Source organism: Rossellomorea marisflavi, from assembly GCF_022170785.1.
In the GTDB taxonomy this organism is placed as follows: Bacteria; Bacillota; Bacilli; order Bacillales; family Bacillaceae_B; genus Rossellomorea; species Rossellomorea marisflavi_B.
In genome coordinates this window covers 3,172,525-4,095,270 of sequence record NZ_CP081870.1, presented here as the reverse complement: position 1 = coordinate 4,095,270, position 922,746 = coordinate 3,172,525, and the positions used below count along the sequence as shown (strand labels likewise).

The following is a 922,746-nucleotide window of genomic DNA, read 5'->3' as shown; positions in this document are numbered from 1 at the left end:
CTTGATACAGCCCGTTTCCTCGAAGATAGGGATTTGATCCTGTTTGGCCTGCTTAAGTATCGTGAACAGGTAAAATCCGATAGCGAACTGGATAGTGAAGAAAGACAACAAAAGCTGAACGATATTGAAAGTGAAATCAATGAGTATGAGGAAGAAATGAAGAAGCTTGAGGAAGAAAAAGCGGCTGAAGAAGAGCAGGCGAAGGAAGCGGAGGCTGCTCCTCAGGAAGAACAGGATGCCGGACAGCAAGAAAAAGAGGCACCTAAAGCGGATGATCAGAAAAAAGAAGACCAGAAAAAAGATCAGCAGAAGAAAGATGATAAAAAAACAGACTGAGTGGGTGATTGAATGTATGCCCTGTGGATTTTATATAAGGAACAGTATCAATATTACAGAATCAATTCGGACAGGGAAACGGTAACGATCGGGCGCAATCTCACAGATTCTGTGACCCTGCCTTCTCTCCCGGCCGAGTGGGAAACGCTGTCTATTGAAAAGCTCGGTTCATCGTTCCGGATCAAAGGAGATCTGGAAGAGGATATCAAGCCCGGAAAGGAATGGACGTGCCAAGCTGGCAGTGAGAAACTTTCCATTCTCATAGCCCCGCTCGCGGAAGAAGACAATGTGTACTTCATAGGTCATTTGGAAGAGATGTTCTTAGGTTCCCGGAAGGGTGCACATATCTCAATCCCTCATCACGAGGGAGAATGGTACAGGGGTGAGAACGGACGATGGATGCTGCATCCAGACTCCGGATTGTATTATGTGAACGGGGAGCGGATCAGAAAAAAAACGGAGATCCGCACGGGAGATATGATTTTCACTCCCTATGTGACCATCACCCTGTTGGAGGATGATCTCATTTCTATCCATTGGGTAGGGGAGATGGAGATTCATTTGCCCGAGTCCCGGCGTCCACTGTCCGAGATGAAGAAGAAGTATCCAAATTATCGTCGTACACCACGGATGGTCTATGACCTCCCAGAAGAAAAAGTGCAGCTGTCGTTCCCGAGTCAGGAATCCGATGACTCGGGCAGAAGCTTGTGGATCATCATCCTGCCGCCCCTTGTCATGCTTGTGGTCATGGGCTTCATTGCCCTTGTCATTCCTAGGGGGATCTTCATCATCATCTCGCTTGTCATGTTCACCACGACATTGATTACGTCCACCGTTCAGTTCTTCAAGGATAAATCAACTAGGAAAAAAGCGAAAGAAAAGCGTGAGCGCGTATATACGAGCTATTTGAAAAACAAACGGCAGGAGCTTCAGGACCTCGCTGAGAAGCAGACCGATGTGCTCCGATTCCATTATCCATCATATGAACGGATCAAGTATCTCACGGAAGAGCTCTCGGACCGTTTGTGGGAAAGGACCCTTGACAGCCCGGATTTCCTTGAATTCCGCCTTGGTACAGGGAAGGTTCCTGCAAGTTATACCATTTCATTGAGCTCAAGCGATATGGCCAACAGAGAAATGGATGATCTCTTGGAGCAATCTCAGAAAATGAAAGATGTCTACAGTGAAATCGACCACCTACCAGTCAAAGCGGAACTCAGCCTTGGGGCAATCGGCTTGATCGGAAAGGAAGCTGTCTACAAGAACGAAATTCATCAGATGGTTGGTCAGCTTGCGTTTTTCCATAGCTATCACGATCTTCGCTTCGTGTTCATTTTTGACGAAGAAGAATATAACGAGTGGGAATGGATGAAGTATCTTCCCCACTTCCAACTCCCGCAATCCTATGCAAAAGGATTCATTTATAACGAAAAGACCCGTGATCAGATCCTGTCTTCCATCTATGAAGTGCTGAGGGAGAGGGATATAGATGATGACGCCAAGGAAAAGGTGATTTATTCACCCCACTATGTGTTCATCGTCACGAACCATCAGCTGATTTCCGACCATGTGATCCTTCAGTATCTTGAAGGGGAGTATGCCCATCTCGGGATGTCCGTCATTTTCGCGGCGGAAGCAAAGGAGAGCCTGTCGGAAAATATCCATACCCTTGTCCGGTACATCAATGATCAGCAGGGTGATATCTTGATTCAAAAGAAGAAAGCGGTCAAGATCCCGTTCCGATTGGATGCTTACGACCGGGAAGGCAATGAGCGTTATGCCCGCATGCTAAGGACGCTGAATCATCAGATCGGGATGACCAATTCAATCCCGACCAGTGTATCGTTCCTGGGTATGCTCGGAACGAACGATGTTCAGCAACTTCCGATCAAGGAAAACTGGCTGACGAGGGAATCGGCCAAGTCACTCGCCGTACCGGTGGGGCTGAAAGGAAAGGAAGACCTTGTGGAGTTGAATCTTCACGAAAAAGCCCATGGTCCCCACGGACTTCTTGCAGGTACTACGGGTTCAGGGAAAAGTGAGTTCCTGCAAACCTATATCCTTTCACTGGCGGTCCATTTCCACCCTCACGAAGTAGCCTTCCTCCTCATCGACTATAAGGGTGGGGGAATGGCGCAACCGTTCAAGGATATCCCGCATTTGTTGGGGACCATCACCAATATCGAAGGGAGCAAGAACTTCAGTAACCGGGCCCTTGCTTCCATCAAAAGCGAGCTGAAGCGGCGCCAGCGCCTGTTCGACCGCTATGAAGTCAACCATATCAATGATTACACCCGTTTATATAAGCAAGGGAAAACCGAAGTGCCACTTCCGCATCTCTTCCTCATTTCCGATGAGTTTGCAGAGTTGAAAAGCGAAGAACCTGACTTCATCAAAGAGCTGGTCTCCGCTGCCCGTATCGGGCGGAGCCTTGGTGTCCACTTGATCCTGGCGACTCAAAAACCTGGTGGCGTCATCGATAACCAGATCTGGAGTAATGCCCGGTTCAGGGTGGCATTGAAAGTACAGAACTCGGAAGATAGTCGAGAAATCCTTAAAAATTCCGATGCAGCTGCCATTACCGTGACGGGCCGTGGTTATCTCCAAGTCGGAAATAATGAAGTATACGATCTATTCCAATCGGCATGGAGCGGTGCACCGTATCAGGAGGATTCCTATGAAGCGGAAGATGAGGTGGCCATCGTGACCGACCTTGGCCTCATTCCTCTATCCGAAGTGTCATCCAGCCCGGGTGGTCAAAAAGATGTGCAATCAGAGATTGACGCCGTCGTGGATCGCATCGAAGAGATGCAGTCAGCGATGAATATCGAGAAACTCCAGAGCCCTTGGCTGCCGCCCTTGGCTGATCGATTGTACTTGCCGAGGGAGACCTCGCCTAAAGAAAACCAGATCTTCCTGGCAACGATCGATGAGCCGGAGAAACAAAGTCAATCGCCTTACTGGTATACAGTGGTCGAGGACGGCAATGTCGGCATCTTCGGATCATCAGGCTACGGGAAGACGCAAACGGCCATCACGCTCCTCATGGGGATGGCCAGGAGCTTAACGCCAGAAGAGGTTCACTATTATCTACTCGACTTCGGCAATGGGGGGCTTCTCCCATTGAAACAGCTTCCTCACACGGCCGATTACTTCCTCATTGATCAGGAGAGGAAGATTGAAAAATTCGTGTCGATCCTGGATGAAGAAATGGCCAACAGGAAACGGTTATTCCAGCAAAAAGAGGTAAGCTCCATCAAGATGTACAACACGGTCAGCGAAGAGAAGCTGCCCCTCCTCTTCGTGACCATCGATAATTATGACATTGTCAAAGATGAAATGATGGACTTTGAAATACAGATGAATCAGCTGGCGAGGGACGGCCAATCCCTCGGGGTTTATATGCTTCTCACAGCGACCCGGGTGAACTCCGTCCGTCAATCACTGATGAATAACCTGAAGACGAAGATTGCTCACTATCTGATGGACCAAACGGAGACCCAGACCCTGGTAGGGCGCGTCGACTTCGAACCGGAAGCCATTCCGGGCCGTGCCATTGTCAAAAAGGACACGGCCTTCTTCTCCCAGATCTTCCTCCCTTCAGAAGGGAAGGACGACTATGAGCAATTGAACCGATTAAAAGAAGACGTACAGTTCCTCCGGGAGAAATATTCCGGTATGACCCTTCCAGATCCGGTTCCGATGCTTCCGACAGAGCTGACCATGGTCAATTTCACACAGTATACAGACCAAACCCAGCGACAAGGACTGCTGCCTGTCGGCTTGAACGAAGAGACGGTCAAGCCGGTCTACGTCAATTTCCAGAAGACCAAACACTGCCTCGTCCTTGGACAAGCCCAAAAAGGGAAGACGAACGTCTTGAAGGTGATGGCCAATACGATCCTTCAACAGGATACGGAACATCTGGCCATTTTCGATTCCATCGACAGGGGTCTTATCCACATGATGAAAGAGGACAAGGTGGTTTATATGGAAAACCGCGAGCATATCGATATTTGGCTGACGAAAGCCGAAGAGATCTTCGCTGCAAGGGAAGAACAGTACAACCAGTCCATCACCGACGGAAACTCCCTGCCTCAATTCCCGCCGATCTATCTCATGGCGGATGGGTATGGAAGATTCCTTCAGAATGTGGATACCAAGCTGCAAGATCGCATCGTCAAATGCATGAAGAATTATTCCCACCTGGGCTTCTATATCATCATGAGCGGCAGCAATAACGAGCTGTCCAAAGGGTATGACGCACTCACGACCGAGTTGAAGCAGATCAGGCAGGCCATCGTACTGATGAAGAAGTCCGAGCAGACCCTTTATACGCTCAGCTACGACCGTAAGGAACCCGAGATACAACCGGGCTTCGGCTATTATGTCGAAAACAGTAAGGAAATCAAATTACAAATACCACTCATGGTAACAGAAAGGAAAGTACTCGCATGACACAGAAAGTAAGCATGGTTAAACTTTTGGTAGCCATCTTAATGATCCTGGCCACACCGTTACTCTTCTTTCGTTCTGTCGGTGATAACCCCCTGAAGGTAGAGAAGAATGCCACCCAATCGATTGCCATCGTCAATGAAGATGCGGGTACGGAAGTGGAGGGGGAATCCCTGCAGTTCGGGGGTGACGTCACATCATTACTCGGTGATGATTCTTCCTACGAATGGACGGTCGTCGGAAGGAGTGCGGGGGAGAACGGCCTTGAAACATCGAAGTACGATGCAGTGGTCTACATCCCCTCCGACTTTTCAGAAAAAATCATGACCTATGATGAAGAACGACCGGTCAAAACAAACCTGAACTTCAAAGTGCAAACGCAATTGAACTCAGTGAATAAAGAAAAGGTTCTCCGTGAAATCGAAACGGCCAGTAAAAAGGTGAACAATAAAATGTCGACCCTTTACTGGAACTATGTGTCTGCGGATATGGAGAATGTCAGGGATGAATTCGATCAAATCCTTGAAAAGGAGCAAACGTTCCAGCAAACGATGCTCGCTTTCTACAAGCCATCGTCCAAGGACCTTGCCGGCCAGATCGAACAGCAGCAAAATATGCTTCTCGGTCTTCAGGAGTCCATCAAGCAGGCAGACAGCCGTGTGCCTGAACAGGAAAATACCCTTGAGTCATTCCAGAATAGGCTGACTCAATTCGTTGAATACGTCGACCAGTACCGGGAATACCAGGACAATCAAAAACAGCTCCTTGCCGAGGTGCAATCCCAGTCGGTACAAATGATCGACGAATCCACTCAAAACGCCCAGCCGATGTACATGAAGCAAAAAGAGCTGTTCGGACAGCAGGGCAGCCAAATCGATAACGGCATGGAGCAGCTGAACGCAAAGATGAAGGATAATCAGAATGCGTTTGCTGCGCTGAAGGAGAACCGAATGGCAGAGGTCGACCGCCAAGTACAAGACTTCTACAGCTTCCAGAACCGCGTATTGGACTATTACCAACAACTGCAGGATACAAGGAAACTGGATAATCTGCAGGGTACGATCCTGGAATGGAACAATAAAATTTCCTCCGGGGACGGAGTGATTTTTGATCCACCAGTAAAGCCAGAAATGCCAGAGGAATCCGAGGGTGAGAATGAGAATGAGAACCCGGGCAACCCAGGAAACCCTGATGCCCCTGGTGAAGACAACGGTGAAAATCCAGGGGAAGGGAATGGACCGGGTAAACCGGGAGATTCTGCACCTTTACCGCCTGACTTGAATCCGGAGATTGCAGAGCTTAATGAGATTTCCGCAGGTATGGAAGCCATTCAAGGAATACTTACCGGGGAGGAATTACCTACTCCTGAACAGTTGACCGAAACGGTAAAAAATCTGACGTCACTCAGTGAGCGCCTGGCCGGCGTGAAGTCAAGCCTCGACCAAAAGAACACGAACACAGAAAATCCCCTTCAGAAAGAAGTGGATAAACTTCTTAAGGAAGTAGAGGCTCTAACAAATCAGAACAGCGGTCTCGGTGAGCGTATCAAAGAGCTCGAAGCAAGGGTGACCGGACTGCTAGCAGATAAAGAAGCGTTGAAAAAGCATATCGAAGAACTGAACGAGAACAATGACATTCTGACGAAGCAGCTGGAAATGTTCTCAGACAACATCATGAATATCGTCGGAGAGATTGATGCCAAGGAAGCATCCATTCTTCAGTCACCTGCATTGTCCTCCAAGCGAAAAGAAGATCTTGGCGGCTATTTCGCAAGGGACATCAATAATTATAAGCTCATGGACTTGATCAAATACTATGCGTACTTGGATCAGTATGAAGCTGTATTGAATGGGATGCTCAAGGAAAATGGAGTGAAGAAGACCGTACTGGATGATGAAGATGTACGAAATGAAGTCATGGGGATCCTTTCTGTGACCGACGGGGAAAAAGCCATGTGGGAAGACATGAACACGAACAGGCTTCTAACCACCCAGGATGGACTCAACACCCTCCAGGATTCTTTCGCTGTTTTCATGGCAGAATACAATGAAACGCTTAATAATAACCAAAAACAACTTACAGAAAACCTGAACGCCATCAGCCAGGATGCCGGGAAAGTGCTTCAGCGCATCCAACAGCCTGACCAAACCGCTCCGGCTCCGAATAATGGGGCATCAGGCACGGAAGTTGTTGGAAATCAGCAGCAGGTTGTGAGTGAAGTCAAGATGATCCATTCGTTCCTGACAAATGTGCAGGATAATCAAAGTACGATTGTATCCTATACGACGGATCTGCAATCCAATGTCGCCAACGTGCAAAATGATGCCGATACGCTGAACAATAAGTGGGCGACGAATGTCGCATCGACACAAATGGTGCGGGATGATGTATTCAGCATCCTCGGAAATGCATTTGTGGACGGACAATCCAATGGATACGTATATGACTTCCTGACCAATCCATTGAAGGTGAGCGGAGATGTTCCTCAGGAGAAGAAGGACAGCGTGATCCCTCCGGTCGTCATCCTGTTCATCATCCTGATCTCGAGCCTTATGATCGGCTATACAAGCTATTACTTCCAGCGTGTACCGCTCTGGCTCCAGGGAGTGCTGTTCCTCCTGCTGAATTTGATTGTAGGATTCCTGATCAGTCTTTACGGACTTGATATCTATTCCCTCGGAGAGTCGCGCGAAGTGGAGTGGACGGTCTTCACCATCCTGCTCCTGCTAACAGGTTCAGGGCTTGTCCGGATGGGCTTTGTCACTCATCGCCTCTTGGGCTGGTTCATCTCAGTCGCGATCGTCGCTCTGTTTGTCACGCCGCTGCTCGCCCTTTCAACGCCGAACTTCAGCTTTAAGGATCCGATGTCGACGGTGTATCTGTCGATCCAATACGGCACGGATTCTAAGTTCGGACAGGCCGCTCTCATCATGGGTCTCATCCTGGCAGCTCTTGTCGTTCTACAGGTGCTCCTGGGACGCAATAAGGGCCATGGAGGGGACGCTAAGGGTGATAAAGCCTATGAAGGCTAAAATCCTTCTGGTGGCCATTCTCGTGAGCCTCCTCGTTATGGGGGCTCCGGTACAGGCCAATACGGATATCGAAGACCTCGTCCCGAATGATTATCAAAACAATAAGTTCCGGAAAAATACAGACCTGATCCATGAAAGGAATCTGTATAACAACGAACGGAGCAACATTCCTGAGGTGCAAAAGGGATTGACCTTTGATGGCACCGGGAGTGAAACATCCGAAGAACGATTGGAAGCACTCTTTCAGGGGACGGAAAAAGATACGAATACCATCAAAGCAAAAGCCGATAATCTCAAGCTCTTCAGTGAAACTGAAACGGCCAAATTGGGCTCGTTGGAAGAGCAGGGTGAGAATTCATCCTCTCTGTCTCTACTCATCATCATTTTTGCAGGGATTTGTATCGTGCTCCTTATTGTGGTGATGATCGCCTGGGCACGTACAGGTCAGAACGTAAAAAAAGCGTAATCGATATGAAAAAGCCGGGAATCATCCACGATTCCCGGCTTTTTCACTTTTTCGTGCTATTCAGCTCTTTCTTCACTCATGAAAGCATGTGTATTCCCTTCAGAATCCCTGAAAAAACACATCCACGTTTCAACACCATCCATCTTGGACACCACATGTGGTTCCCCGCAGACTTCCACGCCCTTATTCCTTAACTCCGAATAAGCAATACGCGTACTCTCCACATTGAAATAAACAACGGAACTGGGATGGTCGTATTCCTGCTTTTCCGGCAAGGTGAGGAGGATCCTAACGTCGCCTGATTGCAGGAAGGCCATAGTATCCGTGTGGAAGAGAAGCGGGAGCCCCAGGGTTCCCTGGTAAAAGGCTGTCGCCCTCTCGATATTTTTGACGGGAATCCCGACTTGTCCGACTGAATTGATCATGCTATGTCCACCTTTCATGTGTTTCTCACATCGTAATTGATTTTTGCACCCGGTTCTTATCAAAAATCACCTTTTTTAAAATATTGCCTGGGTGATAATCCGGTATGTTGCCTAAAAGAACGGCTGAAGGATGCCGAACTTGTAAACCCGAGGTCATATGCCATCTCCGTGTAGGGTGTAGAGGATTCTTTCAGAAGGCGTTTGGCACTTTCCATTCGGTACAATAACAGGTGCTGCTTTGGCGTGACTCCGAACAATTGCCTGTAGGTTCTGAGCAAGTGATTGGCAGAGAGGCAGGCAACCCTTGCAATGTCCTCTAGGGTAAGGGCTGTTTGACAGTAGGCACGTATGTATTCGTTGGCCAGGATGAGCCGTTTGAATAGTTCTTCACGGGTCGACCGCTTTAAAGAAGATAATCGTTCCAGCTCTTGAGGAATAGTGGTTTGATCGGCCAGGATGGCTTCCATGACGGGATAAAAAGACTCTTCAAGTTCTCTGTTAAGGTTGGCTTGCTTTGTCAGTCGAAGCCTCTCTTCAAGATGAGGGCCGATATAATAGGTTTTCTCAAAGAAACCATCCTCTCCAACGGGTTTGAAAGGATCTGTGAGCAGTTGGTCCTGGGAGGCTTCCAGGCTCCGGGACACTTCTGAAGAAAAGCCTGATCGGAAGAAGAGGCAGAAGGATTCAACAGGCTCCTTTTCCTCGATATGGAGGGAATATTCGCCCTCATTCACGAGAAGATATCGGTTTCCTTCCACGCTGTAGTAACCGCCGTTCGCTTCATAGAGTGCCCGTCCTCCTCGGAAAGTTTTAATGGACATCTGCCCCGTCCCTTCCCAATGAAAATCCTTCCCCCACGCATGAAGCACATAGTTTCGTTTCATGATCCTCACCTCTTCCATCATTATACAATAATGATTGCTCCAAAGAATGAAAAAAAGCGCCCCTTCATTGGGCGCTGTGTGGAATTATTCTTCTTTTCGCATGGTAAAGACCTTCTTGGCCACTTCCAGGGCATTCAGGACGCGGGGGAAGCCTGTGTACGGAATCAAATGGATGATTGCTTCTACAATCTCCTTCTCCGTCAGTCCGGCTGTCAGGCCCGTATTGATATGAAGCTCCAATTGAGGCTCCGTACCTTGGGTCACAAGGGAAGAAATCGTAATCAATGCGCGCTGTTGGTTCGTCAAACCGGAGCGTGAGTAGATGTCTCCATATGCGAATTCAATAATGTATTTCCCCACATCAGGTGCGATGCTCTCCAAGTCCTCTGAGATCTTAAGGTGGCTCGGAACGTCTTTATTGCCTGAAAGGGTGTATTCCATCAGTTTTTCCAGTCCTGCTTCGTACTTACTCATGTTGTATCCCTCCTGTAGTGATCTACATTTACTACGATAACGCGGGAGGAACCATGAGTAAAATACATATATTTTATATAAATCATGCAGTTTATGAATGTGAGAAGTGGTCATTCATGTGCGCAATGAATTTCTTGGACGCAAAGGATACATATCTTCCTTTTTTCGTTACAACACCCAATTTGTATGGCAGCCTGGGAGATTTGATCGGGACAGAAGTGACGGAAGAGGTCTTCAGTTTTTTCGTGAGGGACTGGGGAAGGATGGACACTCCGAGATTCTCTCCGATCATTTCGTTGATAAAATCCCACTGTGAGCTCTCGTAGGCAATCTTCGGGCTAAATCCAGCTTCTTCGCAGTATTCGATTACGCGATCATGAAGAGTGAATCCTTCGCTGAATAAGATGAACTCTTCTCCCTCGAGCTCTTTCATCGTAATGGATTCACGGGCAGCCAACCGGTGGTCCGAATGGACGAACAGATGCAATCGCTCCTCGATGATGGAAATGATATCGAGCGAATCCTCATCAAGGGGCAGAACGATGACACCCAGATCCAGAAGCCCGTCCTTTACCTCCTGCGTCACCTGATTGGCCCCATGCTCGATCAGCTGAATCTCGATATCGGGATATTGATCCTTGAATGATTTGATCAGCTTGGGGAAGTACAGGAACCCGATCAATGGAGGGATCCCGATTTTGATTTTCCCTTTCCTCAAGTGCATCAGATCGTACAGGTGAGTGGACAGATGGTCGAGAGATTCAAGGATGACGCTGGACTGTTCATAAACGATCTGGCCGGCTTCTGTCAGCTGAATTTGCCGGGATGACCGGTCGATAAGCTCCATCTCCAGCTCATCCTCAAGCCCCTTTACCATTTTGCTTAGAGTAGGTTGGGACAGATGGAGAACCCGGGATGCTTTGGTGAAGCTTTTATGTTTGGCTACTTCGTTGAAGTAGGTGAGTTGTCGGATATCCATGGAAACTCGCCTCCATTTTATATAGATATTTTGCATACTAACTATAGTATTAATTCATTTTACTTATCAAAAGGGGAGGAGTAAAATTTCTAATGCATTCATTTTGTGTCCATTTTATGAACAGGACCAAGGTCCTTGAAAGAAAGGTGAAATTCATTGTTAAGTATCATCATAGGCCTGGCACTGCTTATGTTTTTCGCGTATTTAGGCTGGTCCATCATCTGGGTGGCCCCGATCGTTGCAGGCATCGTCGCACTGTTAAGCGGCCTTGATTTGATGGACGCATACACCGACACGTATATGTCTGGTTTTGTCGATTTCGCGAAGAAGTGGTTCCCGATCTTCCTTCTTGGAGCCGTATTCGGAAAATTGATGGAAGACACGGGAGCGGCGAAGTCAGTGGCTTTCCAAATCACCAGGATCATCGGTGAAAAGAGGGCCATCCTCGGCGTTCTCGTCGCTTCCGCAGTCCTTACGTACGGAGGAGTCAGCCTCTTCGTGGTCGTATTCGCCATCTATCCGATTGCATTGGCATTATTCAAGAAAGCCGATATTACCCGCAACCTCATTGCCCCGACCATCGTACTTGGTGCCTTCACGTTCACCATGACGTCAGTGCCGGGAACACCGCAGATCCAGAATCTGATTCCCATGAAAACGTTCGGAACGACGCCTATGGCAGGAACGCTCATGGGCATCGGGGCAACCCTCGTCATGGCGGTGGGAGGATATTTCTGGCTCACTTGGAGACAGAAACGCCTTGCCTCCTCGGGGTTACACTTTATCGCACCGAAGGATTCAACAGAAGAGGAAAAGGATGGTCCTCTCCCTCATTGGATCCTATCTCTTTTACCTTTGGTAGTGGTTGTCATCCTGTTGAATGGAGTGAAATGGGATCCGATTCCGTCCTTGCTGTCAGGGATCCTGTTGATTCTCATCTTGAATGCCAAGCAGTACAAGGCCTTCATACCTTCAGTAAATGAAGGGGCTAAGGGGTCTGTCATGGCCATCATCAATACAAGTGCCGCTGTCGGATTCGGGGCAGTTGTGACAAGTGTTCCGGATTTCGACAGGATCACGGACGTCCTGCTAGGCTTCTCAGATAATCCCTTGATCTCAGAGTCCCTGATTGTACAAGTACTTGCCATGATCACAGGTTCAGCCTCCGGCGGGATGGGGATCGCCATGCAAGCACTGGGTGATACCTATTCAGGACTCGCCCAGTCATCTGGCATCGGTCCCGATGCCTTCCACCGCATGGCATCCATTGCTTCGGGAGCATCCATCCTCCCTCATAATGGTGCACTCCTGACGCTTCTGGCAGTCACTGGGGTCACGCATAAGGAAACCTATAAAGACGTATTCATCGTAGGGTTAATCATTCCTACAATCGCCGTCATCGTTGCCATCATCATGGCATCTCTCGGTATCATTTAGAACAGACTGTAAGTATTGGCCAAAAGGAAAAATGGGTAAAAGAAAACAGATATCTAACCTATAAGGAGTGTTTGAATCATGGTAAACGACAAAGTAGTAGTCATTACAGGATCAGCAAGTGGAATTGGATACGAGATTGGTAAAACCTTCGCCGAAAATGGAAGTAAAGTCGTATTGACCGACCTCAACGAAGAGGGTGTCAAAGCTTCAGCGCAGGAATTGAAAGATCTTGGTTATGAAGCAATCGGTCTGAAGGCAGATGTCACCAGTGAAGAAGACATCAAGAACATGATTGAAGCAGCACATAAAGAATATGGTCGCATCGACGTTCTCATCAACAATGCCGGTCTTCAACACGTATCCCCGATTGAAGAATTCCCGACAGAGAAATTCGAGTTGATGATCAAAATCATGCTGACAGCGCCATTTGTCGCTATCAAACACGTTCTTCCCATTATGAAAGAGCAGAAGTTCGGACGTATCCTCAATATCTCTTCCATCAATGGATTGATCGGATTTGCAGGTAAAGCAGCCTATAATAGTGCCAAACACGGCGTCATCGGGCTTACGAAAGTGGCGGCTCTTGAATCCGCAGCTGATGGTGTAACCGTCAATTCGATCTGTCCGGGATATGTGGACACACCCCTCGTTCGTGGACAAATGAAGGATATTGCAAGCTCTAGGAATGTACCAGTAGAAAAAGTCCTTGAAGAAGTCATCTATCCTCTCGTTCCACAAAAACGTTTGTTGGATGTAAAAGAAATCGCTGATTACGCTATGTTCCTATCTAGCGATCAAGCCAAAAGTGTAACAGGGCAAGCCGTTGTCATCGATGGTGGATATACAGCTCAATAATTCAAAAGAAGGCCGTCGTAAAAGGGTCAGATCCCTTTGCGACGGTTTTTTTGTCGATTTGATGTAGATATTATCTGTGGCGACTATTCACCTTACTAAATCTTTACTACACTAATGGGAGATTGCGAAAAATGGGGGAATTATATTGAGAATTGTATATTCAGGGACGTTAAAAACATCACACATCCCCTTTCTAGTAAAGGTAGTCCCACGGGAGGGGAGTGGGGAACTGCTCGCTTTACAAGAATCTGTCCGATCTGCACTGCAGGAACCGGCCATCCTTCAGCCTCTCTCTGCAGAGGAGTTCGACCATATTTTGGCGGGAAACGGGTTGATTTTGGGGGTTTATGTCGAAGGTGAGCTCGTTGGAGCAAGAGCGGTCTTATTTCCTGCCATCGATGAAGGTCACTTGGGCAATGATGTGGGGATTCCACGTTCGGAGTGGTCAAAAGTAGTGTATCAGGAGATCTCTTTTGTATCTGAGAATGTACGCGGCAATGGATTGCAGAAACTCCTAGGCCAACTGATCATGGATGAACTGAAGAGCCGGACAGATGAATGTAAGTATGTCTGCTGTACCGTTGCCCCATATAATATTCCAAGTTTAAAAGATAAATTCAATCAGGGACTGGCCATTGGCGGCCTTAAACAAAAATACGGAGGCCATTGGCGGTACATCTTCTTCAAGGATCTCAAGGAGGAGTTTGAAATACTTCCTCCTTTTAAGGAAGTATCCATGAAGGAATTCAAGGAACAACAGGATCTGCTAAAAGCAGGTTGGAGGGGAGTCTCTTTAACCGAAGATCACGGGGAATGGAAACTGATTTTTGGTAAAAAAGAGGAACGGATAACCCTTCCATTTTAATGGAAAAGACACCCTCGGATCACATGTAAACAAAAAAGTTTACATGTTTACAAAAATGTACACAAATGTATTCAAAAATGTATACAAGTATACAAAGAAGTACACAAGTTGATTTAAAAGCATGTGTACAAAAAACGTATACAACGAGACAAAATTGTAAACAAGTACAGGATGCTTCTTCCAAAATTAAAGATAGAAAGTAGGATTGACCGCGCTCCTTCTATCCATTACTCTGAAAGTAAGAGTTCTAATTTTACAAATTCTTACTCGAGAAAGGATGGCTAGTATGACAACGACTCGTATTGCCGCAATTGATGTAGGTAACGACTCTCTTAAAGGTGTATTCGGAAAATTGGAAGCAGAAGTAAACATCCCTAATGTCATTGCAAGGGATATTGAAGATCGTCCCATCATCGGGATTGAAGAGCTGGACGCTCAAAGTCCACTAGACGGTATACATATCCGTGTCCACTCCCCTACTCTCAAAGATAACAATGCAATCTATCGTGTAGGAAATCTTGCAACGAAAAGCACGAACTCTACAGAACTCGATCCAGGAAGCAGCAAATCGGAAGAAGATCAAACGCTCGTCATGCTCTTCGCTTCCCTTGCATTGGATGCAGCTGGACACGATGGATTTAAAAAGAATAATAAAGTAATTGAAGCAAATTATACCCTTGGTACCGGACTTCCGCTCCGTGAAGTGAAGGAAGGGAAGGATGTTGGATACCGTTCAAAACTTCTTGGATCTGTCCATCAGGTAGAATTCCTTGTCACACCTCAATATCAAGGAGTGAAGGTCAATATCCGCTTTGATGAAGTGAAGGTCTACCCGGAAGGTTTCGCGGCGTTCATCAATTTGGTAATGGATAACAACGGAAACATCATTAATAAAGAACTGATCGATAAGCGCATCCTGATTCAGGATATCGGAGGTCTCTCGACTGATATCGCCGTCATTAAAGACCGTAAAGTCGACGATGACAAAGCCCAAGGATTCAATCTAGGAGTCTCTGAGTCACTCGAATTGATCAGGGAAGAAATCCGTTCCCGTCACGGCGTGGAGCTTGACAGCAGACGCGACGTCGTAGAAATCATCACGAAGAAAAGCGACCGCAATCACATTATGGTGAAGGGAAGCAGGACAAGTGTCCACGATATAGTCGATCGCATCATGCTCGAACTGGCCAAAAAGCAATATCGCCATCTCAGAAATATGTGGCAAAAGAATTCTCAAACCGAAATATGCTATTTCATCGGTGGCGGTTCAAGTGTCCTGAAGGAATATATCAAGACGTTGAACAACAATCTTGATGGCTATAACATCGACTTCTTCGAGGATGAAAAAGAGAGTATCTGGATGATGGTCCATGCTTACTACAAGCTCATCTCTGACTATATAAGAAAGAATGAAAAAGCCGATAAAGTGAAAGAAGAACAAAAACTGGCGAAATCAAAATAGGGTGATGATATGAACGGAAAAGGGATGTCGAGAGGGCAACCTATTACTTTCAGGATTCCTTCGGATACTCCGGATCACATATTGAAACATCTTCAGAAGCTCAAAGAAACGGAGAGGCGCAATTTCTCCAGTCGTATCGCTGAGCTCGTAGTCAACGGCGTGAACGAAAACCTCTCCAAACAGCGGGAAGCCATCACAATTCCCTTGCCGAAGGGGCTTGATAAGTCTCAACGAGATTGGTTGAAACATGAGCATTCGGAGGCGCTGCTAGGCAGCATTGTGTACCAATTGCTGTCGAATCCTGTAAGGACAGCTTCATTACTCGCATCCTTGAACAGCAGTTCCCTCAATATAGACGAGGCGCTCTATCTTCAGGAAGAGGCGGCTGGTGCCACCTTCGAACCTGTGGAAGAAGATGCCCCGGCTGAGGAATTCAATCCTCCTCCATCGGATGAAGATCTTGATCAATTCGACTGGGAAAGTGCGATGAAACCTGAAGAACCGGTAGCGGATAAATCTGAAGAAGAGAGTCTCGACGATCTTCTGGGTGATTTCTTATCACAAATGAATAAATGAAAGAAGGCTGCATCCTTTTGGGTGCAGCCTTCTTTTTTTAGGTCAAAGGATCTACTGATAGAGGCATTCTATGAAGATAAACCCATTCAATGAGCAGGAAATTTGATTATTGATATTTGTAACAAATTTGTAATATAACTGCTTGGACGCATGAAAGAGCGAGTATTCCCAAGGGTTTGTAAGCCTTGGAATATTACATGTCGACTGGATTCGTCAAAAGATGCATCTGAAATAGTCTTTACCCATTATTTTCTGGTTTAGGGGTGGATGATATGGAGGTAAACATCGACTAAATTGAATAGATACCTGAGCATGACGAATTGGAGGGTCAGTTTGAATGAGCATTCAAAAGAGCACAGACAGTTCGAGCCTGGCAGAGGTGATCGACCGGATATTGGATAAGGGGATTGTCATTGATGCATTCGCAAGAGTATCCCTGGTCGGGATAGAGATCCTCACCGTGGAGGCCAGGGTGGTCATCGCTAGTGTGGATACGTGGCTTCGATATGCAGAAGCAGTGGGCCTCCTGCGAGATGAAGTCGAAAAAGAAGGAATCGGGAACCGTACCTCATCGAATGAATCATTCAGCGTGTAAAGCAGTATATGAAATACAACAAAATACGAACAGAAAAGAGGATGGGCATGGCAAGTAACAAACAATCAGAAGAAAAGAAGCAGACAGAATCTACAGAAGAAAACACGAACGGATCAATGCAATATGCCATCATCGGCGGAGTGGTCGGAGCAGGACTTGGGTTGCTCTCGAATCCGGGTACGACGAAAAAGATGGCAGCAAGCCTTGGGAAATCTGAACTGATGAAGGCAGCCACAAAGGAACTAAGAAGGACGGCCCAGGAATTCGTCACAGAACAGGCGATGATCTCACTCAGACAAACAGCTTCGGGCTACTTCAGCAAAATGGACAGTGGGGTTCTGTCCCCACTGAAGAATAAGCTGACTGAAAAGAAGGACTCGGGTGAAAATGAATCCCAAAACGACGAAATCAAGCAGATCAAAGAAGATAATCAGGATTTGAATGAACGCCTCGAACGAATTGAAGAAATGTTGAATAAACTTGTCGACTCCAAGAAATAGTAGGTGATCCCGTGGGGAATCCCATTAAAAAAGCAGCGACAAAAACGGCGAAAAAAGCCTATGAACATGCTCCGGAATCCGTAAAGGATAAGCTAAAGGACAAGGCCAAGGAAAAAGCGGTCGAAAAAGTGGAAGAAACCGTCCAAGCCAAAGCAAAGAAAGCATCCGGAAAGCTCGAGGAAGCCAAGGAAAAGAACGCTGATAGCGTCAATGGCAAAGCAGATAATGCAGAAGACAAGGTGCAGGATGTCCTGTTATCTGTACGTGAAAAATTAAAAAAGGCCAAGGAAGCGGGCGAAGCATTTCAGGAAAAGATGTCTTCTTCGGATGACCGGGGTGGAAAGGGCGCCAAGAACTTAAAAGGCGTCAGTAGTATCAAAAGCTCCCAGTCTATCAAGAGTTCTACGGATATCAAAAGCTCGGAAAACATCAAATCGTCCAAGGATATTAAAACCATTACTTCATAAGGAGGAATTTAGGTATGGCGATTCAAAAAAGTACGGATAGTTCCAGTTTGGCAGAGGTCATTGACCGCATTTTGGATAAGGGGATCGTAATTGACGCATTCGCGAGGGTTTCCGTTGTTGGAATAGAGATCTTGACCATCGAGGCGAGAGTCGTGATAGCGAGTGTAGATACGTGGTTGCGTTACGCAGAAGCTGTCGGGTTGCTCCGTGATGAAGTACAGGAAGAAGGATTGGCAACGCAGTCCAATGAACGGAACTCACAGTTCAGCATCTAACCTATTTCACCTGATGCAGTCAGGCGTTCAAGCTGGGAGGACATTATGGAAATCACTGAAATCATGAAAAGTGTAAAAGGATTCTTCGAAGAACATGTAGCTCCGGTCCATAAGGTTACATCTGTTGAAATGACGGAAGATGAGGGCTGGAGGCTCACAGTGGAAGTGGTCGAAGAGAAGGAATATATGAAACGATACGCAAAAGATGAAATGCTCGGAACGTATGATGTCCTCCTCAATCAAGACAAGGAGGTCATCTCCTTCAAACGGAAGGACGTCAGGTACAGGAGTGCCATCGGGCAGGAAATGTAGATTCGGGAGGAATGGGTAGTGACGGTTTTAACCCAGAAGATCCAAAAAGGCAGCAAATCGTACGTCCAAGATGAAAGGACCACCGACTTGATCAGCCGCTCAATGAGTTATTTGAAGCTTGGTTATCCCGTCCATTTCACGGGGCCATCCGGTACAGGGAAGACATCCCTCGCCCTCACGCTGGCAAAGAAAAGAAGGCGTCCGGTCATGTTGATGCATGGAAATCACGAACTGAACAACAGTGATCTTATCGGTGATTTCATAGGTTATTCAAGCAAACAGACAGTGGATAACTACGTCAGATCTGTTTATAAGAAAGATGAACAGGTCACAGAGAACTGGAGGGACGGTCGTCTCCTGGAAGCTGTCAAAAATGGATATACGCTTGTATACGATGAATTCACCCGTTCCGAACCAACAACGAATAATCTTTTCCTCTCCATATTGGAAGAAGGGATCATTCCCCTCTACGGTTCGAAACGGACGGAGCCGTTCATCAGGGTTCATCCTGAATTCCGGATGATCTTCACAAGCAACCCATCTGAGTATGCAGGCGTATACAAAACACAGGATGCCCTTCTGGACCGTTTGATCACGATCCCGATCGGTTTCAAGACCAGTGAGGAAGAAGCCCATATCGTTTCTGAGAAAGTGGATCTTGTGCTTTCAGAAGCTCGTGAGATTACGGAATTGATTGCAGAGCTTCGCAGTCATTGCCGCGATGGACTCGGCGGGCCAAGCCTGCGCGCCTCCCTCATGATTGCGCGGATCGCACTGGAACAGGACATTCCCATACAAGGGGAAGATCAGGATTTTCAGCGCCTTTGTTTGGATATTACGACCCATTCCCTGAGCCGCAGTATTGAATCCGATCACCCTGAAGAAGAAGCGAAGAAAATTGTATTGGAAGCTTGCAAGAACATGACGTCAAAGGAGAATTCAGATGAGTGAAGAAACAGGGATTTATATCTTTTGTGCCATCGGGCATGAAGGGGAAATGGATTTAGGCAAAGTGGAACTGGAAGGGGAAGATCGGGACATCTTCTTGATTTCCTATAAAGATGCATCCATGGTGGCAGCAGAGGTCCCTCAGAAAATCTATCATCCCAAACGGGAGAACCTCATGATGCATCAACAAGTCATCTCCAGGGTGATGGAACAGAGTGACACGGTCGTTCCCATCAGCTTCGGGAACGTATTCCGATCTAAGGAAGACGTGGAGGCCCTCCTTGAAAACCTTTATCCGCAGTTTGAAACGTTATTCCCTGCCATTAAAGGAAAAGTCGAGATCGGCTTAAAAGTCATCGGGAAATCTGAGTGGCTGGAATCAGTCGTAAAAGAATCTCCCGGTGTCGAAAAAATGTCGACATCACTGAAAGGGAAATCTGAATCTGCTGGGTACTACGAACGCATTCAGCTTGGTGGAATGGCTCAAAAAGTATTTCAGAACCTTCAGACAGAGGTGAAATCAGACATTTTTGCTCCCCTCCAGGAAGCAGCTGAATCGGCAAAAGCCAATGATCCATCAAGTGAGCGTATGCTTCTGAATGCAGCCTTCTTGATTGACCGGGATAAAGAAAAGGAATTCGATGAATTGGTCAACAAGGCACATGAGGCCTGGAAGGATAAAGCGGATTTCAATTACAGCGGTCCATGGCCAGCCTATAACTTCGTCAATATCAGATTGAAGGTGGAGGAAGCCTAATGCTTCACAAACTTGTATCGGCACCCTTGAATCTCGTCATAAAGGTCGGTGAGAAAATCAAGGAAGAAGCAGATAAAGAGCTCTACGACCTGCCGACCATCCAGCAAAAGCTGATTCAATTACAGATGATGTTCGAACTCGGAGAGATTTCTGAAGAAGCCTTTCAAGTCAAAGAAGATGAACTTCTGATGCGTTATGAGATAGCGAAAACAATGGAAATGGAACAATGGGAAGATTTAACGAGGAAGAAAGGAGGTTAGCTCGCATGCTCTACTTGTACGCATTGGTCCCTTCAAGTGAGGTGGAGGTTGAGCCCGTCCCAACCATGAAGGGATTCGACGGGGAACATGATATTTATGCGTTGGATATACAGGGGATTACAGCCATCGTATGTGGCCTGCCCGATGAAGAGTACTCAGAAGCGGTCCTCCAGGACAAGATTGAAAATGATATGGAGTGGCTGCAGGATAAGGCGTTCCACCACCACGAAACGGTTTTGATGATGTCGCAGCGTTACACCATTATTCCCTTGAAATTCTGCACGATCTACAAGCATGAAGACAGTTTGAAAGAAAAAGTAGGGAAGCATCTTTCCTCTCTGAAGGACGCATTCACGGATTTAGAAGGCAAGGAAGAATGGAATGTAAAGATCTATTGTGACGATAAACGCCTTAAGGAAACAATCAGTCATCCCTCCATCACGGAGAAATGGGAGGAAATCAAACAGCTCCCTAAGGGAAGACAGTTTTTCGAAAAAAAGAAAATGGAACAGCTTGAAAATAAAGTGATTGAAAATGAAAAGAACCGTATGTGCGAGGAGTTTCATGAACGGCTGAAATCATACGCAACCGAGGGAACCGTGAAAAAAAACTGGGGTAAGGATGTTACTGGCCGAGCTGAACAGATGGCTTGGAATAGCGTCTACTTCCTTCCAAAAGAGGGAGTCGATCGGTTCGTTGATGAAATCAAACAGTCTGAAAGCAAGTGGAAGGAAGCGGGCTGGACATTCGAAGCAACGGGTCCATGGCCACCCTATCATTTTTCAAGTTTCTCATAGAATGGGGATGAGCATATGACCGTCAGGGAATCAATCGAGAATAAGGATGTCGCGTTGATCGACATCTTGGATATCATTTTGGACAAAGGTGTTGCCATTAAAGGAGATTTGGTCATCTCCATCGCGGGAGTGGACCTTGTTTACCTCGATCTCCGGGTGCTGATCTCTTCAGTGGAAACACTGGTCCAACATAAAAATGGAACGCGTAAGACCATATCTTCAGAACAATTGGAACACGAAAGGAAGGGATTGATCCATGCAACCGGCCAGCCAGACAAGTGGACGGATTAACTTCGACCCAGATAAGGCGGAGCAAGGCTTGGCACAGCTAGTGTTGACGGTTGTGGAGCTCCTCAGGCAAATCGTTGAAAGGCATGCCATGCGCAGGGTGGAAGGCGGCACACTTACCGATCAGCAAATTGAAGACCTCGGAGTCGCTTTGATGAACCTGGAAGAAAAAATGGAAGAACTAAAGGAAGTATTCGGCCTTGATGCAGAGGATCTGAACATCGATCTTGGACCATTAGGAAGCCTGATGTAAGAAAGGAGGAGAAATGATGGAACATTCCATGCAATCAAGCACCATTGTGGACGTGTTAGAGAAAGTTCTTGATAAAGGTGTGGTCATCGCTGGTGATATCACCGTAGGAATTGCAGATGTGGAGCTATTGACCATCAAGATCCGACTTATCGTAGCGTCCGTTGATAAAGCGAAAGAAATCGGGATGGACTGGTGGGAAAACGATCCTTATCTAAGTTCCAAAGCCGAAAATCAGCAGGCAAAAGCCCTTGAAGAAGAAAACCGGAAGTTGAACGAACGATTGGAATCCCTGGAGAAGCAGCTTAGCAGTTCGAATCGTCTCAACCAAGTGTAATAAAGGCAAGCAGAAATCATTATCTAACTTTTTTTCGTATTTGAAAGAACCGATTTGATTATCGGATAAACCATAAAATGATTAATATTTTGGAGGGAACTATAATGGCAGAAAAAAACACTGAATTAGAAAACACGACTCAATCAAAGAAAGAAGAAGAGAAAAAGACACGTAAGAGCGGCCCTATTACACGTACAGTGGCCGGAAGCCTCCTTGGAGCTACAGTAGGATACTTGGCAACACCTGAAAATGGTAAAAAGCTTCTTAGCAAGATCGATCAAGAGAAGCTGAAGAGCAAAGGGTTGGAAATTGGGAACTCTGCAAAAGAAACATCAAGAAAAGCCGTCGTATCATTGAAGCAATCAACCGCCAATCTGTTCAAGCGTGATCAAACTGATGAAGATCAGGAAGATCAAGAAGAAGTGAATGAAAGCGGGGAAGGGCCAGATTATGAAGCTCTGAAAGAAGAAAACAACACTCTTCAAAATCGCCTTCAACAGCTTGAGGAAAAATTGAATCAACTGACTCAATCAAGCGAAGAAGATGATGAAGAGGAAGAAGACGACGAGGAAGAGGACGAAAAGGAAGAAGCAAAGTCCGATAAGAAAAGCAAAGCGGCTAAAGATGCGGATGAGGACGAAGAGGAAGACGAAGACGAAGACGAAGATGATGAAGAAGATGACGAGGCTGATGATGAAGAACCATCCAGTAAGAAAAAATCAACTAAATCCAAGTCATCTAAAGCCAAGAAAGGTTCAACAAAGAAATCTTCTTCAAAGTCTAAAAAGAAATCTTCCAAAAAAGATGATGACGATGATACAACGCTATCAAGTGATGACGACACACTTTCATGATCGGCTGCAATTGACCGACTATGACAGAAGGAAAGGAGCGGTGACCGGATGAGTGGGCATACGGATAAGGATAGCATCCTGGAGTTTTTCGCAATTGCTGCCAATAAGCATGATTTCTCCCTAGATATCTCTCTGAACCTTAAGGGAGCAGTGGTGACGGGTACCATGATCTCTGCAACCGAGTATTTCTCGTCGTTAAGCGAGGCGTTCGAGGAGGGAAGTGAAGTAGCCCAGAAGGTGAGTGAAGAACTTTCTGGCGCCGGAGAAGCGGTTGAAGAAAATCAGCCGTCAGAAGCGAATTTCATCCACCTTAAAAACGCCAAGATCTACTGTGGTGACAGCAAACCCACCCCTTCCAAAGGGAAAATCCTCTGGCGTGGGAAGTTATCCGAAATCGATGGATTCTTCCTTGGGAAAATCTCAGAGTCGAAAAGTAAGTAAAACCCAGGGTATGGAAGGTTTTTTATACAGGTTTCCTCCATACCCAATGCGGGTAAATGGTAAGTATAAAGGAGGTTACATGAATGAAACGACTCGTTAAAAACGTGATTAAATGGGCTCCAGTCGTGTATCCTGTAGTAAGAAAGATCATGAACGAACGAAAAGCCAAGAAAACCAAAGCAGCCTGATCCGGGCTGCTTTTTATTATGTTTCGAAAGCTCTCTGGACATCACCATTTTATTAAAGCAGATGCACTCTATTTCTTCTCTTACAAGCTAACCATGTCCAAAGCGAAGAGCGGATTGAAGCTGTCATCTCTTATTTAACCCCCCACATCTAAAAACGAGATGGATTTTTGTTTTTCGTACTGATTGATCTAAGATTCCATTACGTTCTAACGATATCAACGACCAATAATAAAGAGCGGATTGAAGCGGAAGGGACTTGACTCCTGCGGAAAAGGAGGAAAGTTCGAGACCCCGGAAGCGCAGCTGAGGAGGCTCGACTGCCTCCCCGCGGAAAGCAAGTCCCTGCAGCGGAAAGGAGCGGTCATCCTATTCACTACTCGCCCACATACAGAAGCGAGATGTGGTTTATTGGTATCCGCACTGATTAGTCAAAGATTCGAGTACGATCTAACGAAAACTTCGACCAATAATATAGAGTGGATTGAAGTGGAAGGGACTTGACTCCTGCGGGAAAGGAGGGAAGTTCGAGACCCCGGAAGCGCAGCTGAGGAGGCTCGACTACCTCCCCGCGGAAAGCAAGTCCCTGCAGCGGAAAGGAACGGTCTGCATATTTCATACCCTCCCATGAAAACCAGAAAGCTATACTCATCAGATATATACTCAAAAAAAACGCGATCAGAATATTCTCTGACCGCGTTTTGCTCAGGGATTTAAACCCCTTTATTAGTGTGCTGCTCTTCTAGTGGAGCGTAAGATGATGCTCAAAATAAATACGAAGATGATGGCTCCCAACAATGCCGGAATGATAGCCATTCCTCCTACGACAGGTCCAAGGCTTCCAAGTAGCTTTCCACCGATCCATGCTCCGATGATTCCGGCGATGATGTTCCCGATGATTCCGCCTGGTACATTTTTACCTAGAATTAGTCCTGCCAGCCAACCGATGATGCCTCCGACAATCAAGAAAATAATTAGTCCCATGTTTGTCTCTCCTTTATGATGTATTATTGGTGTTACTTTAGATATTCCCCATCTAGAAGGGTTTAAACCCTAATACGTGGTGACTTGGAATACTTTTTGAAGGACGTACATGATGTATTTGAAGATTGGTAATTTATCTTGATATTTCTTGTACTCGACGGTATACGTTCCGTTTTCGTTATTCCAGATGCGCTGGAAGTAGTCATCCACATCTGTCATAAGACGGCTGTTCGTGGCTCCTGTGAAAAGAATGTTTTCTTCAAGATTATAGTCATCTAGGTTTCTTGACGTATAGTTGCTTGAGCCTCCAATGACGGTCGAGCTGTCTTTTCCTTTTACATAAATGAACTTGGTGTGATATTGCTCTTTGTTGGTATTGTACCAGCGGATGGTGATATGCTCGTTATCCAACTTGTTCAGTTCTGATGCGACGGGGAGGTTTGGCAATCCGATTTTCTCCTGTCCAAACGCATTCTGGTTCGGGTCCAGGACGATGCGCACGTCCACCTTTCGATCTGCTGCGTTTTCGATGGCATCGATGATGTCACGATCTGCTAGATAGAACATGCCGATCCAGACCTCGTCTCCTTCCTTCGCCTTATCGAGTGCCTTCACGACATTGGTCTGGACCTTTCTCTCTGTAAGGATCTGGGCTTTTACTTCTTTTCCTCCCGATGATTGTGACGGGGTTATAAGGTTATCCACTTCCATATCAGAAGGGAACGCCTTCATATCTCCCCCAGAGAAAGCGGCGACGGCTTTTTCGGCCTTGATCATATCTTTGAGGATGTCCCCTTTCACCCTGAAGGCGATATTGGAATGGAATCCGCTGGCGTTGTGAGGATTGGCGCTGAGGACCATGCCTTCCTTCTCGCTGATCACCACTTTTCGGTGATTCGCTTTCACGTTCAGCAGTTTGAGGTACGATCGCGCCGTTACTTCAGGAGCAGATGGGGCCATGGGATTCGGTAACCACCCATTTCCTTTTTGTCCGAACCATTGAATCCCGGCTCTCCACACGCCTGAATACAGGAGATTCGGGTCCCGGAGTCGATCCAAATCAGTGAAGATCACTTCGGCACCGAGCTCTTTCAAAGGTTCGAGCTGATCGGCCGTATGGGAACCGTATGTGGTATTGACATCATCGCTGATGAAGACGACTTTGAGATCGGGTTTTTCTTTCATGCGTTCCTGGATCGTCTTTGATAGCTCTTCGCTTATCTTAGGGTAATTCCGGTCGTTTTTCGTGTAGCCGTTGAAGAGGAATAGATCGAGTATGAGGAAATCTTCTGCTTCACTAACGGTTTTGTTGACTTCGTCAAATATGGAATGATCGTATTCTTCCTTTCCATCCTTTTGATAGGTGAGGTCATAGATGAACTCGACATCTTCTTCGGGAATGGAATGGATATCGCCTGCATATGAAACACCGTCAGGCAGAGGCTTGGTGCGCTGATAAAACATGATGGATGATATAAGGATGACAACCGCAAGACCGATCACCCATCGTTTCTTTTTGTACCACGAGCGTTTTTTCAAATGGACTCCCCTATTCTATATATAATGTCCTTCCTACTATACCCACAAAGGTAAGAAGGGAATCCGGGCTTTGTCATTTTATTCAATACGTGCTTTACCGATAGAAACAAAGCCCTGCGCTTGTAGGCGCAGGGCTTTGTAGATCAAACGGCTTTCTTTAATTGACGATGATAGAACATGAGGATCAGGAAGGATAGGCTCATGGCGATGATGAGGACAAGGAACGTATTCCTGAACGCATCGACACCATAATTCACTCCGCCCATTTCTACGATCAGGCCTCCAATGACCGAACCGGAAGCACTGCCGACGTAGTGGAGGAGCTGTTTCATACCCATTCCGGATCCGACAAGATCCCTGTTCACCACGCGGGAGACTTCGTTTGTGGTACTCGAAGAGAGACTGGAGAACCCGAAGCTCGTGAACATATAGGCGAGCATGATCATGTATTCGTTGATCGGTGACAGGAAGAAGAACAGGATGGTCGAAATGAGGAGAAGGCAGTGGGCCATCACCATCACCCGCATGTTCCCGTACTTGTCGATCAGTCTGCCCACATAGATGGCAGCAACTGCCGAGAGCATGGCACCAGGGAAGATGATCAGTCCCATGGTGGTCGGATTTTTATCGAAAATGCTTTTAAGCATCAGGGGCATGACGAGCAGGATGGCAAAATGCGTCACGAACCCCATATAGCTCATGTATAAGATCTTCCTGTATCCTTTATCCCGGATCAATTTTGGCTGGATGAAAGGAAGTTCGACTTTATGGATCCTGATCCACAGGGCCGCAAAGAATACTAGTGCGACGGCGAGATGGATCCAGTTGAATCCGGAAATGAAGAGGAGGAAGAATGTGACACCCACTCCCGTCATGATGGCTCCCCAAATGTCGAATGCACCTTTCCGGATTGTTTCGGCTGGCAACATCTTATAAAGGACCGGAATCATGACAATCACGAGGAGTGTAACCAGGAAAAGATAATTCCAGTTAAGATAATCGGTGATGACTCCTCCTACTACAGGCCCCAGTCCGAATCCGAGGGAAGATGCCGAAGCAATCATGGCCAGGGCACGTCCACGCACGGCCATTGGAATGAATCTGCTGGCAAAGACCATGGACAAGCCTGGAATGGCTGCGGCTCCGGCTGCCTGGAACAAGCGGGATAGCAGCAACCATATGAACGAATTGGCAAAGAATCCTGAAAGGGAGCCCAATCCGAACACAATGATCCCGATGATGATCAAGCGTCTGATCGGAAGATAGTCAGACAGACGCGTATACGTAATCGTCCCGATCGCCAAGACGATGGAATAGCCCGATACGATCCACGCACCCTCTGAAGGTTTCAGGGAAAACTCATGCAGGATATTCGGAAGTGCGACATTGAACATGGTGGTGTTCATGACGACCAGCCATATGGTCAGGCTGAGGAATGCAACCGTCTTTGTGTAAGAAGGAGCGGTCTTGGTCGGTTGTTCAGTCTTGATAAGACCACCTCCGTAGTTGATTTTGTTTAGACACTCGAAGTAATATACCACAAAACAAACCTCTCTGAAAACCTTTTGCTTTCACGAAGGGAAATGCACTGTAAGGAATGAGGGTAGGTGGGAGGACTTCCGGGGTTCACCCGGAAAATCCTTCAGTAGGAGAGGCCGATGGATGCGTTGGCATACGCATCGTGGTCGAGGCTTTCCAGCAAGAAATGGGCAACGTCCGCCCTGGATATTTTCTTTCCGCCTTCGGGTATGGAGGCGGGGTGGGTGCGGTATTCCCCTGTGAAGGGCCCGTTGATCAATTGCATGGGACGGGCGATGGTATAGCGAAATCCACTATCCTTGATTAGGGAAACGGCTTCTCGGTGATCCTTCAGCACGTTCCGTAGAATGAATTGGGCCAACTTACCTTGGAACCCTGTTATTTCATGGTCAATGCCGGCAGAGGCGACATAATGGATGGATCTCGCTCCTTGAAGCTGCATACCAGAGAGGATATGACCCGTCATGGTGCTAAGCTGGGTGGTCTTTCCGAGCCCAGAGGCCCCTAGGCAAGAGATGACCGCATCTTGCCCCTGCAGCGCTTCATGGACAGCCTGTCTATCTGTGGCATCTCCCTGGATGAAGGGTGAATGGTCAGGAAGTTTGGCGGGATCCCGCACAAATACTGTCACATCCAATCCCCGTTCCTTTGCCTGCTTCACCACTTCTTTTCCAGTGGCACCCGTTGCGCCGAAGACGATGATTTTCATTTTGTTTCCCTCCTTCTTTAAGAATATTGTATAGTATGGGGGAAGAGAATGACGAATCTGAACGGGGGATGAATATGTCCATGCGTGCGATTAAAGGCATAAGCGTCGATGAAGAAACAAGATGCGATCATTACCATACAGAAAAGGATATTATCGCTATTAAATTCAAATGCTGTGACACCTATTATCCATGTCACAAATGCCATGATGAAGTAGCTGACCATGAGCCCGTATTATGGGGACGTGAAGAGTGGAACGAGAAGGCCGTCCTTTGTGGGAAGTGTCGATCGGAATTGAGCATTCTGCAGTATATGAACTGTCAGTCCTCCTGCCCTCATTGTCATGCTTCATTCAATCCGGGCTGCAGCAATCATTATCATTTATACTTCGAAGGGTAGGGATTCCGGTGGAAAAAGCAACATTTGCAGGAGGATGCTTCTGGTGCATGGTCGAGCCTTTTGATCAATTAGAAGGGATCGAATCCGTTACTTCGGGTTATATCGGAGGAGAAGGTGATTCACCGTCCTATAAAGAAGTCGTGAGCGGTGAAAGCGGACATGTGGAGGCGGTCGAAATCCTCTTTGATCCCTCACTTTTCTCATACGAACGGCTTCTGGATGTGTATTGGAAGCAGATCGATCCCACAGATGCTGAAGGGCAGTTCAATGATCGGGGTACACCCTATCGAACGGTAATCTTTTATCACTCCGAGGAACAGCGGATCGCGGCGGTGAAATCGCGTGAAGAGCTTCAACACACCGGGAAATTTGCAAAGCCGATTGCAACAGAGATCCTTCCTGCTGCTGTATTTCACAAAGCGGAGGAGTACCACCAGGATTTCTATAAAAAAAATATGTTCCGCTATGCCCTTTATAAAAGGGGGTCTGGAAGGGACGCGTTTATAAAGGAACATTGGCCGGAAGACCGTTCTTATCTGAAAGAAACGCTCACTCCCATACAATACCGTGTCACCCAGGAAAATGGGACGGAACCTCCTTATGAAAATGAGTACTGGGCTAATAAGGAAGAGGGCATCTATGTCGATATCGTCTCCGGGGAGCCTTTGTTCACCTCGAGGGATCAGTATGACAGTGGATGCGGATGGCCGAGCTTTACAAAACCTGTCATGAAGGCGAGTGTCACGGAACGATATGACCTCGGTCATCGTTCGACACGTATGGAAGTCCGCAGCAGGGAAGCCGACTCCCATCTTGGGCACGTGTTCACCGACGGACCAGGACCTGACGGGTTGAGGTACTGCATCAATTCAGCAGCTCTCCGGTTCATCCCGAAAGATTTGCTTGAGGAAGAAGGGTATGGGGATTTCAAAATCTTATTTAATTGAAAGAGGCTGGGACAAGAGTGTTTTAGTCATAGTAAAACCCGAACTATCTTGCCTGGGATAGCTCGGGTTTTCGATTTGTTTCATGACCATTACGATTTACTTGTTCCTAGCGGTTGATTGGAGTGCAAGACGAAGACTCCTGCGGGAAGAGTAGCGGATGTGAGACCCCGCAGGCGTGCCGAGGAGGCTCACGGGCTACCCGCGCGCAGTCTTGCACGGAAATCATGAGCGGTACAAAGAAGCCATACTGATATTGTTCGTCATGACCATTTTTGTTTTGTCCCAATCTCTTTCAATTGTTTTTGTCATATCCTGCGATAAATATTTCCCGGGTCATAGATTATTCATCAATCGATGGAAGCGGCTTTTGGGCTGGTCCTTCAATGACTGTACCTTCAGGAGAAAAACGCGATCCGTGACAAGGGCAATCCCATGTCAGATCACCATGGTTCCATGCGGTCTCGCAGCCTAAATGGGTACAGGTGTTATCTACGAGATGGAGTTTGCCGTCGTTGTCACGATATCCGCCGCATTTCTTCCCTTCATGCCAGACCACACCTCCTTCTCCGCTCTTCAAATCCCCTGAAGACTTAAATGGAATCTGCAGTTTACCTTTTACAAGATGCTTGGCCACATCGGCATTCTGCGAGATGAAATGTTTGATGCTTGGATCGGCGACAAATCGTGAAGGGGCGTAGAGGTCGGCGTAAATATTATGATTCCCGAGTATCAAATCGGACAGGATCATTCCCGATAAGGTCCCGGTCGTCATCCCCCATTTTTTGAAGCCTGTGGCTACGAATATGGTTGGGTGCTTTGGCGAGAGAGTCCCGATATAAGGAACTTTATCAACTGAAATCAAGTCCTGGGCCGACCACCTGTGAAGGGTTTCCGTATCCCCGAAAACGGATTGTCCGCATTTCTCCAAAGCTTCATAGTGTTCCCGGGTGTCTTTGCCCTGCCCGGCTTTATGGTTCTCTCCTCCGATGAGGATCAGTTCTCCACCTTCTTGGACGACCGAGCGGAAGGATCGAGAAGGATCCTCTGCATTGATATACATGCCACCAGGGAACTTTTTCTCCGATTTGATTCCGATGATATAGGAACGCTCTGCATACATCTTGGTGAAGTATAGCCCCATTCCATCAAAGAAAGGGAAGTGGGTGCAGATTGCAATCTTCTCACATTCAAGATGGTAGCCGTTCGCCGTCATGACCTTTGTTATCGTGTCGTCTTCAATGGTCTCGGCAGGGGTTTGTTCGAATACTTGACCGCCAAGGCCTATAAAGGATTCTACAAGATGCTTGAAGAATTTCAAAGGGTTAAATTCGGCTTGCTTTTTCATCATGATGGCCTGCTTGATGGGAATATCGAGGGGGATGGTTTCCACCAGTTCTCCGTCGATTCCAAGTTCGAGATACGCTTCGTATTCTTTTTGTACCTTTTGAAGATATTCATTCGTTTCGGCATAGACATAGGCATCCTGTTCTCTGAGATCGCAGTCGAGTCCTTTCCCTGTCTCTTTGATCCAGTCCAATGCCTTCATGTTTGATTCATAATAGTGCCTTGCGTATTCTGTACCAAAATGTTGTATCAGTTCATCGTATATCAGTCCATGCTGCGCGGTGATCTTGGCTGTCGTGTGGCCGGTTGTCCCATTCAATACTCGGTCTGCTTCGATCAGTGCGACCTTCTTTCCGCCTTTGGCAAGGAAATAAGCAGTGGTGATTCCGGCGATGCCACCACCGACCACGACCGCATCCACTTTCAGGTTCCGGTCAAGCTTCGGATACGACTGGAGGTGAGTGTCCTTCCTCCAATAAGGTTCCGGGTGCTGAAAATTCATGAATTCACGCTCCTTTTCATTATGTCCCTACCATGATGGCCGAACTGGTTGGAAAACATAAGTCGTTGGGAGAGCAAAATAAAAAAAACCGCCCTTTAGGGGCGGTCGCGTGTATCATGAATTGGTTTTTCCGTATTTTTCAGCTGCGTCCACCGTCTGCTTCAGCAGCATGGAGATTGTCACGGGGCCGACACCACCAGGGACGGGTGTAATGGCAGATGCTTTTGCATAGCAGCTTTCATAATCGATGTCGCCCACATTTCCGGGGTTGTATCCGGCGTCGAGGACAATTGCTCCCTCTTTCAACCAATCTCCTTGAATGAAGTTTGGCTTGCCTACTGCTGCTACGACGATGTCCGCATTAGCAACGAGGGCGGGGAGGTTCTCTGTATAGGAATGACACGTGGTCACCGTGGCGTTCCGGTTCAAAAGCATCATGGAGACAGGCTTACCTAGGATCGGACTCCTCCCTACCACTACAGCGTGCTTTCCTTGAGGGTCTACATTATAGTAATCAATGATTTCCATGATCGCTGCCGGGGTGCAGGAAGGGAATTCACCAAAGCCCAATGCGTTTTGGCCGAAGCCGTGGCTGGTTACACCGTCTACATCCTTTTCAATGGAGATGCGTTCAAAAGCAGCGCGCTCATCGATTTGGGACGGGACAGGGTGCTGAAGAAGGATGCCGTGGACCGTAGCATCATCATTGAGTCCATCAAGGACGTCCAATAACTCCTCTGTCGTCGTTTCGGACGGTAGATGGATTTTTCTTGATTCCATGCCGATTTTCGCGCAGGCATTCCCCTTCATCTTCACATAAGTGGCGGAGGACGGGTCTTCTCCTACCAGTACCGTGGCGAGACATGGAGTAACCCCTTCTTCTTTCAATGCTTCAACACGTATTTTTAATTGTTCCTTTACGTCTGTTGCGACTTTGCTTCCGTTTAAGATCAATGGTTCCATTGCGATCCCTCCTGAATGTTTTAAGGCTGTTATCGTGTAGCTCATGGATATGGCCCAATCATTATGCCCAGGCGAACGGCAAATGGGTATATGAATGCAGCTCCCTTGTGGTCATTTCCACATTTTCGCCAGTCACTGCTTGATAGATGCAAAACGATTATAACACGAATATAAAATAAGAATCTAGTCGTATCGTTCGGTTTTGAGAGATTCCTATTTGGGAAATGAAGGCATAGAGGAGAAAACGTGTTCAAACCTTCTTCGCCGAATGTGAATTCCGCCTCGTAAAAAAAGTATACCCCACAAACCCAATCGGCATGGTGAAATTTCTTTGAAGGTGAATATGTGGTAAAGTGGGTGCATTATGAAAGAGAGAAAGAGTGATAGAAGATGAAAAGGGAACGGATGACCCGTTGGGGATTTTTCTTTGTCGGGTTGATCATCATGGCGTTCGGTATTACGTTGACCATTAAAGGGAAGGATCTTGGCATCGGTCCATGGGACGTCCTTCATTATGGGCTCTTCCTGAATGCAGGATTGAGCATTGGGGCCTGGTCGATCATTGCGGGTATCGTCATCCTCTCCTTCACCGGGATCATGACAAAGTCAATCCCGAAGCTGGGTGCATTCATCAATATGCTCCTTGTGGGGATTTTTATAGACATCTTCAACTTTCTTCTTCCTGACCCTTCGTCTTTATGGATACAGGCAGGTGTACTATGTATCGGGATCATCATCATGGGTATCGGGATCGGCATTTATGTAGCTGCCGGACTTGGGGCTGGCCCAAGGGACAGCCTTATGCTCTTAATCGTGGATAAGACCGGCTGGCGCGTCCAGTGGGTGAGGAACGGCATGGAACTGGTCGTATTGATTGCAGGATGGCTGCTTGGCGGCCCCGTCGGGATCGGAACGATTGTGATCGCCCTGGGTGTCGGACAGGTGGTTGGAATGTCCTTGCCTATGAGCAGGAATTGGGTAGAGGCAACGATTGCACGTCAGCGAGAGGATGCACCTCTTGCAGGGTAGCTCGAGTAGGATGAGGAGGAACCAGGGTGAGGGAGCTTGTGACAAACTGTGCAGCATGCGGTGGCAACATTTATTGTGAAAACGGCTTTTATAAAGGTGATGAGGAGCTCAGATTATGTCTGGAGTGTTCTAACAATGTGAGAACATATACCGAAGCCCTCCTCCAGCGCTTCAAAGAGATGGGAACGGAAGAAAATCGTGAATCGATGGAAGCGTATATGCGGAATCAGTTTTCGTTCTATGGCATCAGGACGCCCGAGCGCAATGCTGCTCTCAAGGACTTTGTCAAACAGTATGGTGATCCTCCTCTGGAAGAGCTGCCTTCTGTCACGAAATTGCTTTGGGATGAACCGGAGCGGGAGTGTCAGTATGCCGCTCTCTACCTCCTTTCCAGGCAGGTCAAGAAGCTGACCCTTGACCATCTTCCGCTCCTTGAAGGGCTCATCGTCAAAAAGTCTTGGTGGGATACGATTGATGGCATTGCCCCGAACCTTGCAGGACTGATTTTCCTAAAACATGGAGATGGAGGATATCCTGAACGGTGGATCACATCAGATAATATATGGCTGAACCGGTCGGCAATCCTTTATCAGTTGAAATATAAGGATAAGACCGAAGAGGACCGACTATTCGGCTATATCAGGAAAAAACAAGATTCCAAGGAATTCTTCATCCAAAAAGCGATCGGCTGGGCTCTCCGGGAGTACTCGAAGACAAACCCGACGGCGGTGGAGGATTTTATAGAAAACGAAGATCTCGCACCGCTCAGTGAGCGCGAAGGGATGAAACATATTCACAAAATCAGGGGGTAAGGGAATATGAACTGGAATGATTGCATCGAGAGAACGAATACCCACTCGGTTAAATGGTCGTATCCTCAGGAGGATGTCATACCGATGTGCATAGCGGATATGGATTTTCAGGTTTCCCCTGCCATCGTGGAGGCGCTGCAAAAGAAAGCTGCTCATGGAATTTATGGCTATACCACCTTCAGTGACCGGTACTTCAACTCGATTATCGACTGGTGGGACAAGCAGTATGGCATCAAGATCCAGAAGGAATGGATTTCATTCAGTCCTGGTATCATTCCGGGCATCAACGTCCTTCTCTCGGTCCTTACAGAGCCAGGGGATGCCGTCATCCTGCAGGATCCCGTGTACTATCCGTTCTACAGCACGATTGAGGCACATGGATGCACGATTATGAAGAATACGCTTCTCTATGAAAATGGTCGCTATGAGATGGACTTTGATGACTTGGAGGAAAAAGCGCGTTCCTCAAAAGCAAAGGTTTTGATCCTCTGCAGTCCCCATAATCCTGTTGGCAGGGTGTGGACAAAAGAAGAGCTGGAGCGGGTGGCGGCGATTGCGAAAGAACATGATCTTTGGATTATTTCAGATGAAATGCATGGCGACCTCGTGTTCCAGGGACATCGGCATCTTCCTTTTATCCAGTCAGATCCTTCCGTGAGGGACCGTACTATCGTCTGCTCGGCCCCGAGCAAAACGTTTAACATTGCCGGGCTTCAGACGTCCATTCTCATGATTACGAATAAGGAGTTACAACAGCGTTATCAAGAGAAGCTCACATCCTTCGGGCTGATGCGTCCCAATGTATTCGGGATCGAAGGGACGATCGCTGCTTATGAGGAAGGGACTCCATGGCTTGAAGAACTCCGGATGGTATTGGAGGATAACAAGCAGTATGTATTGAATTACATCAAGGAATACATGCCTGAACTTCAGGCGATTCAGCCGGAAGCCACCCACCTGATCTGGATCGACTGTCAGAAACTCGGAATGAGCGGAGAAGAGCTTTGTACCTTCTTCCTGGAGAAGGCTCGAGTGAAATTCGATGAAGGATTCAAATTCGGAGAGACCGGCAGTTCGTTCATCCGAATGAACATTGCCTGTCCCAAGGAGCGCATCGACATGGCGTTGCGGCGCATGAATGAAGCTTTGCTTGAGCATAGAATAGGAAAACAGTCTTAATAGGGCTGTTTTTTTGTTTTGTCCTGTAATCCTAACATCAACCGACGGGTATCGCCACTTTCAATTAATGTTTGCAGTTGAGAATGAAATATCGTCGAGGGGATGGGTGTAAAGACCTTGATTTAAGCGTGTCAACTTATGAGGAACATCGAACTATGTCGAAAGTATAGGGCGTATGGTTCGTTACTAGGTGGGATAGTCGAAAATGTCATAAATAACGAAGGAAGAGAAGAAACTTTCGGCTTATATATTCTGAAAATTTAGTGTGTTATGATTATTTCGCTTATATTATAACTATTCTCATAGAGAGGGGATTATGTATTTGAAAACTAAATTGTTTTCCATTCTTTCGACCGGTGCTTTGGCACTGGGGCTGTTGGCACCATTCTCACAGGAGGTCTCGGCTGAGTCCGCTCCGACAAAGGCCAACTGGGACACCGAGCGATACGGTGATCGCATTGATATCGATGGTCATCTTGAGTCACTGTCTGAAAATGAAAACTTCCTGAATAAGGCTGAAGGAAAGCTGAAAAAACAGGTGAAAGAGTTCAAGTTTGATCAAAAAGGAGAAGTAAAGGCTCAAAGCAATAAACAGACGAATGAATTTACATACGACGGTGGGACAAAAGTATTCCTTGATCGGGATCTGGAATTTAAACAATTCACCCTGAGAAGTGTGGGAGACAACGTGGAGATCTGGGTGGCGAATGATCTTTCCTTCCCTGAAGGAGATCCACGACCTCCTCATGTGGTCACTCAGGAGCAGGTAGATAAGCTGAAGGATGAATTCGATTCGAACATCTATCCGACTGCAACGGATTTCTTCGGCATGCCGGATGAGTTGGATGGATCGAATGCAACCGTCCCAGGAATGGTAGGACTGCCGAATAACTATTACGAGGGCAGCGACAAGGTAATCATGCTCGTCGACAACATCAAGGATGACGGCTACTACGACCCTAGCTATCCGTTCTTCGTGGCAGGATTCTTCTGGCAGACCCTTGAAAACTATATGGACCGGAACATCATCACGATTGATACGAACAGCTGGGAAACCAGGCTCGAGAATACGTTCTTCGGTACGACCATCCATGAGCTTCAGCATTTGATCCATGCCGATAATGACCCGGCTGAAGAGACATGGCTGAATGAAGGGATGTCCACATTCTCCGAATTCCTTGGCGGGTACGGATCCAATGAGGGTTCTGTGAACTTCTATCTTGATCACCCAGAAAACTCCCTGGTGAACTGGGATGAACACCGCAGTGCGGCAACAGGACCGGAAACGATCGCGGACTATGGTCAGGTCTATCTCTTCACCCTCTATATGTACGATAAGTATGGACAGGAATTCATCAGGGATCTTGCCACTGACGAAAAGCATGGAATCGAGAGTGTCGATCACATGCTGAAAGAATATGGAGCGAAGGAAGACTTCACCACACTCTATCAACACTTCATCACGGCCCTCGCTATTGATGATGGATCTGGTAGCAAGTATGATTTCGACAGCATCGATTTGAGGGATCTTCCGGTCGACAGTAAAGGTACGAAGCGAGGCAAGACCGTCGATTATGAGAAAGCACTCGAGTATGAAAAAGAAGGAGTCCCTGCATGGGGAGGGGACTTCAAGGAGCTTGATTTTAAAGGGAAGGTCGACACGATCAATTTTGATGGAGTAGATTTCTTACCGGTCAAATGGCAAAGCGTTGATGATCCCAAAGGATCGGGCAACAAAGTCCTATGGGCCAATGAAGGCGACGAACTGGACAGTGCCATCGTATTAGAAGCAGATCTGTCAAAGGTGGACAAAGCTACCCTTTCCTTCGACAATTTCATCGATATTGAAGAAGCATGGGATTACGCCATGGTCCAAGTTTCTAAGGATAATGGGAAGACCTGGACATCCCTTGAAAATGAAAATACCCGTTCGGATGTGGACGGACAGGGATATCCTAAGATTAAAGATAATGTCCCGGGCTTCACTGGTCACTATGAAGACTGGCAAAAAGAAACATTTGATTTGAGCCAATACGCCGGCAAGGACATCCTGATCTCCTTCCGCTATCTGACGGACTGGGGTTACAATGACTCAGGCTGGTTCATTAATAATATCGAGATCCCGGAAATCGGCTTCCAGCAGGACGGATCCAATCTGGACGTATTTAAATCGAAAGCGGAAATCCTTGGAGAGTACGTGGAATATACGGTCACATTCATTAATGAGAGACAGGTAGGCAACAAAAAGAACCCGAAAACCAAGTATAAAGTCATTCAGGTCGACCCGTTCAATGTGACGGAAACCAATGCCTTGAAGCTTCGACAACTCTTCAAGGATGGAAGTAACTATATGATTACTTCCTATGCAGCTCCGCCACACGATAAAAACCCGGTCGATTTCACGTATGAAGTCAAACTGAAGGATAAGAAAAAACCGAAGAAAAAGCATTGATCATCATGAAGCGGGCCTTAGGGCCAGCTTCTTTTTTTATAGGAATCAATTTGATTGGTCAACCGCATACTAGAGACATCATCAGACACAGAGAATCAACCATTTCCGCAAGAATTATTTTGTCCATCACGGAGAAACATGTTAAACTAATCTGTGTGAAATAGTACGAAAACCGCTAACATTATACCGGTAAGTGTCTTTCTCGAGTGTACAATTGTATATAAAACGCTTACATAAACAAGGAGGTCACAAAGATGACAAGTAAAACCCTGGACCATTTCTTACAGGACAATCTGCAGGATCTAAAATCAAAAGGTCTCTATAATGAAATCGATCCGTTGGAAGGGGCAAACGGACCCGTCATTACGATTAAAGGCAAGGAGCTTGTGAATCTCTCTTCCAATAATTATCTAGGACTTGCAACAGATGAGCGCTTGAAAAAGGTGGCCATCGAAGCGGTGAAAGAATATGGTGTCGGAGCAGGTGCTGTCCGGACAATCAACGGAACACTTGACCTTCACGTGAAACTGGAAGAAAAGCTTGCTGAATTCAAGGGAACCGAAGCGGCCATCGCGTATCAATCGGGCTTCAATTGCAATATGGCAGCCATTTCTGCGGTCATGGATAAACATGATGCCATTCTTTCCGATGAATTGAACCATGCGTCCATCATCGACGGATGCCGTCTGTCCCGTGCCAAGATCATCCGATTCAACCACTCGGATATGGAAGATTTGCGCGCAAAGGCGAAGGAAGCCAAAGAATCAGGTCTTTACGCGAAAATCATGATCATCACAGATGGGGTCTTCTCTATGGATGGAGACGTATGCAAGCTACCTGAAATCGTCGAAATCGCAGAGGAATTCGATATCATGACCTATGTGGATGATGCCCATGGTTCCGGTGTTCTTGGTAAAGGTGCCGGTACGGTGAAGCATTTCGGTCTCTCTCATAAAGTCGATTTCCAAATGGGTACGCTGTCTAAAGCCATCGGGGTAGTAGGTGGCTATGTGGCGGGTACTCAAAATCTGATCGACTGGTTGAAGGTGCGATCCCGCCCGTTCCTATTCTCCACTTCCCTGACACCTGCGGATGTGACAGCGTGTACGGAAGCGCTGGACTTGTTGATGACTAGCACGGAACTGCAGGATAAAATGTGGGAAAACAGTACCTATCTCAAGGAAAAACTTTCAGGGCTTGGCTTTGATATCGGGAAATCTGAAACGCCGATCACTCCTGTGATCATCGGTGATGAGCAGGATACTCAGAATTTCAGTAAACGCCTGTATGAAGAAGGGGTTTATGCGAAATCCATCGTATTCCCTACTGTGCCACGCGGGACGGGCCGGGTACGGAATATGCCATCGGCAGCCCATACGAAAGAGATGCTTGATCAAGCGGTAGAAGCGTATGAAAAAGTAGGAAAAGAGCTGGGGATCCTTTAATTCCCTCATCATCAATGATATACAGGAGGAACTAAGATGAAAAAGATTCTTGTCACCGGTGCGTTGGGACAGATTGGATCGGAACTGACGACGCGTCTCCGCGAGGTTTACGGCGCGGAAAACGTATTGGCAACAGACATCAGGGAAACCGACAGTCCTGTCGTGACCGGAGGACCCTTCGCCCAGCTGGATGTAACCGATGAAAAGCGCATGTTCGAGCTAGCCAAGACGAACAAGGTCGATACCATCATCCATCTTGCCGCTCTATTGTCGGCTACAGCTGAAGCTAAGCCGCTGCTTGCATGGAACTTGAATATGGGAGGACTCGTCAATGCCCTCGAAACGGCCAGGGAATTCGATTGTCAATTCTTCACCCCAAGTTCGATCGGAGCATTCGGTCCAAGTACCCCTAAAAAGGCGACACCGCAGGATACCATCATGCGACCGACGACGATGTACGGCGTGAATAAAGTGTCCGGTGAATTATTGTCGGATTATTATTTCACGAAATTCGGTGTGGACACCAGGGGTCTGCGGTTCCCTGGATTGATTTCATACGAAACGCTTCCAGGTGGGGGAACAACGGATTATGCAGTAGAAATTTACTATGAAGCCATCAAGCAGAATCGTTATACTTCCTATATCGGTGAGGGCACCTTCATGGATATGATGTATATGCCGGACGCCCTAGATGCCATCATCAATTTGATGGAGGCGGATGGATCGAAGCTCATCCACCGCAATTCTTTCAATGTGAGTGCCATGAGTGCAGCGCCTGAGCATTTTGAGAAAGCGATACAGGTTCACCGGCCTGACTTCAAGATTGACTATCAGGTCGATCCCGTCAGGCAGGCCATTGCCGAAAGCTGGCCGGATGCCATCGATTCTTCTGCTGCAGTGGAAGAGTGGGGATTCAGCTGTTCGTACGACCTCTCGAAGATGACAGCCGATATGCTCCATAAGCTAAAGGCCGAAAAAAGAATATAAGAAAATGAAAACCGCTCCGATATGAATAGGGAGCGGTTTTTTTTTCGACATAATATAGGAGATGTGGTATATGTAATATAGCCCTTACTCTCTATTTTATACCTAAATATGGAAAAATAAGTGAATATAGACACTAATTGTGCTAAAATTCAGAAGTATAAGTAGAGAACATGCTTTAAAGCAGGGGGAATGAAAAGTGAAAGAAAAGCTGAAGGTATGGGGTATTCCGATGACATTGGTCATCCTCATAATAGGAGGGATGTTCCTCCATCAATTACTGAAGGTGAAAGAGCCTCCTCAGAAGGATTGGAGCCGTTCGGTATACCTTGATCAATCATTTAAGGACAGACCGCAATTGTTCAATGGAAGCGGGGATCTCTTCATCTCCAGTGGAGGGAAGATCCAGGGGCTAACCGTTAAGGAAGGACTCCGGCTCGAGGAGAAACAGGCACTCGATGTCGATGTTTCCGGTAGCAACCCTTATTGGACCGACGGCAAGAAGGTCATCTACTATGAGGATGCGAAACTTCTATCACATGAAGGCGGGAAGGTCTCCGTCCTCTCAGAAGGGGTCACAGGCATTGAGACAAATACTAGCACTGTGTATTATTGGACGGGTGGCACACTCTACAAAATGGATCCTCTCACAATGGATGCCGGGAAGATTCATTCATTTAAGCAGGAGATCGATGGAGTAACCATCGGAAAAGATGGGGATTCCCTTGTTCAGACCAAGGCAGATGATACGCATGTGCAATTTCACTATATTGATAGAGAGCAACGTGTAAGTGCTCCTTTCCTGCTTCTGGAGAAGAATTCAAGCAAGCAGGTTGAAAATGCGACGTATGAAATAACAGGAGGTCAACTGACGTTATTCTACAGTGAAACAGCACGCTCGCAGGGACAATTGACTACGGCGACATACAAGGTCAAGGTGCCTGTGGACGAGGTGGGGGATGAGCTTCAAAAGGCGGAAAAAGTCCGATTCGTCAATGCAGACAACGGGCTTGATCTGGAGTCTCCGGGCGATATCCAATTGGCGGAGATCGATGGGGAAGCCACATTGTTGCTTACTGCTGAGGGGCAGGAGATCGGGGATTTCAACGCAATCGCCTTATATAAGGCCGTTCCGATTGAAGATGGCTCTTATCAGGCGTTGCGCCTAAACACCACGAGACATTTGACACAATCACCTCTTCCATTATCAGACAATGAAGTGGTTTGGTTCAATTACAATGGTGGTACATATGAACTATATGGGACCTCGCAGAATGACGAGGTCATCGAATCGAGTCTGCACTGGACAAAAGCATCCGTAAAAGAAGCTTTACTCAATGGGACTCTTATGCTATTTTCAAGTTTGGTAACGGGGCTGACCTCATTCTATTGGGTGCTTCCTTCTTTATTTATCCTGATCCTCTTGAATATCTTCAAACCGAATGTATTTGAGAGGGAAGGCATCAGCATGGCGGAATATGTCACCATTTTGATCTTTTTGATCATGCCGTTCACCTATACAGGCAAGGCGATGGGGGATTATTATTACCAGGTCGCCCCGGATCTCTTGAGCTTCAGTGGAAGTGGCTATGCAGTGATGATCGTAATCAGCTTACTGACGGCCCTTGTCTGGAAATTTGGAAGGAATGAGGAGTGGGGTCCATTTGCCGGAGTGTTTTACTTCATGGGAACCTATATCCTTCTATATATATCACTTATCGGACCGTATATGTTCAATCTATTCTAGGGTAAAAGGAGAGGAAGGCGCGTGCGCTCACATGACATATCTTATATCATTATGCGACTGGTCCTGACAGCGGTGCTGTTCCTCTCCGCTATGATCATGGTGTTTGTTCTTGAGGGAGTGGCCCTTATGGTGGCTATTCCCACAGTTGCGTGCATCAGTATTGGTTTACTCTATCAGTCCATCAAGAAAGCCCTTACGTTTTCTTCTGCCCACGAAACCCTTCTGGAGGAAGAGAACCAGCTTTCCACTCTCCTCCACTCCCTGCCCGATTTTATATCGTTCAAGGATGGGGAAGGAAGATGGATGAAAGTCAACCAGTTTGGGAGGGAGCTTTACAATCTGGAAGGCATCGATTATATCGGAAAGACCGACAAGGAGCTGGGAGAGCTTGTTCCTTTCTTCAAGGACGCCTTCGATTTCTGTATCGAATCGGATGAAAGGGCGTGGGGTGAAGAAGGGACCCGCTGCGAAGAGAGCTTTGTTCTGCCTTCCGGTGAGCAAAAAACCTTCGATGTCATCAAGGTCCCGCTCTTTTATTCAACTGGAGGAAGAAAGGGTCTGGTCATCATCGGCCGGGATATTACCCAGCAAAAGGTAGCTGAAGAAATGCTTCTTCGAAATGAAAAGCTGTCTGTCGTGGGAGAGCTTGCCGCAGGCATCGCCCATGAGATCCGAAACCCCCTGACCAGCATCAAGGGATTCATCCAGCTGTTGGAGGAGAACGAACATGTCTCAGACCGGTACTTAACCATCATGAGTGCCGAGATGGACCGCATCAATCAGATCGTCGGAGAGCTACTCATTTTGTCGAAGCCACATCTGAGGGAATCACGTCCGTTCGATATAAGGGAAGTTTTGGACTACGTCGGCAAAGTAATGGGACATGAGGCACTTATGAAAGGGATCAATCTGAAAGTGGACCTGCCCCAGGAGCCGATTGAGATCATCGGGGACAGGAACCAATGCATACAGGTCGTGATCAACATCACGAAGAATGCCATCGAGGCCATGGAAGAGGGCCTCATCAGCATCAAAGCCCACTGCTTGGAAGAAGAAATATTGATCACCATACAAGATCAGGGAGCGGGCATTCCTGCAGACAGGCTGGAACGACTGGGAGAACCGTTTTTCACCCTCAAGGAAAAAGGTATGGGCCTCGGACTCACCATCAGTCAGAAAATTATCGAAGGTCATAAAGGAAGTTTAAAGATCGAATCAGAATTGGGGGAAGGGACCCGTGTCACGATCGGGTTCCCCATCCATGCACGCCTGCCGTCAGCACCATGATGGCAGGCTTTTCAATTCTTTTAAAGGAGGTTGACGATGAAGATGATCGAAGCAGTCATTTTCGATATGGACGGGGTCCTGACGGATACAATGCCCCTTTATTACGAAGCAACCAGGGATACCCTTCTTCCATTCGGTATCGACTATACATGGGAGCAGAATGATCGACTGAAGGGTATCAGCAGGCGGGAGACCATCCGAACCGTGTGGGAGGAAGCGGGAAGGAAGATTGAAGAGGACTTGGAAATCCGACTCGCGGAGGAGAGGAATCGACACTACCTGCAACTGATGGACAGCCTGACGCCTGATCAAGTCCTCCCTGGTATGGAATCATTCCTGAAGGAACTAAGGGAGAATGGAATACGGATGGCTGTTGCCTCTTCCAGCCGGAACGCACCGGAGGTACTGAAGAAAACCGGTCTTTCTTGGGCATTTGAATACATCATCGATCCACTTTCCCTTACCAGGGGGAAGCCCGATCCCGAGATTTTCCTGAAGGCGCGGGAGGTGCTGGGAGTCGAAGAAAGGAAGTGTGTCGGGATCGAGGACGGGGAAGCTGGATTAAGAGGCCTTCTTGAGACAGGGATGTTCACGGTAGGGGTCGGAAGCGATCCCTTCATGAGCAATGCAGACTGGTCGATTGCTTCCACTGGGGACCTGACACTGGAGGCACTGCAGGAACAATATCACAAATGGTGCGTGACGTAAGGAAGACGCGTGCACTGGCACTCACCGCATGATAAAAAGGAGTACCCGGTTCGTTCCGGGTACTCCTTTCGTATAAGTCAGAATAACAGGTGGGCAATTCCGACAATGATGAGTAGAGTCAAAATCGTCCGTTGAAGGAAGATGACCACAAGATCCCAGAAGGAAACAGGGATTTTCGATCCGAGGAGGAGTCCGCCGACTTCTGATAGGTAGATCAGCTGTGTGACGGAAAGGCAGGCGATGATGAATCGGGTCATATCGCTCTCGATGCCCGCACCGAAAATCGTAGGAAGGAACATATCCGCAAATCCGACCAGGATCGTCTTCGAAGCCTCTGCTGCTTCAGGGATCTGAAGGAGATCGAGTACCGGGATGAAGGGGATACCGATCCATTCGAAGAACTTTGTGTTCTCCGCAACGATGAGTGCCGTCGTTCCGATGGCCATGACGATCGGGGCTACGCCCATCCACATATCCAATACATTCTTCATGCCATCTGTGATGAATTTTGACACACTGTTGTTCTTCTTTGCCTGTAGGACAGCCTGCTCATAGCCATAGCCTGCACGGGTATAGCCCTCAGGAATGGTCTCTGCTGTATCCTTCCCTTCCTGATCGTTGAAATACGTATCAGGCTTGAGGGACAAAGGAGGGATACGCGGCAGGATGATTGCCGCGACGAGTCCGGAGAACGTCACCGTAAGGTAGAATGGGAAGAAGAATTCACTCAGGTTGACCGTCGAAATGACGACGAGACAGAAGGTGATGGATACTACGGAAAACGTCGTCCCGATGACAGCTGCTTCCCGCTTCGTATAAAAGCCCTCCTCGTACTGCTTGCTGGTCAGCAGGACCCCGATGGTCCCGTCGCCAAGCCATGAAGCCAGACAGTCGATGGAGGAGCGGCCAGGCAGATTGAAGATCGGCCTCATGACCTTCGTCAGGATGGAGCCGAAAAACTCAAGAAGACCAAAATTCAAGAGTAATGGTAGAAGGAGTCCGGCGAATAAAAAGACGCAGAACAGGATGGAAATCAGCCCATCCGGGCTCAGGAGCAGCCCCCCTGTGTTTTCTGACCATATCCACTCCGGCCCTAACTGGAAAAGGGTCATGACAGCATAGATACCGCCGACGATCCTGATCACGAACCAGACGGGCGTCACATTGAACAGCGTTTTGAAAAACGGTGAGTCCATGATGATCGCCGGTTTGAAAGCCTTGGTGATGAACGTCCCGATGATCGTCAAGGCGATGAGGATCGTCATGACATAGGGAATCACTGGACCGATTGCATCGAGAAGTGCATTCGATAGGACGGCGATCGGGATCGTCACTTCACCATCGACCGGTAAAGGAACTATAAATAATAAAATTCCCAGCAAGGAGGGAATGATAAAACGTAACTGTTGTCCGAGTGTAAATCGTTGTTGCGGATTCATAGGTTCACCTCAAAAAAGTAATGACGAAAAATGAAACATTATTCATTCTAATGCATACATATTTAATTGTCCATACTCTACTGCAAACTGGATAACAATAGATGCCTTTGATTATCTTCCCAAAAAAATTCTCTGATAAACAACCTGTGAAGAAATCCTATGCTCAATCCCCTATTTTTATATAGTAAGCGCTTGCATCTATAGTTTACCTTATAGTTCTTTCAATTCAACTCTTTTTCAAAACACATTCAAAAGTCCTCCCGTAAACCGATAAAAAGAATAGTAAAAGGAAATATATTATATTTTTCTGGTAAATAGGTTTAATGGGGATTATTAGGGGTAAAGGGAACCCATAACCAGGTTAGTCAGGGGTGTAGTAGATGCAATCACTAACATTACTTACTGAAGAGCAATTAACCAATGCCCACCGAATGGCACAAAAAGAAGGACTGGAAGAAGAATTCATCGAGATGCTGGAAGTGGAGCTATTGAGAAGAAGAGAGAGTGAAATGTAATTTTTACCGAAACTCGTAAATGATAAGTAAAGGCTGCTCACCAAATGAGAACAGCCTTTTTTGTGTGTATTTATAAGATCAGGAGTCCGATTGAAATGACGACACCGCTCACAATCAAGATTAAAACGCAAAAGCCCATGATATCCTTCGCTTTAAGTCCGGCGATGGCAAGAGCCGGCAAGGCCCAGAACGGCTGGATGAGGTTTGTCCAGGCATCGCCCCACGCCACAGCCATAGCCGTCTTGGGAATCGAAGCATTGAGGGCCTGTGCAGCATCAAGCATGATTGGTGCTTGTACGGCCCACTGGCCTCCACCAGACGGGACGAAGAAATTAACAATCCCTGCTGAAAGAAAGGCAAAGAAATAAAAAGTTGTTTCATTTGCAATGGAAACAAAAACCTCAGAAACGAGGACAGCAAGTCCAGAAGCCCCCATCATGCCCATGATCCCCGCGTAAAACGGGAACTGGATGACGATGCCGCTTGCCCCTTTGATGGCTTCCTGCACGGAATTCAGGTAGCTTTTCGGGGTCCCGTGGAAGAGGATGCCAAGGAACAGGAAGAGGAAATTAACAATATCCAAGTTCAACGCGAAGCCGTTATTGATGAAATAGTAGACGATGAATCCTATTCCAAGTAGGGATATGATGACCGAAAGGATCGAGCTGTTCTCCAGGCGTTCAGCGGGAGTAGGTTCGACCACTTCCGCACTGGCTGCAGATTCATTGAACAAGGATGGATCAACAGAAACGGTATCCTCCTTTGAGGGCATGAGCAGCCTGTTAGCGATAGGAAGAATGATGAAGAGGGCGACAACAATAAAGATATTGAAGGCCGCAAACATCGTTTCACTTGTTGGAATCACGCCCATCTTGGCTTCGAATGGATGTCCCGCTGTCGCAATCGATAAAGGGATGGAACCGGAAAACCCACCATGCCATACGACAAATCCGGAGTAGGCACTCGCAATGAGGAGGCGGTAATCAACTCCTTTGACCCGTTTGGCCAATTCCTTTGCAAATAGGGCACCGATGACGAGACCGAACCCCCAGTTGATCCAACTCGCTGCGAGCGACACAAGGGTAACGATGATGATGGCCGACCCAGGTGATTTTGCCAGGGAAGCAAGATAGCCCAGCAGTCGTTTGAATAAAGGACTGCTTGCCAGAACATACCCTGTCACAAGCACAAGCACCATTTGCATGGAAAAGGCAAGAAGTCCCCAAAAGCCTTCACCCCAATATTGAACCATGTCGACGGGTGAACTCTTTGTAAAAATGATTCCCGAAGCAAAAACAAAGAGGGTAAGGATGATGACGAATAAGAACGGATCTGGTAGGTAGCGCTGCATGATTCGGTTCGATAGGGCTGTGAGTTTCTTCAATGAATGTCACTCCTTTAGGCTATGTGAAAAATTGATATCCCTACTTAGTTCTATAAAAGGTTTGAAAACCCTTTCATTTAAAGGGGTTTTCTTCAAGTAGAGTGGTGCAAACTAATAAATGATAGCGGTTCATGATACAATGACCTAATTAAGAATATTTTCCTGAAAGAAAGGTGTCTACTCAATGATTACAAGCATAGCAAGCGATATGGATGGAACATTATTGAATGAAAAACAAGAAATCAGCGAAGGGAATAAAGAGGCGATCCTGAAAGCCCAACAAGCTGGAATCGAAGTGATTGTGGCAACGGGCCGCTCTTACGAAGAAGCCTCCTATGTTGTGAAAGAGGCAGGGATCGACTGCGATATCATCTGTGCCAATGGAGCCGAAGTCCGGGATGCTGATGGGGAAATCGTCTATCAGGCGGGCATCGAGGATGATCGTTCGAGGCAAATCGCGGCAGAACTGAACGAGCTCGGTATCTATTTCGAGGTGTATACGAATCAGGGTACATACACAGAAGATTATGAGAAGGGGATCGATCTCATCATCGACATCTTCATGACTTCAAATCCCGACGTATCAGAAGCACAGGTGAGGCAGGCTGCGAAGGAAAGGTATGACGAAGGTCGCATCAACGTCGTGGAGGATTATGAAGTCCTTTTCGAAGATTCGGAGCATCTTGTCTTCAAATTCCTCGTATTCTCCAAAGATCGGGAAAAGCTTCAGCAGGCTCAATCTGTTCTGGCAGAACTGAAGGATCTTGCCGTCAGCTCTTCAGGTAAGAACAACCTTGAGATCAATAGCATCCACGCACAAAAAGGGGTAGCCCTTGAAAAAGTATTATCATCAAAAGGGTTGAATGTAAAAGACGCCATGGCCATAGGGGATAATTTGAACGACCTGTCCATGATGAAGGTTGTAGGTCGTCCGGTCGCCATGGGGAATGGCCTACCTGAAGTAAAGGAATTCTGTTCCCATGTGACGGCTACTAACCGTGAAGATGGTGTGGCAAAAGCAATCCTGGACGCAATGGAGCAGTCGGAAGAGGACTGAAATAAAGAAAAACAGGCTATACTGGTGAAAAATCATAAAGGGAGCTGAATGCATGAAACATCCATTCATATGGATCATCTTCAGCTTGGTCCTGATAGCGGGATGTGCCGATCAGGAGGAAAAACAGCAAGAAGAACATGCATCAGTCGAAAAACCAAGCGTTGAATATGAAGTCGTTGCCGATTCTCTCTCCATTCCATGGTCCATCGACCAAGACGGAGAGACGCTATATGTAACCGAGAGGACAGGTTCTATCGTAGAAGTACGGGACGGGAAGAAAGATAAGATTGACGTTTCCTTGGAAAAACCGTTATCGGACAACCCTGAAGCAGGTCTGTTGGGCTTTGTCCTTCATCCGGATTTTGCTCAAAATCAGCAAGCATATGCCTATTACACCTATGATGACAGCGGCACTCCTTATAACAGGGTCATCCTTCTTGAAAGGCAAGATCAATCCTGGAACGAGAAAAACGTCCTTTTAGACCGGATTCCGAGCGGCCAGTTCCATCATGGGGGGCGTCTTGAAATAGGACCGGATGAGAAGCTTTACATCACCACAGGAGATGCCACAAATGACGAGAAGGCTCAAGATCCCGAATACCTTGGTGGGAAAATTTTGAGGATGAATCTCGACGGAAGCACTCCGAGCGACAATCCTTCCGATAGCTATCTGTATAGTTATGGTCATCGGAATCCCCAGGGCTTGGCCTGGGATGGTGAGACCCTGTATGCAACGGAGCATGGACCGAAAGGCTATGATGAAGTCAATCGGATTGAAAAAGGGGCCAACTACGGCTGGCCGGATGTAACGGGTGACGAAGAAAAGAAAGGGACCATTCCTCCTCTCGCTCATTCAGGTGAGCCATCATGGGCCCCGTCGGGAGCCGATTTCAGTGAAGGGACGCTGCTGTTTGCGACCCTCGCAGGACAGAGCATAAAGCAGTTCGACCCGGACACCAAAGAGGTCACTGATCTGCTGGATGGCTTTGGAAGGATCCGCGATGTCCATGTAGATGGGGAAACTCTCTATTTCACAACGAATAATACGGACGGAAGGGGCATCCCGCGAGAGCAGGATGACAAACTGTATAAAGTGGACCTTTCCACCATTGAAGGAAAGCAATAGATAAAGAGGCCGTTCAGGTCTCTTTTTTTTTGCAACAAAAAAAGGGCAGAGCCCGGCGCTCAACCCTTCTTATCCATTCTTAACATCAGCACGCTTCCGATCAGAAGCAGCACAGCCATCCATGCATGGAACTGACTCAACCAAAGTCCGATTCCCACCATGCCAATCCCGATGGCGACCAAATTGGATACATATGATATCACATTCATGAACCTCCTTACTGCCTGTCTTCTTTGGAGAAAGTCTGGGACAGGGCTTGAATGGCCTGCTCCAACTGCTCAAGCTTCTTCTCCAATTTAACGAGCAGGAAAAGGGTGACGGCGATCGGAAATCCGAAGTTACCGAGCAATTGGACGAACACAGAATAATCCATGATCATTCCTCCTTATAAGAAAGCGGGCGGGAAGCCCGCCCTGGATTTACAGATTAAGTGCTTTGGCAATGCCAAGGCCGATGGCATTCGATAATCCCTGGATGAACGATGCACTTTTTAATAGATTCGTGTCATTCACGCTGTCCATGAACAGATTCTCGAGGAGGATGGCCGGCATGGACGTTCCACGAAGTACGGCGAAGTTAGCTACCTTCTTGCCGCGGTCACGGAGGCCATACTGGGAATAGAACTTCATGATCTCAGCATGGACGACATCCTGCCTTCGCCCGGTTTCAGTTTCCCTCGTGCCAGTATAGACGAAGCTTTCAAACCCAGTTCCACCGCCTGCATTATGGTGAAGAGAGACAAAGTAAGAAGCACCGAGTCCATTGGCAAAAGCGGACCGCTGGGATAATTCGATAAAGACGTCGGTGGAGCGGGTCATGCGGACATCCGCGCCGTAATTGGATTCGAGATAGGCTTTCACCTTAAGTCCGATCGTTAAAGCAAGATTCTTTTCTTGAAGACCGTTCCCGATGGCTCCTGGATCAGAGCCGCCGTGTCCCGGGTCTAGTACGATGATTGGCATAATGGTATTCCTCCTGTTTTTAAGGTTGATTTAAGCCCAGTAGTACGTTTGGGCGCCGTATGAGTATTCCGCGCGGCTGTCGACGTGCAGGAACGTATTGTATTTGATGATTCCGCTGAATCCGCATGTTTTGGCCACTTCCGCCACCTGTGAAGGGGTCTTTCCGGAAGGGTTGATATCCGCTGCGATCCCGTAGGTGTGCTGGGAGTTCGAGGCTCCTCCTACACTGCGGTTATGACTGATGCTTCGGAATCCTGAGTTGATGGTGACGGGAGGGTTTCCGAGCTTTTTGCGAAGTGCTTCCAACTTGTACATGAGGCGGCGGATATTCTCCCTGACCTGAGTGGATCCGACGTTCCCTCCATTGAAGGTGCTTCCGTCCTTGGAATAAAATTCAGAGAAGTTGAAGTGTGCAGTCGATCCGTCACTGGCTTCCAGTGCGTTCAATTGAGTATGGCTCTGAGGACCGGCAACGCCGTCTGCTGTAAGGCCATAAGCGCTTTGGAATCGCTTGACGGCTGCTGCAGTCCCTGCACCGAATACGCCATCAACGGCCACATGAGTCTTTGCCGGCGAGGCAGCTGCCCATCCTGCCACCCGGATTTGCAATTCTCGAACATCGTTACCAGAGTCACCTTGCTTCATTGTCCTTGTCCAGTTCATGTAACATCTCTCCCTATGATATGAATGGTAAGAGACAAACCAAAGGGATGCGGTACTGCGATTGAAGTCATCCCAACCTCATCGCGACCGTTTCGTTTGCCTTACACTTACTAAAGAAAGAAAAGGGAGCAGAACTACAACCTCCCACAGAAAATACACGAAAACAAGGCATAAAAAAACCGGCTGGATTCAGCCGGTCGATTGTCATTACTCCAAATCAAACAGTCCAGGAATGCGGTCCATCGAATACTCCCTCACATAGTGGATAATCTTGATTTTAAGCTCCTGCTCAAGATCATCACGGTTTTCAGCACGGGTCATGTAGAGGGATTTCTTGATTTTCGGTTCGAATGTCGTAATCACCTGTGTTTCATATTCACCTGTAGCCTGTGCTTCTTTTACCATTTCATAAAGTGCGCCCATTGCATCTACTCCTTTTTCTGTAATAGGATTCGTAATGCATTCAAAGCCTTTTTATGGCTCTTGGATATGGCCTGCTGGGATACCCCCATGCTCCTAGCGATTTCCGTGTCGCTCCATTCCTGGACGTAAGCGAGGTCAAGGATCCTTTGCTGTCTCTCTGTAAGCGTCCTGTAGCCTGTGAGAAGATCGTCGTCCTCAAGGCATTCTGCCAGTGTCGAGTAATTCATGAATGGCGACAGGCTGTCCGATTGATCAGGAACAAGATCGATGAACGCCTGCCCGTCCCCCTGATCGGTTTTCTTATCAAGAGTGAGAGGATGCCGCTCGGAATACGTCCGATGCTTCTTATCAAAATTGACACTATGGAAATACAGTGAGGAACTCACATAAGCCGTAAAACGGATATCAAAATAATGGGACTTGAATGCTTCGTTCAATTCGTATTCCCTTTCAGCGTTCGGTTCAAGGAGGAACTGTTCGATCAATGTTCTGTTTTCCTGCTTGCTGATAAACGAATCGACCGCTTTGTTATGCTTGAGATGAGGGTAATGCTTGTAAAACCGGGTCATCAATGTGTCCATTTTTTTCACCACCATTAGAACGTATGTTCGGTTTTGTAGTAAAAAAAAGAGAGAGAAATCTCGCTTTTACTATATAAAGAATAAAAAGGGTATAAAAAAACAACCTGCCAACCACTATTCATACCAATGTACTACTAATTAAACCATATTAAGGCATGAGCTGAAAGTGAGGATGGCACTAATTTCATTTCTTTTCCCCTAGAAGAAGGCTTTTTCACATGGAAAGTAGAAGTTTACTAGACAGTCCTTTGAAAGGGAGTGCTTGCATGAAAACGCGCTTGATCCTCTCTGGTGTCATGAGTCTGGCCGTCATCCTCAGCGGGTGCGGTACAGATGGATCATCTAAAGAAAAGCCGAAGGACGATGCGGAAGAAACCGTCGTTCCCGAGGCAGAGAAGGGTGTTGAACATTTGGATATGATAGCCAACGATGAACAGATCATCAAAACGCTGAAAGAATCAGGCAAGATACCTGAGAACGCCACGAAAGAAGACATTGAGAAAGCACTGCAGGACTATATAAAAGATAAAAACGCCGACACGCTGAAAAATGAAAAAGAAAAACAGAAATACATCGAGGAGCTTAAAGAAAAGATCAAAAACGAACAATGAGAGAAGCCACCGAAGCAATCGGCGGCTTCCTTTTTTATCATCTCATGACGCTTCCACCTGAGATCTTCATGGACTCACCTACCACATTGAAGGCGGCGTCGCTCAGCAGGAAAAGGATGACATTCGCCACTTCGCGGGGAGAAGTCAGCCGGTTGGATGGAATTCCTGACTTTGCGACTTCCAGCTGCTCTTCATATGTGCGGTTTTCCCGTTTACCTTTTGAGGCGATGGCTTCACGACCCATCTCGGTATCGACATAGCCTGGACACACTGCATTGACCCTCACGCCGTGCTCAATGGCTTCATGGGCGAATGCCTGGGTGAAGCCATTGACCGCGAATTTGGATGCACTGTAGGCGCTGTTGCCGTGTGTTCCCCGTAAGCCAGAGAGGGATGATAGATTGACGATGGACCCTTCCCCATGTTCCTTCATGCCGTGATACACGTCCTGGGTGATGGAGACGAGGGAAAAGTAGTTAAGCTCCATGATGGTGCGCATATCTTCATCGGAGAGTTTCTCAACAAGATCACCGCCCCCGATCCCGGCAGAGTTGACCAGTCCTGTAATCGGACCGGATGCTTCGATTGCATGGGAGATGAGTTGTTGACGGTCTTCCTCCTTGGTCAGGTCTGCAGGGAAGACGTGGAGATTGTTTGGGGACTGGACGGATTCTTTGAGTTTGGCAAGTTTGTCTTCGTTCCGCCCGGTTACGGTAACCTTCGCCCCTGCCTCAATGGCAGCGATGGCCGTTTCGTGACCAATGCCTCCTGTGGCACCGGTGATGAGGATGTGCTGGTTTTGCAGTGCTTGGTTGTGAAAAATGGTCATGTTTTTTCCTCCTTGTGTTTTAGGGTTACCCTGTCGGGGAGGGGTGGAAACCATTTTGGGCAGTCTGGTGGGTGGCTAGCTTCAAAGATTAGAGGTTGAAGAACCCATCCTGTTTTTAAATTTGATAGGTGATGGAAGATGGGTTCGTTCCGTTTCGCTACGGTCGACCGCTTTCCTGCGGGGTGGTCGGTGAGCCGCTTCGGCTGTGCCTGCAGGGTCTCACCTGCCCACTATTCCCGCGGGAGTCGGTCGTCCTTCGCTGCACTGCACTGAGCGGTTTTGAAGGGGGGCTAGCTTCAAAGATTAGAGGTTGAAGAACCCATCCTGTTATAAAATTGGGGGATGATGGAAGATGGGTTCGTTTCGCTCCGTTGCGGCCACCCGCTTTCCATGGGGCGTGCGGTGAGGCGCTTCGGCTGTGCCTGCAGGGTCTCACCCTGCCCGCTATTCCCATACACTACACTGTGCAGTTTTGCATGAGTGATAGCTTCAAAGATCGGGGGTTAAAGAACCCACCCCGTTTTTCCATTTGGCAAGGGGTGGGGAAGGGGCGGTTCGGTTTGTACCTTCTCTTAGATGCTCATTAGCTTCTTTTTAGGATAAAAAGCCTGGCTGTTATCTTATCATTTTCAAAAAAATCCTTCTGACTCTTAACACCGTCATATGTGGTTTGAGTCACTACAGTTAGTGATTTTTCCTTGTGTTCATAGTTTACACAAATAACCAATTTTGTTACGGTTAACCTATTGTTATAAGGGGAATTGGAAATAATACGGTTGATGGAAAATGAGTAGGGAGGTAAGCGGATGAAAGTGTTAGGTAGTTTGATGGTGGTCATTATTATGACCTTATCATTTTCAGTGGATAATGTTCTGGTGGATGGAAGTAGCTTCGAGGAGCTTCAAAAGAAGTACCCCAATGCGGTTGAAAAACTAGAGGAACATACTACTGAACCAGTGGATTTCTCGGAAATTCAGAAGAAGTATCCAAACGCTTTTCACGAGTTAACAGAAGGGGATGAAAAGGACACAGAGGGACTTAAACAAAAAGTGGAGGAAGACATAAAGAGACATCCAGAACTAGTCCAGTTTGCAGTGCCGGTCGATGAGGCGGATGAACCTGGATGATGTCAGGATCATCTCCCTCTCTGAATAGGTAGGGAGTGGAGGCCATTGCTACACGGCACTGGGTGCTTTTGGAGAAGAGATTGCTTGCTTGTACGTGTGGAGAATTCAAACGACTTCTCTTTTGATTTGGGGTGAAAAGATGAAGGGTTCGTTCCGTTCCGCTACGGCCACCCGCTTTCCATGGGGCGTGCGGTGAGCCGCTTCGGCTGCGCCTGCAGGGTCTCACCCTGCCCGCATTTCCCATAGGAGTCGGGTGGCCTCCGCTGCACTGCACTGTGCTTTTAGAGAAGAAATCACTTGCTTGTACGTGAGGAGAATTACAACCACTTCTCTTTTGATTAGGGGTGAAAAGATGAAGGGTTCGTTTCGTTCCGCTGCGGCCACCCGCTTTCCATGTGGCGTGCGGTGAGCCGCTTCGGCTGCGCCTGCAGGGTCTCACCCTGCCCGCTATTCCCATAGGAGTCGGGTAGCCTTCGCTACACTGCACTATGTGCTTTTTAAGGCGTGATTGCTATATTGTGAATGGAAAGATAAACATTACATTGTGAATGTAAGTAGGGGGGGTGCGATATTATTTATCGGGATGGAGCTAAAATGAATAATCGTTTGATTTTTACATAATAACGTAAGGGTATTGGTATGCATCATCCTTATAGTCATAATAATCAAATGGAATCCCACCTTGTTTAAAACTACAAAGTGGATTGTAGCGGAAGGTGCTTGACTCCAGCGGAAAAGGAGGAGTGGCGAGACCCCGCAGGCACGAGGAGGCTCGACGCCCTCCCCGCAGGAAAGCAAGCACCTGCAGCGGAAAGGAACGCCCCTTATACACAAGGATAAATCCAGTTTTACTGACAAAGCAGAAGGTACTTAACTCAAAAAGGAACGGTCTCCATCTCAAGGAATCTCTCATCAAAAAGAACGCACACAACCCCCAAGCCCGCTGAAATCCCGGACTTGGGGGTTGTGTATTATTACGTAATAAGGTTATTCAACGGAGTCTTTTTCCCACTGATAGCTCCAGAATCGCTCGTTGGTTACCCAGCGAAGGGCCTCAGGATCATTTTGCTCGATGCCTTTGTCCAAATCTTTCAGCATCCAGGCGGTTTGGGAGATATGGGCTCTCATCGTGTTGAGCTTTTGCTCCTTCACAGCAGAAATATCGACTGTGATATCGGGTTGGCCGAGTTCCTTTTCGCATCCGTTCGAGAAAGCCAGGCAGTGAAGCTTCGGACGGGAAGCTTTTGGCAAACGGCGTACTGCCCTGATGACAGCGCGGGCGGTTGCCTCGTGGTCTGGATGGACGGAATAGCCAGGGTAGAATGTGATGATCAGGGAAGGGTCGAGCTCTTCGATCAGTTCCGTCACCATATTTGCTAGCTTTTCATCATTTTCGAATTCGACCGTCTTATCACGGTAGCCCATCATGCGAAGGTCTTGAATTCCCATGACTTCTGCCGCTTTTTGAAGTTCCTTCTTACGGATGAGAGGAAGGGACTCGCGTGTAGCAAATGGTGGGTTACCCAAATTACGGCCCATTTCACCAAGGGTCAGGCATGCATATGTGACAGGGGTTCCGTTATTGACATGAGATGAAATCGTTCCGGATACACCGAACGCTTCATCGTCGGGATGGGGAAAGATTACGAGTAATTGTCTTTCTTTTTCCATTTTGAAATCTCCTTTATCGAAAAATCGTTCTACTTGAATGGGGTAGGGCTGATCTCGAGGGCCACGGCCAGTTTTCCATCGGCTCCGTGTCCGGCCATCAGTAGCCTGCCTTCCTCATCTTGTTCATAATGGGTCAAGCCTTCGGCGTAGATCCAGCCGATCTCCAGCTTCAACCCGACACGGAAAGGACCGTCACCGACGATTTTTCCATGTTCGTAATTGACCTTGGCGTTACGGATGTAGGCACCTGCTGAGAAGAAATTCTCATTGAAGTGGGATGCATAGGCACCGTTCGTCGTCTCTAGATGTATATATATATCTTGACGTGCAAACTGATTGATCAATCCTTGCACATCCGCTAATTGAATAGGCTTCATATCATATCCTCCTCATAATGAAAAAACCATTATGTACTATCTTACTAAATTTAGTGGCCGAAAGCGAAAACTCTGTTTGATAATCCGCATATGCGGAGTCTAGTATTCCCATCCAGAATCGTCTGCATCCGTATGAAGGGCTAATGGAACAAAAAAGAGACCGTCTTGATGCTGCTCACAGCTTCAAAACGGTCCCTTGGGAGATTCTTATTTTTCAAATCGATTGTAAGCGCCATGCATGACAGGCCCTACATACTCGTTCAACTTAAATCCGTGCTTAATGGCAGCTGTTACGAATGATTTTGCATTTGTCACAGCTTCTTTTACATCCTGGCCATTGGCAAGATTCGCCGTGATGGCAGCCGCGAATGTGCAGCCTGCTCCGTGGTTGTATGTGGTATCCACTTTATCTTCTTCTAGGATGGTGAAGTCCGTTCCATCATAGAAGAGATCAAGGGCTTTTGTGTGCTCGAGCTGCTTTCCGCCTTTGATGACTACGTTCTTCGCTCCGAGGTCATGAATTTTCTTTGCGGCTTCTTTCATGCCTTCGATGGTTTTGATTGGACCGGTCTGAGCAAGCTGTCCAGCTTCGAAAAGATTGGGAGTCACTACCGTGGCGCGCTGAAGGAGATGCTCTCTCATAGCGTCGGTTGTTTCGGGGTGAAGAACTTCATCTTCGCCTTTACAGACCATCACCGGATCAATGACAACTTTATTCAAGCCGTACTGATCGATTTTTTTTGCCGCAAGCTCGATGACTTCCACTGTACCGAGCATCCCGGTTTTCATTGCATCGATGCCGACAGAAAGGACGGTCTCAAGCTGAGCTTCCAAAGTGCTTACCGGAAGGGGATGTACGTTGTGGTGCCAGTGATCGGCAGGATCCATCGTGACGACAGTGGTAAGGGCGGTCATGCCGTAAACGCCGTGCTCCTGGAAGGTCTTCAGGTCCGCCTGGATGCCTGCGCCCCCACTTGTATCAGAACCAGCAATGGTTAGTGTTTTTTTCAATGTCATCGTAGTATTCCTCCTAATTAGTGCGGGTGTAAATGTAAAAGTCTGACTAAAGAATATACTATCACATAGGGAATATCAAATTGTACATTTTCATTACATACGAAAGAAGACACCGGTGGCCGGTGTCTTCTTCGTCTCCTGGTTTAGAGGACGCCTTGGTTATGATCGACTCCGTGTTTGGAAGCGACAATGACTAATTTCCCCTTGTCAAGTTCTTCCTCATACGTATCAGCTTCTGCCTGATTGAGTCCGACTGCTTTCATCTTGGAGCGCAGCTCGTCTCCGCGTTTTTGGAACAGGTTCCCGATGGCGTCGAATACGCCTTGTTCTTTAAGTCCTACCGATTCAGTATCCGTCCCATCGGTGATATGCTGGGAACGATTCTTATCATGTGCAAATATGAAGATATCGTCCTTTGTATACCCTTGGCCGGTCAGCATTTCAATTTCTCTTTTAGCTTCGACTACGTTTTCTACCGTGTGTACTTTGTACATGAATGAATACCCTCCAATAAAAAGTTGTGATTTCTTATGTGTACTGTTCCCGCTGTACATAGAGTTAAACGTCAGGGGGGCAGTCCGTAGAAATGAACCCCACTGGCAGGGAGTAGTGGATTTACAGGTGTTCTGCCATAAAGCTATAGTAGAAGAGCAGATAACCAAATTGAGAGAGTGGAAAGGAGTCTGTCATGATTTTTCAAAATGACTGGGCCGATTTGTTAGATGATGAGTTGAAGAAGGACTATTACCAATCCCTTAGGGAGTGGCTCAAGAAAGAATATGACGAGCATACGGTCTACCCGCCCATGTTCGATATCTTCAATGCCTTCCACTACACTTCATATGACGACGTCAAGGTAGTCCTGCTGGGGCAGGATCCTTATCATGGACCGAATCAAGCAGAGGGCATGAGCTTTTCTGTGAAGAAAGGGGTCAAGATTCCCCCGTCCCTTCGGAATATGTACAAGGAACTTGAAAGCGACATCGGCTGTCCTGTGCCGGAACATGGCTCGTTGGTGAAATGGGCAAAAGAGGGCGTCCTCCTCTTGAATACGGTATTGACGGTGAGGGACGGGGAAGCGCACTCTCATCGGAACAAAGGATGGGAGCGTCTGACGGATCATGTGATCAAAACGTTGAATGAACGTGAAAAGCCCGTCGTATTCATCTTGTGGGGGAAACCTGCTCAATCAAAAGAAAAGCTGATTGATCAATCCGTCCATTTCACCATTAAATCTCCTCATCCGAGTCCGCTGTCAGCACATCGAGGGTTCTTTGGAAGCAAACCTTACTCTAAGACCAATCAGTTCTTGAAAAAGCACAATATCCCTGAAATCGATTGGTGTATTGAATAGCGTGTTTCACGTGGAACATCCTGTGAGGAGTGGGTTCCTTACAATTCTGTGAACATTGAGAAAGGGAAGTGGAGGAATGAAGTCAAAGGCGACTCAAGTGAACTGTTTTCAATGCGTCTATTTCTATACAACTTGGGAACCGGCGCATCCGCGTGGCTGCAGGGGATACGGCTTCAAAACGAAGTTGATGCCCTCGGCTGTCGTCCGCCAATCCTCAGGACATCCATGTTTAAAATTCGTTGATAAAAGGAAGGGGCAGACGAGTTGCTAATTTCATCACGAACAATTAGGATTATGGAGTAGGTAAACGAATTCATGAGGATGTTGAAAGGAGTACGACAACATGAATATCCCTCATCAGTCTTTAATCAAGAAAATGGAGATGGAGATCGGGAAGGCAAAGAATGCAGAAAAGGCCAGCCAGATTCGGGAACACATCTATTCCATCAAGGCGATGTGCGAGTTGCTCCTTGAAGAGCAGTCAGGAGAAACATCTGCGGTCTTCCAGCAGTCAGCCGTTCAATATGTCCCGCAGCCGGAGCCGATATCCAAGCCGGTTACCATCCAGAAGGAAGAGCCGCTGGAAACGGATGATGGCGCAAATGGTTCATCCCTTTTTGATTTCTAATAAAAGCATCAATGGAAGAAAGGACGAAGAGCAATGAAGACATTCATCATCATCGGAGCGATCAATGCTTTCTTATCGGTGGCACTTGGTGCGTTCGGTGCCCATGCACTTGAAGGAAAGATTTCCGCTAAATATATTGAGACCTGGAATACAGGTGTTCAATATCAGATGTTCCATGCCATCGGAATCTTGATCATTGGGGTCATGCTTGGGAACCTTGCACCAAGCTCACTCTTATCATGGTCGGGTTGGTTGATGTTGATCGGAACGATTCTGTTCTCAGGAAGCCTGTATGTTTTGAGTCTATCAGGAATCAAGGTGCTCGGAGCCATCACTCCACTTGGAGGAGTCAGCTTCCTTGCAGCGTGGGTGCTCCTGATCATTTTTGCCGCGAAAAATCTGTAAAACGGAAAGCCGCCATCCCTCTGAGGATGACGGCTTTTTCATTATCTTCGAGGTGTATACCCTTGAGCATATGGATATTCATACTCGATTTCTTCATCAAACGTGATGTAATCCAAATAGATCATCGGGATAAGGTAGCGCATGCCGGTCTGGGGATCGGTGAGTATGAGATGATCCCTCCCCGCAGCCTCAATGATTCCTTTGAAGACTTTCGCATTCCATTCTTTATTATTCTCAAATGTGGTATAGACCGTGGCAACTTTTCCTTTGTTCAATCGGAGGATGTTCTCGATGTACGATTCTTCCATCGGAAGCATGCCGGGAACATTCTGTGAGGATGGTGCCGGAGCATTTGTCGGGGAAGGGATGTAATTTCCCCCTGCTTGCGGCATATTGAAGTTCTGTCCTTGACTCTGCTGGCCTCCATACTGACTATACGGATTATACTGGTTGTATCCTTGTCCTTGCCCATAGTTAGGATAATTAGACAACGCGTTGACCTCCCTTTATTCTCCAGATGCCCATCAATCAGCATCTTGATTCCTATACTCTGCGGACCGTTTTGGAGCTTACGGTACCTGACTGTCTCACTAATTCACTCTATGAGGGGAGAAAGGAGATTATTCATGAAAATCCTTTTTTATCGGAGGAGGGAGCTTCTTACATATGAAAAAACGCGTCCTGGGTTCCAGGACGCGTTTGATTTAGTTTACATGCAGGAACGTTTCGATTTTTTCTTCAGGCAGGAGGTTCCCTACATAGAAAGCACCGAATTCCCCGTACCGTGCGCTGACTTCATCAAAGCGCATTTCGTATACAAGCTTTTTGAATTGAAGGACATCATCTGCAAATAGTGTGACTCCCCACTCGTAGTCGTCGAAACCGACAGAGCCTGTGATGATCTGTTTCACTTTGCCGGCATATTGACGGCCGATCATCCCGTGACTTCTCATCATATCGCGACGGTCTTCCATCGGAAGCATATACCAGTTATCGTTTCCTTGGCGACGCTTGTCCATCGGATAGAAGCAAACGTGATTCGCTTTAGGTAGGATTGGATAAAGACGCTCTTTCACATATGGGTTATCATATGGATCGCCTTCTGAAGGCATGTAGTTACCCAATTCGACTACTGAGACATATGAGAAGGTCGGAACGGTAAATTCAGCAATCTTCAGCTTGTTGAACTCGTTCTCAAGCTCGTTCAGTTCTTCCATGGTAGGACGCAGGATCATCAGCATGAAATCAGCTTTCTGTCCGACGATCGAATAGAGGGCGTGGCTGCCTTCCTTCGCATCCTGTGTGCTATTCAACTTATCTAAAAAGCGTTGGAATTCCGCAATGGCTTCTGTACGATCTTCGCTGGAGAGCATCTTCCATGTCGTCCAATCAATCGCCCGGAAATCATGAAGGGAATACCAACCATCCAGTGTTTGTGCCGGTTCTGCCAACTTGATCACTCCTTTAATCAATATCCATCCATTACTATATCATAGTTTCACCAATGAAAGCGCATACCCATACTTGAATGTCGTAAAAATGGCACAATCAGGGATAAAGGGAAACACGCGGGAACAGACTATATGAGTATTCATAGAGATTCCCGGGTAAAGAAATAGCGTACCGTTTTTTGAAAACAAAGAATTTTATAGTGGAAGCGATACCAAATCGACTTTCCCTTGAATTCCTCTATGAGAAGAGTATTCTAAGATTGGATATGTATAAATCAAGGAGGTTCCTCTATTGAGTAATTTATTTGCGACATTGACAGATAAAGTAAAAGGTAAAGAGTTGAAGATCGTTTTCCCTGAAGGTACTGATGAGCGCATCCTTACTGCCGCTTCCCGCCTTGCTGCAGACGGCATACTGACGCCGATCGTAATCGGAAACAAAGAGCAGGTCGAAGCGAAAGCACATGAACAGAACGTGAAGCTTGAAGGTTGCGAAATCATTGATCCTTCAACATTTGCAGGCATGGACGATTTGGTGAAATCTTTCGTGGAACGCCGCAAAGGCAAAGCAACAGAAGAGGACGCGAAAAAGATCCTTCTTGATGAAAACTACTTCGGAACCATGCTTGTATACACTGGACAAGCTCACGGTCTTGTAAGCGGAGCGGCTCATTCAACAGCAGACACTGTGCGCCCTGCCCTTCAGATCATCAAAACAAAAGAAGGCGTGCGCAAAACGTCCGGCGTCTTCATCATGGTACGTGAAGAAGAGAAATATGTATTTGCAGATTGCGCAATCAATATTTCCCCTGACAGCCAAGACCTTGCTGAGATTGCCATCGAAAGTGCAAAAACAGCGGAAATGTTCGATATCGATCCTCGTGTTGCTATGTTGAGCTTCTCGACAAAAGGATCTGCTAAATCACCTGAAACAGAAAAAGTGGTTGAAGCCGTAACCATCGCAAAAGAAAAAGCACCTTCCATCACAGTGGATGGAGAATTCCAATTCGATGCAGCATTTGTTCCTTCTGTTGCTGAGAAAAAGGCTCCAGGTGCCGATATCCAAGGAAATGCCAACGTCTTCGTATTCCCAAGCCTTGAAGCAGGGAATATCGGATACAAAATCGCTCAACGCCTTGGTAACTTTGAAGCAGTCGGGCCGATCCTTCAAGGATTGAACGCACCGGTGAACGACCTTTCACGCGGTTGTAACGAAGAAGACGTGTACAAGCTTGCCCTCATCACGGCAGCTCAAGCACTGTAAGAGTTTTAGACCGGTTCCCACGGTGGGAACCGGTCTTTTTTGCTTTATAGGGGCTATGCTATAATGGACAAATCGAAGATACACGAAGGAGAAACATGATGGAGAAAGATAAAGTATATGAGCTCCTCCGCCAAGACCGGTGGAGGGTGATTGATCAATCGAGCCTCGGACCTACCTTCGGTGCCCTGCAGTCGTTCGCCATGGATGATACGCTATGCACAGTTACCGGCTCAGGAGACTCCGACCCCACTGCCCGTTCGTGGGTCCACCACCAGACCGTGGTCCTCGGCATCCAGGACACGAAGCTTCCATTTCTGGATGAAGCCCTTGAAGTGCTTGAAGATGCAGGGTACCACTATATTGTCCGGAACTCAGGTGGCCTGGCAGTCGTCCTGGATGAAGGGGTACTCAACCTGTCCCTCGTCTTCCCAGATTCGGAGAAAGGAATCGACATCAACAGAGGGTATGATGCCATGTGGCTTCTCATCAAGGAGATGTTCCCGGAAGTTAGCGAGCAGATCGAAGCGAAGGAGATCACCCGCTCCTACTGCCCTGGCGGCTATGATTTGAGTATCAACGACCGGAAGTTCGCCGGCATCTCCCAGCGCAGGATCCGCGGGGGAGTGGCGGTCCAGATCTACCTTTGCGTCAATGGAAGCGGATCGGAACGGGCAGAGCTCATCCGCCGCTTCTATGAGGTGGGGTTGCAGGGTGAACCATCGAAATTCACCTTCCCTGATATCAACCCAAGCGTCATGGCGAGTCTTGCAGAACTGTTGGGGGTCGAGCTCACGGTCCAGGATGTGATGATGAGGTTCCTGACGTCTCTCCACTCATTCAGCGGGCAGCTTTACAATTCATCCCTCCAAGGAGAAGAATACGCCATGTATGAAGCGTACTACGAGCGCGTCTTGGACAGGAATGCGAAGGTACTGGGAATGAAATAAGAGGGTGGACCCGATTGACGGGGCCACCCTCTTTTATCATCCTTCTGCCACTTTTTCCAGATTGCCGTTGCGATCCATTTTGAAGCGCGGTGATTTTGCAGCCTCATCTTCATCGAACAGGACCAGCTTTCGTGCCCGGTTCATGATCTGCATGAGGGTTTCATAATCTTCCTGCATGGTCACCGTGTTATTCTCCAGCTCATTCACCTTTTTAGCCAATGCCTCATTTTCTTTCCTGAGTTCATGGATTTCACCCTTCAAACGTTGATTCTCGATCTTATACACATCAGAATTGGAAAGGGCGTATTGCTGCAGGAACGAAATGACCTTCTCGATGCTCATCTCGCCTTTAGAGGCAACAGGCACTGCTTCATGTACCGGTTCCGGCTGTCCTGCTTCTTCTACCTGTGGCTTATGGGTGAACTCATCAAGGGAGAAGGGAACATCATCCTCCGGCATTGATAGAGACATAGCATCCAGATCATCGAACGAAGGTGTAGGCGGCTGATACAATAGCTTCTTCTTCCCACCCTGATCTTTCCCCAGGATACGGTGACGTTGCTTTCTTTGTTTTTTTGCTAGTTGAAGAGCTTTCTCATACTGATGGCGGACAACTGCGTTCCAACGGAATCCACATGCTGCCGACGTACGATTCAATTGATCTCCTACTTCTTCGAAAGCATTAAGCTGAGTGCTTCCCTCCCGCACATGACGAAGAACGGTTTCTGCCAATAAAAGATCATTTTCTTCGGTCCAGGCATCTTGTCTTGATTTAACTGTCATTTCCTCTCAACCCCCATATAATAATATGTCGTTGATATCATCATTGACAGCTCCGGGCATTTTTATACGAATATGCTAAAAAAATTCTGGTCTGCTAGTTTCGTTGCTTGGGTGAACCTCCCTTGCAAAACAAAGCCGAAAAGAGTATCGTATGGAACGGTATTGTGTCAAAGGTAGAAAAACCGTCTAAAAAAGACAAATCAATGCCGATTCCAGACGGCTGGGCTATCTGGATTTCAGGCCTTGCACCGACCCCCAAACCCTTTGTGGAAAAGTCCGTACACCGACCCAAATAGTCCAAAACTTCCCTCGCCAAGAAGGAAGTTTTATTGTTTATAAAGAAGAGCATATTGGTGTTCCATACTGATCACAGACAGCAGAAGGCACACAGTCCCAGACGGCTAATGTAGGTAAAAGAATGCGAGAAAGAATGAAACTTATAACCTAGAGTGACATGTTCATTTTGTAATATAACGAAGTTGAAAAGAATCGTGAACCGAAAGTGTAGAAAAAGATCCTGAGTCCTACCAAAGAGTGAAAAGAAACGAAGGGATCCGGACTCCTTCGGAAAAAAGGGATGACCGAGCCCCCACAGGCACGAAGAGGCTCGGTCACCCTCCCAAGGAAAGCCGTTCCCGCAGCGGGATGAAGCGTCCCATCCAGAATAACAATGAAGTAGAATTAAATTGATACAGGCGGGAACGATGAATGTAAAAAGGGAATCAAATTGTCACCAAAGAGTGAAAAGAAGCGAAGGGATCCGGACTCCTCCGGAAAAGAGGGAAGACCGAGACCCCACAGGCACGAAGAGGCTTGGGCACCCTCCCGAAGAAAACCGTTCCCGCAGGGGGATGAAGCGTCCCATCCAGAATAACTATGAACCACCATAAATCCAACAAACAGGTTTGCCACAAACAAAAAAAGGAAATATAGGAACAATGCAGAACCATTCAAAAACCAGCGGCTCTCCACACCTGTCAAGAGGGAACAGAATCACAAAAAAAATTCATTCCCCAAAACATCAGGAATGAAAAGCCTCGAAGACAATTACCTATTTTTTTCGACACAATTCGAGATGAATCGTGGGTAAAAAGCCGCTATAATAGAAAGATGCTAGTTAGGAAGAGGGTAAAAGATGGAGTATGCCAAGCAGAAATTACATGAAGAAAAAGTATTTAAAGACCCTGTTCATCGATACGTTCATGTAAAGGACCGGGTGATCTGGGATTTGATTGGAACAAAAGAGTTTCAACGCCTTCGCAGGATCCGTCAGCTGGGAACTACCTACTTGACCTTCCACGGTGCGGAACACAGCCGTTTCAACCATTCCCTTGGAGTCTATGAAATCATCCGCCGGATCATCGACGATGTATTCGCAGGAAGACCTGAATGGAGCGATGATGAGCGCCTCTTATCCCTTTGTGCCGCCCTGCTGCACGACCTGGGGCATGGACCGTTCTCCCACTCATTCGAAAAAGTCTTCCATATGGATCACGAGCATTTCACCCAGGCGATCATCCTTGGGGACACCGAGGTCAACCAAGTACTGAGAAAAGTGGCAAAGAACTTCCCGAAACATGTAGCAGAAGTCATTGCCAAAACCTATAAGAACAAGCTTGTCGTCAGCCTCATATCCAGCCAGATCGACGCCGATCGCATGGATTATCTGCAGAGGGACGCCTATTTCACCGGGGTCAGCTACGGTCACTTCGATATGGAGCGGATCCTTCGGGTCATGAGACCGCGTGAGGATCAGGTCGTCATCAAGCAGAGCGGGATGCACGCCGTCGAGGACTACATCATGAGCCGCTATCAAATGTATTGGCAGGTTTATTTCCACCCGGTCACACGTAGTGCGGAAGTGATCCTGACGAAGATCTTACATAGGGCGAAGGAGCTTTACGAGGATTCCTACTCCTTCAAACAGGAACCGGTACACTTTTATTCACTGTTTCAAGGGGATGTTTCCCTTGAAGATTACCTGAAGCTTGATGAAGGGGTCATCACGTACTATTTTCAGATTTGGCAGGAAGAAGAAGATCCGATCCTCCGCGACCTGTGCGAGCGGTTCATGAATCGCAATCTGTTCAAATACGTCGAATTCGACCCGGCTAAGGAATATAAGAAGCATAGTGAACTCGAAGCACTCTTCAAAAAAGCAGGCATCGATCCCGACTACTATCTTGTTGTCGATTCTTCCTCCGATCTGCCGTACGATTTTTATCGTCCCGGTGAAGAGGAGGAACGTCTTCCGATTCATCTTCTGATGAAGAACGATGAGCTGAGGGAGCTTTCAAGGCAGTCGGATATCGTCGATTCCATCTCCGGGAAACGCCGGACAGACCATAAACTATACTATCCAGTGGATCTTCTCTATGACGAATCCACGAAGAAGAATATAAAAAGACAGATTCGCAGCATCTTAGAACTCACATGACGACACGGTGGCTAGACATGCAATACTAGGAGTAGGAGATGACGTACATTGTTGAAAGAACACGCAAAATTGATGAGCGCCTTCATGGCATCGGGCGAAGTGATCGGGAGGAAAAAGCTTCAGAAGATGATCTTCATCGCGAAGAAGCTGGCCTTCCCGTTTCAGGAGCGCTTTGAATTTCATTTCTATGGTCCCTATTCAGAGGAACTGACTCTCAGGGTGGAAGAATTATGCAATATGGGGTTCATCTCGGAAGTGAAGGAGAAGAAGGGTGGCTACTATCAATACCGCTACTCCGTCACAGAAGAAGGAGAGGACTTTTTGAAGATCTATGAAAAGGACATGCCGTTCCTCGAGGATTGCTTAACGGATATGAACGGTCAATCGGCCCGTTTCCTTGAGCTCGTATCGACTGTCCTTTACTTTGATACCCTTCCGAAAGAAGAAGTGGCGGAAAAGGTCTTCACCTTGAAGAGCAAACAAAAGTATACGAATGAAGAAGTGGATGAGGCCTATGCCTACATCGAAAGCTTGAAAAAGGTCATTCACTAGGATGGAGGGGACTGCGCTTGAAGCGGTCCTTTTTTATGTTGGGCAAAGAAAAAACGGCCGCAATATGGGGCCGTCATGGATCATTGGTCGCTTAGGCGCTTGCCGCCTGACGCGTAGTGGTTCTTGGTCATTTCCTCGATAAAGACGACGACTTTCTCTTCGGGTGCTCCAGTCGTTTCGCTGACGGCTTCCGTCACTTTCTCAACGAGTGCGCGCTTTTGATCATCAGTGCGTCCTTCCAGCATCTTCACGGTCACATAAGGCATTTACATTCGCTCCCTGCTTTTGAATTTGATACAATCTGTGATAGGCTTTTGCCTATACCTTAACTGTATCGGGTAACGCTTGGACAGGCAAGACATATTCAGCCTACGGATGCAGGACTTTTCCTGTATACTGGGGAATAAGAAAATATATGAAACAGATAAAGGAGTACATATCTTGGAAACATTCCGTCAGCTTTTTGAAGCCATTTCCATTTTTCGGCTGAACGAGATGCCGTTTGTCATCATTTCCCTCGTCGTGGGGTTCACGGTCCATGAGTTTGCCCACGCGTATGTGGCGTACCGCTTCGGCGACAACACGGCGAAGGATCAAGGGCGCTTGACACTGAATCCGGCTCAGCATCTTGATCCGATCGGGACGCTTCTGCTTCTGATAGCAGGTTTCGGTTGGGCAAGACCGGTACCGGTGCAGCGCTCGCGTTTTAAAAATCCAAAGCTTGCCGGGATCCTAGTGTCCCTTGCCGGCCCGCTCAGCAACTTTTTAGTCGCCTTCATCGCGTATGCCCTGTTCTTTTTCTTCATTGGCGTCAGCGGATTCACGGTCCCATCGTTCATTGTGAATCTTCTTCAGATGATGGTGTACCTGAATGTCCTGCTGTTCGTCTTCAATCTGATACCGGTTCCGCCGCTGGACGGATACAGGGTGATCGAGGATCTGGTACCGCCCCATGTACGTTCAAAGATGAGCCAGTATGAGCAGTACGGTGCACTGATTTTCATCGTACTCGTCATCACCCCATTGGGGAACTATACGATCAGACCGTTGCTTTTCAACGGAATCGCAGCAGTGAATCAGACATTCAACAGCATTTTCACGGCAATCTATTCACTATTTTCGTAGTCAAAAATAATTGAAATATAGAGGAGTGAGACAGGATGGAGAAGAAGAAAAATATCGGATTCAACATCATCAAAAATGACCCAACGGATGGGCATGGAGGATATGGTGTCGGCGCCCTCAGTCTGGATAATGTATCACCCGTCATGATCGACGTGGAAGCAGGAGAAGCCACCATCGAAGTCGGTGCCATGCACGCACGGAGCCCTATTGAAAAAGGTATCAAGTTCACGAATAACAGGGAAGATTCGGCAGGCGGGAAAAATTACTGGCTGATCTGGGTGACGATTGACCGGATGGAAGACGGTCCCTATTATGCAGGTGTGACAGCCTGTGAACTTGTAGTGAACAGGGAAAAGAGAAGGGGCTATAAATCCATGCCGGAGCATGTGAACCACATGGATAAGTCGATCAAACGCTATATCATCGTCGAACAGATGGATGAAAAGTCCAAGGGGACCCTTGCAGCATTCCTGAAGAATCATGATCAGGGAATGTGGGATCGTTCGAAAGATGAGCTGAAAAGCGCATTGTTAAGCGAATGAAAGCGTTTGTGAACAAACTGTGAACATTTCCTTTGTGCGACTTTCCTATCTTGTGCTTTGTTGAGAATAAAAGTAAAATGAAAGCACAGTTTGCACATAAACTAGGACACGGAAAGACCCGGATCACGCACAGATCCGGGTCTTTCTTTTTTGTGTCTAAAAGATCCAGTCCCTGAACCGATCAAGCCATGGCTTCCGCTTCTTGGATGGTGAGTGGTGGTCCCTGCCATGATTCCCTTCACGGAGATGGGTCTGGCAGTAGTCGGTCGGTTCTGTTCCTTTCACAAAATAAGTGAACCGTTGGACTGGACAGTCCTTGGTGGCAAGCTTGCCGCTCTGTGGATCCACTGCCACTCCGATCACATTCTTCGTCGGTTTGAAGCTTTTGATCGGTTCATCCTTCAGGGCCTGTTCCATGAAGTTCACCCAAATTTTCTTAGCATAATACTTATCGTTGGCGAGGTTGACTTCCTCCCCTTTATCGAATCCCGTCCATACCCCTGCCGTCAGTTGAGGGGTGAACCCGATCATCCAGTTATCCGTGTCCGTTGTGCCCGATTTCCCAGCATAGGGACGGGTGACGTCCCCAATGATCTGGGTGCCGGTCACATTGGCATAGCCGTTCAGCTTCGGATCAAAGATCCCCGTCAGCATATGGGTCATGACGAAAGCAAGGTCATGGTCAAGGACAGGTTCCTTTTTGGACGCATGCTCGTAGATTGTTTTCCCTGAGTAGTCCACCACCTTGGTGATGAAGACGGGCTTCACTTTGTATCCACCGTTGGCAAACATATTATAGGCGTTCACCATATCGATGACCCTGGCGCCGGATGTTCCGAGGGCAGAGGACGGATACTTTTTGATATCCGTCGTGATCCCGAACTGTTCTTTGGCCGTTTTCGGCAGCGTGTCCTGGCCGATGAACAGATGGGTCTTGACCGCATAGATATTATCGGAAAGGGCGATGGCCTGTGCCAGCGTAATGTCCCCGTTCGGGTACTGATTATTATAATTATGGGGTTCATACGTCGACTCCCCGTCATTGAATGTGAAGGAGGTGGGCTCGCTCTTCATCCTTGTCGACGGCGTGTAGCCTTCTTTCAGAGCTGCATAGTAAAGGAGCGGCTTGATCGTGGATCCGGGCTGTCTGATGGCCTGGACGGCACGGTTGAAAGGGCTCTGCTCATAATTCCTGCCCCCTACCATGGCCGATACGTACCCGGAAGAAGGATCCATCGAGACGAATGCAAGCTGAAGGTCGGAATCCTGCGGGATCTGTTCAGCTACGACTTTCTCGGCAATTTTCTGGTGATGGGGGTTCAAGGTCGTATAGACTTTCAGCCCACCCATTTCGATGGTACGCTCATCGATCCCGAGTTCTGAATGAAGTACGCTTTTGACGACATCCTGGAAATAGGGTGCGACATTCGCCGTCTGATTCGGATGGGTACCCGTAATGGCGAGCTTATTGTTTTTGGCAGAGTCGGCCTCTTCTTGCGTGATGCGCCGATCTTCCGCCATGGAATCCAGGATGAGAGCCTGTCTTTTCCCAGCGTTGTCTGGATGGCTGATCGGTGAGTAGTAGACTGGGGCCTTCGGAACCCCGGCAAGAACCGCCGCTTCTTCAAGGGTGAGATCCTTCGCGTCTTTTCCGAAGTAGAACTGGCTCGCTGCTTGGATTCCATAAGCTCCGTGGCCGTAATAAATGGTATTCAGATAGCCTTCTAGGATTTCTTTCTTGGAGTAATTCATCTCGATGCGCAGGGTGTACAACGCTTCCGAAATTTTCCTCTTCCATGTTTTGTCATGGGAGAGGAAGAGGTTCCGGGCGTATTGCTGAGAGATGGTGCTTGCCCCCTGTACCTTGCTCATCGCCTTCAAATCGGCAAGGGCTGCACCTCCCATCCGTTTGAAATCGAAGCCATAGTGCTTATAGAAACGTTTATCTTCGACAGAGATCGTCGCTTCAATCAGATAGGGAGATATGTCATCAAGGTCGACCCAGTATCGCTTCTCACCCGTATTCGTTTCTCCGATCACCGACCCGTCTTCTCCGTAAAGGAGACTGGCCTGAGGGACGGCGAGTGGGGGTGGACCTTTTACTTTGGCGTAAATGAGTACGGCAAGGAGCAATAATAGGAGGAGTACTACTATGGCAAGGCACGTGGCGGCTGCCAGCCTGATATATTTTTTCGATTTACCCAATTGTTTGACCATCGTCTCCATTCCTTCCCCCTCTTTCTGTCGTTCGTACGCAGAATCTATCAGACCTGCCCTTCATATTTAGTAGTATGAGATAATTTGAGGGGTTTTAAACATGATCTGCCGAATATTCACTTCCTATTTGTGGAGTGTGGAAGGTTCCTGAAAATTTCACTTGAATTTTTGCGAGTTTCCACTATACTTTTTCTCATGTTTGTATTTATCCTGAAAGGGAAGGATAATGTTGGACAATGAAGACAACCGGTCGAGGGACTGAACAATAGAGCCTGCTGCAGCACACCTTTACTGCAGCCATATCATACATGGAAAGGAAGTAGAACAAATGAGCGGACTTTGGTATACAGAGAAACAAACGGATAACTTCGGGATCACGATGAAGATCAAGAAGACCTTACATACGGAGCAAACGGATTTCCAATACCTTGAAATGGCCGAAACGGAAGAATGGGGGAACATGCTTTTCCTTGACGGTATGGTCATGACAAGTCAGAAAGACGAATTCGTTTATCATGAAATGGTGGCACACGTACCACTTTTCACCCATCCCAATCCCGAGAACGTCTTGGTCGTCGGTGGAGGCGATGGCGGTGTAATCCGTGAAGTGTTGAAGCACCCAAGCGTGAAAAAGGCCGTATTGGTTGATATCGACGGGAAAGTCATCGAGTATTCCAAGAAGTATCTTCCTGAGATTGCAGGGGAACTTGAAAACGAACGTGTCGATGTTCAAGTCGGTGACGGATTCATGCATATTGCCAAAAGTGAAAATGAATACGACGTCATCATGGTCGATTCAACGGAACCTGTAGGACCTGCCGTGAACCTCTTCACAAAAGGTTTCTACGCTGGGATCTCCAAAGCACTGAAAGAAGACGGGATCTTCGTCGCTCAGTGTGATAACCCATGGTTCAAAGCGGATCTGATCCGCCAAGTACAAAAAGACGTGAAAGAGATCTTCCCGATCACACGTCTTTACACAGCGAACATCCCGACCTATCCAAGCGGCCTGTGGGCCTTCACGATCGGTTCCAAAAAATACGATCCGACTGATGTGCCGGCAGAGCGTTTCCACGAGATCGAAACGAAGTACTACACGAAAGAGCTTCACAACGCAGCGTTCGTCCTGCCTAAATTCGTGAAAGACCTTACAGAATAAAAAACAAATGAAAAGGACGGACCTTCGAATCAGGGTCCGTCCTTCTTAAAGAGAGGAAGTATACCATGCGCTTTGATGAAGCCTATTCAGGCAATGTATTTATTAAGAGTCACCCTTCATATGAAGAAAGTTCAGTCGTCCTGTACGGCATGCCGATGGACTGGACCGTCAGCTACCGCCCGGGTTCACGCTTTGGCCCGACCCGTATCCGCGAGGTGTCCATCGGGCTTGAAGAATACAGCGCCTACCTGGATCGTGAGCTGGAAGAAGTAAAATACTACGACGCAGGGGATATCCCCCTTCCATTCGGGAACGCCCAGCGCAGTCTTGATATGATCGAAGACTACATCGACGGTCTGCTGGCAGATGGGAAGACACCATTCGGAATGGGGGGAGAGCATCTTGTATCGTGGCCCGTCATGAAAGCCGTAGCGAAAAAGCATCCGGATCTTGCCATCATCCACATGGATGCACATACCGATCTGCGTGAAGAGTATGAAGGAGAACCCCTTTCCCACTCGACACCGATCCGTAAGATCGCAGAGCATATCGGACCCGAAAATGTGTACTCCTTCGGGATTCGTTCTGGCATGAGAGAAGAATTCCAATGGGCGAAGGAAAATGGGATGCATATTTCGAAATTCGAAGTCCTTGAGCCCCTTAAGGAAATCCTGCCGACACTCGCAGGACGCCCGGTCTATGTCACCATCGACATCGATGTCCTTGACCCGGCCCATGCTCCCGGCACGGGTACAGTGGATGCTGGAGGCATCACGTCCAAAGAACTTCTTGCGTCCATCCACGAAATCGCTCGTTCTGAAGTGAATGTCGTCGGTGCAGATCTGGTGGAAGTCGCGCCAATCTATGATTCATCCGAACAAACGGCCAACACCGCGAGCAAGCTGATCCGTGAAATGATCCTCGGCTGGATGTAATTACTATTCTGCAAGCCCCTCAAGACTCCGGTCTAAGGGGCTTTTTCCTCATATCCCCACCGAAATCCCGGTCCTTCCATTGCATTTTATCAGGATAGTTCTTATAATTAATAAGTTAGAGGACAGGCTCCATCAGGCTGCCGTGTCCAGTGAAGAGACGATTCAATGATTCAGTCCAATCTGAGCCATTACCATATCAGCAATACAGCATACTAAAAAGGATGTGAGTGGTTTGACAGCTTCACCGACCGATTCCACCCCTGTCAAAATTCACTTGAAAACAAAGATCACCATCGGGGAAGAGAGCGATTCATATGAATTGATCTCATTCGGCCGATATTATGAGAAAGCAGGAGCCGTGTTCCTGAAGTACGATGAGGTACAAGAGGAAGGCACCACCAATACGATCGTCAAGCTGACCGACCGTCAGGCCCTGATCCTCCGCAGTGGAGCCGTCAAGATGAGGATGGCCTTCAACGAAGAGGAAGAACAGAATGGCTCGTATGAAAGTCAGTTGGGGACACTGTTATTGACCACCAAGACCTATTCCCTATCCCACACCCAGATGGATGCATCCCTTGAAGGGGATTTCAATCTTACCTATCAACTGAAGATGCAAGGCAATCCGGTTGGAGAGTATATCATGTCCATTCATTACAAGGAGGAAGCGTAGACCCATGAATATTGTTGAAAACGTGCAAGAAAAACTGAAAGCAGAAATCAAGGACGCTGTCATTAAAGCGGGACTTGCCACTGAAGACCAGATCCCTGATGTGATCCTGGAGACTCCGAAGGATAAAACCCACGGGGATTATTCCACAAATATGGCGATGCAGCTCGCGCGCGTGGCAAAAAAAGCTCCGCGCATGATTGCAGAAGAGCTGATCAATCACTTTGATCAATCTAAAGCGTCCATCGAGAAGCTGGACATCGCAGGACCGGGCTTCATCAACTTTTTCATGGACAACGCCTACCTCAACGACTTGATTCCTGTCATCCTTGATGAAGGCCATGACTATGGACAGTCCAATGCCGGAAACGGAGAGCGAGTGAACGTGGAATTCGTATCCGCCAATCCTACCGGAGACCTTCACCTTGGTCATGCCCGTGGAGCCGCTGTCGGTGATTCCCTGTGCAACGTTCTCGAGAAGGCAGGCTATGAAGTCACACGTGAGTATTACATCAATGATGCCGGAAACCAGATCCACAACCTTGCTGTGTCAGTAGAAGCCCGTTACTTCCAGGCCCTCGGCGAAGATAAAGCCATGCCAGAAGACGGATACCACGGTGCCGATATCATCCAGATCGGGAAGGATATTGCTGCCGAGCACGGACGCACATACGCAGAAGCGAGTGAAGAGGACCGCTATGCGTTCTTCCGTGAATACGGTTTGAAGACCGAAATGGCGAAGCTTCAAAAGGACCTTGAAATGTTCAGAGTACCATTCAACGTCTGGTACTCTGAAACATCCCTTTACAACAACGGGAAGATCGATGCCGCCCTTCAAACGCTCAAAGACAATGGCCATGTATACGAAAAAGACGGGGCGACCTGGTTCCAATCGTCTGAACTCGGTGACGATAAAGACCGCGTGTTGATCAAAAATGACGGTACGTACACGTACTTGACTCCTGACATTTCCTATCATAAAGACAAGTTCGACCGTGGACACGATGTCCTTATCAACATCTGGGGAGCGGATCACCACGGATACATCCCTCGTATGAAGGCAGCTGTCGAGGCGCTTGGTTTCGACCGCGACAAGCTTGAAGTGGAAATCATCCAACTTGTCCATCTGTACAAGGACGGCGAGAAGATGAAGATGAGCAAGCGTACCGGTAAAGCCGTGACGCTTCGTGAACTGGTCGAGGAAGTCGGCCTTGATGCCGTTCGTTATTTCTTTGCAATGAGAAGTGCGGATACGCATATGGACTTCGATCTGGATCTTGCCGTTTCCCAGTCGAATGAGAACCCGGTTTATTATGCGCAGTATGCTCATGCACGGATTTGCAGCATCCTTCGTCAGGCAGATGAGCAGGGACTTGCATCTGAAGACAAGATTGACCTGAGCCTGATCGGAACGGAGAAAGAGATCGATTTGTTGAAGAAGCTTGGTGAATTCCCACAGGTCATTGCTGATGCAGCGGAGAAACGTACACCTCACCGCATGGCTAATTACATCAATGATTTGGCTTCGGCTTTCCACAGCTTCTATAATGCGAATAAAGTTCTTGATGGGGAGAACCGTGAGTTGACTACGGCCCGTCTGGCGCTTGTGAAGACGGTACGGATTACGCTTCAGAATGCGTTGGCATTGATTGGGGTTTCTGCACCGGAGAAAATGTAAGGTTTTTGTTTAGCGAGTACGCTTCCTTTGGGGCGTGCTCGTTTTTTTGCTGTGGACATAGATAGACGTGGGAGCCAAATTTGTATAAATGGGGATGTGGGAACAGGGGCCGTTCCATTCCGCTACGACCGGCCGCTTTCCTCGGGGAGTCAGTTGAGCCGCTTCGGCTGCGCCTGCAGGGTCTCAACCTTGCCTCTATTCCCGAAGGAGTCGGCCGGTCTCCGCTACATTGCACTCTGTGGTGGTGGAAGTTGAAAAGACGCCTTTCTGCTTTAGATGTAGATCAGTGGGGAATGAAGTCCGTTTCATTCCGCTGCGGCCGCCTGCTTTCCTCGGGGAGTGAGTCGAGCCTCCTCAGCTGCGCTTCCGGGGTCTCGAGCATCCCTCTATTCCCGAAGGAGTCAGTCGGCCTCCGCTGCATTGCACTCTGCGGTTAAGGAAGAGATAGTTGGGAAAACCCCCTTCTGGTTTAGATGAAAATTAAGTTGAAATCAAGCCCGTTCCAATCCGCTGCGGCCGCCTGCTTTCCTCGGGTAGTGAGTCGAGCCTCCTCAGCTGTGCTTCAGGGGTCTCGAGCTTCACTTTATTTCCGAAGGAGTCAGTCGCCCTTCGCTGCATTGCACTGTGTGATGGAGGAGGAGGTAGGCATGAAGCCTTCTTTCTGCTTTAGATGAGAATCATGGTGCCATCAGGTCCGTTTCATACAGCCGTGGCGGGCTACTTTCTTCGGGGAGTGAGTAGGTTATCTTTGTTATGTAATAATTTTCCTGTTATGATGACTCAATAAGAGACGGGGGGATGATGGTGAGGAAGTATCTATGTGTGTTTGCTGTCTTGTGTTTTTTGACGGGGTGCGGGGTGACGGCTTGGGAGGATTTGAAGCCGCCTGATTTGACTATTTCGGCGGGGGAAGAGGACTTGTCTTATACGTTGGGTACGTTTACTTGGTCGGAAAATAAAAGGTCGGTTTCGTCTGATGCTCCTTCTCTTCTTGACCATGCCGATGTGACAAATGATGTGGAAGCAGGGGAGACTGTATCGATTGATTTTGCTCAGGAGCCGGATTTGATTGAGGTTGGCGTTTGGGAGGATGAAGAGGTGGTTTTTAAACAACTTGCAGGCAACACCATTACTCTACCGAATGATGAAAAGAGTGACGTCTTGTATGTCATTAGAGCAGAATGGCCAGAAGGTGACGCGTTATATTCTCTATCTGTCAAAACAATTGGATCACGACCCTAACTAGAGTGAGGGGCAGTCTATGGTGAGTCACAGACCGCCCGACACATGGTCAGAAAGAGGAAGTGCTTTGCGTATCTCTTTTCAACTGTACATACTCAAACCGATCCCACTTACGAAATGTCCCCACAACCGAAAAACGCACTGGGAATGCAAATCGGGGGCCGTCGAAGACAAAGGAGTGAAATTCCCCATTCTCTCCGCAGGGATCTACGTGTTCAGGCAGGTCTTGGAGGAAAGATTCATCATACTCCCTGCCTAAAAACGAAGAATCAAGCTGTTCTTCATCCACGCAGACGACAATGGCCCGGTAGCCGCGTCGGATGAAGCGCTCTGATAAGCTTTTTGTGTCCTCCCCCCACAGAGGGAAAATGGGCTTCAGTCCTGACGACTCCAGTTGCTTTTCTCTATAGTTCCGTATCTCCTCTAAGAAGAGGTCACCGAATGCCATCTCGGTGAAGCCCTCGTGCAAAAGCCCATGGACGGCTGTGCCCATGGTCTCTTCGTATTGTTTATTGGTCGGCGTGTCTTCAAATGAAACAGGATAGAGGGGGATTCCCAGGGCTTCAGCCTGGATCTTTACAAGCTCCAGGGGGACCTCGTGCATCATCATCGTGGAAGAGGCCTTTTGGAACGTGGTCAGTAAACCATGAGCGGTTCCGATTTTGTCCAGCATCATCATGCTGTCACGTCCCCCGCTCCAGGACAGGCATACTTTATTCATGGGAATCATCCTTTTTCTTCCCAGTATATCAAACTCACCAGGTAAGGGAGGCTCCGGATAAGCGTTTGACACCCCGGATGGAGGAAAGGTCTTCCACGAGCTTCAGCATGGCGAGATCTTTGTGCTTTGCTTCCACCATGATGTCGATGTCCTGATCGAGCTCTTTCACCTGTTTCATGAAGCCTTCGACGAAGGTCGAGTCGACGAGATCGGCATGGGAGCGGAACGCCTTCTCCGATTTTGGCGAAGAGACGTGGATTTTCGGTACAAGGTCTCGGTGTTGCCAGGTGTTGAAGATATCCGGTAAAAGATCTTCGAGCGGCTGTTCACAACGGTTCGCCTCGTGGTGATGGATATCGAGGACCATGGGAGTGTTGGATTGTTGGCACGCAGCCAACGTTTCCCCTGCATCATAGGTCTTGTCATCATTCTCGAGGGTCATGACCTTCCGCGCTTCATCTGGGAGCGTTTTTAGATTTTCATGGAAACGTTCCAGTGTCTTTTCTTTATCCCCGTAGGTCCCTCCGATATGGATGTTGATGACGCCTTGATCCTCAATGCCCATGAGTTCGAGCATCCGGTAGTGATACATCATATCCTTCACCGCGTTTTCTGTTACATGGTCCCGAGGGCTGGTGAAGAGGGTATATTGGTTCGGATGAAAGCTTGCTCGGATCCCGAATTGCCGGATCAGATCTCCGAGTTCTGCCCATTCTTTTTTGAACGGGGAATGGAAGTCCCACTCCACCTCTGGATGGGTGGCGAGGGGCACGAGGGAGCTCGAGAGCCGGTATACTTCGATTTCATGGGCTGCACAGAAGTAGAGGATCCGCTTCGTATGGTACAGGTTGAGTGCGGTCACTTCTTTCAATTTATCCATTCGTTCGGAAGCCGGGAGCTCCGTATAGCGTTTGAATGTCATCGTTTTGGCTGGACTTGCATCCCACAGACTGAGGGAGTTGGCCACGAATCCGAAGCGAATCTTCATCAGGCGATCCCTCCTAGAGTAGAATTGATATGGCTCCGCCGATCTTTTCCTTGATCCTGGTCATGACGGATACGTTTGCTAGATCCTCAGAAGAAAGAAGGTCAGATTCCATCATATCCTTCGCAATCTCTTTTTTAAGCGTCCCGATAAAGGCCTTGTCGTAAATCAGGTTGTTCAGTTCCAAATTGATGAAAAAGCTCCGCTGATCAAAGTTAGCTGTTCCGATATCGCAGAAGTGATCATCGATGACAAGGAGCTTAGCATGATAAAAGCCATTCAGGAACTGATAGACCTTTGCGCCTTTCGGAAGAAGCTTCCTGAAATAAGGGAAGGCCGTCTCTTTGACAATTATATGGTCGGCATTGTCCGGGACGATGATGGAGACATCGACGCCACGGTCCAGGGCACGGCAAAGGGCATCCATCAAGACAGGGGTGGGAATGAAGTAAGGAGTCCCGATGATGATCTCTTCCTTGGCTTCATCGATGAATTCCCGGAAGAAATCTTCGATATTGACCCCTTCTGTGGGGAAGATCCGATGCTTGATCAGACCCTTTTCCGGTGCAGGGAAGTATTTCGGATCATCCTCGATCTGCTTTCGGGAACCCCGATACCAATCGATCGTGAACTCCGTCTGCAGATCATGCACGCCCTCACCTTCGATCCTCAAATGATAATCCCTCCAAGGGGAAAGCTCCGGCTTGTCGTTTTCATCGATGTACTCTTTCCCGACGTTGTAGCCACCCATATAGGCGATGACCCCGTCTATGACGGTGATCTTCCGGTGGTTCCGCTGTTGGGAGGAGAAGAAGAGATAGGGAAGCCTGACTTTCTGAGTGAAGGCAACCTCCACACCTGCGTCCTTCAATTCACGGACCTTCGCTTTGGATACGCTGAAGCTGCCGAGTTGGTCCATGAGGAGCCGGACTTCAAGGCCCTCCCTGGCCTTTTCCATGAGCAGATCCATGAAACGGAAGCCGAAATGATCATCCTGTACGATATAGAAAAGCACATGGATCGACGAGGTCGCCATCTTCATTTCTTTGAACATCGTGTCAAAAAGATCCGGTCCCCTTGAAAAAAGCTGAATATCGCTCTCGCGCACGGGGTAATCACGCTTCATGCGCGTCCGGATGAAATGTTGTCTCCCCAGTTTAAAATCGACTGCCACCCAGGCAGCCGCAATGATCAGTATTCCAATGATTATGATCCACCACATCTACATCACTCTCTCATTCGAGTTCTTATTAGTATGTCCGTACAATGTCTTTCCTTTGCATCCTTTCTTCTTTTCCCTTTCGCAGGACGGTGGAAACCTGGAGGGGATGAATCCAGTAGCAATCGAAATGAAAAGGTTTTCAAAAATAAAGAAAAACCATTGACTGAATGCTCATTCATTATATAATGGAGGTAAGGATTATTCAGAATATTTATTTGGTTTGAAAAGTTCGCGCGGAACTGGACCAAAGAAGGGGGAGGGTTTGTTCCATGAACGGATTATTGATCGTGAACTGGATTGCATTTGTCCTTGTGACTGTCTACGCACTCAGTTTGTTTGTCTATGTGGTGAAAACAAGGATAGAATTCATCAAGCTCGGTAAGAAAGTAGAGTTCGATCAACGCTTCAAAGAGCGTTTCCAGAAGATACTGGTAAATGTATTCGGTCAGAAAAAGCTTCTAAAGGATAAAAAGAGCGGGATTATCCATGTAATGTTCTTTTATGGCTTCATCCTCGTGCAATTCGGAGCCATTGATTTCATCGTGAAGGGACTTGCACCAGGCAGTCATCTGCCGCTTGGTCCATTGTATCCCGGCTTTACCTTCTTCCAGGAAATCGTCACGCTGATGATCCTGGTCGCCGTCGTATGGGCCTTCCATCGCCGATATGTGGAGAAGCTTGTGCGATTGAAGCGAGGATTCAAGTCCGGTCTCGTGCTTCTGTTCATCGGAGGACTCATGCTTTCAGTCCTTGTCGGGAACGGAATGAGCCTGATCTGGCATGCTGAAGAGCTTTCATGGACGGAGCCGATTGCGTCTATAATTGGGGGAGCGCTTGGTGGAATCGGTGAAACGGCCTCTGTCGCAATCTTCTACGTCGCCTGGTGGATACACCTCTTATTCCTTCTTGCATTCCTTGTGTATGTGCCTCAATCCAAGCATGCTCACTTGATTGCTGGACCGGCCAATGTATACTTCAACCGTCTCGATCCTCCCGGTAAGCTGAAAGCCATCGATTTTGAAGATGAAACGGTCGAAAGCTATGGCGTAGGGAAGATTGAAGAGTTCACCCAAACGCAAATGATCGATTTCTATGCGTGCGTGGAGTGTGGGCGATGTACGAATATGTGTCCGGCGACCGGTACAGGGAAGATGCTTTCTCCGATGGATCTCATCGTGAAACTGCGTGACAACCTGACGAACCACGGGGCTGCCGTCACTCAGAAAAAACCATGGGTCCCGACATTTGCCTTCAATCATACGAAGGGGAATCAGCTGGCCATGGCAGGGGCGACTGCTGCCGCAGAAGAAGCGGCTTCAGCAGCTGCCTACAGCCCGAGCCTCATCGGCGATGTCATAACGGAAGAAGAGATTTGGGCATGTACGACCTGTCGTAACTGTGAAGATCAATGTCCGGTCATGAATGAGCACGTCGATAAGATCATCGACCTTCGCCGCTATCTTGTACTGACGGAAGGAAAGATGGATGCCGACGCCCAGCGTGCGATGCAGAACATCGAGCGTCAGGGGAATCCGTGGGGTCTTAACCGGAAGGAACGTGAGAACTGGCGTGAAGCCCGCGAAGATGTTCACATCCCGACGGTCAAAGAACTGAAGAAGGCCGGCGAAGAGTTCGAATTCCTCTTCTGGGTTGGAAGCATGGGTTCATTCGATAACCGCAGTCAAAAGATTGCCCTTTCCTTCGCCAAACTGATGAATGAAGCGGGTGTGAAATTCGCCATCCTCGGTAACAAGGAGAAGAACTCCGGTGACACGCCTCGCCGACTCGGGAATGAATTCCTGTTCCAAGAGCTAGCAGGTCAGAATATCGCAGAGTTCGAGAAGAATGACGTGAAGAAGATCGTCACCATCGATCCTCATGCATACAACATTTTCAAGAATGAGTACACGGACTTCGGACTAGAAGCGGAAGTCTATCACCACACAGAACTCCTGTATGAACTGGTGAGGGACGGCAGGCTGAAGCCGACTTATGAGGTAAGGGAAACGATCACCTTCCATGATTCCTGTTACCTTGGCCGTTACAATGAAGTCTACGATCCTCCGCGTGAGATCCTCAAGGCCATTTCCGGTGTGAAACTGGTTGAGATGGACCGGAACCGAGAAAAAGGCATGTGCTGCGGGGCAGGTGGCGGACTCATGTGGATGGAAGAAGATGCAGGGCACCGCGTAAACGTATCGCGTACAGAGCAGGCGCTTGCAGTTGCCCCTTCTGTCATCTCATCGGGTTGTCCTTATTGCCTCACGATGCTGTCTGATGGGACAAAGGCAAAGGAAGTGGAAGAAACGGTCTCGACCCTGGATGTAGCAGAACTGCTTGAGAAAGCCGTATGTGGAAGTGGTCCGGATCAAGCCGCCTCTTAATCTAGTAAAAAAGGTTTGAAAAGGAAGTAATTTCAAGTACAATGAATGTTGAGGGACGTTTTTAGTCCCTCTTCATTTGATCAGTTGGTGAGCGAGCGTTCAGTCGTCAGCTTTTTTATTTCAACATTATTGTAAGCGTATACAAAAGAGAGGGAGCGATGGAGATGGGCAGAACAGTCATAGTGGAAGGGGCAAGGACCCCATTCGGTAAATTCGGAGGCGGATTGAGCGGTTTTACGGCTTCGGAACTCGGTGGATTGGCAGTCAAGGAAGCATTGGAGCGCTCCGGCGTCAGTCCGGCAGACGTTGAAGAACTCATCCTCGGCAGCGTCCTCCAAGGAGGGCAGGGTCAGATCCCTTCCCGACAGGCGGCGAGACATGCTGGACTGCCTTGGGAGGTCAGGACCGAGACGATCAATAAGGTGTGTGCATCCGGAATGAGGAGTGTGACCTTCGGTGACCAGATCATCCGTGCCGGGGACGGGGAAGTCATCGTCGCAGGCGGGATGGAGTCCATGTCCAACGCTCCCTACCTTCTCCCGAAAGCTCGCTGGGGCTATAAGATGGGAGACTCGAGCGTGAAGGATCTTATGGTCCATGACGGTCTGACCTGCAGCTTCAATGGGGTCCACATGGGCACCTACGGCAATTCCACCGCAAAGGAATTCGATCTTTCAAGGGAAGAACAAGATGAGTGGGCGCTGCGCAGTCATCAGCGTGCAGTGGAAGCTTCAGCGCATCTTGGGGAAGAAATCGTACCAGTTCCCGTTCCGCAGAGAAGGGGAGAGCCAGTGGTGATCTCTCAGGATGAAGCACCGAGAAAGAGTACGTCCCTCGAGGCGCTATCGAAGCTGTCACCAGTGTTTGATCACGGTGGGACCATCACGGCAGGAAATGCGCCGGGAGTCAACGACGGAGCATGTGCCATGGTCCTGATGAGCGAAGAGCGGGCAGGGAAAGAAGGGAAGGAACCCCTTGCCACGATTATCGGCTCCCATGCCGTAGCCGTAGAGGCAAAGGATTTCCCTCAAACTCCGGGACTCGTCATCAACGGACTGCTAGAGAAAACGGGGAAGACACTGGAAGAAATCGATCTGTTTGAAATCAATGAAGCATTTGCGGCAGTGGCATTGACCAGCGCCAAGATTGCCGGTCTTGATAAAGAAAAAGTGAACGTCAATGGGGGTGCGGTAGCCCTTGGTCACCCGATTGGAACAAGCGGAGCAAGGATCATCCTGACCCTTGCATATGAACTGAGAAGACGTGGAGGAGGCATCGGGATCGCTTCCATCTGCAGCGGAGGCGGCCAGGGAGATGCCGTCATGATTGAGGTACCGAAGAAGTGAGGGAATCCACAAAGGGGGAAATGAATGTGTCGATACAAAAGGTAATGGTAATCGGAGCGGGTCAGATGGGATCAGGAATTGCCCAGGTATGTGCCCAGGCAGGATATGACGTGACACTGAACGATTTGAAAGGGGAATTCGTCGAGAGGGGCCTATCATCCATTGGAAAGAATCTTGCACGCGCCGTAGAGAAGGGCAGGATGTCTGCAGATGAAAAAGATCAGGTGACAGGAAGGTTGAGTTCATCCACTGACCTTCAGGATGCCAAAGGGGTGGACCTTGTGATCGAAGCGGCGGTTGAGAACATGGACATCAAGAAGACGATCTTCGCCCAGCTCGATGAAATCGCGCCGGAGCATACGATCCTTGCGACGAATACATCATCCCTGCCCATCACCGAGATTGCAGCGGCGACCAATCGCCCTCAACAGGTGATCGGGATGCACTTCATGAATCCCGTGCCGGTCATGAAGCTCGTTGAAATCATAAGGGGTCTGGCCACGACAGATGAAGTGTATGCAGCCATCGAAGACATGACGAATAAGCTCTATAAGACACCGGTTGAAGTGGAGGACTTCCCGGGGTTCGTGGCAAACCGGATCCTCATGCCGATGATCAATGAGGCGGTCTACACCTTGTATGAAGGGGTCGCAAGCAAGGAAGACATCGATAGTGTGATGAAGCTTGGGATGAATCACCCGATGGGCCCGCTAACGCTGGCAGATTTCATCGGACTCGATACATGCCTATACATCATGGAAACACTCCATGAAGGGTTCGGAGACGACAAGTACCGCCCATGTCCGCTCCTCAGGAAATATGTCAAGGCAGGCTGGCTTGGACGCAAGACAGGCAGAGGCTTCTACGAATATTGAGTTCCATGAGGCCATACAACAGGGAGGAATGAAGCATGGAACTTCGTTTCACAGAAGAGCAGAAGATGATGAGGAAGATGGTACGTGACTTTGCTGACTCTGAGATCAGTCCATTCATTGAGAGGATGGAAGATGGGGAATTTCCCAGGGAGATCCTGAATATGATGGCAGAGCTCGGATTGATGGGAATCACGATTCCTGAAGAGTATGGAGGCGCAGGAATGGATTTCACTTCCTACATCATTGCCATCCATGAGCTGTCGAGGGTGAGCGCCACCATCGGGGTCATCCTGTCGGTCCATACGTCGGTCGGCACGAATCCGATCCTTTATTTCGGTACGGAAGAACAGAAACAAACCTATATTCCGAAGCTTGCAAGCGGCGAATACCTTGGGGCATTCTGCCTGACGGAACCGAGTGCGGGATCTGATGCAAAGAGCTTGAAAACGAAGGCGGAAGACCGGGGTGACCATTATGTGTTGAACGGTTCAAAGGTCTTCATCACGAATGGTGGGGAGGCGGATACCTACATCGTGTTCGCCGTGACGGATCCCGATATGGGTAGCCGCGGCGTCTCGGCCTTCATCGTCGAGAAAGGGACGGAAGGCCTCGTGATCGGGAAGGACGAACATAAGATGGGGCTCCACGGATCACGTACGGTCCAGCTGACGTTTGAAGACATGAAGGTACCTGCCGGAAATCTTCTCGGTAAGCGCGGAGACGGATTCAGGATCGCCATGAACAATCTGGATGTGGGCCGCATCGGAATCGCGGCCCAGGCTCTTGGGATCGCTGAAGCCGCATTCGAATTTTCAACAGCTTATGCTAAAGAGCGCGCGCAGTTCGGGAAGCCGATTGCCGCCCAACAGGGCATCGGCTTTAAGCTTGCCGATATGGCAACGTCCGTGGAAGCATCGAAGCTTCTTGTATACCGGGCGGCAGATTTCCGTTCGCGGGGAGTCTCCTGCGGCAAGGAAGCGAGCATGGCCAAATTATTCGCCTCAAAAGCCGCCGTTGATGTTTCAACGGAAGCGATCCAGGTTTACGGAGGGTACGGCTATACGAAGGAATATCCCGTGGAGAGGCTTTTCAGGGATGCCAAAGTGACGGAAATCTATGAAGGTACGAGCGAGATCCAGCGGATGGTGATCGGGAAGCACCTGCTTGTTTAACAATCATGAGATGGGGGAACGAAGATGAATTTCAAATTATCCGAAGAGCATGAAATGATCCGGAAGATGGTCCGCGATTTTGCCAGGAACGAAGTGGCGCCTACGGCTGCTGAGAGAGATGAAGAAGAGCGCTTCGATATGGAGCTTTTCCAAAAGATGGCCGAACTCGGACTGACGGGCATTCCCTGGCCGGAGGAATACGGGGGTATCGGAAGTGACTTCCTTGCCTATTGCATCGCAGTAGAAGAGCTCTCGAGGGTGTGCGCATCGATCGGTGTGACGCTGTCTGCCCATACGTCCCTTGCCGGGTGGCCGGTCTATAAATTCGGTACGGAAGAACAAAAGCAGAAATATCTCCGTCCGATGGCACAAGGGGAGAAAATCGGGGCTTATGGTCTCACGGAGCCGGCATCGGGATCTGATGCCGGCGGCATGAAGACGACTGCACGCCTTGAAGGGGACCACTACGTGCTGAACGGCTCGAAGATCTTCATCACGAACGGCGGCATCGCCGACACCTACGTCGTATTCGCCCTGACCGATCCATCACAGCGTCAGCGCGGGACGAGTGCCTTCATCGTCGAGAAGGATTTCCCAGGTTTCTCAGTAGGGAAAAAAGAGAAGAAGCTCGGAATCCGATCTTCACCTACGACTGAAATCATCTTTGAAGACTGTAAAGTACCGAAGGAAAACCTTCTTGGGAAAGAAGGGGAAGGATTCAAGATCGCCATGATGACTCTTGATGGAGGCAGGAACGGCATCGCTGCCCAGGCAGTGGGGATTGCCCAGGGTGCCCTCGATGCGTCTGTGGACTACGCCAAGGAACGGGAGCAGTTCGGTAAGCCGATTGCTGCGAATCAAGGGATTTCCTTCAAGATTGCCGATATGGCGACCAGCATCGAAGCATCCAGGCTCCTGACTTATCAAGCAGCATGGCTCGAGTCGGAAGGTCTTCCGTATGGTAAAGAATCGGCCATGTCGAAATTGATGGCAGGGGATACGGCCATGAAGGTGACGACAGAAGCTGTCCAGATCTTCGGTGGATACGGCTATACGAAAGACTACCCGGTGGAACGGTTCATGAGGGATGCGAAAATCACGCAAATCTATGAGGGGACGCAGGAAATCCAACGCCTCGTCATCTCACGGATGGTTACGAAATAAAGAGAAACAAAGGGGATAAGGGGTCATTACGCACGGAAAGGGGGTCGATTGTAGTGAAAGACAAAAGAGAAGTGCATGCGTCGGTCAAGGATGAACGTTTGGTAGAGAAGAGGCGGGATCAAATGATCAAAGGGGCTGTCTCACTATTTAAACAAAAGGGGTTTCATCGCACCACGACAAGAGAGATTGCAAAGGCCGCCGGATTCAGTATCGGAACGCTCTATGAATATATACGAACAAAGGAAGATGTGCTCTATCTTGTCTGCGACAGGATCTATGAACAAGTACGATTGGAGCTGGAAGAATTGGATGTGGGAGAAGGGACGATGGAGAGCCTGAAGCTAGGCATCGCCCATTACTTCCAGGTGATGGATAGGATGCAGGATGAGGTGCTCGTCATGTATCAGGAAGCGAAGTCGCTATCGAAGGATGCCCTGCCGTACGTTTTAAAAAAAGAGATGGAAATGGTCGGCATGGTGGAAGGCCTCATCCAAAGCTGTGTGGATAGGGGGAGGCTGGATCTTGATTCTGAGCGGATCCATCTCCTTGCACAGAATGTCTTCGTCCAGGGGCAGATGTGGGGATTCCGCCGCTGGGCGCTCCAAAAGCGCTTTTCACTCGAAGACTATATGAATCTTCAAATCGATCTGCTGTTTGCAGGCGTCATAGGATATGAGACACATGGAAGAACAGGGGGAGTCATATGAGCACGGTAGAGATTTATAAACCAAAGCACCATGTCCGCTTCGTCACGGCATCGAGCCTGTTCGATGGGCATGATGCGTCGATCAACATAATGCGGAGGATCATCCAGGCAAGCGGGGCGGAAGTCATCCATCTTGGGCATAACCGGTCAGTAGAAGAAGTCGTCAATGCTGCCATCCAAGAAGATGTTCAGGGTATCGCCATCTCCTCTTACCAGGGTGGACACGTCGAATATTTCAAATACATGTATGATCTTTTAAATGAGAGGGGCGCAGGTCATATCCGCATCTACGGAGGCGGTGGCGGCGTCATCATCCCTAAAGAGATCAAGGAGCTTCATGAATACGGAATCGCCCGGATCTTCTCTCCGGAAGACGGAAGGACACAGGGCCTTCAAGGGATGATCAACCGGATGATCGAGGAATGCGACTACCCGACGATTAAAGGGACGGAAAGCAAGGAAGTGGAAAATCTCGCAGGTGGGAGCGTCAATGCGATCTCCAGGTTGATTTCACTTGCTGAGTACCAGGTCGGTGCCAAGGAGGAAGTGGCAGCTGCCGCTCAATCGGTCTTCACGGAAATCAAAGGTCTTGCAAGCAAAGTACCGGTCCTAGGGATCACGGGAACGGGGGGAGCGGGGAAAAGCTCCCTTACGGATGAACTGATCCGCCGCTTTCTGAACGAACTGCCAGAGAAGAAGATTGCGGTTTTGTCCATTGATCCGACGAAACAGAAGACAGGCGGGGCACTCCTCGGTGACAGGATCCGGATGAACGCCATCTTCAACCCGAGAGTGTACATGAGAAGTCTTGCCACGCGCGGATCCAGGACCGAGCTTTCCCTCGCCATCCAGGACGCCATCAATGTCGTGAAAGCGGCAGGGTATGATCTTGTCGTAGTGGAAACGAGCGGTATCGGTCAGGGGGATGCGGAAATCGCGGAGATCTGTGATTTGTCTATGTATGTGATGACAAGCGAGTTCGGTGCACCATCACAGCTGGAAAAGATCGATATGATTGATTACGCTGATCTCATCGTCATCAATAAGTTTGAGCGCAAAGGATCAGAAGATGCGCGGAGACAGGTGCAAAAGCAGTATCAACGAAGCCATCTTTTATTCGATCAGGACCTTGATGAAATGCCGGTATATGGCACGATCGCAAGTCAGTTCAATGATCCCGGCACAAACGCCCTGTTTGCCGCTGTCGTCGATACAGTAAACGGTAAGATGAACCTCGGTTGGGAAACAGGATTTTCGAAGAATGTGGACGTGGAAAAGCAAAACGTCATCATCCCGAACGACCGCCGTTACTATTTGAGGGAAATCGCTGAAACGGTCCGGAATTATCACCGAAAAGCAGAAGAACAGTCCGATCTTGCCCGCCGTCTCTTCCAGCTCGAAGGGGCCATCGAAGCCGTCGGGGAACAAGGGGATGTCACAGCCTCCCTCACCACGTTGAAAGACGAAGTGGAAAAGAAACTGACGGAGCAATCGAAGGAGATCCTGGGGGGATGGGAGAACCTCAAGGGAACTTACAGCAAGGATTCATTCGTCACGAAGGTCCGCGACCGTGAAATCGTGACAGAGCTAAAAACCAAAAGCTTATCCGGCTTGAGCATCCCGAAGGTCGCCCTTCCGCGATATAAAGATTACGGGCAGATCCTTGAATGGGTATATAAAGAAAATGTGCCGGGCTCATTCCCGTACACGGCGGGTGTATTCCCGTTCAAGCGAAAAGGGGAAGATCCTAAGCGACAATTTGCAGGGGAAGGGACACCTGAACGGACGAACCGCCGTTTTCACTACCTGTCCAAAGATGATGATGCCAAGCGTCTCAGTACGGCATTCGATTCCGTGACCCTTTACGGGGAAGATCCCGATCACCGCCCCGATATCTACGGTAAAGTAGGAGAGAGCGGCGTCAGCATCTGTACCCTCGAGGATATGAAGAAGCTGTATGCAGGATTCGATCTTTGTGCACCGTCCACGTCGGTCTCCATGACGATCAACGGTCCGGCGCCTATCATCCTCGCCATGTATATGAATACGGCCATCGATCAGCAGATCAAGATCAAGGAAGAAGAGCTTGGGCGCATCCTCACCGTCGAAGAGTATGCAACCGTCCGTGAACAAACTTTGAGTGTCGTACGCGGCACGGTTCAGGCGGATATCCTGAAAGAAGACCAGGGGCAGAATACGTGTATCTTCTCCACGGAGTTCGCCCTCAGGATGATGGGGGATATCCAGCAGTACTTTATTGATCATAAGGTAAGGAACTATTATTCTGTCTCCATCTCCGGCTATCATATTGCCGAAGCGGGAGCGAATCCGATTTCCCAGCTTGCCTTCACCCTCGCGAATGGATTCACCTATGTCGAGTACTACCTCAGCAGGGGAATGGACATCAACGCATTTGCACCGAATCTTTCCTTCTTCTTCTCCAATGGACTCGATCCTGAGTATACGGTCATCGGCCGTGTGGCAAGGCGTATCTGGTCAACGGTCATGAGGGATAAGTACGGAGCGAACGAGCGGAGTCAGAAGCTGAAGTATCACATTCAGACGTCGGGAAGATCCCTTCACGCCCAGGAGATCGACTTCAATGACATCCGCACCACCCTGCAGGCGCTCATGGCCCTCCAGGATAACTGTAACTCCCTTCACACCAATGCCTATGATGAAGCCATCACGACGCCTACGGAGGAATCGGTCCGCCGGGCCATGGCAATCCAGATGATCATCACCAAGGAGCACGGCCTCTCGAAGAATGAGAATCCGCTTCAGGGAGCCTTCATCGTGGAGGAGCTGACGGATCTGGTGGAGGAAATGGTCCTTGCAGAATTCGACCGCATCAATGATCGCGGAGGCGTCCTCGGAGCCATGGAAACCCAGTATCAGCGCGGCAAGATCCAGGAAGAGTCCATGTTCTATGAAATGAAGAAGCATTCCGGAGAGCTTCCGATCGTCGGAGTGAACACGTACCTCAATCCGAATCCTCCTTCTGAAGAAGACGTGGACGGGATGGAACTTGCCCGGGCAACCAAGGAAGAGAAAGAAACCCAGATTCACAATCTCAAAGCGTTCCAGCAGGGCCACGGCGACAAAACGGAAGAAGCACTCAAGCGCTTGAAGCAGTCTGCTGTCGAAGGTGGGAATATTTTCGAAGAGCTGATGGAGACGGTCAGAGTGGCGAGTCTCGGTCAGATTACAAGGGCCCTTTATGAAGTCGGAGGGCAATATAGACGCAATATGTAAAACGTATGAATCCGAACGGCTGCGCCCCTTTCATCCAGGCGCAGAGTTCGGTTTTTTTATCCTTTGGGGAATGAGTGCTTGCCATCTTTCTTTAGAAACTATAAGATGAGCGTATTCCCATGAATGGGTCCATGAAGCGGACAGTCCGGACCCTTATAAGAAAATGTTTGGTGAAATCTAGATAATTCTAGCATAAAGACTTGTAATTTGTTTATAATGGTGAATATGGTCTAAACCTGATAATGGACAATTTTTGCCCTTTTTTATTCTACCTAGTAGATTGTTTAAATAGAGAAAGGAAGTGCGTACATTGAGTTTAAAGCAATTATCCAAAGAAGAATTGCGTCAAACAGCATTTATCGAGCTTGCCCACGCCATCTTGAAAGAAAAAAAGCAGGCCCTTGGTTTCCAGGAAATCCTTGATGAAATCACTAGTCTGACAGGTGCCTCAAAAGAAGAAGTCAAATCAAGACTTGCCCAGTTCTATACAGACCTCAACATCGACGGTCAGTTCCTGGCCCTTGGTGATAACCGCTGGGGACTTCGTGAATGGTATCCAGTCGATCAAATCGAGGAAGAAACCGTTCCTACTATGAAATCATCTGCCAAAAAGAAAAAAGCGAAGAAAACCGATGAAGACGATCTTGACCTGGATGAATTCGAGGATCTTGAAGATGAAGACCTTGATTTCGAAGACCTTGATGATACGGAAGAGGACGATCTTACTGACGATGAGGATCTGGATGAAGAAGATGCTGACGACGTTGAAGATCTAGAGGAAGAAGAAGATCTCGATATCGATGAGTTCGATGAAGAGGATGAAGACGAAGAAGATCTCGACGAAGACGAGGAAGAAGAGAGCAAATAATCTCTCCATTCCATGTCCTGAATTCTATGCTTGACTTCTTCCTTTGAGGAAGGTAGTATTTTATTTGGGCTCCTCAAAAGAGGACTGATCGAGTATATCAACGCTCCCCTTACGATTTGTAAGCGGGGCGTTTTTTATTTTTTTCCGGGAAAGATCCCGGAAGACGGGCGTATCGGGGCGGATTTCGCTTCACCCCTTATAATCTCATGTATAACGAAAAAAAGAGGCTGTCTTTTTAACGATGATGCCATGGAATAATTCAAAGAATGGACTTCCCGTACTTTGAACATGATAAACCCATGGCGTGCGTACATAAGAGACACCCTCTACTTTTTTTGAACAAACTATATTCTTGAAGGGGGACATATACATGACTAAGTATATTTTCGTAACAGGCGGCGTAGTGTCGTCACTAGGGAAAGGGATCACAGCAGCGTCCCTTGGCAGATTGTTAAAAAATCGTGGCATCAGCGTCACGATCCAAAAATTCGACCCATACATCAACGTGGATCCGGGAACGATGAGCCCGTATCAGCACGGAGAAGTATTCGTTACCGATGATGGCGCGGAAACGGATCTTGACCTTGGTCACTATGAGCGCTTCGTCGACATCAATCTGACGAAATACAGCTCTGTGACGACAGGTAAAATCTACTCTACGGTCCTGAAAAAAGAGCGTCGAGGCGATTATCTTGGAGGGACGGTTCAGGTCATCCCTCACATCACGAATGAAATCAAAGAGCGCGTATACCGTGCCGGACGTGAAACGAATTCCGATGTAGTCATCACGGAAATCGGTGGAACGGTAGGGGATATCGAATCCCTTCCATTCTTGGAAGCCATCCGTCAAATCAAGAGTGATGTAGGTCGCGACAACGTCATGTACATCCACTGTACGCTTGTTCCTTACATCAAAGCAGCGGGTGAAATGAAAACAAAACCGACGCAACACAGCGTAAAAGAACTTCGCAGCCTGGGAATCCAGCCGAATGTCATTGTCGTCCGTGCAGAAATGCCGATGACTCAAGACATGAAGGATAAGATTGCCCTGTTCTGTGACATCGACAAGCATGCGGTCATCGAAGCGACAGATGCCGATACCCTTTACTCCATTCCGCTTTCCCTGCAGGATCAAAAGCTGGATGAACTTACTTGTCAGCACCTCAAGCTCGACTGCCATGAGCCTGATATGACGGAATGGACAGAGCTCGTTGAACGCGTCCGCAATCTATCGCGTAAAACGACGATCGCCCTTGTCGGTAAATATGTAGAGCTTCAAGATGCCTACATTTCCGTTGTGGAAGCACTCCGCCATGCCGGTTACCATTTCGACAGCGACATCCAAGTGAAATGGTTGAATTCAGAGCTCATCAATAAAGAGAACGTTCAAGAACAATTGGCTGATGCCGATGGGATCCTTGTCCCTGGTGGATTCGGAGACCGTGGTGTCGAAGGGAAGATCGTGGCAACCCAGTACGCACGTGAGAACAAGGTTCCGTTCCTTGGAATCTGCCTCGGTATGCAGCTTGCTTCCGTAGAATACGCTCGAAACGTCCTTGGACTCGAAGGCGCACATTCTGCAGAGTTGAATCCTGATACACCGCATCCGATCATCGACCTTCTTCCTGAGCAAAAGGACATCGAAGATCTTGGTGGTACACTGCGCCTTGGACTTTACCCTTGTAAGCTGACTGAAGGATCAAAAGCCTATGCAGCCTATGATGGAGAAGTGGTTTATGAGCGTCACCGCCACCGCTTCGAATTCAACAATCACTATCGTGAGCAAATGGAGAAAGCAGGATTTGTCTTCTCTGGAACAAGCCCGGATGGACGCCTTGTGGAAGTCATCGAGCTTAGCGACCACCCATGGTTCGTCGCTTCCCAGTTCCACCCGGAATTCACATCCCGCCCGACACGTCCGCAACCTCTCTTCAGAGATTTCATCGAAGCGACGCTTGCTTACGGAGAAAACTGATATCACTATGAATGAACGCCGCCGGGGCTTAATGCCGGCGGTTTTTTTGTGGAGTTAAATGTTTAATCCTCTGCTTTGGAAGAGAGGGGTAGGGGGAAGTTGGTAATAAACATCGGTAGTTGATCTTAAAGTCTTAAAGTTGAAAATAAACAGCCTAAGTTGGCAACACGGTTCGATGAAAAAACGGGAGTTGGTAGTAAAAAGTTAAAAGTCGATAGAAAAAATCGGAAAGTTGAAAATAAAATTGAAAAAGTCGGTCTGACCCCCTAATTCCTGACGTATGCTTCCTCAATCTCTAGTACTTTCAGTTTTTTAATTTCTATACACTCTTCTTCACTTTTCAGATACCAGATGCAGTTTTTTAAAGTGAAGAAGAGCGAGATCCTATTCCCTGTTATAGACGTATGTTCATATCGACAGGATAACCCGTTTCTCTATACGTCTCATGAAATTGTAAAGGGGCCATTCGTTTCAAGCTGCCGTGGAATCGTCTTTCGTTATAAAAAGTCATGAACTCGTCTACTTCATAATAAGCCTCTTCAAAGTACTCAAACTCAAAGCGTCTGAATAAATCACGCTCCATGATACTGAAGAATGACTCAATATACGCATTGTAATTGGGTGAACGTGGCGGAATTCGTTCATGGAGAAGGTGATGCCCCTCGCAAAATGCCCCGAATAAGTTACTTACAAACTGGGGGCCGTTATCAGTTCGGATGATAAGCTGGTTTTCACCACTTGGCGGTGTGGAAACTCCCCTTCTAAAAAGCGCTTCTTCTAACATGGTGGTAATGTCTTTGGCCGTGCACCGCTGCCCTCGATAATGTCCAACAATGGAGCGATCCAGTACATCAATGGCACAGGCTACAAAGAAAAACCTTCTGGTTTCTGAAATCATTCCGTACTTGATATCAACCTGCCAAAGTTGATTTGGAGCGGTGATAATTCGATTACGAACCAATCGTTTAGGATACGTTGGATTTCCTTTTCGTTGGGGAAGAAGGAGCCCTAATTTCCGACATAACCTTCCCACCTTTTTATGGTTGATTTTAATATGGTGATTGACCTTTAAGAAATGGGTTAAATTCTTGATTCCATAGGTTGCGCCATCTCCTTCGACAGCTTCCATAAGGTACTCTTCAATTTGTTCATCTGGGATGCGAACCCCTGTTGTAGTAAAGGAATATCCAGGTACAGGGCGACCTCTCTTCCCCTTAGAATCGCCTGCTTCCTCTGCCTCGGTATGGTAATAGTAAAGGGACCTGTTGATTCCGGTAGCTTTCGTCAATTTGGTAATGGAGAATCCCTCCTTTGCCCATAGGTGAATTTCCCTTAAGACCGTTAGGATCGGAATGGGGTTTTTTTTAGGAGATTCCGAAGCATGGCGTTTTCGAGTTCCTTCTCACCCAATAATTTTATTGCCTGTTCGTATTTGGCCTTTAGTTCTTCTTTCGTTGGATCAATCGGCAATGACACAACGTCTGAATCCTCCATCTCTTCACGTACTTCCTCTTCATATTCCTTTATCCATTTGGATAAAGTAGGTCTGGAGATTCCAGCGTTTCGTGCGATAGTGGTATAATTTCCAGATTCAAGAGCCAACCGAACATAGTTTTTCTTAACCTCTTCTAATACTTCAATCTTCCTTTTAGGCATCAGACTACCCCTCCTCAGTTCCCTAAATTAGATAATTTCAGTGTACGATGATACGTAGAGGTTGTCTAAAGGAATTAGGGGGTCGTAAAGAAGTCGGTAATAAATGCGGGTGAGAATCGAAAAAAAGTGCCTGAAATGCTGAAAAACAGTTGAATTTACGATGAATTGAGGGTTGATAGAGCCTAACTGTAGCCCCATTACACCCCATATTTCCCATTCGACAAAAAGCGCCCTTCCTTTTCTTGAAAAACCCATAATTCACTATAAAACTCCATCCCCTGTGGACCATCTTACTACCCTTTCAGCGGTTTATTCATACGTAATAGTCACCACAGGTTGGACGGAAGCGGAAGTGGCTCGACTGCCTCCCCGCGGAAACCAAGTCCCTGCAGCGAAAGGAAACGGACCCCGTTCCTGTTCATTGCTTTTTGAAGGAGAGATCGATTAGGTTCTAAACTTATAGAATTCCAAAAAGAATATTGACAATATTCACTCACCTCGTTAAGATATCCAATATGTAGTTAAAATTTCATAGTTTTCTCTTATAAAGAGTTGGCAGAGGGACTGGCCCGATGATGCCCGGCAACCTACCGTATATACGGAAAGGTGCTAAGACCTGCAGGATGTGATTCCTGAGTGATAAGAGTGCGTTCATCCGTACATACACCTCTTTTCCTCAGGAAAAGAGGTTTTTATTTTTGTAGAGAAAAAATGAGGCGGGAAGATCCCGGAAGGAGAAGAGAGAATGAAAAAGGTTTTATCAGTACTCTTATTTGCGACACTACTCACCACACTGGCTGCCTGTCAGCCGAACGTATCGTCAGAATCCAAAGGGGAAGAAAAGCAGGGGACGTCCGAGCACCCGCTGGCAGGGAAGAAGATTGCCTTGATCATGCAGATCAACCTGGGGACGTTCTCGGCCCAGTATATTGAAGGAGTGAAAGAGCAGGTAAAGAAATTCGGCGGGGAAGTACAGGTATTCACTTCTGAAGGGGACTTGGCCAAAATGTCTTCGAATCTGGATGCGGCCATCAACCAGAAGTTTGATGGAATCCTCATTGACCACGGGACGAAGGAAGCGTTGCAATCAGGAGTGGAAAAAGCAAAAGAAGCCAAAATCCCGGTCGTCGTGTTTGATGCCGATGTGGAATCTGATGGTGTGACCGTCCTTGAACAGGGGGATCAGCAGATGGCGGAACAGACCCTCTCCAAACTCTCTGATGAGCTTGAAGGCAAGGGGAATATCGTGAAAATCTGGGTGGCAGGATTCGCTCCGATGGAAAGGCGTCAAGTCGCGTATCAGGAGTTCCTGAAAGAGAACCCGGATATCAAAGAAGTGGCTGCATTCGGAGCGGCGACCAACAACACGGCCTTGGATACCCAGGCACAAATGGAAGCGATCCTGAAGCAGTATCCGAAAGGAGAAATCGATGCGGTATGGGCCGCGTGGGATGAATTCGCCAAAGGGGCCGTCCGTGCCATTGAAGCAGCAGGGAGAAACGAGATCAGGGTGTACGGAATCGATATGAGCGACGAAGATCTCCAGATCATTCAGAAAGAAGGAAGCCCATGGGTGGCGTCCGCAGCAGTGGACCCGAAGGATATCGGCCGCGTGCAGGTCCGCTTCCTTTACCAAAAGCTTGACGGGGAGGAAACGCCTCAGACGGTGAAGCTTGAACCGGTCTTCGTCGAGAAAGAGCAGCTTCCGGAAGAAACGATCACCACCGATCAATTGAGTGAGCATATCGACGGCTGGGGGGCGAGCGAACAAGGGTATTCCGACGAGTTGAAGAAGCTCGAGGCATCATTTGAATCGTAAAGGAGTGGACGATATGTCTGCTGTAGTGGAAATGGTGAAGATGAACAAAGCGTTTGCCGGGGTGCAGGCACTGAAGGAGGCTTCTTTTGAAGTAAGGGCAGGAGAAGTGCATGCGCTCTTGGGGGCAAATGGTGCAGGGAAAAGTACGCTGATGAAAATCCTGTCCGGCGCATATGAGCAGGATGAAGGGGAGATCCGCCTGAACGGGGAGAAGGTGACATGCCGCACGCCTAAGGAAGCAAAGGACCATGGGATCCACTGTGTGTATCAGGAAGTCGACACGGCGCTCATAGCTGGGTTGAGTGCCATGGAGAATATCTTGCTGGACGATTTTTCCCCGGGAGGATCCTTCCTCATCCGGAAGAAAGCGATGGAGAAAAAGGCGGGGGAAGGGTTGAAGCGGATCAAGCATGAATCGATCCCTTTGCAGGAACCGGTGGGCAGGCTCAGTCTTGCGGATAAACAGATGATTTTATTGACGAGGTGCCTCCTGAGGGATGCCAAGGTCCTGATATTGGATGAGCCCACTGCCCCCCTCAGCTCTACGGAAACAGAAAAACTGTTCCGTGTCATTGAAGAGTTGAAGGCGTCTGGCGTTGCCATCATCTTCATTTCCCATCGGCTGCCGGAAGTCTTCCAGATCTCCGACCGCATCACGGTCATGAAGGACGGCGGTACGGTGGGAACGTACGAAGCGCAGGAAGTCACGCCGAGGGCCATCGTCGAAGCGATGATCGGGGGGACATACAAAGAGGAGTTCAACCGGAATCAGTCGGTGACCGGTGACGTATTATTCGAGGCAAGTGGTGTTTCGGATGGTGCGTTGCTGAAGGATATATCGCTCACCGTACGTGAAGGGGAGATCGTAGGCGTTGCCGGGCTTGTCGGCGCAGGCAAGACCGAACTTGCCAAGTCGCTCTTCGGGGCCGTGCCGGCCAAAGGCCGATTCAAGCTGAAGGGAAAAGAGATCGGCCACTCCAGCCCTGTGGATGCGGTCCGTAACGGTCTTGCGCTGGTACCGGAAGAACGGAGGAAGGAGGGCTTGTTCGTCCATGAGTCCATCCGGAAGAATCTGAGCTTCCCGGCTTTACGGTCCATTTCAAAGAACCTATGGATCAATAAGGAAAAGGAAAGGGAGATGTCACGGGAAGTCATTGCATCCCTTGGCATCAAGACGTCCAGTGACAGCCTGCATTCCCACTATTTGAGCGGGGGTAATCAACAAAAGGTGGCCATCGGGAAGTGGCTAACCATGGATGCATCCCTGTTATTGTTCGATGAGCCCACCAAAGGGGTGGACGTTGGGGCAAAAAAAGAGATTTTTCACTTGATCCAATCCCTTGCGGAAAAAGGGAAGGGGATCCTGTACTTCTCCTGTGAGCTGCAGGAGATCATGGCGATTTCTGATCGCATCCTTGTCATGTACGACGGGGAGGTCGTGAAGGAATTGACCAGGGAAGAAGCAACCCAGGAGACGATTTTGTACTACGCTTCAGGAGGGAAGGACACACGTGAAGACGCTCGACTATTTGTTTAAATACGGGGCCATTGCCATGATGGTCATCATTTTGATATTTTTCAGTTTGTATAATCCGGTGTTTTTCACGTATGTAAACATCTCGGATATCCTGAGGTCAATTTCCATTGTTACCCTGGTTGCAATTGGCGTGACCTTTACGCTGGCCGTCGACGGGTTCGACTTGTCCGTCGGTTCTACAGTTTCTCTGTCAACCGTCATTACCGCCTCCCTGATGGTATGGTATGAGGCGCCTCTCTGGCTGGTCATCCTCCTGCCGATTGCCGTCGGGGCACTTGTCGGTCTATTCAACTCCATTCTCATAGTAAAAATCGGGATTCCCGACCTCCTGGCGACCCTCGGGGCGATGTACATCATTTCCGGGCTTCATCGGACCTATACAGAAGGCTATTCAATCTACAGTCACATGCCCATGTCGAAAGGTGGAACGGCCCCGGGAGAGTTCTCGGATGCCTTCCTCTTCATCGGCCAGGGGAAATGGCTCGGGCTCCCGGTACCGGTCTGGATCATGCTCGTCCTCGTTGCGATCGTGTACGCCATCCTTCATTTCACCAGATGGGGGAGGGTTCTTTATATGACAGGCGGGAATGTGGAAGCATCGAGGCTGTCGGGGATCCCTGTCAAACGGGTGAAGGTGTTGGCCTATGTCGCATCGGGAGTGTTCGCCTCGATCGGAGGCGTCCTGTTCACTGCTAGGGTAGGTTCCGGTCAGATCGATGCCGGGGCTCCGCTTCTGATGGAAGCCGTTGCCGCGGTCTTCGTAGGGTTCTCGGTCCTCGGTGCCGGGAAGCCGAATGTGCTGGGCACCTTCTTCGGGGCAGCCCTCATCGGCGTCCTCCTCAACGGCCTCACCATGATGAATCTTCCCTACTATGCGTTTGAGATCATCAAGGGGAGCGTCCTGGTGCTTGCGCTCGCGGTAACCTATATCCACGCCAGGAACCTTCAAAGCACATAAAAAAAATCGTCCCGCCATCATCAGGCGGGACGATTTCATTCTTCATATTCTGATAGAATCTCTTTGATCAGGAACGATAGGGCAAAATAAATATAGAGGGCAGCCATGCTTGAAGGGAAGCTGACCCTTTCCCCAATTTCTTCCCCGGGAAGTAGTCCTTTGATGACTTTCGTATCAACGTGGAAATCACAGATTTCCTCTAGGTTCTCATCTCCGGGCACCATACCGGAAATCCCTACGGACGGGATGCCTTTTTCTGCGAGACCGCGGGCGAAGGTCACGGCTTCTTCATCAGTGGAAAACCTGGTGACGATCAGGACGCGGTCGGCTTCCGTCAGCTCGGCGTCTTCGTGGTATCTTGCAGCTGAAGGCAGGGGCTCTGCGCCTGAAATGGCCTCAGCAGCCACGCCTTCCATTTCACCGAATGCCTGTATATAAATCGTTCCCTCTCCTATGGCAGCCTGGGCCAGCAGACGGGAGGAGTCTTCGATTTCGAATTCCTGCTTGCCGGAAATCCGCTGAAAGAGACCGGTCAGCTGAGTCGTGAACATCTTGATCATAATATGTGGATTCTCCTTATTTTCGAGTAATGGACTATACGTCATTATAAATGGGACGTGTGGAGAAGTAAAATGTTGTGGAAGAGAAGGATATTCCCCTTTGGCAGAGAATTACTTATAATAAAAGTTGGGCATCAGTGCAGGAACGTTTTTACATAACGACACCATAAACGGAGGGGATAGGGCTTTATGAACGAGAAAATACTAATCGTGGATGATCAATTTGGTATCAGGATTCTATTGAATGAGGTGCTTCAAAAGGAAGGATATCAAACATTCCAGGCCGCGAACGGGATACAGGCACTGGAAATTGTCGATCAGCATTCCCCCGATCTTGTCCTCCTTGATATGAAAATACCTGGAATGGATGGGATTGAAATCCTGAAGAGGATGAAGCAAAAGGACGATGGGATCAGGGTCATCATCATGACCGCCTATGGTGAGCTCGATATGATCCAGGAGGCGAAAGACCTTGGGGCTCTAACACATTTCGCTAAGCCGTTTGATATCGACGACATCCGCCGAGCCGTCAAACAGTATATCCCTGCCTAAAATTTGTTAGAAAAATAAAAATAGTAGTATTTTTAGCATTTCGTCTTCTCTGTTGGTAAAATCTATTCTGTTTTGGTATGATACAAGTGAAATTGTAAACAATGTCACGTGGTGCTATAACTAACACCGCCATCTCCAGATAGGATGGTATACTGACGGATAAAAGGAGGAAATAGTCATGCCTTTAGTGTCTATGAAAGACATGCTTATTCAAGCAAAAGAAAAAAACTATGCAGTTGGTCAGTTCAACCTGAACAATCTTGAGTTCACTCAAGCGATCCTGCAAGCTGCAGAAGAAGAGAAATCACCTGTCATTCTAGGTGTTTCTGAAGGTGCGGCACGTTACATGAGCGGATTCAAAACAGTTGTGAAGATTGTTGAAGGTCTTATGGAAGACTTGAACATCACTGTACCTGTTGCAATCCACTTGGACCACGGTTCAAGCTTCGATAAATGTAAAGAAGCGATCGACGCTGGCTTCACATCTGTTATGATCGATGCTTCGCACGGTCCTTTCGAAGAAAATATCGAAATCACTTCCAAAGTGGTTGAATATGCTCACTCAAAAGGTGTTTCTGTTGAAGCTGAACTTGGAACAGTGGGCGGTCAAGAAGATGATGTCATCGCTGATGGCGTAATCTATGCTGACCCTAAAGAGTGTCAAGAACTAGTAGAACGTACTGGTATCGATACACTTGCTCCAGCTCTTGGTTCTGTTCACGGTCCTTACAAAGGTGAACCAAACCTAGGGTTCAAAGAAATGGAAGAAATCGGAGCAGCTACTGGTGTTCCTCTAGTTCTTCACGGTGGTACTGGAATTCCGACAAAAGATATCCAAAAAGCGATCTCTTACGGAACTGCTAAAATCAACGTGAACACTGAAAACCAAATCGCTTCAGCTAAGAAAGTACGCGAAGTACTTGCTGCTGATTCTGAAGTATACGATCCACGTAAATACCTCGGACCTGCTCGCGAAGCAATCAAAGCGACAGTAATCGGTAAAATGCGTGAATTCGGTTCTTCTAACCAAGCGTAATCAATAAGGTCAAAAGTAGGAAAAGCGTGCCGTCAGGTTAGTCTTTTCCCTTTTGTGGTATGTATAGAATGCAGATGGATGGGACTGGCACCAGTGGAAACGACTGGTCCAGTCCTTTCCGTTCATTTAAGTTGATTGAAAATTTTGTCGAAACCTGGGGGAGAGGGAAATGAAATTTTTTATTGATACAGCGAACCTGGACGAAATCAGAGAAGCGTACAACTGGGGGATCGTGTCTGGTGTGACGACGAATCCATCTTTGGTGGCAAAGGAAAAAGGGGTGACCTTTGAAGAACGCCTCAAGGAAATCACAGAGCTCGTACCGGGATCTGTCAGCGCAGAAGTCATTGCGCTAGATGCTGAAGGAATGATCAAGGAAGGGCTGGAACTGGCCAAGATCGCTCCGAATATCACGATCAAATTGCCGATGACCCCGGATGGGCTAACGGCAGCATCTACTTTTGCTAAAGAAGGAATCAAGACCAATGTGACGTTAATCTTCAGTGCGAACCAAGCACTCCTTGCCGCCCGTGCAGGTGCTACCTACGTTTCGCCTTTTTTAGGAAGACTAGATGATATCGGGCATGACGGTCTTGAACTGGTATCGAAGATTGCTGAAATCTTTGCCATCCACGGTCTTGAAACAGAGATTATCGCGGCGTCCACCCGCCATCCGCAACATATTACGGAAGCGGCGCTCCGGGGGGCACATATTGCCACTGTCCCTCTCAAAGTGCTCAAGCAGCTGTTCCATCATCCACTGACGGATAAAGGGATTGAAGCGTTCCTGGCAGACTGGAACAACCGCTGACTCTGCGTTATAGTAAAGAGTGGAATTTTTTTCGAGCAAATCATACATGATTTGACGAAAGATGTATACACTAGTAGACAATACTTCTTAGACGGTTCGCTTATGGAAAATTAATCCTTTTGGCTAGCAGGCTGAAACCTGTACAGCAAGGAAGGGAGTTTAACTATGGAAAAGCTTAAAATTGCAGGCGGCTATCCGCTTGAGGGGACCATCAAGGTAAGTGGGGCGAAAAACAGCGCCGTCGCCCTGATCCCGGCTACCATTCTGGCCGATTCCCCTGTGACGATTGAAGGGCTTCCGGATATCTCAGATGTACGGACGCTCAAAGACCTCCTTGAAGAAATCGGGGGTACGGTCAGCCTCGGTGATGATGGAGAAATGAATGTCGATCCATCCAGCATGGTGTCCATGCCTCTGCCGAGTGGAAAAGTGAAAAAACTTCGTGCTTCCTACTATTTGATGGGTGCCATGCTTGGACGCTTCAAGAAAGCCGTCATTGGCCTGCCTGGGGGATGCCACCTTGGACCCCGTCCCATCGACCAGCATATCAAAGGCTTTGAGGCCTTGGGGGCCGAAGTGACGAATGAGCAGGGAGCCATCTATCTCCGTGCTGATGAACTCAGAGGCGCCAGGATCTATCTTGATGTGGTGAGCGTAGGAGCCACTATCAACATCATGCTTGCTGCCGTCCGGGCAAAAGGCCGTACGGTCATCGAAAACGCGGCCAAAGAACCGGAAATCATCGATGTGGCTACGCTTCTATCGAATATGGGTGCGAAGATCAAAGGGGCGGGAACTGACGTGATCCGGATCGATGGAGTCGATGAGCTTCACGGATGCCGCCACACGATCATCCCTGATCGGATCGAAGCCGGGACATTCATGATCCTCGCCGCTGCCGTCGGCAAAGGCGTATTGGTCGATAATGTCATTCCTCTCCATATGGAATCCGTCATCGCCAAGCTCAGGGAAATGGGTGTACCTGTCGAGACGAACGATGATCAGATTTTCATCGGCAGGGCGGACAAGCTCAAAGCCGTCGATGTGAAGACCCTCGTCTACCCTGGTTTCCCGACAGACCTCCAGCAGCCGTTCACGACCCTCCTGAATAGGGCGGAAGGTTCAGCTGTGGTGACTGATACAATCTATTCTGCGCGGTTCAAGCATATTGACGAGCTCAGAAGGATGAATGCAACGATCAAGGTTGAGGGGCGTTCCGCCATCGTCAATGGACCTGTACAACTGCAGGGAGCCAAGGTGAAGGCAAGTGACCTTCGCGCTGGTGCGGCTCTTGTCATTGCCGGACTCATGGGGGAAGGCGTCACGGAAGTCACAGGGTTGGAACATATCGATCGCGGTTACAGCGACCTCGTCGAAAAGCTCGAAGGATTGGGTGCAACCATCTGGAGAGAGAAGATGACCGAGGAAGAATTGGAACAACTAAAATCGTAAAAACAATTATTTCAGAAAAATGACTCTCGCTCCCGTTTGAATGTGATACAATAAATCTGTCATTAGGTTATACAATTTAAGCTGTTTCGCTTCATAGGCGGAAGGCTCACATAAACGGGAATGGGAGGCTTTTATTCATGGAGAGAAGTTTATCGATGGAACTTGTACGGGTGACGGAAGGCGCCGCGCTTGCATCAGCTCGCTGGATGGGACGCGGTTTGAAGGATGAAGCAGACGACGCTGCAACATCTGCCATGAGGGATGTATTCGATACGGTACCGATGAAGGGAACGGTCGTCATCGGTGAAGGCGAGATGGACGAAGCGCCTATGCTGTATATCGGAGAAAAGCTCGGGACAGGCTATGGTCCGCGCGTGGATGTAGCCGTCGATCCCTTGGAAGGGACGAATATCGTCGCTTCCGGTGGATGGAACGCACTTGCGGTCCTGGCTGTTGCCGATGATGGCAATCTGTTGAATGCTCCTGATATGTACATGGACAAAATCGCCGTCGGGCCAGAAGCCGTCGGGCAGATCGATATCAACGCGTCCATCCTGGACAACCTGAAAGCTGTCGCCAAGGCAAAGAACAAAGACATCGAGGATGTAGTGGCAACGGTCCTGAACCGTGAACGCCATCAGCATATCATCCAGCAGCTCAGGGACGTCGGATGCCGGATCAAACTCATCAATGATGGGGATGTTGCAGGTGCCATGAACACGGCCTTTGACCATACGGGTGTGGACATTCTCTTCGGATCGGGTGGAGCTCCTGAAGGGGTCCTCGCTGCTGTTGCATTGAAGTGCCTTGGAGGAGAGATCCAAGGGAAGCTGCTTCCTCAAAATGATGCCGAACTGCAACGATGCATCGGTATGGGCCTAGATGTCGACAAGATCCTTCGCATGGAGGACCTTGTATGCGGAGATGACGCCATCTTCGCGGCTACGGGTGTCACCGATGGGGAGCTCCTGAAAGGTGTCCAGCTGAAAGGTGCCTACGGGTTGACCCACTCGGTCGTCATGCGTGCCAAATCCGGAACCGTACGATTCATCGATGGAAGGCACAGCCTCCAAAAGAAACCGAATCTCGTCATGAAATAAGAGTCTCATACAGGATGAAGGGCAGAAGTGGTTCTGCCCTTCATTACTTCTGTGTGTTGCCGCATGCTCTTTCTTCACCATTTTCCTTCCTTCATTCCCCTATACGGATTAACCATCCGGCCGAAACGGCATCTTGCGTAAATGGATGAGTATAGGTACAATGAGTAAGGTTTTCACTTCAGCTAGAACTCATTTTAACTGCTTCATTCATCATTTCTTCAGTCATTTCCTCAAAACCTATGCCCTTTAGAAGGACAAATTAATAAAGCGTGGTGTCATTATGGAAGAATTAACGATTTCCAGCTTGGAAAATATGAAGCTGAAAGAGCTTTATGAGCTGGCCAAACAATACAAAGTTTCATATTATAGTAAATTAACGAAAAAAGAGCTTATTTTTGCCATCCTTAAGGTTAGGGCGGAACAGGAAGGCTTCTTCTTCATGGAAGGAGTACTAGAGATCATCCAGTCAGAAGGCTTCGGATTCCTTCGACCGATCAACTATTCACCAAGTTCTGAGGATATTTATATCTCTGCTTCACAGATCAGACGCTTCGATCTGAGGAATGGGGATAAAGTGTCTGGTAAAGTGCGTCCTCCAAAAGAGAACGAGCGCTATTTCGGACTGCTTCAAGTAGAGATGGTCAACGGGGAAGAACCGAATGCAGCGAAGGAACGCGTTCATTTCCCGGGACTTACTCCTTTATATCCTGATCGCCAAATTAAGCTAGAAACCACGCCGAACAAAATCTCGACGCGCATCATGGATCTGATGGCGCCTGTCGGTTTCGGTCAGCGTGGATTGGTCGTTGCCCCGCCTAAAGCGGGTAAAACGATGCTCATCAAGGAGATCGCCAATTCCATTACCACGAATCATCCGGAAGCGGAGCTGATCATCCTCCTCATCGACGAACGTCCTGAGGAAGTGACAGACATCGAGCGTTCCGTTGAAGCGGAAGTGGTCAGCTCGACCTTCGATGAAGTGCCTGAGAATCACATCAAGGTAGCAGAGCTTGTCCTTGAACGTGCAATGCGTCTCGTGGAGCATAAGCGCGATGTCATCATCCTCATGGACAGCATCACCCGTCTGGCACGTGCCTATAACTTGGTCATTCCACCAAGCGGACGTACCCTTTCAGGAGGGATCGACCCGGCGGCATTCCACCGTCCGAAGCGCTTCTTCGGTGCGGCGCGTAATATCGAAGAAGGCGGAAGCCTCACGGTGCTTGCCACGGCTCTTGTTGATACGGGATCTCGTATGGATGATGTCATCTATGAAGAGTTCAAAGGTACGGGCAACATGGAGCTTCACCTTGATCGTTCACTCGCTGAACGACGCATCTTCCCGGCCATCGACATCCGTCGCTCGGGTACGCGTAAGGAAGAACTCCTTATTCAGCCAGACCATCTCGATAAACTGTGGGCCATCCGTAAAGCCATGTCGGATCAGCCTGATTTTGCCGAGAAACTCATGCGTAAAATCAAACAGACGAAGACGAACGAAGAGTTCTTCAACGTGTTGGCTGATGAAGCGAAAAAAAGATAACGGGGTTGCAAGATAGGGACGACCTTGTTATAATATAATCAATGTGTTTTGAATAACTGGATGTGGTAAGGGGCTGGCTTTTTAACGGCTTATGCTCATATCACATATTTATCTTCGTAAATAAATTACTCTGTCTCAGATGATTCAGGGCGGAAGGAGATGAACGTAATGAAACAAGGAATTCATCCAAAGTACAACACAATCACTGTGAAATGTGCATGCGGTAACGAATTTGAAACTGGTTCAGTAGCAGAAGAAATGCGCGTTGAGGTTTGTTCTGAATGCCATCCATTCTACACTGGCCGTCAGAAATTCGCGGATGCTGGTGGACGTGTTGACCGTTTCAACAAAAAATACGGTCTTAAATCTAACCAATAATGAAATGGAAGGGCGTCGTCCCTTCTATTCCAGAACAGGCAAGGATGTTCATGCTTGCCTGTTTTTTATTAGCCCATTTTACGATTTCGGGCGGATTAACAGGACAAAAGTCGGGCATGGAGCGTTTCGTGCCTCTTTTTTTCTGGAAAAATCACCTGAATTATTCGTTTACATATAGGCATGCTTAACATAAGGATGAAACAGGGAAAGGAGCGACGCTTTCGTGTATGTCATGAAACAGACCGGTTGGGTTGAAGTCATTTGCGGCAGTATGTTTTCGGGTAAATCGGAAGAGCTGATCCGCCGGGTCAGACGGACTCAATTTGCCAAACAGGAAATTGCCGTATACAAACCAAAGTTGGATAACCGCTATAGTGAGGAATCCGTGGTGTCCCATAATGGAACATCCGTGATTGCCAAAGCCATGGAGAATGCAAGCAGCATCTTGGAAGATCTGAATCCAAAGGTGGACGTTGTCGCCATCGACGAAGTGCAGTTCTTTGACGATGCCATCGTCGGAGTAGCCCAAAAGCTTGCCAACAGTGGGTATCGCGTAATCCTGGCAGGGCTGGATCAAGATTTCCGGGGGGAGCCATTCGGACCGATGCCGGAACTCCTGTCCATTGCCGAGCAAGTGACGAAGCTGCAAGCCGTCTGTGCCGTCTGCGGATCACCGGCAAGCAGAACTCAGCGTCTCATCAACGGCGAACCTGCATGCTATGATGATCCCATCATCCTTGTCGGCGCATCGGAAGCTTACGAGCCGAGATGCCGCCATCATCATGAAGTCCCGACTGGAGTCAGTGTGACTCAGGATATGCTCAAGAACTGACCGTCTCTGTCCGAGGCGGTTTTTTTGTGGTCATATTTTTCCATGAATCCTGTGACTGTATACCTCGAGTGAATAGGGAAAACCTAACCATCAGGAGGTGTTTGGAAGATGAAGAACATCATCTTTTGTCTATGTAGCGGTGTGGTCCTCTTTACAGCGGGCTGTGGGGTGAATCAGGAATCCGGATTTGGAACAAACGAAGATCAAAACGGTACCCGATTCGTGAACAACCACAAGAATGGGCTGAAACAATCTGATCGTAACGTCCAGGATATGTCGAATGGGAATCCGAACTTTCCCAACCTGTCCAGTCAGCCGGGTGCTACGTCATCATCCATGGGTCAGTATGTCGATAAAGCGCGTCAAGTGGTGGCGTATGAGTCATCCTTCGAACCGGATGAAGTATGGATCAACGGCGATCAGATGTGGGTCACGGCTCACACTCGGAAGCGGATGGGCCATTCGGAATTGGATAAAAACGAAGCCATGCTCAAAGAAGAGCTTGAGAGGGCACTGCCCCGTTTTCATATGAACGTCAAGATCACGGAACAATAGCCTATTTCGACAAGCAGGAGCAGGTCCTGCTTGTCTTCTTCCAATTGTGAACCATCTTGTGTTTACCTAATCGGTATAATATAATTAGACTGTTATGGACTAAAATTGAGGTGAATAGCTGTGTATGATCGTTTACAAGCAGTGGAAGATCGCTATGACAAGCTGAACGAATTGCTGAGTGATCCGGAAATTGTGAATGACCCTAAGAAGCTAAGAGAATATTCAAAAGAACAATCTGATATCCAGGCAACAGTGGAAGCTTATCGTGAATATAAAGAATTGAATCAACAGTACAAGGACGCCAAAGCCATGCTCGAGGACAAACTGGACGCCGATATGCGCGAAATGGTGAAGGAAGAAGTATCGGAACTCGAGGAGCAGATCACAGCCCTTGAAGAGCGCCTTAAGATCCTCCTCATCCCTAAAGACCCGAATGATGACAAGAACGTTATCATGGAGGTAAGGGGCGCAGCAGGTGGAGATGAAGCCGCTCTATTTGCAGGTGACCTTTATCGCATGTACAGCCGTTTCGCTGAAAGCCAGGGCTGGAAGATCGAAGTGATGGAAGCGAACTCTACCGGTGTGGGCGGATACAAGGAAATCATCTTCATGATCAACGGGAACGGTGCTTATTCCAAAATGAAGTATGAGAACGGAGCCCATCGTGTACAGCGCGTACCTGAAACGGAATCAGGGGGCAGGATCCATACGTCCACAGCCACCGTCGCGTGCCTGCCGGAAGCAGAAGAAGTCGAAGTCGATATCCATGATAAAGATATCCGCGTCGATACCTTTGCATCCAGTGGACCAGGAGGGCAGAGTGTCAACACGACCATGTCGGCCGTGCGCCTGACTCACTTGCCAACCGGTGTCGTTGTATCCTGTCAGGATGAAAAGTCCCAGATCAAGAACAAAGAAAAGGCCATGAAGGTCCTGCGCGCACGTGTGTATGATAAATTCCAGCGTGAAGCACAGGCTGAATATGATGCCACACGTAAGTCCGCAGTCGGTACGGGAGACCGCTCGGAGCGTATCCGTACGTACAATTTCCCTCAAAACCGCGTAACCGATCACCGCATCGGCTTGACGATCCAGAAGCTCGATCAGATCCTGGAAGGCAAGATGGATGATGTGATCGATGCCCTGATCATTGAAGACCAATCCAAGCTTCTTGAACGGATGGAAGAAGTCTGATGCCGTCGGTATTCGAAGCCCTGAGATGGGCTTCTTCTTTTTTAAAGGAGAACGGACGGGATGAGAATGCGGGCGAGCTCTATCTCCGCCATCTGTTGGATATGTCACGGGCAAGGCTATTTGCCGAGCAGAAAACGGTGTTGGAAGACTCATTATGGGAGGAGTTCCGGAGTGGCATGGATGCCCACGTATCCGGGATTCCGATCCAGCATTTGATCGGTATCGAGGAATTCTATGGACGTTCTTTCACGGTGAACCGTCACGTGTTGATCCCGCGGCCCGAGACCGAAGAGCTTGTGTATTACAGCCTTGAGCGGATGAAAAGGCTGTTCAACGGCTCCCATACCATCCAGGCCGCCGATATCGGAACGGGGAGCGGTGCCATCGCGATTTCCCTTGCTCTCGAGTACGATGGAGATATGAACGTAAGGGCAGTGGATGTTTCAGCGGATGCCCTGGAGGTGGCCAAAGGAAATGCAGAGCGCCTGGAGGCGGATGTGACATTCTATCATGGTGACCTGCTTCAGCCGTTGATGGAAGAAGGAGTCGCCCTCGACGTGTTGCTTTCCAACCCTCCATATATCCCCCTTTCCGACCGTGAAACATTGTCGGAGGTGGTAGTGGATCATGAACCGTCCCTGGCCCTTTTTGGTGGAGAAGACGGATATGACCTGTATCGCCGGTTCATGGAAGGCTTGCCTCGCATCATGAACGAACGATTCCTCATCGGCTTCGAGGTCGGTGCTGGACAAGGAGAGACAGTGGCTGAAATGCTTACACAAGCATTTCCACGATCGTCCGTTGAAGTCGTCATGGATATCAACGGAAAGGACCGGATGGTTTTCTGTGAGCAAGCATAGCAAGTGCCCCTTTCTTCTAAGAAGTCAGGGGCGCTTTTGATTTACCCAGCTGATAGATTGAAAGACTGGTAGTATCTGACCTGTAAGCGGAAAGAAAAGAAAAAATCATTTTACTAGTTTAAGATGTCCCCACCTTGTCCACAATGTGACTAAGGGAAGGTGGAGAGAAACATGAAAACAAAACAATTGGTATTAAGCTACTTACTCATTCTATCAGTAGGCACGATCTTGAGTTTATATATTCCGAAGCAAGAAGCCGTAACAAGTGCGCAGGAAACCGTCATGATCCCGGAGGATGCGATCAGGCTAAGGATTTTGGCCAATAGTGACCGGGATGAAGATCAAAACGTCAAGCGTCTCGTCCGCGATGAGGTCAACAAGGAAATAACCAGCTGGGTATCCGAGCTTCAGGATAAGGAAGAAGCCAAGAGCGTCATCAAGGAAGGACTACCGCAATTGAAGGAAATCGCCCAGGACGTGTTGAAGGAAGAAGGAGTAAGCCAGAGTGTAGCCATCGAATTCGGTAAGGTCGATTTTCCTACCAAGCTTTACGGTCAGTTCCTCTATCCTGCAGGTGAATATGAAGCCGTCCTGATCACCCTCGGCAAAGGAGAAGGAGCAAACTGGTGGTGCGTCCTGTATCCACCTCTATGCTTCCTGGATTTCTCTACCGGGAATGCCGTCAGCAGCCAAGGATTTGAAACGAAAGTGGAAGCGAGCGGAAAGGAAGTCACAACAGCGGATGACCGTGTGATGGCAGACCCAGAAATAAAGCAAGATACAATGCCTGAAGCGGACGCTCAAGCAGATGAGCAGGAAGACTCTCCTGCAAGTGAACCAGAGGAGAAGGCAACACAGAATGGCGATAAAGATGCCATCGTGGAAGAACCAGCCGTCAAAGCGGAGAAGCACCTAACCGAAGAAATTCAAACGGACGCTGCACAGGTGAACGTATCTGATGCAGAGGAAACTCAGAATCAGCCGGTATTTGCCGAAGAGGAGGAAGAGGAAGTCGAAGTCCGTTTCTTCATCGTCGATATGGTCAAAGGACTATTCCAATAAGCCTGAAGAGAGCCGATATGGCTCTCTTTTTATGTTCTACTTTCTCTAGCTACTCATACACTTACAGTAAGGATGATAGAAAAGGGAGGACAATCACTATGTCGAAGACCATTCGTCAGGCTGTGATCGCCGACGCACTGCCGATCATTGCCTTTTTAAAGCAAGCGGACTTAAGCACGGAAGGCGTATACGGGAGCATCGACCGCTTCCTTGTCGTAGAGAATGAAGAGGGAGACATCATCGGTACATTGGGAATCGAGACCCGCGGTAAAGTGGGGCTGCTGCGTTCCCTCGTCGTCACGCCGTCATTTAGCACTGAAGAGTTATTTGCCCTTTTCCAGGAAAGCTTGAAACTCGCCAAAGAAAAGGAAATTGAACGGCTCTATCTCATTACGAACCGCCAGGCTTCACTGCGTTTCTTTCACCTCTTGGGATTCAGTGAAAGTTCCTTTGTAGATGATTTAGCTGGATTCGTCCACGCGCAGAAGTTATCCACTGTGGATAACTGCATGGTCATGAAGCTGGATATGTGAAATTGTTCTTTATAATGAACGAATGCTAATAAGAGTTAAAGTAGGGACCGTTTTACCCCTGATGAGGCTACTTTCTAACCGCAAGAGAAAAAATTAATGACGAAACAATTGATGTTTTCAGAAATTATACACACTCATCCACAGGGTTATCCACAGTCAAAGGTCGATTGTACACGGATTGTGGATAGCACTTGAGAAATTCACTCTTTTCTTTTATACTTTCAAAAGAGCAATCGTATAGAAAGCTTATTTATGAAGGGTTTATCCCCATCCAGTGAATAAGTGGCCAAGCGAATGAAAAAGGTGGATGAACACGATGATGAAAATTTGGAATGTGGAAAACGATGTGGGTAACCAAAAAAGTTATCCACAGATTGTGGATGCAGCTGCCCATTTACGTAAAAATGAAACAGTAGCTTTTCCGACAGAGACCGTCTATGGCCTTGGAGCAAATGCTACCTCTGATGAAGCCGTGGAGAAAATCTTCCTTGCCAAAGGTCGGCCATCGGATAATCCACTCATTGTCCACATTGCGAACAAACAACAGTTGAATGAACTGGTCGAGGAGATCCCGGATAAGGCGCATCTGCTTATGGATGCATACTGGCCGGGTCCCCTCACCTTGATCTTTAAAAATAAACCAGGCGTTTTCTCTAAACGTGTAACCGCCGGTTTGGATTCCGTGGGAATCAGGATGCCGGACCATCCTGTTGCCCTATCCCTCATCGAAGAAAGCGGACTTCCCATCGCTGCACCGAGTGCCAACCGGTCCGGCAGGCCGAGTCCGACAACGGCCCATCATGTCATTGAAGATCTTGATGGGAAGATCGCCGGTGTCGTCAATGCTGGTGAAACGGGCGTCGGGGTGGAATCGACGGTTGTGGATTGCACGTCGGATATCCCTGTGGTCCTCCGTCCAGGAGGCGTCACGAGGGAGCAGCTTGAAGAAGTAGTGGGCCGGGTAGACGTGGATCCTTCATTGAAGGAAGGGAAAGGTGCGCCGAAGTCCCCGGGAATGAAGTATACCCATTATGCACCGGACGCCCCCGTCTACCTTGTAGAGGGAATCGGTGAAGACATCCAGAAGCTTGTTGATGCCAGGAAGCGGGAAGGATTGAGAGTGGGAGTCCTGACCACGGAGGAATCTGCTTCTCTTTATGAAGCCGAGGTCATCTTGACAGCGGGATCCAGGAACGACCTGCTCAGCGTCGCTCATCATTTGTATGACACGCTGAGAGCGTTCAACAAATATGAACTCGATATCATTTATTCCGAAGTGTTCCCGGAAGAGGGCGTCGGTCTCGCGGTCATGAACCGTCTGCAAAAAGCAGCCGGCCACCGCATTCTTCGTCCTTGATGAGAAGATGATCCCGGTTTGTTCAAATCCGGGATCATCTTTTTTCACTTCTGTTCATTTATGAGTTGAAACATTCTGACTAATCACGTATACTTCAAAATAACAACGTTGTTATTTTAAGGGGGATGGCATGATGACACGATTCATCAAAGCAAGTGATCAAAAAGGCTACCAGGATATCTTCGGAGAAGGCTATGAGCATCTCGAATTCCTTTCATTCGGAAAGCTCCAACTTGATGAAGGAGAGGAATTTTCAGGGCAGACAGGCGACTATGAGCATGCTCTTGTCATATTGACAGGTAAGGCTAGCGTTGGGGCAGACGGAGAAGAATGGACGGGTCTCGGCGGTCGTTCTTCCGTGTTCGAAGGCCAGGCGACGACCGTGTATGTGCCGATTCAGTCTTCTTTCAGTGTGAAGGCGGAATCAGACGTCAAGATTGCCGTCTGCAAGGTGAAGGCCGAAAATAAATTCGCACCGTTCGTCGTCGGTCCGGATCAAGTCACGGTTCATAAGCGCGGGGAAAAGCAGTGGAACAGGACCGTCTATGACATTCTTGCTGACAATGCAGATGGCAAGGTGGACCGCATCGTCCTCGGGGAAACGATCAATGATGAAGGTCAGTGGTCAGGCTATCCACCTCACAAGCATGACGGGGAGTTTGCTCCCGAAGAACCGAATCTCGAAGAAATCTACCATTATCAGGTTGATCCCGAACAAGGCTTCGGTGTTCAGCACCACTACACGAAAGACGGCTCTATCGACACCGCCTATCCGATTCGCCACGGGGATAGCTTTGCCATTGATGTAGGCTATCATCCCGTCGGAAGCGCCGGCGGTTATAGAGTGTATTACCTATGGTTCATGGCCGGAGAAACCGGACGCAAGCTCAATCCATTCGAAGACCCTGATCATAAATGGCTTCACGACAAATAAGATCCAACGGTTCTGCACCGAAATGTGCAGGACCTTTTTTCACGAAAATCACGAAAAGAATGGAAGTGGCCAAATGAATTTGTTTCAACAGAAAGTGAAAGCACTCAGGAAGGCTCTCGCAGAAAGCCATACAAAAGCGGTCCTTCTCACACAGCAAAAAAATGTATCATGGCTGACAGGTGGGAGAAGTCATGTCAACCCGGCAACAGAAAGAGCCGTGGCCTCCATCCTCCTGACAGGGGAAGACATTACCTTGTTTGTGAACAATATAGAGAGCAAGAGACTGATCGAGGAGGAGTTCGGCTCACATTTCGATGACGTTCGGGAGTTTCCCTGGTATGAGCCCCTTTCACTGGAGGGCTATACGACTGATCAGGAGCTTGAAGGAATCCTGCAGCCCCTGCGGACCGTGGTTCTTTCTGGTGAGAAGGAAGAGGTGAAGACGTTCGGGAAAGAAACGGGTGCGGCCATCGAGAGTGCAGCCTTCCATCTTACAAGGGGGATGACAGAGTTCGAAGTAGCCGGACTCATGGCGAGAGCCTGCTGGGAAAGGGGAATCGAGCCGGTGGTGAACCTCGTGGCTGCAGATCGCCGGGTGTTTACGAGAAGGCATCCACTGCCGACGAATACAGTGATTGACGAGTACGTTATGCTTGTCCTGTGTGCCCGGAGGAATGGAAGGTTCATGTCTGTCTCGCGCTTGGTCCATTTCGGCAATCCGGGCGGAGATCTCACAAGGAGACATGAAGCTGTCACCACCATTGATGCGCGCATGATCAATGCCACCCGTTCCGGTGCTGATTTCGCTCACCTTTTCAGCGAAATGAAACAGGCGTATGAAGATACAGGGTTCCCTGATGAATGGACGTTCCATCATCAGGGTGGATTGAGCGGATTCGCCTCCCGTGAGCAGCTCCTTCTTCCCGGACTTTCGGCAAAATCTGTGAAAAATGATCAGATTTATGCTTGGAACCCAAGTGTAGCAGGAGTAAAATCAGAAGATACCATTCTAGTGGAAGATGAACCAAAGATTCTCACTTTCACGGGTGACTTCCCTGTGGAAACGGTTCAGCTGGATGGAGCACAACAAGAGCGGCCCGCCATCCTGGTGAGGCGCCGACTTTAGAAAGAAGGGGTAAAGTGGACCAATCCACACGATTCACCTATGGGAAACTTGCAGCATTCTTCATTCCTCTCGGCTTTTCCGCGAGCTTGACGTCTCTCACACACATCATTATCAATGGCACGCTGAGCAGGGGGGAGAATGCGGCATTCATTATTGCCTGCTACGCCGTGGCCCTTTCGCTATTCGGTATCGTAGAACGGCCGATCATTGTGTTCCGGCAGACGTGCTCGACCCTTGTGAAGGACCGTCCTGGATTTAAGAAATTAAATATGTTCATGCTTATTGTGATTGCCCTGCTTGCAGGATTCAGTCTGCTATTGGCTTATACCTCTGTAGGGGATTGGGTATATGTGACCCTTTTCAATGCCGATCTCAATATGGTCTCGACCATTTCGGACACGTTTAAAGTAATCTTCCTTGTTATCATATTTTCCGGGGTAAGAGGAATCTATCAGGGGATTATCATTAGTCAGCTTGAAACCAAGTGGCTTTCGATCATGGTCGTTGTTCGGCTGTTCCTCATGTTTTTGGCCGCCTATTTGTTTGTTGCATTTGATCATGTAACGAGTATGGCGGGTGCCATGATCTTTCTCATCGGGATGATGGTGGAATGTGCCATCAGTGTTTGGAAGGGAAACGGTCTTCTGAAAACCTATTACCCCGCGAAAGGTCCGGGTCTGACTATTAAGGAGATTTCGCAATTCTACACGCCCCTTGTTTTTTATTTTGTCATTCAGACCTTTTTAATCCCGATTATTTATATCTTCCTTTCTCAGTCACAAAATATTGAAATGAGTATCGCTTCCTTTGCCCTTGCCTATAGTATCGTGAATTTACTCTTAAGCTTTTTTATGTACACGCATCAGCTCGTTCTGCAGCTGTATGATAAGAACAAGAAAAAGGTGATCAGATTTTTCTCCTTTGTGAGCCTATTGCCTTCTTTTCTTCTGATCATTCTCTGCTATACGCCGATTGGAGATGTCTTCATGAGCTCGGTGATGGGAGCGGATCCAGAACTATCCAAGACTACACTCTATGTCATGCAGTTCTTTCTCTTCAAAACGCTTGTTTTCCCTTGGGTGGACTTTTTGAATGGCTTCCTGATGCTGAAGCGGTTGACAAAGAAAATGCTCATGGCTCAGGTGATGAATATTGTGGCTGCTGTTGTATGTCTCACCCTGCTTGTTTATATGGTTCCGCAGTGGAATGGTACAAACGGGGCCATTGCCGTTTCGATTGGGGAATTGGTCGGTCTTTTCGCTGTGATATATATTGTCCGTAAAGCATCAGGGGCTCTGGGCGAAGAGGCTGGTCTTAAGAAGGAAGCTTGAGGGCTTTCTTCTTTTTTTGGTTTTTGAAGGAGACCGTTCCTTTTGGCTTCCATGTACTCTTTGATTTTCGATAGGAATCGTGGTGGGGTGGACTGGTATTGAAATTCATGTCATATAGAATGGACCGGTGAATTTTATAGATATGTGGTAGGTGTAGGCCTTGCCTCCCTCTGGGGAACACTAGAATTCTTTTAAAAAAGGAAGAATTGAAAAAGAGATCGTTCCTTTACGCTACAGGCGCTTGCTTTCCAGCGGGGAGGGCGGTGAGCCTTCTCGTGCCTGCGGGGTCTCCCCGCACCTCCTTTTCCGCGGGAGTCAAGCGCCTTCCGCTTCAATGCACTCTTTGGTTTTGGGGGAGATAGTGGAGAGGAGGTTGGTAGTGAAACCGGATCATTTAGAATGGTACCGAAAATGTTATTAGTGGTGTAGAAGGTAAGGGTTTCCTCTGGAAAATATTAGAATTCTTTTAGAAAAGTGAGAGTTGGGAATAGATCGTTCCTTTACGCTGCAGGCGCTTGCTTTCCAGCGGGGAGGACGGTGAGCCACCTCGTGCCTGAGGGGTCTCCCCGCACCTCCTTTTCCGCAGGAGTCAAACGCCTTCCGCTTCAATGCACTCTTTGGTTTAGGGGGAGATAGTGGTGAGGAGGCTGGTAGTGAAACCAGATCATTTAGAATGGTACCGAAAATGTTATTAGTGGTGTAGAAGGTAAGGGCCTCCTCTGGAGAATATTAGAATTCTTTTAGAAAAGTGAGAGTTGGGAAGAGACCGTTCCTTTTCGCTGCAGGCGCTTGCTTTCCAGCGGGGAGGACGGTGAGCCTCCTCGTGCCTGCGGGGTCTCCCCACACCTCCTTTTCCGCGGGAGTCAAGCGCCTTCCGCTTCAATGCACTCTTTGGTTTTGAATGAGAGAGTGGTAAGGTAGACCGGTTTCAAAAAACAATTTTTAGAATGGTGCCCGGTTCCTTTTTCGCTTCAATGACCTCCTTGCTTCTGGATGAAAGGTTGATAGGGAACCCCCTTGTCAAACCCTTCTGAGTAGAACGCGCAACCCGGTCATTTTAATCTAGCCCGTTTAGTATTCTCTAATTCAATATGAGAACTCTCCAACTACGTACAGGTAAATCAAAACTCTACTTTCAGCATCAAAGAGTGAAGTGAAGCGGAGGGTGGCGGACTCCTGCGGAAAAGGCAGGTAGGTGAGACCCTGCAGGCGCAGCCGAAGCGGCTCACCACCGGCCCCGCGGAAAGCGGCCACCCGCAGCGAAACGGAACGCTCCCCATATTATCTCACTCAAAGCAAATACATGGGTGAACCATGAGATTTGAACACCATTCTTTCGTCTCCTAAATCATCGTAATCCTAGCAAGCTAGCGGATCCGCCCAAAAAAGTAAGCGTTCTCACGATCAGGAAGCGATGATATAATAGACGGAAACGATCGGAGGAGCCAGGGCATGCAGATCAAACCTATATTCCGAAACTTGAAAATCCGCAACAAAATATTTGCAGTCTCCCTCCTCCTCCTCACCATATTCGGCCTCTTGGGAATCATCAGCTACCAATTCTTCACCAGCATGTACGAAGACAGGATCTCGGAGGAATCGGCTGCCATGCTCCAACTTTCCTCCACCGTCCTCGACGAAGAACTGGCAGGCGTTGAAGATCTATCCTTCCAGGTCATCACGGACGACCAGGTCCAGAAAGATCTCCGCATCATCCAAGATAGCGACGTCAATATTGACATCTATCAGGCGAAAGTCCGCCTTCAGGAACGGCTCCTTTACTTTGCCACCTCAGAACCCTACATCGCCGCCATCCAGGTCATCGACAGTACAGGCTCAAAATACACGTACGGATTCAATACCAAGGTAGAACTTGATAAGAAAGAAATTCTCCCCATCGTCGCTGCCTCCAAAGGGTCCAATGTATGGTCGAAGAATAAAGAAGAGGAAAACATCATTTCCTCTGCGCGTCTCATCCGTTCAAAGGAGAATCTCGAGCTCAAGAAAATGGGCTATTTGATCATATCCGTTGATATGAACAAACTGATCGAGGAAGCCCTTAATTTTTCCCCGAACAAAAACTTCATCATCACCAATGGGGATGAGATCTTCTATCAGAATCCGGATAGTGAAATCGGGCCCATCCGAACGCCAGATGAGGAAAGAGGGAACGGGTATGAGAATGAGCGCGTCAATGGAAAAGATTATATGACCACCTATGTGCATTCGCGCTTTTCCGATCTTACCTATTATCATTTCCTTCCGTTCAGTGATATCACCCAGCAGAATGCCGTCGTGAAGAGTATCATGATCTTCACCTTCATCTCCATGTTCATCCTCTCCATCATCGTAAGCAGGAAGGCGGCAGAATTCATCTCGAAGCCACTCGAGAATTTGTCGAGGAATATGAAAGAAGTGCAATCGGGGAACTTTGAACACGGCCTTGAGCGGACAGAGACAGAAAATGAAGACGAGATCGGTCTCCTTCACTCCAACTTCCGCATCATGATCGATAAGATCAATGAGCTGATCAAGGAAAACTATACAAAGCAGCTTATGATCAAAGAAACCGAGTATAAGGCGCTGCAGGCGCAGATCAATCCACATTTCCTCTACAACACCCTTGATTCCATCAACTGGATGGCGAGGATCAGCCAACAAAAGAAGATTTCCGTCATGGTGGAGGCCCTGGGTAATATGATGAGAAATATCATCAGTAAGAAAGAAGCCCTTGTGACCCTGAAGGATGAGATGGAAATCGTGAAGCATTACGTCACCATCCAGGAATATCGGTTTGAAAATCGATTGAAATTCTCATCCCACAGCTTATTGGATTTGGAGAGCCACTTGATCCCGAAGCTCAGTATCCAGCCAATCGTCGAAAATGCCATGGCCCATGGTCTCGAGGAGATGACCTCCCAGTGCGAAATCAATGTTTATATATATCCGAAGGGCAGGGAGATCGAGATCGTTGTCGAGGATAACGGTCCGGGGATGAGCGAGGAACGCATCCAGGCGATCTACAGGGGAGAGATCCACTCCAAAAGCTCAGGCATAGGACTGAAGAATATCATTGAACGGATCAAGCTCATGTTCGGTGAGGAATACGGGGTCAGGATCGAGTCGACCCCGGGTGTCGGGACAAAAGTGAAGATCATCATACCTTATAGCGGAGGTGAAGGACATGTATAGCGTGTTGATTGCAGATGATGAGCTGAATATCCTGGAGGGGATCGCAGCCCTCGTGCGCTGGGGAGAGTGCGGAACGGAATTGACGTACAAGGCGCATAATGGGGTGATGGCCTACGAGTGGATCCGGGAAAACCCCGTCGATATCGTCATTACTGATATCAAGATGCCAGGGATGAACGGGGTGGAGCTCATCCAGAAGGTTCACGCTATCCATCCCCATATCCGGTTCATCGTCCTCTCGGGTTATGATGAGTTTGAATATGCAAAAGGGGTCATGGAGTATAACGTCAAGCATTATCTTCTGAAGCCGAGCAACGAAGAGAAGATAGAGGAGGCCCTTCAACAAATCGTAGAGGGGCTTGATGAAGAAAAGCAGAAGCAGGAGGTCTATCAGGAAATCCAGCAAAGTCTGCACAGGGTCCTTCCCATCGCTAAGGAACAGTTCCTCAAGGATTACCTTACGGGAAAGACCTATTGGCCGGAAGACTGGGAGCACTACGGGAAGCTCTTTGATCTCAGGGAAGAGACGTACCGGATTCTTGTATTCCATCTTGATGATGATCATGACATCGATGAGCGCTTCGTTTTGAAGGAAGCACTGACGAACGAGCTGTTGAAGCATCACCACATCATCCTGTCCACTATCACCGGAGAGCGCATCCTGCTCCTCATTGAAGGAGAAGCCGCCGGAGAACGGGAGCTCATCGAACATATCAAGGAGTTCAGGAAAGAGTATTCCACATATTATCGTAAAACGTTTACCACGGCTTTAAGTGAACCGAGCACGCCGGAAGGACTGAAAGAAGCATACGGGGAGACGATCTCCTGCTTGTCCCAAAGTTTTTATCTGGGGAATAACAGTATCCTGACGACAAGGGACGTAAGGGATGAGGCCGTCAGCAATGATACCCTCCTTTTTGATCACGATGAGTTCCTCTATATGCTGAAAAGTGGAAACGTGGAAGAGGCCGAGTGCCATCTGAGGCATTTTTTTATCGAGATCGACGAGAAGCGCTATCCCGTCAATGTATTGAAATCCCACTGCATTGAGCTGTTCATGCTCATGATTCGTCAGTCACAAAGGATGGATGATCTCCTCAAAGACGTGATGATCGTCAGCAACCTGGATTCCTTCGAAGAATTGAGGAGTTTCATCGAAAATGCAGCACGTGACATTGCAGGCGAGCGGTTTCAGCGGAATAAGGTCTCACAGAGCAGCATCATCCAGCGCATGATGGACTACGTGGATGAGCATCTATCTGATCCCGACCTCTCCCTCTCTCAGGTGGCCAACGACGTCCTCTATATGAACTCAGACTATATCGGCAAGCTGTTCAAAAAGGAAAAAGGAGAGAAATTCTCCAACTACCTGTTGGATAAAAGAATCCAAAAAGCGGTAGACCTCATGGAACGCAGCGGGGAGATCAAGGTCTTCGAAGTCGCCGAGGCGGTGGGCTTCGGTAATAACCCGAGGTATTTCGGACAGGTGTTCAAGAAGTATGTCGGGGTGACACCAAAGGAGTATTTAAACAGGGAACAGGTTTGATTATGAAGAGAGGGGGGTGATCCATTTGAGGTTGCCTCCTTTTTACATGAAAAATTACTTTGACACATAGAGTAATAAATCGTAAAATTACTCTATGAGATATACCAATGTAAAGGAGCTTCTATAGTAGAACCCTTTTCTGAACGGAGTGAACGATCATTCGAAGCGACAGTATCCGGGGTCATCTGGACTCCATCATCCTGCGTCTGATCTTTGAAGAGGATCAGTATGGATATGAAATTTCAAAGCAGATCAGCGAACGGACCGACGATCGCTTCCAGATCAAGGAAGCGACCCTGTATGCGGTCTTCCAGCGCCTCGAGAAAAAAGACCTCATTGAATCCTATTTCGGTGATGTCTCCCATGGAGGAAAGCGGAAATATTATCGCATCACCACATTGGGCAGGGCCTATTTAAGGGAAGCGGCAGCAGAATGGAAACAGACGAAAGAAATCATAGATGTGTTCATGGAGGGGTTAAATTGAGGAAGATTCAGCATCATGTAGAGGACTTGTTTGACGATGTGCCCTACAGTGAGAGAACAGAAGCGTTGAAACTGGAAATCATCCAGAACCTTGAGGAAAAGGTCTATGACCTGATGGCAGAGGGCAAGGAAGAAGAAGATGCCATCAACAAAGCCATCGTCGATTTCGGCGATATCAAGGATCTGAAGCGGGAGCTCGGTGTAGGGGAGACCCTTCCCACAGCCAAAAAGGATATGACGAAGATCAATCTCGGTTTTTCCATTTGGGGAAGCGCCTTGATCATCGCCCTCTTCGTGTTCATCAATTTCTACTATACCCCGAAGACCATCTGGTTCGTCTATCCGACATTTGCCATCCTTTGGTGGCCGCTCTCCATGTATTATTACAGACTGAGGAAAAAAGGTTGGCGTAAATGAAAAGGCAGCATATCGCGTTTGCCATTGGGGGAGGTGCGCTCATCGTCATCTTCCTGACGTTGACGAACATCTTTGTACTCCGGCATCCCGACCTCATCTGGACCCTTTACCCGGCATATGCCATGATCCTCTGGCCGGTCTCTGTTTTTTTTACCCGAAAAGGGAGATACAAGGTGTTTTCATACCTCGTCAGCTTCATCCTTGTCCTGTATTTGGTCATTGAGAACATGAGGACCACGCCTCATTATCCGTGGGCCCTTTATGCCGTTTTCCCCATCATCGGCTGGTCGGTCTTTACCGTACTCGGCAGATGGGCAAGGACCTATGCAGCCTCGTGGATCGGAAGCGCCGTCGCCATCTTGTACTACACCGGACTCAACCTGTTCCTCGAGCCGGGCCATCCATGGGCCGTCTACCCGGCCTTCGTCTTCCTATGGTGGCCATTGTCCATGTACTATGCAAAAACGAAGAGGCACCTCGAATTCTCCATCATCGCCTCCATATACATCAGTGCATTCTTCATCACCGTCAACACCATCACCACCCCCCACGAAATCTGGGCCATCTACCCAATCTTCGCCATCACCTGGTGGCCGCTCAGCATGTACTTTTACTATTATAAGAGGAATGTTGAGTGACGGATCAAGAGGTATAAAATAGTGCTTTTTTAGGCTCCATTGTAGAGGTCTATTCTCTATCAATAGGGGTCTTTTTTTATAGGCACGGTAGGATTGATCCTTCAGAGTGGATTGGAGCGGAAGGCACTTGACTCCTGCGGGAAGGAGGAAAGCTCGAGACCCCGGAAGCGCAGCTGAGGAGGCTCGACTTCCTCCCCGCGGAAAGCAAGTGCCTGCAGCGGAAAGGAACGGACCGCTTTAGGGATCGATCCCTACAAGTTCGCGGAAATCAACAGCGGTATTAGGTAGTAGAAAAACGTTCCAAGGAAAAAACAAAGTCTGTTTTTTATACAAAGATATCTGAAAATTTTATTTAATCAATTATCCTAATCCATTAAGATAAAACAAGACATAAGAAAACGCTTTCAATATAAAGGGAGGTTCAAAGGGATGAGATGGAAACCGATAGTAATGAAAACCATGGCACTGGGATTGGTGTTGACGACGTTCCTCGCAGGATGTTCTTCTTCAACAGGGAGTTCATCAGACAGCAAGGACGGCAAGACGAAGGACGGCAAAGTAGAACTGAGAATGACATGGTGGGGCTCTCAAAGCCGTCATGACCAGACACAGGAGATCATCAAGAAATTCGAAGAAGAAAATCCGGATATCAAGATCACTTCTGAATTCACGGGCTTTGACGGATACTTCGAGAAAATGGCCGCTCAGGCAGCGGGGAACAACCTGCCTGATATCATGCAGCAGAACTTTGGGGAGTATCTCAATCAGTACGCCGATAAGAACCTTCTCGCAGACCTCTCTGAATATGTGGAAGACGGCACCATCAACGTAGATGGCGTAAGCGACATCATCATGGATTCCGGGAAGCAGGGAGATAAGGTTCTTGGAATTCCGACAGGGACCAACGCCCTCACCGCATTCTACAATGTCGACATGCTGAAGGAAGTCGGAGTAGAGAACTTGGATGGCAACTGGTCTTGGGATGAGTATATGGATATCGCTAAAAAAGTCCATGAAAAGACCGGTGAATTTGGAACCAGACTCATGGAACCTAAGAACCTATTCGAATATTATTTGAGGGAAAAAGGTCAGAAGCTCTTCAGCGAAGACGGAACGGCTCTTGGCTATAAAGATGATAAGCTGCTGAGCGATTACTTTGAAATGAACAAGAAGATGGTCGACGAGGGAGTAGCACCTGGTTACGACACAATCCAACAGATCAAAGGGGTGGAAGATGAGCTCATCGTTCACGGCAAAGCGCCATTTGATTTCCGTTGGTCCAACCAGGCCACGGCCCTTGACAGTGCAAGTGAACAGGAGCTTGCCATGACCCTTCTTCCGGGTGACAACAACAGGGAAGGGATGTTCCTGAAACCTGCCATGCTCTGGTCGGTAAGTGAAAACTCCAAGCATAAGGAAGAGGCAGCGCGCTTCATCGACTTCTTTACGAATAATATTGAAGTGTATGAAATCGGTGGGTCCGACCGTGGAGTGCCGATCAAAGAAGAGATCCGTAATGAAATGGCCAGTACACTGAGCGAGACGGACAAAAAAGTATTCGATTATATCGAAATGGTGACCGACAACAGTTCTCCGATCGATTCCAACTATCCTCAACAGGCGTCAGAAGTACTAGGTGCCCTGCAGGAAGTGGATGAGCTCGTCATGTACGGTCAGCTGTCACCAAAAGACGGAGCAAAAGAATTCCGCAAGAAAGCAGAAAGCATCCTGGGCAGGTAAGCTTATCCCCATAGCATTTGTTACGGCCCGGCGAACCTGACCGGGCCGCCATTATTCCATCATATTGAAGAAAGGGGTGGACCTTCGTGCTGCCGAATAAATCAGATGATCCGATTCCGGTACTGAGAGAGACTGCCGTTGATCCAAAGCCTATCACCGAATTGAAGCCCACCGGTCCGAAACGGAAGAAAAAATCCGACTATCAGAATGTGACAGGATACTTGTTCATTTCGCCATTCCTTCTTGGGTTCTTCCTATTGACCTTATATCCTATCCTCTATTCACTGTATCTATCATTTACAGACTATGATCTGATGAGTGAGCCGAACTGGATCGGCCTTGACAACTACGTACGGATGTTCACAGGGGATGAAACGTTCTGGCAATCGTTCAAAGTCACCCTCATGTACGCAGGTGTCGCCGTTCCGTTCCGACTCATCTTCGCCCTCCTTGTAGCACTCGCCCTCAATAAGGTGGTCGAAATGGCGGGATTGTATCGTACTCTCCTCTACCTTCCATCCGTCGTCGGTGGAAGCATCGCGGTTTCAATCATGTGGAGGCAGCTTTTCGGGAACGACGGGGCATTCAACTCCATCCTTGCCCTTCTCGGAATTCCGACCCATTCATGGCTAGGTGATCCGAAGACGGCGATCTGGACGCTGATCGTCCTGTACGGATGGCAGTTCGGTTCTTCCATGCTGATCTTCCTTGCAGGGCTGCGGAACATCCCGAAAACCTATTATGAAGCATCAAGTGTGGACGGGGCTTCTCCGATCAAGCAGTTCTTCATCATCACCCTGCCGCTTCTGACACCGGTCATCCTGTTCAATATGATCATGCAGATCATCCAGGGCTTCATGGCCTTTACGCCGAGCTTCGTCGTCACCAACGGCGGTCCGGTGAACAGTACGCTCTTGTACGTCCTGTATATGTATAGAAGGGCATTTGAATACTTCGATATGGGGTATGCATCAGCCATGGCTTGGTTCATGCTCATCATCATCGCCGTCCTGACAGGTCTGATCTTCAAAACATCCAAGCACTGGGTTCACTATGAATCCGATAACAAATAGGGAAGGAGGAAGCGCATATGCAGAATAAGAAACGCACGTTCAAAATCGTCCAGCACACGCTGTTGATTGTGTTCACCCTCATCATGATCTATCCCCTCGTCTGGATGGTCAGCAGCTCGTTGAAAGAGAGCTCCAGCGTTTTCGTCAACGCCTATTCACTGATACCTGATGAACTCCATTTTGAGAACTATATCACAGGGTGGGAAGGGTTCGCCGGTATCACTTTCAAGACCTTCTTCATCAACTCGGCCATCATTGCCGTCGTCGCCACGGTGGGAAGCATCATATCCTCCACGATCATTGCCTATGGATTTGCACGGATCAAGTTCAGGGGTAAAAGCATCTGGTTCATCTGTATGATGCTTACCATGATGCTGCCGTTCGAGATGGTCATGATCCCGCAGTATATAATGTTCAACAAATTCGGCTGGATCGATACGTATCTGCCGCTCATCCTCCCGACCTTCTTCGGGATCCCGTTCTTCATCTTCCTGATCATGCAGTTCATCCGGACCATCCCGGTGGAGCTTGATGAGGCAGCGAAGATCGACGGATGCAGCACGTTCGGTATCTTCTTCAGGGTCATTGTGCCACTTGTCGTACCGGCAATGATGACTTCAGCCATCTTCTCCTTCTATTGGAGATGGGATGATTTCATGGGTCCGCTCATTTACTTGTCCACTCCGGAGAAGTATCCGGTATCCCTTGCCCTGAAGCTATTCTCTGACCCGAACTCCGTCACCAACTGGGGAGCGATGTTCGCCATGTCGACGCTCAGTATCATTCCGATCTTCATCATTTTCTTCTTCTTCCAACGTTACATCGTGGATGGAATCAGTACGAGCGGATTGAAAGGATAATATGAAAAAACTTTAAACGGGAGTGAACGTGGAATGGAAACAGCACTCAATCGGAAGAATGAATTGACATCACCGCTTGCATGGGGGAAGGCAGCCTGTGAATCCCTTATGTCAGCCTACAAGGCGAGTGAACTGCCGCCTGACGGAAAATGGCATTATCATCAGGGAGTATTCCTGGTAAGCATGCTCCAGCTTCGGGAAAAAATCGGGGGAGATGCGTTCTTTGATTATGTGAAGGAATATGTCGATCACAATATCGACGAAAACGGGAACTTCCTCTGGAGCCGCAGGGAATTGGACGCCATCCAGGCCGGCCTCCTTCTCTTCACCCTTGACCGGGAAACGGATGACCCGAGATATAAAATCGCCGCTACGAAACTATTGAATATGTTCCCGACACTCAACCGCACGTCGGACGGAGGCTACTGGCATAAAGATCGCTACCCGTACCAAATGTGGCTGGACGGACTCTATATGGGCGGTGTGTTCGCTATGAACTACGGGAAGGAGTATAGTGATCCATCCCTCCTCGAAATGGTCCTTGAGCAGGAGCGTCTCATGAGGAAGCATACGCTTGATGAGGAGACCGGTCTTTACCATCATGCATGGGATGAACAGAAGGTGCAGCCATGGGCAGACCCCGAAACGGGCAGATCGCCTGAATTCTGGGGGAGGGCCATCGGATGGTACGGGATCACCTTTAACGAAATCCTCGATTTCCTCCCGGAAGGACATCATGCGACAGAAGAAATCTCAGGTGCCCTCAGGGATCTTTCCAAAAGTCTGATTTCCTATCAGCATCCTGACAATCATCTATGGTATCAGGTGGTCGACAAAGCGGATGATACTAAAAACTGGATCGAAACGTCCTGCTCGGCTCTTTTCATCTACACGATTGCAAGAGCCGTGAAATCAGGCGTCCTTGATGAAAGCTACAAAGAGTTTGCCATTAAGGGATACCGCGCCCTTGTGAAGCGAATGAAATTTGACGACAACGGCCTCTTCATCATGCCGGAGATCTGCATCGGCACCGGGGTGGGGGACTACACGCACTATGTGGAACGTCCGGTCATTGAAAATGATCTTCATGGCGTCGGTTCTTTTGTACTTTGCAGCCTTGAAATGCAGGATATCCTTCCACAGCTATAGAATGGAATAAGGAACAAAGGGGAGGAATTCAAATGAAAAAATATGCCGTATGCGGCGTCAGTAACCGCGCAATCACCATGTTCATCCAGCCTATGCTTAAGAACTTTAACCAGCAGGCAAGGCTGGTCGCCCTGCTGGATAAAGATCCGAAGCGGTTCGCCGTGTGTAAACAGGACTATCCGTCCACACAGGGAGTGCCTGAGTATAAGGAAGATGAGTTCGAACGGATGGTGGACGAAACGAGACCTGACGTCATCATTGTCGCAGGCCGCGATGACACTCATATCACGTATATTGAGAAAGCGCTTAACCGAGATCTTGATGTGATTTCAGAAAAGCCGATGACAACAAACGCTGCCGACAGCCGCAGGGTGATGGAGGCGGAGAAAAAGAGCAAGGGGAAGGTGACAGTCACCTTTAATTACCGGTATAGCCCGTATCACACCAAGATCAAAGAATTCATCCTGTCCGGGAAGCTTGGGCGGATCACATCCGTCGATTTGAATTGGTATATCGACACGTATCATGGATCAAGTTATTTCCAGCGCTGGAACAGGAACCGGGATCATTCCGGGGGATTATCCATCCATAAGTCGAGTCACCACTTTGACCTCATCAACTGGTGGCTAGACCAGAAACCGGTAGAAGTGTTCGCGTACGGGGATCTGAACTACTACGGAAATGAGAGTGAATACAATCCTGACCAGGTTGACGGGCGTCACTGCCATACGTGCGAAGTGAAGCGGGACTGTTCCTACTACTCTAGATGGAACTCAAGGAGCAACAGCATCACGGTAGAAGACGATCATATCACGTCTGACGAGAAGCGGAAGGAAACGTATACCGGTTACCGTCCCGACCAGTGCATCTTCGATTCGGAGATTGCCATTGAAGATACGTATACAGCGACCGTCAAGTATGACAGGGGTAGCCTATTAAGCTATTCCATCAATTTCTCCCTGCCATATGAAGGGTATCGACTGGCTATAAACGGAACAAAGGGCCGCCTGGAGACGACGGAATTCCATGCACCGTCCAGGGTGCCGTTCCCTGTTCCGGAACAGACCATTGACTATTTCCCGCTCTTCGGATCGAAGGAAGTGATCCATGTCGTGAAGAATCAGGGCGGCCACGGCGGTGGAGATCCCCTGATCCAGGAAGACCTCTTCCTCGGGGAAGATCCGCTCCGCCCGTATAAGATCCTATCTGGAAGCGAGGACGGAGCCTATGCGGTCATGACGGGTGAGGCAGTATGGAGATCCGTCAAGGAGCACCGCCCCGTCACCATTGAAGAATTGATGAAAAAAGAACCGATGCACCAATAATGGAACGGAAAAGAGGGATACCATGGAAATGGGACGATTGATCAATGGGGTGTTGAACTTCTGCAGATGGATCACGCACTTTGCCATTTTGAATCTGCTCTGGATCGGCTGCACCCTGCTTGGAGGAGTGGTCTTAGGGATCGGTCCGAGTACAGTGGCGATGTATGCCGTCACCCGGAAAGCGGTCATGGGGGTGGAAGACCTTCCCCTCATCAAAAGATTTTGGGAGACTTATAGGAAAGAGTTCTTCCGTGCCAACGGACTGTTCTTTTCATTGGCAGGATTCGTGCTGCTCTGGTACGTCGATCTTCACTTTTTCCGTCAGATGGAAGGGACGATCTATACCATCATCCAGTACCTCCTCATGCTGATGGGCTTCATCCTGATCATCCTGCTCACGTATATTCTACCGGTCTATGTCCATTACAACCTGAAGTTCTTCCAGACCTTCAAGCAGGCGCTATTAATCGGCTTCCTGCAGCCGGGGAATCTCGTGCTCATGATCATAGCGACACTGTCGACCTATTACTTTTTCATATCATTTCCCGGTTTCATCCCACTTTTCGGTTTTACATTATTCGTCCATTTGAACATGTGGCTTGCGTACAAAGGCTTCAGCTCCATTGAGGATATCAAGACGAAGAAAGACCTTGCTCATACATGATCCTTGCGCCCTTTCCATTAGGAAGGGGCTTTTGCAGTGCGAAGAAAAGAAGCCTGATCCTCTGCAAGGGATCAGGCTTCTTCTATCACTCTATTTCATGATCGGAGTCAGCTCTGGCACGACCCCTTCAAGTTCTTTCTTTACAATCGCGGCGATTTCACCCGCCCCGTCTTCATTCAAATGAGTATTATCCATGGCCCCGTCTGGAAAATTAGGATGCGGGTCTATCCACATATAGAGCGCTTTGGACCGGATCGGACCCAATGTATCCAAGAGCTTCAAGCTCCTCTTGTGAAGGTCGATGACAGGGACCGATTGTTCCCGTGCAAGGTCCTTCATCGCTTCGGGGTAATCCCCGTGGGTATCCAGCACCGTGCCATCGCTTCCGAACTTCCTTCTCGCCACGGGCGTAATGAGGATCGGATGCGCTTTCTTTTCTCTTGCGGTTTCGATATAGCGGAGCAGATGCTCCTTATAGGTAGTAAAAGGATCCGTGAATCGTTCATCCTGCTTGCTGTCATTGTGACCGAATTGGATGAAGAGATAATCCCCTTCAGCGATTTCGTTTTCGATCACATCCAGTCTTCCTTCGTCGATGAAGCTTTTGGAGCTGCGTCCGTTAGCGGCATGATTCCGGACCGAGATGCTCGAATCCAGAAAGGCCGGGAATTTTTGCCCCCAACCGGCTTGTGGAGCAGAAGTTTCAGGATAGTCCGCTACAGTTGAATCACCTGCAAGAAAAATGGAAAATGACATGGTTTCTCCTCCTAATGGTTGGATGGTGGACGGCATGAATCCGTCACTTTGAGCTCAGGTTCCAGGAATAGGACCTTTTCTATATCATCTTCATTGATGACATCCATCAGGACATCTGTCAAGCGTAATGTGATGTGATCCATGGGGACACCGACCGTCGAGAGGGGGATGGGGGTGTCGCTTTCGTCGGGAAGGTTGTCGTAGCTGATGATGGAGAGGTCATCTGGTACCTTGATCCCGCACTCCGCTGCAGCCCTCAGGATCCCCTTGGAAAGGTCATGACTCCCACTGATGATTGCCGTTGGGCGTTCACCGCTCTCGAGGACTTCCTTGGCCGCGACGTACCCATCGTACGGTTCAAGCTTTTGAACGTCCACGATCTGATGCGTGAAACCGGGGAGTCCGAGTCCTTCTGCCGCTAGTTTGAAACCCTTTGCCTTTTCATCCTGTATCGGATTATTCAGTACTCCGATATAGCTGATGAACCGGTGCCCGATGGAGGAAAGATAATTGGTCGCCATATAGACGGCCTTTTTCCGCTGCACGTCTACGACCGGCGAGGAGCTTCCTTTATCGGCGATCCCGTATGAGACAACAGGAACGGCCGATGGTGTATCAGCTTGTCGCTCCGGATTGTCATCAAAACAAAGGATGGCATCCACTTGATAGCGGTTGAACAGATTGATGGCGAATTCTTTTTCGTTGATGGAGATCAGGGTCGTGTATGAGAGCTGTTCGAGCTGAGTATTCAGGCGGGTGATAAGGGAAGAATGGGCGGTCCCTTCGATGGTCGGCCAGATGATCCCGATGGTGTGGGATTTCTTGGAGACGAGGCTCCTCGCCGCTGCATTCGGCTGATAACCGAGCTCCATGGCAATATCGGTGATCCGCTTTTTCGTCGGTTCCTTGACGAGCGGGCTATCCCGCAACGCTTTTGAAACGGTGGAAAAACTCACCCCAGCCGCTTTTGCTATATCTTTGATTGTGACTCCCATGGTAACCTCCAGCACTGTGATGATTTCATTATATCTCTCTGCCCGTTGCTGATACAACTCTTCATTGACAGAAAAAAGGAATGATACTATGATAATAACAACGTTGTTATTTTGTCAAGAAGAGGGGGAAGATGGGATTGAACAGTTCAACGATTGTCATTCATGAACGGGACAATGTCCTGATTGCACTGAGGGATTTCGAAGCAGGCGAACGTGTGGTGGATGGTGATAGGGAAGTCATCCTGAGGGAAGCAGTGCCGGCCGGTCATAAGATTGCAAGGGAACCGATACAGGAAAATGAAAACGTTATCAAGTTTGGTATGCCGATCGGAAGGGCGTCAGAGCCGATCGAGCGGGGAGAATGGATCCATACTCACAATGTAGTGACCAACCTCAAAGGGACGCTTCAGTATGACTATAAGCCGACAGATGACAAGATCGTTCCGAAGCCGTCCACCAAAACCTTTCAAGGGTATATCAGGGAAAACGGGGAAGTCGGGATCCGCAATGAAATCTGGATCATCAATACGGTGGGCTGCATCAATAAGACGGCCGAAATGGTGGCGAAGATGGCCAGTGATCAATTCGACGGGATCGATGGGGTGCACAGCTTTTCTCATCTATTCGGGTGTTCCCAGCTTGGGGACGATCTTCATAACACTCAGAAGATCCTGAGCGGCCTCGTCCACCACCCAAATGCTGCGGGCATTCTCGTCATGGGTCTCGGCTGCGAGAATAATTACATTGAAGAATTCAAGAAGGTGATAGGCGATTATGACCCACGGAGGGTGAAGTTCATCGAAGTCCAGAGTGCCGATGATGAAATCTCCGAATCTCTTGAACTCATCGAAGAGCTTGCCGATTATGCGAAGACATTCAAACGTCAGGAAGTACCCCTTTCAAAGTTGAAAGTAGGATTGAAGTGCGGAGGATCGGACGGCTTCTCCGGCATTACCGGGAACCCGCTCGTCGGAGCATTTTCCGACAGGCTCATCTCGGAAGGAGGAACCACCATCCTGACGGAAGTACCCGAGATGTTCGGGGCGGAAGAGATCCTCATGAGCCGGGCCAAAAATGAAGGGGTGTTCGAAAAGATCGTCGACCTCGTCAATGACTTCAAGGGATACTTCCTGAAGCACGGACAGAACGTCTATGAGAATCCATCTCCAGGGAATAAAAAAGGCGGAATCACGACCCTTGAAGAAAAGTCCCTAGGAAATATCCAAAAAGGCGGGTTCGGGGAGATTGCCGATGTCCTTGCCTACGGGGACCGCACGAAAGGTGAAGGCCTACATCTCGTCCAAGGTCCGGGAAATGACCTCGTCTCTGTCACCGCCCTCACGGCTGCAGGTGCTCATATCGTCCTCTTCACCACGGGACGGGGAACCCCGTTCGGAGGTCCTGTACCGACAGTGAAGATCTCCACCAACTCAGCTCTTGCCCAGAAGAAGACGAATTGGATCGATTTCAATGCGGGTCAGCTCATCGAAGGCAGGGGAAAGGAAGAGCTCGCCGACGAGTTCTTTGATTACATCAAGACCCTCGCATCAGGGGAAGCGCGCACCCATAATGAACGACTGGGATTCAAAGAGATTTCCATTTTCAAAGACGGCGTCACGCTGTAAAGGGAGGATTTTGTATGAAGCTTAGTAAAGAAGTACCCAACAGCTCATCCTATCGGCATCTTCCGGCCAAGGTCCTGCAGATCGGGGAAGGGAATTTCCTTAGGGGATTCATCGATTGGATGATCCAGGAAATGAACAAACAGGGCGTCTTCAATGGATCCGTCATCGCCGTGCAGCCGACGCCCCACGGAAAGGTGCTGCCGAAGCTCGCCGCACAGGATTATCTGTACACGGCGGTCTTGAGGGGCCGTAAGAATGGAGAGACCGTCGATTATCATGAAGTCATCTCATCCATCAGCGGGGGCATCAACCCCTATTCAGACTGGCCTGCCATGAAGCGGGCGGTGGAATCTGCCGACCTCCAGATCATCGTGTCCAATACGACGGAAGCCGGCATCGTCTACCAAGAGGAGCCGTATGAAGGTGATGTTTCGCCCCTTTCGTATCCCGGAAAACTTGCTGCCCTCCTGCACCACCGGTTCACGCATTACGAGGGAGCAGGGGATAAAGGGTTATACATCCTGCCGTGTGAATTGATCGAGGAGAATGGAAAGAAGCTCAAATCCATCGTGCATAGGGTAGCGGAAGACTGGGGATATTCAGAGGCCTTCTTTGAATGGCTTGACCACTCGAATGTATTCTGCGACACGCTCGTCGACCGGATCGTCACCGGGTTCCCCCGGGGGCAGGAAGCCGAATACCGAGAACGTCTCGGCTATGATGATGAGCTCATCACGGTAGGAGAACCATATCACCTGTTCGCTATCGATGCCGATGAGCGATTCAAGGAAATCTTCCCCCTCCACAAAGCCGGCCTCAATGTGAAGTGGGGCGGAGTGCAGGAGCAGCGGGACTTGAAGGTGGGACTCCTCAACGGTCCCCATACCCTCATGACACCCGTCGGATATCTGGCGGGGGCTGACACAGTCCTGGATGTGATGACCACCCCTTCCCTTCGCTCCTTCGTTGAGCAGGGATTCCTGGACATCCAGGAGGCCCTTCCAATGAAAGAAGAAGTCAAGAAGGAGTTTACGTCAGGAGTCGTGGACCGCTTCTTGAACCCTTATAATAAGCATTTCCTCCTCGATATCGGCATGAACTCATTTTTCAAGTACACATCGAGGCTTTTGCCCCGCTTGAAGACCCATGCCGTTCGTGGGGAACTTCCTGAAACATTGGTTCTCGCCCTCGCTGCCCTGCTCGTATACTACAAGCCGATTCGCACCACGGAAAAAGGGCTGATAGCTGAAAGAGGCGAGGAAGAGTATGAGACGCGGGAAAACCCGGTAGTAAACACCCTCCTTCTTGACACGTGGCAGGCCATTGAGGAAGGTAGGATCACCATCCTTGCTGCTGTCCGTTCCATCCTCACCCGAGAGGACATCTGGGGAGAAGATCTTGACGCAATGAATGGGCTCGCAGAACGGGTGGCTGCTCATATCGAAACGATCCTGATCGAAGGAATGGCCGCGGCCGTTAAAAAAGTAGTCGGGAGCGGTTCGGTAAAATCATAGAATGCTATAGGAAAAGACGCTCATTTGCTGGGCGTCTTTTTATGTTTGGACAAAACACGCTCGTCTAATTCTTCCGGCACACGCATACATTTCTCTATAGGCATGTCCGGGGGAGGAATTGTGAGAATGACAATGATCGGAGAATTGGTGACACTTATGCTGATGGCCTTTGCGCTTGGGATGGATGCATTCTCGATCGGCATCGGGATGGGAATGTTCCAGCTTAGGCTTAGGCAGATCCTATATATCGGTATCGTGGTCGGCATATTCCACGTGTGGATGCCGCTGCTCGGAATGATGACGGGGAAATTCCTTTCCAACACGTTCGGGACATTTGCTACATATGCAGGAGGCATCCTCTTGATTGTCCTTGGGATTCAGATGTTCCTTTCGAGCTTCAAGGAGGAGGAAACCACGCTCGTTTCACCCGTGGGATTCGGCCTCGTCCTATTTGCACTGAGCGTCAGTCTTGACAGCTTCTCTGTCGGACTGAGCCTTGGGATCTTTGGAGCAAGAACCTTTGCCGCCGTCGCCTGTTTCGGTTTCGCCGCCACTGTCCTTACATGGGCAGGACTTCTCATTGGTAGGCGATTCCAAGGTGTCCTCGGCACCTACAGCGAAGCACTTGGCGGAAGCATCCTGTTCTTATTCGGGATCAAGCTGCTTCTTCCTTTTTGAAGTCCCTGTTTGGGGCTTTTTCTTTTTGGTAGCTTGATAGAATAAATGCCGCTGCGGTCGACCACTTCATTGCAGGTAGGGGAACCTCTTGATGGTATCAGAGTGTGTGGGTTCTGGAGTGGTTCGTTTCATTTCGCTGCGGGCGACCGCTTTCCTGCGGGGAGGCGGTTCTTCGGCTGACGCCTCCAGGGTCTCAACCTTGCCTCTGATCCACGCTGGAGTCGGCCGCCCTCCGCTTCATTGCACTCTTTGAAAGATATAAGCTTTAAGTTATGGAAGGAGAGGGGAAAGGACTTCCTGAAAGTAGGTTTATATTTTTACGGTAGATAGGGTAATCTTTTGATGGTATCAGAGTGTGTGGATGCTGGAGTGGTTCGTTTCATTTCGCTGCGGGCGGCCGCTTTCCTGCGGGGCGGCAGTTGAGCCGCTTCGGCTGACGCCTCCAGGGTCTCAACCTTGCCTCTGATCCACGCTGGAGTCGGCCGCCCTCCGCTTCATTGCACTCTTTGGAGGATAGTAGCGTTAGTATCTTATCACCACTATGGGGTACAAACCGGACCAGGCTTTCAGTTTGAATTCTGAGAGCGAAATCCATCCTTGGAATCTTAATCTCCATCTAAAAAAGGGCTAAGTGGCTGGCTCCCAAAACGCATCAAAAACCTTATTCCATTCTCATATAGAATTAAAATCCCCTCTCCACCAAGTAGTGAAGTGTAGTGAAGGCAGCCTGACTCCAGCGGGAATAGAGGAAAGGTCGAGACCCCGCAAGAATGAGGAGGCTCGACTTCCTCCCCGTGGAAAGCAGGCAGCCGCAGCGAAACGGAACGTCCAATCTGCGGCCGTCATGAGGAAGAGAATCATGCAGATTCATCCAGCTGAGACCAAAGGGAGCCATCCAAACTTGCAAAGGCCAACATCCATGCTATCCATGTCTTATCCTAGATCAAACAATCCCTTGATGAAAAAGTACAATCCTCCTTTCCACCAAGAGTGAAGCGAAGCGAAGGCCACCTGACTCCAGCGGGAAAAGAGGAAAGATCGAGACCCCGCAAGAATGAGGAGGCTCGACTTCCTCCCCGTGGAAAGCAGGTGGCCGCAGAGAAACGAAACGTCTCATCTACGGCTCCCATGAAGAAAAACTACATTTCCACCTCCGCCATGAAACGCTCCAACCGAATAAGCATGAATGCTCTTTGTCCAAAATGGAAATTAATTTATAATAGGTAACAAGGAGGATGATCCAATGAATATTCTATTTATCTGCACAGGAAACACCTGCCGAAGCCCTATGGCTGAAGCAATCCTGAAGCATAACAACCACGAAGGAATCCAAGTGAAATCCGCAGGCGTATTTGCCATGGATGGAGCAGATGCCTCAATTCAAGCTAAAGAAGTGCTGAAAGAGAACGATATAATACATAAGCACCAATCCAGCTCCATCACACGTGAAAAACTGGACTGGGCTTCATATATTTTCACCATGACACAGGGCCATAAATGGGCGATCGTAGATCAATATCCCCATATAGCCGATAAGATCTTCACGCTGAAGGAATACGTCCTTGAGGACCCGGAAAACCTTGATGTTTCCGATCCATATGGAGGCAGCGTTGAAATCTACCGGCATACATACAACGAACTGGATTCCTTGATCGGTCAGTTAATGGACAAACTGGAGCGTGAGTGAAGCAGACAGGGAGAGAGAAGGATGGCTAAAGGGAAAGGCTCCAAGAAAGGTCTCAGGAAGAAAATTGTACTATTCACCACACTTCTGGCAATCATCACGTATACGACGAGTGCCGCGTTCATTTATTTCATTAAACCGACATTTGCATCTGATGTAAGTGATTTCTGGTTTACCCTCGCTACTCTTGGAATGGGGATTTTCTGGTCGGGGTTCCTTGCGTATCTTGCAGCAGGGTATATTGATAAGCCTCTGCAACGACTGGAACAAGCGGCTTTGAAAGCGGCGGATGGGGACATTTCTACAGAAGTGGAACTGTCGAAATCCGATGACGAGATCCGCTCCCTCGGGATGGCGTATAACAAGATGCTTCATAACCTTCGGGAAATGGTGGCGAGCATCGACGAGAATTTCAGCAAGACCAATACGTATGTACAGGAGCTTTCCGACGCATCCGAACTTGCCTCTACTCAGGCCAATTCCGTATCCAGGACGATCAGCGAAATCTCTGCAGGTGCAGAAAGTTCAGCAGCGGCCATCCAGACAACGGCGGAATCCGTTGAAGATGTCATCCGCATTGCACAGGAAGTACAGGATCATTCCAAATCATCTGAGAAGCTGTCGGCAACCATGGTGGCAGAATTGAATGAGAGTAAGGATGTCATCCATTCACTTGTAGAAGGAATCAACCGATTGGCTTCAGGGAATGAATCGTCCCTTGAGGCTGTGAAGCGACTCGAGGGCCACGCCCGGGAAGTCGAGCAGATCATCCAGCTTGTGGGGGACATTGCCAACCAGACCAATCTGCTTGCTCTGAATGCATCCATCGAGGCGGCAAGGGCCGGGGAGCACGGTAAGGGATTTGCGGTTGTTGCGGAGGAAGTACGTAACCTGGCTGATGAGAGCGGAAAAGCAGTGCAGGGCATTTCAGGATTGATCCAAAACATCCAGACCGAGGTCGGACTGGTAGTCGGTAAGATTACAGATCAAGTGACCACCGCCAATAAGGAAGCGGATAAAGGTGAACAGACCAATCGGGTCATCCAGAATATGACCAAAAGCATCCATGAAGTCGTCGATTCCGTCAAGACGATCTCTGTCCTCGTGGATGATCAGATGAAGAGCATCCAGCTCACGTCCAATCAGTCTCAGGAAGTAGCGGCGATTGCAGAGGAAACGTCCGCCGGAGCTGAAGAAGTGTCGGAAGCAACGAATGAGCAGGCAGGCGTCATGAAGAACGTGGAGGAGCTCGCCCATCAATTGAAATCACAGGCGGAGTCACTCAAAGGAACCATTACAAAATTCCATCTTTGATCCAAAAAGCACGGGGGTTCCCGTGCTTTTCCTATATAAAGAAAAAAACAATTCAATTCCTTTATATAATGGGGTGCCTGTGGCAAAATAGAAGGAAAGAATGAATTGGGGGAGAACAGATGAAGATCGCAATTGCATCCGATCACGGCGGTGTGAATATCCGTGAAGAAATAAAATCATTGATGGATGAGCTTGGCCTTCAGTATGAAGACTTCGGTTGCGAATGCGGCACATCCGTGGATTATCCGGATTATGCACTGCCGGTTGCCGAAAAAGTGGCCAATGGTGAATTCGATCGAGGGATCCTCATCTGCGGAACCGGCATCGGAATGAGTATTTCTGCGAATAAAGTAAAAGGGATCCGCTGTGCCCTTGTACACGACGTGTTCAGTGCCAAAGCAACACGTGAACATAATGACAGCAATATCCTTGCCATGGGTGAGCGCGTCATCGGACCGGGACTTGCACGTGAAATCGCTAAAACTTGGCTCCAGACTGAATTTCAGGGTGGCAGGCACTCAAACCGCATTGGAAAGATCACAAGCTACGAAGAGAAGTGAGGAGAGGTCATCATGGATCACACCCAACTGAAGCAAGCGTTTCAGACCATTCTTCAGGAGTTTCATGATCAGGTTCCACTCAGAAGAGGACAGGTCCTTGTCATCGGCTGCTCTACCTCCGAGGTGATGGGGGAAAAGATCGGTACGGCAGGGACCATCGATACGGCTGAATTGATCTATGAAGAGCTAAAAGAGTACGCGGATAAATCAGGCGTATCCCTTGCCTTTCAATGCTGTGAACACTTGAACCGGGCGATTGTCATCGAACGAGAAACGGCTGAGACGAAAAATCTTGACGAAGTCACGGTCGTCCCCGTGAGGAAAGCGGGTGGCGCCATGGCCACTCATGCTTATCATCGCTTTCAGGATCCCGTCATCGTTGAGCACATCAAGGCCGATGCGGGCATCGACATCGGTGATACCTTCATCGGTATGCATTTGAAGCACGTGGCCGTTCCGGTCCGGGTCAGCGTGCGCAGTCTCGGACATGCCCACGTGACCCTTGCGAGGACCCGACCTAAACTGATCGGTGGGAACCGTGCGGTCTATGAGTGAAAAGCACCCTTTTTCGGGTGTTTTTTTATGTGAACACACCTTTTTTCTCAGAAGGGATTTTGTGTAAAACCGAACATTTTTAATAAATGCTTCTTTTTATTTCGCTTTTAGCTCAATCATGTTAGAATGTGATTGAATGAATCAAAGCCCGGTAGAGCCGGGTCCATGAATTGAAGGAGGATACGTATGAGTAAGATTGCCAAGCAAGATCCGGAACTTTATGCATCGATTCAAGAAGAATTGGAACGTCAGCGTACAAAGGTCGAGTTGATCGCGTCAGAGAACTTTGTCAGTGAAGCAGTCATGGAAGCCCAGGGCTCCGTGTTGACGAATAAGTACGCAGAAGGATATCCCGGCCGTCGCTATTATGGTGGGTGCGAGCATGTCGATGTGGCTGAAAACTTCGCCCGCGACCGTGCAAAAGAACTCTTCGGCGCAGAACACGTCAATGTTCAGCCTCACTCGGGTGCCCAGGCCAACATGGCAGTTTACTTTACCATCCTCGAACAGGGAGACACAGTCCTTGGTATGAACTTGTCCCATGGGGGTCACCTCACTCACGGCAGTCCGGTGAACTTCAGTGGGGTTCAATACAACTTCGTGGAGTACGGCGTAGATGAAGAGAATCAATTGATCAATTATGAAGATGTACGTCAGAAAGCACTTGAGCATAAGCCAAAGCTCATCGTTGCTGGAGCCAGTGCATACCCACGCAAAATCGATTTCGCCAAGTTCCGTGAAATCGCCGATGAAGTAGGTGCCTACCTCATGGTGGATATGGCTCACATCGCGGGCCTTGTGGCTGCAGGACTTCACCAGAATCCTGTACCATATTCCGATTTCGTTACGACAACCACACATAAAACGCTTCGCGGACCACGTGGCGGCATGATCCTGTGCAAAGAAGAGTTTGCCAAGAAAATTGACAAATCCATTTTCCCTGGTATCCAAGGGGGTCCATTGATGCACGTCATCGCGGCAAAAGCTGTGGCATTCGGTGAGGCACTGCAGGATTCGTTCAAAGAGTACGCTCAAAACATCATTGATAACGCAGCCCGTCTTGGGGAAGGCCTTACGAAAGAAGGAATCAACCTTGTTTCCGGAGGATCTGACAACCATCTATTGCTGATCGACCTGCGCTCATTGAGCCTGACAGGAAAAGTAGCTGAGAAAGTCCTTGATGAGATCGGCATCACCGTGAATAAGAATACCATCCCGTTCGATCCGGAAAGCCCGTTCGTTACCAGTGGTATCCGTATCGGCACAGCAGCCGTTACATCCAGGGGCTTCAGTGCAGGAGAGATGGACGAGATCGCGTCGATCATCGCCCTTACACTGAAAAACCATGAGGATGAAACCAAACTGGAAGAAGCACGCAAGCGTGTAACGGATCTTACCAGCCGATTCGAATTGTATCCTGAGCAATAATGTGCAAGCCCCTTTGATCATCATGGTCGGGGGGCTTTTTGCTGGACTGATAGAATCATAGAACATGTAGAATATGTAACGATTCGATTACACCCTGAATCCCGTGTTGCTCTTCAAAACGCTTTTATGTACAATTATCAGAGGTGTAAAGGAAGTCTACCGCTTATTTACATAAATCAAACTTAAAGGAGAGAGTCGAGTGGGAAAAGTATACGTATTTGATCATCCATTGATCCAACATAAGTTAACATTCATCCGTGATAAAGAAACGGGTACAAAGGAATTCCGCGAGCTGGTGGATGAGGTTGCCACACTCATGGCATTCGAAATCACACGCGACCTGCCCCTTGAAGATATCGAGGTTCAAACGCCGGTAAGCCCTGCACAGGCAAAGACCCTTGCAGGAAAGAAACTGGGAATCGTACCGATCCTGCGTGCAGGACTAGGCATGGTTGACGGGATCCTGAAGCTGATCCCTGCAGCCAAAGTAGGTCACGTCGGCCTTTACCGCGACCCGGAAACCCTCAAACCGATTGAATACTATGTGAAACTCCCAAGTGACGTAGAAGAGCGCGATTTCATCCTCGTCGATCCGATGCTCGCAACTGGGGGATCTGCCGTCGAGGCAATCAATTCCCTTAAGAAGCGCGGTGCCCAAAGCATTCGTTTCATGTGTCTTGTTGCATGTCCTGAAGGTGTCGAAGCCATTAAAGAAGCGCATCCTGATGTGGATATCTACATTGCGGCCCTAGATGAAAAGCTCAACGAAAAAGGCTATATCGTACCTGGTCTCGGTGACGCAGGCGACCGTCTATACGGAACGAAATAAGAAGGGTGATGAAATCATTGGCGAATCCGATCAAGGTGATGACCATTTTTGGGACAAGGCCGGAAGCCATCAAGATGGCACCACTTGTCCTTGAACTGAAGAAGTATCCGGAAAGCTTTGAAACAATCGTGACGGTTACCGCCCAGCATCGTCAAATGCTGGATCAGGTCATGTCCATCTTCGATATCAATCCTGATCACGACCTGAACATCATGAAGGACAGGCAAACATTGATCGATGTCACGACCCGTGGTCTCGAAGGGCTGGATCGTGTCATGAAGGAAGCCAAGCCCGATATTGTCCTTGTACACGGGGATACGACCACCACCTTCGTGGCGAGTTTGGCAGCCTATTATAATCAGATTGCCGTGGGTCATGTCGAAGCTGGCCTTCGTACCTGGAACAAGTACTCGCCATTCCCGGAAGAGATGAATCGCCAGCTGACTGGTGTCATGGCTGATCTTCACTTCTCTCCTACAGACAAATCGGCGCGTAACCTTCTGGAAGAGAACAAGAAGGAAGAGAGCATCTTCATAACAGGGAATACGGCCATCGATGCTTTGAAGACGACGGTCAAAGAAGATTATCACCATGAGGTCCTGGATCGAATCGGATCAGATCGCCTCGTATTGTTGACGGCGCATCGCCGGGAAAACCTCGGACAGCCGATGAGAAATATGTTCCGGGCCATCAAGCGCCTGGTGGAAGAACAGGAAGATATCCAAGTGGTATATCCGGTGCACTTGAATCCTGCTGTACGTGAAGTGGCGGATGAAGTGTTGGGCCGGGATCCCCGCATCCATTTGATCGAACCACTTGATGTCATCGACTTCCACAACTTTGCCTCCAGGGCACACTTGATCCTCACCGATTCCGGAGGGGTTCAAGAGGAAGCGCCATCCCTTGGGGTGCCCGTCCTTGTGCTTCGTGATACGACAGAGCGCCCGGAAGGAATCGAAGCAGGTACGCTGAAGCTCGCCGGGAATGAAGAAGAGAACATTTACAAGCTAGCCAATGAACTTCTCACCGATCCTGAAGCCCACAGCTCCATGTCCAAAGCGGCCAACCCGTACGGAGACGGACTGGCTTCATACAGGATTGCCCAAGCGATCCGCTATCACTTCGGTCATCTTGAAGATCGACCAGACTCATTCTCTCCAAATGAATGAATATAATATAGAAGGTACACGCTTGCATGCGTGTACCTTTTTTCTTTTTCGTAAAAAAATAGGCACAAACCAGTAGTTTCCTCTTTTGTCTCACCGAAATCTGTGGTATCTTAATGCTCGGGTAGTTTGCTCAGTGGTGAGCAATGTTGAGTGAAACGAATAGTTAAGTAGGATAAATGAATACATAGTGAATGATTTAGGTTGTTGTGAATCGCATCAGAACAAGCCCCTTCCGCTTTTCTTATTTTGTGTTTAAAATGTGAACAATATTGGAACACTCGGATAGGTTGTGGACTTTTTACTTTGTACGCATTGACATTGATTTTACCCTATTGTATGCTTACAAAGGATATAGAATGGTAAGGTTTTCACAAAAACTTCCACAGAATGAAAACGGTTTTATATCTATGTTTTTCCACTATAATTCCTGTGTGGGGATGACACTATGCGTCAACCAAATCGACGCCCGTATCAAGGGGTGGCCTTGTATTCTGCCATTCTGTCTCAGCTGGTTGGTTCCATGTTAATCGGAATCTTCGGGGGGAGATGGCTGGATGGATTATGGGACACCGAACCACTATTCTTAATCATTGGACTGCTTCTCGGGTTAACAACAGGAATCTACACCATGCTTCGCACAGTCCAACATTTCTATTCGGGAGATTAATGTCAATGCCAGAACTTCAAGAGCTCTTTAACAGGCATCGGAAGTACATACTTTTCCTCCTTTCCTTTTACGTCCTCGGTTGGGGTTTCACTTCCTATCAGTCTATTTTCCTTGGGCTCATCTTAGGGACAAGCGTAAGTCTGTTCAGTCACTGGCTGATCATGAGGAGAACGTTGCGCTTCGGGGATGCCGTCGTGGCAGGTCAGAAGGTCCGGTCATTAGGTACATACTCAAGGATGGCGGGAGCTGCTTTTGTTGCAATCATCGCAATCGAGTATCCAGAATATTTTCATTTGTACAGCGCGATCATTGGATTAATGACAATTTATATTGTTATTATGATAGATTATTTTATTCAGCAGCTACAGCCACATAAATAGCGGGGAAGAGAGGTGAATTTCATTGCAACATGAAAATCCTACAGCTGAATTTTTGGGCCTTACATTCAACCTGGCAAACGTCATGATGATGACGGTGGCGACCGTGGTCGTATTCTTAATTGCCGTGTTATGTACCCGCAGACTGGCGCTAAAGCCAACGGGCGCTCAAAACTTCATGGAATGGGTTATGGATTTTGTGAAGAACATCGTGAAGAGTAATATGGATTGGAAGACTGGAGGTCGCTTCCATCTGTTGGGTCTTACTCTCCTCATGTATATTTTTGTATCAAATATGCTAGGCCTTCCGTTTTCGGTCGTGATCGACCATACACTTTGGTGGAAATCTCCAACAGCCGATCCGGTCGTCACAATGACACTGGCCGTACTGGTTGTTGTGTTGACACACTACTACGCCATCAAGATGAAAGGCTTCAGTGAGTATGGTAAAGACTTCTTCAGACCGATGGGTTTCTTATTCCCGCTTAAGATCATTGAAGAATTTGCAAACACCCTGACGCTTGGTCTGCGTCTTTACGGTAACATTTACGCGGGTGAGATCCTGCTATCGCTATTGATTACAGGTTTAGCCCACCAGGGAATCGGTGGTCTCATAGGAGCTATCATCCCGACGCTTGCATGGCAAGGTTTCTCGGTATTCATTGGAGCAATCCAATCATTTATTTTCGTTATGTTAACGATGGTCTATATGTCTCATAAAGTTAGTCATGACCATTAATATATACCCTGTTCTTTTTGAACAAAACAATATTAAACTCAGATTTCTATACATTTAAAGGAGGAAAATTAAAATGGGAATGGGTCTTTTAGCAGCAGCAATTGCAATCGGATTAGCAGCACTAGGTGCAGGTATTGGTAACGGTCTTATCGTGTCACGTACAGTAGAGGGGATCGCTCGTCAGCCGGAAGCTCGCGGAATGCTCCAAACTACTATGTTCATCGGGGTTGCATTGGTTGAGGCGATTCCTATCATCGCGGTAGTTATCGCGTTCATCGTAATGAATCGATAATAGTAGGTTTAAATGGCGAAGATCATTCGATGAGAACCTTCGCCATTCCTTTATGTAAAGTTACACCCTGACTTTGAATGAAAGGTCGGGCGGTCCTTTGACCTCTCAGGGGATGGGGGCGTCACGGCCATTAAATAAGGCAGTACCATATAAGGCATTGACTCTTGAAGGGAGTGAAACCGCGTGCTATCAAACGCATTTGTCCTTGGAGCCGGAGGAGGCTTCACAGGTGGAGATATTATAGTACAGCTAGTCCTGTTTCTAGTCCTTCTTGCGTTATTGAAAAAGTTTGCCTGGGGCCCGTTGATGGGCATCATGCAAGAACGTGAGAACCATATAGCAGGGGAGATCGATGCGGCAGAAAAGAGCCGTACGGAAGCAAGCAAGTACCTCGAAGAACAGCGTGAGCTATTGAAAGAGGCACGTCAGGAAGCCCTGACCCTGATTGAAAGCGCGAAGAAGCAAGGGGATGACCAACGCAGTCAGATCATCCTTGAAGCCCGCCAGGAATCAGAACGCCTGAAAGAATCAGCGAAGCGCGAAATCGAGACGCAGAAAGATCAAGCGATGGCTGCCCTGCGTGAGCAAGTGGCATCCCTATCTGTCATGATCGCGTCGAAGGTTATCGAGAAGGAGCTTTCGGTTGAAGATCAGGAACAATTGATCAACGACTACATCAAAGAGGCAGGAGATCAGCGATGAGCAGCTCCACAGTCGCAAAACGCTATGCACTTGCCCTCTTTCAAATCGCCCAGGAGCAACTGAAACTTGAAGCGATCGAAGAAGAGCTCCGCGCAGTGAAAACCGTTTTTACAGAAAACAAAGAATTGAACAGTCTGCTTGAGAATCCGAAGCTTACGGCGGTCAAGAAGAAAACCTTGATCCAGGAATCGTTTGCGGGGGTCTCTGCACCTGTCCTGAATACATTATTACTCCTGACCGATCGTCATCGTGAAGATCAGGTCGTGGCAGTGGTCGATGCATTCATCGATCTTTCCAACGAAGCACGCGGAATCGCGGATGCCATCGTGTACTCTGTACGTCCACTGTCTGAAGATGAGAAAACAGCCGTTTCCACATCTTTTGCTAAAAAAGTAGGTAAACAATCACTTAGAATCGAGAATGTGATAGACAACAACATCCTCGGAGGCTTGAAGATCCGTATTGGGAACAGGATCTTCGATGGTACGCTTGCCGGTAAGTTGAATCGTCTGGAACGTGAACTGGTTCGTTAACTTTCGTATAAATGAGGGGTGAAATTCATGAGCATCAAGGCGGAAGAAATCAGCGCGCTGATAAAGAAGCAAATTGAGAACTATCAGTCTGAGATGAAGGTAAGCGATGTAGGTACTGTCATCCAAATCGGGGATGGTATCGCTCGTGCTCATGGCCTCGACAATGTCATGGCTGGAGAGCTTGTTGAATTTTCTACTGGTGTCATGGGTATGGCACAGAACTTAGAAGAAAACAACGTAGGTATCGTTATTCTTGGGCCTTATAAAGACATTCGTGAAGGCGATGAGGTTCGTCGTACCGGACGGATCATGGAAGTACCGGTTGGACCGGAACTTGTAGGTCGTGTTGTAAACTCACTGGGTCAACCAGTCGATGGTCTTGGACCGATTCCTACAACGAAAACACGCCCGATTGAAGGCGCAGCTCCTGGTGTAATGGATCGTAAATCCGTACATGAGCCGCTTCAAACGGGAATCAAGGCGATCGATGCACTCGTGCCGATCGGACGCGGACAGCGTGAATTGATCATCGGTGACCGTCAGACAGGTAAGACGTCTGTAGCCATCGACTCAATCCTTAATCAAAAAGATCAAGACATGATCTGTATTTATGTGGCAATCGGACAAAAGGAATCAACGGTTCGTAATGCTGTGGAAACACTGCGTAAGCATGGTGCCCTCGACTATACAATCGTCGTGACGGCATCTGCATCACAACCGGCACCGATGCTATTCCTTGCGCCTTATTGTGGAATCACGATGGGTGAAGAGTTCATGCATAATGGTAAGCATGTACTTGTTGTATATGATGACTTGTCTAAACAAGCATCGGCATACCGTGAGCTTTCCTTGCTCCTTCGCCGTCCTCCAGGTCGTGAAGCATTCCCTGGTGACGTATTCTACTTGCACTCCCGTTTGTTGGAGCGTGCAGCGAAGCTCAGCGATGCAAAAGGTGGAGGTTCCATCACGGCATTGCCATTCGTTGAAACGCAAGCAGGAGATATCTCCGCTTATATCCCGACTAACGTTATTTCCATCACTGATGGACAGATTTTCTTGCAATCTGACCTATTCTTCTCCGGTGTACGTCCGGCGATCAACGCAGGTCTTTCCGTATCACGTGTAGGTGGATCCGCACAGATCAAAGCAATGAAGAAAGTATCCGGTACCCTGCGTCTTGACCTTGCAGCGTTCCGTGAGCTTGAAGCATTCTCTCAGTTCGGTTCCGACCTTGATAAAGCGACACAGGCGAAGTTGAACCGTGGAGCGCGTACAGTAGAAGTATTGAAACAGGACTTGAACAAGCCATTAACGGTTGAAAAACAAGTCATGATCTTCTACGCGCTTACAAGGGGTCATCTTGATGATATTCCGGTTGCGGATATCCGTCGCTTCGAAGGTGAAATGCTAAGCTGGCTCGACCACAACCATAAAGAATTGTTGGATCAAATCCGCACAACGAAAGGTCTTCCTGAAGACAGCGCTATGGCAGCAGCCATCGATGGATTCAAAAAGACGTTCGCGAAATCCGTATAATGTGGGTGGTGTCCTAAGGGGCACCTTCCACCTTGGGTTTAAAGGACAAGGTCTAACATTTTCAAAAAAAGGGTGGTGAGAACCAGTGGCATCGTTACGCGACATTAAAACTCGTATTACGTCTACGAAGAAAACAAGTCAGATTACGAAGGCAATGGAGATGGTTTCTGCTTCCAAGCTGAACCGTGCCGAGATGAATGCGAAATCATTCGTCCCTTACATGGAAAAGATCCAGGAAGTCGTCACCTCCATTTCCCTCGGAAGCACCGACGTAACGCATCCAATGCTAGTCTCCCGCCCCGTAAAGAAAACCGGCTACTTGGTCATTACGTCTGACCGCGGTTTGGCGGGGGCATATAACAGCAGTGTGCTGCGTGCTGTCAATAATACAATCCAGGAGCGTCACAGCTCCAAGGATGAATACACGATCATTGCGCTGGGGCGTATGGGCCGCGATTTCTTCTTGAAACGCGGAGATCATGTCCTTGATGGGGTCGTAGGACTGCCGGATCAGCCGAATTTTGCCGATATCAAGGATATCGCCAATAAGACGGTCACCATGTTCTCGGACGGGGCGTATGACGAGCTCTATATGTTCTACAATCACTACGTTAGTGCAATCCAGCAGGATGTAACGCAGAAGAAGGTTCTGCCGTTGACGGATCTTGAATCCACTTCTACCAAGCTTACTTCCTATGAATTTGAACCAAGCGCTGAAGAGATCCTTGAAGTCCTTCTTCCGCAATACGCAGAGAGCCTCATCTTCGGTGCACTGCTCGATGGTAAAGCCAGTGAGCATGCGGCACGTATGACGGCCATGCGAAGTGCGACGGACAACGCGAAGGAACTCATCGGTGATCTTACATTGTCTTATAACCGTGCACGTCAGGCTGCGATCACTCAGGAAATCACTGAGATCGTCGGTGGGGCGGCAGCACTCGAATAGAAAGAGACGTATCAATCGTCAAAAGCCAGTTAGGAGGGAAAGAGATGAACACAGGACATGTTCTTCAAGTAATGGGTCCGGTTGTCGATGTCAAGTTCTCTAGCGGGCAGCTACCGGATATCTACAACTCATTGAAGGTCCAAATCGCAGACCGAGGCGAACTTACACTGGAGGTTGCCCTTCACCTTGGGGATGACTCTGTGCGCACAATCGCCATGGCCTCTACAGACGGGCTACAGCGTGGAGCGACAGTACTCGATTCTGGAGCACCGATTTCTGTACCGGTAGGTGACATCACGCTTGGACGTGTATTCAACGTACTGGGTGATTCAATCGACCTGGACGAGCCTCTTCAGCAGGGAATCCGTCGTGACCCGATTCACAGACAAGCACCAACATTCGATCAGCTTTCCACAGAGGTGGAAATTCTTGAAACAGGAATCAAAGTAGTCGACTTGCTAGCGCCTTATATCAAGGGTGGTAAGATCGGTCTGTTCGGTGGAGCCGGTGTAGGTAAAACCGTTTTGATCCAGGAATTGATCAACAACATCGCCCAGGAGCACGGTGGGATCTCAGTATTCGCCGGTGTAGGGGAGCGTACTCGTGAAGGGAATGACCTTTACCACGAGATGAGCGATTCCGGTGTTATCAAGAAGACAGCGATGGTATTCGGTCAGATGAATGAGCCGCCTGGAGCACGTATGCGTGTTGCCTTGACGGGTCTGACAATGGCTGAGTACTTCCGTGATGAGCAAGGTCAGGATGTTCTATTGTTCATTGACAACATCTTCCGTTTCACGCAAGCAGGTTCAGAAGTATCCGCCCTTCTTGGACGTATGCCATCTGCCGTTGGTTACCAGCCGACACTTGCGACCGAAATGGGTCAATTACAAGAGCGTATCACATCGACGAATGTCGGTTCCGTTACATCGATCCAAGCGATCTATGTACCGGCGGATGACTATACGGATCCAGCTCCGGCAACGACGTTCGCCCACCTTGACGCGACGACGAACCTTGAGCGTAAGCTTTCGGAAATGGGTATTTACCCTGCCGTGGATCCACTTGCTTCCACTTCACGCGCCCTGTCTCCTGAAATCGTTGGAGAAGAGCATTACAGCGTAGCACGTAACGTACAGCAGACGCTTCAGCGCTACAAAGAACTTCAGGACATCATTGCGATCCTCGGTATGGATGAGCTTTCCGATGATGACAAACTGACCGTTCACCGTGCGCGTCGTGTACAATTCTTCCTTTCACAGAACTTCCACGTGGCCGAGCAGTTCACAGGACAAAAAGGTTCATACGTAGAAGTGAAAGATACAGTTAAAGCATTCAAGGATATCCTTGAGGGCAAATACGATCACATTCCTGAAGATGCATTCCGTCTGGTAGGTCCGATCGAGGACGTACTGGCTGCAGCTAAAGAAATGGGCGTAGAGGTATAATCGCGGACCAGGAGGGAACAAAATGAAGACATTAAAAGTCAATATTGTCACTCCCGATGGCCCAGTGTACGATTCAGAAGTGGACATGGTAAGTACGAAAGCTCAAAGCGGTGAGCTTGGGATCTTGCCTGGACACATTCCGATGGTTGCTCCACTACAAATCGGTGCAGTTCGCCTGAAAAAAGGTGGCGACACTGAGCTTGTAGCTGTCAGCGGCGGCTTCCTTGAAGTCCGTCCTGAACAGGTGACAATTCTTGCACAATCTGCCGAGACGGCAGAAGCGATCAACATCGAACGTGCCAAGGAAGCCAAAGGACGTGCAGAAGGACGCCTTCAAGGAAGCAGGGATGACGTCGACTTCCGCCGTGCTGAACTATCCTTGAAACGTGCCATGAACAGAATCAACGTGTCAGAGCGTAACTTCTAATACGATCTTGAAAATCCACCCTGAGGCTCTCATGCCTTACGGGTGGATTTTTGTATATATAATGAAGAGACAAAAAAATATGAAAAAATCCTGCACGCTCCAATTGGCTTTACCTATACAAAGGGAGTAAAATGAAACGTGGGACATACACATAGAGACTAAAAGACAGAGTTTCAAAAAAACCTGACATTTACAAAAATAACTATTGTAGTGCAAAGGTAATATGTTAAAATAGTCTATGTGTGTCTAAATTTTTTTTTGGAGTGAGAAGGAATGGACGTAACATTTGGCCAGCAGGCGCTGATCAGCATGCTGATTCACTTGGTGGTGTTCGCAGTTACATTCTGGGCTCTTCAATCAATCCAATTGGATAAGCTCCTTAAAAAAAACAGGGTCGCCCAAGGGAGGCTCTTGTACATCCTACTGACCATTGCCATTGGTTCTGCCGTCAGCAGGTTCTTGTTGGATTACTACCTATGGACCCAGCAGCTGCCGACCCTTTTCGAATAGGGTCAAATCCTTACAAAAAATAGGTCTTCCTGCATGTTCTCAAAGGAACTTGTTTTGAGTAAGATTAATTTTGTGTTTACGCCCTTTGTGAAAAAGTTTCATTATGAAAACGATCACATGACTGTAAGAAGACAGATTTGTAAAAAGATGACGATAAGTTGCAAGTATGTTCCTCACCCTGACGGAAAGACTTTTACTAAAGGGGAGGAATAATCGTGCGTAACTTTTACATTTTCGTAATTTTTTTCATTATAATTGGTTTTCTTTATGTCAGTAATGGGAACAACACTATCGAAGCGAAGCGTTTCACCGATATAGAAAAACTTGATCTTGCCGTCGAACGAGCTGGTGGGAAGGTCAATGAATGGTCTCTGTATGCAAGAGAAAACGCATCTAGCTTCACACAAGAAGGGTTTGCCAAACACAGTGAGTTGATTCAGGAGAAATTTTCCGGATTCAAGTGGGTAACAAAAAAATCAAAGGAAGAAACAGTGGTGACGGGACTTCGCAAGACGTCTCATGGAACAGAAACCATTAAGATTTTACATACCCTCACAAACGGGCAATCACAATCGTATACTATGTATGAGCTGCGCGGAAGTCAGACCACTTGGGGAGAGAGCGCCAAGGCATATATCAAAAGTGAATATATCCCAAACATGGATGAAATTTTCACGGATAAACCCTTGATATTCTCTTGTATTAAAGGCAAATTCAGTGATACGCTTGAGGAAGTTTTGTCGAATCAAGCCGTCGAAATGATGGACACATTGGACGCAAACGAATTGGAATCCTTAAAAGAGGAAGAGTTTCATTCAATTTCAGCCTACTCGGAACAATTGTCACGGACCATTCAAACCAAACAGCATCAAGATATGAACATTCAACTTGGTTTACGGAAAAGTGGAATGGGCGCTGAGACAACCTTTGTCATTGGCACACCCATCCTGATTATTGAATATTAATATAGAGAAATTGGACGCGGAGGGGAATACTCTTGGAAAAAATTATCGTCCGCGGCGGTCAGCGTTTAAGCGGTACAGTGCAAGTTGAAGGAGCAAAGAATGCCGTTTTACCAGTCATCGCTGCTACATTATTAGCAAGTGAAGGAAAAAGCATCATCAAAAACGTACCACCACTCTCCGATGTATATACGATCAATGAAGTTATACGTCATTTAAATACAGATGTAGAATTCGCGAACGGTGAAGTAACCGTCAATGCGTCAAGGGAGTTATTTGTAGAGGCGCCTTTTGAATATGTACGTAAAATGCGTGCATCCGTCCTAGTGATGGGTTCACTTCTTGGACGTACAGGTAAAGCCCGTGTAGCCCTTCCTGGTGGATGTGCAATCGGTTCAAGACCAATTGATCAGCATCTTAAAGGATTCGAAGCAATGGGTGCAAAAGTGAAAGTCGGTAACGGCTTCATCGAAGCTGAAGTTGACGGTCGCTTGCATGGTGCCAAAGTCTATCTCGACTTCCCAAGCGTAGGTGCCACTGAGAACATCATGATGGCTGCCGTTCTTGCAGAAGGAACAACAATCCTTGAAAATGTTGCAAAAGAACCGGAAATCGTAGACCTTGCGAACTTCCTGAACAAAATGGGAGGAAACGTAGTAGGTGCCGGAACCGGAACAATCCGCATCGAGGGTGTCGATCGCCTTTATGGAGTGGAGCACAGCATCATCCCGGACCGTATTGAAGCCGGAACATTCATGGTAGCTGCTGCCATTACTAAAGGTGATGTTCTTGTAAAAGGTGCAATCCCTGAACATTTGTCTTCTCTTATTGCTAAAATGGAGGAGATGGGCGTCAAGATCATCGATGAAGGGGAAGGTGTTCGTGTCATCGGTCCGGATTCATTGAAATCCGTCGACATCAAAACGATGCCACACCCTGGATTCCCGACAGACATGCAATCTCAAATGATGGCATTGCTCCTTGCAGCAGATGGAACAAGCGTCATCACGGAAACGGTATTTGAAAACCGCTTCATGCACGCGGAAGAATTCCGCCGCATGGGCGCCGAAATCAAAATCGAAGGCCGTTCTGTCATCATGGATGGACCAACTGCCCTTCAAGGTGCAGAAGTTGCTGCAACCGATCTTCGTGCAGCCGCAGCCCTATCCATCGCAGGACTTGTAGCAGACGGCTACACAAGAGTCACAGAACTAAAACACCTTGACCGTGGCTATGTCAACTTCCACCAAAAGCTCGCAGCTCTAGGTGCAGACATCGAACGCGTCAACGAAGCAGACGAAACACCAGCAACAGAAGAAACCATGATCAAAGACGCATAAGCGTATCCAATAAAACGGACCTCCTTACAACAGGAGGTCCGTTTTTATATATTTATGAATCAGTGGTTAGTGGAAAATACGTTTGAACTTAACGGGAAACACGCTTGACCCATTTTCATAAAGCCAGACATCATATCACCAAAAGTGAAGAGCAGCGGAGGTTGGCCGACTCCTGCGGAAAAAGAGGGAAGGTTGAGACCCTGCAGGCGGCAGCCGAAGCGGCTCAGGCTCCCTCCCCGCCGGAAAGCGGCCACCCGCAGCGAAACGAAACGTCCTATCCACTATTAACAAAAGCCATCAAAAGAATAGGAGTGAATTGGCACCTTATCTATATGTGTCTGATCATAAGGGATCAGCATCTATATATCACCAAAAGTGAAGAGCAGCGGAGGCCACCCGACTCCTATGGGAAAAGCGGGCAGGGTGAGACCCTGCAGGCAACACCGAAGCAGCTCACCGCACGCCCCATGGAAAGCGGGTGGCCGCAGCGGAACGGAACATCCCCTCAAAAAACAATCCCTCCACTCATTAAAAATGACCACAATAATCATTCATAAAAGCCTGTCCATCCCCATACATTTGAAAAGAGGAGAAACGCAACACCATCTCCTATTTCACTTTATATGGAGGCAGCGCACATGAAGCAATGGAAACCCGTACTACTCACCTTCTCACTCTTTATCATCATCATCATCACGATTCCCGCCCTGCTGGTACTCCCCTTCTCATCAGGAAAAGAAACAGCCAACCTGGACGAAGCCAAAGCCAAACAAACCGCCAACAAAGACATGGACCAATCCATGCAGGTAGCCGTCTATCGTTCAAACGACGACCTCATCGAAAAACTGCCCCTCGAGCAGTACGTTGTGGGAGTCGTAGCCGGTGAAATGCCTGCCGACTTTGAACCTGAAGCATTGAAGGCCCAAGCGCTGGCTGCCAGAACGTATATTGTGAATCAGCTTCTTGTAGATGACTCCAACGTCCCTAAAGGTGCCGATGTAACCGATACCGTCGCACATCAGGTATACAAGAATGAAAAAGAGCTCGCCAAGCTATGGGGCGCGGACTATGAATGGAAAATCAAAAAAATCAAAGATGCCGTACATGGGACGATGGGCAAAGTCCTGACGTACAAAGATAAACCGATCACAGCTGCCTTTTTCTCGACAAGCAACGGCTACACAGAGAACTCAGAATCCTATTGGGAGAATGAGCTTCCGTACCTGAGGAGTGTCGAGAGCCCTTGGGATTCCAAATCCCCGAAATTTGAAGATCAAGTCGTCATCAAGACAAGGGACTTTCAAAAGAAACTGGGGGTCACTCTTCCGAAGGATGGCAGCGTAGGTACGATCACCGGCCGCACGGAAGGGAAGCGGGTTGCTAACGTGGAGATCAACGGCAAGAAGTTTACCGGGCGGGAAATACGGGATAAGCTGAATCTGAAATCATCCGACTTCACCTGGTCGCTGAAGGGCGATCATATCGTCATTTCAACGAAAGGCTTCGGACATGGCGTCGGCATGAGTCAATACGGTGCTAACGGAATGGCGGAGGAAGGAAAGGACTATAAGCAGATCGTCCAGCACTATTATAAGGACGTGAAGATCACCCAGGCAGATACGTTGTTGAAAAAAGTCACCGCACAGCGCTGAAAAAGCGCCAGGTCCACTTTCCGGACCTGGCGCTTTTTCGTTTAAGTTGTAAAATACTTCTCAACTGATTTCAACCAACGGCCCAGTGGACGTTCCGGTGAGCGGAAGTAGGTGTGATTGACGAGCCAATAGAGGATGGTCACGCCGATAAGATCCTTGGCAGCGTCGATCATGGTGGCAGAACGGGCCGGCACAAAGGCCTGATGGATTTCATCCGTGAAGCCATAGAAAATGGCAATCAGGGCGGCGACGGTATTGAAAGCATAAGTGAGTTTTCCGTGAGCAAGAAGGGCAAGGACAAATAGAGCGTAAAGGATCCCGAACTCGATCAGGTGGAGGGATTCCTTGATGAATCGGTCAAGATCCCGCTCCGGGAGGCTTAGGACCTTATCATCGGGATTACTCGAAAGATACCAGATCAAGAGCATATATAAGAAAGGGGCTACGGTCAGCCCGATTTTCAATACAGATTTCATTCAGACATCGTCCTTTCGTTTCATCCTTTCATTGTAGCACGGGGAGCCCTCCTTTTCGCCCATCAGAATAAAAGTTCAAAGAGATGTAAAAAATCGTGCATAGAACGATTCGTTTTGTCGAAAGATAAGATTTTAAAAATTTTTTCACCTCGTGTATATATTTTCTGAATTCTGTTCAGAATGATTGCTGAGGTGATGAAAATGAGAGAGGAAGAAAAGAAACATACTTCTCCAAAATTTTTGAAAAGGCGCTGGGCCTATCCAGCAATCTACTTGGCAAGTGCAGCAGTCGTGATCACAGGGATTTTGTGGTACCAAGCATCGAATGATGTGAACGAGAAAGCAAAGGATTACAGCTATGATGGAGTTCCTACCGAAAATCAATTTGATCAACCTGCAGAAGAAGTCAACCGTTCACTCGAAAACTTCGTAATGCCAGTCGCCAAGCCGGATGAAACCGTCATTGAGAAAGAATTCTATGATGCTAATGCCACGGCCGAAGAACAGGAAGCAGCGCTCATCGTCCACGGAAATGAGTACTATCCGAACCAAGGGCTCGACATCTCGAAAGAAGGCAAGAACTTCAATGTCCTTGCTGCCATGAGTGGAGAAGTTACAAAGGTTCAGGAAGATGCCCTACTTGGGAACACGATTGAAATCGAGCACTCCAAAGGTGTCGTCACACGTTACCAATCGGTCAAAGACTTCAAGGTTGCTGTTGGTGACACAGTCAAGCAAGGTCAGGAAATTGCCAAAGCAGGCAAGAGCAGTCTGAACGAAGAAGCTGGTGTACACGTACACTTTGAAATCCGCAAAGACAGCTTAGCCGTGAATCCACTTGAGTACTTCAATAAGTCCCTTGCCACCCTTCAAGAAGCTGACTTGGATCAACAAGTATCCACAGAGCAAGCTTCTGAAGACAAAGGTACAGAAGAGAAGAAAGATGCTGCTGAAGAAAAGAAAGAGTCTGAAGGAAACGAAGGACAAGCCAAGCCTAAACAAGGCGCGGAGAAGAAAGAGTCCGATGAGTCCAGTACTACCCCGGACGCAGCTGATACTAAAGACGAAGAATGATCCCATACGGAACCGGCCCATTGCGGCTGGTTCTTTTTTTGCGTCAATAACCTGCGAGGCCATTCGACAGGATGTTAGTTTGGCAGGAAAATAATACAGACGGTCTTCCGGTTCTGCAGGGTGCCATCTTGCTATTGTAAAAAAACAACGTCATAGGCGATGAAATTTCTGTCGACTTTTTTTTATTGACCCTGTCCAGCACCCTATACATAATGATGAATAAGTATTCAGGGAGGAGAAATATGTTCATTTAAGAAAACGCTTACATAAGGAGGTGACATCCATTTACTTTTTCATCTTTATGGCGCTCACGGGTTTTTGCATCTTTCTCAACATAAGGAAAAAGAAGGCCTTTTATCTGGCCATCCCATTCGTGGCCCTCTTTGTATTCTTGATTATTCAGATCGCCATGGTGCCGGCTCCATTTTTCGAAACGGTGAAGTTCATTTTCAGTCTGAGGTAGTGTGAAAAAAAGGGGGGAACGGAATGAAAAAAATCGAAAAGGTGAAAGCCGATCGGTATTTCAGAGAGAAAAACATCTATATGGGTGTGTATCTGGTCATTTGGTTCATCGCGTCATTCGGTGTAGTGCTGATTGCGGAACCACTGTCTTCCTATACGATTGGCGGTTTTCCTTTCCATTACTTCATGGGGGCGCAAGGAGCGGTCGTCACCTTCATCTTACTGCTGTTTGTCAACGCAGTCGTTAGTGACAAAATCGACCGGAAGTACGGAATCGACGCGAAGAAGAATGAAGCCCTCAGCTATGGGAAGACGCTGGATCATTAAAGAGACAAGAGAAATTGGGATGAAGAAAAAAGACAGAGTGTAGGGGGAAACGGATAGATGGATTCTCAGCTGTTAGTATCGACGATCATCATTTTGGTGACATTTGCCTTATACATTGGTATCGCTGTATACAACAAAGCAAAAGAAACATCGGATTTCTATGTGGCTGGTCGCGGGGTCCCGCCGATCTTCAACGGGATGGCCATCGGTGCTGATTGGATGAGCGCCGCATCATTCATTGGTATGGCTGGAACGGTCATGATTCTCGGGTATGACGGCCTGGCCTATATCATGGGGTGGACAGGGGGATATCTCCTTCTCACGTTCCTTCTGGCCCCTCAGCTCCGGAAATATGGACGTTACACCGTTCCGGAATTCATCGGAGACAGATTCAACAGCCATCCGGCACGGATCACGGCGGCGATCTGTACCATCATCATCAGCTTCACCTATTCTATCGGACAGCTTTCCGGGTCGGGGGTCGTCATCGGTCGGTTATTCGAAATCGATGCGAAGATCGGGACGATGATCGGGGTCGTGCTCATTGCATTCTATGCGGCCTTTGGGGGAATGAAGGGAATCACCTGGACGCAGGTGGCGCAATACCTTGTTCTGATCATTGCCTATCTGATTCCTGTCATTTTCATGTCCCTGCAACTGACAGGAAATCCGGCTCCTTGGCTGTCGTACGGGAGGATCGTCGAGGAGATCGGTGAACTGGACCGGCAGCTCGGTGTGTCAGAGTATTTTGCACCTTTCACGAACGGATCAAAATGGCAGTTCATCGCCCTTATGTTCACCCTCATGGCGGGAACCGCAGGGCTTCCACATGTTATTGTCCGATTCTATACGGTCTCCACGATGAAGGCAGCTCGCTGGTCTGGGGCATGGGCGCTTCTCTTTATCGGGATCCTGTATTTATCAGCACCTGCCTATGCAGCATTCTCGAGGTTCATCCTCATGACGAAAGTAGCCGGAAGTAAGATCAGTGAGCTCCCTGCATGGACAAAGTCGTGGGTCGATACAGGGAAGCTTCAAGTGGCGGATACGAATGGTGACGGCATCCTTCAGTGGCAGGAGATCATCATCTCCAATGATATTGTCGTCATGGCGACTCCGGAGATTGCCAACCTGGGTGTATTCGTCATCGGTCTTGTGGCAGCGGGAGCCATGGCAGCGGCCCTCTCCACTGCAGGCGGACTTCTCATCGCCATCTCGTCTTCCTTTGCCCATGACATTTACTATAGGGTCATGAAACCGGGGGCATCAGATGCAAATCGTTTGGCCGTGGCCCGTTGGACGATTGTGGTTGCCACGCTCCTTGCAGGTCTCGTGGCACTGAATCCACCTGGTGTCATCACCCAGATTGTCGCATGGGCATTTGCCCTTGCGTCGGGAACATTCTTCCCTGCACTCCTGCTCGGGGTCTGGTGGAAGCGCTCCAACGCCCACGGAGTAGTGACAGGTATGCTTGTCGGCCTGGGAGTCACCTTGCTCTATATCTTTCTCGCGAGGGAGGGCTATACGGTCTTGGGGATCATTGACACGGGTGCCGGCGTCTTCGGGGCCACGGCAGCGATCATTGCCAATATCACCGTTTCACTCCTCACCCCTGCGCCGTCTCAGAAACTTCAGGATGAAGTGGAGAACCTCAGGTATCCAGAGCAGATGACCTATAAGGACGGAGAGGTATGGATCGATGAAGATGTAGATTTTAAAGGATGAAGCTAAGGAAGGCGTTCCACATTTGTGGGATGCCTTTTTTGTTGAATCCATCCCTAAAGCGAAAGAGTTCGGATATCTATTGATACTTCGATTTCTGAATTATTTTTTGCGAATCAATATGAAAAGTCAATAAAGATATTTCAAAATTTGGCATGGGTGTTATAATGAAAAAGATGTTTTTTAGGGATTTTTTTAGGAAAGTAGGGAGATTATGAAATTTTCAATTATCATTCCGTATAAAGACAAAGGGAATAATGAAAAATTTCTCTGGAATTGTATAGAAAGTTTACGAAAACAAATTTTCACAGATTTTGAAGTGTTATTTATACATAATAAGCCTGGAGTCAGTGCCAACCTTGATGTAGGAGAACTGAATGTAATAGGTATTGAGATGGATGACAGTGCTTTATTATCTGATTACAGAAACAAAGGTATTGAAAGAGCTAATGGTGAGTTTATTGTTTTTCTCGATGCAGATGATTACTTGCATCCGAATGCCTTAATATATGCTAAACATATGATTGATGCGGATACTGAACATGTTGATGTGTTTAAATTCGGTATTTCCGAAACGAGTTTAGATAAAATATCCACAATGAAGAAAAACAAGCAGGCGTTCTTTGGAGAAGAGCCATTACCAAAGTTAGAATCTGTGCTAAATGAAGTGAATATCCAAGTCGATCAGCACCAAATAAATCAAATCATGTATGGTTTGTTCGAGAAAGAGATCATACAGCTTAATTATGAAATCATTAAGGTAAAGGAATCCCTAAAAAAATTAAACTATCGGTACAGAGCACATAGTTTTATTATTAGAACATCTTTCTTGAGAGATCACGATATTACATTTAAATCGGAGAACAATTTATATAGTGATATTCCATTCTTGATTGAACTATATAACAAGGTTCAAACGATAAAACAGACTAAAACAAAACTTTACTACAAATATCTGCATAATGACCCGATCAATTCTCCATCCTTATCACAAGAAGAGCATGGCGACAGAATGCTAAAGCGATTGCAGGCATACAATGAGTCTCTGATTAATTGTGATAACCTATACCTCGCTAAGCAAATTAAATTAACAGCAGTTAAGTTCTATTTGTATAAGATAGTCACAAGTGAAGGATTTAGTCGCTCGTATAAAGAAATCAAACCTTTATATATAGAATTAAATTCAATATTGAATAAGTCTTCAGAAGGACTAAATTTGAGTAAAAGGCACTCCTACGAAATTAATGCAATAAAAAAAGGGAATTTTAAAACGGGCTATATGTTTAGTAAGGCAAGAGATTTTGGATATAAAGCCCAGCAGTTTACAAAACCAAAAAATAAAAGATTTAGACAGAAGAAAATCCAAAAAAATATCTTTGCCAAATTGCCTATTAAAAGCAATACTATTTTATATGAGAGTTTTTTGGGAAGAAACTATTCGGACAGTCCTAAAGCGATTTTCAATTACCTTTTGGAAAAAGATCCGAATAAGTGGAAGCACGTTTGGGTGTTGAACGATAAAGATTTAGTGAAAGACGAGAAGGAATTTAATAATAAAAATGTAAAAATAATCAAAAGATTTGGCTGGGAATATTTTTACTACATTACAGTATCTAAATATTTTGTGCTCAATATGCGACAACCTAAGTGGCTATCCAAAAAAGATAATCAAGTTATACTATCCACTTGGCATGGAACTCCACTGAAACGACTGGTGTTTGATATGGAAAATGTAACATCGGCAAATAAAAATTATAAGAAGGACTTTTACGATCAATCAAGAAATTGGGACTACTTAATTGCAGCAAATAAATACAGTCAATCGATCTTTGAAAGTGCCTTTATGTATCCATCAGAAAAGATCTTGACATATGGGTATCCTAGAAATGATATTTTAAAGAATCACTCTAAGGAATATAAAAATCAAATTAAAGACAAACTGGGGATCCCAACCTCTAAAAAAGCAATTTTGTATGCACCGACGTGGAGGGATGATGAATTTCATTCTGCAGGGAATTATAAGTTTACCTTGAAATTAGATTTAGAACGTATGCAAAAAGAGTTTGGTGACGAGTATGTGATTATTTTGCGGATGCACTATTTTATTTCGGATAATATCGACTTATCGGGACATGAAGGCTTTGCCTATGATTGTTCCAAGTATAATGATATTAATGACCTGTACATAGCCAGCGATATGCTTATAACAGATTATTCTTCCGTATTCTTTGATTTTGCGAATTTGAGGAAACCGATTCTGTTTTACACTTATGATGTTGAGAAATATCAAAGTATGTTGAGAGGGTTCTATATTGATGTTTATAATGACCTGCCGGGGCCATTATTAATGTCAAATGATGATGTGGTTGATTCGATTAGGAACATAGATGAAGTTAACAATAATTTCAAAGATAAATATGAAGCCTTCTACAACGAATACTGTAATCTTGAAGATGGTCAAGCCACTAAGCGAGTAGTTGAAAAGGTGTTTGAACATAAGTAAGGAAGTTGGAGAGATTCAGTAATTTTATGTGAATTGAATTAAGAAGCCTGTTTCGCTGTATAGAAACAGGCTTCTTATATTTATAAAGAACACCCCATGCCCACAAATGTCGATGAATACATAAAATGTAATGGAGTGCTCATCGCAGACCAAAAAGCTCATGCTCGAAAGGCATCAGTCAGCAATGAATCACCAGTTTGGAATGTGGATTGACAACCATGTAAGTAGAACAAGATCATACATTTTCCCTTAGGTCATTGGGGTGAAACGGTGGTTAGACGTTAACCTGACGAGAATCAGTTGATTTGTTTCAGGCTTTAAGGGGTACTTTGAGAATTGAAACATTAAGTATGTTCATATGAATCATAAATGAAGGGTATTTTGACTATTTCTCAGGAAATAGATCAAAATATGTCGCATGGCTCAAAATGAATTCTGAAAATTCAAACGTTATCTTGTCCTTATTCGGTAAAGTGTGCATATATGGGGACAAATGCTAATAAAATGAAACAAACCTATCAATACAGAGAGTGTTTGAGGTGAGGAATCGTCCATATCCCATAGCGAATCAGTCACATATATGTTTATACGTTGTAAACCACGGGCCATAACGGCAACGTAACTTATACTAATCACTCATGCGAAGCGAGTCTCATTTCACACTTCTCACATCCAATTTGGGGAGGTCGAGTGGTGTGCACGATTACATCAAAGAGAGAACAATCAAGATTGGCAAGTATATCGTGGAGACAAAGAAAACCGTTCGCGTCATTGCGAAGGAGTTTGGCGTGTCCAAAAGTACGGTCCACAAAGATTTAACGGAACGGCTGCCTGAAATCAATCCGGAGCTTGCAAACGAAGTAAAGACAATACTGGATTATCATAAATCGATCCGACACTTAAGAGGAGGAGAAGCCACGAAGCAAAAATATAGGAAAGAAGAACTCCACAGCTGAAACCGATGCGCCACGCCCGCAGGAAGAAGGGCGGATGGCGTATTTTTACGTTTACAGCAGCGAGGTGGAGGGTCCTCAAATGAATGGAAAGAGGTTGAATTCGAGTCATTCAGCCTGCTCCGAAAGGCAATAGAAGGCGATTTAAATAAAATTCATTTTTTTGACAAACAACTCCTGCTTTCGACACGTTTATGGTAATATAATTAATTAGGTGAAGATTTTACCTTAACGTTAAAACGTAACTACATAGGAAATAAACCATAGATCAATTGAATGAGAAGAAGGGAGTCACAACAAATGTTCGCGAAAGATATCGGTATCGATTTAGGTACAGCAAATGTATTGATTCATGTAAAGGGGAAGGGGATCGTCCTTAACGAGCCTTCCGTCGTCGCGTTGGACAAGAATACGAATAAAGTATTGGCAGTAGGAGAAGAGGCGCGCCGCATGGTTGGCCGGACGCCTGGGAATATTGTCGCGATCCGCCCGCTTAAAGATGGGGTCATAGCAGACTTCGATGTAACAGAAGCGATGCTGAAGCATTTCATCAATAAGCTGAACGTGAAAGGATTCATGTCGAAGCCGCGCATCTTGATCTGCTGCCCGACAAACATCACGAGCGTCGAACAAAAAGCCATCAAGGAAGCAGCCGAGAAGAGTGGCGGCAAGAAGATCTACCTTGAAGAAGAGCCTAAAGTCGCAGCCATCGGAGCAGGCATGGACATTTTCAACCCGACCGGGAATATGGTCGTGGATATCGGAGGGGGAACCACGGATGTAGCGGTCCTTTCCATGGGCGATATCGTCACAAGCCAGTCGATCAAGATGGCAGGGGATAAATTCGATTATGAAATCCTGAATTATATCAAACGCGAGTACAAGCTCCTCATCGGTGAACGTACAGCGGAAGACATCAAGATCAAGATCGGTACGGTCTTCTCCGAAAATCGCGAAGGCGAGATGAATGAGATGGACATCCGCGGACGTGACATGGTATCAGGTCTTCCACGTACCCTTACCGTGACAGCAAAAGAAATTGAAGGGGCCCTTCGTGAATCAGTCGCTGTCATCGTCCAGGCAGCCAAGAACGTCCTGGAGAAGACTCCGCCAGAACTATCAGCGGATATTATCGACCGCGGTGTGATCCTGACAGGAGGGGGAGCGCTTCTTCACGGTATGGACACGCTTCTTGCGGAAGAATTGAAAGTACCTGTACTCGTAGCTGAGAACCCGATGGACTGTGTAGCGGTCGGAACGGGTCTGATGCTTGAGAATATCGATAAAATTTCACGCCGTAAAATCGGCTGATCGACTGAAATAGTCCGGTGAGGTTCCGATGTAAGAGAAGAGACAATAAGAAATGAGGTGGACGTTATGTTCCGAGGATTCTATACGGTGGCATCCGGCATGCTGTCACAGCAGCGGAAAACCGAAATGCTGACCAATAATATCTCCAATGCCAACACGCCGGGCTATAAAGCGGACACGGCTGCGATGCGGGCTTTCCCTGAAATGCTCATGCAACGCATGGACTCGACGACCGTCCCGACCGACAATCGACTGTCCCTTCCTCTTCACCGGAGTATCGGGAGCTTGAATACGGGTGTCTATATGCAGGAAACCATCCCGACCTTTACCCAAGGTGACCTGCAGGAAACGGGCAATGCCACGGATATCGCCTTGATTACGGGAACCCTTCCAGATGAGGGGGGAGCCGTCCTGTTCACCGTTGAAGGAGATGGCGGGGAAGAGCGATACACAAGAAATGGGAATTTCACAGTCAACGGCAACGGATTCCTCACTACCAATAGCGGGCACTATGTCCTTGATGGGAACGGGGAGCGGATCCAGCTTGATTCCGACGAATTCAGCCTTGGCGACAATGGGGAGATTCTGGTGAACGGAGCACAGGAGTCTTCACTTGGCATCGCCTACACAGGAAATGCGCAAGACCTGGTGAAAGAAGGGGACGGTCTTTTCTCTTCTGAAACAGCTCTGACCCCTGCTCAGGCAGGCACCTTCACCATGGTCCAGGGTCAGCTTGAACGATCGAACGTCGATGCGTCCAGGAGCATGACTGATATGCTTTCTTCTTACCGTGCGTTCGAGGCGAATCAGAAGGTCCTTCAGGCGTATGATCGCAGCATGGACAAAGCGGCGAATGAAATCGGGCGTGTGAATGGGTAGTAAAAGATTGTCAATGAAATTCGACAGGAGTTACCTTATAATAAAGGGGACAAAATCATGAACCGGACGATGGTGACAGCCACAAACACACTTGGTCAGCTTCAAAAGCAGATGGACTTGATCGGGAACAACCTATCGAATGCCGATACCACCGGCTACAAAAAGAGGGAAGCTACGTTTTCCGATCTACTGGTCCAACAGGTGAACAACCAGCGCGTGGACCGCTTTGAAGGCGGCAGACTCACTCCTCTTGGCGTCAGGGAAGGAAGCGGGGCACGACTATCCAAAACTGCTTTGAACCTCACACAGGGCACCCTGAAGGCTACGGGGAGGTCCCTGGACTTTGCCCTGAAGGATGAGCGTCAGTTCTTCAAAGTGGATGATGGAACCGATGTCCGCTATACGAGAGACGGTGCCTTCTACTCCACTCCCATGGAAAATGGCCGGTCCATGCTCGTGAATGCTTCGGGATTCCCGATCCTGGATGAGAATGATGATCCGATCACGTTCTCGGATGAAGCTTCCACCTTCGAGCTTGGCGATAATGGCGTGCTGAGCATCATAGGGCCAGCGGGGACCGAGAACGTAGACCTCGGCATTGTGACGATCGCCCGTCCCCAGTTCCTCGAACAACTCGGCGGTAATCTGATCGGACTGAGGACCGATCTAGGTGTGACCCGGAACGAAGTCTTGACGAATCTGACCGGTGCCGGGCGAACGGGCATTTCCATCAGCCAAGAGGCCCTGGAAGCATCGAACGTGGATGTGGGCAAGGAAATGACGGACCTGCTGAATGTCCAGCGTTCCTATCAGTTCCAGACACGATCCATCACCATGGCCGATCAGATGATGGGATTGGTCAACGGTATACGCTAAAGGAGTTTTGAACAGATGAGCGAAAAAGAACTGTTGCAGGAGCAACCAACTGAAGAAACGAAGACAGCCGAGGAACAGGCTGCACCCAGATGGGTACGGGTACGCCTTTTCCCGATCTGGCTCCGCGTCCTTTTATTCCTCGTGCTGTTCGCCGGGTTTCTTGCCCTTGGAGCCGTTTTTGGATATGCCGTCATCGGTGACGGAAAAGCCTCTGATGTGTTCAAAGCCGAAACATGGCAGCATATTGCAGACATCGTCAAAAAAGCAAAATAACGAAAAGGCCTCTGAAGCTCAGGGCCTTTTCTTCGTTCTATTCCATTCTCCCCTTCAATTCTGTACAATAAAGGGGACATACCACTGTAGGAGGACCATTCATGTTAGATATCAATGAAATCAAAGACATCATCCCGCATCGCTATCCTTTTCTTCTTGTGGATCGCATCCTCGAAGTAGAAGAAGGGAAAAGCGCGATCGGCATCAAGAACGTCACAGCCAATGAAGAATTCTTCAACGGTCACTTCCCGGACTACCCGGTCATGCCGGGCGTGCTCATCGTCGAGGCCCTTGCTCAGGTAGGAGCTGTTGCTATGCTGAAGAAGGAAGAAAACAGAGGAAGACTTGCTTTCTTTACCGGAATTGATAAGTGCCGCTTCAAGCGTCAGGTGAAACCAGGGGATCAGCTCAGACTTGAAGTCGAAATGGTCCGCTTCAAAGGTGCCATCGGAAAAGGGAAGGGCGTTGCCACCGTTGACGGGGAAGTAGCCTGCGAACTTGAGATGATGTTTGCCCTTGGAGAAAAAAGCGAATAAAGCAAAAAGCCGATCCGCATATGGATCGGCTTTTTTCATGGACAGGGATCAATGGACGGGGCGCGCATGGATGATGTAGCGCTGATCGGTACTGGAGAGGTACTCGAAGGGATAACAGGTTGATAATGTCAGCATCTCTTCCCCCGCTGGCTCCATCACTGACAGATCGTCCTGATCCACGATCACACTGCCTGTGATCCGATAGGTGAACGTCCCTTCAGCTAGGCGGATCTCCAGTACATCTCCCGGCTTCAGTTCACCCATCCGTGTGAATACTGTATCACGGTGGCCTGCAAGGAAAATCCGTTCTCCTTCCCCTGGAAGTGCAGTAGAGGGCACATGACCGACCCCCTTCTCCAAATCATCCTCATCAGCCCCCGTCACGATGGGTACCTCCCTGTCAAGAGCCGGGATGCGCAGAATCCCGATAGCTTCCCCGTTCTCCCGATCCTCTGAGGGAGTCCCGGCACCCGCACTGATGGCCTTTTGGGCGGAAACCATTGATTCATCACGAGCGTGCTTCTGCTCCTGAATGCCGAAGAGGGAGGCACCCACATACACAAGACCTGTACAAATCAGTAAAATCCCAATGACTGAGATCCATTTATTCATAGCCATCCTTGGAGAAACCCAAAGAAATCCTTCTTTGTAAGTCCGCCTTCAATCGCCTGCTTGAGCGAGGCGATCCACTCTTCGAGCTCCTCATCTCCTTCCAAAAGTATTGCATCCAACGAAACGTCGAGGGCACGGCTCAGCTTCTGCATAATTTCCAAGGAAGGGTTTTGCTGCAAGCCCCTCTCGATTGAACTGATATATGATTTGGAAACCGATGATCGCTGGGATAGTTCATTGATGGTTATGTTTTTCTTTTCACGAATTTCCTTTAATCTGCTTCCTAGCATAGGTCGCTCTCCTTTTTGATTGAGTGATTTCATTATAATGAACAAAATTTCTTTTATAAAGTACAAAACATTCAGAAAACGAGAGACGGAATGAGGATAAGGGAGAAACAGATGGAATATATATCCTAAATCGCTTCATATGATGTTTTGAGAGGTTTCGCTTAAACCGTATACTACAGATAGGTGTTCATTAAAACGAACGACATGTTTGATAGAGATTACATTTCAGATAAAAAGGAATGAACATGATGAAGCATCGGATGCTCTTTTATATTCTTTTTCCTCTCCTGTTCGGTTTCTTTACTCTCTCGACGGCTCATGGGGAAGGTCCAGGGATGACGATTGAGCCTAGCGGATCCTATCTGTTCGATATCAAGAATGCCAAACCTGGAGATTGGGTAGAACGCTCGCTTACCGTCCATAACGAAGGCGATGAAGACCTTGCTTACACTCTTACTGTGAGAAATCTATCGGAGACGGATATTCTATACAACGAATTGGATATGACGCTGCTTCATGGCAACACCATCCTGTTCGATGGGAAATTGAAGGATGCATCTTCCTTCAAAGCAAGGGAGCTTGCGAAGGGCTCAGGAGATGAACTGCTCCTCATCGTTAAAATGCCCTATGAGCTTGGCAACGAGTTCCAGGGAACCGTGGCACGATTCGAGATCCAGGTTCAGGCCTCCTCCTTATTCGCTCCTGACAAGGGAGTGAAGGATGTTGAGGGAACGAACGGTGGGCAGGTGATCCCTGCGGGAGGCGGCCCCTCACCGACAGGTTTCCTGCCGAACACGGGAACGGATCTTTATCGATGGCTGTTGATCGGCGGCCTCCTTATGACGACGGGGATCATCGTCCTGGCATGTAACGTCCTGATGAAACGAAAATCTGAAAGTGCGGGGTGAAGGGAATGTTCAAAAAAGATTGCAGCCGATGTATGCGTCCATCTTTCAGCAGTGCCGAGAGCGGGGAGTGGATCTGTCCAGCGTGCGGATATGACCTCACGGCACTTCCGGTCAAACCTCCTGTAAGTTTCAGGGAGATTTCTCAGACCGCTGATTCGACAAGGAAAAGCAATAGAATCAAGAATTTTCTGAATAGTGTGTAATAATTGGTTATTATGATGGAATTTAGGGTATAGAATTTTTACTGAGCCGACAAAATCCAACATCTTCTTCCGCAGATGAGGATTATAATGGAATTAAATCCACAGTCAGGTAATCAGATAAAGGCAAACCTGCTGAAAGGCAGGGACGCAAAGTCACAGGTCTAAGGTTGGACATATGCGCAATGATTCCCGTCAGCAGGAGCGTATCGAACACTAGGATGGCTGGATTGCCTGAAATACAGTCATGTATTTTGGGAGGAGATTAAATGGGCAATCGTGAATTGGATCAAGAATGGGTAGAGTTGATGAAAGAGGCAAAAACAGCCGGGATAACGCTGAGGGAGGTCAAGGAATTTCTTGAAGAACCACAAACAGATCGTTCGCATAAAAAGTATGAGAGCATCGGATCAGTCCTCTGAAGAGTCCTTCCGATGGAAAAAGTCTTGAGAATAGATGATTCTCAAGACTTTATTTTTGTCCAAGCTTCCATTTATTGAATTCGATGAATTCCCGAAATTGATCTTTGGTGATACCGGAATCCATGGCTTCTTCGGTGATTTTCATCCATTCATAGTCCAGTGGTGTTTCTTCCGGAGCATCATGGAGAAGGGCATCCATGGAAATTCCTAGTGCTGCCGATACTTTTTCAAGGAATTGAACGGACGGATTCTGTTGAAGGTTTCGCTCAATGGAGCTTAGATAGGACTTGGCGACGCCTGCCCGGTCAGCCAGCTCCGTCATGGACATCTTTTTTTCCGTACGGTATTTCTTTACTCGTTCTCCGATCAATGAGCTCACCTGCCTGAGGATTTTCGTTCTCGTTGTTATTAGTATAGCAAAATACAGAGAAAGGCTCTATTTGTTTTTACATAATTGTGTATGTTTATCAAGTACCGGCCTTTGAGTTGGCAGGAATCCTCGGTTTTTCCACCATTTTATCTCTGAATGCCTGCAACAGTTCTTCCCCAGACATCCCTTTTTGAATCAAGTCGTCCAACAGGAGTTCGGCGTATTCATTCTTCTGCTTTTTCAGCTTTCCTTCAAACATGATGCTGATATTTGCACCGAGCTCTTTGATGCATCGGATCGACGTCATGAAGGCGGCAGGATCGTTCCCTTTGTGGGAGATCACCACCTGGATCTCAAGGTCCTCGCTTTTTTGCTGGGCCTCTTGGAAGAATTCAATATGATCATTGGTCAGGAGGGTTTCTACGAGCCATGTCTTCTTGCCATCTTCTTTATTGATGATCAGTCCATCCACGATATCAACATCCACGAGTTCGTCGTTTTGAACTACCTGCAGTGAAACCACCTTGAATGTTTTCATCACCGAACCTCCTTAAGGGTTTTTAAAAATTATATCATATGAAGAGGCACACCCCTAGCTCAATTCGCCAACGAGAAAAATCACGCTAGAGGTGAATTTTGCATTTTTAAGGTGGATTTCACCGGTAAAAAGGAAGTTTCCCTAGGAGAAACTCCTGTTATTCTCTTTCATGCCCCTATGAATTTGATGAATTGACGATTTTACAAGTGTGCAGGGAGGGGCTATGATGATAACAATTTCAGAAGAAAGGAGTTAAAAAAAGTGATCAATCAAGTGACGCTTGTTGGCAGGCTGACGAAGGACCCCGAGTCCAGGAAAACCCTTGAAGGAAAATCGGTCCTCAATGTGACTGTGGCCGTGAACCGGCAATTCAAGAATCAGCAGGGGCAGATCGATACGGATTTTGTCCTCTGCACGCTGTGGAACAGGGCGGCGGATAACACGGAAAAATACTGCCGGAAGGGGTCCGTCATCGGAGTGACTGGAAGGATCCAGACGAGATCCTACGAAAATGAAACGGGAAAGCGCACGTATGTGACGGAAGTGGTAGCCGAGAACGTCCGTTTCCTCGACAGCAAGCCTCCCGAAGAAACGAGGAAGGAAGCGATCGAGATCCCATTTTGATGAAGAGGAGAAGAAGGTATGAAAGAGCTGGAAACACGAATCGATCGCTTGGAGCAATTGAACGAAGACCTCATCAAGAAAGTGGCCCGCACCAATGTAGAGAACTTTTATCTATCCCAACGAATTACCGCCCTTGAACAGGGTTATGAATATGCAGGCCCTTCCTTGATCCCCTCATCCTAAGAATCCCTAAGACTTTTACGTACCACCAACCTATACGCTTGAACCTCGAACCACCAACCTCTGTAAAGCTTCTTATATAGAATCAATGAACCCCTCAATTTCCCCTACTATTGACCGGTCTTCCACGAAGACCGGATTTTTTATGCGCAAAACAGGCCATCCGGTGTTTCCGGATGGCCTGATGTTATTCCAATACGAGTAGGGATTGGAGATCCTGGTCGGATAGCTCCGTGACCCACTGGTCGCTGCGGATGATTTCATCGTTGAGCGCTTGCTTTTTCGTAAGCATGGCATCGATCTTTTCTTCGAGGGTTCCGGAAGCGACGAGCTTGTGGACGTGGACGAATCGTTTTTGCCCGATCCGGTAAGCCCTGTCTGTCGCCTGATTCTCGACTGCCGGGTTCCACCAGCGGTCATAATGGACCACATGGTTGGCGGCGGTCAGGTTCAACCCGGTGCCTCCTGCTTTCAACGAGAGAAGGAAGATGGGAAATTCCCCGTTCTGGAAGCGATCGACGAGTTCGTCCCGTTTGGCTTTCGCCATGCTGCCGTTAAGGAAAGGCGCGTCGACATTAAATTCTTCTTTCATCATGTCCTGAATCATTTCCCCCATGGAGATATACTGGGTGAAGATAAGGCATGCTTCTCCTGAATCGAGTGCCGTTTCCACGATGCTCCTCAACTTCTGCATCTTCTCCGAACGGCTCAGGATCGACTTGGGATCCGGCTCCTTCAGATAGAGGGCAGGGTGGTTGCACAATTGCTTGAGCTGATTGAGCATCTGCAGGATCAATCCTTTGCGCTCGAAGCCGCTCAGGGTTTCGACTTTGGCCAGGGTATCCTTGACGAGCTGCTCATATAGGGCCGCCTGCTCAGCCGTGAGGGCGCAGTATTCCTTCTGCTCGAGCTTTTCAGGGAGATTGAGCTCGACCTCTGGATCCTTCTTCGTCCGTCTCAGGAGGAACGGTTTGATCTTGGCTTGCAGGGCTTTGACCCTTTCTTCGTCTTCATCCTTTTCAATCGGTGCAATATAGTGCTTCTGATAATAGGTGAATCCACCAAGATACCCCTGATTGAGGAAGTCGAAGATCGCCCACAGCTCCGACAGGCGGTTCTCCATCGGCGTGCCGGTCAGGGCGATATGATGATTCCCTTTAAGCTTCCGGATGGCACGGGATTGTTTCGTGTTGGAGTTCTTGATGTTCTGGGCTTCATCCAGTGAGATGGAGCTCCAGGTCACCTCTGACAGCTCCTCGAAATCCAGATGGGACAATCCGTACGAGGTGAGGAGCACATCGACTCCTTCGATGGCCTTTTGAAACTCTTCGCCTTTTGCCCGGACTTGCCCGTAATGGAGTCGTACATTCAAGGATGGGGCGAATTTCTCCAGTTCGCGCTGCCAGTTCCCAAGGACCGATGTTGGCGCAATGATCAAGGCAGGGAAATCTGCCTTTTCATGCTCCTTCACATGAAGGAGATAGGTGATGAGCTGTACGGTCTTTCCGAGTCCCATATCGTCGGCAAGACAGGCACCGAACCCGAACTTCCTCAGGAATAGCATCCAGCTCATCCCGAGCTCCTGGTAAGGCCGGAGCTCACCGATGAAGTCATCGGGCGTAGGCGTGATCGGGATGGTGGATACGTTCGTCAGCTGATGGATCATCTTCTTCATGGAACGGTTCAGTTCAAGCTGGATGCGGGCATACTTTGTCCCGTCTTCATCTTCCCCTTCTTCGGTCATGCCGCCTTCCCCGTCATCAGGGACAAGCTCCTGCTCGAGCATATCCTGAATCGAGATTCCTTCTTCCTTTGCTTTGGTCATCATCTGCTGGATGCGCCTGATCATGGCGGGATCGAGCTTCATCCACTGTCCGCGAATCTTGACGAGGCGGCGCTGGTCTTCCACGAGCTGGTTGAAATCCTCTTCAGACAGATTGACCCCGTTCATGGACAGACGCCAGTCGAAGTCGAGCATGGCATTCAGTCCCACGAAGGACGGACGGTAGGTCGTATCGGTATTCTTCAATTTTGCTTTCACGAGTACCTGTGCATCCTTCATCGCTTCCCACCAGGACGGAAGGAGGATCTCGATATTCAGATCGATGAGCTTCTCACTGAGGATCGAAAGGAAGTCCCAGGCATCGTGTTCACCGAGGCTCGTGCGGAGCTTCCCGTCTTCATCCTTCAGGATCGGGAGCATATTCCCCCAGCGCTCCTGTTCGGCGCTGACTTCCTTCAGATGAGGCTTCCAAGTGGCGGGTACCGTATCCTCTAACAGGGAAATCACGCGGCTGGTCCGCTTTTTGTCCCGTAGAATCGTTTCGAGCTGCCATGTGTCTTCTTCATCCAGTGGCTCTGTGATGCGGAGGCCGATGGTGAAGGGGAGATCCTGGTCTTCGCCGCTGACCCACTCGCTCCAGCGTTGCTCGTCGAAATAGGCGGAAAGCTCTTCAGGCGTCAGGGTGCTTTCCTTCAGCTTACGGATCCGCTTCATGGCACCCGACCCTCCGGCGTTCATGGCGTCCTGTAGGGAGGTTTGGAACCACCCATCCGTCAGTTCCTTCACGTTCCTGCCATCTGGTAGGGTTTCGTCCCAGAATTCGCTGTTGAAATTATCCCAGACTTCATCGGGAACGTGGAACTGGAGCCCCTGCTCCTGCCATTCATCGAAGCGGGGAAGCCATTTTCCCGCTTCGATTGCTCCGAGGAGGATCGGTGCGACAGCAAGATAGGCTTGCCCGGATTCATTCCAGTCCCAGCTTACAAGGGAGCTGAATCGTTCACCTGCCAATAAGGTGAGGAAATCCCAGTGCCCTGCAGATACACTCATCCCATCTTCTTCGATGAGGGTCCCGTAGTAGCTCTCTTCATGCCAGAGGAAAAGCTGGCTCTTCCATTCAACCGGGTGAATCCATTCCCCGTTTTCATTCTGTGCGGTCAGCACAAAGCGTTCGCCATATTCAGATGGTTCAACATTAATCTTGACGGAAGACAATTTAAGCATCGATTAACTTACCCTTTCTGCATTCTTCTTGGAAAGCCCGGAGGCGTTTGAATCTATCTAGGATATAGGACAGGAATTGGTCCCACTTATCCGTCTGCTTCAGCTTCCGGTAGATGGTCCGAATTTTTTTCATGTAGCGGACCGCCTGCCTGTAGCTATCACGGTTCTTCTGCTCGATTGCGTTCATGACCCCGCTGAAATAAAGGGGGAGGGCGAGTTCCGGTTGTTCCTTCGTGAGATCCTTCAGTCCCATCCCTTCCATTTCAGGAATGCTGTAGTTCATATAACGCTGCAGCTCTACCCATTCCTTGTACTCCTTTACATTGATCAGATATTCATTGTAATGGAAGAAGCTGTACGGAAGCATGGCAAGGAGAAGTTCCTTGACGAGCAGCGGATCTTTTTCCGTGAGCCAGTCCATGGGCATGATGCGGATGAACCAGCGGACGAAACGGGACGCTTCGAACTGATCGAGGTATCCGACATGTTCCGGGAGTCGCTCAAGGAGGTGCCTGACAAGGAAAAGTCCCGCTTCGTACCGTCTGCCGGTGAAGAACTTGCGCAGCCAAAATTCAGAGAACGAAACCAGTTCACTTCCTAGTCCCTTTGCCACTCCATCGGCTTTGTCGAATTCTTCAAGCATCAGATAGTGGTGCAGGAGGGCAAGGTGACCGAACGTTTCAAGGTCTTCACCCGACTCAGAGATCCGTTTGATTTCCTCCTGTCTCCAAGCCTTCTGTTTAAAGAGGAAGTACCAGAGGAAACGATACACTTCGGCCTTGATCAAGGTGCTGTTTTTGGTGGAGTCACTGAGCCACACGGTTTTTTCCTTCAAGAAAGCAATATATGGATCGAAGCTGAACGGCATAGCATGCACAGACATCTTCTCCAATGCATCCTCCATTTCACCAAGGAGATAATCATACATGCTGTATTGCTCCGTACCGGCCTTCACGCCTTTTTCCTGAAGGAAGCGGTCGAGATGGATCGTCAGGTAGAGCGTGGCATACAGCTTGTAAAGGGGCTTCCATTCACGCTCGAAGGGTGACTCCTTCATGAAACGCTTCATGATATTCTGTACGAGCACATCCATGATATAAGGCTGCCTCTGCAGAAGCTCAAAGTCATCCGGCTTCAGGAGGGTATGGAAGTAATCCCACCACTCCTCAGGGGTGTTCCCCCGTGTTTTCCGCTCTTTGAGCAGGTCGCTCGCTTTCTTCAAGCCCCCGTGCTTCTTCATCAGGTCTTCAAGTCCGCCGGCTGTATCGTGTTTTCCGCTCCGCCAGTTGCCGACCCACTCGCTGACGCTGCCCGTCTTATTCAATAAGAACAAAAATACGGCCAGCTGATGGCGGCAGAACACGTCCTGAGGGCAAGAACAGGAAGAGATGAGGGGGAAGGTGAAGTTCAGCTCCACGGAGACGGGCGTCACATCCTGGACCTGGGCCATCACTTCTTCATCGCGCACCTTCACCTGTGAGACCGAATTCTGCCTGAAGAGCATGAGCCCTTTGGAAACGATATTGCGGTCCGCTTCACGTTTAGGGTCAAGTACTTCCTCGAGGGATTCGCTCACGTGATAAAGTTGTTCCTTCAGTTCCTCAATACGAATCGACATCAGCTAACCTCTCCAATCTATAAAATCGCATTCTTTTATTATAACGCAAATCGGGTGCGAAGAGGAGGGAAGAGGGGCCGCTGTATTTTTTGTCGAAGTGCCCTACATGGAATCCAAGTGGATATAGAAGGTCTTCCCGTTGAAAACCGTGACGCTTTTCAATGGGATTTTGTCATCATTCGACATGTAGTAGTTCTTGTTTTCAGGGAATCGGAGGATCGTTTTCCCTTTCTTGGCCAGCAATTCGGGGTTGGCTGTCCCTGTTTTCAACGTGACCTCGTATCCCTGTTTTTCAAGAGAATCTCTTCCATCTACATACCAGGAGCGATAGGTGTCCAGGGAAAAGCCGAGGAAGTCAGCCATGATCCCGGGGAGATCGGTGTTTTCATGAAGTCCCGAAGGCTTGCCGGGACCGAATGCATAAAGGAAGACATCTTCACCTGTATGTCCATGGGTGGTGAATCCGAGTCCAGCTTTTTGTGAAAGGGAGGAGGTCATCTGTGCTTTCAATTCCTTCTTGGAAGGGCTCCATCGGCATGATTGAGAGTCCAGGCCGTATGCACCGAGGGCATCCGTGGCATCTTTTCCTTCAAGAAGGGAGGTAGCGCCTTCGACGGTGAGTCTCGCTTTCTTCAGAGGATCGATGAAGCGTTTCATGGACTGGTGCTTATACGATCCGTCAAGGTCAGTATTTCCGATTGTAAGCCCGCTGTTGCCATGGTCTGTCACGGCGACGACCATTGTGTTCCCATCTTTTTTTGCAAACGTCAAGGCCTCGCCGACGGCACGGTCGAAGCTCAGGATTTCACTGATCATACCTACGGGATCATGTTGATGAGCGGCCCAATCGACCTTGCTTCCTTCAACCATGAGGAAGAAGCCGGTCTTTTCCTTGGACAGGTGGGAGATGGCCGTCCGGGTCATCTCGCTCAGGGTAGGCTCATCCGGCTTCAGCTCGCTCCGGTCCAGATCGTAGGAAAGGTCCTCTAAAGCAAACGCTCCCCACAGCTTTCCGGCAGAAGGCTCCAAGAGCAGTTCCTTCCTGTTGTCTATGTAGGCATATCCAGCGTCTCGAAGGGGTTTTTTTAAATCCTCTCCATCCTTGCGGGTGACCTCGTCGGTCTTCAGCATACCGTCATCCTGGGGAAGATTCTTTTCCTTCGGTGCAAGCCATGCGGAACCTCCTCCAAGGACAACATCGAGATCCTGATATACCTGCTGTTCGCCGATGGAGCTGAACTCCTCCCGTGTGATGGCATGGGAGGTGAAGGCGGCGGGTGTGGCATGTTGAACAGGGGAGGTGGCGACGATCCCTGTTGCATAGCCATGCAACTTAGCGGCTTCAAGTACCGTGATGAGGGGTCGACCTTCGGGGTCCATGCCGATGTAATCGGCTTTTGTCTTCACCCCTGTCGCCATGGCCGTCCCGGCTGCGGCAGAGTCCGTGATGGCCGATTCAGCTGAGTAGGTCCTCACCCCACCCGTTAGGATGCCATCCAGGTGGAGCGGTGATCCTTTATACCATCGTGAAAGGGTGACGGCATCTGAATTCGTGCCATCCATGATCATGAAGATGACATTCTTTTTGGGGGCAGCGGCATGGAGGCACGCAGTGGGCGCCGTAAATGCCAGGAGGATAAGTGGAAGCAGGATGCAGGCGATCTTTTTCGATCCGTTCATAGTAGACGTCTCCTTTTTTCATTGTTGATCTTAGTATGAACAAAGGATGGGCCGATAATGAGGGATAAAAAGAGGTTGAGGCAAAACTAAAGAGAGTTCATTTAATCAAGAACACGATACGTGTAGATTCTTTTTGCTGCTCATGATTTCCGTGAAAGACTACCCTTTCCACGGCAGGCCTCCTCATAACAGCTACTCTTCCCGCGGAAGTCTTCGTCTTGCACTCCAATCAACCGCTGGAAAATAGCCATGAAACAAAGTGAAAACCCGAATTCATTAGCCTGATCTTAGGCAAATGAATTCGGGTTCTACTATGACTGAAACATTTTTGTCCCAGTTTCTCGAGTCAATTTATTTTCGCTCCAGTATTCCAAGCATCAGGTTAGTGTACACATCAGCGCGGTCAAGGGTCTTGAAATCACGGATTTTCAATCGGCGCCAGTCAAGGGCCGTGATGAATCTTGTCTGATCCTTCAGGGCTGTAATCTCTTCCGGTTCCTCCACATACATTTCTCCGGCTTTTACGCCTGAGGTGATGGCCTGACGCCCGTCGACTTCAAGACCCGTCTCGATCTTGCGCTTTTTGACGGTGCCGTTTTTCGTCATAATCCAGAGGTACGCCTGGTCGTCCACCTTCTCAATGGCGGAGACAGGTACCGTAACGACATCCTTCGCTTCCTCCATGATGATGGAAAGGGACACGTGCTGACCGGGTCTCCACTGCGCTTCCTGCACTTGTACCTCCGCAGGATAAAGGCTTTCGGTCTTCAGATGGGGGTCGGCTTTCGGCAGGCGGTCCACTTTGGTGATGACCCCATCAAGGGATTTCTTCCCGTCATGCTTCACCCGGACATTCAAGTTTTCCTCCACCTCATCGACTTCTAGCTCTGTCAGATCGGTCGTGACGACAGTGGAATCCGAAGCGATCGTGACGAGGGGATTCTGGATTTCGTGTGACAGACTTTTGACCGTCCCGCTCACGCTGCTCTCCACTGTAAGGGTCGTCTCATATGAATCGATAGCGGCGATCTGCTTTTCGAGGCTCTTGATCTGGCTCTCAAGTTGCTCGGCTTCAAGCTGTTTAGAAACCATTTCACGCTTGATATCATACTCTGATTGTAAGGCCCCTGCTTCGATGGGAGCATCTTTTTCATCGGAGGATGGGGATGGAAGGGAAGTGACCAGCTTGGATAGTTCGCTAATGGCATCTTTAATGTTGGAAGCATCTTCTTCCAGCTTCTCCACTTCCGATTTCAGCACGTCGCGTTGTTGATACTGATCGGTGACCTCATATTCATATAGGGGTGTTCCTGATTTGACCTGTTCCCCTTCTTTTATTAGGAACTTTTTGAAGGTGGCAGACTCATCATTGAAGTAGAGATACTGATCTTCCTCTGGAATGACCACTCCAGGCTTGTAGAGCATGTCCCTGAGGGTTTCCTGACGGCTCAGTTCCCAGTGGTTGATGCGGACTTCCCGGTCGACCCGGCTGTCGGCTTTTTCAATTAGATATGTATTCACGCCTACGAAAACGAGGCTCACGGTTACGATGCTGTAGCGAATAAGTTTCTTCATCATTCATCACCTTTAAATTAACGTTGAAAGATCAAGATAAGCAAGCAGGGCATTCAATGCCCAGAAAAGCACGTTGACGAGTACGATCACAAGCCAGATGAGCCAGTTCTTCTGCCGTGTCAAATACTTGATCCCACGATACTGAAGGTAGATCATCCACACCTTGAATAGGGAGATGGCGCCAAGCAGGTACACCACATAAGAGTTTGAGGTAATGGCCTGGGCGATGACTCCTAGAGATAGGGGGGATGAATACCATTCAATAGAAAAGAATAAGGATAGCGGCACGAATGTGAGTTTCTCCAGGAGCAGGATCAAAAGCGTCAATCCCTGCACCATCACAATCTTGCGGTATTCGCCGTGATCGGAGATCGTCCAAAACACCAGGGATGAAAAGAAAAGGATCAAAGCGGCGTAAAGAAGACCCGCAATCAGACGTCCAAAGAAGAACATGGTCTTTTCCAGTTCATACTCCAAAGGGGTAAGGGAAGTCGCTTCTTTCGCGAGGGAATCCATTCCGATCCCGAAGAATGCCACAAATCCGAAAACCAGTGCGGAAAGAACAAATAGCCAGGTCATCTTCTTTGCAAAACGCGGCACGATCTCGGCTTCACCGAGGCGATAAAAAAAGGTGGATGGGGATGTAAGCCCCTTAATGAGCTTTGCTTCTGTGTGCATAGACAAGTAGCCTCCAACATAGTGATAATCCTTCTCTTATTCTATCGAAATTTCTGAAATATTACCATAAATTGTCGAAGGCATTTGGTGAAGAGTGGACTATTGAATCAGAATTTAGGGTAAGGAACAGAGGGCAAATAAAAAAGTGCCCGTTGAGGACACTTTTTACATGTTGTATGCAAGAACGGTGGTCCCTGCAATGATAGCAATGGTGAAGATGAAAAGGGTGGCGTACATGAGTTTTTTCTTTGCCCTCTTCTTTAGAATAATTTCTTCCGGTGTTAAAAACGACAACACGAATCCCTCCTGATTTGGCAGCTGACTGGCTTGGTGAGCCCCTTTAGCTTTGCGTTATCACCATACGATGATTTCTTTATGAGACAAATCGACACACATTCTTTATCGGTTTGTTTACTGTAATATGTAATAGCTAAACAGGACTTTTTTAACTATTTAAAATCATATAACACCCATACAATTTATGCCATGCTTTTTTAAATTTGGAACAAAAAATAGGAAATGGTAAGTATTTTGTATAAAATTGTTGAAAAATCTATCGAAAGATACAGGATTTTGGTAGTATGTGGTTATCGGGAATCCTAATACAAATCTGATGAATGAAGGAGTGAATACAGGTATGGAGAACAAAGCTAGAGAGCATGTTCTTTCTGTTTTGCAAAAGGCATTCGACAAAGGGCAGCAAGTGGATATGGACACGACCAAGATGATACAGTGGCTGCAGCAGGAGTTGCAATCAGGCATGCATTCCCGCGGGGAGAGACTCTGATTATCGCACTGTTTGCTGGCTTGGTTCATTCTTCATAATAAATTAGCTGAGCGATGGGACAGTCGTTCAGCTGGCGGTTCAATGGTTTTTATATAGTCCACTCTATACTTTATAAAAGTGGTTTTCGTCCCCCTCTTTATTCAAACCCACTATGATCTCCGATGTTTTTTTTTTCTACTATTCCTCCCTCAGTTTTATCCTTCCATTCATTTATACTTCAGAAGCGCTCATCTTAAAATTCGATCAGGACATCAACCTATACGGTAGAATTCATTTGACTAAAAAGTATTTTTTTGCCAAAAGAATGATTTGAATGCAATGGGAAGCCTCTCTTAATGAAGCTAGTACAAGTAAGAGTGTAGATAAGTGCAATATAAAGTAAAAAAATACTAGTATGTTTGTAAAAGCAGGAGGAAAAAACGCATAATATGTAGAATAAACCAAAAGTAGTAAAATATTACTAGTTATAAAGGAGGATACAATGGCAAGAGAATATCTGATTGTTTTTGAAGAGTATGACCTGACGAGACGCAAAGCCGATTGGAAGAATAAGCACCTGCTCCTCTTTGAAGGAAAGCACTACAAAGAAGGGATTGTCGCTATCTGCCGGCCTCCCGGATTTTCACATCCTCTTAAAGGGATTCTATACTCGAACTTCGTGATGGAAACGATGGGCTGCACCCTGTATGCCCTCCCGATCGCTGAAGGAAGCTCCCTTTCATTCAAATGTGTGGATATCGACGCAAACACGATCAACACCTGCAAGCTTATCTTGGAGAAAACGCATACGATGACCCGGTTGAATATCCTACCTTCCCACCCGCATGAAGAACCCCTCGATGACGACATGAAAAGTGATATACTCTCATTCTTCAGTTTGAAGACCGATGCCAGAACGGTCACCTTCCAATGGAAGCCCAATGTGTATAAAAGAGGCAAAAGCGTGGGGGAATAAGGCTTTACTCCGCTACCGAACTACCTCTCTAAGTTTCTAAAATCCCGATGATTTCCGTTGACCCAGGCCGATATCCTACATACAATGAAGATAGTTATTAGTATGTTTAGAATTTTCTATCAAGGTGATGACTCCATGAAAACAGCAGGGAATAACCGAATCGGCAAGAATGCCATGCTCCTTCTCCTCACCGAGAGGTCTGAAGAGGACTGGAATCGCCATTTCAACGAACTGAACTGGAGCTATTGCACCGGCAGGATCGGATCGATGGACAGCCAAAAGATCGTCGCGGCCATCGAGACCGCTGCAAAGCGGAGCGATATCGTCCGTGAAGACCTGTACCGCGAGATGCACGCTCTTTACCATGCCATCATGGAAGCACTCACGGGCGTCACAAGGGGTCATACCCAGCTGGGGGAGATCCTCAGGACAGTGGGGCTGAGCTTTTCGGTCGTAAGGGGAACGCCCTATCCCCAGGAAGAGGAAGGCGAGTGGATCGCCGTCGCTCTTTACGGGACCATCGGTGCCCCGGTGAAGGGACTTGAACATGAGACGATCGGTCTCGGAATCAATCATATGTAAATAAGAGCCTATAGAAATCAGTCAAAAGGAGGCTCGGTCAAGGACAGGATTCTGTCTTTGACCGAGCCTCCTTTTCATGTGGACAAACAATTATAACGAGGTGATCATGATGGTGGAATTGACAGGATGCTCCCTGACGTTGGCTCAGGCGAAGCAGGTGATCGATGAGAAGGTGTTCGTCACCCTCTCGCAGGAAAGCATGGAGAGGGTAAAGAAGAGCCGTGAAGCGGTTGAGCGGATCGTGAAAGAAAAGCGGGTCGTTTACGGCATCAACACAGGATTCGGGAAGTTCAGCGATGTGCTCATCGACCCTGAGGATGTGGAAGAGCTTCAGCTGAATCTCATCCACTCCCACGCATGCGGAGTGGGGGATCCGTTCCCTGAAAACGTCTCGAGGGCGATGCTCCTCTTGAGGGCGAACGCCCTGCTGAAAGGATACTCGGGCGTGCGGCCCGTCATCGTTGAGCGATTGGTGGAGTTCCTCAATAAAGAGATCCACCCCGTCGTTCCACAGCAAGGGTCACTCGGTGCAAGTGGGGATCTGGCCCCGCTTTCCCATCTCGCCCTCGCCCTCATGGGAGAAGGGCAGGTGCACTATCGCGGCGAGATCCATGACACCCTTACCGTCCTTTCAAAAGAGAACATTTTCCCGATCCAGCTCCAGGCAAAAGAGGGCCTTGCCTTGATCAATGGCACCCAAGCCATGACGGCCATGGGGGTCATCGGCTACCTGGAAGCAGAAGAACTCGCCCATCAGAGCGAGCTGATCGCAAGCCTCACGATGGAGGGACTGAGGGGGATCACCGATGCCTTCGATGAAGATGTCCATCTCGTCAGGGGCTACACGCAGCAGGTCGACACTGCCTCGCGGATCCGCGGCTACCTCACGGGCAGCAAACTGACGACGAGACAGGGGGAGCTAAGGGTCCAAGATGCTTATTCCCTTCGCTGCATCCCCCAGGTGCACGGCGCTTCGTGGCAGGCCCTCGACTATGTGAAGGAAAAACTCGAGATCGAGATGAACGCAGCCACGGATAATCCACTGATCTTTGAAGACGGGGAGAAAATCATCTCGGGAGGAAACTTCCACGGTCAGCCGATCGCCTTTGCCATGGACTTCATGAAAATCGCCGTCGCTGAGCTTGCCAATATCTCTGAGCGGAGGGTCGAGCGCCTCGTCAACCCGCAGCTGAACGACCTGCCGCCGTTCCTCAGTCCCGAGCCCGGTCTTCAGTCGGGAGCGATGATCATGCAGTACTGTGCCGCCTCTCTTGTATCGGAAAATAAAACCCTGGCCCATCCGGCGAGCGTCGATTCCATCCCGTCGTCGGCCAATCAGGAAGATCATGTGAGCATGGGGACCATCGGCTCCCGCCACGCCTATCAGATCCTTCAGAATACGCGGCGTGTCGTGGCCATCGAGCTCGTCTGCAGCCTTCAGGCAGTTGAGCACCGGGGAGTGGACCTCATGGCTCCGAGCACGAGGCGATTCTACGATGAAGCACGCAAAATCATCCCGAGCATCACAAAGGACCGTATATTCTCGAAAGATATCGAAGCCGCAGCTTCATGGCTACAATCCATTCAATTGCACACCATCATTTCGACAGGGACGAAGGAGGAAACGACCAATGGTTAAAGCGGATAAACGAATCGTACGCGTGAAAAAAGGAACGGAAATCGAATGCAAAGGGTGGGAGCAGGAAGCGGTCCTCCGCATGCTCTACAACAATCTTGACCCAGAAGTGGCGGAAATCCCTGAGGAGCTCGTCGTATACGGAGGGATCGGGAAGGCTGCACGGAACTGGGAATCCTTCGATGCCATCGTCCGTTCCTTGCGGGAACTGGAGAATGATGAAACCCTTCTGATCCAGTCCGGGAAGCCTGTCGGGAAATTCAGGACCCACACAGCAGCCCCGAGGGTGCTCCTGTCCAACTCCGTCCTCGTACCGAAATGGGCGGACTGGGATCATTTCCACGAGCTCGACAAGAAGGGGCTCATCATGTACGGCCAGATGACAGCGGGAAGCTGGATCTACATCGGGACACAAGGAATCCTTCAGGGAACATACGAGACGTTCGCTGCCCTTGCCAAAAAGCATTACAACGGATCCCTCAAAGGGACCATCACCCTGACGGCCGGGCTTGGTGGGATGGGCGGGGCTCAGCCCCTTGCCGTCACCATGAACGGAGGGGTCGTCATCGCTGTGGAAGTGGATGAGGAACGGATCGATAAGCGCCTGGATACCCGGTACTGCGATGTGAAGACAGATTCCATCGATGAAGCCCTCCTCATGGCACATGAAGCCCGTGACAAAAGGGAAGCGCTATCCATCGGCCTTCTCGGGAATGCGGCAGAAGTTCATCATGAACTGCTGCGACGCGGCGTGAAGATCGATATCGTCACCGATCAGACGTCGGCACACGATCCGTTGAACGGATATGTCCCGGAAGGCTACAGCCTCAAGGAAGCGGCAGAACTGCGGAGCTCCGATCCGAAACGCTATACGGATCTTTCCAAGAAGAGCATGGCGAAGCATGTGGAGGCGATGCTCGAGTTCCAGAAGCGCGGCAGCATCGTATTCGATTACGGAAACAACATCCGCCAGGTCGCGAAGGATGAAGGAGTAGAGGATGCTTTCGCATTCCCGGGCTTCGTCCCGGCCTATATCCGTCCTCTATTCTGCGAAGGGAAAGGACCATTCCGCTGGGCAGCCCTGTCGGGGGATCCTGCAGACATCCACCGGACGGACCGCTTGATCAAGGAGCTCTTCCCAGAGAATGAGGCCCTCAACCGCTGGATCGATATGGCCCAGGAGAAGGTGGCATTTCAGGGCCTCCCGTCAAGGATCTGCTGGCTCGGATACGGAGAACGCGTGAAGATGGGCCTTGCCATCAATGAGCTGGTGAAAAACGGGGAGCTGAAAGCGCCGATTGTCATCGGACGGGACCATCTCGACTGTGGATCCGTCGCTTCCCCGAACCGGGAAACGGAAAGCATGAAGGACGGAAGCGATGCCGTCGGTGACTGGGCGATCCTGAATGCCCTCATCAACACGGCGGCCGGTGGATCGTGGATTTCCTTTCACCATGGTGGTGGAGTCGGCATGGGCTACTCCCTCCACGCCGGGATGGTCGCTGTCGCAGACGGCACGGATCTCGCGAAGGAACGGCTGGAGCGCGTGCTCACCTCAGATCCGGGGATGGGCGTCATCCGTCACGCAGATGCAGGGTATGACATCGCCAACGAAACCGCGGAAAAGCACGGGATCCATATCCCGATGAAGAGGGGGAATGAAGAATGACCTACGATCTGATCATCGAACATATTGGCGAACTCCTCACTATGGACCATGGGGAGGGGCCGATCAGGGGAGAAGACATGAAGCACCTCCCTGTGAAAAAGAATGCAGCCATTGCCATCAAGGACGGCCTCGTTGCCTGGGTCGGGACACAGGAAGAGGCAGCAAGCCTTCATGCAAAAGAGCGGCTGGACGCAGGAGGGAAGCTCGTATCGCCAGGACTCGTCGATCCCCATACACATCTCGTATTCGGCGGATCGAGGGAGCACGAAATGGCCCTGAAGCAGCAAGGGGTCCCGTATCTCGAAATCCTCAAGCAGGGCGGTGGCATCCTTTCCACCGTGGGCTCGACTCGGAAGGCGACTGAAGAAGAACTCCTATCGAAGGCCAAATTCCATCTCGACCGGATGCTCTCCCATGGTGTCACCACCGTTGAAGCAAAATCAGGCTATGGCCTGGATAAGGAAACCGAGCTGAAGCAGCTCAGGGTCGCCAAACAGCTCAACCATGAGCATCCAGTCGAGATCGTCTCGACGTTCCTCGGGGCTCACGCCATCCCGCCTGAATACAAAGGGTGTCCAGAGGCATTTTTGGATGTCATGCTTCAGCTTTTGGGAGACATCGAAAAAGAAGATCTCGCTGAATTCGTCGACATCTTCTGTGAGACGGGGGTATTCTCCGTGGAGCAGTCCAGGGCATTCCTTCTGAAAGCAAAAGAGAAGGGATTCTCCGTGAAAATCCATGCGGATGAAATCGATCCTCTAGGCGGTACGGAAATGGCCGTCGGAATCGGTGCCGTCAGCGGCGATCACCTCGTCGGGGCATCCCCTGAAGGCATCAAGGCCCTCGGGGAAGGGAATACGATTGCCGTCCTGTTACCGGGCACGTCGTTCTACCTGAATAAAGGGAAATATGCGAATGCAAGAGGCATGATTGAGGCAGGGGCCGCCGTCACGCTTTCAACGGATTTCAATCCGGGAAGCTCACCGACGGAAAACCTGCAGCTTATCATGAACCTCGCTTCCCTGCAGCTGAAGATGACACCCGAGGAGATTTGGAACGCCGTCACCGTCAATGCCGCCCATGCCATCAACCGTGGAGACGTGGCCGGGAAGATTGCCGTCGGCAGGAAGGCGGATATCGTCCTTTGGGATGCGCCGAATCACCACTACATCCCGTACCATTACGGAGTCAATCACACGGCTGCCGTCGTGAAGTCGGGCCGCGTCGTGTACCGCAGGAGAATCGACCATGAATATGCCTATTAAACCGGCAGGACAGGCGGCATTCAAGGATCGCTATACCACAAAGGTCGCCGAGCTCCTGAAGCCGTGGGAAGAAGGGGATAGGGGAGCAGCGGCCATCCTGGGCGTCCCCTTATCCAAGCCGTCCATTTCCCATTCAGGGGCAAGCTTCGCACCGGGTGCGATCCGGAACGCGCTGAATGGATTCACTACCTACCGGATCGAGAGCCGGGAAGATCTCACTTCCCCCCTCATCGATTTCGGCGATGTCGTCATGCACCCGACCTCCATAATGGAATCACATGAACGGATCACCACAGCCGTCCGTCATGTACTGACTCAGGAAGCGGCACCGTTCACGATTCTGCTCGGAGGGGATCATTCCATCACCACATCCGCAGTCAAAGCTCTTTGCGAAGAAAAAGGGAAGGTAGGGATCATCCAGTTCGATGCCCACCACGACCTTCGGAACACAGAAGACGGTGGCCCCACCAACGGCACCCCGTTCAGAAGGCTGCTTGAGGAAGGGATTATCAAGGGAGAGAACCTCATCCAGATCGGCATCCGCAACTACAGCAATGCCAAAGCCTATCATGAATATGCCCTCGAACAAGGTGTGACGGTCCATACGATGAAGGACGTAAGGGAGAGCGGGACGGCAGAACTTGTCCGCCAGGGAATCGGATTACTGAAGGACCGGGTGGACGTCATCTATCTGTCCGTAGACATGGACGTCCTCGATCAATCCTACGCTCCAGGCTGCCCTGCCATCAGTCCAGGAGGCATGAGTCCTGATGAGCTCCTGGATGGCCTCCACGAGGCTCTGAAGCACCCTGGGGTCACGGCCATGGATATCGTGGAGATCGACCCTACGCTCGATTTCAGGGATATGACGAGCCGGATCGCAGCGCTACTGGTAGTGGAAACGGCAGCGGTCCTCAACACATAAGAAAAGGCGGCCCATGAGGACCGCCTTTTCTTATACCATGCTTTCGCGCTGTATGTCATAACCTGCATGAACTTCTTTCATTCCAATCACCTTCAGGAAGTGGTGGAGCTTTTTCAGACAGCCCTTCTCCAAATCCCCAACGACATCAAACAAATCAATGACTGCACATTTTTCTACCTTTGGAAACGACAAATGCTTAGGCTTGAGGGCTTGCTGATGATTCTCGATCGGATACGTGGATGCGAGTGCCTCCCCGACCTTGCAATCACCTTGCAAGAACTCAAAATGGAACTGAATCGACAAATCAATTTCAGAATATAGAGGATTTACTTTCATGCTTATGCTATTCATCATGAAGCCCCCTTTCTTTTATTGTACTTTTATACTACCACACTTTAAAAACAAGGGGATTTTGGCTTATTAAGGTATATAATTGATGCATCTTTGATTTTGGGTAAATATGTTCTGTTTTTGAGTAAATATATAACTTTGGGCATATTTACAAAATTAGTTAGGCAAAAGAAAAACGCTTCCATACTAGGAGGCGTGAAATTTACAAGCACCTATAATTAATATGCTTTTCCAGGCAAGGTGGATAAAGGCTGAATCTCTGAGGCATATGATGTACCTACAAATCCAAGTACTAGAACCAACACGGTAAATGCACTTAAAACGAATTTCTTCATAGGGCTTTCCTCCTTTGGATTTTAAATATAAGTCAATCAGTTTTTGTTTACAGATGTTATAATAATTAAAACACATTTTTAATATGGGCATTTTTTAAATAAAATTAAGTATACTCTTATTTTTCACTGAAAACTACACGTATATTGTGGTTTATCTCATAAAATATAACTTTAGGCATATTTAGGAGTGAATTGTATGGATTTTTCCGCTGTGGGAAAAAAAATTAAAGAATTAAGAAAAAACAGTGGTTTGTCACAAGAAGAATTGTCTGAAGGGATATGTACACAAGCTCAGATTAGTAAAATTGAAAAAGGTCTTGTCTTTCCGTATGCCTCCACACTATATCAAATATCGCAGAAGTTAGGTGTGGATGTTAATTACTTCTTTGATATAGGAACAACTCCACGGTTGGATTACGTTCAAGAAGTCGTCGAACAATTACAAATCATGAGAAGAAGTCTGAGATTCAAAGAAATGATGGATATAGTGAAAGCTGAAGAGGTAAACCCACTGTTTTCACAAAACAAAAAAAATTTACAACTTCTACTATGGCATAAAGGGATTTATTTATATGAAGTAGAAAATAAGAAAGATGAAGCAATTGAAACACTTTATAAAGCGGTACACATTGCGGATGTGAAAGGGAAAATTATGCAGGAAAGAGAAATAGAGATCCTGCTAACTATTGGAGCAATTTACTCAGAAGCAGATATAAATATGGCACTAACAATATTTGAAGAAGTGGGCAGTCATGTTCAATTACTGCCTCATTTAAATGACTACACGATTAAAACCAGGCTCTATTACAATTTGGCAAGAACTCTTACAATACTAAATAGATTAGATGAATCAAATAAGTATTGTGCTGAAGCGATTAAGTGGTGTCTACAAAGAGATAGTATTTACTTGTTGGGAGAAATCCTTTACCAAAAAGGTTACAATCTTGAATTAGTAAACAAACCAAAGGAAGCTAAAGAGCTTATGGAAAAAGCATTAATTGTATTCGAACTACAACAAGATGATAAATATATGAATTTTATTAAGGACAAAATCAAGCAACTATCACAATAGTTTTGTGAAATTCTTTTGAAGATCTGAGTGATCCCAATGCCAAACAAACCCATCAATCTATCAAAACTCATCTCAGTCTTACTACTCGCCGCAGGAGCCGTCCTGCTCACCATCGTCCTTTATTTCACCGTGCAGTCTGTCAGGGAGCTTGTGTATCAGAATGGAATTGAAAAGAGCTACTCGTTCCAGTCACCGGAGGATACGGAAATGGTTCAGGTATTCCACGGGGTGAAGGTGCAGACGTACCGGGATGGTCCTGAGGTGCTCCTGGAGCTTCAGGAAGAGGAGCGGGCCAAGGTGAAGGTGCCAGGAGTCGAAACGGGTGAAAAGAGCGACATGAAGGTGTTCAAGGGCATTGTCCAGTACAAGGTAATGAAGGAAAAGGAAACTGGGGAAGAGTGGTTCATTGCCGCCCTGCGTTTGACGCCAGGAGTGGTGGAAGAAGGGGATCAGAAGTTCCAGACGTTCCGGATCAATGAAAATGGCGTCGTGAAAAAGTCGACCTTCCCGTCGGGGGAGAATTCCAAGCTCGAGACCCAGTGGATTCGCGGGCTGACAGAAGATAAAATCGGCTATCATACCAGTCTTCCTTATCAGGACCATCCGGTGTTGACCTTGATTTCAACAGCATTTGCAGGCTTGATTTCACTCTATGTGGGCCTTCGCTTGCGGAAACGGGAGAAACCAAAGAAATACGAAGCAGCATGACATTGGAGGAAGAAGGTCCGGTGTCTTTTTTTATGCAAAAAAACCGCTCCGGGGTATGACCCCGGAGCGGTTTTTCTCATTATTTCTTCTTCACAGTCACGTTTTTCGCCTTGCTTACGTTGCCTGCTTTGTCTTTGGCTGTGACAGATAGGACGGTCTTTGCTTTTTGTTTCTTGATTTTGACGGTGAATTCGCCTTTTTTGTTGGCCTTGGCTTCACCGAGTTTTTTGTTCTTCACTTTGACGGTGACAGTGGCACCGGCTTCAGTCTTACCTTTGACGGAAGTGCTTTTGTTGTTGACGCTGTTCACCTTTGGTGCAGCAGGTGGTGTTTTGTCTGCTACTTTTAAGTTTGTGCCTTTGCTCGTGTTGCCTGCGGCATCGGTCGCGGTCACGACAACGGTGGTACCTGCTTTTTGTTTCTTGATCTTAAGGGTGAATTTCCCTTTTGCATCCGCTTTGGCTTTCGCGATCTGTTTACCCTTCACCTTGGCGACGACCTGGGCTTTTGCTTCGGTTGTGCCGGTGATGGAAGTACTCTTATCGCTGATTGCTTTTGCTTTTGGAGCAGCCGGTGGGATGACGTCGATGACGGTCACTTTTGTTTCAGAGCTTTCTTTGTAGCCGTCCTGTACGGTTACGTAGAGGACCGCGTTTTCTTTTTGTTTGGGGATCTTTACTTTGAATGAACCGTTTTTATCGACTTTCCCTGTTGCGATGACTTTGCGGGAAGCATTTTTAATATTCACTTTCAGGTTTGCCTGGGCCGTACCTGACAGGGTGGTATCTTTATTGGTTACTTTTTTAACTTTTGGTTTATCCGGTGCTTTTTCTACGACTTGTTTTACAGAAGTCTTAGCAATGCCATTTGTAATGACTACGGTCAGGATCTGATCGGTTTTTTGTACCGGGATGGCCACGCTGTAGGAGCCGGATTTGACGGTTCCCTTGCCAAGTGACTTTTTCCCGTTCCATACTTCTACTGTAGATCCGTTTTTGGCTTTCCCTGTAACGGCTTTTGAGTTATTAAGGATCGGATTGATGGTTGCCCCCAGGTCAAGTGTACTGACGGCACTGAACGCATCCAAGCGTCCATATCCAGATACGTGATCGTATCCAGGCGGTAAGACCTCGACAGGGTATGGACCATCTACTTCTTCATCCCAATAGTCTTCTTCTCCAGTATACGGGTTATCCTGTTCGTCGAAAGCGACATCGACGGCTGTCTTATTCAGCAGTGCCTGCACTTCAGAAGCCTTCATCGTTGGTTTCTGAGAAAGGAGCAGACCGGCTACTGCGGCAACATGCGGTGTCGCCATGGATGTTCCGCTCATGTAGGTGACGTTCCCGTCTGGAAGGAGGGCAGGGATGTCCGAACCAGGCGCTACAAGATCCAACCCTTTTCCGTAATTCGAGAAATCGGAAACGATATCAAATTTGCTGGTTGAACCGACTGCGATTACATATTTAGAAGAACCAGGGTAGTTCAGTTCCTCCATCCCGTCATTACCGCTTGCGGCTACGATGGTCACGCCTTTGTCACTTGCATAACGCAGGGCATATTCAATCGTACGACTGTATCCGCCTCCAAGGCTAAGGTTCAGCACCTTGGCTCCATTATCGGCTGCATACATGATCCCGGCTGCGATCTGTTCGGTATCCCCGCCACCAGATGAATCAAGCACCTTGATCGGCAGGATTTCAGCATATGGATTGATCCCGGCCATGGAGTAATGATTATCGGACTTTGCTGCAATGATGGAAGATACATGTGTCCCGTGGCCATTGTCATCCATGGCATCATCGTTACGATCCACAAAATTGTATCCTTTATCTACAAGGACATTACCTGAAAGGTCTGCAAGGGTGTGATCGACACCAGTATCAGCAACGGCAATCACAGTTTTGTCTAGTTTCTTATTTTTCAACAGTTTCTCAAGGGCTTCAAACCCGATATCGCTGCCTTTTTTCTCGCCGTTATTTAACGACCATTGATGCTCATACTGAACGTCTGCGGATAGAGCCTTGTAGGTCTGTACCGGCTCTACGAATTCGACTTCAGGTAGTTTGGCGATTTGATTGGCCGTTGTTTTCGAACTAGCCGAGAACCCTTTACCATTATTCTTTACTTCCACGACAAGGAAGCGATCTGATTTCAACTCTTTTTTGGACAGGTCGTCCACGGATTTGATTCCGTAAGTCTCTACTTTGGATTTTACGCGGCTTGTTGGCTGACCGTCCTTTACTTTCACGATCAGGCGGGAAGGATCAGTGGTTGAACTTGAGGTGCTGAGACCTGCTTTTGAGACTACTTGTGAAACGGATGTGCCGGTTAACTTCGAAAGATCCACATTCTTAACGGAGTTTTCAAGCTGTGTCTTCAGAGGGCCCGGTACGGCATCATGAGCGATCGTGTACAGGTTGCTGATGGCTTCCTGCTCTTTGTCAGAGATTGCGTACGTACTTGATCCGCCGTTCTTCGCGGTATCACTCAAAAGATTTTTCAAGATGGATAGGTTTGCATACACGTCTTCACGCAGGTTTTTATCAAACAGCATTTTAGACGTGATGAATGGAGCGGACTTATAATATACGGCCGTCAGTTCTTTTCCATTATCTGTTTTGGAAAGCAGATTCTCACGAATCGAACGAAGGTCGGACAAAATCACTTTTCCATTTTTCTTTTTCTCGACGCTGAGTTCTGCAGGGCATTCTTCTCCTACAGCCCCATTAGAAGGTGGGAGGGATACGCCGTCGTAGCTTATTTTATAAGGGTTAGGCAGCAGATTGCCGTCTTCATCCTCTTCTACATAGCTTTCGAGTTTGATATAGTAAGGACCCACCCACGAGATCGGGAAGTCGATGGACGCGGTTTCCTGATTATAGGAATAGCCTCTATATTGTTCGAACGTATTGTCATCGGTGGCATTTTCGAGGCTTGAGTAAATACTCATGTTCACCTCAGATTGGGATTCAAGCTTGATTCTCAGATGTGTAAACTGTTCGACAGTATCATTTCCAGGGGTGATTTTATACCACTGAACATGATCATCACCGGTAAAACTCCCTTCTGTTAATTCCGACATGGCAAGCGGCAATTCTTCAATCACCGTTGCAGCGTTTGCTTGTGGGAGCTGTGGCAGGCAAACACTGAAAATCACAATCAAAGCTAGTAAACTCTTGATCAACTTTTTCCTCATAGTATCCTCCAATATCCTATTAGTAAAATCAATTAATTAAACCACATAACTCTCTTAATTGGAATATATTTCTTGACGCAAAAGCGAAATATTATTCGGCAAATACTGACACCTTCGCACACGAAAAAACCGGCTGCCAAGGGGGCAACCGGTTTGCACTGCCGAGTAGTACATTTCCATCCCTGTTGGGAACATAGTACCGGGTAGTGTTTAAAGACTGTAGAAGCGTTTGAAACTGTCGAATTTTGATTTCCAATAAGAGTTGTTCAGGCTGGAGATTTCGACGCCGTTGTCACCCGCGTGGATGAACTGATTGTTGCCGACATAGATTCCTAGGTGAGAAATGCCTTTTTTGTATGTATTCGAGAAGAATACGATATCGCCGATTGCTGGTTTGTCGACATAGTACGAGCGGCTGTAGTATCCTTCTGAAGACGTTCTGGACATACTTACGCCTGCCTGGTTGAAGGCATAATAAATGAATCCGCTGCAGTCGAAGCCTGCAGTGGTTGATCCACCCCATACATAAGGTTTACCGATCTGTCCTTTTGCAGCTGAGAGAAGGCGGTTGACGTCAAAGGAAGTAACCGTATCTTCTTTAGGAGCTGATGGTGAAGGCTTGGAAGGTGCTGGTGCCGGAGAGGAAGAAGAACCTCCGTTGACCTTAAGTGTCTGCCCAACATAAATCATATTTCCGGACAGTCCGTTGAGTTTCTTAAGCTCGCTCACGCTCATGCTATAGCGGAGGCTGATGTGGGAAAGCGTATCCCCTGATACAACCTTGTAAGAGCCTGTTGCGCTGTTACCTGGTGCCGGTGCAGGCTTTGAAGGAGCCGGTGCCGGTGCCGGAGAAGAAGATCCGGATCCGCCGGATGAAACCGATAGTTTTTGTCCTGGGTAGATCAAGTGACTTGAGATCCCGTTCCATTTCTGCAGTTCACCGAGTGAAATGGAGTGGCGGTTGGCAATGGCAATCAGCGTATCCCCAGATTTGACCGTATAGGTTTTAGCTGGCGAAGACGGAGCCGGCGCTGGCGCTGAAGGTTTAGACGGTGTAGTGGAGGCTTTTGCATTCACCTTCAGGACCTGATTCGGGAAGATCATGTCTGATTTCAAATTGTTAAGCGATTTCAAGTTCGACACAGACGTATTGTACTTACGGGCAATATTCCATAGGGAGTCTCCTGATTCTACTTTGTGCGAACTTGCCGCGGCAGCAGATGCATAGGTAGAAGACAGAACGGCGGTAGCAGCAAATGTTACAATCGTTTTTTTCAATGGGTTTCTCCTTCTATGTATAGATTGATAGTTTTTTGTCATTTTACCATAAATTAATAGAAAAAAGGGTGTAAAATCACCAAAAATGTAAAAAGAAATAGTACTTTGGGCTGTGTTATCACAACGTGCCGAATAACGGAAGAGCAATTAGGAGGGAAGGGCGAAAAATCGACAAAAAAGGACGCAGGGATCACCTGCGTCCTTTACCCACATTTATTTCGTTTTAAACACTTTTTCGACAACTCGTTTGCTGGCTTCTCCGTCTTCGAGGTAACAGAACTTTTCATAGAACGCATCGAAGTTGGCTTGGGATGCCGGATCCGGGTGTTGAATATGGCGAATGACGTCTTTCGTCGTCTTCACCAGTGGACCTGGTGCCTGTGCTTCAAAGTCGAAGTAGAACCCGCGAAGCGTATCGCGATAATTCTCGATATCGTATACATAGAAAATCATAGGACGTCCAAGATTCGCATAATCGAAGAACACAGACGAATAATCGGTAATCAAAAGATCAGAGATAAGGTACAGCTCGCTGATATCCGTGTGATGCGATACATCGTACGCAAATCCGGCAAACGGTGTGATATCGAGGTTCTCGGCAATCAGGTAGTGCATGCGGAGAAGGACGATATACTCATCGCCAAGCTCTTCTTGCATCTTATCAAGCTCCAGCTTAAGATTGAACTTGTATTTACCCTTTGCATAGAACTCATTGTCGCGCCAGGTAGGTGCATAGAGGATCACCTTTTTATCCAGTGGTAAGTCTAGACGTTTCTTCAACGAGTACATCGTCTCAGCATTATTGGCGTTATGAAGGAAATCGTTCCTTGGGTAGCCCGATTCAATCATGTCCTTCTCAAAGCCAAAAGCCCTGGAAAATATTTCTGATGAATATCGATTTGGAGAGATCAGGTAATCCCATCGGCTTGATTCCTTCAGGAAGTTCCGTTTGTACTTTGCCGTATTTGTACCCGGCATATGAACCTCGTCCATATCAGCGGCAAGGCGTTTTAGTGGTGTACCATGCCATGTTTGCAGATAAGTTGTGTGATTAGGTTTCGGTATCCAAATTGGCAAACGGCTATTAGAAACCCAATACTTTGAACGAGCCATCTTAAAGAGCCATGGGATCGAAAAACGATTGATGGTGTTCAACCCTTTTCCTTTAAACACTCCGGCACTTCGGGGATCGATGCTCCAATACATATCGTATTCTGGATGATGTTCTTCCATATATTCGTATATCGCCCTGGGGTTGCAGCTGTACTGTTTTCCAAGAAAGCTCTCAAATACCACCTGTTTCTTTTTAGCAGGGAGCTTTCCGAGAAGAACAAAAGCTGTTTTGTAAGCCCTTTTGACAGTCTTACCTTGTTTAACCCGCAATAGAAACCTCTTTGCCTTTCCGGCAATTTGTCTCAGCGGCTTGTATTGATACATCCTGACAGACAGAAAATCTGATTTTTTCGTAGGTTTCACACGTAATTTCCACGAGGCTCCCTTAAGCCTTACAGTGGTTTCTTGATTTTTTGAGGTGGCGTTCCTAGGTTGGAACTTCAGACGTTTACTGCGAATATGTTGAATTCCTTCAGAAGTTTCAATGGCAATTTCAACAAAAAATTTATAGTAATTGTTACTAGGCTGATTATTAAAGGAATGAAGAGTAACTTCACCATAAAATCCACTCGTAGAGTAATCATCATTACCTCTAGCATATCGTTCAGTTAGATCTTGACGAATTTCATTCTCCAGAGGAACCATTATTTCATCTTCGGTCAGATGATTAGTTATGACAAGATTCTTGGATACAACCTTGACATCCCCTTTTGTTTCAGGTAAATACACGGCATATCCGGTAAGTTTAATGACCCCGCCATCCGTAAGTTTCAAATCTTCTACCATGGAAATGGGGGTGGAAGGGGATAACTTAAAGGACACATTCCCTTTTTTTGTTCGGTATGGAATAAAGATATCGTTGTGATATGGAAATGAATTAAGCCTGATGTCTTCCATGCCGGCTTTAATCCTTGTGTATTTCCATTCTCCATTGGATTCTCCTATAAGACAAAGATCCCAATAAACGCCCGGTTTGAGATTTTTTAAATGAGGTTCCAGGTGCAGTTCCCCAGTTAATATATCCATTGTTTCATCTTCAAAAGGCTTTTTTTCGGCATCAAACTGTATAAAATCCTCAGTTCCCCTCACTAGTAAGCAAAAATGGAAACGTGTAAAGGAAGTTATGAATGTCTTTAAAAAGCTAGTTTCAAAAGACAGATACCGACCTTCAGGAGTCTCTTTAATAGTTAAAGATGTAAGCTGTCTATTATGAAAATCGTGGTCAGTCATTAAGGTCCTCTGCTCCTCTCTAGATAAGAACAATTTGTCCTAAAAGGTATTATATATGAAGATTTGCCAGAATAAAAAGTTGTAATATAATCCTATTCCAATTGTAAAAAAACATACTAATTTTTAGGTTGCATCTAGTATACCCAATTTCTCTTACTTATAAAAAACTGCTTTGTTTGGGCTATTGATAACGTCTTCACTTTTTGCTCTTCGTTTAATCCGATACAGAAAAAACCTGTAGAAGCTGTCTGGAATGAGGCAGGTTCTACAGGCTTAATGAATCTATTTATACGGTCAAACCGCTTTGTTTCTTCATAGCTTCTTCTCTGAATTTTTTCTTATCGGCCTTTGACATGGCTTTATAATCTTTAAAGAACTTTTCGTACTGAGGGATGACTTCTTCAACAGATCCAAAGGCCCTTACTTCTCCATATTCCAGCCAAAGGATTTTCTCGCAGAACTTCTTCATTTGTCCAATCGAGTGGCTTACAAAAAACATCGTTTTTCCCTTTTCTTTAAACTCATACATTTTTTCCAAGCTTTTTTCAGCAAAAGCTTTATCTCCAACTGAAAGTGCTTCATCTATGATCAAAATATCAGGGTCAATATGAACAGATATTGCAAAGCCTAAACGAGATTTCATCCCACTCGAATAGGATTTTACAGGCTGGTCGATAAATTTACCCAGCTCGGAAAATTCAATGATTTCTTCTTCAAGGTTCTTGATTTCACTTCTATTAAATCCAAGCATCAGCATCTTCAATTCGATGTTTTCCCGTCCTGATAGTTGGTTGTTCAACCCGGCAGAAACGGCAATAAGGGCCGTCTTCCCGTTGACTTCTACAGTCCCGGAGGTCTCTGGGATGATTCCAGCTAAGATATTGGCAAGTGTGGACTTTCCTGATCCGTTGACACCAACAAAACCAATAATATCTCCCTTATTAGCTTCAAAGCTTACTCCGCGTAAACCATAAAAATCCTCACCGAAACTCTTGGGCAAAATCATGTCAAGAAGGCGTTCGGAGGACTTATTATAAAGTTTAAATTTTTTTGTGACATCTTTTGCAATCACAGATTTTTCCATAGTATCCTCTACTTTCATTTATAGAAAATCAACGAAATGTCTTCTGAATTTAACGTGAATAAAGGAGCCAAACATAAATAATACAAGTACTAATCCCCAGAAATATAAGGTGTATTGGGCATGTTCAACGAAGTACCAACCTTTACCCAATAACGAACTCCGATAGCCTTCTACAATATAGTAAAACGGATTTAGCTTCATGATTGTTAATAGCAGGTCATTTTTTCCTTTGAATATCCCCTCCATATTCCAAAGAATAGGGGTTAAATATAAAAGCATCCGAATGAGGGATTGAACAACCATTTGCACATCTCGAATCATGGTGGAAAGTGTCGAAGTAATGAGAGAAATGGCAAAGACTACTGCGATGACAGATACCATGAAGTAGGGTAGTTGCAGATAATAGACACTGATAGGATACCCCATAAATTGAAAAATGATGATGGTGATTCCTGTAAGGTAGAGATGCGGGTAAAACTTCGACATAATGACGTATGACGGAATAGCGCTCATGGGAAAACTCATTTTAGAGAGCATTCGTATACGTGTATAAACCGATTTGGAGGATTGAACAATAGCCGGACTGATAAAGAACCAGACCACCATTCCAGCTAGTAGCCATATGACGAATGGTACATCACCAACAGCGCTTCTTCCTTGTCCTCCTGTTTTTAAACCGTACCCAAAAACAAACCAATAGATAGCAATTTGAATTCCTGGGTTTATCACTTCCCAAAGCATTCCAAGTAGATTATTTTTATTGTTACTTTTTAATTCGTATAGAGAAAGTCTTTGTATGAGATAAAAATTAGATAGTTGCTCTTTTAAAACAGTGACGGCTGATTTCATAGTGATTCCTCTCTTAGCTACTTTTATAAGTTCTCATTGATCTTATCTAATTTCCCCTTCTAAGGGTCAAGACTATTCTGCAATAAAAAGAATAAATCTTCAATAGATAACTTATTTTGATACGAAAATGAAAGAAATGCTTTGAGTGTAAATCCAAACATGCTCTGTGGACAGGGACTGTCAAAAAGTCACATGTTCCACAGAGCATGGATCGTTATATGGTCAGGAGGATGTTAGCGAAGAAACGGCTTTTAATATCCTTTCGTTTGTATGCCTATCTCTATAGGTTAAGAATTTCTCAGCTCTTTTCTTGCTTTCTTCGCTGATAGCAAAATGACTTTTTCCATAAAGACTTAACGTTTCAAACAAGTCCTCTTGATTCAAAACGATTGAGCCAGGAAGGTCTTGATCCAAATTCAAATGAGAAGGGTCCTTCCCAAGGAATTTCTCTCGATCGAATTGATAGTAGATGACCGGTTTATCAAGAAAACTAAAGTCAAAGCCCACACTTGAGTAATCTGTAATCATTAGCTTACTCTCTTTCATGAGAACTTGTACATCTCGATCACCCTGATGAACGATGGTGACCCCGTCTTGTTCAAATAGGTTGGTATACTGTTGCATATTTGGGTGCAAACAAAACAATATTTCCATTGAGTATTTTTTTGAAAAGGTTCTTAGTTCTTCTGATTGTAGAAGAGCCAAGTATCTTGAATAATATTCGCTTTTTACGAATGTTTCTTTTTCGCTTAGCCAATTTCTCCAGGTTGGGATGATGAGTAGTTGATTCTTGGGAGGCACATCGGGATTTAATAAAGAATCAAATCTGGATAGTCCTGTAACTTTGACTTCAGCTGGAAGATAGTTGAAATCATTGACCACAATTTTCTTTTCAAATTCAGAACTAACTAGAAATAAGTCAGTTTCAAAAGAGTGCGCGTCTTTTCCATAATTAGCTAAAATATTCTTGGTTCCTAAGATCCCGTGTTGAAGAAAAACTTTCTTGGCAGCAACAGCATTTTTAAATCTTTGAGAACGTATGGGGTAAAGGAAGTCTGCATGATGGGTACACAAAATGACATCAGCCATCAACATATATTTAATGTGCTTTCTTGATTTAAAGTAAAGGATGTTTCCAAGTTCCTTAACTTTATCCAAGTCTGGAGAATCCTTTTCTATTACATAATAGACTTTCTTTTTCGGGTAGTTCTCTCGCATATATTTGAAGAAAAAATAACCGTTATCTTGCGCTTTATAAGGTCTCTCTCCTATAATCCAGATGTCTTTGTCAGTCTCTCTGCTTTTGCTAAGTTTATATTCTAAATATTCGTATGTAAATCTGTTAAATTTAATTACGTCAAATGATAAGTTACTGCCTTTAAACGTATAGAAAGGACTGATCACGCCTACCTTGGTTCCGTGAAAATGGTGCGTGTCCGGAATTGCATCGTGAAGTTCTTTGATAGGTTTACCCAGTCTGACCAAATTAGGTTCTTTTATTCCTGAATATGTATTGATTAAGTGCAAATCAAACGTATCTTGTGGAAGGATATCCCCATCATTTATAGCTTCAAAATGTACGGTGGACTCAAAAGTAAACGTGTATAATCCGAAATGTTCTTCAGTCAGATCGGACCAATTTATTGTCACAGATGATTCGAAGCTCTTTTCGCTATTCCTCCCGCTTAACAGCAACTGCGAATGCTCAATATAGGCATTGGCACTGTAAAGATGTCCGCGGATAGTTAATGCTCCTTTTGATGAAGAGAGCTCGTGAATTTGTGGCTTACAAGATAGAGGGATGTCCTTGTTGAGCAACAATGATACATTCCCTTTGACGGTCACATAATTCGCAAGCGTTTGATCCTTGTAAGTAAGTGAAGTGTCACGAAGCCGTTTCGTTTTGTTGAAATTACCCATCCGGAGTTGAAGTATAGAATGATGTTCTTCTTCAACAGCATGTTTTCGCAGCTTTTTGTATTTCTTTTCATTTAAGACATCACTTTTTACCAAGACTTGTAAGAACAAGTCATACGTCTCAGTTGAATCTTGGTATTCGTAATTGGTTTTTTCCAAAAACTCCTCAAAGGTAAATGGAAAATGAAACGTACCAGGTTTTTCAGAGTGGTTATCTGTAAGTTTAGATAGATTCTTTGCCTGACTTCGAGGCTTGGTTACTAATGAAATCACACAGAATCGCTCATCTGAGAGGTGGCCCTGGTATGTATATGTGTCATGATTCTGTTCAATCATCAATAATTCTTTTAATTCATCAGTCTTATGCTTTTGAATATCTGTTTCCATCGTATACTCCCCTTCTAACTTGGAAATACTCACGCGATCGTCAGTTTGATTTTTGCTAAGTACGGATGGTTCTGGATTTTGTTAACTTCCTTATTATATATTCATATTTTGGTAAGGTTTTTAGCTGTGAATTAATAGTAACTTTTGGAGGTGGTGAACCTTCTTCCATGAAAAAATTATCAACGTTTAAATGTGCTTTTGTCGATAATCACCTTCATAAATGGCAACTTGGACTAATATCTATATTTACAACTGGATAACTTCATAAACATATGAACATTCGCACAATACTACCATTAAAGCATACAGTTCTTAAATGTAGAAAGAAATAGGTAAAGAAAATAGAATGCTTTTTAAACGAGTGGGGACCAGTATTTCAACATTTGAATAGAGAAACGAAAAATAAAAAAAGAAAAAGACTATCTATAGTAAGTTTTGGGTAATACACTTATTAGTTGGTTTGCGTTCACTTAACTTTCACATAACAGACCTTGATAACTTAGGTTATCTCATTTAAAATTGATTAGAATGGGGAAGTTACAATATTAGACAAATTACGGTATAATATGATTGTAAATTTCTCATAAACTTCTTGTAAACTAGTAGCGTTACAATTACACTATTGTTATGAAATTAGACCTTATAACAAATGCCATATAGATCATCATTATAGTTTTAAATAAAATAAGTGAAATTTATCAAGGAGGATTTGCAATGAAGAAGGTTATAACTTACGGTACTTTTGATCTGTTACATTGGGGACATATTAACCTGTTGAAGCGTGCAAAGAAGCTGGGTGACCATTTGACAGTGGCCATTTCTTCAGATGAATTCAATGAACTTAAGAATAAAAAATCTTACCATAGCTTTGAAAACAGAAAAATGATTCTTGAATCAATTCGCTATGTGGACGAAGTCATTGCTGAAAACGATTGGGAACAAAAAGTCAGTGATGTAATCAATAATGACATCGATGTCTTTGTTATGGGCGATGATTGGGAAGGAAAGTTTGATTTCCTTAAAGAACATTGTGAAGTAGTTTATCTTCCTAGGACGATTGGGATTTCTACATCAAAGATTAAAGAGGATCTGCTGACAGTGAACAATGGCTAGAGAACTTGCTGTTACGCTTTATCTTTTAGTATTCACAGTATTATTTAGGATATGCAAACTCTTCAGTTTGGAAAACAAAGTGGTGTTTGTTGTATCTTTTAGTGAAAACAACAAGCGTATCCATGATGAAATGGTACGACAAGATCTTTCTTGTCGTACTGTTTTTTTGACTACCGATAAAATGTTTAAGGTGTTTTCCAATCGGAAGAATGCAACAACGTTGGTGTTTGAAATAAAAAAGCCTTTGCATTTTGTGCGATCAATTTTTCATTTAGCTACATCAAAAGTTGTATTTGTAGATAATTATTATGGATTTCTTGCTAAGACAGAGTTCAAGAAGGGTGTAGAGTGCGTACAAATTTGGCATGCTAACGGTGCGGTCAAAAAGTTTGGATTTGAAGATCCCTCAATCCAAAAACGCAGTGAACGAGCCATCTTTCGCTTTGGTCGGGTGTATAGCCGTTTCACGAAAGTGCTTATAGGTTCCGATTCGATGGGTGATATTTATAAGAAAGCATTTCGAACAGCAGATGAAGTATTGGTTAAGACCGGAATTCCCCGTACAGATGTGTTTTTTGATACGGTGAAAAGGGATATCTTGAAGAAGAAGTTCTTTGAGCAATATCCTGAATTCCAAAGGAAGAAAATTTTATTATACGCCCCTACTTATAGAGAATCTGACCTCTCTCGATTCAATATGCTACTTGATGTAAAGATGTTGATGAATTCTTTATCAGAGGACTATGTCTTGCTGGTTAAATTACATCCGGCAATAAGCGATCGGTTTGATTTAGCGGGTGTTGATGACAGAGTAATGGACGTCTCTCACCATCATAATCTAAACCATCTACTGTTTGTGGCCGATCTTCTTATCACGGATTATTCTTCGATTCCATTTGAATATTCATTGTTGAATCGTCCGATTGTTTTTTTCTTTCCGGACTTTGAAGCATATAAGAAGGAACGTGGAGTATGGAAAGAGTTCGAATCTGATTTACCTGGTCCTGTAGCGTCGACTACAGAACAGGTATATGAGATTATTCGTGATGGAGTATATGATCTTGATAAAGTAGAGGGCTTTGCTCATAAATGGAATGAGTATTCTAGAGGGAGTTCCAGTAAAAATGTCGTAGAAATGATTAAGTATTCGATTAAGTGAATATAAAGTGATTGAAGACATATGCTGCTGGCATAAGGATGGTGTTAAACCATCCTTATGCCAGTTTTTTTATGATCGAGATCTCTAAAATGAAATAAAAAAACCGAAAGCTAGACGTTACTCTAACTTTCGGGATGTCTTTATGTCAGGCAGGTATTATTTGACACTATAATATGGAAGGTCGAAATGCAATGTGTAGTTTTCCAATAACGAGTAGATACTGTAGATGCTATCTACTTGCTTGACGGCCCAGCCGATATCAGAAGCATACTGATGAGAAACAGAAGGTTCCCATCTCATTTTGTATAGGGTATCTTGTTGCATACCGTTCTCACGGTAAATGTACCCCTGACTGATTAACTTCGCCCCGCCATAAATAGCTGCTTCAGGAGTGAACCACTCTTGGTCAAATGCATATTTCGCTCCACAGTCCACCGGACAGGCATCGTAGGCTCCATAACCGAACATATTGTAGACGGTTTGTCCTTTGTAGGTTACACCCTTAGCCAATTCAGATCCACCGTTACCTGTTTCAAGTAGTGCGTGAGACATGAGATAAATTTCATTGATGCCATACATATTAGCCGCATCTACAAAAACTTGGCCTTTCCCATCCAGAATTCCCTTACCTTTAAGGACTTTCTGATTCGTTTCAGCAACGCTGATGTAGGCTGGAGTAGAGAGCTTAAGGAACTGATAGTATTGTTTAGAACCGAAGGTTACTTTAGTAGGATCGATATATGGGAGTACATCGCTTGCTTTCGCATTAATCCATGTTACTTGCACGCGTGCCCAGTCGCCCTGTCTCTCTTTGACAATTACTTGGGTCCCTTTATTGACGGTTCCTAAAATGTAGTTATCGGATGACGTTGAAGGATGTGAACGAACATTCACTCTATCTTCCGTAATCCTTCCATTTTTATCAATATACGAAGACCAGATATATTTCGTTTCGTTACGATAGAGATCCGTTTGAGGATTCGTCTTCATTTGTTTTTGGAACATTTCATCTAAGGTGATGCCATAATCGGTAGAATCTTGGATGACATCTGTGCCCAGAGTCTTTACATCCTTTTTATTGATGTAACCTGTTTTGGGATTTCCATCAATAAATACTACAGCTTTATACCATGATGAAGAAAATGCTTCATACAGTAGAACTTTTCCTTGTGGATAGCTCTTTAAGACCGAAGATGAAGTGGAAGCCCTGCTGTAAACAGGAGTAGAGCTCTTTAATGCAGGTCCTTTGAGTTGATCTCCTGATGGAAGGGTCTTCTCGACATCACTTGAAGCGATGTAACCTGTTGCTTTTGCTCCATTAACAGTAACTTGAACTTCGAACCACCCACTTGTGAAGGACTTATACGTAAGTTCTTCTCCTTGGGCAATAGATGTTACTACAGAGGAAGAGGAGGTATTCTTTTTATACACTTTCGTTGGAGATTTAAGTGTAACCCCTTGATAGCTCTTTTGATCGGTCGGGAAATCTACAACATGAGAAGCGTTAATATATCCGGACGTTTGGACGCCATTGATATATACAAAGCACTCATACCAACCATCGATAAAGCTTTTGTAGTAAAGGATGCTGCCTTTCGAGTAGCTTTTTAGCACTTTTGAATCGGTTGATAACTTACTATAAATTGGTGTTGAGTCAAGATTGGCGATTCCTTTTAGATCCTTTTGGTTGGTTGGATAATCTGTGATATGGGAAGCGTTGATATATCCCGTCGTTTTGACGCCGTTGACATATACAAAGCACTCGTACCAACCGTTAATAAAGGTTTTGTAGTAAAGGATGCTGCCCTTAGGGTAACTCTTCAATGCTTTTGAATCAGAGGAAGCTTTGGTGTAAATAGGTGTAGAAGAAAGATTGGCAATTCCTTTTAAGTCTTTTTGATTGGCCGAAATGGAAGACACGTCTTTTGCGTTGATATATCCGGAGGTTTTAACGCCGTTAATATAAACAAAACACTCATACCACCCAGGAATCAAGGTTTTGTAGTAAAGGATACTTCCTTGACTGTAACTTTTCAGGACACTTGAGCCGGTAGATGCCTTTGAGTAAATCTTGGTAGGACTGATAGCTACCCCTCTAAGGTCAGACTGGCTGGCAGGAAGGTTGGTGACATCCTTTTTTGATATGAATCCAGTTGTGGCATTGCCTTTAATGTACACAAGTGCAATATACCAGTCTTTGTTTAACTCTTTGTAATAAAGTTGGCTGCCTTGTGCATAGGTTTTAATCTTTTTGGAACTTGAGGATTGAGTCTCATAAATAGCAGTAGGACTCTTCAAGGCAATTCCTTGATAGGTTGTTCCACCGTCCTCGAATGTCAGCTTAGGCTGAACCGACGCCATCATGGTTCGCTTTGCAGGAGCGATGTCATCCGATGTCGATTTATCTTCATCAGAATTCGCATCCTCTTCAGCGTCTTCGACATCCTGGTCGCTATCGTTGGATTCTGGAACAATAGTCCCATCTTTGGAAGATTCTCCATCCTCGGTTACGCCTGATTCCTTCTCTTCTTGAAATTCGTCAGATTCTTCCGAATTTTCGTCTGCTGAAGGACCTTCAGAAACATCCGGCGATTCTTCTGCAGGAAGGCCTGATTCTACATCATCCGCAGGTAATTCTGATGGTACATCAGGTTCTGTGAATGTGAGATTTTCCGTCAATATGTACCCTGTCTCATCTTCACCGGTTTCTTTGTTCTTGAAAGAAACTTTTGAGAAGATAGGATCAAGTCCTTCTTCCGCGACAATAGTGACTTCTGTTTCCGCATCTAGGTCGGATAGGATGTCGCTGTCTTCAGAAGGTTCTTCGAATACGTGAATCACAGCACGATCTTCGACGTTTGTGACAAGGGCTTTTTGTTCGGCATCACTTGGCGCTGCCTGAGCTAAAGTTGAAAATCCTGAGAAGACCAATGACAGTGCAAGCAGAGAAGAAAATATTCTTTTGTAAGAAACCATATGCTTTTGATAATCCCTCCATTAGAGTTAATAGTTAAGTAATCTACAAAATAATTACTTATATGACAAAATCATTCTACCATATGTCGACATAGATTAGTATGGGGTTAATGGTAAAAAGTACTTCCGTTAATAATTCTTTTTGCCCTTGTTTTTTGTGAAAGTGAAATATAAGTGAGTTTATTTAACATGTATATTTCAATCTAAGGACCGAAAGAAATAAGTCTAAAGTTTCATTTAAAAAAGAAGTGAAAATGTCGAATTTTGTGAAAATGAGTCGAAGGGAATATAGTGTTTGAAGCTTCTTGTAAAGTATTGCACCGATGACGCTTACAGTGGTGAGTCAGAAGAATTCAAAAAAGCCCAGGGGTCCTGAGCTTGGAATAAATGATTTAGATTGTGCACTGTAAGGATCCTTTTTTATAAAGGAAGAAAATCATACCGCACTACAAAAATCAGTGTGGGAATTTGCTGTTGAATTATATACCAACCTACTGTTAGCTTGTTGTGTTAAGTAAATATATCAAGGGATGTTAACGTTTTATTCTGTGCGTTCTCATTCACTATCATGCAAATAATTCCCTTTAATAATCAACTCCGAAGTGCTCAGCATTTCCTTCTCCTCTTCTCCCAATCCTTCCACTATCCCATCCTTCCCGATCACTAACGACTTCGTCACATACCCACCGCTCGGGATCACGACGGTCCCGGACGGTGAACCAAGAAGGTTTTCACCAAGCCCCGATGTATAGGAGGTCCCCATGATGGAGGCAATCGTCGGGTACACATCCACCTGGCCGCCATATGCATCGATTTCCTTTCCTTTTATGCCTGGGTTGTAGATCATGAACGGCACAGTGGCGTATTCCCGGTACCATTCCTCGGTAGAGATCGATTTGCCCTTCCATTTCTCAATCAGGGACTTGTCGCGCTCAAAGATTCCGTTGTGATCGCCGTACAGTACGATGATGGAGTCTTCGAGCAGTCCATCGGATTCCAGTTCCTTTAAAAACAACCCGATGGCTTCGTCGGTGTAGCGCACGGTCTGGAGATAATCCCCGAGCAGGGTACCGTTCACTTCTTTCGGGAGGGAGAGGGACTGCTTCTCCACAGGAAGGTCATACGGCATGTGATTGGTCAGGGTGACGATCAGGGAGTAGAAGGGGGAGGGCTGCTCCTTCAATATGCCCGCCGTTTCCGTAAACATTTCTTTATCGCCGACTCCCATCCCAACCAGTTCCTTTTGGGGAAACTGTTCGATGGTCTTGTAGTCCTCAAAGCCGAGGGACGGATACATCAGATGACGGTTCCAGAACGTCTTCTCGTCTGCATGGACGCCCAGGGTGGAATACCCGTCCTTTTTAAGTGAGTTTCCGATGCTGCGGTACGTATTGGACGGATAGCGGAAGAAGACCGATCCGGACTTTAAAGGGTATAGAGCGGTTTGCGTCAAGAATTCGGCGTCAGAGCTGTTCCCTGCGATCGTCTGGGCGTAAAAGTGCGGGAAGGACAGGCTGTGCTTCATCATCCGGTTCATGGTCGGGGTGATTTCCTTGCCCCCGATTTCTTCGTTCAGGACGAAGCTTTGGAGGGACTCCACCTGGATCATGATGAGATTCTTGCCTTTTCCATAGGTCTTATAAGGGTGATCGGCCGGGTCCCGTTCAGCGGCGAAGACCGTCCCGATCCGCTTCCTGTCATCATCGCTCAGTTTGTAGTTCCGGTCCCTTACGTAGGAATACGAATCCAGCATGTGATGGCCGATGAGACCGTATTGGACAACGTGATCCAGAGAATCGTAGGCTTGCACCGGGTTCTCCATGCCGTCAACAAATATGAGCTTTGCGGGCTTCATGACCAGGAAGAGGAGACCGAGGGTGAGGAAGGGGATGACGCCCTTCACCATGGATCTTTTTTTCGTGTATGGAAACGTGCTCCATAGAAAGAAAGGCAGAACGACCAGGTCGACTACAAAGAGTAGGTACCGGAATTTGAATAAATACGTGATGCTATCCCCGAGACCGCCCAGGTTGGCCATCTGTCCGAAGATCGATAGGGTGATGGGGGAGCTGTAATAATCGAGATATACGGCATTCGAGAGGAAGACAAAAGATACAAGAAGGGAGATCAGTCCACTGAATGCAAGTCGCCATTTTCCGCTGAACAGAAAGGACAGGCCGTAGCAGGCAAGAAGGAAGCCGATGGACGTGGAAAAGACTCCGCTTGATAAGGGGGTATCGGTGAACGAGTGAAACAGGATCACTTTGAAGAAGAGCAGGATATACAGGAGTTCATTTATGTACGTGAGTGGGTTTCGAAGCGTATGCATACAGTCACATCCCAGTAGAGTATAGGAATTAGTGTATGATTCCCCCTGTGGGATTATACGCCATAAGAAAAGGCTCGAGCGGTGGGCTCAAGCCTTGTTGGCGGCTTTCATATAAATCTCTTCGAACCGTGTGGCGGCGGAGTGGTGAGAGTACATCTGCTCGATCTTCGTCCGGGCGTTCCGGGCGAGCTGTTCGGCGAATGTGGGTGAGCCCAATACCTTCAGGATCGCTTCGGAAAGGCCGTCCACATCCTTCTCCGTCACGAGGAGACCGTCCTTTTCGTGCTCGATGATTTCCTTCAAACCGCCGACGGCGCCTGCGATGACAGGGGATCTTGAACCCATCGCTTCCAGGGCGGAAATCGAGGTCGCCTCTTCGACACCGTAGGAATGGACGCTCGGCACAAGGACGATGTCCGAAGTCCCGTACAGGTATTTCATCTTTTCATGAGGCACCGTGCCAAGGAGGAGGACATCACCCTCAAGGCCCTGCTGTTCGACTTCCTTCTTGATGGCAGGCATCTGTTCACCGGTCCCGGCATAGACGAGGACGGTATCGGGATGGCGGTCGAGGACCTTCCTGAGGGCGAGGGTCGGATAGATGACCCCGTTTTTCTCGGTCATTCTTCTTGGGACGAAGAGCATCCTCTTATCTGTCGGGATGCCGAATTCCTCCCGTATACCTGATAGATCTAGTTTCCCGGGATCGAAGTCTTCTACGTCGATGAAATTTTTGATGGCTGTCGCTTCAACACCAGACATGGATTTCACATAATCCTTGATCCGCTGATCGACGGTGACCACTTCGTCGGCAAGGGTGTAGGCCCTTTTTTCGCGCTCGCGGACAGTGATGTCTTCCTTGCTTCCCTCTGCGATTGCCCCGCGGCTGATGGCCTCGAAGGAATAGTAGCCATGGACCGTCTCAACGACGGGGATGCCGGTTCCTTCTGCAGCCAATGTGGCATAAACATCCTGGGTGTTCACGACGTCGTACTGTCCTTTGAGCTTGTTCAATTCTTTATGGATCAGCGTCATCCGATTCTGATCGTTCATGAGCTGGCCGGACCCCGGTTTGATCTTACTTGCGATGAATCCCGGTGCCTGGGCGTATGCCTTTCGCACGAGGGGATTCAAATCGGTGAAGGAAAGGACGTCCACCTGGTGGCCAAGTGCCTCGAGGCCATTCTTAAGGGTCGCCACATGGGTGGAGAGGCCTCCCTCGTGAGGATATTCGAATATGGTAGATAAAAGGATCTTCATGGTTATCGGCTCCTTTTCAGCTTTTGGGTGAGCAGTGATACGGCCTGTACCTTGAAGAGGAAGGCCAGCATACAATAGACGATAAAGATGACGGCGGTCATGATGACCGTGTGGATGATGATATTCAGGTCATCTGCGAGCCAGGACTTAGCCACAAGCGCTCCTGCTAAAGCTCCTGCCGTTGCGAGGAGAAGCTTGCCTGATTCTTTCCCGAGTTGCTTTGAGTAGGTCTTCTTTTCGCCGTACCCTTTCAATAGATAGCTGAAGAGCACGACGCACTGGATGAGCATGGAGATGCTCGAAGCGAGGGCGATCCCCCCGACGCCCATGAACCGTGCCAGGATGATGCTCAGGACTACATTGGCCGCGACGGCACCGAGACAGGAGTACATGGCGATCTTCGTCTTCTTCAGGGCATAGAATCCGTTCATCAGGAAATCCCTGAGGGCGAAAAAGACAAGGCCGATCCCATAGAAGAAGAGGGCCTGGAAGGTGATGGAGGTGGCGCCCGCATCAAAGCTTCCCCGCTCGAAGGCGAGACGGATCAGATCATCTCCGCTCACAGCAAGGAGCACCGTGAAGGGGAGTCCGGCAAACAGAATGATCGACGTCCCTTTATGTATGATGGTGAAAAAACGCTTGTAGCCCTCGAGTGCCCCTTCTACGAGTGAAGGATACAGGACGGTGATCAGCGGCGTCAGGATCACGCTGAGGGGGAGCCACAATAGGCGGTTCCCATAATTCAGGGCCGATACGCTCCCTGTTTCGAGTCCCGACGAAACCATGCGGTCCACCAGGCTGTTCAACTGGATGGAAATCGCCGCGATGATGATCGGATAAAACAGGATCATGATTCGCTTGATTTGCTCTTTATTCTCCGTGAAGGCGAAATTGAATCCGATCCCTTCTTTCCTGAACGAAGGATATTGGATGAAGAACTGTCCTGCAGCGCCTATAAGGACACCGGCGGCCAAACCGTACACGCCGTACGTATTTGTAAGGAGGACGGTTGCCAGGATGATGACCACATTCTGAACCGTCGACGTGAAGGCTGGGAGGACGAACTGTTTGTTCGCGTTCAGTACCCCAGTCGAGATGGCGGTCAACGTCAGGAAAATCATGCTCGGGATCATGATCCGTGTCAGTTCCACGGCGAGATCAAGCTGACCCGGGGTGAAGCCCGGTGCCATCAGCTTCATGAGTGGCTCCGTGAAGAGGAGCGTCACCGCGATGAAGGCAAGGGAAATGACGAGGAAAAACGTGCCGAGTAGGCTCATGAGCTCCCGTGATTCCCTCTTACTCCGTCCGCGTGCCTCCATGAAGAGGGGAATCGTCCCTGCCTGGATCGCCGTCCCGATCGCTGTGAAGAGCAGGGTCGGGACAAGACTTGAGACGAAGAACACGTCTGCTACGTCAGATGTGCCGAAGTACGCCGCAATGATGCTCTCCCGTGCGAATCCGAGCAGTTTTCCGAGACCGGAGATGATCGTGACAAGCCCGACGGCTTTGGTGAGCGATTTCATATGAATTCCTCATTTTTCAAGAGAATGGGGCGTCCTTTCTTTCGTAAGGAAATAGCCCAGTAGGGAGTAGAAGTACAGCGTAAGAATCTTCTCCTCCAGTACATTATAGAACAGGGCCATGAGCAATGTCGCCAGGGTCAGGCAGAAAAGCACCGGAGCAACGGGGTCTTTTCTCCTCTTCCACGTGATGATGAAGATCGCCACCACAAATGCGAGGACGCTTACTGTCCCCAGCGTACCGGTCTGAACAAGAAGCTGGATGTATTGGTTATCCGAGTACATCCTGTCGGGAAGCTGATACGTCTCGGCAATCGGCGTCCCGTAGCTCAGTGTCGCCGAATCCCCGAACGTCCCGAACCCTGTCCCGATCACCGGATTCATGAGATAGATATCAAGCCCCTTGAATACCACATATAGCCGGCCCCACTGACTGCTTTTCTCAATGATGTCATCAGAGAAGATCTCCTTGAACCGGTTGGAGAATGCAGATGACCGCTCATTCGGTGGCGGTACGCTGTCAGGCTCAACTTCTTCTTGTGGAACATCGGGCAAATGCCCATCGCTTATCGTATGTGCGTCGATCTCTTCCCGTGCAATACCGGCAGGGTAATAGATGAGGAAGAGCCCCAATACAATGGATAGAATCAGTCCCGCTCCCATTTTCCAAGCCCTTTTCCAGAGAACATACACGATGAAGGCAACCCCGAAGGCCAGGATCGAACCCCTGGAGTAGGTGAGGCAGAGGGTGCCGAGCATCAGGATGGAGGCAAGGACGTAAATGATTCGCCATCGCTTCGCAACGGACAGGACATAAAGGGTGATAAAGAGACAAATGGATAAATATGTACCAAGTACGTTCGGATTCGCCGTCAGGCCGTACACCCTCATCTCATTGACAGAAGACAGATTCCAGTTCCTCCATGCCTCCGGAACAAGAAGTGTCCTGGAAAAGAGGTACTCCATGATTCCGTGCAGAGAAAGGATGGACCCCATCACAATGGAGAGGTGAATGAAATACCGGATATCCTCTTGATTCATCTTCCACTGACCGACAATGAAGAGGATCAGGAAGGTGATGAGATAGGCGCGATTCTGAAAGATGATGGCAGACAGGCCGACACCCGTCTGAATGGCTGCGATCGTCCCGACGAGACAGAACAGCAGGATGAATCCCGTGAATGCATACGTCTTCCACGAACCCCGGTCCCGGAGGAAGCCATAAAGGGCGGCAAGGAATAAGACGATCAGCAGACAGTCGCCCATGAGCTTGAACCCCGGATTCAATTCTAGTAAGAACGGCCGGATTGGGAAGTATATGAATAAGAGCAACAATCCGTTCTTCTTATTCCATGCGATGAAGAATAAGCTAATGAGGGTGGAGAGATAGGCAACCACCGGATGTGTGAATATGGAGGGTACCACTAGCGCAATGACCACCAGCAATACCAGATGCTGAAGCTTCGACAACAAAACATGACCACCCTTCTGAGAGGTTATTTCCTAGTATAAGCTTAATAAACGTATTTATTGTTTTATTTAACATTTTGTAAAGATTCCTAAAGGGATGGTAAAAAATTGATGACATGGAACCATCCGCCGACAATTTATCTTATTATAGAGTCGAATCGGAAATTCCTCCAAAGTCATGGAGTTATAACACAATAACTGTTTCAGTAGCGGGGCGGCTGGGATAGAATAAAGGGGAGAATCGACAAGAGAGGTAGACACGATAATGACAAACCAAACCATCACCATACTCGACGTACCTTTTGTGAATCAACGTAAATCCGAGGTCGTACAAGACCTCTATCATCAGTATATAAAAGAAGAAAAGAAAGCCCTTGTGGTCACGGCCAATCCGGAAATCGTCATGCAGGCGAGGGAAGACCGGGAATACCACGCCATCCTGCAGACAGCCGACATCATCGTCCCCGACGGCATTGGTGTGATCATCGCCTCCAAGATGAAGAAGACGCCCCTGCTGGAGCGCGTGCCTGGTTTTGAACTGATGGAGGACTTGCTTACCCTTGGGAATGAAAACCCCATTTCCTTCTATATAGTAGGAGCAAAGCCGGAGATCCTTGAAGAAGCCGTTCAGAACCTACACACCACATATCCGAATCTTCATCTGGCAGGTCATCATCATGGCTACTTCCAAGATGACGATGAAACGATCATTGAAGACATTCAGAGAACGAAACCGGATGTCATCCTGGTCGCCCTTGGATTCCCGCGCCAAGAGAAATGGATTGCGTCCAATCTGCCCAAGGTCGAAAAAGGGGTCTTCATGGGAGTGGGCGGAAGCATTGATGTCCTGGCTGGCCATGTAAAGAGAGCCCCGGTCTTTTTCCAAAAAGTGCACTTGGAGTGGTTCTACCGGCTTCTGAAGCAGCCTTCACGCTGGAGAAGGATGCTCGTGCTGCCACAATTCATCATCACCGTCATGAAAACCAAAGAATAACGCTGGGAGGTCCCATCGTGAAAATCCTGCACCTGAATGCCGGCAATGAGAGCGGCGGAGGCATGTTTCATATCCTGTCCTTATTAAATGAGCTGAACCGGGAAGAATTTTTTCTCGGCGTTTTTGAAAAGGGAGAAATGTATAAGCGCGGGGTTGAGCAGAACATCCAACTGGTAAATTTTGACCAAAAGTCAAGATTCGACTTTACGGTTGTCAGAAAAATTGGTACCTTTATAGGAAAGCATGGAATCGACATGATTCACACTCACGGAGCAAGAGCGAACTGCTATGCGCCCTTCATCCGGAAAAGGACGGGCGTGAAGTGGGTGGTGACCGTACATAGTGATCCCCGAGATGACTTCATGGGCCAAGGGATCACCGGGAAAGTCTTCTCCAGGACGAACCTGAATGCCCTCAAACAGGCAGACCACTTCCTTGCCATCTCGGAGCGGTTCAAGACCATCCTGATGGACCTCGGTATCCCTGCAGAGAAGATCACTGTCATATTGAACGGGATCGATTTCGACAAACCGCTGTCGAAACCGTTTGAAAGAGAAGAATTAGGGGTAAAAGAAGGAGACTTCGTCATGCTGATGGTGGCCAGGCTCGAAGCGGTGAAGAACCATAAGCTGGCCTTCACTGCCCTTCGGAACCTGATTCAACACCACCACCAGACCGGAATCAAACTCCTCATCGCCGGTGACGGATCGGAGCGGGAAGGACTGGAATCCTTCGTCAAGGCTAATGGACTTTCATCCTGCGTAGGGTTCCTCGGTCACCGTAATGATGTAGAGCGATTGTACCCTCTATCGGACCTTGTGCTCCTTACATCCTACAGCGAAAGCTTTCCCCTTGTCCTGTTGGAAGCAGCACGATCCAACGTCCCCGTGATCACCACGGACGTCGGTGGGGTCGACCTACTGATCCCCTCAGATGACTACGGATGGATCGTCCCCATCGATGATGAGAAGAGCTTGACGGAAAAGCTCCTCGCTGCCATTGAGCTGAAGCGGAATGAGCGACTCCGTGAAATAGGACAAAAGTTAAGAATGCACAGCAGGGACAATTTTTCAGTAGAGCATTTCGCCAAGAACGTTTATAATGTATATTTGAGGCTGCTCGGATAGCCGCATCTAAGAATTACCTGTATTCATCAATCGACCAACCGGGTAGATTAACGATTAAGAGGTGTACAATGACAATGCCAATGTTAATTCTGACATTACTCATATGCTTTGCCCTCACCATCGCGATCACACCCCTTGTAAAGCGGTTTGCATTCGCAGTGGGCGCGACCGACAAACCGGAGGATCGCAAGGTGCACAGCAAAATCATGCCCCGCCTTGGCGGACTGGCCATTTATATCGGATTCATCACGGGATATCTCATCCTCCGTCCAGAAGATCAATATGCCCTGCCGATCATCATCGGAAGCGGCGTGATCCTCCTTACGGGGATGGCAGATGACATCTTCCAGCTATCGGCAAAATGGAAGTTCGTCGGACAAATTGCTGCGGCACTCATCGTCGTCCTAGGCGGTGTGAAAATCAACTTCATCAACGTGCCGTTCTTCGACACAGAGTTGAAGTTCGGATTGCTCAGCATCCCGATCACCATCCTTTGGATCGTCGGGATCACAAACGCCATCAACTTCATTGATGGGCTCGACGGACTGGCAGCAGGTGTCTGCACCATCGGACTTGCCACCATCGGCTTCATGGCCATGCTTAAAGGCGATATCTTCGTCATGACGCTCGCCATGATCGTACTCGTAAGCTCCCTTGGCTTCCTGTACTACAATTTTCATCCGGCCAAGATCTTCATGGGGGACACGGGATCCCTCTTCCTCGGATATATCATATCCGTACTGGCCCTCCTCGGATTCAAGAACGTCACAATGGTCTCACTCGTCATCCCGTTCATCATCCTTGGAGTACCGATCTCAGATACCTTCTTCGCCATACTCAGAAGGTACAAGAACAAAAGCCCATTGTCCGCACCGGACAAATCCCACCTGCATCACTGCTTGCTGAGGGCGGGCTTCAGTCACAAACAAACGGTCATCATCATCTACGCCATGGCCGCCATGTTCAGCCTGGCCGCCATCATCTTCTCCATGTCCACCGTCTGGGGAGGCCTGATCCTCCTCACGATCCTGCTCTTCGCCATCGAATGGTTCATCGAGAGCATCGGTTTGGTCAACTCCAACTACCAACCGCTCATCAAGTTCGTCAAGGCACGGACGAGTAGGAAATAAGATGATAGATGCAAAAAGCAGCCAACCCCATCGGGTTGGCTGCTTTTTTGTGTTTGGTGTGGTGAGGGGAGGATTTTTTGTACCTGGCACCAAATGGCGATATGGTGCCAGGTACAAAAAGGGGATATGGTGCCAGGCACAGAAAGGGGGAATGGTGCCAGGCACAAAAATGGCAAAAGGTGCCTGGCACCACCGCGCCACACCGCCGCACCACAACAAAAAAGCACCCGCCAACCGGGCGGGTGCTCTTCCATCACTGTTCTGCATAAGGATCCGATTCGGTCTCTGCATGAGGAATCTCTTCCAGTGCAGGGCCCGTATCTTCTCCGGTTTCATCATAGGTTCCGGTGTCGTCCGAAGTATCATCGTACGTTCCGGATTCATCGGTAGACTCGCTGTAAGGGTCGCTTTCTTCTTCAGTAGTCGTAGCATCATCTTCAGTGCCATAAGGGTCGGTTTCTTCACCGTTTTCTTCGGTGTTAATGTTATCCGCTGTCTGCGATTGGGACAGTCCCAGATGGTTTCTCAGCTCCAGGCTGGTGTTGGCGACGCTTGTATCATCGAGTAGCCAATAGTAGACGCCGTCGATGTAAGTGTCTTCCCCTTCAAGGGTGATGTTCTCGATGGATAGCTTCTTGGTCAATCCGTAGCTTGAGAAAGCTTTCATTTCGTCGAACGTCATGTTGGTGGCCATGTTGTTTCCGATCGCTTCAAGGATGTCGTCATACTTCGTGATGGCGTTGCCCGAAGCAGCTTTCTTCACGATTCCCTGGAGGATCATCTGCTGTCGTTTACCGCGTTCGATGTCATTATCGTAGTGTCGGGTCCTTGCCAGTGCAAGGGCTTGTTCCCCGTCCAGGGTCTGCTGGCCCGGCATCAGGTGGATGGCTTCTGCTTTATCTTTGGAGTTCTGCTCTTTTAATTCATATGGTACGTCGACATCAATTCCTTCAAGGGCATCGACCACATCGATGAAGGCGTTGAAGTTCATTTTCACGTAGTAGTCAACCGGGATGTTCATCAGCTGTTCCACTGCTTCGATGGAGGCTTTCGGTCCTCCGTAGGCGTGAGCGTGGTTGATTTTCGTTTTATAGCCTGCGTCTTCCAAATAGACATATGAGTCACGTGGGATGCTGACCAGCTTCACCGATTTATCTTTTTCGTTCAAGGTGGCAAGCATCAAGGCATCTGAGCGATCTTTCGTGTTTCCACGTACGTCACTGCCATCAACACCGATGAACAAAATGGATACATTATCAACGTCGGGGTTTACTGCGGTTTCGCGGAGGTTGGATTTTTCGCGGCCGTCGATGTTATCGTACGATTTATTGAATGCGTTTTCTGCTTTTTTAAGAACGACTGCACCGAATGCGGCGGCTGAAAAGGTGACGATGAGAAGGGGGATGATGAGGAAGAAGAAGATTCTTCTGCGGCGTTTCTTCTTTTTCATGATCTGATCATCTCGATATATTCCGTTATGCGACATATTTAAGAAGCTCCTTTTTTCGAGTAATACCTACAATATCTAAGAATATTCGCGTTTTTTACCTAAGCTCAATTGTACTATGTTACATAACCACCGTAAAATGAAATTTTTATTACAGTACACTTACAAAAAAAGCGGGACAGACCCCGCCGCTGCAATCCTCAAGATAGTAGGTACTCGTTAGAGCCGATTTTGATATTCCTAACATCGTTCTATACCCGTTTTTCATTCATCCTACACCTTATGATGAAAAAAGACAGATCCCGTGGAATCTGCCTCCTTAGTGTTTATATAAGCGTCTCCAAATATTCCACTTCGCCTTCACTGATTTCACCTTGTCCATTGGTGAGTTCGGTCATCCAGGAAGTGAAGCCCTCTTTGGCAGCTTCTTCGACATACACCTCTACTTCAACAGCATCGAGATAGTGGATCTCCTTGAGCTGGTAGTGGGAGGAACGGATTTCATTCTCCACCTTGCCGAGCCATGTGTAGTCGATTTTTGTTTTCATGATGCGCATGAGCTTCCGTTCGACGACACCGGTCGCATTCAAGCCTTCAGACGTGCTCTTACCGTACGCGCGGATGAGGCCGCCTGCACCGAGTTTGATGCCGCCGAAGTAGCGGGTGACAACCACGACGGTATCCTTCAAGTCGCGCTTCTTCAACACTTCAAGCATGGGAACGCCTGCCGTTCCGCTAGGTTCTCCGTCATCATTGGCCTTCTGGATGAGGTTGTTTTCCCCGATCATGTAAGCTGAGCAGTTATGATTTGCGCTCCAATGCTGCTTCTTAATATCAGCGATGAAGGCTTGTGCCTCTTCTTCTGTTTCCGCGCGGGCTACATGGGCGATGAAGCGGGAGCGTTCGATGACGATCTCGTTCTCGCCGGGTCCTTTTACAGTATAATATTTATGAAGCAATTCGCTTACCTCCTAACGGCGTGAATACTCTATTCCTACTATATAAAAAAATGAATCATAATGCACAAGGGAACGACTTTATTCGAGGGAATAGTTGGTATTACATGAAATAATGGTAATACAATGTAATGAAACTTTAATCTCCTCCTATAGGCGACATGGTATAATGGACGCTGATAGTCATACTTTCTACCTCCTGGAAAGGTACAGGTTTTTGCCAATGCCTTCCTTGGGTATGTAAAGGATGTAGGAATATGCCTAGATGAATAAAGGAGTTTCAACTATCCCTATGGAAATGGTTAGAGAATGCGATGTTTCGATGCTGATTGGGACTTAGGTCACTATCTTTTCGACCGAAACGTGTTGAACATTGTTGGATGTGTACTTAGTATAGAAGTATAGCGTTTCCAACTCTAATCGAAGTCCATGATTATCGTGGAACAAAAGAGGGGTGTACCGTGTCACTGAAAAAAATCGACACCAAGATCCTGGATGGAATCCTTGAGAAGATGATCGACACGGTCGATGAGAGCAAGGGTGAAATCTTTCAGATCGGTGAGCAATGCCGGAATGATTACCAAGACTTAATGCAAGAACTATTAGATGTTAAGAATAAGGTCCTGAAGGTCATTGACGAGGGGGATGAGCTCCACAAGAGGTCAAGGCTCGCACGCCTCAGGCTTTCTGAAGTGAGCAAGCATTTTCAGACCTACTCCGAAGACCAGGTCAGGGACGCCTATGAAAAAGCCCACGATTTCCAAATGAAACTTCTTATGAACCGACAGCAGGAAAAGCAGCTGCGCGACCGCCGCGATGAACTCGAACGACGCATGAGGTCATTGGGGGAGACAATCGATAAGGCAGAGAATCTCTGCTCGCAGATTTCCGTGGTTCTCAATTATTTGAACAGTGATTTACGTGAAGTGAATGAAGCCCTTGAAGACGCGAAGCAGCGTCAGGATTTCGGCCTCCAGATCATTGAAGCCCAGGAAGATGAGCGTAAGCGTGTCTCCAGGGAAATCCATGATGGACCGGCCCAGATGATGGCAAACGTCCTCATCCGTTCCGATCTCATCGAACGGGTCTTCCGTGAGAAGACGACCGATGATGCGATCAAAGAAATCCGCGATCTGAAACGCATGGTCCGCTCGGCACTCTATGAGGTCCGTCGAATCATTTACGACCTGCGTCCCATGGCACTTGATGATCTGGGACTCGTGCCGACGCTCAAGAAATACTTGAGTACCATTGAAGAATACAACGATAAGACGAGCATCCAGTTCATCAATATGGGTCTCGATATCCGGCTCCCGCCGAAGTTCGAAGTCGCCCTCTTCAGAATGGTGCAGGAAAGCGTCCAGAACTCGCTCAAGCATGCCGAGGCCACTCACATTCAAGTAAAAGTGGAAGTAAAGAAAGACAATATAACCGTCGTCATCAAAGACAACGGCAAGGGATTCGATCTACATACACAAAAAACGGGATCCTTTGGCATCATGGGGATGAAAGAGCGTGTCGACCTTCTGGAAGGAGACATCACGATCGACTCAAAAGTAGGAGGCGGGACAGTCATACTGATCCGCGTACCTCTGAATATGTAAATTTTTCTAAGGTTTAGGGAGGCGAATGACATGGCAACAACTAATATCGTTATCATCGATGATCATCAGCTATTTCGTGAAGGGGTAAAACGGATTTTGGAATTCGAACCTTCATTCAACGTAGTAGCAGAAGGGGATGACGGAGCAGATGCCTCAGGCCTTGTGGCAGAGCACGAGCCGGATGTCGTCCTCATGGACATCAATATGCCTGAAATCAACGGCGTCGAGGCAACGCGTGAGCTCATGGATAAATATCCGGAGACAAAAGTCATCATCCTCTCCATCCACGATGATGAAAACTACGTAAACCATGCTTTGAAAACAGGTGCCCTAGGCTACCTGCTTAAGGAAATGGATTCCGATGCCCTTGTGGACGCAGTCAAAATCGTAGCTGATGGTGGATCATACATCCATCCGAAAGTGACGCACAACCTGGTGGCTGAATACCGCCGCCTTGCCAATGCATCCAACTCAGGCGGATTCCAGCAATCCGAAGTTCGCCGCCCGCTTCACCTCCTCACGCGCCGTGAGTGTGAAGTCCTGCAGATGCTTGCAGATGGGAAGAGCAACCGTGGGATCGGTGAAGCTCTCTACATCAGTGAGAAAACCGTCAAGAACCACGTCAGTAACATCCTTCAGAAGATGAATGTGAACGACCGAACGCAAGCAGTCGTCACCGCCATCAAAAATGGTTGGGTGGAAGTACGATAATACAGATTTTCGAGAAGGCAGCCGTCCTGGCTGTCTTCTTTTTTTATAGAAAAAGCCACGGCATCCACCATGGCTCTTCCGCTATCAATGCTTCCGTCTCGCAAAATCGACAAACCGGAACATATCCAGCCTGTGACGTGATTCTGTGTACTCAAAACGGGCGGCGTCCTTCAAGTGGACCATGTTCCGCACAACGACCACATGGTCATACCCTTTCAGATCCAAGAGCTTCTCGTCTTCTTCTGTACAGGGCTCCACGACGATTTCCTTTTTGGCAAAATCGATGGGGAGATTTAGGGTACCTTCGAGATGCTCATAAATCGAGTTCTCACAGATTTCCTGGGTGAGGAGAGGGACGCGGGACTTCAGGAAATACGACTTGTCTAGAATGATCCGTTCGCCGCCGATTTCACGGGAGCGGGCCACCTCCCAGACTTCATCTCCTGCATTGGTCTGGAGGAGGGAGGCAAGCTGGTCATCAGCAAGGATGAGACCGAAACGGTGAACATGGGTCTTGATTGTTTCTCGGCCCATGGACTGCTGCAGTTCTTTGAAGCTCACGAGTCCCGAGACGGGGAAGTTCATTCGGGAAACGTCCAGGACAAGGGATCCCTTTCCGCGAAGCTTCTGGATGTATCCATTCTGTGCAAGCATCGTGAGCGCCTTGCGGATCGTTTCACGGGAGGTATCGTACATGTCGGACAGTTCATTCTCCGAAGGGAGGATCGTGTCGGGTGCGTAGGTACCGTTCTGTATATGGTCCGATAAATCGGTATAGATCTGATGGTATTTATTCCGTTTTGTCATTATGATCACCTGTTCTCATTTTACCATATCTGTCACAAAGAATTGAGAATCGACTTGAGTGTTGCGAATATTTTCAATAGAATGGAGATAGTGCAAATCTAATGAATAAGGGTGAAGAGCATTGTCGAAACAGCATTGGAAAAAAATCATGTTGGGTATAGGCATCAGTACGCTGCTTCTCGGGGCATGCAGTGCAGACGAAGAGAAGAAGGAAGACAAGAAAACATCCGAAGAATCCAAGGCGGATGAAAACAAAAAGAGCGAGGAACAAGTTCAGCAAGAGCTCCCGACCTCCGAAAATGACAAAATTGTCGAACGGGCCCAGAAGCTGGAGGAAGCAGAAGGAATCCCTGCAGAAGATAAAGAAGAGTTGACCCAGACGTTTGATCAATATATCAAGACCTTCAATGAGAAGGACTATGATGCGTATATGAATCTCATCTCGAAGCAACCGATCAACTTCAAATATGAAGATGAAGAAAAGTATGTGAAGCAGATCTTTGATTCAGTCGATTCAAAACGTACGGCAGAAAACGTCAAGGTCATCAACTACAATGAAGTGAAGTCAGATGTATACGCTGAAATCAGCGCAACAACCAAGGATCCTGACAGCGGGAAAGAAGTGACGCGCTCCGGGCGTCAGGTGACGGTATTCAACAAGCAGGACGATGGATGGAAGGTTGTAGCGATCTTCTTCCAGGCAAGCGATGACGAAGAATGAGAAAGAGGACTGCTCCTGATGGGGCAGTCCTTTTTACACGGGCTTTCTTAAAAATCTGGAACGGATCCACAGGATGATTCCGGCAAATCCGTATGATAAGACAAGCACGAATGCGAGTCCGGCGACATTCTTCCAAGTGAGCTCGCCATGGATGAGAGAGACGATGAATAATGTACCGGAAGAAATCGTCGACGCGATCACGATGAAAATCGCATAAATAAGGACCGCGATTCTCAAAAACTTCTTCAGCGGCGTCAGTTCTTCAGGTGGATCGGGCGTTGAAGGCTGAACCTCGGCCGCTGCCACCTTTGGAAAGAAGCGTGTGCGCACCCAAAAGATGATGCTAACAACAAGTAGATTCACACCCCCGGCAATCAAGAAGGCAAGATAATCCGTAAGAGGATGCTTGCTGATCATCCTCAGGGCAATGATCAGTGGTGTGATTCCTGCTATCAGGCCGAGAATTCCGAATGCGAGCAGAATCATGCGGTATGTATTCCGCTTGAAATGTTGTTCTGGGGTCATGGATTAAATCTCTTCTAAAAAGGTTCGTTACATTATCGGATCCTTCTTATTCTCTTCTTCGAGGCGCTTGACCTCTTTTTCCATACTCACCTCGAGGGCCGCGATCTCGGCTTCAAGAGAGGAAATCTTCGATTCGATGGATGTGATGGCAGAGTCCATCTGACTTTGGGAGATATCCCGATAGGCTTCATTGAACTGCTCCCGGACTTCTTCAAACTCATTGGCACGGGTTCCCTGCCAGGTTGTTGCGCTAAGCTCGGGCTGCTTTACTTTTTGAGTATACTGATTGAATTCACCTTGGAGTTGATTCATGTTGGTTTTGGAGGTCCTCAGACGTTCAAGCTGCTTACGCTTTTCCCCGATCTGTGTGACCATGAATGATAGGTAGGACAAAGGATTCAGCCCCTTCAAAAATGTGATGTATATACCTATGTTATGGTATCAAATGGAAACATTTAAGATAAATAGGTCTAAGATACCAAAAAAGGAGGTTGTTGAGAGGAAGTGAGGTACAGGTTACTATATACCCATATTCAAGAAATTCAATCTAACATTTTACAAAAAAGGGTATCTTTCATCATGGGAAGAATAATGAAATAGACATAAAGCGACATAGGGGGAATAGAGTATGAACAAAACCATTTATCTTGTCAGGCACTGCAAGGCAGAAGGGCAGGCGCCTGATGCCCGGTTGACCACAGAAGGGAAAGATCAGGCAGATCGTGTCACAGTCTTTTTCAAAGAGATCAGCGTGGACGCCATCTTGACGAGTCCATATCTGAGAGCGGTCGATACGGTCAGGGGACTGGCAGAGGACCATGGGATCCCTCTTGAAGAAGAGACACGCCTTTCGGAAAGGGTACTGGCAGGGCAGGATCAGCCTGAATGGCTGTCCATGCTGGAGCGGACCTTCACGGATCTGGAGCTTTCCTATCCAGGCGGAGAGTCTAGTCGGCAGGCGATGGAGAGGGGGATGGAGGTGATCGATGACGTGCTGCAGCGCCAACACCCCGTCACCGTCATTGCTACCCATGGGAACCTCATGGCTCTATTACTGAAACGATTCGATGACACATTTGGTTTCACACAGTGGAAGACACTATCAAACCCGGATATCTATCGATTAGATTTCTCGGTGGAGGCCCCTGTGATTAAAAGGGTGTGGAAATGAGCGATTATATAAAGGAAATGAGAAAGTTGATAGGGACCTAGCCCTTGATGGTAGCAGGAGCCACCGTCCTGTGTATAAATGAGAGAAAAGAACTGCTCCTTCAGTACCGATCAGATGCCGATATATGGGGGCTTCCCGGCGGGGTGATGGAGTATGGTGAAAGCCTTGAAGAGACGGCTGCCCGTGAGCTCCACGAAGAAACGGGACTCCTCGCAGGGGAGCTTCAGTTCATCCGGATTCTCTCTGGACCGGAGGAATGCCACACCTACCCGAACGGTGATCAAATCTTCGGTGTGACGGTGGTGTACCTGGCTCGAAGGATCATGGGCACGCCTAAGGTCACAGGAGAATCCAGGGAGTTAAGATACTTCTCACTTGATGACCTGCCATCTCCACTGGTCACGAAAGCCAGGAGGATCATCAACGAACTCAGTCCTGGATCCATTTAATTACATACAAAAACCGGGCAGCCTAGAGGGGCTGCCCGGTTTTTGTATCGTCCACTTATTTCGTCAAGCGGAACACAACGGATTCATAAGGTCGAAGGTTCATATGCGTATAGACATTGGCGGAATCTTCATAGTTCGAGATCAAGATCTCACTGCTCCATCCATTCACCTTTACCTCTTCAGGCAGGGTGAAATCGGCATCTGTACTGTAGAAATTATTCACCACGAGGAGCTTCTCATCCACGCCATTGCGGACATAGGCGAACAAGCGCGGATCGTTCTCGAGGATGAGCTCATAATCACCATCCGTGATCACATCGTATTCTTTTCTGAGACTGATCAGCTTTTGATAGTGATAGAACACAGATGTCGGATCATCCATGGCGACTTCGGCATTGATGTCCCTGAAATTCTTCGCCACGGGGATCCAAGGTTGTCCTGAGGTGAATCCTGCGTTTTCACTTCCATCCCACTGAACAGGCGTGCGGGAGTTGTCACGGGACTTGTGACGGAGGATCTCAAGGATTTCGTCTTCCGATTTCCCTTGTTCCTTCATGATGTTGAACATATTGATTGATTCCACATCCCGATACTCATCGATGCTCGTGAATTTCGGATTCGTCATCCCGAATTCTTCTCCTTGGTAAATATAAGGCGTCCCCTGCATCATGTGGATCGTGGTGGCCAGCATTTTCGCCGATTCCTTATGGAACTCCCCGTCATTTCCGTAGCGGCTCACGATACGTGGCTGGTCGTGGTTACACCAGAAGAGGGCGTTCCATCCACCGCCGTCGTGCATTTCTTTCTGCCAGGTGGAGAGGATGTCCTTGAGCTGTTGGAAGTCGAAGTCTGCGACCGTCCACTTCTCGCCGCCAGGGTAATCCACCTTCAAGTGGTGGAAATTGAAGGTCATGCTGAGTTCGTTCCGGTCGGGACGCGAGTATTTGATGCAGTTATCGATCGTCGTAGACGACATCTCGCCTACGGTCATGATGTCGTGCTTCGAGAAGACTTCACGGTTCATCTCCTGCATGTAATCATGGACCTTGGGACCGTCCGTGTAAAACTTGCGTCCGTCCCCGGGAGCCGTGGAGCCGTCGTCATCAGGGAAGCGCTGGTCTTTTGAAATCAGGTTGATGACGTCAAGACGGAAGCCGTCGACGCCCTTGTCGAGCCAGAAGAGCATCATGTCGTACAGCTTACGGCGGACAGCATCATTTTCCCAGTTGAGGTCGGCTTGGGTGACGTCGAAGAGATGAAGGTAGTATTGGCCTGTCGCTTCGTCATACTGCCAGGCGTTTCCGCCGAACTTGGACTGCCAGTTTGTCGGCTCGGATCCGTCGGGTTTATCATCGCGCCAGATGTAGAAGTCACGGAATTCGCTGTCTTTTGACTGGCGGGACTCGATGAACCACTGGTTCTCTGTGGATGTGTGGTTGATGACGATGTCGAGGATGACTTTGATGCCGCGGGCGTGTGCTTCACTCAGGAGGTTCTCGAAGTCTTCCATGGTGCCGTATTCGGCATGGATGGAGAAGTAGTCGCTGATGTCGTAGCCGTTGTCGCGCTGTGGGCTTTCGTAGATGGGGGTGAGCCAGATGACGTCGACGCCTAGTTTGTTGAGGTAGTCGAGTTTTTGGGTGATGCCTTGGATGTCTCCGACTCCGTTTCCTGTTGTGTCGTTGAAGCTTTTGGGGTAGATCTGGTAGACGGCCGCTTTTTTCCACCATGGTTGTGTTTGTTGGGTCATTTGGGACACCTTCCTTTTAGTGTGGTTATTAGTGTGTGGTTCATGGGTTATTTGATTGGTTCCGTGCCTTTTCGCTGCGTCCACCTGCTTTCCTCGGGGAGGGTGTTGAGCCGCTTCGGCTGCGCCTGCAGGGTCTCAACTTACCCTCTATTCCCGTAGGAGTCAGGTGGCCTCCGCTGCAAGGCACTTTGGGGTGATAGGGAGGATGATTCGTTCGACATCCCTTTTGATGGGTGTGAAAAACCCTTTTCTACTTCTAGACTATTTGATTGGGTTCGTGCCTTTCCGCTGCGGTCGTCCGCTTTCATCGGGGAGTCAGTTGAGCCGCTTCGGCTTTGCCTGCAGGGTCTCAACCTTGCCTCTATTCCCGAAGGAGTCGGCCGCCCTTCGCTGCAAGGCACTTAGTAGTTGTTTAGAGTGTGCTGTGTTCGACATCCCTTTTGATGGGTGAGAAACCCCCTCTTCTACTTCATGGACTATTTGATAGGTTCGTGCCTTTTCGCTGCGGCCACCTGCTTTCCTCGGGGAGGGTGCCTGAGCCGCTTCGGCTGGCGCCTGCAGGGTCTCAACCTTGCCTCTATTCCCGAAGGAGTCGTCCGACCTTCGCTGCAAGTCACTTTGTGGTGGTAGGGAGGATGCTGTGTTCGACATCCCTTTTGATGGGTGAGAAAACCCCTCTTCTACTTCATGGACTATTTGATAGGTTCGTGCCTTTTCGCTGCGGCCACCTGCTTTCCTCGGGGAGGGTGCCAGAGCCGCTTCGGCTGGCGCCTGCAGGGTCTCAGGCTACCCTCTATTCCCGTAGGAGTCAGGTGGCCTTCGCTGCAAGGCACTTTGTGGTGGGAGGGAGAATGATTTGTTCGGCATCCATTTAATGGGTGTCGAAAACCCTCTCTACTTCGTAATAAGTAGTGCGATTATATGTGGGTTTGGAAGTCACGCCTTGGCTCTACTCCTGATTATCTCCAAGATTGATAGAGTGTAGTGACCTATCCAGGTTGCTTTCTTTTTGATTAGTAAAAAGGGAGCGGGACTGGTTGTCCTTGTCGCTCCCTCATTTTAACTTGTATATACAAGTTGATTCAACTGTTTTAGCTGATTTTGTTTTTGCTGAATTTGGCGAATAGCATGGTGAGTAGGAACGGGATGATGATACAGATGACCATTCCGATGGCGAATGTTAGGTAGTATTGCGGTTTGAAGGAGAAGATTCCTGGGATTCCTCCTACGCCGATGGAGAAGGCTTCGGTGCCTGTTGTGGCGAGCAGGACTCCTCCGATGGCGGAACCGATGATGGCTGCGATGAACGGGAATTTGTAGCGCAGGTTGACCCCGAACATGGCAGGTTCAGTTACTCCGAGATAAGCGGAAAGGGCGGAGGTACCGGCCAGGCCGCTCAGTTTTTGGTTTTGTTTCTTCGCAAGGAACATCATGGCGAGTGCGGCAGATCCCTGTGCGATGTTTGATAGTGCCAGGATCGGCCATAGGAATGTCCCGCCTGTGTTGGATACGAGCTGCAGGTCGACGGCCAGGAACGTGTGGTGCATCCCGGTGATGACCATGACTGCGTACAATCCACCGTACAGTAGACCACCGAGCCAGCCGAAATGACTGAAGATCCAGATGACGCCGTCTGTCAGTTGGTTACCGATGAAGAACGTGATCGGACCGATGACGATGAAAGAAAGTAATCCAGTTACGAGCAAGGCAACAGGTGCTACGACCAACAGCTTGATTGAATCATGAACATGTTTATCTAAGAAACGCTCGATTTTCGCTAATACATAAGAAGCAACGAGGATCGGGAGGACTTGTCCCTGATACCCGATTTTATCGATTTCAAGACCAAAGATGTTCCATGTTGGGATCTTTTCAGCAGATCCGTAGGCCCACGCATTGAGAAGGTCCGGGTGGACGAGGATCAATCCAAGGACAATCCCAAGGAGTGGATTCCCGCCAAAACGCTTCATGGCCGACCAACCGATGAGTGCAGGTAGGAAGGTGAAGGCCGTGTTGGCGATCAGGTTGATGATATTGGTGAGGTCTGCCCATTGTGGATAGACGTCGATGACGGACTTATCGTCGAAAAAGATTCCGGGACCCGTAAGGATATTGTTCAGTCCCATCAACAGACCCGCCATGACAATGGCCGGCAGGATTGGGATGAAGATGTCTGCAAGGGTCTTAATGGCCCGTTGAAGCGGATTCAAATTCTTGGACGCTTCATTTTTCACATCTTCCTTTGATACTTCCTGGATGCCTGTTTCCTCAGCGAGGATTTTATAGGCCTTATCAACGAGTCCCTGCCCGATGACAACCTGGAACTGTCCGTTTGAAGAGAATGATCCTTTTACGATATCGATATCATCCAATTTCTCTTTATCGACTTTTCCTTCATCTTTCAGAATAAGGCGAAGACGTGTCACGCAGTGCGTCGCGGTCGAAATATTGTCCGCTCCCCCGATGGCTTCGATGATCTGTTTAACCGATTGTCTATCCACGCTCATGTGAATCCCTCCCAAAATGTGTTCGCTTACATTTGTAACAACCATTCCCCATATGGAATGAGTAGAAACTCCTAATATATCGGTAACGCTTCCAAAATACTGTGTTGTATATACAAGATCTAGTTCAATTGTAATCTTGTATATACATGTTGTCAATGAAAATGTAGAGCGTTTTCATAATTGATGACTAAATAATTTTTTATTAAAAAAAACCCAAATAGGCATCTTGTTGCAAATGCCTATTTGGGGGTTAGTATGACTACTTTAATTGTAATAGAGTATTAGAGGTGTTTCCAAATTGTAATGATCGCCCTTATGATTAGCCAGCCATTTATAAATATCATTGTCCACGTCGTGTGGTTCAGATAATATGTTATCCACTTTAAATATAGCTGAATCATATTCTTTGAAATTCTCATCAGCATCTTCAAGTCCATTATCTGTTTCAAAAATGGTATCTAATTTCCCACTAACTTTCAGTCCATTTTCCCACTCAATTACTATTGTAGATTTCCTATTGTCTTTTAAAGCTTTGATCAAAGGATTATAACCCATACTTTAACCTCTTTCTGATCAGGAATAGATGGAACATGCGTCTCATTCTTTGAGTGATGTATTAAAGTTTCGTGGAAGGATGTTTTAAACTTATAGAAGTTTATATACAGATTTCCCCATTTGCAAACCTGATTTAGTAGCGAACTTAAGAAAATAAAATAAACTTTCCGCCGACATCCTCCTGACACATTCACCCCCTACAATCAATCTTGCAAGGCTGAAATCTACAAATTCAAAATGAACTGGAGGTAGGTAAGATGTTGAATGTACTATCGGCAAAAGTGGTGGCGGGTGCATTGTCATTGGGAATCCTGGCGCCGGCTGCGTATACGGCGACGACGCAGGACACGGCGGAGAAGCCGCAAGTGGAGGAGAAGCAGCAGCTTGATGAGGAAACAAAGTCCAAGCTTGATGAAATCAAGGGCCAGGTGGAGGATGGGACCATCACAAGGGATGAGGCGAAAGAAAAGCTCGATGAGTTGGGGATCCGTCCTCCGGGGCGCGGTGGTCATCACGGCGGGCCTGGCATGGAGCTTGATGATGAGACGCGAAAGAAGCTGGATGACATCCGGGATCAGGTGAAGTCGGGTGATCTGACGGAGGAAGAAGCGAAGGAAAAGATCGCTGACCTCAGTATCGAGATGCCGCAGCGACCGGACGGGATGGATGAAGAGACTCACCAGAAAACCCATGACATCCGCGACCGCTACATCGCTGGCATGATAACGAAGGAAGAGGCGCAGAAGGAGCTGGATGAGCTCGATGTCGACTTCGACCTCGACATGATGCCGGATCCGTTTGCCGATCTGGATGCAGCAACAAAGAAAAAAGCCCAGGCCATCCTGAAGAAGGCGGTCGAAGGGACCATCACCGAGGAAGAAGCGCATGATCAGCTTGAAGATCTCGGCGTGAAGATGAAAGGTCCGCGCGGTGGCGGTGATCACGGTCCAGCGGGCATCACGAAGGAAGACGATCAGTCTGATGACCAGACCGATTTGGATGCATCGAAGACCAGCGTGACCCTTTGACCCCTTTCCTATAAATGAGAGTGCCGTCCCCCTGGCACTCTTTCTTTTTCCCCAAGCATTTCTTCCCCACCCGTTTTTCCCTTATAATGCTTCTATAGGAGGATTTCTCATATGAAAACCATACAGATCGTTGAAGATGAAATCACCATATCCAGGGTCCTGAAGGCGTACCTGACGAAGAACGGCTTTGACGTAGTGCAATCGTACTCAGGAAGCGAGGCCATGAAGGATTATAGGGATGTGCAGCCGGATCTTGTGCTTCTCGATGTCATGCTGCCGGACGGCGATGGCTGGTCGGTCCTGGAGTCAATCAGGACTCTAGCACCGACGCCTGTCATCATGCTCACGGCCCTGGGCGACGTGGATTACCGCCTGAAGGGTCTGACTTCGGGTGCCGATGATTACATAGCGAAGCCGTTCATTGGGGATGAAGTTGTCGCACGGGTCCAGGCTGTCCTGAGGCGGAGCGGCCCCGTGTACGATACGGGAAGTGTAAGGCTCTATGGTGATCTGAAAATAAATCGCCAGTCCCATACCGTTCACTTGAAAGGGGAGGAGATCGCCTTGACGCCGAGAGATCTTTCCGTTTTTCTTTTCCTTGCTGACCATCCGAATCAGACGTTCACGCGCGAGCAGCTCATCGACCGGGTGTGGGGCATGGATTATGAAGGAAGCGACCGCGCCGTGGATCTTGCCGTGAAGCGGATCCGGAAGTCACTGGAGGAGTGGCCGAAGGAGCAGGGGGAGATCCGCACGCTCAGGGGATTGGGGTATCAGTTCAGTGTTCACGAAAGCTAAAGAGCCGGGCCGCCAGACGCTCCTCCGCTACTGGACGACCCGCTACCTCATCACCCTTGTCGTCGGACTCCTCGTCATCGCCCTCATCTCGGCGATCTGGATCCGGAAGACGACGATTGATAACCGCCTGAACCTGACCCAGGTCATGGCTCAGGAACTCGCCGACCGCATCGTGACGGAAGACGGACAAATCCTCATCCCACCTGTCCTGAAAGATGTCGTCGAAGAGCGGAGTAAGCTCCTGAACCTTGATGAGCCGCCGGCCACCTTCGTCGTCGACCCTGAAGGCAATGTCCTCTCCGATAAGAACCATTTCCGCGGAGGGCCACCGGGTGCCCAGCCACAGGCGCAGAAAATCTCGACGACGTTTTTTGAAAAGAGAAAGGTAGAGATCGATCTTGGTGAAGAAGGGAAGGCGTACGCCATCAGTCAGCCGGTGAAAAACGGAGACGATGTCCTCGGCTATGTGGTCATGCTGAACCTTGAGAAGGACCTCGGGAAAGTGAACCAGGAGTACAGGCTCCTCGCCATCCTCCTGGTGAGCCTCGGGCTCCTTGGCTGGCTCGTCATCTACTATCTGTCACGCAAGCTGTCGGCTCCAATCTCGGAAGTGGCCAGAGCCGCGAGAGTCGTTAGTGAAGGGAATTACAACGTCAGCCTGAAAGAAACCGCGAAGGAGAAGGAAATCTACGAGCTCGTGGACTCCTTCCAGCAGATGGCCGAGAAGCTCCAACACCTTGAACAGCTCAGGTCGGAGCTCCTTGCCGGCGTCACCCATGATCTGAAGACACCGGTCACCTCCATCAGCGGCCTCATCCAGGCGGTGAAGGACGAGGTCGTGACCGAGGACGAAGCGAAGGAATTCCTCGATATTTCCCTTAAGGAAGTGGACCGCCTGCAGCGGATGATCGGCGACCTTCTTGACTTCAACTCCTTCTCATCGGGTGCAATTCCCGTGAGGAAAGAGACCGTCTCCATGAACGACCTTGTGGAGGATATCGTGAATCAGTGGAAGCAGACCCATGTGAAGGAGGCATTCCGGTTGGAAGTAGAGACGCCTGCTGAAGACATGGAAGCAGACGTGGATCCGTTGCGGGTCGAACAGATCCTCATCAACCTCCTGAACAACGCACGACAGGCCCTGCCAGATGCGGATGGCAGTCTGCGTGTGAAGCTCGAGCGGGCGGGGGACACCTGCACCATATCGGTCAGCGACACTGGGAGTGGCATTTCGGAAGCCGAACAAGCACTGATCTTCGAACGCTTTTACCGCGGAGAAGAGAAGAAGCTCAAGACGCGTGGCCTCGGACTGGGATTGCCGTTTTCCCGGATGCTCGCCCAGGCCCACGGAGGCAGCCTTCGCCTGGAGCGTAGCTCATCTGAAGGGACGGTGTTTGTGGTGGAGCTTCCTATTAGATAGGAGCTTGTGAATATGGTCGTAGAGTTGGTAATAAGCCACCCGTAGTCGGTAATAAGTCATTCTTCTTGGGAAAATGTCATTCAAGTTGGGAATGGAATGGACTGCGCCGAACAGAGTTGGTAATGAATTTTCCAAAGTCGGTAGAAAAATTTCAAATGTCGGTAATAAAATTTCAAAAGTCGGTAGAAAAAGGCTGGCGCATGGTTTCGAACACCCCGCCAGCCTACCGATTCGACTCCATTTGTATCAATCCAAGCTATATGAATCCCCCACCCGCCGAAAAAAAGCCCCCATTCCTCAAAAAAAACCTCATCTTCACAAAAAAAGCCCCAACCAGGGCCCAAATCACTTAAACCGCCATCCATCTTCCCCAAACCGTACCTGTCCATCCTCCTCCGGAATCTCAAACGATGCCAGATAGTACTCGCCCTCTCCAAGCTCTACCGTACGATAGTATTTCGGCTGGTCAAGAGGCCTTATGATCGTCGCCGACAAACGTGTATGGGCAGGATCTTCCTTCTTCCCCAGCAAGATGACATAATGTTGATACTGGTCATAGGTTTGATTTGTATCCGTCCACAATACGTGGTGAATTTCATCATCCTTTACGAGGGCATATCCGATCCGGCCGTCCTTCAGAAGGAATGAAACCGCTTCTAGGCCATCATCAATCGAGTGGCTCTGTAGAATGTCCCGGACATGAATCTCCTTAGCAGCGGCCTCGATCTTTTCTTTCATCGACAGGGGAGCAGTCTGACCCTCGTTCTGTACCCACACCACAACCCCCAAAAGAATCCCAACAACCAATATAGAAGAAAAAAGCAAAATCCTCTTCAACACCCCACCCCATTCCGCTTCAAAAATACGGTAAACCGTTCTTATTAGTATTATACCTTGAAATCCCAATAATATGTTAATTATTTCCTTATAAAGCCCCCAATTCAGGAAACAGCCCCCATAAATACCCCAAACCGCCTATGAACAAACCAAACTACCATCATTACCACAAATTACTAAACGTGATTATACTGGGCTTTCTTCCATGTTTTTCTTCACATAAGAAAATAAGCCTATTAACCTATCGGACTAGTTCGGAGATAATGGGTAAGCGTGCAAAAACGACATTATTTGCGAAGGAGAAAGATCTTGAAAAAAACGATAATCGCTTTTACAACTGCTGCTGTTCTGTCATCTATGGCTGTCGATTCGATTGAGGCTGCCTCTTATAAAGTAAAGTCTGGGGATACGCTTTCTGGAATCGCCGTTAAATACAATACAAGTGTCTCAAGTCTGAAATCCATGAACAAACTGAAGACCGATATGATCTATGTGAATCAGGTATTGGAAGTGTCGAAATCGACAACAACCTCATCATCCACTACAACATACACCGTGAAGTCAGGGGACTACCTGTCGAAGATCGGTCAGAAGTACAATGTGTATGTGGCAGATCTGAAGAAATGGAACAATCTAAAGAGTGACCTGATTTATCCTGGTCAAAAATTGATCGTGTCCGGAAGCTCGAAGTCCACTTCGACATCGACTACGACGGCTTCAAAACCGTCAACAACCGGAAGCTATTCGGTCAAATCCGGTGACTCTTTATCCTACATCGCGTACAAATATGATGTAACCATTTCTCAATTGAAGTCATGGAATAAGCTGACGTCTAACACGATCTATGTGGGCCAGAAGCTCAAGGTGAGCGGCTCGACCTCGACTTCCACTTCGACTGGAACGGTCAAAACCGCGAGCACGGGCACACAGACTCCGTCATCATCGACGGTCGTGAACGTGGCGAAGAAGTACCTCGGCACTCCGTATAAATGGGCCGGTACGACGCCATCTGGATTCGATTGCAGTGGCTTCATCTACTATGTATTCAACGAAGCGGGCTACTCCATCTCCCGTACGAACACGGAAGGCTACTACAGCCAGGCTAAATCCGTATCAAGTCCGGTACCGGGTGACCTCGTATTCTTCGAAAATACCTACAAAGCCGGCATCAGCCACATGGGAATCTACCTCGGCAACGGGGAATTCATCCATGCATCTGACAGCGGCGTAGTTGTGACGAAGCTGAACAATACGTATTGGGCTCCGAAGTTTGTCGGATATAAGCGTTTCTAATACCTTATTTGAACGAATGCAAGGACGCTCCAATCGTCCTTGCATTTTCTATGTCCACAGAATAGTTCGAAAGTCTTGATTTTTGGGTGTTTGTTCCAGTGGTGAAACTTTTTAATGACAGGCATCGTCTAATAATCAAACCAGTAACTTAATGAGGAATTCCTCTAGACATGTTATGATAGAAAAATAAAATGTGAAGTAATTAACAAAATGGGAGATTAAATTATGAAACTAAAAAACCTGTTGCCCTTCGCCAAAAAGGAAAAAGAGAATTATTTTGAACGGATTCCTTACAGTATTCAAAATCATGCAGCGCTTACGAAGAAAACAGATGTGGCAGTCGTTGTCCCCGTCTACAATGCCGATAAGTTTTTGAAGCAGACGGTAGATTCCGTTATTGTTCAAACGTTAGGACTTCAGAATATCACCCTGATCCTGGTTGATGATGGCTCAAAGGATAAATCGAGATATATGATGAAGCGGTATGCTGAACTTTATCCTAATATCGTATCCGTCTTCCTTGAGGAGAATACGGGCTCGCCTGCGTTCCCCCGGAACTTGGGTGCACATCTGGCCAATTCGGAGTACATTATGTTTTTGGATGCTGATGATTGGCTCGATCATGACGGACTCCGCCAGCTCTATTCATTAATGGAGGAAACCGGGTGTGATTATGCTGTCGGCAAAGCGGTAGAGGTAAGTGCGAAGGGTGAAAAGGTGATTGGACGGTATGAATCATGTAAGGTGCGGAAAAATGTATCTCCTTATTCAATCGAACATCTTTTCTATCATCTTGGACCGCGCGCAAGGATGATGAGGCTGTCATTTATCAAGAAGCATCAGATTCTTTTCCCTGAGTTAAAGTATTCAGAGGATAAAATGTTCTTTATTGATGTCCTTACGAAAGTGGGAAAAATCTCTACAACAACGGAAGTGATTTATTTCTTGAATCGCATCCCGGAGAATAATGCTTCACTGATCATGCAAACAAGTGTCATGGAGAAGATGGACACGAACATAACAGCCCTTAAATATGTGATGGATAAAAATCTTCCTGTTGAAGAGGAAATCATGATCGTGAATCGAATCATCGAATTTGATAGCATCGCACGCCTTTTTGATCGCAAGCACTTCACCCGCAGTGACGATCGCGATCAATACTTTGAAAAGCTCGAAAAGTTGCTAAAGGTGTTTTATTCCTATAACCGTAGCTATCAGATTGAAGACATGATTAAAAAACCGATCAATAAGCTCTATTTCACCTATTTTGTCCAAAAAGACTATGATAGCATCATCAAGTTATCAAAGTGGTCCAAGTTTAAAGGAACACGCTCTTATCAAGTGATTGATGGACTGCCATACACTGTGGCACATCTGGATGGCGGCAAGAAGGTGGAAATCCCCATTCCGGTACAAGCACACTTGGTAAGTGAGAAGAAGAAAAAAGGTGCAGCTATGTTCACTATTGAGTTGTCGGGGCATGACATCCCTGAAATTCAGGCAGTGAACTTCCAGCACCGGGATTACATTGCCTCAACATATGACGTTCCTCATGCGATAGAACAGGATAAAGGGATCGTGACTGTCAATTTGACATCTGAGGATATGGCAAAGATGGAGGATGGGAAATACATCTTGTCCCTTCGCTATAAAGACTATGAAAAACTGACGGTGGCAAAGGATGCTGAATCTGTATCCAGCATCAAGGATCGTAAAAAAACGTATGAATTTTACCGCACAGTCAACGGAAACCTTTCGTTTCAAATTATCGGAAATCAATAATACGGCTCACTTCCACCGCATTATTTAAATCATCTATAGAGAAGTAAACCTGCTATAAAGCCGGACAGTTCGATTCGTCGACATTGTCCGGCTTTTAGAATGGGTGATTGAGTTGAATAACTCCACCTGGACAGGGGACAAATAAGAAAAGAAGCAGGGGCATGGCGTAATTTCGGATAAACTTCAACGAAAAAACATGCCGATTCATGTGATTTTCTCTGTAAATAGGGTAAGCAGTAAAGGACATCTATAACGAACAATAGGAGAAATACAATGAAGCTGTTAAATTTATTCCCATTCACCAAGAACGAAGATGAAAAATACTTCGACAAGGTTCCTTATACAGTCTATAATCACGAAGCCTTGCACAAACAAGCAAAGGTTACGGTAGTTATTCCTGTCTACAACGCAGAGAAGTACCTGGTCAAGGCGATTGATTCCGTCATCGTCCAAACATTCGGGTTCTCGAACATCACCGTTATCTTGATCGACGACGGATCCGATGATAAATCCCGACCGATCTTGAAGAAGTTTGTCGATTTGTATGACAATATCGTGGTCGTTCTCTTGGAAGAGAACACCGGAACACCTGCTTTTCCGAGGAATCTAGGGATTCATCTGGCCAATTCCACGTATCTTATGTTCCTGGATGACGATGATTGGCTGGATCATGATGGGATTCGCCAGCTCTATGTTTTAATGGAGGAAGCAAAGACGGACTACGCTGTCGGCAAAACCATACAGGTGGATTCAAAAAAAGCAAAGCTGGTAGGTCGGTACGAGTCCAGTCGGGTGCGGAAAAGGGTTTCACCTTACTCCATTCCACACATCTTCTATCATCTTGGCCCGACTGCACGGATGATGAGGCTGTCCTTTTTGAAAGAGCGGAATATCAGGTTCCCTGAGATGAAGTACGCGGAGGATAAGCAATTTTTCATCGACATCCTCACAACCGTAGGGGAAATCTCGACCACCACCGAAAATATCTACTACATCAATCGGTTTTCGGAAAACGTGTCGCTGACAAGACAGACGGATGTGATGGAAAAGATGGACACGAATATCGCAGTGTTGAAATATGTCTTGGATAAACAGTTACCTGAAGAGGAAGAAAAAATGATCGTCAATCGACTGGTCGAATTCGATAGCATCACAAGGCTGTTTAATCGAAAACATTTCGTGAAGAGTGAAAATAAACAAGAGTACTATGATAAATTTCAAGAAGTTCTTAGCCTATTCGCGAGCTATAAACGTTCCTACTCCATTGAAGAAATCCTCATAAAGCCTTTAAACAGAGTGTACTTAAACCTTTACTTAAATGAAGAGTATAATCGGATTGCCGCTTTAGCTGAATGGGCAACTTCAGGAGAAAAGGGCAAGATTGAAAAGGTAGAAGGGATGCCCTATAAGATGGCCGAGCTTTCAGATGGAACAACGATTCCGATTGAGATCCTCGTTAAGGCAAGAGTGGCAGAGGAAAAGTCTTCAGGCAAGAAGGCCGAATTTTCGATTGAGCTTACAGGTCATCGCACACCGGAAATCGAAGCAGTCGTCTTGCAAAATCGCGACTTTGTCGAGGACGTCTTCGCAGTGGAAGGCTTGATAGATCAAAAGGAAAACCTTCTCACCGTTGCATTTTCTCCAGAGGATTTAGCATTCTTGGAAGAGGGCAAGTATATCCTGACTTTGCGCTACGATGACTATGAATCCGTGATGGTATCCAAAGACTCTGATGCGACATATGAGTTGAAAGGTAAGGACAAGACCTATGTGCTGTATCAAACAAAAAAAGGAAATCTTTCTTTGATCGTGAAACAATGAGCTCCCAAAAGGGGGCTCTTTTTTTGCATGACCACCAGGAAGGATTATGGCGGTTTTATATAGAAATAAATACCATAAGAGAGAAAAAGGAGGACGTGTATGAGCAGGAAATGGGTGGGGATCATTCTGGGAGCGGTACTGCTGGTGACCGTGGCAGGCGTTTATATGGCACTTGAGAGTCTTGAGCGGGTACCGAAGTCCGCGCAAAGTAAAGAAGGCTCAGCTTCGGCAGCGGATGTAAAGTCGAATCAATCTACTGTAACGGGTAAAGTGGACGGCAATCCATTTGAAGAAGACGTCAAGACTCCAATATCGGAGAAGCTGATGCGCCAATACATCCACGCCATGAGCCACCAGAAGGTGAGGGCAGGGGAGAAATGGTCGTTCTTCGAAATCACCGATGAGCGGATCGCCTTCCTGCTTCAACAGTTGGATGAAAAAAACTATAAGAACGATGAAGAGTACCGGGACATCCTCACCCGATGGGAAAAAGGGGACTTCTCACAGGCCGTCGGCGATCATAACACCGTCTGGCGCCTCATGGGCGGTAACATCGGGAAAGCGAAGGGACTTCTATCCGCCAAACAGGAGAAAGACTATCTTGAAAAGCAGACCAGGGAAACCAGGTAAATAAAAGGAGGGGAACGCATGGAACGGTGCGAATTCAATCTGTCCAATCGGAAGGTGAGGCTGTGGCTGTTCGCGGTCATGCCAATCCTCATCGTCAGCATGGTCCTGTACTGGGTGCTGCCGAACGAATATGCCTTCGTTCCGGCCATCATCCAGGGAGGGACAGTGCTGGTCTACTTTTTGACTACCATGAGAACATAGAAGAAGCGAGCCCAAGAGGCTCGCTTCTTCAGTTCTTCCGGAACTGATGCTTATTCGTATTGAACGGCGTGAAGTAAGATACCGAATAATCGAGATTGATCAGCTCGCTGTATTCAAACACCTGACCATCCTTCAGGATCCCGCGGTTCACGATCTTCATCGCGGCGAGCCCCTTCTTGCAGTTCAACAGCTCCGCATCTTCCTTCGAGACATTTACGGCGCTATAGCTCGTGATAAAATGAGAGATATCATATCCGCATTTCTGTACATACTCATGAACCGACTGGGCAATCACACCTTCATCCAGATCCGGGAAGAGCTCCACGGGCAAAAGGGACGTTTCAATCTGCACCTTTTGGTAGTCAACGAGACGCACACGCTTGAAGGACCAGACATCACTCTGGCTGTCGAAGATCCGCTGGGATGACGCTGACGCTTTCTCCCGTTTCAAGTAGACGACCTTTGATTCAATGTCCTTGAACTTCTTCTCCTGGAGGGAGTTGGAGATTAACGGACTCTGGGTGATCGTGTCGGTGACGAAAATCCCCGATCCCTGTACAACGTGGATACTCCCGATGTTGAGGAGCTTCTTCAGCGCCTCTCGGATCGTATACCGCGATACCCCATACTGATCGGCAAGCTCCCGTTCCGTCGGGAGCTTGCCGCCAGGCGGATACTTATTCTGATAGATCTTGCTCAGCAGGTCATCGGCGATGAATTCCCGCTTCTTCATCTCACCCTCTCCTTCCGTTAAGGAGTATGGATCGTCCCGTTCGGCAGGCGGGACTGGGTCCATTCGTGCTTCCTGTACACGCAAGGATACCCCTTCGCCATGTCTTCGTCAAAGCTGACGCCGATTCCTGCCCGTTCGATCGGGTAAATATAGCCTTCCTTCACCTCGACGGTACCCGGGAACATCTCGCGGATCACATCCTCCGGCTCCTGCACTTCCTGGATGGCGGCATTATGAAGGAACATATTGAGGTGCGTATTAACGGCAACACCGATCGGGGTCATATCCGACGGACCATGCCAGGCGATCTGCACGCCGAACGCCGCACAAAGGGCCCCAAGCTTCAACGCCGGCGTGATGCCACCGATCTGTGACACATGACAGCGAATGTAGTCGATTCGGCGATTCACGATGAGATCCTTCCATTCCATCGGATTATTGAAGAGTTCCCCCGTTGCGATTGGCGTCGTCGTCTGACTCCGCAGCTGATCGAGCCACTCATTCTGATCTGGAGGGAGGACATCCTCTAGGAAATACGGTTGATACGGCTCGAGTTCCTTCGCCAGGCGGATCGCCTGATTCGGGGACAGGCGCTCATGAACGTCATGAAGGAAGTGGAGTTCGTATCCGTACTTCTCACGCAGTGCCTTGAACATCCTTACGACATCGCGCATGTAGATATCGGGATCATAGTATTCCCCGTCCATGAGCTGATCCGGCAAATGCATAGCATGATTCTTCCCACCGTACTTCCCGAGCTGACAGCGGATATGGCGGAATCCACGTTCCACCAGGGCATCGACACCTTCAAACAGTTCAGCCAGGGTCAGACCGTCGGCGTGGGCATAAGCGGCGATGGCGCTCTTCGATTTCCCTCCGAATAATTGATAGAGAGGCATATCGGCAAGCTTCGCCTTGATATCCCACAGGGCCATGTCGACTCCGGCGATGGCATTATTGATGATCGGGCCGTTCCGCCAGTAGGAGTTCACCATCATCATCTGCCAGAGATCTTCAATATCGTGAGCGTTCCGTCCGATGAGGATCGGCTTCAAGTATTCTTCCACCACCATCTGGACAGGGAGCGGACGCTGCTGGAACGTCGCGCAGCCGTACCCGGTGATGCCGCTGCTCGTCTCCACCTTCACGACAACAAAGTTATGACGGTGGGGGTTCGTGACGACAGCTTCTATATGTGTAATAAGATTCGGTTCCATGTGGACACACCTTCCATTTCGTTTACGATGACTCAAGTAAAACACAGGCAAATCACCGCGGTCAATTTGGTCATGTTTTCACAAGGGATAGGAGGTATTTACCGTACCAATTTTAATGTAAATGATGATAAAACCTTATGTATCAAGGGTTTAAGTGTTATGATTGGTATTTTATAAAACGTTTTCAATTTTGGGTCCCTGTGCTACGATATGGCTAATCAACGACAACACCACAGACAGAAAGAAGGGGTTCACATGGGAGATCAACAATTGGTCAAACAGATCATCACCGCTGTCGGCGGGGAAGACAATATCAAGAAAGTGTGGCACTGCATGACCCGCCTGCGCTTCGACCTCCACGACTTTGACGCCATCGACCGCGCCAAAGTAAAAGAGCTCGACGGCATCATGGGGGATCAGCTTACGAACGATCAATACCAGATCGTCGTCGGCACCCACGTCCAGAAGGTCCACGAAGCCCTGACCGCAGAGCTCGAGACAACAGACGTGAAGAGCGAAGCACCGGGGAAAAAGAAAGGATTCTTCGGAGCACTCCTCGATATCGTATCCGGCGTGTTCGGACCGATCGTACCGGCCATCGCCGGAGCGGGGATGATCAAGGGGATCCTCGCCGGACTCATCGCCCTCGAAGTCCTCAATAAAGAAAGCGACGCCGTCATCATCCTGGATCTCGTCGCAAGCGCCGTGTTCTACTTCCTGCCGTTCTTCCTGGCAGCATCGGCCGCGAACATCTTCAAGACGAATCAGTACCTGGCCCTTGCCGTAGCGGGAGGATTCATGTATCCGTCCTTGCTCGATGCAGCCAAGCTCGGAGAAGTCAGTCAGTTCACCTTCATCGGTCTGCCGGTACCAGTCATCAACTATAGCGCCACCGTCATCCCGATCATCCTGTCCATATGGGCCATGAGCTATATCCAGAAGTACGTCGACAAGTTCATGCCGAGCGTGCTACGAACGGTCTTCACCCCGACGCTCACCTTGTTCATCACCATCCCGTTCGCCCTGATCGCAACCGGGCCACTGGGTGCCTATGTAGGAAGCTTGCTTGCTGCCTTCATTGAAATGCTATTCGGACTATCACCGGTATTAGCCGGAATCGTCGTCGGCGGCATCCGTCCGATTGCCATCGTCTTCGGCATGCACCACGCCATGACGCCGATCGCCCTGCAAAACTTCGCAGACAACGGCTTCGACATGCTCATGCCGATGTTCTTCATGACCAACATGGCCATCGCCGGAGCAACATTCGCCGTCTTCTTCAAGGCAAAAGGAAAGAAAGAAAAATCCATCATTCTATCAGCGGCCATCTCGGCGCTACTCGGAATCACGGAACCGGCCCTATTCGGTGTCCTCATCCGCTATAAGAAGGCGTTCCTCGCCTGTACCCTTGCCAGCATGGCCGGATCAGCATTCTTCGCCATCATGGGCGTCCGCATCTATGGGTACATCCTGTCCAGTATCGTGAGCCTTGTTGCCTACATCGGACCGTACTTCCCGTACGCCATTATTGGGATCCTGCTAGCCCTTGGTGTCGGATTCGCCATCACATTCTTTACGCTTAAGAAAAAGGAAGTTGCTGTAGAAGCATAAGAAAAAACCGCTTGGGATTTGTGGAGTGACCCAGTCAATTAAGACTAAATAAAACACCTAGGCTGCCATGACTCTAAATTCTATTGGAGTCTGGCAGTTTAATTTTGTAAAAGGGCGACAATAATTATAATAATACATGTACGATTCGATTTTCTTTCGTACTGTATGAGTGGTTAACTTCCCACGATCCAGTGGGTTGAATTCTTCTGACTTTAAAGAAGAGTGGAAGGATTCGATGACGGCATTATCAAAGCAATTTCCTCGTCGGGACATGCTTGTGATAATGCCTCTTTTTTTACAGTCTTCCTGAAAATCATAGGAGGTATATTGAGATCCTTGATCACTATGAAGGATGCATCCAGATACATTTCGACCCTCACACGCTCTTTTCAACGTATCTAACACTAACGCTTTATCCTGTTTATCTCCAATGGTGAAAGCAAGAATTTCGTTATTATACAGGTCCATAATTGTTGATAAATATATCATTTTCTCCCCATAAGGAAGATAGGTAATATCTGTCACCCATTTTTCATTTGGTTTCGTGGCAGTAAACTCTCTGTTTAAGATATTCGGCACGACAATTTTACTTTCACCAGCTAGATAGTTTTGTCTTTTCTTTTTAACGCGGCACTGGATGTTGAATTTCTGCATGATTCGCTGTACCGTATTCCGATTGACTTCGAGATTGTGCTCTTTACGCAAAAGGCCGCGAACCATCCGGTGCCCAATGCGAAATTTCAACGCAACGCACAGATTAATGATTTTCTCCTCTAACTCCGACGGTCCCCATGACTTTCCACGCCAACGATAATAGGTAGCCTTAGCCACTCCAAAGCACTCACAAAGGGTCATAACGGTATATTTATGTTTTAACATCTCTACGATTTGAACGAATACTCCTGGGACCACTTCCTTTCGATTTCCCTGTACTTTCCCACCAATTCCTCACGCATTTCATAATTAGCGACTTTCTTTCGTAACTGAGCTAGTTCACTATCCTCATCTGGACCTTTCCCATAAGAATATTGTTTCCCGAGAGGTTAAGCAAACCGATGAGACTCTCCATTCTTGAACCATTTCACCCACGTCTTAATCTGAGATCGATTCTTGATTCCAAACATGTCCATAAGCTCTTGATTTGAATAATGACCTTCTAATTTTAAACGGACAACTTCTTTCTTAACTTCCTCTGGATAAAACACTTTTTTACCCATAGAAAAACACCTCCAAATGTAAATGATTATTTACTACTTGAAGGTGTTTTATTCAGTCTCATTTTGTTAGGTCTCTCTATTGATTCCCAAGCGGTTTTTTTAGATTTCTAATTGCTCTTTAAGCGTTGTCTGGATCTCACCGAGTTCAGCATCAGGAATGACATAGTAGTAAATTCCATCAATGTTGGTTCCCTCGCCAGTTTCAATCTTGATCTGCTCGATATTTCCTGCAGCTGCTTTATAATTCTTTTGGATGTCGACCATTTCCTTGAAGGAAAGGTTCGTTTTTACGTTTGCTCCAAGAGCATCGAAGATATCGTCAAAGTTCCAGAGGCTTGATAGGCTGGCACCTTGATTGATGACCCCTTTGATGATTTCACGCTGACGGAGCTGACGTCCGAAGTCCCCGCGGGGGTCTTCATGACGCATACGTGAGAAGGCAAGTGCTTTCTTCCCATCTAGAGTTACCGATCCTTTGGTAAACGTATACCCATCTTGAACGAAGTCGATGTCATTATTGACTGTGACTCCGCCGACTGCATCGACAATGTCTTTGAATCCGTCCATGTTGATGGTGGCGTAGTAGTCAATTGGGATATCCAACAGGTTTTCCACCGTATTCATCGACCATTCTGCCCCTTGGGATGGCCCCCCTTTGGCCGCACCGAATGCATAGGCGTGATTGATTTTATCCACGGTCCCTTTATCAACAATTTCCGTCCGTGTATCACGAGGGATGCTAAGCATCTTGACAGACTTTTTATTCGGGTTGACGGTCAACACAATCATCGAATCCGAACGGCCGACATCTCCTTTACGATCAAACGACCCGTCTGTACCGAGCAATAGAACGGAGAAAGGATCTTTCTTCTTAAAGGTGACTTTTTCCGCACGTTTCTCAGACTTTTCTCTTTTCAACGGATCGTGCATAGCACCGACCGCATCATTCAGAGATTTGTAAATCGTATAGCCATAGATTCCCCCACCGAGCACCAACACGAGAAGAATGATCCCAACAACTTTCGGCCATTTTCTCTTTTTTCTACCAGTATGTTTATCTGATCTCATGTATTTTTCCCTTCCTTTTCCTGAACCTAGTTAATAAGATATCAGATTATGTCATATTTGGATAGGAAATATTTTCTTTTGTATTTACATTCATCCAAATGAGATAGCACTTAAAGTGTAAACGCTTACTAGTTTCTTCTATTATATAAAAAAAGACTAGCCATCAGGCTAGTCAGCAATAAAGTAGTCTACTAAGTAATCGTTCCAAAGCGTGTAGCCTTTGGCATTTGGTGTATCCTGGTCTTCAATTAGATAATCGGAAAGTGTACCGTCTTCAGGCCAATCGCTCCAATGATCGAGATAAGGGATACTTTCTTCCTCGGCGAATGCTTTCAGCTCGTCCACATTCGCTGGATAATAAGTAGCATTTTCGATTGGATGAGGGGGTTGAAGAATGAGAGTAGCCGTTTCGTTCGTTTCATGCAGCTCCCGATCAAAGATAAGGATACTGTCGTGATTCTGAAGAGGACCCACTCCATTCGAGTTATCTACCAGAGTGAACGGTTCCCAAAGTACCAGGTCAGGAGTCTCTTCAAGAACCGTATCCACATTCGTCCCATTTACGAATTCCACAGAGGTCGTATCCCATTCATGGATGGTCACTTCAATGGTGTCGTCATATGCCGTAAGCAACGACTCCTTCAGTTGAGGAGCCCAGCCTCCTTCGCTTGCTCCAAGGGCAGGCGAGCCAAGGATGACGATTTTGAATGGATCACCATTCTTCACTTTTTTCTTATAAACAGCCTTTGCATTCTTCGGCCATTTGGCGGTAAATTCGGTCTCTTCATCCTTCACCTTCTTTTTTTCTTTAGTGGGCTTCTCTTTCGGAGATACCTGGGTATCCTCCTTTTGCTCTGTTTTTGTTAATGCTGTTCGCTCTTGCCAATAAAGGTTCCCCATAATCAGCACGGCAGCGCATGCAATAGCGAGTACCACCAATAAGAACTGTTTCATCATAAATTCCCCCTGAATGAATTTCTGCAAGAAATATTCACTTTTGTTGAAAATACCCTTTTCAAATAGAAAAATCTGTAGTTTAATAGAGAGTAATGGCAACAATATTACATTTTATTTAAAATTATGACAAGATTTTCACGGAAATACAACTAAAACTGAAAGAATCTTACATATTTTTTCACAATTTACAGGAGGCACTTCATGGAAGAAACAATCAATTTACGTGATTTGATGCAAACCCTCAAGAAAAGAATGAGCCTGATTATCCTTATTACCCTTACAGCAGTCTTAGTCAGCGGAGGGGTAAGTTTTTTTCTGTTAACCCCCGTTTATGAAACTTCGACCCAGCTGCTTGTCAATCAGTCCAAATCCGATCAATCCGCCTATAATAACCCAGGTCAAATCCAAACGAATCTACAGTTAATTAATACTTATAAGGAAATTATCACAAGTCCGGTCATCTTGGACAAAGTTTCAAAGGAACTTAATATGAAAACAAGTGATATCCAGTCCAACATGACTGTATCCAATCAAAACGATTCGCAGGTCGTTAAGTTGGTTGTACAGGATACTGATCCTGCGAAAGCCGCGAAAATTGCTAATGAGACGGCTGACGTCTTCCAGAAAGATATTCCAGACATTATGAATGTCGACAATGTCACGATCCTGACCAAAGCAGAAGTAGGGGAAAAACTGTCTCCTGTAAAGCCGAAACCACTTCTAAATGTTGTAATCGCTTTGGTTGTTGGTCTTATGATTGGTGTAGGAATTTCATTCTTGCTTGAATTCCTCGATAATACGATCAAAACTGAGCAAGACGTGGAAAAAGTGTTAGACGTACCTGTTCTTGGATCGGTTGCTAGGATTGGAGACACAAAAGCAGAGAAGAAATCAAGAAGCACAGAAGAAAGAGGTGAGCGCATTGGGTAGTAAGAAGAGTAAAAAACTGAAGCAGATCATGATGTCAACCAGGCGTAAACTGATCGCCCATGATAATCCGCAATCACCAATTTCAGAGCAGTACAAAACGGTTCGTACAAGCATCAACTTTTCTTCTGTTGATCAACAAATTCGTTCCATCGTGGTGACTTCTTCGGGACCAGGGGAAGGGAAATCCACAACGGCTGCGAATCTGGCCGTCGTATTCGCCCAAGAAGGAAAGAACGTGCTTCTTGTAGATGGAGATATGAGAAAACCAACATCTCACTATACGTTCAATGTAAATAACACATTTGGTCTGACATCGACCCTATCGCGACAAAAAGCCCTCCGGGAAGTTGTCCATCAAACCGATATCAAAAACCTGGATCTTTTGACATGTGGACCGATCCCGCCGAACCCAGCGGAACTATTAAGTTCTAGGTCGATGGAAGAACTACTAAAGGATATTTATCAGGATTACGATATGGTCGTTTTCGATACTCCCCCGCTCTTAGCCGTCACGGATGCACAGGTACTCTCCAATAAATGTGACGGAACAGTTCTTGTTTTAAGCTCGGGAACCACCGAAGTGGACAGTGCTAAGAAAGCGAAAGAGCTGTTGGACACTACGAAAGGGAAGCTGCTTGGGGTGATTCTTAATAACCGAGAGATGAAGGATACGAGTTATTATTATTACGGAAAAAATTAACTACTATTCGACAAATTTCACCTATTTACAAATTTTGAGCTAGTAGTAAAATAGTATGAGGTTTCACTCGGGGGGGATTACACGTGATTGACATCCATAGTCATATTTTACCTGGTATTGACGATGGTGCGCAGAGCTATACAGACAGTATCATCCTTGCAGAAAAAGCTTTGTCTGAGGGGATCCACACTATCCTTGCAACACCGCATCATCGTAATGGGAAGTATGAGAATGTAAAAGAGGATATTCTTCAGCGTGTTGAGGAATTGAATAAGACGTTTCAAGAGCAAGGCATTGCTTTAAAGGTCCTACCTGGACAAGAGACAAGGATCTACGGTGAAATGGTGGAAGATTACCGTAAGGGTGAACTTCTGACGCTAAATAATGGGTCCCAATATCTTTTTGTGGAGTTTCCATCAAGCTCTGTTCCTGGCTATGCTGAAAGACTCTTATATGATTTGCAGAATGAAGGGTTAATCCCAATCATTGTACATCCTGAGCGAAATGCGGAACTTATGGAGAGGCCGGATAAGCTTTACAACCTAGTAAAGAATGGTGCTACCACTCAAGTTACGGCAGCTTCGTTGACCGGTTACTTTGGGAAGAATATTCAAAAGTTTTCCCAACAGATGATAGAGGCAAATCTTGTCCATTTTATCGCATCTGACGCTCATAACGTAAAGAACCGCACGTTTAAAATGGCTGAAGCATTGGAAATGACTGAGAAGCAATACGGTATCGACATGGTTGACTACTTTATTAAAAATGCAGAGCTTTTAATAGAGGGGAAAAACATATACAAAGAGATTCCCGAACGGATTAAAAAAAAGAAATTCTTTGGAATTTTTTAAATAGGATAAATATCAGACAAAAAGGTCATGAGGTACTATTGTCGTTAAACAAAGCCTTAACAAGAATTATAGACAACAGTAGGATTTTGGGAATGCCTCCTATCCATTATAATTGGAGGCACTCGATCACCTTGTGGGCAGGAGGAGACTCCAGACCTTAGACGCTTGTCGTCGGTGGGGTGATGAGAGGACAGGTTAAATGCCTATTTACTATTATTTTATAATAATTCCGAAATAAAGTAAATTTTAAATAAGCAGGTCTAAATATTCATTTTTCGTTAAAATTGTTCGTATCTGGATGCCTAAGGTAAGGATATAGTCGAGACTATATGTTTTCCTTAGGTATTTCATTTGTCGTAAAATTTACTAAGGAGGAGTCCAATTGAACTATAAAAAGCGAATTTCGCTATTGATGGTGTTAGATTCCATCATTGTCCTCACAGCCATTTATGCAGGGTATTTCATTCTTAATCCAACGCTTAATGTTTTCACCATCCCAACACTAATTTTCAGCTCGATCTGTCTTCTAATCAGTCATCACCTATTCGCATTCATTTATCGCCTTTATCAAAAAGCATGGGAGTATGCAAGCGTAGGGGAGATGGTTGCTATCATACGTGCAATCACACTTTCCATCTTGACAACAGCAATTGTACAATTGATTATTAATCAACATGTTTATATAAGAGTAATGGCCGTAACTTGGATGCTCCATATACTACTTATTGGTGGTTCACGTTTCTCATGGAGAATGTATAGAGATCATTATATTAATTCAAAACAAGAGAAAAAGCGTGCGCTGATCATTGGAGCTGGTTCTGCGGGTTCAATGCTAGTCAGACAACTTCTGAAAAATTATGATGCCGAACTTCTACCGGTGGCTTTTATCGATGATGATCCGAAAAAGTACAAACTTCAAATTTATGGAGTCCAGGTTTTTGGTCAAACGAAAGATATTCCTGAAATTGTTGATAGACTACAGGTAGATAACATTATTATTGCCATACCGTCAATGAGCAAGCATGATATACAAACTATTTATCAGGAATGCAGCAAGACGTCTGCAAAAACACAGATTATGCCCATGATTGAAGATATTGTATCAGGAAAAGTTTCCGTTAACCAGTTCAGAGATGTTCAGGTTGAAGACCTTCTAGGCCGCGATCCTGTTGAATTGGATACCCATAGTATTTCAGAAAAGTTGTCAGGTAAGACGATTCTGGTAACGGGGGCAGGTGGGTCCATTGGATCTGAAATATGTCGTCAAGTTAGTAAATTTGGGCCTAAAAAGCTATTACTCCTAGGACATGGAGAAAACTCCATATACGGTATAGACATGGAGTTGAGAGCAAAGTATAAGTTGGATATTGAGATTGTACCAATTATTGCTGATATACAAGATCGTAATAGAATTTTTGAAGTGATGGACATTCATTCTCCTGATGTGGTTTACCATGCAGCGGCACATAAACATGTACCACTCATGGAGTACAATCCTAAAGAAGCTGTCAAGAATAACGTTATCGGAACCAAGAATGTAGCGGAAGCTGCAGATACATTTGGAGTTCAGATTTTTGTCCTTGTCTCCTCAGATAAGGCTGTTAATCCAACAAACGTGATGGGCTCTACGAAGCGGATTGCCGAGATGATCATCCAGAATCTAAACAAAAATAGTAATACAAGCTTCGTCGCCGTTCGGTTTGGTAATGTCCTAGGTAGCAGGGGAAGTGTAATTCCTTTATTTAAACGTCAAATACAGGCAGGTGGACCTGTCACTGTCACCCATCCGGATATGACACGCTACTTCATGACAATACCTGAGGCATCCAGACTAGTTCTTCAAGCCGGTGCGCTGGCACGTGGTGGGGAAATTTTCGTCCTTGACATGGGAGAACCGGTGAAAATTGTGGATCTTGCTAAGAACCTGATTAGACTTTCTGGCTATTCCATGGATGAGATCGGTATCAGATACGCTGGAATTCGCCCCGGAGAGAAGATGTACGAAGAACTGCTCGGAGAAAACGAGGTCCATAGTAAGGAGATCTTCCCTAAAATATTTATTGGAAGGACAGTGGAATTTAATTATGAACACGTGAACAATCTAATTGAAAATCACCATGAGTTTGACAAAGAATCCATTTCTAATTATGTATTGGAACTTGCTAATAAGAATGAAGGCATTCTCATGAAGAGTGCCAATTAAAAGGAGTGTCATCTATGCAGAAAGTAAGAAAAGCAATTATCCCTGCAGCGGGTCTGGGTACACGTTTCCTACCTGCTACTAAAGCACAACCAAAGGAAATGCTTCCAATCGTTGATAAGCCGACTATTCAATATATCATTGAAGAAGCTGTTGCTTCCGGAATCGAAGATATAATCATTGTAACTGGACGTGGGAAACGTGCCATTGAAGATCACTTTGATAAATCATATGAGTTGGAAGAAACTCTTGCTAAGAAAAAGAAATACGATCAGCTTGAAGAAGTACAGAGTATTTCAAAACTTGCAAATATCCACTATATCCGCCAAAAAGAACCACTTGGATTAGGACACGCCATCTCATGTGCCAGCCGTTTTATAGGGAATGAACCATTTGCGGTTCTATTAGGGGATGATATCGTTCACTCTCCAGATTATCCTTGTTTAAAGCAACTCATTGATATTTATGAGCGATATAATTCTTCTGTTATAGGGGTAAAGGAAGTTCCACAGCAAGATGTATCAAAATATGGAGTTATCTCTTATAATCAAAATCGTTTTGACGATGGTGTCTACCATATCAATGATCTTGTGGAAAAACCTAAAGCAGAGGATGCGCCATCCAACTATGCTATTATGGGTCGTTATCTTCTTCGTCCAGAAATATTTGAAATTCTAGAAAATCTTCCTCCTGGGGCTGGTGGGGAAATCCAACTGACTGATGCAATCAAAAAGCTGAACGAGATGCAAATGGTTATTGGTTATGAGTTTGAAGGCGAGCGTCATGATGTGGGAGATAAGTTTGGATTCATTAAAGCTACACTGGATTTCGCACTTGAAAGAGAAGATTTGAATGAACAGGTCATGGAATATTTAAAGATAATAACAGAAAGAGTAAATAATTGAGTTAAAGTTTCCGCAGACTCAAGGGGGATAAGAAATTGTATCAATCATTGAATATTAAAAGGTTATTAGATATTCTAATGTCATTAATCGGCATGATTTTAGCCACACCTTTTATACTAATTATTATTATTGCTATTAAATTTAGTTCAAGGGGCCCCATTCTCTTTAAGCAAAAAAGAGTAGGTAAGCACAGAATGACCTTCAATATCCTTAAATTTAGAACAATGAAAATTGATACTCCGAGTGACACACCTACACATCTACTAAATAATCCAGACCAATATATTACATATATCGGTAAAATCCTGAGGAAATCTAGTATGGATGAATTGCCACAGTTATGGAATATTTTTGTTGGAGACATGAGCTTTATTGGACCAAGGCCTGCCTTGTGGAACCAACACGATTTAATTGCTGAAAGAGAAAAATATGGAGTTAATAACATAATGCCGGGTCTTACTGGTTGGGCGCAAATAAACGGGAGAGATGAGTTACCAATCATTATAAAAGCAGAACTTGATGGCGAATATGTTAAAAATCAAAACTTTAAAATGGATCTTAAGTGTTTTTTCGGAACTATATTTATCGTGTTAAATGGAAAAGGTTACCTAGAAGGGAAAGGTAATTTAATTGTGGATAAGGAAATTGCTTCATCAAAGGAAAATAAAAGTGACCTGAAATCTAAAAGTGGTGGTAGAGAATTTGAATCCAGATAAATTAGTTAGCGTCATAGTTTCGACATATAGAAGGGATCACACCTTAATTTGTGCACTAAACTCAATAGCTAGACAGACTTATGTAAATCTAGAAATAATAGTTGTTGATGATAATGCAGATTACTCATGGAATCAGCGTGTAAAGGAAATAATATCTGAAGTTAAGCAAAACAATATTATTAATATTAAGCACCAGATTAACGTTAAAAATTTAGGATCATCAAAATCAAGAAATGTTGGAATTGGATATGCGAATGGGGTGTTTATAACATTTTTGGATGATGATGATATTTATATGAAAAAGAAAGTTGAAAAACAAGTTTTATTTATGATGGAAAATAAATTAGATTTTTGTATTACTGATCTAAAATTGTATAACGAAAGCAATGACTTAGTAGATTACAGAAAGAGATTGGATCTGAAAACAGATATCATTACTAATAAAACTAAGCTCTTAAAATACCATTTGTTAAATCATTTAACAGGAACCGATACACTAATGTTTAAAAAAGAATATATTAAATTGATAGGATGTTTTCCTGAAATAGATATAGGCGATGAATTCTACTTAATGTTAAATGCAATAAATGGAGATGGTAAATTTGGATACTTACCAGAATGTGATGTGAAAGCTTTCGAACATACAAAAACTTTTGGTCTTTCAAGCGGTGATGGGAAAATCGCCGGGGAAATTCAATTGTTTAACAAGAAGAAGCAATTTTTCCACATGTTAAATTCTAAAGAAAAGAAAATAATCAAAATGAGACATTTTGCAGTGCTGGCTTATGCAGAATTGAGAAGAAAAAATTATCTTGAGTTTATTAAAAACTCTACTCTATCGTTTATTCACAGCCCAAGTGGACTATTGAAAATATATAAAATTAGAAAAAACAGGTGATGTAGTGAAAGTTGAAGTCCTATTATCAACAATGAATCAAAAAAACGATAAATTTATAGAATCAATGAATTTACAAACAGATACATTGGTAATTAATCAAACTAACAATAAATTTGCATACAGAGAACTGTTTAAAGAATCCTCTAAAATAAGAATATTTTCTATGCAAGAAAAGGGTATTGGTTTAAGTAGGAATAGTGCTCTGATGAGGGCTGAAGGGGACATTTGTTTACTAGCGGATGACGATATGGTTTATAACCCCAAATATGAAAACATTATTCTTGAGGCATTTAATTCACAACCCAATGCTGACATAATACTATTTAATGTTCCTAGTTCCAATGAAAATAGACCAACTGTAAATATAAAAACTATAAGAAGAGTCCGAAACTATAACTTTATGAGGTACGGTGCAGTAAATATTGCATTTAGAAAAAATAGTATTTGGAACGCCAATATAAGTTTTTCTCTTTTATTTGGAGGTGGCGCTAGATATAGTGCTGGAGAAGATAGTTTGTTTTTATTTGAATGTTTAAGAAAAGGTCTGAGAATAGAAACTAATCCAAAAGAAATTGCTGTAGTTAATCAAGAAGAATCAACATGGTTTGAAGGTTATAATGATAAATATTTTTTTGATAAAGGTGTTTTTTTTGCAGCACTTTCCAAAAACTTATCACTATTATTAGTAATACAATTTTTATTGAGGAAATATAGGTTATATAAAAGAGATAACACTGTGCCTAACGCACTAAGCATGATGCTGAAAGGTATGAATAATTTTAAAAAAGGTGAAGTTGATGTATTGGATAAACAAACTAAAAAAAATTAGGTTAAAAGATTTGAAAAGTTTTATTAAAATATTGGCAGCATATCCCTTGTCGCTATTATTAAAACCTTTTATTAAAGACTTATGGCTAATTAGTGAGAGACCTGATGATGCAAGGGACAATGGTTACTATCTTTTCAAATATGTTAGAGAAAACCATCCGAATGATAATGTGTATTACGCAATTAATAAATACTCTAAGGATTTCAAAAAGGTATCTCAATTAGGTAATATTATACATTTTGGAAGTTTTAAGCATTTTTTTTATTACTTCGTTGCTGATAAAAATATAAGTTCTCATATTGGGAGTGGGGAACCAGGAGGACAATTGTGTTTAAATTTGGAGATTTTGGGAGTTATTAAGAACACAAAAGTATTTCTACAACATGGAATAATAAAAGACATGCTGAATTTTGCATTATATGAAAACACTAAAGTGAATTTGTTTGTATGTGGTGCAGCACCAGAATATGAGTATGTTGTAAAAGAATTTGGATATCCAGAAAATAATGTCAAATATATAGGTCTTTGTAGGTTTGATGGATTACACAATGTAGAAGTTAAAAAAAATCAAATCTTAATAATGCCAACATGGAGGCAATGGTTAGATAATGATATAGAGGCATTCGGAATGTCTGATTATTTACAACAATATTTAAACCTTATAAATGATAAAGATCTTGATAAGTACCTAGATGAAAATGACCTGAAAATTATTTTCTATCCACATGATAACGTTCAAAAATATATTCATCTCTTTGGTAAATCAACTAATAATATAACCATCGCTAAGAAAAATGAGTTTGACGTGCAAGAACTTTTAAAAGAATCTGCAATTTTAATCACAGATTATTCAAGTGTTTTTTTTGATTTTGCATACATGAACAAACCTATTTTACATTACCATTTTGATGATTCTAAATATCGGCAAAATCATTATAAAGAAGGTTATTTTAATTATGTAAGAGATGGTTTTGGTCCTGTTTTGTACAATTCTTCAGATTTAATAAAAGAAATTAAACTTAGACACAACGATAATTTCAACCTATCAAAGACTTATTCAAAAAGGATTAAAAACTTTTTTCCATTACATGATCAAAGGAACTGTGCTCGAACTTATGAGGAAATAAGAAAAATATAGTAGAGGTAAATTATGAAAACAAATTATTTAATAAGTAAAGAAAAAGTTTTCACATTTTTTGTGTGTGTTATGCCTTTATTACACCAGTATGCTTCTCCCATTCCAAATATAACGCTAGGTGAGATTGGTTTAATTTTTTTCACTGTTTTAGGTGTCGTTGAAATCAGTCAGAAAAACGGAAATATTTCTTTTTCCCTCTATAGCTTATTCTTGTATATTCTATTACTTACAAGTTTACTTTCAGCACTTTCACAAATTGAGAGCTATAATATAAATGATTCTATAAAATTATTTGCACGCTTATTTTTTTATTTTGTAATCATTGTTTACATTAGAAAACTTTATTTTGATTTGGATTTATCTATACGCATTTATCGCTGGATAGTAATGCTTGCTAGTGCATTTCTTTTTATCCAAGTTTTCGCTTTTTATTTCTTTCATAAGATTATCCCCTCAGTTGTGAAATTTATTCCACTTTACAATAATACCACTTACAATTTAATAGATTTTGATGCAGTATATTCTCAATTGTTTAGACCTCAAGCATTTTTTTTAGAACCAGGTGTCTTAGCACAATTTCTATTTCCTGCACTGTTATTCTCATTATTTGAGTTTAATAAAGAAAAAAAATATACTAGTGTTAAATTTGCATTATTAGTAAGTATATCCTTGATCGCAACACTTTCAGCACAGGCCATTTTTATCACTTTGATAATTTGGTTAATTTGGTTACTTTCATTGCATAAAAGATTAACTTTTCGTAAAAGAGTAGGTATTTCATTTTTGTTTATATTTGTAAGCTTGTCCTTTGTAATCTTAGTATTTAACAATGAACCACTGCATAAAGCAACGATTGGCAGATTTGTAGAAGGAACTTCATACGATTCAACAGGGGTGCGCATTGTTAGAGGATTTCAAGTATTTGAACAGTTAGATGGATATCACAAGTTAATTGGTACTGGCTACGGTAACGTAACATCCTATGTTTTAAGTAATAACATCACGACTGAAAATGACCTTTATGGAATTAATGCCAATGGTCAAAGACTCTATAATTATGAATACATGAACACTGTAGCCTATGTACTGGTCACGGGAGGGATACTTACATTTATTGTATTTGCTTTAATGTTTTTTGATTTGTTTTATAAGACGAAAGGATTTTCGCGAATCAGTGTCTTTGTTTTATTGATTATTTCTATATATGGTGGAACTTTAGTTTCTACTACTTGGATAATTTTTATGTTCTTTATATACGAAGGAAAGGATAAATTAGAAGAAGAAAATGTAAATATTTTTAAGAAGAGGGTTGAAACTTGAGAACTTATAACTCTTTTAGAAATGTAACTATTTCATTTTTCGGTCAAATACTAGCAATGCTAATAGCTTTTCCCGCAAGGTATATTTTTATAAAGACACTTGGAGTTGAGTATCTAGGTTTAAATAGTCTTTTTATTAATATTGTGACTATACTTTCTTTAGCGGATTTAGGTATTGGCAGTGCTATAGTTTATAGCCTCTATGCACCATTAGCCAAGAAAAACGAAAATACAATTATGGGATTAATGAATTTTTATAAAAAAGCTTATACCGTTATTGGAATTGTGGTATTTGTCTTTGGAGTACTAATTCTACCATTTGTATCATTCTTTACATCAACTACAACTATCCCGTACGTTCACTTTATTTTCTTTTTATTTGTAATAAATACTACTATTTCATACTTCTATGCTTACAAAAGATCAATTGTTATAGCTAATCAAAAAAATTACATTATAAATACTATTCACTATTCGTCAATTGTTTTGTTGAATATTTTCCAAGTTCTTATTTTGTTGATTACAAAAAACTTCGTTTTATTTTTAGTAATACAAATATTAATGACACTTCTCGAGAATTTGTTAATTTCTAAAGTTGCAAATAAAATGTTTCCCTTTTTGAAAAATAAAAATAAGATTAGCATAAGCAATGAAGAAAAAACTAGTATTTTTGCTAATGTAAGAGCAATTCTACTACATAAGTTTGGCGGAGCGATTCTACAAGGAACAGATAACATTGTGATTTCATTATACTTAGGAGTATATTGGGTTGGATTATATTCAAACTACATTTTGGTAGTTAATGCTATAATTGCTATATTTAATCAAATATACAATTCTGTAACTGCTAGTGTGGGTAACCTATTAGTTACTGAAGACACTAAAAGAAACTTTAACATATTTAAAAATTTATTATTTATAAACTTTTGGATTGTAGGATTCTGTTCCATCAGTTTATGGATCTTAATTAATCCATTTATTAACCTGTGGCTTGGAGAAGCATACGTTTTAAATTCAACTACTATAGTTCTAATTGTGATAAATTTTTATCTATTTAGTTTTAGAAACACTGCCCTATTGTTTAAAAATGCTGCAGGATTGTTTAGACAAGATAAATACAAGCCTATAATCGAAGGAGGCTTGAATATAATATTATCGGTTCTTTTTGTTAATATGATGGGATTAAATGGTGTATTACTTGGTACAATTATTAGTATGATATTAACAAGTTTCTGGATTGAGCCATATATAGTATTTAAGCATGTTTTTTTGGAGAAAGTTAGTAGATATTATTTTAAAATTCTATATTACACGATCTTTAATGTAATGGTTGGATCTATAGTGTGGTGTTTAATTCAACTTTTACCTCAACAAGATCTATTTAGTTTTTGCATTAAAGCTTTAATATGTTTAGTTATACCCAATTTCCTATTTGCAGTTTTCTCTTTTAAAACCCAAGAGTTTAAATATTTTTCAAATTTAATATTAAAGTTTCTAAAAATAAGGAGAAAATCCTATGAATAAAATAACTTTTTTGGTTAAAAACATATTTAATCAAGGAGGAGATACTAGGTCTGTATGTATATTAGCAAATAGATTAGCCGCGGAAAAAAATTATGAAATTACAATCCTTTCACTTTTCAAAACAAGAAAAACTCCATTGTTTGAACTTAATGAAGACATAAGGGTTTTTAATTTTTTTGAAGAACCTTTTAGCGTAAGAAAAAACATGATTAATATCCAAACAAAATTCAAGAGATATGTAGAGGAGCATTCTATCGATTTTTTAATAATAGAAGCAATAGGTTTTAATTGTTTTACATGGAGAGTGTTAAAAAAATTCCCCAATATAAAGACTATATCTGTTGAGCATGCAAGCTATGCTGATGGGGGGAAGATCTTTGGACTAGCATGGTTTGGCAGGAAAATAGCTGGGAAGTACAATGACAGCATAGTGGTCTTAACTAATCGTGATAAAGCTGACTACCTCCAAAATATAAGGAAAATTAATAGGATTGAACAAATATACAATCCTTTGGATGAGAGTATCACCAATTTTAGTTACGATTTAAACTCCAAAAAAATTATTACTTGTGGCCGATTTGTGAAAGTTAAAGGGTATGATTACTTAATAGAAGTTGCTGACAGAATATTCGCTAAACATAAGGATTGGGAGTGGCATATTTACGGGAGTGGGGAGCACCTCAAGGAAATTAAACAAAGTATTGAGATCAAAAAGCTTAATAATAATATCTACTTAAAAGGAGAAGTAACTGATATTTATAGTAGGTATAAGGACTATGCTTTCTATGTAATGACATCACGTAAAGAATCATTTGGTATGGTTCTTATAGAAGCTCTTCAGTCTGGAATTCCTGTAATTAGTTTCGATTGTAAAAATGGTCCTGCAGAAATTATTAAACAAAATGTAAATGGCTATTTAGTTTCTGATTTCAATGTTGACGAAATGGTAGAGAAAATAGAATATCTTATAAATAACTCAGACGTTAGAAAAAAGCTAGCGAAGAATTCTTTAATAGGTCTAGATAGATTTAGACTTGATAATATAGTGAAGGAATGGATTGGATTATTTGAATCTTTGAAGCGGAAATGATATCTCATATTTACTTACCAAAGAGTGAAATGTAACTTACTATACAGTGACAAGGTACCGACCAACAACACATCGCCTTCCTATAAGGAACCAAGCACACCCTAGGGTGTGCTTGGTTCATTAAGAGGTTTTTTGTGCTACGCAAACCCAGCATCATGGGGCTGAAGCCATAGAGGTATTGACACCAGAACCGGATATTCACGACAAAAAGTAACGGAAGTGATCTTTCTTACGTGCATTAGAAAAAGCGCTGACAGTGCCATTTTACTAAAGATGACAGATAGCTATATTGAAGAATTATTACTTCCAAAGAAGCCTTTTGAAACATCAGTGAGACACACACCTCATAGAAGTAAATTAATTCCCATGAGTTGGCCAAACCGAATTTACTACCTTTCGTTAGTTCTATTCATTAAACTACAAAAAGAAAATATAAATGATGAGTAAGTAAATGAGAAAATAGGAGTGTTAGATTCCGCAACTTGGAATGTTAGGGACAGAAAAAGTAATCCATCTATCATATTAAAATTGGTATGCTTTCTTCTTACCCCAAAAGTAATATATAGAAGATAAAATACCAATCCAATTAATCCATTTAAATGAAATAAACTTAAATAAGTGTTATGTGCTTTTAAACCTTCTAGAGTTTCCACCCCGACAGTTTCAACTTTCCATTCTCCTGTTCCTAACAAAAATGTATGAAGTGTTTCAGAAGCATGTTGAAAGTATACGCTCCACAAAATATCCCGATGAGTAAACAGAGATTCAAAAATAGGTGAAGGGTACAGGATAGGAATGGTAATGACTAAAAAGCCACCCAGGATGAGGGCTGTGAACATAAGTCTAGGATGTTTTACTCTATTAAAGATAAACATGAAAAGAGGGAGTAGTACAAATCCTACAAGAGTGGTAGCGGCACCGGTAATATAAATCAATAGCGTTCCAATGATATAGACTGGAATTCTGTAGGCTAAATTCGATCGAGACATAAAGAGGAAGATAAGATATGGTGCCAGCATATAGCCTATTGTATTTGAGTTTAAGAGTTCACTTGGAGCCAAAACATGCATGCTAGTCGCTACTTGGAAACCAAGTGCAACAATGAACACGATAAATGTAAAACGCTTTAATATGGCAATAAGGGTTGCTCTGGAAAGAGTCACAACAATAATTAAGGTCATAAGGAAGAATTGCAATGTTTCAAAACTGATCTTTAACTTGTTCTCATGATGTCCCTCTGGGAATAGAAAAACAAGCAATAGATTGATTAATGGCATAGCAACTATAAAGAGACTGTACCAATAGGGCTTTATAGAAATTTCAGTCTTCTGAAACCCGAACAGGATGGCAAAAATGAAAAATGTTAAATAAAGCACGTATTGTATAGATGGGATGGTGGCATGTAACCCATCTGTGAAGGGACGTGCATATTGTAGAAAGACAGTAAAACTAAGGATAAATGCTAAAAGCCATTTTTTACTTTCTAAATGAGAGTTAGATTGAGATTGCATGGGAAATCTATACCTTTCTGTAAAAAAGTTTTGTCCTGTCTAATAGTATACAAGATTGTCAGTTCATGCAATATGTTGTCGATTCAGATGACTGTGATAACTATAATGAAAAGTATATTTTGAACGTACTTAATTAGAGTGAGAAGGCCGTTGGTGTAGGCTAGATACCATCGTGAAACAGAAAGTTGCATGAATCAAAGGTGATAGGTTCATCTGTGGGTGTAAAGAGAGCAGCGGATAAAAAAGCGACTTATTCTTCGGAAAGGGTTTTTAATCACTGTAGATGGAAATATTTTTTGTATTTTTTTACATAAATGTAATTCGAAAGACCTTCCTGAGATATAATTAACGTGTTGAATATCTGGGGAGGGGAAATGATGAGAATTCTTATTTGGTTGGCTATGATGATCGTGATGCTGGGTATCGCGGGTTGTTCAGCTCAAAAGACTGGGAGCACTGTGGAACCCGTCAAGAAAGAGAAAGTAATAGAAGAGGAAGAAAAAGTGGATGCCCCGGTATTTGAATTGGTGGATTTTATTCAAGGAGAGTACCAAGAAGCATTGGATGAGGTAAATGAAATCACAAAGGAAAAGATCGAAGGGGCTGCCCTGGCTGAGGATGAGCTGAAAGAACGCATGAGCGGGTGGGTGACCAGGTCCTTTTATGATCAGAACATGAAGGATTCCTTTGCCATGGAAATTGAAGGTGGAGACGGGATGTTGCTGCCCCATAACTTGTTTCCAGAGGTCAGGCAAGAGATCATCAAGGACGAGGATTTTAAAAAAGTCTTTACGATATTAATGTTTTCCAATGAGTCAACCACCGGTGGAGGTTACGTCGATTTTACAGTGGTGTGGGAAGAGGACAAGTGGAAGGTGGATCAGATGGAAACCCGCCCACCTGACTTTGACTTGACTGCAGCAGAAGTGCAGAAGCTGTACGGAGATCATAAAGTTACTATACTTGAAGAAAAGGACGCGAAGTGGGGAGAGGAAGCAGTCAAAGTCTTTACTTACAAAGTGGAAGAAGATGGAGAGGAAAAGTTCTTTGACATCTACCGTAATAATGGGCAACGCTTTGAAGTGAGTGGACCTGAACTGGCAGAGGCAGAGGAAGAAGAAGAACCGGCCCAAGAGAAAGCCGCTGAACCTGTAGCAGCTGAGGGTCCCACAGGTTTTGCAGGTAATTGGGAAAGGGAAGGCGCTCAAGAAACGTACTACGGAAAAATTGCCATTACGGGTTCTGCTGATGGCGGCTACCAATACGTTGGTGAAGCGTTATACGGTCAAAGTACGGCGGATATGACCGGAGGATTCGTATCAGAGGGGAGCCAGGCGGTCTTTGTTGATCCGAACTTAGAAGGCTGCCAGGTGACCTTTACCAAGACTTCTGAATCCTCTATGGAAGTCGTCGAAGGGAATGAGTGCGGGTACGGGGGATTGAACGCGAATTTTACTGGAACCTATCATTTGCAAGAGTAAGTGATATTATGCAAAAAGTACTAGTATACGTAATGAAAAGCGGTCATAGAGCCCTTAAGCTTATTGATCGCTGTTTTATTTAGCGGATTGTTCTTTATAAAGAATTATAATGTGCTAAAATTCGACATTAGAATGATAGTATTTACTTGATTTTATATGATTTCGAATCTTTCTAGGACTAAAAATGTGGGTAATTATGCTGATTTTGTCGACAGGTTTCTATTTCTTACGGTGAGTAAACGTGGTAAATTAATACATGTGAAACAGACACTCCAACTTCTGGTTGGTGTTTTCTTATAATCTAATTGTTCGTTTTAAAGAACGATAATCAAGGGGGATAACAGTGAAAAAAGTAGGAAAGATCTTTGGCTATCTGTTAATGGGGGTACTGGCGCTTTTCGTCGCATTCAATGTCATGCTGTTCGCTCAAACCAAAATGAACCCGGGAGAGATTCCTTCAGTCTTTGGCTACAAGTTCCTGACCGTCTTATCGGGAAGCATGCGTCCGGTCATCGAGCCGGGTGACATGATCATCGTGAAAGACACCCCTGTGAAGGAAATGAAAAAAGGTGACATCGTCACATTCGAACATAATGGAAAACTCGTGACCCACCGCATCACTTCTATGAAGGAAGACGGAGGTCTATCGTATCAAACAAAAGGGGATGCCAATCCTTCAAAAGATCCTGAAATGATCAAAGGAGACGAAATGCGCGGAACCTATGTAGCACGAATTCCTGCTTTCGGTCTCCTGATGGATAAAGTAACAGGCATCTGGGGCATGATCGTCCTCATCGGAATTCCTGGTCTTACCCTGATAATCATGGAATTCATCACAAAGCGAAAAAACAAAAAAGACCGCGGCAGCCGCCCATACCCAGTGGAATCGTAATTACCGTTGAAGCATGAAGGGAGGTGAGGAAGCAACGCATTATCAGGTACATACAATCATTGCCTGATTCATCTGTCTAATACCATTCATTAGTTCGTACGGTCAAAAACAATTAAAACGATGGGGGAAATGAAAATAATGAAAATGAAAAAAGCACTTATTGGAACCATGATGGCTGGAGCATTGGTAATTGGAGCTGGAGCGTCTACAGGGACTTATTCGGATTTCTTCTCGGAAGCGAGTTCTGCTGGGAATAAGATTGAGCTGGGTACGTTGAAGCTTGCTGAAGTCGGTCCACTAGGAGCACTAATCAGTGGAGAACAATTTAATAATCTAAAACCTGGTTCAAAAGAATATGGTCAGGCTATTAGCATTGCCAATGTTGGGTCTCTTCCAGGGAAAATTTCTGTTGAACTCAAAAATTTCAGTATCAAAGATAAGGATGGAAATGTTATCGATTCATCAAAATACGGTTTATATCAAGATATTCAAATTGGTTTAGAAATTAACGGAGAGGATTCACCTACTGTCCCTGTAGGTGCTCTGGAAAGTCTGGTTGGAGTAGTAAATACTGAACTAGATAAAGTAACGTTGACTAATAAGACCAAACCAGTTTCTATTAAACCATTTATTTATATAGAGAGAGAGAAGGAAGCAAATCAAAATCATCTCCAAGCCATTAGTGTCGCAGGAGATATTTCTTGGAGGCTCTCCCAAGAGAACTAATCTTTATGTTTAGCTGGGCGCTACCAAAGGTCCGGCTTTATCTTTAATAGAAAGGTGCTGAGTTCGTGAAGAAGAGATACTTGGCTGTTGTCCTTGGCGCAGCATTATTCAGTTCCGGTTTCGGTGGAACCACCTATTCCGATTTCTATTCAGAGGCTTCAAGTGCGGGGAATAAGATTGAGATGGGTACGTTGAAAATCTCCCCTTTTTATGAAAACCCCTCCCCATTATTTATAGGATTTTCGAAAACGACTGGTAATAAGGTTGATGGGTACTGGTATCCAGGGAAGAAAACTGAAACCAAACAATTCATTACTAGAAATGTAGGTTCTGTAAAAGCCATTGTCAAGAATGCTGCTATTAATATTCACTCTATTAAGGGTGTGGAGGACGTCAAAGCGGCGGAAGAGTCATTTAATAAAAATCTGAAATTTACTATAAGAACGAACAACGGGGTTGCTTTTAAAGGTACGTTGGCAGAATTGAAAAATAAACCTACTTTGAAAAATACAAGCTTACTAAATCCTATTCAGGATACACATGATACTGATGAGGTATTCACCATCACAGCAGAGTTAAGCCGTCAGGCCGGTAACGAAATCCAAGGTGCCAAAGTCGACTTCGATCTCACCATGTACGCAGGTCAAGAATAATGAAATCATCAAAACTGCGTCTGCTCTACCTCATCTTGGCGATCGGGTTCAGCAGTTTCCTCCTGACCAAGCAGCTGCATACATTTAACACGTATGCTTTATTTTATGACACGAAGCAAACGAGTTTTGAAATGACACTTACCTTTCAAGGTGAAGATGACAATGACAATAAGTGTCATGGCCACGGAGCAAAGGATAAGCCAAATTGTCACTGTGAAAAAGGCAAAAAGACGAATAATCCCCATTGTAAGGACCGGGATAAGCCAAAGGGCGTGAAAGAAGAAGACGAGACAAAGGCAAAGGAACCATCTCCTAGGGTAGAGGCAAAGGAGAAAGAACCTGTTAAAAAACCTGAACCTCAGAAGAAACCTGCCCCAGTAGAGAAGGCACCGGAACCTGCAAAAGAGGAAATGAAGCAGGAGCCTGAAAGTCCACCGGCTGTGGAAGAGCCTGTCGAGGCGACACCGAAAGCAGCTAAGCCTGAACTTCATAAAGAAGAAGAGAAATCAGCCACGGAAGCCAACGATGTGACTGTTCAATCCGATAAGCCGGTGGAAGTGGTCGAGTGAGTACGAGTCATACATTGGAGTGAAGTTCCGATATTGTTAGCCAGCCTAACAGTGTCGGATTTTTTTATGAGGAATGCTTTATAGGAGCGGGTAATGGACTGAAGATCAATCATCATCGAAATGCAGGCGATGTAGAGGTCTCTTTGTTCTATCTAATCATAGATTGATTTTTTGCCGAAACGGTACAGGTATCATTCTTTAACTATGTGAAAATTCAGCCGATATAAAGGTGGATGTCACTGGTTTAAGGGAAACCGTGTGTAACCAGTTGCCAAACCTATCATGAGAAATTCTCTCAAATTTAAGGAGTCGCTGGACAATGTCGACAAAATTGAAGGAGTCATCTAATCATTCAAGTGGAGTTTCATGTTCTTCTATTGTAACTGCCTATGAAAAGTGTCTGATCAGGCTTGCTGGTGAGCAAGAACAGTATTCCAATAAGACAAAGGCAAGAGTAATCCAGGAACTTAAGGATCAATACGATGTTAAGTCTCTTGTGGAAGTAGCAAAGATTCCTCGCAGCACTTATTACTATTGGGAGCAGCGGCTGGACCGCCCGGACAAATATGCCGACGTCAAAGCGCAGATCCTTCTCGTTGCCCATACGTACGAGGGGCGCTACGCCTATCGGCGGGTGACAGAACATTTGAAGATGATAGGCTTTCAACACGATCCCAAAACCATTCTTCGACTCATGCATGAGATGGGGCTTGCGGGTACGCCAGATTGAATACCCATTGAAACATCGGATCAGTTTTCTTAACAGGTCTGATTAAGAACGACTTAAGGAAGAGACGGCGATTCATTGGGTTAAATCGCCATCTCTTTTTATTGTGTTTAAAAGAATTCGCGTATCCCCAGGTGAGGTGCCGGTAGTCAACGTTTGAGAGGACCCAATACTTCTTCATGTGAGGCATGAGGGCGTTTGGATTGTGAGGGAAGGAGATAGGGCTACCTATTCCTGTTGGTAACATGTTAGCTGAGTTCAATAATAAGGTAAGCCATATGGAATCTCCAAATGGCTACTTTGGATGCTTAGATAAAGGTCAAAGATAAAATATTTACTTATATTTACATATATAGGATTTATGGTAAGGTAAGAGTAGGTATGCCAATAGTCAGTTTAAAAGGGGGGATGCGTGTGATAGATGACACACTTATGAAGCGAAATAGAGCAAGGGTTAAGATCAACAGCATCCTTAAGAATTGCTCTCATTCTATTACTCTTATTGAAACAGAGTTTACCAGGACCGGTCGATTAAGTCATTCCATCATGGACAGTCTCTTCGACAAGACCTTGCAGGATGTGAGAACGGATAAGGAGTTTGATTTTCTTACACCAAGTGATATCCAAAAAATGATGAAGCAAGAGTTGAAGCAATGGTTGAAAGTGGGAAGGGTAGAGGGTGAAGATCAATTGCCGGCCGATCCATCTGTAGGGGCTAAGAGGTCAACTACCTTGGCTACAGGGAAGTGGTCACTCAGAGAAGTTGGCGCACTGATCACGGTCGTCATCCTCATCATGGCGCTAATATTCCATGATGGGGTGAATCAAATCATCATGTTTATCAGTGGATAGGATTAGACACCTAAACCGTTAAAAAGAGAGTGGTCCCAATGTCGGTTGGACCACTCTCTTTCTATTTTCATGAAAATCTCGGGAACTAAAAGATCACCACACATCTCTCATAATACCGCGTCCGCTCTTCCAACCCTCTGGTTCCTCCGTTTACCTTGAGCGTGACCTGACGCACCGTTGGGTTGGTATCACAAAGGGCGTTCATATTGTTCAGCTCCCACCAGAAGCCCGCGCTTTGCCATGGATAATGTTCAGCGACGTAGTAAACGCCCTGGTTGACGATCTCCGGATCACCGACGGACTGCGAGAAGAGGGTGTAGTTGTAGCGTCCGGTGAGCTGGATGTATCCTCCGCCTTTGAACTTCGGCCCGTCGCCCGGGTAAATGTTCCCGAGATCCTGTCTGCCTTCGTAGGCAGAGCCGTCGGCAATTTCGGCCGTATAGCGGCCGGCGCCGGACTCGTGGCTGCACTGGCTCAGGAAATGGCACAACCGGGATTTGGTTGTGATCTGGAATCGCTCCAGGCAGAGATTCAGATCAGCCAGGATGCTGTCGGATAGATAATTGTAAGACCAGCCAATTGCGTTCAACTGACTCGCCGTCACGCGCACCGGTGGTTCCCCGTTCCCTCCGTTGTCATAGACTTGAAGGACCTGCCCGACTTGGATACGGCTAGGGTCGGTAATGCCATTGAGAATCATGATTTCATCAAGGGTCATGCCGAAGCGCCGTGCGATGCTGTAGAGGGTATCGCCGGCTCGGACGACATAGGTGGTGAGCTCGGGAGCCGGTTCGCCGCTGTTGTCATACACCTGAAGGACTTGTCCCACTTGTATGCGGCTCGGATCGGTAATGCGATTGAGGCTCATGATTTCATCAAGGGTCATCTCAAAGCGCCCGGCAATGCTGTAGAGCGTGTCTCCGGCCTTGACCGTGTAAGTCGTAAGGGGACGGTCCGATTCCGGAGTGGCGCTGACAACGAGGACCTGTCCGACTTGGATGGTATCTGACGGCAGTCCGTTCCATATCTTCAGTTGTGCTACGGTCACATCAAAGCGCCGTGCGATGCTATACAATGTGTCTCCGGATTGTACAATGTAAGTGGTCGAAAGTAAGGTGATCATGGGTAGCCATCATTCCTTTGCGTGTATTCAGCCAAGGGACTGTATTCTATAAAGGGAAAAAAGCCCGGAAATAAACAACCTCGCAAGCATCTTTCTACAAATGAAAAGAACCGAACGGACTGCCTCCATTCGGTTCTTTCGATTTACCCTTCTTTCGCCACAAAGGAATGGCATCGTCCCTCACAATGAAACGTCACCGGCTGCATCTCGTCGGTCAACACGCCCGTCTTGTATCCCTTGGTTTCAATGAAACGGAGGAGCTCAGGTAGGTAGTCGATGAGCTCGGGTCGGTCATGGAGGAGGACGACGGGCGATTCCCCTGCATCGATCATATGCTCGATCCTTTCTATAGTGTGCTGGATAAAACGCTCATCCTTCAGCTCCCAGTCACGGCTGTCGATGTCCCAGTCCCATATACGGAACCCTTTTTGAGCAAGATTCCCGCGCATTTCCACCGTCAGGTAAGGAACGCTCCCGTAGGGCAGACGGATGAGCGAGGACCTCATCCCGGTCTGTTCTTCAAGAATGGCTTGAGCATCCTCCATTTCATGAAGCGGCGCCAAAGGTCCGCTGTAGATGTCCTCCGTTTGATGGGAGGTCCCGTGGAGGGCAAGACCGAATCCCTCCTCCTTCATCCGCTTGACCACATCGGAATCATTCTCCATATGCGGCCCGAGCATGAAGAAGGTGGCTTTCATATTAAATTCATTCAGTAGGTCAAGAAGACGCCCCGACTCCTTTGACGGACCGTCGTCAAAAGTCAGGTAAAGATCACTTTTCTTAACGGTTGGGGTCTCTTTCACTACCCCGGCGGAAGCCAACTTCACAGGCTTCCGTTGTTCATCCTTATCATTTCCCCCGAGGAAGAAGAACAGAGCCGCAGTCATGGCAACCAAAATCCCCACCGCGATCTTCCCCCTTCGATTCAATCGTCTGCGCCGAGCCATCGCACTTCCTCCTAAGCTTTCAAAAATATATGTAAATCCTCAAGAATCATCTTGTTGTCTACTACTTTCACAATAGGGAGGGCTGAACCGGTTCACCCTACTCCTTCGTTTCACACCTAATATTACCAGAATAAAACCTTTTATGGAAAATAAAAACTGAATTTTCGGTGGGATTCAATTGAATTCGACAGCAGGAATCGAGGTTAGTCTGATATTTAGAGGGGATAGTATATTCCTTCTAAATACACAGATGGTACAAAATGGTCCATTTGACCTTACCTCGTTGAACGCTGATAAGGGCAACATTTTAGTGAGTTCTTCACATAGTTATAGCTATTACATTTGGTTCATATGAACCATTCAGATGGTAGTGATTTTCCAGTAGAATAGAATTGGAAGAATACTGTAAAAGGGAGGAGATTGCTATATTAGATGTCATTAATACGGCGAAGAAAGCAAAGTATGCAACTGAAATGACTGCTCTTATAAACCATCTGGTAAAACTGCAAAAGGTAATCTCTGCGTTTGATGAAAGTGTAGGCTATACCAGATACGGTCACCAATCCTACGCTAGTGATTGGACAGGGGAAACACGATCAGCTTATGATTCCCTCGTAGACGAGTTGAAAATGATTGAAAACAATGTATATGATATTCATAAAGAGTTGATCAGTGAGATCAAAAAAGAAATTTCCAACCTTGCTCAGAAAGTGAAGGAATTAGAATGAGCGAGATCAAAATAGATCCGGAACAGCTCAAAAAACTGGCAGATGTTTATCAGCAGGCAGAAGACGAAGCAGAAAACACGTTAAAAGAACTCAAGTGGGATACATCAGAGCTTATGCTTACCCTGACTCTAAGCAGCACAGGAAGAATTAGGGACCTACAATCTGAACTCAATCATAGCATTGAAACATACCGTCAAAAGGTGGATGAAACCCAGGAAGCGGTCATGATTGCCCGTGCAGCCATACAAAGTGCCGATCGTTCCATGGCAGAACATTTCGGCGTGTTTGGACTGGAGCTATTAGGCTATTATGATTTTTTGCGAATAAATCCTGAAAATGAATTTGATCCTACTACAGGTGAAAAACTTTCTGATTTTGATAGGAACTTAGCATTTTTCATGTTGTTATTAACCGTGGCACCTCCTGCAAAAGCGGCGGGTATTGCTGCAAAAATGGGTATAAAAGGGGTAAAGACCTATCTTGTCCGGGAAGGCGCTTATTTAATCCGTTCAGCCAAAAATGTCATGAATCCGAAAGTCCTGATAGAAATGGGGAAAAGGGCCTTCACTGCCACCCAAAAAGGTCCTATTGCTAAAACAGCTCAAGGTGTGAAAGATCACATCAAAGATATGAAGAAGATTGGCTACACCCTTAAGTACCTTGGGGGAAATGTAGAGGATTTGCTGGTATTAGAAAAAGTAGGACCCGACATCATTGAAGAAACCGCTAAAAACAAGTCCGCTAAAGAAATCATGGAGATGATTAAGGACAAGGCTTTAAGTAATATTGAGAAAGCTAAGGAGACGCTTGTTCGGTTTGGTGGGAAGGGTAAGGCGGCAGGTAAGGTCCACCGTTCTGAAGTTGATGAAGTAATTAAAAATGATTATGATATCAATGGTAACTTGATAAATAGATCTATTGTTCCTAAAGGCTATGAAAGTGTTGAAGACTTTTTAAAAGTTGTAGATGATACAACTATTAAGGAATATGGTTATGATAGTATTGACGAATTTAAATCCGTAATAGGGCATGTGGATGACTATTTAAACGCCTCACCAAAGAATAATATAGTCAATAAAGGATTGGCAGGAGGAGAACACGTGAAAGGTGTAGATTATGATGTATTAGGTTTTCCAATCTTTAAGGGTGATGATGTTAAATTTACATTGAAACTTCAAGAAAACCTTTTTATAGCATCTGATGATAAACAGTTTAAAGTTTGTACGGGTATTTTAAAGGAGGCAATTGAAAAGGGGGATGTTTCCAGGGAGTTATTTACTGCAAAGCAATTAGCTCAAATAAATGCTGGAAAACCGAGAATTCAAGGATTAACTTGGCATCATCATCAGGTTCCAGGAAAGTTGCAATTGGTTAATTCGAAAAAACATGATGTAAACCATTTAGGTGGAAACAAATTATGGGGAGATGGTATGAGATGAGCAAAATAGAGTGGCAATTTGCTGATGCAGCAGTAAGTGAAGAATATGTAAAAAAAACTGGGAGTGAATTAGGGTTTGAGCTTCCAGAAGATTATATAAAATGTGTGGCACTAAATAATGGTGCAAATGTAGAACCTGATTTATTCAATGTTGGGAACAAAGAGAAAGTCTTTGGTACTTTATTATCATATGATCAGGATAATGATGAATATATTGTAGATGTTTTTAACAGTTATAAAGCAACGTTGCCTAATGGATTAGTTCCATTTGCATTTGATCCAGCGGGGAACTTAATATGTTTTGATTATAAAGAATCCAAGGATAGTCCATTTATAGTCTTTTGGGAACATGAAAATGCTTGGGAAAAAGAAATGTTAATGAAAGAAGAAGGATTAACAAAAGAACAGGCTGAAGAACATGCCAGAGAAAATGTATTTTATGTTGCAAAAACATTTACAGAATTTCTTAATAAGCTACACGATTAAATATTAAGCAATGATAATTATTATGATAAATACTCATAGGATGTACCCTTTAGAGAAGACCGAAAATAGTCTACCTATAGGGTGCTTTTTTTTGAAAAAGACAGGTACATGCTTTACGAATCCTATTCCCTATTTATTAATAATGTAAATTCCTTTGGTTAGACCTTTCGTTACAGTTAAACTCGACAATATCTAGGGGGGATTGCGAGAGTGTAATTATTATATAGAAAAGAATATGAACAAATTATGTTATACATAGTTTCAAACCTGCATTTGGTGGTAAATTAGAATTAATTCCAATTTATAGGAATATAGTACTTGTAATTCATTTCTGAGGTATTGTGAGAACTTGGGATTCTTTGATCGAATAGAAGGTATGAAATTGGTTCTCCTCTACCGTAATTCCTCGGGGTGGCCATGTCCTTTTGGAAAAGATTACAGGACATTACACAAAATGCCCAACAAAAAATGAATGCACTTATTCGCACCAAAAGAGGCTTTCAAACGCTACAGTGGACCGGGAACGCCTTAGTAATCGTCTATTTTTTTGGAATTATTTAACGAGTATTCTCAAATGACTCATCACATGGGAAAGGATGTATTGATAAAATCAAATCCATGATTGAATCAATCGGAAAAGGCAGTCGTAGGAAAAGATATATTACATAGGAGGTTGTTTACATTACATGAGACTTTCACTACTATCCGTGCTCTTCTTCCTCTGCATTATTGTGACCGGATGCAGTGACAATGAAGAGACGAAGAAAAATATAGCTCCATCAAAGGATGAACCAAAGCAAGAAGAGAAAAAAGAGGCTCAGGAGTCAGAGTCGGACAGTGGTCCTCAGAAGCAAGATTTTTCAGAGAGCAAAAGCTTTCAAGACCTTCAACAGGTACCGGAAGATCAAGTCGATATTATTAATCAGCTTCCTGGTGTATTTGCCGGGAAAGAAGTGTTCTCTGATGAAATGGTTCCCAAAGTCAGTGAGTATGTGGAGGATGTTCCCTCTCTTCCAGAGAATCCGACGGAGGAGGAGTACAATCAGTATGTTCAATATGTTTTCTCGTTGGCAGCCGATGATTTCCCAGATCCGAATGATCTAGTAAAGAAATGGGAGTTCTCCATGTACGGGAGTCCTGAATTAAAAGATTCAAAATATCAGTTCAAGGATAACTATAATGTTGAAATCATACTGGACTCCAGTGGGAGTATGAATGCACTTGTAGGCGATAAAACCCAAATGGATTTGGCTAAGGAAGCCATAGACGAATTTGTCTCCAACCTGCCCGAGGGTGTAAATATCTCCCTTAGGGTTTACGGACATAAAGGAACGGGCAGTGAAGCAGATAAATCCAAATCATGCTCCGGCATTGAACAAGTTTATGGGTTTGATCAGTATGATAGTGCCGCATTCGACAAGGCGATCAATCAATTCAAACCGAGTGGATGGACCCCCATTGGCGAAAGCCTAAAGCAATCATTCCAATCATTTGAGAAGTACGATGGGAAAACCAATACAAATCTTATCTACTTGGTCAGTGATGGAATTGAAACATGCGATGGAGATCCGGTGAAAGTGGCAAAGGATTTTGCGGATTCAAATGTATCACCAATCATCAATGTCATTGGTTTCAATGTGGACTCCAGTGCCCAAAAGCAATTGAAAGAAGTTGCTGAGAGCTCCAATGGCATTTATTCTACAGTAACAAATAAAGAACAATTGACAGCTGAATTTGATCGTGCGGAAGAAGTAATGAAGCGTTGGGAAAGTTGGAAAAATGATGCCCTAAGGGATGCCGACGCTCAACGAGTTGATAACAGCTTCGACATCTTAGGATTTTCTAACGATTGGAAATTCACACAAAGATCGCAGTATTTAAGAATGGTCAACATTTTGTCAATCCTTCAGGATCAAGAAAAGCTTTCGTCAGAACAGAAAGATGAATTGAGAAATCGAATGAAAGAGCTCAGTGGCTTATATGAAGAATCTATTGAAGAGATCTTGGCAAACTTAGAATCGATGAATAAGAAACAGATAGAAGATTTAAAGAGTGAGATAAAAAAGAAGTACAACAACGAAGTCGATTGAACGCAACAGGTCAGGGGGTTAATAGTGAACGATGAAGAGTTGACTCAAAAATTAATAGATAACAGATTGCTTAAAAATGAAAAAGAGATTACAGCATTCGAACAGGCGATTTCTAGTATCTTGGATTTAAAAGAATTGAATCACATAAGAAGTTTGTGTCAGGGGTTTCACGATGCTACTGAAAATGATGAAGTGATGTTTGGGTTGATTCAGGCAATTGAGTCCTATGATGATTTTTTTGATTCAGAGCAATCTTTAAATGAATTAGCTGGATCAATACCTTATATGTTACCTCATGCAAAAGAATGGGCTAAAACCCTTCATAAAAGAATATTAAATCATGAACCCTCTTTCAAAGAATATAAGAAGGTCATTTCAACCGCTGATGACAGTGTAAAAGAAATGGTTTTGCAAGTTGTGAATGAAATAAAGGAGCGAAATCCTAGAAGATTTGAACCCTCTGTAGACGAATTTGTATTATATGTAAGTAAATAGCTTGCATTTGTAGGAACCTTGATTGGCTTTTGCCTTTCGAGGTTTTTTTGTTATGTAATGATCATAGTTGAATAGTGTACTACCCACCGCTGAATATCAGTGTTTCCCCCTATAACGAGAGAATGAATTGCCTACAGAATCGATGTAAGGATTTCCCTTATATCCCTGCCTCGAAAACTACTTAGTTCCCCATATCAAACTCCCATTTATATTCCAACAAAAATCAATCCACAAACAACATTGACAATACGGATAAACGGATGGTAGCATCTAGTTAATTCTTTATAAAGAACAGAATGAGGTGATTTATGTTCTTTTTATCGTATTTCGTCGGGTGGTTCGTCGGTATTTATTGATTGTTTAGTCGTTTTGATAGCTTTTGTTGAGTCCATTGACTTGTTTTTGAAGGCGTTTGCAAGATGGATGTTGATGATTTTTGGATGGTGGTTTCCTGATGTGCGTACTGATCACTCGCTTGGATCATATTGCCGTGTCTCTCGTCTGCTCTCGGAAATGCGGACAACACGATTACATATTCCTGAAGAACCATGCTCTGATCAAACCTATTTTTCTACTCGTTTGAATGCTCATCCGCTCAGGTGATGTCCACGTTCAGGTCGTTGGCTAGGAAGGCAAATTACAGAAAAAAAGGATGGGGAAGATGAAAAGAAGCTTATCCGTTTCACTGATTGTCATGCTCATACTTCAGACATTGGCTACAGGGATCTTTTCACCGAGAGCACAGGCACAAGGAACAGCAGAGGATCTTTTTCAAACGGTCGAATATGTGACCGATGAGGGAGAAACCGTACAGAACGATGGGTCACAGAACATTACCAGCATGAACGTCCAGTGGACCCTCGAGGGTTCAACGGTTGCAGCCGATCAACCTTATCACAAGGAGATCCCGGAACCTCTTAAGGTGGAAGTGGCCCAGGAAGGGGAGCTTCTTGCCGGTGATGAGGCCATCGGTCGATATACTGCTGATGGGGAAGGGCTAAAGGTGGTCTTCAATGAAGCGGCAGCCGACCATCCTGAAGCGAATGGGAAGATCTCCATTTCCGTTGTGAGTGAGGTAGAGGAAGTGAAACCTCCTGTGGAAGAAGAAACGGAGGCACCTGTGAACGAAGAGGTGAAGGAGCCTGAAGCTGAGGCCCCTGCCGAAGAGGATGCGGTGAAAGAGGAGACGGTCGAGGACGAGACCGCTGAAGCCGATGCACCGGCCAAAGAGGAAGTGAAGGAAGAGGACGAGAAAGAAAAGAAAGAAGAAGTGAAGAAAAGCGCGGCCGTGGATGGAATCATCACAGAAAACATCCTCACCAAAGCAACCCTTTCCTTCGAAGACCGCCAAGGCAATCCACAGGATAAGCCGACCGTCGACTCTCTTGTGTCGGTGAAGTACGAATGGGCCCTGAAGAACGGTCATGGCTATAAGGGTGGGGACATGTTCAAGTTCAACATGCCACCGGAGCTGAAGATCTATGATGAGATCGTCCGTTCCGAAATGCGGTTCAATGATGAGATTGTCGGCTTTTTCTCTGTGAACAAGCAGGGAGAAGCAAACATCGAGTTCACGGACTTCATCGAGCAGTTCTCCAATATCAAAGGAACGCTGGAAGTATGGACCGAGCTTGATAAAGAGACGATCGTGACGGAAGACAAGACGATCGTCATCACGCCCATCGAGGGTCAGGAATCCATTACGATCGAAATCGACTATCCATCAAAAGGCGCTGATGTGAGCAAAAAAGGCGAGCCGAATCGCGCCTATAATGCCGAAACGATCAAATGGACGGTCGATTTTAATAAGAATCTTGGAGATTTGAAGAATGCAAGACTCGAAGATCCGATCCAGGAAGGTCAGGAGCTGAAGGAAGGCTCGATCAAGCTCTATCATCTGGAGACGAAGCTGAACGGGGAAACAACCCTGGGATCAGAAGTATCACCGGGTGACTATACGATCGGGAAGACGTCAAACGGGCAGGATTTCGCCATTGACTTCAATGATGATATCCATCTTGCTTACCGCCTCGTATACGAAACAAATGTGACGGATGAAGATCAAACCGACTTTAAGAATAAGGCGACCTTGTTCTCCGATGGCGGGGAGAAATCGGCAGAAGCCACGGTGAAGGTCCAGAGGGGGCAGCCGCTTCAGAAGCGTGTCGTCGGATATGATGCAGCCAAACAGCTCATCACGTGGGAAGTCCGGTATAACTATAACCAAAAGAACATCGCCCAAAAGGATGCAGTCCTCGAGGATTTCTTCAATGGATCACAGGAATTGCTCAAGGACACCCTGACGGTCAATGAAATCACAATCAATGAGAACGGAAATGAAGCAGGAAGCACCCCGTTCACGAACTACGACGTCGTGGACAAATCCGATGGGAACCGCAATGGGTTCACCCTTCAATTCAACCAGGATATCGACGCAGCCTACAAGATCACCTATCAAACGAAATCCATCGACCGCGTCTATGAAAATGAAAACATCGTCAATGAAGTGACGACGGGTGAAATCAGGAAGGATGCAGGCCAGACGATCGGCCAGCAGATCCTATTCAAGCACCACGGCTCACCGAATTACAAAGACAAAACGATCCCATGGACGATCAACTTCAACCTGGATGAGCAACTCATGAAGAATGTCGTCCTCAAGGATGATTTCACGAATAAAGGTCTCACGTTCAAACGGGATACATTGAAGATAGAGACGAAAGGAAAAACCCTCGTCGAAGGGACGGACTATACCCTCGAAGAAGTGGAGGATGGCTTCGAAATCGTCTTCCTGAAGGATATCAGTACCGCACACCGCATCACCTATACGACCGCATTCGATTACGAGAAGAGAGCGGATATAGGGAAAAAGTTTCTGGAGAACAAAGCCGAACTCTTCTGGAAGGATGAGCAGGGGAAAGACCGGACATTGGAGGCCATCTCCCGGTTCACCCCGGATTCCTATACCCAGTTCAACGGCTTCAAGAACGGGTCCTATAATGCCGTCGATAAGCTCCTGACTTGGAATGTCGGCGTGAACTATAACCTGAAGCAGCTCGATCAGCTCCGCGTGGTCGATTACATGCAGGGAAATCAGAAGCTCGTGGAGGATTCCATCGCAGTGTACCGGATGGATCTCACGGGTGGAGGCAACGGCACGAGGGACGGTGAACGGGTACCCGCGAGCGAATATACCGTCAAGATGATCGATAACGACAAGGGGGAGCAAGGCTTCGAGATCATCTTCAAAAACCCGGTCGACTCTCCCTACAAGATCACTTACAAGACCAGTGTGAAGGATGTAAGCCTCGTCCAGGCATCCTACAAGAATACGGCCACGGTCTACAATGGAGAGAAGAAGGAAACGGATCTCAATGCCTCCGTTTCGATTCCGAACGGAGACACCTATACGGCCAAGTCCGGGAAACAGAACGGCAAGATCATCGACTGGAAGATCAACATCAACTTCGGTCAATCCACCGTTCAAAAAGCAAGGATCCTTGATACACCGAGTCCGAATCAGATGCTGATCAAGGATTCCTTCAAGCTCTACTCCACCACCGTGGAAGCGAACGGGAACGTCAAGAAGAAGGATGAACTGACGGAAGGAAAGGATTACGTCCTGACGCTCAAGGAGGACCCGGATTCCTTCACGATCGACTTCAAGGAAGACGTATCCACCCCTTACATCCTCGAGTATCAATCACTCATCCTGGAGAAGGTCGGTGGGAAAGTCAGCAACACCGTCGACTTCAAAGGTGAAAATGCCAGGGAAGATGTGAAGAAAGGCGAAGCATCGATCATCGTGCAGAGGACCGGAGGAAAAGGTGACGGAAGCGGGGAAGTCGGTGGCCTTAAGGTGAAGAAGGTCGACAAAGAGACTGGGGATGTGTTGAAAGGCGCGACCTTCTCCCTTAAAGATCCGGTTAGCGGCGTCACCATTGCCACTGCCACCTCGGATAAAGACGGGATCGCCACATTCAACCGACTGCTCTATGGCGACTATACCCTCATGGAAGAATCAGCTCCAGACGGTTATCTGAAGGGCTTTGAGTCCAAGGAGGTGACCATTGATCAGCCGTATGATCCAAAGGATGATGCCAAGCCGGGGAATACCATCACCGTAGATAATACCAAGATCAAGCAGCAGGTGGAATTGACCAAGATCGATGAAGAAACGAAGTCCGTCCTCCCAGGCGCTATCTTCGATCTGAAGAACAGCAAAGGGGAAGTGGTCAGGTCCGACCTGAAAACGGATGAATCCGGTAAGATCGTTGTCAAGGACCTTGAACCGGATACCTACACATTCGTTGAGAAACAGGCGCCTGACGGATACAAAGGATCAGGTAAGGAATATGAAGTCACCATCAAGAAAGACCAAACCGAATCCACCACCATCACCGTGACCAATGAAATCATCAGAGGCGGCGTCGAGCTGACGAAGGTGAGTGAAGATGGGACCACACTCAAGGATGCCGTCTTTAAGCTTGTCGGGGTGGACGTGGATGAGCGCAGAGACAATCTGACAACCGATGAGGATGGAAAGCTGGTCATCACTGACCTTAGACCAGGAAGCTATGAACTGATTGAGACACAAGCACCAAAGGGGCATGATCTGAAAAGTGAGCCGCTCACATTCGAAATCGTCAAAGGCCAAACGGAGCACCTGAAGCTGACGTTTGAAAATGACCAGACGACGGGATCTGTCCGTATCCTCAAAGTAGGAGAAGAAGGGAAGAAACTTGAGGACGTCACCTTCGACCTTCAAAAAGAAAATGGAGAAGAGCTTCGTAAAGGGCTCACCACGGATGCAAACGGCATCCTCCTCGTGGAAAATCTGAAGCCGGGGAATTACAAGCTCGTGGAGAAGCAAACACTGGATGGGTATCTCGTGGGCCAAGATCCCGTGCATCCTTTCACCATCAAGGTTGGACAGGAAAAAACGCTTGAAATCACCATCATCAATAAACTGAAACGCGGAGCCGTGGAACTCACCAAACTGGGTGAGGACAAAGAAAAGCTCGCGGATGCCGTCTTCAAGCTCATTGATGCCGATGGTGAGGAAGTGAAGACCGACCTGAAGACCGATGAGTCCGGTACCATCACCGTGACCGACCTGCTACCGGGTACGTATTCCTTCGTGGAAACCGCAGCGCCTAAGGGGCATGTACTCGACGAAACACCTCTGACCTTTGCGATCCCATTCGATCCGAAGGAACCGTTGAAGATCACCAAGGAAAATGAGCGTTCCACAAGCTCCGTGGTCCTGGAGAAAATGGGAGAGGACGACAAGCTGCTTGAGGGTGTCACCTTCGACCTTGTCCGCGAGAACGGTGAACCGGTCCAAGGCGGAACAGGATTGAAGACCAACGCCGAAGGAAAGATTCAATTCGATGGCCTGAAACCAGGAAAGTATCAGTTCATCGAGACGGCAAGCATCGATGGCTATGTTCTCGGAACCGGCCCGTTATCATTCGAGATCAAGCTTGGACAGGAAACGGCAACCAAAGTGAAAGTCATCAATGAGCTGAAGACCGGCTCGGTCCAGCTGCAAAAAGTTGGGGAAGAGAAAGAAGCACTGGAAGGAGCGGAATTCACACTCCGAAATAAAGAAACAGGCGAAGAATGGAAGGGATTGACCACGGATGCAGACGGCATCATCACCGTCGACAACCTGAAGCCTGGTCACTACCAATTTATCGAAACCAAAGCTCCGTTCGGCCACGTACTTGATGAGACACCGGTGAACGTGGAAGTGGTCTTCGACCCGGATCAAGAACTCCCTGCCACGGTCACCATGGAAAACGAACGTGCCACGGGATCCGTCATCCTGACGAAAAAAGGGGAAGAGGGCAACACCCTTGAAGGCGTGAAGTTCGATCTGTGGAGAACCGATGGATCTTTGATTGCAGAGAACCTGACCACCGATGAGAATGGCGTACTCAAAGTCGATGACCTGAAGCCGGGCAGCTATCAGTTCGTGGAAACGGAAACGCTCGCGGGCTATGACCTCCCATCTGAGCCGATCCCATTTGAGATCGAGCTTGGCCAAGAGACCGCATTGAACGTGGAGGTCATCAATGACCTGACAACAGGCTCGGTCCTCTTGACGAAAATCGATGAGGAAGGATACCTCCTGGAGGGCGCCCTTTTCGAACTAACTGATGGGGAAGGGAACGTCTTGGCAACGGATCTCGAGACAGATGAAGACGGTGAACTCTTCATCGACGGGCTGAAGCCCGGCAACTACCAGCTGATCGAGACACAGGCACCGTACGGATATGAGCTCGATGACGAACCGATTCCATTCGAAATCGTGAAGGGTCAGCAAGAAACCCTCGAGATCGTCTTCGAAAATCTCATGATCCTTGGAAACCTGAAAATCCTGAAAGTAGACAGTCAAACTGATCGCAAGCTGCAAGGAGCGGAGTTCGACATACTCGATGAAAACGGAGAAATCCTGTTGTCCGTCGCCACGGATGAAGAGGGAGAAGCCTATATAGAAGGACTGGTGCCAGGCACCTATAGCCTCGTGGAAACCAAAGCACCGGACGGCTATGTCGCATCAAATGAGCCGATTCCATTCACAGTGGAAGTAGGGCAAGAAGGCGTGATCACCATCGTGGTCAAAAACGATGCCAAAGAAAAACCGCCAGAAGAACCGGAAAAACCGACTACTCCATCAGAACCGACAACACCGACCAAGCCATCCGGCCCATCCGAACCTGCAAGCGGAACGCCGATGGACTCAACCCCATCCGGCACACCGAAAAACACCCTGCCGTACACCGGTGAAGAGTGGATGCGCTACCTCATGTACGCAGGTCTCCTGTTCATCTCGGCAGGAACGATTGTCATCACGGCCAGAAGGAAACGTGGAATCGAAGAGTGATCTGACTAGTGGAGGATGAGCCCATGAAGAAAAAAACAAAGGCAGGACTGTCCCTTGTACTGATCGGACTCATCCTGCTCTCCATCCCATTCGTGTATGAATGGCAGAAGGACAAAGAAGCAGCCGCCCTGGAAGAGGCCCTTTCCCTTATCGAACGGGCAGAAGGAGAACCGGTCGACCTCTCAAGCGTTAAGAATTTAAAGGTGTCAGAGGATCAGCTGAAGGATGTCCTGGAACTCGAGATCCCGGCCATCGACCTGAAGGAAAAGGTCCTGCCCGAACCGACCCAGGAAAACCTCAGCATCGCCCTAACCCAGATCAAATCGGACCAAACCCCCGGCAAAGGCAACTTCACCATCGCCGGGCACAGGGGGTACAGGGGAGACCGCCACTTCCGCCAGCTTCCTGAAGTCGAAGCCGGCGAAAAGGTCCTCCTCCACCAGGGCAGCACCACTTACGAATACATCATCGACAGCACCACCATCATCGATCCCACCGACACCCACGTCCTGGACGATCAACCAAACAAAAACCAAATCACCCTCGTCACCTGCACCCTCGATGGCACCCAACGGATTATTTTGACGGGTACTTTGGTAGGGTGATGAGGAAAGGTCAAAAATCTAGGCTCCCTAAATGATGGGAGCCTTTCTTGTGAGGAAATATTGGAATCCTATGAAGGGGGGACATTTGTCCTATTCGGTAGATTGGGGAAATGAGGGGATTGTTGGGGTCTGCAGTTTTCCCCATCCTGCAGTAGAATTCGAGTATCTTAATCTTCCATATACAGGATAAGTGTTGACGATTGTCGAACCGGATGATAAAGATAGAGATAGAAAATAAAGTAAATAATGGTGCCTTGCTGTTCATGAACAAACAGGAAGTTGATCCACAACCAGCCTTCCGAAATGAGGTCTTACATATGGATAACAAACATGTTCCTTTCAAACAAAGCCGAATATTTGTTACGCCCATTCTACTGTTCATCACCGGGACCATTACGGCCTTCCTGCCGGATGTGAACTGGTGGTTCCTGGCCATCAATCTTTCTTTATGCGTTGCTTCCGGTGTGGCTTATTATTTTCTGTGGAGACGGTTTAACAAGCAGAGCAAACGGTATTTTTCATTGATGTCCTACATCATGTTAGTGGTGATGGGCATTCACACAGCCCTTCCTTTCTTAAGGGCGGTATATGGAACCGTCGCCTTTGTACTGGGGATCATCATTGTGCTCCTGATGATTGCTCTTCCCCATATTCATTTGGAAAAGATTGCGTTTGGTGTTCTAAACCACTCTAAGTCCAGGGGAGGAAAACTGGTTTTCCTCTTTATCGGTGCCATCTTCCTATTGGCTCCGTTCGTTTTCTTTTCCACCAGGACCTTAAGTGAGAAAGCGATGGTTCCCGTACTGACCTTCATGCTGCTGATCGGGTTATTTTTTCTGTTAATAGCACCAATCATGTTGGTGAAGCCGGATCGGGTTGAAGAGATGAAGTAGCGGTTTGCCATTTTCACTACAAAAAAAGCGTACCAAAGAATGATTGTCATTCTTCGGTACGCTTTTATCTATCGGAGTCTGATTCTTACCACTCTTGATGCACAGGGCGGATGATCATTTCATTAACCGCTACACCAGAAGGTTCTTCGACAGCAAACGTAATGGCACGCGCAATGCTTTCGACTTCGATGGCTCCTTTGTAGAACTCATCGATTCCTCCTTTAAGGTCTGTATCGGTGATGGTTTCTTTCAGATCGGTTGCAATCGCCCCCGGAGAAATATTGGTTGCGCGGATGTTGCTACCGCCAGCTGATTCTTCAAGACGAAGGCCTTCTGTGATGGCTTTGACCGCGAATTTTGTAGCGCTATATACGGCACTTCCTGCTCCTACTGCGTGACCAGCGACGGAAGACAGGTTGATGACATGTCCATCTTTTTGTTCCCTCATGACCGGCAGTACAGCTGAGATTCCGTACAGTACCCCTTTAATGTTTACGTCGATCATCGTGTTCCACTCATCTACTTTTTGGTTGCGTAGAAGGGATAGCGGCATGAGGCCGGCGTTATTGACAAGAACATCGATGCGTCCGAAAGCATCGACCGCTTCTTTAGCCAAGTCTTGCATTTGCTCGTGAGATGTAACGTCCACTACTTTGTAGATCGCTTCTCCACCATTTGCTTTGATTTCTTCCTGGAGTTCCTTCAGACGGTCCTCACGTCGTGCTGCCAATACCAGCTTGGCTCCTTTTGATGAAAGCTCCTTGGCAGTGGCTTTACCGATTCCGCTTGAAGCCCCCGTGATGATGACAACTTTACCTTTTGCATTAGACATACTAGATCCATCCTTTCGAAGTTGAATTTTTACCTCCAGTGACGTGATTTCACTGTCTTAACGGTACGAGAAATATGTTACCCGTTAAAGCGCACTTTAACGCAAGGGATAAGGATTATTTTTGTTCTGGAATCCGGAAAATGGTGAGGAAACCTTTATGTAGAGGCTTTTGTCGGCAAGACAATGGGGTGAGGAGTTTTCCTTTTATATCAAAGGCTGCGAGTATTTTCTTCTTTTTCGAACTCTCGGGCTTCATGTGCACTTTAAGTATTTGAAGGGGAATAAAAGATAGAAGATGGATGAATTTTGGATTTTCAGATGATTCATGGGTACCTTGTTCATAGGATATACCAATATTGAATAGCTGACCGATAGCTACCAAGGTGTGGGGATTTCATCTGAAAAAGCTATCTTCCTTCTTACCAGGAGAGATAGCTTTTGTTTGTCATGTAAGATGAAATCTGATCTTTAGCGTGAGACGGCAACCTGTTCTTTTTATTTTGAGTACCATTCCAATTGACCTGAACCTCTTGGAACGAGTACATGTCGGTAACTTCCAGGTGTTTTCGACATGTGCACCTGATCCGTTACACCTTGGTATTTTCCCAATGGTGTGTCTGCGAAAAATAAATCTGGGGCTAGGTTTTGGTGGTTTTCCGATGAACCTGCGATGTTATGAGCATATTGTTTTTCAAATATCCCTAGAGATAAAAGCCATAAAGAAGCTCTCGATAGAGAAACATGTACCCGGTAACTTCCGCCTTCTGTTGCACGTCTGGCCAGTGCAGCCATTACGCCCGTAGCAGCTAACCATGAAACGATGTAGTCATTTACAACAAAGATAGAAGGGATTTGAGGATCGTCTTTTGTTCCTTCGAACGTCATCATACCAGTCACGGCACCAGCCACCTGATCAAATCCTGGTCTGTCTGCCCATGGACCTGTTTGGCCGTGCGCAGAAATGCTACAGTGGATGATTCCTGGACGGATTTCGGCACATTCTTGCGGGGTTAATCCTGTCTCTTCCAATAGAGCTAACCGGCGATTGGCATAAAATACATCTGCCTCTTTTAATCGTTCTTTTAGTTTCTTATTTCCCTCTTCGCTTTTGTAGTCTAATCGAGCAGATCGAAGCCCAACATTGGCGGTAGCATAGATGGAATCATGTTCGAATTCATTTGGCCGCCATACGTTTAGACAATCAGCACCATGAAGCGCCAATGCTCGAGCCATACCTGACCCAGCAATAACGTGACCCAGCCCCAGTGCTCTTACCCCTTCCAATGGAGAAGTAGCATTGGGATGAAGTGGTTCTGGATCACTTTCACCGATTTTCTCGATTTCGATTAAGGGCTTGTTCACTAGTTCTTCAAATGCCTCTTCCTGCATGAATTCTTCTAGTGTACGAACCATTCCCATGACAATGCCTTTATCTGCTCCTGCTTTTTCCAAATCAGCGCCATCCCATTTGGCGATCGCTTTGGCAATGGACTCAGGAGCATCTGTAGCATCTAAAAGCTCTAGCATCGCACTTCGAAGCTTAGGGTAGATATTGGCGGGGATGACAGACCGTCCGTCTTTTGTTTTGAAAAATGAAATCAATTTGAGCAGATTAGGATCTGGTGTATCTGATTTATACCCATTAACCGTCTCCCATTTCCCCTCGTAACTAGGGGATAAACGACGAACTGATTTGCGCAGGTCTATGTGAATATCTTGGCCATCTCCTCCACGCATTCTCCATAGTTTAGCAGCAGCTACCGATTTAGCGACCAGTGCCAGACTAGAACCAGCCCCCAAACGAATGGTACTGGGCACGATAGGATCGGCACCTTTAAATGTAATGGAGCCTCCACTATCTTCGGGTGATAAGCCGATTTCTTGGAGCAGCTCACGTAGTTGGTCATGCAAATTAAACTCTTCAGATGTTGCCGGTTGCTCAGTCACGACGCTGGTCAGTTTGTTTTTGAGTGTGTTTTTTGACATATAAATGTGCACTCCTTTATCCTTTTTGCTGATTTTCGATGGCTTTTTCTTCTATCTTTTCGATGATGTCGATTAAAGACAAGGTTTCCTCCATTGTTAAGTCGCTGAGATAGTGCTCACTCAACTTTATTCGTTCCTGTTCAATCATTTGAAAGGTTTCTATTCCGGTATCTGTTAAACGTACCTCGATAATACGTCGATTAGAGGGATTCCGAACGCGGCTAATCAGCCTGTTTTTTTCCATTCTTAGTAGAATGTCTGAAACGGTACTTGGAGCTACGCCCAGCACTTCTGCCAATTTCAGGGTCGTACACGTTCCAACGCCTGTTAAATAAAACAGTATATGATATTGAGCGCGCGGCAACATGTTGGTCAATTTGGATTGTACATCCCATTGGATGGTATAAATACTTTTCCTCAATTTATTAAGTTGTTCAGAAGAAATACGTTCTTCCATGTCTGCACCTCACCTTGGATAACGGAAGATATTTCGTGTGACCGAAGTATTTTTGAGTTTACGCCTATCTCCTTTATTTATCAAGTAAGTAGACGTTCTAATGATAAGGTGGTTCAGTATGGATGGCTGATATAAAAAAGAGACCTCCTCTATATTGGGAGGTCTTCATTCATTCTTTTGTCTGACAGGCAGTGGGGCGGACTGCCCGATCAGGGTGGGTACGGTGATTTCTTTTTCCTCCTCTGAGGGGGTGGGGAGAGCACTGATCCGCATGTTGATGGCTTCCTCGATGGTGTCGGCCTGCTCAAGATACAAAAAGTCCTTCAGGACGGTGATTTCGTCCGAGTACTGCAACTCGGGCGGGAGGGGGACCAAGTCGGCAGCCTGTGAAAAATGGGTGTTGATGGTTTCCTGCGCCGACAGGACGGCTGCTTCATTGGCCCTTGAGATCTTCAGGCCGTTATAGATCGTCGGGATGATGACGATGGTGAAGGTGATGAACGGATATGAGCTGAGGGCGATGTCCATTGTATGGAAGAATCTCGCATGAAGGGAGGTCCAGAGCATATCCAGCATAGGCAATAAAACGAAATAGAACAGTGACAGAATGCCGATTGTCCACAGTAACAAGAACAGAATTCCGGTCATGCGCCGCCTCTTTACAATGATCGCCTCGCAGTGCTCGACTTCTTTCAGGAGGTACTCGACTTCCTCCAGCCTTTCCAGTGCTTCTTCCCGGTTCATGAAAATCCCCTCCTTTAAAAACGAACAGAGTAATTAGTATCCTTTCCCCGGTCCTTATATAGATGAAACCTTCCCTTCCATCTTTTTGAAGGGTATTTTGGGATATATAGGGTGAAGTGAAACGCTGAAACCATCCCAAAGTCCCTATTTACAAACCTATCCAGAATCTCTAGAATGGTCAATGTGTGTAAAATGCAACCAAAAATAGGGAGTGAAGGAAGATGAAGAAATTGGCGGTGGGCATGCTTGTTCTCGCTCTATTGCTGGCGGGATGCTCGTCATCTGACAGCAGCGGGAAAGCAGATACAAAGAAAGATGAAAAGGAAGAAAAAGTAGTGAAAAAGGGTCTTTTGAACGTGGAGATTACATTACCGGCTGAGTTCACCGAAGGGCAAGATGTCGATGATATGATAAAACAGGCGAAGGAAGAAGGCGTGAAGGAAGTCAAAAAGAACGATGATGGCTCCCTGACGTACGTGATGTCCAAAGCCGATCATAAAAAGATGATGAAAGAAATGGCAAAGGGTATGGAAGAGTCGATTGATGAAGCTAAGAACGGTTTCGAGTCGATCGAGGATATCACTTACAATAAGGACTTCACTGAATTCACCATGGTCGTAACGGATGAGGAATCCTACAAAAACAGCATGGATGCATTTGCCTCCATCACAGTAGGAATGACTGGGATGATGTATCAGGTATTCGACGGGAAGGACCGTGACAAAATCAAGATCAAAGTGGCCGTCGAGGATAAATCGACAGGCAAGCAGTTTGATGAAATCATTTATCCGGATGCGATGGATGATTTAAAAGAAGAAGCTGAAACGGGTACGGAGGAATAATCATAGTAGTACCTAAACACTACCCTGTAGAAAGGACTTGAAAAGTCTCCCTACAGGGTATTTTTGTTTGATAGCGATCCCGACGTTTTCAAATTAGGAGAAAATCCAGAAAAAAAGCCACCGCACAGAGCGCGGTGACCGTTTGGTATTCCTAATGCCCAAACACCCGTGTGTTGTAATTACTCGCTGCAACGGCTCCCCAGATCATGCACACGATATGTGTGAAGAAGAGGCCGATTCCGAAGGTCAGGAATCCGACCACGAATTCGATGGCAATCATGATGAGGGCACCTGCTACGGTGGAGTAGAGCATTCCCAAGGATCCGAAGAAGAAGGTGAGGACGAGGGATAGGCCGACGCTTTTACGCGGGACGGCAACGACTGTGCGTTCACTCATACGAGATGGCTCCTTTCTTGGTACAGACAGATTTTTATAGATATGTATAATGGCATGATATAAAATACCTATCTATTATCTAACCGCATTCTGGGTATTTTTTCAAGGGGTGTGACAAAAAAAGGTTCAGTCGGGTGCAACAGGGACTCCCTATGCTTATTGAAGCAGGTACGGGAATAAAATAAAACGGCGGTGCAGGCACCGCCGTTTCGTGTTTATAGTTTGATCTTGGGAGCAAGGGGCTGAAGGGAACATCCGGTCGTGACGCCTAGGGCGACGCCCATGACGATCCGTAGGACCATATCATCGAATATGGGGGCAAATACAACAAGGCCGATGGTCATACCGATGACCATGCCGGCTACGTAGAGCAGGACTTGGTTCAGTCTTTGTTTATCCAAGGGGTGGCTCCTTCCCGTCGTTTGAATCATACGTCAATTGTAACGTATTTTCCAAATTGGTGACAACAGCCCTTTGGATTCAGTCCTTCTTCAAGAACGCCCTCATATACGCATTCACTTCTTCAGGCTTCTCGTGCTGCGGCGCATGTCCGACGCCTTCGAAGCGGTGGATGGTCAGGTCACTCACATAGTCTTCGATCCCATCAAGATTGCTATTTTCAAAGGCGGAATCGGCGTCTCCCCAAAGGATGAGCGTCGGTGCATTGAACATGTCATGCTTCAGCTCAAGGGGCTTTTGCACATGGTCTTCGAATGGGAAGAAGGAGATGGCACGGTAGTAATGAAGCATGGATTTCATGGCATCCGGCTGTGTCCAGGCGTCAACGTATTTGTCTTCGTCGGCTTCGCTTAGATAGCCTTTTTTCTTCCCAGGCTCCGTCATCATCTTCCGGAGGCGCTCGGCGTCATTGGCTAGCAGGATGTCATGGGAATCATCTTGTTGGAAGAAGCCCATGTAGCTACTTGCGTCACGCTGTGCCGGATTATTGGCAAGCTCCCTGCGGAACGTGTACGGATGGGGCGCATCGAACATGATCAGGTTCTTCACGTATTCCGGGTGCGTGTAGGCGAACGTCCAGGCAATCGCGCCTCCCCAGTCATGGGTGACAAGGGTACAGTCTTTCTCTCCGAACGCCTCGATCAGCTGTTTCACATCTTCGACGAGTGTGGACATGGTATACGAATCGATGCCCTCGGGTTTATCTGACAGATTGTATCCGCGCATATCCACCGCCACGACGCGGTAGTCCTTCGAGAACTCCTCAAGCTGATGATGCCAGTTGTACCAGAAGTAGGGGAACCCGTGGAGGAACAGCATAAGCTCTCCTTCGCCTTCTGTTACATAGTGCAGATTGACATCATTTACGTTTATAAATCCTTCTTTCAACATTTCGATCATCCTCTCAAACGTTTTAGCAGAGAGAAAGGTTACGCTTCTTCCATGCGGATATCAACCAACTCGCATTACAGTTTACCGAATCGGTAGGGAAGTCCTGTAGAACTTGAAAGAGTTGGGAGGAGAATGGGAAGAAATCTGGAATGGTAACGTATAAGGATGTAAAAGGACTGGTGAACAGATGAAGACTTTCAAGGTTTCTTATTCGTATAAGAATTCAGTGTGCCCGTCACTCTCCCTTTGGATGGTGATTCCTTCCGGTGCGAAGGCGACAAGGGCGCAACCGGAGCAGGTGACTCTTCTTCCAACCGGTGAAGAGCTTGGTTATTTTGTTCTTGAAGAAGGGACAGAACTGGAAGTCACCTTTGAGCAGGGAGAATACACGCCGGATCAACAGGTGCTCTCTGATGAGGAGCGCCTGTTTTACCTCAGGGATACGACGCTTTCTTCTATAGATGAGGTGAAGGAGAAGACACTGGAGATGACGGGTCATTTGACGGACCCGAAGGAGAAAGCACGGGTGATTTTCATGCATATCGTCAAGGAGTTTCGCTACATATATCCCCCTGCTGAACGAGGTGTGGCATCGTTTCTACAGACAGGAAAGGGCGACTGCGGGGAATTCTCCTTCCTGTTCACGGCCATGTGCCGGGCTGCAGGGATTCCGGCACGCACCATTGTGGGAAGCTGGGCAAACGGAAAAATGAACGCCCATGTGTGGAATGAATGCTACATTGATGGGGAGGGATGGTTCCCCGTCGATACAAGCATGGCGACTATTCAGAAGCGCCAGCCCCTTCGCTTCTTTGGTAGTGATGTCCCCACCCTTTACTGGGATCGTTACTTTGGGAGGACAGAAGGGAGACGCATCGTATTCGCAAAAGATGCAGAACTGCCTTTGATGCCACATTATAAGGACGAGGAAGATCCCGTCCTATTCAACGTCCTGCCCATCAATGGGCAATCGTTTTGCTGGGGACAGCAGTCACTCGACGGAGCGGCGCCGTATCTCCAGCCGGTGTACATAAAATTTGAAGAAAGCGTACCATATCGGGATCTTGGTGTTACGGAGCTCATGGGAACATGGAAGGTGAAGGGGCCAGCCTGGTTGGAAGGAACGGTTTATCTTAAAAGGGCTTCGTTTTTCATCGGGTTAGTTGGAGTGCTCCTGTCCTGGATTATGGGTGAAGCCATCTTTGACCTCTTGTATACCGGATCGTTCATGGTGTACGCCTTGATTTCACTCGTGAGGAAAGAGCGGATGATGGCATTTGGAGTCGTGTTCATTCTCATGACCCTCTCATTTGTGGCAGCATGGGGAAAAGCGGGGTTAGTGTGAAGGGGGTTCTCATTTTTGAATAGGGGCCTTAAGAATTCAACAGAACTATAGCGACAAAAAAATGTTCTAAGAATTTCCTCCTAGGGATTAAGTAGCTACCGACCTGGGTAAAGATATGAGAAACTTACATAATTAGGGATTAATGACCAGGAACTGTATGGCATCATGTCTCGTAAAACAACTAGAAGGAGTAGAAGAATGGGAAAATTAGAGATGAAGTGGAATGGAATAACAAGACGGAGAGGTGAAGGGAAATGAAGAGATTACCAGAGTTTCTGTTGGGATTGATCGGAGGGCTTATCGGGATCTGTATGTCCTTCTTTGGATTAATCGTAGGGTGGGCCTTCTTCGATGAGGGCGACCCCGATGCAGGCATGTTCACCGTTTTCTTGACAATCGGTTTCCTATTGGTGCAAATAGCTGGGCTCGTAGTCGGTTGCCTTGCCAATCGCATGAACAATAAAGTATTTGGTGGAATCATGATCGGTATTGGTGTTCTCTCCTTTCCAGCTTCGATCTTCACCATGTTGATTCCGGCCGGACTGTATATCGCCGCCGGTGCCGTCGCATTCCGTGAAATCAAACCGAAGGAAGATGAAACCACCATTCCGTTTGAAAACGAAAAGAGAGTGGCTTTTGATAAGGAGAATGAAATGATGTAAAGGCCGCCTTATGCGAAAGCTCCACGACGAGGCGAAACCTTCTGTGGAAATCGTCATGCATGTAAAAGGACCTCACCTGTGACGGGTGAGGTCCTTGTTGTTTCAATGGCGCTCAATCTCCATTTCCAAGACGGCGCTGCTGATGCTCTTTCCATGCGTATCAAGAGCGATGGATGTTGTCACACCACCGAGCAGGGCCTGTTCGCATACAAAGTTCAATGCTTTGATAGTAGGTAGTTCGTATCGTGTAATCGATCCTTTCACGATGTGCCGCAGATGTTCAGTAAAACGTTCAACCGTTGCCTCAGCTTTAAGCAAATCGTAATCTTCTTCCCTATAGGGAATGAGGGAGAAGTTCAGCGTATTTCCTTTATCTCCTGTGCGGCTGTGGGCCACTTCGATCAGTTTGATTGTTGCCATGAGGATCCCTCCAATAGCTCAGAATGAGACGTGATCAGGGAGCGGTCCATGAAGGTGGAGACCACCCCGATCACTTCTTCGACCCGCTTGCGTACACCGCCGCCACCGGCTGGACCGTTTGTATAAAGCGCTTCGACTTCATGACCTATCCTGACAGCCTCTTTTCGTGATGGACATAGGGAAGCCACGCGTAGACGGACCTCATATGGACGAAACCCTCCCTGTTCACCATGATGGAGAGAAGTCGAACCAATCAAGTCGATTTTGACTTCGTCATCCATCCCACCCAGCCGTTTCTCGAGGATGTCAGCGGCCAGTTGACCCCGCTCAGTTGCAGTGGACCCTGCATAGGAGATTTCCCCTTCCCCCAGATAGCCCGCATGGTAGCCGAGGGATACCTTTAATGTATCCGGGCGTTTTCGCCCCGTCGCTCCTTGGACTTTAACGGTATCGGGTCCGATTTCTTCAATGGTTGCCGTACTGAAGTCCGCTACACAATCAGGCGTGAGGTAGCTTGTCGGGTCATGCACTTCATATAGAAGTTGCTCCTTCACGGTCATGGCGTTCACCACTCCTCCTGTACCCGGCAATTTTGTCAGGATGGCCGTCCCATCTTCCATGATGGAAGCGATGGGGAAGCCGAGATCATCGAGGCGATCGACGGGTTTATATATTGGATCCGCAAAATATCCTCCCGTCACCTGACCGGCACACTCCAACAAGTGTCCGATCAGGGTCCCCTGGCCGAGGAGCTGGTAATTGGTTTGCTCCCATTGGTAATGATGGATCATAGGGGCAAGGAACAGGGAAGGGTCCGCGACCCTGCCTGTCACAATGATGTCTGCTCCTGATTCCAGGGCTGGAAGGATGGCCTCTGCACCAAGATAAGCGTTCGCGCTTATCAGAGGTGTGTATTCTTCAACAGGCTTTTGAGTTTCATGCACAATGGCATGAGGATTTAGTTTGGACAGAACGTCATCGCCAATGACTGCCGCTACCTTACAATCCAGACCCATTTCCTTTGCTACCTCTTGAATCTTTCTGGCCGCTGCCATAGGATTCGCCGCGCCCATATTGGTAATCAAACGAACGTTATGAGAGAGGAGTGAAGGGAGTAGAAGGCGAATTCTTTCTTCCAAATACTCATTGAATCCAAGATCAGGATTTATCCGTTTTTGTCGTTGTGAAAGGGCGATGGTCCGTTCCGCCAAGCCTTCCAGGATCAGATAGTCGATGTTTCCGTTCTCTACAAGGGCAAGGGCAGGTTCGATCCGATCACCTGCAAAGCCGGTTCCAGCTCCGATTTTTAGCATAATGAACACTCCTTAATTTACGAGAATGAAAGGGCTCCGGTAATGAATGCGGCAATTGTCATCACGATGGTGGATCCGAATGCCCACAGGAAGATGAAACGCTGATGGTCCCCGAGCTCGACGCGGGCCAATCCGATGAGAAGGAATGTTGCTGCCGTAAGGGGGCTCAATGGAAAGCCTGTGGTCATCTGCCCCAAAATAGCGGCCCTGCCGATGACTTCAGGAGCAATCCCGTAGGCGGCTGCTGTCTCACTTAAGACAGGCAACACCCCGAAATAATACGCATCAGGGGTGAAGACCAGGCTCAGTGGCATACTGGTAATGGCAACGAAAAGCGCCATAAAGGAACCGGTGCTTTCTGGTATGACACCTACCATGGCGGTCGCCATCGCTTCGATCATACCCGATCCTGACAGGACGCCGGTGAAGATACCGGCAGCGAAGATGATGGAAACGACAGAGACCATTCCGTTAGCTTGCTCGGTGATGCGGTCCTGCTGATCTTTCGGTTTAGGATAATTGATCAGGAGGGCGACAGCAAAGGCCACCATGAATATGACTGGAAGTGGTAGCCAAATCTTGATCAGGGCAACAATTGTGATGACCGTAATCAATAGGTTGAGCCAGATAAGCTTCGGCCGACGTGTTGTTCGCTCCTCTTCACTCAGTTCAGCGTGGAAGTCGTAGTTGAATTCCTTGATACCAACCCGCTTGCGTTCTCTCTTCCCGATGATATAGCTGACGAACAAGACCCAAATCAGTCCAATTCCCATGGCAGGAAGAAGGGGGTTGAAGATCAACGACACATCGACCCCTAGGGAACTTGCAGCCCGTGCTGTCGGTCCTCCCCAAGGAACCATATTCATGACGCCACAGCTAAGTGCGGTGACCCCTGTAAGGACGAGTCGGCTCATACCAAGTCGATCATAGATCGGCAACAGAGCTGGGATTGTAATGAGGAAGGTTGAGGCCCCTGAACCATCCAGATGGGTGGCCATGGCAATGATGGCTGTCCCCATGACGATCTTGAGTGGATCGCCCTTGACCAGTTTCAGGACGTTTGAGATGAACGGGTCAAACAGTCCAGCCCGGTTCATGATTCCGAAGAAAAGGATGGCGAACGCCAGCATGATGCCGGTTGGAGCCACACCAGAGATTCCTGTGAGAATCATTTCTCCAAGTTCCGAAATGGACGACGTGAACAGGCCGAACACAATGGGAACCAGTATGAGAGCGACGATGACCGATACCCTTTTAGAAAGAATCAAATAAAGAAAGACCGCTATGGTTAAAAAACCGAGTAAAGCCAACATACGTATATTCCTCCTTTTTAAAGCGCTTACAAATATACACGCAACAATCGTGCCAAGACAAAAAGCGCATGAGAATAAGGGGTTCGGATAAGTGGATTCTAAAAGGTTGGAATTACAACGAGGCAAAAGGGGAGAAACCTATTGGGGGAAGTGAATTCTAACATCTTGGAAATGCGTTTCTATGAAACTGGAAAACGCATAAACTGTCTGTTTATGCGCGAGCAGTCAAGTAATATTCAGTTTTGATAATTTGTTATAAAGGGAAGCAAGGGAAATACCAAGCTGTTTGGCGGCGGCTTTCTTTCCGATAACAGAGGTACCGGTTTTGTTTAGTACGCTTACAATCGCTTCTCTCTCTGTGTCTCTTAAAATGTCTTCCAGTAGTCGGTGGCTGTAGATTGGACGGTGACCTGCTGTTGGGCGAATGGTATCTGGAAGGTGCTCCACCGATATGGTGCTTCCTTCACACATACTGATGGCGTAGTGGACGGCATTCTTCAGTTCCCGTATATTCCCTGGCCATTCATACTGGTGAAGCGTGCTCATCGCTTGTGGGTCAATCTGGATACCGCTGTCACCTTGCTCTTTCAGGAGAGATGTCAGGATGGCAGGAATATCGTCCTTGCGCTTCCTGAGTGGTGGGATGGTCAGTTGAATGGTATTCATCCGATAGAACAAGTCTTCCCTGAACTTTTTGTTCGCGACCATACTGGGCAGGTCTTTATTTGTTGCAGCAATGATTCGAACATCGACCTTTTGTTCTTCAAGGCCACCGATCTTACGGAACGTACCATCTTGAAGCACCCGAAGCAGTTTAGATTGAAGGTCAACCGGCATATCGCCAATCTCATCTAAGAACAGCGTTCCCCCATGGGCAAGTTCGAACAGGCCGATTTTTCCATCTTCCTTTGAAGAGGTGAAGGCCCCTTTTTCGTATCCGAACAGTTCACTTTCCAAAAGCGTACTTGGGATGGCTGCGCAGTTCACTGGGACGAAGGGGGACGAGGATCGACTACTGATATGATGGATGGATTGGGCCACAAGTTCTTTTCCCGTCCCGGATTCGCCTGTCAGTAGGATGCTCAGGTTCGTGGCTGCGGCTTTCTTTGCCCGTTCAATCATGTGGAGAAGGTCTGTGTTTTGTCCAACGATGTGCGAGAACGTGTAGGTAGACTGATGTATCCTTCCGAACGCCTGCTTCAACTGTTGGACCCTTTTCCGGCTTCGCTTTAATTCCTCAGAAAGCTGATAGACTTCCGGAATGCTCTTGCACACGGATACTGCCCCGACGACCTCATCATCCTTGATGATCGGAGCCATGTCCACTACATATTCCAAGGATTTTTCTTTGCGAAAGACACCTTCCCTGGCTTGTCCATCTTTTAAAACCTGAGGGAGCTTGGCGCTGGGACGTACCTGTATCAATGGTTTCCCGATGATTTGTTCTCGTCTGACGCCTGTTATCTGTGTATATTCCTCATTGATCAATTGAACGGTTCCATTCCGGTCAATGACTAATATCCCGTCATGGATGGCTTCTATAACGCCTTCTAGCCAGTCCACCATCTGATTCTGAGAAAGCATGGTATCCCCCATTTATTTTCTGATAATTTAAATTATATGGCATGTAAGGGGATTATACCACCGATCATCCGTTTATTTCAGCTTGGCGGTGTCTCGCACTTTAATGGAAACCACTTCCCCGCATCCGGCACAGATCGTGAAGATCTTCTCCGTTCCCACGCTCATCCTTTTATGAAGAGGGCGAAGATTAATGAAATCCGTTGCCTTTATGAATTCGGTGCCGTTGCATTCTTTGCATATCATGAACATCTCCTCCTTATACCAATCATACGGTAACAGGAAGTATTTGGTTTCGTTTTGAAAGAAAGTGGAATCGTTCCTTTTACCTGTTTTTAGTAGGTTGTTAATTTTCAATGTCTTTACAGAGATAGAGGGACGGAGAGAGTCGTGACGTTTGATGGAGAAATAAAAGGGAATAGACAGGATATGAACATATTCAGTTAATTACATTATGGAGGGATATCATGAACGTCTTAGTAATCGGAGCAAACGGACAAGTAGGAACCCAGGTGGTCGAACAGCTGAAGGAGTCGGATCATCAATCCGTTGCCCTTGTGAGAAAAGAAGAGCAAATCAAAGATCTTGAATCAGCAGGTGCTGACAAAGTCGTACTGGGGGATCTTGAAGCAGATTTCTCCCATGCGTTCGATAATGTGGATGCCGTTGTCTTCGCAGCCGGATCAGGCGGAAGCACGGGCGCCGACAAAACAATGCTCATCGACCTGTGGGGTGCCGTCAAAGCAGTGAACTACGCTGAGAAACATGACGTCAAACACTTCGTCTTGCTGAGCGCAACCGACAGTCTGGACCCGGATTCAGAGAGCGACAAGATGAAACCATACGCCGTTGCGAAGCATATGGCAGATGATTACCTGCAAAAATCATCACTTGCCTACACCACGGTTCACCCTGGTCCATTGAAAAACGATGAAGCAACAGGCAAGGTCGATGTGAAGGCTGAGCTAACCGGCGACCCGGGAAGCTATGAGATTCCGCGTGGAGACGTGGCGCGTGTTCTTGTAGGAGCGATCGGGAAAGAAAATTTGAAGAAGAAATCCGTGTTCATTAAGAGCGGCGATCATTCTGTAGAGGATGCGTTGAGCGGGATTTAATTGAATACGAGTTTGATGGAAGCAGGGGATGAATTCCTCTGCTTTTTTTGTTTGGTGTTGAGTGGTGGTTGTAAATGGGATGTTTAGACGTATGGGAGATGTGAATTCAGCTAGAGAGGGGGTTCGCAAATAAGAGTCGGTCTTCGATGATAACGTTCGATCATCGTACGTATCGTATGGTTTGCACAAATAGAGGAAAGCTGGAAAATTGCGTTCGCAAATACATTTTGATTACCCGCAAATAAATTTCAAAAACTCGCAAATAATTTTTTGATTTTCGCAAGTAAATGAAGCTGACAGGGGTTCGGGAATTTCGAAAAGGCTCCAAAATGGCTAATCTCAACCAAATTCAGATGATTTGTGAGGTGGTGAGCGGTTTGGAGGTGGAATTGGACCTGGGAACTCGTGGTAAATGCCCCTCTTTCGCAAATATCTCCACCCTTTCGCTAGCATACAAAAAATGTAGCAAATAGAGTACAAGACTGTGAGCCTCACCAAAAAAACCTTGCCAAATCCTCCCTACTCAGCGTACACTATTATTAATTAACAAATTGCAAATTAAAAAAAGGAGCCTGTCATGAATCACACTACACCCTCACACACCAACCAGCCATCATTCATCACTCCGGACGGATACACGAGTGACATCGCGGTGTTCACCATTGACCTCCACTATCCGGAGGAACATAAGCCGCCGGTTCCGACCCTGAAGATCCTGCTCATCCAAAGGGCCGAGTCTAATCTTGAAGGGGAACCGAATATCGAAGCGGGGAAATGGGCGCTGCCGGGTGGTTTCGTCAGGCCAGAGGAGACGGCGGATGAAGCGGCGATCCGCGAACTGAAGGAAGAGGCGGGAGTCGACCGGATCCATCTGAAGCATTTTGCCGTGTACGATGCGCCGGGGCGTGATCCCCGCGGTTGGATTCTCTCGAATGCATTCTTTGCGATTGTAAAAGCCGGGTACCTGGCTGGCCGGAGGGCCTCAGAAGACGCAGCGGAAGTGGAGCTGTTCACGTGGGAGGAAGCGCTGGAGTTGGATCTTGCGTTTGATCACCGTGACATGTTGAATGATGCCTTCCGGATGATCAAGGGGGAGATGTTACAGACGACGGTGGCGAAAGAGTTTTTGCCTGAAGCATTCACGCTATCAGAGCTGAGGAGCCTTCTTCTTCTCATGACGGATGACCCGGGGATTGCCAATGTGTCGGCATTCAACCGCGATGCACCGAAGTACCCGTTCCTGGAGCCCGTGACGGACAGGGAAGGGAATGTGAAGACCACGACGCGGACAGCGAAGCGGGCGACGCGGTTGTTCCGCTTCAGGGGAGAGGCACCTGCACCATCAATCTATTAATCTTTAGGGGGAGAAACAATGAAGAGAGCATTGATCGTGATTGATTATACGGTGGACTTTGTAGCGGATGAAGGAAAGCTCACGTGCGGGGAGCCGGGGCAGGTGATCCAGGGGAAGATTGCCGGGCTCATGAGGGAGTTTGCTGAAGCGGGTGACTATGTGGTCGTGGCAAATGACATCCACTTCGAAGGGGATGAGTTCCATCCGGAAGCCAGACTGTTCCCGCCTCATAATATCGCGTGGACGGAAGGACGGGAGCTATACGGAGCCGTCCGCACGGCGTATGACGATGTGAAAGCATCTGGCGCTCCGATTCCGATCCTTGAATTCGATAAAACGAGATACAGTGCCTTCGCCGGGACGGAGCTCGATCTGCGCCTGCGGGAGCGCGGAATCCGGGAAATCCATCTTGTTGGCGTGTGTACGGATATCTGCGTACTCCATACGGCAGTGGATGGCTACAACCTCGGGTACAGCATGGTCGTGTACCGGGAAGCCGTTGCTAGCTTTAATCAGGCGGGTCACGAATGGGCGCTTGAGCATTTCAAACATACTCTGGGGGCTGATGTGAGATGAGTGTCTTCAAGGACTGGACGCTGTTTGAGAAGTGCTGGCTGGCGGTCTTTACGGTCATCAATCTGTATCTTTTCGTTGCCCTCGATGACACCTTTCTCGGGCTGATTGTGTCCCTGACGGGGATGATGTGTGTGGTGCTGGTGGCAAAGGGGAAGATCGCCAATTACTATTTCGGGATCATCCAGACCGGGCTGTATGCGTACATCGCTTACGGCTACGGGTTGTACGGGGAGGTCATGCTGAACGGCCTGTTCTATTTTCCCCTCCAGTTTGTAGGGATCTATTTGTGGAGCCGACATACTGTGAAAAGTGATGCACGTGGGGAGGATGTGGTGGTCCATTCCCTAAGTAAGAGTGGCTGGGTGTGGACGATTGCGGGATTCGTCGTCGGTTTTATCGCCTATGCCCTGATTCTCCAAGAGATCGGCGGCCGGAATGTGTGGGTCGATTCTGCCACCACGGTGCTGTCGGTCATCGCCCAGCTCCTCATGCTGAAGCGGTTCACGGAGCAGTGGCTCGTCTGGATCATGGTGAATGTCCTCTCCATCGTCCTTTGGCTCACGACCTTGATGACCCAGGGCGGCAATGACTTTGCCATGCTGGTGATGTGGAGTGCGTTCCTTGTAAACAGCGTCTACGGGTACATCAACTGGAGACGAATTGGAAGAAAACAGGGAATGGAGGCAGCATGATATGAAGAAGATCGGATTTTACGGGGGGAAGTTCCTGCCGCTTCACCAGGGACATGTGTATGCCTTGATTCAGGCGTCCACCATGGTGGAGGAGCTGTATGTCGTGCTGTCACACTCGGAAAAGCGGGACCGGGAGATCTGCGCCCGAACGGATTTCCCCTATGTTCCGGCGGCGGTCCGACTGCGCTGGCTCCATCAGCTTACGAAGGATATGCCTTACGTTCATGTTGTATCGATTGAAGACGATGCGGGAGATGAGGATTATGACTGGAGAGACGGGGCTGCTTTAATCAAGGAGGCGATCGGCCAGCCCATTGATGAGGTCTTTTCGTCTGAACGGGGATACTCGGATATTTTCCGGGAGTGCTATCCCGGTGCTGAGCATATCATCCTGGATGAAGAGCGGGTATTCGCCCCAATCTCTGCCACCATGATCAGAACTGACGGGGTGTACCGTCACTGGGACATGATTCCGTCTGTGGCAAGATCGTATTTCGTGAAAAAAGTCGTAGTGATCGGTACCGAGAGCTGCGGGAAATCGACGCTCGTGCGGAATCTGGCTTCGGTTTTCAATACCAATTATGTCGCGGAATACGGCCGGACGCGCTGTGAGGAGATTGGCGGATATGACGGGGTGCTCCTTGATGAGGATTACCCCATGATCGCTTATGAGCAGCAGCGTCAGGTAGAGAAGGCCTCTGCCTTCAGCAATCGCGTCCTCTTCGTGGATACGGAAGCGACGGTGACCCAATTTTATTCTGAGCTGTATAATGGGAAGCTTCAGGAGGTACTGGATTCCATCGCAAAAGCCCAGGAATATGATCTGTATCTGCTCCTTGAGCCTGACGTCGAATGGGTGGATGACGGCTGGCGGATGCACGGGGAAGAAACAGTCCGGAGGCAGAATCACGAGCGGCTACAGGAGCTGCTGGAAGAGAACGGCATTATGTTCACCACGCTCTCGGGGTCGTACCGGGAGAAGTGGGAGGAAGCGTTTCGGCTTGTGAATGGAATGTTGAAATAGAACAAAAGCCCGGTGGCATCACCGGGCTTTGCTGTGCTTACAGGGCTTTCTGAGGGACATCGGGTGACAGGGGCATCAGGCGGCCGTCCCGGTCCTTGTATACGATGTGGTCCCGGGTGAATTTTGCCGGGGAATCGATACCTGCCGCTGCTGCGAGATTGAAGAGCCCTTCCCTGAGAGAAAGGATGTAGTTGCAGACGCGGAAGGACTTCTCTTCGACCACGAGTGATTCCTGAAGCTTATCGTCGGTGGTGGCAACCCCGACGGGACAGTTGTTCGTGTGGCATACCTGAGCCTGGATGCAGCCGACGGAGAACATGAGTCCCCTGGCGATATTGACGAAGTCGGCTCCAAGGGCGAGGGCATACGCAATCTTGTCGGGTGTAAGGAGCTTCCCTGATGCAAAGATCTTCACCTTGTCCCGGACACCGTGCCTGACAAGGGTATCATGGACGAAGGGGAGAGCCGATTTGATGGGCACCCCCGTGGCATCGGCAAGCTCTTGGTAGGAAGCACCAGTACCGCCTTCACCACCATCGACGGTGATGAAATCTGGGTGTCGGCCCGTTTTTGCCATGAAGGAAGCGAGCTCCTCGATATCCCCGGTGTTCCCGACGACGAGCTTGATGCCGACGGGTTTTCCACCGACTTCACGAAGTTGTTCGATGAAGTCGAGCATGCCTTCAGGGGAATTGAACTCACGGAATCTGTTCGGGCTGTCGATGGACTCCCACGCCTCCACGTTACGGATCGAGGCGATCTCAGGTGTGACCTTCTTACCGTCAAGATGGCCGCCACGGGTCTTGGCTCCTTGGGCGAGCTTCAATTCGAATGCTTTGATTTCCTTCAGATCGCTTTTCTTCTTGAATTCTTCCCAGGAGAAATCCCCGTCTTTCGTCCTCACACCGAATAGCCCGGGTCCGATCTGGCAGATGATGTCTACGCCTCCTTTTAAGTGATGCTTCGATAACCCTCCTTCCCCGGTGTTCATCCATGTTCCGCCGGCAAGGCCGAGGCCCGTCGACAGGGCGGTGATGGCGTTGCCCCCGAGGGAGCCGTAGCTCATGGCCGACTGTCCGACGAGCCCTTTGACGCGGAAGGGATGGCGGCATGTGTACTCGCCGATGATGGGAGCGTCTTCATCTTTCAGGAGGAAGGGATCGGCCAACGTTTCTTCACGATGTTCCTTGCGGTTGAAGAGGTTGTCCTTATCAATCTTGTATACTTTCGTCGGCACCTTTTTCTCATTGTCCACGTTCAGCTCATCTCGCTGGACGGGGAAGAGAGTATTCCGGATGAAGTAGCCCTCCCCGTCGAAATCGCGCTCCGAACCGAAGCCGAGCATGCGGGTGTTATACTTGCCGGATTTCACCGTGCTTGTGTAGTCATTCCGGGAGAAGGGTTTCCCTTCAGAATCATTATTGAAGAAATATTGCCTGAGTTCAGGTCCCATCTTCTCGAGGATGTACCGTATTTTGCCGAGAACGGGATAGTGGCGCAGGATCGCATGTTCCTCTTGGCGTTCATCGACCCGCCATATGTAAAAAAGAAAGGCGGCGGGAACTAGGATGACCAGGGCAAGGAGGATGAGCAGGATCCAGAGTAAGATCGTTTCCATGAAGTAGCCCCCTTTAGTGATTGAATGGAAAAAAGCCGGGCGGATGCCCGGCCAAATCATGGTCAGAACAGGCGCTTCAAAGCTTTCTTGAGAGGCGGCATTTCGACGCTGTGATCTTTGTAGAATTTCTTCATCATATGTTTCGTATAGCCTTGGGCCTGTTCCCAGGTGATTTTGCCTGGAAGGGGAGGTTCAAGGTCGATTTCGACGTCAATGATGACAGGTTTATTCGATGCTTTCGCCATATCGAAGGCAGGTCCGAGGTCTTCGTACGTTTTCACATGATAGCCTTCGCCTCCGCATGACTTGGCGAACTGGGCGAAGTCGATTTCTTGAAGCTCTGTGGCGTATTCAAGATGACCGGCTGCTTCCTGTTCATACTTGATCATGCCGATGCGGCTGTTGTTGAGCACCACGACGATAATCGGAAGCTTGTATTTAACGGCGGTCACGAAGTCTTGCATGTTCATGGCGAAGCCGCCGTCCCCGCATACTGCAATGGCTTGACGATCCGGATAAGCGAGAGAGCTTGCAATGGCACCCGGCAGTCCGCAGCCCATCGTGGCCAGCCAGCTGGAAATGATGAAGTCCTGATTGGTGATGTTGAAGTAGCGAGCCATCCATACGGTCACGTTTCCGACATCGACAGAGAGGACGGCATCGTCGTCAGCAATCCGTTCGATATGAGGGATGACCTGAGGTGCTTTGAGTGGTGTGGACGTTTCTTCGGTATCCTTCCCGATATGGGTCCACCAGTTCTGCATATTCTTCTGGCACTCTTCGAGGAAGGAGCGATCGTCCCTGCGCTGAAGGTGCTTATTCCATTCCTCCAGCACGAGGGCTGTATCCCCTACGATACCGGCAGAAACGGGGTACCTCTTCCCAATCTGGGCGGGATCTACATCGACCTGAATCGCATCGGCATCATCCGGTAGATAATCCCGGTACGGGAACGAGGTTCCGATCATGATCATAAGATCTGTTTCTTCCATCGCTTCATACGCAGGCTTCGTCCCGATCTGACCAAGCTGTCCGAGGTTCAGCGGATGCCGGTCCGGCAGCACGCCCTTCGCGGGAAGGGTGAAGATGATCGGGGCCCCGATTGTATCGGCGAATGCCTCGAGCTCTTGTTTGGCCGCCTTCGTTCCGGTCCCTGCCAGGATGACAGGGCGCTTGGCATTCTCGATGAAGTTGAGACCGGTGATGAGATCCTCCTTTTGAGGGATGTGTCTTGCGAATGAAGTCAGACTGGATGTGAAAGAAGTCGCATTCTTGATTTTGTCCCTCGGAATGTCGTCAGGGATGACGAGGACAGCGACGCCATTTCGCGCATAGGCCGTGCGGATGGCCTGGTTCAGCATGTCAGGGAATGCTTCCGCCGAAGCTACGGTCTCTGAATAGACCGAAACGTCGTCGAACATGCGTGCCAGATGAACCTCCTGGAATGAATCACGGCCGAGTTCCGTTGTCGCCACCTGACCCGCGAGGACGAGTACGGGTGCTCCGTCGGCCTTTGCGTCATACAGTCCGTTCAACAGATGGATCGCGCCAGGTCCGCCAATCGTCATGCAGACACCGATCTTCCCAGTCAGTTTTGCATAGGACGAGGCTGCCAATGCCGCCACTTCCTCGTGACGGATCTGAATGAACTCAATATCGTCTTTCTTTCCGCGAAGTACATCAACAAAGTTATTGATCGAATCACCGGGCATCCCGAAGATATGCTGAACGTCCCAGTTTTGAAGGACGTCTGCAGCGGCATGCCCTGCCAGCGTTTTTGCCATAAGTATTCCCTCCTGGTGTATATGTCTCTCATTCTCTACCACTATTTCTTTCCAACTAAACTACGGGAGTAGAAATGATTGCATAATGGAGGAGGATTTTTCTAAACTGGATTAAACGGATTATATGCAAGGGGGAACCACCATGTTCAATGCAATCAGGCAATGGTTCAAGCCATCCCGCTGCGCAGTATGCGGCCGGAAGCCCGTGCAGCCCCAGCGTTACAAGAATGACCGTGGGGAGCCGGTGCTCGTGTGCAGGAAGTGTACGGAATATGCGGAGAGAAGGGCGTTTGTTAGGAGATGACGAAAGAAGCGGCCCCATTAGGCGGGACCGCTTCTTTGTCATTTGCTCTGCCTATCACTTCAATACTCAAACATCTTCAATTTTACCGTCTCGGCCATTTGTCGGTACCCCGCTTCATTTGGATGCAGTCCGTCCCCTGAATTGTATTTCGGCTGGAGTCTGGATGGATCATCGGCATTCCGAAGTACTTTATCAAAGTCGATCACCCCGTCGAAGGCGCCGCTGTTCCGTATCCATGCGTTGACCTTGCGGCGCGTCCGGTCGCCTTCCGCGGTATATTTTCCTGAGTCATTGTATGGGGAGATCGTGACTCCATAGATTTCGACGCCGTTCTTATGGGCCTCCTTGATCATGGCCTTCATTTCATCGATGATGGTCACGGCATCTGTCTCCGGATGATGGCGGATGTCATTTATGCCCTGATGAACGATGACGCCTTTCACGCCGGTTTGTTCAAACACATCCCTCTTCAGTCGATCGGGGGCTTTTTCCCCTTTTTCCTCCGGGCTGTCGAGGAGCTGATTCGCAGAGATTCCTGCGTTCAGGACCGTCCATTTTCCATCGGCCTTATCATTGATCCGCTCGGACAGATAGTCCGTCCACCGGTGATTGGAATCGATCTTTGAATCATTTCCATTATCAATTGAGCTGCCGAGGACGACGATGGACCCTTTGACCTTCTTATCTGTCCTCACATCGACCCCATCAAGCCAGTACCATCCTTTTTCAATGGATTTGTAGCCGTCTTTTCCTGCCTTGCCAGTGGCGTCTCCATCAGCGGAATAGGTTGTCTGCATCGACCTCGGGTGCCAGGTGGCAGGTCCTGATTCCCCTTTGAAATAAAGGCTCACCGTCAGAGCTTCATCTTCAGAGATCTTGATGGGGATCGGATCACTAGAGGTCCGTTCGCCGGCCGGGATGCGCACATCCTTTTTACCGTCGAAGGAGACGGATACAGGTTCTCCCTTTGTTTCCGCTCCTTTTTTCGTTATGCCGATGCTCACTTTGTCGACTTTCAGCTCTTCATCTGAAAACGTGTTTGACAGCCGGATGCGGACCTGATCTCCGTCCACATGGGGTTTGATCACCATGCGCACGGTCTGATCCTTGAACCCTTCATAGGATTCACCGTCCTTGAAGGGCTCCTGCATCGCCGTCATCCAGGCGCCCATCCAGTGCCTTTCCTTCACCTTCTCTTCTTTTCCTTCAGTCATGAAAAGAAAGCCCGCCACCGCTACCGCAGCAAGTGCTATGTATAAAAAAATCCTCACCTTTTTCACCTCATTCAAGACTGACAGTATTCCTTACCCGAACTCTCTATATAGTAATGCCAATGCAAGCGGAATTTTATGATTGGGCTATATGGCTCCAAGATAGGGGAGAGGGGCGCGACAGTCAATGAACAATTCCTGGCATCCCCCTTCTGGCATGGCAATGGAATAAAAAAGATTGAAACCCTTCTCACAATGTAAGAAAATAGTGGGGAAGCGAAAACGGAATGGCTCTGTTCATTCTTACATACATAGGAGGACCATCATGAATCAACCATTATTCTTAACACCCGTGTTCCAGGAACGAATTTGGGGAGGAACGGCCCTCAGGGATCAGTTCGGTTATGACATTCCTTCTGACAAGACTGGCGAATGCTGGGCCATTTCAGGACACCCGAACGGACAAAGTACCGTCCGAAGCGGAGAATTTGCAGGGAAGACCGTCGGTGAACTTTGGGAGCAGCACCCTGAATTATTTGGGAATTACGATTCACCTGTATTCCCGTTATTGACGAAAATCCTCGATGCCAACGCCGATTTGTCTGTCCAGGTGCATCCGGACGACAGCTACGCAAACATCAATGAAAACGGCGAGCTCGGAAAGACTGAATGCTGGTACATCATCGACTGTGAAGAAGGAGCAGACATGATCTTCGGTCACAACGCCCTTTCTAAAGAAGAGTTCACGAGCATGATCGAAAAAGGGGAGTGGAGCGATCTACTCCGCCGCGTGAGGATCAAACCGGGCGACTTCTTCTATGTACCAAGCGGCACGATCCACGCGCTCTGCACGGGTACACTCGTCCTTGAAACGCAGCAGAGCTCAGATACGACATATCGCGTATACGACTACGACCGTACCGATGCAGAAGGCAACACCCGTGAGCTGCACATCGACAAATCCATCGACGTGACCACGATCCCACATATCGCAGAAGCCGTGGAGCCGAAAGTCGACAGCCGCGATGGAGTGACGATCACCACCTTCGTTGAAGCGGAATACTTCACCGTACACAAATGGGAAGTGAACGGCCATGCATCCTTTGTACAGGACAAGCCGTTCCAGCTCGCCAGCGTACTGAGCGGAGCAGGAACACTGCGCGTGCAGGGCGAAGACCACGTGTTGGAAAAGGGCATGCATATCATCATTCCTGCCGATGTGGAGACGTTTGAAGTGGAAGGTCAGGTTGAATTGATCGTTTCGCATGTGTAATGGATAGAGGGAGGAGCACAGGACCTTTGGGTTTTGCGCTTCTTTTTTGTGTGCTGGCTGGTGGGGCGGATTCGGGTTCGCAAATAATAGGCTGGTTTCGTATGGAAACCGGTTTGAGCGCAAGTATTGAGATTCAATCATATGGTAACAACTTTGTTCGCAAATAAGAAAACGGTTCGAAATCCGACTCGCAAATAATTTTTCAATTTTCGCAAATAATTCTTGAGAATTCACAAGTATTCGTTGTCACTGAACCTACCGGACAGTGGCCGGACCCTTAAAACAGGGAAAAGCGGCTGCGAGAACTGTCGAATGATGTCATAGAGGCAGGATGGAGTAATATCGTCCTTGAGTATCGCTGATATCTGGACCCTATTTGCTAATAAGCGAACCATTCCGCTAGGTCTTGTAAAAAGAAGCAAATTGAAGCTCTGCCAACACGCCCAGGCCTTCTCCATTCCCACATCCCCAACAAACGGGCGGAGCATCTCATACACCCCCCTCTGATCTTCCACCACCAAATCTAAACAACTGTTTAACCCCACCACTATGTGCCTCTACTCAAACCATGCCACCCATTCAAACGTTTGTTTACATTTCCGTAAGCAAAAAGTATCATAAATAGATAAAACTCCCTGTCAAAACAGAGAAGGTGACGAGCATGAATGAAAGACAGCAGGAGATCTTGCGGATGCTGGTGAGCCGGCATCATGAATATGTCTTGATCAAAGAATTCAGTGAGGAACTCCACTGTTCCGAAAAAACGGTGCGGAATGACCTCAAGGTGATACAGGAATCCATGGCAGCCTATCCGTCGGTGAAGTTGATCCGGAAGCCGGGTCAGGGAATCTGCCTGGAAATCGGAGAACAAGACCGGGCGGAGCTATACCGAGAACTGCAAACGAGGGGAAGCAGTCATGTGGAAGAGGAGGATCGGATCGTCCAGATTGCGTATTTTCTTCTCATGAATACAGACCCCGTCGTCGTGCAGGACCTGGTAGACCGGTATTATGTAAGCAAGTCGGTGATCAGGAAGGACCTCGAACGGATCGGGGATTGGTTTAAGCGGTTCGATTTGGAGCTTTTGTCAAAGCAGAAGGTGGGGCTCACGATCGAAGGGACCGAGCTGAACCGTCGTCTGGCTTTGACGCGGCTTTCTCAGCTCGTGGATGATGGGTCGGATTCCTTCATCAGCGCCCAATTTACCCAGCATGAGATCACCATCGTACGGAGGAGGCTGGAAGAGCTGCAGGAGCGGTTCGATCTTCATCTGACCGATGAAACCTTTGAACGGATCGTCGTTCATACCCTCCTTATGATCAAGAGGACGAAGCTGCAGCAGACGATCTCCCTTTCGGAAAAAGAAAAAACGATGATCATGGAAAAAAAAGAATACGAATGGACAGTGGCATTCCTCGAAGGGATCGAACCGTACTTTTCCGTTCGCTTCCCCGAAGCGGAGCAGGCATACCTGGCCCTGCACTTCCTTGGTGGGAAGTTCCGGTATCAGGACGACGAAGCGATCCGCGAGCTCACCGGCCACGACAATCGACTCGGGGAAGTGACGGATCTTCTTCTCGGAAAGCTGTCTGAGATGCACGGTGTGGATTTCTACAGTGACCCCGAACTCTTCAACGGGTTGACCGTGCACTTGAATTCCACGTTGAATCGCCTGACATACGGGCTTCCCGTAACGAATGTGATGCTAGGGGACATCAAGAAGATGTATCCGTTCATGTTCGACCGGATCATGCTCGTCCTTGAAGAACTGGAAGGCATCGAGGTGCCGGAAGAGGAAGCGGCCTATATCACCCTTCACTTCCAGGCGTCCCTCGAACGTCTTCAGCAGCCCATAACGGATGTGAAAAGAGTCGTCATCGTCTGTCATATGGGGATGGGGATGTCCCAGCTCCTTCGTACAAAAATCGAGCGGAAATTCTCGTCTGTCCTCGTGCTGGCAAGCATCGGGAAAGGGGAGCTGCAGTCCTACCTCGAGACAAGCGAGGCGGATCTCATCATCTCCACGATCAGCCTTCCCGACAGGGGCGTCCCGTCGATCGTCGTTTCCCCGCTCCTAGGAAAACAAGATGAAGAAAGGCTGAAAGAGCGGTTGACCTACCTCGAGGACCCGGTGCAAAGGGGACAAAGGGAGTCAATCATCCTGAAGTTCGCCAACCCATTCCTTGTCTTTCCTCAACAGGATGGATTCAGCCGCTATGAGTTAATTCGGAAGCTTGCAGGGACCCTCGTGGACAAAGGGTTCGTCGATCAAGCCTACATAGAAAATGCCATGATCCGTGAACGGATGTCAGCCACCACCATCGGAGCAGGCATTGCCATTCCCCACGGCCATCCCGACCTCATCCACCAGTCGGCCATCGCCATCGCCACCCTGCGGGAACCAATCGAATGGGGTGAGGAGAAAGTCTCCCTCGTCTTCCTCCTCGCAGTCAAAAGCACCGACCCGGCCGAATCCCGTCAGCTCTTCCAGGAAATCTCGCACCTCACCGAGAACCCGGAACGGATTGAGCAACTTCTCTCAGACCGTGACGCCATGACATTCCTGACCCATCTCGGGGCCGTGTAAAACGGCCTCTTTTTTTATTTAGTATTTTAAATGAAACACAGAGATGATAGGGTTAGTGATTCCTCGGCTTGTGATGAAAAGAGACATAAGTATGCGTGGGAATTCTATTTACAGACCAATCGTCAGGAATTTATTCTACTATTCCCCACAAGTGTCTTGTAGCGGAGGTCGACCGACTCCAGCGGGAAAAGCGGGCAGGAGAGACCCTGCAGGCCTGCCGAAGCGGCTCACCGCCCGCCCTGCAGGAAAGCGGTCGACCGAAGCGGAAAGACACGTCCCATCTATGGATTAGTGACCTAGCATCATAACCCCGCGAAAAACAATATATCCACTTTTACCACAACCTCCGGTAACAACTTGACCTTTTTCGACAGGATTCTCGGTGTATAGTAAATGTAAGCGATTTCGATAAAGGAGACAGACACTATGAAAATACTAGCCATCACCTCATGTCCAAATGGAATTGCCCATACATACATGGCCGCCGAGAACCTCGAAAAAGCAGCCATAGAAATGGGCGTCGAAATAAAAGTAGAGACACAGGGCTCCATCGGTGTCGAGAACGAACTGACCGAGAAAGACATCCAAGAAGCAGCCGGCATCATCATCGCCGCTGATAAAACCGTCAACAAAGACCGCTTCAACGGCAAGCAGCTCCTTGTCACAGGCGTACAGGACGGGATCCGCAAGCCGAAGGAACTCATCCAAAAGGTGATCGACGGAAATGCTCCGATCCATCAATCAAGCGGACAGACCGAGAAGAAGTCCGATAAGAAAGAAAACCCGATCTACCGCCATCTCATGAACGGTGTGTCGTATATGGTTCCGTTCATCGTCATCGGCGGTCTGCTCATCGCCGTGGCCCTGACACTCGGAGGCCAGAAAACGCCGGGCGGACTGGTCATTCCGGACGATTCATTCTGGAAGCATATTGAAGCCATTGGTTCTGCGTCCTTCACGTTCATGGTACCGATCCTCGCCGGGTTCATCGCCTATAGCATCGCCGACAGGCCGGGTCTTGCACCAGGTGTCGTCGGAGGATTCATCGCCGCCAACGGAAGTTTTTATGGAAGTGAAGCAGGAGCTGGATTCATCGGTGGGATCATCGCCGGTTTCCTTGCGGGGTATGCCGCTCTCTTGATCAAGAAAATCAAAGTGCCAAAAGCCATCATGCCGATCATGCCGATCATCATCATCCCGGTACTCGCCTCCCTCATTGTCGGCCTTGCCTTCGTTTACCTGATTGGGGCGCCGGTTGCGAATATCTTTGAAGTCCTGACAGACTGGCTCGCCGGTATGCAGGGAACAAGCTCCATCCTTCTTGCGTTGATCCTTGGGGCCATGGTGTCATTCGATATGGGTGGTCCGGTCAATAAGGTCGCCTTCCTCTTCGGATCTGCCATGATCGGAGAAGGAAACTATGAGATCATGGGCCCGATTGCCGCGGCCATCTGTATCCCGCCGATCTCCATGGGACTCGCAACATTCATCGGCCGCAAGAAATTCCATGCCGCTGAGAAAGAAACAGGAAAAGCATCGTTTACGATGGGGCTCTTCGGAATCACCGAAGGAGCAATCCCATTCGCTGCACAGGATCCACTCCGCGTCATTCCGAGCATCATGATCGGATCCATGACCGGTTCCGTCATCGCCATGCTCGGTCACGTAGGAGACCGCGTTGCCCACGGTGGTCCGATCGTCGCCGTGCTTGGTGCCGTGGATAATGTATTCATGTTCTTCGTCGCCGTCATCGTCGGCTCGTTCGTCGCAGCCATCGTCGTGAATCTATTGAAAAAAGACATTGTGGAAGAAGCCCTTACTCCTGAAGGTGTCTCAGTAAGCGTACCTGTAGAGGAGAAAGGTGAAGAACCTGCCGTACACAAAACTGCGCCTGAGGCAACACAGGCTGCAGCACCGGTTGAAATCAACCGCCTGACCGATATCACGAACCTCGACCTGATCGAGATCGACCTCGCCGGGGAGACCCGTGATGACGTCATCGACGAAATGATCACCAAGCTTCATGCCAATGGAAGCATCGCTTCTAACGCAGACTTCAAGGAAGCCATCATTGCCCGTGAAGAAGAAAGCTCCACCGGGATCGGCATGAACATCGCCATCCCACACGGAAAGTCTGACTCTGTCCAGAAGCCAAGCGTCGTCTTCGGCATCAAACGGGACGGAGTCGATTGGAAGAGCCTTGACGGGTCCGATGCCAAGCTTATCTTTATGATCGCCGTACCTAAGCAAAGCGCCGGCAACGAACATTTAAAGATCCTTCAGCTCCTATCACGCCAGCTCATGGACGACGACTTCCGCAACCAGCTCCTCGCCGTCCAAACAAAAGAACAAGCCTACACACTACTGGGAAAAATAGAATAGAGTGAAGCAAGGGGACGGTTCCGATGCGTCAAAAAAATGACGAACAGGAACCGTCCCCTTTTATCATGCTGTCGAAAAAAAGAAGATTTTGCTAGTTATCTCCATATGAAACTATTATACTAGGGAACAGGAATATTTTTCATGTAACTAGTTGATTAGTGAAAAGAGGAAAACAATTGAAGAGCATGTACAAACTATCATTATCAAGCCTGCTCGCCGTGATTATCTTGATGCTCGTCGGTGGCCAGACTGCATCTGCATATTCCCTTGACCGGGTCAGTGGTAATGACCGGTATCAGACGTCGGTCGCTGTATCCAAAAAAGGATGGAAGAGCGGGGCGAAGACCGTCATCCTCGTGAATGGGAAGGATCTTTCAGAAGCTGCTGTTGCTGCACCGCTCGCCAAGCATCTGGATGCCCCGGTGCTTCTGACAAATCCAAACGCACTGTCTTCAGCCACACGCAAGGAAATCCAACGGCTGAACCCAAATACCATCATTCTCCTTGGAGGAAAAAAGAACCTGTCTGACAAGGTGATTGATAAAACGATCAAGGCAAAAGTAAAGCGGATCGGCGGAAAAGACAGCTATGAGACGGCTGCTTTGGTGGCAAAGGAGCTTCCGGCTTCATCTAAGGCCGTGGTCGCTTCCAGCGGTTACCTGCACGATGTATTGGCTGCTGCCCCGTATGCAGCTAAGAATAATATGCCGATTCTACTAACCAAGTCCGATAGTCTTCCGGCGGCTACGAAAAAAGCGCTGAAAGGAAAGAAAAGCACCATCGTGATTGGTCGTACGAAAGCCGTTTCTGAAAAAGTGAAGAAACAGCTTCCTAAACCAACCAGGATCAGCGGCAGTGATCGCTACGACACATCTGCAAAGATTGCCAAGCTCATGGGCACGAAAAAGAAATCGTATGTGGTCACTGGAAAGAATATGACCGATGCCGTATCGGCATCAGCCCTGGCAGCGAAAAACGGAGGGGTGCTCCTATTCGTGGAGAAAACCTACGTATCAACCCCTGTTAAAGTCGTCATCGATCAAAACCAGTTAACCCAGTTCACCGTCATCGGCGGCACTAACATTATTGACAACAAAGTCGGATCCGAGCTCAAACAGCCGATCGAGCATCTCCTCGTGAACAAAAAAGTCGCTGTAGGCAAAGATTATAAAGCTGCGAAACTAGTAGAACCGAAGGTCAAATTCGCCTTCAGCTACAACGATCCAAAGCGCCTCATGGACAGCCGCGCCGTCCCGAACTTCGAGGCCCTCATGAAGGCGGCCTGGAAAGACAACGTGAAGCTTTACGCACAGTCCGGCTACCGCTCCTACGACAGACAGGCGGAACTGTATAACTACTACAAACGCACCTACGGCGAAAAATACGCAAGCCGCATCAGTGCCAAACCGGGTACAAGCGAGCACCAGACCGGTCTTGCCATGGATGTGACGAGTCCTTCCGTCGGCTATGACCTCGTAGAAAAATTCGCCAACACGAAAGAAGGGAAATGGGTCGCGAAAAACGCCCACAAATACGGCTTCATCATCCGTTACCCTAAAGGGAAAGAGAATGAAACCGGCTATGCCTATGAGCCTTGGCATCTCCGCTATGTTGGGAAAGATGCGGCTAAAGAGATTTACTCCAAGAACATTACGTTCGAGAAATATGTGAAGTAATCAAAGTGAACCTTCCGCTCATGGTGGAAGGTTTTTTTCTTTGGTGAAGCAAGGGGACGGTTCTGATGCGTCAAAAAAATGACGCACGGGAACCGTCCCCTTGCACTGCCTATTCGCTCTCATAAACTGTCCATATTAAAGTTTTCCTGCCTTTATTAAAGGACTTCCTGCCAGGCAGTTCCATGGTTGATTTTTTGTCTATATGATAGGGATAAGAGAAAATGTAAGCGATTTCTAAAAGGGGGTGGGGATAATGGAATTCCCGAAAGGTTTTATGTGGGGAGCGGCTTCATCGGCTCCTCAGATGGAAGGGGCTTCAAGCCGAGGGGGGAAGTCTCCGAGCGTTTGGGATCATTGGTTCCAGAAAGAGCCACACGTCTTTTATCAAAGGATTGGGCCTGAGGAGACAACAGGTTTTTATGCCAATTATAAAAAAGATATTTCACTGATGAAAGAGCTCGGGTTCAATTCCTATCGCACATCGATTTCATGGACGAGGCTGATGCCCGACGGTCACACGTTGAATGACGAAGCAGTGGAGTTTTACCGTGATGTGTTCACCAGAATGCTTGACCAGGGCATCCGCCCCGTGGTGAATCTTTTTCATTTTGACATGCCGTATTGGCTGTATGAGAAAGGTGGATGGGATATCAGGGAGTCAGCGGAAGCTTTCGCCTTATATGCGGAAACGGCTTTTAAATGTTTTGGGGATCTTGTAGAAGACTGGGTGACCTTCAATGAACCGATTGTCCCTGTAGAGATGGGCTACTTGAATGATAAGCATCTACCTGGTGTGTTCAACATCAGGAGAGCCTGTCAGGCTGGGTTCCACACCTTGCTTGCCCATGTCAAGGCAGTACAGACTTTCCGGAAGAATGAGCATCGGGGAAGGATCGGCATCGTACTGAATCTGACGCCGAGTTATCCGAGATCAGAGAATGTGGATGATGTGAAGGCGGCAGAACTGGCAGACGCGCTATTCAACAAGAGTTTTCTTGACCCAGTCGTCAAGGGTGAATATCCGGATGTCCTATGTGAGTTCATCCGGAATGAAAGCATCCATGTCAACATGTACCCCGATGACCTGGCGCTGATCAAAGCCCATACTGTGGATTTCCTCGGGGTGAATTATTATCAGCCGAGACGGGTGAAGGCAGGGGATGAGAGCGCTGAACATGTCTTAGATCGTTCTTTCCTTCCTTACGAGTGGCCTGATCGAAAGATGAACCCGCACCGTGGTTGGGAGATTTATGAAAAGGGGATCTATGACATCGCGATTCAGATCCGGGATGAATACGGAAATATTCCTTGGTTCATCGCTGAGAACGGTATGGGGGTCGAGGGGGAAGACCGTTTCAGGAACGAGGCGGGATTCATCCAGGATGAGTACAGGATCGAGTTTTTTGTAGAGCACCTGAGATGGCTCCATAAGGGGATACGTGAAGGCTCCAATTGCTATGGATTCCATGTATGGACCTATATTGATAACTGGTCATGGCTCAATGAATACAAAAACCGCTATGGGCTTGTCGAGTTCGATCTTGATAGTGGCGAACGCAGGAAAAAGAAGAGTGCTGACTGGTTCAGGAAACTGGCGGAATCAAATCGATTACCGGGAGAGGCGGCATGTGATGAAACATCTATTCGCCATTGATATCGGTGGGACGTTCACGAAATTCGCCCTGGTCACCAGTCATGCTGACATTGTTCTGAAAGAGGAGGTCCCGACGCCTGTCAGTGTAGAGGAATTCAGCGTTCATGTCGATCAGGTTCTGGGAAGATGGCAGAGGGACCACCATATAGAGGGGATCGCCATCAGTTCTCCAGGCAGCGTAACGGATGCCGGTTTTGTCCTCGGGCATAGTGCGGTGAATTTCATCCATGTCGTGAATCTGCGTGCTTTATTCCACGAACGATACGGGTTGCCGGTCACAATGGAGAATGACGCCAATTGTGCGGCCCTTGCAGAGCAGTGGAGCGGGGCTGGTGCCGGTTGTGATACATTTGCCTGCATCGTGTGTGGCACAGGGATCGGCGGAGGGATCGTCATCAACGGTCGGCTGCATAAGGGAGCGAATCTCCATGGTGGAGAATTCGGTTATTCCCTGATGGAAGGCCATGAAACGTGGAGTGAACGTGGATCATCATTTGCCCTGACGAAGCGTCTGAAGGATGAGCCCCCACATGGAGCCGCATGGACCGGCTCGCGTGTGTTCGAAGAGGCTGAAAAGGGTCATGCAGCAGCAGAGAAATCCCTCAATCAGTTCTTCCATACGATGGCTGTCGGGATATTCAATCTTCAATATATGCTTGATCCCGAGAAAATCCTCGTGGGCGGAGGCATTACGAGACAGCCGAGCTTCCTTCAGCGGTTGCAGACTGAGCTTGATCATGTCATGACGGCCAAGCCGATTGCAAAGGTGAAGCCGACTGTGGAAGTCTGTACCCATTTGGACCAGGCTCAGCTCATAGGGGCAGCCTATGTGTGGAGGAAGACATACGGAAAGGAAGATGTACATGTTTAATCGCTTGGGAAGTCTGTTCACAGAAGCGAGCCTCTGGATCTGGAAGACGATGCAGCTCAATGTGATCTGGTTCATGCATATCCTTCTTGGTGGAGTCGTTCTGGGCTTCTTTCCTGCCACAACGGCCCTATTCGCCACCACACGGAGATGGCTGAAGGGCGGTCTCGAAGAGCCGATCTACGATGGCTATCATCGCTACTACAAGGCGCATTTCTGGAAGACGAATGCAATCGGATGGATTTATACATCAATCGGTGTTTTCCTTGCCCTGGATCTATATCTCGTTACCCAACTGAAAGGAATCGTCGTGTTGTTCAGCACGGCAATCATCCTATTCCTCTCAATCCTATATGTTTTTTCATTTTTATATGTTTTCCCGTATTACGTCCATTTTGAGCAATCGCTCAAACATTATTTGATCCAGCCATTCATCCTCACCCTGATCAGCTTCAAGCAGAACCTGGTCATCACGATCGGCCTCACGATGGTAGGCTATCTCATCTATCAGATGCCTGGGTTGATTCCATTTGCCTTGGGCGTCATGCCGGCTTACTGGATCATGAAGGTATCCATGAACCGCTATAACCAATTTGCAGCGACAGGAGGAAAAGCTTGATGGGGAAAAAGACAGCGCATATCATCTCTCATTCCCACTGGGACCGGGAATGGTACATGTCCTTGGAAGAACATAAATATTATCTGGTCAAACTGTTCGATGATCTTCTCGCGAAATTAAAGGAAGATCCTGATTTTCATAGTTTCCACCTTGATGGGCAGACCATCATGGTAGATGACTACCTTGGCGTCCGGCCGGAAAGGGAGGCGGAAGTGAAGGCGTATATCCGGGAGGGCAGGCTCATCGTCGGACCGTGGTACATTCTGCAGGATGCCTTTCTTACAAGCTCGGAGGCCAATGTCCGCAATCTCCTGTATGGGATGAAGGACACGGCAGAGTGGGGGCAGGACGGGTATCTCGGCTACTATCCTGATACGTTCGGCGTCTACGGTCAGGCACCCCAGCTCCTTAAGCAGGCCAATATTGATACAGCCGCCTTCGGAAGGGGCGTGACCCCGACGGGCTTCAATAACCAGGTGCACCATGATGAGTTCTCGTCGCCTTATTCCGAGATGGTTTGGGAAGCACCGGACGGAACGCAGGTGCTCGGGATCCTGTTTGCCAACTGGTACTCGAATGGAAATGAAGTTCCTTCAGACCGTGAAGGGGCGAAAGCATATTGGGAGAAGAAGCTCGCGGAGTCGGAGCGGTTTGCCTCGACTTCCCAGCTCCTGTATATGAACGGATGCGATCATCAACCCTTGCAGGCAGACATTACGACGGCCATTGAAGTCGCCAACGAACTCATGCCGGATGTGACGTTTAAGCATTCGAGCTTCAAAGCATACATAGACGACGTGAAAAACGAGCTAACCGATGATCTGCAAACGATCCGTGGGGAGCTGAGGAATCAAAAGACCGATGGTTGGTCAACGCTTGTGAACACGGCTTCAGCGCGCATCTATTTGAAACAGGCGAACGACCGCTGCCAGCTGCTGCTGGAGAAAGTGCTTGAACCCCTTGGTGTTCTTGTGGGGGATCGGGATCTGCATCGGGATTTCTCCGAATACTACTGGAAGCTCCTCATGGAGAATCACCCACACGATAGCATCTGCGGGTGCAGTGTCGATGAAGTCCACAGGGAGATGGTGACGCGATTCGAGAAGGTGGAGAAGGGAGTGCAGCGCTTTATCCATGAGCAGCTCCGCGACATGGCGTCAGGTCTTGATACCGGGCATGCCGATCCGTTGGCAGTACCCCTTATCCTTTTCCATACGGAAGCGTCATCCCGGGTGATCACCCAAAAGGTGATGGTGGATAAGATCTACTTCAGCGACAGGGATTTCCGTGAGATCCCTGGGTTATTAAAAGGTCGTGAGCTTCCGGTATATGCATTGGAGCGAGCTGATGGGACGTTGATCCCGGTTCAAGTAGAGGACCATGGGGTTTCCTTCGGATATGATCTGCCGCGTGATGGCTTCAGGCGTCCTTACTACGGCAGGGAGATCAGCATCACGTTCCCCATCGACTTCACGACGCCTCTCGGCTATGAAGTGGTACACCTCATTCCTTCAGATGAAAGAGTAGTGGAGAAAGGGATGTGGAACGAGGAGAAGCGTCAGATTGAAAACGGCAACCTTCTGGTTACGATCCATGAGAATGGAAGCTATAGCCTCGTGGATAAACGCACAGGCTATGAGTATCCAAATCTCGGCGTCTATGAGGATAGCGGTGATATCGGGAACGAATACATGTTCAAGGAAACCGGCGATCGCCTCAGGTTTACGACGGAAGATGCCCTGTCTACTATCGATGTCGTCACGGATACCTCATACAAATCCATCGTTGAGATCCGCACAACCATGATCATCCCGAAAAGCGCTCATGAACATCTCCAGCACGAACGTGAAAACTTGGTATGGCACCCGGAGCGGACTGCAGCGCGATCAGAAGAGGTGATGGAATTCCCGATCACGACGACCCTCACCCTCCTGAAAGGAGCAGAGGGGCTGAAGGTGGATGTGAAGATGGATAATCAGGTAAGGGATCACCGTACCCGGGCGTGCTTCCCGGTCGGCAAGGGAAATGACCATCACTATGCGGACAGCATCTTCGAAATCGTCAAGCGTCCCAATCAACCGGAAAGGCAGTGGGCGAATCCGACATTCGACCACCATATGCAACGATTCGCCAGTCTTGATGACGGGGTGAAGGGTCTCACGGTGGCAGGCATCGGTCTCCATGAATACGAGATCACAGGAGGAAACGTCATGGAGATCACCTTGCTTCGATCTGTCGGGGAACTGGGTGACTGGGGTGTGTTCGATACTCCGGAAGCACAGTGCATCGGGGAGCAATCGGCATCCTTCATGATCATTCCTCATGCAGGATCGGTTCTTGAATCCAACATGTATAACAGAGCGTACAGCTATCCGATCAATCCGACCGTGGTCCAGGTCGAGCGGAATGATGGGAACGGCTCAAGAGGTGAAGCTCCATTCAAGTGGACAGGAGAGTCCCTTACGCTTACGGCGATCAAACCATCACTGAAGGGAACTGGGATCATTGTCCGCTGGTTCAATCCGACAGCAGAGGAACAGTTGTTGACCGTAGAGGGCAGCGTGCTCTACCGTTCTACCATACTTGAAGAAAAGAAGGAACAGATCGGTACAGGAAAAGCGACATGCACCGTTCGACCATATGAGATCATCACCATGATCATTAATGAAGAATAAGGAGTGGAGACGATGACAGAACAAGTGATACCAGCCTCATTTCAACACATATTGGAGAAGGTCAAGAAAGCTTACGAACATGATCCGGAGGTATATGCGTTATTTGAAAAATGCTTCCTGAATACGTATCAGACCACATTGAAGAAGGACGAAGAGGGGACCTTTGTGATCACAGGCGATATTCCGGCCATGTGGCTCCGTGACTCATCTGCACAGGTCCGTCCCTACTTGATCCTGGTCAAAGAGGACAGGGAAATCGCATCCATGCTGAAGGAAGTCATCCAGCGTCAATGGAAGTACATCCTCATGGACCCTTATGCCAATGCGTTCAACAGGACAGCGGACAACAAAGGGCATCAACAGGATCACACCGACATGACCCCATGGATCTGGGAGCGTAAGTACGAAGTGGATTCCCTCTGCTATCCGATTCAGCTCACTTATCTATACTGGAAGGCAACGGGAGACGAGACGGTCCTTAATGAGACGCTTAAGGAAGTCCTTGCTGTGATCCATGATCTATGGAGGGTGGAGCAGGCCCATGAAGAAAACTCCCCTTACCGGTTCCAACGTGATGACTGCCGCGTATCCGATACGCTGTTGCGCGACGGAAAGGGCGGCTATTCGGTACCGACAGGCATGACGTGGTCCGGATTCCGTCCGAGTGATGATGCCTGCCTATACGGGTATCTAGTGCCTGCCAATATGTTCGCAGCCGTTGTCCTCGACTATGCGAAGGAAATGCTCGTTACGATGGGAGAATCTGATCTGGGTGAGAAGATGGCGGCACTCGGTCGTGAAATACGCGATGGCATCGAAGCACATGCCGTAGTGGATCATCCGGAATTCGGGAAGATCTACTCGTTCGAAACAGATGGTTCAGGACGATATAACCTGATGGACGATGCGAACGTACCCAGCCTCATGGCAATTCCATATATGGGGTATGCAGACGCAGAAGATGAGACGTACGTGAATACGCGAAACTTCATCCTCAGCCGTCACAACCCTTACTATTACGAAGGCAAAAAGGCTTCCGGAATCGGCAGCCCGCATACGCCGGATCATTACATTTGGCATATTGGCCTGGCGGTTCAGGGAATGACGGCCATCTCCAGGAAAGAGCGGGACGCAATCGTGGATATGTTCAAGAACACCCACGGGGGAACAGGATTCATGCATGAAGGCTTTGATGCCGATCGTCCGGAAGAGTTCACACGCGACTGGTTTGCATGGGCGAACTCGATGTTCAGCGAATTCATCCTGAGTGAGCTGGGCATCCATGTTCCGGAAAGCCCTCTTGCCCAATCACATCACACTTCATAACGGAGGGTCCGTATGTTTTATTCAATCCAAAAAATCGAAAATAGACTGAACGAACTGGATCGACTTCGGTACCGTGATTGCAGGGGGCTCGGCCCATTTGGCGTCCACGAACCGAAGCAGGGGGAAGAGAATCTCCATCCAACCCATTTCGAAAGAGAAATGAATGTACACGATACGTGGTCCGGACGGGACCGGTATGTGTGGCTTCACACTACTCTACATGTACCCGAAGATGACCGGAGTGCAGTGCTTTACCTTGATCTCGGGCGAACCGGTGGCGGGAACAACTCAGGGTTCGAATCACTCCTTTACCTGAACGGACGGCCGTTTCAGGGAGTGGATTCCAATCACCGTGAAGTCATCCTTCCTGAGGGGGAACGATTCGATATCACGATTCAGCTATGGTCGGGTCTTGAAGGCGGGGGGAATCCGTCAGAGCAATACTACCGGTTGAAAGAAGCGTGGTGGGGCTTCCTTGATGGTGAGGTGGATGATTTTTATTTCAAAACCAAAGCCATCTTGGAAACGGTCAAGCAGTTGGATGAACATGATGGTGTGCGCTCGAATTTGATTGCCCTCCTGAACAGGGCATTTTACGAAATTGACTGGACCGATCGGGGAGAGTGTTTTTATGAAAGCGTCAGGAAGGCAGCGGCTGTGCTGGAAGCCGAGAAGAAAAAGTGGCATAAGCACTCGGAGGTGACGGTCCATGCGATCGGTCATTCCCATATCGACCTTGCCTGGTTGTGGCGTACCAAACATACAAAGGAGAAGGCGAAAAGGACATTCTCAACTGTTCTCCGCCTCATGGAGCTGTACCCAGATTACACCTACATTCAGAGTCAACCGCAGCTGTATGCATGGGTAAAGGAGGAAGAGCCTGAGCTTTACGCTGCCATTCAAAAAAAGGTCGAAGAAGGTCAATGGGAAGTGGAAGGCTCCATGTGGGTAGAAGCCGACTGCAACATCCCGTCAGGTGAATCGTTCGTCCGGCAGCTCCTCTATGGAAAGGCCTTTTTCCAGAAAGAATTCAATCGTCGGAATCGCACGCTTTGGCTTCCCGATGTCTTCGGCTACAGCTGGTCGCTCCCGCAGATTCTGCGGAAATCAGGAATTGATACCTTCATGACCACCAAGATCAGCTGGAATCAGTATAACCGCATGCCTCACGATACGTTCAGGTGGCGGGGGATCGACGGCTCCGAGATCCTGACCTACTTCATTACGACCCCTGAGCCGGGCAGACCTGCAGACTCTTGGTTCTATACGTACAACGGACTCGTTACGGGTGAGACGGTGAAGGGCATCTGGGAGAAATACCGGGATAAGGACGTGAACCGGAATCTGCTCCTGGCCTACGGTTATGGGGACGGTGGGGGCGGAGTGAACCGCGAGATGATCGAGATGAAGCGGAAGCTGTCTGATGTGCCAGGCATGCCCTTTGTTCAATCGACTCATGCCTCGGAGTTTTTTGAAGAGCTTCACGAGACCGTAGATGGAACCGATCAGTATGTACACACATGGGATGGTGAGCTGTACCTCGAGTACCATCGTGGAACGTACACATCCCAAGCCAGGATGAAAGAACAGAATCGCAAGCTTGAACTGTCCTACAGGGAAGCGGAGTTCCTTTCTGCCTGGCATGCTTTGCTGAACGGGTGGGAGAGATATGATAGGGAGGCACTAGAAGAAGGATGGAAAAAGATCCTCCTCAATCAGTTCCATGACATTATCCCGGGCTCCTCCATCACGGAAGTCTATGAGGACGCCCACCGTGAGTATGAAGAGGCGAGAATCATCCAAAACGATGTTGTCTCCCAATTGGAATCACAGATCATCAATGGAAAGCAGAACTGGTCATTCATGCACCCCCATCAATACACAGCACCTGTACTGATGACAGTCCCGGGTGAGCACGGCTCCTATGAACACGAGGGGAAACCGGTACAGACCCAACCCTTGGCAGGAGGGGGCACGCTTGTACTGGTGCCGGATGTGAAGGCATTTGCATATGGCACGCTGACGAAGACGGGAGCAAGTCCTTCAGAGGAAACTCCTTTGAGTCAAATTGACCTTACTCGTCGATCATGGGAAACGCCATTCTATCGATTAACCTGGAATGAACAAGGTCAATTCACAAGCATATTCGATAAAGCGGTAGGGCGCGAAATGATCGAGCCGGGACGTGCAGGGAATGTCCTGAAACTCTATGAAGATAAGCCGATGGCCCATGATGCCTGGGATCTTGATCTCTATTATATGGAAAAATCCAAGTCTATTGATTTACTGAAGGACTGTACTATACTTGATAATGGGCCCCTGCAGACGACCATCGAGTTCACGTGGGAAGCCCCGCAGCTGAAGATCATTCAGCGGATCCATTGTTATGCCCATTCCAAACGGATCGATTTTGAAACGAAAGTGGACTGGGAAGCTCGTCAACAGCTCCTCAAGGTGGAATTCCCCGTAGCGATACGGTCGACGGAAGCCATCTATGATATCCAGTTCGGGAACGTCAAACGACCGACCCACTGGAATACGTCCTGGGATGTGGCGCGCTTCGAATCCGTCGCTCACAAGTGGGCGGCCCTTTCAGAACCATTCTACGGCGTCAGCCTCATGAACGACAGTAAATACGGCTACTCGATTAAAGACAATGTCATGGCCCTCTCCCTTCTTAAAGGTCCGATCTATCCAGATCCTAAGGCGGATATCGGTCAACACCATTTTGTCTACTCCCTGTATCCGTTTGCTGGACAGACGGCCAAGCATGATGTGGAAAGGGAAGCCACCTACCTCAATGCGCCCATCAGGGTCATGGAGGGAACGGTCTCCGAGGAGTTTACCGGCTCTCTACTCTCCATCAGCGGCACCGGTGTCATCGTCGATACAATCAAGAAGGCAGAAGAACGGGGTACGCTGATCGTGCGCCTTCATGAAATGGAGGGAGCCACTACGTCCTGCAGGATCATGATGGACGCGGGGAAATGGCGGGAAGTGAACCTCATGGAAGATGAGTATCTTTCAGAATACACGTCAGGTCCAATCGACCTCACCTTCCACCCATATGAAATAAAAACAATCGAACTGGAAAAGTGATTTCAGGGTGAACAGGAGCTCACAGCTCCTGTTCCCTTTTTACCTTGATGAGGAAGTGATGAAATGAAAGCGTTACAGCCGATTAGACGTATCAGCAAAAGGATGTTTTACCGGGTCTTTCTTACATACTCCCTCATCATTTTTCTGACGATGACCGTCTTGTTTGTCTTTCTGACAGACTATTATTCTGATTTTATCGTTCAAAGGGAAATCGACCGCCAGGAAACGATCATCAACGAAATCAAATCGGAGCTTCAGGGCAAGCATCAGTTCGTAAGACAGGGCATCCAGCAACTGTATCAGGAGCAGCCCCTCATCGAGGATCTGGCATTTGCCCTGCAGCATGACTATCAAGACTATATCGGCTACCGGCTTGATAAGTTTTCCAACAGTGATTCATTCGTCCCATACAACTTTGATATCTTCGTGAAGAACTATTTTTCCAGAGACCCTGAATCGATCGCCCTGCGGATCCGGAATGAAAGTCTGGGAACAGAATATATGTATCTATTCGACCATAGTCGATGGAAACAGGGGAATCACTATAAAGAAGGAGCTTCTCCCATTACCGATGAGCCATCAGAGCCTAAGGATATGCTTGTCGTGGAGGAGCAGATCAATGATCCTGTCTCCATGGACCGTCTTGGGAAAGCGATGGTGTACTTCGGGTACGACTCCATTGACGGTCTCCTTACCCTCACGGATATGCCTCCGAAAAGCGCGTTTATCATCACGAATGAGGAGGGGGACATTCTGTACAGCTATGGAAAAGCCCCCACATCCCTCATTGACGGTCTTTCCTACAGTGCCGTGCAAAAGAAGGTGGATGATCATGGCCGGTATTATATCCAGTCTTCCATAGAGCCGGTGAGCGGGCACATGGTGACGGCCATCGTACCTGAGAAAGAGATCGCTCAGCTGTTTACGTATAAAACGACGATCTTTTTCCTTTTGATCCTGCTTACGACCATAGCCATCATCCTTCCTTACTTTGCACTCAGGGGGTACTCCAAGCGATTGGATGAAATCATGAACAAGATGAAGGAAGTCCAGGAAGGGAACATCGATGCACGTATCGAGACGACACATGTAGACGATGATCTCACTGACATCTCGCACACCATCAATAAGACATTGGACGATCTGAATGATTACATCGATAAAGTGTATCGTTCCAAACTGAAGCAGACAGAAGCGGAGCTCGCCAATCTCCAGGCGCAGATCAACCCGCACTTCCTCTACAATACGTTGGAAGCAATTCGCATGAAGTCGCTATCTGAAGGAGGGCGGACGTCTGCAAAAATGATCGTACAGCTTGCCCACCTGTTCCGCTACTCCTTGAAATCCGCAGACCTGGTGCCTGTAGAGGATGAAATCAATCATGCCCATCAATACATCGAGCTGTTCAAGGTCCGCTTCCCTGATCAGCTGACAACTGAACTGTATGTAGAAGAGGAGCTGAAGTCCTTTTATCTACCACCTTTCATCCTGCAGCCCTTCATCGAAAACTTTTTGATTCATGGGTTCAGGAGGGATAGGCAGGATAATCACTTGAGTGTCTCGATCCATAAAATGGGCGATACGGCCAAAATCATTATTGAAGATAATGGTACCGGGATTGAACAGGATCGACTTCACAACATCATGGAAAGGTTAAAGGAGGAAGTGGGATCCACCAGCTCCATAGGTGTGGGGAATGTCCATCGCCGGATCCGACTGAAATATGGAGAAGGATACGGGGTGGAGATAAAAAGCATAGCGGGTGTAAAGACGACCGTACAGATCACTTTACCATTCATGAAAGAGGTGCAATAAATGATCCGGGTGATGATTGTAGACGACGAACCTTTAATTTTGGATGGACTGACTTATCTATTGGATTGGGAGTCCATTGGATTTGAAGTGGTGGCCAAAGCGAGAAACGGCAGAGAAGCTCTGGAATTATCCAGGACGATTGCATTCGACGTTCTGATCACCGACATAAAAATGCCGGAAATGACGGGGCTCGAGCTCATTGAAGCACTGAAGGAAGAACAGGAGGAAGTGAAAGCCATCGTCCTTTCGGGATTCCAGGAGTTTGATTTAATTAAGAAGGGGCTCGTCCTGGGAATCGAAAACTATTTATTGAAGCCGGTGAATGAAGATGAACTGGGCTCCTCCCTTCTTCATATAAAAGATAAACTCGATCAGCAGGATCTTGGAGAGGAATCAATTCTCATCCTTCGGGATCACTCCATCTGGAGGTACATGATGGGGAAGATGCCCCTCCGTGAATTTCAGGAAAGGCTGGCCCTCTATCCTGAATTGGCTCTCCCGGTACCCTTTCATCTCGGGCTTTTGAAAGTCGAAGACAGTGACAGTGTAAAGGTTCAGAAACAGATAGAATCCGGGCCATCCATCTGCGTTACCACTCCACATGGGGACTTGATGATCGTATGGGACCCTGCTCATATTGAGTCCGAGCAAGAACGGATCATTCCGATTGTAGAAGAAAGCAAAGGAATTATGGTGACGAGTGGAAGAGTAGAAGAGATTGCCGAAACCCCGAGAGTGATGAAGGAGCTGGAGCGTGCGAGTGAATTAAAGATGATCCTTCCCGACCAGGAGCAACATCTGGCAGAGGATATGATCCTCTCTCCATCCATCAAGACAATCGATGTCAGGAACTATTTGAAGCCGGAGATGCTCGAGGGGCTGGCAAACGAGGAGTATGGACGCGTACGCGAGGAACTCGGTAACGTCTTCATTCAGCTCGCCTCTGACCCTTTCCTATTGAAAAGTGTTTTCCTTGATACCTTCTTCCAGATGAAAGGTCGTTTCCTCCTATCTTTGGAATACGGTCAGTATGTGCAAATCATCCATGAAATCCTCCATATTGATAGAGAAGAGGATGCGATGAGGCTTCTTGATACATGTATGGATTTAATGGAAGGAGCAGGTCAAGGAGAAGAAAAGAGAAGTCCGATCATCCAGACGGTCCTGACGTATATCCATCAACATTATTCGGAGGATATGTCCCTCAAAACGTTGGGCCATCGCTTCCACATCAATCCAATTTACCTTGGCCAGCTCTTCCAGAAGGAAGCCGGGGACTCTTTCACCAAGTACTTGAATAAACTTCGCATTGACCGGGCCAAAAAGCTCTTATTGAATTCTCATGAGAAAGCTGGCCAAATCGGTAAACGTGTAGGCTATACCGACGCCACCTACTTCTATAAGCAGTTTAAAAAATACGAAAATGCCACTCCTTCAGAATGGAGGAAGCAGCGAGTTTGATCCCTTTTGTGAAAGGGATTTTTTTATAGGGAAAGGAGAGATGATAGTCGTTAGACAGATCTCTGCGACGTTATGAAATAGGAAAGTAGATTGAAAGTTTTCCATAACAGGTGAAGATAATTGGCTTAACCTTTGCACTCATCGCGGAACAAAAGGTTGAAATTCCAAAGCTTAATCTACCATTCCTTTAACTGAAAAAAACAACTATTTACTTTGACCAGTAAATCTAAGATATCTCAACTATTTCAAATGAAAGGGTTTTCATATAATGAGAGTATAGCACCGAGGGGAGGAGAAACATGAACAGAGTCAAACAATTTATCAAAGATCTATACGACAACCGGATCTGGCTTTTAATGATCCTGCCGGGCCTCATCTGGCTGATCGTCATGAAGTACATTCCCATGTTCGGTCAAGTGATCGCCTTCAAAAACTTCCGGTTCCACCCGGACGGATTCTTCGCCAGCGTCTTTACGAGCGAATGGGTAGGATTCGAAAACTTCAAATTCCTGTTCAGCACGAATGACGCATTCGTCATTACGCGGAATACCCTGCTTTATAACATCCTTTTCATTGTCGTCGGCCTAATCCTATCCGTAGCAGTAGCCATCATTCTTAGCGAAATCACCAAGCAGAAGCTGGCGAAAATCTACCAGACGGGCATGCTTTTCCCGCATTTCCTTTCCTGGGTGGTCGTAAGCTACTTCGTCTTCGCCTTCCTGAGCGTGGATAGGGGATTGTTCAACAGCGTCCTCGGTTACTTCAACATCGAGCCCGTCTCCTGGTATAACGAGCCTAAATACTGGCCATATTTCATCACGTTCATCAGTCAGTGGAAAGGGGTCGGATTCAGTTCGATCGTGTATCTGGCAGCCATTGTAGGGATTGACCGGACGCATTATGAAGCCGCCATGATCGATGGCGCGAACAAGTGGCAGCAAATCCGCCATGTGACAATTCCGATGATCATGCCGCTTATCGTCATCCTGACCATCTTGAACATCGGAAGCATCTTCAGCGCGGACTTTGGATTATTCTATCAAATCCCACGCGATTCCGGACCACTTTATTCCGTTACAAATGTCATTGATACATATGTTTATCGCGGACTCATGACCATGGGGGATATCGGGATGAGCACAGCGGCAGGTCTTTATCAGGCCACTGTCGGATTCGTCCTCATTTTGATCACCAACTATATTGTCAGGAAGATCGACGAAGACAATGCCCTCTTCTAATCTGAACGAAAGGAGTGTGTCAGGTGGAAACGACGACCAAGACCACGGAGGCCGGACTTAAGGGGAAGCCGGCCGTCAAGAAGCCCAAATCGTATAACCCCTATGGCTTCACAGGTAAGACAAGCGTCCTCATGCATGTGCTGCTCGGAAGTTTTGCCTTCATGTGCATCTTCCCGTTCCTGTACGTCATCATTATCTCCATCAGCAATGAGCAATCCCTTGCGGAGAATGGCTACCAGCTCATTCCGGAGCAGTGGAGCCTGGATGCATATAAGTATCTGTGGGATATGAAGGCTCAAGTTCTACAGGCCTATGGTGTCACCATCTTTGTGACCGTAGTGGGAACCTTCCTCAGCGTGACGGTCATCTCCATGTATGCCTACGCTATCTCGCGCAAGCAATTCAAGTTCCGTAAACAGTTTACATTCATTGCCTTCTTCACCATGCTGTTCAGCGGGGGGATGGTCCCGTTCTACATCGTCATGACTCAGTTCCTTGATCTGAAGAATACGATGTGGGCCCTCATCCTTCCGATGGCCGTGAATGCATTCTACATTATCATCATGAGGACATTCTTCCTTCGTTCAGTGCCGGAGGCCATTCTCGAATCAGCCAGAATTGACGGTGCAGGAGAGATGAGGATCTTCCTCACGATCGTATTGCCGTTATCCATACCGGGTATTGCTACCATCGCCCTTTTCAGTACGCTCGCGTATTGGAATGACTGGTTCAATGCTTTGCTATTCATTGATGATCCCAACAAGATCCCGCTTCAGTCCCTATTGATGCGGATCGAGAATAACATGGACTTCATTAAGCAGAATGCCATGCTTTCCAACCAGAACAGTGCCATTTTGAAGTCGATACCGCAGGATTCTGCAAGGATGGCCATGGTCGTCATTGCGACCCTGCCGATCGCCTTGTCTTATCCATTCTTCCAGAAATATTTCATTAAGGGATTGACCATCGGCGGTGTGAAAGACTGATCACCTCTGTATGTTTTTGAAACAAAACTATGAATTGGGGGATGAAACATGAAGAAAATCGGAATTCTGTCGCTCGTCTTGCTTCTGCTCACTGGTGTCCTTGCTGCATGTAGCGGAGGGGGAAGTGAAAAATCATCGGGAGACTCGACTGATGAAGAAGTGAAACTTACATGGTATATGATCGGTACGCCTCAAAAGGATACGAAGGACGTCATGAAGGAAGTCAACAAGTACACAAAGGAAAAAATCAACGCCACCATCGATATGAAAATGCTCGATTGGGGTGAGTACAATGATCGCATGCAGGTCATTACGACTTCTGGGGAAAACTATGATATCGCCTTTACAAGCTCATGGGCGAATAACTATGCCCTCAATGCAAGAAAAGGCGCCTTCCTAGGCCTGAACGATCTTATGGATAAGCATGGAAAGGATATGAAGAAGCTCATCGATCCTGCCTTCCTGGAAGGTGCTCAAATCGATGGCGAACTCTACGCGATCCCAGCCAATAAAGAGGTGGGCCAGCAGGCTGTGCTTTCCTTTAATAATGAACTTGTTAAAAAGCATAATCTCGATATCTCGAATGTGAATTCCATTGCCGATCTTGAACCCCTTCTAAAAGTCATCAAAGAGAAAGAGAAGAATGTCACACCAATCGCAACATTCGATGCCTATCTACCATTTGATTCCATTCTTCAAGAAGAGCTTCCATTTGCCTTCCGTTTAGATGGGAATACAGATGAAGTCGTCAACAAGTACGAAGAAGACATCACAATGGAAACATTAAAAACCATGCATGAGTATTATAAAAAAGGCTATATCCAAAAAGATGCTGCCACAAGCACGGATTCCTGGCCCCTTGAAACACCGAACTGGTTCGTCCGCAAAGAAATCTATCAGCCTTATGCTGAAGACGTATGGTCCCGCTCTGCTGGTTATGAGATTGTGACAAGGGAACTTCACGAACCGTATATCTTCAATAACTCTGTCACAGGATCCATGCAGGCCATCTCTGCCACATCGAAGAATCCTGAACGTGCCATGATGTTCCTGAATCTATTGAACTCCGATGAATACCTTCGGAACCTTCTTGATAAAGGGATTAAAGGAACCCACTATGAAGAAAACGAAGATGGTACCATCAAAGATCTTCCAGCACGTGTAGAAAACTACAACATGCCAAGCTTCGCCATCGGAAACCAGCTGATTCTGAAGCTGTACGAAGATGATCCTAAGGACAAATGGGAGAAATTCGAGGAGTTCAACAAGAACTCTACACCGTCACCTGCTCTAGGATTCTATTTTGATTCCAATCCCGTACGTACGGAAATTGCAGCCATTTCCAACGTAACAAGCGAATTCTCACCAGCCCTTCTCAAAGGCGCCGTCGATCCGGAAGAATATCTGCCGGCCTTCAACAAAAAGCTGAAAGAAGCTGGAATGGAAAAAGTACTCGATGAAATCCAGAAACAGTATGATGAGTGGAAGAAGAAACAATAAGTCCAGCACGGGGACGGTTCCGATGCGTCAAAAAAATGACGCACAGGAACCGTCCTTTGTTTCATTCTGAAAAACCAACGAATAATCCAAAAGTCATCCTCATAAAGTGAACTGGGGGTGATGGAATGGAAACAGAAAAAGTAGTGGCGGTGGAAGACCCGCATCATAACGGTATGGCCGTGACGTCGCTTGTTTTGGGAATCGTAGGATTTGCGATCGGTATTATCCCGATCATCGGCTGGTTCTTTATGCCTGCGTGGATCTTGGCGATTATATTCGGTGCGGTGGGCATCCGGCAGAATCAATCAAAGGGGATGAGCTACACCGGCTTGATTCTTGGTATCGTGACGTTTGTGTATAAATTCGGCTTCTGGTTGCTCGTAGCTGCAGGGGCTTAAAGGGAGAGAGACTTCTATTCTAGGAGTCTTTTTTATTTTCTTGTTGATAAATCGTAATGATTACGATATATTTAAATCGAAATCATTACGTATTAAGGAGAACCGATGTTATGCGCACATTTCAATCTATGATACTGGTTGGTTTACTGGCAGGAGCCCTCATGTTGACGGGCTGTCAGGGTTCCACTGCGACAAAGGAAGAAGAAACAGAAGGGAAGCATCTATCCTTCCTCTATAATTTTGCCACGAATTCATTGGACCCCCATGTAGATTCCAGCTATGTCCCTTTGAGGGCAGGCATTACGGAAACACTGATGAAATTGGATGAAGAGAAGCTCACGGTCACGCCATGGCTGGCCGAAAGTTTTGAAGGGGATGACGGTCAGAACTGGACGATACATATTCGTGAAGGTGTGACATTCCATAATGGGAAAGAGCTTGATGCCGCCGCCGTCAAGGATTCTTTGGAACGAGCGGTCAAAGAGAGCATAGCGGTGAAGAATGCCCTGAAGATCAAAGAAATGAAAGCGGATGGTCAGGTTTTGAAGATCCAAACGACGGAGCCATTCCCTGAATTCATCTCGGAGCTTGTGAATCCGAATACGGCGATCATCGATGTGTCAGAGGATGATATCATCAATCGTCCTGTGGGGACGGGACCGTTCGAGCTGTCTTCGTTCTCCCCGGGAAGCAAGCTTGAAGTCGAGAGATATAAGAACTATTGGGACGGAGCGGCAAAGTTGGATGCCGTAACGTTTGCCTTTAACGAAGATGCCTCTGCACGGACCCTTGCACTCAAATCGGGTCAGGTGGATATCGTTTATCGTCCTGAAGTGGAAAGCCTCGAATCACTCAAAGCGGAAAAGGGGATGGTCGTGGATTCCACTTCGACCTTCCGCGTTCATCAGATGACGATGAATATGCAGCGGGAGGAAATGAAGGATGTAAACGTCCGCCGTGGGATCGATGCGCTGATCGATCGTGAGGAAATCGTCGATACGATCCTTCTCGGTCATGCCGAGCCTGCCATCGGACCATTCCTGCCTTCACTGCCGTTTGCTCCTTCGTATGAAGAGGATGGACAAGAGGATGCCGTGGCTTATCTGAAAAAAGCGGGCTATACCATCAAAGATGGAGTGATGCAGAAGGATGGGAAGCCCCTCACCTTGACGCTGCTTACCTATTCTGCCCGTGCAGATCTTCCATTGATTGCCCAGGTGTTCCAATCCGATGCCAAGAAGATTGGGATTGCTGTGAAAATCCGTCAGATCGATGTGCCGGAAGACTATATGGGTGGTAATCGTGATTGGGATCTGGCCACGTACAGTAATCTGACGGCTCCCAGGGGAGATGCGGGGTACTACCTGAATGCGACGTATCATCCGAAAGGGGCACTGAACTTCAGTAGAGCAGAAGAGCCTGAGCTTACCTCCATCATCGATGAACTGAATCGCACGGTGGATCAAGAGAAGCGGGCCGAGCTGTCGGAAGCCGCTGCAGATTATGTGCATGATCATATGATCAACTCCTTCATCCTCCATCCATCCACCATCGTGGCATACGACGGTGATCGTGTGAAGAATTGGGTGACGACAAAGAGTGAGTACTATATGATCACCAACAAACTGGATGTGAAGGAACCATGATCCGCCTCGTAGGGAGGAAGTTCGCTGAGACGGGCTTGTTCCTGCTCTTCCTCACGTTTGCAAGCTTTGCCTTTGTCAGGTTGGCGCCGGGAGACCCCGTGCTGACTATCCTCAATGTCGATGAGGTGTCTGTCAGTCAGGAACAGGTGGAGTCCCTCCGTGAGGAAATGGGCTTCGATAAGCCGCTGCTTGTGCAATACGGGCAGTGGCTCCTCCGTTTTATCCAGCTTGATGCAGGAACTTCGTATGTAACGGGACAACCCGTGATGAGCATGATCAAAGCAGGGCTTCCCGCCACGATGGAGCTGACGGCTGGGGCACTCTTTGTGATGCTCTTCATCGCCTTGCCTTTGGGATCTCTTTCCGCCCTGTACCAAGGGAGCTGGATTGATTCCCTGAGTCGATTCCTCTCTGTGATCGGTGCTGCGGTACCGAGCTTTTGGCTTGGATTGATCTTCATCGATGCTTTTGCAGTGCGTCTTCAATGGTTCCCTACGATGGGGAGGGAAGGGGTGTCCACGTTGATCCTTCCTGCTTTGACGCTTGGTGTCGCCATATCGAGCGTGTACGTCAGGCTCCTCCGTTCCAATCTATCGGACGCCCTCAGTCAGGAATTCATCCGTTCCGGGAGGGCGAGGGGAATCGGCGAATCCCGGCTGTTCTTTGCCCATGCCCTGCGGTATAGCCTTCCGCCTGTAATCACGGTTTTCGGGGTGAGTCTTGGGAGCTTGATCGGAGGCGTCGTCGTCATCGAAGTCCTTTTCGCTTATCCGGGGATCGGCAAGATGGTGGTGGATGCGATCCGGCAGAGGGACTATCCCCTCATTCAGGGCTATATCATGGTCATGGCATTATGTGTATTCGTCGTCAATACGGCGGTCGATCTCTCCTACCGGCTTCTGAGACCGGAGTGGAGACGTGCAGGGGGAGGGGTTTAATATGAAAGGATGGCATAAGCCGGCGCTGTTGATTCTTTTGCCTATTGTTTTCTTCGGGTCCCTCTCTGTCTACACCTTCCTCATCCTCGGCCATGCCCCGGATGACGCGGATCTGGCTCGACGCTTGAAGGGGATGAGCCTGGATCATCTGCTTGGTACGGATCATCTTGGCCGGGATGTATTGTCGAGGATCCTATCGGGAGGGGTGACGACAGTGGGCTTCAGCCTCCTCGCCCTTGGAGCCGCCCTGTTCATCGGGATTCCGGTCGGGATCTATGCGGGATATAAAGGAGGACTTGTCGACCGGATCTTCATGCGGATAGCCGATGGCTTCCTGTCGTTCCCTGATACCATCGTGGCCATCGTTTTGGCGGGGATGATGGGTCCGGGCATCGTGAACCTCGTCCTTTCGATCATGCTGGTGAAATGGGTGAATTACGCCCGGTTGGTCAGGAGTACGGTACTCACAGAGTCAGGGAAGGACTATGTCCTGATGGCGAAGGTCAATGGGCTGACTCAAGGTGCCATCATGAGGAGGCATCTCCTCCCCCATCTCGTAGGGAATGTCGTGGTCCTTGCCAGTCTGGACCTGGGGAAGATCATCCTGCTCCTATCTGCCTTCTCCTACATCGGACTGGGTGCACAGCCGCCGGCGCCGGAGTGGGGGGCGATGCTCAATGAAGCAAGGCCATATTTCCAATCGATGCCGCAACTCATGCTCGCCCCTGGCATGGCCATCGTCATCACGGTATTTGTGACGAATCTGTTGGGGGATCATGTAAGGGATCTGTACGATGTGAAAAGGGAGGTGAAGAGCTGATGCTCACGATGGAACGGGTCTCGATAACCAGTAGGGGAAAGAAGATCGTGGATGATGTCTCCCTCCTGATCAAGCAAGGGGAGTGGCTCGCTCTTGTCGGAGAGAGCGGAAGTGGGAAGAGCCTGTTATCCCAGGCAATCGGGCGCATGCTCCCCCGGGGAATGGAGGTGTCGGGAAAGCTGATACTGAGGGACTGTGATCTCGGCTCACTTCCAACGGGTGAAATGAGGTCGAAGCTCGGCAGGGATATTGCTTATATATCACAGGATTATCATGGCTCGTTCACCCCCTTCCTGACTGTAGGGGCACATTTTAAGGAGTACGGTAAGGCTCACGGCATGAGCCACGAAGAGTGTAGGAGAAAGATGGGAGATGCCTTGGAGTCAGTGGGGCTATCTCCTGGCATGGAGACCAGATACCCTTCAGAACTGAGTGGTGGGCAGCTGCAGCGGATCGCCATTGCCCTCGCCCTCTTCCATTCACCCTGCCTGGTCATTGCGGACGAAATCACGACTGCACTCGATAGCGTGACGGGGCACCGGGTCTTGCAGCTCCTTGCCTCGAGGCAAAAGGAGACAGGCTGCGGCATCCTCTTCATCACACATGATTGGCGCACTGTCCGTCGCTACGCCGATCGGATTGCCGTCATGAAGGAAGGGGTCATCGTGGAGTCGGGTGGAAAACATCGGATCCTCGATCATCCACGCCATCACTATACAAAGCGCCTGATTGAATCGGCACCGGTATTGGGACGCGGCCTTCGTTCGGGCGTGGAAGGGGGAGAAACGGTATGAATGCCATGTTGGTGAAAGGGGTCACTAAGCAGTACCACGGGAGTCCGGTGTTGAATGATGTATCGTTTGAACTGGAAAAAGGGGAGTGCCTCGGCCTCATGGGTGAGAGTGGAAGCGGAAAGAGTACCCTCGCCCGTTGCATAATGGGAATGCAGAGGGTGGACAGGGGGGCGATCTACCTGATGGGGGAACGCATCGATCATTTATCTGATCGGCAGATGAGACATTTCAGGAGAAGACTGCAGCTTGTCCTCCAGAACCCTGCCGCAGCACTGAACCCGAAGAAGAAAATTGCCGATTCCCTTCTTGATCCCTACTTATTTCTCGGCCGGCATGTCCGACTCCAGCATTTCTCGGCCGTTTCTGAATCCCTCCTTGTCAAAGAACTGCTGGATGCAGTCGAGCTGCCGGGAGATCTCGCCGCCCGCTACCCTCATGAACTGAGCGGGGGACAGAGGCAACGGGTCAACATCGCAAGGGCCATCAGCATCGAACCGGATGTCCTCGTCCTTGACGAGCCGACAGCTAGTCTTGATGTCGTATCCCAGGCCTCCATCCTCGATCTTCTGACTGATTTGAAAGAAGAGCTGGGTCTATCCTACCTTCTCATCTCTCATGACCTGGCCGCTCTTCATGAGATGAGCGATCGCATCATGGTCATGAAGGATGGAAGGCTGGTGGACGATTTTCACCGAGGGGACATCTTCTCTCCAAATCGGGACCCCTACACAAAAGAGCTCATATCCATCTTTTGACGGCGGGAGGACAAAACCTACGCCGTTGTTTGGGTTTATTCGGTATAATGGTAAAAAAGGGGGGTTACGATTGCTGTGGATTGGAGTACTTAATGTATTACTTCTCATAGTCCTGATCTTTCTGCTCTCGAAGGGATGGGTGAAGTTTGAATCCTGGTTTTACAAAAAGCTGGACGGGAGATGGGGGTACAAGTGGCAGTTCACCTTGATGTCGGGCATCATCTTCTTCCTGCTACTGAGTGGAGTGGTGGCGATTAACTACACGTATCACTTCCAGCTCCTCAACACGATGTTCATCTCCAGTTTCTTTTTGGTGCTTCCTGCGGTGGTAGCTCCGTTTCTTGCCAGGCCGGTACTGAATACGGAAACCGTTCAGCGGCGATACATATCGAGCTCTGCATCGGCAGACAGGAATGTCAAGGGCCTATCCCTTCCTGTCACACCTTTCATGGCTGCAACCTTCGGACTGGTTCTCGTGACGATCCTGATGACGGTTGCATCATATTGGTGATTTTTCGCTCCTCCCCCTGAAGAAGCTTCAGGGGGATAGGGCTCTGTTTTTTAGATAAGCTCAAAATGAGCTCCTTTTGGATAGAGGGCTTCATACTCTTCGTTATCTCTGTTGCCGTATGCCAGCTTGACGCCCTCGATCAAGTCGTTTTCCTGAAGATCATCGAGGATCGACTTGACGGCTCGCTCTACATGGACCACATAGGTGAAGATATTGGTCGTTCCGCTCCCGATGTCCCCTCCGTCACAGTGACCGTTCCCCGTCCATCCGAGGCACTCGTTCATCAATTCCTCCACGGCATGTCTCCGTTCGAGGGCTTCCTCGATCTGGTCTTCTTCATAGCTGTATTGAATCACCAGTTCATGCAGTTCTTCTTCGTCGAGGTATTCATAGCCTTCTGATTCTTTCTCCTCTGCGATTTCTTCCATCCATACCTCCGCATCTTCTCCCGCTGGTAGCGCAAAACGCCGGGACTCACCCTGATTTCCCACGATGCCGAAGTGCTCCAAGAGCTCCTGGTCGTCTTCCTCCTCCCAGATCTCCCAATAAAACGTATCCTCGTCGGTCTGCTTGATCATCTTAATCATCCCATCTCCTCCTTTGTTAAAGTTTACCACGGAGGGTGTGGAGCGAGCAGTACAAAATAAAAGCGAGGATGTTTTGCAGATAAAACCGGTAGGGGGAGAGAGATCCTTTACAAAGATCTAACACTCTCCATGCCTTTTCTTTACACAAATGATCTATGATCGAAGCAACATGACTTCAGGGAGTGGGGAAGATGGATTTACAAGTACCCGAGAAAAAGTTCCGCCCGGAATTAGAGGGCGTTCGAACGGTCGCCGCCTTATTGGTGGCAGTCTATCACATATGGATCGGAGCGGTCTCCGGAGGGGTGGATGTATTTTTTATCGTGTCAGGATATCTGATCACCACCTCGCTTGTGTCCAAGATGGAACGCGAGGGGAGGATTCATTTTGGAGAGTATTGGCTCGGTCTGGCGCGGCGATTATTCCCCCTTGCTTTCACGGTCCTTCTGTTTGTAGTGGCAGGATCGATCCTCCTTGTTCCGGAAAGTCAGTGGAAACAGATCATCGGGGAGGTCATCGCTTCCGGTACCTATACTCAGAACTGGTATCTCGCGACCAGTGCCGTTGACTATCTCGGACAGACAAATCAGGCAAGTCCACTCCAGCACTTCTGGGCACTGTCCATTCAGGGACAGTTTTACCTCACATGGCCGTTTGTGATCCTGTTTTCCTTTTGGCTTGCCCGGAAGGTGTGGAAGAAGCCGCAAAGGAAAACGCTTCTCGGGGTCCTTCTGGTCTTGTTCACGCTATCCATGGCGTACTCGATCTACAAGACGGCTGTGGAACAGCCTTGGGCATACTTTGATACGTTCGCCAGGGCATGGGAGTTCAGCCTTGGTGGAATACTCGCCCTCCTGCTTCCGTATCTGCGGTTTCCGAAAGCCATGGGGGTCATTTTCGGATGGATCGGTCTCTCCATCATCTGCTTGACCGGGATCCTGCTTCCCGTATCGACGGTATTCCCGGGATATGCAGCGCTTCTTCCCACAGGCGGTGTCATCATGATCATCATCGCAGCAGAGAATGGAAGCCGTTTTGGAGCAGAAAAGCTCCTGGGATCCAAACCCTTTCAGGCGTTCGGATCAATTTCCTACGGTTTTTATCTTTGGCACTGGCCACTGTTGATTTTTTATTATGCCAAAACGGGTACCGATAAAGTGACCTTCATCCCGGGTCTCGCCATTATGATCTCAGCTGCCATACTGGCATGGATATCGGTCAGGATGATGGAGAAGCCCGTCCGCAAGATGAGCGTCCGTACATCGAAGAAAAAACTCATTTTTACGCTGGCGCTCTTTCTCTTTACTGTTATGGGTTCTAATACGGCTTGGGGATACTACGTTCATCAAAAAGGGGAAGAAACGTATGCCATCGGAGATTATCCGGGAGCAAGGGCAATATCGGAAGGGATCACCCCTGCAGAAAAGGATCCTGCTCCGTCACCGGCCCTTATCAAAGAAGATCTTCCTTCTTTTTACGAACAGGCTGACTGCTTCTCCAACATGGAAGATGACCGGGTGACAAAGTGTTCCATGGGAGATACGAAGAATCCTGAACATACGATTGCCCTTGTGGGGGGATCACACTCAGGCCACTGGTTCCCGGCTCTTGAAGAGCTGTCTGATGACCTTCATCTTCAAATCGATATTTATAATAAAGACGCATGCCGGTTCTCGGCTGATGATTTTGACGGGGCGTTGAACAGTTCCTGCATGGAGTGGAACAAGACGGTAGTGGAGCTGCTTAAAGAAGATCCTCCAGACCTTGTGTTCACGACGGCGAATGTGGGGATTGGGGATACCGTTCCGAAAGGATACCTCGATCAGTGGAAGAAGCTTGAAGGCGTGACAGAGATTTTCGCTGTCCGTGACAATCCTGCCATGGAAGGAGATCCGGTTGCGTGCGTGGAGCAAAACGGTATTGAAGCCTGCAGTCCTAAACGGTCAGATGTCCTTTCTGCTGAACCCCCTTGGGAACGTCTCGATACACAACCGTCCAATGTGACGTTTGCCGATTTATCCGGATCATTCTGTCAGGATGGTACATGTCCACCAGTGGTGGGGAATGTGTATGTTTACCGGGATTATCATCATATCTCGACGTTGTACTCGAAGACGCTTGCAGGGCCGCTCGAGGAACCGCTCAGTGAGGCATTGAAATGATGCAGGTGTGATGGACAGGAGAGTGAAGGACAAGAAATTAAATGTCTGAAGCCTGGTGGCATTTTTGTTCGCACCCTTTCCGTGGATAAGCTGGCCCCTACTCACCATGCAGACAGAGGGTTTCATGGTACTTCTTTATCAAGGGCCACCATTTATAAGCAGAAGAAAACGTTCCGGCAAAATCGGAGCGTTTTTTTCTGTGCATGAACAGAAGGATCAGGGACAATCCATCCCATTCATCCCATTACGACTCCATTTAATAGACCATTCTGCTTGCGTTTTTTGTGAAAAAATCAGATAAATCAGTAAAAAGCAGGGTTGGCACGGTTCTTGCTTGTAATGAGAGTAAAGAAGGGGGAATGAAAGGTGACAAAGAAACCAAGCTTACTCATTGCGCTGCTGCCGATTGTATCGATGTTGGTACTTTTAGGTGTAGGATACGGAGTTTTTCATTTGAAAGCAGAACCTTTATTGATAACAGCCACGATCATCGCAGGGTTGATCGGACTGGCATTGGGGCTGTCGTGGGAGGAGATGCAGGAGGGGATCGTGGAAAAGGTGGCGAAATCCATGCCAGCCATCCTCATCCTCATCACGGTCGGAATCCTGATTGGGACATGGATGATTTCGGGAACGATCCCGATGATGATCTACTACGGGATCCGTTTCATCAATCCTGACTATCTGGTCATCACAGCCTTCCTGGTCACCGCTGTTGTCTCGACCTTTACGGGTACGTCCTGGGGTTCGGTGGGGACCATCGGGGTGGCGGTCATCGGCATTGCCATGGTACAGGGTGTATCCCTGCCCATAACGGCAGGCGCCATTGTGGCAGGTGGATATTTCGGGGATAAAATCTCCCCACTTTCTGATACAACGAATCTCGCACCTGCAGCTGCAGGGAGCAATCTATATGATCATATCCGTCACATGCTGTACACGACCATCCCCGCAGCATTGGTAGGAATGGTGGTCTATCTGTTCGTCGGCAAATCTGCCATGACAGAGGGTGCCGGAGACCCGGCTAAGCTGGAGGCTATGATGTCGGCCCTCACCTCTATGTTCGGGTGGAATATCCTTTTGGTCATTCCCGTCCTCATCGTCCTGCTCGGTTCGATCATGAAATACCCGACGATACCGGTCATGCTTGGCTCCTCGATTGTAGCCATCATTCTCGGAATACTATTCCAGGGGGCAAGTATTGAAAATGCACTCCTCGCATCCGTTTCCGGTTTCAATGTAGACATGCTTTCCGGATCAGAAGGGATTTCACCCGAAGTAGCCAATCTTCTAAACCGAGGCGGCATGAGCTCGATGATGGGGACGACGCTGATTGCCTTCTGTGCCTTCTCGTTCGCCGGGATCCTGAGTAAAACCGGCTCATTGGAAGTGGTACTAGAGAAGGTCAATCAGAAGGCGAAGTCCACCGGGAGTCTCATTCTCGCCACCGTTCTCTCATGTATCACGATGGCGGTGACAACCGGAAGCTCCTATCTATCCATCCTCATTCCAGGAGAGCTGTTCCGGAAAGTTTATGCGGAGAGGGGTCTCGATGCCAAGAACCTTTCCCGTACATTGGAGGATTCTGGTACGGTCATTGTTCCGATCGTCCCGTGGTCACTGGCAGGCGTCTACATGTCCAGTACGCTCGGTGTACCCGTTCTCGATTATCTTCCTTGGGCAGTGATGTGCTACATGGGCTTTGTGTTCGCCATCATCTATGGATATACGGGCTTCGGGATTGCAAAGGCCAAGCCAGAGACACTGGAAGACCCGAAAAAATCAGCAATCTAAAGTTCAATGACAGAAAGGAAATCACTCATGTTAAAATTGATTAAACAAGCAAACGTATATACACCACAATTCGCCGGAGTCCGCGATGTATTAGTCGGGGGCGGTAAGATCCTCGAGATCGGAACCGACCTGAGCCCCGGCTCTCTGGATCATACCGTGATTGAAGCAAACGGGATGCATATGATCCCCGGACTGGTTGACAGGCATGTCCATCTGACCGGAGGGGGCGGGGAAGGCGGATTTTCATCCAGCACGCCGGAGGTCCGACTCAGTTCCCTTGTGAAGAACGGTATCACAACCGTGGTAGGGCTGTTGGGAACAAACGACGTAGGGAGGAGCACGAAAAGTCTGCTGTCCAAAGTGAAGTCACTTCGGGAAGAGGGAATGAACGCCTTCATGCTGACGGGGGGCTACGGCTATCCTCCGAACTCCATCACCGGTGATATCCGGGAAGACATCATGTTCTTCAGTGAAGTACTTGGATTGAAACTGGCCATCGAAGACCACCGAGCTTCCTACGTGACCACCGAGGAACTGAGACGCCTCGCATCCTATGTCCGGGTGTCGTCGATGCTTTCCAAGAAAAAAGGGTTTATCCACCTTCATATGGGGTCGGGAAAAGGGCACTACCAACAGATCTACGACGTAGTGGAGTCGACGGATTTACCGATTTCCCTGTTCAGTCCCACCCATATTAACCGGACCAGCGAGTTGCTCGATGCGTCGGTAGAATTTGCAGGTCGTGGAGGACTGGTCGACCTGACGTCGAATATACAGACCAAAACGGCCGCAGGGAGCCTTTCACCTGCACAGGGCGTCACCTATCTTCTGGATAAAGGGGTTCCCATGGATGCCATCACGGTCAGCTCCGATGCAAATGGAAGCCTGCCGACCTTCGATGAGAATGGTCAGTTAATTGGATTGAAGGTGGCTGGAGTCGAACCGAGTCTGACTGCCCTGCAGGAGCTCGTGGTTGAAGAAGGGCTCCCTTTGGAGGAGGCCATCAAGCCTTTCACCGTAAATCCGGCAAAAGGACTTGGACTCCAGGGCGGACGGGGGATGCTCGTGGGTGGAGGAGCTGCTGACTTCATCCTCCTTGATGATGCGTTGGCCATACGTGACGTCTTTATAAATGGTGAGGCATTTGTAGAAGGGTATGACGTGGTGAAGCGGGGTGTGTTTGAATAACGAAGGAGTGTAATGGATGAAGGAATTAGCGGTGGTCTCCCTTGGGGAGAATACATTGAACAGCATGATGGAGCAGTTGAACCGCTACCTGGGCGATCGGGTACAGGTAAAGGGATTTGCGCTGGAGAAAGGGATGGAGCCAGACAGGTCTTGTCCCCTGATCCTGGTGACAAGCGATTTGGTCGGTAGAATGATATCAAAGAACCTTTCTTCCGGACAAAAGCTCATCGTCGCGAGAAGGACCATGAGCTATGAGTTCATTGAGCCGGTCTTTTCCCTTCAGGAAACGACCGATATCCTCCTAGTGAATGATACGGAGGAAAGCTGCACCGAGTCGATTGCACAACTGAAGAGCCAGGGATTCCACTCGTTCACCTTCCATCCATATTACCCGGGGATCAAGGAATACCGAACGTGTGATGTTTCCATTACACCTGGTGAACCCCATCTTGTTCCTGAAGGGGTCAAGCAGGTCATCAACATCGGTCATCGGCAAGTGGATATCACGACCATCACAGAAGTCATGGCACAGCTTGAAATCCTCGAAGATGCAGGGGCCGTGGCTTCTTCAGAGTTCGTTAGTGAAATTGTGCATCTTACACGCTACCTTTCCACCCTCAATCGTAAACTGGACCGATCCAATCTATTGCTGACGACGATCTTCGATAAATATTCCAAAGCCCTGATGTTCTGTGATCCCTATGGAACCGTCACCTACGCCAACGAGAAAATGAAATGGATCTTCAATGGGGAGCATATTTCGGACCTGATGGGTGAAGGGACGGCACTCAATCAGCTGGGTGAAGAAGAAATCGTCGAGATCGGCGGCAATCTGTTCATTGTCTCCGTGGACCAAGTCGAGAATCAGGAGGGAGTCATCTGCTACCTGGTGGAATGCAGGAACTACGATAGCTTCAGGCGCTTGGATACGGCCCTCAGGTCTAAGATCCAGCATCATAGGTTCATTCCACGTCATGTTTTTGAAGATCTCTCATCTAAGAATCCTGAGGTCACGCGGATGATCGACATGGCGAAGCGAATGGCTAAAAGTGACTCCACAATCTTGATTCAAGGAGAAAGCGGGACAGGGAAGGAACTGCTGGCCCAAGCGATCCATAACGGCTCGGGGCGGGCAGGGCAGGCGTTTGTGCCGGTGAATTTCGCTGCCCTTTCCCCGTCGATACTCGAGAGCGAGCTATTCGGCTATGTAGAAGGAGCTTACACTGGTGCAAAAAAAGGTGGTAAACATGGACTGTTCGAAGAAGCCCATCGGGGGACCATCTTTATGGACGAGATCGGGGATGCACCGTTGTCCCTGCAAGTGAAGCTCCTTCGCGTCCTTCAGGAAGGGGTCGTACGGAGAGTCGGAGGAACAGAACTTGTACCGATCGATGTCCGGGTGATTGCGGCCACGAATATCAATCTTGAAGAAAAAGTGGCGGAAGGGAGCTTTCGAGAGGATCTTTATTATCGCTTAAACGTCCTCCCCTTGCAGACACACCCTCTGAGGAAGAGGAGGGAAGACATTACATCCTTATTGCTGAGCTATTTAAATGTTCATTCAGAGGAAGAACATTATCATCTTCATGAAGTGTTTACGGAGGAAGCTCTTCATTTCCTTATTCACCACCCCTGGCCGGGAAATATTCGGGAACTGACCAATGTAGTGGAATATGTCATTAATATTAGGCCACTCAGTGAACGGATCGAGCTTTCCGATCTTCCTACATATTTGATCAGAGAGGCAGAGAGCCGGGGAGATTCCACTTCTGCCCTTTCCGAGGAAGAGGAGGTGCTGCTCACGATTTATCATACATATGGAATAGGACGGCGTAAAATGGTCGACCAGCTCAGGCAAAAAGGCATGTTGATCGGTGAATCGAAAGTGAAATCAATCATTCAAGAGCTCAAGGAGCGGGGATGGATCACCATCCACAAAGGGGCTAGGGGATGTACGGTGACAGAAGAAGGGAGAGTCGAAGCCAAAAAGCTCGTCTCATTCGGCTGATGTGGTGTAATTTCTTTACTAAATCCAGGCTTAGCGTATATAATAGAAGTACGAAACCAAAATAAAACAAGGAGCCCCGACTGCCATCGGGACTCCTTCACAACATAACCTGCATGAATGCAGCGGCTCACAAGAGTCAATCGAAAGTGAAGTAATCATTGATTTTCCTCAAGGCCATGGGGACGATGGTTACTTCTTTTTTTCGTTGGTAACCGCGATAATCGCCACAATAAGCGAACCAAACGCAATCATGAGATGAAGCACATCACCTATTGCTATCATAAGCGTATCACCCCCCTTCCGAATGAAATCAGGAGTGGGTGAGCCGCTGCCCCCATATATGTTGTGTACCTCTATTATAACACGTTTTGGGATTGTCCTACTCTCTTACAAAGGACCCATGTTGAATATTTGACAGGCTTGCGGATTGTTTTGATAACGTTATCAAGGATTGAAGGAAGTCTTCCTGCTTCGATTGGGTAAGGGATTTCATTCCTTAATCATGAACAAATTTCGAATCTTTGATCGATTCAGGCATGTACCTCTCATCTTTCGTTTATATTAGAAGGAGGAAAACAAGCTTTAGCTCAGGGAGGTTTGTATATGCAGCATACAACGAGTATTGGTCGGCTTCGTCAGGCCGGTTTTGTTGAAGGGATGTCGCTTCTGATTCTGCTTTTGATCGCCATGCCGCTTAAATATATGGCGGATATCCCCATGGCCGTCACGATTGTCGGCTCGCTTCATGGCGGTCTGTTCGTGATCTATCTGTTGATTCTCGCTTACGTGACGTTCAAGGTGCGCTGGCATTTGAAATGGTCCGTGGCAGGGGTGTTGGTCGCCTTCATTCCGTTTGGGAATTTCATCTATGATAGGGTCCTACGCAAGTTTGAAACCCGTGCTTAAAAGCAAGAAGCGCTCCTCCAGAAGAGGAACGCTTTTTTTATATGGACGCGTACTTGATGATGAGTGCTTGATGCGTCCTTTCGTTATAGGCAATCCAACATTCATCACCTGGCATCACACCCGTGATCGGGTCGATGGTCTGCTGGATGTCATACTGTATGCCGTTTCGATCAGCGTGAATGGTGGCAAGAGGGAGGTTGCCTACCACACCGGTAAAGGACACGCTGGTGATCGTGGCGCTTCCTTGTTTTTCGTTCGCGAAGGCAAGCTCCTTCTCCAAGTCCCCTTGTTTCGTTTGAATCTGGATGGTGGCACCAGGCTCAATGGTCATATGACTGGGGATAAACTGACTTACGGTCCTTTGAACGGGTTTCCCGTCGGAGGATATCGTCAAATCCAGGAGGACCGGCGTTTGATCATGCAGGGCGATCGGGAATGTCTGGGCACGGAGGATGGTCCCCGTAACGGTGACATCTTTTCCAGATCGGTTCATGATTGCGTCACTGTAAGCAACCATCTTCAGTTGCCCGTTGATCCGCATAAGATCTGCTTTTTCTCCCTCTTGGAATTCGAAACCGGAAGCCTGGATGGCAGGGATCGTATAGCTTTCCCGATTGTGTTCAAACGTAAGCAGGACCACATGTCCCCGTCCGACCATCCCGTAGGACTCCACTTTCCGCAACACGGCCCCGTTAATCATCTCCGGTTTGGTCTCCCTGATCGCATCTCCTTCTTTAAGCAGCGTCACCCTTTGTTTTTTCGGATGATAGTGGATCAGAATCTGCTGTCCCGGACGTGGGATCTGAACATAGGAAACGACGGTTTTGACCGTCTTCTCGATCCGCTTCCCTTCATGCAGGAACCTGAGCTGGATTCTCACAACGGGCTGCTCGTTCAGATAGCTGCCCGTCTCTTGAATCGATACGATCTCGGCCGCCAAGGTTTCACTTTCCTCGAGCTTCTTCCTTCTGGTGACCCTGAGGATAGGAGGAAGGATGAACACCACTGCCAAAAGCAGTAGGGGGATGAAAATCCAAATGGCCCAGTTCAGCACGAGTGCCCCGCCTTCAAGTACATAGTCTTTGAAGGAATCGAACGATTTTTCATGAGAAGAATCGGCGTTTTCCATCGCAACAATATCTGCAGCCGTCCATTCGTTCATTTCTTTTGAATCCATATCGTATACACCTGTGGATTGATTGTTGTATGCATAGTAAAGAGAGGTGCTCTCCAGGTTTTTATGGAACGAAAGTGCGCTGTCTTTAAGGTACTTAAAGGATAACGAGTTGAAAATGGGATCTACAGAGGCGGCTTTGCCTGTGTTGGGGTTGTATATGAACCCGGTCAGTTTTCCTTTCGCATCGTCCTCTTCGGTGGATCCTGCAATCAGCACTTCCTCGTCGTTCAGCTGGTACACCTTTGTTTGATAAACCGGCTCTGGTGTCGGTACGACTTCTCCAAGTTCCCCGTCAGTCTTCACCAGTCGGGCCCTGTTGGGGTATTCCCGTTCTACATCCACCGCCATCTCCTGCTCTTGACCGATATCTCGGCGCATTTGCTTCTCGACCGCATCTCCCACGATGGGAAACTGGTCCTCTTCGTCTGCAACGTAGACACTGAGGTGATCGTTGTCGTCTGATATGACGCTGACAAAGGCCTTTTGATCATTTTTAAGTGTAACTTCAAAGATCGGGATGCGGGTCTGGCCGTTAAAGGTATTCATGACAGGTTCCATCCTGGTGGGTCTTGCCGGGAGGTCTTCCTCATTCAGATTGTGAAGAAGGAATCTTCCATCTTTCAGTTCCCCGAGTATGAGAGCGGTCCCTTCGCTTCCTCCAGAGAAAATCATTCGACCATTCCACTGATATATATTCGAGTTCAGGAAAGAAGGGATGGTGAGTCTTTTTTTGACCAGTTCCTTTCGGTCATCATCGGGAAAATAATTGTAGATCTCAAGATCTTCTGCAGGGCTTTTGGATGCGAGCAGAAGCTGTTTTCCTTGAATTGTCGCCGACATTTCATCGAACGAGTAGCTTCCGGATGTCCAGGACCGGAGTTTTTGCTTGGTTTTCGTATCGTACATACTAGAAGTCATTTGTGTCATTGGTACATGGTCAAATGTAATGCCGATGACACGGTTTCCTTCATCGAATGTGTAGAGGCGGCTGATGTCGTCTGTTTTAAGCTTTCCTTCCGAGATGGAGTCGCCGTATCCGTTCCAGAGCATGATGCTCAGGATGATTGCAGGGATGAAGAAGACGCCGTTGAAGGTGAGGAATCGGATGATCTTTTTCACATGGGTGCTCCTTTCGCTGGGTGCTTTTCCTTATTTACGGTTCAGTTGTTGGATTGGTTTCATGATGGATGGTGTTGAGGTCGTGGTGATGGATTTCAAGATGGTTCAAAAAATGGGTAATGTGTCCATCTACCATTCTCTTTTTTTGTGGGTGGTTTGTAAAGGAGGGATGGTTTGGGGTGTTCAATCATTCCTTTAATGGAATGTCCATTCTTGCTTAGTGCGACTGTTTGCTTTCGGAGTGGTGTCTGTTTTCTCTATAGAGTCCAGCACCCATCGTTCCCGATTCTTCTTTAATAAAGAGTGTGTCTCCTCCTATATTTCTTATTGGATTGGTACTCACAGGTCTGCACCCTGCATAGAATCCATACTATCTTTGATAGAAATCACAGAGTGGAGTGGAGCGGAAGGTGCTTGACTCCTGCGGAAAAGGAGGATGATCGAGACCCCGCAGGCACGAGGAGGCTCGACATGCTACCCGCGGAAAGCAAGCACCTGAAGCGCAAAGGAACGGTCTTGTTTAAAATTCAACCTTCTTTATTATGAACTAAAGCCCTATTCCTCTGCTGTTCATCGCACCAACCCTCTGTTGCCTCCTATAAATGACGAGCCATACAACAGTAAGAACGGCAAAAATCAACGACCCACCCCAGTAAAGAGCAGAGAAACCGTAGTGCAGTCCAATCAGTAAGTACCCAAGGAACGGTCCGAGAGCGGCTCCGACATCCTGACAGATGGAGTACAGAGTCAGAAAGGAAACGACATTGGAGTTCTTGGCGGCATCTGAAGCCAAAGCATCGGTTAGGGTGGTAAGGGCCGTGGCTCCGATCATGGCAGCGATGGCAAGGATGGTCCACAAGCCAATCGACATGGGTACAGACATCAGCCCGAAGATGAGGCCAGTACCAGCAAGGGAAACGATAAGGATCGGAAGTCTTCCCGAACGGCCATCGGACCAGTGCCCGAAGCGACTGGCAAGATACGGCTCCCAGATCCAGCGAAGGGACTGGAGCAGCCCTGAGTAAAAAGCGACGCTGAGAAGAAGACCCAAAACATTGATCTCCACCCCGTATAGATGTTCAAGGAGAGAACTGATGGTGGAGGCGAAAACTCCTTGGAACAGCATGGTGACAATGAAGCCGCTAATTATAATCAAAAGGGTGTGACGGGAGAAGGAGACTTTGGCTGTTCGGCTTGAATGATCGGACTCTCCACTGGCTCCGGATTTCAGCGCGAAAAAGATGAGGGGGAGGCCGATGAGTGTGAGGCAGCCGAATCCGATGGCGACGGACTGTAAGCCTATGAAAGGGACGAGCAGTCCCCCGAGAAGCATCCCGGCAAGGCTTCCTGTACGGTGAAGACCGTTGTAAAGGCCCATGGATTGGCCCCTGCTCTGATCTTTTGAATAAAAGACGACGGTGGATAGGCCACCGATCCGGAAGAAGGACCAGGCGATCCCCCAAAGAGAACGAAGGATCAGCCAGGCGATGAATCCCTGGGCGAGTCCGTACCCGATCGTGGTCACCGTCCCGAGTATGACGGCGATCATGAGTCCTGTCCTCAAGGTGATCCGCTGGTACAGCCACCCGACAATGGGGTTGAAGGGGAGGCGGATGAATCGGTTGACAGAAAGCAGCAGTCCGACCTGCCAGATCGAATCAAGCCCTGCTTCCCTCCAGTAGATGGGGAGGACGATATAAAGCATGGAATCACCCAGGAGGCTGAGAGCGGTGATGAGTGCCACGATGATAATCGGGGATTGACGCTTGGCTTTTTTCATGGGAGAAGAAGCTCCTTTCAACTTGAAACTGACTTCCTGTTGTTTCCATTGTACAGCAGGGGACAAGGAAGGGAGAAACGAATCTTTCAGACACTTAATCTTTTAGTGGAAATAAAGGATAAACGGCAGGGAAGGACGAAAGTAAGATGAACATACAATTTAATATTTGATGAGAAACGAGGAGTGGTCATGAAGAGGATCCTGATTTCTGTACTGATGGTAGGAAGCATCGCTTTTGGATGGACAGGAAATGCCGGAGCTTCGATTGGGGACAAACCGGACCGGGTGATCGTAAAGCTGAAATCCCCTCATGTTTCAAGAGAGCTTAAAAGCTACGGGGTTGCAGCGGTCTCTGACGATCAGCCGCAGCCGATTGTGACGGTGGATGTACCCGAAGGGACTGACGCCGCCACGTTCATCGAAGGTCTTGAAGATCGGCAGGATGTGGCGTATGCAGAAAAGGATCACATCGTGACGCTATCCTCTGCCACCAATGATAAGCTCCTGAAGGATCAGTGGCATCTCCAATCCATTGAAGCACCACGCGCTTGGGACCGGACAATGGGTTCGAAGAAGGTGATTGTAGCCGTTGTGGACAACGGGGTGGACATGAATCATCTCGACCTGAAGAGGAATATAACAGCTCCCTATAATGTCCTGACTGATACGACGGATGTCACCCCGGGTGATCACGGGACTCATGTAGCCGGAATCATCGGCGCTGCCGGCAACAACAAGATCGGCGGGGCCGGAGTCGCCCCGAATACGGGCATCATGCCCGTTCAGGTGTTTGATGGAGAAGAAGGGTATATGTCCGATGTGGTCAAAGGCATCCAATATGCCATTGACCACCACGCTTCCATCATCAACTTGAGCCTCGGAAGCTACGAGAAGAGCACGGCTCTTGAAGAGGTCCTGAAAAAGGCCGATCAAATGGGCATCCTCGTCATTGCCGCGGCAGGAAATGATTCATTGGATACGAGGAAGTATCCGTGCTATCCGGCATCCTATAAATCCGTTCTTTCCGTTGCTGCTACAGACGATCAGGCCCTGGATGCCGACTTCTCCAATTACGGTAAGGTGGACCTGTCCGCTCCAGGAGTAAGCATCCTTTCAACCATTCCTTACAATATGTACGGCTATATGGACGGGACCTCGATGGCTGCCCCGGTTGTATCGGGAACGGCAGCCCTCATACTCGCAGCCCATCCTACCTATACGAAGCAAGATGTGATCAATAAGCTATCAAATACCACCGACTGGTACGGTCCGAAATATGAAGCCTATTTCGGCAAAGGGATCGTCAATACCAGAAGGGCACTTGATCTGAAGAGAATCATCAAAGCACCATCATTATCGAAGAAGGTGTACGATCATACGACGCTGGTGGAGGGGAAAACCTCCCTTACAGAGGCGGGGAAAGTGAGCATCAAGCGGGGGAAAGAAGTGATCGGAAAAGGAAATGCCAACAACGGAACCTTTTCCGTGAGCATTCCAAAACAGAAAGTGGGTGCAACAATCTCCGTCGTGGTCACGTTTGAGGACGATGTCACGAAAGAAGCGACCGCCACTGTCCTTGACGGAACCCCTCCAAAGGCTCCAACTGTGAATAAAGTGGGTAATCGTGATACGGCCGTGAAGGGGAAAGCAGAAGCCGGTTCAACGGTAACAGTCAAGGCAGGAAGCAAGAAGCTCGGCAGCATCGTCGCATCTTCGAACGGCAGTTATTCGGTGAAGATCGCCAAGCAGAAAGCGGGCACTAAATTGACGGTCACGGCCACGGATAAAGCCAAAAACGTGAGCAAGGGAAACACCGTCACTGTGGTAGACAACACGCCTCCGAAAGCGCCATCCGTCAATCCGGTCTCCCCGAAAGCCACCAAGGTGACGGGAAAGGCGGAAGGCAATTCCACGGTTGCAGTGAAAGCGGGGAAAACGAAGCTCGGCTCGGCGAAAGCGGATAAGAAAGGCAGCTACTCCGTGACCATCAAGAAGCAGAAGAAAGGAACAAAGCTGTCGGTGACGGCGACTGATAAAGCGAAGAATACGAGTAAGGCGAGCAATGTGACTGTGAAGTAAGGCCACTCCCCCTTGTACCAATAAGGGGGAGTTTTTCATTAGGTGAACAAATAAAAATCAGATTACTCAAAATATATTGCAAACGCTAACACAATCAGGTAAGATGACTTCAAAGGTATCCGAAACGTTTTGGAGGAAATAATTTTGACGACGATTAAAGATATTGCAAAAGAAGCGGGCGTATCGGTGACGACCGTATCACGCGCATTGAATGGCTATTCAGATGTGAATGAAAAGACGAGACGCAAGATTTCAGATATTGCCAAGGAGATGAATTACAGTCCCAATACGCTGGCCAGGGGTCTTGTGATGAAAAAAACCAAGACCATCGGGATGCTGGTTTCGGGGATGAATCGGGCGAATTCAAAGGATAATTTTACGTTTGAAGTCCTATCAGGTGTCAATGAATGCATCTCTGAGAGGGATTATGACCTTGTATTGTTCAGTACGACCACAACCAAGCAGCGTGAGAAGACCTATTCACAGCTATGCAGGGAACGACGGGTCGATGGTGTTATCCTTCAAGGGATGAAAATCGATGATCCGTATCTGAAGGAAGTGGTCGAGAGTGATATCCCATGTATGCTGATCGATATCCCCATCTCCTCGGATAGTGTGGGGTACGTGACAACAGACAGTGTCCTTGGTGCGAAGCGGGCCGTGGACTACCTGATTCAATCAGGACACAAGAAGATTGCCTTCATGAACGGCCACGATCAGGCATACGTCAGCCAGCAAAGGTTGAAGGGATACCGGGATGCCCTTGGGGAAGCGGGGATCGACTTTAGGGAAGAGTACGTCCGAAACGGGGATTTTCTTGAAGACAAAGCAGAAGAGGAAGCGGCAAAACTTCTGGATGAACATCCCGACATCACGGCCATTTTTTGTGCGAGCGACCTGATGGCCCTCGGGGTAATGAAGAGCGCCAAATCATCAGGGCGTTCCATACCGGAGCAGCTGTCCGTCATCGGGTACGATAACATCCTGCTCGCAGGCTACGCTTCACCGCCACTGACAACGATCGCACAGGACAAATTCGATCTTGGCTATAAAGCGGCGAATGCCCTCATCGATATGCTGGAAGAAGAAGGACCTGCAACAATCATTACATTGGAAACCGAACTCATCGTTAGGGAGTCTGTTCAATAAAAGGCGCTCTTTCGATGAGGGTAAAATCCGAAACGTTTCGGTAGGGAGAAGGAGGACCATCATGGATTATCGCGTGATAAAAGAAAATGACCTATTTTTGCTTACAGATACAAACGGAAATATTCCGGAGGATCATCCATATGGATTGGGGTTGTATTCAAAGGACACACGATTCTTAAGTAAGCTGGACCTGAAGATTAATGGGGAAGATCCGATTCTCCTTTCCTCTGAAGCAGATCAGAACTATAAATCTACGATCTTGCTGACGAACCCTCATATGGAACAGGAAGGGAACCTGGTTCTATGGCGTGAGTCCATTGAAATCAAGCGGACACGATTCATCTATGATGATGTCCTGTATGAAGAAGTGAAGGTGAAGAGTTATTTCCCGAAGCGTGTGGCGTTTGAGATCAGTATCCATGCAGATGCGGACTTCCTTGATATGTTTGTCGTTCGAGGTTTTTTGAACGGGAATCTGGGTCAAAGGACGGGTCAGATGCGCAAGGAGGAGTCTCTTTCTTTTTCATACGAAGGAGCGGATGGCCTGAATCGGAGTACGGTGATCACTTGGGATAAGGAGGCTCTGGATCATGACGATAAAGGGATCATTTCCTTTGGATTTGAATTGGATCATGGAGGATCCGATTCCGTGACCTTATCAGTTCAACCCATGATCGGCAAAGGTACTGGCATCAAGCATGTGCAGAAAGAAGCAGCCCTTGCAAACCTGGAAGCCTCTTATGAACGTTGGAATGAGAGTGTTGCAACAGTGGAGACAGACTGCCTCCCTTTGAAGCGTCTTGTCGAACGAGGGTTGAATGACATGCGGGTGCTTCTCACGGATGTAGGGCATGGCGCCTTTCCTGTTGCAGGTCTTCCGTGGTTTGGGGTCCCGTTTGGCCGCGACAGTCTGATTGCCGCCCTCCAAACCCTTCCTTTCAATGCCGACATCGCCAGGGGGACCCTGTTGACGATGGCACACTACCAAGGGAGCAAACTGGACCCGTGGAGGGATGAGCAGCCCGGTAAGATCATGCATGAAATCCGCTTCGGTGAGCTGGCTGCGACAGGACAAATCCCATTTACACCGTACTACGGAACAGTGGATGCTACCCCGTTATTCCTTATCCTCTTGACGGAATATGTGAAGTGGACGGGGGATGTAGGGATTGTCAATACACTCGAACGAGAAATTGAAAACGCTTTAACGTGGATTGATTCCCATGGCGACCGTGATGGTGATCTGTTCGTGGAATATCACCAGGAATCCAGTAAGGGGATTGCCAACCAAGGCTGGAAGGATTCTGGGGATTCCGTTGTCCATCGGGATGGGGAATACGCCAAGACGCCGATTGCCCTTGCAGAAGTACAAGGCTATGTCTATCAAGCGAAGACCGGACTGGCGGATATTTATGACCATATGAAGCGGTCCGATGAAGCCAGGCGTTTGCGCAGTCAGGCTGATGCTCTCAAACAGCGGTTCGATGAAGCTTTTTGGATGGACGATGTCCGCTACTATGCGATTGCTCTGGATGACCGGAAGGAACAGGTAGGGACCATCACCTCCAATCCTGGTCACGTCCTGTTTTCAGGCATGCTGGATGAAGAGCGGGCAAAAGCTGTCACAGATAAGCTCGTCTCACCAAAAATGTTTTCAGGTTATGGCATTCGAACGATGGGTGAGGGGGAAGCAGGCTATAATCCCATGAGTTATCATGACGGCAGTGTATGGCCCCATGACAACAGCCTCTCCATTCTCGGGATGAGCAAAAGTGGCTACCAACCACAGGCAAACCGGGTGATCGAAGGGCTCGTTGCTGCGGCTGCTCACTTTGAGTATGACCGTCTTCCCGAGCTGTTCTGTGGATATGGGAGCGGCGGGAAAGTCGTCAAATATCCCGTGGCTTGTTCTCCCCAGGCCTGGGCAGCCGGAACCCCGCTCGTATTCATACAATCTCTCCTTGGGTTGTTTCCTGATAGTTTGAAAGAAGAGATCAGGCTTTCACCTGTACTCCTTGCAAACATGAATAGCTTAGAGGTGCATGACATTTCCATCGGCACAGGGAAACTGTCCGTCTCCATCAAGAGGGTGGAAGGTGGCTGCAGCTTAGAGGTGCTCAAGAATACCACCGGTTATCAGATCAGCTCATCAGAACAAATGGTTTGATCTCATTCGGATCTCGGGGAAGAACACTTCCTTTAGATGATAAAAAAATGGAAGGGGACTGGAATAATGAAATCAAGGAAATGGATGGCGGGACTTGGTGTTGCTTCAATGTTGATGGCCGGAGTTCTTTCGGGGTGCAGCTCGGAAGGAGCCTCCACGGAAGGGAAAGACGGGGAAAAAACGCAGGTGACGCTTGCCGGATGGGGTGGAAACCCGACTGAAGAGAAGCTGCTGAAGCAGACTATTGCAGACTTCGAAGAGAAGAATCCGGATATCGATGTGAAGCTTGAAGTCATCACTGAACAATATATGGATGTCATCAAGACGCGTTTGATTGGGGGAGAGGGACCGGATGTCTTTTATCTTGATGCATTTGAAGCCCCGGCCTTGATCGAGACGGGTGTCATCGAACCGCTTGATGAGTATGTGACAGATGAATTCGATGTCGATGACTTTGAGAAACCTCTGTTGGAAGCATTCATTTCGGATGATCAAACTTATGGATTCCCGAAAGACTACTCGACGCTCGCATTATTCTATAACAAAAAAATGCTTGATGAAGCAGGGGTTGAGGTCCCACAAACGTGGGATGATTTCCAAAAAGCCGCTAAGACCCTCACGAAAGACGGGAAGTACGGTTTTGGTGTGGCTCCAGAGCTTGCCCGACAATTCTGGGTGGCCCAGTCCCTTGGTGGAGACGTCGTAAAGGACGGAAAGGCCAACTTCGCCTCTGATGATGTAGTGACTGCACTGAAACCGGTCATCGATATGCACAACGAAGATCAGTCAGCTGTGGAACCGAAAGAGGTCGGTGCAACATGGGGCGGGGAAGTATTCGGTCAGGAGAAAGCCGCAATGGTGATCGAAGGGAACTGGGCAATCCCGTTCTTGGCAGATACCTTTCCTGATGTAGAGTATGGTACTGCTGAGCTGCCGACCATCGACGGGAAGAAATCGACGATGGCGTATAGTGTGGCATACGTCATGAATGCAGCGTCTGAAAAGAAAAAAGCATCATGGAAACTCCTATCCTACCTGACAGGCAAAGAAGGGATGGAGACGTGGACGAGTAAAGGGTATGCCCTGCCAACGCGGAAATCCGTAGCAGAGAAACTTGGGTATGATCAAGATGAGCTCCGGGGGCCCCTTGTGGCAGGAGCTTCCTATGCAACGGTCTGGTCTGAAGGAACCAATCTTCCGACTATCACGAACAACTTCAACAATCAGTTCCTGAGTGCGTTCCTTGGAGATCGACCCCTGGACGATGCGTTGAAGGAAGCCCAAAAGCAAGCAAACAGTGAAATCGATTCGAACTGAGAAGAGAAAGACCAGGAGGGGGAGGGGAAAGTTCCTCCCTCTTTCCAACAAGATCTGCACAGCTTCTTTCTGCCGAGGTCTCAGCTCGTTGGAAAGAAGTTGTGCACATTCGTTGCATAAGGAGTGTGGAAAAAAGAATGAAATCTTTATCAAGAAGAGCACTGCGGGAATCCGGCCAAGGATACTTGTTCATGTCGCCGGCATTATTTGTCCTACTACTTTTCATCATCGGCCCAATCTTTTATGTCATTTTTCTTTCTTTCCACAAGGTACAGCTTCTCGGGGGAGCAAGCTATGATTTTGTCGCTTTCGATAACTTCGCCCGCATCCTTGATGATACGAGGGCTCAGATTGCGCTTTGGAATACATTTAAATATGTTGTCATTGTGGTACCATGCCAGACCATTCTTGCATTGATCCTGGCAGCTACACTGAATGCCGGTATGAAGGGGCAGAGCGTATTCAGGATCATTTACTTCCTCCCAACATTGACTTCCTCGGCGGTCCTGACGCTCATCTTCATGTGGATGTATAACAAGAACGGTCTGATCAATAACATGCTGGATGCGATCGGTCTTCCAACTTATAACTTCCTTGGGGATCCAGACATTGCTCTCAATGCCATCATGATCATGAATATTTGGTCGACGGCTCCTTTCTTCATGGTCATCTACCTGGCAGCCCTTCAAGATATACCCGATTCGCTCTATGAAGCGGCTGAACTAGACGGGGCGAGTACCATTCAGAAGTTCATGAAGATCACGGTTCCGCACCTTCGGCCGGTGACATCCTTTGTGGCGATCATGGGGCTGATCGGGACATTTCAATTATTCGATCAGTCGTACATCTTCTCGGGCGGATCGGGCGGCCCTGATAATTCGACGCTCACCGTCGTTCTATTAGTCTACCAATATGCATTCAAGAACCTCGGGACAATGGGGTATGCTGCTGCACTGGTCCTCATGCTGGCCATTGTCATCCTTGTAGCGACCTTGATCCAACGGAAATTTTCAAAAGAAGAATCACTTTACTAAGGGGGAAGAACAAGTGAAAAAGAAGCTTGGAGCGGTTCGTATTCTTGTATATGGCATTTTGATCCTCTATGCGATTACAACATTGGTTCCCTTCCTATGGGCACTATCGTCCTCCTTTAAAACCCTGCAGGAAATTGTCGGAGGTACGATTAACTTCATACCGAAACAGTTCACCTTGGATAACTACAAACAAATCTTCATTGAACAGGAACTCTTCCCACGGTGGATGTTCAATAGTATCTTCATTGCCGTAATCGGCACGGCGCTGAATCTACTCTTCAACTCCATGGCAGGCTATGCGCTGGCGAGACTCCGTTTTCCAGGCAAGAAAGCAGTGTTCATCACGATCTTGGCCGTCCTGATGATCCCTGCACAAGTGACCATGATTCCCAACTATCTCATATTAAAGGAACTTGGGTGGCTAAATTCCTACCAGGGAATGATTGTCCCAGCCATGATCAATGCGACGTTCATTTTCATGATGAGACAGTTCTTTATCAACTTTCCGAAAGAATTGGAGGAAGCGGCCGAGATGGACGGCTTGAGCAAGCTTGGGACATTCTTCAAGATTGTCATTCCCCTTGCCAGACCGGCTCTCGCAGCCCAGGCCATCTTTGTCTTCATGGGATCTTGGAATGATTTCATGAGACCCCTGATCGTGATGACAGATATTGAGATGTTCACGCTCCCTCTTGGGTTGAATACGTTCAAGGGTCAGTATGTCAGCTATTGGAACTACATCATGGCAGCGTCTATGGTGTTTACCCTGCCCGTTCTCTTGATTTATGCTTTCTTCAATCGTTACTTTATCAAAGGGATTTCCTTTACAGGTGGGAAATGATCCCATGCGATGAATCAAATTGGAACTGAAAATGAACGGACCCCCGGCAACTGCAGGGGGTCCGTTCGTTATTTACATATATCGGGAAGGGGGTTCTGCACCGCTTCAGAGTAGTCGGAAACGTTAAACGCCCAAGGAGGTGGTTTCTCCTTGGGCGTTCATACTGGCGTTCTTACATACTCCGTGTATGGTCTTTATACTCGGGCAGCTTGAAGAATACTTGATTTAATCGCTTCAGTTACTTCTTTAGTAGTCGAGGTACCGCCGATATCCCGTGTCTTGATCCCGGACTCTGTGACCTCTTCGACGGCATCAAGAAGGGTCTGACCAAGCTCATCGTATCCGAAGTGGTCAAGCATCATCTTCGCCGTCCAGATTTGACCGATCGGGTTGGCAAGGCCTTTTCCTGCGATATCGGGAGCCGACCCGTGGACAGGCTCGAACATGGATGGATATCGGCCTTCGAGGTTGATGTTCGCTGAAGGAGCGATACCGATGCTTCCCATGATGGCGGATCCTACGTCGGTGAGGATGTCGCCGAACAGATTGCTTGCGACAACCACATCGAACTCGGAAGGCTTCGTGACGAAGAAGGCGGCAAGGGCGTCGATGTGATTCGACTGTACATTTACATGCGGGTACTCAGTGGCAACGGCTTTCGTCACTTCATCCCAGAACGGCATGGAGTGGACGATGCCGTTGGATTTCGTCGCGCTCACGAGACGGCTGTTGCGCTTTTCGGCAAGCTGGAATGCATAGCGCATTACTTTTTCCGTGGCTCTCCGTGTGAACACGGCGTTTTGGATGGCCACTTCGTTTTCTCCCTGATGGATGCGTCCACCGACTTCACTGTACTCGCCTTCACTGTTTTCACGGACGACGACGAAATCGAAGTCTTTCGGATTGGCAAGGGGAGAGGCGATGCCTTTCATTCGTTTGGCCGGCCTGACATTGACGGAAAGCTCGAACTCGCGGCGGATCTTGATGAGCATCCCCCACAGGGAGATGTGATCAGGGACGAGAGCAGGATTCCCGACGGCACCTAGGAACAGCGCCTCGAATTGCTTCAAGGTGTTCATGGCATCCTTCGGCATCATTTCACCGTGCTCGACGTAGTAGTCGCAGCTCCAAGGGAAGGTGGTGAAGGAAAACTCCACTCCCCCGTGGGCATCGGCCAGCGTATGCAACACGTCCTTTGCAGATTCTACGACTTCGATTCCGACTCCGTCTCCGGGCAGTGCGGCAAGTTCAATTTTCCTCATGTGAGTCACACTTCTTTCTTATGATTTGAATGCTTCAGGGAAGACGTGAAGATCGACTCCCCATAGGAGTGGTACCAGTGTATAAACAGCTCCAACAATCAGGATGACGCAGAAGATGTTGATCCAGAATCCATTCTTCACCATTTCCGTGATCTTCAGCTTGCCTGTTGCGAAGATGATGGCGTTCGGTGGTGTTCCGACCGGGAGCATGAAGGCACAGTTTGCTGCCATGGCAGCAGGAATCATGATGGCGTACGGATGAACATTGATCGCCATGGCAAGTGAAGCGAGTACCGGTAGGATCATGGTTGCCGTAGCCGTATTGGACGTGATCTCTGTCAGGAATAGGACGAATGTCGTCACCACAATGATCATGACAAGGAAGCTTACTCCGTCAAGGACCTTCAGCTGATTGCCGAGCCACTCTGCGAGACCGGTGGCACTGAAGCCCCCTGCGATGGCCAGTCCGCCTCCGAAGAGAAGGAGGATTCCCTACGGGATATCTTTGGCCACGTTCCAATCGAGGAGGCGGCCACCTTTTCGTTTGGCGGGGATCAAGAACAAGAGGACCCCTGCTGTGATGGCCACCATTGTATCGTCGATTCCCGGGATGATGCCTTTCCATAGGAAGGACTGGGATACCCACATGAAGGCGGCGAAGACGAATACGACGCTGACGGCTTTTTCTTCAAAGCTCATACGACCAAGGGCTGCTTTTTCGTTCTGGATCAGTTCTTTGCCCCCGGGGATCGATTTGATTTTCACCGGGTGGGCCACCTTGATCAAATACAACCATGTCGAGATGAGAAGAAGGATGACGACCGGCACGGCGAAGAGCATCCATCCTCCGAAGGAAATCTGTATTCCATAGAGTTCGGACACGATTCCTGCCAGGATGATGTTCGGCGGTGTACCGATCAGCGTACCGAGTCCACCGATGGTTCCGGCGTATCCGATCGCGAAGATCAGGACTTTCGAGAACTTCTCCTCTTCAGCAGAAAGGTCTTCCTTGCTACCTTTAAGGGCTTGGGACACCTGGTAGGTGATGGCGGTCCCGATCGGGATCATCATCATGACCGCTGCCGTATTGGATACCCACATCGAGAGGAACCCGGTGGCGATCATGAAGCCGAGGACAATATTCGATGTGCTCGTTCCCACTACCGAGATGATGTTCAAGGCGATCCGCTTATGAAGATCCCATTTTTCCATGGCAAGGGCGATCATGAATCCACCCAAGAATAGGAAGACGATGGGATTCCCGTAGCTTGCTGTGACGTTCGCCATCGGGACGGCATTCAGGATGGGAAGCAGGATGATTGGAAGTAGGGAAGTGGCCGGGATCGGGATTGCTTCTGTGATCCACCACGTGGCGACCCAAAGGGTGACGGCTAGGACCATGCGACCTTCTTGGCTCAAGTCACTCGGATTAACAAATAGGACTGAAAGCAGGAAGAGAAGGGGCCCGAGGATCAGACCGATCATCTGCCCTCTTTTGTAGCTACGGTTCCCCGGTTCATTCTCATGCAGGGAGGCATCGTCCCTCCCTGGAACCGTACGTTCCTTCTTGCTTGGAATAGCGAATAATAATAATTGCTTTGTCTTGTCATGGGCTTTCCACATGGAATTCCACATTGATACAGCGTTCATTTCCTTTCCCCCCTCTTGTGAATGTAAAACGCTTACATTATAATTGTGTGTAAAGACATGTTGTCGACTGTCGACAGCTATTGTATCTATCGTACAAGCTTCGGGCTTTACGCGTCAATATTTTTCTAACATAATGAGTATTATGAATCATTAAACAATTAAGCCGATGAGGTGACACGGATGACTTCCATTGAGAAACCCCTATCCTATCATGAACAGCTTCATATGACCATCAAGGAAAGGATCGTGACGGGTCATTATGAACCGGGAGAGCGCCTGTTCGAAGCACAGCTTGCCAGGGAGTTCGGTGTAAGCCGCAGTCCGGTGAGGGAAGCGATGAAAACATTGGAGCAGGAAGGATTGATCCTGTTCGACCCGAAAAAGGGATTGAGCGTGTATAAACCTTCTATTAAAGATGTGCAGGATATTTACCAATGCCGGCAGGTCCTTGAATCCCTTGCTGTATCCCTTGCCTGTGAGCATGCGTCGGATGAAGAGATCCGAACGGCCCATGAGCGCGTGCTGACCGCGCAAAAGGTGTATGAGGAGGATCGGGAGGATTCCGCGATTCAATTGATATCGTTGAATAGTAAGTTCCATGATGCCATCATCTTAGGAAGTCATAACACACGCCTTCATGATCAGCTGGAGCAGATGCGCGCCCTGACGTTTTTCTATCGCCGGATGAATGTGGAAGACAGGATGCGATGCAAGGAGATCCTTGATCAGCATATGGTGATCTCCCGCCATCTCACCAACCGTGACCGGGAAAAGGCGTCCAAGGCCATGCATGATCATGTGGCCACGGATCTTCGTTTTCTTGTCAAGCTGCTTGAGAGAGACGGGGAGGAAGCATGATGAAGATGAAACGGCCCAACCATTGAGGTTGGGCCGTTTTGATTATAGTCCCGGTAAGATTCCGGAGAACAGACTCAGGATATAGACGGTGATGAGGGCCGTGACGCCAGCCACGAACCCGCCGATCGTCCACGCCTGCAATGTCTGCGGGATGGTGAGTTTCCCGAAGTTCTTCACTACCCAGAAACCGGAGTCATTCGGCATGGATAGTCCAACCGCCCCGGCACAGATGGCGAGCCCGAGTAGGATCGGCGTCACACCGAGATCCACCGCTAGGGGCCCCATGATGCTGGAGGTGGTCACAAGTGCCACCGTCGATGATCCGAGGGATGCCCTCAGGATCTGGGAGAAGATGAAGGCGAGAAGGAGAACCGGGATGCTCCAATTTTGCATCGTGTCGATCAAGTGTTGCCCAATACCGCTTTCATTGATGACTGCACCGAACGCTCCACCGGCACCGGTGATGAGGATGATGATCCCCGCCGAGTTGATGGCTTCCGAGTACAATTCACTTTTTGGCTGTGAGATGTACGGAGTCAATACGATCACACCGACGATCACCGAGATGAAGAGGGCTACGTTCTTTTCCCCCACAAAGCTCAGGATGGTCGAGATGCCTGATTCAGGCAGGACAAGTTGAGAGACCGTGTTCGCCAGGATCAAGATGATCGGCAGACCGAGCATGAAGAATGAGAGGCCCGTGCTGATCTCTTTTTTCGGCTTCACGACAGGGTCGATGACGCCTACTTCGACTTCTCCGTCATGCTTGACGCGCTTTCCGATGAACATCCCGTAGAGATATCCTCCCACAAGGGTGGCCGGGATGGCGCAAATGAGACCGTAGAGAATGAAGAGCCCAAGGTCTGCACCGGTATTCTCTGCGACCACAAGTGGGCCTGGAGTCGGTGCGATCATGCTGTGGGAGACGATCAAGCCGACTCCGAGTGCTGTGACAAATGAAACGATGGAAATGCCCGTTTTCTTCGATAGGCTCTTGATCAGTCCACTCAGGATGACGAAGGCAGCATCGAAGAAGACCGGGATGGATACGGCAGTACCGGTCAATGCGAGACCGGCAGGCGATTTTTTGACGCCGAAGACGCGAAGGACCGCTTGGGCGATCTTTTCAACGGCTCCTGAAGCTGCCAGGAACTGACCGAAGATGACGCCGAGTCCGATCAGGATCCCGACTCCTGCCAGCGTATTTCCGAATCCAGTCGTGACGATCTTCGGTGCTTCCGTTACCGGGATGCCGATGACCACAGCCGTGGCGAGTGCGACACCGATGAGGGCAAGAAACGGCTCGAGCTTCAGTTTTAGAATCAAGAAGAAGAGTGCGGCTAAAGAAAGAATGAAGATGACAATTAACATATTCCCAGTGACCATGAATGTGTCCCCCTTTGTTGTTCCCCTAAGTTAGTTTTCCAGTTTCAGTACAACGTCCTTCAATGTCTCTATTCCGCCGACATTGCCGGGGAAGATGACATATGGGATATGCGGGAAGGTGCTTTCCTGCCCTGTTTTCCAGACCGGGATACCCGGTGCGATCTGGCCAGCGACCGTTGCCCTCTTGACCTGAAGCCCTTTGGTGCCGACGTCGCTCGAGGTGATCCCGCCCTTTGCAATGATGTAATTCGGACGGACGGCGCAGTTCCGCACGATGCTTGTCAGGGCATCTGAGATCCGCACAGACTGGATCAATTCCTGTTCTTCCATCCCTTCCCCAAGGTCGAGGCGTTCCCGTTTTGTATAGACGACGGTCGTCACGCCTTCTGAAAGTTTGTTCTCCACCAGGTACAGGACCCGGTTTGTTTCTTCTGCGAATGCTGATTGGTTTCCTACAAGGTGACAGTCAAATTCGATGAACTCGAGACTGCTCAGTTCTTTGAGTGCATTGAGCTGATCCGTCGTCTTCTTGACGTGGGACCCAACGATGATCAGTCCGCCATGCTCGGAATCTTCTAGTATGAGTTCGTCGCGTTCAAGGAGCGGACGGCTGGAGATGTTTCCAATTACCTTGGTGAAGGCCGCTGCCGTGCGGAACATGAACTGCTTGCCGCTGTTGATTGCTTCGATCAGGGCAAGGACGAAAACTTTGACGTCGTTCTCATCGATGGCATTCACAATGACTTTTCCAAAGTCATGCACGCCCATGAGCTTTTCCTTAATGGAGCCGATGGACAGGCTGCGTAGCTCTTCGAGGGTGATGGAGGTCACATCGCTTTTTTTGAAGCGTCCGTCCGTTTTTTCTTCCACCCATTCCCCGAGGTGGCTGGCACGGTAGCCAAAGCTCCGGTCCTTTGCGAACTCTGTGTCACCCGCAGGGATCAGGCTGTCACCGTCCTGCACATAATGGGTGTCATCGATCGTGTAGCGCCCGCCTTCTTTAAAGAAGGGAAGGATGACTTCACCGTCTTGGAATAGACCACCGCGCTGTTCGATGGTGTCTTTCATGACTTCGGTCTCAAGGGGATAATGGCCCCTTAAGGTGGAGTCGCCCCTGCTGATGATCAGGTAAGGAACGCCGAGCTTTTTCGAAATGGCTTCGACCCGGTTGGCGATATCCTGATGGACCACAGTCGTTTCGTTCTCCGTGAAGGCCCTGGAGTTCGTCAGTATAAAGAAAATTTGATTCTCTTCCTCGAACCCACTCGTGATCGTTTCCTCTGTCCAGTCTGTATAGACGGAAACACCGTGGACGGTCTGGACGCCTGTTGGGTCATCATCTAGAACGACGATTTTATGCTGAAGGGAAGGACGGTTCTTTTCCCACAGTGAGTCGAGTTCTGATTGGTTATAAGGTTGATAGTGTTCGAGGATGCTTGCTTCCCTCATATGGAAACACCCTTTCGGACTTCGACTTTTGCCAGTTTCTCATAGTACTGGACGATGCCGCCGTGGTCATCCGCCGCTTTCCCGTCAAGGGCCATGCTGTGGAAAATCTCAAGTACCTGAGACGAGATCGGAAGGGGCACCCCGATGGAGTGAGCTGTATCCATGACGTTGGTCAGATCCTTCAAATTGATATCGATTCGTCCGCCTGCTTCAAAATTCCGCTCAAGGATGAGAGGGACCTTGGCATCGAGGACGGCACTGCCGGCAAGTCCGCCGCGGATCGCTTCGTACATTTTCTCCACGTCGATCCCTGCTTTGGCTGCGAGGACGAGAGCTTCCGACATAGCGGCGATATTCACGTTCACCATGATCTGATTGGCAAGCTTCGCCGTCGTGCCGCATCCGTGATCTCCGACGAGGGTGATGGATTCCCCCATGCACTGAAGGACAGGAAGGGCGCTCTCGAATACGTCGGGCTTACCGCCGACCATGATGGCGAGGGTCCCGTCGATCGCTTTCGGTTCGCCGCCGCTCACCGGGGCATCCATCATATGCACGCCTGAAGCGGCAAGGGTTTCGGCGATCTGCTTCGACACCACAGGGGTGATGGAGCTCATATCGATGACGATGCTTCCGGGTTTTGCCCCATGGATGACACCGTTTTCATTCAAAACCACACTCAATACATGCTCTGATTTCGGAAGCATCGTAATGATGACATCGCTGCCTTCCGCTGTTTCTTTCGGAGTCAAAGCAGGTGTCGATCCGTGCGAGGCAAGTTCAGCCACTGCTTTTTCATTAATATCGAAGACCTTTACGTCATATCCACCTTTGATCAGGTTCAGCGCCATCGGCTTCCCCATGATTCCTAGTCCAATAAAACCAATCGTTTTCATGATGAATTCCACTCCTTTGTAAGTGCTTTCAGTTTGATTAATTTCATTGTACACGGTTACATTATTTTTGTATACAAAAAATATTAAAATGTATACTATTTCTAAAAATCCTTTTAAAATGGGTGAAATCATCCTATACTTTGAACAAGACACGTATGGAAAAGGGAGGAAGACCGAATCTCTTGGAGTAGAGGTCGATTACATTGCCTAAAGCATCACAAACAGCGTACCTGCAAGCATATGAGTATATACGGGACAAAATATTGAGCGGGAGTTTTCCGGGAGGAACCAAGCTTGTGGAGGAGCGCCTCGCGGAGGAACTCGGCCTGAGCCGGACCCCTGTAAGGGAAGCGATCCGCAAGCTCGACGAAGAAGGACTGCTTGAGAAGAAACGGGTGGTGAACCCGACGGAAACCGATCTCCGCCATGTCTTCGAGGTCCGAATCCTCCTCGAAGGCGCCGCCGCCAGAAACGCTGCACAATATCTCAACGAAGAACAGCTCGCTCGGCTGCAAGAGTGTGTGGAGATCGGAAGGAGCGGTACCAAGGAAGAAATCATGAAGGCAAACTTTGAATTTCACGACATCATCATCCAGGCGACCCGTAACCCCGTCATGGTCGACATCATCGACCGCATGCAGTCCATCATCTATCTCTTCAGGAAGACCGTCGTCGCCTACAAACGCCCATTCCTAATCGATGAACACGAGGAAATCTATAAAGCCATTGCGGCTCACGATGGTGCTAAGGCAGAGGTTCTTATGAAAGAACATCTGAAAGCAGATCTGGAATTTTGTTTGAACTATATAGGGTAGTGTGAGGCCCCTCTGTTGAGGGGTTTTTATCTTTCTGAAAGTTAGTCATAAAGAACTAGTAAATTGTGGAAAAGGTAGAAAAGATGAGTAAGTGGAAGGGAATATTGGAAAATTGAATATTTTAAAGAATATTTGACCATTTAAGAGATTTTAATTCACATAATCATTAGATTATACTGTGAGAGTGTTCTTTAAAAAGAACGAAATATTCTTTGAGGTATCCATATTACTCTTGTTGACATTGAGGTGAGTGTCGTTAGAAACAAAGGATGGTCAGAAAAATCATTTAAAAGAGTCCTCATGTTATTAGGAGGCGTACTCATTTGGTATACAGCAATTTTTACGGGGATATATCTTACTTCTGAGACGAAGGCTCAATATAATGATATAGAAGTGATTGCTGGTTCTATTCATGTGGATTGGGAAGTTGAATCAGATACAGAAGATTGGGATAAGAGTTCTTTTGAATTCGTCACGATAAAAGGGGACTGTACGAAAATAGAAGCAGCGTTTACAAATACAGGTTCCGGGGATGCAAAAGGTCCACTCCGATATAAAATACAGTGGGCGCCAGGCGGAAATGGTAAGGACGGAACGATTGTGAAGGAAGAAGTCCTTCAGCGGGGACTGAAATCCGGCGAATCCATCACGCTTACCCATGAGCCTGATAAAGAAGGCAAATACCGGTTCACGCTATTCCAGCATCCGGATCATCCGGGGAAATCAGACCCTACAGGTGATTTGACCATCGGGAAGTGTGCGAAGCCGAAAGCCGTAGAGAAATTGGAGAAGGCAGAGGAAGAAACAGACAAGTCACAATCGGTAGAAGAGACCCTCCCTAACAGTGATGCCGATAAACAGGAAGCGACCAGTGAGAAAGAAAAGCAAGAATCCAATCAAACGAACAAGCAATCCACTTCTATAGAAGAAAAGCCGACAGAAGAACCTGAAGTGGTACCACCGTCGAATGATGAAGCGAAAAAGGAAGGGGAGGAATCGGTTGAAAAAGTTTCTGAGTAATAGTATCACAGCCATTCTATTCATCGTGTTCATTGGAATGATGTTCATCGTCATTTCATCCATGGCATCGGGAGGAGAGCCGCAGCTCTTCGGAAAACAGCTGAAGACCGTCCTTTCAGGTTCGATGGAGCCTGAGTTCCAAACAGGATCGGTCATCGCAGTGGAGCCCGTTCAAGATGCAGAAGCCTTGAAAAAGGGAGATGTCATCTCGTTCGTGGTCCCGGATGGCACCATGGTCACCCATAGAATTACAGACGTCACGAAAAATGGAGATCAGACGCTATTCCAAACCAAAGGGGATAACAACAAAGAAGCAGATACCGAACCCGTCCTCTCTCAAAATGTAGTAGCTAAATACACAGGGTTCACGATTCCCTATCTTGGCTATTTTGTAGACTTTGCCAAGTCCAATAAAGGAATGGCCCTTCTCATGATCATCCCGGGCGTTTTCCTCCTGGGGTACTCAGCCTTCACCATCCGCTCGGCCCTTAAAGAAATCGATCAAAGTCAAACAAAAAAAGAACTCGACAAGCCAGCGTGATTATTTCTGAGACACCATTTTATGAATCAATCAGGACACCAGATAAACGGGAATAGAGTGGAGGATAGGAAATGACTATCAAGAAAAAGTTAGGGGTTGGGATGTCATCAGCAGTATTGGGGCTATCTTTAATCGGTGGAGGGACATTTGCGGCGTTTAATGATACTGCCACAGTGAATAATCATTTTGCATCTGGAACACTAAAACTTAGTGTGGGGAGTAATGAAGGTAATAAACCGAACCACTTCGATATTTCAAATATGAAACCAGGGGATAGCGTGCAAAGGAAATATAGGCTTGAAAATGCTGGAACAATATTAATAGAGAATATTTTTATGACAGTCAAAGCTAAAGAGTATTCAAATAATGATAGTGGTGCAACATTAGAGGATTTTTTGAACCAATTTGAAATAACATTATACAATGTTCATTCTAAGAATGATGGTGAATACAATGACAAAAACTCTCTGATTAAGGAAAATACGAGTGTCACTCTTAAGGATCTAGTAAAGGGTGATTTGAGTGGGAAAATTAAAGGTAGGTATATGACTGAAGGCAAAGTGAATTTGGCACCTATTGGTATAAGTAACAATTCAAGATCCTCTACATCGAAAGGTAATACACTTGTCATAATGATCAAATTTAAAGAGGATAGCAGTAAAAATGATAACGGTGAGTTTTATCAGAATAAATTTATGAATAATACAGTAAACTTCGATATTATTTTTGAAGCAACTCAATAAATGTAATGAGTAAAAAGTAAACGGGAAAATTAAGCATGAGTATTAATAAGGAAAACCATAAGTAAAGTTATAGCTCTATAAGTGAAGAAAGAAAGGGAAAATTTTTTAAGAGGTTTGTTCATTATAAAGGAAATTTAGTTCGTTAAAGAATTTAGCGAGGTGGTTTTTCATCTATTATCCCCACTAAACTCACTTCATTCTAATATAAAATGATTGTTCTCCTATTTAATTAGGATTCAATAGATTATACATACCCGGAATGGGCAGAGGGAGGAAATGAAACATGAGTATTAAAAAGAAACTGGGACTTGGTGTAGCAACGGCAGCATTGGGATTATCTTTGATTGGTGGAGGGACCTTCGCGGCGTTCAATGATGTAAAGACAGTTAACAATCACTTTGCGTCTGGCACCTTAGAGCTCGATGTAAAGGGCGGCAAGAATAAACCCGTTAACTTTGATCTGGGTAATATGAAGCCAGGAGACAGTGTGGAAAGGGTATTTAAACTAAGAAATGTTGGATCGGTAGCCATTAAAGAGGTATTGATGAATGTGAGGGCAGAGGAATTCACAAACGGAGATAATGGGTCTACATTGGAGGATTACTTAAAGCAGTTTGAAATCCAAGTGTTTAAAGTGGATCAAGACCATGAAGGTTACAACTATGGGCGGGACTCCATCTTGAAATCAAAAGATGTCACATTATATGATCTCTATACAGGGAAATTAACTGGTAAGGTGAAGAAAGAGTATTTAGTAGGGAATCGCATTAATCTGGCACCAATCGGTTCAAAACACACCGATCAAGGCTTAATCAGTGATAGTAAAAACTCGGTGAAAATTGAAATTTCATTCAAGAATGATAAATCGAAGAATGCCGATGGTGAGTATGATCAAAACCAATTCATGAACAATAGCATTGATTTCTTCTTCGATCTCGAAGCCACTCAATGGAAGGGTATTAAGATTAAAATAGATGATGCGAATGGAAAAATAAACAATGGAAAACAAGTACAAGACAATAGATTGCCACGGGATAATACCTCTGGATCTGGAGAATTTGATGACAATCCAGTAACCGACTGACCTTTTTGAAAAAACAGGCCCTAGTGGTCTGTTTTTTTGTATGTGAAAAATCGTGTGGTGTATTCACTTCCCTACGTTAAATAAATCTCTATTTTTTCACAAAAGAACTTCACAATTCCCTTTTTCTGCCGAAACTAAAAAGTGGAAGTGTAATTCTAAAGTATTAGTAAATAAGAATCAGGAAGGGTTGTTTAAATGGGGACATGTCCGAATTGTCATCATCAGAATGATGGCGGAAACTTTTGTGAGAAGTGCGGTACGAGATTGACAGAAGGGGAAGCGGTTGTGGTGGGAGGGGCTTCGGCAGCTAGTGTAGAGACTGTCCGTCCCAACGAGCATATTGAGAAAGCGAAGAATGTGTCCAAGCTTTATTTCGGTTATTTTATGAGTCTACTGAAATCACCGCTAGCCAAGGGGAGCCGGATCGGTGAAGAGCATTTTGTGAACGGCCTTATTACAATCATCCTTTATTCTTTAATTCTTCCTCTTTCCATGTATGTTGCTCTTGGGGAGTATGGACGGTATATGGATTCAGCTTTCCTTACCATCGTGATTAAGCCTACCCTTGCGATGGCGGTTTTCGTTTTCCTTATGAGTGTCTTCACATTCTGTGCAGTGAAGGTGGTTGGGGTGCAAGTGACGTTCAAGTCTGCCGTAGCCAGATTCGGTGCTATTTTAGTACCGTTCATTGCTGTGTTTGTACTCGGACTGCTCATGTCCCTGTTTGAGATTTATGAATTTGTATTCGTTTTGGGACTCGGATTGTTCGGTGCCATCTTCACCGCCCCTGCGATCGTTGTCATGAGTTATACAAGGAACATTGCCTCTAAGTTTGACCCTCTTTACGGGATCATCCTGACGTACGTGGCATCATTTATCGTATTCGCTTTGATTTTAAGAGGGTTCATCATGAATATGATTGATAACCTTGGCATCTTTTCTTCTCCATTCTAATAGAGCAATGAAAGAAAGAGGGACATGCAAATGGGATTTTGTAAGAATTGCGGTGCGGAGTTTAATGAAGGGAAGAAGTTCTGTAAGAACTGTGGGACTCCTCTTTCAGCATCGGTAGAAAAGCAGGCACCATCAAAGCCAAGGAAGCCGTGGACCACGCTGCAGAAAATCATGACTGCGAGCATCCTCGTCCTGATTGCAGCAGGAACAGCCGGCCATTTCTACGTGAAGGCAGCCCACTCACCGGATAAATTAGTCGATGGGTTCACAGTAGCAGTAAAAGATAAAAACGTGAAGAAGGCAAAGGAAGTATTCGATCTCCAGGACATTAAACAGGATACGGGCGATAAAGAAGTGAAGAAGTATCTTGCCTATCTTCAGGGAGACCTCCCGGATCTTGTGAATCAACTCGAAGGACAGGCTGCTTCCATTAAAGAAGGGACTTCAGCTGCAGCGAAGATCACCGATGAGCAAGGAAATGAACTTTTCCATTTTACCAAGGGTAAGAAATTCCTTGGCATTTATGATACATACACTCTTAAAGTCATCCCATTCCATGTGGTGACGGATGCCAACCTGGACGCATATACCGTTGCCTTGAAAGGCCAGGAAAACGAAGCAAAGGATAAGCAGGCAGAGCTTACCGGGCTTTTACCCGGTGAATCGAAGCTTTCTGCTTCATTGAAGACCCCGTACTCGACGTTTAAGGAAGAAGAGGAGCTGGACTTCACCGATGCAACGGAAAACCAGCTCGATCTGACCATCGATTTCTCAGGGAAATACGTCTTCCTTGATGAATATGACAGTGAAGAGGTGTCTGCACTCCTCATCAATGGGAAGAAGATGAAAGATCAGGTGAAATATGAGACGCCGATCGGACCGTTCCCGACGGACGGTTCAGTAGAAATCGTCGCCGAGCATACGGTCAAGGATAAGACATATACGTCCGATGCTATCAAAGTGACGAATCTTTCTTCTGACTATCTGTACTTTGAGTATCCTGAACTCATCAAGGAGCAGGATGCTGCATGGTACAGCCCATGGGACGAGGAAGAAGAGGAGCCTGATGTGGATGCCGAACTGACGGAGTTCATAGAAGACTACACCTATGCAATCGTAGAAGCCAGGAACACCGGGGACTTCTCCGGTGCCGCAGCATACCATGACCCAGACGGTGAAGCATACGGACAGGCTGAACAGTACGCAGCGGACCTGTTTAAGGCCGGTACAAAAGAAGATGTCATCGATGTGACCGTCGGTGATATTGAAGAAGACGGCGATGCCTACATTGTTCACCTCGAAGACACTTTCAGCATCACGAAATCCGACGGCAGTGAGAATGAGAGTACGTTTGATACGATCTACAAAGTGATATCGACTGAAGATGGCTATCAGGTCAATAAGCTGATCGATACGGACGAACAATAGATATGAAATGCATGAAGAAGATGATTCCCATCCAAGAGGGGATCATCTTTTTTTATGAATCGATCCTCTATCTACCATATTGATAGAAACGATGTGTCGGACTGAACGGGATTTTAGAAAAAGACCACTATCAGTGAGGGAAATCACGTTATAAAAGGAGTGCTGCCGGGGGAACGGCCGCTCACAGGGACGTTTGACGGAAGCTATTCCACCTTTAAAGAAAAACAAGATCTTTCCTTCAATGAAGCCTGTGAAAATGAACTTGAGGTGAGCATTGATTTTGGAGCGGGATATGTCTATGTCGATGAGTACGATGAAATCAGCGTGCTACTCATTAATGGAAAGAAGCAAGAAAAGCTTCCACATGATACGCCACTCGGCCCATTTGCGACCGATGGTTCTGTCACAGCTACAGGGGAGTTCGAGTATAAAGGAAAAACCTATAAGTCTGTCCCGCAGAAGATTCAAACGTCCGGACCTAATTTCCTAACGTTTCAGTATCCCGAGCTTGATGACATTCGCGAAGCAGAGGAAGAAGCTTTCGAACAGGAAGCTATAGAGGCTCTGGAAGCAGAAGAAACGGAGGGAAATATCCGCACCTTTATAGAAGATTATACGTATGAGAGCGCACATGCGAGGAACGAGGGGGATTTTTGGCTAGTCGAGTACATGCATCATCCCGATGGAGAAGCTTACGCAGAGTCCAGGGATTTTATTGAGTATCTTTATGAAAATGATATAAAGGAGGAAGTCATTGATTTTAAGGTTATTAGTATAGAAGAAGACGGTAGCGATTACCTCGTCACCACACAGGAGACCTTCGATATCTACGATTCGTCTGGAGATGTGTCCCGTAAAAGCTACAAGACAACGTATGGATCACAGATTCTGCCGGCGTCCTGCAGGTATGGGAGCTGATCGAGACCAATGAAATCTAAGGGGACTGCCCGGTGAAGGCGGGGCAGTATGGTTGCCACATTAAACTTTACATCATTCAAACCCGTCCTTAGCATAATCTTTACATTCCTTTGATAAACTAAAGGCAACAAGATTAACCAACCAGGAGGGATCGCGATGCTTCGTACATTTTTAAGGGAATGGCATAAGTTCTGGTTCTTCACCTTCAATTACCGTCTGGATACGACCCACGACAGCAGTTTGTTGAATAAATATCAGGAAAAATCCAGATATCACGGAGACAAACTTGTACAGCTCTTGTAGCTGTCTTTTTTATTTTTAGAAAACCACCACATTTATATTGTGGAAACACTCCTATATGTGGTATCTTAATCTTCTAGCAGTCAACCGGCTGAAAAAAAACGAACTCGTTCGGTGAAATATTTTTGAAAAGAAGTTGACTTCTGCGAAATAAGATGATATAGTAATTCTTGTCCTTAAGAGACGCATACATAACGGCCCATTGGTCAAGCGGTTAAGACACCGCCCTTTCACGGCGGTAACACGGGTTCGAATCCCGTATGGGTCACCATTTGGAGGATTAGCTCAGCTGGGAGAGCATCTGCCTTACAAGCAGAGGGTCGGCGGTTCGATCCCGTCATCCTCCACCATAGTTTTTTCACGAAGCGCAAGCGGAGTGACAATAACTTACCATTAAGTTCTTAACCTTTGCGCAGATGTTAAGGCAAAGCGAAAAGAACGATTATACACCATGCCGGTGTAGCTCAACTGGTAGAGCAACTGACTTGTAATCAGTAGGTTGGGGGTTCAAGTCCTCTTGCCGGCACCACTTTTGTTCGATTGGTTTGGACAAAGCAAGCAGAACGAGCCATTAGCTCAGTTGGTAGAGCATCTGACTTTTAATCAGAGGGTCGAAGGTTCGAATCCTTCATGGCTCACCATTTGTATCATGCGGGTGTGGCGGAATTGGCAGACGCACCAGACTTAGGATCTGGCGCCGCAAGGCGTGGGGGTTCAAGTCCCTTCACCCGCACCATATGCGGAAGTAGTTCAGTGGTAGAACACCACCTTGCCAAGGTGGGGGTCGCGGGTTCGAATCCCGTCTTCCGCTCCATTATTGTTGCCTCGCCGCATTGGCGGACCGACAGAAGCACAGGTTTACAATCCTTCATTGGATTCACTTGATGCAGGATAATAAATACGTGCGCCCGTAGCTCAATTGGATAGAGCGTTTGACTACGGATCAAAAGGTTAGGGGTTCGACTCCTCTCGGGCGCGCCATTATATCGGGAAGTAGCTCAGCTTGGTAGAGCACTTGGTTTGGGACCAAGGGGTCGCAGGTTCGAATCCTGTCTTCCCGACCACTTTCTTTGGGGCCTTAGCTCAGCTGGGAGAGCGCCTGCTTTGCACGCAGGAGGTCAGCGGTTCGATCCCGCTAGGCTCCACCAACGATCCTTTGATCGAACATATAGGTTATTCATCATGGCGGTGTAGCTCAGCTGGCTAGAGCGTACGGTTCATACCCGTGAGGTCGGGGGTTCGATCCCCTCCGCCGCTATTTACATACGGTTATGCTTTGGACCCTTAGCTCAGTTGGTTAGAGCAGACGGCTCATAACCGTCCGGTCGCAGGTTCGAGTCCTGCAGGGTCCATTTATACATACGGAGGAATACCCAAGTCCGGCTGAAGGGATCGGTCTTGAAAACCGACAGGGGTGTCAAAGCCCGCGGGGGTTCGAATCCCCCTTCCTCCTCCATATTTCCTTTCATCTTTTATCGTCGCGGGGTGGAGCAGTTCGGTAGCTCGTCGGGCTCATAACCCGAAGGTCGCAGGTTCAAATCCTGTCCCCGCAATACCATGTTGATCCGAGAGGATCGGGATGTAGTGACAATGATAGCTTTGCTATCGCAGCACATTGATGTTTATTTCGCTAATGCGAATACTAATGATAGCTATTTTGCTATCGCAAAAAGCTTTGGTCCGGTAGTTCAGTTGGTTAGAATGCCTGCCTGTCACGCAGGAGGTCGCGGGTTCGAGTCCCGTCCGGACCGCCATTTATCTTTTTTATATGTAACAAAGACCTTTTATGGCTCAGTAGCTCAGTTGGTAGAGCAATGGACTGAAAATCCATGTGTCGGCGGTTCGATTCCGTCCTGAGCCACCATTGATGGAGGGGTAGCGAAGTGGCTAAACGCGGCGGACTGTAAATCCGCTCCTTCGGGTTCGGCAGTTCGAATCTGCCCCCCTCCACCATTTGTTTTCTTGAACTAGGTTCAAGTATAGAACGATCTATATAGGGGCATAGTTTAACGGTAGAACGAAGGTCTCCAAAACCTTTGGTGTGGGTTCGATTCCTACTGCCCCTGCCAAAAAAACACATGGCGATTGTGGCGAAGTGGTTAACGCACCGGATTGTGGTTCCGGCATTCGTGGGTTCGATTCCCATCAGTCGCCCCATATTATTGGGCTATAGCCAAGCGGTAAGGCATCGCACTTTGACTGCGACATGCGTTGGTTCGAATCCAGCTAGCCCAGCCAATAAGGCGGTATAGCCAAGTGGTAAGGCAGAGGTCTGCAAAACCTTCACCACCGGTTCAAATCCGGTTACCGCCTCCAATTTTATTTTTTTTCAGCACCTGCCGGTGTGGCGGAATAGGCAGACGCGCACGACTCAAAATCGTGTTCCGTAAGGAGTGCCGGTTCGACCCCGGCCACCGGTACCATTTTCAATTTAACATGCGGGTGTAGTTTAATGGTAAAACCTCAGCCTTCCAAGCTGATGTCGTGGGTTCGATTCCCATCACCCGCTCCAATTTATTTTCATGCGGGCCTATAGCTCAGCTGGTTAGAGCGCACGCCTGATAAGCGTGAGGTCGGTGGTTCGAGTCCACTTAGGCCCACCATCTACCATTCCGCAGTAGCTCAGTGGTAGAGCTATCGGCTGTTAACCGATCGGTCGCAAGTTCGAATCTTGCCTGCGGAGCCATTTCTTTTTAAAATTTTTTGAAAAAGTTTGAAAAAGAAGTTGACTTCTGCGAAGTTAATTGGTAAGCTGGTAATTGTTGCTGAGGCAATGTCGTCAAAAACTTTTTAAAATAAAGTATTGACAACAAACATCGATTACTGTAATATAGTAAGGGTCGCTTCGAGAGAAGCACTTGATATTTGAACCTTGAAAACTGAACAAAACAAGACAAACACGTCAACGTTAATTCTAGATTTATTTTTAAAAGAGCTATTCAAACTTTTTATGGAGAGTTTGATCCTGGCTCAGGACGAACGCTGGCGGCGTGCCTAATACATGCAAGTCGAGCGGATCGATGGGAGCTTGCTCCCTGAGATCAGCGGCGGACGGGTGAGTAACACGTGGGTAACCTGCCTGTAAGACTGGGATAACTCCGGGAAACCGGGGCTAATACCGGATAACACCTACCCCCGCATGGGGGAAGGTTGAAAGGTGGCTTCGGCTATCACTTACAGATGGACCCGCGGCGCATTAGCTAGTTGGTGAGGTAATGGCTCACCAAGGCGACGATGCGTAGCCGACCTGAGAGGGTGATCGGCCACACTGGGACTGAGACACGGCCCAGACTCCTACGGGAGGCAGCAGTAGGGAATCTTCCGCAATGGACGAAAGTCTGACGGAGCAACGCCGCGTGAGTGAAGAAGGTTTTCGGATCGTAAAACTCTGTTGTTAGGGAAGAACAAGTGCCGTTCGAATAGGGCGGCGCCTTGACGGTACCTAACCAGAAAGCCACGGCTAACTACGTGCCAGCAGCCGCGGTAATACGTAGGTGGCAAGCGTTGTCCGGAATTATTGGGCGTAAAGCGCGCGCAGGTGGTTTCTTAAGTCTGATGTGAAAGCCCACGGCTCAACCGTGGAGGGTCATTGGAAACTGGGGAACTTGAGTGCAGAAGAGGAAAGTGGAATTCCAAGTGTAGCGGTGAAATGCGTAGATATTTGGAGGAACACCAGTGGCGAAGGCGACTTTCTGGTCTGTAACTGACACTGAGGCGCGAAAGCGTGGGGAGCAAACAGGATTAGATACCCTGGTAGTCCACGCCGTAAACGATGAGTGCTAAGTGTTAGAGGGTTTCCGCCCTTTAGTGCTGCAGCTAACGCATTAAGCACTCCGCCTGGGGAGTACGGTCGCAAGACTGAAACTCAAAGGAATTGACGGGGGCCCGCACAAGCGGTGGAGCATGTGGTTTAATTCGAAGCAACGCGAAGAACCTTACCAGGTCTTGACATCCTCTGACAACCCTAGAGATAGGGCTTTCCCCTTCGGGGGACAGAGTGACAGGTGGTGCATGGTTGTCGTCAGCTCGTGTCGTGAGATGTTGGGTTAAGTCCCGCAACGAGCGCAACCCTTGATCTTAGTTGCCAGCATTCAGTTGGGCACTCTAAGATGACTGCCGGTGACAAACCGGAGGAAGGTGGGGATGACGTCAAATCATCATGCCCCTTATGACCTGGGCTACACACGTGCTACAATGGACGGTACAAAGGGCTGCAAGACCGCGAGGTTTAGCCAATCCCATAAAACCGTTCTCAGTTCGGATTGTAGGCTGCAACTCGCCTACATGAAGCTGGAATCGCTAGTAATCGCGGATCAGCATGCCGCGGTGAATACGTTCCCGGGCCTTGTACACACCGCCCGTCACACCACGAGAGTTTGTAACACCCGAAGTCGGTGAGGTAACCTTTTGGAGCCAGCCGCCTAAGGTGGGACAGATGATTGGGGTGAAGTCGTAACAAGGTAGCCGTATCGGAAGGTGCGGCTGGATCACCTCCTTTCTAAGGAAGATTTACTAAAACGTTTGACGACGTCGAAGTTTTGTTCAGTTTTGATGGTTTAAATCCATCTTCTATATTGTTCTTTGAAAACTAGATAAAGTTTTATTGATAGTCAAGAAATTACCGAGTATCGCCATTTTAGGTTTTTAACCAATTCGGTTAAGTTAATAAGGGCGCACGGTGGATGCCTTGGCACTAGGAGCCGACGAAGGACGGGACTAACACCGATATGCTTCGGGGAGCTGTAAGTGAGCTGATCCGAAGATTTCCGAATGGGGGAACCCACTGTTCGTAATGGAACAGTATCCTTGCTTGAATACATAGAGCATGGAAGGCAGACCCAGGGAACTGAAACATCTAAGTACCTGGAGGAAGAGAAAGCAAATGCGATTCCCTGAGTAGCGGCGAGCGAAACGGGATTAGCCCAAACCAAGAGGCTTGCCTCTTGGGGTTGTAGGACACTCTATACGGAGTTACAAAGGAACGGGGTAGACGAAGAAGTCTGGAAAGGCTCGTCAAAGAAGGTAACAACCCTGTAGTCGAAACTTCGTTCCCTCTTGAGTGGATCCTGAGTACGGCGGGACACGTGAAATCCCGTCGGAAGCTGGGAGGACCATCTCCCAAGGCTAAATACTCCCTAGTGACCGATAGTGAACCAGTACCGTGAGGGAAAGGTGAAAAGCACCCCGGAAGGGGAGTGAAATAGAACCTGAAACCGTGTGCCTACAAGTAGTCAGAGCCCGTTAACGGGTGATGGCGTGCCTTTTGTAGAATGAACCGGCGAGTTACGATCCCATGCAAGGTTAAGTTGAGAAGACGGAGCCGCAGCGAAAGCGAGTCTGAATAGGGCGAATGAGTATGTGGTCGTAGACCCGAAACCAGGTGATCTACCCATGTCCAGGATGAAGTCCAGGTAACACTGGATGGAGGTCCGAACCCACGCACGTTGAAAAGTGCGGGGATGAGGTGTGGGTAGCGGAGAAATTCCAATCGAACCTGGAGATAGCTGGTTCTCTCCGAAATAGCTTTAGGGCTAGCCTCATGTTGTAAGAGTCTTGGAGGTAGAGCACTGTTTGGACTAGGGGCCCTCATCGGGTTACCGAATTCAGACAAACTCCGAATGCCAAAGACTTATCCATGGGAGTCAGACTGCGAGTGATAAGATCCGTAGTCGAAAGGGAAACAGCCCAGACCACCAGCTAAGGTCCCAAAGTATACGTTAAGTGGAAAAGGATGTGGAGTTGCTTAGACAACCAGGATGTTGGCTTAGAAGCAGCCACCATTTAAAGAGTGCGTAATAGCTCACTGGTCGAGTGACTCTGCGCCGAAAATGTACCGGGGCTAAACGTATCACCGAAGCTGTGGATTGACACCGTTTGGTGTCAGTGGTAGGAGAGCGTTCTAAGGACTGCGAAGCTAGACCGTAAGGACTGGTGGAGTGCTTAGAAGTGAGAATGCCGGTATGAGTAGCGAAAGATGGGTGAGAATCCCATCCACCGAATGCCTAAGGTTTCCTGAGGAAGGCTCGTCCGCTCAGGGTTAGTCGGGACCTAAGTCGAGGCCGATAGGCGTAGACGATGGACAACAGGTTGATATTCCTGTACCACCTTTCTTCCATTTGAGCAATGGGGGGACGCAGGAGGATAGGGTAAGCGCACTGCTGGATATGTGCGTCTAAGCAGTTAGGCTGATGATGAGGCAAATCCCATCATCGTGAAGGCTGAGCTGTGATAGCGAGCGAATTATAGTAGCGAAGTTCCTGATTCCACACTGCCAAGAAAAGCCTCTAGCGAGGAAGATGGTGCCCGTACCGCAAACCGACACAGGTAGGCGAGGAGAGAATCCTAAGGTGAGCGAGAGAACTCTCGTTAAGGAACTCGGCAAAATGACCCCGTAACTTCGGGAGAAGGGGTGCTCTGGTAGGGTGCAAGCCCGAGAGAGCCGCAGTGAATAGGCCCAGGCGACTGTTTAGCAAAAACACAGGTCTCTGCGAAGCCGTAAGGCGAAGTATAGGGGCTGACGCCTGCCCGGTGCTGGAAGGTTAAGAGGAGTGCTTAGCGCAAGCGAAGGTGCGAATCGAAGCCCCAGTAAACGGCGGCCGTAACTATAACGGTCCTAAGGTAGCGAAATTCCTTGTCGGGTAAGTTCCGACCCGCACGAAAGGCGTAACGATCTGGGCACTGTCTCAACGAGAGACTCGGTGAAATTATAGTACCTGTGAAGATGCAGGTTACCCGCGACAGGACGGAAAGACCCCGTGGAGCTTTACTGTAGCCTGATATTGAATTTTGGCACAGCTTGTACAGGATAGGTAGGAGCCTTGGAAGCCGGAGCGCTAGCTTCGGTGGAGGCGTCGGTGGGATACTACCCTGGCTGTGTTGACATTCTAACCCGCGCCCCTTATCGGGGTGGGAGACAGTGTCAGGTGGGCAGTTTGACTGGGGCGGTCGCCTCCTAAAGAGTAACGGAGGCGCCCAAAGGTTCCCTCAGAATGGTTGGAAATCATTCGCAGAGTGTAAAGGCACAAGGGAGCTTGACTGCGAGACCTACAAGTCGAGCAGGGACGAAAGTCGGGCTTAGTGATCCGGTGGTTCCGCATGGAAGGGCCATCGCTCAACGGATAAAAGCTACCCCGGGGATAACAGGCTTATCTCCCCCAAGAGTCCACATCGACGGGGAGGTTTGGCACCTCGATGTCGGCTCATCGCATCCTGGGGCTGTAGTCGGTCCCAAGGGTTGGGCTGTTCGCCCATTAAAGCGGTACGCGAGCTGGGTTCAGAACGTCGTGAGACAGTTCGGTCCCTATCCGTCGTGGGCGCAGGAAATTTGAGAGGAGCTGTCCTTAGTACGAGAGGACCGGGATGGACGCACCGCTGGTGTACCAGTTGTCTTGCCAAAGGCATCGCTGGGTAGCTATGTGCGGAAGGGATAAGTGCTGAAAGCATCTAAGCATGAAGCCCCCCTCGAGATGAGATTTCCCATCACTTTATGTGAGTAAGATCCCTGAAAGATGATCAGGTAGATAGGTCAGAGGTGGAAGTGTGGCGACACATGGAGCTGACTGATACTAATCGATCGAGGACTTAACCAAAGTAAGACGAAGGAGGCGCTTCGCGTCTCCCGGACTGGACGATACGCCGGTAATGATTGACTATCAACCCTTTATCTAGTTTTGAAAGAACAATTCTTTCAATGGAATACCTGTCTGGTGACATTGGCGAAGAGGTCACACCCGTTCCCATGCCGAACACGGAAGTTAAGCTCTTCAGCGCCGATGGTAGTTGGGGGATCTCCCCCTGTGAGAGTAGGACGTCGCCAGGCAATATTGAGAAAGCAGCTCATTTGATGGGTTGCTTTTTTAATTTGAATCAATGAAAATGTAGGTTCTATGGGGATTGTTGGGGTTAATCCTCAATGTAAGTGCACAAAAACGAACATAATCGGTTAGACTTCTATACTTGAACTGCTAGAAATGAATGAATTCTACCATAAAGTTTAAAAAGTTTTAAAAAGAAGTTGACTTCTACGAAGTTAATTGGTAAGCTAGTAATTGTTGCTGAGGCAATGATCGTCAAAAACTTTTTAAAATAAAGTGTTGACAACGAACATCGATTACTGTAATGTAGTAAGGGTCGCTTCGAGAGAAGCACTTGATATTTGAACCTTGAAAACTGAACAAAACAAGACAAACACGTCAACGTTAATTCTAGATTTATTTTTAAAAGAGCTATTCAAACTTTTTATGGAGAGTTTGATCCTGGCTCAGGACGAACGCTGGCGGCGTGCCTAATACATGCAAGTCGAGCGGATCGATGGGAGCTTGCTCCCTGAGATCAGCGGCGGACGGGTGAGTAACACGTGGGTAACCTGCCTGTAAGACTGGGATAACTCCGGGAAACCGGGGCTAATACCGGATAACACCTACCCCCGCATGGGGGAAGGTTGAAAGGTGGCTTCGGCTATCACTTACAGATGGACCCGCGGCGCATTAGCTAGTTGGTGAGGTAATGGCTCACCAAGGCGACGATGCGTAGCCGACCTGAGAGGGTGATCGGCCACACTGGGACTGAGACACGGCCCAGACTCCTACGGGAGGCAGCAGTAGGGAATCTTCCGCAATGGACGAAAGTCTGACGGAGCAACGCCGCGTGAGTGAAGAAGGTTTTCGGATCGTAAAACTCTGTTGTTAGGGAAGAACAAGTGCCGTTCGAATAGGGCGGCGCCTTGACGGTACCTAACCAGAAAGCCACGGCTAACTACGTGCCAGCAGCCGCGGTAATACGTAGGTGGCAAGCGTTGTCCGGAATTATTGGGCGTAAAGCGCGCGCAGGTGGTTTCTTAAGTCTGATGTGAAAGCCCACGGCTCAACCGTGGAGGGTCATTGGAAACTGGGGAACTTGAGTGCAGAAGAGGAAAGTGGAATTCCAAGTGTAGCGGTGAAATGCGTAGATATTTGGAGGAACACCAGTGGCGAAGGCGACTTTCTGGTCTGTAACTGACACTGAGGCGCGAAAGCGTGGGGAGCAAACAGGATTAGATACCCTGGTAGTCCACGCCGTAAACGATGAGTGCTAAGTGTTAGAGGGTTTCCGCCCTTTAGTGCTGCAGCTAACGCATTAAGCACTCCGCCTGGGGAGTACGGTCGCAAGACTGAAACTCAAAGGAATTGACGGGGGCCCGCACAAGCGGTGGAGCATGTGGTTTAATTCGAAGCAACGCGAAGAACCTTACCAGGTCTTGACATCCTCTGACAACCCTAGAGATAGGGCTTTCCCCTTCGGGGGACAGAGTGACAGGTGGTGCATGGTTGTCGTCAGCTCGTGTCGTGAGATGTTGGGTTAAGTCCCGCAACGAGCGCAACCCTTGATCTTAGTTGCCAGCATTCAGTTGGGCACTCTAAGATGACTGCCGGTGACAAACCGGAGGAAGGTGGGGATGACGTCAAATCATCATGCCCCTTATGACCTGGGCTACACACGTGCTACAATGGACGGTACAAAGGGCTGCAAGACCGCGAGGTTTAGCCAATCCCATAAAACCGTTCTCAGTTCGGATTGTAGGCTGCAACTCGCCTACATGAAGCTGGAATCGCTAGTAATCGCGGATCAGCATGCCGCGGTGAATACGTTCCCGGGCCTTGTACACACCGCCCGTCACACCACGAGAGTTTGTAACACCCGAAGTCGGTGAGGTAACCTTTTGGAGCCAGCCGCCTAAGGTGGGACAGATGATTGGGGTGAAGTCGTAACAAGGTAGCCGTATCGGAAGGTGCGGCTGGATCACCTCCTTTCTAAGGAAGATTTACTAAAACGTTTGACGACGTCGAAGTTTTGTTCAGTTTTGATGGTTTAAATCCATCTTCTATATTGTTCTTTGAAAACTAGATAAAGTTTTATTGATAGTCAAGAAATTACCGAGTATCGCCATTTTAGGTTTTTAACCAATTCGGTTAAGTTAATAAGGGCGCACGGTGGATGCCTTGGCACTAGGAGCCGACGAAGGACGGGACTAACACCGATATGCTTCGGGGAGCTGTAAGTGAGCTGATCCGAAGATTTCCGAATGGGGGAACCCACTGTTCGTAATGGAACAGTATCCTTGCTTGAATACATAGAGCATGGAAGGCAGACCCAGGGAACTGAAACATCTAAGTACCTGGAGGAAGAGAAAGCAAATGCGATTCCCTGAGTAGCGGCGAGCGAAACGGGATTAGCCCAAACCAAGAGGCTTGCCTCTTGGGGTTGTAGGACACTCTATACGGAGTTACAAAGGAACGGGGTAGACGAAGAAGTCTGGAAAGGCTCGTCAAAGAAGGTAACAACCCTGTAGTCGAAACTTCGTTCCCTCTTGAGTGGATCCTGAGTACGGCGGGACACGTGAAATCCCGTCGGAAGCTGGGAGGACCATCTCCCAAGGCTAAATACTCCCTAGTGACCGATAGTGAACCAGTACCGTGAGGGAAAGGTGAAAAGCACCCCGGAAGGGGAGTGAAATAGAACCTGAAACCGTGTGCCTACAAGTAGTCAGAGCCCGTTAACGGGTGATGGCGTGCCTTTTGTAGAATGAACCGGCGAGTTACGATCCCATGCAAGGTTAAGTTGAGAAGACGGAGCCGCAGCGAAAGCGAGTCTGAATAGGGCGAATGAGTATGTGGTCGTAGACCCGAAACCAGGTGATCTACCCATGTCCAGGATGAAGTCCAGGTAACACTGGATGGAGGTCCGAACCCACGCACGTTGAAAAGTGCGGGGATGAGGTGTGGGTAGCGGAGAAATTCCAATCGAACCTGGAGATAGCTGGTTCTCTCCGAAATAGCTTTAGGGCTAGCCTCATGTTGTAAGAGTCTTGGAGGTAGAGCACTGTTTGGACTAGGGGCCCTCATCGGGTTACCGAATTCAGACAAACTCCGAATGCCAAAGACTTATCCATGGGAGTCAGACTGCGAGTGATAAGATCCGTAGTCGAAAGGGAAACAGCCCAGACCACCAGCTAAGGTCCCAAAGTATACGTTAAGTGGAAAAGGATGTGGAGTTGCTTAGACAACCAGGATGTTGGCTTAGAAGCAGCCACCATTTAAAGAGTGCGTAATAGCTCACTGGTCGAGTGACTCTGCGCCGAAAATGTACCGGGGCTAAACGTATCACCGAAGCTGTGGATTGACACCGTTTGGTGTCAGTGGTAGGAGAGCGTTCTAAGGACTGCGAAGCTAGACCGTAAGGACTGGTGGAGTGCTTAGAAGTGAGAATGCCGGTATGAGTAGCGAAAGATGGGTGAGAATCCCATCCACCGAATGCCTAAGGTTTCCTGAGGAAGGCTCGTCCGCTCAGGGTTAGTCGGGACCTAAGTCGAGGCCGATAGGCGTAGACGATGGACAACAGGTTGATATTCCTGTACCACCTTTCTTCCATTTGAGCAATGGGGGGACGCAGGAGGATAGGGTAAGCGCACTGCTGGATATGTGCGTCTAAGCAGTTAGGCTGATGATGAGGCAAATCCCATCATCGTGAAGGCTGAGCTGTGATAGCGAGCGAATTATAGTAGCGAAGTTCCTGATTCCACACTGCCAAGAAAAGCCTCTAGCGAGGAAGATGGTGCCCGTACCGCAAACCGACACAGGTAGGCGAGGAGAGAATCCTAAGGTGAGCGAGAGAACTCTCGTTAAGGAACTCGGCAAAATGACCCCGTAACTTCGGGAGAAGGGGTGCTCTGGTAGGGTGCAAGCCCGAGAGAGCCGCAGTGAATAGGCCCAGGCGACTGTTTAGCAAAAACACAGGTCTCTGCGAAGCCGTAAGGCGAAGTATAGGGGCTGACGCCTGCCCGGTGCTGGAAGGTTAAGAGGAGTGCTTAGCGCAAGCGAAGGTGCGAATCGAAGCCCCAGTAAACGGCGGCCGTAACTATAACGGTCCTAAGGTAGCGAAATTCCTTGTCGGGTAAGTTCCGACCCGCACGAAAGGCGTAACGATCTGGGCACTGTCTCAACGAGAGACTCGGTGAAATTATAGTACCTGTGAAGATGCAGGTTACCCGCGACAGGACGGAAAGACCCCGTGGAGCTTTACTGTAGCCTGATATTGAATTTTGGCACAGCTTGTACAGGATAGGTAGGAGCCTTGGAAGCCGGAGCGCTAGCTTCGGTGGAGGCGTCGGTGGGATACTACCCTGGCTGTGTTGACATTCTAACCCGCGCCCCTTATCGGGGTGGGAGACAGTGTCAGGTGGGCAGTTTGACTGGGGCGGTCGCCTCCTAAAGAGTAACGGAGGCGCCCAAAGGTTCCCTCAGAATGGTTGGAAATCATTCGCAGAGTGTAAAGGCACAAGGGAGCTTGACTGCGAGACCTACAAGTCGAGCAGGGACGAAAGTCGGGCTTAGTGATCCGGTGGTTCCGCATGGAAGGGCCATCGCTCAACGGATAAAAGCTACCCCGGGGATAACAGGCTTATCTCCCCCAAGAGTCCACATCGACGGGGAGGTTTGGCACCTCGATGTCGGCTCATCGCATCCTGGGGCTGTAGTCGGTCCCAAGGGTTGGGCTGTTCGCCCATTAAAGCGGTACGCGAGCTGGGTTCAGAACGTCGTGAGACAGTTCGGTCCCTATCCGTCGTGGGCGCAGGAAATTTGAGAGGAGCTGTCCTTAGTACGAGAGGACCGGGATGGACGCACCGCTGGTGTACCAGTTGTCTTGCCAAAGGCATCGCTGGGTAGCTATGTGCGGAAGGGATAAGTGCTGAAAGCATCTAAGCATGAAGCCCCCCTCGAGATGAGATTTCCCATCACTTTATGTGAGTAAGATCCCTGAAAGATGATCAGGTAGATAGGTCAGAGGTGGAAGTGTGGCGACACATGGAGCTGACTGATACTAATCGATCGAGGACTTAACCAAAGTAAGACGAAGGAGGCGCTTCGCGTCTCCCGGACTGGACGATACGCCGGTAATGATTGACTATCAACCCTTTATCTAGTTTTGAAAGAACAATTCTTTCAATGGAATACCTGTCTGGTGACATTGGCGAAGAGGTCACACCCGTTCCCATGCCGAACACGGAAGTTAAGCTCTTCAGCGCCGATGGTAGTTGGGGGATCTCCCCCTGTGAGAGTAGGACGTCGCCAGGCAATATTGAGAAAGCAGCTCATTTGATGGGTTGCTTTTTTGTTGTGTTTTTTTTGGTGAGGGAATGAAATGGATGGGAGCATCTAATCAGCAAGGAGACATGTAGACAACAGGAAGAGCGAAAAGTTTAATGACCTGTGGGAGTTTGCGATCAGCGAAGTGGAAGGGGCAGAGGTGTCTGCCTGAGATGAGGCTAGTGGGGAGTCCGCGCTTAGTTGCGACTTTTTTTCGTTCCGAGCGAAGGGGGAGTGATACGTGCGGACAGGGACCTTTTATCAGCGATATTATTTCTAAACAATGGTACGTCTTTTCCATAGGAGATCATTCGACATTCCTCGCAACACCTTATGCCCATTTAGAACACTCTAGGACTCGTCTCTCCTCTCCAGGCGCGAAAACACCTGTGAAATTCAACGATTTCCTTACGATATTTTTAACATTATTTGCGGAAATCCACTTATTATCTTTGAAGCGTATTACTGCCCATTTTTTAATTTGCTATTCATTCTCCGTATTTGCGAACACCTCTATTTAGTAGCGACTAGAGAACCGCAGAAGCAAAAGAGCTTTTACAACCTGTGGAAGTCTATGATCAGCGAAGTGGATAGAAAAGAGACGGTGTCCAAAGAGCTGGGGATAGGAGAAGCAGTACTTATTTGCGAAATAGATTCACGTCGCATGTTTAACTAGTGATCATGAAAGAGTGTCTACATAAAACTCTCTCCACCATGCTACCCGAACTTCACAGAAGTTGACTTCTTCCTTCCAATTCTCTAGGATTAGACAAAAGAACGTTTTCGCTGTGAAAGGGTGGGTCTCTTGAGAGGAACTTCTGGCAGTACGATTGAAATGTTTTTAGGGTGGCTTGAGAAAGAGGGAAAGTCAGGCAAGACGATTTTGACGTATCAGCAGGAGCTTAAGAAGTTTGATCAGTGGCTGGGGGAGCGCGGGTTGGTCCTTATGGAAATCAGCCATGATGATGTTCAGGAATATATGATTCATTTGGAAGAGCAGGGAAAGAGTCCGATTACAACGGATAAGGTGCTGGGTGTGATCCGGACGCTAACCCGTTTTTTGAAGCGGCCGGATGTGGGGCTTGATATCAGGATCAAGCATGCGCCGAAGAAGGATGAGATTGATGTGCTCACAAAGGAAGAGTGTGAGGGTCTCCTGGTCGAGGTGCGGGAAAGCCGAAATGCCCGCAATGAAGCGATCGTCCTCACTCTTCTTCATACCGGTATACGTGTATCTGAACTTTGCGGTCTCGATTTGACGGATCTGGATCTCGAACGGGGAGTCTTGAGGGTGTCGGACACCCATGGGGATGAGAGGGTGATCCCGCTGACCGATGCGTTGAAGTCCTCTCTTACGGCTTACCTGGATGAAATACAGCCTGTCGGTCCCTTGTTTGTGTCGCGGTCACGTGAACGGTTGACGGAAAGATCGGTTCAATATATGTTGAAGAAATTTCATGTGAATGCCCAGAAGCTGCGCCATACCTTTTGTCAGCAGCTTGTGGACCGGGGAGTTAGCCTGGAGGTGGTCTCTAGGCTTGCGGGTCACCGGGATATCAATGTGACGCGGCGCTACGTGAAGACAGCGGTGGAAGGTTCCGAGCTTGAGCGTGCCATCAGGGAGACATTTTCCCATGAGGGGTGAGGGGCATCATTCTCCTCCGCGGTATGATATAGTAATAGGGAAAATCGATACGTGATGAGAGGTGTCGCTTATGGATAAAGATGAACTGGCAAGGAAACGATGGATGGCGGTTCCGGCCCATATCCGTGAAAAGCTTGAAGGAAATGTATTTTGTCGGACCTGTGGAGTCACGCGGATTATTGACTACATCGTGGACTCGGCGGACTTCAAAGTCTTGTTGATAGGCACCTGCGCTCAATGTGGAGGGTCTGTTAGCCGCGTTATCGATTAAGAAGACAGCACATGCAAGGCGGATGGGAAACCATCCGCCTTTTTTAAGTTGCCACAGAGAATCACTTCCGTTGGAATGAGGAAAATCAATACGTGTTTATGAAAGCGCTTTTAAAATATAATCAAAGTAGCATTAAAAGAGGGGATGATGACAGTGGTAAGAATTTTATTGGCATGCTCTGCAGGGATGTCCACCAGCCTGCTTGTATCGAAGATGAAGGAAGCGGCTGAATCCAAGGGGATGGATGCTGAGATATGGGCTGTGGCTCAGGATAAGGCTTTTGTCGATATGGAAAGGGCGGATGTCCTGCTGATCGGACCGCAGATGAGATTCATGAAGCGGAAATATGAAGAGAAGGCGAAGGACTCCGGCATTCCAGTGGATACAATCGACCCCGTTTCCTACGGGCGTGTCGACGGGAAAGCGGTATTGGAAAAAGCGTTGGACCTTATAAAAAAATGATCAGGGGGGACCTGGGATGAACAAATTCATGCAGGTGTTGGAAAATGTGTTGCTTCCGGTTGCAGATAAACTGAATAATAACCGGTACTTAACGGCGCTCAGGGACGGGTTCATGGTGGCCCTGCCGTTGATCATCTTCGGATCGATCTTCGTGGTACTCGCCAATCTTCCATTTTTGGATAAACTCATCGGTAAAGATGCCTATTCGGCCTATCAGTCGGCACTTGGCCCTGCTTCTGCCGCGACGCTTACGATCATGGGACTGTTCGTGATCATCGGCATCGGGAGCAAGCTCACCGAACACTACGGGGGCGAAAGTCTTTATGGCGGAGTGGCCGCCCTGGCTGCCTTCCTGATCCTCACACCTCAGACGTTTGAAGGGGTGAACGGAGTCATTCCTACTTCGAGCCTTGGTGCGCAGGGGATGTTCGTAGGGATCCTGACCGCTTTCATAGCAGCGGAGCTCTATAGGTTCTTCACTCAGAGGGGGTGGACGCTGAAGATACCGAACGGTGTCCCGGATGCCGTGGCCCGTTCGTTCAGCGCTTTGATTCCGATTACCCTGACCCTGAGTACATTCCTGATCGTAAGGGTCATATTTGAATATCTTCCGTACGGCAGTGTGCAGAACTTTGTGTATGATGTGGTGCAGGCGCCCCTTACCTCCCTTGGTTCTGGATTGCCGGCAACAATCGTGGCCGTGCTTCTGATCCAGGTGTTCTGGTTCTTCGGGCTTCACGGACAGATCATCGTGAATTCTGTATTCGACCCGATCTGGTATGCTTTGGCCAATGAAAATCTGCAGGCATTCCAGGCTGGGGAAGAGCTTCCCCATATCGTCAGCAAACAATTTATTGATTCCTTCATCGTAGGGATGGGAGGGTCGGGCATGACCCTTGCCGTCATTCTCGGCATCTTCATCATCGGGAAGAGCCGTCAGATGAAAGAACTGGGTAAGATCGGGGCACCGGCCGGGCTCTTCAATGTGAATGAGCCGATCATCTTCGGTCTCCCCATCATCATGAATCCCCTTGCCTTCATCCCGTGGCTGCTGGCACCGGTGATCGTGGCTGTGTTCACGTACTTTGTCATGGCAACGGGAATCGTTCCACCGCCGACGGGGGTCATCGTCCCATGGACGACTCCGACGATCCTGAATGGGGCCCTGGCGACGAACTCATGGCAGGGAGGCGTCCTGCAGGCAGTGAACATCTTCATCGTCTTTACCATCTGGTGGCCGTTCCTCAGGATCATGGATAAACAATACTATGAGCTTGAACGCAGTGGAGAAGGGTCAACGGATATCAATAAGAGTGCATAATGGAATGCGATTTCAAAAAAGGTGGCGAATGTAATGGAACAGCAACAAGCAGATCTTACGGAAATATCCTTTCAAATCATCCTCTATGCAGGAAACGGAAAGTCATTTGCCATGGAAGCCATACAGGAAGCGAAGCGGAAAGATTTCAAGCGTGCAGATGAACTGATCGTCCAGGCGGGTGAGGAACTGGCCAAAGCCCATGAGTATCAGACCAAGCTCATCCAGCAGGAAGCCATGGGGCAGAGCAATCCGCTCAATGTGCTGCTCATCCATTCGCAGGATCATCTCATGACCTCAATGACCGTCAGGGATCTGGCTGTAGAAATCATCGAAATCTACCGATACAAGGAGTGGGATAAATGAAGAGGGAATTTCCAGAGGGCTTCTGGTGGGGTAGCGCGACTTCCTCCACCCAGCTCGAAGGGGCCGCGTCTGAAGGCGGCAAAGGAAAGAATATATGGGATCATTGGTATGAAGTCGAGCCTGGTCGTTTCTTTGATGGGGTGGGTCCGGAGCATACGTCGGGCTTCTATCATCGCTATCGTGAAGACATTGCATTGATGAAGGAAATCGGGCACAATACGTACCGCTTCTCGATCTCGTGGTCACGCCTCATCCCTGGGGGAGAAGGCCCGGTGAACGAAGAGGCGGCCACCTTTTATGGGAATGTCATCGATGAGCTCCTGAAGCAGGGCATCGAGCCGTTCGTCACGCTGTATCACTTCGATATGCCGAAGGAAATGCAGGACCAAGGCGGGTTCGAGAACCGTCGTGTGGTCGAGGTGTTTGCACGCTATGCAAAAGTCTGTTTTGAGCTGTACGGTGACCGGGTGAAGAAGTGGTTCACATTCAACGAGCCCATTGTTCCAGTCGAGGGCGGCTACCTGTATGATTTCCACTATCCCACTATCGTCGATGGGAAGAAGGCTACTCAGGTGGCGTATCACACGATGATTGCAAGTGCACTTGCAATCTCGGAATATAGGAAAGTGGGAGACGGAAAGATCGGGATCATCCTCAATCTGACGCCTTCCTATCCGCGGAGTGAGCATCCAGCTGACGTCAAGGCATCCAAGATAGCGGATCTTTTCTTCAATCGAAGCTTCCTTGATCCATCGGTTCTTGGGGAATATCCACAGGAGCTGATCGACCTCCTTGCCGACTATGATCATCTTCCGGCTACGCACGAAGGAGACCGGGAGCTTCTTAAGCAGAATACGATTGATCTCCTTGGGGTGAATTACTATCAGCCGAGGAGGGTGAAGGCGAAGGAGTATCTGCCGAACCCGGAGGCCCCGTTCATGCCTGAATGGTTCTTTGACCACTATGAGATGCCGGGCAGGAAGATGAATCCGTACCGCGGGTGGGAAATCTACGAAAAAGGCATTTACGATATCATGATGAATCTGAAAGAAAACTACGGGAATATCGAGTCGTTCGTTTCCGAGAACGGCATGGGTGTCCAAGATGAAGGGCGCTTCGAGAAGGATGGCATGATCCATGATGATTACCGGATCGACTTCATAAGGGGCCATCTCGAGTGGCTGCATACGGCCATTGAGCAAGGCTGCCAGGCGAAGGGATATCATCTATGGACGTTCATGGACAACTGGTCTTGGATGAATGCGTATAAAAATCGTTATGGATTCTATCAGGTGGATCTCGATACAATGGAGAGGAAGCCGAAGAAGAGTGCCCACTGGTTCAAGGAAGTATCGACTCAAAATGGATTCTAAGCAGTGGCAAAGGCGGAAGGGAGGGACGGGGCATGAATACGCGATTCAAACGGATATTAAAAGAATTGATGGCGGTTGACGGCCTGGTGACGGGCAGTCATTTGGCCGGGGTGTCTAATGTCTCCTCCCGGACGGTACGGGAAGATGTGAAGCAATTGAATGAGTGCCTCGAGGGACATGGTGCCGTCATCAGGGCGGTCCGTGGCAGAGGCTATACCCTTGAAGTCGGAGATGATGCTGCTTTCAGGACCTTCCTACAGGAGCTTCTAGAGGTAAGTACGGATATGCCGGTTGCCCCAGAGCAGCGGGTAGGCTATCTTATCAGACGTTTCCTCCAAACCGATGGCTACTTGAAGATCCAGGACCTCGCCGATGAGATCCACGTGAGTTTTTCCACCCTCCAAAATGATTTGAAGGATGTAAAGGATATCCTCAGCCGCTATCACCTACACCTTGTCAAAAAGCCGAATTATGGTCTGAAGGTGGAAGGCGAGGAAGTGAATGTCCGGTTCTGTCTTGCCGAATACATCATCGATCGTACCACACCGGTCCGCAGGCAGATCCAGACCCTTCCCGATCTGCATGATGAGGAGCGTCTCGCTTTGATCTGGACGGTGGTGGAAAAGTATGTGGATCGTCATGGTCTTCAGATGTCCGATATTGCCATGAACAACCTGGTTATCCACATTGCAATTGCCTGTAAGCGGATGATGTCGGGCAATCTCATATCCGCCATCACCCTCCAGATGGAGGAGATCCTTAAAGAAAAGGAGTACATCATCGCAGGGAAGATGGTGGAAGAGCTTAATGAAGAGCTTGGTGTGTGTTTTCCACAGGTGGAAATCGCCTATATCGCCCTTCATTTATTGGGTACCCGCCTTGTGACGGAGCAGCGGCTTGAAGTCGAGTATCTGCAAGATGCAAAAGGTGAAGGGTATGCCGTCCTTGTGGATGAAATCCTCCGGGCCGTCGAACAGGAATGGAAGATCCGCCTGACGGAAGATGAAGAACTGCGGGCAGCCCTCCTTATCCATCTGAAGCCCGCCATCAACCGATTCCGCTACGGCATGAATATCCGCAATCCCCTATTGGACGATATCAAGAAAAACTATCCCGTTGCATTCGAGGCAGGGGTCGTGGCCGGAAGGATCATTGATGAAAACATGGAGGTTCAGATCGACGAAAACGAGATCGGTTACTTGGCCCTTCACCTGGGAGCGGCCATGGAACGGCAAAACCTTGCCGGATCGGGGCCAAAGCGCGTCATCATCGTATGTGCATCCGGTGCAGGGAGCGCCCGTATGATCAAGTATAAGCTTCAATCGAAATTCCGCCATGAAATGGACGTAGTGGCCACCACTGAGTATTATCACCTGAAGAACCACAACTTGGATGAGATCGACTTCATCATCTCCTCCATTCCCCTGGAAGAAGACCTCCCCATACCCGTCATTCATGTAAGAACCATCCTATCAGGAGAAGACTATACCAGGATCCAGTCTCATCTGGATCTTCAGCCGCATTTACATCAGACCTATCTGAGGAGGGATTGCCTGTGGATAAACGAACAGTATTCCACCAAGGAGGACGTACTCTCCGGACTGACAGACAAACTGGTGAAAAAAGGGCTCGTCGATCCGACCTTTTATGACAGCGTGATGCAACGGGAAGAGATTGCCTCCACCTCTTTTGGGCCACTATTGGCCGTACCCCATCCAATCTCTCCACAGTGGAACGAGACCTTCCTTGCCATCTGTTCACTTGAAAAGCCTGTATTATGGAATGGCGAGCCTGTACAGCTTGTTTGTGTCTTGAATGTAAAAAAAGAAAGTACCGAAGATCTGCAGATGGTCTATGCCTTTTTAACCGACTTGGTGGAGAATCAGGAGCTCGTTCAACGATGCCTCAAGTCGCAGTCTGTAAGTGAACTGTGGCAGATCCTGACCGGTGTTTGAATGTGCCATCTATCCCTTTTGACCTGACCCGCCCTGAGCGGTATAATCTGGTATGAATGGCTTTAGGGAGAGGATGCACGTGCACGTCGAAGAAGTAAGGAAACATCTCCATGCTTTCAAGGATGATGCCGGCCAGGGAGTGAGCCGAAAGCTCGACCTCGAAAAGGAGGAGCGCCTCCTGAACAGGATGGCCGATCTGGAACCTTGCGATGAGTGTGAATCGGGGCTGATGGAGCTTGGAGAAGAGTATAAGAGATTGAGAGCAAGATTGCCTGAACTTGAAAAATCGGATGTTCGTTCACATAGGAAAGTGCTGAACAAGCTGCTGAATCATGTCCACAAGGTCCATAAGGTGGTGCCCCAAAACTACTATATCGGTGTATTCATGCCCCTTGGTCTGACCTTCGGGATGCTGATCGGCCTGGGATTCCTCGAGAATATGGTGTATGGGTTCACCTTGGGGATTTCAATTGGCATCGCTATCGGTGCCGGACTTGACGCGAAAAGCAAAAAAGATGGATTGACGTTTTAAGAGGAAGGATGACGATTGTGGTCATCCTTCTTTTTTGTTCTATTAAACGAGTGTTTGAGATCATGATCACCGGTTTATCAACAGGTTATCCACTTTAAACAAACGTTTGATTAAAAATGGCCTGCCGGATCCTTTCCTTTGCCCCTTTTCGCCACTTCTTCACAGCCTCGGGCGACACACCTTCCAGCTCGGCGATTTCGCTGATCGAGAGCATGTGGAGAGAATGAGAGATGACCCACTTCTTTTGATTAGGCGTAAGATTCCCGCAGTAGGAAAGGAGGGTTTCCAACGCGAGGGTATCCAGGTCGTCACCGCCTGCTTCCGTTGCTCCTTCCTCCAGTTCGACTCCGCGCTCTTCTTCCCTCGCTTCCCTTTTCAACTCAGTCAGGATCCGTCCCCTGATATAGGAATAAGCGAAGGACGTGAACGTTCCTTTAGAAGAGTCAAATTTTCCGTATGCCTCCCAGAGGGCGATCAAGCCGGTCTGGTAATAGTCATGATGATTCTTGTAGATGCGTAGGGTGTGGATGATTTTGTGGATCATCTGGCTGTACTGTTCATGGACGAGTTCAAATGGTTCCATTTCCTATTCCTTTTGAGCAGGCGCCGCTCTGTTTTCCCGGTATATCCACAGTAAGGGAGAAAAGGATGGGTGGCAAAAGACCCAATCAGCTCTACATCAGGGGATAAAGCTGCTTGGACCTGTGGATAAAGGAAGTTTCTTTTAAGAAAACCTCAAGTTTTCTGTTAATTTAAGAAAAATGAAAATTGATCTATGAATTTGTCAGAATTTATGGTGCGGTTATCTACACGGATATACAAATATTGCCACTTATTTCCTTTATGATAGAGTTCATAGATTGGAGGGACGAGTGAATGAGAATAGGATTGGTCATGTTGGGTCTACTGACCTCATCGGTTGTGATCGGGGGGAAGTATCACTGGGAAGGAGAGGTGAGGGAAGTGCAGGCTTCGGCCTACGCCTCCCATCAGGAAGTGCTGGAAGTAGAGAAGGCGAAAGCAGAGAAGAAGGCAGAAAACGAAAGGCACCGGCTGCAGGTGTTGGACCGGATCAATGGGTTGCCCCGTGATGTTCAACCGCTCTTCAGGGAAAAAGAGGCCCAAGGGAAACCCGTACGCATGATGATCGCCGGGGCGTCGTCCACATCGGACGAACCAGGAGCCTGGCCCGATACGGTGAAAAAGGCATTGACGAAAGAGTATGGAGAAGATCTCCTATCCGTCTCCGTCCATGAAATCGGAGGAAAGACATCGGAAGAGGTTAAGAACGAAGGACTTCATCTTCCACTGGCAAAAGAAAAGCCGGATCTCCTCCTTTTGGAACCGTTTCTTCTGGCGGATAATAGTCATATCGATATGAAGCAAAGGCTGAAGAATCTATCTTCCATCCTGGATGCGTTCAAGAAGGAGAATCCTGATATCATGATTCTACTGCAGCCCTCCAACCCGATTCCCGATGCTCACTACTATCCATTGGAAGAGAAGAAGCTGAGGGAGTATGCCAAGGATCATCACTATCCATACATAGATCATTGGAAGGCCTGGAATGACGTTGAATCCCAGGTGACAAAGAAGGAACTTCCGAATAAAGAAGGGAATGAAGTGTGGTCGTCCTTCATGGTGGATTATTTTGTGGATAAGTCCAATTGAACCTGGCATACGCCGGGTTTACTTTTTTGCCTAAAATAGATCTTTAGATGTGTGGATTACCCTGTAAAAGTTAAAAATGATAATAAATAACTATTCTGAAATATCTTTATTTAAAAAACATTTGACAGTCTATCGATTAAAGTTGTATATTATATTTTGTGGACTTCTAAATAAAACTTTATTAGGATAATAAAGTCAACCCACTACAACTAAATAGTATGGCTTAATCGATCGAGCGGAGGAATCATGCAAGTGGTATTTCGATACCTTGGGGTGCATCCTTTTACTAGGTAGGGAACTCTCAATCCCGAATCCGACAGTTAACTCCGTATGCCAGTTGAGAGAAAGAACCTTTATTTTTCAACCAAAAGGCTGTTCTTTCTTAAGAACGGTCTTTTTTTGCTTTACGCACATCATCTAAGAGGGGGACCATCTATGAAAAAAATTCGTTTCGGTTTAGCCACCCAGATCTTCGTCGGGTTGATCCTGGGTATCCTTGTCGGGGTCATCTGGTTTAATGACCCGCGTGTTGCTACGTACCTCCAGCCGTTGGGGGACCTTTTCCTTCGTTTGATTAAAATGATCGTCATTCCGATCGTCATCTCCACTCTCATCGTCGGTGTGGCAGGCACCGGGAATGGAAAGGCGTTCGGCCGCCTCGGGGCAAAAACGATCATCTACTTCGAGGTCATCACGACCGTCGCCATCATCCTCGGGATCATCCTGGCGAACGTGTTCCATCCTGGAAGCCACGTCAATCTTGGGTCTGTGGAGAAAACAGACATCCAATCCTATGTGGATACTTCTGAAAGTCAGCAAGACAAATCCATTGCAGAAACCTTCCTGCATATCGTTCCGACAAACTTCTTCCAATCCATTGTGGAAGGGGATATGCTGGCGATCATCTTCTTCTCCGTGCTATTCGGACTTGGAGTGGCAGCCATCGGTGAACGTGGGAAACCGGTCATTAAATTCTTCGACGCCGTTTCCCATGCCATGTTCCACGTTGTGAACATGGTCATGAAGGTCGCGCCACTCGGTGTGTTCGCTCTGATCGGGGTAACCGTTTCGAAATTCGGGATCGATTCCCTTGTATCACTCGGAAAGCTCGTCGGTCTCGTCTATGCGGCCCTGATCTTCTTCCTCATCGTCGTGTTGGGGCTGGTGGCCAAATGGGCCGGAGTGAATATCTTCACTTTACTCAAATATTTGAAGGATGAGCTTCTACTCGCCTTCAGTACATCAAGCTCCGAGACTGTCCTTCCACGCGTCATGGAGAAGCTTGAGAAGATGGGCTGCCCGAAGGCCATCGTATCCTTCGTCGTACCGATCGGGTACACCTTCAACCTTGATGGATCGGTCCTGTATCAGGCCATCGCTGCCCTGTTCCTCGCGCAGGTCTACGGCATCGACCTTTCCATCATGCAGCAGATCACCCTCATCCTTGTCCTTATGGTGACATCAAAAGGGATGGCCGCTGTACCTGGTACATCCTTCGTCGTCCTCCTTGCCACCCTTGGTACCATCGGGGTACCGGCAGAAGGCCTTGCCTTCATCGCAGGGGTCGACAGGATCATGGATATGGCCCGTACCGTCGTCAACTTAACAGGAAACACCCTTGCCGCTATCGTCATGTCCAAATCAGAAGGGCAGTATGACGCAGATCATGGAAATGAAGTCATGAAGGCTGGTTAGGAAAAAACCTCCGCTCAGGAATCGATTGAGCGGAGGTTTTTTGTTATGGATTCTTTACAAATCACTAATATCTCTTCCATATTCCCTTCATATCCAGGGGCTAGACTGGATGAAAAAGGAGAAGGATGTGGACCGCATGTTCCATTTGATTAAATCAGACTACAGGGCATATGGGTTATCCCCGAAAGGATTGATCATCAGCTTCTTCAATGCTTCGACCTTCTGGCTTGTCGTGATGTACCGGATGGGGCACGCCCTTCATGTAAAGCGGGTGCCGCTCATTCCCAGGATCCTCCGGTCGGCAGGGATCATTTTCTATGGTGCAGAGATTTCCTACGGTGCCGAAATCGGTCCCGGCTTCCGCATTGCCCACTCGGTTGGAGTGGTGATCGGAACGAAAGTGAAGGCCGGGGCGAACCTCGAGGTGTTCCAAAACGTCACGATCGGGGGGAGGGACCAGGAGCGGAATGGTCAAATCAAGCCGATCATCGGTGATAATGTGACCATCTTCACGGGGGCCGTCGTGGCCGGTCCCGTCATCATTGGGGATAATGTGTCAGTCGGAGCAAACTCAGTCGTGACGAAGGATATACAGCCGGATGTGATCGTTGCGGGAGCACCTGCCAGGCCGGTGGGGAAGGTAGAGGTGGCGCATTCTTTGAGGAGTATGAGCGTGTAGAAAAGACCGTCCAATTTCTTGGACGGTCTTTCCTATTGTATTGATCTATCAAGCAGTTCCAGCTTTCAGCAGCATTCCATCAAGGGGTCTCCCCATGATGTTTTCGGTCCAGGATGATGTTTCTAATAAAGCTGAAAGGGTGGTTCCAGTATCAATCCCCATCTGATGAAACATATTGACCATATCTTCGGTGCACACATTACCGACTGCCTTAGGGGCAAATGGACAACCACCGAGGCCGGAGATCGAAGAATCAAAGTGGCGGACCCCAGCCTGGTAGCCAGCTAACGTATTGGCAAGTCCCAGTCCTCGGGTATTATGGAAGTGGAGGCCGAGCTTCAGGTCTTCTCCAAACGCCCTGTGAAACATCTTCACCAGATCATGGACCTGCTGGGGGTTTGCCATTCCTGTTGTATCGGCAAGGGTGATCCCTGTGCATCCTGCTTGAAGGAAACGTTCAGCTACATGAAGGACAGTGCTCGATTCCACGTTGCCTTCGAAAGGGCATCCGAAAGCAGTGCCGAGAACCCCCAACACGTCCTTGGAGGCAGCGGTCCCTTCACGGATGACGTCTTCCAGCTCGGTAACTGATTGGGCTACTGTCCGTTTGACATTCTTGAGATTTAAGCTGTCGCTTGTAGTCGTGACAACATGGAGACAGTCGACATCCGTCGTAAGGGCCCTTGTGAGGCCCGAGCGACTCAGGATGAGTCCTGCGTATGTGACTCCGTTGCCTTTGGGGAGTGCGTTGAGCACCTCTTCTGCATCTGCCATTTGAGGGACGACGGTAGGGTTGACGAATGAAACAGCTTCAAAATAACGGACACCAGATTCAATCAGACGTGTAATCAGCTCGGCTTTTTGTGCAGTACTGAGGATTTTAGGCTCATTCTGGAGCCCGTCACGTGGACCTACTTCACAGATTTCTATCATCCTGGATCCTCCTTTTACTGTTTGGCGCTTTTGATCTTATCCAAATGCTTTAAGACATGATCCCTTCCCTGGTAGATGTGTTCGTGCATGGCAATTCTGGCTCTTTCAGGTTCTTTATTCTGAATGGCCTGCAGAATGATTTTATGGATTTCCAATGATCGTCTTAATTGATTGTCATCATACCAATAGAAAGACCTGTAGACGATGGGGACGACAACGACTTTTGATAGATGAAAATGCAGATGAGCGTTGTTCGCTGCGGAGATGATCACCTCATGAAACTGCTGGTTCACATCAACGATTTCCTTGACCCTTCCTAGGTCGGATTCCCCATAATCTTGAATGACCTTTTCATATTGAATATTCGCGCTCTCCATTTTGACTAAATCCTCTTCTGTCCGATGAATGGCTGCCTGGCTTGCAGCGTACCCCTCGAGGAGAGTCCTGAGGTCATAGATCTGCCGGATGTCCTCATTAGTGAAGTTTCGGACACTTACGCCTCGTTTCAGGGGAATAACCAACCCCTCTGCTTCAAGATGCCGGATGGCTTCCCTGATCGGTGTTCTACTTAAATTCAGTTCCTTTGCAAGAAATTCTTCTCCCAATCGCATACCTGGAGTATAACGACCGTCAATGATAGCGCCTTTAATATATTTGTATGCATCCATACCAACACCTCATGTACATTGTATACAATAAAACTAAAATTCACAATATTTAATAAATAAAAGCGCTTTATTTAAATAGTTATTGACTAATTGTATACAAGAAGTTAAATTTGTATACAAGATTAAGAAAATTCTAACAAGGAGAGGATCATGTGGAGGAACAAAAGCTTCCATTGGAGGACTTGCGAGTGGTGGAACTGGGGACCTTGCTGGCCGGACCATTCAGCGGCAGGATGCTGGCGGATTTCGGAGCTGAAGTAATCAAGGTGGAGCCTCCGGGCAAATCGGATCCCATGAGAAACTGGGGGAAGTCCAAAGACGGAATCGGCCTATGGTGGCCGATTCAATCCCGGAATAAGAAGTCGATCACGCTCAATCTCAGAGAAGAGAAAGGACAGGGAATCTTAAAGGAGCTTGTGAAGGAAACTGACATCATCATTGAGAACTTCCGCCCTGGAACGATGGAAAAGTGGAATCTATCCTATGAGGAGCTCTCCGCCATCAATCCCCGCCTCATCATGGTACGGACATCGGGGTTTGGTCAAACAGGCCCGTATAAACACCGTGCAGGATTCGGAAGTGTCGGAGAGGCCATGGGTGGACTGAGGAATGTGACAGGATTTGAAGATCGTCCTCCCTCCCGCATAGGAGTATCAGTAGGAGATACGCTGGCTGCTCTCTTTGCTACGATTGGTTGTTTGGTTGCGGTACATGAGAGAAATCATTCAGGGAAAGGGCAGGTAGTGGATACGGCCTTGTATGAATCGGTTTTCTCCATTATGGAAAGTCTGATTCCCGATTATCTCCTTGCCGGGTATGTAAGAGAACGGATGGGGAATATCCTGCCGGGAGTAGCTCCGTCCAATATCTATTTCACAAAAGATCGCACCTATATCGTGATAGGGGCAAACTCTGATGGGGTATTTACCCGCTTGTGTGAGGCAATGGGGAACCCTGGCCTTGCAGAGGATGAACGGTTTTCCACTCATTATGCCCGGGGTGAAAATATGAAGCTCATCGACTCCATCATAGAGGAATGGACAAAATCCTTGGATGCACAAGAGGCACTGGAGATTCTTGCTGAGAAAGGAGTGCCTTCGGGACTGATATACACGGCAAAGGAAATCCTGGAGGATCCCCATTATAAGGAGAGGGAAATGATCCTCAAGGTTGACCATCCTGATCTGGGCGAATTCCCCATGCCTGGAATCGTTCCAAAGCTTAGTCGAACACCTGGAAGGGTCAAAGAAGCCGGGGCAGAGAAAATGGGGAAGCATAATATGGAAATTTATTCAGGTATGTTAGGGATGAAGAAAGAAGAGTTGGAAACGCTCCAGAAAGAGAATATCATCTGAAAAAATGTAAGCGCTTGATTTTGTTCGTTCAAAGAACAGGAGGAGGAAGAATGAAAGAGAAATCGATTAAGGAACCGATTCGTAAAAAGTGGATTTGGGTCTTCATGGTTTTATTGGTCATGGCCGTAGTACCGTGGTACTTTCCTTCAGCTGCCGTTGAACCCTTCATATTCGGTTTTCCCCTATGGGCGTTTATTTCCCTCATTTTTTCAATTGCTCTGTGTGGCTATTTGAGCTGGCTGTGCCGAACGCAGTGGAATCTTGTTGAAGATGAAGAAGAGTCTGAGCGAATGAAGGAGGAGCGATAAGGGATGGAACTTACGTTTGCAGGTGCTGATGGGATTATCATACTCTCGGCTTTTGCCGTGATCATGCTGGTGATCGGCTATTTTTCGGGCAGGGGTGAGAAAAACCTTCACCACTCTCTTTCAGGATATTATCTCGCTGGGAGGAACCTTGGAATCATTGCACTATTCTTTACTTTATATGCGACTCAATACAGTGGCAATACGATAGTGGGGTACGCCCCTTCGGCCTATCGGACCGGATTCTCTTGGCTTCAATCCATTTCCTTCATGACCATCATCATCGGGATCTATCTTTTATTTGCTCCCAGACTCTATGTTGTAGCGAAGCGCCGCAACTTCATTACCCCAACGGATTGGGTGCATCATCGTTTTCAATCGAAGGCCGTGACATTGTTGAGTATCTTTCTCATGCTGTGGGGTCTTGGAAACTATCTATTAGAGCAGCTTGTAGCGATTGGTCATGCGGTTTCAGGTATGACGGGGGGGACAATCCCCTATCAGATCGCTGTACTTGCCTTTATCTTCGTGATGTTGGCTTATGAATGGATGGGAGGTATGAAAGCGGTTGCTTTTACCGATGTCATGCAGGGGATCATCCTGATGGTGGGGATCATTGTATTCCTCATCGGTGGCCTTTATCTTGTGGGTGGCAATTTTGCAGAAGTTACCCGGTATATTCATGAAATGGAGCCGGTCAAAACCGCCGTTCCGCCGACTGAAGTGTCGATTAATTGGTTTAGCATGCTGCTCCTTGTCGGATTGGGTGCAAGTATATATCCCCATGCGGTGCAGCGGATCTATTCGGCACAGAGTGAAAGAACGCTTAAGAAGTCTTTTTCCAGGATGGCTTGGATGCCCCTGATTACAACAGGTTTGGTGTTTATCGTAGGTATTACAGCCATCATGTTGTATCCAGGCCTGGATACCGTCGGTTCAGAGCAGATCGTCGGCATGATGGCAAACGATATTGCTGCCATCAATCCATTTTATTATTGGATGATGATCATTTTCTTCGGTGGGATCGTGGCGGCCATCGTGTCGACTGCTGATTCAGTCCTCCTGAGCTTTTCTTCCATGATTTCCAATGATGTGTACGGGCGCTTTATGAATCCGCACGCGTCTGAGCACAGGAAGGTCATGGTTGGAAAGGTGGTCGGGGTTGTGGCTGTCTTCCTGCTTTTATGGGTGGCGTGGAATCCTCCAGGTACTCTGTATGAAATCTTTATTTTGAAATTTGAACTTCTTGTTCAGGTTTTCCCGGCGTTTGTCCTTGGTCTCTATTGGAAAGGGCTTGATAAGAGGGCGGTTTTCTGGGGGATGCTTTTCGGTGCGTTACTTGCCGGGGTCCTTACTCTTACAGGCAATAAAACGATTTATGGTATCCACGGGGGTGTGATCGGTCTTGGATTGAACTTTGTCATTTGTGTGGTAGGATCATGGCTACTTCCGTCGGCTGCCGATAAGCCGGTGGAAGAGGAGGAGTATCAAACATTACGTTCTAAAGCGAATTAGCAGGAAGGAGAATGGCAGATTGATAGAGTTCAACCCCAGTCAGTTACATGACAATCAAATGTATAAACTATTGAGTGGGTCGGTTGTTCCAAGGCCCATTGCCTGGGTATCGACCATTTCCGAGGCAGGGTGCTTGAATCTGGCACCATTCAGTTTCTTTACGGTCGCTTCGCGTAATCCCCCGATGCTCTGTTTCTCCATCGGGCCGGGTGTAGGGGAGAGGACGGGGACAGAAAAGGACACGTTTGTGAATATAAAAGCGATCGGTGAGTTCGTCGTGAATGTTGTTCCTGCCTCTCTCGGGAATCAGATGCACGTGACAGCTGAAAACGTGGAGGAAACAATAGACGAATTTAAAAGGGCAGGTGTTACTCCTGTTGAGAGTCGTACGGTGAGGGCAAAACGGGTGAAGGAAGCACCGATCCAGATGGAGTGTAGATTGGAACAGATGACTTCCCTTGGCTCTGATTGGTTGATCATCGGAAGAGTGACCCATTATCACATTCAGGAAGACGTATATCTGGGGGATTATAAGGTGGACTTGAACCGTCTTTCCCCTCTGGGGCGCTTGGCAGGGAATTATAGTGAGGTGGGAGAGGTCTTTACGCTTCCCAGATAACAAAAGGAAAAAGGCCGGTTCCGGCCTTTTTCCTTTATCCTTGTCTTCCAAGTTTCCTAAGATAAGAGCGCAGTTCCTCCCCAAGTCCATCCCGCTTCAGCGCAAAATCAACCGTGGCCCGTATAAAGCCGAACTTATCGCCGATGTCATATCGCTCTCCGTCGAATTCCTGGGCATAGACCGGGTGGTTGCTGCTATAGTGATGGATGGCGTCGGTGAGCTGGTATTCGCCTCCTGCTCCGGGTCCGAGGTCTTCGAGGTAGGAGAAGATCTCGGGGGTGAGGATGTAGCGGCCCATGATGGCAAGGTCTGATGGGGCATGGGAAGGGTCCGGTTTCTCGATGAGCCCGTCGACGATGTGGCAACCTGAACGCGCGGTTTGCGGACCTGTTTGGACAATCCCATATTTTCCCGTTTCGTCGTGGTCGATGCGCTGGACCCCGAGGATGGGACCTCCCAGCTCATCGTACGAGCTGATGAGCTGCTGCAGGCACGGAACCTTGGAGTCGATGAGGTCATCGCCGAGCATGACGGCAAAAGGGGAATCCCCGATGAACGAGCGGGCACACAGGACGGCATGCCCGAGTCCGAGTGGCTCCTTCTGCCTGATATAATGGATGTTTGCCAGGTTCGAGATCGACTGTATCTCTTCTAGCTCCTCCCACTTTCCTTTATCGGCGAGGGTGGATTCCAGTTCATAGGATTTGTCGAAGTGATCTTCGATGCTTCTTTTTCCCCGACCGGTAATGATGATGATATCCGTGATGCCGGAAGAAACGGCTTCTTCGATGATGTATTGGATCGTCGGCTTGTCGACGATGGGGAGCATTTCTTTGGGCTGTGCTTTCGTCGCCGGCAGGAACCGGGTCCCGAGACCGGCAGCGGGTATGATGACTTTCGTGACATTTTTCAACCCTCTCAGCCTCCTCCTCTTTTTCTCTTATCTTATCAGAATCGGATCAGAGATATGACGTTGGATGTTCCGGGGGAGGGTCAGTCGAAGATTTTCCCCGGGTTCAGGATCCCTTCAGGATCGAGGAGTTGCTTGAAGGATGTCATGACCGCCGCTGCTTCTCCGTGCTCCTGCACCTGGTATTTTTTCTTCCCGATGCCGACTCCGTGCTCCCCGGTGCAGGTTCCTCCTGATCCGAGGGCTTTGAGTACGAGCTCTTCATTGATATGAAGGGCTCTTTCGCGTTCATTGGGTTTCTTCGGGTCATAGACGATGCTTGTGTGGAAGTTTCCGTCCCCGACATGTCCGAAGACGCCTCCTAGAAGTCCGCTGCCTTCGATGAGGGTCCGGGCATGGACGACAAGGTCCGCCAAATGTGAGAGTGGAACGCACACATCGGAGCCGAGCATCTTCTTCCCTAGAATATGGCTGAAGGCATAGGAAAGCTCATGTCTTGCCCGCCAGATTTCGCTTCTTTCCTTCGATCCCGCGGCGCGTTCCCAGTGGCTGCATCCCGCGTCCTTCATCAGCTCTTCTGTGAGACTTGCTTCTTCTTCCACGCCGCCCTTCGTTCCGGCAAATTCGAAGAAAAGGGAATGCTCCTCGGGAAATGCATATTGTCCGTATGCGTTCACCTGACGGATGCTTTCGGAGTCTACTAGCTCGATCCGCTGGACGGGGATCCCGCTCATGAGGATCAGGTGGGCTGCTTCTGCACAGGCCTTCGGAGAAGGAAATGTACAGCGGGCTGCAATCCTATGCTCCGGCGTACCATGGAGCTTCAAGGTGATGCCGGTGATGATGCCGAGGGTTCCTTCCGATCCTGTAAAGAGGCCATTGAGGTGATAGCCGCTGGATGATTTTTTGGCACGGCTGCCGGTATGGATGGCCCTGCCGTCAGCCAAGACAACTTCAAGGTCGAGCACCTGATCCCTCATGGATCCGTAGCGGACGGCGGTGGTCCCGCTTGCGTTCGTTGCAGTCATGCCGCCGATGCTTGCATCGGCTCCCGGGTCGATGGGGAAGTGGAGACCATGGCGGTTGATCTGTTTGTTCAGGGCGAGGCGGGTAATGCCGGGCTGAACGGTAACGCTCATATCTTCGGGGCTGAAATGGAGGATGCGGTCCATCCGGGTGAAATCGAGAGAAATTCCGTTGTGGAGCGGGATAGCCCCTCCGTCCAATCCGGATCCCGCTCCGTATGGGGTCACGGGGATCCCGTACCGGGATGCGGTTCGGAGAATAGCCACTACTTCTTTCGTATTATCCGGGGAAACGACCACATCTGGGCTGACCCCGGGATGATGGGACTCATCGTGGCTATGCTGCAGCAAGGCGGTTTCGTTGATGGTTACACCGTCTGTTCCAATTTCTTCTATTAATTCACTGATTCATTGGGGATTCATGGGCTGACACCTTCCTCGTTTTACTAATTTTCAAAAAAGTCTATTTACAGGTAGGGTATCATACCGTACGATACATGTATACGGTATACCGGGAATGATTCAAACAAGGGGGGAAGGGTTTGATCATTAAAAAAACACTGGCAGGTCAGGCATTCCAGCTCTTAAGGAAGCAGATTCTTTCAGGAGAGCTGCCCTCGGGGGATGAGCTCCCGGAGAAAAGGCTTGCCGAAGAATATGGAATCAGCCGGACGCCGATCAGGGAAGCGCTGAGGAAACTTGCTGCCGAAGGGCTGGTGACGATTTCAGATGCGAAGATTGCCGTCGTCGCTTCCTTCACCGAGGAGGATGGGCTGCAGCATCTGGAGATCAGGGAGCTTCTCGAAGTATATAATCTCGAGGTGATCCCGGAACTGTATGACAGCCTTATGGGTGAACTAGACGACAATCTGGAAGCGCAGCACCGTGCGATACTAGAGGACCGATACGATGAGTTCATTGACCTGGACCGGCGCTTCCATCTCCTGTTGGCAGCACCGAATCCGAATCCGAAGCTGAAGGACATGATCAAAGCATCCAATACGGGAGTGAACCGTGCCTTCCTCGGATTGTCGGGCAGGCTCAGGATGAGTGCGATGGAAGCCTACGAAGAGCATGTTCACCTCGTCCGTTTCCTCAAGGTCGGGGACCGGGAGTCAGCGAAAAGGCAAATGCGTCATCATATGACTCAGATCAGACAGCGTATGCAGGGATACTATAGAGAAGATCGATAAAAGGGGGAAGGGTCATGGCACAGTGGCAAACGCCGGAAGCATTGCGAGCACTGCTTTGTGAGCTCGTCAGCTGGCACAGCAGGACGTTGACGGAAGGGGAAATCGAATTCCCGAGGAAGCTGATGGAAAAAATGAAGAGCATTCCGTATTTTACCGAGCATCCACAGCAGCTGAAGCTTGGGGAAGCCGATCTTGGGCGTTCATTCCTGACGGCCCTTTATAAGCATCCGCAAGCAAAGAAGACCATCGTCCTCATCAGTCATTTCGATACGGTGAGTACGGAAGAATACGGGGTGCTCGAAGCACTTGCATTCAATCCAGAGGCTCTCACCAAAGAGCTTCCTCAATACGCGTCCGAACTTCATCCCGAAGCGAAGAAGGATCTTGAAGCAGGCACGTTCCTGTGGGGACGCGGTACGATGGACATGAAGGCGGGGCTTGCCGTCCATATGGCGACCATCGAGAAAGCGGCAGAGGAAGGATGGCAGGTGAATCTGGTCCTTTTGACGGTACCGGATGAGGAGGTCAACTCTTCCGGTATGAGGGCTGCCGTGACGGCCCTCAATGACATGAAGGATGAGCATGGACTTACGTACACCCTCTTCCTGAACGGGGAGCCGGTCTTCTCCCAGAACCCGACGGATACGGCTTATAAAGTCTATTCGGGTTCCATCGGAAAAATCATGCCGTCGGCGCTTTTCTACGGGAGGGAAACCCATGTCGGGGAGCCTCTCAGCGGGTTGACCTCATCGTTCATGGCGTCATTCCTGACCAGGAAGATGGAATGGAATCCCCTGTTCCGGGAAAGCGATCAAGGCGAGTCGACGCCGCTTCCGATCACATTGCTCCAGGAAGACCTGCGCCTGAATTATTCGGCCCAGACGCCGTTTGGTACCGTGGCCATGTACAATGTGTTCACGATGAAGCGCTCGGCTGCCGATGTGATGAATACCTTCGAGGAGGTGGCCAGGGAAGCGGCAGACGAGTGCAATGAGTGGTACGGGGAGCTGTGCGAAAGGGAAGGGATCCCGGCGGTCGGCGATGTATCCGTCCTGCGCTACGGGGAGCTTCTCCGCTATGCCGAGATGAAGATGGGGAAGGAATACATCGAAGCATTGAAGCAGGATATCCGCTCGTATATCGGGGACGATCGGGAGAAATCATTCAAGATGGCCGATACCCTTCTCATTGATTGTCAGGAGCTGACGCCTGCCATCGTCTTGATGTATACCCCTCCGTATTATCCTGCGGTGAACACGTCTGACTCCCCCCTTGTGCAGAAGCTGGTGGAGAAGGTGAGGAGGGAAGCGGAGCGTTCTTTCGGACTGGAGGTGGAGCAGATCCACTACTTCAACGGGATTTCAGACTTGAGCTATGTGAATTTCAAGGATGAGCATCACGGCTGGACCGTGTATGAGGAGAACACCCCGGTGTGGGAAACGACGTACTCCATTCCCTTCGATGCCATGGCGAGCCTCGACGCCCCCGTCCTGAACGTTGGACCGTTCGGGAAGGATGCCCATAAGCGCACCGAACGACTTCATATCGAGAGTGCGTTTGTGAAAACGCCTGCTTTTGTGGAAGCTGTGATCAAAGAGGTAATGAATGATTGAATGACCGCGATCAGGGATCATCCCCTGCGCGGTTTTTTTATGGGAAAATGACGACTGAAAACTTTTTTACAAATAAAGTTAAACTTTTTAACAATATAGTGGAAGTTATAATTAGTAAACCTATAATGATTATAAAGTCCTGGTTCATTAGGGCTAAAAAATATGGGGTGATCATGTGAAAAAGTTTGAGGTGTTGATTACTGAAAGAACGGCAGCAATTTATCCTTCCTGTGACGGAGTGCATCAGTCAAAGGTTGTCGATTGTTCAGGGGAAGTCACGTACAGTAAAAAGACTGTGAAAGAAGTGCTTGAAGAATCCTGCATCGTCCACGGGTCCGATTATAACGGACGGATCAGGGCGGTTCGAAGAGTATTGTCGTACGATCGAAAGACACCGCTTTTGGTCAGCCTCATGGACTACATCCTGGCCATCCCTACTCAATCACCCGATAATGATGATTGCATCTGGTTATTCTGCCGTCATATCCACTCAACGACCGTCGCCTGCGGGAAAACGTTCGTCCATTTCACCAACGGGCTGAAGATGGAAGTGAATTGTTCGTATGACGTGCTACATAGACAGCTCCAACGCGGCGCGGTGACGATGAATTATTTCAGCCGTTACCCGAGACCTCATGGTGCGAAGAACTGATATGAAATAAACCTTACGGCTGGAACCCGGTTGATCAATGGTGGCATAAGGAGAACCTTTTATTCTCTCCCTGTCCCCTTCTTAGGTCAACCGGGTTTTTTCGTTGCCGTTTTTACACTAAAATATAATTTTATGAATTTTACAAATCCGTTGAAATATAATTTTAAAAGGGATTATAATAAGGATGAAAGCGCGTACGAGATTTAGGAGGAATTGAAATGCAGGATAATGTGTATGAACTGGGAACCGAGAAGGTCAATCCGGATACGTTAAAGATCGATACCGCAAGTACCGGTGAGGTGTTGCGGATGATGAATGATGAAGATCATAAAGTGGCAGAAGCCGTTAAAAAAGTCCTTCCTGTCGTAGAAAAAGTCGTGGATAAAGTGGTGGCATCTATCTCTTCAGGAGGTAGGCTCATCTATATGGGGGCAGGCACAAGTGGCAGGCTCGGCGTCCTTGATGCGGTGGAGTGCCCACCGACCTTCAGCGTGGGGAGCGATGTGGTCGTCGGCTTGATCGCCGGTGGTGAACGGGCATTCGTCAAAGCCGTAGAAGGAGCGGAAGATAATGAAGAGCTCGGGGCATCAGACCTTGCCGCGCTTCAGCTTTCTCCTGAAGATACGGTCGTGGGGATTGCGGCAAGCGGGCGGACGCCGTATGTCATCGGGGGGCTGCGGTACGCGAGGGAAGTCGGGGCTGTCACTGTCGCACTCTCCTGCAATGAAGGGGCAAGAATATCTGAGGAAGCCGAGCATAAAATTGAAGTGAATGTAGGTCCCGAAGCACTGACGGGTTCAACAAGGCTCAAAGCAGGGACGGCTCAGAAGCTCGTGCTCAACATGATCTCCACTGCCTCCATGATCAAACTTGGAAAAGCCTACGGCAACCTCATGGTCGATGTGAATATCAGCAACTATAAGCTGGAACGAAGGGCCGTCGGCATCATCCGTGATATCACGGGGACCGACGAAGATACGGCGCTGAAGACGTTGAAGCTTGCTCATAATGAGGTCAAGGCCTCGATCGTCATGATCAAGCTCGGCTGCGGGTATGACGAAGCGAAGGACCGGCTGCGGGATGCCAACGGGTACGTTCGGGTGGCTATTGAAGAATAGTCCCACCCGTTGGCGTCAGATATAAAAAAAAAAGGGGTCGAGAGGAGAGGGTCGCAGTGACAAACAGAGAACTGGCAGCAGCGATACTGGAGAAGTTCGGCGGTGCGGGGAACATCACGAGCTACGAGCATTGCATGACAAGGCTTCGTGTAAAGGTTGCCGATGAGAGTCTTGTGGAGAAAGCAACCATGAAGGACATCGATGGCGTCATCGGGTTTGTGGAAGATGACACCTATCAGGTCATTTTGGGACCGGGGAAAGTGAACAAGGTCACGGAAGAGTTCGGGAAACTCGTTGCAGAAGATGGAGGCGACATCGATCTGAAGGCACGGGCTGCTGACCGGAAGGCGGAACTGAAGAAAAAGAACAGTACGCCGGTCAAGCTTTTACTGAGAAGGATCGCCAATATCTTTATTCCTCTTATTCCTGCATTAATCGCTTCCGGTCTCATCACAGGCTTTACGAAATTCTTCGTCCAGGCCGGCTGGCTGAATGGTGAGTCCGATCTCGTGATGATGCTGTCCGTGATCGGTAGCGGGTTGTTTGCTTATCTTGGCATTCTTGTTGGGGTAAATGCTGCCAAGGAATTTGGCGGTTCACCGGCACTCGGGGGACTTGCGGGGATCCTTATCATCAACCCGGCCATCGGCGACATTGCCCTCTTCGGGGAAAATCTCCTTCCGGGCAGGGGCGGACTGATCGGGGTGTTGATTGCTGCCGTCTTCATGGCCTTTGTCGAGAAGAATGTCCGGAAGATCATGCCACAGGCCATCGATATCATCTTTACGCCGACGATTGCTCTCTTAGTCACGGGTTTATTGACGTATACCGTCTTCATGCCGGTGGGTGGATTCATATCTGATATTATTACTAAAGGATTATTATCATTGATCGAAGTCGGCGGTATCGGTGCAGGATTCGTCCTTGGGGCGACATTCCTTCCACTTGTCGTGACCGGACTGCATCAGGGCTTGACGCCTGTACATCTTGAGCTCATCAATTCCATCGGGGACGATCCACTTCTGCCGATCCTCGCCATGGGTGGTGCCGGTCAGGTCGGAGCGGCCTTCGCCATCTTCTTCAAAACAAAGAAGCCGAAGCTGAAGCGGGCCATCGGAGGATCCCTTCCTGCTGGTATCCTAGGCATCGGTGAGCCATTGATCTTCGGGGTGACGCTGCCTCTTGGCCGTCCGTTCCTGACAGCATGTCTCGGCGCCGGTTTCGGTGGTGCCTTCCAAGCCTATTTCGATGTGGCGACCTTCGCCATCGGTGTTTCGGGTGTACCGCTGATCTTCCTTGTGAACGCAGGGGAAATCCTCTATTACGTCATTGGATTGCTCATTGCCTATCTCGCAGGCTTCCTGTTGACGTATGCATTCGGATTCAAAGACGAGATGGCGAGTGAGTTTGAATGATCGGTATTTCGATTTATCTGTCTGATCCACGGGCAGAAGAACGGATCATCCGTGCCTCTGCCTTGGGGATCAAACAGGCTTTCACATCCTTTCATATCCCGGAGGAGCCTGCCGGCCAGGAGCGGATACGCCAGCTCCTCTCCCTTTTCCATGATGAAGGCTTCGAGGTCTTCGCTGACGTCTCACGGCAGACTCCGGAGATGCTCGGCCTCACCTGCTTCAGGGAGATGAGGTCGCTTGGGGTCACGGCCCTGAGACTGGATGATGGGTTCTCGCGCGAGGATGTGGAGCATCTTTCCCATCACTTCAAGCTCGCCATTAACGCAAGTACCGTCAGGAAAGAAGAAGTCGAAGAATGGTTGGGGATGGGAATCGATCCTTCCGCACTGATCGCATGGCACAATTTTTATCCGAGAAGGGAAACGGGGATCAGCACAGCGTTCTTCCGTTCCCAACAGGAGATGTTCGACGCTTTCGGAATTCCCGTGTATGCTTTCGTACCCGGTGATGAGGAACGGAGGGGACCGTTATTTCAGGGACTCCCGACGCTTGAAGATCATAGGCACGGAGATCCATTCGTCCATGCGGCCGGTCTTTTCCATGAAGGGGTCAGCGGGGTATTCATCGGCGATCCTGGATGGTCAGCGGATCTTTTGCATCACCTTCACGAGCTGGACGCGGATGGGATCATCACCCTTTCCTATGAAGGCGCCGGTGAGGTGGAGGGTGACTATGTCCTAAGGCCGGATCCGGGGCGGGATGTTCTCAGGATCATGAACACAAGGACGGCTGCCGGAGTTTCGCCTGAAGCATGCATTGAGCGCTCGCCGGGAGCCATCACGATGGATAATGATGATTATGGGCGCTACCGCGGGGAGATGGGGATTGTCCTACACCCTTTGGAAGCCGATCCTTCCGTCAACGTGATGGGCTGGATCCATGAACGGCATATGCCGCTCCTTGCCCTCCTGAAGCCTTCCCAACGGATCCGCTTCAAAAAACAGATGTAAACCATGGGACCCTGTCTTGCCGGCAGGGTCTTTTTCGTAAGTGAAAATCACACATACATACATCCTCTTCGTCCATACTAAGAGCAAATCATTCACGACGGAGGAGGGGAACTAGTGAAAAGAATATGGGTGGCATTCATCCTTGCCGCGTTCATGGGCATCGCATATCCCTTCACGGCTGAAGCCGCTGAGGACAGCACGGTGGCTCATTGGCGATTCTCCAAGAGTGAAGTGAAGAGCGGATCACTGGATGAGGGGAAACTGATCTTGAAGGACCGGAGCGGGAAAGGCAATGAGCTCATCCTGGTCAATGATGGAACCGATGGGCTCTTGAACTGGTCGAAGGATGATATCGCACGGAAATTCATCGTCGGAAGCCTCGACTTTCATAACCGCAAAAGCTTGAAGGGCGGGCAATATTTTGAGACGGGTAAAGATGCCCCCCTCAATGGGGAGGCCTTCTTGAAAGGCTATACCATTGAAGCGGTCGTCAAGCTTCCCGATCCTTTCACAAGGGATGAATACAGTGGCATGGGGATCCTCGGCAGGAAAGGGTCTGAGCTGACCATCACGCATTTTAAACAGGTACAGTGGGAGGGAACACCGGCAAACGGCAAGAAATCCAGGGTTTTCGGGTCCTTTGCCCTCCCGGGGAAAAAGGATTGGTATCACATCGCTGTGGTCAATGACGGCAAGAAGACGAGGGTGTTCATCAACGGCGCGGAAGATTTCCGCCAGAATGCATCCACCGTCAACGGGCTACTGGCACCCAACAAAGGGGTGTGGACGATCGGGAAGGGGATCGGCAAGGGTTCATTATTCGCCGGAAGCATCCAAGAGATCCGCATTTCGGATAAGGCGCTCCCAAAAGGGAAGTGGCTCATTCCGGAACCGAGGAAAAATAGTCTGCGCAGCGGGATGAGCAACAAAGGTCATCTGCTGGGCAACAAGGAAAACTACAACTTCCTCTTTGTGCCTGATCCCCAGAAGACGGTCCGCTACATGCCTGCGCTGTTCCATCAGCAGGTGAAATGGATCTCCACCATGCAGGAGAAATTGAATATTGCCATGACGGCATTCCTTGGGGATATGGTGGATCAGAGTGATTCCGCCAAGCAGTGGGAACACTCATCCCTGAGCCTGAGCGTCCTGGATCGCCGCAGGGTCCCCTACATCACTCTCGCAGGGAATCATGATTACGGGCTCGGCAATCCTTATCTCTACTATTACGGACCGAAGCGCTACACGGATAAGCCCTATTATAAGGGGACGTCCCCGTCAAAATTCAGCTCCTATTCCATTACGGAAGCGGGAAGCTATGAATACCTCTTCCTCTCAGTGGACATGGGCCACCTGAAGAAAGACTTGCCGTGGGCCAAAAAGGTCCTGAAGGAGCACCCCGGGATCCCGACGATCCTCTTGTCCCATGAGATCCTCACAAGCGATGGGACGTTCCCTGTCGATACGAATCGCGGCAGTCGCCTGTGGGAAGGCCTTGTGGATGGGAATGATCAAGTGTTCATGACGGTGAATGGACACCACCAGGGAACCGTGCACCGGATTAAGGAAAACCGTTTCGGGCATCCCGTCATCCAAGTCCTCGTCGACTATCAATCAAGCTATAACGGCGGTAACGGCTGGATGAGGCTCGCTGAGTTCGATGAAAAGCATGATAAGATCCGGTTCCGCACCTATTCCCCTTGGGCCGATTCACTCCCTGAAAAGGAACGGAGCTATTTCGATTCCCCGTATCTGACGGGTGACGAGCACCAGTTCACGGTTCCATTGCACTTTAAAGAACGATTTGATTTATAGCGTCCGGATTACGGGCGCTATTTTTATTTCCACTGAAGCTGGTGGGAACGTTTTCTCTTCACTACACAAGCAGGGACCATCCTATTTATGTCGAATTATAATGGAATATGTCTCTTTTCCTTATATAATATGTATTGTGGGTATATGTTCTACTATATGTAAAGGATGGTTCGATTGGAAGATATAGTCGTGACCGGGTATGGCCTGAAGATACCCGGTGCAAAGAATAAACAAGAATTCCATCATATATTGGAGGCAGGGATTTGCACCCACTCCATCCTGAAAGGAAAGGGAAGAAACGAAGGAGATATCATTGCGGGGCTGATCGACGATGAGTTCGAGACGTTCGGCAACAGGAATTACCGGCGGTATCCGAGATCGACAAGACTCGCCGTCGCGGCCGCACGCGATGCGGTTGACATGAGCGGGCTGTCGGCGGATCCCAGACGGATCGGCGTCATCATCGGTACATCGGCAGGGGCGATCCTGGAAGTGGAAGCCTATGCCCCAGTGGCATCAGGATTGAAAGGCTATCCGGTCCACGGGGTTTCCATCGTCGATTCCCATACGATTTCCTCCACTGTATCGGAGCATATCGGGGCGAAGGGGCCTGCATATACCATTACGACAGGCTGTACGGCAAGTCTTGATGCCGTGTCCTTGGGGAAATTACTGCTTAAGACGGGTCAGGTCGATGCCTGCCTGGTCGGGGGGACCGATGCCCCTCTTGGACAGTGGAGCATCAATGGCTTCCTCAAGATGAAGGCCATTCAATCTGCCAGCTCCATCACCGATGCAGGCGTCCCTTTCTCTGAACAGCATGACGGCTTCGTCCTCGCAGAAGGAGCGGCCATGCTCATCCTCGAAAGAAGGGAAGATGCGCTTAAAAAGGGGCGACCCATCCACGGAAGTATCGGAAAAGTGGTCTCACGCAATGAAGGGAAGCCGATGCTCCAGGTTGATGAGACGGGCAAAGAGATGCTTTTGGTCCTCCAAGCGGTTGTAGGGGATGCGACCCCCACCTATGTGAACAGCCAGGCACTCGGCCTGAAGGTGAATGACCGGATCGAATCCAAGAATCACCATCGCATGTTCAAAGGGAAGGTCCCGATCACGTCGATCAAAGGGATGACGGGCCATTCCTTTGCCGCCATGGGAGCGATCCAGACGATCTCTTCCATCCTGTCCATGGAGTACGGATTTATCCCGCCCACCATCAAAACCAGGCAGAAAGGATTTGAGTCCCTTCCCTTGGTGAGGGAGACGATCTATCAGCCGGTCTCGAGCGTCAGCATCACCACACACGGCATAAGCGGAAATAATGCCTGTATGCTAATTTCGAAGTAGGAGGGATGGCATCATGTTTTTTTTATACTCAGTTATCGTCGCATTGATTCCGATCATCATCGGCGCCACCATCCTTCGCATGTTCAAAGGAAGCCGTCTATCGAGGGTGCTTTTCTTATTCCTCGTTTTCGCCACGTTCTGGCAGTTGGATGTATCGGTATTATTCGCTTATACGCTGCTCCCTGAGGAGGTAGTCGAGTTTCTCTTCAGGCTCTTCCGGTTCGGCAGCATCATGATCGCACCGATTCTCTTCCACGTGGCCTACACCGTTTATACGCAGGAGATGAAGCACTTGAAGGGGACCAGATGGCGCTTCTTCATGAATAGGAGCATCCTCATCTTCTTCTATTGCTGGAGTTTCGCTGTTTATGTGATCGGATGGACCGAGAAGGGGGTCGCCTCCCTGCGGGTGATCAATCCAGGTCATGCATTCCCATTCTACTTCCCTGTACCAGGCGAGTATTCGTGGGTGTTTTATCTGAATACGATCATGTTCGCCGTCAGTCTCGCTGTATCCTATTTATTATCGAGATGGATCGAGAGCCCGGCCCAGCGTTCCTTCCTGATCCACTTCACCATCTCCACCGTGGTGGGCTATTCCCTCGGGGTACTGAATCTCTATCCCGGTTCCATGCTGCTACCGAGTTCATTCGCGGTCCTGCTGTTCGCCATTTCCATCTTGATCTTGTCTAATCGCATCCATGTGGAAACCGTGAAGAAGATGAATGAACGGATCGATGAGCAGCACACCTTCCTCAGGACGGTGATCGATATGAACCCGAGCTATATTTATGCAAAAGATGAGGACGGGCGGTATTACCTGGTGAATCTCGCTTATGCCTCCTTATTCGGGCTCTCCAAGGATGAGATGATCGGCAAGACCGATCTGGAGCTGCAGGAGAGCAGGCAGACGGGCGGGGACATTGCGGAAATGGACCGGTTCATCTTGCGGACGATGAGGGGGATCGATGTCGAGGAAGAGAAATTCGTCGACACAAGCGGCGGTGTCCGCTGGCTCCAAACGTCGAAGATCCCCATTGTGACGGATGACACCACCCTGGTGCTCTGTGTATCCACAGACATCACGGAGCGGAAGGAGCATGAAGAAGAGCTTGCCTATCAGGCGAATCACGATGTATTGACGAGGCTCCCGAATCGCCGGCAGTTCAATGATGATCTCACAGGCTTCCTTGAGGATGCCTCCGGTGGAGCCCTCATGCTCATCGATCTGGATCGATTCAAATACATCAATGATACCCTTGGTCACGACTTCGGGGACTTGCTCCTCATCGAAGTTGCCGAGCGTTTGGAAGATTTCCTGAGATCGTATGGAGCGAACGTCTATCGGCTTGGCGGGGATGAGTTCACCCTTCTCTTCCCGGATTGTTCCAAGGAGGACGCGGTGGCCATCGCCAACGATCTGCTCGATCAGTTCAGAAGGGAGTTCTGGATACAAGGACAGGAATATACCATCACACCGAGCATCGGGATCAGCCTTTATCCACAGGATGCCCGAGACGCCAAGACGCTCGTGAAAAATGCCGACACGGCCATGTACTATGTGAAAGAGAAAGGGAAGAACAGCTTCCAGTTCTTCTCTGATGAAATGAACCATCAGTTCTACCGGAAGATGGTCATCGAGAAAGAGCTGCGGTCGGCTCTCTCCCGCAACGAACTGACCTTGCATTACCAGCCGTCCTGGCATCTTTCAACTGAGAAGGTGTGTGGGATGGAGGCACTCCTTCGATGGACCAACCAAACCTTGGGTCCGGTGTCGCCGTCTGAATTCATTCCCGTTGCTGAAGAAACGGGACTCATCATCCCGATAGGGGAATGGGTGCTGAAGGAAGCCTGCAAGCAGAACGTCCGCTGGCAGCGTGCCGGCTACCCGCCGATGAAGGTAGGCGTCAATGTCTCGATCAAGCAGCTCCTTGACGAATCATTCGCCTGCATGGTGAAGGACGTTCTGAAGCGGACGGGTCTCAATCCGGATTATCTCGATCTAGAAGTCACCGAGAGCATCGCCATGTATGAACTAGACATTATGATCCGGAAGCTGAACGAACTGAAGGAGATCGGGGTTTCCATCTCCATGGATGATTTCGGGACGGGCTACTCAAGCTTGAGCTATCTGAAACAGTATCCACTCGATACGTTGAAGATCGACCGCTCCTTCATCAAGGGGATTTCTTCCCATGAGGATCACAAAGCCATCGTCATGAGCATCATCTCCATGGCCAAGCATCTGCAGCTGAAGGTCACCGCAGAAGGAGTCGAGGATATGGGGGAATACGACTTCCTGAAACAGACCGAATGCGATGTGATCCAAGGGTATGCCATCAGCAGACCTCTGTCTCCTGAAGACTTCGAGAAGAACGTATTCGGCAAGATGAAACTATAATGAAAGCCGTCCCGGTCATCCCGGGACGGCTTTCTTCAATGATGGGGTTTGAAGATGGATCGAAACTTGGTCATGGTGGTATCGTAAAAGACCGAATGCCGCGGGAGCTCATAAAGATGATCGGCTTGAGAAGCGTCACGCTCTTCCGTTGTGAATGCCATGCTGGTGCCGAGTTCCTTCAGGATCCTGATGGACTTGGGGGAATATTCCCCGTAAGGATAAGCAAAGGCAAGGCTCTCTCCCTTCAGGACCCCGATGCTTTTCGCAAGATCTTTTTTGATGGCATTTGCGTCTTCCGTGATCAAAAAGCTTTTCTCATCCTCCATGGAGGACCCTTTCCGATGATGGAAGTCAAACGTGTGACTATAATAGGAAAAGACGGTGCAGGCGGAGGAAAGTTCCTTCGTGCTGGCGTACTGGACATATTCCGGGGTGAAGGGACGGTCTTCCGCTGTGATCATACCTGCGATCAGGAAGCTTGCAGCCTGAAATCCGTACTTCTTCAAAATTGGATATGCCTCGGTCACGTTGTCTTTATATCCGTCGTCGAAGGTGATGACGACGCTCCTTTTGGGGATCTCCTGTTTGTTTACAAGGAATTCATGGAGCTCAGGAAGGGTAAGGGACGTGAAGCCTTCTTCTTTCAAAAACGCGATCTGTTTCTCGAATTCCTCCTTCGTGACGATCATCTGGTTTACCTTCCCGTCGATCATGTGCCGGGACGAGAGGTCGCTCTCCTCCACGATGCGGTGATAGGTGAGGATCGGGACCGTACCGTCAGTTCTCGTCCTTCCCGTGAACGTCCTGGATTCCTTCGCGCAGGCGTCGATCTGGATGTTGCTGTCTGCCGCTGCAGTCGTGACAGGCTCAGGGGGAAGAAGCTCGGTGAAGTAGAGGAAGATGCCTGCAAAGATACTGAAAAGAAGGGCTAGGAAGCCGGATGCGAAAAGGCTCTTCATCATCATGCCCGCTTCACTCCCTTCCAGCCTACCGTCCCGGTCCGTTCAAACTTATCCCATGACTGGGGCTGATGGAAGTAGGAGAGGGTGCCGTACACGACGAATACGAGGTTGATCATCCGGTACACGCCGATTTCCACAGGCAGGAAGCAGAGGATCCGGATGATGTCCCGTTTTGAAAACCGGATGCCGTGAAGCCTGCTGATATAGATCGTGATGATGCTTTGATACATGAAGAGCAGGACTGCTGTCAGCCCGAGCAACAGGAAAAGCGTCATCCCGTCATGGCGGAAGATGAAGACGACGGGTGCAGCAATCACGGTGAACGCATTCAGCGTGCCGATGATGAACTGGTCGACCAGGAAGAAAAGGGAGAATCTCCAGGAAAACCGGGTGAAATAGGAGGAGCGGTAGTGAATCAGGCAGTCGATGAACGCCTTTTGCCATCGGACCCGCTGCTTGAACATGGACTTCAATGTATCGGGGCACTCCGTGTAGCAGACGGCGGAAGGAACAAAGGCGATCCGCGAGCTGCGGCCATTCTCTTCGATCCACCGGTGCAGTTTCAGGGTGATATCCATATCTTCGCCAATCGTACTGCGGAAGCCTTGTATGTGGAATAGTGTCTCCCGGCGGAACGTGCCGAACGCCCCGGCGATGACCGTGATGGCGCCGACCGCTGCCTGTGCCCGCTTGTGGAGGAGAAAGGCGGTCAGATACTGAAGGAACTGATAGCGGATCACGTTCGGGATCGTAAATGTTGGCTTCAGATTCCCGATCTCACCTGAAAATGCCTGAGAAATCAAGACGTTGCCGCCGCAGGCGATGACCCTGTGATCCTGGAAGGCCGCGTTCATTTCCACTAACGCATCTTCCCCAAGGATACTATCGGCATCCAGGGTGACCACGAGCTCGTTACGACTGAAGGTGATGCCTGCATTCAGTGCATCGGCTTTCCCGCCATTCACTTTATCTAGCACATAGATCGAAGGATGGAGAGAGGAGCGGAAGACATTGATCACTTCTTTATGAAAGAGCCCGTCTTCACCAGGTCTGTGGTAGATATGGAGATCCAGTAATTCCTTCAGGACATTGAAGGTGGAATCGGTCGAGCCATCGTTCACGATGATCAGCTCCGCGTCCCGGTGGGCCTGATGCAAATAGCCGTGTATGCAATTCTCGATCACCCTCTCTTCATTATAAGCGGGAACGATGATGGAGAAGGAGTGCTGTCGGTTGATGGGGACCCGTTTCTTCTTTTCATTCTTGAACAGGGGGACCAGGATATAGACGGTTTGAAACAGGACGAAGGCGATAAAAAGTGTGAAGGTAATCAAGAGCAATAGCATATTCATTCCTCCCCGCGGTCTTGATAGACCCGCACATAGTCAATCAGGAATTCTTCATTAACATTCCCCGGCTCTGGATCCCCCGGCCATATTCCGCCGATGGCGGTATTCATATAAAGAAAGAGAGGGACATCCGGAGAGAAGGCTGTGGTTTCGAATACCACCTGACCGTCGAGCGTCCAAGAGATCTTGTCTTCATCCCAGATCATCCCGTACGTGTGGAAGTGCTCGTGAAAGGCTTCCTCCCCTGTATAGGTGAGGTAGTCCCGTTTTTGAACGCCTTTATCATCCTTCCAGTGAACGACGAAATAGAGGTTGTTCGGTTCCTGTCCGATATTCTCCACCACATCGATCTCGGGCAGCCAATCCTCCGATTCAGAGTTCACGAGCCAGAGAGCTGGAAATACTCCTTTTGAAGAAGGGAGTTTGGCCCGTATTTCCAATTTGCCGTATGTGAATTCAAATAAATCTTCCGTGGTCACAGCCCCTGACGTATAATCCCTTCCTTTAAAGCGCTCCGATTTCGAGGAAAGCACGAGGTATCCGTTTCGCGCCGTGACATTGTCGGGCGTGTAATACTGGAGCTCCTCGTTCTTATCTGAAGGCCAGTCCTGGATATTCCATTTCTCTCTCCAAGAGTCTCCACTGAATTCTTCTTCAAAGATCAGCATCCAATCATCCTGGGACTGGGAGCGCGGAGAAAGATCCCTCAGTTTAAACGGGAAGGACTCATCTGCCTGGATCTCAGCGTGATCCTTGGAGGTCACATCCGATGAAAGAGTGAGAATGAGACAGAGGAAGAGGAAACCGATGAGCACCTTCAATGAAATCACCTCAAGTTCTTAATAATGAACAATAAAAGAGTGAAATACCAGTGGTTCGCATGTCGAAGGGGATGGAATCTGGTTGATACAGTTGGGAAAAATAGTTCAGAGGTAAGGATGTCTGGTTCAAGCTCTTGATGATAGAGAGAAAGTTAGGGAGGGGTGTTCTTTATTAAGAACTATAGTAGCAGGTAATTTTCATCACGTAAAGAATCATTTTTTATTGAACCTTGTCATATAGTGTCGTTTTTTGTGTTTTATTATAAGTTTACTAGTTCTTTATAATGAAATATCCTATAGAAATAAGAGAATAGAAGAGAAATACGGAGGATTCCGACGGGTGGAAGGGATTTTCCAACTTTGACAGTAGAAGAAAGTATCACCAAAAGCCAAACTCATCCATTTACCGCCTTTATTAATGGTATGATAGGGTTATTACTAGTGAGAGAGCGTGCTGGAATGAAGGAGATTGACCAAAAGATGACTAGTCCCAGTGAAATGATGATAGATTTTTTGAAGCGGCATGAAAATGAAATGATCCAGAACTGGCTCGATGACATCGTGATTTCAGATACAGATAAGCATAAAGAAGAGGTTGAGCGTAATGCAAGACGGATGTTCCATCTTGTCATACGCGCGGTTGAAAGACCCCTCACAGAAGAAGAGATGCTTTTCCTCGCCAATAAAACCGCCCAGGAGCGGGTGGATGCCGACGTGAACATTAGTGAATTCGTGTACAACGTCAACATCGGTAAAAGTACGATCATCAAATGGCTGAATCACTCCTTTATGGAGCATGGGGGGTTCCAGCCAAAGCTCGACTTTGTGAATGAGCTGTTTGATCGATTTTCTTATCTGGCCGTGAGGCGGTATACGGAAATCAAAGATCAGGTGCTGAAGGAAAAGGAGCTCTATATCGACCAGACCCATAAAGAGCGCTTGACCATCCTCGGACAGATGAGCTCAAGCTTTGTCCACGAATTCAGGAATCCCCTGACCTCCATCGTCGGATTCATGAAGCTGTTGAGAAATGATTATCCTGATCTCCCATATATGGATATCATGCAGCATGAGCTCGATCAATTGAACTATCGCATCTCCCAGTTTCTCCATGTTTCCCGTAAGGAGCTCATCGAAAGCAAGCAAGAGCGGATGAGCCTCATGAGCCTTCTGGAAGAGCTGATAGAATTTCTCTATCCGACCCTCCTGGACGGGGATGTGTCCATTCAGAGCCACTGTTCGCCGGATGTGATGATAGTGGGGAATAAGGACGAAATCAGACAGGTATTCCTGAATCTGATCATGAATTCCATCGATGCCCTTCAGGAAGTGCAAGGCTACCGCCATATCAATGTGAGCTGCGAAATGCTGGAGGATGATGTGGTGGTCACCTTCTGCAATAACGGGCCACGGATCGAGGAAGAGAAAATCGAAGCGATCTTCGAGCCTTTCTTCACGACGAAGGATCTCGGTACAGGCATCGGCCTCTACATTTGTAGAAAGCTTGTGGAGAAGCATAATGGTACCCTCACCTGTCGTTCCACCGATGAGAAGACGACTTTTACTATACGCATCCCAGTTGAATCCACTGTTTTTCAACCATGACCGACCGGCTGATGCCGGTTCTTTTTTTTGTTCTGAAAAAAGTTTACGGTGCAGGTACCCTTAAACGCTCCCAAACCCTATATAAAGGGTGAAGGGGGTGATAAACATGGCAGCGATCGACTTAAAGGATACACGCATCCGATTCCAGTTTTACAAAGGGCTTGATGGTGACGGCAAACCGGTTTTCGAGTACAAGTCCTACAGCTACATCAACGGATCTGCATCTGCAGATGACGTCAACAGCACCGCTGATTCATTGGCGGGTCTTTCGGAAAAGACGCTTTCCAATGTGGAAGTGGTCAAACGATTCGACGTGAACGCGTAATGCAGGGTGAATCATGAAAAGAGGAGGAGAAAAGAATGGCAAAAGCATTGGAATTGATTTTCAGGAATGAAATGGGCAAGCTGGCAACGATTTCGGTCATCGGGCCGAAAGAGCCGGTGGATCCAGCCGCGGTGAAGGCCGCCATGGAGAATCTGATTGCAAAGGATGTTTTCGGAAGTTCAGGCGGCTCACTCGTTTCCATCGAAGGCGCACGCATCGTGGAACGAAATGTAACAGATTACGAACTGATCTAATGGGAAAGGGGAGTGTGTCAATTGACACACTCCCCTTTTTTGAATTGAATCGTTCAGCTTTTTTGGATGGCAGCTTCCGTCGTCGAGGCCGCCTTATCCAAGTATGAAACGGATGCACTTAGAAGGACTTTGGCTGCATTCATCATGGCATCCTCATCGATATCGAACTTCGGGTGATGATGCGGGTAGATGGCATTCTTCTCCGGATTGCCTGCACCTGTGAAGAAGAAGGTGCCCGGTACTTCGTTCAAGTAGTGGGAGAAATCTTCCCCGCCCATCATCGGTTCAAGCTCGAATACGTCGTCTCCGAAAAGGTCCTGGGCACATGAAACGAGGTGAGCCGTTTCGGCGATATGATTGATGACAGCCGGATACCCTTTGTCGTACTTGAATTCGTAAGAAGCGCCGCTTCCGGAGCAGAGAGCGTTCAGGAATGTTTCCATCTCCTTGATGATGAATTCCTGTGTGCCTTCATCGAACGTCCGTACCGTCCCGACGATTGAAGCACGGTCGGCAATGATATTGAAGGCATCTCCTGCGTGGAAAGAACCGACGGTGATGACCGCGGGGGACAATGGGTTGATGCGCCTGCTCACGATCTGCTGCAGCCACTGGATGTAGTTCGTACCGAGCATGATGCTGTCCACCGTCTCATGGGGAGATGCACCGTGTCCGCCTTTCCCTTGGATGGTCACCTCGAATTTATCGGCCGCGGCCATGATCGGTCCCGCATTATAGCCGATCTTCCCGACAGGGATCGTACTCCATAAATGGGTTCCGAAAATGGCATCGACGCCGTCCAGGCATCCGTCTTCGATCATGGGCTTGGCTCCGCCAGGGGCGACTTCCTCTCCGAATTGATGGATGAGGACCACGTTCCCCTTTAAATGCTCCCGGTTTTGCTGGAGTACCTTGGCCGTGATCAGAAGAGTGGCTGTGTGCGCATCGTGACCGCATGCGTGCATGGCACCATCAACCTTTGACCGGTACGGTACATCCTTTTCATCGTGCAGGGGAAGGGCGTCGAAGTCTGCTCGGAGGGCCACCGTCTTACCCGGCAGACCGCCCTTGATTGTACCGACGACACCGTTCCCGCCAACGCCGGTCCGCACCTCGATGCCGAGCTCGCTCAGGTAGTTTGCGATGTATTCCGGCGTGTGGACTTCCTGGAAAGAGAGTTCGGGACGTTCGTGCAGATAGCGGCGAATCGAGATCATTTCCTGTGCGTGCTGTTCAAGCTGACTGAGTAGTTGATCCATGAAAAAACCCCTTTTCAATATGTAGTGAATAATAGTATAAATAGTTTGAATAATAGGTAAAATCATATCAAAGATTTCAAGGGTTGTGGGATGATTTTGGAAAAAGATCGAATGTAACCGATTAAATCTGAAAATTTGTATAATTGCACAAAAATTGAGCTTCTATTTTGTGGGATATCACATGGCATTTTTGATTCACTCCTATATAATCGGTCATAATACAAATTTTCAGAAAACAACAGGAGTGATCAGATGGAATCGGTTCGAAAGACGAATCAAAAGATGGACAGGACAAAAAAGAACTGGTTTGGTAAAATGCTGGACATTGTGGAGAAAACGGGGAATAAGCTCCCGGACCCCGTCACCTTATTTATCATTTTCGCCTTCATTGTCATTATCGTATCGTACATAGGCTCTGCAGCAGGGTGGAAGGCCATCCATCCGTCCACCGGTGAAGAAGTCACCGTGGTCAGTCTCCTTTCGGCAGAAGGACTGCAGCGGATGATGACCAATATGGTCAAAAACTTCGCCGATTTCCCGCCACTCGGGGTGGTGCTTGTCACCATGATCGGGGTAGGTGTCGCAGAAGGAGTCGGGCTTATTTCAGCGCTTCTGAAAAAAGTCGTGTACTCCACCTCGCCTAAACTGATCACCATCAGTATCGTCTTCTCGGGAATACTTGCCAATATAGCGGGGGACGCCGGATTCATCGTCCTTCCTCCGATTGCTGCCATGGTGTTTGCGAGCGTCGGACGGCACCCGATCGCCGGAATGGTGGCTGCTTATGCTTCAGTGGCAGGGGGATTCAGTGCCAATCTCATCGTCAACATGCTTGACGCCCTTTTGGCAGGCTTCACGGAGTCATCGGCTCACATCATCGACAAGGATTTTGTCGCAAATCCCGCCATGAACTGGTACTTCCTCATGGCTTCCTGCATCATCATCATTCCTGTTGCCGTTTGGGTGACGGAAAGAATTGTCGAACCGCGCCTGCCTGCTTACACAGGTCCTCAGATGAAAATGGACAAGCTGTCGGCCCTTGAGACCAGGGGCTTAAAGTGGGCAGGAGTCACAACGCTTCTGTTCCTCGCCCTCGTCGCCTGGACGATCGTGCCGGAAAACGGCGCCCTCAGGGGGGAGAATGGTTCCATCATCATTTCTCCGTTCATGAACTCCCTCGTACCACTGATCATGGGCTTGTTCCTCCTTCCGGCAGTGGTCTACGGCTTCATCACGAAAGAGCTGCGCAACGATAAGGATGTGGCGCAGGCGATGGCCACATCCATGGGGACCATGGGGATGTATATCGTCCTCGCCTTCTTCTCGGCACAGTTCATCACCTATTTCAACTGGAGCAATCTAGGTGTCATCCTTGCCATCAAAGGGGCTGGTGTCCTGGAAGGCCTTGGACTTGAAGGGCTGCCCCTCATCCTCGGATTCATCGTCATCACGGCCTTCCTCAATCTTTTCATCGGAAGCGCTTCGGCGAAATGGGCCATCCTCGGACCTGTATTCGTCCCGATGTTCATGATCCTCGGCTTCGACCCGGCCATGACGCAGCTCGCCTATCGGATCGGCGATTCCATCACGAACCCGATCACGCCGATGTTCGCCTACTTTGCCATCCTGCTCGCCTTGGCGAAGAAATACGATAAGAACCTTGGACTCGGCTCACTCATATCGGTGATGCTACCGTATACGATCTTCTTCGCCGTCTCATGGATATTATTCTTTGTCCTTTGGTATTATCTCGGCCTGCCCCTCGGCCCTGGATCGGGAATTTTCTTGAAATGAAACAAATTAAAAACCCGACTTCACATGCCTTATCGCAGGCAAGTGAAGTCGGGTTTTACTATGACTAAAACTCGGTTGTCCCAGGCTCTGTTTTTAGTTTGAATAGGAGGGTGTTCCGGATTCCATATGCCTCTATCCTCTACATCCCCCCATTTGACATCATCGTTCGAAAGACTCGTTTAGTAAAAGTTTTACTAAAATAAATTGACGCTTTTACCCGACTTCCTTTATGATACAAATGAAAGCGATTTCTATTGTGCGTGAAAGCGGGGGATCAGGGTGGAATTACTGAACGATTTTCAACGTGTGTTTGGGTCGGATGCAGACCGAATGTTCTTTGCTCCGGGCCGGGTCAATTTGATAGGTGAACATACGGATTATAACGGAGGGCATGTGTTTCCTTGTGCCATCAGTCTCGGGACATATGTGGCAGTTAAGAAACGGGAAGACCGGCTGGTCAGGGTCCATTCTTTGAACTTTTCAGAAGAAGGGATCATTACGTTTTCCGTTGATGACCTCAATTACGTCAAAAGCGATGGATGGGCCAATTATCCAAAAGGGATGATGGCGTCCCTTGTACAGGATGGGCATCGATTGGAATCAGGGATCGATCTCTTATTCTACGGGAATTTGCCCAACGGGGCGGGGCTTTCGTCTTCAGCATCCCTTGAGCTCGTGACGGGAGTGGCTTTGCAGGAGTTGTTTCACCTCGATGCGGACCGGATCCGGTTGGTGCAGCTGGGGATGAAGACGGAGAACGACTTTATCGGTGTGAACAGTGGAATCATGGATCAGTTTGCCATCGGCATGGGAAAGGAAGGTTACGGGATCCTTCTGGATGTCCGGTCCCTTGAACATGAATATGCTCCATTGCCCTTTGATGGGCACAGCCTCGTCATCATGAATACGAATAAGCGCCGGGAGCTTGCTTCATCCAAATATAATGAGCGCCGGTTGGAGTGTGAAAAGGCATTGTCTTACCTGCAGCGTGTTGTCGGGATCGAGACACTCGGGGATTTGAGCCTTGCTGAGTTCGAGAAGTATGAGCAGGCCATACCAGATGCCGTCCTGAAAAAAAGGGCCAGGCATGCAGTGTCTGAAAATGTCCGCACGGTGAAGGCATTCCATCTGTTGAACCAGCATCGGTTAGGGGAATTCGGAGAGCTGATGAATGCATCCCATGTCTCCCTTAAAGAAGACTACGATGTGACGGGGAGTGAGCTGGATGTCCTTGTAGAGGCTGCATGGAGACAACCGGGTGTACTCGGGGCCAGGATGACAGGTGCTGGGTTCGGCGGGTGTGCCATTGCCCTCGTAGAGAATGCCCATGTGCAGGCATTTGCCTCGTCGGTAAGTGATGAATACAAGAGAGTGATAGGCTATGAGGCATCATTTTTCACAGCGGAAAGCGCAGATGGCGCCAAAGAATGGAAAGGAAGGGTGATCGTATGAGCATCTTGGTACTGGGAGGAGCGGGGTACGTCGGGTCCCATGCCGTTCAGGCATTGGTGGAAAGAGGATATGACACGGCAGTCGTGGATAACCTCGTAACGGGTCATCGCGAGGCGATAAACGAGAAAGCGAGATTCTATGAGGGGGATATAAGGGATCAGCCGTTTTTGGCATCGGTGTTTGAACAGGAAGATGTAGAGGCGGTCATTCATTTCGCTGCGTCTTCACTGGTAGGAGAATCCGTGTCCGAACCCCTGAAATACTGGGATAATAACGTGTCCGGTACTCGGGTCGTCCTGGATGTGATGAAGGAGGCGGACGTGAAGCATATCGTGTTCTCGTCGACGGCTGCAACGTACGGTGAGCCCGAGCAAGTGCCGATCACAGAGGATATGCCGGAGCGACCGACGAATCCGTATGGCGAAACGAAGCTGGCCATGGAAAAACTCATGCGCTGGTGTGATGAAGCGTACGGAATCCGCTATGTTTCCCTGCGCTACTTCAATGTAGCGGGAGCAGGTGGTTCGATCGGGGAGGATCATGAACCCGAGACGCATTTGATCCCTCTCGTATTAAAGACGGCCCTCGGGCAGCGGGAGAGCATCTCGATTTTCGGGAACGATTATGACACTCCTGATGGCACATGCATCAGGGATTATGTGCATGTCGAAGATCTCATCGATGCCCATCTTCTTGCGATCAATTACCTACAAGAAGGCAAGGAGAGCGGAATTTTCAACCTCGGGAGCAGTCAGGGATTTTCCGTCAAGGAGATCATCGAAACGTCCAGGCAGGTGACGGGACAACAGATCCAGGAAAAGATTGCTCCAAGACGGAAGGGAGATCCTGCAAGGCTGATTGCTTCATCTGATAAAGCACGGTCTATACTTGGATGGACGCCAACGAGGACGACCATCGAACGAATCATCTCAGACGCATGGGAATGGCATAAGGGCCATCCCCGTGGATACAACGATCAGAAAGGTGCTGATCGTTCATGAGGATCAATCGCCTGCTCCATTCCCTCGTTCACAAGGGGTTTTTAGCGGGACTCATAAGGGAAGAAGATATGATATACGTCCGGAACCGGCTCCTGGCCGTCCTGGATCAGGATTCCTATGAAGAAACAGGTGGAATGGATGTGGAGATGGATATCCCTGATCTGCTTTCAGCCATTGCGTTGGAAGCCCTGAATCTCGGGATCATTAAGGCGGGAGAAGAAGAGGTGCTGACGGCTGAGCTGATGGACTGCTTCATGCCGAAGCCGTCTGAAGTGAATGGTCAATTCCGCACCCTCTACGCGGAAGATCCGATCCGGGCGACGGACTATTTCTATAACCTGAGCCGCTTGAGCAATTACATCCAGACCAAACGCATTGCCCAAAATGTCCATTACAAGGTGGATAGCCTTTACGGCGAACTCGACATCACCATCAATCTGTCGAAGCCGGAGAAGGACCCTGCCCAAATCGCAAGGGAGCGGCTGCTGCCGAAGCACGATCACCGTTATCCCGTGTGCCTTCTCTGTGTAGAGAATGAAGGGTACAAAGGGAGATGGGATCATCCAGGAAGAGCGCATCACCGCATGATCAGGCTCGGTCTTGGTGGAGAGGACTGGATGCTACAGTATTCACCGTATGTGTATTATGACGAGCATTGCATCATCCTCTCGGAGGAGCACCGACCGATGGAGATCAACCGCGAGGGCTTTGGGAGGCTCCTGGATTTCGTGGAGCAATTCCCGCATTATTTTGCGGGATCCAATGCCGACTTGCCGATAGTGGGAGGATCGATCCTTTCCCATGACCATTACCAGGGTGGACGCTATGAATTTGCCATGGCAAGAGCCGGGGAAGAGGTGACTTGTCCCCTGACATCCCATCCGTCCGTCCGTGCCGCCATTGTAAAGTGGCCCATGTCGGTCGTGAGGCTGAGCGCGGATGAAGCGGGACCGCTCCTCGATGCGGCAGATGACATCTTGCAGGGATGGAGGGCTTATAGTGACCCTTCCGCAGGCGTCTTCGCATCCACAGAAGGAGAACCTCATAATACCATCACTCCCATTGCCAGGAAGCGGGATGGGCGATATGAGCTTGATCTCGTCCTCCGCAACAATCGGAGAAGTGACGAGCACCCCTTCGGCATCTTTCATCCCCACGAAGACGTCCACCATATCAAAAAAGAAAACATCGGCCTGATCGAGGTGATGGGGCTGGCCGTCCTCCCGGCACGTCTGAAAACAGAGCTCTCACTGGTGGAGAATGCCCTTCATGGAGACGTGGAAGAGGCTCCTGTCCATCACCGGGAATGGGTGAGGGAGATCCGCGAAAAGCGCAGTGAAGAGATTACCCCAGACACTTCATCATCGATCGTCAGGGATGAACTGGGTAAGAAGTTCTCCCGGGTGCTGGAAGATGCGGGGGTATTCAAACGGACAGAGGAAGGGATGGAAGCATTCAGGCGGTTCATGGCTCAATTTGAATAAGGTGGGATACGCATGATGAAGAGAGAAGTTGGAGAACACAAAGGAGAGACGGTATTCGAATACACGCTTGAAAATGCCACGGGTCTGAAGGTATCCATCCTGACCTATGGTGGCATCATCTCATCGATCATGATTCCGGACCGTTTAGGGTATCTCGCAAATGTCGTACTGTCCTATGATTCCCTTGAAGGATACCAAAGTGATGAGTATTGTATCGGGGCAATGATTGGCCGGGTGGCCGGTCGCCTGTCCGCTGCCCGGTATTCGTATGAGGGCCACGAAGTCCTACTTGATCGCAATGAAGGAGAGAATCATCTACACGGAGGATGGAACGGCCTTAATCAAAAGGTGTGGTCGATGAAAGAAGTAACGGAGGATTCGTTGACATTGGGGGTCGCATGTGAGGACGGGGAAGGCGGTTACCCCGGAAGCGTCATGATCCAGGTAACCTACACCCTTTCCGACAAGGATGAACTCACCCTTTCCTATTCGGCCATCCCGGATCAAGATACCCCGATCAATCTCACCAATCACAGCTATTTCAACCTGAGTGGGGATCCCCGCGTGGATGTTACCGATCATGACCTGCAGCTTAAGTCACGGCGATATCTTGAGCTTGATGATGAACAGCTTCCCACGGGGGCTATCCTTCCCTTGTCACAAGGAGGCTTCCGGTTTGAAGGACCGATCTCGGAAAACAGGACCGACATTGATCATCCTTTCCTTCTGGAAGGACACTTCAGTGAAGAAATCTCTTTGCATCATCCCGCTTCTGGGAGGAAACTGGTCATTGAAACGGATCAGCCTGCCGTCATTGTCTATACGGGTGCCGGACTGGAAGGTGCTCAGCTGGCAGGTGGAAAGGCCAGCAGCCATCCAGGGATTGCCCTTGAAACCCAAGGCTATCCCGATGCCCCGAACCATTCCGATTTCCCATCGATTATGGTCAGGGCGGGAGAAGAATATCGGGCGAAGACGACGTATCAATTCCTGGTCCAGGATTAAATGGAGAGTGTGCCGTGATGGCGCGCTCTTTTTTTGAGCCGGAAATGTTTTTAACATATACTGGAGGGGAAGGGGATAAAGAAAGCATTTACATAACGGGAGGGATTAGGTGATCAGTCAAACAAGGAAGATCGTTCAAAAATCATTGGATGCACTGCTTGAAGATGAATCATTTTTACCGGGGGTGAAGGATGAATCGAGGAAGAAGGCGTTCAGCTCGCTGACTTCGATCCTTTCGACCCCCAATCATATACATAAGTCCTTTTTGAGGATCGCCCTCGAAAATGGACGTGTGGAAAGGATCCCGGCGTTCCGGGTACAGCATAACAATGCCCTCGGTCCTTATAAAGGCGGGATCCGCTTCCATGAATCCGTCAATGAGGAGGAAGTGGAGAACCTCGCTTCCCTCATGACTTTGAAGAATGCCCTCCATGACGTGCCGTTCGGCGGAGGGAAAGGGGGGATCCTCCTCGATCCGAGGGACTACTCCGAGAAGGAGCTTCATCTGATTTCCAAAAAGTATGTCCAATACTTCAGTGATGTCCTCGGTCCCGACAAAGACATCCCGGCGCCCGACATGGGATCTGGGGAACGGGAGATGGACTGGATGATGGCGGAATACAAGAGCATCCGTCCCGGGCATCCCTACAGGGGAAGTTTCTCTGGCAAAAGCGTCGTGAACGGTGGCTCCCTCGGCAGGAGGGAAGCAACCGGAAAGGGAGTGTTCTTCTCACTCAAGTACCTCCTCCACGATTTCATGAAGGATAAGAAAAGCTTCCTGACGAAAAACGATGGCGTATTCGCCAAAAATCTCTTGAAGCTAGAGGACCGCCCCTTGAAGGTGGCCGTCCAGGGATTCGGGAATGTGGGGTCGGTCGCTGCCCTCGAAGCGCATCAGTCCACCCACCTGTCCATCAAGGTGGTGGCCGTCAGTGACCGGAATGTGATGCTCTACAATGAAGACGGACTCGACATACCGGGTCTCATCGAATACGCCCAGAAGAACCGCGGCGATCTGCCCGATACAGAGGTGGCCCTGGGAGAAGCAGAGGTGAAAGCCGAGGTCCACGACCGGGACGACGTGCTCTATCTCGAGCTGGATGCGCTGATCCTGGCCGCGCTGGAAGACCAGATCCATAAGGATAATGTGGAGAAAGTGAAGGCGAATATCATCGTGGAAGGAGCGAATGCCCCGATTGAGTCGGAGGCCGACGCTTCTCTCAATGACCGCGGCGTCATCGTCATCCCGGATATCTTGGCGAATGCCGGCGGGGTGATCGTCTCGTACTTCGAGTGGCTGCAGGGGCGGGAGACGCAGTTTTATTCGGAGGAAGAAGTATTCAAGATGCTGTATGAAAAGATGACGCATACGTTCGATACGGTGCTGCCGATGTTCTTCGGTGATCCGTTCTCGTTGCGGCAGAATTGTTATATTCATTCTGTGATGAAGTTATCCACTGTGCTGTATCGGCAGGGGAAGTTGTACTGATGGAGAAGAGAGCCCTTTGGTTGAGGGCTCTTTTTGTTTTGGGGTGGAGAGAGAGGGTGAGTAGTTTTGTCTACGGGGCATCCTTTATTGAAATAGAAATGGAGGGAGTGGAAAGATGTGTCCGTTCCGTTTCGCTGCGGCCGTCCGCTTTCCGAGGGGAGTGGTTCGAGCTTCCTCGTGCCTGCGGGATCTCTCCCGCACTCTATTCCCTTCGGAGTCGGTCGGTCTTTGCTGCCCTGCACTTTTTGGTGGAGAAAGGGTGAGTGATTCTGGTCGCATGTTCACCACGCCTTGTTTTAATTGAAAAATGTGGAGAAGAGATGTGTCCGTTCCGTTCCGCTGCGGCCGTCCGCTTTCCGAGGGGAGTGGTTCGAGCTTCCTCGTACCTGCGGGATCTCTCCCGCACTCTATTCCCTACGGAGTCGGCCGGCCTTCGCTGCCCTGCACTTTTTGGTGAGGGTAAGGCGAGTGATTCTCGTCGCATCTTAATTAAAAAAGTAGAGAAGAGATGAGCATATTCCGTTTCACTGAACTATGAGGTAAGTATAGGGTTAGTAATTTTGTACGCATTCATCTCTCCCTTTTTATATGCATAATATGTATTTTAGTAAATTAATAGGTTATCCCTCAAACTTTTTTCAGTTGGACAAGTTGAACAAGCTGTTTGCTCTCCACCCGAAAGGTCTTTCCCCATCTAGAATGCAGACCATCGTTCCAACCAAGAGTGCATTGAAGCGGAGGCGGCTCGACTCCTGCGGAAAAAGAGGCAAGGTTGAGACCCTGCAGGCGCAGCCGAAGCGGCTCAACTGCCTCCCGCTGGAAAGCGAGCCGCCGTAGCGGAAAGGAAGGTCCATATCAGCAATCGCAACTACATTCGATGCTAAACTCACCGTAAATGATTCAACCTCCCCCAAGCATCTCCATTCTCTATTAATCTTTAATCAATCAAGGGCTTGTACCGAATACATAAGAGATTTATTCCCCCCAACCAAGAGTGCATTGAAGCGGAGGGGACTCGACTCCTGCGGGAAAAGAGGCAAGGTTGAGACCCTGGAGGCGCAGCCGAAGCGGCGCAACTGCCTCCCGCTGGAAAGCGAGCCGCCGTAGCGGAAAGGAACGTCCATATCAGCAATCGCAACTACATTCAATGCTAAACTCTCCGTAGATGAATCAACCTCCCCCAAGCATCTCCATCCTCTATTAATCTTTAATCAATCAAGGGCTTGTACCGAATACATAAGAGATTTATTTCCCCACCCAACCAAGAGTGCATTGAAGCGTAGGTGACTCGACTCCTGCGGGAATAGAGGCAAGGTTGAGACCCTGGAGGCGCAGCCGAAGCGGCTCAACTGCCTCCCCGCCGAAAAGCGAGTCGCCGGAGCGGAAAGGAACGTCCATATCAGCAATCGAAACTAAAAACCTCCATAAATATTGGGTTACTCGACGGTCTATTTTCACAAAGTAAAAAACTATTAAAATTTTTAGTAAAAAATTTCTTGACCTGCCTGAAATAGTTTACTAAAATCAAAAGTAAGATGTAAACGCTTACTAGAAGTTTTTCAGCTTAGTAATAACCTTTAACACATACCGAAACAAAAAGGGGATGAAGAGGATGAAAAAGTTAGTCGTATTGATGGGGATCATCGCGACCCTGATCATTGCCGGATGCAGCTCCAATAGCAGCGGCGGAGATGGAAAAGACAAAGACGGCAAAGTGACCCTCACAGCCTGGGCGTGGAACGTGAACGTCGGGGCATTGAACGAAGCCATCAAAACGTATGAAAAAGAAAATCCAGATGTGAAATTGAAAGTCGAGGATATCGGACGCCTTGACGTATATGACAAACTCTCAACCGGTCTTGCAGCCGGCGGTGTCGGCCTGCCGGACATCGTGCTCGTTGAAGATGACCGGATCCACGGATATGTGGAAGCGTTCCCGGATGGATTCGTGAACCTTTCCGAAAAAGGATTCAAAGACCATGAAGATAAATTCCCATCCTTCAAGAATGACCTTGCCCAAGTAGACGGCGATTACTACGCCATGCCATTCGATGCCGGTCCTTCAGGAATGTTCTACCGCAGAAGCGTTTTTGAAGAAGCGGGCGTGAAAGCCGAAGACATCGAGACATGGGATGACTTCCTTGAAGCAGGTAAAATCATCAAGGATAAAACAGGGGTAGCTGCTATGCCGCTTGATATGTTCAAGGATGATCCGACGTTCCGGATGATGCTGAACCAGCAGGGTGCATTCTACTTTGATGAAAAAGGCAATATTGACCTGACGAATCCGAAAGCCGTGAAGGCGATGGAAATTCAGAAGAAGTTTGCCGATGCCGACTTAATCAAAAATGTGGATGGATGGAACGGAACGGTTTCTGCCACGGCTGACGGCTCGGTCGCGACGATTCCATTCGGTGCTTGGTACTATGGAACAATCGTGGATCAGGCGAAAGATACAAGTGGAGACTGGGGTGTGTTCCCGCTTCCTGCCATTGAAGAGGGTGGCAATCGTGCAGCGAACCTTGGCGGCGGTGGCTGGATGATTCCTGCTTCCTCTAAAAATGCCGATGCTGCTTACAAGTTCATGGAGTTCTTCTCCACGGATACCGATACACAGATCATGGCCATGGAAGATTACGGTCTGTTCCCTTCCTTGAATACAGCCTATGATTCTGAAGTGTTCACTGAAGGCGTCGATTTCTTCGGAGGTCAGGAAATCTGGTCATTGTTCGCAGATGAGATGAAGGATATCCCGACTGCGTACTATACAAAGGATTATTCCCTGGCGCTGGATGAAGCAATCAAAGCACAGGCTGATATGTTCAATGGCACCAAAGCAGATAAGGCCCTCGAAGATGCGGCCAAACGATTGAAGGACCGTACGAAGCGGGATATCAATAACTGACGATTCACGATGATGAGAGAGATAGAGCCAGGATCACTCCGGGACCTCGTGTCTCTCTCTTTTTTTATTGAATCATAGAGAGAAGGTTGATGTATGAAGACGAAAGCCTATATTCCCTACTTATTTGTCGCACCGGCACTTGTGCTGTTCAGTGTGTTCATGCTGTATCCGATCATCTCGTCCCTGATCATGAGTTTTCAATCGGGACAGGGGGCGAATCTTGCCTTTGTCGGCATTGATAACTACAAGCGGCTCATGTCGGATGAAATCTTCCATAAAGCATTGAAGAATACGTTCATCCTCCTGATCATTCAGGTACCGATCATGGTACTGCTCGCCCTCATTTTATCTTCCATTCTTAATTCCGCACTGCTCAGGATGAAAGGGTTCTTCCGGGTCACATTCTTCCTGCCTGCGGTCACCTCGCTGGTTGCCTATTCCATCATCTTCTCCATCATGCTCATGAACGATGGGGTCATCAACCAGGTGCTGGCAGCCGTCGGACTTGATGCCATTCCGTGGCTGAACGATCCATTCTGGGCGAAGGCTTCCCTGATCCTTGCCATGACGTGGAGATGGGTCGGGTACAATATGGTCATTTATCTTGCAGGGCTCCAAAACATCCCTGAAGAGATGTATGAAGCAGCGAGTATGGACGGGGCATCGAAGGTCCGACAGTTCTTCTCCATCACCATCCCGCAGCTGAAGCCGGTCATCCTGTTCACCGTCGTCCTGTCGACGATCGGGACCCTGCAGTTATTCGATGAGCCGTTCGTGCTCACGAAAGGCGGACCGAGTGATGCGACGCTGACGATCGGAATGTACCTGTATCAAACCGGTTTCCGGTACTTCGACTTCGGCTATGCCTCAACGATTGCCTACGTCATCGTGGTGCTCATCGCCATCATGACATTCATCCAATTTAAAGTAACGGGGGATCAAGAATGAGAAAATCCATCGGTAAAAAAATCACCATGTATGTTGTCCTTGCCATCGGTGCCTTGATTTCCCTCTTTCCGTTCTACTGGGCGGCCATCGGGGCGACGAACGAGAGCGGAAAGCTGTTCTCGAAGCCTCCTGTCCTGATTCCGGGCTCGAAGCTAGTAGAAAACGTCAAGAACCTGAATGAAGCAATCGACATCGGACGGGTCATGTTCAATTCCTTGTTCGTAGCGATAATCTACACCGTCCTCAGCCTCCTGATCTGTTCCATGGCCGCTTATGCGTTTGCCAAGTTCCGTTTCAGGGGACGAAACATCATCTTTGGTATCTTCCTGCTATCCATGATGGTGCCTTATCACGCGACGATCATCCCGCTCTTCAAGATGATGGCGAACTTCGGCTGGCTTGATACGTATCAGGCATTGATCCTGCCGAACCTTGCGTATCCATTCGCCATCTTCCTCATGAGGCAGAATATGCTGGCGTTCCCGAATTCGTTGATCGAGGCGGCGCGTATCGACGGATCAGGTGAATGGAAGATCTTCTTCCGGATCGTCATGCCGTCCATGAAGCCAGCTCTTGCCGCAACGGCGATCTTCCTGTTCCTGTATCAGTGGAACAGCTTCCTGTGGCCGTTGATTGCACTATCATCGAATGAAATGTACACATTCCCGGTTGCCCTGTCCTCTCTATTCGGTCTATCGAGGATCGACTACGGTCAGGTCATGTCGGGTGTCACCATCGCTACCATTCCGATCATCATCTTCTTCCTCGCCCTCCAGCGCCAGTTCATTTCAGGCATGCTCGGCAGCGCGGTGAAATAAAGGAGGCCATTTGAGTGCCGATCTTTGTCAATAAAGAAACCAACCAGTTCCACCTCCAGGGGAAGAACGTCAGCTATATCTTCACCATCTTGAAAAACGGTCATCCCGGACATCTCTATTACGGTAAAAAAATCCGCCATCGGGATGACTTCTCCCGACTGCTTCAGCTTCCGTCTGAACCCCTTGGAAACATGTGCTTCCCCTATGAGGGGGATCAGCTCTTTTCCTTGGAGTTCTTAAAACAGGAATTTCCCGTGTACGGAACATCCGACTTCCGGGAACCTGCCGTCGTGGTGAAGCATGCAAACGGTAGCCGTACGTCCGGATTTGTCTATCAATCTCACAGAATCGAAAAAGGGAAGCCTTCCTTGGAGGGTCTGCCGGGGGTGTATACGCATTCCGATGAGGAAGCGGAGACCCTTATCATAACCTTGCATGACGGGGTGGCCGATGTTGGGCTGGAGCTTCTCTATACCGTGTTCCATGAACGCGATGCCGTAATCCGCAGCTCCCGGATTGTGAACCGGGGAGAAGAGCCCATCACGGTAGAGCGGTTGCTGAGTGCGTCTGTTGATTTTCCGGATCAAGACTATGACTTCCTTCATTTGAACGGGGCATGGATCCGGGAAGGACATGTGGAGAAGACGGGCTTGAGGAAAGGGCTGCAGTCCATCGACAGCAAAAAGGGTGTATCAAGCTCCAAGCATAATCCGTTCTTTGCCCTTTGCTCTAAAGCGTCGACGGAAGATGCAGGAGAGGTCTACGGGTTCAGCCTTGTCTACAGCGGGAACTTCTTTGGTGGCGTCGAAGTCGATGCCCATGATGTGTCACGTGCCATGATCGGCATCAATCCGTTCGGCTTTGAGTGGCGGTTGGGAAAGGATGAGAGCCTGCAGTCGCCGGAAGCGGTCATGGTCTACTCTGACCAGGGCCTTGGAGGAATGAGCGGTTCGTTCCATGAGCTCTATCGCACCCGCTTGGCGAGAGGGGAGTGGCGTGATCGTGAGCGTCCGGTCCTGATCAATAACTGGGAAGCAACATATTTCGATTTCCATCAGGATAAACTCCTCGACATTGCCGGGGAGGCAGCGGATCTCGGTATTGAACTGTTCGTCCTCGATGACGGGTGGTTTGAAGGACGGGATCATGATACATCCTCCCTTGGTGACTGGACGCCGGATAAGAGGAAACTGCCTCAAGGACTGAAGGGTCTACGGGACAGGATGCCTGCAAAGCAGGGATTTGGCATCTGGGTGGAGCCTGAAATGATTTCAGTGAAGAGTTCCCTATATGAAGAACACCCCGATTGGGTCCTTGGAGTGGAGGATCGACCTCTGTCCCATGGGCGCAATCAGTTCATCCTCGATCTTACCCGGGATGAAGTGGTCGAGCATTTGTATCGCGTACTCAGCGATGTGTTCAGCTCGGCGAATATCATGTATGTGAAATGGGATATGAACCGGAATATGACGGAAGTCGCTTCCAGGGAACACCTCCAGGGAGAGGTGGCCCACCGCTACGTATTGGGGTTGTACGCCCTTTTGGAACGATTGACGAAGGCGTTCCCGCATATTCTGTTTGAATCCTGTGCAAGTGGTGGCAACCGGTTCGATCCAGGGATGCTTCATTACATGCCCCAGACGTGGACGAGTGACAATACTGACGCTGTGGAACGATTGAAGATCCAATGGGGGACATCGCTCGTCTATCCCCTTTCTTCCATGGGGGCCCATGTGTCCAATTCACCGAACCACCAGACAGGGCGCTCGACTCCAATCGAGACGCGATTTCATACGGCCATGTTCGGGGCCTTCGGCTACGAGCTCGATGCAACGGCTCTTACCGACGAGGAGAAAGCGGCGGTACGGGAGCAGGTCAACTTCTTCAAAGCCAATCGCAGGCTCATTCAATTCGGCTCGTTCCACCGCCTTAAAAGCCCGTTTGAAGGAAGTGATGCGGCCTGGATGGTATCCGATGGCAACGAAGCGATTCTTGCCTTTTACAGGGTACTTGCGAAGCCGAATCCTTCTCTCATCCGCGTGCGCATGCGGGGACTTGACCCCGATAGCCTTTATGAGCTGAAGGGAAGCGGGACCCGCTACTATGGGGATGAGCTGATGAGTGTCGGCTTCCTGATTCCCCCGTTCTTCAGCGGGACTGTGAGGACCGAGAATACCGTAATGACAGGAGATTTTCAATCGGTGATCTGGAAGTTTGAAAAAGTGGGGGATGCACGATGAAGAAACTGACCGATGTATTTGGAGGAACGGAAGAGGGTGTCCGTACATTCTTCGCGCCTGGCAGGGTGAACCTGATTGGTGAGCATACGGATTATACAGGCGGCCTTGTTCTGCCTTGCGCCCTCGGTGTGGGTACCTATGTGTCAGCCAGGGAAAATGGAACCGACTTGATCCGCCTTTTTTCCGAGAACTTTCCTGAAGCGGGAATCATTGAAGTGCCGGTCTATCACCTCGCATATGATCCGGAAGATGGCTGGGCGAACTACCCGAAGGGCATCTTTCACCATCTCCTTCAAGGGGAAGCGCGTGGGATGGATCTGTACTATCAGGGGAATATCCCCAATGGTGCCGGCTTATCTTCTTCAGCCTCCATTGAGATTGCCACTGCGATCTTGGTGGATGAGTGGTACGGCCTAGGGCACTCCACGCTTGATCTGGTCTTGATCAGTCAGGAAGTGGAGAACCGGTATATCGGGGTGAACTGTGGAATCATGGATCAGTTTGCCGTCGGGTTCGGGAAAGAACATCGGGGCATCCTCTTAGACTGCGGCAGCCTGAAGTATGACTACATTCCTTTGCCCCTTGAAGGCATCTCCATCGTGATTGCCAATTCGAATGTACGACGTGAGCTCGCAGGTTCTGCTTATAATGAGCGGCGGAAGACATGCGAGGATGCCCTTACGAAGCTCGAAGGGATTGCGTCCCTGGGGGAGCTGACGCCGGACGACTTTGCCAGGATGGTGCCGAGGTTATCCGATGAGGAAGCAAGACGTGTCCGTCATGTGGTGACGGAAAACGACCGTACACGCCGGGGGGCAGAGCTTCTGCAAAACGGAGATATTTATGGGTTCGGACAGTTGATGAAGGAGTCCCATGAATCTCTGCGGGTCGATTATGAGGTGACAGGCGATGCCCTTGATACTCTGGTCGATGCCGCCTGGGAGCATCATGGAACAATTGGAGCGCGCATGACGGGTGCGGGATTCGGTGGGTGCACCGTGAATCTGGTGGCTGAAACCGCCGTCCCGTCCTTTATTCAGGAAGTAGGAAGTGCCTACCAGAGCTCGACAGGCAGGAACGCCAGTTTTTATGTAGTGAAAGCTGGAGCGGGAGCAAGTGAAGTCACCCCGACCAGGTAACGATAGAATGGAGGAAACGATATGTATTTGGGAGTAGATTATTATCCGGAGCATTGGCCGAAAGACATGATGGATGAAGACCTTGATGGCATCAAAGAAATGGGATCCACCATGATCAGGATCGGCGAATTTGCTTGGCATCTCATGGAGAGCAGGGAAGGGGAATTTGACTTTTCCTTCTTTGATGAAGTGATATCGAAGGCAAAGGAGCGGGATCTGTCCGTCATGTTCGGGACACCGACGGCGACGTTCCCGGCGTGGCTCGCGAAGAAGCATCCGTCCATCTTGTCAAAGGATGAGAGGGGGCTCACGAGGAGCTTCGGGGGGAGAAGGCAGTATTGCTTTAATTCCAAGGATTATTGGACCTACAGCTCGCGCATCACTGAGGAGCTCGTGAAGCATTACAGCAAGGAGCCTGGCATTACCGTCTGGCAGATCGACAATGAGTTCGGTCACGAAGGCAGTGATCAGTGCTACTGCGGGCAGTGTCATGAAGGGTTCCAGACATTCCTTGAGGATAAATACAAGACCGTCGACGAGCTCAATGAGCGCTGGGGCACGATTTTCTGGGGGCAGACGTATAACGGATTCGACGAAATCCCGATGCCGACCCCGACAGTCACGACGCACAACCCATCCTTGAAGCTCGATTGGGCAAAATTCCGTTCGTTCTCCGTGAATCGCTATGCGAAAGAAATGGTGAGGATCGTCAGGGAATTCAAAGGCGATCATCAGCTTGTCACGACGAATGTGTCGGGAGGGTTCTTTGATAAGTGGTTCGATCACCCTGAGCATGCCCGGGAGCTTGATGTCGTTTCGTACGATAACTATCCGGTGTGGGGTGGTCTGACGGAACCGATTTCGCCGGCAGAAGTGGCTATGAACCATGACTTCAACCGTGGTCTCCTCGGAAAGAACTATTGGATCGTGGAGGAACTCATGGGGGCGCAGGGACATGACGTCATCGGGTATCTGCCACGCCCGAATCAGGCGAAGATGTGGTCCTACCAGGCCTTTGCACACGGTTGTACCGATCTTCTGTACTTCCGGTGGAGGGGGATGACCAAAGGAGCAGAGCAGTTCTGCTTCGGGGTCGTGGACCATGATAACCACCGGGGACGCAAGTATAAGGAAGTCCAGTCCCTCTTCTCTGAGATCAAGTCTCACGAAGAGCTGTTGAATGCTCCGATCCAAGCCGATGTCGCCGTCCTTTACAGCTATGCCAACATCTGGTCATGGCGCTCACAGATCCAGAGCTCGGGCTTCGACTTCACGAAAGAACTGACGCGGATGTATCAAGCGTTCTACGACTGGAACACCGCTATCGATGTGATCCCTGTCGACCGGTCGTTTGATTCGTATAAAGTACTGGTCGTGCCTGTGATGCAGATGATGGATTCTAAGCTGTCTGACAGATTGCGGACGTTTGCCGATAACGGCGGGACGATCCTCTTCTCCTTCAGGACGGGACTAAGGGATGAGGACAATAACATCCGTCTCGGGGAAGCCCTGCCTGGTATGGTGAACGACCTGTGCGGTATCCGCATCCACGAAACCGAGGCCCTTGCCGACGGGCAGGAATTGACCGTCAAAGGTGAGGGGACCGGGACGGTCACGGTATGGCGTGACCTCATTACACCAGACACGGCCGAGGTTCTCTACCGCTATCAGGATCCATTCTACGAAGAAAAAGCCGCCGTTACACGGAACACCTATGGGAAAGGGCAGGTGTATTACATCGGTGGAGGGCTTGACCAAGAATCATTGAAGGAAATCGGAAAGAGCGTCATCGACCGCCACGGAATCTGGTCCATGGACACCGAACCAGGGGTCGAAGTGTATAAGCGTACGCTGGATGGCAAGGACCATCTGTTCCTGCTGAACCATACGGGAGACGAAAAAATCGTCGGTAACCATACGCTTGCACCTTATGCCAGCACCATTGTGGAATGGAAATAACTCAGAGAATGAAGTGTGTGATGCCCGCTTCTTCGCTATAATAGAAATGAATGCATGAACCAGAAGGAGGAAGTGGGATGGCCACTTTGAAGGATATTGCAAAAAAGGCAGGTGTCTCACTTGCTACGGTCTCCAGGGTCCTGAACTATGATGAAACGCTCTCTGTTGCCGATGAAACAAAGAAGCGGGTCTTCCAGATCGCCCAGGATATGAACTACAAAACGCTCCGCAACCGGAAGGACCCCCAGCAGATGAAGGAACGCATGTTGTTCGGCCTGGTCTACTGGTACTCCGAGCAGCAAGAGATGGCGGATCCGTATTATATGGCGATCCGGTCAGGCGTTGAACGGGAGTGTCAGGAGAGGAATATCGACCTCATCAAACTGTTCAAGAACGGGGACGATCTTGATCCATCTCGCCTTGAAGGACTGGACGGCATCATTGCCGTCGGAAAATACAGCCAGGAGGAAATCGATTTGTTCGAAGGCGCCGCCCGTCATCTCGTTCTGGTCGATTACTCACCTAGTGATGATTATGACTGTGTGGTTGTGGACTTCAGGAAGGCGATGAATGAAGTCCTTGATTACCTTTCATCCCTCGGTCACGAAGACATTGGATACATAGGTGGACAGGAGTTCGTCACGAAAGACCAGCCGATCCGTGATGAGCGTGAATGCTCGTTCTATCAGTATCAGGCCCTCCGGGGAATGTATCATCCGGAATTCACGTGGACGAAAGGGAATTTCACCTCGGAAGACGGCTACCGCCTCATGAAAGAAGCCTTGGAGGGAGAGAGGCTTCCCACCGCCTTCTTCATCGCCTCCGACTCCATGGCGATCGGGGCGATCCGGGCCCTCCATGAAGCCGGGTATCAGGTGCCGGAGCAGGTATCGATTGTCGGTTTCAACGACATCGCCACCTCCAAATTCCTGCAGCCGTCCCTCACCACGGTGAAAGTGTACACGGAATTCATGGGTGAATCCGCTGTCGAGCTTCTTCTGGATCAGATCCAATCCAAGCGGGAGCTCGCCAAAAAGGTTGTTGTCCCGAATCACTTGGTGAAGAGGGAGAGCTGTGCGGAAAGAAGGTAAGACTGGACACCTGCGAGGCTATTGCAACAGCCTCGTAGGTGTTTTTTATTGGTACTGGGCGAGGGAGAAGGAAAGTTCTTTCTTCACTGCTTCTACTAACTCTGGAGGGGAAAGGACTTTCACTTCCCTTCCTGATCTCGTGAGAAGCTTGGCGATAAAAGGAATATCACCAGGATGTATGGTGGATGTAAAGAGTATGCGTCCTTCCTGGTTGATCACCTTTTGTTCTGCCCATAAGTATGAAGACAGATCGGATAGCCCCCTTTCCGTGCATTGAACCATGATTTCCAAATCTCCCGTATTCATGTATTGAGTGAAGTTTTCAAGGGTGACGCCGCCAGTGTCGGCTACCTCGTCTGTCAGCTCTACACCTTCAATCTTTTCCATACTGAACAGATGCACACGATTTGTTTGAATGTCCAACACTACTGCATACCATTTGTTGTTTTTGAATAGGAAACCGACCACCGAGTAAGGGGAAGTTAGGGATCGGCCATGATAATGGATCATGGAGATCTGCTGGGAGAATGAGGCTTGAACCATTTTCTCAAAGTGTGGAATGGTGGATTGTCCACTTCTGTTGAAATACTGGAATTTACCTAAAAACCGATTGATTTCCTCTTTTTGTTCAACCCTTGAATGGCTGATGATTTTGCGATATATCCCGTCATATGTAGCGTTAAATGGGATTGTTGGAAGCTGAGATATGCTTCCTAGGGCAAAGAGAAGGGCAAGCAGCTCCTGTGGAGTAAGATCGATCTTCGTTAAGCCCCTTTCGTGTATGATGCAATACCCGCCATGCTGACCGCTTTCGCTATAGAATGGAACACCAAGATCCTCGAGATCTCTCATATCCCGAAGTGCCGTGCTTTTGGAAATGTTGAATTCTGCCATCAAATCAGCCAACGTGAAATGATGAACCTCATTCATGTAATGGATCATATGATACAATCGAGTAGATTTTTTCACTGTCATCCTCCCAACGGTGCCGGAAACTGACACCGATCAGTTCTATACTGTCAGTATACCGAAAAGGAGGACATGAATCATGACATTCGACGTATCACCTTATGTACTTATGACAAGCCAGGCAGAAGAAGCAAGAGAGTTTTATGAAGACATATTTGGTGCCGAAACACGATACATCCAACGAATAAGCGATAGACCTGAAAGTGCGAAGATCCGCATCGCGCAAAATTTACTGAATCGGATCGACCAAGCCGTCCTCTCGTTCGGAAACATCACTTTAATGCTTGCTGATGATACGGAAGGATTACCCGTTTCACCAGGTAGTCATATTTCCTTATGTCTTACATTTGAAACGGTGGAAGAAGCCAAGGGGATATATGACAAAATGGTGAGTAGCGGAGCAGAGATCCTAAAGCCTTTCACTCCGGAGTTTTATACGGAAGGATATGGGTTCGTGAGGGATCCATTTGGCGTTTCATTCCACGTGTTTACTAAACGAAAAGAGTAAGAGAGAAGGGCGTGGCTATCCATGCCCTTCTTCCCATTTGTAAACAATTTGTAAATTATATGTTGTAAAATTCAGATAGTTTTGTATAATAAATGTAATCGAATAGGACTGGGAAGAGACTTTGAGAAGAAGCCCAAATGATGACCCTTAAAATGTAAGGGTTTACATTGGTGCGTCTTCTCTTTTTCTTTGCCCGGAAACTCGAAAAAACAAAATAGGGGGATTTCAAGATGAAAAAATCACTATCGGTCGTGGCTTCCATGATCCTGGCAGGAAGCCTGCTTGCAGGTTGCGCAGGAGAGAAGAGTTCCGGTGATGGAGACGGCAAAACGGGACAGATTACGTTCTATTCTCCGGAAACACCGGATATGACGAAGGAACTCGGTCAAAAATTCGAGGAACTACACGGTGGTTCCGTTGACGTCCAGTATGCGGGTACGAACGTACTGGTGAACCGGATGATGGCGGAAAAGGATAATCCCCAAGGGGACGTATGGTATGGAGGCGGGGGAATCCTTCCGTTTGAAGCGGCAGCCGATAAAGGGATCATCGGTTCCTACATTCCTGATTTCGCCAAGGATTGGGACACAGTGGAAGACGGGATCAAGGTGAAGCATGAAGATGGCAAGTATGTGGGTACGGAAATCTTCGTTCTCGGATTTGCTTATAATACAGAGCTGGTATCGGAGGAAGAAGCGCCGAAGACATGGGATGACCTTCTTGATCCGAAGTGGAAAGGAAAGATTCAGTTCTCCAACCCGGCTGCATCGGGAACGGCAACCCTCATGGTGCTGAATCAGATGATGCAACGTGGGGAGAAAGAGGGCTGGGAGTACTTCGAAAAGCTTGTAGATCAGGCAAACTCCATGCCGGATTCAGGTTCCGCTCCTACGAAAGCGGTTTCAATGGGTGAAGCCCATATCGGAGTCGGCTTTGACTTCATGGCTTACGAGCAGAAAGCAAAAGGGGAAAGCGTCGATTTCGTCGTTCCGGATAAAACACCGATCCTGACGAACCCTGTATCCATCGTCGAAGGCGGACCGAATCCCGATGGCGGCAAAAAGCTCATGGATTTCCTTCTTTCCAAGGATGGTCAGCAGATCCTTGCCAACTGGTATCATATCCCGATCAACCCTGAAGTGGAGTCCAAGACCCCTCTTACACTTGAAAAAGTTAAACCGCATGCCGTCGATCTTGATATCGACTGGGTGAATGACAACTACGATCGCGTAAGGAATGAATGGAAAGATAAGTTTCAGTAATACACAAAAATAGGGGATGAGATAAGAATGGGTTCAGTCAAAGTGACACAACTAACAAAAGAATTTTCTGGCGTGCATGCGCTTAAAAACGTCAACCTTGATATCCAGGAGGGGGAATTCTTCGCCCTCCTCGGCCCTTCGGGGTGCGGGAAGACGACGACGATGCGCTGTATTGCAGGATTTGAACAGCCGACATCCGGCATCATCACCATTGGACAAAAAGAGGTGAACCGCATCCCGCCTAACCAGCGGAACTGCGGGATGGTGTTCCAGAGCTACGCCTTGTTCCCCCACATGAATGTGTTTGAAAATGTCGCCTACAGCCTCAACATCAAACAGCTGAACGCGAGCAATGTAGCCGCGAAGCTCCCGATCTACTTGCGGCTCTTAAACCGGAAATTCGGCCGCTATCCGAAAGCCATGGAGCAAAAGGTCATGGAGATCCTAGAATACGTAGAGCTCGACAAGCATGCGAATCGTCTGACGAGCGAGCTGTCCGGTGGTCAGCAGCAGCGTGTCGCCCTTGCCCGCGCCCTGGTCATGGAGCCGGCGGTCCTCCTTATGGATGAGCCGCTTTCAAACCTTGACCAAAAGCTTCGCCATTCCATGCGGAATACGATCCGTCGCATCCAGCAGGACCTTGGCATAACGACGATCTTCGTTACCCATGATCAGGAGGAAGCCATGAGCATGGCGGACAGGGTCGCGGTCATGGACAGTGGGGAAGTGAAACAGATCGGGACACCCATCGAGCTCTACAGCAGGCCTTCGACTCCCTTCATTGCGAATTTTGTCGGTACGTCGAACGTCATGAAAGGCACCGTCGTGGATACGGAAAACGGCTATTCGGTCGTGAAGGGTGCAGGCTATGTGCTGAAATCGACCCACCGCGTGGACCATAAAGAGGTCAATGTCATCGTACGTCCGGAAAATATCAACACCTTCAAGCCTGGGACCATCACAAGTGAAACGACAAACATCATCGAAGGGAAAGTGCTCGTCTCCACCTACCTTGGGTCCATCGTCCGCTACGATGTTCAGGTCGATGAGTATCAGCTTGTCGTGGACACGACCTTCGTGCCGGGTGAACCGATACTTGCTGAAGGGGAAATGATCCAGCTCACCATCGATCCTGAAAGGGTGCTTCTCATATGAAGGGACGGTGGAATGGACTAAGCGTCGTCAAAATCTTGATCTATCTTTTCTTTGGTGTCTTCCTGATCCTTCCGCTTCTGTCGGTGTTCCTTGTCAGCTTCACGGGGCAGCCCGTTAACCTGCTGGGCTCCATTACGGATCCGGCGATCTTCAGTTCCACGGTAGAGAAGTTCAAGGCCGTGTCCCTTGAAAACTATGAAAAGATCTTCACGAATAAAACGTATTTCTCGGCGGTTAAAAACAGCCTGGGACTCGCCGTCCTGGTGGCATTGATTGTCATTGTCATGTGCATACCGATCGCCTATGGGATTGCACGGACGACGATGCCGCTCAAGAAGACGATCTCGGCACTCTGTACGATCCCCCTCATCGTTCCGACGTTCATCTCGGCGTATGCCGTGATCATCATGTTCGGCCGGTCGGGGTGGGTGACGTACCTCTATCAGAAGCTTGGCGGGGAAGGGATGCTGATCGACCCTTATTCCATGGCCGGTATCGTTCTGGTCCAGGTGTTTTTCTTTTTCCCGTATGCCCTATGGCCCATGGTGGCAGCATTCAAGGTGAGTGATATCTCCCTTGAGGAGGCGTCATTGAATCTGGGGGCCAAGAACTGGTTCACCTTCATTTTCGTGACGTTCCCCCTTGCAATACCAGGGGTGATCTCGAGTGCGCTCCTGATCTTCACGGTTTCGTTCTCCGATTTCGGGACGCCGATCATTCTTGCGCCGAAAGAGATGAACCTCCTTGTCGTGGAAGCGTACCGGGAAATCGCCGGATTCTTCAACTGGGGCGGAGCTGCGATCTTGACGGTGATCATGGTCCTCGTGGCGGCCTTCTTCTTCTGGCTGCAGCATCTGTTCACGAAGGGGAAGAACTATGGCTCCGTTTCAGGGAAACCGAAGCAGCAGAAGCTGAATGATTCAAAGGGATTGACGCGCACGCTTTCCGTTTATTCTTTCGTACTCGTCCTATTCCCGCTTCTTGCCATGCTGTCGATTCTTATGCAGTCCCTTGCAACCACATGGGGGAAGAATCCTTTGCCGAACGGCTATACCCTTGATCACTATAAGACGATTTTTACGAGTTCCCTCGGGAATATCCAGAATAGTATCGTCTTGGCTCTCGGAGCCCTTGTCTTGAGTGTGATCATCGCGACGTTCGTCTCGTATTTCGTCGTCAGGCAGAATTCCAACAAGCTTGATTTCATGACGTCGATTCCCCTTGTGGTACCAGGGATCGCATTCGGGATCGCCCTGATCCAGACGTTTAATACGGCTCCTCTCCATCTAACTGGTACTGCGGTCCTTCTCATCGTCGCCTATACGATCCGGAGGTTGCCGTACATGGTGCGATCCACGATGGGGACGATGAGGGCCATCAAGCAGGATATCGAGGAAGCGGCCGTGAATCTCGGAGCGACTCCGTTGACGGCGGCTGTCACGATCATCGGTCCGCTGATGCTTCCGGGTATTGCAGCAGGTTCGATCCTCGTTTTCATCACCGTTATCAAGGAAACGAGTATATCTATATTACTGGCCCCGGCCGATTGGGCGCCTATGAGTCTGGCAATCTTCCAGAATATCCTGAGAGGGGAATATTACACGGCGGCAGCGATGTCTGTGGTGCTCGTCATCATCGTCCTCCTGCTCCAGGCAATAGCCAATCGCATGTCGAAAAATCAACTGTAGGACGGTGAAGGTAGAACGTGACTAGAGGATTTATATTTGATTTGGATGGAACGGTGTATTTGGATGAAGAAATGATCGAAGGGGCGGCAGACGCCATCGCCGCCCTGAAACAACGGGGCGATAAGGTCGTCTTCCTTACGAATAAATCCATCTCCACAAGGATGGATTATGTGCAGAAGCTGCGGAAGCTCGGGATCGAAGTGGAGCTTGATGAAGTGATCAATTCCAATTTCATCACGGCAAAGTTTCTGAAGGATGCACTGGAGTCGGGGGAAGCGGCGCTTGTCATCGGGGAAAAGCCCCTGTTGGATGAACTGGAGGAGGAAGGGATCACCCTCACCCAGGATGCAGGACAGGCGAAGTTCGTCGTCCTCGGATGGGACCGGGAGTTCAGCTATGAAAAAATCAATCTGGCTTTTCAGGCATGGCTCAATAAGGCGAGGATCATCGCAACGAATCCTGACAGGACCTGTCCCGTGCTCGGCGGACAGATTCCTGATTGCGGGGCGATGATCGGGGCCCTTGAGGGTGTGACGGGTGAGAGGATCGAATCCATCACGGGCAAACCGTCGAAATGGATGGCCGAATACGTGGTCTCTCAAGTGTTGAAGCTGGATGCGGCCGACTGTTACATGGTCGGGGACCGCCTTGAGACGGATATCAGGATGGGGATCGAGAACGGATTGCAATCGGTCCTTGTGCTCACCGGGGTAACAAATAAAGAAATGTTAACAAAATCTTCATATCAGCCTTCATATGTGCTTGATAGCATTAAGGAGATCGTGAATCTATAAGTCGAATTTCCACATATTCGGGTCACCGGATGAGACAGCCAGGGCACCGGCTTCAAGGGCATCGAGGATATCTTTCTTCTCCTGGATGAGTCCCCCGACGATAAGGGGGAGCTTGAGCTGGTGCGACAGCTGGTCGATCACACGCGGCATGAGTCCCGGTAGCACTTCAACAGCATCGGGTTTACACGACTTGATCATTTCAATTCCTTTTTGAAGGGCGCCCCTATCAATGAGGAAGATGCGCTGGATCGTCACGAGTCCTTCATCTTTGGCATAGCGGATCATATTGGTTTTAGTCGAGATGATGCCCGTCGGATTCCAGACGTCGGCGACGAATTTCACCGCTCCCTTCGTATTGGACAACCCCTCGATGAAATCGAGGTGGATAAAGATATACATATTGGCTTCTTTCAATTTCTCTATATAGGGTTTGACCGTCAGGATATCCCCAATCAATAGAAAGGCGATGTTCGCCGAGCTCCGGATCGCTTTATCAATATCCTTTTCTTCTTTGATGGAAGCGATGATCTGAGACTCTACCATGTTTACAATTTCCAAAGAAGTCACACCCAGTCGTATTAAGAATTATCTGTCTATTTTCCTATTTGAAGTGTACCATATTTCCCCCTTAATGCAACATACCCGAACGAAAGGAGGTGGGGTGCGGCCCTTTGGATCAGTCCGTCTATCAGTCTAGTAAAACCAATCATGGGAGGGAGTTTTACACGTGAAGAAATTATTCAGTACAATGGCCGTTTCCACATTGGCATTGGGCTTATTTGCCCCTGTCCAGACCAATTCCGTACAAGCAGCAAGCCCGGTTCTATTGGAAGAGGATTTTGATGATATCGCGAATGGCCGTTTGCCCGATGGATGGAAGCTCTTAGAAGGACAAGGGGCCGTCCAGGACGGGAAGCTCGTCCTGAATTCCTCCGCCACCTCGAAGCCTGCAAGGGTCGTCGTTCCTTTGGAAGAAGATGAAGGGGACTATGTATTCGAAGCGGACGTGACGTTCCAGTCGGCCGTGGAGGATAAGCGGTGGGCATCGCTCATGTACCGAATCCAAAACGAGAACTATCCATATTATCAGTTTGCCGTGCGCCGGGGTACTTCCGACGTGAATGGCCTGGAATTCGCAGAGCGGACACCGGCTGATAAATGGCTGGTGCCGGAGCGTAACTTTTACACTGAAAATATGGAATATGGGAAGACGTACCGGTTGAAAGTGGTCGCAAGCGGAAACCGCGTCCAGCAGTATGTCAACGGGCAGCTGGTCATCGATACAGACCAAGCGGGGAAATACCTCAATGGAGACGTCGGGTTCCAGACGAGCGGTTCGAAGGTCGAATACGATAATGTGAAACTGACTTCATTCGAAGGAGAGCTGCCACCTGTAGACGGTGAAGGGGCGCTCCTGCCTCAGGAAGCACAAACATCCATGATCAACGCCCCTACTATCATCAACGGGGAGGGTGTCGACGTACCGCATGATGAGACGGCTTCCGCCCTGATCAAAGTGGATGGGGACGTAGGCAATCTGAAAGGAAACGGAAAGGATCTTCGAAGCGTCCTGATGACGCTCAAAGGAAAGAAAATCCCGGTGTTACATATGGAAAAGGGTGGCCTTGAAGAATCCGTCGTCGATTTACTCAATGATTTGTCCATCAGTGATGTCCATGTCGTGTCCAGTCAGACGGGGATCATTGAAGCAGTGAAAGACCTGAACCCGAGGATCCGTGGGGGACTCTATTATGATCAACGTCATCTCAATAAACAGGATTTGAAGAAGATTGTTCAGGATGTCCATAAGAGTGAAAGCAAGATGGTCATGATCCCACAGGGTGTCCTGACGGAAGAAGGCATGTATTATCTTCATAACCGGATGGTTGCCGTGTGGGGAGTAGGCGGGGATACAATGGCGTCGACACATGAGCTTATTCACCTTGGCGTCGACGGGATCGTCACGAACGCACCTGAGCTTGCCGTGAAGGCATTCGGTCAGTATCCGGATCAGACGATCGTTCAACGGCCGATGGTGGCTGCCCATCGCGGTGTGCCGTCCCTTGCTCCTGAGAACACCATGGCCGGGTACCGTCTCGCGTATGAGCTCGGTGCCGATCAGATCGAGACCGATGTGCAACGCACGAAAGACGGTCACCTCGTGGTCATCCATGATGAAACGGTGGATCGGACCACGAGCGGAACGGGTGCCGTCAAGGATCTGACCCTTGCAGAAATAAAGGCACTCGATGCCGGAATCAAATTCGATGAGAAATTTGCCGGCGAAAAGGTACCGACCTTCAAGGAATATCTTCAGGAGTTCAAAGGCAAGAATGTCATGCTCCTTGTAGAGTTGAAAGCCCATGATGTTGAGGAGCAGACGATTCAGGAGATCAAGGAAGAAGGCATGATGGATCAGGTGGTCCTTCAAAGCTTCTACCTCGACAGCATGCAGCGCTCCAATGAACTGGCTCCTGAGCTGCCTGGAGGATATCTGTTTTCTTCAGCCGTCCCGGGCACCCTGCAGGAAAAGCTGAAGAATGCGAAGAAGCTCGTGGATTACGGAACGATCAACGATGTGACGCTTAATTCCAGTTATGGTTCCCTGTACAAAGAGTTCATTCAATACATGAGGCAGCGTGGGATGCTGAGCATGCACTGGACGTTCCGTGCCGAGCCTCCGTTTGCCGATAAGCTGAAAGACGGACTCATCGGACCGATTACGGACTACACACAATGGCTGACGGAATCGCCTGTACAGCTTGAACTGCCGATCAAAAAGGTGAACCTGAAAGAAGGAAAATCACGAACCATCCATGCAAAAGCACGCGTCAGCTACCGTGTAGCCGATCGTGAGAAGATCGAGACCGAACTATTCGTCGCCGAAGGGAATGGAGTCGTCAAGGTCAACGGCAATACGATTGAAGCCATCGCCCCTGGAAAGGCACAAGTATTCGCCAAGCATACGTTCACGATGCTCGGGGAAGAGTGGAATGTGGTGTCTGAGCCGATTGAGGTGACGGTGAAGTAAGGATATGAAAGCAAGAAGGAGGTCGGGACAAAATTAACCAGGTCCCATTTAATGAATAGCACAATCAGTGTAGGTTCTTTATACCGCCCATGATTTCCGTGCAAGACTTCGCTTTCCGCGGGTAGCCCGTGAGCCTCCTCGGCAAGCCTGCGGGGTCTCACATTAGCTACTCTTCCAGCAGGAGTCTACGTCTTGCACTCCAATCAACCGCTGGAGACAATGAAATGTCATGTTCATGGGATAAATAAAAAACCCGAATTCATTCACCTACGATCAGGTGATGAATTCGGGTTTTACTATGACTAAAACACGGTTGTCTAAGCCTCTTTTCCTATTAAATGTTTTCCTGTTTCAATCCATCGATGATGTTCTGTTTCTTGATCTTCCCTGTGGAATAGAGCATGGCGGATCCCACGATTGCGAAGATGGCAACGACCACGAACAGCACGCTCATCCAAGGAGGGGAGAAGCTGTATTCAAACGATTCATTCAGGGCCATATGCATGAGGTACATGGCTGCGAACCCGATTGGTAGACCGTAAAGGAGCGATTTCAAGCCGTAGAAGATGCTCTCATAATGGATCATCTTATTGAAGCCCTTCGGCGTCATGCCCACAGATTTTAGCATGGCGAACTCACGCTTCCGGAGTGAGATGCTTGTCGAGATCGTATTGAAGATATTCGCGATCGAAATGGCTGAAATCAGAGTGATGAATCCGTAGGCGAAGATGGAGACCAGAAGGGAGAACTGTTCGTTTTCTTCCTTCATTTGCGTGATGTTAAATACCTCAACGTCTCCGCTTTTCGACTCATCGATCGCCTCCTGGGTTGCGGAAGGATCAGAGCTGTTCAGATAAAGGAAAGGGATGGAATTAGTTGAGCCGGTTTCCTTTTGGATTTTCTGAAGTGTATCACGGCTCATGATCAGGTTTAGCCCATAACCGACTCTGATTCCCATTGGTGCCTCTTCGGCTTCTCCGTCGATATTAATGGATCCAACTTTTTCATCTTCCTCACCGTTGAAGTCATACAAGTCCAGCTTCTTTGTTTTTTGAAGATCCAGTGCTTCCGATTGATAGAATTTGCGATCTGATCCCTGATATTTAAGCATGTTGATTACAACAACCCCGTCAGGATCGACTTTACTACCGGTTTTTTTGAGGTAGTCCTTGAAATCTTCCTCGTCAAGGCCATGCAGCTGGAGGTTGTACGCATACTTCCCGTCATTTAGGTTCGCATGGTAATCAGGATCTTTCTTTAATGCCGATGGAACGTCCTTACTGGTTAGCCAGCTTTGGAACGAGACATATTCCAATAAGACGGAATCTGTGACGTTTTCCGCATTCACAAATGGCTTCAGGCTTTCAAGGTTGTTGGATGGACCGGTGAGTTGTATGTCAAAATCATAGTTTTCCTGTGTCATTCCCGCTGATTTCTTGATGTTGTCAGTGAAAAACGATACCGAGAGAAACAACATGATGGAGATGACGAGTGAGAATACAGTAGCGATGTATCGCTTCTTGTTCCGTTTCAGATTTTTCAACCCGATTTCTCCCTCGATGCCAAACAATTTTCGGGTGAGTTTAGATGTTTTCACGCTACGACCGCTCATTTTTACATCCTGTGTTTGCCTGATCGCGTCAATGGCTGATACCTTCGACGCTCTCCTCGCAGGAATCAATGTGGAGATGAAAATGGTAATAATCGAGACTGCACATGCTGCAAGGATGGAAAATGGAGTAATGGAAACAGATATTTTTAATCCGTCTGCAAATACGTTCGTCAAAGTGGTATTCATGAACCAGAAGGTTACGGCCATACCACCAATTCCGGCAATCAGGCCAATCGGGATGGAAATCAAGCCGATGATAGCCCCTTCAAAGAAGACGGAGTTTCGTTTCTGGATCTTTGTGGCACCGACGCTTGAGAGCATTCCAAGGTGGCGGGCACGCTCCGAAACGCTGATAGCAAAAGCGTTATAGATCAAAGCGACGGAGCCGATCAGGATGATTCCAACAATGATGGAAGCCATTCCAAAAAGTGTCGCATTAAGGTTGTCGTTATTCGAAACCCCGTAATAGCGCAGAAGCTCGTGGTTGAACTCAACGGTCGTGATGTCATGTTTTTTTGCGAAGGCTTTTGCATCATCAAAGAGATTTTTGCTCAACTTTTTCTCCGTTATAAACGCCGTGCTTTCTGCCTGCTTATCGTCCAAGAAGCTGATCACCGTATATCCCGGGGCCCATGGGTATTCCCAATCAGGTTTATCAATGGTACCGACAATCGTGTACGAGGCTTTTTCCTTAGTCCGGAAATCCTCCTCGTCTCCATTGAACGAATTGTCCTGATAGAGAGTCATATCGTCCATTAACCGGTCACCGAGTTCGACTGATAATGGATCACCGATTTTAAGTTTGTTGTTTTTCTGGTTCAGGATCTCCTGTGAAACCACGACTTCCCCATCATTCTTAGGAAAGCGTCCATCTTTCAGCTTAATAGGCATTTCCTTCAGGCCTTTTTTATCCAATGAGGTGAAGAATAAGTACGGCTTGGTTGCGTTGGGGGGATCCTGAATTTTCGAATACCCCAGGTCTTTTCGAAGAAAAACACTATCCGTATTCTCTGCACTTTTAATGGCATCCAGCTGCTCCTGGTTAAGGTTTTTGTACTGGACGTGCCATTCTCCGCCTTTATTGATGTTATCCTGCTTCATGAGATCAAGGAAGGAGACGAACAGAGTCGAGACGGCGGTCACCATGGCGACGGAGATGATGACACCGATGATGGTGACCATGGTCCTGCGCTTGTTTTCTTTCAAATGTCTGAGGGTCAGTTTGTTTATGATATTCATGGACGGAGAACCTCATCTTTGGAGATCTTGCCGTCTTCAATAGAGATGACGCGGTCCGCCTGCATGGCGATGCGCTCATCATGGGTGATGACGATCAGCGTCTGTTTGTAGGTCTTGTTGAACATTTTGAGGAGTTCCATGATCTCCTCGGAGTTCTTGCTGTCAAGGTTCCCCGTCGGCTCATCGGCAAGCATGAGAGCCGGGTTGCTGATGAGGGCCCGGCCGATGGACACACGCTGCTGTTGTCCACCGGATAGCTGATTCGGCAGGTGGCCGAGCCTTTCGGTCAATCCGAGTCTGGTTGTAATGTCATTGAGTTGCTTCGGATCCACTTTCTGCTTATCAAGAAGCATTGGAAGTGTGATATTTTCTTCCACCGACAGGATCGGGATCAAATTGTAGAACTGATAGATGAGCCCGATCTGCCTCCTTCTGAATATGGCAAGCTGGGTTTCGTTCAGGCTGTACATATCGGTGTCGTTGACGAGGACGCGTCCCGAGCTTGGGCGATCGACTCCGCCGAGCATGTGAAGTAGCGTCGATTTACCAGAACCAGACGGTCCGATGATGACCACGAATTCCCCTTGTTTCACTGTGAAGGAAACGTTGTCGAGGGCTTTGACCGCCGTTTCCCCTTTTCCGTACACTTTAGACAGATTTTCAATTTGTAAGATATTCACGAATGGTACCTCCAGTTGGTTGATGCTTTCAGTATATCTGCCTAAAATGACTTTTCCGTGACTGTGAAAGTGACAATTCTGTCACCTGACTAAATGGTATGTTTATAAACCTTGAGGGAGAAAGTCGTTCCCGCTGGGCTGGTTGATACTTCAATGTCACCGTCTTGGTTCTTCATGATGCTGTAGGCCATGGCAAGGCCGATTCCGACGCTGTCTTCCGTGGCATTCTTTCCCCGGTAGAAGCGCTTGAAGATATGGGGGAGGTCTTCCTTCGGGATCCCGCTGCCTTGATCAGTGATGGTGATTTCAGTGAAAAGGGCATTTTCCTGAGAGGCGATGGTGATACGTCCTCCCTCTGATGAGTGCTCGATGCTGTTTTTCAATATATTGATGATGGCTTCCTTCGTCCAGTTCCCGTCTCCAACAAATGAGGCCGGTCCGTCTTCAATCTGAAGTGTTACGTCCTTGATCTCCATGGGGATGAGAAGAGGGTCCACGGCATCCCGTATGAGGGAAGACACGTCCACATTCTCCTTCTTGAAGCGTGCCGTTCCCGCATCGATCTTTGAGAGTTTCAATAGGGAGGAGACGAGCCATTCGATCCGTTCAAGCTGGACCTGGATACGGCGTGTGAATTCCCGGCGTTTTCCTTCATCCAAGCCCGGATCCCTCAACAGGTCGGACATGACCATCATGGAGGTGAGGGGTGTTTTAAGCTGATGGGAAATATCCGAGATGGCATCGGTCAGTTTGAGCTTGTCTTCCTGGAGCCGTGAGCTGTTTTCCGATAGTCGGAGTGTCACCTTGTACATATCGGACTTCAGGATGCTGAGCTCTCCCTCATGGTTGTCCCGAACGTCGAGGGAGTAGTCTCCATTTGATATCTTTCGAAGGTAGTCGGAAAGCTTCCCGATTTCCCTGTAGCGCCAGGCTGTGTAAAGCATGAAGCTTGTGATGAGTAGGAGGGAGGTGACGGCTGTGACCACAGACGCTTGCAGACTTATGTAAGATGCGCAAATTGTTCCGATGACGGCGATGATCACGATCGTTACAAGGAACACCCGTATTTCTTTATTCCTCAGCATCAGCGGTCTCCTGCCTTATAGCCCATTCCACGGATCGTCTTGATGATGCCGGGGTTCTGCGGGTCGTCTTCCAGTTTTTCACGCAACCGTTTGATGTAGACGGTGAGGGTGTTATCGTTGACGAAATCACCAGCCACATCCCAGATCTTCTCAAGGAGCTGTGTACGCGTGAGCACCTGATCCTTGTGCTGGGCAAAAATCAGAAGGAGCCGGTACTCGAGGGCCGTCAGCTGGATTTCTTCGCCGCCCTTATATACTTTGCCTTCAGCCGGAAGGATCTTGATGTCGCCGAGTGTGAAATGGGCAGGCGTCTGCTTATCGTAGCGGCGTAGGACCGACTTGATCCGTGACATGAGTTCCCTGACACGGAATGGCTTTGTGATGTAATCATCTGCTCCCATATCAAGACCCATGACCACATTGACTTCTTCGTCCATTGCCGTCAGGAAGATCACCGGTTTATCGGTCTTTTTCTTTACGAGGGAGCACAGGTCATAGCCGCTCCCGTCGGGTAGGGACAAATCAAAGAGGAACAGATCAATCTCTGTCCAGCGGGTGTTGATCATGTCCTCAGCGGCAGCCACATTATGGCAAACAAATGTGCCGAATTGCTCGTTCTGCAGGGAGTATTCGAGTCCTGCTGCAATCGTCTTATCGTCTTCAACTAATAGGATGTTCATAGTGACCTCCGGATCAATGATGATGTAAGCCTATCATATGGAAAATGGCAGGCTTCGTCAAAGTGTTGGCAGCATGAAGAGGGACCAATCATTGGCGAAAATGAGCAAACATTTCGAAAGGACCAAAAATAATTCAAGCCTAATCTTAAAGTAAAGGTAACGCTTACATGGTTTCTATAGGTATGAATGGTAGTTGACACCCAACCAAATACCCATTATTATCTCATATAGATGAAATCTTCTAAAATTATATAGTATTCAAATTATCAAGAGCGACCGAGGGATCAGGCCCTATGACGTCCGGCAACCTCCATATGGAACGGTGCTAATTCCTGCAGGATGGTTTTCATTCTGAGAGATAAGTCGATGATCGATATGCGATGCTTCTTTCAGCTGAAAGAGGCATTTTTTATTGGAAAAAAGAGGTGAAGCGCAATGATCGAGATCAACCATCTTGTGAAAGAGTATAAAACGAAAAAGCAAACTGTGATCGGCGTCAATGACGTTTCCGTCAAGATTGAAAAGGGAGAAATCTTTGGAATCGTCGGGTATAGCGGAGCTGGGAAAAGCTCCCTCATCCGCTGCTTGAATCTGTTGGAGAGACCTACTTCAGGTGAGGTCATCATCGACGGATTGGACTTTACGAAGCTGTCTCCGCGCGAGCTCAGATCGGCAAGGCAGAAGACGAGCATGATCTTCCAGCATTTCCACCTGATCAAGGCAAAGACGGTCTACGGCAATCTGGCATTTGCCCTGAAAGCGGCCAAGGTGCCAAAGGCTGAGATCCGGCCGCGTGTGGAAGAGCTTCTCGCCATGGTCGGTCTATCGGATAAGGCAGATGCCTATCCCGCTCAGCTGAGCGGAGGTCAAAAGCAGCGCGTCGGGATTGCCCGGGCCCTTGCGAACAATCCATCTGTCCTCCTGTGCGACGAAGCAACGTCCGCCCTCGACCCGAATACCACAAGGTCGATCTTGAAATTATTGAAGAAGCTGAACGAAGAGCTCGGACTGACCATCGTCCTCATCACCCATGAGATGGAAGTCGTCAAGGAGATTTGCGACCGGATGGCCGTGATGCAGGATGGCCGGATCATTGAAGAAGGTCCCGTATATGACCTCTTCTCGAATCCGAAGGAGCCACTGACCAGGCAGTTCATCGAGACGATCCTTCAGTTCGACCTGCCAGATCACTTGGCGAAAGCAAGGAAAGGGACCTTGATCAAGATCCAATTCAAAGGCTCCATTGCAGAAGAAAGCGTCGTATCCGATGTCTTCCAGCGGTACCACGTGAAAGGGAACATCCTTCACGGGAAGATCGAATACATCCAGGAAGTGCCACTCGGGATCTTCATCATGGAATTGATCGGAGAACGCGCCGAAATCGATGCCGCCATCGAATTCATTACCCAGCGTACGCAAAGTCTGGAGGTGCTTGAAGATGCTGCCTGAAGCCATCATTGACATCTTGCCGGATCTGAATCAGGCATTTTTAGAAACATTGTATATGGTGGGGATATCCCTGTTGATTGCCGTTATCATCGGACTTCCCCTCGGAGTGCTTCTTTTCACAACGGATAAGGGGCTGTTCCTCGAAAACCGCTTCGTGAAATCCATCGTTGGATTCATTGTGAATATGGTCCGGTCGGTCCCGTTCATCATCCTTCTGGTGGCGCTCCTTCCTCTGACGAAGATCCTCACAGGGGATGTGATCGGACCGACGGCTGCTTCAGTCTCCCTATCCGTCGCTGGAATTCCGTTCTTCGCCAGGATCGTCGAAACCGCACTGAAGGAAATCGACAAGGGCGTCATTGAAGCATCTGTATCCGTCGGGGCGAGCCCGTGGATGATCATCAAGGATGTGCTTCTTCCGGAAGCCAAACCAGCTGTCATCCAGGGCGTCACCATCACGGCGATTTCCCTTATCGCATACTCCGCCATGGCGGGTACAATCGGCGGGGGAGGGGTCGGTGACCTTGCCATCCGGTTCGGATATTACCGATATGACAACACGGTCATGTTCACGACGGTGGTCGTCTTGATCTGTCTTGTACAAGTCATCCAATATGCCGGCGACATTTTCGCCAAAGCAGTAGACAAACGATAGATAATGGAGGAAACACAATGAAAAAATGGACATTACTACTCGGCCTTGCCATCGCAGTCAGCCTCATGGCGGCGTGCGGCAACAGCAGCGACAAAAAAGATGAAAAAGACATCACTATCGGAGCCACAACCGGACCTTACAGCGATATGGTGACAAAAGCCATCAAGCCGGGTCTTGAAGAAAAAGGCTATAAAGTGACGGTCAAGGAATTCAATGATTACATCCAGCCGAATAATGCATTGGCACAGGGTGATCTTGATGCCAACCTGTTCCAGCATAAGATCTACATGGAAAACTTTGCGAAAGAAAACAAGATCGAGCTTTCCGAGCTGATTTCCGTTCCTACGGCTCCGATGGGCATTTATTCTGATAAGTTTGATTCCATCGACAGCATCAAGGAAGGAAGCCAAATCACAATTCCGAACGATCCTACGAATGCGGCACGTGCGTTCCAGATCCTTGCCGATGCGAAGCTGATCACGTTGAAGTCGGACAGCAATCCGCTGACGGTTTCGGAGAAGGATATCGAGACGAATGCGAAGAATTTGAAGTTCAAGGCGATTGAAGCTGCTCAGCTTCCACGTACGGTGGATAGTGTCGATTTGGCGGCTGTGCCTGGGAACTTTGCTCTTGCGGCGGATATGGATCTGCTTGATGCGCTTCAGCTTGAGAATATGCCGGATGAGTACCGCAACCGGGTGGTTGTGAATACGGATGATAAGGATACACAGGTGTCTAAGGATATCAAGGCGGTTGTGGAGTCGGATGAGTTTGAGAAAGTGATTGATGATGAGTTTAAAGGGTTCGGGAAACCGGATTGGATGGAATGAGTTTTGGGAGTGTGGCCTTTTAGGTCATGCTCTTTTTTTGTTTTTGGATGGAACCCTAATGGCTAAGGGTCCGTGCCTTTCCGCTGCGGTGGGCTGCTTTCCGCGGGGAGGGCGTTGAGCCTCCTCGTGCCTGTGGGGTCTCCCCGCTCCTCCTTTTCCGCAGGAGTCAGCCCCCCTCCGCTGCAAGGCACTCTGTGCAGGAGATGAGCATGTAGGGGTTTTTGATTGGAAGGTATCCGTTCCGTTCCCCTCTTTTTATGGAAAGGGATGGTGGTTGGAAGGGTCCGTGCCTTTTCGCTACGGTGGGCTGCTTTCCGCGGGGAGGGCGTTGAGCCTCCTCGTGCCTGCGGGGTCTCCCCGCTCCTCCTTTTCCGCAGGAGTCAGCCCCCCTCCGCTGCAAGGCACTCTGTGCGGGTGATGAGCATGTAGTTTTCTGAATGGTGTATATCCATTTCCCCCCTTTCTTTTTTGGGGTAGGATAGTTGTTGGAGTGGTGCGTGTCTTTATATAGTTCTATTTCAATAGATAGAAAAAAACAGGATGTACGGCTGCACGTCCTGTTTGCTGGCTTTCAGTCTGTTTCAAGGTTTTTGTTTTTCTTGTAGGAGACGGTGAGTGAGCTTATGTCGATCAAGAAGAGCAGGGTCATGAAGATGAGGGCGAGGCCCGCGGTTTCGATGATGGTGGACCATCCATGGTGCTCGGTAGCGGTGGCATAGATCAGGTTGAACAGGATGAAGAATATGATGGAGCGGAAGGTGATGTGCTTCATCTGTTTTTTGTATTGCTGTGATGTGAAGATGTCCGCGTACTCTATGCCTGAAAGGATGTAGCGGAGGAGAGGATAGAGGATCAGGACGGCTGCTATGATCAGGAATGATTTTTCTGATGCAAGCGCACGTATGCTTGTCAAGCGAGTCAATGCTGCCCCGATCAATGTCGTTAGAAAAGCGATGACGGCCGCTTCTGCTAAAAATGATAACAATCTCTTTTGTTTGTATTCATCCTCTGGTAAAAACATTGTCAACCAACTCATTGTTCATCATCCTCCCAAAATAATTCGTCCAGTGTCTTTCCTACGGCTTTGCATATGGCGAGACAGAGCTGAAGGCTTGGATTGTACGATCCCTTTTCAATCAGGCCGATTGTCTGTCGTGTCGCATTAACCCGCCTGGCAAGCTCTGCCTGTGTCATTCCTTTCTCCATTCTGGCCTCCTTGACCTTTGTTTTCATTGCTTCACCTCAAATGTAATATATATATTGCTTTATGTAAGATATATATTACATTGTTGAAGTGGAAAAAACAACAAAAATAATTTTATCTGGTTGTGATTTCAGTTTGGGAGACTTCTTTTACTAGAGGAGGGAGGAAACTAAATCTCATCACATCCTGGGAGGGAATGAACCAATACTTATTCATGATCTGAAATAAACACTTCTACCTAAGGACGACGAGAGTGAAACGTTCAGAAGCTTGTATTTCTACTTACGGAATACCAAATTTGTAAAGAAGTCTTACCAAATGTAAGACTATTTCACTAAAAAAACACAATTGAATATGAAGGATTTATAAACCAATCGTCTCATTTTTGTTAATCTTTTCATTATTCCTTAATCTTCGACAGAAAAATGATATATTAAATGGGAAACTTGGTATGTTCCGCTCAAACCATGCGGGAGGAAAGGATCGGTGGTGGGTTGCCGGACCTATATGCAGAGAGAGAATCGGGTTCATCGGCAAAAGGAATGTAGATGAAAGAAAGCGCTTACATTTTTGGAGGTACAGGGTTATTCGAGGGTAGGTTTATTGAAATGGGCACATAATGACGATATCAGCTCATTTCCGATTGTTGAATTCGGAGGAGGAAAGAAATAGTGAAAACCATGAAAAAGCCATTATTCGCTTTGATGACCGTTTTTGTCATGTTGATTGCCATGCTTCCTGCCGCAGCTGGTGCAGCCGGCACCATGACGGTACAGGAAGCCATCGATAACAACACAGGCAACGGAACGGTCACTGGATACATCGTGGGTCACACGATATCTGGTTCCAATTATAATACGAAAGCTCCTTTCAGTAATGATTTCAATATTGCCATAGCCGATTCGGCAAATGAGACGGATCCAGCGAAGATTTTGCCGGTACAGCTTCCAAGCTCATTCCGCGCGCAGTTCGGTCTGCAGACCAACCCGGATATGATCGGCGAAAAAATCGTCGTGACGGGTCAGCTTACAGCCTATTTCAACGTACCCGGGCTGAAAAACCCGACGGCCATCACCGTTGATGGTGCGGAGCCGGGAGAACCCGATCCGTTCGAAGGGATCGAAGGACTTCGTATCCATGACATCCAAGGTGAAAGTCATACGTCCCCTTACAACCTCAAGAACGTCAAAGAGGTAGAAGGAATCGTCACTCACGTCGTGGATGGAAGCAATTTCTACATGCAAGATGATCAGCCTGATGATAACGAGAAGACATCTGAAGGGATCTTGGTCTATAAACCGTCCCACGGAGTCCGTACAGGAGATGCCGTGAAGGTTGACGGACAGGTGAAAGAATGGGTCCTTGATGGCTATGCGGAAAAGCTTCAAACCGACCTTACCACGACAGAAATCAATTCCCAAAACGGGAATGTCGTTGTCCAATCTTCTGGTAACGAGCTTCCTGAAGCTCTAGTGATCGGCAAGGATATCTTCCCTCCGACAGATGTCATAGACAGTGACGGTCTGGAAGAATTCAACCCTGATGTGGATGCCATCGATTTCTATGAAAGCATTGAAGGCATGCGCATTTCCCTTGAAGACCCAACGGTTACAGGACCTCAGAAGTACGGTGAACTTCCGGTCATCACCGAACAGGTGGAAGGGAAGAACTATACCAAAGAAGGTGCTCCGCTCCTGACAGCGGACAATCAGAATCCTGAAAGAATGTTCATCCAGCTTCAAGACCGCAATTTCGTAGCGAAGACAGGGGATCAGTTCGAAGGTACTGTGACGGGTGTTGTAAGCTACAGCTTCAGCAACTTCAAGATCCTTGTGAATGATGATGAGCTCCCTGCTCTGAACGAGCGTGAGTTCACTCTTGAAACAACGACGATTGAAAAAGATGATGAGAAGTTGACGATTGCTTCGTACAATATCGAAAACTTTGACGCGTCAGATGCCACAAAACGTGACAAACTGGCGAAATCCATGGTCGAAAATCTTGGTTCTCCTGACATCATCGGTCTTGTGGAAGTACTCGATGACAGCGGAACGAAAGATGACGGTACAGTGAAAGCTGATGGAAACTATAAAGCACTGAGCGATGCTTCTGTTAAGTTTGGCGGCCCTGCTTATGAGTGGACGGAAATCGCTCCACAGGACAAGCAGGACGGAGGGGTTCCTGGAGGGAATATCCGTGTAGGGTATCTCTACAACCCTGAGCGCGTAACCCTGGCAGAAGGTGAAAAAGGAGATCAAACGACTGCAGTGGGATATGAGGACGGCTCCCTTACGCTTAATCCTGGTCGTATCGATCCGACGAACGATGCATTCCGCAGCAGCCGTAAATCCCTTGCAGCACAGTTCGATTTCAACGGTGAAGACGTAATCGTCATCGCCAATCATTTCAACTCCAAAGGTGGGGACGAGCCATTGTTCGGACGCAACCAGCCTCCGACCCTTGGAAGTGAAACGCAACGCTTGAAGATTGCAGAAGTCATCAACGGCTTCGTGTCAGATATCGAATCGAAGAATGAAGATGCAAACGTGGTCGTCCTTGGCGACTTGAACGACTTTGAATTCTCAGCACCGCTTCAAAAGCTTAAAGGGGAAGAGCTCACGAACTTGATCGAGACCCTTCCTGCAAATGAGCGCTATACGTATTCGTATCAAGGAAATGCACAAGTGCTTGATCACATGCTCGTGTCGAATCGCCTCGCTGATCAAGCCGAGTTTGACATCGTCAACTTCAACTCTCCTTATATGGAAGAGCATGGACGAGCAAGCGATCATGATGCCCTGGTGGCACAGCTTGACCTGAATGCCCAGCAAGAACCGGAAGAGCCGAAGGACTTTGATCTATCGATTCTTCATACGAATGACAGCCATGCTCATGTGGAGCAATACCCACGCCTTGTGACGGCACTGGATGATCTTCGTAAACCGAATTCCCTCCTGGTGGATGCAGGGGATGTATTCTCCGGCACGCTTTATTTCCGCCAGTATCTTGGTCTGGCAGATCTATCGTTCATGAACGACCTGAATTTCGATGCCATGACATTCGGTAACCATGAATTTGATAAAGATTCAAACATCCTGGCCAATTTCATTAAAGAAATGAAATTCCCGATGGTTTCATCAAACGTAAATGTGACAGCCGATAAGGATCTGTCCCCGCTTTACAAAGATGAAATCGGTGACCCGGCTGAAGGTGGGAAGATCTACCCTGCCATCATCAAGGAAATCGACGGTGAGAAGGTCGGAATCTTCGGATTGACAACGCCTGACACCTCTTTCCTTGCCAACCCGAGTGAAGACATCGTATTCGAGGATGTCGTGGAATCTTCCAATGCGACGATCTCCATGCTCCAAGAAGAAGGTGTGAATAAAATTGTCGTCCTATCCCACCTTGGATACGGACCTGATCAGGATCTTGCAGAAGAAGTGGATGGCATCGATGTAATCGTCGGTGGTCACTCCCACACAGCTTTGAAAGAACCAACATTCGTTGAAAAGGATGAGCCTACACTGATCGTGCAGACTGGAGAATACTTGAACAATATCGGTAATCTCGATGTCACGTTCGATCCTGACGGTGTCATCAAGGAATACAAAGGCGAGCTTGTCCCACTTGCCAATTACGAAAAAGACCCTGAAGCAGAAGCAAAAGTACAAGAGTTCAAAGCACCTCTTGATGAGCTTATGTCTGAGGTTGTCGGTTCAAGTGACGTTCCTTTGAATGGAGAACGCGCTGACGTCCGTACGAAGGAAACGAACCTTGGAAATCTGATTACCGATGGAATGGTGGCCAAAGCCAACGAATCCGTGAAGACTCATATCGCCTTCCAAAATGGTGGGGGAATCAGGGCGTCAATCGGTGAAGGAGATATCACGCTCGGTGATGTTTTGACCACCCTGCCTTTCGGCAACAACCTGGTCGCGATTGACCTGACTGGAGAAGAAATCAAGCAGGCACTCGAGCATAGCGTAAGCGCCGTCGAGTCCGGCGAAGGTCGCTTCCTGCAGGTTTCAGGAATCAAATTCAAGTATGATGTGAATCAGCCTGTTGGAGAGCGTGTATGGTCTGTTGATGTGAAAACAGACAACGGATTCGAAAAGCTTGATCCAGCAGCGATGTACACAGTGGCAACAAATGCGTTCACAGCAGATGGTGGAGACGGATATTCCATGCTGAAGGAAGCAAAAGACGATGGACGCATGACGGAGCTGTTCCAAGTGGACTTCGAAGTCATGACAGAATACCTTGAGAAGAACAGTCCGGTTTCACCGGAGCTCGAAGACCGCATCGTACAAGAGGTCAAGCAAGATAATCCGGGTGACGGCGGCGGTGATGATGGAGACGGTGACGACGACGGCCACGGAGGCTGGGGAGATCAGATCCGTGACATCATCAAGAAATTGAAAAACTGGCTCTGCAAGCTCTTAGGAGTATGCGGCAGACCATAATAGAAAAAGGACCCTTGCAAGCATTATATGCTTCGCAAGGGTCCTTTTTTTGTATGAATAGCGTATTAAACGCCAGGGAACCAGCCTGGAGTATTCAAGACGGCATTCCAGAGTGGATCCGGGATGACGAGTTCTTTTTGTTTTTCTTTATCGATTTCCGTGATGATCTCATTCTCGCGACCTTCTTCGATCTTTTGAACCCAGTCAGGATCGATGATGAGCTCGCGTCCGATCGCTAGAAGCGGTACATCGGTCTGGAACGCTTTATACGCATCCTCTGCTGAATAGATGGAACCTACGCCGATAAGGGGCGCACGGTCACCGATGGTTTCAAGCAGGTAGTCGATCCGAGTTTTCTCAAGATCATCCACTCCGCTGCGCGGCGTAGAGAAGAAGTCGAAGAGTGATACGTGGAGATAATCAAGCTCTTTATCCGCCAGGGCATCGACAAGCTTCAAGGTTTCACCCATGGTGAAGCCGTTCTCTTCAGGTTCTTCAGGAGAGAAGCGGTAGCCGACAAGGAATGGAGAAGTGGCATGCTCATCCACGATACTCTTGATTTTATCTACGACTGCAAGGGGGAATGCCATGCGGTTTTCAAGGCTTCCACCAAATTGATCTTCACGCTGATTTGTCATCGGAGAGAAGAACTGGTGAAGAAGGTATCCGTTCGCACCGTGGATTTCGACTCCGTCGTATCCGGCTTCAATGGCACGGCGTGTTGTTTCACCGAATGCTTCGATGATTTCTTCGATTTCACCTTGAGATAGACCGCGGGCTTTTTTCTCGCCTTTTTCGCCTGTGATGTCACTGGCACTCACGACGTCGCCGTCAACAAGTTCCGGTGGACATTGAATGCCGCCGTGGAAGATTTGCAGGATGGCTTTGGCGCCTTGTTCCTTGATGCCTTTAGCAAGACGCTCAAGGCTTGGGATCATGTCATCTGAATGACCGGCGAATTCGCCTGGGAACCCTTTTCCGTTCGGTGTTACATTGGTGCAGGCTGTGATGACCATGCTGACGCCTTGTGAGCGGCGGGCGTAATAGTCGACTTCTGCATCTGTCACGTTGCCGTTATCATCGGAAGAGAAGTTCGTCATTGGCGCCATGATCACGCGGTTTTTGAGTTCGATTCCGTTTTTGAATGTATATGGAGATAGCAGTTCTTTGAATTTTTCGTTCATGTGGTTTTGCCTCCTTCATTTGGTACGGGACTAATCATAGTGGATGGACGGGGTGTTTGACTAATAATCTGCTTGGGTTAGTGGTTGGAAGGTTTTGTGTTGTAGGGGAATAGGCGGGTTGTCTTTTTGATTAGACCTGGATATTTGTAACCTACCTTCTCATTAGGTTTGGAGGGGAGAAGGGGCGTTCCGTTTCGCTACGGCCGTCCGCTTTCCATGGGGCGTGCGGTGAGCCGCTTCGGCTGCGCCTGCAGGGTCTCACCCTGCCCGCTATTCCCATAGGAGTCGGGTGGCCTCCGCTGCACTGCACTGTGTAGATTTGGATGGGTGATTGCTGTCTGATATCCACCTTTTTATTAGGTTTGGAGGGGAGAAGGGGCGTTCCGTTTCGCTGCGGCCGTCCGCTTTCCTGCGGGGTGGACGGTGAGCCGCTTCAGCTGCGCTTGCATGGTCTCGCCTGCCCATTATTCCCGCGGGAGTCGGTCGTCCTCTTCTGCACTGTGTGCTTATTAAGGCGTGATAGCTAATGTTAATGGGAAAGATCACTTCATTATGATGGTAAGTAGAGGTAGCGATCCTGTTTATCAGGTCAGGCTAAAGTTCAACTGAATGACTCTATAGTCAGATCGAATATCACCTTGACTAAAACCACAGAGTGTAGCGAAAAGGAACGGACTAAATACAAACCGCTCACTCATAAAAATAACAGTCCTAGTGTTTACCAAAGTAGATGAACACAAAAAAACAAGCTACCGGCATTCGGCAGCTTGTTCGTCATTCCATTTAGATTGCAGCTGTTTCTTTCTCACGCTCGATAACAGCGAGGCGTTCTGCCACTTCTTCTTCTGTCATACCGAATTCTTGTACATAACGGTTTTCAGGATGTGTGCGGCATTCGTGAGAGCAGCTTCTCATATATTTGTGCTCATTTTCTTCAGAGCAGATAATTTTTTGGTTACATGGCGGGTACGCACAGTTGACGTAGCGTTCACATGGTTCTCCGTCGTAGAAGTCGCGGGCGATGACCACGTGCTCTTTGCGGTTGACCGGTACGGAGATACGCTCATCGAATACGTAAAGCTGGCCGTCCCATAGGTCACCCTGCACTTCTGGATCCTGACCGTATGTCACGATGCCTCCGTGAAGCTGTGCAACGTCTTCGAATCCTTCTTTTAGAAGCCATCCGGAGAATTTCTCACAGCGGATTCCGCCTGTGCAATAGGTGATGATCTTTTTATCCATGAACTTTTCTTTGTTATCGCGGATCCATTGCGGAAGATCGCGGAAGTTGCGGATATCCGGGCGGATTGCGCCTCTGAAATGTCCAAGGTCATATTCATAGTCATTCCGTGCGTCGAGGACGATGGTGTCTTCACGCTGGATTTGTTCGTAGAATTCTTTCGGCTCAAGGTACTGGCCGGTAAGTTTATTCGGATCTACATCATCTTCAAGGCGAAGGGTAACAAGTTCTTTACGGTATTTCACTTTCAATTTCTTGAACGCGTGGCCGTCTGTTTCTTCAATCTTGAAGACCGTATCTTTGAAACGGGGATCGTTTTTCATGTACTCCATATAGGCGTCAGTCTGTTCAACTGTACCGGAGCATGTTCCGTTGATTCCTTCTTCTGAAATCAGGATGCGTCCGAGCAGTCCGATTTCTTCACATTTGGCTTTGTGCTGAGGAGCGTATGCCTCTGCATCTTCTACCTGAGTATAGTTGTAATACAGTAAAACACGATAGTCGTTCATTTTTATTCCACCTGTCGATTAATATTTGCAAGATATAATCTTAGGATTTCTTCCTTATTACTCTTACGATTGTCTATTATAACAAATTTTTTATAAAATGCATCATCCATTGAAGAGAATCGTCAGGAAACGGTGGATTTTAATGGTACAGTTCGGTGACTTTGTATTGAAACTTGTCTGTCTTTTTGAAAGAATGAACGTAGAGGAAAATTCTACATTAGGGGATGACGATTTCATGCGCAAGATACTCATACTTTGTTTCCTATTGATATTCGGACTTGTACTGGCGGGGTGCCAGGAGCAATCGAAGCCCGATGATCGCCTGAAGGATTATGTGAAATTGTGGAATAAACAGACGTTTGATGACATGTACGGTAGCTACTTGAGTACCGAGACAAAGGACTCGTATAAAAAGAAGGATTTTGTCGACCGGTATAAGAAAATTTATGAAGACGCCGGTATATCGGATTTGAAGGTATCATTCAAAGAACCGAAAGATGATACCGACTGGGATAAGAAGAAGGAAGCAGAGTTCCCCGTCACCATCAGCTTCAACACATCTGCTGGAGAAGTGAAGTACGATCAAAAAGTGAAGCTTACAAAAGAAGAACGGGATGATAAAGAGGATTGGTACGTCAACTGGAATCCTTCCTTTATCCTGCCTGAACTGGAGGATGGGGATAAGGTCGGGATTGACACGATCACCGCTCAGCGCGGGGAAATCTACGACCGCAATGATCAGCCCCTTGCCGTGAACGGTGAAGCGTTCCAAATCGGGATCGTACCCGGTGAATTTGACGAAAGCAATCTGAAGAAGGTCGCCGATCTCCTTGATACGTCGGAAGAGGCGATTAAAAAAGAACTCGATCAAAGCTGGGTACAGCCGGAGTATTTTGTTCCGATCAAAAAACTCCCTCTTTCCGAGCGTCCCCTTGCTCTGGAGGTCATCGATCTTGATGGACTTTATTCCAAGCGGGTGAAAGCAAGGGAGTATCCCTTCGGTGAAGCGACGGCTCACTTGACGGGTTATATCGGGAAGCTGACAGCAGAGAAGCTCGAGAAGGTGAAGGATAAGGGCTATACAGCCAATTCCCTCATCGGGGTAAGCGGAACAGAAGAAGTATTTGAGGACAAGCTACGCGGGAAAGACGGTCAGCGCCTTTTCCTCACGAAGGAAAATGGCGATGAGGTGACCGTCGCTGAGCAGGAAGTGGAGAACGGGAAGAACGTCAAGCTGACCATCGATGCAGAGTTGCAGAAGAAAATCTACGCCCAGATGAAGAAGGAACCGGGCACGGCGGCAGCCATGAACCCGAAGACCGGGGAAGCCTTGGCATTGGTCAGCACACCGTCCTTCGACCCGAATGAAATGATTCTCGGTATATCTTCGGACCGTTACAAAGAGCTTTCGGAAGATCCGGATAAGTCCCTCGAGAATCGCTTCCAGATCACCTACTCACCTGGATCCACGATGAAAGGGATCACCGCGTCCGTCGGATTGAAATCCGGCAAGCTCGATCCGAATAAAACGTATGACATCAAAGGGAAGACATGGAAGAAGGATGAATCATGGGGGAACTACAAGGTCGTCCGCGTATACGATAACGATAGCTCGGTGGATCTCGAAAGCGGCCTGAAATTCTCCGATAATATCTATTTTGCCCGTGTCGGCCTCGATATGGGGGCAGATACCTTCGTGAAGGGTCTGAAAGAAAACTTCGGATTCGGAGAGGATATCCCGTTTGAGTATCCGCTCTATAACTCCCAAGTGTCCAATGACGGAAAGATCGAGAAAGAAGTCCAGCTCGCCGATTCAGCCTTCGGACAGGGCCAGGTGCTCATGAATATCGTCCATCTTGCCAGTGCCTACGGGGGCATCATCAATGACGGGAACATGATGGAGCCACAGCTCGTTCTCGATCAGGAGCCGAAGGTGTGGAAGAAGGAAGTCGTAACAAAGGAACAAGCAAACATGCTGCAAACGGATTTGAGGAAGGTTGTATCAGAAGGGATCGCCACGAAAGCGAACTCTGAAGGGAAAGCCATTGCCGGCAAGACCGGAACAGCTGAAATCAAATCGGAACAGGGGTCAAAAGGAAGAGAGAATGGATTATTTGTCTCCTATGACCAGAACAATCCCGATATGGTCCTCGCCATGCTCCTGGAAAATGTCCAGGACAACGGGGGAAGCACCCATACCGTCCAGGTGACGAAGAAGTTCTATGATAGCTTGAAATAAACGAAAGCCTGCCGGTGTTCCCGGCGGGCTTCTTTTGAATCAGATAGGGTTCCAATTCCCTATAACGTGGCATTTTTCCATGAAAAATTCGTCGGATCTCCGTTCGGTTTTGCGATCAAATATGGTAATATAAGAAAATGAATAAGAGGAAATCACCAAACTTTACATAAAAGGAGTATGATCATGAGTAAAACACTTATTTTCGGACACAAGAATCCCGATACTGATACGATTACATCCGCCCTTGTCTATGCAGACTTGAAGACGAAGTTGGGAGCAGAAGTGGAAGCGGTACGCCTCGGTGACGTGAACGGGGAAACCCAATATGCACTGGACCACTTCAATGTGGAGGCACCACGCCTTGTGGAGAAGGTCGCACCTGAAGCCGACACGGTCATCCTGGTCGATCATAACGAACGCCAGCAAAGCGCCGTAGACATCGAAGACGTACGCGTACTCGAAGTCATCGATCACCACCGTATCGCCAACTTTGAAACGGCTGACCCGTTGTACTACCGCGCCGAGCCGGTTGGCTGCACGGCGACGATCCTGAACAAAATGTACAAAGAGAAAGGCGTGGAAGTGACGAAGGAAATGGCCGGCCTCATGCTGTCTGCCATCATCTCTGATTCACTCCTGTTCAAATCGCCGACCTGCACGGATGAAGACGTAGCTGCAGCAAAGGAACTCGCTGACATCGCTGGTGTTGATCCACAGGTATATGGTCTTGAAATGCTGAAAGCAGGAGCCAATATGAGCACGAAGACGGTTGCCGAGCTTGTGACCCTTGATGCCAAGGAATTCTCCATGGGGACTGCAAAAGTTGAAGTGGCTCAGATCAATGTCGTCGACTTGAATGATGTTTTCGGCCGCCAAGCGGAAGTAGAGGCAGCCATGGAAACCCTCATCAAACAAAAAGGCTTGGACCTGTTCCTCCTTGTTGTCACTGACATCCTTGAGAACGACTCGACGGCCCTTGCCCTTGGAAGCAAGGCAGGAGAAGTCGAGAAAGCCTTCAACGTGAAGCTTGAGAACAACCGTGCGCTTCTTAAAGGCGTCGTTTCACGTAAGAAACAAATCGTACCGGTCCTGACCGAATCCATCAAATAATCATCAAGGAGCAGCTGAACCAAGCTGCTCCTTTTTTACATGGAGGAGACATATGCAACTACAGGCTGTCCACCACATTGCCATCATCTGTTCAGACTATGAAGCATCAAAGGCCTTCTACACCGATATCCTCGGTTTCACAATCATCAGGGAAGTCTACCGGGAAGACCGGGACTCGTACAAGCTCGACCTTGCCCTGAACGACACCTACCTCATCGAACTATTCTCTTTCCCTGAAGCTCCGGAACGCCCCAGCTATCCGGAAGCCAGGGGACTAAGGCATCTGGCTTTTGAGGTGAAGAATATAGAAAAAGCAGTGGCTGAACTTCATCAATCGGGTATCCAGGTCGAGGAAATACGCATCGATCCCTATACGTCCAAACGATTCACGTTCTTTTCTGACCCCGACGGTCTCCCATTGGAATTGTATGAAATCTGAGTCAAAACGCATACCAAATTGACTCAGGCTGAAACCGCCGGCTGCTTCGCACGTATAAAAGAATAAAAAAAGACGCTCCCTAAGCAAGAGCGTCATCCACAGGTATTGAAATTTGTCGTTGGGTCTATTTAACCATAGATCGAAAATGGATGGAATCGTGCTGTGAAGGAATGCCTGAGGGATAAAACGTCTATTGCGGAATAAAAGCCTTTATTCCTAAAAGAATATAAGGATATTAATATTTTTACTACATAAAAAAAGGACGCCCCCTAAGCAAGAGCGTCGTCCAAAGGTATTGTAATTTGTCGTTGGATTCATTAAACCATATCCGTGAATTCGATGAATTCCCCCTCTCGACACACGGCAGGTCAGAACCTTCAGTATTTCATGGTGAAAGCGTGCATTTCGTAGAAGTTATAAGGATATTAATATTTTCTTTTACATAAAAAAAGGACGCCCCCTAAGCAAGAGCGTCGTCCAAAGGTATTGTAATTTGTCGTTGGATTCATTAAACCATATCCGTGAATTCAATGAATTCCTCTTCTCGACACACGGCAGGTCAGGACTTTCAGTATTTGATGATGAAAGCGAGAATTTCTCAGAAATTATAAGGATATTAATATTTTCTACTACATAAAAAAAGGACGCCCCCTAAGCAAGAGCGTCGTCCAAAGGTATTGTAATTTGTCGTTGAATTCATTAAACCATATTCAAAAAGTACATGTAATTCCGCTCGCGTCTTACCTTGACCGGCTTAGAAGGTCAATATTGTAGGGAATTGCGGAAATCTCAGAATCTATAAGAATATTAATATTTGCTCATTGTGCAAACCAATGATCGAGACGAACATATCTACAGCAGGGGTGGATTAGAATGGACTATTCAATTATAGGAAAAAAGATAAGGGAATTGAGAAAAGCCATCGGCATCACCCAAGGGGAATTGGCTGATGGGATCTGTACTCAGGCATTGGTCAGCCGCATGGAGAAAGGGGATATCTACCCCAGTGCCACGGTCCTTTACCGTATTTCCCAGAAGCTTGGGGTGGATGTGAACTACTTCTTCGAAATCGGATCCACCGAGCGTTTTGATTACATTAAAAACGTGGAACGATTACTGAATAACTACCGATTCAAACTGCAGTACGACGAACTGATCGAACTCGTGCGAAAAGAAGAAAAAAATCCAATTTTCATCAATCACAAAGAAAACAAGCAGCTCCTCGAATGGAATAAGGCCATCTACATAGCAGAAGTCGAAAACGACAAAGACAGGGCCATCAGCGTATTGCTGGATGCCTACCAGCTGACGGCTGACCCGAAGAGGGCGATGTCGGAGAGGGAGATGCGGCTTCAAATTTCTTTAGGGAATTTTCTATCTCTTCAAGAAAAATACGAAGAAGCACTGGAGGTATATGAGAGAGTCCAAAAAGCGTTGGGGCCAAGCCCTTACCTCCACGACAAATCTATTCAAACAAGGATTTATTATCATACAGCAAGGATCCTCACACGCCTAGGCAAGTATGATGAATCCATACGTTATTGCCGCAAAGGACTAAAATGGACCATCGGTGAAGAACGACTGTTTGGAATAGCCGACCTATTCTATCAGATTGGATTTAACCTCGAAATGAAAGGTGAACTGGAAGAATCGCTTCCCTATTTTCAAAAGGGCAGGAATTACTTCCATATTCAGAAGAATACCAAGTTTGTCGACTTCATTGATGGAAAGATAGCGGAAGTAGAAGAAAAGCTTGCTGAAACAATGGGTATGGATAATTAGAACGTAGAAAGGTGGTAGGACATGGACTACTCTGTTATTGGTAAGAAGATTAAAGAACTCAGGAAAGCAATTGGGATCACTCAAGGTGAGTTGGCAGAAGGAATCTGCACCCAGGCCTTGATCAGCCGAATAGAAAAGGGAGACATTTACCCCAGCGCCACGGTTCTTTATCGTATCTCCCAAAGACTTGGGGTAGATGTGAATTACTTTTTTGAAATTGGGTCGACTGAACGACATGACTATATCAAAAATGTTGAGCGCCTATTTCACACTTATCGATTCAATTTACAATATGACGACATGATCAAGCTGATTGAGAAGGAAGAACAAAATCCGTTGTTTATGAACAATAAGGAAAATAAACAGCTGTTGGATTGGAATAAAGCCATCTATGTAAGTGAAGTGGAGAGAAATAAAGAAAAAGCAGTGGATATGGTGTTGGATGCGATCAAACTGACAGAGGATCCTAAGAGGGCCATGACAGAGAGGGAAATGCGTCTTCAAATTACACTGGGTAATATGTTAGCCCTTCTGGAAAGATATGATGAGGCGTTAGCTGCTTATGGGAAAGCTCAGGAAGCAGTAGATCAAAATCCTTATCTGCAGGATAAGTCTATTAAAACAAGGCTTTACTACCATACTGCTAGAATCATTACTCGTCTTGGGGATTATGATGAATCGATCAAGTATTGCAAGGAAGGGCTAAAATGGACCATCAGTGAAGAACGATTATATGGAATTGCTCAATTAAACTATCAAATTGGATACAACTTTGAGTTGAAAGGTAATGACGAAGAGGCACTCTCATATTTTCAGAAGGGAAGAGACTACTTCCAGATCCAAAAGAATGCCCGCTTCGTTGACTTTATCGATAAAAAGATAGAAGCAGTAAGGGTAGCCCAATCACAAAGGTAGGTGCTGAGCATGAAACTTTCCGAAATTGGAAAAAAGATCAGTGAACTTCGGGGAGAAATGAATCTCACCCAAGGTGAACTAGCAGAGGGAATCTGTACACAAGCATCAATCAGTCTGATTGAAAAAGGGGAGTTGGATCCCAATGCATCAAGCTTGTATCAAATTGCGAAGAAACTCGGAGTTGATGTGAACTACTTCTTTCATATCGGTTCGACTCCAAGGCTGGATTATATTACCGAAGTAGAGAAACAAGTGAGGAAGCTACGGATTTTAAATGAGTTTGAAGAGATGATGAACATTGTTTCTATAGAGGAAAGAAATCCGTTATTTTATAATGATCCGAAAAATCTCCAGTTTTTATATTGGCATAAGAGCATTTATTATTCTGAAGTGAAGAATGATCATCAACAGGCTGTTTCCATATTAGAAGAAGCGTTTGCGCTATTTCCAAACAAAAAAAGGGCAACCACTGAGCTTGAAATTGAAATGATGCTAACCATTGGCATTTATGAGTTTTCCCTCGGGAATTACGAAGCTGTCATTGAAGAATATGACAAGATTCAAAAAATCCTGGACGGTACCAATAGAGCTCTCAATGATAAGTCGATTAAAACGAGACTGTATTATAATCTTGCGAGAGCGCACACGAGGCTGGGTAACCTGGAAGAGTCCACTGCGTTATCAAACGAAGGAATCGATTGGTGCATCGAGAGTGAGGAACTTTATCTCCTGGCGGGGCTTCATTATCAAATCGGGTATAATTACGAACTTTTGGGTGACTATGAAAAGGCCTTGGAATATCTGGACTACTGCATCCTTCTATATGCTTTGACACCCGAACATCCGGTGAATAATGGATTCCTTACTGACAAAAGGGCAGGCTATTTGGAGGCTTTAAAGAAGCAATAAGATCAAGGTTCATATCTAAGTGTGAGTTGGGGTGGATGTATGAAAATGGAGGAAATCGGGAAGAGAATCAGTGAACTTCGATGCGAAAAGAACTTGACCCAAATGGAGCTGGCAGAAGGAATTTGTACACAAGCTTCAATCAGCCTGATTGAAAAAGGTGAACTGGAACCTAATGCTTCAACGCTTAGTCAGATTGCAAGGAAGCTAGGAGTAGACATTAACTATTTTTTTGAAATTAGTTCGACTCCAAGATTAGACTACGTCAATGAGGTTGAAAAGCAGCTTAGGGCACTCCGGGTTGTTTATAAATATGAAGAAATGATGGATTATATAAAAACAGAAGAAAAGAATCCTCTATTTTACCGTGATCCGAATAAAATGCAGTTGCTCCTTTGGCATAAGAGCATTTATGCCTTTGAGGTAGAAAAAGACCACCCACAGGCTGTTTCACATATCCAATCAGCCTTCCACCTCACTAAGAATAGTAAAAGAGCCTATACTGAGCTTGAAATGGAAATGATTCTGACATTGGGTGTGTTTGAATACAGAGAGGAGGACTTTAAAAAAGCAATAAAACATTTTAATCAAGTGGAAGAAGCATTGGAAGGATCGAAAAGAATTCCTGCTGATAAGTCTATATATAGTCGTCTTTATTATCATTCAGCAAGAGCACATACACGATTAGAGAACTTCAACCATTCAATAGAGCTCGCCACCAAAGGAATCGATTGGTGCTTAGAATATGATCAGCTCTATCTTATGCCCGTCCTGCACTATCAGGTGGCTTACAACTATGAACTTATGAATAACTTTGAAAAAGCTCTGGAATTCTTAGATCACAGTATTCAGTTGTTTGAACTATATCCTGAAAACCCTGGTGGGAATTTCGTAAGAGACAAAAGATTAAACTACCTACATATGCTTAAAAAGTAAGAGTACCAACCCATTTATTACATAGGGGGTGGATACAATGAAACTAGCTGAAATCGGAAAGAAAATCAGTGAACTGAGAAGAGAAATGAATTTAACTCAAGGGGAACTGGCAGAAGGGATTTGTACACAAGCACTAGTCAGTCTGATTGAAAAAGGTGAGTTGGATCCCAACGCCACTGTCCTTTACCAAATTTCCAGGAAGCTTGGAGTGGATGTTAATTACTTTTTTCAAATTGGTTCAACTCCAAGACTCGATTATGTACGTGAGGTGGCAACTCAGCTAAGAAGACTGCGGATCAATCGTCAGCATGAAGAAATGATGGAGATCGTTCAGGTGGAGGAACAAAATCCTTTATTCAGCAATGATAGCAGGGCCATGCAATTCCTTTACTGGCATAAAAGTGTGTACATATACGAGGTGAAAGGGGATCATGCCGGGGCCATATCATTGTTGGAGGAGGCAATGGATTTAGTAGACCGGAAGAAACGCGCATATACAGAAAACGAACTTGAAATGTTATTGACTCTGGGAGCATTTGAGTTTAATGGTGAGCATTACGACAGGGCCATGGAGAAATATCAGCTTGTTCAACAGATCATCGCTACCACTGATCGTGTATTGAAAGTAAAGTCTATAAATACTCGACTACTTTACAATATAGCCCGTGTGAACACTCGTTTGAAGAATTATCATGAGTCCATCTCTTACGCTCTTCAAGGCATCGACTGGTGCATCGAGTGTGAAGATCTCTATCTGATGGCAGAACTGCACTACCATATTGGATATAACCATGAGCTTTTACATAATTACGAGAAGGCATTGGAGTACTTGGACTATAGTATTCAATTATTTGAACTGAATCCAGATTGTCCTTATCTTGATTTTCTTCAATCTAAACGTGCTGATTATACAGCCAAACTGAAGAAGAAGGACATTTAAAATCTTTCTACATACACCAAGCGCGTCCCTCATATTTATGTAAGGATAAACAGGGAGTGGTGACCGATGAGAAGGAGGAGCCCTTTCCCTCTGGTGGCTGTCGTGGTCGTGGCTGTGCTGTTCCTCTCGTTTGTTGGGTTCATGCTGTTTGGCAGGGGGGATGCTTCGGGTTCACCGGAGGAGGTGATCCGGGACTTTTATGAGTTTGAGTCGACGGGGGATTTCGGCAATGCGTGGGAATTGTTTCATCCTGAGATGAAGAAAAAGTTTTCCAAATCGAATTACATCCAGACCAAGAACCATGTATTCATGGGGCATATGGGTGTGGAGGAATTCGATGTGGAAATCGGTAAGCTCGAAAAGGTGGAGCGCTTTGCTTTTGACGATGAGGGAATTGTATTCAAAGATGTGAGGAAAGCGCAAGTGGATATGTTTTACGATAGCCAGTTTGGCGAGCTGATCGTCAGTCAGCCCTGTTATGTGGCCCTTTATAAAGGCAAATGGAAGGTGCTTTGGAATTATCACTTTAAATGAGTTCGGAGATTTTCCAATTTAATGGTTTTAGCCTGGCTGTGTGTGGTAAACTGAGACCATATAATCCCAAAGAGAAGGAGGCATCCCCGTGTCCTTGTTGTATATGAAGGCTCGTGAAGCATATGATCGTGATTCAAAGGCTTCTCTGGCTGCGAGCATGAAAGACGACAACAAACAGAAGTCAATGGCGAAAGTTGCGAAGAAATAGCGGACGTTAAGGGGTCATCTATGGGATAGAAATAAGGCGCCGGGGATCATCCCCGGCGCCTTATTTGTGTTATTGGGGATCTTCCCCGATGATGCGTACTTCACGCTCAAGTTCCACATCGAATTTTTCTTTGACCGTCTTTTGGACGTGTTCGATGAGGGCGATGTAATCGGAAGCCGATGCGTTATCTTTATTGACGATGAAGCCGGCATGCTTCGTGGATACTTCTGCTCCACCGAAGTTCGTGCCCTGCAGTTCGCTGTCCTGGATCAACTTCCCGGCGAAATAGCCTGGAGGACGTTTGAAGACACTTCCGCATGAAGGATATTCAAGGGGCTGCTTCGACTCACGCTTGAACGTGAGGTCGTCCATGACGGCCTTAATATCCTTATGGTCTCCCGGCTTCAGGCTGAATGTCGCTTCAAGTACGATGTCGCCCTTTTCGGAAATGTTGCTGTGGCGATAATCGAGCTCAAGCTCCAGTGCAGTCCTTTTCACCAGGTTGCCTTCACGGTCTACGACATAGCAGTAGTCCAGCACGTCCTTGATTTCACCGCCGTACGCTCCGGCATTCATGAAGAGGGCACCGCCGACGGTTCCAGGGATGCCGCAAGCAAATTCAAGCCCGGAAAGGGTCTCATCAAGTGCGCGTCTCGATACATCGATGATGGCAGCTCCACTCTGGGCGACAATCTGCTGATCGGTCGCGCTGATGTCGGAGAAATTTTTCAAATGAAGGACGATTCCGCGGATTCCACCGTCTTTGACGATGAGGTTCGATCCGTTCCCGAGAAGGGTGAAGGGCACGTCGCTCTTGTTTGCGAGTTTCACGATTTCCTGGACTTCTTCATAGGTGGTCGGCGTGAGGAAGAAGTCGGCGTTGCCGCCAAGTCGCGTGTAGAGGTGATCTCGAAGCGGTTCGTCGCGTTTGATGTTTTCTTTTTTCATTACGTTTGAGAGTTCTTGGTAAACGATTTCTTTATTGTACATCTCTATCAGTCCTATAGAATATTTTATCCGTGAATGAAGTTACCACACCATTATATGACGAAAACCCATGAAAGTTAAATGGTTTCGTTTGACAGTTGGGTGAATTGGTGTTGAATGTGGTGATTTTAAGGAGGAAATGGTTGGGCTGTTACTTTTGAATAGGTATGTAATGGATAAGTGTCCGTTCCGTTTCGCTGCGGTCACCCGCTTTCCATGGGGCGTGCGGTGAGCCGCTTCGGCTGCGCCTGCAGGGTCTCACCTGTCCACTATTCCCGCGGGAGTCGGCCGTCCTCCGCTGCACTGCACTTTGTGCTTTTGGAGGAGAGAATGCTTGTTTGTACGTGTGGAGAGATCCAACCACTTCTCTTTTGGTTAGGGGTGAAAAGAGAAGGGTTCGTTCCGTTTCGCTGCGGCCACCCGCTTTCCATGGGGCGTGCGGTGAGCCGCTTCGGCTGCGCCTGCAGGGTCTCACCCTGCACGCTATTCCCATAGGAGTCGGGTGGCCTCCGCTGCACTGCACTGGGTGCTTTTGGATAAGAGGTTGCTTATGCATGTGAAGAGATCTAACCACATCTCTTTTGGTAAGTGGTGAAGATGTTGCTTACAGGAGCGTTTAAACATATCCTTTATTCATATGTTACCAACCTATTGAACCTTCTTATTCAATCAGGGTTGAACTGTGGCTATTCATGAATTTATCGATGGTAACCACCATGAAATTATATACCATTCTTAATTCCCCTGTTAAAACCACAGAGTGGATTGAAGCGGAAGGCGCTTGACTCCAGCGGAAAAGGAGGAGTGGCGAGACCCCGCAGGCACGAGGAGGCTTGCCGCCCTCCCCGCAGGAAAGCAAGCGCCTGCAGCGGAAAGGAATGGACCTCTCTACAAGATACCCTCATTAGAATTGAATGCAAAAAAAGGCACCCAAACGCGGGGCGCCTTCTGTTTTATTTAAAGATGGAAGAAATAAGGTTTGCGATGAACCCTTTTGATTGTTCGCCTTTGCCTGAATTCTTAAGTTTGATGGTGTACTTGGCGAAGCCATCTTCCTTGGTTTCGATGTATTTGAAAGTGCGTGAATCCTTGATGTACTCTTTTGCTTTTGGTGATGATTCGAAGGTGACGGTGGCTGGGCCTTTGATTGGTGAGAAACTCCAGTTTCCATCAGCTTCTGGGTTGATGCTGCCTTGTTCCATGATGTAGTCAATCACCACATTGCGGTTCTCGTCAGGTGCCTGGATGGCGATGTTGGTGCCATCGATGCCAGGGAAGTGTCCACCCCCGCTTGCACGGTAGTTGTTGGTGGCGACCAGGAAGGACTGTTTGGGATTGATTTTTTTGCCGTTGAACTTCAGGTTCTTGATCCGCTGTGATTTCGGATTGATGACATTTCCGTCGGCATCATATTTCGCCGGCTTGGTGACATCAATTTCGTACGTGACGCCATCGATGACATCGTAGTTGTAGGAGCGGAACTCCTGATTGATCAGTGACTGTTCACCGCGTTTTTTCGGATTGATCTGATTGAACTGACCGGCAGACATCTCGAGCCACTCTTTTACGTCAGAGCCTTTGATAAGGACGGCCTGCAGGGTGTTCGGATAGAGATAGAGGTCGGCGACGTTCTTGATGGCAAGTTCTCCCTGAGGGATATCCGTATAGTACGTCGGGTCTCCACGGGTACCGGCTTTGAACGGTGCTCCAGCTGACAGGACCGGGATGTTTTCATATTCGGTACCTTGGATGTATTTCTCTACGTACCATTTCTGGGCATTGGTCACGATCTGGATTGATGGATCATCTTTCACCTGTGAGAAGTACGAGGTGATGGGGGCCGTCGTTTCACCAACGGCGCTGCGCACCCAGTCGATGGTGTGCTGATGATCTTCCTCGATGGCTTTGTACACTTCTTCATCGCGGGCGACAAGAGGTTTTCCGTCTTTATCGGCGATGCCACGGGTGGATGATTTCCCATTCAGGACGGTCCATTTCCCGTCTGCGTGCTGTAGCTGAAGATCGACGAGTCCTAGGTGGCTACCCCAGTAACCCGGCATGACGGCAGGGGTTCCGTTGATGGTTCCATTTGTCGTATCGACGCCTTCGATGCCGTCATATGCGGCAGAAGGGAAGGTCCCGTGGGAATGACCGAACAGGATGGCATCGATTCCGTCCACTTTTGAGAGGTCATAGGTGGCGTTTTCCTCCATGCCTTCGCTTGTTACCGTTCCGATTCCGGAGTGAGGGATGGCGACGATGATATCGGCTCCGTCAGCCTTCATCTTTGGAATGAAATGCTCGGCGGTTTCTACGATATCCTTTGTGACGACTTTCCCTTCAAGATTGGCTTTGTCCCACTGCATGATTTGAGGAGGGACGAACCCGATGACGCCTACCTTGATTGCGTGGGTTTCCCCGTCTTCATCGAGGACTTCGCGGTCGAGGATTTCATAAGGCTTGAAGTAATTCTTTTCCCCGGTTCCGTCATCCACGTACACGTTCGCATTCACGTACGGGAAGTTGGAGCCTGATAGGGACGTTTTCAGGAAGTCGAGTCCATAGTTGAATTCGTGGTTTCCGATATTCCCGGCATCATAATCAAGCAGGTTCATGGCTTTGTATACGGGATGGGTTTCCCCCGGTTGCAGCGGGTCGATTTTCGCGACATAATCGCCGAGTGGATTTCCTTGGATCAAGTCCCCGTTATCGAAGAGAAGGCTGTTTTTTGCTTCGGTGCGGGCCTGTTTGATGAGGCTTGCGGTTTTGACAAGTCCGTACTTGTCCGTTTCCGCGTCCTGGTAGTAGTCGTAGTTGGCCAGGTTCACGTGGATATCAGTCGTTTCAAGGATGCGGAGGTTGACGAGATCCGTTTCTGCAGCCTTGGCGCTATGTACATTGGGGGCGAGGAGGGTGAGGGCCAGGGAGGTACCGGTGATCCACTTCAGTTTCGTATACTGCATGTTCATCTCTCCTAATGTTGTCATGATATGAAAGCAATTCCATCCTAGCATAAAGCTGTAAAGTTGAAATGGTGGAAAAGTATCATTTGTGTAAACGGAAAACCGGGATTTTACAGTGGGGTCTATCCAATTCCTGGCGCATAGGATAGGATGATAGAAGGTAAAAGGGAGGAGGGACCGGGGTGGTCCGATTATATAGCGCCCTTGTGGGGCTAAGCCTCATCTGGGGGATGTCGTTTGTGTTCATTAAATGGCTCTTGGAGCCTGCTGGTATATGGGGGACCGTATTCATTCGCTGCTTTGCAGGAGCACTGATTCTGCTTCCAATCTATTTCATGCACAGAAAGAAGCCAGGGAAGACCAAGCTTCCACTGAAAAAACTCCTCGTTGTAGGCATCGGGAACGCAGCCTTACCGTGGATGCTCATCGCGCTCAGTGAAACCCAGATCAACAGCAATACGGCGTCGATCTTGAACGCGACGACGCCGATCTGGACAGGAGTGATCGGGTTCTTATTGTTCTCCGTGATCCTGACCGGGTCCCAGTGGCTCGGCATCGCCATCGGGTTCTTCGGAATCCTGGTGCTGATGGACTTTCAGATCACCGGTCTCTTCTCATCGGACTTTATCGGAGTGGGGACGATGCTTGCCGCCACCATGTGCTATGCGTTCTCGTCCCATTTCACGAAAAAGTACCTCGGCGGAACAAGCGTCGTCGTCATCTCCACTTTCCAGCTGCTGATCGGAAGTGTCTTCAGCTTCATCGGGCTTGCGGTCACGGGCGGACCGAACTCGTATGAAGGACTTCTCAGCCTTGAGGTACTGGCAGGCGTCATCGGCCTTGGCTGCCTCGGTTCCGGTATTGCGGCCTTGCTATTTTTCTATATTGTCACGAAGGGAAGCCCTGAGCTCGCATCCACAGTGACGTACCTCATCCCGGCAAGCGCCATGGTATGGGGATTCGTCCTTTTGCAGGAGGAAATCACCCCGAACCTGATCATCGGGCTCCTCATCATCTTCACCGGAGTATACCTTTCATCGCGGAAAAAGAGGTCGGTCAAGGTTAAACAAACGTTTGATGGAACGGTGGGAAGGCCGTAATGAAGGCGTTCTAAGTCTAAACAGCCGTTTAGACATCCGCAGCCTTTTAACGGGTGCAAATCGATTCCTTTTCATATAAAATGAGAGGGATACATAAGATAAGCTATTACAGATAGCGAGGAAAATAACATATAAGGATGGTAATAATTCTATGAAAACGGCAATTGTAACGGATAGTACAGCCTACATCCCGAAAGAATTGCGTGATCAGCTGGACATATATATGATCCCCTTGAGCGTCATCATCGGAGGGGAAACCTATCAGGAAGAAGTTGATATCACCGCAAGTCAGTTCTTTGAAGAAGTTCGGAGCTCGGATCGCCTGCCAACCACTTCACAGCCGCCCGTCGGCCAGTTCGTGGAGCTTTTTGAGAAACTTTCACACGATTACGACGCCGTCATCTCCATCCATCTCTCAAGCGGCATCAGTGGCACCTACCAGGGCGCCGTGCAGGCAGGGGAAATGGTAAGTGGAATCGAGGTGTACCCGTATGATTCCGAGATCAGCTGTATGGTCCAGGGTTTCTATGTTCTTGAGGGGGCAAAGCTGAGCCGTGAAGGACGCGATGCCAAAGAGATTGTCAGCCTTCTTGATGAAATGAAGGAAACGGTGAGGGCTTACTTCATGGTGGACAACCTCACCCATCTTCAGCGCGGAGGACGCCTGTCAAACGCACAGGCCATCATCGGAAGCCTGCTGCAAGTAAAGCCGTTGCTTCATTTTGTGGACAAGGTCATCGTTCCGTTCGAGAAGATCCGTACGCGTAAAAAAGCCTTGAAGCGAGTCGAAAACTTACTGGGTGAAGCTGTTTCAGACGGCGGACGTTATCAAGCGTCGGTCATCCATGCCAATCGCGAAGATGAAGCGTTGGAGTGGAAGGCACAGCTTGAGGAGCAGTTCCCGAATGTGGAATTCAATGTGAGTTATTTCGGTCCCGTTATCGGGACGCATCTTGGGGAAGGGTCCATGGGTATGGGGTGGGCGCGCAAGATGACGGAATGATTGTAGAGTGAAGGAGGTTTGGACTTGGGTCCAGGCCTTTTTTACATGGAGAAGGAGTCGTTTTGAAAGATTGTTCTTGAGGTGTGGTTCCGTTTTGCTGCGGGCGACGCGTGAGGATCTTCGGGCCAAGGGATAGGCAGTCGGACAGCCCTTCGCTGATCTCTGTGGTACATATAAGTTCCTTAGATGAATGTAATTGTAGGATATGGATGTGGAAGGAGATCGATGAGGGTATAAAAAAGCCCCCTTGGTAAGATAGAGAGTGTCATTGCTGACCTCGAATTAAGTACCTAAGGGGGACTTCACATAGGATTCTACAAAAAATGAACGACTTTTGCAAGTCTATGAACAGATTAAATTGATAAGGGTATAAATTACCAAAAAACGCTTTGCAAAATTTAAAAAAGTAATAGGGGGAGTCAATGATGAAACCAGCGGCTTTACATAAAGGTGACCGTGTGGCAGTTGTTGCGCCGGCTGGAACGCCGGTAAAAGAGCACCTCATGCAGGGTGTGAAGGTCCTAGAAGAGATGGGGTTAGAGGTGATGATTGGTCGGCATGTGTTTGATGTGGAAGAGGATTGGGCTGAGATGGACCGGAAGCGGGTGGATGATCTTCATGACGCCTTTTTTGACACATCCATAAGGGGTATTTTTTGCGCTAATGGCGGATTCGGTTCAGCTCGGATTGCTCCCATGCTTGATTATGAAAGGATTGCTAAAAATCCAAAGGTGTTCTGGGGATACAGCGATATTACCTATCTCTTGAATGCCATTCAGAAGTGGAGCGGTTTGACTACGTTCCACGGTCCCATGGTCGCGTCTGATTTGAATGTGGAGCAACGAACAGCAGAAACCGTCGCCTCTTTTCTCACATTATTTAATGGAAAATCTTCAGTCTACGATTCCAGCCATTCTTCTCTTAATGTCATTACTGATGGTAAAGGAGAGGGGCATTTGGTGGGCGGGAATATGACCCTCCTCACCAATGGACTGGGTACTCCTTATCAGGTGGATGCCGCGGGAGCGATCCTGCTACTTGAAGATGTCGGGGAACCTGCGTTCAAAATCGATATGATGCTGACACATCTTCAGCAGGCAGGAGTATTCAATGATGTCCAAGGAGTGGTGATCGGGAATTTTCAAGTGGAACCGGATGAATATTCTAGGATACGCAGAGTGTTACAGGATTTCTTTGAGCGCGCCCCTTTTCCTGTTGTCGAGAACTTCTCAATCGGTCACTGTCAGCCTAATTACAGTGTTCCACTGGGAGTACAGGCGAAGCTGACCACATCGCCGCCGACACTGTTGATTGAATCAGGGGTAAGGTGAATACAGAGGGGGGCACAGCCCCTCTTTGAAAATAAAGGAGTTCGCCCATCGTGTGGAGAATTATTCTTACATCCCCTATAGAAAGGAATGAAGCTATGCTTTTTACAGAGCAAGATGGTTTTATCACCCCGATGCCCCCATTTGGTCACCCTGACCCCAAGGCTTTACGTATTTCAGACCTTCCAGCAATCCCTTCTCCCCCTTTTAATGAATCCCTCACTTATTCTCAAGATTTACAGCTGCTTCTTTGCGGCAGGTCCCTATTGATGGATGAGGTACCGTGTGATGGGACGCTCGTTCATGAGCATTATCTACATGGCTACGTCTCATACGGTCCTGGTGTGCAGGCTGGAATTTGTCAGCGCTGCGGGAACGGTTCGCGCGGCCGTTTTGGTGAGTTTGAATGCGCCCGCTGCGGGAAGTTATGCCGCTATTGCCGGAACTGTCTGATGATGGGGAGGGTGTCCGAGTGTACGCCCCTTCTGACTTGGAATGGCCCGCCTCCCCGTGTGAAAAATGATGCGCCTTTTGCATGGGAGGGGACGCTGTCTCCTGCGCAACAGGAGGCATCCACCGAACTCGTTACAGCTGTGAAAGAAAATCGGGATCTTCTGGTATGGGCCGTGTGCGGTGCTGGTAAGACGGAGGTACTGTTCGAGGGAATCCATGAGGCTCTCAGGAGCGGTAAGCGCGTCTGTCTCGCCACTCCTAGGACCGATGTCATCCTGGAGCTTTCTCCTCGCTTGAAAAAAGTGTTTCCCAAGACCGATCTGATCACACTCTACGGTGGTTCCGAGGAACGCCAGTTATACGGGCAAATTGTGCTGACCACCACGCATCAGCTGTTCCGGTTCAAGGGAGCATTCGATGTCATGATCGTCGACGAGGTCGATGCCTTTCCCTATTCTTTCGATTCATCCCTTCAGTTCGCCGTGGAGAAAGCAAGAAAACCATCTTCCTCCCTCGTCCATCTCACGGCAACGCCAGATGCAGCAACGCAGCGGGAGTGCCGCATGGGACGGCGGAATCATTTCCGGATCCCGGCGCGCTTTCATCGTCACCCCATTCCATCCCCGCGCTTTGCCTGGTGTGGTAACTGGCAGAAATCGTTGGAAAAAGGAAAGATCCCTCCGCCACTGAAGAAGTGGACGCTACAAAGATTGCATACCTCAACCCCTGCCCTCATCTTTTTCCCCAGCGTAGCCATCATGAACAAAGCCCTTCCATTGTTCCAAGCCATTCACCCCCTGATCGAGTCCGTTCATGCCGAGGATCCTGAACGAAAGGAGAAGGTCATGAAGATGCGTAAGTTCGAGATGCCGATTCTTCTTACCACGACGATCCTCGAACGGGGAGTCACTATTCCCGGCATTGATGTCGCGGTCCTCGGGTCCGAGGAAACCATCTTTACCGAGAGTGCCCTTGTGCAAATCTCTGGCAGGGTGGGGAGGAGTTCCGATCAGCCGAACGGGGACATTGTGTACTTTCACCACGGCAAGACCGGCGAGATGATCAAAGCACGCACCCATATTAATGATATGAACAGGGAAGCCGGGAAAAGGGGGCTCATCGATGCCACGTGACTGCCTGTACTGTGGGGAAGGCCTCGATGAAAAAATGAGCTGGGGGGCTTTATTTCAAAGGGACACCAGACTCCTATGCGACGAATGTGACAGGGGATTAGTGCGGATCGAGGGCGGATGCCCGGGCTGTTCGCGCCCTGAAACGGAAGGCGGTCTCTGCCGTGACTGCATGGTGTGGAACCGACACACTGAATGGAACGGGGTGCTGGAGAGGAACGTCTCTCTTTTCCAATACAACGAATTCATGAAAGAGGTCCTCGCGCGCTACAAATACAGAGGGGATTACGTTCTGGCAAAGGCATCGGCTTCTCTCATGCGAACGGCTATCCCGAAAGCAGATCTCTTGGTTCCCATCCCCCTCAGCCCCGAGCGACTATACGAACGTGGATTCAATCAGTCAAAGGCGCTCCTGGATGAAGCAGGACTCCCTTGCCATGAACTCCTCACGAGAATTCACACGGAAAAGCAATCGAAGAAGACGAAACGGGAGCGGGTGACAGGCGCGCAGGTTTTCCGTATCCCCGAGACGGATTTATCAGGAAAGAAGATCCTCCTCATCGACGACATCTATACGACGGGCACGACCGTCAGGCATGCGGCCAGCCTTTTGAAAAAAGCGGGGGCTAGGGAAGTATCATCATTCACGATTGCCAGGGGTTAAATCCTTACCCCTACCTGCCGATAAAAGAAGGGAACCAGCCAAACACGGAGGAATGAACCATGTCAGAAGTAAACAACTGTCCGCGCTGCAACGCGTTATTCATGAAAAGCCGCTTCCGCGAAGTATGTGAAGCATGCCATAAATCAGAAGAAACCCTCTTCGAAACCGTCATCCACTTCCTGAAAAAACGCGAAAACCGTGCCGCGTCCATCGCACGCGTAGTCGACGTTACCGGCGTAGAGGAAGAACTGCTTCACAAATGGGTACGAAAAGGCCGCATCCAATCAAGACAGTTCCCGAACATGGGCTACCCATGTGACCGGTGCGGAAGGATCATCCACAGCGCAAGAATCTGCGAAGGGTGCCAAACGTCCCTTATCCAAGACCTAAAACAGCATGAAACGGATGAACAATGGAAGCGATCCCTCAAGGAGTCAGGTCCTACGTACTATACTTACAAAAAGGGAAAATGAACCATATCCTATCACTAAACAAACCTCCCAATCATCCGATATACTTACTATAAGACTCGGAAAGAACGGAAAAAGGAGGTAGACGGATTTGAAGATTAATCAGATCGGGAACTACAATATCCAAGCATATAAGCAACAACAAAACAAAGCTGACCAACCTGTCAAAGGGGGAAGTGCTCCTTCGGATAAGGTGGAAATTTCTTCACGGGCTAAAGAAATGCAGGAAGTGTCCAAATTGGAAAGCGATCGCCAAGTCAAAGTTAATGCATTGAAAGAACAGGTACAGAGCGGAAACTATACGATCCAGGCAGGGGCCATCGCCAAAAGCCTGAAGCAATTCTATCACGGAGAATAATAGGGAAGGGGATTACCATGTCACTCAATGCCTTAACCACAACATTAGACAAACTCCATAAACTGCATATGAGCCTCCTCGACCTCTCCAAACGAAAAACCACCATCATCAAGGCGAGTGAGATGGGCCAATTGGATGGCGTATTAAAAGATGAACAACGACATCTTGCCGCTATTCAGACGGTAGAGAATGATCGTCAAATCCATTCCAAGCAATATGCTGAATCGAATGGTCGATCATTTGATGAGCCCCCGACCCTTTTACAGTGCATGGAAACGGCATCCCAAGAAGAGAAAGAAACACTCTCCCATTGGCATGGGAAACTGACGTCCATCATTGCTGAGTTAAAAGAGCAAAATGAACTTAATCAAAAGCTCGTATATCAATCTCTTCAATTTGTGAATATGAGCTTGTCGGCTCTGCAGCCGAAAGAAGAGCAGACCAACTATACAAGACCGAACGATGAGAATAAAGTCCCGGCGCCGAGCCGGTCTTTGTTTGATTCCAAAGCATAGATCAGAAACGGAGGCATCAAGATGCGATCCACATTCATGGGCCTTGAAACAGCCAAAAGGGGCATGTACACCCAGCAGGGGGCCCTTTACACGACCGGACACAATATTTCGAATGCCAACACACCGGGCTATTCCCGGCAACGCGTCAACTTCAACCCAACTGAAGCTTTCCCATCCCCGGGCTTTAACAGTCCCAGGATTCCCGGACAGCTTGGTACAGGAGTCGAAGCGGGTTCAATCCAGCGCGTAAGGGACTCCTTCCTTGACCTTCAATACCGCAATGAAAACAATAAACTCGGATACTGGGAAAACAAGATGGAATCCATGCAGAAGATGGAAGAAATCATGAACGAGCCTTCTGAATCTGGATTGTCTAGTACGATGGACTCTTTCTGGAAGTCCCTGCAGGATTTGGCGAGTGATACATCGAATACCGGCGCACGTTCCGTTGTGATCCAACGCGGAAAAGCCGTGGCAGAAACCTTTAACTATTTGTCCACATCACTGACAAGCGTCAGAAAAGACCTTCAAAATGAACTGGCCGTGACTGAAAAGCAAATCAATTCCCTCACAAGGCAGATCGATCAAGTGAACAAGCAGATTGCTGAAGTAGAACCACACGGCTATCTTCCGAATGATCTCTACGATGAGCGTGATCGCCTATTGGATCAACTCTCAACCCTTGTGCCAATCAAGACAAGCTATCAGTCGAATGGAGGAGCTTCCTCTGCAATAGCAGAAGGCTCAGTATCTGTGAGTCTCGTTGGCAAGGATGGAGATTTCGCTATCAGACTGGTGGATAAGGCCGGTGTGAATGAACTCTCCCTTTCGACCAAAGGACCGCAAGAATCAGTTGACTCTGTGAAAATCGGCAATCAAACCCTGGACATCAACAGCTTCCTTAGCCAAGGGGAAGGAAAACTTCGTGGTTTGATCGATTCGTATGGGTATACGAATAAAGATGGAAAAGCTACGGGATCCTATGTGGCTATGATTGACGAACTTGATAATATGGCCTATGTATTTGCGAAGGCATTCAATGAACAGCATCAGCAAGGACTCACGGTCGCGCAGATGGAAGATCCGAACTTCGATCCTGAAGACTTTGAGTCGACTACGCCGAAATTCTTCAAGGATGGAAAGGCCCCTGGTGCGGACCTTGAAGACGTAAATAAAGAAGGCTTCGCCCAGCGGATCCAGATCGCCGATGAAATGAGCAACCCTGATAACATCGCCACAGCCGGAATCGGAAATCCGACAGCGGGAGACACATCCAACATTCAAAAGCTGGCCGACCTGATCACAACTACCAAACTTCCATACGGCGAAAAGGAATCTTCTTTCCAAGGCCACTTTGAATCTGTCATCGGTAAAATGGCGGTTGAATCCCAGGAGTCCGTCAAGCTTACCAAAAACTCAAACGTCCTTCGTTCCTCCGTCGACGAACGCCGCATGTCCGTAAGCGGTGTATCCCTTGATGAAGAAATGACGGATATGATCAAATTCCAGCATGCTTACAACGCCTCTGCCCGGATGATCACCCTACAGGACGAAATGCTCGACAAAATCATCAACGGCATGGGAACCGTTGGAAGATAAGCAGGTGAATGAACCATGCGCGTAACCCAAAGCATGCTGACTAATAACTCAATGAGGAATCTCAGTTCTTCTTACAGCCGGATGGGCCAACTTCAGGATCAGCTCTCCACCGGCAAAAAGATCACCCGTCCTTCAGACGATCCAGTCGTCGCCATGAAGGGAATGTTCTACCGCTCCAATGTAAGCGGGGTGGAGCAGTATAAGCGGAATCTGTCTGAACTGTATTTGTGGATGGATAATTCGGAAGCTGGATTAGAACAAGGCAACCAAGGGCTTCAACGGGTCCGGGAGCTAGTTCTCCAAGGGAAAAATGGAACCCTTTCAGAAGATGATAAGAAAGCCGTAGCCGCTGAAATTGGACAGATTAAACAGGATATGATCACCATCGCCGAAACTAAAGTCGGCAGTCGCTACATCTACCACGGGACCGACGTGAATAAATCTCCGATCAAGGACAAAGCACCAGCAGACGGAAGTGCGCCACAGGTTGCTGATAATCTTGGTAATACAGCCATCGGAGATTATATCGTAGAGGTATCACCTGGAGTTACTTTGAAGGCAAATGTCACACCGGGTAAAGTTTTTAATCAGGAGATGTTTGATACGCTGCACTCTATTCAGAAAGCATTTGAGTCGAATGATGATACGGACCTAGATGACATGCTGAATAAACTGGATCGTGTCATTGAAAAACTATCGTCGGAACGATCCGACCTAGGAGCTCGCTACAATCGTTTAGAAATGGTCGATGACCGTCTTTCTCAACAAGAAACAATGGCGAAGCGCATCATGTCTGATAATGAAGATGCTGAAATTGAGCGGGTCATCACTGATTTAAAATCACAGGAAAGCGTCCACCGTGCAGCACTCAGCGTTGGGGCAAGAATCATGCAGCCGACCCTGATGGACTTTTTACGATAACGTACATAAAGGGACCGACCATTTGCGGTCGGTCCCTTTTACCATAGAGAGGTGAACAGGATGAATGTCCCGCAAATCCGTATCCAATCAACCAATGCCGCGATCTCCATTGAGACCACACCAGGCCAATTCGATATGCAGCAACCAAATGCGGATGTAGACATCCAGCAGCCACAGGCCAAGATGGACATTGAACGAACTCCGTCCAAACTAACCATCGATCAAACTGAAGCCAGGGCGGATATGGATCTCAAATCAATCAGAAGGCGGATTGAAGATTTTGCGAATCAAGGCTATCAGGACTGGCTCGAGGGCATGGCGCGCGTCTCGGGGGACGGCGATGAGCTCATGATGATCGAAAACGGTGGAAATGCCTTGGCCGAACAGGCGGACCGCAACAGTGCGAGTCCAATTTATGACTTTAATATAGGCTTCATCCCATCGGCCGGCAGCGTCAAAATCGGGTACGATCCGGGAAACGTAAGGGTGAACATTGAGCCCAAACAGGTCATCAACAATACCCGGACGAATAAACCAATTGTCGACTTCACACCAGCGAAAGTGAACATCGCCATGCAACGATATGCGGACCTTAAAATCGACTGGGTCGCACCAGGTGAAAATCTAAACAAAGGAATGTGACACATGAACATCCAAACAGCCTATCACGGCAACATCACTGTCAATGATGAAGAACTTTTTTCATTCCCACATGGGGTACCAGGTTTTCATGACGAAAAACAGTTTGCTCTACTACCTTTAGAGGATAATGAGTGGTTCCAAATCCTCCAGTCTACGGTTACACCCGACCTTGCTTTCATCACGACAAATCCGTTCCTCTTTTTCCCTGAATATGATTTCGAACTTGATGACGCAAGTCTAGATCAACTTGGTAATCCGACAACAGAGGGTATTCAAGTCCTCTCAATCCTGACAGTAAAAGACCCATTCAAGGAATCGACAGCCAATCTCCAGGCACCAATTATCATAAACACAGTGAAGAAAAGTGGGAAGCAAGTCATCTTAACGGACACCAACTACCGCACCCAACACCAAATCCTGGCACAGCCAGCCGGAAAGAAGGGGTGACTCCATGCTCGTACTCACCAGGAAAACCGGCGAAAGCATCCAAATCGGAGACAACATTGAAATCAAAGTCGTCTCGATCCAAGGAGACCAAATCAAACTAGCGATCGATGCTCCTAAACACATAGACATCCACCGCAAGGAAGTCTATCTATCCATTAAAGAACAAAACACGGAAGCCTCAAAAGGTATCCAAAACCTACTTAACCTCCTCCCGAAAAACGAATAAAAAAGTTTTTCCTAAACGACTAAACACCCAGGAAAAACGACCGATACTACTAATGTAAGCCAAAGAGGAAAGGGCGGCCGACCTCTTCCTCCCCGGCAAACCAAAACCAAACAGTTCACAAGGACGTGAACTTACTTTCAAGGAGGAAACAACACAATGAGAATCAATCACAATATCGCTGCATTGAACACGCACCGTCAATTGAACAGTGCGACAAATGCTCAATCTAAATCAATGGAAAAACTATCTTCAGGTCTTCGTATCAACCGTGCAGGAGACGATGCTGCTGGATTAGCAATCTCTGAAAAAATGCGTGGTCAGATTCGTGGATTGGACATGGCTGCTAAAAATGCCCAAGATGGTGTTTCCCTAATCCAAACGGCTGAAGGAGCTCTAAATGAAACACATGCAATCCTTCAACGTATGCGTGAACTCTCAAACCAATCCGCCAATGGTACATCTACAGATTCAGACCGTACAGCAATGCAAGATGAATTAAACCAACTCACTTCTGAAATCAACCGTATCGGTAACACTACTGAGTTTAATACTCAAAAGTTGCTTAATGGTGGTGTAGGGTCTAGTGATGGGGCGAAAATTTCAGATGCAAAAAGCGCTGAAATAGTCGGGGCAACAACATATGTTGGGAATGCAGATGCTACAAACTTAACAAGTGCAACAATTAAAGTTGATGGAAAGACATTTGATGTTACATCAGTTCTTGCCAAAGACTTTAGTGTACTTGCTGACGCTGGTCCACCAGCTGTAGAAGCTACTGCTATCACCAAAGATGAACTTATAGAACAATTAGGTAATGTTACTTCTGGGGGAACAAAGTTATCTGATTTAGTGGATATTAAAGACAATGGTACAGCGTTAACTTTTACTGCGAAATCCCAAGGTGCAAGTAGCTCTATTACAATCGAAGCAGACGATAATGCTGCCGCTGTTATGCTAGGGTTTGCAAACGCAGCTGCTACTGGAACTGAAGTGAAAGGAACACCAGCAACTGTTGAACGCCATGGTGTACAAGCAGCTACAGCACTTACAGGTGGAAATACTGTTGCAGCAAACTCCACGTTTAAAGTCAATGTTGGAAGCGAGAGCGCAGTGACTGTAACCCTTAAAGAGGGTAAAACTTATGATACTGGGAATTCAGATTCTAATGTTGCCAAAGCGGCTATGGAGGATCTTGTCAAAGATTTAAATGCGTCTTTACAAGAAGCTGGAATTTCAGATAAAGTTACTGTGTCTTTGTCTAAAGATAATGAAATTCAATTTATTTCTGAATCAGGTAAAGATATCTCTCTGACAGATGGAACAGGTGGACCGCTTGCTCAAGTTGGCTTCACTGTAAATACTGGAAATGTAACGGACAAACTTGGTAACGTATCTCAAGTAGTAGGACCAGGAGCTCAGGGTACTGGATACAATACTAAATTCCAAATCGGTGCAAACACTGGACAAAGTATGTCTCTATCAATTAACGATATGCGTTCTGCTGCACTTGGAATCACTGGTAACGCGGGTCAAGCTGGATTTACTTCTTCTAATTCAGTGACCAATGGAACGAACGACATTCAAGCAGAAGCAGCGCTCAACATTTCCAATAAAGAGGATGCTTCAAAATCAATCGACGTGATTGACAAAGCGATTGCATCTGTATCTTCTGAGCGTGGTAAATTGGGTGCGGTGCAAAATCGTCTAGAGCACACTATTAACAACCTCGGAACTTCTTCCGAAAACCTAACGGCCGCAGAATCTCGAATTCGCGACGTAGATTATACTTTAGCTGCCTAAGCAGCAACAAGTACAGTCGTCCTGACTGGTAACGGTCAGTGATTATGATTGGGTGAATTGCTGGAAACCCCTTAGAGCTCTTCTTGCCACAGCGTAGTTGGAAACGACAGATGCGATGGCTATGAGAAAAGAAGAGATTGGGCAATCAGCAGCCAAGCTCCTGTGGGGAAACCCTGGAGAAGGTTCAACGACTAGGATAGACCATCTAACAGCCTTGCTCATGATGATGAAATCCGTAGGTGAGACAGTGTCCATCAGCACTGTGGATCCGAAGTGCCCAACCCCTTACATTAAGGGTGAAGATATAGTCTGGTCATTTATGAAAGTAAATGTTCGCACGATGGCGAAAGAAATGATGGAACAAACGAAGAATTCAATTCTTTCTCAAGCAGCTCAAGCGATGCTTGCGCAAGCAAACCAACAGCCACAAGGTGTGCTTCAACTTCTTCGTTAATTTTATGTTTAAAGGGGTCCTGGTCTCAGGGCCTCTTTTTTATATGTCTCCTAATTCATCAAAAAACATAAAGATGATAATTGACTCATGTTTAACCCCGTAATACTCTTCATGATTAAACAAAGCTCCATATTACCTGGTTTTATCATAATTTGGTAGGGTTTTAGTTCTTGAGTTGAGAGCTCTTCTACTGTATTTAACAACACGTTTGAATAAAATCTCTCCCTTTTAATCTCATCGTATAGGGTTGTGAGAATAGATAGCTGCTCATTTATTTCTTTTGTAGGAAGCTTCAATTTGAATAGTGCGGGTAGGTAAATCGTCGTTCGCTTGGAAGCGGCGACGCTCTGTTTAATGGCATAGAGACGTATTATCTTGCGGTGCATTCCTGGGATTAAATAAGGAGTGATCAGATGAAGAAAATAGAGGATCTGAAATTGGTCGTACAATAGTAATCGGTTTTGACCGTCCAGAGCAAAGTGCAGATTGAATCTATTATAGAGAAGGTTTATTAAAAATTGGTTTTCTGCATGAGTAAAACTCTCTGTAGATAATATGATCTTGCGAGGAATTTCATTTTCTTTTTTCAAGTGGCCGTCATCCTGATACCACCATGCCAACGCTAAAGCATCAAGATGCCTGCTGATGTAATCGTGCGGAAGACTTTTTTTGTTGTCAGGGTACCAAATCGAGCGAAGGGTTGTAATTAGAGGGTTTGATTTGGACTGAACATAGTATGACTCTGAGAATCCCTTCTTGATTCTTGAATCCATTGATCTTTTGTAAGCAGGGGGAGATAAGGGTATATATGGATTTAAAGAGTGATAGCAATAAAAACACCATTCCTTATCCTTGGCTGCATGATTGAAAGCGAATCGTGGCTTCCTTCCCGCTTGTTGTGTGATGGATCCGTCGCCTAATAGCTTACCGCACAGCATTGAATGAATAGAAGTCAAGATCATCCCACCCTTCATTAACAGAACGAATGTTCCTATAACATAATAGTAACCCCCTTATTAGTGAACTTGCAAGAAAGACTAAACTTTCTCTCGGAAATGACCGATATTATTTCTATAATAACCAGGAGGGTTTCAGGCTATGGCAGGTGGAACAATTGGGATACACACTCAACAAAAAGTAAGCAACTACATGAACGAGTTGATACAGAATGTAAGGGTAGAGGAGAAGCAGTCCGCACCAATAGAGAAACCTGTTTCAGAAACATCCGTAAAGACTGCTTTGAACGGTATGAACGAGTTTGTATCTTCGGCTAATACTCATCTGAAGTTTGAATATCATGACCGACTCAATGAGTATTACGTAACGATCGTGGATGATGTTACTCAAGAGATAGTCAAAGAGATTCCCGCAAAAAAATTCTTGGATATGCATGCAGATATGGCTGAGTTTATGGGATTAGTAGTAGATAAGAAAGCGTAAAGGAAGGAAGTGTAGTTCTTGGCGAATATGAGAGTAGGCGGACTCGCCAGCGGTATGGATACCGATCAAATCATCAGCGACTTGATGAAGGCAGAGCGAATCCCTTTAGATAAATTGAATCAAAAGAAGCAGTACCTCGAGTGGCAGCGTGATGACTACCGGGAAATGAATAGCCAAATGCTCAATTTCAGTAATATGATCTTTGATGGTGTCATGAAGCAGGCGACATACATCCAAAAGACGGTGAATATTTCTAACCCGAATGACATTTCGATTAAAAATCTGGCATCCACTTCCGACTTTAATGGAACGATCAAAGTTGAGAAACTGGCAACCTCTGCAACTATGTATGGTCAGCAAGCAGACGCAGGTTTTGATCCAAAGAAAAAACTAAGCGAATCCTTGACATTAATAGGGCAACAAACCATTAAAGTGAAAGCAATTAATGCAGATGGTACGATGCCGGATAAATTCACGGAGATTGTATTTGACCCAACGGCAGAAACCATGGAAAGCCTTCTTTCGAAAATCAACTCGAAAACTGGGGTCACCATGTTTTTCGATGAGAAGACGAAACAGATGTCTGTGATGAGTAAGAACAGTGGAAGTGGTGGTTCAGAAGCTGAAATTCAGCTTGAGGGGGATTTCTTTGGAGAAATGGGTCTTGATGCGACGAATGTAATAGCAAAAGATGCAGGAAGAGGATCGGTTGGAGAAAACGCTATTTTCACCTATAACGGCATGCAGACCGAGCGATCTTCCAATACCTTCGTCATTAACGGAGTCGAGATTACCTTGAAGAATGCATCCAACACGAATGTAACCTTCTCTTCAGCACCTGATGTAGATAAAATCATGGAATCCATCGTCAAGTTTGTAGATGAGTACAACAAGCTGATTGAGAAGGTCAACGGCGAAGTGAACAAATCGAAGTTCCGTGACTTTCAGCCTCTAACATCTGAACAGAAGAAGGATATGTCGGAAGATGAAATTAAGCTGTGGGAAGAAAAAGCCCGGAGCGGGACTCTCCGCAATGATTCCGTCCTCACATCTGGATTGAATAAAATGCGTACAGATCTATATACATCGGTCTCTGGTGGGAGCAAGGATGTTAATCAGCTTACACAAATAGGAATCAAAACATCAAGTAACTACCTCGATCGGGGAAAATTAATCATTGATGAATCCAAGCTCAAGGAAGCCATCTCAAAAGATCCGAACGCCATCTATGATCTTTTTGCCAAGAATGGTACGACCTCGGCTGAGCAGGGGATTGCACGTCGTATGAGGGAGACCCTCAAAACAACAATGACGAATGTGGAAAAAAAGGCAGGTAAATCATCAGCAGTTAACGATACATTCTCCATCGGAAAGTTACTGAAAAACATGGATTCGCAAATTACACGTTTTGAGGAACGTATGAAGCAAGTCGAAAGCCGTTACTGGAGCCAGTTTACGGCTATGGAGAAAGCAGTACAACGAGCAAATTCCCAGTCTGCTTATCTCATGCAACAGTTCTCATAATTGAAATAAAGGAGTGTCACCATGGCCATCAACAACCCATATGCCGCCTACCAGAATAACTCTGTCAATACCGCGGCGCCAGGGGAACTCACCCTCATGCTCTACAATGGCTGCCTGAAGTTTCTTCACATTGCAAAACAAGCCATAAACGAAAAAAACATTGAATTGAAAAACACCAATATCCAAAAGGCTCAAGCGATTATTCACGAACTTCTGGTCACATTGGATACGAATGTCGAAGTCTCGAAGAATCTCCTGTCATTATACGAATACATCAATCACAGACTGACTGAAGCCAATATTAAAAACGATCTGTCTATCTTGGAAGAAGTAGAGGGCTATGTCACTGACTTCCGGAATACATGGAAACAAGTAATTCAGATGAATCGCCAAAAGCAATACGCTGGCCAGAGTGGACAAGCATAATGAGTGCTGTCCTTGAATGCCACGGCATTACGAAACAGCTGAAAGCCCTTTTGGAGGGGGAAGAAGATCGTGACTCTAAGATTAATACCATCGATAGCCTTCTAGTGGAAAGAGAGCAGCTTCTGCCCTCAATCACGCCACCGTACTCTTTAGAGGAACAGCGTTTGGGACGAGAAATCGTCCTATGGAACAAACAGATTAATCAAAAGCTGGCAGGTTTGAAGATCGATATAAAGCGGGATATGAATGGCGTCAGTAAAACAAAAACGACCGTTCAGAGATACACCAATCCATATGAGTCAATGCAAACGGATGGAATGTTTTACGATAAGCGAAATTAAACCTCTCTTGATTGGGAGGTTTTTTCGTTTCGTTTGGAGGGTTTTGTGAAAGATTGTCGAATACAGAGTCTAACTAATATTGAAGGGAGCATGATATGCCAAGAACCAAAAGAATCTGGGTGCCGGGTGACATGTACCATATCACTGCTAGAGGAAATCGTAAGAATAACCTCTTTCGCGACAGAAAGGATTATCACCACTACCTCACACTCCTACAAAAAGTAATAATTCGCTACCCTTTCCACCTCCATTCATACTGCCTCATGCCTAACCACATTCACCTCATCATCGGTACCATCGATCACTCCCCATCTTCCATCATGCACTACCTTCACTCGGTATACGCCCGCTATTTCAATAAAAGGTACGACTATGTCGGTCATCTCTTCCAGGACCGCTATTACTCAAAGCCCATTCGAAACCACAAACAACTCCTCGATACAAGCGCCTACGTTCATCTTAATCCCGTAAAAGCAAACTATACGAAACTAGCAGAAGATTATCCTTGGAGCAGTTATTCTGTTTACGTAAAAGGATCCTCAACTTCACTGGTCCATACACAGCTAATCCTCTCACTACTGGGCGAAGATTCCCGCCAAAAATACAAGCTTTATGTAGAAACAAGAAGGAGTATTAACGATTGGAAAGTGTAATAACAAAGTTGGCTACATACTGTCTGCGCTGTACCTGGCACCGAATGAAATGCAGGTGCCAGGTACAAAAACGCCAAAAGGTGCCAGGTACAAAAACGCCAAAAGGTGCCAGGTACAAAAACGCCAAAAGGTGCCAGGTACAAAAACGCCAAAAGGTGCCAGGTACAAAAACGCCAAAAGGTGCCAGGCACAAAAAGGCTAAAAGGTGCCAGGCACAAAAAGGCTAAAAGGTGCCAGGCACAAAAAGGCTAAAAGGTGCCAGGCACAAAATCCGTCACACCTCGACAAACCCCGCCAATCCACCCCATAGCAACCCGCCCCAATCCCCAAAACCCCGCCACCAATCTACCATTTTCTACACCCCCTCCACAAAATTGACAAATAATTAAGAAAGTTTAAGCAGGAATACGAAAGGGAATGAAGAATATATACAACATAGCTTTATTTTTAAAGGAGGAGTTTACATGTTGAATTACAACATTCGTGGCGAGAACATTGAGGTAACTCCAGCTATTCGAGAACACGTGGAGAAGAAGATCAGTAAGTTGGAGCGTTATTTCAATGAAACTCCTGATGCAAATGTGCACGTTAACTTGAAAGTCTATCCTGATAAAAATACCAAGACGGAAGTGACGATCCCGATGCCGAATCTGGTGCTTCGCGCAGAAGAGCGGAACACGGATATGTATGCGGCGATCGATTTAATAGTCGATAAGCTTGAGCGTCAAATCCGTAAGCATAAGACGCGGGTAAACCGCAAGATGCGTGAGAAGGGCAGTCCGAAGGAGTTCTTCGCGGCTCAGGAGGATCTTGGGAATGTGGCACCGAACGGGGTGGCAGAGCCTGAAGTGGATGAGCTCGAGGATGATACGGAAGTAGTGCGTACGAAGAATTTCAATCTGAAGCCGATGGACAGCGAGGAAGCGATCCTTCAGATGAATATGCTCGGGCACACGTTCTTCATCTTCACGGATGCGGAGACGAACGCAACCAATATCGTATACAAGCGTAGAGACGGCAAGTACGGCCTGATCGAAACGCATTAATGAATAGCCAAGGGTCCTGCGGTCTCACCAGACCGCAGGACCCTTTCCGTTTATGTGACGGCGTCCGGTCCGCCCGCTGAGCGGTATAACGTGACGCACACATAGTCTCGCATGACATGATCTGCACAACCCACTATAAAGGAGGAACCCAAACATGACCTACTCCATCGTCGCCCATGACCCCGAAACCCAGGAATGGGGCATCGCCGTCCAGTCCAAATTCCTGGCCGTCGGCTCCGTCGTCCCGTTTGCCAAAGCAGGCGTCGGCGCCATTGCCACCCAGTCCTACGCCAATACCGCTTATGGTCCCGAAGCACTCCGTCTCCTCGAAGAAGGAAAAACGGCAGAGGAAGCCTTGGAGCTCATTACGAAAGACGACACTGAACGGCATCTCCGACAGGTAGGGATCACCGACGCCCATGGCAATCCGGCCACGTATACAGGAGAAGGCTGCTATGACTGGGCTGGAGGGATGACAGGGAAGCATGTGGCCGTTCAGGGGAATATCCTAGTGGACGAGCAAACGGTCCAAGCGATGCTCGATACGTTCGAAGCAGCATCCGGCTCTCTTGCCGATAGACTTCTCACCGCCCTGAGCGCCGGACAGGATGCAGGGGGCGACTCGAGGGGGATGCAGTCTGCCGCCCTTCTTGTGGTAAAAGATGAGGGTGGCTACGGAGGATTCAATGATCGCTACATCGATCTTCGTGTGGACGACCATCCATCGCCGATCGAGGAGCTGAAACGGATTTTCCGCATGCACCAACTTTACTTCAAACCGTCCGATTCCGGCCGGGTCGTCCTGATCGAAGGGACGCTCCGTGATGAATTGGACAGGGAACTCACGCGCTTAGGCTACAAGGACCCTAAGAAGTCGCTGCATCAGAGCCTGACGGATTATCTTCATACAGAGAACTTCGAGATGCGGGAGCAGGATGAAAGCTATATCGACCTCGATGTCCTCGATTTCATGAAAAATCAGGGACGTTGAGGAGACGGGAACTGGCCTGGAACAGGGGCTGGTTCTTTTTTCTTGCGTTAAAACGGTTTATAGTAAGGCTTACTTGTTATATAATGAGTGTTTGTGTGAAGGTCGTGAACTATTTTGGAGGTAACAACAATGAATGAGGTAACAGGAATGAATACAGTTGGACGAAATGAACCTTGCCCATGTGGCAGCGGGAAAAAATATAAGAAATGTCACGGAAAAGAAAATGCCATTGATATCGATGCGCTGGTGAAGCAGGAGCTGGATGTGCTTCAGGCACAGGCGTATGATTTCATTGCGACGACGCAATCTCCCCACATGGAGGAGCTGTATCATCAGTATCTTTCCAAGATGGAGCTGATGAAGGCCGATCCCGATATTTATGAGATGGCGTTTGTGAGCTGGTATGGGGTGACCCAGAAGGATGAGGAAGGGCTCCGTCTTATCGACCGGTTCGTGGACAAGCAAACGGTGACCCGTCCACAGACGGCAGAACGTCTTGAGTCTTGGAAGAAGGTACGGATCACAGCGGGGAGCGTTGAGAAGGTCGATGACGAGACGCTTCGCGTGACGGAAGCCATCACGGGCGATGAGCTGTTGGTGAAGGAAGCGTTCGGACACATGGAAGATGGCAGCTTCTTCCTTGGGCTTCTGCTGCCGAATGGCGACAGCTACATCCCGTTCGCTCAATACTTCATCTATCCGATCATCCAGAAAGGGGCTTCGGAGATGGTGAAGATCCGCTTCCAGCAAGGCGAGTTTGACGACTTGCAAGAGTATCTTGCCGGGCAGTACCTTGAGCTTGCAGACGTCGGCTTCGTCCTGTACGGTGCCGAGAAGCGCAAGGCTGCGAAAACGCCTGCTCCTGCAGAGGAGAAAGAGGAGACGACGGGAGCCATCGAAGGCGTCGAGATCTGGAAGACTCCTGAGTACATAGAGGCCATCAAGGCCCTTCAGGATTACCTGGAGGAAAAAGGGGAGAACAAGAAGGAGAGTGCCCTTCTTGTTGCTGTGCTTGAGAAGTACTTCTACACTGAGCGTCCGACAATCCGCAATCCGAAGATCTATTCAGGTGCCATGGTCGATATGGCGAAGAATATCGACGAGATCAGCATCCGTCACGTGCAGAAGGAGCTTGCCGAGCATTTCGACGTATCGGCCAACAGCATCTCGAGACGGAGTAAGCAGATCTGGGAGAGCTACCAAGACACTGTGTACAGCATGCTGAAGGAACAAAAAGCTTAAGACATAAAAGGAGACCGCCCTTTCATACAGAAGTGGCGGTCTTTTTACAAGGGTCCCTTTTTCCCAATATGTTGTAACCCCCCTATGATAGTGGTAAGATTAGTAGGTATACGCATGAAGGAATTCAAGGACTCTGTCTCGAATAAAGATAGAGCACATTTCTCATGGGAATCTCATGTAAGACGTTTATAATGGATGAAGCCCTCACCGTAAACACAGATAAAGGAGCGTTTATGAATGCTTGGATTATTGAATAAAGTGTTTGATGGAAATAAAAGAGAAATCAAGAAGCTCGAAAAGCTTGCTGATCAAATAGAAGCCCTCGGTCCTGAAATGGAGCGCCTGACGGATGATCAAATCCGTGAGCGTACGGTCCGCTTCCAGGAGCGCTATCAAAAAGGGGAAGAACTCGATGATATGCTCGTCGAGGCGTTTGCAGTTGTTCGTGAAGCGGCACGCCGTGTACTCGGTCTTTATCCTTACCGCGTCCAGCTCATGGGGGGTGCCGCCCTTCATGGAGGAAACATCTCCGAGATGAAGACCGGTGAAGGTAAAACATTGACGGCGACGATGCCGGTTTACCTGAATGCCATCACGGGCAAAGGCGTCCACGTGGTCACGGTCAATGAATACCTGGCCAGCCGTGATGCTGAAGAAATGGGCAGACTGTATGAGTTCCTCGGCCTTTCCGTCGGGTTGAACCTCAACTCCATGGGGAAAGAAGAGAAGCGCGAAGCATACAGCGCCGACATCACCTACGGTACGAATAATGAATTCGGATTCGACTACCTGCGTGATAACATGGTCCTTTATAAAGAGCAGATGGTACAGCGTCCCCTTCACTTCGCCGTGATCGATGAGGTCGACTCCATCTTGATCGATGAAGCCCGTACGCCGCTTATCATTTCCGGTAACGCACAGCGTACGCCTCAACTCTACATCCAGGCGAACGCCGTCGTGCGCACCCTGAACAAAGAAGATGATTTTACGTATGATGAGAAGACGAAGAGCGTCCAGCTGACCGAAGACGGAATCAGCAAGGTCGAGAAGGCATTCCATATCGACAACCTCTTCGATATCACCCACGTCACCCTGAACCACCATATCACGCAAGCGCTGAAAGCTCATGTAAGCATGCACCGCGACGTGGACTATGTGGTACAGGAAGGCGAGATCATCATCGTCGATTCCTTCACGGGACGTCTGATGAAGGGACGCCGCTACAGCGACGGTCTTCACCAGTCCATCGAAGCGAAGGAAGGCCTGGAGATCCAGAACGAAAGCATGACCATGGCCACCATCACATTCCAGAACTACTTCCGTATGTACGAAAAGCTATCCGGTATGACCGGTACGGCGAAGACGGAAGAAGAGGAATTCCGCAACATCTATAACATGAACGTCATCGTCATCCCGACGAATAAGGAAATCGTCCGTGATGACCGTGCCGATCTGATCTATGCGTCCATGGAAGGGAAGTTCCTTGCAGTGGTCGAGGATATCAAAGAGCGTCATGAGAAGGGGCAGCCGGTCCTCGTCGGTACAGTCGCCGTCGAAACATCCGAGCTCATCTCGAAGCTCCTGACGAAAAAAGGCGTACGCCATAACGTCCTCAATGCGAAGAACCACGGTCGCGAGGCGGAGATCATCCTGGAAGCGGGACAACCTGGATCCGTTACGATCGCCACGAACATGGCCGGTCGTGGTACGGATATCAAACTGGGTGAAGGCGTCATCGAGCTTGGCGGACTGGCCGTCATCGGTACAGAACGTCATGAATCCCGCCGTATCGATAATCAGCTCCGTGGACGTTCCGGACGTCAAGGGGACCCGGGTGTCACCCAATTCTATCTCTCCATGGAAGATGAGCTGATGCGCCGCTTCGGCTCCGACAACATGAAGAGCATGATGGAGCGCCTCGGGATGGATGATACGCAACCGATCCAAAGCAAGATGGTCAGCCGTGCCGTCGAGTCCGCCCAGAAACGGGTCGAGGGGAATAACTTCGATGCCCGTAAGCAGCTCCTCCAATATGATGATGTCCTTCGCCAGCAGCGTGAGATCATCTACAAGCAGCGTTATGAAGTCATCGATTCCGAAAACCTCCGCGACATCGTGGACGGTATGATCAAATCGGTCATCGAGCGTCAGGTGGCTGCCCATACGCAGGAAGAAGAGATGGAAAACTGGAACCTTCAAGGCATCATTGATTACGTCAATGCGAACCTGCTCCCTGAAGGCGAAGTGAATGAAAACGAGCTTCGCGGCAAAGAGCCGGAAGAGATCGTAGACATCATCTTCCAGGATGTCCATCACCAGCTTAATGAAAAAGAAGACGATATGTCTGAAGAGCAGATGCGTGAGTTTGAGAAAGTCATCCTTCTCCGCGCTGTCGATCAAAAATGGATCGATCATATCGATGCCATGGATCAGCTCAGACAGGGTATCCACCTCCGTGCGTACGGTCAGACCGATCCGCTTCGTGAATACCAGCATGAAGGTTTCGCCATGTTCGAGAACATGATCATCTCCATCGAGGAAGATGTCGCAAAATACATCATGAAGGCTGAAATCAAAAACAACCTTGAGCGCCAGGAAGTGGCTAAAGGCCAGGCCGTCAACCCGAAGGAAGACGGTGAGAAGGCGAAGAGGAAGCCCCTCCGCCGCAAGGAAAGCATCGGACGAAATGATCCATGCCCATGCGGAAGCGGGAAGAAATATAAGCACTGCCACGGGATAACCGGATAAGAGGGAAATTGCCTGGAGCCTTGCTCCGGGTACTTTTCTGAAAAGATGGACCCAAATACTACTAGAGGTGAATAAAATGGAACATGCAGAAATTCGATCAGAGTTAGAAAAATCAGCTAAGACATTAGCGGACTTCAGGGGGTCTCTTTGACTTAGAAAACAAAGAGGCACGAATCCAGGAGCTCGATGAAATCATGGTCCAACCCGATTTCTGGGATGACCAGCAAAAAGCACAAGGCTTGATCAATGAAGGGAACGGCCTGAAAGATCTGGTGAATGAATACAATGCACTCCTTGAATCTCATGAGAACCTTGAGCTGACCCTCGAACTACTGAAGGAAGAGCCTGACGAGGAGCTTCAAGAGGAGCTTGAAGGCGAGCTTGAAGAGCTCATCACCCGTTTGAATGACTACGAACTTCAGCTTCTACTCAGTGAAGAACATGATAAAAATAATGCCATCCTTGAGCTCCATCCGGGTGCTGGTGGTACCGAGTCACAGGACTGGGGCTCCATGCTTCTCCGTATGTACACGCGCTGGGCAGAGAAACGCGGATTCAAAGTGGAGACCCTGGATTATCTTCCAGGCGATGAAGCCGGAATCAAGAGCGTCACACTCGGCATCAAGGGGCATAACGCCTACGGCTATCTGAAAGCGGAAAAAGGCGTTCACCGTCTTGTCCGTATCTCGCCGTTCGATTCGTCAGGCCGCCGACACACGTCCTTCGTGTCATGTGAGGTCATGCCGGAATTCAACGAAGAGATCAACATCGAAATCCGTACAGAGGATCTGAAGATCGATACGTACCGTGCAAGTGGTGCCGGTGGTCAGCATATCAATACGACCGACTCCGCCGTGCGGATCACGCATCTACCGACGAACGTCGTCGTGACCTGTCAGTCCGAGCGTTCACAGATCAAGAACCGTGAGTCAGCCATGAAGATGCTGAAAGCGAAGCTTTATCAGCGCAGGATCGAAGAGCAGGAGCAAGAGCTTGCCGAGATCCGTGGTGAGCAGAAAGAAATCGGATGGGGAAGCCAGATCCGTTCCTACGTATTCCATCCGTACTCCATGGTGAAAGATCACCGTACGAATACGGAATCAGGAAACGTGCAGGGCGTCATGGACGGAGATCTTGATCCGTTCATCAACGCGTACCTGCGTTCGAAAATCCAATAAGAGTGAGGCCGGTCCCAAAACGGGATCGGCCTTTTTACATCCCGCCGCACTACCACTTTAATACGGCATTGGGCTGTCATTTACACCACCCCGACCCCATGCTATACTCTCAAAGGTTGATATGGAGGGGATTCACGCCCCTGCATGCAAAGCATTTGAACTACTCATACTAACGTAACGGATAAAAAAAGGAGTCGGAAGATACATGGTATTGAAGGGGAGAGGGCGGAATATAGATCCAGCCCGGGAGAAATGGCTTGAATATGTATTTGTAATCATCGGCTCGGCCATCGTGGCCATTGCCTTCAACGTGTTCCTGCTGCCGAATGAGGTTGCCTCCGGCGGGGTGAGCGGGATATCCACGATCTTGAAAGGGGTTCTCGATTGGAAGCCTGCGTACGTGCAATGGGCATTCAATATCCCCTTATTCATTGCCGGATTGATTTTCCTCGGTCTTCAGTTCGGAGTGAAAACAGCGATCGGAACTATATTTCTTCCATTAGTTGTATTCCTCACAGAGAGCTGGGAGCCTTGGACGACGGATCCCCTTCTCGGAGCACTATTTGGCGGAATCGGAGTCGGTTTAGGTTTAGGAATCGTCTTCAGGGGGAAAGCATCTACTGGAGGGACCGATCTGGCAGCTCAGATCGTCAATAAATTTACCGGTCTTTCCCTTGGTACATGTGTAGCCCTCATCGATGGGATGATCGTCCTTTCGGCGGCCATCGTCTTCGATATCGAGCGTGGTCTCTACGCTCTCATTGGCCTATACGTGACAAGCAAGACGATCGACCTCGTCCAGGTCGGCATCAGCCGGTCGAAGATGGCGCTGGTCATCACGAACAAACAGGAAGAGATCCGTGAAGGGATCCTGCATAAGATCGATCGCGGTGTGACAAAACTATCAGCATACGGTGGTTATACCGATGATGAACGCCCGATCCTGATGGTGGTCGTCGATCAAACGGAATTCACAAAACTGAAACAACTGGTCAAAACCATTGATCCATCAGCATTTGTCGTCACAATGGATGCTTCGGAAGTCCTCGGGGAAGGTTTCAAACGGGTCTAACGCTGGTATAATGATCGTATAATGAGGAAGTGAACCTCACTAAATTTTTCCTAGGGGGAGAATGAATGAAGAAGAAACTCATTGGTGCCCTCCTTGGCGCTTCACTTGTCCTCGCTGCTTGTGGCAACGACGAAAGTACGGAAACAAGTACCGGCCAGGTAGATCCCGAGAAGATCGTCAACAACAAGTGTACAAGCTGTCATGGTGGCAACCTCGAAGGCGGCATGGGTCCTGCCCTCAATAATGTAGGGGAGAGGCTCAGCAAGGATGAAATCCTTCATGTCATTGAAAACGGAAGAGGCCAGATGCCGAAGAACCTGATCAAAGGTGAAGAGGCGGATGCCGTTGCCGAATGGCTTTCCAACAAAAAATAACGCACTATCAAGAAGGATCCCTTGGTGGATTCTTCTTACCCCAATCCTTTCTTTAAGATTATATTACAAACCCCGAAACACCTTGACCACTCCTATTATTCGTCAGAATATTCCCTTTTTTATAACCAACTCTCCTCTAGCAAACCTCTTATCTATCAACGTTTATCCCTATAACCCATCCTGGTATCATGATCAGTCCTTATGACCAGGTGCTAGTCAAATCCTCCTATCAAACGCCTGAAAACCCTTTAAAAACCCTATGAAAAAAGGGATATATTACACATTTACCCTTTTCTTGAAACGAAACTGTAATAATTTTTTTCCTTAACATCGAAAGAAGTGATGTTATAATAATTTTCGGGAGCACGATTCGAGTTTTTTCACCAAAATGGGAGAACGGTACAGAATCATCCCGACGAGTACATATGACCGACAGCCAAGAGGGGAACTACATAAAAAATTAGGTGATTGAATGATCGAAATGAAAGACGTATATAAGCAGTACTCCAATGGGGTCATGGCTGCGAATGGTTTCAACGTCAGCATCAAACAAGGAGAGTTTGTTTATGTCGTTGGGCCGAGTGGGGCCGGTAAGTCGACCTTCATTAAGATGATGTACCGTGAAGAGAAGCCGACCAAAGGCGATATCATCGTGAACGGTATTAATCTAGCGAAATTGAAGAATGGTAGAGTTCCTTACCTCAGAAGAAATGTAGGGGTCGTCTTCCAGGATTTCAAACTGCTTCCTAAAATGAACGTATATGAAAACATTGCCTTCGCACTTGAAGTCATTGAAGAGCACCCGAAGAATATCAAGAAGCGTGTCATGGAAGTGTTGGATCTCGTAGGACTCAAGCACAAGGCAAGGATGCTGCCGGATGAATTGTCCGGAGGAGAACAGCAGAGGGTATCGATTGCACGATCGATCGTCAACACCCCGAAGCTGGTCATTGCCGATGAGCCGACCGGGAACCTTGATCCGGAGACCTCTTGGGACATCATGAATATATTTGAAGAAATCAGCAACCGTGGGACTACGGTCATCATGGCTACTCATAACCGGGAAATCGTAAATACAATCAAGCACCGTGTCATTGCCATCGAAAACGGCAGGATCGTGCGAGACGAACAGCGAGGTGACTACGGTTATGAAAGCTAGAACGTATGGCCGGCATTTCAGGGAAAGTTTCAAGAGTATCGGACGTAACGGCTGGATGACCTTTGCATCGGTCAGTGCAGTGACGGTGACGCTCCTATTGGTAGGAGTATTCGTCGTACTGATGCTCAATATGAACAAAGTCGCGACAGACATCGAGAAGGACGTAGAAGTACGGGTACTCCTCGATATCGGAACGACAAAAGAACAATCGCAGGAAATCAACGATAAGATTGAAAAACTCAACGGAGTGGAATCGATTGAGTATTCTTCGAAAGAAGATGAACTTAAGAATCTTGTGAAAGATATGGGAGATGACTTCCGACTCTTTGAACAGGATAATCCACTATCCGATGTCTATGTAGTAAAAGCGACCAACCCAGTCGAAACCGGTAAAATCGCAAAAGAGATCAGCACGTATGATCACGTCGATGAAGCCTTATACGGGGAAGCGAAAGTTGAGAAGTTATTTAATGTATTGGAAATGAGCAGGAACGTGGGGCTTGTCCTCATCATCGGTCTATTATTCACGGCGATGTTCCTTATCTCGAATACGATTAAAATCACGATTGTTGCCAGAAGAAGAGAAATCGAAATAATGAAACTGGTCGGTGCAACCAACTGGTTCGTACGCTGGCCATTCATACTGGAAGGGCTTTGGCTCGGAATCCTAGGTTCTATTATCCCGATTGCTCTTGTTACAACAGGCTATTACTACGCATATGAGTTTATTAAACCAAAACTACAAGGTCACTTTATTCAGGTATTAGATTTTACCCCGTTCATCTACCAGGTAAACGGATTGATCCTATTGATGGGTTGTCTCATCGGGGCATGGGGAAGCTTCATGTCCGTCCGTAAATTCTTGAGAGTGTAAAATTTGATAGGTTGATAGAAGCTGAAAGGAGCATGCCGCTTGAACAGGAAGTATTTCGTCTCATTATCCATCGCAGCAGTATTGACAATCGGAGGTCTTGGCACCTCTGCAAGCGCCCACTCTTCAGTGGACGATCTGAAGAAGCAGCAGGATGACGTTTCTTCAAAGAAAGAGGAAGTCAACGGTAAAATCGATTCTAAGAAGTCTGAGATCAATGAAACCGTCAGCAAACAAAAAGATATCCAAGGACAGATCGATGTACTTGGTAAACAACTGAACGATACAGAATCAAAGATCAAAGACAAAGAAAAAGAAATCGATGATACGACCGCTGAAATCAATAAGCTTAAAGAAGAGATCGAGGTATTGAAACAGAAGATCGAAGAGCGTAATGAACTTCTGAAAGAGCGTGCGCGTGCCATCCAGGAAAAAGGCGGCTCAGCCAACTATGTAGACGTCCTACTTGGAGCTGACAGCTTCGGAGACTTCGTCAACCGTGTAACAGCAGTCAACACGATCGTTAGTGCGGACAAAAAGATCATGGACGAGCAAAAGCGTGATCAAGAAGAACTTGAAAAGAAACAGAAACAGGTAGAAGAGAAGCTTGCGTCCCTTGAAAAGGATAAAGCGAGCCTTCAAACCTTGAAAAAAGAATTGGACAGTCAAAAAGCGGAAAAAGCCGAATTGTTCAAGCAGCTTGAAAAACAACAGAAATCATTGGAAGTTGAAAAAGCTGACCTTCAACAAGAATCAGATGAGCTTTCCAAACGTGAAAAGAGCATCGAAGGTGAAATCCAGGCTGAACAAGAACGTCTTGCAGAACTTGCTCGTAAGCAAGAAGAAGAGCGTAAGCGTCAGGAAGCAGAAGCAGCCAAGAAGCGTGCAGCAGAGCAGGCAGCAGCTCAGGCAAGTGCAAGCAGCAGCTCATCATCATCTGCATCAGCTTCTTCAGCACCACAGGCTAAATCAGCACCAGCCGCACCGGCACCAGCAGTTAGCTCAGGCGCTTGGACTCGTCCGGCATCTGGAGCCATCACAACGAACTTTGGTACAGATATCCTGAACGGCAAGCCTCGTATGCACTGGGGTACTGATATTGCAGCACGCGGAAGTGTTCCGATCGTTGCAGCAGCTGATGGTATCGTCATCCGCAGCGAGTACAGCTCAAGTTACGGTAATGTTGTATACATGACTCACTCGATCAATGGTAAAACCTTCACGACTGTATATGCTCATATGTCTTCCGCACTTGTGGGTAATGGTCAATCAGTCAAAAAAGGCCAGCAGATCGGATACATGGGTGACACAGGTTACTCATTCGGTCAGCATCTGCACTTCGAGCTTCACGCAGGACCTTGGAACGCAGCGAAATCCAATGCGGTCAACCCGCGTCAATACATCAACTTCTAATTCCCAAGCATCCCTTCCAATCGGAGGGGATGTTTTTTTGTGCCGTTTTTCCAATGTCTTTCAGAAATCCTTACTCATATGTACGCACAAGCCCCACGAAAGTTTCATTCTTTCCTTAATTCACATTCAATCATTTCACCTTTACGTAAGGATGATTTCGTAAGAGATTCCAAATAATAGAACACCTACTTAATTATTATAAATTTAATATTATGAATTCATAATATATGTTTGACAATGATTATAAACATTCATTAGAATGAATAAATACCCCCTCACAGCTAGGTTATTTTCTTTCTATTTCAACAGTTTTATCCGCTTCTGCCCATGTCGGCAGAGTATGTGTTTTACAGTTTCAAAGGAGGATTCATCATCGTGGAAGCAAACATACATCAAGAGCAGTCATCTGAGTTCAGAAAGAAGCATCCTCCTGGGCTTTATCTTCTATTTGCAACAGAAGCTTGGGAGCGATTCAGTTATTATGGGATGAGGGCCATCCTTGTCCTTTATTTGACCGCCACGGCCATCAACGGTGGACTGGGAGCCGATAAGACGACGGCAATCAGTTTATACGGTACGTTCACCTCGGCGGTTTATCTCACCCCGATCATCGGAGGCTATCTGACAGACCGATTCCTGCCTAGACGGACGGCCATCACGATCGGTGGGGTCCTCATGGCACTCGGGAACTTCTCGATCTTCCTTCATCAAAGCATGGGTGCCCTATACTTGGGTCTCGCCCTGTTGATCATCGGGAACGGATTCTTCAAACCGAATATCTCGACGATCGTCGGCGAACTCTATCATATCAATGACCCGAAACGGGACGGTGCGTTCACCATCTTCTATATGGGTGTGAACCTGGGTGCGTTCGTCGCTCCCCTTGTCGTCGGTCTCATGGACTATAGATACGGCTTCCTGACAGCCGCGATCGGTATGGTTGTCGGCCAGGTGCTATTCAATACCCTTGGGAACAAATACCTTGGTGATATCGGTAAAGAGTCAGCCAAGAAGGTGCAGGAGCACACCGAGACTGCCAGCAAGGCACCCCTGACGAAACAGGAAGTGCGCAGGACGATTGCCATTGTCATTCTTGCCGTGATCACCATCGCGTTCTGGACAGCATTTGAACAGGCTGGAAGCTCGCTTACACTGTTCACAGAAGAAAACATCGATCGTCATCTCGGCGATTTCATCATCCCGACGGAATGGTTCCAGTCGTTGAACTCCCTGTTCATCATGCTGCTGGCACCGATCATGTCCATGCTCTGGTTCAAACTTTCCCAGACGAAAAATGGTGATTTCAAGACGCCTACCAAGATGGGTATGGGTCTGATCACCGTGGGTCTTGGATTCTTTATCTTGATCCCGGCCTCAGTCATGGTCGGTGATGATTCACAGGTAAGGGTGAACATGCTGTTCATGGTCTTCACCTACTTCCTTCATACGTTGGCGGAACTGATGATTTCACCTGTCGGCCTATCCATGGTCAGCAGGCTGTCCCCGCTTAAATTGACATCCGTGCTCATGGGCGTTTGGCTTGCCAGTTCAGCCGTAGCCAATAAGCTTGCAAGTGTCCTTGCAACGTACACTCAATCTCTTGGATACTTCGATATTTTCGGTTTGATCGGGATCGTCACGATTGTCCTTGGGATCATCGTCCTGTTCGTATCAAAACCGATTGCGAAATTGATGGAGTAGTTGCTTGTACCTGCATAAGAGTGGTGACAGAGTGAAAAAATGTCTATTTTAGAACATATATGAACTCTCTGTTTTCAAGCATTACGTTTTCTAGTATAATTGTTGTAATACCTAGTAATAGGAAAGCCAGCCAGCGAATTTCTTCGATAAAGGCAAACCGGTTGAAAGGCCGGGACGCAAAGCCACGGGTCTAAGGTTTGGAAAAACTAAGATCGCCGGGTTACCGAAAAGGAATGACCATTAAATGCCAAGCATTTAATCCTGCCATTCTTTTTTGGCAGGCTTTTTTTATGGTACATACGATTTTCATTTGCGAGGTGAAAACATGGAAACGCTCAAGGCACATGAAGCTAGAAGGCTACTGAAGAGCTTCTGCAGAAGAAGCCGCACCACCCTCAAGCAAACCTATCTTGGTAACTACTCAGCAGAACAGGTCAGCGACATCCTTGTCCAAACGCTCGAATTGAAAGAAGTCAAACGGATTGTGCAGGATATCCGCCTCATCGACCAGCGGGGAGGAAACTCGACCTCTTACTTGATCCTGATTCTGGATGCCCTGAAGGAATACTTGGAAAATGAAGATTCGCTGGTTCATTGATAACTGATGGACCTGTGCAGACGGACCCGTTCTCTTAGTGGAAGGGGTCTTTTTTACGTGCGAAACAGGGTGGTTGCATTTCATGAGGTGATATGGTTTAATATACTCATACGTTTTAAAACGTAATGATTACGATTTGTTAATTTGATATTAGAAATAGAGGTGAAAACATGGCCAAAAAATCAAAAGTGGTCAAAGAAAAGAAGCGCCGTGAAATCGTGGCGAAATACGCGGAACTCCGCAGGGAGCTGAAAGAAAAGGGAGATTACGAGGCCCTTGCCAAACTTCCGAGGGATTCTTCCCCAACGAGGCTCAAAAGCCGCTGTGAAGTGACGGGCAGACCGCGGGCGTATATGAGGAAATTCAATATGTCACGGATCGCCTTCAGGGAATATGCCCATAAAGGTCAGATCCCAGGCGTCAAAAAATCAAGCTGGTAGGAGGAAAAGACATGAAAACAAACATACATCCAGAATATCGAGAGGTCCTTTTCATGGATACAAACAGCGGATTCACCTTCCTGACAGGCTCAACAAAACAGTCGAATGAAACGATGGAGTGGGAAGACGGGAAAACCTATCCACTCTTGAAGGTCGAGATCAGCTCGGACAGTCACCCATTCTATACGGGCCGTGAAAAATTCACCGACAGGGATGGACGCGCAGAACGATTCATGAAAAAATACAATATGAAGTAAGGACGATCGGGAGTGGTTGGGATGAATGAGCACTTAATGGAAATCATCGGCAGGGAAATCGTGGCTTCATTGCCGGCACCGGAAAGAAGCATGTATGAGTTCGTCACGGCTCTTGAAGATGAATATGCAAGTATGTCTGCCACATCAGAAGAGTTCATGCAGCTCCTGGTCAAACATGCCCCTCACAGGCAGGCAGCAGCCCATTTCAGCTTGTCATTCGGTGAATTCATCCAAACAATGAGAAAGATCGAAGAAACGATCAATGCCGAGATGGACCTGCGCCTCAGCCGCATGACTTGGATAGACTGCACCGACCGCTTCAGACAGGGTGATACCCAGTACTTTTATTTCTCCATGGAACCGGAGGAGCAGTAGCCTTCCCATGCTCTATAAATCGGAATGATTACGTATAACGCCCCATTCGTCTCACCGGACCTGACAAATGTTCACAAAAAAGATCCCGCTCATGGGATCTTTTTGCGTTGATCCGGGTTGATTTTTCTCCTCCATCTGTAATAATTCATATGAGGGGCAAGCTAGGGATATCTTCACTCTAAAGGAGGAGTCCCCATGGCTGCCGAAACAAATACAATCACATCTGAAGAGCTGCTGGATCTACTTGAGTTGAATGAAAGGGATCATGTGGCCGACCTCGGCTGCGGTACAGGCTTTCTGACGATTCCGATTGCGTGTATCGTAAGTACCGATGTGCATGCCGTCGACCTCGACCGGGGTGCCCTGGAAGAGCTGAAGCGGCGCGCGGAGGAACTGCAGGTAGAAAACATCCTTTATGAACATATGTCATTTGAATATATCCGTTTTTCACAGAACACGCTTCATAAGGTCATTACGAGATTTGTGCTCCATGAGTTGCCGAATCTTGTCAAAGTGATCCAGGATCTCAGGGATATGCTCAGGGATGACGGTCTTTGGCTGATCATTGAAACGGAAGCGCTCCCACAGGGGAACAGCCTTTCTTCCGATGATCTGGTGAGGAAGCTTCAGTCGGCGGGCTATGAAGTGGAGAAAGGGTATTTGAGATCGACCATTTACTATTTGATTGCCAGAAAGGCTGTGCGGAGATCCGGCCTATAAAGGAAGGGATTACATGAACAAACGAATACTATCATTGGGACTCATCGGTGTCCTCGTCGCCATCTTCCTGGTGAATTTCGTCCGGCATCAGCAGGATCAGAAGGAAAAAGACGCAGCAGCCCAGCTTGCGAGTGAATCCATGGACTTATCCGATGCGGAGACGGGGCTTTCCAAAGGTGATCAGCCACCGGACTTCACCCTGACCACACTGGAAGGAAAAGAAGTGCGCCTCTCGGATTATAGGGGACAGAAGGTCATCTTGAATTTCTGGGCAACGTGGTGTCCACCCTGCAAGGCTGAGATGCCCCATATGGAGGAATATTATCAGAAAGAGCCCGGTGCAGAAATCCTTGCCGTGAACCTCACGTCCCAGGAGCGTATGGAAGGTGCGGCGCAAAAGTTTGTGGACGGATACGAGATCACGTTCCCGGTACTCCTTGATAAAGACGGAGCCGTCGGGGATGCCTACAGCATCATTACGATCCCGACCACGTTCATGATCGACTCGGAGGGAATCATCCAGCATAAAATCCTCGGTCCGATGAACCAGGAAATGATGAAAGAGATGGTAGAAGGAATGAATTGAACCACTTTTCTTCTCGGAATCTTCTGAATATGGTACACTCTTCTACATACCTATTTTCGTAGAGAGAGGATGGCCACGAAATGAATTTCACCACCAAGGTCGTACATAGCCAGTTGAAAGGAACAGAGGAAATCAAAAGTAAAACTACACCAATCTATCAAACATCTGCTTTTTCCTTTTCATCCCTGGAGGAACTGGAAGGGTTCTATGAGGGGAAATCACCCTATCTATACACACGGACGGGGAATCCCAATCCTGATGAGCTGGGAGGTCTTGTAGCAGCCCTTGAAGGAGCACCGGCAGGAGTCGCCGCTTCATCGGGTTTATCCGCGATCCTCGTAGGGATCCTGTCTGTCGTCCAGGCAGGGGATCATATCATTGCTGCTGAAGATCTGTACGGCGGGACCTTCCATATGCTGAAGGAAGAGCTTGCGGGCTTCGGTATTTCCACTTCATTCGTGGACTTCACCGACCGGGATGCAGTGGAAGCAGCGATCACCGACTCGACAAAACTTCTCTATAGTGAAACGGTGACGAATCCCTTCATGAGGGTAGAGGATATTCCAGCCATGGTGGAGCTGGCGAAAGAACATGGTCTCACGACGATGATCGACAATACGTTTGCGACCCCGTTCCTCCGTAAGCCTTTCACTGAAGGCATTGATATCGTCGCCCATAGCGCAACGAAGTACATAGGCGGTCATAGTGATGTCACAGCAGGTGTTGTGACCGGAAGGCAGGATCTGGTGGATAAGGCAAGAGCGAAGATCGTCAACCTTGGGGCCAATCTGAGCCCGTTCGAGGCGTGGCTCACTTGCCGGGGAGCGAAGACCCTTGCCCTCCGTATGGAAAGGCAGGCCCTGAATGCCGAGCTCCTTGCCGTCGAACTCAGGAGGCACGAATGGGTCAAACGCGTCTACTATCCGAATAATCTATCTGAGAAAGGTCATGGAGCCATCGTCACCATCGAGCTTGAACCATCCGCCGATATGAGTACCTTCTTCAAGTCACTTGGCTGGATCAAGATCATCCCGTCCCTGGCCGGGGTTGAAACGACGGTTTCCTATCCTTTGGGGACATCTCACAGGTCCCTTCCGGAGGAAGCGCAGAAGAAGCTCGGGATCAATACGCATGTGGTCCGGATTTCACTTGGAATCGAGGACCCGGAAGACATTAAATCACAAATGCTTTCAGCGATCAGCAAGTGTCATGAGATTTAAAAAGCATAACGCTCTCAAGTCAGCAGTGGCAGGCGTCAATGGGAGATTAGACGAAAAATTCTAAAAATAACCTTGACTCCCAGAGGGGATAGCCTTTATAATTCTTGCTAACGAACACTTACAACTTAATGCTCTTATCCAGAGAGGTGGAGGGACTAGGCCCGATGAAACCCGGCAACCTTCATGTGCATATTTGCCATGAAAAGGTGCTAATTCCTGCAGGCGCATTGCCTGAAAGATAAGAGGAGGACCCTATTCAATTAGACCCTCTTCTTAGGAAGGGGGTTTTTATTTTTGCCCCTTTTCAGCCCCGACCATCATCCATCACAGAACAAACCCAATCATTAAAACAAACACTCAGGAGGAATGTACGATGACGAATTCATTCGATTTTGACACACTTTTGCTTCACGGAGGACAGGAAGCAGATCCTACCACGGGATCACGCGCCGTGCCGATCTACCAAACTACTTCATATGTGTTTGACAGCAGTGAGCACGCTGCGAAGCTTTTCGGACTGGAAGAGCCGGGGAATATCTATACGCGGATCATGAACCCGACGGTGGACGTTCTGGAGAAACGTCTGGCTCTCCTTGAAGGCGGCATCGGGGCCCTCGGAGTATCATCGGGCATGGCGGCGATCTCCCTCTCAATCCTGAATATCGCAGGAGCCGGGGACGAAATCGTAGCAGCGACGAATCTGTACGGAGGCACCTACAATCTCTTCTCCACCACCCTGCCGAAATACGGCATCACCGTGCGCTTCGTCGACCCAACGGATCCGGAAAACTTCCGAAGCGCCATCAACGAGAAGACAAAGGCCGTATTCGCCGAAACGATTGGCAACCCTAGCCTTCATGTCCTTGATATCGAAGCGGTCGCCAAAGTGGCCCACGAACATGAAATCCCGCTTATCATCGATAACACCTTCGCCACACCGTATGTGACCAGGCCGATCGAGTGGGGGGCAGACATCGTCATCCATTCGGCCACCAAATGGATCGGTGGTCATGGTACAGCGATCGGAGGCGTCGTCATCGACGGAGGGAAATTCGATTGGAACAACAAGAAGTTCCCGGGATTCACTGAAGAGGACCGAAGCTACAACGGCCTTCGCTATGCGCAGGATGTCGGGGCGGCGGCGTTCATCACCAAGCTCAGGGTCCAACTGCTTCGTGACCTTGGCGCCTGCCTGAGTCCGCAGAACGCCTTCCTTCTCCTGCAGGGATTAGAGACGCTACACCTCCGCATCGAACGCCATACAGAGAATGCACGGAAAATCGCCGAGCATCTTGAATCCCATGATGGGGTTGCCTGGGTCTCCTATCCTGGGCTCGCTTCGCACCCGTCGCACCAACTGGCCAAGAAATACTTGGAGAACGGCGCGGGCTCCATCGTCGTCTTCGGGATCAAAGGTGGCCGGGATTCAGGACGCAAAGTGGTGGACAATATCTCGCTCTGGTCCCATGTGGCCAACGTGGGGGATGCGAAATCCCTGATCATCCACCCGGCTTCCACGACCCATCAGCAGCTGAACGACGAGGAGATCAGGGCAACGGGCGTGACGGAAGACCTTGTCAGGCTGTCGGTCGGCCTGGAATCAGCGAAGGATCTGATCTCTTCCCTGGATGAAGCCATCGAGAAGGCACGCGAAACGTCAAACGTGTGAAGGAGGCGGAGGAATGAGTAGCGATACGACACCATATGAATTGAACACCGTCACCCTTCCGTCCCTTGTCCTTGAAAACGGAGAAACCCTCCGGAATGTCAGGTTGCCCTATGAACGTACCGGGAATCAATCAGGTCCCGTCATCCTTGTCTGCCATGCCCTCACCGGCACCCATATCGTGAAAGGGACGAGTGAAGATAAGGGATGGTGGGACGGCTTGATCGGTGCAGGCTCCTACATCGATACCAACCGCTACAACGTCATCGCCTTCAACGTCCTCGGAGGCTGCGAGGGGGCCACGGGTCCTGCATCAGAGGATCCCGAGACCGGCAAACGATACGGATCCCATTTCCCGGTCATCACGATACGGGATATGGTGAATGCCCAGTACCTGGCTCTCCGGGAGCTTGCTATCAACAAGGTGGAAGCCGTTGTCGGAGGATCTCTCGGGGGAATGCAGGCCCTGGAATGGGGGATCCTGCATCCACGCTTCATGAAAAAGATCTTCGCCCTCGCCGTCACGCCTGCACTGAACGATTACGGCCTCGCCTTTAATCATATCGGGATCACGGCCATCGAGCAGGATCCTGAATTCAACGGAGGAGACTATCCTCCCGGCACAAGACTGAAGGGGCTTGAAGTGGCGCGCATGGTGGGGATGGTCACCTACCGCACGTCGGAATTGTTCGATGATCGATTCCAACGGCAGGAGAAGGAAGGCGTCTATAACGTGGAGAGCTACCTGGACTATCAGGGTGTGAAGCTCGGGCGGCGTTTTGACCCCAACAGCTATCTGACCCTCTTGAAGGCGATGAACTCTCATGACCTCCAAAGGGGGCGCGATCACGATCCCGCTGACTCCTTTTATCCGGAGCTGATTGCCATCAGCTACGAAGGAGATCTCGTGTATCCATCCGCCTCCATGGAAGCATTCGCGCGCTCCGTGCCGAAGGGAAGGCATTATTTCATCCCGACGAAGTTCGGTCATGATGGATTCCTCGTTGAATTCGAGAAATGGGGAGGGCTCCTGTCTTCCCATCTTGAAGAAAACAAGCCCCTTGTTTCAAGGGTGAAATGATCATAACTTGTCCCCCGTCATCATATAGTGGAATAAGCAAAGACATCGCACCGCTGACCAGCGCGTTCTTGTGCGGTGTCTTTTTCTATGAAGAGGCGGGGGGAGACGTATGAACAGGAAGGGCCAGAAGCTCATGACCATCACACTCAGCATGCTTGTGGGGGCGGGAGCCATGTACGGGGGGCTGGAATGGACGGGCAGTCCCGATGAAACTGCGGAACTGGATCAGAGCTCGAATGATAAGCTCCATAAGGTGGAGGTCGCTTATGACCTCATCAGCGATAAATTCTTCCAGGACGTCGACAAATCGGAGCTGGTGGAAGGAGCGATCCAGGGGATGCTCGAAACGCTCGATGATCCGTATTCGGTCTATATGAATGCGGCAACGGCAGCGCAGTTCAACGACGCATTGGATTCTTCCTTCGAAGGGATCGGAGCCGAAATCACGATCCTCGACGGAAAGCTCGTGATCGTCGCACCATTTAAAAATTCACCGGCAGAAAAAGCGGGTCTCAAACCGAATGATGAAATCATCTCCGTGAACGGAGAGAGTATCAAGGGACTCAATCTGTTTGAGTCCACCTTGAAGATTCGCGGGAAAAAAGGGACCGAAGTCAAGCTCGGCATCAAGAGGGAAGGTTTATCTGCACCTCTCTCCATCGGGGTCAAGCGGGACGACATTCCGGTTGAAACCGTTCATTCCGACGTAAAGAAAGTGGACGGCAAGGAGATGGGCTATATCCAGATTACAACGTTCTCCGAGAATACGGCAAAGGACTTCAAGAAGCAGCTCAAGGAACTTGAAGGGAAGGATCTTGGCGGTCTCGTTATCGACGTCCGCGGGAATCCTGGAGGCCTGTTGTCATCCGTCAATGAAATCCTCAAGGAGTTCGTGACAAAGGATAAGCCGTTCGTCCAGATCCAGGAGCGGAGCGGTGAAGTGATGAAGAGCTTCTCCGACAAAGAGAAGAAAAAAGCCTACCCGGTGGTGGTGCTCATCGATGAAGGAAGTGCGTCCGCTTCCGAGATCCTTGCCGGTGCCCTGAAGGAAACGGAAGGCTACCCACTGATCGGCACGAAGAGCTTCGGGAAGGGAACCGTCCAGCAGGCCGTTCCGATGGGAGATGGAAGCAACATTAAGCTGACCATGTTCAAGTGGCTGACGCCGGACGGCAACTGGATCCACAAGAAAGGGATCAAACCGGATATCCCGGTGAGGCAGCCTGCCTATTTCTACGCCCATCCCCTTCAAGTGGAAGAGCCTTTGAAGGCCGAGATGAATAATGAACAGGTGAAGAATGCCCAGGAAATGCTCCAAGGCCTCGGATATGAAATCGACCGGACCGACGGGTACTACAGCAAGAAGACAGAAGCAGCCGTGAAGCAGTTCCAGAAGAAAAACGAGATGAAAACAACCGGTACCATCACGCCTGATACGGCTGAAAAACTACAGGCAGATATCTATGAAGCCGTGAAGGATGAAGAGAATGATACCCAGCTACAGGCTGCACTTGAGTATATCCAACGTTCAAATCGATAGTCAGAAGGACTGTGGGCCACGGCCTACAGTCCTTTTTTGGTGTTAAGCGCCTTTTCTTTCGCCAAAGAGGAACCGATTCTATCGATACTCACTATTATAGAGAGAGAACTAGTTTACTAGATAGATTCATGATCTCAATACGCGTAGCCATGGATACTAGAAAGGAGCAGAATGATGTTTACATTGACAGATCAAGTGGCGATTGTCACTGGAGGCGGCAGGGGTCTCGGCCGCGAGATGGCTCTTGCTCTAGCAGAAGCAGGCGCCCATGTAGTGGTATGCTCGAGGAATCTGCCGGCCTGCGAGGCCACAGCGAAGGAAATAGAAGCCTTGGGGGTACGGTCACTCGCAGTGGCATGCGATGTGACCGATAAAGCGTCGGTCACCGCCGTGGTGGAAAAGACCTTGGAAATCTTCGGGAAAATCGACATCCTCATCAACAACAGCGGTACATCGTGGGCGGGACCGATGGTGGATATTCCTGAGGATAAGTGGGACAAGGTCATGGAAGTGAATGTGAAAGGGGCTTTTTTATTTTCACAGGCAGTTGCGCCTTCCATGATGGCCCGTAAGGCAGGGAAAATCATCAATATCGCTTCCGTCTCGGGATTCGGGGGTACGAGCCCCCTTGTGATGGACACCCTTCCTTACAATACGAGCAAAGGCGCTGTCATGACCCTCACCAAGGATCTTGCCGTGAAGCTTGCGTATCACAATATTCAAGTGAACGCCATCGCACCGGGATTCTTCCCGACTAAGATCACCAAAGAGCTCTTCGCCAAGCAAGGCAATCAAATCCGGAAATTCATCCCGGCAAGACGATTCGGCGAAGGCGATGACCTGAGAGGCGCAGCCGTGTTTCTTTCGTCAAAGGCGTCAAACTATATGAACGGCCATATCCTCGTCGTCGACGGCGGCATCCAGGCCATGGCATAAGAAGGAGGAAAGGAAAATGGAAGCACTCTATGAGCAACTGAAGCTGACGGGAAGGGAGTGGGAATATGCCACGAATCAGCTGATCAAATCAGAACTCGATCAGCCTGCCGTAGTGGAAATGGCGAAAAACTGGATGGTCCTGGCCGACTTGATCATCACCTTCATCCGCAAGATCATCGACTGGCTCTTCCCGCAATTCGTCCGATCAGAGGGGGAACTCTAATGGAAAGGAAAACCGAGAAAGACAGATGGATGGGTTTTTTTGAAACCCTGACAAGAAGAGAAGAATGGAAACCGCATCACCCGAGGAATGCCATACAGGAAATCGGCAGGGCCACCCTGTGGCATTATCCCACGGTAGAAAGCAACGGAGCACTCCCGATCCTGATGGTCTACTCTCACATCAATAAGCCAAGCATACTCGACCTTACGGAACAGCACAGCATGATCGGAGAGTTCCTGAGAAATGGCTATGACGTATTCCTCCTCGACTTCGGGATACCGGATGAGCGGGACAAGGATACAGGTCTTGAATCGTATCTCTTCGATTACATCGACGGGGCCGTAAAGACGGTATTACAGCATCAGCAAACCGGCCGGCTGACGCTTGCGGGCTTTTGCCTCGGCGGAACCCTTGCCGCTCTCTATGCAGCCCTCTACCCAGACCGCATCCATAACCTTCTCTTATTTGTGACCCCAATCGATTTCAACCAGCTGCCGGACTTCCGGGAGTGGATCAAAGCCATCCAAACGGGAGCTATTGACCCAGCTGTCATTGCACCGGCCACGGGTATCATCCCCGCCGAACAGATCCGCTACGGGATGCGCCTCATTACGGCACCCGTCTATTATTCCCCGTATCTTTCCCTCCTCCACCGCTCACACGACCCTGCCTACACGGAGCATTGGTACCGATTCAATCAGTGGACCAATGACCACATCCCGATGACAGGGGAGTTCCTCCGGGATCTGCTTCATTACTTCATTAAACAAAATGCGTTGATGAACGGGGGCATGACCCTCAGGGGAAGGGAAATCAACCCTGCAAGAATTCAATCAAATGTCTACATGGTTTGTTCAAAGTTTGATCAGATGGTACCGGCTGCGATCAGTTATCCACTGATGGAGCTTGTTTCAAGTGAGGAGAAACAGTTCATCGAGGTTCCTGGGGGGCACGCGAGCCTTATCAAGGATGGCGTGTCTTCGCGGCTGATGGACTGGTTGAGAGAGCATTCGTAGAAAGGGGGTGCAGTATGTATCCGTATGAGTATTTGGGGTTTGGTTATTTTGTGTTTAGGGAGACTGTGAAGAGTATTTGGTATTGATGGTGATGTTGAATGATTGGAATGGTACCCTACCTTTCCAATGTAGGAGCTTGCTTTCCGCTAGGGGGAGGCAAGCTCTTTTTCGCTTATGTACTCTGTGGTTTTAATAGGGGTAGCATAGGTTTTTTTTCTTCAATATAAGCGTGGTGGTGGATCCCAATTTATATTAGTGAGTGATGGAAAGGGGACCGTTCCTTTACGCTGCAGGCGCTTGCTTTCCAGTGGGGAGGGAGTTGAGCCTCCTCGTGCCTGCGGGGTCTCACCACCCTCCTATTCCACAGGAGTCAAGCGCCTTCCGCTTCAATCCACTCTGTGGTTTATAAATAGGGGAGTGATGGTTCATATACTAGTAAGTGGGGGCATCACTAAATGAACCACCCTACCACTAGAGGACTAAATTAGGCGGATTCTAGAACAAATGAAGAGTGACATTACCATGAATCAACCACCCACTGTCACATCCATTCTCATAGCCCTATTCCACATCACACAGTGAAGTGAAGCGAAGGGAGTCCGACTCCAACGGGAATAGCGAGCAGGGTGAGACCCCGCAAGAATGAGGAGGCTCACCGGGAGCCCCGTGGAAAGCGGACACCCGCAGCGAAACGGAACGCTCTTCATAGGAAGTAATGATTAATGAAGGACTCTCCACCAGTCATAAACGGGATGTAGAATCTCCTCAAAAAGTGTTGATTTCTCAAAACAAAATTAAACTTGCTATGAAACAGTTAGTCAATTCACACCAGCTTACCTTTGGAAGAGAACCAGCTGAATCCAACAACCAGTGACATATTCATTCCATAGCCCTTTCCCATATCACAGAGTGAAGTGAAGCGAAGGGAGCCCCGTGGAAAGAGGGCTCCCGCAGCGAAACGAAACGCTCTGCATTAGAAAAAAATAATCAATGGAAAACTCTCAACACGCCTCCAAAAGAACGGCAACCCCGTTCTTTCTACATACCTCCCCATCATTTCCCGGGGAATGGTGTCGAAAACAAAGGCACAATCCCACAAAGTTGCAATAGGCTTTACTAGGGGAATTTGATAGAATGAGAAATAGATACACACATGAAAGGTGGTGACGTTTCGTTGCTAGAAACCTGGTTACTAGAAATCGCAAAAAGCCTCGGGAAATTCGTCTTGAACCCATTATTTCCCCTCTCGCTCCTATTCGCCATCCTGGTTGGATACTTCAGGGTGAAGCGTGAAAGAAGCGATTTCCATACAAGACTGCTCGACGGCTACAACGATCTGAGGGTTCTCTTATCCTACGGACTTGTACTCGGCCTTGCCTTTTCCATCGTGACCCTGGCCGTCGGATTGACCGTGCCGGTCATCTCGCTCGTCGTCATCGGAGCCGTCACGATCCTGTTTGCCCTTACAGGTCGTTTTCAACTGCTCTCAGCAGGCATTACAGTCGGTTTCTCCTACCTGCTCCTATGGGCATGGGACTTTTCCGGCTTGGATATTCCGTACATACCTGAACTGGAAAACGGTAATCTTTTAGGGTTCCTACCTTTACTGGCGGGGCTTCTCCTCATGATTGAGGGAATCCTCATCAGGTTGTCGGGCTGGAAGGGTACCTCGCCGAAGTGGATTAAAAGTCCGCGGGGAATGAAGGTTGGCGCTCTTCAGAGCAAGAAGCTTTGGCTGGTACCGATGATCCTTTTCGTTCCAGAAGGAAGTCTGCCGCCGATCTTTGACTGGTGGCCGGTCATATCACTCGGGACGACGGATCTGGCCCTTGTGTGCGTTCCGTTCCTGCTTGGTTTCAGCCTTCTCGTGCGGAGCGCGCTGCCGGCAATCGTCGTAAGACCGGTGGGAGGCAATGTATTCTGGTTCGGTGCCTTCATCACAACGGTTGCGGCCGCAGGCTATTGGGTGACAGAGGCGTCAATCGCTGCCGGCGCCCTGGCAGTGCTCGGTCGCATCTGGATGGCGGTCAGCACGTCGAAAAAAGAAGCAGAAAAGCCGTACTACTTCAAACGTCAGCCTGCCGGACTCATGATCCTCGGTATCATCCCCGGTTCACCAGCTGAAACCCTTTCCCTGAGAGTAGGGGAGATCATCCTGAAGGTAAATGGGAATGAGATTTCCAATGAAAGGGAATTTTATGAAGCTCTGCAGAAGAACGGTGCCTACTGCAAGCTTGAGGTCGTCGGGACAAATGGTGAAAATCGTTTCACCCAAGGTGCCCTGTATGAAGGGGACCATCATGAACTCGGTCTGTTATTTACGTATCAGGATGAACGGTGGGAAACTCACCAAGTGTCCTAAAAAGAAAGAATTTAGTCATAGGAAAACCCGAATTTATTTGTCTACAATAAGGCAAATGAATTCGGGTATTTAATTTGTTTCATGACTTGTCTCTAGCAGTTGATTGGAGTGCAAGTCGAAGACTCCAGCGGGAAGAGTAGCTGATGTGAGACCCCGCAGGCGTGCCGAGGAGGCTCACGGGCTACCCGCGGAAAGCGTAGTCTTGCATGGAAATCATGAGCGGTATAAAAAACGTATACCAATCGTGTTCGTTATGAAAGATCCCTTTTTAGTTTTAACTCCACCACTTTTTGTTGATCACGATTTCCGCTTGCTCTCCGGTTCTGGGTGAATCAGGACGTGGGCGTGGGGGAAATGCTTCATGATCATCTCTTCCATGCGGTCGCAGAGTCGATGCGTCTTTTCGATGCTATCGGTCGACTCCACCACCAGATGGAAGTCGATGTATTCATGGGCGCCCGAACGTCTTGTGCGCAGGTCATGGACCTCGATGTATTCATCATGGAAGCTTTGGATCATCGACATGATCTCTGCCTCCTCTTCCTTTGTCAGGCTGGCGTCGATGAGGGGAGGGAAGGCTTCTTTCATGAGTTTGACGGCTTCGATCATGATGTAGATGGCCAGTGCAATCCCGATGATCGGATCAAGGAAGTGCCAGCCGGTCAGGGTCACGAGAAGAAGGCTTCCTGCAACCCCGAGGGATGTGTACACATCGGTAAGAAGATGGAAGGCGTTCGATTTCATGGCCACCGAATGGACGCGGTCGGCTTCTTTGCTGACGATGCGGGATACAATGAAGTTAATGGTTGCACCGATGATCATGACGGAGATACCAAGGATCGGGAGTTTGATCGGTTCCGGATGGATCAGCTTGTGGATACACTCGTAGATGATCCAGAAACCGGCCACGAAGATGAGGAGGGTCTCGATCGTCCCGGATATATTCTCCACTTTCCCGTGTCCGTATGGATGCTCGGGGTCAGCAGGCTTACCGGAGACCCTGACGGAAATGAAGGCGATCAGGGAAGCCATGAGATCAAGAGACGAGTGGATAGCTTCAGACAGGACGGCTACAGACCCTGTAATGAGTCCGATCACGATTTTCAGGATGACGACAAACGAGTTGCTGATTACGGATAAAAAGGCAATTTTAGGTGTGCTATTCATTATGACAGGTCTCCTTCACGGAAGGTCGGGATGTTATTTTAGTATAATATGTAAGGTGATCCCCTATGTAAAAGAATGTGCAAAGCACCTGCAAAATATACATGAAATCCATCAATATCAAAGGCCGGGAACGAAGCTGGTCATGGAGGATTTCCATGCAGCACTGAATAATGACTATGTTCCGAAAATTTCAAGTACGCATTTGGAAAGGTTTATTTGTTTAAATAGGCTTGTGAATAGTTTAGAATGAAAGAATTGAGGTTATGTAACAGGTATGACCTCACCGCTAGTCTATCTATCTTCTTGGAAGATCATCCATGGTGGGCTATATTTTTGTGGTTAGAGAAATTTTTTCCACGAATGTTACTGTTATGTGAAAAAAATTTGTCTAAATTTCGAAAATCTACTCAAATCGACATGAAATGATCGTTAACGTATTTCGTTTTTCCGAGAATTTGATAGTATATGTCTAGTCGATATAAATCTTATATAAAGGAAGGTGATTATACATGTTTAATAAATTCAAACCTTTTCTGATCATATTGATTAGTTTGATTTCCCTATTCGTCATCGTCATCCTTGGAGCCGGGACGGATATGATCATCCTGAACCCTAAAGGACCTGTCGGGGAAATTCAAAAGGATTTAATCATGCTATCAATCTACTATATGCTTGCAATCATGATTGTTGTATTATCTTTCTTTACCTTTATCGTCATTAAGTATCGTAAGGGTAAAAACGGTGATTATCAGCCGAATATGCACGGTAGCAATAAGCTCGAAATCATCTGGACGCTTATTCCTGTTGCTATCGTCATCGCATTGAGCATCCCGAATACACAGGCGCTCTATGAATTGAAAGAGGCTCCTAAAGCCACCGCACATAAAGAACCTATCGTCATTCATGCAACAGCCGTCGATTGGAAATGGGTCTTCTCTTATCCTGAAGAAAGCGTCGAGACTGTCAACTATGTCAACGTTCCTACAGGTCACCCGGTCCTTTTCAAAATCAGTGCTGCTGACTCAATGGCGTCTTTCTGGGTTCCTGAACTTGGCGGTCAGATCTACGGAATGCCGGGGATGATGAATGAAATGTATCTCCAGGCTGACCACGACGGTGTCTATGACGGCCGTAACTCCAACTTCACAGGTAAAGGGATGGCACAGCAGAAGTTCGACTTCGTTGCCATGAGTGAAGACGAGTATAAAGAATGGGTCAAAGACTCGCAAGAAAATGAACCGAAGCTGACGAAAGAAACGTACGATAAACTCCTTCTTCCTGGTTCATCAGATAAAATGACGTTCTCTTCTACTCACCTTGAGTATGTTGATCACGGAAAAATGGGTAGTGCAAACTATGCCATGGAAGTACGAGAAAAGTATGGTGTGAAAGAACCGAGCAAACATGGTGAATCCGATGAAGAAATGGATCACGACATGGACCACAGTGACATGGATCACAGCGATATGGACATGGACAGCTCAGACTCTCACGAGCATGCACATTAAGAAGGGAGGAATCTAGGTGTTTGACTTTATTAAGGATAATTTGATTTTAAACGATCCCCTCATCCTTGGGGCGAACGTATCCATAGCATTTACAGTCGTCGCCGTTGTAGCCGTCCTTACCTATTTCAAAAAATGGAAATGGCTTTGGACCGAGTGGATCACAAGTGTCGATCATAAAAAAATCGGTATCATGTATATTATCGCAGCACTTCTAATGTTATTCCGCGGAGGGGTCGATGCGTTGTTGATGAGGGCTCAATTGACAGTCCCAGACAACGATTTCCTATCTTCTCAGCATTACAATGAAATCTTCACTACGCACGGTACGATCATGATCCTCTTCATGGCGATGCCGTTTTTGATTGGTTTGATGAACGTTGCTGTACCGCTTCAAATCGGGGCGCGTGACGTTGCATTCCCTTATTTGAACAACTTGAGTTTCTGGGCATTCATGATTGGTGCCATGATCTTCAATATCTCCTTCGTATTCGGTGGTTCACCGGATGCAGGTTGGACAAACTATGCACCGCTGGCCGTCGAAGGTAGCTCCGGGCCAGGAATCAACTACTACCTGATGGGACTACAGATATCAGGTATCGGTACGCTCTTGACGGGGATCAACTTTGTTGTCACCATCATCAAGATGCGTGCACCTGGCATGACGCTTCTTCGCATGCCGATGTTCACTTGGACAACGCTCATCACAGCCTTCATCATCGTGTTTGCATTCCCGATCTTGACTGTGACGCTTGCCCTAATGACATTTGACCGTCTATTCGGTTCCCATTTCTTCACCTTGGCTGCTGGAGGGAACTCCATGCTTTGGGCCAACTTGTTCTGGCTATGGGGACATCCGGAAGTATACATCGTCGTCTTGCCGGCGTTCGGTATCTTCTCGGAAATCATTGCAACATTCTCAAGAAAAACGCTATTCGGTTACAAGTCCATGATCATCTCCCTAGTGGCGATCTCAGGTTTGTCATTCGTCGTTTGGGTCCATCACTTCTTCACAATGGGCGGAACAGCCGCAGTAAACAGCGTGTTCTCCATTACGACAATGGCCATCGCGATCCCTACGGGAATCAAGATCTTCAACTGGCTTGGTACGCTCTATAAGGGACGGATCGAGGTTACGACCCCGATGCTCTGGTCTCTAGCGTTCATTCCGACGTTCCTGATCGGTGGGGTTACCGGGGTTATGCTTGGTATGGCCGCAGCCGATTTCCAATATCACAATAACTATTTCCTAGTGGCTCACTTCCACTACACATTGATTGCCGGTGTTGTGTTCGCCTGCTTCGCGGGTCTCATCTACTGGTATCCAAAAATGTTTGGTCTCAAGATGAACGAGCGCATCGGAAAATGGGCGTTCTGGTTCTTCACCATCGGATTCAACGTATGTTTCCTACCGCAATTCATCCTTGGATTCGCCGGTATGCCACGTCGTGTGTACACATACGGAGCTGAAGACGGTTGGACAGCCCTGAACGTTGTATCCACAATCGGTGGATTCGCAATGGGTGTAGCATTCTTGATCTTTGTATACAACGTATACTACAGCTATCGCTTTGAAAAACGTGAGACGACTGGTGATGCTTGGGGTGGCCGTACACTTGAGTGGGCTACAACTACAGCAGTACCACCTCACTACAACTTCTCTAAACTTCCTGAAGTCACTGGTGTTGATACGTTCTGGTACTCTAAACAAGACGGTCACGCACTCAAGATCGATGAGAAGCCTGAAGTTGAATACAAGCCGATTCACATGCCTAGCAACTCGGGTACTCCTTTCATCATGAGCATCTGCTTCTTCATCGCAGGATTCGGTCTTGTCTTTGAAATCTGGTGGATGGCCATCCTCGGCGGTATCGGTACCGTTGGATGCATGGCTTACCGTTCAATGACTTCAAGCAAGCAGGATGAAGGATACTATGTAACGGTGGAAGAAATCAAAGAACTTGAAAATCCGACGAATAGGGAGGCGTGATGTATGGCACATAATACAAATGTAGATCCAAACACGCCGTTAGAATATCAATCCGAAACAGGTAAACTGAATATCTTCGGATTCTGGGTTTTCCTTGGTGCGGAGATGGCGTTGTTCGCAACGATCTTCGCCACATTCTTTGCCCTTAAGGATCACGGCGTCATGGCGGGAGGACCTCTCCCAAGTGATCTATTCGAACTGAAGAACACACTCATTATGACTTTACTGCTACTTTTCAGTAGTTTTACATCCGGTTTATCCATCAACGAGCTTAGAAGAAGAAACGTGAAGGCCATGATCTTCTGGATCGCCGTCACATTGCTATTCGGTCTTGGTTTCCTCTATATGGAGATCACTGAGTTCATCCACCTTGTTCATGAAGGTGCGGCACTCGGCACGAACGCATACTGGTCTTCCTTCTACTTGTTGACCGGAACGCATGGTCTCCATGTATCTTTAGGTATTCTATGGATCATACTTGTGGTTATCCAAGTGATGAAGAACGGGTTGAACCCGGACAATGCCAAGAAGATTTTCATCTCAAGTCTATACTGGCATTTCCTTGACTTCGTCTGGATCTTCGTATTCACAAGTGTGTATCTGTTAGGGATGGTGGGCTAAATGGAACATAACACAGCGAATCACAGTAAATTTCCTTGGACACAGGTGGTAGGGTTCATCCTATCCATCGCGTTGACCTTTTTAGCCATCTGGTTCGGTTTATACGCAGGTCTTGCATACAATGTCATGGTTCCCCTCGTATTCGTCCTTGCATTCATTCAAGCAGCGATCCAGCTGTTCATGTTCATGCACGTGACCGAAGGAGAAGGTAAATGGCAGGTCGGAAAGATGATTTCGGCCACAGTGATCGTACTCATCATCGTTCTTGGAACGATCTGGGTTATGACAAGCATGCACTGATTGCAAAACAAAAAACATCCCGCGGGGCTCCCGCGGGATGTTTTTTTAGTGTGTTTCCTGTAGATTTCCTCTTTCATTCAGAGATAGGGCCAGTACGACCGAAATGCATCCAAGGATCACGATCATCCCCACGATTCCTGCCCAACCAAAATCGTGGTAGAAGGAACCGCTGATGGTGCCTCCGATGCTCGATCCTGCATAATACCCGAACAGATACAAAGAGGATGCCTGAGCTTTATCGTGTGTAGCGAGGAGCCCCACCCAGCTGCTTGCAATGGAATGGGCGGCAAAGAAGCCGAATGTGAAAATGGCTATCCCGATGATCTTGATCCAGAGGGCAGGATGGAGGGTGCAAACCGTGCCGGCGAGAAAAATGAACAAACAGAGAAGCAGGATCTTCTTTTTCCCTACCTGGTCTGCAAGCATCCCCATCCAGGTGGAGCTGAATGTGCCGACAATATAGACGATGAAGATGAAGCCCACTAGCGTCTGGCTAAGGGAGTACGGAGGGGCGATCAATTCAAACCCGATATAGTTATAAAGGGACACAAACCCGCTCATCAGCAGGAATCCGATCAGGAACAGATACACAAGCCCTCTTACCTTCAGATGACTTCCCATGGAGCGGATAAGGGGAAGCAGACTGAACGATTTCGCTTCAAAATGCCTGGAAGGCGGTAAAAGGAAGAGAAAGGCGAAACTCGCCAGGAGGCTCAGGGCACCGACACCTGCCAAGGCGACATGCCAGCTGAAGTAGTCCGTCAAGATCCCGCTGAGGATCCTTCCCGTCATCCCACCGATGGAGTTTCCGCTGATGTACAGCCCCATGGCCATCCCGAGGCTCTTGAACTCGATCTCCTCTCCAAGATAGGCCATGGCGACAGCGGGTAGCCCCGCAAGAGTCAGCCCTTGAAGAGCACGAGACAAAACGAGCAGTTCAAAGCTTGATGAAAGTCCTGTGAAAAGTGCTATGACAGAGGAGATGAAGAGAGAAAAGGCCATGATCGATTTGCGGCCGAATACCTCAGATAGTGATCCTGCTATCAAGAGTCCCACTGCCAAGGCAATCGTTGCCGACGATTGGGTCAGGCTTGCCATGGCAGGAGAGACGTGAAATTCTTCCGCGATCTCAGGCAGGAGGGGCTGGGTTCCCCACAGGATAGCGAACGTACTGAAGCCTCCGGCGAAGAGGGCGAGATTGGCCCGCTTGAAAGCCGGGGTATTCCGTTGTAAATAGCTCATGGCTGTCATTCCTTTTGATTCTGTTTTTCAGTTATGAAGGTCTGGACGAAAGTGATGAATTCCCTCACAACCGGGGATTGATAGGTATTTTTTAAACTGGCCAGTCCTAGTTCCCGTGCGCATACCGGAGAGGAGACGGGCACCAGTGTGACTTTTTCCCGGTCCAGAAGCTTCAAATCCGGGACGAGGGAAACGCCAAGGCGTGCACCGGCGAGTCCGGCCACCGTCCCGATGTCTTCCCCTTCGAAAACGACATTCGGAGTGAATCCGGCGGATACGCAAAGCTCATGGATGATGGTACCGAGCTCATTGGCTTCTTTGAAAGAAATAAAAGGCTCATCTTTGACCATGTCCAACTCCACCTTTTCCATAGAGGCGAGAGGATGATCATTGGCTACGACGAGAAAAAGTTCTTCCGTTACGAGAGGGAAGCATAGGATTTCTTCATCTTCTTGATAGTAGGAAATCAGGGCGAGATCTGCCTGACGCTCCTTGAGCTGATGGATGATCTGCCGATTGGACGATTGGGCAAGCTGGAATTTTACATGGGGGTGTTCTTTCTGGTAAGCACTCACCATTTCGGGGATCACGCTTGCGCCTAGCGAAGGCAGGAATGAAAGGGAAATCGTCCCGTGATCTGGATGGGTTTCCCGCCATATTTCCCTCTTCCCTTCTTCAATCTGCATGATGGATTCTTCCACGCGCCTTAAGAACATCTTCCCGTATCGGTTCAGATAGATCCGCCGTCCTTTACGGTCGAACAAGGGGATGCCCAGTTCGTCTTCGAGTTTCGCGATCGAGCGGCTGAGGGCAGGTTGGGAAATTGCGAGCTCCTTAGCGGCCTTTGTGATGTGCTGTATCGTTGCTACCGTTCTAAAATAATTGATCTGATGCCAATCCACGCCGAGACCTCTCTTTAATAAAATGTTTTTAATTCCATCATACACCTGATTGACAATGACTTCTAATGGTTGTTATGCATGAAATCGATGTCTGTCAGGCATTATTCAGAGGGATGCTTTTCGCCTATAATGAAATCATCCAAAAGAGAAAGCGGGGAATGGCGAAATGAAAGTGGTGGCGCCAAAACCATTTACATATAAAGAAGGGGATCGGGCCGTCCTTCTCCTCCATGGCTTTACAGGGTCGACGGTTGATGTGAAGGGGCTTGGCAGGGTCCTTCGGCAAGCTGGATTCACGTGTCACGCACCGCTGTATAAGGGTCACGGCTGGGAAGCAGAAGACCTGATCCAAACAACACCAGATGAGTGGTGGAGAAGTGCTCAAGAGGGATATCAGTATCTCCTGGAGCTGGGATACAATAAGATTGCTGTGGCCGGTGTGTCCTTAGGGGGTACATTCGCCCTGCGCCTTGCCATGATGCATCCTATAGCCGGGCTGGTTTCCATGTGCGCACCGACCAAGGGGAAGAGTCGTATTGATCTTACGGACAGGGTCATTGGTTATGCGGAGCGATTCAAGACATTTGAAGGAAAACAGGAAGAACTGCGGAAGGAAGAGATGGATGAACTGGCACTAAGGGACATGAGCTTTCTTGATGAACTTCAATCGTTCATCGATGATACAGGCTCACGCCTCTCCTCCATCAAGGATCCGGCCCTCATCCTGCAGGGAGACAAGGATGCTGCTCTCTATAAAGAAAGTGCCTTCCAGATCCATGATGAGATCCTCAGTGAAGAGAAGGAATTGAAATGGTACGGGGAATCAGGTCATATTATTACCCTGGATCAGGAGCGACAGCAAGTGTATGAAGATGTGAAGGACTTTTTACTGAAATTGGACTGGTAGTGGAACACGGCTGGGACAAACGTGTTTTAATTTTAGAAAAACCGAATTCTTTTGTCTGCGACAAGGCAAATGAATTCGGTTTTTACTATGTATCACTATAAAGATTTCATTGTTTCCAGCGGTTGATTGGAGAGCAAGACGTAGACTCCAGCGGGAAGAGTAGCTGATGTGAGACCCCGCAGGCTTGCCGAGGAGGCTCACAGGCTACCCGCGGAAAGCGAAGTCTTGCACGGAAATCATAAGCGGTGTAAAGAACCTAAACTGATATTGTTTCTACTTATATGGTCCCTTTTTATTTTTCTCAACCCTCTTTTTTAGTGTTACTTTATTGGAAGATTCTGATAAAATACTTGCACAAGACTAGTTTATCGATATAATAGTGATACGATTGAGGGTCAGAAACTGAGAGGTGTTGGAATGAAAATAGATGAGACAGATCGAAAAATACTGCAGCTCCTGACAGAAGACGGGAGGTTATCCTATGCCGATATAGGAAAGTCACTCGGACTTTCCAGGGTGACGGTAAGGGAAAGGGTTCATCAACTGAAGGATAACGGCGTGATCGAGCGCTTCAGCGTTGTCATCAATTCGGAGAAAGTGGGGAAGCGGGTTTCGGCCTTCTTCGAGGTGGACTGCGAGCCTGCGTTCCTCGTGGAAGTGGCTCAGAATCTGGCTGACAACCCCACGGTGGCGAGCTGCTATCAGATGACAGGCCCCAGTACCCTACATATGCACGTATTGGTGGAGGACTTCGCGGCCCTTGAACAATTCATCAACAATGAACTGTATTCTTTGGAGGGCATCACACGGGTGGAGAGTCACATCCTTCTCCGGAGATTTAAAAGCCGCAGCGGTTTGAAACTATAAGGAACAGGAAGAATCCAACGATGGTTGGGTTCTTTTTTTATGGGTGCGACTAAATATGCACATGGTGACATTTTTATGCGCCGATAGTCATGGAGGAGTTGTGGAAAAGTACACTCTTTATTCTTTATATACCAGTGAAAACGCTAACAATTAGTGAATATTCACAATAAATTTATTTTTTAGAAAAATGTATAGATTTTTCTTTCGGCATTCGATATAATCGGATTTATCGTAATTACGGTTACGTTTGTTAGGTTAAATAAATATTTTACCTAACAAACGAAATGCTTATATTCTCTATTTCATAAAGGGGGAAGGGTCCACGTGGCTGCAATGATTGGACGAAGATTTTTAGAACTCCTGCTGTTACTGGTGGGTATTTCATTTTTGGTATTTGGTAGCATGCACCTGGCACCTGGTGATCCGGCATCGATCATCGGAGGACCGACGGCAACAAAGTCGGATATCGCTGCCATCCGGGATAGCCTGGGATTGAATGACCCATTCCTAGTGCAGTATTGGGACTATCTGAAGAATATTTTCCAAGGGGATTTCGGGTATTCCTATCAGACGAAGCAATCCGTTTCAGAAGCTCTCGCTGTCCGGTTCCCCAATACGCTGAACTTGGCCGTGGCCAGTATGATCGTGGCTGTGATCATCGGATTGGGTGCGGGAATCATATCGGCACTGAAGCAAAATTCCTGGTTGGATGTATCGAGTACAGTGGTTGCACTCGCAGGGATCTCGATCCCGAACTTCTGGCTCGGTGCACTCCTCATCCTCGTCTTCGGGGTGAACCTGCAAATCCTGCCGGTGGGAGGACTGGACGCCCCGTTCTGGACGGCCGAAGGGTTTAAACAATTGATCCTCCCGGCCATCACGCTTGGGACAGGATCAGCTGCCATGATTGCCCGAATGAGTCGATCCTCCATGCTTGAGGTCATCCGGGCGGATTATATCAGGACCGCAAGAGCGAAGGGGATGAAAGAAAAGACGATCGTCTGGATCCATGCATTGAAAAACTCCATGATCCCGGTCATCACGGTCATCGGATTGAACTTTGGTTTCCTTCTTGGCGGAACCATCATCACGGAGCAGGTATTCGCCATCAACGGCGTCGGCCGCTTGATGATCGATGCCATCGCCGCAAGGGATTTCCCAATGGTACAGGGATCGGTACTCCTGGTCGCAACGCTGTTTGTTCTCGTTAATCTGATCGTCGATATCATCTACGTCTTCGTTGATCCTAGGATCAGTTACGACTAATAGAGGGGGAGAAGCAATTGAGTGCAGAAGCTGTGGCTGCTACAACAGCCATCCAGACGAAAAAGAAAAAAGACCGTACGTTTGTCACCACCATGAAACGATTGCTGAAGAATAAGCTGGCCATCATCGGCCTCATCATCATCCTGCTTCAAGTGGTCATGGCCATTGCCGCACCAGTCATCACGATACATAGTCCGTTCAAGCAGAATCTGGCACAAAGCGAGCTGCCCCTCTTCTCGGAAGGCCATTTCCTCGGGACCGATAACTTCGGACGCGACCTGTGGAGCAGGATCGTATACGGGGCAAGGATTTCCCTATTGGTGGGGATTACAGCAGTCGGCCTTGGATTGGCGGGAGGGGTGACCCTTGGGTTACTCGCAGGTTACTATAAGAGGCTTGATGGTATCATCATGCGGATTGTCGACCTTCTATTTGCATTCCCGGGGATCCTGTTGGCCATGCTGATCATCGCCGTTCTTGGCACAAGCCTTGTGAATGTGGCCATCGCCATCTCGATCTGGTCGATCCCGACGTGTGCGCGGATCGTCAGGGGATCGGTCTTAACCGTGAAAAAACAGGAGTATGTGCAAGCGATGAAATCCCTCGGTGCGAGTGATTTCCGGATCCTTGTAAAGCACATCCTGCCCAATTGCTCGGCACCGATCATCGTATTTGCCACGATGAGGATGGCGACGGCCATCCTGTCCACCGCTTCCCTCAGCTATCTCGGCCTCGGGGCTCAGCCTCCGACACCGGAGTGGGGAGCAATGATCTCACAAGGGCAGGACTTCATGTGGACATCACCTCATATGACCATCGTGCCAGGTATCGCCATCATGCTGATCGTATTTGCTTTCAATGTTGTCGGGGACGGCCTTCGGGATGCCCTCGATCCGAATATGAACTTGAACCAATAATAAGAGGAGGAATGAAGAGATGAAGAAATGGTTGGTACTAGTAGTCGCAATCGTAATGATGGTAACCGCTGCCTGTAGCGGGGGCGGACAGAAGAAGAGCGGGGGAAGCGCAGCCCAGGAGTTGACCTATGCAACAACATCCGATGCCGTAGGACTCTCCCCGATCATGACGAATGATTCCGTATCGGCAAATGTCATCGATCAAGTGTATGAGACATTGTTCGAACGAAACATCAAGACAAATGAAATTGAACCACTTCTCGCAGAATCATATGAAACGCCTGATGATCAGACGTGGGTCATCAAATTGAAGAAAGACATCAAGTTCCAGGACGGTACGGACTTTAATGCTGAAGCCGTCAAATATACATTTGATAAATTCAGAGATCCGAAGACGGCTGCGCCACGGGCTTCACTCTTAGAGCCGATCGAGTCAGTGAATGTGGTCGATGACTACACTGTGGAGATCAAGACCAAGTATCCGTATGGACCCCTTCTTGCGGCGTTGAGCCACTCGAACGCAGCCATTGTCAGCCCTGAAGCGGATCAATCCCAGGATCTCATGAAAGAGCCTGTCGGAACCGGTCCATTCAAATTCGTGAGCTGGACGCCTGGCGATCAGATCGTTCTTGAGAAAAACAAAGACTACTGGAGAGACCCTGCCAAACTCGATAAAGTAACCTACAAGGTCGTTCCGGAAGTATCCACGGCGATCTCCATGCTTCAAACAGGGAAGGTTCAATTCCTTGATGCCCTTCCGACAGAACAGGTCAAACGGATCGAAGCGCTGAAGAACGTCAATGTTTCCAAGGAAGAAGGGACTCCAGTATCGTATCTGGGCTTCAATATGAGTAAAGAGCCGATGAATAATCCTGAATTCCGTCAGGCAGTGGCATATGCCCTTGACCGTGCATCATACGTGAAGAAAATGAACGGCCTTGGTGTTGAAGGTAACAGTCTCATCGGTCCGAAAGTATTCGGATACGACGCCTCTGCAGATGATGCAGGATATGCCTATGATCCTGAGAAGGCAAAAGAAATGGTGAAGAAGAACGACTTTGGAAGCAAAGCACTCACCATCCTGACGCCGAATCGTGATAACTATATGCTCATGGCTGAAATCGCCCAGTCACAGCTTCAGGATGCAGGTTTCAACGTGAAGATCGAATCCATGGAATGGGGTACATTCCTTGATACGGTACGCGATGGCAAGTACGATATCACATTCCTAGGATGGGCGAACTCGACCTCTGATGGTAGTGAGCTTCTTTACCCGAACTTCCATTCAGACAATATCGGATCATCCAACCGCGTTCAGTATAACAACCCGGACTTCGACAAGCTTGTGGACGAATCACGTGAGAATATCGACGAAGATGTCCGTGCGAAGAAGCTTGATGAAGCCAATAAGCTGATCGTGAAAGATGCCCCGATCGTCGTCATGAACCACGGTGTGAATACATCCGCAACCGATAAGAGCGTCAAAGGCTTGAAGCTCGATCCGACAGGTTCTTGGAAACTCTATAACGTTTACAGAGAGTAGGGATAACGATGAAGACAGATCTATTATCTGTAAAGAATATGGTCACAGCCTTCCGCACAGCTAACGGAGAAGTATCTGCCGTGCGGGGCATCTCCTTCACGGTGAAAAAAGGAGAGACGCTTTGTGTCGTAGGGGAGTCGGGATGCGGGAAGAGCATCACCTCCCTCTCCGTCATGGGGCTGCTTCCAAGCAATGGCTCGATTAAAGAGGGAAGTATTGAGTTCGCCGGGAATGATCTTGTTACCTATTCACCAGAGCAGCTCAGGAAGATCAGGGGAAAGGACATGTCGATGATCTTCCAGGAACCGATGACTGCCTTGAACCCGGTCCTCACGATCGGTTACCAGCTCAGGGAGCCGCTGATGCTGCATAAACAGATCGGTAAGAGCGAGGCAAACAGACAAGGGATCGATCTTCTGAAGCAAGTAGGGATTCCCTATCCTGAAAAACGGATGAAGCAGTATCCCCATGAACTTAGCGGCGGGATGAGGCAGCGGGTGATGATTGCAATCGCCCTCGCCTGCTCCCCGAAGCTCCTGATTGCCGATGAACCGACGACTGCACTGGATGTGACGATCCAGGCCCAGATCCTCGATCTGATCCAGGACGCGAAAGAGCAGTACGGGATGGGCGTCATGATGATCACCCATGACATGGGTGTCGTCGCTGAAGTCGCTGATCGCGTCATGGTCATGTATGCAGGAGAAAAGATTGAAGAGGGGAACGTGGAGTCCATCTTCGGAAATCCACAGCATCCCTACACAAAGGGGCTGCTTAACTCGGTCCCGAACCTGGATGACCCGGACTTTGAACTTGAAGCGATACCGGGATCCCTGCCGAACATCGATGAGCAGATCAGCGGCTGCAGGTTCCACCCCCGCTGTCCATATGCAATGGACCGTTGTAAATCCGAGACACCGCCTGAATACATCGTGGCGGGTGAACACAAGGTGAAATGCTGGCTACAGGAGGCTGATGAGGATGTCTGCACTACGAGAGAAACCGTCCATTCTTAAACTCGAAGGAGTCAAAAAATATTACCCGATCAAAGGCGGGATGCTGAAACGCATCCAAGGTCATGTGAAGGCCGTAGAAGAGGTCTCCCTTGAGTTATTCGAAGGTGAGAGCCTTGGAGTCGTAGGGGAATCAGGGTGCGGGAAGTCAACCCTCGGCCGTACGATCCTCGGGCTTGAGGATGTCACGGACGGGAAGGTCATCTTCCAGGGGAAAGAGGTTCAGAGCCTCTCGAATCGACAGCGTTTTCCATTCAAGAAGCAGATGCAGATGATCTTCCAGGATCCATACGCTTCCCTGAACCCGAGGCAAAAGATCGGAGCGGCACTTGAAGAAGTATTTGTCATCCATACGGATCTTTCAGCCTCTGAGCGCAAGAAGAAAGTGATAGACTTATTGAAAGAGGTCGGACTGAAGGAAGATCACTATGATCGTCTACCCCATGAATTCAGTGGAGGTCAGCGTCAGCGGATCGGCATCGCCCGCGCCATTGCGTTAAATCCCTCCGTTGTTGTATGTGATGAAGCTGTGTCGGCACTCGATGTATCTGTGCAGGCGCAGGTTCTGAAGCTCCTGAAGACCCTCCAGTCCAAATATGGGTTGACGTATCTCTTCATCTCCCATGATCTCGGTGTCGTCCGCTACTTCTGCAGCCGGGTCATGGTGATGTACCTTGGCAATACGGCTGAACTAGCTTCAGCGGAACAGCTGTATACCAATCCGCTGCATCCTTATACGAAAGCACTATTATCATCGATTCCAAGGCCCTCCATTCAAAAAGACCGTAAGCGCATCCGCCTGGAGGGGGAGATTCCAAATCCGGCCAATCCACCATCAGGCTGTGCGTTCCATACGCGATGTCCCATCGCTACAGACCTATGCAAACAGAAGAAACCCGAATGGCGGGACATGGGCGATCAGCATTTTGTCGCCTGTCATCATGTAGAAAAAGGACGTGAGGTTTTATGAATATGGATCACCTGTATCAACCGTATTCCTCCATACGTAACACAGTGTTTGCCAAAAAAGGAATGGTGGCGACTTCTCAGCCCCTCGCCTCCCAGGCAGGTTTGGAGATCCTCCAAAAAGGAGGGAACGCCATCGATGCAGCCATCGCCACGGCTGCAGCCCTGACCGTCGTCGAACCGACTTCGAACGGAATCGGTGGGGACGCATTCGCCCTTGTATGGGTGAAGGGAGAACTTCACGGACTCAATGCAAGTGGTCCATCCCCTGCATCCATTTCCATTGAGGCTGTGAAGGAAAAAGGACACGAGACCATGCCGGTACACGGCGCGATTCCCATCACGGTCCCGGGAGCTCCGTCGGCATGGGCAGAACTTTCGGAACGCTTCGGCAAACTGCCATTGACCGAGGTGTTGGCACCGGCGATCGCCTATGCAGAAGAAGGGTATCCAATCAGCCCGGTACTCGGTAAGTATTGGAGCCTCGCCCATAAGAAGTTCAGCGAATCTTTCAAAGGGGAGGAATATCAAGCGTGGTTCGACACCTTTGCCCCCGAAGGAAGGGCTCCGGAAATCGGGGAAGTATGGTCTTCGAAAGGTCATGCGGAAACCCTCCGCTCCATTGCCGAAACGAAGGCAGAAAGCTTCTACCGGGGTGAATTGGCCGGACAAATAGCTGAAGCTGTCCAACAGGGCGGAGGCTTCTTGTCAAAAGAGGACCTTGCCTCCTACCGACCACAATGGGTGAATCCGATTTCTACTGATTATAAAGGATACGATGTGTGGGAAATCCCACCGAATGGCCAGGGCCTTGTCACCCTCATGGGGCTGAACATCATGAAGGGCTTTGACGTCACGGAGAAGGAGAGCATCGATACATACCATAAACAAATCGAAGCCATGAAGCTCGCCTTTACCGACGGAAAAGCGTTCATCACAGAAGAGAAGGATATGCCCGTTTCCGTTCAGCATCTCCTGAGCGAAGAATATGCCGAAGCAAGGCGCTCTGTCATCGGGGAAGACGCCATCACCCCGACGGAATATGAGCCTCCCAAAGGGGGAACCGTATACCTAGCCACTGCTGATGGGGAAGGGAATATGGTTTCATTCATTCAGAGCAATTACATGGGCTTCGGATCCGGAATCGTGGTGCCTGGCACCGGGATCGGACTGCAAAACCGCGGTCATGATTTCTCCTTGGATCCGGCGCATCCGAATGCCCTTCAACCTGGAAAGAAGACATACCATACGATCATTCCCGGCTTCCTGACAAAAGCAGGTGAAGCTGTAGGGCCATTCGGCGTCATGGGAGGCTACATGCAGCCTCAAGGTCATTTTCAAGTCGTCATGAACACCATTGATTTTCATCTTAATCCACAGGCTGCCCTCGATGCACCAAGATGGCAGTGGATGAAGGGGAAACAGGTAGCTGTCGAACCGACATTCCCGAATCACATCGCACAAGCACTTGCCCGGCGCGGTCACGAGATTCTGGTCGCGACCGATCACGGTTCATTTGGCCGGGGGCAAATCATTTGGAGAAACCCTACCAATGGTGTTTTAATGGGAGGGACGGAATCCCGTACGGACGGGGCCATCTCCGCTTGGTAGGAGACCCCGCTAACGATTGAAATGAGGTGTGATGAATGAAACAGTGGCAGTTATTTCTGGCATTTTTCCGCGTAGGGATGCTTGGATTCGGGGGAGGTCCTTCCTCCATACCACTATTTCATAAAGAAGTAGTCGAGAAATACAAATGGATGAGTGACGATGAGTTTTCGGATACCCTCGCTTTGGCAAATGCCCTGCCTGGACCGATTGCAACGAAGATGGCCGGTTATATCGGGCATCGGGTCGGGGGAGTGCTGGGCATGCTCGTGAGCATCATCGCCACAAGCGTCCCGACCGTCCTGCTCTTGATCCTGATGCTGACGGCATTGAATTCCTATAAAGACCGCCCGTGGGTCCACGGGATGTCTCAGGCGGTCGTCCCAGTGGTCGCGGTCATGCTCGGTGTCCTGACGTGGGACTTTGTGAAAAAGTCAAAAAAGAGCCTTGGCTGGAAGATCACAATCGGACTTTTGGCAGTGAGCCTTTTGCTCCTCTCAGGACTTGGGGTTCACCCGGGAATTGTAATTGCAGTGTTACTCGGGCTTGCCCTTATGTCCAAGAAACCTGTGAATGAAAAGCAGGTGAAAGCTTCATGACATATGTGCATATTTTCATGGCTTTCTTTGTTCCGAATATTTTAGGGTATGGCGGCGGGCCGTCCTCGATCCCCCTCATCCAGGCGGAGGTCGTGGACCGGTACGGATGGCTGACGGATAGTCAGTTCAGTGAAATGCTCGCCCTTGCCAATGCGCTTCCGGGTCCGATCAATACGAAAATGGCCGGCTATATCGGCTATCAGCAGGGCGGTGTACTGGGGGCCGCGATCGGGTTGTTCTCGACGATTGCTCCTTCGCTTCTGCTGATGCTGTTCTTGCTCGGGTTGTTGATGAAGTTTAAAGATTCTCCTAAGGTGAAGAACATGACAACGATCGTCAGGCCGACGATTGCGATCCTTCTTGGCATCATGACGATGGAATTCCTTGTGGATTCGTATGGTGGGATCGGGATTGTGCAGACGTTGATCATCGGGGTTGCCAGCTATCTCTTGTTGGAGAGGTGGAAGGTTAGTCCTGCGTTGGTGATCGGCGGGGCGCTCGTGTACGGCGCTGTGTTCCTTGGAGGATAAGGGAAATCCCTCGCTGGTTTGATGCCGGTGGGGGATTTTTTTGTTGGTGGTAGGGGTCTGGATAAGCTTTGTTTTGTGGTGGTGGGTAGAGGGGATTGTTCCGTTCCGCTGCGGACGGCCGCTTTCCTGCGGGGAGGCAGTTGAGCCGCTTCGGCTGCGCCTCCAGGGTCTCAACCATGCCTCTATTCCCGCGGGAGTCGGCCGTCCTCCGCTTCACTGCACTGTGTGGTAGAAGCTTGATTCAGTTCTACACTACACCTATGAGAGTTTTCAAGAGGGCTACCTCCATACAATTTAGTTGCTATGGGGTGATGTGAAAAGATGGGACCGTTTCGTTTCGCTACGGAGCCCGCTTTCCACGGGGCGTGCGATGAGCCTCCTCATGCTTGCGGGGTCTCACCCTGCCCGCTATTTCCCGTTGGAATCGGTCTCCCTCCGCTGCACTGCACGTTTTAGTGGTAGGCAGATGGAGTGCTCTACTCAAAGGAGTTGGTGACAGGGCTATCTTCATTCCCAACTAGCAGGTAGAGGCTGGAGTGAAAAGAGAGAACCGTTCCGTATCGCTGCACTTTATGATGGGGATACCATCCTCATCCTTCCCAAAATCGTATGAGAAAGACTTATTCCTTACAATTGACCCACCAGTCTAAGGTTCCTTTATCCCTAATCTCCAACCAAAGAGTGGATTGAAGCGAAAGGCGCCTGACTCCAGCGGAAAAGAAGGAGTGGCAAGACCCCGCAGGCACGAGGAGGCTTGCCGCCCTTCCCGCAGGAAAGCAGGCGCCTGTAGCGGAAAGGAACAGTCCCATACCGAAGCACACTATCATGAAGGAAACCGGTTTGGGTAACGAAGAGCGTCTCCCTGATAAACCAATTGGCTCTGATAACTTGCAGAAGAAGTAAACGCTCACTTTATCCCCAACTTAAGAGTGGATTGAAGCGGAAGACGCCTGACTCCAGCGGAAAAGAAGGAGTGGCAAGACCCCGCAGACACGAGGAGGATTGACGCCCTTCCCGCAGGAAAGCAGGCGTCTGCAGCGAAAAGGAACGGTCCCATACACAAGCAGGCAACAAATAGGAATCACGGTTAAAGCTAGGGGGACGAAAGGTGTTCCCCACTTTCCAATCAACTCTGATACCTGTGTAGTAGAAAACAATATCCACCCCAATCTCCTCATTTTTATCCCTACCAAAAAGGCTGTCGCACATAACGACAGCCTCTTTCGCTATTTCTTTCTACCGCTCAACCGATGAATGATCGACGTTCCTGCAAGGTCACCGGTAATGTTGATGGCAGTGCAGCCCATGCCTACGAGGGCATCTATGGCGGTCAGGAGGGCAACGGCTTCCATGGGAAGGCCGATTTGGGTGAACACCGTGGCAATCATGAGGATGCCTGCTCCCGGTACGCCTGCCGTTCCAATGGAGGCAAGGGTTCCGACGACCACGACGAGAGCCATATCTGTCAGGCTCAGCGGATCACCGACGACGTTTGCGGCGAAGACCGCGGATACCGCAATGCGGATCGCGGCACCATCCATGTTGATTGTCGCCCCGAGGGGAAGGCTTAATCCATAGAGGCTTTTAGGAATCCCCATGTACCTGGCTGCCTGAAGAGATAAAGGAAGGGTGCCGGTGCTGCTTTGTGTCACAAAGGCAGTGATCATGGGAGTGCGTGCCTTTGAATAAAACGAAAGGGGGTTAATCTTGACCATGATCATGGCAACGGTGTAGAGAAGCAGCTGGACGATGAGTGCGATATACAGGACCATGATCATGTTGCCGAGGGATAGTAGTGTCCCTGCACCCTGTTCTCCGACCGTTTTGGCCATGATGGCGAAAATGCCGATAGGGAGATAGTGCAGGATCGCCTTCATGATGGCGAGACTCGCTTCATTGAGTCCCTCGATGACTTTGAATACGTGCTCCCCCAGTTCACCGTATTCTTTCGTGGAACGCAAATAGGAGATGGCGGTCCCGAACACGATGGCAGTGAAGATGATCCCCAACAGGTTAAGCTCTGTGAAGGCTTTTATGATATTGTCTGGAATGATCGACAGGAAGACGCTTTTCAAGCCCGGATCATCGGGAACATCGAATGACTGGGATTGGTCGAGCTCCATTCCGGTCCCTGGTTGGAAGATGCTCGCGACAGCCAACCCCACGATGATGGCGAAGGCGGATGAAAGAAGATAGTAAAGGAACACTTTGCTCCCCGTTTTCCCGAGTTCCTTGATGCTTGTTTGGTTCACACCTGTCATGAGTGTGAAGAGGATAAGGGGGATGATCAGGAACGACAGGAGATGGATAAGGATGTCCCCCAGGATGGAAATGGAGGCGGCGTGCTCTCCGAAGGTCACGCCTGCTATGACCCCGAGGATCAGGGCGACGGTGATTTTCGTGATCAGGGATATGCTCTTGTATTTCGTCCATAATGTCTTCATAGTTGATACCTCTTTTCAAATAAAAAAGCCCGGTGATGGGCTTAGAATATGCTTAAATGTCGATTCTTCCCTCTGAGGATCTCGAAGACCCCGTAGAGGAACAGTCCAGCTGCCACGATGGCGAGCAGCCATTGTCCAAAAGGCTGCTGGGCAATTTCGGATAGTGCCCCGTCCAGTCCCTTGGTTTTATCGGGATCAGCCGTGATGGCGGTACGGATGAAGAAGTAGCCTACGAGAAGGAATACGATGCCTCGGGCAGTGAGGCCGATTTTTCCTGTCCTTTTGCTGAATTTCCACTCGTGCTTTGACATGCTGCCTTTCTTGAACTGCTTCGCGAATTTTTCTGTATACGCAGAGTACAGTTCGTGAAGGGCGAATCCGATGATGGCCAGCCCGACGATGCCCACGATCCACTGACCGAAAGGTTGGGATAGGAGCTTTGCAGACATGGTCTGCTCGGAACTGGAGCCGCCTTTGGCGTGAAGGGCGATGGCGATGGCATTGAAGCCGAGGATCCCGTAAGCGGCACCCGTGAAGATGTGGGTCACCCTCCGCACGATGGATTTTCCCTGGTCCCCGTGGTATTCGGGATCGGTAATGGCTTGGATGAGGCTCCAGATGACCACGCCGAGAAGTCCGATGCCGACGATCCATAATAATACCTCACCGAAAGGCTTTGATGCAATGGCTGCGAAGGCCCCGTTCGAGTCGGATGTGCTGCCGCCCACTCCGAATGCCGCCATGACGGCGAGGGCGCCGATCAGCATGTAGACGAGCCCCCTTGATATGAATCCTATGCGGGCGAACCCCCTGATCCAGGGTTTGATATCCTTTGAATTGTCCTTACCGGAAGGCAGGACCGATGTAATGTCAGCCATGGCTACTTCTTCCCTTCAGTTTGCATTTTATAAGCAATATTCCCCAAATGAAGGCTTCGAAACCATGGGCGGAGCAAGTAAATGATGGTGGTTCATCCATATCTCATTTTCCGCGAAAAAAAGACTAAAATAGTTATAGACAACGAATGGGTCTAGGAGTAATATATCTATCATCAAAGCTGGTTGCTTTTGATCATATCATCGCTTAATTCTTTACAGAAGCGGGGGACCCGAGTTCATACAGGGGTGAATCCTTTTAAGGTAGGGCTGCTTCCATGGCCCGAATCCGTCAGCTAACCTCGTAAGCGTAAATGGGAGTGAATGAACCTTGGAATCGCATTGACGATGACCACAGGCTTAGTTCCTGCGGTCTTTTTTGTGCCGTCATTTTTTGAATCAGCACGATTCATCATGGAAGATGAATGAACAAGTAGAAAACAACAAAAGATACGAAAATATCAGTAACGTTCAGTTGGAGGAGTACATCATGAAGAAGCAATTCGCCGTTATCGGCCTTGGAAAATTCGGGGGGAACCTGGTGGAGGAATTGAGCAGGCTTGATACAGAGGTACTGGCAATCGATCTGCACGAAGAGGTCGTTCAGCGCTACGCGGATGTGGCGACACACGCCGTCCAGGCCAACGCCATGGATGAGTCCGTTTTGAGGTCCCTGGGACTACGTAACTTCGATCACGTGATCGTTTCGTTCGGGGAAAGCGTGGAGGCGAGCATCCTGACGACACTGCTTCTGAAAGAGCTGGGTGTCAAGGAGGTCTGGGTGAAGGCCTCAAACGCGTATCATCAAAAAGTGCTTGAAAGGATCGGTGCCGATAAGGTCATCCATCCTGAACGGGATATGGCGAAGAAAATCGCTCACCATATGACATCGGAGAAAATCATCGATTACATCGAGCTTTCTAAGGAGCACAGCATCGTAGAGGTCAGGGCTTCATCCAAAGTCGCGAACCGCACGCTCATGGACCTGGATGTCCGGGCACGGTATGGATGCAATATCATTGCCATCCATCGCGGGGATGAAGTCATTGTCTCACCTAGCGCTGACGATACGGTTGAACTGGAAGATCTGTTGATTGTCATCGGACATAATCGCGATATCAATCGATTCGAAAAAGAAGGGGTATAACCATGAAATACAGGGTCATTCATTTAAGTCCACCGCAGCTGCTGGTGGCGGTCTTCGCCTTTTTCATCATGGTGGGAATGGCTCTGTTGAAGCTTCCCATCTCGACGACTGAGCCAATCACGTGGCTCGAAGCCCTTTTTACCACAACTTCAGCCATGACGGTGACGGGGCTTGCCGTTGTCGATACCGGCTCCGTCTACACCGTTTTCGGCCAGATTGTCGTCATGTGCCTCATACAGCTTGGGGGACTGGGCATCATGTCGTTCGCCGTCCTTATCGTCATGATGCTCGGGAAGAAAATCGGATTCAAGGAAAGGCTGTTGCTACAGCAGTCGTTGAATCAGACCTCTGTTGGAGGGGTGATCATGCTCGTGAGATACCTTTTCATCTTTTCATTGCTGGTGGAAGGGATCGGAATGACGTTCCTCGCTACTCAGTGGGTGCCCCGATACGGGTGGTCAGAAGGGTTGTTTTATAGTCTGTTCCATTCTGTTTCTGCTTTTAATAACGCCGGCTTCGGCTTGTGGCCCGACAACATGATGAGGTTTGTGGGGAACCCCGTCATCACCTTCACGCTATCATTCCTTTTCATTATCGGCGGAGTGGGGTTCACGGTGTTGGTGGACGCATGGAAATCCCGTACGTTCAAGAAGCTGTCCCTCCATTCGAAAATCATGATCTTGGGTACGCTGTTGATCAATGTTGTGGCAACGATCGTCATCTTCGTCCTGGAATATAATAACCCGGGTACCCTCGGCCCTCTTTCTCTCGGTGACAAAGGGTTGGCTTCCTACTTTCAGGCAGTTACACCGAGGACGGCAGGGTTCAATACACTTGATTACGGGGAAATGGAAAGTCCGACTCTTTTCTTTACAGTCCTTCTTATGTTTATCGGAGCAGGGAGCGCCTCTACAGGCGGGGGGATCAAGCTTACGACATTCCTGATGATCCTTCTAGCGGTCGGTGCCTTCTTGAGGGATAAAAAAGAAGTCAAGATCTTCCGGCGCTCCATTGATCAATCGGTCATCCTGAAATCCCTTGCGATCTCCACGCTTAGCGTCCTTTTGGTGGTAGGGTCCCTGTTCATCCTTACCATCTCGGAAAAAGGAGCGGATTTCCTCACGCTACTATTCGAAGTGGTATCGGCTTTCGGAACCGTGGGCTTGTCCATGAACTTCAGTCCGGAGTTGAGCACCGTCGGGAAGTGGGTCATCATCTTCGTCATGTTCGCAGGGAAGATGGGTCCGTTGACACTCGCCTACTCCCTCTCACGGCCGGGTAAAGAGAAGATCCGCTATCCAAAAGAAGATATACTGACAGGATAAGGCAGCTTTTGCTGTCTTATTTTTTATGGTTAAGTGATTATTCCAAAAACAATAAGAACCCAACGATTTTTGCGCTATCTCTTAAAATCTTACTTCGTAAGCGTTTTCTTCGTTCGTCAGGGTTGTTGACGGATACCGTGTTTCTTCTTATACTTTGGGAAAATTCTGAACGAATGTGCAGGTGGTGTTTTTGTTGAAGCAAGTGTTCAATTTTTCTGCAGGTCCAGCGGTTCTTCCCCGTCCAGTATTGGAAAAAGTACAAAAAGAATTATTGAACTACAGCGGGACTGACATGTCTGTCATGGAGTTGAGTCATCGTTCCGGTCCGTTCGAAGAAATCATCCAGGGTGCTGAAGCATTGCTGAGGGAGCTTATGGACATTCCTGAAGAGTATGAAGTTCTTTTTCTTCAAGGAGGCGCCTCTCTGCAGTTTTCCATGATCCCGATGAATCTTCTTGCGGAACATGGTGTCGCTGACTACATCGTGACGGGAAGCTGGTCGAAGAAAGCCGTCAAGGAAGCGGGAAAAATCGGAACCATCCATCGAATAGAGTCACCGGGAGACATTCCCGCTTATACGAAAGAAGATTTCTCTCCTGAGGCGGCGTACGTCCACATCACGTCCAACAATACAATAGAAGGTACGAGGTACGCCTCTTATCCCGAAACAGGCGGCATTCCCCTCGTGGCGGATATGTCATCCCATATCCTCTCGGAACCGATCGATGTGTCTTCGTTCGGTTTGATTTATGCAGGGGCTCAGAAGAACCTTGGTCCATCCGGGGTGACTGTTGCCATCGTCCGCAAGGATCTCATCGGAAAAGCACCGGAGACATGCCCGACCATGTTGAAGTACGAAACGTATGTGGAGAACGGATCCATGTTCAATACACCTCCTACATTCGCTATCTATGTGCTTAAGCTCGTGCTTGAGTGGGTGAAGGAAAACGGTGGTGTTGCAGGCATGGAGGCACTAAACCGGGAAAAAGCGGGATTGCTCTATAGTTGTATTGATGAATCCAGTCTGTTCTCCAACCCTGTTCCGGAAGCGAGCCGTTCCCTGATGAACATCCCGTTCACCACGGCCAGTGATAAAGTGAATAAACTCTTCCTGGAACAGGCGAAACGGCGCGGATTCGAGTTCCTGAAAGGTCATCGTTCCGTCGGCGGAATGCGGGCTAGCCTCTATAACGCCATGCCCCTTGAAGGAGTGAGGGCACTGGTTGATTTCATGAAAGAATTCGAAGCAGACCAAGGAGGAACATCACATGTTGACCATTAATACATTCAATGCCATCAGTCAAAGAGGTTTGTCCCTTATTGAAGAAGATTTGAATTATTATCTGAACGGAAGCGGTGATCCCGATGGCATTCTTGTGAGATCCAAGAATCTCCATGACTTCGAGTTTCCCGAATCTGTGAAAGCCATTGCCAGGGCAGGTGCCGGTGTGAATAATATCCCCATCGATGAGTGTACGGAAAAAGGGATTGTCGTGTTCAATACGCCTGGTGCCAATGCCAATGCGGTGAAAGAACTTGTCCTTGCCAATCTCATTGCTTCATCTAGGAATCTTTTTTCCGCAGTAGGATGGGCACAAACCCTCCAGGAACATGGGGATGATGTGGCAGCTGTTGTGGAAGCAAAGAAGAAGGAGTTTGTCGGAAGTGAGATCAAAGGTAAAAAATTGGGCGTTGTCGGCCTTGGTGCCATCGGTGTCCTCGTTGCCAATGATGCACTGGCCCTGGGAATGGACGTAGTTGCCTATGATCCGTTCATTTCAGTGGATGCGGCCTGGAGGCTTTCGCGCGATGTCAACCGTGCCATGCACATCGATGAAGTATGGGCGGAGTGCGATTTCGTCACCCTCCACATCCCGCTGACGGATAAGACGAATCGTTTGGTGAACGGATCGAGCTTCAACAAGATGAAAGAAGGGATGACCATCCTGAACTTCTCACGAGGTGAGCTTGTGGATGAAAGTACCCTCGGGCAGGCGCTCGAGTCCGGGACGGTGGGTAAATATGTGACCGACTTCCCGAATCCCCGGGTCCTCTCCATGAAGAATGTCGTCCCGGTTCCCCATCTTGGGGCTTCAACGGTGGAATCGGAAGAGAACTGTGCCGTCATGGCGACGAAGCAGTTGAAGACCTATCTGGAGACCGGGAATATCAAGCATGCCGTGAATCTTCCTGATGTCGAACTTCCCTATAGCGGGAAGATGAGACTCACCGTCATGCACAAAAATATCCCGAACATGGTAGGCCAGATCACCACCGCCCTTTCTGGGTTTGCTGTCAATATTGCTGACATGATCAATCGAAGCAAGGCTACATGGGCCTACACGATGATCGATCTTGACCACGTCCTGACGGAAGAAGAGCAGGCGGGCCTGAAGCAGAAGATTGAAGGCATAGAAGGGGTCGTATCGGTCAGACTGATTTAATATGGAATCAACAAATCCTTCCTTGCACCGTGTAAGGGGGATTTGTTTTATATTCAGGTGAGCGGGGAAGTCTATGGCTAAGGGCTTCTGCCATTGGCAATACATCCAAATCATCATAGTATGCCTTAGAGAGGAGAATCGAAATGGGGATCCATCACTATTTTAAAAGTCTATCAGACCTCGAGACGCTCATCCGCTGTCCGGGTCGATTCAAATATCATCAGCATAATGTGGCCAGCCACTCCTTCAAGGTGACGAAGATTGCGCAATTTCTAGGAACCGTGGAAGAACAGGAGGGGCATGAGGTCGATTGGAAGTCCCTATATGAAAAGGCACTGAATCATGACTATGCAGAGCTTTTTACCGGAGATATCAAGACGCCTGTGAAATATGCCTCGAAGGAACTGAGGGAACTGTTCAGCCAGGTTGAAGATCAGATGGTCAAAAAATTCATCACGACAGAATTCCCCCCTCAATTCCACGATGTATACAGGAACCGCTTCAAGGAAGGGAAAGACGAGACGCTTGAAGGCAGGATCTTATCCGTAGCCGACAAAGTCGATCTTCTGTATGAATCATTTGGTGAGATCCAAAAAGGAAATCCGGAGCCGCTGTTCATGGAAATCTATCAGGAAGCCCTTTCGACGATCATTAAATTCAAGGAGCTTGCGAGTGTGAAATACTTCCTTGAGTACGTCTTGCCGGACATGCTTGCAGAGAAGTTCATCCCTCACAGTGAATTGAAGGAGAGGACGGAGCGGATTCTATCATCGGGGGCCTGATGACTCTTTCCAGAACAGGGAATATCCGTTAAACTAGTTGATATTCCTTCCTTAAGGAGAGTTGACTGTGTCCAAGATCATTCTGGCAGCCTTCCTGCCCGGCCTCCTCGTCGTATTCTTTTCGAGGGTCACCTACAATCGATATATCGGACTTGCCTTGACCGTGGCGTTGATCGCCGCTTCCGTTTCCAAAGGATATACGGACTCCATCCTGCTGATCGTCATCGACGCAGCGAGTTTGACAGTGGGTTTTTGGTATAGCGGACGGATGAAGGGTAAAGGGCAAAAAAGTGAATAACCGGGCATTCCCAATAGGGAGTGCTCTTTTTTTGTTCCATGAAGTTATACACAGGTTGTATGCGGTTTCTCTAGAAGAGTGCACAAGAATTTTGACGAATTGTGGGTAAGGGGGCGTCTTTTCCACAATGGTATAGTGGTTATCAACAGACATACCCACAGGGTGTGTGTAAAAGTAGTCGAATGCTGTCGATTGACACCGTGGAGTTTGTCGAACCTGCGATTGTCCACAGGTCGTATCCTACTGAGGGATAAAAACGAACTTTTGTTCGCTTATTGATGGTTAAATTCCGATTGATTGTGGTAAAATGGGAAGAGACGAATGGACAGTGCAAGGGATGGGTATAGACAAGCATAGAACATACTGTTCCTTACCTATAGGAGGTTTCACGGTGAAAGATCAATTCGAGCTAAAGTCTAAATACAAACCTGAAGGGGACCAGCCCCTGGCAATCAAGAAGCTGGTAGAGGGCATCAGGGAAGGCAAACGCCACCAGACGCTCCTCGGGGCGACGGGAACGGGAAAGACGTTCACCGTTTCCAATGTCATCAAGGAAGTGGAGAAGCCCACTCTTATCATTGCCCACAATAAAACGCTGGCCGGACAGCTCTACAGCGAGTTCAAGGAATTCTTTCCCGACAATGCCGTAGAGTACTTTGTGAGTTACTACGATTACTACCAGCCGGAGGCATATGTCCCTCAGACCGATACGTTCATCGAGAAGGATGCGAGCATCAATGATGAGATCGATAAGCTTCGCCACTCTGCCACCTCCGCACTGTTTGAACGGAAGGATGTCATTATCATCGCAAGTGTATCCTGTATCTACGGGTTGGGTAATCCGGAAGAATACAGGGAGCTTGTCCTGTCCCTGAGAGTCGGGATGGAAATTGAACGTAATCAGCTTTTGAGAAAGCTTGTGGATATACAATATGAACGAAATGATATCGACTTTCAGCGCGGAACATTCAGGGTCCGCGGTGACGTGGTGGAAATCTTCCCGGCATCACGGGATGAACACTGCATGAGGGTCGAGTTTTTCGGTGATGAAATCGACCGGATCCGCGAAGTCGATGCCCTCACGGGTGAGATCATGGGCGACCGCGATCATGTCGCGATCTTCCCGGCTTCCCACTTCGTTACCCGTGAAGAGAAGATGAAGGTTGCGATTGAAAACATCGAGAAGGAGCTTGAAGAGCAGCTCAAAATCATGAGGGAGGAAGATAAGCTCCTCGAGGCCCAGCGCCTGGAGCAACGGACCCGCTATGATCTTGAGATGATGAGGGAGATGGGCTTCTGTTCGGGAATCGAGAACTACTCCCGTCATCTTACCCTTAGACCGCCGGGCTCTACCCCTTACACCCTTATGGATTATTTCCCTGAAGACTTCCTCATCGTCATCGATGAGTCCCACGTGACGCTTCCACAGGTGCGCGGGATGTTCAACGGGGACCAGGCGCGGAAGAAAGTGCTCGTGGATCATGGATTCCGCCTGCCGTCCGCCATGGATAACCGTCCGTTGAAGTTCGATGAGTTCGAAGGGAAGACGAATCAGCTTCTATATGTGTCGGCGACGCCGGGTCCATATGAGCTTGAGCACAGTCCGGAAATGGTCGAACAGATCATCCGTCCGACCGGTCTTCTCGACCCGATTATTGAAGTCCGGCCCATCGAAGGGCAGATCGATGATCTTATCGGGGAGATCAATGAGCGCGTGGAGAAGGACGAACGTGTCCTTGTCACCACCCTCACCAAGAAGATGTCCGAAGACCTCAGTGCTTATCTGAAGGAGATCGGCATCAAGGTCCAATATCTGCATTCCGAAATCAAGACCCTGGAGCGGATCGAGATCATTCGTGACCTCCGCCTCGGAAAATATGATGTCCTCATCGGCATCAACCTCCTCAGGGAGGGGCTGGACATACCGGAAGTGTCCTTGGTGACCATACTCGACGCTGATAAGGAAGGCTTCCTCCGTTCTGAACGATCTTTGATCCAAACCATCGGACGTGCGGCCCGTAACAGCGAAGGGAAGGTCATCATGTACGCAGATAAGATGACCGATTCCATGGAGAAGGCAATCAGCGAGACGAAGCGTCGCCGTGAAATCCAGGAAGAATACAACGAGAAGCACGGCGTTACCCCGACGACGATCCAGAAGGAGATCCGGGATGCCATCAAGGCCACTCGCGAAGTGGAGGAAACAGAGGAGATGGACGGAGGTCGCACGAATGTATCGAAACTGTCCAAACCGGAGAGACAAAAACTTATTGCCAGCCTAGAAGGGGAAATGAAAGAAGCGGCCAAAGCCCTCGATTTCGAACGGGCAGCCCAGCTTCGCGATACCATTCTCGAGCTGAAAGCGGAAGGATGAACGACTTATGGCGCAGGAAAATATTATCGTACAAGGAGCTCGCGCTCATAACCTTAAAAATATAGATATCACCATCCCGAGGGATAAACTGGTCGTACTGACCGGCCTTTCGGGTTCAGGGAAATCATCCCTTGCCTTCGACACGATCTACGCAGAAGGTCAAAGGCGTTACGTGGAGTCCCTGTCTGCCTATGCAAGGCAATTCCTCGGACAAATGGATAAGCCTGATGTGGATGCCATCGAAGGGTTGTCACCGGCAATTTCCATCGATCAGAAGACGACCAGCCGGAATCCACGTTCCACGGTAGGGACCGTAACGGAGATCTATGATTATCTCCGTCTGCTATTTGCAAGGGTCGGGAAGCCGATCTGTCCGAATCATGGAATCGAAATCACGTCTCAGACGATCGAACAGATGGTGGATCGCATCCTGGAGTATCCGGAACGCACGAAGCTTCAGGTGCTTGCTCCCGTTGTATCGGGCCGGAAGGGAACTCATGCGAAGACCCTTGAGGATATCAAGAAGCAGGGATATGTGAGGGTGCGGATCGATGGAGAGGTGGAAGACCTCGGCGAAGAAATCACCCTTGAGAAAAATAAAAAGCACACCATTGAAGTCATCATTGACCGCGTCGTGGTAAAAGAAGGCGTGGCTGCACGACTATCGGACTCCCTTGAATCAGCACTGCGCCTAGCCGGCGGTCAGGTGATCATCGATGTGATCGGGGAAGAGGAGCTTCTGTTCAGTGAGCATCATGCATGCCCGTACTGCGGCTTCTCCATCTCGGAGCTTGAACCGAGGATGTTCTCTTTCAATAGTCCGTTCGGTGCATGCCCGACATGTGACGGTCTTGGAACGAAACTCGAAGTCGATAAAGAGCTTGTGATCCCGAACTGGGATAAGACCCTTGATGAGCATGCCATTGCCCCGTGGGAACCGACAAGTTCACAGTATTACCCTTCCTTGTTGAAGGCGGTTTGTGATCATTACGGGATCCCTATGGATGTGCCGGTGAAGAACCTGCCGAAGCATGATATGGACAAAATCCTTCACGGAAGCGGTAAAGACGAAATCTATTTCCGCTATGAGAATGATTTCGGTCAAGTCAGAGAGAATTACCTCCGATTTGAAGGCGTCATGGCGAACGTGGAGAGACGCTACCGTGAGACTAGCTCCGATTACGTTAGGGAGCAGATGGAGAAATACATGGCTACCCAAAATTGTCCGAGCTGTGATGGACACAGGCTGAAGGAAGAGTCCCTCGCCGTGAAGGTCGATTCCCTCCATATCGGACAGGTAACGGCCTTCTCCATCCAGGAAGCAGATCAATTCTTTGATGCCCTGGAACTTTCGGACAAAGATATGCAAATCGCCAGGTTGATCCTGCGAGAAATCCGTGAACGCCTCGGTTTCCTTGTGAACGTAGGACTTGATTATCTGACCCTCAGTCGTGCCGCAGGTACACTGTCGGGCGGTGAAGCACAAAGGATCCGGCTTGCGACCCAGATCGGTTCGCGACTGACGGGTGTCCTCTACATCCTTGATGAGCCGTCAATCGGACTTCATCAGCGCGATAATGACCGCCTCATCGATACCCTCAAGAATATGAGGGATATTGGAAACACCCTCATCGTCGTCGAGCATGATGAAGATACGATGATGGCAGCGGACTATCTTGTCGATATCGGTCCTGGCGCAGGGAAACACGGAGGAGAGGTCATCTCGGCAGGAACCCCTCAAGAAGTCATGGATGATGAAAAATCCTTGACCGGACAATATCTATCCGGGAAGAAGTTCATCCCGCTCCCGCAGGAAAGACGAAAGCCCGACGGCCGTTATCTTGAGATCCTCGGAGCGAAGCAGAACAACTTGAATAACGTAAAAGTGAAGCTGCCCCTCGGCCTGTTCATGGCGGTGACGGGCGTCTCGGGTTCAGGTAAGAGTACCCTTATAAACGAGATCCTTCATAAGTCCCTTGCCCAGAAGCTTCATAACGCCAAGTCTAAGCCTGGGCTTCATAAGGAAATCAAGGGGATCGAGCACCTCGATAAGGTCATCGACATCGACCAATCCCCGATCGGCCGTACGCCTCGATCGAATCCGGCAACCTATACAGGGGTCTTCGATGATATCCGTGACGTATTCGCCACCACGAATGAAGCGAAGGTACGCGGATATAAAAAAGGCCGATTCAGCTTCAATGTGAAGGGCGGCCGCTGTGAAGCATGCCGCGGTGACGGGATCATCAAGATCGAGATGCACTTCCTTCCTGATGTATATGTCCCTTGTGAGGTTTGCCACGGGAAACGTTATAACCGTGAAACCCTTGAAGTGAAATACAAGGATAAAAACATCGCTGATGTCCTTGAGATGACGGTGGAAGACTCCCTGCAGTTCTTCGAAAATATTCCGAAGATCAGAAGGAAGCTTCAAACCATCTATGATGTCGGCCTCGGCTACATCACCCTCGGGCAGCCTGCCACGACCCTTTCCGGAGGGGAGGCGCAGCGCGTGAAGCTTGCATCCGAGCTTCATCGCCGTTCAACTGGCCGCTCCCTATATATCCTCGATGAGCCGACGACAGGCTTGCATGTGGATGATATTTCACGACTCCTCGTCGTCCTTCAGCGTCTTGTGGAGAACGGGGACACGGTCCTTGTCATCGAGCATAATCTTGATGTCATCAAAGCAGCCGATTACCTCGTCGACCTTGGTCCTGAAGGGGGAGATAAAGGAGGCGCGATCGTAGCCACCGGAACTCCTGAGAAGGTGGCTGAAGCGAAGGGGTCGTATACAGGGAAATACCTGAAACCTGTCCTCGAGCGTGAGCGAGAACGGATGAAAAAGAAAGTCAGGGAAAAAGAAGGCGTGACGAACTGATTGGAACGGAGGTGCCCCGGCGCCTCCGTTTTATTATGTTGTCAGGAGGGTATGGGACAGTGAGGAACATTTTTTACAGGAATGAAACCTTTGGGCGCTTTAAACGTACATACTATAGAAGCAATGAATGACGGATCAGGTATAACTTTGCCTTATCGGTTATATTCATGATAGTACTGAGATAATCTGAAAATGGGAGTTGAACGGGTATGAATGAAGAGCGTAAACGGATTTTGGATATGTTGGAGAACGGAACGATTTCTGCTCAGGAAGCCGTGGCCCTTTTGGAAGCACTGGATAAGAAACCGGAAGAACCGAAACCGAAGGAGAAAAGCTTTGTAGATGAATTCGTTTCGATTTTCCAAGATCCGGACGATCAGCCTAAGCAAAAATCGACATCATCCGGTTCGTCTAATTCTAAGGATAAAGTCGTTGATTTCATGAATACAGCCCTCAATAAGATAAAAAACTTTGATTTTGATTTCCAGTTGAGTCAATCAGTCGAAGTGTCCCATGTATTCCAGCAGCCCGAGGTATCCTTTGATAAGATCGATATCGATGTGGCGAACGGCAAGGTCGAGATCCATCCATGGAGCGGAGGGGAGGTCCGGGTGGAATGCGATGCGAAAGTATACCGGACCGAGGACCGGGAAGAAGGCCTCAAGCAGTTCCATGATACGTCTTCCTTCTCCATAGACGGTGATACCCTGTACTTTGGCACCCAGTCCAAATGGATGAAAGTAAATGCGAAATTCTTTGTGCCTGAACATCAGTACAAAAAGATCTCCGTCCGTCTGTTTAACGGCGGTCTCAATGCAAACAACCTCGAAGTGGAAGACCTGAAGGCAAAGGCGGCAAACGGTAAGATCATCGTCGAAGGGTTGAAAGCGAAGAGGGCTGATGTGGAGACCTCCAATGGAGCCATCACCCTTACACGTGTCTCAGCTGAGCACGTTGAAGCAGAATCCATCAACGGAAAGGTCCTCGTCGAAGGCGATATCCTTCATACGGATGCCCAGTCCTTAAATGGTAACATCGTCTGCTCCCTGACAGGGGACAAAGCCGATACCGTCCATGCGAAGACCGTGACGGGAAGCGTGGACTTCTACGTACCTGAGAACATCAACATCTCAGGTGAGGCGAAATCCAATCTTGGTGGTTTCAAAATGGAACTTGAGGGTATCGATGTATTGGAAGAAAAAAATGAAGTGGTGCAGAAATCGATCCGCTTCTCACGTAAAACAACCTCTCCGGATAAGCTTCATCTCTTTGCTGAAACAAAAACCGGTTCCGTGCTCATAAAAAAGTACGAATCGAAGAATGTTAATAGCAACAAAGAGACGAACTAGAAAGAGGGTATCATCATGAAGAAAACATTGGCACGAACAAGGTCTGATAGAAAGCTGGCAGGAGTGCTCGGGGGCTTATCAAGGACGGTGGGGATCGACCCCATCATCCTGAGGGTCGCCTTCATCCTGCTATTGATCCCGACGGGCTTCTTCCCCCTAGTCGTGGTATATGCCCTACTTGCCTTTGTGCTGCCGAATGAGGAGGATTCCATCAGATAATGAGGTGGATTATAGGTATACTTATCAATGCGGTCATCTTTATAGCGTTAGCGGGCTTTTTTGAAGGATTCCAGGTGACGGGGATCGGAGCCGCCATTTTAGCGAGCATCATCTTGTCATTCCTGAATGTGCTTGTCAGGCCGATCCTGATCATCCTGACGCTGCCGGTTACGATTCTTTCCCTCGGTTTATTCCTGTTTGTCATCAATGCCATCACCTTGATGCTGACAGATAAAATCATGGGGAGCAGCTTCGAGATTTCAGGATTCGGAATGGCCTTCTTGGCGAGCATCATCCTATCCGCGTGCAACCTGATCATTCAAAAAGCAATATTTGAACCGAAACGAAAAGCATAAGAGAGTGGTCCGTGCCGTTATCAGGCGCGGGCCGCTTTTTTGCGTGCTTACCATTACCTTGCGCTTTTCCACATAATTGCTAAAATAGGTTAGAGGTACAGCAAGTTGAAGGAGGAGTAAAGAGTGGCAAAAGTGCGCACAAAAGACATCATGGATAAGTTCCATCTTGAGCTTGTCGGTGGAGAAGAAGGATTACATAGACCGATTACGATGAGTGATATTTCCAGACCGGGCCTAGAAATCGCCGGTTATTTCGACTATTATCCTGCAGAGCGGATTCAGCTCCTTGGGAAGACGGAAATCACGTTCCTTGACTTGCTTGATGACGCAGAGCGGAAAAGAAGGCTTGAATCCCTCTGTACCGATATCACACCCGGCATCATTATTTCACGGGAGCTTGAGGTACCACACGATTTGATTGAAGCGGCCAATCGGTATGACGTGCCTGTCATGAGGTCACCGATGAAGACGACGAGATTTTCTTCACATCTAACAAATTACTTGGAAAGCAAGCTTGCACCAACGACGGCGATCCACGGTGTTCTTGTTGATATCTATGGAGTCGGCGTACTCATAACGGGTAAAAGCGGTGTCGGTAAAAGTGAAACGGCCCTTGAGCTTGTGAAACGGGGTCACCGCCTTGTAGCCGATGACTGTGTGGAAATCAGGCAGGAAGACATGGATACCCTCATTGGGAATTCCCCTGATCTCATTGAACATCTCCTTGAGATCCGAGGTCTTGGCATCATCAATGTCATGACCCTGTTCGGTGCTGGAGCTGTTAGAAGTCATAAGCGCATCACCCTTTGCATCAATCTCGAGCTTTGGGATAAAGCGAAGCAATATGACCGCCTCGGTCTTGACGAAGAGAAAATGAAAATCATCGATACAGAAATCACGAAGCTGACGGTCCCTGTGCGACCAGGACGAAATTTGGCCGTCATCATCGAAGTGGCCGCCATGAACTTCCGGTTAAAGAGGATGGGCGTGAACGCAGCTGAGCAATTCACCAATCGTCTATCAGATGTGATCGAAGACGGTGACCATGACGACATGGATTGACAAACCGGGTCACGGGCCCGTTGACGAAGGAGAAGAACTATGAACGAGACAATCATGCCCATCGATCCCATTGCCTTTGAACTCGGTCCCATCTCGGTCCATTGGTATGGGGTCATCATCGGCCTTGGCATTGCCCTCGGGATGTATATGGTCATCCGTGAGAGTAAGCGTCAGGGACTACATCCGGATACATTCATCGACCTGCTCGTATGGGCAATTCCCATTGCCATCATCTCTGCCCGCATTTACTATGTAGCATTCGAATGGAACAACTATTATGCCGACCATCCAGAGGATATCATCAAAATCTGGAATGGAGGGATCGCCATCCACGGAGCCCTGATCGGCTCGGTGCTTACAACCATCGTTTTTGCCAAAGTGAGGGGACTTTCGTTTTGGAAGCTGACCGATATCGCAGCTCCGAGTTTGATCGTAGGCCAGGCAATCGGACGCTGGGGGAACTTCATCAATCAGGAAGCCCACGGTCGTGAAGTTTCACGTCAGTTCCTCGAGAATCTGCACCTGCCTCGATTCATCATTGATCAAATGTATATCGACGGGTCATATTATCACCCTACATTCTTGTATGAATCACTCTGGAATGTGGTCGTCCTCATCCTCCTTTTGATCATCCGCCGGAAGGTGAAGTCACTGAGAAGGGGAGAATTGTTCCTGACATATGTAATCGGATACTCCATCGGACGCTTCTTCGTGGAAGGCATGCGGACCGATAGCCTGATGCTCGGAGACTTCAGATTTGCACAGGTCATTTCTGTCGCCTTGATCGTTGCAGCAATCGTAACAATGATCTATAGAAGGAAAACGGGCCTCGCGAACCACTACTACGAGGAAAAAATGAACGCCGAAAGCTAAAGGGGGAGACGGCATGCTCGGATCGATCAGAACGGGGGGCCTCGTCGGCTTGAAAACGACTTGGTCCCTTGGGAAGGTGATTTTCCCGATCACGCTTCTCGTCTTCATCCTGCAATACACTCCTGTCCTTCCGTGGGTCATGGACAGGATTGCTCCATTAATGAAGATCCTCGGACTTTCCGGGGATGCAGCCATTCCGCTGGTACTGGGGAATTTCCTCAACCTCTACGCTGGTATCGGGGGAATCCTCTCCTTGGACCTGACGGTGAAGGAAGTGTTCATCATCGCCGTCATGCTGTCTTTCTCCCATAATCTATTCATCGAGTCCACCGTGGCTTCGAAGGTCGGCGTGAAGATCTGGCTGATCCTCCTCGTCAGGATCGGCCTTGCCCTCCTGTCTGCCATTGTCATCAACCTTGTATGGGATGGTGGTGCAGAGCTTGCCCAGTACGGGATGATGCCTGCAGAGCAGGCTGACCCTGAAGGCTGGGGGCAGATCATTCTTCTTGGACTTCAGAAAGCGGGATATGGCGTGATTCAGCTTGCCATCATCGTCATTCCCCTCATGATGATCATCCAGATCATGAAGGACCTGAAGTGGATGGACGTCTTCTCCAGATGGATGGCGCCCGTCACCCGCGCCCTCGGTATGAATGCCAATACATCATCCACCATGGTGACGGGTCTGGTCGTGGGTCTTGCCTACGGGGCGGGGGTCATGATCCAGGCAGTGAAAGAAGAAGGAGTAAGCAAGCGGGATGTGACCCTTGCCTTCATCTTCCTTGTTGCCTGCCATGCCGTGGTAGAGGATACCCTGATCTTCATCCCGCTTGGAATCCCGGTGTGGCCGCTGCTCGCCATACGACTCACCACGGCCATCCTGCTGACGGTGACGATCGCCTACTTCTGGCGGAAAACCGATGTGAAGAAAGAAAAGGAGCGTCAATATGAGGAAGATTACAACCATACTGTTTGACCTGGACGGAACGCTGATCGATACAAACGAACTGATCATCTCTTCGTTCCTCCACACCTTGAACCACTTTTACCCGGGCGACTATGATCGCGAGAGTGTCCTTCCGTTCATGGGGCCGCCCCTTCAAGAATCATTCGGGAAATTGAACCCGGAAAAATGTGATGACATGTGTGCCCACTACCGAGAGCACAACCGGGCGAACCACGATGATCTCGTCACGGAGTTCGAAGGGGTCGCGGAAACGATTGAAACCCTACATGAACAGGGCTACAAGCTTGCCATCGTCTCCACAAAGTCACGTATGATGGTCATTCGCGGCCTAGAGCTCATGGGGCTGAAACCGTACTTCGATGTGATCATCAGTCTTGATGAAGTGGAGCATCCGAAGCCGCATCCGGAGCCTGTCCAAAAAGCATTGGAAGCACTCGGATCCGCACCTGAGGAAGCGCTCATGGTCGGTGATAACCATCATGATATCCTTGGCGGACGGAACGCGGGAGTCTTATCTGCAGGCGTGGCCTGGAGTGCGAAGGGAAAAGCTCATCTGGAGCAGTACGAACCTGACTTCATGCTGGATACGATGCAGGACATCTTGACGATTGTAGGGGCTGAGGGATGAGACGGACGACAAGGTACCCGGTCCAGGGAGCGAACTCCCTTTGGCATGTGTACAAAACCGTCCCCTTCGCCAAGGTCGTGAAGAACTTCCTTGTCATCCAGGCAGCGAGGTACAACCCGTTCCTCGGATTGAAGAACCGGCTTTACCGCACGTTCCTCAAAATGGAGATCGGGGAGCAAACGTCTTTTGCCCTGATGGTCATGCTGGACGTCATGTTCCCGGAGAAGATCTCCGTCGGCCGGAATACGGTCATCGGCTATAACACGACCATCCTTGCCCACGAGTACTTGATCAAGGAGTACCGGCTGGGAAACGTCGAGATCGGTTCGGAGGTCATGATCGGAGCGAACACGACGATCCTTCCCGGTGTCAGCATCGGTGATGGGGCCATCGTGTCTGCCGGAACCCTCGTGCATAAAGATGTGCCACCGGGTGCCTTCGTAGGAGGAAACCCCATGCGCGTCATCTATACGAAAGAAGAACTCGCCGATCGCTGGAATGACGACGAGATTTATGGAACCGCCAAAACCGGAAGGGACTGATGTCCTTTCCGGTTTTTTTTGTGTTGGTGTGGATAGTGGGATTCTGTATAGGATTGGATGTCCGGATCCGATAGAAAGAGTAGTGTGTATTTCTGAAGAAATGAAATACGGTCATCTGTTTTGGGGAGAATGGGAGTATTGAATTCCCGTTCCTTTCAAGTATAGGTGGTCATGTCATTCCTTGCAGGAATCAGCTTCAAATCGGTTGACGGAATCAAAAAGAAGCGCTACACTACATGTAACTTTATTTTATTAGTATATTAGCGAACTAAAGGATTGAGAAAGTTCAATCAAGGGAAAAGATAGGATACTACGTTCAAAAGGTGGTTCGTATGACAAAGCTATTCATGTTCGAGAAACCATTGGGGATGAGAGATACATTCCCTGATTTATATGAAGTCAAAGATCAGACGAAAAGTAGGATGGTGGCGGAAATGTCACGCTGGGGCTACCGCCTCATCGAGACACCGACGCTGGAATACCACGAAACGGTCGGAGATGCTTCGGCCATCCTGGATCAACAATTGTTCAAGCTCCTGGATCAGCAGGGACACACCCTCGTCCTGCGTCCGGATATGACGGCTCCCATTGCTAGGATCGCAGCATCCAAACTGTTGAAGGACGAGGCACCCTTGAGACTTGCTTATTCAGACAGCGTGTTCCGGGCCCAGCAGCGTGAAGGCGGCAGACCGGCAGAATTTGAGCAGGTGGGAATCGAATGCATCGGTGACCCCTCCGTCAGTGCCGACGGGGAAGTAATCGCCCTGATGGTCGAAACCTTAAGGGAAGCGGGATTGAAGCATTTCAAAGTTTCGGTCGGTCACATCGGATTCGTCCAGCAATTGTTCAAAGGCATTGTCGGGACCGACGAACGGGCCGATATCCTGCGCCGGTTCCTTTATGAGAAGAATTATGTGGGGTATCGTCGCCATGTTGAAGAGCTCTCCCTATCTTCCATTGATAAAGATCGCTTGAAAGGTTTCTTGAATCTGCGTGGAGCGGATGGAGTCCTTGAAGAAGCGGAAGCCCTCCTTGAAGGAAGCAAGGGGATGGAGGCATTGAATGAACTTCGCGAGCTGTGGGGGATCTTGAAAGATCACGGTGTGGAGGATCATATCAAGTTCGACCTCAGCCTCGTGAGTCATATGAGCTATTATTCCGGCATCCTGTTCGAGGTGTACGGTGAGAATGTCGGCTTCGCCATCGGGAACGGCGGCCGCTACAATAAGCTTCTGGAGAAATTCGGGAAAGATTCAGGAGCGACGGGCTTCGGACTCCGTCTCGATTACGTACTGGAGGCACTTCAAGTGAAATTGGAGCGACCGGAGCAGGAATGCATCCTATACAGTGATGAGCGCAGGAAGGAAGCGTTCGGACTTGCTCGCGAGCTGAGGGGTGAAGGACGATCCGTCGTCCTACAGAGTCTGCGTGGCGTAAGTGACGTGGATGAGTATACGAAACTATTCAACTCGATTCATTACTGTATCGGAGCCGGTGGGAAAGGTGGTGGCATCCGATGAGTCTGACCATTGCCATGCCGAAGGGAAGGATTTTTGAAGAAGCTGTCGAGCTGTTGAGAAGGGCCGGATACAATCTGCCTCCGGAATTCGATGATTCACGGAAGCTGATCATCGAGGTGCCGGCAGAAGATCTCCGGTTCATCCTCGCCAAGCCCATGGATGTACCGACCTATGTGGAACACGGTGTAGCAGACCTTGGGATTGCAGGCAAGGATGTGATGCTGGAGGAAGAACGGGATGTATATGAACTCCTCGACCTCCGCATCAGCGACTGCTATCTGGCCGTCGCGGGGCTGCCTGATACGAAGATGAGCGAAGTGGCACCGAAGATCGCAACAAAATATCCGAATGTGGCCTCATCCTATTTCCGTGAACAAGGGGAGCAGGTGGAAATCATCAAGCTGAATGGTTCCATCGAGCTCGCACCCCTTATCGGACTTGCAGACCGCATCGTGGATATTGTCTCTACGGGCAGGACCTTGAAGGAGAATGGACTTGTGGAATTCGAAACGATTGTGGATATCACTTCGAGACTGATCGTCAATCCGGTGAGTTATCGGATGAAGGACGAAAAAATAGAAGACCTTGTGGACCGATTATCAAAGGTGATCGGGGAATGAAACCGGGAAGGGGGAACCTCAGTGAAAATCGTCGATAACATCAAAGGAGCGTCCATCAAGCGATCCGTGGACAGTGGAACCGAAGAGCAGAGAAGAGCCGTTCAGGCAATCATTGCAGAGGTGAAGGATGCTGGAGATGATGCCCTCCACCGCCTCACGGAGAAATTTGACGGAGTGAACCTCAAAAGCCTGGCTGTCACAAATGATGAAATCGAGGACGCCTTCTCAAGTCTTGATCCCGAGTTGGTCACGATCATCGAGGAGGCATCGTGCAACATACGGGACTTTCATGAAAAGCAGAAGCGCCCTTCTTGGTTTGAAACGAAAGCGGACGGCACCATGCTCGGTCAGAAGATGACCCCACTCGATTCTGTCGGGGTGTATGTGCCGGGCGGAACCGCAGCCTACCCGTCTTCGGTCCTGATGAATGTCCTTCCTGCAAAAGTTGCGGGAGTGGAGCGGATCGTCATGGTGTCACCACCAGGCAAGGACGGGAAAATCCCGGCGGGTGTCTTAGTGGCAGCGGAGATCGCCGGCGTGAAGGAAATCTATAAGGTCGGAGGCGCCCAGGGGGTTGCGGCCCTTGCATATGGAACCGAATCGATTGCATCCGTCGATAAGATCACCGGACCGGGGAATATTTACGTGGCCCTTGCCAAGCGGGAAGTATTCGGCGATGTGGATATCGATATGATTGCAGGCCCGAGTGAAATCGTCATCCTCGCCGATGAGCATCAGCATGCCGATGAAATCGCGGCAGACCTGCTGTCACAGGCAGAGCATGATGTCCTTGCATCAGCGGTCCTCGTAACCGATTCAAGGGAACTTGCCGAAAAGGTTTCCCGAGAAGTGGAGGAGCAGCTCTCAAGCCTTCCGCGAGAAGGGATTGCCAGAAAGTCCATCGAAGAGTACGGCACTATCTATGTCGTAGATTCCATGGAGGAAGGCATAGAGGTCGTGAATGATCTTGCGCCGGAGCATCTTGAAATCCTGACGGCCCGGCCGTTCGAAACGATGGCCTCGATCCGCCATGCGGGTGCGATCTTCCTCGGGCGATTCAGTTCAGAACCTGTCGGCGACTATTTTGCCGGTCCCAATCACGTACTGCCCACCAATGGAACGGCACGATTCTCAAGTCCGTTGAATGTAGATGAATTCATGAAGAAGACGAGCATCATTTCATATAGTGAAGCAGCCCTGAAGGAACATGGCGACAAGATCGCCAAGCTTGCCAGACTCGAAGGGCTCGAAGCCCATGCCAGAGCGGTGGAGATCAGATTCAAGGGTGAAAAGTAAAAGGAGTGCAGACCATGACGAGAAATGCGACCATCACACGTAAGACGAATGAAACCAATATCAGCCTGTCTTTTGGAGTTGACGGGGAAGGGAACTCGAAGATCGAGACCGGGGTGCCGTTCATGACCCACATGCTCGACCTGTTCACCAAGCATGGCCAGTTCGATACGGTCATCGAAGCGAATGGGGATATCGAAGTGGATGATCACCATACAACGGAGGATATTGGTATCTGTCTTGGACAGGCACTGGTAGAAGCCCTAGGTGACAAACGGGGGATCAAGCGATACGGTTCGGCCCTTGTCCCGATGGATGAGGCCTTGGCACAAGTCGTAGTGGACTTGAGCAATCGTCCGCATCTGGAATTCCGTGCCGAGCTACCGAGTCAGAAAGTGGGGACATTCGATACGGAGCTTGTCCACGAATTCCTCTGGAAGCTTGCCTTGGAAGCGCGGATGAACCTTCACGTCATCGTTCATTACGGAACCAATACCCACCACATCATCGAGGCGATCTTCAAGGCGCTCGGGCGTGCCCTCGATGAAGCAACGACCATCGATCCCCGCGTGAAAGGGATCCCGTCGACGAAGGGGATGCTGTAATCATGATTGGAATCGTCGATTATGGAATGGGGAATTTATTCAGTGTCAGTAAAGCACTGGAAAGGCTCGGTGTCCCGTATGTGATCAGTGATGACCAAGAAGAACTATTGAAAGCGGACGGGATCATCCTCCCAGGTGTCGGGGCTTTCAAGGACGCCATGGCCCTGTTGGAGTCCACTCATTTGAAAGAAACCATCATGGCATTCGTGAACACAGGGAAGCCGCTTCTTGGCATCTGCCTCGGCATGCAGCTCCTGTTTGAGGATAGCGAAGAAAACGGTCGTACAAAGGGGCTTGGGCTCCTGCCGGGGACAGTCGTCCGCATCCCGAAGGAAGATCTAGAGGGGAACACTTACAAAGTGCCTCATATGGGCTGGAATCACCTCAACTACGCTAAGCCGTCCATCCTGACCGAAGGGTTGGAGGAAGGGTACGTTTATTTCGTCCACTCTTACTACGTTCACGAGGGGGCGGCTGATGTGACCGTCGCGTCCGCGGACTACGCGGGCGTGCCGATCCCGGCTGTCGTGAGCCGTGACAATGTATATGGCATGCAGTTCCACCCTGAGAAAAGCGGAGAACTGGGCATGGAACTTCTCAAGAATTTCACAACACGCGTGGAGGTTAAAGCATGAGTTTTACCATCTATCCCGCGATTGATATGCGCGGAGGCAAATGTGTCAGACTGATTCAGGGAGATTATAATCAAGAAACCATCTACGGGGATTCCCCGTTCGATATGGCTGCAGGCTTCGTGGACCAAGGGGCATCATGGATCCATATGGTGGACCTGGACGGAGCGAAAGCGGGCTCCCGGGTCAACGGGGAGCATGTGCTGAATGTCGCTAAAAACCTTGGTGCCAAGGTGCAGATCGGCGGAGGAATCCGTACGGAAAATGATATCGAGTATTATCTTGATGCAGGAGTCGATCGTGTCATCCTTGGGAGCATCGCTGTATCCCAAACGGAACTCGTAAAATCCTGGATCAAGCGCTATGGGGGTTACCGCATCGTCATCGGGCTCGATGCGAAGGATGGCTATGTGGCCACACACGGCTGGCTTGAGACGTCGGAGCTCAAAGCCGTGGATTTAGGGAAGGACCTTGCGGATGCAGGGGCGAAGACCTTCATCTTCACGGATATCGCAACAGACGGGATGCTTTCCGGGCCCAACGTCGAAGCGAACCGGGAACTGGCTCGGGCCACCGGCGCTTCCGTCATTGCTTCAGGCGGTGTAAGCTCCCTTCAGGACCTGAAGACGCTGAAGGAAAGTGGCGTGAGCGGAGCCATCTGCGGCAAATCCCTCTACACGGGGAAATTCACCGTGTCGGAAGCCATCAAAGAGGTGACATCATGCTGACGAAACGAATCATCCCCTGCCTCGATGTAAAGGAAGGACGCGTCGTCAAAGGCATCCAGTTCATAGAACTGCGTGACGCAGGCGACCCAGTGGAGCTTGCGAAGGCCTATGATAAGCAGGGAGCGGATGAGCTTGTATTCCTTGATATCTCCGCATCCCACGAAGGACGCGAAACAATGGTCGAGGTGGTTCGGCAGGTGGCAGCAGAGCTTGCAATCCCCTTTACCGTCGGCGGCGGGATCAACTCCGTCGATGACATGAAGCGGATCCTCCGTGCCGGTGCCGATAAAGTTTCCCTCAACACGGCTGCGGTGCTGCGTCCGGACTTGATCAAAGAAGGCGCAGACTATTTCGGTTCCCAGTGCATCGTCGTCGCCATCGATGCGAAGAAGAATGTAGAAACCGGGACATTCGGCGTCTATACCCACGGAGGCAGGAAGCTGACAGACCTCGATGCCATCGAGTGGGCAAAAACGGCAGAATCCCTTGGAGCGGGTGAAATCCTCCTCACGAGCATGGACAGCGACGGGGAGAAAAACGGCTTCCATCTTGAACTGACGAAGGCGGTGAGTGAAGCTGTCTCGATTCCGGTCATCGCTTCTGGCGGGGCAGGGAATGCCGAGCACTTCAAGGATGCCTTCACTGAAGGGCGGGCCGATGCCGCCCTTGCTGCTTCCATTTTCCACTATAAAGAAACAAGCATAGAAGAAGTGAAACGATACTTACGAACGCAGGAGGTGCATGTACGATGACAGAATGGCTTGCAGATGTTGTCTATGATGAGGCGGGGCTCGTACCTGCCATCATCCAGGATGCAGGGACGAAGGAAGTGCTGACCCTGGCTTATATGAATGAAACATCATTGAAGAAGACGGTGGAAACCGGAGAGACCTGGTTCTATTCACGGTCCCGTCAGGAACTTTGGCACAAAGGGGAAACGAGTGGGAACATCCAGAAAGTACGGAACATCACTTGGGACTGCGATAAGGATGCCCTTCTTGTGATGGTCGAAAAGGCAGGCCCGGCGTGCCATACCGGTGCGGAAAGCTGTTTCAGTGAAACCGTACACGGGGAGAAGACTTCGACCGGTGCAGAAATTCTGAAGACGCTGGAATCCTTGATTGCCGACCGTGACGCAGAGCGTCCGGAAGGGGCCTACACGACCTACCTCTTTGAAAAAGGGGTCGATAAGATCCTCAAGAAGGTAGGGGAGGAAGCGTCAGAAGTCATCATCGCGGCGAAGAACCGTGATGCGGAAGAGCTGAAGTGGGAAACCGCCGATCTCTTCTACCACGTCCTGGTCCTCCTGAGGGAGCAAAAACTTCCATTGGATGACGTATTCAACGTGTTGCTGGAACGTCATAATAAGTAATCCCTCAAGGGGCGGTCCCTGCATATCCTGCGGTGGCCGCCCCTTAAAATATGGTAGTTCAGTAGCGGTGCGTTGTATGTTATACTACGGTAGTTACATTACGAACGTTTCGGAGGATTTTGATGAAAAAAGGGTCAAAAACAGTCAGTGAGCAAGCAAAGGTGCTGTCCTTCGTCCCAACCGGTGAGTATTACTTCACGAAAGGGATGAAAGCATACCACCATCGTGAACTGAAAAAATCATTAAAATATTTAAATAGAGCATTACAACTGGAACCATTGGAGCCGATGATCGCATGTCAGCTTTCCATTGTCCTGACAGAACTCGGTGATTTCAAAAAAGCCAATGAACTTCTGCATGAAATCCTGAAGGATCTGGATCCACGCATGAACGAGTGCCATTATTTCCTGGCAAACAACTATGCGCACCTTGGTTTGTTCAAGGAAGCGTATGAACAGGTGTCCGCCTACCTTGAAAAGGATCGCTACGGTGAATTTGCCGAAGACGCCGAAGATCTCCTCGAGCTCCTCGAACTCGATTCCGACTTGATCACCGATGAGTTGTACGAACACGATGACCTGATCGCCAAGCAGGAAAAAGCGAAAACACAGCTCGAGGCAGGCAACTTCCAGAAGGCGGCCGATACCCTTCAAGGTGTGATCAAGGAGTATCCCGAATTCTGGTCGGCTTATAACAATCTCGCACTCGCGTACTTTTACCTTGGTGAAGTGGAACAGGCCGCCTCCACGCTGGAAGAAGTATTGGAGAAGAACCCGGGGAATCTGCACGCCTTGTGCAATACCGCTGTCTTCTACTTTTATCAGCGGAGATTCGATGAGTTGGATGAGCTCATTCTCGGCCTTGAAAAAGTGCGTCCGATCAACTTTGAGCACCGCTACAAGCTCGGCGCGACCTTTGCCCTCATCGGTCACGCGGAGAAAGGCTATGAATGGCTGAAGTCACTGCAAAAGACGGGCTTTGAAGGAGACGCAAGCTTCTTTTACTGGCTTTCACATTCAGCGTTTGAAACCGGTCGGCACGATACGGCCCGGAAAGCCTGGAAGAAGGTGCTCGACCTTGCCCCGGAAAAAGAAGGGCAGGAACCGTGGAGCGGGAAACCGAAAGGCGAAGGATTCGAGAACCATATCTCATCGATCCTGAAAAAGCTCAAAAGCGAAGATGCTGAAGAGCGCTTATTCGGGCTATTCCTGCTGTCTGTATCCGATTATCAGGAAGCGATTCTTTCCCATGCCGATTTTTGTGAAATCGACGATTTGTCCATTGTGGAAAAGCTTTATCTTGCCCAGATCCTGAACGGGCGGGGAGGAAAGTCGGTACAGGTGAATGAGACGCTTGAGTCCATCCATGCGATCGCCCTTCACTTGTATAAGCACCACCATCCGATTTCAAGCGTCACGTCCGGCCTATACCTTACATGGTTCAACGTAGCGTATAGGGGTTTGAAAGAAGGAGAAGACTTTAAGAATACCAAAGCGTTCGCGGCTGCATTGGAGTACACATGGTACCGCCTCAGAAGCGAAGCAAAGACGAAAAAGGAAGTCAGTGGACGATATGGGATTGCCGTGTCCACGCTGACAAAATATATCGCCACTGTTGAGGATTACCTCTCCTGAGCATATATTTGGACGGTTCTTTCCTAATTTTATAGGATAGACGTAGGAAGTTCATACTAAGGAGGAAACCAAACGGTCCACCCTCCATAGTATTTAAATAAGAACTCTGTTCGGAAGGAGAATCAGCTATGTCAGAAGAGCAAATTTATGATGTCATCATTGCCGGAGCAGGACCTGCAGGCATGACGGCTGCAGTATATACATCCCGTGCGAACCTTTCCACCCTCATGCTTGAAAGGGGAGTTCCGGGCGGTCAGATGGCCAACACGGAAGAGGTTGAAAACTATCCTGGATTCGATACGATCCTAGGACCTGACCTTTCCAACAAGATGTTCGACCACGCAAAGAAATTCGGAGCGGAATACGCATATGGCGACATCAAGGAAATCATCGATGGTGAAGAGTACAAGATCATCAAAACCGGTTCAAAAGAATTCAAGGCTCGTGCCGTGATCATCACAACAGGTGCCGAATACAAAAAAATCGGTGTCCCTGGTGAAAAGGAACTCGGCGGACGCGGAGTATCTTACTGTGCCGTATGTGATGGTGCCTTCTTCAAAAACAAAGACCTCGTTGTCATCGGAGGAGGAGACTCTGCCGTGGAAGAAGGGGTATACCTCACCCGTTTCGCGAACAAAGTGACCATCGTCCACCGTCGTGACGAGCTGCGCGCCCAGAAGATCCTTCAGCAGCGTGCATTCGATAACGAAAAAGTGGATTTCATCTGGAACCATACCATCAAAGAAATCAACGAAGGCAACGGAAAAGTAGGAAGCGTGACACTTGTGTCCACTGAAAGCGGAGAAGAAACTGAATTCAAAGCAGACGGTGTATTCATTTACATCGGTATGCTTCCGCTGACAAAACCATTTGCAAGCCTAGGCATCACCAATGCAGAAGGCTATATCGAAACGAACGAACAAATGGAAACAAAAGTACCCGGCATCTTCGCAGCTGGTGACGTACGTGAGAAACAACTGCGTCAGATCGTTACGGCAACCGGTGATGGAAGCATCGCGGCTCAAGCCGTCCAGCACTATGTAGAAGAGCTGAAAGAAAAGGTTAAACCGGTATAATACATTAAAAGCCCTGTGGACTCCGTGTCCACAGGGCTTTTGTTCAATTCTTCCTAACATGGTTCTCCAACAGGAGGGCAAGCTCGGTCAAGGTCAATTTTTCAGCATCTTCCTTCCGTTCATACACCCCCTCTTTCATCAGTCGACAGATGAACTGTTCCTTCTGTTTTTCAACGGCTTCTCGCAAAAAAGGCACTGACTCCACTCCCTTTCTACCTGATTGAGAAAAGTGTAAGAGATTCTACAGGCGATTTCATCCTTTGTGTAAGCTTTTCTACCTAAATTCTATTTTTCTTGTCAGGTTTCCTCACATAACAATCCAAATTCAGGATGATTCATGTATAATCAAGGTATTCCCTTTTCAGGAGGATGAGTGAGTGTGGAGAAGGAGCCTTCCTATAAGGATAAAAAAGTGATTTCCATTGGGGTCGTCAGTGAGCTCACCGGTTTGACAGAGAGAAAAATCCGGTATTATGAAGAGAAGAATCTGATTTTCCCTGAGCGGTCCAATCGAGGGTACCGAAAGTATTCGTTCCGTGATGTGGAGCGATTGATGGATATTGCCGACCAGCGGGAGGAAGGCGTCACGACCAAGGAGATCAAACACGAGCTGTCTAAAAAAGAGAAAAACGAAGCGAAGCAGAAGATGATTAGGGGTCAATTGAATGCACGGTTCGGAGTACAGAAGAAATAGGGGATCAAATGAAAATCGGACTCTTTCCGCGGAGAGTCCGGTTTTTGTTTTTGTGTTGGGAGCGTGTTTGGAGTGGTATGTGATTGTAAGGGAGCGTTCTGTTTCGCTGCACTCTTCGGTGAAGGATGGGGAGAATCTCCGTCTTTTCTTCCTGCAATTGAGTGGAGAGTGGTGGTAGGTGGAACGTTCCGTTCCGCTGCGGACGGCCGCTTTCCTGCGGGGAGTCAGTTGAGCCGCTTCGGCTGCGCCTGCAGGGTCTCAACCTTGCCTCTATTCCCGCGGGAGTCGTCCGTCCTCCGCTGCACTGCACTCTTCGGTGTAGGATGTGGAGGTATAGTGTTCAACTCCGTTACTTCTTACTGCTGTTGGAGTGGAGAGTGATGGTAGTGAGAGCGTTCCGCTGCGGACGGCCGCTTTCCTCGGGGAGTCAGTTGAGCCGCTTCGGCTGCGCCTGCAGGGTCTCAATCTTGCCTCTATTCCCGCGGGAGTCGTCCGTCCTTGTCCTTCGCTGCACTGCACTCTTCGATGATGGATGGGTGGTGTTTAATGTTCATCTCCGTCTCTTCTTCTTGCTGTTGGAGTGGAGAGTGGTGGTGGGTGGACCGTTCCGTTCCGCTGCGGTCGGCCGCTTTCCTGCGGGGAGTCAGTTGAGCCGCTTCGGCTGCGCCTGCAGGGTCTCAACCTTGCCTCTATTCCCGCGGGAGTCGGCCGTCCTCCGCTGCACTGCACTGTTCGATGGTTGATGTGATTCGTGCTGTTTTGGTCAGGTGAGGCTAAGTTATGTGGGTGCACTTGTTGCTTTATGGTTCACTTGTTCAAGATCCTCAAAAATAGAGACTCTCTACTTCACTGCACTCCTAAATAATTTTGAATGGACCCTAGTTTATTTGTGACCATGTGAGGCTATATCCTCACCAATGCACTTGAAATTTGTTTCCGTTGGGATCGTGAAAGTGGAAGTAGGCGTGGCCATCATCGTGTTGGATGTCGTCGACTTTTACTTTGTGGTCTGTTAGGTGTTGATGAAATCCGGGTATGTCCCGGGAGGTGAAGGCGATGCTGAACGCTTGTGTCCCGTTGACGGTGAAATGGGCGTAGGTATCATCCGGTGTTGGAACGAGGATGAGGAGGGAGGAACCTTCATTGATCTTCAATATCGCAAGCTCCTCGTTAAGGGACAGCAATGGGAGCCCTAGGATATCCCTGTACCAATGCGCGGACAGTTCCAGGTCTTTTACGGGGATCCGGTTATAATGCACTTGTTCAATAAACGATGTACTCATACGTTCTCACTCCTTTAAATGGATTCACTTGTTCTATGTTTACATTCTTTGATATCCCATCAATTCCCTTCTTCGCGTATATGAAAATATTCCTTTCCACTAAATGCTTCCGTCACTCATCAGAGCTAGGATTAGACAAAGAATGAAGTTGGATTGGCCCCTACTAGACCGAAGCGAAGCGAAACGGTCCTAACCACCACATCTCATCCCAATAAACAAGGAAAATGATGAACCCACCCTGTAAAAGCCAGCACACATTCCTACCACGCACAAAGTGAAGTGTAGCGGAGGCCGGCCGACTCCTATGGGAAAAGCGGGCAGGGTGAGACCCTGCAGGCTTGCCGAAGCGGCTCACCGCACGCCCCATGGAAAGCGGCGGGCCGCAGCGAAACGAAACGCCCCATCACAAAGGGACCCCCATCAAAAATAGGACTTCCCTCACAAAATCCCCCCATCCAAAAATAAACAGGATTACAACCTCATTTTCAGGGAAAATAACCACACATACATCCTAGTTTAAACGGAAGGTCGGGGTAAGATGAAAGTTTGGAAAATGGTCGGAATACTGGTGGTTGTAGTCCTCCTAGCCGGAGCTTATTATTTATTCTTCACAGATAAAAAAGAAGCCGCAGACAAAAAATATGTGGTCGCCCTCGGGGACTCCCTTGTATACGGTAAAGGAGACAAGGAGAACTCAGGTTACATCGGTCGCCTGGAGGACAAGGTGAACAAAGAAAAGACCGATGAAACCTACTCATTCGAAAACCTCGGCATCCCTGGTCAAAAGTCCGGCCAGCTGCAGAAGCAGCTCATGAAGCCTGACGTGACGAAGGATCTGCCCGATGCCGATCTGTTCATCATCAATATCGGGACGAATGATCTGATCAAAAGCAATGGAGGAGACTTCAAGCCTCTTCACCATGACAAGATCATGGACGCGAAGAAAGAGTACCTGGATAATCTAGATGAGATCATTGATACACTCCACACGTTGAATGAAGATGCTCCGATTCTCGTGATCGGATTGTATAATCCGTATCCGGATCGGGACAGCGACAAAATCGAAGCGTATGTGGATGATTGGAATGAGACGATCATCAAGGAAGTGAAGAAGCAAGAAAACGTGAAATACGTTTCGTCCAATCCATTGTTCAAAGGAAAATCGAAAGGGGAATATTTCTCTGATTCCCTCCATCCGAACGGGAAGGGATATGACCTGATTGCCGATCAAATCATGGATTCTTATAACTTTTGATGCGCATTTCGACAAGGGTCAGCATGGATTCGACAAAGGTTAACAATTCCGTAATACCGTTTTAAATCTGCTGTAACACAGGTGCAATATTTATCGGGTAATATAGATAATAAGAAATTGACCCCCTTTTAAGTAATAAATCCCTTTTAAGACACAGGACTCGCCTGTGTCTCTTTTTTTTGCCACAAAACTGTAACAGTGGAGTCCGAGGGCCTGTATCGGTCTGCGTGTACCGGGATTTGGACAAATTATTCGATGTTTATCGACATTGTCCCGCCACCGCAGACATTGTGGCTTGTATGGGTTCATAGTATAATAAAAAGAATGATAAAGAATGGGGATTTGTACAGCCCCATAGTCGGATTGAGGTGAATGGAGTGCAGAGAGTTACAAATTGCTTATATCTGGATGGAGACAAGGTTCTCCTTCTTCAGAAACCAAGAAGGAATTGGTGGGTCGCGCCCGGCGGCAAGATGGAGTCCGGTGAATCGATCCGTGACGCCGTCATCCGTGAGTATCGTGAAGAGACGGGGATCTACTTGAAGAACCCTGATTTGAAGGGGGTTTTCACCTTCATCATCAAAGATGGAGATCAGATTGTCCAGGAGTGGATGATGTTCTCGTTCTTTGCAACAGAAGCAGATGGTGTGAACTTCCAGGAGTCGGAGGAAGGAACGATCAAGTGGCATAATATCGAAGAGATCCGGGAGCTTCCCATGGCAGAAGGGGATTTCCATATCCTCGATTATCTCCTGCACGGTAAGAAGACCATTTACGGAACCTTCACCTATACGCCAGATTTCAAGCTTTTGTCCTACCGATTGGATCCGAGCTGAATCGGGTTAACACGAAAGCAGATAGATAGAAACCTTACAGGGGGGAAGAGCATGAGTACGGGTTCAGTAAATGAAGTACAATTAGTCATCATCACAGGGATGTCGGGTGCCGGCAAGACGGTTGCCATGCAGAGCTTTGAAGATCTGGGATTCTTCTGCGTAGACAACCTGCCGCCGACCCTGCTTCCGAAGTTCCTGGAACTGATGAAAGAGTCGGGTAATAAGATGAATAAAGTCGCGGTAGTCATGGACCTCAGGGGAAGGGAGTTCTTCGACCACCTCTTTAAATCACTGGATGAATTGGCGGAAACGTCCTGGGTGACGCCTCAGATCCTGTATCTGGATGCCGATGATGCGGCCTTGGTACGCCGCTACAAAGAAACGCGCCGCACCCATCCGCTGGCACCTGCAGGTCTTCCCCTTGAGGGAATCAAGCAGGAGCGGGAGCTTTTGGAGGAATTGAAAGGTCGCGCTCAGATGATTTATAAGACGTCGGAAATGAAGCCGCGTGAGCTCCGGGAGAAGATCTTGACGGAGTTCTCGGTGAATAAGCAGAGTATCTTCACCGTAAATGTCGTTTCCTTCGGGTTCAAGCACGGTATTCCCATCGATGCCGATTTGGTGTTCGACGTGCGCTTCCTGCCGAATCCCCATTACATCGAGTCCATGCGTCCACGGACGGGCCTCGATGAGGATGTAGCGACATATGTTCTGAAGTGGAACGAGACGTCGAAGTTCATCGAGAAGGTGACGGACCTCCTTTCCTTCATGCTTCCTCAGTATAAGCGGGAAGGGAAAAGTCAGCTTGTGATCGCCATCGGCTGTACGGGCGGCCAGCATCGTTCCGTCGCCTTGGCGGAGTATATCGGTCATCATTTTGAAGAGGATTATGAGACCATCATTTCCCACCGGGACATCCAGAAGAGAAAGGGCATAACAACATGACTGATCAGCCTAAGGTTGTCGTGATCGGTGGAGGGACAGGGCTCCCTGTCCTTCTCCGGGGATTGAAGCGGCACCCGATCGATATTTCGGCCATTGTGACCGTCGCAGATGACGGCGGGAGCTCCGGTCGGCTGCGTGACAGCCTGGACATCCCTCCTCCTGGAGACGTCCGGAACGTACTCGCGGCCCTGTCTGAAGTAGAGCCATTGATTGAACAGATGTTTCAACATCGATTCGAAACGGAAAATGAATTATCCGGTCATGCACTGGGCAATCTGATCATTGCCGCCATGACGTCGATCACGGGGGACTTTGTCCACGCGATCCAGGAGATGAGCCGCGTCCTGAACGTGAACGGGAAGGTCCTTCCTTCTGCGAATCAGAGCGTGGTCCTGAAAGCCGAGATGGAGGACGGATCCATCGTGACGGGAGAATCAAGTATCCCTGAAGCGGGGAAACGGATCAAGCGTGTCTTCATCGACGCGGATTCGGTTAAACCCCTGCGTGAAACGGTCCGCGCCATCGACGAAGCCGATTTGATTGTGATGGGACCGGGAAGTCTATATACTAGTATATTGCCGAATCTTCTTGTACCGGGGATCGGTGAAGCAATCTGCCGGTCAGAAGCGAAGAAGCTCTATATATGCAATATCATGACCCAGGCGGGGGAAACCCTTGACTACTCCGCGAGTGACCATGTAAAGGCGATCTTCGATCATATGGAGGTGCCGTGCATCGACTGCGTGCTTGTGAATAAAAAGCAGGTGCCGGAAGAAGTGAAGGCACTCTATCGTGAAGAGCAGGCAAAGCCTGTCCATTATGACGTGGAGAAGCTGGCGTCCATGGGACTCGAAGTGGTGGCCGAGGATATTCTATCCTACGAAAACCAGCTTGTGCGTCATAATACAGAGAAGGTGGCCGATATGATCTTTTCATATCTGAAGGAGTCACTGGAGAAATAATGTTGTTTGCTAGGAGGTGATGGGGATGTCGTTTGCGTCAGAAACGAAAAAGGAACTTACCAATATCGAGGTGAAGGATTGCTGTGCGAATGCCGAGCTTTCAGCACTGATCCGGATGAACGGATCACTATCCTTTTCCAATCAGCAGCTTGTGGTGAACGTCCAGACCGAGAATGCTGCCATCGCCAGAAGAATTTACACATTGATCAAAAAGGGATACGACACCCCCGTGGAACTCCTTGTCCGGAAGAAAATGAGGCTGAAGAAAAATAACGTCTACATCGTCCGGATCAAGGAAGACTCGAAGATGATCCTGGAGGATTTGAAGATACTCGGTGAGGGCTTCACCTTCATCCATAATATATCCGAAGACCTGATCAAGAAGAAGTGCTGTAAGCGTTCTTATCTGCGCGGGGCCTTTCTTGCAGGGGGATCCGTGAACAATCCGGAAACCTCGTCCTACCATCTTGAAATCTTCTCTCTTTACGCAGAACACAACGAAGCGTTGTCAGAGGTGATGAACTCATTCGGGCTCAACAGCAAGACCCTTGAGCGCAAGAAGGGCTTCATCACGTATCTAAAGGAAGCAGAGAAGATCACAGAGTTCCTGAATGTCATCGGGGCCCATAACGCCCTCATGAGATTCGAAGACGTCCGGATCGTCAGGGATATGAGGAATTCGGTCAACCGGCTTGTGAACTGCGAAACCGCCAATCTGAATAAGACGATCGGTGCCGCACTGAGGCAAGTCGAGAACATCAAGTTCATCGAGAAGCACGTGGGGCTTCAGGTTCTCCCCGATAAACTCCGGGAAATCGCCGAGCTGCGCGTGACGTATCAGGATGTGACCCTGAAGGAACTGGGTGAAATGGTATCCGGAGGGACAATCAGTAAATCAGGAATCAACCATCGCTTGCGCAAGATCGATCAGCTTGCTGAGAAAATCAGGGCGGGCGAGAAAATCCATTCGTAATCGACGACAAAGGGGAGAGAGTGTCCAATGGTAGAAAAACGCATAGAAGTGAAATTGAAAACCGGTCTTCAGGCAAGGCCCGCTGCACTATTCGTTCAGGAGGCAAACCGCTTCTCATCTGATATATTCCTTGAGAAGGATGGGAAAAAAGTGAATGCCAAAAGCATCATGGGACTCATGAGCCTGGCTGTCGGCACCGGCGTTTCCGTCAACCTGATTGCGGATGGAAGCGATGAGGATGAGGCAGTGAAAGCACTTGAAGAATTTGTTTCCACCGAGGGGTAATGAAAATCGGCGTCCGTACCATAGGGCGCCGATTTTTTTAATGGGTCAAACATCCTTATTCTTCCAAAAGAAGAGGAGACCCCTTATAAATGTCTCATTTTACCCTGTTTGAGTCATTCTTTCATGGAAGAGGATTACGGAATTTGGTACATTGGGGAGTGAGAGGTTTTTTCTTACATATGAAGAAAAAATGCTTAATAAAGTATCTAGATAAGATGATTTGCCAGGAGTATAATTAGTTAGCTATGTTGACGGTCTACGGCTGAAAGATCAGCCGATCAATGAGAAAAGGAAGACGGATATATGGATAAGTATACAAAGCATTTCTTTGAAAATATTCGCAAGAAACTATCGGAATGGGAAGCGGCAGAGAAAATCCCCCATGAGGAGGTGTACCGTTTCATCCACTCCCTCGCAGGGTCTGCATCGGTTTTGGGCTTGGATGCAATAGGTAAGAAGGCAAGTACCATCATGGATGGGCTCCCGGAGAAAGATTCACGCATCTGGAGTATGAATGTAATACGGGATGAACTCTTCGACATCATTGAAGCCTGCTATCTTCATGTGGAAGGAGAAATCCCCGATTTCTCCAGGAAATACGAGCGCAGGGGAGACGGCCCGGTTGTCCTCATCATGGATACGGATACCCATTTTCTGATGGAAGCAAAGGAGAAGGGGGAGGCAGAAGGGTGGCATGTGGTGCCTGTCGTCAGTACGGAAAAGGCGATTGGTCTGTACTATGATGTCCGTCCTGACTGCGCGATCCTCAATGTGGATATGGCGGATGATGAAGAGCTTGATTCCTTCAAGCAGAACTTGAAGAGCCACTATGTTCCAGCCGTGATGATGAGTTCCGATAGGAGCAAGGAGGTCAGGGTCAAGGCTTATAAGGTAGGGGCCGATGATTTCATGGCAAAGCCGGTGGACATGGATGAATTCCTTGTCAGGGTCGACCGCCAGCTTCAACGGAAGAAGCACCTCGAATCCCTCGTCCTCATCGATGAGCTTACCCATGTGTATAACCGGAAATATCTTCAACAAGCGTATTCCAGACTGAAGGATCAGGGAGACCGTCAGCTATGTGTGGCGATCCTGGATATCGATCACTTCAAGAAGGTGAATGATACATATGGCCATCTGATCGGGGATGAAGTGCTGAGGGAATTTGCCGGATACCTTAAACAGAAGACTGGGGCGCAGGACATCATCTTCCGCTACGGTGGAGAAGAGTTCGTCATCCTGTTTCACGGCACCTCCCTCCATGAAGCAGTGGCCAGATTGAATGTCCTCCGCGAGGACTTCAGCCTTCACACCTTCTTTGCCGGAGAAGCATTCAGCTGTTCATTTTCAGCGGGAGTGGCGGAGATCGCCGATCCGGGCCGACCGTTCGAGCACTGGCTTGGTCTTGCGGATACGGCTCTGTACGAAGCGAAGGAAGGGGGCAGGAATCGGGTGAGATCCGAAGTCCTGAAGCTCGACCCTTCTCATGAGAAAATCCTTAAGGTGGCCATCGTAGATGATGATCCCATCATCCGGACCGTGATGAGTGACATCGTGGCGAAGCTCCCACAACAGCCGGGCGTGCGTTACGACGTAAACACGTTCGATAACGGGGAATCCTTCCTCTATGATGAATGGCATGGCAGTGAACAGACCCTTGTCGTCCTTGATGGGGTGATGCCGAAGATGGATGGGCTGGAGGTATTGGAACATCTTCGACGACGTCAGGATTCCGATCGCTACAAAGTGATCATGCTGACTTCGAGAAGGAGCGAACGGGATATCTCGAGATCCCTGCAGCTTGGAGCAGATGATTACATCACCAAGCCCTTCAAGCTTCTTGAGCTCGAGGCGCGCTTGAATCAAATACTGAAGAGAATGAGGTAAGGCCATTGTTCAAAGATGAGCTGTTGTTTTTTGTCGTGATGCTCGGGATTTTCCTGATCATCTTATTCTCGATCTTTCTTTATCTCATTATGAAAAAAACAAGAGAAACGAAGAAACGTGATGTCATAGAGGCATATAAAGAGGAATACCAGCTTCCCATCTTCCATTTCCTCAGGGAAGGAGTGGAGGAAGTTGAAGTGGGCAGGGATCCCCTTCAAGTCAGGGCATTGATCGAGCTGATGGCTGGTTTCTCCCAAACATTCGCAAGCGAAGATATCCTTATGAGGATCCGTCTCTTTGCCGAGGACCATTTTGACGGGGAGATCAAGAAGCATCTCCGTCACCGGCGGTGGAGCATGCGGATGAACGGCCTGTACTGGGTCGAGGACTTCGGGATGCGTACCATGAAATCCGAACTCGACAGGGTCTATCAATCACGCAGACTGACAAAACAGGAAGAAATCCAAATCCTCAAGATCGACATCAAAAACGGATCCCCTGACGTCATGAAAGCCCTCATGCATCCAAAGCATGTATTCACGGAATTTGAGTACAGCCTCCTCTTTCAGGCCCTCGACATTACGGACTTTGAGGGGCTCATGGAGGCTGCTGGGGAATTACCGGATGTTATGCACCATTCCCTCATTGACAGCATCGGCCTGAGGCGAAATCCCCGCTATGCAGGGTTTTTGGAGGATAAACTAGGCTTGGCATCATCTGAAATCCGGATTCGTGCCCTGAAAGCGATCGTGGCCATGGAGCATTATCTTCCGGCAGACACACTCGCCGATCATCTGAAGGCAGAGTCCTGGCAGGAACGGCTCATGGCCATCAAGGTGTGTGAGTACGTGCGTAATCCTGAATTGACTGGCCTTCTCATCAGCTTGATGAGGGATGCTTCCTTCTATGTGCGGTCACAGGCCGCTCAGGCCATCATGCGTCTTGAGCGCGGGCAGGAGGTCCTGAGGGAGATTGCCATATCGGAAGAAGACCTGTATGCCAGGGATATGGCGGAACAATGGTTGGAAAGGGGGCGTATCACATGAACATTTCAGACGCATGGGGAAACGTCCTGCTCGGCATCGGGTGGTTCGTCCTCATATATATGATTCTTGTTATTTCTTTTTATACGATTCTTCTCGTGATCTCCATGTTCCAGTTGCGGAAATCGTACCAGCTTGACGACTGGGAGCCGTATGAAGAACTCCTTCATCTTTCCCAGACGAAGCCGGTGTCGATCCTGGTGCCTGCTTATAATGAATCCGTCGGGATCATGGCAACGGTCCGGTCCCTCCTGAGCATTGAGTATCCGGAATACGAAGTGATCATCGTGAACGACGGGTCGACGGACGATTCCCTCGAAAAACTCATCGAGACGTTCCAGCTTGTGAAGATCAAATGGGTCATCCGTCAGCAGCTCGAAACCCAGCCCGTCAAAGCGGTCTATCAATCGAAGCTGTATAAGAACCTCCTTGTCGTGGATAAAGAAAACGGAGGGAAGGCCGATGCCCTGAATGCAGGTATCAATGTGTCCAACTTCCCGTATTTCTGCTCCATCGACGGGGATTCGGTCTTAGAGCGTTCAGCCTTCCTGAAGGTCATGAAGCCGATCATCGAATCTGACGGGGACGTCATCGCCTCGGGCGGAAGCATACGGATCGCCAATGGATGTGACATCGAGAGCGGAGAGATCGTCAAGATCGGGTTATCCCGTTCTCCCCTTGTCGTCATGCAGGTGATTGAATATTTAAGGGCGTTCTTGATGGGACGAATCGGTCTCAGCCGGCACAACCTTCTCCTTATCGTATCCGGGGCTTTCGGCGTCTTCTCGAAGAGCTGGGTCATCCGGGCTGGGGGCTATGCCCATACGGTGGGGGAAGACATGGAACTCGTCGTGAGGCTCCATCGATTCGTGAAAGAAGAAAAGGCAGACAAACAAATCGTCTACGTTCCGGATCCCGTCAGCTGGACGGAAGCACCGGAGTCCATGAAATACTTGCGGAGACAGCGGAGCAGATGGCACCGTGGACTGTTCGAGAGCCTGTGGATCCATAAAAAACTTCTGTTCAATCCGAAATATGGCTCCATCGGCATGGTGAGTATGCCCTATTTCCTCATCATCGAGTTCCTCGGACCGGTCGTTGAGCTCACGGGCTACCTCATCATGATTGTTTCGCTGCTGTTCGGAGGCGTGTATCTGGAGTTTGCCATCCTCTTATTCTTATTATCGATTTTCTACGGTTCGATCCTTTCCATGTCGGCTGTACTGCTGGAGGAATGGACGATCCGGAAATATCCGAAGGCATCTGACATTACGAAACTATTCTTCTATTCCCTAACAGAAACCCTCTGGTATCGCCCATTGACCGTGCTCTGGCGCTGTGAAGGCATCATCGACTTCCTCCGCAAGAAGCGGGGCTGGGGTGAAATGGCGAGAAAAGGAGTATCCAAATGAACAACGTGAAACGATATGGCTTCCTGATCTTCATCTTGGGAATCGTCCTGCTTCTGACCTCCCCGTTCTGGGTATGGCAGGTGAAGGGGAAGAAAGATCTTGACCTGATGATCGTGGATAAGACCGTTCCCGATGAAAGCTACCGGGAGCATAAAGGCCTGATGTGGCTATTGAATCAGCAGAAATATAGGCAGAGCGACGGTAGTAGCTACCGGGAGGACACAGACTACATCGGTTATGACCCGAAGGAAGGGAAGCCGACGTCTGTTCCGGAATCCGCCGAAGGCTATGATGCTGTCTACATCACCGATACATACGGGGTGTATGAAGAAGACCTGGATACGGAAAATGTCTCCGGTTCCCGCTCCTCCAAGGTGTATGGAGGGCTCGAGGAGGAAGAAATCGATTCCTTGAAGACCATGGCCCTGAATGAAGGGAAGACCATCATCGCAGAGTTCAACTCCATGGCCGATCCCACGGATGAAAAGGTCAGGCGTAAGTTCTACTCCCTTTTCAATCTTGAATGGTCAGGGTGGATCGGGCGTTATTTCCCCGATATGACAAGCGAAGAGGTGCCGGAGTGGGTCCGCAACAACTATAAAGAGCAATACGGGAAGGACTATGCGTTCAAAGGCGGCGGCTTCGTCCTTGTCGACCGGTCGGATCGCCTGATGATCCTAAACGGGGATGACATCACCGATAAAGGAGCCATCTTCTCCACCACGAAGAAGGGGGAAGAAGAATTCGGTGAAGACCTGTCGGTTGCGTATTCCTACTGGTTCGATATCGTCGAAGCCATCAATCCGGACGAGGTGCTGGCAGAGTATTCCCTGTCCCTTACCGACAAGGGGAAAGATAAGCTGAAGGGGATCAATTTGCCTACAACCTTCCCTGCCGTGATCCACCAGGAGAACCGCCAATTCGAAACCTATTACTTCAGCGGTGATTTTGCCGACCAGCCGGACGTGCCGAATCTGTATCAGACATCGGGACTGCCGACATGGCGGAAGTGGACGGAGCGCTCAGGACCGGATGAAGAAACGGCATTCTACTGGAAGGCGTATGCCCCGATGATGGACACAATCCTTGAGAGGATCCATCGCCAGAAAGATGCGCCAAAGGCGAAAGCGCAGAAAGCGGAAGTCGAGGATGGCATCAAGCTTGCAGGCAAGGTGGGATCCGATTACGTCCAGATCAACCAGGACGGCAAGTGGAAGGATCTCACCATCAAGGGCGTCAATATGGGGATTGCGAAGCCGGGACATTTCCCCGGCGAGACGGCCATCACCAAAGAAGAGTATCTGAGATGGTTCAAGCAGATCGGGGCCATGAATGCCAACTCCCTCCGGGTCTACACAATCCATCCGCCGGAGTTCTATGAAGCTTTCTACGAATACAATCAGATGGCTGAAAAACCGCTCTACCTCTTCCATGGTGTGTGGGTGAATGAAGAGATCTTCCTGAAGACGAAGGATGCCTTTGCCAAGGAAAACACCGAAGAATTCCAGGACGAAATCAAACGCACGGTCGATCTGATCCATGGGAATGCCGACATTCCAGATCGTCCCGGCCATGCTTCGGGGAGCTATACCCATGATATCTCACCTTACGTCCTCGGTTGGGTGTTCGGGGTCGAGTGGGATCCGGAAGTGGTCCTTGCAACGAATGAAAAACACAAGGGCATGAAGGACCTCAAGGGTGAGTATCTCTATACGGAAAAGGCCCAGCCATTCGAAGTGTGGATCTCCACCATGATGGATGAAGCCGTATCGTATGAGACCTCTACCTATCAATGGCAACGCCCGGTCAGCTTCACCAACTGGGTGACCACGGACCTCCTTGACCATCCGTATGAACCTTCCGAGAAGGAAGACATGGTATCGGTGGACCCGAACGTCATCAAAGCAACGGATCAGCTCCATACCGGACTGTTCGCATCGTATCATATCTATCCGTACTACCCGGACTTCCTCAACTATGAGCCGGAGTACATCAACTATCTCGATCACCGCGGAGAGAAGAACAACTATGCAGGCTATCTGAATGATATGAAGAAGCATCATACCATGCCGCTCGTCGTCGCTGAATTCGGCGTGCCGGGCTCCCGCGGTCTGACCCACCGGAATGTCGACGGACTCGATCAGGGACACCATTCGGAAAAAGAACAGGGTGAGATTGACCGCAGGCTCTTTGAAGACATCATCGAAGAGAATCTGGCCGGCGGAATGGTTTTCACCTGGCAGGATGAATGGTTCAAACGGACATGGAACACGATGGACTATGATGACCCGGACAGACGTCCGTTCTGGTCCAATGCCCAGACGAATGAACAGCAGTTCGGCGTCCTGAGCTTTGATCCAGGCAAGAACCGCACCGACGTCCTTCATGTGGACGGACGCAGGGAAGACTGGGCGTTCAAGGGCATTGAACCTGCATTCGAGGACGGTAAGCATGCCCTCTACGTTTCCAGTGATGAACGATATGTATACGTGAGGGTCGATACAGATTCCGTGAAAGATAAAGACTCTTATCTTCTCTTTGATACAATTCCGGATCAGGGTCAATCGACCATCCCGGGGGTCGATGATGTGAAGACCAAAGGAGTGGATTTCGTCCTTCATATGAAGGGGGATCAGACCGCCCAGCTCCTCGTAGACAGCTATTATGACAGCTACTACTATCACTATGGGAACCTCTTAGAGATGATCGATAAGGAGCCGTATGCGGGCAAGAAGGATAACGGCGTCTATCATCCGATCCGCCTGACCCTGAATAAGGAGCTAACGATCCAGGGCAAGACCCTGCCGTTTGAATCCTATGAAACAGGCAAGATGCAATTCGGTACGGCGAACCCCGGGGATGAAAAATATGATTCCCTCACGGATATCAGCGTTTCCCCAGAAGGCGATATGACCGAAATCCGCATCCCGTGGCAGCTCCTCAACATCAAGGATCCGAGCCTGAAGGATGCCATGGGGGATATGTGGAAGACAGGAATTGAAGGCAAGAAGAAAATCGACTCCATCAATATCGGACTTTATGAAACGGATGGGAAGGAATCATACGCCTATCCTGCTCTGAAAGACGGCTTCATGGATCCGGCTGCATTTTATCGGTATTCATGGAAAGAGTGGGAAGAGCCGACCTTCCATGAGAGACTGAAAGATTCCTATTATATTCTGCAAGAAGCGTATGGAAAAGGAGGGAAATGAACATGGCGAAGATCTTGATTGCAGAAGACGAAGAAGTGCTGCGCATGCTCATGGTCGACACCCTGGAAGATGAAGGATATGACATCGACGAAGCGGCCGATGGCCAGGAAGCCATCGACCAGATCCTCGGCACCGACTACGACCTGATTGTCCTTGATTATATGATGCCCGCCTATACGGGTCTCGAGGTCATCGATCAGGTGCGGAACCATCACGGGAAGAGCGATGTGAAGATCATGATGGTATCGGCGAAGAATCAGCAGGCGGATAAGGACCTTGTCCTTGCCGCCGGTGCTGACTACTTCATGTCGAAACCTTACAGTCCCGTCGAACTCATGGAGAAGATCGGAGACATCCTGAATGGGTAAACTCCTGGATTTCTATCATTCCAGTCTGAGACGGAGGATCATCGTCCTCATGACGGGGTTCATCCTCGTGTTCCTCATAGGAGCAGGTTGTTTATACTGGTACGATCACAGGCTTTCCGTGGAATACGATGAGACGAAAGCCAAGCTCGATGACCGGAAGGAAGTCGCCCAGAAGCTTGACCGGCAGTTCAATCGGATCTTCTTTGAGGGGCGAGGGTATGTGGCGTTTAAACGTCCGGAATTTAAGCAGAACATTAGAAACCTCGAGAAGCAGTTGAAAGTCACAATAGGAGAAATGAATAAGATTTCTCAGTCTGCAGACGATCGCGCTTTCGCTTCCGAGGTAGAAGATTTTTATGACTACTATGTAGATATCGTTAACAAGACAATTAAACTTGTGGAAGATGGCGATGAACAGGGTGTCCAAGATAACTCTGCCAGTGGTGGAACTGCTAGAGTAGAAGGATTTCTTGAAAAATTGGATGCCTATAATGACAACATCCAGCAGTCCACTGATGAAGCTTATGAAGAACTCCGGGCCAAGGAAGCAACGAGTCAGACGATCTTCTTGGTATTCGTCTTGCTCATGCTGCTTCTCCTCATGCGGATCATGCGCTCGATTGCCAAGCAGATCGGTCACCCCCTCGAAGAAGTGGCAACCTCTGCCCAGCATATCGCCGAGACCGGTACGTATCAAAACTGGACGTTCAATAAGGATCGCCGCGATGAGATCGGTCAGCTTTCAAATGCCTTTGAAAAGATGATCTTCACCGTCCAGGAAAAGGAAGACCATCTTGTCTCCCAGAATGAAGAACTCCAAGCTCAGCAGGATGAGCTCGAAGTCCAGCAGGAGGAATTGGAACGATTGCTTCATCTTGCGCGCGACAGAGGCGAACAGCTTGAACGGCGCAACGAATTCATCAATGGGATATCCAACTCCCTCGATAAGAAAGAGGTACTGGAAAGCATCGTCAAAAGCATGTGCAGCCTCATGGGCGCACCAAGGGGGATGATCGTCCTCATGGATGACCAGGATACCCACGCCTCCTTCGGCGTATCCAACGAAGCCATCGGCCAGTTCCTTGCCCATATCCAGAATGGTCTTCATCAGCGGTTATTCGAGACCAAGGAACCGTTCTGTGTAAAGCGCGAGCTCGTCACGTCTGAAAAAGGCTATCATGAGGAAACGATGTACTCCTATGACCTGTTCATCCCGGTCCTGTCGGCTCAAGGAGATTTGGAGGCCTTCATGGTGTTCAGTCGCTTCGGTGAAGGATTCACAGACAAGGAACAGCAGGAGTATAAAGGGTTTGCGAAGCAAATCTCCATTTCCCTGAGGAACATCCTACTCTATGAGGATTCCGAACGGATCCGTCATATGAATCAGGATATCCTGAACAATCTTCAGGAAGGGATCCAGCTTGTTGACCCCATGGGCGACAGCCTGCTGGTGAATACGAAGTTTGCGAGGATCATTGGAAGTGATATGGGAGCCCTGAAGGATGCTCCATATTCGAAATGGGGCTGCAGCATCGTCACCCAAGTGGAGAACGGGGATGAACTCAAGGATTATTACCAAAATGTCATCCGCAATCAGGAAACGGGGAACAGCATGATCTACAGGCTCACAGAAGGAAGCGATGTCTTCCAGGTGTATTCTACCTCCCTGTACCATGAGGAGGAGCATGTAGGCACCATCTTCGTCCATCGTGACATCACGAAGGAATACGAAGTGGATCAGATGAAATCGGAGTTCGTCAGCACCGTCAGCCATGAGCTTCGGACCCCTCTTGCCAGTGTTCTTGGCTTTACGGAACTCATGCTCACCCGTGACCTGAAGCCAGAGAGGACAAAGAAATACTTGAACACCATCTACAAGGAAGCGCAGCGTCTCACCTCCCTGATCAATGACTTCCTTGACGTGCAACGAATGGAATCAGGGAAACAGACCTTTGAGAAGAAGTATGAAGACGTCCTGGACATCATCCGGAATATCGTGGATCTCACGAAGGTGAGTTCACCCCATCATACCTTCACGATCGGAAGGGAAACGGATTGCACCATCGTCCTCGGTGACGGGGATAAACTTACGCAGGCGTTCACAAACCTCATCAGCAATGCGGTGAAATACTCACCGGATGGAGGGGACGTCACGATCCTCATGAAGGAAAAAGAAGACCGGATCTCCATCGAGATCCGCGATGAAGGGTTGGGCATCCCGGAAGAGGCGATCGGTAAGCTCTTCACGAAATTCTACCGGATTGACAATTCAGACCGGCGGAAGATCGGAGGCACGGGCCTCGGCCTTACCATCGTCAAGGAAATCATCGAGGCCCACGGCGGATCTGTGACCGTGTCGTCCGAACTCGGAAAAGGAAGCACATTCACGGTCACCCTCCCGGTCATCACCCTTGATACGTTCAAGGAGGAAGAACAGGGGAACGGCCACAACATCCTTGTGATTGAAGACGATATGAGCCTTGCATCCCTTCTTGCCACAGAGCTTTCCGAGAGCGGCTTCCAGGTGGATCACACGACGAATGGCTCAAGTGCCATCGAGCGTCTGAAGCGGACGCAACCCGATGCCATTGTCCTGGATATCATGCTTGGGGGTAAACTGAATGGATGGGATGTGCTTGAGGAGATCAAGAAGGAAGAGAGCCTGACGGGCATACCGATCATCATCTCCTCCGCCCTTGATGAGAAAGAAAAGGGGTTGACCCTAGGGGCAAGCGACTACCTGATGAAACCCTATCATCCAAGCAAACTATCAAAAACCATTCTTCACCTTCTATTGAAAAAAGGGACAAAAGGAGATATCCTTGTCCCGACAGAAGATCGAACAATCGAATGATACAACGGGACGGCTCGGGTTCTTCCATTAGGAAGTATCGGAGCCGTCCCTTTTTGCTTTTGTGTGACGCATGGAGACGGTTCTTGTGCGTCTTTCAGGTAGCAACCGCACCGTATCCCCTATTTGCTAGTTGCTCTCCACTCTTTTGCAAGTAGGCTGTAGGTGACGATGTCGTTGTAATGGCCGTTGATGAATTCGGCGTCGCGGGAGATGCCTTCCTGTTTGAATCCGAGACGTTCGGGGATGTGGCGGCTTCTCTTGTTGCCTTCGGCGCACTGGATGTCGACTTTGTTCAGGTTGAGGTCGTCGAATGCGTGCTGGAGAATGGCGGTGACGCAGGCCTGCATGATTCCGTTGCCTTGGGCTTCTTCTGATAGGTAGTAGCCGATGCTGGTGCTTCGGGTTTTCCAGTTGATGAAGTGGAGGTTGATCATCCCGACGAGTTTGCCGTGGTGGCGGATGCCGGCGGTGAATCCGTCGTTGGCGGCGAGTTGTTGGAGCCAGGCGGGGATTATGGAGTCGCGGTAGATGTCGGGTGATTGGACGCCGTCGACCCAGCCTAGCCAGTGTTTGAGGTGGTGCCGGTTGGTGTCAACGAGGGTGTAGATTTCTTGGGCGTGGTGGGGTTGGAGCAGGGCAAGAGTTAGGTTTGGTTGGACTTGGAATGTGAACATGGTGTTGGTCTCCTTTGATAGTGGTTTGTGTAGTTGGTTATTGGTCCGTTTCGTTCCGCTGCGGCCGGCCGCTTTCCATGGGGCGTGCGGTGAGCCGCTTCGGCAAGCCTGCAGGGTCTCACCCTGCCCGCTTTTCCCATAGGAGTCGGCCGGCCTCCGCTTCACTTCACTTTGTGGTATGTATGAGTGTTGTAGGTTAATTTCACACCTCTCACCCCCTATTTATGGGAGTGAAGAAGGGAAGGGTTCGTTTCGTTCCGTAGGTTAAGTTCCCCTCCATCCCCCTTATATGTGAGGGTAAGGAAGTCTTAGTTCGTTTCGCTGTGGCCAGCAGTACTGTGCTATATTCTGCGATATATGTGAAGAGTTTAGTAGAAGTCTCATTCCCGCCTATCCTTTTTAAAAGTAATACGATTAAATATACAAAAAAAGGGAAATATCCAACCGAGGTGGTGATACGGTGGATAAAAGGATTGTTGTAAAAGCTTCTTTGATTCTGTTGGTGGTAATCATGGCGGTGTTGGATTTTACGGAGGTGATGACGATACCCAATGGTGTTCTTTCTGCTGTGTTGGGGGTATCGTTGGTACTATTGGTTGTGTACAAATTTTATAAGGCACGACGGGATGAGAGACGAGATCTTGATTGAATCGATCTGTCCTCGGTGTAATACGTTGAAAATCTTACCTGTCCCCGTGGAAAATATTTTTGGATGGGTACAGGTATTATAGCTCGCATTCTTGTATTTTCCAATACTTATTTTTCATGGGATAGGATTGATTTATGGGGATGTGGGTGGTACGATTAGGTTAATGTTAAGGGAAAGGGATGATGGGTGAACGATGGATAACTAATCTTGGTAGGTAGAATTTGAAATGGAATAAATTTCGAATGATATTTAGTAGGATTAGTCTGCCCATTTTTCCCATAGGTCCCATTTCCAACGGGCTTATTTGTGTATGGTAGTTTGCGGCTAATCCTTCCAGAAATCGTGGGAGGATTTTTTGTGTTCTCCCGGAATGAGGAGAGGATTGTATGCAGGAATTAGTGAAAATCGATTCTGTGAATGTTGAAATAGAAGGAACATTATTGTTGGAACAGGTGAAGGCAGGGGTGAGAAAGGGAGAGGTGATCGGTCTCATTGGAAATAATGGGGCCGGTAAATCGACTCTTTTGAAGCTGTTGAACGGGGACATGGCACCGTCATCCGGAAGTATCACACCGCTGATACAAGGGTTGAAGACCGTGATGGTGGAACAGGAAGCGATGGATCACTCAAGGGACGCACTGTCTCCTGGGGAAGCAGCCCTCCTTCAGAAATGGGATGTGCCGGCTGGAGAGTATGATCAGCTGAGTGGGGGAGAGAAGCTGAAGGTGAGACTGGCACGCGGAATCGCGCAGAATGCACACTTGCTGCTTCTGGATGAACCGACCAACCATCTCGATGAAGAGGGGATCGGGTTCCTGATCAAGGAGCTGAAGGCTTATCGCGGGACCGTCATCCTGGTCTCCCACGACCGGGCGTTCCTCGATGAGGTGGCCGATGTGATCTGGTCCATCGAGAACAAGACGCTCGTGACGTATGAGGGGAACTACTCTGCTTACGTGAAGACTTCTGAGCAGCGGAGACTCACTCAGCAGCGGGCGTATGAGAAGCAACAGAAGCTCATTGAACGAATCGAAGGACAGATCCAGGACCTTACTTCCTGGTCGGGAAAAGCCCATGCCCAGTCAACAAAGCAGGAATTTCCCAAGGAGTTCTACCGTTCAAAAGCTAAACGGATGGATGCCCAGGTGAAGTCGAAGCGGAAGCGGCTGGAGAAGGAAATCGAGCGGATCAATGCCGATCCTGTCGAGGTGGAGGAGAAGAAACATCTATCGGTCCGTGCAGGCAGGAGGGCCGGCAAACGTCTCCTTGAAGTAAAGGATCTTGGTAAAGCCCATGGAAGCAAGGTGCTTTTCCGCGGTGCCTCCTTCACGATTCAAAACGGGGAGCGGGTGGCGGTCACCGGTGCCAATGGGAGTGGGAAGACGACTTTCCTCAATATGATCATGGGGAACGAAGCAGCTGATGAAGGAGAGCTATGGCTTTCACCAGCCGCGAAGATCGGCTACCTCACTCAGGAGGTCTTTGATTTACCCCTCGATGAGACACCGGAGAATCTCTTTTACAGGGAGACATTTCACGACCGGGGGCAGGTGAGGAATCTCATGACCCACCTCGGATTCGGCAAAAGCCAGTGGGAGGAGCCAATCCGCCACATGAGCATGGGGGAGCGGGTGAAGTGCAAGCTCATCAAGTATATCCTCGAGGACCGCGACGTACTGATCCTCGATGAACCGACGAATCACCTCGATCTCTTGAGCCGCGAGCAGCTGGAACACACCCTGGCAGCATACGATGGAACACTCATCGTCGTTTCCCATGATCGCTACTTTTTAGAGAAGACAACATCGTCAGAAATTGCAATAGGAAATGGGAAGATGGTGCGGAAGTGGGAACCCGCCGAGCCTTCAAAGGATGAACGGGAAGAGCTCAAGATGCAGCTTGAGACCGAGCGCCAGGAGGTCCTCGGGAAGCTGAGCTTCATGACTCCGGCCCAAAAGGAATACGCCGACCTTGATGCGAGGTTCAATGAACTAACGAAACGAATCAGAGACATGTAGGAATATGCTAGGATAGAAGAAAAGCAGGCAGGGGAGAAACCAATGAAAACTGAAATCTATTTCGTCAGACACGCCCATTCCATCTACACACCGGAGGAGCTCACCAGGCCACTGTCGGAGAAAGGGATGAGGGATGCCAGACGCGTGGCGAGGATACTGGAATCCGAAGACCTTGATCATGTGGTGTCCAGCCCGTTCTTACGTGCGGTACAGACGGTGGAAGGAACAGCGGCTTCCTTGAATCAAGACGTGATCCTGATAGACGGATTCAAAGAACGGCTTCTATCTTCTGCTCCCTTAGACGATTTTCAAGGAGCCATCCGCAAGGTGTGGGAAGAACCCTCATTCCACTGGGAAGGCGGAGAATCGAATGTGGATGCCCAGAAGCGCGGCGTCGCAGCCATGCTCGATCTCCTGAACGAATTCGAAGGGAAGCGCGTGGTCGTCGGGACTCATGGGAATATCATGGTGCTTATCATGAATTTCTTTGACTCCAAGTATGGCTTGGCTTTTTGGGAGAGCCTCGATATGCCCGATGTGTATCGGCTAACCTTTAATGGAATCGACCTGGTGGGAGTCTCACGGTTGTGGGAGCCCTTTTCAGAAGAGGAAGAGAGCCAATGATGAGCAGTGCCAATCAGGAGGCGTCTCTGAACTCCCTGGAATCGACCTACCGCAAGCTCTCGAATGCCTCCGTAAGCATGGAAGGGAAAGGGGCGAACACCACACTGGTGAAAAAGAGGCGCGATGCTATAAAGGTAGCAATCGACACCCTAAGAAGCGACTGGTACGGTAACGATTTTTCATATGAAAGAGACGTCATCGCTACTTCCCAACTAACGCTGGAGGACATCCTCCCTTCCATTCATAAACAGTTGGGCAATTCCGAAGTGGGAAGCTCTCAGCATACATTGAACAACCGTAGGCTGATCGCGCTGAATCTGGCCATCGAATCGTTGAAGAACCGCCTTGGATGAGGCGGTCTTTGCTTTAGTGTGAATCCAAACCCACACAAAAACCCCCTTGCACTCATGCAAGGGGGTTCATTCAATTCTTATTTAGTTTCTGCATCGTTGCGAGTGATGATACGGTCGATCAGACCATATTCCAAAGCGCGTTCCGCAGTCATGAAGTTATCGCGGTCCGTATCCTTAGAAATCACGTCAAGTGGTTGACCAGTACGGTCAGCAAGGATTTGGTTCAATTTCTCACGAAGGAAGAGAATGCGTTTAGCAGCAATTTCGATTTCCGTCGCTTGACCTTGAGCTCCTCCAAGTGGTTGGTGAATCATCACTTCTGCGTTAGGAAGGGCAAGACGTTTGCCTTTTGCTCCGGCAGCTAGAAGGAATGCACCCATGGAAGCAGCCATACCGATGCAGATCGTTTGAACATCAGGTTTGATGTACTGGATCGTATCGTAGATCGCCATACCGGCTGTGATGCTTCCGCCTGGTGAGTTGATGTAGATGGAGATGTCTTTCTCCGGATTTTCAGACTCTAGGAAAAGAAGCTGGGATACGATTGAGTTCGCCACGTTATCATCGATGGCGCTCCCAAGCATGATCACACGGTCCTTCAATAGACGGGAATAGATGTCATACGCACGTTCACCGCGGTTTGTTTGTTCAATAACTGTAGGAATTAAGTTCATCCTCGTTCCTCCTTAAATGTATCTGTGTATTTTTGAATCATTTCATATTCACTTTGTACTGTTATCATACACTGTTGGTCAATAAAGGTCAAACCTAATGCTTCCTTTATTAACCTGTATGTAAATCCTTTCTACATCATACCCACTCATCCCTTTTTTAAACGGTACAAAAGCTGAAAGTTTCGTGATTGCTCCCCCTTGCCAACGGGTAAAATGAGAAGTGCACCCCTCTGTGAGAATCAGATCTGAAAGAGAACAAAAGGAGCCGATACTATGAACCTACAACTCATCAGAAACGCAACCCTCATCCTTGACTATGCAGGCACGCGATTCCTCATTGACCCCATGCTCGCACCGAAAGGGACCTATCCTCCCTTCACGCCGTCAAAAAGGGATGACATCAAGAATCCCATCGTCGATCTGCCAGAATCCGTTGACTCCATACTGGAGGGGATCGATGCCGTGATCCTCACCCATCTCCACCTGGATCACTTTGATGACACGGCAAAAGAAGTCCTCCCCAAATCCATCAATCTATATGTCCAGAACGAAGCCGATGCCGAAGAAGTCAAAAAAGCAGATTTCACGAATGTACACGTGCTAAATAACGAGCAGTTCAACGGTATCCAGCTCACCAAAACCAAAGGCAAGCACGGAAGGGGAGAGATTCTCAAACGCACCGGGACCGTCAGCGGCATCGTCTTTAAACATGAGAACGAGAAAACCCTCTACGTAGCCGGAGATACCGTATGGAATGAAGAGGTGGAAGAAGAAATCCACACCCACCATCCAGACATCATTGTCGTCAATGCAGGCGACAACCAGTTCCTCGAAGGAGGCTCCATCGTCATGGGCAAAGAAGACGTCCTCCAGACAGCGAACGCTGCACCCGAAGCCACCATCATCTCGACCCATATGGAAGCCGTCAACCACGGCACGCTTTCAAGGGAAGAACTCAAGAACACCACAGCAGAGAAAGGACTCCAATCCCGCATCCTGGTGCCGGATGACGGAGAATCCTATACGTTCTAATCATACAAAAAGCCAAGATCCACCCTAGGGGATCTTGGCTTTTTCATAAGGCATTCACAACAGAACCCAAAAACATCTTGCATTGGAGACTTTTCTCTATTATAATTAGTTCTCGTGACAGTAACTAAAACATGCCCTCGTGGTGCAACGGATAGCACGTAAGATTCCGGTTCTTAAAATGGGGGTTCGATTCCCTCCGAGGGCGTACAGCAGTACATTTGGAAAAAGGTATAAAAAGTAGAGGACACTTATAAATGTTGATATATCAACGTTTGTAGGTGTTTTTTATTTTTCTCTTGAGGAGAGGGAGGCGATAGAAAAAGGCTGGAATTAAATCGGTTTTACACATTTTTTACACATTGTCCATTTGCTCGAACCTATCTACAGCATTCTTTGTGTCTTCTTCACGCAACTCTTTTAGTAGACCTCTCAAAATCTTATTAGCATTTTCATTGGTCAAAACTTTGTGAGCATTATGTGGGCTGAAAAAGACTAGCCCTTCAATATTCGGTGGTGTTGCTTCAAATAGGGCTTGGAACTTACCCATTGTTTTGCCATCCATTTTTATTATTCGATTGGAGGGGTCATTCTTTGTTTTTGTGAAACCTTTACCGGTCTTATAATCCCAGGCTTATTAATGGTGATTTCTCCAGAGGTAAAATTGAAGTCTTTTCGTGTAAGGCCAATCATTTCTGCAAAGCGCATTCCGGAGGTAAGGCCAATCAAAAGCAAGTAATAGACCAGGCTTCTGTCTAAACGATTGTAAATCTCATTCATCACTCTTTTGCTTTCAAAATAATTTAAGTGTTTCTCTTCAGGACTCTTCGCTTCTACGCTCCCTGTTATAACAACATCTCGAGTAAAATCAACCCTTATGATACCTTCATCAATAGCCTCCCTGACACATGCGCGAATGTGGACATTCAACTTTCGAGACGTTTCTTTAGCATGAGTTTTCCCATATTCATTAAGAAAAGCTTGATATTCACGCTTGGTGATATCCTGAATTGGTTTTCCACCAAAGCTTTCTTGGATAGTTTGTAGCGTGTTTGGTACATTTTTAAAGTGATCTCACTGATATTCGTCTTGTTAAAGTACTGTTCGAAGGGCTCCTTTTTCAAAGTAGGGACAATCCCTTTACGCAAGTCTTCTTCAATTTCTGAAGCTGCTACTTGAGCCTCTTTTTTTGTCCTGAAGCCACTTTTACGAATTGGTTGTGCTTTTCAGTTAATCATTCGGCTGACAGTGTACTGCCACGTTTTACCCTTTTTTTTAGAAGCTCGCCATATCAAATCCTCCTTAGTTAGTGACTAAAATCAAACCACTCTAATACACCTAACGGGTTCAAACATACGGTGAAATTTTTATACGATACATAATCTCCGTACTTCTCGATGTAACGTTCTATAGTTCTCTCCACAAAGTCCTCAGTTACACCTAAATACTCAGCTAATTCGAATTTGTTTTTCACTTGGGCTTTATGCGCAGAGACAATTTTGCTAATGGTCATTGTATATTCCTACTCCCAGGTTCGGGCTCTTTGTTCTGGCTACCTATTAACAAGTTTAGATTGGTCGATAATGTTTCCAACGGACATATTATTATGTCCAAACTCTTCTGCTAAGATTGAATACTTTTCAGAATCTTCTTTAGTACACTCCTTTCCATCATGATGTGCCGCAAAAGTAACAACATCGTCTTTGTGTGAAGTATCCATCTTTTCTAAAGCATTTGCTCAAAGTGGCCGAGTCTGTTCCGACAACTAAAAACTTCAAATTCTATGAGTCTCTGGTTCTGGAAAACTGGCGGAAACGAAGATCACTGCAACTGGCCAACGACTTCAAGAAGCAATTGGTCGAGGAGGATCCGGCCGAAGCGATCCAAACGGTCATCGGTGAATTGATGAAGGTGCAGGAAGAGGAGACCGCGGATGACGATGGCAGCATAAAAGAAGAGCTGCTAAATGTCTACGAACAGTTAAGCACCCAAACCGACCAGATGACGGGGATCCCCACTGGTTTCGATGAATTAAACAAGCTCACTGGTGGCCTCCAGGAAAGTGACCTTATCATCATCGGGGCCAGGCCATCCATGGGGAAGACGGCCTTTGCTCTAAATGTAGCCTTTAACGCAGCTGAAGATGGCGAAATCCCGTGCATATTCTCTCTGGAAATGCCGAAGAAACAGCTACTGAAGAGGCTCATCTCGATCTCTGGCAACATCGATGCTCAGAAGATGAGAAATGCAAGTGAAGACTTCATGGATCATGATTGGCAGAAGTTCTCTCACGCGCTCGGCATCCTCAACAACCTGGATCTGCATATCTTTGATAGGCCAAGTGTAACGGTGAATTACATCTGGACCAAGGTAAGGAAGGTAAAGAGAGAGAACCCTGGCAAGAAGCTCCTGGTGATGATTGACTATCTTCAGCTGATCATGGGGAATGCAAGCTACCGCGGGAACAGGCTTCAGGAGATCAGTGATATCAGCAGGAGCCTCAAAGCCATGGCAAGGGAGCTTGAGGTGAACGTAGTGGCCCTCTCTCAGCTTTCAAGGGGTGTAGAGCAACGACAGGACAAACGGCCGATGATGTCCGATCTGAGGGAATCTGGACAGATTGAGCAGGATGCCGATATCATCGGATTCCTATACCGGGACGATTACTATTACAAAGACTCTGACTTAAAAGGGATCACTGAACTGATTGTCTCTAAGCACCGTAACGGGCCTACAGGTACGGTCAAACTCGGGTTCGTAAAAGAGTACGGGAAGTTTATCAACTTGGTCAAACAAGAAACAATGAATTTCATGTAAAGGGGATAGAACCATGAGGTCTACTATGCCTTCCGGGCAATTAAGAAAAGGAATTCAAATCCAAAAGGATTTTTATAAAAGTGAACTTCTGCTGATGGACTACTTTAAAACACCATGTGGAAAGCAATTGTACGAGCTCACCTTATCAGAACTCGAGCAGGTCTATGAAAGCGAGAAAGCTAGAAGGAGGAAGCGAGCATGAGATTTATAGGAATCGATCCGGCATCGAAAACTGGGTTTGTGGCCTTAGACGATCGTGGTGAAGTTGTCAGGGAAAAGGAGTTGTCCGGAATTGGGGATAAGGATCCTAAACGTATGGTGACCCTGATTCACGAAATCACTACACACCTGCAGCCAGGCGACCACATCTGTATTGAGGGATTCCCCTATAGCACACAGAAGGCCATGTTCGCCGGGGGATTGCATCACGGGATTAGGAATGAACTTTTCAAAAGGCGCCTTCCTTATCACGAGGTTGCTCCAAATGCCGTCAAAAAGTTTGTGGGCGTGACGGGCTGGATTGGAGAGAAGGGCAGCAAGAAGAGGCTAACAGGGCCGCAAAAGAAGCGAGAAGTCATGAAGGCGGTCTTCAACGCCTTTGGGTATGAACACCGGAGTGACAACGTAGTAGATGCTTACATCCTGGCTAGGATCGCCTTCGCCATCTTTGTGATCCGAGAGACTGGTGAGATAAATCTGACAGTAAATCAGTCTCAAGTCGTTCAGTCGATCCTCCAGGAAACGTCGGATGTGAAAAAGAAAGCATGAGCACCAGGCACAGACCATTGAAAAAAATCGTTTTCGGCATGACAGAAAAGACCATTGGGAAGATTATTGCCGACCATGAGGATCGAGGCTGGAGACAATCAACCCTAATCAAGAAACATGGATACGGGTTAGGCTGCCAAATGATCTGGCAGAAAAAATAGATGATAAGGGAGACAGAGACATGACTAAAACTCAACTGAACGTGTTTTTCAAGATGCAACAGAAGGACGATAAAAAAGAGGTCCTGAAGTTTGAAATCAAAGGACAGGAAGAGGGAGACGAGTCTACCACAGCACTTTATGCCCTTGCAGGGAGCATCATCCTCTTTGAAATTGAAGGGTGTGCAGCTGGGGAGACTTCGGCCGAGTTCATGAACATTCAGCGAGACTCCAAGAAGACGGCCATGAAATTTGCAATTAAAGGGGATTCAGAAAAGAAGGCGCAGGAACTTTACAAATACGCGGGGCGAAATGTGAACCTCTTCATTCAACAATCTCAAATGAGCATTGAAGAGTTCTATGAAGACAATTCAGGTGTCGAGTACCAAGTAGACGGCAACGGTAACGTCGAGGTTCCAAAGGATCAATTGAGCATCGATAACGTGGAGGACCAGGAAGAGCAGGATATTGTGGATCCGTTTGAAGAGAAAGAGCTGCATTTATGAATTTATAACCAAGAAGCAGTCTGTAGGGATAGCTGCTCCTTGATAAAAATATTTATGATAACACCGCATAAAACTTATTTCTGATTTTCACTAAATTTGTTTTTGAAGTAAAGGTAATCAACCTTGTGTTTAGTGGCCATAAGCTGTGATGCAAGTATAGCTGTATATATTGTTGTTAGAAGGACACTTAAAATCGCAATACCAAACAAAGAATCATTTTTGCTGTTCATATCTATACTTCCTCCTTTATCGAATATAGATATTTTCACCTGGGAAATGTAATTTATGCATGAGAAGGACAAGGAGGAATTAATCCTAATGTATACATTTAATATTACGAGAGTGACACATGTGCAACTCTCGTAAAGAATAAGGTATTTCTGATTGCCCGAAATCAATAGATAAGGGAGGGGGAGTTAATTGGTCTGGATATTATTGAGAAGGAATTAATTTGTTTTTTTGTAATTTCATGAGATGAATTGTTAGTCATGCTAGAGCAAATTGGAAAGTGGATTGAAGGAAAATTCTTATAGCTATGAGAGAATAAGTGGAAGTTATTCCTTTATTAGTTTTATGTAAAGGTGTCGGTGATGAAACCAAAAACACCAAATGAAAGAAGTAAAATGACTATGATTGTTATGATTGTTAAATTAATCAATCTCAACGTTGTTCCCTCCGTTGTTTTACTTACTTTTACCAAAAAGGGAATAACTATTCTAAACTCGGTTGGGAGTTATTCTAATAAAGGTCTTTTAAGGCAGATCTTAGTGTCGATGTTACATTTATATTATTGAAGTGTACTCCTAAATTAATCATTGTTTGGGCAACCTCAGGTCTAATACCTGTCAATATAGAGTTAACCCCAGACATTTTTAAAGCTTCAATTACCTTGAAGATATGACTAGCCACCATGGTGTCAATAATTGCTACGCTAGATAAATCGATTACTAAATGCTCTAAAGCATACTCATTACTTTTGGTAAGAGCCTTGTTCATTAACTCTTGGGCTCTTTGAGTATCAATGTCACCAATTAAGGGTAAAACACCAACAATATCTGTAACTTTTATTATAGGAATAGATAACTCTAAAGCTGTAGCTTCTGCTGCATAAATCCTTTTGAAGTAGCTCTCTGTATATGATGTACTTAACCATTGGACCGCCCGATCAACTACAGAGTCAAAGTTGGAAATAATATCGTAAAATTGCTCGATTGTCAGTTCATATTTAGTACTTTCTTGCATAAGGACTTTCCCGATTAAATTTCTATAGTCTCTGACTTCATCCAATGCAAGTTCTATAGATAGGTTAGAGTTAACCAAAGTATGGACAGCCTCATTTCCCCATACTTCTAACTTTGCATAAGTGGTGTTTAAGTCTTCAGCAATAGATGCTGCGTATATAGTAATAATATTTTCTCTCCAATTTTGCAGTTGTTGATTAGGCACATTTTTATTGGAACTGACTCCATTTTTAAAATCGATTAATTCCTGTTTTAAAGATAAGACCTTCTTAGCTATATCAGCTTTATGATTTTGGGTTAGTTCCACATTAAATGCATCCTTTCTTATGCGGGGGTATCAAGCAATTTTAGCATAAAGGTATGTTTTTACACTGATTAATGTGTTTAAGAAATGATTGGTAGCTTTGGAAACGTAGAAAAATATCCATACAAAAAGAATCGGAATTTCTCCCGATCCACAAAATATTTACGACTAAGAATATTTTCCAGAAAAGGGGGGGGCAATGTTGGGAAAACAATTGTTCATGCTACCTAAAATCGACAGGGAAAAGACCAAGGCAGCTGTTGAGTCCGCTTTAGACATGTATCGATTTTACTGACTAACAGTGCATGAAGATCAGCTCCCTAGGGTGACTGCAACGTACTCTTTAATTCCTCCGGCATTCTCGAATCAGTTTCATTCTTCTACCGAGCAGGATGTTGCGGATCCGTTTGAAGAGAAAGAGCTGCACTGATGAACATTGACCAGGGAGAGGCGGAGCTGCCGCCACTCCTTGGTGAAAATAAAACTAGAGGGTAATCAAGGTGGATAATAAGGAAACTATGAAAAGCTTTAATGCATACGTCAAAGAACAAGATACTGAGGCACTAGATCGGATAAAAAACCATTGGGATTTGAATACCGTCTGAAATACCTTAGTTGAAAAGTATGATTTTTGGATCTTTCTTGGAGCAGTGAACTAGCATTGCATGTAATTGACCTCGATGGTGATAGACATGGGCAAGAATTTCAATTAACCATTCATAACGGGTATAGGTAGCACCCCAGTAAGAAGTAGTTTGTTTATTCAATTGTTCAACTGTTAGTTGCATATAGTTGGTTTTTAATGCATTGAAATTTTTAATTAAGCCCTCTTTTATGTCATCTAATGTTTTGTAAGAAACACCAGCATAAAAACTCTGCATTTCTTTTTCTGAAGCTTCCTTAGAAATCCGCCAATCAGCTTCACAAATTATTGCAATGTGCTCTAGTAGTTCCCCTATTGAATGTTTATCAAGAGTAGGTCTCTTTTGTAAGTCGGCTTCACTTAGAGTCCCTACCATATCAATAGTTGTACTTATTGCTAATTCAATCTGATCCAAAATGCTCTTACAGCTCAAAAATATCACCCTTTATTGGTTTTTATGTACACCAAAAATTATACAGCAATATCGTAATTAAAAACCTAAAACCTTTTTTTACGAATCACCGATGTAACTCTTCGTAATAGTGGGGAGAACAGCATTCAAGCTTACAAAAAAAATCAGACCGAATGTAAAAAAGACCGGCATTGACCCTGCCGACCTTGGGGAATTTCTCGTCAAAGAATATTTTACCATAAAGGGGAGGTTCAATGTTGGGAAAACAATTGTTTATGCTTCCTGAAATCGACCGAGAAAAGACTAAAGCTGCTGTTGAAACCGCATTAGAGAATTATCGATTTTTCCTGCTTGCGATACCTGAAAGTAACCTTCCGAAGTTGACTGCATCATACTCCTTAGTTCCACCCGCATTCTCAAATCAGTTTCATTCATCTACTGAACAGACTGTTATTAATCGTGTGGATCAGGAAATCGCTCAGAAGAAGCACATTGAATGGGTCCTTATGGGGGTAAACCGACTGAACAAGGTGGAGCGTGAAATTATTTACAAACGTTACCTTAATGATGATGAAATGTATGATTATGAGCTTTACAACGAACTGGGAATGAGCGAAAGAAGGTATTATCGGATAAAGGCTAGAATATTCTATAAGTTAGCCTTTGCGCTAAAAATTGAGCAATATAAGCACCCTCTATAGTAAGGGTGCTTTATTATGATGAAATTATTTAAGGAGAGATTTAATTGAGTGATGAATTAAAGAATAAGCTTATGGAAGATATTTTGAAAACTGGATTCCCACTTGAGATGGAGATAACTCAAACGTTAAGGGAAAATGACTGGGCGGTTAGAAATGGCTCTTATTATATTGATAAAGATGAGGACAAAGGAAGGGAAATTGATATAATAGCAACTAAACACATAGTAAATGAAATTGAGGAAACAGGATTTTCTAGAGAGGTAGTGTTTTCATTAATCATTGAAATTAAGAAAACAGAGGGGAAGCCTTGGGTATTCTTTACATCGGAAGCTGAAGGATCAATAGAAAAAATACTACCGATAGATGTTGCAATCGCTGGTTTTAAAACACAGAGTTATTTACTTATGAGAATGTTCAGGGAAAATTCTCATCAAATACATACTAGAATTGGAAGGAATTTTTATGTTGGTTTCTCAGGTAATGGGGGTAGGGATGACATCTACAAGGCCTTATCTAGTGTAATAAAAGCAACTCGACATTCATTAGAAAATAGTGTCGCCGCCGGTAATAAAGGTGGAGATGAGTTGTTCTATTATTATGAACCAGTAGTAGTTATTAAAGGCAACTTGTTTGAAGTTTACATTGACGATGAAGGAAAACAAGTGTTGGAAGAAGCAGATTATATACAAACACAGTTTAACTATATTTCTTCAAATTATCCTATTAAAAGTCGTAAAATTGTTCATGTTATAAAAGCTGACTACTTACCACAATTTATTAATGAACACAAAGATTCATTGCATTCTTTTTGTAATTCTTTATCCTGATCAACTCCTCTTCAGAGGGGTTTTATTTTTGAAATTATTTAATAAGATATCTTATTTATATTTACCAGTTAAACACTAACTAGTCGGGACAGCCTGTTTCTAAAGTCTGAGGTAAATTAATATAAGAAAGCCAAGGCATCAAGTGAATATTGGATGCTTTTTTTATGGAAGATAAACGGCAGTTTTTTGGCAGTTTTAGTGCAGAGCATTTCATTCTGACCGTGCTATTATGTTATTAACGAAATATATCAAAGTGGCTCCTTTTAGGCGAAGGGAGCCCTTTGTGTTACCTCGACGCCTAAAATTAAATTTGACCCAATTTGAGAAGACTGAGAGGGTAATTGAATTGAAGATAGTAGATCATCTAAGTGAAGAGCAACTGAAGAAGCTAAATGTTAAAAGAAAAAATCCACATGAACCCAAGATGAAACCACATCATGAGCGTGTGGATTGGAATAACATCATGGGGGGCAACAGGGACATATACACAAGTAGGGGAAATAATGTCGAGATTTGACGATTTATAGACGTTGAGGATATGTGTCTTTTTACTCATAATGATGGGAGGGGTGATGTATATTTGAATTTTGATACAAAGTATTTAGTAAGGTGGGGAATCCCAGGTTGGGTTTTAATGATTTTATTAGTCCCTTACCTATGTATATTTACAGAGTTTAGCATAGATGGGATTCAGAAGGGGTCCAACAATTTAGTTGCTATCGTAGCGTTTCTGACTCTTATTGGAGTACCTATTGGTTATATGATGAATCAAATACATCATGCATTAACTTGGGTGTTTGTTAGGCATAAGTATATAAGGAAGCCGTTAAACTGTATAGCTAGTCTTTTCAAGCGGGATAAAAAAGGTGACAAGGAGAAAGAGGGCAAAGAAAACTGGGAGGAGTTCTTTCAAAAAGAACTGGAAATTGATGAATTTCTTCATAAAAAAAACCGGGAATATCTACGCGAAAGGTATAGGTACCTGCTATCTAAGAAACATGAATTAGGTGGATTAACTGTAAGTTTGTTCTTGGTGAACGCAGTAATTGGATTTATAATATGGCGCTTTCATTATTTTAAAGAGTGGTCATGGTGGTATTTTTCCATTACATCAGTATTGTTTTGCTTAACGTGGATGAGCAGACAATATTCCAGTAGAAATATAGACAGGTATTTCGAGGAATACCACAAGAGGGCCAAAAAAATCTATAAGAAATAGCCTTGTAAGGCAAGCAGATATAGATGCATCCCATATTGGGGTGCTTTTTTACGTTCAAAATAAACTGATTAAGGAGTGTATGTAATGATTAAGTCCAATGAATTGCTATGAGGCATCTTCCAAAGAGTCTGAAAAGATGTACAGAATGTTTGCGAATGCCTTTATTAAAGCATGCAAAAGGCTACTTCCTTGTATAATAGCATCTTGGATTCATACAGAGATACGAAAAAAGAAGGTAAGAGACGTCTAGCTGAACGGCGCGTGTGGAGTCATCAAGTACCAATGAATTATCACTTTTAAAAAGGTTTATACGGTGTTAATACATTGTGACCAAGAAGATAGGTACAGAAGGCTAGCAGACCGAGGAGATATATGGCTTTAAGAGAACATCTGGTTAACGATTGAAGAAGCTGAGAGAAATTTTGAGAATGCAATTTTAGAACAAGTTCGTATAATCAACACTTCACAAAATACTGTTGAATAAGTTGCTAAAGGATTGTATTACTGGATAGAGAATATTCTTCAGAATAACCATTGAAGGTAAATATCTCCAAAGTTAGAATAAGAATAGAGACTTTGAAGGAGAGTGGGACGATGGAAGGAACTAAAGTGGTTAAGTGTCCTCAGTGTTCAAATGATAAAGCAAGACGAAGCAAGATCATGAAGTTCCTGGTGATTTATTCGTGCGTGGTGTTGATCATCCCTATCATCGGCTGGTTAGGTGGTATTATCGGCCTGAGTGCTGCCTGGGTATTTAATAGGCAAATTAAAAAAGACAACATCGTCATCATGCGGTGTTTGATTTGTAAACATAGATTTAGAGTCAAGAAAGCGGACTTTGAGGAGTACCAAACACATGCAACTCATCCTGTAGCGTGAGCTAGGGAGCATCCTTTCGAGGGTGCTTTTTTTGTTGCCATAATAGGGGGAAAGTACCATGAATGAAGAGAGCAGGAGGGAATTTCTGAATGAGTTAAGCAGATTCATTGAGTACCTTAAGAAGGCGGCAGTGGAAGTGTTAAGGCGAATGAAAGAATTCTGCTTCGCCGTTAAAGAGCAATTAGGGAAAGCGAAGAGCCGAATTGATGCCAGAAAAGGGTGGGATATCCTTTTTTCGGAGAGAAAGCAGACAGTGAACACGTACAGGCCAATCAAGGCGGTTGCAAGGAGTGCTCTACAATGACGACAGAAGAAATCAGGTTGCTCATTGCCAATGATCGCATTGATAAGTTCTATAACCGAGGAGCATGGCGAAGGAAGAGCAAGGATATCCTGAAGCGGGACAACAATGAATGTCAGATCCACAAGCGCAGAGGAAAGTACGCAAGGGCTCAAAACGTCCATCACATTAAGGAGCTCAAGGACTTTCCGGAGTTTGCTTACGACGATGAGAACTTAGAGGCGGTGTGCATCCAATGTCACAATGAGCTTCATCCAGAGAAGCTTGAACGGTTCAAGAAGAACGAGAAGGAATTTATAAATGAAGAGAGGTGGTGAAGAGAAGAATAATGCCCCCCGGTCAAAAATTTTGGCGAATTACTTGGGAGGGTCTACAACGGGGGAGGGTGACGATTAAATATATTTCTGATGTCCTCATGAGTTAATATTGGGAAACGAATGGAAATTGTTCTGCTAGGAGGTGATAAGATGGCCAGGAAAACGAGCCAAGCCCAGAGAAAAAGAATTGAAGCAGATTTGCTTGATCAACTTAAGGAAAGAGAAATATCTGGTGAGCACTTTTTTGACTTGGTTCAGGTGTACCTATCGATGTGGGATTTAACAAATTCACTGATAGAAGATATCGAAAAGGAAGGTCCAAAGGTTGCTGGAATGCATGGTCCAAAGTCAAATCCAGCTATAAATGACCTGAACAAAACCAATGCTCAAATGTTAAAGATCTTGTCGGAGCTAGGACTCAAAGCTGCCGCGAACTTTGATGGTGATGACGACGATGACGACTGGTAAGATTCAATACAACAAACATATTGATCATTACTTTAAACAAGTTGAAAGTGGCTATATTGTCGCTTAGAAAGAAGTAAAGCAATTAGTAGCCTATCTTAAAGGGAAGCTTCATGATGAAAAAGAACTTATTCACATAGATCATGAAGAGATAGATCGGGCCATTAAGGCAATTGAGAGATACTTCCCCTTCCTGTTGCTTCCTTGGAAAAAATTCATTACAGCATTTGTCGTAGGGATGATCTATAAGAAAGATGGCTCATTGGTCTTCAATGAGTTTTTTTTAATGATGGGACGGGGCGCAGGGAAAAACGGATTTATAGCTGCCCTCTCGTTTTATCTGATCTCACGACAAAAGATTCGTAATTATGATGTTGCTATTGAGACCCATACAAGAAGATATTCCCTATAACTGGATATAATTAAAAGCATTTCCTGTTATTAAGTCAGTCACATTTCTTAAACATCCGACCGTAATCTAAAAAACTCAATAAAAGTCCTCACAGCAGGAGGCAACAATTCTTCACTATCCAAACTCACCAGGGCTATCTGACGATACATCTGCGGGAAATCAATAGGGTTAAGTTTTACTAGTGTATTATTATCTAATAAATCTTGAACCATTGATTCTGTAACCAATGTGATCCCATTGTTGGTTAATACAAAATCAAGTGCCGTGCTGGGTGGAAGTTCAAGGTGATTAAGTCCGGGTGTAATCATCGATTTTTGCCAATGTTTACTTCCCTCGCTCCAGTCGACAATGATATAAGGGGAGCATTCCTTTACTAATTCAGACACAGTACGATCATGAGTAACAGCGATGGGGTGATCACGATGAGCTACCAGAATGAGTGGTTCCTTCAGTACGGCATGATGCTTTATCTCCGTATTAAAGTATGGAAATGTGATCAAACCAATCTTAATGAATCCATCAAAAAGCATTTCAAAAAGTTGCTCGTTATGTCCTGTGTGGATTTCTACTTGAATATCGGTAGAACTCCGATGTAATTGTGAAATGATTGAACTAAAAGCGCCTGAAGTGAAGGTAGGTAATGTACCTATCGTCACATGTCCAACTTTACCTTCTTGAATTGATTTGACTCTGTCTATCCCTCGGGAGAGAACGTCAATCATCTGCAAGGCATATGGAAGGAAGCCTTTCCCGATGTCAGTAAGTTCCACCCCTTTGCCTGCCCGCTGAAAGAGACTGCCCCCTATTACTTTTTCAATTCCTTGTACTCTTATACTGATCGTAGGTTGGGATAGGTTGAGATGCCTGGCCGCCTTACTATAACTTCCGAGCCTTACAACATGAACAAATGCCTCTATTTGATTGATATCCACAAACGTAACCTCCAATTACTATAAAAAAATTCAATAGCACCTATAGTTTCTATTATATTGTTTTATAAAACTGCTCACTTATAATTTTTTTAGGAAGATAAAATGTCTGCAGAGGTGAAGGAATGAAATTCTTAAATTGGCTAAAAACAATCCTAGAGGACCAATATCAACGGCCATCAGGTCTTCTGGGACTGTATATTGGAGAAAAAATGGTGGTGCAGCATGAACCTGAAACACGATGGACACTTGATTTATTGAACCTGAATGAGGAAGAGTCCGTTCTGGAATTAGGATGTGGAGCTGGGTACGCATTGAAGCTTTTAGCTAAGAAACCTTCTGTTGAAGAAGTAGTGGGAATGGATTTATCCAAGTCGATAATCGGTTCAGCTAAAAGAAGAAATAAGGATGCGATAAAAAGGGGAAAGGTTAAACTGGTGCAAGGAGATGTAAAGGATCTTCCTTTCGAAGACCAACTTTTCACCAAGGTCATGAGTATCCATTCAGTATATTTTTGGGGAGAATTTCCTCAAACGATTCGCGAAATGTATAGAGTTCTAAAACCAGGAGGAACAATCGTTATTACTTTATGTAATGGAACGAGTGAAGAAATATGGAGTGGAGTCAACAAGATGATAGACGACCAGCTACTCCCACTTGTGAAGGAAAATGGGTTGAAGAATGTACTGATGAAAACAGGACCAAGATCAAGGGGATATCAGACGGTAGCCATATGTGCAGAAAAATAAGCGGTCCTGATGCTGTACTCAAAGGAAGGCACTCACCAATTAGGCTAGATTAATACATTTATTTTAAAATAATTATAATCTGCAGACAGCTTTACGACTATATGATTCATCACTACAACTTGTGGTTGACTCCGATTTCTGCATTTGAGGGTACAAAGAAAGCGAAAACTCCTGTATCTTAATTGTGTATATCTACCGTAACAAATTTAACCTTTTACTCCCAACCTCTTTTTCTATTTTACTCACTCACTATCCCAATACGGTTCGAGTCGAGACCCCAGGGCAATGGATTTTGTGTCCGGTATGTCACGGGAAAACGGTTTGTCACCAGCGCACCAAACGCTATGTACTCCTCTGCTATTCTTGGGATACAGGAGTCATATGGATGGAAATGGAGAGTGTTCGCCGACGGTGTGTTTCATGTGATCTAACGTTCACATACGATTTTGAGTTTGGTCTACAACGAGAATCGACGGCCTATTTTCGGGGACAAATTGTAAAGCGTTATCACGGTGGTCTCCTCACATAGGTCGCAGACGAATATCAATTGTTTGCACCACGCTTTGAGAGGTACATTTTATGGTTTTGCACACTAGAATTTGTTCGTGTATAAGGATTACATATGTAGTAAAACGATTTAACCCTCTCACAGATTATGTGAGAGGGTTTTCATTTTATTTTAAGTGTTCTACTGCATACTGGGCTTCTTCAGCAGTGAATTTCTCGCCATATTCAGACACTAATTGATCATAAACAGCATCACTAGACATAGCCATCTCATCAACATACGTTTCAGCCTTTTTTAAAGCGGATGCAAATTCTCTAGGGACATCTTCTTTTTTCTGTCCTGTGTTTTTCTTCTCTTCTTTTTTACTAGTGTCATTTTTTTCTTCATTTTCAGAAGCGGTTTTTGTTGCTTCTTTCTTTTCTACTTGTGCATCTGGGAAAGTGGAATCTTTGCTATCACTAAAAGCTGCAGTGACTAGGCCCAAAATAATTAGTAGGACTACTAAAGCAATAAATCCCAAACAGCCAAACTTGAAAAACTTTTTCATTGCTAGACCTCCAAATGGTTTGATATAAGAATATTTTACACAAACCCCACCGGGTATTCATTGTGTTATTAGAGGGATTAGTGGATATAAGTTACAACTTACTACTCTATGAGTATTGGGCTTTTTAATGCATTTGCTTTCGCCCACATTAGTTATAATCTGATGCGTTTCTTCGAAAAAATGAAGAATCGCTCAAACTACATTTACTGTAAAACATTACAATTTGTAGACACCTTTCCAACTATATTATACTTATTGATAGATATAGTTGGACCAATAAACTACCCATGTCAAATTTATCATTAGGGGGAAATGTGTCTATTAACCTGAGTGAACATATATTATTGAAAGCCTTGAACTATACAGGGGCTGGTGTGTTGATCACCGATCCGGTTCTACATGATAATCCCATCGTTTTTGCAAACAAAAGCTTTGCCGCGATGACGGGGTATTCCATGGAGGAAGTGATGGGGCGAAACTGCCGATTCCTTCAAGGAAGTGAGACCGATCAGAACGAGATTGATAAGCTTCGTGTGGCCATCAGGGATAAAGAATCCGTCTTTATTGAAGTTCTGAACTACAAGAAAGACGGCACGCCGTTTTGGAATAGCTTGTCGGTAGATCCCTTATATATAGAAGAGGAAGATAAATACTACTTTGTAGGGGTGCAGCGGGACGTGACCGCGAGAAAGAGGGCCGAGGAAAACTACAAGAAGGCCCTCGTGGAAATTGAGCAGCTTTCTTGTCCCATTGTCCCGTTAATTGGTGATATCGCTGCGCTTCCTCTTGTGGGGACGATGAATGAGCATCGATTTGAGGTCGTATACGAGGGAGCCTCTCAACATGTATCGAACCATCATATCGAGAAATTGATTATTGATGTGTCGGGGTTGATCTATCCTTCGTCCGATGACCTTGAAAGTATATTCCGTTTGGAAAGCCTTATGAACGTGATGGGGACCGAATTGCTTTTGACCGGTATCACGGCAGAAATGGCCATGCTCGCCAATTCTATGAACATCGACTTTCCTTCCTCCCTTAAAACCGCTCCAACCATTAAACGGATGCTTGAAGATATCTACTATTAAAAATAGCCCCCTTGTTTTCAAGGGGGCATTGTTGTTTCTTTACGTATTGATTAACTTGAATGGTCATCCAAGGCAAGGATCGCCTGATAACAAGCCGCCACGGGATGATAATCCGTCTTGGGAGGGGAACTCTTCTCTTGGCTGTATTTCTCATTCTCACGGTCAAGGAGCTTATACCAGCCGCCGTGCTCATGATCCATGAGATTGTCAGCAGAATACGAGAATAGCTGTTGATACTTCTCCCAGTAAGCATGATTTTCCGTTTTGGCAGCAAGCAGGGCTGAGGCGGCAATGGCTTCTGACATCACCCAGTAGTTTTTGTCGTGGTCGATTACGTCAAGCTCAGGTGAAACGGCAAAGAAGAGACCGCCGCAGTCTTTGTCCCATGCAAGCTCCCATGCTCTTTCGTAGAGATCTTCGGCCTTTTCAAGCATCCAAGGTTCAGAGCGGTGACGATCGAGCCACATGAGGAGCTTGGCCCACTCGAATTGATGGCCGGGGATGAAGCCGTACGGGCGGAATTCATCTTTGGTATCGCCTTTATTGAATGTGTAATCGGGCTCCCACTCCGGAGTGTAGTTTTCCCACACAAGTCCGCCTGAGCGGTCGGCCAGATCGATGGTCACCTTTTTCGCGAGATTATACGCTCTTCCTAGATACATCTCATTTCCTGTTGCCTCGTATGATGATAGCATCGCTTCGCACAGATGCATGTTGGGGTTTTGCCCTCTGTAGGGGGAGAGACTTGTCCAATCTGCATTCCACTCATCCCGATACAATCCGTGAGCCTCATCCAAGAAACGGGTTTCGAGCACATCATACACATTTTCCATCACTTCATTTGCTTCTTCGATACCGGCTTTGTAGGCGATGGATGATGCGAGCAGTACGAAGGCATGACCATAGGCCATCTTGGCAGGGTTCTCGACCTCGGTGCCGTTCATTTCAAAGTAATAGCCGTTGTGCCGATGATCCAGGTGATGCTCATTCAAGAATCGGATTCCGTGACGAGCTGCTTCAAGATAGTGGTCACCTCCTCCAAGAATGGCACCGATGCTGAAATTATAGATATACCGGCTGGTGGCAACGAGGTGTTTGGTGGTGGTGTCGTTAATGGTGCCGTCATCGAGAAAGCCATTGATATAGCCGCCTTGTTCGTGATCAATGCAGGCAGGATAATAGAAATCAAGCGTCTTGAATACATGCTTCTTCAGCTCTTCTTGATGTAGAAAATCGGTGGATGAACTGGATGTGCTATTCTTCATGGAGTTGCTCCTCCTTCATTTGATTTCCTTCCATAATAAAAACTGCAGAAAAGAGAACTTCTCTGCAGTTTTTTCATTCATCCTTACGAGGACATGTACCCTCCGCCGTTCACGTGGATGAACTGGCCGGTCATATAGGCGGATCCTTCTGAAGCGAGCAGGATGTATGGCTCTACAAGGTCTGCGGGCTGTCCCGGACGGCCCAGTGGAGTGGATACACCGAAGGATTCCTGTAGTTCGGTTGTCATGGTTGCTGGGATAAGCGGCGTCCAGATCGGACCTGGTGCTACTCCGTTTACACGGATGGCTTTTTCGGCGAGTTCCTGTGCAACGGAACGGGCGAATGCCACGATCGCGCCTTTTGTAGAAGTGTAATCGATCAGTGCTTTGTTTCCTGTATATGGATTGATGGAAGCGGTGTAGATCAGGCTGTCACCGGCAGACAGATGAGGGATGGCTGCTTTCGTGAAGTACACCATGGAGAAGAAGTTCACGTCAAATGTATGCTTCAACTGCTCTGCGCTGATTTCCGTGACGCTGTTTTTCACTTCCTGACGTGCTGCGTTGTTGACGAGGATATTTAATTTCCCGTGCTCTTTGATGACGTCTTCAACAACACTGAAGCAGAAATCTTCATCCACTATATCCCCAGGGTGAAGGGTGCATTTGACGCCTTCTTCCTCGATGCGTTTCTTCGTCTGTTCGGCATCCTCATGTTCATCTAAGTATGAAATGGCAATATCCGCGCCTTCTTTTGCATAGCCGATCGCCACGGCTTTCCCGATCCCGCTGTCTCCCCCTGTGATGAGGGCAACCTTGCCTTTCAGCTTTCCTGAGCCCACATGGCTTTCCAGTTCATAGATCGGTGTCGGATCCATCTCTTTTTCGACTCCAGGCTGTTTGGATTGTGTTTGGGGAGTGACTCCGTTTGATAAAAAGGTTTGTTTGTCCAGTTCGCTCATTGCTGATTCCTCCTTGTTTATTTTCGTCGCTTAGTTAAGTACAGTATTTACCATTCCACATTCATATGGGGTTAAAACCAATTTCATAAATGTAATCGTTTAACTGGTGAAAGTTTTACTGGAATAATGTTTTGGTCAAAGATGAGAAAGGGCGTGGACTCATACTTTTTAGTACCGTGACACCCTGATCCGCTCCGATTTTTCAAAAGAAATAGGGGGATCAAACCTTCCCTGAAAGCTTAATTCATGTTTGCGAGATGTAGTTCTTGAAAAGTTTCGAGGAGCAGAAACGGTAGACACCTCCATGGCAGCAGGGAGATGAAAGCGTGGTCTTTATTGGACAATTAGATACTCATGAGGGTAGCTGTACAAATCCATCCGTTATTTTATTGAAAAAGCATTCAGTCATCATGACCGAATGCTTTTTAGGCGAGGATCATTTCCCTCCACCCATCATTGCTTCCAACGGACCCTGACTCATGATCTTCGTCATCATCAGGGCGATGTCTTCAACGGGCAGATCATTTCCGCTCATCATCCAGTGCGACAGGAGACCGATGTTGGCTGAGGTGATGTATGCCATGAAGTAATCGGCAGGAACGGCAGGGGAGGGGGATTCGGGTCCGAGGTATTGATCAAACTTTTTGAGCATATTTTCTTTCATGGAGGATTTCAGCTGTACCGTGAGTTGGGGATCACCTTGAGGTAACAGCATGACCCGAAGGAAGTCACTGTGAGAGAGGAGGTACTCCAGCAGTTTCTGGATTGGCTCGTAGGGTTCATTGTTTTTGGCTGCGACTTTTATATCGGTGGGGTCGATTTTCGACGTGAGAAGGGGGATATCAGCAAAAATGTCTTCTTTCAGCTGATCGGTGAGATCCGCCACGTCTTTATAGTGAAGGTAAAACGTTCCACGATTGATGTCCGCCCGTTCTGTGAGGTCTTTGACCGTAATCTTGGTCAGGCCTTTTTGGGGGATGAGGTCGAGAAGGGCATCCCGGATAAGTTGTTTGGTGCGGATTTGTCGGCGGTCGGTTTTCATTTTTTTCGCTCCTTAGTGAACAGTATGAATGAATGTGTTGAGTATAGGACATATGGTTGTGGATTGATGATTGTAAGAACAGCTAATTCCATTATAATCAACAAAGTGATTATTAATCAACGTAGTGTCCATTAAAAGGAGTTGGTCAAAATGAAATGGTATAAGAATAAAATCGTGTGGGCTTCCCCGTTCATTGCGTTCGCTATTATCTTTATTTTTTCCGTCACAGCAGTCCCTACGGTGCAGCCGACACCGAAGGATCTGCCCATTGCCGTCGTAAACAGTGATGAAGGGTTCCAGGCACCCGGACAAGAGTCTATGAATGGCGGTAAAATGATCATGGAGAACGTCCGAAAGCAGACAGGATCGTCAGTCAATTGGGTCCGGGTCGATAGCAGGGAGGCAGTGTTGAAAGGGATGGATGAGCAGGAGTATTACGCAGCTCTCGTCATTCCGAATGATTTCAGTGCCAAGCAGGCCTCACTCCAGACAACTGAGCCTGAAGCATCCGACATCGAAGTCATCGTGAATCAGGGGATGAATACCGCTGCTTCGGGGATGTCTTCTCAAATGCTGAATGGCATCGTGGATCAGGTCAATCAGTCGGTCCGTGCAAACGTCATGGCTGGGCTGGAGAAGAAAGGTGCCACCTCGCTGTCGATTGAGCAGGCTGGTGTACTGGCGAATCCGATTGCGAAAAAAGTCACGAACGTCCACAGTCCAGGTAAGGATTCAGCTAACGGGAACTCACCGATGTCCCTCTTCCAGCCATTATGGATGGCCAGTCTCATCAGTTCCGCCATCATTTTCTTTGCACTCAGGAAGCTCAAGGTTTCCTCTCGAATGGAAGGACTTCTGATGAAGATGGTTCAGGCCGGGATCGGGTTGGTCATCGCCCTTGCCATCGGATTCGGATTAAGCTGGGTGGCGTCTGATGTGGTGGGCATCCACATTGCGGATTATTTGGATACGGCCCTCTTCCTGTCCATCACGTCATTCAGTTTCTTCCTCATGATTTCAGCGGTCCTTTCCATCTTGGGAGCGAAGGGATTGCCGATTTTCGCCTTGATGCTCTTCTTCGGGGTACCGCTTCTTAGCCTGGCTCCCGAGATGCTGCCCACGTTCTATCGGGAATGGGTATACCCGTGGCTGCCGATGCGATTCATGGTGGATGGATTAAGGGAGATGTTCTTCTTCGACAAAGGGTTAGCGTGGAGTGCCCCACTGGAAACACTCGTTTGGATCGGTACGGGAGGCTTGGTCGTCCTCTTCCTGTCTGCATTCAAACCTGGTAGTGGAAAGCAGGAGAAGCCGGTTGGTGTGAATTCTGCTCAGCATTAATGAAAGGAAGTCCGGTTCTTTTTGTAGAATCGGGCTTTTTTACGTTCTGGTCTTTCATTGCCATCAAAAATACGGATTGCTTTTTTGGCCTCAATGGTTTATTACTTGAACAGTGGCAAATGAATGCGTCTATCCTTTTCCTATCCTTCTATCACGGGAAGTATAAGGGCAACGATAGATTTCGATGAAAGGTAGAAGAACAATGACGATGGATACGCTTTTGCACTATCTCGATGTGTACGGATATGTGATTATTTTTGTGTTCTTATTTTTGGGGATTGTCGGCATTCCTGCACCGGAGGAGTCCCTTCTGTTTTTGATCGGGGTACTGGTCTATCAGCACAGCCTGGCGTTGCTTCCAGCTGTTTTATCGGCCTTCTTCGGTGCCTTCATCGGGATGCTCTCTGCCTATGTGGTGGGAAGATACATCGGAAGCCCGTTCATTCGGAAGTACGGTAAGTATGTAGGCATCACCGAGGAACGGTGGGAGAAGGTACAGGAGAAGTACATGAAGAATGTGCGGAAGACGATCCTCCTCGGCTATTACATGCCGGGCATCCGGCAGATCAGCCCGTATTTCGCCGGGATCAACCGCATCGGGTTCGGAAGCTTCTTCTTCTTGTCCCTGGTAGGGGCGTTGATCTGGACGCTCCCGTTCATCCTCGCCGGTCTTTTTGTCGGCAGCAAGGTGGATATCAATCCTGCGTATGTTCCGTACCTCGGCCTTGTGTTACTGGCTATTTTCTTCCTGTTCGTCCTGATCAATTATGTGAAAAAGAAAAAAGCGAATCGAGTGAACAGCCCTCAGGAATGACGGGCTGTTTTCCTTTTCCTGAAAATCTCCTTTTCTTTACATTAAAAATTGATGAAGAAGGGCGCATTTCGGATTTTTGATGGTAGATTAAAGATTGAAATCACATGTTGAGAGCTGACAGGAGATGAAATCGACATGAAGAAAATTCTATTCTTACCGTTCTTGCAAATGCGCTCGGGGCATCATCAAGTGGCCGAGGCACTCATGGATTGCATCAAGGAAACACGGGCAGATATAGAAATGAAAAAGGTGGATCTGCTGAGCTATAGCAATCCACATATCGAAAAGCTGGTGACGAAAAGCTATCTGAACTGGATCCGCTATGCGCCAGCCACCTATAATCTTGCGTATAAAACCCTTTTTAATAAAGAAACAGAAAAAAGCCGATCATTCAAGGTCCGACACTACTTCTTTCTGAAGAAGATGAAGCAGCTCCTTCTGGAAGAAGAACCGGACTTGATCGTCTGCACCCATGGATTTCCTTCATACCTTCTCAGCGAGCTGAAGAGGCAGGGGAAATGTGAGGCGCCGGTGATGAATGCCTACACGGATTTCTTCGTCAACAGCGTCTGGGGAAGGGAGGAAATCGAGTATCATTTGCTTCCCAACCCGGAATTGAAGCGCGAATACAGTGAGCGCTATCGTATCGCAGAGCAGCGGATGATGGTGACCGGGATACCAGTGCACCATCAGATCACGGACACTACCTCCTCCAAGTCACCGAGCGTGCGCCCTAAAGTATTGATGGCTGGAGGGAATAGCGGGCTCGGCTGCATGATGAAACAGCTTGAGGGCTTCAAGAAGAGTTCCCCGTTCGATCTCTATGTTCTCTGCGGGAACAACCATGCCCTCTATGAAGAGCTGCAATCATGGAACGCGGATCACATCAAGCCGTTTCCGTATCTCTCCTCCAGGGAAGAGATGAACGAGCTGTACGATGAGGTGGATGCCATCGTCACGAAGCCCGGAGGTGTCACGATCAGTGAGGCCCTCCATAAAAAGCTGCCGATCTTTGTTCAATCGGTGTTGCCCGGGCAAGAGGAGATCAATATGCGATACCTGACGGAAAAAGGTTTGGTGTTCAAACTCAATCAGGATCACTCCCTTGAACAAGAACTCCTTGGCATTATGATGGATCGCGAGACCATGAAACAATGGAAGACCTCCATCCAACTTTACCAAAACGGCATGGAAACCGAAGCGCCGAAAAAGATTGCTGAGTTCATGAGCAGCATCATCGAAGGAACCGTCCACATGCCTCCAAGCTATGAAGAACAGGCTGGCGTTTACGGACTTGCTAGAGCTTGATCAACGGAATAAAAATCAACATGGAATTGAGGGAACGCAATGGTGTATATCATAGCAAGCATCTTCTTTCTCCTCGCCCTGTACACGGTCATTCCATACGGCTTGTCACGCGGGCTGGGGTGGAGGGTGATGAAAAGGGTGGAGAGTCCGACGGATATTGCTTTCACCTTTGATGATGGACCGGATCCTACCTATACGCCTGTGCTCCTGGATGTTCTGAAAGAAAACGGGGTGAAAGCCACGTTCTTCGTAGTCGGAAGTAAAGCCGAGAAGAACCCTGATATCATCAGGCGGATGCATATGGAAGGCCATCTTCTCGGCATCCACAATTATGAGCACACGTCCAATTGGCTCATGAGTCCGTGGAAGGTGAAGAAAGGGATCGAGAAAACGGCAGCGATCATCGAAGAGATTACGGGTGAACGAACCGTCTATTACCGACCACCGTGGGGAATCTTGAATCTGATCGATTTTATCAAGAAGAGTCGTTACTTCATCATTCTCTGGTCGATTTCCGCAGAGGACTGGAAGACATCCGGTGGTAGTGACAAGATCCGACGTGCCTTATCCGGTATCAAAGGGGGAGACGTTGTTCTCCTCCATGATTGCGGAGATACACCTGGAGCGGATATCGAGGCCCCGGCCATTACAATCGAGGCGTTGAAGGATGTGCTCCCTGCAGTCAAGGCAAAAGGATACACATGCGTCCGCGTGGACGAGATGCGGTAGACTTGAATCAGATGGATTGGTGAAATGCCGGACCATCGTTTATCATGGATAGAGTAATAGGTCATCAGGATAGGAGCTAATAGAGTGAGTACTATCATCGATGTTTTTCTGCATCTTGATCAGCATATAGCGGGGTATATGAATGAATACGGCGTATGGATCTACGTCATCCTGTTTGTTATCATTTTTTGTGAGACGGGTCTTGTGGTCCTTCCGTTTCTTCCGGGGGACTCCCTGCTTTTCGCTACAGGGGCCCTTGCAGCATCTGGGTCGATTCACCTGATGTGGATCTTCCTGATCTTCTGTGTGGCGGCCATTGCCGGAGACACGCTTAATTACACGATTGGTCATTATTCCGGGAGTAAGGTGGAGGCACGGGAAAAACTGTTCTTCGTGAAAAGGGAGTCGTTGGACAAGACCAATCGCTTCTTCGACAAGCATGGATCTGCCACCATCATCTTGTCGCGATTCATACCCATCATCCGGACGTTCGCCCCGTTCACGGCAGGGGTGGGGAAGATGCCCTATGCGAAATTCCTTTCTTATAATGTGATAGGGGGAATCGTTTGGGTTAGCATCGCATTGTTTGCCGGTTATTTCTTCGGGAACATTCCGGTGATCAAGGACAACTTCAGTGTCCTCGTACTGGGCATTGTCGCTGTTTCCCTCTTACCCGTCGCATTTGCTTTCGTCAAGAACAAATGGACGGCACTGAAGAACTGATACAATGAAAAAAGGAAAACACCGGTCATGTGAACGGTGTTTTCCTTTTGTTATTTGAAGTCGATGCTGCGCTCCGCTTCCTTTGATTTAGGAACAAACGGAATGCGGTTATAGATCCGGATGATCCCATTGATGAGTGGGTCGAGGATCGGATACAGCTTGTAGACGACCAGGCTGACGATTCCTGCGACAACAATGCTTCCTGCCACATCAAATGGATAATGATTCCCGACATAAATGCGGGAGAATCCGGTCAATAGGGCGAATGCGAGCATTACGGAACCGAGCTTGCGGTGCACGTAAAGCACGGCGAAGGCAAGGGCAACGGCACCTGTCGTGTGGTCACTCGGGAATGATGCATCTGCATCATGAGGAACGAGCAGATTCACTTCGTGCGAGACAAACGGCCTTGGTTCGAAATATATATGGGCAATGACGCTATTAAGAATCAAGGCGACAATGCCCGTGATCCCTGCATAGAGGACCGTACGCTTCATATCGTTTTTTCCGAAGAGCCACATCAGTACAAGGACAATGGCAAAAATGAACAGGGCGTTGTTCGTCACCCCTGCCATGAAACCATCCCAAAACGGATGATGCCCGGCATGTTGATTGATGGATTTAAATAGTGAGTAATTCAAAATGATCTCCTTTATAAATGAGGATGTGTCGAAGCACGAGTACATGCTTCCGACCTAAGAGGGGTACAGCTACTATATAAAAGAAACCTGAACGCCCGATGAAGAAAACATTAATAAACAATTAAAATAGAGAGTATCATATTTTTCGTCATGGTGAAAGGTATGAGGGAACGGGACCGTACTGGTTTATAGGAGTAGTCCATTAAAAATTCATGAAAATGACTGCGTTCATTCTTTAACATGCTACAGTATAGGTAGGAAGAACCTGTGGATAATGAAACAAGATATAGATCGTTAGAAGAGAAGGGATGAAGCCAGGGTGAAAACGCATGTACTTGTCGTCGAAGATGAAACGCAAATAGCCCGTGTCTTAAAAATGGAGCTTGAATATGAAGGCTACGAGGTCACTGTGGAGCATGAGGGAAAGAAAGGACTGGAACGGGCCCTGCAATCCGGGGTCGACCTGATCCTCTTGGATGTGATGCTCCCGGGCCTCAGCGGATTTGAAGTGCTGAGACGCATTCGCAAAGAAGACCGCGACACGCCGGTGATCCTACTGACCGCACGGAATACCACGTTCGACAAAGTGTCGGGACTTGATCAGGGTGCGAACGATTATGTGACCAAACCATTCGAAATCGAAGAGCTCCTTGCCAGGATCCGGGCATGCCTTCGGAACCATTCCCCGGGTGAGTTAAAAGATGAACGGCTAGTATCGGTGGAGGACCTGGTGGTCAATACGGAAACGAGAGAAGTGTGTAGAGGTGGCTCATCTATTACGTTAACACCGAAAGAGTATGATTTCCTTGTCTACTTGATGACCAATAAAAATAAAGTCGTGACCAGGGAAAACATCATCCTGAACGTTTGGGGCTATGAATATGAAGGGGAAACGAATGTGATCGATGTGTTCATCAGGCATCTCAGGGTCAAGGTCGACGAAGGCTTTTCAAAGCAGCTGATCACCACCGTCAGAGGGGTCGGCTTCACTATGAAGGAGAACCACGATGAAAATTACAACCAAGATTAACCTGCTTACCACTGCTTGGATGCTGTGCATTCTGGTTGTCATCAACTTTGTCGTGTACTTCCTGTTCGTTCAGAATACCGTAACCATGGAAGAAGATGTTCAATTCCACAAAGCGAAGGAGATCATGAAGGAAGTCGGAGGGACGCCGACCACGAACGACCTTGATATGGCGTTGAAGAAGCATCTTACCGAGCACTCCTTCATCCGGATCATGGGGCCGGGCGATGAACTGATTCATCAGGTGACAAATGACAGCGTGCTCTCCTCGAAGATAGAAGGAAAGTTTGCCGAGAACAAAGAAGCGAAGAATCATGTAATCAAGAACCAGCGTCATGAGGAACAGGTCCTGGTTGTCCGGGTTCCCTTCGGTAATGGAGAGCGGAGCTTGGAGATCGTCGAACGTATGGAAGGATTGGAGGCACGTAAGGAAACTCTGAAGGGCATCCTCATTGCCTGTACGGTCCTTGCCGCCGTCTTCTCTCTTCTGGGGGGCAGATGGCTTGCCAACACAATCATGCGGCCGATCTCCAATATGATCAAGACAATGGAAGAAATCGAAACGAGCGGGGTGCCGAAGACCATCTCCATTGAAAAACGGGAAAACGATGAGCTTCAAACGATGGCTCAAACGTTCAACCGGATGATCAGTAGGATCCAAGGGAACATGGCGAAACAGGCCCAGTTCGTTTCGGACGCTTCCCATGAGTTGAAGACGCCCCTGACCGTCATCAAGAGCTATGCCAATCTGCTCCGGAGGCACGGGGTCGAAAACAAAGAAATCGCAGACGAGGCGATCCAGGCCATCCATTCAGAAGCAACGAGGATCCAGAAGATGACCGATACGTTTCTCGACTTGGCGGATCTGGAGAAAGAAAACGTCCTTGAAATCAGTCAGATCGACCTCGTGACCCTTTCACGGAGCAGCATCAAGCAGCTTCAGGAGGTCTATCATCGGGATATACGGCTGCACACGGACGCTCCACGGGTGATCATTCCGGCAGATGAACTGAAGATCAAGCAGGTCATCATCATCATTCTTGATAACGCCATGAAATACAGCAGTGACAAAATCGATGTCTATATCGAGAAGGTAGGCGATCTCGCCGTCCTCCGCGTCAAAGACTACGGGATCGGAATCCCAAGGGAAGAGATCACCAACATCTTTGAACGATTTTACCGCGTCGATAAAGCAAGAAGCAGGGAAACCGGCGGTACCGGCCTCGGACTCCACATTGCCCGGAGCATCATGAAGCTCCACCTCGGTGAGATCAACATCCGGAGTGAGGAAGGGAAGGGGACCGAAGTGGAACTTGTGTTTGTAGGGTGATAAAACAAAAAAGGGACCATTTCATGAAGAACACTCATATAGCTTCTTTATGCCGCTTATGATTTCCGTGCAAGACTTCGCTTTTCGCGGGTAGCCCGTGATTCTCCTCGGCGGGCCAGGCGTGGTCTCACATTAGCTACTCTTCCCGCAGAAGTCTTCGTCTTGCACTCCAATCAACCCCTGGAAACAATGAAATCGTAATGGTCATGAAACAACTAAAAACCCGAATTTATTCGCCTGCTCAAAGGCAATAAATTCGGGTTTTACTATGGCTAAAACACTTCTGTCACAGCCTCTTTCTTTATTGTTGGAATGCCCGTGTCTGAATGTCCTTCTCACGCAGGAAGTCTTCGATTTTCTTCTGTTCCCGGCCGTTCACGGACCCGCTTGATCCCAGGATGGTTTCCAGGTCACTGACTTTCATCTCTCCCTTATCAAAGCGATCAAATGCTTTATCCATGGAACGTATATAGTCATTGTAGTCGGTGATATATCGGCTTATGCGGTCCGCTTCTTTGGCATAATCAGCCGGGAGGGAGTTGGCTGTGATAAAGTCGCTGAAGTTTTGATCATTCTCTTCTATTAAGGAAAGGGTCTTATTTACTTTATCCATCTCTTCGCGAGTCGGCTCCTCCTCGGAATAGATGGTTTCCTGGAAAGCCTGCATGATTTCATCCAGATCCTCACTGCTATCCAGGTACAGGATGATGGCGCTCTTTATTTCGTCTTCCGTAATGGACGCGCCCTTACGATCAGACGTAAAGATGGTGTCTGGGACTTGAACCTCCGACAAGGTTGCGACCGGTTCATCTTCCAGGTCTTGATGGGGTTCAGCTTGCTGGCAACCACAGAGAACGAGTAGTGCTGCTATGACACTGGACAATGTCTTTTTCACCTTATGCCCATCCTCCTTTCAACATGGATCAGTTCCGTTTTAGGCGCCTGATCAGCCTTCATTTCTTATATCACTCATCTGATATACTATACGGTGCATTATAACAATTAAAACCATAAAAAGGAATATTTACGTTATATAATGTAAAATTATACCCGCATTCATTCACGGCTGGCTTGCATCACTCCATTAAAAATAGGACTCCCCAAAAAGGGAAGTCCTATTTTGCCATCACACCATCCTGCCATTTCATATACACATAGATCAACACGCTCAAAATGGTCGTGATGCAATACACTCCAAGCGGATGAATCCGGTGTAGCTCATAAATCCCTAAGTATTCAAACCAGGGACTCACGAGAAACGCGAGAAACGCATCCACTACCAGGTTCGTGATGAAATACCGCCAAAAATGTCCGTACGTAAAATATAAAATCACGATCGTTCCCACAAGGAACAATCCGTACACAAAAGAGGTGATATTCGTGAACAATGGAATCGTCTTTGTCACCTTCCACCAGTCTAAGGCATCGGCCATCTGGAACACCACGGTCAGGAGCAGTGCCCCGAACACACCTCCAGGGAAGAATCGTTTCACTTGATAAGAACGCAATGGGATCAGGATAAACCAGGGCAGGATGAGCATGGACCATAATAAGAGTAGCGTAAACATAAACTCTCCTTCGTTCCGTCATTTGCCCTTAGTATGTCCGTCCTATTCATTCTTACTCAGGTTTCCAATCGGATCGCAGGATTGCGTACAGCTTCATATCCACGTACCTTCCCTTTGATTTCTCGCCATCACGCAAGGTTCCTTCAAAGAGATATCCGTTCTTCTCCAAGACGGCGGCAGAGGCATCGTTGCCATTTTCCACTTTTGCTTCGATCCGGTTCATACCGAGTACCTCAAAAGCGTGACGGGTGAGGAGCTCGACCGCTTCGGTACCGATTCCGTTCCCCCAGTGGGAAGGCAGGAGGTCATAGCCGATCTCCGTAATAAGGTTGTCACGATCAAAGTGATTGTAGCCGCATGACCCGATGAGCTCGCCTGAGTCACGATTAAAGATTGAAAAGCGCAAGGCCTTGTTTTCGGCTGCAAGCTCTGTCAGCAGGGTGATCATATCCCTTGCCTGCTGTTCATCTGTGAACTGGTCGATGTTCATGAATCGCGTCACATCGGGATGTGACCATAGCGAAAAGAGTGCAGGCGCATCTTCCAGTGTCATTTCGGTCAATTGCAGTCGTTTCGTTTGTAATGTCATTATCAATAGATCCCTCCGTTTTTATGAATGAATGCCATCATGGAGTCTTCCTATTGATTTCTGCGCATAATTCAGTCCCTTCACCATGTAGATATTTCCATTTTAATACCATATTGAAGAGAATACAAGGAATGATGCACAGAATGCCTTCATAGCAATAGGTAAAGCGATTCCAGTAGATTCCCGTTAACGAATAAGGAGTTTTCATGTAAAATGGAAAAGTGGGAGGGTACATATCATGAATTTGAGTGCAGGACTTTTTCAGCAAAAGCAACAAAAGCTCCAGATGACCCAGCAGCTTTCACAGGCGATCACAATCCTTCAATATACAACGATGGAGCTGAATGACTACCTGGAATCGAAAGCGATGGAGAACCCCCTGATCCAATTGAAACCACCCAAGCGGAAGCTAGCAGAGTGGCAGGATTTCGCATCGGATACCGCGATAAGCCTATCCGAAGCTTTATTGATACAATTGAATTTGAAATCGCTTACAAATAGTGAGCGTAATTGTGTAGAAGAATTGATATTCAGCCTTGATGGGAATGGGTATCTGCATATTGAAGGCGACCAATTGTTGGAGAAATATAAACTCGGAGAGGAAGCACTTGAAGAGATGATCAGCCTGATCCAATCGTTGGAACCTGCCGGCATCGGGGCCCGCTCCTTGCAGGAGTGCATCTACCTTCAGCTCGACCGTCGATGGGAGGTGCCTGATTTCGTCCTCACCATCGTGAGCGATCATTTCCAGGCTTTTGCGGACCGCAAGTGGAAGGAAATCGCAAAAATCTTGGGCCTCGAGCTGAAGCAAGTACAGACGGCGGCTGATTTCATCACACAGTGCAATCCTCGGCCGGGATCGGCCTATGCCAAGGATTTCTCTCATTATATCGTCCCTGAGCTCAATGTAAGAGTCCAGGGAGACGATGTGACGGTCGCCCTGTATGATGGGACTTCGATCACGGTCACTCTTAATAAGGAATATACCGATTTTCTTGGGCACCATCCCGACCGTGATACAGCGTCATATATAAAAGAAAAGAAGCAGGAATTCGAATGGCTAGTCCAGAGTCTCCGCCAACGCAAGCAGACGATGCTGAAGGTGGGGAAGGCAATCGTAGAGAAGCAGAGAGGATTTTTCCTCCAAGGACCCGGCCATCTCCAGCCCCTGACCCTGAAGCAGATTGCTGAAGAGGTCGGAGCCCATGAATCCACGATCAGCCGGGCCGTCAGGGGGAAATATGTTCAAACGCCATATGGGGTGTTTGAACTGAAGAACTTTTTTACGGCAGCGATCCGGGCCGTGGACACAGATGAAGAAATGGTGTCTGCCGGTACAGTGAAGAAGGAGCTGCAGGAGCTTGTCAATCAAGAGGACAAGCGAAAGCCCCTTTCCGACCAGAAGCTTGTGGCCCTCCTGACGGAAAAGGGGTGTGACGTCTCAAGACGGACGGTGGCGAAGTACCGGGACCAGCTTGGCATCCCGTCTTCTACGAAACGGAAACGATATGAGTGAGGGGAATGTTCATGAAAGAATTGATTTTTTACACCCGTCGGCAATGTGGGTTATGTGACGAAGCGAAGCTCACCATCAACTTACTGCGTGACGATTTTCCTTTCGAGCTGATTGAACGGAATATCGACGAGAGGGATGAGTGGACGGAGAGATTCGGTCTCATGATTCCAGTAGCGGAAATGGACGGGGAAATCCTCCAATATGGGCAAATTGACTTTTTTACTATGAGCAAGCGTTTACATGAAAAAACTCGATAGTTTCCAGTTGAATTCGCATTCACACCCTGCTAGAATTGAAGATGAAAGCAGGGTGTGAATTTTTTTTGGAGTAAGTGGGACACAATATGTCTAACCGGGACTTTTATAGTCCAGCAGATTATTGAACCTTTTACTTCGGTTTGAAGGGGCTTTGTACATGGAATCAATCATTGATATACAAAAGCGATTATTACCTGACCTGCTTGAAGTTATGCAAAAAAGGCATCAGATTCTCCGTTCCATCCGCTTCATGCAGCCAGTCGGCCGCAGAAGCTTGGCACAGAACCTGGGGCTGACGGAGCGTGTACTCAGGAGCGAAGTTGAATTCCTGAAAAATCAAGATCTCATCGACATCAAGACGTCCGGAATGATCATGACCGAAGATGGCATGCAACTACTGGAAAAAATTGAATGCATGATGAGGGAGATTTCGGGAATTAATGAAATGGAGCATCGGCTCAAGTCGTTACTCAATCTTCATGAAATTGTAATTGTTCCGGGGAATAGCGACGAGTCACCGTGGGTAAAGGAAGAATTGGGGCGTGCGACAGCATCCAGTATGAAACGCCGCCTAAAGGGGAATACTACAATCGCTGTGACTGGCGGTTCAACCATGGCCTCTGTAGCTGAAATGCTGACACCGGACCTGACGTCGTCAGAAACCTTATTCGTTCCTGCAAGAGGGGGGATCGGGGAAGACGTCAAAAACCAGGCGAACACCATCTGCTCCAAGATGGCCGAGCATACGAAATCGCGTCATCGCGTCCTCTATGTGCCTGACCAGGTAAGCAAGGAAGTCTACAAGTCCTTCCTGAAGGAACCGATGATCAAAGAAGTCCTCACCATGATCAAGTCAGCCAACATGGTCCTCCATGGAATCGGTGATGCGATCACCATGGCCGAGAGACGGAAGACATCGGAAGCCGATTATCAGAAGATCATCGACGGGCAGGCCGTCGGGGAATCATTCGGCTACTACTTCAATGAAGAAGGCGAAGTGGTACATAAGGTGCCGACCATCGGACTGCAGCTCGAGGACCTGAGCCATATCGAGCACGTCATCGCCGTAGCCGGCGGAAGCTCAAAGGCAAAAGCAATCCGGTCCTACATGAAAAGTGCTCCATCTTCAACCGTCCTCATCACGGACGAAGGAGCAGCAAAAGCGCTTTTGAAAGGGTAAATCCCTTTTGAAATATAAAATCATCCTTAACGATCTAAAGGAGGAAATTAATCATGGCAACAAAAATTGGTATTAACGGATTTGGACGTATCGGACGTAACGTATTCCGTGCAGCACTTAAAAGCAACGATGTAGAGGTAGTGGCAGTCAACGACTTGACTGATGCAAACATGCTTGCACACCTTTTACAATATGACACAGTTCACGGGAAACTTGACCAAGAAGTTACTGTTGACGGTGACTACCTAGTAGTCGGCGGCAAAAAAGTAAAAGTATTGGCTGAGCGTGACCCAGCTCAACTTGGATGGGGAGATCTTGGCGTTGAAATCGTCGTAGAATCTACTGGTCGCTTCACTAAACGTGCAGATGCTGCGAAACATATCGAAGCTGGCGCTAAAAAAGTCATCATCTCTGCTCCTGCATCTGATGAAGACATCACAATCGTAATGGGCGTTAACCACGACAAATACGACGCAGCTAGCCATGATGTTATCTCTAACGCATCTTGTACTACTAACTGCCTTGCTCCATTCGCAAAAGTACTTAACGATAAATTCGGCGTAAAACGTGGAATGATGACTACAATCCACTCTTACACAAATGATCAACAAATCCTTGATTTGCCACACAAAGACTACCGTCGTGCACGTGCAGCTGCTGAGAACATGATCCCAACTACAACTGGTGCAGCTAAAGCGGTATCTCTAGTTCTTCCAGAACTTAAAGGCAAATTGAACGGTGGAGCTGTCCGCGTTCCAACTCCAAACGTGTCACTAGTTGACCTTGTTGCTGAATTGGACAAAAACGTAACAGCTGAAGATGTAAACGCAGCTCTTAAAGAAGCAGCTGAAGGCGATCTTAAAGGAATCCTTGCTTACAGCGATGAGCCACTAGTATCTACTGACTACAATGGTAGCCCTGCTTCTTCAACAATCGATGCTCTATCTACTATGGTTCTTGAAGACAACATGGTAAAAGTAATCTCTTGGTACGATAACGAGAGCGGATACTCTAACCGTGTCGTTGACCTTGCAGGCTTCGTAGCTTCAAAAGGACTATAATTCAAACGCGTTTGGTTTTTGACATCTAGGTGATGGATGGATATATTTTGTCCCACCATCTATAATGAAGATGTGTCGAAGGGGAGCGGGGAACATTCCCCTCTCCCCTTTCCTATTCTGATTTCAAGTTTCTTGAAAAAAGAGTAGAATTTGATAACTGAAGGAGGCCTTTTTCCATGAACAAAAAATCGATCAAAGACGTCGATGTGAAAGGGAAACGCGTATTTTGCCGCGTAGACTTCAACGTGCCGATGGCAGACGGGAAGATCACCGATGAAACGCGTATCCAGGCAGCACTGCCTACCATCAAACATCTAGTAGAAGGCGGAGCGAAAGTCCTTCTGGCAAGCCATCTTGGACGTCCAAATGGTGAAGTGGTAGAAGAACTCCGTTTGACACCTGTTGCAAACCGTCTATCAGAGCTTCTTGGCAAAGACGTTGCCAAAGCAGACGAAGCATACGGTGAAGCCGTTCAGGCGAAAGTTTCAGACATGAAAGACGGAGACGTCCTTGTCCTTGAAAACGTTCGTTTCTACCCAGGTGAAACGAAAAACGATCCTGAGCTTGCGAAAGAATTTGCAGCACTTGCAGATCTTTATGTGAACGATGCATTCGGTGCAGCTCACCGTGCCCACGCTTCAACAGCAGGAATCGCCGAGCACATCCCGGCAGTTGCAGGTCTTCTTATGGAGAAAGAGCTTGAAGTCCTTGGTAAGGCACTATCAAACCCAGAACGTCCTTTCACGGCCATCGTTGGTGGAGCGAAAGTAAAAGATAAGATCGGTGTCATCGACAACCTTCTAGATAAAGTGGATAACTTGATCATCGGAGGCGGACTTGCATACACATTCGTGAAAGCAAACGGCTACGAAATCGGTCAATCCCTTCTTGAAGAAGACAAAATCGATCTAGCGAAACAATTCATGCAAAAAGCGAAAGACAAAGGCGTGAACTTCCTTATGCCGGTAGACGTGGTTGTTGGGGATGACTTCTCTAATGATGCGAATACACAGGAAGTGGGCATCGACTCCATCCCATCTGATTGGGAAGCAATGGATATCGGTCCTAAAACGCGTGAAATCTTCAGCGATGCAATCAAGAGCTCTAAACTTGTCATCTGGAACGGACCAATGGGCGTATTCGAAATGGATACATTCGCCAACGGTACGAAAGCCGTAGCAGAGGCATTGGCCGATTCAACAGATACATACTCTGTAATCGGTGGCGGAGACTCTGCAGCAGCGGTCGAGAAATTCGGATATGCTGATAAAATGAGTCATATTTCTACAGGCGGAGGAGCATCTCTTGAGTTCATGGAAGGGAAAGAACTTCCTGGAGTCACTGCTCTGAACGATAAATAATCCCTGTTTCTAAATGCGTTTAGAAAACAATCGAAAGGATGAGTAGAATGCGTAAACCGATCATCGCAGGTAACTGGAAGATGAACAAAACACTCGGTGAAGCCAAAGCTTTCACCGAAGAAGTACAAGGACTCGTTCCTGATTCAAATGTAGTTGAATCCGTGATCTGTTCACCAGCGCTTTTCCTTGAAAGCCTAGTAAACAGCACGAAGGAATACAAAGTAGAAATCGGTGCCCAAAACATGCACTTCGAAGAAAACGGAGCGTTCACAGGCGAAGTCAGCCCTGTAGCCCTTCAAGATCTTGGAGTGAAATATGTCATCCTTGGACACTCAGAACGCCGTGAAATGTTCAACGAAACGGATGAGTCTGTGAACAAGAAGACGATTGCTGCCTTCAAACACAGCCTGACTCCGATCGTATGTGTCGGTGAAACACTTGAACAACGCGAAAACAACGAAACAAACGAACTAGTCGGAGATCAAGTGAAGAAGGCCCTTGCTGGACTTTCTGCTGATCAAGTGAAGAACACCGTCATTGCTTATGAGCCAATCTGGGCAATCGGTACAGGTAAATCTTCAACGGCTGAAGATGCGAACGAAGTATGTGCCCACATCCGTCAAGTTGTGGCATCTGAGTTCGGTCAAGAAGCTGCCGATGCAGTACGCATCCAGTACGGCGGAAGCGTAAAACCTGCCAACATCAAAGAATACATGGCACAGTCTGATATCGATGGTGCATTGGTCGGTGGCGCAAGCCTTGAACCACAAAGCTTCCTTCAGCTTCTAGAAGGGGCGAGCTCTCATGAGTAAGTCTCCAGTAGCACTCATCATCCTGGACGGCTTTGCCTTCCGTGATGTGAAAGAAGGAAATGCGGTTGCTCAGGCCAACAAGCCGAACTTCGACCGCCTTTGGAACCAATACCCGCACAATCAGCTGACTGCAAGCGGTGAAGCAGTAGGTCTGCCTGATGGTCAGATGGGTAACTCTGAAGTGGGTCACTTGAACATCGGTGCCGGCCGCATCGTGTATCAAAGCCTCACGCGTGTGAACCTTGCCATCCGCGAAGGGGAGTTCGAGAAGAACGAAACCTTCAAAGATGCCATCGAACATGCTAAAAAGCACGACAAGAAGCTACACATCTTCGGACTTCTATCGGACGGAGGGGTCCACAGCCATATCGAGCATATGTATGCCCTCCTTCGCCTCGCTGCCGAAGAAGGAATGGAAGAAGTTTATGTCCATGCTTTCCTTGATGGCCGTGATGTCGGTCCTAAGACCGCGAAGAAGTACATTGAAGATGCACAAGCAAAAATGAAAGAAATCGGTGTCGGTCAATTCGCGACGATTTCTGGCCGCTATTACTCAATGGACCGCGATAAGCGCTGGGAGCGCGTGGAGAAATCCTATCGTGCCATGGTATACGGCGAAGGCCCTACGTACACGGATCCGATCGAATTGGTGAACGATTCCTACGAAAATGGAATCCATGACGAATTCGTCATCCCATCCGTGATCACAAAGGAAAACGGCGAGCCGGTTGCAACGATCCAGGATGACGATTCTGTGATCTTCTACAACTTCCGTCCCGACCGTGCCATCCAGATATCGAATACGTTTGCCAACCAAGACTTCCGTTCATTTGACCGTGGGGACAAGTTTCCTAAGAATCTGCACTTTGTCTGTTTGACGAAGTTCAGTGAAACGGTTGACGGATATGTGGCATTCAAACCGACGAACCTTGATAATACCCTTGGAGAAGTTCTTGCCCAAAACGGCTTGAAACAGCTCCGCATCGCTGAAACGGAAAAATACCCGCACGTGACATTCTTCATGAGCGGCGGCCGTGAAGCGGAATTCGAAGGGGAAAAGCGCATCCTCATCAATTCACCGAAAGTGGCAACATACGATCTGAAACCTGAAATGAGCGCATACGAAGTGACGGATGCCCTTCTTGAAGAGATCCGTGAAGACCGCCAGGATGCCATCATCCTGAACTTCGCCAACCCTGATATGGTTGGTCACTCCGGAATGCTTGAACCAACAATCAAAGCGATTGAAACCGTGGACGAATGTCTTGGTAAAATCATCGACTTGATCACTGAAAAAGGTGGCACGGCCATCATCACTGCGGACCACGGGAATGCAGATGAAGTGATCACAGAAGGCGGCGACCCAATGACAGCCCACACAACCAACCCGGTACCGGTCATCGTGACCAAAGAAGGCCTTGAACTTCGTGACGGAGGGATCCTTGGCGATCTTGCCCCAACGATGCTTGACCTCTTGAACGTCGATCAACCGGAAGAAATGACGGGTCAATCCCTCATCAAGAAGTAAACCTGCCGGCGTGCCGACCTGCAGGGGCACCCGGACGGTAAGAGCTTTTATACTAAAATCACCTATAAAAAGGAGAGTTTTTCATGCCAATCATTACTGATGTATACGCACGCGAAGTCCTTGACTCCCGTGGTAACCCAACAATCGAAGTAGAAGTTTACACTCAATCCGGAGCTTTCGGACGCGCACTTGTTCCATCTGGTGCTTCAACTGGTGAATACGAAGCAGTTGAACTTCGTGACGGCGACAAAGGCCGCTACCTTGGTAAAGGTGTAGAAAAAGCAGTCGATAACGTGAACAACGAAATCGCTGAAGAAATCATCGGTTACGATGTAACAGAACAAGTTGCCATCGACCAAGCCATGATCGCTCTTGATGGAACTGAAAACAAAGGTAAACTAGGCGCCAACGCAATCCTTGGTGTATCTATGGCTGTTGCACGCGCAGCTGCTGACTTCTTCGGAGTAGAATTGTACCAATACCTTGGTGGATTCAACGCGAAGCAACTTCCAGTACCAATGATGAACATCGTCAATGGTGGAGAGCACGCTGACAACAACGTAGACATTCAAGAATTCATGGTTATGCCTGTTGGAGCTCCTACATTCAAAGAAGCTCTTCGCATGGGTGCTGAGATCTTCCACAGCCTGAAATCAGTTCTTAAAGACAAAGGTTACAACACAGCTGTTGGTGACGAAGGCGGATTCGCTCCTAACCTTAAATCCAACGAAGAAGCTCTTTCTACAATCATCGAAGCAATCGAAAAAGCCGGTTACAAACCAGGCGAAGAAGTACTTCTTGCAATGGACGTAGCTTCTTCTGAAATCTACAACAAAGAAGACGGTAAATACCATCTTTCTGGAGAAGGCGTTGTACGTACTTCTGAAGAAATGGTTGACTGGTACGAAGAAATGGTTAACAAATACCCAATCATCTCAATCGAAGATGGTCTTGACGAAAACGACTGGGAAGGACACAAACTTCTTACTGAGCGCATCGGTAACAAAGTCCAACTCGTTGGGGATGACCTATTCGTAACAAACACAACAAAACTTTCTCAAGGGATCGAGCAAGGAATCTCTAACTCAATCCTAATCAAAGTGAACCAAATCGGTACACTTACTGAAACATTCGACGCTATCGAAATGGCTAAACGCGCTGGTTACACAGCTGTGATCTCTCACCGTTCTGGTGAAACAGAAGACAGCACAATCGCTGACATCGCGGTTGCTACTAACGCTGGTCAAATCAAAACTGGTGCTCCTTCACGTACTGACCGTGTGGCGAAATACAACCAACTTCTTCGCATCGAAGATCAATTGGCTCACACTGCTCAATACCTTGGAGCAAAAACGTTCTACAACGTTAACCGCTAATAGCCGGTTTGCCGAAATCCCCGTCCTCGGACGGGGATTTTTTTAATGGACGTCATCTAAGCGAATATTCATTATGTTCTTGTTGCCCCAGCCCCCGTATGGTAAAATGAAGACAATGTTATGTTCGGATCAGGAGGTGGGACTCATGCATACTATTTTAGTCACGTTACTTATCATCGTATCGATCGCCATGATCGTCATGGTATTGCTTCAATCAGGTAAGAGTGCTGGACTTTCAGGGGCCATCTCAGGTGGTGCGGAACAGCTATTCGGTAAACAGAAAGCGCGCGGACTCGACTTGATTTTGCACCGCATCACAATCGTATTGGCCGTACTATTCTTCATTCTTACGGTTGCCATCGTCCGTATCTAAATGAACGTTTAAAAACCTGATCTCGTTTGTGGGTCAGGTTTTTTGTTTTATCGGGGAGAATGCGATGGTTCACGGGGAGGGTAGTAGCAGCTATTACCGACTTTCAAAGATTTTCTACCGACAATCGAATTTTTTCTACTAACTCTAATGAATAGAGAAGATTCTATTACCAACAATCGCCCGTTATGATCGGGAAGAGGGACACATTACCATCCAAGAGACTTTATGGCCGACTTACTCTCTTTTGGACTGACACAAAGACATTACATACACATGCTCACCAAGGTTCGCACACTCCGCTACTAAAACCGCCACAACAATGCGAAATGGTGGATTGTCCCACCGATATTTGCTAAAAATAGAAGTGAAAAGAATCTGAACGGCTGCATCTAGCCACTAGACATCAAAGAGATCGAAAAGGAGCTATCAAACCATGAAAACCAATTTGCCGAAACCATTTACATTTGAAGCGGGGAAACGTGCTGTCCTGCTACTGCACGGGTTCACTGGGAACTCATCGGATGTGCGTATGCTCGGGCGATTCCTTGAGAAGAAGGGCTATACGTCACACGCGCCTCACTATAAGGGACATGGTGTGCCGCCGGAGGAATTGGTGCATACGGGTCCTGAAGACTGGTGGAAGGATGTCATGGACGGATATGAGCATCTGAAGGGCCTTGGGTATGAGGAAATCGCCGTTGCGGGCCTCTCACTCGGAGGGGTATTTTCATTGAAATTAGGTTACACTGTACCTGTAAAGGGTATTGTCCCAATGTGTGCTCCAATGTATATAAAAAGCGAAGAAGTCATGTATGACGGGGTAGTGGAATATGCCCGTGAATTTAAAAAATATGAAGGAAAACCCGAAGACCAGATTGAAAAGGAAATGGAAGAGTTCAAGAAGACGCCGATGGGTACGTTGAAGGCCCTTCAGGAGCTCATAGCCGATGTGCGTGGGAATGTGGATATGATCTACTCGCCGACGTTTGTCGTGCAGGCACGGAACGACCATATGATCAACACAGATTCTGCGAATATCATCTATGACAGCGTAGAGTCTGATGATAAAGAGATCAAATGGTACGAAGAGTCTGGGCACGTCATTACGCTCGATAAAGAGAAAGAGCAGCTTCACGAGGATGTGTACAACTTCCTGGAGAAACTGGACTGGACGGTATAATCACGATCAGGAGGGAATGTCATGGACGAAAATATTAAAGGGCATGTGGATAAGCTCCTTTCTTACATGAAGGAAGAAGCCTACAAGCCATTGACGGTACAAGAGCTGGAGGAAGCATTCGGAATCGAGGGGTCAGGGAACTTCAAGGATTTCGTCAAGGCGCTTGTCGTCATGGAAGAGAAGGGATTGGTGGTGCGTACAAGAAGCAACCGCTACGGTCTTCCTGAAAAAATGAATCTGGTAAGAGGGAAAGTATCGGCACATGCCAAGGGCTTCGCCTTTGTCATCCCGGAAGAGCAGGGCATGGATGATATCTTCATCCCGCCGAATGAAACAAGTAATGCGATGCACGGGGATATCGTCCTCGTACGGGTATCGGCTGCTTCGTCAGGCTCAAGACGCGAAGGGACCATCGTCCGCATTGTCGAACGTGGTGTCGATCAGATTGTCGGGACATTTACCGAAAGCAAGCATTTCGGTTTCGTCATCCCTGATGATAAGAAGTTCGCAAGTGACATCTTCATTCCGAAATCTGCCCAAAAGGGTGCGACGGAAGGACATAAGGTTGTCGTGAAGCTGACGGCTTATCCTGAAGGCCGCAAGAGCGCAGAAGGGGAAGTCATTGAAATCCTCGGGCATAAAAATGATCCCGGCGTCGATATCCTTTCCATCATCCATAAGCATGGCATCACCGTCGAGTTCCCTGAAGAAGTCATGGAGCAGGCGAATCAAGTGCCTGATGAAATCAATCCATCCGAGCTTGAGAACCGCCGCGACCTGCGCGATCAAACGATCGTCACCATTGACGGGGCCGACGCGAAGGACCTCGATGATGCCGTCACGGTTACAAAGCTTGACAACGGAAACTACAAGCTCGGCGTACATATCGCCGATGTTACTTACTATGTGAAAGAAAGCTCGCCGATCGACGAAGAAGCATTCGACCGGGGGACATCCGTCTACCTCGTGGACCGGGTCATCCCGATGATCCCCCACCGTCTGTCAAACGGGATTTGTTCATTGAATCCTCAGGTCGACCGACTGACGCTCTCATGTGATATGGAGATCACACCGAGCGGGGAAGTCGTAAAGCATGAGATTTTCCAGAGCGTGATCAAAACTGCTGAGCGGATGACCTATTCGGACGTCAACAAGATCCTGGTAGACAAAGATGACGAGCTGAGAAGCAAGTACGAGCCTCTTGTCCCGATGTTTGAGGATATGGAGAAACTGGCTCAGATCCTTCGCACGAAGCGTGAGAAGCGCGGTGCCATCGACTTCGATTTCAAAGAAGCGAAGGTGCTTGTGAACGAAGAAGGCGCTCCGACGGAAGTCGTCATGCGCGAGCGTTCCGTTGCCGAAAAGCTCATCGAGGAGTTCATGCTGGCAGCGAACGAAACCGTCGCGGAACATTTCCATTGGATGGAAGTGCCGTTCATCTATCGTATCCATGAAGATCCGAAGGAAGATAAGCTTATGCGCTTCTTCGAGTTCATCACGAACTTCGGTCTCATCGTGAAAGGCTCTGCGAATTCGATCCATCCGCGTGCCCTCCAGGAAATCATCGATGACGTCCAGGGGAAAGCGGAGGAGATGGTTGTCTCCACGATGATGCTCCGCTCCATGCAACAGGCGAAGTACGATCCGGAAAGCCTCGGTCACTTCGGCCTTGCAACAGAGTTCTATACCCACTTCACCTCACCGATCCGCCGTTATCCGGATCTGATCGTCCACCGTTTGATCAGGACATACTTGATCGAAGGAAAGGTCGACCAAGCGACGCGCGACAAATGGGGAGCACAGATGGGGAATATCGCCCAGCATACCTCCAGCCGCGAACGCCGTGCCGTCGATGCTGAACGTGAGACGGATGAGCTGAAGAAAGCAGAGTACATGGAAGACAAGGTCGGGGAAGAGTACGACGGGATCATCAGCTCTGTCACCAACTTCGGACTGTTCGTCGAGCTTCCGAATACAATCGAGGGCCTTGTCCATGTGAGCTACATGACCGATGACTATTACCGGTTTGATGAGCGTCAGTTGGCCATGATCGGAGAGCGCACGGCAAACGTCTACCGCATCGGTGACGAAATCACTGTCCGCGTGGTAAACGTCAACAAGGACGAACGCGCCATCGACTTCGAGATCGTCGGCATGAAAGGCACCCGTCGCCGCGACGACAAAGCCCGCTCATTCCGACCGGAACGTAAAGGTAAACCGACAAGCAAGCCGGGCAAAAAGCCTGCTGATAAAGACAAAAAAGAAGGCGGCGAATGGTCCACACGCCCGCCGAAGAACAATAAGAAGAAAAAGAAGAACAAAAAGTTCTTCGACAATGCTCCAAAAAGCAAACGCAAAAAGAAAAAGTAAGCATAAGGAGCATGGGAATCCACCCGTGCTCCTGTTTCATCCTACCCATACTGGTGTATTTATGAGATAATGGCACCACAGAAAGAGAGAGAGGGATTCACATGCCAAAGGGAGAAGGCAAGCTCATTGCCCAGAATAAAAAAGCCCGCCATGACTTCGCCGTCGAAGAGACGTTCGAAGCAGGCATCGTCCTCCAGGGGACGGAAATCAAATCGATCCGCGGCGGTCGCGTCAACTTGAAGGATTCCTTCGCCCGCATCCGAAACGGAGAAGTATACGTCTACAACATGCACGTATCGCCTTACGAGCAGGGGAACCGGTACAATCATGATCCGCTCCGCACGAGGAAGCTCCTCCTTCACCGCAGGCAGATCAATAAGCTCATCGGTGAAACGAAAGAAGCAGGATATTCACTCGTCCCGCTGAAGCTGTACATCAAAAACGGCGTCGCCAAGCTCCTCATCGGTCTTGCACGTGGTAAGAAGAAATATGACAAACGTGAAGATCTGAAGCGCAAGGAAGCCAACCGCTCCATCCAGCGCGAGCTCGCCCAAAGGCAAAAAGGGAATTACTGATCCTTCCAGTTGCATTTGGCGCTCAGTTTGTTATAATAAATAGTGTCGCAGGGCAAACTGACTGCGATAAGAACAATTGAATAAGTAACCAGTGAGAACTTATTCTTTCCCGTTCTTCCTCATATGGGGACGTTACGGATTCGACAGGGATAGTTCGAGCTTGGGTTGCGAGCCGTAGGGATCGTCTACGTTAAAACGTCAAAGCCAATAATAACTGGCAAAACTAACAATAACCTAGCTCTAGCTGCGTAATAGCGCTTTAGCTGTTCCTCCCTCCATCGCCTATGTGGTAGGGTAAGGGACTCACTCTTAGTAGGCTACGCCGGAGTCCACCGTCTGAGGACAAAGGAAGAGATTAACCAGACTAGCTGCACGGACGCCAGTCGGTAGGCATAAGCTGCAGCGAAACCGCGAATATATCGACTACGCTCGTAGACGCACAAGTGCCGTTATTTCTGGACGAGGGTTCGACTCCCTCCGTCTCCACCAAATACATATTTGGTGGTTTTATTTTGTCTTAAATAGTTAACACAAGCCATCCCGGCTTCCTTCAGGGATGGCTTTTTTAGTGTTTAGAGGTTATTCGTGTTGATACGAGGAGCACGTGGTTCCAGTTCAGCGCTCGCCTTGGCATTTTCATTGTTTCGGTCGTGTTGATTTTGTCTTTCCTTATCCAATGCAGATCGGTTTTCTGATTTGCTCTTTTTATCCTTCATGCCATCGCCCCCTCTTGCTAATATGCTCCAAGAATGAGGGCTTGAATCATACAAAAAAGGACTTGTCGAAACAAGTCCTCTTGCTATTCAATGACTATTTCTCCCACAGTTCGATCAGCCGCCCATCCGGGTCCTTGATCCAAACGAACTGGCCAAAGTCGCCGCTCTGCTTATCCTTCGCAAGTGGGACCCCGACCCGCTCAATGTGAGCGAGTACCTCTTCCATATCATGAACCTGAAAGTTCACCATCACCTGTTGGTCTTTCGGAAAATACTCATCCTCGTTGTCAAACAGTGAGAAGATGGTCTCACTGTTTCCTTCAATTTTTATGATTGCACCGTTCCATTCACCGATATCCAAGCCTAAAACCTTGTTGTACCATTGTTTCAAAGCCTCTGGGTTTTGCGATCTCCAGAAGACTCCTCCGAATCCTTTGATCATTTTTGTGAATCCTCACTTTCTAAATAACTTCTCTTACTACGTTATTTCGGTATAAGATTCACAACTCCTTCCATCATATTCAATTGATTTAAGGCTATAGGTATTGAACTTTTAAAAGAGACGCCCTGAGCGCTAATATAAATCGGGATGACTACCATTATCATGGAAAAAGATTGGTAAAATAATTTTCAATGGTACAAACCCCGACAAACCCCGCCACCCATCAACATCCTTCCCCATTTCCTGATATTCCTCCAATTAACAGTATATTGAATTGAGCGAATGTTTCCATTAAGATGGAGAGGAATATAACTTCATAGGTGCATATTGGTTCAGCCTCGGGTTCGGGGCTGATTAAAAGGGAATCAGGTGTGAATCCTGAGCGGTCCGGCCACTGTAAGTGATGAGCGATCTTTTGGAAATGCCACTGGATGTTAGAGTCCGGGAAGGCGGAAGGGAGCGATGAATCATGAGTCAGGAGACCTGCCTGTATGTGTATTGGTGGAGCCTTCCGGTAAAAGGTGAAGCGAGGTGGATCAGTATGCATGGGGTTGGTATGTGCACGTCGATTTCAAAGCCTTGTTCTTCTTTCGGGAAGAGCAGGGCTTTTTTATATACATATTATTTATCTAGTACAGGGGATAAGGGACACGGGAGGATATGTGAGTGAGAATACTTCAAGCAATGTTGGCAAGTGTATTGAGCGTTGTGCTGTTTTTTGGTGTGCCGGTTGCGGGGATTCCGTCTGGACACGCAGAGGCAGCGACAAGTACGGATGTTTCGCTGGCTGAAATCAATAAAACCATTGAAGGTGCTGCGAATCACATTCTGGACAGCGGTGTAAGTAGTGAGTGGGAAGCCATAGGACTTGCGACAGCGGGATATCCAGTGCCGGAAGCCTATTATCAGAATAATTTCAGTGAATCGGTGGATAGCCAGGTCATCAATCCGTCGAGATACGCTAAGATTACCGATATTGAACGCCACGTGATTGCGGCGGCGGCAATCGGTTTGGATCCATTGTCTGTCAACGGCACAGACTTGATTGAAAAGATCTACAACAGTCATGATGTGTCACCAGGGAATGACACGATGACCCTTCAAGGGAATAACGGACCGATCTTCGCCTTGATCGCGTTGGACAGCCAACAGTTCGAGGTGCCATCAGATGCCAAGTGGACACGTCAAAAGCTGATTGATGAGCTTTTGAAGCAGCAGAATGAGGATGGAAGCTGGTCACTCAGTGCATACATGTCGGGCCCGAGCTATGATATCACGGCCATGGCCTTGATTGCCTTGGCACCCTATACATCCCAGGGGAATGTGAAGAAAGCGGTAGATCGTGCGCTCTCATTTCTATCTGCAGAACAGCAATCAAGCGGAGGATTTGACGATCCATTTGTCGGGGGGACTTCAAGTGAAGCCACTTCCCAGGTGATCATTGCCCTGACGTCGAACGGGATTGATCCGACGTCAAAGGCATTCACGAAAGGATCCAATAATCTCGTCACACACCTTCTGAGCTTCAAGTCGGAGGATGGCGGATTTATGCATGTCAGTCCAGGCAATTCCAACGGGATGGCGACCGAGCAAGCCCTGCAGGCCCTCGTTGCGTATCAGAAATTCTTAAAAGGGGAGGGGAAGCTTTATTCATTCCCTAAACCATTGGAGCCGGAACCACCGACACCCATGCCTGATCCGACCCTTAGCATAAAAGGGGTGAAAGATGGCGAGATTGTTGCAACGCCAGAGATCACGGTCACGGCTGAGGCAAAGGATGGAGAAGGAAACGCCTTGGTAGTCGACGCGAAGTTGAATGATCAGGCCCTTGAAGGCAACAAATCAGGCGAGTTTGTCCTTTCCTTAAATGAGGGGAAGAATGTTCTCATTGTCAGCGCACAAGATCAGAATGAAAAAGTGGTGTCAAAGAAAGTGACCATCCAGTACAAAAAAGAAGCCAAAGATGAGGATCCGCCAAAGCTGCTGGACCAGGTGACCCTAAAGCCTGTATGGAAAGATGGAAAAGGCACGATTGAGATGGATAGTATCAGCAACCTGAAGGAAGGGGGAGATATTATCATCGAGATCCCGGACGATTCGGTTACCATCGTCTTCCCGGATGAAAGCATGAGTGCGATGGTCAATAAAGGGGCGACGCTTCACTTGGAATCATCTCAAGTGAAAATGAAGACTGAATTGAAAGGGTTCTCAAAAAAAGAAGCAGAATTCTCCATCCAGCGCATGGAAGGCATGAAGGAAGCTCTTAGTAACGTGTACGACTTTACCATCAAACAGGATGGGAAAAACATTCATGATGTGAAAGATGCCGTAGAGCTGTCCTTCGCCGTCAAGGAAGAAGAGGTGGACAGCACATCTACCGCCGTTTACTTCTATAATGCCGATACGGGAAAATGGGACCATGTCGGAGGGGACTATTCCGACGGGTGGTTCAGTGTACAACCTGATCACTTGAGCACATTCGCTGTGTTCAACTCGGCACCAACGGGAACGGAAGAGGAAGAGAAAACAAATGAACCAGAAAAAACACAGGATGAGGGAAAAACGGGCTCGTCTCCAAAGGAAAACAAGAAAGACGATACTGTTGTACCGGCAGCCAACCCTTCTTCGGGGAAAAAGCTCCCCAATACAGGAGTGAACGAATGGTATCTTCCAGTCGCGGGAGGGCTCCTTCTACTCACGGGTCTCTCGATCTATTTCTGGGGTGAACGGAAGAAGAGGAAGATGGAGATAAAAGGTTAGGAGGAGTTCGATGAAGAAGCAACGTAAGCTCATACTGTCGATCCTGACGGTGTTCTTCCTTACTCTTGGAGTAATCGGGGTCACCTATGGTTTCTCCGGCGAAGAAGAAAAGGCACCAACAAGTAAGCAAGTGGCGGGTAGCGAAAACTCCGTCGCTTCCGTGACCGGGGATAAAGAAAAACAAAAAGATCCAAACGCTATCACCGATGAACATTCCAAGACTGAGGAACAGGAAGAAAAGAAAGAGGAAAAAGACAAAAACGAGAAATCGGACAGCACAACCACTAAAAGCACAAAAGAGGACGGCAAGGCTGATCCTCAGCAACAAGAAGAAAGAAACGGAACAACGGAACGTCTTGAATCTGAAGGAAAGCCAGACAAACAAGGATCATCGGCATCAAGGAAAGAAGCAAAGACAGAGTCAAACCAAAAAACAGAGAGCCCAAAAGAATCCAAAGCTGCTTCCGTCTCTGAACGTGCCGGATCAACACAACCAGAAAGCAAGGCACCGGCGCCTCAGCCTTCCAAAAAGCCTGCACCCGCTCCAAAACCTGAAAAGGAAGAAAAGCAGGCAGCGACGTCGACAGTCACCTATTCCATTGTGGCAGATAGTCAAATGGGTACGGTGCTCCCTCCGACTTCAGTCGAAATCGAGGATGGGGATACGGTCCTTGATGTGCTCATCGAGGTGACACGTTCTCAAGGAATTCCCATGTCGTTCCGCGGTGGTACAGGAGCGAATGCATATGTAGAAGGAATCAACAACCTATTTGAGTTTGACCGGGGATCCGGCAGCGGTTGGATGTACCGGGTGAATGGGATCTTCCCTAACAGAGGGGCAGGAGTGGTTCCCCTCCAAGACGGAGATCGCATTGAGTGGCTTTACACCATCGACTTCGGGAAAGATCTCGGAGCGGAGCTCAAGCCGTTCCGCTAGAAGAAAGGGGTACGCAACGTGACAATCAGATTGAAAGAACTTCACCCCTTCGTAAGCTTTCTCTACTACGTTTGTGCGGGTGTGTGCATGATGATGTTCACCCATCCGTTGTTCCTGTCTGTATCCATCTTGATCCTGGTAGGGGTGAATATCCTTCAAGGAACCCGGGGGAAACTGATCCGTTCTATGCCTGCGATCGCTTGCATGGGGCTTATCATCATCATCATGAATCCCCTTTTCGTCCGAAGGGGAGCCACCGTGCTGTTCTATTTCCGTCATAATCCCGTGACATTGGAGGGAGTGGCATACGGGATGATCATGGCCATGAGTCTATTGGGGATCTTCATCCTGTTCATTTCATTCAACGATGTGATCCACGGGCGGAAATTCTTATTTCTCTTTTCAAAAGTGTGGCCACAGCTCGCCCTCCTACTAATGATTACGGTGCGTTTCGTACCGCTGCTCATTACCCGGTGGAAGGACCTGTATCACACGCAAAAGCTCAGGGGACACGATATGTTCAAAGGAAGCGTGAAGAAGCGGAGCAGGACGGGCATGCTCTATATGCAAAAGCTCCTCACGTGGTCGTTGGAAGAGGCGCTTCAAACGGCTGAGTCCATGAATGCAAGAGGGTTCGGGGAGAGGAAGAGGTCGCATTATCAGCTGTTCTCATTCCGCTATTCCGATTGGGGAGCGTCCATCGTCTTAGCAGGGATAGCCGGCGTGTGTGTGTATTCTGCACAGCACGGAATCGGGACCCTCAATGTGTATCCACAGCTGGGGACACTCTCATTTTCCCCTTCGGACTGGCTGATCTTGATCCTGTTCATTTGTTTGATGGCATTCCCCATTTTACTTGAAGGAGGCAGTCAACTTCGATGGCATGTATTGAACTCGACAAACTAAGCTTTCATTATCCAGAGGAAGAACAAGCAGCCATCCGCTCCCTTTCCCTTACCGTGGATAAAGGGGATTTCATTGTGATCGGAGGTCCTTCAGGCTGTGGGAAGACAACCCTTCTGAAGCTGTTGAAAAAGGAACTCACGCCGGTAGGCAGGATGACAGGACAGATCAGGATGTCAGATATGGGAGTAGGATTCGTGTTTCAGGACCCGGAAAATCAGATTGTCATGGATAACGTCCTTAGTGAACTTGTATTCGGCATGGAAAACGAGCAATTGGGGACGGAGGAGATGCGGCAACGCGTGGCGGAAATGGTTCATTTCTTCGGTATGGAAGACCTGCTCGATCAGGATACAAAACATCTTTCTGGCGGACAGAAGCAGTTGATGAACGTGGCGAGCGTCCTCCTGCAAAAGCCGGACCTGTTGTTATTGGATGAACCGACGTCCCAACTCGACCCGGTCCAGGCAAAAGCACTGATTCAATTTGTCCACCGTCTGAACGAAGAATTCGGGATGACGATCATCATGGTCGAGCACCGATTGGAAGAGCTCTATCCCATCGCGGATCGGGTGATCCTCATGGAGAAAGGAAGCGTGGCCTATGAAGGGGCGGCAAGGACAGTCGTTTCCACTGTGTGGAAGAACCAGGACAACACGTTTCTTCCGTTCCTTCCAGCCATCGCCAAGCTATACTATACCTTTGCCGTTCAGTCTTACGATACGGGGGTGCCCCTGTCTGTCAAAGAGGCTCAGCGCTGGCTATCGGATCAGTCCATCGGCAGGGTGGAACATCAGCGAGAAGTCCCTTCTGAGCAGGCATTACCTCTACTTGAGATGAATCATGTGAGCTTCAAGTATGCGAAGCGTGCCCCCATGATTCTGAAGGATAGTAGCCTAGAGGTGAGAAAAGGGGATTTCCTTACGGTAGTGGGAGGAAACGCCTCAGGAAAGACGACCCTCCTGAAAATCATTGCGTCGATTCTGAAGCCGTATAGCGGAAAGGTGAAGCTGAATGGGAAGCATGTTTCAAAAAAGTCATCCTGCAGAATGGGCTATCTTCCTCAAAACCCGTTGCTCTGCTTTATGTGTGAAACGCTACAGGAAGAAATCCTGGAGCTTGCCGTCCGTTACGACATCCCGCTACCGGAAGAACGAATGAGGTCCATCGCGACCCGTCTCGGCATTGAGTCGATCCTGGAAAAGCACATTCATGATTGCAGTGGGGGAGAACAGCAGAAGGCGGCACTTGCCACCCTATTATTCATTGAACCAGATCTACTCTTGATCGATGAACCGACGAAGGGAATGGATGCGGTGTCCAAAGATCAGTTCTCGGTCATGTTGGATGATCTTCATCAAGATGGCATGACCATCCTGATGGTGACCCATGACATCGAATTTGCGGCCAGGCATGCTTCACGATGCGCGTGGTTGTTTGACGGTCGCATCACGGCAGACGGAACGGTGAGGGAGGTGTTGGACCATCACTACTTCTATACCACCACGATCAACCGCGTGAGTCAGAATGCCGATGTTCCAACTGTCCTGACGGTAGAGGAGGCATATGAGACATGGAATCTTCACGTGCCGTCCTGATCACCTCCTCTGTCATCACCTTGATTCTCTTATTCGTCTCGGCCATTCTGTTTGACGACAAGCCTTATATGATGATCTGTATCGCCATCATGATCGTAACGGTCATCCCGCTGTTTGCGAGATTCGAACTCCGTGCGATCGGAAGTAAGGAAATCGTTTTGCTGGCGGTACTTGCAGCTATTGCAGCCATGAGCAGGGTACCGTTTGCTCCCCTGCCGAGTGTGCAGCCGACTACCTTCGTAATCATTGTGAGCGCCATCGTTCTGGGGCCCGAAGCGGGATTTTTGATAGGAGCGATGGCGGCCATCGTCTCCAATATCTTCTTGGGTCAAGGTCCATGGACCCCTTGGCAAATGTATGCCTGGGGGATGGCAGGCATGATGGCCGGTTTCCTTCGCAATACAGTGATCATCAATACCAAATGGGGGTTGATGGGATATGGATTTGTCGTAGGTTTTTTATTCGGGTGGTTCATGAATTTGTGGTTCCTCCTGGGCTTCCTTGGTGAAGCCTCCTGGGAAGTATTCGTCTCGGCCTATATCGCAAGCTTTTACTTTGATCTTGCACATGCATTATCAAACGTATTTTTCCTCGGGCTGTTCAGTGTGGGGTGGATTCGGATCCTGGAACGTTTCAAACGGAAATACGGCATTCTGACGCCAGGCTTGCCAAAAGAGGAGGTCTACAAATGAAGAAAGTGATTGGCATCTTGATCATTCTGATGTCCCTTCCCCTTTTGTTTCATAGCCAAATCAAGGGTGGAGTCTATAAAGGGTTCAACGAAAAACTTCTCGTCGCAGCGAGTGAAGGGAAGGGGGAAGTGAAAAAAACCATGTTTGAGAAGCTATACTTGAGTGATTCCGCGGATGTAGAGACCTCTGACATCAAGGCGGTCCTCCGTATTCCATCTATCGAATTAGAGGAGCCCATCTTCCAGGGGGCAAGTGAATCCCATCTCAAGAATGGAGTCGCGACCATCGAGGAGAATACTCCCTTTTCCGGCACGAATATTTCCATTGCGGGACATAAAATGAATGCATACGGTGTCCTCTTCAATCGACTTCATGAGCTGACTGAAGGGGATATGATGGCAATGGATGTCAACGGAAAAACCACTACGTACAAAGTGATGGAACGGAGGATGGTATCTCCCGATGATTTGACGGTTCTCGAGGATACGGAGGATCAGACAATCACGCTGATTACATGCGAAACCTATAACTGGACCACGAATGAATTTGAAGAGCGGTTGGTCGTGCGTGGAGAAAAGGTAGGGGAATGAGAATAGCTTCACCTAACAGGCAAGCCCCTAGTTTTGAGGTCTTGCCTTCCTTTTGCGAACGTTGACAATTGAAAGTAATTGAATTAATATATGAATATATAGTCATATATAAGTTTTTGAGGTTGCATAAATAGGAAAAGGGGTATCGTAAGAAGGACTAACTAGGTTAAACAACATAGCCGAAGAGGAGGAATATACCCATGGCACACGATCACAGTGATCACACTCATCACGCCAATACGAAAACCATGCTGATCTCATTTATCATCATAACCGTTTATATGGTGGTGGAAGCCATCGGAGGATATGTGACAAACAGTCTAGCCCTGCTCTCAGATGCGGGTCATATGCTCAGTGACTCCCTATCCCTGGGGATTGCCCTGATCGCATTTAAGCTCGGGGAGAAGGCAGCTACATATCGCAATACATTCGGCTACAAGCGGTTTGAGATCATCGCAGCCACCTTGAACGGCCTTACCTTGATTGGTATCGCACTCTTCATCTTTTATGAAGCCATCAAGCGATTTACCCATCCGCCTGAGGTTGCTACAAGCGGCATGCTCATCATCTCCATCATCGGTCTTCTCGTCAACGTCCTGGTTGCGTGGATCATGATGCGTGGAGGCGATACGGATGAGAACCTGAATATGAGGGGCGCCTTCCTTCACGTCATCAGTGATATGCTCGGTTCGGTTGGAGCGGTGATCGCTGCCCTTCTCATCATGTTCTTCGGATGGGGATGGGCCGATCCACTGGCAAGCGTCATCGTCGCGGTCCTTGTCTTGAACAGCGGATACCGGGTCGTGAAAAAATCCCTTCACATCCTCTTGGAAGGAACACCCGAACAGATTGATGTCCAAGAGGTGATCGATGTGATCAAACGGGAAGAGGGAATCGACGACATCCATGACCTCCATATCTGGACGATCACAAGTGGATTCATCGCCATGTCTTGTCATGCGGTAGTAGGGGGAGACATTACCGTTAAAAGTACAGAAGATATACTGAGACGCTTGGAACCCCGTCTGCAGCACTTCGGCATCAAACATATCACGATGCAATTCGAAACTGAAAACAATCCCCATGACTCCGCGATTCTTTGTGATATGGAGCATGGCCATGAACACTAATGGGAAAATCCGCTGCCTGGGAACAGGAGCGGATTTTTTGTGTCTATGCTTGTGTGGTGACTGGATTTTGTGTAAAATATTTACATATAAACAAAGGTTTCTCATTTTTTAGGATGGGATTCTTTTAAAATCTTGTAGCTGGGAGTCTGTTTATTTTGATGAAATGTTTCTTTCTTTTATCCTCTATTTCAGCAGGACTCACTCCGTTATTACACACAGCCGGAAAAGCGTGGCTTGGATTATGGTTGACCTTCCTCTTTTTTATTCTTGCGCTCTTCTTTAGCAAGCCGAGGTCGTTAAAAAGGAATCGTGAACAGAGCGGGTTGTAATGAGGTTTTCAATTTTAACAAATGAAGACACATTCTAGAGGGTGAGGGTATGGTGAAGAGTACAATCGTATTATTTACCATGTACATTATTGTGGTACATGGATTATTGGATATGTTTGATGGTGTCCATATTGTTTTCCGGCTATTGAATCTTAGCTTTGTCCTGGCGCTTATTGTATTTTTTCAGATTCTAAAAAATAAGACAGGAAGCTTCAGAGCAAAGGTAAAAAGAAGTTTAAATGTGAATGCTGAAACGAAAACGACCCTTGAGAAAGGGTCGTTTTCTGATTGTTTTTTTATCAAACTGATCTAGTTCTGTTGCTGAGTACCGCCATGGTTAGAAAGACTAGTAAGTGCAGTCCCCATAGGCTGATCATGAGGATGTAAGCCCATTGTCGCACGGAAGATAAGTCACTCCAATGCTGAAAAGAACGTAGCTGGCTGAATAAAATGAGCAGAATACTAATCGAAATAATCATTTGGCTAATCAATTTTTTTTTCAAAGGAATCTCCTATCTTATACAAACTTCTTTGCAAAGCTTATCCTATATTTCACATTAACACCGGTATTTCGTGAAGGGGAGGAGGCTCAGACAAATAGGGTTTTTACTAAATGATACCATAAATAGTTAATCGCTTTTGGTTATCCTCACATGCAACACTCTTTACGGAAAATTTCTTTAAAAGGAAAATCGCTCCCTTCATTGAATAGTTTAGGTAACTGCCAGGATTTTAGGATCAAGTACTAAAAATCTAAAACTAGATGAGGGATATTCCCATGAATGATCTGAAGCTGATAGAGACCTACAAAGGATTTGTAAAGAAGTATTCCCTAGAGCAACTGAACGATATACCAGAGCAAGGTGTGTGGTCGATTGGTCAAATGTATAACCACCTAATTTGCGTGGCCCATGAGTACTTGGATAGTGCAGAAGCTTGTGCCACAGGCAAAAGAGAACAAGAAAAAGGAAAAACCGAATTCGGAGAATATCTATTCAATATCGGCTGCTTTCCTCCCATAAAGATTCAATTACCACCCGAACTCAATACAACGCCCGACAATCCGGCATCAAAAGAAGATCTTATGCGAGGTCTCAATCACTTGATTACAAGAATGGATGAGGTGGAGAGGAAGGTAAAGGATATAAATCCAAATAACAAAGAAGCACATGGAGGTTTTGGTTGGTTAAACGCACAGGAATGGTATGAACTCGTGGGGATGCATTTCCGTCATCATCTTCGTCAAAAGTATGAACTGGATCAAAGACTAGGACTAGATGTATCTCCTGATTGATTGGAACTTTTTCACGGGGTTTACTGATAATCGTGGTTGGTGTGAGGCGATTAATGAAAAGAGAGAGAAGTCCATCAGCCTCTAGACGTAGGAAAAGATACTCCTCCGTCTCCATTTCTTCATGAGGCCCACTTGGTAAGATGAAATCATCTTACAGCGGAGGACAAAATCATGAAGAAAAAGAGAAAACGGGGATGGGTGTACGTGAGGAACGGACTAGCAATCCTGCTCATCCTGTGCATCGGGTGGTCGGTGTTCAGCACGATCATGACGGCATATGAGCAGGGGACGTATCATCCGCCGGGTGAACGGGTGGAAGTCGATGGGAAGAAGATGCATGTGTATTCAAAGGGGACGGGGGATGAGACGATCGTCCTCATGAGCGGATTAGGGACGGCTGCGCCTGTCCTGGATTTCGCCCCTTTGATTGATGAACTTTCCAAGAAGCATCGAGTCGTTGTCGTGGAGCCATTCGGGTACGGGTGGAGCGACCTGGCCGAGACGGATCGCACGGTGGAAAACATGGTACGGGAGATGAGGGCGGCACTGAGCAAGGCGGATATCCAGGGACCTTACATTCTCATGCCTCATTCCGTGTCAGGCATCTATAGCATGTATTATGCGAACCACTATCCCGAAGAAGTGAAAGCGGTGATCGGGATCGACCCGACGCTTCCGGGGGCACTGGACTATTTCAATGAATCACCGCCATCCATGCCGGGATTCCTGAAGTATGTTGCGCCATCCGGAATCGGAAGGCTGGCCCTGATGATCGATTCCCGAAACTTTTTGCCTGAGGCTGGTGAAGGGACATATTCAAAAGAAAACCTCGACCAGACCAAGGCGATCTCAGCCTGGAAGGGATATAACCGCAATGTTGTAGCCGAGGCCAACGCGATCAAGAAGAACATCGATCAGACAAAGGATATGGCCTTCCCGGCAGACATGCCGGTATTATTCTTTACGAAGGAAGCGGGCAAGACGACTGATGACGGGAAGAACAATGTCACATTCCTTGAAACGCAGCTGACGACTGAACCTGCGAGCCGGGTGGTGCCGCTGGACGGCCATCACTATCTCCACTGGACCCGTTCAGTGGAAATGAGCAGGGAAGTGGACCGGTTCGTAGAATCTTTCAGGTGAAAACTAACAAGACAGCCATCTGCTGTCTTGTTTAGTGTAAGGGGATCTTGAAATCTCCAAGTAGTAAATAATCGCCGTCAATAAGATATTCCTTGTTATAAACAATGCTGTTCTCTGGAAAATGTGAAAACGATAGAATAAATTAGTACTATTTCTATATTTTGTAGATTATCATCAATAAGGGTGAAGGCAATACAGTACATATGATGAGCGAAAGGAGAACGGATATGAATCCCATATTGAAAGATATCCCATTATCATTTGAAACGGAAAGGCTGACGTTGCGGGCACCTCTTCCCCAGGGGGACGGCAGGGTGGTGAATGAAGCCATTAACCGTTCCCTGAACGAACTGAAGCCTTGGCTCGGGTTTGCCCAGGTTGCTCCCACCGTGGAAGAAACAGAAATCAACCTCCGAGAGGCGTATGTCCGCTTCCGGAAGCGGGAAGCGTTCCGTTACCTGATTTTTCATAAGGAAACCGGAGACCTGATCGGGTCCTCCGGGTTTCATAATGTGGACTGGGAGGTACCAAAGGGTGAAATCGGTTACTGGGTCGACACAAAGCATGGTGGTGCCGGATACATAACCGAAGCGGTAAAAGGATTGACGGAACTTGCCCTCAGCCATATCGGCTTCAGGAGGGTGGAGATCCGCTGTGAGTCGATGAACGTTAAGAGCAGGGCGATTCCGGAGAAACTTGGCTACGAGTTGGAAGGGATCCTCAGGAATGAGTCGCCGTCTGTTGATGGGACAAAGCTGACGGACACATGCATCTATTCTACAATCAGATAAAAGAAGGAGGAGGCCGCAGCGGGTCTCCTCCTTTCTTCATTGAGTAATCGAATCCATCACAGTGCCAAAATCCTGTACTTTCTTGGTCTTAAGATCCACGACGTACCGTCCGTTTGTTGAAGAGTGACCCGACACGAGGGTTGAGTAGCGGACGATGACATAGGTATCGAACGTTCCGTCATATTGGACGAAGTGATCCTTGTCCTCCACCAGTTCCCCTTTTTCCTTCAGGTATTCAGTGACGATGGCCACGGCTTTGTCTTTTTCCTCCTGGGTGGCATTGTCCTCGATCGTCTGAGGAGTCGAAGTTGCTTCTTCTTCGTTTTCTTGATCCTCTAGATCAACGGTCTCTTCTTCTTCGTCAGAAGGCTCGGCTGGTGTGTCTTCGTTAACCTCCTCGTCACGATCATCCTTCGTGACAGCAGAATCGGACTCGTTTTCCTCACTCGTGCTTTCTTCCGTCACGGTGTCTTCGTTGGAGCGGTCATCATCAGCAGGTTTTGCTCCTTTTTCATCAGATGAACATCCACCGATCAGCAGGAGGGTAAGAGTGAGTAAGATCCCCATCCAAAAACGCTTTTTCATCTTTTTCACCTCGTTGCTACTAATATATGGAACCTCATGTCCATGATAGAGGTTTATGAAATAAATGTAAACGTATAGGGGGAGGAATTGCCCGGCTGAAAGGGGAATGTATAGTGGTGAATACATGATATGGAGGGGAAAAGATGATAGACAAAAAGTTATTGATCAGGATGCTCGACCATACGTACGATCTTGAAAGCTGGTATGCGCCGTTCAAGGATGCCGTGAGCGGGGTGACGGCGTCCATGGCCGTCTGGAAGCCGGAGGGAAACGACATGAATTCGATCTGGGAAAACGTTAACCACCTTACGTACTATAAGGAACGATATGCAGCCAAGCTGCTGGGTGAACCGTGGGAGAATCCACTCGATGGACATGATACGTTCCAGCTGACGGATCCACTGGAGGATGAATCAGCTTGGAAGGCCCTTGTGGACCGCGCGGAGAAGGCCCAAGTCAGGTTGAAGGGGATCCTGGAGGAAATGTCAGAGGAAGAGATGAAGGAAAATGGAGTGGCCGAGTACTTGTATCACATCCTGATTCACGATGCGTATCATACGGGACAGATCATGCAGTCCCGGAAGATGCAGGGAGGATGGCCGGCTACACGATAGAAGAAAGAAGACTGCAGATGGGATTCCCGCAGTCTTCTTTTGGTTTTTAGAACGGAGGCAGGTCAATCTTCCCTTCCTCGAACAGCTCCTTGATCATATGTTTCGTATACCCTGCTGCCTGGGAGAACTGGATCTTGGCCGGCATCGGGGCTTCTTCCGGATCCACGAGGACATCGATGATGCAGGCTTTGCGGTTCTGGACGGCCTGCTGGATCGCAGGCAGCAGCTGCTCAGGTCGTTCCACCCGGTACCCGACACCACCGCATGCTTCTGCGTAGCGGGCGAAGTCGGGATTTTGGAGATTGGTCCCGAACTCGATATTCCCCATGACCTCCTGCTCGAATTTGATCATGGCAATCTTATGGTTGTTCAGGACGAGGACCACGATCGGCAGGTCATATTTCACCGCCGTGACGAAGTCGGCCATGGTCATGGCGAATCCTCCATCCCCGCACACGGCGAATACCTGTTTGTCGGGGTGGGCAATCTGGCCGGCAAGAGCGCCCGGCAGGCCGCAGCCGAGTGTTGCCAGCCAGCTCGAGATCACGAAGGATTGATGGGTGATATGGAAGTGCCTCGCCATCCACACGGTGACGTTCCCGACATCCACGGACAGGACGGCATCATCGGCGGCCACTTCCTGGAGGGCATGGATGACACGCTGAGGCTTCAGTGGGACGGACCCGTCTTCTTCCTGATGGTCAAGCTTTGCGAGCCAGTGCTTCATCCGCTCCTGGCTTTTCTCCAAGAATGTGCGATCTTCTTTCGTCGCCAAGTGATCCGTCAGCCAGGAAAGGGTTGCACCGGCATCTCCGGCAAGACCGACATCGACGGGATAGCGCTTCCCGATTTGGGCAGGGTCGATATCGAGATGAATCGTCTTCGCATGCTCCGGCAGAAACGCCGTGAACGGAAAGGATGTGCCGATCATGATGAGGGTATCGGCCTCCTGCATAGCTTCATACGACGGCTTGGTCCCGATCAGGCCAAGTCCACCGATGCAGTACGGATGCTTGTCGGGGATGACCCCTTTTCCGGGTAAGGTAAGAACGACCGGGGCCCCGATCTTCTCGGCGAATGAGAGGAGGGTATCACGATGTCCATGGGCACCTCGACCAGCGAGGATGACCGGTTTCGCCGCCTCTTCAAGGATCTTCTTCGAGTTGAGGAGATCCTCCTTCATCGGGAGTACCACCTGTTTAGCCGTGAACTGGGCGGTGACCCGAGCTTCCTTCCCGACTTCAAAGCGAGGGATGTCGTCCGGAATCGTGAGGACCGATACCCCTTTCTTGGCATAGGCGGTCCGGATCGCTTGATTCACGACGGCGGGCAGCTGCTCGGCTGACATGATCCGTTGATTATAAACGGCCACATCATCGAACATCCGCTCCAGATTCACCTCTTGGAAAGAATCCGTCCCAATTAAATCGGACTCCACCTGTCCTGTGATGGCAAGAACCGGCGCACGGTCAAGCTTCGCATCGTACAGGCCGTTCAAAAGGTGGATGGCACCCGGACCTGCGATAGCCATGCAGACCCCGAGTTTCCCGGTGAGCTTCGCATACGCGGCAGCGGCAAGTGCAGCCGCTTCTTCATGCCTGACCTGGATGAATTTGATTTTGTCCTGTGCTTTCCGAAGGGGTTCGATGAGGGAGTTGATGGAATCCCCCGGCATGCCGTATATATGGTCGACGCCCCATTCAATGAGCATATCGATGAGCTTTTCCCCGGCCGTTTGTTTGAACATGATCCTGTCTCCTTTCGATTCCACGTTTCCCTTAGTGTGGGATTTATTCGGTCAAATTACTCCATAATTCTTTCTCAATAGGTGTATACTGTAAAAAAAACGTGGGTGATGACAATGAAGAAAATCGTATTCATTCGACATGGAGAAAGTCAGTACAACCTTGAGAACCGTTTCACGGGCTGGATCGACGTGGATCTGACAGACGACGGGTACGCAGAAGCAAGAAAAGCAGGGGCCATTCTGAAAAAGCACGGAATCGGGTTCGATGTCGCACACACCTCCGTGTTGAAACGTGCAATCCGGACGCTGTGGATCATGCTTCATGAGATGGACCTCGTCTGGATTCCAGTGTATAAATCCTGGAAGCTCAATGAGCGCCACTACGGGCGGCTTCAGGGCTTGAATAAGGATGAGATCACTGAGAAGTTCGGGGAAGAGCAGGTGACGGAATGGAGGCGGTCTGCCAATGTCAGGCCGCCTGCTGTGACGGATGACGCACACCGACAGGATCGTGACGATCCCAAGTATGCGTCGGTCAGCGACGAAGACCTCCCCATGACGGAGAGTCTGATCGATACGGAAAAGCGTGCCCTTCAGTATTGGAAGGATGAGATCGTTCCGTGTCTTCAAGAAAACGAGCACGTCATCCTGTCCGCTCATGGGAATACGCTGAGGGCCCTCGTCAAATATCTCGACGGGATACCGGATGACGGAGTGGCCGGGCTCAATATCCCGAACGGCATCCCACTCGTCTATGAGCTGGATGATGATTTCACCCCTCTCCGCCACTATTACCTAGGGGAAGAAGGCGAGATGGAACACAAGGATATCCCGCAACACATACATGAAGACGATCATTGGATCGGGTGATGGGGACGCATACTACATAGATAAGAGGAGGAAAAGGGATGGGGAACCTATCGATACGGTTGCTGCAAGAAGGAGACGAAAGGAGCCTGTTGGCATTCGAGGAAGAGAATCGGGCGTTCTTCCAAGAATTCAGTGTCGATCGACCGGATGACTTTTATACGCTGGCAGGGCAGCGGGATATGCTGAAAACAAGACTGGAGAGAAGTGAAGAGGACCAGGACTATCATTTTGGGATCTTCCTTGATGGGGATGAACTGATCGGCACGATCGGTTTGTTCCGCATCGAACGGGGGCCGAGGCAGATGGCCATCATCGGCTACAGCCTGAGCCAGAAACATAACGGCAAAGGATATGCGACGGAGGCCGTCCGGCAACTGGTCCGCTATGGGTTCGACGTCCTCGGCCTTCACCGGATTGAAGCAGGAGTGATGCCGAAGAATGGAGGTTCCATCAGGGTACTGGAGAAAGCCGGGTTTGAGAAGGAAGGCATTTCGAGGAAGTCCGTTAAGATTAATGGGGCGTGGGAGGATCATATGATTCTGGCAATCATTAATGAGAGTTGAAACGTACAGCATTAATTATTTGAGAAGATCAGGTTGTTTCTTGATCTTTTTTTTTATTTTGACTTGGTTTGATTTGAAATTCAAAAAGAGAGAATTGTAATGCCCCCCACCCTTTGACACGTAATTTCCTCATACTATCGTACGTATATACTTTACTATAATTTTATTTTACAGTATTTTCAGTTTATTATTTTTCGGTCCTTCTCTTGTCTTTTTCTTGTGTTATAATGACAAAAAAAGGTATTGGAGGATTAATTTTGAATGTATTGAAGCGATTCGCCTGGATGCTCGAGCCGGTTCTGATCATTGCGGGGATCTTACTGGTCAGTGCCGGGTCCGGCCTGTTTCAAACCCAATCCCTTTCATTCTCATCGTACGGACAAACCTTCCTCGATATGTGGGGGGACCTCTCCCATCCATTCGATCTCGTGTATACCATAACGCAAACGGAGAGACCGCTGTTCCCGATCATCCTGCTGGCACTATGGAGTAGCATGCGGATCCTTTTTCTAGCGATTTCCATATCCCTTGGGGCCTCTCTTATTCTCTTAATCATCTATACGGTGTCCGGGCGGATCGTGAAAAATGCGATCAAATCAGTCGCTGCCGTTCTCGAGTCGGTACCGGATATCTTTGTCATTGCTACGCTTCAGCTCTTTATCATCTGGTTTTTCAAGAAGACGGGGATCCTTCTCGGAGATGTTGCCTCCCTTGATCCGAATGAAATCATCTTCCTTCCGGCCGTCACCCTGAGCGTTCTGCCAACCTTCTTCTTCCTTGGTCTAATGATTTCATTCGTGAAAGAAGAAGAAGATCTGCCGTATGTGGAGCTCGCCCGGAGCAAAGGACTGACAAAATACCGGATCCTGTTCATCCATATGATCCGGAACATCCTCGTCAGCCTGACGTACCACGGCAAACAGATCGTATGGATGATGCTGTCGAACCTGCTGATCCTCGAGTATCTGTATAATGTCTTCGGTGTCACGTCGTTCTTGTTCACCTATAATACGCCGGCGATCTTTGCCATCACGTCGATTCTGCTCTTTCTCCCGATCTATGGGGTGCTGAAAGCGATGCAGTTCACGGTGAAGCACCGGATCGGGAAGGAGATGAGTTTATGACGACGTTGAAAAATTGGCTGCTGATAGGGTTTGGAGCAGGGTTCATCCTTTTGATGCTGGGGTGGAGCATCCTTTTCCATTACAAAGGAGCCGAGATTCCTAAGACCGTCATGACAAACGGAGATGATGGGTTCGCTGCAGCTCCGTTCAGCCCATCATCCCAGATCCCGTTCGGTACGGACCGGGACGGCTACCATATGTTCTATAAGGTGCTGGACGGTGCGGTGTATACCCTCGGTGCAGCGATTGCCATTTCCGTGGTGGCTTTCCTTTTGGCGTTTCTTGTCGGTGTCCTCATGGGATTCTGGAAGCCGGCAGTCAGGCGCTACTCGGATAAGGTGCTCATGGGCTTTTATTTCATCCCGCAGTCCATCATCGCGTACAACGTCCTGTATCCGTTGCTGTGGGAGACGGAGGATGGCTTCACCACCACCTTGAATGAGAGGATCATCTGGACAATTCTGGTGCTCGCCTTCATCATGCTGCCGACGACGGCCATCCTGATTTCCAACGAAACAAAAGAAATCCTCGGCAAGGAATTCATTGCAGGTGCGCGGGTCCTCGGCGGCAGCCGGTTCTTCCTGTTCTGGAAGCATGTGCTCCCCCATCTGAAGGGAAGGCTGTTCATCCTCTTCCCGAAGCTCGTCATCCAAGCACTCTTGATCATCGCCCATCTCGGATTCTTCACGATATACTTCGGGGGAACGGATGTATGCTATGATCTCTACGGATGTGATCCTCCTAAACCATTCATCCAGGAGTGGGCAAGCATCATGGGGACGAACTACAGTGAAATCTATAATGCATGGTGGATCTTCATGACACCGATGCTGTTCTTCTCGTTGGCCATCATTGCCTTGACCGCGACAACGAAAGGGCTGGAAGGACTCCTTGATCCTTCAGTCAAACCGCAAAAGAAAAAAGCGGTTTCCTCCCATCATCAAGCATCATCTTCTGTAACACCTGAATCTTTCCAACGGGTCGGGAAGGAAGTTTCATCCTGAACCGAGAAGGTTATAGAGTGATAGAAGGGATACATAGAAGGAGGAAGAAGAATGAACTTGAATCTGAATGGAAAAGTCGCCTTGGTGGTGGCATCAAGCCAGGGCCTCGGCAAGGCGATTGCGACCCAATTTGTCAAAGAAGGCATGCGGGTCATGCTCACGAGCAGGAATGAGGGGACACTGAAAGAGGTCAAGGAAGAGCTGAGTGTTCATGGAACGGTGGAGTATTGTCCGGCAGATATTACAAAGCCGGAAGAAATCGCCCGCCTTGTGGAACAGACGGTGGACACTTATGGGGGGATCGATGTTCTCATCAACAATGCAGGGGGTCCTCCTGCAGGAAGCTTCGAGCAGTTCAGCGATGAAGACTGGACGAATGCCTTTCAGCTCAATCTATTGAGCTATGTCCGTCTCATCCGGGAGGCGCTGCCTCATCTGAAAAAGGATGGAGGGCGCATCATCAATATCGCTTCTTCTTCCATCAAGGTGCCGATCCCGGGACTGATCCTCTCTAATACGTTCCGTACGGGGATGATCGGCATGGCGAAGACCCTTGCCGATGAGTTCGCAGAGTACGGCATCCTGATTAACACCGTAGCCCCTGGAAGGATCGCCACCGATCGTGTCGCCCATCTCGATTCGGTCAATGCTGATAAGAGTGGGAAGAGCGTGGAAGAGGTGGAGGAAGAGTCGAAGGCGAAGATCCCGTTGAAACGCTACGGGACACCGGAAGAGTTCGCCAACGTCGTCACCTTCCTTGTGTCAGACGCCAATACGTATATGACCGGAAGCTCTTTCCTCGTGGATGGAGGCATGGTGAAGTCGATTTAACATAAAAGGGACGGAAAAAGCACCCTATAGAACAGGCCTGAGTCTGTCTATAGGGTGCTTTTTTGTGTAGTTTATGCTTTCTATTTAATGATGAAACCCATTATCATACTTCGTATCATGTGGCATAGGTGCATCCAGGGTATCTAGAAAAGCAACGGCCTGTTTGAGGTTCACCAAAAATAAATGGGCAAGGTCCATGGAGAAACCGTTCCGGACCACCACCCGCATAATCGTCACCGTTTCCATGTCAGGTGGCAATGGATAAGCGGGTACTTGCCAGCCGAACACGCGCATTTGTCTGGATAAATCAAATAGGGTCCAATGGGAGGTGTCATCCTCTTTCAGTCGCCAAGCGAAGACGGGTATATCGGAACCATCGGATAAAAGTTCAAACGGTCCCATATTCTGAATCTCCGTGCTCAGGAAGAGGGCAACGTTCTGTGAAGCCTTTTGCACCTCATAGTACCCTTCTTTCCCCAGACGCAGGTAATTATAATATTGCAGCAGTACCTGCGCGCCGGGGCGGGAGAAATTCAGGGCGAAAGTCGGCATGTTCCCGCCGAGATAGGAGACACGGAAGATGAGTTCCTCAGGGAGGTCCTTGGCTTCCCTCCAGATGATCCAGCCCAATCCCGGGTAGACCAGTCCATACTTATGTCCGGATACATTGATGGACTTCACCCTCGGCAGTTGGAAATCCCATACCAGATCAGGTTGAAGGAACGGTGCGACAAATCCTCCTGAAGCTGCATCCACATGCATGGGAATGTTGAGACCGGACTTCTCCTGCAGATCATCCAATGCTTTCGCAATGGCGGCAATGGGCTCGTATAGACCGGTATACGTTTCCCCAAGAATGGCGACAACCCCGATCGTATTTTCGTCCACTGCCGCGAGGACTCCCTCAGGGTTCAATTGAGGATGCTCGTGGGTGACCTTTACATAGCGAGGTTCCACTTCCCAATAGTTCGCAAATTTTTCCCAAACGACCTGAACAGCAGAACTAAACACGATATTGGGGCGATCTGTCGGTTTTCCTTCCTTTTTGCGTGCATTTTGCCAGCGCCTTTTCAATGCAAGCCCTCCAAGCATACAGGCTTCCGAGGATCCCGTTGTGGATACCCCCATTGTTTTCAGGGGCTCGGGTGAATGCCAGAGATCGGCAAGAATGCGGACACATCGCTCCTCGATTTGGGCTGTTTGTGGATATTCATCCTTGTCTATCATGTTTTTGTCGAATGATTGGGCATATAAGCGCTCTGCGGCAGGCTCCATCCACGTACTGACGAATGTAGCGAGATTCAAGCGCGCATTGCCATCAAGCGTGATTTCATCATGGACGATCTGATAGGCTGTTTCTGGTAGCATGCCCCCATCCGCCAGTTGAAAGCGGGGAATGGTTGATTCTCCTTCGCGGGCAAAGAGAGGGTTTATGGAAAGTTCATGCGGGAGCTCCATTTCCATGTGATGCGGTAATCGTTGTTGCTGATCGGGCTTGATTTCTTTTCCTCCGTATGTATCGCTTTGAGTGTCTGCTTTTCGATCCTTGGACATAACAATCCCCCTTATCGATTGGTTAACCATCATATTATGTGCTGAAAATAATGGGATTAACCAAGCGGTTGAAGGATCATTTGAATAAGCGGCTATTCATTGCCAATGTGAATGGAATCAAAAAAGATGACCCCTGTTGAACAGGAATCATCTTTTATATGAACCTAGCTTCTTGTCTTAGGATTCCTTGATTCATGGGCCTGTACCACATTGGATCATGTAAACGTCATCTTGTTTGGGTGCGTAGCAGACGGAGGAAGTATCCCCGGTCGGACTATCAAATTTGAACCATGTCACATCGTAGAGCTGCCCTAATTCAGCATCAACGTAGTCGTTCTCGCTGATGCGTGCGAAGAAGCTTTGGTACGGATGGCCGTCTTGATAAATGTTTGCCCTCAACGCAGATTCAGGCGAGCTTTGGCCGTGTACGACAGGAGCAAGGAAGGGAGGCAGAGCGATCAAGACCGCTACAGAAAAGAACACTAACAACAGGATTTTTTTCTTTTTGCTCATTGGTTTCTCCTTCTTAGCGTGATTCTAATTATATTCGACAATAATGGGTGTTTTCCTTTTTTTGGTTGTGCACAGACTGGGTTCAACGGACCTTCTTTTTGTACCTTGCATACGATAACACAGCAGAAATATCTTCTTATGTTGGGAGAGTTCCGTATGAAAGGCATCATTTTAGCAGGAGGGAGCGGTACGCGCTTGTACCCATTGACGAAATCCATCTCGAAGCATCTCCTCCCCCTTTACGATAAGCCGATGATTTACTACCCCCTCTGTACGTTGATGGAAGCGGGGATCCGGGAAATCTTGCTCATCTCTACTAAGGAGGATATCGGCCGATACGAGCAGCTTCTCGGCGATGGAAGCACGCTCGGGATCTCGATCCGCTATGCTGTGCAACCTAAACCGGAGGGCATCGCCCAGGCTTTCCTTATAGGCGAAGCTTTTATGGGAGGAGAGCGTACGGCATTAATTCTAGGAGACAATTTATTTTATGGGCCGGGATTTAAGGATCCTGTATGGAACAGAGATGATGCCCTTGTCTTCGGTGCTTATGTAGAAGATCCGGAGCGATTCGGGGTGGTGGGCTTTTCGAGCGAAGGGCGAGTTGAGTCCATCGAGGAAAAGCCGGCCAGCCCGAAGTCCAATTATGCCGTCGCAGGATTGTATATTTACAATAACGACGTTGTCGAAGTCGCCAAAAGCCTGCGGCCATCCCTGCGTGGGGAGCTTGAGATTACGGATATCAACCGCTACTACTTGCAATCGGGGAAACTTTCGGTCCGTCTTCTCGGGGAACATGATGCCTGGATGGATGCCGGTACCCATGAGTTTCTTTTCAAAGCGTCGCAGTTTGTCAAAACGATGGAAGAGACGAAAAATGTGAAGGTCGGATGTATCGAGGAAGTAGCTTTCCGCAAGGGGTGGATCACAGCAGGAGAGCTGATGAAGCTTGGTCATCCGTTACGCCATAATCCATATGGACAGTATCTGATCAGGGTGGCTGGAAGGGGGAGTGCAGGATGAAGGTCATCGAGACCGATCTCCATGGCGTGGTGGTGCTTGAACCACTCTTGTTCGGGGATCATCGGGGATATTTTTTCGAAAGCTACAATGAGCGTACAGCAGGCACGCATGGATTGACGCCGAGGTTCGTCCAGGATAACGAATCCTTTTCAGAGAAGGCGGGTGTCCTGAGGGGGTTGCACTATCAGATCGGGGAACATGCTCAGGCGAAGCTGGTGAGGGTGGCATCGGGCTCGATCTTTGATGTGGCGGTGGATATACGAAGGGGATCGGAGACATTCGGCCGCTGGTTCGGAACGGTCCTCAGTGCACAGAATAAACGGCAGCTCTATGTTCCGAAAGGGATGGCCCACGGCTTTTGCACGCTTGAGGATGAGACAACTGTCCTTTATAAAGCGGACTCCTTTTATCACGCCGCGTCCGACCGGGGGATCCGCTGGGATGATCCCCATCTTGCCATCGACTGGCCTGTGGATGTGCCGATTCTTTCTGGCAAAGATGAAAGTCTGCCACGTTGGGAGGATGCCGACTTTGATTAAGCACACCATCCTTGTTACTGGGGGAGCGGGATTCATCGGTCATCACTTCGTCAAACATAGATTGAGAGAAACGGAGGACAGGATCGTGAATCTTGATTCCCTCACCTATGCAGGAGACCTTGAGGCGTTGAAAGAGTTGGAGGGGAATCCACGCTATACATTCGCGAAGGGGGATGTGAACGACCGGGAGCTCGTCGATGATCTGATCAGGCAGCACAACATCAATCTGATCGTCCATTTTGCGGCTGAGTCCCATGTGGACCGGAGCATCGCCTCGGCGTCATCTTTCATCCATACAAATGTAGCAGGCACCCAGGTGCTTCTGGACGTGGCAAGGGAGCATGGCGCACGCTTTATTCATATTTCCACAGACGAAGTATACGGAAGCCTGGGGGAAACAGGCATCTTCACGGAAGAATCACCCCTTGCACCGCGAAGCCCCTATGCCGCCAGCAAAGCATCATCCGATTGCCTCGTCCTCGCCTGTCACCATACATTTGGACTGCCCGTCAATATCACACGCTGTACAAACAATTACGGACCGCGGCAGTTTCCGGAGAAGTTCATCCCGAAGATGATCATCGAGGCACTGAGAGGGAATCCGCTTCCCCTCTATGGAAACGGGGAAAACGTAAGGGATTGGATCCACGTGCACGATCATTGCACGGCCATCGACACGGTAATTGAAAAAGGGATTGCAGGGGAAGTCTACAACATCGGGTCTTCCAATGAACGAAAAAACCTTGAGGTCGCAAGGTTCATCCTTGAAGAGCTCGAATTGGATGAAAGCCGGATCACCTATGTTGATGACCGCCCCGGACACGATTATCGCTACGCACTCAATTCGGATAAGATCAGGAATGAATTAGGCTGGTCACCCCGTTATGAATTTGAGCCGGCTTTGAAGAAGACGATCAAATGGTATAAGGAGCACCGCCCGTGGTGGGAATGGGTGTTGAAAAGGAGTGATGGCCTGTGACGATCATGATCACAGGTGGGTCAGGTCAACTCGGCAGTGAATTCATCCGGCAGCTGAGGGTGAGGGATGCGGGACAGCCGTTCCTGGCACCGCAAAGGGCCGAATGCGACGTGACGGATGCGAAGCAAACCAAGGACTTCATATACCGGTGCTCCCCCGATATCATCATCCACTGTGCGGCGTTCACGGATGTGGAGCGAGCGGAAGAGGATCAGGAAAGGGCTTTTCTTGTGAATGCAACGGGCACCAGGCATATAGCGGAAGCAGCAAGTGCGGTCGGTGCCGTGTTGGTATACATCAGCACCGACTATGTCTTCGATGGGAAGAAGAAGGATCCATATGAGGAAGGGGATCATCCGGTACCCCTTAACGCCTATGGAAAATCTAAGCTTGCGGGCGAAGAGGCTGTAAGGAAGGCGATTTCGCGGCATTATATTGTGAGGACGTCGTGGGTGTTCGGCGGAGCGGGGCCGAACTTCATCAGGAAGATCTTGTCCTTATCGAAAACGAACAACACCCTTAAGGTCGTGGACGACGTCATGGGCAGTCCGACGTATACCGTAGATCTCGCCGGGGCCATTCTTCGCCTGATTCAAACGGATCGATTCGGGACCTTCCATCTCTCAAATGGAGGGGCATGCTCGTGGTACGACCTGGCTGCTGAAGCCATTAGGCTTTCAGGTAGCCCGACAACGATCCTACCCTGCTCTTCAGAGGAGTACCCAAGCAAGGCAGTCAGACCACGTTACTCTGTGCTCGGCAACCATAAAACGCAGCCCCTTCCCAAGTGGCAGACTGCGGTCAAGCGCTATCTAGCGTCCATATCGGTTTAAGATATAATGCACGTTTTTTCACATACCTTGTAATGAGGTATGTGTTTTTTTGAGAGGAGGAGGGAGATGAAAGGCTGGGATTATCGTTATGCGACCTTTGACGTTGACGAAGCGGAGGAATTGCCTTCAGGTGCCATCCGATATGGCCCGTGGTCCGGTCATCGCAGGTTTGCTTATGATCTTGTACGCTACCTTGCTCCTGCATGCATCGTGGAGCTCGGCACTCAATATGGAACGTCATTTTTCAGCTTTTGTCAGGCGGTGAAGGATGGAGAAATGCCCTCCGTCTGCTATGCCGTGGATACATGGGAAGGGGATCCTCACGCAGGCTATTACGGGGACGATGTATACGCAGGCGTCAAAGCGGTGACGGAAAGGGAGTTCCCCGGAATCGGCAAGCTTCTGAGGAAAACCTTCGATGAAGCCCTCGAGGAGTTCGAGGACGGATCCATTGACCTTCTTCATATCGACGGATACCACACATATGAAGCGGTCACCCATGACTACACCACGTGGCTGCCGAAGCTGTCGGAGAATGGGGTCGTCCTCTTCCACGATACTTATGTGAGGGGCCGGGACTTTGGCGTATACAAATTCTGGGCGGAGCAACAGGGGACCCCTCATATCGACTTCACCCACAGCAACGGACTTGGGGTCCTCTTCCCTAAAGGGATCAGTGCCCAGCAAGAACATATGCTCATCCGGAAAGGAGAAATGGTAGAGGTTTACCGGGGGACCGACCGGATCGGACGCCTCAGGCGGAACAATGAAGAGGGGGGAGTGGAGCCCTCCATGTTCACGGCCTATCTCTATATCTCTGATTCTTATACCGATCACTATCTTCACATCATCTTCAATCGCCTGATGGAAAAGGGAATTGATATCGTTCTGTGCGATGCCGATGCGTCACAGCCGGAAATAGATCCAAAACATCCGCGTGTGTATGTATCCATAGGGGAGGACTGGGAGGAATTCAAAGGATTGAACAGCCTGCCCCTTGAGGAGCGCAGGCGATGGATCCATGTGAAGTCGGGAGAGGAGATCGAGGCGGATCATCTCTTTCACTGCTGGTTGAAGCGGACGGATCCCCTGCCTGAAGGGGAGGAGATTTCCATTCCTTCCACCATCAGCGACCGGCCCCTCGTGTCAGTCTTCACGGCAGCCTACCGGTCGGGAAACAAAATCAGGCGGCCCTATGAATCTCTCTTGAAGCAGACCTATACGAACTGGGAATGGGTCATCGTGGATGACTCAGGTGACGAAGATGAGACGTACCAAACGGCTCTGATGGGCCTTGATGACTCAAGAGTCAGGCGCTACCGTCCAGACGGATCGTCCGGCTATATCGGAGCGGTGAAACGGTATGCGGCAAGTCTATGCACCGGGGAAATCCTGGTGGAGGTTGATCATGATGACGAGCTCACGGAGGATTGTCTGGAGAAAATCGTGTCGGCCTTCCAGGCGAATCCCGACTGCGGTTTTGCCTATGGAGATTGTACGGAGGTCCATGCCGATAATCTCCACGCCCATTGGTACGGGTGGGACAGCGGCTATGGCTATAACCTGTACTACCGGGTGTGGATCCATAAGATGAAGCGCTGGCAGAATGTGAATAAGCACACGGCGCTTAATGGAACAACGATCAGGCATCTGGTTGGCCTCCCTAACCATCCCCGTGCATGGAGGCGGGACTGCTATCATCTCATCGGTGGGCACAGGGAGGAGCTGCTCGTGGCAGATGATTATGATCTCCTCGTCCGGACGTTCCTGTCTACCAGTGTCGTGGCCATCCCGGACCTTCTCTATATCCAATACCGGAACGCAGGTGGGAGCAATACGACGTTCACAAGGAACAAGCAGATCCAGCTTCTCGTGCAGCAGCTTTACAGCTACTATGGGGACCGGATCGGGGAGAGGCTAGAGTCCTTTGAACTGCCCCGTGAAATTCCATATGAACGGATTTGGAAGCGGAAAACGGATGATGCCGGTGTGAAGACGGCTCATCTCATCCATGAGAGGGAGGATCGGAGCTCATTAGTATTCCCCATCCCTCATGAAGAAGAAGAGTATGATCATACCCTTCTTCTTGAAGCACTCAGGGAAGGCCTGGAAAACGGATTCTCAGATCATGAGATCGTCATCGCCGGAAGGATACCGCATCTTGTGGAAACCTACGCGGCCAATGCACCGATGGGGGCGATCAGGTGGTGGCCGATGGAAGTGGAAGATGATTGGGAAACCTGTCTCCGGTATGCGACTTACATGGCTTCGTGTAAGGAGAAGGTTGTGGTGGGGAGAAGTCTGACTTAAGGGGAATAAAAGTCTGTTTGGTGTAAATGGGATGGATACACAGGAGAAGGTTCTACATGATTGGTATGACCTGTTAGTCGTGACCCTTATAAGAATGGTGCAGGCGAGGCATGCTTGTGGTATGCCTCATTGTCCTGCGGGGGAGTACCGGCCGGCTGGAGAAGGAAGTCGGAGGTCTTTCTACTGGAGAAGGATGAAAGCATTTTCTGTGGAAATGAATTAGAAAGGATGTACATAATGAAGGTAAATGGTATAATATAGAAAATATTTCCTGTAGGGGTGTTGAAATGGCCGGAGGAGACGGTGTATTTATAATTTCATTGCTGACTCTGTTGGCAGGACTGGTATTTGTCACAGCAGTGGCGGTGAGGTTGGTCAACAATGGAAGACAGAAGACGGATCAAGAAGAGGAACGGCTGGCGGCAGTTGAAGAAAAGCTGGAAAAACTATTGGGTGCCATGAAGGAAAAAGGGTCAGAATGAGCCATTTAGTGAGAAAATTCTTACCGATCTCTGGCCCCGGTGTGCTACTGACCTTGCTGGTCGTGACCCTTTCTGTACTTTCAGCGTGTTCGAGTCCTTCTGAAAAGCTTTTGGAGCAGTTCACGGAATACAGGGTGGAACATGGCCTGGATCTGTATCGCCAGACCATACCCCAGGACGGGGAAAGCTCCCTGATTGCAACCTATGAGACCGTTGATGGCCTGTTTGGGATCATGGAATTTGACGGCAAAGAAAATAAACAGAAGGAAGTAGAAAAAAGCCAGAAGGTGACGACCGCTGTCCTGGAAGGAAACGAAAGTACCATCCTCGCCATCCTTCACCCCGATCAGAAAGGGAATGTCAAAGTGCATGCGGGTGGTCAATCGGAAGAATTCCCTCTTGATACTCAAGAGCCCATTACGATGCATACGCTGAAGGATTCTTATGATGATGTGAAAGTAGAAGTCTATGATGAGAAAGGAAATTTAATTGAGTAAGGAAAATAAAACCGGACACGCCAACATGGGCGGTCCGGTTTTTGATTTATTGAATAAGCTTATTCTTTTTTAAATACTCTTCCGCCACTTCTCTTGCAGAGCGGTCTTCGACGGAAACCTGGTAGTTCATTTCCCTCATCTCGTCATCCGTGATCTTACCGGACAATTTGTTGAGAATGTCCTCAAGCTCTGGGTATTCTTCAAGGAGCTTCTCTTTCATGATCGGGGCACCTTGATACGGAGGGAAGAGCCCCTTATCATCTTCGAGTACTTTCAGGTTGTATTTCTCGATTTCTGGGTCAGTGGAGTAGGCGTCGGCCAGATTAATCTTCCCTGAATCAATGGCTGTGTACCGCAGTTCGGGCTGCATGACCTTCACGGATGGAAACTCGATGCCGTAGAGTTTCTGGATGCCGGGGTAGCCGTCGTCCCGCTCAGGGAATTCCGGTGTGAAGCCGGCCTTGATAGTGCCCTGGATGGCCTTCAGATCGGAAATGGTCTTCAGGTCATACTCCTTGGCCAGCTCCTCGGGAACGGCAAGGGCATAGGTGTTGTTGTACTTCATCGGCTCGAGTAAGGCGAAGCCGAGTTTTTCCTTTGCACCTTCTTTTGCCTGCGTATAGACCTCTTTCTCATCGGTGCTCTCGGGTGATTCCTTCAGGAGATCGGCAATGACGGTCCCTGTGAATTCAGGGTAGATGTCGATATCCCCGGACCTCAGGGCATTGAACATGAAGGTGGTCGGCCCCATATTCGGCTTCACCTCAACCGTGATGTTGGTTTCATCTTCAATCAGGAGCTTATACATATTCATGAGGATCTCCGGCTCGGGTCCAAGCTTCCCGCCGATGACAAGATCGGCTTCCTTCGGTTTTAAGAAGGCGGAACCTCCGATGATCAAGAAGGCGATGACGATGACAGATGCCACCGATATCAGGGATTTCTTGAATGACAGCCTTCCGATGATCCGCAATAGGAAATCGAAGAAAAGCGCCAGCAGGGCAGCGGGGATGGCACCGAGAAGGATCAGATCGGTATCGTTACGGCTGATCCCGACGGTGATGAGATCCCCGAGCCCACCGGCTCCAATCAAGGCGGCGATTGTCGTCGTGCCGATGATGAGGACCATCGACGTCCGGATCCCGGCCATGATGACAGGCATGGCAAGTGGCAGCTCGACTTTGACCAGGCGCCTCCAGCTGTTCATCCCGAGGCCCTTTGCCGCTTCTGTCAAGGCGGGATCCACTTCATTGATACCCGTATACACATTCCTCAGGATCGGGAGGAGGGCATAGGCGACAAGGGCGATGATGGAAGGGACGGTTCCGATACCCACTAGGGGAATCAAGAGTCCGAGGAGGGCCAGCGACGGAATCGTCTGGAAGACGGCCGTGATGCCGATGATTCCTTCAGCTATCTTCTGCTTCCGGGTCAAATAGATGCCAAGTGGAATCGATATGATAAGGGCAAAGAACAAGGCAATGAATGAAATTTCGATATGCTGTAAGAGATCATTAAGCAATTCGCCTTTGCGGTTATTGAACGTATCCATTAATCCGTTCATCCAGTTTCACCCGCTCTCGTTCCAGCAAGATGCCGGATGATGGTTTCCCTTGAAACGTACCCGACGGGGGTCCCATCTTTTTTCACGATGGCGATCTCTTCATGTGCGAGTGCTGAAAGGGTTTCGTGGATCGTACTGTCGATGGGGATGTATGCCCGGTCCACATCCAGCGGTTCCTCAATCGGTGAAAGGATATCGGCCAGGTTGAATTCATTCTCAAGAGAATGACCTTTTCCACCGATGAAATCCCTGACAAATTCGTTGGCGGGTTTCTGGATCAGCTCTGCAGGTGTCCCTACCTGTGCGACTTCTCCGTCCTTCATGAGGCAGATGCGATCTCCGAGCTTCAGAGCCTCCTGCATGTCATGGGTGACAAACACGATGGTTTTTTTGATTTCCTTCTGGAGGGCCAGGATATCATCCTGCAGCTTTTCCCTTGTGATGGGATCGAGGGCGCTGAACGGTTCATCCATCAGGATGAATTCAGGGTCTGCCGCAAGGGCACGTGCAACACCGACCCGCTGCTGCTGACCACCCGATAATTCACCAGGCTTCCGGTCCTTATAATCAGCAGGATTAAGACCCACCATCCGTAAAAGCTCAGCTACACGCTTGCTTGTCTTTTCCTTCGGCCACTTCTTCATTTCTGGGACGATGGCAATATTCTCCTCGATGGTCATATGTGGGAATAAACCGATATTCTGGAGCACATATCCGATGTTCCATCTCAGCTCGTGCACATTGTATGTACTGACTTTCTCATCATTGATATAAATCGTCCCATCGGATAACTCGATGAGCCGATTAATCATCTTGAGCGTCGTTGTTTTTCCGCATCCACTCGGCCCGATCAGCACGAAGATTTCCCCATTTGGAATCGTGAAACTGACTGAGTCCACGGCCTTCTTATTTCCGTCAAACACTTTTGAAACATTCTCAAATCGAATCATTTCTTACCTCCCTCTTATACAATAAGTAACGTACTCCTTAAAATGGAGCCTACCTAATAAGATTCCTTTTATTCATACAAGATAAACGCCTTTTCAACGTAAATAAAGAGCAAACATGCAAGAAAATATCTCGAATTAAAAGTTTTTTCTCCCAAACCATTGACATCGAAAGAGCATCCATCATATAATTATCTCGAATTAAAGATATTTTAATTCAGAGTAAAAGAAGGAATAAAGAAGAAAATATTGAAAATAGTATAAATACCACGAAGACCGCTCCTTTCCGCTGCAGGCACTTGCTTTCCACGGGGAGGAAGTCGAGCCTCCTCATTCTTGCGGGGTCTCGAACATCCCTCTATTCCCGTAGGATTCAAGTACCTTTCGCTCCAATGCACTCTGGGTGTCATCTCAGTTGCGAAAGAGTAGAAGGAATGAGCAGGATCATTGCAGAAAAGAATCCGAAAATCGTTTTTGAATGAGTTACACCCATCAAGTTCTGTTAGGACCACTCACTTTACATCATCGAAAAGTGAGTGGTAGCGGAGGGGTGCCGACTCCTGCGGGAAAGGAGGGAAGGTTGAGACCCTGCAGGCGATAGCCGAAGCGGCTCAACTCCCTCCCCGCGGAAAGCGGCACCCCGCAGCGAACACGAACGGACCCATCTATCCACCATGAACTTCACAACAAAAAACCATATAAACCACATTCCGAACCAAAGGAGAGATCCACCATGCAAAAACGAACAGCCGGAATCCACCACATCACCGCCATCGTCGGACATCCACAAGAAAACATCGACTTCTACGCAGGCGTCCTCGGACTCCGCCTCGTCAAACAAACCGTCAACTTCGACGACCCAGGCACCTATCATCTTTACTTCGGAGACGAAGGCGGAAGTCCCGGAACCATCATCACCTTCTTCCCATGGGCAGGTGCACGTCAAGGAGTGATCGGTGACGGGCAAGTAGGTGTCACTACCTATGCCGTACCAACAGGAAGCCTCTCATTTTGGAAAAAGCGCCTAGGGACGTTCAACATCGAGGCAAAAGAATCAAATCGGTTCGGCGAGACATATCTGGCGTTCGATGATCCACACGGCCTTCATCTGGAAATCGTGGAGAGGGAAGGCGGGGAGAACAACGGCTGGTCGTTCGGAGGTGTATCACCAGATGTCGCCATCAAAGGGTTCGGTGGAGCCATCCTTCTATCTGCACGCCCTGAAAAAACAGCTGAATTGCTGGAGCAGGTGATGGGTCTTGAGAAGGTAGGCGAGGAAGGGGACTATATCCGCTTCCGATCTACGGCTGACATCGGAAACCTCATCGATGTGAAGAAAACCTCCGTCGGCCGGGGACGCTCGGGAGTGGGGACGGTCCACCATATCGCATGGCGGGCGGAAGATGACCAAGACCAGCTCGAATGGCAGCGCCATGTAGGTGCAAGCGGCTATGGTGTCACTGAAGTGAAGGACCGAAACTATTTCAACGCGATTTACTTCCGTGAGCACGGAGAGATCCTGTTTGAAATCGCAACGGACCCACCTGGGTTTGCACATGATGAAACGGTGGAAACAATGGGAGAGAAGCTTATGCTGCCGGAGCAGTATGAGGGGCATCGGGATAGGATCGAGCAGGCCCTGATCCCGATCGAAGTGAAAGAGCTAGACTAATCGGGGAGTGATTTCATTGATTTCCATTGATCCATCGCAGCTATCGGCCAAGGATAACTATAAGTTCCTCATCGGGAGCATCATTCCTAGGCCGATTGCGTTCGTCACATCCCAGTCGCCGTCGGGAACGGTGAACGGAGCACCATTTTCCTTCTTCAATATCGTTTCGGCGGACCCGCCGATGGTTTCCATTGCCGTCCAGCGCAAAGCAGGTGAACAGAAGGATACATCAAGGAATATCGCCCAAACAAAGGAATTTGTCGTCCACATCGTGGATGAGGGTAACGTGGGCAAGATCAATGAAACGGCCGCCAGCTTGAAGCCGGATGAGAGTGAAGTGGAGCTTGCCGGATTGACCCCCACCCAGAGTGAGGTGGTGGGGGTACCGGGTGTAGAGGAAGCGAAAGTACGGATGGAATGCGTGCTGGAGCAGATTGTCACTGCGGGGGGAGCCGATCTTGTCATCGGTCGGATCGTGAAGTTCCATATCCGTGAGGACCTGTATGAAAACGGCCGTATCGATAAGGAGAAGCTCCAGGCCGTCAGCCGTCTGGCAGGGAATGACTATGCCAAGATCGGTGAAACCTTCACGATCAAACGCCCGGATTGAATGAAGCACATCTAGAGTCAGAGGAGAATGAACATGGGATTTTTCAGTAAACTATTCGGAACACAACAAAAGGAGGAAACAACGATGGAAAACGTAAAAGTAGCAGTGATTTATTATAGTTCAACAGGTACCAACTACAAAATGGCCCAGTGGGCGGAAGAAGGTGCGAAGGAAGCCGGAGCAGAAGTGAAAGTACTGAAGGTGCCTGAAACAGCGCCACAAGGTGCCATTGAATCCAATCCGGCCTGGAAAGCACATGTGGAGGCAACGAAAGATGTTCCGGAAGTGACGCTTGCAGATCTTGAATGGGCAGATGCCATCATCTTCAGCATCCCGACCCGTTTCGGAAACGTGCCTGGACAGGTGAAACAGTTCATCGATACAACAGGCGGACTTTGGTTCAACGGCAAGCTTGCCAACAAAGTGGTCAGTGCCATGACGTCAGCCCAGAATCCACACGGAGGCCAGGAGCAAACCATCCTGTCTCTATACACGACGATGCACCACTGGGGAGCAATCGTGGCATCCCCTGGATACACAGATCCTGTCCTCTTTACAACAGGAGGAAACCCATACGGAACGAGTGTGACCGTCGACCAGGAAGGAAATATGGTCGAAAACGTGGAGCCTGCCGTGAAGCATCAGGCAAAACGTACCGTCACCGTCGCTGGCTGGGTGAAACAAGGTAACCAATAACGCAGAATCAGCCGCAGGGATCGATCCCTGCGGCATTTTTTTATTGAGTCAGGTCTTTCTCGAGATTCCGGTCAAGGACGAACACTTCGATCCTTTCACCTGACCTGGTGCTGATGTCGCTATGACTTGTAAGGACGTGGCAGTTCGTCAGCTTTTCCACGACGTCTTCGAACTTCTCCCCGTACATCTCCCGGAGGATCTGCCTCATCTGCTTCACGAGCTTCCGTCCATTATCATGTTCCACCAGATGCTTTTCTTCTACGGTGAGGACGCCCTTGAACCGTGCAATCACCATATCTTCGACGATGTAGGTCCTCGTCTCCTGTGGTCCCCTCCCGATCAATTCCCTTTGGAGCTTGATGAAGGCTTCGCTCAGCTCGGCCTCTAATCGTTTTTTCGTTGCCATATGATCCTCCTGAATTTCGCTTGCGTCTTTTCAACGACAATCGTACGTCCATAAGGTAGGGGAAGTCAATCCTATTTTTTTGTTTTATAAGAATAGAAATAATGAGATTGAGTGAGTAATACGGAGTAAATAAAGTTAATTTTTATTATTTTGATTGAATATGACTGTTTTCTCTGGTTTTTCGTCGTTTACAACGGAATGAACTCGGAGTAATATCAATTTCATAAACAACAGCATCAACCGGCCTAATCTCGAAAGAGAGCGGAGGAACCAATTTTTTGGGGTTAATTCTACTGTGTAGAAGGGATGAGAAAACTCTTTCGCCATCCTACCCGTCAGCTAACTTCGTCGGCTAAAGCGAAGGAGGTCCACAAGACCGCCTTAATCAGGGGGCATCTCTTGTTGCAGACATCTGTGACGTGAGGGGCAGCCTGTGTATGTAGGTCTTTTTATTATGCCTATACGAAAAAGAATACGTGGAAGACAGAATGCAAAGAAGGCATGAAGCCTGCTGGGCATTAAGTAGACCAATGTGTGCTTTTTCTCCAATTCTATGAAGATCATGTTCATGATTTTCACATGGGGAAGAAGTGTGCGTTGGTCTATTTTTTTCTGACTGGGCCAAAAAGTAAAGGAGGAATCAAGATGTGGGATGTTTGGATGATGGTCATGATGGGCTTGCTTACCATGGCGATGGCAGGACTATTGAAATGGTCCGGATCCATTGTAGAACCGGGAAAGGATGAAGAGAAATGATGATGTTGGCGATCGCTCTGATCCTGGTTGTCTATCTGTGTTATGTGTTGCTAAATCCAGAGAAATTTTGATATGGGGTGAAGGAAAGTGGTTTCCACGATTGGTTCAGTTGTACTTATCATGTTCATTGTCATTCTATTGGCAAAGCCTGTAGGGCTCTATCTTGCACAGGCATTCAATACGGAGCGGACGCGCCTTGACCGGGTATTCCTCCCGGCAGAGAACATCCTCTTCCGGCTCGGTGGTGTCCGGGCGATCAATCAGACTTGGAAGAGGTATGCTGCTTCCCTGCTTCTGACGAACGTATTCATGATCGCGCTTGTGTACCTGGTTTTCAGACTTCAGGGGATACTTCCCCTGAATCCGGCAGGGATCAAAGGGATGGATGCGTCCCTTGCTTTTAATACGGCCATCAGCTTCATGACGAATACCAATCTTCAACACTACAGCGGTGAAACCGGTTTGTCGTATCTCGCCCAAATGGCGGGCGTTCTCTTCATGATGTTCGCGGCACCTGCAACCGCGTTGAGCGGGGTGATGGCATTTATCCGGTTGTTAGCCGGAAAGGGGGCGGGGAATTTCTTCGTTGATTTCATCCGTTCCATCACCAGGGTGCTATTGCCCCTCGCGTTCATCACCGGCTTGATCTTCGTGGCACTTGGGGTACCACAGACGCTTTCACCATCTGTTACCGTGCAGACCGTGGATGGTGGGAGTCAGGAGATAGCACGGGGTCCCGTAGGCTCATTCTTATCGATCAAGGAGCTCGGGAACAACGGTGGTGGATTCTTCGGAGTCAACTCGGCTCATCCTTTTGAGAATCCGGGGTCGTTCAGCAATATGCTCCAAATCCTTTTGATGTTCCTTCTGCCTACGGCGATTCCCTTCGCGTATGGAAGGATGATTGGGAATGAGAAGCAAGGACGCCTCTTATTCGTCTCGATGATGATGATGTTCGTTGTCATGCTCTCCCTGTCGATGGTGGCGGAATCGCATGGAAACCCGGCATTGAATGCTCTTGGAATCAATGGGGCCAGCATGGAAGGGAAGGAAGTCCGGTTTGGTCCCGGGGAGTCGATCCTGTATGCCATGGTGACGACGGCTTCAGAGACGGGTGCGGTCAATACCATGCATGATACGCTTACGCCTTTGAGCGGGATGCTGGCTCTGTCCAATATGCTCCTCAATGCCGTATTCGGTGGTGTGGGTGCCGGGTTCCTCAATGTCATCATGTATGTCCTGATCGCCGTTTTCCTATCGGGGTTGATGATCGGCAGGACTCCGGAGTTTCTTGGTAAGAAGATCGAAGCCCGCGAGATGAAGCTCATAGCCGTCACCATGCTGATCCAACCGCTCCTCATACTTGGTGCATCGGCCATCGCCCTTTATGTCCATGCAGGGACGGATGCCATCTCCAATCAAGGGTTCCACGGACTGACGCAAGTCATGTATGAATTCACGTCGTCTGCTGCCAACAATGGATCAGGATTTGAAGGCCTGGGGGATGCCACGCCATTTTGGAACATTTCCACGGGGATCGTCATGTTCATCGGGCGGTACTTCGGAGTCATTACCATGCTCGCTGTCGCTGCATCCCTGGCCAAGAAGCGGCTTGTTCCGGAAAGCATCGGAACCTTCCGTACAGATTCTCCCCTATTCGGCACCATCTTCGTGGGAACGATCATGATCGTGGGAGCGCTGACGTTCTTCCCGGTCCTCGTGCTGGGACCTGTTGCAGAATATTTAACACTATAAGCTGGAGGGATAAGAAATGGGAAACCATTTGTTGAAGGATCAGGAGGAGGACATCATCTCACCGGTAAGAGAGGTGCCGTCCCCTTCTGTTGAAAAGAATAGCAAGGGCTTAACGTTATTATGGAACGCACTGAAAGAATCAATCATGAAGCTGGACCCTAGAAGGATGGTCAAGAATCCCATCATGTTCGTAGTGGAAATCGGGTTCTTCGTTTCCTTCATCCAGGTGTTTTTACCACAAAGCCCAGGAGGGACGGGAACATGGTTCTCTCTCTCGGTCGCACTCATCCTGCTTTTTACGGTTTTGTTCGCAAACTTTGCCGAGGCCTTGGCCGAAGGGAGGGGGAAGGCCCAGGCCGGGGCATTGAAGAAGTCCAAGCAGGATATGATCGCTAACGTCAGGATGAAGGATGGATCGATCCACCACATGCCTTCTGACAAACTGAAAGTCGACGATATTGTCATCGTTTCCCAAGGGGAATGGATCCCGGGTGACGGAGAAGTGATCAAAGGCATCGCATCGGTGGATGAATCCGCCATTACCGGGGAGTCAGCTCCCGTGATGAAGGAAGCAGGAGGGGACTTCAACTCCGTGACGGGAGGAACGAGGGTCGTCAGTGATAGCATCACCATCCGGATTACGAGCAACCCGGGAGAATCCTTCCTGGACCGGATGATTTCCCTTGTAGAAGGGGCCGAGCGTCAAAAGACACCAAATGAAATTACCTTGAATACCGTCCTGACCAGTTTGACATTGATCTTCCTGTTCATGGTGATGACCCTCCCGTTCTTCACGAACTACCTTGGGTTCCAGATAGATACCGCAGTCCTCATTGCCCTGCTCGTATGCCTGATCCCGACGACGATCGGCGGGCTGTTATCGGCCATCGGAATCGCCGGGATGGACCGGGTCACACAGTTCAATGTGCTGGCCATGTCCGGAAAGGCGGTGGAAGCAGCCGGGGATATCAACACCATCATCCTTGATAAAACAGGGACGATCACATTCGGGAACCGTATGGCAAGTGATATCATTCCGACTGGGGAAGGGGAAGAAGAGCTTCCTTACTGGGCAGGAATGAGTTCCCTGAAAGATGAGACGCCAGAGGGACGGTCGGTGCTGGAGCTCTTGAAGGGAAGAGGAGTCGTCATCCCCGAGGTCACAGGTGGTACATTCATCGACTTCAAGGCTGAGACGAGGATGAGCGGGTTGGATCTTCCTGACGGTCGAAGGGTAAGAAAAGGAGCAGTCGATGCGGTGAAGGCCTGGGTGAAATCCCAAGGTGGATCCATCCCAGCCGATTTGGAGGCGAAATCGACAGCCATAGCCGGGGTAGGGGGGACTCCCCTTGCCGTTGCCATGGATGATCGGATTTACGGACTGATCTATTTGAAAGATACGGTGAAGCCTGGTATGAAGGAGCGATTCGAGCAGCTGAGGAAGATGGGGATCAAGACTGTGATGTGTACGGGTGATAACCCGCTGACGGCGGCAACGATCGCCAGGGAAGCGGGAGTGGATGAGTTCATTGCCGAGTGTAAACCGGAAGATAAGATCGAGGTGATCCGGTTTGAACAGTCACAGGGCAAGTTGGTCGCCATGACCGGGGACGGGACGAATGATGCGCCTGCCCTCGCCCAGGCCGATGTCGGACTCGCCATGAACAGCGGGACCACGGCGGCGAAAGAAGCGGCCAATATGGTGGATCTGGACTCTGACCCCACGAAGATCATCGAGGTGGTTTCCATCGGCAAACAGCTGCTCATGACAAGGGGAGCCTTGACGACATTCAGCATCGCCAATGATGTGGCCAAATATTTTGCCATCATCCCGGCCATGTTCATGACGGCCATCCCGGAGATGGAAGCACTGAATATCATGAAGCTATCATCTCCCGTCACAGCCATCCTGTCAGCCCTGATCTTCAATGCCATCATCATTCCCCTTCTCGTGCCCTTGGCCATGAAAGGGGTGGCGTATAAGCCGGTGCGCTCGGATATCCTGTTGAGACGGAATCTGTTGATCTATGGAATCGGTGGGATGCTGGCTCCATTTGCCGGAATAAAAGTAATCGACTTGATGATGTCCCTCGTAATCTAATCTATTCGGAAGAAGGCGTGAAAAATGGTAGAACAACGATTGGCTGGCCCGATCATCCGGGTCAGCATCATGACGATGATCCTTGGGGGGCTGCTCTATCCCCTTGCCGCGACAGGGATTTCCCAACTCTTGATGCCTGAAAGGGCGAATGGAAGCCTGATTTATGAAAACGGTCACCCGGTGGGCTCTGCGCTCATCGGCCAAAACGTTCAAGATCCCGCATTGTTTCACGGCCGGGTATCGGCTATTGAATATGATGCAGCGGCATCGGGCTCCAACAATTATGCTCCTTCTAATCCGGAACTGATCAAGCGGGTAGAGGGGACCCTGCAAGAATGGAAAAAGGAGAATCCAAGCGTTCCGCTCAATCAGGTCCCGATGGATCTTATGACCGATTCCGGATCAGGCCTTGACCCCCATATCAGTCCGGAAGCGGCCCTGGCCCAGGTTGATCGTATCGCGGAAGCTACATCCATATCCAAAAGCAGGCTTAAAGAGCTGATAGAGGATCACACAGAAGGAAAAGAGTGGGGGTTCCTGGGAGAGAGGCGGGTGAACGTGCTCTTATTGAACCTGGCGCTGAAAAAGGAATGACCATCCTGATGGAGGGAAGAGAATGAATCCATATTTCAGGAAGAAGAGACCGGAGGAATTCCTTGAGGAGATCCACCGCTCCACCCTGGGAAGATTGAAGCTTTATGTAGGAGCTGCACCCGGTGTGGGGAAGACGTTCAAGATGCTACAGGATGCTGCCCAGTGGAGGCAGGACGGAAGGGATGTAGTCATCGGCCTTATCGAAACCCATGGCCGCAAGGAAACGGCTGACGTCATCGGGGGCCTGGAGCAGGTACCGCTTAAGCAAGTCCAGTATAAAGGGAAAGTGTTCCACGAACTGGACGTCACCCGGATCAAGGAGCGTAAGCCGGAAATCGTCCTCATCGATGAGTTGGCCCATTCGAACGTCCCGGGTGCGAGGCATGTGAAACGGTATCAAGATGTGAAAGAAATCCTTCAGGCAGGGATCGATGTATGGTCCGCCATGAACATTCAGCATCTTGAAAGTGTGAACGACATCGTTCAGAGAATCACAGGCATCACGGTCCGGGAGAGGGTGCCGGACACCTTCATTCAGCAGGCGGCGGAAATCCAGCTCATCGATATCACGCCTGAGACGCTCAGGAAGCGCATGAGGGAAGGAAGGATCTACCCCCCGCAGAAAATCGAACAAAGCCTGTCGCACTTCTTTACTTCTTCTAATCTATCAGCACTGAGAGAACTGTCTCTTCGAGAGCTTGCGGATGATGTGGACGGACGGATGAAAGGGGGGAGCGCACCGACCGGCGTCCATGAACGGATCCTTGTCTGCGTTCACTATGGTCCGACAGCAGAAAAACTCATCAGAAGGGGCTGGAGGATGGCGGATCGTTTAAAGGCAGAATTGGTCATCCTCACAGTCGTTGAAACCAGTACCCTCTCGCCACAACAGAAAAAGAAAATCGAGGAGTGGCATACCCTTGCCAATCAGTTCGGAGCCATCATGATCGTGGAAGATGGAGGGAAACGACACGCAGCGACCGTCATCGTGGATGTAGCTTTCCGACACAACGTCACCCAGATTCTATTAGGCCAATCCGCAAGGTCGCGTTGGGAGGAAATCCGCAAAGGGTCCATCATCAATCGCATCATGAGGGAGTCCTCCAACATGGATATTCACATCGTGGCAGATGGAAGATAATGTTTCATAGACGGTGCCATTATGTTATGATGGGATAAATATCCATAAATAGTGGAGGATGATGGTTTTGATCAAACCAACTAAGTGGAGAATGGATAAGAAATGGGGATTGGTCCTTTCCTTAGGTATCTTCTTTTTTATGGGAAATGCCTTTTTCCATAGTTATACGGTCCATAAGGAAATAGATGCCTTCGCCGATGCTTGTTACAGCAGCGGCAAATTACCGAGTATTGAAAAAGAAGGCGGATGGTTTGGCGAGTGGAGTGGTGAATGCAAAGAATGAGCATGGGGCCCCCATGCTTTTTTACATTGGAAATGTTACAACCTCATGAGCAATCCCTGGTAGTGATTGATTATTTTAAAGAAAACCATAGTCATAATCTTCCGGTAGAAGTAAAATAAAGTTAATCTCTACCCTCCTGTACAGAGGGGAATCGAGGCCTGCTTTCAACTTGGAATTGAAAGCGCTTTTTAGTAAAGCGGCGTGCCGTCTTTGTGAAATTTGAATAGGGAGAACGATGATCATGCACACAAAGGAAATAGGGGTTAAAGAACAGACGATCTTCCCTCATGTAGGGAATAAGATTGTAACAGAAGACAGAGAGATTTCCATCATTGCCAGAGTAGAAGAGCCGCTTGTCGTCATCCTCGGGAACGTCCTGAGCCATGAAGAATGCGATGAACTCATCAACGTATCGAAGGACCGGATGGACAGGTCCAAGATCGGGAAGGTCCGTGAAGTGGATCAAATCCGCACGAGCAGCAGTACGTTCCTTGAAGAAGGGGAGAATGAAGTGGTCTCACGGGTGTCAAGACGCGTGTCCCAGATCATGAACATCCCTGAAAGCCACGGAGAAGGGTTACAGATCCTCAATTATCAAATCGGCCAGGAATACAAGGCCCACTTTGACTTTTTCTCTTCATCACGACCGGTGAAGAATCCTCGGATCAGTACCCTTGTGATGTATTTGAACGATGTGGAACAAGGGGGAGAAACGTATTTTCCTAAACTGAATCTTTCCGTGTCCCCGCAAAAAGGGATGGCGGTCTACTTCGAGTACTTCTATGATAACCAGGAGCTCAATGACATGACCCTTCACGGTGGAGGACCCGTCATCATCGGTGACAAATGGGCCGCGACCCAGTGGATGAGAAGGCAGCGGATCGATTGATCGTATAGAAGAATAAAAGGCTGTGCACCCATGGGTGCGCAGCCTTATTCGTGCTCCAGCTTGCCGAATAGAAGTGAATCCCGCCATCCGTCATTCATCTTAAGGTGATCCCTTATCCTGCCCTCGCGTGTCATTCCGCATTTCTCCAACACCCTGATGGAGCCGGTATTGGCCGGATCACAGGTGGCTTGGATCCGGTGCAGGCCATGTTCGTGGAAGCCGATGTTCAATAGCTTTTTGGCCAGGAGGGTCGCAATCCCTTTCCCCCAGTGCCCGGGGTGGAGAATGTAGCCGATTTCCCCAGTAAGGTTGGAGCGGTTACAAATGGTAAGCTCCCCGCATCCGATCAGCTCTCCGTCCAGAATGACGGCATAGGTGAACCGCGTCTGGTCTTTCTTCGCTGCATCCCGCAGAACCTCATCCACATACTGCCGGGTCTCTTCCTCGCTGTTCGGTCCCCAAGGCTGATACCTGCTGACGATTTCCATGGAAGCGTAGCGGTGCACCGCCTGCCAGTCCGTTTGGCGCAGTTCCCTTAGTTGAATAGAAACCATCATGGAACACTTCCTTATTAATAATTTTGTCTAATCCAAACAGTACTGTAATGGGTAAAAGAGTGTTCTCAAGAGCCAGGAACGACCTCAATTTCCTCGGCTGCAGTAGATTTAGGATCAGAACCGAGCATCTCCTGATAGCGGATCTTCACATGTGAGCCAGAAGGCAGATCTTTCAGCATCACAGGCTCTTTAATCGTGACATACCATAAATCATATTTTTTCTTGATCTCCTTCAATGGGAGGTTCAGATCGTCTTCATCAAATGATCCATCTACGATGAGGGCTTTTTTCTCTTTTGGATTTTCATAGAATAACACCCCTTCGGCTTCTTGAAGCTCCTGCTCCACAATAGGTGCAGCCGGTTCTTCCCCTTCTTCGAAGAGGCTGCAGCCTCCGGTGAAGAGGAGGGAGGCAAGGGGGATGGTGACAAACAGTGCTCTCACGATTCATCTCTCCTATTGGATAATGTAAGTCCAATCTATCACGTTTTCCTGCAGGTGGGTAATGCTATGTTTCTGGATATGGTCATGCCTGTACAGAGGGGCGTATCCACATCTTGGAGAAATCCACATATCCGAAATGCCGGATGTGGATATTCATAAGATCCGTCGAAAATGGGATCGCCCGCTTCACATAGTAAAGGGGGATCATGAGGGAATCTTCCATGAGCTTCCTTTCATTCTCTTCATGAAGGGCTCTCCATTCCGTGAAAGGGGTCTGGCTGTATACGTCCAGTCTCTCCTTCCATTCACCAAGAGGCTTTAGAACCGGGTGGAGTGGGGAGTAGCCATGTATGAGAAAATGATAGAATGAAAGATCCTCATTTTCTTCGAAGATTTCACCATGGATAAAAAGATCCGACTCCAATGCCCGGGGGTGATTGGTGACCACCTCATCAAAGGTGAACCAGTGTACTTCATAGGGTACCCCTTCTTCATCAAAGACCTGCTGGAGCCAGCGGGTAGAATCTGTCGTATAGCCTGTTGCTCTGATGATCAACGGTGCCGTGAACGTGGGACGTGAAACGTCAGGTAGATCAGGATTCACTTCGTGTCCTTTCAGACAGCCGCCTCGAATCGGTGTAATCCTCGGATGAAAGTCAACGATCCGGTCGCGATGCCATCTTAAAATGTGATGAAGGTAGGTCCTGACTTCCTGACGGTGGATATCGGTATCCCTGTAAGCGTTCATGACAATAATGCCAAAGCCGGAATCGCTCTCGACTTCGATGGATGCGGGATCCTCCGTTTGAGATTGGTACTGGACGGGGAAGTCCGGCTCCACCTTGACGAATTCCAAGGAGTCCAGGAGCGGCCGCTCCCTGAAATGATCCCTGAACGCAAGAAGGACAGTCTTATCCAACGTATCTTCCACAAGATAAAAACAGCCCGTCCCGATCGGCCCTTCTGCCGTCTCCTTATAGATGCTTGCGCACATCATGCTCAGTAACTGCAAGGCATAGGAGCATCCTTTAGGGTGGTGGATCTCGATGATCAGCGGTCCAGGAATTGAGATCCTTTCCACAGGCATCCATAACTCCCGGTAGACAGGGTGCTTGCCCATTTTTTCGAGGCAGCGCTGGACATCCTCTGCTTTCGTTGTAGACCCATCATGGAATCGTACGTCCTTCTTTAAATAAAGACGTAGCTTATCCGGAAACTCATCCCAGCTGTGTGCGAGCTCCGGCAGACACTCTCCGTTTTCCGTAATGGATACAAGGCGATTATAGATATTGGCGACGAGATGTGCACTTTGGGCGTCGGCGGCCTCCAGGGGATGGAAGGAACGGAACAAATGCCGCCTCGGAATGATCAGCTTGTCGCGTCCTTCCTGGCTATACCCGAATCTTGTGGCGAATTGGTCCATGAGACGATGGCGTGTATCCGGTGACCAGTCGTACGTGAAGTATGCCGACAAGCTTTCCACCGGTTCATGCTCCATGCGATTCATGGCTTCCAATTCAAAGCTCTCTTCCACATTCACTTTCCACTCAAGTTGTGAAAGATGTCCACGTCCTTTACCCGGAGAAAACATCAGGAAACCGTCTTCTTCCCATTTTTTTATTTTTCTCGTCGTTTGCTTGCGACTAAGTTCGAGGATGTCTGCTACTTCTTCCATGCGAACCTCCCCCGTGGGGCATGCTTTCCATAGCTTCAATAAGAGCTGATTCATCGGTTTCCTCCTTAAAAGGGGACATGTGGCTAGGAAACTGTCCGTTTTTAACTTTCTCTGTCTCGTTTACTATACAAGAAACAAGAGGAGGGAACAATATGAGTTGGAAGGAATACCCACAAAACATCAAAGTACGGATGATTACATCGTTCTTTAATCGTGCCGTTTCATCTGCCGTCATGCCGTTCATGGCCCTATTCTTCGCTACCGAAATGAACAAAATATGGGCGGGAATGTTCCTGATTGCCACCGTCATCATCGGTTTCATCGTCAATTTGATTGGCGGATATGTATCTGACCGATTTTCACGCAAAAGGGTGCTCCTCGTTACCTCGTGGCTGAATGCAGCCTGCTTCCTCCTTATGACCGTCAGCCTTTTCCCTGAAGAGAAATGGATCATCGTGTTTGCAGGAGCGTACATCTTATTCATTATCACGAGCAGTCTAGGCAGGCCCGCCATGCACGCCATCATCATCGATTCGACGACTCCTGAAAACCGGAAGGCCGTCTATGCACTCGACTATTGGCTCATCAACCTATCCATGGCAATCGGCGCCGCCCTTGGAGGGCTGCTATACCTTCATCATAAACAGGAACTGTTCATCATGCTGACCGTCACTTCAACCATCATTCCCGTCGCTTATGGTATCTGGCTGAAGGACGAGTTCAAGGGGTTCTTGGAAAAAAAGCACAAGAATGTCCTGGTCGACCTCATCAACAATTATCGGATTGCATTCAAAGATTCTGCTTTCGTGAAAGTGGTCGCAGGCACGACCTTCATCTTGGCTGCGGAGTTTTCACTGAACAGCTATATCGGTATCCGTCTTGCTGAAGAGTTCAGGAGCGTCACGGTCGGTGGCTTTGAAGTTGCAGGGGTCAGGATGCTTAGCTTCTTGAACATTGAAAACATGCTTCTAGTTGTCTTTTTGACTTTCTTCGTCAACAGGTGGACCGATAAAATTTCGAAGCGGAAGGGTATCCTCATCGGTCTCCTGATCTACGGATTGGGATATGCAGTGGTCACATCGGCTAACACCTGGTACGTGTTGATCCTGTTCAATCTGATTGCGACGATCGGAGAGCTGATCTATTCACCAATCCGGAATGCCGAGCAGGCGAATATGATCCCGGACGATAAGCGTGGCTCTTACTCCGCTTTCTCGAACCTTTCATTCAGCGGAGCCGACCTTATCGCCCGCTCCACCATCATACTCGGTGCCTTCCTGATCCCGACCATGATGTCGGTCTACATGGGCGCGCTTGTCATGATCGGTACGGCCTTGGTTTATACCGGACTATTCGGCCTTAAAGCCAAAAAGCGGGTGAGTGGTTCGGTGTTGAGTTAAGTAGATTGGATTGGTATAATTTTTCTAAATAATCTTTCTATTGGAGTATTAGTGAAATATTGAGACGTTTCGTTCCACTGCGGAAGGCCGCTTTCCGGCGGGGAGGGAGTTGAGCCGCTTCGGCTGCGCCTGCAGGGTCTCAACCTTCCCTCTATTCCCGCAGGAGTCGGCCTCCCTCCGCTGCACTGCACTTGTGCAAAAGATGAGGCTTGGTTTCTTATTGCGTAGATAATATCCACTTTTCTACCTAGTAAAGGGAGAGTCAAAGAATGGGGCGTTTTGATTTTTGTATCCACTGTACTAACCGATAGTTGACGGACTTAATCAATTTCACTACCAAAATATAAATGTAATGAAGGAGCGACCAATATGCCGAATCAGTACGAGCCATAACAACGCTGTCTATGGATCAGAGGACCTCCAGGGCTGGGGAATACCCCGGTATGATTAAAAAAATGGAGGGAATCTGATATGAAGATGGAGCAATGGATGAAACAAGATGAGGCCTTTGAAGGCTGGGATTTTTCTTATATAACCGAAACGGGACGAATGAAGAGTGACGGGCTTTCCTGGTCATATGGGAGCTTGGTGCTTCCCCTGATGCGGGAGGCTTCGGCCATGCTTGATATGGGGACCGGCGGAGGAGAGTTCCTCTCTATGCTGAAACCATTCCCACCCAGGATATGTGCAACGGAAGGCTACCCGCCGAACGTACCCGTGGCGAAAGCGAGACTTGAACCGCTCGGAGTGGACGTGCGTGCTTACGATTCTGATGATGATCTTCCGTTTGACGGAGGAGAGTTTGACTTGATTATCAATCAACACGAATCCTTTTCTGCACGTGAAGTGAGAAGGGTGATCAGGACCGGAGGCACTTTTCTTACCCAGCAGGTCGGAGGCTGTGACTGCTTTGAATTGAACGATGCATTCGAGGTGCCGTTGAATCCGGAATTTGCCCCCTGGAACCTGGAGCAGGCTGTTAATGACCTAGAATCCAACGGCTTCAGGGTGATCTGGAAACGGGAAGAAACCGCCGGCCAGCGATTTTATGATATCGGTGCCCTTCAGTATTATTTGAAGGCGATCCCGTGGCAGGTCCCGGGATTTACAGTAGAGGGATTTCAGGATAAACTGGAGGAAATCCATCGCACGATTGAGAAAGATGGATATTTTCATGCCAGTCAGCATCGCTTCGTCATCAAAGCGGAAGCGATTTAGGAAAGGGGGCCTTTCGCTTTGCGAAGGGCTTCCTTTTTCATGATGTGAGCACAGAAGGAGTATCATATGGACAAGAAGATGATGCGGGGGACATTTTTCCTGACCTCTGCCACCTTTATCTCAAAAATCATCGGGTTTCTATTCATCATCCCATTCACCCTGCTGGTAGGGGATACGGGATATGCCCTGTACAAATACGCATACGGACCGTATACGATCCTGCTCAGCCTGTCGACGGTCGGTTTGCCCCTTGCCGTTTCCAAGTTCGTAGCGAAATACAACGAAAGGGGCAATTACCTCGCAGGGTTGAACCTGCTCCGTTATGGCCTGATTGCCATGATCATCAGCGGAATTGTTTCGTTTCTACTATTATACTTCTCTGCCCCATGGGTGGTGGTGGCGTTCGGAGAAGGTGGAAGTGGGAACTCACGGGATGACATGATCTACGTTGTCCGGCTGGTCAGTTTTGCCTTGCTAGTCGTGCCCCCCATGAGCTTGCTGAGGGGGTATTTCCAGGGGAGTGATTCCATGGGGCCATCGGCCATGAGTACGGTCATCGAGCAGGTGGTACGGATTGCCTTCATCCTTGCCGGGGGCTACCTCATCCTGAACGTGTTGAATGGGACGGTAAAAGGGGCCGTTGGCATTGCCACATTTGCCGCCTTCATCGGGGGGCTGGCCTCCCTTGTCCTTCTTTTATGGGTTTTCTGGAAAAGACGCCGCCTGATCCGCAGGCAAATGGATGAAAGTGTAGGCAATGCGAAGATTGCGGTGTTTCCTATGTTCAAGGAGCTGACGCGATATGCCATCCCCTTTGTGATCACGGGCTTGACGATCCCGATTTATCAGAACATCGATACGTTCACGATCAATCGCCTGTTCATGAACATCGGCTATGCCTTTTCAAAAGTCGAGGTCATCAATGGGAACATCGGGATCGCCCAGATCCTCGTCCTTGTTCCCGTCTCACTGGCGACTGCTTTTGGGATGACCTTGATCCCGAGGATCACGTCATCGTTTGAAAGCGGGAGGATCCAAGAAGTAAGGGATAGCATCGATCAGACGTTCCAGCTGGTGTTGTTCTTTACCTTCCCTGCTGCCATCGGACTCAGTGTGGTGGGGAGCCATCTCTTCAGGCTGATGTTTCCTTCCTCATCCGATGCTGAACTCGGGGGTATCATTCTAGAATGGTATGCGCCGGCGGCCATCATCATTGCCCTCTTTACGGTGACGACTGCGACCATGCAGGGAATCAATGAGCAGAAGAAAGTCGTGTGGGCCATTGCCGTGGGAATCGCTGTAAAAGTCGGACTGAACATCCTTCTTGTGCCGCCGTTCAAAGAAATAGGACCGATCCTGGCGACCTATGCGGGGATGGGCGTATCGGTCTTGTATACACTCATTCATATCAAGAAGGCAGTCGGGCTCTCTTTCAGAAAGTTGATCCGTTCGTTGGTTCCCATCGCACTCATCACTGCCGTCATGGCTGCGGTCGTCTTGGCAGTCGAGAAGGGTGTAGAGGCCGCTGTACCTTCTACGATGGGGGAAAAAGGAATCGATCTGATTGTCACCTCCGCAGGGATCCTTGTCGGAATGGTCGTTTTCATTGCAGGAAGCTGGCGGTTCCCGGTGGTGCAAGGTATTGTGAGTGCAAGGAAGAAGAAGTAAGGGAGTGAAACATATGGCTGTCATGACCCGGGAACTGGCTCAGGAAATCGTCAACAGGACGATGGCCATCCTTGATTGGAACATCAACGTGATGAATGAAGAAGGCGTCATCATCGGTTCAGGTGATATGAACAGAATCGGGTATGTCCACCAAGGTGCACTCCTTGTCCTCCAGGAGAAAAGGAAGATCGAAGTGAAGGAAGAGAGGGAGGGCGTAAAGCCGGGAATCAATTTTCCCATCTCCTTTAACGGTCAAATTGTCGGGGTCGTGGGTATCACCGGTGAGCCGGAAGAGATTCAAGCCTTCGCGGAGCTGATCAAGATGTCGGCGGAACTCGTCCTTGAGCAGTCCTTCCTTCTTGAACAATTTCAATGGAAGCAAAGGATCCAAAACGATATGATCACCCAACTGATTACAGGCACCGGCGGGGATTCCGTCGTGGAAAAGGCAGGTTCATTGGGGATAGACCTGGATCTTCCCCGTGCCGCCATTGTGATGGAAGCACGTACAGATCCGACGGGGCAGGAACTCCTTCGCTCTATCGAATTCGAGCTCGATAAAGGAGATGTGCTCGGCGTCACTCCTTCTAATGAAATCATCCTTTTCAAAGTGGCGGAAAGAGGTCTGAAGGTTCCGCGGCGTCTCAGGTCGGTAGCGGGTGGTGTCGGGATCGGAGGGGTGGCAAGCAGTTCAAGGGAGTGGCGACGATCCTATGAGCAAGGAAAGCATGCTCTTGCATTAGGACGGAGATCGCGGCCGGGATTGCCGGTTTATTCCTACGAAGAGTTCCGGATCGAGGTCCTCTTGCTGCAAATGATGGAGCGGAATCCTGATATGGAGCGCTTTTCATTTTATACCCCTTTGATGGAACATAAAGAAGGGCTGGAAACCCTGGATGCCTATATCCAGGAAAACGGTGAACTCAATCGGACAGCTGAACGCCTTTTTATTCACCGAAACACGCTGCGCTATCGGCTGGATAAGATTCACCAGTGGACGGGCAAGGATCCCCGTAAGATCAGGGATCTGATGGAGCTCTACATAGCGAAGCTATTTTACGAATCACATTAACTGTGCAAGTGTCCAAATATCCAGACAGGATATTTGGATTTTTTTGTTCGTTTGCCCAATGAATCAAAATTAGAAAACGCTTACAATTAATTGCATAGAGAATAATTCGTCTGAGGGGGAGCAGAAATGGATGTTACTGTAAGCGCTTTAGGAGCAGTGAGTGCCCTTGTCATCGCTATCGTATTAATACTTAAAAAAGTCCCGCCCGCTTATGGGATGGTTGCCGGCGCGCTGATCGGTGGTCTCATCGGTGGAGTGGATATAGCCAATACCGTCAATCTTATGATGGAAGGAGCAAAGGGAATCATTCCAGCCGTCCTTCGTATCTTGGCAGCCGGGGTTCTCGCAGGTGTCCTGATCGAGTCAGGCGCTGCACTGTCCATTGCCGAAACGATCGTGAAAAAGCTTGGTGAATCAAAAGCACTCCTTGCCCTTGCCCTCGCCACCATGATCCTAACAGCAGTCGGAGTGTTTGTAGATGTTGCCGTCATCACCGTTTCACCGATTGCCCTTGCCATCGCAAAACGGGCAAAGCTGTCCAGGACGGCCATTCTCCTTGCCATGATCGGAGGAGGGAAGGCAGGGAACATCATGTCACCGAACCCGAATGCCATCGCGGCATCGGATGCGTTCGGTGTTCCCCTTACATCTATCATGATGGCAGGGATCATTCCGGCCCTATTCGGTCTCGCAGTCACCTACATGGTGGCCAAGAAGCTTGCCCGTAAAGGAACCTTCATCCAAGAAGAGAGCGCTGTGGTTGACGCCTCGAACATGCCTCTTTTCATTACAGCACTTGTGGCACCACTTGTAGCCATCCTCTTATTGGCCCTTCGCCCTTTGTTCGATATCAATATCGATCCGATGGTTGCCCTGCCGATTGGCGGGATCATCGGGGCCATTGCTATGAAGAAGACAAGAAAGATCAACGACTACGCAGTATCCGGCCTTGGAAAAATGTCGGGAGTGGCAATCATGCTTCTTGGAACGGGAACGCTTGCCGGTATCATTGCGAATTCGACCCTGAAGGATGTCATCATCAATGGCCTCAGTGCATCGGGTCTGCCAGCATATCTCCTCGCACCGGCATCTGGGATCTTCATGTCGGCAGCAACGGCATCGACGACGGCTGGTACCGCAGTTGCAAGTAGCGTATTCAGTGGGACCATCCTTGAAATGGGTGTGTCCGCCCTGGCCGGAGCGGCCATGATTCATGCAGGAGCCACCGTACTGGATCATTTGCCGCACGGAAGCTTCTTCCATGCGACGGCAGGTAGCGTGAATATGAGCATGAAAGAGCGCCTTAAACTCATGCCGTATGAATCCCTTGTCGGACTCACATTGGCCATTCTGTCGACTTTAGTGTTCGGCGTATTCAAGATTTTCGGTTAACCTGAGAGGAGAGAAAATGATGAAGATCGTCATCGCACCTGATTCGTTCAAAGAAAGCATGACCGCGCTGGAAGCGGCGCAATCCATTGAGAAAGGCATGAAAGCCGTCATTCCAGATGCTGAGTACCAGCTCCTTCCCATGGCCGACGGTGGGGAAGGGACCGTCCAATCCCTTGTGGATGCCACTGGTGGAACCATCAGGGAACGTTCCGTCACAGGACCCCTGGGTGAGGACGTCCCGGCCTTCTTCGGAATACTGGGTGACGGTAAAACGGCGGTCATTGAAATGGCAGCAGCTTCAGGTCTTCATCTAGTGGAGCCGTCGAAACGAAATCCCCTGCTCACGACATCTAGGGGAACCGGCGAGCTTATCCGTGCAGCTCTTGATGAAGGCGTCAGCCATATCATCGTGGGGATTGGCGGCAGTGCCACCAACGATGGCGGTGTGGGTATGACACAGGCTCTCGGAGGCAGGTTCTTGAATGAACAAGGGCAAGAGATCGGTCCGGGTGGCGGAGCACTCTCTACTATAAGTTCCATTGACTTGAGTCTGCTGGATCCAAGACTGGAATCCGTCAAGCTCGAAGTGGCATGTGATGTCACCAACCCCCTTACAGGGCCCACCGGTGCTTCTGCAATCTTCGGTCCGCAAAAGGGAGCTGATCCGGAAATGGTTGATATCCTTGACCAAAACCTTGCCCATCTAGCCTCCATTGCGCCGAGTGGTGAAGAGATCGCCAGCAAAGCAGGCACCGGTGCTGCTGGAGGACTCGGTTTTGCCCTTCTTGCTTTCCTGAATGCCGAGCTGAATTGCGGTATCGATATTGTCCTAAAGGCCTTGAAGTTCAGTGAGAACGTCAAGAATGCTTCTTTCGTCATAACAGGAGAAGGGCGCATAGACGGACAGACCATTTATGGCAAAACACCAATCGGAGTCGCAAAGGCTGCCAAGGAGTTCGGGATTCCCGTGATCGGTATCGCCGGTTCCCTCACGGATGACAGTAGGGTCGTCTATGACCACGGCATCGATGCCCTGTTTTCAATCGTATCCGGGATCATGGAACTGCCCGAGGCTTTCAGTCAGGCAACGCATCTTCTGGAACGTGCATCTAGGGATGTGGCTGCAGTCCTGAAAATGGGGATCGGAATAAGTAAATGAACTCTCGAAAATCAATCACACTGCCAAGCCATATCAGGCCGAATAAACCAATGAATTATGTGTAAAATCATCCTCTACATCAAAAAAATGCAATTTCTTCAGAGTAGCGACCTTCCAAAAAAGGTCGTTTTTTTTGAGTGGATTTTTTTATTTGTGACAGAATCGAACGCTTACATTTTACGTTTTTCCTGGTGAGTCGAACCCTTTGAAGTCCCCTGAAAACCGCGCCATTTCAAGGAAAACGGTTACTTTAAGTAGTCAGATTATTACGTGTATTATCACATTTATGTAAGGAAATGGAATAACCGTTTTTTCTGACAAATTCTGAATTACTTAGCATGACAAGGTTTGTTGCGTACGCTCAACATTTCACAAATGAAAGGGTTTATTTTTACGAAAATGGGTAAGAAAAAAAAGGAGCTCAATCGATTGACTATTTTTTTCTACCTAGTTACTATTAGTAACATTGAGTGAACAAATAGTCGCTCACAAATACATCAACAGTTTAGGAAAGAAGGTTCACATTCATGGATATTTTCTTAGCCATCCTTCCTGCGATATTCTGGGGGAGCATTGTACTTTTCAATGTGAAACTCGGTGGAGGCGCTTATAGCCAGACACTAGGAACAACAATCGGGGCGCTGATCTTCTCAGCTGTCATCTTCTTGGTTGTTCATCCGGTTCTAACACCAACCATCTTTATCGTCGGAATCGTTTCGGGTCTATTCTGGGCCGTAGGTCAAAGTAATCAGCTCAAAACGATCGAATATATCGGTGTTTCCAAAACAATGCCGATCTCAACCGGTATGCAGCTTGTTTCAACTGCATTGTTCGGTGTCATTGTATTTAATGAGTGGTCCACTGCGGTCACTGTCATATTAGGAATCATTGCCCTTATCTGTATCATCGTCGGAATCGTACTGACATCACTGGAAAGCAAGGAACAAAAGAACGAAGAGAATTCAAAACAATTCAAGAAAGCGATCATCACGCTTATCGTTTCAACCATTGGTTACCTTGTATATGTTGTCATTGCACGTCTATTCGACGTTGATGGTTGGACAGCCCTATTCCCACAAGCAATCGGGATGTTCATCGGAGGAATCATTCTTACTTACAGACATAAGCCATTCAACAAATATGCAATCAAAAACATCATTCCAGGGTTGATCTGGGCTGCGGGGAACATGTTCCTCTTCATCTCACAACCGAAAGTCGGAGTCGCAACAAGCTTCTCCCTCTCACAAATGGGTATCGTTATTTCAACACTCGGAGGAATCTTCCTTCTAGGTGAGAAGAAAACCAAACGTCAAATGGTCGGTATCATCTTCGGTATCATCCTGATCATCATCGGCGGTGTCCTTCTCGGAATCACGAAAAGCCAATAATCATCCATAGGTACAGCATCAACATAATCTAAGGAGGAATTCATTATGTATGAAGATTTAAAAGGTAAAGTAGTTGCCATCACTGGCGGATCCACTGGTCTTGGACGCTCAATGGCTGTCCGTTTCGGTCAAGAACAAGCGAAAGTTGTCATCAACTATTATGTAAACGAAGAAGAAGCAATCGAAGCGAAAAATGAAGTAGAAGCTGCCGGTGGGGAAGCCATCATCGTCCAAGGTGACGTGACTGTAGAAGCAGACGTCATCAACCTTGTACAAACAGCTGTAAAAGAATTCGGTACGCTTGACGTCATGGTCAACAATGCTGGTATCGAAAATCCTGTTCCATCTCACGAACTTTCTCTTGATAACTGGAACAAAGTCATCAACACAAACTTGACTGGTGCTTTCCTTGGTAGCCGTGAAGCAATCAAATACTGGGTAGAAAACGACATCAAAGGGAATGTCATCAACATGTCTTCTGTCCACGAAATGATTCCTTGGCCGCTATTCGTTCACTATGCAGCAAGTAAAGGCGGAATCAAATTGATGACCGAAACACTTGCACTTGAATATGCGCCTAAAGGCATCCGCGTAAACAACATCGGACCTGGTGCGATGTATACACCGATCAACGCTGAAAAATTCGACGATCCAGAACAACGCGCTGACGTTGAAAGCATGATTCCAATGGGTTACATCGGTAAACCGGAAGAAGTAGCATCCGTTGCTGCATTCCTTGCTTCTAAAGAAGCTAGCTATGTAACTGGTATCACACTGTTCGCAGATGGTGGTATGACAAAATATCCTTCTTTCCAAGCAGGAAGAGGTTAATAGGAAAAACGAAAAAGGGGGGCATTGTGCCTCCTTTTTTTTTGTGGATTTTTTAGTACCGACTTTTTAATGTGTAGTAGATTAAAATTGTGTTCCATAAACGATTACATAAATAAAAAACACCCAATCCGGGTGTCTTTGTCCATTAAAATGTTTGAGCCTTCTCATGAGCCTCTGCCATCGCTTTGGTCTTGATTTCTTCCGTTCTTTCAGGATATTTCATCTGGCCTTCGATGATGATGCTTTCGAAGGAAGCGACTCCGAAGAATTCCATCATCACTTCCATATACCGATGACCAAGCTCACGCGGTTCTTCCGGCCCTTCGGAATATATATCCCCCCGTGACTGGATATGGATGGCCTTTTTGCCTGCAAGCATTCCCTGTATTCCGTCCTTTGTGTAGATGAACGTCTTACCGGATACGGTAACGGCATCGATGTAGGCCTTCATGATGGCGGGAATGGAGAAGTTCCACATGGGAGTGACGAAGATATATTTATCTGCCAGCAGGAACTGACCGCCAAGTTCGGCAAGGCGTCCGACTTTGAGGCGTTCGGTGGTAGAGAGGTCTGCAAGCGATGCTTGGGAGCGGAGCTTTTCCCATCCGTTGAAGACATCACTGTCGAGAAACGGGATATCACTTTGATACAGGTCCAGGTGAACAATCTCATCTTCGGGGTGAGATCGTTTATATGTATCGAAAAATTCTTTGCCAACAGCCATGCTGAGGGATTCAGTTTCACTGAGTGGATGAGCTGTGATATAGAGAACGTTGGTCATGATGTCAACCCTTTCTATTAGAGGTTAGTCATGGACCCAGCTTTCTGCCCATTTGCTGATAGGTCCGAGGATGTTACCCAGTTCGATTCCCTTCTGTGTGAGTGAGTATTCCGATCGAATCGGCCGATCCGCTATGACTTCCCTGATGACAATCCCGTGTTCTTCAAGCTCTTTAACGCGCTCGGTCAATAATCGTCTGCTCAGGGCGGGGATGGCTTCGCTCAATTCGCTGAAGCGCTTTGGTCCACTCATTAAAACATAAATGATCAAGCCGGTCCATTTTTTACCGATCAGTTCGAAGCTTTTCTCTACTTTAGGGTGAAGTTCTTGTCGGTCCTCCACTATATGTAACCCCTTTCAAACGGTTGTATAAAAAAATAACTTATGTACTTATTGTAACAGAAAATCGTGGTGGCTGGCGAATTTTGTCCATTCAATCGGATGGGGTTGTTTGGGTTAGTATGTGCTGTGATGAGGGATTTAAGCGTGTTTGCCTCCATTTAAAATAGTGGGCCTTCGTTCAGATTCGGCAGGTGCTTTCTATCTGTAGGAGTCGTTGTTCTTTGCTGATTGAACTAGGTGATAAGGTTTAGGAACCCCATCCACTTTTTAAATGGGAGAGAAGAAGGGAAAGGTTCGTTGCGTTTCGCTGCGGTCGGCGGCTTTCCTCGGGGAGTCAGTTGAGCCCTTCGCTACGCCTGCAGGGTCTTAACCTTGCCTCTATTCCCGAAGGAGTCGTCCGCCCTTCGCTGCAAGGCACTTTGTGGTGGTAGGGAGGATGGTGTGTTCGACATATCTTTTAATGGGTGAGAAAATCCTCTTCTACTTCATAGACTATTTGATTGGGTTCGTTCCTTTTCGCTGCGGCCACCTGCTTTCCTCGGGGAGGGTGTTGAGCCGCTTCGGCTGCGCCTGCAGGGTCTCAAGCTACCCTCTATTCCCGTAGGAGTCAGGTGGCCTCCGCTACAAGGCACTTTGTGGTGATAGGTAGGATGCTGTGTTCGACATCCTTCCTTTTGATAGGTGCAAAAAATATTTTCTAGTTCATAGACTATTTGATTAAGTTCGTGCCTTTCCGCTGCGGTCGCCCTTTTTCCAACGGGGAATCATCATGAGCCGTTTTGGCTGACGTCAACAGGGTCTCAACCTTGCCTCTGGTCCCCAAAGGAATCGTCCGCCCTGCGCTGCTACTTCCATACTATTATGGAAGGGGATGGGGCGGTTCTTGCCTCTTTTGAATTCCCACTGGTAATTTCCTCTCTCTATCGGATATTCTGCGCCGTTCATCATCACCGTTCCATTGAGGGTGGGGAGGATTCATCTGGATGATTCGGTTCTGCAGCGTCTGCACAACCTGTGTTAGTCAGCATGAAAATGGCTAGGGATTTAAATAAAAAGCACAGCGATCATCCGGATCGCTGTGCTTCTGTCTTATTTATAAAATTTCACGCGTTCATCAAGCGGCTGGAATTGCTTTTCACCCGGCTCGGCTGTTGGATTGCCGAATGGCATTTGGGCGATGAGCTTCCAACTTTGCGGGAGGCTCCATTCGTTCTTCACGTCTTCATCGATCAGCGGGTTGTAATGCTGAAGGGAGGCGCCGAGGCCTTCTGATTCAAGCGCAGTCCATACAACGAGCTGATGCATCCCGGAGGATTGGTGGGACCAGATCGGGAAGTTGTCGGCATAGAGGGCGAATTGTTCCTGAAGGGACTTGACGATGCTTTCCTCTTCGAAGAACAGGACTGTGCCATAGCCTGCTTTGAAAGAATCCATCTTCTGTTGGGTTCCAGTGAAATCTCCGTCTCCTACTGCTTTTTTCAGGGCGGAAGTGGTTAGATCCCATAGCTTGTCATGAGCGTCTCCTGTAAGGACGACAACGCGAGCAGTCTGTGAATTGAAAGCAGAAGGCGTATGTTTGACGGCAAACTCAACGATTTCCTTTACCCGTTCGTCTGAGACACTTACCTGCTTATCGATTCCATAATACGTACGGCGGGACTGTAGGCTTTCATAAAAATCTACTGACATTGGATTTCCTCCTAAATATCTCGAATTAAAACATTTTAAACATAGGGTAATTATAATCGTCTGATATGTGGAAGTCAAATAATTATTTGAAAATTAATAAAATTTAACAGTCATCATACAAAACAGGAAAGATTGAATAGCGAATGGTTACACTATATAAAATGAGGAGGTCGGATCCATGCCAAAGTTGACAGTGATCGGTTACGGGAAATATACGGTTGAAAAGGGTACGAAGCTGGTTCTGGCCCTGGAGGACAACGGAGTGGACATCCTGCATTGATGTGGCGGCAACGCACGCTGTACCACGTGCAGGGTCGAAATTCATGACGGGGATTTCTGTGAGCTGTCGGCCGGTGAGACAGAGATGACGTATGAGGATCGCTTGCGCTTGTCCTGCCAGATCAGAGTCGAAGGGGACGCCTCCGTCCGTCCGGTCCTGACGGTGGAATCGACTGGCAAAAAGCCAGGTCCAAGACCGGCTGATTAAAGATAAGGGATGCGGTTTTCCGCGTATCCGCTTTAGCATGCTTATCGATAGATCTTTTCTTATTAAATCTGGAGGCAACATATGTGCTGTACTTTATACGGCTATACAGAAAAAGCACCGGTTTAAAAAACCGATGCTTTTTCCGCTTTTTACTAGTATATTTCTTCACTCATACTCTTTCTGGATATCTCTCGTACTCCTGACCGTATCGATCGGTCGAACGAGCGCTTCGATCTGCTCGCGCTTTGGCTCGAGGAATGGAGGCAGGGATAACTTCTCCCCGAGGGTTTCGTACGGCTCGTCTCCCATGAATCCGGGGCCATCTGTTGCAAACTCGAACAGGATCTGTGGAGCCACAGGGGCATAGAGTGATTCGAAGAAGTGGCGGTTCACATATCCGGACGTACGGAATCCGAACTCTTCCATGCGTTTTGTCCATTCATCAAGTACGGCACGGTCCTCAACGCGGAAGGCCACGTGGTGGACGGTACCGAAGCCTTGTTGGGCGCTCGGAAGAACGGTGTTGTGCTCGACGACGACCTGTGCCCCGTTTCCGCCTTCTCCGACTTCGAACAGGTGGAAGCTTCCTTCATGACCGATTTCTTTAAATTGAAGGACCATTTCCATCAATTTTTTGAAGTAGTCGAAGTCTTGGATGCGGATAAAGATCGGTCCTAGACCGGTGATGGCATATTCCAATGGAACCGGTCCATCCTGCCATGGGGTGCCGGCAGGGACGCCTTCATTCTTTTCATCCGAGATCAATTGGTACTGCTGATCATCGAAGTCGGTGAAAGAAAGGGTCTTTTTCCCGAAGCGTGTCGTGATGCCACTGTGGTCGATCTTCAGGCGATCGAAGCGTTTGACCCAGTAGTCAAGGGCTTCATCACTCGGTACACGGAAGGATGTTTTCGCGATTTCATTCGTTCCGTGTACCCCACGTGGAATGTTAGGGAAGTCAAAGAACGTCATATCGGTTCCTGCACTTCCTTTGTCATCGGCAAAGAAAAGATGGTATGTCTGGATATCATCCTGATTGACGGTCTTTTTCACAAGGCGCATCCCGAGGACGTAGGTGAAGAATTCATAATTCTTTTCCGCACTGCTCGTGATGGCGGTCACGTGATGGATTCCTTTTAAATGGTTCAAGGCCTATCTCTCCTTTTTTTTCGTATCGTTTGTAGCTGGGCCACATGCTTGACGGTTTTTGAGTTTAGTACTAAACTGATAATACATAATCACATGAAAAGATGCAAGCAAGAAACATTCAGGGAGGACGCATCATGGAACTCAAAGGAATCCATCACATCTCATCACTTACAGCCAATGCGGCAGTAAACCTGCCCTTTTATCGTGACATCCTCGGCATGCGCCTCGTAAAGACGACGGTAAACCAGGACAATCCGTTCTATTACCATCTATTCTATGGGGACGAAACGGGAAGTCCGGGATCGGAACTGACCTTTTTTGAAATCCCCAATCTGGCTAAGAATCATGCCGGTACGGATAGCATATCCCTCGTGTCATTGCTAGTGCCGTCAGAAGAAGCACTGGGCTATTGGCGAAGCCGGTTCCAAGAATTCGGAGTTGAGCATGACGGGATTTCCTATCGGTCTGGATATAGCGTCCTCGGGTTCAGGGACCGCGACGGTCACCGGATGCAACTGCTGGCGGATCCGGGTGCTGAGAGGAATACGTGGTCAGGGAGTACGGTTCCTCAAGCGTATGCCATCAGTGGCCTCGGTCCTGTGCAGTTGACGGTAAAAGATACGGAAGCGACCGAACGCTTCCTGGAAGAGATTCTGGGGTTTGTGAAAAAGGACACGGGAACCGAAGGAGAAAACAAGACTTTCACAACTGGTCTTGGAGGGAGAGGATCCGAGGTCCATCTTCTTCAACAAGATGGACCGAAAGAACGCCAAGGGCGCGGTGGGGTCCATCATGTCGCATTCCGTGTGAGCGATGAGGAGGAGCTCGATGAGTGGATCGATCATCTGGAGAATCAAGGGATCAAAACGTCGGGATCGATTGATCGCCATTACTTCAGATCAATCTATTTCCATGATCCGAGCGGCATCCTCTTTGAACTGGCCACTGACGGACCGGGCTTCGAAACCGATGAGACCCGTGACCGTCTCGGCAGGAACCTTTCCCTGCCGCCGTTCCTCGAAGAAAGAAGAGAGGAAATCGAATCAAAGATCAAGCCACTTCCAGAGGCACGAAGGGAGGAAGGGAAATGAGCAATCCACTATCCATGAAGGAAAAGCGCCTTGGCCTGATGCTGTGGTTTCGTCTCTCGCGGGTATACAATCATAGCATCAAGGAAAACAATGATCACCTCAAGAAATGGGGACTCACCAGTGCCCAGTTCGACTGCTTGACCCAAGTGGGGGTGCATGGGAAGCTCACACAGAAGGAGCTCGGTGAGAAATTGTTCGTCACCAAGGGCAATATCACGCAGCTCATCACGAAGATGGAGAAGCTCGGATACGTGCAGCGTGAACAGCAGTGGAAGACGAAAACCATTACCCTTACAGCAAGCGGGCGGGAGCTCTACGACGAAGTGGTTCCACAACAGGAGCAGGTCCAAGCCACCCAGTTTCATGGTCTCGATCGCGAGGAGCAGCAACAGCTGCTGGGTTTACTGAAGAAAGTGCAGAAGAATATGGAGTCATCATAAAGAAAAGCGTCCCGGGCAGGACGCTTTTTCTTATGGAGTGCTCTTCTGAAGGGTGACGGATCGGGGGGCATTCATCTTTTTCATATTTAACGTATGACCGATGATCCCGGCGATGATCAACAGGATCCCGACGGCTGCAATGCCGGTCGGAAGCGGGCTCGACAGGAAGATGGCTTCACCGGCCATGACGAACAGGACCTGGGTCGACTGCGTGGCTTCGACTGAGGCGAGCTTCCCTTGATGATGACGGACCCGGTTCGTGGCAATAAAGAACAGGGTAGTGGCAATCACGCCTGAGCACACTGCTACAACAAAGGATTGAGTCACTTGCCCGCCACTCGGCAAACCCGCTTTCCATATGGCGAGTGCGCTCAGGATCAGCCAGAAGGGGAGGCTTGCAATCGTCATGCCGAGGATCCGCTGGAACGTATCGAGCCTTCCGTTGCATAAGCTCATCATTTTACGGTTACCGAGAGGATAGGCAAAGGTCGCTACGAGAACCGGCAGGATGCCCATCAACATCTGGATGGGTGTCAGCTCGGCAGCTTGCTGCTGTTGGATAAAGATTACACCTGTGAGGATGAGAAGGGATATGATCAGCGCTTTCTTTTGGATGCGGTGGCGCTGTTTGCTTCCGTCTGGCCCAGTGGTGAAAAAGAGCGGCGCGAGCAGGATTCCCGCTACGATCGTGAACTGCCATGTGCCCGCTACAAGCCAGCCCGGTCCATAAGTGGCGGCATAGGTCAGTGGGGCGTAGAACAGGACGAAACCGAAAAAGCTCCAAAGCAGCCATCCACCAGGATTCGCTTTGAGTTCAAGAAAGACTTGTTTCATATTCTTCCTTGCAAGTACAATGAGAAGGAAAAACGGAAGCATGAACAGGAAACGAAGGGAAGCACTCCACATCCAGCTCCCCCCGGACAGCTCCATGGAACGATTCAAAATGAATGTAACGGCAAAGAACATGGACGAGACAATTCCAAGAAGAAGTTCTTTCATAAATCATTCACCCTTCGGTTAAATATAGTAAACTATAAGATAAATATAATATACCGAACACGAACCTACAACAGGCTGATTGAATTAATTTTCCGACAATGGAAGGAGAAATGAGTATGAACACATGGGAAGATCCTGAATCTCTTGCCAAACATATCGGTACCATCCTGAGGGATGTACGCGGGGAACAGAATTTAAGTTTGCAGGCACTTGCCGATTTGACCGGCGTCAGCAAGCTGACCCTCGGGAACATCGAGCGTGGGGAGGCCAATCCGTCACTGACGATCATCTGGAAGATCGCCAATGGTCTATCGATCCCGATTTCCTCTTTACTGATGGAAAAGGAGCAAGTGAAGGTGTCGAGGAAGAATGAAGGAAGAAAGGTATTGAGTGCTGATGGATCCTTGACCCTTGAACCGATGTTTTCCACCTCTCATTATGGTTCACTTGAAACCCACAGGGCTTTCCTTAAGCCGCACAGTCATTATATGGCCGACGCCCATCAGACGGGAGTGAAGGAATATGTCACCGTCATGGAAGGGCGCGTGGAGGTGAGGGTGGGTGACCGGCTTTATTCCCTAGAACAATACGATTCCATCCAATTCCCTGCGGATCAACCCCATGGCTACTCGAACTTGGAAGAAACCGAAGCCGTTCTTCATTTTGTTATGATCTATTCGTGAAATAAGGAAAAGAATCGTCATAAACTTGTAAAGAAAAACAGGATACAAATCCCAATGAGGTTGTTATATAATGGTATAGGTACAGGATCAAAGTCGTGTTTTGTCGATAAAAATCGAATTGTGACAGGGTTCAGGGTATAATTTAGGTTGATAAATTGTTACATAGAAGGAGGAACATAAGATGGGATGGATAATCGCCATTTTGTTTGGTGCGGCTGTTGTGCTGCTCATTTTATCGTTTGTAAAGACGAGCCAGTCGAAATCTAAGCTCGAACAACAGGTTGAGCACATGTCGATTTCGGTGATGAATGAAGTACACGAATTGGAAAAGCAGATGCGCGCCATGCAGCTGGACGCGGAAATTACCGCACAGCAGGCAGGTGCAGTACCGGCCACATCCGATGAACGCCGCGTGCTCCGGGAAATGTTAGATCTTCATAAGCGTGGATACTCCATTGAAAGCATCGCATCAGAGCAACAGCTCCCGACCATAGAAGTCGAACGCATGCTTACACCATATATGACAAAAAAGGCTGAAAGGAGCATGGTTGCCCAATGAGACCCAATACATTGCGCAGTTTTGCCTCTGGCCTTCTTGTCGCCGCAACCGTGACCGGCGGGGTCTACTTTTTCACCGATCAGCCGGAAGCAAAAACGACGACAGCGAAACCTGAGACCAAGACCGTCAAGGAAAAGATGACGGATGACGAAATGATCCAGCATCTGACCTCAAAAGGATTCGCCATCCATAAGGGTGAAGAAGAGAAGCAGGAAGCAGAAAAAGCTGACGATCAGCCTGCAAAAGAAAAGATCGTATATAAAACCGTCCTGACTGTTTCAGATGGGATGACCAGCATTGATGTAGGGAACGCCCTTGAAAAAGCTAATATCATCAAAGACGGACTCGATTTCTACAAGCGCGTCGAAAAACGTAAACTCGAGAACAATCTTCGTCCAGGAACGTTCGAAGTCGAGAGCGGCATGACGACGGATGAGATCATTGATAAGGTGTTTAAAAAGTAATAGAAAAAATCAACACACTTAAAGGAGGGCCGGATGGTCCTCCTTTTTGAATGGAGGAAAAGATGGATTATAAAATAAGCGTTTCCTTAGAAGGTAACGAAGACTTCACAACTTTTTTGCATCATAACATAAGAGAATATAATAATGCGCATTCTCCTAAACATAAAGAAAAAAGGGAGGAGAATGCGGTTAAGCCACTAACCTTGATAGTATCGGATTCTACAGGAAAGTGGTTAGGGGGATTATATGCGGAGTGTTACTGGAATTGGATGGAGATTCATGATTTTTGGCTACACGAAGAGTCCAGAGGGAGAGGCATAGGAACAAAGATTCTAGAAGAAAGTGAAAGGATCGCCATAAAGAAAGGAGTCAGGAAGGCACTGTTGACTACGTTTGAATTCCAGGCCCGTTCATTTTATGAAAGCAAAGGGTATGAAGTTGTGGGGGAAATCATGGATTATCCACCAGGTAGCAGCTACTATACAATGGTGAAAACGTTATAAATGGGTGGATCGACTCCACGGTTCCTTCTATTGAAACAAAAAGGAATAAAAATGAGGATGGTGTGCAATTACCAAAAGTAGGATAATGATGCTTAGAACCATAAGAGAGGAGATAGTTGTAGTGAAAACCTATTATCGATCCAACACCCATATCACCGAGTGGGGTGATCATGATCACCCCGTAATTTTCTGCCTGCACGGCCTGGGAAGTACGGCTCTCAGTTTCATTGAAATTGCAGAAGAATTAAAAGGTGAATTCAGGATCATAGCCGTTGATGCCCCCGGTCATGGCCGGACTGCTCCATTTGCAAACCCGGCAGACTATGAAATGCCCAGGATGGCTGAGTGGCTGGAGGGGGTCATCCAAGCACTGAAACTGGAAGACTTCTATTTTCTCTCCCACTCCTGGGGAAGTTTCGCCCATTTGTTCTATCTGTTGGAGAACCGTGACAAGGTGAGGGGCTCCATCCTGATTGACGGAGGCTATCAGGCAAAGAGCCTCGGAAATATTAGTGAAGCGGATGAAGTCGCGTATTACCGCAAGGATTTCGAGGATTCGTGGAGTACATGGGATGAGTTTCTGAATGAAGCGGTATACAGTGGAAGCCGGAGGTCGGATGCTCTTGACCGTGCAGGAGAAGATCTTGCTTTGATGAAGGATGGACGATATTACTGGCACGCACGGGGGGAAACGGGTGCAGCATACGTCATGGCCATGCACCGGCATGAAGTCCTTGAGCATTATGATCGATTGCCACGGGGGATCGTCCTTTTGCGTGCAACACTGCCGGTTCAACGTGAGGAAAACCGGATTCATATGGCTACGTTGTTTAAAGATGGGGCTAAGGCGATTGTGAAGGATATCCCTCAGGCATCCCATTTGATTCATTGGGACCGGCCGGATGTCATCGTGAACGAAATCAGGGAAAGCTGGGGTAAGAAAGATGATGAGAACTGATAGATGTTCAATCGAGCGTATGACGGATAAGGATATCCCGTCCATCAGGAGGTTATATGCAGACGAAGATGTAAGGCGATATCTTGGCGGAGTCAGGAACGATCTGGATTTTGAAGGGTTGATGGCAGTGATGGGTCAGCAGCTCCACTGGGCTGTTCGCGATTTGAAGGACGGTACATTTCTTGGAGGAGTATCCCTTTCGACCCATCACAATGGCCGGGATACGGAGGTGTCCTATCAGTTTTTACCGGAGCACTGGGGGAAGGGATATGCCAAGGAAGCCGTGGCGGCAGTGTTGACTCATGGCTTTCAGACGCTGGAGCTCCAACGCATCGTGGCTGAAACCCAAGTGTTGAATGACCGCTCATGCAGGCTATTGGAGAATCTCGGGATGAGAGTGGAAGAAGAAGTGGAGCGATTCGGGGCAAGGCAGGCGATTTATGCAATGACCAGGGAAGAATGGCTGGTGTCTTCGTGATTCTGAATTTTCTAAAATAAATATTGACGATGGAAATGTTTGGGTGTATATTATTGATTGATCAATCAATCAATTTTAAAGGGGATACGCCATGAAACCATCGATGGAGGAAAAGAAGAGGCTTAAACGCGACCGGATCTTTCGTACTGCAAGCAAAATCTTCAGCGAAAAGGGCTATTTCGAGACGACTGTAGCGGATATCGCAAAGGAAGCAGGTGTAAGCTTCGGAACGGTCTTCACGTATTTCGAGACGAAGGAATTGCTCTATGAGACCGTGATCCTGGAACAGCTTGAGGAGATCAAACCGCATTTCCTCGACATCAAGGGTACGTTTACCGGTGACCCCATGGAAATCATTAAGGCCATGGTCGACCGCCATGTCACGATCTTTTCAGAAAAAAGTGAATTCCTCCGCCTTGTCCAGCAGGTGTTGGCTAGGCTCGATCGCTATCCGGCATTGTTCGAGGAGCTGGATGGCTTTGTGACCGATTTTATTGAGTCGGTGAGTCCCGTACTGGAGGAAGGACAGAAGATGGGATTATTTTACCCCGACCCTCCTGACCTTCTCGCCCACTCCTACATGTCCACGTTGAATGGAATGCGACTTACCTACATAGATGCCCCAAGTAATCACAGGCTGTGGGAAGCGTTGAAGATACAAGCCATACGCCTCTTCGGTCCGTATCAACACCCCGACGGTGCGAGGAAATGGTAAAACTGAAGGAGATCCATCCCAACGTCAAATTCAGGCTGGTGATGCAGTTTTTCGGCGGACTTGTCTCCATGGCCGTCATGCCGTTCCTGGCAATCTATTTTGCCGGTAAGCTCGGGGCTGCGATCACGGGTATCGTCCTGGTGGTCGTGATCCTGAGTGGCATTGCCGGCGGTTTCCTCGGCGGTACCTTGTCCGATAAACTTGGGAGGAAGAAGATCATGGTGTACGGGGAGCTCGGGCTCCTGGTCTCCTATGTCTTCATCACCCTGTGTAACTCACCATGGTTCGATCTTCCCTATGTAACAGCCTTTCTCTTCATCTTCAATATGTTCTTTGGTGGTCTGTTCAGTCCCGCCGCCCAGGCTATGATCATCGACGTCACAGACTCCGCTTCGCGAAAAACCGTCTTCACCATCAGCTATTGGCTCGCCAATCTTGCCAATGCCATCGGAGGTGTAGTCGGGGCCTTTCTCTTCAAAGACTACCTGTTTCAACTCTTCATCGGCGTCACGTCCATCACGTTTATTTCTTTACTGGTCACAATTTCTATTCATCTCGGAAAGCTATTCACCTCAGAATCCCATGAAGATGTACCTCCTGTATCCATCAGTTACAGCAGCGTGCTGAAAGATAAGCTGTTCATGTATTTCATCGTGGGAGGCATTTTGATCCTTACGTTGGAACAGTCCCTCACAAACTACATCGGCATCCGTTTTGAGCGGGATATTCCGCAGCAGACAGGGAGCGTATTCGGTTTAAGCTTTGAACTTGACGGGACCCGGCTCCTTGGTTTTCTCCGGACGGAAAATACACTCCTGGTCGTGGCACTATCAGCCCTCGTTCTGCTCATGTTCAGGAAGTGGAGGGACCGGACCACCCTGCTTACTGGCCTTATTGTTTTTACCATCTGTTTCAGTGCATTTGCGGTCACCGACAATATCCTGTTCCTCTTCATCCTCATGTTCTTTGGCACCGTCGGAGAGCTGATGTATGTACCAATCAAACAGGCGATGATCGGTGACTTGGCCCCCGAGAACGGGAGGAGTACCTACATGGCCTTCTATAGCCTCACTGGTTACGGAGCCATGATCATTGCTTCCCTTCTCATCGTCGTCGGCGAGTGGCTGTCACCGGTCTACATGGGCGGAGTCTTGCTCCTGATCGGTCTTGGTGGATCACTGTGTTATGGCATCCTTACCGCCAGGATGTCGGGAGCTGCATCGAAAGAAGTCATACTGAAAGCGGAGGAAATGTAAAATGACAAAAACATGGAATGGTTCGGCAGGTGTCTGCTTCAATGATAAAAATGAGGTCCTTCTCGTAAGAGGATACAACTCCACCAAGTGGGCGATCCCGTCAGGCGGAATCGAAAAAGGGGAAACGCCTGAAGCCTGCTGTGTAAGGGAAATGATGGAGGAGACGGGATACACCGTGAAGATCCTTAAGAAACTGAAGATCAAAACGACCGTCGTCAAAGGCTACGATGTCTGCATTCATTACTTCCTTGTAGCGGTGAAGGGCAGCCCGAGGCCCCTGAACGACCCCGATCAATTAGTGGAAGAAGCCGCCTGGTTTTCGTTTGATGAGCTCAGCATACTCGATCATCAGTATCCTGAGGATCTTCCATTCCTTACGAGTTTATATGATGAGATCGACATGACATCCCTTTAAAATGCATTAAGCTACTGAAGTGGGAATTTTAACTTCCGCAGTTCGTGCTTAAAAGAGCTTCCTTATAGGTGCCAGGCACAAAAAGAGGAAAAGGTGCCAGGCACAAAAGAGGCGAAAGGTGCCAGGCACAAAAAGGGCAAAGGGTGCCAGGCACAAACACCCCACCCGCTTAAAAGGAGTGATTTATCATGCACTGGATCTATCTCATCGCGGCCATATTGTTCGAGGTCGCGGGGACGTCGAGCATGAAGGCGTCGGAGGGCTTTACGAAAGTTGGACCGAGTATCTTATTGATGGTTTTCTATATAGCGAGTTTGTCATTTTTGACGCTAGCCTTGAAGGGGTTGGACGTATCCCTTGCGTATGCCGTGTGGTCAGGGATGGGCATTATGATCATCACTTTCATCGGGGTGTTTTACTTCGGTGAGACCATCACTTGGCTGAAGGCGGTGGCGATCATCTTGATCATTGCGGGAGTGGTGATCCTGAATGTGGCTGGTGGTCACGGTACGGAAGATACTCCGCAGATTGGGGAGGAGACGAACAGGTGAGGGCCATGAAAGGTTTTTTTCTCGTTACAGACATTGGATTCATCCTCTATTGGATTGTGACATTCACGGGGTGGATTCCCCAGGATTGGGCGTTCAAGGATTATGATGATCCCCATATCGTGGCCTGGAACTGGTCGTTCCTCCCTCTGGATCTCCTGATTTCTGTATCCGGATTAACCAGTCTCTACCTGCTGAAGAGAGGCAATCCATCTTGGAAGGGCCTTGCCCTGATTTCCCTTGTACTCACCAGCTGCTCCGGTCTGCAGGCGGTCGCCTTCTGGGCATGGATGAAGGACTTTGATGCGGCGTAGTGGGGATTTAATCTGTATCTATTACTCTATCCCCTCCTGTTTATCCCGAGACTGATAAAAAAGAATGATATCTGAATAATGTGATATTATAGAAGGGATTAACATGGCATACATAAAGGGGTAGATAAATTGAAACAGACACTAGTGATCATTGATTGTCAGCAGGATCTCATGGACGGAAGCGAAACCGAGGTGCCGGTTTGGGAAAAGGAGAGGGTCATCTCCACAATCAATCAGGTGATTGCCAAAGCGCAAAAGGAACAGATCGACATGGTCTTCATCCGCGATGTGGATGTGGCGGAAGGAAAGGGCCCTGGATTTGAAATCCATAAAGATATCCATGTCCCGGGGGACGCCGTGATTTTTGATAAAGCAGCTACGAATGCCTTCCATGGTACTCCTCTTCTCGCCCATTTGAAGGATGCCGGCATCGGTCATCTTGTTATGATGGGGTGCAAAACAGAGTACTGCATCGATACGGCTGTAAGAACGGCGACGGTCAGTGGATTTGACGTGACGCTCGTAGAGGATGGGCACACGACCTCCGACTCAAAGGCACTGCCTGCGGAAAAAATCATTGCGCATCACAATGCGACCCTGCACGGCCATTATAATGTCGAGCATTTCGCCATGGTCAGGAAAGCGGAAGAGGATCTGTTCCGACCAGCGCATGATCAGTATAGATAATCGAACTTGCAATGAAGGAGACTTCCCCAGTATGTAAGGGGAAGCCTCTTTTTTATGGGAATTTTTCGGGTTTTCTGTAATAATGAGCAAGAATATATTTCCATATATGTGAAAGAGGGTAGGAAGCGTGTCGCTACTGCTAACAGCTGTGAATATCTCAAAAAAATATAAACAACACCAAGTATTAAGAGGGATATCGTTCTCTTTGTACAGCAATCAAATCGTCATGCTGAGGGGAGATAATGGAGCCGGTAAAAGCACATTGCTTAAACTGATTGCGGGTATGAGCAGGGTGGACGAAGGAAGCATCATTCACGGTTTGATGCCTTTGACCATTAGTTATGTACCGGAAGTCACGCCAAGAAGTATTCCCTTTGCCCCTGTAGAGTACTTGACCCACATGGGAAAGATTCGAGGGATGGATGCAGGCACCCTTCGGACACGGATAACCAAACTGATGGGAGATTTCGGACTGGAGTCTGTCAAAGATCAGCGTATCTCCACCTTTTCCAAAGGCATGAAGCAAAAGGTCCTCATCATGCAGGCCATGCTGGAAGAGCCGCATCTCGTTATCATGGATGAGCCACTGTCCGGACTTGATGCCCCTGCTCAGCAGGAATTAGAGGAATTGTTTGGGCAGTTGAAAGGAACCGGGGTGGGAATCGTCTTCACCTGTCATGAATCCAGAAGGCTGAGCAGGCTTGCCGATCAGATCTTTGTTATAAAAGACAAGGGACTGGTGAAAGAGGAGCGTTTACTCAAGGAAAAATTCAGGATTGTCTTTGATATCCATTCAACAAAACTGGATCATGTAACTCCTCTTCTTGAAATGAAAAAATCACTCGAACTAACCGATGACCGGTTGCGCATGGAAGCGGCGCTGGGTGAGGATGAAATGGACAGGGTGCTCCTGGCACTTCTGCAAAGAGGAGCATCCATCAAAGAAGTAGGAGTCGACGTTTCAATGATCGAGGGAAGAGGGGTGGTTCAGTCATGACGGCACTGTTCCGCTATTCCTTCCTTGTTCATCTGCGCACCTTTAAATCTATACCGCCCTTATTCATATACCTATTCGTTCTGATGCTGAATTACACATATACGCCCAATCCTATCTTGGACAGCTATTCCTTTACGTCCATTGCCCTGTTCTTCATCATGGGGTGGATCACGATCACCATCTTCCATGCGGAGGATGAGGGTCAAAAAGAAGTGACGCTCATGCATGCGAGGCCGGTATGGCGCTATCATGCATCCCTGTATACCATTGCCCTGCTTAATGGCTTCGTCCTCAGCATCCTGTCGGTCGGGTATCCTTTGGTCATCGGAGGGTTCGGGGAAGGGTTGAATCAATATCATGTCATAATGGGGGTGCTTGCCCACTTCTCACTGAGCGTCTTATCCATCTCCTTGTCGGCCCTCTTCACAAGGGAATGGATGAGGAATCCGTTGAACACATGGTGGGGGACGCTCTCGGTGCTCATCCTTACCCTGGCGTTGGCATCCATGGGGAAATGGATTGCCCCAGTGGTGATGTGGTTTCTTCCTCCCCTCTATCGCTCGCTGGATATCATGGCGATGAACGATGATCTGTCTTCCATATCGGCGTCTGTTTATGCAAACTATGGGTGGATCCTTTTCTATAGCGTCATGCTCATATGCGTTTACTTTATCCTGCTGTACCGGAAACAGAAATGAAGCAAATAAAGAGCCTGCCGGATCTCTTCCGGCAGGCTCTTTCCGATTACTTATTCTCTTGATATTTCTTCAGGAATTCCTTCACTTTATCACTGTCGGCCTTCAGCTCGTTGCCTGTGTCGACAAGGGGGCTGACGGTGGAGACGGCTTTGATTTTGTTGCCTTGGTAGTAGTCGATGAACTCATCTTGGTTTATGGAGTACAGGACGGCTTTTCTTAGGTCGTCACTTTTGGAAACGTCACGGCCTTTGGAATTGAAGAGCAGGTACGATACGCCGTTGCTTTCGATGCGCTGCAGCTTCAGCTTGTCGTCTTTTTCTACGGTTTCGTATTTCGTTTCAGGGACTCCGTAGTAGAAATGGATTTCCCCGTTACGCAGGGCGGACAGGGCGCTGTCGGCTTCTGCAATGAAGCGGACATTGATGTTGCTGATCTTCGCTTCGTTTTCAGTGCCTTTCATGTAGGCAGGGTTCTTCTGGAAGACGGCTTCATAATCGTTTTTGTACGTCATGATGTATGGTCCGCTTGCGTAAAGGCTGTTATCGTATTTGTCGCCTTCCGTGACGGTGTTTTGGTCACCGTACGGGATGTCTTTCTTCACATCGAAGGATGCGACATCATACGTGTTGATGCTTTCCACTTGTTTCTTCGATACGATCCCGGCCGATTGGTGGGCAAGGTAGTTCAATACTTGTGGGAATGGTTCGGTCGTCGTCATTTTCACGACTTGGTATTTTCCGCTTCCGTTATCGGCGTCGTTTTTATCATCTACAAGACTTGAGATTTTTTGATCAAGGCCATTCTCGAGGCTTTCACGGATCGTTTTTCCGTCATTGGTCTTTCCGTCAAGTTCCTTCAGGTCGGTCACGACTTCTGCATCCTTGATATGCTCATGGAGGGTGTACGTACGGTGATCAGGAACGGAATCCTTATCCTTTGCACGGTCCAGAGAGAAGATGACATCGTCGGCGCCGACGCGCTCACCGGAATCGACGGCTTTTTTGTCTGTTACTTTGGCAAAATTGATATCATCGCGTAGCAGGAAGTAGTACTCTGAATTTCCTTCGCCGATCGTGTAGTTGCGGGAGAGGGAACCATCAGCCGTGATGTTGTCATCATCGGTCAGGTTCACAAGCCTTACATACATATTCGTGTTGATTGTATTGATGGATCCGTCATTCCCTTTGATCGGGTCAAGGGACGTCAGGGTCGGGATGCTTTGCTGCATGATCAGTGGATCGTTAGCACGTTTCGCTTCGTCATTGAAGTCGATCGTTTCCCACGCTAGGGCACGGGATTTGGAGAGGCGGACGGTATCGGTGTTCAGCACGTCCTTGTTGATTCCCTGTGCTTTGTATGAGATATAGAGCGGTGCGATATACGCTTTTTCGAATACAAGGCGGTCTTCCAGTGCCTTGTACGTTTTGGTGAATTCTTCAGGCGTTTGCATACTTGCTTCATCAATCAGCTTGTCGACCTTCTCATCGGCGATTGTGCTGTAATCTCCACCGGATTTGAAGACGGAGCGTACGGCATAGTCAGGGTTACCTGTCACCGTCGTCCAGCTGGAGAGGGCGACGTCATAGTTTCCTGCATCCTGCTGTGATTTGAAGCTTCCGTAGTCCGGTTGAACATTCAGCTTCACATCGAAGCCGTTTTTCACAAGCTGGTCGCGAAGGATATTGATATCGGACTCGCTTGAACTCATGCCGAGGATTTCAATGGTCGGCTTCTTCCCATCGTTCTTGCTGTCTTCAGCTACATCTGATTTTGTGTTCACGCAGCCTGCTGCAAACAGGACAAGCGCAAGGAACACGGCGAAAATGGATTTTTTCAAAATGAATGACCTCCTAAGGTGTTGGTTTTAGTCTAACTTCGGATCAAGGGCATCCCGCAGGCCGTCTCCAAGGAAATTGAAGGAGAGGACTAGGAGGATGATGGCAAGACCCGGGTAGATGGCGAGATAGGAATGTGTTTCAAGATACGTGCTGCCGATTTTCAGGATGTTTCCCCACTCGGGTATATGAGGCTCGATACCGAGTCCGAGATAGCTCAGACTGCTGGTGGCGATCACTGCCCCCCCGATGGTGAGGGTCGATTTGACGATCATCGGTGCCATTGAGTTCGGCACCACATGCCGGAAGATGATTTCGAAATTCCCTGTGCCCAGTGCGCGGGCGGAATCGACATATTCATAGTTTGATACCATGAGCACATTGGCTCTCATTGTCCTGGCATAGGTCGGGATCGACCCGACACTCAGTGCGAGGACAAGGGTCGTCGTGTTGGACCCGAATGCTGCGATGATGACGATGGCGAGGAGGATTCCCGGAATTGCGTATAGCACATCCAGTAGCCTCATGATGATATTGTCGGTCCGCTGACCGTAATAGCCCGAAATCGCCCCGAGGATGCCGCCGATGATGAACGGGATCAACGTTGAGAGGAACCCGACGATGAGGGAGATCCGTGCCCCGAAGATGATCCGGGAGAATAGGTCTCGCCCATAATCATCGGTCCCGAGGGGGTAGGCAAGGTTCGGCGTCTGCAGGATCGCCGAGTAATTATTCTCTACGGCGAGGGCATAATCGAACGTCAGGTAGCTGCAAACGGAAATCGAGAACAGGAAGACAATGAAGAACAATCCGAGCATGGATGTCATATTGCCGGTCACCTTATCCCACACCCGGTACCATGTGCCGGTGACGGGATGATGTTCTCCCCGTGACTTCATGAGGAGGTTCCACCCGAGGAAGATGGCGAAAAGATTGCCCGTCAATCCCGTGAGCATCAATAGAACCGCCACAATGCCGGTCCATTTCGGCAGGCGTTCACCGAACGTGATCACCATCCATAGGACGGCGAGGTGGAACATCGTGATGGCGAGGAGCAGGAACATCCCCAGTAGGAACGTATCCGATACGTACGGCTTGAATAGATTAAGAGCGGATACGGCAATGACGAAGATCTGCGTCAGAATCATATAAACCGAGAATGTGTATTCGGGCGATTTCTTTTCTTTGATCAGTAGGAAGGCGGCACTGACGGTGAAGACATTGGCCGTCAACAGGCTGAGAAGCTGGAGATAGCCAAGGCGCCTCGTGCTTTTCCGGATGACCCCGTCCCTGTTCAGGTCCCGTTTGATCAGCCGCGTGATCACCAGCTGTACGATGGTGAAGAATGCATAGGCCGCGAAGAACGTAAATGCAACCGGCTTCATGGACCCTTCCGACAGGTCGAAACTGTTGAATAGGAAGATGAGCGTGATGGCCAGGGACAGCACCCATGTGAAGGTGGACTGTGTATATTCAGATGATATTTTCAGTGCGAATTTCTTTTTGTAATGCGGTACTTCCACGTTGGTTGTCATACATGCACCTGCTTTAATATTGTTTCATCTTGGAGCGGATCCTCGGATCGAAGAACGCATACAGGATATCGATCAATAGATTGACGAGGGAGATCGTGATGGCAATGTAGACGACCCCTCCCATGATGGCGGGAATATCGGGGATGAACTGCTTATCGACGATGTAGCTTCCGATCCCGCTGATGTTGAATACTTTCTCCGTCACGGCGGCACCTCCGAGCATTCCGCCGAAAAGGAGACCGATGACCGTGATGACGGGGATCATGGCGTTACTCACTGCGTGCTTCCAGAGCACCTGCCGCTTGTTCAATCCTTTGGCCTTGGCCGTCAGGATATAGTCCTCATTGATCACTTCCAGGGTGGATGACCTCATCATTCGGGCAATCGATGCAGTCAAAGCGGTCCCGAGGACGACGGCCGGCATCACGATCGACAGCCAGTTGCCCGGGGTGTAGGTTGCCGGGAACCACTTCCATTTGATTGAGAAGTTCAGGATGAAGATCAGCCCCTGCCAGAAGTTCGGGATGGACAGACCGATCAACGCCACGAACATAAACGTATAGTCAAAGAATGACCTTGGCTTCGTTGCAGAAACGATGCCGATCGGAATGGCGATCACAATTGCCATGACCAGTGAAATGATGGCCAGTGTCAGGGTGATGGGAAACTTCCTTCCGATGCTCGATGCGACTTCTTCATTTCCTGTAAAGGAAGAGCCGAGGTCAAAGGTGGCAATTCCTTTGATCGTGTTCCACAGCTGCACAAGATAAGGCTGATCCAAACCGTGAATGACATTGAATGCAGCGATCTGATCCTTTGTCGCTGTCTCCCCGAGTATGTTCGCTGCCGGATTGAACGGGGATAGGTACAGGATGGTGAAGACAAGGAATGCGACTCCTATGATGACGAATAAGCTCATGACGAGGCGTTCGAATATGTATTTTACAAAATGATTGCTGTATAAGAGCAGTAGTAGATACATAGGGAGACCGGGTAGAGCAGATAGAATCAGGAACGTCGGGTTCAGGAGTAGGGACCCGAAGGTTTCTTTATACGTGATCTTCCGTTCGTCCTGCAGGGTGAGCTGTTTGACCGTCCTCTCTTCAGCCGTTTCATCCAATCTTTCCTGAGCGAGTCGTTCGGCTTTTGCCTTGATGGCTGAGGATGATGCCTGTTGATTGAAGAAGATGTTCTTTTTTTGAAGTTCTTCTTCGGCGCGTGTTACGTAAGTGGCTTTCACTCCTTCTTCGATCAGTCCCTGTTTCATTTCGTGAAGGAGTTTCTGATAAGGGTCGTTCCTCTTCCTGTGAAGATAGATGAAAAAGACGGCGAGATGGACCGGTAATCCGAGAATCAGAATGAAGATGTGATAAAGATTCCGTCGCTGCATCTTTTGATAGGTATCTTGGAACATCGGGGTTTGTGCATAGGTGCCAGTAGCTTTCGCCGTTTCCATGTGAAGCGTTGCCCTCCTTTGCTAAAATACAAATTGCATAATTCCGATCTGTTTAGTATATTTTAAATACACATTCTTGAAAAATCAATGTAAACTTTAGAAAATTTAACAAATCGTCCTGGCAGGTGGAAAAAGTGGAATCAATTCTTAAAGTAGACAATTTGCATATCTCATTCCAATCAAAGGAAGAGGAATTCGATGCAGTGCGCGGTGTAAGTTTTGAAGTGAAAAAAGGCGAGACCCTGGGCATCGTAGGGGAATCGGGTAGCGGGAAAAGCGTGACGGCACGATCGATCATGAGGCTGCTACCATCGCCACCCTCGTATATGAAGGAAGGGGAGATCACGTTCCTCGGCGAGAATCTCGCGGAGAAGACCGAGAAGGAGATGGAGTCCATACGCGGTTGTGACATCGGCATGATCTTTCAGGACCCTATGACATCCCTCAATCCGACGATCCGGATCGGGAACCAGATTGCCGAGAGCCTCGTGAAACATCAGGACCTGACACGGGAACAGGCGAAGAAGGAAGCCATCGATATCCTGAAACAAGTGGGTATCCGCAACAGCGAGGAGCGGTATAGTCAATATCCCCATGAGTTCTCCGGGGGGATGCGCCAGCGCGTGATGATCGCCATCGCCCTTGCCTGCAGACCGACCCTCCTGATTGCCGACGAGCCGACGACGGCCCTCGATGTCACCATCCAGAAGCAGATCCTGAATGTCATGAAACATATGCAGGAGAGGTTCGGAACGTCTATCATCCTCATCACCCATGACCTTGGGGTGGTGGCCGGTATGTGTGACGCGGTCGTGGTCATGAAAGAAGGAGAAATCGTGGAACGGGGGACAACAGAAGAAATCTTCGCCTCACCAAGGCATCCGTATACAAAGAAGCTCCTGAACGCCCTCCCGCGTCTCGATGAACCGAAAAAATCTAAAAAGGATTGTTCACCAGACAAGCCGCCACTCCTTGATGTATCGTCCCTGCGTCAGCATTTCGACCTTGGAAAAGGCCATACCTTGAAGGCGGTGGATGATATCTCCTTCTTTATCCGTGAAGGCGAAACATTGGGGCTTGTGGGAGAATCTGGTTCAGGTAAGTCGACGACGGGTCGGGCGATCTTGCGGTTGAATGAACCGACAGGAGGCATCGTCACCTATGAAGGAATGTCGGTCAACGGCATGACGAAGCGTGAAATGAAAGCGATGAGGCGCCATATGCAGATGATCTTCCAGGACCCCTATGCGTCACTCAATCCCCGTTTCAAAGTAATGGATATCATCGGTCAGGCCCTTGATATCCACGGGCTGTGCAAAACGAAGCAGGACCGGAAGCGGCGTGTGGAGGAACTGCTTGAAATGGTGGGGCTTCAGGCTTCCCATGCGAAGCGCTATCCCCATGAGTTCTCCGGTGGACAGCGACAGCGGATCGGAATCGCGCGTGCCCTGGCGGTGGAACCGAAGTTCATCGTGTGCGATGAGCCTTTGTCGGCCCTTGATGTATCGATTCAGGCACAGATCGTGGAGCTTCTTCAGGATCTTCAGAAGCGACTGGGGCTCACATACCTCTTCATAGCTCATGATTTATCCATGGTGAAGCATATCAGTGACCGGGTGGCCGTGATGTATGCCGGGAAGATCGTCGAGCTTGCCGAAAGCGAGGAACTCTATACCAACCCTCAACATCCATATACTAAGTCCCTGCTATCTGCCATCCCGATTCCTGATCCAACGATCGAGAAGAAGAAGGAGCGCGTCCTTCTGGAGGAACAAACGGATGCAGATCGCTACGGGTTGCAATCATCGGAGCTTGTCGAAGTGTCGAGTGGCCACTGGGTGGCAGTACCGGTGGAAGCAGGCGCATAAATTAACAAAAGGGTGTCCCGACGTTTCGGGACACCCTTTCTATATTGATGTTAGTTTCTTGTTCTTGATACGTATGGATAGATCGGATCACGAAGGAGGAATTCATAGGTTTTACCATTCACGATCCCAACAACATGATCCCCATCATACAGATCAAGGAGGAATTGTGCCATTTCCTTCGCAGTATGGTATTTGGGCAGTGCTTTTTCATAGTCAAACTGATCGGAATCAATGGATCGTTGGGCGAATTCCGTTTCCGTAGCGGCAGGGGCAAGAACCTTCGCTGTCATCTTCGCACCGGATTCGGAAAGCTCTCTCGCAAGTCCTTCCGTGAAGGCACTCACATAGAATTTGGTCGCACAGTAGGTGACCGCATCGGCAACGATCGTGTAGCCGCCGCCTGAGGAAATATTGATGAGCTGCGTTCCTTCGACCTGTGAGAAGTCGCGCACGTATAGGGTGGAGAGGATCGTGAGGGCTTCGATATTGAGTCTCATCATCTGTTCGATCTTGTCCAGATTTTGTTCGCCGACGGGATCGAAATTACCGAAACCGGCATTATTCACAAACGTCTCCAGCTCAAATGACTTGATCTCTTCATAGAAGGAATGAGCGTTGGAGGTAACGGACAGGTCGGTGGAGAAAAGTTTGATATCCAGGTCAGGATGGGCCTTCAGGATGCGGTCCTTCAACTCCTCAAGGTTCTCTTTCCTTCTGGCAGCAAGAATCAGATTCTTCCCCCGTGCTGCAAATGCCAGAGCGGCCTCATAGCCAATCCCGGAGCTTGCTCCTGTAATGACGGTATATTTCATGGTACTTCCTCCTCGATTAGGTTATAAGCAGATTGTAAGGCATAGGATGCTCGTTGAGCCAATGATTATACTCGGTCTGTCTGCACAGATGATGAATGAAGGCCCCCTGTGGTTGAGAGTTGTCCGGCCACCCTGTTTCTGAAATAATGGTGGTATGAGGAAGAATGAGGAAGGGGAGACAGCAATGAACGGCTGGAAACGGTTAATCGCGTTGATTCCCATCATGTTGTTGATGGGTGCATGCGGACAATCCCCAAGAAATACAGCGCCGGTGGAAACGGATGCAACAGAAACAATTGATGCAGAGGAAGCGGGAAGAGAAGATGCCCCGGAACAGCCTGATGAAACATCCGACCAAGTATCACTCGGTGAAGAGGATCAAGAAGCATCGGACTCTTCCGGGGATGATCAGGACAGTCAGGAAGCGGAGGAGCCTGCAGAGGATGGCGAATCATCGGCACGGAATGCTCCTGGACCGCAACGACCAGTCGGGGAATCCGGGTCCACTGCAGGCATTACGGATGTGGAAACAGCCATTGAGTTCTTAAAGGATGAGCTGAACGTGGCATCTGATGGAGATATCCTGATTGATGAGGGTGATGGCAAGCCCCAAACCGATGAAAAAGGGACCTATTATACCCTCCATCTCATATCACAAACCCTCAAAGATGAAGGAGGAACAGGGGAAGTCGGGGCATTCAGGATCTATGAAGACGGACGATATGAGATGGAAGACTGACTTCTCGAAAAAAAGGACCGGAGGCAGTTGATATGCCTTCGGTCGATATGGATCATTGGGGGTAAAGATGTTGAGCCAATCTTACAGCGTCAAAACCAACCTGTCAAGTGGGGATTTAGTTTTAATTCATAGTTTCACTGTAGGATTTATGGTTGACAAAGAGTGAATTGTAAGATAATTTAATCTATACTACCTTATAAAGAGTCGGGGAAGGAATCTGGTCCAACGATCCCGCAGCAACCTCCAAATGGAAGGTGCTCATTCCAGTAGGCAACTTCAGCCTGGCAGATAAGGGGAGAGAGTAATGTACATCTCCTTATGGGAGATTTTTTTTGTATATAAATCCGATTAAATCGATTGGATTAATTAGTCATAACGCTGAGGCGCAGATTTATACACTTTAAAAGGCGCGCATGTAGAGGCCTAGCCATAGGGGAAACAGTGTTCGAAGGCACATACAAACCGTAAGGAAAATCTACTAAGATAAAAGGAGAGGGTAAGATGAGCTGGTATACATCCATTCCATGGGAGGGTACCCACCTTCCTGCAGCCATACAGTATCCTGCTACACGTCTCGGCGTCCATCCGGCCGTCATCATCTGTCATGGTTTCGTCGGTTCAAAAGAAGGCGTGGACCGATTATTCGTGAAGGCTGCACATGAACTCAGCTCACACATCGTCGTACGTTTCGATTACGACGGTTGCGGAGAAAGTCTGGGGGAGTACGGCTTGAATACAAAAGATCGCTTCATTGCACAGACGAAGGCGGTCATCGGGTTTGTGAAGCAGATGAAAGGGGTGGACCCGGAGAGCATTGCCTTGATCGGCCACAGCCTTGGGGGGGCAGTGGCCCTTGAAGCAGCCATCGAAGAAGAAGTTCGCCACCTTGCCCTCTGGTCGGCGGTCGGCTCTCCCCGGCATGATCTTGGACGCATTATCGGAGATGATGTGGAAGAAGCCATCTTGCGGGACGGGAAGGCAGATTATTTGGGCTATGAGCTGAAGCGAGAGTTTCTCACGACCCTTCAAGGGTGGGACCCGATACGGCGGGCAAATGAGTATATGGGGAATGTCTTGCTTGCCCACGGTGACCAGGATGAAGAAATCTCCGTCGATTACTGCTCCCTCTATCACTCAAACTTCTCCAATCGGCGTTCGGGAGAGGTAGAAAAGGCAATCATTCCGAAAGGGTCCCATACTTACTCAACTTCAGGGGCCTTTCGACAACTCCTTGATTTCACTCGAGGGTGGCTTTTACAGGTTCAATCCACCGGCTATGATCATGCCAATGGGCTATAAATGGTAGTTTCTTACCGGTTATTCCTACTCTTTCATTAAACGACAAAATATTGTTACTATTCTATCAAATAAGTAGAGGAGGAAACCGTTTGAAAAAATCTGTCGTATCCATTGCTCTTGCGACGACCCTATCGTTTGGCGCTGTTGGACTTCAACCAGCCATTGCAGGGGCACCTGAACCAGGAAAGGAGCTCTTGCAAAATCCGCATGAGCGGAATCTGATCAAGAAAATCGATTCGGAGCGAATCTATCAGACGATCGATCAGCTTCAACAAATACCGAGGGTAGCCGGGACAGAATCCGAGGCAAATGCCATCAGGTATGTAAAACGACAATTTGAATCGTACAGGTATGACGTGACACTTCAACCCTTTACCTTTATAGGGTACACGGCACCTACTGCAATCGAACTGTCAGGGGTGCAAGGCGAGTGGAACCCGGATGCATTCACTTACTCGGTTAGTGGTGATGTGTCAGGCGAGCTCGTTTCTGCAGGACTTGGAAGAGTAGGAGACTTTGATGGAGTAGATGTAGACGGGAAGATCGTTCTTATCCAGCGAGGGGAAATCACGTTTGCACAGAAGATCGTCAATGCGTCTGAAGCAGGAGCCGCAGGGGTCATCATCTACAACAATACGGATGGCTCGCTGAGCGGGACATTGGGAGAACCGGATGATCGCTACATACCGGCCATCACCCTTTCCAAGGCCGAAGGAGAAGAGCTGCGCCGACATATCGGAGAGACCGTCCGGCTGACAATCGAGGGAGCGGAAACATCGGAGCGCACCTCTCACAATGTCATTGCCTCGAAAGCTCCGGTCAATAAGAAAAAAGCAACGGATGATGTGCTTATCATCGGGGCCCATCATGATTCAGTAGAAGGGGCTCCTGGCGCGAACGATGATGCGTCGGGTACAGCTGTTACCTTGGAACTCGCAAAGGTGTTCAAAAATGTACCGACAGATACAGAGATACGCTTCATTACATTCGGGGCTGAGGAATTGGGTCTGCTGGGGTCCTATCACTATGTAGATTCCCTGCCGCAAATAGAACGTGACCGGATTATCGGGTACTTCAATCTCGACATGGTGGGTAGCAGGGACGCAGGTGATCTGGTCCTCCGCACACTCGATGGAAGCCCGAACCTCGTAACGGAGCTATCCCAGGCTGCGAGCGAGCGATTGAACGGATTCCCGACGCCGATCGGTGAAGGCGGCAGGAGCGATCATGTTCCGTTTGCTGAAGCGGGAATCCCAGCGGGAGCCTTCATCCACAGTCCGTTTGAGCCATGGTACCATACTCCCGAGGATACAATCGATAATATCAGCAAAGAGAAGCTGCAGGATGTGGCTGAAATTGTAGGGGCCGCGGTATATGAGCAGGCTCGTCCCGACCACCAAGGTCCGAAGCCTAAATCGGCTTCAAAGGTGAAAGCATCAAAAGATTCCGTCCAAGAAAAGAACATAAGGTAACCAAAAGCCTGCTGGCCGATCGGCCAGCAGGCTTCTATCATTCTTCGTAGTTGAACTGCCACTGGATGCCGAACTTGTCCGTAACCCCGCCGTAGAGGGGGCTCCAGAACGTTTCCTGCAGAGGCATATCCACATGGCCATCTTCTTTCAGGCGATCAAAGAGTGCTGTTAGTACGTCCTTATTGTCTTTGACGATGGCTAACGTGATATTATTTCCTTCCATGAAGGGTGTGCCGGGGAAGGTGTCTGAGAACATGATCTTTTCGCCGTCGATGACGATATTGGCATGGAGGATCAATTCCTTTGCCTCTTCCGGAAGGGGGAAATCAGGGATTGGCGGGGCTTCTTTGAAGGTCATGATGTGTGGGGGTTCCGTGCGGAAGACATCTGCATAGAATAGGACGGCTTCGCGGCAGTTTCCATTAAAGTTGAGATAAATGTTGATCGACATGTAAACACTCCTCATTGAAAATGGTAGATAACGCTTACAAAAATGATTATACCATGGCGGGTGTGGAGTGGATATGAAAAGAAGAGAAGGTTGGGACATACGTATAGTAAAACCCGAATTCATCTGCTTGGGATCAGGCAATGAATTCGGGTATTTATTTGCTTCAAGACTATTACTATTAATCTAGCTGTTGATTGGAGTCCAAGACCAAGGCTCTTCCCGCTGAGTGCGAAGTCTTGCACGGGAATCATGAGCTTTATTAAGAACCTATACTGATCGTGTTGGTCCGTAAATGGTTCCTTTTCGTTTTGTGCCTTTTTTCATTACTTCGGCATATCAAATGTGAGCTCGTTCTTCAACAGGTCTTTTCCATCTTGATTGGTGAGGTGGGTCAGTCGGAAGGTAAAATCTTTGGCTTCTCCGTAGTCGCTCTTTTCCTTCATGAGGTAAACGAGGTACTTCTCACCGGTTTCACCAGGCTTGATGCTTCCTGTATCAAACGCAAGGGAACCTTCATCGAGGTATTGTACCTTGTCGGTTGATAGGAACGTGCTGAACTGGTCGAGTGTAATGTCGGTATCTGTGTTGTTTTTCACTGTCACTTTGACAGTGGTAGCCACGATGTTTTCGTCACCGAATCCTGTGAAGGCATCTTGGTAGCTTTCCGTAGGCGTCAGCTTCGTGAACTGCACGCCATCGAGTGTGACGTCCACCTTCTCACCGGTTTCGGTTTTACCGATGGATTCATTTTTTGCTAGCATCTCTTTTTCTGCCACATTATCTTTCAGGATGCTGTCAGGGTAGAATTCCTTTGAAGCAGCCGTTTGCTTTTCGGCATTTTCTCCCGATAGGGGAAGATCAAAGACTTTTTCATCGCTGACTTTCTCCGAGAAGTCCTTATCGGCAGAGCTTTGGGCGACGCGGAACTTCACATTGGCATCCTTGAGGGTCTCGTATTCCTCTTTCGTCAATATGTATTCGAGTATGCCTTCTTGCTTCTCGCCCTTTTTGTAGTGGGCGGGATCATCAACGGTTCCGTCCATCTCCGGGTGCAGCCTGACTTCCCTTGAGTAGTCGAGCTTCATCATATGCGTATCGAACTGATCCGTTCCGAGGATATCTGGGTTGTTGAAGTAGAGATCTCCATTGGTTTGATTATCGATGCTTCCATTCATGGATACGATATACGCTTCATCTCCATCGAACTCACCAGCAGGTGCATGACTGACGTGAACGACTTGATAACGGTCTACCATGAAGGACATATTATTTGATATTAATTCTATGCCGGGCTCATCGTTTTCATAGACGACGTCCAGGGTGGCGTCTGGAAGATTTGCTTCGAGATCAGGATTGATCAAGCCTGATTGTGATTGGGTGGAAGAGGAATCCTTTTTCTCGAGTTTTGCTCCTGAAGTCTCTTTCTCGGTTTGTTCCTTCTTTTCTGCTTTTTGTTCGGATTTTTTATCCTCATCTGTTTTCTTTGCTGCCGTGTCGCTGTTTCCACATGCGGTGGTCAATGCGAGCATACCGGCGATCGTTCCTGCCAAGATCCATTTCTTCTGCATGCTATGACTTCCTTTCTAGTTTGAACCTTTAACAGTATAAGGGAAATCTCCAAATTCTATCAATCACCATTATTCATTCTTTGCTTGCTCTCTCATGAAAGAATAGGTACTATCACCTTGATCTTGATTGAGGAAAAAAGTCCTTATCATCAAAAGGAAGAAGAAGTTGGGATTTTGGAAGAGAGATGGAATCAATAAGGATAACGATTCCATATAAATCCTAATAATGGAATAAATGTGATAGTGAAGATGATTTCCCTTTTACTACCTTTACTTGGTTCTTTCGATCTGTTTTTTCCCATATCTGTCATTTTGTAAACCAGGACGGCCGAAAAGTTGAGTGTGTATGGATTTTAATGGTAAAATTAAGAGAGTTAAAAGGGGGAGAGAAGATGTCAAAGGTGTATGTAGAAACCCATGATATGAGAAATATAGAAGCGATGAAAACAAGATTCGAAGAGTTTCTGGCGGCTCCGTTTCATAACGCCGAAGAGGTAGAAGACTGGCTGAAACAGGTATCGGATTATCAGGATGAACTTCGGGAAGCCCTTGATGGCCATTACATCGACTTCCAGACCCACAATCAGGATACAGAGGTTCAGGAAACGTATCAGTTCGATCAGGAGCATGTGCTGCCCCTCCTTAAGAGGTATGAAGCGCAGCTTGATCAAAAGTTGTTATCGAGTCCACATGAATTGGATAAAAAAGTATACGGACGCCTTATCAGGAGTAAACAAACGGCTGCAGAACTCTACAGGGAAGAAAATATTGATCTTGAAATAAAGGAGGACCGTCTGGCCACACGATACTTTGAACTGACAGGCGCTCTGACGGCAGAGTGGGAAGGAGAGCAACTGACGATTCCCCAACTGTTTCCACTGCTCGAAGATCCGGACCGGACCAAACGGAAAAAGGTCTACGATCAACTATTCGGAGCCCTCGGTGGGGTGGAAGAGGAACTACAAGAAATCATGGATGAGCTCATGGTGATCCGCGAGCAGAAGGCCGCCAATAGCGGGCTCGCGAACTACCGGGATTATATGTTCAAGAAATATAATCGCTTCGATTATACACCAGAAGATTGCAAGGAACTGGCGGATTCGATCCGTGAACATGTCGTGCCGGCAATCGGAAGGATCTTGTCCAAAAAAACAGAAGAGTTGGGCGTGGAATCCATCCGTCCATATGATCATAGGGCCGTGCCGCTGGATGAAGAGCCCCTGCGACCATTCAAGACAGGTGACGAACTGGTGGAGAAGACCGGACGCGTATTGGGAGAGATTTCTCCTCGATTTTCTGAACTTCTCCACCTGATGGATACGAAGGGGCTATTGGATCTTGAGACGAGGAAGAATAAGTCCCCGGGAGGATTCTGTGAATCGCTACCTGTTTCCGGTCTATCGTTCATTTTCATGAATGCCTCGGGCACCCATGGGGATGTGACGACTCTGATCCATGAAATGGGGCACTGCATCCACAATGATTTCAAGCGTACTCTCCCCCTTGCTTTTGACCGGGCGACCCCGATGGAATCGGCTGAGCTTGCGAGCATGGGGATGGAGTTATTGTCCATGGATCACTGGCATCATTTTTATTCAGAAGAGCAGGTGCGTCAGGCCAAGCTTGATATGCTCAGGGACATCATCCAGTTCTTCCCGACAGGAATCAGGGTCGATGAGTTCCAGCACTGGATGTATGAGAACCCCGGTCATTCTAAGGAGGAGCGATCAGAGGCGTACGGACGGATCGTAGACAGCTATCTGTCATCAGAAGAGGATTGGAGCGGGTATGAAGAGGTGAAGAAGAAGGCGTGGCTCTTTGTCCTTCATATTTTTGAGGTCCCTTTCTATTACATCGAATATGTCATTGCCCAGCTTGGGGCTTTGCAGCTCTACCGGATCTACAAAGAAGACCCCGATCGGGCAATCGAAGGGTACAAGGAAGCGCTCAGGCTTGGGAATACGGCTTCTCTATCCGATGTGTATGAAGCGGCAGGACTATCTTTTGATTTTTCCGCTGATATGATCAAGGGGCTTGTGGCGTTCGTGGAAAAAGAGATTGACGAGCTTGAAGGATCAATCGTGAAGAATTCATAACTTGATCTACACAAAAAGACCCCATCGGATGCGGGCTTTACGGCTTCCAATGGGCTCTTTTTGTATTCGTACGAGAAACATCAGTTATACGTTCCGATTGGCATCGGGATAAAATTTTTGGTGGATGTGTTGGTACTCTTCGGTATGACCGGTGATCTTGGCAAGGATTTTCAGTTCGGTGAGCAAGAAGGTTTTATCAAGTTCATAGATCACGGATTCTTCTATATGATCGATGGTGTTGGCGGCGAAGTCCCAAAGACATTGATGCCGTTCGCGCGGCAGGGTTTCTGAAAGACGGGAAAGAGCTTTTACGATATCGGTGATGATCAAATGGTTGCCCCGGGCATAATGCCTGACGTATCCGAATCCGCGATACAGGTAATAATCAAAGTCTTCAATCTCGAGAATGACCCGGACATCCTCATCATCGTCAATTAAGTAAGGGGAGAATGACAGATGATGATTGATGGTGAGCATCAGATCCGTAATCTGGTGAATCGTATTGGACGCTGTTTTCGGGTCGTCATTGCCGAGGGATTTGATGGCCACCTCTGCGAGTTTGTGCATTCCCATTTGAAGATCCTGAATTTCCGTTTCCTTGTGGCCGATTTCAATAAGAGCCAGGTATTTTTCCACATCGACTTTTTCTTCATCCGCCCCGTACAGGCAGATAAGGTTGTTTCCGCAGAGGACGAAATCGCCGATTTTGAAGTGCAGGCGTACGATGATCCCGTCCTCCCTGGCTTTCTCGATCATGGAATGGAAGTCGATGAGCTGTACGTAGCCCGATGCCTTTGCTTTGACATTCAGGCACTTGCTTTCGTCCAATTCGAACCGGGGATGATCATCCTTTGTCCGGTGGCATTCCAGATCTTTTTTCAGTGTTTGATTGATCATGACTTCGGATACCTTCTTCATGTTGTAGGTGATATTATGTACCTGCATCCACGTAGAGGCGTGGTTGATGAAGAAGATGAAAGTGATGGCTGCAATGAAGGCGACGATGACGGTCAGGACGGGTGCGGCGGTGAACATTTCTTTCTTTGAACTTCCGATGAAGAGGAAGTTGAATAGTACAAAGACAAAGCTCCCATTGAAGATGCCGAGAGCGTGCTGGGTCTTTTTATCGGAGATGAAATTCAGCAGCATGCGTGGCGAGAACTGTCCGCTGAATGTCGTAAGGACGACGAGAAGGGAGTTCAGTGTAAAGGCACTCAGAGTGAGTACCCCGCCGATCAGGGTACTGACGAGCGTCCTGGTGACCGATGCATTCATGCTGAAGAGCTTTGGTACATAATGAGACAGCTCTACTTTCAGATCTAGGAACAAGGTGCATGCCACAAGCAGCAGGGACAGGCAGATGTAAAGGAAGGGCATGAACCAGATGGTGAGCTGGATTTCGTGAGCCCGCTGTCTTTTGGACATGAGCAGGTACTTTTGTACGTCATTTGGCAGGAATTTCTTAAACATGGTGTAACCCGATCCTTTCTGAATGGTGTTGAGTAGTCATTTGTTTCCCTTCGTGTGCGGGTTAAAACGTATTTTGAGGTATTTTAAATAAATCTTTTTTAGCCCTGCTTTTAAAGGGTCGAAAAGAGTCTAATTATCAGAAAAGATAAAAAACCTATTGACGTAAAGCCCTGATCCCCTATATAATCCTACTCATACTTATTGACTGAACAAACCAGAAAAACACACACTCTTATCTAGAGCGGCGGAGGGAATAGGCCCGATGAAGCCCGGCAACCTGCAATCATGAAAGGTGCCAATTCCTACAGATCGATGGTGATCTGGAAGATAAGGGGAGGAGCCTGCCTCATAAGCCCTCTTCTTAACCATAAGAAGGGGGCTTTTTTGTATCCCCTGCCATCTTTCAACCAAGTCATTCAACCCTTTAGGAGGAAGAAACATGTCAGAATTGCACGTAGCACTACTCGGATTCGGAACCGTCGGTCAGGGGGTATACGAAGCCCTGGAAACACATCGCGAAAGGATCAAGGATATCACGGGAAAAGAGGTGCGGATCCGTGCCATCTTGATCAAAGACCCATCAAAGGAAAGAGAGATTGATCCAAGCATCAAGGTCACGACGGACTTTGACGAAATCCTGGAAGAAGAGGGCATCGATGTCTTGTTTGAAGCGATTGTCGGGGAAGAACCTGGATACACCTATCTCACCAAGGCCATCGAACGGGGGATCCATGTTGTAACGGCCAATAAGGCGATGTTTGCTTCGAAGGGTGAGGACCTTTTGACACGGGCACGTGAACGGGGAGTCGCAGTCGGATTTGAAGCGACTACGGCAGGAGGACTTCCCATTATCGGGGCCATCAGGCAACTACTGAATGTGAATGAAATCACACATATTCAAGGTATATTGAATGGGACCTCCAATTTCATCCTTTCCCAGATGAGGAAAGAAGGCTTGTCCTTCGAGCGGGCCCTTTCTATTGCTCAGGAAAAAGGGTACGCAGAAGCAGATCCCACCAGTGATGTAGGAGGACAGGATGCCTTCTATAAGCTCATGATCCTCAGTCGAGCCGCCTTCCATGGTCAGCCCGACTGGGGAGCGGTCCCGAAAAAAGGGATCACAGATCTAACCAGTGATTGGCTGCAGGCCGCTGAATCCTTCTCCCTCCGGTTCAAGCATGTCGGGTCGATTCAAAGGGACGGAGAAAGCATAAGCGGAGTAGTGGAGCCGGTACTGGTGAAGGAGTCTCATCCTTTTTACGGAGTGGAGAATGTTGAAAACGTTGTGTCTGTAAAAGGAAGCCTGGTGGGAAGGGTCACCCTGTCAGGACCGGGAGCGGGTAAATTACCTACAGGAAGTGCGATGGTGGAGGATTTTCTATCTCTGATCGAAGGAAGATACGCATCTTCCGAGACGCGTGCCAGAATAGGAGTCGAATCCCTTTCCGGCCGTGATGGTGAATGGGTGGTGAGGACTTCTGGTGAGGCATTGCCTGAATGGGTCGACCGCTTTGATCTGTTGGACCGCATCACACTGAGCGGCCACCTGTATCTCTTCATCAGAGGAAGTGAAGAAGAATGGAATGCAGTAAAGCAAGCGGATGAGAAGCTGCAGCCCTATCCCATCTTGAAGGAACTTCCCCTTGAGTCCAGATTGAAAAGGGAAGCATCGGTACGTTAACTATTTACGAAAGAAGGGGACATGGTGGAGATCATCGTACAGAAATTCGGAGGCACTTCAGTGGGATCGGTGGAAAGAATCAAACGGATGGCCCAGCATGTCATCCGTGAGAAGCAAAAGGGGAAAGAAGTGGCCGTCGTCGTGTCCGCCATGGGTGACACGACTGACCATTTGACGAAGCTCGCTGGGGAAATCACGGCCCATCCACCGAAACGGGAGATGGACCTCCTGTTATCCACTGGTGAACAAATCACCATTGCCCTGTTGACCCTGTCGATTCAAGAGGCGGGATTCAAAGCCGTTTCTCTTACTGGGCGACAAGCGGGCATCAGAACAGATGGCGTCCATGGGAAGGCCAGGATAAAAGAGATCGACCCATCCCGAGTGCAGGATGAGCTCCGTAAAGGAATCATCCCTGTGGTGGCGGGATTCCAGGGAATCACAGACGCCGGTGAAATCACGACCCTTGGAAGGGGAGGTTCCGATACGACGGCGACGGCCCTTGCTGCAGCCCTTGGTGCGGAGCGCTGTGATATCTATACGGACGTAGATGGGATCTATACGACAGATCCCCGGGTTGTGCCTGCTGCGACGAGAATCCCACATCTTACCTACCGTGAGGTTCTCTGTCTCGCTGATTCCGGGGCAGCTGTCATCCATCCCAGGGCCGTCTTTCATTCAAAAAAGAGCAGGATTCCGTTCCGTATCCTTCCAGGCTTGATCAAAGGCGAGGGAACACTCGTGGATGACCACATTCATACCACTGATCGGGGCCCTGTCGGTGTTGCGTTCAAAGATGAGGTCACCTCCATCAGTATGAAGGATTCCGCTTACGGGTTGGAATCCCTTCTCAAGGAATCCCTCGAAGTCATCCACGTGAAACCCGATTTGCACTGGAAGGGGCAGGATCTGACCCTGACGGTGGATGCATCTGACCGCAGCGACGTCGAGCATCTGTTGCGCGATCTTGGCCAGGAATACTCGAAGAAGGTGGAGCAGGCAAAAGTGACCATCGTGAAATCACCGGGTTCAGACATTCTGAGGTTCGGGGTGAGGTCCACTCTTGGTGATTCCGGAATCGATGTATCTTCCATCCATGAAGATCCGGAAAAGGTAACGGCCCTTATCGGGTCGGAGGATATTTACAGAGCTGCTGACGTGCTCCACACGTTTGCCGGTCTCGATGCTTCCGGGGCCAAAAGGGTCGTGAGGTGATCAAGGGGTGATCATGACAGGTGTTCCCACCGGGATGATTCCTGCCAGCTCCTCCACGTCCTTATTCTGCATCCGGATGCATCCAGCCGATACCGCTTTTCCAATCGAGCTTGGATCGTTGGTTCCATGGATGCCATAACCTTGCTTCGACAAGCTCATCCACATCGTCCCGTATGGACCACCTGGATTGGGAGATTTGTTGATCACGATGAACTCACCGATCGGGGTTTCATGGAGCATCCTTCCTACTGCTATGGGATATTGCTTCACCAGTGTTCCATTTTTATAAAGGCGAAGCCACCGTTTATTCACTGAAACCTCGATTCTGTACGGGATGGTATGGGTATTCGGGATGCCAGGAATGACAATGGGCTGCCCTGGATAAATCGCTCCCGGGCTCACACCGGGATTGGCATCGATGATGGTCTTAAGTGGCTTACGGAAATCGGTGGCAATCTGATACAGCGTTTCTCCTGTCTTGACAATATGGATCAACGAAATACACCTCCATGCCTTTTTATCAACCATCATATGTCTGGATGGGTGGGCATGTGAAAAATCCCGTCCTTCAAAACGAAGGACGGGATTTTTTGATCAATGCTTAGTTTGATTGGAAGGGGCATAACTTTGAAGCATGAGGGCCATGTCCTGAGCCTGCAGCTGAGGAACCTGATAGTACCCATGTTTATTCTGATAAAGGAAGGTTTCGTAGCTCATCTCGATGAAGTTCGGCACGCTATCTGCCACCACTCTTCTCAGGACGGGATTGGTCATTTCAAGGGCCGTCATGGCAAGAAGGGAGGCGAGGGACTTGGTCTGACCGAGCATGTAAGCGGATAAGCCATTGTCCGATAGGTCCTGTACAGACGCATTCGGCTTTTTGGGCGCTCCTGCTTTGATGCCATAAACGGTTTGATGCTCCTGCGTCATCTCGTAAACCTGTGTCGGAACCTGAGGCTTGCTGCCTGTTGAGAAGCTTTCGACAATGGTATTATATAGCGTTGTCACAAATGAGGACTGGCGATGAAGGATGTCCTTCAGGGCCGGATCCTGAATGTGGGGCTCATACATTTGATACTGATCAAGCATGGAGATGATTCCTGCAATCACTTCGTGGGCATCAAATAGTTCATGCCCGCCATGATTCGGCGGTGCCTGCATGTGTTGCTGGTTGAAAGGCTGTTGGTCCATTGTGTATCCCTCCTGGAAACTGTCATTCGCCATTTAGTATGTACACTGCGCAGGATTACATGCAAAGCAGAAGGTCCCCACCACAATATCCACGACTATTTCAAGACAAGCCTGAATACAATGGAAGAAAGACGTGGTAAAGGTGGGCATTCATGAGTATTTTCTTCAGTTATATCTTCCTGGGATTATCTTTGTCTGCACCGATGGGGCCAATCAATGCGGCTCAGTTGGACAAGGGGATACGCTATGGATTTTGGCATTCATGGCTCGTAGGCGTCGGAGGCATGGGAGCCGACGCCATCTTCATGCTTGCCATTTACTTTGGGCTCGCACCGTTCATCGACACGCCGATCATCCAATTGATCCTGTGGATGTCGGGTGCGTTCATCCTGATCTTCACGGGTATTGAAAGTATTGCGAAATCCCATGAACTGATGCAACCGCAACAGGGGGCTGAAGGAGAGTCCAAGAGAAAATCGCTATGGACAGGTTTTATCATGGCACTATCGAATCCCCTCAGCATCATTTTTTGGCTTGGGATTTACGGTTCGATCCTTGCTCAAACGACTTCCTCCTACGGAACAGGTCATGTCCTCCTATATAGCCTGGGGATTTTTATCGGAATCACGATTTGGGATATCACCATGGCCATCATTGCCACGGGTGCCAAGAAATATGTCCGTCCGGGTGCATTGCGTCTCATCTCGATACTCTCTGGAGTGGTCATGTTCGGCTTCGGCATTTACTTTGCCATCCGTGCAGCGGATGTATTGTTCTCCTAGACAGACACCCAGTTCATGACCGTTACATATCATGTGGTGTATTTCCGAGGGGGGACACCAATGATTCTGAATCGTGAATGGATCGAAGGGAACAGAGACGCGATGAAAGAATGGGAGCAAGAGGCATACGATTATTTCAAGGAAATGATGGAAAATCGTGATCAGCCATACCCTTGCGTTCCAGGAGTTCAAGGCTTTCAAAAAGATATGGTAAGGTACGGCTTCGCTTCAGGCGAACCGGAAGCCGCAGGTGGAAAACTCGCTTCTATGCTGTCAGAATACACACGCATGTCGAGGTCAGCCGGCACATTTACCTCCTTGGTCGTATTCTTTGAATGGAAGGAAGGAACAGTCGATGGATTCAGGGATCGATTCTGGGGGCTGCTGAATCAGCTTCACGCAGATGACCCCGTACCATGGCCTGAGGGCATTTCAGAAGATCCCTCCCATCATTCATGGGAATTCTGTCATCACGGAGAGTCGTACTTTGCATTCTGTGCGACCCCTGCTCATCAAAAACGGAAGAGCCGACACTTCCCTTACTTCATGATGGCCTTTCAGCCGCGATGGGTGTTCGAAGAAATCAATTCAGGAACACCCCTTGGTCAGAAAATGAAAAAAATCATCAGATATCGCCTTGAGAAGTACGATGAGGTAGAGGTTCATCCTAGTTTGAAGTGGTACGGTCAGGAAGATAATTTTGAATGGCAGCAATACTATCTGGGAGATGATGATGCCTCCATTAGTAAATGTCCATTTTTGAATAGCTTGAAAGCCGCTAAGAGATGAGGGTTCCTTGTCTCTTTTTTTGTATGCTCGGATGATGCAAGGGGGATTCTAATGAGCATATGAAGTGATGGAGGCAATGACATGGATAAGATACAGCCGAGATGTGAAAATGAATTTGGTGAATTGAAGACCGTACTGGTATGTTCCCCTTCCACCCTGGACGTTCCCGATCAAAAAACAGCCGATTACGTGCAGTGGGAAAAACCTGTTGATCACGAGATCGCGTTGGAAAACTTCCAGGCGATGAAGGCAGCGATGGAGTCGGAAGGTGTCAAGGTCATTGATTATGCGGACTATCTGAAGGAGGATGATGCTGCGCTGAGCCGTCAACTCATCAACAGGATCTTTGTGAGGGATCTTGCTTGTGTGTTTCGTGACCGTCTGATTCCCGGAGATGCCGGGACATCGATGAGGGCACCAGAGTATGCGCATTCCCACCGTCTCTTCAGTGAATGGTTCGAACCTGATATTTTCCGGATTGAGGATAACAATGAACTGAAGGCACTGGAGTACGGGGATCTTATGCTGTTAAATAAAGACGCAATCCTCGTCAATACGGGTCTAAGGACAAGTATCGAAAGCATCGAAGCCGTGCAGGGGAAGATGTTTGACGCAGGCTATAGTGAAATCGCCATCATCGATCTCCCGAGGAGAGGCGATACCCTTCATCTGGATATGAATCTCAATGCGGTGGGTGAAGGCGTGATCCTGGCTAAAGGATATATGCGTTTCCTGCCTGTACAGGTCGTCCATGAGGGGGGATCCCATTATTATATGCTTGGGGATTTCCTGAGGCGGCATGGTTATGACATTCTTTGGACCGACGACGTGTCCCATACGGTAGCGGATATCAATTTCCTGAACCTGAATCCGGAAACCTTGCTTGTCTCCACGAAAATGAACAGGCACATCCTGAAGGAACACCCGAAACGGAAGCAATTACGCATCATCGAAGTGGACGTGAATGAATTGGAAAAAGGGGGCGGAGGGATCCGCTGTATGACCTTGCCATTCATACGCGCCTAGTTTCAACAGCATTCAACCCTTTTCCCGGGAAATAGTGTTGAATGCTGTCATGTATTTGAGCCTGGAATCAGGTCTGTTTCTCCATGAAGTCATACGTCGTCCAGCAGCGGTTCATATTGATGCCCTTTTCCTCTGCATAATCATCTCCCCATCTGCACATTTCAAAGAGGGTTTTCTGAAGCTTTTTGCCGAGGGCAGTCGTGGCATATTCCACTCTGGGAGGGACTTCCTGGAATACAGTACGGGACACAAGACCATGGGCCTCCAGTTCCCGTAATTGCTGGGTGAGCATCTTCTGGGTGATGTCCGGGATGGAGCGCCTCAACTCATTAAAGCGTTTGTCCCCTTCGTTCAGATTCCATAAAATCAATACTTTCCACTTTCCTCCGATCAACTCAATGACCATATCGATGGCACAGTGGTAGTCTTGCTGAAGTTCTTTCATGGTGTTTCTCCTCCCTGTATGGTTTCCATTCGGTAACTGGGGCACAGAATAGTGCCTACTTGCGGTATGGTTAGACAGTATATATTATATACCTAGAAGTTATCAGTTCATAGTATGAAAATAAAGGAGGAAATATAGATGAAAGCACTGCTGTTGGAAGGGAAGAATCAATGGGAAGAGATGAAGGTTGAGGAAGTGGATCGTCCTTCACCCGGAAAAGGAGAAGTCCTGGTTGAGATTCATGCGGCAGGATTGAATCCGGTTGATTATAAAACAGGTACCAATGGAAATGCCGCTTGGAGCTATCCTCATATCCTCGGTCTTGACGGTGCGGGGGTTGTGGTTGAACTTGGGGAAGGCGTTGACCATCCAAAAGTAGGAGACCGCGTCCTTTATCACGGAGATTGGACCAAGAAAGGATCATTTGCTGAATTCAGTACGGTAAAAGCTCACTCGGTATCCATCATTCCGGATTCGGTTTCATTCGAAGAAGCAGCCGCATTGCCAACTGCCGGATACACAGCTTACCAGGCCATTCACCGGAAATTGCCACTGGATCACATCCAGACGATCCTGATCCACGGAGGAGCAGGCGGCGTCGGTGGATTCGGCGTCCAGCTTGCGAAGCTTCAAGGAAAGACGGTCATCTCCACGGCGTCTGAGCACAACCATGAATATGTAAAATCCCTTGGAGCGGATTACGTCGTCGACTACAAAAAGGAAAATGTAGTGGAGAAGGTACGGGAACTGACCGATGGACGGGGAGTAGACGCCGTAGTGGATGCCGTCAGCAGGCAAAGTGCCACTGAATCCTTGGACATGCTTGCCTATATGGGGCATATCGCTTACATCGCCGGGGCACCTGACCTTTCTGGTGTATCACCATTCTCCATCGTACCGTCTGTCCATGAAATTGCCCTGCAGGCGGGTCATCATGCGGGAGATCGTCACGCCGAAAAAGATTTCGCGACCATCGGCGATGACCTGCTTGACCTTGTGGCAAGCGGTAAGATTGATCCCATGCTAGGAGAAACGGTGAGCTTGGAAGAAGTACCAGCCGCCCTCAAACGTCTTTCCGAACGACATGTAAAAGGAAAAATCGTGGCATTGATCAAGTAAGATACAGACAGGAAGTTTGACCCTGCCCCCGAGGTGCGGGTCTTTTTTTAATTGGAGGAGATCTGGCCTAACGAAGAAAGAACCCTGCCGGAGTGCAAGCAGAATTCTTTCTTCGTTAGGCCAATCCAATCTGTTTTAAATAATCCATGCTTTTCCTCACGCTTTCGATGGGGCTCGTCTTCGAGGCATCCTGTTCAACGATCCACCAATGGATGTTAGCGCTTTCCTCTAAGGCGAAGACAGGCTCCAGGTCAACACCACCAGTTCCCAGTTCCGCGAAGAAGCGTTCCCCATCAGTGGTCATATCCTTTAAGTGAACAAGGGGAGGATGGTAGCGTTCGATCCACTTGGCCGGATTTTCCCCGGCATATGTCAGCCAGTATACATCGAGCTCCGCCTTTACGCTCGTTTCTTCCAATATGGAAGAAAGGGCAGGGCGTCCATTATATTCTGTCAGCACTTCGAAATCATGATGGTGATAGCAAAGGGTGAGGCCGGCTTCGTGACAGCGTTTGCCAATGGCATTCAAGTCTGAGATCAAAAGCGCATAGTCACGCTCTTCTTCAGTCAGGTATGGGCATACAATGAATTTCACACCGAGCTCCAATTGCTCCTCCAAGACCTTCTTCAGATCATTCCGCAGATCTGCGAGGGGCACATGGCTGGAAATGGCCTGCAGTCCACAGGATTGAAGTGCCTCCTTAACCTCCAGGATATCCAGCCCACCGTGACCTGCAAGCTCGACTCCGTCGAACCCCATCTCAGCCACTTTTCTCAATGTACCTTTGAAATCCTTGTCCACTTCCTCCCTCAGCGTAAACAGCTGCAGGGCAACAGGTATTTTCTTCAAGGTTCCGCCTCCTCATTCAGTCCGTCCTGTCCCTCATATTCTGATTGATGAGTTGAAGGACTTCTTTATACACTTCTAACTTCTCTTCAGGAATCCCTTTTAAAATCTGATTTTCAAATACATCCTCAATGAAAGGAGTCAGTTCCTGCTTCACGTTTTTCCCTTTATCCGTGATGTGGATCAAGAAGGAGCGGCGATCGTCGACATTCTTTTTCTTCGTAATCAGATTTTTGCGTTCAAGGATATCGAGGATTCTAGTGACGGTAGGCTGGTCCTTGTCGGCAAGCTCAGCCAATGCTTTCTGGCTGATCCCATCGTTGGCTGCCAGGCGTTTCAGTACGGTCCACTGTTCCGGCGTAAGATCAAATTCCTTCAAATGGACGGTAAGATACCGGATGACGTTCCGGATCGTGTGACTCGTATTCAAACCGATGGATTCATCAAAAGTCGTGTTCATTTTTCATCACCTGCTAAAAGTAGATTCTTGCCTCTATCATAACGTAAATGTGGATGAGGAAGGGTAATTTTATCATAGACATAAGTAGTTGTCATGGCAACTATGTTTACAAATTCACAAATCCGCGTTATAATTAGCATGACATTAATTAAGTTAGTAAACTAAATAACAGTTAGGAGAAATGTTATGAATAAGCCAATCTGGACGCGGCCATTCATCATGACCGTCATTAATAACTTCTTTATGTTCCTTGTCTTTTACTCGTTGTTGACCATACTACCGGTATATGTGCTGGATGATCTTCAAGGAAATGAAGGACAGGCAGGACTTGTGACAACGATTTTCTTGATTGCAGCTATCATCGTCCGTTTATTTGCAGGTAAGATCCTTGAGGTGTTCGGTAAGAGAAAAGTACTTCTCGCCGGCATTTTTTTATTTTGTATCTTTACATTCGTTTATCCGTTCGTCAACAGCTTCTTCCTGTTGATGGTATTGCGTTTTGTACACGGGATCTTTTTCGCCCTGTGTTCCACCGTCCTCATGACGCTTGCAGCAGATATGGTACCCGCAGAGCGTAAAGGGGAAGGGCTTGGCTATTTCGCCATGTCCATGAACCTTGCTGTCGTTGTAGGACCATTCCTATCATTGGCTCTGCTTCAGATCCTTCCGTTTAAAATGATTTTCCTTGGTCTGGCTGTCGTATTGCTGATCGGCTTTGCCTGCTCGTTCGGAATCGAAGTGGTAGAAGAGGAGAAAACGAAGGTGTCGCCGAAAGGACGTATGACACTTGAAGACATCTTTGAATTCAAGGCATTGCCGATTGCATTCGTAGGATTCTTGACGTCCCTTGCATACTCCGGGATCATGTCGTTCATCTCGGTGTACGCGAAAGCCCTTGGTTTGTTCGAATCAGTCAGCTTGTTCTTTGTTGTATTTGCAGCGGTCATGCTGCTATCAAGACCGTTCACGGGCCGCCTATTCGACCGCTCAGGTCCAAGTGCTGTCATCTATCCGTCCCTTGTGATCTTTGCAATCGGGTTGTTCATGCTCAGCGTGACGCATACAACAGGACTGCTGTTGGTTTCCGCAGGATTGATTGGTCTTGGGTATGGGGCACTGCTCCCAAGTTATCAGACCATGGCCATCCAGAAAGCACCGAAAGAACGTACCGGGCATGCCACGTCTACATTCTTTATCATGTATGACCTTGGAATTGCGATTGGTTCATTTGCTCTCGGAATCGTTTCATCCCATCTGGGATACTCATCCCTTTACGTGGTTTGCGGAAGCATCATCATCATCACGATCGCTGCCTACGCATGGGTCTCGAAGAAACGCCGTGGCCGTCAGTTGGAAACATCTGAAGTTTCATAATAACAAGAAAGACTGGAGCCCCACAGAGGAGTCTCCAGTCTTTTTTTATACGTTGATTTCTTGAGTCTTCTCCTCTTGCAGTGCCTTGAATCTCACGTAGAAGATCGTGGTCATGATCAGTGAGAATCCGCCGAACAGGACGGTCATGACAGGCAACCCGACAAGATCGAGAAGCAGTCCTGTCATGAGAAGGACAACCTGGAAGGCCATCCGGTCGAGCATGTTCCGGAACGAGAAGAACCTCCCATGATAGTCTTTCGGCATCCTCGTCTGGAAGATGGTGGCCGCAGTCGGGAAGAAGCAGCCGACGGCAAAACCGAAGATGATGAACGACAGCACCGAAAGTACCGGGTTCCCGGCAAAGTACAGAACCAGTTGGGCAATCCCGATGATGAATGAGAAGGTGAACAGGATTCTGTAAGGGGAAATCTTTTCTCCGATTCGCTTCACGGCGAAGGCACCGATCATGAACGAGAGGCCCTCAGCCGTATAGATCCATCCCTTGATGGCGGTACTGTCCTGGATTTCACTGATGTTGATGACCATCAGGTTGAATCCCCCTATGAACAGGAGGGGGATGAGGGTCATGACCAGCGTCATGGAGACGATGGGAAGATTCTTCAGCACGGGGAAGACTTCTTTGAATCCACCTGATTTCCCTTTTGCCACCGTGGATGCCCCTTCTTCCTGGAATGAAAGGAACCAGGTGAGGCCGAATAGGATGGCATACGCCAAAAGGGAAAGGATATAAAGCATGTAGAGTGGCATGATGACCAGGAGCACGCCTCCAAGTGCCGTCCCGAGAATCCTTGATAGGGTGGACACATTCATGTGGACCCCGTTCATCTGCAGGAGCTCTTTTCCCTTTACGACCATGGGGATCGCTGCCTGAAGCGCAGGAAAATAGAATGCAGCAGAGAGCTGGATCACCATGAGGAAAACGACCATCCATAGGACGGACCCGGTGTGAATGGCGATCAGCATGAACACCACGCTCACCACCCGGATGAAGCCCGCAGCCAGCATGACCGTTTTTTTCTTCATCCTGTCAATCAGCTTTCCAGCATAGGGTCCGACCGCTAGACCGGCAAGCAATCCTGAAGCAAGGATCAGGGACTTCATAAAATCAGACGGTACTTTTTCCTGCATGAACTCGAGGTTTCCGATGATCCCGAGCCACAGTCCGAGTCCGGCGATGAACTCACCGCTCAGCAGGATCCATACGTTTTTATTTTTCCACATACGCAACCTTCTTCCGTTATTTCGCTCCTCTAAATATACACTGGAAGGGCTATGTTTGGAACAAGTCTTTTCAATTTATGTAACCGTATGACAAACAATGAAGATGGGACAAAACTAAAAAAGGCCCCTTTAATGCCGAACACGATCAGTATAGGATCTTACTACCGCTCATGATCTCCGTGCAAGACTTCGCTTTCCGCGGGTAGCCCGTGAGCCTCCTCGGCACGCCTGCGGGGTCTCACATCAGCTACTCTTCCCGCTGGAGTCTTCGTCTTGCACTCCGATCAACCGCTGGGAACAATGAAATTTTAATTTTCATTAAACGAATTTAAAACCCGAATCATTTGCTTTATCGTAGGCAAATGATTCGGGTTTTACTATGACTAAAACATATTTGTCTCAGCCTCTTTTTATAGGTGGATCCAATCCTGGGACCATTCCTCGATCCCCTTTATCAAAGGTTCAAGGGAATACCCCTTATCCGTGAGGGAGTATTCGATCCTTACGGGTGTCTCGGGGTAAACGGTGCGTTTGATGATTCCTTCTTCCTCAAGGTCCTTCAATCTTTCTGAGAGCAGCCGTCCGCTGATCCCGATAGCATCTTTGATGGCACTGTTCCGCTGAGGACCGTTCAATAGCTGGTAGATGATCAAGGTCGTCCATCTTTGACTGAGGATACCGATCGCTTTCTCGAATCGAGGACAAATTTCTGATTGTTTCACAGCCTTGCGCCTCCTTCTATGTGCCTAGTATATCACATTTTAAGTTTTTTAGTTATTTGTTTACTTGACACAACCTAGTTATTTAAGTAAAGTTGGTTACATAAAGTAACCTAATTCGCAATTACAACAAGGAGGTACAAATCTTTATGCAATCTATCGCATCATTTATTTTACGTATCGTTCTCGGATTTACATTTTTTGTCCACGGGCTGGATAAGTTTCAGGGAGGGCTCTCCAATACGGCGGACTTCTTCTCCAGTATGGGGATACCTGGATTCATGGCCTATATCGTAGCCGTTATCGAGCTTGTCGGCGGCGTGGCCATGATCCTCGGGCTTGGAACAAGAATCATCGGAGCCCTATTTACCTTGGTGATGCTCGGCGCCATTGTGACGGTTAAATTTTCTGCCGGTTTTGTGGGAGGCTATGAGTTGGATGTGGCCCTGCTGGCCATGTCGGTTTACTTCATTTTATCAAGTCAATCTGCATTTGCATTAGATAATCGCTGGAAGAAAGCATAGAGGAGGAAGAGCGCAATGGGATTTCATGAATCTCCGAATACGTATGTTGGAAATGTGACAATCAAGGTGACGGATCTAGCGCGATCGCTCTCGTTTTACAAAGAAGTCATCGGTTTTGATGTGTTGGAACAAAGCAGACATAGGGCTGTCCTGACCGCTGATGGGAAGGTGCCCCTTCTTACGATCATCCAGCCGGAAGGAGTGCAGGCAAAGCAGGGGAGAACGACAGGGCTGTATCATTTTGCCATCCTGCTGCCTTCAAGGAAGGAACTGGGCAAAAGTCTCCATCATCTTCTATCGTCCAATATCCAACTCGGATCTGGAGATCATGAAGTCAGCGAAGCCCTATATTTGTCTGACCCGGACGGCAACGGAATCGAAATCTATCGCGACCGCCCATCATCCGATTGGGTATGGAACGGCGATCAGGTCAGGATGGGTACCGAGCATGTGGATGCGCGAGCCGTCCTTGCTGAATCAGATGAAGAGCCGTGGACGGGCCTTCCTGCCGATACGGTCATGGGACATATCCATCTTCATGTGAATGATCTGAAGGCAGCCGAAGCGTTCTACCATGACGGACTCGGATTCGATGTCGTCACCCGCTACGGGGGGCAGGCGATCTTCATGTCGACTGGGCGCTATCACCATCATATCGGGCTGAACACATGGAATGGGACAGGGGCGCCGCGTCCGGCGGAGAACCAGGTTGGTCTGGATGCCTATACGCTCGTATATCCATCTCAGTCAGCTCTCGATGAAGCTGCAGTGAAACTTCGAGCGATCGGAGCGAATGCTGACCAGTCCGAAAACGGGTTCCACACCGAGGATCCGTCAGGAAATAAAATCAAGTTGATCACGATCTAAGAAGAAGGGCTTCCCGTTTTGTACGGGAGCCTTTTTTTGGTTGAACGGATATGAGCAGTTCCGTGTTAAACCACTCATGAACGTGGGATAATGATACAACAAGAAAGGGGCGTGACTCATGAAATTAAGCGTATTGGATCAAACGGTCCGTACCGTAGGAGAAGAGGCGGGGGAGGCGTTCAAACAGACAGGGGAGCTTGCGCGGCTGGCAGAAGAGTGGGGCTATACAAGGTTCTGGGTCGCAGAGCATCATAATACAAACGGCATGGCGGGGACTTCTCCACAGGTGCTTATCTCACATCTTGCGTCCATTACAGAGAGGATCCGGATCGGTTCTGGAGGCGTCCTCCTGCCTCAATACAGTCCGTTGAAGATTGCGGAAGATTTCAAGGTCCTCGAGACGCTTTTTCCCGGCAGGATCGACCTTGGAATCGGTCGATCACCGGGTGGGTCGTATGAGACCAGGATCGCCCTTACGGATGGAGTGAAAAAGAGCATGAACGAATTCCCTCATCAAGTAGAGGCCCTTCAGTCCTACTTGTGGAACCTGGAAGAATCCAAGGTCCGAGCATACCCCATGACAGAAGGACGTGTGCTTCCGTGGATCCTCGGCATCACCCACAGGGGAGCAAGGCTTGCGGCAGAGCTCGGGACAGCGTTCACCTTCGGTCATTTCATCTCACCGGCCAACGGGAAGAGGGCGATGGATCTTTATCATGAACAGTTCCGGCCATCAGCAGGACTTCAGGATCCAAAGAGCAACGTGTGCATTTTCGTCGTCTGTGCCCCGACACAGGAAGAAGCCGAGCGCCTTGCCATGACACAGGATCATTGGCTGCTTGAAGTTGAAAGGGGCATCGACACCCGCATTCCTACGCATGCATCTGCGGAAAGCAGGATTCTGCGACCTTCGGAAATCGAGAAGGTCAAAGAAAACCGAAAGCGGATGCTCATCGGAACTCCCCAGAAGGTGAAAGAAGAGCTGGATATGCTCAGTGAAGTATACAGGACGGACGAGTTCATGATCATCACGAACATAGCCGACTTTGAGGCGAAGAAAAGGTCGTATGAACTGTTGGCCGATGCCATTTTATAAATAAAAGCATAAGGATCAGGTCCTTATGCTTTCCACCAGTGGGGTGTGCCCCTCTCTCCTTTTTCGACTACCAGTCGCTCCCCGATCTTGGGGGTAAGGATAGGGATATTCAATTGCTGGGCAGAGGCGGATACACGTTCGATTGGATCAGTCCAGGAATGGAATGACAGGACGAATGCACCCCAGTGGACCGGAAGCATGAGATTTCCACCCACATCAAGGTGGGCCTGGGCCGTTTCTTCCGGCATCATGTGGACGTCCTTCCAGCGGGGATCATATTGGCCGCACTCCATGATGGTCAAATCGAACGGTCCGTATTGCTCTCCGATTTTCTTGAAATGAGACCCATAACCGCCATCCCCTGAATAAAACACTTTCTTTGATTTCCCCATAATGCACCAGGAACCCCAAAGCGTAGCGTTGCGATCATTCAGGCTCCGTCCTGAAAAATGCCTCGACGGTGTAAAGGCAAGCTTCAGCCCCTTCCAATCCAGTTCCTCCCACCAATCTACTTCTGTAATTCGCGCGGCCTCGACTCCCCAACGTTCCAAATGACTTCCGACCCCGATCGGAACAAAGAATTGAGGGATGTGGTCTTTCAATCGTTTGATGGTGCCATAATCCAGATGATCGTAATGATCGTGTGTAAAAAGGATGGCATCGATGGGCAGAAGATCTTCGGTGGAGAATGGAAGGTCTTTGCTGAACCGGTTTCCTGCAAGCCATGGAAATGGAGTGGGAGCTTTTCCGAACATGGGGTCCAGGAGAAGCCGTTTTCCCTCCAGTTCCAGGAGAGTGGCTGAATGACCGAACCACGTGATGGCTGTCTCGTGTATATGGGTTCCCGGCTTGATTTGGACCATGGGAATGGCCTCTGCAGGCTTCCGTTCCGTGTCTTTTTTTATGAAGTCTTTGAGCATTCCGATGCTGGAGGAAAAGCCGGTGCTCATATTGATTTCTTCTTTATTATAAAATGATCCATCCTTGAATGCTGCGGAAGATTCCACGTGTGTCCTGGAAGGCTTTCTCCCTAGTGGTGGGTAGAAGCGCAGGATGGCGATGGTGGAGATGAGCAGGATGAGGACGATGGTGATGATGGCAGTCATGGCGTCGTTCCTTTCGAGAGTGATCTAGATAGGAAAAGTATAGCTTGATAGGTGTTATTCTGTCCAAGATGGGCGATAGTCAGAAGTGTTGATGGTTATTTTGTACTAAGAATAGTGAGTAGACTGTTCCATTTCGCTGCGGCGGCCGCTTTCCGGCGGGAAGGCATTTGAGCCGCTTCGGCTAGCGCCTCCAGGGTCTCAACCTTGCCTCTGATCCACGCAGGAGTCGGCCGCCTCCGCTTCATTGCACTCTTGGATGGTTGAAGGGAAGTTGTTGCTTCATTCCCAGTATCGAATTCTTACTGTTGAAGTGGGGAGTAGTAATACTAAGACCGTTCCATTTCGCTGCGGCGGCTGCTTTCCAGCGGGGAGGCATTTGAGCCGCTTCGGCTGGCGCCTCCAGGGTCTCAACCTTGCCTCTGATCCACGCAGGAGTCAGCCGCCTCCGCTTCATTGCACTGTTGGATGATTGAAGGGAATCTAATTGCTGGATCAGGTAGCCATACTAAATTCTCTTAAAATCTACCTGATTTATACTGCCCTGAGACACATATTTCTTAGTTAGCAGACCGTTCCATTTCGCTGCGGCGGCTGCTTTCCAGCGGGGAGGTAGCCTGAGCCGCTTCGGCTGGCGCCTCCAGGGTCTCTGATCCACGCAGGAGTCGGCCGCGCCCCTTTATACACGGAATAGGAAAGGGAGGTAGCCCTTTCTTACGTTGCTTGGAGTCAATCAAATTGTATAAAAAGAAAACCCGAGCCGAATCTCATAACGAGAATCGGCTCGGGTTCTTTTTGTGCTTGATATGAATCAGAAGCTTTCTGTTTTCAATTCCACGTCGATGTTGCCGCGTGTTGCTTTGGAGTAAGGGCAAGCTTGGTGGGCTTTTTCGATCAGGTCTTTTGCTTCGCTTTCGTCTACGCCGTTGATGGCAGCTGTGAGGACTACTGCAAGTTTGAAGCCGCCGTCGGTGTCTTTGCCGATGGATACTTCAGCTGTTACGCGTGAGTCGATTTTCTTGCGTTCTTGACGTGCAACCATGTTAAGGGCGCTGTCGAAGCATGCTGCGTAGCCTGCTGAGAATAGTTGTTCAGGGTTGGTGGAATCCATGTCTCCAGATCCGCCGAGGGATTTAGGCATGGCCAAATCAAAATCGATCAATCCGTCGCTGCTTACCACTTTACCTGTACGTCCGCCGTCTGCTGTTGATTTTGCTGTGTATAATGCTTCCATGTTCATTCACTCCTTGAATTTTTTTATTTAATTAGGTTGTGTGCAATTGATAACTACAAAACCTATATTACATCTGTTTGTTTTAGTTGTCAACAATTTAATTGTGTACAATTAAATTTGATGATTTTGTTTTTATTCTGTATGATATCGATAATGAGTTTAAAATAAGAAAGGACATGAAATCCATGAAGGAATTATTGCTTCTTGAGAATCAGATTTGTTTTAAGATTTACTCTGCCGAGCGGGAGATTACGAAATTATATAGAGAACTTCTGGATGAGATCGGCCTCACATATCCACAGTATCTGGCCATGCTGGTCCTTTGGGAGAAGGGTACGGTGACTGTCAAGGAGCTTGGAACACATCTTTTCCTTGATTCCGGTACGCTGACTCCGATGCTGAAAAGGATGGAGGCAAACGGGCTTGTGGAACGCCGGCGTTCTGTTGAAGATGAACGTAGTGTATGTATTACCCTCACACAGGATGGAGAAAACATGAGGGAAAAAGCTGAATGTGTGCCGACCCGCCTCCTTGAGAACCTGGATATGAACCCTGAGGAATTGGTGCAGCTTGATGGCACACTATCAACGATCCTGAAAAAGCTGCGGCATCAGGGATAAGATTATTCGGCTGTTTCCTTCATTCCCCTGTAGGTCAGGAAAGACGTTTTCATGGATGCGAAGCTGCCGATTGCTGCATAGCCATAAAAGAAGCCCATGAAAATCCCGGTGGCAAGATGACCTTTGTGGCTGACGAATACCGATAGGAGAAGTCCGAAGATGATGGCAATCGTCGGAACCCAGAATGGGCGCGGTTTAATGGTGATCTTGATCAACTGGGTCAGGACGATGATGATGGGAATGGCCGTGACAGCATCCCAGAAATTCGTATGGATCGTCGGAAAGTCCATGCATTCTCCACCTCTTCAACAGAATTAGTAGTAGTATAACCGGGTTCCCATGGCTTATTCTTTTGTAAACGTGGAGCACAACGTAAAAAGCCAGGCATTGACCATGCCTGGCTTTTTGAAATGGTGTTTATAGAGATTCCTTGAATGCTTTATTCCAGCGAGCTGCTTTAAGAAGGGATGCTTCGTCATTCAGGATTTCGCCCGGTTTGACACCGGCACCTATGATATAGTCGACAAATTCCATGTTTACGAATTCGCAAATGTAATTGAACTGCTGTACAAGGGGGAGCCCCTTCACTTTGGCGCTGGTACCGCCTGTAATGATGACGTAGGCTTTCTTTTTCTTCAGTTCTTCCTTCAGGTTGAAACGGTCATCGCGAAGATACTGGCTCCAGCGATCGAAGAAGTCCTTCATCGGTCCGCTCATCCCGTACCAATACAGTGGGGTGGCGAATAAAAGGACATCGTGTTCTTCCATGAGGGTGACGAGCTTTTCGTAATCATCATCCACCGGTGAGAACCCTTCAGGCGTGTGCCTGAGGTCGGTGATGGCTTCAATGGTAAGGTCCGCCAGGGTGACGAGGGTGTGATCTGTCCCTTCCACCGCTTTTCGGGCAAGGGTTTCTGAATTCCCATTTTTCCTCGTACTACCCAGCAACGTCAAAATCTTCAATCGAAGTCACTCCTTTTGTGAAATAGGCGATAGTATATTTAGTATGTCAACACACTTTGGGAGGTGTCATTTTCTTTTCTCAGTGACGACGCTTGAAGCCTTCTTCCCGAAGATAATGGGCAGCATCTTCATAGCCACCGAAACTGTCTTCAAGATTTTCCCCTGAATAAATAGTCCAGCGGTCATCTTCTTCCGTGAGCAAAAGGGTATGTCCCTCTGCGTCCATCCAAGTTTGCTCTTCAGGAGGCAGGACTTCTTCTTCCGTGCTCAGGAAGCGGATCGAGTCAGCGATGATTGAAGCTAATTGCTCTTCATCAAAGTCCCTTACATTCACGAGTCCTTTGGCATTTGGCGAATAACCTGGAAGATTGCCTGTATAGACGAAGCCGTTCCCATTCGGGTGAAGGTGGTAAACGACGGTCGTTTTTTCGTACAAGCTGTCTTCGAAGTGATAGTTTACCCTGCCGAGGGATACGTCCTTGCGGGTCAGTTCCTCGAACCCTTCTATAATCGTGCATTTTTGTTCAAACGTCAGCATGTTTCATCCTCATTTCTGTTTTCGATTGTCCCATTATAGCATAGAGCCTATGTATCTTGGTTCGTTCCATGTATAATGGACCAAGAGGTGACAGTATGAATGAGTTTAAAGAGTTAGGCATTGATCAACAGTACATCCAGGCATTGGAAGGGCAGTCCATCACTGAGCCGACCCCGATCCAGAAAGAGACGATCCCCTTGCTTATGGCAGGAAAGGACGTCATCGGGCAAGCCCAGACGGGGACAGGGAAGACCTTGGCCTTCCTGCTTCCGATGCTTCATTCCATAGATAGCAATAAGGACACGATCCAATCACTGATCGTGACTCCGACGCGCGAATTGGCGATCCAAGTCACAGCAGAGTTGAAGCAGCTTCTTGCGGCAACCGAGGAAGACATCAATGTCCTCGCCGTATATGGTGGTCAGGATGTTGAAAAGCAGATCCACAGGCTGAAAAATAAAGCTATCCATGTGGTAATCGGGACTCCGGGACGGATTCTTGATCACGTTCGGAGGGGAACGATCGAATTCATCGATGTCTCGTTCCTTGTACTCGATGAAGCAGATCAGATGCTTCATATCGGATTCTTTGATGAAGTGGAATCCATCATCAGGGAGACGCCATTCACAAGACAGACGGCTTTATTCTCAGCAACCATGTCCAAGGATATCCGCAAGATCGGGAAGCGCTACATGAAGTCTCCAAGCAATGTGGAGATCAGGACAAAGGAGCGGATTGTCGAAGAGATCCGTCAGGAAGTCGTTGAGACAACAGACAGGAAAAAGCTCGATGCTCTCTCCAAGGTGATCAAAGAAGAGCAGCCGTTCCTTGGCATCATCTTCTGCAGGACGAAAAGAAGGGTTTCAAAGCTTTATGGAGAGTTGAAAGCGCGTGGCTTCCTCGTGGACGAGCTCCACGGAGACCTTTCCCAGGCAAAACGCGAAGGCGTAATGAAACGCTTCAGGGAAGTGAAACTCCAGTATCTGATCGCAACCGACGTAGCCGCCCGCGGTCTCGATATCGATGGCGTCACCCATGTGTTCAATTACGATATTCCCCAGGATGTGGAAAGCTACATCCACCGGATCGGTCGTACGGGAAGGGCGGGGAAAGACGGCCTTGCCATCACATTCGTGGCGCTTAAGGACAAGCAGGATCTCCAGACGATTGAAAAGGGACTGGGATTGAATCTTCCGCGCAGGATCGTGGAAGTAGCGTTATCCCAGCCGACTCCTAAGGTGTCGGGCGGAGAGTCCACCAAAGATCGCAGGGAAAAGAACATCCGCGAAAGCCGGGATCGCAATAGGGGGAACCGCTCGAAGGAAAGACCGAGAGCCGGTAAATCCCAAGGTTCTGGTTCTTCACGCCGCGGTGGGGAGCGGAAGAGAAGCACAGATCAAAGAAGAAGTCGATAATGTGAACGGAGGCAATCATGCCTCCGTTTTTTTGCAAGGAGAATCGGATGTAACCGACCGGCATAAAAAAAGGGGGGTCACAGGATTCCCTTTTATAAAACGAAATGATTGAACATTCACATAAATTACCTTATAACTGAATCAAGGACAAAATAAGGGGTTGAGTTCATGCATGTACCATTGGTTTTAACGGATTTTTTGGACAGGGCCGTTGAATTGTACGGTGATAAGGTCGCGGTCATTGACGGGGAGAGGAAGTTTACTTACAGTGATATGAACCGTCGGGTCAACCGTCTGGCCCGGGGATTGAAGAACGCTGGTGTGGAGAAGGGGGATAAGGTTGCTTACCTTGCTCCGAACTCGGTGGAGATGCTTGAAGGATTTTACGGCATATTCAGTGTCGGTGGCATCATGACCCCGCTCAATACCCGTCTGAAACCGGAAGAATACCGGTTCATCCTCACTCACAGTGAAAGCAAGGTACTTCTTGTTGATCACGAGCTCCTTCATCTCGTCGAGCCGATCCTTGATCGGGTGCCCGCACTGGAGAAGGTAGTGGTCCATGGAGACTATAGCGGGAAGCATGCCAATTATGAAGAATGGATTGCTTCTTTCGGAGGGGACACTTTCAAACGGGAGCCGCTTGAGGAGACGGATATTGCCTCCCTTCTGTACACGAGCGGTACCACGGGCGATCCGAAGGGCGTCCTGTTGACGCATCGTACCAACTACCTGCACGCCATGTCTGCTATGCACCATTTACGTGTATCCGACAGGGATACGCTTCTGCATGTCCTCCCCATGTTCCATGTGAACGGGTGGGGCTCACCTTTTTACTATACGGCAAACGGTGCCACACAGGTGATGTTGAGGAAGGTTGATCCTAAGAAGATCTTACAGCTCCTTCATGAACACAACGTAACAGTCATGCATATGGCACCGACTGTACTCAATATGGTATTTGATCAGTTTGAAGCAAACCAAGCAACTGTGCATTCACAAAATGTAAGGGTTATCATTGCCGGTTCTGCCCCTCCGCCTGCCTTTGTCAGGAGAGTGGAAGAGGACCTTGGGTGGGAGTTCGTCCAAGTATACGGAATGACCGAAATCGCTCCCCTTATCACCACATCGGTGATCCGATCAGCCGGAAAGGAAATTGAACGGGAGGACCAATACCGGTTGAAGGCGAAAGCCGGTTATGCCATGATCGGCTCCCGCGTGAAGGTCGTGGATGAACGGGGAAGGGAGGTTCCGCGTGACGGGTTGACGACAGGAGAGATTGTCACCCGGACCAACACGGTGATGGAAGGGTACTTCAAGAATCCGGATGCCACCTCTGCAGCAATCCGGGATGGGTGGCTCCACACGGGAGATATGGCGACGGTGGATGCTGACGGCTACATTGATATTGTGGACCGGAAGAAGGACGTCATCATCAGTGGCGGGGAAAACATCTCTTCCATTGAAGTGGAGGGGATGCTTTATGAACATCCCGCTATCGTGGAGGCAGCGGTCGTCGCCGTCCCCCATGAACGATGGGGAGAAGTGCCTCATGCAGTGGTCGTGGTGAGGGAAGGGACGGAGGTCACGGAAGAAGAACTGATTGCCTTTTGCCGGGACAGGATAGCTCACTTCAAGGTGCCAAAGGGGATCACCTTCACGGATGAGCTGCCAAAGACCGCATCGGGTAAGATCCAGAAGGTCGTGATCCGGAATGCATTTTGGAAAGATCGTGATCGGTTGGTGCAGTAAGGGATACTTTGTCAGACACCCTGCTGAACTCCTTTATGTGGAAAGTCCATTGAGGTATGCTGTGTGAAAGGATCAATGGTTTAATTCGACGTTTTGGATTCATACTAAAAGGGAAAAGGTTCAGGCAGAGAGAATCTTTACTGAAGGGGTGTCACTATGAGTTTACATTTCCCGGTGATGGGGGATTCCATCCATTGCCCGAATGAATATGATCCATTAAAAAAAGTGGTGGTCGTTTCACCAGAGTACATGCACATAGAAGAAATCATCAATGAAACCCAGAAGCATTTCCTGAAAGAAAATATCGATACGGATAAAGCTGTAAGCCAGCACAGGGAGTTCGTCAGGGTCCTCGAAAGCCACGGTTCCGAGGTCATCCATCTAGATCCTTCAAAGGACCTGAACGAGCAGGTGTTCACAAGGGATATCGGGATCTCGATCCATAACCAATTCTTCGTTTCTGCCATGAACACGGAGATTCGCCAGAATGAAGTGATCACTCTGAAAAAATGGCTCGACGAGGAGGATATCCCGTATCATGAGCTGCGTCACTCCATTGAGGGAGGGGACGTTCTTGTAGACGGTGATCACGTCTGGGTGGGAATCAGCGGACGGACCAATGATCTTGCGGCTCAACATTTGAGGAATCAGCTGCCGGACCTCAAGGTGCATACGCTGCCCTTGAAAGAAGGGATCCTTCATCTTGACTGCGTGTTCACGATCATTTCAAGTGAGTGGGCCCTTGTTTATCCGCCTGCCTTCGCTGAGTCCGATTATGAAGAAATCAAGAAGCATTATAACGTCATCACGGTTTCTGAAGAGGAGCAATTCAGGATGGGACCCAACGTCCTTTCCATCGGGGACGGCAAGATCATCAGCCTGACCCAGAATAAAGAGCTGAACCGCCGCATTGCTGCGGAAGGGTTTACCGTACAGGAAGTGGACCTGTCTGAGATCATCAAGTCTGGTGGATCTTTCAGATGCTGTACCCTTCCCCTAATCAGACAATGATGGTTGATATCCATTGAAAGACCGCATCCGAGGTAGTGGGTGCGGTCTTTTCCGTTAGATTATTGGTCTTTATTTGTTTTGTTCTGCTGATCTTTATTATGTTTATTTCCCTTGCTGTTATCGCCACTTGTGATTTCTTTGGCGAATTCAGTTGTTCCACGCTTCGGTGAATTCTGATTCTGGCTCCCATTATTCGGTGATCTGGTCATATCAAACCCTCCTTTATCTATTCAGATTCTTAAGTAGGATTTCCCCACAAAGAAAACCTATTCAGGTCCTGAGGACAAAAAAACCGACCAGATCCGCATGGGTCTGGTCGGCTGTTGAGCTTTTATAAGCTGCTGAGGAATTCGGTTACCTGCTCTGGTGATTTGGCATTCGCACTGTGAAGATGGGCAATCTTTTCGCCATCCTTGTATACCAGCAGGCTTGGAATGCCCATGACGTCGTATTTTTCGGCAAGAGCCGGAAGCTCGTCTTTATTCACATCGTACCATTTGAACTGATTGTATTCAGCCATGATGTCGTCAATGAACATATCCATCCGGCGGCAGTCAGGGCACCAGTCTGCATGGAATTTCACGATGACTGGGTCACCAGAGTTGATGAATTCATAAAAGGTTTCTTCGTTTTTAATGGATTGCATGATGTATTACCCCCTTATGCCCATTTATTATACCGGATAATGAGAGATTGTAAATCGCTTCTACTCGACGGTACCGGCTTCAAGAATTTTGACCTTGGCTTTCACCTTGATGTCGGCTTTGGGATAGATATCTTTTTTCCATTCTTTGATATCGAACCCGCGGACTCCATGCTTTTGGTATTGCCCGATTCCTAATGGGTCGATTCCTTTTTCTTGGAAGGATTTTACCAAAGCAAGGCATTTCTCTTCTATATCCTTTTTCATTTGTGCTTCTACCGCAGCCATTTGTTTTGAACCGAGGAGCTCTCCAGTATATTCTTTAATAATTCCATCAATGGTAACTTCTATTCCCACATTGACTGGGGAGGACTGTCTATCAATCGTGATTTTATGTTTAGAGTATAAGCTGGTTACAGAAGCCTCCACATTTTTTTGAGGTTTCTTCGGATTTTTCCCCATTTTTACGACATGACTGCCCTCTGCCATCCGGTCTACCATGATTTTAAAGAAAAACATTTCTTCATCAGGGATTTTTCCTACTACCTGGTCGTAGCTTAATAAAGCAATTCCTGTGATCTTCACATTTCCATCGTCTGTTTTTTTGACGATTGGGAGATAAGATGATTGCCCTTTCTGATAATAGTCATAAAGGAACATATGAAGATTGGTCTCGGGCAGCTCTCGTTTATTGATATTATGCTGAATGAGGTTGGAAAGATAAATCCCGTTTCCTCGATTTCCATAATTCCCTTGAATTACTTCACCAGCCTCACCTTCTGTAATAATGAGGAATACCCTGGCCCCGACACTGGCATCACGTTGGAGTGAATCTGCGATATCAATAATCCCTTTTTCACTTAGTTTCTCCCCTATTAAAACCACATCAAGCGCTCCCCGGACCAATGGTTGTTGAGCTCTTCTTTCAATTTTTTCTATTACTTCCTGAGTAGACGAGGCTTCTTCAGAGAGGAAACCGTTCTCTATCGTTTTGTCTGGCATATAAATGGGGAAAACAGCCGTACCCCTGATTTTGTTTTCAGAGACGTAATCATATGCTTTGCCGGTTTCTAAGTACAGATCGTCCAAGATCTCTTTCTCTACACAGCCCGACAATACTAGGCAGATTGTACATAAGACCAATGGAATTGCGTATTTCATCTTTTCTTCACCTTCTTCACAACCATTACCAGAACAAAGAGTAGTGGAATGTACAGGAAATTAAAATAAAATCCAGTCTGACCAGAAATTGTATTCAACAGATTGATTTGATCTCTTTTATCAACGAAGGTCAACACACCTAAACATAAAATGCTAATGATGATGAGTGTGTTTCGATGTTTAATAGGGGTTATCCGTTTGATTACCCTACTGGAGCACCAAAGCGTGATGCAAACATTGGGTAGGATTATTAAGCACCAGTTGGCGATTCCTATATACTCAAATCGTTCAACGAATGGCATTTCCACTATTTTCCACATTGATAGTGTAGCCCAAATGGTTTTATCAAGTTGAGCGGGTGCAAAAAATCCAAACGATATAATCGCTATTACCGTGTATATCGTCGTAGTGAAAAATAATCCCCACTGTGAAAATTTCAAGGACTTTTCAGGGTTCTTAATAAAAGGGTAAAGCATGAGTATAGCTTCATATCCCAAGTAAGTAAGGGACATATCTCTCGTTGACAATAGAATATCCTTCACACTGTGATCAAAAACAGGAAGAATATTCCTGAAGTCAGCGTACTTAAACGTAAATACAAATGTCAGGACGAGATAACTAGGAAGAATCGTACCCAGATAGGCTGTGCCGGTTATCGTTCTTACCCCACCATTTACGATATAGTAGGTAAGCAGTAAAAAAAATAAAGAAAAGATGAATGTACTTAAGCGGGGGTACATCCAAACCTGTACTACTTCAATGTAGGAACGGATGATGGTTATAACAAGCATACTGAAGTATAAGGAATATAAAAAAGAGAAGAAGTGACCGATCCATTTACCAAAAACAAAAGAGTTGATTGATACAAGATCACCATCCACGGTTCCCAACATTTTGTACATCATATACATGAGAATCTGAGTGAATGCACCTGCAAGGATAACCGACATCCACCCGTCGTAACCAGCATGTTGCGATATGATCCGTTGAAATCCTAGCACTCCTGTCCCTACCTGGGTAGAGTGTACGAGGAAAAAGGCAAGGCCAGTTGATACTTTGCGGTTTTCAGGTATCGGTTGCATTAATGTTCACCTCCGGGTATCACTCATCAATATCTTTTTTCTTCTTCTTTTTATCTGATTCTTGGAATCGTAAAGGTTTCTGTGTTCGGAGAAATTGGGGACGCATCGTTTGTAAGTTAAAAGGTAACCGAATAAGCGAATCCCTAAGATCCTTTAATCTTGGTGGGTAGATAGGTGCAAGAATGGGACGTCCAAGGGAAGTGAGTTGAAGCAGGTGGCCCATTAAGAGACAGAAACAAAAAACGATGCCAAGGAGCCCCCACAGCTGTGCAAATAATAAAAACGGGAAACGCAGGATCCGGATCGTGTTGCTCATCCGGTAAACGGGCGTCGTGAAGGATGCCAGGGCAGCAAGGGCGACGAGGATCAGGAGGACGTTACTCGTGATACCCGCTTCCACCGACGCCGTTCCGATGACGATACCGCCGACGATACCGATCGTCTGACCGACCTTCGTTGGAAGGCGGGCGCCTGCCTCTCGAAGCAGCTCGATCGTCAACTCAAGGAACAGTGCTTCCAGAATCGGAGGCAGCGGTACTTCCTGACGCGATGTGACCAGGGTTGCCGTCAAGTCCTTCGGGATCAGCTCATAATGATAGGTCAGGGCAGCCACGTAAACCGGGGTGATCAAGACTGAGAACGCCACGGCAAATACACGTACAAGCCTGAAGAATGAGGCAATGGAGAAATTGAGGAAGTAGTCCTCATATGCTGAGAAAAATTCCACCAGGGTGGTCGGTCCGATCAGCACATGGGGAGACCCGTCGACCATGATCCCGATCTTCCCTTCAGCAAGGACCGAAGCCACCCGGTCGGGCCGTTCCGAATCCAGCAGCTGGGGAAAGGGGGAGTAATTATTGTCAGCGATGATCTGTTCGATAAAGGAGCTGTCCATGATCTGATCGAAATCGATGGCCTGAAGACGATTCTTTACAATCTCGACGTTGGCTTTATCGGCAAGACCGTCCAGATAGACCAGGGCCACACGGGTATGGGTCATGGAACCAATGTTCATTTCATCCACTACCAGTTCCTTGATCGGAAGCTTCCTCCTGACAAGATTGATGTTATCGCTCAGGTTCTCAACGAATGCTTCCTTCGGGCCGACGACGCTGAATTCCACTTCAGGTTGTGACACTTCACGTCCCAACTCATTCTTCGTGGCAATGAATGCGAAGGATTGTCCGCTGTTCATTTTCAGGAGCGTATACCCGTTAAACAGCTTCTGCTCGATGTCTTCTTCCTTTTTTGAAATCTGGATGTCGAGGATGGGTACAAGGGTAACCAGATCATCGATGGAGTGGAATTCTTTTGATAATAGTGAAGGCAGGACATCCTCCTGAAGGATCTTCGGATCGATCAGGGTGGTGATGAAGAAAAGACTGAACTCCGAACCTGTGAACGGGTTCTTATAGTGGGCTTCCTTGAAATCTGCGGATTTACCGGCGGTCTTGGCCACTGTTTCAAAGCTTTGTTTCTTTTCATTTTTATTGGTGTTTTTCTTTTTTTTAGATTTGAAAAATGGAAACATGCTGATCCCTCATATCGATGTTTGTCTAGGGAGTAGTGTTTCCGAATATAGAAGAATTATGAATGAATAAGGGGAATCGAGCGTGAAACAAAAAAACGACCAAAAGGAGGTTTCCTTTTGGTCGAGTCGGTTTATTGTTTACCGAGGAAGATCTTTTCGATATCATCCAACATCTTGTTTGCTGCAAGTACACCGCCTGCTGTATTCCAGATGGCATCATTCACTTCATACACCTGATCTTCTTTTGAGACGTTCAGGTTTTTAAAGAGGGGATCGTTCAGCCAATCTTCAGCCAGTTTGTTGGCTTCACCGTCTCCGGCTTCGTAAGTGAAGTAGAAGAGGACGTCCCCATCCATGGCAGGGATCCGTTCCTTCGTCACGCCTTGCTCGGCGAGGTCATCGACTTCCTGTGATTCAGGACGTGCGAACCCAAGCTGGTCTAGGATCACACCTGAGAAGGAGTCCTTATGATAGATGCGGACATCCCCAGAGATGAAGCGCACCATGGATACTTCTTTCTTCAGCTGGTCGCCAAGCTTTCCCTTCATGTCTTCCACACGCTGGTCATAGTCGGCGATGACCTTCTTGCCCTCGTCTTCTTTGTTCACAGCTTTAGAGTATAGTTCGAAGTTTTCTTTCCAGTTGCCGCGAAGGGTCTCGGCCATGACGGTCGGAGCAATCTCCTTCAATTGGTTATATTGCTCTTCCTGTCTCATCTTGTTCCCGATGATGAGATCTGGTTTTAGTTTGACGATGGCTTCGAGATTCAGTTCGCTTTCAGTCCCGACGACTTCAACATCCTTCATATCATCGGCGATATGATCATACCAAGGATCACCGGTCCAGGATTGAACGGCTCCTACCGGCTTCACACCAAGAGCGAGGAGGGCTTCCGTTCCTTCATTCGTCAAGATCACGACCCGTTTCGGTGTTCCATTGACGGTTGCTGTCCCCATGGCATGCTCGACTTTATAGCTGTCTTCCTTGCTGCCTGAAGAGTCTTCCTTCTCTCCGTTGTTGCCGCAGGCAGCGAGCAAGAGTATGGAAGAAATGAATAATAGCGTCAGTAAACTTTTCCATTTCATATGTACGTATCCTCCTGAATGATAATTGTTATCAATTACAAATTTTATAATAATTGAGAAGGGTTTTATTGTCAATCCTTAATTGATAATGATTTTCAAAGTCATTGACGCAACCTTCAAACTTCTTTAAAATAGATAGAGATAAAAAGAGAACGGGCGGGCGTGAAGACCGGTATCGGATCTGCGTCCGGATCCTGGTTAATGGAAAGGGAAACACATGATGAAACCGAAGAATCAGCTGCTTGTATTCATAGGGACGGTCGTCTTGCTGGTGGCTTTCATTGCATTGAGCATCGTGTATGGATACACGGATACGTCCTGGAAGGCAGCGTTCGATACATTTATGGAACCAGATGGGTCGACTGAACACCTGGTGATCCAAAATATCCGGCTTCCCCGTGCGCTCATTGCTGCGGCAGTCGGGGCTTCCCTGGCCATTTCAGGGGTGCTTATGCAAACCTTGACGAAGAATCCCCTTGCTTCACCCGGAATCTTCGGGATCAATGCGGGAGGAGGATTCATGGTCGTCATGGCCGTGACCCTGTTTGGCGTCACAAGCCTTCAATCTTTTGCATGGCTTTCATTCCTGGGTGCCGCCATCGCTGCTGCCGGGGTCTTCATCATCGGCGGCGCATCCGGCTCCAACGGACTGACTCCCATGAAGCTGACGCTTGCGGGCGCGGCCATCACCGCGATGTTTTCATCCTTCACCCAGGGACTTCTTGTTCTGAACGAGTCGGCACTTGAACAGGTGTTGTTCTGGCTCGCAGGTTCGGTACAGGGAAGGAGCCTCGAGATCCTTGCGGGGGTGTTTCCTTATATTCTTGTAGGATGGATCCTTTCCCTCATGATAGCGGGTAAGATGAATATACTTGCCATGGGGGAAGACGTCGCCAAAGGACTTGGCGTGAAGACGAATATCCTGAAGGTGATTTCCCTCGTGGCCGTGGTGCTTCTGGCCGGAGGATCCGTCGCGGTGGCAGGACCGATCGGCTTCATCGGGATTGTGATCCCCCACATCGCCCGGAAAATCATCGGTGTGGATCACCGCTGGCTCATTCCGTATTCCGGACTGCTTGGTGCCATCCTTCTATTGGCGGCAGATATCGGGGCCCGCTATATCATCATGCCGCAGGAAGTGCCTGTCGGCGTGATGACGGCTGTCATCGGAGCACCATTCTTCGTGTATGTGGCCAGGAGGGGGTACTGAGCAATGAGTCGTTTTACAGGGAAAAGATGGTTGAAAGAACGGGTATCCATTCTTATGGATACGTCGGCTTTAAAGAAAATCGTTCTGCTGATGGTACTCACAACGCTTGCCGTGATCATCAGCACTGGCATCGGTGATATGCAGATTGCGCCGTGGAAGGTGGTATCCGTCTTCTTCGGGGGCGGTTCGAGCATCGATCAGCTGGTGGTCACATCCTTCAGGCTCCCGAGGATCCTTATCGCGCTTTTGGCAGGGATGGCCCTTGCCGTTGCAGGAGGGATCCTTCAGGGCATGATCCGTAATCCCCTTGCCTCCCCTGATATCATCGGGGTGACAGGTGGTGCAGGGGCAGCCGTCGTCGCATTTCTGACGATTTTCAGCAATAAGGATAATACATTGATGGTCAGCATCAAGTGGCTCCCGGTCGCAGCTTTCATCGGAGCTGCGGTCATCGCATTCCTCGTCTATTTCCTGGCGTGGAAGAAGGGTGTTTCCCCCGTAAGGCTCGTCCTCATCGGAATCGGGATCTCTGCCCTTACCCAGGCATGCACGACTCTCCTGATGGTCATGGGGCCGATCTACCGGGCAAGTCAGGCAAACATATGGATCACCGGTACCGTGAATGGTTCAGACTGGCAGGACGTATGGATCCTGCTTCCGTGGAGTATCATCTTCATCTTCCTGAGCTTCATGATCACCCGTCAGCTGAACATTCAGGAACTTGGTGAGGAAGTGGCAACAAGTGCCGGTGCCAACGTCCAGCGGCAAAGATTCATCCTGCTTCTCATGTCCACGGCATTGGTCGGGGGGGCGGTCGCTTTCGCCGGTGGAATCGGTTTCGTCGGATTGATGGCTCCTCATATGGCGCGCCGCCTTGTAGGTTCATCATTCGGTGCACTTCTACCCGTATCGGCTTTGATCGGCGGACTGCTTGTGATGCTCGCAGACCTGATCGGAAGGACACTCTTCCTTCCACTGGAAGTACCGGCGGGCGTGTTTACCGCCGCAATCGGAGCCCCTTACTTCATCTACCTATTATTTAAAACAAGACATTCTTAAAGGAGTTGGCCAGAATGAGCAAGTGTCTGCAAACGAAGGATCTGACATTGGCATATGGAGAAAGAACGATCATCGATCAGATGGACCTCGACATCCCCAAGGGTGAAATCACGGTGTTCATCGGAGGGAACGGATGCGGGAAATCGACGCTCCTGCGCTCCATCGCCCGCTTGATGAAGCCAAAGGAGGGATCTGTCCTCCTCGATGGTGAATCCATTTCCCGTTTGTCGACGAAGGAAGTTGCTCGGAAAATGGCCATCCTCCCCCAGACACCGGTATCACCTGAAGGGTTGACGGTCCTTCAGCTTGTGAAGCAGGGAAGGTATCCTCATCAGTCATGGCTTAAGCAATGGTCCCGAAAGGATGAAGAAATCGTTGAAGATGCCCTTCGTGCGACGGGAATGGAAGAATTCCGAGATCGCAAAGTGGATGAACTCTCCGGCGGTCAGCGTCAGCGCGCATGGATTGCCCTGACGCTCGCCCAGGATACAGATATCATCCTCCTGGATGAGCCGACAACCTATCTCGACATGACCCATCAGATCGAAATCCTGGATCTCCTGTTTGAGTTGAATGAAAGGGAGGGCCGCACGATCGTCATGGTCCTTCATGACATCAATCTCGCATGCCGGTATGCGCACAATATCGTGGCCATCCGTGACCGGGAAGTCTATGCACAAGGTAAGCCGGAGGATGTCATCAGCTGTGAATTGGTGAAGAATGTATTCGGCATGGACTGTCAGGTTTCAAGTGATCCATTATTCGGTACTCCGCTCTGCATTCCGTTCGGGAAAGGGCGCTGCATCCTCAAACCTGTCGGGGTCACGGGATGACGGTAGCCGGTCTGAGCAGGGACCAATGGCGCATCCTGGAGAAATATCGTTTCATGGTTCACGATGGTGAAGACGGTACCGATATGGCAACTTTACTCGATCCAGCCGAATTGGACCTGTACATCTCATGCAGGCTCCATATGATCGGAACGGAAGACCGTATGGCAGCTGCATCGATTTTTATGAAACGATACGCCTTTACCGCTGCCATGGCACTCATGGCGATGACCTGCTGGAATCGTAAGATGGACGTGAACCCAGAGAATATGATCCTTGTCGATCATATGAAGAGTGGACTATGGCTTCCCCATGTTCATGTGAAAAACGCGGGGATGGAAGCTTTCCATTCTAAGGAAGAGAAAAGGGCATATATCCAAAACCTCTTCCATAAAACCATCGTTCCGATCATCCAAGCTGTGAGCTCCACATTCAACGTGCCAGAGATGATTCTTTGGGAAAATGTTGCCGTCTATATCTACTGGGTTTATGAAACGGACGATTTTTTCATCGGGGAAGGGAATGAATCTGACAGGGAAGAAGATTTCCGTATGATCCTGTCTGAAGAAAACGTCCACTGGTTCGGCACCTGCAGGAAAAATCCCCTTAACCGCTTTTTCAAAGAGAAATCCCCGGTTGACGGAGAAATGATCAGAGTCAGAAAAACCTGCTGTTTTTCATATCGTCTCGACGGAGCCACCGGTAAATGTATAACCTGTCCCCTTCATGACAGAACCAGAAAGGAGAGTTGAACCATGAGTGAATTCGACGATCAGTTTGATGCCTTGATTGAAAAATACACGGAGCTGCTCCTTGGTGAGAGCACATCTGAAAAGAAAGAAATGGTCACACGCTATGCGCTGTATTCCTTCATTGCGAAGAATATGCCCGCCCTCGTCAAGCATTGGAACTCCCTTTATCCGGAAGGGAAAGCGGATATGAAAGAGATGGTGGAGCAGATCAAGGAGTGGAACAGGATCCACCGCGAGCAAACGAAAGGTAAGGATGATTCATAAGAGCCATTCCCAAACGGGGCGCAGAATGCGGACCGTTTCGGGTGGCTCTTTTTGTATCCATGTTTTAGGGAGGGAGAGAAGGGAAAATAATCTATATATTCAACAAAAGGTGGTGCAACTGTATGAAAGGATATTATCTCGGACCGGCGTTTTTGTTGGCAGGATTCCTCACTTTGTCGGCGTGCAGCCAGGACAGTAGTGCTACAGATGACGGGGATCAAAGGGTTGCCTCCCAGGAACAAACTGACCAGGCCGATGAAATGGAAGAGACTCAAGGGACTTCAGTATCCGATAAAGAAGAAATGAATGATAGTAGTGAAGACAAAGAAGAGCAGGCGGCAGCGGGGCAGGAAGGTGAAAATCAACTGAATGTTGAAGAGGAAAAGTATGAAACAGCTGAAAAAGCAGCAGGGTCCATCAAAGACTATTCGACAGTGGAACAAACCAATACCGAATTGGGATATGGACTTAAAGCGCTTCAAGAAGGAGCGGCAGGACATGAATATGTTTCATGGAACGAAGGAAACTGGCTGATCAGGGTCGATTTCCCCACTGACGGGCAATATGCCATTGACGGCTATGATGGGGGCCTTGATATGGCCAAAGAGGTCGTGGCCTACCTTGAAGACCACGCTCTTCCTGCCCCGCGCGACAGGGGAGTCATCACCATCAACGGATTCAAGGAGCATCCCGGTACGGAAGTGATGTGGCAGGATGGGAAAGTAGTCTATACCATTGATTCAGACGACAAGAATCCCTTCAATGCCATTCAGCGTGCCGTCGATGAAACGTAAGAGTACAAACAAGCCCGTCCCGATGTGTGATGAAACACCGGGACGGGCTTTATTATGGAACGGGTATCAGCACCTGTACTGGACATCCGGTTCAGTCAGATTGTAATACGTGGTCCTGACCTCCGCCGTCCAGAAAGCAAATGCCTCTCTCCAAGATACGCTCTCAAAAAATTCATCTACGGATTGGTTTTCTGAATCCCATTCGATCAACGTGTTGAGCGGTGGGATGCCTCCTAGCCATAGACCGTTCGTCAAATCTGTTCCTTTCTCCCTGACCAGAAGGATCGGGATGCCTCGCTGGAAGGCCATCGCGGGCTCGATCTGAGCAAAGCTAGAGCCCTGCCAAAACGGTTCAGGAGAAGGTGTACCTCCTACATTGGTATCCACCACTTCTACAAGAAAGCGGCGGAAGTTCATAGCCAGCATGCCGTAGCTTGATGATACCAGTCTTCGAACGTTGGTTAAAATGGTTTCCGGATAGTTTTCGGTAATAGGGCCAGTACGAGGAAAAAGAAGGGCTTCTTCCATCTCGGCGATCAGCCGATTAAGGAATCGCTGCTGACGGGGATTGAGGGTGTTGGTAGTACTTAAGAAAACAGGAAGGCGGAACGCCCTGTCCATACACTTCTTGTGAACCATGCACGTATCATCATGATCCGAAGAAGCAGGAGGACCTTCCCCTCTTTGATGCCTTCGGTTTCTTGCCATGTAATCACCTCCGTTTCTAGTAATAGTGTATGAAAATGATAGAGAAGGGTTCGGACTATTTCTGTGGAATTTAGAAGAGTAGACTTCTGATTATCGCTCTTTACCAATCGGCCAGTCCCCTCTATTAAAAAAACGCCCTGATAAAAGGGCGTGGATAGTGAGTGTGCAAAATAATCGACCAAATCCTAAATGAATAGGCCATTTCTTGAGTGAAACTCAAAAAAAGCAAGAAGGAGCGATGTAAGCTCTGTGATGTTAATAGGGGTGGTATATGTGTGAAAAGGTGGAATACCAGAAAGCAATTATTCCTCCAGATGCAGACAGTGCAACGGAGGTTACCCGATAAACATAGGGAAAAGCGGGCTGAATGAAAAGCCAGCTCGCTTGCCGAAGCGGCTCACCCAAGTCCATGTAAGTAAGGCGACCCGAGCGGAAAAGAAAGCCCGTCTTCCATCCATACCTAATGAAAAAGAGGATTACCAGATAACGAAAATCAATCCAGATGCACACAGTGCAGTGAAGCGAAGGCCACCCGACTCCTATGGGAAAAGCGGGCTGAATGAAAATCCTGCTCGCTTACCGAAGCAGCTCACCGCAGTCCCATGTAAGTCAGTCGACCCCAGCGGAAGAGAAAGCCCTTCTCCCATCCATACCCATACCTAATGAAAAAGAGGATTACCAGATACCGAACACCAATCCAGATGCACACAGTGGAGAGCAGCGAAGGCCACCCAACTCCTATGGAAAAAGCGGGCTGAATGAAAATCCAGCTCGCTTGCCCAAGTGGCTCACCGCAGTCCCATGTAAGTCAGGCGACCCCAGCGGAAGAGAAAGCCCTTCTCCGTCCATACCTAATGAAAAAGAGGATTACCAGATAACGAAAACCAATCCAAATGCACACAGTGCAGTGAAGCGGAGGCCACCCGACTCCTATGGGAAAAGCGGGCAGGGTGAGACCCTGCAGGCTTGCCGAAGCGGCTCACCGCACGCCCCATGGAAAGCGGGTGGCCGCAGCGGAACGGAACGGACCCTGTCTCATCCATATACCTTATCTCACTCTCCGCTTCACCAGCGTACTTGTTTTGAAGCTTCCTATCTGAAAGCATTGATAAACGATGCCTTATGCTAGTATTCATAAATGGATTCTCAGTACGTATAGAAACGCCCCCGTGCTTACACTTGATCCAGATAAACAAAAACATCTTCTTTATCCATGCTTGAAGAAGCTTTCAATACTCTCCATCCCTTCAGCCTGCTTCCACACTGGAAGGAAAGAGATTCTCCTTCAGATATACGGAAGGGAATTTTCTTACTCTTGCACCAGTCGATCTGCAACTGTATGACATGTTCGCCTGGCGTGACAGATATCTCTTCTTTCCCACCATTTTTGATTTCCCCCGTTTTTTCCCCATCCACATAGATGTCATAACTGCGCATTTTGTTCATGAATTGTGATTCTCTTGAAATTTCAATTTTACCCATTTATATCCTCTCCTATCATCTTTTTAATCATCATACCATGATGAGCAGCCTGAGAAAGAAAAAAGCAGACAGGAATGTTCGCCTGTCTGCTTGTGGAATTATTGAATGGGCCCATTCTCCTTATAAGGGAACTGGGATGCGGTTTGCTGGTGCTGCATGAGGGACTGCTGCAGTGTTTGGCTGTCCGCTGCTTCGAGTGAATACCAGCCTTTCCGGAACATCTCATTGTAGAGCTCCCGCTGGGCATTCTGGGTTTCCGTGAAGACGGAGAGGATATCCTGGTACAATCCGTCATGGCTCGCTTCGTTCAATGCGGTCCCGTAAGATGCAGTCATATGCTTTTCCAGTGACAAGATGTCGGTCATGAAGTCCCGATCATTCATCTGTGGTGTGTCGGGTACTTGGGTCTTGGGATTTTGAATCTTGGACTGATCCATGTGAATTCCTCCTTATGATTGTTGCATCGTATGCTTCTGAAGATGACTCATCAATTGTTCGTAATGTCGCTGATGCATCTGACCGCACCGATCGAGCATGGAGCGGATGGATGGGTCTTGTGAATGGGCAGCGGCAAAATGACATTTTTTCATGGCATTGAGGTTCCATGCCAGCATATCGTTTATATAAAGGGAATCCTTTGTTGTGATCACTTGCGGCGGTTGTTGATAGACGGTACCTTGGGAAATATTCATTGGTTGTTGTTCCAAAATAGGTCCCTCCTTTTCTTAATGGGCGAACATGTATTATTGTGCCTCACCCACAATCAAGTATTCAGTCGGAACGTTCTCCTGATAAAGTAATCAAACACTATATTCAAACTCGACAAAAGGTGATAGAATGTTGGTAAATATGATAATTGTTTGAACATTTTATTTTTTGGCACTAAAGAAAACGTTTTCCGAATAAAGATAATTGTTCTACAGGGGGCATAACAACATGGAACAGGCAATGCGTAATTTCTTTTTATTCCTTTCAAAAAATAAATCAATGACGAAGCTTGCCAAGAAGTACGGTTTGCGATTCGGCGCTGCACGTTTCGTGGCAGGGTCTTCGATCGTCCAGGCAACAGCAGTCATACGGGAACTCAACAAACAGAATCTTGCCGTCACCATCGATTACCTTGGTGAATTTGTGGATAATGAAGAAGAGGCGAATGCCATGGCGAAGGAATGTGTTGAGGCCATCCGCGCCATTGGGAAAGAGCATCTGAACTCACAGTTATCATTGAAGATGACATCCATGGGACTGGATATCTCAGAGGAAGTGGTCATGAAGAACATGAGGATGATCCTCGATGAGGCTACAAGGCAAAATGTATTCGTTACCATCGATATGGAGGATTATGGACGATGCGGCCAGACCATCGATATTTTCAAGAGGCTCAAATCCGAATATGACAACATCGGTACGGTCATTCAAGCCTATCTATATAGAACGGAAAAGGATATCGACGATCTTAATCACTACTCACCCAATCTGCGCTTGGTGAAGGGAGCATATAAAGAATCACCCGAAGTGGCGTTCCCAGACAAAAAGGACGTGGACGAGAGCTTCAAGCGCATCATCAAGACCCACCTCCTGAACGGTAATTACACCGCCATCGCGACTCATGATGATGCCATGATCGAATACACGAAACAGCTCGTCGAGGAATATAACATTCCTTACGACCAATTTGAATTCCAGATGCTGTTCGGGATCAGGGTGGAGCGTCAACATGAACTCGTGAAGGAAGGATACAAGATGCGCGTCTATGTTCCGTATGGCACCGACTGGTACGGATACTTCATGAGGAGGCTCGCTGAAAGGCCGGCAAACGTGGCGTTTGTTCTAAAAGGGGTCATGAAGAAATAAGAATGGCAGGGACCCCTAAATGGGGTCTTTTTGATTGAAAGAATGGAGGGGTGATATGGAGCTTATTCCGATGGATATCCGCAGTCCTTATTTTTCAAGGATGGTCAGATTGTACAGCAGGCTTTTTAACGTGGATCGCATACCGATGGAGATCCAGTTCAGAAAGCATGCCAAATACCCGGGGCATGAAGGGTATCTTGCAGTGGAACAAGGGACAGTCATCGGCTATATATATGGGTACACCTCGCTCAAAGGCCAGTATTACCACGATCTACTCGCCCGGCATCTGTTACCTGAAACACAATGGATAAGGAACGCCATGGAACTTGTGGAACTGGGCGTGGCTCCTGAACATAGAGGAAAAGGAATTGCAGGGAAACTCATGGATAACCTCTTTAAAGGAAGAAGGGAAGAAAAGGCACTTCTGACTGTCAGGAAGGAAAATACAGGAGCGATTCGATTTTATGAAAGAAAAGGATGGGTGGTCATAAAGGAAGGATTCTTCCCCCATGTACCGGAGGAATATTTCATTATGGGTAAAAAGCTTACGTAAACAGGCGTTCCCCCTAGGAAACGCCTACCTCATCACGGTTGTTTTTTGAATTGATTGTTCTGACTGTTGCGCTTGCCACTAGGTTCAGTGCCCGGACCGGCATCCCCTTTGATGCTGGCTGCACTGACTCCGCCTTTTGATGGATTCTTCTTATGTTTGGCCACGTTTCTCACCTCCACCCTTAGGGTGTCCGCAGAAGGAGAAGGAGATGTACCGGTAACAAAAAATAGAATTTTTAAACGTTTAAATATTGCGATAGTTTTGATTTTCGTATATATTATAGGTAGCAGAAACTCATTCGGGTCTTTTTTTTCGACATAAAATGAATGAGTATTCATTCAAAAACCTTCAAAGGGGGAAAATAGATTGGCACGTAGAATTCAGAAAGCGGCAGTATTGGGATCGGGTGTCATGGGTTCCGGCATCGCTGCACACCTTGCAAATATCGGGATCCCCACCATGCTTCTCGACATCGTCCCTAAAAAACTCTCCGACCAAGACGCAGCAAAAGGATGGACCGTGGAGCATCCGTCCTTTAGGAATCAATTTAGTGAAAACGCTTTAAAAAAGCTATTGAAGCAAAAGCCCGCACCTCTCACGGTGAAAGGGAATCTCAGCTTGATCACGGCTGGGAATCTGGAAGACGATCTTGAATCACTGAAAGACTGTGATTGGATCATTGAAGTGGTCGTGGAGGACTTGGATGTGAAAAAACAGGTATTCGAGAAAATCGAGCCGTTCAGAAAAGAAGGGAGCATCATCAGCTCCAATACGTCTGGTATTTCCATCGAAGCGATGAAGGAAGGGCGATCTGAAGACTTCCGGAAGCACTTCCTCGGCACCCACTTCTTCAATCCTCCCCGTTATCTTAAGTTGCTGGAGGTCATCCCGACGGGCGAAACCGATCCTGAGGTCCTGACGTTCATGAAGGAATTCGGCGAAGATGTGCTTGGGAAGGGCGTCGTCCTTGCGAAAGATACGCCGAACTTCATCGCCAACCGGATCGGCACGTACGGACTCCTCGTAACGGTGCAGGAGATGCTCAAAGGCGGATACAGCGTCGGCGAGGTGGACTCCATCACGGGTCCAGCCATTGGACGGCCGAAGAGCGCCACTTTCCGGACCCTTGACGTTGTCGGGCTCGATACATTTGCCCATGTGGCGAAAAATGTGTACGACCAGGTGGACGGAGATGAGAAAAGCGTATTCGAGATCCCGGCCTTCATCCAGACCATGCTTGAAAAAGGTTGGTATGGAAGCAAGAGCGGGCAGGGTTTTTACTTGAAGCAAGGTAAAGAGATCCTTGAGCTTGATCCGGAAACACTTGAATATGGCCCGAGAAAAAAATTGAAAACGGCCTCAACAGAGCTGAGCCGGAATGAAAAAGGCTTGAACAATAAGATGAAAGCATTGGTCTATGCCAAGGATCGTGCTGGTTCCTTACTATGGAATATAGTATCTCCGGTCCTTCTCTATTCTGCTGAACTGCACGGTGAAATTGCCGACGATATCGTGGCAATCGACCAGGCGATGAAATGGGGCTTCGGTTGGGAAAAGGGACCGTTTGAAACATGGGATGCCATCGGAGTCGAGCGGTCCGTCAGTTTAATGAAGGAACAAGGGCTGAACGTCCCTGCTTGGGTAGATCACATGCTTGAAGCTGGGTTCACGACGTTCTATAGCGAGGATGAATCTGGGGAGCGATCCTTCTACCACGAAGGAAGCTACAGAACAGAAGAGAAAAATCCCAAGTATATCAGTTTGAAGCAGCTGAAGAAGCAAGGGAAGGTCATCAAGAAAAACACAGGCGCAAGCCTGATCGATATCGGCGATGGCGTGGCACTCCTCGAGTTCCATTCCCAGAACAATGCCATCGGTCTCGACATCCTACAGATGATCAACGCTTCCGTTGACGAAGTGGAGAAGAATTACAAAGGCCTGGTCATCGGAAATCAGGGCAAAAACTTCTGTGTGGGGGCAAATCTCGCCATGATCCTCATGGAAGCGCAGGATGATGTGTACGAACTGGATATGGTCGTTCGCCATTTCCAATCGGCGATGATGAAGATCAAATATTCGTCCAAACCGGTTGTGGCTGCACCATTCGGTATGACACTCGGGGGCGGAAGCGAAGTTTGTTTGCCGGCAGCGCGCGTCCAGGCAACGATGGAAACGTATATGGGCCTTGTCGAAGTTGGAGTCGGATTGATCCCTGGAGGAGGAGGCAATAAGGAGCTTTATATGAAGCACCTGCAGGACCTCCCGAACGGAGTGGACTTCGACCTTCAGAAGGTAGCTAATAAAGTATTCGAAACAATCGCCATGGCAAAGGTGTCTACGTCGGGTGATGAAGCGAGGGAAAACAACTTCCTCAATCAGCGTGACGGAGTGAGCGTCAATCAGGATCATCAGCTCTATGATGCGAAGCAGGCGGTCCTTGCCCTCCATCAGACCGGGTACCGTGCCCCGCAACGGAAAAAAGTGCCGGTGGTGGGCGAAACAGGCTACGGGACATTATTGCTGGGAGCACAAGCGATGCTTCATTCGGGGTATATCTCGGAGCACGATCTGAAGATCGCCAAGAAGCTTGCCTACGTGATTGCAGGCGGAAAAGTTCCATTCGGTACAGAAGTCGATGAACAGTACCTTCTGGACCTTGAACGGGAAGCGTTCCTCAGTCTTGTAGCAGAACCGAAATCACAGCAGCGGATGCAGCATATGCTCGTTAAAGGAAAACCATTGCGCAATTAATCGAAGGAAGCGGGGGAATCATCATGCGTGAAGCAGTCATTGTCGCCGGTGCTCGTACACCGGTGGGGAAATCAAGGAAAGGTTCGCTTGCCGGGGTGAGACCGGACGATCTTGGAGCACTGGTCGTCAAAGAAACGTTGAAACGCGCAGGCGGTTATGAAGGGAACATCGATGATCTCATCATCGGCTGTGCCATGCCGGAAGCAGAACAGGGATTGAATATGGCCCGTAACATCGGTGGCCTTGCGGGTCTTCCAGATACGGTTCCAGCCATTACCATCAACCGCTATTGTTCTTCCGGTTTGCAATCCATTGCCTATGCAGCGGAGAAAATCATGCTGGGCCATTCAGACACAGCCATCGCCGGCGGTGCAGAAAGCATGAGCATGGTCCCGATGATGGGGCATGTGGCACGACCGAATCCAACCTTGGCTGAAACAGCACCTGAGTACTATATGAGCATGGGCCACACGGCTGAAGAGGTGGCCCGGAAATTCGGTATATCACGTGAAGATCAAGACGCCTTTGCGGTTAGAAGCCACCAAAAAGCAGCCAGGGCCATCGCAGAAGGAAAGTTCACCGACGAGATCGTACCGGTCGATGTTGTGAAACGCTCCGTCTCAGATGCCAACAAACTGGTGGAAAAATCATTCTCATTCGCTACAGATGAGGGGGTTCGGGAAGGAACGAGCACCGACGTACTGGCTAAACTTCGTCCGGCATTCAACGTAAGGGGATCGGTCACGGCCGGGAACTCATCCCAAACGAGTGACGGGGCAGCTGCGGTCATGGTCATGGATCGCGAAAAGGCAGGCTCTCTCGGACTCCAGCCTTTGGTGAGATTCAGAAGCTTTGCCGTAGCGGGTGTTCCACCTGAAATCATGGGGATCGGTCCTGTTGAAGCGATTCCGAAGGCCCTCAAGATGGCAGGGCTAGAGCTCTCGGATATCGGCCTGTTCGAACTGAATGAAGCATTCGCATCCCAATCCCTCCAAGTGATCCGTCATCTTGGTTTGGACGAAGAGAAGGTGAACGTGAACGGAGGGGCCATTGCCCTGGGTCATCCCCTTGGATGTACAGGATCGAAACTCACCCTCTCCTTGATGCACGAGATGAAGAGGCGCAATGAACAGTTTGGGATCGTCACGATGTGTATCGGTGGTGGAATGGGCGCAGCAGGAGTCTTTGAACTGATCGGCTGATTTCCAACACTAATGGATGAATAAACGTATGAAACCATAGAAATTGGAGGAGACCAAAATGGCAAATCAAACAGATAAATTGATCAAAGGTGGAAGCTTCCTGATTGAAGATGTAACGTATGAGCAGGTGTTCACGCCTGAAGACTATAGTGATGAGCACAAAATGATCGCCAAGACGACGGAAGATTACGTACTGAACGAAGTAGTTCCTGTCATCGATAATCTTGAAAATCACGAGTTCGATCACTCCGTGCGCCTGTTGAAAGAAGCGGGTGAGCTGGGACTTCTCGGTGCAGACGTGCCGGAGGAATACGGTGGGCTCGGGCTCGATAAAGTAAGTTCAGCATTGATTGCTGAGCGTATGTCGAGAGCAGGAGGATTCTCGATTTCACACGGTGCTCACGTGGGGATTGGTTCCCTTCCAATCGTCCTCTTCGGGAATGAAGATCAGAAAACAAAGTATCTGCCGCCTCTTTCCACAGGAGAAAAGCTTGCGGCGTACGCTTTGACAGAACCGGGATCAGGATCTGATGCATTGGGGGCAAAAACGACTGCCAAATTGAACGAAGCAGGGACCCATTACGTATTGAATGGTGAGAAACAGTGGATCACTAACTCCGCATTCGCCGATGTCTTCATCGTATACGCAAAGATCGATGGTGAGCATTTCTCCGCTTTTATCGTAGAAAAAGAATTCCCTGGGGTATCGACGGGTCCTGAAGAGAAGAAGATGGGAATCAAGAGTTCATCCACACGTACGCTGATCCTTGAAGATGCAGAAGTACCGGTTGAAAACCTCCTCGGTCAAGCCGGAAAGGGGCATATCATCGCATTCAACATCCTCAACATCGGCCGTTATAAGCTCGGGGTAGGGGCAGTCGGGGCAAGCAAGCGAGCATTGGAAGTAACGGTAGCCTATACGAATCAGCGTCAGCAGTTCAAGACGCCGATCTCTTCTTTCAACCTGACAAAAGAAAAACTCTCAACCATGGCATCCAAGCTATATGCCGCAGAAAGCTCCGTCTATCGTACGGTCGGTCTCTTTGAGGATAGGATGAGCAAGCTCTCTGATGAAGAAGTGAAAAACGGGGCGGAAGTGGCTAAATCCATTGCTGAGTATGCCATCGAATGCTCACTCAATAAATTCTTCGGTACGGAAGTGCTGGACTATATCGTGGATGAAGGCGTACAGCTTCACGGTGGTTACGGATTCATGCAGGAATATGAAATTGAGCGCCTCTACAGGGATTCCCGTATCAACCGGATTTTCGAAGGCACAAACGAAATCAATCGTCTCCTTGTACCTGGCACCTATTTGCGAAAAGCCATGAAAGGCGAACTTCCACTGCTGCAAAAAGCACAGGCCCTGCAGGAAGAACTGATGATGCTTATGCCTGAAGAAGTGGGCGACGAGCCTCTTGCACAGGAAAAGTACCTGGTGCGCAATGCAAAGAAAATCGGCTTGATGCTTGCAGGACTTGCCGCGCAAAAATTCGGTAAGGCCCTTGAGAAAGAGCAGGAAGTCCTTGTGAATATCGCTGATATCGTCTCAGAAGCATATGCAATGGAATCCGTTGTATTGAGGTCCGAAAAAGCGATCGAAACGACTGGTTTGGAGAAAGCTAAGCAGAAGCTCCTCTATACTCAGATCTTCTGTCAGGAAGCTTTCAACAAAATCGAGCAGCATGCCAAAGAAACATTGGTGGCTACGGAATCAGGTGACACGCTCCGCATCATGCTGTCGGCCCTGAAAAAATTCACCCGCCATACACCGGTCAACGTCATCGCCCTCAAACGCGATGCATCCGTGAAACTGATCGACGCTGAAAAATATATCGTGTAAGAAGAAAGGGGCTGCCTGCATGCAGCCCCTTTTTAATGGAAGCATAAGAGTGGGAGCTCTATAGGAGTCCCGATATGCAGAACAGAATGTTGATTCATGCAGATCCTGCTTACCGATCGCCCTCTTTCCGCCTATGTGATTCCTGGAGGTTGCGCATAGCAGCAGATTGGGCTTTTTTAATGGAACATACGACAGCGTCAAATCATTCTCTACAACAATCGACAGCCGGTATTGTTCGCCAAGCACAAAAACGGATATAATGATGAAGAAAGCACTCAAATGAAAGGTGGTGAAAACAATGGCAATCACATTCTATTCCTACCCTAAATGCGGGACGTGCCGCAAGGCGAAAAAATGGCTTGAACAAGAAGAGGTTGATTTCAACGAAATACATATTGTCGAGGAGCCACCGTCCAAGGAGACGCTGAAAGATCTTTATGAAAAAAGCGGACTGCCCCTGAAAAAATTCTTCAATACAAGCGGCATGAAATACCGGGAACTGGGCTTGAAAGACAAGGTCAATACCGCCTCAGAAGATGAACTCCTCGAACTACTGGCTTCAGATGGGATGCTGATCAAGCGCCCCCTCACGACCGATGGTCAAAAGGTAACCTTGGGCTTCAAGGAAGAAACGTTTGAAGAGACTTGGAAGTAATGGAAGCAGCAGAATATTTGTGCAAGACTTCCTTGCTTTTCTCTTAAAGAATGTGTCAATATTAGTTTGTATAACTAGCATGTGGAGGGATAAAGATGAGCACACCGAAAGAACTGCGTTATTCAGAAGAACATGAATGGGTAAAGTCCGAAGGCGGCAACGTCCGAATCGGGATCACAGCATTCGCACAATCAGAACTTGGTGACATCGTCTTTGTCGAGCTGCCGGAAGTCGGCGATGAAGTCAAAGCGAACGAGCCTTTCGGAAGCGTTGAATCGGTCAAGACCGTTTCTGAACTTTACGCTCCTGTATCAGGAAAAGTGGTCGAAGTGAACGAAGACCTGTCTGACAGCCCTGAATTCGTCAACGAATCTCCATACGAGAAAGCATGGATGGTTGTTGTGGAACCTTCAGACGCTGGTGAAGTGGACAAACTGATGACATCTGAAGAATACGATAAAATGATCAACGAAGGCTAAAACAGGAACACCTTGGGATAAATTCTCAAGGTGTTTTTTTATTCTCAAGGGCAAGATAAATTCAACCTTTAATGAAAGGATGATGGTCATGCTCACACCTAAACAGGCCGATGTGACCGATCGTGTCATCGGAAAAGTGAAGGATGGCTCCATTGAGCTATTCCTTGATAACCAATCAATCGGGAAAGTCCCCCTTTCGTTGGAGGGGATCAGCATGCAGCCGAATTTCAAGGCGAAAGAAAATAAAATCTACCAGAGCTATACCTCATCAGAAGGGCATGACGCCCGCTATACGGATTGCGATGAAGGTGGATGGTGTTAACATGACATCGGGGGATTCCCCCCCGGTGTTCTTTAGGATCAAATCCTTTGCAAAATACCACTGACATGAGAAAATAGAGATAATAAGTGGACCATTAATAATCTTTTACTACTTCACTGAAAGTCAAGGTGATTGTCATGGAAGTCGTGGATGAAAAAGTCCTGATCGTAGAAGGCACATCCGATAAACGAAAGGTCAAAGATATCATCAGTGAGCCCGTGGAAATCATTTGTACCAATGGTACGATCAGTCTGACTAAAATGGACGAACTGATTGATTCATTAATCGACAGGGACGTATACATCCTTGTGGATGCCGACGAAGCCGGTGAAAAACTCCGCAAGCAATTCAAGCGGGAGTTCCCGGAAGCAGGCCACCTGTATATCGACAGGATGTACAAGGAAGTGGCTGCTGCCCCGGAATATCACCTCGCTTCCGTTTTGATCGGAGCCAATATTGATGTCCACCAACAATATCTTGGAAAAAGGATGAATTAGATTTGAAAGAGTTGAACAGCCATGAAGCGCTGCAAACGATTCGAAAGAATGAAAGACTGCTTGCCCTCTATTTGTATACACCCATGTGTGGGACCTGTCAGGTTGCAGGGAGGATGATCGAGATCGTAGAAAATCTGCCCCAACCGTTTGTTTTTGCAAAGGCAAATCTTAATTACATGGCGGATTTCGCAACTGAGTATGCAATCGAGAGCGTTCCTTGCCTCCTCCTGTTCAAAGATGGAGTCGAGGTCGACCGGATCTATGCGTTCCAGTCTGTACCGTTTCTGTATGAAGCATTGAAAAAGGTAGCGTGAAGGGGCCAAAAAGGCCTTTTTTTATGCTCGAATAGCACAAGAAATAGATAGATTTTCACGAAAACCACTACGACTTTTCTACACACCGGGACATATTTCTCGGGAAATGAAACGAACCCGCCAATATATTGTCTATTGGGCCCTTCCTTCGACAGTCCGTCCACAATCTGTCGAGAAAGTACGGGAGGATAAACAATCCAGTAGTGGAATTAGTTAAGTATCCGAGATACTGGAGGGGTTGCATGAGAGAGTATTTAGAGAAAATAGTAGATCAATGCGAGACCAGGTATCACTTACAATTATTATTTCCAGACACACCGTTCGTCCTACACTTCCAAAGTGGCTCAAGCGGGTACAGTCTGTCTATATCAAATAAGGGATGTTCCGTACTTCCCAATCCCCATCCTGAGCCCCACCTGAGGATAACGGCTGGACATGAACGGCAGTTGCTTTCTTTATTTGCAGGGAATGAGCGATTGACTTCCCTTGTTGATAAAAAGGATGTCCTAGTCCGTGGGGGCTACCGGCATTTGTTGTTTGCTGAATCCGTGCTTTGGTTGACCCGTTTTCACATCGTTGAACCAGTGAGCGTATAATGTGCAAAAATGAATTGACACCATGTTTATTCGGTGATAGTATCACTTTAGTAACAAATTTCTGAGTATTTAGTATGAATAATTAAATAACGTTTATCTCTTATTAAGAGTGGTGGAGGGAAGTGCCCGATGAAACCCGGCAACCGTCAATGAAAATTGACACGGTGCCAATTCACTCGAAGCGAAGGCTTCGACAGATGAGAGAAAGTCTACTATTGAAATAGTATGCCTTTCTGCTTATCGCAGAAAGGCATTTTTATTTTCCAAATGACGTTCGATGATTTAACAGCAAACGTCATTTGGATATAATTCCTAGTAAACCGGTGGTTTTACTGATGGTGAGGTGGATGCAACATGATTACGATTTCTGATGTAAAAAAAATCTTTCAAACGAAAAACGGAACGGTTTCAGCCGTCGATGGGGTGGATATGACCATCAACGATGGAGAAATCTTCGGTGTGATCGGATACAGTGGAGCCGGAAAGAGCACGTTGATCCGGATGTTAAACGGGCTTGAGGTCCCTACTGATGGAGCCGTCGATGTGAACGGGCAGCTGATTTCAGAGGCAAAAGGGAGGGCCCTCAGGGAAGCAAGGCAGTCCATGGGGATGATCTTCCAGCACTTTAACCTCCTTTGGTCGAGGACGGTCCTGGAAAACATCCAGTTCCCCCTTGAAATTGCAGGTGTATCGAAAAAAGAGAGGATCAAAAAAGCAAATGAACTCCTTAACCTGGTCGGGCTTGAAGGCCGAGGCGATTCATATCCTTCGCAATTGAGTGGAGGTCAAAAGCAGCGGGTCGGCATTGCAAGGGCATTGGCGAATGATCCGAAAGTGCTGCTATGCGATGAGGCGACTTCCGCCCTTGATCCACAGACCACAGACAGCATCCTCGACCTCTTAGTGGATATCAATGATCGTCTTGGATTAACGATTGTGTTGATCACCCACGAGATGCATGTCATCCGCAAGATTTGTCACAGGGTAGCGGTCATGGATTCAGGTAAAGTCGTCGAAGAAGGGGACGTACTTGACGTGTTCCGGAACCCTAGGGAAGAAGTGACGAAGCGTTTTGTAAAAGAAGTTTCTCAGCAACAGGAATCGGATGATGTCTTGGAACATTGTCAGGATGGGAAGGTGCTGAAGCTTACTTTTGTAGGAGAAAGCACAGATCAGCCTCTCATCACAGCGCTGATCCGCCGGTTCGATATTGAAGTGAATATCCTTCAAGGGCAGATATCCCAAACACAAAAAGGGGCCTTCGGAACGTTGTTCATCCAGCTGACCGGAGATCCATTGATTGTGGATCAGGCCGTCGCTTTTGCTGAAAATCAAGTGAAGGTGGAGGTGATGGAGAGATGATTGAAAAAGTCTTTCCGAATGTCGATTGGGAGAAAATGTGGGAGGCAACACTTGAAACCTTATACATGACGGGGATGTCGGTCATTTTGACCTTTTTCCTCGGTCTTGCCCTTGGAATCCTCTTGTTCCTTACATCGAAGGGGAACATTTGGGAGAACAAGGCGGCTTATACGATTACCAATGCGGCAGTCAATATATTCAGGTCCATCCCTTTTATCATTCTGATTGTGTTACTGATTCCCTTTACGAAGGTATTGATCGGGACGATCCGGGGGGCCAACGCGGCCTTGCCAGCCCTGATCATCGGTGCAGCCCCGTTTTATGCCCGGATGGTGGAAATCGCCCTCCGCGAAGTCAATAAAGGGGTCATCGAAGCAGCGAAAGCCATGGGGTCCAAGACGAGTACCATCATCATGAAGGTCCTTCTCCCAGAATCCATGCCGGCTCTCATCTCGGGAATCACCGTGACGGCCATCGCATTGGTCGGTTATACCGCAATGGCAGGCGTCATCGGGGCTGGTGGTCTCGGGAATCTGGCATTCCTGGATGGATTCCAGCGCAGCAGAACCGATGTCACCTTGGCAGCGACAATCATGATCCTGGTTCTTGTATTCATCATTCAGCTTGTCGGTGATTATTTCACCAATAAAATAGATAAACGATAAAAGGAGAGAATTCAGATGAAAAAATGGTTAGTGGGAACGATTGCAGCAGCGAGTATCATAGGATTGGCAGCATGCGGAACCGGCGGGAGCAACGGTAGCTCAGGCGACTCAAAGGAACTTGTGGTCGGAGCATCCAATGTTCCTCACGCTGAAATCCTTGAGGAAGCAAAACCGATCCTTGAAAAAGAAGGGATCGATCTCAAGATCGAAACGTATCAGGATTATGTCCTGCCAAATAAGGATCTCGAGAGCGGAGATCTTGATGCGAACTACTTCCAACACATCCCTTATCTAGAAGGGCAAAAGAAGGAACATGGTTATGACTTCGTCAGTGCCGGAGGAATTCACATCGAACCGATGGCGGTATATTCCAAGAAGCACCAATCCCTTAAAGATATCCCGGAAGGCGGAACCATTCTATTCAGTAACTCCGTGGCAGAGCACGGAAGGATCCTGACTTTGCTTGAAGCAAACGGTCTGATCAAATTGAAGGATGGTATTGATAAAACCCAGGCGACATTGGATGATATCGCTGAAAACCCTAAAAAATTGAAATTCGACTACGAATACGAGCCGGCCCTTCTTACTCAGCTTTACAATAATGAAGAAGGCGATGCAGTCGTCATCAACTCCAACTATGCCATCGATAGCGGACTGGATCCGGTCAAGGATTCCATTGCCATTGAAGACAAGGAATCACCGTATGTGAACATCATCGCGGTCAAAAAAGGTGATGAAGACAAAAAAGAAATCAAGGAGCTTGTGAAGGTGCTTCAGTCTGATGAAATTCAGGACTTCATCAATAAAGAGTGGAAAGGTTCCGTGGTGCCGGTCAAAGAATAAATACCAAACATAATCTTTTTGCAATAAGCTCATACTATTTTCGATCACTCGAATTAGAATGGAGCTGAAAGTGAATGCAGGTAGAGCCTAGAAATACGACGGAAGCGGCCCTGCTCGATTATAAGACGGGGCTTGGGATCTTCACTGAAAAAATGCCGGAGCTGGCACAGCAATACAATGCCTTCACGGAGCATTGTTTCCGTGAAGGGGTATTATCAAAGAAAGAGAAGCAGCTGATCGCCCTTGGCATCAGTTTGTATTCTCAAGATGAGTACTGCATCATCTACCACACAAAGGGTTGTCTCGATCAAGGATGTACGGAAGAGGAAATCCTTGAAGCCGTGGGAGTGACTGCTGCATTCGGAGGCGGTGCAGCCATGAGCCAGGCGGTCACGCTTGTTCAGCAATCCATGCATGATCTGAATGAACTGAAGCATTAAATGAAAGGGGGGTCTTCGGACTCTCTTTTTTTGCATTTTAAAAGAGGATGAACTCCTTTCAGGAGGATACAGGCGGAAACGTGTAAGAAAGTCTGACAATTTAGCGCAGAACAGGAGTGAAGGATGATTTTCTGAAAAAATCACCCCACACACGTTTTGGCAAAAGAATGGCAGGGTAGTATCCTTAATGAGTAACACAAAAACCTGAAAGGAATGATTCACTATCGACTCTCTTGACAGTATGTCGTACACAAGCGAAATGGAAAAGGCCATGCATGGAGCCCACGGAGTAGGGTACGAGGTGTACAAACGAAAGCATGAAGTTCGGATGCAAGTAGAGAAGCAGAGAGAGAAGGATTATAGGGAAAGCCGCAGGATGATTGCTGCACTCGATCGAAAAGTGCATGCTAATATATAGAAGAATGACGGAGGAGCCGGTGATGGATGAATCACTGGTTTTTCTTATGTATAGAGGTTTAAATGGGCATCCATCCGTGATAAGGTAGGGGATGTGGGAACGTGATTCGCTCATGGGACGGATCATGTATGCAGAAGGGCGTTTGGGCCAACAATAGAAGGGTATTTTTTACCGTTTCCACGCCGTCCCCTTTTGTCTGAAAAAGTTGATTATAGCTTTTATTTGTTATAAGATTGTAATGATAATAAATTGAGAATGGATAAAGAATCCCTTTATTTCATTTATAAAGTCACGGAGGTAATATACATGGCAGGTTCTACTTTAACAATCAAAGATCTTCATGTGGAGATCGAAGGTAAAGAAATCCTCAAGGGTGTCAACCTTGAAATCAAAGGTGGAGAAATTCACGCGGTCATGGGACCGAATGGTACTGGTAAATCCACTCTTTCATCTGCAATCATGGGTCACCCGAAATACGAAGTGACAAAAGGAAGCATCACGTTCGACGGTGAAGATGTCCTTGAAATGGAAGTGGACGAACGCGCACGCGTAGGTCTTTTCCTCGCTATGCAATACCCAAGTGAAATCAGCGGTGTGACGAATGCCGACTTCCTTCGCTCTGCTATCAACAGCCGACGCGAAGAAGGGGAAGAAATCTCCCTTATGAAGTTCATCCGCAAGATGGATTCTGAAATGGAATACCTTGAAATGGATCCGGATATGGCACAGCGTTACCTGAACGAAGGATTCTCCGGTGGGGAGAAGAAGCGTAACGAAATCCTTCAGTTGATGATGCTTCAGCCTAAGATTGCCATCCTTGATGAGATCGATTCAGGACTTGATATCGATGCCCTCAAAGTCGTGTCAAAAGGAATCAACAAAATGCGCGGAGAAGACTTCGGCTGCTTGATCATCACTCACTATCAACGTCTGTTGAACTACATCACACCTGATTACGTTCACGTGATGATGCAAGGTCGTGTTGTGAAATCCGGCGGTAAAGAACTTGCTCAGCGCCTTGAAGCAGAAGGATATGACTGGATCAAAGAAGAACTGGGAATCAAAGACGAAACTGTCGGCCAAGAAGCGTAAGAGTTAGGGGGATGAATATGACTGTAGAAACGAAACTACCAGTAGATCAAGACTATGTCAGCTCCTACTCAAAACAACTCGGAGAACCAGAATGGATGACGGCCCTGCGTACAGACGCATTCGCCAAAGTCTCAGACCTGAACCTCCCTGTTGCGGATAAAACGAAGATCACCAACTGGAACTTCACACAATTCCAGAAGCATACAGTCGAAAGTGCTACGTTTTCATCCATGAGCGAGCTGCCCGAAGAAATAAAAGCATTAGTAGAATCTGAAAGTGAATCAGGCAGCCTGTATATCCAGCGTAATAATACTCCTGCCCACTTGAAGATCACGGACGAACTAAAGGACAACGGCGTCATCTTCACCGATATCTTCACTGCTGTGAAGGAGCACGGTGACCTTGTTCAAAAATACTTCATGACCGATGGTGTGAAAGTGGATGAGAACAAGCTGACTGCTCTTCATGCGGCCCTTTTGAACGGTGGTACGTTCCTTTACGTTCCTAAAAATGTGGAGCTGACTGAACCGGTTCAAGCCGTATTCATCCATGATGATGCGGAAGTAGCCATGTTCAACCACGTACTCGTTGTGGCAGAAGACAATAGTTCTGTCACATATGTGGAAAACTATATCTCGACAGTGGAAGTGGAGAACGGCGTGTTCAACATCGTATCAGAAGTGGTGGCAAAGGATAATGCAAAAGTCGCTTACGGTGCCGTTGATACCCTTAACAGTGGAGTGACGACATACGTCAACCGTCGCGGTGTGGCATCACGTGATGCGCGCATCGAATGGGCACTCGGCCTGATGAACGACGGAGATACGGTTTCTGAAAACGTGACGAACCTGATTGGTGACGGTTCTTACGGCGATACGAAATCAGTTGTTGTCGGTCGTGGCAAACAAAAGCAGAATTTCACCACCAAGGTTGTTCATTTCGGTAAAAATTCCGAAGGCTATATCCTTAAACATGGTGTGATGAAAGATGAAGCTTCTTCCATCTTTAATGGAATCGGAAAGATCGAGCACGGTGCTTCGAAATCGAATGCCGAGCAGGAATCACGTGTCCTCATGTTGAGTGAAAAAGCGCGCGGAGATGCGAATCCGATCCTATTGATCGATGAAGACGATGTAACGGCCGGACATGCTGCCTCTGTAGGCCGCGTTGATCCACTTCAACTTTACTACCTCATGAGCCGCGGGATCCCTCAGAAAGAAGCTGAACGTCTCGTGATCCACGGATTCCTGGCGCCGGTTGTCAACCAGCTGCCGATCGAGGGCGTGAAGAAACAGCTTGTCGAGGTAATTGAAAGGAAAGTCAACTAATGGATATCCAAGAGATTCGTAAACATTTTCCGATTCTCGACCAGGAAGTGAACGGCCATCCATTGGTATATCTGGATAGTGCAGCCACCTCTCAAAAGCCGATTTCGGTCATTGAGGCTGTGAGCGACTACTATAAAGGCTATAATTCGAACGTCCATCGTGGGGTCCATACCCTCGGTACAAGGGCGACGGATGGATATGAAGGAGCACGTGAAAAGGTGCGCTCCTTCATCAATGCGGCGACCACAGAAGAAGTGATCTTCACCCGTGGGACGACGACATCCATCAACACCGTCGCAGCGAGCTACGGGCGCGCCAATGTGGAAGAAGGCGATGAAATCGTCATCACCCACATGGAGCACCATAGCAACATCATTCCATGGCAGCAGCTTGCCAAGGAAAAAGGCGCTGTCCTGAAGTACGTTCCCCTGCAGGAAGATGGAACCATCACCCTGGAGGATGTCCGTGCAACAATTACGTCCAAGACGAAAATCGTTGCCATCATGATGGTATCAAATGTACTCGGTACGATGAATCCGATCAAGGAGATCACCAAGATTGCTCACGAAAACGGAGCGGTCATGATGGTGGACGGTGCCCAGGCTGCCCCGCATATGAAAATCGACGTGCAGGATCTCGACTGTGATTTCTTTGCCTTCTCAGGCCATAAGATGGTCGGACCTACAGGGATTGGTGTTCTATACGGGAAGAAGAAGCACCTGGAAGCGATGGAACCGGTAGAGTTTGGCGGCGAGATGATTGATTTCGTTGGTTTGTACGACTCTACTTGGAAAGAGCTTCCTTGGAAGTTCGAAGGAGGTACCCCGATCATCGCAGGAGCGATCGGTCTTGGAGCCGCCATCGACTTCCTCGAAGATATCGGTCTTTCCAACATTGAAGCCCATGAGCATAAGCTGGCCGCTTATGCCCTTGAAAAAATGAGCGCTGTGGAAGGGATGAAGATCTTCGGTCCACAGGATCCTGCACAGCGTGCCGGACTCGTGACGTTCAACATCGATGACGTCCATCCACACGATGTCGCTACCGTCCTTGACTCGGAAGGCATTGCCGTCCGTGCCGGGCATCACTGTGCACAGCCGCTGATGAAATGGCTCAATGTATCAGCAACGGCCCGCGCCAGCTTCTATCTGTACAACACAGAAGAAGAGATCGACAGACTGGTTGCGGGGCTAGTGAAGACGAAGGAGTTTTTCAGCGATGTCTTTTAATAACTTAGATCAGCTTTACCGGCAGGTCATCATGGATCATTACAAAAATCCACGCAATAAGGGTTCTCTGGAAGATGGCAGCTTTACCATCGACATGAACAACCCAACGTGCGGTGACCGCATCCACCTTACACTGAAAGTGGAAGACGGGATCGTTCAGGATGCGAAGTTCGACGGAGAAGGATGTTCCATCTCCATGGCTTCAGCGTCCATGATGACCCAGGCGGTCAAAGGCAAGGAAATCGACGAAGCACTCAAGCTTTCGAAGATCTTCTCGGATATGATGCAAGGAAATGACTATGACGATGATGTCGATCTTGGAGATATAGAAGCATTACAAGGAGTCGCCAAGTTCCCGGCCCGCATCAAGTGTGCGACGCTCGCGTGGAAGGCGATGGAAAAAGGAGTGCGTGAAGAAGAGCAGAACTAAGCTTTTCTTCTTGCTCCATTAACGAATGGAGGAATCAACATGGCGAAGAAGATGCCTGAGATCGGAGATTACAAATACGGTTTTAGCGATAAAGACGTATCGATTTTCCGTTCAAAACGCGGTTTGACGCGGGAAATCGTTGAAGAGATCTCCCGTATGAAAGATGAACCGAAATGGATGCTTGATTTCCGCTTGAAATCATTGGATCATTTCTATAACATGGCGATGCCTCAGTGGGGAGGAAATCTCCAGGAACTGAATTTCGATGATATCACGTATTACGTGAAGCCATCTGAGAAGTCCGAGCGCAGCTGGGATGAAGTTCCGGAAGAAATCAAGCAGACGTTCGATAAGCTTGGAATCCCTGAAGCAGAGCAAAAATACCTTGCTGGTGTATCGGCTCAGTATGAGTCCGAAGTGGTTTACCACAACATGCAGGAAGACCTCGAGGAAATGGGGATCGTCTTCAAGGACACAGATTCTGCTCTTAAAGAAAATGAAGAGCTGTTCCGTGAGCACTGGGCGAAAGTCATCCCTCCAACCGACAACAAGTTCGCAGCGTTGAACTCGGCTGTATGGTCCGGTGGATCCTTCATCTATGTACCGAAGGGCATCAAAGTGGATACGCCACTTCAAGCCTACTTCCGTATCAACTCGGAGAATATGGGTCAGTTCGAGCGTACGCTCATCATCGTCGATGAAGATGCGAGCGTTCACTACGTAGAGGGATGTACAGCACCTGTCTACACAACGAACTCCCTTCACTCGGCTGTCGTCGAGATCGTTATCAAGAAAAATGCGTACTGCCGTTATACAACGATTCAAAACTGGGCAAACAACGTTTACAACCTGGTAACGAAGCGTGCAGTATGTGAAGAGAACGCAACGATGGAATGGGTCGATGGAAACATCGGTTCAAAACTGACGATGAAATACCCTGCCGTCATCCTTAAAGGGGAAGGCGCCCGTGGTATGACGCTTTCCATCGCACTTGCAGGTAAAGGACAGCATCAGGATGCCGGTGCCAAAATGATCCACCTTGCACCGAACACGTCCTCTACGATCGTTTCAAAATCCATCTCAAAACACGGCGGGAAAGTAACGTATCGCGGAATCGTGCATTTCGGACGCAAAGCGGAAGGCGCACGCTCGAACATCGAGTGTGACACGCTGATCATGGATAACCAATCTACTTCTGATACGATCCCTTACAACGAAATCCTGAACGATAACATTTCCCTTGAGCACGAAGCGAAAGTATCGAAGGTTTCTGAAGAGCAGCTCTTCTACTTGATGAGCCGCGGAATCTCAGAAGAAGAAGCAACGGAAATGATCGTAATGGGCTTCATCGAGCCGTTTACGAAAGAACTTCCAATGGAATATGCCGTTGAAATGAACCGTCTGATCAAGTTTGAGATGGAAGGTTCAATCGGATAATAAGCAACACAGATGATAAGACGGAGCCCATTTCGGCTCCGTCTTTTTTATTTATCATGATAAGGAAGAAAATTTATCTGTTGGTGTCCGTACACAGGCTCTCATACCGCCGGAGCTAACTTCTTATGCCCTTTTCGATTTTGCCACTGTTTCCTCATATAAGGCATCATCCAACGATCGACTCCATACCGTCCGGCATTGGCTCCTGCGACAATAAGGAAGATCGTGAGGATGACCATCTGCGGATTTGTGCTGGTGGTTCCACTGAGGAGAAAACTGAAGTTCATCATGATGCCACCGAGTGCTGCAAGATTTGTGAACAGTCCGAGGATCAAGCCGATCCCGACGAGCACCTCTCCCCACATGACGAGTGTGGCAAACAACTCATGGTGAGGGAGTGCGACCTGTTCAAGGAACGTTGCCCACCACGTCTGTACAGCCGGATGATCACCTGTCGCCTTGCTGATTGCTCCCTGGAGGAACCCGGTGACTTCAAATCCCCCAGTAATCTTTCCGATGCCGGAAGTCAGCCAGAAGTACCCCAAGTACAGCCTGATAATCGTCAAGAAACTTGCAACTGCTTTATTATTACGTAAGAATACGTTTACCATCGTCATTCACTCCTTGATTCCGTTTTAAGAGGGCTAGCTCCTCTACACTTTCAGTATAAGCACGCAAGAGAAAAAAGACGATAAGTTTGTTCAATATTTCACAAACTAGACATGTCTTCATGACAAAATTGTTAACTTTTGGATTATAGAGTTAAAAAAAATGTTGAAGGTTCTTTTGACATGCGACTCCGACACCTCCAACCGGAAATCAGATGGGTTCTGTGATAGAATGAATTCACATAAAAGGCAGGTGCTGAACGATGATCTATGTTGGAGTGACAGGGTGGGGGGACCATGACACCCTTTATGAAAACGTCCCGGCAAGGGATAAGCTGAAGGAGTACGGCGCCCACTTCCCGGTGGTGGAAGTGGATGCATCCTTTTATGCCGTACAGCCGGTGAAGAATGTAAGGAAATGGGTGGATGAAACCCCTGATGCGTTCCGATTCATCGTGAAGGCCTATCAGGGGATGACGGGGCATCAGCGGGGTGAAATCCCGTTTGAATCAAAGGATGTCATGTTTGCGGCATTCAAGGAATCCATCGTCCCTTTCCTGGAGAGCGGAAAGCTTGCCATGGTCCTATTCCAATTCCCGCCATGGTTCGACTGTACAAAAGATAATGTGAACTATATCAGATATTGCAGGGAACTGATGCAGGGTATCCCAGTGTCTCTGGAGTTTCGTCACCAAAGCTGGTATTCGCCCGAATTCCGCCAGGGGACGCTTGGTTTCATGAAGAATGAAGACTGGATCCATTCAATCTGTGATGAGCCTCAGGCTGGAGAAGGTTCTGTCCCAAGAGTGGTCGAAGCAACGAACGGAGATGCCACGCTCATCCGGTTTCACGGGCGAAATGTGTATGGCTGGAATCATACGGGGAAGGACAATTGGCGGGAGGTCCGTTATCTCTATCGTTATAATCAGTCCGAACTTGAAGAGTGGATTCCCCATATAAGGAAGCTTGAGCAAGAATCAAAGGATCTGTATATCCTTTTCAATAATAATTCAGGCGGGGACGCAGCGGATAATGCCAAACAGATGATTGAACACCTTGGAATACGGTACAGCGGCCTTGCACCGAAGCAGCTGGATCTGTTCTGATGCACATGTAGAAAAAGGCAATGCCTTACAGGAGTGAGCTTAATTGAAAGAAACGATCCATATATACCACACCAATGATTTGCATAGTCATTTTGAACACTGGTCGAGAATCCGGGACCTCATGAAGGACAGGCGACTGCTGCATGAGAGCGAAGGAGAAGAGGTCTTTGTATTCGATGTAGGCGATCATGTCGATCGCTCACACCCCCTCACAGAGGCCACCCTGGGGAAGGGAAACGTCAAATTCCTGAACGAAGCAGGGTACGACGGAGTCACCATCGGGAACAACGAAGGCATCACCCTTGATCATGAAGAACTGAATCAACTGTATGATGATGCGGGATTTCCGATCATACTTGGAAACCTCTTTGACGAATCCATGGGTATGCCGGATTGGGCAACCCCTTATCACATATACCGGACAAAAGGGGACGTGAAGATCGGGGTACTCGGTTTAACGGCGCCTTTCTATCCTTTTTATCAGGCACTGGGTTGGACCGTCACCGAGCCGATCGCTGAGTTGCGGAAGCTGCTGGATGAACTGAGGCCAAAAGTGGACGTGCTTATTCTTTTATCCCATCTGGGCATTCGTGATGACGAAGTGATAGGAGCGGAGTTCCCTGAAGTGGATGTCATTCTTGGGGCCCACACCCATCACATCCTTCAAGAAGGGAAAAAAGTCAACAACACCCTTCTCGGTGCAGCAGGCAAGTACGGCAACTTCGTCGGTCATATGGTGATCGAAGTCGATTCTTCTAGTAAGGAGATCCTCTCAGGGAAAGCTGGTCTCTATGCGTATGAAGATCTTCCTGAGACCGGGGGTGAGCCGAATGAGGAGCGAAGGTGGGTACTAGAGGGGCAAGCATTACTGGAGGAAGAAATTGCTGATCTGAAAACAGGGCTCTCCGTCGACTGGTATGCTCCGTCGCCGCTACCGCTCCTTCTCAGTGAGGCACTCATGGAGTGGACGGATGCCGATTGTTCTCTCGTGAATGCAGGACTCCTCATGGAAGGTCTGCAAAAAGGGCCAGTCACTAAGAGAGACCTCCATCATATATTGCCTCACCCTATCAATCCGTGTCTGATCACGCTCACTGGAGAAGAACTCAAGGAGGTCATCATGCTTACCCTTAATGAATCATGGCCAGCCCTTGAAGTGAAAGGTCTGGGATTCAGGGGTAGGGTACTCGGGCAATTCGTCTACACCAATATCAGCTTTACTGAAGGTGATCTGTTGGTGGGGGGAGCACGTCTTGACCCACATGAGAGCTACAAGGTGGCTCTGCCGGATATGTTTACATTCGGTCACTTCTTCCCATCCCTTAAAACAAAACCCAAGAAATATTTCATGCCTGAATTCTTACGGGATGTGCTTGGGTGGAAACTAGGCAAAATGAAGAATTGATGGAACCGATTTGCCATTCTTCTATGAATAATCCCTTGCAATAGGTAATTATACCTTGCAGAATTACAGGTTTCCTTTATAATGGACATATTAGTAAATTTTGTCGAAAAATGAAGGGGATATATAGGAGATTAGTATGATGCTCATTTCTACAAGGTCCATCAGATCCGGCATGGTTCTAGGTTCACCGGTCTATAACATGAGAGGGAAGATGCTGATTCATGATCGCGTGCCGCTCACGGATCGCATGATTCAGCGGCTGTTAGAGTTGAATATCCAATATGTTTATATCGAAGATTCTCTTTCCCATGGAATTGAGGTCAAAGAGACCGTTTCAAAGAAAGTGAGACAGGAGACGATCAAAAGCATCGAGAAGGCATTCAGTCAGGTCAAGCAATCGAGCATCCCGAAAAGCGTGCTGTTTGAGGAGAGTGCCAGGCAAATGACTGGCATCATCGGAGTCGTCCTGCAGGAAGTCAAGGAGAACAATGACCTTCTGACGATCCTGACAGATGTCTTCTCCTATGATTCTTATATCTTTCATCATTCGTTCAATGTGACACTTTATACCCTTTCGATCGGCCTCAAGCTGAATCTTCCCCAAAAGCAGCTGGAACAGCTCGGGGTGGGAGCGATTCTTCATGATATCGGCAAGATGTGCATATCTGAGGAAATCCTCATGAAGCCGGGCAGACTGACGGAAGCGGAATTTGCTGAAATCAAACTTCACTCCGAGAGGGGATTCGAAATTCTCCGCGGCCTCCATTCAGTATCCATCCTGGTAGCGCACTGTGCGTATCAGCATCATGAGAGATTAGACGGATCCGGGTATCCCCGGGGGATCAAGGAAGAAGATATCCATCCATTCGCCAAGATCATCGCGGTCGCTGACGTCTTTGATGCCATGACCTCCAATCGGGTATACCGGGATGCCATGCTTCCCCATCAGGCCCTCGAGATCCTTTATGCAGGAGCGGGGACCTTGTTCGACAGGGAGGTCATTGAAGCCTTCAGGCGCTCCGTGGCCATCTATCCGAATGGAATGATCATCGAGCTGAATGATGATCGGAAAGCCATCGTGGCCGAGCAGAATCAAGGGGTGACCGACCGCCCTGTTGTCCGGATCGTCGAAGAAGGGGGAGAACGGCTGGAATCCCCTTATGAAATCGATTTAAGCAAGGAATTTGATGTGATCATCACAGGCTTTGATCCGGATTTTGAAGTCGGGATTCCTTCCCGTACATGACCTCTCACTAGTGGGGGTCTTTTTTGCGTGATAGGTTTAAAATATTTCCAATGGGGAATATTCATTGTCAAAGACCCGGCAGTTTGATATAGTTGTATAGAAAATTTTATAAGCAACCACATCGTCAATCCGATGGGGTAGAGGCGCAGGGTTCATTAGTAAGCTGTTTGAGGATGACAACAGAGAGAACAGATGAAAGGGAACTTTTGCCGAAGTAGTCATGCATGTCGAATGCATGGATGCTGGGGTCATCTTGAAAAAGGATGACACTGTCATTATAGAGGCACTCTATAATGGGGAGCTACAGATCGTGATGGAGCACTGACGTTACTGACAAGGTAATGATAGTATCTCTATCATTGCCTTTTTTGTTTGCCTTCTATCATGTTTCAGCATTCCCCCCTATCAATTCATAGGAGGAAATCATGGAAAACACCATTTATTCATTAATCCCGCCACTCTTGGCCATCTTGATGGTCGTATTGACGCGGAGGGTACTATTATCCCTCGGTGTAGGGATTGTGGCATCCGCACTTTTAATAGCTAATTTTTCGATCGGTGAAACGCTCTCCCTCGTATGGGATGGATTCATCGGAAATCTTTACGCAGATGGAGAATGGAATAAGGGGAATATCTTCATCATTCTTTTCCTGCTTCTGCTTGGTATCATCACGGCATTCATCAATATCACGGGCGGAAGCCGTGCCTTCGGTGAATGGGCCATCAAGCGCGTGAAGACCCGCAGGGGTGCACAACTCCTTGCTGCCGTACTCGGTATCATCATCTTCATCGATGATTATTTCAATGCACTTGCGGTCGGTCAGGTGGCACGTCCTGTCACGGACCGTCACAACATTTCAAGGGCAAAACTTGCCTATATCATTGATTCTACCTCAGCCCCAATCTGTGTTGTTTCACCGGTTTCAAGCTGGGGGGCGTACATCATCGGGATCATGGGAACGATCCTGGCTGCCCATAATGTAACCGACATCTCGGCATTTTCAGCCTTCGTGCAAGTTGTTCCCATGAACTTCTACGTTTGGGCCACGATCCTTTTCGTATTGTTGATTGCCATCAGGGGTATCGACTTTGGCAAAATGCGGGAGCATGAAGTGAAAGCAATCCAGACTGGAGAGCTGTATGATGCATCAAAAGAAATCCCTGGAGAGCTTAAAAATGAGCTTCCCGTCAGTCCTAGGGGAACAGTAGGTGACCTTGTCTGGCCCATCGTCGCTCTTGTCGTAGGGACAGTCGGGGCCATGCTTTGGACTGGATACCGTGCGGTGGGATCTTTCGACCTTCTCAAAGTGTTCGAGAACACCGATGTAACGCTTTCTCTGATTCTCGGAGGGATCGTCGGATTCATCGTTTCCCTGCTCTTCTTCCTCAGACAGGTGAGCATGAAAGGCGTGGAAGGGAGTGCGCTCGGTAAAGGGATCATTGAAGGGGTTAAGTCGATGTTGCCAGCCGTTTACATTTTGTTCTTCGCTTGGACGATCGTTACGCTGATCGGAGAATTGGAGACAGGAAAGTATCTTGCAGGTCTCGTTGAACAATCGAACATACCTGTTGCGGCCCTGCCGTTCATCCTGTTCGTTGTGGCTGGATTCATGGCCTTTTCAACGGGAACTTCTTGGGGATCCTTCGGGTTGCTACTCCCGATTGCTGGAGAGATTGCGGCCAACACGGATATTACGATCCTGCTTCCATCAATGGCTGCTGTCCTTGCTGGAGCGGTATTCGGAGACCACTGTTCTCCGATTTCAGACACCACCATTCTTTCCTCCACCGGGGCAGGGAGCAATCACATCGACCACGTCCTCACCCAGCTGCCATATGCCCTCATTGCAGCGGGTGCAGCCGCTGTCGGCTATCTTGTCCTTGGATTCACCGAGAACACGTGGCTCGGGCTGTTGACGGTCATCGTGCTCGTTGTTGGAGTATCGTTCCTGGTCGGCAAGAAATCAGAAACAGTGGCAGAACAGCATTAGCAAGAAGCCGGGAATTCATCCCGGCTTCTTTTTTAATTCGGGAATGATGAGTTATCAACAGTTCTCCGCAAGCGCATCTTTATATGGGGAAAGAGGTGTGGGGAATTAGTAATGCATTCTCCTGTAATGTATCTGAATTATGAAAAATCTCTTTGACAATTGTCCTAGAACTAGCTATACTGTCTTTAGATTTAATGTTCAGAAAATATAAAAATTTCAATCTTATATGATTGGAATGACACAGGGGGAAATAAGATGGAAAATCGCAGTCAGTTCGGCACCCGTGCAGGCTTTATTATGGCGGCTGTCGGATCCGCCATTGGACTAGGGAATATCTGGCGCTTTCCGGCGGTCGCCTATGAAAATGGAGGAGGAGCATTCTTCATCCCGTATCTATTCGCTCTCTTAACGGCGGGGATTCCGCTTTTGATCCTGGAATTCACGATCGGGCATAAATATCGTGGCTCAGCTCCTCTTTCTTATTTCAGGATGAACCGCAAGCTTGAATGGCTTGGCTGGTGGCAGGTTGCCATTGCGTTTGTCATCTCGACCTACTACTCAGTCATCATCGCCTGGGCCATGTCGTACAGTGTATTCTCCTTCAATCTTGGCTGGGGAGATGATACAGAAGGTTTCTTGTTCGGGGAATACTTGAAACTGGATGTGAGTGCAGGGCAGACGGGAAGCATCGTCCCTGGCGTATTCATTCCACTGGTCATTGTATGGGTGGTTGCCCTCGGTATCCTCTTCCGTGGAGTCAAAAAGGGAATTGAAGTGGCGAACAAGATCTTCATTCCGGCACTTGTCATTTTATTCTTAATCATTGTGATCAGAGCCGTCACTCTTCCTGGAGCTCTGGAAGGCCTGGATGCCTTCTTCAAACCAGATTTCTCGAAAATCGCCGATCCTAGCGTGTGGGTGGCAGCGTATGGACAAATTTTCTTCAGTCTATCTATTGCTTTCGCCATCATGATTACGTACTCAAGTTATCTTCCGAAAAAATCGGATATCACCAATAACGCATTCATTACCGGTTTCGGGAACTCCAGCTTTGAATTGCTGGCAGGGATCGGGGTTTTCGCAGCATTGGGCTTCATGGCCCAGTCTCAAGGGGTATCGGTTCAGGAAGTCGTTAGCGGAGGAGTGGGGCTTGCATTCGTCGTATTCCCGCAGATCATCAATTCCTTCCCTGCGTTGAATGGCTTGTTCGGATTCCTATTCTTCGCCTCACTTGTCCTGGCAGGATTGACCTCCCTGATCTCGATAACCGAGACCTATGTGGCAGCAGTCTCAGAGAAATTCGGACTTTCCAGAAAGAAAGCCGTTCTGTTCGGAGGCGGACTTTCGGCTTTGGTTTCGATCCTATTCGCAACGCAGGGAGGATTACTCTTCCTCGACGTAGCTGACTACTTCATCAATCAATTCGGAGTGGCATTCGTCGGATTGATCGAAGTCATCGTGGTCGTTTGGTTCTTGCGCAAGCTCAACCCGCTTCAAGCGCATGCCAATGAAATCTCTGATATCCGTCTGGGAGCCTGGTGGAAGGTTTGTCTAGGAGTCATCACACCGGTTGTCCTCGGTTTCATGATGTTTGGTTTGTTCAAAATCAATCTTCTGAAACAATTTGACACTGAAAACGGAAACTATGAAGGGTATCCAGATATGTTCATCAACTTAAGCGGATGGGCTGTGGCAGCCTTTGCCCTTGTACTTGGATTCCTCTTTACCGTCAAGCGTTGGAGCTCCAAAACAGAAGCTGACACCACATACAAGGAGGTAAGCTAATGGGTACAGCAGCTATCATCAGCATGATCGTTGGTATCGTAATCATTTGGGGCGGACTTGTAGCGAGCATAGCCAATGCCGTCATCAGTTCGAAAAAGCAGAAGCAGGCATAAGGAAAAAGCAGACGATGGGATGATCTCCCTTGTCTGCTTTTTTTATTCTTCCTTTGCCCGATCCTGTCGCTCCCACATTTTCAGGTGAGGGTACGGGTCGAAGGACCACTCTGTGATTCCATTGTCTTTGTACATACCATAATGAAGATGGGGAGGGAATTTTCCTGCTGTCCCTGGGGGACCGTATCCGGAACTCCCCACGCCTCCGATCACCATGCCGGGCTCGACCATCTGACCGACCTTCAGATCTTTGGAGAATCCGTTCAGATGTGCATAATAGTGATACGTATTATTGATATCACGTATTCCGATGCGCCATCCCCCATATCGATTCCATCCTTTCATTTCGACGATGCCGTATGAAGTGGACCGGACCGGGACCCCATAATCGGCAAACAGATCTGTTCCCTCATGCATCCGTTTACCGCCCCAACCCCTGGCATCCCCCCATGTATTCCGGTAGCTGTAGTTATACCTCTGGGGGAGGGGGAATGCTTTCGCGTTCAGATGGATCGTGTCGAACTTCTTGTACACCATTGCTTTCCCCATGATGATGCTGACAGTCTTATCCCGCTTGTAATACTCCCATAGAGCAAGCTTCACATTATCGTGATCGATCCCATAGCGAAGAATGAAGTGGGAAAGGGATGCAAGGCGATCTTCATCGCTCAGCAGGCTGGCTTTCCCGTCAAGGTCTCCATCGCGACCGAACCCGTCGAATAGGGAGATGGTCAATGGATTGGCATCTTCCCGGTTGGGATTGAGGGCGCCGGTCCATGTTTCAGGGCTGATGTGAATGGAGATCGGCGAGGTGGGTTTTTCCCGGTCCTGCCTTGAGAAGCGTAAACTTCTCTCGTATTGATCGATGGCCGCCATATAATACCAGGGAATTTGGGTGAGGGCTTCATTTTTTTTGAAAAGCTCCATCCTTTTATTATGGATCTGTTCTTCTGACATTTCCTTTGCGACGGTCAGTTGAACCGGATGGATGACAATGAAGAAGAACATGAGAGCAGTGAAAATCACCTTATTCAACAAGGGCAACCCTCCTAGGATTTCTATCTGTTTATAGTTTGTTTCCAGAACGTATTTTCATTAACATCAATAAATGGTAATCATGGTCAGCATGCTTGTTTTCGCATTTTTAGTATGATAAAGTGACAAAAGAGACTTATTGATGATGGCTTTTTTACATAAGATGAACGAGCTGTATTTGCGTTTCACTCTTTGCCTAAGTCAACTATTTAGGATGGGAGATGTGGAGGATGAGCAAGAAAGAAGAACATATCAGAAAACCGGATTGGCTTAAAATTAAGCTGAATACGAATGATAATTATATGGGTCTTAAGAAAATGATGAGGGAAAAGAATCTTCACACAGTATGTGAAGAAGCCCGCTGCCCGAATATCCATGAATGCTGGGGAACACGCCGTACGGCTACATTCATGATCCTTGGTGACGTATGTACGCGTGCCTGCCGCTTCTGTGCAGTCAAAACAGGCCTTCCGAATGAACTTGATCTGGCAGAACCGGAACGCGTTGCGGATTCCGTTCAGCTCATGAACCTGAAGCACGTGGTTGTTACCGCTGTTGCTCGTGATGATCTGAAAGACGGAGGTTCCCAGGTATTTGCTGAAACGGTACGTGCCATCCGCCGGAAGAGTCCGTTCACGTCTATTGAAGTACTTCCTTCCGATATGGGCGGAGTTTTCGAAAACATCAAAACATTGATGGATGCGAAACCGGATATCATGAACTATAACGTGGAAACGGTACGCCGTCTGACTCCAAGAGTTCGTGCCCGTGCAACATACGACCGTACCCTTGAGTTCCTTCGCCGTGCAAAAGAACTCAACCCTGACATCCCGACAAAATCAAGCATCATGGTAGGTCTAGGTGAAACGAAGGAAGAGATCCTTGAAACAATGGATGATCTTCGTGCGAACCATGTGGATATTGTTACGCTTGGTCAATATCTGCAGCCTTCCAAAAAACACTTGAAAGTTCAAAAATACTATCACCCTGATGAGTTCGCTGAACTTCGTGAAGCCGCCATGGAAAAAGGCTTCAGCCACTGTGAAGCAGGTCCACTCGTGCGTTCTTCCTACCACGCGGACGAACAAGTCAATGCCGCAGCCAAAGCAAGACAGGCAGCTGGTGAACAAGAGACTCAAAACGCATAATGCAAAAGCATCCCGGATTCCGGGATGCTTTTTGATGTTTACGGGGCGTGTTGAGGCCCGAGGCCATAAGCCAAGACACCCAAAAAGGCAAAGGACGCCTTTCCGGGTGCTTCGCCTTATGCTTGTCGCCTCAGGGCGACCCGCCTCCGCTTTTCGTGATGTCTAGCTCCGGCGGGTTGAGGCTCGAGGTCATAAGCCAAGACACCCAAAAAGGCAAAGGACGCCTTTCCGGGTGTCTCGTCTTATGCTTGTCATCTCAGGGCGACCCGCCTCCGCTTTTCGTTAGTCCATGATATTGTCTTTTCTGATTTTATCCGGGTTGATCTGGTGGACGTCGTCGTCTTGCATTTCGTAGTCTGAGGACATTTCGCCGTTGGCGTTTTCACCGTTGTTTATTTCCCTGCCTTGGGGGGAATCCTGTAGCATGAGGCTGATGGTGTTGTCGATGCTATCGCTTACGTGCTGGCTATCGGTATCCATCTTCGCCAGGTTTTCCACATCCCTCATGAGGACTTTATCATCGGTTACATATACATGGTACCATCTTGGTATGACTGACATGGCGGTTTTCTTAACCTGGTCGGCGATATTGAACCGTCCGTCTTTATCGGTTTTATCCGTTACATATGAAACGAGGACTTCTTCGTCGGTGACGAGGGTCGCGCAGTCTTTCACGTGGGGGATGCCGACACTCATTTTACTGATGGTATCCGCCACTTGTTCCCTGTTGATGCTGTACATATCCTTCATTGGCATAGCGTTGCTGCCGGGAGTCTTTTGGTGTCGCACATATCCAAAGTCTTCTCCGCGTTGTGAGCCCTTTTTGGTCCAGCTGTCTTTGTTGTAGAGATCTTCTCTATCGTTAACATTGATTGTATTTCCGTTGTCATGGAACATTTCTTCATTCGATTTGTTGATACCATTACAACCGGCACTGGTCACAGTCAGGCCGAGTATGGCAAAGCTTACGAATGTTTTCTTCAATCAAAACACCCCCTATTTCTAGGGTGACCAACCTGAAATGCAATTTATCATAGTAATTAATGGACAATCCGTTATAATTTAAAGTAGAGAGAAAAAGGAAAGTAGGTGGGAGTATGATCTGCATACAGAATACATGCTATGAAATCATAGATGAGTATCGGGATGGATTCAATGAGGAAGCTTTCAAGGAACGGTACAGTGATATCTTGAGTAAATATGATTACATCTTAGGTGACTGGGGGTACGGTCAGCTGCGTTTAAAGGGGTTCTTCGATGATCAGAACCAGAAGTCTTCTTTCGATACAAAGGTGAGCACCCATAAGGATTACTTGTATGAGTACTGTAACTTCGGTTGTGCATACTTTCTTGTGAAAAAAGTAAAGAAATGAACAAAAGGAACAACGTCTATGTTGTTCCTTTTGTTTTTACTCATTTTCTGTATAGGGCGGTTCTTCATTCCGGTCCGGATCCGCATGGGGAGGATGGGCACCCGGCATTTGCCGGGGGATATCCTGGTGGAGCGATTTGTTCTCATAGTTGAAGGCGCTATAATAGCGCTGTCCCTCTTTCCATGGGGTGCTCTTGTTCTCAACCGGGGTCTTCTTCCCGATGGGCGATCCATAGGGACCTTCTGGAAGGGTCTCAGGGACGAGGAAGTTTCGACCCGTTTCTACATTGGAGAAGTCTGTATATGACTGATTCTCTTTATCCGGCATGGTATTCCCTCACTTTCGTTTGGGAATAGTATGTGAAATGCGGTATAGCTTCATTCATGATTACATAATGACTTCAGAGAGGAAATCCCTTAATTCACCGGCTTCTTCTTCCGTAAGCTTGAATGTGCTTTCCAAATAGCCGGGTTCGTCCAGGTCGTCGCGTCCGATGATGGCGAAGCGATTTCCCTGTAGATCAAAGACCAAGGATTTCCCGTAGTATCGTTCGGTCTGGGTAATGGCCAGGTCGTAGCGCTGCTCTTCTCCCATGAAGCTGACGAATCGGGTGCGGGTCTGTTCCTGGTCGTCATAAAGATAAAAACGTTCTTCCACTTGAATTCCCTCCATTTGTATATCGCTCCATTCATCATAACAAAATCAGGTTGATGTGCAACATCCGATCTTAGTCGGCTACCGGAATCTGTGATAAAATGGGGACAGTACTGCGAGATGAGGTGGACATAATGTATTTTGTGGACAGGGAAAAAATCGAAGAAAGACTCGTATTCATGCAGGATCAACTGGTCCTATACACGGAAGGCCGGGAATGGGACAAGCCCTACGGGAAGCTTGCCCTTGAGCGTATCGCCCACACCTTGATTGAATCGATCCTGGATGTAGGCAATAGCATGATCGATGGTTTCATCATGAGGGATCCTGGGAGTTATGATGATATCATTGATATCCTCCTCGACGAAAAAGTGATCGACGAAGAGATGAGTGGGGACTTCAAGCGGTTCATTGCCACACGGAAGGATCTTGTTCAGGACTATCCGTCTGTCGATATTGAGGAAATCCAGGTCTTGCTGGAAGATATCAAGACCAATCTGGAGCGCTTCCCCAATGAAATCAGAAGCTATCTTGAAAACGAGCTTGGCCCGGTATCGGCATTTAAAAATTGATAACGAAACGCTTTCTGTTCAGAAAGCGTTTTCTTAATGAGGTGGAGAAAATGAAAGACTACAAAGGATATCTCATCGATTTGGATGGGACCATGTATAAAGGGACAGAAAAGATTGAAGAAGCGGGTGATTTCATCCGCAGTCTTCAACAAAATGGCATCCCCTATCTATTTGTGACGAATAACTCTTCAAGAAGACCGGAGCAGGTGGCAGAAAAATTGCGCGGATTCGATATCCCGGCTGAAGCCGCACAAGTGTTCACGACGTCGATGGCGACTGCTCAATACGTCCATGAAAGGAAACCAGGGGGCAGTGCCTACGTGATCGGTGAGGAAGGAATACGTGATGCACTCGAGAACAAAGGGATCACCCTTAAGGACGAAGGAGTGGATTTCGTCATCGTTGGGATTGACCGAGAGATCAACTATGAAAAGTTATCCCTTGCTTGCCTTGCGGTTCGAAATGGGGCAGAGTTCATCTCGACCAATGGAGACATCGCCATCCCGACTGAAAGGGGACTTCTTCCGGGGAACGGTTCGCTGACGTCAGTCGTGACCGTCTCAACGGGGACCGAGCCAGTATTCATCGGGAAGCCTGAGCCGATCATCATGGAACAGGCGCTTTCTGTACTCGGCACAAGTAAAGAAGAGACCCTCATGGTGGGGGATAACTACGACACCGATATCATGGCCGGAATCCGTGCCGGTATCGACACCCTGATGGTTCACACGGGAGTGACACCGAAGGAGATGTTGAAAGAAAAGAAAGAGCAACCTACGTATTCATTGGACCATCTTGGCCAATGGGAAATATAATCAGTGAAGAGAAGCCTGTCCTCCCTCGGGAGGACAGGCTTCTCTCTTGATCAAGTGTGAAAATTTTTGGTATTTAAGAGGGAAATCCCATAAGAAATTACACATTTTTCGTGGACAACGTCCCCTTGTATAAGTAAAATAGAACTAGTGTTTAAGAAGAAAAAAAGACAGATATCTGTTTTGAATGCCTACACACCCTATGATTGTGACATCCCTCATTCAACTTAACGTATGAGCGTTCGTGGAATTTGCGTTTACTCCATCAGGATTTAACTACTCCCTCTAGCTAACTTTCCCAGTACCATCAATTCGAACAGAAGGTCTTCTTCTTGCCAATACTGATAGAGTTTGAAAAGGTTTAAAAAAGCTACAATTTTTCTAATCTTTTCATGTGTTAAATGAGACTTAATCGGGTAAAGACAACAGACAAGATGAAAATTGTGGACTATTAGCATTGGTACCTTTTCAGTTTCTAACTATTCTTTACGAAAAGTAAGGCAACTTTAAGAATGGAAGACATTGTTTCTTATTTGGACGCGAAACAACACACATCAATTCTAAAGAATTTTAAAAGGGTAGTGAGGTAATGAGTGTTACAGAACTTGTCGGGAAGAAAATCAGACATCATAGAAGATCGAGAGAAATCACCATTCAGGAATTAAGTCGTGTATGCGGATTAACGGTTAATTACATCTCGTTAATTGAAAAAGGGGAGGCGAATCCATCGTTGAATAAACTCCATGCAATCATCAATGCATTGGAAGTTCACTGGTCGGATATCATGCCGTCGAAGGATGAGCAAAAGGTCATCAGCGAGAAGGAACTATCGAGTTATTGATCCCAGTTTTCTTTTCTTCAATTCCTCTTCGATCAATAGAATGAATTCAGAGCTGAGGTTTAATAACTTTGCTTTTTTATATGCATCTAAAAGGGCTTGATCACTTAATGTTTTCATGGAATCCACCTCTATTTCCGTTTTGGGTAGCGTGAAATTTGATTCGAATTCTGCGAAATGCATAAAGTGATCGCCTTGTTAGATGTATTTTGCCGTTCATTGCTTTAGTCCCACTATAGTGATAATTATTACAACTATAATTGTAACTATATCTAAGTATAGCACATAGTGCAACAGTAAGTTAGTAAAAAGGTTCTATTAATTGGTTATACGATGGTTGAATGAGGGGAATGTTTCTTTTGAAGAGAGGGTCACTGGGCATCGCTTCTTAACACACTAAAAAAATCAGACGGAGCTCCGTCTGATTTTTCTTTTGCCCTCAGTCTTGGTGCTTGGCACGGTGAGCGAGCCTGCTTGAAGCAGCGGCAGCGATGGCACCGACGATGTCATCGAGGAAGGTGTGGCACATACCGGTGGACTTATCGTTCAATCGTTCCAGTATCCCCGGTTTTAATTTATCGATATACCCGTAGTTGGTGAATCCGATTGATCCATAGACATTTACAATGGAAAAAGCGAGGATTTCATCTACCCCGTATAAGCCTTCGTCTACTTCGATGATGGCTTGAAGGGGTTCTTCAAGCATTTTCTTTTCACCCAGCTTATCCAGTTGAATCCCGGTCAGGATCGCATTTTGGACTTCCCGTTTCGTCAGCACCCTCTCGACATTATGGATGCATTCCTTCATTTCAAGATCAGGATGATATTTTTTCTGCAGGAACATGACCAGCTCTGCAATATCTTCGATAGTCACTCCTCTTTCGAGAAGCCAATTGCGTGCCGTTTTCTCTAATAAATCCATCGATTCTTTATCCTTCATCCTATTCACCTTTTCCTTGGAAGATAATGATAGCCCCTGTTTCGATTAGACGAAGCCCTGTTTTTTACTCATATGATGATGGCATGGAAAATAGACTTTACTAATAAGTCATTCTTTTCATTCATGCCCTCGGCACGATGAGCGTATTCATATTTATGATGACGATATGGGCCACTATTCTGGTTTTTAAGGAGAGAACGTGATGTCTTCAGAACTATTGATGAACCATTTTGGGTTGCGCCCAGAACGAACATTCTTTGATGGGACGATGAACCGATACATGGCTGGGGGATCTTTATATAGTATTGTCGGCGTATCGAATACGGAACAGGAAACCCTCGTGGAGATCTATAAATTGTCGGAGCATCTCAGCGCTCAAGGGGACCGGTATACGTCGCGTTTTGTACAGAGCAACGAAGGGAAGTTCCTGGTCACGGAAGGAGAAAAGGACTTCGTCGTCCTCCGGAATGAGCCGCTTTCGCCTCCTGAGGGAAATGCACTCGGAAGGAAGTTGGGCAAGTTCCACTTCAGGGGAAGGCTGTATGAGGAGAAGGTCGAAAAAATCAACAGGATGGGACAGTGGAAGATGCTATGGGAACGGAGGCTTTCCCAGCTTGAGAAGGCATATTATCAAGTGATCCAGGATCAGCCTGTTGATGAATTCGAAGAGCGGTTTGTTGAAAGCTACCCTTATTACACCGCTCTCGCTGAGAATGCCATACAGTATCTCGTGGATACGGAGCTTGATGAAGATCCCGATGTCGCCGATGCCGGGACGATCTGCCACGAACGGTTCGGACAGCATACGTGGGGGACCGAGAACTGTATACACTTCCCGTTTCAGTGGGTATTCGATCACAGCACGCGTGATCTGGCCGAGTGGGTGAGGGAGAAGTACTTCGAGAAGAGTCAGACGTTCCACCCCGAGCTGCAGGAATTCATCCGGGAGTATGAAAAAATCAATCCGTTATCCCCCTTTGCTTGGAGACTGATGTATTCCCGCCTCCTTTTCCCGCTTCATTATTTCGAGTGTATCGAAGAGTATTATATTTCGACTTCCGAGCAGCAAAAAAAGCTTGTGGAGGATCAATTGAACGTCCACTTGAGGAATTCGGGTCAGTATGAGTCCTTTCTCGCAGACTTTTACCATATGTCGGAGGTCCCTGTGAAGAAATGGGGAATCCCCGTGATCGACTGGCTATGATAAGAAGATCCCCTGCTTTTATGCTACACTGGTAGTATAGTCGACTACCAACATGAAAGTGGGGAACAGCTCTTGAAACCGTTCATTTACATTACGCGCAAGCTACCTGAAACATTGATACAGCCACTGCAGGATCGTTATGAAGTGGAAATGTGGGACCAGGACGATGTGAAAGTGCCGAGGGAGGTCCTATTGGAGAAAGCAGGGAAGGCGTCCGCACTCCTGACGATGCTTTCGGACCGGATTGACGGTGAATTGCTCGATCAGGGAGAACACCTGAAAGTCGTCGCCAATCTGGCAGTGGGGTTTGATAATATCGATGTGGCGTACGCAAAGGAAAAGGGCGTCGCGGTCTGCAATACCCCGGACGTCTTGACGGAAACGACGGCGGACCTTGCCTTTGGTTTGATGATGGCTACGGCAAGACGGATCGTGGAAGGTGATCGATACATAAGGGAAGGCGAATGGAAAAGCTGGTCGCCACTCCTCCTCGCCGGAGCGGATATCCATCACAAAACCTTAGGGATCGTCGGAATGGGTAGCATAGGGGAAGCGGTTGCGAGAAGAGCCAAGGGGTTCAGCATGGACGTCCTTTATCACAACCGTAACCGTAGACCGGAAGCGGAAGAAGCCTTGGGTGCGTCATTCACATCCCTTAATGAGCTGTTGAAGGAGTCCGATTTCGTTGTGGTCCTTGCTCCACTGACAGAGGAGACGAAAGGGTTGTTCCAGAGAGAACAGTTTGCCATGATGAAAGACAGCGCGATCTTCATCAACGCCGCCAGGGGACCTATCGTGGATGAAGATGCACTGGTGGAAGCGATTCGTGAAGGGATGATTGCGGGAGCCGGACTGGATGTGTTCACCAAGGAGCCGATCTCCATGGACCACCCTCTCCTTTCACTGGATAGGGTCGTGGTGCTCCCTCATATCGGGAGCTCATCCGTCGATACGAGGTATGATATGGTCAGGCTTTGCACCGATAATATACAGGCAGTCCTTGAAGGAAAAGAACCGAGGACGGCCCTATAAAAAAAGAACAGCTTCGGGAGTCCGGAGCTGTTCTTCATTGCATTAAAAGACTTGTTCTACTTCGACGATTCCAGGTACTTCTTCAACCAGGGCACGCTCGATACCTGCTTTGAGGGTGATGGTTGAACTCGGGCAGCTTCCGCATGCACCCAATAGGCGAAGTTTGACGATCCCGTCTTCTACGTCGACGAGCTCACAGTCACCGCCATCGCGAAGGAGGAACGGACGCAATTTATCTAATACTTCCTGTACGGACGACATCATATCTGTTTGTTCAGTCATATTTGATCGACTCCTTTCCTTATCTCCTATTATAATGACATATCCACAAAAAATCTATCAACCTGAAAAGAATGGTGATTTTTTTCGTGGCATAGATCGTCGATCCCGTCATTTCCACACGCTGGTGGTTAATGGATTACTACCAAGATATGATAAAAACACCTTCAATGTCAAAATTGGAGTTCCAAATCACCCGGCATTTTTGTAAAATGGTCATAGGAACACGCCAAAGGGGAGTCTGCCATGAAACCGATCGAACTATGTGTGTATGGAGCAGAAGTCACATGTCCAAGCTGTGTGAACCTGCCGTCATCAAAAGAAACGTACGAGTGGCTGGAGGCCGCAATCGGGAGGAAGTACCCCGAACAGCCTTTCACCATCACGTATATCGATATCCATTCTCCTCCCGAGAATGACGTCTTCAAGGAGTTTTCCGCACGTGTGATTGAAGAAGATCTCTTTTATCCCGTAGTGACGGTGGAAGGGACGATCGTGGGCGAGGGGAATCCGCGCCTGAAAGACGTGTATTCAGAGCTCGAGAAGTATGGTTACAAGGCCGTATGAACGAAAGCATTCCCGTGATGGAATGCTTTTTTCAATAAAGAAAACGCCCGGGAACACCGGGCGTTTCCATTATCCGTTATGATATTTGTACATCCAGAGCACACCGGACTTCAATAGTCGTGCGACACGACCCGTAATGGAACGCTCATTCACGAGACCGAAGCCATGCTTTTTGCCGAGGGAACCGAGGATCCCTTTCAGCTTGATCTTAGGAAGCGTCTCGGGAAGGGGCTCATTGGCCCAGCGTTTCAGCAGGATGGTGACGATCTGTTCTGCCTGTCCTTCCGCGAGTTGTGCACTCGGTGCCTGTGGGAGGCTGGCGCAGTCCCCGACGATGTAGACATGCTCATCATTCGGGAGGTTATGGTACTTGCTGATGACAACACGCCCACTCGCGTCCGATTCGACATTCATGTCGCGCACCACCTTGCTCGGTTGGATACCCGCCGTCCATACGATGGCATCACAGTGAATCTGCTCTTCGTGATTGTGAAGGATTGTCGGATCCACCTTCGTGATATTGGAATTGTTCACGATTTCGACGTTGTTCTCGTCGAACCAGCCATGCACATAGGAGCTGAGGCGTTCCGGGAAAGCATTGAGGATACGGGGGCCGCGGTCGAAGAGCTTGATCTTCAGATCGCTGCGGCTCTCACGGAGTTCACTGGCAAGCTCGATGCCGCTTAATCCGGCCCCTACGATCCCGACGATGGAGCCCGCAGGAAGGCTATTCAAGGTATGATACGTCTTCCTGGATTTCTCGATGGTTTGAATGCTGTACGAATTCTCTTCAGCACCAGGGACTCCGTGGAACTTGTCCTCACAGCCCAATCCGATGACGAGATCGTCGTATGGGACCGAATCCTGGCCGGCGATATGGATTTGTTTGGTGTCCATGTCGACCTGTGTCACATCTCCATATATGTAGGAAAGGCGTTCATGCTCAGGGAAGGTGACCCTCACATGGTGATCGGAAATGGTCCCTGCCGCGAGGGCGTAATATTCTGTTTTCAAGCAGTGATACGGATTGCGGTCGATCAGGGTGATCGATACATCTTCTGGAAGTTGATTCGGTAATAAGCGAAGGAGTACGCGCATATTGCCATATCCGCCGCCGAGCAGCACTAAATGTTTCATACAGATTTCCCCTTTTGCACTCTACAGTATGATAGCCACAGTAGCGTTGATTTTATCCCCAGAGAACAGGGTGCATAGAGACCCTTGAACAGGACCCTATAGAAGTAAGCACTTTCAATATGAGGACTAATTACATTTGAATAATATATTCGAATCCTTTTGTCACTAAAAGTATATCGAAATCACGCCTTTTTCACAACAGAAACAAGGTAAATTGTTCACAATCTGTTATACCAATTCAATCAGTGACGAATGATTGACGTTTAAAATAAAAAAAGGTAGCATAACAGCAGTGAGGTGATCGCGTTGAAACCAATAATCGAATTTTGTATCAGCAATCTTGCGAGTGGTGCGCAGGCAGCGCTTGAAATATTGGAGAGGGACCCGAATCTCGATGTCATCGAATACGGCTGTCTCGGGTACTGCGGCAAATGTGCCCAATCCATGTACGCCCTCGTTAACGGGGAAGTCGTAACAGGCGATACACCACAGGGATTGGTGGATGAAATATATCAATTCCTTGAAGAAAACCCGATGTTTTAATTCAATGCCTGCTCCCTAGTCGGAGAGGCATTTTCTTCTTTCTATTATAAATGGAGAGGGTGAGCCTTTTTTTGGCGCATCCACTTCGGTTGAGTAGTAAAATAGAAAGGAGTATACTATAGATACCATAAGGTGCTGGAGGTGTAAGTAATGAGTGAAATCGTCAACCTGACGGAAGCTGCCGCCGGTCAGATCAAGGATATGATGCAGGAACATGATGAGCTGGATGCCATGCTCCGCGTAGGGGTCAAAGGCGGTGGATGCAGCGGCCTGTCCTACGGGATGGGATTCGAGCATGACGTGCAGGAAGGGGATACCCTCCTTGAACAGCACGGCATCAAGTTGGTCGTGGCAAAAAACGACGCTGCCATCCTGAATGGCACAAAGATCGACTATAAGCAGTCCATGATGGGCGGAGGCTTCACCATCGATAATCCGAACGCCATCGCGTCATGCGGGTGCGGATCATCGTTTGTGACGGCCAATAATAAAGGTACGCCTGAGGAATGCTGATTCATAAAAACAACGAAAATCCCCTGATCATTCTCCGGTCAGGGGATTTTTATGTGGGATCTTCCGAATCATCTTCTTTTACAAGATACCCGAACCTGCTGCATTCAGGGATGCCGATCGTACTGATCAGGGATATGACGGCTCCGGTCGCCTGAATCCAGCTGCCGACCACATCAAAGGTGCGGAAGCTTCCGTCATCATCGTCCCCGTCATCAGGATACTGAAGCTTCTTTTGGATCCTACTTTTTTTCAGGTTCTCGATGCCGTTGATGGCCTGGAGGGAATTCCCGGTCACCTGAAGGATGTTTCCTATGATCGACAGGCCGTCGTTTATATCGGGGTTGGGTTCACTGAACTCCGGTCCGAGGGCAGCGGTTCCTCCCAGAGCCTGGAACCAGTTCCCGGTGATCACCAACTTTTGCTTCGTTTCATCGTCAAAGTTGATGATCAGTCCGGCGACGACCGTCGAGTTTCCGAGGGATTGAATTTCATTTCCGATCCGGCCGAGGGAAAAAGGTTCTTGGGTATCGGCCTCGATTCCGTTCCCCACTCCTTGCATGACGTTTCCGATGACGCTCAAATCCAGTCGGAACGGTTTGGAGAGGACACGGAAGGGGGTGGCTCCCACTGCGGCGATGACGGTACCGACCGCTGTGACGGAAGCCCCGAAGATGGCTTTGGATTCGTTGCTCATGTCATCAACCCAATCAGTGGATATAGTGCTATATCGTATTCAATCCATTCAGGATGGGTACCTACCCAGCCATGCATGAAAAAGCCGCCTTCATTATGAAGGCGGCCGCTGGTCATATAGTCTTGAGTGCTTGCTCAACTGGTACGTCCCCACCGAGGATTTCAAATACTTTGTGATACGTTTCCTCTGTGGTGATCGATTCGACGAGGACCTTTGCTACGTCCTCGCGGGGGATATCATTGCTTTTGTCCGCAATGGACTCAGAAGCCGTGATTTTGCCTGTTCCCGAATCAAAGCTAAGGGCACCTGGGCGGATGATCGTATAGTTCAGCCCGCTCTCTTTGAGGTGTTCATCGGCAATCCCCTTGGCTTCCAGATAGTATTGGAGGCCTTCAGGTCCGTTTGAAGGGTTGTCGGCTCCCATGGAACTGAGCATCACGAAACGTTCGATGCCTTTCTCTTTCGCAAAGTCGATGGCTTTTATGGCGCCCTCCCGATCAACGGCGCGAGTTTTGTCATCTCCGGTGCTTCCGCCGCTTCCGGCTGCGAAGATGACGGCGTTCACGTTATCGAGGGCATAGGAGAAGTCCCCTTCAAGATCGGCGACAATCGGTCGTGCGCCGAGGCTTTCCATTTCTTCTGCCTGCTCGGTCTTGCGGATCATCGCCTTGACGAAATGCTGTTCACTGTGAGCGAGTTCCTTTACGATGAGACGACCCGTATGGCCGTTGGCTCCGATCACTAATACATTCATTGATTTGATCTCCCTTTCTAAATGGATTCATACTTATTTTTTACCCGAAGGCGCCCGGATTAAACAAAAAAAGGGCAGCAGGGGGATTCCCTGCTGCCCTTAGGAGGTCAATCATTGAACATGGACGTACTATGAAGAGGCTGTACCCGTGCCTTTGGATCCATGAAGGCCTTCGCATTGTTGACGGCTGTAGGCGCTTCGCCGAATCCGCTTGCGATCAGTTTGACCTTGCCGTCATACGTGCTGATGTCACCAGCTGCATAGATTCCCGGGATATTCGTCTCCATGCGGGAGTTCACCACGATGGAATTTTTCTCGATATCCAGACCCCAGTCCTTGATCGGGCCAAGGGATGAGACGAAACCGAAGTTCACGATCAATTCGTCGAAATCAATCACTTCTTTTTCTTCGCTCTTCACCTTATCGAGAACAAGCTGGTTGATTCGCTCTCCATCTGCCACCAGATCGGATGGAACGAACGGGGTCTTGAGTTCGACGCTCGATTGTTCCAGAAGCTCGACACTGTGCTCGTGAGCGCGGAATTTGTCCCTGCGATGGATGAGCTGTACCTTGCTTGCCACCGGTTCGAGCATGAGCGCCCAGTCCACCGCAGAATCACCGCCGCCGCAGATGGCAACGTTTTTACCACGGAAGTATTCAAGGTTATCTACAAAGTAATGAAGGTTTTTCCCTTCGTATTCCAGTGCCCCTTCAAGCTCCAGGCGTCGAGGTTGGAATGCTCCATTCCCGGCTGTGATGATGATGGTCCTGGAGTAGTGGATTTCTTTGTCTGTTGTCAGTTTGAAGCAGCCGTCGCCCTGTTTCTCGACTTGTTCGACCGCTTGTTCGAGGCAGACTGTCGTTTCGAACTTCGACATCTGTTCTTTCAGGTTGTTGACCAGGTCCTGTGCCTTTACCTTGGGGAATCCGGCAACATCATATATGTACTTTTCAGGATAAAGGGTGGCGAGCTGTCCGCCGAGCTGGGGCAGGCTTTCGATGACTTTGACGGATGCCTTCCTCATTCCCCCGTAGAAGGCCGTGAATAACCCTGTAGGGCCTCCGCCGATGACCGTGATATCGTATACTTTTTGATCTTCCTTCACTTGCGATCCCTCCGAAATTTCATTTATTATAACGTATTCTATCATACGCAATTCCATTCTTCCTATGATTTGAAATGGGGCAGGCGATAATTCAGACTTATGAATGAGAAAACTGTCGTTTTTCCAATATTCTTAAGTTTATTATTTAGCCTTAATATCTTGAAAAACCGCAGCAAAAAGCATATTATGTTATATGGACGTATTGTTAAGGATTTATGACAATTTTCGCGGTCTTATGTCCTAGTTCGTGAAAGATGTCACATACTTTCTTGTTCCTTTGTCTTTATATTATTCATTACCGTTTTAATAAAGGTGTTGTGCCGTTTGATTCCCATCAATCCAGGGAAAAGAAGATGGATGAGACTTACGGGATAAAAACCTATCATGTGGAGGATTCTAATACTATCCTACACAAATCTAAATAAAAGGTGGATGTGATTCAGTTGAGAAAGCCAAGAGTTGTCGTTTTAGGTGCAGGTTACGCTGGATTGATGACGGTTACCCGTCTTCAAAAACAATTGGGTACGAATGACGCAGAAATTATCCTAGTGAATAAAAATGATTATCACTATGAAACAACATGGTTGCATGAAGCATCAGCTGGTACACTGCATCATGATCGTGTACGCTACGATATCAAAGGTGTGGTTAATACTAGCAAGGTCAACTTCCTTCAAGCATCTGTTGAAGATATTAAAGTAGCTGAGAAGAAAGTCGTAACGGACCAGGGTGATGTCGAGTATGATTACCTTGTGATCGGACTTGGTGCAGAAGCTGAAACATTCGGTATCCAAGGTCTTCACGAGCATGCGTTCACAATCTCCAATGTGAATGGTGCACGTCAGATCCGTGACCATATCGATCTCCAATTCGCTACGTACAAAGCAGAAGGTGAAATCAACGATGAGCGTTTGACGATCGTCGTCGGTGGTGCAGGTTTCACAGGAATCGAGTTCCTAGGTGAGCTTGGTAACCGTGTCCCTGAGCTATGCAAAGAGTACGATATCGATCAGAAGAAAGTACGCATCGTCTGTGTGGAAGCTGCTCCGATGATCCTTCCTGGATTCGATCCGGAACTAGTGAAATACGCTCGTGCGGCACTTGAGAAGAAAGGCGTGGAATTCTCGATCGGAACTCCGCTTAAAGAAGCAAGAGAAGGCAGTGTCCTTATTGCGAAAAGCGAAGATGAAATCGAGGAACTCAAAGCCGGTACCATCGTATGGGCAGCAGGCGTGCGCGGAAGCACCCTCATCGAGAAATCAGGCATCGAAAACATGCGTGCCCGTGTCAAAGTCAACCTTGACCTTCGTGCACCTGGCCATGACGATATCTTCGTCCTCGGTGACTGTTCACTCATGATCAACGAAGAAACAGAACGCCCTTATCCTCCGACTGCACAGATCGCCATGCAGCAAGGGGAAACATGTGCGCGCAACATCGCAGCACTTGTTCACGGTAAAGATCAGTTGGAAAACTTCAAGCCGGACATCAAAGGTACTGTCTGCTCACTAGGTGAAGACGATGCAATCGGTGTTGTTTACGGTAAGAAATTGACTGGTGTGAAAGCTTCATTCATGAAAAAAGTGATCGATAACCGTTCACTCTTCATGGTAGGCGGACCATCACTCGTATTCAAAAAAGGGAAATTCAAATTTTTCTAAGCCGATTGGCTGAAAAAGCGGAGCGCTGATGCTCCGCTTTTTTTGTGTAGAAACGTTTATACATAAGTTCTAGGAACTTAATGCACTGGAAAAAAAGAATAAATGGACGATTTGGAAAGGCATGAAATAGAACGCTCCCAGCAAGGAAAGGATTTTGTGAAAGAAGCTAACAAACTTTTTGAAATATTGAGATATTTAAAGTAAACATAAAATGTATTCGCTTTCTTCGGTGTACATCCCCTCATAGGAACCTTTTCATGAATCGAAAAAGATGATATATTATCAGAAAATTAAGAAATCAAAGGAGAGATTCGATGAGAGCTGGTACAACGAAGACAAAATCATGTGAATACTGTTCGGGAAAAGGGTATTTCCAGCTGGTATTGGGCGGATCTGAAACCTGTCCTTGTTGCAGTGGAAGTGGCAAGCAAAAATAGTCCACCAGTTGTGGTGATTTTGTGAATAATGTCGAAATTTTCCTTCGTCTTATTGACGCTTCCATCAACATTCAGTACACTTAACAATAGTGTTTGGCTCCTATGACAGGTGTAATCTGCCGATGGAGCCAGTGTTAGATGGGGGTGGGGAAATGCCAATACACGTCATCTTGATTTCAATGCTTCTGTTTCTTGTCCTGTTTTTCGGAATCGGTTTTCTGCTTAATATGCTGCTCCGAATGACATGGATCATGACCATCATCTATCCGATCATCGTCATTTTCATCGTGGATGAAGTGCGTTTCATCGATTATTTCAGAAACGCTGGGGAAGCATTCCCTGAACTAGGGAGAAGGATCAGTCATTTGGCTTCAGCCGATCTGTTGATTCTTGGAAGCGGTTTAATAGGGGCGGTCCTTTCGGGAGTCGTCATGAGAATATTGAGATCAAAGGGATATCGAATGTTTTAAAACAGTCCGTTCGTCCGGGTGAGTTCCGGGTGGCGGGCTTTTTTTGCTTCCAATTTTTGAGATAATTCGATTATTTTATCAATTTATGAATACATGCCCTCCAGGATGGGAAGGAATAAGGGTGGGAGGAGTGTATACATGATTAAGAATTGGAGCAAACGACTTTTGATGGTCCTATTGTTCATTTTTGCCCTTGAGACGACATTCCAATCGGTATCGGGCGTCAAGGCTGCAACCCTTAAAGCGTGGTGGGAGACCCAGATGGAGAACGCCGGGCGTGGGGAACATGAGATCAATCAATTAGGGATGACTGCAAAAATCCTTAAGAAAGTGAGCAGTACCAAAACCCAGATTTCATCGAGTAAACCTGTGAAAGACAAACCAGTCACCCTGAACGGGCTGGATTGGAATCAATATAAGAAGCATACTGTCGTCGCCACGGGCTACACGGCGGGGGTGGAGTCAACGGGGAAGAATCCCGGCCATCCGGGCTATGGGATTACATACTCCGGCGTCAAAGTGAAACGTGACCTTTATTCGACCATAGCCGCTGATACGACGGTCTTTCCGATCGGGACGGTTCTGTACATCCCTGACTACGGGTTTGGCGTGGTCGCCGACACCGGGAGTGCCATCAAAGGAAACAAGCTTGATCTGTACTACGATACAGTCGATGAGGTTTATGCGCAATGGGGGAAGAAAACCCTAGATGTATACATCATCGAAGAGGGTTCAGGTAAGCTCACAGAAGAACAGTTGACCAAGCTTAATGAAAATAAAACCATGCAGGTATTCAGGGATCAAATCCTTTCACCTGAAAAAGAATGAGTAAAGACAAAACCGGCAGGAACTCCTGCCGGTTTTTCCATGCGTGGGGATCGATGATCTTTTCGCTTACATATGGGCGTATTCGTCAGGGTGCAGGATTTTTGCAAGCTTGACCGCACCCTTCAACAGGAGTGGGGAAGGCCGGCAATAGAGGGCTTCCTCCAGTACGAGGATGCGCTCATCCTGAACGGCCTTCAAGAAGGACCATCCCGGTCTCTTTTTGATCAGGTCCGGTTTTACTTTATCCTGCCGCACGCCTACCCAGGCGAGGCATATATAATCGGGATCCCTCGACAGGACATCCTCCCAGTCTGTCTGGACGCTAGCCAGTTCGACGTCATTGAAGAGGTTTACGGCCCCGCACATGTCACTCAGCTCCGTCAGCCAGTTCGTCCTGCCGGGAGTGAAAACGGGCTTTGGCCACCATTCCCAGTACAAGGAAGGGCGATTGGTGATGCCTTGGCCGATGGCCTTCAACGCTTCGACTTTTTGAAGGAAGTGCCTGCGCTTAGTCGAAGCGTCGGAGTCGTCCATGCCGCAGGCGCGCCCGATGGCAAGGAGATCATCCGCTATATCCTTGAAGCTTTGAGGGTTCAATGTGAGATGGGGAATCCCCCGTTTCTCTAGCTCCTCGATATTCTTCTCCATTCCCGGTACGCTCAGTGATGCAAGGACCAGATCGGGTTGAAGGCTTTCGACCCGATCCATATCGATGGATAGGTCGGGTCCGAGCCTGGGCAGGGATAGGACGGCTTCCGGATGATCGGAGTAGTCGTCAACCCCCACGAGGTAAGGGGTGAGTCCAAGCTCATCAATCAGCTCCGTATTATTGGGGCATATGGATATGAGGCGCATTGATCATTCCTCCTATTGAAACATGAAAAAGTGGATGAGCAGTGTAAGGACGATTCCCGTGATCCCCCCGAAGAAGACTTCGATCGGTTTATGACCGAGCAGCTCCTTCAGCTCTTTCCGTTTTTCCTGATCAGGTTTGTTCTGCCAGCCTTTGGCATCGGTCATGAACTTCTGGAAGTCGCCCATGAGTCGATTAAGCACGATGGCTTGTTCACCGGCCTGCCTTCTGACCCCTGTGGCATCGAACATGGTGATAATGGCAAACATGGCAGCTACAGCAAAGACCGGTGAAGACACTCCGCTTTCGATTGCCACCCCGGTTGAAAGGGCGGTGACAGCGGCAGAGTGGGAACTCGGCATCCCTCCGGTCGACGTGATGAGGGACCAATTGAGTTCCCGCGTGGCGATGAACTGGATGGGAACCTTGACGAACTGGGCGAACAAGATCGAAATCAATGAAGCCCAAAGGGGGAAATTATGAAAGATCTCCATGGTAAAGAATCCCATCCTTTCTAATGTTTTGAATACTCTGAGTTGACTACATTATACCATACCCTTATCCACCTAACCTTAACTTCCAAACGCTTTTGCTTAGATAGTCGAAATGTTCACTCACTCGGGCTATAATGGGGGAGGAGGTGTTGAACAATGAATTATATAGTCAACAATAAGCGTTTAACTGAAACAACTGGAGGAGGCCTCATTGTCGGGGTCTATAATCAACCTGAATTTTCAGGGGAACTGAAAGAGCTGGATCAAGCCATGGGTGGACATCTCACCCAGCTTGCCAAAGAAGGAGATATCTCTTCGACTGCCAAAGAAATCACCGTTGTACATACGCTAGGACAGCTTTCCGTGAAACGGATTGTGTTTGTCGGACTTGGAAAGGCCAAGGAAGCGGTTTTTAATGATCTGAAAGAAGCGTTCGGTGCGGCAGCCAAGCAGATCAAACAGATGAAGCTCACTTCATTTGCAGTGGCGATCGATACGTTTGAAACGGATGAAGTCCCTGCAGAGGACGTAGCCCACGCGTGGGCAGAAGCCTTCACCATGGCAACCTATGCCTTCCACGGGTATAAACAATCATCAAATGAACGGAACTATGAAGCGTCTGATGTCGAGTTCATCACAGGTTCGGATAATAAAGAAGTCCAAACGGCCCTGCAGGTGGGTACGGCATTCGGGAACGGTGTCAACTCGGCAAGGACCCTAGTGAATACACCGGGAAATCTGCTTACATCCACAAAGCTCGCCGAGTATGCCCTAGAGCTTGCGAAGCGATATGATTTCGAAGCGGAGATTTTGGATAAAGAAGAAATGGAGCACCTGGGAATGGGCGCTTTATTGGCAGTCAACCAGGGTTCAGTGGAGCCTCCGAAGATGATCGTCCTGAAATATGCAGGAAAAGAGAAATGGGAAGATGTCATCGGTCTTGTAGGAAAAGGGATCACCTTTGATACAGGAGGATATTCCCTTAAACCGAAGGATGGCATCGTCGGCATGAAGACCGATATGGGTGGTGCCGCAGCCGTCCTAGGCGCCATGGAAGTCATCGGGGAGACGAGGCCGGAACAGAATGTCATTGCCGTCATCCCATCAACCGATAATATGGTGAGCGGTGCAGCATTCAAGCCGGACGATGTCATCACATCCATGAGCGGGAAGACAATCGAAGTATTGAATACCGATGCAGAGGGCCGCTTGGCACTGGCGGACGGCATGACTTATGCGAAGCATCACGGGGCCAATTATCTCGTGGATGTCGCAACGCTCACAGGAGGAGTCATCGTTGCATTGGGTGAAGATAAGACAGGGGCCCTTACCAATAACGAAGCATTCTTTGAGCAAGTGTTGCTTGCGTCTGCTGAATCAGGCGAGTTCATCTGGCAGCTGCCATACACAGAAGGGGACAAGAAGCGCGTGAGAAGCAGCAAGATCGCGGATCTGAACAACTCTCCAGGCCGCGCCGGGCATGCAATCATGGGAGGCGGATTCGTAGGGGAATTCGCTGAAGGCACTCCTTGGGTGCATCTTGACATCGCCGGTACGGCTACGACCAACAAAGCATATGACCTCGGGCCATCAGGTGCCACGGGCGTGATGGTTCGTACCCTTGCCCTCATGGTGGAGTCCTTTGAACCTGCGAAATAATACAAGAAAAGGCCGACAATCGTCGGCCTTTTTTGTATGGGTTGATTTAAGTGCGTGTATGGCTCTCAACGGCAGGTTCGAATGCCAAGAAAGAGGGAAGAATAATGAGAGGAATAATCGTTGACAAACGTCCTTTATGTTGATAAAGTAGAAAACGTGTTTTATCACTCTACCAATTTAGCAGACTAAAGCAACATGAAGATAGATTCAAGGAGGACAATATTATGAACGCAGTCGTCATTGCCGTACTCATCATGCTCATACTTAGTTTACTGCGTGTGAATGTAGTTTTCGCCCTTATCGCCGGAGCGCTTGCAGGCGGGGTCATCGGGGGCCTCGGGTTGAATGAAACGGTCTCGATCTTCTCAGATGGAATCAGCGGCGGAGCCAATATCGCCCTGAGCTATGCCCTTTTGGGGGGATTTGCTGTAGCCATTTCCTATACTGGCATCCCGAATTTGCTGGTTGATTTCGTCTTGAAGATGGTCGGTCGGAACGGAGACTCAAAGAAGAAAAAGCTATCCAAAGCTCTTATCGTATTCGCCATCCTGATCATGGCGTGTTTCTCTCAGAACGTCATCCCTATTCATATCGCCTTCATTCCGATCTTGATTCCGCCACTTCTCAAGGTGATGACAGAGCTAGAAATCGACCGCCGTCTGATTGCCACGGTCATCACGTTCGGACTGACGGCGCCTTATATCCTGCTGCCGGTCGGCTTCGGACTCCAGTTCCACGAGGTCATTGCACAGAATATGGACAGGAGTGGAATGGCCATCTCCATGGGAGATATTCCGAAAGCCATGCTCTTGCCAGTAGGCGGGATGGTTCTAGGACTTCTGATCGCCGTCTTCTTCTCTTATCGTAAACCACGACAGTATGATGAGTCCAAGGAAGTAGTGGTGGAAGAGAAGGTGGAGTACAGTAAGAGGGCGATGATCCTTGCGGGGATTTCCATCATTGCCGCACTTGCAGTCCAGCTCCTGCTCGAATCCATGATCTTCGGTGCCCTTGCAGGAATCGCCGTCCTTTATGTGTCGGGTGCAGTAAAATGGAAGGAAGCTGATGGTCTACTTAACGATGGGATGAAGATGATGGCCTTTATTGGATTCGTCATGATTGCCGCCTCCGGATTTGCAGCCGTATTGACGGAAACCGGTGATGTAGAATCCCTGGTGAAGGGAACAGCTGATGCCATTGGAGGGAATAAAGCCCTTGCTGCCCTTCTGATGCTCCTAGTAGGGCTGATTGTCACAATGGGAATCGGATCATCATTTGCTACTATTCCAATCATTGCAGCGATCTTTGTTCCTCTCTGCATGGAGCTTGGATTCAGTGAGTTTGCGACCATTATCATTGTTGGGACAGCCGGTGCCCTAGGAGATGCCGGTTCACCTGCGTCGGACAGTACACTGGGGCCGACCGCAGGTTTGAATGCCGATGGACAGCACAACCACATTTGGGATACATGTGTCCCTACATTCCTACACTATAACATCCCTCTTGTGGCCTTCGGTTGGATTGCGGCCATGATCTTTTAAAAAAGAATCTCTTCGGAGGTTCTTTTTTTTGTAGAAATCGAGAACGTATCCTCCCCTGGATCAACTGTATGGAAAAAGCCGAAGGAAGCAGGATCTCCGGCTTCCTTCGGCTTTTCAAAACTCATTCCACTTGACGGATACAATCAAATGACAGCAATCCACCTGACCCAATTTTTCATCAAATACGAATCTCACACCATCAGGATTGAAGGATACGACCGGCTGTACGCGCGTAGGGATCGTCTGAAGCAATCTATGTACTTCAGGCAGATTGGATTGTTGAGCGGCGGTCATCAGCTTGGAGGCAAATTCCCTTGAGCTGTTGATGCGCGCGAGAACCAATTTGGCATCGTCCATTAAGCTAAGGGTCTTCCCGGCCGAAGCCATCAGCGTATCGGGGGCGGTTGCAGGGAGCACCCGCTGCTGGTTCATATACGATTGAGGCGACGGTCTGTTCCCATGGAAAGGATGGAAACGATACATCATGGAACACTCCTTTCTCTGACATCATCTACGTAAACGTATGAAAGAGGCGTTGCATTTATTCATTCATCTTCCTGCCACCTTGTGATAGGCTGAATCTGGACCTACTAAGCAGATAAAGGATTTTGACTCGCGAGGTCGAAGAGTATGGGGAAGGGGTGAAGGAATATGAAACTTGATCACACATTGATCAGTGCACTGGGCATTGAATTCAACACGGTAGAAAAAGGCAGGATCGTGGCGACGATGCCCGTCAATGAGCAGACGAGGCAGCCTTTTGGATTCCTCCACGGAGGAGCATCCGTCGCTCTTGCAGAAACCGTCGCAAGCGTCGGGGCTGTGGAACTGATTGATCTCGATAAGGAGATATGCTTCGGTCTAGAGATCAATGCCAATCACATCAAGGCGAAAAAAGACGGAGAGGTGACAGCGACGGCGACCGTCCTGCACCAGGGACGAACCACCATGGTATGGGACATCAAGATCACCGATGAGGCAGACGATCTCATCTGCGTGTCACGTTGTACAATGGCTGTTGTACCCAAAAAGAACGTTTAGCCGTGACAGGTGGGGGAAAAGGATAGATAATCCCACTTACTACGGAGGTATGAACATGAGCTGGTCGAAACAAGATTATCCCGAATCACTGAAGAATCTGCCCTCTGATGTCCGGAATAAAGCCATCGAGATCGGAAATGCCCTGCTTGATGAAGGGTATGAAGAGGGCAGGGCGATCGCCATTGCCACGGATCGGGCCCACAAGTCCGAGGAGGGTACGCAAACCGATAAGGCAGAGTATCACGTCACTGTCCATGATGATGGCTGGCAGCTGAAAAAAGCCGATGGAGAGCGGGCCATCATGGTAGAAGAGACGAAGGAAAAGCTGTTGGAGCGAGCAAAGCGATATGCAACGGACCATTCCGGCACCCTTGTGGTGTATAAGGAGGATGGATCGGTTGAAAATCATTTATATCAGCAATAAGAAGGAGAACTCCCGGTGACGGGGGTTTTTTCTTTGGAGTAATAAGTTAAAATGCGTTTTTCATCAAAAAGTTAATTCCAATGAATTTGAGTTGAATAATAGGTGAATCAAAAATGTTAATGAAGGTGAAAGGCGTATCTAATAACACTATAGGCATACGCATTTCTAACCATTCATTGTAGTAGCCAATCTTTAACTTGTTCTTCAAAGTTAAATTCTTTCCAAGCAATGATTGCCTTTATTTCACATGACTTTTTTATTTGGCTCTGAAAAAACATATCACCAAGAAAATAACCTAATCTACTATGTCCAAACTTTTCCCCACCATTTATTGAAAACCATTCTCGAAACATTTCAAGTGGTGTTGCATCTGAGAAATCCTGCGCAAACTGAGTTTTAATATTTTCCGAATTAGACTTTGCAAAGGAAATCCAATCGGAACCTTCATCATTAAAATGAAAATATACAGAAGGATTTAAATGACTTACCGTTTTTCTAGAAAAATGTGTTGCTGCACCTTCTTGATGTAACCAAGTAAGAGGGCTATTCCAATTTACATTTTTCCATTCAATACCTGAACGATTTGAAAGAATATTTTGCGTTGCGTGTCCGAATTCGTGAGCAACTATCGTTTTTAAATGATCAGTAACAGGCGATAATCTTTCTAATGCAAAGGTTATATTGGGTATTATTTGTCGATGTGTGTATGCGTTAGAGCCATAACCACCGACAATTAAATTAACTTCAATCGGGAAAGTGACTTGATAAATCTTGTAATATTTTTCAGTAATCTCTTCAATAATAGGAATTAAGTTCTTATGAACTTGTTTAATGGTAGATATCGAAGAAGGGTATTTTTCAATCGATTGGCTAAGCCTTTCATCAGTATCTTTACAGTGATAAGAAAAATACTCATAAAAGATATCAGGATATTCATTATAATATTCTTTTAAAAAATCGGTATTAGGCTGAAATCTCCTTAGAAAACTGTGGACTGTATCAATGATATTCACAATTAATCCTCCAATGTAGTATTTTTATTTATTAAATTCATTGAACTTCATATATCTTCATATATGTGAATTTTAACATAAATTGTAAGTCTGGTTATGAGGTTTGGGTGAAAATTCAAGCTTAATTTAACTCAATCACTAATTGAATCGCTGAACCAGGTTTAATAATCTAAACGAACGGTACCATAATATATTGTACTTTTTAAATGTTTCTTCATGTCTGATGAAAGAGCTACTGGAGGATTGATTTGACAATATTCTGCCTATTCGGTATAGTTATCTTGAATTCAAGATAAATGAAGGAGTGAAAGCATGACCGGTTTTACAGAATTGATGAAAGAACGTCGCTCGGCATCGAATTTTCTTCCTGATCATCCGATCCAATCTAACGAAATGAATGAAATCTTTGAGTTGGTCAAGCTTTCGCCATCTGCGTTCAACCTTCAGCATACGAGGTATATCGTCGTGACAGATGAGAGAGTGAAAGAGGAGCTTCAGGGTGCAGCCATGGGGCAGCATAAAGTACGATCTGCTTCAGCGGTCGTTTTGCTCCTGGGAGATAAAAAAGCGTACGAGTCAGCAGAAGAAATTTATCGGGGATTGAAGATGCTGAAAATCGTGAATGAAGAAGAATTCTCTGGTATGGTCGAGAATACCACCTCTTTCTATGAAGGGAAAGGTAGTGGATTCCAACGGGATGAAGCGATCCGTAATGCGTCCCTGTCTTCCATGGTCTTCATGCTTGCTGCCAAGGAAAAGGGCTGGGACACGTGCCCCATGATCGGGTTCGATGCGGAAAAGGTCAAGGAAATCCTGAACATAGAGGATCGGTACGAAGTCGTCATGATGATCTCTGTTGGGAAAGAAAAGAGAGAAAGCCGAAAACCCCGGGGCTACCGGAAGCCCGTCAGTGAGTTTGTTACATATATCGGTAAATAAAAAAAGCGAAAGCCATCTCGAGACGGCTTTCGCTTTTTTTATGAATGTTGTCGATCATATTTTTCCTTGTCCTTCAGGTCATCCCGAACACTTTTATCCCAGAGTTTAGCCCCTGAATGATAGGCTGCGCGGGCGATGAGGTGACCACCGACCGGCGCAGTGACAAAGATGAACACGATGGCCAGTAGGACCTTGGAATTGAAGATGCCATGCACAATATAGAAATAAAGGAATGTCCCGAGCAGAATACACATGATTCCGAGTGTGGCACTTTTCGAAGCCGCATGGTTACGTGTGTAAACATCAGGAAGCCTGAGCACTCCGAACGATGCCACTAGGCTGAGGAATCCGCCTGCAAGAAGAAAGAATCCGATAATATAGTTAACGATTTCGGTCACGTTCGATGATCGCTCCTTTCTCAAGGAATTTGGAGAATGACACCGTCCCGATGAAGGCGAGGATTCCGAGCAATAGAATGACTTCCAGGAAGGCATCGGAATCGATCAGCATGGAGACGAGTGCAACGATGGCAATCAGGTTTACCCCTAGGGCGTCCAACGCCACAACCCTGTCGGGGGTGGTAGGTCCCTTGATGACCCGGTAAATGAGTCCCAGCATGGAAAGGGACACACAGATCAGGGTGATACGGATGATGATCTCAAGCATCAGCGGCTCACCTCCATGATGGCTTTTTCGAAAGAATTGCGGATATCATCGATGACCGCGTCTTTATCGGGAAGATCGATGGCGTGCACATAGAGGATCTTCTTATCCATGGAAACATCCATCACAAGTGTCCCTGGTGTCAGCGTGATCAGATTGGCAAGCAAGGTGACTTCCCAATCCTTTTTCAGATTGGTCTCGTATGCAAAGATCCCCGGCTGGAAATCGAGTTTGGGTTTAAGGACCGTTTTCAATACATCTACGTTTGCTTTGATGAGTTCCTTCAGGAATAACAACAGCAGGCTGATGGAAGCCACCACCCGCCAAAGGTAGAAGCGATCCGGGAAGAATCGCCTCATGGCAAGGATGATCAACAAGCCGAGCAGATAGCCGACAATGAATGAAGGAGCGGTAAAGGAGACGGATAGGAACATCCAGACAAATGCCAGGATAAAGTTCAATAAGATTTGAAAAGCCATGGGTACATCACTCCTTTAACACTGCGTCAATATAGATTTGCGGATCCACGAGTACTTCGGCCGCCTGTGAAAATAGCGGGCGGATTGCATCTGCGCCCAAACCGTAAAACACGGAAAGGAGGACAAGGACGGCGGAAGTTGCCCATAGATAGCGTGCATGACTTTTAGAGATACCGGTGTATTCTTTTGGTACACCCCAGATACCATTCAGGAAGATCTTGATGACGGAATAAAGGACCACCAGGCTTGAGGCCAGAATGACGAAAGCCCCCACGTAGAATTCCGAGGAGAAACTTCCCTTCAGAATCAATAGTTTCCCTATGAAGCCACTGAGGGGAGGGATGCCCGCCAGTGAGAAAGCTGCTACCAGGAAGGTCCAGCCCAGCCAAGGATACTCCTTGATCAGACCGCCCATCTTCCGGACATCTGTCGTACCGGTTATGGATATCATGACGCCGATCAGAAGGAAGAGAGCGGCCTTGATGATCATATCGTGAATGAGATAGTAGATGGAGCCTTCCATCGCTTCACCGTTCATTGTGGAAACCCCGAATAGGATGACCCCGACGGCGATGACGATATTATAAATGATGATCTTCTTCACATCCCAGAACCCAATGGCACCCACGCATCCGACAACGATGGTCAGGATTGCCAGTATGCCAAGCATCTCATGGGTGAACCCTGGATCGTGATAGAAGAACAACGTATAGGTCCTGATGATCGAATAGACGCCAACCTTGGTCAGCAACGCTCCGAATAAGGCCAGGATCGGGGTCGGAGGTGCGTAGTATGAGCCTGGCAGCCAGAAGTAAAGCGGGAATATGGCGCCTTTCAGGCCGAAAACAATCAAAAACAGGATGGCGATGGCTGTCAGGATGCCTGGTTGCTCCACGCTTGCGATCTTCTGTGAGATATCCGCCATGTTCAGGGTGCCGACGACTGAATACAGGTAGGCAACGGTAATGACGAACAAGGCTGATGAAATAACGTTCACCAGTATGTATTTGATCCCTTCCCGGAGCTGGACCTTTGTCCCGCCGAGGACGATGAGAACATAGGAACTCATGAGCATCACTTCAAAGAAGACGAACAGATTGAAGATGTCCCCTGTTGTGAAGGCGCCGTTCACCCCGACTAAAAGAAATTGGACAACAGGATAATAATAGAATCGTTCCCTGTCGCGTCCAATCGACTTAAAGGAGTAGAGGGTCACCAGCAGGGTGATGATGCTCGTAGTGAGTACAAGAAGGGCAGAGAGCATATCGGATACAAGCGTGATTCCGAATGGTGCCGTCCAGCTCCCCAGGTTCAAGGTCTGGATTCCTTCTTTTGAAACCGTGATAACGAGGATGACGGATGCGATAACGGTTCCGATGGTGGAAACCGCTGCGATCGTCCGCTGCGTCTTCACCTGTTTGCTAAAGAACATGAGAATCGTTGCCGTGATAAGTGGTATGAGTATCGGTAGAATCAATAAATTAATCATTTCCTTCGTTTCCTCTCAACTGATCCATATTATCGGTACCGAGCTCCTGATAGGCCCTGTAGGCGAGGACCAGGAAAAAGGCCGTTACACCGAAGCTGATGACGATCGCTGTCAGGATCAGTGCCTGCGGTAACGGATCGACGTAGGATTCCGCATGCTGTCCGAGCAGCGGGGCTGCCCCTCTCTTCAGGCTGCTCACCGTCAAGATGAGAAGGTGGGCGCCATGGCTCAAAACAGCGGTGCCGATGATGATCCTAAGTAAACTTTTTGAAAGCATGAGATACACTGCACAGGTGAACAGGATCCCAATGACAATGGCCATTAATAATTCCATTAATCGCTCACCCCAATCGTTTGGATGATGGTCATCGTGACGCCGACGACGACGAGATACACCCCGGTATCGAACAGGACTGCCGTGTGAAGGGACGTCTTCCCGATGATCGGCAGGGTGAAATAGTCAAACGCGTGCGTCAGGAACGGTACATTGAATAATAGTGCCCCTGCCGCCGTCCCGATGGCGAACAGAAGGCCGATTGCCGTTACGATCTTATAATCGATGGGCAGGATATTCGCAACTGTCTTCAGGTCGAATGCCAGGAGCAGCAGGACGAGGGCTCCTGCTGTCATGAGTCCCCCGATGAAGCCTCCTCCTGGAGTATAGTGACCGGAGAAGAAGAGGCGAAGGGAGAACAGGATGATAATGAACACAGTTACTTTCGTTACGGTTTGGAGAATTACATCATTCGTCTTCATCCTTCATCCCTCCTTGTCATCCTCAGTTTGATCATAGCGAAGATCCCGAGAGATGCGATGGCAAGAACGGTGATCTCAAACAATGTATCGAAGCCACGGAAGTCGACGAGGATGACATTGACCATATTCTTACCGGCCGCTTCCTCATAAACGTTCTTGATGTAATACTCTGAAATCGAATCAAATAGTTTCGTGCTGTAAGCCGAGATGGCAAACAGTGTCACGGTCACACCGACGCCTAGGGCAATCACTGCATTCCCAAGCTTGAAGCCCATGCGTTCTTCATGCCTGCTCAATTTTGGCAGGTGGTAGAAGCAAAGGAGGAATAGGGCAACCGACACGGTCTCGATGACGAGCTGTGTCAGGGCAAGATCTGGAGCCCTGAACACCACGAAGAACAAGGATACCGTATAACCGGTTGCGCCCAACAGGATGATGGATGTCAGGCGAGACTTCGCGAACAGGATCATGACGGTACTGACCACAAGAAGGAGTGCGACAGCCACCTCATAGATCCCGATCGGGGCCATTTCGTCCATCTCCAGGGAGAAGGCATTGTTACACCAGAGGCTGAAGAGGGAGATCCCGACAAAGAACGTAAAGATATAAACAAGGTAAGTGCGGATGAACCCTGTCATATGTCCGTTCATGAAACTGTAAGCCCCACGTTCGCTCCCACGTAATCCTCCATCATATAAGGAATTAAGGGAAAGCCTTTGCGGTAATACCCGATAGATCTTCTCCCATTTTGAAAGGGTAAGATACAAGATCACTCCGATGGCTATGACACCGATCGTCATGAACAGCTCCGGACTGAAGCCGTGCCAGAAGGAGATTTCCGTCTTCACGGTCTGTCCGTCGGCAATCAGACTCGGTACGATGGCTTCTACTGCTGGAGCAAGGATCCGATCCGATAAAATGTTCGGGAAGAAACCAAAAATGACTACCAGGGAAGCAAGGATGATCGGAGAAATCAGCATCCCTATCGGTGCTTCATGCGGTTTCTTCTCGAGCTTCTCAGGCTGATACTTCCCTGTGAACGTCTTGAAGACGAGGATCATGCTGTAGACGAAGGTGAAGATGCTTCCCACCCAGGCCAGCACCGGGAAAAGCGCCCCGAACGTTTCAAAGTTGAAGATATCAAGGCTAAGAACATTGATCATTCCAGTAAAGAACATCTCCTTACTGAGGAAGCCGTTGAATGGAGGCAGCCCCGCCATGGAGAATGCTCCGATGATGGCAATGGTGAAGGTGATGGGCATGAAGCTCATCAGTCCGCCGAGCTTACGGATATCCCTTGTCCCGGTTTCGTGATCGACGATTCCTGCGACCATGAACAGGCTTCCCTTAAATGTTGCGTGATTGATCAGATGGAACACGGCCGCAAGGGTTGCAGCCATATAAATGTTTTCGTCCAGTTGATTGTAATGAAGCGCTGCTCCTCCAATACCCAATAAGGACATGATCATCCCCAGTTGACTGATTGTGGAGAAGGCAAGGATCCCTTTCAGATCCTTTTGACGGACAGCATTGAATGAACCCCAGAACACGGTGAATAATCCGATTCCGCCAACAAGCCAGATCCATACACCCGAAGTGGCAAAGATTGGACTCATCCTGGCTACAAGATAGATCCCTGCTTTGACCATCGTGGCTGAGTGAAGGTAGGCACTGACTGGAGTCGGTGCTTCCATGGCATCAGGCAGCCAGATATGGAATGGGAACTGGGCAGATTTGGTGAATGCCCCAAGAAGGATCAGGATCAGTGCCCCCATGAATAGCGGGTCCGTTACCAACTGATCGCTCATCCCCACCAGTTCCCTGATGCTGAATGTACCACCCATGAGATAGAGGAGTATGATTCCCCCGAGCATGGAAAGGCCCCCGAATACGGTGATGAGCATCGATTTCAGTGCTCCGTATCTCGAACGTTCCTTCTGATACCAATATCCGATCAGTAAGAAGGAAGAAATGGAAGTGAACTCCCAGAACATATAGAGGGTGATCAGGTTATCCGATAGCACGACCCCGAGCATGGCCCCCATGAACATGAGTAAATAGACATAGAAGTTATGTAGCTGTTCTTTTGCCTTATCCAGGTAGTAGATCGAGTACAGGACGACAAGCGCCCCGATTCCTGTGATGAGCATGGCGAACAGGAGGCCGAGACCATCCACATACGCGGTGAATTGGATACCGAAGGAAGGCATCCAATTGACGGTTTCCGTTACCGTACCCCCATTCTTCGTCAATGAGATGAAGCGGAAGAAGTAGACGAACAGGACTACGGGCAGGATCAGGACGAACCAGCCGGTGTGGATCTTGCGGAACGCCTTATACAGGAACGGAATCAGTATGGCGAATAAAAAAGGCGATAAGATTGCCCAGTGTAGCAGTGTCACAAAAAACCCCCCTTGAATACATCAGATTATGTAGGTAATTGTTGAATTAAGATAGTCACTAGAGCCTTCTGCGACCGAACAGTGCACCTATTGAGCATTATAACGTAAAAAAAAGCACCTTGCATTAGTCGGACGCCCATTGTATAAGGGTTTTGCCCCTTGTTATTAAATATGTAGAGAAACGGAAAATCTCGTCGAAAAAAAAAGCACATTCCGTGCCGTGAATCATGTTTTGGAATAGTTTATCACCAATGTGAGCATCCTATTCAAGAGGTGATATCCATGAAGCAAAAGTTGCTGATTGCATGTGCCATTTTCACAGGATTGCTCATGATGGCCGTCGTGGTGGATTCGAGGGATCAAATCGATCTGGAATCGGTCGAAAGCGGGGAAGGAACGAATTATCTTCCAATCGGGTACGAGCGGGAAGGTTCAGATACTTTGGTACCTGTTGAATTCAAACCGCGTCAATACATCAAGGTGATCGACAGGGACCGACACATAATCGAGTCGGAATCGGCTGTTGAATGAGGGAAGTCAGCTCTTGAAGTGGAGGGACTTTCGACCTGTACACTTGGTACCTTTACCCTTTTCAATCTGCTCATAAACGATTATGATGAGAATGCACAGATTGATCACGGGAGAGGTACTTTTTGAAGAATACATATTTAACGAGCTATCTGCCTATTTTGTCCATCCTTTTGTTCAGCCTGACGTTTTCGGTTTACGGGGTGGGCGTGTTCGAAACGCTTTCCAAAAAGATCGGCGTCTATGCGGGAATGAGCGAATTCCTTTCCGAAATGCAGCTGAAGCTGGCCATCCTTATTCTGCTTATGATGGTCTTCTTTATGATTCTATCTGCCCTGAAACTCATCGCAGAGACGATCAACGGCATTTCCATGCTGTTCTTCTCAATTGATTCAGAGGGTGAACTGTATAATAAAGTCCGTCCGGGTTCGATGATCTATTTTATCGGAGGACTGGTTTCCGTCCTCAGCTTGCAATCATTCAAGGGATTGATCGCCATCTTTGTTTTGACCTCGGCGGTTTACTTCTTTTATTTTGTGAATAAAATCAGCTCTTCCCTTACCAAAGCCGGCCTGCTTGGTGTCGTCACCATGCAGCTTTTCTCATGGGCCGCCCTCATCCTGACGATTTTCTTCGTTCTTATTAGACTTTACAACGGCCTGATGGCTAGCCTCCCGATCATATCGGAGGTCAAGCTGTAAACATGAAAAAGAGATTGGGACAAAACAAAAATGGTCATGACGAACAATATCAGTATGGCTTCTTTATCCCGCTCATGATATCCGTACAAGACTGCGCGCGGGTAGACCGTGAGCCTCCTCGGCAAGCCTGCGGGGTCTCACATCAGCTACACTTCCCGCAGAAGTCTTCGTCTTGCACTCCAATCAACCGCTAGGAACAAGTAAATAGTAATGGTCATGAAACAAATCAAAAACCCGAACTATCTCAGGCAAGATAGTTCGGGTTTTACTATGACTTAAACACTTATTTATTTCATGATCTGCTTCCAAATCCTGTGTCCAGGCCGCCATGATTCTATGCTGCTCATGTTTTCAGGTGTATCATGGCCGACCCAGACCCCTGTGGTGTAGCGATCGGTGAGGCCCATGACCCAAAAATCATGATATTGGTTGGTCGTCCCCGTCTTGATCCCCACATAGGGCCTGGAGACATAGGCAGGTTTGCCAGTCCCGCTAACCGCTCCTTGATGAAGGAGCGATCTCATTTGAGCAGTGGTGGATTTCGACCAAACTTCCGTTGCGTTGTCCTTCCATTGATACAGGAGGTTCCCCTCGGAATCCGTCACGTCGGTGATGGCCCTTGCCGGTGTATACTTCCCGTCGATGAAGGACGTATAGGCATTCGTCATTTCAAGGGGGCTCATCCCATAGGTGAATCCTCCGACTGAAGCCGCAAAGGTCTTATCCTCCTTGCTTACCTTTTGGAAGTGGAACGGGCGGATGAATCCGAAGGCCTGATCCACGCCCACCTTTTCCATCATGCGAAGGGCGGGACCGTTATACGATTGGGCGAATGCCTGACTGATCGTCACCATGCCGGGACTCGCATTCCCGTAGTTCACGGGGCAGTATCCCTTGATGCAGTATTGATTTCCATCAATCGTTTCCTGCAGGGAGGGGTGCAACTTCTCCATATAGGGACCATAGACCAGGAGCGGTTTGATGGCGGACCCTGGCTGCCTGAACGCTTGGAAGGCATGGTGGAAATTATATTCCTTATAGTTTTTTCCGCCTGTGATGGCAACGATCTTACGGGTCTTGTTGTCGATGGAAGCACTCGCTCCCTCTAGTTCAGTAGACTCAAGTGTATCATTCAGTGCTTTCGTGCTTTTCTTCTGCATGGCGGGGTCCAGGGCGGTGTTGATGATGACGCCGGAAGAAATCACGGCATGGAACCGTTCATCCCATTCCTTCAGGATCCCGTCCCGCTCTTCTTCAGATCCGGCATCTGCAAGCTCGTCTGCGAACCCTTCTTTTTCTCCGATCAGTTCCTTCAGTTCGTGTTCGACATAAAAGGCATAGTCCGGATATTCTTCAACTGCTTTCTTAACCTTTAAATGGATTGGGGTCTTTTTGATCTTCACGGCCTCTTTCTCCGTGAGTTTCTCCGATGTGACCAGAAGCTCGAGCAACCGCTCCTGACGTTTTTTCGTTTCATCGAAGTGCTTGATCGGATCATATTTCCCCGGGTTATTCGGGATGGAAGCGAGGAAGGAGATTTCCCCTTGGTTGAGTTCGGTCACGGGCTTGCTGAAATAATACTGGGAAGCCGTTCCGATTCCGTACACGCCATTACTGAAGTAAATCACGTTCAAATACATTTCCATGATCTCATCCTTGGTCAGATTTTTTTCGATCTGACCGGCGTAGAAGAGCTCTGTCAGCTTCCGGTTATACGTCTTTTCCTGACCCAGGTACATATTGCGGGCGAGCTGTTGGGTGATGGTGCTGCCTCCCTGCTGGATATGGGTGAAAACAAGGTTTTTCACCACTGCCCTAAGGATCGCACCGGCATCGAATCCAACATGTTCGTAAAAATTCTGATCTTCACTCGTGATGATGATATCCTTCGCAAAGTCAGGTATGTCCTCATCCTCCGTGTAAAGCCTGAATGGGCGGTTGATCTCGGAAAACACCCGACCGTCCGCATCCTTCATCAGGGACGTGCGGTTTACGTTCATATGCTCCTTATTTACCTTTGATTCCAGTGCATCTTGGAATTCACCGGCTTTCTTCACTTCCCCGGCGGAAAAAAACAAGGTGGTGAAAAAGACGGCAACGATACAACTGATGGCGATATATCCTGCAAAAGTTCTCATGAAACCCTCTACTTTTCTCGTAATCTTATTCTCCCATGATAATCCAATGGAACCAATTAATAAAGAAGCATTTCCGTGTAGTGGATGGTTCTTTTTACCCTGATGGCTATATGAGTGAAGTTTCAGTGGAGATGGGAGGAAATAGTCATAATTCAGGAAATAAACATGATATAATAGAAGAATACACCATCAGGGGTCCCGCGCCAGGATGGGATAGCGGGATACGACCAAACAAGGAGGGGTTGAAATGGGAAGTGAGGGACAGCTTGTTTTCATTGATTTTGAGTTTTCAATGCCCGAGCGGCAGAAGGTCCCGAAGGATTTTCATCCGGAAATCATCGAGACCGGTGTGGTCGTGGTGAACGGAGGGAAAGTCATCGACACCTTTTCCTGCTATATCAAGCCGGTCTTCTTCCCTAGGCTTACGAATCGATGCAAAAGGTTCTTATCCATCACTCAGGCCGATGTAGATGGGGGACGTTCGTTCAAAGAGATGCATGATTATTTCACGTCATTGGACCAGTTGGGCGTAAAGGAAGTGGTCACCTGGGGGAATATGGACATGAAGGTGCTCAGGGACAGCTGTTCTCGCCTTGGGATGGCCTTCCCTTTCCATGCACGATTCGTTGACCTTTCCATGGAATATAAGCGGTTCTTCGGTGATCAGAACCAGACGGGGCTGTGGAAGGCCGTGCAGGAATACGGACGTGAGGGTGTGGGGAAACATCACAAAGCACTTGATGACGCCATGACGACCCAGCATATCTATCATCTGGTGGAAAAGGATAAAAAATACCTCGAAAAAGCCGAGCCCACCACCATCGGAGACCGGATCGACCTTTCGAAATTCTATAATCAGCTTGCATGATGAAGGACCTGACCGCCGATGAGCGATCAGGTCCTTTTCGTCAAAACTCAATTCCGTACATCAAGGCATATTCCTTCTGGATTTCGGACAGTGCTTCAAGGCTTTTCACATCATGGGGCGTCGGGTCGACGGAGAGTTTCTCCTTGAATTCCTTGAAAGCAGTAAGTAATGATTCGTTGTATTCGGGAATTGTCCCTTCATATGGCTTGACCATTTTATCGGGAATGTTTGACTGTTCACGGAAAGCTAGTGCTTTTCTCTCATGAAAGAGCGGTACGTCCACTTTTCCCGGGTTGTGAAGATCTCCCTGGCGCGGATGCTTCACAACGGCCAGTACCTTCACCACATAACTCCCCGGGCGTTCCCCCGTCACCTCTCCGATATAGGTGCCTGTCTTATAAAAGGCCGTGACATAATCACCAATTTGGATATTTTTCATAAAACCCCTCCTAACAGAAGATGAACTCGATTATAATAATAGGTGGAAATGTTTGAGAATACGCTATATACAATGTAACACCTGGAGGTACATATATGAAGAAGTGGATTTTGGTCTTACTGGTCGGCCTGGCCCTCGTGCTGGCAGCCTGTGGACAAGATAACGACAAAAGTTCAGAAAACAAGAAAGAGCCGAAGAAGGAACAGTCGTCGGACGCGAACGTCACCTATCCCCAGCTCACAAAGGAAGTAAAGGGGAATGAGAAGCTTGTAGAGATGAAAACCTCCATGGGAACGATCACGATCAAGCTCTTCCCGGATCAAGCACCGAAAGCCGTCGAGAACTTCCTGACCCACAGTGAGAAAGGGTACTATGACCGCCTCAAGTTTCACCGGGTCATCAATGATTTCATGATTCAGGGGGGAGACCCTGAGGGAACCGGAATGGGTGGTGAAAGCATCTGGGGGAAACCGTTCGAGGATGAGTTCTCTCCAGAACTCTTTAATCTTCGCGGGGCCCTTTCTATGGCGAATTCAGGTCCCAATACGAATGGAAGCCAATTCTTCATTGTACAGAATAAAGCAGTCGACTCCAAGGTTGAAGAGCAGATGAAATCGGCTGGATTCCCTAAAGAGGTCATCGAAGCGTACATGAAAAATGGAGGTACACCGTGGCTCGATCAAAAGCATACCGTTTTCGGTCAGGTGATCGAAGGGATGGACGTTGTGGATGAAATCGCAGCGGTAGAAGTCGGGGAGCAGGATGCTCCGAAAGAAGACGTAATCATCAAAAGCATCAAAGTCGTGAAGTGACAGGGGCCCGGAGAAATCCGGGTCTTTCTTATACGGCGTTCAAGGATTTGTGACATTCCTTCCCGATCCGGCATGGTGTACGAGAGGGAAGATTGCTATAATGAACATGATTGTAATCGCTTTAATTGGAAAGGGGCGTTTCGATGTTATCATTCTTTGTCCTTAATCTATTCTTGTATTTTCCTGAAGATAAAAGTGAATATATCCCTGCAGGCATCACGATGTTCATTTTCATGATTGCCGCCGTCCTCACATTCCGGCTGATCATCCGCATCTCGAAGCGTGAAGAGCTGAAGACGAAGAAGATGGAAGAGGAGGCGTCACGCCGCCAGCAGGACTGACAAAATCACCGCTTCCGCGAATATTTTTCTCATCGCTCGTCAACAATGGTGAGGAGTATGAACGTGGAGGAACGGCTGATGAAACTATTCTTGATCGGAATCACGGCGCTTCTTTTGTCAGGATGCGTCCTGAAAGAGCCGACGAAAGTGAAAGTTGACATGAAGAACGGGGTCGGGGACTCCATCGGTACTGCGATTCTCGAGGAAACAGCAGATGGGGTGGAGATCGCCCTTGACCTTGAGGGGCTTCCGCCGGGCGACCTCGCTATCCATATCCATGAGAAGAGCTCATGTAAACGGCCTGATTTCGCTTCGGCGGGAAATCACTTCAATCCCCTCGAGAAGAAGCATGGACTTCTCCATCCTGAAGGTCCCCATGCAGGGGATCTACCCAATCTCATTGTCGGGGATGATGGGAGCGTGAAAGCAACGATCATGGCTCCTCAGGTAACCCTTTCAAAGGGCAAGACCTCCCTCATGACCAAGGACGGGACCTCGCTGGTCATTGATGAAAGCGCCGATGACGGCATGACCCAGCCATCGGGCGACTCCGGGGAGCGCATTGCCTGCGGAACCATCGGGAAAAAATAAAAATGACTGCCATACCTGGCAGTCATTTTTATTTTGTTCACGTGAGGGCCGTTCTCAGACGGTCGAGACCTTCGAGGAGTGTTTCTTTCGGGCATGCGATATTCATCCGCACGAACCCTTCTCCTCCCTCTCCATATTTCGTTCCTTCTTCTAGGGCCAGTTTCCCTTTTCTCAATAGACGGTCCTTCAGATCTTCGTCAGAAAGACCCGTCTTGCTGCAGTCGATCCAGAGCAGATAGGTTCCTTCAGGTTCGACAAGATGCAGGGATGGGAGATGCTCCTTCAGATAGGCCCTTGTGAGGGCGACATTTTCCTCGAGATACGCTATGACATCTTCCAGCCATTCTTCTCCGTGACGGTAAGCCGCTTCCATGGCGCTGATCCCGAGGGCGTTCAACGTGAAGAATCCCTGTTTGGCATGAATGCCCGCAATTTTATTGCGGATTTCTTCGTTCTTCGTGATCATGGCCGAAGCCTGCAGACCGGCCAGGTTGAACGTCTTGCTCGGTGCGATGCACGTAATGATCGCATCGGCATCACCTTCGGGAAGGGATGCAATCGGGACATGGCGGTGTGGGCGATAGATCAAGTCAGAGTGGATTTCATCGGATGCGATGACGACCCCGTATTCTTTGCACAGGGAAGCGATACGGGTCAGCTCTTCCTTCGTCCAGACACGCCCCCCGGGGTTATGCGGATTGCATAGTAGGAATAATTTCACCCCATTTTGAAGGGCTTTTTCGAAAGCTGTGAAATCGATGGAGTACTCCCCGTTGTGATACACGAGCTGGGCATTCTCCACCACCCGCCCATTTTCCTTCACCAGGTTGAAGAAAGGAGGGTAAACAGGTGATTGAATGAGTACTTTATCACCTGGCTCCGTTAGGGCCTGGATGATGGTGGCCAGTGCGGGGACCACCCCTGGACTGTACTGCACCCATGATAATTCGATTTCCCACCCGTGTCTTTTGGCCATCCACTCCTTGATGGAGCCGGCAGTGGATGCTCCTGCGTATGTATAGCCGAATATCGGGTGTTCCATCCTTTTCTTCAATGCTTCAATCACAGGCTCAGGCGGTGCGAAGTCCATATCTGCCACCCACATGGGCAGCACATCCCCATAACCAAAGACTTCTTTTGTCCTGTCCCATTTCACCGATGAAGAACCTCTGCGGTCAATGACATGCTCAAATGAACTCAAGTGAACTCCCCCTTAGGAATTGTCGTTTACTCTTCCATCATAAAAGTTCAGTGGAAAAGATGGAACTGATTTGATTCAGCCGGTCCCCCTCTCTTAAATATGAGAAGGGGAGAGGCCGAATTCCACCTGTGCGGGACTTCCTTCCGGGAGACCGACTTCGAGAAACGATCGGATGTGGCTCATGACTGCATCGGGCCTCTCCTCTGGAACGAGATGCCCCGTGTCTTTCAGGACGATCAGGGAGGAAAGGGGAAGATCTTCATTCAGTCGTTTACCTGTCGATACGGGGACCACCCTGTCATGCTCACCCCATATGAGGAGGCATGGTGTCTGGATCGCTCGTAGATCCTCTCTGGACAGGTCGCCTTCGCGGTCACGGATCATCTTGGTGAGGGCTTTGAAGATATCATCCTGCAGAAAGGGTTTCATATACCCGTCCATCATTTCCTCATCGATCATGGCATGATCATAGACCACATTTTCGAGATTTTTCCTGACGCCTGTCTTGGCGAGCCATTTTTTGATATACAAATGAAAATAGGGTGTGCGACTCAGGGTAAGGACCGGCCATGTGAACCGTTTCAAGTATCCGGAGCTGCAGAGGAGGACCCCCTTCTTGACGAGGGAAGGTGCTTTTTTCATAATATTCAGGGCAATCTGTCCTCCCATGGAATGACCGGTAAGATAGATATGTTGGATCCCCAGCTGGGAAAGGAGATCGATGACGGTTTGGGCCAGATTGTCATAGGAATAGACAAATCCCTTTGTTTTACTGCTGTTGCCGAAGGGTGGAAGGTCGATGGAGAGGACATTATAGGATGCCTTCAAAAGCGGATGGAGCTGCCTGAAGCTGAAGGTGGATGAAAGAAATCCATGAATCAGGACGAAGGTTTCGGAAGAATGAGGATGTCTGTCGTATTCATAATAGATCTCGGCCCCGTTCAATCGGGCAAATTGTGCACGGTCTCTCATGGTTCGCCACTCCTTTACGTTGTTCCAATTATTTTACCCGCTCCTTTCGTTTTAACACTCAGACTTTTAGGAGAAATGTGCTTGCGCTTCTGATATAATGAAACCATTTACAGGTGATGAGGAGGAAGAGTCATGCAGCTTAGAGAATGGGAACTGGATCTGTTACGGGTCCTTCAAAAGGATTCAAGGCTGACGTATGAAGATTTGAGCAAGATGCTTCAAGTTACGAAAGAAGAAGTGGAAGAAACGGTCGCAAGGATGGAAGAAGACCATATCCTCGTCCGCTACAATTCAGTGGTCGACTGGTCCAAAGTGGAGGGACACGAAGGTGTGACGGCCATGATCGACGTGAAAGTGACACCCAAAAGGGGCGTAGGTTTTGACGAAGTCGCCCAGCGCATCTACCGGTACAAAGAAGTCAAAAGCGTCTATCTCATGTCGGGAGCGTACGATCTATCGGTGACGGTGGAGGGACGCACGATGAACGAGGTGGCAAACTTCGTATCGGATAAATTGTCCACCATCGATTCGGTACTCTCGACCACGACTCACTTCCAATTAAAGAAATACAAGCATGACGGCACCATCTTCGGGGATTATGAAGAAGATAAGCGGATCGTGGTATCACCATGACGATCAAAACGAGTTATGTATCCAAATCTGTTGAGAAACTGAAACCGTCTGGGATCCGGAAGTTCTTCGATCTTGCAGCAGGGATGGAAGGCGTCATCTCCCTTGGTGTCGGTGAACCGGATTTCGTTACTTCCTGGACCGTCAGGGAAGCGGCCATCCTGTCCCTTGAACAGGGGTACACGTCCTATACGGCAAATGCGGGGCTGTTCGACCTTCGGAAAAGGATCGCGGACTACATGAATTCCCGTTACCAACTTGCCTATGACCCCTCGGACGAGATCATCGTCACGGTCGGGGCAAGTCAGGCCCTTGATATCAGCCTGCGCGCCCTTGTAGATCAAGGGGATGAGGTCATCATCGTCGAACCGGGGTTTGTATCGTATGTGCCCCTGGTGGAACTTGCCGGCGGTGTAGCCGTCACGGTCAAGACGAGACCGGAAAACGGATTCAACCTGACTGCTGAAGAACTCGAGGCGGCGATCACCGATAAAACAAAGGCGGTCCTCCTATGCTCCCCCAATAATCCAACGGGAAGCGTACTGGAGAAGGATGATCTCATGGATCTCGCCGAGGTGATCAAGCGCCATGATCTTGCCGTATTGTCCGATGAGATCTATTCCGAGCTTGCCTACGATGCCGACCATGTGTCCATCGCCTCCCTTGAAGGGATGAGGGAGCGGACGATCGTCATTAACGGATTCTCAAAAGGATTCGCCATGACCGGCTGGCGCCTTGGATACATCTGTGCTCCTGTTGAGATTGCGCAGGCACTCCTGAAGATCCACCAATATGCGATGATGTGCGCATCCACCCCTGCGCAGTTCGCGGCCATCGAAGCTCTGGATAAAGGGATGGAGGATGTGACGGAAATGAAAAGGAGCTATCGCCACAGGAGGCATTATTTTGTCGACTCCCTGAATGAGATCGGGTTGGAGTGCCACACCCCTGGCGGTGCGTTCTATGCTTTTCCTTCCATCCGGAAGACGGGACTATCCTCTGAGGAATTTGCCGAAAGGCTGCTCCTTGAAGAGAAAGTTGCCGTCGTGCCTGGAAACGTCTTCGGGAAAGGCGGGGAAGGGTTTGTCCGGTGCTCCTATGCCTCGAGCATGGAACAGCTTCAGGAGGCCGTAAAGCGCCTGAAACGATTCGTCGAAAACCATTCAAACTAAAGAAAGGCCGTACCGAAGAGGGTACGGCCTTTTGCATGCAAAAAAAAGGGACGCCTTGAAGGCGTCCATCAAAATGAAAACAAAAGGGGGAATACTTAGAAAGCTTATTTTCAGTATGACCATGTTTTCACGGATCTATACCTTGCGTGAAAAAAATGTTTCAGGAAGCGGGGGTCCTGTCTTCGAGGAGTGATGAAGCAGGTACATCCAGGACCGTTGAAAATTTCAGGACAGTGGGAGTGTCGGGAATCTTCTCCCCCTCTTCGTATTTCATCAGTGAATTCGTCCCGATCCTTGCCTTCACCGCAAGCTCCTGCAGAGTCATTTGGCGTTCTTCACGGATTCTCTTGATATTCTTACCGAAATGGGACATGGCGTCCTCCTCCTTTATATGAAAGCGGTTGATATCCTATATAGTTAGTATACCATCATATGGAAAAAACGCGCACGTCCATGCTTGAACAATCTGTTACGGAATTGATGGATGCGGAGGGGTTTCAGGGGGAGCGTGCCAGGCACCGAATGGAGGAATTGTACCTGGCACCAAACCTCGAAATGTTACCAGGTACAACCCTATAATCTACCCCCATGCCCCATTGCATAAAAAAATCCCCGGGAAACCGCATTAAAAGCAGTCCCAGGGGGTTTTAAAGAATCAATTGGTAATCAGAATCAATAGGATTGCAACAGGTACTATGATGCGGATCAGGAGCATCCAGGCGTTGAACACACCGCGAGAAATGCTTGAACCCAACCTTACTTCGTCCCACACATCTTCCTTCTTCAGTCTATAGCCGATGAAGATACTGATCAGGAGCGCTCCGATCGGTAGACCGAAGTTTGAAGTGATATTGTCGGCAAAGTCGAAGAAGTTCAGTCCCGCAATCTTGATATCACCCAATACCCCGAAGGAGAGGGCGCTCGGTATCCCTGCGACAAAAGCGAGGATCCCTACCATCCACGAAAATTTCACGCGCTTCGTGGATGCTCCTTTTGATAAGCCTGCCACACCGATCTCCAAGATGGAGAAGGCGGAAGTCAATGTCGCGAACAGGAGCAGGACAAGGAAGATCGTGAAGAACAATCCGCCAAAGGCCATTTCATTGAAAACGGCTGGGAGGACGACGAAGGCGATTCCCGGTCCTTGGTCGGGCTGGAACCCGAGGGCATAAACCGCCGGGAAGATCACCAGTCCCGCAAGAAGTGAAATCAGGATATTCAATCCGGACACACTGATCGCCGATTTCGGCATGCTGTCATTCTTCGGCAGATAGGAAGCGTAGGTGACCATGACCGACAGGCCGACAGTAAGAGCGAAGAAGGCCTGTCCCATTGCCAGAAGGACGGTCTTCCCGGTCAGCTGGCTCCAGTCAGGCAGCAGAAGGAAGCGAACACCTTCCATGGCACCGTCCAGCGTAAGGGCCCGGATGACGAGAACGAAGAATAAAATGAATAATGATGGCATCATATACCGGCTCGCCCGCTCGATCCCTTTCTGTACGCCTCCTTGGACGACCATGATGGTCATGATCATGAAGATGCCCTGTGCAATCAGGACTTCCCATGGATTCGATATGACGCTGTCAAAGAGCGCCGCATATCCTTCCTGGGTTTTCCCGCTCAAAGAGCCCGTCACACTTCTCCAAAGGTAGGATAAAATCCAGCCTCCGACGACACTATAAAAAGATAGGATGATGAAGGAGACGATGGTTCCTAAATATCCTATGAGATGCCAGTAAGAATTGGGAGCAAGTTTCTTATAAGAAGTAATCGCATCCGCACCGGCTTTTCGTCCGATGATGAATTCTGCCAGAAGAATAGGCGCCCCGATCAGGACCGTGAAGAGGATGAAGAGAAGGAAGAATACACCTCCACCATTTGCCCCGGCCATATAGGGGAATTTCCAGATGGCGCCCAGTCCGATTGCCGAACCTGCAGCAGCCAGGATGAAGCCCAGTTTAGAAGTCCATTGTTGTTTTGCAGCCAATTACAGCTCCTCCTTTCAAAAAAATAAGATTTTTCAATCGTACTATGTTTTCATACCTATGTACACTGGATTTTGAAATTTTCAATTTATAAGTGATCTGGGTTTAACTGACATAAAAGTGGATAAAATATGGGTGTATCTCCACTTATTATGGATGAAAACGTTTCAACCTATAACTTTTTCACTAAATTATTGAAAATTTTAAAAAAATCAGGTTTTTGGGGTGGAAATTTCATCTGTTTGTAGTATACTAATTGTAACAAAACGTTCACAAATTAGACTTTTTTTCGACAAAATTGAAAGCGTTTCCTTAAAATATGAATGGAGGTTATCAAAATGGATGTATTCATGGTTTACCTATTTATTGCAACCGCCACGCCTCTTTTTCTCTGGATAGAACACCGAAAGTGGGCAGTGGCCCATATTCCGTTCGTCATCGCCCTGTGGGGTGCATTCATCTACTACGTCGTTGTGCCTGAACTCGGAGGCTGGGGACATGTTACGCTATGGAGCTTGCTCGTTGCGAACTTTGCATTTGCCCACCTTGCTGCATTTTATCTCTACGCGACACCTTATCTTCGGAAGCAACGTGAAAAAAGGCTTATCAAGTCATAATGAAACGGAACCCGAGGCCAATGGCCCGGGTTTTTTCGTTTGCTCATTTGTAAGACTTTTCTTCATACTAGATAAATAAAGATTGATCAGAAGAGGTTTTATTTATTGATCGGTATGGGAAGCCTACATAATGAGAGTGCAATTGTAGGTTGATCTGCAATGGAACGGTGAAATTAACTTTGCGGAAATCAAAAAACTGTGATATAATCTACAATTGCGTGTAAAAGAGAAAATAATATATATACTAGGAGTGTTACCATGACTACAAAATTCGAAACAGGATCAGTTGTAACTGGTAAAGTTACAGGAATCCAACCTTACGGTGCGTTTGTTGCTTTAGATGAAGAAACACAAGGACTTGTCCACATTTCAGAAATCACTCACGGATTTGTTAAAGACGTAAATGAGCACCTTTCTGTTGGTGATGAAGTTCAAGTGAAAGTTCTTTCTGTTGACGAAGCGAAAGGGAAAATCAGCCTTTCAATCCGCGCAACTCAAGAAGCTCCTGCAGAACAACCGGCAGCAGCGAAGAAACCACGTCGTCAAGGAAGTGTGAAACCGGCAGCAGCTGAAGAAACAACTCCTGCAGGCTTCAATACTCTTAAAGACAAACTTGAAGAGTGGATCGAGCAATCAAAACGCGAAGATCTAATCAAGAAGTAAGACAAAAGAAGCGGCTAAGGCCGCTTTTTTTATTTGTCTTAATATGTTTGAAAATATAGAATAATGAGTTAATATACTTGTGGCAAACGAAGGGTCTCTAGTATAATTGGAATGTAAGCGCTTTATTTAGTAGGAATATACATAAATAAAGGAGGATGTCGAATGCTGTATCAAAACCCGAATACTGAAGGCTCGAAGGTGTCGTTCAAGGATCAGTACGAAAACTTTATCGGAGGGGAATTCGTACCGCCTGTAAGCGGTGAGTACTTTGATAATGTATCGCCGGTGACAGGGAAGGTCTTCACCCGGATTGCACGCTCCAATAAGGAAGATGTGGAAAAGGCCCTTGATGCCGCTCATGCTGCTAAAGACGCTTGGGGAAAAACGACTGTTGCCGAAAGGGCGTCCGTCCTTAATAAAATTGCCGACCGGATGGAAGAAAACCTTGAAATGCTGGCAGTGGCAGAGACGTGGGATAACGGAAAGCCTGTGCGTGAGACGCTGGCTGCGGATCTTCCCCTTGCCATCGATCACTTCAGGTATTTTGCCGGGTGTATCCGGGGGCAGGAAGGTACAATCGGTGAAATCGATGAAGATACTGTATCCTACCATTTTCATGAGCCGATCGGGGTCGTCGCACAGATTATCCCATGGAACTTCCCTCTCCTCATGGCCACGTGGAAGATCGCACCGGCATTAGCCGCTGGGAACTGTATTGTCCTGAAACCGGCCGAGCAAACGCCTGCTTCGATCATGGTCCTGATGGATCTCATCAAGGATATTCTTCCGAAGGGCGTCTTGAATGTGGTTCAAGGCTTTGGACTTGAAGCTGGTAAACCACTGGCTCAAAGCAAGCGTGTCGGTAAAGTGGCGTTCACAGGTGAGACAACGACGGGAAGGTTGATTATGCAGTATGCTTCTCAAAACCTCATCCCTGTCACACTTGAACTGGGCGGCAAATCCCCGAATATCTTCTTCGAGGACGTGATGGACCAGGATGACGACTTCCTTGATAAAGCGGTGGAAGGCTTTGTCATGTTCGCGCTGAATCAGGGGGAAGTATGTACCTGTCCTTCAAGGGCCCTGGTCCAGGAATCCATTTATGATAAATTCATAGAGCGCGCCATCGAACGGGTCAAACAAATCAAGCAGGGGAATCCCCTTGATACGGATACGATGCTCGGAGCACAGGCCTCCCAAGAGCAGCTCGACAAAATCCTTTCTTACATTCAAATCGGGAAAGACGAAGGTGCCGAGGTGTTGATCGGCGGAGAACAGAACAAGCTTGACGGTGATCACGGGACGGGCTTCTATGTCCAACCGACGATCTTCAAAGGAACAAACGATATGCGGGTGTTCCAGGAAGAAATCTTTGGACCCGTCGTTTCCGTGACCACATTCAAGACGAAAGAAGAAGCGCTGGAGATCGCCAATGATACCCTTTATGGACTTGGGGCCGGTGTGTGGTCGAGGGATATGAACACGGCCTACCGCTTCGGAAGGGATATCCAGGCTGGGCGCGTATGGACGAACTGTTACCACCAGTACCCTGCCCATGCGGCTTTCGGTGGATACAAAATGTCCGGAATCGGACGGGAAACCCATAAGATGATGCTCTCCCACTACCAGCAGACGAAGAATCTCCTTGTCAGCTACAGTCCGAAGAAACTAGGTTTCTTCTAAAATGTCAGTCTCTGCTACGGACGCAGCGGATGGCGTGATCAAGAAACTGCGGGAAAAGCATGGTCCTCTCCTCTTTCATCAATCAGGTGGATGCTGTGATGGCAGCGCCCCGATCTGCCTGGAAGAGGGAGACCTCCTCATCGGTGATGGGGATGTGCTTGTTGGTACCGTTTCTCAGGCGCCGTTCTATATGAGTCGGGAGCAATATGAGTACTGGAAGGCCTTTGATATCCTTTTGGATGTGAAAGAGGGGAGGGGTGGCATGTTTTCCTTGGAATCCGCTATCGGGGTCAGATTTGTCACCACTTCCTCTCTGAAAAAATAATGTGTTCTATTTCATAGAGCGCGAGAATAGAGTGTAAGAGACAACGGACGATGTTGTCTCTTTTTTTGTTGATTTTAAAAGTTATCATTTTATAATAATTATAAATAGTTGTTGACAACGAGTGTGAAATCGATAGAATAAAACTATACTTTAATAATAATTATTATAAATAAAAGAGGTGTTCGTATGAAAAATCAAAAACTGTCAACGAATCAAGGAGCCCCTATTGGAGACAATCAAAACTCGTTAACGGCTGGAAGTAATGGACCTACTCTTCTCGAAGATTATCAACTAATTGAGAAATTGGCGCATTTCGACCGGGAACGGGTTCCGGAGCGGGTGGTCCATGCGAGGGGAGCGGGGGCCCATGGGGTTTTCGTCACGAAAAATAGTATGAAGAAGTATACTAAAGCTGCCTTCCTTCAGGAGGAAGGGAAGGAAACGCCGGTATTTGCCCGCTTTTCGACTGTGATCCATGGTCAGCACTCTCCGGAAACGCTGCGTGATCCCCGGGGATTTTCAGTTAAGTTCTACACCGAAGAAGGAAACTGGGATTTTGTCGGCAATAATCTGCCTGTCTTCTTCATCCGCGATGCGATGAAGTTCCCGGATATGGTTCATGCCCTTAAACCGAATCCGCAGACGAATATTCAGGAACCTGAGCGCTACTGGGACTTCATGACCCTGTCACCGGAGTCGACGAATATGCTCCTTCATCTGTACACCGATGAAGGGATTCCTGCAAACTATCGCCAAATGCGGGGGTCGAGTGTGCATGCATTCAAATGGGTGAATGCGGCTGGGAATACGGTTTATGTGAAGTTGAGGTGGAAGCCGAAGGCGGGGGTCCGAAACCTGTCTGCAGAGGAAGCAGCTGAGATCCAGGGTAAGGACTTCAACCATGCAAGCAGGGACCTCTATGAGGCCATTGAGGAAGGGAATTATCCTGAATGGGATCTGTACGTCCAGATCCTTGATCCGATGGAACTTGATTCTTTCTCATACGATCCTCTGGATGCTACAAAGGACTGGCCGGAAGAGGATATTCCTGCCCACTTTGTCGGGACGATGATCCTCAACCAGAATCCTGAAAATGTATTTGCGGAGACTGAGTCCGCCGGATTCAACCCGGGTGTATTGGTCAATGGGATGCTTCCTTCTGAAGATAAACTGCTGCAGGGAAGATTATTCTCTTATTCCGATACCCAGCGCTACCGGATCGGAGCCAATTATCTTCAGCTTCCAATCAACTGTCCATTCGCACAGGTAGCCAATAACCAGCGGGATGGCGGGATGCCGTTCAAGCAGCAGAAGAGTCCGGTGAACTATGAACCGAACAGCTTTTCAGGGGAACCTGAGGAAGTACCGGGGTATGAAGAGATTCATCAACCAGTCACTGGTGAAAGAGGTAGGATCAAGATCCGTAAAACCGATGATTTTGGTCAGGCAGGAGACATTTTTAGGAGCTACCCAGATGAAGTGAAAGCCCAGGTGGTCAAAAACATTTCAAGTGAACTGGCAGGAATCGATACGCGCATTGCCTTGCGTGCAGTCTGCAACTTCTTCCGAGCCGATGCGGAATTGGGGAAAGAACTTTCGAAAGAAATCGGGGTCGATCTCACCCCATACCTTCAACATATGCAATAAAGCTAAAACGAAAGAGGGGGTATTTAATGACCAACACGATCAGTGTCGGATCTAAATACGCTCATGATTTCCGTGCAAGACTACGCTTTCCACAAACAACATAATAACCCGGATTCATTTGCCTTATTTGAGACAAAGGAATCCGGGTTTCCTTATGGCTAAAACACATTGTCCGATCCTCATATTTTTCACGTAAGAATTCAATATCCCCCGCGCTCGATGCCATATTTGCGGATTCTGTACTGGAGATTCTGCCTGCTCATCCCGAGTGCCTTGGCGGTCTTGGTGACATTGAATTGGTGATGCTTCATGGCTTTTTGAATATAGTATGTCTCAGCTTCTTCCATGAAGACCTCAAGGGGTTTAGGTTCGCTTCCTGACTGGTGGAGGAAATCGGAGTCGCCCTGGTGGATGTCGGCGACAGGAGAATGATGGATCCGCTGCCGGAAGCCGAATGGGAGGTGATTGAATCCGATTACCTTATGGGAGCCGATGAGCTGATACGCTCCTTCCAGCACGTGCTCGAGTTCCCTCACGTTCCCGGGCCAGTCGTATTGACGGAACGTCTCCTCAACCTCTTGGGAAATGCCTGTGACGTTCCTGGCATAGTGGTGATTGAATCGATCCAGGAAGCTCGGTACAAGCTCCTGCAGATCATCCAGCCTGTTCCTGAGAGGAGGGATGAAGAAGGAGGCCGAACTGAACCGATAGTACAGTTCCTTCAACAGCCTGCCCTCTGCCACCGCGTCGATCGGATCTTCATTGACCGTGGCCATGAGGCGGACATCAGGTATTGAACTCCTGTCCATCAGGTCGAGTAATTGTTCTTGCACGTGGATGGGCATGGCATTCAGTTCATCGAATAAGATCGACCCACCTGCGGCTTCGTTCATGACCCCGTCTTTGAAACCGGTACCAAAAAGGATCATCGATAGATCTTCACCAGGCATGGACGAACAATCCTGCTTGATGAAAGGAGCATCCTTCCGTATGCCATCACAGTGGATGCTTCGTGCCAACATTTCCTTACCCGTACCGATTTCCCCACAAATGAGGATTGGAGTCGTGGACAGGGCGGCTTTCTTCCCAGCGGAGAGCGCTTCCTGAATTCGGGGATGCGACCCCACGATGCGATGAAAGGCTGGAGGAACCGGGCGTGTATGAACATAGCCCTTCATCATTTTTTCCAATGTTGTCACATCCCGTGCAATTTCAACCGCACCGATGATTTCCCCTTCCAAATGAATGGGATATGTGTCGTTGATCGTGGTAATTTCCACGCCATTGCTATTGAAATAGGTTTGCTTCACGTTCAGCGTAGGTGTCCCTGTGTGGAGCACCTGAAGAAGGGTGCTTTCTTCTTCTGAGTGAAATTGAAAGACATCGAGGAGGTTTTTATCCAATACATCCTCGACTTCCATGCCTTCGATTTCCCTCATTTTACTATTGTAAATCACGGTCCGTCCGGTCGAATCGATGACGTGGACACCTGACTCGAGGTGATGGGCCACGACTTCATACATATATAGGCGTTTCTCACGTTCGAGCACGATGAATCCCCCTTCGATTGGTACTCCATTATCTTTCAAGTCGCATAGGTGACTTTGAAAATAAAAATTTTTCAAAAAACTCTTGAAAAAAGCAACCATCTTTTGCATTATTATAAGTGTAAGGGTTTTCTGAATGCAAATATTTTTTGCGTTTTGCGACAGTAACCCTCTGAGATCTCACTAAAAATCTTTGTTTAAAAGGGGGCAACACCCATATGATTCCTTACAAGCATGAACCATTCACAGACTTCTCGAACAAAGAAAACCAAAAAGCGTATAAAGAAGGCTTAAAAACAGTTGAAGCCTATCTTGGACAAGACTATCCCCTGATTATCGGCGGGGAGCGAGTGACTACTGATGCAAAATTGGTGTCAGTCAATCCTGCAGACCATAAAGAACTGATCGGAAATGTATCAAAAGCCGATCAGGAACTCGCAGAAAAAGCAATGAACGTAGCATATGATACATTCCAGACCTGGCGGAAAGTGAAACCGGAAACACGTGCAGATATCCTGTTCCGTGCCTCTGCCATCGTACGCCGCCGCAAGCATGAATTCTCAGCCCTTCTGACAAAAGAAGCGGGTAAACCGTGGAATGAAGCGGATGCCGATACGGCTGAAGCGATTGATTTCATGGAGTATTATGCACGCCAGATGCTGCGCCTGAAAGATGGATTCCCTGTGGAAAGCCGTCCTGGTGAATACAACCAGTTCAACTATATCCCTCTGGGAGTGGGTGTTGTCATCTCTCCTTGGAACTTCGCGTTTGCCATCATGGCCGGTACGGCGGTGGCTGCCATCGTGACAGGGAATACCGTATTGTTGAAGCCTGCATCCACGACAGCTGTCGTTGCGGCTAAATTCATCGAAGTACTTGAAGAGGCCGGACTTCCAAAAGGCGTCATCAACTATATCCCTGGAAGCGGTGCTGAAGTCGGGGATTACCTCGTAGACCACCCGAAAACACGTTTCATCTCCTTCACGGGATCACGTGATGTCGGGATCCGCATCTACGAAAGGGCTGCAAAAGTCCACCCTGGTCAGAAATGGCTGAAGCGCGTGATCGCTGAAATGGGCGGAAAAGATACGATCGTCGTCGATTCAGAAGGCGATATCGAACTAGCGGCTAAATCCATCGTCGCATCTGCCTTCGGATTCTCCGGTCAAAAATGCTCGGCTTGTTCACGTGCCGTCGTCGTGGAAGATGTATACGATCAGGTGCTGGAACGTGCGGTTGAATTGACGAAGGAACTTACAGTCGGAAACCCTGTCGACCAGGATCACTTCATGGGGCCGGTCATCGATCAAGCATCATTCGATAAGATCATGAGCTACATCGAAATCGGTAAGGAAGAAGGAAAACTCATGGTCGGAGGCGAGGGAGACAACTCGAAAGGCTATTTCGTCAAACCAACGATCTTTGCCGACCTTGCTCCTGATGCACGACTCATGCAGGAAGAAATCTTCGGACCGGTCGTAGCCTTCTCCAAGGCGAAGGATTTCGATCATGCCCTTGAGATCGCGAACAACACGGATTACGGATTGACTGGAGCGGTCATCACGAACAACCGTGAGAAAATCGAACAGGCACGAGAGGACTTCCACGTCGGTAACCTTTACTTCAACCGCGGTTGTACAGGTGCCATCGTCGGATACCAGCCGTTCGGAGGATTCAATATGTCCGGTACGGATTCAAAAGCAGGCGGCCCTGACTATCTCTTGCTTCATCTACAAGCGAAAACAACATCTGAAACTCTATAATGAAAACGGAAGGAGCTCTTGTCTGACAGGGGCTCCATCCTTATATAAACAGGTAGTACCGATGAATTTAAAGGAGGAATATACATGGCGAATTCACAGGCGATCATCGATCAAACAGATAAATACGGAGCAAGGAATTATCATCCCCTGCCGATTGTCATTTCGGAAGCAGAGGGGGTATGGGTGACCGATCCCGAAGGCAACCGCTATATGGATATGCTCAGTGCGTATTCTGCAGTCAATCAGGGCCATCGCCATCCGAAGATCATCCAGGCGCTGAAGGATCAGGCGGACCGTGTGACGCTCACATCACGCGCTTTCCATAACGATCAATTGGCACCATGGTACGAGAAAATCTGTGAGCTGACAGGCAAGGACATGGCCCTCCCGATGAACACGGGAGCAGAAGCAGTCGAGACGGCCATCAAAACGGCCAGGCGCTGGGCATATGATGTGAAAGGCGTAGAAGAAAACCGTGCTGAGATCATCGCGTGCAATGGAAACTTCCACGGCAGGACGATGACGGCTGTTTCCCTATCATCTGAAGAAGAGTATAAGCGTGGATTCGGTCCGATGCTGCCAGGAATCAATCTCATCCCATATGGCGATCTTGACGCGTTGAAAGAGGCGATCACTCCAAATACCGCCGCTTTCCTCATCGAGCCGATCCAAGGAGAAGCAGGGATTGTGTTCCCTCCTGAAGGCTTCTTGAAAGCAGCCGCAGATCTTTGCAAAGAACAGAATGTGCTCTTTATCGCGGATGAGATCCAGGCGGGGCTTGCCCGTTCCGGTAAGATGTTTGCGTGTGAGTGGGCCGGGGTCGATCCAGATATGTACATTCTCGGTAAAGCACTCGGTGGAGGGGTGTTCCCGATTTCATGCGTAGTGGCGGATGAATCGGTCCTTGGCGTGTTCAATCCCGGCTCTCATGGTTCTACATTCGGAGGAAACCCGATGGCATGTGCCGTTTCCATCGCATCACTCGATGTGCTCATCGATGAAAGGCTTGCAGATCGCTCCCTTGAGTTGGGCGAGTACTTCATGGGGAAACTTAAGGAGATCAAGAACCCCCTCATCAAGGAGGTCCGGGGAAGTGGTCTCTTCATCGGGGTCGAGCTTCATGAACCTGCACGTGCGTATTGTGAAAAGCTGAAGGATGAAGGACTTCTTTGTAAAGAAACCCATGATACCGTCATCCGATTCGCCCCACCTCTTGTGATTTCCCAGGAAGATCTGGACTGGGCAATCGAGCGTATCAAGAAAGTGCTTTCTTGAAAGCGTGGGCAAGAGACGGAATCTTTTCGAAATTTTGTAGATGCTGATGGTTTAGGTAACAGTTATATGTTACAATTACAACGGTTTCAGATCACATAATAAAGAGGCGAATGTTAACAATGGGAGAAAACCTTAATCTGTTTACTTCTACACAACATGTCATCAATGATGCTTTGTCCAAACTGGGCTATTCCGAAGAAATGTTCGAATTACTAAAAGAACCGATCCGCATGCTGACCGTCCGCATCCCTGTCAGGATGGACGACGGAAGCATCAAGGTTTTCACGGGTTATCGCGCACAGCATAATGATGCTGTCGGTCCTACAAAGGGAGGCGTACGTTTCCACCCTGAGGTCGATGAGGAAGAAGTGAAGGCGCTCTCCATGTGGATGAGCCTGAAATGCGGGATCGTCGATCTTCCGTACGGCGGAGGAAAAGGCGGGATCATCTGTGATCCCCGCACCATGTCCTTCACCGAGCTTGAAAAGCTCAGCCGTGGATATGTAAGGGCGATCAGCCAGATCGTCGGGCCGACGAAGGATATTCCGGCACCTGACGTGTACACCAACTCGCAGATCATGGCCTGGATGATGGATGAATACAGCCGTTTGCGGGAAAATGATTCTCCTGGTTTCATCACGGGTAAACCGATCGTCCTCGGAGGATCACAGGGTCGTGAAAAAGCGACCGCGCAAGGTGTGACCATCTGCATCGACGAAGCGGCCAAAAAGCGCGGAATCGATATCAAGGGAGCCCGTGTCGTGATCCAAGGATTCGGGAATGCAGGTAGCTTCCTTGCGAAGTTCATGCATGATGCCGGAGCCAAGGTCATCGCCATCTCGGATGCCCACGGGGCGCTTCATGATCCCGACGGACTCGATATCGATTACCTCCTGGACCGCCGCGACAGTTTCGGAACCGTCACGACGCTATTCGAGAATACACTTTCCAACAAGGAGCTCCTTGAGCTGGATTGTGATATCTTGGTGCCTGCTGCCATCTCGAATCAGATTACGGAGCAGAATGCCCATGATATCAAGGCGTCCATCGTCGTGGAAGCGGCGAATGGACCGACCACGCTCGAAGCAACAAGGATCCTGTCCGAACGTGGCATCCTCCTTGTACCGGACGTCCTTGCAAGCGCAGGCGGTGTAACGGTATCCTACTTCGAATGGGTACAGAACAACCAAGGCTATTATTGGACAGAGGAAGAAGTAAACGAGAAGCTTCAGATCAAGCTTGTCGAAGCGTTCAATAATGTCTATGAAACATCACAGAACCGCCGAGTCAATATGCGTCTTGCCGCCTACATGGTGGGAGCGCGCAAAATGGCTGAAGCCTCAAGATTCAGAGGTTGGGTCTAACCATCGCATACCATGGCGCATCATCCCTCGGGATGATGCGCTTTTTTTGGTATGTGCGCTTTATAAAATTGACATTCACCTGTTCCGTTCGTACGATTGAAGGAAGAACAGCTAAAGCGGATACATAGTGAATCGGAGGTCATGAAAGATGAACATTGCAGAAACATCCCTTGAAGCGGTAAAGCATGCCATACAGAATCAAAAGTCCTTTTTCAAGAATGGACATACGAGATCCATTTCCATCAGGAAAGAAACCCTCGAAACGCTCTATCAGATGATCAAGGATCATGAGGAAGACATCATTCACGCCCTGCAGATGGATCTGAACAAGTCTGAAATGGAGACCTATGCAACGGAGATCGGCATCCTTTTGGAAGAGATACGCTTCGTGCTCAAACACATAGATGAGTGGGCAGAACCGAAAAAAGTAAAGGTAGCCAAGACCCATATCGGGTCTAAAAGTTATTCGGTACCGGAACCCTATGGGGTCACGCTGATCATCTCACCGTGGAATTACCCGATCCAGCTTGCCCTTGCCCCTGTGATCGGTGCCATCGCAGCAGGGAACACGGCCATCATCAAGCCTTCGGAGCTTACCATCCATACATCACGTCTTCTTGAGCGGATCATCTCCGCCCGCTTTGACGGACATGTGCTGAAAGTGATTGAAGGAGGAGTGGAAACAACGGGTCATCTCCTTGACCAACCGTTTGACTATATCTTCTTCACGGGGAGTGTACCTGTCGGGAAGGTCGTCATGGAAGCGGCAAGCAAACGCTTGATCCCTGTCACCCTCGAGCTTGGTGGGAAAAGCCCCTGCATCGTGGACGAGACGGCGGATATCGCCCTTGCAGCCAAGCGGATCGCTTTCGGGAAGGTCACGAATGCAGGACAGACCTGCATCGCCCCGGATTATCTTTTCCTTCATAAGAGCATCAAGGAGCAATTCATCACGGAGTTCAAGAAAGCCGTCGTGACATTTTATGGTCCCGAGCCCCTCAAGAATGATAAGTACGGTCGCATCATCAATGAACGGCATTTCGACAGGATTGCCTCTTATCTCGAGGACGGGGAAATCCTCTTAGGCGGGAAGCTCGATCGTACGTTCCTGAAGATGGAGCCGACCCTGATGACACCGAAGGATCACTCTGTCCCGGTCATGCAGGAAGAAATCTTCGGTCCCGTATTCCCGGTGCTCGAGTACGAAAACCTGGAAGAAGTCATTGACTATGTAACGGAAAGGCCGAAGCCCCTGGCACTGTATCTGTTCACAAACAATGAAGCAACCGAAGCCGCCATCACGGGGAATATCTCGTATGGCGGGGGCTGTATCAATGATACCCTGATGCATATCGTGACGCCCTATCTTCCATTCGGTGGCGTAGGGGAAAGCGGCATGGGGAGCTATCACGGTGAGTCCAGCTTCTCCACATTCTCCCACTATAAAAGCGTCATGAAACAGACGAATAAATTCGATATGAGCTTCCGGTATCCGAATGGAAGATTCGGCATGCAGCTCATTAAAAAGCTGCTGAAATAAAGAAGAAGGCGTCCCGTCTAGTGGGGACGCCTTCTTGAATTTCATTTATCGTGTAGGTTCTGTACGGTGATCCCGTTCCAGTTCCTCTGTCGGTTTGAAAAGTAATCCAAGATTGATCAGTCCTGAAATTCCGACCAGACCATAGATGATCCGGGAAAGTCCGGCACCTTGTCCTCCGAAAATGGCGGCGACGAGGTCGAATTGGAAAAATCCGATCAGCCCCCAGTTCACGGCACCGATGATGGTGAGAACCAATGCAATACGTTGTAAAGCACTCATGGTTGTTTCCTCCTTATTGTATGGTTCACTATTACTATCCCCCAACCGTCCATAGATATGTGCGAGCCTTTTTAAATTTTTGGGCAAGTTCTTTGCATTTTACGCCGGGTCTCATCCATAATAAAAAAGGTGAACACGAACATATTCTCTTTAGGAGGTATTCATAATGAATGAATTTACGTTTTATAATCCGACGAAATTGATCTTTGGTAAAGGTCAAGTCGAGCAGCTGAAGGAACTTGTTCCTCAATACGGTAAAAAAGTACTTCTCGTCTACGGTGGCGGAAGCATCAAGAAAAGCGGCCTTTATGATCAGGTAACAGCTGTCTTGAAAGACATCGATGCCGAAGTATTCGAACTTGCCGGTGTTGAACCGAATCCACGTTTGACCACGGTAAGACGCGGTGTGGATATCTGTAAAGAAGAAGGCATCGACTTCCTGCTTGCGGTAGGTGGAGGAAGCGTCATCGACTGTACCAAAGCAATCGCTGCCGGTGCGAAATATGACGGAGATGCATGGGATCTTGTCACGAAGAAAGCTTTTGCTTCAGAAGCCCTTCCATTCGGTACCGTGTTGACCCTTGCTGCGACCGGTTCTGAAATGAATGCAGGATCCGTTATCACAAACTGGGAAACCAATGAAAAATACGGTTGGGGAAGCCCGGTTACATTCCCGCAATTCTCGATCCTCGATCCGGAAAACACATTCACTGTTCCTAAAAACCACACGATCTACGGAATGGTCGACATGATGTCCCATGTGTTCGAGCAGTACTTCCATAATGCTACCAATACACCGCTTCAGGACCGCATGTGTGAATCTGTACTGAAAGTGGTCATTGAAACAGCTCCTAAGCTGATCAACGACCTTGAGAACTATGAGCTTCGCGAAACCATCCTATACTCTGGAACCATTGCCCTCAACGGCATGCTTCAAATGGGCTACAACGGTGACTGGGGAAGCCATAACATCGAGCACGCTGTATCAGCCGTATACGACATCCCGCATGCAGGCGGTCTGGCCATCCTGTTCCCTAACTGGATGAAGCACAACCTGAAAGTGAACCCTGCCCGTTTTGCACAGCTGGCTGAGCGCGTATGGAATGTCGATCCTGAAGGCAAAACACAGGAAGAAGTGGCGCTTGAAGGAATCGAGAAGCTTCGTGAATTCTGGTCCAGCATCGGTGCCCCTTCACGCTTGGCTGACTATGATATCGACGACAGCAAGCTTGACCTCATTGCTGATAAAGCAATGGCCAACGGCGAATTCGGTAACTTCAACAACCATAAATTGAACAAAGAGGATACGCTCAGCATCCTGCGCGCATCCCTATAATACTCATGGCCGGTCCTGTTTTGGACCGGCTATTTTAAGAAATACAGTGATCACATAAAAACTTTTGAATGAATGCGTTTTCAGTCATCTGCGTTTCTTGATTATGATGACCGGATTCGATAAAGTGAGATAGAAGCAAAATAAAACAATCGGAGGATGGTTATGACACACATTCGTTTTGATTATTCAAATGCGTTATCCTTTTTTGGTGAACATGAAATTACATATCTGAGTGATGCCGTCAAAGCGGCACATCACGCCCTGCATGAAAAAACAGGTGCAGGAAGCGACTTCCTTGGATGGATCGATCTTCCTGTCGATTATGATAAAGAAGAATTTGCCCGCATTCAAAAAGCGTCAGAAAAGATTAACAAAGATTCCGATATCCTTCTTGTCATCGGAATTGGTGGATCTTACCTTGGAGCAAGAGCTGCCATTGAAATGCTCAATCACAGCTTCTTCAATACCGTTTCAAAAGAAAAGCGTTCAGCACCACAGGTCCTCTTCCTTGGACAAAACATCAGCTCCACTTACATGAAAGACTTGATGGATCTCCTTGAAGACAAAGACTTCTCTATCAATGTCATCTCGAAATCCGGTACAACAACCGAGCCGGCGATCGCCTTCCGTATCTTCCGCAAAATGCTTGAAGAGAAGTATGGAGTAGAAGAAGCGCGCAAACGCATTTATGCAACAACGGATAAAGCAAAAGGTGCCCTTAAGACCCTTGCGAATGACGAAGGCTATGAAACATTCGTCGTGCCTGATGATGTCGGCGGTCGCTATTCTGTTCTGACGGCTGTAGGTCTCCTGCCGATTGCCGTTAGCGGTGTGGATATCGAAGCGATGATGGACGGAGCAGCAAAGGCAAGGGAAGACTTCGGTCAATCAGAGCTTTCCGAGAATCCGGCCTACCAATACGCAGCCGTGCGAAACGTTCTGTATAACAAAGGCAAAACCATTGAAATGCTCATCAACTATGAGCCAGGTCTTCAATACTTCGCTGAGTGGTGGAAACAGCTCTTCGGTGAGAGCGAAGGAAAAGACCAAAAAGGGATCTATCCTTCATCTGCAAACTTCTCGACTGATCTTCACTCACTTGGACAATATGTACAAGAAGGTCGCCGCGATATCTTTGAAACCGTCGTGAAGGTTCAGGAAGCACGCCATGAGCTTGTGATCGAAGAAGCGTACAGCGATCTTGACGGCCTGAACTACCTTGCAGGACAAACCATCGATTTCGTCAACAACAAAGCATTCGAAGGAACTTTGCTCGCCCATACAGATGGAGGCGTTCCGAACCTGATCGTCGAAATCCCTGCCATGGACGCGTATACGTTCGGATACCTTGTGTATTTCTTCGAGAAGGCATGTGCTGTGAGCGGTTATCTTCTTGGCGTCAATCCATTTGATCAGCCTGGGGTAGAGGCTTACAAAGTGAATATGTTCGCCCTTCTTGGGAAACCTGGATTCGAAGAAAAGAAAGCTGAACTTGAGAAACGCTTGAAATAATGCAGAAATAGACCGGTACAAACACGTTCCGGTCAATAGAATAGCCGAACGATTTCGACACGATCGAATTCGTTCGGTTTTTTTTGTACTCCTGGGTAGGCCGTTGATTGGAGAACAGGCCAAAGAGACCTTTGGAACAATGGGTGAGACCAAGCGTCAGCGATACGGAAGTGCCTTCCACCATGAAAAGAGAGGGTCTGCACGGGGGAAGAACGTTTCCCTGGATTTTTCACATGAACAGCCTTTTAAGGAACGTAGTGAATGATAGCGACTTTGCTCGAAACTCATTCGTGTCCCGTAAAGTTATTTACCTTAAGTTGTAAGAAACCTATGTCTTTTTGAAGCGTGGATCAGTAAGACTGCAGGCACACATCTTTAGGATAATGATGGAAGCGTCCATAGACCATGGATGCCATTTCGTTAAAACGGAATATCTTTCTTTGACTGCGTTGAAGGAGAGGGTTTACCATCTTGTTAGACCGAGCGATCGGTTTAACATTCGAGAAAGAAGGCGTATAGAAATGTGTGGAATTGCAGGGTGGATTGATTGGAAAAAAGACTTACGAGAACAACAGCATATTTTAAAATCCATGACCGATGCCATTGAACATAGGGGACCGGATGCAGAAGGTGCGTGGGTGAGCGAGAATGCAGCCCTTGGTCATCGTAGACTCATCGTAATCGACCCGAATGGCGGGAAACAGCCCATGCTTTATCAAAACAACCATCATCAAATCGCTCTTACTTATAATGGTGAGCTTTATAACTATCTGGAGCTTAAAGAAGAATTGACGGAGAAAGGTCACACCTTCAACACAAGCTCTGATACAGAAGTTTTGCTTCACTCTTATCTTGAGTGGGGAGAAGAGTGTGTTCGTCACTTCAACGGGATCTTCGCATTCGGGATCTGGGATGAAGAGAAGAAACAACTCATGCTTGGGCGTGATCATCTAGGAGTGAAACCACTTTTCTTTACAAAAGAGGGAAATGGATTGCTCTTCGGTTCCGAGATCAAAGCGCTACTTGCCCATCCGGAGGTAGATGCACAAATCGATCAAACAGGACTTTCCGAGCTGTTCGGCATGGGACCTATGAGAACACCAGGTCAAGCGATCTTCAAGAATATCAGTGAAGTCCGTGCCGGTCATTACATGATCTACAATGAACAAGGTAAAAAAGACGTCCAATATTGGACCCTTGAAAGCAAGAAACATACGGATGATATGGATACAACCGTCAATACAATCAAGGAAATCCTTGAAGATACAGTGAAACGTCAGCTTATCGCGGATAAGCCGCTCACCACGATGTTATCCGGTGGACTGGATTCCAGTGGCTTGACTGCAATTGCCGGTCGTGAATACGGAGATAAGACCCTGTCATCTTATTCCATCGACTTTGTGAATAACGAAGCGGATTTCGAGGAGGACTTCCTGCGCAGGGATCTTGACGAACCTTGGGTAAAACGTGTTTCGGAACATGTGGGCACCGATCATACGTCCATCGTCTTTGACGCGAAAAAGCTCGTTGATAACCTGTTGACTCCGATGAAAGCAAGGGACTTGCCTGGAGTCGGTGAAATCGAGACGTCCCTTTATCTCCTGTTCACCGAAATGAAAAAGACGGCTACCGTCGCTCTATCAGGGGAATCGGCAGATGAAGTGTTCTCCGGCTATCCTTGGTTCCATCAGGAGGAATATCTGGACGCGGGCGTCTTCCCATGGCTACTCAATATTGGTGGGATCGCTGACGTCATGAAGGACGATCTTCTCGACCAGCTCCATATAGAGGACTATCGCAAACAGCGCTATCAGGAAGCACTGAAGGAGCTTCCGGTCCTTGAAGGAGAGTCCGACATCGAGGCGAAGCAAAGAAGGATGTCCTTCATGTTCATCACGCGTTTCCTACCGTTCATGCTCGACCGGAAAGACCGTGCTAGCATGATGACAGGCTTTGAAGTGCGTGTGCCATTCTGTGATTATCGCCTAGTGGAGTATCTTTGGAACATCCCGTTTGAAATGAAAAATGTGGATGATATCGAAAAAGGAATCCTGCGTCGTGCACTGAAGGATTATCTTCCGGACGATGTGCGCAATCGGAGGAAGAGTGCGTATCCGAGTACGAAGGATGAGGCCTACTATGAAGGCGTGAAAGACTGGATGCTGTCGATCCTGAATGATCCACAGTCACCGATCCTCAACTTGATCGATGCGGATAAAGTGCGTGCCATGATCGATGACAAAGAACAATCCACGACCATGGTGAAGTCGTTATTCGATTACTTGATCCAGGTGAATGAATGGTTGAAGGAATACGATGTGGCAGTCAACCTGTAAGACCTACATGTTTTCCCGCTATAAGGAGAAACTATCCCTAAAATGAAAGGGGATGGATGATGTGATCGAGATTTCATCAAGCCTTGAAGGGAAACATTATCAGCTTTACAAATTGGAGCAGGAGTTGAAGCCCCTGGGATACTCCATCGGTGGGAATTGGGATTATGATCATGGATATTTCGATTATAAGATCGATGATGAAGTGGGGTATCAGTTCCTGAGGCTGCCGTTCACTTCGGTGGATGGTCAGTTGGATTCAAGGGGGGCGACGGTCAAATTCGGGAAGCCGTTCCTCCTGTCCCATAAATATCAGATAGGACTGGATGACCATGCTTCCACCGGGAATCTGTCGGGGTCCTTCAATCAGTTCTCGGAGCCCCAAGATTCCGATGCCAGCTTTCCTGAAGAATATATCGAAGTAGGCAGGGAGCTCGTGAAAGAACTCGAGCAGTCCCTGCTTCATTAATTGGATATAACAAGCAGTTCGTCTGTGGTCTCTACCACAACGTCCATGGGGGGATTCACTAACGTGTTTTCCCCTTTTTTGATGCCTAAAAGGATGACTCTTTCCTTCAGTAATTGGGCGCTGAGGGACTGGAAGGTCGACCCCGCGTGCTCATCCATGACGGAGATCAGCTTCAGGTTGTTGCCTTTCAGATGATTCAAGAGCTTAAGGATCGTTCTAGACATTCCTTGGGAGATGATGCTGTTCATCATGACGAGGCTGGTCTGCATATTCGTCTGGATGACTTCATCCGCTCCGGCCCGCTTCGCATTTTCCACTTGGTCCTTCTGAAGGACTTCCACGACAGTATGAAGGGAAGGCTGGTTTCCTTTAATGGCAAGCAGACTCAAGATCGTGTTCATATCCGACGTCATCTCGTCCTTGTTCTGATCTGATGTGACAAGGGCGATTTTTGCTTCACTTAAATTGGCCTTTTGGAGGATGGCGTCCTTGAAGGGTGAACCTTTGACGAAATGAACATGGTTGTTGCGATAAGGATTCTTCTGAAGGGAATCATCGATGAGGATCACATCGCAGCTTGATTGCAGGGATGTGAGCTGATGGATGATTTCACGGGTGCGTTCGTTCCACCCGATGATGATGACGTGCCCCTTGCCTTTATAAGCGGTCTTCCCCTCCATATATCCATTCTGAGTCGTCACGGTCTCCGTTGCCAGCATGACGAAGTAGGTAGAGAGAAACCCTGCCCCTACCAGGATGAGAAGGATGCCCAGGGTTTTCCCTTCAGCCGTCTTGGGGACAAAATCTCCGTATCCTACAGTCGAAGTGGTGATGACGGCCCACCAGATCCCGTCAAAAAATGAGGGGAAGGTGTCCGGTTCGAGATAGTGGATCATGACGCCGCAGGTGCTCATGACGGCAAGGGCCATGATCAAGATCCGGATGACAAGCGGCCAGCGCAAAAAGCCGTGGATGAGTTGTTGCATGGGTACCAGCTCCTTTTTATCTGCACTGACCATTATTGCCGAATCGGGGTTAACTCATAACTCCGTCTGCCCATTCTTTCTTCAGCATGCTGTAGCTGTATACATCATGCGACAGCTGATCTTGCATGATGTAGTCACGGAGCAGTCCTTCCCTTGTGAATCCAAGCTTCTCCACGACGCGTGAAGATCCCGCGTTCTCCGGAATGATGACCGCGCCGACCCTGACGACACCTACTTCACGGAACAGATAGTCGATGACGGGCTGTAAAGCTTCCGTCATATACCCTTTCCCCCAGTGGATTGGCAAGAGATCATAGCCGATTTCACAGCGTTTGTGTGGTACGGAGGTTGCATGGAAGCCGCATGTGCCTATGAGGTTGTCCCCCTGATCGGTGATGGCCCAGCGCATAGGGGCAAGTCCTGCGGCTTCCTGTCTCGCTTCGATGATCCCTTCAGCCTTGGCGATGGATTCGAGTGGCTCCATGCCAAAGTAGGTCAGCACCTCGGGTGAAGTGTAAAGGGTGAAGAGGGCCTGTGCGTCTTTTTGGTGGAGCTGTCTGAGAGTGAGTCTTGTTGTGGTGAATGTCGGATAGGTGGTCATGCTGGGATTCCTCCTTTATGTATGAAAAACATTATACCATGATTATCCATTTAGGAATGCGGGGTTTTTCACGAATTCCCATTAGCCAAGTTAAGCTGGAAATGAAAAAAAGTGCCGCTTGAACGGCACTTCCGGGGTCAGTCTCTGAACTTTTTCTCGATCTCATCCACTTTTTTCTTCAGATCATCGGACGTTTCTTCGATTTCGTCCTTTTTATCTGATTCCAAACCGCTCATGTAATCCTTGATTTTCTGGTTTCGTTCATCCAAGATCGTAAGGATTTCCTGTTTCTTGTCCAGGTCAATCAGTTCATCGTCTAAAAGGGCATTGACTGCATCAAGGAATCGGTCGTGCTCGAGATTCCTCATAGTAAGGTAAGAACTGTAAAGGTCACGAAGATTATTATAATGATCGACGGATGTCCAGATATTGTTGCTGAAGTTGCCTGATTTCCACCAGATCCACGTCCCTTCGCTGATGCTGTCCTTCCAGGAGGTTTCAATGTCTTTGAGCTCTTGTTTCGTTTTGACGGAAGTGTACTTCCCGCCTCCTGCCCGTGCGACGTTTTTAAGCTGGTCGTCGGCTTTGGAGTCGACGTCGAAGCCGATGATGTTGACTTGGACGTCGGTATTGTCTTTCTTCACTTTCTTCGCGGCTTCGACAGGGTCGCCGTCACAGGTTTCGATGCCATCGCTCACCACGTAGATGAAGTTCTGGGCATCCTTCGAGAACTGGTCATTGGCAAGGAGGATGCTTTCAGCAAGTGGAGTCCATCCTTTAGGGTCGAACCCGTCCAAGGCGCTTGCAAATTTCCCCTTGTCATATTCCTCCATCGGATAAAAGGATTCAACGGCTTTGCAACTCATTTCCTTATCGCTGTCCGATCCGGTTCCTTTGTGGCCGAAGGCGATCAAGGAGACATGTGCGCCTTCGGGAAGTTCACCGGCGAAGTTTTCAAGGCTTTCCTTTGCCAGTTCCATCTTGCTTTCACCGTCCACTTCCGCTTTCATGCTGCCACTGGAGTCGATGAGGAGTGCAATATTGACTTCTTTTTGTTCTTCCGTCAGTTCTTCAAGGTCGACGTCCTGGAGGAGGCGTCCATCGGGAAGCTTGATTTCATCAAATACCACCTCATAGTTTTTTAGCTCTCCTGCTTTTTCCTTATAGCCGGCCCTGAGATTCTCGGTGATGGAGGCCGCCCATCGTTCCGCATCCCAGTCCCCGGTATCTTCTTTTTTGATGTGATCGAGATACTCATATGCTGCATCCTCTGAAGCGGATCTGGCCGCGTTTTGGTTGTCATCGGAAGGGATATGCTTCTCATAGATCTCGCCGTTCGTTTGGTCAATCAGTTCTTCCGTTGTTTGGGAAGACACCTTTTCCACTTTGGTCTCCTGGGGTGCCGCTGGTGCCGCTTTTTCTTTCTTCCCGACGGGCTGTTTTTCGCTCTGGCATCCAGAAAGAATGAACACTAGAATAAGGGGGAATAACCATCTTTTCTTCATGCTTTCATCTCCTTTGGGTGGATCTCGTATGTAGGGATTCCGTGGACAAGGTTATCCAATAATTTACTGTAAACCCAGTACCCAATGACCCATGACGATAAACCTAATCGCAGAATGTGATGGAAGACGGGACAAACACCCCTTCGGATCAAAGAGCTCCTTCATACGATACCAGTAAGGAATGAAAGAAGGGGGACTACAGTTGACTAAAAAGACGTTGCAGTGGAGCGGATATGAGTGGATCGTGAAGAACGGTGCAAGGAAGACCGGACCTGGACCGAATTACTTTGCCGGGGAAAATGCAGGGGTGGACCGGGATGGACGTCTTCATTTACGAATCACGAAACACAAGAACACATGGAGATGTGCCGAGGTGACGCTGAGCGAGACACTGGGGTATGGGACGTACCGGTTTTGGCTGGAAGGAAGACCGGACCGGATGGACCTGAACGGTGTACTTGGCTTATTCACCTATGATGAAAACTCACCTGAGCAACACCATCGTGAAATCGATATCGAATTTGCCAAATGGGGAAATCCGGGAGGCCACAACGCGCAGTATGTAGTACAGCCCTATTCAGAACCGGGAAATCTCCACTCGTTCCCCATGAAATTGAACGGAAACTGTTCGACCCACACGTTCAAGTGGACGCCCCGTAGCATACGGTTCATGTCCCTGCACGGGCATTACATGGACCTGCCGTCGCCGCTTGAGTGGTTCAAGATCCAGGACTGGGAATACACAGGGGACGTCCCGGACAGCAGGGGAGAAAAAGTGGGCATCAACCTGTGGCTCATGGACGGAAAAGCTCCTGCTGAAGGAATGGAGATCATTGTGGACCGGTTTGAATTTCAGCCGCTTTCCTGACAGGTGGGGGCTATACAAGGAAAAAGAAAAGGAGAATGGTGGACGGTCCACATTCTCCTTTTTCAGGTTATTGGGCGATGGTGTGGTTATTACAGGAAGGTTAATACGCATTCCCCTCACGATCGGCTTCTTCTCGGATCTTTTTATCCTCATCCGTGACGTAGCCGTTATGTAAGACCTCTTCAATTAGATTGCGGTTGAAAAACACGTTGTAATCAGCAGATATATTGCCTTCGGGATATGGAACCCCAATATAGTCGAATTGATTTTTTGTACTTACTTGAATTTGATTGTAGCCGTAGATCATCACCGATTTATCCATGTTTGAAAGCTTGACCACCGTGCCGATGGGAAGCAGCTTGGTGGGGTCGAGGCTGACTTCTTTTGGTTCTTCTTTTTTGACGTGTTTGGTTGTTTGTTGGTTGCATCCGACTATGATTAATGTGGAGAGGATAACCACCAGCATCCGCTTACTATTCATAGGTTTCCTCCTGATTTCAATTTCTGAATCGATGTGTTACAACCTTTTCTTAGTGCTACGGTGTCATGATGGAAATGAATCGTCAAGCAGATGCCTCCTCCATCCTCAGGAGCCCTCCTCCTTCTTGAAGAAGGAGTAACGGACCAAGAGGGAGATGATGCAGGGGACATAAATGACAATAGCGATAAGAATAATGGCAGGAAGTTGGGATAGGAGGTCTTTGGGCGGGATTAACCATGTTACAAGTACAACTAAAGTGGTGGTGCCCATAATACCCATGAGAATTGGGAAAAATAGCAAAATAAATCTAATTAATTTCTTGGGTTTTTCTTTAGTCAATAGCATATCATTCTCCCTCATAGCATTCCTTGATCTCAGGTTAACAGAGTCTCAATGTTACTGTATTCGCAATGGAAGAGTGTGGTTCTCAGCTTTCAAGATGCATGACATCTGTGGGGTAGCAAATGGATACAAGGAATGTATCTCGACAAACTGATTATGAAACAATTACCATATACCCAAATGATGGATCTTTAATCCTTTTGATCTATCGATAGAGGAATATTGAGGTGCGCCCGAGAGTCCACTCTTGTAGAGATAGACGGGTGCATGATTCCTGTAGCTTTCTTAATCCATACGTTTAACCGTCTTTTAAAAGACGTTAATGATCAGGAAAACAATGATCGATTATGTTCATGAACTCCAACGCTAGAGGAGAAGGGGCTTTTCCCTTCCTTGTAATGTAACCGATGTTCCTTACCAATTGCGGTTCGAGGGATGCATAGTAGAGATCCATCGATTCCTCAGGAAGTGCAAGATTGGGCATGATGCTAATGCCAAGGTTCTTGGACACCATTGAAATGACGGTCTGATTGTCCTTGATATCATACGAGATGGATGGGGAGACGCCATGTTGTTTAAATGCTTCCTCGATAAGTGTTTCGCATCCCGAGCGTAGCATAATGAACGATTGGCCGGTCATATCTTCTACATGGACTGTGCCTCTACCAAAAAAGGAATGTCCTTTAGGGATCACTACATAAAGGGGGTCTTCCAGTAAGGGGATGAAATCCACTTTATGAACAGGAAGGGCGGTGAATCCGATGTCGACCGTTCCATCTTGGACCCACTTGCGGATGTCTTCATATCCTCCTTCATAAAGGTGGACATCAATTGTTGGGAACTGTTCCTTGAATAGCGCAAGCAATGTAGGAATATACCGTGCAGAAAAACTGGGAAAGCTCCCGATTGACAGTCTCCCAATGGTCAATCCATTGAGGGCAGCCACTTTCTGTTCAATCTGTTCCATGTGGCCAGCAATTTCCCGCATATGGGCAATAACAGTTTGCCCCTCTGCCGTCAATGAAGATCCAGTACGAGCTCTGTGTAATAACGCGATGCCCAGTTCGTTCTCCAGCGCTGTGATGATATGGCTGACGCCGGACTGGGTTAAACCAATCTGGTCCCCTGTCCTGGTGAAGCTTCCGTTATCTATTACTTTTAATAGCACCTTGAGTTGAAATGAATTCAAGTGAGCACGCTCCTTATAATGTTATACATGAAAATCTCTAATGGTAAAGATAATTAACATTCATTTCCCTTATGTTAAATAGAAGAATACACTATTAATAGAACAAAAACCAGATAGGAGATGGATGAAATTGAACAATCAGTATCTTGAATTGACGACACCCTATGTACTTTCACCCAATGCGATTCTTAAGAACAGGCTTGTGATCGCTCCCATGACGACCTATTCAGGGTGTGAGGATGGCAGAGTGTCAGAAGAAGAGTTTGCTTATTACGGTAGAAGGGCTGGGGGGGCAGGGATGTTCATCACGGCTGCAGCCGCCATTTCCCCCGTCGCCACCAGCTTTCCCCGACAGATGAAAGCATATGGGGAGGAAGCAATCGATGGTCTAACGAAGCTTTCTACCATCATCAAGGAGAAGGGAGCTAAGGCGATCCTTCAATTACATCACGGTGGGAGTGAAAGTCTTCCGGGGTATACCCATGGGGAGCCCCTCGTCAGCCCAAGCGGTGTAACAGCAACAGTGTATGAAAGATGTGGATGGGAATATCATCCCAGAGAGATGACGCACGAGGAAATCCTGGAGACGATCAGGGATTTTGGACAAGCTGCTCATATCGCCATCCGAGCTGGTTTCGACGGAGTGGAAATCCATGGAGCCAACGGATATTTGATTCAGCAGTTCTTCTCTCCATTTTCCAATCATCGAACCGATCACTGGGGTGGGACACGATTGAAGCGGATGAGGTTTGCAGAAGCAGTCATTGATGAAATCAAGCGGGTACGTGACCTGTATGCTAGGGAAGGATTTATTATCGGGTACCGTTTCTCCCCGGAAGAACCGGAGAAATCGGGATTGAAAATGGACGATACGATCGAACTAGTCGATGCATTGGCAGATAAAGGGTTATCGTACCTCCATCTTTCCGTAAAGAATGTATGGTCCATGCCGAGAAGCGGATCGACCTTGAACATGACACGGACCGAGATTTTCCGTGATGTTATTGGAGTAAGGACAAGCTTTCTCACCCTCGGGTCCATCCATACACCTGATGAAGCCATTGCCGTCATTAAAAAAGGAGTGCCCCTGTTTGGATTGGGAAGGGAAATCCTGATGGAGCCTGACTGGATGGAAAAGGTGCAAAGTGGACGTCAGAGTGATATCAATACGTTTCTCCCCCGGAATGGTCGGCATAGACTTGTCATCCCTGAGCTTATGTGGAACAACATTTTGAAAAGGGATGGGCTACCGGCACATCCGTAGAAAAGAGGAAGCCAGAATGCATCAAGCTTCATTGCTCCGTTTCGCTTTGGCGATGGCCTTATTTGGATCCGTCGGTTTTTTCTCGAAACTCACCGGATTGCCATACATAGAATTGATTGCCGTCCGCCTTCTGTGTGCAGCCCTGCTCCTGTTTGTTGTTTGGCTTGTTAAGCGAGAGGGCGGAATGGATAAGTTGGACCGGAGAGAAATGGGCATGATCTTATTATGCGCCGTGGCAAATCTATTAAACTGGATCTGTCTGTACGCATCTTTTGAAAAAACATCCGTAACGATTGCGATCTCCCTGTATCATCTTGCTCCCATATTCGTCCTGATAGCAGGGAGGTTCTTATTCAGGGAGAAGTGGACCACGCGGACGTTCCTTGCCCTCTCCCTTTGTTTCATCGGTACAATCTCCATCATGGGACTGAAAGCCGGTGGCCATCCCGTCTTGGGCGGGGAAGGGATAGCATGGGGGGTGATGGCTGCTTTTTTCTATGCCGCCACCATGTTGTTAGGGAAAAGTATGACGAAATCAAGCCTGTATTTGGTCACCTTCCTCCAGATGGTGATAGGGCTCCTTATCTTGTTGCCCTTCGTTGATTACACAGTTTATTTTTCTCTAAGTAGAGAGCAATGGGGGTATTCAATTTTCACAGGGGTGGTGCACACCGGTTTTGTGTACCTGTTATTCTTTCAAAGTCTACGCCATTTGACAGCCAAGACCATTTCCTTCATGGTTTTCATTGATCCCGCTGTCGCAATTTTACTTGATATCCTACTGTCAGGATTCCGGCCGGATCGATTTCAATGGGCAGGTATCATCCTGATTTTTGCTGGGATGCTTGCCACAATCTCCCCACGGGAGCATAAAACCCGAAGAATGATAAGCTGATTTTTTGATAATAAACCCCTCACTGATTCAAGTGAGGGGTTAAAGTGTTAATGAAAGCCTTTTATTTTCCCGTTGTCGGAGAGTGAAGGATGACGTAAGATAGATAGGCATAAACGACTGAAAGGAGGGGGGACATGATCCACCTCATTCCACTGATGATCGAGCGAGTAGGCATCGTCCTCATTGCCGCCTTCTTGTTCTCGCAAGTGAAATCATTCAGGAAGCTCATTGAACAACATCAAGGGGGAAGGGATAAAGTATTGTTGATCCTGATCTTCGGCCTCCTCGGCGTTGTGAGCAATTATACCGGCATAAAGATTTTTCCGGAAACCATCACGGGCAATACATGGCTGATGGAAGTGGAGCCGGATAGCGCCATCGCCAACACACGGATCATGGGGATAACGATAGGGGGTCTCCTCGGAGGTCCCGTCGTGGGGATCGGAGTTGGTCTCATATCGGGGATCCACCGCTACTTCCTTGGGGGATTCACCGCCACTGCCTGTGCCGTCTCTGCGGTACTGGCAGGGGGCGCGGCAGGCTATCTTGGTCTATGGAGGAAAAAAAGAAAATCCATTACGGCCGGTTACGCAGTTGGCGTGGGGGTATCGATGGAAGCGATTCAGATGCTTCTGATCCTTGCCTTAACAGATCCCTTCAGCCGAGCTTTCCGGCTGGTTGAGGTCATTGCATTCCCGATGATCGTCGTGAATGGACTCGGGATGCTCCTGTTCATGCTGATCATCCAGAATATCGTACGGGAGCAGGAGAAGACGAGGGCCTTGCAGACAACGAAAGCTTTTACGATTGCTGACCGGACGCTCCCCTATTTTCGTAAGGGATTGAACGGAGAATCTTGTCAGGAAGTTGCCAGGATCATGCTTGACCTGACCGAGGCCGATGCAATTGCCATCACAGATTCTGAAGGGGTCCTGGCCCATGTAGGGTCTGCTGAGGATCACCACAAGCCAACGAAGGGATTCGCCACCGAACTGACGAAAAAAGTATTGAAGCAAGGGGAGGTCCTCATGGCGAAGAGCAGGGAGGAAATCCTGTGCCGGAATGAAGACTGCCCCCTTTTGGCTGCAGTGGTTCTTCCGTTGAAAGTGCATGGGGAAACGGTGGGAACGTTGAAACTGTACTTCCATGATCCTGCATCCCTGACGGAAGTGCAGCAGCAGCTCGCAGAGGGGTTGGCCAAGCTGTTCTCGACGCAGCTTGAGCATGCGGATGCCGAAGAGCAGCTGAAGCTCCTGAAGGACGCTGAAGTAAAGGCCCTTCAGGCGCAGATCCACCCGCATTTCCTATTCAACTCGATCAACACGATTTCCGTCCTCTGCCGGACACAGCCGGAAAAGGCGAGGGAGCTGCTGCAGGAGCTCAGTCACTTCTTCCGCAGCAATCTGCAGGGAGCCCGGAATCTGGTCATTCCTCTTGAGAAGGAAATCGAGCATGTGAAAGCCTACCTTTCCCTTGAGCAGGCGAGATTTCCCGATCGATACGAGGTTTCATGGGAAGTGGAGCGGGGACTTGAAGCAAGGCTCGTGCCCCCGTTTGTCCTCCAGCCTCTCGTCGAGAACAGCATCCGTCACGCCTTCACCCGCAGAAGGGAGAAGGGGGATGTCCTCGTGAGGATCACGATCGAGGGGAGCGACCTCCATATAAGGGTCTCGGACAACGGGAATGGGATTCCCGAAGAAAAGCGCATGATACTCGGGAACAAAACCGTCGCATCCAAGCACGGGACAGGGACGGCGCTTGTGAACATAATGGAAAGGTTGGATGGCATCTACAGTCACCGCGCACGATTTGTCATCACGAGTAAAGTAGGGACGGGTACGGAGATATCCATCCGGATTCCCTATGAGAGTACAGGAGGTTTGCAATCATGAAGCTGAATGCATTTATAGTAGACGATGAGCCACTCGCAAGGGATGAGCTCGCCTACCTACTGAAGCGCACCCATGAGGTGGAAGTCACTGGACAAGCAGGGGACGTGGAAGATGCCCTGGAGCAGATCCGCTCACATAGGCCCGACATCCTGTTCCTCGACATCGAGCTGTCCGAGGAAAGCGGCCTTATGCTGGCGACGGAGATCAACAAGATGGATCAGCCTCCTTTTATCATCTTTGCAACGGCGTATGATGAGTTTGCCCTGGAAGCTTTTGAACTGAATGCAGTGGACTATCTGTTGAAGCCGTTCGGGGAGGGGCGCGTGCGTCAGACAATTGCCAAGGTGCGGTCGATGATGCAGCGGTCGATACCCGTCGAAGAAAAGAAAAGCAGGCCGAACCTCGATACAGGGAAGTTCGCCATCGCGACGGATGAGAGGATCTTCCTGATTGATAAAGACGCAATCGTGTATATCGGTACGTCAGAAGGGAGAACCGAACTGAAGACAGTGGACTCGGTCTATCAGATACCGGAGCCCTTATCCGTGGTGGAGAAACGGTTGGACTCCCCTGCTTTCCTCAGGGTGCACAGAAGCTATATCATCCAGCTGACATGCATTGAAGAGATACAGCCCTGGTTCAATTCAACGTACAACCTGATCATGAAAGACGGCTCCAAAGTACCCGTGAGCCGGACCTATGTGAAAGAGCTGAAGCAGCTGATCGGCTTCTGATGCATTTCAACCCTCGAATTCTGCAGGTCAATCCGATTTGCAGGTCTCTCATAATGAAAACGCTAGCAGTAAGCGTTTTATTTGATATAGTGAACCTACTTAATCGTCAACGGGAGGTTTGAGAGATGAATGCCATTACGATGGTGATCGGTTCGATTTGTATTCTGATGATTGCTTACCGGCTTTACGGTACATTCATGGCTGTGAAAGTCTTGAAATTAGAAGAAATGGAGAAAAAGAGAAAGACCCCGGCCCATGAGCTGGAGGATGGAAAGGATTATGTCCCGACCAGTAAATGGGTGACATTCGGGCATCATTTCGCAGCCATCGCTGCTGCAGGTCCCTTGGTTGGACCGATCCTGGCCGCCCAGTTCGGATACTTGCCCGGCCTGCTTTGGCTCTTGATCGGTGCCGTGATCGGAGGGGCCGTCCATGATGCCGTCGTCCTTTTTGCTTCCATGCGGCAAAACGGTGAATCCCTTGCTGAAGTCGCCAAAAAGGAGCTTGGACCGGTAGCGGGATTTTGTACGGGGCTTGCCATGTTGTTCATCATCACCATCACGATGGCGGGTCTCTCCATGGTCGTCCTTCATGCGCTGGAGCGGAATCCCTGGGGAACGTTCGCTGTTGGGATCACGATCCCGATTGCCATGGGTGTCGGTCTATATCACCGCAAGACAGGTAACCTGAAGGGTGCTTCCATCGTCGGGTTCCTACTCATCATGCTTGCTGTCTTCGTGGGTCCTTACATCCAGGATACCAAGCTTGGGGATCTGCTCACACTTGATGTGAAGACGCTATCCATCATTCTTCCAATCTATGCATTCTTTGCAGCGGCTCTGCCGGTCTGGTTGCTTCTGGCACCGCGTGATTATCTGAGCAGCTTCATGAAAATCGGGGTTTTCGTAGCCCTGATTGCGGGAGTGTTCGTTGTGAATCCTTCCATTCAGATGCCGGCCTTTACAGAATTCATCCACGGAGGAGGTCCTGTCCTGAATGGTCCGGTGTGGCCGTTCATTTCCATCACTATTGCCTGCGGTGCCATTTCCGGATTCCATGCATTCGTCGGATCGGGAACGACACCGAAGATGCTTGACCGCTGGCGTGATATCAAATCGGTTGGCTTCGGTGCGATGCTGGTGGAGTGTGTGGTGGCGATCATGGCATTGGTTGCGGCCACTGCCCTTCATCCGGGTGACTACTTCGCCATCAACGCCACTCCGGAAGTTTTCAAGACGCTCGGGATGTCCACGGTCGACCTTCCGAAGCTGAGTGAAGAAATCGGGCTCAATCTTGAAGGAAGGACGGGCGGTGCGGTCACGCTCGCGGTCGGGATGACCTATATCTTCACCGACATTGCCTGGTTCGATAAACTGGCTTCGTTCTTCTTCCAATTCGTCATCATGTTTGAAGCCCTGTTCATCTTGACGGCGATTGATTCCGGTACACGGGTGGCACGTTACCTGATCCAAGACTTCGGAGGAGCATTCTACAAACCGCTGAAGCGGGTGGATTGGATACCTGGTAACATCTTTGCGAGTGCCCTCGCCTGCCTCCTGTGGGGATATCTTCTCTTCTCGGGTGATATCGGTTCCGTCTGGGCCCTCTTCGGGGTATCCAATCAGCTCATGGCTTCGATTGGACTGATCATCGGAGCGACCATCATCCTCAAGGTCGCGGACAAGAGAAGATACATGCTCACCTGTTTGATCCCGCTTGCCTATCTGTATGTGACCGTCAATTATGCCGGCTACTGGATGGTCAAGAACGTATACTTGAATCAAGCGGCGTCTGGATACAATGTGCTCAATGGGATTCTTTCCATCGTGATGCTCATACTCGGCCTGATCATCATCATCACGGCCATTAAAAACTGGATCCAGAATTGGAACAACCCGGCCCTTGCCATGCAGCGCAGGTCGGCTTAAAAGGTGCGAAACGTCCCGGAAGCATAGCCGGGACGTTTTTTTATCGGAAAAAATTAAACGTCATGTTCCGAAATGAGTAGAATCCGGTCAGCCTTCTGTTTGATAAAGTGTTAATGTAAGCGCTTTAATAAATGGGAGGGAGAATGATGATGAACAAATTCAAATGGATGGGGGTCATTCTGATGCTGTGCTCATTATGGACGTATTCCGGATTACGTAGTTCGGCCGCAAAGGAGGGCAATGTCATCTTCGGCTATACCCAGCTGTCGGGGAAATGGAAGCAGGAGCAGGAAGGAAAAATGAAGGGGGAAGCCATGAAAAAATCCCCGGCGCTCATGGTGTCAGTGGATAAGCGGGGAGGATATGCAGAGTATGAATCAACCATCACCGCTGAAGAACTCGCCTCCTTCCTCCTAGGGGCAGATGAACGGGGAGTGGGGGGATTTGAGGTTCAATTAGATGTGAAGGGGAATGGTATCTCCCTCATATCCAGGAGCGATGAAAAGGTCCTGGAAAAGGTGAGGCATACCCTCAAGTCCAAAAAGGACTATTCCATCATGCTGAGAACCGAACGTGGAACCACAAGTCTGTGGGTGGATGGCCAACAGGTAATGGACAGAGTGAAGACCGGTGCCATCACGGGACATTACGGATTCCTTGTTGATAAAGGGAAAGGTCTTTTCCGCCAGGCAACCGTGAACGAGTGGCGTTCGAACCTTGATGGTGTGGAGTTGGAGGGCTGGAAGCTGACGAAGGATGGTCTAGAATCAGAAGGGGGAGATCGACCCCTTATGTCTGCAACGAAGGCGGGGAGTGTGGCATTTGAGGCCAGGCTGCATCTGAATCAAGCCGCCTCGTCGGCATCACTGATCTTCAGGGGTGATGCAGCAGGAAGGAAAGGATTGAGAATAAAAGTCGACGGAAAGGGAGATCAGATCCTGTTGATGGATAGTAAGAGTGAAAAGACCCTTCAATCGGTATCGGTCAAGATTCAGGAAGATATCCTCTACCACGTCAAGATCGTGGATGAAGGTGAGAAGGTGAAGGTCTTTTGGCAGGAAGGGGACGAGCCGCTCCTCATCGAAGAACACTTGGACCCGTCTGAAGGATACCTGGGGGTCACAGCTGATACAGGAACCGTATTACAGGATGTGAGGGTGAGCGGGCTGGAGGGGAACCTTGAAGGCTGGACTTCGGAACGGGGAGAGTGGCTTTCGCACCTGCAGGGGGTGATTGGGAGTAGTGATGGAGAAGACAATGCCTTCCGCATGTCCACCACCAAAGAGGATGTTTTTATCTTGGAAGGGGATGTAACCATCCATGAGGATTCCCCCTACGGAACGGCTGGATTGATCTTCCGGAGCAACGGTGTTTCCGGCTATATGCTTCAGCTCGATCCGAACCTTGGACGGGTTCGACTTCTTGATCTGGAAGGGGATCGCACCATCGGGGAGATGGAGCGTGACCTTGCTCCTGGCGCGACCCACCACGTCGAGCTCCACGCTGTCGGATCCTCCATCAAAGTATATGTGGATGATACGACGAACCGGTCATCGACGTGACTGATACTGCCTATTCCGGAGGGAGATTCGGTTTGAACACCTATAACGGCAGTGCCATCTTTCAGAATGTGTATGCAACGCCGCATGAAGACTATTTCAACGAGCTGTATCGTCCACAATATCACTATAGCCAAGCAAGGGGGTATGCGAGTGACCCAAATGGGCTCGTGTATTACGAGGGGGAGTATCACCTATTTCATCAAGACGGGGGGAAGTGGGCGCATGCCGTGAGCACTGATTTGGTCCATTGGAAGAGGCTGCCCATCGCCATCCCCTGGAATGAGATGGGTCACGCTTGGAGCGGATCTGCTGTGATCGACCACGATAATTCTACTGGTCTATTCCCTGTGGAGGGCTCTGGAATGATCGCATACTATACGTCTTTCAATCCCTCAAAACCAAATGGAGATCAGAAGGTCGGGATGGCCTATAGCAGGGACAAGGGGAGAACGTGGCAGTTCTATGATGGGAATCCGATCATTCCGAACATAGGAGAGTTTTATGGCAGTGCCGGTTGGGATTTCCGGGATCCGAAAGTGGTTCGGGATGAAGACAGGAATCAATGGGTCATGGTCATCTCCGGTGGGGACCACATCAGATTCTTTACCTCGAAGAATCTCCTTGATTGGGAAATGATCGAGTCATTTGGATACGGTGACTATGTTAGAGGGGGAGTTTGGGAATGCCCAGATTTCTTCAAGTTGCCTGTAGATGGTGATGAAGACAATCAAAAGTGGGTCCTTTCCATCAGCATGGGGGCGAATCCCAAAACGGAAGGGTCCGATACAGAGTATTTCATCGGTTCATTCGATGGGGAGAAATTCGTAAGCGATCATCCAGCAGGAACGGTGCTGAAACAGGAATTCGGGAAGGAAATGTATGCGACGATGTCTTTCGCGGATATCCCGGACGAGGACGGTCGCCGGATTTCCATCGGATGGATGAGCAATTGGGATTATCCCTTCGCCTACCCGACCTCCCCGTGGAACGGACAGATGAGCCTTCCGCGTGAATGGAGTTTAAAAACAAACGCTTCAGGTGATGTCAGGATGGTGCAAAGTGAAGTGGATGAACTAAAGGGTTTGAGGGACGGCACCAAAACCTTTGGGGGGATCACCTTGACCCCTGATTCCGAAGATCCGCTCAGCCAAGAAACGGGGATTGCGTATGAAATCGTAGCCGATCTTGAGATGATCGGGGAAGATACAGCCTTTGAAATCGGACTAAGAAAATCCCGTGACCAAGAGACAATGATTGGCTTTAACCGGTCAGAAGGGAAGATCTACTTCGATCGCTCCAAATCCGGAGAAATCGACTTCTCCGATAAATTTTCCAAAAGGCATGAAGCGGAGCTTGATCTCATCGATGGACGTCTGAAACTGCGGATGTTTGTGGATGGGTCTTCAGTGGAGGTATTTGCAGGGGACGGGGAGGTTGCCTTCTCGAACCTCATCTTCCCTGATGGGGCGAGTGACGGAATGAGCCTCCTGGTCACAAACGGGAAGGTGAAGGTCCATCAGTTCAATGTGCATCCTTTGAAAAATGTGTGGAAAGAAGGCGGTAAAGACCATTTGCAGATGGATCATGACCGCATAGCCTTGCGGAGAGGTGAATCCCATACCCTGTCAGTCAGACCAACCTCTAAATCCGCCATCTCTTGGTCGTCTTCCAATCAGGAAGTGGTCGCCGTGAAGGAAACGAAAAAAGGAGAGGCAGAGATTACGTTGAAGGGGAGCGGTCGTAGCATCATCACGGCAAAAAGCAAAGGAGGCAAGCTCGTTGGAGAAACGATTGTGGATAGCATAGATACCTATGCTATCCAGGAAGGTAGCCGTGGACTATCCACTAATCCTTCAGCACAGAACGGGTCCAAGGTGGTGATGGGGCGTCCTCTTCAGCTATGGGATTTTCACGCTCTCCCTGAAGGAGGCTATAAGGTGACGACTACAGACACGGGCAAGGCACTTGACGCCTCGGGAAGTTCGAAGGGTGATGCGGTTCAGCTATGGGACTACCTGGGATACAAAAATCAGCAGTGGAGGCTGACCCCGCATGGAGATGGTTCATACAGCCTCAACGCCATCAACAGTGGACGATCGCTTCGTCCTTCGGAAGATCCCATGACCAAGGAAGTCGAGCTTGGTGAAGTCGGGGTTACTCAAGCAGCGAGATGGAGGATGATCGAAGCCCATTAGATCCGGAACGTTCAACCTTTGAATTAGAGAGATAGCTACAATAAACCGAGGTTAATTGGCTGGATCTAGTGATCGGACAAAGCCAGTCGCTTAAATCCAATGGAACCAGCAAACTAGATAGGCAATGAACCCAGCCATAGACGATACCGTTTTTATGGCTGGGTTTTGTGTGAGAATTTCCTTCTGGTATAGAATCCATGATAGGAAGTTAAGCGAATGGGAACCCACCCCTACTTGTTCTTATTTATGTCAACGTGAACCAATGCATCGGCTACATACGTTTTAAAACCATCAGTTACGTTATAATGGGCCAAAAGGTCTGTTTTGGATAGATGGGATTTACATCTGAAGGATGCTTTTTTATACTTTTGATAACGAAAAAATGGTAAAATGTGCTTTTTTTTGGAGGGGTGAGATCTGATACAAACTTTTTATATATAAAGAAGACCGATCGAAGTCGCTTATAGAAGTGACCTACCGATTGAAAAACCTTGAGGAGTCCCGGATTTTGAAAATCTGCTGCTAAAAGGAGTATGCCATGAGTACATCTAAAGGGAAATATGAACCTAGGATAGAGGACGACAAGAAAAAAAGAAGGTTCAAAGATTATTTCATTCGCTACAGCCTCATCCTGTGCTCCATCATAGTGGGGTTCGGTTTGGTGACCAGTCTGTTCAAGGTGGATATTTTCATATTTCCATTCGTCTACTTTGGAAAACTGACCGTACTTTCATTCCTTCCAGGTTTGATAGTTCTTTGGCTATCACTGAAGCTTTACGATAAGAAGAGGGACATCAATAACCTGATGTGGATCAATAGGAAACAAGGTTCCCTACAAAGGACAAAAACCAATGTGATTGTTGCGTTAGTATTAACAGGGTTACTCATTACACTCATCTATCAGTTCCAAAAGTATGGGAGCATCTTCATTGCGATTTACAATAGTGGAGAAGAATACAGTGCTAAGTCGTTCCTCCAAGGGGGGAGTGACCGTTCCTCGGTTCTGATTATGAGTTGTGTAGCAGTGGGGATCATTGATCAGCTTGTTGCCATCATGGTGAGGAAGAAAGGAGTAAGGATCTTTGCTCCTATCATACAGCTGACCCTACTCTTTGTCCTTCATCAAGAGGTTTTGAAAAGTCCAGTCAATCTTGACCAATCGGCCCCCTCAACGGATGATTATGTATATATCGGCGTCTATACCCTTTTTGTCATAGTTTTTATCAAGACCGTCATATCCTTTGTAGCCCGACTGATCGACCTTTGTTTATCATGGCATGATCAGGTTTTAAAAGGAGCTAAATTATAATAGAAGAAAGAGGGGATAGATCGGGGAAGAAATGGGACCTGTTACCTCCTAGCATAAACCATGTAGTCAAGCCCAAAGGCCGTTCACCTAAACGGACTTGGGCATTTTTTATGCTGTCAATACGCATGGAGGGTCGATAGAGGAGCGATGGGAAGAGGGGACTGTCGGATGGGGGCGTTGTGTATGTAAAAAGGAAAAGCTTAATAAGAGCATTCCAATGCATCAACCCAGTATGATCGACAATACAACATGTGAGAACGCTCTTAGTGAAGCGTGTACAAAGTAATACAGGGTCCTGTCAGAACCCGACCCAAAATGACCGGACCATTCTTCTCCGATGGCTCATACTGATCGTAGAAAGGGTGTTGAGTGTGAGAGTAGACAGGGTGAATCTGGTTCTTCCGGAGAAATGCAGGGAATCGCAGCAGTTGTACGGATTTTTCAAGGGACTTGGAGTAGAGGGGAAAGAGGGAATTCAATTCAGCGTTACGCCGATGGGGGCAAAACCTGTGCTCATGCTGAGAAGAGCAGAAGTGGACAGACCAGGAATCTGGTTGGAGGGTGAGGGAGTGGAGCCGTTCTCATACAGGAATGCAGGAATCCCTATCGAAACATCTATGGGGGGCCGTTTTTCGCCATTATTAACTAGATCTGCATCCACTGTGGATGACGGGACTCTGACGATAGAGGAAGTGAAAGACCTTTTAGGAGAAATTGTAAGTGGTATTGATCATATTGGGGTCAATCTCCCCGTCAATATGCTTCCTCGAAGGCAATGGGAAGGGCTAAAGCAAGACCTCTCAAAGGGAACGGCACTCTATCGCTATCCAGGTCATGAATGGCCTTTCATTCTTCCGACGACTGATGTGGAGTATCAAAGTGGGCAAATAGAATGCCATTCCCCAAGGGGTCCTAAGTTCGAGTGGGTATACGATGAAGAAGCCAGGGAACCTGTCATTCAATTGGCTCTTAGAACTTCAGCGGAACGAGCAAAAGTGGAGAAGCTGTTGCCCGGACCTAAAGCTTATTCGATTCCGGGGCTTGAAACCCATTTCCGCTCGGTGAATGTAAGAAGTCCGTGGAAAGGAATAGGATTACGAGTAGATGTATACTATGCGGATGCTCTCGAAGCCGATTGGGTCACCGGTAAGTGGCTGGCCGAAGAAGGAGGAAGAATCCATTCTCAAAATGGATGAATACAGTGCGTCAAAGAAAAAAGATGAACCCATTGGGTTCATCTTTTTGTAAGTATGGAGCATAGGGGGCTCGAACCCCTGACCTCTACGCTGCCAGCGTAGCGCTCTCCCAGCTGAGCTAATGCCCCATGAAGAATATGTATGTATGTCCTCACTGAGGATACTTTTATAGTATAACGTCAGAGTGGAAAGATTGCAATACAAAAATGAAAAAATATTAATCGTCGGTGTAAGATGACTATTCCATTCGCAGTATAATGTAAAATTCATTCATCAGTCATTTTTGATCACAAGTGGTTAAAAGCAATACACCAGCCATAGGGGTGTACGAGAAGGGTAGGATTTACCTCGCTTTCGTCCCACCATTATCTTATTAATCGCTGATAAGAAAGAGGCATCCGTCTACTAGGATGCCTCTTCTTCATTTTTGACCGATCGTTTTCAGCTGATGGACCAATCCGAGGGCTTCTTCATCTGCAATGACCGTAACGTGCGGGTGTTGATTGAGGATGGATGCGGGAAAGTCCTCCGTGATGTCTCCTTCGAACAATCGTTTCATCGCTTCCTGCTTCGCCTTGCCTGAAACCAGAAGAACGATCTCCCGGCTTTTCATGATCGTGGCGATCCCCATCGTGATGGCGCGTTTTGGCACTTCATCGAGGGAATCGAAGTAGCGGGCATTGGCCTCCCTGGTAGATTGGGCAAGGTCCACGATATGTGTCCCTGAAGAAAATGACGTTCCAGGTTCATTGAATCCGATATGCCCGTTTTCCCCGATGCCAAGAAGCTGGAGGTCGATTCCACCCGTCTTCTCGATCGTGGCGTCATAGTCCATGCATTCTTCTTCAAGATCTTCTTTCGTACCGGATGGTAAATGAACGGCTTCTTCCGGGATATCAATATGATTGAACAGATTCGACCCCATGTAGTGATAATAGCTGTTCGGATCCTCTTTAGGGAGGCCGATGTATTCATCAAGATTGAAACTGGTCACATTCCCATAGCTTGTTCCGTTCTGTTCATGGTCATGGATCAGGGCTTCATATAGTCCTTTCGGAGTTCCGCCGGTTGCCAGACCAAGGACGGGTTTTTTGGTTGAGTGGATCTTCTCGATGATACAGTCTGCTGCCCGCTGGCTCATTTCGTCGTAATCCTTCACTTCAATCAGTTTCATGGGAATCCTCCTTCCTTTCATATGCGAGTGTTCCTTTGCAGTAAGTCGCCATGATCTTCTGTGATGCATCCATCATCACGATGTCTGCATCTTTGCCGGTCTTCAGGCTTCCTTTGCGGTCGAATACACCAAGCTGCCTGGCTGGATTCTCAGAGGCCATCCTGATGGCATTTACGATGCCGGCCCCCGTGAAGTCCTGGACGTTTGTGAAGGCATGATCCATTTTCAGGACGCTTCCTGCCAAGGTATCTGGATCGAGCAAGGCCACTCCATCTTTTACTGTGACCATCTGTCCACCAAGGTCGTATTGTCCATTTTTCAGGCATTTTGCCCTCATGGAGTCGGTAATGAGGATGAAGCGTTCATCCGTCACCTGTCGGTAAGCAATGTTGACGACTTCGGGTTTTACGTGTACACCGTCGGCAATCAGTTCGACCATCAGTTCCGGGCGGGCAAAAGCGGCTCCGACGACACCGGGTTCCCGGTGATGCAGCCCGCTCATCTGATTGAAGAGATGAGTCACGTGGGAGAGCCCCGCATCGATGGCATTCTCCATTTGTTCATAGGTTGCACTCGTATGTCCCGCCGAGGCGACGATCCCCCTGCTATGCAGGTAGGATATCAGGGCGTGGTCTCCATCGAGTTCAGGGGCCAGAGTGACGAGCTTGATGGTCCCACCGGACAATCGCTCCCAATCCATGAACACATCAAGGTCCGGTGTCAAGATGCTCTTTACGGGTTGGGCACCTGCGCGCCCAGGGTTGATGAATGGTCCTTCCAGATGGATGCCGAGGATTTCTGCCTGGCCGGCATGCTGATGTCCTTCCATATAGTCACGAACATTTTTCAAGGCAACCTCGATGGCTGCTTTCTTCTCCGTGATCGTGGTGGCAAGGAAGCTGGTCGTCCCCTCCGCTGGAAGGATGGCTGCCATGACATCGAGGCTTTCCTTCGTACCGTCCATTGTATCGGCTCCGTTTGCTCCGTGTATGTGAACATCGATCATGCCTGGGATGATGGCATGATCCGCAGGCACATGGACCACTTCGCAGCCTTCCAACGAAGATAGTTCTTCTTTACTGCCCATAGAGGAGATCAATCCGTTCTCGATTTTTAAATAGCCTTCTGGAATGACCCCGTCTTCCCCATAGATGGTGCCCCCTAGCAAAATGATGGGTGTGCTGTTCATGCGTATCCGCTCCTTTGTTGCGTTGTTATTCTCATTATACAACAAAAAGTATAGATGTCTATACCAGTTTGGTTTTGGCAAAGACACTAAATGCCTGTATGAATAAGTAGAAGTGGTCTATACATCCCAAATGTGCTACGATAAGGGAAACGAATGGACCGGAAGGAGAAGATCGATGATCAATAAACAATCGCCTCTTCCTTTATATTACCAACTGGAGGAATACCTCAAACAACAGATCGAAACCGGGGAGTGGAAGCCGGGCGACATCATGCCCTCCGAGAGGGAGCTTTCTGAAGAGTTCAAGATCAGCAGGATGACGGTGCGCCAAGCCCTGACCAATCTGGTGAACAAGAACATCCTCTTCAGGGAAAAGGGCCGCGGTACATTTGTTTCCCACCGTAAGTTCGAACAGAATCTTCAAGGTTTGACGAGCTTCAGTGAAGATATGGAACGGCGCGGACTGGCTTCCGGTAGCAAGCTTCTTTATTTTGAACAGGTGAAAGCCGGGGATCAAGTGGCAGAAGCGCTCGCCATTTCGCCGGGCGATCCCGTCTACAAGCTGAAAAGGATCCGTCTTGCCGATCAAGAGCCGCTTGCTGTTGAAACAAGCTATAACCCAGTGAGTCTATTCCCTGAGCTTGATCAAAAGATATTCGAAAAATCGTTATATCATTATATAGAAGAAAATCGTCAGATGAGGATCAGTCATGGGACGCAAACCGTGGAAGCGGCCCTTGTGACGGATGAGGATGCACAGCATCTCATGATGGAAGAGGGGCAGCCTGTCCTCTTGATTCAGCGTGTGACCCATCTCGAGGATGGAAGGCCGTTCGAGCTTGTCTGGTCGATCTATCGAGGGGACAGCTACAAATACCGGATCGAAATGAATCGGCGATAAGGTGTCTTCTCACCATGCATGAATCGTGTTACACTACTACAATCTTTAGCAACTAGTGAAAGGAAGTTCATCATATGACATACAAAATGATCGTTCTCGATTTGGATGACACTCTCTTAAGGGACGACCAGTCCATTTCCCCGCGCACAAAAGAAGCCCTCTTGCTGGCACAGCAGGAAGGCGTGAAGGTGGTCCTTGCTTCAGGACGTCCCACTTATGGTATGAAGTGGGTGGCGGAGGAACTGGAGTTGGCCCGTTATGGCAGCTATATTCTTTCATTCAACGGATCCAAGGTCATCAACTGCGAAACAGGCGAAGAACTGTACAGCAGGACTCTATCAACAGAATCGCTTCACCGCCTTTATGACATCAGCAAGCGGGAAGATGTGGGCATCCTTACCTATGTGGATGATGCTATCATCGTCGAAGAGGAAAATGAGTATGCCGATATTGAAGCCAATCTTACCGGACTCCCTGTGAAGGTCGTCCCAAGCTTCAAGGAGGCGGTCGATCGCCCTGCCGTCAAAGCCCTGATGCTGAAGGATGCAGATAGGTTGGCGGAAGTGGAGAAGCAACTTCAGGAGGAGCTTGACGGAGAGCTCAGCGCCATGAGATCGAAGCCGTTCTTCCTTGAACTGACCGAGCCAGGAGTTACAAAAGGGGCGAGTCTGGATAGGCTGATCAACACGATGGGGATCACAGCTGAAGAGGTGATCGCAGTCGGGGACAGTTATAATGACCTGACGATGCTGGAGTTTGCCGGTCTTGGTGTCGCCATGGGCAATGCACCGGATGATATTAAAGAGATAGCCGATTATGTGGCCCCATCGAACATGGAAGACGGAGTCGCAGAAGTTGTCGAGAAATTCATATTGAAGCAATTCACGCGTGTATAAAGGGGAGATGGGGCCAAGCAGGGCCTCATCCCTTTCCGGTTTGTCCTATTATCCTCCCTGGCACATATAATGAGTTTGGTATATTTTTCTCATGTAAAAATTGTTTGGGCTTTGTAAAATGGGGGAAATACCTCTTCTGATGACAATTCGCTCTTGGATATTTGTAGCAGAGCTAGTACATTGTTGTAACTTGATAAGCATCGTCCATTTTGCAGATAGTAAGGAAGTGTATCATCACAAGCTTTCCCCCTCAATTGTGACAAATTGTCGAATCCCCTTGAAACATATTTGAGACGAATTACATTAAATTGTTATACAAAGGAAAATGATTTTTGTTATAATACATTCTGTTGATTCAATTGGTCTTTACATTCATGCAACACTCTTCATAAATCCAATCGGTCTTGAACCGAAAAATACAAGTTCAACCCAGGTTGACTTGAAAAAGGTGATGAAATATGAACTTTGTAAAAAACTTCTTTAAAACACAGTTTGAGGATCTCCGCACAGGTAAGCTTACGTTCTTTTTCATTGTCGTAGGATTATTCTGGGTCAAGACCTATGCCGTATATGTATCAGAGTTCGAATTGGGTATCCAGAATTTCATGCAGCATTTCCTGCTGTTCCTCAATCCACTGAGTTCGGCGCTCCTGTTCTTTGCGATCGCCCTCTTCTGGAAAGGGAAAGGACGAAACGCGGCGTTCCTCGTCATCAATTTCCTGATGTCGTTCCTGCTTTATGCAAACGTCGTTTACTACCGATTCTTCAATGACTTCATTACAGTACCTGTTCTTCTTCAAGCGAAGACGAATAATGGACTTGGAAGCTCGGCTCTTGAGCTTCTCAGACCGTGGGATATCCTTTACTTCCTGGATTTCTTCATCATCATCGGCCTTATGCTCTTCAAGAAAGTGAAGGTACAGGAAAAATTGCGTTTCCGCTCTGTCATGGCACTTATGACATCAGCAGTCCTGATCTTCCTATTGAACCTTGGTCTTGCCAACATTGACCGTCCTGAGCTATTGACCAGAAGTTTCGACCGTAACTACTTGGTGAAATATCTTGGTATGAACAACTTCACGATCTATGACGTGATCCAAAACTCGAAGACCTCTGCAAAACGCGCACTGGCTGACAGCAACGAAGTGTCCGAGGTCGAGAACTATGTGAAAGCGAACAAAGCAGACCCGAACCCGGAATATTTCGGTAAAGCAAAAGGCAAAAACGTGATCTACATCTCCATGGAGTCACTGCAATCCTTCGTGATCGACAGAGACCTTAACGGAGAAGAAATCACGCCGTTCCTGAATTCCCTGATCGATGACAAAGAGGCCATCTACTTCGATAACCTCTTCCATCAAACAGGTCAAGGGAAAACATCAGATGCGGAGTTCATCATGGAAAACTCCCTTTACCCACTTCCACAAGGTGCCGTATTCATGACGCATGCAAATAATACGTATCAGTCATCACCGGCCATCCTTAAAGGGGAAGGATACTCATCAGCGGTCTTCCACGGGAACTACAAAACGTTCTGGAACCGTTCTGAAATGTATCGCTCAATGGGATATGATCAATTCTTTGACGCCACTTATTACGATATGAGCAAACCGGAAGAACAACTTCCGTATGGATTGAAGGATAAACCGTTCTTCGAAGAGTCCATCCCGTTGCTCAAGTCGATGAAACAGCCGTTCTACAGCAAGTTCATTTCACTATCGAATCACTTCCCGTTCGACCGTCATGAGGAAGATACCGATTTCGGTCAGGGAGATACTAAAGATGGTGTCGTGAACCGTTACTTCCAAACGGCACACTATATGGATGAAGCGCTGGAAGACTTCGTCAACGACCTGAAAGAGAATGGCCTCTATGACAACACCATGATCGTCCTTTACGGTGACCACTATGGTATTTCCGAGAACCATAACAAAGCCATGGCTGAAGTTCTTGGCAAAGAAGAAATCACCGATTTTGATAATGCCCAGCTGCAACGTGTACCACTTCTCATCCTGAATTCAGGAGCTGAAGGTGGAGTCAACCATACGTACAGCGGACAAATCGACGTACGTCCGACCGTCTTCCATCTTCTTGGAATCGACACAACAGACTATATGAGCTTCGGTCAGGATATGCTGTCGAAAGAGCACAAACAAATTGTACCGTTCCGTAACGGTGATGTGATCACGGATAAGTATTCCGACATCAAAGGCGTATGCTACAACAATGAAACGGGTGAACCAGTCGATGAGGCGGACACCAAAGGCTGTGATGAAGCAAGCAAAGAAGCGAACAAGCGCCTCGAACTCTCAGATAAAGTGGTCTACGAAGACCTCTTGAGATTCTACACGCCGGATGGCTTCAAACCAATCGACCGTTCAGACTATAACTACAACAACCCGAATCCGAAAAGCACCCAAGAATCAGACTCGGCACAAACAGAACAATAACCAAAGAACTGCCTGGAAGATCCATTAGGATCACCAGGCAGTTTTTTTGTATTCCGAATGTGTTTAGACAAGAAAGTATGAGATGAAAGAGAGAACCACGCATATAAACCTGATTATTCCGTGGGAATCAGAATGTAGACTGTCACCAGTGAAATACTACAGAGTGGAATAAAGCGAAAGGAGCTCGACTCCTGAGGGAAAGTGTGCAGGAATGCTCATGCAGGCAGCGCCGAGCGACCTGCAAACACTCTCGTTCAGTGGAAAGATTGATCAAACCAGGATTAACATGATCGCCCCAACCAATGAAGAGATACACTTCACCCATCAAAAGCACAAAATGAAATGAAGCGAAGGGAGCTCGACTCCTGCGGAAAGGCGGGCAGAAAGGCTCCAGCAGGCAGCGCCGAGCGACCTGCAAACACTCGTTCAGTGGAAGAATTGATCAAATCAAGAGGAACATGATCACCCCAATCAATGAAGAGACGCACTTCACCCATCAAAAGCACAAAGTGAAATGAAGCGAAGGGAGCTCGACTCCTGCGGAAAGGCGGGCAGGTAAGACCCTGCAGGCAGCGCCGAAGCGGCTTACCGCACGCCCCGCGGAAAGCGAGCTCCCGCAGCGAAATGAAACGAACCACCCCTATTACTACATATATTAAGAAATAAAAATAATATCTCTTATAATACACAATGATTGTTTTTGAAAGAATGTGCTCATTTATGAAAGAAAATGATTGATTTCTGCAAACGTTCTCATTATAATAAAGTATGCAAAGTGATTAGAAAGTAGGAGAAAACATGCTGACCGATGAAAGGCACCGCATCATCCTTGACCTGTTAAAAGATAAAGAAACGATCAAAATCCATGAAATCGTCGATATGACAGATGCTTCAGAATCTACCATCCGACGGGACCTGACTCAACTTGAGCAGGAGAAATTCCTCAAGAGGGTACACGGCGGAGCATCGAGACTTCAAGGGAAACTGAAAGAACTTAGTGTATCTGAAAAATCTTCCAAAAACCTTCATGAGAAACGATTGATCGGTCAATACGCCGCCAGCCTCATCGAAGACGGAGATTGCATCTTCCTTGATGCCGGAACCTCTACGCTCAGTTTGATAGATTATCTTCCACAGTTGGATATCGTGGTGGTCACCAACGGATTGACCCATGTTGATCTTCTTTTACAAAAAGGATTCAAAACCTACCTAGTAGGAGGAATGGTCAAACAAACCACCAAGGCCATGATCGGAAGCGGGGCGGTCGAATCCCTTAAGCACTACCGATTCGATAAAGCGTTCATGGGGGCAAACGGCATCCACGCCCAATACGGGTTCACGACCCCTGATCCGGAAGAGGCTCAGGTGAAACGGGTCGCAATCGAATTAGCAAGGGAAGCCATGTTCCTGACGGATGATTCCAAATTCGGAGAAATTTCATTCAGTAAAATTGTTGATATAGATAAAGCAATGGTTATCACGAATGCTCTTGATGAAGAGCAAGATACCGCCATTATGAAACAAACTACGATAAAGGTTGTGACAACATGATCTATACACTGACATTAAACCCTTCGGTTGATTACATTATGGAGGTTGCCGATTTTACAAAAGGCGGCTTGAATAGGAGCGAAACTGAAGCAGCACTGCCGGGCGGTAAGGGGATCAATGTATCCCGCGTCCTTCATACGCTTGGAGTTGAAAGTGCCGCATTGGGCTTTGCATCCGGTTTTACGGGGGAATACATCAAGCAATTCCTGCAGCGAGAAGACGTCCGTACCGATTTCGTTGAAGTAGGCGGGATTTCCCGAATCAACGTAAAAGTAAAATCGGACGATGAAACAGAAATCAACGGAAGCGGGCCGGAAATCAGCGAGAATCATCTTGATGAACTTCTCGGGAAAATTTCTTCTCTGACAGATGAAGATGTCCTGGTGCTGGCAGGAAGCATCCCATCTTCCGTGCCGAAGACGTTCTATCATCAGATTGCTTCTCAGTGCCGTGAACAGGGTACCAAGGTAGTGATCGACGCTGAAAAGAACCTGATCGAACCAGTCCTGCCGCTTGCTCCTTATCTCATCAAGCCGAATCACCATGAACTTGGAGAAATGTTCGATGTGGAGATCCAATCTGAAAACGATGCGATTCACTACGGACGGAAACTGCTTGAGAAAGGTGCGCGGAACGTCATTGTATCGATGGCGGAAAAAGGTGCTTTGCTTCTTACCGGAGATCGTGTATTCGTCTCTTCTGTTCCGAATGGTGAGCTGAAGAGCTCGGTAGGTGCAGGGGACTCCACTGTGGCGGGCTTCCTTGCAGGATTGAAAAAGGGGTACAGCATCGAGGATGCCTTCCGCCTTGGAACATCTTCAGGTTCTGCCACTGCCTATTCTATTGGGCTATGCAGCGCAGAAAAAGTGGAATCACTCTATAACGACATTACGATTACGGAGAAATAGGAGGTAAGAACATGAGGATTACAGAACTACTCACAAAAGAAACCATCCAGTTGAATATTTCCTCTGATTCAAAATCAGGAGTCATTGATGAATTGGTTACGGTTCTAGATAAAGCAGGTAAACTGCAGGATGTACAGGAATTCAAAAAAGCCATCCTGAATCGTGAAGCACAAAGCACGACGGGGATTGGAGAAGGAATTGCCATTCCCCATGCAAAAACGGCAGCGGTAAAGTCGCCGGCCATCGCATTCGGGAAATCGGTAGAAGGGCTAGACTATGAGTCCCTTGACGGTACACCTGCGCATTTGTTCTTTATGATTGCGGCAACTGATGGTGCCAATCAGACGCATTTGGAGGCCCTGAGCCGTCTTTCTTCCCTCCTGATGGACCCAGAGGTGCGCCAGGCGTTGCTTTCTGCACAGTCTGAAGATGAAGTCATCACGATCATCAATACTCATGATCAAGAAGAAGAGGAAGAAGCAGTTGAAGAGTCTGATTCCTCTTCAAGCAAGATCCTTGCAGTAACTGCCTGTCCGACAGGTATCGCTCATACCTATATGGCCGCTGATGCCCTCAAAGCAAAAGCCAAAGAGCTTGGTTTCGATGTGAAGGTCGAGACAAATGGTTCCGGCGGGGCAAAGAACATCCTTACTGCGGAGGAAATTGAAAACGCTCCAGCGATCATCGTGGCAGCCGATACAAAGGTTGAGATGGAACGCTTTAAAGGGAAACGTGTCATCCAGGTACCGGTGGCTGAAGCCATCAGGAAACCGGCGGATCTCCTCTCCCGTGCAGAAAAGCAGGATGCACCCGTCTACAGTGGTGGTGGCAATAAAGAAGAAGACACGTCCAAGGAAAGCAAAGGGAAGTCAGGATTCTATAAGCATCTGATGAATGGTGTATCCAATATGCTTCCATTCGTTGTCGGCGGTGGGATCCTCATTGCGATCTCGTTCTTATTCGGTCCTCAATCGGCCAATCCTGATTCTTCTGAATACAATCAATTCGCAGCGATCATCAACACAATCGGTGGGAGCAATGCGTTCTTCCTGATGATTCCTGTCCTTGCCGGGTTCATTGCTTCCAGTATCGCAGACCGTCCTGGTTTTGCACCTGGTATGGTCGGTGGTCTGATTGCAGCAACCGGTGACAGTGGATTCCTCGGTGGTCTGATCGCCGGATTCCTTGCCGGGTATGTCACTCTTGGAATCAAACGTGCTACGAAGAACTTCCCGCAGGCGTTGGAAGGAATCAAACCTGTTCTGATCTATCCATTGTTCGCTATTTTCATCACGGGCTTCATTATGCTTCAATTCCTTGTGGAACCACTGAGTGCAGTCAACACTTGGCTTCAAAGCTGGCTTGAGGGTCTTGGGACAGGAAATCTTATTTTCCTCGGACTCATCCTTGGCGGTATGATGGCGGTCGATATGGGTGGTCCGATCAACAAAGCGGCCTTTACATTCGGTATTGCCATGATCGAAGGTGGGAACCTTGCTCCCCATGCGGCCATCATGGCTGGTGGGATGGTGCCACCGCTTGGTCTCGCTCTTGCGACAACCTTCTTTAAAAGCAAGTTCAATGAAAATGAACGGAAAGCAGGGATTCCTGCGTACTTCATGGGTGCTTCCTTCATTACAGAAGGAGCAATCCCGTTTGCGGCAGCTGATCCCCTCAGGGTCATCCCATCGGCTGTAGTCGGATCGGCTGTAGCCGGTGCCTTGACGATGGTATTCCACATCGGGCTTCCTGCCCCTCACGGAGGAATCTTCGTCTTCCCGGTCGTCGAAGGGAATGCATTCCTATACCTGCTGGCCGTATTGATCGGTTCTGTGATCACAGCAATCATGGTAGGGCTTTTGAAGAAACCAGTGAAATAAAATGTAAGAACCAGGCGTTGATAAGCCTGGTTCTTTTTTTTATTTTCAATGATGTCCTGTTTTAGAATCGGATCTGTTGGTTAAAGGTATAAATACATAATCTTCGGAAGGAGGGAGGCAGGTGGAGTATATAGGTCTTCCGCCGTTATCCCCGGAATTCATGATTGTCATCAAACGGATCTTCCTCATTGTACTGCTGAGCGGGTTGATCGGCTTGGAACGGGAATCGAAGAATCATCCTGCGGGTCTCAGGACCCATATACTTGTGGGGGTCGGTTCTTGTCTACTCATGCTGCTCTCCATCTATGGGTTTCAGCCATTCCTGGATGAGCATCCGGAGCTGAACGGATTTGACCCGAGCAGGATTCCGTCCTATGTGATTTCAGGTATCGGTTTTCTCGGGGCGGGGACAATCCTTGTGCACCGAGGTGTAACCGTCAGGGGACTCACGACGGCCGCCAGCATATGGGTGGTTGCCGGTCTCGGGCTTGTCGTGGGAATAGGTATGCACTACGAAGCGATATTTACAACGGCGATCATCGTCCTCACCCTGTTCTTCCTCACGAGGGCTGAACAGTATTATAGGGGTAAACTTAGGAAAAAACGGTGGTATACGTTATCCATTCGGATGCAGGCATATGAATTATCTGCCGTCACTGATTTTATGCAAGAACATGGACTGGAGGTTGCCGAGCTCGACGTTGAACAAGGGGCTGGTCTTATCTCCTGCTACTTCATGGTTTATTCAATTGGTGAGGATCCCATTCACAACGTAATGCAGGGATTGATTTCCCGGGAGGGCATCGATCAGGTGCGCCTGATGAAAAAATGATTCAAAGACTTTCGATTTCTACATCGATGATGCCCGGGATGTCAGAAATCGTATAATATATGTCCACGGTCTTTTTACGGAAGTCGACGATGATCTTCAACTCGAGTAGATGAAGATCGTTTTTTAAATCCTTGATCCGGATGTTTTCAATTGTGATTTCTTCCGATTTGATCTGTTCGATGATGGACTTGATTTCTTTCTTTTGTTCAATGGTTGCCTTTAAGGACAGCTCTTTTTCCCTCAACCGCCTTGGCCCAAGGTACGTGATGATGACCGGGATCACCTCTACTGAAAAAATCAATAAGATGACCCCCACGGTCGCTTCCCAGTAAAAACCTGCCCCGACGGCGATGCCGATGCCGGCGGCTCCCCAGATCATGGCGGCTGTCGTCAGCCCGGAAATGCTGTCATTCCCTTTCCTGAGGATGACGCCTGCGCCAAGGAAACCGATTCCTGATACAATCTGTGCAGCCAGTCGAAGGGGATCCATGGTGATATTCACGTGATCGGATTTAGGGGACACATAGGCCGCCTCGATGGAAACGATCGTCAGGAGGCAGCTGACGATGCAGATGACGAGCGATGTTTTCAATCCTACAGGCTTCCGTTTCAGTTCCCTTTCAAGCCCTATGATCAATCCGAGTATAGCGGAAATGCCCAATTTTAATAGCAGGGTGGTGTCAATCGGCGTCATCTTTCCCCCTCCATTTGATAAAAAGATATAGTTTTTTCATGAACGAAGTAATAAAATGAGGAAAATATCGATTTCAAATCCAGGGGTGCTCCAACTCATGTCAGAAGCAAAAATCAATCCATATCTACTACTTGCGATCGGTGTCATTTCCGTATCCACTTCCGCCATCATCGTCAAGTTCTCGGCGGCTCCCGCAGGGGTGCTGGCATTTTATCGACTTTTCTTCACCGTCCTGCTCATGACACCGTTTTTTCTCCTACACTATGTGAAAGAATTGAAACTTATTACCGTGAAGGACTGGGGTCTTTGCCTTCTCGCCGGCGGCTTCCTTGCTTTTCACTTCATCCTATGGTTCGAATCTCTCAACTATACATCTGTGGCGAGCTCCACCGTCCTTGTGACCCTCCAGCCACTCTTTGCATTTTTGGGAGCGTATCTCTTCTTCGGTGAAAAGCTTACTGGGAAATCAGTGATCTCCGCCATACTTGCAGTATCCGGCAGTATTGTAATCAGTTGGGGGGACTTCAAGGTAAGTGGGACTGCCTTGTGGGGGGATCTTCTTGCACTGGTGGCATGTGCTTTGGTGACAGGGTATCTTCTGTTCGGTCAAACCATCAGGAAACGCCTTTCGCTCATGACATATACGTATATCGTGTACGCCATGAGTGCAGCCGTCCTATTTATTTATTCTCTGATCAAGGGTGAATCGTTTTATCCGTACGCAGGAGAAGAATGGCTGTACTTCTTGCTACTGGCTATCATCCCTACGCTCCTTGGGCATTCATTGTTCAACTGGTCATTGAAATGGCTCAGCACCTCGACGATCTCCATGGCGATCTTATTTGAGCCGGTCGGTGCAGCAATTTTGGCTTATTGGCTTTTATCTGAGAAAATTTTACTCACCCAGGTCATCGGTGCAGGAATCATCCTTTTGGGAGTAACGATTTTCTTGTTGGAAGAACGGAAACTGAAAAAAGCACTGAAAGAGCTTAGAAAGGTGGAGGAGAGCAGTGGCGTTCCTTTATAGAAAGGCATGCATCGCCGATGCAGGGAGCATTGCCAGAGTGCATGTGGAAAGCTGGAAATCGACCTATAAGGAAATCGTGTCAGACAGATATCTGGATTCCTTGTCAATAGAAGAGAAGAAGCTGAAGTGGGAAAGGATCCTGTCGGAAGACCATCATACAATGGTTTCCACGACGAAAGACGGAGTGGTTGTCGGTTTTGCATCTGTGGGCAGGGAAAGAAGCGGGGAGTATGAAGGGGAACTCTATGCCATTTATCTTGTAAGGGACTTCCAAGGGAAAGGGATCGGAAGGGAGTTATTCTCGCGGAGCATCTCCTCCCTCAAGGCTCTTGGTTGTCACGATATGTTCATCTGGGTATTGAGGGAGAATGCATCTAAAACGTTCTATTATTCCTACAATCCTGAAATCGTTAAAGAAGAGACGATTATCATCGGGGGTGAAGGGTACGTGGAAGAAGGTCTTCTATTATCCTTCTGACTCCGATGCTTTATGAAAAGGTGTACGTCAGGCCCGAGAATATGACTGCCATCGTGGAGGAGAAGATGAATGTAAGCGCGGAACCGATTTTGATGCCTGCGCTTTCGCTGATCTTCAATGCTTGGATATAAGAATACGAGAACAGGTAGACAGCCATGATGAAGGATACGGCCTGTCCAATAGGTAGAAGTAGCATAAGTGAAGCAGCCCCTTTCAATGCAGTATGGAATCATATATATGAGGCGCACTATAAAAAAAGAATAATATATAAAAAAGATAAAAAATATATTGCAATAATAATTACAGCGTGATATATTAATACATGTCGCTGATGCGCAACGGATTTTATAAAAAAAGAAGTTGACATGAATCGACGATATATGATACATTTAAATGGTCGCTTCAGAGAGAAACGAAGCACTTACATTCTATTTGAACCTTGAAAACTGAACAAAACAAGACAAACACGTCAACGTTAATTCTAGATTTATTTTAAAGAGCTATTCAAACTTTTTATGGAGAGTTTGATCCTGGCTCAGGACGAACGCTGGCGGCGTGCCTAATACATGCAAGTCGAGCGGATCGATGGGAGCTTGCTCCCTGAGATCAGCGGCGGACGGGTGAGTAACACGTGGGTAACCTGCCTGTAAGACTGGGATAACTCCGGGAAACCGGGGCTAATACCGGATAACACCTACCCCCGCATGGGGGAAGGTTGAAAGGTGGCTTCGGCTATCACTTACAGATGGACCCGCGGCGCATTAGCTAGTTGGTGAGGTAATGGCTCACCAAGGCGACGATGCGTAGCCGACCTGAGAGGGTGATCGGCCACACTGGGACTGAGACACGGCCCAGACTCCTACGGGAGGCAGCAGTAGGGAATCTTCCGCAATGGACGAAAGTCTGACGGAGCAACGCCGCGTGAGTGAAGAAGGTTTTCGGATCGTAAAACTCTGTTGTTAGGGAAGAACAAGTGCCGTTCGAATAGGGCGGCGCCTTGACGGTACCTAACCAGAAAGCCACGGCTAACTACGTGCCAGCAGCCGCGGTAATACGTAGGTGGCAAGCGTTGTCCGGAATTATTGGGCGTAAAGCGCGCGCAGGTGGTTTCTTAAGTCTGATGTGAAAGCCCACGGCTCAACCGTGGAGGGTCATTGGAAACTGGGGAACTTGAGTGCAGAAGAGGAAAGTGGAATTCCAAGTGTAGCGGTGAAATGCGTAGATATTTGGAGGAACACCAGTGGCGAAGGCGACTTTCTGGTCTGTAACTGACACTGAGGCGCGAAAGCGTGGGGAGCAAACAGGATTAGATACCCTGGTAGTCCACGCCGTAAACGATGAGTGCTAAGTGTTAGAGGGTTTCCGCCCTTTAGTGCTGCAGCTAACGCATTAAGCACTCCGCCTGGGGAGTACGGTCGCAAGACTGAAACTCAAAGGAATTGACGGGGGCCCGCACAAGCGGTGGAGCATGTGGTTTAATTCGAAGCAACGCGAAGAACCTTACCAGGTCTTGACATCCTCTGACAACCCTAGAGATAGGGCTTTCCCCTTCGGGGGACAGAGTGACAGGTGGTGCATGGTTGTCGTCAGCTCGTGTCGTGAGATGTTGGGTTAAGTCCCGCAACGAGCGCAACCCTTGATCTTAGTTGCCAGCATTCAGTTGGGCACTCTAAGATGACTGCCGGTGACAAACCGGAGGAAGGTGGGGATGACGTCAAATCATCATGCCCCTTATGACCTGGGCTACACACGTGCTACAATGGACGGTACAAAGGGCTGCAAGACCGCGAGGTTTAGCCAATCCCATAAAACCGTTCTCAGTTCGGATTGTAGGCTGCAACTCGCCTACATGAAGCTGGAATCGCTAGTAATCGCGGATCAGCATGCCGCGGTGAATACGTTCCCGGGCCTTGTACACACCGCCCGTCACACCACGAGAGTTTGTAACACCCGAAGTCGGTGAGGTAACCTTTTGGAGCCAGCCGCCTAAGGTGGGACAGATGATTGGGGTGAAGTCGTAACAAGGTAGCCGTATCGGAAGGTGCGGCTGGATCACCTCCTTTCTAAGGAAGATTTACTTAAAACGTTTGACGACGTCGAAGTTTTGTTCAGTTTTGATGGTTTAAATCCATCTTCTATATTGTTCTTTGAAAACTAGATAAAGTTTTATTGATAGTCAAGAAATTACCGAGTATCGCCATTTTAGGTTTTTAACCAATTCGGTTAAGTTAATAAGGGCGCACGGTGGATGCCTTGGCACTAGGAGCCGACGAAGGACGGGACTAACACCGATATGCTTCGGGGAGCTGTAAGTGAGCTGATCCGAAGATTTCCGAATGGGGGAACCCACTGTTCGTAATGGAACAGTATCCTTGCTTGAATACATAGAGCATGGAAGGCAGACCCAGGGAACTGAAACATCTAAGTACCTGGAGGAAGAGAAAGCAAATGCGATTCCCTGAGTAGCGGCGAGCGAAACGGGATTAGCCCAAACCAAGAGGCTTGCCTCTTGGGGTTGTAGGACACTCTATACGGAGTTACAAAGGAACGGGGTAGACGAAGAAGTCTGGAAAGGCTCGTCAAAGAAGGTAACAACCCTGTAGTCGAAACTTCGTTCCCTCTTGAGTGGATCCTGAGTACGGCGGGACACGTGAAATCCCGTCGGAAGCTGGGAGGACCATCTCCCAAGGCTAAATACTCCCTAGTGACCGATAGTGAACCAGTACCGTGAGGGAAAGGTGAAAAGCACCCCGGAAGGGGAGTGAAATAGAACCTGAAACCGTGTGCCTACAAGTAGTCAGAGCCCGTTAACGGGTGATGGCGTGCCTTTTGTAGAATGAACCGGCGAGTTACGATCCCATGCAAGGTTAAGTTGAGAAGACGGAGCCGCAGCGAAAGCGAGTCTGAATAGGGCGAATGAGTATGTGGTCGTAGACCCGAAACCAGGTGATCTACCCATGTCCAGGATGAAGTCCAGGTAACACTGGATGGAGGTCCGAACCCACGCACGTTGAAAAGTGCGGGGATGAGGTGTGGGTAGCGGAGAAATTCCAATCGAACCTGGAGATAGCTGGTTCTCTCCGAAATAGCTTTAGGGCTAGCCTCATGTTGTAAGAGTCTTGGAGGTAGAGCACTGTTTGGACTAGGGGCCCTCATCGGGTTACCGAATTCAGACAAACTCCGAATGCCAAAGACTTATCCATGGGAGTCAGACTGCGAGTGATAAGATCCGTAGTCGAAAGGGAAACAGCCCAGACCACCAGCTAAGGTCCCAAAGTATACGTTAAGTGGAAAAGGATGTGGAGTTGCTTAGACAACCAGGATGTTGGCTTAGAAGCAGCCACCATTTAAAGAGTGCGTAATAGCTCACTGGTCGAGTGACTCTGCGCCGAAAATGTACCGGGGCTAAACGTATCACCGAAGCTGTGGATTGACACCGTTTGGTGTCAGTGGTAGGAGAGCGTTCTAAGGACTGCGAAGCTAGACCGTAAGGACTGGTGGAGTGCTTAGAAGTGAGAATGCCGGTATGAGTAGCGAAAGATGGGTGAGAATCCCATCCACCGAATGCCTAAGGTTTCCTGAGGAAGGCTCGTCCGCTCAGGGTTAGTCGGGACCTAAGTCGAGGCCGATAGGCGTAGACGATGGACAACAGGTTGATATTCCTGTACCACCTTTCTTCCATTTGAGCAATGGGGGGACGCAGGAGGATAGGGTAAGCGCACTGCTGGATATGTGCGTCTAAGCAGTTAGGCTGATGATGAGGCAAATCCCATCATCGTGAAGGCTGAGCTGTGATAGCGAGCGAATTATAGTAGCGAAGTTCCTGATTCCACACTGCCAAGAAAAGCCTCTAGCGAGGAAGATGGTGCCCGTACCGCAAACCGACACAGGTAGGCGAGGAGAGAATCCTAAGGTGAGCGAGAGAACTCTCGTTAAGGAACTCGGCAAAATGACCCCGTAACTTCGGGAGAAGGGGTGCTCTGGTAGGGTGCAAGCCCGAGAGAGCCGCAGTGAATAGGCCCAGGCGACTGTTTAGCAAAAACACAGGTCTCTGCGAAGCCGTAAGGCGAAGTATAGGGGCTGACGCCTGCCCGGTGCTGGAAGGTTAAGAGGAGTGCTTAGCGCAAGCGAAGGTGCGAATCGAAGCCCCAGTAAACGGCGGCCGTAACTATAACGGTCCTAAGGTAGCGAAATTCCTTGTCGGGTAAGTTCCGACCCGCACGAAAGGCGTAACGATCTGGGCACTGTCTCAACGAGAGACTCGGTGAAATTATAGTACCTGTGAAGATGCAGGTTACCCGCGACAGGACGGAAAGACCCCGTGGAGCTTTACTGTAGCCTGATATTGAATTTTGGCACAGCTTGTACAGGATAGGTAGGAGCCTTGGAAGCCGGAGCGCTAGCTTCGGTGGAGGCGTCGGTGGGATACTACCCTGGCTGTGTTGACATTCTAACCCGCGCCCCTTATCGGGGTGGGAGACAGTGTCAGGTGGGCAGTTTGACTGGGGCGGTCGCCTCCTAAAGAGTAACGGAGGCGCCCAAAGGTTCCCTCAGAATGGTTGGAAATCATTCGCAGAGTGTAAAGGCACAAGGGAGCTTGACTGCGAGACCTACAAGTCGAGCAGGGACGAAAGTCGGGCTTAGTGATCCGGTGGTTCCGCATGGAAGGGCCATCGCTCAACGGATAAAAGCTACCCCGGGGATAACAGGCTTATCTCCCCCAAGAGTCCACATCGACGGGGAGGTTTGGCACCTCGATGTCGGCTCATCGCATCCTGGGGCTGTAGTCGGTCCCAAGGGTTGGGCTGTTCGCCCATTAAAGCGGTACGCGAGCTGGGTTCAGAACGTCGTGAGACAGTTCGGTCCCTATCCGTCGTGGGCGCAGGAAATTTGAGAGGAGCTGTCCTTAGTACGAGAGGACCGGGATGGACGCACCGCTGGTGTACCAGTTGTCTTGCCAAAGGCATCGCTGGGTAGCTATGTGCGGAAGGGATAAGTGCTGAAAGCATCTAAGCATGAAGCCCCCCTCGAGATGAGATTTCCCATCACTTTATGTGAGTAAGATCCCTGAAAGATGATCAGGTAGATAGGTCAGAGGTGGAAGTGTGGCGACACATGGAGCTGACTGATACTAATCGATCGAGGACTTAACCAAAGTAAGACGAAGGAGGCGCTTCGCGTCTCCCGGACTGGACGATACGCCGGTAATGATTGACTATCAACCCTTTATCTAGTTTTGAAAGAACAATTCTTTCAATGGAATACCTGTCTGGTGACATTGGCGAAGAGGTCACACCCGTTCCCATGCCGAACACGGAAGTTAAGCTCTTCAGCGCCGATGGTAGTTGGGGGATCTCCCCCTGTGAGAGTAGGACGTCGCCAGGCGGTACATACGGAGGATTAGCTCAGCTGGGAGAGCATCTGCCTTACAAGCAGAGGGTCGGCGGTTCGATCCCGTCATCCTCCACCATAGTTTTTTCACGAAGCGTTAGCGAAGTGAAAATAACGTACCATAAAGAAGCTTTAACCTTTGCAATGTAGCTAAGGCAAAGCAAAAAGAATACACCATACACCTTGCCGGTGTAGCTCAACTGGTAGAGCAACTGACTTGTAATCAGTAGGTTGGGGGTTCAAGTCCTCTTGCCGGCACCACTTTTTTATGTTCTTTTGTATTTTCTTATGGGTATTTGTCCATTATAGAAAAGCAGCACGAGCCATTAGCTCAGTTGGTAGAGCATCTGACTTTTAATCAGAGGGTCGAAGGTTCGAATCCTTCATGGCTCACCATTTATATCATGCGGGTGTGGCGGAATTGGCAGACGCACCAGACTTAGGATCTGGCGCCGCAAGGCGTGGGGGTTCAAGTCCCTTCACCCGCACCATATGCGGAAGTAGTTCAGTGGTAGAACACCACCTTGCCAAGGTGGGGGTCGCGGGTTCGAATCCCGTCTTCCGCTCCATAATTGCCCTAGCCGGGGTGGCGGAACTGGCAGACGCACAGGACTTAAAATCCTGCGGTAGGTGACTACCGTACCGGTTCGATTCCGGTCCTCGGCACCAGTGAATTTCATATATGCGCCCGTAGCTCAATTGGATAGAGCGTTTGACTACGGATCAAAAGGTTAGGGGTTCGACTCCTCTCGGGCGCGCCATGATCGGGAAGTAGCTCAGCTTGGTAGAGCACTTGGTTTGGGACCAAGGGGTCGCAGGTTCGAATCCTGTCTTCCCGACCACTTTCTTTGGGGCCTTAGCTCAGCTGGGAGAGCGCCTGCTTTGCACGCAGGAGGTCAGCGGTTCGATCCCGCTAGGCTCCACCATTTATAATGTTAGAGAACCAGGAAATACTCGTTTTACGAGGCGGTGTAGCTCAGCTGGCTAGAGCGTACGGTTCATACCCGTGAGGTCGGGGGTTCGATCCCCTCCGCCGCTACCACTAGGGACCTTTAGCTCAGTTGGTTAGAGCAGACGGCTCATAACCGTCCGGTCGTAGGTTCGAGTCCTACAAGGTCCACCATAGTTCTCACCATACGGAGGAATACCCAAGTCCGGCTGAAGGGATCGGTCTTGAAAACCGACAGGGGTGTCAAAGCCCGCGGGGGTTCGAATCCCCCTTCCTCCTCCATATTTTTCATCTTTTATCGTCGCGGGGTGGAGCAGTTCGGTAGCTCGTCGGGCTCATAACCCGAAGGTCGCAGGTTCAAATCCTGTCCCCGCAATACCATCTTGATCCGTTAGGATCGGGATGTAGTGACTGCAATACATAAGTAATGATCTTTACTTTCGCTAGCGCGAATACTATTGATAGCTATTTTGCTATCGCAGTACATTGATCTTAATTTTCGCTAGCGCGAAAAAAAGTTGGTCCGGTAGTTCAGTTGGTTAGAATGCCTGCCTGTCACGCAGGAGGTCGCGGGTTCGAGTCCCGTCCGGACCGCCATTTATATTTTATTTAGATGCGGCTCAGTAGCTCAGTTGGTAGAGCAATGGACTGAAAATCCATGTGTCGGCAGTTCGATTCTGTCCTGAGCCACCATATGATTGTGGCGGTTGTGGCGAAGTGGTTAACGCACCGGATTGTGGTTCCGGCATTCGTGGGTTCGATTCCCATCAGTCGCCCCATTTTTTTTGCGGGTGTAGTTTAATGGTAAAACCTCAGCCTTCCAAGCTGATGTCGTGGGTTCGATTCCCATCACCCGCTCCATTTTTATTTGTGGGCCTATAGCTCAGCTGGTTAGAGCGCACGCCTGATAAGCGTGAGGTCGGTGGTTCGAGTCCACTTAGGCCCACCATTTTTCATTGTTCCGCAGTAGCTCAGTGGTAGAGCTATCGGCTGTTAACCGATCGGTCGCAAGTTCGAGTCTTGCCTGCGGAGCCAATATGGGGAAGTACTCAAGTGGCTGAAGAGGCGCCCCTGCTAAGGGTGTAGGTCGGGCAACCGGCGCGAGGGTTCAAATCCCTCCTTCTCCGCCATAAAGCGGCCCATTGGTCAAGCGGTTAAGACACCGCCCTTTCACGGCGGTAACACGGGTTCGAATCCCGTATGGGTCATAATACGAAAAAGATGTGTCGAGGCAATCTTCGACACATCTTTTTTTTTGCATGGATTGGCATTGATTTCTATATCTGACTTGTTTTCAACTTGTAATGTGTTTAAAATTTTTAAAATATTTCGACAAATAACGACAAATAAAAGGATATAAATGGGATGAAAACCTTGTCATTCGAGGGTTTCATCCTTTTTATGGTGTTTTTCGTGGTGAGCTAACAAATATTGTCGCAAATGGGAGATGATGAAATGAAGGAATTCTTATATGATGAAAGAAATAAGTAAGGAGATTGATGATGGTAGGTGAGGATATGGACACGTTGTCCCTAACAGATTATGACGTTTTTTTGTTTCATGAAGGGAATATGCAGCATGCCTATCGTTTTATGGGGTGCCATGTGAAAGCAGGCATTTCAACTGATTTTTGCGTTTGGGCTCCCGAGGCAAGATCGATTTCAGTGGTTGGTTCTTTCAATAACTGGAACGGAAGGGGATTTGAGCTTAAGAGGATCAATCAGGAAGGTGTATGGATGATCCGGGTTGATGAAGACTTGACCGGCTCAACGTATAAATATGAGATTGTGACTGCTTCAGGAGAACGTAGGATGAAAGCTGATCCATATGGATTCTCCTCTGAAGTCAGACCGCGAACTGCAAGTGTGGTGTACGACCTTGAAGGGTTTAAGTGGAGCGATCGCGATTGGATGAAGGTGAAAGAGAAACATAATCGATTTGATCAACCAATGTTCATATATGAAGTCCATTTGGGAACATGGAAAAAGAAGAGGGATGGCAGTTTTCTTACCTATTCAGAGCTCGCGGATGAACTGATTCCGCATGTGAAGGAACACGGCTTCACCCATATTGAAATCCTGCCGGTGACCGAGCATCCATTCGATCGTTCGTGGGGCTATCAGGGGACAGGCTATTATGCTCCCACAAGCAGATATGGTTCACCCCATGAGTTCATGGCGTTTGTGAATGAATGCCATGCTCATCAAATAGGCGTCATCATGGATTGGGTACCCGGTCATTTTTGCAAGGATGCCCATGGACTGTATCAATTCGACGGATCCTTCGCCTATGAATATGCCAGGGATAGTGACCGTGAGAATCATACATGGGGTACGGTCAACTTCGACCTCGCAAAAGGAGAAGTAAGGAGCTTTCTCCTATCCAATGCCCGTTTCTGGATGGAGAAGTACCACATCGACGGCTTCAGGGTCGACGCCGTTGCGAACATCATTTACTGGGCGAATCAGGGGGAGTCGGCTGCGAATGAGGGGGCACTGGAATTCCTTAAACGGTTGAACACATCCGTGTTTGAGTTTGACCCTGCCTTTCTGATGATGGCGGAGGATTCCACCGATTGGCCCCAGGTCACCTCTCCGGTTCACTACGGGGGGCTTGGCTTCAGCTATAAGTGGAACATGGGCTGGATGAATGATGTGCTCACCTACATGGAAGCGACACCGGAAGAAAGAAGAGGGCTTCATTCCCTCATCACGTTCTCCATCCTCTATGCGTTTTCGGAAAACTATATCCTGCCTTTCTCACATGATGAGGTGGTCCATGGGAAGAGGTCATTGCTGGATAAGATGCCGGGGGATCATTGGCAAAAGTTTGCCCAGTATCGGCTGCTCCTTGCGTTCATGACAGGTCATCCAGGTAAAAAGCTTCTGTTCATGGGAAGTGAACTGGCTCCCTTTGCCGAATGGAAGGACCTGGAGCAGTTGGACTGGCATTTGATGAGTTACGATTTTCATCACAAATTCAACTCATATTTCAAAGAAGTGCTGCATCTATATAGAGGTGCAACACCGCTTCACCAGTGGGACCATCGGAGTGACGGTTTTGAATGGATCGATGTCAATAATGCCAATCAGCAGATCTTCTCTTTCATCCGGCATTCAGAGGGAGAGCATCTGATCATCATCTGTAATTTCAGCAAGGAAGCCTACCACCACTATAGGGTGGGGGTGCCCCTTGTGAAAGCATATCAAGAGATCTTGAACAGCGATGAAGAACGCTTTGGAGGCTCACATCAAATCAATCCCCACCCCCTTCTTGTCACGAAAGGGGCCTATCACGGGAAAGAGGGATCAATTGAAATGACGATACCGCCTTATGGAGCTGTTTATTTAAAACCAATCATATGAGGGGAGATGCTAGCATGGGTAACGGCAAATGTGTGGCAATGTTGTTGGCAGGAGGCAAAGGGAGCAGGTTGAATTCATTGACGAAGAGCCTGGCGAAACCGGCGGTGCCCTTTGGAGGCAAATACCGTATCATCGACTTCACATTGAGTAATTGTACGAATTCCGGCATTGATACAGTGGGGGTTCTGACTCAGTATCAACCGTTGGTATTGAATTCGTATATCGGGATCGGCAGTGCGTGGGATCTCGACCGACGGAACGGGGGGGTCACGGTGCTTCCTCCTTATGCAGAATCCTCCGAGATGCGCTGGTATACAGGGACTGCCAGTGCCATCTTCCAGAACGTGAACTACATCGAGCAGTATGATCCGGAATATGTGCTGATTCTTTCGGGAGATCATATTTACAAAATGGATTACAGCAAGATGCTCGATTATCATATCGAAAAGAAAGCGGACGTCACGATTTCGGTCATTGAGGTCGGATGGGATGAGGCGAGCAGGTTCGGTTTGATGAATACCGATGAAGCCATGAGGGTGACCGAGTTCGAGGAAAAACCGCCGTTCCCTAAGAGTAATCTGGCTTCCATGGGCATCTATATCTTCAACTGGTCACTTCTGAAAGAATACCTGGAGATGGATGACCGCAATCCACGCTCCACACATGATTTCGGAAAGGACGTCATTCCCCTTCTCCTTGATGAAAAGAAAAAGCTGATGGCTTATCCGTTCGAAGGCTACTGGAAGGATGTCGGCACGGTCCGGAGCCTATGGGAGGCCAATATGGATCTTATCGATGAAAAAAATGAACTCAATCTTTTCGACCTGGATTGGAGGGTCTATTCTGTCAATCCCAATGAGCCGCCTCAATATATCTCGGAAGATGCCCATGTGGAAGGATCGTTGATCAATGAAGGTTGTACGATTGAAGGGACCGTTGAAAAATCCGTCCTGTTCCAAGGAGCTTCTGTGAAGAAGGGTGCGCATGTCACCCGTTCCGTCGTCATGCCAGGGGCGGAAATCGGTGAAAATGCCTATATCGAGCAGGCGATCGTGCCACCTGATGTAGTGGTGCCGAGTGGCATCGTCATCATGCCTGAGGAAGAGTCGGATGAAATCATACTCGTAACGGAATCGGTTCTAACGGCATTACTCGAACAGGAAGAAGTTTGACCATCTACTTAGAGGAGGAGTTCATATGAAAAACACCCTGTTAGGCGTCATTGATGCGACCAGCTATTACGATTCACTCGGAGACCTGCTTTTGCACCGTTCGCTTGCGGCCCTCCCGATTGCCGGCCGGTATCGCCTGGTCGATTTCGTCCTTTCGAATATGGTGAATTCAGATATCGGATCTGTAGCCATCTTCCCTAAATACCAGTACCGTTCCCTCATGGATCATCTCGGGTCAGGGAAAAACTGGGACCTGAACAGGAAGAGGGACGGTTTGTTCTTCTTCCCGGTTCCTGGTCTTGAGAGGAATGACGAAACGATCGGATCGTTCAATCATTTTGCCCATCACATCGACTATTTCACCCGCAGCACCCAGGAATATGCCCTCATCACCAACTGCTATACCGTGTGCAATATCTCCTATCGTCCGGTCCTTGAGCGCCACGCCCAGATCGGTTGCGATATCACAGAGATCCGACACGGTGGATCGTCCCTTCATATGTATCTGGTCAAAAAATCCCTTCTTGTCGATCTGATAAAATCACGCCATCAGACAGGGTATACGTGCATGAATGACGTGGTTGAAGATATGGAGAGCGGTCTGAAGGTATGCGGATATGAACATCAAGGCTTCGTGGAGAGGATCGACTCCATCGACAAGTACTTTGAAACAAGCATGAATCTCCTAGAGCTTGATCAGTGGAGGGAGCTGTTCAAGAAAGACCTGCCCATCTACACAAAGGTGAAGGATGAGCCGCCGACACGCTATACGAGCGAAGCGGGCGTCAAGCACAGTATCATCGCCAATGGCTGTTTCATAAAAGGTCATGTGGATCATTCCATGATCTTCAGGGCGGTGAAGGTGGGAGAAGGAACCACGATCAAGAACTCCATCATCATGCAGAAAAGCCAGATCGGCCGTGATTGTGTATTGGAAAATGTCATCCTTGATAAAGATGTAAAGATCGAAGATGGAGTTAGACTCATCGGGGACCCGGAACAACCCATCGTCGTCCGTAAAGGCATGGTCCAGGGAGCGCTGATGAACTCGTGAAGGTATTATTTGCAGTTTCTGAGTGTGTACCATTCATCAAATCGGGTGGGCTCGCGGATGTTGCCGGCGCCCTTCCGAAAGAACTTCGTAAACTTGGAACCGATGTGAGGGTGATCCTCCCTAAGTATGGGGGGATCTCCGCTCATTTTAAGGACCAGATGAGGAAGGTAAAGGAGTTCACCGTAGCCGTTGGGTGGAGACAGCAGTACTGCGGAATAGAGGAATACAGGGAAAATGGGGTCACCTACTACTTCGTCGACAACGAATACTACTTTGCCCGGGACCGATTATATGGATTCGTTGACGAAGGGGAGCGGTACGCCTACTTTACCCGGGCCGTACTGGAAGCCATCGGTGAACTGGAGTTCTATCCGGACGTCATCCATTGCCATGACTGGCATACTGCGATGATTCCATTCTTGCTGAGGACCGAGTATCAGGACCGCGGAGGATATGCCTTCATCCGCACGGTTTTCACCATCCATAATCTGCAGTTCCAAGGGATCTACCCTTTCAGTGTGATGACAGATCTGCTGGGCATTCCCCAGCGTTACGCCCATCCTGATTACCTGGAATTCCATGGGTGCATGAATTTCATGAAGGGGGCCCTCATTTCTGCCGATATCATCACGACAGTCAGTCCTACATATAAAGACGAAATCCTACAGCCTTATTACGGGGAACGTCTCGATGGAGTCCTGAAGCTCAGGGAGCGGGAGCTGGTCGGGATCGTCAATGGGATCGACGACGGGGAATACGATCCCGGTCAGGGGGATCATCCATTCTTCAGTGGCAATCTTCACGGCAAAAAAACCAATAAAGAGCAGCTGCAGGAGCGGTTGGAACTTGAAAAACGGGATGTCCCTGTCATCTCCATCATTTCACGTTTGACTGCCCAGAAGGGACTCGATCTTATCAGGGCCGTGCTTCACGAAATGCTCGAGGAGGATGTCCAGTTCATCGTCCTTGGTTCGGGTGACTGGGAGTATGAGCAGTTCTTCAGGGAAGCAGCTGCTGCGAACCCGGATAAGGTCAGGGTTCAGATCGGATTCGATGAAGCATTGGCCAAACAGATTTACCGTGGATCCGATGTATTCCTCATGCCTTCAAGGTTCGAGCCGTGCGGCCTTGGGCAAATGATTGCCATGAGATATGGTGCGCTTCCCCTCGTCAGGGAGACGGGGGGATTGAATGATACGGTGCATTCGTATGATGAAGAATCGGGAAGTGGAAACGGCTTTTCGTTTGCGAATTTTAACGCCCACGATATGTTGTATACGTATCGCCGCGCCATCCGTCTCTACGGACAGGAAGACGTGTGGGCAAGGATTGTGAAGAATGCAATAGAAACGGATAACAGCTGGGCTCAATCGGCATTCAAATACAATCAGCTATATTCAGATCTCACCTCGAGGAGTGAAAGTCATGTTTTCTAGCCAGGAGGAATTTAAGGAAGCTTATCTGAAGAAGTTGGAGATGACATCAGGTAAGGCATTCCCCGACACCACTCTTCAAGATCGTTATGACACGCTCGGACAGCTGATCCGTGAGTACATCAGTATGAACTGGATCCAGACAAACGAGCAATACCGCTATCAGAAGCAAAAACAGGTGTATTATCTGTCCATTGAATTTCTGCTCGGTCGCCTCTTGAGGCAAAATCTGATGAATCTCGGGATCTATGAGCTTGTGGAAGAGGGCCTTGGAGATTTGGGGATCGATTTGAAGGACATGGAGGATGTAGAGCAGGATGCCGCCCTCGGGAACGGGGGACTTGGACGACTGGCCGCATGTTTCCTTGATTCCATGGCCTCTATGGACCTTCCGGGTCACGGGTACGGCATCCGCTACAAGCATGGACTGTTTGAACAAAAAATTGTGAACGGTTATCAGATGGAGCTCCCCGAACAGTGGCTTCGTCATGGATATGTGTGGGAAGTACGGAAGCCGGATCTTATGATGCAGATTCCGTTCTGGGGCCGGATTGAATCATCCGAGAAGGACGGGGTTACCTCATTCAAGCATGTAGATGCTGAAATCGTTGCTGCCGTGCCGTATGATCTACCCGTCGTTGGCTACGGAACGACAACGGTGAACACGCTGCGCTTATGGAATGCAGAGCCTTATGCCTATAAGGCCGGTAGGGACATGATGAAGTATAAGCGGGATACGGAGGCCATCACTGAATTCCTTTATCCTGATGATACACAGGATGAGGGAAAGGTCCTCAGGTTGAAGCAGCAGTATTTCCTTGTATCTGCAAGCATCCGCACGATACTCGAGTCCTATCTCTCCAGGCACGGGGACTTGGCGAATCTGCACGAGCATGTGGCCATCCACATCAATGATACACACCCGGTACTCGCCATTCCTGAAATGATGAGGGTATTGATCGATGAGTACGGCATGGACTGGGATTCAGCTTGGGGCGTGACGACGAAGACGTTCGCCTATACGAACCATACGACCCTTTCTGAAGCACTGGAACGCTGGCCAGTGAGGATTTTTCAGCCTCTATTGCCGAGGATCTACATGATTGTCGATGAAATCAATGAGCGGTTTTGCCGTGATCTGTGGGATGCCTATCCGGGAGAGTGGGGCAGGATTGAAGGGATGGCCATCATCGCCCATGGGGAAGTGAAAATGGCCCACCTCGCCATAGCGGGAAGCCATAGTGTGAACGGGGTCGCAAAGATCCACACCGATATCTTGAAAGAACGGGAGATGAATCTGTTCTATCAGTATTTTCCCGGGAAGTTCAACAGTAAGACAAACGGGATCACCCATCGCCGCTGGCTGCTGAATAGCAACCCTCCCTTGGCGTCGCTCATTCAATCGGCGATAGGAGACTCCTGGATCAAGGATCCTTCCAGGCTTACCGAGCTTGAGTCCTATACTGCAGACTCTACATTCCTGGAGGACCTTCATAAGGCGAAGCAGTTGAATAAAAAGCGACTCGCTGATCGCATCCTTCAGACCAATGGGATCGTGGTGGACCCGGATTCGATTTTTGATATTCAAATAAAAAGACTTCATGCTTATAAGAGGCAGCTTCTCAATATCCTCCACATCCTTCATCTTTTCAATAGATGTCAGGAAAACCCCGATGCGGATATTCCGTCGCGAACGTTCATATTCGGCGCCAAGGCTTCACCGGGGTATTATTATGCCAAGAAGATCATCAAGTTGATCCATTCCGTCGCTGATCTCGTCAATGATCACCCATCCGTCAAGGGAAGGATCAAAGTGGTATTCCTTGAGAATTACCGTGTATCCCTTGCAGAAGAAATCATCCCGGCAGCGGATGTCTCCCAGCAGATCTCCACGGCGAGCAAAGAGGCGTCAGGCACAGGGAATATGAAATTTATGATGAACGGGGCCTTGACCCTCGGCACATTGGATGGAGCCAATATCGAAATTCAGGAACAGGTGGGGGATGGGAATATTTTCATCTTCGGTCTCAGGGCAGAAGAGGTGATGAAGCAGCAACAGGATGGCAGTTATTATTCCATGGAGTATTATCACCACGATGAGCGCATTAAGAAAATGCTCGACCAGCTTGTCGACGGCAGTCTTCCTGATGCGGGGGATCATTTTGAAACCATCTATGATTCGCTTCTCGCGGAGAATGATGAATTCTTTGTCCTGCGGGACTTCGATTCCTATGCCAAAGCTCATGAAAAGGTAGCTTCTGCTTACCGTGACCAGCAGTCGTGGCTTCGGATGAGCCTGATCAATATCGCCCGATCTGGATACTTTTCGAGTGACCGGACCATTGCTGAATATGCACGTGAGATCTGGAGGATCGGTGGGGTAGGCGTTCGATAATCCCGCTGAATGACAAACGCCCGGATGCCAATGGCATTCCGGGCGTTTTGTTGTGGGGCCTTAAGATTTCTTTTTATCTGATACGTAGCTGTCGCGTTCTTTATACGGGATGTCCCCGATGGTCGACTCCATGTCGTTCTCATCGAGCATATCCTCGTACTCTTCATGTGCCTTGGATGGATAAGCCCTCGTGTTCTTCCCATCCATATCCGTCCCGACGAAGGATTCCATATCTTCCGTGAACCCTTCCGTCTCGTCATCGTCTTCATAAAGATCGGAATAATCATCATGATCGCCTTGGAAGTCCGATGGTGTTTCCGATGTACCGAATCGGCCGACCTCCTGGAAGCTATCTTCTGTATCCCGCACCAGCTGTCCGGTTTCGTGGCGGAATTCCCCATTTACAGGTGGCTGAAGGATATCCTCTTCTGCAGGTCGGTCATCGACGATCGACTGGGCACTTGCATGGTCCTTGCAGTAAAGGGTCGTCGGTATGGCCTCAAGGCGTTCGAAAGGGATTTCTTCGCCGCACTCTTTGCAGGTGCCGTAGGATCCTTCATCCATTGCTTTCAAGGCATCGTCAATTTTGTTCAGTTCTGATTTTGAATGCTCGTCCAGTGCGAAATCTTTTTCACGCTCGTATAATTCCGAACCCATATCTGCAGGGTGGTTATCATAGAGGGAAAGCTCTCCCCCATTTTCGTTATCCCCCGTGTTGGCGGGATTTTCTTCCCTATCATCCAACTGACCCTGGATATGATTCTTCTGGTCCATCAATTCTTCTTTCAGCTTTTGCTTTTCCTGAGTTGAAAGCATATATGTCACGTCCTTCATAGAGTTCGATTTGTTCTTCATCGTACTCATACTTTAACCGAAACAGGGTCTGTTAAAACATGAATCCTCGTGAAGTGTGCGGGGAATGGGCCTTTTCTCCACCCAACATCAGGTTTTATAACGCTTTTGGTTTCTCAAAAGGGGAAAAAGGGTTTATTATATAATAGGGATAAATAATGATTCATATCCATGACTTCGTTGACACACCCTATACTCAGGTGTATCTTGTAATGGATTTGAAAACTGTAAGTGATTGTCTGGAGGAATTCAATTGGTTACAATCCAGAAGACCAATATAGATCAAGCATACGATGCAGCCTTACTGAAGGCTCAACAAATCAATCATCCCGTGCTGCTGAGCATGGTGGAAGAAACAGGGGCCTTGGATCCACTTTCTTTCTATCATGCCGGTGGCAGGGTTTTTAAAGGAGAACGCTTTTTATGGAAGGATCGCGATCAAACGATCTCTCTCATAGGGGCAGGCTCTTCATATGATCTTTCTTCGTCATTGAAAGAGGGGGAGCGCTTTTTTGCCATCGAGAAAGAGTGGAAGCGCTTCATTTCTGATGCGGTGGTGGTATCGAGGGAAGAATGGCCTGGAACGGGACCCCTTGCATTCGGAGGTTTCCGTTTCGATTCTGCCAATCCTGCTTCTGAAGAATGGACGGGATTCAATGAAGGGTCCCTCCGCATCCCGAGATATATGCTTACGAAGGCAGGAGAAGCCAATTATCTGACGGTTAATGTCGTTTGCCTACCGGATGGAAGCGGCCCTTCCCTGCAGCATTGCCTTAAAGAAAAAGATCGGTTGTTGATGATGGCGTCGGAGCCGGCGAGCCATGAGGACCCTGGTGAGATGTCAGCAGAGGATATCCGCCCGCTTGAATGGAAGCAGTCCGTCCGCAATGTGGTCGACCGCTTGAAAACGGGGGAAATGGAGAAAGTCGTCCTTGCACGGAAAACCAAGGTATCCTTCAGCGATGAAGTTACGTCCGACTTCGTCCTTGATAACCTTTGGAAACAGCAGCCTGACAGTTTCATCTTCAGTTTTGAGCAGGAAGGAAGCTGTTTTATCGGAGCGACTCCCGAGCGTCTTGTGAAAAAGGACGGGGAAGAGATCCTTTCCACCTGTCTGGCAGGTTCGATTGCAAGGGGAAAGGATCTTGAAGAAGACGAGCAACTTGGGAGAGAACTCCTGGAGGATGAGAAAAATCGGTATGAGCACCAGCTCGTGGTCGATTCGATCCGTCAGGCACTGTCTGACGATTGTAAACGGCTCTCCATACCCGATGAACCCCAGCTCATGAAACTGAAAGATATCCAGCATCTGTACACGCCGGTCAAGGGGACGGCTCCAGCCGGCCTGTCGATCCTGACGCTAGTGGAAAAGCTGCATCCCACTCCGGCCCTTGGAGGTGTCCCGCGTAAGGAAGCCATGCAGGTCATCCGGGAAGAAGAGCAGATGGACAGAGGCCTCTATGCAGGGCCGGTCGGATGGATGGATGCATACGGAAACGGAGAGTATGCCGTCGCTCTTCGCTCAGGACTCCTGAAGGGGGATCACGCCTTCATTTATGCAGGCTGCGGGATCGTTGCCCATTCGGATCCCGACAGTGAGTTCAAGGAGACGCAAATGAAATTCCGTCCGATGCAGCGGGCATTAGGGGGAAATCTGATATGAACGAACATCAGCAGCGCTTGACCGATTATCTTGTAGCATTCATAGATGAATTATCCAGTAACGGAGTAGACGAAGCCGTCATCAGCCCCGGCTCCCGGTCTACTCCTTTGGCGTTATTGCTCACCCATCATCCGCGCATCAAGACGTATGTGAACGTGGACGAGCGATCTGCCGCATTCTTTGCCCTCGGCATCGCCAAGGCAAAACGGAAGCCGGTCATCCTTGTCTGTACGTCGGGGACCGCAGCAGCGAACTATTATCCTGCCGTCATTGAAGCACGGTATGCCAAAGTACCGCTCCTTGTCTTGACGGCAGACCGCCCCCATGAGCTGAGGGAGGTCGGTGCGCCACAGGCCATCGACCAACTTGACCTCTACGGAAGGCATGTCAAATGGGCAGTCGATATGGCCCTTCCTGAGTCGGGTCAGGAAATCTTGCGGTATGCCCGCTCAGCGGCAGTGCGGGGCCTCGGTATGTCGATCGGGGAACCTCACGGACCGGTGCACTTCAACTTCCCGCTCAGGGAACCACTCATTCCCGACCTGCGGGAGGATCTCTTTGAAGATGGTACGGCAAAACGCGTCTATCAGGGTGAACGCACGCTCGCTCCTGATCAAGGGGAAGAACTGGAGAAGGTCTTGAACGAACGGAACCGGGGCATCATCATTTGCGGTCCGGGTATGAGTCCGGACGGCATTCAAGCTGTCGCCGACTTCGGAAGGGCAAAGGGATTCCCGATCCTCGCCGATCCGCTGTCGAACATGAGGAGCGGAAAGCATGGGACAGATGGTATCATCGATGCTTATGACACGTTCCTGAAAGCCGGGACCGTCGGGGAAGACATGAAACCGGACCTGATCATCCGTTTCGGTGCCATGGCCGTGTCCAAGCCCCTCATGCTGTTCTTGAAAGGGCTTGAGGATGTCCCTCAACTCGTCATTACCCGTGGAGAAGAGTGGCAGGATCCTACGGGAAGAGGAACCCACTATGTTTATGCCCATGAACGTCATTTCTGTGATCGTTTTGCAAGAGAAGCTAAACAACGGGATTGGATCGAGAAGTGGATTAGACTGAATGAAAAGACGAAGGACCTCATGCAAGAGGTGATTGGAGAGTGGGATGAAGGCAAGGCTGTGAAGTGCCTCCTTGAAACCATTCCGGAGCAATCATCTGTTTTTGTGAGCAACAGCATGCCGATCCGGGATGTGGATACCTTCTTCTTTTCGAATGATCGCTCCATCGCCATCCACGCCAACAGGGGTGCTAATGGCATCGACGGTGTCGTTTCGACGGCACTTGGCATGAGCACGCAGTCACCTTCCACCTATCTGCTCATCGGAGATCTTGCATTCTTCCATGATATGAATGGATTGCTCGTTGGAAGGAAATATGGCTTGGATCTGACTGTCATCGTCATGAACAATAACGGTGGTGGTATTTTCTCCTACTTGCCTCAGGCAAAGGAAGGTGCGTATTTCGAAGAGCTGTTCGGGACTCCCATGGATCTTGAGTTCTCCCATGCCGCAGCCATGTACGGAGCGGATTACTCCCTAGTGAAGACAGAATCCGACTTCCTTCAGGCGCTTCGGCAGGCAGAGGGGACGAAAGGTCTGAAGATTATTGAAGTATTGGCGGACCGCCAGAAAAATGTAGATAATCATCGTAAAATGTGGGAATTTGTTTCCCGGGAAATACACGGTGGAGATCGTTCATGAAGGTGAATGAGATCGACTACTTTGTGAATATTAAAGGGGAAGGCCCTCCAGTAGTCTTCCTTCATGGATTTACAGGGGATAGTGAAACCTGGAACGGAGTCACCGATCGATTGGTCCAGCGCTTTACTTGTGTCACGATCGATCTTATCGGCCATGGAAGGACTGACGCTCCTCGAGATTTGGAGAAGTACCGGATGGACCAAGCCGTGAAGGATGTCGAGTCCATACTCACCCAGTGTGGAATCACTGAGGCAACCTTTGTCGGGTATTCGATGGGGGGGAGGGTGGCACTTCATCTCGCCGTAACACGCCCGCACCTCGTTTCCCATCTCATCCTTGAGAGTGCGTCACCCGGTCTGTTGACGGAAGAGGAGCGGAGCGCAAGGCGGGAGAAGGATGCTTCCTTGGCGGAGCGGATCCTTCTACATGGAATGGAAGAGTTCGTAAACTTTTGGGAGGACATTCCGTTGTTCGAAACGCAAAAGCGCCTGCCAGCCACCGTTCAGGCAGAAATCCGCCAAGGCCGACTCGGACAACGTCCCATCGGTCTTGCCAACAGTCTGAGAGGGATGGGGACGGGATCACAGCCGAGCTGGTGGGATCACTTGACTGCCTTGAAGATCCCCGTCGATCTTTTGGTGGGGGAGCTCGATGAGAAGTTCGTCGGCATCGCCAAACGAATGAAAGAGCGCAATCCCTCGTTCACGATCACATCTTTTTCAGGGTGCGGGCATGCAATTCATGTGGAAGAACCGCAAAAGTTTGGTACAATGATAGAGGATTTACTACATAAAGGAGGAATTACAAATGGCTTTTGATTGGGTTTCAGAACGAAACTACGAAGATATTTTGTACGAAACGTATAATGGGATTGCAAAGATCACCATCAATCGTCCGGAAGTGCGCAATGCCTTCCGTCCGAAAACAGTAACGGAATTGATCGATGCATTTGCTTATGCACGTGACGATTCCAAAGTTGGCGTGATCGTCCTTACAGGTGCAGGTGAAAAAGCATTCTGTTCAGGCGGAGATCAACGCGTACGCGGACATGGTGGATATGTAGGCGAGGATGAAATCCCTCGTTTGAACGTCCTTGACCTTCAGCGTTTGATCCGAGTGATCCCGAAACCAGTCATTGCGATGGTTGCCGGTTATGCCATCGGAGGCGGACACGTCCTTCACGTGGTATGTGATATCACGATTGCAGCGGACAATGCGATCTTCGGTCAAACAGGTCCGAAAGTGGGAAGCTTCGATGCAGGCTACGGTGCCGGGTATCTTGCCCGCATCATCGGACATAAGAAAGCGAAGGAAATTTGGTTCCTATGCCGTCAATACAATGCTCAGGAAGCATTGGATATGGGCCTTGTGAACACAGTGGTACCTTATGAGAAACTCGAAGAGGAAACCGTGCAATGGGCTTCTGAAATGCTCGAAAAGAGCCCGACTGCCCTTCGCTTCCTGAAGGCGTCATTCAATGCCGACACGGACGGGCTTGCAGGTCTTCAACAGCTGGCTGGAGATGCAACCCTCCTTTATTACACTACGGATGAAGCGAAAGAAGGACGCGATGCGTTCAAGGAAAAACGCAATCCGGACTTCGGTCAATTCCCTCGTTTCCCTTAATGGGACTTGCCTGGCGGATCTTTGGATCTGTCAGGTTTTTTTCTTACTGAACAATCAACAGAATGGAGAATGTACCATGACCACAGAAATGCTGCCTAATTGGTTGAAGCAGCGGGCCTTTTTGACTCCGGATCGCACGGCCGTAAGTTCTGGTGAACGCAGCCTCACTTTCCGTGAGCTCGATCATGAGGCAGAGGAGGCGGCTCAGCGTTTGAATCGGTTGTTGGACGGCAAGAAGCCTGCCTTCATCGGCCTCATGATCAAAAACCGCATTGAATCCATCATCGCGGTCCACGCCGTGCAGCAGCTCGGTATGGCTGCCGTGATGCTGAATCACCGGCTCGGCGCTGGAGAATTGACCTTCCAAGTACGGGATATGGACCTCACACATGTCATCCACGACGAGGACTTTGCAGAGAAGGCAAACACCCTTGAGGTGGAGGGAATCGGTCTTTCCTTCCTGTTTTCGGGAGACAAGCGCCCCTATGCCCCGAGGTCTCATACAAATCTTGATGACACCTGCACGGTGATGTATACATCGGGGACAACCGGTTCGCCAAAAGGGGTCCTGCAGACGTACGGGAATCACTGGTGGAGTGCCACCGGATCCTCCTTGAATCTTGGCACCAGTGAGAAGGATGTATGGCTCTGTGCCGTCCCCCTCTTCCATATCAGCGGTTTCTCGATCCTCATGAGGAGCATCATCTATGGCATGGAGGTCAGACTTCACGCGTCATTCGACGAGGATGCCATCGACCTGGAACTGAAATCCGGTCGGGTGACCATCATATCGGTTGTCACGAACATGCTCCAGCGCCTCATAGGAAGGATCGGGGACGGGTATCACGAAAATCTCCGCTGCGTGCTTTTGGGAGGCGGCCCGGCTCCGCTTCCCCTTCTGCAGGCATGCAAGGACAAAGGAGTTCCCGTGTTCCAATCATACGGGATGACCGAAACCTCATCACAGATCGTCACCCTTTCACCGGAGTACAGCCTTTCGAAGCTTGGTTCGGCAGGAAAACCGCTTTTCCCGTCCCAGCTGAAGATCAAGGGAGCGTCTGCACCGCTGGAAGAGGGAGAGATCATGGTCAAGGGTCCGAATGTGACACTGGGGTATCATAAGCGCCCTGAAGCAAATGAAAAAAGTTTTGAAGATGGATGGCTCTTCACAGGCGATATCGGCTATGTGGATGAAGAGGGGTTCCTTTATGTTCTCGACAGAAGATCGGACCTGATCATTTCCGGAGGAGAGAATGTGTATCCAGCTGAAGTCGAAAGTGCCCTGCTGGGGATCCCTGGCGTCACGGAAGCAGGGGTCATCGGCATGGATGATCCAGTGTGGGGACAGGTACCTTGTGCCTTCCTTGTGACAGACCGTCCCATGACTGAAGAGGAGGTCATGAAAGGATGCAGGGATGCCCTTGCTTCCTATAAATGTCCGAAACGGATCGTATTTGTCGGGGAGCTGCCGCGCAATGCTTCCAACAAGCTCCTTAGAAGGGTACTTAAAGAAAATATGCTGAAGGGGACATACGATGAAGCTTAAAGCCATTACATTATCCGTTGTCAGCATGCCGTTAAAAAAGCCGTTTACGACCCATCTGCAGACGGTATCAGAAAGAGAAGGGATCATCATCGAAGCTGTGGATTCAGAAGGACTTACAGGGCTTGGTGAATGTGTGGCCTTCTCGACCCCATGGTATACGGAGGAAACGGTCAAGGGGGCCCATCATATCCTCAAGGATGTCCTCATCCCCCTCTTGTTGAAAGAGGACCTTCGCCATCCTGAAGAATGCGGCCGGTTATTCAGCGGGGTCCGGGGGAATGCCATGGCAAAAGCATCCCTTGAAATGGCCGTCTGGGATCTCTATGCCCGTCAGTCAGGGCAGCCCCTTTGGGCCGTGATCGGAGGCACCAGGCAGGAAGTGCTCGCCGGAGCCGTAGTGCCTGCAGGTGGTATCGGCGAGATGGTCCAGCGCACATCTGAGCTGATGGAGGAAGGGTACGGGCGGATCAAGATCAAGATCTCACCGGATGAAGACGAAGGGATCGTCAGGGAACTGCGCAGGACGTTCCCGGATCTTCCCCTCATGGCAGATGCCAATTCCGCCTACACCCTTGATGATCTTCCACGTTTGAAAAGGCTTGATCAATACGATCTCCTGATGATCGAACAGCCTCTTGGCGTCGACGACATCGTCGAGCATTCGATGCTTCAGAAAGAGCTTTCCACGCCGATCTGCCTTGATGAAAGCATCGTTTCTCCCCACGATATGAAAAGCGCGATTGCTTTGCAGGCATGCGGCGTCGTGAACATCAAGCTTGGACGGGTAGGGGGATACTCCCAGGCACTTGATATTTATCATCAATGCCGTGATAGCGGGCTTTCCGTCTGGTGCGGCGGGATGATCGAGTTCGGCGTCTCCCGTGCCCATAACATTGTTTTATCCACCCTTGAAGGGTTCAATCTGCCAGGCGATCTCTCCTCTTCAGCTACCTACTGGGAACAGGATCTGATTACAGAGCCGATTACGGTGCACCACGGAAGGATCCCGCGGAAAAACGGAGCGGGCATCGGGGTGGAGCTGGATCAGAGGCGGATGGAGGAAATCACGTTCCACAAGGAAATCATCTCGGAATAAAAGGAAGAGGGTAGGGAAAATGAGTATACGCAATTCAGCCAAGGCCCTGTTCATGAAGGAAGGGGCGGTCCTGCTCACAAAAAATCAGGATGAAGAAGGATTCTTCTATCTTTTCCCCGGTGGAGGACAGGAAAAAGGGGAAACACTGGAAGAGGCCGTCGTCCGCGAATGCCAAGAAGAGATCGGCAGCACAGTAAGGGTCGGTCCTTTGAAGCATGTGAGGGAATATATCGGAAAAAACCATGAGCATGCCTTCGATGCAGGATTTCAACAGGTGGAGTTCTACTTTGAATGTCATCTCCTCGGTGAAGAGGGCTACGAGCCGACGAATCCCGACAGCCATCAAGTGGGGATTGAATGGGTGAGCCTCGATGAGTGGGACGGTTTGCGAATTTACCCAAAAGCACTGGGGGAATACATAAAAGGACATCGCTCCGGGGTGTATGTGGGCGATATCAATTGATGGGGAGCAGATCAGCGATGATCTGCTTTTCTTGTACAAAGGGAAAATCCTGTTTTTCACACCGGGGAGTGCGACATTATGATAAAATAGACACCTGTCGTAATTTTCGGAAACTTAGGCTTCCGTGATCTCATGCGCATGTCTAGAGTAGAGTTGAAAAGGAGGGGTAGACATGAAGGAATCATCATCGATTGCCCTCGTCACCGGAGTGAGCCGCGATAAAGGAATAGGAGCAGCCATCTGCCGGATCCTTGCAAGGGACGGGATGGACATCTTCTTTACGCATTGGGGTGCATATGACGAGGAAGATGGATGCGGAAAAGAAGAAGATTTTCCTTCTGCCTTTGCAAGGGAGTTGGAAGCCCTTGGCGTGCGGGCCGCTCATATGGAAGCGGATCTGAGCAAACAGGACGCACCGGCCTTCATTTTGGGAGCCGCCACACAGAGCCTGGGCTTCCCCAAGGTGCTGATCAATAATGCCACTTATGAGTCGCCGACTGATTTCAGGACGATGACGATGGAGACGCTTGAGATGCATTTTCAGGTGAACAACCGTGGGACGATCATGCTGTCGGTGGAGTTTGCCAGGCGTTTCGAAGAGGTCTATGAGGAAGCAGAGGACGGGCGCATCGTATTCATGGTGTCGAAGGGCCCGGACCCTCATAATCTTGCCTATACGGCTACCAAAGGGATGCTTGCAGCCATAACGGAGCCCCTGGCTACAGCACTTGCACCGGTGGGGATCACGGTGAACAGTGTTGATCCCGGCCCGACCGATTCCGGATGGATCACCGATGAGATCAGGGAGAAGCTCCTTCCTCTCTTTCCATCTGGGCGCATCGGGACACCGGAAGATGCAGCGAGCCTGATCCGCTTCCTTGCTTCTGAGGATTCCAGGTGGGTGACGGGGCAGGTGCTCCGCTCCGAAGGTGGATTTTTAGGGAAATAGAAAGGGATCGTTACGATATGGCTGAAAGAAGATATATCATTGAAACGGTTGAACCGTTCGAATCCGAGGTTGGCAGGCTGGTTTCCATGTTGGAATACACAAGGTACACCACGCTTCGGGAAGTGGAAGGGTTGACAGTGAAGCAGCTCGATACAAAGGTCGAAGGCTGCGACAATACAATCGGTATGCTTCTCCTCCATATGGCCAGTGTGGAAGAAGCCTTTCAGATCATGACGTTCGGTGACAGGGACTTGAAAGATGAAGAATGGAGCCGCCTTGAATCGGGGCTTGATCTCATGGTGATTGAAGAAAATGAGGTTGCTTTTTATGTGGACCGTCTGGCCGAAGTGCGCAAGCGGACGCTGGAATTATTCGCAGGGGTCGGGGATGAGTGGCTCGACAGGCAATCCCCATTTGGCTGGGATCATCCGGCCAATCACTATTTCAAGTGGTTCCACGTGTTTGAAGATGAGCTTAATCACCGCGGCCAGATCCGTTTGATCGTCAAACAGCTCAAGAAAATGGAGGCTAACTGATGTACGCGGTCGTCGCCGTCTTCAATCCCGAACTGGAGAGGGCAATCATCGAGGTGTGGGATGAGCTGAAGGAAAAGGGGATCAGCGCCTATGCGTCACAAGTAAGAGACAGGCGCCCCCATATCACTCTGGGAGACTTTCCAGAGCTGGATCCGGTAAGGTTCTCTGAAGATTTCGTTCATCATTACCACGATCATTCACCGATTGAGGTAAGGCTTGCGAGCATCGGCTCTTTCATCCGTACCGGGATCCTTTATTATTCTCCTGTACTTTCAGAAGAATTGACCGCTCTTCATCGCGATTTTCACAGACAATTCCTGCTCCCTGATGGGAATGAATCTTCCCTTTATCGCCCCGGGAGCTGGATCCCCCACTGTACGATTGCCAACCGCCTTTCGCCCGACGAGCAGCTGAAGGCATTTCAGCTTGTAAAGGATCGGGAAATCCCTCAAGGGACGATCGCGGGCCTTTCCCTCCTTGATCTGAGGGTGCAGGGGGAAGCACCGGAGATTGCCACCGTATCCTTTGGAGAACAAACCGCTGGGACAAAAGTGGTTTAGCCATAGTAAAACCCGAATACATTTGCCTACGACCAGGCAAGTGAATTCGGGTTTTTAATTGTGTTCCATAACTATTTATATTGTTTCTAGCGGTTGATTGGAGTGCAAGATGAAGACTCCTGCGGAAAGCGAAGTCTTGCACGGAAATCATGAGCGGTATGAAAAACCTACACATATCATCTTCGACATTAATACCTTTTTTGATTCAGTCTTCTTTTTGCCGCAAGTAGCGCTTATCATTCATGAACAAGCTCCAGAAGTAGACGAAACCTGGGAACAAGATGACAAATCCTGCGATGTAGGTGAAGAAGACGGCCCTGAAGGAGTCGGGATCTGTGAAGCCTGATTGGACGGTCACTTCCGGATAGATGATATACGGAAGATGGGCCTTGCCGTAGACGTAGCTCGCGATGACATATTGACAGATGACCGCAATGACGGCTACGCGGGGCATCCCCTTCATTCCTTCCTTATTGGTAGGGAGGAAAAGGGCGGCTCCTGCGATCACAAACCCGAGAAGGGAAATGAGGAGCAGGTTACGATCCTCAAGCATCCGGTCATAGAGCCAGGCCGCTTCGGATTTCATGGTCCACATGATCAAAAAGGCCATGAGGACGGAGATCGGGCCGATGATCATGGCATCCCTGCGGTAGACCTTGAAAGCTTCGTACTCCTTCGACGTTTTGGAGTAGTCGGCAAGAAGCAGGGATGAAAGGAACAGGGTGCTGGCGACGGCAAAGCCGAAAAAGGCAAATTCATGCGGGCTGGTGAAAAGTTTCCCTAAATCCAGCTCCTGCCCGTTGTCGAAGTCAATGTACGAGCCGTGGGAAATCGGCAGCACGCTGATGATCAGACCCGGGATCAGAATTCCGGTGATCCCGGTGATGTACGTCAGCGGTTTGTAGTAGTCGTCCGCCACATGAGAGAACACCAGGAAGGCGCTTCGTATGGCCAAGAGCAGGAGGATCAGGCTCCCGGGGACTAGGAGGACCGTCCCGAGGGAGTAGGCGGCGCCTGGGAACATGCTGTAGACAGCCACGACCAGGGCGACGATGAACGTATTGGTCACTTCCCAGGTCGGAGACAGATAGCGGTTGGCGATATTCGTCGCCTTTGTTTTTTCATTATTGATATAGAGCATCGACCAGAATCCGGCACCAAAGTCCATCGTGGCCATGACGGCGTAGATGAAGACGAATCCCCAGAGTATGATGATGGCTATGAGTGATTGGGTCATGAGTGTACCTCCGATCAAGTGGATAATGGAATGTCTTTCTGTTTGCTCTCGGCTTTTTGGATATCCTTTTCAGGCGGGTTCCGTTTGAAGTAGTAAAGGAGCACAAGCACCACGGATACGGCGAGGATCGCATAGATCGTGATGAATAGTCCGAACAGCACGGCGAGATTACCCGTTGTCGTGACGGAGTCCTCTGTACTCAGGATCCGGTAGATGGTCCAGGGCTGGCGGCCGGTACAAGCGAAGATCCAACCGAATTCGATGGCAAGGATCGACAACGGGCCTCCCGCCACGAATATCCACATCATCCATTTCGGGAAGCGGTCCTTCTTCAGCCATTTCTTCCATGCAAAAGCTCCAAGGGCGATGACGATGAGAAGGGAACCGATTCCGACCATTGCGTTGAAAAGGGTGTGGACGAATAAAGGTGGCCAGTATTCTTCTGGAAAATCATTCAGTCCGATGACTTCGGTATCAAAGCTATTACCGGCAAGAAAGCTCAGTGCCCACGGGACCTCAATCCCCCATTTCACTTCCTGGTTTTCACGATCGGTGAAGCCACCGATGGAAAGGGGGGCGTGATCCTGGGTTTCGAATAGTCCTTCGGCTGCAGCGAGTTTTTCAGGCTGATATTCATGCAGCTTTTGAGCTGACTCATGACCGTTCAGAGCGGTGAGCAATGCAAAGACTCCCCCGACGGCCAGACAAATCATCAGGGATTTTTGGTGAAACTTATACACCCTGGATCCAAACGGGTTACGAAGCATTTTGAATGCCGATACAGAAGCAATCGTGAATGAACCGACCACATAGGCTGATAGAGCGACATGACCTGCTGTGACGAAGAAACTCGGGTTGAAGAATGCTTTCCAAGGTTCAACGTTCCGGATCTCTCCATTGATCATCTCGAAACCTGCAGGCGTCCCTTCGAACGCATGGACATTGGTGATCAGGACGGCGGAGGCAAGACCACCTATACAAACAAGGACGAGACTGACGATCCTCATCCACGGTGCGATCCGGTTCGCCGCGTAAACATAGATACTCATGAACAGGGCTTCAATGAAGAACGCATAGATTTCGATTTGGAACGGGAGGGCCATGACCCGCCCGATGACTTCCATGAAGCCAGGCCATAATAGGGAAAGCTGGACCCCGGCAATGGTACCGGTGGGAATCCCGACGCCAAGAAGAACGGCGAATGCCTTCGTCCATCTTTTGGCCATGATCTGATAATCAAGATCATTGGTCCGTTGGTACACGATTTCGGAGATCAGGATCATCAGAGGGATCCCGACGCCAAGTGTTGCAAAGATAATATGAAAGGCCATGGTCGTACCGAACATGGACCTTGCAATCACTAATTCATCCATATGTATGTCTCCCTTGCATGTTTTCCTTATTGTCCACGAAATGGAAAGGGAATATGCATGGAAAAATCGGAGGCTCGCACAACAAAAAAAGCGGCACGAGGCCGCTTATGTCAGTTCAATGCTTTTTTGAGCGTATCGATGTTCCGGTTCATCAAGGAGAAATAGTCTTCGTTGTTCTTCTCATCTTCAGGGGTCAGAACGGCGAGATTATGAAGCGTCAGGGCTTCTGCACCCAGCTCCTTCTGGACGACCTCTGTCAGGCGGGACGATACATTCTGTTCGAACATGATGTATTGGATGTTTTCTTTCTTTCCTTGATCGATGATGGCTTTCAGCTCTTTTTGGGAAGGTTCATCAGAAGTGTTCAAGCCGGCGATCGATTTTTGGTTCAGTCCATAGCGCTCGGCCCAGTAGTTATAGGCCGCATGTGAAACGAAGAAGGTCTTCTTCGGAGCGGCATCCGCCATTTCGTGGAAGTCTTCATCGAGCTTTTTCAAATCTGCGTCAAGATCTTTGAGATTCGCCTGGAACTCATCTTTATGCTCAGGCATTTCGGCAGAGAGGGTATCCGCAATGTTTTGAGCGATCTGCTGGGCGTATACGGGATCGAGCCAGATATGTGGGTCCGTATCTCCGTGGTGATGACCGTCATCACCGTGGTCGTGCCCTTCCTCTTCATGATCTTCTCCCTCTTCATGGGCATCGTGATCGTGCCCCTCATGGGATTCGAGGTCGATTCCTTCGCTTGTTGCCACGACTTTTACGTCTTCGTTTTCAAGGATGGATTTGGATTTATCTACGAAGCCTTCCAGTCCCAGTCCGATATAAAAGAATACATCCCCATCGGCCATGTCGATCATATCCTTTTGAGATGGTTCATAGGAATGTTCATCAGATCCAGGTGGATAAACACTCTCTACTTTTACGTGATCCCCGCCGATCCGTTTGGTGAAGTCCTCAAGGGGATACACCGTGGTATGTACCTCCAGAACATCTTTTTTCTTTCCATCTCCATCCGAAGATGAAGCACCGCAAGCGGATAAAATGAGCACAAGGGCAATGAGCC

850 protein-coding genes, 47 tRNA genes, 9 rRNA genes, 1 other RNA gene, 9 pseudogenes and 14 riboswitches (2 of these 930 cut by a window edge) are annotated in these 922,746 nt (G+C 48.4%); of the genes and pseudogenes, 676 read left to right on the top strand and 240 right to left on the bottom strand.

The genetic code is table 11. The annotated features are described in order from the left end of the window. The 4 genes in view from essB to essA are tightly spaced (at most 12 nt apart) and all read left to right on the top strand, a layout consistent with a single transcriptional unit that may run on beyond the window. Positions 1-336 carry the final stretch of a type VII secretion protein EssB gene (gene essB / locus K6T23_RS21115; protein WP_056539436.1) on the top strand. The gene continues 987 nt to the left of window position 1, outside the view, so the window shows 336 of its 1,323 coding nt (coding positions 988-1,323); its start codon lies beyond the left edge, outside the window; its stop codon occupies positions 334-336. Between the two features lie 12 nt (positions 337-348). Next, entirely contained in the window at positions 349-4,794 is a 4,446-nt protein-coding gene (essC, locus tag K6T23_RS21110) for a type VII secretion protein EssC (protein WP_238283237.1), read from the top strand. After that, entirely contained in the window at positions 4,791-7,823 is a 3,033-nt protein-coding gene (gene esaA, locus K6T23_RS21105; protein WP_238283236.1) for a type VII secretion protein EsaA, read from the top strand. Before essC ends, esaA begins: the two co-directional genes overlap by 4 nt. After that, positions 7,813-8,289: a type VII secretion protein EssA gene (gene essA, locus K6T23_RS21100; protein WP_162244168.1), complete on the top strand. Its 477-nt coding sequence runs from the start codon at positions 7,813-7,815 to the stop codon at positions 8,287-8,289. The genes esaA and essA overlap by 11 nt, the downstream gene beginning before the upstream one ends. Positions 8,290-8,345: 56 nt before the next feature. Here the strand turns inward: essA and K6T23_RS21095 are convergent, their stop codons facing one another. The 4 genes from K6T23_RS21095 to K6T23_RS21080 form a co-directional block, all read right to left on the bottom strand. Next, positions 8,346-8,714 (bottom strand): VOC family protein, encoded by a 369-nt coding sequence (locus tag K6T23_RS21095; RefSeq protein ID WP_238283235.1) that lies wholly within the window; start codon positions 8,712-8,714, stop codon positions 8,346-8,348. A 59-nt stretch (positions 8,715-8,773) separates the two neighbouring features. Beyond that, on the bottom strand, positions 8,774-9,598 hold the full coding sequence (locus K6T23_RS21090) for a helix-turn-helix domain-containing protein (RefSeq protein ID WP_238283234.1): 825 nt from the start codon (positions 9,596-9,598) through the stop codon (positions 8,774-8,776). An 84-nt stretch (positions 9,599-9,682) separates the two neighbouring features. After that, positions 9,683-10,072, bottom strand: coding sequence for a carboxymuconolactone decarboxylase family protein (locus K6T23_RS21085; RefSeq protein ID WP_056539425.1), 390 nt, complete (start codon positions 10,070-10,072; stop codon positions 9,683-9,685). 91 nt (positions 10,073-10,163) lie between these two features. Continuing rightward, positions 10,164-11,051 carry a LysR family transcriptional regulator gene (locus K6T23_RS21080; protein WP_056539423.1) on the bottom strand — a complete coding sequence of 296 codons (888 nt, stop codon included), beginning with the start codon at positions 11,049-11,051 and terminating at the stop codon, positions 10,164-10,166. 156 nt (positions 11,052-11,207) lie between these two features. Here K6T23_RS21080 and K6T23_RS21075 point away from each other — a divergent pair, with 156 nt between their 5' ends. From K6T23_RS21075 to K6T23_RS22415, 20 genes are all read left to right on the top strand, one after another. After that, positions 11,208-12,488 carry a GntP family permease gene (locus tag K6T23_RS21075; protein ID WP_238283233.1) on the top strand — a complete coding sequence of 427 codons (1,281 nt, stop codon included), beginning with the start codon at positions 11,208-11,210 and terminating at the stop codon, positions 12,486-12,488. A 78-nt stretch (positions 12,489-12,566) separates the two neighbouring features. Then, positions 12,567-13,343, top strand: a complete 777-nt coding sequence (locus tag K6T23_RS21070; RefSeq protein WP_238283232.1) for a 3-hydroxybutyrate dehydrogenase — start codon at positions 12,567-12,569, stop codon at positions 13,341-13,343. 145 nt (positions 13,344-13,488) lie between these two features. Continuing rightward, positions 13,489-14,208, top strand: coding sequence for a GNAT family N-acetyltransferase (locus K6T23_RS21065; protein ID WP_238283231.1), 720 nt, complete (start codon positions 13,489-13,491; stop codon positions 14,206-14,208). Positions 14,209-14,494: 286 nt separating this feature from the next. Then, a complete protein-coding gene (locus K6T23_RS21060) occupies positions 14,495-15,670 on the top strand; it encodes a ParM/StbA family protein (RefSeq protein ID WP_238283230.1) in 1,176 nt (391 codons plus the stop codon). Between the two features lie 9 nt (positions 15,671-15,679). After that, on the top strand, positions 15,680-16,246 hold the full coding sequence (locus K6T23_RS21055) for a hypothetical protein (protein WP_238283229.1): 567 nt from the start codon (positions 15,680-15,682) through the stop codon (positions 16,244-16,246). A 337-nt stretch (positions 16,247-16,583) separates the two neighbouring features. Then, positions 16,584-16,841 (top strand): gas vesicle protein GvpJ, encoded by a 258-nt coding sequence (gene gvpJ / locus K6T23_RS21050; protein WP_056539406.1) that lies wholly within the window; start codon positions 16,584-16,586, stop codon positions 16,839-16,841. A gap of 47 nt (positions 16,842-16,888) precedes the next feature. After that, complete coding sequence (gene gvpT, locus K6T23_RS21045) at positions 16,889-17,341, top strand: GvpT/GvpP family gas vesicle accessory protein (RefSeq protein ID WP_079514184.1); 453 nt, start codon at positions 16,889-16,891, stop codon at positions 17,339-17,341. Between the two features lie 11 nt (positions 17,342-17,352). Beyond that, positions 17,353-17,808 (top strand): gas vesicle protein GvpQ, encoded by a 456-nt coding sequence (gene gvpQ / locus K6T23_RS21040; protein WP_238283228.1) that lies wholly within the window; start codon positions 17,353-17,355, stop codon positions 17,806-17,808. Between the two features lie 14 nt (positions 17,809-17,822). Beyond that, positions 17,823-18,083, top strand: a complete 261-nt coding sequence (gene gvpJ, locus K6T23_RS21035; protein ID WP_048004757.1) for a gas vesicle protein GvpJ — start codon at positions 17,823-17,825, stop codon at positions 18,081-18,083. A gap of 45 nt (positions 18,084-18,128) precedes the next feature. Continuing rightward, positions 18,129-18,395, top strand: a complete 267-nt coding sequence (gvpO, locus tag K6T23_RS21030; protein WP_048004758.1) for a gas vesicle protein GvpO — start codon at positions 18,129-18,131, stop codon at positions 18,393-18,395. A gap of 18 nt (positions 18,396-18,413) precedes the next feature. Continuing rightward, on the top strand, positions 18,414-19,346 hold the full coding sequence (gene gvpN / locus K6T23_RS21025) for a gas vesicle protein GvpN (RefSeq protein WP_238283227.1): 933 nt from the start codon (positions 18,414-18,416) through the stop codon (positions 19,344-19,346). Beyond that, positions 19,339-20,100, top strand: a complete 762-nt coding sequence (locus tag K6T23_RS21020; protein ID WP_238283226.1) for a GvpL/GvpF family gas vesicle protein — start codon at positions 19,339-19,341, stop codon at positions 20,098-20,100. Before gvpN ends, K6T23_RS21020 begins: the two co-directional genes overlap by 8 nt. Then, positions 20,100-20,360 (top strand): gas vesicle protein GvpG, encoded by a 261-nt coding sequence (locus K6T23_RS21015; protein WP_238283225.1) that lies wholly within the window; start codon positions 20,100-20,102, stop codon positions 20,358-20,360. Before K6T23_RS21020 ends, K6T23_RS21015 begins: the two co-directional genes overlap by 1 nt. A gap of 5 nt (positions 20,361-20,365) precedes the next feature. Continuing rightward, on the top strand, positions 20,366-21,157 hold the full coding sequence (locus tag K6T23_RS21010) for a GvpL/GvpF family gas vesicle protein (protein ID WP_238283224.1): 792 nt from the start codon (positions 20,366-20,368) through the stop codon (positions 21,155-21,157). A gap of 15 nt (positions 21,158-21,172) precedes the next feature. Continuing rightward, positions 21,173-21,448: a gas vesicle protein gene (locus tag K6T23_RS21005; protein WP_048004763.1), complete on the top strand. Its 276-nt coding sequence runs from the start codon at positions 21,173-21,175 to the stop codon at positions 21,446-21,448. Next, positions 21,414-21,698 (top strand): gas vesicle protein K, encoded by a 285-nt coding sequence (locus K6T23_RS21000; RefSeq protein ID WP_048004764.1) that lies wholly within the window; start codon positions 21,414-21,416, stop codon positions 21,696-21,698. The genes K6T23_RS21005 and K6T23_RS21000 overlap by 35 nt, the downstream gene beginning before the upstream one ends. A gap of 16 nt (positions 21,699-21,714) precedes the next feature. Then, entirely contained in the window at positions 21,715-22,032 is a 318-nt protein-coding gene (locus tag K6T23_RS20995) for a gas vesicle protein (protein ID WP_079514190.1), read from the top strand. 104 nt (positions 22,033-22,136) lie between these two features. Then, positions 22,137-22,886 carry a YtxH domain-containing protein gene (gvpT, locus tag K6T23_RS20990; protein ID WP_238283223.1) on the top strand — a complete coding sequence of 250 codons (750 nt, stop codon included), beginning with the start codon at positions 22,137-22,139 and terminating at the stop codon, positions 22,884-22,886. A gap of 48 nt (positions 22,887-22,934) precedes the next feature. Continuing rightward, on the top strand, positions 22,935-23,327 hold the full coding sequence (gvpU, locus tag K6T23_RS20985) for a gas vesicle accessory protein GvpU (protein WP_053429721.1): 393 nt from the start codon (positions 22,935-22,937) through the stop codon (positions 23,325-23,327). Positions 23,328-23,410: 83 nt separating this feature from the next. Further along, complete coding sequence (locus K6T23_RS22415) at positions 23,411-23,515, top strand: hypothetical protein (protein ID WP_231578687.1); 105 nt, start codon at positions 23,411-23,413, stop codon at positions 23,513-23,515. Between the two features lie 723 nt (positions 23,516-24,238). Here K6T23_RS22415 and K6T23_RS20980 read toward each other — a convergent pair. From K6T23_RS20980 to K6T23_RS20965, 4 genes are all read right to left on the bottom strand, one after another. Beyond that, entirely contained in the window at positions 24,239-24,496 is a 258-nt protein-coding gene (locus K6T23_RS20980; RefSeq protein WP_056539385.1) for a GlsB/YeaQ/YmgE family stress response membrane protein, read from the bottom strand. Between the two features lie 69 nt (positions 24,497-24,565). Further along, positions 24,566-26,035: a phospholipase D family protein gene (locus K6T23_RS20975; RefSeq protein ID WP_238283222.1), complete on the bottom strand. Its 1,470-nt coding sequence runs from the start codon at positions 26,033-26,035 to the stop codon at positions 24,566-24,568. Positions 26,036-26,178: 143 nt separating this feature from the next. After that, positions 26,179-27,576, bottom strand: a complete 1,398-nt coding sequence (locus K6T23_RS20970) for an MFS transporter (protein WP_238283221.1) — start codon at positions 27,574-27,576, stop codon at positions 26,179-26,181. Between the two features lie 101 nt (positions 27,577-27,677). After that, positions 27,678-28,283, bottom strand: coding sequence for an NAD(P)-dependent oxidoreductase (locus tag K6T23_RS20965; RefSeq protein WP_238283220.1), 606 nt, complete (start codon positions 28,281-28,283; stop codon positions 27,678-27,680). 68 nt (positions 28,284-28,351) lie between these two features. On the opposite strand from K6T23_RS20965, the gene K6T23_RS20960 reads away from it, so the two are divergent. Together K6T23_RS20960 and msrB are read left to right on the top strand one after the other, a co-directional pair. Further along, a complete protein-coding gene (locus K6T23_RS20960) occupies positions 28,352-28,681 on the top strand; it encodes a CHY zinc finger protein (RefSeq protein WP_238284493.1) in 330 nt (109 codons plus the stop codon). A 2-nt stretch (positions 28,682-28,683) separates the two neighbouring features. Then, a complete protein-coding gene (gene msrB, locus K6T23_RS20955) occupies positions 28,684-29,628 on the top strand; it encodes a peptide-methionine (R)-S-oxide reductase MsrB (protein WP_273546632.1) in 945 nt (314 codons plus the stop codon). Between the two features lie 340 nt (positions 29,629-29,968). On the opposite strand, the gene K6T23_RS20950 is transcribed toward msrB, so the two are convergent. Next, entirely contained in the window at positions 29,969-31,474 is a 1,506-nt protein-coding gene (locus tag K6T23_RS20950) for an FAD-dependent oxidoreductase (RefSeq protein WP_238283219.1), read from the bottom strand. A gap of 114 nt (positions 31,475-31,588) precedes the next feature. Further along, complete coding sequence (locus K6T23_RS20945) at positions 31,589-32,437, bottom strand: bifunctional 5,10-methylenetetrahydrofolate dehydrogenase/5,10-methenyltetrahydrofolate cyclohydrolase (protein WP_238283218.1); 849 nt, start codon at positions 32,435-32,437, stop codon at positions 31,589-31,591. Between the two features lie 58 nt (positions 32,438-32,495). After that, a riboswitch (ZMP/ZTP riboswitch) is annotated at positions 32,496-32,583 on the bottom strand. A gap of 244 nt (positions 32,584-32,827) precedes the next feature. Here K6T23_RS20945 and K6T23_RS20940 point away from each other — a divergent pair. From K6T23_RS20940 to pgmB, 9 genes are all read left to right on the top strand, one after another. Further along, complete coding sequence (locus K6T23_RS20940; RefSeq protein WP_079514198.1) at positions 32,828-33,466, top strand: YczE/YyaS/YitT family protein; 639 nt, start codon at positions 32,828-32,830, stop codon at positions 33,464-33,466. 26 nt (positions 33,467-33,492) lie between these two features. Further along, positions 33,493-34,278: a DNA alkylation repair protein gene (locus tag K6T23_RS20935; RefSeq protein WP_238283217.1), complete on the top strand. Its 786-nt coding sequence runs from the start codon at positions 33,493-33,495 to the stop codon at positions 34,276-34,278. A 6-nt stretch (positions 34,279-34,284) separates the two neighbouring features. Beyond that, entirely contained in the window at positions 34,285-35,457 is a 1,173-nt protein-coding gene (locus K6T23_RS20930; protein WP_238283216.1) for a MalY/PatB family protein, read from the top strand. A gap of 316 nt (positions 35,458-35,773) precedes the next feature. Continuing rightward, entirely contained in the window at positions 35,774-37,909 is a 2,136-nt protein-coding gene (locus K6T23_RS20925; RefSeq protein ID WP_420493485.1) for a peptidase M6, read from the top strand. A gap of 254 nt (positions 37,910-38,163) precedes the next feature. Beyond that, entirely contained in the window at positions 38,164-39,354 is a 1,191-nt protein-coding gene (locus tag K6T23_RS20920) for a glycine C-acetyltransferase (protein ID WP_238283214.1), read from the top strand. Positions 39,355-39,390: 36 nt separating this feature from the next. Then, positions 39,391-40,341, top strand: coding sequence for an L-threonine 3-dehydrogenase (locus K6T23_RS20915; protein WP_238283213.1), 951 nt, complete (start codon positions 39,391-39,393; stop codon positions 40,339-40,341). A gap of 196 nt (positions 40,342-40,537) precedes the next feature. Next, on the top strand, positions 40,538-42,085 hold the full coding sequence (locus K6T23_RS20910) for a hypothetical protein (protein WP_238283212.1): 1,548 nt from the start codon (positions 40,538-40,540) through the stop codon (positions 42,083-42,085). A 21-nt stretch (positions 42,086-42,106) separates the two neighbouring features. Then, the gene (locus K6T23_RS20905; RefSeq protein ID WP_238283211.1) at positions 42,107-43,372 is read left to right on the top strand and encodes an ATP-binding protein; all 1,266 of its coding nucleotides are present in this window, start codon (positions 42,107-42,109) and stop codon (positions 43,370-43,372) included. A 36-nt stretch (positions 43,373-43,408) separates the two neighbouring features. Continuing rightward, positions 43,409-44,080: a beta-phosphoglucomutase gene (gene pgmB / locus K6T23_RS20900; protein WP_238283210.1), complete on the top strand. Its 672-nt coding sequence runs from the start codon at positions 43,409-43,411 to the stop codon at positions 44,078-44,080. 77 nt (positions 44,081-44,157) lie between these two features. Here the strand turns inward: pgmB and K6T23_RS20895 are convergent, their stop codons facing one another. Then, positions 44,158-45,519: a YjiH family protein gene (locus K6T23_RS20895; RefSeq protein ID WP_238283209.1), complete on the bottom strand. Its 1,362-nt coding sequence runs from the start codon at positions 45,517-45,519 to the stop codon at positions 44,158-44,160. A 380-nt stretch (positions 45,520-45,899) separates the two neighbouring features. Here K6T23_RS20895 and sda (K6T23_RS20890) point away from each other — a divergent pair, with 380 nt between their 5' ends. Further along, on the top strand, positions 45,900-46,034 hold the full coding sequence (gene sda / locus K6T23_RS20890) for a sporulation histidine kinase inhibitor Sda (protein WP_079514210.1): 135 nt from the start codon (positions 45,900-45,902) through the stop codon (positions 46,032-46,034). Positions 46,035-46,104: 70 nt separating this feature from the next. Here the strand turns inward: sda (K6T23_RS20890) and K6T23_RS20885 are convergent, their stop codons facing one another. Then, positions 46,105-47,418, bottom strand: coding sequence for a short-chain fatty acid transporter (locus tag K6T23_RS20885; RefSeq protein ID WP_056539342.1), 1,314 nt, complete (start codon positions 47,416-47,418; stop codon positions 46,105-46,107). A gap of 184 nt (positions 47,419-47,602) precedes the next feature. Here K6T23_RS20885 and K6T23_RS20880 point away from each other — a divergent pair, with 184 nt between their 5' ends. Next, the gene (locus K6T23_RS20880; protein ID WP_238283208.1) at positions 47,603-48,475 is read left to right on the top strand and encodes a Cof-type HAD-IIB family hydrolase; all 873 of its coding nucleotides are present in this window, start codon (positions 47,603-47,605) and stop codon (positions 48,473-48,475) included. Between the two features lie 52 nt (positions 48,476-48,527). Beyond that, the gene (locus K6T23_RS20875; RefSeq protein ID WP_238283207.1) at positions 48,528-49,601 is read left to right on the top strand and encodes a PQQ-dependent sugar dehydrogenase; all 1,074 of its coding nucleotides are present in this window, start codon (positions 48,528-48,530) and stop codon (positions 49,599-49,601) included. A gap of 59 nt (positions 49,602-49,660) precedes the next feature. On the opposite strand, the gene K6T23_RS20870 is transcribed toward K6T23_RS20875, so the two are convergent. From K6T23_RS20870 to K6T23_RS20845, 7 genes and pseudogenes are all read right to left on the bottom strand, one after another. Further along, positions 49,661-49,810 (bottom strand): hypothetical protein, encoded by a 150-nt coding sequence (locus tag K6T23_RS20870; RefSeq protein WP_156450689.1) that lies wholly within the window; start codon positions 49,808-49,810, stop codon positions 49,661-49,663. 8 nt (positions 49,811-49,818) lie between these two features. Then, entirely contained in the window at positions 49,819-49,974 is a 156-nt protein-coding gene (locus K6T23_RS20865; RefSeq protein WP_048004785.1) for a YvrJ family protein, read from the bottom strand. 46 nt (positions 49,975-50,020) lie between these two features. Then, positions 50,021-50,563, bottom strand: coding sequence for an N-acetylmuramoyl-L-alanine amidase family protein (locus K6T23_RS20860; protein ID WP_053429702.1), 543 nt, complete (start codon positions 50,561-50,563; stop codon positions 50,021-50,023). 30 nt (positions 50,564-50,593) lie between these two features. Beyond that, on the bottom strand, positions 50,594-51,010 hold the full coding sequence (locus tag K6T23_RS20855) for a YcbK family protein (RefSeq protein ID WP_373921157.1): 417 nt from the start codon (positions 51,008-51,010) through the stop codon (positions 50,594-50,596). A gap of 69 nt (positions 51,011-51,079) precedes the next feature. Then, positions 51,080-51,208 (bottom strand): annotated as a pseudogene (locus K6T23_RS22410) (peptidoglycan-binding domain-containing protein); the annotation flags it as partial. Between the two features lie 225 nt (positions 51,209-51,433). After that, positions 51,434-51,649 (bottom strand): hypothetical protein, encoded by a 216-nt coding sequence (locus K6T23_RS20850; RefSeq protein ID WP_056539332.1) that lies wholly within the window; start codon positions 51,647-51,649, stop codon positions 51,434-51,436. A 5-nt stretch (positions 51,650-51,654) separates the two neighbouring features. After that, positions 51,655-52,230, bottom strand: coding sequence for a sigma factor-like helix-turn-helix DNA-binding protein (locus K6T23_RS20845; protein WP_238283206.1), 576 nt, complete (start codon positions 52,228-52,230; stop codon positions 51,655-51,657). Between the two features lie 266 nt (positions 52,231-52,496). Here K6T23_RS20845 and K6T23_RS20840 point away from each other — a divergent pair, with 266 nt between their 5' ends. Then, complete coding sequence (locus K6T23_RS20840; protein ID WP_056539326.1) at positions 52,497-52,841, top strand: hypothetical protein; 345 nt, start codon at positions 52,497-52,499, stop codon at positions 52,839-52,841. A gap of 37 nt (positions 52,842-52,878) precedes the next feature. Here K6T23_RS20840 and K6T23_RS20835 read toward each other — a convergent pair whose 3' ends face one another. Then, positions 52,879-53,670, bottom strand: coding sequence for an SDR family NAD(P)-dependent oxidoreductase (locus K6T23_RS20835; RefSeq protein ID WP_238283205.1), 792 nt, complete (start codon positions 53,668-53,670; stop codon positions 52,879-52,881). A gap of 806 nt (positions 53,671-54,476) precedes the next feature. On the opposite strand from K6T23_RS20835, the gene K6T23_RS20830 reads away from it, so the two are divergent. Continuing rightward, the gene (locus K6T23_RS20830) at positions 54,477-54,797 is read left to right on the top strand and encodes a hypothetical protein (protein ID WP_238283204.1); all 321 of its coding nucleotides are present in this window, start codon (positions 54,477-54,479) and stop codon (positions 54,795-54,797) included. A gap of 987 nt (positions 54,798-55,784) precedes the next feature. Here K6T23_RS20830 and bshB2 read toward each other — a convergent pair. The 4 genes from bshB2 to K6T23_RS20810 all read right to left on the bottom strand — a co-directional run bounded on the left by bshB2 (position 55,785) and on the right by K6T23_RS20810 (position 58,356). Beyond that, positions 55,785-56,468, bottom strand: coding sequence for a bacillithiol biosynthesis deacetylase BshB2 (bshB2, locus tag K6T23_RS20825; RefSeq protein ID WP_048004794.1), 684 nt, complete (start codon positions 56,466-56,468; stop codon positions 55,785-55,787). Between the two features lie 29 nt (positions 56,469-56,497). After that, positions 56,498-56,845: a YojF family protein gene (locus K6T23_RS20820; RefSeq protein WP_056539315.1), complete on the bottom strand. Its 348-nt coding sequence runs from the start codon at positions 56,843-56,845 to the stop codon at positions 56,498-56,500. 207 nt (positions 56,846-57,052) lie between these two features. Beyond that, positions 57,053-57,862 (bottom strand): pyridoxine/pyridoxal/pyridoxamine kinase, encoded by an 810-nt coding sequence (pdxK, locus tag K6T23_RS20815; RefSeq protein ID WP_056539310.1) that lies wholly within the window; start codon positions 57,860-57,862, stop codon positions 57,053-57,055. A gap of 143 nt (positions 57,863-58,005) precedes the next feature. Continuing rightward, positions 58,006-58,356: a YflT domain-containing protein gene (locus tag K6T23_RS20810; RefSeq protein WP_056539308.1), complete on the bottom strand. Its 351-nt coding sequence runs from the start codon at positions 58,354-58,356 to the stop codon at positions 58,006-58,008. A gap of 194 nt (positions 58,357-58,550) precedes the next feature. Between K6T23_RS20810 and K6T23_RS20805 the strand changes: the two genes are divergently transcribed. From K6T23_RS20805 to K6T23_RS20790, 3 genes are all read left to right on the top strand, one after another. After that, the gene (locus tag K6T23_RS20805) at positions 58,551-59,216 is read left to right on the top strand and encodes a uracil-DNA glycosylase (protein WP_238283203.1); all 666 of its coding nucleotides are present in this window, start codon (positions 58,551-58,553) and stop codon (positions 59,214-59,216) included. A gap of 343 nt (positions 59,217-59,559) precedes the next feature. Next, positions 59,560-59,844, top strand: a complete 285-nt coding sequence (locus K6T23_RS20795; protein WP_056539302.1) for a YwdI family protein — start codon at positions 59,560-59,562, stop codon at positions 59,842-59,844. 33 nt (positions 59,845-59,877) lie between these two features. After that, positions 59,878-60,249 carry a DUF423 domain-containing protein gene (locus tag K6T23_RS20790; protein ID WP_053429690.1) on the top strand — a complete coding sequence of 124 codons (372 nt, stop codon included), beginning with the start codon at positions 59,878-59,880 and terminating at the stop codon, positions 60,247-60,249. Positions 60,250-60,290: 41 nt separating this feature from the next. Here the strand turns inward: K6T23_RS20790 and gerQ are convergent, their stop codons facing one another. Next, on the bottom strand, positions 60,291-60,740 hold the full coding sequence (gerQ, locus tag K6T23_RS20785) for a spore coat protein GerQ (protein ID WP_235563670.1): 450 nt from the start codon (positions 60,738-60,740) through the stop codon (positions 60,291-60,293). A gap of 213 nt (positions 60,741-60,953) precedes the next feature. After that, the gene (gene hemQ, locus K6T23_RS20780) at positions 60,954-61,700 is read right to left on the bottom strand and encodes a hydrogen peroxide-dependent heme synthase (protein WP_159643675.1); all 747 of its coding nucleotides are present in this window, start codon (positions 61,698-61,700) and stop codon (positions 60,954-60,956) included. A gap of 292 nt (positions 61,701-61,992) precedes the next feature. On the opposite strand from hemQ, the gene pta reads away from it, so the two are divergent. Both pta and lipL read left to right on the top strand, forming a co-directional pair. Further along, positions 61,993-62,964, top strand: a complete 972-nt coding sequence (gene pta, locus K6T23_RS20775; protein ID WP_053429688.1) for a phosphate acetyltransferase — start codon at positions 61,993-61,995, stop codon at positions 62,962-62,964. A 95-nt stretch (positions 62,965-63,059) separates the two neighbouring features. Further along, a complete protein-coding gene (gene lipL / locus K6T23_RS20770) occupies positions 63,060-63,911 on the top strand; it encodes an octanoyl-[GcvH]:protein N-octanoyltransferase (protein ID WP_420493484.1) in 852 nt (283 codons plus the stop codon). A 36-nt stretch (positions 63,912-63,947) separates the two neighbouring features. Here lipL and K6T23_RS20765 read toward each other — a convergent pair whose 3' ends face one another. Next, on the bottom strand, positions 63,948-64,694 hold the full coding sequence (locus K6T23_RS20765) for an RsfA family transcriptional regulator (protein WP_238283201.1): 747 nt from the start codon (positions 64,692-64,694) through the stop codon (positions 63,948-63,950). 1,135 nt (positions 64,695-65,829) lie between these two features. On the opposite strand from K6T23_RS20765, the gene K6T23_RS20760 reads away from it, so the two are divergent. Both K6T23_RS20760 and K6T23_RS20755 read left to right on the top strand, forming a co-directional pair. After that, on the top strand, positions 65,830-67,131 hold the full coding sequence (locus K6T23_RS20760; protein WP_056539291.1) for an HD domain-containing protein: 1,302 nt from the start codon (positions 65,830-65,832) through the stop codon (positions 67,129-67,131). Positions 67,132-67,179: 48 nt separating this feature from the next. Beyond that, positions 67,180-67,683 carry a YwgA family protein gene (locus tag K6T23_RS20755; RefSeq protein ID WP_056539288.1) on the top strand — a complete coding sequence of 168 codons (504 nt, stop codon included), beginning with the start codon at positions 67,180-67,182 and terminating at the stop codon, positions 67,681-67,683. Positions 67,684-67,763: 80 nt separating this feature from the next. Here K6T23_RS20755 and K6T23_RS20750 read toward each other — a convergent pair whose 3' ends face one another. Then, entirely contained in the window at positions 67,764-67,949 is a 186-nt protein-coding gene (locus tag K6T23_RS20750; RefSeq protein ID WP_056539285.1) for a 2-hydroxymuconate tautomerase, read from the bottom strand. A gap of 229 nt (positions 67,950-68,178) precedes the next feature. Here K6T23_RS20750 and K6T23_RS20745 point away from each other — a divergent pair, with 229 nt between their 5' ends. Both K6T23_RS20745 and K6T23_RS20740 read left to right on the top strand, forming a co-directional pair. Continuing rightward, positions 68,179-68,808: a site-2 protease family protein gene (locus K6T23_RS20745; RefSeq protein WP_056539972.1), complete on the top strand. Its 630-nt coding sequence runs from the start codon at positions 68,179-68,181 to the stop codon at positions 68,806-68,808. 35 nt (positions 68,809-68,843) lie between these two features. Next, the gene (locus K6T23_RS20740) at positions 68,844-69,350 is read left to right on the top strand and encodes a YwhD family protein (RefSeq protein ID WP_053429683.1); all 507 of its coding nucleotides are present in this window, start codon (positions 68,844-68,846) and stop codon (positions 69,348-69,350) included. Between the two features lie 156 nt (positions 69,351-69,506). Here K6T23_RS20740 and K6T23_RS20735 read toward each other — a convergent pair whose 3' ends face one another. Further along, entirely contained in the window at positions 69,507-71,576 is a 2,070-nt protein-coding gene (locus K6T23_RS20735) for a transglycosylase domain-containing protein (protein WP_238283200.1), read from the bottom strand. Positions 71,577-71,895: 319 nt separating this feature from the next. Between K6T23_RS20735 and speE the strand changes: the two genes are divergently transcribed. From speE to K6T23_RS20705, 6 genes are all read left to right on the top strand, one after another. Further along, the gene (gene speE, locus K6T23_RS20730) at positions 71,896-72,726 is read left to right on the top strand and encodes a spermidine synthase (protein ID WP_056539276.1); all 831 of its coding nucleotides are present in this window, start codon (positions 71,896-71,898) and stop codon (positions 72,724-72,726) included. Positions 72,727-72,791: 65 nt separating this feature from the next. After that, a complete protein-coding gene (gene speB, locus K6T23_RS20725; protein WP_056539273.1) occupies positions 72,792-73,661 on the top strand; it encodes an agmatinase in 870 nt (289 codons plus the stop codon). Between the two features lie 223 nt (positions 73,662-73,884). Beyond that, positions 73,885-74,334, top strand: a complete 450-nt coding sequence (locus K6T23_RS20720; RefSeq protein ID WP_420493483.1) for a YwiB family protein — start codon at positions 73,885-73,887, stop codon at positions 74,332-74,334. Between the two features lie 4 nt (positions 74,335-74,338). Then, positions 74,339-76,009 (top strand): arginine--tRNA ligase, encoded by a 1,671-nt coding sequence (gene argS / locus K6T23_RS20715; protein WP_056539266.1) that lies wholly within the window; start codon positions 74,339-74,341, stop codon positions 76,007-76,009. Between the two features lie 251 nt (positions 76,010-76,260). Next, positions 76,261-76,446 carry a hypothetical protein gene (locus tag K6T23_RS20710; protein WP_238283198.1) on the top strand — a complete coding sequence of 62 codons (186 nt, stop codon included), beginning with the start codon at positions 76,261-76,263 and terminating at the stop codon, positions 76,444-76,446. A 385-nt stretch (positions 76,447-76,831) separates the two neighbouring features. Next, positions 76,832-77,251 (top strand): hypothetical protein, encoded by a 420-nt coding sequence (locus tag K6T23_RS20705; RefSeq protein WP_238283197.1) that lies wholly within the window; start codon positions 76,832-76,834, stop codon positions 77,249-77,251. Between the two features lie 148 nt (positions 77,252-77,399). Here K6T23_RS20705 and K6T23_RS20700 read toward each other — a convergent pair. The 3 genes and pseudogenes from K6T23_RS20700 to cls all read right to left on the bottom strand — a co-directional run. Next, a pseudogene (locus tag K6T23_RS20700) lies at positions 77,400-77,924 on the bottom strand (Dph6-related ATP pyrophosphatase); the annotation flags it as partial. An 82-nt stretch (positions 77,925-78,006) separates the two neighbouring features. Further along, a complete protein-coding gene (gene uvsE, locus K6T23_RS20695; RefSeq protein WP_238283195.1) occupies positions 78,007-78,960 on the bottom strand; it encodes a UV DNA damage repair endonuclease UvsE in 954 nt (317 codons plus the stop codon). 13 nt (positions 78,961-78,973) lie between these two features. Then, positions 78,974-80,179 carry a cardiolipin synthase gene (gene cls / locus K6T23_RS20690; RefSeq protein WP_056539256.1) on the bottom strand — a complete coding sequence of 402 codons (1,206 nt, stop codon included), beginning with the start codon at positions 80,177-80,179 and terminating at the stop codon, positions 78,974-78,976. A gap of 269 nt (positions 80,180-80,448) precedes the next feature. Here cls and K6T23_RS20685 point away from each other — a divergent pair, with 269 nt between their 5' ends. The 9 genes from K6T23_RS20685 (at position 80,449) to K6T23_RS20645 (ending at position 93,924) form a co-directional block, all read left to right on the top strand. After that, positions 80,449-82,563, top strand: coding sequence for a (Fe-S)-binding protein (locus K6T23_RS20685; protein ID WP_238283194.1), 2,115 nt, complete (start codon positions 80,449-80,451; stop codon positions 82,561-82,563). Positions 82,564-82,727: 164 nt separating this feature from the next. After that, positions 82,728-83,909 carry an acetyl-CoA C-acetyltransferase gene (locus K6T23_RS20680; protein ID WP_238283193.1) on the top strand — a complete coding sequence of 394 codons (1,182 nt, stop codon included), beginning with the start codon at positions 82,728-82,730 and terminating at the stop codon, positions 83,907-83,909. Positions 83,910-83,935: 26 nt separating this feature from the next. Further along, complete coding sequence (locus K6T23_RS20675; protein ID WP_238283192.1) at positions 83,936-84,784, top strand: 3-hydroxybutyryl-CoA dehydrogenase; 849 nt, start codon at positions 83,936-83,938, stop codon at positions 84,782-84,784. 35 nt (positions 84,785-84,819) lie between these two features. Then, the gene (locus K6T23_RS20670; protein WP_238283191.1) at positions 84,820-85,956 is read left to right on the top strand and encodes an acyl-CoA dehydrogenase; all 1,137 of its coding nucleotides are present in this window, start codon (positions 84,820-84,822) and stop codon (positions 85,954-85,956) included. Positions 85,957-85,980: 24 nt separating this feature from the next. Further along, positions 85,981-87,120 (top strand): acyl-CoA dehydrogenase, encoded by a 1,140-nt coding sequence (locus tag K6T23_RS20665; RefSeq protein WP_238283190.1) that lies wholly within the window; start codon positions 85,981-85,983, stop codon positions 87,118-87,120. A gap of 53 nt (positions 87,121-87,173) precedes the next feature. Continuing rightward, positions 87,174-87,827, top strand: a complete 654-nt coding sequence (locus K6T23_RS20660; protein WP_048004824.1) for a TetR/AcrR family transcriptional regulator — start codon at positions 87,174-87,176, stop codon at positions 87,825-87,827. Further along, positions 87,824-91,081 carry a fused isobutyryl-CoA mutase/GTPase IcmF gene (gene icmF / locus K6T23_RS20655; protein ID WP_238283189.1) on the top strand — a complete coding sequence of 1,086 codons (3,258 nt, stop codon included), beginning with the start codon at positions 87,824-87,826 and terminating at the stop codon, positions 91,079-91,081. The genes K6T23_RS20660 and icmF overlap by 4 nt, the downstream gene beginning before the upstream one ends. 310 nt (positions 91,082-91,391) lie before the next feature. Continuing rightward, the gene (gene rpoE, locus K6T23_RS20650) at positions 91,392-91,949 is read left to right on the top strand and encodes a DNA-directed RNA polymerase subunit delta (RefSeq protein WP_056539238.1); all 558 of its coding nucleotides are present in this window, start codon (positions 91,392-91,394) and stop codon (positions 91,947-91,949) included. Between the two features lie 370 nt (positions 91,950-92,319). After that, positions 92,320-93,924 (top strand): CTP synthase, encoded by a 1,605-nt coding sequence (locus K6T23_RS20645; protein ID WP_053429666.1) that lies wholly within the window; start codon positions 92,320-92,322, stop codon positions 93,922-93,924. A gap of 394 nt (positions 93,925-94,318) precedes the next feature. Here K6T23_RS20645 and K6T23_RS20640 read toward each other — a convergent pair whose 3' ends face one another. Together K6T23_RS20640 and K6T23_RS20635 are read right to left on the bottom strand one after the other, a co-directional pair. After that, positions 94,319-95,251: an IS3 family transposase gene (locus K6T23_RS20640; protein ID WP_273546631.1), complete on the bottom strand. Its 933-nt coding sequence runs from the start codon at positions 95,249-95,251 to the stop codon at positions 94,319-94,321. Between the two features lie 14 nt (positions 95,252-95,265). Then, positions 95,266-95,580 (bottom strand): helix-turn-helix domain-containing protein, encoded by a 315-nt coding sequence (locus tag K6T23_RS20635; RefSeq protein ID WP_148986189.1) that lies wholly within the window; start codon positions 95,578-95,580, stop codon positions 95,266-95,268. A gap of 539 nt (positions 95,581-96,119) precedes the next feature. Beyond that, a riboswitch (SAM riboswitch) is annotated at positions 96,120-96,226 on the top strand. A gap of 99 nt (positions 96,227-96,325) precedes the next feature. Here K6T23_RS20635 and K6T23_RS20630 point away from each other — a divergent pair. Genes K6T23_RS20630 through K6T23_RS20620 form a run of 3 tightly spaced genes read left to right on the top strand, consistent with a single transcriptional unit; the run spans position 96,326 to position 99,894 of the window. Then, positions 96,326-97,399 carry a sugar ABC transporter substrate-binding protein gene (locus tag K6T23_RS20630; RefSeq protein ID WP_238283187.1) on the top strand — a complete coding sequence of 358 codons (1,074 nt, stop codon included), beginning with the start codon at positions 96,326-96,328 and terminating at the stop codon, positions 97,397-97,399. Between the two features lie 13 nt (positions 97,400-97,412). Next, positions 97,413-98,936, top strand: coding sequence for a sugar ABC transporter ATP-binding protein (locus K6T23_RS20625; RefSeq protein ID WP_238283186.1), 1,524 nt, complete (start codon positions 97,413-97,415; stop codon positions 98,934-98,936). 16 nt (positions 98,937-98,952) lie between these two features. Further along, a complete protein-coding gene (locus K6T23_RS20620) occupies positions 98,953-99,894 on the top strand; it encodes an ABC transporter permease (protein ID WP_238284490.1) in 942 nt (313 codons plus the stop codon). A 35-nt stretch (positions 99,895-99,929) separates the two neighbouring features. Here K6T23_RS20620 and K6T23_RS20615 read toward each other — a convergent pair whose 3' ends face one another. Next, positions 99,930-100,454 carry a DUF2529 domain-containing protein gene (locus K6T23_RS20615; RefSeq protein WP_238283185.1) on the bottom strand — a complete coding sequence of 175 codons (525 nt, stop codon included), beginning with the start codon at positions 100,452-100,454 and terminating at the stop codon, positions 99,930-99,932. A 189-nt stretch (positions 100,455-100,643) separates the two neighbouring features. Here K6T23_RS20615 and K6T23_RS20610 point away from each other — a divergent pair, with 189 nt between their 5' ends. The 28 genes from K6T23_RS20610 (at position 100,644) to K6T23_RS20475 (ending at position 130,198) form a co-directional block, all read left to right on the top strand. Beyond that, positions 100,644-101,006, top strand: a complete 363-nt coding sequence (locus K6T23_RS20610; protein ID WP_048004830.1) for a response regulator — start codon at positions 100,644-100,646, stop codon at positions 101,004-101,006. A 178-nt stretch (positions 101,007-101,184) separates the two neighbouring features. Continuing rightward, complete coding sequence (locus K6T23_RS20605; RefSeq protein ID WP_053429664.1) at positions 101,185-102,042, top strand: class II fructose-bisphosphate aldolase; 858 nt, start codon at positions 101,185-101,187, stop codon at positions 102,040-102,042. 169 nt (positions 102,043-102,211) lie between these two features. After that, a complete protein-coding gene (fsa, locus tag K6T23_RS20600; RefSeq protein WP_238283184.1) occupies positions 102,212-102,853 on the top strand; it encodes a fructose-6-phosphate aldolase in 642 nt (213 codons plus the stop codon). A 165-nt stretch (positions 102,854-103,018) separates the two neighbouring features. Then, positions 103,019-104,305 (top strand): UDP-N-acetylglucosamine 1-carboxyvinyltransferase, encoded by a 1,287-nt coding sequence (locus K6T23_RS20595; RefSeq protein ID WP_079514242.1) that lies wholly within the window; start codon positions 103,019-103,021, stop codon positions 104,303-104,305. A gap of 137 nt (positions 104,306-104,442) precedes the next feature. Next, positions 104,443-105,405 carry a class II fructose-bisphosphatase gene (glpX, locus tag K6T23_RS20590; protein WP_053429661.1) on the top strand — a complete coding sequence of 321 codons (963 nt, stop codon included), beginning with the start codon at positions 104,443-104,445 and terminating at the stop codon, positions 105,403-105,405. A 280-nt stretch (positions 105,406-105,685) separates the two neighbouring features. Then, positions 105,686-106,948 carry a transcription termination factor Rho gene (rho, locus tag K6T23_RS20585; protein ID WP_048004835.1) on the top strand — a complete coding sequence of 421 codons (1,263 nt, stop codon included), beginning with the start codon at positions 105,686-105,688 and terminating at the stop codon, positions 106,946-106,948. A 168-nt stretch (positions 106,949-107,116) separates the two neighbouring features. After that, entirely contained in the window at positions 107,117-107,326 is a 210-nt protein-coding gene (rpmE, locus tag K6T23_RS20580) for a 50S ribosomal protein L31 (RefSeq protein WP_048004836.1), read from the top strand. Between the two features lie 223 nt (positions 107,327-107,549). Further along, a complete protein-coding gene (locus K6T23_RS20575) occupies positions 107,550-108,158 on the top strand; it encodes a thymidine kinase (RefSeq protein ID WP_238283183.1) in 609 nt (202 codons plus the stop codon). A gap of 108 nt (positions 108,159-108,266) precedes the next feature. After that, positions 108,267-108,713, top strand: coding sequence for a hypothetical protein (locus K6T23_RS20570; RefSeq protein ID WP_238283182.1), 447 nt, complete (start codon positions 108,267-108,269; stop codon positions 108,711-108,713). 120 nt (positions 108,714-108,833) lie between these two features. After that, positions 108,834-109,907, top strand: coding sequence for a peptide chain release factor 1 (gene prfA, locus K6T23_RS20565; protein ID WP_053429659.1), 1,074 nt, complete (start codon positions 108,834-108,836; stop codon positions 109,905-109,907). Continuing rightward, positions 109,907-110,767, top strand: coding sequence for a peptide chain release factor N(5)-glutamine methyltransferase (gene prmC / locus K6T23_RS20560; protein ID WP_238283181.1), 861 nt, complete (start codon positions 109,907-109,909; stop codon positions 110,765-110,767). The genes prfA and prmC overlap by 1 nt, the downstream gene beginning before the upstream one ends. Before the next feature lie 171 nt (positions 110,768-110,938). Next, complete coding sequence (gene spoIIR, locus K6T23_RS20555; RefSeq protein WP_238283180.1) at positions 110,939-111,829, top strand: stage II sporulation protein R; 891 nt, start codon at positions 110,939-110,941, stop codon at positions 111,827-111,829. A gap of 98 nt (positions 111,830-111,927) precedes the next feature. Next, complete coding sequence (locus tag K6T23_RS20550; protein WP_056539220.1) at positions 111,928-112,362, top strand: GNAT family N-acetyltransferase; 435 nt, start codon at positions 111,928-111,930, stop codon at positions 112,360-112,362. A 316-nt stretch (positions 112,363-112,678) separates the two neighbouring features. Then, positions 112,679-113,719: an L-threonylcarbamoyladenylate synthase gene (locus K6T23_RS20545; protein WP_420493482.1), complete on the top strand. Its 1,041-nt coding sequence runs from the start codon at positions 112,679-112,681 to the stop codon at positions 113,717-113,719. 130 nt (positions 113,720-113,849) lie between these two features. Beyond that, positions 113,850-114,653: a 5-deoxy-glucuronate isomerase gene (iolB, locus tag K6T23_RS20540; RefSeq protein WP_238283178.1), complete on the top strand. Its 804-nt coding sequence runs from the start codon at positions 113,850-113,852 to the stop codon at positions 114,651-114,653. Between the two features lie 73 nt (positions 114,654-114,726). Beyond that, positions 114,727-115,779: a M24 family metallopeptidase gene (locus K6T23_RS20535; RefSeq protein WP_238283177.1), complete on the top strand. Its 1,053-nt coding sequence runs from the start codon at positions 114,727-114,729 to the stop codon at positions 115,777-115,779. A gap of 14 nt (positions 115,780-115,793) precedes the next feature. Further along, on the top strand, positions 115,794-117,110 hold the full coding sequence (locus K6T23_RS20530) for a multi antimicrobial extrusion protein MatE (RefSeq protein WP_238283176.1): 1,317 nt from the start codon (positions 115,794-115,796) through the stop codon (positions 117,108-117,110). Between the two features lie 1,452 nt (positions 117,111-118,562). Beyond that, entirely contained in the window at positions 118,563-120,302 is a 1,740-nt protein-coding gene (locus tag K6T23_RS20525; RefSeq protein ID WP_238283175.1) for a sensor histidine kinase, read from the top strand. Further along, complete coding sequence (locus K6T23_RS20520) at positions 120,295-121,848, top strand: response regulator (protein WP_238283174.1); 1,554 nt, start codon at positions 120,295-120,297, stop codon at positions 121,846-121,848. The genes K6T23_RS20525 and K6T23_RS20520 overlap by 8 nt, the downstream gene beginning before the upstream one ends. Positions 121,849-122,003: 155 nt before the next feature. Next, positions 122,004-122,333, top strand: coding sequence for a PadR family transcriptional regulator (locus tag K6T23_RS20515; protein WP_053429650.1), 330 nt, complete (start codon positions 122,004-122,006; stop codon positions 122,331-122,333). Beyond that, positions 122,330-122,749: a permease prefix domain 1-containing protein gene (locus tag K6T23_RS20510; protein WP_238283173.1), complete on the top strand. Its 420-nt coding sequence runs from the start codon at positions 122,330-122,332 to the stop codon at positions 122,747-122,749. Before K6T23_RS20515 ends, K6T23_RS20510 begins: the two co-directional genes overlap by 4 nt. Next, positions 122,746-123,387: a hypothetical protein gene (locus K6T23_RS20505; RefSeq protein WP_238283172.1), complete on the top strand. Its 642-nt coding sequence runs from the start codon at positions 122,746-122,748 to the stop codon at positions 123,385-123,387. The genes K6T23_RS20510 and K6T23_RS20505 overlap by 4 nt, the downstream gene beginning before the upstream one ends. Positions 123,388-123,816: 429 nt before the next feature. After that, the gene (locus tag K6T23_RS20500; protein ID WP_238283171.1) at positions 123,817-125,127 is read left to right on the top strand and encodes an ABC transporter substrate-binding protein; all 1,311 of its coding nucleotides are present in this window, start codon (positions 123,817-123,819) and stop codon (positions 125,125-125,127) included. A gap of 152 nt (positions 125,128-125,279) precedes the next feature. Further along, the gene (locus tag K6T23_RS20495; protein WP_142130386.1) at positions 125,280-126,200 is read left to right on the top strand and encodes a carbohydrate ABC transporter permease; all 921 of its coding nucleotides are present in this window, start codon (positions 125,280-125,282) and stop codon (positions 126,198-126,200) included. Positions 126,201-126,217: 17 nt separating this feature from the next. Continuing rightward, positions 126,218-127,060, top strand: a complete 843-nt coding sequence (locus K6T23_RS20490; protein ID WP_238283170.1) for a carbohydrate ABC transporter permease — start codon at positions 126,218-126,220, stop codon at positions 127,058-127,060. Positions 127,061-127,093: 33 nt separating this feature from the next. Then, on the top strand, positions 127,094-128,209 hold the full coding sequence (locus K6T23_RS20485; RefSeq protein WP_238283169.1) for a glycoside hydrolase family 88/105 protein: 1,116 nt from the start codon (positions 127,094-127,096) through the stop codon (positions 128,207-128,209). A gap of 32 nt (positions 128,210-128,241) precedes the next feature. Beyond that, positions 128,242-129,534, top strand: a complete 1,293-nt coding sequence (locus tag K6T23_RS20480; protein WP_238283168.1) for a Gfo/Idh/MocA family protein — start codon at positions 128,242-128,244, stop codon at positions 129,532-129,534. Between the two features lie 28 nt (positions 129,535-129,562). Further along, on the top strand, positions 129,563-130,198 hold the full coding sequence (locus tag K6T23_RS20475) for a YesL family protein (protein ID WP_238283167.1): 636 nt from the start codon (positions 129,563-129,565) through the stop codon (positions 130,196-130,198). Positions 130,199-130,288: 90 nt separating this feature from the next. Here the strand turns inward: K6T23_RS20475 and K6T23_RS20470 are convergent, their stop codons facing one another. Beyond that, positions 130,289-130,954 carry a rhamnogalacturonan acetylesterase gene (locus K6T23_RS20470; RefSeq protein ID WP_238283166.1) on the bottom strand — a complete coding sequence of 222 codons (666 nt, stop codon included), beginning with the start codon at positions 130,952-130,954 and terminating at the stop codon, positions 130,289-130,291. A gap of 11 nt (positions 130,955-130,965) precedes the next feature. Next, complete coding sequence (locus K6T23_RS20465; protein ID WP_238283165.1) at positions 130,966-131,949, bottom strand: LacI family DNA-binding transcriptional regulator; 984 nt, start codon at positions 131,947-131,949, stop codon at positions 130,966-130,968. 137 nt (positions 131,950-132,086) lie between these two features. On the opposite strand from K6T23_RS20465, the gene K6T23_RS20460 reads away from it, so the two are divergent. The 25 genes from K6T23_RS20460 to spoIID all read left to right on the top strand — a co-directional run bounded on the left by K6T23_RS20460 (position 132,087) and on the right by spoIID (position 155,436). Continuing rightward, the gene (locus K6T23_RS20460; protein WP_238283164.1) at positions 132,087-133,574 is read left to right on the top strand and encodes a UxaA family hydrolase; all 1,488 of its coding nucleotides are present in this window, start codon (positions 132,087-132,089) and stop codon (positions 133,572-133,574) included. 14 nt (positions 133,575-133,588) lie between these two features. Further along, positions 133,589-135,088 carry a tagaturonate reductase gene (locus tag K6T23_RS20455; RefSeq protein ID WP_238283163.1) on the top strand — a complete coding sequence of 500 codons (1,500 nt, stop codon included), beginning with the start codon at positions 133,589-133,591 and terminating at the stop codon, positions 135,086-135,088. Between the two features lie 132 nt (positions 135,089-135,220). Beyond that, complete coding sequence (locus tag K6T23_RS20450) at positions 135,221-135,766, top strand: manganese efflux pump MntP (protein WP_238284489.1); 546 nt, start codon at positions 135,221-135,223, stop codon at positions 135,764-135,766. Positions 135,767-137,009: 1,243 nt separating this feature from the next. Next, positions 137,010-137,453, top strand: coding sequence for a low molecular weight protein arginine phosphatase (locus K6T23_RS20445; protein WP_148985691.1), 444 nt, complete (start codon positions 137,010-137,012; stop codon positions 137,451-137,453). Between the two features lie 21 nt (positions 137,454-137,474). Continuing rightward, entirely contained in the window at positions 137,475-138,764 is a 1,290-nt protein-coding gene (locus K6T23_RS20440; RefSeq protein ID WP_056539166.1) for a methyl-accepting chemotaxis protein, read from the top strand. A 119-nt stretch (positions 138,765-138,883) separates the two neighbouring features. Continuing rightward, positions 138,884-139,324, top strand: a complete 441-nt coding sequence (gene rpiB / locus K6T23_RS20435) for a ribose 5-phosphate isomerase B (protein WP_056539164.1) — start codon at positions 138,884-138,886, stop codon at positions 139,322-139,324. A gap of 12 nt (positions 139,325-139,336) precedes the next feature. After that, positions 139,337-139,879: a TIGR01440 family protein gene (locus K6T23_RS20430; RefSeq protein WP_056539161.1), complete on the top strand. Its 543-nt coding sequence runs from the start codon at positions 139,337-139,339 to the stop codon at positions 139,877-139,879. 186 nt (positions 139,880-140,065) lie between these two features. After that, positions 140,066-141,307, top strand: a complete 1,242-nt coding sequence (locus K6T23_RS20425) for a serine hydroxymethyltransferase (protein ID WP_238283159.1) — start codon at positions 140,066-140,068, stop codon at positions 141,305-141,307. A 199-nt stretch (positions 141,308-141,506) separates the two neighbouring features. After that, the gene (gene upp, locus K6T23_RS20420; RefSeq protein ID WP_048004863.1) at positions 141,507-142,136 is read left to right on the top strand and encodes a uracil phosphoribosyltransferase; all 630 of its coding nucleotides are present in this window, start codon (positions 141,507-141,509) and stop codon (positions 142,134-142,136) included. Between the two features lie 17 nt (positions 142,137-142,153). Continuing rightward, a complete protein-coding gene (gene wecB / locus K6T23_RS20415) occupies positions 142,154-143,305 on the top strand; it encodes a non-hydrolyzing UDP-N-acetylglucosamine 2-epimerase (RefSeq protein WP_156450686.1) in 1,152 nt (383 codons plus the stop codon). 445 nt (positions 143,306-143,750) lie between these two features. Next, complete coding sequence (locus K6T23_RS20410; protein WP_048004865.1) at positions 143,751-143,972, top strand: AtpZ/AtpI family protein; 222 nt, start codon at positions 143,751-143,753, stop codon at positions 143,970-143,972. Positions 143,973-143,977: 5 nt separating this feature from the next. Then, positions 143,978-144,352 (top strand): ATP synthase subunit I, encoded by a 375-nt coding sequence (locus K6T23_RS20405; protein WP_048004866.1) that lies wholly within the window; start codon positions 143,978-143,980, stop codon positions 144,350-144,352. Between the two features lie 22 nt (positions 144,353-144,374). Continuing rightward, the gene (gene atpB / locus K6T23_RS20400; RefSeq protein WP_053429630.1) at positions 144,375-145,088 is read left to right on the top strand and encodes a F0F1 ATP synthase subunit A; all 714 of its coding nucleotides are present in this window, start codon (positions 144,375-144,377) and stop codon (positions 145,086-145,088) included. A 79-nt stretch (positions 145,089-145,167) separates the two neighbouring features. Then, positions 145,168-145,380, top strand: coding sequence for a F0F1 ATP synthase subunit C (gene atpE, locus K6T23_RS20395; protein WP_048004972.1), 213 nt, complete (start codon positions 145,168-145,170; stop codon positions 145,378-145,380). A gap of 183 nt (positions 145,381-145,563) precedes the next feature. Further along, positions 145,564-146,082 carry a F0F1 ATP synthase subunit B gene (locus tag K6T23_RS20390; RefSeq protein ID WP_053429629.1) on the top strand — a complete coding sequence of 173 codons (519 nt, stop codon included), beginning with the start codon at positions 145,564-145,566 and terminating at the stop codon, positions 146,080-146,082. Beyond that, the gene (locus tag K6T23_RS20385; RefSeq protein ID WP_053429628.1) at positions 146,079-146,615 is read left to right on the top strand and encodes a F0F1 ATP synthase subunit delta; all 537 of its coding nucleotides are present in this window, start codon (positions 146,079-146,081) and stop codon (positions 146,613-146,615) included. Before K6T23_RS20390 ends, K6T23_RS20385 begins: the two co-directional genes overlap by 4 nt. A 27-nt stretch (positions 146,616-146,642) precedes the next feature. Further along, complete coding sequence (atpA, locus tag K6T23_RS20380) at positions 146,643-148,151, top strand: F0F1 ATP synthase subunit alpha (RefSeq protein WP_056539151.1); 1,509 nt, start codon at positions 146,643-146,645, stop codon at positions 148,149-148,151. Between the two features lie 85 nt (positions 148,152-148,236). Then, positions 148,237-149,097 (top strand): F0F1 ATP synthase subunit gamma, encoded by an 861-nt coding sequence (locus tag K6T23_RS20375; protein ID WP_238283157.1) that lies wholly within the window; start codon positions 148,237-148,239, stop codon positions 149,095-149,097. Between the two features lie 44 nt (positions 149,098-149,141). Next, the gene (gene atpD, locus K6T23_RS20370) at positions 149,142-150,545 is read left to right on the top strand and encodes a F0F1 ATP synthase subunit beta (protein ID WP_053429625.1); all 1,404 of its coding nucleotides are present in this window, start codon (positions 149,142-149,144) and stop codon (positions 150,543-150,545) included. Positions 150,546-150,567: 22 nt separating this feature from the next. Continuing rightward, entirely contained in the window at positions 150,568-150,972 is a 405-nt protein-coding gene (locus tag K6T23_RS20365) for a F0F1 ATP synthase subunit epsilon (RefSeq protein WP_056539144.1), read from the top strand. 273 nt (positions 150,973-151,245) lie between these two features. Beyond that, positions 151,246-151,482, top strand: a complete 237-nt coding sequence (locus K6T23_RS20360) for a DUF1146 family protein (RefSeq protein ID WP_053429624.1) — start codon at positions 151,246-151,248, stop codon at positions 151,480-151,482. A gap of 215 nt (positions 151,483-151,697) precedes the next feature. Continuing rightward, on the top strand, positions 151,698-152,447 hold the full coding sequence (locus K6T23_RS20355; protein WP_056539138.1) for a YwmB family TATA-box binding protein: 750 nt from the start codon (positions 151,698-151,700) through the stop codon (positions 152,445-152,447). A gap of 32 nt (positions 152,448-152,479) precedes the next feature. Next, on the top strand, positions 152,480-153,784 hold the full coding sequence (gene murA, locus K6T23_RS20350; RefSeq protein ID WP_048004875.1) for a UDP-N-acetylglucosamine 1-carboxyvinyltransferase: 1,305 nt from the start codon (positions 152,480-152,482) through the stop codon (positions 153,782-153,784). A 104-nt stretch (positions 153,785-153,888) separates the two neighbouring features. Next, the gene (locus K6T23_RS20345; RefSeq protein ID WP_238283153.1) at positions 153,889-154,341 is read left to right on the top strand and encodes a hypothetical protein; all 453 of its coding nucleotides are present in this window, start codon (positions 153,889-153,891) and stop codon (positions 154,339-154,341) included. 81 nt (positions 154,342-154,422) lie between these two features. Continuing rightward, complete coding sequence (gene spoIID / locus K6T23_RS20340) at positions 154,423-155,436, top strand: stage II sporulation protein D (protein ID WP_238283151.1); 1,014 nt, start codon at positions 154,423-154,425, stop codon at positions 155,434-155,436. A gap of 41 nt (positions 155,437-155,477) precedes the next feature. On the opposite strand, the gene K6T23_RS20335 is transcribed toward spoIID, so the two are convergent. Then, on the bottom strand, positions 155,478-155,912 hold the full coding sequence (locus K6T23_RS20335) for a VanZ family protein (protein WP_238283149.1): 435 nt from the start codon (positions 155,910-155,912) through the stop codon (positions 155,478-155,480). A gap of 240 nt (positions 155,913-156,152) precedes the next feature. Here K6T23_RS20335 and K6T23_RS20330 point away from each other — a divergent pair, with 240 nt between their 5' ends. From K6T23_RS20330 to fabZ, 10 genes are all read left to right on the top strand, one after another. Beyond that, positions 156,153-156,986: a stage II sporulation protein SpoIIQ gene (locus tag K6T23_RS20330; RefSeq protein WP_238283147.1), complete on the top strand. Its 834-nt coding sequence runs from the start codon at positions 156,153-156,155 to the stop codon at positions 156,984-156,986. Between the two features lie 486 nt (positions 156,987-157,472). Next, on the top strand, positions 157,473-157,775 hold the full coding sequence (locus K6T23_RS20325) for a DUF4212 domain-containing protein (protein ID WP_053429619.1): 303 nt from the start codon (positions 157,473-157,475) through the stop codon (positions 157,773-157,775). Positions 157,776-157,832: 57 nt separating this feature from the next. Then, positions 157,833-159,500 carry a sodium:solute symporter family protein gene (locus tag K6T23_RS20320; RefSeq protein WP_056539126.1) on the top strand — a complete coding sequence of 556 codons (1,668 nt, stop codon included), beginning with the start codon at positions 157,833-157,835 and terminating at the stop codon, positions 159,498-159,500. 211 nt (positions 159,501-159,711) lie between these two features. Further along, positions 159,712-162,000, top strand: coding sequence for a bifunctional glycosyltransferase/CDP-glycerol:glycerophosphate glycerophosphotransferase (locus K6T23_RS20315; RefSeq protein ID WP_238283145.1), 2,289 nt, complete (start codon positions 159,712-159,714; stop codon positions 161,998-162,000). A 695-nt stretch (positions 162,001-162,695) separates the two neighbouring features. Beyond that, on the top strand, positions 162,696-162,956 hold the full coding sequence (spoIIID, locus tag K6T23_RS20310; protein ID WP_048004881.1) for a sporulation transcriptional regulator SpoIIID: 261 nt from the start codon (positions 162,696-162,698) through the stop codon (positions 162,954-162,956). Positions 162,957-163,253: 297 nt separating this feature from the next. Next, positions 163,254-164,264 carry a rod shape-determining protein gene (mreB, locus tag K6T23_RS20305; protein ID WP_053429617.1) on the top strand — a complete coding sequence of 337 codons (1,011 nt, stop codon included), beginning with the start codon at positions 163,254-163,256 and terminating at the stop codon, positions 164,262-164,264. Positions 164,265-164,330: 66 nt separating this feature from the next. Then, positions 164,331-165,143 (top strand): flagellar hook-basal body protein, encoded by an 813-nt coding sequence (locus tag K6T23_RS20300; protein WP_238283143.1) that lies wholly within the window; start codon positions 164,331-164,333, stop codon positions 165,141-165,143. 57 nt (positions 165,144-165,200) lie between these two features. Beyond that, positions 165,201-166,019 (top strand): flagellar hook-basal body protein, encoded by an 819-nt coding sequence (locus K6T23_RS20295; RefSeq protein WP_238283141.1) that lies wholly within the window; start codon positions 165,201-165,203, stop codon positions 166,017-166,019. A 15-nt stretch (positions 166,020-166,034) separates the two neighbouring features. Beyond that, complete coding sequence (locus K6T23_RS20290) at positions 166,035-166,292, top strand: DNA-directed RNA polymerase subunit beta (protein WP_048004884.1); 258 nt, start codon at positions 166,035-166,037, stop codon at positions 166,290-166,292. Positions 166,293-166,393: 101 nt separating this feature from the next. Beyond that, positions 166,394-166,828, top strand: a complete 435-nt coding sequence (gene fabZ / locus K6T23_RS20285; protein ID WP_048004885.1) for a 3-hydroxyacyl-ACP dehydratase FabZ — start codon at positions 166,394-166,396, stop codon at positions 166,826-166,828. Positions 166,829-166,876: 48 nt separating this feature from the next. Here the strand turns inward: fabZ and K6T23_RS20280 are convergent, their stop codons facing one another. Continuing rightward, a complete protein-coding gene (locus K6T23_RS20280) occupies positions 166,877-167,440 on the bottom strand; it encodes a class D sortase (RefSeq protein WP_238283140.1) in 564 nt (187 codons plus the stop codon). Continuing rightward, positions 167,437-167,730, bottom strand: a complete 294-nt coding sequence (locus K6T23_RS20275) for a helix-turn-helix domain-containing protein (RefSeq protein WP_238283138.1) — start codon at positions 167,728-167,730, stop codon at positions 167,437-167,439. Before K6T23_RS20275 ends, K6T23_RS20280 begins: the two co-directional genes overlap by 4 nt. A gap of 245 nt (positions 167,731-167,975) precedes the next feature. Here K6T23_RS20275 and K6T23_RS20270 point away from each other — a divergent pair, with 245 nt between their 5' ends. Further along, complete coding sequence (locus K6T23_RS20270; protein ID WP_238283136.1) at positions 167,976-168,638, top strand: LPXTG cell wall anchor domain-containing protein; 663 nt, start codon at positions 167,976-167,978, stop codon at positions 168,636-168,638. 315 nt (positions 168,639-168,953) lie between these two features. Continuing rightward, a riboswitch (cyclic di-GMP riboswitch) is annotated at positions 168,954-169,076 on the top strand. Positions 169,077-169,107: 31 nt separating this feature from the next. Continuing rightward, positions 169,108-169,260 carry an anti-repressor SinI family protein gene (locus K6T23_RS20265; protein WP_238283134.1) on the top strand — a complete coding sequence of 51 codons (153 nt, stop codon included), beginning with the start codon at positions 169,108-169,110 and terminating at the stop codon, positions 169,258-169,260. 49 nt (positions 169,261-169,309) lie between these two features. Here the strand turns inward: K6T23_RS20265 and K6T23_RS20260 are convergent, their stop codons facing one another. Together K6T23_RS20260 and K6T23_RS20255 are read right to left on the bottom strand one after the other, a co-directional pair. Continuing rightward, positions 169,310-169,630, bottom strand: coding sequence for a helix-turn-helix domain-containing protein (locus K6T23_RS20260; RefSeq protein ID WP_053429610.1), 321 nt, complete (start codon positions 169,628-169,630; stop codon positions 169,310-169,312). Between the two features lie 97 nt (positions 169,631-169,727). Further along, on the bottom strand, positions 169,728-170,168 hold the full coding sequence (locus K6T23_RS20255) for a YwpF-like family protein (RefSeq protein WP_159645623.1): 441 nt from the start codon (positions 170,166-170,168) through the stop codon (positions 169,728-169,730). A gap of 261 nt (positions 170,169-170,429) precedes the next feature. On the opposite strand from K6T23_RS20255, the gene K6T23_RS20250 reads away from it, so the two are divergent. Together K6T23_RS20250 and K6T23_RS20245 are read left to right on the top strand one after the other, a co-directional pair. After that, positions 170,430-170,792, top strand: coding sequence for a single-stranded DNA-binding protein (locus tag K6T23_RS20250; RefSeq protein WP_048004891.1), 363 nt, complete (start codon positions 170,430-170,432; stop codon positions 170,790-170,792). Between the two features lie 18 nt (positions 170,793-170,810). Further along, entirely contained in the window at positions 170,811-170,975 is a 165-nt protein-coding gene (locus K6T23_RS20245) for a hypothetical protein (RefSeq protein ID WP_156450683.1), read from the top strand. Positions 170,976-171,159: 184 nt separating this feature from the next. Here K6T23_RS20245 and K6T23_RS20240 read toward each other — a convergent pair whose 3' ends face one another. The 6 genes from K6T23_RS20240 to K6T23_RS22230 all read right to left on the bottom strand — a co-directional run bounded on the left by K6T23_RS20240 (position 171,160) and on the right by K6T23_RS22230 (position 179,824). After that, positions 171,160-173,979 (bottom strand): DEAD/DEAH box helicase, encoded by a 2,820-nt coding sequence (locus K6T23_RS20240; protein ID WP_238283132.1) that lies wholly within the window; start codon positions 173,977-173,979, stop codon positions 171,160-171,162. Continuing rightward, entirely contained in the window at positions 173,972-175,597 is a 1,626-nt protein-coding gene (locus K6T23_RS20235) for an SWIM zinc finger family protein (protein WP_238283130.1), read from the bottom strand. The genes K6T23_RS20240 and K6T23_RS20235 overlap by 8 nt, the downstream gene beginning before the upstream one ends. A gap of 102 nt (positions 175,598-175,699) precedes the next feature. After that, positions 175,700-177,277 carry an alkaline phosphatase gene (locus tag K6T23_RS20230; RefSeq protein WP_238283128.1) on the bottom strand — a complete coding sequence of 526 codons (1,578 nt, stop codon included), beginning with the start codon at positions 177,275-177,277 and terminating at the stop codon, positions 175,700-175,702. Between the two features lie 351 nt (positions 177,278-177,628). Then, positions 177,629-178,855 (bottom strand): efflux RND transporter periplasmic adaptor subunit, encoded by a 1,227-nt coding sequence (locus K6T23_RS20225; RefSeq protein ID WP_238283126.1) that lies wholly within the window; start codon positions 178,853-178,855, stop codon positions 177,629-177,631. Positions 178,856-178,864: 9 nt separating this feature from the next. Further along, positions 178,865-179,530 carry a hypothetical protein gene (locus tag K6T23_RS20220; RefSeq protein ID WP_238283124.1) on the bottom strand — a complete coding sequence of 222 codons (666 nt, stop codon included), beginning with the start codon at positions 179,528-179,530 and terminating at the stop codon, positions 178,865-178,867. Positions 179,531-179,695: 165 nt separating this feature from the next. Then, on the bottom strand, positions 179,696-179,824 hold the full coding sequence (locus tag K6T23_RS22230) for a hypothetical protein (protein ID WP_258523289.1): 129 nt from the start codon (positions 179,822-179,824) through the stop codon (positions 179,696-179,698). Positions 179,825-180,167: 343 nt separating this feature from the next. Here K6T23_RS22230 and K6T23_RS20215 point away from each other — a divergent pair, with 343 nt between their 5' ends. The 7 genes from K6T23_RS20215 (at position 180,168) to hutG (ending at position 187,349) form a co-directional block, all read left to right on the top strand. Then, positions 180,168-180,317 carry a YwzD family small protein gene (locus K6T23_RS20215; protein WP_238283123.1) on the top strand — a complete coding sequence of 50 codons (150 nt, stop codon included), beginning with the start codon at positions 180,168-180,170 and terminating at the stop codon, positions 180,315-180,317. Between the two features lie 481 nt (positions 180,318-180,798). Then, positions 180,799-181,272 (top strand): hypothetical protein, encoded by a 474-nt coding sequence (locus K6T23_RS20210; protein ID WP_148985719.1) that lies wholly within the window; start codon positions 180,799-180,801, stop codon positions 181,270-181,272. Between the two features lie 135 nt (positions 181,273-181,407). Further along, entirely contained in the window at positions 181,408-181,854 is a 447-nt protein-coding gene (gene hutP, locus K6T23_RS20205) for a histidine utilization transcription antiterminator HutP (protein ID WP_159645587.1), read from the top strand. 109 nt (positions 181,855-181,963) lie between these two features. Next, a complete protein-coding gene (hutH, locus tag K6T23_RS20200; protein ID WP_238284488.1) occupies positions 181,964-183,493 on the top strand; it encodes a histidine ammonia-lyase in 1,530 nt (509 codons plus the stop codon). Then, the gene (gene hutU, locus K6T23_RS20195) at positions 183,486-185,159 is read left to right on the top strand and encodes a urocanate hydratase (RefSeq protein WP_238283121.1); all 1,674 of its coding nucleotides are present in this window, start codon (positions 183,486-183,488) and stop codon (positions 185,157-185,159) included. The genes hutH and hutU overlap by 8 nt, the downstream gene beginning before the upstream one ends. Next, complete coding sequence (gene hutI, locus K6T23_RS20190; RefSeq protein WP_238283119.1) at positions 185,156-186,424, top strand: imidazolonepropionase; 1,269 nt, start codon at positions 185,156-185,158, stop codon at positions 186,422-186,424. The genes hutU and hutI overlap by 4 nt, the downstream gene beginning before the upstream one ends. Beyond that, positions 186,408-187,349: a formimidoylglutamase gene (gene hutG / locus K6T23_RS20185; protein WP_238283117.1), complete on the top strand. Its 942-nt coding sequence runs from the start codon at positions 186,408-186,410 to the stop codon at positions 187,347-187,349. Before hutI ends, hutG begins: the two co-directional genes overlap by 17 nt. Before the next feature lie 30 nt (positions 187,350-187,379). On the opposite strand, the gene K6T23_RS20180 is transcribed toward hutG, so the two are convergent. Next, positions 187,380-187,703, bottom strand: coding sequence for a hypothetical protein (locus tag K6T23_RS20180; protein WP_156183346.1), 324 nt, complete (start codon positions 187,701-187,703; stop codon positions 187,380-187,382). A gap of 528 nt (positions 187,704-188,231) precedes the next feature. Here K6T23_RS20180 and K6T23_RS20175 point away from each other — a divergent pair. Next, entirely contained in the window at positions 188,232-189,107 is an 876-nt protein-coding gene (locus K6T23_RS20175) for a helix-turn-helix domain-containing protein (RefSeq protein ID WP_238283107.1), read from the top strand. 36 nt (positions 189,108-189,143) lie between these two features. After that, positions 189,144-189,815, top strand: coding sequence for a hypothetical protein (locus tag K6T23_RS20170; protein ID WP_238283105.1), 672 nt, complete (start codon positions 189,144-189,146; stop codon positions 189,813-189,815). Positions 189,816-189,894: 79 nt separating this feature from the next. Here the strand turns inward: K6T23_RS20170 and K6T23_RS20165 are convergent, their stop codons facing one another. The 6 genes and pseudogenes from K6T23_RS20165 to K6T23_RS20140 form a co-directional block, all read right to left on the bottom strand. Beyond that, a complete protein-coding gene (locus K6T23_RS20165; protein WP_238283104.1) occupies positions 189,895-193,014 on the bottom strand; it encodes a S8 family peptidase in 3,120 nt (1,039 codons plus the stop codon). Positions 193,015-193,224: 210 nt separating this feature from the next. Beyond that, entirely contained in the window at positions 193,225-194,292 is a 1,068-nt protein-coding gene (locus tag K6T23_RS20160; protein ID WP_056539050.1) for a C40 family peptidase, read from the bottom strand. Between the two features lie 213 nt (positions 194,293-194,505). Beyond that, positions 194,506-196,635, bottom strand: coding sequence for a CDP-glycerol glycerophosphotransferase family protein (locus K6T23_RS20155; RefSeq protein WP_238283103.1), 2,130 nt, complete (start codon positions 196,633-196,635; stop codon positions 194,506-194,508). Between the two features lie 307 nt (positions 196,636-196,942). After that, a pseudogene (gene tagH / locus K6T23_RS20150) lies at positions 196,943-197,719 on the bottom strand (teichoic acids export ABC transporter ATP-binding subunit TagH); the annotation flags it as partial. An 18-nt stretch (positions 197,720-197,737) separates the two neighbouring features. Next, entirely contained in the window at positions 197,738-198,568 is an 831-nt protein-coding gene (locus K6T23_RS20145; protein WP_142129586.1) for an ABC transporter permease, read from the bottom strand. 222 nt (positions 198,569-198,790) lie between these two features. Then, positions 198,791-200,872, bottom strand: coding sequence for a CDP-glycerol glycerophosphotransferase family protein (locus K6T23_RS20140; RefSeq protein ID WP_238283102.1), 2,082 nt, complete (start codon positions 200,870-200,872; stop codon positions 198,791-198,793). A 714-nt stretch (positions 200,873-201,586) separates the two neighbouring features. Here K6T23_RS20140 and tagD point away from each other — a divergent pair. Both tagD and K6T23_RS20130 read left to right on the top strand, forming a co-directional pair. Beyond that, the gene (gene tagD / locus K6T23_RS20135) at positions 201,587-201,985 is read left to right on the top strand and encodes a glycerol-3-phosphate cytidylyltransferase (protein WP_142129584.1); all 399 of its coding nucleotides are present in this window, start codon (positions 201,587-201,589) and stop codon (positions 201,983-201,985) included. After that, entirely contained in the window at positions 201,978-203,144 is a 1,167-nt protein-coding gene (locus K6T23_RS20130) for a CDP-glycerol glycerophosphotransferase family protein (protein ID WP_238283101.1), read from the top strand. Before tagD ends, K6T23_RS20130 begins: the two co-directional genes overlap by 8 nt. Before the next feature lie 156 nt (positions 203,145-203,300). Here the strand turns inward: K6T23_RS20130 and K6T23_RS20125 are convergent, their stop codons facing one another. The 5 genes from K6T23_RS20125 to K6T23_RS20105 all read right to left on the bottom strand — a co-directional run bounded on the left by K6T23_RS20125 (position 203,301) and on the right by K6T23_RS20105 (position 212,702). Further along, positions 203,301-206,120, bottom strand: a complete 2,820-nt coding sequence (locus K6T23_RS20125) for an N-acetylglucosaminidase (RefSeq protein WP_238283100.1) — start codon at positions 206,118-206,120, stop codon at positions 203,301-203,303. A gap of 556 nt (positions 206,121-206,676) precedes the next feature. Further along, entirely contained in the window at positions 206,677-208,449 is a 1,773-nt protein-coding gene (locus K6T23_RS20120) for an LTA synthase family protein (protein ID WP_238283099.1), read from the bottom strand. Between the two features lie 87 nt (positions 208,450-208,536). Beyond that, positions 208,537-209,709 (bottom strand): glycosyltransferase family 4 protein, encoded by a 1,173-nt coding sequence (locus K6T23_RS20115; protein ID WP_238283098.1) that lies wholly within the window; start codon positions 209,707-209,709, stop codon positions 208,537-208,539. A 2-nt stretch (positions 209,710-209,711) separates the two neighbouring features. Next, on the bottom strand, positions 209,712-211,232 hold the full coding sequence (gene murJ, locus K6T23_RS20110) for a murein biosynthesis integral membrane protein MurJ (RefSeq protein WP_238283097.1): 1,521 nt from the start codon (positions 211,230-211,232) through the stop codon (positions 209,712-209,714). A gap of 9 nt (positions 211,233-211,241) precedes the next feature. Next, the gene (locus K6T23_RS20105; RefSeq protein WP_238283096.1) at positions 211,242-212,702 is read right to left on the bottom strand and encodes an O-antigen ligase family protein; all 1,461 of its coding nucleotides are present in this window, start codon (positions 212,700-212,702) and stop codon (positions 211,242-211,244) included. Between the two features lie 262 nt (positions 212,703-212,964). On the opposite strand from K6T23_RS20105, the gene K6T23_RS20100 reads away from it, so the two are divergent. From K6T23_RS20100 to K6T23_RS20090, 3 genes are all read left to right on the top strand, one after another. Next, on the top strand, positions 212,965-213,693 hold the full coding sequence (locus K6T23_RS20100; protein WP_238283095.1) for a WecB/TagA/CpsF family glycosyltransferase: 729 nt from the start codon (positions 212,965-212,967) through the stop codon (positions 213,691-213,693). A gap of 17 nt (positions 213,694-213,710) precedes the next feature. Next, the gene (locus K6T23_RS20095; RefSeq protein WP_238283094.1) at positions 213,711-214,820 is read left to right on the top strand and encodes a glycosyltransferase family 4 protein; all 1,110 of its coding nucleotides are present in this window, start codon (positions 213,711-213,713) and stop codon (positions 214,818-214,820) included. A gap of 80 nt (positions 214,821-214,900) precedes the next feature. Next, a complete protein-coding gene (locus tag K6T23_RS20090; RefSeq protein ID WP_079514547.1) occupies positions 214,901-215,950 on the top strand; it encodes a glycosyltransferase family 4 protein in 1,050 nt (349 codons plus the stop codon). A 253-nt stretch (positions 215,951-216,203) separates the two neighbouring features. Here K6T23_RS20090 and K6T23_RS20085 read toward each other — a convergent pair whose 3' ends face one another. After that, positions 216,204-217,436: an LCP family protein gene (locus K6T23_RS20085; protein WP_238283093.1), complete on the bottom strand. Its 1,233-nt coding sequence runs from the start codon at positions 217,434-217,436 to the stop codon at positions 216,204-216,206. A gap of 287 nt (positions 217,437-217,723) precedes the next feature. Then, on the bottom strand, positions 217,724-218,356 hold the full coding sequence (locus tag K6T23_RS20080; protein WP_238283092.1) for a YigZ family protein: 633 nt from the start codon (positions 218,354-218,356) through the stop codon (positions 217,724-217,726). A 458-nt stretch (positions 218,357-218,814) separates the two neighbouring features. Between K6T23_RS20080 and K6T23_RS20075 the strand changes: the two genes are divergently transcribed. Then, complete coding sequence (locus tag K6T23_RS20075) at positions 218,815-219,957, top strand: sensor histidine kinase (protein ID WP_056539002.1); 1,143 nt, start codon at positions 218,815-218,817, stop codon at positions 219,955-219,957. Between the two features lie 30 nt (positions 219,958-219,987). Continuing rightward, positions 219,988-220,668 (top strand): response regulator, encoded by a 681-nt coding sequence (locus K6T23_RS20070; RefSeq protein ID WP_056538999.1) that lies wholly within the window; start codon positions 219,988-219,990, stop codon positions 220,666-220,668. 84 nt (positions 220,669-220,752) lie between these two features. On the opposite strand, the gene treR is transcribed toward K6T23_RS20070, so the two are convergent. Continuing rightward, on the bottom strand, positions 220,753-221,475 hold the full coding sequence (gene treR / locus K6T23_RS20065) for a trehalose operon repressor (protein ID WP_056538996.1): 723 nt from the start codon (positions 221,473-221,475) through the stop codon (positions 220,753-220,755). A gap of 148 nt (positions 221,476-221,623) precedes the next feature. On the opposite strand from treR, the gene K6T23_RS20060 reads away from it, so the two are divergent. Beyond that, positions 221,624-222,196: a YybH family protein gene (locus K6T23_RS20060; protein WP_238283091.1), complete on the top strand. Its 573-nt coding sequence runs from the start codon at positions 221,624-221,626 to the stop codon at positions 222,194-222,196. A 33-nt stretch (positions 222,197-222,229) separates the two neighbouring features. On the opposite strand, the gene K6T23_RS20055 is transcribed toward K6T23_RS20060, so the two are convergent. Beyond that, on the bottom strand, positions 222,230-222,721 hold the full coding sequence (locus tag K6T23_RS20055; protein ID WP_238283089.1) for a hypothetical protein: 492 nt from the start codon (positions 222,719-222,721) through the stop codon (positions 222,230-222,232). A gap of 27 nt (positions 222,722-222,748) precedes the next feature. Then, entirely contained in the window at positions 222,749-223,096 is a 348-nt protein-coding gene (locus tag K6T23_RS20050) for a YwqH-like family protein (protein WP_238283087.1), read from the bottom strand. Between the two features lie 253 nt (positions 223,097-223,349). Here K6T23_RS20050 and K6T23_RS20045 point away from each other — a divergent pair, with 253 nt between their 5' ends. Both K6T23_RS20045 and K6T23_RS20040 read left to right on the top strand, forming a co-directional pair. After that, complete coding sequence (locus K6T23_RS20045; RefSeq protein WP_238283086.1) at positions 223,350-223,892, top strand: histidine phosphatase family protein; 543 nt, start codon at positions 223,350-223,352, stop codon at positions 223,890-223,892. A gap of 47 nt (positions 223,893-223,939) precedes the next feature. After that, positions 223,940-224,341 (top strand): NUDIX hydrolase, encoded by a 402-nt coding sequence (locus tag K6T23_RS20040; protein ID WP_238284487.1) that lies wholly within the window; start codon positions 223,940-223,942, stop codon positions 224,339-224,341. Positions 224,342-224,396: 55 nt separating this feature from the next. Here K6T23_RS20040 and treC read toward each other — a convergent pair whose 3' ends face one another. From treC to K6T23_RS20020, 4 genes are all read right to left on the bottom strand, one after another. Beyond that, the gene (gene treC, locus K6T23_RS20035; protein WP_238283085.1) at positions 224,397-226,091 is read right to left on the bottom strand and encodes an alpha,alpha-phosphotrehalase; all 1,695 of its coding nucleotides are present in this window, start codon (positions 226,089-226,091) and stop codon (positions 224,397-224,399) included. A 315-nt stretch (positions 226,092-226,406) separates the two neighbouring features. Next, positions 226,407-226,742 carry a hypothetical protein gene (locus K6T23_RS20030; RefSeq protein WP_238283083.1) on the bottom strand — a complete coding sequence of 112 codons (336 nt, stop codon included), beginning with the start codon at positions 226,740-226,742 and terminating at the stop codon, positions 226,407-226,409. A gap of 440 nt (positions 226,743-227,182) precedes the next feature. Next, positions 227,183-228,598, bottom strand: a complete 1,416-nt coding sequence (treP, locus tag K6T23_RS20025) for a PTS system trehalose-specific EIIBC component (RefSeq protein ID WP_079514359.1) — start codon at positions 228,596-228,598, stop codon at positions 227,183-227,185. A 264-nt stretch (positions 228,599-228,862) separates the two neighbouring features. Further along, positions 228,863-229,153: a hypothetical protein gene (locus K6T23_RS20020; RefSeq protein ID WP_238283081.1), complete on the bottom strand. Its 291-nt coding sequence runs from the start codon at positions 229,151-229,153 to the stop codon at positions 228,863-228,865. 257 nt (positions 229,154-229,410) lie between these two features. On the opposite strand from K6T23_RS20020, the gene K6T23_RS20015 reads away from it, so the two are divergent. From K6T23_RS20015 to K6T23_RS20005, 3 genes are all read left to right on the top strand, one after another. Next, a complete protein-coding gene (locus K6T23_RS20015; protein ID WP_238283079.1) occupies positions 229,411-230,181 on the top strand; it encodes a hypothetical protein in 771 nt (256 codons plus the stop codon). 111 nt (positions 230,182-230,292) lie between these two features. Beyond that, the gene (locus tag K6T23_RS20010; protein ID WP_159644967.1) at positions 230,293-230,979 is read left to right on the top strand and encodes a response regulator transcription factor; all 687 of its coding nucleotides are present in this window, start codon (positions 230,293-230,295) and stop codon (positions 230,977-230,979) included. Continuing rightward, positions 230,963-232,399 (top strand): HAMP domain-containing sensor histidine kinase, encoded by a 1,437-nt coding sequence (locus K6T23_RS20005; RefSeq protein WP_238283077.1) that lies wholly within the window; start codon positions 230,963-230,965, stop codon positions 232,397-232,399. Before K6T23_RS20010 ends, K6T23_RS20005 begins: the two co-directional genes overlap by 17 nt. A gap of 345 nt (positions 232,400-232,744) precedes the next feature. Here K6T23_RS20005 and K6T23_RS20000 read toward each other — a convergent pair whose 3' ends face one another. Next, on the bottom strand, positions 232,745-233,176 hold the full coding sequence (locus K6T23_RS20000) for a hypothetical protein (protein WP_238283075.1): 432 nt from the start codon (positions 233,174-233,176) through the stop codon (positions 232,745-232,747). A gap of 369 nt (positions 233,177-233,545) precedes the next feature. On the opposite strand from K6T23_RS20000, the gene K6T23_RS19995 reads away from it, so the two are divergent. From K6T23_RS19995 to K6T23_RS19975, 5 genes are all read left to right on the top strand, one after another. Then, positions 233,546-234,529 (top strand): C40 family peptidase, encoded by a 984-nt coding sequence (locus tag K6T23_RS19995; protein WP_238283073.1) that lies wholly within the window; start codon positions 233,546-233,548, stop codon positions 234,527-234,529. 225 nt (positions 234,530-234,754) lie between these two features. After that, positions 234,755-236,311 (top strand): glycosyltransferase family 2 protein, encoded by a 1,557-nt coding sequence (locus K6T23_RS19990; protein ID WP_238283063.1) that lies wholly within the window; start codon positions 234,755-234,757, stop codon positions 236,309-236,311. A 273-nt stretch (positions 236,312-236,584) separates the two neighbouring features. Next, positions 236,585-238,132, top strand: a complete 1,548-nt coding sequence (locus K6T23_RS19985; protein WP_238283061.1) for a glycosyltransferase family 2 protein — start codon at positions 236,585-236,587, stop codon at positions 238,130-238,132. A 99-nt stretch (positions 238,133-238,231) separates the two neighbouring features. Then, a complete protein-coding gene (locus tag K6T23_RS19980) occupies positions 238,232-238,762 on the top strand; it encodes a DUF6241 domain-containing protein (RefSeq protein ID WP_238283059.1) in 531 nt (176 codons plus the stop codon). Between the two features lie 18 nt (positions 238,763-238,780). Further along, on the top strand, positions 238,781-238,963 hold the full coding sequence (locus tag K6T23_RS19975; protein WP_238283057.1) for a hypothetical protein: 183 nt from the start codon (positions 238,781-238,783) through the stop codon (positions 238,961-238,963). A gap of 28 nt (positions 238,964-238,991) precedes the next feature. Here the strand turns inward: K6T23_RS19975 and K6T23_RS19970 are convergent, their stop codons facing one another. Then, a complete protein-coding gene (locus K6T23_RS19970) occupies positions 238,992-239,696 on the bottom strand; it encodes a GntR family transcriptional regulator (protein ID WP_238283056.1) in 705 nt (234 codons plus the stop codon). Between the two features lie 17 nt (positions 239,697-239,713). After that, on the bottom strand, positions 239,714-240,913 hold the full coding sequence (locus K6T23_RS19965) for an enolase C-terminal domain-like protein (RefSeq protein ID WP_238283054.1): 1,200 nt from the start codon (positions 240,911-240,913) through the stop codon (positions 239,714-239,716). A gap of 255 nt (positions 240,914-241,168) precedes the next feature. Between K6T23_RS19965 and K6T23_RS19960 the strand changes: the two genes are divergently transcribed. Further along, positions 241,169-242,524 carry a PTS transporter subunit EIIC gene (locus tag K6T23_RS19960; protein ID WP_238283052.1) on the top strand — a complete coding sequence of 452 codons (1,356 nt, stop codon included), beginning with the start codon at positions 241,169-241,171 and terminating at the stop codon, positions 242,522-242,524. Positions 242,525-242,581: 57 nt separating this feature from the next. Here K6T23_RS19960 and K6T23_RS19955 read toward each other — a convergent pair. The 3 genes and pseudogenes from K6T23_RS19955 to K6T23_RS19945 form a co-directional block, all read right to left on the bottom strand. Then, positions 242,582-243,741: pseudogene (locus K6T23_RS19955) on the bottom strand (IS3 family transposase). 99 nt (positions 243,742-243,840) lie between these two features. Next, complete coding sequence (locus K6T23_RS19950; protein WP_238283050.1) at positions 243,841-244,809, bottom strand: LCP family glycopolymer transferase; 969 nt, start codon at positions 244,807-244,809, stop codon at positions 243,841-243,843. 168 nt (positions 244,810-244,977) lie between these two features. Beyond that, on the bottom strand, positions 244,978-245,766 hold the full coding sequence (locus K6T23_RS19945; protein WP_238283034.1) for an SGNH/GDSL hydrolase family protein: 789 nt from the start codon (positions 245,764-245,766) through the stop codon (positions 244,978-244,980). 201 nt (positions 245,767-245,967) lie between these two features. On the opposite strand from K6T23_RS19945, the gene K6T23_RS19940 reads away from it, so the two are divergent. From K6T23_RS19940 to K6T23_RS19885, 12 genes are all read left to right on the top strand, one after another. Beyond that, complete coding sequence (locus tag K6T23_RS19940; protein ID WP_238283032.1) at positions 245,968-246,696, top strand: YveK family protein; 729 nt, start codon at positions 245,968-245,970, stop codon at positions 246,694-246,696. Continuing rightward, positions 246,689-247,396 carry a CpsD/CapB family tyrosine-protein kinase gene (locus K6T23_RS19935; protein ID WP_420493514.1) on the top strand — a complete coding sequence of 236 codons (708 nt, stop codon included), beginning with the start codon at positions 246,689-246,691 and terminating at the stop codon, positions 247,394-247,396. Before K6T23_RS19940 ends, K6T23_RS19935 begins: the two co-directional genes overlap by 8 nt. Positions 247,397-247,479: 83 nt before the next feature. Continuing rightward, complete coding sequence (locus K6T23_RS19930) at positions 247,480-248,247, top strand: tyrosine-protein phosphatase (RefSeq protein ID WP_238283031.1); 768 nt, start codon at positions 247,480-247,482, stop codon at positions 248,245-248,247. A gap of 382 nt (positions 248,248-248,629) precedes the next feature. Then, positions 248,630-250,450, top strand: coding sequence for a polysaccharide biosynthesis protein (locus K6T23_RS19925; RefSeq protein ID WP_273546592.1), 1,821 nt, complete (start codon positions 248,630-248,632; stop codon positions 250,448-250,450). A 14-nt stretch (positions 250,451-250,464) separates the two neighbouring features. Beyond that, positions 250,465-251,352, top strand: a complete 888-nt coding sequence (galU, locus tag K6T23_RS19920) for a UTP--glucose-1-phosphate uridylyltransferase GalU (RefSeq protein ID WP_238283029.1) — start codon at positions 250,465-250,467, stop codon at positions 251,350-251,352. Positions 251,353-251,387: 35 nt separating this feature from the next. Then, positions 251,388-252,068 carry a sugar transferase gene (locus tag K6T23_RS19915; RefSeq protein ID WP_273546591.1) on the top strand — a complete coding sequence of 227 codons (681 nt, stop codon included), beginning with the start codon at positions 251,388-251,390 and terminating at the stop codon, positions 252,066-252,068. Further along, positions 252,055-252,966, top strand: coding sequence for a glycosyltransferase family 2 protein (locus tag K6T23_RS19910; RefSeq protein ID WP_238283027.1), 912 nt, complete (start codon positions 252,055-252,057; stop codon positions 252,964-252,966). Before K6T23_RS19915 ends, K6T23_RS19910 begins: the two co-directional genes overlap by 14 nt. A gap of 4 nt (positions 252,967-252,970) precedes the next feature. Next, the gene (locus tag K6T23_RS19905) at positions 252,971-253,795 is read left to right on the top strand and encodes a glycosyltransferase family A protein (protein WP_238283025.1); all 825 of its coding nucleotides are present in this window, start codon (positions 252,971-252,973) and stop codon (positions 253,793-253,795) included. Then, complete coding sequence (locus tag K6T23_RS19900) at positions 253,764-254,933, top strand: CDP-glycerol glycerophosphotransferase family protein (RefSeq protein WP_238284483.1); 1,170 nt, start codon at positions 253,764-253,766, stop codon at positions 254,931-254,933. The genes K6T23_RS19905 and K6T23_RS19900 overlap by 32 nt, the downstream gene beginning before the upstream one ends. Before the next feature lie 12 nt (positions 254,934-254,945). Next, positions 254,946-256,253, top strand: a complete 1,308-nt coding sequence (locus K6T23_RS19895) for a hypothetical protein (protein WP_238283023.1) — start codon at positions 254,946-254,948, stop codon at positions 256,251-256,253. Continuing rightward, complete coding sequence (locus tag K6T23_RS19890) at positions 256,250-257,776, top strand: lipopolysaccharide biosynthesis protein (protein ID WP_238283021.1); 1,527 nt, start codon at positions 256,250-256,252, stop codon at positions 257,774-257,776. Before K6T23_RS19895 ends, K6T23_RS19890 begins: the two co-directional genes overlap by 4 nt. Then, positions 257,769-258,866, top strand: a complete 1,098-nt coding sequence (locus K6T23_RS19885; protein ID WP_238283019.1) for a glycosyltransferase family 4 protein — start codon at positions 257,769-257,771, stop codon at positions 258,864-258,866. The genes K6T23_RS19890 and K6T23_RS19885 overlap by 8 nt, the downstream gene beginning before the upstream one ends. A gap of 389 nt (positions 258,867-259,255) precedes the next feature. Here K6T23_RS19885 and K6T23_RS19880 read toward each other — a convergent pair whose 3' ends face one another. Next, the gene (locus K6T23_RS19880; RefSeq protein ID WP_238283017.1) at positions 259,256-260,377 is read right to left on the bottom strand and encodes a hypothetical protein; all 1,122 of its coding nucleotides are present in this window, start codon (positions 260,375-260,377) and stop codon (positions 259,256-259,258) included. Between the two features lie 401 nt (positions 260,378-260,778). On the opposite strand from K6T23_RS19880, the gene K6T23_RS19875 reads away from it, so the two are divergent. From K6T23_RS19875 to K6T23_RS19845, 7 genes are all read left to right on the top strand, one after another. Continuing rightward, positions 260,779-261,858, top strand: coding sequence for a hypothetical protein (locus K6T23_RS19875; RefSeq protein WP_238283015.1), 1,080 nt, complete (start codon positions 260,779-260,781; stop codon positions 261,856-261,858). Between the two features lie 343 nt (positions 261,859-262,201). Beyond that, positions 262,202-262,750 (top strand): signal peptidase I, encoded by a 549-nt coding sequence (locus K6T23_RS19870; protein WP_142129539.1) that lies wholly within the window; start codon positions 262,202-262,204, stop codon positions 262,748-262,750. 138 nt (positions 262,751-262,888) lie between these two features. Further along, positions 262,889-263,476 carry a hypothetical protein gene (locus K6T23_RS19865; RefSeq protein WP_238283013.1) on the top strand — a complete coding sequence of 196 codons (588 nt, stop codon included), beginning with the start codon at positions 262,889-262,891 and terminating at the stop codon, positions 263,474-263,476. A 65-nt stretch (positions 263,477-263,541) separates the two neighbouring features. Then, positions 263,542-264,129 carry a hypothetical protein gene (locus tag K6T23_RS19860; protein WP_238283011.1) on the top strand — a complete coding sequence of 196 codons (588 nt, stop codon included), beginning with the start codon at positions 263,542-263,544 and terminating at the stop codon, positions 264,127-264,129. Next, positions 264,129-264,698, top strand: a complete 570-nt coding sequence (locus tag K6T23_RS19855) for a hypothetical protein (protein WP_238283001.1) — start codon at positions 264,129-264,131, stop codon at positions 264,696-264,698. The genes K6T23_RS19860 and K6T23_RS19855 overlap by 1 nt, the downstream gene beginning before the upstream one ends. 319 nt (positions 264,699-265,017) lie before the next feature. Next, positions 265,018-265,428: an IS3 family transposase gene (locus tag K6T23_RS19850; protein WP_238282999.1), complete on the top strand. Its 411-nt coding sequence runs from the start codon at positions 265,018-265,020 to the stop codon at positions 265,426-265,428. Positions 265,429-265,857: 429 nt separating this feature from the next. Then, positions 265,858-266,277 (top strand): hypothetical protein, encoded by a 420-nt coding sequence (locus K6T23_RS19845; RefSeq protein WP_238282997.1) that lies wholly within the window; start codon positions 265,858-265,860, stop codon positions 266,275-266,277. An 85-nt stretch (positions 266,278-266,362) separates the two neighbouring features. On the opposite strand, the gene K6T23_RS19840 is transcribed toward K6T23_RS19845, so the two are convergent. Both K6T23_RS19840 and K6T23_RS19835 read right to left on the bottom strand, forming a co-directional pair. Further along, positions 266,363-267,400 carry a LysM peptidoglycan-binding domain-containing protein gene (locus tag K6T23_RS19840; protein WP_238282995.1) on the bottom strand — a complete coding sequence of 346 codons (1,038 nt, stop codon included), beginning with the start codon at positions 267,398-267,400 and terminating at the stop codon, positions 266,363-266,365. A 143-nt stretch (positions 267,401-267,543) separates the two neighbouring features. Continuing rightward, complete coding sequence (locus K6T23_RS19835; RefSeq protein WP_238282993.1) at positions 267,544-268,347, bottom strand: polysaccharide deacetylase family protein; 804 nt, start codon at positions 268,345-268,347, stop codon at positions 267,544-267,546. A gap of 392 nt (positions 268,348-268,739) precedes the next feature. Here K6T23_RS19835 and K6T23_RS19830 point away from each other — a divergent pair, with 392 nt between their 5' ends. The 8 genes from K6T23_RS19830 (at position 268,740) to K6T23_RS19795 (ending at position 281,974) form a co-directional block, all read left to right on the top strand. Next, on the top strand, positions 268,740-269,075 hold the full coding sequence (locus tag K6T23_RS19830; RefSeq protein ID WP_238282980.1) for a hypothetical protein: 336 nt from the start codon (positions 268,740-268,742) through the stop codon (positions 269,073-269,075). Further along, on the top strand, positions 269,072-270,514 hold the full coding sequence (locus tag K6T23_RS19825; RefSeq protein ID WP_238282963.1) for an HNH endonuclease: 1,443 nt from the start codon (positions 269,072-269,074) through the stop codon (positions 270,512-270,514). The genes K6T23_RS19830 and K6T23_RS19825 overlap by 4 nt, the downstream gene beginning before the upstream one ends. Next, on the top strand, positions 270,511-270,999 hold the full coding sequence (locus tag K6T23_RS19820; protein ID WP_238282954.1) for an SMI1/KNR4 family protein: 489 nt from the start codon (positions 270,511-270,513) through the stop codon (positions 270,997-270,999). The genes K6T23_RS19825 and K6T23_RS19820 overlap by 4 nt, the downstream gene beginning before the upstream one ends. A 686-nt stretch (positions 271,000-271,685) precedes the next feature. Beyond that, the gene (locus K6T23_RS19815) at positions 271,686-273,089 is read left to right on the top strand and encodes a VWA domain-containing protein (protein ID WP_238282952.1); all 1,404 of its coding nucleotides are present in this window, start codon (positions 271,686-271,688) and stop codon (positions 273,087-273,089) included. A 24-nt stretch (positions 273,090-273,113) separates the two neighbouring features. After that, on the top strand, positions 273,114-273,584 hold the full coding sequence (locus tag K6T23_RS19810) for an Imm30 family immunity protein (protein ID WP_238282950.1): 471 nt from the start codon (positions 273,114-273,116) through the stop codon (positions 273,582-273,584). A 661-nt stretch (positions 273,585-274,245) separates the two neighbouring features. Beyond that, complete coding sequence (locus K6T23_RS19805) at positions 274,246-280,476, top strand: SpaA isopeptide-forming pilin-related protein (RefSeq protein ID WP_238282948.1); 6,231 nt, start codon at positions 274,246-274,248, stop codon at positions 280,474-280,476. Between the two features lie 23 nt (positions 280,477-280,499). Beyond that, the gene (locus tag K6T23_RS19800; protein WP_238282939.1) at positions 280,500-281,081 is read left to right on the top strand and encodes a class D sortase; all 582 of its coding nucleotides are present in this window, start codon (positions 280,500-280,502) and stop codon (positions 281,079-281,081) included. Positions 281,082-281,398: 317 nt separating this feature from the next. Then, positions 281,399-281,974: a hypothetical protein gene (locus K6T23_RS19795; RefSeq protein WP_238282938.1), complete on the top strand. Its 576-nt coding sequence runs from the start codon at positions 281,399-281,401 to the stop codon at positions 281,972-281,974. Positions 281,975-282,059: 85 nt separating this feature from the next. Here K6T23_RS19795 and K6T23_RS19790 read toward each other — a convergent pair whose 3' ends face one another. From K6T23_RS19790 to K6T23_RS19775, 4 genes are all read right to left on the bottom strand, one after another. After that, positions 282,060-282,806, bottom strand: coding sequence for an SDR family oxidoreductase (locus K6T23_RS19790; RefSeq protein ID WP_238282936.1), 747 nt, complete (start codon positions 282,804-282,806; stop codon positions 282,060-282,062). 495 nt (positions 282,807-283,301) lie between these two features. Continuing rightward, positions 283,302-284,792 carry a CoA transferase gene (locus tag K6T23_RS19785; RefSeq protein ID WP_238282934.1) on the bottom strand — a complete coding sequence of 497 codons (1,491 nt, stop codon included), beginning with the start codon at positions 284,790-284,792 and terminating at the stop codon, positions 283,302-283,304. A 16-nt stretch (positions 284,793-284,808) separates the two neighbouring features. Then, complete coding sequence (locus K6T23_RS19780) at positions 284,809-285,249, bottom strand: MarR family winged helix-turn-helix transcriptional regulator (RefSeq protein WP_238282932.1); 441 nt, start codon at positions 285,247-285,249, stop codon at positions 284,809-284,811. A 165-nt stretch (positions 285,250-285,414) separates the two neighbouring features. After that, complete coding sequence (locus K6T23_RS19775; RefSeq protein WP_238282922.1) at positions 285,415-285,993, bottom strand: hypothetical protein; 579 nt, start codon at positions 285,991-285,993, stop codon at positions 285,415-285,417. A gap of 221 nt (positions 285,994-286,214) precedes the next feature. Here K6T23_RS19775 and K6T23_RS19770 point away from each other — a divergent pair, with 221 nt between their 5' ends. After that, on the top strand, positions 286,215-286,835 hold the full coding sequence (locus K6T23_RS19770; RefSeq protein ID WP_238282920.1) for a hypothetical protein: 621 nt from the start codon (positions 286,215-286,217) through the stop codon (positions 286,833-286,835). Positions 286,836-286,986: 151 nt separating this feature from the next. Here K6T23_RS19770 and K6T23_RS19765 read toward each other — a convergent pair whose 3' ends face one another. The 3 genes from K6T23_RS19765 to K6T23_RS19755 form a co-directional block, all read right to left on the bottom strand. Beyond that, positions 286,987-287,232 carry a hypothetical protein gene (locus K6T23_RS19765; protein ID WP_056538853.1) on the bottom strand — a complete coding sequence of 82 codons (246 nt, stop codon included), beginning with the start codon at positions 287,230-287,232 and terminating at the stop codon, positions 286,987-286,989. Positions 287,233-287,447: 215 nt separating this feature from the next. Further along, positions 287,448-287,633, bottom strand: a complete 186-nt coding sequence (locus K6T23_RS19760) for a hypothetical protein (protein WP_238282911.1) — start codon at positions 287,631-287,633, stop codon at positions 287,448-287,450. A 79-nt stretch (positions 287,634-287,712) separates the two neighbouring features. Next, positions 287,713-288,582 carry an alpha/beta fold hydrolase gene (locus K6T23_RS19755; protein ID WP_238282909.1) on the bottom strand — a complete coding sequence of 290 codons (870 nt, stop codon included), beginning with the start codon at positions 288,580-288,582 and terminating at the stop codon, positions 287,713-287,715. A gap of 187 nt (positions 288,583-288,769) precedes the next feature. Here K6T23_RS19755 and K6T23_RS19750 point away from each other — a divergent pair, with 187 nt between their 5' ends. Together K6T23_RS19750 and K6T23_RS19745 are read left to right on the top strand one after the other, a co-directional pair. Further along, complete coding sequence (locus K6T23_RS19750; protein ID WP_238282907.1) at positions 288,770-289,927, top strand: transglutaminase family protein; 1,158 nt, start codon at positions 288,770-288,772, stop codon at positions 289,925-289,927. A gap of 254 nt (positions 289,928-290,181) precedes the next feature. After that, positions 290,182-290,589 (top strand): hypothetical protein, encoded by a 408-nt coding sequence (locus K6T23_RS19745; RefSeq protein ID WP_238282905.1) that lies wholly within the window; start codon positions 290,182-290,184, stop codon positions 290,587-290,589. 102 nt (positions 290,590-290,691) lie between these two features. Here K6T23_RS19745 and K6T23_RS19740 read toward each other — a convergent pair whose 3' ends face one another. From K6T23_RS19740 to K6T23_RS19720, 5 genes are all read right to left on the bottom strand, one after another. Further along, complete coding sequence (locus K6T23_RS19740) at positions 290,692-291,009, bottom strand: AtuA-related protein (RefSeq protein WP_142129498.1); 318 nt, start codon at positions 291,007-291,009, stop codon at positions 290,692-290,694. Then, the gene (locus K6T23_RS19735) at positions 290,991-292,322 is read right to left on the bottom strand and encodes an acyclic terpene utilization AtuA family protein (RefSeq protein ID WP_238282903.1); all 1,332 of its coding nucleotides are present in this window, start codon (positions 292,320-292,322) and stop codon (positions 290,991-290,993) included. The genes K6T23_RS19740 and K6T23_RS19735 overlap by 19 nt, the downstream gene beginning before the upstream one ends. A gap of 17 nt (positions 292,323-292,339) precedes the next feature. Beyond that, positions 292,340-293,635 carry a CitMHS family transporter gene (locus K6T23_RS19730; protein ID WP_238282901.1) on the bottom strand — a complete coding sequence of 432 codons (1,296 nt, stop codon included), beginning with the start codon at positions 293,633-293,635 and terminating at the stop codon, positions 292,340-292,342. Positions 293,636-293,860: 225 nt separating this feature from the next. Next, the gene (locus tag K6T23_RS19725; protein ID WP_238282899.1) at positions 293,861-295,201 is read right to left on the bottom strand and encodes a sigma-54 interaction domain-containing protein; all 1,341 of its coding nucleotides are present in this window, start codon (positions 295,199-295,201) and stop codon (positions 293,861-293,863) included. Between the two features lie 90 nt (positions 295,202-295,291). Beyond that, positions 295,292-295,462 (bottom strand): hypothetical protein, encoded by a 171-nt coding sequence (locus K6T23_RS19720; protein WP_162244156.1) that lies wholly within the window; start codon positions 295,460-295,462, stop codon positions 295,292-295,294. Positions 295,463-295,683: 221 nt separating this feature from the next. Here K6T23_RS19720 and K6T23_RS19715 point away from each other — a divergent pair, with 221 nt between their 5' ends. From K6T23_RS19715 to nadR, 5 genes are all read left to right on the top strand, one after another. Continuing rightward, on the top strand, positions 295,684-296,331 hold the full coding sequence (locus tag K6T23_RS19715) for an SDR family oxidoreductase (RefSeq protein ID WP_238282880.1): 648 nt from the start codon (positions 295,684-295,686) through the stop codon (positions 296,329-296,331). Between the two features lie 577 nt (positions 296,332-296,908). Continuing rightward, positions 296,909-297,685, top strand: coding sequence for an NUDIX domain-containing protein (locus K6T23_RS19710; protein ID WP_238282871.1), 777 nt, complete (start codon positions 296,909-296,911; stop codon positions 297,683-297,685). An 18-nt stretch (positions 297,686-297,703) separates the two neighbouring features. Next, positions 297,704-298,261 carry a cysteine hydrolase family protein gene (locus tag K6T23_RS19705; RefSeq protein WP_238282869.1) on the top strand — a complete coding sequence of 186 codons (558 nt, stop codon included), beginning with the start codon at positions 297,704-297,706 and terminating at the stop codon, positions 298,259-298,261. Continuing rightward, the gene (pnuC, locus tag K6T23_RS19700; RefSeq protein ID WP_238282867.1) at positions 298,258-298,953 is read left to right on the top strand and encodes a nicotinamide riboside transporter PnuC; all 696 of its coding nucleotides are present in this window, start codon (positions 298,258-298,260) and stop codon (positions 298,951-298,953) included. Before K6T23_RS19705 ends, pnuC begins: the two co-directional genes overlap by 4 nt. 1 nt (position 298,954) lies before the next feature. Beyond that, entirely contained in the window at positions 298,955-299,977 is a 1,023-nt protein-coding gene (gene nadR / locus K6T23_RS19695) for a multifunctional transcriptional regulator/nicotinamide-nucleotide adenylyltransferase/ribosylnicotinamide kinase NadR (RefSeq protein WP_238282865.1), read from the top strand. Between the two features lie 37 nt (positions 299,978-300,014). Here nadR and K6T23_RS19690 read toward each other — a convergent pair whose 3' ends face one another. From K6T23_RS19690 to K6T23_RS19680, 3 genes are all read right to left on the bottom strand, one after another. Next, the gene (locus K6T23_RS19690) at positions 300,015-301,595 is read right to left on the bottom strand and encodes an FMN-binding glutamate synthase family protein (RefSeq protein WP_238282855.1); all 1,581 of its coding nucleotides are present in this window, start codon (positions 301,593-301,595) and stop codon (positions 300,015-300,017) included. A 62-nt stretch (positions 301,596-301,657) separates the two neighbouring features. Beyond that, entirely contained in the window at positions 301,658-303,379 is a 1,722-nt protein-coding gene (locus K6T23_RS19685) for a pyruvate oxidase (protein ID WP_056538814.1), read from the bottom strand. Positions 303,380-303,742: 363 nt separating this feature from the next. Beyond that, the gene (locus K6T23_RS19680; protein ID WP_238282853.1) at positions 303,743-304,954 is read right to left on the bottom strand and encodes an SGNH/GDSL hydrolase family protein; all 1,212 of its coding nucleotides are present in this window, start codon (positions 304,952-304,954) and stop codon (positions 303,743-303,745) included. A 265-nt stretch (positions 304,955-305,219) separates the two neighbouring features. Between K6T23_RS19680 and manA the strand changes: the two genes are divergently transcribed. The 22 genes from manA to K6T23_RS19570 all read left to right on the top strand — a co-directional run bounded on the left by manA (position 305,220) and on the right by K6T23_RS19570 (position 335,915). Next, on the top strand, positions 305,220-306,167 hold the full coding sequence (gene manA, locus K6T23_RS19675) for a mannose-6-phosphate isomerase, class I (RefSeq protein WP_238282851.1): 948 nt from the start codon (positions 305,220-305,222) through the stop codon (positions 306,165-306,167). Between the two features lie 661 nt (positions 306,168-306,828). Then, positions 306,829-308,754 (top strand): BglG family transcription antiterminator, encoded by a 1,926-nt coding sequence (locus tag K6T23_RS19670; RefSeq protein WP_238282849.1) that lies wholly within the window; start codon positions 306,829-306,831, stop codon positions 308,752-308,754. Between the two features lie 426 nt (positions 308,755-309,180). Then, positions 309,181-311,136 (top strand): PTS fructose transporter subunit IIABC, encoded by a 1,956-nt coding sequence (locus tag K6T23_RS19665; protein WP_238282847.1) that lies wholly within the window; start codon positions 309,181-309,183, stop codon positions 311,134-311,136. A 185-nt stretch (positions 311,137-311,321) separates the two neighbouring features. Then, the gene (locus K6T23_RS19660) at positions 311,322-312,812 is read left to right on the top strand and encodes a cell wall-binding repeat-containing protein (protein WP_238282845.1); all 1,491 of its coding nucleotides are present in this window, start codon (positions 311,322-311,324) and stop codon (positions 312,810-312,812) included. Positions 312,813-313,065: 253 nt separating this feature from the next. Continuing rightward, positions 313,066-314,466: a glycoside hydrolase family 1 protein gene (locus tag K6T23_RS19655; RefSeq protein ID WP_238282835.1), complete on the top strand. Its 1,401-nt coding sequence runs from the start codon at positions 313,066-313,068 to the stop codon at positions 314,464-314,466. Beyond that, positions 314,444-315,337, top strand: a complete 894-nt coding sequence (locus tag K6T23_RS19650; RefSeq protein WP_238284482.1) for an ROK family protein — start codon at positions 314,444-314,446, stop codon at positions 315,335-315,337. The genes K6T23_RS19655 and K6T23_RS19650 overlap by 23 nt, the downstream gene beginning before the upstream one ends. Next, positions 315,330-315,953, top strand: coding sequence for a YesL family protein (locus K6T23_RS19645; protein WP_053429510.1), 624 nt, complete (start codon positions 315,330-315,332; stop codon positions 315,951-315,953). The genes K6T23_RS19650 and K6T23_RS19645 overlap by 8 nt, the downstream gene beginning before the upstream one ends. Then, positions 315,953-318,628 carry an alpha-mannosidase gene (locus tag K6T23_RS19640; RefSeq protein WP_238282833.1) on the top strand — a complete coding sequence of 892 codons (2,676 nt, stop codon included), beginning with the start codon at positions 315,953-315,955 and terminating at the stop codon, positions 318,626-318,628. Before K6T23_RS19645 ends, K6T23_RS19640 begins: the two co-directional genes overlap by 1 nt. 12 nt (positions 318,629-318,640) lie before the next feature. Next, positions 318,641-319,954 carry a glycoside hydrolase family 125 protein gene (locus tag K6T23_RS19635; protein ID WP_238282831.1) on the top strand — a complete coding sequence of 438 codons (1,314 nt, stop codon included), beginning with the start codon at positions 318,641-318,643 and terminating at the stop codon, positions 319,952-319,954. Positions 319,955-319,966: 12 nt separating this feature from the next. After that, positions 319,967-323,053 (top strand): alpha-mannosidase, encoded by a 3,087-nt coding sequence (locus K6T23_RS19630; protein WP_238282819.1) that lies wholly within the window; start codon positions 319,967-319,969, stop codon positions 323,051-323,053. Positions 323,054-323,116: 63 nt separating this feature from the next. Then, the gene (locus tag K6T23_RS19625) at positions 323,117-324,868 is read left to right on the top strand and encodes a sensor histidine kinase (protein WP_238282817.1); all 1,752 of its coding nucleotides are present in this window, start codon (positions 323,117-323,119) and stop codon (positions 324,866-324,868) included. Further along, a complete protein-coding gene (locus tag K6T23_RS19620) occupies positions 324,869-326,329 on the top strand; it encodes a response regulator transcription factor (protein WP_238282815.1) in 1,461 nt (486 codons plus the stop codon). It abuts the gene before it with no gap. Between the two features lie 299 nt (positions 326,330-326,628). After that, positions 326,629-327,567, top strand: coding sequence for an ABC transporter permease (locus K6T23_RS19615; protein ID WP_056538770.1), 939 nt, complete (start codon positions 326,629-326,631; stop codon positions 327,565-327,567). A gap of 131 nt (positions 327,568-327,698) precedes the next feature. Next, positions 327,699-328,553: a carbohydrate ABC transporter permease gene (locus K6T23_RS19610; RefSeq protein WP_082139787.1), complete on the top strand. Its 855-nt coding sequence runs from the start codon at positions 327,699-327,701 to the stop codon at positions 328,551-328,553. A 48-nt stretch (positions 328,554-328,601) separates the two neighbouring features. Then, positions 328,602-330,053, top strand: a complete 1,452-nt coding sequence (locus K6T23_RS19605; RefSeq protein WP_079514483.1) for an ABC transporter substrate-binding protein — start codon at positions 328,602-328,604, stop codon at positions 330,051-330,053. A gap of 125 nt (positions 330,054-330,178) precedes the next feature. After that, positions 330,179-330,451, top strand: a complete 273-nt coding sequence (locus tag K6T23_RS19600; RefSeq protein WP_238282813.1) for a hypothetical protein — start codon at positions 330,179-330,181, stop codon at positions 330,449-330,451. Positions 330,452-330,561: 110 nt separating this feature from the next. Continuing rightward, positions 330,562-332,097 (top strand): nickel ABC transporter substrate-binding protein, encoded by a 1,536-nt coding sequence (nikA, locus tag K6T23_RS19595; RefSeq protein ID WP_420493481.1) that lies wholly within the window; start codon positions 330,562-330,564, stop codon positions 332,095-332,097. Then, on the top strand, positions 332,094-333,035 hold the full coding sequence (gene nikB, locus K6T23_RS19590) for a nickel ABC transporter permease (RefSeq protein WP_238282811.1): 942 nt from the start codon (positions 332,094-332,096) through the stop codon (positions 333,033-333,035). Before nikA ends, nikB (K6T23_RS19590) begins: the two co-directional genes overlap by 4 nt. 1 nt (position 333,036) lies before the next feature. Continuing rightward, the gene (gene nikC / locus K6T23_RS19585; protein ID WP_238282810.1) at positions 333,037-333,855 is read left to right on the top strand and encodes a nickel transporter permease; all 819 of its coding nucleotides are present in this window, start codon (positions 333,037-333,039) and stop codon (positions 333,853-333,855) included. Then, positions 333,855-334,649, top strand: a complete 795-nt coding sequence (locus tag K6T23_RS19580) for an ATP-binding cassette domain-containing protein (protein ID WP_337946924.1) — start codon at positions 333,855-333,857, stop codon at positions 334,647-334,649. Before nikC ends, K6T23_RS19580 begins: the two co-directional genes overlap by 1 nt. Next, positions 334,646-335,404 (top strand): ABC transporter ATP-binding protein, encoded by a 759-nt coding sequence (locus tag K6T23_RS19575; protein WP_238282808.1) that lies wholly within the window; start codon positions 334,646-334,648, stop codon positions 335,402-335,404. Before K6T23_RS19580 ends, K6T23_RS19575 begins: the two co-directional genes overlap by 4 nt. Before the next feature lie 70 nt (positions 335,405-335,474). After that, positions 335,475-335,915, top strand: coding sequence for a hypothetical protein (locus K6T23_RS19570; protein WP_238282806.1), 441 nt, complete (start codon positions 335,475-335,477; stop codon positions 335,913-335,915). A 50-nt stretch (positions 335,916-335,965) separates the two neighbouring features. On the opposite strand, the gene K6T23_RS19565 is transcribed toward K6T23_RS19570, so the two are convergent. Then, entirely contained in the window at positions 335,966-336,502 is a 537-nt protein-coding gene (locus tag K6T23_RS19565) for a hypothetical protein (RefSeq protein ID WP_238282804.1), read from the bottom strand. Positions 336,503-336,693: 191 nt separating this feature from the next. Between K6T23_RS19565 and K6T23_RS19560 the strand changes: the two genes are divergently transcribed. The 4 genes from K6T23_RS19560 (at position 336,694) to K6T23_RS19545 (ending at position 343,654) form a co-directional block, all read left to right on the top strand. After that, positions 336,694-338,664, top strand: coding sequence for an acyltransferase family protein (locus tag K6T23_RS19560; protein WP_238282801.1), 1,971 nt, complete (start codon positions 336,694-336,696; stop codon positions 338,662-338,664). 366 nt (positions 338,665-339,030) lie between these two features. Beyond that, complete coding sequence (nhaC, locus tag K6T23_RS19555; RefSeq protein ID WP_238282799.1) at positions 339,031-340,458, top strand: Na+/H+ antiporter NhaC; 1,428 nt, start codon at positions 339,031-339,033, stop codon at positions 340,456-340,458. 27 nt (positions 340,459-340,485) lie between these two features. Next, positions 340,486-341,646, top strand: a complete 1,161-nt coding sequence (iadA, locus tag K6T23_RS19550; RefSeq protein WP_238282797.1) for a beta-aspartyl-peptidase — start codon at positions 340,486-340,488, stop codon at positions 341,644-341,646. Positions 341,647-341,662: 16 nt separating this feature from the next. Then, entirely contained in the window at positions 341,663-343,654 is a 1,992-nt protein-coding gene (locus K6T23_RS19545; RefSeq protein WP_238282787.1) for a sigma-54 interaction domain-containing protein, read from the top strand. Positions 343,655-343,843: 189 nt separating this feature from the next. Here the strand turns inward: K6T23_RS19545 and K6T23_RS19540 are convergent, their stop codons facing one another. Beyond that, the gene (locus K6T23_RS19540; RefSeq protein WP_220096603.1) at positions 343,844-343,936 is read right to left on the bottom strand and encodes a putative holin-like toxin; all 93 of its coding nucleotides are present in this window, start codon (positions 343,934-343,936) and stop codon (positions 343,844-343,846) included. Positions 343,937-344,257: 321 nt separating this feature from the next. Between K6T23_RS19540 and K6T23_RS19535 the strand changes: the two genes are divergently transcribed. Further along, positions 344,258-344,560, top strand: coding sequence for a DUF3817 domain-containing protein (locus K6T23_RS19535; RefSeq protein ID WP_048006498.1), 303 nt, complete (start codon positions 344,258-344,260; stop codon positions 344,558-344,560). Between the two features lie 37 nt (positions 344,561-344,597). Here K6T23_RS19535 and K6T23_RS19530 read toward each other — a convergent pair whose 3' ends face one another. Beyond that, positions 344,598-346,856, bottom strand: coding sequence for a hypothetical protein (locus K6T23_RS19530; protein WP_238282776.1), 2,259 nt, complete (start codon positions 346,854-346,856; stop codon positions 344,598-344,600). Between the two features lie 547 nt (positions 346,857-347,403). Beyond that, positions 347,404-348,636, bottom strand: a complete 1,233-nt coding sequence (locus K6T23_RS19525) for an MFS transporter (RefSeq protein ID WP_056538732.1) — start codon at positions 348,634-348,636, stop codon at positions 347,404-347,406. 189 nt (positions 348,637-348,825) lie between these two features. On the opposite strand from K6T23_RS19525, the gene K6T23_RS19520 reads away from it, so the two are divergent. From K6T23_RS19520 to K6T23_RS19495, 6 genes are all read left to right on the top strand, one after another. After that, complete coding sequence (locus tag K6T23_RS19520) at positions 348,826-350,715, top strand: S8 family serine peptidase (protein WP_238282774.1); 1,890 nt, start codon at positions 348,826-348,828, stop codon at positions 350,713-350,715. Positions 350,716-350,859: 144 nt separating this feature from the next. Further along, a complete protein-coding gene (locus tag K6T23_RS19515; RefSeq protein ID WP_238282773.1) occupies positions 350,860-351,864 on the top strand; it encodes a LacI family DNA-binding transcriptional regulator in 1,005 nt (334 codons plus the stop codon). 61 nt (positions 351,865-351,925) lie between these two features. After that, positions 351,926-354,031 carry an amylo-alpha-1,6-glucosidase gene (locus tag K6T23_RS19510; RefSeq protein WP_238282771.1) on the top strand — a complete coding sequence of 702 codons (2,106 nt, stop codon included), beginning with the start codon at positions 351,926-351,928 and terminating at the stop codon, positions 354,029-354,031. Positions 354,032-354,097: 66 nt separating this feature from the next. Next, positions 354,098-355,348 (top strand): ABC transporter substrate-binding protein, encoded by a 1,251-nt coding sequence (locus tag K6T23_RS19505; protein WP_238282769.1) that lies wholly within the window; start codon positions 354,098-354,100, stop codon positions 355,346-355,348. A gap of 137 nt (positions 355,349-355,485) precedes the next feature. Then, positions 355,486-356,382, top strand: coding sequence for a carbohydrate ABC transporter permease (locus K6T23_RS19500; protein WP_056538716.1), 897 nt, complete (start codon positions 355,486-355,488; stop codon positions 356,380-356,382). A 13-nt stretch (positions 356,383-356,395) separates the two neighbouring features. Next, the gene (locus K6T23_RS19495) at positions 356,396-357,223 is read left to right on the top strand and encodes a carbohydrate ABC transporter permease (protein WP_056538713.1); all 828 of its coding nucleotides are present in this window, start codon (positions 356,396-356,398) and stop codon (positions 357,221-357,223) included. 194 nt (positions 357,224-357,417) lie between these two features. Here the strand turns inward: K6T23_RS19495 and K6T23_RS19490 are convergent, their stop codons facing one another. Together K6T23_RS19490 and K6T23_RS19485 are read right to left on the bottom strand one after the other, a co-directional pair. Next, positions 357,418-358,485: a tartrate dehydrogenase gene (locus K6T23_RS19490; RefSeq protein WP_238282767.1), complete on the bottom strand. Its 1,068-nt coding sequence runs from the start codon at positions 358,483-358,485 to the stop codon at positions 357,418-357,420. A gap of 18 nt (positions 358,486-358,503) precedes the next feature. Then, a pseudogene (locus K6T23_RS19485) lies at positions 358,504-360,135 on the bottom strand (SLC13 family permease). A 180-nt stretch (positions 360,136-360,315) separates the two neighbouring features. Here K6T23_RS19485 and K6T23_RS19480 point away from each other — a divergent pair. Continuing rightward, entirely contained in the window at positions 360,316-360,993 is a 678-nt protein-coding gene (locus K6T23_RS19480; protein WP_238282765.1) for a GntR family transcriptional regulator, read from the top strand. 42 nt (positions 360,994-361,035) lie between these two features. Here K6T23_RS19480 and K6T23_RS19475 read toward each other — a convergent pair whose 3' ends face one another. From K6T23_RS19475 to garR, 3 genes are read right to left on the bottom strand one after another with little or no spacing between them, the layout of a single operon-like run. Beyond that, a complete protein-coding gene (locus tag K6T23_RS19475) occupies positions 361,036-362,379 on the bottom strand; it encodes a GntP family permease (protein ID WP_056538701.1) in 1,344 nt (447 codons plus the stop codon). 30 nt (positions 362,380-362,409) lie between these two features. Then, positions 362,410-363,828, bottom strand: coding sequence for a four-carbon acid sugar kinase family protein (locus K6T23_RS19470; RefSeq protein ID WP_238282763.1), 1,419 nt, complete (start codon positions 363,826-363,828; stop codon positions 362,410-362,412). After that, positions 363,825-364,856, bottom strand: coding sequence for a 2-hydroxy-3-oxopropionate reductase (garR, locus tag K6T23_RS19465; protein WP_273546590.1), 1,032 nt, complete (start codon positions 364,854-364,856; stop codon positions 363,825-363,827). The genes K6T23_RS19470 and garR overlap by 4 nt, the downstream gene beginning before the upstream one ends. 65 nt (positions 364,857-364,921) lie before the next feature. On the opposite strand from garR, the gene K6T23_RS19460 reads away from it, so the two are divergent. The 47 genes from K6T23_RS19460 (at position 364,922) to K6T23_RS19230 (ending at position 393,570) form a co-directional block, all read left to right on the top strand. Next, a complete protein-coding gene (locus tag K6T23_RS19460) occupies positions 364,922-365,539 on the top strand; it encodes a GntR family transcriptional regulator (protein WP_238284478.1) in 618 nt (205 codons plus the stop codon). A gap of 246 nt (positions 365,540-365,785) precedes the next feature. Continuing rightward, positions 365,786-366,559: an amyloid fiber anchoring/assembly protein TapA gene (gene tapA, locus K6T23_RS19455; protein ID WP_273546589.1), complete on the top strand. Its 774-nt coding sequence runs from the start codon at positions 365,786-365,788 to the stop codon at positions 366,557-366,559. After that, positions 366,510-367,100 carry a signal peptidase I SipW gene (sipW, locus tag K6T23_RS19450; protein ID WP_238284477.1) on the top strand — a complete coding sequence of 197 codons (591 nt, stop codon included), beginning with the start codon at positions 366,510-366,512 and terminating at the stop codon, positions 367,098-367,100. Before tapA ends, sipW begins: the two co-directional genes overlap by 50 nt. A 71-nt stretch (positions 367,101-367,171) precedes the next feature. Then, entirely contained in the window at positions 367,172-367,843 is a 672-nt protein-coding gene (locus K6T23_RS19445) for a TasA family protein (RefSeq protein ID WP_238282759.1), read from the top strand. A gap of 283 nt (positions 367,844-368,126) precedes the next feature. Further along, a complete protein-coding gene (locus tag K6T23_RS19440) occupies positions 368,127-368,927 on the top strand; it encodes a TasA family protein (RefSeq protein WP_238282757.1) in 801 nt (266 codons plus the stop codon). A gap of 195 nt (positions 368,928-369,122) precedes the next feature. Continuing rightward, the gene (locus K6T23_RS19435) at positions 369,123-369,881 is read left to right on the top strand and encodes a zinc ribbon domain-containing protein (RefSeq protein WP_238282755.1); all 759 of its coding nucleotides are present in this window, start codon (positions 369,123-369,125) and stop codon (positions 369,879-369,881) included. 30 nt (positions 369,882-369,911) lie between these two features. Further along, a complete protein-coding gene (locus K6T23_RS19430; RefSeq protein WP_238282754.1) occupies positions 369,912-371,309 on the top strand; it encodes a TcaA NTF2-like domain-containing protein in 1,398 nt (465 codons plus the stop codon). Between the two features lie 159 nt (positions 371,310-371,468). After that, positions 371,469-372,227 (top strand): TcaA NTF2-like domain-containing protein, encoded by a 759-nt coding sequence (locus K6T23_RS19425; protein ID WP_238282748.1) that lies wholly within the window; start codon positions 371,469-371,471, stop codon positions 372,225-372,227. A 156-nt stretch (positions 372,228-372,383) separates the two neighbouring features. After that, on the top strand, positions 372,384-372,530 hold the full coding sequence (locus tag K6T23_RS19420) for a hypothetical protein (RefSeq protein WP_156450673.1): 147 nt from the start codon (positions 372,384-372,386) through the stop codon (positions 372,528-372,530). Positions 372,531-372,723: 193 nt separating this feature from the next. After that, positions 372,724-372,798: transfer RNA gene (locus K6T23_RS19415), tRNA-Glu, on the top strand. Between the two features lie 3 nt (positions 372,799-372,801). Next, positions 372,802-372,877, top strand: a tRNA-Val gene (locus K6T23_RS19410). Between the two features lie 103 nt (positions 372,878-372,980). Continuing rightward, positions 372,981-373,056, top strand: a tRNA-Thr gene (locus tag K6T23_RS19405). Positions 373,057-373,092: 36 nt separating this feature from the next. Further along, positions 373,093-373,168, top strand: a tRNA-Lys gene (locus K6T23_RS19400). A gap of 10 nt (positions 373,169-373,178) precedes the next feature. Further along, positions 373,179-373,263, top strand: a tRNA-Leu gene (locus K6T23_RS19395). 3 nt (positions 373,264-373,266) lie between these two features. Next, positions 373,267-373,341: transfer RNA gene (locus K6T23_RS19390), tRNA-Gly, on the top strand. A 90-nt stretch (positions 373,342-373,431) separates the two neighbouring features. Continuing rightward, positions 373,432-373,508: transfer RNA gene (locus K6T23_RS19385), tRNA-Arg, on the top strand. 6 nt (positions 373,509-373,514) lie between these two features. Next, a tRNA-Pro gene (locus tag K6T23_RS19380) sits at positions 373,515-373,591 on the top strand. A gap of 8 nt (positions 373,592-373,599) precedes the next feature. Next, positions 373,600-373,675: transfer RNA gene (locus K6T23_RS19375), tRNA-Ala, on the top strand. A 36-nt stretch (positions 373,676-373,711) separates the two neighbouring features. Continuing rightward, a tRNA-Met gene (locus tag K6T23_RS19370) sits at positions 373,712-373,785 on the top strand. Positions 373,786-373,805: 20 nt separating this feature from the next. Beyond that, positions 373,806-373,879: transfer RNA gene (locus tag K6T23_RS19365), tRNA-Ile, on the top strand. A gap of 11 nt (positions 373,880-373,890) precedes the next feature. Further along, a tRNA-Ser gene (locus K6T23_RS19360) sits at positions 373,891-373,983 on the top strand. 23 nt (positions 373,984-374,006) lie between these two features. Continuing rightward, a tRNA-Met gene (locus tag K6T23_RS19355) sits at positions 374,007-374,080 on the top strand. Positions 374,081-374,204: 124 nt separating this feature from the next. Further along, positions 374,205-374,281 (top strand) — tRNA-Asp (locus K6T23_RS19350). Between the two features lie 34 nt (positions 374,282-374,315). Continuing rightward, a tRNA-Phe gene (locus K6T23_RS19345) sits at positions 374,316-374,391 on the top strand. A gap of 5 nt (positions 374,392-374,396) precedes the next feature. Further along, positions 374,397-374,480: transfer RNA gene (locus tag K6T23_RS19340), tRNA-Tyr, on the top strand. Between the two features lie 42 nt (positions 374,481-374,522). Further along, positions 374,523-374,596 (top strand) — tRNA-Trp (locus K6T23_RS19335). Between the two features lie 12 nt (positions 374,597-374,608). Then, positions 374,609-374,684 (top strand) — tRNA-His (locus tag K6T23_RS19330). A 6-nt stretch (positions 374,685-374,690) separates the two neighbouring features. Next, positions 374,691-374,765, top strand: a tRNA-Gln gene (locus K6T23_RS19325). A gap of 4 nt (positions 374,766-374,769) precedes the next feature. Beyond that, positions 374,770-374,843 (top strand) — tRNA-Cys (locus tag K6T23_RS19320). Positions 374,844-374,865: 22 nt separating this feature from the next. Further along, a tRNA-Leu gene (locus K6T23_RS19315) sits at positions 374,866-374,950 on the top strand. A 15-nt stretch (positions 374,951-374,965) separates the two neighbouring features. Beyond that, a tRNA-Gly gene (locus tag K6T23_RS19310) sits at positions 374,966-375,039 on the top strand. Positions 375,040-375,053: 14 nt separating this feature from the next. After that, positions 375,054-375,130, top strand: a tRNA-Ile gene (locus K6T23_RS19305). Between the two features lie 8 nt (positions 375,131-375,138). Beyond that, positions 375,139-375,213, top strand: a tRNA-Asn gene (locus tag K6T23_RS19300). A 261-nt stretch (positions 375,214-375,474) separates the two neighbouring features. Next, positions 375,475-377,025 (top strand): 16S ribosomal RNA (locus tag K6T23_RS19295). A gap of 157 nt (positions 377,026-377,182) precedes the next feature. Next, positions 377,183-380,116 (top strand): 23S ribosomal RNA (locus tag K6T23_RS19290). Positions 380,117-380,229: 113 nt separating this feature from the next. Next, positions 380,230-380,346, top strand: a 5S ribosomal RNA gene (gene rrf, locus K6T23_RS19285). A 418-nt stretch (positions 380,347-380,764) separates the two neighbouring features. Continuing rightward, positions 380,765-382,315 (top strand): 16S ribosomal RNA (locus K6T23_RS19280). Between the two features lie 157 nt (positions 382,316-382,472). Continuing rightward, positions 382,473-385,406 (top strand): 23S ribosomal RNA (locus K6T23_RS19275). 113 nt (positions 385,407-385,519) lie between these two features. Continuing rightward, a 5S ribosomal RNA gene (rrf, locus tag K6T23_RS19270) occupies positions 385,520-385,636 on the top strand. Together the 16S, 23S and 5S rRNA genes with 24 tRNA genes alongside form the textbook arrangement of a ribosomal RNA operon. Positions 385,637-386,483: 847 nt before the next feature. After that, positions 386,484-387,293: a tyrosine-type recombinase/integrase gene (locus tag K6T23_RS19265; protein ID WP_162244172.1), complete on the top strand. Its 810-nt coding sequence runs from the start codon at positions 386,484-386,486 to the stop codon at positions 387,291-387,293. A gap of 70 nt (positions 387,294-387,363) precedes the next feature. Then, the gene (locus K6T23_RS19260) at positions 387,364-387,564 is read left to right on the top strand and encodes a hypothetical protein (RefSeq protein WP_238282738.1); all 201 of its coding nucleotides are present in this window, start codon (positions 387,364-387,366) and stop codon (positions 387,562-387,564) included. Between the two features lie 153 nt (positions 387,565-387,717). Further along, entirely contained in the window at positions 387,718-388,026 is a 309-nt protein-coding gene (locus K6T23_RS19255) for a PTS sugar transporter subunit IIB (protein WP_053429377.1), read from the top strand. A gap of 16 nt (positions 388,027-388,042) precedes the next feature. Beyond that, positions 388,043-389,347, top strand: a complete 1,305-nt coding sequence (gene celB, locus K6T23_RS19250) for a PTS cellobiose transporter subunit IIC (RefSeq protein ID WP_238282736.1) — start codon at positions 388,043-388,045, stop codon at positions 389,345-389,347. A 33-nt stretch (positions 389,348-389,380) separates the two neighbouring features. Beyond that, positions 389,381-389,710: a PTS sugar transporter subunit IIA gene (locus K6T23_RS19245; RefSeq protein ID WP_048006599.1), complete on the top strand. Its 330-nt coding sequence runs from the start codon at positions 389,381-389,383 to the stop codon at positions 389,708-389,710. Then, positions 389,707-391,083 (top strand): glycoside hydrolase family 1 protein, encoded by a 1,377-nt coding sequence (locus K6T23_RS19240; RefSeq protein WP_238282734.1) that lies wholly within the window; start codon positions 389,707-389,709, stop codon positions 391,081-391,083. The genes K6T23_RS19245 and K6T23_RS19240 overlap by 4 nt, the downstream gene beginning before the upstream one ends. A gap of 32 nt (positions 391,084-391,115) precedes the next feature. Then, positions 391,116-393,038 carry a BglG family transcription antiterminator gene (locus tag K6T23_RS19235; protein WP_238282733.1) on the top strand — a complete coding sequence of 641 codons (1,923 nt, stop codon included), beginning with the start codon at positions 391,116-391,118 and terminating at the stop codon, positions 393,036-393,038. A 79-nt stretch (positions 393,039-393,117) separates the two neighbouring features. Next, positions 393,118-393,570, top strand: coding sequence for a ZIP family metal transporter (locus K6T23_RS19230; protein WP_056540022.1), 453 nt, complete (start codon positions 393,118-393,120; stop codon positions 393,568-393,570). 94 nt (positions 393,571-393,664) lie between these two features. Here the strand turns inward: K6T23_RS19230 and K6T23_RS19225 are convergent, their stop codons facing one another. Next, on the bottom strand, positions 393,665-394,153 hold the full coding sequence (locus K6T23_RS19225; RefSeq protein WP_238282731.1) for a sigma-70 family RNA polymerase sigma factor: 489 nt from the start codon (positions 394,151-394,153) through the stop codon (positions 393,665-393,667). A gap of 293 nt (positions 394,154-394,446) precedes the next feature. On the opposite strand from K6T23_RS19225, the gene K6T23_RS19220 reads away from it, so the two are divergent. The 3 genes from K6T23_RS19220 to K6T23_RS19210 all read left to right on the top strand — a co-directional run bounded on the left by K6T23_RS19220 (position 394,447) and on the right by K6T23_RS19210 (position 397,615). Then, entirely contained in the window at positions 394,447-395,241 is a 795-nt protein-coding gene (locus tag K6T23_RS19220) for an SGNH/GDSL hydrolase family protein (protein ID WP_238282729.1), read from the top strand. Positions 395,242-395,451: 210 nt separating this feature from the next. Continuing rightward, a riboswitch (cyclic di-AMP (ydaO/yuaA leader) is annotated at positions 395,452-395,590 on the top strand. A gap of 86 nt (positions 395,591-395,676) precedes the next feature. Next, positions 395,677-396,936, top strand: coding sequence for a glutamate/proton symporter GltT (locus K6T23_RS19215; protein WP_056540032.1), 1,260 nt, complete (start codon positions 395,677-395,679; stop codon positions 396,934-396,936). Between the two features lie 109 nt (positions 396,937-397,045). Next, positions 397,046-397,615: a serine O-acetyltransferase gene (locus tag K6T23_RS19210; RefSeq protein WP_056540037.1), complete on the top strand. Its 570-nt coding sequence runs from the start codon at positions 397,046-397,048 to the stop codon at positions 397,613-397,615. A 48-nt stretch (positions 397,616-397,663) separates the two neighbouring features. Here the strand turns inward: K6T23_RS19210 and K6T23_RS19205 are convergent, their stop codons facing one another. Further along, entirely contained in the window at positions 397,664-398,548 is an 885-nt protein-coding gene (locus tag K6T23_RS19205) for a hydroxymethylglutaryl-CoA lyase (protein ID WP_238282727.1), read from the bottom strand. A gap of 14 nt (positions 398,549-398,562) precedes the next feature. Next, entirely contained in the window at positions 398,563-399,216 is a 654-nt protein-coding gene (locus K6T23_RS19200; RefSeq protein ID WP_056540041.1) for a GntR family transcriptional regulator, read from the bottom strand. Positions 399,217-399,368: 152 nt separating this feature from the next. On the opposite strand from K6T23_RS19200, the gene K6T23_RS19195 reads away from it, so the two are divergent. Genes K6T23_RS19195 through K6T23_RS19180 form a run of 4 tightly spaced genes read left to right on the top strand, consistent with a single transcriptional unit; the run spans position 399,369 to position 403,010 of the window. Beyond that, complete coding sequence (locus tag K6T23_RS19195; protein ID WP_056540044.1) at positions 399,369-400,571, top strand: CaiB/BaiF CoA transferase family protein; 1,203 nt, start codon at positions 399,369-399,371, stop codon at positions 400,569-400,571. A gap of 50 nt (positions 400,572-400,621) precedes the next feature. Then, on the top strand, positions 400,622-400,879 hold the full coding sequence (locus tag K6T23_RS19190; RefSeq protein WP_238282725.1) for a hypothetical protein: 258 nt from the start codon (positions 400,622-400,624) through the stop codon (positions 400,877-400,879). Positions 400,880-400,882: 3 nt separating this feature from the next. After that, positions 400,883-402,391: a sodium:solute symporter family protein gene (locus tag K6T23_RS19185; RefSeq protein ID WP_056540046.1), complete on the top strand. Its 1,509-nt coding sequence runs from the start codon at positions 400,883-400,885 to the stop codon at positions 402,389-402,391. Between the two features lie 58 nt (positions 402,392-402,449). After that, positions 402,450-403,010, top strand: a complete 561-nt coding sequence (locus K6T23_RS19180; RefSeq protein WP_238282723.1) for a flavin reductase family protein — start codon at positions 402,450-402,452, stop codon at positions 403,008-403,010. A 34-nt stretch (positions 403,011-403,044) separates the two neighbouring features. Here the strand turns inward: K6T23_RS19180 and galU (K6T23_RS19175) are convergent, their stop codons facing one another. Both galU (K6T23_RS19175) and K6T23_RS19170 read right to left on the bottom strand, forming a co-directional pair. Continuing rightward, positions 403,045-403,923, bottom strand: coding sequence for a UTP--glucose-1-phosphate uridylyltransferase GalU (gene galU, locus K6T23_RS19175; RefSeq protein ID WP_238282720.1), 879 nt, complete (start codon positions 403,921-403,923; stop codon positions 403,045-403,047). A gap of 80 nt (positions 403,924-404,003) precedes the next feature. Beyond that, positions 404,004-405,296 carry an FAD-binding oxidoreductase gene (locus K6T23_RS19170; RefSeq protein ID WP_238282718.1) on the bottom strand — a complete coding sequence of 431 codons (1,293 nt, stop codon included), beginning with the start codon at positions 405,294-405,296 and terminating at the stop codon, positions 404,004-404,006. 191 nt (positions 405,297-405,487) lie between these two features. Here K6T23_RS19170 and K6T23_RS19165 point away from each other — a divergent pair, with 191 nt between their 5' ends. The 9 genes from K6T23_RS19165 to K6T23_RS19125 all read left to right on the top strand — a co-directional run bounded on the left by K6T23_RS19165 (position 405,488) and on the right by K6T23_RS19125 (position 417,509). After that, positions 405,488-406,138: a GntR family transcriptional regulator gene (locus K6T23_RS19165; protein WP_238282708.1), complete on the top strand. Its 651-nt coding sequence runs from the start codon at positions 405,488-405,490 to the stop codon at positions 406,136-406,138. 14 nt (positions 406,139-406,152) lie between these two features. After that, the gene (locus K6T23_RS19160; protein ID WP_238282707.1) at positions 406,153-407,751 is read left to right on the top strand and encodes a M20/M25/M40 family metallo-hydrolase; all 1,599 of its coding nucleotides are present in this window, start codon (positions 406,153-406,155) and stop codon (positions 407,749-407,751) included. A gap of 175 nt (positions 407,752-407,926) precedes the next feature. Further along, positions 407,927-408,403 (top strand): competence protein ComK, encoded by a 477-nt coding sequence (locus K6T23_RS19155; RefSeq protein WP_056540059.1) that lies wholly within the window; start codon positions 407,927-407,929, stop codon positions 408,401-408,403. 218 nt (positions 408,404-408,621) lie between these two features. Further along, a complete protein-coding gene (murQ, locus tag K6T23_RS19150) occupies positions 408,622-409,521 on the top strand; it encodes an N-acetylmuramic acid 6-phosphate etherase (protein WP_056540061.1) in 900 nt (299 codons plus the stop codon). Positions 409,522-409,577: 56 nt separating this feature from the next. Then, positions 409,578-410,936, top strand: coding sequence for a PTS transporter subunit EIIC (locus K6T23_RS19145; RefSeq protein WP_148984757.1), 1,359 nt, complete (start codon positions 409,578-409,580; stop codon positions 410,934-410,936). Then, positions 410,933-411,946 carry a MupG family TIM beta-alpha barrel fold protein gene (locus tag K6T23_RS19140; RefSeq protein WP_056540067.1) on the top strand — a complete coding sequence of 338 codons (1,014 nt, stop codon included), beginning with the start codon at positions 410,933-410,935 and terminating at the stop codon, positions 411,944-411,946. The genes K6T23_RS19145 and K6T23_RS19140 overlap by 4 nt, the downstream gene beginning before the upstream one ends. A gap of 114 nt (positions 411,947-412,060) precedes the next feature. Further along, a complete protein-coding gene (locus K6T23_RS19135) occupies positions 412,061-413,761 on the top strand; it encodes a laminin G domain-containing metallophosphoesterase family protein (protein WP_238282705.1) in 1,701 nt (566 codons plus the stop codon). Between the two features lie 174 nt (positions 413,762-413,935). After that, entirely contained in the window at positions 413,936-415,108 is a 1,173-nt protein-coding gene (locus K6T23_RS19130) for a beta-ketoacyl synthase N-terminal-like domain-containing protein (RefSeq protein ID WP_238282696.1), read from the top strand. Positions 415,109-415,121: 13 nt separating this feature from the next. Continuing rightward, the gene (locus tag K6T23_RS19125) at positions 415,122-417,509 is read left to right on the top strand and encodes an EAL domain-containing protein (RefSeq protein WP_238282693.1); all 2,388 of its coding nucleotides are present in this window, start codon (positions 415,122-415,124) and stop codon (positions 417,507-417,509) included. Between the two features lie 35 nt (positions 417,510-417,544). Here K6T23_RS19125 and K6T23_RS19120 read toward each other — a convergent pair whose 3' ends face one another. From K6T23_RS19120 to K6T23_RS19110, 3 genes are read right to left on the bottom strand one after another with little or no spacing between them, the layout of a single operon-like run. Next, a complete protein-coding gene (locus tag K6T23_RS19120; RefSeq protein WP_238282685.1) occupies positions 417,545-418,474 on the bottom strand; it encodes a polysaccharide deacetylase family protein in 930 nt (309 codons plus the stop codon). Continuing rightward, on the bottom strand, positions 418,471-419,805 hold the full coding sequence (locus tag K6T23_RS19115) for a glycosyltransferase family 2 protein (RefSeq protein WP_238282683.1): 1,335 nt from the start codon (positions 419,803-419,805) through the stop codon (positions 418,471-418,473). Before K6T23_RS19115 ends, K6T23_RS19120 begins: the two co-directional genes overlap by 4 nt. Before the next feature lie 14 nt (positions 419,806-419,819). Next, positions 419,820-420,635 (bottom strand): glycoside hydrolase family 16 protein, encoded by an 816-nt coding sequence (locus tag K6T23_RS19110; RefSeq protein ID WP_238284476.1) that lies wholly within the window; start codon positions 420,633-420,635, stop codon positions 419,820-419,822. A gap of 504 nt (positions 420,636-421,139) precedes the next feature. Here K6T23_RS19110 and K6T23_RS19105 point away from each other — a divergent pair. The 3 genes from K6T23_RS19105 (at position 421,140) to K6T23_RS19095 (ending at position 422,825) form a co-directional block, all read left to right on the top strand. Then, positions 421,140-422,246 (top strand): histidine kinase N-terminal domain-containing protein, encoded by a 1,107-nt coding sequence (locus K6T23_RS19105; RefSeq protein WP_238282681.1) that lies wholly within the window; start codon positions 421,140-421,142, stop codon positions 422,244-422,246. 106 nt (positions 422,247-422,352) lie between these two features. Next, the gene (locus tag K6T23_RS19100; protein ID WP_142129411.1) at positions 422,353-422,571 is read left to right on the top strand and encodes a DUF1659 domain-containing protein; all 219 of its coding nucleotides are present in this window, start codon (positions 422,353-422,355) and stop codon (positions 422,569-422,571) included. A gap of 35 nt (positions 422,572-422,606) precedes the next feature. Beyond that, entirely contained in the window at positions 422,607-422,825 is a 219-nt protein-coding gene (locus tag K6T23_RS19095) for a DUF2922 domain-containing protein (RefSeq protein WP_238282679.1), read from the top strand. A 53-nt stretch (positions 422,826-422,878) separates the two neighbouring features. Here the strand turns inward: K6T23_RS19095 and K6T23_RS19090 are convergent, their stop codons facing one another. After that, complete coding sequence (locus tag K6T23_RS19090; protein ID WP_238282677.1) at positions 422,879-424,084, bottom strand: M20 family metallopeptidase; 1,206 nt, start codon at positions 424,082-424,084, stop codon at positions 422,879-422,881. Between the two features lie 252 nt (positions 424,085-424,336). Here K6T23_RS19090 and K6T23_RS19085 point away from each other — a divergent pair, with 252 nt between their 5' ends. From K6T23_RS19085 to K6T23_RS19025, 13 genes are all read left to right on the top strand, one after another. Continuing rightward, the gene (locus K6T23_RS19085) at positions 424,337-425,878 is read left to right on the top strand and encodes an AbgT family transporter (RefSeq protein WP_273546588.1); all 1,542 of its coding nucleotides are present in this window, start codon (positions 424,337-424,339) and stop codon (positions 425,876-425,878) included. 273 nt (positions 425,879-426,151) lie between these two features. After that, the gene (locus K6T23_RS19080; protein ID WP_273546629.1) at positions 426,152-427,330 is read left to right on the top strand and encodes a galactokinase; all 1,179 of its coding nucleotides are present in this window, start codon (positions 426,152-426,154) and stop codon (positions 427,328-427,330) included. Then, the gene (gene galE, locus K6T23_RS19075; protein ID WP_238282675.1) at positions 427,327-428,331 is read left to right on the top strand and encodes a UDP-glucose 4-epimerase GalE; all 1,005 of its coding nucleotides are present in this window, start codon (positions 427,327-427,329) and stop codon (positions 428,329-428,331) included. Before K6T23_RS19080 ends, galE begins: the two co-directional genes overlap by 4 nt. After that, positions 428,328-429,815, top strand: coding sequence for a UDP-glucose--hexose-1-phosphate uridylyltransferase (galT, locus tag K6T23_RS19070; protein ID WP_238282673.1), 1,488 nt, complete (start codon positions 428,328-428,330; stop codon positions 429,813-429,815). The genes galE and galT overlap by 4 nt, the downstream gene beginning before the upstream one ends. Positions 429,816-429,827: 12 nt before the next feature. Continuing rightward, positions 429,828-430,820: an aldose epimerase family protein gene (locus K6T23_RS19065; RefSeq protein ID WP_238282671.1), complete on the top strand. Its 993-nt coding sequence runs from the start codon at positions 429,828-429,830 to the stop codon at positions 430,818-430,820. 109 nt (positions 430,821-430,929) lie between these two features. Further along, the gene (locus K6T23_RS19060) at positions 430,930-432,309 is read left to right on the top strand and encodes a Glu/Leu/Phe/Val family dehydrogenase (RefSeq protein ID WP_238282669.1); all 1,380 of its coding nucleotides are present in this window, start codon (positions 430,930-430,932) and stop codon (positions 432,307-432,309) included. 1,612 nt (positions 432,310-433,921) lie between these two features. Continuing rightward, positions 433,922-435,214, top strand: a complete 1,293-nt coding sequence (locus tag K6T23_RS19055) for an ABC transporter substrate-binding protein (RefSeq protein WP_238282667.1) — start codon at positions 433,922-433,924, stop codon at positions 435,212-435,214. Positions 435,215-435,307: 93 nt separating this feature from the next. Continuing rightward, positions 435,308-436,162: a carbohydrate ABC transporter permease gene (locus tag K6T23_RS19050; RefSeq protein WP_048006566.1), complete on the top strand. Its 855-nt coding sequence runs from the start codon at positions 435,308-435,310 to the stop codon at positions 436,160-436,162. Further along, positions 436,159-436,980, top strand: a complete 822-nt coding sequence (locus K6T23_RS19045; RefSeq protein WP_079515442.1) for a carbohydrate ABC transporter permease — start codon at positions 436,159-436,161, stop codon at positions 436,978-436,980. Before K6T23_RS19050 ends, K6T23_RS19045 begins: the two co-directional genes overlap by 4 nt. Positions 436,981-436,994: 14 nt before the next feature. Further along, positions 436,995-439,220, top strand: a complete 2,226-nt coding sequence (locus K6T23_RS19040) for an alpha-galactosidase (protein ID WP_238282665.1) — start codon at positions 436,995-436,997, stop codon at positions 439,218-439,220. Beyond that, positions 439,217-440,359, top strand: a complete 1,143-nt coding sequence (locus K6T23_RS19035) for a galactokinase (RefSeq protein WP_056540124.1) — start codon at positions 439,217-439,219, stop codon at positions 440,357-440,359. The genes K6T23_RS19040 and K6T23_RS19035 overlap by 4 nt, the downstream gene beginning before the upstream one ends. A 21-nt stretch (positions 440,360-440,380) precedes the next feature. Then, entirely contained in the window at positions 440,381-442,318 is a 1,938-nt protein-coding gene (locus K6T23_RS19030) for a beta-galactosidase (RefSeq protein WP_238282663.1), read from the top strand. Positions 442,319-442,395: 77 nt separating this feature from the next. Continuing rightward, positions 442,396-443,409, top strand: a complete 1,014-nt coding sequence (locus tag K6T23_RS19025; protein WP_056540132.1) for a LacI family DNA-binding transcriptional regulator — start codon at positions 442,396-442,398, stop codon at positions 443,407-443,409. A gap of 45 nt (positions 443,410-443,454) precedes the next feature. Here K6T23_RS19025 and K6T23_RS19020 read toward each other — a convergent pair whose 3' ends face one another. Next, positions 443,455-444,378 carry a helix-turn-helix transcriptional regulator gene (locus K6T23_RS19020; protein ID WP_238282661.1) on the bottom strand — a complete coding sequence of 308 codons (924 nt, stop codon included), beginning with the start codon at positions 444,376-444,378 and terminating at the stop codon, positions 443,455-443,457. 79 nt (positions 444,379-444,457) lie between these two features. Between K6T23_RS19020 and K6T23_RS19015 the strand changes: the two genes are divergently transcribed. From K6T23_RS19015 to K6T23_RS18995, 5 genes are all read left to right on the top strand, one after another. Continuing rightward, a complete protein-coding gene (locus K6T23_RS19015) occupies positions 444,458-444,886 on the top strand; it encodes a VOC family protein (protein WP_238282651.1) in 429 nt (142 codons plus the stop codon). 230 nt (positions 444,887-445,116) lie between these two features. After that, a complete protein-coding gene (locus K6T23_RS19010; RefSeq protein WP_079515447.1) occupies positions 445,117-446,148 on the top strand; it encodes an ABC transporter substrate-binding protein in 1,032 nt (343 codons plus the stop codon). Positions 446,149-446,175: 27 nt separating this feature from the next. Next, the gene (locus tag K6T23_RS19005) at positions 446,176-447,303 is read left to right on the top strand and encodes an ABC transporter ATP-binding protein (RefSeq protein WP_238282649.1); all 1,128 of its coding nucleotides are present in this window, start codon (positions 446,176-446,178) and stop codon (positions 447,301-447,303) included. Next, positions 447,300-448,991, top strand: a complete 1,692-nt coding sequence (locus tag K6T23_RS19000) for an ABC transporter permease (protein WP_148794310.1) — start codon at positions 447,300-447,302, stop codon at positions 448,989-448,991. The genes K6T23_RS19005 and K6T23_RS19000 overlap by 4 nt, the downstream gene beginning before the upstream one ends. Before the next feature lie 17 nt (positions 448,992-449,008). Continuing rightward, complete coding sequence (locus tag K6T23_RS18995; RefSeq protein ID WP_056540151.1) at positions 449,009-449,785, top strand: HAD-IIA family hydrolase; 777 nt, start codon at positions 449,009-449,011, stop codon at positions 449,783-449,785. Here K6T23_RS18995 and K6T23_RS18990 read toward each other — a convergent pair. Continuing rightward, positions 449,780-450,352, bottom strand: a complete 573-nt coding sequence (locus K6T23_RS18990) for a glycerol-3-phosphate responsive antiterminator (protein ID WP_238282647.1) — start codon at positions 450,350-450,352, stop codon at positions 449,780-449,782. The two genes, K6T23_RS18995 and K6T23_RS18990, sit on opposite strands and share 6 nt — an antisense overlap. Before the next feature lie 160 nt (positions 450,353-450,512). Here K6T23_RS18990 and K6T23_RS18985 point away from each other — a divergent pair, with 160 nt between their 5' ends. Continuing rightward, positions 450,513-452,816 (top strand): glycerophosphodiester phosphodiesterase family protein, encoded by a 2,304-nt coding sequence (locus K6T23_RS18985; RefSeq protein ID WP_238282645.1) that lies wholly within the window; start codon positions 450,513-450,515, stop codon positions 452,814-452,816. Between the two features lie 334 nt (positions 452,817-453,150). On the opposite strand, the gene K6T23_RS18980 is transcribed toward K6T23_RS18985, so the two are convergent. From K6T23_RS18980 to K6T23_RS18965, 4 genes are all read right to left on the bottom strand, one after another. Beyond that, on the bottom strand, positions 453,151-455,667 hold the full coding sequence (locus tag K6T23_RS18980; protein WP_238282643.1) for an FtsX-like permease family protein: 2,517 nt from the start codon (positions 455,665-455,667) through the stop codon (positions 453,151-453,153). After that, complete coding sequence (locus K6T23_RS18975) at positions 455,664-456,347, bottom strand: ABC transporter ATP-binding protein (RefSeq protein ID WP_048015859.1); 684 nt, start codon at positions 456,345-456,347, stop codon at positions 455,664-455,666. The genes K6T23_RS18980 and K6T23_RS18975 overlap by 4 nt, the downstream gene beginning before the upstream one ends. An 89-nt stretch (positions 456,348-456,436) precedes the next feature. After that, on the bottom strand, positions 456,437-457,432 hold the full coding sequence (locus K6T23_RS18970) for a sensor histidine kinase (protein WP_238282642.1): 996 nt from the start codon (positions 457,430-457,432) through the stop codon (positions 456,437-456,439). Next, positions 457,432-458,112 carry a response regulator transcription factor gene (locus K6T23_RS18965; RefSeq protein ID WP_079515455.1) on the bottom strand — a complete coding sequence of 227 codons (681 nt, stop codon included), beginning with the start codon at positions 458,110-458,112 and terminating at the stop codon, positions 457,432-457,434. The genes K6T23_RS18970 and K6T23_RS18965 overlap by 1 nt, the downstream gene beginning before the upstream one ends. A 260-nt stretch (positions 458,113-458,372) precedes the next feature. After that, positions 458,373-458,477, top strand: a riboswitch (SAM riboswitch). Between the two features lie 70 nt (positions 458,478-458,547). On the opposite strand from K6T23_RS18965, the gene K6T23_RS18960 reads away from it, so the two are divergent. Genes K6T23_RS18960 through K6T23_RS18950 form a run of 3 tightly spaced genes read left to right on the top strand, consistent with a single transcriptional unit; the run spans position 458,548 to position 461,046 of the window. Further along, positions 458,548-459,561, top strand: coding sequence for a methionine ABC transporter ATP-binding protein (locus K6T23_RS18960; RefSeq protein WP_048006549.1), 1,014 nt, complete (start codon positions 458,548-458,550; stop codon positions 459,559-459,561). After that, complete coding sequence (locus K6T23_RS18955) at positions 459,551-460,216, top strand: methionine ABC transporter permease (protein WP_056540170.1); 666 nt, start codon at positions 459,551-459,553, stop codon at positions 460,214-460,216. Before K6T23_RS18960 ends, K6T23_RS18955 begins: the two co-directional genes overlap by 11 nt. Positions 460,217-460,233: 17 nt before the next feature. Beyond that, positions 460,234-461,046 carry a MetQ/NlpA family ABC transporter substrate-binding protein gene (locus K6T23_RS18950; RefSeq protein ID WP_238282640.1) on the top strand — a complete coding sequence of 271 codons (813 nt, stop codon included), beginning with the start codon at positions 460,234-460,236 and terminating at the stop codon, positions 461,044-461,046. A 571-nt stretch (positions 461,047-461,617) separates the two neighbouring features. Here K6T23_RS18950 and K6T23_RS18945 read toward each other — a convergent pair. Then, positions 461,618-462,082 carry a hypothetical protein gene (locus K6T23_RS18945; RefSeq protein ID WP_238282630.1) on the bottom strand — a complete coding sequence of 155 codons (465 nt, stop codon included), beginning with the start codon at positions 462,080-462,082 and terminating at the stop codon, positions 461,618-461,620. After that, positions 462,079-462,279 carry a helix-turn-helix transcriptional regulator gene (locus tag K6T23_RS18940; RefSeq protein ID WP_056540185.1) on the bottom strand — a complete coding sequence of 67 codons (201 nt, stop codon included), beginning with the start codon at positions 462,277-462,279 and terminating at the stop codon, positions 462,079-462,081. Before K6T23_RS18940 ends, K6T23_RS18945 begins: the two co-directional genes overlap by 4 nt. Positions 462,280-462,930: 651 nt before the next feature. Here K6T23_RS18940 and K6T23_RS18935 point away from each other — a divergent pair. Continuing rightward, positions 462,931-466,716: a 5'-nucleotidase C-terminal domain-containing protein gene (locus tag K6T23_RS18935; RefSeq protein WP_238284473.1), complete on the top strand. Its 3,786-nt coding sequence runs from the start codon at positions 462,931-462,933 to the stop codon at positions 466,714-466,716. Positions 466,717-466,781: 65 nt separating this feature from the next. Here K6T23_RS18935 and K6T23_RS18930 read toward each other — a convergent pair whose 3' ends face one another. Next, entirely contained in the window at positions 466,782-467,900 is a 1,119-nt protein-coding gene (locus tag K6T23_RS18930) for an NADH-dependent flavin oxidoreductase (RefSeq protein WP_238282628.1), read from the bottom strand. Between the two features lie 783 nt (positions 467,901-468,683). Continuing rightward, a complete protein-coding gene (gene trhO / locus K6T23_RS18925) occupies positions 468,684-469,649 on the bottom strand; it encodes an oxygen-dependent tRNA uridine(34) hydroxylase TrhO (protein ID WP_056540194.1) in 966 nt (321 codons plus the stop codon). 235 nt (positions 469,650-469,884) lie between these two features. Between trhO and K6T23_RS18920 the strand changes: the two genes are divergently transcribed. The 9 genes from K6T23_RS18920 to K6T23_RS18880 all read left to right on the top strand — a co-directional run bounded on the left by K6T23_RS18920 (position 469,885) and on the right by K6T23_RS18880 (position 479,450). Next, positions 469,885-471,888: a penicillin-binding transpeptidase domain-containing protein gene (locus tag K6T23_RS18920; RefSeq protein ID WP_238282626.1), complete on the top strand. Its 2,004-nt coding sequence runs from the start codon at positions 469,885-469,887 to the stop codon at positions 471,886-471,888. 183 nt (positions 471,889-472,071) lie between these two features. Continuing rightward, positions 472,072-472,998 (top strand): manganese-dependent inorganic pyrophosphatase, encoded by a 927-nt coding sequence (locus K6T23_RS18915; RefSeq protein WP_238282624.1) that lies wholly within the window; start codon positions 472,072-472,074, stop codon positions 472,996-472,998. Positions 472,999-473,050: 52 nt separating this feature from the next. Beyond that, positions 473,051-473,437, top strand: a complete 387-nt coding sequence (gene gloA2, locus K6T23_RS18910; RefSeq protein ID WP_238282622.1) for an SMU1112c/YaeR family gloxylase I-like metalloprotein — start codon at positions 473,051-473,053, stop codon at positions 473,435-473,437. An 873-nt stretch (positions 473,438-474,310) separates the two neighbouring features. Then, positions 474,311-475,219: a helix-turn-helix domain-containing protein gene (locus K6T23_RS18905; RefSeq protein WP_238282621.1), complete on the top strand. Its 909-nt coding sequence runs from the start codon at positions 474,311-474,313 to the stop codon at positions 475,217-475,219. Positions 475,220-475,240: 21 nt separating this feature from the next. Beyond that, positions 475,241-476,134: a helix-turn-helix domain-containing protein gene (locus K6T23_RS18900; protein WP_238282619.1), complete on the top strand. Its 894-nt coding sequence runs from the start codon at positions 475,241-475,243 to the stop codon at positions 476,132-476,134. Positions 476,135-476,143: 9 nt separating this feature from the next. Further along, positions 476,144-477,043: a helix-turn-helix transcriptional regulator gene (locus K6T23_RS18895; RefSeq protein ID WP_238282617.1), complete on the top strand. Its 900-nt coding sequence runs from the start codon at positions 476,144-476,146 to the stop codon at positions 477,041-477,043. Positions 477,044-477,082: 39 nt separating this feature from the next. Further along, positions 477,083-477,976 carry a helix-turn-helix domain-containing protein gene (locus K6T23_RS18890; protein ID WP_337946923.1) on the top strand — a complete coding sequence of 298 codons (894 nt, stop codon included), beginning with the start codon at positions 477,083-477,085 and terminating at the stop codon, positions 477,974-477,976. A 37-nt stretch (positions 477,977-478,013) separates the two neighbouring features. Further along, positions 478,014-478,916 carry a helix-turn-helix domain-containing protein gene (locus K6T23_RS18885; protein WP_238282615.1) on the top strand — a complete coding sequence of 301 codons (903 nt, stop codon included), beginning with the start codon at positions 478,014-478,016 and terminating at the stop codon, positions 478,914-478,916. 66 nt (positions 478,917-478,982) lie between these two features. Beyond that, on the top strand, positions 478,983-479,450 hold the full coding sequence (locus K6T23_RS18880) for a hypothetical protein (protein ID WP_238282613.1): 468 nt from the start codon (positions 478,983-478,985) through the stop codon (positions 479,448-479,450). 277 nt (positions 479,451-479,727) lie between these two features. Here the strand turns inward: K6T23_RS18880 and murB are convergent, their stop codons facing one another. Both murB and K6T23_RS18870 read right to left on the bottom strand, forming a co-directional pair. Further along, positions 479,728-480,648 carry a UDP-N-acetylmuramate dehydrogenase gene (murB, locus tag K6T23_RS18875; protein WP_048013192.1) on the bottom strand — a complete coding sequence of 307 codons (921 nt, stop codon included), beginning with the start codon at positions 480,646-480,648 and terminating at the stop codon, positions 479,728-479,730. 950 nt (positions 480,649-481,598) lie between these two features. Then, complete coding sequence (locus K6T23_RS18870; protein WP_238282611.1) at positions 481,599-483,608, bottom strand: bifunctional 2',3'-cyclic-nucleotide 2'-phosphodiesterase/3'-nucleotidase; 2,010 nt, start codon at positions 483,606-483,608, stop codon at positions 481,599-481,601. A 182-nt stretch (positions 483,609-483,790) separates the two neighbouring features. Here K6T23_RS18870 and K6T23_RS18865 point away from each other — a divergent pair, with 182 nt between their 5' ends. The 15 genes and pseudogenes from K6T23_RS18865 to K6T23_RS18795 form a co-directional block, all read left to right on the top strand. After that, the gene (locus K6T23_RS18865) at positions 483,791-484,708 is read left to right on the top strand and encodes a DMT family transporter (protein WP_238282609.1); all 918 of its coding nucleotides are present in this window, start codon (positions 483,791-483,793) and stop codon (positions 484,706-484,708) included. Positions 484,709-484,859: 151 nt separating this feature from the next. Then, a complete protein-coding gene (locus K6T23_RS18860) occupies positions 484,860-485,711 on the top strand; it encodes a DegV family protein (protein WP_048006620.1) in 852 nt (283 codons plus the stop codon). Between the two features lie 422 nt (positions 485,712-486,133). Then, positions 486,134-487,042: a S66 peptidase family protein gene (locus K6T23_RS18855; RefSeq protein WP_238282607.1), complete on the top strand. Its 909-nt coding sequence runs from the start codon at positions 486,134-486,136 to the stop codon at positions 487,040-487,042. Between the two features lie 266 nt (positions 487,043-487,308). Next, positions 487,309-488,625, top strand: a complete 1,317-nt coding sequence (locus tag K6T23_RS18850; protein ID WP_238282605.1) for an ATP-dependent helicase ComFA — start codon at positions 487,309-487,311, stop codon at positions 488,623-488,625. Next, entirely contained in the window at positions 488,615-489,286 is a 672-nt protein-coding gene (locus tag K6T23_RS18845; protein ID WP_238282604.1) for a ComFC family protein, read from the top strand. Before K6T23_RS18850 ends, K6T23_RS18845 begins: the two co-directional genes overlap by 11 nt. A 59-nt stretch (positions 489,287-489,345) precedes the next feature. Next, on the top strand, positions 489,346-489,759 hold the full coding sequence (locus K6T23_RS18840; RefSeq protein ID WP_238282602.1) for a TIGR03826 family flagellar region protein: 414 nt from the start codon (positions 489,346-489,348) through the stop codon (positions 489,757-489,759). A gap of 88 nt (positions 489,760-489,847) precedes the next feature. After that, positions 489,848-490,114, top strand: a complete 267-nt coding sequence (flgM, locus tag K6T23_RS18835; protein WP_238282600.1) for a flagellar biosynthesis anti-sigma factor FlgM — start codon at positions 489,848-489,850, stop codon at positions 490,112-490,114. 17 nt (positions 490,115-490,131) lie between these two features. Next, complete coding sequence (locus K6T23_RS18830) at positions 490,132-490,629, top strand: flagellar protein FlgN (RefSeq protein WP_238282588.1); 498 nt, start codon at positions 490,132-490,134, stop codon at positions 490,627-490,629. Between the two features lie 21 nt (positions 490,630-490,650). Continuing rightward, positions 490,651-492,228: a flagellar hook-associated protein FlgK gene (flgK, locus tag K6T23_RS18825; protein WP_238282587.1), complete on the top strand. Its 1,578-nt coding sequence runs from the start codon at positions 490,651-490,653 to the stop codon at positions 492,226-492,228. A gap of 15 nt (positions 492,229-492,243) precedes the next feature. Continuing rightward, the gene (flgL, locus tag K6T23_RS18820; RefSeq protein WP_238282585.1) at positions 492,244-493,149 is read left to right on the top strand and encodes a flagellar hook-associated protein FlgL; all 906 of its coding nucleotides are present in this window, start codon (positions 492,244-492,246) and stop codon (positions 493,147-493,149) included. A gap of 60 nt (positions 493,150-493,209) precedes the next feature. Then, positions 493,210-493,791: a DUF6470 family protein gene (locus tag K6T23_RS18815; RefSeq protein ID WP_238282583.1), complete on the top strand. Its 582-nt coding sequence runs from the start codon at positions 493,210-493,212 to the stop codon at positions 493,789-493,791. 3 nt (positions 493,792-493,794) lie between these two features. Next, positions 493,795-494,238 (top strand): flagellar assembly protein FliW, encoded by a 444-nt coding sequence (gene fliW / locus K6T23_RS18810; protein WP_238282575.1) that lies wholly within the window; start codon positions 493,795-493,797, stop codon positions 494,236-494,238. A 4-nt stretch (positions 494,239-494,242) separates the two neighbouring features. Continuing rightward, a complete protein-coding gene (gene csrA, locus K6T23_RS18805; RefSeq protein ID WP_238282573.1) occupies positions 494,243-494,464 on the top strand; it encodes a carbon storage regulator CsrA in 222 nt (73 codons plus the stop codon). Positions 494,465-494,620: 156 nt separating this feature from the next. Next, positions 494,621-496,264 carry a flagellin N-terminal helical domain-containing protein gene (locus K6T23_RS18800; protein ID WP_238282571.1) on the top strand — a complete coding sequence of 548 codons (1,644 nt, stop codon included), beginning with the start codon at positions 494,621-494,623 and terminating at the stop codon, positions 496,262-496,264. Between the two features lie 337 nt (positions 496,265-496,601). Next, positions 496,602-496,718: pseudogene (locus K6T23_RS18795) on the top strand (flagellin); the annotation flags it as partial. A 50-nt stretch (positions 496,719-496,768) separates the two neighbouring features. On the opposite strand, the gene K6T23_RS18790 reads toward K6T23_RS18795, so the two are convergent. Then, on the bottom strand, positions 496,769-497,656 hold the full coding sequence (locus tag K6T23_RS18790; RefSeq protein ID WP_238282569.1) for an endonuclease: 888 nt from the start codon (positions 497,654-497,656) through the stop codon (positions 496,769-496,771). A 160-nt stretch (positions 497,657-497,816) separates the two neighbouring features. Between K6T23_RS18790 and flaG the strand changes: the two genes are divergently transcribed. The 30 genes from flaG (at position 497,817) to K6T23_RS18640 (ending at position 527,917) form a co-directional block, all read left to right on the top strand. Next, positions 497,817-498,158, top strand: a complete 342-nt coding sequence (flaG, locus tag K6T23_RS18785; protein WP_238282567.1) for a flagellar protein FlaG — start codon at positions 497,817-497,819, stop codon at positions 498,156-498,158. 27 nt (positions 498,159-498,185) lie between these two features. After that, positions 498,186-499,682 carry a flagellar hook-associated protein 2 gene (locus tag K6T23_RS18780; RefSeq protein ID WP_238284471.1) on the top strand — a complete coding sequence of 499 codons (1,497 nt, stop codon included), beginning with the start codon at positions 498,186-498,188 and terminating at the stop codon, positions 499,680-499,682. A 21-nt stretch (positions 499,683-499,703) separates the two neighbouring features. Next, the gene (gene fliS, locus K6T23_RS18775; protein WP_238282565.1) at positions 499,704-500,108 is read left to right on the top strand and encodes a flagellar export chaperone FliS; all 405 of its coding nucleotides are present in this window, start codon (positions 499,704-499,706) and stop codon (positions 500,106-500,108) included. Beyond that, complete coding sequence (fliT, locus tag K6T23_RS18770; protein WP_238282564.1) at positions 500,108-500,449, top strand: flagellar protein FliT; 342 nt, start codon at positions 500,108-500,110, stop codon at positions 500,447-500,449. The genes fliS and fliT overlap by 1 nt, the downstream gene beginning before the upstream one ends. 95 nt (positions 500,450-500,544) lie before the next feature. Continuing rightward, complete coding sequence (locus K6T23_RS18765) at positions 500,545-501,102, top strand: REP-associated tyrosine transposase (protein ID WP_337946922.1); 558 nt, start codon at positions 500,545-500,547, stop codon at positions 501,100-501,102. 464 nt (positions 501,103-501,566) lie between these two features. Next, positions 501,567-502,148, top strand: coding sequence for a ribosome hibernation-promoting factor, HPF/YfiA family (gene hpf / locus K6T23_RS18760; RefSeq protein WP_048006637.1), 582 nt, complete (start codon positions 501,567-501,569; stop codon positions 502,146-502,148). Between the two features lie 154 nt (positions 502,149-502,302). Continuing rightward, on the top strand, positions 502,303-503,139 hold the full coding sequence (locus tag K6T23_RS18755) for a DUF1028 domain-containing protein (RefSeq protein WP_238282562.1): 837 nt from the start codon (positions 502,303-502,305) through the stop codon (positions 503,137-503,139). 129 nt (positions 503,140-503,268) lie between these two features. Then, positions 503,269-504,381 carry a YecA family protein gene (locus K6T23_RS18750; RefSeq protein ID WP_238282560.1) on the top strand — a complete coding sequence of 371 codons (1,113 nt, stop codon included), beginning with the start codon at positions 503,269-503,271 and terminating at the stop codon, positions 504,379-504,381. 237 nt (positions 504,382-504,618) lie between these two features. Beyond that, on the top strand, positions 504,619-507,129 hold the full coding sequence (gene secA / locus K6T23_RS18745; RefSeq protein WP_148984705.1) for a preprotein translocase subunit SecA: 2,511 nt from the start codon (positions 504,619-504,621) through the stop codon (positions 507,127-507,129). Positions 507,130-507,205: 76 nt separating this feature from the next. Continuing rightward, positions 507,206-508,307 (top strand): peptide chain release factor 2 gene (gene prfB, locus K6T23_RS18740; protein ID WP_142129353.1). Its coding sequence is split into 2 segments (ribosomal slippage): positions 507,206-507,277 and positions 507,279-508,307, totalling 1,101 coding nucleotides; the frame shifts between segments, so codons are not numbered across the junction. A 205-nt stretch (positions 508,308-508,512) separates the two neighbouring features. Continuing rightward, the gene (locus K6T23_RS18735) at positions 508,513-509,379 is read left to right on the top strand and encodes a YitT family protein (RefSeq protein ID WP_053429080.1); all 867 of its coding nucleotides are present in this window, start codon (positions 508,513-508,515) and stop codon (positions 509,377-509,379) included. A gap of 65 nt (positions 509,380-509,444) precedes the next feature. Then, positions 509,445-509,753, top strand: coding sequence for a cytochrome c551 (cccB, locus tag K6T23_RS18730; protein ID WP_142129352.1), 309 nt, complete (start codon positions 509,445-509,447; stop codon positions 509,751-509,753). A gap of 472 nt (positions 509,754-510,225) precedes the next feature. Further along, complete coding sequence (gene ftsE, locus K6T23_RS18725; protein ID WP_053429081.1) at positions 510,226-510,912, top strand: cell division ATP-binding protein FtsE; 687 nt, start codon at positions 510,226-510,228, stop codon at positions 510,910-510,912. Continuing rightward, the gene (gene ftsX / locus K6T23_RS18720; protein ID WP_048006645.1) at positions 510,902-511,786 is read left to right on the top strand and encodes a permease-like cell division protein FtsX; all 885 of its coding nucleotides are present in this window, start codon (positions 510,902-510,904) and stop codon (positions 511,784-511,786) included. The genes ftsE and ftsX overlap by 11 nt, the downstream gene beginning before the upstream one ends. A 39-nt stretch (positions 511,787-511,825) precedes the next feature. Beyond that, on the top strand, positions 511,826-513,196 hold the full coding sequence (locus tag K6T23_RS18715; RefSeq protein WP_056540298.1) for a murein hydrolase activator EnvC family protein: 1,371 nt from the start codon (positions 511,826-511,828) through the stop codon (positions 513,194-513,196). Positions 513,197-513,571: 375 nt separating this feature from the next. Next, positions 513,572-514,897, top strand: coding sequence for a peptide MFS transporter (locus tag K6T23_RS18710; RefSeq protein WP_056540301.1), 1,326 nt, complete (start codon positions 513,572-513,574; stop codon positions 514,895-514,897). A gap of 141 nt (positions 514,898-515,038) precedes the next feature. Next, positions 515,039-515,125, top strand: a riboswitch (cyclic di-GMP riboswitch). Between the two features lie 97 nt (positions 515,126-515,222). Next, positions 515,223-515,495 (top strand): hypothetical protein, encoded by a 273-nt coding sequence (locus tag K6T23_RS18705; protein WP_048006648.1) that lies wholly within the window; start codon positions 515,223-515,225, stop codon positions 515,493-515,495. Between the two features lie 170 nt (positions 515,496-515,665). Next, a complete protein-coding gene (rpsN, locus tag K6T23_RS18700; RefSeq protein WP_053429084.1) occupies positions 515,666-515,935 on the top strand; it encodes a 30S ribosomal protein S14 in 270 nt (89 codons plus the stop codon). A gap of 11 nt (positions 515,936-515,946) precedes the next feature. Beyond that, positions 515,947-516,192 carry a type B 50S ribosomal protein L31 gene (locus K6T23_RS18695; protein ID WP_048016172.1) on the top strand — a complete coding sequence of 82 codons (246 nt, stop codon included), beginning with the start codon at positions 515,947-515,949 and terminating at the stop codon, positions 516,190-516,192. Positions 516,193-516,213: 21 nt separating this feature from the next. Next, positions 516,214-516,567: a hypothetical protein gene (locus tag K6T23_RS18690; protein WP_056540308.1), complete on the top strand. Its 354-nt coding sequence runs from the start codon at positions 516,214-516,216 to the stop codon at positions 516,565-516,567. 195 nt (positions 516,568-516,762) lie between these two features. Continuing rightward, positions 516,763-517,287: a class I SAM-dependent methyltransferase gene (locus K6T23_RS18685; RefSeq protein WP_238282558.1), complete on the top strand. Its 525-nt coding sequence runs from the start codon at positions 516,763-516,765 to the stop codon at positions 517,285-517,287. Between the two features lie 13 nt (positions 517,288-517,300). Beyond that, positions 517,301-517,873, top strand: coding sequence for a redoxin domain-containing protein (locus tag K6T23_RS18680; RefSeq protein WP_056540316.1), 573 nt, complete (start codon positions 517,301-517,303; stop codon positions 517,871-517,873). A gap of 80 nt (positions 517,874-517,953) precedes the next feature. Continuing rightward, positions 517,954-519,093: a trans-sulfuration enzyme family protein gene (locus K6T23_RS18675; protein ID WP_218246424.1), complete on the top strand. Its 1,140-nt coding sequence runs from the start codon at positions 517,954-517,956 to the stop codon at positions 519,091-519,093. 131 nt (positions 519,094-519,224) lie between these two features. Next, positions 519,225-519,338, top strand: a riboswitch (SAM riboswitch). Between the two features lie 128 nt (positions 519,339-519,466). Continuing rightward, positions 519,467-520,762 (top strand): O-acetylhomoserine aminocarboxypropyltransferase/cysteine synthase family protein, encoded by a 1,296-nt coding sequence (locus K6T23_RS18670; RefSeq protein WP_079515487.1) that lies wholly within the window; start codon positions 519,467-519,469, stop codon positions 520,760-520,762. Between the two features lie 13 nt (positions 520,763-520,775). Then, on the top strand, positions 520,776-521,840 hold the full coding sequence (metX, locus tag K6T23_RS18665) for a homoserine O-acetyltransferase MetX (protein WP_079515488.1): 1,065 nt from the start codon (positions 520,776-520,778) through the stop codon (positions 521,838-521,840). A 109-nt stretch (positions 521,841-521,949) separates the two neighbouring features. Continuing rightward, positions 521,950-523,380: a S41 family peptidase gene (locus K6T23_RS18660; RefSeq protein WP_238282556.1), complete on the top strand. Its 1,431-nt coding sequence runs from the start codon at positions 521,950-521,952 to the stop codon at positions 523,378-523,380. A gap of 171 nt (positions 523,381-523,551) precedes the next feature. Next, on the top strand, positions 523,552-524,316 hold the full coding sequence (locus tag K6T23_RS18655; RefSeq protein WP_238282546.1) for a glucose 1-dehydrogenase: 765 nt from the start codon (positions 523,552-523,554) through the stop codon (positions 524,314-524,316). 16 nt (positions 524,317-524,332) lie between these two features. Beyond that, entirely contained in the window at positions 524,333-524,539 is a 207-nt protein-coding gene (locus K6T23_RS18650) for a hypothetical protein (protein ID WP_079515491.1), read from the top strand. Next, positions 524,539-525,555 (top strand): alpha/beta fold hydrolase, encoded by a 1,017-nt coding sequence (locus tag K6T23_RS18645; protein ID WP_238282545.1) that lies wholly within the window; start codon positions 524,539-524,541, stop codon positions 525,553-525,555. The genes K6T23_RS18650 and K6T23_RS18645 overlap by 1 nt, the downstream gene beginning before the upstream one ends. 1,153 nt (positions 525,556-526,708) lie before the next feature. Then, positions 526,709-527,917: a PDZ domain-containing protein gene (locus K6T23_RS18640; protein WP_238282543.1), complete on the top strand. Its 1,209-nt coding sequence runs from the start codon at positions 526,709-526,711 to the stop codon at positions 527,915-527,917. A 297-nt stretch (positions 527,918-528,214) separates the two neighbouring features. Here the strand turns inward: K6T23_RS18640 and K6T23_RS18635 are convergent, their stop codons facing one another. Continuing rightward, positions 528,215-529,084 (bottom strand): cation diffusion facilitator family transporter, encoded by an 870-nt coding sequence (locus K6T23_RS18635; RefSeq protein WP_056540347.1) that lies wholly within the window; start codon positions 529,082-529,084, stop codon positions 528,215-528,217. 509 nt (positions 529,085-529,593) lie between these two features. Between K6T23_RS18635 and qoxA the strand changes: the two genes are divergently transcribed. The 4 genes from qoxA to qoxD are packed head-to-tail and all read left to right on the top strand — an operon-like array spanning position 529,594 to position 533,500. Next, the gene (gene qoxA / locus K6T23_RS18630) at positions 529,594-530,592 is read left to right on the top strand and encodes a cytochrome aa3 quinol oxidase subunit II (protein WP_238282541.1); all 999 of its coding nucleotides are present in this window, start codon (positions 529,594-529,596) and stop codon (positions 530,590-530,592) included. Positions 530,593-530,608: 16 nt separating this feature from the next. Then, on the top strand, positions 530,609-532,579 hold the full coding sequence (gene qoxB / locus K6T23_RS18625) for a cytochrome aa3 quinol oxidase subunit I (protein WP_142245879.1): 1,971 nt from the start codon (positions 530,609-530,611) through the stop codon (positions 532,577-532,579). Between the two features lie 3 nt (positions 532,580-532,582). Beyond that, complete coding sequence (gene qoxC / locus K6T23_RS18620; protein WP_048006663.1) at positions 532,583-533,200, top strand: cytochrome aa3 quinol oxidase subunit III; 618 nt, start codon at positions 532,583-532,585, stop codon at positions 533,198-533,200. Beyond that, the gene (qoxD, locus tag K6T23_RS18615; RefSeq protein WP_079515497.1) at positions 533,201-533,500 is read left to right on the top strand and encodes a cytochrome aa3 quinol oxidase subunit IV; all 300 of its coding nucleotides are present in this window, start codon (positions 533,201-533,203) and stop codon (positions 533,498-533,500) included. A 45-nt stretch (positions 533,501-533,545) separates the two neighbouring features. Here qoxD and K6T23_RS18610 read toward each other — a convergent pair whose 3' ends face one another. Next, positions 533,546-534,742, bottom strand: coding sequence for an MFS transporter (locus K6T23_RS18610; RefSeq protein ID WP_148984694.1), 1,197 nt, complete (start codon positions 534,740-534,742; stop codon positions 533,546-533,548). Positions 534,743-534,747: 5 nt separating this feature from the next. Next, the gene (locus tag K6T23_RS18605) at positions 534,748-535,644 is read right to left on the bottom strand and encodes a LysR family transcriptional regulator (RefSeq protein ID WP_238282539.1); all 897 of its coding nucleotides are present in this window, start codon (positions 535,642-535,644) and stop codon (positions 534,748-534,750) included. 166 nt (positions 535,645-535,810) lie between these two features. On the opposite strand from K6T23_RS18605, the gene K6T23_RS18600 reads away from it, so the two are divergent. From K6T23_RS18600 to K6T23_RS18555, 10 genes are all read left to right on the top strand, one after another. Next, positions 535,811-536,551 (top strand): alpha/beta hydrolase, encoded by a 741-nt coding sequence (locus K6T23_RS18600; RefSeq protein WP_238282537.1) that lies wholly within the window; start codon positions 535,811-535,813, stop codon positions 536,549-536,551. A 417-nt stretch (positions 536,552-536,968) separates the two neighbouring features. Then, positions 536,969-537,418 (top strand): Lrp/AsnC family transcriptional regulator, encoded by a 450-nt coding sequence (locus tag K6T23_RS18595; RefSeq protein WP_048006668.1) that lies wholly within the window; start codon positions 536,969-536,971, stop codon positions 537,416-537,418. Between the two features lie 324 nt (positions 537,419-537,742). Further along, positions 537,743-538,684 carry a nickel ABC transporter permease gene (gene nikB / locus K6T23_RS18590; RefSeq protein ID WP_056540365.1) on the top strand — a complete coding sequence of 314 codons (942 nt, stop codon included), beginning with the start codon at positions 537,743-537,745 and terminating at the stop codon, positions 538,682-538,684. Between the two features lie 32 nt (positions 538,685-538,716). After that, entirely contained in the window at positions 538,717-539,601 is an 885-nt protein-coding gene (locus K6T23_RS18585; protein ID WP_420493513.1) for an ABC transporter permease, read from the top strand. A gap of 19 nt (positions 539,602-539,620) precedes the next feature. Further along, on the top strand, positions 539,621-541,144 hold the full coding sequence (locus K6T23_RS18580; protein WP_238282532.1) for a glutathione ABC transporter substrate-binding protein: 1,524 nt from the start codon (positions 539,621-539,623) through the stop codon (positions 541,142-541,144). A gap of 8 nt (positions 541,145-541,152) precedes the next feature. After that, the gene (locus tag K6T23_RS18575) at positions 541,153-542,160 is read left to right on the top strand and encodes an ABC transporter ATP-binding protein (protein WP_148984690.1); all 1,008 of its coding nucleotides are present in this window, start codon (positions 541,153-541,155) and stop codon (positions 542,158-542,160) included. Further along, positions 542,126-543,127: an ABC transporter ATP-binding protein gene (locus tag K6T23_RS18570; RefSeq protein WP_238282531.1), complete on the top strand. Its 1,002-nt coding sequence runs from the start codon at positions 542,126-542,128 to the stop codon at positions 543,125-543,127. The genes K6T23_RS18575 and K6T23_RS18570 overlap by 35 nt, the downstream gene beginning before the upstream one ends. After that, positions 543,124-544,734 (top strand): gamma-glutamyltransferase family protein, encoded by a 1,611-nt coding sequence (locus K6T23_RS18565; protein ID WP_238282529.1) that lies wholly within the window; start codon positions 543,124-543,126, stop codon positions 544,732-544,734. The genes K6T23_RS18570 and K6T23_RS18565 overlap by 4 nt, the downstream gene beginning before the upstream one ends. 35 nt (positions 544,735-544,769) lie before the next feature. Then, entirely contained in the window at positions 544,770-545,330 is a 561-nt protein-coding gene (locus tag K6T23_RS18560) for a chromate transporter (RefSeq protein ID WP_053429105.1), read from the top strand. Further along, positions 545,327-545,860 carry a chromate transporter gene (locus tag K6T23_RS18555; RefSeq protein WP_048006676.1) on the top strand — a complete coding sequence of 178 codons (534 nt, stop codon included), beginning with the start codon at positions 545,327-545,329 and terminating at the stop codon, positions 545,858-545,860. Before K6T23_RS18560 ends, K6T23_RS18555 begins: the two co-directional genes overlap by 4 nt. Before the next feature lie 1,226 nt (positions 545,861-547,086). Here K6T23_RS18555 and K6T23_RS18550 read toward each other — a convergent pair. After that, positions 547,087-548,304: a dicarboxylate/amino acid:cation symporter gene (locus K6T23_RS18550; protein WP_238282527.1), complete on the bottom strand. Its 1,218-nt coding sequence runs from the start codon at positions 548,302-548,304 to the stop codon at positions 547,087-547,089. A 41-nt stretch (positions 548,305-548,345) separates the two neighbouring features. Then, positions 548,346-549,182 (bottom strand): DUF1206 domain-containing protein, encoded by an 837-nt coding sequence (locus K6T23_RS18545; protein ID WP_056540376.1) that lies wholly within the window; start codon positions 549,180-549,182, stop codon positions 548,346-548,348. A 192-nt stretch (positions 549,183-549,374) separates the two neighbouring features. Next, a riboswitch (cyclic di-AMP (ydaO/yuaA leader) is annotated at positions 549,375-549,505 on the top strand. A gap of 164 nt (positions 549,506-549,669) precedes the next feature. Between K6T23_RS18545 and K6T23_RS18540 the strand changes: the two genes are divergently transcribed. From K6T23_RS18540 to trxB, 26 genes are all read left to right on the top strand, one after another. Then, positions 549,670-550,326, top strand: a complete 657-nt coding sequence (locus K6T23_RS18540; RefSeq protein WP_053429385.1) for a potassium channel family protein — start codon at positions 549,670-549,672, stop codon at positions 550,324-550,326. A gap of 2 nt (positions 550,327-550,328) precedes the next feature. After that, on the top strand, positions 550,329-551,651 hold the full coding sequence (locus K6T23_RS18535; protein ID WP_056540379.1) for a TrkH family potassium uptake protein: 1,323 nt from the start codon (positions 550,329-550,331) through the stop codon (positions 551,649-551,651). Positions 551,652-551,844: 193 nt separating this feature from the next. Next, positions 551,845-552,933 (top strand): 3-phosphoserine/phosphohydroxythreonine transaminase, encoded by a 1,089-nt coding sequence (serC, locus tag K6T23_RS18530; protein WP_238282525.1) that lies wholly within the window; start codon positions 551,845-551,847, stop codon positions 552,931-552,933. Then, positions 552,920-554,095: a phosphoglycerate dehydrogenase gene (locus K6T23_RS18525; protein ID WP_056540386.1), complete on the top strand. Its 1,176-nt coding sequence runs from the start codon at positions 552,920-552,922 to the stop codon at positions 554,093-554,095. Before serC ends, K6T23_RS18525 begins: the two co-directional genes overlap by 14 nt. A 143-nt stretch (positions 554,096-554,238) precedes the next feature. Next, the gene (locus K6T23_RS18520; RefSeq protein WP_053429110.1) at positions 554,239-554,877 is read left to right on the top strand and encodes an HD domain-containing protein; all 639 of its coding nucleotides are present in this window, start codon (positions 554,239-554,241) and stop codon (positions 554,875-554,877) included. 67 nt (positions 554,878-554,944) lie between these two features. Further along, positions 554,945-555,175, top strand: a complete 231-nt coding sequence (locus K6T23_RS18515) for a CsbA family protein (protein ID WP_053429111.1) — start codon at positions 554,945-554,947, stop codon at positions 555,173-555,175. Positions 555,176-555,566: 391 nt separating this feature from the next. Further along, positions 555,567-557,549 (top strand): excinuclease ABC subunit UvrB, encoded by a 1,983-nt coding sequence (gene uvrB / locus K6T23_RS18510; protein WP_056540389.1) that lies wholly within the window; start codon positions 555,567-555,569, stop codon positions 557,547-557,549. A 7-nt stretch (positions 557,550-557,556) separates the two neighbouring features. Next, on the top strand, positions 557,557-560,430 hold the full coding sequence (gene uvrA / locus K6T23_RS18505; protein WP_056540393.1) for an excinuclease ABC subunit UvrA: 2,874 nt from the start codon (positions 557,557-557,559) through the stop codon (positions 560,428-560,430). Between the two features lie 209 nt (positions 560,431-560,639). After that, entirely contained in the window at positions 560,640-561,779 is a 1,140-nt protein-coding gene (locus tag K6T23_RS18500; RefSeq protein ID WP_056540395.1) for a DUF4097 family beta strand repeat-containing protein, read from the top strand. Positions 561,780-561,794: 15 nt separating this feature from the next. Further along, complete coding sequence (locus tag K6T23_RS18495; RefSeq protein ID WP_053429115.1) at positions 561,795-561,998, top strand: PspC domain-containing protein; 204 nt, start codon at positions 561,795-561,797, stop codon at positions 561,996-561,998. Further along, positions 561,998-562,354 (top strand): phage holin family protein, encoded by a 357-nt coding sequence (locus tag K6T23_RS18490; RefSeq protein ID WP_053429116.1) that lies wholly within the window; start codon positions 561,998-562,000, stop codon positions 562,352-562,354. Before K6T23_RS18495 ends, K6T23_RS18490 begins: the two co-directional genes overlap by 1 nt. A gap of 123 nt (positions 562,355-562,477) precedes the next feature. Further along, complete coding sequence (gene hprK / locus K6T23_RS18485) at positions 562,478-563,416, top strand: HPr(Ser) kinase/phosphatase (protein ID WP_056540398.1); 939 nt, start codon at positions 562,478-562,480, stop codon at positions 563,414-563,416. Positions 563,417-563,455: 39 nt separating this feature from the next. Beyond that, positions 563,456-564,289, top strand: a complete 834-nt coding sequence (gene lgt / locus K6T23_RS18480) for a prolipoprotein diacylglyceryl transferase (protein WP_238282523.1) — start codon at positions 563,456-563,458, stop codon at positions 564,287-564,289. A gap of 13 nt (positions 564,290-564,302) precedes the next feature. Next, positions 564,303-565,265, top strand: coding sequence for a nucleoside recognition domain-containing protein (locus K6T23_RS18475; protein WP_238282513.1), 963 nt, complete (start codon positions 564,303-564,305; stop codon positions 565,263-565,265). After that, positions 565,237-565,884: a pyrophosphatase PpaX gene (gene ppaX, locus K6T23_RS18470; RefSeq protein WP_238282511.1), complete on the top strand. Its 648-nt coding sequence runs from the start codon at positions 565,237-565,239 to the stop codon at positions 565,882-565,884. Before K6T23_RS18475 ends, ppaX begins: the two co-directional genes overlap by 29 nt. Beyond that, positions 565,881-566,426, top strand: a complete 546-nt coding sequence (locus K6T23_RS18465; protein WP_238282509.1) for an acyltransferase — start codon at positions 565,881-565,883, stop codon at positions 566,424-566,426. Before ppaX ends, K6T23_RS18465 begins: the two co-directional genes overlap by 4 nt. A 332-nt stretch (positions 566,427-566,758) precedes the next feature. After that, positions 566,759-567,946, top strand: coding sequence for an ATP phosphoribosyltransferase regulatory subunit (locus K6T23_RS18460; RefSeq protein ID WP_238282507.1), 1,188 nt, complete (start codon positions 566,759-566,761; stop codon positions 567,944-567,946). Then, complete coding sequence (hisG, locus tag K6T23_RS18455) at positions 567,943-568,566, top strand: ATP phosphoribosyltransferase (protein WP_056540419.1); 624 nt, start codon at positions 567,943-567,945, stop codon at positions 568,564-568,566. Before K6T23_RS18460 ends, hisG begins: the two co-directional genes overlap by 4 nt. Positions 568,567-568,587: 21 nt before the next feature. Then, positions 568,588-569,862: a histidinol dehydrogenase gene (hisD, locus tag K6T23_RS18450; protein WP_238282487.1), complete on the top strand. Its 1,275-nt coding sequence runs from the start codon at positions 568,588-568,590 to the stop codon at positions 569,860-569,862. Between the two features lie 14 nt (positions 569,863-569,876). Then, positions 569,877-570,464, top strand: a complete 588-nt coding sequence (gene hisB / locus K6T23_RS18445) for an imidazoleglycerol-phosphate dehydratase HisB (protein WP_048016194.1) — start codon at positions 569,877-569,879, stop codon at positions 570,462-570,464. A gap of 2 nt (positions 570,465-570,466) precedes the next feature. Continuing rightward, a complete protein-coding gene (gene hisH / locus K6T23_RS18440; protein ID WP_048016195.1) occupies positions 570,467-571,099 on the top strand; it encodes an imidazole glycerol phosphate synthase subunit HisH in 633 nt (210 codons plus the stop codon). Further along, a complete protein-coding gene (gene hisA, locus K6T23_RS18435; RefSeq protein WP_238282486.1) occupies positions 571,096-571,824 on the top strand; it encodes a 1-(5-phosphoribosyl)-5-[(5-phosphoribosylamino)methylideneamino]imidazole-4-carboxamide isomerase in 729 nt (242 codons plus the stop codon). The genes hisH and hisA overlap by 4 nt, the downstream gene beginning before the upstream one ends. Next, entirely contained in the window at positions 571,818-572,576 is a 759-nt protein-coding gene (gene hisF, locus K6T23_RS18430) for an imidazole glycerol phosphate synthase subunit HisF (RefSeq protein WP_238282477.1), read from the top strand. The genes hisA and hisF overlap by 7 nt, the downstream gene beginning before the upstream one ends. Continuing rightward, a complete protein-coding gene (gene hisIE / locus K6T23_RS18425) occupies positions 572,573-573,196 on the top strand; it encodes a bifunctional phosphoribosyl-AMP cyclohydrolase/phosphoribosyl-ATP diphosphatase HisIE (RefSeq protein ID WP_238282466.1) in 624 nt (207 codons plus the stop codon). Before hisF ends, hisIE begins: the two co-directional genes overlap by 4 nt. A 122-nt stretch (positions 573,197-573,318) precedes the next feature. Then, positions 573,319-574,830, top strand: a complete 1,512-nt coding sequence (locus K6T23_RS18420; protein WP_238282456.1) for a tetratricopeptide repeat protein — start codon at positions 573,319-573,321, stop codon at positions 574,828-574,830. Between the two features lie 128 nt (positions 574,831-574,958). Next, positions 574,959-575,906 (top strand): thioredoxin-disulfide reductase, encoded by a 948-nt coding sequence (trxB, locus tag K6T23_RS18415; protein WP_056540432.1) that lies wholly within the window; start codon positions 574,959-574,961, stop codon positions 575,904-575,906. 43 nt (positions 575,907-575,949) lie between these two features. On the opposite strand, the gene K6T23_RS18410 is transcribed toward trxB, so the two are convergent. Continuing rightward, entirely contained in the window at positions 575,950-576,102 is a 153-nt protein-coding gene (locus K6T23_RS18410) for a hypothetical protein (protein ID WP_238282454.1), read from the bottom strand. 183 nt (positions 576,103-576,285) lie between these two features. Here K6T23_RS18410 and K6T23_RS18405 point away from each other — a divergent pair, with 183 nt between their 5' ends. Further along, complete coding sequence (locus K6T23_RS18405) at positions 576,286-576,600, top strand: MerR family transcriptional regulator (RefSeq protein ID WP_048006705.1); 315 nt, start codon at positions 576,286-576,288, stop codon at positions 576,598-576,600. Between the two features lie 380 nt (positions 576,601-576,980). Next, positions 576,981-577,343, top strand: coding sequence for a hypothetical protein (locus tag K6T23_RS18400; protein ID WP_238282452.1), 363 nt, complete (start codon positions 576,981-576,983; stop codon positions 577,341-577,343). A gap of 168 nt (positions 577,344-577,511) precedes the next feature. On the opposite strand, the gene K6T23_RS18395 is transcribed toward K6T23_RS18400, so the two are convergent. Continuing rightward, complete coding sequence (locus K6T23_RS18395; RefSeq protein WP_238282450.1) at positions 577,512-577,883, bottom strand: VOC family protein; 372 nt, start codon at positions 577,881-577,883, stop codon at positions 577,512-577,514. Between the two features lie 538 nt (positions 577,884-578,421). Here K6T23_RS18395 and K6T23_RS18390 point away from each other — a divergent pair. From K6T23_RS18390 to K6T23_RS18335, 12 genes are all read left to right on the top strand, one after another. Beyond that, the gene (locus K6T23_RS18390; protein WP_238282448.1) at positions 578,422-579,138 is read left to right on the top strand and encodes a GDSL-type esterase/lipase family protein; all 717 of its coding nucleotides are present in this window, start codon (positions 578,422-578,424) and stop codon (positions 579,136-579,138) included. A 377-nt stretch (positions 579,139-579,515) separates the two neighbouring features. Beyond that, positions 579,516-579,974 (top strand): 8-oxo-dGTP diphosphatase, encoded by a 459-nt coding sequence (locus K6T23_RS18385; RefSeq protein ID WP_048006708.1) that lies wholly within the window; start codon positions 579,516-579,518, stop codon positions 579,972-579,974. Between the two features lie 51 nt (positions 579,975-580,025). Further along, a complete protein-coding gene (gene rapZ / locus K6T23_RS18380) occupies positions 580,026-580,919 on the top strand; it encodes an RNase adapter RapZ (protein ID WP_056540441.1) in 894 nt (297 codons plus the stop codon). Further along, the gene (locus K6T23_RS18375) at positions 580,916-581,881 is read left to right on the top strand and encodes a gluconeogenesis factor YvcK family protein (RefSeq protein ID WP_048016202.1); all 966 of its coding nucleotides are present in this window, start codon (positions 580,916-580,918) and stop codon (positions 581,879-581,881) included. The genes rapZ and K6T23_RS18375 overlap by 4 nt, the downstream gene beginning before the upstream one ends. 25 nt (positions 581,882-581,906) lie before the next feature. After that, the gene (whiA, locus tag K6T23_RS18370; RefSeq protein ID WP_048016203.1) at positions 581,907-582,854 is read left to right on the top strand and encodes a DNA-binding protein WhiA; all 948 of its coding nucleotides are present in this window, start codon (positions 581,907-581,909) and stop codon (positions 582,852-582,854) included. 27 nt (positions 582,855-582,881) lie between these two features. Further along, entirely contained in the window at positions 582,882-583,139 is a 258-nt protein-coding gene (locus tag K6T23_RS18365) for an HPr family phosphocarrier protein (RefSeq protein WP_048006712.1), read from the top strand. A 303-nt stretch (positions 583,140-583,442) separates the two neighbouring features. Next, entirely contained in the window at positions 583,443-585,026 is a 1,584-nt protein-coding gene (locus tag K6T23_RS18360; protein WP_238282446.1) for a diguanylate cyclase, read from the top strand. 5 nt (positions 585,027-585,031) lie between these two features. Further along, positions 585,032-586,072 (top strand): HEAT repeat domain-containing protein, encoded by a 1,041-nt coding sequence (locus tag K6T23_RS18355; RefSeq protein WP_056540446.1) that lies wholly within the window; start codon positions 585,032-585,034, stop codon positions 586,070-586,072. Further along, a complete protein-coding gene (locus tag K6T23_RS18350) occupies positions 586,069-587,481 on the top strand; it encodes a glycosyltransferase family 2 protein (protein WP_053429140.1) in 1,413 nt (470 codons plus the stop codon). Before K6T23_RS18355 ends, K6T23_RS18350 begins: the two co-directional genes overlap by 4 nt. Beyond that, positions 587,478-590,693 (top strand): hypothetical protein, encoded by a 3,216-nt coding sequence (locus K6T23_RS18345; protein WP_238282436.1) that lies wholly within the window; start codon positions 587,478-587,480, stop codon positions 590,691-590,693. Before K6T23_RS18350 ends, K6T23_RS18345 begins: the two co-directional genes overlap by 4 nt. Before the next feature lie 2 nt (positions 590,694-590,695). Beyond that, positions 590,696-591,061 (top strand): response regulator transcription factor, encoded by a 366-nt coding sequence (locus K6T23_RS18340; protein WP_056540456.1) that lies wholly within the window; start codon positions 590,696-590,698, stop codon positions 591,059-591,061. Beyond that, on the top strand, positions 591,054-593,915 hold the full coding sequence (locus K6T23_RS18335; protein WP_238282434.1) for an ATP-binding protein: 2,862 nt from the start codon (positions 591,054-591,056) through the stop codon (positions 593,913-593,915). The genes K6T23_RS18340 and K6T23_RS18335 overlap by 8 nt, the downstream gene beginning before the upstream one ends. A 119-nt stretch (positions 593,916-594,034) precedes the next feature. Here K6T23_RS18335 and K6T23_RS18330 read toward each other — a convergent pair whose 3' ends face one another. Then, entirely contained in the window at positions 594,035-594,589 is a 555-nt protein-coding gene (locus K6T23_RS18330; RefSeq protein ID WP_238282422.1) for a GNAT family N-acetyltransferase, read from the bottom strand. Between the two features lie 1,035 nt (positions 594,590-595,624). Here K6T23_RS18330 and abc-f point away from each other — a divergent pair. From abc-f to K6T23_RS18315, 3 genes are read left to right on the top strand one after another with little or no spacing between them, the layout of a single operon-like run. Continuing rightward, complete coding sequence (abc-f, locus tag K6T23_RS18325) at positions 595,625-597,256, top strand: ribosomal protection-like ABC-F family protein (protein WP_238282420.1); 1,632 nt, start codon at positions 595,625-595,627, stop codon at positions 597,254-597,256. 42 nt (positions 597,257-597,298) lie between these two features. Beyond that, positions 597,299-597,880 carry a histidine phosphatase family protein gene (locus K6T23_RS18320; RefSeq protein ID WP_238282418.1) on the top strand — a complete coding sequence of 194 codons (582 nt, stop codon included), beginning with the start codon at positions 597,299-597,301 and terminating at the stop codon, positions 597,878-597,880. Further along, the gene (locus K6T23_RS18315; protein ID WP_337946921.1) at positions 597,877-598,233 is read left to right on the top strand and encodes a hypothetical protein; all 357 of its coding nucleotides are present in this window, start codon (positions 597,877-597,879) and stop codon (positions 598,231-598,233) included. Before K6T23_RS18320 ends, K6T23_RS18315 begins: the two co-directional genes overlap by 4 nt. A gap of 77 nt (positions 598,234-598,310) precedes the next feature. Here the strand turns inward: K6T23_RS18315 and clpP are convergent, their stop codons facing one another. Beyond that, entirely contained in the window at positions 598,311-598,907 is a 597-nt protein-coding gene (gene clpP / locus K6T23_RS18310) for an ATP-dependent Clp endopeptidase proteolytic subunit ClpP (RefSeq protein WP_053429150.1), read from the bottom strand. Positions 598,908-599,180: 273 nt separating this feature from the next. On the opposite strand from clpP, the gene K6T23_RS18305 reads away from it, so the two are divergent. Together K6T23_RS18305 and K6T23_RS18300 are read left to right on the top strand one after the other, a co-directional pair. Continuing rightward, entirely contained in the window at positions 599,181-599,939 is a 759-nt protein-coding gene (locus K6T23_RS18305) for an MBL fold metallo-hydrolase (protein ID WP_238282416.1), read from the top strand. A gap of 133 nt (positions 599,940-600,072) precedes the next feature. Continuing rightward, positions 600,073-600,144, top strand: a tRNA-Arg gene (locus K6T23_RS18300). Positions 600,145-600,291: 147 nt separating this feature from the next. Here the strand turns inward: K6T23_RS18300 and K6T23_RS22325 are convergent. The 3 genes from K6T23_RS22325 to K6T23_RS22315 are packed head-to-tail and all read right to left on the bottom strand — an operon-like array spanning position 600,292 to position 601,150. Then, on the bottom strand, positions 600,292-600,501 hold the full coding sequence (locus tag K6T23_RS22325; protein WP_337946920.1) for a hypothetical protein: 210 nt from the start codon (positions 600,499-600,501) through the stop codon (positions 600,292-600,294). A gap of 5 nt (positions 600,502-600,506) precedes the next feature. Further along, entirely contained in the window at positions 600,507-600,947 is a 441-nt protein-coding gene (locus K6T23_RS22320) for a hypothetical protein (protein WP_420493512.1), read from the bottom strand. Further along, a complete protein-coding gene (locus tag K6T23_RS22315; protein ID WP_337946950.1) occupies positions 600,863-601,150 on the bottom strand; it encodes an Arm DNA-binding domain-containing protein in 288 nt (95 codons plus the stop codon). The genes K6T23_RS22320 and K6T23_RS22315 overlap by 85 nt, the downstream gene beginning before the upstream one ends. 520 nt (positions 601,151-601,670) lie before the next feature. Between K6T23_RS22315 and dnaB the strand changes: the two genes are divergently transcribed. From dnaB to K6T23_RS18275, 4 genes are all read left to right on the top strand, one after another. Beyond that, positions 601,671-602,753 carry a replicative DNA helicase gene (gene dnaB / locus K6T23_RS18290; protein ID WP_273546587.1) on the top strand — a complete coding sequence of 361 codons (1,083 nt, stop codon included), beginning with the start codon at positions 601,671-601,673 and terminating at the stop codon, positions 602,751-602,753. 13 nt (positions 602,754-602,766) lie between these two features. Continuing rightward, on the top strand, positions 602,767-602,955 hold the full coding sequence (locus K6T23_RS22225; protein WP_337946918.1) for a Fur-regulated basic protein FbpA: 189 nt from the start codon (positions 602,767-602,769) through the stop codon (positions 602,953-602,955). Further along, entirely contained in the window at positions 602,952-603,521 is a 570-nt protein-coding gene (locus K6T23_RS18280) for a RuvC family protein (RefSeq protein WP_238282415.1), read from the top strand. Before K6T23_RS22225 ends, K6T23_RS18280 begins: the two co-directional genes overlap by 4 nt. A gap of 181 nt (positions 603,522-603,702) precedes the next feature. Continuing rightward, positions 603,703-604,185, top strand: coding sequence for a hypothetical protein (locus K6T23_RS18275; RefSeq protein WP_238282413.1), 483 nt, complete (start codon positions 603,703-603,705; stop codon positions 604,183-604,185). A gap of 74 nt (positions 604,186-604,259) precedes the next feature. Here K6T23_RS18275 and K6T23_RS18270 read toward each other — a convergent pair whose 3' ends face one another. From K6T23_RS18270 to K6T23_RS18255, 3 genes are all read right to left on the bottom strand, one after another. Then, the gene (locus K6T23_RS18270) at positions 604,260-604,415 is read right to left on the bottom strand and encodes a hypothetical protein (protein ID WP_238282411.1); all 156 of its coding nucleotides are present in this window, start codon (positions 604,413-604,415) and stop codon (positions 604,260-604,262) included. 508 nt (positions 604,416-604,923) lie between these two features. Beyond that, entirely contained in the window at positions 604,924-605,733 is an 810-nt protein-coding gene (locus tag K6T23_RS18265; RefSeq protein ID WP_238282409.1) for an STAS domain-containing protein, read from the bottom strand. Positions 605,734-606,341: 608 nt separating this feature from the next. Continuing rightward, positions 606,342-606,806, bottom strand: coding sequence for a DinB family protein (locus K6T23_RS18255; protein ID WP_238282407.1), 465 nt, complete (start codon positions 606,804-606,806; stop codon positions 606,342-606,344). Between the two features lie 233 nt (positions 606,807-607,039). On the opposite strand from K6T23_RS18255, the gene K6T23_RS18250 reads away from it, so the two are divergent. The 8 genes from K6T23_RS18250 to K6T23_RS18215 all read left to right on the top strand — a co-directional run bounded on the left by K6T23_RS18250 (position 607,040) and on the right by K6T23_RS18215 (position 611,497). After that, entirely contained in the window at positions 607,040-607,486 is a 447-nt protein-coding gene (locus tag K6T23_RS18250; protein WP_238282405.1) for an ArpU family phage packaging/lysis transcriptional regulator, read from the top strand. Positions 607,487-607,530: 44 nt separating this feature from the next. Next, the gene (locus tag K6T23_RS18245) at positions 607,531-608,313 is read left to right on the top strand and encodes a hypothetical protein (RefSeq protein ID WP_238282403.1); all 783 of its coding nucleotides are present in this window, start codon (positions 607,531-607,533) and stop codon (positions 608,311-608,313) included. A 310-nt stretch (positions 608,314-608,623) separates the two neighbouring features. Then, the gene (locus tag K6T23_RS18240; RefSeq protein WP_238282402.1) at positions 608,624-608,830 is read left to right on the top strand and encodes a hypothetical protein; all 207 of its coding nucleotides are present in this window, start codon (positions 608,624-608,626) and stop codon (positions 608,828-608,830) included. Positions 608,831-608,893: 63 nt separating this feature from the next. After that, entirely contained in the window at positions 608,894-609,532 is a 639-nt protein-coding gene (locus tag K6T23_RS18235; protein ID WP_238282400.1) for a BA5345 family protein, read from the top strand. 594 nt (positions 609,533-610,126) lie between these two features. Further along, positions 610,127-610,411 carry a hypothetical protein gene (locus K6T23_RS18230; protein WP_238282398.1) on the top strand — a complete coding sequence of 95 codons (285 nt, stop codon included), beginning with the start codon at positions 610,127-610,129 and terminating at the stop codon, positions 610,409-610,411. A 58-nt stretch (positions 610,412-610,469) separates the two neighbouring features. After that, entirely contained in the window at positions 610,470-610,715 is a 246-nt protein-coding gene (locus tag K6T23_RS18225) for a hypothetical protein (protein ID WP_238282396.1), read from the top strand. Continuing rightward, positions 610,712-611,029, top strand: coding sequence for an HNH endonuclease (locus K6T23_RS18220; RefSeq protein ID WP_238282388.1), 318 nt, complete (start codon positions 610,712-610,714; stop codon positions 611,027-611,029). The genes K6T23_RS18225 and K6T23_RS18220 overlap by 4 nt, the downstream gene beginning before the upstream one ends. A gap of 150 nt (positions 611,030-611,179) precedes the next feature. After that, a complete protein-coding gene (locus tag K6T23_RS18215; protein ID WP_238282386.1) occupies positions 611,180-611,497 on the top strand; it encodes a P27 family phage terminase small subunit in 318 nt (105 codons plus the stop codon). Between the two features lie 456 nt (positions 611,498-611,953). Here K6T23_RS18215 and K6T23_RS18210 read toward each other — a convergent pair whose 3' ends face one another. Next, positions 611,954-612,838 (bottom strand): LysR family transcriptional regulator, encoded by an 885-nt coding sequence (locus K6T23_RS18210; RefSeq protein ID WP_238282374.1) that lies wholly within the window; start codon positions 612,836-612,838, stop codon positions 611,954-611,956. Positions 612,839-612,960: 122 nt separating this feature from the next. Between K6T23_RS18210 and K6T23_RS18205 the strand changes: the two genes are divergently transcribed. Then, the gene (locus K6T23_RS18205) at positions 612,961-613,584 is read left to right on the top strand and encodes a class I SAM-dependent methyltransferase (protein ID WP_238282371.1); all 624 of its coding nucleotides are present in this window, start codon (positions 612,961-612,963) and stop codon (positions 613,582-613,584) included. A 674-nt stretch (positions 613,585-614,258) separates the two neighbouring features. Here the strand turns inward: K6T23_RS18205 and K6T23_RS18200 are convergent. Continuing rightward, positions 614,259-614,639, bottom strand: a complete 381-nt coding sequence (locus K6T23_RS18200) for an Ltp family lipoprotein (RefSeq protein ID WP_238282361.1) — start codon at positions 614,637-614,639, stop codon at positions 614,259-614,261. A gap of 314 nt (positions 614,640-614,953) precedes the next feature. On the opposite strand from K6T23_RS18200, the gene ytvA reads away from it, so the two are divergent. Further along, a complete protein-coding gene (ytvA, locus tag K6T23_RS18195) occupies positions 614,954-615,727 on the top strand; it encodes a YtvA family blue-light photoreceptor (RefSeq protein WP_238282359.1) in 774 nt (257 codons plus the stop codon). A 50-nt stretch (positions 615,728-615,777) separates the two neighbouring features. Here ytvA and K6T23_RS18190 read toward each other — a convergent pair whose 3' ends face one another. The 3 genes from K6T23_RS18190 to K6T23_RS18180 all read right to left on the bottom strand — a co-directional run bounded on the left by K6T23_RS18190 (position 615,778) and on the right by K6T23_RS18180 (position 618,996). Then, complete coding sequence (locus K6T23_RS18190) at positions 615,778-616,992, bottom strand: AGE family epimerase/isomerase (RefSeq protein WP_238282350.1); 1,215 nt, start codon at positions 616,990-616,992, stop codon at positions 615,778-615,780. A gap of 83 nt (positions 616,993-617,075) precedes the next feature. Then, positions 617,076-617,954 (bottom strand): SDR family oxidoreductase, encoded by an 879-nt coding sequence (locus K6T23_RS18185; protein WP_159642643.1) that lies wholly within the window; start codon positions 617,952-617,954, stop codon positions 617,076-617,078. Between the two features lie 436 nt (positions 617,955-618,390). Next, a complete protein-coding gene (locus tag K6T23_RS18180; protein ID WP_238282349.1) occupies positions 618,391-618,996 on the bottom strand; it encodes a TetR/AcrR family transcriptional regulator in 606 nt (201 codons plus the stop codon). A gap of 150 nt (positions 618,997-619,146) precedes the next feature. Here K6T23_RS18180 and K6T23_RS18175 point away from each other — a divergent pair, with 150 nt between their 5' ends. From K6T23_RS18175 to K6T23_RS18155, 5 genes are all read left to right on the top strand, one after another. Further along, complete coding sequence (locus tag K6T23_RS18175; protein ID WP_238282347.1) at positions 619,147-620,337, top strand: YhgE/Pip domain-containing protein; 1,191 nt, start codon at positions 619,147-619,149, stop codon at positions 620,335-620,337. 202 nt (positions 620,338-620,539) lie between these two features. Beyond that, positions 620,540-621,151 carry a DedA family protein gene (locus K6T23_RS18170; RefSeq protein ID WP_238282346.1) on the top strand — a complete coding sequence of 204 codons (612 nt, stop codon included), beginning with the start codon at positions 620,540-620,542 and terminating at the stop codon, positions 621,149-621,151. Between the two features lie 135 nt (positions 621,152-621,286). Beyond that, positions 621,287-622,459, top strand: a complete 1,173-nt coding sequence (locus K6T23_RS18165) for an MGDG synthase family glycosyltransferase (protein ID WP_238282345.1) — start codon at positions 621,287-621,289, stop codon at positions 622,457-622,459. Positions 622,460-622,498: 39 nt separating this feature from the next. Further along, entirely contained in the window at positions 622,499-623,188 is a 690-nt protein-coding gene (locus K6T23_RS18160) for a polysaccharide deacetylase family protein (RefSeq protein WP_238282343.1), read from the top strand. Positions 623,189-623,272: 84 nt separating this feature from the next. After that, positions 623,273-623,911 carry a DedA family protein gene (locus K6T23_RS18155; RefSeq protein WP_273546586.1) on the top strand — a complete coding sequence of 213 codons (639 nt, stop codon included), beginning with the start codon at positions 623,273-623,275 and terminating at the stop codon, positions 623,909-623,911. Positions 623,912-623,961: 50 nt separating this feature from the next. Here the strand turns inward: K6T23_RS18155 and K6T23_RS18150 are convergent, their stop codons facing one another. Beyond that, positions 623,962-624,552: an undecaprenyl-diphosphatase gene (locus K6T23_RS18150; RefSeq protein ID WP_238282341.1), complete on the bottom strand. Its 591-nt coding sequence runs from the start codon at positions 624,550-624,552 to the stop codon at positions 623,962-623,964. Between the two features lie 319 nt (positions 624,553-624,871). Between K6T23_RS18150 and K6T23_RS18145 the strand changes: the two genes are divergently transcribed. Together K6T23_RS18145 and K6T23_RS18140 are read left to right on the top strand one after the other, a co-directional pair. Beyond that, entirely contained in the window at positions 624,872-625,582 is a 711-nt protein-coding gene (locus tag K6T23_RS18145; RefSeq protein WP_079515543.1) for a response regulator transcription factor, read from the top strand. Continuing rightward, positions 625,560-626,909, top strand: a complete 1,350-nt coding sequence (locus tag K6T23_RS18140) for a sensor histidine kinase (protein ID WP_238282339.1) — start codon at positions 625,560-625,562, stop codon at positions 626,907-626,909. The genes K6T23_RS18145 and K6T23_RS18140 overlap by 23 nt, the downstream gene beginning before the upstream one ends. 301 nt (positions 626,910-627,210) lie before the next feature. Here K6T23_RS18140 and K6T23_RS18135 read toward each other — a convergent pair whose 3' ends face one another. The 3 genes from K6T23_RS18135 to K6T23_RS18125 form a co-directional block, all read right to left on the bottom strand. Further along, positions 627,211-627,804 carry an NDxxF motif lipoprotein gene (locus K6T23_RS18135; protein ID WP_238282337.1) on the bottom strand — a complete coding sequence of 198 codons (594 nt, stop codon included), beginning with the start codon at positions 627,802-627,804 and terminating at the stop codon, positions 627,211-627,213. A 220-nt stretch (positions 627,805-628,024) separates the two neighbouring features. Then, positions 628,025-628,477 carry a hypothetical protein gene (locus tag K6T23_RS18130; protein ID WP_238282335.1) on the bottom strand — a complete coding sequence of 151 codons (453 nt, stop codon included), beginning with the start codon at positions 628,475-628,477 and terminating at the stop codon, positions 628,025-628,027. Positions 628,478-628,529: 52 nt separating this feature from the next. Further along, positions 628,530-629,066 carry a GNAT family N-acetyltransferase gene (locus tag K6T23_RS18125; RefSeq protein ID WP_337946917.1) on the bottom strand — a complete coding sequence of 179 codons (537 nt, stop codon included), beginning with the start codon at positions 629,064-629,066 and terminating at the stop codon, positions 628,530-628,532. 238 nt (positions 629,067-629,304) lie between these two features. Here K6T23_RS18125 and rpoN point away from each other — a divergent pair, with 238 nt between their 5' ends. From rpoN to ssrA, 13 genes are all read left to right on the top strand, one after another. After that, entirely contained in the window at positions 629,305-630,582 is a 1,278-nt protein-coding gene (gene rpoN, locus K6T23_RS18120; protein ID WP_238282331.1) for an RNA polymerase factor sigma-54, read from the top strand. Positions 630,583-630,593: 11 nt separating this feature from the next. After that, positions 630,594-630,839: a glutaredoxin family protein gene (locus K6T23_RS18115; RefSeq protein WP_056540654.1), complete on the top strand. Its 246-nt coding sequence runs from the start codon at positions 630,594-630,596 to the stop codon at positions 630,837-630,839. Between the two features lie 157 nt (positions 630,840-630,996). Further along, entirely contained in the window at positions 630,997-632,019 is a 1,023-nt protein-coding gene (locus K6T23_RS18110) for a sugar-binding transcriptional regulator (protein WP_053429169.1), read from the top strand. A gap of 53 nt (positions 632,020-632,072) precedes the next feature. Further along, entirely contained in the window at positions 632,073-633,080 is a 1,008-nt protein-coding gene (gene gap, locus K6T23_RS18105) for a type I glyceraldehyde-3-phosphate dehydrogenase (RefSeq protein WP_048006745.1), read from the top strand. A 176-nt stretch (positions 633,081-633,256) separates the two neighbouring features. Further along, entirely contained in the window at positions 633,257-634,441 is a 1,185-nt protein-coding gene (locus K6T23_RS18100; RefSeq protein WP_048013385.1) for a phosphoglycerate kinase, read from the top strand. Between the two features lie 47 nt (positions 634,442-634,488). Then, positions 634,489-635,253, top strand: coding sequence for a triose-phosphate isomerase (tpiA, locus tag K6T23_RS18095; protein WP_048015738.1), 765 nt, complete (start codon positions 634,489-634,491; stop codon positions 635,251-635,253). Further along, positions 635,246-636,781, top strand: coding sequence for a 2,3-bisphosphoglycerate-independent phosphoglycerate mutase (gene gpmI, locus K6T23_RS18090; protein WP_238282321.1), 1,536 nt, complete (start codon positions 635,246-635,248; stop codon positions 636,779-636,781). The genes tpiA and gpmI overlap by 8 nt, the downstream gene beginning before the upstream one ends. A gap of 83 nt (positions 636,782-636,864) precedes the next feature. Further along, a complete protein-coding gene (gene eno / locus K6T23_RS18085; protein WP_048006749.1) occupies positions 636,865-638,157 on the top strand; it encodes a phosphopyruvate hydratase in 1,293 nt (430 codons plus the stop codon). A gap of 145 nt (positions 638,158-638,302) precedes the next feature. Next, positions 638,303-638,530 (top strand): preprotein translocase subunit SecG, encoded by a 228-nt coding sequence (secG, locus tag K6T23_RS18080; RefSeq protein WP_048006750.1) that lies wholly within the window; start codon positions 638,303-638,305, stop codon positions 638,528-638,530. Between the two features lie 433 nt (positions 638,531-638,963). Then, positions 638,964-639,710, top strand: a complete 747-nt coding sequence (locus K6T23_RS18075) for an alpha/beta hydrolase (RefSeq protein ID WP_142129236.1) — start codon at positions 638,964-638,966, stop codon at positions 639,708-639,710. Positions 639,711-639,731: 21 nt separating this feature from the next. Further along, a complete protein-coding gene (gene rnr / locus K6T23_RS18070; protein WP_238282313.1) occupies positions 639,732-642,080 on the top strand; it encodes a ribonuclease R in 2,349 nt (782 codons plus the stop codon). Between the two features lie 101 nt (positions 642,081-642,181). Continuing rightward, positions 642,182-642,655 carry an SsrA-binding protein SmpB gene (smpB, locus tag K6T23_RS18065; protein WP_048006753.1) on the top strand — a complete coding sequence of 158 codons (474 nt, stop codon included), beginning with the start codon at positions 642,182-642,184 and terminating at the stop codon, positions 642,653-642,655. 125 nt (positions 642,656-642,780) lie between these two features. Further along, positions 642,781-643,144, top strand: a transfer-messenger RNA (tmRNA) gene (gene ssrA, locus K6T23_RS18060). Positions 643,145-643,227: 83 nt separating this feature from the next. On the opposite strand, the gene K6T23_RS18055 is transcribed toward ssrA, so the two are convergent. Continuing rightward, the gene (locus tag K6T23_RS18055; protein WP_238282304.1) at positions 643,228-643,371 is read right to left on the bottom strand and encodes a hypothetical protein; all 144 of its coding nucleotides are present in this window, start codon (positions 643,369-643,371) and stop codon (positions 643,228-643,230) included. A 94-nt stretch (positions 643,372-643,465) separates the two neighbouring features. Next, entirely contained in the window at positions 643,466-643,813 is a 348-nt protein-coding gene (locus tag K6T23_RS18050) for a VOC family protein (protein ID WP_238282302.1), read from the bottom strand. A 311-nt stretch (positions 643,814-644,124) separates the two neighbouring features. Further along, positions 644,125-644,318, top strand: a riboswitch (cobalamin riboswitch). 161 nt (positions 644,319-644,479) lie between these two features. On the opposite strand from K6T23_RS18050, the gene K6T23_RS18045 reads away from it, so the two are divergent. The 10 genes from K6T23_RS18045 (at position 644,480) to K6T23_RS18000 (ending at position 655,980) form a co-directional block, all read left to right on the top strand. Then, the gene (locus K6T23_RS18045; protein ID WP_238282292.1) at positions 644,480-646,573 is read left to right on the top strand and encodes a prenyltransferase/squalene oxidase repeat-containing protein; all 2,094 of its coding nucleotides are present in this window, start codon (positions 644,480-644,482) and stop codon (positions 646,571-646,573) included. A 10-nt stretch (positions 646,574-646,583) separates the two neighbouring features. Beyond that, positions 646,584-647,510: a DUF4430 domain-containing protein gene (locus K6T23_RS18040; protein WP_238282290.1), complete on the top strand. Its 927-nt coding sequence runs from the start codon at positions 646,584-646,586 to the stop codon at positions 647,508-647,510. An 18-nt stretch (positions 647,511-647,528) separates the two neighbouring features. Further along, positions 647,529-648,416: an energy-coupling factor transporter transmembrane component T gene (locus tag K6T23_RS18035; protein WP_148985620.1), complete on the top strand. Its 888-nt coding sequence runs from the start codon at positions 647,529-647,531 to the stop codon at positions 648,414-648,416. Next, positions 648,389-650,011 carry an ABC transporter ATP-binding protein gene (locus tag K6T23_RS18030; RefSeq protein WP_238282289.1) on the top strand — a complete coding sequence of 541 codons (1,623 nt, stop codon included), beginning with the start codon at positions 648,389-648,391 and terminating at the stop codon, positions 650,009-650,011. Before K6T23_RS18035 ends, K6T23_RS18030 begins: the two co-directional genes overlap by 28 nt. A 68-nt stretch (positions 650,012-650,079) precedes the next feature. Then, entirely contained in the window at positions 650,080-650,703 is a 624-nt protein-coding gene (locus K6T23_RS18025; RefSeq protein WP_392397368.1) for an ECF transporter S component, read from the top strand. Then, positions 650,700-651,293, top strand: a complete 594-nt coding sequence (locus K6T23_RS18020) for a class D sortase (RefSeq protein WP_148985617.1) — start codon at positions 650,700-650,702, stop codon at positions 651,291-651,293. The genes K6T23_RS18025 and K6T23_RS18020 overlap by 4 nt, the downstream gene beginning before the upstream one ends. 200 nt (positions 651,294-651,493) lie before the next feature. Continuing rightward, entirely contained in the window at positions 651,494-652,423 is a 930-nt protein-coding gene (locus K6T23_RS18015) for a cation diffusion facilitator family transporter (protein ID WP_238282278.1), read from the top strand. 1,107 nt (positions 652,424-653,530) lie between these two features. Further along, the gene (locus K6T23_RS18010; protein ID WP_238282276.1) at positions 653,531-654,046 is read left to right on the top strand and encodes a DinB family protein; all 516 of its coding nucleotides are present in this window, start codon (positions 653,531-653,533) and stop codon (positions 654,044-654,046) included. Positions 654,047-654,217: 171 nt separating this feature from the next. Continuing rightward, on the top strand, positions 654,218-655,189 hold the full coding sequence (locus tag K6T23_RS18005) for an alpha/beta fold hydrolase (RefSeq protein ID WP_079515562.1): 972 nt from the start codon (positions 654,218-654,220) through the stop codon (positions 655,187-655,189). 227 nt (positions 655,190-655,416) lie between these two features. Then, positions 655,417-655,980, top strand: coding sequence for a GNAT family N-acetyltransferase (locus K6T23_RS18000; protein ID WP_079515563.1), 564 nt, complete (start codon positions 655,417-655,419; stop codon positions 655,978-655,980). A 36-nt stretch (positions 655,981-656,016) separates the two neighbouring features. Here the strand turns inward: K6T23_RS18000 and K6T23_RS17995 are convergent, their stop codons facing one another. Continuing rightward, positions 656,017-656,565 carry a hypothetical protein gene (locus tag K6T23_RS17995; protein WP_079515564.1) on the bottom strand — a complete coding sequence of 183 codons (549 nt, stop codon included), beginning with the start codon at positions 656,563-656,565 and terminating at the stop codon, positions 656,017-656,019. A 143-nt stretch (positions 656,566-656,708) separates the two neighbouring features. Between K6T23_RS17995 and K6T23_RS17990 the strand changes: the two genes are divergently transcribed. Then, positions 656,709-657,179 (top strand): DinB family protein, encoded by a 471-nt coding sequence (locus tag K6T23_RS17990; RefSeq protein WP_079515565.1) that lies wholly within the window; start codon positions 656,709-656,711, stop codon positions 657,177-657,179. Between the two features lie 46 nt (positions 657,180-657,225). Here K6T23_RS17990 and K6T23_RS17985 read toward each other — a convergent pair whose 3' ends face one another. Continuing rightward, the gene (locus K6T23_RS17985; protein WP_238282266.1) at positions 657,226-658,926 is read right to left on the bottom strand and encodes a pyruvate oxidase; all 1,701 of its coding nucleotides are present in this window, start codon (positions 658,924-658,926) and stop codon (positions 657,226-657,228) included. 114 nt (positions 658,927-659,040) lie between these two features. Here K6T23_RS17985 and gpmA point away from each other — a divergent pair, with 114 nt between their 5' ends. The 5 genes from gpmA (at position 659,041) to K6T23_RS17960 (ending at position 663,318) form a co-directional block, all read left to right on the top strand. After that, a complete protein-coding gene (gpmA, locus tag K6T23_RS17980) occupies positions 659,041-659,796 on the top strand; it encodes a 2,3-diphosphoglycerate-dependent phosphoglycerate mutase (protein ID WP_238282264.1) in 756 nt (251 codons plus the stop codon). A 38-nt stretch (positions 659,797-659,834) separates the two neighbouring features. Beyond that, positions 659,835-660,359, top strand: a complete 525-nt coding sequence (locus tag K6T23_RS17975; RefSeq protein WP_238282262.1) for a GNAT family N-acetyltransferase — start codon at positions 659,835-659,837, stop codon at positions 660,357-660,359. Positions 660,360-660,616: 257 nt separating this feature from the next. Continuing rightward, positions 660,617-661,483 carry an ABC transporter permease subunit gene (locus K6T23_RS17970; RefSeq protein ID WP_238282261.1) on the top strand — a complete coding sequence of 289 codons (867 nt, stop codon included), beginning with the start codon at positions 660,617-660,619 and terminating at the stop codon, positions 661,481-661,483. Continuing rightward, entirely contained in the window at positions 661,480-662,487 is a 1,008-nt protein-coding gene (locus K6T23_RS17965; RefSeq protein ID WP_238282259.1) for an ABC transporter permease, read from the top strand. The genes K6T23_RS17970 and K6T23_RS17965 overlap by 4 nt, the downstream gene beginning before the upstream one ends. Before the next feature lie 51 nt (positions 662,488-662,538). After that, a complete protein-coding gene (locus K6T23_RS17960) occupies positions 662,539-663,318 on the top strand; it encodes an SDR family oxidoreductase (RefSeq protein WP_238282226.1) in 780 nt (259 codons plus the stop codon). Positions 663,319-663,402: 84 nt separating this feature from the next. Here K6T23_RS17960 and gad read toward each other — a convergent pair whose 3' ends face one another. Both gad and K6T23_RS17950 read right to left on the bottom strand, forming a co-directional pair. After that, positions 663,403-664,872, bottom strand: coding sequence for a glutamate decarboxylase (gad, locus tag K6T23_RS17955; RefSeq protein ID WP_238282217.1), 1,470 nt, complete (start codon positions 664,870-664,872; stop codon positions 663,403-663,405). A 192-nt stretch (positions 664,873-665,064) separates the two neighbouring features. Continuing rightward, positions 665,065-665,385: a hypothetical protein gene (locus K6T23_RS17950; RefSeq protein WP_238282208.1), complete on the bottom strand. Its 321-nt coding sequence runs from the start codon at positions 665,383-665,385 to the stop codon at positions 665,065-665,067. A gap of 156 nt (positions 665,386-665,541) precedes the next feature. Here K6T23_RS17950 and rfbA point away from each other — a divergent pair, with 156 nt between their 5' ends. The 8 genes and pseudogenes from rfbA (at position 665,542) to K6T23_RS17910 (ending at position 672,048) form a co-directional block, all read left to right on the top strand. Continuing rightward, positions 665,542-666,408: a glucose-1-phosphate thymidylyltransferase RfbA gene (gene rfbA / locus K6T23_RS17945; RefSeq protein WP_238282206.1), complete on the top strand. Its 867-nt coding sequence runs from the start codon at positions 665,542-665,544 to the stop codon at positions 666,406-666,408. Beyond that, the gene (rfbC, locus tag K6T23_RS17940) at positions 666,405-666,947 is read left to right on the top strand and encodes a dTDP-4-dehydrorhamnose 3,5-epimerase (protein ID WP_218246520.1); all 543 of its coding nucleotides are present in this window, start codon (positions 666,405-666,407) and stop codon (positions 666,945-666,947) included. The genes rfbA and rfbC overlap by 4 nt, the downstream gene beginning before the upstream one ends. Continuing rightward, complete coding sequence (rfbB, locus tag K6T23_RS17935) at positions 666,940-667,926, top strand: dTDP-glucose 4,6-dehydratase (RefSeq protein ID WP_238282204.1); 987 nt, start codon at positions 666,940-666,942, stop codon at positions 667,924-667,926. Before rfbC ends, rfbB begins: the two co-directional genes overlap by 8 nt. Positions 667,927-667,931: 5 nt before the next feature. After that, the gene (gene rfbD, locus K6T23_RS17930) at positions 667,932-668,759 is read left to right on the top strand and encodes a dTDP-4-dehydrorhamnose reductase (protein ID WP_238284465.1); all 828 of its coding nucleotides are present in this window, start codon (positions 667,932-667,934) and stop codon (positions 668,757-668,759) included. A gap of 66 nt (positions 668,760-668,825) precedes the next feature. Beyond that, positions 668,826-669,491: pseudogene (locus K6T23_RS22405) on the top strand (class I SAM-dependent methyltransferase); the annotation flags it as partial. Continuing rightward, positions 669,474-671,069, top strand: coding sequence for a glycosyltransferase (locus tag K6T23_RS17920; RefSeq protein ID WP_420493511.1), 1,596 nt, complete (start codon positions 669,474-669,476; stop codon positions 671,067-671,069). The pseudogene K6T23_RS22405 and the gene K6T23_RS17920, both read left to right, overlap by 18 nt. A gap of 287 nt (positions 671,070-671,356) precedes the next feature. Beyond that, a complete protein-coding gene (locus tag K6T23_RS17915; protein WP_238282202.1) occupies positions 671,357-671,551 on the top strand; it encodes a hypothetical protein in 195 nt (64 codons plus the stop codon). After that, the gene (locus K6T23_RS17910) at positions 671,548-672,048 is read left to right on the top strand and encodes a hypothetical protein (protein ID WP_238282200.1); all 501 of its coding nucleotides are present in this window, start codon (positions 671,548-671,550) and stop codon (positions 672,046-672,048) included. The genes K6T23_RS17915 and K6T23_RS17910 overlap by 4 nt, the downstream gene beginning before the upstream one ends. A 46-nt stretch (positions 672,049-672,094) precedes the next feature. Here K6T23_RS17910 and K6T23_RS17905 read toward each other — a convergent pair whose 3' ends face one another. Both K6T23_RS17905 and K6T23_RS17900 read right to left on the bottom strand, forming a co-directional pair. Then, entirely contained in the window at positions 672,095-673,612 is a 1,518-nt protein-coding gene (locus tag K6T23_RS17905; protein WP_238282198.1) for an ABC transporter permease/substrate-binding protein, read from the bottom strand. Next, on the bottom strand, positions 673,609-674,562 hold the full coding sequence (locus K6T23_RS17900; protein WP_056540760.1) for an ABC transporter ATP-binding protein: 954 nt from the start codon (positions 674,560-674,562) through the stop codon (positions 673,609-673,611). The genes K6T23_RS17905 and K6T23_RS17900 overlap by 4 nt, the downstream gene beginning before the upstream one ends. Positions 674,563-675,292: 730 nt before the next feature. Here K6T23_RS17900 and K6T23_RS17895 point away from each other — a divergent pair. Genes K6T23_RS17895 through wrbA form a run of 3 tightly spaced genes read left to right on the top strand, consistent with a single transcriptional unit; the run spans position 675,293 to position 677,537 of the window. Beyond that, the gene (locus K6T23_RS17895; RefSeq protein ID WP_079515574.1) at positions 675,293-676,231 is read left to right on the top strand and encodes a ring-cleaving dioxygenase; all 939 of its coding nucleotides are present in this window, start codon (positions 675,293-675,295) and stop codon (positions 676,229-676,231) included. Positions 676,232-676,247: 16 nt separating this feature from the next. After that, complete coding sequence (locus tag K6T23_RS17890) at positions 676,248-676,841, top strand: flavin reductase family protein (RefSeq protein ID WP_079515575.1); 594 nt, start codon at positions 676,248-676,250, stop codon at positions 676,839-676,841. A gap of 33 nt (positions 676,842-676,874) precedes the next feature. Then, entirely contained in the window at positions 676,875-677,537 is a 663-nt protein-coding gene (gene wrbA, locus K6T23_RS17885) for an NAD(P)H:quinone oxidoreductase (RefSeq protein ID WP_048007156.1), read from the top strand. Between the two features lie 40 nt (positions 677,538-677,577). Here wrbA and K6T23_RS17880 read toward each other — a convergent pair whose 3' ends face one another. After that, positions 677,578-677,943 (bottom strand): Na-translocating system protein MpsC family protein, encoded by a 366-nt coding sequence (locus K6T23_RS17880; protein ID WP_079515576.1) that lies wholly within the window; start codon positions 677,941-677,943, stop codon positions 677,578-677,580. A 232-nt stretch (positions 677,944-678,175) separates the two neighbouring features. Continuing rightward, positions 678,176-678,312, top strand: a riboswitch (cyclic di-AMP (ydaO/yuaA leader). 383 nt (positions 678,313-678,695) lie between these two features. Between K6T23_RS17880 and kdpF the strand changes: the two genes are divergently transcribed. From kdpF to K6T23_RS17850, 7 genes are all read left to right on the top strand, one after another. Next, entirely contained in the window at positions 678,696-678,770 is a 75-nt protein-coding gene (gene kdpF / locus K6T23_RS22400; protein WP_079516689.1) for a K(+)-transporting ATPase subunit F, read from the top strand. Positions 678,771-678,819: 49 nt separating this feature from the next. After that, positions 678,820-680,454 (top strand): potassium-transporting ATPase subunit KdpA, encoded by a 1,635-nt coding sequence (gene kdpA, locus K6T23_RS17875; protein WP_238282196.1) that lies wholly within the window; start codon positions 678,820-678,822, stop codon positions 680,452-680,454. A 16-nt stretch (positions 680,455-680,470) separates the two neighbouring features. Next, positions 680,471-682,555 carry a potassium-transporting ATPase subunit KdpB gene (gene kdpB / locus K6T23_RS17870; RefSeq protein ID WP_238282186.1) on the top strand — a complete coding sequence of 695 codons (2,085 nt, stop codon included), beginning with the start codon at positions 680,471-680,473 and terminating at the stop codon, positions 682,553-682,555. 24 nt (positions 682,556-682,579) lie between these two features. Next, the gene (gene kdpC / locus K6T23_RS17865; protein WP_056540779.1) at positions 682,580-683,149 is read left to right on the top strand and encodes a potassium-transporting ATPase subunit KdpC; all 570 of its coding nucleotides are present in this window, start codon (positions 682,580-682,582) and stop codon (positions 683,147-683,149) included. 22 nt (positions 683,150-683,171) lie between these two features. After that, positions 683,172-684,290, top strand: a complete 1,119-nt coding sequence (gene kdpDN, locus K6T23_RS17860) for a KdpD-like non-kinase potassium sensor (RefSeq protein ID WP_238282175.1) — start codon at positions 683,172-683,174, stop codon at positions 684,288-684,290. Between the two features lie 91 nt (positions 684,291-684,381). Beyond that, positions 684,382-684,573, top strand: coding sequence for a hypothetical protein (locus tag K6T23_RS17855; protein WP_142245887.1), 192 nt, complete (start codon positions 684,382-684,384; stop codon positions 684,571-684,573). 241 nt (positions 684,574-684,814) lie between these two features. Beyond that, complete coding sequence (locus K6T23_RS17850; RefSeq protein ID WP_152915683.1) at positions 684,815-685,462, top strand: prolyl hydroxylase family protein; 648 nt, start codon at positions 684,815-684,817, stop codon at positions 685,460-685,462. A gap of 44 nt (positions 685,463-685,506) precedes the next feature. Here the strand turns inward: K6T23_RS17850 and K6T23_RS17845 are convergent, their stop codons facing one another. From K6T23_RS17845 to K6T23_RS17835, 3 genes are all read right to left on the bottom strand, one after another. Further along, positions 685,507-686,019 (bottom strand): GNAT family N-acetyltransferase, encoded by a 513-nt coding sequence (locus K6T23_RS17845; RefSeq protein ID WP_238282171.1) that lies wholly within the window; start codon positions 686,017-686,019, stop codon positions 685,507-685,509. A gap of 65 nt (positions 686,020-686,084) precedes the next feature. Further along, positions 686,085-686,462, bottom strand: a complete 378-nt coding sequence (locus K6T23_RS17840) for a DUF3221 domain-containing protein (RefSeq protein WP_079515584.1) — start codon at positions 686,460-686,462, stop codon at positions 686,085-686,087. Between the two features lie 82 nt (positions 686,463-686,544). Further along, positions 686,545-688,191, bottom strand: coding sequence for an ABC transporter substrate-binding protein (locus tag K6T23_RS17835; protein WP_238282170.1), 1,647 nt, complete (start codon positions 688,189-688,191; stop codon positions 686,545-686,547). A 98-nt stretch (positions 688,192-688,289) separates the two neighbouring features. On the opposite strand from K6T23_RS17835, the gene K6T23_RS17830 reads away from it, so the two are divergent. The 8 genes from K6T23_RS17830 (at position 688,290) to gdh (ending at position 698,265) form a co-directional block, all read left to right on the top strand. After that, positions 688,290-689,537, top strand: a complete 1,248-nt coding sequence (locus tag K6T23_RS17830; protein WP_238282168.1) for an MDR family MFS transporter — start codon at positions 688,290-688,292, stop codon at positions 689,535-689,537. A gap of 471 nt (positions 689,538-690,008) precedes the next feature. Continuing rightward, a complete protein-coding gene (locus K6T23_RS17825; RefSeq protein ID WP_238282166.1) occupies positions 690,009-690,755 on the top strand; it encodes a class I SAM-dependent methyltransferase in 747 nt (248 codons plus the stop codon). A gap of 66 nt (positions 690,756-690,821) precedes the next feature. Next, positions 690,822-692,423, top strand: a complete 1,602-nt coding sequence (locus tag K6T23_RS17820; RefSeq protein WP_238282164.1) for a putative polysaccharide biosynthesis protein — start codon at positions 690,822-690,824, stop codon at positions 692,421-692,423. Between the two features lie 13 nt (positions 692,424-692,436). Further along, positions 692,437-693,495 carry a CdaR family transcriptional regulator gene (locus tag K6T23_RS17815; RefSeq protein ID WP_148985589.1) on the top strand — a complete coding sequence of 353 codons (1,059 nt, stop codon included), beginning with the start codon at positions 692,437-692,439 and terminating at the stop codon, positions 693,493-693,495. 126 nt (positions 693,496-693,621) lie between these two features. Then, positions 693,622-694,887: a GntP family permease gene (locus K6T23_RS17810; RefSeq protein WP_056540816.1), complete on the top strand. Its 1,266-nt coding sequence runs from the start codon at positions 693,622-693,624 to the stop codon at positions 694,885-694,887. A 19-nt stretch (positions 694,888-694,906) separates the two neighbouring features. Next, positions 694,907-696,046 (top strand): glycerate kinase, encoded by a 1,140-nt coding sequence (locus K6T23_RS17805; protein WP_238284463.1) that lies wholly within the window; start codon positions 694,907-694,909, stop codon positions 696,044-696,046. 527 nt (positions 696,047-696,573) lie between these two features. Next, positions 696,574-697,434, top strand: a complete 861-nt coding sequence (locus tag K6T23_RS17800; RefSeq protein WP_148985587.1) for a GRP family sugar transporter — start codon at positions 696,574-696,576, stop codon at positions 697,432-697,434. 45 nt (positions 697,435-697,479) lie between these two features. Next, on the top strand, positions 697,480-698,265 hold the full coding sequence (gdh, locus tag K6T23_RS17795; RefSeq protein ID WP_056540823.1) for a glucose 1-dehydrogenase: 786 nt from the start codon (positions 697,480-697,482) through the stop codon (positions 698,263-698,265). 145 nt (positions 698,266-698,410) lie between these two features. On the opposite strand, the gene K6T23_RS17790 is transcribed toward gdh, so the two are convergent. From K6T23_RS17790 to K6T23_RS17780, 3 genes are all read right to left on the bottom strand, one after another. Beyond that, a complete protein-coding gene (locus tag K6T23_RS17790) occupies positions 698,411-699,046 on the bottom strand; it encodes an NAD(P)H-dependent oxidoreductase (RefSeq protein ID WP_238282162.1) in 636 nt (211 codons plus the stop codon). Positions 699,047-699,070: 24 nt separating this feature from the next. Further along, positions 699,071-699,388, bottom strand: a complete 318-nt coding sequence (locus tag K6T23_RS17785; protein ID WP_048007138.1) for a winged helix-turn-helix transcriptional regulator — start codon at positions 699,386-699,388, stop codon at positions 699,071-699,073. A 1,089-nt stretch (positions 699,389-700,477) separates the two neighbouring features. Next, positions 700,478-701,077 (bottom strand): nitroreductase family protein, encoded by a 600-nt coding sequence (locus K6T23_RS17780; RefSeq protein ID WP_056540827.1) that lies wholly within the window; start codon positions 701,075-701,077, stop codon positions 700,478-700,480. Between the two features lie 178 nt (positions 701,078-701,255). Here K6T23_RS17780 and K6T23_RS17775 point away from each other — a divergent pair. Further along, positions 701,256-701,564: pseudogene (locus tag K6T23_RS17775) on the top strand (2Fe-2S iron-sulfur cluster-binding protein). A 165-nt stretch (positions 701,565-701,729) separates the two neighbouring features. Here the strand turns inward: K6T23_RS17775 and K6T23_RS17770 are convergent. After that, a complete protein-coding gene (locus K6T23_RS17770; RefSeq protein ID WP_048014567.1) occupies positions 701,730-702,713 on the bottom strand; it encodes a ring-cleaving dioxygenase in 984 nt (327 codons plus the stop codon). Positions 702,714-702,847: 134 nt separating this feature from the next. Between K6T23_RS17770 and K6T23_RS17765 the strand changes: the two genes are divergently transcribed. Both K6T23_RS17765 and K6T23_RS17760 read left to right on the top strand, forming a co-directional pair. Further along, positions 702,848-703,804, top strand: a complete 957-nt coding sequence (locus K6T23_RS17765) for a ring-cleaving dioxygenase (protein WP_238282160.1) — start codon at positions 702,848-702,850, stop codon at positions 703,802-703,804. A 14-nt stretch (positions 703,805-703,818) separates the two neighbouring features. Continuing rightward, positions 703,819-704,244 carry a MarR family winged helix-turn-helix transcriptional regulator gene (locus K6T23_RS17760; RefSeq protein WP_056541283.1) on the top strand — a complete coding sequence of 142 codons (426 nt, stop codon included), beginning with the start codon at positions 703,819-703,821 and terminating at the stop codon, positions 704,242-704,244. A 30-nt stretch (positions 704,245-704,274) separates the two neighbouring features. Here K6T23_RS17760 and K6T23_RS17755 read toward each other — a convergent pair whose 3' ends face one another. Next, the gene (locus K6T23_RS17755) at positions 704,275-705,243 is read right to left on the bottom strand and encodes a DMT family transporter (protein ID WP_218246532.1); all 969 of its coding nucleotides are present in this window, start codon (positions 705,241-705,243) and stop codon (positions 704,275-704,277) included. 116 nt (positions 705,244-705,359) lie between these two features. Between K6T23_RS17755 and K6T23_RS17750 the strand changes: the two genes are divergently transcribed. From K6T23_RS17750 to K6T23_RS17685, 14 genes and pseudogenes are all read left to right on the top strand, one after another. Continuing rightward, complete coding sequence (locus tag K6T23_RS17750; protein ID WP_238282158.1) at positions 705,360-705,926, top strand: XRE family transcriptional regulator; 567 nt, start codon at positions 705,360-705,362, stop codon at positions 705,924-705,926. Positions 705,927-706,107: 181 nt separating this feature from the next. Continuing rightward, positions 706,108-706,485 (top strand): beta/alpha barrel domain-containing protein, encoded by a 378-nt coding sequence (locus tag K6T23_RS17745; protein ID WP_238282157.1) that lies wholly within the window; start codon positions 706,108-706,110, stop codon positions 706,483-706,485. After that, positions 706,482-706,949 carry a hypothetical protein gene (locus K6T23_RS17740; protein ID WP_079515598.1) on the top strand — a complete coding sequence of 156 codons (468 nt, stop codon included), beginning with the start codon at positions 706,482-706,484 and terminating at the stop codon, positions 706,947-706,949. Before K6T23_RS17745 ends, K6T23_RS17740 begins: the two co-directional genes overlap by 4 nt. A 62-nt stretch (positions 706,950-707,011) precedes the next feature. Beyond that, a complete protein-coding gene (locus K6T23_RS17735; RefSeq protein ID WP_079516690.1) occupies positions 707,012-707,452 on the top strand; it encodes a GNAT family N-acetyltransferase in 441 nt (146 codons plus the stop codon). Between the two features lie 121 nt (positions 707,453-707,573). Further along, positions 707,574-708,410: an alpha/beta fold hydrolase gene (locus tag K6T23_RS17730; protein ID WP_238282155.1), complete on the top strand. Its 837-nt coding sequence runs from the start codon at positions 707,574-707,576 to the stop codon at positions 708,408-708,410. Between the two features lie 19 nt (positions 708,411-708,429). Next, the gene (locus tag K6T23_RS17725) at positions 708,430-708,888 is read left to right on the top strand and encodes a GNAT family N-acetyltransferase (RefSeq protein WP_238282153.1); all 459 of its coding nucleotides are present in this window, start codon (positions 708,430-708,432) and stop codon (positions 708,886-708,888) included. Positions 708,889-708,979: 91 nt separating this feature from the next. Next, a complete protein-coding gene (locus K6T23_RS17720; RefSeq protein WP_238282151.1) occupies positions 708,980-709,603 on the top strand; it encodes a TetR/AcrR family transcriptional regulator in 624 nt (207 codons plus the stop codon). Further along, on the top strand, positions 709,597-710,859 hold the full coding sequence (locus tag K6T23_RS17715; protein WP_238282149.1) for an MFS transporter: 1,263 nt from the start codon (positions 709,597-709,599) through the stop codon (positions 710,857-710,859). Before K6T23_RS17720 ends, K6T23_RS17715 begins: the two co-directional genes overlap by 7 nt. Before the next feature lies 1 nt (position 710,860). Then, on the top strand, positions 710,861-711,274 hold the full coding sequence (locus K6T23_RS17710; protein WP_238282147.1) for an NUDIX hydrolase: 414 nt from the start codon (positions 710,861-710,863) through the stop codon (positions 711,272-711,274). 188 nt (positions 711,275-711,462) lie between these two features. Further along, positions 711,463-711,825, top strand: a complete 363-nt coding sequence (locus K6T23_RS17705) for a DMT family transporter (RefSeq protein ID WP_238282145.1) — start codon at positions 711,463-711,465, stop codon at positions 711,823-711,825. After that, positions 711,822-712,211, top strand: a pseudogene (locus tag K6T23_RS17700) (DUF5360 family protein). Before K6T23_RS17705 ends, K6T23_RS17700 begins: the two are co-directional and overlap by 4 nt. A gap of 54 nt (positions 712,212-712,265) precedes the next feature. Next, entirely contained in the window at positions 712,266-712,823 is a 558-nt protein-coding gene (locus K6T23_RS17695; RefSeq protein WP_056540861.1) for an isochorismatase family protein, read from the top strand. Between the two features lie 127 nt (positions 712,824-712,950). After that, entirely contained in the window at positions 712,951-713,820 is an 870-nt protein-coding gene (locus K6T23_RS17690; protein ID WP_318341593.1) for an ABC transporter ATP-binding protein, read from the top strand. Continuing rightward, positions 713,817-714,518, top strand: a complete 702-nt coding sequence (locus K6T23_RS17685) for a hypothetical protein (RefSeq protein ID WP_056540868.1) — start codon at positions 713,817-713,819, stop codon at positions 714,516-714,518. The genes K6T23_RS17690 and K6T23_RS17685 overlap by 4 nt, the downstream gene beginning before the upstream one ends. A 46-nt stretch (positions 714,519-714,564) precedes the next feature. Here the strand turns inward: K6T23_RS17685 and K6T23_RS17680 are convergent, their stop codons facing one another. Genes K6T23_RS17680 through K6T23_RS17670 form a run of 3 tightly spaced genes read right to left on the bottom strand, consistent with a single transcriptional unit; the run spans position 714,565 to position 719,344 of the window. Continuing rightward, on the bottom strand, positions 714,565-716,358 hold the full coding sequence (locus K6T23_RS17680; protein ID WP_056540871.1) for an ABC transporter substrate-binding protein: 1,794 nt from the start codon (positions 716,356-716,358) through the stop codon (positions 714,565-714,567). Between the two features lie 24 nt (positions 716,359-716,382). Beyond that, a complete protein-coding gene (locus tag K6T23_RS17675; protein WP_238282142.1) occupies positions 716,383-717,888 on the bottom strand; it encodes an ABC transporter permease in 1,506 nt (501 codons plus the stop codon). A 13-nt stretch (positions 717,889-717,901) separates the two neighbouring features. Continuing rightward, complete coding sequence (locus K6T23_RS17670; RefSeq protein ID WP_404818393.1) at positions 717,902-719,344, bottom strand: ABC transporter permease; 1,443 nt, start codon at positions 719,342-719,344, stop codon at positions 717,902-717,904. A 134-nt stretch (positions 719,345-719,478) separates the two neighbouring features. Between K6T23_RS17670 and K6T23_RS17665 the strand changes: the two genes are divergently transcribed. Continuing rightward, positions 719,479-721,212: an ABC transporter ATP-binding protein gene (locus K6T23_RS17665; protein WP_238282140.1), complete on the top strand. Its 1,734-nt coding sequence runs from the start codon at positions 719,479-719,481 to the stop codon at positions 721,210-721,212. 50 nt (positions 721,213-721,262) lie between these two features. On the opposite strand, the gene K6T23_RS17660 is transcribed toward K6T23_RS17665, so the two are convergent. Further along, the gene (locus K6T23_RS17660; protein ID WP_238282138.1) at positions 721,263-722,024 is read right to left on the bottom strand and encodes an SDR family NAD(P)-dependent oxidoreductase; all 762 of its coding nucleotides are present in this window, start codon (positions 722,022-722,024) and stop codon (positions 721,263-721,265) included. A gap of 184 nt (positions 722,025-722,208) precedes the next feature. On the opposite strand from K6T23_RS17660, the gene K6T23_RS17655 reads away from it, so the two are divergent. The 3 genes from K6T23_RS17655 (at position 722,209) to K6T23_RS22220 (ending at position 725,534) form a co-directional block, all read left to right on the top strand. Continuing rightward, positions 722,209-722,763: a hypothetical protein gene (locus tag K6T23_RS17655; RefSeq protein ID WP_238282128.1), complete on the top strand. Its 555-nt coding sequence runs from the start codon at positions 722,209-722,211 to the stop codon at positions 722,761-722,763. A gap of 191 nt (positions 722,764-722,954) precedes the next feature. Next, positions 722,955-723,058, top strand: a riboswitch (SAM riboswitch). Positions 723,059-723,264: 206 nt separating this feature from the next. Continuing rightward, positions 723,265-724,062, top strand: coding sequence for an alpha/beta hydrolase (locus K6T23_RS17650; protein WP_238282126.1), 798 nt, complete (start codon positions 723,265-723,267; stop codon positions 724,060-724,062). Between the two features lie 89 nt (positions 724,063-724,151). Next, complete coding sequence (locus K6T23_RS22220; RefSeq protein WP_273546585.1) at positions 724,152-725,534, top strand: M28 family peptidase; 1,383 nt, start codon at positions 724,152-724,154, stop codon at positions 725,532-725,534. Between the two features lie 37 nt (positions 725,535-725,571). Here K6T23_RS22220 and K6T23_RS17635 read toward each other — a convergent pair whose 3' ends face one another. Next, complete coding sequence (locus K6T23_RS17635; protein WP_079515614.1) at positions 725,572-725,985, bottom strand: VOC family protein; 414 nt, start codon at positions 725,983-725,985, stop codon at positions 725,572-725,574. A 323-nt stretch (positions 725,986-726,308) separates the two neighbouring features. Further along, positions 726,309-727,553: a DUF5068 domain-containing protein gene (locus K6T23_RS17630; RefSeq protein ID WP_238282124.1), complete on the bottom strand. Its 1,245-nt coding sequence runs from the start codon at positions 727,551-727,553 to the stop codon at positions 726,309-726,311. Positions 727,554-727,945: 392 nt separating this feature from the next. On the opposite strand from K6T23_RS17630, the gene K6T23_RS17625 reads away from it, so the two are divergent. Continuing rightward, a complete protein-coding gene (locus K6T23_RS17625; RefSeq protein ID WP_238282114.1) occupies positions 727,946-729,649 on the top strand; it encodes a M3 family oligoendopeptidase in 1,704 nt (567 codons plus the stop codon). 84 nt (positions 729,650-729,733) lie between these two features. On the opposite strand, the gene K6T23_RS17620 is transcribed toward K6T23_RS17625, so the two are convergent. Continuing rightward, the gene (locus tag K6T23_RS17620; protein WP_238282105.1) at positions 729,734-731,119 is read right to left on the bottom strand and encodes a DUF2254 domain-containing protein; all 1,386 of its coding nucleotides are present in this window, start codon (positions 731,117-731,119) and stop codon (positions 729,734-729,736) included. A gap of 229 nt (positions 731,120-731,348) precedes the next feature. Further along, positions 731,349-731,453, top strand: a riboswitch (SAM riboswitch). A 105-nt stretch (positions 731,454-731,558) separates the two neighbouring features. Here K6T23_RS17620 and K6T23_RS17615 point away from each other — a divergent pair. Together K6T23_RS17615 and K6T23_RS17610 are read left to right on the top strand one after the other, a co-directional pair. Beyond that, positions 731,559-732,800, top strand: a complete 1,242-nt coding sequence (locus K6T23_RS17615) for a homoserine dehydrogenase (protein WP_238282103.1) — start codon at positions 731,559-731,561, stop codon at positions 732,798-732,800. 21 nt (positions 732,801-732,821) lie between these two features. Beyond that, entirely contained in the window at positions 732,822-734,015 is a 1,194-nt protein-coding gene (locus tag K6T23_RS17610; protein WP_238282101.1) for an aspartate kinase, read from the top strand. Here K6T23_RS17610 and K6T23_RS17605 read toward each other — a convergent pair whose 3' ends face one another. Beyond that, on the bottom strand, positions 734,016-734,510 hold the full coding sequence (locus K6T23_RS17605) for a L,D-transpeptidase family protein (protein WP_053429252.1): 495 nt from the start codon (positions 734,508-734,510) through the stop codon (positions 734,016-734,018). A 99-nt stretch (positions 734,511-734,609) separates the two neighbouring features. Beyond that, positions 734,610-735,206, bottom strand: coding sequence for a spore coat protein (locus tag K6T23_RS17600; protein ID WP_056540914.1), 597 nt, complete (start codon positions 735,204-735,206; stop codon positions 734,610-734,612). Positions 735,207-735,358: 152 nt separating this feature from the next. Between K6T23_RS17600 and K6T23_RS17595 the strand changes: the two genes are divergently transcribed. From K6T23_RS17595 to K6T23_RS17585, 3 genes are all read left to right on the top strand, one after another. After that, positions 735,359-735,988: a LysE family transporter gene (locus tag K6T23_RS17595; protein ID WP_056540918.1), complete on the top strand. Its 630-nt coding sequence runs from the start codon at positions 735,359-735,361 to the stop codon at positions 735,986-735,988. Between the two features lie 60 nt (positions 735,989-736,048). Continuing rightward, on the top strand, positions 736,049-736,777 hold the full coding sequence (locus K6T23_RS17590) for a YqcI/YcgG family protein (RefSeq protein WP_056540921.1): 729 nt from the start codon (positions 736,049-736,051) through the stop codon (positions 736,775-736,777). A gap of 81 nt (positions 736,778-736,858) precedes the next feature. Next, on the top strand, positions 736,859-737,803 hold the full coding sequence (locus tag K6T23_RS17585; RefSeq protein WP_056540923.1) for an arginine deiminase family protein: 945 nt from the start codon (positions 736,859-736,861) through the stop codon (positions 737,801-737,803). A 67-nt stretch (positions 737,804-737,870) separates the two neighbouring features. On the opposite strand, the gene K6T23_RS17580 is transcribed toward K6T23_RS17585, so the two are convergent. Then, positions 737,871-738,248: a winged helix-turn-helix transcriptional regulator gene (locus K6T23_RS17580; RefSeq protein WP_056540927.1), complete on the bottom strand. Its 378-nt coding sequence runs from the start codon at positions 738,246-738,248 to the stop codon at positions 737,871-737,873. Positions 738,249-738,386: 138 nt separating this feature from the next. On the opposite strand from K6T23_RS17580, the gene K6T23_RS17575 reads away from it, so the two are divergent. Then, positions 738,387-739,367 carry a zinc-binding dehydrogenase gene (locus K6T23_RS17575; protein ID WP_056540932.1) on the top strand — a complete coding sequence of 327 codons (981 nt, stop codon included), beginning with the start codon at positions 738,387-738,389 and terminating at the stop codon, positions 739,365-739,367. Positions 739,368-739,482: 115 nt separating this feature from the next. Here the strand turns inward: K6T23_RS17575 and K6T23_RS17570 are convergent, their stop codons facing one another. After that, on the bottom strand, positions 739,483-740,217 hold the full coding sequence (locus tag K6T23_RS17570) for a sugar phosphate isomerase/epimerase family protein (protein WP_056540935.1): 735 nt from the start codon (positions 740,215-740,217) through the stop codon (positions 739,483-739,485). Between the two features lie 16 nt (positions 740,218-740,233). Further along, complete coding sequence (locus tag K6T23_RS17565; protein WP_056540938.1) at positions 740,234-740,674, bottom strand: MarR family winged helix-turn-helix transcriptional regulator; 441 nt, start codon at positions 740,672-740,674, stop codon at positions 740,234-740,236. Positions 740,675-740,860: 186 nt separating this feature from the next. Between K6T23_RS17565 and K6T23_RS17560 the strand changes: the two genes are divergently transcribed. Further along, the gene (locus K6T23_RS17560) at positions 740,861-742,048 is read left to right on the top strand and encodes an MFS transporter (protein ID WP_079515626.1); all 1,188 of its coding nucleotides are present in this window, start codon (positions 740,861-740,863) and stop codon (positions 742,046-742,048) included. A gap of 45 nt (positions 742,049-742,093) precedes the next feature. Here the strand turns inward: K6T23_RS17560 and K6T23_RS17555 are convergent, their stop codons facing one another. Together K6T23_RS17555 and K6T23_RS17550 are read right to left on the bottom strand one after the other, a co-directional pair. Then, positions 742,094-743,290, bottom strand: a complete 1,197-nt coding sequence (locus K6T23_RS17555) for an MFS transporter (protein ID WP_056540943.1) — start codon at positions 743,288-743,290, stop codon at positions 742,094-742,096. 410 nt (positions 743,291-743,700) lie between these two features. Beyond that, a complete protein-coding gene (locus tag K6T23_RS17550) occupies positions 743,701-744,012 on the bottom strand; it encodes a winged helix-turn-helix transcriptional regulator (RefSeq protein ID WP_238282099.1) in 312 nt (103 codons plus the stop codon). Between the two features lie 146 nt (positions 744,013-744,158). On the opposite strand from K6T23_RS17550, the gene K6T23_RS17545 reads away from it, so the two are divergent. The 3 genes from K6T23_RS17545 to K6T23_RS17535 all read left to right on the top strand — a co-directional run bounded on the left by K6T23_RS17545 (position 744,159) and on the right by K6T23_RS17535 (position 746,496). Then, positions 744,159-744,533, top strand: a complete 375-nt coding sequence (locus tag K6T23_RS17545) for a DoxX family protein (protein WP_053429263.1) — start codon at positions 744,159-744,161, stop codon at positions 744,531-744,533. Positions 744,534-744,548: 15 nt separating this feature from the next. Further along, complete coding sequence (locus tag K6T23_RS17540) at positions 744,549-745,400, top strand: VOC family protein (protein ID WP_238282097.1); 852 nt, start codon at positions 744,549-744,551, stop codon at positions 745,398-745,400. A 118-nt stretch (positions 745,401-745,518) separates the two neighbouring features. After that, a complete protein-coding gene (locus K6T23_RS17535) occupies positions 745,519-746,496 on the top strand; it encodes an LLM class flavin-dependent oxidoreductase (RefSeq protein ID WP_238282084.1) in 978 nt (325 codons plus the stop codon). Between the two features lie 23 nt (positions 746,497-746,519). Here the strand turns inward: K6T23_RS17535 and K6T23_RS17530 are convergent, their stop codons facing one another. Both K6T23_RS17530 and K6T23_RS17525 read right to left on the bottom strand, forming a co-directional pair. Next, a complete protein-coding gene (locus K6T23_RS17530) occupies positions 746,520-747,602 on the bottom strand; it encodes an MBL fold metallo-hydrolase (RefSeq protein WP_056540955.1) in 1,083 nt (360 codons plus the stop codon). 808 nt (positions 747,603-748,410) lie between these two features. Next, positions 748,411-748,833, bottom strand: coding sequence for an organic hydroperoxide resistance protein (locus K6T23_RS17525; protein ID WP_056540956.1), 423 nt, complete (start codon positions 748,831-748,833; stop codon positions 748,411-748,413). 185 nt (positions 748,834-749,018) lie between these two features. On the opposite strand from K6T23_RS17525, the gene K6T23_RS17520 reads away from it, so the two are divergent. Then, positions 749,019-749,453 (top strand): MarR family winged helix-turn-helix transcriptional regulator, encoded by a 435-nt coding sequence (locus K6T23_RS17520; protein ID WP_056540959.1) that lies wholly within the window; start codon positions 749,019-749,021, stop codon positions 749,451-749,453. Positions 749,454-749,455: 2 nt separating this feature from the next. On the opposite strand, the gene K6T23_RS17515 is transcribed toward K6T23_RS17520, so the two are convergent. The 3 genes from K6T23_RS17515 to K6T23_RS17505 all read right to left on the bottom strand — a co-directional run bounded on the left by K6T23_RS17515 (position 749,456) and on the right by K6T23_RS17505 (position 750,954). Then, positions 749,456-749,743 carry a hypothetical protein gene (locus tag K6T23_RS17515; protein WP_056540961.1) on the bottom strand — a complete coding sequence of 96 codons (288 nt, stop codon included), beginning with the start codon at positions 749,741-749,743 and terminating at the stop codon, positions 749,456-749,458. 127 nt (positions 749,744-749,870) lie between these two features. Beyond that, the gene (locus tag K6T23_RS17510; protein WP_056540963.1) at positions 749,871-750,416 is read right to left on the bottom strand and encodes a flavodoxin family protein; all 546 of its coding nucleotides are present in this window, start codon (positions 750,414-750,416) and stop codon (positions 749,871-749,873) included. Positions 750,417-750,495: 79 nt separating this feature from the next. Continuing rightward, positions 750,496-750,954, bottom strand: a complete 459-nt coding sequence (locus tag K6T23_RS17505) for a hypothetical protein (RefSeq protein WP_056540966.1) — start codon at positions 750,952-750,954, stop codon at positions 750,496-750,498. 95 nt (positions 750,955-751,049) lie between these two features. On the opposite strand from K6T23_RS17505, the gene K6T23_RS17500 reads away from it, so the two are divergent. The 3 genes from K6T23_RS17500 to K6T23_RS17490 all read left to right on the top strand — a co-directional run bounded on the left by K6T23_RS17500 (position 751,050) and on the right by K6T23_RS17490 (position 755,132). Further along, positions 751,050-752,369, top strand: coding sequence for a DEAD/DEAH box helicase (locus K6T23_RS17500; RefSeq protein ID WP_048007084.1), 1,320 nt, complete (start codon positions 751,050-751,052; stop codon positions 752,367-752,369). A 168-nt stretch (positions 752,370-752,537) separates the two neighbouring features. Beyond that, the gene (locus K6T23_RS17495; RefSeq protein ID WP_238282083.1) at positions 752,538-754,121 is read left to right on the top strand and encodes a long-chain-fatty-acid--CoA ligase; all 1,584 of its coding nucleotides are present in this window, start codon (positions 752,538-752,540) and stop codon (positions 754,119-754,121) included. 156 nt (positions 754,122-754,277) lie between these two features. Continuing rightward, complete coding sequence (locus tag K6T23_RS17490; protein ID WP_082529817.1) at positions 754,278-755,132, top strand: dimethylarginine dimethylaminohydrolase family protein; 855 nt, start codon at positions 754,278-754,280, stop codon at positions 755,130-755,132. A gap of 59 nt (positions 755,133-755,191) precedes the next feature. Here K6T23_RS17490 and K6T23_RS17485 read toward each other — a convergent pair whose 3' ends face one another. From K6T23_RS17485 to K6T23_RS17460, 6 genes are all read right to left on the bottom strand, one after another. Continuing rightward, the gene (locus tag K6T23_RS17485; RefSeq protein ID WP_162838965.1) at positions 755,192-755,341 is read right to left on the bottom strand and encodes a hypothetical protein; all 150 of its coding nucleotides are present in this window, start codon (positions 755,339-755,341) and stop codon (positions 755,192-755,194) included. 122 nt (positions 755,342-755,463) lie between these two features. Continuing rightward, positions 755,464-755,778, bottom strand: coding sequence for a thioredoxin family protein (locus tag K6T23_RS17480; protein WP_048013305.1), 315 nt, complete (start codon positions 755,776-755,778; stop codon positions 755,464-755,466). Between the two features lie 60 nt (positions 755,779-755,838). Continuing rightward, positions 755,839-756,936, bottom strand: a complete 1,098-nt coding sequence (locus K6T23_RS17475; RefSeq protein WP_079515634.1) for a Ger(x)C family spore germination protein — start codon at positions 756,934-756,936, stop codon at positions 755,839-755,841. After that, a complete protein-coding gene (locus tag K6T23_RS17470; RefSeq protein WP_238282081.1) occupies positions 756,933-758,018 on the bottom strand; it encodes a GerAB/ArcD/ProY family transporter in 1,086 nt (361 codons plus the stop codon). The genes K6T23_RS17475 and K6T23_RS17470 overlap by 4 nt, the downstream gene beginning before the upstream one ends. Positions 758,019-758,037: 19 nt before the next feature. Beyond that, positions 758,038-759,549: a spore germination protein gene (locus tag K6T23_RS17465; protein ID WP_048014600.1), complete on the bottom strand. Its 1,512-nt coding sequence runs from the start codon at positions 759,547-759,549 to the stop codon at positions 758,038-758,040. Between the two features lie 131 nt (positions 759,550-759,680). Next, positions 759,681-760,634, bottom strand: coding sequence for an ABC transporter substrate-binding protein (locus tag K6T23_RS17460; protein ID WP_238282079.1), 954 nt, complete (start codon positions 760,632-760,634; stop codon positions 759,681-759,683). A 217-nt stretch (positions 760,635-760,851) separates the two neighbouring features. Here K6T23_RS17460 and K6T23_RS17455 point away from each other — a divergent pair, with 217 nt between their 5' ends. The 6 genes from K6T23_RS17455 to K6T23_RS17430 all read left to right on the top strand — a co-directional run bounded on the left by K6T23_RS17455 (position 760,852) and on the right by K6T23_RS17430 (position 765,543). Continuing rightward, positions 760,852-761,844, top strand: coding sequence for a FecCD family ABC transporter permease (locus K6T23_RS17455; protein WP_238282077.1), 993 nt, complete (start codon positions 760,852-760,854; stop codon positions 761,842-761,844). A gap of 3 nt (positions 761,845-761,847) precedes the next feature. Beyond that, positions 761,848-762,903, top strand: a complete 1,056-nt coding sequence (locus tag K6T23_RS17450) for a FecCD family ABC transporter permease (protein WP_238282075.1) — start codon at positions 761,848-761,850, stop codon at positions 762,901-762,903. Positions 762,904-762,917: 14 nt separating this feature from the next. Continuing rightward, entirely contained in the window at positions 762,918-763,736 is an 819-nt protein-coding gene (locus K6T23_RS17445) for an ABC transporter ATP-binding protein (RefSeq protein WP_048007075.1), read from the top strand. Continuing rightward, entirely contained in the window at positions 763,733-764,485 is a 753-nt protein-coding gene (gene fhuF / locus K6T23_RS17440) for a siderophore-iron reductase FhuF (protein ID WP_238282073.1), read from the top strand. The genes K6T23_RS17445 and fhuF overlap by 4 nt, the downstream gene beginning before the upstream one ends. A gap of 3 nt (positions 764,486-764,488) precedes the next feature. Continuing rightward, positions 764,489-764,749 carry a DUF2573 family protein gene (locus tag K6T23_RS17435; RefSeq protein ID WP_056540993.1) on the top strand — a complete coding sequence of 87 codons (261 nt, stop codon included), beginning with the start codon at positions 764,489-764,491 and terminating at the stop codon, positions 764,747-764,749. A 122-nt stretch (positions 764,750-764,871) separates the two neighbouring features. Continuing rightward, positions 764,872-765,543 carry a hypothetical protein gene (locus K6T23_RS17430; protein ID WP_238282071.1) on the top strand — a complete coding sequence of 224 codons (672 nt, stop codon included), beginning with the start codon at positions 764,872-764,874 and terminating at the stop codon, positions 765,541-765,543. Between the two features lie 66 nt (positions 765,544-765,609). On the opposite strand, the gene K6T23_RS17425 is transcribed toward K6T23_RS17430, so the two are convergent. From K6T23_RS17425 to K6T23_RS17410, 4 genes are all read right to left on the bottom strand, one after another. After that, positions 765,610-766,182, bottom strand: a complete 573-nt coding sequence (locus K6T23_RS17425; RefSeq protein WP_048014671.1) for a hypothetical protein — start codon at positions 766,180-766,182, stop codon at positions 765,610-765,612. Positions 766,183-767,424: 1,242 nt separating this feature from the next. Further along, on the bottom strand, positions 767,425-767,733 hold the full coding sequence (locus tag K6T23_RS17420; RefSeq protein WP_079515641.1) for a hypothetical protein: 309 nt from the start codon (positions 767,731-767,733) through the stop codon (positions 767,425-767,427). 98 nt (positions 767,734-767,831) lie between these two features. Continuing rightward, positions 767,832-768,170, bottom strand: coding sequence for a spore coat protein (locus K6T23_RS17415; RefSeq protein WP_238282069.1), 339 nt, complete (start codon positions 768,168-768,170; stop codon positions 767,832-767,834). A gap of 12 nt (positions 768,171-768,182) precedes the next feature. Further along, complete coding sequence (locus K6T23_RS17410; protein ID WP_048014610.1) at positions 768,183-768,440, bottom strand: ferritin family protein; 258 nt, start codon at positions 768,438-768,440, stop codon at positions 768,183-768,185. Between the two features lie 229 nt (positions 768,441-768,669). On the opposite strand from K6T23_RS17410, the gene K6T23_RS17405 reads away from it, so the two are divergent. Together K6T23_RS17405 and K6T23_RS17400 are read left to right on the top strand one after the other, a co-directional pair. After that, positions 768,670-769,587 (top strand): proline dehydrogenase family protein, encoded by a 918-nt coding sequence (locus tag K6T23_RS17405; protein WP_053429284.1) that lies wholly within the window; start codon positions 768,670-768,672, stop codon positions 769,585-769,587. Positions 769,588-769,642: 55 nt separating this feature from the next. Further along, entirely contained in the window at positions 769,643-770,140 is a 498-nt protein-coding gene (locus K6T23_RS17400) for a GNAT family N-acetyltransferase (RefSeq protein ID WP_238282066.1), read from the top strand. A gap of 32 nt (positions 770,141-770,172) precedes the next feature. Here the strand turns inward: K6T23_RS17400 and K6T23_RS17395 are convergent, their stop codons facing one another. Next, complete coding sequence (locus K6T23_RS17395) at positions 770,173-770,304, bottom strand: YuzL family protein (RefSeq protein ID WP_238282064.1); 132 nt, start codon at positions 770,302-770,304, stop codon at positions 770,173-770,175. Positions 770,305-770,506: 202 nt separating this feature from the next. On the opposite strand from K6T23_RS17395, the gene K6T23_RS17390 reads away from it, so the two are divergent. From K6T23_RS17390 to sufB, 18 genes are all read left to right on the top strand, one after another. Next, a complete protein-coding gene (locus tag K6T23_RS17390; RefSeq protein ID WP_273546584.1) occupies positions 770,507-772,891 on the top strand; it encodes a 3-hydroxyacyl-CoA dehydrogenase/enoyl-CoA hydratase family protein in 2,385 nt (794 codons plus the stop codon). A gap of 23 nt (positions 772,892-772,914) precedes the next feature. Next, positions 772,915-774,093, top strand: coding sequence for an acetyl-CoA C-acetyltransferase (locus K6T23_RS17385; RefSeq protein ID WP_056541008.1), 1,179 nt, complete (start codon positions 772,915-772,917; stop codon positions 774,091-774,093). Between the two features lie 58 nt (positions 774,094-774,151). Further along, positions 774,152-775,936 carry an acyl-CoA dehydrogenase FadE gene (locus K6T23_RS17380; RefSeq protein WP_238282062.1) on the top strand — a complete coding sequence of 595 codons (1,785 nt, stop codon included), beginning with the start codon at positions 774,152-774,154 and terminating at the stop codon, positions 775,934-775,936. 298 nt (positions 775,937-776,234) lie between these two features. After that, entirely contained in the window at positions 776,235-776,591 is a 357-nt protein-coding gene (locus K6T23_RS17375; RefSeq protein WP_238282051.1) for an arsenate reductase family protein, read from the top strand. A 95-nt stretch (positions 776,592-776,686) separates the two neighbouring features. Then, complete coding sequence (gene gcvH, locus K6T23_RS17370; RefSeq protein WP_048007063.1) at positions 776,687-777,070, top strand: glycine cleavage system protein GcvH; 384 nt, start codon at positions 776,687-776,689, stop codon at positions 777,068-777,070. Between the two features lie 88 nt (positions 777,071-777,158). Further along, a complete protein-coding gene (locus K6T23_RS17365; protein WP_238282049.1) occupies positions 777,159-777,392 on the top strand; it encodes a YusG family protein in 234 nt (77 codons plus the stop codon). Positions 777,393-777,529: 137 nt separating this feature from the next. After that, positions 777,530-777,889 carry a toprim domain-containing protein gene (locus K6T23_RS17360; RefSeq protein ID WP_079515648.1) on the top strand — a complete coding sequence of 120 codons (360 nt, stop codon included), beginning with the start codon at positions 777,530-777,532 and terminating at the stop codon, positions 777,887-777,889. 2 nt (positions 777,890-777,891) lie between these two features. After that, complete coding sequence (locus K6T23_RS17355) at positions 777,892-778,203, top strand: thioredoxin family protein (RefSeq protein ID WP_056541016.1); 312 nt, start codon at positions 777,892-777,894, stop codon at positions 778,201-778,203. Positions 778,204-778,896: 693 nt separating this feature from the next. Beyond that, positions 778,897-779,003: riboswitch (SAM riboswitch) on the top strand. Positions 779,004-779,153: 150 nt separating this feature from the next. Beyond that, positions 779,154-780,161: a methionine ABC transporter ATP-binding protein gene (locus tag K6T23_RS17350; protein ID WP_056541022.1), complete on the top strand. Its 1,008-nt coding sequence runs from the start codon at positions 779,154-779,156 to the stop codon at positions 780,159-780,161. Beyond that, the gene (locus tag K6T23_RS17345) at positions 780,158-780,826 is read left to right on the top strand and encodes a methionine ABC transporter permease (protein WP_238282047.1); all 669 of its coding nucleotides are present in this window, start codon (positions 780,158-780,160) and stop codon (positions 780,824-780,826) included. Before K6T23_RS17350 ends, K6T23_RS17345 begins: the two co-directional genes overlap by 4 nt. 15 nt (positions 780,827-780,841) lie before the next feature. Continuing rightward, a complete protein-coding gene (locus K6T23_RS17340) occupies positions 780,842-781,669 on the top strand; it encodes a MetQ/NlpA family ABC transporter substrate-binding protein (protein WP_238282044.1) in 828 nt (275 codons plus the stop codon). 74 nt (positions 781,670-781,743) lie between these two features. Continuing rightward, positions 781,744-782,109 (top strand): carboxymuconolactone decarboxylase family protein, encoded by a 366-nt coding sequence (locus K6T23_RS17335; RefSeq protein ID WP_048013290.1) that lies wholly within the window; start codon positions 781,744-781,746, stop codon positions 782,107-782,109. Between the two features lie 241 nt (positions 782,110-782,350). Further along, positions 782,351-782,527, top strand: a complete 177-nt coding sequence (locus K6T23_RS17330; RefSeq protein WP_162838966.1) for a YuzK family famiily protein — start codon at positions 782,351-782,353, stop codon at positions 782,525-782,527. A gap of 306 nt (positions 782,528-782,833) precedes the next feature. After that, on the top strand, positions 782,834-783,619 hold the full coding sequence (gene sufC / locus K6T23_RS17325; protein WP_238282042.1) for a Fe-S cluster assembly ATPase SufC: 786 nt from the start codon (positions 782,834-782,836) through the stop codon (positions 783,617-783,619). A 17-nt stretch (positions 783,620-783,636) separates the two neighbouring features. Beyond that, positions 783,637-784,947, top strand: a complete 1,311-nt coding sequence (gene sufD, locus K6T23_RS17320) for a Fe-S cluster assembly protein SufD (protein WP_056541029.1) — start codon at positions 783,637-783,639, stop codon at positions 784,945-784,947. Beyond that, complete coding sequence (locus K6T23_RS17315; RefSeq protein ID WP_048007052.1) at positions 784,947-786,176, top strand: cysteine desulfurase; 1,230 nt, start codon at positions 784,947-784,949, stop codon at positions 786,174-786,176. The genes sufD and K6T23_RS17315 overlap by 1 nt, the downstream gene beginning before the upstream one ends. Next, positions 786,166-786,606, top strand: coding sequence for a Fe-S cluster assembly sulfur transfer protein SufU (gene sufU / locus K6T23_RS17310; RefSeq protein ID WP_048014620.1), 441 nt, complete (start codon positions 786,166-786,168; stop codon positions 786,604-786,606). The genes K6T23_RS17315 and sufU overlap by 11 nt, the downstream gene beginning before the upstream one ends. Before the next feature lie 39 nt (positions 786,607-786,645). Further along, entirely contained in the window at positions 786,646-788,043 is a 1,398-nt protein-coding gene (gene sufB / locus K6T23_RS17305; RefSeq protein ID WP_056541037.1) for a Fe-S cluster assembly protein SufB, read from the top strand. 101 nt (positions 788,044-788,144) lie between these two features. On the opposite strand, the gene K6T23_RS17300 is transcribed toward sufB, so the two are convergent. Then, a complete protein-coding gene (locus tag K6T23_RS17300; protein WP_238282039.1) occupies positions 788,145-788,654 on the bottom strand; it encodes a DoxX family protein in 510 nt (169 codons plus the stop codon). A gap of 260 nt (positions 788,655-788,914) precedes the next feature. Here K6T23_RS17300 and K6T23_RS17295 point away from each other — a divergent pair, with 260 nt between their 5' ends. The 6 genes from K6T23_RS17295 to K6T23_RS17270 all read left to right on the top strand — a co-directional run bounded on the left by K6T23_RS17295 (position 788,915) and on the right by K6T23_RS17270 (position 796,297). Then, positions 788,915-789,757: a DUF72 domain-containing protein gene (locus K6T23_RS17295; protein WP_056541044.1), complete on the top strand. Its 843-nt coding sequence runs from the start codon at positions 788,915-788,917 to the stop codon at positions 789,755-789,757. Positions 789,758-789,800: 43 nt separating this feature from the next. Beyond that, complete coding sequence (locus K6T23_RS17290) at positions 789,801-791,162, top strand: bifunctional metallophosphatase/5'-nucleotidase (protein ID WP_238282032.1); 1,362 nt, start codon at positions 789,801-789,803, stop codon at positions 791,160-791,162. A 136-nt stretch (positions 791,163-791,298) separates the two neighbouring features. After that, positions 791,299-792,408 carry an HD-GYP domain-containing protein gene (locus tag K6T23_RS17285; RefSeq protein WP_056541050.1) on the top strand — a complete coding sequence of 370 codons (1,110 nt, stop codon included), beginning with the start codon at positions 791,299-791,301 and terminating at the stop codon, positions 792,406-792,408. Between the two features lie 130 nt (positions 792,409-792,538). Further along, a riboswitch (Lysine riboswitch) is annotated at positions 792,539-792,720 on the top strand. Positions 792,721-792,833: 113 nt separating this feature from the next. Continuing rightward, positions 792,834-794,399, top strand: a complete 1,566-nt coding sequence (locus K6T23_RS17280; protein WP_238282029.1) for a Na+/H+ antiporter NhaC family protein — start codon at positions 792,834-792,836, stop codon at positions 794,397-794,399. A 255-nt stretch (positions 794,400-794,654) separates the two neighbouring features. Next, on the top strand, positions 794,655-796,184 hold the full coding sequence (locus tag K6T23_RS17275) for a sodium-dependent transporter (RefSeq protein ID WP_056541056.1): 1,530 nt from the start codon (positions 794,655-794,657) through the stop codon (positions 796,182-796,184). Further along, positions 796,184-796,297, top strand: a complete 114-nt coding sequence (locus K6T23_RS17270; protein ID WP_238282026.1) for a methionine/alanine import family NSS transporter small subunit — start codon at positions 796,184-796,186, stop codon at positions 796,295-796,297. Before K6T23_RS17275 ends, K6T23_RS17270 begins: the two co-directional genes overlap by 1 nt. A gap of 42 nt (positions 796,298-796,339) precedes the next feature. On the opposite strand, the gene K6T23_RS17265 is transcribed toward K6T23_RS17270, so the two are convergent. Continuing rightward, positions 796,340-797,305 carry a M23 family metallopeptidase gene (locus tag K6T23_RS17265; RefSeq protein ID WP_238284459.1) on the bottom strand — a complete coding sequence of 322 codons (966 nt, stop codon included), beginning with the start codon at positions 797,303-797,305 and terminating at the stop codon, positions 796,340-796,342. A gap of 257 nt (positions 797,306-797,562) precedes the next feature. Here K6T23_RS17265 and lipA point away from each other — a divergent pair, with 257 nt between their 5' ends. Further along, on the top strand, positions 797,563-798,480 hold the full coding sequence (gene lipA, locus K6T23_RS17260; protein WP_053429300.1) for a lipoyl synthase: 918 nt from the start codon (positions 797,563-797,565) through the stop codon (positions 798,478-798,480). A gap of 282 nt (positions 798,481-798,762) precedes the next feature. Here the strand turns inward: lipA and K6T23_RS17255 are convergent, their stop codons facing one another. Continuing rightward, positions 798,763-799,464: a YhcN/YlaJ family sporulation lipoprotein gene (locus K6T23_RS17255; protein ID WP_079515658.1), complete on the bottom strand. Its 702-nt coding sequence runs from the start codon at positions 799,462-799,464 to the stop codon at positions 798,763-798,765. Positions 799,465-799,577: 113 nt separating this feature from the next. On the opposite strand from K6T23_RS17255, the gene K6T23_RS17250 reads away from it, so the two are divergent. Next, positions 799,578-799,853: a YutD family protein gene (locus K6T23_RS17250; RefSeq protein WP_056541062.1), complete on the top strand. Its 276-nt coding sequence runs from the start codon at positions 799,578-799,580 to the stop codon at positions 799,851-799,853. Positions 799,854-799,889: 36 nt separating this feature from the next. Here the strand turns inward: K6T23_RS17250 and K6T23_RS17245 are convergent, their stop codons facing one another. Together K6T23_RS17245 and K6T23_RS17240 are read right to left on the bottom strand one after the other, a co-directional pair. After that, positions 799,890-800,180, bottom strand: a complete 291-nt coding sequence (locus K6T23_RS17245; RefSeq protein ID WP_053429302.1) for a hypothetical protein — start codon at positions 800,178-800,180, stop codon at positions 799,890-799,892. A 60-nt stretch (positions 800,181-800,240) separates the two neighbouring features. After that, positions 800,241-800,510: a DUF3055 domain-containing protein gene (locus K6T23_RS17240; RefSeq protein ID WP_053429303.1), complete on the bottom strand. Its 270-nt coding sequence runs from the start codon at positions 800,508-800,510 to the stop codon at positions 800,241-800,243. Between the two features lie 131 nt (positions 800,511-800,641). On the opposite strand from K6T23_RS17240, the gene K6T23_RS17235 reads away from it, so the two are divergent. From K6T23_RS17235 to K6T23_RS17225, 3 genes are all read left to right on the top strand, one after another. Continuing rightward, a complete protein-coding gene (locus K6T23_RS17235; RefSeq protein ID WP_238282011.1) occupies positions 800,642-801,079 on the top strand; it encodes a DUF86 domain-containing protein in 438 nt (145 codons plus the stop codon). Positions 801,080-801,129: 50 nt separating this feature from the next. Then, positions 801,130-801,894 (top strand): TIGR01457 family HAD-type hydrolase, encoded by a 765-nt coding sequence (locus K6T23_RS17230; RefSeq protein WP_238282008.1) that lies wholly within the window; start codon positions 801,130-801,132, stop codon positions 801,892-801,894. A gap of 586 nt (positions 801,895-802,480) precedes the next feature. Continuing rightward, positions 802,481-802,732, top strand: a complete 252-nt coding sequence (locus tag K6T23_RS17225) for a helix-turn-helix domain-containing protein (RefSeq protein ID WP_053429306.1) — start codon at positions 802,481-802,483, stop codon at positions 802,730-802,732. On the opposite strand, the gene sda (K6T23_RS17220) is transcribed toward K6T23_RS17225, so the two are convergent. Both sda (K6T23_RS17220) and K6T23_RS17215 read right to left on the bottom strand, forming a co-directional pair. Further along, a complete protein-coding gene (gene sda / locus K6T23_RS17220; RefSeq protein WP_079516693.1) occupies positions 802,718-802,849 on the bottom strand; it encodes a sporulation histidine kinase inhibitor Sda in 132 nt (43 codons plus the stop codon). The genes K6T23_RS17225 and sda (K6T23_RS17220) overlap by 15 nt on opposite strands. A 319-nt stretch (positions 802,850-803,168) precedes the next feature. Beyond that, positions 803,169-803,651, bottom strand: a complete 483-nt coding sequence (locus tag K6T23_RS17215; RefSeq protein WP_222115406.1) for a phosphatidylglycerophosphatase A family protein — start codon at positions 803,649-803,651, stop codon at positions 803,169-803,171. Between the two features lie 220 nt (positions 803,652-803,871). Here K6T23_RS17215 and yutH point away from each other — a divergent pair, with 220 nt between their 5' ends. Beyond that, positions 803,872-804,873, top strand: coding sequence for a spore coat putative kinase YutH (gene yutH / locus K6T23_RS17210; protein ID WP_056541073.1), 1,002 nt, complete (start codon positions 803,872-803,874; stop codon positions 804,871-804,873). Between the two features lie 72 nt (positions 804,874-804,945). Beyond that, positions 804,946-805,905 (top strand): 2-hydroxyacid dehydrogenase, encoded by a 960-nt coding sequence (locus K6T23_RS17205; protein ID WP_238282006.1) that lies wholly within the window; start codon positions 804,946-804,948, stop codon positions 805,903-805,905. Between the two features lie 42 nt (positions 805,906-805,947). Here the strand turns inward: K6T23_RS17205 and K6T23_RS17200 are convergent, their stop codons facing one another. Then, positions 805,948-806,187, bottom strand: a complete 240-nt coding sequence (locus K6T23_RS17200; protein ID WP_048007030.1) for a NifU family protein — start codon at positions 806,185-806,187, stop codon at positions 805,948-805,950. Between the two features lie 243 nt (positions 806,188-806,430). On the opposite strand from K6T23_RS17200, the gene K6T23_RS17195 reads away from it, so the two are divergent. Next, a complete protein-coding gene (locus tag K6T23_RS17195; protein WP_053429311.1) occupies positions 806,431-806,751 on the top strand; it encodes a YuzD family protein in 321 nt (106 codons plus the stop codon). 69 nt (positions 806,752-806,820) lie between these two features. Here K6T23_RS17195 and K6T23_RS17190 read toward each other — a convergent pair whose 3' ends face one another. Next, the gene (locus K6T23_RS17190) at positions 806,821-807,888 is read right to left on the bottom strand and encodes an NAD(P)/FAD-dependent oxidoreductase (protein ID WP_238282003.1); all 1,068 of its coding nucleotides are present in this window, start codon (positions 807,886-807,888) and stop codon (positions 806,821-806,823) included. Positions 807,889-808,194: 306 nt separating this feature from the next. On the opposite strand from K6T23_RS17190, the gene K6T23_RS17185 reads away from it, so the two are divergent. Next, a complete protein-coding gene (locus K6T23_RS17185; RefSeq protein WP_048007027.1) occupies positions 808,195-808,431 on the top strand; it encodes a YuzB family protein in 237 nt (78 codons plus the stop codon). A gap of 150 nt (positions 808,432-808,581) precedes the next feature. After that, positions 808,582-808,944 carry a HesB/IscA family protein gene (locus K6T23_RS17180; protein ID WP_053429313.1) on the top strand — a complete coding sequence of 121 codons (363 nt, stop codon included), beginning with the start codon at positions 808,582-808,584 and terminating at the stop codon, positions 808,942-808,944. A 49-nt stretch (positions 808,945-808,993) separates the two neighbouring features. On the opposite strand, the gene K6T23_RS17175 is transcribed toward K6T23_RS17180, so the two are convergent. The 3 genes from K6T23_RS17175 to K6T23_RS17165 all read right to left on the bottom strand — a co-directional run bounded on the left by K6T23_RS17175 (position 808,994) and on the right by K6T23_RS17165 (position 811,498). After that, positions 808,994-809,638 carry a DUF6944 family repetitive protein gene (locus tag K6T23_RS17175; RefSeq protein WP_056541083.1) on the bottom strand — a complete coding sequence of 215 codons (645 nt, stop codon included), beginning with the start codon at positions 809,636-809,638 and terminating at the stop codon, positions 808,994-808,996. A gap of 112 nt (positions 809,639-809,750) precedes the next feature. Then, positions 809,751-810,392, bottom strand: a complete 642-nt coding sequence (locus K6T23_RS17170) for an SDR family oxidoreductase (protein WP_048013277.1) — start codon at positions 810,390-810,392, stop codon at positions 809,751-809,753. 107 nt (positions 810,393-810,499) lie between these two features. Then, the gene (locus tag K6T23_RS17165; protein ID WP_048013276.1) at positions 810,500-811,498 is read right to left on the bottom strand and encodes an NAD(P)/FAD-dependent oxidoreductase; all 999 of its coding nucleotides are present in this window, start codon (positions 811,496-811,498) and stop codon (positions 810,500-810,502) included. Between the two features lie 443 nt (positions 811,499-811,941). On the opposite strand from K6T23_RS17165, the gene K6T23_RS17160 reads away from it, so the two are divergent. From K6T23_RS17160 to K6T23_RS17145, 4 genes are all read left to right on the top strand, one after another. Then, positions 811,942-813,159 (top strand): NAD(P)/FAD-dependent oxidoreductase, encoded by a 1,218-nt coding sequence (locus K6T23_RS17160; RefSeq protein WP_053429316.1) that lies wholly within the window; start codon positions 811,942-811,944, stop codon positions 813,157-813,159. A gap of 314 nt (positions 813,160-813,473) precedes the next feature. Beyond that, on the top strand, positions 813,474-813,596 hold the full coding sequence (locus K6T23_RS17155) for a YuiA family protein (RefSeq protein ID WP_159129969.1): 123 nt from the start codon (positions 813,474-813,476) through the stop codon (positions 813,594-813,596). Positions 813,597-813,748: 152 nt separating this feature from the next. After that, a complete protein-coding gene (locus K6T23_RS17150) occupies positions 813,749-814,066 on the top strand; it encodes a YuiB family protein (RefSeq protein ID WP_235563709.1) in 318 nt (105 codons plus the stop codon). A gap of 138 nt (positions 814,067-814,204) precedes the next feature. Beyond that, positions 814,205-814,894: a 3D domain-containing protein gene (locus K6T23_RS17145; RefSeq protein WP_056541087.1), complete on the top strand. Its 690-nt coding sequence runs from the start codon at positions 814,205-814,207 to the stop codon at positions 814,892-814,894. 66 nt (positions 814,895-814,960) lie between these two features. On the opposite strand, the gene K6T23_RS17140 is transcribed toward K6T23_RS17145, so the two are convergent. Both K6T23_RS17140 and K6T23_RS17135 read right to left on the bottom strand, forming a co-directional pair. After that, a complete protein-coding gene (locus K6T23_RS17140) occupies positions 814,961-815,749 on the bottom strand; it encodes a cobalamin-binding protein (RefSeq protein WP_238282001.1) in 789 nt (262 codons plus the stop codon). A gap of 12 nt (positions 815,750-815,761) precedes the next feature. Beyond that, positions 815,762-816,241: a divergent PAP2 family protein gene (locus K6T23_RS17135; RefSeq protein ID WP_053429320.1), complete on the bottom strand. Its 480-nt coding sequence runs from the start codon at positions 816,239-816,241 to the stop codon at positions 815,762-815,764. A gap of 156 nt (positions 816,242-816,397) precedes the next feature. Here K6T23_RS17135 and K6T23_RS17130 point away from each other — a divergent pair, with 156 nt between their 5' ends. Next, entirely contained in the window at positions 816,398-817,900 is a 1,503-nt protein-coding gene (locus K6T23_RS17130) for a leucyl aminopeptidase (RefSeq protein WP_148985547.1), read from the top strand. 224 nt (positions 817,901-818,124) lie between these two features. Next, positions 818,125-819,441: a Na+/H+ antiporter family protein gene (locus K6T23_RS17125; protein WP_056541095.1), complete on the top strand. Its 1,317-nt coding sequence runs from the start codon at positions 818,125-818,127 to the stop codon at positions 819,439-819,441. 114 nt (positions 819,442-819,555) lie between these two features. Here K6T23_RS17125 and K6T23_RS17120 read toward each other — a convergent pair whose 3' ends face one another. After that, complete coding sequence (locus tag K6T23_RS17120) at positions 819,556-819,927, bottom strand: YuzC family spore coat inner layer protein (protein WP_142245894.1); 372 nt, start codon at positions 819,925-819,927, stop codon at positions 819,556-819,558. A gap of 165 nt (positions 819,928-820,092) precedes the next feature. Here K6T23_RS17120 and K6T23_RS17115 point away from each other — a divergent pair, with 165 nt between their 5' ends. Then, positions 820,093-820,482: a PaaI family thioesterase gene (locus K6T23_RS17115; RefSeq protein WP_056541100.1), complete on the top strand. Its 390-nt coding sequence runs from the start codon at positions 820,093-820,095 to the stop codon at positions 820,480-820,482. A gap of 55 nt (positions 820,483-820,537) precedes the next feature. Beyond that, a complete protein-coding gene (locus K6T23_RS17110; RefSeq protein WP_079515670.1) occupies positions 820,538-820,906 on the top strand; it encodes a DUF2188 domain-containing protein in 369 nt (122 codons plus the stop codon). A gap of 173 nt (positions 820,907-821,079) precedes the next feature. On the opposite strand, the gene K6T23_RS17105 is transcribed toward K6T23_RS17110, so the two are convergent. Further along, positions 821,080-821,919 (bottom strand): hypothetical protein, encoded by an 840-nt coding sequence (locus K6T23_RS17105; protein WP_238281999.1) that lies wholly within the window; start codon positions 821,917-821,919, stop codon positions 821,080-821,082. A gap of 312 nt (positions 821,920-822,231) precedes the next feature. On the opposite strand from K6T23_RS17105, the gene K6T23_RS17100 reads away from it, so the two are divergent. Beyond that, a complete protein-coding gene (locus tag K6T23_RS17100) occupies positions 822,232-822,858 on the top strand; it encodes a nitroreductase family protein (protein WP_148985546.1) in 627 nt (208 codons plus the stop codon). 38 nt (positions 822,859-822,896) lie between these two features. On the opposite strand, the gene mnhG is transcribed toward K6T23_RS17100, so the two are convergent. Genes mnhG through K6T23_RS17065 form a run of 7 tightly spaced genes read right to left on the bottom strand, consistent with a single transcriptional unit; the run spans position 822,897 to position 828,647 of the window. Then, entirely contained in the window at positions 822,897-823,256 is a 360-nt protein-coding gene (gene mnhG / locus K6T23_RS17095) for a monovalent cation/H(+) antiporter subunit G (RefSeq protein WP_056541108.1), read from the bottom strand. Continuing rightward, the gene (locus K6T23_RS17090) at positions 823,240-823,476 is read right to left on the bottom strand and encodes a Na(+)/H(+) antiporter subunit F1 (RefSeq protein WP_370294848.1); all 237 of its coding nucleotides are present in this window, start codon (positions 823,474-823,476) and stop codon (positions 823,240-823,242) included. The genes mnhG and K6T23_RS17090 overlap by 17 nt, the downstream gene beginning before the upstream one ends. A 47-nt stretch (positions 823,477-823,523) precedes the next feature. Beyond that, positions 823,524-824,000 (bottom strand): Na+/H+ antiporter subunit E, encoded by a 477-nt coding sequence (locus tag K6T23_RS17085; RefSeq protein WP_056541111.1) that lies wholly within the window; start codon positions 823,998-824,000, stop codon positions 823,524-823,526. 7 nt (positions 824,001-824,007) lie between these two features. After that, positions 824,008-825,489: a Na+/H+ antiporter subunit D gene (locus tag K6T23_RS17080; RefSeq protein WP_238281997.1), complete on the bottom strand. Its 1,482-nt coding sequence runs from the start codon at positions 825,487-825,489 to the stop codon at positions 824,008-824,010. Further along, complete coding sequence (locus tag K6T23_RS17075) at positions 825,482-825,823, bottom strand: Na(+)/H(+) antiporter subunit C (RefSeq protein ID WP_048007006.1); 342 nt, start codon at positions 825,821-825,823, stop codon at positions 825,482-825,484. Before K6T23_RS17075 ends, K6T23_RS17080 begins: the two co-directional genes overlap by 8 nt. Then, the gene (locus tag K6T23_RS17070) at positions 825,823-826,245 is read right to left on the bottom strand and encodes a Na(+)/H(+) antiporter subunit B (RefSeq protein WP_053429332.1); all 423 of its coding nucleotides are present in this window, start codon (positions 826,243-826,245) and stop codon (positions 825,823-825,825) included. Before K6T23_RS17070 ends, K6T23_RS17075 begins: the two co-directional genes overlap by 1 nt. Continuing rightward, a complete protein-coding gene (locus tag K6T23_RS17065; protein WP_238281995.1) occupies positions 826,242-828,647 on the bottom strand; it encodes a Na+/H+ antiporter subunit A in 2,406 nt (801 codons plus the stop codon). Before K6T23_RS17065 ends, K6T23_RS17070 begins: the two co-directional genes overlap by 4 nt. A gap of 282 nt (positions 828,648-828,929) precedes the next feature. On the opposite strand from K6T23_RS17065, the gene K6T23_RS17060 reads away from it, so the two are divergent. Together K6T23_RS17060 and K6T23_RS17055 are read left to right on the top strand one after the other, a co-directional pair. Further along, positions 828,930-829,178, top strand: coding sequence for a hypothetical protein (locus tag K6T23_RS17060; RefSeq protein ID WP_048014636.1), 249 nt, complete (start codon positions 828,930-828,932; stop codon positions 829,176-829,178). Between the two features lie 122 nt (positions 829,179-829,300). Beyond that, a complete protein-coding gene (locus K6T23_RS17055; protein ID WP_235563710.1) occupies positions 829,301-829,876 on the top strand; it encodes a DUF5366 family protein in 576 nt (191 codons plus the stop codon). A gap of 287 nt (positions 829,877-830,163) precedes the next feature. Here the strand turns inward: K6T23_RS17055 and K6T23_RS17050 are convergent, their stop codons facing one another. Continuing rightward, positions 830,164-832,014 carry a transglycosylase domain-containing protein gene (locus tag K6T23_RS17050; protein WP_238281993.1) on the bottom strand — a complete coding sequence of 617 codons (1,851 nt, stop codon included), beginning with the start codon at positions 832,012-832,014 and terminating at the stop codon, positions 830,164-830,166. Positions 832,015-832,261: 247 nt separating this feature from the next. Here K6T23_RS17050 and kapD point away from each other — a divergent pair, with 247 nt between their 5' ends. Next, positions 832,262-832,882 (top strand): 3'-5' exonuclease KapD, encoded by a 621-nt coding sequence (kapD, locus tag K6T23_RS17045; RefSeq protein ID WP_048014639.1) that lies wholly within the window; start codon positions 832,262-832,264, stop codon positions 832,880-832,882. 40 nt (positions 832,883-832,922) lie between these two features. On the opposite strand, the gene kapB is transcribed toward kapD, so the two are convergent. Next, positions 832,923-833,321, bottom strand: coding sequence for a kinase-associated lipoprotein KapB (gene kapB / locus K6T23_RS17040; RefSeq protein WP_048014640.1), 399 nt, complete (start codon positions 833,319-833,321; stop codon positions 832,923-832,925). Between the two features lie 95 nt (positions 833,322-833,416). Here kapB and K6T23_RS17035 point away from each other — a divergent pair, with 95 nt between their 5' ends. The 3 genes from K6T23_RS17035 (at position 833,417) to K6T23_RS17025 (ending at position 835,065) form a co-directional block, all read left to right on the top strand. Further along, on the top strand, positions 833,417-834,133 hold the full coding sequence (locus tag K6T23_RS17035) for a peptidylprolyl isomerase (protein ID WP_238281991.1): 717 nt from the start codon (positions 833,417-833,419) through the stop codon (positions 834,131-834,133). Between the two features lie 143 nt (positions 834,134-834,276). After that, positions 834,277-834,474, top strand: coding sequence for a hypothetical protein (locus K6T23_RS17030; RefSeq protein WP_053429339.1), 198 nt, complete (start codon positions 834,277-834,279; stop codon positions 834,472-834,474). A gap of 78 nt (positions 834,475-834,552) precedes the next feature. Continuing rightward, positions 834,553-835,065: a superoxide dismutase family protein gene (locus tag K6T23_RS17025; protein ID WP_179125775.1), complete on the top strand. Its 513-nt coding sequence runs from the start codon at positions 834,553-834,555 to the stop codon at positions 835,063-835,065. 37 nt (positions 835,066-835,102) lie between these two features. On the opposite strand, the gene K6T23_RS17020 is transcribed toward K6T23_RS17025, so the two are convergent. Together K6T23_RS17020 and K6T23_RS17015 are read right to left on the bottom strand one after the other, a co-directional pair. Beyond that, positions 835,103-836,266 (bottom strand): MalY/PatB family protein, encoded by a 1,164-nt coding sequence (locus K6T23_RS17020; protein WP_238281989.1) that lies wholly within the window; start codon positions 836,264-836,266, stop codon positions 835,103-835,105. A gap of 93 nt (positions 836,267-836,359) precedes the next feature. Next, positions 836,360-837,238 carry an alpha/beta fold hydrolase gene (locus K6T23_RS17015; RefSeq protein ID WP_079515676.1) on the bottom strand — a complete coding sequence of 293 codons (879 nt, stop codon included), beginning with the start codon at positions 837,236-837,238 and terminating at the stop codon, positions 836,360-836,362. A 132-nt stretch (positions 837,239-837,370) separates the two neighbouring features. Between K6T23_RS17015 and K6T23_RS17010 the strand changes: the two genes are divergently transcribed. Continuing rightward, positions 837,371-837,871 (top strand): Lrp/AsnC family transcriptional regulator, encoded by a 501-nt coding sequence (locus tag K6T23_RS17010; RefSeq protein ID WP_048014644.1) that lies wholly within the window; start codon positions 837,371-837,373, stop codon positions 837,869-837,871. Next, positions 837,868-839,040 (top strand): aminotransferase, encoded by a 1,173-nt coding sequence (locus K6T23_RS17005; protein WP_238281969.1) that lies wholly within the window; start codon positions 837,868-837,870, stop codon positions 839,038-839,040. The genes K6T23_RS17010 and K6T23_RS17005 overlap by 4 nt, the downstream gene beginning before the upstream one ends. A 160-nt stretch (positions 839,041-839,200) precedes the next feature. Here the strand turns inward: K6T23_RS17005 and K6T23_RS17000 are convergent, their stop codons facing one another. Next, complete coding sequence (locus tag K6T23_RS17000) at positions 839,201-839,413, bottom strand: helix-turn-helix domain-containing protein (RefSeq protein ID WP_048014646.1); 213 nt, start codon at positions 839,411-839,413, stop codon at positions 839,201-839,203. A gap of 282 nt (positions 839,414-839,695) precedes the next feature. Beyond that, positions 839,696-841,027, bottom strand: coding sequence for a sodium-dependent transporter (locus tag K6T23_RS16995; RefSeq protein ID WP_056541134.1), 1,332 nt, complete (start codon positions 841,025-841,027; stop codon positions 839,696-839,698). Positions 841,028-841,363: 336 nt separating this feature from the next. On the opposite strand from K6T23_RS16995, the gene K6T23_RS16990 reads away from it, so the two are divergent. The 5 genes from K6T23_RS16990 to K6T23_RS16970 all read left to right on the top strand — a co-directional run bounded on the left by K6T23_RS16990 (position 841,364) and on the right by K6T23_RS16970 (position 845,960). Next, positions 841,364-841,642, top strand: a complete 279-nt coding sequence (locus K6T23_RS16990) for a spore morphogenesis/germination protein YwcE (protein ID WP_048006989.1) — start codon at positions 841,364-841,366, stop codon at positions 841,640-841,642. Positions 841,643-841,900: 258 nt separating this feature from the next. Further along, entirely contained in the window at positions 841,901-842,305 is a 405-nt protein-coding gene (yugI, locus tag K6T23_RS16985; protein ID WP_048006988.1) for a S1 domain-containing post-transcriptional regulator GSP13, read from the top strand. A 162-nt stretch (positions 842,306-842,467) separates the two neighbouring features. Then, entirely contained in the window at positions 842,468-843,988 is a 1,521-nt protein-coding gene (gene adh, locus K6T23_RS16980; protein ID WP_238281967.1) for an aldehyde dehydrogenase, read from the top strand. 1 nt (position 843,989) lies between these two features. Then, positions 843,990-844,313, top strand: a complete 324-nt coding sequence (locus K6T23_RS16975; protein ID WP_048014649.1) for a DUF779 domain-containing protein — start codon at positions 843,990-843,992, stop codon at positions 844,311-844,313. A 186-nt stretch (positions 844,314-844,499) separates the two neighbouring features. Beyond that, entirely contained in the window at positions 844,500-845,960 is a 1,461-nt protein-coding gene (locus K6T23_RS16970; protein WP_238281965.1) for a catalase, read from the top strand. Positions 845,961-846,160: 200 nt separating this feature from the next. Here K6T23_RS16970 and K6T23_RS16965 read toward each other — a convergent pair whose 3' ends face one another. After that, positions 846,161-847,549, bottom strand: a complete 1,389-nt coding sequence (locus tag K6T23_RS16965; protein WP_238281963.1) for a sigma-54 interaction domain-containing protein — start codon at positions 847,547-847,549, stop codon at positions 846,161-846,163. A gap of 176 nt (positions 847,550-847,725) precedes the next feature. Here K6T23_RS16965 and pruA point away from each other — a divergent pair, with 176 nt between their 5' ends. The 4 genes from pruA to K6T23_RS16945 all read left to right on the top strand — a co-directional run bounded on the left by pruA (position 847,726) and on the right by K6T23_RS16945 (position 853,449). After that, positions 847,726-849,270 carry an L-glutamate gamma-semialdehyde dehydrogenase gene (pruA, locus tag K6T23_RS16960; RefSeq protein ID WP_238281953.1) on the top strand — a complete coding sequence of 515 codons (1,545 nt, stop codon included), beginning with the start codon at positions 847,726-847,728 and terminating at the stop codon, positions 849,268-849,270. Between the two features lie 84 nt (positions 849,271-849,354). After that, entirely contained in the window at positions 849,355-850,545 is a 1,191-nt protein-coding gene (locus K6T23_RS16955; RefSeq protein ID WP_238281940.1) for an ornithine--oxo-acid transaminase, read from the top strand. 119 nt (positions 850,546-850,664) lie between these two features. Continuing rightward, positions 850,665-851,909, top strand: a complete 1,245-nt coding sequence (locus K6T23_RS16950) for a Glu/Leu/Phe/Val family dehydrogenase (protein ID WP_048014653.1) — start codon at positions 850,665-850,667, stop codon at positions 851,907-851,909. A gap of 148 nt (positions 851,910-852,057) precedes the next feature. Beyond that, positions 852,058-853,449: an aldehyde dehydrogenase gene (locus K6T23_RS16945; protein ID WP_238281937.1), complete on the top strand. Its 1,392-nt coding sequence runs from the start codon at positions 852,058-852,060 to the stop codon at positions 853,447-853,449. A 45-nt stretch (positions 853,450-853,494) separates the two neighbouring features. Here the strand turns inward: K6T23_RS16945 and K6T23_RS16940 are convergent, their stop codons facing one another. After that, positions 853,495-853,728 (bottom strand): DUF378 domain-containing protein, encoded by a 234-nt coding sequence (locus K6T23_RS16940; RefSeq protein ID WP_048006980.1) that lies wholly within the window; start codon positions 853,726-853,728, stop codon positions 853,495-853,497. 166 nt (positions 853,729-853,894) lie between these two features. Between K6T23_RS16940 and K6T23_RS16935 the strand changes: the two genes are divergently transcribed. The 4 genes from K6T23_RS16935 to K6T23_RS16920 all read left to right on the top strand — a co-directional run bounded on the left by K6T23_RS16935 (position 853,895) and on the right by K6T23_RS16920 (position 859,378). Further along, a complete protein-coding gene (locus K6T23_RS16935) occupies positions 853,895-855,064 on the top strand; it encodes an iron-containing alcohol dehydrogenase (protein WP_238281936.1) in 1,170 nt (389 codons plus the stop codon). Positions 855,065-855,226: 162 nt separating this feature from the next. After that, positions 855,227-856,576, top strand: coding sequence for a glucose-6-phosphate isomerase (locus K6T23_RS16930; protein WP_238281934.1), 1,350 nt, complete (start codon positions 855,227-855,229; stop codon positions 856,574-856,576). Between the two features lie 521 nt (positions 856,577-857,097). Then, positions 857,098-858,912, top strand: a complete 1,815-nt coding sequence (asnB, locus tag K6T23_RS16925; RefSeq protein WP_238281933.1) for an asparagine synthase (glutamine-hydrolyzing) — start codon at positions 857,098-857,100, stop codon at positions 858,910-858,912. A 61-nt stretch (positions 858,913-858,973) separates the two neighbouring features. Further along, on the top strand, positions 858,974-859,378 hold the full coding sequence (locus K6T23_RS16920) for a YugN-like family protein (protein ID WP_053429405.1): 405 nt from the start codon (positions 858,974-858,976) through the stop codon (positions 859,376-859,378). On the opposite strand, the gene K6T23_RS16915 is transcribed toward K6T23_RS16920, so the two are convergent. The 3 genes from K6T23_RS16915 to K6T23_RS16905 all read right to left on the bottom strand — a co-directional run bounded on the left by K6T23_RS16915 (position 859,375) and on the right by K6T23_RS16905 (position 862,470). Next, on the bottom strand, positions 859,375-860,364 hold the full coding sequence (locus K6T23_RS16915; RefSeq protein ID WP_063191372.1) for a potassium channel family protein: 990 nt from the start codon (positions 860,362-860,364) through the stop codon (positions 859,375-859,377). The genes K6T23_RS16920 and K6T23_RS16915 overlap by 4 nt on opposite strands. Positions 860,365-860,413: 49 nt before the next feature. Continuing rightward, entirely contained in the window at positions 860,414-860,965 is a 552-nt protein-coding gene (locus K6T23_RS16910; RefSeq protein ID WP_238281932.1) for a GNAT family N-acetyltransferase, read from the bottom strand. A gap of 137 nt (positions 860,966-861,102) precedes the next feature. After that, the gene (locus tag K6T23_RS16905; protein WP_238281931.1) at positions 861,103-862,470 is read right to left on the bottom strand and encodes a vWA domain-containing protein; all 1,368 of its coding nucleotides are present in this window, start codon (positions 862,468-862,470) and stop codon (positions 861,103-861,105) included. A 202-nt stretch (positions 862,471-862,672) separates the two neighbouring features. Between K6T23_RS16905 and K6T23_RS16900 the strand changes: the two genes are divergently transcribed. Further along, a complete protein-coding gene (locus tag K6T23_RS16900) occupies positions 862,673-863,338 on the top strand; it encodes a glycoside hydrolase family 16 protein (protein WP_238281929.1) in 666 nt (221 codons plus the stop codon). A 100-nt stretch (positions 863,339-863,438) separates the two neighbouring features. Here K6T23_RS16900 and K6T23_RS16895 read toward each other — a convergent pair whose 3' ends face one another. Continuing rightward, on the bottom strand, positions 863,439-863,819 hold the full coding sequence (locus K6T23_RS16895; RefSeq protein WP_238281927.1) for a DUF4176 domain-containing protein: 381 nt from the start codon (positions 863,817-863,819) through the stop codon (positions 863,439-863,441). A gap of 172 nt (positions 863,820-863,991) precedes the next feature. Here K6T23_RS16895 and K6T23_RS16890 point away from each other — a divergent pair, with 172 nt between their 5' ends. After that, a complete protein-coding gene (locus K6T23_RS16890) occupies positions 863,992-864,315 on the top strand; it encodes a hypothetical protein (RefSeq protein WP_238281926.1) in 324 nt (107 codons plus the stop codon). Between the two features lie 165 nt (positions 864,316-864,480). On the opposite strand, the gene K6T23_RS16885 is transcribed toward K6T23_RS16890, so the two are convergent. Next, positions 864,481-865,350, bottom strand: a complete 870-nt coding sequence (locus K6T23_RS16885; protein WP_238281923.1) for a LysR family transcriptional regulator — start codon at positions 865,348-865,350, stop codon at positions 864,481-864,483. 130 nt (positions 865,351-865,480) lie between these two features. On the opposite strand from K6T23_RS16885, the gene K6T23_RS16880 reads away from it, so the two are divergent. From K6T23_RS16880 to K6T23_RS16840, 9 genes are all read left to right on the top strand, one after another. Beyond that, positions 865,481-866,614, top strand: coding sequence for an NADH-dependent flavin oxidoreductase (locus K6T23_RS16880; protein WP_238281921.1), 1,134 nt, complete (start codon positions 865,481-865,483; stop codon positions 866,612-866,614). Positions 866,615-866,630: 16 nt separating this feature from the next. After that, the gene (locus K6T23_RS16875; protein WP_079515688.1) at positions 866,631-867,509 is read left to right on the top strand and encodes a DMT family transporter; all 879 of its coding nucleotides are present in this window, start codon (positions 866,631-866,633) and stop codon (positions 867,507-867,509) included. Positions 867,510-867,643: 134 nt separating this feature from the next. Beyond that, positions 867,644-869,401, top strand: coding sequence for a sensor histidine kinase (locus K6T23_RS16870; protein WP_238281909.1), 1,758 nt, complete (start codon positions 867,644-867,646; stop codon positions 869,399-869,401). Beyond that, positions 869,398-870,135 carry a LytR/AlgR family response regulator transcription factor gene (locus tag K6T23_RS16865; protein ID WP_056541186.1) on the top strand — a complete coding sequence of 246 codons (738 nt, stop codon included), beginning with the start codon at positions 869,398-869,400 and terminating at the stop codon, positions 870,133-870,135. The genes K6T23_RS16870 and K6T23_RS16865 overlap by 4 nt, the downstream gene beginning before the upstream one ends. Before the next feature lie 125 nt (positions 870,136-870,260). Continuing rightward, complete coding sequence (cstA, locus tag K6T23_RS16860) at positions 870,261-872,063, top strand: carbon starvation protein CstA (protein ID WP_056541188.1); 1,803 nt, start codon at positions 870,261-870,263, stop codon at positions 872,061-872,063. Positions 872,064-872,206: 143 nt separating this feature from the next. Continuing rightward, positions 872,207-873,625, top strand: coding sequence for a hypothetical protein (locus K6T23_RS16855; RefSeq protein WP_238281907.1), 1,419 nt, complete (start codon positions 872,207-872,209; stop codon positions 873,623-873,625). 32 nt (positions 873,626-873,657) lie between these two features. Continuing rightward, the gene (locus tag K6T23_RS16850; RefSeq protein ID WP_238281904.1) at positions 873,658-875,820 is read left to right on the top strand and encodes a GH32 C-terminal domain-containing protein; all 2,163 of its coding nucleotides are present in this window, start codon (positions 873,658-873,660) and stop codon (positions 875,818-875,820) included. 538 nt (positions 875,821-876,358) lie between these two features. Continuing rightward, positions 876,359-877,129 (top strand): hypothetical protein, encoded by a 771-nt coding sequence (locus K6T23_RS16845; protein ID WP_238281891.1) that lies wholly within the window; start codon positions 876,359-876,361, stop codon positions 877,127-877,129. Between the two features lie 266 nt (positions 877,130-877,395). Then, on the top strand, positions 877,396-878,325 hold the full coding sequence (locus K6T23_RS16840; protein WP_238281890.1) for a hypothetical protein: 930 nt from the start codon (positions 877,396-877,398) through the stop codon (positions 878,323-878,325). A gap of 55 nt (positions 878,326-878,380) precedes the next feature. Here the strand turns inward: K6T23_RS16840 and K6T23_RS16835 are convergent. From K6T23_RS16835 to nagA, 3 genes are all read right to left on the bottom strand, one after another. Next, a tRNA-Ala gene (locus K6T23_RS16835) sits at positions 878,381-878,453 on the bottom strand. A gap of 293 nt (positions 878,454-878,746) precedes the next feature. Beyond that, positions 878,747-879,499: a glucosamine-6-phosphate deaminase gene (gene nagB, locus K6T23_RS16830; protein WP_238281888.1), complete on the bottom strand. Its 753-nt coding sequence runs from the start codon at positions 879,497-879,499 to the stop codon at positions 878,747-878,749. After that, positions 879,486-880,688: an N-acetylglucosamine-6-phosphate deacetylase gene (gene nagA / locus K6T23_RS16825; RefSeq protein WP_238281886.1), complete on the bottom strand. Its 1,203-nt coding sequence runs from the start codon at positions 880,686-880,688 to the stop codon at positions 879,486-879,488. The genes nagB and nagA overlap by 14 nt, the downstream gene beginning before the upstream one ends. Before the next feature lie 175 nt (positions 880,689-880,863). Here nagA and K6T23_RS16820 point away from each other — a divergent pair, with 175 nt between their 5' ends. The 7 genes from K6T23_RS16820 (at position 880,864) to K6T23_RS16790 (ending at position 890,106) form a co-directional block, all read left to right on the top strand. Further along, positions 880,864-881,589: a GntR family transcriptional regulator gene (locus tag K6T23_RS16820; protein ID WP_056541204.1), complete on the top strand. Its 726-nt coding sequence runs from the start codon at positions 880,864-880,866 to the stop codon at positions 881,587-881,589. 74 nt (positions 881,590-881,663) lie between these two features. Next, the gene (locus tag K6T23_RS16815) at positions 881,664-882,485 is read left to right on the top strand and encodes a Cof-type HAD-IIB family hydrolase (protein ID WP_148985523.1); all 822 of its coding nucleotides are present in this window, start codon (positions 881,664-881,666) and stop codon (positions 882,483-882,485) included. Positions 882,486-882,943: 458 nt separating this feature from the next. Beyond that, complete coding sequence (ltaS, locus tag K6T23_RS16810; RefSeq protein WP_056541210.1) at positions 882,944-884,935, top strand: lipoteichoic acid synthase; 1,992 nt, start codon at positions 882,944-882,946, stop codon at positions 884,933-884,935. Positions 884,936-885,733: 798 nt separating this feature from the next. Then, entirely contained in the window at positions 885,734-886,486 is a 753-nt protein-coding gene (locus K6T23_RS16805) for a DeoR/GlpR family DNA-binding transcription regulator (RefSeq protein ID WP_238281874.1), read from the top strand. Continuing rightward, positions 886,483-887,394 (top strand): 1-phosphofructokinase, encoded by a 912-nt coding sequence (gene pfkB, locus K6T23_RS16800; protein ID WP_238281871.1) that lies wholly within the window; start codon positions 886,483-886,485, stop codon positions 887,392-887,394. The genes K6T23_RS16805 and pfkB overlap by 4 nt, the downstream gene beginning before the upstream one ends. A gap of 11 nt (positions 887,395-887,405) precedes the next feature. Beyond that, entirely contained in the window at positions 887,406-889,274 is a 1,869-nt protein-coding gene (locus K6T23_RS16795; protein ID WP_238281869.1) for a PTS fructose transporter subunit IIABC, read from the top strand. Between the two features lie 160 nt (positions 889,275-889,434). Next, complete coding sequence (locus K6T23_RS16790; protein ID WP_238284458.1) at positions 889,435-890,106, top strand: MgtC/SapB family protein; 672 nt, start codon at positions 889,435-889,437, stop codon at positions 890,104-890,106. A gap of 1 nt (position 890,107) precedes the next feature. Here the strand turns inward: K6T23_RS16790 and K6T23_RS16785 are convergent, their stop codons facing one another. Beyond that, positions 890,108-890,800: an MgtC/SapB family protein gene (locus tag K6T23_RS16785; RefSeq protein ID WP_053429373.1), complete on the bottom strand. Its 693-nt coding sequence runs from the start codon at positions 890,798-890,800 to the stop codon at positions 890,108-890,110. A 97-nt stretch (positions 890,801-890,897) separates the two neighbouring features. Here K6T23_RS16785 and K6T23_RS16780 point away from each other — a divergent pair, with 97 nt between their 5' ends. Together K6T23_RS16780 and K6T23_RS16775 are read left to right on the top strand one after the other, a co-directional pair. Further along, positions 890,898-891,827 carry a DMT family transporter gene (locus K6T23_RS16780; RefSeq protein WP_056541226.1) on the top strand — a complete coding sequence of 310 codons (930 nt, stop codon included), beginning with the start codon at positions 890,898-890,900 and terminating at the stop codon, positions 891,825-891,827. Then, entirely contained in the window at positions 891,811-892,305 is a 495-nt protein-coding gene (locus tag K6T23_RS16775) for a GNAT family N-acetyltransferase (RefSeq protein ID WP_238281857.1), read from the top strand. Before K6T23_RS16780 ends, K6T23_RS16775 begins: the two co-directional genes overlap by 17 nt. A gap of 10 nt (positions 892,306-892,315) precedes the next feature. On the opposite strand, the gene K6T23_RS16770 is transcribed toward K6T23_RS16775, so the two are convergent. Beyond that, positions 892,316-892,501, bottom strand: coding sequence for a hypothetical protein (locus tag K6T23_RS16770; protein WP_053429376.1), 186 nt, complete (start codon positions 892,499-892,501; stop codon positions 892,316-892,318). A gap of 316 nt (positions 892,502-892,817) precedes the next feature. On the opposite strand from K6T23_RS16770, the gene K6T23_RS16765 reads away from it, so the two are divergent. The 29 genes from K6T23_RS16765 (at position 892,818) to K6T23_RS16625 (ending at position 908,064) form a co-directional block, all read left to right on the top strand. After that, positions 892,818-894,368 (top strand): 16S ribosomal RNA (locus K6T23_RS16765). Positions 894,369-894,526: 158 nt separating this feature from the next. Further along, positions 894,527-897,460: ribosomal RNA gene (locus K6T23_RS16760) — 23S ribosomal RNA — on the top strand. A gap of 113 nt (positions 897,461-897,573) precedes the next feature. Beyond that, positions 897,574-897,690, top strand: a 5S ribosomal RNA gene (gene rrf, locus K6T23_RS16755). Between the two features lie 9 nt (positions 897,691-897,699). After that, a tRNA-Val gene (locus K6T23_RS16750) sits at positions 897,700-897,775 on the top strand. Between the two features lie 106 nt (positions 897,776-897,881). Then, positions 897,882-897,957 (top strand) — tRNA-Thr (locus K6T23_RS16745). A 59-nt stretch (positions 897,958-898,016) separates the two neighbouring features. After that, positions 898,017-898,092 (top strand) — tRNA-Lys (locus tag K6T23_RS16740). A gap of 10 nt (positions 898,093-898,102) precedes the next feature. Further along, positions 898,103-898,187 (top strand) — tRNA-Leu (locus K6T23_RS16735). A 3-nt stretch (positions 898,188-898,190) separates the two neighbouring features. Next, positions 898,191-898,265: transfer RNA gene (locus K6T23_RS16730), tRNA-Gly, on the top strand. 11 nt (positions 898,266-898,276) lie between these two features. Further along, positions 898,277-898,365, top strand: a tRNA-Leu gene (locus K6T23_RS16725). Positions 898,366-898,380: 15 nt separating this feature from the next. Next, positions 898,381-898,457: transfer RNA gene (locus tag K6T23_RS16720), tRNA-Arg, on the top strand. 4 nt (positions 898,458-898,461) lie between these two features. Continuing rightward, a tRNA-Pro gene (locus K6T23_RS16715) sits at positions 898,462-898,538 on the top strand. Positions 898,539-898,546: 8 nt separating this feature from the next. Further along, positions 898,547-898,622: transfer RNA gene (locus tag K6T23_RS16710), tRNA-Ala, on the top strand. A 39-nt stretch (positions 898,623-898,661) separates the two neighbouring features. Further along, positions 898,662-898,738: transfer RNA gene (locus tag K6T23_RS16705), tRNA-Met, on the top strand. A gap of 4 nt (positions 898,739-898,742) precedes the next feature. Beyond that, positions 898,743-898,819, top strand: a tRNA-Ile gene (locus K6T23_RS16700). A gap of 15 nt (positions 898,820-898,834) precedes the next feature. Then, positions 898,835-898,927: transfer RNA gene (locus K6T23_RS16695), tRNA-Ser, on the top strand. Positions 898,928-898,947: 20 nt separating this feature from the next. Beyond that, a tRNA-Met gene (locus K6T23_RS16690) sits at positions 898,948-899,021 on the top strand. 144 nt (positions 899,022-899,165) lie between these two features. Beyond that, positions 899,166-899,242 (top strand) — tRNA-Asp (locus K6T23_RS16685). 20 nt (positions 899,243-899,262) lie between these two features. Continuing rightward, positions 899,263-899,338 (top strand) — tRNA-Phe (locus K6T23_RS16680). Positions 899,339-899,348: 10 nt separating this feature from the next. Beyond that, a tRNA-His gene (locus K6T23_RS16675) sits at positions 899,349-899,424 on the top strand. 8 nt (positions 899,425-899,432) lie between these two features. After that, positions 899,433-899,506, top strand: a tRNA-Gly gene (locus tag K6T23_RS16670). A gap of 11 nt (positions 899,507-899,517) precedes the next feature. Then, positions 899,518-899,594: transfer RNA gene (locus K6T23_RS16665), tRNA-Ile, on the top strand. Between the two features lie 11 nt (positions 899,595-899,605). Further along, positions 899,606-899,680 (top strand) — tRNA-Asn (locus K6T23_RS16660). A gap of 4 nt (positions 899,681-899,684) precedes the next feature. Next, positions 899,685-899,775: transfer RNA gene (locus K6T23_RS16655), tRNA-Ser, on the top strand. Between the two features lie 6 nt (positions 899,776-899,781). Further along, a tRNA-Glu gene (locus K6T23_RS16650) sits at positions 899,782-899,853 on the top strand. A 309-nt stretch (positions 899,854-900,162) separates the two neighbouring features. Then, positions 900,163-902,010: a 1,4-alpha-glucan branching enzyme gene (glgB, locus tag K6T23_RS16645; RefSeq protein WP_056538323.1), complete on the top strand. Its 1,848-nt coding sequence runs from the start codon at positions 900,163-900,165 to the stop codon at positions 902,008-902,010. A 14-nt stretch (positions 902,011-902,024) separates the two neighbouring features. Continuing rightward, the gene (locus K6T23_RS16640) at positions 902,025-903,182 is read left to right on the top strand and encodes a glucose-1-phosphate adenylyltransferase (protein WP_238281855.1); all 1,158 of its coding nucleotides are present in this window, start codon (positions 902,025-902,027) and stop codon (positions 903,180-903,182) included. 25 nt (positions 903,183-903,207) lie between these two features. Further along, complete coding sequence (locus K6T23_RS16635) at positions 903,208-904,236, top strand: GlgC family sugar phosphate nucleotidyltransferase (protein ID WP_056534724.1); 1,029 nt, start codon at positions 903,208-903,210, stop codon at positions 904,234-904,236. Then, positions 904,233-905,672 carry a glycogen synthase GlgA gene (gene glgA / locus K6T23_RS16630; protein ID WP_238281853.1) on the top strand — a complete coding sequence of 480 codons (1,440 nt, stop codon included), beginning with the start codon at positions 904,233-904,235 and terminating at the stop codon, positions 905,670-905,672. The genes K6T23_RS16635 and glgA overlap by 4 nt, the downstream gene beginning before the upstream one ends. After that, entirely contained in the window at positions 905,662-908,064 is a 2,403-nt protein-coding gene (locus tag K6T23_RS16625) for a glycogen/starch/alpha-glucan phosphorylase (RefSeq protein ID WP_238281851.1), read from the top strand. Before glgA ends, K6T23_RS16625 begins: the two co-directional genes overlap by 11 nt. A gap of 60 nt (positions 908,065-908,124) precedes the next feature. Here the strand turns inward: K6T23_RS16625 and K6T23_RS16620 are convergent, their stop codons facing one another. Beyond that, positions 908,125-908,898: a TraR/DksA C4-type zinc finger protein gene (locus K6T23_RS16620; protein ID WP_238281848.1), complete on the bottom strand. Its 774-nt coding sequence runs from the start codon at positions 908,896-908,898 to the stop codon at positions 908,125-908,127. 271 nt (positions 908,899-909,169) lie between these two features. Between K6T23_RS16620 and K6T23_RS16615 the strand changes: the two genes are divergently transcribed. From K6T23_RS16615 to K6T23_RS16570, 10 genes are all read left to right on the top strand, one after another. After that, entirely contained in the window at positions 909,170-910,579 is a 1,410-nt protein-coding gene (locus K6T23_RS16615; RefSeq protein WP_238281846.1) for an isochorismate synthase, read from the top strand. Next, on the top strand, positions 910,576-912,294 hold the full coding sequence (gene menD, locus K6T23_RS16610) for a 2-succinyl-5-enolpyruvyl-6-hydroxy-3-cyclohexene-1-carboxylic-acid synthase (RefSeq protein ID WP_238281844.1): 1,719 nt from the start codon (positions 910,576-910,578) through the stop codon (positions 912,292-912,294). The genes K6T23_RS16615 and menD overlap by 4 nt, the downstream gene beginning before the upstream one ends. Beyond that, entirely contained in the window at positions 912,291-913,112 is an 822-nt protein-coding gene (menH, locus tag K6T23_RS16605; RefSeq protein ID WP_238281833.1) for a 2-succinyl-6-hydroxy-2,4-cyclohexadiene-1-carboxylate synthase, read from the top strand. Before menD ends, menH begins: the two co-directional genes overlap by 4 nt. Next, complete coding sequence (gene menB / locus K6T23_RS16600; protein WP_048007357.1) at positions 913,102-913,920, top strand: 1,4-dihydroxy-2-naphthoyl-CoA synthase; 819 nt, start codon at positions 913,102-913,104, stop codon at positions 913,918-913,920. The genes menH and menB overlap by 11 nt, the downstream gene beginning before the upstream one ends. 76 nt (positions 913,921-913,996) lie before the next feature. Then, positions 913,997-915,466 carry an o-succinylbenzoate--CoA ligase gene (locus tag K6T23_RS16595; RefSeq protein WP_238281831.1) on the top strand — a complete coding sequence of 490 codons (1,470 nt, stop codon included), beginning with the start codon at positions 913,997-913,999 and terminating at the stop codon, positions 915,464-915,466. Continuing rightward, positions 915,456-916,562 carry an o-succinylbenzoate synthase gene (gene menC, locus K6T23_RS16590; protein ID WP_238281829.1) on the top strand — a complete coding sequence of 369 codons (1,107 nt, stop codon included), beginning with the start codon at positions 915,456-915,458 and terminating at the stop codon, positions 916,560-916,562. Before K6T23_RS16595 ends, menC begins: the two co-directional genes overlap by 11 nt. Before the next feature lie 19 nt (positions 916,563-916,581). Continuing rightward, on the top strand, positions 916,582-917,025 hold the full coding sequence (locus tag K6T23_RS16585; RefSeq protein WP_238281827.1) for an NUDIX domain-containing protein: 444 nt from the start codon (positions 916,582-916,584) through the stop codon (positions 917,023-917,025). Positions 917,026-917,197: 172 nt separating this feature from the next. Beyond that, on the top strand, positions 917,198-917,974 hold the full coding sequence (locus tag K6T23_RS16580) for an SDR family oxidoreductase (protein WP_238281825.1): 777 nt from the start codon (positions 917,198-917,200) through the stop codon (positions 917,972-917,974). Positions 917,975-917,991: 17 nt separating this feature from the next. Further along, on the top strand, positions 917,992-918,510 hold the full coding sequence (locus K6T23_RS16575; RefSeq protein WP_079516672.1) for a mycothiol transferase: 519 nt from the start codon (positions 917,992-917,994) through the stop codon (positions 918,508-918,510). Continuing rightward, positions 918,510-919,070, top strand: coding sequence for a 2'-5' RNA ligase family protein (locus tag K6T23_RS16570; RefSeq protein ID WP_238281823.1), 561 nt, complete (start codon positions 918,510-918,512; stop codon positions 919,068-919,070). Before K6T23_RS16575 ends, K6T23_RS16570 begins: the two co-directional genes overlap by 1 nt. Positions 919,071-919,275: 205 nt before the next feature. Here K6T23_RS16570 and K6T23_RS16565 read toward each other — a convergent pair whose 3' ends face one another. From K6T23_RS16565 to K6T23_RS16555, 3 genes are all read right to left on the bottom strand, one after another. Further along, a complete protein-coding gene (locus K6T23_RS16565) occupies positions 919,276-920,307 on the bottom strand; it encodes a cytochrome d ubiquinol oxidase subunit II (RefSeq protein ID WP_056534747.1) in 1,032 nt (343 codons plus the stop codon). A gap of 14 nt (positions 920,308-920,321) precedes the next feature. After that, positions 920,322-921,680, bottom strand: coding sequence for a cytochrome ubiquinol oxidase subunit I (locus K6T23_RS16560; protein WP_056534748.1), 1,359 nt, complete (start codon positions 921,678-921,680; stop codon positions 920,322-920,324). 110 nt (positions 921,681-921,790) lie between these two features. Continuing rightward, positions 921,791-922,746, bottom strand: the 3' portion of a protein-coding gene (locus K6T23_RS16555; protein ID WP_309300063.1) for a metal ABC transporter solute-binding protein, Zn/Mn family. The gene runs 22 nt beyond the window's last position; only the last 956 of its 978 coding nucleotides appear in the window; its start codon lies beyond the right edge, outside the window; the stop codon is at positions 921,791-921,793.

Bases quoted from the DNA above. Each gene is read 5' to 3' on its own strand.
- essC (WP_238283237.1), top strand. From the start codon at position 349: ATGTATGCCCTGTGGATTTTATATAAGGAACAGTATCAATATTACAGA.
- esaA (WP_238283236.1), top strand. From the start codon at position 4,791: ATGACACAGAAAGTAAGCATGGTTAAACTTTTGGTAGCCATCTTAATG.
- essA (WP_162244168.1), top strand. From the start codon at position 7,813: ATGAAGGCTAAAATCCTTCTGGTGGCCATTCTCGTGAGCCTCCTCGTT.
- K6T23_RS21095 (WP_238283235.1), bottom strand. From the start codon at position 8,714: ATGATCAATTCAGTCGGACAAGTCGGGATTCCCGTCAAAAATATCGAG.
- K6T23_RS21090 (WP_238283234.1), bottom strand. From the start codon at position 9,598: ATGAAACGAAACTATGTGCTTCATGCGTGGGGGAAGGATTTTCATTGG.
- K6T23_RS21085 (WP_056539425.1), bottom strand. From the start codon at position 10,072: ATGAGTAAGTACGAAGCAGGACTGGAAAAACTGATGGAATACACCCTT.
- K6T23_RS21080 (WP_056539423.1), bottom strand. From the start codon at position 11,051: ATGGATATCCGACAACTCACCTACTTCAACGAAGTAGCCAAACATAAA.
- K6T23_RS21070 (WP_238283232.1), top strand. From the start codon at position 12,567: ATGGTAAACGACAAAGTAGTAGTCATTACAGGATCAGCAAGTGGAATT.
- K6T23_RS21060 (WP_238283230.1), top strand. From the start codon at position 14,495: ATGACAACGACTCGTATTGCCGCAATTGATGTAGGTAACGACTCTCTT.
- K6T23_RS21055 (WP_238283229.1), top strand. From the start codon at position 15,680: ATGAACGGAAAAGGGATGTCGAGAGGGCAACCTATTACTTTCAGGATT.
- gvpJ (WP_056539406.1), top strand. From the start codon at position 16,584: ATGAGCATTCAAAAGAGCACAGACAGTTCGAGCCTGGCAGAGGTGATC.
- gvpT (WP_079514184.1), top strand. From the start codon at position 16,889: ATGGCAAGTAACAAACAATCAGAAGAAAAGAAGCAGACAGAATCTACA.
- gvpJ (WP_048004757.1), top strand. From the start codon at position 17,823: ATGGCGATTCAAAAAAGTACGGATAGTTCCAGTTTGGCAGAGGTCATT.
- gvpO (WP_048004758.1), top strand. From the start codon at position 18,129: ATGGAAATCACTGAAATCATGAAAAGTGTAAAAGGATTCTTCGAAGAA.
- K6T23_RS21020 (WP_238283226.1), top strand. From the start codon at position 19,339: ATGAGTGAAGAAACAGGGATTTATATCTTTTGTGCCATCGGGCATGAA.
- K6T23_RS21015 (WP_238283225.1), top strand. From the start codon at position 20,100: ATGCTTCACAAACTTGTATCGGCACCCTTGAATCTCGTCATAAAGGTC.
- K6T23_RS21010 (WP_238283224.1), top strand. From the start codon at position 20,366: ATGCTCTACTTGTACGCATTGGTCCCTTCAAGTGAGGTGGAGGTTGAG.
- K6T23_RS21005 (WP_048004763.1), top strand. From the start codon at position 21,173: ATGACCGTCAGGGAATCAATCGAGAATAAGGATGTCGCGTTGATCGAC.
- K6T23_RS21000 (WP_048004764.1), top strand. From the start codon at position 21,414: ATGCAACCGGCCAGCCAGACAAGTGGACGGATTAACTTCGACCCAGAT.
- K6T23_RS20995 (WP_079514190.1), top strand. From the start codon at position 21,715: ATGGAACATTCCATGCAATCAAGCACCATTGTGGACGTGTTAGAGAAA.
- gvpT (WP_238283223.1), top strand. From the start codon at position 22,137: ATGGCAGAAAAAAACACTGAATTAGAAAACACGACTCAATCAAAGAAA.
- gvpU (WP_053429721.1), top strand. From the start codon at position 22,935: ATGAGTGGGCATACGGATAAGGATAGCATCCTGGAGTTTTTCGCAATT.
- K6T23_RS22415 (WP_231578687.1), top strand. From the start codon at position 23,411: ATGAAACGACTCGTTAAAAACGTGATTAAATGGGCTCCAGTCGTGTAT.
- K6T23_RS20980 (WP_056539385.1), bottom strand. From the start codon at position 24,496: ATGGGACTAATTATTTTCTTGATTGTCGGAGGCATCATCGGTTGGCTG.
- K6T23_RS20965 (WP_238283220.1), bottom strand. From the start codon at position 28,283: ATGAAAATCATCGTCTTCGGCGCAACGGGTGCCACTGGAAAAGAAGTG.
- K6T23_RS20960 (WP_238284493.1), top strand. From the start codon at position 28,352: ATGAATATGTCCATGCGTGCGATTAAAGGCATAAGCGTCGATGAAGAA.
- K6T23_RS20950 (WP_238283219.1), bottom strand. From the start codon at position 31,474: ATGAATTTTCAGCACCCGGAACCTTATTGGAGGAAGGACACTCACCTC.
- K6T23_RS20945 (WP_238283218.1), bottom strand. From the start codon at position 32,437: ATGGAACCATTGATCTTAAACGGAAGCAAAGTCGCAACAGACGTAAAG.
- K6T23_RS20940 (WP_079514198.1), top strand. From the start codon at position 32,828: ATGAAAAGGGAACGGATGACCCGTTGGGGATTTTTCTTTGTCGGGTTG.
- K6T23_RS20930 (WP_238283216.1), top strand. From the start codon at position 34,285: ATGAACTGGAATGATTGCATCGAGAGAACGAATACCCACTCGGTTAAA.
- K6T23_RS20925 (WP_420493485.1), top strand. From the start codon at position 35,774: ATGTATTTGAAAACTAAATTGTTTTCCATTCTTTCGACCGGTGCTTTG.
- K6T23_RS20920 (WP_238283214.1), top strand. From the start codon at position 38,164: ATGACAAGTAAAACCCTGGACCATTTCTTACAGGACAATCTGCAGGAT.
- K6T23_RS20915 (WP_238283213.1), top strand. From the start codon at position 39,391: ATGAAAAAGATTCTTGTCACCGGTGCGTTGGGACAGATTGGATCGGAA.
- pgmB (WP_238283210.1), top strand. From the start codon at position 43,409: ATGAAGATGATCGAAGCAGTCATTTTCGATATGGACGGGGTCCTGACG.
- K6T23_RS20895 (WP_238283209.1), bottom strand. From the start codon at position 45,519: ATGAATCCGCAACAACGATTTACACTCGGACAACAGTTACGTTTTATC.
- sda (WP_079514210.1), top strand. From the start codon at position 45,900: ATGCAATCACTAACATTACTTACTGAAGAGCAATTAACCAATGCCCAC.
- K6T23_RS20880 (WP_238283208.1), top strand. From the start codon at position 47,603: ATGATTACAAGCATAGCAAGCGATATGGATGGAACATTATTGAATGAA.
- K6T23_RS20875 (WP_238283207.1), top strand. From the start codon at position 48,528: ATGAAACATCCATTCATATGGATCATCTTCAGCTTGGTCCTGATAGCG.
- K6T23_RS20870 (WP_156450689.1), bottom strand. From the start codon at position 49,810: ATGAATGTGATATCATATGTATCCAATTTGGTCGCCATCGGGATTGGC.
- K6T23_RS20865 (WP_048004785.1), bottom strand. From the start codon at position 49,974: ATGGATTATTCTGTGTTCGTCCAATTGCTCGGTAACTTCGGATTTCCG.
- K6T23_RS20860 (WP_053429702.1), bottom strand. From the start codon at position 50,563: ATGCCAATCATCGTACTAGACCCGGGACACGGCGGCTCTGATCCAGGA.
- K6T23_RS20850 (WP_056539332.1), bottom strand. From the start codon at position 51,649: ATGGGCGCACTTTATGAAATGGTAAAAGAAGCACAGGCTACAGGTGAA.
- K6T23_RS20845 (WP_238283206.1), bottom strand. From the start codon at position 52,230: ATGGACACATTGATGACCCGGTTTTACAAGCATTACCCTCATCTCAAG.
- K6T23_RS20840 (WP_056539326.1), top strand. From the start codon at position 52,497: ATGAAAACGCGCTTGATCCTCTCTGGTGTCATGAGTCTGGCCGTCATC.
- K6T23_RS20835 (WP_238283205.1), bottom strand. From the start codon at position 53,670: ATGACCATTTTTCACAACCAAGCACTGCAAAACCAGCACATCCTCATC.
- K6T23_RS20830 (WP_238283204.1), top strand. From the start codon at position 54,477: ATGAAAGTGTTAGGTAGTTTGATGGTGGTCATTATTATGACCTTATCA.
- bshB2 (WP_048004794.1), bottom strand. From the start codon at position 56,468: ATGGAAAAAGAAAGACAATTACTCGTAATCTTTCCCCATCCCGACGAT.
- K6T23_RS20820 (WP_056539315.1), bottom strand. From the start codon at position 56,845: ATGAAGCCTATTCAATTAGCGGATGTGCAAGGATTGATCAATCAGTTT.
- pdxK (WP_056539310.1), bottom strand. From the start codon at position 57,862: ATGACATTGAAAAAAACACTAACCATTGCTGGTTCTGATACAAGTGGG.
- K6T23_RS20810 (WP_056539308.1), bottom strand. From the start codon at position 58,356: ATGTACAAAGTACACACGGTAGAAAACGTAGTCGAAGCTAAAAGAGAA.
- K6T23_RS20805 (WP_238283203.1), top strand. From the start codon at position 58,551: ATGATTTTTCAAAATGACTGGGCCGATTTGTTAGATGATGAGTTGAAG.
- K6T23_RS20795 (WP_056539302.1), top strand. From the start codon at position 59,560: ATGAATATCCCTCATCAGTCTTTAATCAAGAAAATGGAGATGGAGATC.
- K6T23_RS20790 (WP_053429690.1), top strand. From the start codon at position 59,878: ATGAAGACATTCATCATCATCGGAGCGATCAATGCTTTCTTATCGGTG.
- lipL (WP_420493484.1), top strand. From the start codon at position 63,060: ATGATGGAGAAAGATAAAGTATATGAGCTCCTCCGCCAAGACCGGTGG.
- K6T23_RS20765 (WP_238283201.1), bottom strand. From the start codon at position 64,694: ATGACAGTTAAATCAAGACAAGATGCCTGGACCGAAGAAAATGATCTT.
- K6T23_RS20760 (WP_056539291.1), top strand. From the start codon at position 65,830: ATGGAGTATGCCAAGCAGAAATTACATGAAGAAAAAGTATTTAAAGAC.
- K6T23_RS20750 (WP_056539285.1), bottom strand. From the start codon at position 67,949: ATGCCTTATGTGACCGTGAAGATGCTGGAAGGACGCACTGATGATCAA.
- K6T23_RS20745 (WP_056539972.1), top strand. From the start codon at position 68,179: ATGCCGTTTGTCATCATTTCCCTCGTCGTGGGGTTCACGGTCCATGAG.
- K6T23_RS20740 (WP_053429683.1), top strand. From the start codon at position 68,844: ATGGAGAAGAAGAAAAATATCGGATTCAACATCATCAAAAATGACCCA.
- K6T23_RS20735 (WP_238283200.1), bottom strand. From the start codon at position 71,576: ATGGAGACGATGGTCAAACAATTGGGTAAATCGAAAAAATATATCAGG.
- speE (WP_056539276.1), top strand. From the start codon at position 71,896: ATGAGCGGACTTTGGTATACAGAGAAACAAACGGATAACTTCGGGATC.
- speB (WP_056539273.1), top strand. From the start codon at position 72,792: ATGCGCTTTGATGAAGCCTATTCAGGCAATGTATTTATTAAGAGTCAC.
- argS (WP_056539266.1), top strand. From the start codon at position 74,339: ATGAATATTGTTGAAAACGTGCAAGAAAAACTGAAAGCAGAAATCAAG.
- uvsE (WP_238283195.1), bottom strand. From the start codon at position 78,960: ATGAAGATTCGCTTCGGATTCGTGGCCAACTCCCTCAGTCTGTGGGAT.
- cls (WP_056539256.1), bottom strand. From the start codon at position 80,179: ATGTGGTGGATCATAATCATTGGAATACTGATCATTGCGGCTGCCTGG.
- K6T23_RS20685 (WP_238283194.1), top strand. From the start codon at position 80,449: ATGAACGGATTATTGATCGTGAACTGGATTGCATTTGTCCTTGTGACT.
- K6T23_RS20680 (WP_238283193.1), top strand. From the start codon at position 82,728: ATGGGCAGAACAGTCATAGTGGAAGGGGCAAGGACCCCATTCGGTAAA.
- K6T23_RS20670 (WP_238283191.1), top strand. From the start codon at position 84,820: ATGGAACTTCGTTTCACAGAAGAGCAGAAGATGATGAGGAAGATGGTA.
- K6T23_RS20665 (WP_238283190.1), top strand. From the start codon at position 85,981: ATGAATTTCAAATTATCCGAAGAGCATGAAATGATCCGGAAGATGGTC.
- icmF (WP_238283189.1), top strand. From the start codon at position 87,824: ATGAGCACGGTAGAGATTTATAAACCAAAGCACCATGTCCGCTTCGTC.
- K6T23_RS20645 (WP_053429666.1), top strand. From the start codon at position 92,320: ATGACTAAGTATATTTTCGTAACAGGCGGCGTAGTGTCGTCACTAGGG.
- K6T23_RS20635 (WP_148986189.1), bottom strand. From the start codon at position 95,580: ATGCCTAAAAGGAAGATTGAAGTATTAGAAGAGGTTAAGAAAAACTAT.
- K6T23_RS20630 (WP_238283187.1), top strand. From the start codon at position 96,326: ATGAAAAAGGTTTTATCAGTACTCTTATTTGCGACACTACTCACCACA.
- K6T23_RS20625 (WP_238283186.1), top strand. From the start codon at position 97,413: ATGTCTGCTGTAGTGGAAATGGTGAAGATGAACAAAGCGTTTGCCGGG.
- K6T23_RS20620 (WP_238284490.1), top strand. From the start codon at position 98,953: ATGATGGTCATCATTTTGATATTTTTCAGTTTGTATAATCCGGTGTTT.
- K6T23_RS20615 (WP_238283185.1), bottom strand. From the start codon at position 100,454: ATGATCAAGATGTTCACGACTCAGCTGACCGGTCTCTTTCAGCGGATT.
- K6T23_RS20610 (WP_048004830.1), top strand. From the start codon at position 100,644: ATGAACGAGAAAATACTAATCGTGGATGATCAATTTGGTATCAGGATT.
- K6T23_RS20605 (WP_053429664.1), top strand. From the start codon at position 101,185: ATGCCTTTAGTGTCTATGAAAGACATGCTTATTCAAGCAAAAGAAAAA.
- fsa (WP_238283184.1), top strand. From the start codon at position 102,212: ATGAAATTTTTTATTGATACAGCGAACCTGGACGAAATCAGAGAAGCG.
- K6T23_RS20595 (WP_079514242.1), top strand. From the start codon at position 103,019: ATGGAAAAGCTTAAAATTGCAGGCGGCTATCCGCTTGAGGGGACCATC.
- glpX (WP_053429661.1), top strand. From the start codon at position 104,443: ATGGAGAGAAGTTTATCGATGGAACTTGTACGGGTGACGGAAGGCGCC.
- rho (WP_048004835.1), top strand. From the start codon at position 105,686: ATGGAAGAATTAACGATTTCCAGCTTGGAAAATATGAAGCTGAAAGAG.
- rpmE (WP_048004836.1), top strand. From the start codon at position 107,117: ATGAAACAAGGAATTCATCCAAAGTACAACACAATCACTGTGAAATGT.
- K6T23_RS20570 (WP_238283182.1), top strand. From the start codon at position 108,267: ATGAAGAACATCATCTTTTGTCTATGTAGCGGTGTGGTCCTCTTTACA.
- prmC (WP_238283181.1), top strand. From the start codon at position 109,907: ATGCCGTCGGTATTCGAAGCCCTGAGATGGGCTTCTTCTTTTTTAAAG.
- spoIIR (WP_238283180.1), top strand. From the start codon at position 110,939: ATGAAAACAAAACAATTGGTATTAAGCTACTTACTCATTCTATCAGTA.
- K6T23_RS20550 (WP_056539220.1), top strand. From the start codon at position 111,928: ATGTCGAAGACCATTCGTCAGGCTGTGATCGCCGACGCACTGCCGATC.
- K6T23_RS20545 (WP_420493482.1), top strand. From the start codon at position 112,679: ATGATGAAAATTTGGAATGTGGAAAACGATGTGGGTAACCAAAAAAGT.
- iolB (WP_238283178.1), top strand. From the start codon at position 113,850: ATGATGACACGATTCATCAAAGCAAGTGATCAAAAAGGCTACCAGGAT.
- K6T23_RS20535 (WP_238283177.1), top strand. From the start codon at position 114,727: ATGAATTTGTTTCAACAGAAAGTGAAAGCACTCAGGAAGGCTCTCGCA.
- K6T23_RS20525 (WP_238283175.1), top strand. From the start codon at position 118,563: ATGCAGATCAAACCTATATTCCGAAACTTGAAAATCCGCAACAAAATA.
- K6T23_RS20520 (WP_238283174.1), top strand. From the start codon at position 120,295: ATGTATAGCGTGTTGATTGCAGATGATGAGCTGAATATCCTGGAGGGG.
- K6T23_RS20505 (WP_238283172.1), top strand. From the start codon at position 122,746: ATGAAAAGGCAGCATATCGCGTTTGCCATTGGGGGAGGTGCGCTCATC.
- K6T23_RS20500 (WP_238283171.1), top strand. From the start codon at position 123,817: ATGAGATGGAAACCGATAGTAATGAAAACCATGGCACTGGGATTGGTG.
- K6T23_RS20490 (WP_238283170.1), top strand. From the start codon at position 126,218: ATGCAGAATAAGAAACGCACGTTCAAAATCGTCCAGCACACGCTGTTG.
- K6T23_RS20485 (WP_238283169.1), top strand. From the start codon at position 127,094: ATGGAAACAGCACTCAATCGGAAGAATGAATTGACATCACCGCTTGCA.
- K6T23_RS20480 (WP_238283168.1), top strand. From the start codon at position 128,242: ATGAAAAAATATGCCGTATGCGGCGTCAGTAACCGCGCAATCACCATG.
- K6T23_RS20475 (WP_238283167.1), top strand. From the start codon at position 129,563: ATGGGACGATTGATCAATGGGGTGTTGAACTTCTGCAGATGGATCACG.
- K6T23_RS20470 (WP_238283166.1), bottom strand. From the start codon at position 130,954: ATGTCATTTTCCATTTTTCTTGCAGGTGATTCAACTGTAGCGGACTAT.
- K6T23_RS20465 (WP_238283165.1), bottom strand. From the start codon at position 131,949: ATGGGAGTCACAATCAAAGATATAGCAAAAGCGGCTGGGGTGAGTTTT.
- K6T23_RS20455 (WP_238283163.1), top strand. From the start codon at position 133,589: ATGAAGCTTAGTAAAGAAGTACCCAACAGCTCATCCTATCGGCATCTT.
- K6T23_RS20450 (WP_238284489.1), top strand. From the start codon at position 135,221: ATGATCGGAGAATTGGTGACACTTATGCTGATGGCCTTTGCGCTTGGG.
- K6T23_RS20445 (WP_148985691.1), top strand. From the start codon at position 137,010: ATGAATATTCTATTTATCTGCACAGGAAACACCTGCCGAAGCCCTATG.
- K6T23_RS20440 (WP_056539166.1), top strand. From the start codon at position 137,475: ATGGCTAAAGGGAAAGGCTCCAAGAAAGGTCTCAGGAAGAAAATTGTA.
- rpiB (WP_056539164.1), top strand. From the start codon at position 138,884: ATGAAGATCGCAATTGCATCCGATCACGGCGGTGTGAATATCCGTGAA.
- K6T23_RS20430 (WP_056539161.1), top strand. From the start codon at position 139,337: ATGGATCACACCCAACTGAAGCAAGCGTTTCAGACCATTCTTCAGGAG.
- K6T23_RS20425 (WP_238283159.1), top strand. From the start codon at position 140,066: ATGAGTAAGATTGCCAAGCAAGATCCGGAACTTTATGCATCGATTCAA.
- K6T23_RS20410 (WP_048004865.1), top strand. From the start codon at position 143,751: ATGCGTCAACCAAATCGACGCCCGTATCAAGGGGTGGCCTTGTATTCT.
- K6T23_RS20405 (WP_048004866.1), top strand. From the start codon at position 143,978: ATGCCAGAACTTCAAGAGCTCTTTAACAGGCATCGGAAGTACATACTT.
- atpE (WP_048004972.1), top strand. From the start codon at position 145,168: ATGGGTCTTTTAGCAGCAGCAATTGCAATCGGATTAGCAGCACTAGGT.
- K6T23_RS20385 (WP_053429628.1), top strand. From the start codon at position 146,079: ATGAGCAGCTCCACAGTCGCAAAACGCTATGCACTTGCCCTCTTTCAA.
- atpA (WP_056539151.1), top strand. From the start codon at position 146,643: ATGAGCATCAAGGCGGAAGAAATCAGCGCGCTGATAAAGAAGCAAATT.
- atpD (WP_053429625.1), top strand. From the start codon at position 149,142: ATGAACACAGGACATGTTCTTCAAGTAATGGGTCCGGTTGTCGATGTC.
- K6T23_RS20365 (WP_056539144.1), top strand. From the start codon at position 150,568: ATGAAGACATTAAAAGTCAATATTGTCACTCCCGATGGCCCAGTGTAC.
- K6T23_RS20360 (WP_053429624.1), top strand. From the start codon at position 151,246: ATGGACGTAACATTTGGCCAGCAGGCGCTGATCAGCATGCTGATTCAC.
- spoIID (WP_238283151.1), top strand. From the start codon at position 154,423: ATGAAGCAATGGAAACCCGTACTACTCACCTTCTCACTCTTTATCATC.
- K6T23_RS20335 (WP_238283149.1), bottom strand. From the start codon at position 155,912: ATGAAATCTGTATTGAAAATCGGGCTGACCGTAGCCCCTTTCTTATAT.
- K6T23_RS20325 (WP_053429619.1), top strand. From the start codon at position 157,473: ATGAAAAAAATCGAAAAGGTGAAAGCCGATCGGTATTTCAGAGAGAAA.
- K6T23_RS20320 (WP_056539126.1), top strand. From the start codon at position 157,833: ATGGATTCTCAGCTGTTAGTATCGACGATCATCATTTTGGTGACATTT.
- K6T23_RS20315 (WP_238283145.1), top strand. From the start codon at position 159,712: ATGAAATTTTCAATTATCATTCCGTATAAAGACAAAGGGAATAATGAA.
- mreB (WP_053429617.1), top strand. From the start codon at position 163,254: ATGTTCGCGAAAGATATCGGTATCGATTTAGGTACAGCAAATGTATTG.
- K6T23_RS20300 (WP_238283143.1), top strand. From the start codon at position 164,331: ATGTTCCGAGGATTCTATACGGTGGCATCCGGCATGCTGTCACAGCAG.
- K6T23_RS20295 (WP_238283141.1), top strand. From the start codon at position 165,201: ATGAACCGGACGATGGTGACAGCCACAAACACACTTGGTCAGCTTCAA.
- K6T23_RS20290 (WP_048004884.1), top strand. From the start codon at position 166,035: ATGAGCGAAAAAGAACTGTTGCAGGAGCAACCAACTGAAGAAACGAAG.
- fabZ (WP_048004885.1), top strand. From the start codon at position 166,394: ATGTTAGATATCAATGAAATCAAAGACATCATCCCGCATCGCTATCCT.
- K6T23_RS20280 (WP_238283140.1), bottom strand. From the start codon at position 167,440: ATGAATAAATGGATCTCAGTCATTGGGATTTTACTGATTTGTACAGGT.
- K6T23_RS20275 (WP_238283138.1), bottom strand. From the start codon at position 167,730: ATGCTAGGAAGCAGATTAAAGGAAATTCGTGAAAAGAAAAACATAACC.
- K6T23_RS20270 (WP_238283136.1), top strand. From the start codon at position 167,976: ATGATGAAGCATCGGATGCTCTTTTATATTCTTTTTCCTCTCCTGTTC.
- K6T23_RS20265 (WP_238283134.1), top strand. From the start codon at position 169,108: ATGGGCAATCGTGAATTGGATCAAGAATGGGTAGAGTTGATGAAAGAG.
- K6T23_RS20255 (WP_159645623.1), bottom strand. From the start codon at position 170,168: ATGAAAACATTCAAGGTGGTTTCACTGCAGGTAGTTCAAAACGACGAA.
- K6T23_RS20245 (WP_156450683.1), top strand. From the start codon at position 170,811: ATGAAAGAGCTGGAAACACGAATCGATCGCTTGGAGCAATTGAACGAA.
- K6T23_RS20240 (WP_238283132.1), bottom strand. From the start codon at position 173,979: ATGCTTAAATTGTCTTCCGTCAAGATTAATGTTGAACCATCTGAATAT.
- K6T23_RS20235 (WP_238283130.1), bottom strand. From the start codon at position 175,597: ATGTCGATTCGTATTGAGGAACTGAAGGAACAACTTTATCACGTGAGC.
- K6T23_RS20230 (WP_238283128.1), bottom strand. From the start codon at position 177,277: ATGAACGGATCGAAAAAGATCGCCTGCATCCTGCTTCCACTTATCCTC.
- K6T23_RS20225 (WP_238283126.1), bottom strand. From the start codon at position 178,855: ATGATGAAGAAACTTATTCGCTACAGCATCGTAACCGTGAGCCTCGTT.
- K6T23_RS20220 (WP_238283124.1), bottom strand. From the start codon at position 179,530: ATGCACACAGAAGCAAAGCTCATTAAGGGGCTTACATCCCCATCCACC.
- K6T23_RS20215 (WP_238283123.1), top strand. From the start codon at position 180,168: ATGGAGAACAAAGCTAGAGAGCATGTTCTTTCTGTTTTGCAAAAGGCA.
- K6T23_RS20210 (WP_148985719.1), top strand. From the start codon at position 180,799: ATGGCAAGAGAATATCTGATTGTTTTTGAAGAGTATGACCTGACGAGA.
- hutP (WP_159645587.1), top strand. From the start codon at position 181,408: ATGAAAACAGCAGGGAATAACCGAATCGGCAAGAATGCCATGCTCCTT.
- hutH (WP_238284488.1), top strand. From the start codon at position 181,964: ATGGTGGAATTGACAGGATGCTCCCTGACGTTGGCTCAGGCGAAGCAG.
- hutU (WP_238283121.1), top strand. From the start codon at position 183,486: ATGGTTAAAGCGGATAAACGAATCGTACGCGTGAAAAAAGGAACGGAA.
- hutI (WP_238283119.1), top strand. From the start codon at position 185,156: ATGACCTACGATCTGATCATCGAACATATTGGCGAACTCCTCACTATG.
- hutG (WP_238283117.1), top strand. From the start codon at position 186,408: ATGAATATGCCTATTAAACCGGCAGGACAGGCGGCATTCAAGGATCGC.
- K6T23_RS20180 (WP_156183346.1), bottom strand. From the start codon at position 187,703: ATGATGAATAGCATAAGCATGAAAGTAAATCCTCTATATTCTGAAATT.
- K6T23_RS20175 (WP_238283107.1), top strand. From the start codon at position 188,232: ATGGATTTTTCCGCTGTGGGAAAAAAAATTAAAGAATTAAGAAAAAAC.
- K6T23_RS20170 (WP_238283105.1), top strand. From the start codon at position 189,144: ATGCCAAACAAACCCATCAATCTATCAAAACTCATCTCAGTCTTACTA.
- K6T23_RS20165 (WP_238283104.1), bottom strand. From the start codon at position 193,014: ATGAGGAAAAAGTTGATCAAGAGTTTACTAGCTTTGATTGTGATTTTC.
- K6T23_RS20155 (WP_238283103.1), bottom strand. From the start codon at position 196,635: ATGACTGACCACGATTTTCATAATAGACAGCTTACATCTTTAACTATT.
- K6T23_RS20145 (WP_142129586.1), bottom strand. From the start codon at position 198,568: ATGAAATCAGCCGTCACTGTTTTAAAAGAGCAACTATCTAATTTTTAT.
- K6T23_RS20140 (WP_238283102.1), bottom strand. From the start codon at position 200,872: ATGGAAACAGATATTCAAAAGCATAAGACTGATGAATTAAAAGAATTA.
- tagD (WP_142129584.1), top strand. From the start codon at position 201,587: ATGAAGAAGGTTATAACTTACGGTACTTTTGATCTGTTACATTGGGGA.
- K6T23_RS20130 (WP_238283101.1), top strand. From the start codon at position 201,978: ATGGCTAGAGAACTTGCTGTTACGCTTTATCTTTTAGTATTCACAGTA.
- K6T23_RS20125 (WP_238283100.1), bottom strand. From the start codon at position 206,120: ATGGTTTCTTACAAAAGAATATTTTCTTCTCTGCTTGCACTGTCATTG.
- K6T23_RS20120 (WP_238283099.1), bottom strand. From the start codon at position 208,449: ATGCATACGCTTCGAAACCCACTCACGTACATAAATGAACTCCTGTAT.
- K6T23_RS20115 (WP_238283098.1), bottom strand. From the start codon at position 209,709: ATGAAGATCCTTTTATCTACCATATTCGAATATCCTCACGAGGGAGGC.
- murJ (WP_238283097.1), bottom strand. From the start codon at position 211,232: ATGAAATCGCTCACCAAAGCCGTCGGGCTTGTCACGATCATCTCCGGT.
- K6T23_RS20100 (WP_238283095.1), top strand. From the start codon at position 212,965: ATGACAAACCAAACCATCACCATACTCGACGTACCTTTTGTGAATCAA.
- K6T23_RS20090 (WP_079514547.1), top strand. From the start codon at position 214,901: ATGTTAATTCTGACATTACTCATATGCTTTGCCCTCACCATCGCGATC.
- K6T23_RS20085 (WP_238283093.1), bottom strand. From the start codon at position 217,436: ATGTCGCATAACGGAATATATCGAGATGATCAGATCATGAAAAAGAAG.
- K6T23_RS20070 (WP_056538999.1), top strand. From the start codon at position 219,988: ATGGCAACAACTAATATCGTTATCATCGATGATCATCAGCTATTTCGT.
- treR (WP_056538996.1), bottom strand. From the start codon at position 221,475: ATGACAAAACGGAATAAATACCATCAGATCTATACCGATTTATCGGAC.
- K6T23_RS20060 (WP_238283091.1), top strand. From the start codon at position 221,624: ATGTTGGGTATAGGCATCAGTACGCTGCTTCTCGGGGCATGCAGTGCA.
- K6T23_RS20055 (WP_238283089.1), bottom strand. From the start codon at position 222,721: ATGACCCCAGAACAACATTTCAAGCGGAATACATACCGCATGATTCTG.
- K6T23_RS20050 (WP_238283087.1), bottom strand. From the start codon at position 223,096: ATGGTCACACAGATCGGGGAAAAGCGTAAGCAGCTTGAACGTCTGAGG.
- K6T23_RS20045 (WP_238283086.1), top strand. From the start codon at position 223,350: ATGAACAAAACCATTTATCTTGTCAGGCACTGCAAGGCAGAAGGGCAG.
- K6T23_RS20040 (WP_238284487.1), top strand. From the start codon at position 223,940: ATGGTAGCAGGAGCCACCGTCCTGTGTATAAATGAGAGAAAAGAACTG.
- treC (WP_238283085.1), bottom strand. From the start codon at position 226,091: ATGACCCAACAAACACAACCATGGTGGAAAAAAGCGGCCGTCTACCAG.
- K6T23_RS20030 (WP_238283083.1), bottom strand. From the start codon at position 226,742: ATGTCGAACACAGCATCCTCCCTACCACCACAAAGTGACTTGCAGCGA.
- treP (WP_079514359.1), bottom strand. From the start codon at position 228,598: ATGAGCGTGGATAGACAATCGGTTAAACAGATCATCGAAGCCATCGGG.
- K6T23_RS20020 (WP_238283081.1), bottom strand. From the start codon at position 229,153: ATGGGTTATAATCCTTTGATCAAAGCTTTAAAAGACAATAGGAAATCT.
- K6T23_RS20015 (WP_238283079.1), top strand. From the start codon at position 229,411: ATGTTGAATGTACTATCGGCAAAAGTGGTGGCGGGTGCATTGTCATTG.
- K6T23_RS20010 (WP_159644967.1), top strand. From the start codon at position 230,293: ATGAAAACCATACAGATCGTTGAAGATGAAATCACCATATCCAGGGTC.
- K6T23_RS19990 (WP_238283063.1), top strand. From the start codon at position 234,755: ATGAAACTAAAAAACCTGTTGCCCTTCGCCAAAAAGGAAAAAGAGAAT.
- K6T23_RS19985 (WP_238283061.1), top strand. From the start codon at position 236,585: ATGAAGCTGTTAAATTTATTCCCATTCACCAAGAACGAAGATGAAAAA.
- K6T23_RS19980 (WP_238283059.1), top strand. From the start codon at position 238,232: ATGAGCAGGAAATGGGTGGGGATCATTCTGGGAGCGGTACTGCTGGTG.
- K6T23_RS19975 (WP_238283057.1), top strand. From the start codon at position 238,781: ATGGAACGGTGCGAATTCAATCTGTCCAATCGGAAGGTGAGGCTGTGG.
- K6T23_RS19970 (WP_238283056.1), bottom strand. From the start codon at position 239,696: ATGAAGAAGCGGGAATTCATCGCCGATGACCTGCTGAGCAAGATCTAT.
- K6T23_RS19965 (WP_238283054.1), bottom strand. From the start codon at position 240,913: ATGGAACCGAATCTTATTACACATATAGAAGCTGTCGTCACGAACCCC.
- K6T23_RS19960 (WP_238283052.1), top strand. From the start codon at position 241,169: ATGGGAGATCAACAATTGGTCAAACAGATCATCACCGCTGTCGGCGGG.
- K6T23_RS19950 (WP_238283050.1), bottom strand. From the start codon at position 244,809: ATGAGATCAGATAAACATACTGGTAGAAAAAAGAGAAAATGGCCGAAA.
- K6T23_RS19945 (WP_238283034.1), bottom strand. From the start codon at position 245,766: ATGATGAAACAGTTCTTATTGGTGGTACTCGCTATTGCATGCGCTGCC.
- K6T23_RS19940 (WP_238283032.1), top strand. From the start codon at position 245,968: ATGGAAGAAACAATCAATTTACGTGATTTGATGCAAACCCTCAAGAAA.
- galU (WP_238283029.1), top strand. From the start codon at position 250,465: ATGCAGAAAGTAAGAAAAGCAATTATCCCTGCAGCGGGTCTGGGTACA.
- K6T23_RS19900 (WP_238284483.1), top strand. From the start codon at position 253,764: ATGTATTGGATAAACAAACTAAAAAAAATTAGGTTAAAAGATTTGAAA.
- K6T23_RS19895 (WP_238283023.1), top strand. From the start codon at position 254,946: ATGAAAACAAATTATTTAATAAGTAAAGAAAAAGTTTTCACATTTTTT.
- K6T23_RS19885 (WP_238283019.1), top strand. From the start codon at position 257,769: ATGAATAAAATAACTTTTTTGGTTAAAAACATATTTAATCAAGGAGGA.
- K6T23_RS19880 (WP_238283017.1), bottom strand. From the start codon at position 260,377: ATGCAATCTCAATCTAACTCTCATTTAGAAAGTAAAAAATGGCTTTTA.
- K6T23_RS19875 (WP_238283015.1), top strand. From the start codon at position 260,779: ATGATGATCGTGATGCTGGGTATCGCGGGTTGTTCAGCTCAAAAGACT.
- K6T23_RS19865 (WP_238283013.1), top strand. From the start codon at position 262,889: ATGAAAATGAAAAAAGCACTTATTGGAACCATGATGGCTGGAGCATTG.
- K6T23_RS19855 (WP_238283001.1), top strand. From the start codon at position 264,129: ATGAAATCATCAAAACTGCGTCTGCTCTACCTCATCTTGGCGATCGGG.
- K6T23_RS19850 (WP_238282999.1), top strand. From the start codon at position 265,018: ATGTCGACAAAATTGAAGGAGTCATCTAATCATTCAAGTGGAGTTTCA.
- K6T23_RS19845 (WP_238282997.1), top strand. From the start codon at position 265,858: ATGAAGCGAAATAGAGCAAGGGTTAAGATCAACAGCATCCTTAAGAAT.
- K6T23_RS19840 (WP_238282995.1), bottom strand. From the start codon at position 267,400: ATGATCACCTTACTTTCGACCACTTACATTGTACAATCCGGAGACACA.
- K6T23_RS19835 (WP_238282993.1), bottom strand. From the start codon at position 268,347: ATGGCTCGGCGCAGACGATTGAATCGAAGGGGGAAGATCGCGGTGGGG.
- K6T23_RS19825 (WP_238282963.1), top strand. From the start codon at position 269,072: ATGAGCGAGATCAAAATAGATCCGGAACAGCTCAAAAAACTGGCAGAT.
- K6T23_RS19820 (WP_238282954.1), top strand. From the start codon at position 270,511: ATGAGCAAAATAGAGTGGCAATTTGCTGATGCAGCAGTAAGTGAAGAA.
- K6T23_RS19815 (WP_238282952.1), top strand. From the start codon at position 271,686: ATGAGACTTTCACTACTATCCGTGCTCTTCTTCCTCTGCATTATTGTG.
- K6T23_RS19805 (WP_238282948.1), top strand. From the start codon at position 274,246: ATGAAAAGAAGCTTATCCGTTTCACTGATTGTCATGCTCATACTTCAG.
- K6T23_RS19800 (WP_238282939.1), top strand. From the start codon at position 280,500: ATGAAGAAAAAAACAAAGGCAGGACTGTCCCTTGTACTGATCGGACTC.
- K6T23_RS19795 (WP_238282938.1), top strand. From the start codon at position 281,399: ATGGATAACAAACATGTTCCTTTCAAACAAAGCCGAATATTTGTTACG.
- K6T23_RS19790 (WP_238282936.1), bottom strand. From the start codon at position 282,806: ATGTCTAATGCAAAAGGTAAAGTTGTCATCATCACGGGGGCTTCAAGC.
- K6T23_RS19785 (WP_238282934.1), bottom strand. From the start codon at position 284,792: ATGTCAAAAAACACACTCAAAAACAAACTGACCAGCGTCGTGACTGAG.
- K6T23_RS19780 (WP_238282932.1), bottom strand. From the start codon at position 285,249: ATGGAAGAACGTATTTCTTCTGAACAACTTAATAAATTGAGGAAAAGT.
- K6T23_RS19775 (WP_238282922.1), bottom strand. From the start codon at position 285,993: ATGAACCGGGAAGAAGCACTGGAAAGGCTGGAGGAAGTCGAGTACCTC.
- K6T23_RS19770 (WP_238282920.1), top strand. From the start codon at position 286,215: ATGAAGAAATTGGCGGTGGGCATGCTTGTTCTCGCTCTATTGCTGGCG.
- K6T23_RS19765 (WP_056538853.1), bottom strand. From the start codon at position 287,232: ATGAGTGAACGCACAGTCGTTGCCGTCCCGCGTAAAAGCGTCGGCCTA.
- K6T23_RS19755 (WP_238282909.1), bottom strand. From the start codon at position 288,582: ATGTTGAAAGAAGGATTTATAAACGTAAATGATGTCAATCTGCACTAT.
- K6T23_RS19750 (WP_238282907.1), top strand. From the start codon at position 288,770: ATGAAGACTTTCAAGGTTTCTTATTCGTATAAGAATTCAGTGTGCCCG.
- K6T23_RS19745 (WP_238282905.1), top strand. From the start codon at position 290,182: ATGAAGAGATTACCAGAGTTTCTGTTGGGATTGATCGGAGGGCTTATC.
- K6T23_RS19740 (WP_142129498.1), bottom strand. From the start codon at position 291,009: ATGGCAACAATCAAACTGATCGAAGTGGCCCACAGCCGCACAGGAGAT.
- K6T23_RS19735 (WP_238282903.1), bottom strand. From the start codon at position 292,322: ATGCTAAAAATCGGAGCTGGAACCGGCTTTGCAGGTGATCGGATCGAA.
- K6T23_RS19730 (WP_238282901.1), bottom strand. From the start codon at position 293,635: ATGTTGGCTTTACTCGGTTTTTTAACCATAGCGGTCTTTCTTTATTTG.
- K6T23_RS19725 (WP_238282899.1), bottom strand. From the start codon at position 295,201: ATGGTGGACTGGCTAGAAGGCGTTATAGAAGCCATCCATGACGGGATA.
- K6T23_RS19720 (WP_162244156.1), bottom strand. From the start codon at position 295,462: ATGATATGCAAAGAATGCAACGGCACCGAATTCATAAAGGCAACGGAT.
- K6T23_RS19715 (WP_238282880.1), top strand. From the start codon at position 295,684: ATGAACGTCTTAGTAATCGGAGCAAACGGACAAGTAGGAACCCAGGTG.
- K6T23_RS19710 (WP_238282871.1), top strand. From the start codon at position 296,909: ATGAATCACACTACACCCTCACACACCAACCAGCCATCATTCATCACT.
- K6T23_RS19705 (WP_238282869.1), top strand. From the start codon at position 297,704: ATGAAGAGAGCATTGATCGTGATTGATTATACGGTGGACTTTGTAGCG.
- pnuC (WP_238282867.1), top strand. From the start codon at position 298,258: ATGAGTGTCTTCAAGGACTGGACGCTGTTTGAGAAGTGCTGGCTGGCG.
- nadR (WP_238282865.1), top strand. From the start codon at position 298,955: ATGAAGAAGATCGGATTTTACGGGGGGAAGTTCCTGCCGCTTCACCAG.
- K6T23_RS19690 (WP_238282855.1), bottom strand. From the start codon at position 301,595: ATGGAAACGATCTTACTCTGGATCCTGCTCATCCTCCTTGCCCTGGTC.
- K6T23_RS19685 (WP_056538814.1), bottom strand. From the start codon at position 303,379: ATGGCAAAAACGCTGGCAGGGCATGCCGCTGCAGACGTCCTTCAAAAC.
- manA (WP_238282851.1), top strand. From the start codon at position 305,220: ATGAATCAACCATTATTCTTAACACCCGTGTTCCAGGAACGAATTTGG.
- K6T23_RS19670 (WP_238282849.1), top strand. From the start codon at position 306,829: ATGAATGAAAGACAGCAGGAGATCTTGCGGATGCTGGTGAGCCGGCAT.
- K6T23_RS19665 (WP_238282847.1), top strand. From the start codon at position 309,181: ATGAAAATACTAGCCATCACCTCATGTCCAAATGGAATTGCCCATACA.
- K6T23_RS19660 (WP_238282845.1), top strand. From the start codon at position 311,322: ATGTACAAACTATCATTATCAAGCCTGCTCGCCGTGATTATCTTGATG.
- K6T23_RS19655 (WP_238282835.1), top strand. From the start codon at position 313,066: ATGGAATTCCCGAAAGGTTTTATGTGGGGAGCGGCTTCATCGGCTCCT.
- K6T23_RS19650 (WP_238284482.1), top strand. From the start codon at position 314,444: ATGAAACATCTATTCGCCATTGATATCGGTGGGACGTTCACGAAATTC.
- K6T23_RS19645 (WP_053429510.1), top strand. From the start codon at position 315,330: ATGTTTAATCGCTTGGGAAGTCTGTTCACAGAAGCGAGCCTCTGGATC.
- K6T23_RS19640 (WP_238282833.1), top strand. From the start codon at position 315,953: ATGGGGAAAAAGACAGCGCATATCATCTCTCATTCCCACTGGGACCGG.
- K6T23_RS19635 (WP_238282831.1), top strand. From the start codon at position 318,641: ATGACAGAACAAGTGATACCAGCCTCATTTCAACACATATTGGAGAAG.
- K6T23_RS19630 (WP_238282819.1), top strand. From the start codon at position 319,967: ATGTTTTATTCAATCCAAAAAATCGAAAATAGACTGAACGAACTGGAT.
- K6T23_RS19625 (WP_238282817.1), top strand. From the start codon at position 323,117: ATGAAAGCGTTACAGCCGATTAGACGTATCAGCAAAAGGATGTTTTAC.
- K6T23_RS19620 (WP_238282815.1), top strand. From the start codon at position 324,869: ATGATCCGGGTGATGATTGTAGACGACGAACCTTTAATTTTGGATGGA.
- K6T23_RS19615 (WP_056538770.1), top strand. From the start codon at position 326,629: ATGAACAGAGTCAAACAATTTATCAAAGATCTATACGACAACCGGATC.
- K6T23_RS19610 (WP_082139787.1), top strand. From the start codon at position 327,699: ATGCATGTGCTGCTCGGAAGTTTTGCCTTCATGTGCATCTTCCCGTTC.
- K6T23_RS19605 (WP_079514483.1), top strand. From the start codon at position 328,602: ATGAAGAAAATCGGAATTCTGTCGCTCGTCTTGCTTCTGCTCACTGGT.
- K6T23_RS19600 (WP_238282813.1), top strand. From the start codon at position 330,179: ATGGAAACAGAAAAAGTAGTGGCGGTGGAAGACCCGCATCATAACGGT.
- nikA (WP_420493481.1), top strand. From the start codon at position 330,562: ATGCGCACATTTCAATCTATGATACTGGTTGGTTTACTGGCAGGAGCC.
- nikB (WP_238282811.1), top strand. From the start codon at position 332,094: ATGATCCGCCTCGTAGGGAGGAAGTTCGCTGAGACGGGCTTGTTCCTG.
- nikC (WP_238282810.1), top strand. From the start codon at position 333,037: ATGAAAGGATGGCATAAGCCGGCGCTGTTGATTCTTTTGCCTATTGTT.
- K6T23_RS19580 (WP_337946924.1), top strand. From the start codon at position 333,855: ATGCTCACGATGGAACGGGTCTCGATAACCAGTAGGGGAAAGAAGATC.
- K6T23_RS19575 (WP_238282808.1), top strand. From the start codon at position 334,646: ATGAATGCCATGTTGGTGAAAGGGGTCACTAAGCAGTACCACGGGAGT.
- K6T23_RS19565 (WP_238282804.1), bottom strand. From the start codon at position 336,502: ATGATTAAGATGATCAAGCAGACCGACGAGGATACGTTTTATTGGGAG.
- K6T23_RS19560 (WP_238282801.1), top strand. From the start codon at position 336,694: ATGGATTTACAAGTACCCGAGAAAAAGTTCCGCCCGGAATTAGAGGGC.
- iadA (WP_238282797.1), top strand. From the start codon at position 340,486: ATGTTAAAATTGATTAAACAAGCAAACGTATATACACCACAATTCGCC.
- K6T23_RS19545 (WP_238282787.1), top strand. From the start codon at position 341,663: ATGAAGGAATTAGCGGTGGTCTCCCTTGGGGAGAATACATTGAACAGC.
- K6T23_RS19540 (WP_220096603.1), bottom strand. From the start codon at position 343,936: ATGATAGCAATAGGTGATGTGCTTCATCTCATGATTGCGTTTGGTTCG.
- K6T23_RS19535 (WP_048006498.1), top strand. From the start codon at position 344,258: ATGCAGCATACAACGAGTATTGGTCGGCTTCGTCAGGCCGGTTTTGTT.
- K6T23_RS19525 (WP_056538732.1), bottom strand. From the start codon at position 348,636: ATGAAAAAAGCCAAGCGTCAATCCCCGATTATCATCGTGGCACTCATC.
- K6T23_RS19520 (WP_238282774.1), top strand. From the start codon at position 348,826: ATGAAGAGGATCCTGATTTCTGTACTGATGGTAGGAAGCATCGCTTTT.
- K6T23_RS19510 (WP_238282771.1), top strand. From the start codon at position 351,926: ATGGATTATCGCGTGATAAAAGAAAATGACCTATTTTTGCTTACAGAT.
- K6T23_RS19505 (WP_238282769.1), top strand. From the start codon at position 354,098: ATGAAATCAAGGAAATGGATGGCGGGACTTGGTGTTGCTTCAATGTTG.
- K6T23_RS19500 (WP_056538716.1), top strand. From the start codon at position 355,486: ATGAAATCTTTATCAAGAAGAGCACTGCGGGAATCCGGCCAAGGATAC.
- K6T23_RS19490 (WP_238282767.1), bottom strand. From the start codon at position 358,485: ATGAGGAAAATTGAACTTGCCGCACTGCCCGGAGACGGAGTCGGAATC.
- K6T23_RS19480 (WP_238282765.1), top strand. From the start codon at position 360,316: ATGACTTCCATTGAGAAACCCCTATCCTATCATGAACAGCTTCATATG.
- K6T23_RS19475 (WP_056538701.1), bottom strand. From the start codon at position 362,379: ATGGTCACTGGGAATATGTTAATTGTCATCTTCATTCTTTCTTTAGCC.
- K6T23_RS19470 (WP_238282763.1), bottom strand. From the start codon at position 363,828: ATGAGGGAAGCAAGCATCCTCGAACACTATCAACCTTATAACCAATCA.
- garR (WP_273546590.1), bottom strand. From the start codon at position 364,856: ATGATTTCACCCATTTTAAAAGGATTTTTAGAAATAGTATACATTTTA.
- sipW (WP_238284477.1), top strand. From the start codon at position 366,510: ATGAAGCGAAAAAGGAAGGGGAGGAATCGGTTGAAAAAGTTTCTGAGT.
- K6T23_RS19445 (WP_238282759.1), top strand. From the start codon at position 367,172: ATGACTATCAAGAAAAAGTTAGGGGTTGGGATGTCATCAGCAGTATTG.
- K6T23_RS19440 (WP_238282757.1), top strand. From the start codon at position 368,127: ATGAGTATTAAAAAGAAACTGGGACTTGGTGTAGCAACGGCAGCATTG.
- K6T23_RS19435 (WP_238282755.1), top strand. From the start codon at position 369,123: ATGGGGACATGTCCGAATTGTCATCATCAGAATGATGGCGGAAACTTT.
- K6T23_RS19430 (WP_238282754.1), top strand. From the start codon at position 369,912: ATGGGATTTTGTAAGAATTGCGGTGCGGAGTTTAATGAAGGGAAGAAG.
- K6T23_RS19420 (WP_156450673.1), top strand. From the start codon at position 372,384: ATGCTTCGTACATTTTTAAGGGAATGGCATAAGTTCTGGTTCTTCACC.
- K6T23_RS19265 (WP_162244172.1), top strand. From the start codon at position 386,484: ATGTTTTTAGGGTGGCTTGAGAAAGAGGGAAAGTCAGGCAAGACGATT.
- K6T23_RS19260 (WP_238282738.1), top strand. From the start codon at position 387,364: ATGGATAAAGATGAACTGGCAAGGAAACGATGGATGGCGGTTCCGGCC.
- celB (WP_238282736.1), top strand. From the start codon at position 388,043: ATGAACAAATTCATGCAGGTGTTGGAAAATGTGTTGCTTCCGGTTGCA.
- K6T23_RS19245 (WP_048006599.1), top strand. From the start codon at position 389,381: ATGGAACAGCAACAAGCAGATCTTACGGAAATATCCTTTCAAATCATC.
- K6T23_RS19240 (WP_238282734.1), top strand. From the start codon at position 389,707: ATGAAGAGGGAATTTCCAGAGGGCTTCTGGTGGGGTAGCGCGACTTCC.
- K6T23_RS19235 (WP_238282733.1), top strand. From the start codon at position 391,116: ATGAATACGCGATTCAAACGGATATTAAAAGAATTGATGGCGGTTGAC.
- K6T23_RS19225 (WP_238282731.1), bottom strand. From the start codon at position 394,153: ATGGAACCATTTGAACTCGTCCATGAACAGTACAGCCAGATGATCCAC.
- K6T23_RS19220 (WP_238282729.1), top strand. From the start codon at position 394,447: ATGAGAATAGGATTGGTCATGTTGGGTCTACTGACCTCATCGGTTGTG.
- K6T23_RS19215 (WP_056540032.1), top strand. From the start codon at position 395,677: ATGAAAAAAATTCGTTTCGGTTTAGCCACCCAGATCTTCGTCGGGTTG.
- K6T23_RS19210 (WP_056540037.1), top strand. From the start codon at position 397,046: ATGAAAAAGGAGAAGGATGTGGACCGCATGTTCCATTTGATTAAATCA.
- K6T23_RS19205 (WP_238282727.1), bottom strand. From the start codon at position 398,548: ATGATAGAAATCTGTGAAGTAGGTCCACGTGACGGGCTCCAGAATGAG.
- K6T23_RS19200 (WP_056540041.1), bottom strand. From the start codon at position 399,216: ATGGATGCATACAAATATATTAAAGGCGCTATCATTGACGGTCGTTAT.
- K6T23_RS19190 (WP_238282725.1), top strand. From the start codon at position 400,622: ATGAAAGAGAAATCGATTAAGGAACCGATTCGTAAAAAGTGGATTTGG.
- K6T23_RS19185 (WP_056540046.1), top strand. From the start codon at position 400,883: ATGGAACTTACGTTTGCAGGTGCTGATGGGATTATCATACTCTCGGCT.
- K6T23_RS19180 (WP_238282723.1), top strand. From the start codon at position 402,450: ATGTATAAACTATTGAGTGGGTCGGTTGTTCCAAGGCCCATTGCCTGG.
- K6T23_RS19160 (WP_238282707.1), top strand. From the start codon at position 406,153: ATGGCACAGTGGCAAACGCCGGAAGCATTGCGAGCACTGCTTTGTGAG.
- murQ (WP_056540061.1), top strand. From the start codon at position 408,622: ATGCAGGATAATGTGTATGAACTGGGAACCGAGAAGGTCAATCCGGAT.
- K6T23_RS19140 (WP_056540067.1), top strand. From the start codon at position 410,933: ATGATCGGTATTTCGATTTATCTGTCTGATCCACGGGCAGAAGAACGG.
- K6T23_RS19125 (WP_238282693.1), top strand. From the start codon at position 415,122: ATGTTTTTTTTATACTCAGTTATCGTCGCATTGATTCCGATCATCATC.
- K6T23_RS19120 (WP_238282685.1), bottom strand. From the start codon at position 418,474: ATGATGATGAAGAGCCTTTTCGCATCCGGCTTCCTAGCCCTTCTTTTC.
- K6T23_RS19105 (WP_238282681.1), top strand. From the start codon at position 421,140: ATGATGATAGATTTTTTGAAGCGGCATGAAAATGAAATGATCCAGAAC.
- K6T23_RS19100 (WP_142129411.1), top strand. From the start codon at position 422,353: ATGGCAGCGATCGACTTAAAGGATACACGCATCCGATTCCAGTTTTAC.
- K6T23_RS19095 (WP_238282679.1), top strand. From the start codon at position 422,607: ATGGCAAAAGCATTGGAATTGATTTTCAGGAATGAAATGGGCAAGCTG.
- K6T23_RS19090 (WP_238282677.1), bottom strand. From the start codon at position 424,084: ATGGATCAACTACTCAGTCAGCTTGAACAGCACGCACAGGAAATGATC.
- K6T23_RS19085 (WP_273546588.1), top strand. From the start codon at position 424,337: ATGGAATCGGTTCGAAAGACGAATCAAAAGATGGACAGGACAAAAAAG.
- galE (WP_238282675.1), top strand. From the start codon at position 427,327: ATGAGCATCTTGGTACTGGGAGGAGCGGGGTACGTCGGGTCCCATGCC.
- galT (WP_238282673.1), top strand. From the start codon at position 428,328: ATGAGGATCAATCGCCTGCTCCATTCCCTCGTTCACAAGGGGTTTTTA.
- K6T23_RS19065 (WP_238282671.1), top strand. From the start codon at position 429,828: ATGATGAAGAGAGAAGTTGGAGAACACAAAGGAGAGACGGTATTCGAA.
- K6T23_RS19055 (WP_238282667.1), top strand. From the start codon at position 433,922: ATGAAAAAGTTAGTCGTATTGATGGGGATCATCGCGACCCTGATCATT.
- K6T23_RS19050 (WP_048006566.1), top strand. From the start codon at position 435,308: ATGAAGACGAAAGCCTATATTCCCTACTTATTTGTCGCACCGGCACTT.
- K6T23_RS19045 (WP_079515442.1), top strand. From the start codon at position 436,159: ATGAGAAAATCCATCGGTAAAAAAATCACCATGTATGTTGTCCTTGCC.
- K6T23_RS19035 (WP_056540124.1), top strand. From the start codon at position 439,217: ATGAAGAAACTGACCGATGTATTTGGAGGAACGGAAGAGGGTGTCCGT.
- K6T23_RS19030 (WP_238282663.1), top strand. From the start codon at position 440,381: ATGTATTTGGGAGTAGATTATTATCCGGAGCATTGGCCGAAAGACATG.
- K6T23_RS19025 (WP_056540132.1), top strand. From the start codon at position 442,396: ATGGCCACTTTGAAGGATATTGCAAAAAAGGCAGGTGTCTCACTTGCT.
- K6T23_RS19015 (WP_238282651.1), top strand. From the start codon at position 444,458: ATGACATTCGACGTATCACCTTATGTACTTATGACAAGCCAGGCAGAA.
- K6T23_RS19010 (WP_079515447.1), top strand. From the start codon at position 445,117: ATGAAAAAATCACTATCGGTCGTGGCTTCCATGATCCTGGCAGGAAGC.
- K6T23_RS19005 (WP_238282649.1), top strand. From the start codon at position 446,176: ATGGGTTCAGTCAAAGTGACACAACTAACAAAAGAATTTTCTGGCGTG.
- K6T23_RS19000 (WP_148794310.1), top strand. From the start codon at position 447,300: ATGAAGGGACGGTGGAATGGACTAAGCGTCGTCAAAATCTTGATCTAT.
- K6T23_RS18980 (WP_238282643.1), bottom strand. From the start codon at position 455,667: ATGAATATCATAAACAAACTGACCCTCAGACATTTGAAAGAAAACAAG.
- K6T23_RS18970 (WP_238282642.1), bottom strand. From the start codon at position 457,432: ATGCTGAGGAATAAAGAAATACGGGTGTTCCTTGTAACGATCGTGATC.
- K6T23_RS18965 (WP_079515455.1), bottom strand. From the start codon at position 458,112: ATGAACATCCTATTAGTTGAAGACGATAAGACGATTGCAGCAGGACTC.
- K6T23_RS18960 (WP_048006549.1), top strand. From the start codon at position 458,548: ATGATCGAGATCAACCATCTTGTGAAAGAGTATAAAACGAAAAAGCAA.
- K6T23_RS18955 (WP_056540170.1), top strand. From the start codon at position 459,551: ATGCTGCCTGAAGCCATCATTGACATCTTGCCGGATCTGAATCAGGCA.
- K6T23_RS18950 (WP_238282640.1), top strand. From the start codon at position 460,234: ATGAAAAAATGGACATTACTACTCGGCCTTGCCATCGCAGTCAGCCTC.
- K6T23_RS18945 (WP_238282630.1), bottom strand. From the start codon at position 462,082: ATGAGTTGGTTGACAATGTTTTTACCAGAGGATGAATACAAACAAAAG.
- K6T23_RS18940 (WP_056540185.1), bottom strand. From the start codon at position 462,279: ATGAAAACAAAGGTCAAGGAGGCCAGAATGGAGAAAGGAATGACACAG.
- K6T23_RS18935 (WP_238284473.1), top strand. From the start codon at position 462,931: ATGAAAAAGCCATTATTCGCTTTGATGACCGTTTTTGTCATGTTGATT.
- K6T23_RS18930 (WP_238282628.1), bottom strand. From the start codon at position 467,900: ATGAACGAAAAATTCAAAGAACTGCTATCTCCATATACATTCAAAAAC.
- trhO (WP_056540194.1), bottom strand. From the start codon at position 469,649: ATGAACGACTATCGTGTTTTACTGTATTACAACTATACTCAGGTAGAA.
- K6T23_RS18920 (WP_238282626.1), top strand. From the start codon at position 469,885: ATGCGCAAGATACTCATACTTTGTTTCCTATTGATATTCGGACTTGTA.
- K6T23_RS18915 (WP_238282624.1), top strand. From the start codon at position 472,072: ATGAGTAAAACACTTATTTTCGGACACAAGAATCCCGATACTGATACG.
- gloA2 (WP_238282622.1), top strand. From the start codon at position 473,051: ATGCAACTACAGGCTGTCCACCACATTGCCATCATCTGTTCAGACTAT.
- K6T23_RS18905 (WP_238282621.1), top strand. From the start codon at position 474,311: ATGGACTATTCAATTATAGGAAAAAAGATAAGGGAATTGAGAAAAGCC.
- K6T23_RS18900 (WP_238282619.1), top strand. From the start codon at position 475,241: ATGGACTACTCTGTTATTGGTAAGAAGATTAAAGAACTCAGGAAAGCA.
- K6T23_RS18895 (WP_238282617.1), top strand. From the start codon at position 476,144: ATGAAACTTTCCGAAATTGGAAAAAAGATCAGTGAACTTCGGGGAGAA.
- K6T23_RS18890 (WP_337946923.1), top strand. From the start codon at position 477,083: ATGAAAATGGAGGAAATCGGGAAGAGAATCAGTGAACTTCGATGCGAA.
- K6T23_RS18885 (WP_238282615.1), top strand. From the start codon at position 478,014: ATGAAACTAGCTGAAATCGGAAAGAAAATCAGTGAACTGAGAAGAGAA.
- K6T23_RS18880 (WP_238282613.1), top strand. From the start codon at position 478,983: ATGAGAAGGAGGAGCCCTTTCCCTCTGGTGGCTGTCGTGGTCGTGGCT.
- murB (WP_048013192.1), bottom strand. From the start codon at position 480,648: ATGTACAATAAAGAAATCGTTTACCAAGAACTCTCAAACGTAATGAAA.
- K6T23_RS18870 (WP_238282611.1), bottom strand. From the start codon at position 483,608: ATGCAGTATACGAAACTGAAGTGGATCACCGGTACCTCCCTGGCCCTC.
- K6T23_RS18860 (WP_048006620.1), top strand. From the start codon at position 484,860: ATGAAAACGGCAATTGTAACGGATAGTACAGCCTACATCCCGAAAGAA.
- K6T23_RS18855 (WP_238282607.1), top strand. From the start codon at position 486,134: ATGATGAAACCAGCGGCTTTACATAAAGGTGACCGTGTGGCAGTTGTT.
- K6T23_RS18850 (WP_238282605.1), top strand. From the start codon at position 487,309: ATGGATGAGGTACCGTGTGATGGGACGCTCGTTCATGAGCATTATCTA.
- K6T23_RS18845 (WP_238282604.1), top strand. From the start codon at position 488,615: ATGCCACGTGACTGCCTGTACTGTGGGGAAGGCCTCGATGAAAAAATG.
- K6T23_RS18840 (WP_238282602.1), top strand. From the start codon at position 489,346: ATGTCAGAAGTAAACAACTGTCCGCGCTGCAACGCGTTATTCATGAAA.
- K6T23_RS18830 (WP_238282588.1), top strand. From the start codon at position 490,132: ATGTCACTCAATGCCTTAACCACAACATTAGACAAACTCCATAAACTG.
- flgK (WP_238282587.1), top strand. From the start codon at position 490,651: ATGCGATCCACATTCATGGGCCTTGAAACAGCCAAAAGGGGCATGTAC.
- flgL (WP_238282585.1), top strand. From the start codon at position 492,244: ATGCGCGTAACCCAAAGCATGCTGACTAATAACTCAATGAGGAATCTC.
- K6T23_RS18815 (WP_238282583.1), top strand. From the start codon at position 493,210: ATGAATGTCCCGCAAATCCGTATCCAATCAACCAATGCCGCGATCTCC.
- fliW (WP_238282575.1), top strand. From the start codon at position 493,795: ATGAACATCCAAACAGCCTATCACGGCAACATCACTGTCAATGATGAA.
- csrA (WP_238282573.1), top strand. From the start codon at position 494,243: ATGCTCGTACTCACCAGGAAAACCGGCGAAAGCATCCAAATCGGAGAC.
- K6T23_RS18800 (WP_238282571.1), top strand. From the start codon at position 494,621: ATGAGAATCAATCACAATATCGCTGCATTGAACACGCACCGTCAATTG.
- K6T23_RS18790 (WP_238282569.1), bottom strand. From the start codon at position 497,656: ATGCTGTGCGGTAAGCTATTAGGCGACGGATCCATCACACAACAAGCG.
- flaG (WP_238282567.1), top strand. From the start codon at position 497,817: ATGGCAGGTGGAACAATTGGGATACACACTCAACAAAAAGTAAGCAAC.
- K6T23_RS18780 (WP_238284471.1), top strand. From the start codon at position 498,186: ATGAGAGTAGGCGGACTCGCCAGCGGTATGGATACCGATCAAATCATC.
- fliS (WP_238282565.1), top strand. From the start codon at position 499,704: ATGGCCATCAACAACCCATATGCCGCCTACCAGAATAACTCTGTCAAT.
- fliT (WP_238282564.1), top strand. From the start codon at position 500,108: ATGAGTGCTGTCCTTGAATGCCACGGCATTACGAAACAGCTGAAAGCC.
- K6T23_RS18765 (WP_337946922.1), top strand. From the start codon at position 500,545: ATGCCAAGAACCAAAAGAATCTGGGTGCCGGGTGACATGTACCATATC.
- hpf (WP_048006637.1), top strand. From the start codon at position 501,567: ATGTTGAATTACAACATTCGTGGCGAGAACATTGAGGTAACTCCAGCT.
- K6T23_RS18755 (WP_238282562.1), top strand. From the start codon at position 502,303: ATGACCTACTCCATCGTCGCCCATGACCCCGAAACCCAGGAATGGGGC.
- K6T23_RS18750 (WP_238282560.1), top strand. From the start codon at position 503,269: ATGAATGAGGTAACAGGAATGAATACAGTTGGACGAAATGAACCTTGC.
- secA (WP_148984705.1), top strand. From the start codon at position 504,619: ATGCTTGGATTATTGAATAAAGTGTTTGATGGAAATAAAAGAGAAATC.
- K6T23_RS18735 (WP_053429080.1), top strand. From the start codon at position 508,513: ATGGTATTGAAGGGGAGAGGGCGGAATATAGATCCAGCCCGGGAGAAA.
- cccB (WP_142129352.1), top strand. From the start codon at position 509,445: ATGAAGAAGAAACTCATTGGTGCCCTCCTTGGCGCTTCACTTGTCCTC.
- ftsE (WP_053429081.1), top strand. From the start codon at position 510,226: ATGATCGAAATGAAAGACGTATATAAGCAGTACTCCAATGGGGTCATG.
- ftsX (WP_048006645.1), top strand. From the start codon at position 510,902: ATGAAAGCTAGAACGTATGGCCGGCATTTCAGGGAAAGTTTCAAGAGT.
- K6T23_RS18705 (WP_048006648.1), top strand. From the start codon at position 515,223: ATGGAAACGCTCAAGGCACATGAAGCTAGAAGGCTACTGAAGAGCTTC.
- rpsN (WP_053429084.1), top strand. From the start codon at position 515,666: ATGGCCAAAAAATCAAAAGTGGTCAAAGAAAAGAAGCGCCGTGAAATC.
- K6T23_RS18695 (WP_048016172.1), top strand. From the start codon at position 515,947: ATGAAAACAAACATACATCCAGAATATCGAGAGGTCCTTTTCATGGAT.
- K6T23_RS18690 (WP_056540308.1), top strand. From the start codon at position 516,214: ATGAATGAGCACTTAATGGAAATCATCGGCAGGGAAATCGTGGCTTCA.
- K6T23_RS18685 (WP_238282558.1), top strand. From the start codon at position 516,763: ATGGCTGCCGAAACAAATACAATCACATCTGAAGAGCTGCTGGATCTA.
- K6T23_RS18680 (WP_056540316.1), top strand. From the start codon at position 517,301: ATGAACAAACGAATACTATCATTGGGACTCATCGGTGTCCTCGTCGCC.
- K6T23_RS18675 (WP_218246424.1), top strand. From the start codon at position 517,954: ATGAATTTCACCACCAAGGTCGTACATAGCCAGTTGAAAGGAACAGAG.
- K6T23_RS18670 (WP_079515487.1), top strand. From the start codon at position 519,467: ATGACGAATTCATTCGATTTTGACACACTTTTGCTTCACGGAGGACAG.
- metX (WP_079515488.1), top strand. From the start codon at position 520,776: ATGAGTAGCGATACGACACCATATGAATTGAACACCGTCACCCTTCCG.
- K6T23_RS18660 (WP_238282556.1), top strand. From the start codon at position 521,950: ATGAACAGGAAGGGCCAGAAGCTCATGACCATCACACTCAGCATGCTT.
- K6T23_RS18655 (WP_238282546.1), top strand. From the start codon at position 523,552: ATGATGTTTACATTGACAGATCAAGTGGCGATTGTCACTGGAGGCGGC.
- K6T23_RS18650 (WP_079515491.1), top strand. From the start codon at position 524,333: ATGGAAGCACTCTATGAGCAACTGAAGCTGACGGGAAGGGAGTGGGAA.
- K6T23_RS18645 (WP_238282545.1), top strand. From the start codon at position 524,539: ATGGAAAGGAAAACCGAGAAAGACAGATGGATGGGTTTTTTTGAAACC.
- K6T23_RS18640 (WP_238282543.1), top strand. From the start codon at position 526,709: ATGAAAGGTGGTGACGTTTCGTTGCTAGAAACCTGGTTACTAGAAATC.
- K6T23_RS18635 (WP_056540347.1), bottom strand. From the start codon at position 529,084: ATGAATAGCACACCTAAAATTGCCTTTTTATCCGTAATCAGCAACTCG.
- qoxA (WP_238282541.1), top strand. From the start codon at position 529,594: ATGTTTAATAAATTCAAACCTTTTCTGATCATATTGATTAGTTTGATT.
- qoxC (WP_048006663.1), top strand. From the start codon at position 532,583: ATGGCACATAATACAAATGTAGATCCAAACACGCCGTTAGAATATCAA.
- qoxD (WP_079515497.1), top strand. From the start codon at position 533,201: ATGGAACATAACACAGCGAATCACAGTAAATTTCCTTGGACACAGGTG.
- K6T23_RS18610 (WP_148984694.1), bottom strand. From the start codon at position 534,742: ATGAGCTATTTACAACGGAATACCCCGGCTTTCAAGCGGGCCAATCTC.
- K6T23_RS18600 (WP_238282537.1), top strand. From the start codon at position 535,811: ATGAAAGTGGTGGCGCCAAAACCATTTACATATAAAGAAGGGGATCGG.
- K6T23_RS18595 (WP_048006668.1), top strand. From the start codon at position 536,969: ATGAAAATAGATGAGACAGATCGAAAAATACTGCAGCTCCTGACAGAA.
- K6T23_RS18580 (WP_238282532.1), top strand. From the start codon at position 539,621: ATGAAGAAATGGTTGGTACTAGTAGTCGCAATCGTAATGATGGTAACC.
- K6T23_RS18575 (WP_148984690.1), top strand. From the start codon at position 541,153: ATGAAGACAGATCTATTATCTGTAAAGAATATGGTCACAGCCTTCCGC.
- K6T23_RS18570 (WP_238282531.1), top strand. From the start codon at position 542,126: ATGTCTGCACTACGAGAGAAACCGTCCATTCTTAAACTCGAAGGAGTC.
- K6T23_RS18565 (WP_238282529.1), top strand. From the start codon at position 543,124: ATGAATATGGATCACCTGTATCAACCGTATTCCTCCATACGTAACACA.
- K6T23_RS18560 (WP_053429105.1), top strand. From the start codon at position 544,770: ATGAAACAGTGGCAGTTATTTCTGGCATTTTTCCGCGTAGGGATGCTT.
- K6T23_RS18555 (WP_048006676.1), top strand. From the start codon at position 545,327: ATGACATATGTGCATATTTTCATGGCTTTCTTTGTTCCGAATATTTTA.
- K6T23_RS18550 (WP_238282527.1), bottom strand. From the start codon at position 548,304: ATGAAGACATTATGGACGAAATACAAGAGCATATCCCTGATCACGAAA.
- K6T23_RS18545 (WP_056540376.1), bottom strand. From the start codon at position 549,182: ATGGCTGACATTACATCGGTCCTGCCTTCCGGTAAGGACAATTCAAAG.
- K6T23_RS18540 (WP_053429385.1), top strand. From the start codon at position 549,670: ATGAAGAAGCAATTCGCCGTTATCGGCCTTGGAAAATTCGGGGGGAAC.
- K6T23_RS18535 (WP_056540379.1), top strand. From the start codon at position 550,329: ATGAAATACAGGGTCATTCATTTAAGTCCACCGCAGCTGCTGGTGGCG.
- K6T23_RS18525 (WP_056540386.1), top strand. From the start codon at position 552,920: ATGTTGACCATTAATACATTCAATGCCATCAGTCAAAGAGGTTTGTCC.
- K6T23_RS18520 (WP_053429110.1), top strand. From the start codon at position 554,239: ATGGGGATCCATCACTATTTTAAAAGTCTATCAGACCTCGAGACGCTC.
- uvrA (WP_056540393.1), top strand. From the start codon at position 557,557: ATGGCGCAGGAAAATATTATCGTACAAGGAGCTCGCGCTCATAACCTT.
- K6T23_RS18500 (WP_056540395.1), top strand. From the start codon at position 560,640: ATGAATGAAGAGCGTAAACGGATTTTGGATATGTTGGAGAACGGAACG.
- K6T23_RS18495 (WP_053429115.1), top strand. From the start codon at position 561,795: ATGAAGAAAACATTGGCACGAACAAGGTCTGATAGAAAGCTGGCAGGA.
- K6T23_RS18490 (WP_053429116.1), top strand. From the start codon at position 561,998: ATGAGGTGGATTATAGGTATACTTATCAATGCGGTCATCTTTATAGCG.
- lgt (WP_238282523.1), top strand. From the start codon at position 563,456: ATGAACGAGACAATCATGCCCATCGATCCCATTGCCTTTGAACTCGGT.
- K6T23_RS18475 (WP_238282513.1), top strand. From the start codon at position 564,303: ATGCTCGGATCGATCAGAACGGGGGGCCTCGTCGGCTTGAAAACGACT.
- ppaX (WP_238282511.1), top strand. From the start codon at position 565,237: ATGAGGAAGATTACAACCATACTGTTTGACCTGGACGGAACGCTGATC.
- K6T23_RS18465 (WP_238282509.1), top strand. From the start codon at position 565,881: ATGAGACGGACGACAAGGTACCCGGTCCAGGGAGCGAACTCCCTTTGG.
- K6T23_RS18460 (WP_238282507.1), top strand. From the start codon at position 566,759: ATGACAAAGCTATTCATGTTCGAGAAACCATTGGGGATGAGAGATACA.
- hisG (WP_056540419.1), top strand. From the start codon at position 567,943: ATGAGTCTGACCATTGCCATGCCGAAGGGAAGGATTTTTGAAGAAGCT.
- hisB (WP_048016194.1), top strand. From the start codon at position 569,877: ATGACGAGAAATGCGACCATCACACGTAAGACGAATGAAACCAATATC.
- hisH (WP_048016195.1), top strand. From the start codon at position 570,467: ATGATTGGAATCGTCGATTATGGAATGGGGAATTTATTCAGTGTCAGT.
- hisA (WP_238282486.1), top strand. From the start codon at position 571,096: ATGAGTTTTACCATCTATCCCGCGATTGATATGCGCGGAGGCAAATGT.
- hisF (WP_238282477.1), top strand. From the start codon at position 571,818: ATGCTGACGAAACGAATCATCCCCTGCCTCGATGTAAAGGAAGGACGC.
- hisIE (WP_238282466.1), top strand. From the start codon at position 572,573: ATGACAGAATGGCTTGCAGATGTTGTCTATGATGAGGCGGGGCTCGTA.
- K6T23_RS18420 (WP_238282456.1), top strand. From the start codon at position 573,319: ATGAAAAAAGGGTCAAAAACAGTCAGTGAGCAAGCAAAGGTGCTGTCC.
- trxB (WP_056540432.1), top strand. From the start codon at position 574,959: ATGTCAGAAGAGCAAATTTATGATGTCATCATTGCCGGAGCAGGACCT.
- K6T23_RS18400 (WP_238282452.1), top strand. From the start codon at position 576,981: ATGGTAGTGAGAGCGTTCCGCTGCGGACGGCCGCTTTCCTCGGGGAGT.
- K6T23_RS18395 (WP_238282450.1), bottom strand. From the start codon at position 577,883: ATGAGTACATCGTTTATTGAACAAGTGCATTATAACCGGATCCCCGTA.
- K6T23_RS18390 (WP_238282448.1), top strand. From the start codon at position 578,422: ATGAAAGTTTGGAAAATGGTCGGAATACTGGTGGTTGTAGTCCTCCTA.
- rapZ (WP_056540441.1), top strand. From the start codon at position 580,026: ATGAGTACGGGTTCAGTAAATGAAGTACAATTAGTCATCATCACAGGG.
- K6T23_RS18375 (WP_048016202.1), top strand. From the start codon at position 580,916: ATGACTGATCAGCCTAAGGTTGTCGTGATCGGTGGAGGGACAGGGCTC.
- whiA (WP_048016203.1), top strand. From the start codon at position 581,907: ATGTCGTTTGCGTCAGAAACGAAAAAGGAACTTACCAATATCGAGGTG.
- K6T23_RS18365 (WP_048006712.1), top strand. From the start codon at position 582,882: ATGGTAGAAAAACGCATAGAAGTGAAATTGAAAACCGGTCTTCAGGCA.
- K6T23_RS18360 (WP_238282446.1), top strand. From the start codon at position 583,443: ATGGATAAGTATACAAAGCATTTCTTTGAAAATATTCGCAAGAAACTA.
- K6T23_RS18350 (WP_053429140.1), top strand. From the start codon at position 586,069: ATGAACATTTCAGACGCATGGGGAAACGTCCTGCTCGGCATCGGGTGG.
- K6T23_RS18345 (WP_238282436.1), top strand. From the start codon at position 587,478: ATGAACAACGTGAAACGATATGGCTTCCTGATCTTCATCTTGGGAATC.
- K6T23_RS18340 (WP_056540456.1), top strand. From the start codon at position 590,696: ATGGCGAAGATCTTGATTGCAGAAGACGAAGAAGTGCTGCGCATGCTC.
- K6T23_RS18335 (WP_238282434.1), top strand. From the start codon at position 591,054: ATGGGTAAACTCCTGGATTTCTATCATTCCAGTCTGAGACGGAGGATC.
- K6T23_RS18330 (WP_238282422.1), bottom strand. From the start codon at position 594,589: ATGTTCACATTCCAAGTCCAACCAAACCTAACTCTTGCCCTGCTCCAA.
- abc-f (WP_238282420.1), top strand. From the start codon at position 595,625: ATGCAGGAATTAGTGAAAATCGATTCTGTGAATGTTGAAATAGAAGGA.
- K6T23_RS18320 (WP_238282418.1), top strand. From the start codon at position 597,299: ATGAAAACTGAAATCTATTTCGTCAGACACGCCCATTCCATCTACACA.
- K6T23_RS18315 (WP_337946921.1), top strand. From the start codon at position 597,877: ATGATGAGCAGTGCCAATCAGGAGGCGTCTCTGAACTCCCTGGAATCG.
- clpP (WP_053429150.1), bottom strand. From the start codon at position 598,907: ATGAACTTAATTCCTACAGTTATTGAACAAACAAACCGCGGTGAACGT.
- K6T23_RS18305 (WP_238282416.1), top strand. From the start codon at position 599,181: ATGAACCTACAACTCATCAGAAACGCAACCCTCATCCTTGACTATGCA.
- K6T23_RS22325 (WP_337946920.1), bottom strand. From the start codon at position 600,501: ATGGATGGCAAAACAATGGGTAAGTTCCAAGCCCTATTTGAAGCAACA.
- K6T23_RS22225 (WP_337946918.1), top strand. From the start codon at position 602,767: ATGAGGTCTACTATGCCTTCCGGGCAATTAAGAAAAGGAATTCAAATC.
- K6T23_RS18280 (WP_238282415.1), top strand. From the start codon at position 602,952: ATGAGATTTATAGGAATCGATCCGGCATCGAAAACTGGGTTTGTGGCC.
- K6T23_RS18275 (WP_238282413.1), top strand. From the start codon at position 603,703: ATGACTAAAACTCAACTGAACGTGTTTTTCAAGATGCAACAGAAGGAC.
- K6T23_RS18270 (WP_238282411.1), bottom strand. From the start codon at position 604,415: ATGAACAGCAAAAATGATTCTTTGTTTGGTATTGCGATTTTAAGTGTC.
- K6T23_RS18250 (WP_238282405.1), top strand. From the start codon at position 607,040: ATGTTGGGAAAACAATTGTTTATGCTTCCTGAAATCGACCGAGAAAAG.
- K6T23_RS18230 (WP_238282398.1), top strand. From the start codon at position 610,127: ATGGAAGGAACTAAAGTGGTTAAGTGTCCTCAGTGTTCAAATGATAAA.
- K6T23_RS18225 (WP_238282396.1), top strand. From the start codon at position 610,470: ATGAATGAAGAGAGCAGGAGGGAATTTCTGAATGAGTTAAGCAGATTC.
- K6T23_RS18220 (WP_238282388.1), top strand. From the start codon at position 610,712: ATGACGACAGAAGAAATCAGGTTGCTCATTGCCAATGATCGCATTGAT.
- K6T23_RS18215 (WP_238282386.1), top strand. From the start codon at position 611,180: ATGGCCAGGAAAACGAGCCAAGCCCAGAGAAAAAGAATTGAAGCAGAT.
- K6T23_RS18205 (WP_238282371.1), top strand. From the start codon at position 612,961: ATGAAATTCTTAAATTGGCTAAAAACAATCCTAGAGGACCAATATCAA.
- K6T23_RS18200 (WP_238282361.1), bottom strand. From the start codon at position 614,639: ATGAAAAAGTTTTTCAAGTTTGGCTGTTTGGGATTTATTGCTTTAGTA.
- K6T23_RS18190 (WP_238282350.1), bottom strand. From the start codon at position 616,992: ATGAAGAATAGCACATCCAGTTCATCCACCGATTTTCTACATCAAGAA.
- K6T23_RS18185 (WP_159642643.1), bottom strand. From the start codon at position 617,954: ATGAGCGAACTGGACAAACAAACCTTTTTATCAAACGGAGTCACTCCC.
- K6T23_RS18180 (WP_238282349.1), bottom strand. From the start codon at position 618,996: ATGAAAACCGACCGCCGACAAATCCGCACCAAACAACTTATCCGGGAT.
- K6T23_RS18175 (WP_238282347.1), top strand. From the start codon at position 619,147: ATGAAATGGTATAAGAATAAAATCGTGTGGGCTTCCCCGTTCATTGCG.
- K6T23_RS18170 (WP_238282346.1), top strand. From the start codon at position 620,540: ATGACGATGGATACGCTTTTGCACTATCTCGATGTGTACGGATATGTG.
- K6T23_RS18165 (WP_238282345.1), top strand. From the start codon at position 621,287: ATGAAGAAAATTCTATTCTTACCGTTCTTGCAAATGCGCTCGGGGCAT.
- K6T23_RS18160 (WP_238282343.1), top strand. From the start codon at position 622,499: ATGGTGTATATCATAGCAAGCATCTTCTTTCTCCTCGCCCTGTACACG.
- K6T23_RS18140 (WP_238282339.1), top strand. From the start codon at position 625,560: ATGAAAATTACAACCAAGATTAACCTGCTTACCACTGCTTGGATGCTG.
- K6T23_RS18130 (WP_238282335.1), bottom strand. From the start codon at position 628,477: ATGTTTACGCTACTCTTATTATGGTCCATGCTCATCCTGCCCTGGTTT.
- K6T23_RS18125 (WP_337946917.1), bottom strand. From the start codon at position 629,066: ATGACATTACAAACGAAACGACTGCAATTGACCGAAATGACACTGGAA.
- rpoN (WP_238282331.1), top strand. From the start codon at position 629,305: ATGAATTTGAGTGCAGGACTTTTTCAGCAAAAGCAACAAAAGCTCCAG.
- K6T23_RS18115 (WP_056540654.1), top strand. From the start codon at position 630,594: ATGAAAGAATTGATTTTTTACACCCGTCGGCAATGTGGGTTATGTGAC.
- K6T23_RS18110 (WP_053429169.1), top strand. From the start codon at position 630,997: ATGGAATCAATCATTGATATACAAAAGCGATTATTACCTGACCTGCTT.
- gap (WP_048006745.1), top strand. From the start codon at position 632,073: ATGGCAACAAAAATTGGTATTAACGGATTTGGACGTATCGGACGTAAC.
- K6T23_RS18100 (WP_048013385.1), top strand. From the start codon at position 633,257: ATGAACAAAAAATCGATCAAAGACGTCGATGTGAAAGGGAAACGCGTA.
- tpiA (WP_048015738.1), top strand. From the start codon at position 634,489: ATGCGTAAACCGATCATCGCAGGTAACTGGAAGATGAACAAAACACTC.
- gpmI (WP_238282321.1), top strand. From the start codon at position 635,246: ATGAGTAAGTCTCCAGTAGCACTCATCATCCTGGACGGCTTTGCCTTC.
- eno (WP_048006749.1), top strand. From the start codon at position 636,865: ATGCCAATCATTACTGATGTATACGCACGCGAAGTCCTTGACTCCCGT.
- secG (WP_048006750.1), top strand. From the start codon at position 638,303: ATGCATACTATTTTAGTCACGTTACTTATCATCGTATCGATCGCCATG.
- K6T23_RS18075 (WP_142129236.1), top strand. From the start codon at position 638,964: ATGAAAACCAATTTGCCGAAACCATTTACATTTGAAGCGGGGAAACGT.
- rnr (WP_238282313.1), top strand. From the start codon at position 639,732: ATGGACGAAAATATTAAAGGGCATGTGGATAAGCTCCTTTCTTACATG.
- smpB (WP_048006753.1), top strand. From the start codon at position 642,182: ATGCCAAAGGGAGAAGGCAAGCTCATTGCCCAGAATAAAAAAGCCCGC.
- K6T23_RS18055 (WP_238282304.1), bottom strand. From the start codon at position 643,371: ATGAAGGATAAAAAGAGCAAATCAGAAAACCGATCTGCATTGGATAAG.
- K6T23_RS18050 (WP_238282302.1), bottom strand. From the start codon at position 643,813: ATGATCAAAGGATTCGGAGGAGTCTTCTGGAGATCGCAAAACCCAGAG.
- K6T23_RS18040 (WP_238282290.1), top strand. From the start codon at position 646,584: ATGAAGAAGCAACGTAAGCTCATACTGTCGATCCTGACGGTGTTCTTC.
- K6T23_RS18030 (WP_238282289.1), top strand. From the start codon at position 648,389: ATGGCATGTATTGAACTCGACAAACTAAGCTTTCATTATCCAGAGGAA.
- K6T23_RS18025 (WP_392397368.1), top strand. From the start codon at position 650,080: ATGATGATCTGTATCGCCATCATGATCGTAACGGTCATCCCGCTGTTT.
- K6T23_RS18020 (WP_148985617.1), top strand. From the start codon at position 650,700: ATGAAGAAAGTGATTGGCATCTTGATCATTCTGATGTCCCTTCCCCTT.
- K6T23_RS18015 (WP_238282278.1), top strand. From the start codon at position 651,494: ATGGCACACGATCACAGTGATCACACTCATCACGCCAATACGAAAACC.
- K6T23_RS18010 (WP_238282276.1), top strand. From the start codon at position 653,531: ATGAATGATCTGAAGCTGATAGAGACCTACAAAGGATTTGTAAAGAAG.
- K6T23_RS18005 (WP_079515562.1), top strand. From the start codon at position 654,218: ATGAAGAAAAAGAGAAAACGGGGATGGGTGTACGTGAGGAACGGACTA.
- K6T23_RS18000 (WP_079515563.1), top strand. From the start codon at position 655,417: ATGAATCCCATATTGAAAGATATCCCATTATCATTTGAAACGGAAAGG.
- K6T23_RS17995 (WP_079515564.1), bottom strand. From the start codon at position 656,565: ATGAAAAAGCGTTTTTGGATGGGGATCTTACTCACTCTTACCCTCCTG.
- K6T23_RS17990 (WP_079515565.1), top strand. From the start codon at position 656,709: ATGATAGACAAAAAGTTATTGATCAGGATGCTCGACCATACGTACGAT.
- K6T23_RS17985 (WP_238282266.1), bottom strand. From the start codon at position 658,926: ATGTTCAAACAAACGGCCGGGGAAAAGCTCATCGATATGCTCATTGAA.
- gpmA (WP_238282264.1), top strand. From the start codon at position 659,041: ATGAAGAAAATCGTATTCATTCGACATGGAGAAAGTCAGTACAACCTT.
- K6T23_RS17975 (WP_238282262.1), top strand. From the start codon at position 659,835: ATGGGGAACCTATCGATACGGTTGCTGCAAGAAGGAGACGAAAGGAGC.
- K6T23_RS17965 (WP_238282259.1), top strand. From the start codon at position 661,480: ATGACGACGTTGAAAAATTGGCTGCTGATAGGGTTTGGAGCAGGGTTC.
- K6T23_RS17960 (WP_238282226.1), top strand. From the start codon at position 662,539: ATGAACTTGAATCTGAATGGAAAAGTCGCCTTGGTGGTGGCATCAAGC.
- gad (WP_238282217.1), bottom strand. From the start codon at position 664,872: ATGTCCAAGGATCGAAAAGCAGACACTCAAAGCGATACATACGGAGGA.
- K6T23_RS17950 (WP_238282208.1), bottom strand. From the start codon at position 665,385: ATGAGCAAAAAGAAAAAAATCCTGTTGTTAGTGTTCTTTTCTGTAGCG.
- rfbA (WP_238282206.1), top strand. From the start codon at position 665,542: ATGAAAGGCATCATTTTAGCAGGAGGGAGCGGTACGCGCTTGTACCCA.
- rfbC (WP_218246520.1), top strand. From the start codon at position 666,405: ATGAAGGTCATCGAGACCGATCTCCATGGCGTGGTGGTGCTTGAACCA.
- rfbD (WP_238284465.1), top strand. From the start codon at position 667,932: ATGATCACAGGTGGGTCAGGTCAACTCGGCAGTGAATTCATCCGGCAG.
- K6T23_RS17920 (WP_420493511.1), top strand. From the start codon at position 669,474: ATGGTAGAGGTTTACCGGGGGACCGACCGGATCGGACGCCTCAGGCGG.
- K6T23_RS17915 (WP_238282202.1), top strand. From the start codon at position 671,357: ATGGCCGGAGGAGACGGTGTATTTATAATTTCATTGCTGACTCTGTTG.
- K6T23_RS17910 (WP_238282200.1), top strand. From the start codon at position 671,548: ATGAGCCATTTAGTGAGAAAATTCTTACCGATCTCTGGCCCCGGTGTG.
- K6T23_RS17905 (WP_238282198.1), bottom strand. From the start codon at position 673,612: ATGAACGGATTAATGGATACGTTCAATAACCGCAAAGGCGAATTGCTT.
- K6T23_RS17900 (WP_056540760.1), bottom strand. From the start codon at position 674,562: ATGATTCGATTTGAGAATGTTTCAAAAGTGTTTGACGGAAATAAGAAG.
- K6T23_RS17895 (WP_079515574.1), top strand. From the start codon at position 675,293: ATGCAAAAACGAACAGCCGGAATCCACCACATCACCGCCATCGTCGGA.
- wrbA (WP_048007156.1), top strand. From the start codon at position 676,875: ATGGGATTTTTCAGTAAACTATTCGGAACACAACAAAAGGAGGAAACA.
- K6T23_RS17880 (WP_079515576.1), bottom strand. From the start codon at position 677,943: ATGGCAACGAAAAAACGATTAGAGGCCGAGCTGAGCGAAGCCTTCATC.
- kdpA (WP_238282196.1), top strand. From the start codon at position 678,820: ATGTTCATTGTCATTCTATTGGCAAAGCCTGTAGGGCTCTATCTTGCA.
- kdpB (WP_238282186.1), top strand. From the start codon at position 680,471: ATGGGAAACCATTTGTTGAAGGATCAGGAGGAGGACATCATCTCACCG.
- kdpC (WP_056540779.1), top strand. From the start codon at position 682,580: ATGGTAGAACAACGATTGGCTGGCCCGATCATCCGGGTCAGCATCATG.
- kdpDN (WP_238282175.1), top strand. From the start codon at position 683,172: ATGAATCCATATTTCAGGAAGAAGAGACCGGAGGAATTCCTTGAGGAG.
- K6T23_RS17855 (WP_142245887.1), top strand. From the start codon at position 684,382: ATGGATAAGAAATGGGGATTGGTCCTTTCCTTAGGTATCTTCTTTTTT.
- K6T23_RS17850 (WP_152915683.1), top strand. From the start codon at position 684,815: ATGCACACAAAGGAAATAGGGGTTAAAGAACAGACGATCTTCCCTCAT.
- K6T23_RS17845 (WP_238282171.1), bottom strand. From the start codon at position 686,019: ATGATGGTTTCTATTCAACTAAGGGAACTGCGCCAAACGGACTGGCAG.
- K6T23_RS17835 (WP_238282170.1), bottom strand. From the start codon at position 688,191: ATGAATCAGCTCTTATTGAAGCTATGGAAAGCATGCCCCACGGGGGAG.
- K6T23_RS17830 (WP_238282168.1), top strand. From the start codon at position 688,290: ATGAGTTGGAAGGAATACCCACAAAACATCAAAGTACGGATGATTACA.
- K6T23_RS17825 (WP_238282166.1), top strand. From the start codon at position 690,009: ATGAAGATGGAGCAATGGATGAAACAAGATGAGGCCTTTGAAGGCTGG.
- K6T23_RS17820 (WP_238282164.1), top strand. From the start codon at position 690,822: ATGGACAAGAAGATGATGCGGGGGACATTTTTCCTGACCTCTGCCACC.
- K6T23_RS17815 (WP_148985589.1), top strand. From the start codon at position 692,437: ATGGCTGTCATGACCCGGGAACTGGCTCAGGAAATCGTCAACAGGACG.
- K6T23_RS17810 (WP_056540816.1), top strand. From the start codon at position 693,622: ATGGATGTTACTGTAAGCGCTTTAGGAGCAGTGAGTGCCCTTGTCATC.
- K6T23_RS17805 (WP_238284463.1), top strand. From the start codon at position 694,907: ATGAAGATCGTCATCGCACCTGATTCGTTCAAAGAAAGCATGACCGCG.
- K6T23_RS17800 (WP_148985587.1), top strand. From the start codon at position 696,574: ATGGATATTTTCTTAGCCATCCTTCCTGCGATATTCTGGGGGAGCATT.
- gdh (WP_056540823.1), top strand. From the start codon at position 697,480: ATGTATGAAGATTTAAAAGGTAAAGTAGTTGCCATCACTGGCGGATCC.
- K6T23_RS17790 (WP_238282162.1), bottom strand. From the start codon at position 699,046: ATGACCAACGTTCTCTATATCACAGCTCATCCACTCAGTGAAACTGAA.
- K6T23_RS17780 (WP_056540827.1), bottom strand. From the start codon at position 701,077: ATGTCAGTAGATTTTTATGAAAGCCTACAGTCCCGCCGTACGTATTAT.
- K6T23_RS17765 (WP_238282160.1), top strand. From the start codon at position 702,848: ATGGAACTCAAAGGAATCCATCACATCTCATCACTTACAGCCAATGCG.
- K6T23_RS17760 (WP_056541283.1), top strand. From the start codon at position 703,819: ATGAAGGAAAAGCGCCTTGGCCTGATGCTGTGGTTTCGTCTCTCGCGG.
- K6T23_RS17755 (WP_218246532.1), bottom strand. From the start codon at position 705,243: ATGAAAGAACTTCTTCTTGGAATTGTCTCGTCCATGTTCTTTGCCGTT.
- K6T23_RS17750 (WP_238282158.1), top strand. From the start codon at position 705,360: ATGAACACATGGGAAGATCCTGAATCTCTTGCCAAACATATCGGTACC.
- K6T23_RS17745 (WP_238282157.1), top strand. From the start codon at position 706,108: ATGGGATGGATAATCGCCATTTTGTTTGGTGCGGCTGTTGTGCTGCTC.
- K6T23_RS17740 (WP_079515598.1), top strand. From the start codon at position 706,482: ATGAGACCCAATACATTGCGCAGTTTTGCCTCTGGCCTTCTTGTCGCC.
- K6T23_RS17735 (WP_079516690.1), top strand. From the start codon at position 707,012: ATGGATTATAAAATAAGCGTTTCCTTAGAAGGTAACGAAGACTTCACA.
- K6T23_RS17725 (WP_238282153.1), top strand. From the start codon at position 708,430: ATGACGGATAAGGATATCCCGTCCATCAGGAGGTTATATGCAGACGAA.
- K6T23_RS17720 (WP_238282151.1), top strand. From the start codon at position 708,980: ATGAAACCATCGATGGAGGAAAAGAAGAGGCTTAAACGCGACCGGATC.
- K6T23_RS17715 (WP_238282149.1), top strand. From the start codon at position 709,597: ATGGTAAAACTGAAGGAGATCCATCCCAACGTCAAATTCAGGCTGGTG.
- K6T23_RS17710 (WP_238282147.1), top strand. From the start codon at position 710,861: ATGACAAAAACATGGAATGGTTCGGCAGGTGTCTGCTTCAATGATAAA.
- K6T23_RS17705 (WP_238282145.1), top strand. From the start codon at position 711,463: ATGCACTGGATCTATCTCATCGCGGCCATATTGTTCGAGGTCGCGGGG.
- K6T23_RS17685 (WP_056540868.1), top strand. From the start codon at position 713,817: ATGACGGCACTGTTCCGCTATTCCTTCCTTGTTCATCTGCGCACCTTT.
- K6T23_RS17675 (WP_238282142.1), bottom strand. From the start codon at position 717,888: ATGACAACCAACGTGGAAGTACCGCATTACAAAAAGAAATTCGCACTG.
- K6T23_RS17670 (WP_404818393.1), bottom strand. From the start codon at position 719,344: ATGGAAACGGCGAAAGCTACTGGCACCTATGCACAAACCCCGATGTTC.
- K6T23_RS17660 (WP_238282138.1), bottom strand. From the start codon at position 722,024: ATGAAATATACCGTCATTACAGGAGCAAGCTCCGGGATTGGCTATGAG.
- K6T23_RS17655 (WP_238282128.1), top strand. From the start codon at position 722,209: ATGAACGGCTGGAAACGGTTAATCGCGTTGATTCCCATCATGTTGTTG.
- K6T23_RS17650 (WP_238282126.1), top strand. From the start codon at position 723,265: ATGAGCTGGTATACATCCATTCCATGGGAGGGTACCCACCTTCCTGCA.
- K6T23_RS17635 (WP_079515614.1), bottom strand. From the start codon at position 725,985: ATGTCGATCAACATTTATCTCAACTTTAATGGAAACTGCCGCGAAGCC.
- K6T23_RS17630 (WP_238282124.1), bottom strand. From the start codon at position 727,553: ATGCAGAAGAAATGGATCTTGGCAGGAACGATCGCCGGTATGCTCGCA.
- K6T23_RS17625 (WP_238282114.1), top strand. From the start codon at position 727,946: ATGTCAAAGGTGTATGTAGAAACCCATGATATGAGAAATATAGAAGCG.
- K6T23_RS17620 (WP_238282105.1), bottom strand. From the start codon at position 731,119: ATGTTTAAGAAATTCCTGCCAAATGACGTACAAAAGTACCTGCTCATG.
- K6T23_RS17615 (WP_238282103.1), top strand. From the start codon at position 731,559: ATGTCAGAATTGCACGTAGCACTACTCGGATTCGGAACCGTCGGTCAG.
- K6T23_RS17610 (WP_238282101.1), top strand. From the start codon at position 732,822: ATGGTGGAGATCATCGTACAGAAATTCGGAGGCACTTCAGTGGGATCG.
- K6T23_RS17600 (WP_056540914.1), bottom strand. From the start codon at position 735,206: ATGGACCAACAGCCTTTCAACCAGCAACACATGCAGGCACCGCCGAAT.
- K6T23_RS17595 (WP_056540918.1), top strand. From the start codon at position 735,359: ATGAGTATTTTCTTCAGTTATATCTTCCTGGGATTATCTTTGTCTGCA.
- K6T23_RS17590 (WP_056540921.1), top strand. From the start codon at position 736,049: ATGATTCTGAATCGTGAATGGATCGAAGGGAACAGAGACGCGATGAAA.
- K6T23_RS17585 (WP_056540923.1), top strand. From the start codon at position 736,859: ATGGATAAGATACAGCCGAGATGTGAAAATGAATTTGGTGAATTGAAG.
- K6T23_RS17580 (WP_056540927.1), bottom strand. From the start codon at position 738,248: ATGAAAGAACTTCAGCAAGACTACCACTGTGCCATCGATATGGTCATT.
- K6T23_RS17575 (WP_056540932.1), top strand. From the start codon at position 738,387: ATGAAAGCACTGCTGTTGGAAGGGAAGAATCAATGGGAAGAGATGAAG.
- K6T23_RS17565 (WP_056540938.1), bottom strand. From the start codon at position 740,674: ATGAACACGACTTTTGATGAATCCATCGGTTTGAATACGAGTCACACG.
- K6T23_RS17560 (WP_079515626.1), top strand. From the start codon at position 740,861: ATGAATAAGCCAATCTGGACGCGGCCATTCATCATGACCGTCATTAAT.
- K6T23_RS17555 (WP_056540943.1), bottom strand. From the start codon at position 743,290: ATGTGGAAAAATAAAAACGTATGGATCCTGCTGAGCGGTGAGTTCATC.
- K6T23_RS17545 (WP_053429263.1), top strand. From the start codon at position 744,159: ATGCAATCTATCGCATCATTTATTTTACGTATCGTTCTCGGATTTACA.
- K6T23_RS17540 (WP_238282097.1), top strand. From the start codon at position 744,549: ATGGGATTTCATGAATCTCCGAATACGTATGTTGGAAATGTGACAATC.
- K6T23_RS17535 (WP_238282084.1), top strand. From the start codon at position 745,519: ATGAAATTAAGCGTATTGGATCAAACGGTCCGTACCGTAGGAGAAGAG.
- K6T23_RS17530 (WP_056540955.1), bottom strand. From the start codon at position 747,602: ATGACTGCCATCATCACCATCGTCCTCATCCTGCTCATCTCCACCATC.
- K6T23_RS17525 (WP_056540956.1), bottom strand. From the start codon at position 748,833: ATGGAAGCATTATACACAGCAAAATCAACAGCAGACGGCGGACGTACA.
- K6T23_RS17520 (WP_056540959.1), top strand. From the start codon at position 749,019: ATGAAGGAATTATTGCTTCTTGAGAATCAGATTTGTTTTAAGATTTAC.
- K6T23_RS17515 (WP_056540961.1), bottom strand. From the start codon at position 749,743: ATGGACTTTCCGACGATCCATACGAATTTCTGGGATGCTGTCACGGCC.
- K6T23_RS17505 (WP_056540966.1), bottom strand. From the start codon at position 750,954: ATGCTGACGTTTGAACAAAAATGCACGATTATAGAAGGGTTCGAGGAA.
- K6T23_RS17500 (WP_048007084.1), top strand. From the start codon at position 751,050: ATGAATGAGTTTAAAGAGTTAGGCATTGATCAACAGTACATCCAGGCA.
- K6T23_RS17495 (WP_238282083.1), top strand. From the start codon at position 752,538: ATGCATGTACCATTGGTTTTAACGGATTTTTTGGACAGGGCCGTTGAA.
- K6T23_RS17490 (WP_082529817.1), top strand. From the start codon at position 754,278: ATGAGTTTACATTTCCCGGTGATGGGGGATTCCATCCATTGCCCGAAT.
- K6T23_RS17485 (WP_162838965.1), bottom strand. From the start codon at position 755,341: ATGACCAGATCACCGAATAATGGGAGCCAGAATCAGAATTCACCGAAG.
- K6T23_RS17480 (WP_048013305.1), bottom strand. From the start codon at position 755,778: ATGCAATCCATTAAAAACGAAGAAACCTTTTATGAATTCATCAACTCT.
- K6T23_RS17475 (WP_079515634.1), bottom strand. From the start codon at position 756,936: ATGAAATACGCAATTCCATTGGTCTTATGTACAATCTGCCTAGTATTG.
- K6T23_RS17470 (WP_238282081.1), bottom strand. From the start codon at position 758,018: ATGCAACCGATACCTGAAAACCGCAAAGTATCAACTGGCCTTGCCTTT.
- K6T23_RS17465 (WP_048014600.1), bottom strand. From the start codon at position 759,549: ATGTTTCCATTTTTCAAATCTAAAAAAAAGAAAAACACCAATAAAAAT.
- K6T23_RS17460 (WP_238282079.1), bottom strand. From the start codon at position 760,634: ATGAAATGGAAAAGTTTACTGACGCTATTATTCATTTCTTCCATACTC.
- K6T23_RS17455 (WP_238282077.1), top strand. From the start codon at position 760,852: ATGATGAAACCGAAGAATCAGCTGCTTGTATTCATAGGGACGGTCGTC.
- K6T23_RS17450 (WP_238282075.1), top strand. From the start codon at position 761,848: ATGAGTCGTTTTACAGGGAAAAGATGGTTGAAAGAACGGGTATCCATT.
- K6T23_RS17445 (WP_048007075.1), top strand. From the start codon at position 762,918: ATGAGCAAGTGTCTGCAAACGAAGGATCTGACATTGGCATATGGAGAA.
- fhuF (WP_238282073.1), top strand. From the start codon at position 763,733: ATGACGGTAGCCGGTCTGAGCAGGGACCAATGGCGCATCCTGGAGAAA.
- K6T23_RS17435 (WP_056540993.1), top strand. From the start codon at position 764,489: ATGAGTGAATTCGACGATCAGTTTGATGCCTTGATTGAAAAATACACG.
- K6T23_RS17430 (WP_238282071.1), top strand. From the start codon at position 764,872: ATGAAAGGATATTATCTCGGACCGGCGTTTTTGTTGGCAGGATTCCTC.
- K6T23_RS17425 (WP_048014671.1), bottom strand. From the start codon at position 766,182: ATGGTTCACAAGAAGTGTATGGACAGGGCGTTCCGCCTTCCTGTTTTC.
- K6T23_RS17420 (WP_079515641.1), bottom strand. From the start codon at position 767,733: ATGGGTAAAATTGAAATTTCAAGAGAATCACAATTCATGAACAAAATG.
- K6T23_RS17415 (WP_238282069.1), bottom strand. From the start codon at position 768,170: ATGGATCAGTCCAAGATTCAAAATCCCAAGACCCAAGTACCCGACACA.
- K6T23_RS17405 (WP_053429284.1), top strand. From the start codon at position 768,670: ATGGAACAGGCAATGCGTAATTTCTTTTTATTCCTTTCAAAAAATAAA.
- K6T23_RS17400 (WP_238282066.1), top strand. From the start codon at position 769,643: ATGGAGCTTATTCCGATGGATATCCGCAGTCCTTATTTTTCAAGGATG.
- K6T23_RS17385 (WP_056541008.1), top strand. From the start codon at position 772,915: ATGCGTGAAGCAGTCATTGTCGCCGGTGCTCGTACACCGGTGGGGAAA.
- K6T23_RS17380 (WP_238282062.1), top strand. From the start codon at position 774,152: ATGGCAAATCAAACAGATAAATTGATCAAAGGTGGAAGCTTCCTGATT.
- K6T23_RS17375 (WP_238282051.1), top strand. From the start codon at position 776,235: ATGGCAATCACATTCTATTCCTACCCTAAATGCGGGACGTGCCGCAAG.
- gcvH (WP_048007063.1), top strand. From the start codon at position 776,687: ATGAGCACACCGAAAGAACTGCGTTATTCAGAAGAACATGAATGGGTA.
- K6T23_RS17365 (WP_238282049.1), top strand. From the start codon at position 777,159: ATGCTCACACCTAAACAGGCCGATGTGACCGATCGTGTCATCGGAAAA.
- K6T23_RS17360 (WP_079515648.1), top strand. From the start codon at position 777,530: ATGGAAGTCGTGGATGAAAAAGTCCTGATCGTAGAAGGCACATCCGAT.
- K6T23_RS17350 (WP_056541022.1), top strand. From the start codon at position 779,154: ATGATTACGATTTCTGATGTAAAAAAAATCTTTCAAACGAAAAACGGA.
- K6T23_RS17345 (WP_238282047.1), top strand. From the start codon at position 780,158: ATGATTGAAAAAGTCTTTCCGAATGTCGATTGGGAGAAAATGTGGGAG.
- K6T23_RS17340 (WP_238282044.1), top strand. From the start codon at position 780,842: ATGAAAAAATGGTTAGTGGGAACGATTGCAGCAGCGAGTATCATAGGA.
- K6T23_RS17335 (WP_048013290.1), top strand. From the start codon at position 781,744: ATGCAGGTAGAGCCTAGAAATACGACGGAAGCGGCCCTGCTCGATTAT.
- K6T23_RS17330 (WP_162838966.1), top strand. From the start codon at position 782,351: ATGTCGTACACAAGCGAAATGGAAAAGGCCATGCATGGAGCCCACGGA.
- sufC (WP_238282042.1), top strand. From the start codon at position 782,834: ATGGCAGGTTCTACTTTAACAATCAAAGATCTTCATGTGGAGATCGAA.
- sufD (WP_056541029.1), top strand. From the start codon at position 783,637: ATGACTGTAGAAACGAAACTACCAGTAGATCAAGACTATGTCAGCTCC.
- K6T23_RS17315 (WP_048007052.1), top strand. From the start codon at position 784,947: ATGGATATCCAAGAGATTCGTAAACATTTTCCGATTCTCGACCAGGAA.
- sufU (WP_048014620.1), top strand. From the start codon at position 786,166: ATGTCTTTTAATAACTTAGATCAGCTTTACCGGCAGGTCATCATGGAT.
- sufB (WP_056541037.1), top strand. From the start codon at position 786,646: ATGGCGAAGAAGATGCCTGAGATCGGAGATTACAAATACGGTTTTAGC.
- K6T23_RS17300 (WP_238282039.1), bottom strand. From the start codon at position 788,654: ATGGTAAACGTATTCTTACGTAATAATAAAGCAGTTGCAAGTTTCTTG.
- K6T23_RS17295 (WP_056541044.1), top strand. From the start codon at position 788,915: ATGATCTATGTTGGAGTGACAGGGTGGGGGGACCATGACACCCTTTAT.
- K6T23_RS17285 (WP_056541050.1), top strand. From the start codon at position 791,299: ATGATGCTCATTTCTACAAGGTCCATCAGATCCGGCATGGTTCTAGGT.
- K6T23_RS17280 (WP_238282029.1), top strand. From the start codon at position 792,834: ATGGAAAACACCATTTATTCATTAATCCCGCCACTCTTGGCCATCTTG.
- K6T23_RS17275 (WP_056541056.1), top strand. From the start codon at position 794,655: ATGGAAAATCGCAGTCAGTTCGGCACCCGTGCAGGCTTTATTATGGCG.
- K6T23_RS17270 (WP_238282026.1), top strand. From the start codon at position 796,184: ATGGGTACAGCAGCTATCATCAGCATGATCGTTGGTATCGTAATCATT.
- K6T23_RS17265 (WP_238284459.1), bottom strand. From the start codon at position 797,305: ATGTTCTTCTTCATTGTCATCCATCCGGTTCAACTGACCGTCGCAAAG.
- lipA (WP_053429300.1), top strand. From the start codon at position 797,563: ATGAGCAAGAAAGAAGAACATATCAGAAAACCGGATTGGCTTAAAATT.
- K6T23_RS17250 (WP_056541062.1), top strand. From the start codon at position 799,578: ATGATCTGCATACAGAATACATGCTATGAAATCATAGATGAGTATCGG.
- K6T23_RS17245 (WP_053429302.1), bottom strand. From the start codon at position 800,180: ATGCCGGATAAAGAGAATCAGTCATATACAGACTTCTCCAATGTAGAA.
- K6T23_RS17235 (WP_238282011.1), top strand. From the start codon at position 800,642: ATGTATTTTGTGGACAGGGAAAAAATCGAAGAAAGACTCGTATTCATG.
- K6T23_RS17230 (WP_238282008.1), top strand. From the start codon at position 801,130: ATGAAAGACTACAAAGGATATCTCATCGATTTGGATGGGACCATGTAT.
- K6T23_RS17225 (WP_053429306.1), top strand. From the start codon at position 802,481: ATGAGTGTTACAGAACTTGTCGGGAAGAAAATCAGACATCATAGAAGA.
- sda (WP_079516693.1), bottom strand. From the start codon at position 802,849: ATGAAAACATTAAGTGATCAAGCCCTTTTAGATGCATATAAAAAAGCA.
- K6T23_RS17215 (WP_222115406.1), bottom strand. From the start codon at position 803,651: ATGGATTTATTAGAGAAAACGGCACGCAATTGGCTTCTCGAAAGAGGA.
- yutH (WP_056541073.1), top strand. From the start codon at position 803,872: ATGTCTTCAGAACTATTGATGAACCATTTTGGGTTGCGCCCAGAACGA.
- K6T23_RS17200 (WP_048007030.1), bottom strand. From the start codon at position 806,187: ATGACTGAACAAACAGATATGATGTCGTCCGTACAGGAAGTATTAGAT.
- K6T23_RS17195 (WP_053429311.1), top strand. From the start codon at position 806,431: ATGAAACCGATCGAACTATGTGTGTATGGAGCAGAAGTCACATGTCCA.
- K6T23_RS17190 (WP_238282003.1), bottom strand. From the start codon at position 807,888: ATGAAACATTTAGTGCTGCTCGGCGGCGGATATGGCAATATGCGCGTA.
- K6T23_RS17180 (WP_053429313.1), top strand. From the start codon at position 808,582: ATGAGTGAAATCGTCAACCTGACGGAAGCTGCCGCCGGTCAGATCAAG.
- K6T23_RS17175 (WP_056541083.1), bottom strand. From the start codon at position 809,638: ATGAGCAACGAATCCAAAGCCATCTTCGGGGCTTCCGTCACAGCGGTC.
- K6T23_RS17170 (WP_048013277.1), bottom strand. From the start codon at position 810,392: ATGAATGTATTAGTGATCGGAGCCAACGGCCATACGGGTCGTCTCATC.
- K6T23_RS17155 (WP_159129969.1), top strand. From the start codon at position 813,474: ATGAGAGCTGGTACAACGAAGACAAAATCATGTGAATACTGTTCGGGA.
- K6T23_RS17150 (WP_235563709.1), top strand. From the start codon at position 813,749: ATGCCAATACACGTCATCTTGATTTCAATGCTTCTGTTTCTTGTCCTG.
- K6T23_RS17145 (WP_056541087.1), top strand. From the start codon at position 814,205: ATGATTAAGAATTGGAGCAAACGACTTTTGATGGTCCTATTGTTCATT.
- K6T23_RS17140 (WP_238282001.1), bottom strand. From the start codon at position 815,749: ATGCGCCTCATATCCATATGCCCCAATAATACGGAGCTGATTGATGAG.
- K6T23_RS17135 (WP_053429320.1), bottom strand. From the start codon at position 816,241: ATGGAGATCTTTCATAATTTCCCCCTTTGGGCTTCATTGATTTCGATC.
- K6T23_RS17130 (WP_148985547.1), top strand. From the start codon at position 816,398: ATGAATTATATAGTCAACAATAAGCGTTTAACTGAAACAACTGGAGGA.
- K6T23_RS17125 (WP_056541095.1), top strand. From the start codon at position 818,125: ATGAACGCAGTCGTCATTGCCGTACTCATCATGCTCATACTTAGTTTA.
- K6T23_RS17120 (WP_142245894.1), bottom strand. From the start codon at position 819,927: ATGATGTATCGTTTCCATCCTTTCCATGGGAACAGACCGTCGCCTCAA.
- K6T23_RS17115 (WP_056541100.1), top strand. From the start codon at position 820,093: ATGAAACTTGATCACACATTGATCAGTGCACTGGGCATTGAATTCAAC.
- K6T23_RS17110 (WP_079515670.1), top strand. From the start codon at position 820,538: ATGAGCTGGTCGAAACAAGATTATCCCGAATCACTGAAGAATCTGCCC.
- K6T23_RS17100 (WP_148985546.1), top strand. From the start codon at position 822,232: ATGACCGGTTTTACAGAATTGATGAAAGAACGTCGCTCGGCATCGAAT.
- K6T23_RS17090 (WP_370294848.1), bottom strand. From the start codon at position 823,476: ATGCTGGGACTCATTTACCGGGTCATCAAGGGACCTACCACCCCCGAC.
- K6T23_RS17085 (WP_056541111.1), bottom strand. From the start codon at position 824,000: ATGGCTTTTCAAATCTTATTGAACTTTATCCTGGCATTTGTCTGGATG.
- K6T23_RS17080 (WP_238281997.1), bottom strand. From the start codon at position 825,489: ATGATTAATTTATTGATTCTACCGATACTCATACCACTTATCACGGCA.
- K6T23_RS17075 (WP_048007006.1), bottom strand. From the start codon at position 825,823: ATGGAATTATTAATGGCCATTGTCATTGGGATCCTGTTCACCTGTGCA.
- K6T23_RS17070 (WP_053429332.1), bottom strand. From the start codon at position 826,245: ATGAAGACGAATGATGTAATTCTCCAAACCGTAACGAAAGTAACTGTG.
- K6T23_RS17060 (WP_048014636.1), top strand. From the start codon at position 828,930: ATGAAGCAAAAGTTGCTGATTGCATGTGCCATTTTCACAGGATTGCTC.
- K6T23_RS17050 (WP_238281993.1), bottom strand. From the start codon at position 832,014: ATGAGAACTTTTGCAGGATATATCGCCATCAGTTGTATCGTTGCCGTC.
- kapD (WP_048014639.1), top strand. From the start codon at position 832,262: ATGGGAAGTGAGGGACAGCTTGTTTTCATTGATTTTGAGTTTTCAATG.
- kapB (WP_048014640.1), bottom strand. From the start codon at position 833,321: ATGAAAAATATCCAAATTGGTGATTATGTCACGGCCTTTTATAAGACA.
- K6T23_RS17035 (WP_238281991.1), top strand. From the start codon at position 833,417: ATGAAGAAGTGGATTTTGGTCTTACTGGTCGGCCTGGCCCTCGTGCTG.
- K6T23_RS17030 (WP_053429339.1), top strand. From the start codon at position 834,277: ATGTTATCATTCTTTGTCCTTAATCTATTCTTGTATTTTCCTGAAGAT.
- K6T23_RS17025 (WP_179125775.1), top strand. From the start codon at position 834,553: ATGAAACTATTCTTGATCGGAATCACGGCGCTTCTTTTGTCAGGATGC.
- K6T23_RS17015 (WP_079515676.1), bottom strand. From the start codon at position 837,238: ATGAGAGACCGTGCACAATTTGCCCGATTGAACGGGGCCGAGATCTAT.
- K6T23_RS17010 (WP_048014644.1), top strand. From the start codon at position 837,371: ATGCAGCTTAGAGAATGGGAACTGGATCTGTTACGGGTCCTTCAAAAG.
- K6T23_RS17005 (WP_238281969.1), top strand. From the start codon at position 837,868: ATGACGATCAAAACGAGTTATGTATCCAAATCTGTTGAGAAACTGAAA.
- K6T23_RS17000 (WP_048014646.1), bottom strand. From the start codon at position 839,413: ATGTCCCATTTCGGTAAGAATATCAAGAGAATCCGTGAAGAACGCCAA.
- K6T23_RS16990 (WP_048006989.1), top strand. From the start codon at position 841,364: ATGGATGTATTCATGGTTTACCTATTTATTGCAACCGCCACGCCTCTT.
- yugI (WP_048006988.1), top strand. From the start codon at position 841,901: ATGACTACAAAATTCGAAACAGGATCAGTTGTAACTGGTAAAGTTACA.
- adh (WP_238281967.1), top strand. From the start codon at position 842,468: ATGCTGTATCAAAACCCGAATACTGAAGGCTCGAAGGTGTCGTTCAAG.
- K6T23_RS16975 (WP_048014649.1), top strand. From the start codon at position 843,990: ATGTCAGTCTCTGCTACGGACGCAGCGGATGGCGTGATCAAGAAACTG.
- K6T23_RS16970 (WP_238281965.1), top strand. From the start codon at position 844,500: ATGAAAAATCAAAAACTGTCAACGAATCAAGGAGCCCCTATTGGAGAC.
- pruA (WP_238281953.1), top strand. From the start codon at position 847,726: ATGATTCCTTACAAGCATGAACCATTCACAGACTTCTCGAACAAAGAA.
- K6T23_RS16955 (WP_238281940.1), top strand. From the start codon at position 849,355: ATGGCGAATTCACAGGCGATCATCGATCAAACAGATAAATACGGAGCA.
- K6T23_RS16950 (WP_048014653.1), top strand. From the start codon at position 850,665: ATGGGAGAAAACCTTAATCTGTTTACTTCTACACAACATGTCATCAAT.
- K6T23_RS16945 (WP_238281937.1), top strand. From the start codon at position 852,058: ATGAACATTGCAGAAACATCCCTTGAAGCGGTAAAGCATGCCATACAG.
- K6T23_RS16940 (WP_048006980.1), bottom strand. From the start codon at position 853,728: ATGAGTGCTTTACAACGTATTGCATTGGTTCTCACCATCATCGGTGCC.
- K6T23_RS16935 (WP_238281936.1), top strand. From the start codon at position 853,895: ATGAATGAATTTACGTTTTATAATCCGACGAAATTGATCTTTGGTAAA.
- K6T23_RS16930 (WP_238281934.1), top strand. From the start codon at position 855,227: ATGACACACATTCGTTTTGATTATTCAAATGCGTTATCCTTTTTTGGT.
- asnB (WP_238281933.1), top strand. From the start codon at position 857,098: ATGTGTGGAATTGCAGGGTGGATTGATTGGAAAAAAGACTTACGAGAA.
- K6T23_RS16915 (WP_063191372.1), bottom strand. From the start codon at position 860,364: ATGCAACAACTCATCCACGGCTTTTTGCGCTGGCCGCTTGTCATCCGG.
- K6T23_RS16910 (WP_238281932.1), bottom strand. From the start codon at position 860,965: ATGACCACCTATCCGACATTCACCACAACAAGACTCACTCTCAGACAG.
- K6T23_RS16905 (WP_238281931.1), bottom strand. From the start codon at position 862,470: ATGAAGAAAAGATGGTTATTCCCCCTTATTCTAGTGTTCATTCTTTCT.
- K6T23_RS16895 (WP_238281927.1), bottom strand. From the start codon at position 863,819: ATGAATAGTAAGCGGATGCTGGTGGTTATCCTCTCCACATTAATCATA.
- K6T23_RS16890 (WP_238281926.1), top strand. From the start codon at position 863,992: ATGACAATAGCGATAAGAATAATGGCAGGAAGTTGGGATAGGAGGTCT.
- K6T23_RS16875 (WP_079515688.1), top strand. From the start codon at position 866,631: ATGCATCAAGCTTCATTGCTCCGTTTCGCTTTGGCGATGGCCTTATTT.
- K6T23_RS16870 (WP_238281909.1), top strand. From the start codon at position 867,644: ATGATCCACCTCATTCCACTGATGATCGAGCGAGTAGGCATCGTCCTC.
- K6T23_RS16865 (WP_056541186.1), top strand. From the start codon at position 869,398: ATGAAGCTGAATGCATTTATAGTAGACGATGAGCCACTCGCAAGGGAT.
- cstA (WP_056541188.1), top strand. From the start codon at position 870,261: ATGAATGCCATTACGATGGTGATCGGTTCGATTTGTATTCTGATGATT.
- K6T23_RS16855 (WP_238281907.1), top strand. From the start codon at position 872,207: ATGATGATGAACAAATTCAAATGGATGGGGGTCATTCTGATGCTGTGC.
- K6T23_RS16845 (WP_238281891.1), top strand. From the start codon at position 876,359: ATGAGTACATCTAAAGGGAAATATGAACCTAGGATAGAGGACGACAAG.
- nagB (WP_238281888.1), bottom strand. From the start codon at position 879,499: ATGAAACTGATTGAAGTGAAGGATTACGACGAAATGAGCCAGCGGGCA.
- nagA (WP_238281886.1), bottom strand. From the start codon at position 880,688: ATGAACAGCACACCCATCATTTTGCTAGGGGGCACCATCTATGGGGAA.
- K6T23_RS16820 (WP_056541204.1), top strand. From the start codon at position 880,864: ATGATCAATAAACAATCGCCTCTTCCTTTATATTACCAACTGGAGGAA.
- K6T23_RS16815 (WP_148985523.1), top strand. From the start codon at position 881,664: ATGACATACAAAATGATCGTTCTCGATTTGGATGACACTCTCTTAAGG.
- ltaS (WP_056541210.1), top strand. From the start codon at position 882,944: ATGAACTTTGTAAAAAACTTCTTTAAAACACAGTTTGAGGATCTCCGC.
- K6T23_RS16805 (WP_238281874.1), top strand. From the start codon at position 885,734: ATGCTGACCGATGAAAGGCACCGCATCATCCTTGACCTGTTAAAAGAT.
- pfkB (WP_238281871.1), top strand. From the start codon at position 886,483: ATGATCTATACACTGACATTAAACCCTTCGGTTGATTACATTATGGAG.
- K6T23_RS16795 (WP_238281869.1), top strand. From the start codon at position 887,406: ATGAGGATTACAGAACTACTCACAAAAGAAACCATCCAGTTGAATATT.
- K6T23_RS16790 (WP_238284458.1), top strand. From the start codon at position 889,435: ATGATTGTCATCAAACGGATCTTCCTCATTGTACTGCTGAGCGGGTTG.
- K6T23_RS16785 (WP_053429373.1), bottom strand. From the start codon at position 890,800: ATGACGCCGATTGACACCACCCTGCTATTAAAATTGGGCATTTCCGCT.
- K6T23_RS16780 (WP_056541226.1), top strand. From the start codon at position 890,898: ATGTCAGAAGCAAAAATCAATCCATATCTACTACTTGCGATCGGTGTC.
- K6T23_RS16770 (WP_053429376.1), bottom strand. From the start codon at position 892,501: ATGCTACTTCTACCTATTGGACAGGCCGTATCCTTCATCATGGCTGTC.
- glgB (WP_056538323.1), top strand. From the start codon at position 900,163: ATGGACACGTTGTCCCTAACAGATTATGACGTTTTTTTGTTTCATGAA.
- K6T23_RS16640 (WP_238281855.1), top strand. From the start codon at position 902,025: ATGGGTAACGGCAAATGTGTGGCAATGTTGTTGGCAGGAGGCAAAGGG.
- K6T23_RS16635 (WP_056534724.1), top strand. From the start codon at position 903,208: ATGAAAAACACCCTGTTAGGCGTCATTGATGCGACCAGCTATTACGAT.
- K6T23_RS16625 (WP_238281851.1), top strand. From the start codon at position 905,662: ATGTTTTCTAGCCAGGAGGAATTTAAGGAAGCTTATCTGAAGAAGTTG.
- K6T23_RS16620 (WP_238281848.1), bottom strand. From the start codon at position 908,898: ATGAAGGACGTGACATATATGCTTTCAACTCAGGAAAAGCAAAAGCTG.
- menD (WP_238281844.1), top strand. From the start codon at position 910,576: ATGAACGAACATCAGCAGCGCTTGACCGATTATCTTGTAGCATTCATA.
- menH (WP_238281833.1), top strand. From the start codon at position 912,291: ATGAAGGTGAATGAGATCGACTACTTTGTGAATATTAAAGGGGAAGGC.
- menB (WP_048007357.1), top strand. From the start codon at position 913,102: ATGGCTTTTGATTGGGTTTCAGAACGAAACTACGAAGATATTTTGTAC.
- K6T23_RS16595 (WP_238281831.1), top strand. From the start codon at position 913,997: ATGACCACAGAAATGCTGCCTAATTGGTTGAAGCAGCGGGCCTTTTTG.
- menC (WP_238281829.1), top strand. From the start codon at position 915,456: ATGAAGCTTAAAGCCATTACATTATCCGTTGTCAGCATGCCGTTAAAA.
- K6T23_RS16585 (WP_238281827.1), top strand. From the start codon at position 916,582: ATGAGTATACGCAATTCAGCCAAGGCCCTGTTCATGAAGGAAGGGGCG.
- K6T23_RS16580 (WP_238281825.1), top strand. From the start codon at position 917,198: ATGAAGGAATCATCATCGATTGCCCTCGTCACCGGAGTGAGCCGCGAT.
- K6T23_RS16575 (WP_079516672.1), top strand. From the start codon at position 917,992: ATGGCTGAAAGAAGATATATCATTGAAACGGTTGAACCGTTCGAATCC.
- K6T23_RS16570 (WP_238281823.1), top strand. From the start codon at position 918,510: ATGTACGCGGTCGTCGCCGTCTTCAATCCCGAACTGGAGAGGGCAATC.
- K6T23_RS16565 (WP_056534747.1), bottom strand. From the start codon at position 920,307: ATGACCCAATCACTCATAGCCATCATCATACTCTGGGGATTCGTCTTC.
- K6T23_RS16560 (WP_056534748.1), bottom strand. From the start codon at position 921,680: ATGGATGAATTAGTGATTGCAAGGTCCATGTTCGGTACGACCATGGCC.